Here is an 819576-nt window from a genome sequence, read left to right as displayed (position 1 = left end):
GACGCTGCTCGATCACCCGGCGGTGTTGCGTACGCAGCTGACGGCGCTTGCGAAGGCTTCCGAGGGGCTGCCGGTCTATCTCGAGGTGATGGCGCCGATGGTCGCGGACCGTATCGACGCGAAGGCGTTCGCGGATGCGTGCCGTGAGGCCGGGCTGCAGGCGAAGTTCGGTGCCATGGTCGAGATTCCGTCGGCCGCTCTGCGGGCGCGGTCGATCCTGCAGGAGGTCGAGTTCCTGTCGCTGGGCACCAACGATCTCGCTCAGTACACCTTCGCCGCCGACCGTCAGGTGGGCGCGGTGTCCCGTCTTCAGGACCCATGGCAGCCCGCGCTGCTTGACCTGGTCGCCCTGTCCGCCGAGGCGGCGAAGGCCGAGGGCAAGAGCTGTGGTGTCTGCGGCGAGGCCGCATCGGACCCGCTGCTCGCGTGTGTGCTGACCGGCCTGGGGGTCACCTCACTTTCCATGGGTGCGGCGTCGATTCCGTACGTCCGAGCGACGCTGGCGAAGTACACGCTGGCGCAGTGCGAGCGTGCCGCGGCGGCGGCGCGCGCATCGGACACTGCCGAAGAGGCGCGCAACGCGGCTCAGGCGGTGCTGTCCGGCGAGTAGGACAGCACCGTTACCCCGAGCGGTGATCGAGGGGTGCCCCACCTACGGTGCGGCACCCCTCGCCGCGTTCAGTGCGTGTGCGCCGTCGTGGGGCCGTCGTCCCTCAGGTCAGGTGGCACGCAGTAGTCGACGCCTGATTCCGGGGAGACGAGGTCGCCGGAATCGATGTCGGTGCAGTAGGCGTCGAAGACCTCTCCTGCGGTCAGCGGTTCCAGGCCTTCGCCACGCAGGCGCCAGCCGAAGACGCGGTCGGTGGTGTCCGGGGCGCTGGTGCGCATGACGAGGCCTCCGGCGCTCTGAGTGGCGATGCCGACGGCCAGGACGGTGGTGAATTCGAGGGCCTCGGCCTCGTCGAGCTGGGGTGTGCCCTCCTCGTCGTCGTCGGCATGGAGTACGGCGGTAAGTGTTTCCGGCGCGGTCGAGACGCTGCACACGAGGTGGCGCCGGCCGGGGCCCGTGCTTTCGAGGATGCGCACGAGCAGGTCAGAGGCTCGGATGAAAGCCGCACGGCCGATGTCCTCGCCACAGGACGCGCAGTTCCCGATGCGGGACAGGAGCGTAGTCGCGTACTCCCAAGTGGCTTGTCGGACGGCCTCGTCGACGAGGTCCGGGACGAGCTCGGCGAGGGGTTGTCCCTCGTACGGGAGGGTGGCGCCCGTTGCGGCGAGCTCTGCTGTGAAGCGGGTGCGGCTGGTCGGGGCGTCGGGTTCCAGGCCGTGCTCGGCGCAGAACTCCGCGTACTCCTCGGGGTCGAAGAGTGCCACTGTGGTGTGGCCGCCTTGGGAAGCCAGTGTCCTGAGCAGGGCTTCCACCTGCTGGAGGTAGCTCTCGTGGTCGGCAAAGGTGAACGTGCGATAGCGTCGCATCGCCGTGAAGTCCTGTTCGTCCGTCAGCAGGCCGAGGGTGCCGGCGATTTCGCGGCGCAGTACGCGTCGCATGCTGTGGTGCTGGATGTGCGCCATTCTTTCCCCCTGAGTGCAGTCGATCAATGCTCACTCACCGTAACCGGCGGCACTGACAACGGCCGTCGGGCGAGGGGGTCACACACCCGGTTGTGCGACAAATGCGCTGGTCAGCAACCTGATCAGGCGCGCTTGCGGGCCAGGTCCTGGTAGAAGCGGAGTAGATCCACACTGTCCACCGAGCCCACGTTGACGGCCTTTTCGAGGGGGGCGCCTTGGAGCAGACGCTTGACCGGGACCTCGATGCGCTTGCCGGTGAGGGTGTGCGGAATGCCGGGCACCTCGATGACCTCGTCGGGGACGTGGCGGGGCGAGAGCTGTTCGCGGATGGTCTGCTTGATACGTCCGAGGAGGGCTTCGTCGAGTACGGCGCCCGGCGCAAGGTGGACGAACAGCGGCATCCAGTATCCGCCGTCGGGCTGTTCGATGCCGATGACCAGGGATTCGCGGATCTCGGGGAGGCGTTCGACGGCTTCGTAGATATCGGCCGAACCCATGCGCACGCCCTGACGGTTGAGCGTGGAGTCGGAGCGGCCGTGGATGATGACCGAGCCGCGTGAGGTGACGGTGATCCAGTCCCCGTGGCGCCAGGCTCCGGGGTACACGTCGAAGTAACTGTCGTGGTAGCGGCTGCCGTCGGGGTCGTTCCAGAAGTGGATGGGCATGGACGGCATCGGGTTGCTGACGACCAGCTCGCCGACTTCGTCGGTCAGGGGTTTGCCGCTGGGGTCCCAGGACTGGAGGTCGGTGCCGAGGCACGGTGCCTGGAGTTCGCCGATGTACACCGGGAGCGTGGGTACGCAGCCTGCGAAGCAGGAGCAGACGTCGGTGCCGCCGCTGACGGAGGCGATCCACAGGTCGGCGCCGCTCTCCGCGAACTCGTCGTGCAGCCAGCGGAATCCGTCGGGCGGGAGGGGCGAGCCGGTGGTGGCGACGCACTGCACACGGGAGAGATCGAAGTCGCGGGCGGGGTGCACGTCCGCCTTGCGGCAGGCCATGACGTACGCGGCCGAGGTGCCGAAGAGCGTGGATCCCGTGAGTTCGGCAATGCGCCACTGGGCGGCCGTGCCCGGGTAGCCGGGGCTGCCGTCGTACAGAACGATGGTGGTGCCCGTCAGGAGGCCGGAGACGAGGAAGTTCCACATCATCCAGCCGGTGGAGGTGTACCAGAAGAAGCGGTCTTCGGGGCCCAAGTCGCAGTGCAAGCCGAGCTGTTTGAGGTGCTCGACGAGGATGCCGCCCTGGGACTGGACGATGGCCTTCGGGAGGCCGGTCGTGCCAGAGGAGTAGAGCACCCACAGGGGATGGTCGAACGGGACTGCTTCGAAGACGGGTTCCACGTCCGCGGAGGTGAGCGTGGACCACTCCAGGGCGCCTTCGGGAGCCTCGGTGCCGAGCAGTGGGACGTGGATCACGGCGCGCAGCGTGGGCAGTTCGCGGCGCAGCTCGGCGACGGTGTCGCGGCGGTCGTGCTCCTTGCCGCCGTAGCGGTAGCCGTCGACGGTGAACAGGACGACCGGTTCGACCTGCTGGAAGCGGTCGAGGACGCTGCGGGCTCCGAAGTCGGGCGCGCAGGACGTCCAGACGCCGCCCACGGCGGCCGTGGCGAGCAGGGCGACGACGGCCTGCGGAATGTTCGGGAGGTAGCCGCTGACGCGGTCTCCGGGGCGTACGCCGAGGGTGCGCAGCTCGGCGGCCAGGGAGCCGACCTGGCGGCGCAGTTCGGACCAGCTGACGGGGCGCGGTTCGTGGGTTTCGTCGACGTGGAGGAGGGCCGGGGCGTCGGCGCGGGTATCGGCTGCGCGCAGGGCGTGCTCGGCGTAGTTGAGCGTGGCCCCGGGGAACCACTGGGCTCCCGGCATGGAGCGGTCGCCGAGCACGCGCGCGCAGGGGGTCGAAAACCGTACGTCGAACCAGTCGGTGACGGCCTTCCAGAAGGTGTCCAGCTCATCCACCGACCAGCGGTGCAGGGCCGCGTAGCCGCCCTCGGAGGGGGCACCGTGGTGGTTGGCCGCCCAGGCATGGAACTTGGTGATCTGTGCCCGGGCGATGCGTTCCCGGTCGGGCTGCCAGAGCGGTGAGGGGTTCGCTGAGGACATGAGGCGGCTCCCGGGGACTGTGCGCGTCTTATGCGTGTATCACACACGGGCTGGGGTGTGCGCGTCACGCGGCTGACACGGACGATGCCATGTGATCGACTTCCGCACCAGAGCGCGCCGCGGATGGTCCGGGTCGTGAAGATGTGGTCCCGTCGCAGGTGAACGGCAGTTGAACGACTCACACATGCGGGCAGGTCAATGGCAGGCTGAGCAGCATGGACGGTCGTGACCTGGTGCGCTCGGTGAAGGCGGTCGGCTCTACGGGGGCGTCCCAGGGTTGGCGTACCGTGCGGGCCGCGTGGCGCAGAAGGCGTACCGACGCCTCCGGGCTTGCGCCCCGTGGTGCCGAGCGCGCGCGGGTGCCCGGGCCTGTGCTGGGCGTGGAGCCGGGGCCCGGCGGTGGACTGGTCCGGTTCACCCGCTCGGAGCTGCGCATCACCGTCGCCGTGAACGGAGCCGTCTTCTGGGGCTGGGACGGGGCCGGACCCGAGCCGTCGTACGCGCTCGTCGGCCGCTCCCCCAAGCCGGACCCGCGGGCCGTTCTGGAGCCGGACAAGAACGGCGGCTGGCGGGTGGTGGCCGAGCGCGTGACGGTCGTCGTCTCGCGGAACGGCGCCGTGGAGGTGCGTACGCCGGGCGGGGTGACCCTGCGCCGCGATCTGCCGCCCCGGTGGTGGGAGCCGGTCGGCGGGGGCGCTGCGCGGTGGATGCAGCGGTCCGAAGTGGCCGCGGACGCACGGTTCTTCGGGCTGGGCGGTCGCGCGTCGGGACCACGGCTGCGGGACGGCACGTACCGACTGTGGAACACCGACCCGGGCCTCTCGTTCGGTCCGGGCGACGATCCGCTGTACATCACCATGCCGGTGCAGATGGTGGTGGCAGATGCCGGCACGCATCTGGTGTTCCACGACAGCACCTGGGACGGCACCGTGACCTTGCGCGAAGGTGAGGAGGGTGCGGGATCCGGGCACGACCGGGCCGGGACGAGCGAACTGCGGATGGACGGCGGGCCGCTGCGCTGCTGGGTGATGGTGGGCACCCCCGCGCGCGTGCTGCGTACCTGGGCGTCGCTCACCGGGGCCGCCGCGCTGCCGCCCGCGTGGGCGCTGGGGCACCATCACGCGCGATGGGGCTTCGGCAGCGAGCAGGAAGTGCGTCGGATCGTCGCCGGATATCAGGAGCGCGGGCTGCCGCTGGACGCGGTCCACCTGGACATCGACCACTTCGACGCGCACCAGGTGTTCACCGTCGACCGAGAGCGCTTCCCCAGGCTACCGATGCTCGCCAAGGAGCTGCGCCGGGACGGGATCCGGCTGGTGTCGATCGTGGATCCGGCGGTCAAGGCCGAACGGGGCAACGCGGTGTACGACAGCGGGTCCGCGGTGGACGCCTTCGTACGGGACTCCGCGGGAAGGCCGGTACGCGGTGTCGTCTGGCCCGGCGAGTCGGTGTATCCGGACTTCACGCGCGCGCGGGTGCGTCAGTGGTGGGGCGAGCTCTACGAGGAGCGACTGGCACAGGGTTTCGCGGGCTTCTGGCACGACATGAACGAGCCGGTGTCGTTCACGGCCTTCGGGGAGAACACCCTGCCTCGCTCGGCACAGCACGACTTGGAGGGACGCGGCGGCGACCATCGTGAGGCGCACAACGTGTACGCGCTCTGCATGGCACAGGCCGGCCATGAAGGGCTGCGTGAACTGACGCCCGGAGAGCGGCCGTTCACGTTCTCTCGCTCTGGGTGGGCCGGAATGCAGCGCTACGGAGGGACCTGGTCCGGGGACGTGGCCACCGGCTGGCCGGGGCTGCGGGCGTCGTTGTCGCTGGTGGTGGGGCTCGGGCTGTGCGGGGTGCCGTACTCGGGCCCCGATGTGGGCGGGTTCGACGGCAGTCCGTCGCCCGAGCTGTATCTGCGCTGGTTCCAACAGGGGGCGTATCTGCCGCTGTTCCGTACTCACGCGAGTCTGCAGGCCGGGCGCCGGGAGCCCTGGGAGTTCGGCGACGAGATCCTCGAGCACGCGCGCGTGGCGCTCATCGAGCGGCGGCGGCTGCTGCCGTACTTCGTGACGCTGGCGCATCTGGCGCACCGTACGGGGGCGCCGTATGTGCGGCCGGTGTGGTGGGGCGCGCCCGAGGACAGGGCGCTGCGCGACTGCGACGACGCCTTCCTGCTGGGCGACTGCCTCCTGGTGGCGCCGGTGCTGAACCCGGGCACGGACCGGCGCGCGGTGCAGTTGCCGCGCGGGTGCTGGTACGACACGGAGACCGAGGAGCGCTACGAGGGGCCCGCTCAGGTGCTGCTCGATGCCCCCTTGTCGCGCATTCCGGTCCTCGCGCGCGCGGGTGCCGTAGTTCCCGTACGCGGCGCCGACGGCGGCCTGGAGCTGGAGGTGTGGGCGCCCGCCCCTGGAGGTACCGGAGGCGGGCTCGTGGTTCCGGACGCGGGCGACGGCTGGGACGAGCCGGAGATCGAGCGGTATGTGACGCGCTGGGAAGGAAAGCGCGTGGTCGTCGAGCAGGATGGGGAGGACGGCCCGAGCGAGCCGTCACGCCCCGTACGGGTTCGCGGGCTGGGGGCCCTGTGAAGCGCTCCCGAACAGCCCTTCAAGCGCCCTGGACGACGCGTCAGATGTACCGGCCTTCGAAGAACGCCCGAGCCGCCAAGGTGTGCAGAGGGAAGGCGAGTTCGGTCGCCGTACGGAGCAGGTGCCGGCCCTCGGTCTCGTCCGTCGCGGAAGGCGGTGGCAGTGTGGCGGCCGGGCGCTCCGGAAGCAGGCCGAAGAGCAGGAGGTGCCCGTCGGGCGAGCTCATCGCGTCGGCGAGCCGTACGTCGTGGGCTGCCGCGTCGATGCCCGTCTCCTCCTTGAGCTCGCGGACGACGGCGTGCCGCCAGTCCTCCCGGTGGTCGATGAACCCTCCGGGCAGGGCGATTCCCCCGCGCGCGGGGGCGATGGCTCGGGTGATGACGACCAGGGCGGTGCCCCTGACGTCGTACGCGGGCTGAAGGGCCACCGCGACGGGCAGCGGATTGCGGTAGGCGACGGCGCCACAGGAGGCGCAGGTGCGGGGCCAGCCGGAGACGCCCTCTCCGTAGGGCGCTCCGCAGCTCGAACAGTGGGAGTCCGGCGCGGAATCGGCGGGCGGGTTCTGGGACGGGGACACGACGCGGACTGTAGCCGATCATCACATGGGAGCCTCCGGAGGGCCCGCTCCATAGGAGGAGATGGGAGACGGCCGGAACCACCCCCGTGAGCCCCGGCCGCCCCTACCGATACTCCGACGCCCAGGAGGCCCCAGCGGTTCTCCTGATACACGGACCTGTCCGCCGACTGATACACGGCCCTGTCCGCCGACGCCCTGCCCAATCGACGCGCTCCATGCCACACTTCTGACGAGCCGTCAGATATGCAGCACTGGAGGGATCTTGTCCCACACCCGTACACCCGTGGTCCCGGGCTGGTTCGCCGGCGAGGGAGACGACTTCCGGCTTCTGGGTACGCGCTGTTCCGCCTGTGCATCGGTGTTCTTCCCCCGTGAGGACGCCTTCTGCCGCAACCCGGGTTGCCCGGGCGGCGAACTGGCCGAGATCCCGCTGTCCCGGAGGGGTCGTATCTGGTCGTACACGGACAGCCGGTACCGCCCGCCGTCACCGTATGTGTCCGACCCGGAACTCGAATGGCAGCCCTACGCGTTGATCGCTGTGGAGCTGGAATCCGAGCGGATCGTGGTACTCGGACAGACCGTTCCCGGAGTCACCGTCGCCGATCTGACGGTGGGCATGGAGGTGGAGGTCGTCCCGGGCGTGCTGAATGAGGACGCGGAGACGACCTGGACGACCTGGCACTGGCGGCCGACGGGGGTGGGGGCATGACGGGTGAGGTGGCGGTGCTCGGCGCGGGCATGCATCCCTGGGGCAAATGGGGACGCAGTTTCGTCGAGTACGGGGTGACGGCGGCGCGTGCGGCACTGGCCGACGCGGGGGTCGACTGGCGGGACGTCGGTTCGATCGTCGGCGCGGACACGGTCCGTGGCGGCTATCCGGGGTACGTGGCGGGGGCGACGTTTGCGAAGGCGCTGGGCTGGCAGGGTGCCCGGGTGGCGAGTGTGTACGCGGCGTGTGCGTCGGGGGCGCAGGCCGTCAACACCGCGCGGGCGCAGATCGTTTCGGGTCTCGCGGACGTGGTCCTGGTGGTGGGTGCGGACGCGGCTCCGAAGGGGTTCTTCCGGCCCGCGGGCGGGAATCGGCCGGACGATCCGGACTGGCTGCGGTTCCGTGTCCTGGGGGCGACGAATCCGACGTACTTCGGGCTGTACGCGCGGCGGCGGATGGCCGTGCACGGGGACACTCTGGAGGACTTCGCGCAGGTCAAGATGAAGAACGCCGCCCTGGGGGCGCTGAATCCGAATGCGCGGTACCGCAAGCGGGTGACGGCCGAGGCGGTCGCCGCCTCGGCCGTCGTCGCCGACCCACTGCGGCTGCTCGACATCTGCGCCACCTCGGACGGGGCCGCGGCGCTGGTGCTGTCCAGCATGGAGTTCGCGCGGCGTCATGGAGCCCCGGATCCGGTGCGGATCCGTGCCGTGTCCACGGTGACACCGCGCTTCCCCAACACGGTGCTCGATCTGCCGGACATCGCGACGGACTCGGCGGTCGCGGTGGAGCCGGCGCCCGAGACGTTCCGCGCGTCGATCGCGCGAGCGGCGTACGAGGAGGCGGGCATCGGACCGGAGGACCTGTCGCTCGCCGAGGTCTACGACCTGTCCACGGCACTCGAGTTGCAGTGGTACGAGGACCTGGGTCTGTGTGGGGAGGGCGAAGCCGCCAAGCTGCTCAGAGAGGGTGCGACGGCCCCCGGCGGGCGCATACCCGTGAACGTCAGCGGCGGACTGGCCTCCTTCGGGGAGGCCGTTCCGGCCCAGGCCATCGCCCAAGTCTGTGAGCTCACCTGGCAGTTGCGTGGTGCAGCGGGCGAACGGCAGGTCACCGGCGCTCGGGTGGGGATCACCGCGAACCAGGGGCTGTTCGGGCACGGATCGTCCGTGATAGCCGTCCGGTGAGGGCAGGGCGCCGGTACGGGCGGACTGAGGTGGACTTCCGTACGCTGAGTGACCAGCCCGGAATCCTGCGTGAACAGCTCGTGAACTGGGCTTGGTCGCGTGCCGGAAGCGTCATTATCCTTCCGTGCGCTCCTGGACGGATACTCTCCGCTTCGCCTTCCAGCCGATCGTCAACCTGACGACCGGAGGGGTCGCGGCGCTGGAGATACTCGCCCGCCCGGAGGCCGGTGACGTCCTCGCGCAGGCCCGCCGCGATCCCGAACTCGACGGCCGGCTGGCCGCGTTGGCGATCCGGGCGGCCGCCCGTCAGGAGACGCTGCTGCCGCTCCACGTCAACGTGTTCGCGGGCACCCTCGCGGATCTGGGAGGGCTCGCCGCGCTGCGGGAGGCCGTGCGCGAGGCAGGGCGCATGCCGTGGGAGGTGACGGTCGATGTCGGCCCGCCCTTCACGCACGTGCCGCACCGGGCGCTCATCGAGGCGGTCACGGCGCTGCGCGGCGAGGGCTTCCGGATCTGCGCGGACGGCATCGGCGACGGCGACGTACCTCTTCGGGTGCTCGCGGATCTCGCGCCCGACCTGGTCAAGCTCGATGCTTCCCTGCTGACGCGTCCTGCGGTCGTACGGGCGATGCGGACCCTGTGCGAGCAGCTCGGCACGCTGCTGTCGATCGAGGGCGTCGAGACGGAAAGGCAGTGCTCGGCGGCGCTGTCGGCGGGTGCGCAACTGGCTCAGGGCGAGCTGTTCGGTCCCCCGGCACGCCGTCCGGCAGCGGACGTATACGTTCCGGCACTCTCCCAGGCCACCGCGGCAACGCCTCCGTACGGGCCTTCGGTGCGGCAGTTCGTACGCCCCGCGGCGCTGTTGCCCGCAAGCGCGTCCGCGGGGCAGGTGCGGGGGCTGCTGACCGGGTCGCCGGAGGTGTCCGGGGTGCTGCTCGTGGACGCGGCCGGGGTTCCCGTGCGGTCGGTACACCGTTCCCGGTTCCTGCTGTCGCTGTCGGGCCGCTACGGGCATGCGCTGTACGCCGACCGGCCGGCCGCCAAACTCGGCGATCCGCCGCGTACGGTCGGCGTGGACGCCACGGCGTGGGAGGTCCTCGATGTGGTGGCGGACGGGGACCGCGACCGTACGTCCGACGACGTGGCGGTCGTCGACCGACTGGGGCGGTGCGTGGGAGTCGTACGACTGGCCGATCTGGTACGGGCGTTGGCCGAGAGCCGCGTCGAGGAGGCGGCCGGGCTGAACCCGCTGACGCGGCTGCCGGGTTCCGACGCGATCACCGCGGAGGTGGACCGGCGGATCGCGCAGGGGCGGATCTTCGCGCTGAGCTGGCTGGATGTCGACGGCTTCAAGCAGGTCAATGACGGTGCGGGGTTCGCGGCGGGCGACGAGCTGATCCGCGGAGTGGGGCGGGCCCTGCAGGCGGCGGCGTCCGAAGCCACGCGCGTAGGGCACATCGGCGGCGACGACTTTCTCGTACTGACGGATCCGGAGGGGCTCGATCCGCTGGCCATGTCGGTGCTCGACACTCCGTGGTCGGCCGGTGGCCTCGCCGTCACGCTATCGCTGGCCACAGTGCTGTGTGCTCCAGGGACCTTGACCGACCACCGCCAGGCGGCCGCGTGTCTGGCGCCGCTGAAGCAGGCAGCGAAGTCGCTGCGGGGCGCGAGCTGGGTGCTGGGCCACGCGGGCCTGCCCGGCCATGAGATCCGGCGCGGCTCGGGGGCGGCGCCCGCACAGGCGGGATGCGGGGCCGGCGGGCCGGGCCTGGGCTGAGCGGCTTTTTGCGCCACCGTGTCCGCCGGGCCCGGCAGTTGACGCGTGCGGCACCGCCGTACAGCGGTTGCGGAACCCGACCGTCCCGGTTCAGGCAGTCTTGCGGGCAAGAACCATTGCCGCCCGCGACCTTGACGGTGGTTGACCACCGGTGAACACTTCCGGATGTCAGTCGGCGTCGCCGCATTCCGGCGCATCACGCACTGCGCCGCGCGGGCCCTCGCCTGCGCCAACGGGTCATCCCCCATGGGCGATTCGGCTGCCACGGCACGCTCGTCACGGACGCCGGGCGGGGCGCGGGACCCTCCCTGCCTTCGGCTGAAGTAGCCATGGGAAACGCACCCTGCACGGTGGACCGGGGCCGATCGCCCCGGGCGAGGGCCTAGGAGCCGCCATGAGCAATGGAGACATCTTCGTCGGTGAGATCATCGGCACAGCGATCCTGATTCTGTTCGGCGCCGGAGTCGTCGCCGCGGTCGTACTGAACGACTCCAAAGCGAAGGACGCGGGCTGGGTCGTCATCGCGTTCGGCTGGGGCTTCGGTGTGATGGCCGGGGCGTACACCGCGGCACCGCTGTCCGGCGGGCACCTCAACCCGGCGGTGACACTCGGCATCGCGATCGACACCGGGAACTGGGACAAAGTCCACCTCTACGTCGCCGGGCAGATGGTCGGCGCGATGCTCGGCGCGGTCCTGTGCTGGCTGGTCTACCTCGCGCAGTTCCAGGCCAACGCCGAGGAGAAGAAGGCGCAACCGACGCTCGGGATCTTCTCCACGGCACCCGCGATCCGCAATCCCGTGGCGAACCTCATCACGGAGATCATCGCCACCATCGCTCTGGTCCTGCCGATCCTGGCCTTCGGCCTGACCAAGGGTCTCGGCGAGTCCGGCACCGCGATTCTGATCGTCTCCTTCCTGGTGGTCGGCATCGGCCTGTCGCTCGGCGGTCCCACCGGATACGCCATCAATCCGGCCCGTGACCTGGGGCCGCGCATCACCCACGCCCTACTCCCGATACCCAACAAGGGCACCTCTGACTGGGGTTACGCGTGGATCCCGGTGGTGGGGCCGCTGATCGGCGGGGCACTTTCGGGGCTCATTTTCAACGTGGCCTTCTGAAGAATCCGACGAAGGGGACGTCATGACAGACAAGTTCGTCGCCGCAATCGACCAGGGCACCACCTCGAGCCGCTGCATCATCTTCAACCAGGACGGCGCGATCGTCGCCGTCGACCAGCGCGAGCACCGTCAGATCTTCCCGAAGCCGGGCTGGGTGGAGCACGACGCCACCGAGATCTGGTCGAAGGTGCAGGCCGTGGTGGCCGGGGCGATCGCGAAGGCCGGGCTCCGCGCCGACCAGCTCAGCGCGCTGGGGATCACCAACCAGCGGGAGACGACGGTCCTTTGGGACCGCGCCACGGGCAAGCCCGTGCACAACGCGATCGTCTGGCAGGACACCCGTACCTCGGCGCTCTGCAACGAGCTGGGCGGCTCGGACGGGCAGGACCGTTTCCGCGAGCAGACCGGCCTGCCGCTGGCCAGTTACTTCTCCGGGCCGAAGGCGGCCTGGCTGCTGGACAACGTGCCGGGGCTGCGAACGCGCGCCGAGCGGGGCGAGATCGCCTTCGGCACGATCGACTCCTGGCTGATCTGGAACCTCACCGGCGGCACGGACGGCGGCCGTCACGTCACCGACGTGACCAACGCCGGGCGCACCATGCTGATGAACCTCGAGACCCTCCAGTGGGACGCATCCATCCTCTCCGCGATGAACGTCCCCGAAGCGATGCTCCCGGAGATCAAGTCCTCCTCCGAGGTGTACGGGACTGCCGTGGGCCAACTCGGCGGGGTGCCGGTCGCCTCGGCGCTCGGGGATCAGCAGGCGGCGGTCTTCGGGCAGGCCTGCTACGACGTGGGCACGGCCAAGAACACCTACGGCACCGGCAGCTTCCTGCTGCTCAACACCGGGAACCGGCCGGTTCCTTCGAAGAGCGGGCTGCTCACCACCATGGGCTACAAAATCGGCTCCGAGGCGCCCGTGTACTGCCTGGAGGGGTCGATCGCGATCACCGGCGCCCTGGTGCAGTGGTTCCGCGACCAGCTCGGCATCATCCGTACGGCGGACGAGATCGAGACGCTGGCGGCGAGCGTCGACGACAACGGCGGGGCGTACATCGTGCCCGCTTTCTCCGGCCTGTTCGCGCCCTACTGGCGCTCCGACGCGCGCGGAGTCGTCACCGGTCTCACGCGGTACGTCACGAAGGGGCACCTCGCGCGCGCGGTGCTCGAAGCGACGAGCTGGCAGACCCGGGAGGTCGTCGACGCCATGTTCCAGGACTCCGGGGTGCACATCACGACCCTGAAGGTGGACGGCGGCATGACCAAGAACAACCTGCTGATGCAGCACCAGGCGGATGTGCTCGGGGTACCGGTGATCCGTCCGAAGGTCTCCGAGACGACCTGCCTGGGCGCCGCTTACGCGGCGGGCCTCGCCACCGGTGTGTGGAACGACCTCGACGAGCTGAAGTCGCACTGGGCGAAGGACGTCGAGTGGACCCCGTCGATGGAGGACGCGGTGCGCGACCGCGAGTACCACAACTGGCGCAAGGCGGTGGAGAAGAGCTTCGGCTGGCACGAGGACGGTCCCAGCTAGCGCTTGTTGTCGCGGTGCACGCGCGCGTGCCTCGTTTTCGCGGTGCACGCGCGCGTGCGTCACGCGTGTCGCGCCTGAAGGCCACGGCCCGTACCCCGGTCGGCGGGGGTACGGGCCGTACGCGTGGCAGGCTGGGCTCGGGGCTTCAGGTGGTGACGGTCTGGCGGCGCTCGGCCGCGTACGCCATCGCGTGCTGGACGACGCCGATGAGGACCTCCTTGACGGACTCCCGGTCGCGCGCGTCGCACAGCACGACGGGCACCTCGGGGTCGAGGTCGAGGGCCTGGCGGACATCTTCTGTGGGATAACGGGCGGCGCCCTCGAAGCAGTTGACGCCCACCACGAAGGGGATGGAGCGCCGCTCGAAGTAGTCGACCGCGGCGAAGCAGTCCTCCAGGCGGCGGGTGTCGGCGAGTACGACGGCCCCCAGGGCGCCGGTGGAGAGCTCGTCCCACAGGAACCAGAAGCGGTCCTGTCCGGGTGTCCCGAAGAGGTACAGGACCAGGTCCTCGCGGAGTGTGATGCGGCCGAAGTCCATGGCGACCGTGGTGGTGTTCTTGCCCTCCACGCCGCTGGTGTCGTCGACGGGGCGGCCGGCTTCGGTGAGTACTTCCTCGGTCCGCAACGGCTTGATCTCGCTGACCGCGCCGACCATCGTCGTCTTGCCCACGCCGAAGCCGCCCGCCACCAGGATCTTGAGCGTGACGGGCTCGACTGGGGCCTTGCCGCGCTCAGAACGCCCGAAGATCATCGATCTTTTCTCCTGCTTCAGTGGTGTCGTACGGGGATGGGGCGGGGGGTGGACCGTATCCGCCGCCTCCAGGTGTTTCGATGACCAGTACGTCGCCGGGGCCGACGTCCGCCGCGTCGCTTCCGCCGAGTTCGGTGACCGTGCCGTCCGCGCGTTCCACGCGGTTGGCGCCCAGTGCTCCGGGCTCGCCGCCCGCCATGCCGTAGGGCGGGACCCTACGGTGCTGGGAGAGCGTGGAGACGGTCATGGGCTCGTGGAACCGGATGCGGCGTACGGCGCCGTCCCCGCCGCGCCATCGTCCGGCTCCACCGCTGCCGCGTCGTACGGCGAACTCGTCGAGCTGGACGGGCAGTCGCCACTCCAGCACCTCGGGGTCCGTGAGCCGCGAGTTGGTCATGTGGGTCTGGACGACGGATGCGCCGTGGAAACCGTCACCGGCGCCGGAGCCGGAGGCCACGGTCTCGTAGTACTGGTGGCGTTCATTGCCGAAGGTGACGTTGTTCATGGTGCCGGAGCCCTCCGCCTGCACTCCGAGGGCTCCGTAGAGGGCTCCTGTGATGGCCTGCGAGGTCTCGACGTTGCCGGCGACCACGGCGGCAGGGGGTTCGGGGGCGAGCATCGAGCCGGAGGGCACGATGATGTCCAGGGGGCGCAGACAGCCGTCGTTGAGCGGGATGTCGTCGGCGACCAGGGTGCGGAAGACGTACAGGACGGCGGCGTTGACCACGGAGAAGGGTGCGTTGAAGTTGGTGTCGAGCTGCGGCGACGTACCGGTGAAGTCGACGGTGGCGGAGCGTTTTTCGCGGTCTACGGAGATGCGCACCCGGATGACGGCGCCGGAGTCGGCCTCGTAGGTGAACTCGCCGTCTTCAAGGGCGTCGATAACCCGGCGTACGGATTCCTCGGCATTGTCCTGGACGTGCTTCATGTACGCCTGGACGACGTCGAGGCCGAAGTTCTCGATCATGCGGGCGACTTCGTCGACGCCCTTCTGGTTGGCGGCGATCTGGGCTCGCAGGTCGGCGAGGTTGGTCTTCGGGTTCCGTGAGGGGTAGGGCGCTTCAGTGAGCAGCCGCAGTGTCTCCGCCTCGCGGAGTCGGCCGCCTTCCACGAGGAGCCAGTTGTCGAAAAGGATGCCCTCCTCCTCGATGGCGCGGCTGTTCGCGGGCATCGAGCCGGGGGCGATACCGCCGATCTCGGCGTGGTGGCCGCGGGACGCGACGTAGAAGAGAATCCGGTCACCGTCCGTGTCGAAGACCGGAGTGACCACCGTGACGTCGGGGAGGTGGGTGCCGCCGTGGTACGGATCGTTGACGGCGTACGCGTCCCCGGGGCGCATCCCTGAGTCCCGGCGGCGGATGACCTCCTTGACGCTGGTGCCCATTGACCCCAAGTGCACAGGAATATGGGGGGCGTTGGCGACCAGATTGCCTTCGGGGTCGAAGAGCGCGCAGGAGAAGTCGAGGCGCTCCTTGATGTTGACCGACTGGGCGGTGGACTCCAGGCGGGCACCCATCTGCTCGGCGATCGACATGAAGAGGTTGTTGAAAACCTCGAGGAGAACAGGGTCGGCTTCCGTGCCGAGATCGGAACTCTCCGTGACCGCCACGCGTTCCATGATCAGATGCCCGTCGTCGGTCATGGCCGCCTGCCAGCCGTCGTCGACGACGGTCGTCGCGCTGGTCTCGGTGATGATCGCGGGGCCGGTGACGGCTTCGCCGGGGGGCAGTTCCTCGCGACGGTGCAGGGGTACGTCGCGCCAGGCGCCGCCCGTGTGGAGGCTGACGGTCTCCGGGGTGCCGGGGTCCGAGTAAGGGGTGGCGAAGGCGGAGAGATCGGGGGGTTCGGTGAGACCGGTGGCTTCCACGGAGAGGGCTTCGACGACGACCGGACGGTCGAGGGTGAAGGAGTAGGTGGCGCGATGGCGGTCTTCGAAGGTGCGGATCATGGTGTCGGGCTCGGTCAGCTCGACGACGAGTGCCGTGTCCGTGCCGTCATAGCGCAGCTGGGCCCGGCGGATGACCCGGATGCGGTCCTCGGGGACGTCCTCGGCGAGGAGTTCGGCGCGGGCAGCGCCCGCCAGGTCGTCCGCGGTCTTCAGAACACCGGGCATCGAGGACGCCTCCAGGGGCGCCTCGACGGACTGTTCGCGCATGGCCGTCGTGTCGGCGAGCCCGATGCCGAGCGCGGAGAGCACGCCGGCCATGGGTGGCACGAGGACGGTGCGGATGCCGAGCGAGTCGGCGACCATGCAGGCGTGCTGCCCACCCGCGCCGCCGAAGGTGGTGAGCGCGTACCGGGTGACGTCATGGCCCTTCTGCACCGAGATCCGCTTGACGGCGTTGGCGATATTGGCGACCGCGATCTGCAGGTACCCCTCGGCGACCTGCTCGGGAGTGCGGTCGTCGTCGGCTGTTTCCCGGATCTCGCGTGCGAGGGCGGCGAACCGGTCGCGGACCAGGGCGTCGTCAAGCGGCTGGTCGCCGTCCGGGCCGAAGACCCTTGGGAAGTGGGCCGGTTGGATGCGGCCGAGGGCCACGTTGGCGTCGGTGACGGTGAGCGGTCCGCCGTTCCGGTAGCAAGCGGGCCCCGGGTCCGCGCCCGCAGAGTCCGGCCCTACGCGGTAGCGGGAGCCGTCGAAGTGGAGCACCGAACCGCCGCCCGCCGCGACGGTGTGGATGTCCAGCATCGGCGCGCGCAGCCGTACGCCGGCGATCTGGGTGGTGAAGACGCGTTCGTACTCGCCGGCGAAGTGCGAGACGTCTGTGGAGGTGCCGCCCATGTCGAAGCCGATGACTCGGTCGAAGCCGGCGAGCTGCGACATCCGCGCCATGCCGACGATGCCGCCCGCGGGCCCGGAGAGGATGGCGTCCTTGCCCCGGAACTGTCCGGCCTCGGCGAGCCCTCCGTTGGACTGCATGAACATCAGCCGCACACCCCGCAGTTCATCGGCGACATGCTGGACGTAGCGGCGCAGCACGGGCGAGAGGTAGGCGTCGACGACGGCCGTGTCGCCGCGCGGGACGAGCTTCATCAGCGGGCTGACCTCGCTGGACAGCGAGATCTGCGGGAAGCCGATACGTGCGGCCAGCTCGCCGATGGCCTGCTCATGGGCGGGATGGAGGTGGCTGTGCATGCAGACGACGGCCAGGGCGTGGATTCCGTCGTCGTACGCCTCCTGGAGCGGCCCGGCGAGGGCGTCCAGATCGGGGGCACGCAGGACGGTTCCGTCGGCCGCGATGCGCTCGTCGACCTCGATGACCCGTTCGTAGAGCAGCTCGGGCAGCTCGATCGCGCGGGCGAAGATCCGCGGACGGTTCTGGTAGGCGATGCGCAGCGCGTCCCGGAAGCCGCGGGTGACGACGAGGAGGGTGCGCTCGCCCTTGCGCTCCAGAAGGGCGTTCGTGGCGACGGTGGTGCCCATGCGGACGGCATCGATGGGGCCGTCGTCCCGGAGGAGTTCCCGTACGCCCGCGACGGCGGCGTCGGCGTACCGCGCCGGGTTGTCGGAGAGGAGCTTGTGCGTGAGCAGGCGACCGTCGGGGCGACGCGCGACGATGTCGGTGAACGTGCCACCTCGGTCGACCCAGAACTGCCAGCCTGTCACTTCTGCTCCCCGCTTCCGCGCTGCTCAGAGCGCCCGGAGCCCGCTGATCACGTCGCGCAGAATACTCTCGTCCGGCAGCTCGGCGGGGGGTACCGGACGCGTCACATGGACCATTTCGTCAGCCACGAGATCTCCTATGAGGACACGTACCACTCCGATGGGGAGGTCGAGTTCGGCAGCGAGTTCGGCGACCGACTGCGGGGTGTCGCGACAGAGCCCGACGATGTCCTCGTGCTCCGGGGACAGCGTCTGGGCCCCCGCCTCGTCGGCATGCGGTTCCGTCACGACGACCGCGATCAGGTCGAGGCGGTGCTGGGCCGCGCTGGTGGTGCGGCCACGTGTCATGGCATACGGACGGACCACCGGTCCGGCCTCGTCGTCGAACCAGTGGGACATCCCCTGACCGTCTCCGCTCATGCCATCCCTCTACCCGCCTGCGGGCAGATCGGTGCGCGGAGCCTGTGCCAGATGTGCGCCGACCCTCTTGACCAGCAACGTCATCTCGTACGCGACCTGCCCGACATCCGAGTCGGCGTCCGAGAGGACGGCGAGACAACTGCCGTCGCCGGCGGCGGTGACGAACAGGAACGCGTCGTCGAGCTCGACAATCGTCTGCCGGACGCTGCCCGCCTCGAAGTGGCGGCCGACGCCCTTGGCGAGGCTGTGGAATCCGGAGGCCACGGCGGCGAGGTGCTCGCTGTCCTCCCTGGTCAGGTCCTTGGAGACGCCGGTGGGCAGACCATCGCTGGAGAGCACGAGTGCCTTGCGGATGCTGGCGACGCGGTCCACGAGGTCGTCGAGGAGCCAGTTGAGTTCGCCGGACACCTTGTTGGTCCTGATGTGGCCGGCGTCCTTCGGTGCGGTCATCGACCGTCCCCCTTAGTCGTTCCTTGTGCTGTGCCGCCCTGGGCCCCGTCGCCCGCGGCGTTCTCCTCACGGCCGCGCTGCCAGCCGCGCTGGAGCGAGGCCATGCGGTTGCGTACCTGGTCGGCGTCGCGCTCGGTGCCTTCCGTGCCGCTCCCGGTGCGGGACGCGTCGCGCTCGGCACGCCGGTCGGGTCCGTCCTTCAACTGCGGGGCCAGATTGGCCTGCCGTACGCGTCGGGGCAGTGGGCCGGTGCCGCCGCCTGAGGGCGGGGCGCCGGTGCGGCTGCCGCCCGTCGCGGTGCCGCGACGCGACTCCCGCTTGGGGAGGGTCGGGGCTTCACCGGGCTCACCGCCTCGGGCCGAGGCTTCGGTGCGTTCGGCTCCGCGGGTGGACGCATCACCAGGCTCAAGGCGGCGGCCTCCGGATTCCAGCCCGCGGCCAGCTGGCCGGGTGCTGCCCGAGGGACCGGTGTCACGGTCCGAGGTTCTGCCGAGTGCGGCGTCGCGGTCCGGTGTCCCGCTGGGCCCGGCCCCACCGCCCGCCGGCGCTGTATCGACGTCTGGCGCTGCCTCGGGCTCGCGTCGGCGGCGGGGAAGCGGATCCGCCGCTTCCCGACGTGACGGCAGCCGATCAGCATTGGTGGTTCGCGTGCGCTTGGGCAGCTCCGCCGGCGCGCCCGGCCGTGCGGACGTCCCCTCGGCCGATTCCGCCCCTTGTGTCTGCTCCTCGGCGTCAGCGCGTTCCAACGGCTCCACGCGCCGCGGCTTCGTCTGGGTGACCGGGCGGCCGTGGGAGCTGACGAGCTTGGGGGCCCGGCGGCGCGGGAGCGGCACGGGTTCGCCGGGATGGTCGCCATCGCCCGGGCGAGCCGACTCCCCAGCGGTCTCGCGTGCCTGCTGGTGCTGCTCCACGGGCACCCCGGCGATGGAGCGACGCGGGCGGAAGATGCCCCCGCGCTCGCTGTCCTCGTCATCGAGACCAGCCGGGAAGTCGCCGATGGCGTCCAGATCGACGGGAGACTCCAGCTCGATGGGCCCGTCCAGAATGGAGGCCGGCAGGCCCGGAAGCTGGACCGGTACCTGGGAGAGCGCGGCCCTGCGGTTGTCGTCGCTCTCCTTCGGCTGGAGCGCCCGGTCGAGCCGGAAGCCCACGCCGTTGGTGTCGGGCACGTCCTCCGTGAGCAACGCGTCGGGGATGAACACCACGGCGGTGGTCCCGCCGTACGGGGACGGCTGCAAGGAGACGCGTACGTTCTGCCGCTGGGCGAGGCGGCTGACTACGAAGAGCCCGAGTCGGTCGGTGTCCGACAGCTCGAACTCCGGAGTCTCCGCGAGCCGCAGGTTGGCGTCGAGGAGCGCTTCCGGGGCCATACCCAGACCGCGGTCGTGGATCTCCAGCGTGAAGCCGTTGGCGACGCGTTCGCCGAGCACCTGGACCGCGGTGTGCGGTGGTGAGAACACCGTGGCGTTCTCCAGGAGTTCGGCCACGAGGTGGGTGAGGTCGGCGACCGCGGGACCGGTGACGGCCATGCGTGGCAGTCGGCGTACCTCGATACGTTCGTAGTCCTCGACCTCGGCGACGGCGGCGCGGACGACGTCCATCAGCTGGATGGGCTTGCGCCACTGCCGGGAGGGGGCCGCGCCGGACAGGATCACCAGGCCCTCGGCGTGGCGGCGCATGCGGGTGGTCAGGTGGTCGAGTCGGAAGAGGTCGGCGAGTTCGTCGGTGTCCTCGGTCCTGCGCTCCATGCTGTCGAGCAGGGTGAGCTGCTTGTGCAGCAGGACCTGGCTGCGGCGGGCGAGGTTCACAAAGACCTCGGAGACGCCGTCGCGCAGTTCGGCCTGCTTGACGGCGGCCTCGACCGCGGCGCGCTGGAGGGTGTTGAGTGCCTGGCCGACCTCGCCGATCTCGTTCTTGTCGTACTCCAGGCGCGGCACCTCGGTCTCCACGTCGACCTGTTCGCCCGCGGACAGCCGGCGCATCACGCTGGGCAGTCGCACCCCGGACGCCTCGTGGGCCTCCAGGCGCAGCCCGCGCAGGTCGCGGATGAGGCCGCGGCCGATGCGTACGGACAGGAAGAGCGAGACCAGGAGAGCGATCAGGCCGAGGACGCCGGCGACGGCCGCCCTGACGATGACGTCGACGGCGATCGGCTGGACACGGTCCTGGTAGCGGTCGCTCGCCTCGTCGTTGAGGGTGCCCAGCTCGTCGAGGACGTTGCCGGCTTCGGTGTCCCAGCTCTTCGCGGTGACGCCACGGGGCTTGCCGGCCTCGGAGGAGATGACGGCTTGTTCGGCCGCCCGCAGTGGGGCGGGCGCGGCGTTCTTCCAGAACAGCTCGTAGCGTTCGCGGTCCTCGGAGGGGAGCTGCGGCAGGTTGGTGTCGTACAACAGCTCGCGCTGTGCCACGAGGTCGGAGATGTTGCGGACCTCCTCGGCGGAGAGCCTGCCGACGACCAGCGCCGAGCCGAGCAGGGCGTCCTCTCGGGAGAGCAGTTCGCGCGCGAGGGCGACGTTGACGAGGGCGCGGGCCTGCTTGTCCATCTCCACGTCGTCGACCACATGAAGGTTGGAGAGCACGTCGAAGCAGGGCTCGACGAGGCTGTTGTAGCGCTCCAGGGCCTGGGAGCGGGTGACTGTGCCCTGTTCGACGCTGCGGCGCAGTGACTCGACGCCCTCCAGGGAATCCAGCATCGCCGTCAGCCGCCCGCCGGTGTCCTCTCCCATCGCGTCCTGCACGTCGGAGTTCTTGGCGTTTCTGCGGATCTCGGCGATGGCGTCGTCGGTGGCCGCCCGGCTGCGGCGGAGTGCAGCGAGCCCGTCGGAGGCGCGGGGGTCGGCGAGATAGACGAGGGTCTGACGGCGTTCCTGCTGTAGGACGCTGACGGTGTCCTCGGTGGGATAGGTGACCTTCTCCACGACGGACGAAGCGTCGAACAGCTCACCTGCCTCGCGCCCGGTGAGGAACGTGGCGAAGCCCCAGATCGCGGTCAGGGACACCAGCGGCACGATGAGCAGCGCCACGATCTTCCGGCGGATGGACTTCCCGCGAAAGCGCATGGCCTCCCCCAGCTCGACCCCCTCCGGACGGGGGTACACATGTGCGTCAACAAACGGCGCGAGCCTACTACCGACACACGGGGAACTCGAAGACCCGTCCGGACGGAGTCCTTCCGTTTCATCGATGCGACAGGAACAAGACATCCGCAGTTGTCCGTTCATTGGGGGAGATTGCCTCCCCGAATCCGGCACAGAACGCCGGACGCCAACCTCTCAAGAGGCTTGGTCAGTTGGCTGGAATTATTCGCCGGTTGGGAATCTTCGGGGTACGTCGATCGTCTTTCTGTATGGGAGTTGGGGACGGAATCGGCTCAGGCGCCGCATGCCGCACCCAGGTGGCATAAAACGGCGCAAGCCGGGCAGCCGTGTGACGTTGATGGCTCGTGACACGAAGCGAGGGGCTGCTGGGCGGTGGGGAGTGACAAGTTGATGGGCACGGCAGAGCGGCGCGAGGCACCCGAGCTGAGCGGCGGAGCGACGGCGGTGGCGGAGCGGGACCCCCAGGCAGAGGCGCCGGATCGGGACATTCCGGCGCAGCGGGAGCAGGAGACGGAAGAGCGGACGTACTACCGGCAGTTGTGGGTCGAGGAGCCTGCACGCAAACCACGGCTTCCCGATCCGGTGCGTACGTCCGCGGTACGAGCCGTCATCATCATCGCCGTCACATTGGTGCAGGCGATGGTGGCCTTCCTGTGCACGCTGGCCGGTTCCTGGCTCGCGTTCCCCATGGTCCTCAGCAGCGTGGCGAGCACGGTGGTCGCCACGTGGGGCGCGCTGGACGTGTGGGTGACCCGGCAGGTGTGGCTCCAGCGGAACGGCGTGGTGTCGACGCCGAGCAGCACGGCGCGTGCCCTGCGACGCGAGCGACGCAAGGCACGGCGCCAGGAGCGGGCGTCCGAGCGCGCCAAGGAGCGGATACGCCGGCGGGGCGGCGCGGGGCAGTTGTCCCACTCCTGATGTGCTCCCGATGAGCTGGTCCGGAACTCCGGGCCACGCCCATCGGTGAGGCGACGGCCGCCTCCACCACGCTTACGCCGCGCGCCAGTTCGCGCCTGGCCCCGTATGAAGGGCCGCGGGCGGTCACGGCCGCGCAACGGCGGTGCACTTCGGTCGGACCAGAAGTCGCGCTGCGCCAGGGCACGGTCTGGGTCAGCGACCACCACCCGTACGTCCCGCAGGCGGAGTTGGGCGGCATCGAGCAGTCCGGGGTGGGGCGGGAACTCGGCCCAGCCGGTCTCGCCGAGTGGCGCGAGACGAAGCGCATCTGGCGGACGACGAATCCCAGCGCACAGGGTTGGTTCGGGTAGCCACGCGTAAGATCCGGAGCTCGTACGTCCGTATGATTCTAGCCACGTACATCACCAACAAGTCCCAGAGCCAGAGGACAACGATCAGGTACGACACCGACCGCGTACGGCCACATCCCCCCACGAGCCGCGCTCCCCTCCCCTCCGGGACAGCTCCCCCACTCCCCAGGAGTCCGCGCATGACAGCCACCGCTCAGCCACCCGAGCAGCGCAACCACGACGATTCCGAGCTTGCCGAGTTCGGGTACAAACCCGAACTCAAGCGCACGCTCGGGAACTTCCACACCTTCGCCGCGGGTATCAGTTACATATCGATCCTCACCGGCACCTTCCAGCTCTTCTACTTCGGTTTCGCGAGCGGCGGTCCCGCCTACTGGTGGTCCTGGCCGATGGTGTTCGTGGGCCAGTTCATGGTCGCCTTGTGCTTCGCCGAGCTGGCCGCCCGTTATCCCGTGGCCGGTTCCGTCTACAACTGGTCGAAGAAGGTGGGTAATCCGCACATCGGCTGGCTCGCCGGCTGGATGATGCTGCTCGCCTCGATCGTGTCGATCGCGGCCGTGGCGCTCGCCTATCAGTTGACGCTTCCTCAGATCTCCTCGTTCTTCCAGTTCGTGGGCGACGGCACGGGCACGTACGACGTGGCGACGAACGCGGTGATCCTTGCCTCTGTGCTCATCTTGTTCACGACGCTGGTCAACGCCTTCGGCGTGAAGCTGATGGCCACCATCAACACGGCGGGCGTGTTCATCGAGCTCCTCGCCACCGTCGTCCTGATCGTGCTGCTGGCCGTCAACATCACGCGCGGTCCGCAGGTGGTGACCGAGACACAGGGCACCGGATCGGGCCAGTCGTTCGGCTACCTCGGCGCGTTCCTCGTGGCCTCGCTGGCGTCCGCGTACGTGATGTACGGCTTCGACACGGCCGCGTCGCTCGGCGAGGAGTCCCTCGACCCCTCGCGTAACGCGCCGCGTGCGATCATCCGCGCCATCGTCGCCTCGTTCGTCCTCGGCGGACTCATCCTGCTGTTCGCGCTGATGAGCGTTTCCAGCCTGCGGGGCGAGAAGTTGTCCACGGACGGCCTGCAGTACGTCGTCCTCGATGTGCTCGGCTCGACGGCCGGCAAGGCGATGCTGTGGTGCGTGCTGATCGCGGTCACCGTCTGCGCCCTGGCCGTGCACACGGCGGCGATCCGGCTGGCCTTCGCGATGGCCCGCGACAACAACCTGCCCGCCGCGTCTTTGCTGGCCAAGGTCCATCCGCGGTTCCAGACACCGGTGCTCCCGGCCGTCATCATCGGGATCCTCGCGCTGGCGATCCTGGTGGTCAACATCCGGCAGCCGCAGATCTTCACGGTGGTCACCAGCATCGGCATCATCATGATCTACCTCGCGTATCTGATGGTCACCGGGCCGATGCTGGTGGCCAGGCTGCGCGGCAAGTGGCAGCCCGCGGGCGACGGCAAGTTCTCGCTCGGCCGCTGGGGGCTGCTCGTCAACATCCTCGCCGTGGTGTGGGGCGCGGCCATGACGGTCAACCTGATCTGGCCCCGCCCGGAGGTCTACAACGCGACCGCCCCGTACCACTGGTATCTGCGCTGGGGCGCCGTCCTGTTCGTCGGCATCGTCGCCGCGGGCGGCTTCGCCTACTACTGGTTCGTGCAGCGGCACCGCACCGGGGTGCTCGCCGAGCACCAGTTGCAGCAGACAGCGCCCGGGCAGCCCGCCGCATCGTCGGCGTCCGAGTAGGCGGGGCCGACCGCGCCCCTACGGGGTGCTTGTCGGTGCCGGGCGCTTGAACATCCGCGTTGCCGTGATCTCGCTGTGTACCGATTCCCCCTCTCCGGCCGGTGGCTGCTGCGGCAGCCCCGGCCGGAGGTGTTCCTCGACGCTGATGTACTTGAGGCCGGCGCGGAGGTCTGCGTCATTCCGCAGCCGGATCACCAGGGGGAACTCCGCCAGCGCGGTCGTGTCGAACAGACCGGTGGTGTAGAGGAGTTGGACGCCCAGCGCGTCCGAGACGGCCCGCTGCAGTTCCAGCAGGTACGTCGCGTTGGCGCGGCCGATGGGGTTGTCGAGGAACAGCGTGCCGGCGTGGCGGTGCTTGTCGCGGCCCCGGTCGTTCGAGCGGAGGGCAGCCATCGTGCAGTACAGGGCGATGGCGGCGGTGAGCAGCTGGCCGCCGGAGAACACGTCGCCCATCTGCCCGACGGGGACGCGCTCGGCACGCAGTACGGCGTCCGGCTTGAGGATCTCGACGGCGACGCCCTTCGGCTGGAGTGCCGCGCCGACGCCGCGCAGGAGCAGTGACATGCCGTCGCGGCGGAGGTCGGAGTTCTTCTTGACGGCCGCGCGGGTCGCCTCGTCGATGACTTCGCCGAGCCGTTCGGTGAGCGTGGCCTGGTCGGGTTCCTCGAAGCGGATGCGCAGGAACTCCTGCCCGGACCACTCGCCGAGCCCTTCGGGGAGACGGGACAGCCGCTGGGCGGACCGGAGGGTGGCCAGCGCCGACTCCACGAGCCCTCGCAGCCGGTCCACGATCGAGTCCCGGTTGCGCTCCAGCTGCGCCAACTCATCGGTGAGGACCCGGAGTCGGGGCGCGAAAGCGTCCGCCCACTTCTGGGCGTGCTCGGGCAGCGCGACGGCGGGCAGTTCACGGATCTGCTGCCGGGCCGGGGTGCGGACCTGCTCGTAGCGTGTCGAGTTGGCGTGCCGTACGAGGACATCGCTCGCTTCGCGTACGGCTGCCTCGGCGGCGGATAGGTCTGCGGCGCAGCCCCGCAGGGAACGGCGGGTCTCGGCGGCGGACTGCCGGGCCTCGTCGAGAGTGCCCGGGTACGGTTCGGGCTCCTCCTGCTCCTCTTCCGTCGGGTGCTCGCGCAGGAGGTCCCGTAGGAGGGCGGCTGTCTCGTCGAAGCCGCCGGCGGCGTCCTCCGCGGCTCGGTGGGCGCCGAGGAGTTCGGAGTGGGCTTCGCGTGCCTGGCTCAACGCCTCGGTTCGCGAGGCGAGTTCGGTCGTGGCGGTACGCAGCAGGCTCTGTGCGTGCTCGGCGTCGCGTGGGACCAGTTCCTCGGGCAGCTCGGTGTGAGCCTCGCCGTCCTCGGGAGCGTGCCGCTCGGCCTCACCGCGGAGCCGGCCGAGCTGCTCGCTCGCGGTCGACATACGGGTCTCCAGCAGCTGGACGAGCTCCTCAGCGCGGGAGACGGCGGCCTGCCGGGACGGCCCGTCGGAACCGTCCGGAGACTCCAGGAGCTGGGCCGCGCGTGTACGCACCTTGTTGCTGAGCCGGTCCAGCTCGGCGAGCGCGGCGCTCTCGTCGCTCTCGGCCCGGGCCTGCTCGGCACGCAGATCGGCACCGACGCCGACCTTCTCGTAGAGCTGCGACGCGGCGCGATAGGCCTCGCGGAGGGCGGGGAGCGAGGGCTTGGGCTGGGCGAGGCCGGGGGCCTTGTCGCCCGACCTGTCTCCCGTTGTGCCTGCCTTGGGAGAGCCCTCGGCCTCCGCCGCGCTGTCTTCCGCCGCGCCGTCTTGCATCACGTCGTCGGGGACGCCCGCGATCTCCGCGCGCTCGGCGCGCAGGGTGCGGGCCGTGCGGCGGGCGTCGTCGGCGGCGCGCTGGGCGGCGCGCCGGTCCTCGTCGGCGGCGCGGGCCCGCTCCAGGCAGGACTGGGCGCGGGCCTCCGACTCGGCTGCCTCGTCGGCGAGTTCGCGCAGTCTGGCCTGCCAGCCTGCCCGTTCACGCAACCGGAAGGCGAGTCCGGCGAGGGCGTCGGCGGCACGCCGGGCCCGCTGCGCGGCGTCCTGGCGCTCGTCCCGCACCCGGGCCGCGTCCGATGCGGCCTCGTCGGCCTCGGCCCGCACAGTGCGCGCCTCGGCGAGTTCGGCCTCGGCCTCTTCGGCGAACGCGCGCGCATCGCCGGCCGCTGCGGCGAGTTCGGCGAGCCGGCCCGCCGGGCACCCGGTGCGCCAGGAGGCGAGGCGCGCCGCCAGCTCGCGGTCTTTGGCGAGCCGGGCCGCCAACTCCCGGATCTCCTCGTCCCGTTCGGTCGCGCGCGTGCGCAGCGCCTGCCGCTCCTCGTCGGCGGCGTGCTCGTCGTGCATGGCCGGGTTCGGCGGTACGAGGAATACGTCGCTGCGGCCACCGTCGCCCGTGTCGTGGGCCGGCGTCGGGGCGAGCAGCGCGGCGGCCGTGCCGACGGCCACGGCGGACCGGGGCAGCAGCGCGGCATCGGCGAGGGCTTCGCGGGCGCGGGCGTGGGTTTCCGGATCCGTGATGATGACGCCGTCGACCAGCTCGGGCCGGGCGATCAGCACGCGCGCGTGGTCGACGGGATCGACGGCCTGGGCGAGATAGCGCCAGCCGGGGAGCGCGGGGATGCCACGCTCCCCCAGGTACTCCACGGTGGCCAGGACGTCCGGTCCCGGTGGCAACAGCCCGCCGTCACCGAGGGCGCCGAGAATCCGCGCATCGTCTGCCGCCGCGGTGCGCAGTTCGAAGAGCTGCCGCTCGGCGGAGGCGACCCCGTTGTCGAGCAGCTCCCGCAGTTCGTCGGCGTAACGGTCCAACTCCTCGGCGGTGAGGGGCCCTTCGGCCATCGGTCGGGCGGCGGTACTCCGGCCCTGGGCGGCCGCCGCATCCCGGCCGGCGCCGGGCACACCCGCGCCATCGGCCGAGCCCCGCGCGGAAGCCACACCCGGCGCGGGCTCTCCGGAGCCGTCCGCCCCCGCTCGGGGCATCGGCACCGTGGCGCGGCCCGGACCGGAGGCACTCGCTCCTGGCAGGCTCAGCAGCTCCGCCAGCCGTTCCTCGCTCGCCAGGGATTCGGCGGTTCGCAGCTCCGCGTCGTACGCGTGCTCGGCGGCCGTCGCGGCATCCGCCGCGCGGGCCGCAGTGAGTTCGGCGCGGGACTCAGTCGCCGCGGCCTCGCGGGCATGCTCGGAGGCGCGGCGGGATGCCTCGCGTGCGGTGTCCCAGGTGGCGGCGGCGGACTTCTCGGCGTCGCTGGCCTCCAGGGCCGCGCGCGCGGGGTCGGCGTCGGGGGCGGTGTCGTCGAGCCATCCAGCCCGTACCGCCTCGGCGGTCTCCTGCTCGACCTCGCCGAGCCGCTCCCGCAGGTGACCGGCCTCGCTGCGGGCGCGCTGCGCCTCGGTGGCGGCGGCCGTCGCGTCGCGGTGGGCGGCCTCGCCGGTCTCCTGGAGCGCGGCGGAGCGCTCCTCCTGCTCGACCGCGACCGCCTCGGCCCCTTCGGCCGCGGTGTGCAGCGCGCGGACCAGGTCGACGGCGGCCTTGGCGCGCGCGGCGAGTGCCGGCGCGGCATCCCGCTCGGCCTCGCGGATCGCGGCCGCCACGCGCGCTGAGCGGTCCGCGGCGGCCCGGTGGCGCAGCACCGCCTCGGCGGCCTGCCAGGCGGAGTGCAGCGTGCGCGCGTCGGCGAGCTCGCGTTTCTGAGCCGCCGCGGCCTTCTCGGCGCCCGCGAGCGCCAAGGAGGCGTGCCGGTAGGCGAGTTCGGCCGCGATCAGCGCGCTCTTGGAGCGGGCGCCCTCGGCCTCGGTCACCGTATGAGCGGCGGCAGTAACCCGCTGGGCGAGATCGGCGGCCCGGACCCGCTCCTGCACGGCGCGCGCGGTCAGCCGCCGGGCCAGCGTGCGCGTACGCCGCTCGGCGGCCGCGTGGATGTCCCGCGCGCGCGAACGTGTCCCGGACGCCTCCACGATGCGCCCGAGCAAGTCCACGGACCCCGCCGTGAACTCCCGCTCGGCGATCAACTCGGCCCGCCGGCCCAGCTTGTTGCCGAGCCCGCTGACCAGGTCCGCGAGCCCGTCGGTGTCCCGGGTGTCGGTGACCGCGCGCAGCAGCAGGTCGGTGAAGTCGGAGTCCTTCTTGACCGCGAAAAGCCCGGCCGCCTCACCTTCGTCGGAGTTCATCTCCCGCTGGTAGCGGAAGAGTTCGGGATCCAGGCCTAGATCTCCGAGGTGCTCGTTCCAGCGGTCGTGGATCTCCTCCCAGTGCACCTCCAGATGCGGGTACGCCTTCCCCGCCTCCGTGATCGCGTCCCGGAAACCCTTCATGGTGCGGCGCCGCCCCTGCGCCCCGGACACACCTTCCACGTGCGGCCGCACGGCGGTGGCCTCGGCGACCGGCAGATTGTCCAGGCTCAGTCCGGGCCCGGGCCGGAACGAGTACCACGCCTCCGCGAACTTCCGCGGATCGTTGGACACCTGACGCCCGCGCCACTCGCTCACCTTGCCGACCACAACGCACTCACCGGTCAGCGTGTGCTGCCACTCCAGCGCCACATGCCCGCAGTCGTCGGCGAGCAGGAACTTCCGCAGCACGCCCGAACTGGCCCCGCCCAGAGTGTTCCGGTGCCCCGGCAGCATCACCGAGAAGATCAGCTTGAGCAGTACGGACTTGCCGCCGCCGTTCTCCAGGAAGAGCACGCCCGCGGGCGCGGGACGGCGCGGCGGCCCGGTCGGCTCCTCCTCGAAGAACTCCGCCTGGGTGGGGGCGGGGTCGGGCACGGGCTCGCCGACACCCCGCAGGTCCAGCACGGTGTCGGCGTAGCGCGCACCGGCCGGCCCGATGGAGTAGAGGCGGACCCGGGACAGCTCGTACATGGCGGACTCTCGTAATCGGACGTCGTCGGAAGGGGGTTGGGCTCGGTCGGGGTCGGGCGTGGTCGAAGTCGGAGATGGTCGAGTTCAGGAGACGTCAGGGTCAGGGGTCGTCGAGGTCAGGGGTCGTCGAGGTCAGGAGGCGGCGTCAAGGATTGGAGTGGAACGGCAGCCCCGCGTCGGCCGCCAGCTCCAGGTCGTCGGTGTCCTCGGCGGGCAGCAGGGTCGCGGTGCCGTCGGTGACCGGCACGATGCCCAGCTCGAGCAGCGCCGCCATGGCGGCGCTGCCCGCCATGTCGCGCACCTGGAGCTGGTAGCGGGCGGTCGTACGGTATGTCCCTCCGCCGTCGTCCCCGGTGCGCTGCAGAAACCCGGAGTCGGTGAGGAACGCCACGGCCTTGCCCACTATGCCGGTGGTCGAACCGGCGAGGCGTCGCGCGTCCTTGGTCGCCCCGGTCGCGCTGCGTCTGGCCCAGATCCGCCAGGCCGCCTCGAGGCCGGGCGCGTCGGTGGCCGGGTCTGTGTTCTCCCCCTGTTCCTCGGCCCGCTCCTCCAGGCGCCGGCAGGCCTGCCGTACGAACGCGTCCACTCCGTTGACCGAAACCCGCCCGATGTAGCCGTCGTCGGCGAGGTCCTCGGGCCGTGGAAACGCCATCGCGGCGACAGCGAGATGGGCGAGCCCGTGCAGGAACCTGTCCCCGGCGTCCGCGGACGCCCGCCGCGCGTAGTCCCCCATGCGCACGGCGAACACCGAGTCCTCGGCCGCGGTCACCGCCATCCCCGCGCGTGGGGACACCTCCAGCACGACCAGCCCGAGCCCCGCGGCAACGGCGTCGGCGAGCCGGGCGAACGCCGGGTCCTCGCGATAGCGCCGCAGCAGTTCGGCGTACTCCTGGTCGCGGGCGGGCTGCAGCTTGGGCTGCAGCCCGAAGGCGACGAGCCGGGCCGCGTCGGCGGCGTCGGCAGGAGTGACGGCGGCGGACGCCGGGGCGGCGACGGCCTCCGGCTCACTCCACTCGACGTGCTCGGTCACGGCTTCGGCTCCTCGGGGATCTGATGAGCGGGGGTGGGGACGAGCGCCCCTCTAGGGGCGCGGGGCTGTGACATATGCGGCTCCTCCCCCACTCTCGACTTCGCTCGAGCGGGGGGACCCCCATGAGCGGGGAGACCTCCATCGTGGGCGCGACAAGCCACCGACGGCCCGCAGTCAAGCAACAATCCGCGCTTCACCGGCCCTCCAAATGGAGCGTCGCCGTCCCCACGATCAAATCGGCCCCACCAAACTCCGAGTCGTCCAGCTCCGTCCCGTCATCGACCGAGAACAACAACTTCTCCTCCCCTTGCCGATAGGCGGTCCCCACCGGCGGACTGGCCGCGTGCACGGCCAACAGCGCTACGAGGTAGGGCAGTTCGGGATCCTGGCGCCGGGCTTCATCCAGCAGCCCGGACAACCGCCGCGGCGCATCGGTCGGCAAGTCCAGCAACTCCATGGCGGCAGCCAGCTGCTCCTCGCTGAACCGGCTGTCGTCCGGCGTGGCGATCAGATCCGGCTCCGGCATCTCCGCCCCGAGATGCTCCCGCTCCATGGGGGGCGTCAGCAGTATGTCGACCAAGTCCCCGACCCGTACGGACACCGGAGTGCGCAGTCCCGTCCCGCGTGCGAAGAACGCGTCCGTCACGCGCAGGGCCTGCTCCACGGGCAGGGGCAGCACCGGCGCCACAAGGTGCCCGTACAGGTCGATCCCCGACGTCGCCATGGGCGCGGCGAAGGCCTGTCGGTCCTGCTCGGCGCGGAACAGCGGGCCGGCCTCCAGGAGGCGGGACTGCAGCTGCGTATGGCGGCGGATGCAGTCCTTGACGATGTCGACGAGCTCGGCGGCGCGGCGCTTGTGGTCGGGGTCCTCGGACTCGTCGCGGGCCTTGCGGATATTGGTGAGGATCGCGTTCTCGTGGCGGTAGCGGTCGGCCACGTGGTCGAGGGCCTCGGCGATCATGTCGGGCACGGCCTGCAGCCAGTCCACCGCGCGGACGTTGCGCCGCGTCGCGTCCAGGGCCTTGCGGAGCGTCTCGGAGTACTGCACGGTCCGGTAGCGGGCCTGTTCGGCGGCCAGTTGTGCGTCGGCGAGCCTGCCGCGGCTGATCAGCACCTCCAGCTTGACCTCGGCGGCGATCTGGGCGCTGGTGACGTCCGTGTCGAGGGCGCCCACGAGGACGTTGACCGCCTCGTCCGTCGTACGGAGATACACGCTCCCTCCGTGGCCCGGCACCTCCTCGATCAGCTTGAAGTCGTAGTCGCGGCGCACATAGGAGCCGTCGGGCGTGAACGTGCCGTATACGGCCCGGAATCCGCGGTCGACGCTGCCGACGTTGATCAGGTTCTCCAGGACCCAGTGGGCTACCCGCTCGTGCTCGGCGACGGGGCGGCGCGGGGCCTGCGCGGCGATGCGCGGGATGAGCCTGGCCACGATCTGGTCGTGGTCGGCGCCCGTGTCGAAGTCCATGTTCAGCGTGACGAGGTCGATGGCGGCGAGGGCGACCTCCGCCATGCCGTACACGGAGTACTCCCCCGCGAGGTTCGCCTTGCGCACATCGAGGTCGTGCAGGGGGGCGGTGCAGGCGAGCGCGCGCAGGCGCCGCGCCAGCCCCTCGTCGGCGGCCGGGCCCGGTGCGGGGCGCGGCCCCGCGCTGAGCTGGGGCGGAACACGGTCCGTCGAGGCAGGCGAAGTCACGATGCAAAGACTAGATCCTGGGTCTGACAACGCCCCAAACGCCCAAGAAGGCCGCCTGCGTCACCCGAGTTTCCCGCCCGAGAAGGGCGCCCGCGTCACCCGAGTTCCTTCTCCGCCACCCGTTGCCCGTAGACCTCCACGACCCGCCTGCGCGAATCGGCCAGGTAAGCCGCGAGCAGTTGCTCGGCCTCATCCCTGTCGCCGTCCTGAAGGGCCCTGAGGATCTGGCCGTTGCGGGCGAGGTACGGCTCGTGCAGCCGTCGTGGGTCGTCCACCAGGTGGAAGGCGAGCCGGAGTTCGGCCAAGACCCCGCTCATCAGCTCGTCGGTGCGGGCGCTTCCGGCCAGCGCCACCAACTCCCGATGGAAGCGGATGTTGGCCGTACCCAGGGCCTTCCAGTCCTTCTCACTCATCGCCTCCTGCCCGTCCGCGACAGCCCGCGCGAGACCGTCCACGGCGAACGGCGGCTTGCCGAGACCTCGGACCACGGCGCATTCGACGAGGCCCCGGGTGCGGTAGATGTCCTCGACGTCCTCGACGGTCGGGACCCGTACGAAGACACCGCGGTTGAGCTCGTGCATCAGCAGGCGTTCGTGCTTGAGCAGGCGGAACGCCTCGCGCAGGGTGTTGCGCGAAACGCCGAGGGCGCCGCCGATGCTTTCCTCCGACAGCCGGGTGCCGGGCGGGAAGAAGCCCTCGGCGATCCGGTTCCTGAGGATGTCCGATACCCGCTCCGCGGTGCTGGTGCGTCCCAACAGTGCGCGATCGTCCGCCAGTCCGTTCAGTTCGGCCATCCCCGGATTCAACCGCAGACACAAGAACGAAACAACACAGGTATTGAGGGATTGTTCAACGATCCTTTACCTTGCTGGAATAGGCGCCGCCCGCTCGCCCCGGCACCGACGGCTTTCGCACGCCGGTTCAGCACCCCAGCGCTTCCGCACGGCACGGCTCATCAGCACTGAAGCACGAAGGAGATCCTGTGAACCGCACTCAACTCCGGCACCAGGATGCGCTCGACGAGCACGCGCACGCGTGGAGCCCCCGCAAGGCGCGCGCCCTCTTCCGTACGGGCCTGTCGGGCCCCACCGCGGGCTGCGCGGCGGGCCACACCCAGGCCAACCTGATCTCAGTGCCCGCCGACTGGGCGTACGAGATGCTGCTGTTCTGCCAGCGCAACCCGAAACCCTGCCCTGTCCTCGACGTCACCGACACCGGCTCCTGGACCACCGTCCTCGCTCCGGGCGCCGATCTGCGCACCGATCTGCCGCGCTATCGGGTGTGGGAGCACGGCGAGTTGGTGGAGGAGCCCACGGACGTGCTGGACCACTGGCGCGACGACCTCGTGTCGTTCCTCATCGGGTGCAGCTTCACCTTCGAGTGGGCGCTGACCGAGGCCGGCGTGCCGCTGCGCCACATCGAGCAGGGGCGCAACGTCTCCATGTACGTGACGAGCCGTCCGTGCCGTGCCGCGGGGCGGCTGCACGGCCCCATGGTGGTGTCGATGCGCCCGGTGCCGCCCGCGCACCTGGCCGCTGCGATCCGGGAGAGCAGTCTGCTGCCCGCGGTGCACGGCAGCCCGGTCCACTGCGGCGAGCCGGGCGGGCTCGGCATCGAGGACCTGGCGCGCCCCGACTTCGGCGATCCCGTGGACGCCGGCCCCGACGACATCCCGGTGTTCTGGGCCTGCGGGGTGACGCCACAGGCCGCGGTGATGGCCTCACGCCCGCCGTTCGCGATCACCCACGCACCGGGCCAGATGTTCATCACCGACGCCCGCGACGAGCAGTACCGCGTGGCCTGACGCGAGGAATCGAAGTCCGGCGCCGCACCGCGCACTCACAGGGGCACGGGACTGTGAAATTCAGGAGCGTGGGACCGTGAGATCGCGCGACTCCGTCGCCTGAGCCCACCAGCCCCGACGGACCCGCGCCTACGAACCGCCCAGCCCGCCGAGCGTTACGCCACGTCGGGCTGTTCCGTCGTCACCGAAAGCGCCGCCAGCGCCGACGCCACCGCATGAGACGCGCTCAGGTCCAAGCGGGCGCTGGTGCCGCGGGCGCGATGGCGGATCTCGTCGGCTGCGAGGGTGAGGAGCTGGGGCAGGAGGTCGGTGCAGCGGCGGGCCACCCAGCCCGTACCCGCGGTGGCCATCCACCACAGGCTCGCCGAGCGGGTGGGCACGGGGAACTCGGGCTGCTCAGAAGGCGCGTACCCCGTCGCGATGCCCGCCTCCGCGAGCAACGCGTGGAAGCGTACGGCGAGTTGCCGGTGCCCCCGCTCGCCCGGATGCAACCGGTCCGCGCTCCACATGGCGCGCTCCTCGAGCCACGCCCCTTCCGCGGCGTGGAGGTGGACGGCGCCGTACCGCTCGGAGAGCGCGTGCACCACCGTGTTCACGGCCCGTTGGCGGCGTGCGAGCGGCCGGGCCAGCGCCCCGGGCAGCCCCAGCATCCCGCCGGGGTCGGGCAGGCAGGCGGTGAGCAGCATCGCCCCCTGCCGGGTGAACGCCGCGTACACCTCGTCCAGCCGCGCGGCCACCGCGTGGATGTCGAAGGTGCACCTCAGGGTGTCGTTGACGCCGATGACGACCGAGGCGACGTCCGGCCGTACGGCCAGCGCGGCAGGGGTCTGGCGCTCCAGGACGTCACGCGTCTGGGCGCCGCTGACCGCGAAGTTGACGAACTGTGCGGGTGCGTCGGCAGGGGCGAGCCCGTCGGCGAGCAGTGCGGCCCAGCCGCGCCACCCTTCGCCGACGGGATCGCCCACTCCTTCGGTGAGGGAGTCCCCCAACGCCACGAACCGCAGGGGTCTCATGCCACGCCCTCCCGGGCCGTTCGCGCGGAGGAGGTGCCCGCCTGTGACGAGGCCCGATCGACGCGTACGGCCGCGTCGTGCGCCATGAGGAACGCCTCTACAGCGGCCGACCAGCTGAAACAGGAGGCACGCGCGCGTGCCTCCTCCCGGCGCTCGCTCTCGGGGCGGTCCAGCAGCAGCCGCACCTTGTCCGCGAACGACTCTCCGTTGTCCGCGGCGGTGGCTCCGGCGGAGCCGATGACCTCTGGGAGCGCGGAGGACGCGCTGGCGACGACGGGCGTGCCGCAGGCCATCGCCTCCAGGGCCGCGAGCCCGAACGTTTCGGCGGGCCCGGGGGCCAGGCATACGTCGGCGGAGGCCTGCAATCCGCCCAGGAGCGCGCGGTCGCCCACATGCCCCAGGAAGGTGACCGGCAACCGCCGCTCCCGCGCCCGCTGTTCGAGCCGGGCCCGCAGCGGCCCGTCTCCGGCGACGACGAGCACCGCGCGCTCCCCCCGGCGCAGCAGTGCCTCCAGGGCGTCCAGCGCGGTGCCGGGCCGCTTCTCGACGGACAGCCGGGAGCACATCACCAGCAAGGTCTCGTCCACGCGCGCGTGCCGGGCACGCAGCCCCTGGTCGCGCATCGAGGGGTGCCGGCCCTCCAGGTCGACGCCCAGCGGGGCGCGTACGACATTGCGGGCGCCGATCCGGACGAACTCGCGCTCCGCGAACTCCGTGGTGCACACCACGCGTGAATAGTGGTGCGCGGTACGGAGGTTGAGGGCGTCGGAGGCCCGCCGGGCCATGCCTTCGGACATGCCCCAGGTGCGCAGCACGCCGTCGGCGGTCTCGTGAGAGACCATCACGGCGGGCACCCTGGCGCGCCGCGCCCAGACGCCGGTCCAGCGCAGCGTCGTACGGTCGGACACCTCGAGCCGGTCGGGCGCGAGCTCCTCCAGGAGGGCAGCCACGCGCTTCTTGTCGGTGAGCACGCGGTAGCCACCGGTCCCGGGAAGCAGCGGTCCAGACAGGGTGATCACGCGGCCCTGCTCGGTCTCGCGGTCCGTGGCGCGCTCTCCGGGCACGATCAGCACCGGCTCGTGCCCAGCATCCCGGTAACCGGCGCCCAACTCCCGCAGCGCGGTCCGCAGACCGCCCGAGGCGGGGGCGACGAAGTTGGCGAGCCGGACGATCCGCAGCGAGTCGCTCATGCCGCCACCGCCGTCCGGCCGGTGAGCACATCGGCGTAGTGCCCGATGAGCTGGTCGCCGACGGCCGCCCAGGTGCGGCCCTCGACGGTACGGCGCGCCTCGGCGCCGTACGCGGCCCGCAGCGCGGGATCGGCGGCGAGCGCCGCCACGGCGTCGCGTACGGCGTCCTCGTCGCGCGGCGGGACGAGCAGTCCGGTGCGCCCGTGGGCCACCAGGTCGAGCGGCCCGCCCGCGGCGGGGGCAACCACGGGGACACCGCTCGCCATCGCCTCCTGCACGGTCTGGCAGAAGGTCTCGAAGGGGCCTGTGTGCGCGAAGACGTCCAAGGAGGCGAAGATCCGGGCGAGTTCGTCGCCGGTGCGCCGTCCCAGGAAGACTGCTCCGGGAAGGGCCCCGGTCAGGCTGGTCTGGCTGGGGCCGTCGCCCACGACCACGACGCGTACGCCGTCCAGCCCGCAGACCCCGGCGAGGAGTTCGACCTGCTTCTCGGGGGCGAGCCGACCGACGTAGCCGACGATCAGCTCGCCGTTCGGTGCGAGTTCACGGCGGAGTGCGTCGTCCCGGTGTTCCGGGCGAAACCGGACGGTGTCCACGCCGCGCGGCCACAGTCGCACCCGGGGCACACCGTGCGCCTCCAGGTCGCGCTGGGCCGCGCTGGAGGGGGCGAGCGTCCGGTCGGCGGCGGCGTGGACGGAGCGGATGCGCCGCCAGGCGGTGGCCTCACCCGCGTGCACATAGGTGCGGGCGTATCCGGCGAGGTCGGTCTGGTAGACGGCCACAGCGGGGATGCCGAGCCGGGTGGCGGCCGCCATTCCGCGGACGCCGAGGACGAAGGGACTGGCCAGGTGGACGAGGTCGGCGCGGTGTTCGGTGATGGCGGCGGCGACGCGGCGGCTGGGGAGGGCGACGCGGACCTGGGGATAGCCGGGGAGCGGTAGGGAGGGGATTCGGACGACGGGGCACGGCGCAAGGGCGTCGGGCCCGTTGCCGGCGGCGGTGGCCGGGGCGACGACGAGGGGAGCGTGACCGCGGTCGACGAGGTGTCGGGCGGTCTGGAGCGCGCAGTGGGCCACGCCGTTCACGTCGGGGGGAAAGGACTCGGTCACGATGACGACACGCATACCCGTGTTGTCGTCGTGCTGGACGTGGCCGCGTCAACGTGGATCTTTCCGGAATGGGAACGTCCCATGAGCGTTGCGCTGCGTGCGCCCCCGGATCACAACCCGGTCACGCCCCGGCATCCAGCCTCGTACCAACGGGCTACGGGCGGGCGACAACACGCTCACACGACGGTCGCATCCCGCACCGCGCCGCGGAGGCGCCCGATCTCACACATGGACGCTCCAGCCTTCATCACGTGGACGCTCCAGCCCTCACACAGCGGTCGTGTCCGGGCCGATTCTGCTGCGGACCGCCGTCTGCACCTCGGCCTCCTCGGCCGGATCGGCGGCGAGCCGACGGAGCTGGTCGACCACCCGGGCGTCACCGGTCTCGGCGTGCCGGGCGGCCACTTCCCGGGTCGTCTCCTCGCAGTCCCAGAGGCATTCGACGGCGAACCCGGCGGGAAAGGACGGATCGGTGGCCGCCAGCGCGCGAGCCGTGCGCCCGCGCAGATGCGATGAGGCCGTCTCCCGGTAGACGTGGCGCAGCACAGGGGCGGCGCAAGCGATACCGAGTCGTCCGGTGCCATCGACGAGGGTGCACAAGGTCGGCGCGTCCGGCCCGTCCCCTCGTACGGCCTCGCGCAGGGCGCCCAGCACCAGTTCGCTGTCCTGTGCGCCTCCCCGGCAGGCGAGCACGCGGCCCGCTGCCTGACCGAGCGCGTCGGGCCGGTGCGCCCACCGTCGCGCCCGCTCCACGGCCGCGACGCTGCGCATTCGCTCGAAGGCATCCACGGCGGCGTCCACGACGAGCCGCGAACCGGCGACCTGAGCGGCCTCGATCAGGTCGAGTACGTCGGGATCGTGACTGTCGGCGAGATAGCGCAGGGCCGTGCAGCGCGCGCCGTCGTCGCCGTGCCGGGCCGCGTCGATGATCTCCGCGCGGTCCTCGGGCCCTGCGACGGCGGTCAGGCAGCGGGCGGCCGGAACATGGAGCGCGGCTCCGCGTTCGACGCCCTGCTGGGCCCATTCGAAGACGGCCCGCACGCTCCAGTCGGGTCGCGGCCCGGAGGGTCGCATCTGCCGCTGCCAGCGGTCGAAGGAGCCCGCTTCTTGGGCGGCACGCACGCGCGAGGCGATGGATGCGCGGGGGTCCTCGGCCCACAATCGCCAGGGCCGGGGTTCGAAGGCGTCGCGCACGGCGGCGGCGAGTTCGGCCTCGCCTTCGGGGTCTGCCGGGAATCTGGCGAGGACCGGCGCCGCGAGGGCGCGCAGTCCGGCGTCGTCGTCGCGCAGCGCCAGTTCGTCCAGGGCCCAGGCCCAGTTGCTGCCGCGGGCGGCATACCTCCGCAGCAGTTCGAGCGCGTCCCGCCTGCCGTACGAGGCGAGATGCCCGAGCACGGCGAGCGCGAGGCCCGTGCGTGACTCGTCCGTGTCGAGGATGTCCTCGGTGTCGAAGAGGTGGGCCTCGATCTCGTCCAGCTCGCCGTTCAGATCGAGATAGAGACGGGCGTAGTACAGGGAGCGGTTCTCCACCTGCCAGTCGTGGCGGGGGTCGTGCAGCACACACGCGTTCAGCGCGGCGAGCGCCTCGGGGCGCGGTGCGGTGAGCGCGTGCAGCGTGCCGTCGCCGCGGCCCCTCTGGAGCAGGCCGAGCAGCGTACCGCTGGGCGCTATGACCGGATCGAACATGGGAAACAGCCTCACATCAAGCGTCGGCGCAACCGGGGATCGTGCTTTACCTGGTCGCGTGACAACACGTCGGGACGCCCGTCGTTTCTTGCTTGCTGTAGACCATCTTCCTCTGCCTCTCGTCGGTGCCCGTAAGGGCCGCATCACGGCCCGCGCGGTGCGGCAACACCTGCCCAGCCATCGCGTCCGTGAATCACGACGTCATGATGACCCAGCGGTTCTCGCTACCGCGACCGCATTTCCGGCGGCTGGGTACCGCCTCCCCCAAAATCGTTGTTGCGCCTGGTCAGGGTGGTGCTTCAGTTCACTCCGAACAGGCCGAGCAGCTCGGCCTTGCCGAACATCCGTGCCGTGTCCACGGCGGACGGCGTGCCCGCGGAAGGGTCGGCGCCGGCGTCCAGAAGGACCCGGACCACCGCATCCTCGCCCTTGAAGACCGCTCCGGCGAGCGGCGTCTGACCCCGGTCGTTGACGCGGTCGGCCTCGGCGCCGCGCTCCAGGAGGGCACGTACCGCTTCCGCGTGGCCGTGGTAGGCGGCGAGCATCACGAGGGAGTCGCCGCGGTCGTTGGTGAGGTTGGCCGGGACGCCCGCGTCGACATACGCGACAAGCGCATCGGTCTCCCCCCGGCGCGCAAGATCGAAGATCCTGGTCGCCAGCTCCACGACCTCGGGGTCGGGGGCTTCACTCATCGCCGGACCACCTCTCGCTGCGCAAACTCGGGGACTTCGGGTCGTACGGCCATGAGCGGTGCGTCCGTACGAGTGATTCGCCAGCGTACTGGCTTGACCGGCCACATGACCGGTCCCGGCCGAGGCGGAGATCACCGCGAAGCCGCCGGCCGACTTCTGATGCCCAGGTGTCCGCTGGTCCAGGACCATCAGGGCGAAACGAAGGGGAAATTCACCTAGTTGCGCCTTTTGTCCTACGGATACATGCTGTGACCCTGAAAGTACTCATGGTGACTGTCCCTATCGACGTCCCAATCGACCAGGAGAACCATCATGATCCTGTCCATCTCAGGTGTCGTCCTGCTCGGCGTCATCGTGTTCCTCTTCTTCCGCAAGGACGGCCTCAAGGTCTCGCACATGCTGGTGTGCGCGCTCTTCGGGTTCTATCTGGCGAGCACGGCCGTTGCCCCCAGCATCAAGGCGGGCGGCGAGAGCCTGGCCAGCATCCTCGGCGGCATCAAGTTCTAACGCCCCCTCCGCGCGCATCGTCAGGAGACAGCAGTGGCCCGGCGCCCTCTCCCCCGCATTCTCAGCAACGGCAGCGACCGGATCGTCCGCGGCCGGGAGCTGGCCCGATCGGCCGCCGAGAGTGCCACCGACGTTCTCCACCCGCTGATCACGATCACCCGAGGACTGCGTCGGCTGGCGACGGCGGGGCGGCACAGATGGTCCGGCACCCCCAAGGACCGGCGCGGGCCGCTGCTGTTCCTGCTGGCCGCGATCGTGCTGGTCGTCGCCTTCCTGCCGTTCGGGCCGCTGCTCGCCACGATCACCATCATGGCGGCTGCCGCCTGGCACGGCCGGGACCGCACCGGGTCCCGGCCGGCGGGCCCCGACGAGGCGCAGACCAAGCGCCTGGAGTCGCTCTACGAGGCGCTCGTCCCGTACTTCTCGGTCCCCGAGGACCCCGCTCCCCTGTTCACCCATGGCGGGGACTGGTCGAAGGCCTTCGTCTCGTACGCGTTCGACGGCACCGGCCGCGTTTCGCAGCTGACGATCCGCTACCCGGCGTACTTCACGGACGGCGAGGCGGCCTCCCGCGCGCGTATCGAGCAGTTGCTGCACACGAAGTCGGGGCGTGGCCGGGAGTACCGCTTCGAGTGGGACGAGGAGGGCAACCAGCTCGCCGTCACGGCCCTGCCGCCGCTTCCCGTCGACATCGGCGCTCAGCACTTCGTCACGGCTCCGGGCGAGACGGTGCTCGGTTTCACCGACCCGGCGGGCGTCCAGCGGACGCTCCCTGTCATCTCCGGTACGGGCAGGCGCGACGTTCCGCCGGTCGTCTGGCGCACCGGTGTGCGCTCGACGGAGCCGCATCTTCTCGCGGTCGGCGGTCCCGGGAGCGGTACGACCACCCTCCTGAGGTCGATCGCTCTGCAGGCCCTCCGGCATGGCGATGCGCTGATCGTCGAGGGCGGCGGCGCGGGCGAGTACGCGTGCCTCGTGGGCCGCGCCGGCGTACTGGCCGTCGAGTGCGAACTGACCGGTGCCCTGGCCGCTCTGGAGTGGGCGGCGCACGAGACGGAGCGGCGCCTCATCGCGATGAACCGGGCCCGTCAGGCGGGCCAGCCCCCGCCGGAGGACACCCGGCGTCCACTCTGGCTCCTCCTGGATCGCCCGACTGTGCTCGGGCAGCTGGCGGCGACAGAAGGGCGCCGGGATCCACAGTCCCTTCTCCAGGTGCCGTTGCGGCACGGGCGTGCGGCCAGTGTGACGGTGGTGGTGGCCGAGCAGTTCGACGGCATGGAGTGCCTCATCGAGCCAGTACGTCAGCACACGCGCGCGCGTGTGGTGCTCGGCCCGGCTTCTGCCGCGCAGCTCGAAGCGGTGCTCGGGACGCGTCCGTCCACCACACCCACCCCGACCGTGCCCGCCGGACGCGGCTACGCCCGGCTCGGCACGGGCCCGGTGCACCGCCTCCAGGTTCCGGCGACCCCGGACCCGTACGACGAGGCGACGAGCGAGGCGCACCGCCAGGCGGTCCTTAGCCTCCTACCGGAGCGCACGGCCGCGGGGGACGGGGAGCCCGCGGAGCCCCCGGAGCCCGCCGACGTCACGGATGTCACGGACGTCACGGCGGGAGACCGTACGGGTCCCGAGGCGGGCGCAAAGGTCACGAAGGTCACGGCGGAAGGCTGACGGGTCGCGGCGGAGGTCCGGGTCCGCGGGTTCACGCCGCGCGGGGTCCGACCGCGCGGGGCGACGCCACGAGAGGCCTGTACGCGCTGGATCACTCGACGAACGGTGTACGCGCGGGTCCGCGCCACGAGAGAACTCGACGCGCGGGGCCACGACGCGAGAGGCATGGCCGCGCCGGGCCGCACCACGAGAGAACTGGACGCGAGGCCAAACCACGAACCGTTTGAACGCGCAGGGCCACCCCATGAACGGCCTGAACGCGCGGGTCCGCGCCAGGAGAGAGCCGAACGCGCGGAGCCCGCCACGAGACGCCCGGGGCCACACCACGAGAGGCCTGAACGCGCGGAGCCCGCCACGAGCCCCTACACCCGGCGTCACAAGACAAGACACCCGACCCGAAGCGTCACGCCACGAACGTACGCGGCGTCTCCGTCGCCCCGCTCGCTCCCGTCTCCACCAGGCGGGCAGCCGCGGCCAGGCGGGACGCGGCCTCGTCGGCCACCGCGCCGCCGACGGTGAACGGCAGTCGCACATAGCCCTCGAAGGCGCCGTCCACGCCGAAGCGCGGCCCGGACGGCACCCGTACGCCCACCCGCTCGCCGGCCTCGGCCAGACGCGAGCCCGACAGCCCTCCGGTACGCACCCACAGGGTGAGCCCGCCGTGCGGCACCTCGAAGTCCCAGCTGGGCAGCTCACGGCGTACGGCGGCCACGAGCGCGTCGCGGTTCTCGCGGGCCTGGCCGCGGCGCACCTCCACGGCCTGCTCCCAGCCCCCGGTGCTGAGCAGCCAGTTCACGGCCAGCTGTTCCAGGACGGGAGTGCCCAGATCGGCGTACGCGCGTGCCACCACCAGGCTACGGATCACATCAGGCGCCGCCCGCACCCAGCCGATCCGCATACCCGCCCAGAAAGCTTTGCTGGCCGAGCCCACCGTGATGACCGTCGACCCGGCTGGGTCGAAACCGCAGACGGGGCGCGGCAGTTCGAGCCCGTCGTCCAGATGCAGTTCGCTCATGGTCTCGTCCACGACCAGTACGGTGCCCGCCGACCGTGCCGCGTCCACGAGCCGCCGCCGCTGGTCCTCGTCCGCGAGCGCGCCGGTCGGGTTGTGGAAGTCGGCGACGACGTACGCGAGCCGGGGCGCCGCGTCGCGCAGTACCTGCCGCCAGCGGTCCACGTCCCAGCCCGTGAGCCCCTCGGCCATGGCGACCGGCACCAGGCGGGCTCCCGCCTCCCGCATCAGCTGGAGGATGTTGGCGTAACTGGGCGACTCGACGGCGATCCGTTCACCGCGTCCGGCGAAGAGGTGGCAGATGGCGTCGATGGCTCCCATGGCGCCGGTGGTCACCATGATCTGCTCGGGCATGGTGGGAATGCCGCGTGCGGTGTAGCGCTCGGCGAGCGTCGTGCGGAGCGCCGGCAGCCCGGCCGGATAGTCGCCGTGCGTGTGGGCGTACGGCGGCAGCTCCTCCAGGGCGCCCTGTACGGCACGGGTGAGCCAGGGCTCGGGCGCGGGCAGGGACGCGGTACCGAGGTCGATCATGGAGCCGAGCGCATCGGGCGGCAGCGGTTCGAGGCCGCGGGCGGGCAGCGGATTGCCGGCCGGTACGGCGGTCCAACTCCCGGCTCCCCTACGGGACTCCAGGAACCCCTCGCTGCGCAGCGCCTCATAGGCGGCGGCCACGGTTGTGCGGCTGACGGACAAGGAGAGGGCCAATTCGCGCTCGGCCGGCAATCGCGCGGCTACAGGGACGCGTCCTTCGAGCACGAGCAGCCGGATGCCGTCGGCGAGGGCGCGATAGGCGGGCGGGCGCCGCGTACCGGGACCGGCAGGGCGCTCCTGCTGCGAGTTGAGCAGCCGTGCCAGCTGTGCGGCACCGACCGCCGAAGTCCACTGCGCCATGATTCTCAGTCCACCTTCCCCGAATTGGCCACGGTTAGCATTCCACTACCAAGCCACAGAGTGCCATGCATCAGGCCACTAGCACTATCCAGCAGCTACGCCTGCTGGTGTTCGCCGGTCCCTCGGCGGGTGGCAGCACCGTCGTTGCCGCGGGTCAACCGAAGCGGGCGATACTGCGCGGGTGACCACGCGGATACGCCATCCCTATCTCGACCATCCCGGTCCGATCGCCTTCGCCCACCGGGGCGGGGCGGCGGACGGCCTGGAGAACACCGTGGCCCAGTTCCGGCGCGCGGTCGAGGCTGGTTATCGGTACATCGAGACCGATGTGCACGCCACCGCCGACGGCCGGCTCGTCGCCTTCCACGACGCGACGCTGGACCGGGTGACCGACGGGGCGGGCCGCATAGCGGACCTCCTGTGGGACGACGTACGGCACGCGCGCGTGGCCGGTGCCGAACCGGTGCCCCTCTTCGAGGAGCTGCTGGAGACGTTCCCCGACGTCCGCTGGAACGTCGACATGAAGGCGGAACCCGCCCTGCACCCGCTGCTCGACCTGATCGCCCGCACCAACTCCTGGGACCGCGTCTGCGTCGGCTCCTTCTCCGAGGCGCGCGTGTCCCGCGTCCAGCGCCTGGCCGGGCCGCGGCTGGCGACCTCGTACGGCACCCGGGGCGTCCTGGGGCTGCGTCTGCGCTCGTGGGGCGCCCCCGCCGCGCTGCGCCGCTCGGCGGTCTGCGCGCAGGTGCCCGAGTCCCAGTCGGGGGTCCCCGTGGTCGACCACCGCTTCGTGCGCGCCGCCCACGCGCGCGGGCTGCACGTCCACGTGTGGACCGTCAACGAGCCCGAGCGGATGCACCGTCTCCTCGACCTCGGAGTCGATGGCATCATGACCGATCACATCGAGACACTGCGCGGTGTCCTCAAGGACCGCGGCACCTGGGTCTGACCGCCCGGCGCACCGCGCGGCGTCCGCGTACGGGGACTGCGACGGGGAAGCGAGGGCACGGGTGGGCACCGACACCGTGCGGACGGAGGCGGCCGACGACGCGGCCGGGCGGCGCCGCGAACAACACGGCTGGTACTTCTACGACTGGGCCTGCTCCGTCTATTCGACGAGCGTCCTGACGGTGTTCCTGGGTCCCTACCTGACGTCGGTCGCCGAGTCGGCAGCGGACGCCGACGGCTTTGTGCACCCCCTGGGAATCCCGGTTCGCGCGGGTTCCTTCTTCGCCTACTCCGTGTCCGCGTCCGTGATCCTGTCGATCTTCGTGATGCCGCTGGCGGGCGCGGCGGCCGACCGTACCGGGCGCAAGAAGCCGCTGCTCGCGGCCGCCGCCTATGTGGGCGCCGCGGCCACCACCGGCATGTTCTTCCTGGACGGCGACCGCTATCTGCTGGGCGGCTTCCTGCTGATCGTGGCCAATGCCTCGGTGGCCGTCTCGATGGTGCTCTACAACTCCTATCTGCCACAGATCGCCCCGCCCGAGGAACGCGACGCCGTCTCGTCCAGGGGGTGGGCCTTCGGTTACGCCGCAGGCGCGCTGGTTCTGGTGGCGAACCTGGTGCTGTTCACGGCCCACGACAGCTTCGGCATATCGGAGGCGATGGCCGTACGCATCTGCCTGGCTTCGGCAGGCATCTGGTGGGGCGCCTTCACCCTCGTACCCCTCAAGCGGCTGCGCGACCGCCGCGTTACGTCTCCGAAGGGGGCGTCCGCGAACGGCTGGCGTCAACTGGCCGCCACCGTGCGGGACATGCGGAGCAAGCCCCGGACACTCGCCTTCCTCCTGGCCTATCTCGTCTACAACGACGGCATCCAGACGGTCATCTCACAGGCCTCCGTGTACGGCTCCAAAGAGCTGGACCTCGGCCAGTCGACCCTCATCGTCGCGGTGCTGCTCGTCCAGCTGCTGGCGGTGGGCGGGGCACTCGGCATGGGCCGACTCGCGCGTACGTACGGCGCGAAGCGCACGATTCTCGGCTCGCTCGTGGCGTGGACGGTGACGATCGGGGCGGGTTACTTCCTGCCCGCGGGCTCGTCCCTGTGGTTCTTCGTGCTCGCCGCCGGGATCGGACTCGTACTCGGCGGAAGCCAGGCCCTGTCCCGCTCGCTGTTCTCGCATCTGGTGCCGCCCGGCAAAGAGGCCGAGTACTTCTCGGCATACGAGATGAGCGACCGCGGCATGAGCTGGCTGGGCCCGCTTGTGTTCGGTCTCACATACCAGCTGACCGGAAGCTATCGGGACGCGATCATCTCGCTCGTGGCCTTCTTCGTCATCGGATTCGTGCTGCTCGCGCGGGTAGCGGTGCGGGAGGCCGTGCGGGATGCCGGCAACCCGGTTCCGGACCGGATCTGAGCAGGTTTGCCGAGGTCCAGAGTGGTATCGCGCCCCGTCAGGGGCGCGGGGAACTGCGCGACCAGCCACGGACGGCCCGCAGCCTCCGAACCGCATTTCCAGCGGAGCGCCGGTCACCGATTTAGCACCTGGGGCCAAAGGCCGGTAGTGTACGCGTTTGGCCTGCCAGGCGTACCGTTACTGCGCGTCAAAGATGCCAAAACGGTGGGTGACATCTGCTCTCAGATGTGACAAACCGGGCGCTGGTGGGTACAACAAGGGGCGGCTACGACGGCGACGCATGACCCGCAACGGGAATCTTTACCGCCGACCGGACGTTGACCGGATGACGACGACAGCGACACCTGTCCTGTGGGCGACAAGCCCGGGAGGCACGATTCATGAGTGAGCGAGCTCTTCGCGGCACGCGCCTCGTGGTGACCAGCTACGAGACGGACCGCGGCATCGACCTGGCTCCGCGCCAGGCCGTGGAGTACGCATGCGAGAAGGGTCATCGCTTTGAGATGCCCTTCTCGGTGGAGGCGGAGATCCCGCCGGAGTGGGAGTGCAAGGTCTGTGGGGCCCAGGCACTCCTCGTGGACGGTGACGGCCCCGAAGAGAAGAAGGCCAAGCCCGCGCGCACGCATTGGGACATGCTGATGGAGCGGCGCACACGCGAGGAACTCGAAGAGGTCCTCGAGGAGCGGCTGGCCGTTCTCCGCTCCGGTGCCATGAACATTGCGGTACATCCGCGGGACAGCCGCAAGTCCGCGTAGCCCCTCCGGGGGTTGGGCGGCATAGAGAGCGCACCCGGGACCGCGGGTGCCGTGCATTTTCGTGCACGGCACCCGCGGTTCTGTTGTGTTCTGGGTGCGGCTGAGTGGTGGGTTGCTGTCCCTGGGCTGCGCCCCAGACCCCCTTCGCCCTAACGGGCTCGTCCTCAAGCGCCGGACGTGCTGATTTTCAGCCCGTCCGGCGCTTGAGGACCGGGGGTCCAGCGTGCGGAGCCTTGAGCGCAGCCCCAGCGGGGTCAAGGGGCGGAGCCCCTGGAGGGGTTCGGGGCGGAGTCCCGAGTGGCGGGGGTTCGGGGCGCAGCCCCGAGGACGGGGGTTCGGGGCTGCGCCCCGAGGACGGGACGGGTAGGGGCGGCGGGGCGAAGAACCCGGGCCTCAGCCCATCAGCGGCGGGCGCGCCCCCGGCTCGCCCTCAGGGCCGGGGCCCCGGCGCTCGTCATCGTGGATGACCTCGCCCGGCACGACCTTGCCGTCGGGACGGTGCATGCGGGCCTGCTGGAAGGCGTCGCCCAACGTGCCGGGGGTAGCCTCGCGAAGCTTGCGTTCGAAAGTGCGCTCTGCGTAGCGGCTCAGGGACTTCTGGACCGGTGGGATCAGGAGGACCAGGCCGAACGCGTCGGATATCAGGCCGGGCAGCATCAGGAGCAGGCCGCCCAGCATCATCAGACCGTTGCCTTCGCTGGCCCGCTCGCCCTGCGGCAGCACCCCGCTCTGCTGCTGTTGCAGCGTCTCGCTCAGGACCCGGAAGGCCCGGCGTCCGGCTCGCTTGATGACCACGGAACCCAGCACGAAACCGGCCACGAGCAGCAGGAAGACGGCCCAGCCGCCCGCCGCGGACGCCACCACGGTCAGCAGCCAGATCTCCAGGACCAGCCATGCGGCGATGGCCAGCGGCAGATACGTACGCAACCGGGACCGCCGCGGTCGCGCGGGGTACGTCGGAGTCGGAGCGCCAGTCGTCATGCGTCCAGTGTGCCTGGCCGGGGCTCAGAGCGGGATAAGGGGGAGATCAGCTCCGCCCAAGGCCCAGCGGATCAGGGGGACTTGCGGCCCAGGATCCGCCCCGCCCGCTCCCCCACACCCCACGTCGTGACCCGCCACAGCGCCTCGACGAGGATGTCTCGGCTCATCTTCGAGTCGCCGAGTTCGCGTTCTACGAAGGTGATGGGGACCTCGACGACGTGGTAGCCGGACTTGACGGCGCGGCGTGCCAGGTCGACCTGGAAGCAGTAGCCCTGGGAGGCGACGTCGCCGAGGCCGAGGCCTTCGAGGGTCTCCCGGCGGAAGGCGCGGTAGCCGCCCGTGACATCGCGGAGCGGTACGTCGAGCAGGACGCGCGAGTACAGGCTGCCGCCGCGCGAGATGAACTCACGGGACTTGGGCCAGTTCACGACCCGCCCGCCCGGCACCCATCGGGAGCCGAGGACCAGATCGGCGCCCTTGAGCGCGGTGAGCAGCCGGGGCAGCTCCTCGGGCTGGTGCGAACCGTCCGCGTCCATCTCGACCAGTACGCCGTAACCGTGCTCGAGGCCCCAGCGGAAGCCTGCGAGATAGGCGGCGCCGAGGCCCTCCTTGCCCTTGCGGTGCAGCACATGGACGTGGTCGTCCTCGACGGACAGCTCGTCGGCGTGCTTGCCGGTGCCGTCGGGGCTGTTGTCGTCGGCGACCAGGACGTGCGCCTCGGGCACAGCCGCCCGCACTCGACTCACGATCGCCCTGATGTTCTCCACCTCGTTGTAAGTGGGGATGATCACCAAGGTGGTGCCGAGCGGACCGAACTGTCGCCCACCGCCGTCGTTCACAGCTTCCCCTTAAGACATCCGTGCGAGGGGCTCCACCCTAGCGAGCGCCCTCTTCGGCGGAGTAGGGGTGGCGGCCCGGGAGACCTGAGAGGGGAAAGGTACTGCGGATCGGGACCCGGCGCCCTTCGGGCCGACCTGGGACCCGCTGGCTGCGGGTCTACCTAGAGCCGTTGTCTACTGAGCGCCGGGCCCCACCCGGGTCACACCTGCCGACCGGCGGAACCTTCCCCCGCCCCCGTGGCGCGAGCGCTGGGCCTGGCTCCCAGTTGTGGTGCGCCGGTGCGGCACACCACCCCTGACACAGCGGCGCTTCGAGGGCTGCTCGGAATCTCCGCGGTCGGACGTCCGGTGGTGGACCCGGCCGAACCTACCCGCCACCCGCCGCTTTCTGTCAACAGCCGTTCGAGCTGCGGACTTTCGCTCAACTGCCTGGTCAGCGCCGAGGACACGCAGGTCGCACCACGCAGCACCCGGTGATGGCCGGAGCCGAGCCGCCCCGCCACATCACCCCTCCGGCCGTACGAACACGGTGCGGCCCCCGACGACGGTCCGCAGACAGACGGGAAGGGGTGTCCCGGGCGTCAGGTCGGGCAGTCCGGGGGTGCCGGAGCGGGGGTCCGTCGACCAGCGGGCGACCCGGTCGTCCGGGGCCTGGACGACCAGCTCCTCGGCGCGCCACACGGCGTAGTCGGCGGGTGCGCCCGGCACCAGAACGCCCGCCTCGTCCCGGCCGATCGCCCGCCAGCCGCCCCGCGTATGAGCCGTGAATGCGGCGCGTACGGAGATCCGGTGTTCCGGTGTGCGGTGGAAGGCCGCGGCGCGGACGGTGCCCCATGGGTCCAGCGGGGTGACGGGGCTGTCGGAGCCGAAGGCGAGCGGTACGCCGGTGCGCAGGAGGGCCGCGAACGGGTTGAGCGTACGGGCCCGTTCGGCGCTCAGACGCTCGGCGTACATGCCGTCCTCGCCGCCCCACAGCGCGTCGAAGGCGGGCTGGACGGAGGCGGTGAGGCCGAGTTCCGCGAAGCCCGCGATGGTCTCCGGAGTGAGCATCTCGGCGTGCTCGACGCGATGCCGGGCCGCCCGGATACGCGCCAGACCGACCTTCTCGGCGGCGGCACGCGTTCCCTCGACCACGGCGGTCACGGCGGCGTCCCCGATGGCGTGGAAGCCGGCCTGGAGCCCCGCCTCCGTACAGGCCACCACATGGGCGGCGACATCGGCGGCGTCCAGGTAGGAGGTACCGGTGTGGTCGGCGTCCGCGTACGGCTGGTGCAGGCAGGCCGTGTGGGAGCCGAGCGCGCCGTCGACGAAGAGGTCGCCCGCGGCGCCGATCGCGCCCAGTGAGCGGGCCTTGGTGACGTCCTGCTCGGCCCAGTAACCGACGACTCTCGGCCCGGCCTTCTCCGCGGCGAGCCGCAGCAGCCCGGTGAAGTCGTCCTCGGAGGAGATCTCCGGGCCCGCGCACTCGTGGACGGAGCCGATGCCGAGCGAGGCCGCGTGCGCGAGCGCGGCACGCTGGGCCTCGGTGCGCTGGGCCGGGGTGACGGCTCCCAGCGCCGCGGCGCGTACGGCGTGGTGGGCGTCCCCCGTGAGCGGTTCCCCGGCCTCGAAGCCCGCCTTCTCCCGCACCCCTGGCGTCAGATCCAGCAGGGCCGTGGTCACGACGGCGGAGTGCACGTCGATACGGCTGAGGTAGAGGGGGCGACCGCCGGTGGCCTCGTCGAGTTCGTCCCGTCGGGGTGGACGCCGCTCGGGCCAGCGGGCGGCGTCCCAGCCGTGGCCGAGCAGGACCCGGTCGCCGGGGCGGGCCGCCGCGAATTCCCGTACGCGATCGAGGGCCGCCGCCAGGGAGGGTGCGTCGGACAGATCGAGGCCGGTGAGGGCGAGTCCGGTGGCCGTGCTGTGCACATGGGCATCGGTGAACGCCGGGGTGACCAGGGCGCCTTCGAGGTCCACCACCTCGTCGGCCCCGTCCGCGAACGCGTCGGCCGCGCCCTCGGAGCCGACCCAGGCGACCTGCCCGCGTTCCACGACCATCGCGGTGGCGAACGGGTCGGCGGGGCTGTGGACTTCGCCGCCGCGCAGCAGCACGGTGCGTGGGGTGGCGGTGCTCTCACTCATGGAGAACAGTCTCGCGCCTCGGCGCCCGCACCTGTCTCCCGGGGTTCGGCCGGGGTCGTACGGGGTTCTGCCGGGACTCAGATCCTGGGGGGCCGTGCCTCGTACGGCGTCGACAGGACGACGGTCGTACGGGTCGACACGCCGGCCAGCGAGCGGAGGCGGGCGAGCAGTTCCTCGAGCTCGTGGGGGGTCGAGACGCGGACCTTGAGGATGTAGTTCTCGTCGCCCGCGACGCTGTGGCAGGCCTCGATCTCGGGGACGCCGGCCAGGCGTTCCGCGATGTCGTCCGGGGCGCTGGGGTCGAACGGTTTCACCGAGATGAAGGCCGTCAGCGGCAGCCCGACGGCCTCCGGGTCGACGACCGCCGCATAGCCGCGGATCACGCCGCGCTGCTCAAGCCGGCGCACCCGCTGGTGCACGGCCGACGTGGACAGACCGGTGGCCTTGCCCAGGTCGGTGTAGCTCATCCGCCCGTCCTCGACGAGCAGCTGCACGATCTGTCGGTCGAGCTCCTCCATGGCAGGAACCTACAGGGCCCTTGATCCCCACGGGTACCTCAGCGGCGCAGGTCATGCCCGGTTTGTGATCTGAGGGGGCAGAGCCGGCGATCCGTGCGGGGACAAATCCACCGCGTCCGGCACCTGCGGGCGGCATGTGACGAACGCCACAGCATGGCCACGGGTTCCGTGATGGTCTCGTGATTACCGCCGAGACGGGACGGGAAGTGCTTGCTGTGGTCGAGGCCGCAGCGCCTTGTCGGCCCACCCGAGGGGGAGAAAATCTATGCAGAGTCTGAAGCGCCCCGGTCGTTCCGCACACAAGCGGCAGCAGCCGGTCGTCGAGCCCGCGCCGGAGGGTGTTGAACCGGCTGAGGACGAGCTCGACGCGTACGACACCTTCGAGATGTACCGGGTGATCTGCCCGGACTGCGCGCAGCCCATCGCGCTCCTCGCGGACGAGGAGGTGCTGCCGGAGCACGCACTGTGCGCCACGCCGTGGAACCCGTTCGGGCTCACGGTCTGTGCCGGTACGGGGCGCGCGGCGGCCGAGGCCCGGCCCGCAGACGAGTCGATGGAGGCTCAGGAGCAGGACACCGCGCTGCTGTTGACGCTGCCTCAGGGGCTCGACTGGCGTACGCAGCCCTTCTCGCACGTCGGCGGCCCGGGCTCGCGGCCCATCCGGGTGCCGGTGATGCGCCGCCGCCAGGCCGCGTAGGCGCTCCGCTGGGTTCGGCAGTTTCTGAGGTGCGGGTTCGTTGTGGTTGCTCGCGCAGTTCCCCGCGCCCCTAAAGGGGCGCTGGTGGCGCCCCCACGGCAAGGCCGCACGTCGATACAGCCCCGCGCCCCTGACGGGGCGCGGTAGACCCCCGTACGGGCGCCGCCGTGAACTGACGGGCGAATCCGTTGCTGGTGACTTGTCCGGGCTCGGTGCGTTGGCCCGGGTATGACCTCCACTTACGCAGAGACGAGTCGGCGCCGCAGGATTATCGTTCCGGCAGCCGCGGAGTCGGCTTCCAAGAGTGCGTCGCAGCCGAGCACGCAGAAGCAGCCTGAGAAGCCGCAGGCGAAGACACCGCAGGCGCAGCCGCCGCAAGCTTCGCGGCAGCAGCCCCAGGATCCGCCCATCTACCGTGCCCTGATGCGTACTTGGGCCAAGCGGGGGCGGACCCTGCCGGGGCGGCACGACCCCGAGTGGGCGCGGCTTGTCGCGCCCTCGGCCATGTACGGCTATGGGTACGGGCGGTTGTTCACCGTGACTCGGGACCAGCGAGGTGACGGGCGATGACCATCCGCTGGATCTGATTCGTGCCCTCGACGATCTGCAGCACCTTGGCCTCGCGCATGTAGCGCTCGACGGGGAAGTCCGCGGTGTAGCCGTACCCCCCGAGTACCTGGACGGCGTCCGTGGTGACCTTCATCGCGGCGTCCGTGCACAGCAGCTTCGCCATGGCCGCCTGCTTGGAGAACGGCCGCCCCGCGTCGCGCAGCCGGGCGGCCGCGAGATAGAGCGCCCGGCCCGCCTCGATCTGGGTCGCCATGTCCGCGAGCATGAAGCGCAGACCTTGGAAGTCCGCGATCCGCCGCCCGAACTGCTCGCGCCCGGTGGCGTACGCGACCGCCTCGTCCAGCGCCGCCTGGGCCACGCCGATCGCACAGGCCGCGATGCCGAGCCGCCCGGAGTCGAGTGCGGACAGGGCGATCGCGAAGCCCTGGCCCTCGTCGCCGATGCGCCGGTCGTCGGAGATCCGCACCCCATCGAGGTGGATCTGAGCCGTGGGCGAGCCCTTGAGGCCCATCTTCTTCTCCGGCACCGCCGCGCTCAGCCCTTCGGCGTCACCGGGCACCAGGAACGCCGTGATGCCACGCGTCCCCTCGCCGCCGCTGCGCGCGAACACGGTGTAGAAGTCGGCGATCCCGCCATGAGTGATCCACGCCTTGGTGCCCGTGAGCACCCAGTCGTCCCCGTCCCGCTCCGCCTTCGTGCGCATTCCGGCGGCATCGGATCCGGAGGACGGCTCGGAGAGACAGTACGCCCCGAGGAGGCCACCGCCGAGCATGGCCGGCAGATGCTCGACCTGCTGTTCCTTGGTGCCGTAGTGGGCGAGGGCGTGACAGGACAGCGAGTGCACGCTGACGCCGAGGCCTACGGTCAGCCGGGCCGCGGCGAGCTCTTCGAGGACCTGGAGGTAGACCTCGTACGGCTGGTCACCGCCGCCGTATTCGGAGTCGTACGGCAGGCCGAGCAGCCCTGACTCGGAGAGCAGTGTGAAGACGTCGCGCGGGAAGCGTCCGGCGTCTTCCTCCTCGGCCGCCTTGGGGGCGATCTCGCGCTGCGCGATGTCGCGGACGAGGGAGATCAGATCCCTGGCCTCGTCCGTGGGCAGTTGCCGGTCCACCGGCTGCGGGGCGCGGTCGGGCATGGCGACGCTCTCCTCCCTGTTGGGCACTTCGGCGGACGCCGACCTTGGATGCGGTGGGTCCACCGGGTCTCACAGTGCCCAGCCGATGCTGTCCCTCCGGGTCACAGAAGGAGCTGACCAGCGGCTGCGCGCTGTGAGTATGCCCGATCCGCGTCAGCGCGTCACCGGTTAACGGTCGTTAATTAGAACACATCTGGATTGGTCCGAACCATTGACGCACTGGTCTAGTCCTCCTACTGTTCCCCCAGCGACGAACGCGTTCATGCCAAGCGGTACCGTCCTGCCCGAACACCCCTCGGCAGGGCCGGCACCACTCCCCCCACGCTCCCCTCCCCCACGAGGAGACCAGATGCTCAGACCGCAACGTCCCCACGCCCGCTTCCGGACACTCCTCTCCGCCCTGTGCTGCGCCGTCCTCGGTGCGGGACTGCTCGCCGGCGCGGGCCCCGCAACGGCCTCGCAAGATGCCAAGGCGTCAGACTCGGCAGGGAAATCGCCGAGCAAAGCCGCCGACGGCTCCAAGGTCATCGGCTACTTCGCCGAATGGGGCACCTACCAGCGCCAGTACTTCGTCAAGAACATCGACACGTCCGGCTCGGCGGACAGGCTCACCCACATCAACTACGCCTTCGGCAACGTCACCGGCGGCAAGTGCGCCATGGGCGACTCCTACGCGGCGACGGAACGGACGTACACCGCGGCCGAGTCCGTCGACGGCGTCGCCGACACCTGGGACCAGCCCTTGCGCGGCACCTTCAACCAGCTGCGTAAGCTGAAGAAGAAGCACCCGGACCTCAAGATCCTCTGGTCCTTCGGGGGCTGGACCTGGTCCGGCGGCTTCACCGAGGCCGCCAAGAATCCGGCCGCCTTCGCCCAGTCCTGCTACGACCTGGTCGAGAACTCCAAGTGGGCGGACGTCTTCGACGGGATCGACATCGACTGGGAGTACCCGAACGCCTGCGGTCTGACCTGCGACACCAGCGGCCGCGAGGCGTACGGGAACCTGATGTCGGCGGTGCGCGCGAAGTTCGGCGGCTCCTCGCTGGTCACGGCGGCGATCCCGGCCGACGCCACCAGCGGCGGCAAGATCGAGGCGACGGACTACGCGGGTGCCGCGCAGTACGTCGACTGGTATCTCCCGATGACGTACGACTTCTTCGGCGCCTTTGACGCGACCGGTCCGACGGCTCCGCACTCGCCGCTGACCTCGTATCCGGGGATTCCGAAGGCGGAGTTCCACTCCTCCGCGACGATCGCCAAGCTCAAGGGACTCGGCATCCCGGCCTCCAAGCTGCTGCTCGGCATCGGCTTCTACGGGCGCGGCTGGACCGGTGTCACCCAGGAGGCGCCCGGCGGCTCCGCCACCGGTCCGGCGGCGGGGACGTACGAGCAGGGCATCGACGACTACAAGGTGCTCAAGTCGAAGTGCCCGGCGACGGGCACGGTCGGTGGCACGGCGTACGCCAAGTGCGGCAGCGACTGGTGGAGTTACGACACCCCGTCGACCATCGCAGGGAAGATGGCCTACAAGAACGAGCAGGGCCTGGGAGGCACGTTCTTCTGGGAACTGAGCGGTGACACCTCGGACGGCCAGCTGATCAAGGCGATCAACTAGCTTGTTCCGTACGTCACTTGGGGCGGGGGTCGGCGGACCCCCGCTCTTCGCTCAGACCTGGCGGGCGGCCTCGGGCGCCGGATACGAGGGGTCGAGGTCCTCGATCACCCGAAGGGCGCCGCCGAGCATCTTCACCAGCAGTTCACGCATCACGTCGCGCGAGAGCGCCTGGTGGTCGATCCAGTCGAGGGTGGCGCCCTCGACACTGCACAGCCAGCCGAGCAGCGCCGTGCGGGGCAGCGCGGCGACCTTGCGCCTGCCGTACGCTCCCTCGGCGATGGTCTCGATGATGGCTTCGCGCACGCCGTCGCGGATGGCGAGGACCTCGGCATCGAAGCCGACGCCGCCGGTGATGATCGCGCGGTACGCGGCCTGGTGCTGCTCGGCGTGACGCAGATAGCTGTCGATGGTGCGGTGGACCCGTTCCTCGGGCGGCAGTTCGAGGCCGCCGGCCGCGCGGGAGATCAGGTCGGCCACCGAGTCCTCGATGATCGCCAGGTAGTAGCCGCGCTTGGACTTGAAGTAGTAGTAGATCAAGCCCTTGGCGACATGTGCCTGCTTGGCGATGTCATCCATCGACAGGGTGTCGTAGGACGTGTCGGCGAATAACTTCCGACCGATCGCGATGAGTTCGGCACGTCGGGCCAAGGAGCGGTCGGTGCCGCGTGCGTGTGGGCGGTCGCCGTGCCGTTGACTTTGGTTCAATTCCAGCCCTGGTCTTCAACTGCCTCCGAAACTTTCGCAGGCAGTATGGCAGACCTCCACCACCTGCCCGTTCGACTCTCTTCGACGGCTTTCGCAGACCCGCAGGCCAGCCGTCAGATCATTCCGAGCTGTGTGACGAGCATCGCGAGCACCACCACGAGGGTCCAGCCGGCAAGGTGCTCGACGATCTTCGAGCCGTCGTCGTCGGGGCCGCCGGTACGGGTCTGAGGGCGTCCGGCGGTGGCGGAGTTCGCGGTCATGGCAGCTCGCTCGTATCGGCTTCGGGTCGGTGGACTCCCCGCGTCCCGGAGGTCACGGGGCTGTCCACCTTGCCACCCGAATCGGCCTGTGCGGGAGAGAGCTTGGTCACGTCCCGAATGCCCAGACCCCCAGGTCAGCGCCCGGTCAGCGGACGCCGACCGCCGCCAGCGCCTTCCGCTGGCGTGCCGTGGGATGCGCCGGGAAGTAGAGGTAACAGACGCCGCCGGTCCCGGAGGCCACGTTCCCGGAAGCGTTGTACCTCTTGGTACGGAGCCAGATGTTCTCCCAGGCGCGCCGCTGGTAGACCCGCCGCACCGCCTCGTTGCTCGGTGAGTTCGGGTCGTTGGCGATCACGTCACCGTCGGCCGTGAACCCGATGACGGTCATCAGATGGCCCGCGGTGCCGTATCCCGCTCCGGGCAGCTCCGACTCGAGGAACGACTGGGACGTGATGACCGGGATGCCCGCCGCGATCAGCGTTTCCAGATCACCGAGTGAACCGAGCCGCGTCACCACGCCCTGCAGGTCCTTGTACGTGGCGGCGTACGCGGCGTTGAAGGGCCAGTTGCCGCAGCCCTCGTACTGGTAGTCGTAGGTGAACCGGGCGGCATGGCACACCTGCGGATCCGCGAAGTCGGGATTGACCCAGGCCAGGTCCTCGGCCGTGGGCTTCCGCCCCCAGTACTCGATGATCATCTGCGAGGAGGTGGGGCTGCACCAGGCCTCGCCGCCGTTGTCGTACTCCGGGTACTGGCCGATGTGGGTCTCCTGCGAGTACCGCGGCACCGTCAGCTCCTTGGCGAGTGCGGGCTTCGAGGCCGGGACGGTGAAGCGGTCCGGGATGTCGGAGCCCATCGCGCCAAGCCGCCACACGGTCGGCGTGATCTTCGTGCCGGGCTTGCGGTACAAGGTCAGCCGCAGCCGGTACGAGTCGAGGCGCAGGCCGGAGGCCGGGTCGTCGATGGCGAAGGTGTCCGTCCAGACGCTGCTCTTGTCGTCGCTCTGGTCGTCCACCGAGGTCCGCCTGATGTCCTGGTCGTCGGCCGCCCAGCGGCCCATCACGTACCAGGGGGTCTTGGTGCCGTCGGAGTAGGTGCCCGCCAGCTCGATCTGGAGCCAGGTGCCGGCCGGAGTGTGCGCGTTCCAGGAGGCGATGACCTCGGTCGAGGGTACGGCGAGGCGGTGGACGGGCGAGGTCCAGCGCGCGTACTCCCAGGTGGCCGTCTTGCCGGTGTGCGGGTCCGCGTAGTCGGTGCGGCCCGCGGGGGTCGCGATCACCAGGCCGGGGCGTTTCCCGGAGACGGCTCGGGTGCCCTTCGCGGTGCCGCCGCGCCAGTCGGCGTACGAGGTCCAGGCGCGGTTGTCGACCTGGCGGGACGGCGCTTTCGAGGGGGCGGGCGCGGTGCGGGCGGAGGAGCCGGCGGCGGCCGCCGGGCTCGCGGCGCCCGCCGCTGCCGCGGCCATCGCCACGGCCAAGAGGCTTCTGCGGGAGGGCTGTTGGGCTCTGGTCATGTGTGGGCGACCCCCAGGTTTCCGGAACGGGCGAGTCCTTGAGTGCGGGTGTGCGGCCCACTATGGAGGGCCGTGCTGCGCGCTGCCAGCACTTCAGGGGTCGTGGCACCGATCAATATTGGTCACAACCATTGGCACAACGATCGGGAAATACCCTGGCAATGTGCACACCTCGCCCGATGCCCTCGCCTCCCGCCTCCGCCGACTGCCGCCTTCCTGCGGCCCCGTCCGCCTGATCGGCGTCGACGGGCACGCGGGCTCCGGAAAGACGACGTTCGCGGGGCGGCTGGCCGAGGCGCTGGGCGGTGCACCCCTACTGCACCTCGATGACATCGCCACCCACGAGGAACTGTTCGCGTGGACGGAACGGCTGCTCCGGGACGTCGTAGAGCCGCTGAGCCGCGGTGAACGGGCGCACTACCGGGCGTACGACTGGCTGGCGCGCCGCTTCGGGCCGGTCCGCGCCCTGCCGCCCGCGCCCGTGGTGCTCGTCGAAGGCGTGGGCGCGGGACGCCGAGCGTTGCGGCCGTTTCTGGCGTGCCTGCTGTGGATGGAGTCCGCGCCCGAGGACGCCTGGGCGCGAGGCCGGCAGCGGGATGGTGCGGAGCAGAGCGACTTCTGGGAAGGGTGGGTCGTCGCCGAGCGCCGCCACTTCGCCGATGACCCTTCTCGGCCCTTTGCCGATCTCTTGGTGCGGGGGTTTTCAGAGGGGTTTGAGGTGCTTAAGGGACCTGCTGGGACTGCTGGACCAGACCAGATTGTCACGCACCGTGACGGGTCATCGCCTGTGTGCTGAACCTGTGAAGAGGCGTGTCCGAGAACTGCCCCAAGTGCTTCAACTCGGCTTGACCGGGGGGCCGTACAGGTCTTACGTTTCCAATGTGCGGCTCTTCGGAGTCGCCGACAGACGCGAAGCCCCCGGTTGTTCCCCCGTGATCGGGGGCTTCGTTCTGTCCTCATTCCGGATTCCGGACGCACTTCGACATGTTTCGCTCACCCTCGGTCACCGAGCTGAGTGCGCCCCATGTGCTCCCACCTCGAAGAACCCGTCGTGCGGGCACTCTTCGGCCGGGCCCCACCCCGCGGGTACGATGCCTCTCGGTGCGACCTTCGGACGGCTGCTCTCCGCACCGAACGCACAACTCCCGTCCACAGCACAGCGGTTCGACGAAGGCTGCCGACGGGCACCGGCCCGACCGGCACTCAAACGGGGGCACGGTATGTGGGGGACGTGATGGACTTCGGCACGCAGGGCCCCGAGGCCCCGGCCGACCTCGCCTGGCTGCGAGGTGTGGACGCCTACACGATGGGGGCCTATCCGCAGGCGGAGGAGGAGTTCCGCGCGGCGGTCCGGATCGACCCGGGGATGGCCGACGGCTGGCTCGGGCTGCACGCACTGCGCATCGACACCACCACCGCGCTGCTGCGGATGTTCCGGCACCGCGAGCGCTTCGGGGAACAGCGCGCCCGCCACCGGCGCACGCTCAACTCCTGGTACTGGCTGGGCTGGTGGGTGCAGCCCGTCCTGGAGAGCCCGCGCGATCTGCTGCTCGCGCACGCCTCGCACTGGCTCGACGGACGTCATGTCCCGGAGCTGGACCGGGCGCTCGCGGGACTGCCGCCGGTGGACGCCGACCGGCAGGTGCGGTTTCTGCACGCCTGCCGGGCCTACCTCGTCAAGGACTGGGAGCAGCTGGCCCGGCACACCGATCCGCTGATCGACGATCCGATGCTCGGCATCGAGGCCGGGCTCTTCGGCGGCATGGCGCGCGTACGCCTGGAGATGTACGGGCAGGCCGAGCCTCTGCTGTCGGCGGCGCTGATGCGTTGTCGCAGCGAGCAGCCGCAGCGCAAGGAACTGCGGTACTGGCTGGCGCGGGCGCATGAGGGCACCGGACGGTCGGCGGCGGCGCTGCCCCTGTACCGGGCGGTGCACCGGGTCGACCCCGCCTTCATGGACACCTCGGCGCGGCTCGCGGCGATCTCCGAGGGCGACGGGTACGACGACGCGGCGGATCTCGCGGCGATCACGCTCACCGGCGTCCAGGACATGATCGACGGACCGGATGGTGTGGACGCATTGTTCGGTGCGGAGGGCCGGGATCTCAAGCTTTCCGAGGCCGATCTGCCGCCGCCGGGCGGGCTGTCGCCGGATGCCGACACGGTCCGCGAGAAGGCCATAGTGCCGGTCCGGCCTTCGCATCCGCCGACCGGCCCCACCGATCCTGGGTTGCTGGAGGAGGCGCTCGCCGAGCTGGAGCGGATGGTCGGCCTGGAGCCGGTGAAGCGCCAGGTGAAAGCGCTGTCCGCGCAGTTGAACATGGCTCGGCTGCGTGCCGGCCAGGGCCTGCCTGTGCAGCCGCCGAAGCGGCACTTCGTGTTCTCGGGCCCTTCCGGCACCGGCAAGACCACTGTGGCCCGCATCCTGGGCCGGGTCTTCTACGCACTCGGGCTGCTCGGCGGCGACCACCTCGTGGAGGCCCAGCGCGCCGACCTGGTGGGCGAGTACCTCGGCCAGACCGCTGTGAAGGCGAACGAACTGATCGACTCCGCGATCGGCGGCGTCCTCTTCGTCGACGAGGCGTACTCGCTGTCCAACTCCGGCTACGGCAAGGGCGACGCCTACGGCGACGAGGCGCTGCAGGTGCTGCTCAAGCGCGCCGAGGACAACCGCGACCACCTGGTGGTGATCCTCGCCGGGTACCCGGAGGGCATGGACCGCCTGCTCGCCGCCAACCCCGGGCTTTCGTCCCGCTTCACGACCCGCGTCGACTTCCCCTCGTACCGTCCCCTCGAACTCACCTCGATCGGCGAGGTGCTGGCCGCCGAGAACGGCGACGTATGGGACGAGGAGGCGCTCGACGAGCTGCGCTCCATCAGCGGGCATGTCGTCGACCAGGGCTGGATCGACGAACTCGGCAACGGCCGCTTCCTGCGCACCCTGTACGAGAAGAGCTGCGCCTACCGCGATCTGCGGCTGTCCGGCTACACCGGCGAGCTGACCCGCGACGACCTGTCCACCCTCCGCCTGCCGGACCTGATGCAGGCGTACGGCGAGGTGTTGTCGGGCCGCGGGCCCCAGGATCCGTCGGCGCTGTGACCGAGCGGCCCTCGGGGGACCAAGGCTGTTGCGGGAACTTGTGACACTTGCACGTGCAAGTGTCACAAGTTCCCGCAACAGCCCCCTACCCCTCAGCTCGCCAGAGCCTCCTCAGGGGCACCGCTCGGGACGGGCTCCGCCAGCGTCGTCACCTGCTGAGTCTGCTGGGTCTCCGGGGCGGTCCGGTGCGCCGGGTCGCGTACCTCGCCGACCAGGAGTTCCAGTACGTCCTCCAGGGCGACCAAGCCGAGTACGCGGCCTGAGGCGTCGGCGACCTGGGCGAGGTGCGTCGCGGCGCGGCGCATCACGGTCAGGGCGTCGTCCAGCGGGAGCTCCGAGCGCAGGGTCGTCATCGGGCGCCAGATCTGCTGCGGCACGGCCCGGTCGGAGTCCTCCAGGTCGAGTACGTCCTTCACGTGCAGATAGCCCATGAAGGCGCCGTTCTCCGCGCACACCGGGAAACGGGAGTAGCCGGTGCGGGCGGTGAGTGCGACGACCTGGCCCGGGGTGACCGAGAGGCCGACCGTCACCAGTGACTCACGGTCCAGAAGCACATCCGTGACGGGGCGGGAGCCCAGCTCGAGGGCGTCCTCCAGGCGTTCCTGCTCCTCGGGGTCGAGGAACCCGGCCTGGCCCGCGTCCTCCACCAGCCGGTTGAGCTGCTCGCTGGTGAAGACGGCCTCGACCTCGTCCTTCGGCTCGACCCGGAAGAGCCTGAGGATCAGGCGGGAGCAGGCGCCGAGGCCCGAGGTGACCGGCTTGCACAGCCGGGCGAAGGCGACCAGGCCGGGGCTGAGCCACAGAGCGGTCTTCTCCGGCGCGGCCATCGCCAGGTTCTTCGGCAGCATCTCGCCGACGACGAGGTGGAGGAAAACGACCACGGCGAGGGCGAGGACGTAGCCGAGGGGGTGGATCGCACCCTCCGGCAGGTGCACCGCGTGGAAGACGGGCTCCAGGAGGTGGGCCACGGTGGGCTCGGCGACGGCGCCCAGCGTCAAGGAGCAGACGGTGATGCCGAACTGGGCGGCCGCCATCATCTGCGGCAGGTTCTCCAGGCCGTACATGACCTGCCGGGCGCGTGCGGTGCCAAGCGGTTCGATCTGGCTGCGGCGTACGGAGACGAGGGCGAACTCGGCGCCGACGAAGAATCCGTTGGCGAGTACGAGCAGGGCGGCGAACAGGAGTTGGAGCATGCTCATCGGACGGCCTCCACCACGGCGTCCGCGGTCTTGACCAGACGTACCCGCTCGGCCCGGTAGTGCCCGACCTGCCGCACCGACAGGCGCCAGCCCGGGAGTTCGGCCTTGTCGCCGGGGGCCGGGATGCGGCCGAGCAGATCGGCGACGAGGCCGGCGACCGTCTCGTACGGACCCTCGGGCACATCGAGGCCGATGCGCTGGAGGACGTCGACGCGGCAGCTGCCGTCGGCGTCCCAGGCCGGGCGGCCGTCCTCGGACGGGGCCACGGCGAGCTCGGGCAGATCGTGACCGTCGTGCTCGTCGCGGACCTCGCCGACGAGTTCCTCGACGATGTCCTCAAGGGTCACGACTCCGGCCGTGCCGCCGTACTCGTCGACGACGACCGCGATGGGCTGCTCGCTGCGCAGCCGCTCCAGGAGGGGCTTGACCGGCAATGTCTCCGGGACGAGCAGCGGGGCCTGCGCAATCCGGGCGACGGGCGTGCGCAGCCGGTCGTGCGTGGGCACCGCGAGGGCGTCCTTGAGGTGCACCATGCCGACGATTTCGTCGATGCGCTCCCGGTAGACGGGGAAGCGGGACAGGCCGGTGGCGCGGGTGAGGTTGACGACGTCCTCGGCGGTCGCGGAGGACTGCAGGGCGCTGACCTTCACGCGCGGCGTCATGACGTGCTGCGCGGTGAGATCGGCCAGCGAGATGGTGCGGACGAAGAGGTCGGCGGTGTCCTGTTCCAGAGCGCCGGCCCGGGCGGAGTGCCGGGCCAGGGAGATGAGTTCGCCGGGGGTGCGGGCGGAGGCCAGCTCCACGGTCGGCTCAACGCCGAAGACACGGACGAGCCGGTTGGCGACGGCGTTCAGGCCGGCGATCACCGGCCTGAACAGACGGGCGAACAGGTGCTGAGGTCCCGCGACGAAGCGCGCGACCTGCATCGGCCTGGACACCGCCCAGTTCTTGGGCACGAGCTCGCCGATCACCATCTGCACGGCCGAGGCCAGCAGCATGCCGACGATCACGGAGACGCCGGGTACGGCGCCTTCGGGGATGCCGACCGAGGTGAACGGGCCGCCCAGCAGCTCGGCGAGCGCCGGTTCGGCGAGCATGCCGACGACGAGGGAGGTGATGGTGATGCCGAGCTGGGTGCCGGAGAGCTGGAAGGACAGCTCCTTGAGGGACTCGACGACCCGGTGGGCCCGTCGGTCACCCTCTGCCGCGGCCTTCTCGGCGTCGGGGCGCTCCACCGTGACGAGGCCGAACTCGGCCGCCACGAAGAAGCCGTTGGCGAGGATCAGCAGGAACGCCGCCGCAAGGAGCAGCAGGGGGATGGTCATGCCGCCGCCTCGATGGGCCGGGAGGGGGCGGCGCAGGTACTACAGGACGATCCGTCCATCGCTGGAGGGAGTCACTCCTCGAGTAGCAGGAGCCCCTGACTTCCGGGGCGGAACATCAGGGGCGGAGGCGCAACGAAAACGCGTCCGGCACCAGATTAATCAAGACACCGGCGAAAACGGCAGGGTGAATTCCTGCGATCAGCCGTGATGTTCGCCGGAGCGGCCGTCGCCCGGTTCGTCGTGCGGTTCGTCGATCTCGCCGATCGCCTGGGCCTCGGCCAGCGCCCGCAGCGTACGGGCGTCCCTGATCGCCCGCTGCTTCGCGATGCCCGGCTGGATACCGAGCGCGGGCAGGCTGGTGCCGTCGCTGAGGTTCAGGAACACCCACGGGTCGCCGGGACGCAGGTTGACCTGCAGAATCTCCGCCCAGGCAAGGTGCCGTCGGCTGGCGATGTTGACGACGGTGACCCCGGACTCGTCGGCGACGACTTTCGGCCGTGAGAGCAGGACGAGGACCCCGCAGAGCAGTGCCCCGGTGAAGACGAAGCTGAGGCGCTCGCCCGGGCTGAGCTTCTCCAGCAGCATCGCGACCGTCGTGATGACCACGAAGATCGTGGCACCGGCGGTCAGCAGGACGGCACGGGTGCGTCCCGGCCTGAAGGTGACGGGCAGGGTGGGCAGATCCGACATGGGCGTGCTCCGGATCCCGGTCAGAGACGGCAGGCGTGGATGGCCGTGGTCAGGATGGCCCGGGCGCCGATGTCGTACAGGTCGTCCATGATCCGCTGGGCTTCCTTGGCCGGAACCATCGCCCGGACGGCGACCCAGCCCTCGTTGTGCAGCGGCGACACCGTCGGCGACTCCAGCCCGGGCGTGAGGGCCACGGCCTTCTCCAGCTCCTCGACGCGGCAGTCGTAGTCCATCATCACGTACGTCCGCGCGACCAGGACGCCCTGGAGACGGCGCAGGAACTGCTGCACCTTCGGCTCCTCGCCGTCCGTCCCCGTACGGCGGATGACGACGGCCTCGGACTTCATGATGGGCTCGCCGATGACCGCGAGGCCCGCGTTGCGCAGCGAGGTACCGGTCTCGACGACGTCCGCGATGACCTCGGCGACGCCCAGCTCGATCGCGGTCTCGACGGCGCCGTCGAGGTGGACGACGGAGGCGTCGATGCCGTTGTCGGCGAGGTGCTTGGCGACGATGCCCTCGTACGAGGTGGCGACCGTCATGCCGTTCAGGTCGGTGACGCCGTTCGCCGTGCCGGGCTTTGTGGCGTAGCGGAATGTGGAGCGGGCGAAGCCGAGCGGCAGGATCTCCTCGGCGTCGGCGCCGGAGTCGATGAGCAGGTCGCGGCCGGTGATGCCGATGTCGAGCTGCCCGGAGGAGACGTAGATCGCGATGTCGCGGGGGCGGAGGTAGAAGAACTCGACGTCGTTCTCAGGGTCGACGATCCGCAGTTCTTTGGACTCCCGGCGCTGCTGGTAGCCGGCCTCATGCAGCATCTCCGCCGCAGGGCCTGACAGGGAACCCTTGTTGGGGACGGCGATGCGCAGCATGAGGTCGGCTTCCTTTGTTCGTTCGTACGGTGCGGGAGTCGGGGTTGCGTCTGTACGGCGTGACGGCTCAGAGGTGGGCGTACACGTCGTCCAGGGAGATGCCGCGGGCGACCATCATCACCTGGACGTGGTAGAGCAGCTGCGAGATCTCCTCGGCGGCCGCTTCCTTGCCCTCGTACTCGGCGGCCATCCAGACCTCGGCGGCCTCTTCGACGACCTTCTTGCCGATGGCATGGACGCCCTTGCCGACCAGCTCGGCGGTGCGGGAGGTGGCGGGGTCGCCGTTGGCGGCCTTGTGCTGGAGCTCGGTGAAGAGCTCCTCGAACGTCTTCTTGGACATGGTGGCGCCCACTTTACGCGCAGCCGCCCGTTCCTCAGCGCCAGGGTTCGGATACTGAGCGCAGTGTGGCCGCGGTCGCGACGGCGGCCGTCACCGCCTCGTGTCCCTTGTCCTCGCTGGAGCCCGCGATGCCCGCGCGGTCGAGGGCCTGTTCCTCGGTGTCGCAGGTCAGCACGCCGAAGCCGATGGGGACGCCGGTGTCCACGGAGACCTGGGTGAGGCCCTGGGTGACGCCCTGGCACACGTACTCGAAGTGGGGGGTGCCGCCGCGGATGACGACGCCCAGGGCGACGATCGCGTCGTAGCCCCGGCCCGCGAGAACCTTGGCGACGACCGGCAGCTCGAAGCTGCCGGGGACGCGCAGGACGGTCGGCTCGTCGATGCCCAACTCGCGCAGGGCGCGCAGGGCGCCGTCGACGAGGCCTTCCATCACCTTTTCGTGCCACTGTGCCGCGATCACCGCGACGCGCAGGTCGCCGCAGTTGCGTACGGACAGTTCAGGTGCACCCTTGCCGCTCACGTGTCTCCTTGAGTGATCTCTTACTGGTTGCCGCAGGGGGACACGGTGGTCGTGTCCAGCCAGGGCAGGTCGTGCCCCATCCGGTCCCGCTTGGTGCGCAGGTAGCGGAGGTTGTGCTCGCCCGCCTTCACGGGCATCGGCTCGCGGTCGGTGACCTTGAGGCCATGGCGGACGAGGGCGTCGGTCTTGTCGGGGTTGTTGGTCATCAGCCGCACGCTGTGCACGCCGAGATCCTCGAGGATCTGCGCGCCCGCGCCGTAGTCCCGGGCGTCCGCGGGCAGGCCCAGCTCCAGGTTGGCGTCGAGTGTGTCGCGACCGCGCTCCTGAAGCTCGTACGCCCGCAGCTTGGACAGCAGCCCGATGCCGCGCCCTTCATGCCCGCGCAGATACACCACCACTCCCCTGCCCTCGGCGTGGATGCGCTCCAGGGAGGCCTCCAGCTGGGGGCCGCAGTCGCAGCGCAGCGAGTGGAAGATGTCGCCGGTGAGGCACTCGGAGTGGACGCGGACGAGTACGTCCTCGCCCTCGCCGATTTCGCCGTGGACGAGGGCGACGTGCTCGACGCCGTCGACGGTGGAGCGGTAGCCGTATGCCGTGAACTCGCCGTAGGCGGTGGGGAGCTGGGTCTGTGCTTCGCGGCGGACGGTGGGCTCGGAGCTCTGGCGGTAGGCGATGAGGTCCTCGATGGAGATGATGGTCAGGCCGTGCTTGCGGGCGAAGGGGATCAGCTCGGGCAGGCGCAGCATCTGGCCGTCCTCGCCGGCGATCTCGACGATGGCGCCGGCCGGGCGCAGGCCCGCGAGCCGGGCCAGGTCGACGGCGGCCTCGGTGTGGCCGTTGCGGGCGAGGACGCCGCCGGGCTTGGCGCGCAGCGGGAAGATGTGGCCGGGGCGGACGAAGTCACCGGCCTGCGCCGTACCGCTCGCCAGCAGCTGGAGTGTGGTGGCGCGGTCGGAGGCGGAGATGCCCGTGGTGACGCCGTGCGCGGGGGTGGCATCGACGGTGACCGTGAAGGCGGTGCGCATCGACTCGGTGTTGTGCTGCACCATCTGCGGCAGTTCGAGCCGGTCGAGTTCGTCGCCCTCCATCGGCGCGCAGATCATGCCCCGGCACTCGCTCATCATGAAGGCGATGATCTCGGGGGTCACCTTCTCGGCGGCGATGACGAGGTCGCCCTCGTTCTCCCGGTCCTCGTCGTCGACGACCACGACCGGTCGGCCCGCCGCTATGTCGGCGATGGCCTGCTCGATGGGGTCGAGGCTGAGGTCCTCGAAGCCTTCGGTGCTGTACAGGATGGGTGCCGCAGTCATGCGGGGGCTCCTTCCAGGACGGGCTGCGCGCTCTGCCGCGAGCGCAGCCACCAGTCGCGCATGCCCCACAGGACGAGTGCGCCGTAGATGATGTAGACGAAGCCGGAGAAGGCGAAGCCGTTGGCGAAGTTGAGGGGCACGCCCACCAGGTCGACGAGCAGCCAGGCGAACCAGAACTCGACCATGCCGCGCGCCTGGGCGTACATGGCGACGATCGTGCCGACGAAGATGTACGCGTCCGGCCAGGGGTCCCAGGAGAGGGTCGGGTACGCGGTGAAGAGCCCGCCGACCGCGAGGGTGCCGAGCGCGGCGGCGCCGGCCAGGTAGCCCCGCTCGCGCCAGGTGGCGAACCGTACGGCGACCGAGCCGTCCTGCGCCTTCCGCTCGCCGCGGTTCCACTGCCAGAAGCCCCAGGCGGCGACGGCCATGACGATCACCTGCTTGCCCGCGCTGCCGGAGAGGTGGGCGGTGGCGAAGGCCGTGAGGAGGATGGCGCCGGCCAGGAACTGGGCGGGCCAGGTCCACAGGGAGCGTCGCCAGCCGAGGGCGAGGGCGATCAGACCGATGGTGTTGCCCATCATGTCCGCCCACTTGATGTGCTGTCCGAAGACCGTGAAGGCCTCGGAGTTCAGCCAGTTCACCGCCCGGCCCCCTGGCTGCCGAGCAGCCGCTCGACGTACTTGGCGATGACGTCGACCTCGAGGTTGACCGGGTCGCCGGGCTGCTTGAGGCCGAGCGTGGTCAGGGCGAGGGTCGTGGGGATGAGGCTGATGGTGAAGTAGTCGGGGCCGGCGTCGACGACGGTCAGGCTGATGCCGTCGACGGTGATGGAGCCCTTCTCGACGACGTAACGCTGGAGGTCCTCGGGGAGCGAGATCTTCACGATCTCCCAGTTGTCGGACGGCTTGCGCTCGATGATCTCGCCCGTGCCGTCCACATGGCCCTGCACGATGTGCCCGCCGAGTCGTTCGCCGACGGCCATGGGGCGTTCGAGGTTGACGCGGGAGCCGACGGTGAGGGCGCCGAGGCTGGAGCGGTTCAGGGTCTCCGCCATCACGTCGGCGGTGAACTCGTCGCCTTCGTGGTCGACGACCGTGAGGCATACGCCGTTGACGGCGATGGAGTCACCGTGGCGCGCGCCTTCGGTGACGACAGGTCCACGCAGTCGGAAGCGGGAGGCGTCGTCAAGATTCTCGACGGACGTGACCTCGCCCAGCTCTTCGACGATTCCGGTGAACACTTCCCGGGTCCTCCTGCCTCTTCGGGCACGGACTCCGGGGCCTGTCGATGACGACAGATATGAACGGACGACGACACCGGGAACGACGCCGAATGAGACGTGTCCTGGGACACGTCGAAACAGACGGCGACGCGCACGAATGCCCGCCCGCCGCGCACTGCCTCCCATCCGGACTTTAACCGTCGGTCCAGGAATTTCACCTGGTCAACCGGCCGCTGGAAGCGACCGGGTCGCGGACTTTAACCGCCGGTTCGGAGTTTCACCGACCCCGGAGTGCGCTGCTTCTGGTACAGAGCCAGTGTGCCACGCCTGATCGATGCCTACGGACCCGATTCCTGTGGGGTGACTCACAGACCATCTCGATGGACTTCACGCCACACTCATGACGGCCCAACTTCCGCACGGGCACGGCGCCTTACTATTGGTCCATACCTATTGACGCACTGTTTGAGTCCTCTTAGGGTCTGCGTTCACCGATCCGCCCCCAAGAGCGACCCGGCGGCGGTGACGGAGGCCCTTGCCCCGCCGCCGGGTCTCTGCCCGGAAGCCTCACGGCGTGAACAGCTCGTCCTGCGCGCCCTCCCGCGCCATCAGCAACGCCCCGCGGAGCACCGCCCCGCCGCCCAGCGAGCTGGCCCGCACCTCGGTGGGCAGCGGTGACATCCGCGTGAGCCGCTCCTGGACCCGGCCCGCGAGCGTCTCGCCACCCGCCTGCCCGATCTCCCCCGCGAGCACCACACAACCCGGGTCCAGCACGGCGATCACGGAGGCGGTGCCTATGGCCACACGATCGGCGAGCACGTCGAGGAACTGGCCCGCCGCGGCACTCGCCGGCACAGCACCGGCCGCCGCCCGCACCAGGGCCGCCGCTTGCGGCTCGTGAGGCGATGGGGGCGCCACCACCCCGTACCGCTCGGCGAGTTCGACGATGGCCGCCGCCCCCGCGAGGGAGTGGAAGCCGCCGCCGCAGTCCGTCGCCGACGGCAGCCCCGCGGTTCCCGGGACCGGGAGGAAGCCGATCTCGCCGGTGCCGCCGGAGGCGCCCCTGCGCAGGGTGCCGTCGAGGACCACGGCGGCGCCGATGTCGTGCCCGAGCCAGAGGAGGACGAAGGTGTCCCGGTCGCGGGCGGAGCCGGCGCGCTGTTCTGCCAGGGCCGCGAGGTTCGTCTCGTTCTCGATGAGGACGCGGGCCGCGAGCCGGTCGTCGAGGGCGGCGACGAGGCGCCGGTGCCACTCGGGCAGTCCGGAGGAATCGCGGAGTTCACCGGTGGCGGGGTCGATGAGGCCGGGCGCACCGATCCCCACCGTGTGCAGCTTGTCGGCCCCTGCCTCCTTGGCCGTACGTTCGACCAGGGTGACCGCCTGCTCGACGGCGGACCCGGTGCCCGCCTCGTCCCCGATCGGCACCGAGGCCTCGGCCAGCACCGAGCCCAGCAGATCCGTGACGACCACGGACACACCTTCGGTACGTACGTCCACCGCGGCCAGTTGCGCGAGATCGGCGACGATCCCGTACAGCCGGGCGTTCGGGCCACGTCGCTGCTCCCCCGCCTCTCCTACGACCGCGATCAGCCCGGCGGCCGCGAGGCGTTCCACCAGGTCGGCGACCGTGGGCCGGGACAGTCCGGTGAGCTGCTTCAACTGCCCTGCCGTCAAAGGACCTTCCTGCAGCAGCCGCAGGGCGAGCCGGTCATTGATGGCCCGGGCGGTACTCGGAGATGCGGGCATGCCGGGATCCTTCCAGATTGGAGGGGCGAGGCGACCAGGGCCCGATATCCGCTATCTATCAGGCAGGGACCCTGATAGTTTACGTCGGCGGATCGGCAGAGCGGCCAGGCGCGAGGGAGGGCCCGGAGACGTGAGTGAAGTGGTCTACGACAAAAGCGAGTTGAGGCGCGCCCGGTACGCCGTGGCGACGGTCTTCGCCGTACACGGCGCCGTGACGGGCTCGTTCGCGACCCGCGTTCCGTGGATCCAGGACCACGCCTCGGTGAGCGCGGGCCAGCTGGGCCTGGCGCTCGCGTTCCCCGCGATCGGCGCCTCCGTGGCGATGCCGCTGGCCAGCGGGATCAGCCATCGCTTCGGTGCCCGTGCGGCCCTGCGCGGACTGCTCGCGCTATGGACGCTGGCCTTGGTGCTCCCCTCGCTCGCGCCGAACCTGCTCACGCTCTGCGTGGCGCTCTTCGTGTACGGCGCCACCGCGGGCATGGCCGATGTGGCGATGAACGCGCTGGGCGTCGAGGTCGAGACCCGGCTCGACAAGTCGATCATGTCCGGCCTGCACGGCTGGTGGAGCGCGGGCGCCCTGATCGGCTCGGCGGCGGGCACCCTCGCCGCCCACCTGGGCTCGGACGCCCGCCTCCATCACGCGCTGGCGGCCGTGGCGCTCACCCTGATCGGTGTGGCCGCCTGTCAGGGCGTACTGGATCTGCGGCCCACGGAGGACGAGGAGGCGCCGCCGCGGTTCGCGCTGCCGCCCAGGTCCGCGCTGCTCATCGGCGCGGTGGGGTTCTGCGCGGTGTTCGCGGAAGGGGCGAGCCTGGACTGGTCGGCGGTTTACCTGCGGGATGTGCTGGGCAGTTCGGCGGGGGTCGCGGCGGCGTCCACTACCGGCTTCACGCTCACCATGGCGCTCGCGCGCATCGCGGGTGACAGGGTGATCGACCGCTTCGGCCCGGTCCGCACCGTACGCGTCGGCGGCGTCCTCGCGACCCTCGGCGGACTGCTCGTCGTGGTGGCCGAGAACGCGGTGGTGGCGATGAGCGGCTTCGCGCTGCTCGGCCTCGGTATCGCCGTCGTCGTCCCGCTCTGCTTCGCGGCGGCCGGACGCAGCGGGCCCAACCCGGCCCAGGCCATCGCGGGCGTCGCCACCATCACGTACACCTCGGGCCTGATCGCCCCGTCCGCGATCGGCACGATCGCGGACGCGACCAGCCTGGTGGTGTCCTTCGGCCTGGTGACGGCCCTGACCTTCGGGCTCGCCGCGTTCGCCGGCGTGCTGCGCGGCGGCGCCCGGCAGAGTGCCGAGGTCGCTTCACACGAGCCGGTTCAGCGCGCCAAGTCGTAGGCGTAGTCCGGTGCGAAGGTCCCCGGCGCGGCCTGGCAGCCATCGGACTCGCCCGGCAGCTTGATCCACAGGTAGCCGTCGATCCGGGCCTCTCCGGTGTTCAGGGTCGGCGCCCGGCCCAGCTTGAGGCCCGCCGGATCGCACCACTCGCCGGGGGGCGGGGTGCGGCCACCATTGCGGCTGGTGTCGATGACGGCGCCGAGGCTCGCGGGGCCGCCGAGCGCGTCCAGGGTCTGCCGGACGTACGCGATCTCGCCGTTCGTACCGTTGAAGTTGGCTACGTTGCTGAAGATGCCGTCCGAACTCGCGGCCGAGGCGGCGCCTGCCTGGCGCAGCCGCCCGGCCATGGTCCCGGCGCCGCGCCAGGTGGAGTGGCCCGCGTCGTAGTACACCCGGGCGTTCGGGTTCGCGGTCTTGAGGACGCGGCCCGCGCGGGCCAACGAGGCGAAGCGGGCGCCCCGGTCCCCTTCGGACATGCAGTCGGCCAGGGCGATGGCGTCGGGCTCCAGGATCACGACGACCTCTCCGGAACCGAGGCCCGCCGCGAACTTGTCGATCCAGGCGTCGTACTCGCCGAGGCTGCCCGCCCCGCCCTGGGAGGGCCCGCCGCAGTCGCGCTGCGGGATCGCGTACGGCACCACGATCGGGACGCGCCCCTGGGCAGCGGCAGCGGATGTGACTGTACGGACCCGCGAGGTGATGGTGTCCGGAGCGAACTCCGCGAACCACACTGCCTGCGGCTGATTCGCCAGACGGGACTCTATGACTGCGCGGCGCGGGTCGTTGGGGTTCGCGGCGACCCACTGGAGCGCATGGGAATCGGGGTAGCGGTACAGATTCGTGGACACCGCGACAGGCTTCGGCTTCTTCGCCTCGGGCTTCGGGGCCTTCGACGGCTTGGGGCTCGGCTTGGCCGACTTGGACGGCGAGGGGGACGGCGAGGCGGATTTCGAGGGCGAGGAGGTCGGCACGGCCGGACCGGGCTCCAGGTACGGGGAGTTGGTCACCTCCGGGCGGGCCTCGTCGCTGCCGCCTCGGTCGTCGAGCGCGGACATCATCCCCGTCGCGGTGCCGACCGCCACCACGGCGGAGGCCACCGACACCATGGCGCCGCGCCGGGCGGCGCGTCTGCGCTCGGACCTGCGATCGGCAAGGCGCCGGGCACGTTTGCCTGACACTCGGTGTTCCCCCTTCTTCCCGGTCGAGCGCGTTCCCCCGTTCTGGGGAAGCGTTCGGCCCGTCGGACCTTTAGACACCCTAAGGGTGGGACGCTGCATCCATGGTCCAGTTGGAACATTTCGCGACACCCGTGGACAAGGTCGTATCTCGTTTGCGCACACTCAGCGCAACATGGCCGGAGCGGGACGGCGTCGCGGTCTTCAACCGCGTCTACCTCGCCGTCACCCAGGAGATCGACCGGCACGTGGACACCGGTCAATTCCCCGACGCACAGGCCGCGATCACGCTGGACGTACGGTTCGCGGAGCACTATCTCGCCGCCGTCGAGGCGGTGGCCGAAGAGCGCCGTCCACCCGCCTGCTGGCGCCCGCTGTTCCAGCTCCGGCGCCATCCCGGCGTACGCCCGTTGCAGTTCGCGCTCGCGGGCATCAATGCGCACATCGGGCACGATCTGGCGCTCGCGGTCGTAGACACTTGTCGTACGCTCGACTGCGAACCCGTCGACTTGGAGGACGAGTTCGAGCACGTGGGAGACATCCTCGTCACGCTGGAGGAGCGCATCCGCGAGGATCTGATGCCCGGCCCGGACGTCCTCCAGATCGCCGATCCGCTCACCCATCTGATCGGCTCGTGGAGCCTGGAGCGGGCACGGGACGGAGCGTGGTCGGCGGCTCGCGCGCTGTGGGCCCTGCGCGCACTGCCCGACCTCGCCGACGAATGCGCCCGCCGCCTGGATGCGGCCGTCGGCCTGGCGAGCCGGATGCTGCTCACTCCCCTGCCGGATTGATCCGGCCACACCGGCTCGGCACCGCCGAATTGGGGTACGCGGGCGTTAGGTTGACCGTTGAACTGCCTCATGTGAAGCAACGCGAAGGAGCGTAGCCATGGCCACCAAGTTGGGTCTCTGTCTTCCTCAGGCGCCGCAGTACGACATCGGACGGGACGTACCCGATGTGGCGCGTACGGCCGAGCAGATCGGCTACGAGAGCTTGTGGGTGTACGAGCGCGCCCTGTTCCCGGAGCCCGCGACGCAGGGCCTGTACGGGGTGCCGGGCCTGCCCTGGCCCGAGCACTACCGCAGTGTCCCCGACGCCCTGGTCACCCTGACGCTGGCGGTCACGGCCACCGAGCGGGTCCGGCTGGGCACGGGTGTCCTGGTCGTCCCGCTGCACGGCCCGTTCCGGCTGGCCAAGACGCTCGGCACGCTGGACGCGGCGAGTGGCGGCCGGGTGGTGGCGGGCCTCGGCACCGGCTGGTCGCTGGACGAGTACGCGGCGGCGGGCGTCGCTCCGTTCGAGGAGCGCGGCCAGGTCATGGACGAGTTCCTCGACGTGTGCCAGGCCGTGTGGGGCCCGGACCCGGTGTCGTACGAGGGCCGCCTCACCAAGATCGCGCCGTCCGTGGTCGGACCCAAGCCCGCCCGGCCGATCCCGGTCCTGCTGCCCGCCAACAGCAAGAAGGCGCTGACCCGGCTCATCGACCGCGCCGACGGCTGGATGCCGATCGCGATGGGAGCCGACCAACTCGCCACACAGTGGCAGCAGGTGCAGGACATGGCGGCCGAGCGCGGCCGCACGAAGCCGATCGCGACCTCGGTACGGGTGAACGGCGTCCAGTACATGGCGAAGGCGTACGACGGCGCCGACCGCGCCCCCTTCCAGGGCAACGTCGAGCAGATCGTGACGGACCTCAAGGCCCACGCGGAGGTCGGCCTCGACGAGTTCTTCCTCGACCTCCAGGCCTCGACGCGGGACGCGCAGGAACTCAAGGACGTGGCCGCCGAGGTGTTCACGGCGGCGCGGGCGGCCGGGATCTGACGTCCGCGTTTCTGTGAGGCGGCCGGCCCGGTCTCAGTCCTCGGGCAGTTCCACCGGCGCGATCTCGTCGTAGACGTCGCCGGGCCCGGGGTTGGCAGGGTCGGTCGCCCCGCCCAGGTGGTGCATGACGCCCCAGACCGCGTTCAGCGCGGTCTGGACGGCGCCCTCGGCCCAGCCCGCCGTCCAGGAGATGTCGTCGCCCGCGAGGAAGATGCCGCGCTTGTCCTCGGGCAGCCGGCCCTGCATGAAGTGCGTGAACAGGCGCCGCTGGTAGCGGTAGTGGCCGGGCAGGTTGGCCTTGAACGCTCCCATGAAGTGGGGCTCGTTCTCCCAGGACACGGTCACCGGGCTGCCGATGATGTGCTTCCGGATGTCGACCTTCGGATAGATCTCGCCGAGTGACTTCAGCATGACCTCCATCCGCTCGTTCGCGGACAGCGGCAGCCACTTCAGGCTGTCGTCGCACCAGGTGTAGGAGAGGCAGATGACGGCGGGACGGTCCGGACCGTCGTCGAGGAGGTAAGTACCGCGCGTCATACGGTCGGTGAGAGTCATCGACATGACGTCACGCCCGGTTGCGTTTCCCCTGTCGTCGGCGGCCTTGTCGAGCCAGAAGGGCCGGTCGACGGGCACGAAGAGCTTGCTCGACTCCATGTAGTGAGTGCGCTCGATGGCCGTCCAGTGGTCGATCGGGAAGAGCGAGTCGTCGCAGTCGACCTTGGAGAGCAGCATCCAGGACTGGGCGGTGAAGATCGCCGCCTGGTACGTACGGATGTCGCCGTTCGCGTCCGTCACGGTGATCCGGTTTCCGGCCGTGCGGTTCAGGCGGGTCACTGCGGGCTTCGGGGTCCCCTCGTGCAGCTTCGCGAGCGAGGTCCCGTACGGCCAGTGCACGATCTTCTGCGGCTCGCGTTCCCAGAGCCGCAGCGGGAGTTGGCGGCTGCCGCCGACGATGCCGCGGTGGTGGTCGTCGGCCTCGGTGTAGACGACGCGCAGGATCTCGAGGATCGAGTTGGGGAAGTCGGTGTCCCAGCCGCCTGTACCGAAGCCGACCTGACCGAAGATCTCGCGCTGCCGGAAGGACTTGAAGGCCTCGGAGTCGCAGAGGAAGCCGTAGAAGGTCTGGTTGTCGAGCTTCTCGACGAGCCCGGCCCAGATCTCGCGGATGCGCGGGACGTCGCGCTCGCGCATTGCCTGGTTCATGTCGGAAAAATCGGCGCCCTCTTCGAGGCAGGCGTTCCAGGCCGCCGCGACCTGGCGGTAGACCTCGGGCAGGTCGTCGATGGTCCGGGCGTAGTGGGACTCGCCCTTGAGGTCGACGACCGTCGAAGGCGTCACCTCGGCAAGGGGGTTGGGGAACGGCCGGGTCTCGAGGCCCACCAGGTCGATGTAGTGCTGGAGCGCCGTGGAGGACGGCGGGAAGCGCATCGCGCCCAGCTCAGCGGTCAGCGAGGGATCGCACCCGTCGAAGCCCACCGTCCGCAGCCGACCGCCGATCTCACCGGCCTCGTACACGACGGGCTTCAGACCCATCTTCATCAGCTCGTACGCCGCCACGATGCCGGACAGGCCGCCGCCGATGACCGCGATCTCGGTGCCGTGTGCGGTCGCCGGGATCTGGCCGAGGCCCGCGGGGTGCGCAAGGAAGTCGTCGTACGCGTACGGGAAGTCCGGGCCGAACATGGTGATCGGCGGCTGGTGGTTGTCTGCGTGCTCGATGGCGTTGGGCACGGTGGACGTCATGGGGTACGGACTCCTTGCGCGAAAGCTTCGGGGTGAGGCGGGGTGGGGAGGTCGTTCAGATCGTTCGGCTCAGGGACCCGTAGAGGCCGGGGCGGCGGTCCTTCAGGTACGGGTTCGCCTCGCGGGAGGCGGCCAGCAGGACGGGGTCCGCGTCACCGAGGACGAGCTCGTCGCCACGGCCCGCGCGGGCCCGGGCCACCCCGTCAGGACCCGCCAGCGTGGAGAGCCCGACGAACTCGAACTCCCCTTCCACGCCGACCCGGTTGACGTACGCGACGTACATCTGGTTCTCGAAGGCACGCACCGGTACGACCGACTCGGCGACGAACTGGAACGGGTGCATCTGGGCCGTGGGTACCACGAGGAGGTCGGTGCCGGCGAGTGCGTGGGCGCGGACGTTCTCCGGGAACTCCACGTCGTAGCAGATCATCAGCCCGACGCGGAGGCCGCCGAGCTCGGCCTGGACCACCGGCTCGTCGCCCGGCGTGAAGTGCTCGCGCTCGAAGCAGCCGAAGAGGTGCGTCTTGCGGTAGTTGGCGAGACGCGTGCCGTCGGCGGCGATCAACTGGGCGGAGTTGAAGACGGTCTCGCCGTCGCGCTCCGGGTACCCGTACGCGACCGCGAGCCCGTGCCACCCGGCGATCTCCGCGACCGCGTCGGCGCCGTCCCCATCGGCGGGCTCGGCGAACCGGCGCACGTCCGCCCCGATCGCGTACCCGGTCAGGAACATCTCCGGCGCCACGAGCAGCCTGGCCCCAGCGGCAGCGGCACGCCCCGCGGCCTCGTCGAGAACCTTGAGGTTCGCGGCGACGGAGCCGGGGCGTCCGGAGCTCTGGAGCAGGGCGGTGCGCATGGGTGTTCCTCACCGGGGGTGGAGGGGGTTCGGGGGCCAGATCGACGGTACGGGTGGGGGCTTCGGGCGGACAAGGCGATGTTGTTGCGCGTTTGAGGGCCGATCGTTGCGTATGTCGGGGCTGATACGGCGATTCGTTGCATGAGGCGGCGTCACGGTCTTGCCTTCGCCGCTGAAGCTCTGGCCACCAGGATCAGCGCCGTGATCAGGTACGGCATCGCGAACCATGCGAAGGCGGTGCCGTGCGCGGTCACCGAACCGGTCGCGCCATACGCACCGTAGACAGCGATCGTGGCCAGACTGGTGCCGAGACCGGCGACCGAGGTGAGGGTGGCCCGGCCGGTCTCGTCGATGCGGTGCTGGAGGCGGGCGTCGGCCAGTACGGTCGCCAGCTGGAAGCCGCCGAAGGCGAGGGCGACAAGGCCGATGCCCAGCGGAGAACCCTCCGCGGCGCCGACGGCCAGGGCGAGCGCGGCGCCCGCGAGCAGCCCGGCGAATCCGGCTGTGCCCAGGCGTTCGCCCGCCCCGGCCAGCAGGCCGCCGACGGTGGCTGCAGCCCAGATCAGCAGGAGCAGATACGGGACCATCTCCTCCGGCACGCCGGTGTCACGCACCAGGAGCGGCGAGTACTCGTCGAGCGCGCCCCACACGGCGGTCACGACGGGGACGAGCAGCAGGGCTCCGCGAACGGAACGGTTGGTGCGCGCCTCCGTGAGCCCGGCCCGCAGAGTGGCGGCCCAGCCGTCGCCTCCGGCCGTCGGCTTGTGGTGCTCCGGTAAGCGGGTGGCCATGGCCGCCGCCAGGAGGCAGGCCAGCACGCTCACCGCGCCCACGGCCGGGTAGCCGCCGAACGCGAACACCGGCCCGGCGAGCCCCATCGCCGCCATCACGGCCAGCAAGCCCGCCGCCCGGGCCCGGCCCATGACGCGGGCGTACCGGTCAGCGGCACCGAGCCGGTCCAGTTCGTCGTAAACCAGGGCCTCCATTGCGCCGGAGCCGAGCGCCTCCCCGGCGCCCCACAGGACAAAGCCGAGCGCGAAGGCACCGTACGAGGGGACGAGCACCCACAGGGCGAAGCCGGCGGCGGTGAGCAGCGGACCGAGCCACAGCAGCCGTCGACGGGAGAAGGCGTCGGCCCAGGCACCAGAGGGGACCTCGAGCACCAGGCTCGTGAACGACCACAGGGCGAACAGGGAGGAGATCTGCCAGACCGACAGACCGGTGTCGCTGAACAGCAGCGCGTACACCGGGTAGAGCAGGATCAAGTCATGGAGGAACGCATAGCCGTACAGCGTCGACGCAAGCCGCCGGACGCCGACGGCGGGCACACGCGCAGGTGAGAGAGTCATGAGGCCTTCCCGCAGGGCTCGTTCGGACACCGTGGATACGGCGCCCGAGGCGGCCCTCGGGAGGCACAACTGGTGGATCAATGTCGCCAGGTCATGACACCGATAGTAGACGGACAAGCCGAAGCGGCCCACCGAGTAACGGCGCCTCGATAAGGAACGACGCGCTGCCGAGCCCCGTTAGGGGCGCGGGGCTGTGACATATGCGGCTCCGCCGCGATGGGGGTCCCCCCGCTCGAGCGGAGCCGAGAGTGGGGGAGCGACAAGCCACAACGCACGCGCAGCAAGCTGACAACCCCGCGACCCGAGCTCTCGGCTCTCAGCCAGGCGCCCCCGAAGAAAACCGTCGCAACAACGGCGACAAAACCAACACGGACTTCGTCCGCTCCACAAACGGCTCCCCAGCAATCCGCTCCAGCACCCGCTCAAAGTGCCGCATGTCAGACGCAAAGACCTGAACAACCGCATCCGCCTCACCGGTCACGGTAGACGCAGCCACAATCTCCTGATATCGCTCGAGACCACGCCGAATGGTCTCGGGCGAAGTGTTGCTACGGCAGTAGATCTCCACGAACCCCTCGGTCTCCCAGCCAAGCGCGGCAGGATCCACCCGAACCGTAAAACCAGTGATCGCCCCGCTGGCCCGCAACCGATCCACCCGCCGCTTCACCGCGGGCGCGGACAGCCCGACCTCCTGCCCGATGTCGGCGTAAGAACGGCGCGCGTCCCCGGCGAGGGCATGCACGATGCGTTCGTCGAGCTCGTCCAGCACAAAGCGTCAGCTCCAGCTGGCGTGCAACGGCATGCCCTCCGCGTAACCGGCGGCGCTCTGAATGCCGACCACCGCCTTCTCGGCGAACTCCTCCAGAGAGCTCGCGCCGGCATAGGTGCAGGAGGAGCGGACGCCCGCGATGATCGCGTCGATGAGGTCCTCGACACCCGGCCGGTCCGGGTCGAGGTACATCCGAGACGTGGAGATGCCCTCCTCGAACAGACCCTTGCGCGCCCGGTCGTAGGCCGACTCCTCGCTGGTGCGGTTGCGGACGGCGCGAGCCGAGGCCATGCCGTACGACTCCTTGTACAGGCGACCGTCGGCGTCCTGGTGCAGGTCGCCCGGCGACTCGTACGTACCGGCGAACCAGGAGCCGATCATCACGTTCGACGCACCGGCCGCGAGCGCCATCGCCACATCGCGCGGGTGCCGGACGCCGCCGTCGGCCCACACATGCTTGCCGTACTTCTTGGCCTCGGCGGCGCACTCGAGGACGGCCGAGAACTGCGGCCGGCCGACGCCGGTCATCATGCGCGTGGTGCACATGGCGCCGGGACCCACGCCCACCTTGACGATGTCCGCGCCGGCCTCGATCAGGTCCCGCACACCGGCCGCGGCGACGACGTTGCCCGCGACGATCGGGACCTGCGGGTCGAGGGCTCGTACGACCTTGATCGCGGCGACCATCGACTCCTGGTGACCGTGCGCCGTGTCGATGACGAGGGTGTCCACGCCGGCGTCGAGCAGTTGCTTGGCCTTGCCCGCCACGTCGCCGTTGATGCCGAGGGCGGCGGCGATGCGCAGGCTGCCGTTCGCGTCGGTGGCCGGTGTGTAGAGGGTCGCGCGCAGGGCGCCCTTGCGGGTGAGGATTCCGGCGAGGCGGCCGTCCCGGTGGACGGCGGGCGCGTAACGGCGGTTGGCGGTGTCGAGCGTGTTGAAGGCCTCGCGCGGTTCGATGTCCGCGTCGAGCAGCAGCAGGTCCCGGGACATGACCTCGGCCAGCTGTGTGAAGCGGTCGACGCCGCGGAGGTCGGCGTCGGTGACCACGCCGACGGGCTTGCCGTCCTCATCCACGACGACGCCCGCGTTGTGCGCCCGCTTGGGCAGCAGGGCCAGCGCGTCGGCGACGGTCTGGTGGGGCGCGAGAACGATCGGGGTGTCGAGCACCAGATGACGGCCCTTGACCCAGGAGACGACCTCGGTGACGACGTCGATCGGGATGTCCTGCGGAATGACGACGAGCCCACCGCGGCGGGCCACGGTCTCGGTCATCCGGCGGCCCGCGATCGCCGTCATATTGGCGACCACCAGCGGAATCGTGGTGCCGGTGCCGTCCGGCGACGACAGATCGACGTCCTGCCGCGAGGCGACCGCGGATCGGTTCGGCACCATGAAGACGTCGTCGTACGTCAGGTCGTATGCGGGCTGGACGTCATTGAGGAAACGCACGTGCTGCACATCCCGGTCGTTCAGAGGTGGCCCCCGAGCAGGTCAGCGCGAGGGAAGAGCACGTACCTCATTGTCCCATGACGGTGGCCACGACCTGCCCGGGCGGATCATCCAGGCTGGTCGGAGGGCCTCTGGTGGGATCCTCCCAGCACGAGCAGCACGGAGAGCCCGGGCAGCCGGTCCACCGCCTCGGCGAACACGTCCTGCGCGATCTCCCACTCGTCCGGCCGGGCCTTGGCGTACGTACGCCAGTCCGTGACGACGATCAGCAGGCCGCGCTCGGCGCCCGCGGGCCACACGGTGCGGTCGGTGAGGCTGTCGGCCAGGGCGTCCCAGTTGCGGCCGAACCAGTCGGGCAGTTCCAGGGCGCGTACGCAGCGCTCCATGAAGCCCGCCTTGTCGGCGACTCCTGCGAGGTCCAGCGTGACCACGAGGCGGTCCGCCACGTCGTCCGTCATGTCACTACCGCCCTGCCTCGAAGGACTCGTACGACCCGTAAGGGAGAAGCGCGGTCCGTCGGCGGTCGAACCGCCGACGGACCGCTGAAAGATCAGGGCCCGTCGGGGTCGGCCCGGTCCAGGGCCGGACGCGGTGCGGGACCCGTCGTCATCAGATGGTCCGCGGCCGATGTGTCGGTCACCAGGCTGGTGACCAGGCCGGAGCGGAGCACCGCGTCGATGGCGGCCGCCTTGCGCTGCCCGCCCGCGATCGCGACGACCTCGGGGATACGCCGCAGCCGGTCGGCCTCGACCGTGATGCACCGCTCCCCCAGGTCCCGGCCCACGCGACGGCCCTGGGCGTCGAAGAGGTGCGCGGACATCTCGGCGGCGACACCGAGCGAGGCGTAGTGCGAGCGCTCTTCGTCGGTGAGCATGTCGTGCACCGTGGAGATGCCCGCCTCCCAGGAACCGATCGACACACAGGCGACCGTCACCTTGTCGAAGTACTCGAAGGCGCGGGCGATCCCCGTCTGGTTGCGCAGCGCGGCGGCGGTGGCCACGTCCGGCAGCAGCATCGGCGCGTAAATGGGGTGGGCGTCGCCACCCGAGACCTGGGCGGCCCGGCGCACGGCCTCGACCGAACCGCGCTCGGCCGTCCCGGCGTCGTACACACCCGTCAGTTGCACCACCGTGCACGGCGGCAGCCGGTCGAGGGCCGCCGCCATGTGGATGGTGGACCGGCCCCAGGCGAGGCCGAGCACATCGCCCTCGGTGACCAGTTCGCCGAGCAGGTCGGCGGCCACTTCGCCGAGGTTCTCCGGGTCGGGCGACTCCTCGGCATCGGCCGGGGACTCCACCACGACGGCGTGCCTGAGGCCGTAACGGGCGCGCAGCGCGTCCGAGCGCTCCGCGTCCAGTTCGGCTGGGACACGGATCTCGATCCTGACCAGATCCCGTTCGAGAGCGGTCTCCAGGACCCGGGCCACCTTGAAGCGGCTGACGCCGAACTCCTCGGCGATCTGGATCTTGGATTTGCCCTCGAGGTAGAAGCGGCGGGCCATGGCCGCCGCCTGCACGAGCTCAGCGGGCCCCATCCGCATGGCTGACCGGCCCGCCGACATACCCGACACGGCGATCTCCTCACTGCTGTTCACACTCTGGACTCGCCGTTCATCCTTGCAGATCCGGCGTCCTTGATCAGCCCTGATGGGCGGCGTTCACATTCCCTTGGCCTGCCGGTGGCTCAGTGGCCGCACGCCCAGGCCGCCTGGGCCATCACCGCCTCCGCCTGGCTGCGCAATGCACGTACCGCTCCTGCCGGGTCCGACGCCCCGTACACCGCCGAACCCGCCACGAAGACATCGGCCCCGGCCTCGGCGCAGCGCTCGATGGTCTCGGCCGAGACGCCGCCGTCGACCTGGAGCCAGAGCTCGAGACCGTGCTTGGAGATCAACTCGCGGGTCCGGCGGATCTTGGGGAGCATGATGTCGAGGAACGCCTGGCCTCCGAAGCCCGGTTCGACGGTCATGATCAGCAACATGTCGAGTTCGGCGAGGAGATCCTCGTACGGCTCGATCGGCGTCGCAGGCTTCAGGGCCATGGAGGCGCGGGCGCCCTTGGCCCGGATCTCGCGGGCGAGCCGTACCGGAGCGGCGGCCGCCTCCACATGGAAGGTGACGGAACCGGCACCCGCTTCTACGTACTGAGGCGCCCAGCGATCGGCGTCCTCGATCATCAGATGGCAGTCCAGCGGCGTGTCCGTAGCACGCGCCAGGGACTCTACGACCGGCACACCGAGCGTGAGGTTCGGGACGAAATGGTTGTCCATCACATCCACATGGAGCCAGTCGGCCCCCTCGACCGCCTGCGCCTCCTCGGCGAGGCGGGCGAAATCGGCGGACAAGATGCTGGGGTTGATCTGCACGGCCATGCTCTAAGCGTGCCATGCCCTCCGGAGCTTGGCGGCATGGGTCCTGGATGGGGACGGTGGCACCGAAGCCGCGGGTGGTGGGTGGCTGGTCGCGCCTGCCCGGCGCAGCCGCAAATGTCGCATCCCCGCGCCCCTAAAGAGGCGTATGGCCACCTAGTCCGTTCTGCGGGTGTTGCTCCCCGTTCGGTCGTGCCATGCTTGGCGGCCCACCGGCTCGAGAAGCGGCTGCGGGGGTGGCCATGACGGACGTACGAGACCGGCAGAAGGACGTACGGGACCGGCCGAAGCGAGGCATCGCGCACCTGGTCTGCGGGCGGCGGGCCAAGTGGCTGGTGGTGGCGCTGTGGGTGGTGGTGCTGCTGCTGACGGCGCCGTTCGCGCAGAAGCTCACGGACGCTCAGGACAATGACGCGGCGTCCTGGCTGCCAGGATCGGCGGAGTCGACCCAAGTCCTGGAGGCCTCCGAGGACTTCAGGCCGGAGCAGATCCCCGCGATCGTCGTGTACGCCCGCGAGAGCGGCCTCACGGCACAGGACCGGGCGCAGATCTCCGAGGACGTACGCCAGCTCAAGGAGCTGCGCGAGCACGGGATCCGCGGGGCGGAGACCCGGGGCCCGACGTTCGACCGGGACGCCGATCCTCGGGCGGCCCAGGTCTTCGTGCCGATCACGATGGACGAGAAGGGCTGGGAGCGGATCTCGCCCGCGGTCGACTCGATCCGTGCGGATGTAGGTGAGGGCGGCGCCGGACTTGCCGTGCACATCACGGGCCCGGGCGGTACGTCCGCGGACTTCTCCGAGGCCTTCGAGGGCATCGACTCGACGCTGCTGTTCTCGGCGATGGCCGTCGTCATCGTGATGCTGCTGCTCACCTATCGCAGCCCGACGCTGCTCTTCGTCCCGCTGCTCGGGGTGGTCGTCGCGCTGTTCACCTCGCAGGCGCTGATCTATCTCCTCGCCGAGCACGCAGGTCTGACCGTCAACGGCCAGAGCGCAGGCATCCTCACGGTCCTGGTGTTCGGCGCCGGTACGGACTACGCCCTGCTCCTGGTCGCCCGCTACCGCGAGGAGCTGCGCCGCCACGAGGACCGCCACGAGGCCATGGCGCTGGCGCTGCACCGGGCGGGTCCCGCGGTGATCGCGTCCGGCGCCACGGTCGTCCTGAGCATGCTGGTGCTGCTCGCCGCCGAGATGAACTCGACGCGCGGCCTCGGCCCGGTCGCCGCCATCGGCGTCGCGGTGGCACTGCTCGCGATGCTCACCCTGTTCCCCGCCCTCCTCGTGATCTTCGGCCGGTGGATCTTCTGGCCGGTGATCCCGCACTTCGGCGCGCCCGACCCGACCGAACGCGGCGTCTGGGCCCGTATGGGCCGCCGTATCGCCCGGCGTCCACGCATGATCTGGGGCGTCACGGCGGCGGCGCTCGCGCTGCTGTCGCTCGGCCTGATCCAGATGCGCGCGGAGGGGCTCAGCAACGCCGACGCCTTCACCGACAAACCCGACTCGATCGTCGGCCAGGAGGTGTCCGCACGCTACTTCCCGGCGGGCAGCGGCGATCCGCTGGTCGTCATCAGCAACCAGGCGCAGGCCCAGGAAGTCGGCCGGGCAGTCGCTGGCACGTCCGGCGTCGTGCCAGATTCTCTCGGCCTGCCACCGGGCGCGAAACCGCAGTTCGAGGGCAGGGTCATCTTCGAGGCGACGATGACGGCGCCCTCGGACAGCGACGCCGCGAAGGAGACGGTGGAGCGGGTACGGGACGCCGTGCACGCGGTGCCCGACGCGGACGCCCAGGTGGGCGGCGGCACGGCGGCTCTGCTGGACATGGACAAGGCGACGACCCACGACAACATCCTGATCATCCCGCTGGTGCTGGTGGTCGTGCTGCTGATCCTCGGTGCGTTGCTGCGCGCCCTGATCGCACCGCTTCTGCTGATCGGCACGGTGGTGCTGTCCTTCGCCGCCGCGCTGGGGATCAGTGTGCTCGCGTTCCGGTACCTCTTCGACTACGCGGGCGAGACGACGGACTTCCCGCTCTTCGTCTTCGTATTCCTGGTGGCGCTGGGCATCGACTACAACATCTTCCTGACCACCCGCATCCGCGAGGAGGCGGCCCGGCAGGGCACCCGCCCCGGCGTGGTGACGGGCCTGGCCGCGACCGGCGCTGTCATCACCTCGGCGGGCCTGGTCCTGGCCGGCACCTTCGCCGCCCTCGGCACCCTCCCCATGGTGGCCTTCGCGGAGATCGGCTTCGCCGTGGCCCTCGGCGTCCTCCTCGACACGTTCATCGTCCGCTCGATCCTGGTCACGTCCCTGTTCCTGGACGTCGGCCCGAAGGTGTGGTGGCCGCACCGACTGGCGCGGGAGGACAGCGGGGCGCCCGCGCCGACGACGGTCAGGGGCACTCCGGAACCGGCGTCGCGGCCAGGCGGACCATCGGAGTAGCAGCCCCTCCGGTCGGCGCCCTATGGCTTGACCGCGATCCGGCCTTCGTCCATACGGAGCAGGAGAAGCCGGGCGCCGGTCTTCTCCAGGAATTCGTCCACGGCGGCTTTCGACCCCTGCCACCAGCCATAGTCGTCAATGAGGAGAACTCCGCCACTGACCAACCGCGGGTAGAGATACTCCAGTTCATGCCGCGTCGAGGCATACCAGTCCGTGTCGAGCCGCAGGATCGAAATCCGCTCGGGCGCCTCGGCGGGAATGGTGTCCTCCACAAGCCCCTGAACGAAATGCACGCGATCACCGGGATACGGAATCCCGTCGAATCCCTCTTTGACGTCCTCCAAGGTGGCGACGGCCCAGATCGGCCGGCTCCTGTCCTGTCGGGCGAGCAGATCCGCGGCGGTTTCCCCGTCCCGGCGCAGGTCCTTGTCGGTCGGCGCCGGCATGCCCTCGAACGTATCGAAGAGGTACAGATGCCGCTCGGTGTCGTGCAGTCCGAGCAGGGTGCGGGCGGCCGCCTGCATACTGCCGCCCCGCCACACTCCACACTCGACGATGTCACCGGCGATGTTGTGCCGGCTCACGTAACGGGTGGCCAAAATCAGGGCGTTGAGCCGTTCGGGCGAGGTCATCGTGTAAGGGGAAACGGCCCGGATGATGCCCTTCGCCGTGTCGTCGTAATCGGCGGGGAATTTGATGCCGGGAGCCGACTCGGGCCTTTGCGGAGGCCTCTGCGTGGAGCTTTGCGGGGAGCTGTTCCGGGACAATGCAGGCCTCGAGCGACGGAGTTCGTAGCCGCTGAACCGTCTCAAGGTGTCATTCACATTCTTACGCCATGTCATAAAGGCAACGTACGTCCCGAACCAGAAACCGGCAGCTTCACCGCCGCCACGTACGTGCAAACAGCAACGCGTCAGCCGTTCCGCCGGATCAGCGCCAGATACATCGCGTCCGTCCCATGCAGATGCGGCCACAGTTGTACGTCGGGGCCGTCGCCCAACTCCGGTACGCCGGCCAACTGCGGCCGGGCGTCGAGCAGTTCGGCGGAGCCGTCGTACTGCTTGAGGGCGTCGCCGACGACCGCGCGGGTCTCGGCGAGGTGCGGCGAGCAGGTGACGTAGGCGACGACCCCGCCGACGCGTACCGACTCGAGCGCCGTGCGCAGCAGCCCGCGCTGGAGCGGAGCGAAGTCATCCAGGTCGTCGGGGCGGCGGCGCCAGCGGGCCTCGGGGCGGCGGCGCAGGGCGCCCAGTCCCGTGCACGGTACGTCCATCAGGACCCGGTCGAAGGAGCCGGGCCGCCACGGCGGACGCGTACCGTCGGCGGCGATGACCTGGTACGGCCCCGGGTTCCCGGCGAGCGCCCTGGCCACGAGCCCGGCCCGGTGCGGCTGCTTCTCGGCGGCGAGCAGTACGGCCCCGCGCTCGGCCGCGAGCCCGGCGAGCAGCGCCGCCTTGCCGCCCGGCCCCGCGCAGCCGTCGAGCCACATCTGGTCGCGCCCCTCGAGGGGTGCATTGGCGAGGGCGAGCGCCACCAGCTGGCTGCCCTCGTCCTGGACGCCGGCCCGGCCCTCGCGTACGGCGTCGATGGCGCCCGGTTCACCGCCCTCGGAAAGCCGTACGGCGTACGGCGACCAGCGCCCGGGCAACGCGGCCTCGTCATCGAGTGCGTCACGAATCTCCTCGGCCGTGGCGCGTCCGGGCCGGGCGACGAGGGTCACCTCGGGCCGCTCGTTGTCGGCCGCGAGGAGTTCCTCGATCCCGTCCCGCCCGCCCCCGAGCGAGTCCCACAGCGCCGAGACGACCCACCGGGGATGCGAGTGCACAACGGCGAGATGCTCCTCGGGGTCCTCGTCGTACGGCGGCGCCACCCGCTCCAGCCACCCGTCGAGGTCGTGCTGCGCGACCTTCCGGAGAACGGCGTTGACGAACTTGGCCCGCCCGTCACCGAGCACGACCCGGGCGAGCTCGACCGAGGCGGACACGGCGGCATGGCTGGGAATCCGCGTACCGAGCAGCTGATGCACGCCAAGGCTCAGCACATCGAGCACAGGAGGGTCGACCTCACGCAACGGCCGGTCCACACAGGCCGCGATGACGGCGTCGTACGTCCCCTGCCGTCGCAGCGTCCCGTACACCAACTCGGTGGCCAGCGCCGCGTCCCGACCGTCGAAGTCACCCTTCTCCCGCGCCTTCCGCAGCAGCGGGGGCAGGACGAGATTGGCGTACGCGTCCCGCTCGTCCACGGCCCGCAAGGCCTCGAAGGCAAGCATCCGCACGGGGTCCTTCTTCGGGCGACGGTGCGGCTTCCCCTGCGGGCGACGACGACGGTCCTGCTCGTTCACGTAAAAGGTGCTCCGGATCTTGGAAGGGCTACTCGTCCAGCGTACGTCGCCCTCTCCACGCCTCCTACTGGCCCCCGACGCGCTCTCCGGAGACGATCCGCACCCCGCGCGCCCAGTCCGCCGCGCGCATCGGCTTCTTGCCCTGGGCCTGAACCCACAGGAGTTCAACGGCATGCGAGCCGGTGCCGACGTACACGTTGTTCTTGGCGACGGACAGCTCGCCCGGGGCGAGGTCCGTGCGCTCGGGCACGAGCGCGACCTGGATGAGCTTGAGCCGCTCGCCGCGGAAGACGGTCCAGGCGCCGGGTGCCGGGGTGCACCCGCGCACCACCCGGTCGACGCGCAACGCGGGAGCGGACCAGTCGATCTCCGCATCCTCGACAGTGATCTTCGGGGCGATCGTGACGCCCTCCGACGGCTGCGGTACGGCCTTGAGCGTGCCGTCCTCGATCCCGTCCATCGTCGCGACGAGCAGCCCGGCGCCCGCGAAGGCGAGCCGCGTCAGCAGATCCCCGCTGGTGTCGGTGGGCCGTACTTCTTCAGTGACGGTCCCATACACGGGCCCGGAGTCGAGCCCCTCCTCGATCAGGAACGTGGACGCACCCGTGATCTCGTCCCCCGCCATCACCGCATGCTGCACGGGCGCCGCCCCCCGCCAGGCGGGCAGCAACGAGAAGTGCAGATTGACCCAGCCATGGGCCGGGATGTCGAGCGCGACCCGCGGCAGCAGCGCCCCGTACGCGACGACCGGACAGCAGTCGGGCCCGATCTCCCGCAACCGCTCAAGAAACTCCGGCTCCCGCGGCTTCCCCGGCTTCAATACCTCGATCCCCGCCTCCTCGGCCCGCTCGGCGACGGGGCTCGCGACCAGCCTCCGCCCGCGCCCGGCCGGCGCGTCGGGCCGGGTAACGACGGCGACGACGTCATGCCGCCCAGAAGCGATCAGAGCATCCAGAGCAGGAACGGCAACCTCGGGCGTACCGGCGAAGACGAGCTTCATGAGCTGGTTAGGGCCTCTCGGGCGAGGGTGGAAGGGGGCAACGCACAAGTCTATGGCGGCGGACGGCGAGCGAGGACGCAGCTCCCACGACTACGGAGGGAAAGCCGCTGGTCCCGTGCCCACGGCGGGAAAGCCGCCAACGGCGAAGCACCCCCACAGGAGACGCCCACCCCTCTCCCCACTGGAAACGGGCGGTGCGCGGGTGAGAGACGAAACCCGGCGAAGCCGAAGGCAAGCCGAACAGCGCACCCCCACAGCCCAGGGAGCGCACGAACACACGCACACGCCCCCACCCGTGACCAGCGGAGCGTAAAGGCGTTGGGTCAAGAAAGAGTTGACCACAACGGGCCGCACCAGCGGCCCGATCCTTTTCAACTTCAACGCCGGTTCGAGAGGCTTGTTCATGGCCGACCACGCAACCCACGACGCCCAGGCTCGCGCCAGCCTGCACTTGCTGGTGCGGGACATCGAGCGGGTCCGCCGGCAGGTGGACGCATTGCGCACGCTCACCGCCCAGTTGGGCAACGTCTACCGCCCGCGCCGCTCGGGCCCGTCCACAGGCTTCGTCGTCTACGGACGCGCCCCCGCCCCGACCGTCCGGCTCGCCCAGGAGCTGCGGGACAGTGTCGAGACTCTGGTCACCGCCGCCGTGGACTTCGATCGCTCACTGGGTTTCTCGTGGGACGCGGTGGGCTCCGCACTCGGAGTCACCAAACAGGCGGTACACCGCCGTTACGGCGCACGCCGCGCCACCACCCAGGCCGCCGCCGAGGCCGAGCGCGCCACGGAACCATCGAGCTCCCGCCCAGTCACCGCCAACGCGGGGATGCCCCCTGTCCCCGCGCCCCGCTCCCTGCCCCTACCCACCCAGCCGACGGCCGGCAGCTCCACCCTCCGCGACGAGGCAAGGCCAAACGCCTTCCCAGGCCCCCGCAATGGCTGACCCCCGCCAGCTGATAGCCGACTGAACACCCCCTCCGTCTGCCTCCCGACGACCACCGGGAGGCAGACGCACGTCGGCAGCCGAAGGCGCGTCAACGGACGGGGCCCACCGGCGGGCGGAGGCACGTCGACAGGCGGAGTCCCACCGACGTGCAGAGGCGTGTCGGCGAGCAAAGATCCCCCGACAGGAGGGGAATCCACCGGCGGACGAAGCCCCGACGGCCGGGGCCCGGGGGCCGCGAACCTTTTTCGGTGGCCCGCGCTGCCTCTTGTGGCTAGCGCCGGCGCCAGCGTTACGGACTCCTCCCGGCCACCGGGATCCGCACCCGGCCTCACGCCGTGCTCGAGCTCGCCCCGGCCCCCGCACCCGCGCGCCGCAACCGGACTCAGCACGTCGGCCGCCCCCGGCACACGGAGGCGCATCGCCTCGCCCCCCTCACCGCACACTCACCCCCACCCACTCACCCAATATCCGGCGGATCAATCCGAACCCGCACAACCTCACTCCCCCCGTGAGCCATCCGTGCCGCCTGCGCAACCTTCAACGCAGAAGCCAGCGCCGCCCCACTCCCCGGCGGCACCCGGATCAACGCCCGCTCCCAGCGCTCCCCGACCGGCGGCGCCCCCGTACGCCGAGGCCGCCCCGCTTCCGTGACCGGCAACGGCACCGGCCCCAACACCTCTGCATCGCCGGGCAGTTCGACCGCGGCCAGGAACCCGGCGAGTGCCTCCGGGGTTCCGGACACGGCGGCCATCCGCGACACGGGCGGGAACCCCAGCTCGGCCCGCTCGCCCAGCTCGCGGACCGCATGGCCGACGGGATCCCAGCGCACCAGCGCCTGCACGGGCCGCAGCGTCGGCTCGGCGACGACCACCACTTTCCCGCCGGCTCCCTGGGCTCGTACCAGCGAAGCCGCCCCGATCCACCGCCGCAGCGCGTCCTCGCCCGCCCGCAGATCGGGCCGCCCCAGCATCGCCCAGCCGTCGAGCAGCAACGCCGCCGCATACCCTCCCTCGGCGACGGGCTCCGCTCCCGGCGTGCTCACCACGAGCGCGGGCGCCCCCGGCACGGTGTCCAGCACCTGCTCGCGCCCCGAGGTCCGCACGGGCACGGCGGGAAACGCCCGCCCCAGCTCCTCGGCGGTCCGCCGCGCCCCCACGACCTGCGCCCGCAGCCGGAACCCACCACATTCGGGACAGTGCCAGGCCTCCTCGCCGCGTCCGCACCAGCCACATCTCAGGCCCCCGGCATCCTGGCCCTCCAAGGGCCCGGCACAGTGCCGGCACCGCGCGGGCTCCCGGCACTGCGCACACGCCATCCGGGGTACGTAGCCACGCCGGGGCACCTGCACCAGTACGGGACCGATCCGCAGTCCTTCCCGTACGACCTGCCAGGCGAGCGTGGGCAGCCGCGCCGCCCGGGCCGCCTCGTCCCGCGCGAGGTCCCCGTCACTCACGGTCCGTACGAGCGGAGCCGCTGTCCGCACCCGCTCGCGGTCGGCGACGAGCGGCGCCGCCCAGCCGCTCTCGACGAGCTGCGCGGCCTCGACGGTGCAGCTCCAACTCCCCAGCAAGAACGCGCACTTGTCATGGGCGGCCCGCAGCAGCAGCACTTCCCGCGCATGCGGCTGCGGCGCGTGCAGCTCGCTGTGGCTGTCGTCCCCGTCGTCCCAGATGGCGACGAGCCCCAGATCCCGTACGGGCGCGAACATGGCGGCCCGGGTCCCCACCACGGCCCGTACGGACCCACGCCGCACCGCAAGCCACTGCCGGTACCGCTTCTCGGGCCCGGCCTCGGCCGTCAGCACCGCATGCCGCCCCTCCCCCAGCAGCGAGGTCAGCGCGGCGTCGACCCGGTGGACGGCCCGCCCGTCCGGTACGACGACCAGAGCGCCGCGCCCCGAAGCGAGCGTCGCCCCGACGGCCCGTGCGAGCTCGTCGGCCCACTCGGGCCCGGGCAGCGCGTTCCACACGGCTCGCGGTGTCCCGCCCGCCGCGAGCGAGCGTACGAAGGCGTCCCCTCGCCCGTACCGCCCCCATGACCCGACGTCAGGTATCTCGGGCGCCGGCAACGGAGCCGGGGACACCTGACTCTCCGCGCGCGCGTTCCGGGGTGGCACGGCCAGTTGCAGCACATCGGCCAGACTTCCCGCGTACCGATCGGCCACGGCCCGTGCGAGTCCCAGCAGTTCCTCACTGAGCACGGGCTCGGGCGAGACGACCTGGGCCAGCGCGGCAAGCGGTCCGGAGTAGTCGGACTCGGCGAGCCGCTCCACCAGAAACCCGTCGATCAGCCCGCCACCCTCACGCCGCCCGTCCCGCACACGGTGCCGCCCGGCCCCGAACCGCACCCGCACCCGCACCCCGGGCTGCGCATCGGCGTCCAGCTCCTCCGGAACGGCATAGTCGAAGTACCGGTCAAGATGCAGCACCCCCTTGTCGACCAAGACGCGAGCAACCGGCCGCTCCTTGGCCAACGCGGCCCCCCGCCACGTACGCGGCTTCGCCCGCGGTCCCTTCGCCTCCCGCACGCTCTCCCGAATGAGCGCAAGCTGCTCAGGGGGCACACCCCTCGCCTCCTCGCCCTGCCCATTCGCGCTGCTCACACCAGCATTGGTACCAGACCCCACTGACAGCGCCCACCGCGAGCCGGCCTGACGCAGCGAGGCCCGGCGTCCCTTGGGGACACCGGGCCTCGGAAAGAGCCGGAGGTTACAGCGGGAACCAGGAACTACAGCCCGGCAGCCCTGCGCAGTGCGTCCACCCGGTCCGTCTTCTCCCACGTGAAGTCGTCCAGCGGACGCCCGAAGTGGCCGTACGCCGCGGTCTGGGCGTAGATCGGGCGCAGCAGGTCGAGGTCGCGGATGATCGCGGCGGGGCGGAGGTCGAAGACCTCGGTGATGGCCTTCTCGATCTTGTCGGTGTCGATCTTGGCGGTGCCGAAGGTCTCGACGAAGAGGCCGACGGGCTCGGCCTTGCCGATGGCGTAGGCGACCTGGACCTCGCAGCGGGTGGCGAGGCCCGCGGCGACGACGTTCTTGGCGACCCAGCGCATCGCGTAGGCCGCCGAGCGGTCCACCTTGGACGGGTCCTTGCCGGAGAAGGCGCCGCCGCCGTGGCGGGCCATGCCGCCGTACGTGTCGATGATGATCTTGCGACCGGTCAGGCCGGCGTCGCCCATCGGGCCGCCGATCTCGAAGCGGCCGGTGGGGTTCACCAGCAGGCGGTACCCCTCGGTGTCCAGCTTGATGCCGTCGTCCAGGAGGGCCTTGAGCTCCGGCTCCACCACGAACTCGCGAATGTCGGGGGCCAGAAGCGAGTCCAGGTCGATGTCCTGGGCGTGCTGCGAGGAGACGACCACCGTGTCGAGGCGGACGGCCTTGTCGCCGTCGTACTCGATGGTGACCTGGGTCTTGCCGTCGGGGCGCAGGTACGGGATCGTCCCGTTCTTGCGGACATCGGAGAGTCGCTTCGACAGTCGGTGCGCCAGGTGGATCGGCAGCGGCATCAACTCGGGCGTCTCGTCGGTCGCGTAACCGAACATCAGACCCTGGTCGCCCGCGCCCTGCTTGTCCAGCTCGTCCTCGTCGCCCTCGACACGCTTCTCGTACGCGGTGTCGACGCCCTGAGCGATGTCCGGGGACTGGGCGCCGATGGACACCGACACGCCGCAGGAGGCGCCGTCGAAGCCCTTCTTCGAGGAGTCGTAGCCGATCTCGAGGATCTTGTCGCGCACCAGCTGCGCGATCGGCGCGTACGCCTTGGTCGTGACCTCGCCCGCCACGTGTACGAGGCCGGTCGTGATCAGCGTCTCGACGGCGACCCGGGACTTCGGGTCCTCGCGCAGAAGCGCGTCGAGAATGGTGTCGCTGATCTGGTCAGCGATCTTGTCGGGGTGACCCTCGGTCACAGACTCCGAGGTGAACAGACGACGGGACACAACGCTCCCTGGGGTTGCAGCGGCTGCTGGCTGATCATTTGTGGACGGATCGGGGGCTGCGCCCGCTGTCGTCCGGGGGTCAGTTTATCGGTCATGCTCGACCACGGGTCCACCCCGTCTCGCGACTCGGAAGACCTGTGACCTGCGGCACGGGCATTCTGCCCAACGAGGAGCGGTGTCCGCCAGGTTCCCAGGCGCGATTTCGCCGGTTTTGGAATACGGCGAAGACCGCCCCGACCGGAACGAATCAGGCGTTCACTCCAGGCGGCCCGCCACGAGATCCCACACCGTCTCGGCCAGAGCTTCCTTGGGCCCGTACGGCACGGGTGTCTCACTGCCGTCGGCGCCGAGCACGACGGCTTCGTTCTCCTCGGAACCGAAGGTCTTGCGCTCCCCCACCTCGTTCACGACGAGAAGATCGCAACCCTTGCGCTCCAGCTTGGTCCGCCCGTTGGCGAGGACGTCGTCCGTCTCGGCGGCGAAGCCGACGATCACCTGGCCGGAGCGGGCGCGCTCGGCGGATATCTCGGCGAGGATGTCGGGATTACGGACCAGGGTGATCGGATCGGGTTCCTGGCCGTCCTTCTTCTTGATCTTTCCGGCCGCGTACGTCGCCGGCCGGAAGTCCGCGACCGCCGCCGCCATCACCACCGCGTCGGCGTCCGCGGCGGCCTTCAGCACCGCCTCGCGCAGCTGGACGGCGGTCTCGATGGGCACCACGTCCACGCCCGCCGGATCCGGCATCCCGGTGTTCGCGGCGATCAGCGTGACCCGGGCACCCCGGGCCGCGGCGGTGCGCGCGAGGGCGTACCCCTGCTTGCCGGAGGAGCGGTTGCCGAGGAAACGGACCGGGTCGAGCGGCTCGCGCGTACCGCCGGCGCTGACCACGACATGGCGGCCCGCCAGATCGGGAACGCCGACGCCACGCGCCAGTACCCGGCGGCAGATCTCGAAAATCTCCCCCGGATCCGGCAGTCGGCCCTTGCCGGTGTCGACGCCCGTCAGACGGCCGACGGCGGGCTCGATGACGACGGCACCGCGGCGGCGCAGCGTGGCGACGTTCTCCTGCGTGGCCGGGTGTTCCCACATCTCGGTGTGCATGGCGGGGGCGAAGACCACCGGGCAGCGGGCGGTGAGCAGGGTGTTGGTCAGCAGGTCGTCGGCCAGGCCGTGTGCCGCCTTCGCCAGCATGTCCGCGGTGGCGGGGGCCACGACCACCAGGTCCGCCTCCTGGCCGATGCGGACGTGCGGGACCTCGTGCACATCGGACCAGACCTCGGTCGAGACGGGGTGCCCGGAGAGCGCGGACCAGGTCGCGGCGCCGACGAAGTGGAGCGCCGACTCGGTCGGTACGACCCGTACGTCGTGCCCCGACTCGGTGAGCCGGCGCAGCAGCTCGCACGCCTTGTACGCGGCGATGCCACCGCTGACTCCCAGCACGACCTTCGGCTTGTCCACGGTCTCTCCCCGGGCTCGGCTCACCTGCGTCTGCAACGTGTACGTACTCATGACACACCACAGGCCCGACAGCCGGGCTGTCGGGCCTGTGGAAAAGCCTGCTGCAATCTGCAGAATTACTTACTGCGCCGGGCCCTCCACGGCCTCGGACGTCAGCAGACCCGCGTTGATCTCGCGCAGGGCGATCGAGAGCGGCTTCTCGTGGACGTGCGTGTCCACGAGCGGACCGACGTACTCGAGGAGGCCCTCGCCGAGCTGCGAGTAGTACGCGTTGATCTGACGGGCCCGCTTGGCCGCGTAGATCACGAGGCTGTACTTCGAGTCGGTGGCCTCGAGGAGCTCGTCGATCGGCGGGTTGATGATGCCCTCGGGCGCGGCAATGGAAGAGGACACGCTCTACCTTCCGAAAGATGGGATGAGATCGAAAACGATCACACTACGTCCATCAAGGCTAGCAGCTCACGCGCTACGTCCTCGACGGAGGTGTTGACCAGGGTGACGTCGAACTCCGACTCGGCCGCCAGCTCGACCTTCGCGGCGGCCAGTCGGCGCTCGATCACCTCGGGCGGCTCGGTGCCCCGCCCGGTGAGTCTGCGCACCAGCTCCTCCCAGGAGGGCGGAGCCAGGAACACCAGCTGGGCATCGGGCATCGACTCGCGAACCAGACGCGCGCCCTGGAGGTCGATCTCGAGGAGGACGGGTTCGCCGGCCTCCAGGCGCTCCATCACGGCGCCCCTGGGGGTGCCGTAACGGTTGCCGGCGAACTCCGCCCACTCGAGAAGCTCGCCGTTGGCGATCAGCTTGTCCATTTCCTCGTCGCTGACGAAGAAGTACTGGACACCATGCCGCTCACCGGGGCGCGGCCTCCGGGTCGTCGCCGACACCGAGAGCCAGACCTCGGGGTGTTCCTTGCGCATATGGGCGACGACCGTGCTCTTGCCGACCCCGGAGGGGCCGGAGAGCACGGTCAGCCGCGGACGTGATTCCGGGGGTACGGGGGTCGTCCCCCGGGATGTTGCAGCCATGCAGCGATTATCCAGGTTCTCAGGAGTGCCCGAGAACGTCAGGCGGCACCGCCGCCGAACTCGCGCTCAAGAGACGCGATCTGGTTGGAGCCGAGGCCACGCACACGGCGGCTCTCGGAGATCCCGAGTCGCTCCATGATCTGCTTGGCGCGGACCTTGCCCACGCCCGGCAGGGACTCCAGGAGGGCGGAGACCTTCATCTTGCCGATGACGTCGTTCTCCTGGCCCTGCTTGATGACCTCGTGAAGGGAGGCGCCGGAGTGCTTGAGTCGATTCTTGACCTCGGCCCGCTCCCGGCGAGCCGCGGCGGCCTTTTCGAGCGCGGCTGCGCGCTGTTCAGGGGTAAGGGGCGGAAGAGCCACGCCTACGTCACCTCGGATGTCGAACTTGTCGGATACGGACCGGTGAGGAACCTAGTCGCCCCACACCTGGGGAGCAACGAGCAACGCTTCTTGCCCGTCTCCACTCGTCGGAGACTAGCGGCCAAGTCCGCCGGAGTCAGCGAGAACAGCGGAAAAGTCCTGGTCAGCCTCCATTGAAACCGACATTTGGTACATAGTTCTCCGGATTTGAGGGTGTATTCAGCCGTGGGAGGTCCACGAGGACCTCACAGAAGAGTCGCTGAAGACGCTAGTCCGACGCCACGGCCGCCCTGATGTCCTCCGCGAACCGGTCCGCGGACGCGCGTAGCGCGCCGACGTCGGGTCCGTGACGTAGAACACCCCTGCTGACGTTCGGGACCACATGGCGCACCGCCGCTCCGAAGGCGCCCGGAAGATCGGCCGGGGTCGCGCCCTGGGCGCCGATGCCGGGCGCGAGGAGCGGCCCGTTGATCTCGAGGTCGTACGAGGACAGATCGCCCAGCGTGGCGCCCACGACGGCGCCGAAGGAGCCCATGGGGGTCTCCCCCGCGTTCTCCGCGGCGAGGTGCGCGAGCATGATCGCGCCCACGCTCCGGCCGACCGAGCCGGCCGCGTCCGCCGCGTCGTCGGGCCGTACCGCGTGCTGCACCTCGCCGCCCTCCGGGTTGGAGGTGAGCGCGAGCACGAACAGCCCGGCACCGCTCTCGCGGGCGAGCTCGACGGCCGGCTTCAGCGATCCGTAGCCGAGGTACGGGGAAACGGTGAGCGCGTCCGAGAAGAGCGGCGAGCCCTTCTCCAAGAAGGCGGAGGCGTACGCGGCCATGGTCGAGCCGATGTCGCCGCGCTTGGCGTCCATGACGACGAGCGCCCCGGCGGCCCGGGCCTCCTCGACCGACTTCTCCAGTACGGCGATACCGCGCGAGCCGAAGCGCTCGAAGAACGCGCTCTGCGGCTTCAGTACGGCGACCCGGTCGGCCAGTGCCTCGACGACGGTGCGGCTGAAGCGCTCCAGGCCCCCGATGTCGTCGTTCAGGCCCCAGTCGGTGAGCAGCGAGGCATGCGGGTCGATGCCGACGCAGAGCGGGCCGCGCTCGTCCATGGCGCGGCGAAGACGCCTACCGAAGGGTTCCAGGCTCACACGGGCTCCTTGACGTCGGCGCCGACCGCGTCGGCGAGGGTGGCGTACGGGCTCGTACGAAGGCGGGCGGCGAGTCCCTTGTGGATCGCGCGGCTCCAGAAGGGGCCCTCGTAGATGAAGGCGCTGTAGCCCTGGACCAGGGTGGCACCGGCCAGGATGCGCTGCCAGGCGTCCTCGGCGTTCTCGATGCCGCCGACGCCCACGAGCGTGATGTCGTCGCCCACGCGCGCGTAGAGGCGACGCAGCACCTCCAGGGAGCGCGATTTCAGTGGCGCACCCGAGAGGCCACCGGTTTCCTTCACGAGGGAGGGTTCGGATGTCAAACCGAGCCCCTCGCGCGCGATGGTCGTGTTCGTGGCGATGATCCCGTCCAGGCCGAGCTCCACGGCGAGGTCGGCGACGGCGTCGATGTCCTCGTCGGCGAGGTCGGGCGCGATCTTCACCAGGAGCGGGACGCGGCGCTCGGTCACGGCCTGGTCGGCGGCTTCACGGACGGCGCTCAGCAGGGGGCGCAGATGGTCCACCGCCTGCAGATTCCTGAGGCCCGGCGTGTTCGGCGAGGAAACGTTGACGACCAGGTAGTCGGCGTGGCGGGCAAGCCGCCGCGTCGACTTCACGTAGTCGTCGACCGCCTCGGCCTCGGGTACGACCTTGGTCTTGCCGATGTTGACGCCCACGGTGGTCCTGAAGACCGCCTCACGGCCTGCCAGACGCTCCGCAACGGCCGCCGAGCCCTCGTTGTTGAACCCCATGCGGTTGATCAGCGCCCGGTCCGGCACAAGCCGGAACAGCCGCTTACGGGGGTTGCCGGGCTGCGGCTCCCCCGTGACCGTGCCGATCTCGACATGGTCGAAGCCGAGCATCGACATCCCGTCGACCGCGATCGCATTCTTGTCGAAGCCGGCCGCGAGCCCGAACGGCCCGTGCATCCGCAGCCCGAAGGCCTCGGTGCGCAGCTCCTCGTAGCGGGGGGCAAGGGCGGCCGCGAGGAACGTACGCAGCACAGGGACGCGGGCGGCGAGGCGGATCCAGGCGACGGCCAGGTGGTGGGCCCGCTCCGGATCCATCCGTTTGAAGAACAAACTGAAGAACAGTGAGTACATGGCGTCAGTCCCGCGCCGCCGTCAGGTGCTCCGCGTGTTCCTGGAGCGAACGGACCCCGACGCCACCGTGGTTGAGCGCGTCGATGCCCTGGACGGCGGCGGCGAGCGCCTGCACCGTCGTCAGGCAGGGCACGGAGCGGGCCACGGCGGCCGTACGGATGTCATAGCCGTCGAGGCGGCCACCGGTGCCGTACGGCGTGTTGACGATCAGGTCGACCTCGCCCTCGTGGATGAGCTGGACGATCGTCCGCTCGCCGTTCGGGCCGGTGCCCTCGCTCTGCTTGCGGACGACGGTGGCGTTGATGCCGTTGCGCTTGAGCACCTCGGCCGTGCCGGACGTGGCGAGCAACTCGAAGCCGTGGGCGACCAGTTCACGCGCCGGGAAGATCATCGAACGCTTGTCGCGGTTGGCGACGGAGATGAAGGCGCGGCCCTTGGTCGGCAGTGGACCGTACGCGGCCGCCTGCGACTTGGCGTACGCCGTGCCGAACACCGAGTCGATGCCCATGACTTCACCGGTGGAACGCATCTCCGGGCCCAGGATGGTGTCGACACCGCGCCCGTGGATGTCGCGGAAGCGCGACCACGGCATGACGGCCTCCTTGACGGAGATCGGCGCGTCCAGCGGCAACGTGCCGCCGTCGCCGCTTGCCGGGAGCAGTCCCTCGGCCCGCAGTTCGGCGATCATCGCGCCGAGCGAGATCCGGGCGGCGGCCTTGGCGAGCGGCACCGCGGTCGCCTTGGAGGTGAAGGGGACGGTGCGCGAGGCACGCGGGTTGGCTTCGAGGACGTACAGGATGTCCCCCGCCATCGCGAACTGGATGTTGATCAGCCCCCGGACGCCAACCCCCTTGGCGATGGCTTCCGTTGAAGCCCGCAGCCGCTTGATGTCGAAGCCGCCCAGCGTGATCGGCGGCAGCGCGCACGCCGAGTCACCGGAGTGGATACCGGCTTCCTCGATGTGCTCCATGACGCCGCCGAGGTACAGCTCGTTGCCGTCGTAGAGCGCGTCCACGTCAATCTCGATCGCGTCGTCGAGGAAGCGGTCGACCAGGACCGGGCGCGACGGGGAGATCTCGGTCGACTCGGCGATGTACGCCTCCAGTCGCGTCTCGTCGTACACGATCTCCATGCCGCGTCCGCCGAGCACGTACGAGGGCCGTACGAGGACGGGGTAGCCGATCTCGTCCGCGATGGCCTTGGCGCCTGCGAAGGTCGTCGCGGTGCCGTGCTTGGGAGCCGGCAGTCCCGCCTCGGCGAGCACCTGGCCGAAGGCGCCGCGGTCCTCGGCGGCGTGGATCGCCTCGGGCGGCGTCCCCACCACCGGGACGCCGTTGTCCTTCAGCCCCTGCGCAAGGCCCAGCGGCGTCTGGCCGCCGAGCTGCACGACGACGCCCGCGATCGGCCCGGCCAGGGACTCCGCGTGGACGATCTCCAGTACGTCCTCGAGCGTGAGCGGCTCGAAGTACAGCCGGTCGGAGGTGTCGTAGTCCGTGGAGACGGTCTCCGGGTTGCAGTTGACCATCACGGTCTCGTAGCCCGCGTCGCTGAGCGCGAAGGAGGCGTGGACACAGGAGTAGTCGAACTCGATGCCCTGGCCGATGCGGTTGGGCCCGGAGCCCAGGATGATCACCGCGGGCTTCTCGCGCGAGGCGACCTCGTTCTCCTCGTCGTACGAGGAGTAGAAGTACGGCGTCTTCGCGGCGAACTCGGCGGCGCAGGTGTCGACCGTCTTGTAGACCGGGCGCACGCCCAGCGCGTGCCGGACCTCGCGGACGACGTCCTCGCGCAGACCGCGGATCTCGGCGATCTGGGCATCGGAGAAGCCGTGCCGCTTGGCTTCGGCCAGCAGCAACGGGTCAAGCCTGTCGGCTGCGGCCAGTTCGTCCGCGAGCTCCTTGATGAGGAACAGCTGGTCCACGAACCACGGGTCGATCTTCGTCGACTCGAAGACCTCCTCCTGGGTCGCGCCCGCGCGGATGGCCTGCATGACGGAGTTGATCCGCCCGTCGGTCGGCCGGATCGCCTCCTCCAGGAGGGCCTTTTTGTCCCCGGGCTCACCGACGAACGTGAACTGCGAGCCCTTCTTCTCCAGCGACCGCAGCGCCTTCTGCAGCGCCTCGGTGAAGTTGCGGCCGATGGCCATGGCCTCGCCGACCGACTTCATGGTCGTGGTCAGCGTCGAGTCGGCCTGCGGGAACTTCTCGAAGGCGAAGCGCGGCGCCTTCACGACGACGTAGTCGAGCGTCGGCTCGAAGGACGCCGGTGTCTTCTCGGTGATGTCGTTCGGGATCTCGTCGAGCGTGTAGCCGACGGCGAGCTTCGCGGCGATCTTGGCGATCGGGAAGCCGGTCGCCTTGGAGGCGAGGGCGGACGACCGGGACACGCGAGGGTTCATCTCGATGACGATGACCCGGCCGTCCTCGGGGTTCACCGCGAACTGGATGTTGCAGCCGCCGGTGTCGACGCCGACCTCGCGGATGACGGCGATGCCGATGTCGCGCAGGATCTGGTACTCGCGGTCGGTCAGCGTCATCGCCGGGGCGACGGTGATCGAGTCGCCGGTGTGCACGCCCATCGGGTCGAAGTTCTCGATGGAGCAGACGACCACGACGTTGTCGTGCTTGTCGCGCATCAGCTCCAGCTCGTACTCCTTCCAGCCGAGGATGGACTCCTCCAGGAGCACCTCGGTGGTCGGAGAGAGCGTGAGCCCCTGGCCGGCGATGCGGCGCAGCTCGTCCTCGTTGTGCGCGAAGCCGGAACCGGCGCCGCCCATGGTGAAGGAGGGCCGGACGACGACCGGGTAACCGCCGAGTGTGTCGACGCCCTTGAGGACGTCGTCCATGGAGTGGCAGATCACCGAACGAGCGGACTCGCCGTGCCCGATCTTCCCCTTCACCGCGTCCACGACCTCCTTGAACAGATCGCGGTCCTCACCCTTGTTGATCGCCTCGACGTTGGCGCCGATCAGCTCGACGCCGTACTCGTCGAGCGTCCCGGCCTCGTGCAGCGAGATGGCCGTGTTGAGGGCCGTCTGGCCGCCCAGGGTGGGCAGCAGCGCGTCCGGCCTCTCCTTGGCGATGATTTTCTCGACGAACTCCGGGGTGATCGGTTCGACGTACGTCGCGTCGGCGATCTCCGGGTCCGTCATGATCGTCGCCGGGTTGGAGTTGACCAGGATGACCCTGAGGCCCTCGGCCTTGAGGACGCGGCAGGCCTGGGTGCCGGAGTAGTCGAACTCGGCGGCCTGGCCGATGACGATCGGGCCGGAGCCGATGACCAGGACGGACTGGATATCGGTGCGCTTAGGCACGCTGGGCTCCCTTTTCTGCCATGAGCTCTACGAAGCGGTCGAACAGGTAGGCCGCGTCGTGCGGGCCCGCCGCCGCCTCGGGGTGGTACTGGACGCTGAACGCCGGCTGGTCGAGCAGCTGGAGCCCTTCGACGACCTGGTCGTTCAGGCAGACGTGCGAGACCTCGGCACGCCCGTAGGGGGTGGCGCTGACGCGGTCGAGCGGCGCGTCGACGGCGAAACCGTGGTTGTGCGCGGTGACCTCGACCTTGCCGGTCGTACGGTCCTGGACCGGCTGGTTGATGCCCCGGTGGCCGTACTTCAGCTTGTACGTGCCGAAGCCGAGCGCGCGCCCCAGGATCTGGTTGCCGAAACAGATGCCGAAGAGCGGGATCTTGCGCTCGAGCACGGCGCGCATCAGGGCGACCGGGTGCTCGGCCTTCTCCGGGTCGCCGGGACCGTTGGAGAAGAACACGCCGTCGGGATCGACCGCGTAGATGTCCTCGGCGGTCGCGGTGGCGGGCAGCACATGCACCTCGATGCCGCGCTCGGCCATACGGTGCGGGGTCATGCCCTTGATGCCGAGGTCCACGGCGGCGACGGTGAACTTCTTCTCGCCGATGGCGGGGACGACGTACGCCTCCTCCGTGGCGACCTCCTCGTACAGGCTGGCGCCCTTCATCTCGGGGGCCTGACGCACCTCGGCGAGCATCGTGCCCTCGTCGGGCAGCGCGTTCCCGGAGAAGATGCCGACGCGCATGGCGCCGCGCTCGCGCAGATGGCGGGTGAGCGCCCGGGTGTCGATGCCGGAGATCCCGACGACGTCCTGCCGTGCGAGCTCCTCGTCGAGCGAGCGGCGGGAGCGCCAGTTGGAGGGCACGCGCGCGGGGTCGCGTACGACATAGCCGGCGACCCAGATCCGCTTCGACTCGGGGTCCTCGTCGTTGACGCCGGTGTTGCCGACGTGCGGGGCGGTCATCACGACGACCTGGCGGTGGTACGAGGGGTCGGTGAGGGTCTCCTGGTAGCCGGTCATCCCGGTGGAGAAGACGGCCTCTCCGAAGGTCACCCCCACGGCCCCGTAGGCGCGACCGCGGAAGGTCCGGCCGTCCTCCAGGACAAGTACGGCGGGAGTTCTGGAGGCTCCCCTGGTGGAGGTGGTCATCGTGCGCCTTCCGTCTTGTTGCTGTCCTTGTTGATCATCTGGTTCAGGGTCTCGACCCACTCGTTGTGCTCGGCCGCGTGGTCGGAGCGGAACCCGGAGTCGAGCAGCCTGTCGCCGTGCTCCCAGGTGACCACCAACAGGCCGCCCTCGGTGAGGACCTTGCCCGCGATGCCCTTGTCGAGCCGGGCCTCGCGCAGCGCCTCGAGAGGCACGAAGAAGTCGGCCGCTCCGGGGCGTACGACATCCAGGCCCGCGTCCGTCAGCGTGAGTTCGACCCGGCTGCGGGTGCCCAAGCCGTGCGCCACGATGCGGTCGAGCCACTGACCGGCGGTGGTCGAGCCGTGGTAGCGGCCACTCATCGTCAGCTTCACCGGACCGGGCTCATCCGGGGCCTGGGGCAGCTCGGGCAGGTCGCCCTGGAGCGTGCCGCGCCACTTCCAGCCCTCGCGCATCAGCCAGTAGACGAGGGCGACGAAGAGCGCGAGGCCCACGAGCCAGCCGATGCGGGCGGCCCAGTCGGTCACTTCCGCCGACTTCTGTTCCGCGGCGTACGTCAGTTGCGTCAGTGGTGTCACGCGAGCTTCCCGTCGACGAGCGTGGCGCGGCCCCGCAGCCATGTGTGCGTGACACGGCCCGGCAGTTCACGACCCTCGTACGGAGTGTTGCGGCTGCGCGACGCGAAGCCCGTGGGGTCCACGGTCCCACGGTATGCCGGATCGACCAGCGTGAGGTTGGCGGGCTCACCTGCCGAGACGGGACGGCCGTGGCCTGTCGCCCGGCCGATCCGGGCGGGTTTGAAGGACATCCGGTCCGCGACGCCGGCCCAGTCGAGCAGTCCGCTGTCGACCATCGTCTGCTGGACCACGGACAGCGCGGTCTCCAGGCCGACCATGCCCATGGCCGCCGCGGCCCACTCGCAGTCCTTGTCCTCGTGCGGGTGCGGGGCGTGGTCGGTGGCGACGATGTCGATCGTGCCGTCGGCGAGCGCCTCGCGCAGGGCCATCACGTCGCGCTCGGTGCGCAGCGGCGGGTTGACCTTGTAGACCGGGTTGTACGAGCGGACCAGCTCATCGGTGAGGAGCAGGTGGTGCGGGGTGACCTCGGCGGTGACGTCGATGCCGCGGGACTTGGCCCAGCGCACGATCTCCACCGAACCGGCGGTCGACAGATGGCAGATGTGCACCCGGGAGTGCACGTGCTCGGCGAGCAGCACATCGCGCGCGATGATCGACTCCTCGGCGACGGCGGGCCAGCCGCCGAGCCCCAACTCGGCCGAGACGATGCCCTCGTTCATCTGGGCGCCCTCGGTCAGCCGCGGCTCTTGCGCGTGCTGGGCCACGACGCCGCCGAAGGCCTTCACGTACTCCAGCGCCCGACGCATGATCACGGCGTCGTCCACGCACTTGCCGTCGTCGGAGAAGACGGTGACGCCGGCCGCCGACTCGTGCATGGCGCCCAGTTCGGCGAGCTTCTTGCCCTCCAGGCCGACCGTGACGGCGCCGATGGGCTGCACATCGCAGTAGCCGTGCTGCTGGCCGAGCCGGTAGACCTGCTCGACCACACCGGCGGTGTCGGCGACCGGGAAGGTGTTGGCCATGGCGAACACGGCCGTGTAACCACCGCTCGCGGCAGCCCGCGTACCCGTCAGGACCGTCTCGGAGTCCTCACGCCCGGGCTCCCGCAGATGGGTGTGCAGGTCGACGAGACCCGGCAGAAGCACCTTGCCTTCGGCCTCGACGACCTCGGCCCCCTCGGCGGGAAGTCCGGCACCGACCTCCACGATGGTGTCACCGTCGATCAGGACGTCCTGCGGCTCGCCGCCGAGCACCTTCGCACCACGAATAAGGATCTTGCTCATCTGTCTTACTTCTCCTCGGTACGGGTGTGGGTGACGGCGGGCTCGTTGCCGCCCAGGAGCAGATACAGGACCGCCATACGGATCGAGACACCATTCGTCACCTGCTCGATGGCGGTACAACGGTCGGAGTCGGCGACCTCGGCGGTGATCTCCATGCCGCGGACCATCGGCCCGGGGTGCATCACGATGGCGTGCTCGGGCATCCGCGCCATACGGTCGCCGTCGAGGCCGTAGCGCCGTGAGTACTCGCGCTCGGTCGGGAAGAAGGCCGCGTTCATCCGCTCGCGCTGGACGCGCAGCATCATCACCGCGTCGGACTTGGGCAGCGTGCTGTCCAGGTCGTACGACACCTCACAGGGCCAGGTCTCCACGCCGACGGGCAGCAGGGTGGGCGGGGCGACGAGTGTGACCTGGGCGCCGAGGGTGTGCAGCAGGTCGACGTTCGAGCGGGCGACCCTGCCGTGCAGGATGTCGCCGACGATCGTGATGCGCTTGCCGTCGAGGTCCTGCCCGAGCCCGGCGTCCCGCCCGACGAGGCGGCGCCGCATGGTGAAGGCATCGAGCAGGGCCTGGGTGGGGTGCTGGTGGGTGCCGTCGCCGGCGTTGATGACGGCGGCGTCGATCCAGCCGGAGGTCGCGAGACGGTACGGGGCTCCAGAGGCGCCGTGCCGGATGACGACGGCGTCGACACCCATCGCCTCCAGCGTCTGAGCGGTGTCCTTCAGGGACTCGCCCTTGGAGACGCTGGACCCCTTCGCGGTGAAATTGATCACATCGGCGGAGAGTCGCTTCTCGGCGGCCTCGAAGGAGATCCGGGTACGGGTCGAGTCCTCGAAGAAGAGGTTGACGACGGTGCGGCCGCGCAGGGTCGGCAGTTTCTTGATCGGCCGGTCGGCGACCCGGGCCATCTCCTCGGCGGTGTCGAGGATCAGGACGGCGTCGTCGCGGGTGAGGTCGGCGGCCGAGATGAGATGACGCTGCATCTGTCAGGCTCCGTAAGGCAGTTCAGTTCGGGAGGCGAGGGCCCGGCGGGAGGTCGCAGCCGGGCAGGCAGGCACGCACAGGCGCGCTCGGGGGCTTACGGCAGGGACGTACGCCGGAGTGCTACTGCTGCGCGCCCGGTGAGGCCTGCTTGGCGCCGAGCAGCACGGTGTCGCGACCGTCCTCCTCGGCGAGCTGGACCTTGACCGTCTCCCGCAACGACGTGGGGAGGTTCTTGCCGACATAGTCGGCGCGGATCGGGAGTTCTCGATGGCCTCGGTCGACGAGGACCGCGAGCTGCACGGCGCGCGGACGGCCGATGTCGTTCAGCGCGTCGAGCGCGGCGCGGATGGTGCGCCCTGAGAAGAGCACGTCGTCGACGAGGACGACCAGCCGGCCGTCGATGCCGTCGGCCGGGATGTCGGTGCGGGCCAGCGCACGTGGCGGCTTCATGCGCAGGTCGTCGCGGTACATGGTGATGTCGAGCGAGCCGACCGGGATCTTGCGGTCGGTGATCTCCTCGAGCTTGGCGGCGAGCCGCTGGGCGAGGAAGACGCCTCTGGTCGGAATGCCGAGAAGCACCACGTCGTCGGCGCCCTTGGCGCGCTCGACGATCTCGTGGGCGATGCGGGTCAACACCCGCGCGATGTCGGGGCCTTCGAGCACGGCCCGGGATTCGGACTGCTGTGTGTCCATACGAGACGGACCTCCTTCTCCGCCTCACGGGACGGACCTTAAAGGACGTCGGAATTGCGCCAACAACGGTACCAGCCCGGCAACGGCCCTGATCACCCCCCTGCAGTCACTCCCTCACCATCTGACGTCACTTCTCCCGGCTCCCACGGATGGGGCGGGCGGGACCATTCGGCTTGACGGGGAAGAGTAACGCTGCGTAACCTCACAGTGAGTCACCAGCCGCGAAGCAAAACCGCACGTCGACACAGTGTCCGGGGAGCTATATGTCCAGCGAATACGCCAAACAGCTCGGGGCCAAGCTCCGCGCGATCCGTACCCAGCAGGGCCTTTCCCTCCACGGCGTCGAGGAGAAGTCCCAGGGACGCTGGAAGGCGGTCGTGGTCGGTTCGTACGAGCGCGGCGACCGCGCCGTCACCGTGCAGCGCCTCGCCGAGCTGGCGGACTTCTACGGCGTTCCGGTGCAGGAGCTGCTGCCGGGCACCACGCCGGGCGGCGCCGCCGAGCCCCCGCCGAAGCTGGTCCTGGACCTGGAGCGGCTGGCCCACGTCCCTGCCGAGAAGGCGGGCCCCCTGCAGCGTTACGCGGCGACGATCCAGTCCCAGCGCGGCGACTACAACGGCAAGGTGCTCTCCATCCGCCAGGACGACCTGCGCACCCTCGCCGTGATCTACGACCAGTCCCCCTCGGTCCTCACCGAGCAGCTGATCAACTGGGGCGTCCTCGACGCGGACGCGCGCCGCGCGGTCTCCCACGAGGAGGCCTGACCGGCCTCGGCCCCTGAAGAAACGTGCCGTCGGGGTGGCCGGAACCTGAGCGTTCCGGCCACCCCGGCGGCTTTGTTTCCGGCTTTCCGGCTCGCCGCAAAACACATTTCCGGCTCGCCGCAGAACACGCCGGAGGGCCCGCAGCAGCCGGTGCTGCGGGCCCTCCGTGACGACCTGTGGCGCTACTCGTCCCGGCGCAGCGACGGCTTCAGCTCCTTGAAGCGGCCGAGGAGACCGTTCACGAAGGCCGGGGACTCGTCCGTGGAGAACTCCTTCGCGAGCTGGACCATCTCGTCGAGGACGACGGCGTCCGGCGTCTCGTCGACCCAGATCAGCTCGTACGCGCCGAGGCGCAGGATGTTGCGGTCCACGACCGGCATCCTGTCCAGCGTCCAGTCGACCGCGTACTGCGCGATGAGCTCGTCGATGCGCCGCTCGTACTTCGCGTAGCCCTCGACAAGCTGCATCGTGTACTCACTCACCGGCGGCTGCCGGGTGTCGGTCCGAGAGTGCCGGATCCAGTCCGCGAGGACCGTCAGGACGTCCACGCCGCGCTGATCACCCTCGAAGAGGATCTGGAAGGCGCGCTTGCGGGCCGTATTGCGGGCAGCCACGGTTAGCTGTTCACCCGGCCGAGGTAGTCGCTCGTACGGGTGTCGACCTTGATCTTCTCGCCGGTGGTGATGAAGAGCGGCACGTTGATCTGGTGGCCGGTCTCCAGGATGGCGGGCTTGGTGCCACCGGTGGAGCGGTCGCCCTGGACGCCCGGCTCGGTCTCCTGGACGCTCAGCTCGACGGCGGCCGGGAGCTCGACGAAGAGCACCTCGCCCTCGTGCTGCGCGACGGTGGCCGTGAAGCCCTCGACGAGGAAGTTGGCGGCGTCGCCGACGGCCTTCCGGTCGACCATGAGCTGGTCGTAGGTCTCCATGTCCATGAAGACGAAGTATTCGCCGTCCATGTACGAGAACTGCATGTCGCGCTTGTCGACGGTGGCCGTTTCGACCTTGACGCCGGCATTGAACGTCTTGTCGACGACCTTGCCGGAGAGCACGTTCTTGAGCTTGGTGCGCACGAAGGCCGGGCCCTTGCCGGGCTTGACGTGCTGGAACTCGACGACGGACCAGAGCTGGCCGCCTTCGAGCTTGAGCACCAGGCCGTTCTTGAGGTCGTTCGTGGAAGCCACGGTTGCGGAATCTCCTGGACTGACGTGGACGACCCCGGGGCAGGCGCACAGCTCGGAGGCTAGAGCGCGAGCAGCTCCTTGGTCGTGATGGTGAGTAGCTCGGGTCCGCCGTCCGCCTCGGGGCGTACGACGAGCGTGTCATCGATCCGGACACCGCCCCGGCCCGGGAGGTGGACCCCCGGTTCGACGGTGACCGGCACGCAAGCGTCCAGTTTACCCATGGCCGCGGGGGCCAGCTGAGGGTCCTCATCGATTTCGAGCCCGACCCCGTGCCCGGTCAGCGAAGGAAGGCCGTGCCCGAACCCCGCGGAGTCCAGCACCTGCCGGGCGGCACGGTCCACATCGCGGTACTCGGCACCGGGCACGAGCGCCTCCCGACCGGCCCTCTGGGCGGCGAAGACAAGGTCGTACAGCTCGATCTGCCAGTCGGCGGGCGAGGTCCCGATCACGAACGTACGCCCGATCTCGCTGCGATAGCCGCGGTAATTCGCCCCCAGGCATACGGAGAGGAAGTCGCCCTCCTCGACCCGCCGGTCGGTGGGGCGGTGGCCGCGACGCCCCGAGTTCGGCCCTGTGCCGACGGAGGTCGCGAAGGCCGGCCCGTCGGCGCCGTGGTCGACGAGGCGGCGCTCCAGCTCCAGGGCGAGGTGGCGCTCGGTGCGGCCGACGAGGATCGATTCGAGGAGTTCGCTCAGCGCCTGGTCGGCGATCTCGGCGCCGATGCGGAGGCAGGAGAGCTCCTCCTCGTCCTTGACGAGGCGCAACTGCTCGACGGCGCCACCCAGTTCTGCGAGGCGCAGGCGTGGCACCACCGAGCGGATGGATCTGTGCCGGGCCACGGTGAGGTGGTGCTCCTCCACGGCGAGGGAGTCGGCGCCCTGGCCGGCGGCTAGGTCGGCGGCGGCCACGGCGGGGTCGCCGCCGGTGCCTGTGCCGGGGAGGTAGTGGAGGCGTAGCGCCTCGTCGGGCCGCTCGTCGTCCGGGTGCGCGCCGAGGTCCCCTGGGCGCGGGCCCGGGCAGACCATCAGGTCAGTTCCGCTGCCCAGTAGCAGTACGGCGCCGCGGGGGGCTGCGCCCGCGAGGTAGCGGACGTTGGCGGGCCGGGACACCAGTGCGGCAGCGCTGCCGCCGGCCGCACATCGCTCCCGGAGCCGTTCGCGGCGGGCCGCGTACACCTCTGACATGATCCGAGCCTACGAGGGGTGGGCGGAGTGTGCCGGTTCAGGTTGGGCCGGGTGGGTTCGTGTTTGTCTGCGGGTGCGTTGTGGTTGCTCGCGCAGTTCCCCGCGCCCCTAGGTGGTTGGTGGGTGCGGGGCCGCGGTCCGGTGCGTCAGCCCGTCGCCAACAGGGCATACGACCCCGTGCTGACACAGGGTTCTGGTGTGCCCAGACCGAAGCTAAGCGACGGGCATAGGACACACCGGCCCACGTCCCCTCCCCCCGGCGGAAAACTGCGGGTTTCGTTGTGGCTGGCGAGCATGGCGGCTGGTGAGCTTTGTGGCGGGCGGTTCGGGGCGCCCCGTTAGGGGCGCGGGGAACTGCGCGACCAGCCACAACGCACCCGCAGCCGCGACACAACATGTCACCCCACCCCGGTAGGCACCCAACCCACCCACCCGCCGGAGGCGCCCACCCGGCCGGAGGCAGCGGGGCCTGGGGCGCAGCCCCAGTTTCGGGAAGGGGCGGGGCTGGGGAAAAGAAACCCCCCGCTCACCACTGCGGCGGGCTCGCAATCGACCGAGCCAGCACATCGTCCAGCACACGCGCCGTCGCCGGAACGTCAAGCTGGGAATTGTCGATGATGGGCAGCCCAGACCCGTACCACCCGGCCATCCGCCCATGGATACGAGCAACTTCCTCATCCGTGAGCCGACGATTCCCCGAGCGCTCGGCATTGCGCTCCAGGACGATCTCGAGCCCGGGAAGAAGCACGACGGGCAGCAGACCGGGACCAACGTGCCGCTTCCACCCCCCGAGCCCGACAACCGGCCGGTCAGGGAAGACGGCGTCATCGAGGATGCAAGAGATCCCGTTGGCAAGAAAGTTGCGCGCGGCGAACCCGCAGGTGCGGCGAGCGAGCCGGTACTGCGCCTCAGAGTGATCGTTCCACCCCGACTGCGGATCCGCGAAGCCTGAGCGCACCCATTCCCGTACATCATCAAGGCTGATGTGCGCGGTGGGCACCCGCCGATGGTCGGCCCAGTACTTGGCGACGCTCGTCTTACCGGCCCCGGCGGGCCCGATGAGCAGCACGGCCAGCGTGGTGGACGTCGGATCGGGCGCCCCCGCGGCAGGCGGCGGGCTCGGCATCGCGACGGGCCCGCCCGGCGGCAGCTGCACATGCCCCGTCGTGTCCGGCATCGGCGCGGGCGCGTGCGGCGGCGCCACGTGATGCTGCGGCGCGGGCGCATGCCCCGGAGGGTGCGGCGCGGCGGGTCCGGGGCGTCCGGCGAAACCCGGCGGCGGGTTCACGGGCGCCGGCCCCGCGGGGGAACCCATGGGCCCACCCGAGTGCCCGCCCGGGTGTTGCGCGCCCGGAGAAAAGCCGGCGGCCGGCTCCTGCCCCGGCTGGTGGGGCGGCGGCAGCGGAGACCCCACTGCGTGCTGCATCCGGTGCCACTCCGTCTCGTGTCTCTTGGCGCTGGCAGCGGAACACTGCCCGCTCCCTACCGAACGGTACCGTCCCCGGCCGTCGTTTGGTGAACGGCCGGGGTGGGTCCGAAGTGCCCATGCACACAAGGCAAATCGGGCGAAGTGGCCTCCTGTGGAGCTATTCGCCCACTTCTCCGTAGGCGGCGAGAAGGATGGCCGGGTCAGGGCCCTCAAGGACGGTGGGCTTGGCCAGGCCGTCCAGGACGATGAAGCGCAGCAGGTCGCCGCGGGACTTCTTGTCGACCTTCATCGTCTCGAGCAACTTGGGCCACTGGTCGTAGCGGTAGTGCAGCGGCAGGCCCACGGACTGCAGGATGGTGCGGTGCCGGTCGGCGGTCTCGTCGTCCAACCGGCCTGCCAGGCGGCCGAGTTCAGCGGCGAAGTGCATACCGACGGCGACGGCGGCGCCATGCCGCCACTGGTAGCGCTCGTTCTTCTCGATGGCGTGGCCGAGTGTGTGGCCGTAGTTGAGGATCTCGCGCAGCCCCGACTCCTTCAGGTCGGAGGAGACCACCTCGGCCTTGACCTTGATGGAGCGTTCGATGAGTTCGGCGGTGTGCGGACCGGCAGGGCTGCGCGCTCCTTCCGGATCGGCCTCAATGAGCTCCAGGATGCGCGGGTCGGCGATGAACCCGGCCTTGATGATCTCCGCGAGCCCGGACACGAAGTCGTTGACCGGCAGTGAGTCGAGGGCGGCCAAGTCACAGAGCACCCCCGCGGGCGGATGGAAGGCGCCCACCAGGTTCTTGCCCTCGGCGGTGTTGATGCCGGTCTTGCCGCCGACCGCCGCGTCCACCATGGCCAGTACGGTCGTCGGGATCGCGATCCAGCGCACCCCGCGCAGCCAGCTCGCGGCCACGAACCCAGCCAGGTCGGTGGTCGAGCCGCCGCCCACCCCGACGATCACGTCGGTGCGGGTGAAGCCGGACTGCCCGAGCGCCTTCCAGCAGTACGCGGCGACTTCGGCCGTCTTGGCCTCCTCGGCGTTGGGCACCTGGATGGCCACCGCGTCGAAGCCCTGCCCGGCCAGATCGGCCCGGACCGCCTCGCCGGTCTCGGCCAGCGCCTCCGGGTGGACGACCGCGACACGCTTCGCCCGCGGGCCGATCAACCCGCCGAGTTCGCCGAGGAGTTGACGGCCCACCAGCACCTCGTACGGCTCGGTGCCCGCCGTGCCGCCGACCTGGATCCGGGTCACCGTCTGGTCCTGCTCGCTCATGCCTGCTTCAACTCCAAGGCGTCGAGGACCGCTTGGGCGACCTCCTCGGGAGTGCGGTCGTCGGTGGCGACGACCGCACGGGCGACTTCGGTGTAGAGGTGGCGGCGGGCCTCCATCAGCTCGCGCCACTGGCGCCGCGGGTTGACCGCCAGCAGCGGCCGGGCGGTGTTGAGACCGGTGCGCTTGACCGCCTCCTCGACGTCCATCGAGAGGTACACGACCGGGAGTCCGGCCAGCAGCGCCCGGGTGTCGGCGTCGAGGATGGCGCCGCCACCCAGGGCGAGTACGCCCTCGTGCTCGGCCAGCGCCTGGTGCACCGCCCGCTTCTCGATCGCGCGGAAGGCCGGCTCACCCTCCTCGACGAAGATGTCCGCGATGGTGCGTCCCTCGGCGGCCACGATGTCCTCGTCGGTGTCCCGGTGGCCGACCCCGAGCCGCTCCGCGACCAGCTCGCCCACCGTCGACTTGCCCACACCCATCGGGCCGACGAGCACGACCACAGGTCCAGCACTCATCGGATCGCCAGGTTCTCGAGGTACGAGGTGACGTTGCGCCGGGTCTCGGTCACGCTGTCGCCGGCGAACTTCTCCGCCACCGCGTCCGCAAGGACCAGCGCCACCATCGCCTCCGCGACGATCCCGGCCGCCGGGACCGCGCAGACGTCGGAACGCTGGTGGTGGGCCTTCGTCGCTTCTCCGGTCACCACGTCGATGGTGGCCAGCGCGCGCGGCACGGTCGCGATGGGCTTCATCGCAGCGCGTACACGCAGCAGTTCACCGGTGGTCAGCCCACCCTCGGTGCCGCCCGAGCGGCCCGTGGCCCGCTTGATGCCCTCGTCGGTCTGCACGATCTCGTCGTGCGCCTTCGAACCCGGCACCCGCGCCAGTTCGAAGCCGTCGCCGACCTCGACGCCCTTGATGGCCTGGATGCCCATCAGCGCGGCCGCGAGTCGCGCGTCCAGCCGCCGGTCCCAGTGCACATGCGAGCCCAGGCCCACCGGCACTCCGTACGCCAGCACCTCGACCACGCCGCCCAGGGTGTCGCCGTCCTTGTGGGCCCGGTCGATCTCCTCGACCATCGCCTTCGACGCGTCCTCGTCCAGGCACCGCACCGGGTCCGCGTCGAGCTTCTCGACGTCGGAGGGCTTGGGGTAGACGCCGTACGGAGCCTTCGCCGCGGCCAGTTCGATGACGTGCGAGACGATCTCGATGCCGGCCGTCTCCTTGAGGTACGAGCGCGCCACCGCGCCGAGCGCGACACGGGCGGCGGTCTCCCGCGCACTCGCCCGCTCCAGAACCGGCCGGGCCTCGTCGAAGCCGTACTTCTGCATGCCCGCCAGGTCGGCGTGGCCGGGCCGCGGGCGGGTCAGCGGCGCGTTGCGCGCCAGCTCGGCGAGCACGGCCGGGTCCACGGGGTCGGCCGCCATGACCTGTTCCCACTTGGGCCACTCGGTGTTGCCCACCATGATCGCGACCGGCGAGCCGAGCGTCAGTCCGTGCCGGACGCCGCCCAGGAAGGTGACCTCGTCGCGCTCGAACTTCATCCGTGCGCCGCGCCCATAGCCGAGGCGCCGCCGTGCCAGGTGGTCCGCCACCATCTCCGTGGTGATCGGCACGCCGGCGGGAAGTCCCTCCAGCGTCGCGACAAGTGCGGGACCGTGGGACTCCCCCGCGGTCAGCCAGCGCAACCTGCTCAACGGTGCTCCTCGATACTCGCGCCCTGGTACTGCGTACTGCCTGTGCGCACGCGCGTCCTCGCGTACGTCAACGGCGCGACCGGGTGCGCGGCCCTGGCCCGCCACTGCCGATCCTCCCACGTCCGCCCCCGAGGACCTGGCGCAGGTCCATCAGGCGGACGCGACTCGATCAGGTCGTGGCATCGTTGCGCGGCTGCTGGGGAGCGTACACACCGAGGTAGTCGGCGCCGCGCGCCCCGTCCTGCACATCGGGAATGGGCGTGATCGGGCCGAGCGCCCGTCGAAGGGCGCGTCCGCGACGCCATTTGACGACCTTGAAAACGAGAAAGCCGCCGACTGCCAGCCCGATCGCGGTGTACTGCAGCCAGTCCGGCAGGAAATTCAGTGTTGCCTGGAAGATTTCCGACTTCCAGGAAGCCTGCGTGGTCATGAAGACTCCCCCTCGATCCCGCCCCCTGCGGAACCGGAAAGAATCTTAACGTCCGGCGAGTGCGTGCTCTCCCGCTTTTCGCATGGCGTCCAGCGGGGCCGGCGTATGCCCCGTCATCTGCTCGACCTGGAGTGCCGCCTGGTGCACCAGAAGGTCGAGGCCGCTGACGACGGCCCCACCGTACGCGGACCAGCGGGCGGCGAGTGCGGTCGGCCACGGGTCGTACAGGACGTCGAAGAGCGTGGCGGGGCGCCCGGGGACGGCGGAGGCGAGGGCGTCGGTGGCGCCCGCCGGGGTCGTGGCGACCACCAGCGGCGCGTGCAGAGCCCGCTCGGCGTCCGCCCAGTCCGCGATCCGTACCTCGGTCTCCAGGCGCTCGCCCCACTGCCGCATCTCGGCGGCGCGCGCCTCGCTGCGGACGTACGCGACGATCTCGCCCGGGCAGATCCGCGAGACGGCGGCCAGCGCGGACGAGGCGGTGGCGCCCGCGCCGAGGATGGCGGCGGAGTCGACCTGCTCGATCCCGTGCTCCCGCAGGGCGGAGACCATGCCGGGGACGTCGGTGTTGTCCCCGATACGTCGGCCGTCCTCGCTGAACACGACGGTGTTGACGGCCTCGACGGAGGCCGCCGTCGCGCTGATCTCGTCGAGCAGCGGAATCACCGCACGCTTCAACGGCATGGTCAGCGACAGCCCGGCCCACTCCGATCCGAGCCCTTCGAGAAAGCCGGGCAGTGCGGCCTCGTCGATCTCGAAACGGTCGTACGACCAGTCCCCCAGCCCCAGATCCGCATAGGCGGCTCGGTGCAGGACCGGGGAGAGGGAGTGGGCGATGGGCTTGCCGAGCACGGCTGCTCGGCGCACCTCAGCCACCCGAGCGCGCATTGAACTTGTCCTTGAGCTTCTGGAATTCGGCATGCGTCTTGGCGAATTCGGTCTTTTCCACACCGTCGGTCGCCACGAAATAGTACCAGCCGTCGTCGGTCGGATCGAGCGTCGCCTTCATGGCGACGTCGCCCGGGTTTCCGATCGGGCCGGGCGGCAGTCCCTTGTTCGAGTACGTGTTGTACGGGTCCTTGTTGTTGTTGATCTCCGACTCGCTGATATCGATGTTGCTCTTGTTCTTCAGGTAATTGTAGGTCGAGTCGAACTGCAGGGCCCCGTAGGTTTGCGGGTTGGCGAGGTCGAGGCGGTTGTAGACCACCTCCGCCATCTTGCGGTAGTCATCCCTGGTCTTGCCCTCGGCCTGGACGAGGCTCGCCACGGTGACGACGTCCAGCGGGTTGTCCAGCTTGAGTTCCTCGGCCTTCGCCTCAAGGTCGTACGCGGTGTACTTCTCCTTGGCCTGGGCGACCATCTTCTTCAGGATGTCCTCGGGCTTCATGCCCTTTGCCGCGGCATAGGTGTGCGGGTAAAGGAAACCTTCCAGCGGGTCCTTGATGTCGTCGTTGTTGTTCGCCCAGTCGGGAAGTCCGAGGCTCTTGTATTCCTTCTTGGCGACGCTCGCCGTGGTGCCCTTTTTGAGTCCGAGCCTCGTGTCGATGTTCGCGTAGACCTGGCTGTTGCGCTGACCCGGCGCCACGATCATGTTGTTCTGGCTCTTGGGGTCGAGCATCATGGTCACGGCGCTCTCGGCGGACATCTGTTTCTTGAGGAGATAGACGCCGGCCTGAATCCGTTGGCCTTCGGGATTCGCCGAGTGCGCGGACACGAACGCGTCGACGCTCTTCACGACGCCCGCCGCTTTCAGCTCCTGGCCGATCGCGGCGCCGCTCGAGCCCTCGGCGATCTCGACCATCACCGTCTGGCTGGTGCCCCCACCCGCAAAGTCCGGCGCCTCACCGAAACGGCTTTGGTAGAACTCGTAGCCGTAATAGCCGGCGCCGCCGACACCACCGACGAGGACAAGCGAAACGACCAGGCAGGCGCAGCCATTGCGGCTTTTCTTGCCGGTCTTCCCCTTGCCCTTGCCTTTTCCTTTGCCGCGCTTCCCGTCCGACGGGTCGTCGTCGAAGTCCTCGTCATCATCACCGCCGCCCGAGAAGAAGGCGTGCTCGCCCTGATCAGGCCCCGGGTCCCAGTCGGTCGGCGGCTCGGGCTCGGCTTCGCGTTCGGGCTGGCGACGGCTCGGCGGCTGGGGCGGCGGGTACGCGTCGGGGGTGCCGTAGTAGTCGGACTGGTAACCCTGACCGCCGTACCCGGCCTGCTGATCCTGACCGCCGTACCCAGCCTGCTGGCCTCCGTACGAGTCGCCGGGCCCGGCGCCGTACGGGCTGTGACCGTGCTGCCCGGTGTCCCAACCCCCGTTGCCCTGCTGGCCGTTGTGCCCCTGATACGGCTGACCGTTCTGGTCGTAGTACTGGTGCTGATCCGGGGCGCCGTACGGCTGCTGCTGTCCCTGGGCATAGTGCTGCTGCCCTTGGTCGTAGCCGGACTGCTGCCCGTTGCCCCAGTCGCCGTACTGGTTCTGCTGCTGCGGCTGCTGCGAATAGTGCTGCTGCTGGCCGCCGTACGAGGACTGGGCCGCGTGCCCTTCTTGTCCTCTCCATCCGTCGTCCCCGAACAACGGGTCCTCGGGATGCCACGGTTCGGAGCCCTGGCCCCGGCCATAATCAGTCATCGATCCCCTAGAAGCCGCGAGGCGGCGGTCGCGCGGCGCGTGTGGCCCGGCTCCCCATCCGCCTCTCTGCTGTGCGGAGGCTGTTCGAACACCACCGCATCGCGCGGAACGTTACCGTACCGCGATCAGATGACCACTTCGACGCCATCCCCGGGAGCTTTACCTGACACCCGTTCGGATTCCAGCGCCTGCTGCAGGATGATGACGGCGGCGGCCTGGTCGATAACCGACCTGCCCTTCTTGGCTTTCACGCCGGAGGCACGCAGTCCCTGACTGGCCGTGACTGTGGTCATCCTCTCGTCCACGAGTCTGACCGGAACCGGGGCGACCATGCGGGCCAATTCCTGAGCGAAGGCACGGACCTTGACCGCGGCCGGGCCCTCGCCCCCCTTGAGGGAGCGAGGGAGGCCGACGACGATCTCGATCGGCTCGTACTCCTCGACGAGTTGCTTCAACCGCCGCTGAGCTGCCGGGACATCGCGGCCGGGGACGGTTTCCACCGGGGTGGCGAGGATCCCGTCGGGGTCGCAGGAGGCGACCCCGATCCGGGCGTCCCCGACGTCGATGGCGAGCCGGCGGCCGCGGCGCATGACGCGTTCGTCTCCGCTCACTTGGCCGTCTCGGCCACAAGACGCTCGACGGCGTCGACGGCCTCGCCGATGGCGGCCGCGTTCTGGCCACCGCCCTGGGCGAGGTCGGGCTTGCCGCCACCGCCGCCGCCGAGGGTCTTGGCGGCCGTACGGACCAGGTCGCCGGCCTTGAGGCCGCGCTCGCGGGCGGCCTCGTTGGTGGCGATGACCGTCAGCGGCTTGCCGCCCACGGCGGTGAACAGGGCGACCACGGCGGCCCGGTCGCCCGGGATACGGCCGCGCACGTCGAGGACCAGCTTACGCAGGTCGTCGGCGCCGGTGCCGTCCGGGACCTGGCCGGTGACGAGAGCGACACCGCGTACGTCCTTGGCGCCCTGGGCGAGACCGGCGGCGGCCTGGAGGACCTTCTCCGCCCGGAACTTCTCGATCTCCTTCTCGGCGTCCTTCAGCTTGCCGAGCATGGCGGAGACCTTCTCGGGCAGCTCCTCGGGACGCCCCTTGATCAGCTCCTGGAGCTGGGCGACGACCGTGTGCTCGCGGGCCAGGAAGTTGTAGGCGTCGACGCCGACCAGGGCCTCGATACGGCGTACGCCGGAACCGATGGACGACTCGCCGAGCAGCTTGACCAGGCCGAGCTGGGCGGTGTTGTGGACGTGCGTGCCGCCGCACAGCTCCTTGGAGAAGTCGCCGATGGTGACGACGCGTACGCGGTCGCCGTACTTCTCGCCGAACTCGGCGATGGCGCCCTGCTTCCTGGCCTCGTCGATGCCCATGACATCGGCGTGGACGTCCAGGTCGCGGGCGAGCACTTCGTTGATCTTCTGCTCGACGTCGGTCATCACGGCCGTGGGTACAGCAGACGGGGAGCCGAAGTCGAAGCGGAAGCGGCCGGGCTGGTTCTCGGAACCGGCCTGGGCGGCCGTCGGGCCGAGGGCGTCGCGCAGGGCCTGGTGCGTGAGGTGCGTGGCCGAGTGGGCGCGGGCGATGGCCTTGCGGCGGCGTACGTCGATGACGGCCTGGGCGGAGGCGCCGACGGTGACCTCGCCGACCTGGACGACGCCCTTGTGGACGTACACACCCGGGACCGGCTTCTGGCAGTCGCGGACCTCGATGACGGCACCGGAGTCGACCTTGATGCGGCCGGTGTCGCCGATCTGGCCGCCGCCCTCGGCGTAGAAGGGGGTGCGGTCGAGGACGATCTCGACCTCGTCGCCCTCGGTGGCGGCGGGCGACGAGACGCCGTCGACGAGGATGCCGACGATCTTCGACTCGCCCTCGATGTCCGAGTAGCCGATGAATTCGGTCTCGCCCGAGTTGTCGGCGATCTCGCGGTAGGCACCCAGGTCGGCGTGGCCGGTCTTCTTGGCCTTGGCGTCGGCCTTGGCGCGCTCCCGCTGCTCCTTCATCAGGCGCCTGAAGCCGTCCTCGTCCACCGAAAGGCCCTGCTCGGCGGCCATTTCGAGGGTGAGGTCGATCGGGAAGCCCCAGGTGTCGTGGAGCAGGAAGGCCTTGTCGCCGGCGAGGACGGTGCCACCGGTGGCCTTGGTCTCCGTGACTGCGGTGTCGAGGATGTTCGTGCCGGCCTTCAGGGTCTTGAGGAAGGCGGCCTCCTCGGCGAGGGCGACCTTCTCGATGCGCTCGCGGTCGGTGATGAGCTCGGGGTACTGCTGGCCCATCATCCCGATGACGACGTCGATCAGGTCTTGGACGACCGGGCCGGTGGCGCCGAGCAGGCGCATGTTGCGGATGGCGCGGCGCATGATGCGGCGCAGGACGTAGCCGCGGCCCTCGTTGCCGGGTGTGACGCCGTCGCCGATGAGCATCACGGACGTACGGATGTGGTCGGTGACCACGCGCAGGGACACGTCGCTGTCGTGAGCGTCGCCGTAGCGGACGCCGGTCAGCTCGGTGGCCTTGTTGATGACGGCCATGGAGGTGTCGATCTCGTACATGTTCTGCACGCCCTGCAGAATCATGGCGAGGCGCTCGAAACCGAGGCCGGTGTCGATGTTCTTGGCGGGCAGGTCACCGAGGATCGGGAAGTCCTCCTTGCCGGAGCCCTCCCCGCGCTCGTACTGCATGAAGACCAGGTTCCAGATCTCCACGTACCGCTCGTCGTTGACGGCGGGGCCTCCCTCTACGCCGAACTCGGGGCCGCGGTCGTAGTTGATCTCGGAGCAGGGGCCGCAGGGGCCAGGAACGCCCATGGACCAGTAGTTGTCCTTCATGCCGAGACGCTGGATGCGCTCGATGGGGACTCCCACGACGTCGCGCCAGATGCGCTCGGCCTCGTCGTCCTCCTTGTAGACGGTGATCCAGAGCTTCTCCGGCTCCAGGCCGTACCCACCCTTGTCCTGGGGCAGCGTGAGCAGCTCCCAGGCGTACTTGATGGCGCCTTCCTTGAAGTAGTCCCCGAAGGAGAAGTTGCCGCACATCTGGAAGAACGTGCCGTGCCGGGTGGTCTTGCCGACCTCTTCGATGTCCGGAGTACGGACGCACTTCTGGACGCTGGTGGCGCGGGCGTACGGCGGCTTGACCTCACCGAGGAAGTACGGCTTGAAGGGCACCATGCCCGCGTTGACCAGGAGCAGAGTCGGGTCGTCCGCGATGAGCGACGCCGAAGGGACGACGGTGTGCCCGCGCTCCTCGAAGAAGCTCAGCCAGCGGCGGCGAATCTCAGCCGACTCCATCAGTGGTCCTCATTCCGGTTGTACGAGTACGTCGACCGCTCGGCGTACGTCGGGTTCTTGCTGTACTTCGGGTGGTTGCTGTTCTCCAGGGCGGCGAAGCGCCGCGGGGAGGGCAGCTCGGGGTTCGCGTTCAGCCCTAGGGCCTCGTCGAGTTCGGCCTCGCGCTGGGCCATGCCGTCGCGGACGTCGAGCGCGAAGTCCTTGAGACGGTGGCCCGCTTCGATCGCCTTGACCGCGGCCTGGTTCGCGAGGCTTTCGGGCGTCAGCTGCTTGAGCTTGCGGTTGACCTTGGTGGTGGCCCAGACCCCGGCGGCTGCGCCGGCGGTGAACCAGAACGTACGGCGGAACATCGCTGCGTCAGTCCTTCTTACCCCGGTTGTTCCGGCTGTTCCGCTTCTCCCGTCGCGCGGACGAGACGGTGCGGCCCACGATCACGGTGCGGCGCTCCGGCTTGGCGGGCGCGTCCTCACGTCGGCCGCCGATGGCCCGGCGTACGCCGTACCCGAAGGCCGCGACCTTCACCAGCGGGCCGCCGAAGGTGGAGGCGACGGTCGTGGAGAGCGCCGACGCGTTCGACGTGACCTCCTGGACGTCGGAGGCGATGGCGTCGACCCGGTCGATCTGGGTCTGCGCGGAGCGCACCGCGGATGAGGCGTCTGCCAGGAGCGGGACGGCCTGGTCGGTCACGTCCGCGACGAGCTTGGTGGTCGCCCTGAGCGTCTGGGCCAGCCTCGCGAGTGCCACCGCGAGGAAGGAGACCAGGATCGCCCAGAAGACGGCCACCAGGATCCCGGCCACCTCTCCACCGGACACTGCGCACCCGCTCCCTGCATTTCGTGCCTGCACATCTGAAAAGTCGTCTCCCGAGCCTATCGCGCCCAGGATGGCCCTCCGTACCGGATTAACGCCCGACCGTTGGCAGGTGCGCGAAAGCCCGCCGCCTCGCCCGCCGGGAAGGGCGGGGAGACGACGGGCCGACGCGCTGGTGGTGCTACATCCGCTGAAGGGTGATCAGCGGGCGTAGTACTCGACGACGAGCTGCTCGTCGCAGATCACCGGGATCTCCTTGCGGTTCGGCTCCCGGTCCAGGCGGAAGGCCAGGGCGCGGAGGTTCACCTGGAGGTAGCGGGGGGTCTCGCCGTCGGGGGCGAAGCCACCCTCGCGCGCGACCTGGAACAGCGGCTTCTCGCGGCTGCGCTCGCGGACCATCACGACGTCGTCGGGCTTGACGCGGAAGGACGGCTTGTCGACCTTGTGGCCGTTGACCTCGATGTGGCCGTGGGTGACCATCTGGCGGGCCTGGTAGATCGTGCGGGCGATGCCCGAACGCAGGACCAGCGCATCGAGACGGCGCTCGAGCTCGATGACCAGGGCCTCACCGGTCTTGCCCTGCGTCTTGGCGGCACGCTCGTAGGCGCGGACGAGCTGGCGCTCGGACACGTCGTACTGCGCGCGCAGGCGCTGCTTCTCGAGCAGACGGACCTTGTAGTCCGAGTTCTGCTTGCGGCCGCGGCCGTGCTCGCCCGGCGGGTAGGGGCGGGCCTCGAAGTACTTGACGGCCTTCGGGGTCAGCGCGATGCCGAGGGCACGCGACTTCTTGACCTTGGGGCGGGACTGATTCGCCACTTCTTTTCCTTTTCCTTATCGGCTGCCTCAGGGTTACGGGAGGTCGCATCCGCAGCCGGGGGATTCCCGTCAGGTCCGCGAGGGACTTGCCGGGCAGCCGCTCCCCTGGTCTGGGCACATACGTGCAGCACACGAACGGCCCACCGACCGGTCCCGGAACTCCGGGTGGTGGTGGGCGGCCCGCGACACCTACAACGGTGCGCGACGCTCCTGGATCAAAAGATCCGGCTGGATGTCCCGCCTGAGGCGCCGACCGGAGCCGGACACGGGACGCAGCACTGTTCAGGAGTCTACAGGGGGTTCAGGACTGCTTCCGACCGAGGTGCTTCCTGGTCCACTCCACCGCGTCGGCGTACCGGGCCTCGGCCCCGTGCCTGGTCGGCGTGTAGTACTCCCGCTCCTTGATCGCGTCCGGTGCGTACTGCTGAGCGGCGATCCCCTCGGGCAGATCGTGCGGATATACGTACCCCTGGGCGTGCCCGAGCTTCGCCGCGCCCTTGTAGTGCCCGTCGCGCAGGTGCGGGGGCACGGGACCAGCCAGCCCTTTGCGTACGTCCTCCATGGCGGCGCCGATCGCCGTCGTCGCGGCGTTCGACTTGGGGGCCAGCGCGAGGGCGATCGTCGCGTGGCTGAGGGTGAGCGCGGCTTCGGGGAAGCCGATCATGGCGACCGCCTGGGCGGCGGCGACGGCTATGGGCAGCGCGTTCGGATCGGCCAGGCCGATGTCCTCGCTGGCGGAGATCATCAGGCGGCGGGCGATGAAGCGGGGGTCCTCGCCGGCCTCGATCATCCGGGCCAGGTAGTGCAGTGCGGCGTCCACGTCCGAGCCGCGGATGGACTTGATCAGGGCGCTCGCCACGTCGTAGTGCTGGTCGCCGTCGCGGTCGTACTTCACGGCGGCGCGGTCGACGGTCTCCTCCAAGGTCTGGAGGGTCACTTCCGTCTCGCCCTTGTCGAGCGCGGAGCCGGCCGCGGCCTCCAGGGCGGTCAGGGCGCGGCGGGCGTCACCGCCGGCAATCCGCAGCAGGTGCTCCTCGGTGTCCTCGGGCAGCGTGACGGCGTCCTTCAGGCCGCGCTCGTCGGTCAGCGCGCGCTTGATGAGACCGCGCAGGTCGTCGTCCGTGAGCGGTTCGAGGGTGAGGAGCAGGGAGCGGGAGAGGAGGGGGGAGATCACCGAGAAGTACGGGTTCTCGGTGGTCGCGGCGATCAGGGTCACCCAGCGGTTCTCGACGGCCGGGAGCAGGGAGTCCTGCTGGGCCTTGCTGAAGCGGTGGATCTCGTCCAGGAAGAGCACGGTCTCCTTGCCGTAGCCGCCGGTGGCGCGGCGGGCTCCGTCGATGACCGTGCGGACCTCCTTGACGCCCGCGGTGATCGCGGAGAGCTCCACGAAGCGCTTGTTGGTGGCCTTGGAGACGACGTACGCGAGGGTCGTCTTGCCGGTGCCGGGCGGGCCCCAGAGGATCACGGAGGAGGGTCCGGCAGGCCCGGAGCCACCCTCGCCGACCAGTCTGCGCAGCGGCGAGCCGGGCTTCAACAGGTGCTGCTGGCCCACGACTTCGTCCAGGATGCGCGGGCGCATCCGTACGGCCAGGGGACTGCTGGACGGGTCCTTCTCCTGGCGTTCTTCTGCTGCGGCGGTGAACAGGTCGGGCTCCACGAGGAAAACCCTATGTCACGCCACTGACAACGCCCCGGGCCGCGGTTCGGCCGGTCCGTCCCAAGCTGGTCCGGGCAGCCCGCCCGGTCAGCCGGTCCGTCCCGACTGCGCCTGTCAGCTGGTCCAGAAGTCCCACCAGCGCGTCAGGATCAGCATGCCGATGATCCCGATGTGCAGTACGGGCAGCACCCAGGCGAACTCGCCGAGGAAGCCCTTCAGCCAGCCGGGCGCGGGCAGGAACCCGTGCCGCACGTTGAACGCGGTCACGGTCCAGAACATGACGATCGTGGCGACCCAGGCGAGGCAGCACCACAGGCACAGGGAGTTGATGTTGTAGAGCGACTGGTACATGAGCCAGGTGCAGAAGCCGACCCCGAAGAGCGTGCCCGCGTTGAAGGTCAGCCAGTACCAGCGCGGGAACGTGGCACGGGCCAGCAGGCTCATGCCGACGCCGATCACGATGGCGTAGGTGACCAGGCCCAGCATCGGGTTGGGGAACCCGAAGACCGAGGCCTGGTCGCTCTTCATGATGTTGCCGCAGGAGACGACCGGGTTGAGGCTGCAGCCCGGGGTGAAGTTCGGGTCCTCCAGGAGCTTGAACTTGTCGATCGTGATGATCCAGGAGGCCAGCAGCCCGGCCGCGCCGGTGATCACCAGCAGAAGAGCGAGGGCGCGACTTCCGCCGACCGAGCGCGGCGGGCCCTCGGAACGTGCCTGATCGACGGAGACGCCTTCCCTGACTGTCGTCTTGCTCATCACGCCGTTTCCGTAGCTTGAGGGGGGTCGACGGGCACGGTCATTGTGCCGCACGCGCGCGCGTATCCACCGTTCGCTGGGCATAAGGAGGTACGCACAGCGGCCCGGGAACGTTCGCTCGAAACGTCACCCCAGCCGGGCCTCCAGCTCCGCCACGATCTCGTTCACCCCGACGGCCTCCTGCTCCCCGGACCCCATGTCCTTGAGCTGAACGACGCCCTCGGAGAGGTCACGTTCGCCCGCGACGATCGCGTACCGCGCCCCACTACGGTTCGCGCTCTTCATCGCCCCCTTGAGCCCCTTCCCGCCGTACGAGAAGTCCGCCGCGACGCCGACCTTCCGCAGCTCGGTGACGACCCCGAAGAGCACCCGCCGGGCCTCCTCGCCGAGCGGCACCGCGAACACACTGGTGGACGCAGGCAGTTGGAGCTCGACACCCTCCGCCTCCAGAGCAAGGACCGTACGGTCGACGCCCAGCGCCCAGCCGACCGACGGCAGCGCGGGCCCGCCGATCATCTCCGAGAGGCCGTCGTAGCGGCCGCCGCCGCCCACCGCGGACTGCGAGCCCAGACCGTCGTGCACGAACTCAAAAGTGGTCCGCGTGTAGTAGTCCAGGCCGCGCACCAGCTTCGGGTCGTCCTCGAAGGAGACGCCGGCGGCCGTGATCAGCTCACGCACTTCCTCGTGGTAGGCCTTGCACGCGTCGCACAGGAAGTCGCGCAGCAGCGGCGCCCCTACGAGCTGCTTCTGCACATCGTCGCGCTTGTCGTCCAGGACCCGCAGCGGGTTGATCTGCGCGCGGCGCAACGTGTCCTCGTCGAGTTCGAGCCCGCGCAGGAAGTCCTGCAGCGCTGCCCGGTACACCGGACGGCACTCCTTGTCGCCCAGCGAGTTGAGCAGAATCCGGAAGTCGCGCAGGCCCAGCGAGCGGTACGCCTGGTCCGCCAGGATGATCAACTCGGCGTCCAGCGCTGGGTCTTCGGCCCCGATGGCCTCAGCGCCAACCTGCGAGAAGTGGCGGTAACGGCCCTTCTGTGGGCGCTCGTAGCGGTAGTAGGAGCCCGAATACCAGAGCTTGACCGGCAGGTTGCCCAGCTTGTGGAGGTTGGCCTCGAGCGCGGCGCGCAGCACGGAAGCGGTGCCCTCGGGCCGCAGTGCGAGCTTGTCGCCGCCCTTGGTCTCGAAGGCGTACATCTCCTTGGTCACGATGTCGGTGGACTCACCGACCCCGCGCGCGAAGAGCTCGACGCTCTCGAAGCCGGGTGTCTCGATGTACCCGTAACCGGAGTTCCGCAGCGGCGCGGCGATCGCCTCGCGCACGGCGAGGTACTTCGCGCTGTCCGGGGGAATCAGGTCGTACGTGCCCTTGGGGGCCTTGAAGGTGCTCACGGAAGGTCTCGTCACATTCCTCGTCGAGGAGCGGATGCGGGATCCGCTTCCAGGCCGGCCGCCACCTGCCGCAGATACGGATTGGTGGCGCGCTCCTGGCCGATGGTCGTCTGGGGGCCGTGTCCGGACAGCACCACGGTCGAGTCGTCGAGCGGCAGGCACACGCGGGCCAGCGAGTCGAGCATCTCGGCCATGTCACCGCCGGGCAGGTCGGTGCGTCCGATGGAGCCGGCGAACAGCAGGTCGCCCGAGAAGAAGATCGGCGGAATGTCCGCCGCCTCGGGCATCCGGAAGGTCACCGACCCCTTCGTATGGCCCGGCGCATGCGCGACGGACAGCTCCAGACCGGCCAGCTCCAGCTTCGCGCCGTCGGTCAGCTCCTTGACGTCGTCCGGCTCCCCCACGGTCAGCTCGCCCAGGAGCGGCATCCCGACGGAACGGCCGAGACCCATCGACGGGTCGTTCATCATGTACCGGTCTTCGGGGTGGATCCAGGCCGGTACGCCGTGCGCGCCGCACACCGGGACGACCGAGGCCACGTGGTCGAGGTGGCCGTGCGTGAGGACGACGGCGACCGGCTTGAGCCGATGCTTCTTGAGCGTTTCCTCGACTCCCTCGGCGGCCTCGTGGCCCGGGTCGATGATCACGCACTCCTCACCTGCGGCGGGGGCGACCAGATAACAGTTGGTGCCCCAGGCCCCGGCGGGGAACCCGGCAATGAGCACGATCGTCCTTCGTTCGTACGGGGGCGGTTGGCTGTGGACCAGAGCCTACCGGCGCTGCCGGAACCACAGCGAACCCATATACGGTACGGGGCACACGCAGGCGGTCGGCTCACCAGACGCAGGCGTACCACCTGACGTACGAGACGCATGAGGAGAGAACCCGGTGGTCAGCCAGGAACAGCGGCGGCGTCAGCTCGCCCGGGAGAAGTTCTTGCGGCAGCAGCAGCGGCGTACGGCCGCGCGGCGCAAGGCACGTGTCCGCAACGCCTCCATCGCGTCGGCGGTCAGTGTGATCCTCGTGCTGGTCGTGGTGGCGACCACGACCGACGCCCTGAAGGGCGACGACACGAAGGACAACGCGAACGCGGAGGTGACTCCGAGCGCCTCGCCAAGCAAGGCGCCGGACCCCTGCGAGAAGCCCGCCGCGGGCAAGGTCAAGCCGCTCAGCTACAAGAAGGAGCCGGCGATGACGATCGACAAGTCGGCGGACTACACGATGAAGCTGCAGACGACCTGCGGCACGATAGACATCGAGATGCCGGCCTCGAAGGCTCCGCGTACGGTGAACTCGTTCAACTTCCTGGTGGGCAAGGGCTATCTGGACCACACCAAGTGCCATCGGCTCGTCCCACAGGGCATCTTCGTGCTCCAGTGCGGCGACCCCAAGGGTGACGGCACGGGCGGTCCCGGTTACACCATTCCGGACGAGAACCTGAAGGACGAGCGCCTGAAGGGGAACGTGTATCCGGCGGGCACGGTGGCCATGGCCAACCAGTACAACGCGCAGACGAAGGAGGGCCGCGACACCGGTGGCAGCCAGTTCTTCCTCGTGTACCAGGACAGCGAGCTGCCGCCCGACTACACGCCGTTCGGAACGATCTCCAAGGAAGGCATGAAGGTCCTGAAGAAGATCTCGGACGCCGGCGCTCAGCCCGCCGACCCGACGACCGGCACCACCGCACCGAATGCGACGGTCGTGATCAACAAGGCGACCGTGACGAAATCCTGATCGTCGGGTGCCTAATTTCGGTCGCGCGGTATGCGGACAGCCGCCCCGCCGGTCGCCTATGTTGGCCGTGACGAAACTGTGGACGATGCCGGGGGTACAGCCACCCTACGCAGGCATCATGTGGAGGAGGCGCTGTGAGCAGCGACCCGTGGGGCCGCGTCGACGAGACGGGCACCGTGTACGTGCGTACGGCCGATGGCGAGAAGATCGTCGGTTCCTGGCAGGCCGGTTCTCCTGATGAGGCACTGGCCTACTTCGAGCGCAAGTACGAGGGCCTGGTTGTGGAGATCGGCCTCCTCGAGCGACGAGTGAAGACCACCGACCTGTCGGCGAAGGACGCCTTTGCCGCCATCGACCATATCCGGGAGCAGGTCGACGCCCATCACGCGGTCGGTGACCTGGACGCGCTGCGGGCTCGCCTCGACAAGCTGGTCGAGGCGGTCCAGGCGCGCCGTGAAGAACGCAAGGCCCAGCGGGCGAAGCAGTCCGACCAGGCGCGGCATGCCAAGGAGGCGCTGGTCGCCGAGGCCGAGGAGCTGGCGCAGTCCGACCAGTGGCGGGCCGCCGGTGAGCGGTTGCGGGCCCTGGTGGACACCTGGAAGGGGTTGCCGCGGCTGGACCGCAAGTCGGACGACGAGCTGTGGCACCGCTTCTCGCACGCGCGCTCGGCGTTCTCCAAGCGCCGCAAGGCGCACTTCGCGCAGCTGGACGCGCAGCGCGAGGAGGCCCGTAAGACCAAGGAGAAGTTGGTCGCGGAGGCCGAGGCGCTGTCCGGTTCCACGGACTGGGGTCCGACGGCGGCGCGTTACCGCGAGCTGATGTCGGAGTGGAAGGCCGCGGGCCGCGCCCAGCGTGAGCACGAGGACGACCTGTGGAACCGCTTCCGCGGTGCCCAGGACATCTTCTTCGCGGCCCGCAGCTCCGTCTTCGCCGAGCGGGACGCGGAGCAGGCCGAGAACCTCAAGCTTAAGGAGGAGCTGGCCCAGGAGGCCGAGAAGATCCTCCCGGTGACGGATCTGAAGGCGGCCCGCGCCGCCTTCCGCGCCATCAACGAGCGCTGGGAGGCCATCGGCCATGTGCCGCGCGACGCCCGCCCGAAGGTCGAGGGCCGGATGCACGCGGTCGAGCGGGCCATCCAGGAGTCCGAGGAGACGGAGTGGCGCCGGACGAACCCGGAGGCACGCGCGCGTGCCGAGGGTCTGACCGGTCAGCTCCAGGCCGCGGTGGACAAGCTCCAGGGCCAGATCGAAGCGGCGCGCGCGCAGGGCAACAACGCCAAGGCCGACAAGCTCCAGAAGGAGCTCGAGGGCCGTCAGGCGCTGCTGGACCAGGCGCTGAAGGGTCTGCAGGAGTTCGGCGGCTGAGTCCGTCCGGCAGATTTTCCGCCACTACGTAGAGGGGGCTTCCGTACGTTTCGTACGGAAGCCCCCTCTACGTAGTGCTCGTCACGGCCTGCGGGCCGATGTCACCCGGTACACGTCGTACACGCCCTCGACTCCCCTGACCGCCTTCAGGACGTGCCCCAGGTGCTTGGGGTCGCCCATCTCGAAGGTGAAGCGGGAGGTGGCGACGCGGTCACGGGAGGTCTGGACGGCCGCGGAGAGGATGTTGACGTGCTGGTCCGACAGGACGCGCGTGACGTCCGAGAGGAGGCGTGAGCGGTCCAGGGCCTCCACCTGGATGGCGACCAGGAACACCGAGGACTGGGTGGGCGCCCACTCGACCTCGAGGATGCGCTCGGGCTCCCGGGACAGGGAGTCGACGTTCACGCAGTCGGTGCGGTGAACCGATACGCCACTGCCGCGCGTGACGAAGCCCATGATGGGGTCGCCGGGGACGGGCGTACAACATCGGGCCAGCTTGACCCACACATCGTCGACGCCCTTGACCACGACGCCCGGGTCGGCGCTGGAGCGGCGTTTGCGGCTGCGCCCGCGCGCGGGCGGCACGCTCTCGTCGATCTCCTCGCTGGCGGCCTCCTCGCCGCCGAGCGCCTGGACGAGCTTCTGCACGACGTTCTGCGCGGACACATGACCCTCGCCGATCGCCGCGTACAGCGCGGAGATGTCGGGGTAGCGCATCTCGTGCGCCAGCGTGACCAGGGAGTCGCCGGTGAGGATGCGCTGGATCGGCAGGTTCTGCTTGCGCATCGCGCGAACGATGGCGTCCTTGCCGTGCTCGATGGCCTCGTCCCGGCGCTCCTTGGAGAACCAGGCGCGGATCTTGTTGCGGGCGCGCGGCGACTTCACGAAGCCGAGCCAGTCGCGGGAGGGGCCCGCGCCGGCCGCCTTGGAGGTGAAGACCTCCACCAGGTCGCCGTTGTCCAGTGTCGATTCGAGCGGTACGAGGCGGCCGTTGACCCGCGCGCCGATGGTCCGGTGGCCGACCTCCGTATGGACCGCGTACGCGAAGTCCACCGGGGTCGCGCCGGCGGGGAGCGCTATGACGTCGCCCTTGGGCGTGAAGACGAAGACCTCGTTACGGGACAGGTCGAAGCGCAGGGACTCCAGGAACTCCGAGGGGTCCTCGGTCTCCTTCTGCCAGTCGAGCAACTGGCGCAGCCACGCCATGTCGTTGATGTGGTCGTCCTTGCCGGCTTTCTTCGGTACGTCGGTGCGCACCTTGGAGGCGCCGGCGGAGGGATCCTGCTTGTACTTCCAGTGCGCGGCGATGCCGTACTCGGCGCGGCGGTGCATGTCGAACGTACGGATCTGGAGTTCGACGGGCTTGCCGTTGGGCCCGATGACCGTCGTGTGCAGCGACTGGTACATGTTGAACTTGGGCATCGCGATGTAGTCCTTGAACCGGCCGGGGACCGGGTTCCATCGCGCGTGCACGGTGCCGAGGGCGGCGTAACAGTCCCTGACGGTGTCGACCAGTACGCGGATGCCCACCAGGTCGTAGATCTCCGCGAAGTCACGGCCGCGGACGATCATCTTCTGGTAGACGCTGTAGTAGTGCTTCGGGCGGCCGGTGACGGTCGCCTTGATGCGGGCGGCGCGCAGGTCGGACTGGACCTCGTCGGTCACTATGGCGAGGTATTCGTCGCGCTTGGGGGCGCGCTCGGCGACGAGGCGGACGATCTCGTCGTACATCTTGGGGTAGAGGATCGCGAAGGCGAGGTCCTCCAGCTCCCACTTGATGGTGTTCATGCCCAGGCGGTGGGCGAGCGGCGCGTAGATCTCGAGGGTCTCGCGCGCCTTCTTCTCCTGCTTCTCGCGCTTGAGGTAGCGCATGGTGCGCATGTTGTGCAGCCGGTCGGCGAGCTTGATGACCAGGACGCGGGGGTCCTTGGCCATGGCGACGACCATCTTGCGTACGGTCTCGGCCTGGGCCGCCTCGCCGAACTTGACCTTGTCCAGCTTGGTGACGCCGTCAACGAGGAGGGCGACCTGGTCGCCGAAGTCGCGGCGGAGCTGCTCGAGGCCGTACTCGGTGTCCTCGACGGTGTCGTGCAGCAGGCCCGCCATGAGCGTCGCCGGGTCCATGCCGAGCTCGGCCAGGATGGTGGTGACGGCGAGCGGGTGCGTGATGTACGGGTCGCCGCTCTTGCGCTTCTGGCCGCGGTGCCAGCGCTCGGCGACCTGGTAGGCCTTCTCGACCTGGCGGAGCGTGGAGGTCTCGATCTTCGGATCGTTGCTGCGCACTATCCGCAGCAGGGGCTCCAGGACCGGGTTGTACGGGTTGGAGCGCTGGACGCCGAGGCGGGCGAGACGGGCGCGTACGCGGTTGGAGGAGCCGCCGGAGCGGGCGGGCTGGCCGGGCGTGGGGCGCACCACGGGGGCGCTCGAGGGCGCCGGTGAGGGCGTCGGCCGCTCGCGCTCGGGAGGACTCGGCTTGGGGCGCGTCTGCTCGGCCGCTGTGCCGCCGGCTGTGGGCTGGGCATGCCGGGGCTGCCCGCCGGTGTCGCTTCTCGCGTTCTTCGTGGGCGCGGCCGCGGTGCCCGTCGTCGAGTCGGGCTTGGCGGCTGGGGGTGCCCCCAGGTGTTCAGCCCTGGGAGTCAGTGGCTGGGCCTCGTCTGCCAAGAGGGCTCCTCGTGCGCGATCCGGGTCCCCCGGTCAGGCTCCGGAGATCCCATGGTAGCGATCCCGGGCTCGGGACTTGCCTTCGCCTGGAGAGACGGCCTTGTACAGGAGAAACGCGGGAGGCGGGCACCGGATTCCTCCGGGCCCGCCTCCGCGGTGTCCTACGGGTGTCCCAGGCCTGGCGTAGGCCTTGCCTCAGGGTGCCCGGGCGTCGCTCGTACCGCCGCTCGGGCCGTCGCTCAGACCGTGAGGAGCGCCTCCAACGGGGCGCCCGCGAGGGCCGGTTCGAGTCGGCTCCGGCCGCCGAGGAAGCCCAGTTCCATGAGGACGGCCACGCCGGCCACCTCGGCGCCGGCTCGGCGGATCAGCTGGAGGGAGGCTTCGGCGGTGCCGCCGGTGGCGAGTACGTCGTCGACGACCATGACGCGGTCGCCCGCGGTCAGATCCTCGGCGTGCACCTCGATCTCGGCCGAGCCGTACTCCAGCTCGTACGCCTGGCTGAGCGTCGCCCCGGGGAGCTTGCCGGCCTTGCGGACGGGGATGAAGCCGAGCCCGGCGCGGACCGCTACGGGGGCGCCGAGGATGAAGCCGCGGGCCTCCAGGCCGACGATCTTCGTGGCGCCGCTGCGGACGCTGATCTCGGCGAGCGCGTCGGTGAGTGCCGTGAACGCCGCCGGGTCGGCCAGGAGCGGAGTGATGTCCTTGAACATCACGCCCGGCTCCGGATAGTCGGCCACGTCCCGGATACGGCTGAGGAGCAGCTCCGAGATGTCTGTGAGCTCGCTCATCGGCGCTTCCCGGAAGGCCGGCCGCGGCCCCTGTTGCGGGACGACGGCTGGGAACGCTGGCTGCGCGGCGACCCGACGACCGCGGGCGCCGAGTCCTCCGGCTCCTCGTCATACGGCTCGTCGGCGGCCTGCGCTGCCACAGGCTCGCTCTGCGAGGCTGCCGAGGCGCGCTTGGCGAGTACGCGCTTCTTCAGGGCCTTCATCTGCGGCTCGCGCTCCTTGAAGTCGGCGACGAGCGGCGTGGCGATGAAGATCGAGGAGTACGCACCGGCCGCGAGGCCCACGAACAGCGACAGCGAGATGTCGTTGAGCATGCCCCCGCCGAGTACGCCACCGCCGATGAACAGCAGTCCGGCGACCGGGAGCAGTGCGACCACCGTGGTGTTGATGGAGCGCACCAGGGTGCTGTTGATCGAGCGGTTGGCGACCTCGCTGTAGGTCCAGCGGGTCTGTTTGGTGAGGTCCTTCGTCTGTTCCTTGAGGCTGTCGAAGACGACGACTGTGTCGTACAGCGAATAACCGAGGATCGTCAGCAGACCGATCACGGTGCCTGGTGTGACTTCGAAGCCGACGAGGGCGTAGATGCCCACCGTGATGGTGATGTCATGGATGAGAGCGACGAACGCTGCCAGGGCCATGCGCCACTCGAAGGCGATCGCCAGATAGATCACGACCAGGACCAGAAAGATCCCCAAGCCCTGCCAGGCCTTGTTGGCGATCTGGTCACCCCAGCTGGGCCCGACGAGATCGGCGCTGATCCTCTCCGCGTCGAGGTTCATGTCCTGGGCGATTTCCGACTTGATCTGGTCGGACCTGTCCGTGTCCACGCCGGCGACCTGGATGCGCAGCCCGCCCGTACCGAGGCCCTGCACGATCGCGTCGTGGCCGGCTGCCTCCTCGGCGTACTCCTCGGCCTGAGATGCGGAGACGCTGGTCTTCGGGGTGGTGAAGACGGCGCCGCCCTCGAACTCGATGCCCATGTTCAGGCCGCGTACCGCCAGGCCGACGATGGCCAGGATGGTGATCAGGATCGAGACGCCGTACCAGAGCATGCGCTTGCCGACGAAGTCGTAACCGACCTCACCGCGGTAGAGACGGGCGCCGAGGTTGCCGAGCTTCGACATCTCACGCCTCCTTCGGGTCGACGGGAGCGGATACGCGGCGGGAGCGGCGCAGTGGTGGCTTGGCGCCGAGGCGCTTCGGGTCCAGGCCGGACCAGCTGTGGCCGTTCGCGAAGAACTGCTTGCGGGCGAGGATCGTCATCAGCGGCTTGGTGAAGAAGAAGACCACGACCACGTCCAGGACGGTGGTCAGACCCAGCGTGAACGCGAAGCCCTGGACCTTGCCGACGGTGACGACGAAGAGCACCGCGGCGGCAAGGAACGACACGAAGTCGGAGACCAGGATGGTGCGCCGGGCGCGCGGCCAGCCCCGTTCGACGGCGGGCCGCAGCGTTCTGCCCTCGCGGACCTCGTCTCGGATGCGTTCGAAGAACACGATGAACGAGTCCGCCGTGATGCCGATCGCGACGATGGCGCCGCAGACCGCGGGCAGGTTCAGCGCGAAGCCGATGGCCGGACCGAGCAGCGACATGATCACGTACGTCATGACCGCCGAGACCAGCAGTGAGGCGATGGCGATCAGCGACAGGCCGCGGTAGTAGGCCAGCAGGTAGATGATGACCAGGGCGAGGCCGATGGCGCCGGCGATCAGACCCGCCTCCAGCTGGTCGCCGCCGAGCGCGGCGTCGACCGTGGTGACGCTCGCCTCCTCGAAGGTGATCGGGAGGGCGCCGTAGGACAGGATGTTCGCCAGGTCCTCGGCGGACTGCTGGGTGAAGCCGCCGGAGATCTGGGCCGAACCGCCGGTGATCGCCGAGTTGACCGACGGAGCCGAGACGATCTCGCCGTCGAGCACGATGGCGAACTGGTTCTGCGGCGGCGCCTTGCCGACCAGCGTGCCGGTGACGTCGGCGAACTGGCCCGCGCCCTTGTCGTCGAACTTCATCTGGACGATCCAGCCCTCGCCGGTCGTCGTCGCGAACTCGGCGCTGGCGTCCTCGACCCGCTCGCCGTTCACGGCGACCGGACCGAGCGCGTACTTGTACTGCGAATCCGGATCGCAGGCGACGATGGGTTCGGAGTCCTTGGCCTGGGCGGCCTTCTCGCTCGCCGCCGCGCGGCCCTTCTTTGTGGAGCAGTTCAGCGCGTCCAGCTGCTTCTGCACGTCGGCGGCAGCGGCCTGGCCGGGGTCGGGCGACGGGGAGGCGTTGCCGCTGGGCGTCGGGTCCGCCTTCTTCGCGTCATCCTTCGCGGCGAGGCCCTCCGTCACCGCGCGACCCTGAGTGGTGGCGGTGGGAGTCGGCGAGGGGGACTTCCCGGACGCCGAGGGCGACGGGGACGTCCCGGAAGGGCTGGGCGAAGGGGAAGCACCGGGGTCCGCCGCACCCTGCGCCGGCGCTCCGGTCAGAACCGGGCGGAAGTAAAGCTTGGCGGTGGTACCGACCTGCTCCCGGGCCTGCTCCGAATTCGTGCCCTTGGGGATGTTGACGATGATGTTCTTGTTGCCCTGGGTCTGGACCTCCGCCTCGGAGACGCCCAGGCCGTTGACGCGACGTTCCATGATGCCGACCGCGGTCTTCATGTTGGTCGGGTTGATCGCGTTCTTCTGACCGGGCTCGTTCTGCGCCTCGAGCGTGATGCTCGTACCGCCGGCGAGGTCGATGCCGAGGCGCGGCGTCGTGTGCCCGGAGGCGAACATGCCACCGGTGAGCGCCACGATCGCGATCAGCATCAGGGCCAATGTGCGGCCCGGCCTCCCCTGGCCGCTCTGCTTTCGGCCCTTCTTAGGTGCTGCCACCTTCTCGTTCTCCCTCGTTGTCCGCCCGGCGACGGGGCACCTGCGCGGACGGCCATGAAATGGTGTCGAGATTCCCCGCGAAACAACATGGTCCGGGGACCGCGGTGCGCGAGCGGCGCACTCCGCGGTCCCCGGCCATGACTACTTCGCGTCGGACTCGCCGTCGGACTTCTTCAGCTCTGCGTCATCGGCCTTCTTCGGCTCCTCGTCGGCGGTCTCTTCGGCCGCTTCCTTCTTGCCGAGGTCGATGGGCTGGTCGTCGGAAGAGTCGGCGGGCTCGTCGGTCTCGGTGAGGGAGGAGGCGTCGTCCGGGACGACGGCGTCGTCGGTCTTCAGGTCGTGCTCGATGCCGTGGACGATGCGGTTGTACTCGTCGTCGCTGAGGACGGCACCGATGGCGTTCTTGGCGAAGAGCAGGTCGACACCCGGGCCTGCGTCAAGGAGGACGGTGTCCTCATTGACCTCCTTCACCGTCGCGTACATGCCACCGATCGTGCGGACGCCGGAGCCTGGCTGCATGTCGTTGCGCATCTGCGCAGCGGCTTGCTGCTTCTTCTTGGCCGACCGGGTCATCAGGAACATGGCCCCGATGAGCACGATGAACGGGAGGAGGGTCACGAGACTCACGGGTCGGAACTTCCTTCATTCGACCGCGATGCTGAGCGGCCTGATGGATGGGGGTTTGTGTGCGCCGCCGACAAAGGCGGCATCGGCGGAGTCTAAGCGAGTCCGCGCTCAAGGAACAACGCCCAGCATTGCACCGTGGTTCCAGGTCCGGCGAGTAGGTGCCCCCTCACGCCCCGAACAGGTCCTGTTGTCCGTTTCCCCCAGCGGAAGGCCCGGGCCGGGTGAGGCCGAAATGCGCCCATGCGGCCGGTGTGGCGACGCGCCCGCGGGGCGTACGGGCCAGCAGCCCCTCGCGTACGAGGAACGGCTCGGCGACCTCTTCGACCGTCTCGCGCTCCTCCCCCACGGCGACGGCGAGCGTGGACAGGCCGACCGGTCCGCCGCCGAACAGCTTGAGCAGAGCTTCGAGTACGGCGCGGTCGAGGCGGTCGAGGCCTCGGTCGTCCACCTCGTACACGGCGAGGGCCGCCTTGGCGATGTCCCGGGTGATGACGCCGTCGGCCTTGACCTGGGCATAGTCCCGTACGCGGCGCAGCAGGCGGTTGGCGATACGAGGCGTGCCCCGGCAACGGCCGGCGATCTCCGCGGCTCCCTCGGTGCCGATCTCGACGTCGAGCAGGTGCGCGGAGCGGTGGATGACGCGCTCCAGTTCGGCGGGCTCGTAGAACTCCATGTGCGCGGTGAAGCCGAAGCGGTCGCGCAGCGGGGGCGGCAGCAGTCCCGCGCGCGTGGTGGCGCCGACCAGCGTGAAGGGCGGCAGTTCGAGCGGGATGGCGGTGGCGCCGGGGCCCTTGCCGACGATCACGTCGACGCGGAAGTCCTCCATCGCCATGTAGAGCATCTCCTCGGCGGGCCGGGACATGCGGTGGATCTCGTCGAGGAAGAGGACCTCGCCCTCCTGTAGGGAGGACAGGATCGCGGCCAGGTCTCCGGCGTGCTGGATGGCAGGGCCGCTGGTGATGCGGATCGGGGCCTCCATCTCGGCCGCGATGATCATCGAGAGGGTGGTCTTGCCGAGGCCGGGGGCTCCCGAGAGCAGTACGTGGTCGGCCGTGGCGCCACGCGCGCGTGCCGCACGCAGGACGAGGTCGAGCTGCTCCCGAACCTTCTCCTGGCCGATGAACTCGTCCAGGTCCTTGGGACGCAGGGCGGCCTCGACGGCCTGGTCCTCACGGTCGGCGGACGCACCGACGAGCCGCTCGGCGGCAGTCTCGTCGGTCGGGTCGTCCCAGTTCATTACGTGTGCCTCGGTCTCGTTGTTCGTACGTGCGTGCCTCTTCGCGGAACTCGCTTGCTACCGCGCTCTGTTGAGGGTCTGTAGAGCGGCCTTCAGCAAGTGGCCCACCTGGGGAGCCCCTTCGGACGCCTCCGCCTGGGGCGCGACGGCCGAGACCGCTTCGTCGGCCTCCCTTGTCGCGTACCCGAGTCCGATGAGCGCGGCGTGCAACTGCTCGCGCCAGCCGGTGGAGACGGGCGTACCGATGGCCGGACCGCCCGTGCCGAGAGGCTCGCCGAGGCGGTCCTTGAGCTCCAGGAGGAGTTTCTGGGCGCCCTTCTTTCCGATGCCCGGGACGGCCATGAGCGCCTTCTCGTCACCGGTGGAGATCGCACGGCGCAGGTCGTCCGGGCTGTGCACGGCGAGCATCGCCTGGGCCAGCCGCGGGCCGACTCCGCTCGCGGTCTGCAGCAGTTCGAAGGTCTGCCGCTCGTCGTCGTCCACGAAGCCGTACAGGGTCAGCGAGTCCTCCCGTACGACGAGGGACGTGGCGAGTTTCGCCTGCTTGCCCACGCGGAGTCCGGAGAGCGTGCCCGGTGTGCACTGGACGGAGATGCCGATGCCGCCCACTTCGACCACCGCGGAGTCGGGGGCGAGGGCGGCGACCGGGCCGCTGACGAAGGCGATCATCGGGGGGCCTTTCGGGCGAGTGACTGGGCCTGCTGCCGGGCCTGTTGGGCCCGGGCCTGGGCCTCGCGGGCCTGGGCGTGGGCCTGTTGGAGACGGTTGGTGGCCGGGGCACGCCAGATGTGGCAGATGGCGAGCGCGAGGGCGTCGGCGGCGTCGGCGGGCTTCGGGGGTGCGTCGAGCCGGAGCAGCCGGGTGACCATGGCGCCGACTTGGGCCTTGTCGGCCCGTCCGCTGCCGGTCACGGCCGCCTTGACCTCGCTCGGGGTGTGCAGGGCGACGGGCAGTCCGCGACGGGACGCACAGAGCATGGCGACGGCACTGGCCTGGGCGGTGCCCATGACCGTCCGTACGTTGTGCTGGCTGAACACCCGCTCCACGGCGACGTATTCGGGCCGGTGCTCGTCGATCCACTGCTCGATGCCCTGCTCGATGGCGACGAGGCGGTGGCCGACATCGGCGTCCGAGGGCGTCCGTACGACTCCGACGCCGAGCATCGTCAGAGGCCGCCCGGCGACGCCTTCGACGACACCGACGCCGCATCGGGTCAGCCCAGGGTCCACACCCAGTACCCGCATGCAGCCCCCTCCCCCCTCACACGTGGACGGTGATCTTTGACTGTCGCCAGGCTAGCCGCTGCCACTGACAGCAGCGGCGGGCCGGTGGGGACGTATCCCCACCGGCCCGCCGAAACCCGCGGCGCTCGCGGCAGCGTTACGCGCTGGCCTTCTCCATGACCTCGTCGCTGACGTCGAAGTTGGCGAAGACGTTCTGCACGTCGTCGCTGTCCTCCAGGGCGTCGATCAGCTTGAAGATCTTCTTGGCGCCCTCCTCGTCCAGTTCGACCTGCATGGTCGGGACGAAGTTGGCCTCGGCTGAGTCGTAGTCGATGCCGGCGTCCTGGAGGGCGGTGCGGACCGCGACCAGGTCGGTGGCCTCGCTGAGCACCTCGAAGGACTCGCCCAGGTCGTTGACTTCCTCGGCGCCCGCCTCGAGTACGGCACCCAGGACGTCGTCCTCGGACAGCTCGCCCTTGGGGACGATGACGACGCCCTTGCGGTTGAAGAGGTACGAGACGGAGCCCGGGTCGGCCATCGAGCCGCCGTTACGGGTCATGGCGACGCGTACGTCGGAGGCAGCGCGGTTGCGGTTGTCGGTGAGGCACTCGATGAGCACCGCGACACCGTTCGGCCCGTAGCCCTCGTACATGATGGTCTCGTAGTCGGCGCCGCCGGCCTCGAGACCGGCGCCGCGCTTGACCGCGGAGTCGATGTTCTTGTTCGGGACCGACGACTTCTTCGCCTTCTGGATGGCGTCGTACAGCGTCGGGTTGCCGTCCGGGTCGGCGCCGCCCATGCGGGCCGCGACCTCGATGTTCTTGATCAGCTTCGCGAAGAGCTTGCCGCGCTTGGCGTCGATCACGGCCTTCTTGTGCTTCGTCGTGGCCCATTTAGAGTGGCCGGACATCTGCCTGTCTCCTTCGCGTAACCCATCTCTGTCCGAACGCCAGAGATCCTACAAGGACTCCGCTGTACGCTCCGCGCGCACCATGTCGACAAACAGACCGTGCACGCGGTGGTCGCCGGTCAGTTCCGGGTGGAACGACGTGGCGAGCGCATTGCCCTGGCGTACGGCGACGATGTGGCCGTCGTGCTCGGCGAGCACCTCGGTCTCGGCGCCGACGGACTCGACCCAGGGGGCGCGGATGAAAACGCCCTCTACAGGATCGCCTTCAACGCCCTTCACGTCGACGGCCGCTTCAAAGGACTCGTTCTGCCGTCCGAAGGCGTTGCGGCGCACGATCATGTCGATGCCGCCGATGGTCTCCTGGCCCGAGCGGGGATCGAGGATCTTGTCGGCGAGCATGATCATGCCGGCGCAGGTGCCGTAGACGGGCATTCCGGCCCGCACGCGCGCGCGGAGGGGTTCCATCAGGCCGAAGAGGACGGCCAGTTTGGAGATGGTGGTGGACTCGCCGCCGGGGATGACGAGGCCGTCGACCTCGGCGAGTTCCTCGGGGCGCCGCACCGCCCTGGCCTCGGCATCGGCCGCGGACAGGGCGATGAGGTGCTCCCGTACGTCGCCCTGGAGGGCCAGGACGCCTATGACAGGTGCTTCAGTCATGTCTCTGTGGTGCCTTACCAGCCGCGGTTCGCGTAGCGCTCGGCCTCGGGGAGGGTGTCGCAGTTGATGCCGACCATGGCCTCGCCCAGGTTGCGGGAGGCGTCCGCGATGATCTTGGGGTCGTCGTAGAAGGTGGTGGCCTTCACGATGGCGGCGGCGCGCTTGGCCGGGTCGCCCGACTTGAAGATGCCGGAGCCGACGAAGACGCCTTCGGCGCCGAGCTGGCGCATCAGGGCGGCGTCTGCGGGGGTGGCGACACCGCCGGCCGAGAACAGCACCACCGGGAGCTTGCCGAGCTCGGCGACCTCCTTGACAAGCTCGTACGGGGCGCGGAGGTCCTTGGCGGCGGCGTACAGCTCGTTGTTGTCGTAGCCCTTGAGGCGGGCGATCTCGTTCTTGATCTGCCGCAAGTGGCGGACGGCCTCGACGACGTTGCCCGTGCCGGCCTCGCCCTTGGAGCGGATCATGGCCGCCCCCTCGGCGATGCGGCGCAGGGCCTCGCCCAGGTTGGTGGCGCCGCAGACGAACGGCGTGGTGAAGGCCCACTTGTCGGAGTGGTTGACCTCGTCGGCCGGGGTGAGGACCTCGGACTCGTCGATGTAGTCGACGCCGAGGGACTGCAGGACCTGCGCCTCTACGAAGTGGCCGATCCGCGACTTCGCCATCACCGGGATGGACACGGCGTCGATGATGCCCTCGATCATGTCCGGGTCGGACATGCGGGCCACTCCGCCGTCCTTGCGGATGTCCGCCGGGACCCGCTCCAGGGCCATGACGGCGACGGCGCCCGCGTCTTCGGCGATCTTCGCCTGCTCCGGCGTGACGACGTCCATGATCACGCCGCCCTTGAGCTGCTCGGCCATTCCGCGCTTCACGCGCGCGGTGCCGGTTTCGGGGGCCTGGGCGGGGTTGGAGAGCGTGCTCGACACGGGTTGACCTCACTCGCTGAAAGAGGGTTTCTGCAAACACCGAGGAAACGTGAGGGGACCAGTCCACTGCAAGGGCCAATGGTGAGCGGGTGGCATGTTTTCGCCTACGCCGCCCTTACCCGCCCCATCCCGGGGCCAGCCCCGGACCCCGCTGGGGGCTGGCCCTCAGACCCCTCGGGGCTGCGCCCCCGGCCCCGCTCGGGGCTCCGCCCCGACCCCATTCGGGGGCCAGCCCCCGGCCCCCCGCTCCTCAAACTCCCCCAGCTACCTCCCCCAGCTACCGCTGGGGGTGCCCCCAGAGGTGCCCCCAACGGGCTGAATTGTTCGCGGCCCGGCTGACATTCCGCCGGACGGCTCGACTTTCCCCGGACGGCGCTGATTTCCGCCGGACGGGCTGTTTTTCAGCCCGTCCGGCGTTTGAGGACGAGGCCGTTCAGGCCGATGGGGTCCAGGGGCGGAGCCCCTGGTGGGGTCCGGGGCGAAGCCCCAGCGGGGTCCAGGGGCGGAGCCCCTTGGTATGGGACGGGTAGGGGCGGAGCCCCTTGGTATGGGACGGGTAGGGGCGGCGGGGGCGAACCCAACGTGCCCAGCCCGGGCCTAGCCCGAGCGATCCACCAACGCCGCCGGCGGCTCGTCGTCCATCTCGAAGGCCAGCGGGAACGGCGCGTGCCCGGCCAGCCGGAACCAGCGGACCTTGCGATGGCGGCGCAGGGCGCGGGCAGCGCGTACGGCGTCGTTGTGGAAGCGTCGGGCCATCGGCACCCGACGTACCGCCTGGGCGAGTTCGAGAGCGGCCGCCTCACCGCCGGGGGCCTCGCGTACCGCCTCGACCTGCTGCGCCTCCCCGAAAACGGCCCGCAGAGCCTGGCTGAGGTCGCTCTCGGCGACCTCCCGCTGCTCCTCCTCGGCCTGCCGAGCCGCATGCGCCGCTTCGTAGAGCACGATCGAGGCGGCCGGATCGAGCACTCCGGAGGTGGCCAGTTCCTGGGCGACCGACGCACGCCGCAGGAGCTGCGCGTCGAGGGCGGCGCGCGCGGCGTCGATCCGGGCGTGCAGCCGGTCGAGTCGGCCCGCGGTCCAGCTCAAGTAGAGGCCGATCGCCACAAGGGCGACCACGATCCAGATCAGGGTGGAGGTCACGGGCGCACAGGCTACCCGTGCGTGACGAGGCCTCCGGCGCGGCCCGGGGGCGCACGCGGATCACCCTGGATCAGCCGAGTGCGGCACCCGTCCCGACCGCCGTGAAGCGCATGGTGATCGTGTCCTCCGGCACGGCCTCCACGCGGCACCCCAGCCGCTCCCCGATCATCCGCGCCACCGCGTACAGCCGGATGCGCTCCTCCGGGGTGTGAGCCGGAAACGTCGCCCATCCCTGACGGGCCACCTGCGCGCCGATCTCGGTGACGAACACCGACCGGGCCCGCAGCTCCTCCTCGGCCGTCAGAGGCGTCCTGACGCCCTCCTGCGGCACCTCCCGCACGTTGCGCAGTTCCCGCACCAGACGCCCCTCTCAGCCCTGTCCTCAGGCCCGTTCTCAGTCCCGTGCCAGCCCGAACCGCGCCCGCAGCCCGCTGCGTTCGTCGGCGGCGACCGCGGCGGCCCCGTCCGTGACCGTCTCGTACACGGAGAGGATGTCCGCCCCGACCGTCGACCAGTCGAAGCGCCGCACATGCGCGCTGCCCCGCTTACGCAGCTCCGCACGGCGCCCGGAGTCGGCGAGCAGCCGTACCGCGGAGGCCGCCAGCGCGTCCGCGTCCTCGTTGGCGAACAACTCGCCCGCCGCGCCCTGGTCGAGGACCTGCGCGAAGGCGTCGAGGTCGGAGGCGAGGACGGGCGCGCCCGCCGACATGGCCTCGACGAGGATGATCCCGAAGCTCTCCCCGCCGGTGTTGGGGGCGACGTACAGGTCGACGCTGCGCAGGAACCGCGCCTTGTCCTCGTCGCTGATCATGCCGAGGAACTCGACGCGCGCACGCAGCTCCTTGGGCAGCGACTCGACGGCCTCCTTCTCGTCACCGCGACCGGCCACCAGGAGACGCGTCCCCGGCCGTTCGGCGAGGATCTTCGGGAGAGCCTTCATGAGGACCGGCAGGCCCTTGCGGGGCTCGTCGATGCGGCCGATGAAGCCGATCGTCTCCCCCTGCCACTCGGCCTTGGGCTCGGCCTTCGTAAAGAAGTCGACGTCGACACCGTTCGGGATGACGACCGCGTCGCCGCCCAGGTGCTCGACGAGCGTGCGCCGTGCGTACTCGCTCACGGCGATCCGCGCGCTGATCTTCTCGAGGGCCGCCTGGAGGATCGAGTACGCGGCGACCATCGCCCTGGAGCGCGGGTTGGACGTGTGGAAGGTCGCGACGATGGGGCCCTGTGCGGCCCAGCAGGCCAGGAGGCCGAGCGACGGCGAGGCCGGCTCATGGATGTGGATCACGTCGAATGTGCCGTCGTGCAGCCAGCGCCTGACCCTCGCGGCCGACAGGAACCCGAAGTTGAGCCGGGCCACCGAGCCGTTGTACGGCACCGGAACCGCGCGGCCCGCCGACACGACGTACGGCGGCAGGGGGGTTTCGTCGTCCGCAGGAGCGAGTACGGACACCTCATGCCCGAGGCGGATGAGGTGCTCGGCCAGATCGCGGATGTGGAACTGGACGCCGCCGGGGACGTCCCAGGAGTACGGGCAGACGATGCCGATCCTCACGGGCGCTCCCCGTCGGACGGTTCGGGGCGGGGTTCCAGGTCAGCGAGCCACAAGCGCTGAAGCATGTGCCAGTCCTCCGGATGGTCGGCGATACCCGTGGCGAAGGCGTCGGCCAGCGCCTGCGTCATGACAGACGTCTTCTCGGCCCGGGTACCTGTCTCGGGGACATCAACCGGAGGATGCACACGGCCCCGCATCACGGGCGAGTCGTCGAACCAGAGCGTCACCGGCAGCAGCAGGGCGCCCGTCTGCTGGGCGAGCAGGGCCGGGCCCGCGGGCATCCGTGTCGGCTCGCCGAAGAACTTCACCTCGACTCCGGAGGCGGACAGATCACGGTCCGCGACCAGGCAGACCAGGCCGCCGTCGCGCAGCCGGCGGGCCAGCGTGCCGAACACGGACGCGTCGTGGGCGAGCACCTCCATGCCGAGGCCCTCGCGATAGGCGACGAAACGGTCGTACAGGGTCTCCGGTTTGAGCCGCTCGGCGACCGTGGTGAAGGGAATGTTCAGATGCGTGGTGACCCAGGCGCCGGCGAGATCCCAGTTGCCCAGGTGCGGCAACGCGAGGATGACGCCCTTGCCGGCTGCCAGCCCATCTGTCAGGTAGTGCAGGTCCTGGGCGGTGAAGCCGCTCGCGATGCGTTCCCGGCTCCAGGCGGGCAGCCGGAAGGACTCCATCCAGTAGCGCAGATACGAGCGCATGCCCGCCCTGGAGAGCTCGGCGAGCCGCTCGGGGGTCGCGTCAGGCACCACGCGCGCGTAGTTGGATTCCAGACGGCGGATCCCCTTGCCGCGCCGCTTCCAGGCGATGTCGGCGATGGTCCTGCCGAGCCGTACGGCGACGGGCTCGGGGAGCTTCTTGACGGTGCTCCAGCCCAGGGCGTACGCGCCGTCCGTCAGCCGTTCGCGTACGCCGCTCACGACGTTGCCTCGCTGCTCTGTGAGCCGGTCTTCGAGCTGCTGCGCGAGCTGCCCTGTGAGGCGCCGTCCGAAGCCTGGTCCCGGCCCTGCTCCGAGCCGTTGCCCTGGCCGTCCTGCTGGCCGGCTTCCTGGCCGTTGACGGCATCCGCCTCCGCGGACTCCCGGCGCACCGTGACGACCCGCTGGATCAGCGTGACGACGCTGCCGGCGGCGACGATCCACAGGGCGATGGGCAGCAGCACGTGAATACCGGGTACCCCGAATGTCTCGAAGCCCGCAAGACCGGCCGCGACCAGCGAGATCACCAGGCGCTCGGCCCGCTCGACGAGGCCGTTGACCGCGACGGGCAGGCCGATCGATTCGCCACGGGCCTTCGTGTACGAGACCACCTGGCCGCTCGCCAGGCAGAAGATCGAGACCGCGCACAGGACGTTGTCGTTGCCGCTGCCCGCGTACCAGAGCGCGAAGCCGCCGAAGATCGCGCTGTCGGCGACCCGGTCGAGGGTCGAGTCCAGGAAGGCGCCCCAGCGGCTGGAGCGGCCCATCTGGCGGGCCATGTTGCCGTCGACGAGGTCCGAGAACACGAACAGCGTGATGACGATCGTGCCCCAGAAGAACTCACCCCTGGGGAAGAAGACCAGCGCGCCCGCGACCACACCCGCCGTGCCCAGGAGCGTGACCGTGTCGGGGCTGACGCCGCGGCGGATCAGAAACGCGGCGAACGGTGTGAGAACACGCGTGAAGAAAGCACGCGCGTACTTGTTCAGCATGGCCTTCCCGAGGGTCGGTGTGGCCGCGCGGCCCCTGCTGGCCACCGGCTGGCCCATCGTAGCCACGCGCGCGCGTGGCCGACGGGGCCAGGTCACCCGGACCCGCCACCGCGCCGCCCGTCAGCCACGCGCGCGTAGCTGACGGGCGGGACCCTGAGCGCACGATCCCGTCCTTTGTATGGACGCGCCGTGACGTGAGTGGAAAGCTCGAAAGGACCGCGGGCGTCACCGGAGCCGCCAACCGCACGCGGCACGCGGGTCCGCATGTCCGCGCCCACACATGACCTCACCGTGCACGGGAGGCAAGGCCATGGGCGACAAGGCGAACGCACACCCCGGAGCCGCCGGCAGGGCTACGGCGGCCGACCACCCCGCGTCCGTACGGAATGTGGTGCTGGTCGGCCACTCCGGATCGGGCAAGACGACTCTGGTGGAAGCTCTCGCGCTGACAGCGGGAGCGGTGAACAGGGCGGGCCGCGTGGAGGACGGCGGCACCGTCTCCGACTACGACGAGATCGAGCACCGGCAGCAACGGTCGGTACAGCTCTCCCTGGTGCCCGTCGAATGGGGCGGGTACAAGATCAATGTTCTGGACACTCCCGGATACGCCGACTTCGTCGGGGAGTTGAGGGCCGGTCTGCGAGCGGCGGACGCGGCCCTTTTCGTCGTCTCGGCCTCGGACGGGGTGGACGGCTCGACCCGCATGGTGTGGGAGGAGTGCGCGGCGGTCGGTATGCCGCGGGCGATCGTGATCACCCACCTCGAAGCGGCCAGAGCCGATTTCGACGAGATGACGCGGACCTGCGCGGAGGCCTTCGGCGCCGACGACCCGGACGCCGTACTGCCCCTGTATCTGCCGCTCCACGGAGCGCCGGGCCCCGACGGGCACGCACCCGTGACGGGCCTGATCGGGCTGCTCTCGCAGAAGCTGTACGACTACTCCTCCGGAGAGCGCAAGGAGTCCGAACCGGGCCCCGACCAGCTGCCGCTCATCGAGGAGGCCCGCAACCGGCTGATCGAGGGCATCATCTCCGAGAGCGAGGACGAGACCCTCATGGACCGCTATCTCGGCGGCGAGGAGATCGACTTCAAGACGCTCGTGCAGGACCTGGAGCGGGCCGTGGCACGCGGGGTCTTCTTCCCGGTGCTGGCCGCCGCGCCCGCCGCCGACGGCGCCCGTCAGGGCTTGGGCACGGTCGAGCTGCTGGAACTCGTCACCGGCGGTTTCCCGACCCCACTGGAGCCGGAGACACCCCAGGTCACCACTCCGGACGGCAAACCGCGCGAGATCAAGGCCTGCGACCCGGACGGGCCACTGGTCGCCGAGGTCGTGAAGACGGCGAGCGACCCCTACGTGGGCCGTATTTCCCTCGTACGCGTCTTCTCGGGCACCCTGCGGCCGGACCAGACGGTGCACGTCTCCGGGCACGGGCTGGCCGATCGCGGGCACGAGGACCACGACGTCGACGAACGCATCGGCGCCCTCTCCGCGCCGTTCGGCAAGCAGCAACGCGTCCTCTCGCACGCCATCGCGGGCGATATGGCATGTGTGGCCAAGCTGAACCGCGCCGAGACCGGCGACACGCTCTCGGCCAAGGACGACCCGCTGCTCATGGAGCCGTGGGAGATGCCCGACCCGCTGCTGCCGCTGGCCATCCACGCGCACAGCAAGGCGGACGAGGACAAGCTCTCGCAGGGCCTGAGCCGGCTGGTCGCCGAGGACCCCACGATGCGCCTGGAACAAAACCAGGACACCCACCAGGTGGTCCTGTGGTGCCTCGGCGAGGCCCACGCGGACGTCGCTCTGGAACGGCTGCGCAGCCGGTACGGCGTCCAGGTCGATGTCGTACCGCACAAGGTCTCCCTACGGGAGACGTTCGCCGCCAAGTCGGCCGGGCGCGGCCGGCATGTGAAGCAGTCCGGCGGACACGGGCAGTACGCGATCTGCGAGATCGAGGTCGAACCGCTGCCCGGCGGCTCCGGCATCGAGTTCGTCGACAAGGTCGTGGGAGGCGCCGTGCCCAGGCAGTTCATCCCGTCCGTCGAGAAGGGCGTACGCGCCCAGGCCGCCAAGGGTGTGGCCGCGGGCTATCCGCTCATCGACGTACGGGTCACGTTGCTCGACGGCAAGGCGCACTCGGTGGACTCCTCCGACGCCGCGTTCCAGACCGCCGGCGCTCTCGCCCTGCGCGAGGCCGCCGCCGACGCGAAGATCCATCTCCTGGAGCCGGTCGCCGAGGTGTCGGTCCTGGTCGGCGACGACTACGTGGGCGCAGTGATGAGCGATCTGTCGGGGCGGCGCGGCAGGGTCGTCGGCACGGAGCAGGCGGGCGGCGGACGGACGCTCGTACGTGCCGAGGTTCCGGAGATCGAGATCGACCGTTACGCGGTCGACCTGCGCTCCCTCTCGCACGGCACCGCACGGTTCAGCCGGCGTTACACGCGCCATGAGCCGATGCCCGCGCACATTGCGGAGAAGATCCGCGAACAGGCCCAGGACTCCCCCTAGTTGATCTCCCGTAGGGTCGGCGGACAGCTTGGGCTGTCCGCCGACGATTGTCAGTGCCGGGGGCTACTCTGAGAACCTGATCAAGACTATTGACCTGTTCAACAGGTGTGCGGAGTACGGAAGTCGGGAAAAGCCGCAGCAGCGGAGCATGGCGGCGATGGGGGCGGTCAGTGGCGGACGAGGGATTCGATTTCAGGCCCGGGGCACAGATCCCGCTCCAGGGTGCCGCGGGACAGACGGCGGCGACGTTCGCCCTGGCCTCGGCGGCGTACCGCGACGAACCCGTCGACAAGATCCTCGAAGCCAACAGCGAATGGCACAAGTCAACCGTCAAGCCGGGCCGCAAGTGGGCAACGATCTGCAAGCCGAACCTGGGCGAGGCATTCGCGCGCGCCGTGCAGTTGAGGATGCTGGGCGGTGCGCGCAAGCCGCTCATCCAGTCGTTCGGCACGGAGCCGCAGGTCGTCGTCGAGCACTGCCTGGCGGCGAACCGCATCCGCAAGGAGCGGGACAGCTGGCTCACCGCCGTGATGGTGCTGACCGGCCTGATCTTCCTGCCCGGCCTGGTCGTCTGGCTGCTGGTCTTCCAGATCCGCCGCACGATCGACAAGACCACCGACAAACGTGCCTCCGCCCTCGCCACCGCCCTCCTGATCGGCGTGGCCGCCCTCGCCGTGATCTTCCTGATCCGGATGCCGTTCACCGGCTTCTGGGCCTGGTACGCGCGCGCGGCGGTCGTCGCCCCCGTCCTCGGCTGGTTCTGGGCACGGCAGATCTGCGAGCGTACGGCGAAGGACATGCGCGAGCGCTGGGCCAGTCTGCTGTCCGGCGGCGGTGTCGGCGCCAAGATCCCCGAGGCCGTGCCCGGCAGCCCCGGTGAGACCGCCGCCGAGCGGCTGCGCCAAGGGCTGGCCCGGCTCACCGCCGAGCAGCAGTCCAACTCCGTGTTCTACGCGGGCCCCAAAGGCATACTCGGCATGGGTACGCGCTGGGGCAGCTGGCATCTCGCCGAGGATCTGGTACCGAAGGACGCCGACAAGGAGATCCACCCCTTCCGCAGCTGGGACGTCATACGCTCGATCCACGACCAGCTGCGCATGCTGGAGCGCGGGCCGCTCAACACCGGGGGTTTTCCCAAGCCTTCGATACGGCACTGGGTGGTCACGCCGATCGGTGAGGGCGCCCAGGAGGTGTCCCGGCCGGGGGGTACGGACGTGGACGCGTATCAGATCAAGAACCACGCCATCCAGGACATCTGCAACAAGCAGCAGTTCGGCAGCGGTGACCGGCACTACCTCGGAGTCCAATGGACGCTCTGGGACGGCCAGTTGATCATCACAATGCTGATCACCGTGACCGTGCTGCACGAGACCTTGCGGATCGAGGTCACCGGTCATGCCCTGGGGCCCGTGCACTCCCTGTTCACCTCGAAGCCCGAGGCCAAGACGAAGGAAGTCGCCAAGACGGTCAAGTTCTGGGAGACGACAGAGCGGAAGCTGCCGCTGGTCGCGACCGACGAGGTGGTACGGCTCGCGGTGCGCGCCCCCTTCACCTGGTATCCGCCGATCCTCGACTGGCTGGGCGGCAAGCTGATCCTCCCCGAGCCCTTCGGCCTGCGCCACGCCTGGGCCGCCAAGCCCTGGCGCCACCGCTTCATGGCCGACGACGCCCTGCGCGCCGCAACCCCGATCCTCCGCGTGGTCCACGCCGCGGCTATACGCGTCCTGGACGAGAACGGCGTAAACACCGAAAAGTTCGGCACCCGCTCGGCATTCCTGAGCACCCAGGTCCAGGACGCGGCACCGAGCAAGGCGGATGTCTACGACGCGTAGGCCTCCGGCGGTTCGGGGGGTGGGGTGCCCGGTGGCGAGGGTGCCCTGGGGCGCTGGGCACGGCTCGACACTGCGGGTCCGTTCTGGCTGATCGCGCCCCGGCGGCGGAGCCGCCTATGTCACCGCCCCGCGCCCCTACGGGGCGCGGTCAGTCCACCGCGGGCCAGGCCTCCGCGAGCATCTTCCGCGTATCCGCGAGGAGTTGAGGCAGAATCCGGGTGTGCCCGACAACGGGCATGAAGTTCGTGTCACCGCCCCACCGAGGCACAACATGCTGGTGAAGGTGCGCGGCAATTCCCGCACCCGCAACCCCACCCTGGTTCATCCCGATATTGAACCCATGCGCCCCCGAAGCGGAGCGCAACGCAGTCATCGCCTGCTTCGTCAGCTCCGCAAGCTCCGCGGTCTCCTCAGCGGTCAGCTCGGTGTAGTCCGCGACGTGCCGATAGGGCACGACCATCAGGTGGCCACCGTTGTACGGGTACAGGTTGAGCACCGCGTAGACCTGCTCACCCCGCTTGATGACGAGCCCGTCCTCGTCGGACTGGGCCGGGATCGAGCAGAACGGGCAGCCGTCGTCGGCACCAGGGCCGCTGGGCTTGTTCTCACCCTGGATGTACGCCATCCGATGGGGCGTCCACAAGCGCTGGAACGCGTCCTGCGTCCCCACCCCGATCTGCTGCTCCGGCTCACTCGTCATGTGGTGCAGCATATGGCTTCACACACCATGCACGGCAAAGGCCCCCGGGAATCCCGGGGGCCCGAAACCCCGCGTCAGCGGGGCCCCATCACACCTGCACTCGGCGCTCCACAACATCAACAAGCTTCGCCAGCGCCTCGTCCCGCGGAATGCCGTTCTCCTGCGACCCGTCGCGGTACCGGAACGACACCGTGTCGGCGTTCATGTCATCGTCACCGACGATGATCATGAACGGAACTTTCTGCTTCTGTGCCGTCCTGATCTTCTTCTGCATGCGATCCGACGAAGAGTCGACCTCGACCCGCAGCCCCTTCTGCTTAGCCTCGGCAGCGAACTTCTCCAGGTACTCGACATGCGCGTCGCCCACCGGGATACCGACCGCCTGCACCGGAGCCAGCCACGCCGGGAACGCGCCGGCGTAATGCTCCAGCAGCACAGCGAAGAACCGCTCGATCGAGCCGAACAGCGCGCGGTGGATCATGACCGGACGCTGCTTGGAACCGTCGGGCGAGGTGTACTCCAGCTCGAAGCGCTCCGGCAGGTTGAAGTCGAGCTGGATCGTCGACATCTGCCACGTACGGCCGATGGCATCGCGCGCCTGGACGGAGATCTTCGGCCCGTAGAAGGCGGCACCACCCGGGTCCGGAACCAACGGCAGCCCCTGCTTCTCAGCCACCTCCCGCAGCGTCTCGGTCGCCTCTTCCCAGGCCTCGTCCGAGCCGACGAACTTGGTCTCGTCCTTGGTGGACAGTTCCAGGTAGAAGTCGGTCAGACCGTAGTCCCGCAGCAGTTCGAGGACGAATGTGAGCAGCTTGTCAAGCTCCTCCGACATCTGTTCACGCGTGCAGTAGATGTGCGCGTCGTCCTGGGTGAAGCCGCGGGCCCGGGTCAGCCCGTGCACGACGCCCGACTTCTCGTACCGGTACACGGTCCCGAACTCGAAGAGCCTGAGCGGCAGTTCACGGTACGACCGCCCACGCGCGTCGAAGATCAGGTTGTGCATCGGGCAGTTCATGGGCTTGAGGTAGTAGTCCACGCCCTCGTCGAGCTGCATGGGCGGGTACATACCGTCCGCGTACCAGTCCAGGTGCCCCGAGGTCTCGAAGAGCTTCCCCTTCGTCGCATGCGGGGTGTAGACGAACTCGTAGCCCGCCTCCTCGTGGCGACGCCGCGAGTAGTCCTCCATCACCCGGCGGATGATGCCGCCCTTGGGATGGAAGACGGCCAGTCCCGACCCGATCTGCTCAGGAATCGAGAACAGGTCAAGTTCGCTGCCCAGCTTCCGGTGATCGCGCTTCTCGGCCTCCGCGAGGAACTCGAGGTGCGCCTTGAGCTCATCCTTGGACGGCCAGGCGGTGCCGTAGATGCGCTGCAGCATCGGGTTTTTCTCGCTGCCACGCCAGTACGCGGCGGCGTTGCGCATCAGCTTGAACGCCGGAATGTTCCGCGTGGTCGGCAGGTGCGGCCCCCGGCACAGGTCCTTCCAGCACAGGTCACCGGTCTTGGCGTCGATGTTGTCGTAGATGGTCAGCTCGCCGGCGCCCACCTCGACATCCGCACCGTCGTCCGAAGACGCCGAGCCCTTCAGCCCGATCAGCTCCAGCTTGTACGGCTCCGAAGCCAGCTCCGTACGCGCGGCCTCGTCCGTCACCACACGCCGCGAGAAACGCTGACCGCGCTTCTGAATCTCCTGCATCTTCTTCTCGATGGCCTTGAGATCCTCGGGCGTGAACGGCTTCTCGACGTCGAAGTCGTAGTAGAAGCCGTCCTTGACCGGCGGGCCGATGCCCAGCTTGGCCTCGGGGAAGAGCTCCTGCACGGCCTGCGCCATGACGTGCGCGGTGGAGTGGCGCAGGATGTTCAGACCGTCCTCGGAGGAGATCTCGACGCCCTCGACGGTCTCGCCGTCCTTCACCTCGTACGCGAGGTCCTTCAGCTCGCCCGCCACCCGCGCGGCGATGATCGTGCGCTCCCCGGTGAAGAGTTCGGCGGCCGTAGTGCCCGTCGTCACCACGCGCTCTTCCCGCTCGGAATCGCGTTGGATGATCACACGGACGTCTGACACCGGTCTCTCCTGACTGAAGGGGGCGTGCGCGTCTTCTCCTGCGTACGCAATAGAAGGGATCGTACCGAGCCCACGGCCCCCCTCGCGAAAAGGTTGCCTCTCCCCCGGTCTCCGTCCCCGCTCAGTCCCCGCCGCACGTCTCCTCGAAGAAGGCCGTGATCTCCGCGGTCTCCTGCAGCGACTTCATCAGCCGGTCCCGTTCCGCCTCGTCCACCTGCACGGGCGCGACCCCGGAAGCGCCGGTCAGCCGCCGGAAGCCGCCCCGGCTCTCCAGCCGCCCGTGCACCCGTACCGGCAGCCCCAGCAGATGGGCATGGCCCGCGATCCGGTACGCCTCCTCGTCGAGCGTCATCCGTACGTGCGGTATCTCGGCGCCCGCGATGACCCGCAGCCGCACCGCGCCGTCACCGCGCGGCGCCGACCTGCGCATTCGTACGACCGTGCCCGTGATCCGCACCGCAACGGACGGTTCCTCGCGCAGATAGCGGGCGCCTGCCTCGCGCAGGACGGGCAGGTCGCCGGGTGAGAACTCGACGGGTTCGGCGGGTGTCGCGCAGCCCTCGGGGACTCCGGCGGCGGGCGCCCAGTCGACGGCGATCCGGGCGCCCTCGGTGCCCTTCACGAGGGTGATGAGAGCTTCTGTGAGCTCATGGCTGACGCCCGCTTCGACGGCGCTGTCGAAGGCGTCCATGCCGCCGGTGGCGCGTTGGTAGTCGATGGCCTCGCGGGCCGCGTACACCGCCTGGTGGAGCCGGACGGCGAGCGGCCGGCCGGTGGCCACGGGCACTAAAGCGGTCAGTTGCCGACCGTCGGGCCCGGCCGAGACGAGCACGTTCTCCAGGGACGCGGCGGCGGGCCTGCGGTGGCGGGCGCCGTAGTAGCCCGCACGCGCGCGTACGGCGAGGGCGCCCGCGAGGAGCATCTGGCGGGCTGCCAGGCGCAGTTGCTCCTCGACGGTCCAGGGCGTGGCGCCCGCGGGCCCGGTGGGCACATCGCGCTGCCAGCGGATCTCGTCGCTGGGCACGGCGAGGCCGATCAGGACGTCACGAGCGGAGGGCGAGCCGCTGCGCGACAGCGCGAGGAGGGCCTCGCCGAGGAGGTCGTCGCTGTCGGGGAAGGCCCGGCTCTCCGGCACGAGCAGGCTGGTGCCGGCGCCGCCGGGCCCGGGCGGGGTCCAGCGGCCGTACCGTCCGGCGGCTCCACCGCGGCGCTGCCAGCCGTGCCGGTGCAGCAGCGCGCTGAGGACGGCGGGGTCGACCTGGTCGGGCCTGGGCGGCCGGTCCCACTGGCCGGGCGGCTCCACCGGGTGGGGCCTGGCTGGTCGTGCCGGTTCGTCGGTCGGGCGGTGCGTCACGGTCTGCCTCCCGTTCCGACCCGCGTCATGATTTCGCAGAGCGCCCGGTCGTCGAAGATGCGCGAGGTCGGTATCCGCACGGTGGTCCTGCGCCGGCCGGTGATGCGGTGTCCGGCGAGATTGGTCCAGTAGCAGCAGTGCCGCAGATCGAGCCGGTCGTGGCTGGCGCGCAGCCAGTCGTCCTGGGATCTGGGCACCAGCATCACGACCAGTATTTTGTGCACCGAGACCGGGCTGCGGGCGAGCTTCTCCAGGTGGGCGTTGTCGAGCGTGAAGGAGAAGGCCGGGCCCGGGGGGTTCGGACGGATCTGGTACGTGCACTTGAGCTGCACCTTGATCGTGACTTCGTCGTCGACCGTGTGCCCGGGGGCGCTGTGGCTGACGTGCCAGTCGATGCCGTTGTCGGGAAAGGGCTGGGACAGGGAGCAGCCGGCGGCCGCCGCGACCGCGTGCAGATAGCCGACCTGCAGTGTCTCCATACAGGCGGTGGTGGCGAGTGTGCCGCGATGCGGTGGTGTCCGCTGAGGCAGCAGCCCGCCCTGTTCGGGCTGCGCGATGGCCATCTCCAACAGCCTTCCGAAACCGGTGAATCCCCGCGACGGGCCGCTGAACTGCAAAGACCCGTATCTCTGTTGTCTCCTCCCGGCGTACGGCGCAAACAGCCCGGGTATCACCGAATCGGACAGGGGAGGGCGTGGACGGTCCGTCAACTGCCGAGGGTGAACGAGGAGTTGCACGCGTATGACGTGCTGGTACGAGGGACCACTGGCCGCGTTCGACACCGAGACGACGGGTGTGGACGTGGAGACCGACAGGATCGTGTCGGCCGCCGTCGTCGTCCAGGACGCTCCCGGAGGCCGGCCGCGGGTGAGCCGCTGGCTGGTCAATCCGGGCGTTCCGGTGCCCGAAGGGGCAACGGCGGTCCACGGTCTGACGGAGGATCACCTGCAGCGCAACGGCCGCTGGCCGTCGCCGGTGATGGACGAGATAGTCAGGGAGCTGGCCGAGCAGAGCGCTGCGGGACGCCCGCTCGTGGTGATGAACGCGCCGTTCGATCTGACGCTGCTGGACCGGGAGTTGCGTCGCCATCGGGCGTCGTCGCTGGACCACTGGTTCGAGACCGTGCCGCTGCGCGTGCTCGATCCCCGGGTCCTCGACAAACACCTGGACCGCTACCGCAAGGGCCGCCGCACGCTGACGGACCTGTGCGCGCACTATGGCGTGGAGCTGACGGGCGCCCATGACGCGGCGGCCGACGCGCTGGCCGCGATGGATGTCGTACGCGCGGTGGGGCGCCGTTTCGCGGCCCGCCTGGAGCGGCTCTCGCCGGCCGAACTGCACACGCTGCAGGCGGTGTGGCATGCGGCGCAGGCCCGCGGCCTGGAGGCGTGGTTCGCGCGCAGCGGCACGGAGGAGCCGGTCGACCCGGCGTGGCCTCTGCGACCGGAGCTCCCGGCGGCGGCGTAAGTCCTGGAGAATGCCACGGCACAGGCCCTGACATGCGAAAAACCGGTCCGTCTGTGACGGACCGGCTGTCTCCGGGTGGGCGATACTGGGTTCGAACCAGTGACCTCTTCGGTGTGAACGAAGCGCTCTCCCACTGAGCTAATCGCCCGGGAACGCACTGAACCATACAGGTCGAGCGGGGTTCCCATCAAACGGGTTGTTGGTTCGCACCCAGGTACGCGGCCAGCCCGCGCCGTCCCGCCCGCATCATCAGCGCGTGGTTGGCGCGGAAGGCGGGTCGCCCCGGCACGGCGAGGCGCCGCAGCAGGGGCTTGGTCACATGGACCTCCTGGTCGTAGCGGGCGCGGGTGCCCGAGCCCTCGGACGTGAGCGTCCAGCGTGCCCAGCCGTCCACATCGCCGGTCATCGCGATCTCCAGAACCCCGGCCGCCCGGTCGCGGCGCACCTCACGCGCGGTGAACACCAGGTCGTACGGGAGCAGCGAGCGGATCCGGATGATTCCGCTGCGGTCGTCGATCCGCGTCACCTCACGCACCTGTGGCCACCACCGGTCGTAGTTCTCGGCGTCGGCCAGCACGTCGTAGACGTCGTCGGCCGGGGCCGCGAGAATCCAGAGGCTACGGAAGCGGTAGTACGTCCAGTCCATGGCCTGAGTCTGCCCACGGAGCCGGTGGTTGCCTCCCGCACTCGCCGGTCGTTGCGCGCGGCGAGTGCGGGAGGGGCTGGGGTGGTGGTGCTAGGCGACGGTCATGAGGGGATCTTGTCGCCGACGAGGGCCAGGTTCTGGATCGCCGCCAGTCCGTACAGCGCCGTCGCATTGGTGGACACCCACGCCGCCTCGCTGCCGGGGACGAGGGCGGTCGGGCCCTCGATCTTCTTCGTGGACCAGTCGGTGGACTCCTTGTAGTCCCAGGTGTCCCGGCTGTTGTAGAACTGCTGCCACGCGCGCGCGGCGAGCTTGTCGTCCTTCAACTGCACGGCGGCGTACGCGTCTTGCCGTGAGTGCCCCTGGAAGAGCAGCAGGGAACCGAAGTCGGAGCCGTAACGGGCCTTCTGCTCGGCCTTCGTGGCATTGAAGTAGCGGCAGTAGTCGAGCCACGCCTCCTTGAACTTCGGCATGTCGACCTGGTCGATGAGCTCGGCGTTCAGCTCGACCAGGCCGAACATCGCCGACAAGTGCGAGACGCCGACCTTGGCCTCCTTGTCGATGGCGAACTTCCCGGTGTCCAGGTCGTACAGCGCGTTGCCCTGGACGAAGCCGTTGGGCTGGGCCGCGATGGTCTCCATGGTGGACAGGACGCGCGCCTTGGCCTTCTCCCACTTGGGGCCGCGCCGTTCCCACTCGGTGAGCCAGGCGGAGACCAGCCCTGACCAGTCCGTACCGAAGCCGATGGACAGGGCGTTCCTGTCCGGCTCGTACGGCTCGGTGCGGATCTTGCGGATGGGGTCGAGAACGAGGAACGTCTCGTCGGAGTCGACGTTGGCGTGCATGAGGTCGCCGACGCGCTCGTCCGCGGTGAGGAAGTAGTAGTAGCGGCGGTAGGTGGTGTTGGCGATGCGCTGCTGCTTGGCGCTGTCCGCGTAGTGCTGGACGCCATGGCGGGTGCCGAGGCCCGCCCATTTGCCGAGGTGGTAGACGTCGACCTCGCCGGTGTGGCGGGTCATGGCCTCGGCGAAGCGGAAGATGTCGGCGCGTCCGGAGCGCATGTACGCGAACCAGAGCCACAGGTCGGGCGAGAGCTCGGAGTTGTCCCAGGCGTAGCCGCCTACGTCGTAGCACCACTGGTGGCGGCTGGGGTCGTAGCTGTGCATGATGTCGCCGTAGTCCCAGAAGCCGTACCAACGGCGCATCTCCACCTGGTCCTTGTAGTAGGTGAAGAGGAAGTCGAGGTGGTCCTCGATCTTCGCCTTGGCGGCCGTGGAGCGGTCGGGCTCGGCGAACAGCTTGCCGAAGACGCCCGCCTTGATGAGCTGCTTGGGCGGGGCGGCGAGCTGCGGCGGAGTGCGTACGGCCTCCACCTGCTTGGCCATCGCCTCGGCGCTCGGTGTGGACTCGTGGGCCCAGAAGAGGAGTTCGCTGGTGCGGGCGATGCCGTAGGGCGTGCCGAAGCCGGGCTCGTAGTCCTCGTAGGTGATGTTGAGGCCTTCGAGCTGTTCGGGGTAGGTGTCCTGGCCCATGCCGTCGTGGTAGAAGCGCAGGTCCATGGGCTGCGCCTCGGGCGACCAGAGCCAGAGGGTGACCTCGGCCTCGTCGGTCTGGGCATTGCGGATGTCGAGCTGGGCGGGGAACTTCTCCCAGAAGTCCCGCAGTCCGAAGGCGAATCCGCCAGACGCGCCGCCGACGTACCCGAAGCCGCTGGCCCGTCGGCCGCCGCCTGCGGGAATCCAGCCGTGGCCCTTCTTGGTGCGCTTGCGGACGCCGAAGCCGTCGGCCGAGAGCTGCGAGAGGGTGTAGTCGCCCCACTCGGGGATGTATTGCAGCCGGGTGGTCACCCGCTGGTCCCAGGTGGACGGGTCGGGCAGCTTCTTGCCCTCGAACTGGGCCGTCCGCACGGCCGCCCCCGGGTCGCGCCGTAGCCCTGTGATGCCCTTGACCGCCTCGCGCAGCAGACCGGTGCCCTCGCCGCCGATGCGGATGTGCCGGTCGTACGCGGCGTCCCGCATCGGCACCTTGAAGCGCACACCAATGCCTCGGATGAAGTCGCCGCTCGCCTTGCCGGGCTCCTGCTTCCCGTCGAACGTGATGGTGTGCACCATGCGGAACGACTCGGCGCCCGCGTAGAAGTAGAGCCGGACCGAGAACGGCAACCAACTCCGGCCGCCCTTACGGTGCTTGCCGTCGATGCGGACGACGGCACGTACCGGCCCGTCCTGCTCGACCTCCACCTCGCCGATGACGCTCTCGAACCGCTCGTACTTCTCCGCGCCCTGGTCGCCGTCCTCGATCTCGGGCTGGCGCAGCAGTACGAGCCGGCCGTCCTTGGCGATCTCGGTGGAGCCGCGGGTGACGGACTTGACGAGCGTGGAGCCGCTCTTGCCGATCTTCGCGGTGATGACCCCGGTCGATATGTCGATGGTGCCGCCGCTCTTGTCGACGGTGACCTTCTTCTCGGGGGCCGCGGGCGCACCGGCGGCGAGCGTCAGCTTCCCGGCGCCGACTCCGGTTCCGACCGCGTGCGCGGTCCACTTCAGCGAGCCGTCCGGCCAGTAGCCGATCGGCCAGGACTGGACCGGCACCTCCTTGCCGTCGGCGTCCTTCAGCGCGAACGTCTGGTCCTTCTCGTACGCGCCCTTCGGCCAGGGCACGCCCACGGTGGAGCCGGGGGCCGCGCCGAGGCCGCCCTTCTCCAGCCAGTCCAGGGTCACCGGGTCGGCGTCGCCCGGCTCGGCTCTGGGCGCGGCCGACGCGTTCTGGGTACCCAAAGCCCAGCTGAACTGGGCGGCGGCGCCGGCGACTGCGGCGGCCTTGAGGAGGGACCTGCGGGGGATGGGAGCCATGAGATGCAGCCTTTCCTTTCCGTGCGGGGAAGTCAGGGGCATGACAGAGAGAGGTACGACGCCAAGGGCGCCGACCTTGCTTGAGGTGCGGCCGGTCAGCGGCGCCGGTCGCGCGCCTCCACGGCGAGGGCTGCCGCCGCGACGGCCCCCAGGACGGGGACCGCCAGCGGCGCGACGAACCAGGCGGAGCAGGCCACCATGACCAGTCCGCCGACGAGCAGGAACGACCCGGCGGGATCGAGGACGGTACGACGCCCGGCCGCCGCGAGCAGCGCCCGCCACGACGCTCCGGGCTCCCAGACCGCAGCCGCCCGCATCCCGGCGACGACCAGTCCGAACAGGGCGAACAGCCCGACGGCGCCGACGAGCGGCCCGCCGGGGATTCCGGCCCGTACGGCCTGCACATCCACCCAGACCGCGAAGGCCGCGACCCAGCCGGCGACGCCGACGCGCCAACCGCGGCGCACGGCCGCCCGGAAATCGGCGACGAACTCCCGCCAGCCGCCGCCCTGATGCTCCGTACGCCGCCGCAGATGCCGCGCTCCGGCGGCGAACGCGGCGGGGTACGTGACCAGGGGCAGCGAGGCCAGTGCGATCCACACTCCGGTGAGCAAACACTCGGCGAAGAGGCCGAACCGCTCGGCGAACCCGGACTCCCGTGGCGTACCGCCTGCCTTGACCGGTGTCTGACTCATCCGCGCCTCAGCCCTTCAGACCCGAGGTCGCCATGCCGTCGATCAAGTAGCGCTGGAAGGCCATGAAGAAGGCCAGCACCGGCAGCAGGGCGACCAGCGACATGGCGATCATGCCGCCGTAGTCGGCAAGGCCCTCCTGGTCGACGAACATCTTCAGGCCGAGCGAGACCGTGTACTTGTCGGGCTCGTTGAGGTAGATCAGCGGGCCCATGAAGTCGTTCCACGAGTTGATGAAGGTGAAGATCGCACTGGTGATCAGGGCCGGACGGCACAGCGGCAGCACGATCGACCAGTAGATGCGGAAGTGCCCGCAGCCGTCGATACGGGCCGCCTCGTCGAGCTCCTTGGGCAGGTTGCGCATGAACTGCACCATCAGGAAGACGAAGAAGGCCTCGATGGCGAGGTATTTGCCGAGCAGCAGCGGGGTGTACGTGTTGATCATGTTCATGTTGCGGAACAGCACGTACTGCGGGATGAGCAGCACGTGATACGGCAGCAGGAGCGTGCCGATCATCAGCGTGAACATGAGATTGCGGCCCGCGAACTTGATCTTCGCGAAGGCGTACGCGGTCAGCGAGCACGAGATCACAATCCCGATCACCGAACCGACTGCGAGAAACAGCGAGTTGTAGAAGAACGTGGAGATCGAGATGTCCGCGATGCCCTCGGTCAGTCGCGTGTAGTTGGACGTGATCGGGTCGGTCGGGAAGAGGTCCAGGCTGCCGACGATGTCCTCGCTCTTCTTGAGCGAGCCGCCGATGACCCAGACCACCGGGTAGAGAATGACCGCGAGGATCGCCAGGGACCCGATGTGCCAGGCGAGCGCACCGGGCAGTCTGCGCTTGAAGTTGCCCGCCTTCGTCGACCGGCCCTGGGTCGGCGGACCTGGCGTCGGCGTGATCTCTGTGGCCTGCGCGCTCATGAGGCGCCCTCCTCGTAGTGCACCCAGCGCTTCTGGGACCAGAACAGCACCGCCGTCACCAGGGCGACCGCGACCAGCAGCATCCAGGCCATGGCGGAGGCCAGACCCATCCGGCTGTTCTCGAAGCCCTGGACGTAGAGGTAGCAGGTATAAACCATCGAACCGTCCGCAGGACCGCAGGAGTTGCCTCCGGCGCCGCCGCCGACGATGTAGGCGGAGCTGAAGATCTGGAAGGAGTGGATCGTCTCCAGAAGGACGTTGAAGAAGAGGACCGGGGAGATCATCGGCAGCGTGATGTTCCAGAACCGCCGCAGTTTGCCCGCTCCGTCGACCTCGGCCGCTTCGTGCAACTCGCGCGGGACCTGCTTGAGACCGGCGAGAAAGATGACCATGGGGGCGCCGAACTGCCAGACGGTGAGCGCCACCAGGCTGTAGATGATCATGTCCGGGTCGCCGGTCCAGCCACCGACGTTCACCCCGAAGATCTTCTGCGTACGATCGACGATCGCGTCGTCCGAGAAGATCGCCTTCCAGACGATGGCGATGGAAACGCTCGCCCCGATCAGCGACGGAGCGTAGAAGGCGGCCCGGTAGAAGGCCTGCCCGCGCCGCTTCTGGGCCAGGAGCAGGGCCACACCGAGTGCGGCGAGCAGTTTGAGCGGCGTACCGACGATGACGTACCAGATCGTCACCTGCACCGAATGACGCCAGCGCGGGTCGCCGAACATTTCGGAGAAGTTGTCGAGGCCGATCCACTTGGGCGAGTCGAACAGGTTGTAGTCGGTGAACGCGAAATAGAGCGAGGCGACCATCGGGCCCGCTGTGAGCAGCAGGAATCCGGCGATCCAGGGGGACATGAAGAGATAGCCGGCCAGGTTCTCCCGGCGGCCCCGCCGCTTGAGTTCGGCGGGGCGCGGGGATTTCACCGGACCGTGCCGCGGCTCGGAGTCCTTGGACAGGCCCTCCATCGCAGGGGCGTGTGTCACGGTGGTTCCCATCAGCCGCTGAGAGCCGTCTTCGACTCGGTGAAGAACTGCTTGACGGCGTCGTCCACCGACCGCTTGCCCAGGCCGAGTTCCTCGGCGATACGCAGGAACGCTGCCTCACAGATGTCGGCGCCGTTCGGGTGCGGGGTGATGGGCTCCAAGACGCCCGCCGCGACGAGGGACTCCTCGTAGGCGGCTATCTCCTTGTTGACCGGGTCGGTCGGCTTGTACGCGTCGAACTGCGCCTGCGTCGCGGGCACACCGCGGTCATAGCCCATGATCTTTGCGACCTCGGGATCATGCACCATGAAGTCGATGAACTGGGCGACTTCCTTGGGATGCTGAGTGCGCTTGGAACCGCTGAGCATCAGGGAGCCGAGGTACTGGCCGGTCTTCTTGCCGTCCGTGGTCGGGATCGGGGCGAGGCCGTACTCGCTCTTGCCCTCGGAGGTGTAGCGGACCGTGAAGTTGTCCCAGGTGAACTCACCGCCCGCGAGCTCCGCGGCGACCGCGGACTTGGGCTTGATCTGGGCGACCTTCTTCGGGTCGGCGTAAAGGCCGGACTTCACACCCTTCTCGGCCTTGGTCCACCAGTCCTTGAGATCCGACTCGGTGAACCCGAGGCCGTCCTCGGTGAAGAACGCCTTACCGTTCTGACGCAGATACAGGTCGTAGAGATACATGACGCCGTACATGCCGCTGTCGCCGGCGCGACCCGTCTTGTCACGGATGCTCTTCATCCCCGCGTCGAAGTCCTCCCAGGTCCAGCCCTGCTCCGGCTTCACGCCCGCCTTCGTGTAGACGGGCTTGTCGATCACCAGGGCCATCGAGTTGGAGCCGACCGGAACACCGAGAAGCTTGCCGTCGACCTCGCCGAACTTCTCCAAGCCGGCCCGGAAACCGTCCATGGAGAGGTTGCCGGCCTTGACCTGCTCGCTGAGATCTAGCAGCACATTCTTCGCGTCGTATTTGCGCAGGAATCCGATGGCGTTCTGGAAGACATCGGGCGGATTGCCGCCGGAGGCCTGGGTATTGAACTTCTTCCAGAAGTCGAGGTAAGGCTGAAAGTCCGTTTTCACCTTGATCTTCGGGTACTTCTTTTCGAAGAGCTTGATGGTTTCATTGATCCGCTTGGCGCGGTCTTCAGCACCCCACCACGCGTAACGGATCGTCACCGTCCCGTCCCCGGCGCCGCTACCGCCCCCACACGCCGTCGCCGTGGTCCCCAGCCCCAGCGCGGCCAGCGAGGCTCCCCCCGCCTTAAGGATCGTACGCCTCTCAACGTTTCTGTTCTGCTGCATGGTTGAGCCTCCCCGCGACGATGCGTCCGCCCCATGAATCGTTTCAAGTAAGCGCTTGCCGCCACAAGTTACGGAGGCCCTCCGGGCGCGTCAATGACCCGGACAGGAATTGATGTGGCCGGGGTCGCGGGCGTGACGGCTTGAACGGTGCTGGGTGGGCGGGGGTGTTGGAAGACGTTGCAGGTGGGGTGGGTGGGGTCGGCCGGTCGAACGGGGGGTTACTTGCGGAAGTTGGGGTGCTTGGGGAGGGAGATTCTGGGCGCGGGCGTGGAGTTGACGGGTGGTCGGGAAGGGGCGAGGGAGATGACGGGGCGGCGGGGCGCGCTTCCTCGCAGCGGGCTCTGGAGGCGATGCGGACCGACGCGAGCCACGCGGTGGGGCCCCGCGCGACGGAGCCTGCGGCGCACGTCCAGGTGCCTGCCCGGCAGCATCGAGGGCAGGAGCCGTAGGACCTGGTCAGCGGCTTACGGGACGGCGCGGCCGGGGAGCGTCCGCCGCGTTCGCCGCCGCGTTCAGCGCCTCGGGCGAGGTCAGGGACGTACGAGCTGGGTTGTGACTGCTGAGCGCTCCGCTGGAAGTCCGGAAGTGCCGCTTAGCGGCACCTGCACCTCCCGGGCGCCAGGGGAGGACGTACGCGGCTGCTGAACCCCCGACGCGTCCGGTGGGGGCCTCGACCTGCTCGACCTTGTGGAGCGCTTGGCGCTCTGCGAACGAAGGCGCTCACCTCGGCGAACCCATGGGGGGCGCGCGAGCGCGGGTGGCGAAGCCCCCGCCCCCTGCGGCAAAGCCCGGCAAAAACGACGAGGGCGACCCAGCCCGCACCTTCCGCGAACATGGGTCGCCCTCGTACTCGTGGGCGATACTGGGATCGAACCAGTGACCTCTTCGGTGTGAACGAAGCGCTCTCCCGCTGAGCTAATCGCCCGGGCGTAGGAAAACATTACCCCATGTCAGGGGGTGCTTCCGACCGCCCGCCGAGCATGCGGAACCCGGCTATTCCTTGATCTTCCACGGCATCACGAAGCCGAACCGGTAGAGGTAGATCCCGGCCAGCACTCCGACGATGACCAGACCGATCGTCGTCAGGATGATGTTGCGTCTGCGCACCTTGGGGTCGAGCGCACGCTGTGTCGCTTCGGTGACCTTGCGCTTCGTCCAGCGGAGCACCAGCTGCGCCCAGACGAACTCGGTGGCCCAGATCGCCATACCGGCGAAGATCACCAGCCAGCCCGGCCCGGGCAGCGGCAGCATGATCACGCCGGCCACCACGACCGCGAGGCCAACCACGAACACGCCCACCTGCCAGCTCAGGTGCAGCATGCGTCGGGCCTTGATGAATTCCGGCGCACGGGAACCAAGCGCCGGATCGCTCTTCGAATCCTCGGCCGCCACGACGGCCTCCCCCGTTTCGTCACTCCCCGTATTCATACGGCCAAACCCTACCGGACACAAACCAGTCACTGAAATGGTCGTAGTCGACGAACGCACACTCGGCCGGATGAGCTACCTAAAGACACGCAAAACACTCAGAGGGGTTTACAACGGCACCGTAGGTGGCATGTCGATTTCGCCGACGTGCGAATCCCCGAGCGCACACTGAGCGAAAGGCCCTGGCGCTTATGAACACCACGGTCAGCTGCGAGCTGCACCTGCGCCTCGTTGTGTCGAGCGAGTCCTCACTGCCTGTTCCCGCAGGACTGCGGTATGACACGGCCGATCCCTACGCCGTGCACGCCACCTTCCACACCGGAGCCGAGGAAACCGTCGAGTGGGTGTTCGCCCGCGATCTCCTCGCCGAGGGACTGCACCGGCCCACCGGCACGGGCGACGTCCGTGTCTGGCCGTCCCGCAGTCATGGTCAGGGCGTCGTCTGCATCGCCCTGAGCTCCCCGGAGGGCGAGGCTCTGCTCGAGGCCCCGGCGCGGGCCCTGGAGTCGTTCCTGAAGCGGACGGACGCCGCTGTCCCCCCGGGCACGGAGCACCGCCATTTCGATCTCGACACGGAGCTCTCGCACATCCTGGCGGAGAGCTAGGACGAGGCTCCGCGCAAGCCGCCCGGCGCCGTCCACTCGGGGAGACGGCACGGGCCCGGACAGCCCCATACGGTATACATCGGCGCCGTCGCCGCGGATTCCGCGGAGGCGGCGTCTACGTGTGTGCGGAGAGTCATGGAACCAGCCCTGCGTACATCGCGCACCGCAAGTGCGCCCCAACGCTCGCGTGCCCCGGACCCCTGATCCCGTGCCGCGTGCCGCGTGCCGCGTGCCGCGACCAAACGTACGCTCGACCCAGGACACGGCACCGACGTCGCGGGTCCCGGTCGGCTCCGCCCATCCGACCACTCGGTGTGGATAGCACCGATTCCCCCGTTTCGCGGAGCCGCTAGCATCGGCCAGCATCGGCGGGCGCACGCCCGACCCCAGGCCAGGGAGCGAAACGTGCTGATCACCCACGACACCCGGTGCGCCCTCGACATCGTGGTCGATCTGGTGAACACCGCACCGGAGGACGACACGGCGGACGGGCTCGCGAGTGTCGCGGATCTGGACGCGTTCGTACGCAAGCACGACATCAGCGAAGTCGGGTCACTGTCCGAGCTCGATCTCACGGCCATGCGGAAGATCCGCGGCCGGTTCTGCGGGATCTTCGCGGCACCCGATGCCCGCGCCGCCGCCGTGCTGATCAACGAGCTGGTCGCCGCGGCCGGCACCACGCCCCGGCTCACCGACCACGACGGCTACGACTGGCATGTGCACTACTTCGCACCCGGTGCGTCCGTCGCGGACCACCTCGCCGCCGACTGCGGGATGGCGCTGGCGTTCTTCGTGGTGGCCGGGGAACAGGACAGATTGCGACGCTGCGAGGCGCCCGACTGCCGGCACGCCTTCGTGGACCTCTCCCGCAACCGCTCCCGCCGCTACTGCGACAGCCGGACCTGCGGAAACCGTCTGCATGTGGCCGCCTACCGCGCTCGGCGCAAGGAGGCGGCCGGCTGACGGAGTCCTCGGCGGGTGACGCCAGGGACTCCGCGTACGGCTCAGAGCAGCAGCAGATCGTGCAGCGAAGCCATGAGCAGCAGACAGCCGATCACCGCAAGGAAGATCATCAGCGGTGGCTGGGAAAGCGCGAAGAGACAACCCCGCCGCTCCTCTGGAGGCGCAGCGGTGTCGCTCTGTGTTGTGTCCAGCATCTCGCGGGCGATGATGACGCAGCCGAGACCCTCAACGCGATCAACACGCCCGAAAAATGGGGGAGTTAGGCGAAATCCGTAATGTGACGGTCCAGTATCTGGGATAGACCGCTCCGGCACGTCCGGGATGGACGGCTCCGGCGCGAATTCCGGAGCGGATCGCTCCCTTGACCGCCTGGCTCAGCGCAGCCCGCTGCGTCGGCTCACTGTGTCGTTTCAGCGAGCGGTCGATTCAGAGCGGCACATGCCGAACTCAAGGCGTCATATGCCGTGCTTCTTCAAGATGGCTTCGATGTCGCTGAAGTCGTCCCCCGACTCGGCGGCGCGCGGCTTGGCCTTGCTCTTGGACTCGGGACGGGTCGCCGGGCTCTTCGCCGGGCCCAGCGAGGGCGCCGAGGCCGAGGGCGCCACCGCCTCGCGCTGCGCGGCCCGGGCCGCCTTGCGCTCCTTGCGGGTCCCGCCGCCGCGCCGCTCGACGGCCCGCGTGGTCGTGAACAGCAGCCATGAGGCGCCGAGCACACCGAAGCCCGCCCAGGCCACCGGGCTGAAGGCGGTGTCGGCCGCCCATTCGACGGCCCCGGTCATCACCAGACCGAGGGGCACCAGCGAGTACGCAACAAGGCGAGCCGCCGCCAGGAAACGCTTGCGATACGCGGTGACCGCGGCGATACCCAGGCCTGCCGCGGCGACGGCGGAACAGACGGTCTCGGCAATCATCCGGTCCTCCAGGGCAGGACTCACTCGGGCATGGTCACTTCGTCCCTTCCATCCTGCACCGCACCGTGCCCGGTATGCCATGGTCCGGGCAGACCTCAGGGACATCTCCGGGTCGGGTCCTCCTCAGGGCCCGGTCCCTCGATACCCGCGAGGGCCCCGTAAGGGCTCCCCGGCCGCGAGTTTGGGCCTCCTCGGCCGCGAGTTTGGGCCTCCTCGGCCGCGGCTGGGAAACTGGTGCGCATGACCGACTCCTCCCCCGCGCTCCCTGCCGTCCCCGTCCTGGACGTCTGGTGCGAACTCCAGTGCCCCGACTGCCGCAGCGCCCTCGACGACCTGCGCGCGCTGCGCGCCCGCTACGGCGACCGGCTGGAGCTGCGGCTGCGGCACTTCCCGCTGGAGAAGCACAAGCACGCGTTCGCGGCCGCGCAGGCCGCCGAGGAGGCCGCGGAACAGGGCCAGACCTGGCCGTACGTCGAGGCTGTGCTGGGCCGGGTCGAGGAGCTGAGCCGTAAGGGAGAACCCTTCCTGGTCGAGGTGGCCCGTGAACTCGGTCTGGACGCCGAGGAGTTCGACACCGCGCTGATCGACGGCCGGCACATGCTGATCGTCGACGCCGACCAGGCCGAGGGCAAGGCCATCGGCGTGACCGGCACACCGACGTACGTCATCGACGGCGAGCGCCTCGACGGCGGCAAGAGCCAGGAGGGGCTGCGCGAGCGCATCGAGGAGATCGTGGACCGGTTGCTGGCCGGACAGCAGGCCTGAGCCCAACGACGCATTCCAGCGCGAGCCTCTACAGCAGGTCCTTGTAGAGGATGTACGTGATCGTCTCGTAGCCGAGTGACTCGCAGAGCCGCTCGGCCGGGGTGCTCTCGGCGGGGACGTTGATCCGGATTCCGGTCCGTCCGGCGGCGATCGCCTGTGCCTCGGCCAGCAGCAGCAACGTACGGCCGTGTCCTCGGCGCCGGTATCGTTCGTCGGTCTCCGCGTCGAGGACGTACGCCGTTCCGTCGCGAGCCCCCAGCCTCAGCGTGCCCACCGCTGTCCCCTCGTCTTCCAGGACGCTGCACACCACGTCCTCGGGGGCAAACCCGGCCGATCGCCAAGTGGCGTGGTTCGGCCCGGACTTGGCGCGTGCCTCGGCCTCCGTCATCGGGCGGCCCCGGCTGCCGGCGGGCAGTTCGGGAGGAGTGCCGCCGAGCCGTTGCTCCATGGTGCGCTCGCGCGGCACGTAACCGAGCGCCGTGGCCAGCCGCAGCGCGGCCTCGGCGGCAGCAGGGACCGATACCTCGATCCGTCGGCAGCCCCAGCCGCGCGCCACCTCCTCGGCGGCGAGCGCGGCCACGGTGCCGCGCCCCCGCCGACGGTCCGGCTCGTCGATCCCCAGCTCCCGGATCTGCGCGACGGACGGCCCGGAGAGGGGGTGGGTGGCGAGGTGTATCGCACCGACGGGACGGCTGTTCACGCAGACCTTGTAGTGGCGTGACAGTGCCCCGTCGGCTTCGCGCTGAAGCGGCTCGGCCGGCCGCAGGGTGGTGGTCATCAGGGATGTTGTACCCACCGTGGATTACTGGTGTCACCGAATATGTGCGGCTGTGTGTGGCTTTACGGATCGAGGTCGTCGCCCGCCCGCTCGTCGAAGATCCGCATGGCCTTGGCGGTCACCGGCCCGGGTGCGCCCGGGAGTTCGCGCGCGTCGACCCGGTGCACGGCCTGTACGTCGCGCAGGGTCGACGTGAGGAAGATCTCCTCCGCCCGTTCCAGAACGTCCAGCGGCAGTTCGGTCTCCTTGGCGCCGGTCCACTCGACGGTGAGCGCCCGCGTGATGCCCGCGAGGCAGCCGGAGGCGATCGGCGGGGTGTGGATCTCGCCGTCGAGGACCACGAAGACATTGGACCCGGTGCCCTCGCACAGCTGCCCCACGGTGTTCGCGAACAGCGACTCCGTCGCGCCCTGTTCGCGAGCGCGGGCGAGGGCGACGACGTTCTCCGCGTACGACGTGGTCTTGAGCCCGGCGAGCGCGCCGCGCTCGTTGCGGGTCCACGGCACGGTGATCACGGCGGTGGTGTCGGCGCGCCGACTGGTCTCGCCGAGGGCGACGACGAGGGTCGGCCCGTGTTCGCCGCGGTCGGAGCCGAGCGGGGACAGGCCCCCGGTGTACGTGATCCGCAGGCGGCCCAGCGGCATCGGGTTGGCGTCGAGGACGGCGGTGCAGGCCCGGCGCACCTCGTCGAGGTCGGGCTCGGGCAGCCCGAGGCCGTGCGCCGAGCGGGTCAGCCGGTCGAGGTGGCGGGTGAGCGCGAACGGCCGGCCGTCGACCGCCTTGACGGTCTCGAAGACGCCGTCGCCCACGGTCAGTCCGTGGTCGAGGACGGAGACACGGGCCGACTCGATGTCCCGCAGCCCACCGTCGAGCCAGAGCTTCACGTGAGAGTCCCTTCGCTTGCGTCGTACGCCCCCGACGCTACAGCCAGCAGTCGGGCGGCTTTCAGTTCCGTCTCACGCCACTCGAGCTCGGGGTCGGACCCCCAGGTGATACCCGCGCCGGAGCCGAAGCGCAGCACTGCCGCGTCCCTTCCCCGCTCGGCGGACCGGTCCATCCAGAACGTACGGATGCCGACGGCCAGTTCCCCGGTCCCGCGGTCGGCGTCCACCCACCCGATGCCACCGCAGTACGGGCCGCGGGGCGCCGTCTCCAGGGCCTCGATGATCCGCAGGGCACTGGACTTGGGGGCGCCGGTGACGGAACCAGGCGGAAACGTCGCCGCCAGCAGCTCTGGCCAGCCGGCGTCATCGCGAAGTTCGCCGCGCACGGTCGAGACGAGGTGGACGAGGCCCGGGTGCTTCTCGACGACGCACAGGTCGGGCACGGTCACCGAGCCGGTGGCGCAGACGCGTCCGATGTCGTTGCGGACCAGGTCCACGATCATGACGTTCTCGGCGTAGTCCTTCTCCAGGAGGTCGGCCTCGGTGCGTCCGGTGCCCTTGATCGGGCCCGACTCGACGATCCGCCCGTCGCGGCGCAGAAACAGTTCGGGAGACGCGGTGGCGATCTCCACACCGTGGTCGCGGAGTCGGATCGTTCCGGCGTACGGGGCCGGGTTGCCGCGCGCGAGCAGCGCGGTGAGCGCGTCCACGTCGGCGTCCGGAGCGATGGGCGCGGACAGAACCCGGCAGAGGTTCGCCTGGTAGACCTCACCGGCCGCTATGTGCTCGCGGATGCGGCGTACGCCCGCCGTGTACGCGGCGCGGTCGAGCGACGACGTCCAGTCGTCCAGCGCGGGCCCCCGCCACTCCCCCGGCACCGGCGCGGGCACCGGCTCATGGCGTACGTCCCGGAAGCGGGCGCACACCAGGCGCCCCTCGAAGTCCGCTGTGACGGCCCAGAAGCCACTCGAGTCCAGGGCCGCGGGGTCACTCGTGACGTCATGGAGGCCGGTCGCGACGAGGCCGCCGAAACGGGCGAGAGCTGGGAGGTCGTGCACAGGTGCGAGTCTATGGCGGGCGCCGGGCGGGTGACCCGGCCGTGTCTCCCGGCGGGCGCACCGCAGCACGCTGCATAAACGCGTTTTTGTACTGGCCCGGGAATCCGCTAGAGTTCAACACGTCACCGACTCGCGCGAGCGGGGCGGGAAAGACAAGCGGACGTAGCTCAGTTGGTAGAGCGCAACCTTGCCAAGGTTGAGGTCGCCAGTTCGAACCTGGTCGTCCGCTCGCAGGAAGTGGGGGATCTTCCCGAACCCCCGCCCCTGGTGGAGTGGCCGAGAGGCGAGGCAACGGCCTGCAAAGCCGTCTACACGGGTTCAAATCCCGTCTCCACCTCCAAGGACGATTAGCTCAGCGGGAGAGCGCTTCCCTGACACGGAAGAGGTCACTGGTTCAATCCCAGTATCGTCCACTGGTCCGGTTCACCGGGTCCCGCGCGATTAGCTCAGCGGGAGAGCGCTTCCCTGACACGGAAGAGGTCACTGGTTCAATCCCAGTATCGCGCACGCACCACGCACCACCAGCAAGGTCCGACCCGCGCGATTAGCTCAGCGGGAGAGCGCTTCCCTGACACGGAAGAGGTCACTGGTTCAATCCCAGTATCGCGCACCAGCCGAAGCCCCCGGCCGTCTCGTACGGCCGGGGGCTTCGTCATGCGTGAAGCTCCTCGGATGTGGTCAGGAGGAGAAGAGCATGTGGCCGAAGCTCTTGTGGCGCTTGTTGTGGCCGTAGTGACCGCCGTGTCCGCCGTGGCCGCCATGCGGGGCGCCCCACGCGGGTGCGGGAGCGGACGGGTAGGCCTGTGGGGCCGCCGGAGGCGGCGGCGCGGGCTGCTGCCACTGGGATTCCAGGCGGGTCAGCGACTCCAGCTCGCCGTAGTCGAGAAAGATCCCGCGGCAGCCGCTGCACTGCTCGATCTGGACGCCATTGCGGTTGTACGTGTGCATCGGCGCACGGCACTTCGGACACTGCATGGTCGGCTCAACTCCTCGCCGGTCGGTGCTGCTTCGCCAGGACAGACACTGCCCGGCTTCGGTTCGGTTGCACCTTACGTCGGGAACCCGGGCGCCAACTCCGGCGGGTGCGCTGCCATTCGGTCACAGGCGTCGATCACTGCCCCCTCCACCTCGTCGAGCGCACGGCCGGCCGCCATCGCCTTCGCGATCGCCAGGGCACCCGTCTGGACGGTGAGCGCGCGGGCCGGAATGTCCAGGGCGTGCCAGGGGTCTGTGTCCGCGGGGAGGGCGGGGCCCTCGGCCTTCTGGTACGCCGTCAGGAAACGGGTCCACTCCTCGGGCGGGAGGAGCCCGCAGGCGAACCAGGCGGCGGGGCGCGCCAGATCCCACGCGGGCTCGCCCACTCCAAGGTCGTCGATGTCGATCAGCAGCCAGGCGCCGCCCGAATCGCGGACGAGTTGCCCCAGGTGCAGATCACCGTGGCACAACGTGCGGGTATCCGGCATCGAGGCCTCGTCCCGCGCCCAAGCGGGGAGGACGGACCAGGCCCGCAGGACCGGAGCGGCTGCCGGGTGAGGACCGGCCGTATGGAGGCGGGCGACGGCACGAGCCGCCTTCGCCGGGCCGCGCATCGCCGGGAGTCCGGACGGGAGTACGGCCTCGGGCGTCCGGTGGAGGCGAGCGAGGAGGGTGGCGGCTTCCCCCCAAGGGGCGGCTTCGGGAGTTTCGGGGTCTACGGGAGTGCCGTACGGCCAGAACGTGACCAGCCGGCCGTACAGTTCGGCAGCGCTCGCGGCAAGCGGCGCCAGGAGGACGCCGTCCAGGGCCGTGTGCGCGGCGACGGCCATACGAGCCGCAAGGTCGCCGGCGTCGGTTCCGGGAGCGTGCGCCTTAGCCACGGTGTCCGCATGCCGCACGACGGTGCCATCGACCCGATCGGCCAGCACAGAGGAGACCTCGGTGCCGCAGGCACAGACACTCGCACCCGCGTGCACCGCAGCACGCACCTTCGCGGCAAGGCCGGGCAGCACGTCCACGGTCACTCGAATCCCCCTGAGGTCGTACGCCCCCGACTCGCCCCCGTAAGCCCGGGCCAACCTCGTGAGCGTACGCAGCCCGCAAACAATCCTCGAACCGCGACCATCAATTGAGCAACCACAACGGCGAGCAACCAGGTCCGCGAAAGCGGCGCCGGTTTAGGCGCACAAGACAGCCCGCGCAGCTCCCCAGCTGCGCGGGCGTCTCTGTGCCGTCCGCCGCACCCCCGTCCCCACGGGGTTTCATGGCCGGATGTCCCCGCCCGGACCGCTCTTCCGGGCCTGGGGCGCCGCTCAGCGCCCCAGCATCACGCCCACGGACGACGCTTGTGTGACCACTGCTTCCCAGCCGCCGAAGACGACCACGAGCAGGGTCGCCAGGGGGAGGACCATGGCCGTCGCCACCAAGGGGTGGCGCTGGCCGGACCGGCGGGTACCGAACGCGGCGCTGTGCGCCTTGCGTCCCCGCGTGCGGATCATCGTCCGCGATGCCGTGTCCGCCATGGCCCCTCTCCTGACCTTCTGTTGATGAAGCTCTTGCAGTTGATGAGGCTCTTGTTGCCGGTTGATCTCCTGCTGTCTGGCAGCGGCGGGTGACTGACCTCGGGGGACGAGTGCTGCACCCGCCGCTTGACTTCAAATCTAGGCGGGCGGGGCCCGTGGGGCGTCATGCCGTCGTATCGATTGCCGGGCCTCCCGGAGGATGACCGATGACCTGCGGAGTACTCCCCTGGGTGGAGACGAGGTCCTAGGTCTCGGGGTCTTCCCGGAGGGGACGTCCGGTCTGCCCTTTCTGCTCCGAGCTGTCCTCCCTGGGCACGGGCTGCTCGACCAGGGCCAGCACCCGGTTCGCCATGAAGCGGGCCGTGCGGACCACCCCTCCGCTGCGGGTGACTTCGCTCACTTCCACCACTCCTCGGCGGACCGCCGTCTCCACCCGGCGCCCCGCGCGGCTCGCCACCACCTCGTATGTACGTGTCGTGTCGCCGGCGTCCACGACTATCTCCACGCGATCACCCTTCACTGGCCCAATCCCCCTTCTGCGACCGATGGTTGGGGATCCCGGCAGCCCAAAGCCGCTGAATTCGCCCGTCCCCTGACCATCTTTCAAGTCTCCCACCCGGCACTGACAATCGGCCGGGCCGCGAGGGCGCGGCCTCTGCGCACGCCCGGCCACGGAAACGTAAGCTGTGCCACGTCAAACGGACCGGGCAGCGGGGATGGACATGGCGATGATGCGCCTGAGGCGCGAGGACCCGCGTGTCGTCGGCTCGTTCAAGATCCACCGACGGCTCGGTGCGGGTGGGATGGGCGTTGTCTATCTGGGCTCCGACCGGCGTGGCCAGCGAGTCGCACTGAAGGTGATCCGGCCGGATCTGGCGGAGGACCAGGAGTTCCGGTCGCGGTTCGCACGCGAGGTGTCGGCGGCGCGACGCATTCGGGGCGGGTGTACGGCCCGGCTCGTCGCCGCGGATCTGGAAGCGGACCGCCCGTGGTTCGCGACGCAGTACGTCCCCGGGCCCTCGCTGCACGACAAGGTCACCGGGGAGGGGCCGCTCACCGCGGCCGAGATCGCGGCCGTCGGCGCCGCCCTCTCCGAGGGGCTCGTCGCCGTGCACGAGGCCGGTGTCGTGCATCGGGATCTCAAGCCGTCGAACATCCTGCTCTCCCCGAAGGGGCCACGCATCATCGACTTCGGCATCGCCTGGGCGACGGGGGCGAGCACGCTCACGCACGTCGGTACGGCGGTGGGGTCACCCGGTTTCCTCGCGCCCGAGCAGGTGCGAGGTGCCGCTGTCACTCCGGCCACGGATGTGTTCGCGCTCGGTGCCACGCTGGCGTACGCGGCGACCACCGACTCGCCTTTCGGGCACGGCAGTTCCGAAGTGATGCTCTACAGGGTGGTGCACGAGGAGCCGCAGCTGAAGGGTGTGCCGGACGCGCTGGCCCCTCTCGTACGGGCGTGTCTGGCGAAGGATCCGGAGCAGCGGCCCAGCACGCTTCAACTGTCGTTGCGGCTCAAGGAGATCGCGGCCCGCGAGGCGCAGGGCCTGAGCGCCGCCCGGCCGCCCGCGCCGCGCGTGAACGAGGCCGAGCGGCCGACGGGGCGGCTCACCGAGCATCACCCGGACCAGCGCACCCAGCGGCGTACGCAGGGCGCTCCCCCGCCGCCGCGGAACAGCACCCCTTCGCGGAACGGGGCGCGCCCGGTGTCGTCGCGGGGCAACTCGACGCGCTCCAGCTCAGGCGGTCGGCCCGCGGCGTCGCGCAGTGGGGCGGGGCGTTCAGGGCCGCGGTCCACCGGGTCCGGGCGACGGCCCGCCAATCCGCGGTTGCTACGGCAGCGGCTGTTCGTGTTCGTCGTGGTGACGCTGCTGGTGGCGCTCGGGATCGCGGCGGCGCAGGGCTGCCAGGGGCCGGAGCGCGGGCTCGGCGGTGAGCGGCGGCAACTGGAGCCCGTACAGCCGGAGTTCAGCACACCGGACGGGCTGATGGCCGAGCGGTACGAGTCGACGCTCGAGATGCGGCCTCAGGGCTGAGGGCGGCCCGTCGCGACCGCGTAGAAGGCCACCGCTGCCGCTGCCCCCACGCCGGTCTTCGGGTACTCAGGTGCGCCCGCTCACTTCCCTTCCGGGGGGCGCCCGTTCCGCAGCATGCGCAGCACGGCCCGTTCGGCAGGTCCCTGGGTGGCCGGGATGCCGTAGGCGCCCTCGTCGCCGAGGTGAGGCAGCGCGGCGGCGACCGTGACGCCCTCCTCGAAGAGTTCGACCACCCGGGGGTTGATGTAGGAAGCCCGGCAGACCGCAGGTGTGTTGCCGAGGTACCCGGCCACCTCTCGCGCCGCCCGGGAAATGGCCTTGCGCCGGGCGGTCTCGCTGCGCGCGACAGGCTGCGAGACGGCCAGCGCCACGGCCGCCATGACGGTGGCGTGCCAGGTGCGGAAGTCCTTGGCGGTGATCTCCAGGCCGGCCAGTTCCTTGAGGTACGCGTTGACGTCCTGACCAGTCACGTCATGTCAGGCGCGCCCCTCCCAGTAGGCAAGGAGCCGGTCGCCGCCGCCCCGGCGCCGCAGCAGCGCGGTGAGGGCTCGGCAGGCGGCGGGGTCCGCGACCGTCTGGGCGATCTCCTTGCCGTGCTTGCCGGTGTAGGTGAACAGGACCGCACCGGCCTGGCAGCGGGAGTGTTCCCGCAGCAGCGTGGTGAGGCCGTAGCTGTTGTTCAGCTCGGTGTAGCGGTCGCTGCCGATGCGGAAGAAGCCGAGGTCGAGCAGGCGTACGGCCGTGGCCAGGACCCGCTGCCGGGTCAGCCCGCGGTCGCGCAGATGGCCCTCGACAGCCTCCCGTACCGCGGGCAGAGTCTCGGCGACGTCGAGCACGTGCTCGTGCTTGGCCTGCTCCTGCTCGGCACGGAACTGCGGGTGGTACAGGTACTGACGGCGTCCGGCGGCGTCGGTACCCACAGCTTGCAGATGACCATTGGCCCGGGTGCAGATCCACACGTCCTGCCAGGCCGGCGGGATGACCAGCTGCCGGATCCGGGCCAGCTCCGCGGGGTCGCGCAGCGGCTCCCCTCGGGCGTCGACGTAACGGAAGCCGCGCCCATGGCGCAGGCGGCGGTACCCGGGGTCAGTCGGACGGCTGTGGCAGAGACGCACCGCAACCTCCTTGGACACACCTGCGGCGCTCAAAGTACCGACTCGCCCAGTGCACGGCCCGCCGGACCTGCGAGCGCGCCCCCGCATGAAGACGGGGGCGCGCTCGCGTACTTCACTTCATCTCGCTGTGCACCTGGCCACGTCGGCTACTCGGGCCCGTCACGCATGGACGTGTCCGCGCCGATGTCCGCGCCCGTGGCCGCGGGTGGTGAACAGCCGGTACAGCGCGAGGAGGATGACGGACCCGATGATGGCCGCGATCCAGGTGGACAGATCGAAGAAGCCGTCGATCGAGTCGACTCCGAACATCACCTTGCCGAGGAAGCCTCCGAGCAGGCCTCCGGCGATACCGATGAGCATGGTGACGATGATTCCGCCCGGGTCCTTGCCCGGCATGAGCGCCTTGGCGATGGCCCCCGCGAGCAGACCGATGACTATCCACGCGATGATGCCCATGGCAGAGTTTCTCCCTTGTGTCCGGTTCGCCGGACGGGTAACCCATGCGCACGTCACCAAACAGCAGTTGGCGCCGAAACCCGCGAACGCGCAGCCTGACATGGGCCGAAGAACATCCCGTTTGCTGTGTCCGCTCCCTTTGCCCCGGCTGCCCGCAGGGCCTGCTCCAGGGCCGGCCGCACCCACCGCACCGCGCATGAGTGGCGGCCCGGACCGGATTGACCGTCGCGTGGAGGGGTACTCCGACGATCTTGGGAGACCTGCCAGCCGGTCGTAGGTCGGAGGGAGAGCCGTGCTTGATGAGAAGGTCAAGAACGTCTTCGTGATCGGGCTCGACGAGGCCAACCTGCCGACGCTCCGGCAGGTCCCGGGAGCCCGATCACTGCGCTTCCACCAGCTGCTGACGATCGAAGAACTGCAGATCGGCGAGGTGCATCTGCCCACGCTGATCGAGAAGGCCCGGGGCGCGCTGGACGCATTCGACGGCAGCGTCGACGCGATCGTCGGCTACTGGGACTTCCCGGTCAGCACCCTCGTCCCGATCCTGAGCGAGCACTACGGCACCCGCAGCACGAGCCTTGAGTCGGTGGTCAAGTGCGAGCACAAGTACTGGAGCCGGCTGGAACAGCAGAAGGTCACCGACCGGCACCCGCGCTTCGGCAGGGTCGACCTGAAGGCCGAGCCGCCGCGCCCGCCCGAGAACGTCAGGTTCCCGATGTGGATCAAGCCTGCGCTCTCGTACTCCTCCGAACTCGCCTTCGGCGTCCGGGACGAACAGGAGTTCCGCACCGCCGTCGCCGAGATCCGCGAGGGAATCACCCGGATCGGCCGCCCCTTCGAGCACATCCTTGAACGTATCGACCTGCCGCCGGAGATGGACGGTCTCGGCGGTCGGGTCTGCCTCTCGGAGGAGGAGATGTCCGGCGTCCAGGTCGCCGTGGAGGGCTACGTCCACCAGGGCGAGGTGACGGTCTACGGGGTCCTGGACTCCATCGACTACCCGGACTCGCCCTGCTTCCTGCGCCACCAGTACCCCTCGACGCTGCCGCCACCGGTCATCTCGGAGCTCCACGACGTCACCGACCGCGTGATGCGGCGCATCGGCATGGACTCGGCCACCTTCAGCATCGAGTACTTCTACGATCCGCGGACCCGGCAGATCAGCCTGCTGGAGATCAACCCCCGGCACTCCCAGTCGCACGCGGAACTCTTCCAGTACGTCGACGGCGTGCCCAACCACCACTGCATGGTCAGCCTCGCCCTCGGCGACGACCCGCGCATGCCGCACCGCGAGGGCCCGTACGCGATGGCGGCGAAGTGGTACTACCGCTGGTTCACCGACGGTGTGGTACGCCGTGTGCCGGGGCCGGAGGACATCGCCCGTATCGAGCGGGAGATCCCGGGCGTACGCGTCGACGTGGTCCCCGAGGAGGGCACCCGGCTTTCTGAGCTTCCCCAACAGGACAGCTACAGCTACGAGTTGGCCCACATCTTCACCGGCGGGGCGAACGAGGAGGAACTGCGGGAGAAGTACGACCACTGTGTGGCCGCCTTGGGACTCGTCTTCGACGAGGTCCCGCCCGAGTGACGCGACAGTGACGAGATGCCGCGAGAGTTAAGGAGCACGTCGGTCCCATGCGTTACGTGACCAACCTGCCGTACGCGACGAAGGAAGATGAACACGTCACGATCCCCATGTCCGACGGGGTCCGTCTCTCCGCGCACATCTGGCGCCCCACCTCCTCGGACGACGAGCCGGTGCCCGCGGTGCTGGAGTACATCCCGTACCGCAAGCGCGACCTGACGTCCGTACGGGACTCGATCCACCACCCGTACATCGCCGGGCACGGCTACGCCTGCGTCCGCGTCGATCTGCGCGGCACCGGCGACTCGGAGGGTGTGCTGCGCGACGAGTACCTGGAGCGGGAGCAGGCCGACGCCGAGGAGGTCCTGGCCTGGCTGGCGGAGCAGCCCTGGTGCGATGGCGACACGGGGATGATGGGGATCTCCTGGGGCGCGTTCGCGGCGCTCCAGGTGGCGGCCCGCCGGCCGCCCAGTCTGAAGGCCGTCGTCATCGCCTCCTTCACCGACGACCGGCACGCCGACGACATGCACTACATGGGCGGCGCCCTGCTGTCGGACAACCTGGCCGAGGCGGGCACCATGTTCGCCTACGGCACCTGTCCGCCCGACCCCGCCGTGGTCGGCGACCGCTGGCGCGAGATGTGGTGGGAACGGCTGGAGAACACGGAGCCCTGGGTTCTCCAGTGGCTGCGCCACCAGCGCCGAGACGACTACTGGCGGCACGCCTCGGTGTGCGAGGACTACCAGAGCGTGCGCTGCCCGGTCCTGGCCTCAAGTGGATGGGCGGACGGCTACTCCAACGCCGTGACGCGGCTCCTCGGCAACCTGGACGTGCCACGCAAGGGGCTGATCGGCCCCTGGTCGCACAAGTTCCCCCACCTCGGGGAGCCGGGCCCTGCCATCGGTTACCTCCAGGAGGTCGTGCGGTGGTGGGACCACTGGCTCAAGGGCGTCGACAACGGCGTCATGGACGGTCCCATGCTGCAGGCATGGATGCAGGACAGCGTGCCGCCCTCCACCGCGTACGAAGAACGGCCGGGACGCTGGGTCGGAGAGCCGGAGTGGCCCTCTCCGCACATCCGGCCGGTCACGCGTCCGCTCACCCGGCACAGGATCGAACCTCCGCAGGACCCGGCGGCAGACCCGGCACAGCAGCGCGACGGCGACGCGATGACCGTGCAATCGCCGCTGTCCGTCGGCCAGTTCGCGGGCAAGTGGGCCTCTTACAACGCGCCACCGGACCTGCCGTACGACCAGCGTGAGGAGGACGGCGGTTCACTCGTCTTCGAAACCGAGCCGCTGACCGAACGGCTGGAGATCCTCGGCTCACCGAGCGTGGAACTCGATCTGTCGGTGAATGAACCGGTCGCCATGGTGGCCGCGCGCCTGTCCGACGTGAGCCCCGACGGCGCCGCGACCCGCGTCTCGTACGGCCTGCTGAATCTCACCCGCCGCGACGGTACGGAGTCCCCCGAGCCACTGGAACCGGGCCGTCGCTACCGCGCCACCATCCCGCTGAACGGAGTGGCGCAGGCGTTCCCGCAGGGCCACCGCATCAGGCTCTCCTTCTCCACGTCCTACTGGCCCCTGGCATGGCCACCGCCGAAGCCCGCGCTGCTCAGCGTCCACGAGAACTGCAGCACACTCACCCTGCCGGTCCGACCGGTGGACGAACCCGACGACGTACCGCCGAACCCCTTTGCCGAACCCGAGGGCACACCGCCGATCACCACCCGTCAGGTGACACCGACCGAGGAACGCTGGGAGGTGAAGCGGGACCTGGTCGGCTACCACGCGGAACTGGAGATCGTGAAGGACCGGGGCACGGTCCGCTTCGAGGACATCGGCCTCGAAGCCGGCCGCCGCGCCTATGAGCGCTATACGGCGGTCGCCGACGACTTCACCTCGGTCGGCGGCGAATCCACTTGGACCATGCGATTCCGGCGAGACAACTGGGACGTACGGGTGGTGACGCACACCGAGCTCACATGCGACGAGCAGGACTTCTTCGTAGACGCGACCTTGGACGCGTACGAGACCGACCGCCGCGTCTTCTCCCGCACTTGGAACGAGAAGGTGCCGCGTGATCTGCTCTAGCCGGTGCTGGGTCGGCGCGTCTTCCCCGAGCTCGATGCGGCGATGCGGCTTCAGGGCTGAGGACGGCCCGTCGCGACCGCGTAGAAGGCCACCGCTGCCGCTGCACCCACATTCAGCGAGTCCACCCCGTGGGCCATCGGGATGCGGACCCATTCGTCTGCGGCCACCAGGGCTTGGGTGGACAGGCCGTCGCCCTCCGCGCCCAGCATCAGGGCGACCCGGTCCATCCGGTGCGGGGCGACCTCGTCGAGGCTTTTGGCCTTCTCGTCCGGAGTGAGCGCGAGGAGGGCGAAACCTGCCTCGCGGACCGTCTCCAGGCCCTTGGGCCAGGTGTCGAGACGCGCGTACGGGACGGAGAAGACCGCGCCCATGGAGACCTTCACGCTGCGGCGGTAGAGCGGGTCCGCGCAGTCCGGTGAGAGGAGGACCGCGTCCATGCCGAGGGCGGCGGCGGAGCGGAAGATCGCGCCGATGTTGGTGTGGTCGTTGACCGACTCCATGACGACCACTCTGCGGGCCGTCTGGAGCAGGTCGTCGGGGGTCGGCAGCGGTTTGCGCTGCATGGAGGCGAGGGCGCCACGGTGTACGTGGTAGCCGGTGACCTGCTCGGCGAGTTCCGGGCTCACCGCGTACACCGGGGCCGGGAGTTCGTCGATGACGTCGCGCATGACGTCGACCCACTTGGCGGAGAGCAGCATCGAGCGCATCTCGTAACCGGCGTCCTTGGCCCGTCTGATGACCTTCTCGCCCTCGGCGATGAACAGGCCCTCGGCGGGCTCGCGCTTGCGGCGCAGCTCGACGTCGGTCAGGCCCGTGTAGTCGCGCAGGCGCGGGTCGTCGGGTTCCTCAACGGTGATGAGATCGGCCACAGAGCGATACTGCCTTGTCCCGGGTGCGGTGCCAACGGCTCGGACAGAGTTGGGTTACCACGGGTTACGCGGAGGGCTTCGGGCCTACGTTCACCACGTCGCCGATGACGATGACCGCCGGGGGCTTCACGTCCTGGGCGCGTACGGTCTCCGCCACCGTTTCGAGGGTCGCGTCGACCCGGCGCTGGGCGGCCGTCGTGCCCTCCTGGACCAGGGCGACGGGCGTGTCCGGGGACTTGCCGTGTGCGATGAGCGTCTCGGCGACCTTCGGAATCGTACTGACCCCCATGAGGATCACCAGCGTGCCGGTCAGCCGGGCCACGGACGGCCAGTCGACCAGGGAACGCTCGTCGTCGGGCGCGATGTGACCGCTGACCACGGTGAACTCGTGGGCGACGCCCCGGTGGGTGACCGGGATGCCCGCGGCGCCCGGGACCGAGATCGAGCTGGAGATGCCGGGCACGACCGTGCAGGGGATGCCGGCCTCGGCCAGCGCCTGAACCTCCTCCATGCCGCGCCCGTAGACGAAGGGGTCGCCGCCCTTGAGCCGTACGACCGACTTGCCCTGCTTGGCGTGCTCGATCAGCGCGTTGTTGATGGCCTCCTGGGCCATGAACCGGCCGTACGGCAGCTTCGCCGCGTCGATCACCTCGACGCTGGAGGGCAGCTCCGCGAGCAGGTCGCGTGGGCCCAGGTGATCGGTGATGACCACGTCGGCCTCGGCGAGGAGGCGGCGGCCGCGGACCGTGATCAGGTCCGGGTCGCCGGGGCCGCCGCCGACCAGGGCGACTCCGGGGGTGCGGGTGCGGTGGTGCGGGGCCACGAGGGTGCCGTCGTGGAGGCCCTCGACCACCGCGTCGCGGATTGCGGCGGTGTGGCGGGGGTCGCGGCCGCGGGCGTTCGTGGTGAGGACGGCTACCGTGACGCCTTCGCTGTGGCCGGTCGCGGGGGTCCACGCAGTGGCCGCGTCGGCATCGTCGGAGCGGACGCACCAGACGCGGTTCGCTTCTGCCTCGGCCGAGGCTCTGGTGTTGGCTTCGTGGTCGCTGGTGGCGATCAGGGCGTACCAGGCGTGGGCCAGGTCGCCCTCCTCGTAGGGGCGCCTGTGCCAGGTGAGTTCGCCTGCTTCTGCCATTGCCTCTACGGAGGGGGTGGCTTCGGGGGATACGAGGTGGATGTCCGCGCCTGCTGCGATCAGGGCCGGTAGGCGGCGTTGGGCTACCTGGCCGGCGCCCAGGACTACTACTCGGCGGCCGGTCAGGCGGAGGCCTACGGGGTAGGCGGGGTGTTCGGCCATGGAGGTGCGGCCCTTCTTGCGGGACATTGCGGGTGGGGTCCTGCGGCTTTGAAGGACCCCTGACGTGCGGATTTTACGGTGCGGGTGGGTGGGGGCTGGGGTGGGTGGGGTTTCTTTCCCCAGGCCCGCCCCCTTCCCGGAACCGGGGGCTTTGCCCCCGGGCCCCCGGTGGGTGGGTGCAGGTGCGTGGGTGGGTGCGGGTGCGTTGTGGGCTGTGCCCACCCTCCCCCACTCTCGGCTTCGCTCGAGCGGGGGGACCCCCATCGCCCTGCGGAACGACTGCCCACAGCCCGCGCGCGGGCCCACAGACCTGCGCTACTTCTCGGTTACCCCTGCTGAGTCGAACGTTGCTACCTCGTGCATTGCTCTTGCTGCGCTTTGGACCATGGGGAGGGCCAGTAGGGCTCCTGTGCCTTCGCCCAGGCGGAGGTCGAGGTCTACCAGGGGGCGTAGGCCCAGTTTGTTGAGGGCCGCTACGTGGCCTGGTTCGGCGCTTCGGTGGCCTGCGATGCAGGCTGCCAGGACTTCAGGGGCGATGGCTCGGGCTACCAGGGCGGCGGCGCCGGCGCTTACGCCGTCCAGGATCACCGGCGTACGCAGGGATGCGCCGCCCAGCAACAGGCCGACCATCGCGGCGTGTTCGAGGCCGCCGAACGCGGCGAGGACGCCGATGGGGTCGGCGGGGTCCGGCTGGTGGAGTTGGATGGCACGGCGTACGACCTCGGTCTTGCGGGCCAGCGTCTCGTCGTTGATGCCGGTGCCGCGGCCCGTGACCTCGGAGGGGTCGGCGTCCGTGAAGACCGCGATCAGGGCGGCGGACGCGGTGGTGTTCGCGATGCCCATCTCGCCGGTGACCAGGGCCTTGTTGCCCGCGGCCACCAGATCGCGGGCCGTGTCGATGCCCACCTCGATCGCCCGCTTGACCTCTTCGCGGGTCAGCGCCGGTCCGGTCGTCATGTCGGCCGTACCGGCCCGGACCTTGCGGGGCAGCAGGCCCGGCGTCGCGGGCAGATCGGAGGCGACGCCCACGTCGACGACGCAGACCTCGGTGCCGACCTGGCCGGCGAAGGCGTTGACGACCGCTCCCCCGCCCAGGATGTTGGCCACCATCTGGCCGGTGACCTCCTGCGGCCACGGGGTGACGCCCTGGGCGTGCACGCCGTGGTCGCCCGCGAAGATCGCGACGGCGGCCGGTTCCGGGATCGGGGGCGGGCACATCCGGGACAGGCCGCTCAGCTGGGCGGAGATGATCTCCAGCATGCCGAGGGCGCCCGCGGGCTTCGTCATGCGCTTCTGGCGCTCCCAGGCCTCGCCGAGTGCCTTGGCGTCCAGCGGGCGGATGTTGGAGACGGTCTCGGCGAGCAGGTCGTGCGGCTCCGCTCCGGGCAGCGCACGGCGGCCGTACGTCTCCTCGTGGACGACCCAGGACAGCGGGCGGCGCTTGGACCAGCCGGCCTGCAGCAGCTCGGGCTCCGCCGGGAACTCGTCAACGTATCCGACACAGAGGTACGCCACGACCTCCAGGTGCTCGGGCAGGCCGAGAGTGCGGACCATCTCACGCTCGTCGAAGAAGCTGACCCAGCCGACGCCGAGGCCCTCGGCGCGGGCGGCCAGCCACAGGTTCTCGACCGCGAGCGCGGAGGAATACGGGGCCATCTGCGGCTGGGTGTGGCGGCCCAGCGTGTGCCGGCCGCCGCGAGTCGGGTCGGCGGTGACGACGATGTTCACCGGGGTGTCGAGGATCGCCTCGATCTTCAGTTCCTTGAACTGCTTCGCCCGGCCCTTGGGCAGCGATTTCGCGTACGCGTCGCGCTGACGCTGGGCCAGTTCGTGCATCGTGCGGCGCGTCTCGGCCGAGCGGATGACGACGAAGTCCCAGGGCTGCGAGTGGCCGACGGAGGGCGCCGTGTGGGCCGCCTCCAGGACGCGGAGCAGGACGTCGTGCGGGATGGGGTCGCTGCGGAAACCGTTGCGGATGTCGCGGCGCTCGCGCATGACGCGGAGGACGGCCTCGCGCTCGGCGTCGTTGTAGCCGGGGGCGGCGGGGGTGGTGGGCTCGCGTACGTCCGCTGCGTTCGCTACGTCGGCTACTGGGGCCGGGCCCTCCTCCGGCTCGCTCTGCTCAGCCTCATCGGATTGCTCTGCCTCGTTGGCCTGGTCGGCGGAGGCCAGGGTGTCCAGGTCCTCCGGCTGTTGGGCTGCTACGGGCTGCTGCTGTTCCGGGGCCTCGGCGCCCTCAGCGACCTCGGTGGCCTCAACTGTGAGCTCGCGTACGGGAGTTGCCTCGGGAGCCGTAGGTTCGGCGGTTTCCGAAGCGACGGGTGTGGGCTCCTCCCCCGCGGCCGGTGCTGCCTCCGCGGGCTGTTCCGCCTCCGGGAGCGGCGGAACGCTCATGCCGTGCGGGGGTGTCGGGGCAAGGTGGGGCGTCGTCGGGATGGTGCCGTCAACGGGGACGAACTGGCCGACGGGCTGCTCGGGTTGGGCTTGCTCCATGCCGTGCGCGGGTACGGCTGCGTCGGCGGGCGTGACGTGCTGCGGATCGGCGGGGTCCGGTGCCGGGGCGTCGGACTCGGCCGGGGCCTCCGCGGGGTCCGCGAGCTGCGCGGCTTCCTCGGTGGCCACGGGCTGTGCCGCCTCTTCCGCGCCGCCGACCGGGGCCTGCGGCTCGGTTTCCGCGAACTGCTCGGCGTGATCCGGGAGTTGCGTTTCATTGGCGTGCGCGGGCAGTTGGGTCTCGGGCGCCTGCGGGAAGTGCGAGACCGCCGGTGCGGGCTGGAAGTGCGTGGCGTCGGGGTGTTCGGGCGTGTGCGGTGCCTGCGCGGGAGCCTCAAGGTGCGCAGGGTCCTCGTGCTGAGCGGCGCCCTCGTACTGTGCGGGTTCCGTCGCCTGGGCCGCCTCATCCGAGGCGTGGGTCGCCTCCGGAGCGGGCGCCTGCGGGAACTGCCCGGCCTCCGCGCTCTGTTCAGCCAAAGCCTCGAACTCCCCTGCGGCGTCCGCCACTTCAACCGGACCGTCGATCTCGGACTCAGCCGACACGGACTCCGTCACCGGCACGTCGGCGGAAACCTGCATGTCCTCGGGACCCTGCATGCCCTCGGGACCGTAGGCGGCTTCGGAACCATGGGCAGTCTCGAAACCGTCGGCGCCATCGAGACCAACAGCCCCGTCACCACGCACCTCCTCAACCACCTGCGGAGCCGCATCCTCCCCGGACCCGGACTCCTGCCCGACCTGAGGAACCTCACCGCCCCCCACGCCCTCGGAGCCCTGCCCCGCCGCGTCGCCCTCCGCACCACCCCGGACGACCGTTTCTGCAGCGCCCACCTCAGGGCCGGCGTGTGCCTGGGCTCCCCAAGGCACCGCCCCCTGCAAGGCGAACTCGTCGCGCGGCACGTCACGGTGCTCGGGGGCTTCCGCGGCCGGCCCTGGCTGCCGTACGGACATGGGGCCGGCCGGAGCACCGGCCGGACCGCGGTCGGCCAGCGAACGCACCGGGCTCCCGGCACTGTCCGGCGTCGGCGGACCGAGGTGCAGCGGTCGCCGTGCCACGGGCGGCTGCGGCGCAGGCGTGGGCGCAGGCGCGGCAACAGGCTCGGGCGCGGACTCGCGCTCGGCAGCAGGCTCAGTGGCAGGCTCGGGCGCGGGCTCGGAAGCCGACTCACTGGCGGGCTCGGGCTCCGGCAGCCGGACCCCTCCCAGGTCGACCGATCCGCTGTCCCGGCCCGACATCTCGTGCGGCCCGGGCTCGTGCACCACCTCGGGGACGGGAGCCGGGGGCGGCGGAGGGACCTCGTTGCCCCAGGCGCCCTGGGCGCCCGGCAGCAGCAACAGGTCCTCGTGGTCCTCGGAGGGGGTCTCGGAGAGGTAGGAGTACGCACCCGGCGCCTGGGCGCCCGGCTGCTCCACCATGCCTGCGCTCTCCGGCAATCCCTCGCCCGGAACCTGGCCGGTGTCGGTCATGCGTACCCCTCGCTCGGTTTGTGCTCTACGACCTGCTCGTCCGGAGCGGCGCGGCGACCGCCCGCAGTGAAGAACGAGCGTCTGTGCCGGGCGGCACGAACGGCCAGTCGACAAAGCCATTAACAGGCATTGTCGCTGTCGGTCGGTCACCCTGGCAGCGTGATCCACCACGGTCCGCTGTGGACTGCGCCACGTTGCGCGCCCGCCAGCCCGCCGTACCACGCGGACCCCAATTGGGGCCCGTTTTCCGGACATTGACCGACGATATTTCGGACAAGCCGACGCAGTACAACGGTCGGCCAGCCTACCGCGAGCGGTACGACAACAGGATCACGGGTTGCGAACGGGCAGGCCCGCCCGTCGCCCGACCACCACCCCTCAACGAGGCTCCCCCAGTGCTTAACGCCTGGGGGTGCCCCCATCGCGCCGCACCTGCTTGCCTGTAAGCAGAAAAGCGACGCTCCGCTCCTTCTCCGTCCAGGCCCGCGTGTCCAGTTCGACGGACTGCAGCAGCGCACACTCGACCTGGTAGCCGTGCTCCGTCAGGTCCCTGCCGATGAGTTCGGCCGCGTCGCGGGTCGCGGCGTGCGTGACGATCCGCTGGGGGCGCCGGTCGGCGACGGCGGAGACCACCGCGGCACCCCCGCCCCCGATGCGTACGACATCGGGTTCGGGCAGGTTCTCCAGGATGTGCGGCGCGGTGCCGTGCACGATCTGGAGCGGTACGCCGAAGCGGCGGGCGGCGTCCATGGTGCGGGCGCAGGCGTCCCGGTCACGGTCCACGGCGATGACCCCGGCGCCGCAGCGCGCGGCCTCGGTGGCGAAGGCGCCGCTGCCGGAACCGATGTCCCAGACGAGGTCGCCCACCCGCGGTCCCAGATGGGCGAGTTGAGCGGCACGCAACGGCTCGTTCTCGCCCTCGCCGACCGCGCCGCCGTACGCCTCGGCCGGCAGCGCCCAGCCGCGCGGGCCCGCGCCCGGGTCGCGTCCGGCGATCCAGCCGCCGCGCTCGGTCGAAGCGACGGGCCCGCCCAGGACGATGACGACGTTCGGGTCGCGCCAGGTGTGGTCGGCGGCCTTGTCGGAGGTGAGCATCGTGACCTGTTCGCGGTCGGTGCCGAGTTCCTCGCAGATGACGAAGGTGCGGTGAACTCCCTCGAGGAGCAGTCCGAGTTCGGCCGGTCCGGCGCCTGGCGAGGTGAGGACGGCGACCTTGGTGTGGGCGCGGCACACGTTCACCGCGCGGCGCAGGGTGCGGCGGTGGGCGACGACCACCTGGGCGTCGTCCCAGGGCATTCCGGCGCGGGCGAAGGCGGCGGCGACCGAGGAGACGGCGGGCACCACTTCGACTTCGAGGCCGAACTCGGGGGCACGTAGGGTGCGTACGACTCCGAAGAAGCCCGGGTCGCCGTCGGCGAGGACCACGGCGGTGCCGCGGTGACCGGCGATGCGGCGGGCGGCGAGGGCGACGCTGCCGAGCCGGATGCGTTCGGCGGCCGGTGGCACCTCGGGCAGCAACAGATGATGGGCCGCGCCGGCCACGAGGGTGGCGGCACCGAGTGCGGAGCGCGCCGCGTCGGTCAGGGGCGAGCCGTCCCAGCCGATCACCGTGACCCGGTCGGCCATCGTCGTCAGTCTCCTGAAGTCTTCGCAGGTCGTCGAAAGTGGGGGTGTGTGCGGAGCCCCGTGAGCGTACCTGGTGACTTGTGGTGATGTGGGCGGGGGTCGCGGCGGCTGCCCCCTTGGTTCAGTTCCAGTCGGAGTACGTGAAACCGCCGGAGTCGTCGGACTGCTCGCCGACCCCGTCGAGGTCTTCGGGGAGGAGGCTCCACACGATGTAGTCCGTACGAAGGTCGGCCCAGCCGCCGTCCTCCGTGCGGGTCCTGGCTATACAGGCGCCGCGCAGGACGCCCTCGCTGATACAGCCGATCTTCTGGGCGACCTGCTGGGAGGCGGTGTTGTCGGCCGCCGTACGCAGCTCCAGGCGCTCGAACTTCTGGTCGCGCAGCAGCCACTGGGCGGTGGCGAGCGCGGCTTCGGAGGCGTAGCCCTCGCCGCGGGCCCAGGGCGCGATGATGTACGACATCTCCGTGGCGCGTACGTGCCAGTTGGCCTTGCTCAGCTGGATGACGCCGACCAGACGCTGGGTGAGGAACTCGGTGACGGCGAGATCGAGGCCTCGGCCGGCGGTGCGCTCGACGGGCGCCTCTTCGGCGACCCAGGTACGGGCCGAGTCCTCGGTGAAGGGCTGGGGTACCGGAGTCCAGGCGACGACCAGCTCGTCGTTCATCATCTCCGTGAGGGCGGGAACATCGTCGTCCTCAAGAGGGCGCAGCACCAACCGCTCCGTGCTGAGGGAGACGTCGGGGAAGGTGTTCGTCATGCGCCACTCCGTAACCTTCAGGGACCATCGGCCTGCTGAACTGCCCAGCATGCAGCATCAGAGCACCCAACCGCACCACGGGGCGGTCAGGAGCACAGGCCGGGGCGCGGGCGCCGTGTGTTTTGCGCCGTAATAGGGTCTGAGCATGCTTGATGCCCTGACGTGGGCGACCGCCGTCGCCGCGCTCGTGCTCGCCGCGTGGTGCGGCTGGGCCGCCTATCGGGACCAGCCGACGAAGGACTGGCACTTCATCGGTATGGCGGTGGTGTCACTGCTCGCCCTGGTGCAGATGGTGGTCGGGATCGTCCAGCTGGCGCGCGGTGAGAAGCCGGAGCAGGGCACGACGATCTTCGTGGCGTATCTGATCGGGGCCTTCGCCTGTATCCCGGCGGCGGGCTTCATGTCGCTTGCGGAGCGCACACGTTGGGGCTCGGTGACGGTCGCGGCCGGCGGTGTGGTGCTGGCCGTGTTGCAGGTGCGGCTCTATGACATCTGGGGAGGCTGAGGTGCCTGTGGCCGAGGAGAAGCCGGCGCGGACGCGGCTCATCGGCGGTCCGGGCATGCTCCTGGTCTGGTTGTACGGAGTGATGGTCGTCGGCGCCGTCTCGCGCTCCGTAGTGCAGATCGCGACGGAATTCGACAAGGCGCCGCTCGCCTACTCGCTGTCCGCGGTCGCCGGACTCGTGTACGGCTTCATCACGTACTCACTTGTCCGCGGCGGCGAAACGGCCCGCAAGGCGGCGCTGGTGTGCTGCGCCGCCGAGCTCGTGGGCGTACTGACCGTGGGCACCTGGACCCTCGCGGACCCCTCCGCCTTCCCCGACGCCACGGTGTGGTCGGACTACGGCATGGGGTACTTGTTCATCCCGGTGCTGCTCCCGGTGACGGCGATGTTCTGGCTGCGCAAGGCGCGTACCGAAGTGCCCGCCGGGGAGCAGGGTTAGGCGCTCGCTACGAACGCGCCTGCCGCCACCGGCTTGGCCAGCGTCACCAGCGTGAGGCGCTCGTGGACGCGGCGCCTGGCCACGGCCTCGTAGCCGTGCCGCCGGTACAGCTGGAGGTTGTGCTCGCTGCGGTGCCCGGTGAACAGGTGGAAGCTCTTGACCACGCCACCCTCGGAGAGCCTCGCCTCGATGGCGTCGAGCAGCCGTCCGCCCAGGCCGTGCCGCTGCATACGCGGGTGAACGATCAGCTTGTCGATGCGCGCCGTCCCGTCCGCGTCGACGGAGCCGCGCACCGAGGCCACCACCTCGTCGCCGAGCCGGGCCACCAGGACCGTGCCGCTCGCCAGCTCCGCCTTGAGGGAGGCGAGGGTCTGGGTGAGCGGCTCGATGCTGTAGTCGCCGTACAGCTCGGCCTCGCGCTGGTAGCAGAGGAACTGCAGTTTGAGGATCTGTTCGGCGTCCTGCTCGGTCGCCCCCGAGATGGTCACGCTCATGCCCATGTGTGCATGCCTCCCGCTCACCTGTTCCGCCGGTTGTCCCTCACTCCTATCCCCGCGCTCACCAGGGCGCAACCTCCCCCGTGAGCATTCGACGAAGACATCCCAGACATCTGGAACGTTCCGGACCAAGACTGCCCTGTGAGATACCCAACTCCCCCGCGATCTCCCGGTATGTCAGGTCATGCGGGGACAACAGCGCGGCCATCAGGCGCGGGCAGCGACCGGGGAGCCGGCGTACGGCGGAGTGCAGGGCGCGACGCCGGGCCGCGGTGAGTGCGAGTTGCTCCGGGCCCGGCCCACTGTCGTCGGCAGGCTCAGTGGCGTACGGCTGCTCGATGCTCGCGGTGTGCCGGGTGCGGCGGGCCTCGGTGCGGACAGCGACGCGCAGCCAGTCTGCGGCGTCGGCGGGCGGGCCGTCCGCGTCGAGACGCTCCAGGAGCCGCAGCCAGACGGCCTGTTCGAGGTCACCAGGCTCAGCTCCGGAGGCATGGGCCTCCGCGGACACCTCGGCGGCGAGCAGTGGGCTCAGCTCGGCGACCATGCCCGTGGCGGACCTATGCGTGGCCGCCATATCTGGGGCAGACATGTCATGCGTCATATGCGGAACGACGAGGTCGCCCCGGGAGAGGTTGCCCGGAGCGACCGTTTATCACCCCAACTGGTGCCTTGTGGCTGAGCAGTTGACCTCAGCCGTTGACGAAGTCCTCGCGGGCGAGGAGTCCGGTGTCCGGGTTGTCGGTGAAGACGCCGTCGATGCCGGTCTCGAAGTAGACCTGGAAGGCGCCGAAGACATCGCCGTAGGCGTTCGGGTCGGTGCCCTTCCTGAAGTCGGCGGGCAGGAAGGTGTTCTCGTTGCGCATCGTGTACGGGTGCAGGATCAGGCCCGCGGCATGCGCGTCCTTGACGAGGGTGGTCGGCTTGGTGAGCTTGCCGCTCGCGTCCTTCGGGATGATCAGGTCGAGCAGCGGGCCGATGCCCTGCGCGTACGAGGCGATCCACGCCAGACCCTCGGGCGTGATCAGGTCGGCGACGGTGCGCGGGTCGCCCGCCTCGATGAAGTCGTACGGCCGGTCGTCGGGGGTCCACAGCAGCACCACCCTGGGCGTGCCGACCAGCCGGCTCATCCGCTCCATGCTGGTCGGCTCGAAGGACTGCAGGAAGACCGGCGAGTTCTTCTTGTGGCGGCCGTACTTGCGCAGCAGCTTCGCGAGCCGCTCCTCCAGGCCGAGGCCCAGCTTGCGGAAGTACGTGGGGTGCTTCGTCTCGACGTGCAGCCAGACCTGCTTGCCCCGGCGCTTCGTCTCACGGTCGGCCCAGCGCAGTACCTCTTCGAAGGAGGGGATCGCCCAGCGGCCGTCGTAGAGCGTGTTGTGCGGGCGCGTGCCCGGGATGCGCTCCTTGGCGCGTAGCGTCTTCAGCTCGGCCAGCGTGAAGTCCTCGGTGAACCAGCCGGTGAGAGAGGTACCGTCGACGACCTTCGTGGTCTTGCGGTCGGCGAACTCGGGGTGCGCCGCGACGTCGGTCGTGCCCGTGATGTCGTTCTCGTGGCGGCACACGAGGTGGCCGTCCTTGGTGGGGACGAGGTCCTGCTCGATGACGTGCGCGCCCATGTCCAGGGCCAGTTGGTACGCGCCCAGGGTGTGCTCCGGCCGATAGCCGCTGGCCCCGCGATGCCCGATGATCGTCGGCACCGGCAGGCTCTTGTAGCCGCCGCCGTGCCGTTCGGCGGCCGCGGCCGTGCCGGGCAGCCCCACGGCAGCCCCGCCCGCACCCAGCACCGCGGCGCCGAGCAGCGCCCGCCGTCTTGTGCCCCGCCCCTGCTCTTCCGACCCCTGCGTCCCCATGAGCGCTCCTCCCATAGCTGCCCTGCACCTGCCAAATCCGGACGATCGTAGGTGCCCTTGGGTGACGGATGGGAGACCTGGGACGGAACACACGGATGATGCTCAGTGTCGTATGAGGTGCGGGAGTTGAGGGAACCCGGGCCTCATGGGTGCGGCATTTGTCACACATCTCGTACAGGTGTCGGGCGTGCAACAGCGCGCCACCCCAGGTAAACAAGTAGCGACACTGCGTATCCACTCCGTGAACCCGGTGTGCAACACCCCGGGTGCCGCGAGTATCGTCCTCACCTGCAGAGACTCTTCACTTTCCCTTGACACCGGAGGGCCCGTTGTCCCGCTTCGCGTTCATCAAGGCAGTGCTCGGACCGATCATGCGCCTGATGTTCCGGGCACGAGTGGAAGGCGCGGAGCACATCCCCGGCTCCGGGCCGGTCATCCTGGCCGGCAACCATCTGACGTTCATCGATTCGATCGTGCTGCCGCTGGTCTGTGACCGGCAGGTCTTCTTCATCGGCAAGGACGAGTACGTCACCGGGAAGGGGCTGAAGGGCCGCCTCATGGCCTGGTTCTTCACCGGCGTCGGCATGATCCCGGTGGACCGGGACGGTGCGAACGGCGGGGTCGCGGCGCTGATGACCGGCCGGCGGGTCCTGGAGGAGGGCCGAATCTTCGGCATCTACCCGGAGGGCACGCGCTCCCCCGACGGGCGTCTGTACCGGGGTCGTACGGGGATCGCGCGGCTGACGCTGATGACCGGGGCGCCGGTCGTTCCGTTCGCGATGATCGGCACGGACAAATTGCAGCCGGGCGGGGCGGGGATTCCGCGGCCTGGCCGCGTCACTGTTCGCTTCGGGGAAGCGATGGAATTCTCGCGGTACGAGGGGATGGATCGGGATCGGTACGTGTTGCGTGCCGTCACCGATTCGGTGATGGCTGAGGTCATGCGGTTGTCGGGGCAGGAGTACGTCGATATGTACGCCACCAAAGCCAAGGCGGCGTAGCGCTTCGGGGCGACTAAGCGTCGGGCGTTGCAAGTTGTTTGTCGACTGCGGGTCCGTCGTGGCTTGTCGCGCAGTTCCCCGCGCCCCCAAGAGGCCTGCGGCCTCCTATAGCGGCCCTGCCCTGAACGTCGCGCAGTCACGTGGGCCGTTCTTCCGGTGGTCCGCCATCCACCTGCTCGGCGCCCGGGGCTGGGAACCAGAGGACAAAGGTTGAGCCCTCTCCCATTCGGGAGAAGAGGCGGACTTGGCCGCCGTGGGATTCCACGATCTGGCGGACGATGGCCAGGCCCAGGCCCGCGTGGCGGTCTCGGGTGCCGCCGTTGCTTTTTGCTCGCCAGAAGCGGTCGAAGACTCGGGCCTGGTCGTCGTCCAGGATGCCGGGGCCCTCGTCCTGTACGGATGCCCAGAGCCAGCCTTCCGAGCGGCCCGCCGAGACCGTGATGCGGGTGCCGGGCGGAGCCAGTCGTACGGCGTTGGAGAGCAGGTTGCCCATGGCTCGGCGTAGCGCGTCGTGGTCGCCGATGGCTGTCAAGCCCGTGGCGAGGCTGCGGTGCAGGACGAGGCCGCGCTCGGCGGCGAGCGGTGCGAACTCCTCGCAGGCCTCGCCGGCCGCCGCGGCCAGGTCCACGTCGGCGTCGGCGAGTGCAGGTGCGGTGCGGCGGGCCGTGGCCAGCAGGTCCTCGACCAGGCGGGTCATACGGGTCGTCGCACGGTCGACGCTGCGGGCGGCGGCCCTGCGTTCGGCCTCGTCGGACTCCTCGGTGGTCAGCACCGCGTCCAGGTTGGCGCGGATGATGGCGAGCGGGCTGCGCAGTTCGTGCGAGGCGTCGTCGATGAGCTGGCGTTGGGCCTGGAAGGCCTCGTCGAGCCGGTCGAGCATGGAGTCGATGGTGTCGGCGAGGTCGCGCAGTTCGTCCTTCGGCCCGTCGAGCCGGATGCGCTGCGAGAGATCGGTGGCCTGGATGTCGGCTGCCGTACGGGAGATGGCCCGTACGGGACGCAGCACGCGGCCGGAGAGGATCCAGCCGATGGCGAGGCTGGTGACGCCGAGGCCGCCGAGGACGAAGAAGGAGGAGCGGCGGAGGTTGTCCAGGGTGGAGTAGTTGACGGCGGCCTCGACCTCCTTGAGCTTCACGGCGTCGAACTCGCCCATGTAGACGCCGTTGATGTACTTCTTCGCCGGGAACGAATTGCTGACGGGGTGCGCCTCGCCGCTCCGCTCGACCGCGATGTAGGTCGCGCCGAGGACGAGTGCGGTGAGGACGAACAGCAGGCCGGAGTAGAGGACGGTGAGCCGGAAGCGGATGGTGTGGGTGAAGGCGGGCAGGCGCAGCCTCGCGCGCATGAGCCGGAGTGGGGCGGTCAGCCGGCCCCGGCGGTGGTGGCCGGTCATCCCGCGTCCTCCCTGAGCCCGTCGTCCTCCCTGAGCCCGGTGTCCTCCTTGAGGCGGTAGCCCTGCCGGATGACCGTTTCGATGAGGGGCTCCTCGTCTCCGGTGATCTTCCGGCGCAGGGAGCCGACCGTGACCCGCACGGTGTTGGTGAACGGGTCGGCGTTCTCGTCCCAGACGTGTTCGAGCAGTTCCTCGGCCGGTACGACGCGGCCGGGGCGGGTCATCAGATAGTGCAGGACACCGAATTCCTTGGGGGTGAGGTGGAGTGGGCGGTCCCCGCGGAAGGCCTCGAAGCGGGCGGTGTCCAGGCGGAGTTCGCCGACCTCGACGACCGAGGTGCCGCCGTCCTCGCGGCGCAGCAGGGCGCGGATACGGGCGAGCAGTTCGGGCAGCGCGAAGGGTTTGACCAGGTAGTCGTCGGCGCCCTCGTCGAGGCCGCGGACGCGGTCGGCGAGCCGGTCGCGGGCGGTGAGCATCAGGATGCGCGGGCCGCCCTGGGTCGCCCGTACCGCCCGGCACACCGCGAACCCGTCGCCGTCCGGCAGATTGAGGTCCAGCAGGACGAGGTCGTAGTCGTTCACGGCCAGCTTCTCTGTGGCCGTGTCGACGTCCGGGGCGACGTCGACGGCGTATCCGGCCCTGACGAGGCCGACCTTGAGCGCGACGACCAGGTCTTCTTCGTCCTCGACCACCAGGAGCCTCATGGTGTTCCACCCCTTGCCGCTAGCTTCCGTCGATGATCGCCTGCGCGGCTTCCCTGGCGTCGGCCACGGGGATCGCGAACCCGATGCCTATGGAACCACCGCGTTGCTGGTCCAACGTCGCGATGGCCGTATTGATGCCGATGACGCGGCCGCGGGCGTCTACGAGGGGTCCGCCGGAGTTTCCCGGGTTGATCGACGCGTCGGTCTGCAGCGCCGGGCGTCGCTCGCCGCCCTCGCCGAGCTGTACGGAGCGGTCGAGGGCGCTGACGATGCCGGAGGTGACGGTTCCGCTCAGGCCGAGCGGGGAGCCGATGGCGAGGACGGTGTCGCCGACGCCGGGCCGGGCGCCGGTGGCGAGATCGGCGGCGCGCAGACCGCGTGCCGTCTCGGGTTCGAGGACGGCCACGTCGTTGGCACGATCATCACCGAGCACGTCCGCACGAAGCCGCCGGCCGTCCTGCAGCTCGATCGACACCTCCGAACTGCCCGCCACCACATGCGCGTTGGTGAGAATCCGCCCACGCGCGTCGAACACGAACCCGGACCCTTGCCCATCATCGGTCTGGATCGACACCACGCTGGGCAGCACCCGTGCGGCGACGGCTTCGAGCCCTCCGACGTTCTGCGCGGCGGCGGGCGCGTCGGAGTCCGCCTCGCCGAAGCCCCCGGCGGCGTACCCCGCGGCGCCGCCCGCAAGCACGGCGGCGAGGACGGCCGCGACGACCGGCCGGGGCTTACGGGGCGCCCGCGGGGCCGGCGCCTGTGGGCTGACGTACGGCGACGCATACGCCTCCGGCGTCCGGCCCGCCTGCGCCGCCGCCCCGAAGGCCGCCGGCGGCCGCCCCGGCACGAACGCGGGCCCGCGGGGCTCACCGAGGCCGACGTGGGGTGGCTCGGCGGGCCCACGCGAGGACGGGCCGCCGCCCTGGGCGCCCGGCTTCACACCGCCGTCCGGCTCGGGCGACGACGCGACCGTGTCCGCGTCGCCGGCGCGCGGAGCGTCGACCGGGCCGCTGCGCGCAGCAGCCAGACCGGGGTACCGACCATCGGCCTCCGCCCTCGACCAGCCGTCGTCAGCTCCGGCGTCACCGTACGGATGATCGCGGCCGTCGGCCCCGGCCCCCGGAGGGGCCGCGGGTCCCGGGTGGCCGGTGTATCGGTTCTCGGACACGAAAGCTCCTCCTAGCTCACCGCGGACCCTGTGGGGGCACACGGGCACGGGTCTATTTCAAGTTGTGGCTCGACCAGCGCCCCTCCGGGCACGGGGCGGCGGCACATACGGCTCCTCCCCACCGCAGCGCGCGACCAGCGCCCTCCAGGGGCGCGGGGCTGTGACATACGCGGCTCTGCCGCTGGGCTCGACCAGCGGCCCGAAAGGGGCGCGGGGCCGCGACACACGCGGCTCTGCCGCAGGGCGCGACCAGCGGCCCGAAAGGGGCGCGGGGAACTGCGCGACCAGCCACAACGCACCCGCAGCGCCGAACCGCCTTCCGGGGCAGCGCCCCGAAGCGGCGCGGGGCCGCGACAACACGCGGCTCTGCCGCAGGACGCGACCAGCGGCCCGAAAGGGGCGCGGGGAACTGCGCGACCAGCCACAACGCACCCGCAGCCGACAAAACACCTTGTAGCACCCGGCGCTTAGTCGCTCCTGCCCCACCGAGCGGAGCGTCATGGCAACCTCGAGAACCAAAGCAACGAAGTAGCTGCGGCGGCCAAGGCCGCAAGCAGCCCGGCCGCGACGAACCACTGCCAGATCTCGCGTTCCTCCGTGCGATGCCCCACGGAGCTGCCGATGTCCTCGTACACCGCCTGGAGTTCTTCTCCGGTCGCGGCCTCATGGAAGTCACCCCCGGTGCCGGAGGCAAGGTCCTCCAGTGCGGGTCCGTCCACAGGGACGGGAATGCTGTCGCCCGAGGGCAGCTCGATGGTGCCCCCTTCCGTGCCGTACGCGATCGTCGAGACGGGAATCCGGTCGCCGGCCGCTTCCTGGGCCGCGTCCTCGATGGAGCGCCCCGTGGTGTTGGAGCCGTCCGACAGCAGCACGATGTGGGCAGGCGGCGGACGCCGCTCGGCCTCCCGGTCGAGCGTGCGGACGGCGTCCCGCGAGGCGACGACGGCCTCGCCGATCGCCGTGCCCTCACCGGTGGTGAGCCGCTCGATGGCGGTGCGCAGCGCGGCCCGGTCGGTGGTCGGCGGCACCGCCACGTTCGCGGTGCCGCTGAACGGCACGAGCCCGGCGTTGAACCGCTCGGGCAGCCGGTCGACGAACGCGAGAGCCGCCCGCTGGGCCGCCTCGAAGCGGGTCGGCTCGACATCAGTGGCCTCCATGGAGGCCGAGACGTCGAAGGCGACAACGATCGTGGCCCGTTCGCGCGGCACCCGCACCTCGGTGGAGGGCCGAGCGAAGCCGACGATCAGCAGGCAGAGCATGGCGCAGAAGGCGGCCGCGGGGACATGCCGCCGCCAACCGGGCTGCTTGGGCGCGACCTTGTCCAGCAGATCGAGGTTGGTGAACCGGACGGCGTACCGGCCGCGCCGTCGCTGCACCACCAGATACACGGCGATCAGCGCGAGCAGCGGCACCAGAAGCAACAGCCAGCCGGGCGAACGCAGACTCATAGCAGCTCCCGGAAGACGGATGCGGACGGCGGCGGTGACGGTGACGTGACGCTCACCTGCGCGGACCGGACGTTCACGCGGCACCGCCTCCCGCCCTGCGCCGCTGGGCCGCGACATGCCGTACGACATCCCGCACCCAGTCACGATCCGTACGCAGCCGCAGATGAGCCGCGCCAGACCGGCGTATGGAGGCCTTGATCAGCGCCCGCTGTTCCTGCGCCGCCGCGGCGTACCGCTCACGCAACCGCCGTGCGTTGGTGGAGATTTCCCGCTTGCGCCCCGTCTCGGTGTCGACGACGGTGAGCAACCCGACAGCGGGCAGCTCCATTTCGCGAGGGTCGACCGTCTCGACCGCGAGCAGCTGATGCCGGTGGGCGATCGTACGCAGCGGCTGCTCCCAACCCGTCTCCAGGAAGTCGGAGACGACGGCGACGAGGCCTCGCCCCGGCAGGGTCCGCAAGGCGTACAGGGCGTCGGCGAGGCTCTGCCCGGCGACGGGCGGGCCGGGTGCCACGCGGGGCCGGTCCAGTGCGGCTCGCAGGACTCTGAGGAGGTGGGCGCGACCGGTGCGCGGCGGTATCCGCCGGATGCCGTCGGGCCCGGTGATCTGGGCGCCGATCCGGTTCCCGGCCCGCTCGGTGAGGAAGGCGACGGCCGCGGCGGCGCCGACGGCCAGGTCCCGCTTCTCCATCTGAGCGGTGCCGAAGTCCATGCTCGCGGAGGCGTCGAGGACGATCCAGGTGGTCAGTTCGCGGTCGGCGAGGGTGAGCCGGACGTGCGGGACGGTGGTGCGCGCGGTGGCGCTCCAGTCCATCCGGCGTACGTCGTCCCCGATGACGTACGGACGGGTCTCGGACACCTCGCTGCCGGGACCGGGCACGAGCCCCGTGTGATCCCCCTGGAGGAGGCCGTCGGGGCGGCGGGTGAAGAGCAACTCCAGGTGTTTCAGGGCCTGTTCGGGGGTGAGTTCGCGCAGGCTCGGGGTGCTGCCGCTCATGCCACATACTCCTGGGGGTCGGGCCCGAGGTCGTGGCGCGGACTGACCCGCGGCTGCTCCACCGCGGCCAGCACCTCGTCGACGATCTCGGCTCCGGTGACTCCGTCGGCGAGCGCGTCGAAGGACAGCACCAGCCGGTGCGCGATGACCTCGTGAGCCAGATCGTGTACGTCCTCGGGAAGCACGTAGCCCCGGCCGCGCAGCAGAGCGAGCGCGCGGGCGGCGGCGACCAGGCCGAGGGTGGCGCGAGGCCCCGCGCCGTGCGCCAGCCGGCCGTCGCGGCCCGCGAGTTCACGGGTCGAGACGATCAGTCGTACGGCGTACTCGGCGATCGCGTGGTGCACGAACACCTCGTCGGCGGCGCGCTGGAGCGCGATGAGCCGCTCCGGGGTGAGGACGGGGCGCGCCCGGGGCGGGTCGACGCTCATCCGGTAGAGGATCGCGAGCTCTTCGGACTCGCTCGGGGCGGCGATCTCCACCTTGAGCAGGAAGCGGTCGCGCTGGGCTTCGGGGAGTTGGTAGACGCCCTCGGACTCGATGGGGTTCTGGGTGGCGAGTACGAGGAACGGCTGGGGGACGGGGATGGTGGTGCCGCCGATGGAGACCTGGTGCTCGCCCATCACTTCGAGGAGCGCGGACTGCACCTTGGCGGGGGCGCGGTTGATCTCGTCGGCGAGGACGAAGTTCGCGACGACGGGGCCGGGTTCGACGGTGAAGGTCTCACTGGACTGCCGGTAGATCCGGGTGCCGGTGATGTCGGACGGTACGAGGTCCGGGGTGAACTGGAGCCGAGCGAACTTTCCGCCCGCGACCTGGGCGAGGGTCTTCGCGGCAAGCGTCTTGGCGACACCCGGCACACCCTGCAGCAGGCAGTGCCCGCGGGCCAGAACCGCGGTGAACATCCGCTCCACCATGCGGTCCTGGCCCACGATCACCCGCTTGACCTCGAAGAGCGCCTCTTCGAGCAGCTTGCCTTCACGGCCCTCGAAGCCTTCACGGTCAAAGCTCTCGCGTCCGTCAAGGCTCTCGCGGCCGTGACGGCTCACGCGGTCCTCATGGCCTCCGGGGGACGGTGATGCGGCGGTCATGGGGCGGTCACAGCGCTTCGGCGGGATCGCCCGTGGACTCGGACGGGCTGCTGCCGCCGGTCCCGTCCTTCTCGGGGCAGTCCTCGCGGTCGTAGAGGCTGGTTCCGCTGTTCGACGTGCCTTCCTCGACGACGAACTCGACCTTGTCGCGCTTCGGTTCGTCGCCGTCGGCGGCGATGGCGACACCGCCTCCGGCCAGGCCCGCGGCGGCCAGCACGGTGACGGCGACGACAACTGTCTTACGGGTACGACGTGTCATGGTCGGTGGCTCCTTCAGCCGTATGGGACGACATCGGGTACGCGACCAAGACCATCAGGTGAAGGCGAAAGCGAGCTTAAAGGAACCCCTGAGCTGGGGATTTGAGCCGTACGCCGACACGACGCCCGGCGGTTACGGGTGCTCCGTCCCGCTCTCCAGCTTCTGCCCGCGCAGCAGGAACCACGCCGCCACCGCCGCACCGAGCAGCACCACCGCGCCGGCGCCCGCCGCGAGCGTGAGCCCGTCGACGAAGGCGGTGCGGGCGGCGTTCAGCAGCGCCTCCGCGTTCGGGAGACCGGCCGTCGCCTCCACCGCGCCGCCCAGGGACTCGTGTGCCGCGGCGGCCACCTCCGGGGACGTACCCGCCGGAGCAGTGAAGCCGCCGTAGACGCTCGTGACGATGGAGCCGAGAAGCGCGATGCCGAGGGCCGCGCCGAGTTCGTACGCCGTCTCGGAGACCGCGGACGCCGCGCCCGCCTGCTCCTTGGGCACGCTGGAGAGGATCACGTCGGCGGTCACGGTGAACGAGAAGCCCGCGCCGACGCCGACGACCAGCAGCGCACCGCCGAGCAGCGGGTAGCCGGTGGACTGGTGGAGCAGCGTGAGCGTGGCCAGCGCGAGGCCGACCGCGGCGAGCCCGCCCGCGACGACGGCACGGACCGAGTACCGGCGCGCCACCGTGCCCGCGATCAGGCCGGCCGCCACCGCGCCCACCGCGGCGGGCAGTTCGGCAAGACCCGCCATCAACGGCCGCATGCCCTGGACGAGTTGCAGATACTGCGAGAGGAAGAAGACCAGTCCGGACAGACCGAGAATGGTCAGCAGATCGGCGAGCACGGCCGCCGAGAAGCCACGGTTGCGGAACAGTCGCATGTCCAACAGCGGTGATTTCAAAGCGAATTGACGTCGCACGAAGCCGAAGAGCGCGAGGCCTCCGAGCAGACCCGCCGCAGCCGCTTGCCCGCTCACCCCGTGCGCGGCGGTCTCCTTGATCCCGTACACGATGCCGACCATGCCGACGAGGGACAGGAAGACGCTGGTCAGGTCCCATGGGCCGGGCTCGGGGTTGCGGGACTCGGGCAGCAGCTTCATCCCGACGAGGACGAGGACCGCCATCACGGGGAGGTTGATGAGGAAGACAGAACCCCACCAGAAGTGCTCCAGCAGGAAACCGCCGGCGATCGGTCCGATCGCCATGCCCGCGGATGCGGTCGCGCCCCAGATGCCGACGGCGAGACTGCGTTCGCGCGGGTCGTGGAAGAGGTTACGGATGAGGGCGAGCGTGGCGGGCATCAGGGTCGCACCCGCGACACCGAGCAGCGCCCGCGCCACGATCAGCAACTCAGGAGTGCTCGCATAGGCGTTGAGCACAGAGACAAGACCGAACGCGACCGAACCGATGAGCAGCAGCTTCTTACGGCCGATACGGTCACCGAGGCTGCCCATCGAGACGAGCAGACCGGCGATCACGAACGAGTAGACGTCACCGATCCACAGCAACTGTGTGCCGGACGGCTTCAGATCCTCGCTGATGTACGGGGTGGCGAGCCCCAGCACGGTCGCGTCGACGGCGACGAGCAGCACCGCGAGGACGAGCACGGACAGCGCGAGCCAGCGCCCGGGGCGCTTCTCCACTTCCGTCGCCGCCGTCCACTGCTGCGTGCTGGTCATGGTTCCCTCCGAAGTGCGCCGCCGAGCAACAGCTCGACGATCATGTAGTGGACGTCCTTGGCGGCGACCTTGCCGCTCAGGACGACCCAGACACCGGACGCGATCAGCCCGAACAGCGCCTCGGTGAGCCAGGCCGGAGTGAGGTCGATACGGAACTCCCCGCTCTCCTGGCCACGCCGGAACAACGCGGAGATCCGGGCGTCGAGCCGCCCCCAGCCCTCGTTCTGCTGCTCGCCCTCGAAGAGCTGATTCTCCGTGTAGAGGAACGAGAGCAGTCCGGCGGCGGGCTCGATCTCGCGCACGAGGCGGCGTACGGCCTCGCTCGCGGGCCCCTCGTCGAGCCGCGCCGCGTCCAGCGCGGCCTCGCACTCCTCGATGCCGAGGGCTTCGAGGGCCCGTACGAGCGCGTCCCGCCCCGCGAACTCGCGGTGCAGGGTGGCCCGGCTGATCCCGGCCGCCTTGGCCACCTCGTCCATGGTGGCGGTGGCCTTGCGGGTGAGCAGCGCGGCGGCGCTGCGGAGTACGTGTGCGCGGTCGACAGCCATGAGACGACCATAGCGCATGTGAGACGTTAATGTCTCATTCAAGGCGTACGTGGCTCATCCATGCCGGTGCTTCGGTGGGATCGGGTGGTGCTCAGTGCCAGGGCAGTTGCCCGCGCCGTTCCCAGTACGCGTGCGGCTCCTCGGCGAGTGCGGCCAGCCGGGCCACCTGTTCGTCGTCGAGGTCGACCACCGCGGCGTGCAGGTTCGAGACGAGCTGATTGACGGTGGCCGCTCCGGAGAGGACGACGCCGGCCCAGGGCTGGTGCAGGACGAGGGCCAGGGCTACCGCGTCGGGGCCGAGTTCCGCCGACTCGGCGATGGCGCGTACCGGTTCGGGGGCGTACGGGCCGGCGAGGCGGCCGTTGGCCATGGCCTCCTTGACGAGCACGGTGAGTCCGGCGTCGTGGGCCTCGGCGAGGGCGGGTGCGGCGGAGGTTTCCAGGGCGTTGTAGGTGGCCTGGACGGTACGGAACAGGGGCTCGCCGTCGACCGTCACGGCGAGCGCGGTGCGGATGGCTTCGGCCTGGGCCGGTCCGCTGGTGGAGAAGCCGATCGTGATCCCCTGGGCGGCGGCTTCCGCCAGCTTGGCGTGGAGTTCCTTGTCGGTGAGGGCCGGGCTGTCCGGGGTCACGGAGTGGATCTGGTAGAGGTCGAGGCGGTCGCCGAGCAGGGCGGCGGTCTCGGCGCGCTGGCGTTCGTACGTGGCCGCGCTGTGGTTCTTGACCTCGTGTTGCTCGGCGTCCGTGCGCCAGTCTGCGGTGTAGGTGTAGCCCCATTTGCTGCCGATGACTACGTCGTCGATGTGGGGGTGGGTGCGGAGCCAGTCGGCGAGGAACTCCTCGGAGCGGCCGTAGGAGCGGGCTGCGTCGAAGTAGCGGACGCCTTGGGCGTAGGCGGCGTCGAGGAGTTCGTGGGTTCGCTCGCGTAGGGCTTCGACGGTGCGGTCAGCCGGGAGGTCGACCTCCCGGCCGAGGTTGATGTAGCCGGGGCGGGCTACTGCGGCGAGGCCCAGGCCGATGTGGCAGGTGGGGGTGGTGGCGGTCGCGAGGCGGGCGAAGGGCATCGCGGGCTCCGTTTCGGTCGGCTCCGGTGCGGCTGCTTGACCAACGTAACCCGCGGGGATTCGCCTTCGGCGGTTCTCGCCCCCGCCGCCCCTACCCGTCCCATCCTGCAGGGGCTGCGCCCCTGGAACCCCCGCATAAGAGCTCGGGAGTTCATGGTCGTTGGCGAGTGCGGGTTGTGTGTGGCTGGTCGCGCCCACGCGGCGGAGCCGCAAATCAATACAGCTCCGCGCCCCTGAAAAAGCGGCTGCGCCGCTTAACCAGTAGTTACCGCTTCTCTTTTGCCGTTGCCCACTCGTGTTGTTTTGCCACGTCTGCCTTTACCTCTGCCAGTTGGGTGGCTACCGCGCTCGGGGCCGTGCCGCCCCTGCCGTTGCGGGAGGACAGGGCTCCAGGGACGTTCAGTACTGTGCGGACCTCGGGGGTCAGGTGCGCCGAGATCTTTGCGAACTGGTCATCCGTAAGTTGGTCGAGTTCCTTGTTTTCGGACTCGGCTACCTTTACGCACTCGCCCGCTACCTCGTGTGCTACTCGGAACGGGACACCCTGCTTTACCAGCCACTCGGCGATGTCCGTAGCGAGGGAGAAACCGGCCGGGGCCAGTTCCTCCATGCGTTCGCGGTTGATGGTCAGAGTCGCCATCATGCCGGTGAACGCGGGGAGGAGGACCTCGAGTTGGTCGCAGGAGTCGAAGACCGGCTCCTTGTCCTCCTGGAGGTCTCGGTTGTAGGCGAGGGGCAGGGCCTTGAGCGTGGCCAGCAGGCCGGAGAGGTTGCCGATCAGGCGGCCCGACTTGCCGCGGGCCAGCTCCGCGATGTCGGGGTTCTTCTTCTGGGGCATGATCGACGAGCCGGTGGAGAAGGCGTCGTGGAGGGTGACGAAGGAGAACTCCTTCGTGTTCCAGAGGATGATTTCCTCGGCGATCCGGGAGAGGTTCACGCCGATCATCGCGGTGATGAAGGCGAACTCGGCTACGAAGTCACGGGAGGCCGTGCCGTCGATGGAGTTGCCCGAGCTGCCGTGCTCGAAGCCCAGGTCCTTGGCGACCGCCTCCGGGTCGAGGCCGAGGGAGGAGCCGGCCAGGGCTCCCGAGCCGTAGGGCGAGACGGCCGTGCGCTCGTCCCACTGGCGCAGGCGCTCGGCGTCCCGGGAAAGGGCCTGGGCGTGGGCCAGTACGTGATGGGCGAACAGCACCGGCTGGGCGTGCTGAAGGTGCGTACGACCCGGCATGGCGACGTCCGGGTGGGCCTCGGCCAGGCCGATCAGGGCGTCCTGGAGGTCGGCGATCAGGCCGCCGATGATGCGGGCGTGGTCGCGCAGGTACATGCGGAAGAGCGTGGCAACCTGGTCGTTGCGCGAGCGGCCCGCGCGCAGCTTGCCGCCGAGGTCCGGGCCGAGCCGCTCCAACAGGCCCCGCTCCAGGGCGGTGTGGACGTCCTCGTCGGCGATGGTGCCGACGAAGGAGCCGTCCGCGACATCGGCTTCGAGCTGGTCGAGCCCGGCGAGCATCCGGGTCAGCTCGTCGTCGGTGAGCAGGCCTGCCTTGTGCAGCACGCGCGCGTGGGCCCGCGAACCGGCGATGTCGTAGGGCGCGAGCCGCCAGTCGAAGTGGACGGACGCGGACAGCTTCGCCAGGGCCTCGGCGGGACCGTCGGCGAAACGGCCGCCCCAGAGCCGTACGTCACCGCTGTTGCTGCTCACTTGCTCTGCTCCTCGGAGTGATGATGTGCGACCGCCTCCTCACGGACTCGGTGAGGAGGCGGTCGTCAGGCTAGTGCGTGCGTAGGCACGCTGTGCTGAGTCGAGCGCAGGGTGGCGCCCCTTCAGGGGCGCGGGGCTGCGTCAATTTGCGGCTCCGCCGCGATGGGGGTCCCCCCGCTCGAGCGAAGCCGAGAGTGGGGGAGCGACCAGCCACAGACGGCCCGCAGTCTTCCAACCGCCCTCCAGCGGAGCGCCTACGCCAGGTCCCGCTTCGCCGCGATCTTCGACGACAGGCTGTAGATGTCGATGAAGCCCTTCGCCGCCGACTGGTCGAAGGAGTCGCCCGTGTCGTACGTCGCGAGGTTGAAGTCGTACAGCGACGACTCGGAGCGGCGGCCGGTGACGACGGCGCGACCGCCGTGCAGGGTCATCCGGATGTCGCCGGAGACGTGCTGGTTGGCCTCGTTGATGAAGCCGTCCAGGGCGCGCTTGAGCGGGGAGAACCACAGGCCGTCGTAGACCAGCTCGCCCCAGCGCTGCTCGACCTGCCGCTTGTAGCGGGCGAGTTCGCGCTCGACGGTGACGTTCTCCAGCTCCTGGTGGGCCGTGATCAGTGCGATGGCGCCGGGAGCCTCGTACACCTCACGGGACTTGATGCCGACGAGGCGGTCCTCGACCATGTCGATCCGGCCGATGCCCTGGGCGCCGGCGCGCTCGTTGAGCTGCTGGATGGCCTGCAGGACGGTGACGGGCTTGCCGTCGATGGCGACCGGGACGCCCGCCTTGAAGGTGACGATCACCTCGTCGGCCTCACGCGGGAGCGCGGGGTTCTGCGTGTACTCGTAGACGTCCTCGATCGGGGCGTTCCAGATGTCCTCCAGGAAGCCGGTCTCGACGGCGCGTCCGAAGACGTTCTGGTCGATGGAGTACGGCGACTTCTTGGTGGTGGCGATCGGCAGGCCCTTGTCCTCGCAGAAGGCGATCGCCTTGTCCCGGGTCATCGCGTAGTCGCGGACCGGGGCGATGCACTTGAGGTCGGGGGCGAGGGCGACGATGCCGGCCTCGAAGCGGACCTGGTCGTTGCCCTTGCCGGTGCAGCCGTGGGCGACCGTGGTGGCGCCGTGCTTCTGGGCGGCGGCTACGAGGTGCTTGACGATGGTCGGCCTGGAGAGGGCGGAGACCAGCGGATAGCGGTCCATGTAGAGGGCGTTGGCCTTGATCGCCGGGAGGCAGTACTCCTCGGCGAACTCGTCCTTGGCGTCCGCGACCTCGGCCTCCACGGCACCGCAGGAGAGCGCGCGCTTGCGGATGACGTCCAGGTCCTCGCCGCCCTGGCCGACGTCCACGGCAACGGCGATGACCTCGGCGCCCGTCTCCTCGGCGATCCAGCCGATGGCGACGGAGGTGTCCAGGCCGCCCGAGTAGGCGAGTACGACGCGCTCGGTCACGGGTTTCTCCTCACAGTGCATTCGCTGACATGCATGAGTATGCAGGACTCTGCATGGTTCGTCAATCGCGGGGGTCTGACGGGTGCCGCGCGAGAAGACCGCGAACAAATCTCAGGTTTCGTTTGAACGGCTGAAACCGCTTTCCCGTACCTCCCGCTGAACGCAGGCGCCGCGTTTGTAAACGACCGCTGGAGTGCGCCGCCCGGAACGACCACGGGCGGCCCAACCCCCGACCAGAGCGAGGCTTCCGCATGTCCAGGGCTCTCCCGAAGTACAACAGACGCCGGGTGGCGATGATCGGCGGCGCCGCCGCAGTGGTGTTGTCCGGCGCCGTGATCGCCGGATCGGCCTTGGCCGGCGAAACGTCGAAGAACAACTCCGACCAGGCCGCCACAAACGCGTCACCCGGCACCGTGAACTGCCCGGCCGTGGAGGGCAGCCTCCCCGCCGAGATCCCCGCCTCCGCGCAGGCCGAGGTGGACAGCAACCTCGCCCAGCTCGACAACCAGATCGCCGATGCCAACAAGCGCATCGTCGACACCGTCGGCCAGGGCGGCCCCAACTTCATCCAGAACGCCATCCTCGGCCCGCTCGAGGACAAGCGCGTCGCGGCCCTGAACCGCATCGAGACGGCCATCGGCCGCGCCGCCGAGAAGCCCGAGGGCCTCGAAGCCCTCGCGACCTGCGAGCTCAACGCGGGTGACGCGGGCGGCGAGGCCGAGGAGGAGCCGACCGAGGCGCCGACCGACGCGGCGGGCGGGAACGAAGACGGCGCCGGGGACGCGGCCGGTGACGCCGGCAACGACGAGGATGCGGGCGGAGCCGAGGACGACGCGGGCAACGCCGGTGCCGCGGGCACCATCAGCTGCCCCGAGGTCGAGTCGAGCCTCCCCGCCGAGATCCCCGCCTCCGCGCAGGCCGAGGTGGACAGCAACCTCGCCCAGCTCGACAACCAGATCGCCGATGCCAACAAGCGCATCGTCGACACCGTCGGCCAGGGCGGCCCCAACTTCATCCAGAACGCCATCCTCGGCCCGCTCGAGGACAAGCGCGTCGCGGCCCTGAACCGCATCGAGACCGCGATCGGCCGCGCCGCCGAGAAGCCCGAGGGCCTCGAAGCCCTCGCGACCTGCGAGCTCAACCAGTAAGTCCAGTGAGTAACGCCACCGAGTAAGCCCTCCGTGGCTGCCCCGAGCGCTGGGCCGGGGCGGCCACGGAGTCCGTCTGCCCCCTTTGGGAGCCCATCCCTTGGGGGCCTTCGCGTTGAGGGACCGCCGCCCTCCCCCGAGTCCGAGCGTCTGAAGTCGCCGTGGGTTACCGCGGGTCGCAGCAGTTCGCCCCTTGCTCCCTGGTCGATTGAACAAGCTGGCGTCCCGCGACGTACCACTGGGCCAAGGGCCACTCCCCCTCTCGCCAGTCCCACGGAGGAACCGTGAGTACGATCGCCGGCGGTCGCGCTGCGCGGCGCCAGACGTTGCGCCGTATCCGCCCTCGCCGCAATCCCGCAGTCCCGCTCCTGCTCGCTGTCTGGGCGGGTGCGGTGGGGGTGGTCTGGCTGTGGTGGAGCAACACTCCGGCCATCGCCAACAACACGGACCGGATTCTCGGCGCCGGCCGGATCACCGGTCTGCTGGCCGGCTATCTGATGGCCCTCGTGGTGTTGCAGATGGCCCGGGTGCCCGCGCTGGAGCGCCGCGTCGGCTCGGACCGCGTGGCGCGCTGGCACGCGATGAGCGGCCGCTACACGCTCTGCCTGGTCCTCGCGCACCTCATCCTGACCATGTACGGCTACGCGCTGCAGGCCGGCCTCGGGTTCTCCGGGATCGTCGAGCAGACCATCGACTCGGTGAACACGCTGCCGGACATGGGCAAGGCGGCGATCGGCACGAGTCTGCTGCTGTTCATCGGCCTGATCTCCATCGGCGGCATCCGGCGCAGGATCCCGTACGACACCTGGTACCACATCCACCTGCTCACCTACGCGGCCGTGTACCTGTCCTTCTGGCACCAGCTGTCCACGGGCAACGACTTCGCCGTCCAGCCCGCCGCGACCACGGCCTGGTACGCGCTGTACGGGGCCGTGACCGCATTGGCGCTCTGGTACCGGGTGCTCGTGCCGATCCGGCTGAACCTGCGGCACCGTATGCGGGTCGCGGACGTCGTCGAGGAGGCACCCGGAGTCGTCTCGGTGCTGATCTCGGGGCGGCGGCTGCACCGCATCGGCGCCGAGGCCGGGCAGTTCTTCCGGTGGCGGTTCATGGCGCCCGGCATGCGCTTCAGCTCGCACCCGTACTCCCTGTCGGCGGCGCCCCGCCCCAACATGCTGCGCATCACGGTGAAGGCGATTGGGGACCACACCTCCAGGCTGCGCGAACTGGAGCCCGGTACCCGCGTCTGGGCCGAGGGCCCGTACGGCGCGATGACCGCCTCCCGGCGCAGGAGCGGCAAGGTGCTGCTGATCGCGGGCGGTGTCGGCATCACCCCGATGCGGGCGCTGTTCGAGACGCTGCCCGGCTCGCCCGGCGATCTGACGCTGCTCTACCGGGCCAACAGCACCCAGGACCTGGCCCTGTGGGACGAGCTGGCCGCCATCGCCGACGAGCGCGGCGCCCGGCTCATGTACGCGGTCAACAGCCCGGACGGCGAGCGACCCGACATCTCGGCGGAGACCCTCCGCAGAAAGCTGCCGGACGTCGACAGCCATGACGTTTTCCTGTGCGGGCCGCCCGGCTTCGCACAGCAGGTCTACGAAGCACTCCGCGGCGCGGGCGTACCGGCCCGCCGCATCCATCACGAGTCGTTCGAGATGTGAGCGACGGGAGTCAGGAGCGATGAAGAAGAGTCACCCCATTCGGCGTGCCATGCTCGCCACCGCCGCCACCGTGTCCGGGATCGTCCTTGTCCTCTCGCTGAAGCCGGCGTCAGACCCCTCGTCGGACGCAGCCGCGCCGGGCGGCGGAGCGTCGCCACAGGGCGGGGCTCAGCAGTCGGCCGTCCAGGACGGCACGGTCACCGGAGCCGCCTCCAAGACGGAGTACGGCCCGGTCCAGGTCCGCGTCACCATGAGCGGCGGAAAGATCACCAAGGCCGAGGCCGTCCAGAAGCCGCAGGGCGGACGCAGCGACCAGATCAGCGCCGACGCGATCCCCAAGCTGAACCAGGCCGCGGTCACCGCCGGCAGCGCCGACATCGATGCCGTCTCCGGCGCCACCTACACCAGCGCCGGCTACAAGAAGTCCCTCCAGTCCGCTCTCGACAAGGCCGCCCAGTCCGGTGGTGGCGGCGGCTCGTCGTCCGGCTCGGCTCAGGCGAAGACGGTCACCGGGGACGCGGTCGACACGCAGTACGGCCCGGTCCAGGTCCGCGTCACCATGGCCGGCGACAAGATCACCAAGGCTGAAGCCGTCCAGATGCCCAAGGGCGGACGCAGCGACCAGATCAGCGCCAACTCCGCCCCCAAGCTCAACCAGGCCGCCGTCGCCGCGGGCAGCGCCGACATCGACGCCGTCTCCGGTGCCAGCTACACCAGCGCCGGCTACAAGAAGTCCCTCCAGTCGGCCCTCGACAAGGCTCCGCAGTCCGGTGGTGGCGGGTCGGCTGCCGGATCTGGCCAGGCCGGTTCGGGCAGTGGCAGCAGTGGCAGTGGCAGTGACGGGTCCGCAGATTCCGGCAATGACAGTGGTGGCGGCGGTGGGTCCGCCGATGTGGCGCCCGACGCCCGCGTACTGACCGGCGCCGTCGCCGAGACCCAGTACGGCCCCGTCCAGGTCCGTATCACCTACAACGGCGGCAAGATCACCAAGGCCGAGGCGGTACAGAAGCCCAAGGGCGGACGCAGCGACCAGGTCAGCGCCAACTCGATCCCGAAGCTCAACCAGGCCGCCGTCGCCGCGGGCAGCGCCGACATCGACGCCGTCTCGGGTGCCAGTTACACCAGCGCCGGCTACAAGAAGTCCCTCCAGAACGCCCTGGACCAGGTCGGTGGCTGAGGTGGCGGATCCCGCGCAGGCGCCCCCCGCGGTGCGTCACGCGGAGGAGGTGATGGGCACGGTCGTCTCGTTCGACGTGCGCGGGGGCGAAGCGGCGGCCGTGCAGACCGCGTTGGAGGAGGCGATCGCCCAACTCCACGTGGTGGACGCCGTGTTCAGCACGTACAAGGAGAACAGTCAGGTCTCCCGGCTCGGCCGGGAGGAGCTGACCGTGGAGCAGTGCGACCCCGAGGTCGCCGAAGTCCTCGAACTGTGCGCCGAGGCCGAGCGGTTGAGCGACGGCTGGTTCAGCACGAAGTACGGGGGTGTCGTCGACCCGACCGGTCTGGTGAAGGGCTGGTCGGTCGAGCGCGCGGCCCGGCATCTGATGGCCGCCGGGGTGAGCGGCGTCAGCGTGAACGGCGGCGGCGACGTGCAGTTGCTCGGCACGCCGGGGCCCGAGCGGCCCTGGCGGGTCGGCGTCTCGGACCCGCTGCGTCCCGGCTCCCTCGCGGCGGTCGTCTCCGCGGCCGGCGCCGACGAACTGGCGGTCGCCACCTCGGGTACCGCCGAGCGCGGCGTCCACATCGTGGACCCGGGCACCGGGCGCTCCGCGGTCACGGACCTGGTCGCTGTGACTGTGGTGTGCCCCCGCCTCACCTGGGCGGACGCCTGGGCTACGGCGGCTTTCGCGATGGGTTCCCGCCAGGCCCTCGACTGGCTGGAGTCGCTGCCGGACGTCGAGGCCTTGCTGATCACGGCGGGCGACGAGGTGAGGTGCACGGGGGGTCTGGCTCATCGCCTCGGGTAACTGAAGCGCCCCTTCAGCAGGGGCGCGGGGCTGTTTCAATTTGCGGCTCCGCCGCGATGGGGGTCCCCCCGCTCATGGGGGTCCCCCCGCTCATGGGGGTCCCCCCGCTCGAGCGAAGCCGAGAGTGGGGGAGCAGCCGAGAGTGGGGGAGCGACCAGCCACAGCCGGGCCCGCGGCCGAAATACAAACAGGCGGGAGCGGGCGCAGCCCGACAAAGGGTGCGCCCCCACTCCCCTACGCCTCAGTGATTGTTCTGAGCCAGCCGCAGCAGATGATCCGCCAACGCCTGCCCACCCGTCGGGTCCCGGCTGATCAGCAGCAACGTATCGTCACCCGCGATCGTGCCGAGAATGTCATGCAGCTCGGCCTGATCAATCGCCGAGGCAAGAAACTGCGCAGCCCCCGGAGGGGTCCGCAGGACCACGAGATTCGCAGAAGCCTCCGCGGAGATCAGCAGCTCCGCGGAAAGCCGCCGCATCCGCTCCTCCTTCGCCGACTCCCCCAGCGGCGCGCGCGGAGTGCGGAAGCCGCCCTCGCTCGGTACCGCGTAGATCAGGTCGCCGTCGTTGTTGCGGATCTTCACCGCGTTCAGCTCGTCCAGGTCCCGGGACAGCGTCGCCTGTGTGACGGTCAGCCCGTCGTCGGCGAGGAGTTTCGCCAACTGGCTCTGGGAGCGCACCGGTTGCCGGTTGAGGATGTCCACGATCCGGCGGTGGCGTGCGGTGCGGGTCTGCGGCACGGCAGGCCCGGCGTGCTCGTGATCCTGCGCCTGAGTCATCGTCGTCGTCTCATTCTTTGGCTCGTCCGTCCCCGTTGGCTGCACCGGCCGCGTCGGCCGCTGCGTCGAGGACGCCGGGCAGTGCCCGGAGAAAGACCTCCACCTCGTCGTCGCCGATGTTCAGCGGCGGCATCAGCCGTACGACATCGGGGGCGGGCGCGTTCACCAGTAGGCCGGCGTCCTGAGCCGCCTGCTGCACCTGGGGCGCGAGCGGCTCGGTGAGCACGATACCCAGGAGCAGGCCCGAGCCACGGACATAGTCGATCATTGGGTGGCCCAGTGCCTCCACCCCGCCCCGCAGCTTCTCGCTCGTCCGCTTCACGTTCTCCAGCAGACCCTCGGCCGCGATGGTGTCGAGGACGGCGAGCCCGGCGGCGCAGGCGACCGGGTTCCCGCCGAAGGTCGTGCCGTGGTGACCGGGCTTCAGCAGCTGGGCGGCGCGGCCGAAGGCGACGGTCGCGCCGAGGGGCAGCCCCCCGCCGAGTCCCTTCGCGAGGGTGACGATGTCCGGCAGGACGCCCTCGTGGGCCTGGTACTCGAACCAGTGCCCGGTGCGCCCGACGCCCGTCTGCACCTCGTCGAGGACGAGGAGGGTGCCGGTGGCGGCGGTGATGGCGCGGACCGCCTTGAGGTAGCCGGGGGGCGGGACGACCACGCCGTTCTCGCCCTGGATCGGCTCGACGATCACCAGCGCCGTGTCCTCGGTGACCGCGGCTGCCAGCGCCTTCGCGTCGCCGTACGGGACGTGGGTGACCTCGCCCGGCAGCGGCAGGAACGGCTCCTGCTTGCCCGGCTGCCCGGTGAGCGCGAGCGCGCCCATGGTCCGGCCGTGGAAGCCGCCCTGCGTGGCCACCATGTGCGAACGCCCGGTCAGCCGCCCGATCTTGAAGGCGCCCTCGTTGGCCTCGGCACCGGAGTTGCAGAAGTACACGCGGCCGTCGCGCCCGAAGAGCTGGAGCAGCCGTTCGGCGAGCGCGACGGGCGGCTCGGCGACGAAGAGGTTGGAGACATGGCCGAGGGAGGCGATCTGCTTGCTGACGGCCTCGACGATCGCGGGATGGGCGTGGCCGAGCGCGTTCACCGCGATCCCGCCGACGAAGTCGAAGTACTCCTTGCCGTCGGCGTCCCAGAGCTTCGTGCCCTCGCCGCGGACGAGGGGCAGCCGTGGAGTGCCGTAGTTGTCCATGAGCGCGCCCTGCCAGCGCGTGGTCAGCTGCTCATTGCCGGTCACGCCGCGTCCCCCTTTTTCTTGTCGTCCTCGTCCGGCACGACCATCGTGCCGATGCCCTCGTCGGTGAAGATCTCCAGCAGGATCGAGTGCTGGACGCGGCCGTCGATGACGCGGGCGGTGTGCACTCCGTTGCGTACGGCGTGCAGACAGCCCTCCATCTTCGGGACCATGCCGCTGGCCAGCTCGGGCAGCAGCTTCTCCAGTTGCTTCGCGGTGAGGCGGCTGATCACCTCGTCGGAGTTCGGCCAGTCCTCGTAGAGGCCCTCGACGTCCGTGAGGACCATGAGGGTTTCGGCGCCAAGTGCCGCAGCGAGTGCCGCAGCCGCCGTATCAGCATTGACGTTGTAGACATGTCCGTCGTCCTGGGAACGGGCGATCGAGGAGATGACCGGGATCCTGCCGTCCTGGAGCAGTGCCTCGATCGCGCCTGTGTCGATTGCGGTGATCTCGCCGACCCGCCCGATGTCGACCAACTCCCCGTCGATCTCGGGCTGGTGCTTGGTGGCGGTGATGGTGTGCGCGTCCTCGCCGGTGAGCCCGACGGCGAGCGGCCCGTGCTGGTTGAGCAGCCCGACCAGCTCGCGTTGTACGTGTCCGGCCAGGACCATCCGTACGACGTCCATGGCATCCTCGGTGGTGACCCTGAGGCCCGCCTTGAACTCGCTGACGATGCCGTGCTGGTCGAGCGCGGCGCTGATCTGCGGTCCGCCGCCGTGCACGACGACGGGCTTGAGGCCGGCGTGGTGGAGGAACACGACGTCCTGCGCGAACGCGGCCTTCAGCTCTTCGTCGATCATGGCGTTGCCGCCGAACTTGATGACGACGGTCTTGCCGTTGTGCCGCACCAGCCAGGGCAGCGCCTCGATGAGGATCTGCGCCTTGGGCAGGGCCGTGTGCTTACGAGTAGTGCTCATGACGAATACGCGCTGTTCTCGTGGACGTAGTCCGCGGTGAGGTCGTTGGTCCAGATCGTGGCCGTCTCGCTGCCCGCGGCGAGGTCGGCGACGATATGCACCTCGCGGTAGCGCATGTCGACCTTGTCGCGGTCCTCGCCGACGCCGCCCTTCTTGCAGACCCATACACCGTTGATGGCGACGTTCAACTGGTCGGGCTCGAAGGCGGCTTGGGTCGTACCGATGGCGGAGAGGACGCGGCCCCAGTTGGGGTCTTCGCCGTGGATCGCGCACTTGAGGAGGTTGTTGCGGGCGATGGAGCGGCCCACCTCGACGGCGTCGTCCTCGCTCGCCGCGTTGATCACCTCGACCTTGATGTCCTTGCTGGCACCCTCGGCGTCCCGGATCAGCTGCTGCCCGAGGTCGTCACAGACTGCGCGTACGGCCTCGGCGAACTCGGCGTATTCCGGGGTGACTTGGGAGGCGCCGGAGGCGAGCAGCAGGACGGTGTCGTTGGTGGACATGCAGCCGTCGGAGTCGACGCGGTCGAAGGTCGTACGCGTGGCCGCCCGCAGCGCCTTGTCCAGTACGTCGCTCTCCACGTCGGCGTCCGTCGTCAGGACGACGAGCATGGTGGCGAGGCCGGGAGCGAGCATCCCGGCGCCCTTGGCCATCCCGCCGACGGTCCAGCCGTTCCCTTGGACGACCGAGGTCTTGTGCACGGTGTCGGTGGTCTTGATGGCGATGGCGGCCTTCTCACCACCGTGCTCGGTCAGTTGTTGTGCCGCTGCCTCAACTCCCGGCAGCAGCTTGTCCATCGGGAGCAACAGCCCGATGAGCCCGGTGGAGGCGACGGCGATTTCCCCGGCGTTGTGACCGAGCACCTCGGCGACCTTCTCGGCGGTGGCGTGCGTGTCCTGGAAGCCCTTGGGTCCCGTACAGGCGTTGGCACCACCGGAGTTGAGGACGACGGCGGAGACGAGGCCGCCCTTGAGGACCTGCTCGGACCACAGCACCGGCGCGGCCTTCACACGGTTGGAGGTGAAGACGCCCGCGGCGGCCAGACGGGGCCCGTTGTTGACCACGAGGGCCAGGTCCGGGTTGCCGTTCTCTTTGATGCCTGCTGCGATGCCCGAGGCGGTGAAGCCCTTGGCAGCGGTGACGCTCACTGTGACTCCTTGTTCGCTTCTCCGCCCGTGCAGCGCAGAGGTGCGGATTTCGTCGTTGTCTGCGGCCCGGCGGCTGCACGTGCTCCCCCAGCTACCTCCCCCAGACTTCGTCCGGGAGGTGCCCCCAGGCGGTACCCCCAGCTCACGGTGCGACTCCGATCGTGGAAAGACCCGTGTCCTCGGGCAGCCCGAGGGCGATGTTCATGCTCTGCACCGCGCCGCCCGCGGTGCCTTTGGTGAGGTTGTCGATGGCGCTGATCGCGATGATGCGGTGCGCGGCGGCGTCGTACGCGACCTGGATCTGAACGGCGTTGGAACCGTAGACGGACGCGGTCGCCGGCCACTGCCCTTCCGGCAGCAGATGTACGAAGGGCTCGTCGCCGTACGCCTTCTCGTACGCGGCGCGCACGGACTCGGCGGTGACGCCGCGGCGGGCCTTGGCGGTGCACGTGGCGAGAATGCCGCGCGGCATCGGGGCGAGGGTCGGTGTGAAGGAGACGGTGACGGGCTCGCCGGCTGCCGCGCCGAGGTTCTGGATCATCTCGGGGGTGTGCCGGTGGACGCCGCCGACGCCGTACGGCGACATGGAGCCCATGACTTCGCTGCCCAGCAGGTGCGGCTTGGGCGTCTTGCCCGCGCCGGAGGTCCCGGAGGCGGCGACGATCACGGCTTCGGGTTCGGCGAGCCCGGCCACGTACGCGGGAACGAGGGCGAGCGAGGCGGCGGTCGGGTAGCAGCCGGGTACCGCGATGCGCTTGGACCCCTCCAGCGCGGCGCGGCCACCCGGCAGTTCGGGAAGCCCGTAGGGCCAGGTCCCGGCATGCGCGGAACCGTAGAACTTCTCCCAGTCCCCCGCGTCCTTGAGCCGGAAGTCGGCGCCCATGTCGACGACGAGGACATCCGGCCCGAGCTGCTCGGCAACGGCGGCGGACTGGCCATGAGGCAGAGCGAGGAAGACGACATCGTGCCCGCCGAGGACGTCGGGGCTGGTCTCCTGGAGCACACGGTCGGCGAGCGGCAGCAGATGCGGCTGCAGCGCACCGAGCCGCTGCCCCGCGTTGGAGTTGCCGGTCAGAGCGCCGATCTCGATCTCGGGGTGCGCCAGGAGCAGCCGCAGCAGTTCCCCACCCGCGTACCCACTCGCTCCGGCCACCGCCGCACGTACCGCCATGGAACCCTCCTCCTAGACGGCATGACTATACGCTTCTATGCACGTTTATGCAATCAAGGTATATGGACCATGGAACCGGTACTGCTTTGGCCCTGTCTGTCGAGCCATGGCCGCAGCAGGGTGAGGGGACGCCGAACTTCGCGGAGGTCCCCTTTGAGTATCGCGTTCTTGCTGACCACCCTGGTTGTGGTGGTCACCCCGGGCACGGGAGTGGTGTACACCCTCGCGGCCGGGCTGTCCCATGGCCGCCGGGCGAGCGTGGTCGCCGCACTCGGCTGCACCCTCGGGATCGTGCCGCACCTCGCGGCGACGATCACCGGCCTCGCCGCACTGCTGCACACCAGCGCGGTCGCCTACGAGACGGTGAAGTACCTCGGGGTCGGCTATCTGCTGTTCATGGCGTGGACGATGCTGCGGGACAAGGAGGCGTTGGCGGTCGCGCAGGAAGCCGAGCCGCGGCCGGTGGTCCGGGTGATCGTCTCCGGTGTGCTGGTCAATCTGCTCAACCCGAAGCTCACGATGTTCTTCGTCGCGTTCCTGCCGCAGTTCGTGCCCGCCGGCGCATCCGGCTCTCTTGGCGCGATGCTCCGGCTCAGTGCTGTCTTCATGGGGCTCACCTTCGTCGTCTTCGTCGCGTACGGGATGTGCGCCGCCACCGTACGCAGCCGCGTACTGGCCCGGCCGCGGGTGATGACCGGCATCCGTCAGGTGTTCGCAGCCTGCTTCGTGGCCCTGAGCGCGCGGCTGGCGGTGGCGTGATCATGCACTTTCGGCATGCGGATGCCATCTGGTCCGACTACCCCGAGCTCACCGCTGGAGCTCTGTACGCCACCGGAGTCGGCTTCGGTGCCGCCATCGATGTCGGCCCGCGCGTCGCTGAATACACCGAACGTGCTGCGGCCCGGCTGACTGGCGCCACCGAGGGCGCGTTCCCCGAAGTGCTGGCCTGGAGGCGAGCCTTCTCCCGCATGGGGCTCAAGCCCACGCAGTACCGGTGCGCCGCGGAGTCGCTGCTGCGGCGGTTGCGGAAGGAGGGGACACTGCCGCGCATCCATCCGGTGGTCGACCTGTGCAACGCGATCTCGGTCGCCCACGCGGTCCCGGTCGCGGTCCTCGACGCCGACCGCATCGTCGGCCCCTTGCTCGAGGTGCGCCACGCCCGCGGTGACGAGCACTACACGACCTTCGGCGGCGCCACCGAGCACCCGGCACCCGGTGAGGTGATCTTCGCCGACTCCGCCGGACGGGCCCATGCCCGTCGCTGGACCAACCGGCAAAGCGGCCATTCCGCGGTTGGTGAGCACACCAGCACGTTCCTCGTAGTGGCGGAGGCCATGCATGACGACGGCGCGCAGGCCGTCCCGGAGCTGCTGAAGACAGTCGCCGAAGAGTTGGCCACGCACTGGCCTTCGGCCGACCCCACGGCCGCCGTCCTCACCTCATCCTCACGGGAATTCGTCTTTGGCTGCTGATCTGGCTGTTGATCTGGCTGCTGAGAATCTCCCCGGCGGCGAGCAGGAGCCGAAGTGGCGCCTGACACCATGGGCCTGGTGAACCAGGGGAGACAGGAAACGGGCGGACCGGCCGCCGTACGTGCGACGCAGACCACGTCGGCGAACAGCGGCTCTCCCTCGGCCTATGGCTCGGATTTCCTGCAGCTCGACGCTGGGGAAGCGCCCGTGGGTGGCAAGTCGGACTGGCTGGCCGGGCGCCTGCGCGAGGCGATGGCCGATGGCCGGCTGACGGTGGGCAGCAGCCTGCCGCCCACCCGGGTACTCGCCGCCGAGTTGCGGGTGTCTCGTGGGGTGGTCGCTGAGGCATACCGGCGGCTGACCGAGGACGGTCACGTCGAAGGACGTCGACGCGGCGGGACCGTAGTGGTCGCGGTTCCCATCGCTGTGTCGCCCATGGCATCTCCCGGGACCGGGGCCGGAGCCAGGGCCGGGACCTCACAGCCTTCGGCCCCGGCCACCGCCAGGGGAGCCGTGCCCAGCACGCTGTTCGTCGGCGAACCGGGCAACGACATCTTCGACGCGCTGCGTGCCGTCCGTGCCCGCATCGACTTCACCCCCGGCCAGCCCGATCTGACCGCGTTCCCCCGAGCGGCCTGGCTGAGAGCGGAACGAACCGTGCTCACCGAGTTGTCCGCCGAGAACCTCGGCTACGGCGACCCTCGCGGCACCCCGCAGCTGCGCACTGCCATCGCCGGCTGGCTGGCACGCAGCCGCGGCATCCGGGCGGACCCGGACGAGGTGTTGGTCGTCGCCGGTACCGCGCAGGCGCTCACCCTGCTGCACCCGGTGCTGCGGGCGGACGGCATCGACGGCGTCGCAGTTGAGGACCCGGGCTCACTCGGCACCCGCCAGCATCTGCAGAACGGAGCCCTGGCCACCCCACCGGTGCCCCTCGATGACAGCGGTGTGCGCGTGGAGGCCCTGCTCGCCACCGGTGCTCGTGCGGTACTGCTCACGCCCGCCCACCAATTTCCCACCGGCGTGGTGTCCAGCGGCGAGCGCCGCCGCGAACTGCAGCGCTGGGCCCAGGACGGCGGGCTGATTCTGGAGGACGACTACGATGCGGAACACCGCTACGACCGGCCGCCGGTCCCCGCGCTCCGCGCGCTGCTCGCCGACCACGTGTGCTACATGGGCAGCGTGTCCAAACTGCTCGCACCGGCGCTGCGCATCGGCTGGGTGATACCGCCGCGCCGCCACCGTGACGCCCTGATCGACGCAAAACGCTTCACCGACCTGGGCAACGCCGTGCTGCCCCAGTTGGTGCTCGCCCGCCTGATGGACTCCGGAGACCTGGAACGGCATCTGCGGCTGCTGCGCGGCCGTCACCGGCGGCGCCGCGACGCGATGATCAATGCCATCGCCGAACACCTGCCGGGCGCGGTCGTGCACGGCGCAGCGGCCGGTCTTCACCTGACCATCACCTACCGGGCAGAAGTCCCCGACCCCGAGCTCGCCACCGCCGCACTGGCCCGCGGCGTGAAGTGCCAGCCACTGTCGTGGCACCGTCAGTTGCCCGGACGCCCCGGCCTCGTCCTCGGCTATGCGGCCACCCCGGCCGGCGCCATCGCCGAAGGAATCGCGATACTCGGCGAGGCACTACGCGAACTGGCCTGAAGAACTCTGGAGGGTTCCGTGATGCGCGAGACGCCTCCGGTGTTGTGGCTGGGCGGGCCGCCCGGGGCCGGCAAATCGACCGTGGCCCGAGTGCTCGCACGGCGGCACGGGCTGCGGTGGTACAACGCGGACGCCCACACGTGGGGGCACCGGGACCGGGCGATCGCGGCCGGGCACACGGCCGCGATCACGTGGGAGCGGATGCCGCGCGCCGAGCGATGGACTGCGCCCGTCGAGGACATGGTCGCGATGTCGCTTCATCATGAGCGTGGCCGGATGATCGTCGACGACGTACGCGCGCTCCCGCCCTCGCCCCTCGTCATCGTGGAGGGCACGCCCGTCACACCGCCCGTCACGGGTCCGTCCGGCCGGGCGGTATGGCTGCTGCCGACGGCCGAGGTCCAGCACGACCGGCTCGTCGATCGGGGTATGGCGGCGGGCGTGGGCGCCTTCCGGCTGTATCAGGCGCTGCGGCGGGAAATCGAGACGCAGGTCGAGGAGTACGGCGGGCGCAAGCTGATCGTCGACGGGCGTCAGAGCGTGGCGAACACCGTCGCCGCGGTCGAGGCGCTGTTCGCCGACGCCCTGGCCGAAGGGCCCGTGGCGGCGACGGCGGCCGAGCGCCGACGACTTCTGCGGTACGCCAACAGAGCCGTCGTCTTCCAGCACCAGCAGTTCGCCGCCCGGCCCTGGGCTCCGCCGGGTGCGCTGAGCACGGTGTACGGGTTCGCGTGTGAATGCGGCAACGAGGCGTGCACGGCGGACGTGGAGCTGGCCGTCGCCGACTTTCCGCCGCCTCCCGACGACAGTGCCCCGCCGGTACTGGCACCTGGGCACAACGCGATCATGGAATGTGACCGGTCCGGAGGCTGAGTACGCCGGGCTCACAAGGACACGGCAACTCAGGGTCGCTCTCCGTCCGTAGAAGGAGGCGTCCCCGGAGCAGCCCCAGGGATAGGCCCCTCCCTCCGCACGACGCCCGTGGTACCGGCCCCATGGTCCGCTGGATTGCATGGCGATGAACAGGCGAACGGCGGTGCAGGCGTTGGGGCTCGGTTCCTTGGGGATCGGTTCGTTGGGGTTCAGAAGCGGCCCGGAGAATCGCAAGGCGGCGATCACTGTGCAGGGCGAGTCGGCCGCCCGTACCGACATCCCGACGGGCCGGGACCGCCGGGCCTCGGGCGGCGCGTTACTGGCCCTGGCGACCCCTCAACCTCCCCCGGAAAAGGGCTGGTACGCGACGTACGAGGTCGATGTCCCCGCCGAAGGGCCCTACCGGCTGATGGCGGTGGCCACGGTGCCCGTCGAGCAGCCGCATATCGAGGAGATCGGCTGCTACTTCAAGCTCGCGGTGGGCGACGGGCCCCTCGTGCCGGTCGCCCGCTCGCAGCCGTACTGGTACGAATCCGTGCCCGCATGGGGCGATCTCTCCGAACTCGCCCTAGCGGTCGTCGAGTTGGAACGCGGTCGAAATACGATCACCTTCGTCGTCGACGAACCGACCGTGCTGGCCGACTCCACCGGTTACCGCTTCCTCCTCGACCGCTTCACGCTCACGCCCGTCGCCCGCGTCGCGCCGCTCGGCGTCCACCTCGGGGCTCCGTCCCGCAACCTGGGTACGTACCGGGGCGACGAGCCCCAACTCCCGCAACTGACCTTCGTCCTGGAAGCGCGCACGCAACAGCGCCGCACGCTGCCTTTCACCGTCACCGACTACTTCGGCAACGAGGTCGCGCGAGGCCAGGCGACCATCCCGACCGGCCAGGCGCAGACATCGATCGCACTCCCAGCACTGCGCCAACTGCCCCCGGGCCACTACCGGGTGACAGCCCCCGGCGTCACCGGCTGCTTCGCCCGGCTCCCCGAGCGACGGCCCGTCACCGGCCCCGGCAACCGCTTCGGCGTCAACACCTACATCTTCTCCCTCGTCCCGCCCTCCCGCCTCGATGCCTTCGCCGCCGCGATGAAGGACATGGGCGCCGGATACGTACGCGACGGGATGTCCTGGCCCGCGGCCGAGCCGCGCCCCGGCACGTACGACACGCAGGTGTACGACGACGTCCGGCGGGCCTTCCACCGCCACGGGCTCCCAACGCTCGACGTACTGACCACCGCCCCGGAGTGGGCGATGACGGAGGCCTCGTTGCCGCTGGCCGCCGATCTGCGGGACGCGTACCGTTACGCCGCCCATCTGGCCGCCGCCTCGCCCGACGCGATCCAGCTGTCGAACGAGCCCGACGTCGACACGACAAGCTCCACCGGCGACCAGCACGCGGCCTTCGTGAAGGCGGCGGCGCTCGGGATCGCGGACGCGGGTCCGGCCACCACGGTCACCGTGCTGCCCGGCATCGCCGACGCGGGCAGCTACTTCCAGATCTTGATGCTGCAGAACGACGTGGCCCGTTACGCCGACGCCTGGGGCTTCCACGGCTACCCGGACCCGAGGGACCAGGACGAACCCGAGGTCCCCGAATCGGCCGATGCGCAAAGGGAGTTGCGCCGTCTCTACGGGGCCACGCGGCAGCCGATGTGGATGACCGAGTCCGGAGTCATGCTCAACGCGCGGCCCGGCAAGGATCTCACTCCTGCCCAACAGGCCGTCCAGGCCCGCTATCTCGTCCGCGCGACCGTGCTGAGCCTGGCGGCCGGTACGGGGAAACAGTTCTGGTTCGGCGCGCCGCCCATCCACGACGAGGGCGTGTACTTCGGGCTGCTCAGCCGCGACTTCCAGCCCTGGCCCGCCTACAGCGCCCACGCCGCGCTCACCTCGCTGCTCGGCGAGGCACGTTTCCTGGAGCGGCTGTCCGACACGTGCTACATGTTCGCAGCGGGGGCGGGACGGCGCGTCACGGTGGCCTGGGGACCGACAGCGGAGGCGGTGTCGGAGGTGGAGATTCCGGTGGTGTCCGGGGTGACAGCCGAGGTGTACGACATCATGGGCCGCCGCGTGGGGGCCGTCGGGCCCGAAGGGCGGGTGAAGGTCGCGCAGGACCCCGTCTATGTCGTACAAGAAGGCATACGGGAAGTGCTGCCGGTGGAGGACTCTGACTCCCACCCCGCCACCCGGAACCTGTCGGTCGCCGAGCACATCGTGCTCAGCCAGCGATTCGACCTCGCGAACGCCGCGCCCAACAAGGCCGACGGCGACGCCGAACCGCCCCTCGGCTACCGGCTGTCCACCACGACCCGGATGGCCGTCGACGCCTACAACTTCAACGCCAGGCCCCAGACCGTCGAGCTGACCGGCCGCGCCTTCGGCGGCTGGACGGTACGGCCTACCCGGCCGCGGGACCGGATCACCGTGCCACCCAAGGGCCGTACGAGCGTGGAGTTCACCGTCGTCGCCGGGGAGGGAGTGCGCCGGGGCGTGGACTACCCGCTGGTCTTCGAGGCGACGATTCCCACCGCGGACGGCGACCGCACCGTCCCGCCCTCCGTCTCCCGTATCCAGCGCAGATCCCGCAGGCGCGGCAGGCCGATCCCGCTCGCCCCCTCCATCACCCGGCTCACACCGGCCGGCGGGGCCACGGTCGACGGTCCCGAGGTCTGTGTACAGGCCCGGATCACCGACACGCTGTCGGGCGTGGACGCGGCGCGCGTCGATGTCGAGGTCGACGGCCGACGCGCGCCCTGCCACTACGACCCGGCCACCGGACGGCTGACGGCCACCCTGCGCCTTCGGCCGGGTCGCCACGAGATCTGGGTCCGGGCGTACAACAGGGCGCACGCCCCGGCGCAGGCATCCGTGTCGGTGACGGTACGCGAGTAGCCGGGCAGGCCCATCAGCCCGCTGAGGCAGCTCAGTCCGCGATCATCCGGTTGCCGAACCATCCCCTGCGCGCGGTGTTGCGCTCCCGCTGACGACGTACGACATAACGGCCGGGCGCGATGCCGGTGCCGCCGTGCTCCAGGTACGCGCCCTCTCCCCTCCCCGCCCCTTGCGAGCCGCGTAGGCCCCGCGCCGCTCCCGCAGCCGGTTACCGCACTTCGTCGTGCACCACGCAGCTGCGGGGATGACACGCCCTTTCGGCTTCATCATGGGTCCAGGGAGTTCTCAGCGAGGCAGTGTGACGAGCCCCGTCTCATAGGCGGTGATCACGAGTTGGACCCGGTCTCGGGCGCCCAGTTTGGTGAGGAGTCGGGACACGTGCGACTTGGCGGTGGCCACCGTGATGAAGAGATCCTCCGCGATCTCGGTGTTCGACCGGCCGCGTCCGACCAGGGTCAGGACTTCCCGTTCCCGCTCGGTGATGCCCTCGACCGGCCGTGGGGAGGGCTCCGGGACGGCCGCGGGGCGCCCGACGAAGTCCGCGATCAGACGGCGCGTCACACTCGGTGCGATCAGTGCGTCGCCGGCGGCGACCACGCGGATGGCCGCGAGGATGTCGTCCAGCGCCATGTCCTTGACCATGAAGCCGCTTGCGCCTGCCCGGAGCGCGCCGTAGACGTGGTCGTCCTCGTCGAAGGTGGTCAGGACGAGGACGCGGGTCGTCGCCGGACCGGCCGTGATCAGGCGAGTGGCCTCGATGCCGTCCATGCCGGGCATCCGGATGTCCATCACCGCAACGTCGGGGCTGACATCCCTGACCAGTTGGACCGCCTCGGCCCCGGTGGCGGCCTCACCGACGACCTCCAGGTCGGGGTGGTCGGCCAGGAGCACGCGCAGACCGGACCGCACCAGCGGCTGGTCGTCGGCGAGCACGACCCGGACGGTCATCGGGCCTCCACTGGGACTCCGACAAGTTCGGGCAGCGGCAGCCGCGCCGCCACCCGGAAGCCGCCCTCGGGACGTGGCCCGGCGCTGAGGTGGCCGTTCAGCAGGCCGACCCGCTCCCGCATACCCACGAGGCCGAAGCCGTGGGCCGGGCCGTTCGCGGTGGCGCCGCGCCCGTCGTCGACGACCTCCACGGACAGCTCCTCGTCTCCGTAGCGGATGGCCACCCGGCAACGCCCGGTATCCGCGTGGCGGACCACGTTGGTCAGTGCCTCCTGCACGATCCGGTAGGCGGACAGGTCGATGTCGGCAGGCAGGGGACGCTGCTCTCCGCTGCGGCGCACGTCGACGCGTACCCCCGCGTCCGCCGTCGCCGCCGCCAGCCGTTCGAGGTCCGCCAGCCCCGGCGAGGGTGCGAGCGCTGCCTTCCCCGAAGTCGCCGCGTCCAGGTCGGCCTGACGGAGCGCCACCAGTGTGCGCCGAAGGCCCGAGAGGGTCTCTCTGCTGGTCGTCTCGATGGCGCGCAGGGCCTCGCGGGCCTCTGCAGGCTGCGTCTGGATGACCCGGCTCCCCACCCCGGCCTGGATGGCGATGATGCCGATACTGTGCGCGATCATGTCGTGCAGTTCCCGTGCGATCCGCAGCCGTTCGGCGGTCACGGCCTCGGCCACCTCCTGCGAACGCAGCGCCACCGCGTGCTGGTGGCGCTCGCGGCTCAGCAGACCGGCCATGCAGGACGCGGCCATCGCCAAGAGGGCGATCACTGCGTTGACGGTCAGGCTGTCCCCGTGCGCGAAGCTGCCGATCACCAGAAGCTGCACGGCGAAAGACACGGCCACGGCGGCGATCGAAGCCCGGCGCGTGCAGGTGGCGACAATGAAGCCCAGGACGAGGTCCACCGCCAGATACGACAGGAACTGGCCCTGGTACGACACCGACAGGCTCGGATGGACGGAGCCGGGAGTGAACACCACCACGGCGGTGGCTCCGAAGAGCGTCAGGGCCAGAGCCAGCAGCGGCATCCGTCGCAGCACCCCGACGAGCAGGCTCACCGCCAGCAGAGACCCGACGCCATGGACCGTGCCCGAAGCCCGCGTCGCACCCCCCACCAGCAGAACCAGCACGAAAAGGTAGAGGACGCCCCCCACCCAGGCCGTGGCCTTCGTCCTCGTCATCTGCGGTGTGCCCTGTCGAGTGAGCGGCCGCGATGCGCAACGCGTGCAGGTAGCGGGGCAGTTGATGTGGCGTCCATGCCGCGAGACTAACCAGCCGCCGCCCGCGCGTCATCGGCCCGGGGACGTACGCCCGCGGGCCAACCCGGCCGCGCGATTGCCGCCCACGGCCCCATGACCGGGCGGGGGCCTCCCGGCAGGGTTGCCTTGTGATCGAAGTCAACGAACTCACCAAGCGCTACGGCAGCAAGACGGCCGTCGACCAGCTGTCCTTCACCGTGCGGCCGGGCCAGGTCACCGGATTCCTCGGCCCCAACGGAGCAGGCAAGACCACCACCCTGCGGATGATCCTCGGCCTGGAGGTGCCCACCGGCGGCACCGCCACCGTCAGCGGCGTCCCCTTCCGCAGCCACCGGCGCGGGCTGCGGCACGTCGGCGCCCTCCTCGACGCCAACCAGGTCCACGGCGGACGCAGCGCCGCGGCGCACCTGTCCGCCCTGGCCCGCAGCAACGGCATCCCGCTGCGCCGGGTGGACGAGGTGCTACAGGAGGTGGGGCTGGCCGAGGCGGCGACCCGCCGCATCGGCGGGTTCTCGCTCGGCATGAAGCAGCGGCTCGGGATCGCCACCGCGCTGCTCGGCGACCCGCCAGTGCTGATGTTCGACGAGCCGGTCAACGGGATGGACCCGGAGGGCGTGCTCTGGATGCGCCGCCTCTTCAGGCGCCTGGCGGCCGAGGATCGCACGGTCTTCCTCTCCAGTCACCTGATGTCGGAGATGGAGAACACCGCCGACCACCTCATCGTCATCGGCCGGGGCCGGCTCATCGCCGCCGAGTCACTACGGGACTTCGCCGCCCGCAGCACCCGCCGCAGCGTCGTGGTGGGCACGCAGCAGGCCGCCGAGCTGACAGCGGTGCTGACCGCCGCGGGCGCGTCGGTCGAGCCGGAGGGCTCGGCGGGCGCCGAGAAGCTTGCCGTGACCGGGCTGCCGGCGGACCGAATCGCAGCGCTCGCCTTCGAGAACCAGATCCTGCTGAACGAGCTGACCACCCGGACCGCCTCACTGGAGGAGGCCTTCATGGAACTCACCGCCGACAGCGTCGAATACCTGGCAGGACAGCCCTGATGAGCACACTCCCCTCCGGTCCCCCGCCCAGCTCGGCCGCGCCCGTCGCCGAACCGTCCGCCCGCTTCCGCGACCTGGCCGCCGCCGAGTGGATCAAGGTGCGGTCCCTGCGCTCCACCCCGTGGGTCATCGCACTCACCACTCTGTTCGTCATCGGGTCCTCCGCCGCGGCGGCGCTGGCGGGCTACAACAGCCTCGCGGACTCCGGCGCGAGTACGCGGGAGCCCCGCGGCTTCCTGCCCTTTGACGCCTATCCGCCGGCCGGCTACATGACGCTGATGCTCGTCGCCGGCAGCATCGGCGCCCTCACCGTCGTCAGCGAGTACAGCAGCGGCCTGATCCGCACGACCACCGTGGCCGTCCCCGCCCGCGGCTCGGTGGTGCTGGCCAAGGCGGTCGTCACCGCCACGCTGTGGACCGTGGTCGGCATGGCCATCTCCACCGGTTCCTTCCTGATCTCCCAGGCCATCCTGAACGGGCAGCAGGCCGGCGTCCCGATCACCCACCCCGGGGTGTTCCGGGCGCTGGCGGCATCCGCGCTACTGGCCCCGGTCTGCGCACTGACCGGCCTGGGCCTCGGCGTCCTGATCCGGCACAGCGCAGCGACCGTGCTCACCGGCGCCTTCACGCTGCTGATGCTGCCCACGCTCTTCTCGCAGAGCGCGCGCTGGTCCGCCGACATCAACCACACGATGGTGGTGAGTGCCTGGAGGCGTCTGGTCCAGAACTGGGAGCCGTCGCCCGACACTCACATCTTCATCCCCACGGTCCCCGGCTCCTGGATCGTGTACGCGCTCTGGCCACTGATCGCAGTCGCACTCGCCGTGGCCGTCGTGCGCCGCCGCGACGTGTGAACGTCACGGCGGAGGGTCGACACGCCGGCCGAGGGAGTGCGGGCGGCTCAGGCGTACTTCGGCACCTGAGCCGCCCGCCGGACCACCTTTCCGGGGGTCCTGTCGGATCACTTCTTCCTGATCCTTCGGGTCACACTTCCGTGATCCGTCGGATCACCTCTCCTTGATCCTCAGGAACGTGACCGAGTTCCCCGGGAAGGTGTACGTGAACTTGCTGCTCACGCCCTCGAAGGTGGACCTCACCGGGGCAACAGGCGTCTCCGTCTCGGAGTTGACCGCGTCTGGTGCCGCCTTCAGCGTGGTCACGGCGGCCTTCTTCGACGTCTTGAGGCCGCCGAGGTCGATCGCCGTACGGGCGTCCGCCGCCTGGGCGTTGACCACCTTGACGATCACATCGCCGGTCTTCGCGTCCCGCGTGACGACCTGGCGGAACGGCTCGGCCGGCTTGTCGTCCTTGAAGCTGCCCCACTCCTTGCCGTCGAGGTAGAGGGTCACCTGGCGGCCGCGGACCTTGACGTCGACGTCGTACGCGCGGCCCGTCTCGATCGATCCGGCCTTGGAGATGAGCGTCGACTTGCCGCCGTCCGAGGCCTGTTCCACGGCGGACTGGGTGTTGTTCCAGCCGCCGAGGTTCCACCAGTAGTAGTTGCCGGTGTCCTTGACGCCGAAGGCTACGAGGAAGCCCTCCTTGCCGGACTTCTTGGTGGCCTTCACATGCAGGTCGTAGTCGTGCCAGGCCGGGTCGCCCGCCGACACCATGGTGTTCTCGGCGGCCTCGTCGGTCTGCACGTACTGCCCGTCCTGGACGCTCCAGCTGCCGCCGCCCGTGTGTGTCCACTTCGAGGCGTCACCGGAGAAGTCGTCGCTGAGCAGCGTCGAACCGTCCGCGCCGGTCACCTTCACATCGTCGTACGCGGCACTCGTCGCCCAGGTCGACAGACCGACCGCACCCGAGATCGGGCCGCTCACCGAGGGCGTACCGGTCGCCTTGGAGGGCACGACCCGGTCGCCGACGTTGCGCATGAACAGCTTCTGGACCTCGTAGCTGGCCGAGTTCCAGGAGGCGTGGTTGTTGAACCAGATCATGTCGGGACGCCACTGCACGTAGTCCTCGTTGGCGAGCAGCGGGGCGTACGAGGCGAGCTTCACGATGTCCGCGTTGCGCTCCAGGCCGGTCATGAACGCGGCTTCGGAGAGGGCGTTCTTGAAGGCGTTGCCCTGGGAGGCGTACTCGCCGAGGAAGACCTTGGGGCCGTTCCTGTCGTACGAGTCGTAGCGGTCGTTGTTCTGCAGGAACCACTGCGGGCTGTTGTAGTAGTGCTCGTCGACCATGTCGACGTTGCCCTCACGGTTGAGCTTCCAGGCCGTGTCGAAGGTCGAACCGCTGTCGTCCGGGCCGGAGTTGGAGATGACGGTGATGTCCGGGTACTTCGCCTCGATGGCCGCGCGGAACTGCTTGAACCGTTCGAAGAACTCGTTCGGCAGGTTCTCCTCGTTGCCGACGCCGAGGTGGGTGAGGTTGAAGGGCTTCGGGTGGCCCATCTGCGCCCGCTTCTTGCCCCACTCGCTGGTCACGGGGCCGTTGGCGAACTCGATGAGATCGAGAGTGTCCTGGATGTGCCGCTTCAGCAGAGCGTCGTCATCCGTGGCCTTGTTCTGGCCGCAGCCGGTGACGAGGGCGGGCACGACGGGCAGCGGCATCGCGCCGATGTCCTCGGAGAACTGGAAGTACTCGTAGTAGCCGAGGCCGTAACTCTGGTTGTAGCCCCAGAAGTTGGCGTTGGTGGCGCGCTGCTCGACGGGCCCGATGGTGTCCTTCCACTGGTACGAGCGCTTGCGCTGCCAGCCGGAGGCCTCGTCGTATCCCTCCATGCTGCCGGTGTTGACCAGGCAGCCGCCCGGGAAGCGCACGAAGGACGGGTCGAGAGCGGCGATCTTCTCGGCGAGGTCCTTGCGCAGGCCGTGGCCCTTGTACGTCTCGCGCGGCAGCAGCGAGATCATGTCCAGGGCTACGGGGCTGGCGGCGGTGACCGTGAGACGGCCGGTCGTGCTGGTGCGGCTCGCGGTGAACTTCGCCGTGTACTTCGCCCAGCCGCCGCGCGCGGTGACCCGCCGGGCCTCGGCGAGCGCGCCGTCGGCGTCCGCCAGGGTCACGGTGAGGGCGGCGGCCTGGTCGGCGCGGGCCCAGACCGAGAAGTTGTAGACCTTGCCCTTCTCGACCGAAATCCCGGTGTTGTAACCGGAGTTGGTGACGGATGAACCGCCGTCCAGGGAGAGGTAGGTGCGGTTGCGTTCGTGGAGGCGGCCCTCGTCGTTCACGGTCTTCGCGGTGCCCGTGGTGGCCCAGGAGGTGAGGGGCGTGTACGAGGCGTGGTCGGCTGTCGAGTACTCGAAGGACCGGTTCTGTACGAGCTCCGGATATATGCCGCCGTCCGCGGCCCGGTTGATGTCCTCGAAGAAGACGCCGTACATCGTGTCGTCGATCTTCGCGCCCTTGGTCTTCGGGTCGACGGTGATCGCATAGTCGGTGGTGTCCTCGGCTGCGGCGTTCCCCGGGGCGGCGGGGACAAGGAGCGAGGCGGCCATGATGCCTGTGGCCGTCAGGGCGAGTCTCCAGCGGGTGCGGGTGCGTGACATGGATACTCCGCGGCTCTGGTGTCGGTTGTCTCGGCTGTTCTCAGCGGTTCTCGATGGTTCGAAATGTCGAACAATGATCAATACTTCGAACGGCAAGATAGGGAGGGGGCTGGAGTGAGTCAATGGTTTGCGCAGTACACGTCAGAGACGGGGGCAGGGAGGCGGACCAGCGTGGACGATTTCTGGCCGGTGGCCGACGTTTTGGCGTATCTGGCGGGGAGTTGGCGCGTGGAGCGTTCCGTACGGGACCACGCGAGCGGGGCCGAGGGGACCTTCCGCGGCACGACGGACTTCGCACCGCTCGAAGCGGGCGGCCTGCTCCATCACGAGTCCGGCACCTTCGTCTGGCAGGGCGTCGCCCGCCCCGCCGAGCGGACACTGCGGTTCCTGCCGGGCACTGCGCCGAGCCGCGCCGACGTACGGTTCGCCGACGGCCGCCCCTTCCACGACCTGGATCTGGCCTCCGGCCGGCACACCGCCGACCACCCGTGTGCCACGGACCTCTACCGGGGCGAGTTCACCGTGCACGACGCGAACCACTGGCGAACCGTGTGGCAAGTCGGCGGTCCGGACAAGGACTTGACGCTGACGACGGACTACACGCGCGAGGGCTGACCTTCTAGGCGCAGGTTCCAGCGCCCCGCCCGGCCCATCAGCGTGACCGTCGACAGGGGGCGGACGTCGATGTTCCAGTACGTCGACGGGGGCGCCTTCAGCGCGTACACGAGCGCGGCGCGTATGACCGCCGGCTCGGCCACCGCGACGATCTTGACGCCCCCGTCGGCGGGCCGGGTGTCGAGCCAGCCGCCCACCCGCTGGATGAAGGCCAGCAGTGACTCGCCGCCGTGCGGGGCGGAGCCGGGATCGGCGAGCCAGGCGTCCACTGCGTCGGGCTCGCGGGCCATCGCCTCGCCGAGCGTGAAGCCCTGCCAGCGGCCCATGTCGCAGTCCCGCAGGGCGGGCTGGACGAGCGGGGTGTAGCCGAGGGCGTCCCCGGTGGCTCGGCTGCGCGGCGTCGGCGAGCAGTAGCGCAGCTCGGCCGCCGCCAACGGCAGCAGCAGCGGCGCCGCGCGCTGCACCTCGTCCCAGCCCTCCCGGTCGAGGGGCCGGTCGTCCCCGAACCGCTCGGCGAGCAACGGCGAGCTGCGCGCGGCGGCGACGAACGTGACCCGAAGCTGCATGCGGTGATGGTGAGCCGCACAAGTGCCAATGGCAAGAGACGTAACTCAGGAGTTACCCGGGGTGAGCAGCCCCCTGCTCGAAGGCCGTGCGCAGCCTGCGTACGCCCTCCTCGATCTCGGCGGTACTCGCCACCGCCGCGAAGCTCAGCCTCAGGTGCGCGGCGGCTGGTTCGGCGCTGAAGTAGGGGCGGCCCGGGGTGATGGCCACGCCCGCGCGCAGGGCGGTGGCGGCCAGGGCCGTCTCGTCCGTGCCGTCGGGGAGGCGGAGCCAAAGGTGGTAGCCGCCGGCGGGGATGTGCGGGAGGGCAAACTCGGGCAGGTGCAGCCGCAGTGCGGCGGTCATCGTGTCGCGGCGGTTCTTCAGCTCCGCGGCCACGGCACGCAGATGGCGGGGCCAGGCGGGCGAACCGACGAGTTCCAGGGCCGCCTCCTGGAGCGGGCGCGGCACGAAGAAGGTGTCGACGACCTGGATGGCCCGCAGCCGCTCCAGCACGGGCCCGCGGGCGGCGAGCGCGCTCACCCGGAAGCTCGGCGAGGTCGCCTTGGTCAGGGAGCACACGTGCACGACGACTCCGTCGGGATCGTCCGAGGCCAGCGGGCGCGGCAACGGCCCCGCGTCCTCGTGCACGAGACGCCGTACGAAGTCGTCCTCCACGACGAACGCACCGGCCTCGCGCACGATCCGCAGCACCTCACCGCGACGCTCGGGCGCGAGCATGGCACCCGTCGGGTTCTGGAACAGCGGCTGACAGACGAACACACGCGCTCCGGTCGCCCTGAACGCGTCGGCGAGCAGGTGGGGCCGTACACCGTCGGCATCGACCGGTACGGGTACGGGGCGGAGCCCGGCCGCTCTGGCGATCGCCAGCATGCCGGGATACGTGGGCGATTCGACGAGCACCGGCGCGCCTGGCGGAGCGAGGGCGCGCAGGGCGGTGGTCAGCGCGGACTGGCCGCCCGCCGTGATCAGCACCTCGGCGGCGGTGATCGCGCCGCCGATGCCCCGCGCGAACCACTCGCGCAGTTCCGGCAGCCCGTCCACCGGTGGTCGCCCCCAGGCGCCTGGACGGCGGCCCGCCCGGGCCAGCGCGGCGGCCATCGCCCGCTCCGGCTGCAACGAGGGGTGCAGATAGCCGCCGTTGAACTCGATGACTCCGGGCGGCGGGGCGGCCAGCGTGACGAGCACTCCGGAGGCGTCGACGGTACGCGGCACGAGTTCGGCGCTGGCATCCGCGGTGAGCGCGAGCTCCTGCCAGGAGGTGTCACCCACGACCGGCCCGTCGCCCCGCGGCCGAGCCCGGAACGCGCCGGCCCCTGGCCGGGTCACCACCAGCCCTTCGGCCGCCAGCTGCGCCAGCGCCCTCGACACGGTCACCGGGCTCACCCGGAACCGCTCGACGAGCGCTCGGCTCGACGGCAGCTTTCCACCAGGAGAGTAGCGGTCCAGCTCGCTTCTCAACTGGTTCGCCAGTTCGCCCACACTGCTACGCTCTTGCATGAGAGCACAGAGTAGCGCTACTACACCGACGCCAGTAGCGGTCTCCGCCGCCCGGGCCCGAACGGCCACCGCAAGTCCACAGCTGTCACCCCGTGGCGTCCTCCTGGCCGCCCTCGGAGTCACCGCCTTCTCCCTCACCTTCCCCGCCACCGCCTGGGGCCTCGAGGGCTTCGGCCCCTGGTCACTCGTAGCCACGCGGAGCGTCCTCGCCGCGATCATCGCCGGTATCTGTCTGCTCGCCCTCCGCGTACCGCTGCCCGCCCGCCGCCACTGGCCGGGCCTGTCCGTCGTGGCCGCCGGAGTCGTACTCGGCTTCCCCATGCTCACGACTCTCGCCCTGGAGACCTCGACCACCGCCCACGCCGCCGTCGTGGTCGGCCTGCTCCCCGTGACCACCGCGCTGTTCTCGGCCCTGCGCGTCGGCTCCCGCCCCTCCCGTGCCTTCTGGGCCGCGGCACTCGCGGGCTCCGCCGTGGTCATCGCGTTCACCGTGACACAGAGCGGCGGCGCCCTCAGCAGCGCGGACGCGTACCTCTTCGGGGCGCTGCTGGTCTGCGCGGCCGGTTACACGGAGGGCGGCAGGCTGGCCCGTGTGATGCCCGGCTGGCATGTCATCGGCTGGGCTCTGGTGCTGTGCCTGCCGCTCACGGTTCCAGCGGCCGCGGTGGCGCTCGCGTACGAGCCCGTACAGCTGACGGCGCACAGCGTGACCGGGCTGCTGTGGGTCGCGGTCGGCTCACAGTTCCTGGGGCTGGTGGTGTGGTACCGGGGCATGGCGGCGATCGGCATTCCGAAGGCCAGCCAGTTGCAGCTGGCTCAGCCCCTGCTCACACTGGTCTGGTCGGTGCTGCTCCTCGGTGAGCAGCTCACACCCGCCGCACCCCTGGCCGCCGCGGCCGTACTGGTCTGCATAGCGGTCGCCCAGCGAGCACGCGCCTGACCGGCAATACCGGGCTGACCGGCACACACCGGTGGCAACCGGCTCCACCCGCCCTAGACTGAACCCACGGAACGCTACTCCCGTGCGAGACGAGGAGGCCCTCCACATGCGTGCAAGCAAAGGCGACCACCTGCTGGTGCACGGCAGGATCGTCGGACAGCACGACCGGGTCGGGGAAGTCGTCGAAGTACTGGGGCCGGACGGCAACCCGCCGTTCCGCGTCCGCTTCGAGGACGGCCACGAGACCGTGATGTCCCCCGGTCCTGACACCACAGTCCAGCATCACGTCAGCGAGACCAAGACCCAGTAAGAGTCAGACCTCGTAAGTCAGTTCAACAGTCAGTTCAACGCGGCGGCTTCGCCGACCGCTGATAGTGGTCGGCGACCACGCGTGCCATGGCGCCGATCGGGTCGGCGCCGACCTCCCTGGCCGCGAAGAAGACATGCCCCCGCACCTGCGGGTGATCGCGGGCGAAGGTGAGGTGCCGGGACAGCTCGGCCGGGTCCTGCCAGGGCTCGGGCTGCGCGGGGTCTCCGGCCTTGTACAGCGCCTCCCCCGCATACAGCCGCGTACTGCCGTCGGGCACGACCGGTGGCGGGTGAGCCGCCACCGGTCGCTTTGCGCGTCCTACGCGGCGCCTGGGCCGACGTCCGTCGCGCTGAGCGGGGCCCGTGTGGCCGGGGACGACGACCGCTCGTCGGCGCCGGCGTCGACGCCACCGCTGCGAGCCTGGCCGTCCATGTCGTCGGTCACGAAGGCGTGGCCGCCGGTGCCGGCGTCGATCGCCGGGCTTCCCGCGCCGATCCGGTACAGCGATCCGTCGGAGGCGAGCAGCGGGTCGACCGCCCTGACGGAGCCGGAGGGCACGGACACGCCGACGGTCGCCGATCCGGTCGGCCACGCGATGTTCCCGGCGTAGGTCATGCGCACGGGTTTCTTGACCTCGTTGAGCAGCTTGCCCCGGCTGCCCGTGATGACGTTGTCGGCGATGACCGAATCGACCGGGGCAAGGTTGTAGTTGGCGCCGATCTCGATGTTCGACACGTTGTTCACGAAGGTGTTGTTCACGACGGTCGCCCGGTAGACGCGCCAGTGTGCGTTCAACGCGCCCGAGGTGTCCACGTCGCCGCCGTCGATCTGCAGCGCGGCGTCGTGGCCGGTGCCGGTCAGGCCCTCGAAGTAGTTGTTGTAGACCTTGTGGTCCTGACCGTAGATGCGGATCCCGCCGGTTCCCGCCTTGCCCTCCCCGAAGAAGAAGTTGCCGTAGAACTCACCGCGGTTCCCGTGCCGTTGGGACAGAACACCCTGCGAGGCGCGGAAGGTGTTGTGGCGGACGATGTTGTCGTTGCTCTTCACGGAGACGATCTCCGGGTCGCCGTCGCACCTCTCGAAGAGGTTCGACTCGACGACGGTGAATCCGCTCGACTGGGAGAGGCTGCTCTCTCCGACCCGGATGGCCTCCATCTCGTTGGTCGCGCGGGGGCCGATGTCACGGAAGTGGTTGTGGTCGATGCGGTCGTGCTGTGACTGCTGCTTCTCGGATCCGTCGATGGTGATGAAGTTCCCGCGCTGGCGCTTCTCCTCGAACAGGTTGTGATCGATCCGATTGTGGTGGCTGTTCTCACCCTGGATGATCACCCACTTCAGCGTGGACTCCTCGGTCAGCCGGAAGTGATTGCGGGTCAGCCGTACGTTGTTCGAGCCGGTGATCTTCAGGGTGTTGCTGTTCGTGAACTTCAGCCCCTGGAAGACGACGTAGGAGGAGTTCGCCACCTCCAGCTGCCCGGCGCCGATCACCGCCTTGCCGCGGTTCTCCGCGACGACGGTGATGGGCTGGGCGGCCGTTCCGTTCTTGCCGGTCATCTTGCCGATCGAGTACGTGCCGTCCGCGAGGACGATGCGATCGCCGGGCCGCGCGTCGCCGAACGCGCTCTTCAACGCGGTGGAGTCCGCGACACGGACCGTACGGACGGGGGCCGGATCCGTTGGGTCTGTTGGGTCGGTCGGATCTGTCGGGTCCGTTGGGTCGGTCGGATCTGTCGGGTCCGTTGGGTCGGTCGGATCCCCGCCGCCGTCACCGCCCCCGTCGGCTCCGTAGATGTCGGTCTCGGTGATGCTGGTCCAGTCGTTGACCGTGTTGCCATGGCCGACGATCCGCACATAGCGGGCCGAGGTGTCGGCGAAGTCGTACTTCTGCTGCTCAAGTGTGCTGCCGCTGCTGGTCTTCCGGGCCAGGACCGTCTTCCAGGACGATCCGTCGTCGGAGAGCTGGATGTCGAACGTGTTCTTCCTGCTGTTCCCCTGGTGCCAGGCGACCGACGCCGACCCGACGGTCTTCGCCGAGCCGAGGTCGTAGCGGATCCACGCCCCGTCGCCCTGCGACGACCAGCGGGTGCTCAGGTTGTTGTCCAGGGTGTTGGCGGGAACGTTGCCGTCATCGGGACTCGCCGTGACGTCCGCGACCGGGACCGGAGAGTCCCCGCCGGGGTCAGTCGGATCGGTCGGATCGGTGGGGTCAGTCGGGTCCGTGGGGTCCTCGCCCGCATCGACGTCGTACGTCCGAACCCAGTCGACCTCGAACACGGCCGGGCGCGGACCGCCGTTTTCAGCGAAGTTGTCCAGTTGGATGACGAGGTTCCCCAGGGGCATGTCCTGGATGTTCCCCCGGTCGGCGTTCGCGCCGTCCGCGAACCGGAACCATTGGACACCGTCGACGTAGCCGACCAGCGCCTTGGACGTCCACTCGAACGCGAAGTTGTGCCACTTCGTCATGTCCACGGGGCAGATCTCTTCGTGTTCCTTCTTGTCCGACGGGCTCTTCGGGTAGTGCAGGAACGCCCCGAGGCACTGCGCGTCGGGGTCCGAGTACTCGACCCAGTCGTACTCGCCGCGTTCGAACCGGTTGCCCTCAGTGGGCCAGATCAGGTGCAGCGGATGGTAGGGCTCGCCCTCGGAGCCGGTGTTCCGTGAGCGGGACCGGATTTCCCATCGGCCGTACTGGGTGGGCTCGTGCTGCCTGATCCACCCGGTGTCGCCGTTCGCCTCACCGCGCATGGTCATCATGCCGTCCGCGACGGTGCTGTTCTTCCCGCACCGGCGGCCGTTTCCGCTATGGCCTTCCCAGCATTGGGGCGTGCCGCCGACGCTGCCGGACGGTACGTCCCACTTCGTGGGATCCACCGGGCCGGTGTAGTTGAACTCATCGGATATCGGCAGCGGCGTGCCCCAGCCGTGCCGCTTGGCGGCCTCGGTCGAGTCCCCGTCGCCGCCGCTGCCGCCGTCGCCCCCGTCACCACCGTCGCCGTGCGTGACCTTCAGGTCGTAGATCTTCACTTGGCCGTAGTTGTCACTGCTGCACGGCTTCGAGTTGGTGCAGTTGGCCTGGGTGTACGCGCCCGCCTTGAAGTAGGCGCCGGAGAACTTCTTCGACAGCGTGGTCTGCAACTGGCCGTTGTAGTAGGCCTTGATCTTGCCGTCGCTGACCACGAACTTCGCCTGGAACCGCTTCCCCAGCTCGTAGTTCTCGTCCACCAGCTTGTGATGCTTTTCGTTGCCGTCGGTGACGTAGAGCTTCTTGCCTTCCAGGCGGAAGACGCTGACGTCGTCGGACGCGTCGTGGATCTGCCCGGCCACGACTTCCGGCTTCTCCTTGGGAGCCGTGGTGATGGCCTGGTCGATCACCATCGTGTGGGTGCCGGACGTGGACGACCAACTCGCTTTGGTCTCCCCGGAGTCCGTCATCTCCCGCAGCTCCGAGCGGGGGTTCTTGGAGCCGCTGGTCGTGACCCCGTTGACCGGGGCGCGGAACCGGACGGCCGTGCAGTCGTCACTCGTGACGAACCACGGGTCGTTGGCGTATGTCGCGAGTTCCGGCTGGTAGACGTTGGTGGGGGACTCCTCCTCGCCCACCGGCAGCCCGATGTACCAGTTCTTCAGGTCCAGCACCTCGGCCGGGTACGCGCAGGAGCCGCCGCCACCGCCGCCGGTGCCGTCGGCTCCGTAGATGTCGGTCTCGGTGATGCTGGTCCAGTCGTTGACCGTGTTGCCATGGCCGACGATCCGCACATAGCGGGCCGAGGCGTCGGCGAAGTCGTACTTCTGCTGCTCAAGTGTGCTGCCGCTGCTGGTCTTCCGGGCCAGGACCGTCTTCCAGGACGATCCGTCGTCGGAGAGCTGGATGTCGAAGGTGTTCTTCCTGCTGTTCCCCTGGTGCCAGGCGACCGACGCCGACCCGACGGTCTGCGCCGAGCCGAGGTCGTAACGGATCCACGCCCCGTCGCCCTGCGACGACCAGCGGGTACTCAGGTTGTTGTCCAGGGTGTTGGCGGGAACGTTGCCGTCATCGGGACTCGCCGTGACGTTCTGGACCTCCAGCGGAGGGGGGTCAGCCGGCGCGGCCGACGCCACCGGGTAGTACACGCCTGACATTCCGACGGCCAACGCGCCCACTAAGAGTGCGCGATGCATTCGTCTCATACGTCTCATAGATCCTCACTTTGGTGGGAGGAATCCGATCAACCGAGGCGGCTGATCGGTGGCTGAACGGTGTGGTTGAACACCGCGAGGCGGCGCACGGCGATACCGCGTTCGCAAAGCCACGGCCGCGTCGGAGAGCTCGTCCCAGCTCATCCGCCACGCTCTGGCAAACGGATGGCCGGTCAGGACGCCGGCGTCGCCGCCGCGGCGGGCCGTAGAGCGTCACCGGAACCGTGAGGCGTCGTCAGGCGTGACCGTAGACGGCAAGCTTCGGGAGGGGTCCCGAGGAAAAGGGGTAGGGCGGCAGGCAGGCCATCACCCAGGGGACGTGTGAGCACCCCGTAGGGGGCGCTCCTCAATCATCAGGGCGTCCGCGCCGGCCGCTGGTAGTGGTCGGCGACCACCCGGGCCATGGCCCCGATCTTGTCCTCCCTGACCTCCCTGGCCGCGAAGAACACGTGGCCCTGCGCCTCCGGGTGCTCCTTGACCAGGGTGAGGTGCCGGGACAGCTCGGCCGGGTCCTGCCAGGGCTCGGGCTGCGCGGGATCCCCGGCCTTGTACAACGCCTCGCCCACATACAGCCGCGTACTGCTGCCCTCGGCGACCTCCGCCCACCAGGGCAGCAGCTTCGCGTAGTCGGCGGCGGCGAAGCCGATGTTCCAGTAGATCTGCGGGCAGATGTAGTCGATCCAGCCCTCGCGCACCCATTTCCTGGTGTCCGCGTGCAGGTCGTCGTACGTCTGCACGCCGGCCTGGGTGTCCGAGCCCTGCGAGTCCGTCGAGGCGTTGCGCCACACTCCGAACGGGCTGATCCCGAACTGCGTGCCCGGCCGGATCTTCTTGACGCGGGCCGCCGTCTCGCGCACGAGTTTGTCTATGTTGTCCCGCCGCCAGGCCGCACGGTCCTCGAAGCCGCCGCCGTACCGCTGGTACGCCGCGTCGTCGTCGAAGACCTCGCCCTCGACCGGGTACGGGTAGAAGTAGTCGTCCCAGTGCACGGCGTCGATGGCGTACTTCTTCAACGCGTCGAGCATCGCGTCCTGGACGAAGGCGCGGACCTCGGGCAGCCCGGGGTTGTAGTAGAGCTTCCCGCCGTACGGCACGACCCAGTCGGGGTGCTCGCGGGCGGGGTGCGAGGCGACCAGCTTGGTGAGGTCGGCGTGGTTGGCGATCCGGTACGGGTTGAACCAGGCGTGCAGTTCCAGGCCGCGCGCGTGCGCTTCCTTGACCGCGGTGCCGAGCGGGTCCCAGCCGGGGTCCTTGCCCTGGGTGCCGGTGAGGTACTGCGACCAGGGCTCGTACGGAGAGGGCCACAGGGCGTCGGCGGTGGGGCGCACCTGGAAGATCACCGTGTTGAGCCGGCAGCGTACGGCCGTGTCGAGGTGGGCGAGCAGTTCGGAGCGCTGCTCGGCGGCGGTCAGCCCGGTCTTGGACGGCCAGTCGCGGTTGGTGACGGTCGACAGCCACACGCCGCGCATCTCGCCGGAGCCGGCGCGGCGCCGGGCCTCGGCCTTCTCGTCCTCATCCGTCTCGCCGCCGGTCGTCGCGGCCCAGGCCGCCGCGCCTCCGGCAGCCGTGAGCCCGGCCAGCATCGCTCCCGCGAACGCCCTTCGTGTCACTCGCCCCATGGGTCCCCCCATACGCACCGGATCGGCCTGCTCACGTATCGCTTCCGGGCAGACAGCATGCCGCACCCGCACGATCGATCATCGGGACCCCGAGAGTAACGTTCACGAATGGAGCAGGCGCCCCCGGGCCCCTGCGCCCCTCATGGAACAGCGAAAGGGACGATGTGACGGACACCTTCGGAGACATCTCACGTGTCGGAGTGGTGGGCTGCGGCCAGATGGGAGCGGGCATCGCCGAGGTGTCCGCCCGTGCCGGGCTCGATGTGATGGTCGCCGAGACCACCGGCGAGGCCCTCGAGATCGGCCGGACCCGGCTCTACAACTCGCTCTCCAAGGCCGCCGAGCGCGGCAAGATCTCCGAGGAGGAGCTGGCCGCCACACAGGCGCGGCTCACCTTCACCACCGATCTGGGCGAGTTCGCCGACCGCGACCTGGTGATCGAGGCCGTCGTCGAGAACGAGATGGTGAAGACGGAGATCTTCCAGGTGCTCGACCAGGTGGTGACCCGTCAGGACGCGATCCTCGCCTCCAACACCTCCTCCATCCCGCTGGTGAAGCTCGCCGTCGCCACCTCGCGTCCCGACCAGGTCATCGGCATCCACTTCTTCAACCCGGCGCCCGTGCAGAAGCTGGTCGAGCTGATCCCGGCGCTCACCACCTCCGAGGGCACGATCAGCCGGGCGCAGGCGCTGGTCGAGAAGATCCTGGGCAAGCACTCGATCCGGGCCCAGGACCGCTCGGGTTTCGTGGTCAACGCCCTGCTGATCCCGTATCTCCTGTCCGCCATAAGGATGTTCGAGTCGGGCATCGCGAGCCGCGAGGACATCGACAACGGCATGGAGATGGGCTGCGCCCACCCGATGGGCCCGCTGAAGCTGACCGACCTGATCGGCCTGGACACGGTCGCGTCGGTCGCGTACTCGATGTACGAGGAGTACAAGGAGCCCCTGTACGCCGCTCCCCCGCTGCTCCAGCGCATGGTCGACGCGGGCCGCCTGGGCCGGAAGTCGAGCTCGGGCTTCTACACCTACCCCTAGCGTCATCCTCGTACCGACTACGGTCCGTACATCTCTGGCCTACGGGCCCGGCTCTCTTCCGAGCGCCGGGCCCGCGCCGTTCACACACCGTGTGCGCACCGGGCCCGCATATGCCCCTCGCACACGCTCCCCAGTGCCCACCAGGGCCGGTTGACTTTCCGTGCGCACGTAAGGGATGTGACGACTACTGAAAGGAGCGGACTCGTGACCGCCGACCCGGAGCATCCCGTGGTCCAAGGAGAACTCGCAGAGTTACGCCGTCGCCTCGATGTGGCGCATGCGCGCGTCGAGGGAGGACAGGCGCTGCTCAGTCACCGCGCCGAACAGACCGCCAAGGATCTCGACGACCTCAGCGCACGCGTCGTCGCACTGGAACACACCCGCTGGCCACTGCGCGCAGTCGCGGTCGTCACGGCTGTGGGCGCACTCGCCGTGGCGGTCTGGCAGGCTCTGGGCCACTAGGGACCAGGACGCGGTGGGGGGGGTATCAGGGCAAAGCGTCCTGCCCGAGCCTGAGATGGTGCAGGAGGAGCAGCGCGGCTGCCATGTTGGCGGCCGGGACCTCTCCGCGGGCGACCATGTCGGGGATGAGCTTGAGTGGAACCCATTCCCGACGGTCCGACTCGAAGTCGTCCACGGGGTGTCCGATGTACGCGCCTTCGTCGGCCCAGTAGATGTGGTGCCGGGCGTCGGTGAGCCCGTTGGAGGGCTCGACGCTCATCAGATGGCGCAGGGGTCCCGGCCGCCATCCGGTCTCCTCCTCCAGTTCACGGGCCGCCGCGACGGCGATGTCCTCGCCGTCCTCGACGACGCCCGCGGCGAGCTCCCACCCCCAACTGTCGGTGATGAAGCGGTGCCGCCACAGCAGCAGCACCTCGTTGGCCTCGTTCACCACGGTGGCCACGGCGACGGGCCGCAGCCGTATCAAGAAGTGATCGAGGTGCTGACCGTCCGGCAGCTCCACATCCGCGAGATTGACGCTGAACCAGCGGTTTGCGTACACAGTTTGTTCGTTCTGCTTCGTCCACTGCACGGTTCTGCCACCTTCCGCCGAGTAGATGGCAATATCGCAGCAGGAGCGTCTTCACAGCAGACTCATGGTGGTCCGTCGGCGGTCCGCTCGCGGCGGTAGGCGCAGTGCCCGGGGCTTCTCCCTACAGCGGTACGCGCAGTGCCCCGGCGATGAGTTCGGCAGCCTCGGAGGTTCCCGCGCAGTCACTGGCCACCAGATGTTCGCGTACCGCCCGGAGTCTGTCGCGCAGCCGCTGGGACTCCATTCCCCGCGCCTGCTCGGCCATTTCGACCGCGGTGACCACGGCCTTGTCCGCATTGCCCTGGCGCAGCTCGATCTGACTGAGCATCGCGAGCCGGTGCACCCGCCCCCGGTCGTGCGCCGGAGTGTCCACGGCGGCCGCTGCGTGCTCCTGAGCGCCGGTCAGGTCACCGAGACTCAACAGCGCCTCCGCTACTTGCACGTTGACCAGGCCCGGCTGGACATAGCCGGTCTCGTCCGGCTCGTAACCGCGCCGGATGCGTTCGGCGGCCGACTCGGCACGCCGGATGCAGGACAGGGCGCTGCTGCCGTCGCCGAGGTGTGCGTACGCCTTGGCCTGCATCGCATAGAGGTCGGCGGCCAGCGCCGGTGTGATGTGCCGCCCCGCGGCGCGCAGCGCGGCCTCGGCGAAGGCGACGGCCTGCCGGTACTCGCGCATGAACAGCGACTGGTTGACGAGCAGGGCGATGACATACGCACCAAGTCCCCGGTCGCCGCTGGCCTTTGCGAGCCTGAGCGCCTGGTGGAAGTAGCGCTGAGCGAGGCCGTGCGCATCCGAGTCGTACGCGCAGATGCCCGCGATGGCCACCAACCCCCCTGTCGCGCGGTGGAGTTGGCGGCCGGTGGCGTCGGTGTAGCTGCCTCTGAGCAGGGGCGCGGTCTCGGAGTTGAGGAAGCCGACGATACGGCTGCGGGTCGCGACGCCGCCGGCCTTGCGGTACATCTGCTCGTAGTGGGCGCGGGCGGCGCGCAGCATCTCGATGTCGGCCATGCTCACGCGCTGCCGTCCGCCGCGCGAGACGTCGGTGTCCTCGGGCGGGTTCTCCCATTCCCATACGGGCATCACGGCGGGCGTTCCGGTGACGGCGGGGGCGCCGAGGATGTGCGGGCGCTGCTGCTCGTCGGAGCGCCACAGGGCGGTGGCCCGCTCGACGAATCCGGAGAGGGTCGTGCCCTGCGGAGAGGCCGACTCGCCGGGTACGCCGAGGCCTATGTCGTCGAGTGTGACGGGTCGCTGCAAGCGGGTGGCGAGCACCTCGCAGATCAGGTCGGGCACCTGTCCGCGCGGGCGCTGGCCCTTCAACCACCGGGCCACGGCGGTGTGTTCGTAACGCAGTGCCAGGCCACGGCTGCGCCCCGCCTGGTTCACATGGGCGGCGAGTCCCGCGTGGGAGATCCCGGCCTCGTCGAGAATCGCGTCGAGCAGGGTGTTGGGCTGCATGGAATGCCCTCCGGGTGGCTCGGTGCGGAAAAGCGTAGTGCGTGCGGGTTCACACGGGGTGTGAACGGAGTGCTCGAATCCGCACCGTACGCGCGCTGTTGCGGAGAGTTTCCGGCCGCTTGACTGAAATGCCTCGCAAAGAGGCCCGCCGGGCCGCCGGCTCCCCCTCGTACAGTGCGGTGGCCCGCCTTCGCGCCGTCCGCCCAGCTGCCTGCCCGACACTCCGTGGCTGGGGCGGACGGCGTCGCTCCGCTTGGGTTGAGCAGGTCCGACTAAGCAGAGGGGGCTGCGAGTTGGTTGTCGGCTGCGGGTGCGTTGTGGTTTCTCGCGCAGTTCCCCGCGTCCCTAAAGGGGGGCTAGTGCTGGGCGGTCATTGCGTAGTACCAGTATCGCGATGTCGTCCGTCGTGTTTCCCGCTGTGTGGCGCTGGAGTGCGGTGAAGACGTCGCGCAGGACGTCCTTCGGGGAGACAGGGTGCTCCTTGGCGGCCTCGGTCAGCGCGGCCAATAGCGGAAAGAAGTGGCCCTTCCCGTCTCTCGCGTCCTCTGCTCCGTCCGTGTGGAGGAACAGGGCCTCGCCGGGGTGGAGTTGGCCGCAGTCGATGGGCGGGAGTTTGTCGGGGAGGGGGAACAGGCCCAGTGGGGGCAGGGGTTCGGCTTGTGCGAAGGGTTTCGCTTGGCCTGGGGTGAGGAGGTAGGGCCAGGGGTGGCCGCAGTTGAGGGCTTGGACCGTGCCGTCGGGGCGGATTTCCAGGAGCAGTACGGTGACGAAGTCCTCGGCTACCGGGCTCGGCGGGTCCGTGGCGGAGGCCGCCGGGTGTTCGTGGCGGGAGCGTTCGCGGTGGTGGCGGTCCAGGGCGCGTTCCAGGCGGCGCAGTACGTCGGCGAACTCGGTCTCCTCGTGGGCCGCGTCGCGGAAGCTGCCGAGGAGTGCCGCGACCGTTCCTATCGCGGCCAGGCCGTGGCCTCGTACATCTCCCATGACCACGCGCACCCCGTGGGCGGTGGCCACCACCTCGTACAGATCGCCGCCGACCGCCGCTCCTCTGCTCGCGGACAACTGCCCGGCGGCCAGGGCGAGTCCGTCGAGTCGTGGCGGCAGCGGGCGGAGCACCACGGCCTGGGCGGCGTCGGCTACGGCGCGGGCGCTTTCGAGTTCGCGCTGCAGGCGGGCGCGGCGGCCGGCCGTGAGATAGCTGGCCAGGACGACGGCGAGGATGGCCGCGAAGGTGCCGCACCGGGTGCCGAGGCTCTCGTCCCGACCGGCCGTGCCGATCGGGACGAGCGCGAAGGCCGCGCACAGGCCGCCGAGCAGTACGCATGAGCGGCGGCCGGTGCCGGCGCAGGCGATGGCGGGCGCGGCGGCCAGGAGCTGGATCAGCTGGGCCTGGGGCGGAGAGAGGATCTCCCACAGGAGGACGGTGGCGACCCAGAGGCCCGGCAGTACGAGAACGAGTGTCCGCCACGCACGGGAGGCACCGACGCGCGTGCCGCCCCGGGCGATGGTACGGATCATGCCGACGGACCCCCAAGCTGCGGTGCGGCGGTCGCGGGGCCTTCCCTGGTCGGCAACTCATGGACGGCCGATCGACCGGATCGATTCTGTCGGCGTCTATACCCGAATAGCCCGTTGGCACCGAATTCTCACCCGAATGAGTGAGGGACACCTCCGTGGCTCCGGAAGTGTCCCTCATCGCAGGTCAGCGGGCATGTGCCGGGGTCACGCCCCGCGCAGCACCGCCCCCGTGCGCTCGCCGGCGAGAGCGATCGCCGCGTCGCGGGCGGCCGAGGCCTCCTCGACGGTCAGCGTGCGGTCGTCGGCGCGGAAACGCAGCGCGTACGCCAGGGACTTGCGCCCCTTGCCGAGCTGCTCGCTCTCGTAGACGTCGAACAGCCGGATGGACTCGAGGAGTTCACCCGCGCCCTCGCGCAGCGCGGTCTCCACATCGGCCGCCGGAACGTCCCGCGAGACGACCAGCGCGACGTCCTGCGTGGCGACCGGGAAGGCGGAGATGCGCGGTGCCTGAAGGGCGCCGGTGCCCGCCTGCTCCAGGAGGTCGAGCTCGACCTCCATGGCGCAGCTGCGCTCCGGAAGGTGCAGCGCCTTGATGACGCGCGGGTGCAGCTCACCGGCGTGACCGACGAGCGTCTCCTCGCCGTTCACCGTGACGTACAGCGCGGCGCAGCGGCCCGGGTGCCAGGGAGCGTGCTGGTCGGCGCGCACGGTCAGCTCGACACCGGCCTCACGGGCGACCGTACGAGCGGCCTCGACGGCGTCCGCCCAGTCCGCCGGACGGCCCTTGCCCCACCAGCCGGCCTGCTCGCGGGCGCCCGCGAGGACGACGGCGACGCGGCGCGGCTGGCGCGGCAGCGCGGAGTTGATCCCGGCGACCTCCTCGTCGGTGGGCCGACGGTCGACGGGCAGGCGCTCGGCCGTGTGCTCCTCGCCGGTCGGCCGGAAGACCAGGCCGGTCTCGAAGAGCGCCAGGTCGTGCGAGCCACGGCCGTCGTTGCGCCGCAGCGCGCCGAGCAGCCCCGGCAGCAGGGTGGTGCGCATCGCCGGCTCTTCGTCGGAGAGCGGGTTGACCAGCTTGACCAGGGAGCGGCGCGGGTCGTCGGCCTCCAGGCCGAGCTGGTCGAGGACCTCGGTCCCGATGAAGGGGTAGTTCAGCGCCTCGACGTATCCGGCTCCGGCCAGCGCGCGGCCGACCCGGCGGTGCAGCCGCTGCCGGTCGGTCAGGCCCAGGCCCGCGGGGGGCTTGGGCAGGGTCGAGGGCAGGTTCTCGTAGCCCTCGAGCCGGATGACCTCTTCGGCCAGGTCGTTCGGGTCGGTCAGGTCGGGCCGCCAGGACGGCACGGTGACGGTCAGCCGGTCCTGGCCGTAGACGTCACAGCCGATCTGCTGGAGACGGCGTACGACGGTCTCGCGGCCGTACGCGACGCCCGCGACCTTGTCCGGGTGGTCGGCCGGGATGGTGATGGTGCGCGGCGCGGAAGGCGCGATGACCTCGGTGACGCCGGCCTCGGCGGTGCCGCCCGCGAGGAGCATGAGCAGGTCGACCGTCCGCTGGGCCGCGGCGGACGCGGCCAGCGGGTCGATGCCGCGCTCGAAGCGCTTGGACGCCTCGGAGGCCAGCTTGTGACGGCGGGCCGTACGCGCGATGGAGACCGGGTCGAAGTGCGCGGCCTCGATGACGACTTCGGTGGTGACACCCGCTTCGTCGTCGTGGTCCGCGATCTCGGTGTTGGCGCCGCCCATGACGCCCGCGAGGCCGATCGGCCCGCGGTCGTCGGTGATCAGCAGGTCCTCGGCGTCCAGCGTGCGCACGACGCCGTCGAGGGTGGTGAGCTTCTCGCCCGGCTCGGCCCGGCGCACACCGATCGCGCCCTGGACGCGGGTGCGGTCGTACGCGTGCAGGGGCTGGCCCAGCTCCAGCATCACGTAGTTGGTGATGTCGACGGCGAGGGAGACCGGGCGCATCCCGGCCTTCTGCAGCCGGCGCCGCAGCCAGATCGGGGAGCGCGCCTCCGGGTCGAGACCGGTGACCGTACGGGCGGTGAAGTGGTCGCAGCCGAGCGGGTCGGACACCTCGACGGGGTAGCCGAACTCGTTCGGCCCCGGTACGTCGAGCAGGGCCGGGTCGCGCAACGGCACCCCGTAGGCGATGGCGGCCTCGCGGGCGACGCCGCGCAGCGAGAGGCAGTAGCCGCGGTCGGGGGTGACCGCGATGTCGAGGACCTCGTCGACGAGTTCGAGCAGCTCGATCGCGTCGGTGCCGACCTCGTGCTGCGGCGGCAGCACGATGATGCCCTTGCTGCCGTCGTCGCCCATGCCCAGCTCGTCGCTGGAGCAGATCATGCCGTGCGAGGTCCTGCCGTACGTCTTGCGCGCGGAGATCTCGAAGCCGCCGGGCAGCACGGCGCCCGGCAGGACCACGACGACCTTGTCGCCGACGGCGAAGTTGCGGGCACCGCAGACGATCTCCTGGGGCTCACCCGTACCGTTCGCCTGACCCACGTCGACGGTGCAGAAGCGGATCGGCTTCTTGAACTCCGTCAGCTCCTCGATGGTCAGCACCTTGCCGACGACGAGCGGCCCCTTGAGGCCGTCGCCGAGCTGCTCGACGGTCTCGACCTCGAGACCGGCAGCGATGAGCTTGGCCTGGACGTCGCGCCCGGTCTCCGTCGCCGGCAGGTCGACGTACTCCCGCAGCCAAGAAAGCGGGACCCGCATCAGATCTCCATCCCGAACGGCCGGGTGAACCGGACGTCACCCTCGACCATGTCTCGCATGTCTTCGACGTTGTGGCGGAACATCAGCATCCGCTCGATCCCGAACCCGAAGGCGAATCCGCTGTACTTCTCCGGGTCCACACCGCAGGCGGTCAGCACCCGCGGGTTGACCATTCCGCAGCCGCCGAGCTCGATCCAGCCCTCGCTGGAGCAGGTGCGGCAGGGGCGGTCGGGGTTGCCGACGGACTCGCCCTTGCAGACGTAGCAGAGCATGTCCATCTCGGCGGACGGCTCGGTGAACGGGAAGTAGTTCGGGCGCAGCCGGGTCTTCATGTCGGCGCCGAAGAGCGACTGGACCATGTGGTCGAGGGTGCCCTTGAGGTCGGCCATGGTCAGGCCCTCGTCGACGGCCAGCAGCTCGATCTGGTGGAAGACGGGGGTGTGCGTGGCGTCCAGCTCGTCCGTGCGGAACACCCGGCCGGGGCAGACGACGTAGACCGGCGGCTCGCGGTCCAGCATGGCGCGGGCCTGTACGGGCGAGGTGTGGGTGCGGAGTACGACTCCGGACTCGCCGTCGCTGTCAGCACCCTTGGGGCCCTGGACGAAGAAGGTGTCCTGCATCTGCCGGGCCGGGTGGTCCGGGCCGAAGTTCAGGGCGTCGAAGTTGAACCACTCGGCCTCGACCTCGGGGCCCTCCGCGATCTCGTATCCCATGGACACGAAGACGTCCGCGACCCGCTCCATCATCGTGGTCAGCGGGTGCCGGGCTCCGGCCGGGACGCGGTCGTACGGCAGCGTGACGTCCACGGCCTCCTCGACCAGCACTCGTGCGTCGCGCTCGGCCTCCAGCTCGACCTGGCGGGCGGCGAGCCCCTTGTTCACGGCGCCGCGGGCCTGGCCGACCCGCTTGCCGGCCTCCGCCTTGGCCTGCGGGGGCAGGGCGCCGATCTCGCGGTTGGCGAGGGCCAGCGGCGAGGTGGGGCCGGTGTGGGCGACCTTGGCCTCATGGAGCGCGTCGAGGGAGTCCGCGGCGGCGAAGGCGGCGAGCGCCTCGTCCCGCATGCGCTCGATCTGTTCCGGTTTCAGTGCCTCGACCTCTACAGGGTCGTACGACTTGTTCGGTGCCGACATCTCTTCCCGTGCTTCCGGTTGGCTGGCGGTGGGTCCCCGTCTGCGACTCGGGGGACGCGTCGTCCTGAAAAGAGGACGCAAGGTGCCAAAGGCCGAGTCTAACGGGGGTGAGGGCCTCTCTCGGACGCCCGGTCCGAGGGGTCCCGCAGGTGTGCGAATGCGCCCGTGGGCCTCGTCGGCGTTACAGCAGATACGCCGGGGTGCCCACGGGCAACGTAAATCGGAACTGTGCGCCGCCGCCGGGGGCGCGGCCGACCGTGATGGTGCCGCCGTGGGCTTCGACGATGCCCTTGACGATGTACAGCCCGAGGCCGGTGCCGCCGCGCTTGCTGCCCCGCCAGAAGCGGGTGAAGACGCGGTTCATGGACTCCTCCGGGATGCCGGGGCCCTCGTCGCTCACCGTGACCGACGTACCGGCGCATTCCCGTTCGCGGGGCGACGGCGCGGGCTCTACGTCAATGGTGACGGTTCCCTCGCCGTGCCGCACCGCATTTTCCAGCAGGTTGCTGAGCACCTGGTCGACCTTGTCGGGGTCGGCCCACAGGTCGGGCAACGGCTGGCTGATACGGAGCAGGAAGCGGTCGGCAGACTGGCCGGAGGCGACGTACGACTGGATGTGCCGGCCGACGGCGACGCCCAGGTCGACGGGCTGGCGGCGTAGCTCGAGGCGTCCGGAGTCGATGCGGGATATGTCGAGAAGCTCGGCGATGAGCCGGGTGACCCGGTTCGCATCGGCGTCGACGGTCTCCAGCATCAGCTTCTTCTGGTCGTCGGTGAACCGTTCCCACTTGGCGAGCAGCGTCGCCGTGAAGCCCTTCACGGAGGTGAGCGGGGAGCGGAGTTCATGGGCGACCGTGGCGATCAGCTCGGCGTGGCTGCGCTCGGTGCGGCGGCGGGCCTCGGTGTCGCGCAGCGAGACGACGACGCGGCGGACGGGGCCGGTGGGCGCGGTGCGTACATAGCGCGCGGAGACCAGCACTTCACGTCCGCCCGGGAGCAGCAGATTGCGCTCGGGCTGCGCGACGCGGATCGCCAGACCGCCGTACGGGTCGGTCAGCTGCCACCAGCGGCGGCCTTCCAGGTCCTCTAATGGGAGCGCCCATTCCAGCTGCCGGCCGAGCGCGTCGGCGGCGGGGACTGCGGTGATGCGGGCGGCGGCGGCGTTGAAGCAGATGACGCGGCCGCGCTCGTCGGCGATCACGAGTCCGTCGGGCAGGTCGTCGGGGTCGATGCCGAGGTCGGTGAGGTCGGTGAGATCACCGCGCGGGGACGCGGGCGCGCTGTGCACGTCGCGTGCTCGCAGCGCCCTTTTCGCACCGCTCGTTCCGACACTCATCCCCGTACCCCACCTCTCGGACCTGGCGAGTGGGCCCCCGAGTTCGTCACCCTACTAGCTGTCAGTGACGGAACAGACCCCCTCAGGGACGTGCACCGCAGGTGCGTTGCGCACGGGCGGACGCGTAGAGACATACGGCGGCCGCGGTCGCGAGGTTCAGGCTCTCGGCCTTTCCGTGAATGGGTACGCGTACGACGGCGTCGGTGAGCGCCCGCGTCTCCTCCGGCAGGCCCCATGCCTCGTTCCCGAACACCCAGGCCGTGGGCCCGCCCATGGTGCCGCGGTCGAGTTCGTCGTCCAGGTCGTGCTCGCCGGCCCCGTCTGCGGCCAGTACGCGTACACCGGCGCCCTTGAGCCCGGCGACGGCGTCCGCCACGGGTACGCCCACGGCGACGGGCAGGTGGAACAGCGAACCGACCGACGCTCGCACCGCCTTGGGGTTGTAGACGTCGACGGACGCGTCGGTGAGGACGACGGCGTCTGCTCCAGCGGCGTCCGCGCATCGCAGGACGGTTCCGGCGTTTCCGGGGTCCCGCACATGGGCCAGTACGGCGACCAGTCGCGGCACCGTCTCGAGGATGTCCTCGAACGACGTGTCCAGGAACCGACAGACCCCGACGAGCCCCTGCGGGGTCACGGTCGTCGAAATATCGGCGATCACGTCCTCGGCGGCGAGGTGCACGCGCGCGCCCGCCGCTCGGGCCTCGCCCACGATGTCGGCATACCGCTCCGCGGCGTCGACCGTCGCGAACAGCTCGACCAGCGTGGCCCCCGCGCCGCCCCGATGCCCGGCCGCCTCCCGCACGGCCTGCGGGCCCTCGGCAAGGAACAGCCGTTCCTTGACCCGAAAGTTCCGCTTGACGAGCCGGCGGGCGGCCGTGACGCGGGGCGAACGGGGGGAGATCAACTCCGGGGCGGGTGTCATGGGTTCACCTTCGGTGGGATGGCGGGCGGGTCGTGTGGTTTTCTCGCCCCCGCCGCCCCTACCCTCCCCCACTCTCGGCTTCGCTCGAGCGGGGGGACCCCCATCATCCTCGGGGCTGCGCCCCGAACCCCACCAGGGGCGGAGCCCCTGGACCCCGCTCGGGGCTGCGCCCTGGACCCCGCTCGGGGCTGCGCCCCCGGACCACCACCGGGGCTCCGCCCCTGGACCCCGCTGGGGCTGCGCCCCAGACCCCCTTCGGCCTGAACGGCCTCGTCCTCAAACGCCGGACGGGCTGATTGGTGCAGGCCTCGGCTGCAAAGTTCAGCCGAGGCTGCGCCAAGATCAGCCCCTCCGGGCGGACATCAGCCGCCGGGCGGAACTCAGCCCGCCCGGCGGAAATCGGCCCGGGGGGGGGCGGAAATCAGCGCCGTCCGGCGGAATGCAAGCCCGAGCCGCGAACAATCAGCCCCTCCTGCGTTTGAGGAGCGGGGTGCGGGGGCTGGCCCCCGAAACGGGGTCTGGGGCGGAGTCCGAGGGGTCTGGGGCGGAGTCCCGAGGGGTCTGGGGCGGAGTCCCGAGGGGTCTGGGGCGGAGTCCCGAGGGGTCTGGGGCAGAGCCCGAGGGGTCTAGGGCGGAGTCCTGAGGATGGTCAGTGGCGCAGCCCCACACGGGGTCCGGGGCAGAGCCCCGAGGGGTCTGGGGCGGAGCCCCGAGAGGCCTGGGGCAGAGCCCGAGGGGCCTGGGGCAGAGCCCCGAGAGGCCTGGGGCGGAGCCCCGAGGGGTCCGGGGCAGAGCCCCGAGGATGGTCAGTGGCACAGCCCCACACGGGGTCCGGGGCAGAGCGCCCCGAGGGGGCAGTGGCGCAGCCCCGAGGGGGTCTGGGGGCGTAGCCCCCAGCGGGGTCCAGGGGCGGAGCCCCTTGGTGTGGGACGGGTAGGGGCGGCGGGGGCGAAAGAACCGGCCCCGCACGCAGCCGGACCCGCAGGCGGTGGACAGCCTGCGGGTCCGGTTGACGTTGCGTACGCGGCTGAAGCCGAGCGCAGCGTCACGCCGCCTTCGGCGCGTTCACGTCCGACGGCAGCGCCTTCTGCGCGACCTCGACGAGCGCGGCGAACGCGTTGGCGTCGTTGACGGCGAGGTCCGCGAGGATCTTGCGGTCGACCTCGACGTTCGCGGCCTTCAGGCCCTGGATGAACCGGTTGTACGTGATGCCGTTGGCGCGAGCAGCCGCATTGATGCGCTGAATCCACAGCTGCCGGAAGTCACCCTTGCGCTTCTTGCGGTCGTTGTAGTTGTAGACCAGCGAGTGGGTGACCTGCTCCTTGGCCTTGCGGTACAGGCGCGAACGCTGACCGCGGTAGCCGGAGGCCTGCTCGAGGATCGCCCGGCGCTTCTTGTGGGCGTTGACTGCCCGCTTGACGCGTGCCACTTGATTAACTCCTTGTAGCGGGGCCGTGGTTGGACTCACACGACCCGAAATCGATTGGGTCCCGGTCAGAGATCAGGTACGCGGCGCGTTCCCGACGTCACTTGCCGAGAAGCTTCTTGATCTTCTTGGCGTCGCCCGGGGCCATCTCGGCGTTGCCGGTGAGGCGACGCGTCAGACGGGACGACTTGTGCTCGAGATAGTGGCGCTTGCCGGCGCGCTCACGGAGCACCTTGCCGGAGCCGGTGACCTTGAAGCGCTTCCTGGAACCGCTGTGCGACTTGTTCTTCGGCATAGCGCCGTTCTCTCCTCGTCAGTGGCGTTCCGATGCCCGGTCGTGAAACCGGGCACGGCGGAACGTCAGATGTATCGGTTGGCCTCCCCGGACTCTCATCCGGAGAGCTGGACCCCAGGACCTGCGTCCTGGAATCAGGCGTCGGCGGAAGCCTCGGCCGGAGCCTCTTCGGCGACGTTCTGCGACTTGCCAGGGTTGGCCTTCGCTTCCGCCTTCCGGGCTTCCTGCGCCTGGCGGGCCTCGGCCATCGCCTCGGTCTTCTTCTTGTGCGGACCGAGAACCATGATCATGTTCCGGCCGTCCTGCTTCGGGTTCGACTCCACGAACCCGAGGTCGGCCACGTCCTCCGCGAGACGCTGCAGCAGTCGGTAGCCGAGCTCCGGCCGGGACTGCTCGCGACCACGGAACATGATCGTGATCTTGACCTTGTCGCCCTGCTTGAGGAACCGGACGACGTGACCCTTCTTGGTGTCATAGTCGTGCGGGTCGATCTTCGGCCGGAGCTTCATCTCCTTGATGACCGTGTGCGCCTGGTTCTTGCGCGCCTCACGGGCCTTCATGGCCGACTCGTACTTGAACTTCCCGTAGTCCATGAGCTTGCAGACCGGCGGACGTGCGTTCGCGGCCACCTCGACCAGGTCGAGGTCGTACTCCTGCGCAAGCTCCAGGGCCTTGGCAAGCGGAACAATCCCGACCTGCTCGCCGCTGGGACCGACAAGTCGCACCTCGGGAACGCGAATCCGGTCGTTGATGCGGGGCTCGGCGCTGATGGATCCTCCTCGGTTAGCACCACACGGCTGTCTGGCAGACAGCTCGCGTACGTCTCTTCAACTGGGACCAACCACCGGGAGCCATGAAAAATGCCCCGGACGGGACGCAGGCGGGGCTCCAATGACAACCGGAGCACCGCCGCGGAAGCCCGCGGGGCGCATATCCTGCGGCTCCATCGTCCGTACGGAACGATGGTCGCCGCCTGACCGGGTGACCCGCCGTCCCGGGGGACGGTCAGGTGGGAGATCGGAGCCTCCACTTGCGGGTCGAAAACGCTGACATGCGGACATGTCTGGGCGCATCCGACCGGTCGTTACACAAGGTTAGCAGCTCCCGAAGGACCGCGCTAACCAGGTGCCCGGCACCTCCTGCTGTCAAGGAGGCGCGCACCTGGCCCTATCGTGTGGGGCATGAGTGACACCCCTCCTGAGACCCCCGACTTCGACGCCATGACCCGCGACATCGCCGAGGTCCCGGCGGTCGAGGTGATCGTGACGGTCGCCGTCAACCTGATGAGCGCCGCCGCCGTGAAGCTCGGTCTGACGGAGGAGGGCGAGAAGCACAAGGACCTGGACGAGGCGCGCAAGCTGGTGCACGCCCTTGCCGGGCTGCTGGACGCGAGCGCGACCGAGATCAGCTCCTTCCACGCGGCACCGCTGCGCGACGGCCTGAAGTCGCTGCAGCTGGCGTTCCGCGAAGCGTCGTCCGTCCCGGACGAGCCGGGCCAGGGGCCGGGCGAGAAGTACACGGGTCCGGTCTTCGGCTGAGGCCGACTCCAGGGACGTACGAGAGAAGCACGAACGACAAGGGCGTACGGGGCTTCAGGGCCGTACGTAAAGGGGCTCGCCCGGTGGTGTCGCCTCGGTCGGCAGGAGTGCCAGGTCGAGGCCGTGTACCAGGCGGGCCCTCAGTGTGTCGTCGGCCGCCAGGCGGCGGGCGACGGAGCGGGCGGTCTCGGCGGGGGGCGCGGAGGGGTCCAGTACGAGGGCGAGGGTGCCGTCGGCCTGGCCGGGGCCGAGGTGGGCGCGGAGTACGGCGGGCTCGGCGGCGACGGCGGCACGTACGGCATCGGTCACGGCGGGATCGGTGAGCGGGTCCGTGCTGGTGCGGCCCTCGGCGAGGGCGAGCAGGGCGGGGCCGGTGACTTCGTACGGCACGGGTCCGGCGAGGTCGAGCACGAGTGTGTCGGCCTTCTCGTGGGCGGCGGCCTGCAGGGCCCGGTGCAGGGGTACGGCGACGGGGCGGGCCGTCGGGTCCCAGCGGGCGAGCGACTCGGTGGACGTGAAGGCGGGCAGGGCGGTCCGGGTGCCGGCCTTGAGCGTGGGGACGGCCATGTCGCTGGTCTTCTCGCGGCGCAATCCCTCCCGTCTCCCACCACCGCCCTTCTTGGGAGCTTCGCGCCCCTCCTGATTGTCCTCCTCGGTCTCCCCCAGGACGGCCACGACGGGTACGAGGAGCCGGGCGCCCTTGAGCGCCTCCAGGACCGGTGCGTGGGCGGACCGGTCCTCGGCCCAGGCCGCGAGCGCGGCGGTCAGCCGGGGGTCGGCGGAGCCGTCGTCGTCGGAGAAGCCGGAGTCGGGGATGTTCTTGTTCGCCACGGGCACCGACTCTATGCCGGTGTTGCTCGCATGCTTTCCGCGGCCCCGGAAACATGGTGTTCACGTGGTTCAGGGTTTTCTCAGGGATCCCTTACATGCTTCTGACGTGCGGCTAACCGGAGACACAGCGGAAGGCCACAGCATCGCGGGATGGACCCGCAGACAGCTCGTCGGCCCGGCGCCCGCCCGTCCTGGTGCGGGCCTCTCCTCTACACGGCGGTGGCCTCCGCCGTGCTCGTCGGCGTCACGGCCTCCGGGACCACGCATGTGAAGGCGCAGGCGCGCGGCGGCACCGGTCTCGTATCGTCCTCGGCGTCGCCCACCGCGGGCGCGCAGGCGGCGGACGCATCCCGGACCCCGGAGGCGACAGTGGAATCGGTGGCGACGACGGCGAGCCCGGCGCCTACGGTTCCTGCCGTGGACCGGGACGCGCTGCTCGCCGAGGCGATGGAGTCCGTGGCCGTGGAGGACGGCGCGCGGGTGTCGGTGGCGGTGCTGGATCCGGAGTCCGGGCGGAGCGCGGTGTACGGGGACGGGTCCTTCGACACCGCGAGCATCGTCAAGGTCGACATCCTGGCGGCGCTGTTGCTTCAGGCGCAGGACGCGGGGCGAGGGCTGACGGCGACGGAGAAGTCGTACGCGACCGCGATGATCAAGAGCAGCGACAATGTGTCGGCGAGCGAGCTGTGGGACACGATCGGGCGGGCGAAGGGCCTGGCGGCGGCGAACGAGCGGTTCGGGCTGAGCGGCACCGAGGGCGGGGACGGGACGTTGTGGGGGCTGACGCAGACCACGGCGGCCGATCAACTCGCCCTGCTTGAGCAGGTGTTCGGGGAGGAGTCGGTGCTGAACGAGGCCTCGCGGGCGTATCTGCGGGGGCTCATGGGAGACGTCGCGGTGGGTCAGGACTGGGGGGTGTCGGCCGTCGGAGCCGAACCTCAATTCGCCCTGAAGAACGGGTGGTTGCCGCGCAGTCAGACCGGGCTGTGGGTGATCAACAGCATTGGGCGGGTGACGGTGGACGGGCACGCGTACCTGGTCGCCGCGCTGTCGCAGGGCAACTCCACGAAGGCGAAGGGGATTTCGCTGGTGGAGGCTGCGGCCAGGGCCGCGGTGTCGTCGCTGCGGGATGCGGACGTCTGAACGAGCTTGGTGAAGTTCGGTGCGGTAAAGCGCCCCGTAAGGGGCGCGGGGCTGTGTTTGATATGCGGCTCCGCCGCGATGGGGGGTCCCCCGTTATGTTTTCCGCGGTCCTGCAAGAGGGCCGCTGGCCTCCGGGCCCGGCATGACTGTTCCCCCCTGTCGAAGGGATGACCTGGGGGGTGGTGTCACCGGGCCCGGAAGGTGCCGTCGGAGACGCTGATCAGAGGCCCGACCACCACCCGGTCCGGCGCAATGCCGGACAGCTCGCGGGCGGCAGGTCTGCATAACGTGGATGCGCGCGTACGACACCGCTGCCGAGGCCAGACCATGCAACTTCCCTGGAAGGGCGCGATGTTCGACACCGAAGACGTGGGCGTGTTCCTCGGCCTGGACGTCGGCAAAAGTGCCCATCACGGGCACGGGCTGACCCCGGCCGGCAAGAAGGTCTTCGACAAGCAGCTGCCGAACAGCGAGCCGAAACTGCGGGCCGTCTTCGACAAGCTGACTGCGAAGTTCGGCACCGTGCTGGTGATCGTGGACCAGCCCGCCTCCATCGGCGCCCTGCCCCTGACCGTCGCCCGCGACGCGGGCTGCAAGGTCGCCTACCTGCCCGGCCTGGCCATGCGCCGGATCGCCGACCTGTATCCGGGCGAGGCCAAGACCGACGCCAAGGACGCCGCGGTCATCGCGGACGCCGCCCGCACCCTGCCCCACGCGCTGCGCTCGCTGGAACTCACCGACGAGATCACCGCCGAGCTGACCGTGCTCGTCGGCTTCGACCAGGACCTCGCGGCCGAGGCCACCCGCACCTCCAACCGGATACGCGGCCTGCTCACCCAGTTCCACCCCAGCCTGGAACGCGTCCTGGGCCCACGCCTCGACCACCCCGCCGTCACCTGGCTGCTGGAACGCTACGGATCCCCGGCGAGCTTGCGGAAAGCCGGCCGCCGCAGGCTCGTGGAGGTGATCCGGCCCAAGGCCCCGCGCATGGCCCAGCGGCTGATCGACGAGGTCTTTACCGCGCTGGACGAGCAGACCGTCGTGGTGCCCGGGAGCGGCACCCTCGATGTCGTGATCCCGTCGCTGGCCCGCTCGCTCGGAGCCGTCCACGAACAGCGCCGGGCCCTGGAAGCCCAGATCAACGCGCTGCTGGAGGCCCACCCTCTTTCCCCGGTCCTGACCTCGATGCCAGGCGTCGGCGTCAGGACCGCCGCCGTCCTGCTGGTCACCGTCGGCGACGGCACCAGCTTCCCCACCGCCGCCCACCTCGCCTCCTACGCCGGCCTTGCCCCCACCACGAAGTCGTCCGGCACGTCGATCCACGGCGAACACGCCCCCAGAGGCGGCAACCGGCAGCTCAAACGCGCGATGTTCCTGTCCGCCTTCGCCGCCCTGCACGATCCGGCCTCCCGCACCTACTACGACAAACAACGCGACCGCAAGAAGACCCACACCCAAGCCCTCCTCCGCCTCGCCCGCCACCGCATCAGCGTCCTGTTCGCGATGCTCCGCGACGGCACCGTCTACGAACCCCGCACCCCCGAAACAGCCCCCGCATAACCGGCACATTCAGGAACAAGGCAGACACGGCAGGGTTGACGAAGGACATAGAGGCACCCCCCCGCTCGAGCGGAGCCGAGAGTGGGGGAGCGACCAGCCCCCACCGGCCCGCGGGTTCAGCACCGTTCTTCCCGCGGAGCGCTTAGTAGTCGGGGTCGCCGGTAGGCGTTGGGCGTGGTTCGCGGCGGCCGCGCCAGAGGATGACCGCGCCGATCAGGAGTACGCCGCCGAGGGTGCCCGCGACGGGGCCCGTCCAGCCGGTCGAGGAGTCGTCGTCCGCGGCGTCCGGGCCCGGGCCGAAGTACTTTTCGCCGTAGGCCGAGCGCAGCCCTTCCGGCTTGAGCTTGCCGCCCTGCTTGATGGCGGCCGCGGGGTCGACGAAGCCGAAGCCGCGAGAGTCGTCGCGGCCGCCGCTGGGGGCGTTGCGGGCCGTGTCCTCCAGGAGCTCCTTGATCTGGGCCGGAGCCAGGTTCGGGTGGGCGGCGCGGACGAGGGCTACGGCGCCGGAGACGAAGGCTGAGGCGGCGCTGGTGCCCCAGCCTTCGTAGTACTTGCGGTCCGGGTCGGCGATGACGACGTCGACGCCGGGTGCGCTGACGGTGGCGTACCAGCGGCGGGTGGAGAACGAGGCGCGGGTGCCGTACTTGTCGACGGCGGTGGCGGCGATGACGCCCGGGTAGGCGGCCGGGTACGAGATGTGGTCGCCTTTCTCGCCGCCGTTGCCGGCCGAGGCGACGACGACGGCGCCCTTCTTCAGGGCGTACTGGACGGCGGCGTCCTCGGTGGCTTCTGGGTGGGCGGACTTGGAGTCGTCGCCCAGGGAGAGGTTGATGACGTCGGCGCCGTTGTCGGCGGCCCAGCGGATGCCTTCGGCGAGGGCGTTGCCGCGGGTGTTGCGGGCCTTGCCGCGGGCCGAGTCGCCGTCTTCGAGGATGACGCGAACCGGGAGGATCTTGGCCTCGGGGGCGATGCCCATGACTCCGTCGGCGTTGCCGGGGCCGTGTCCGTGGCCGGCGATGATGCCGGCCATCGCGGTGCCGTGGCGGGCCCAGGCGCGGTCGCCGCGGCCGGCGCCGAAGCCGACCATGTCCTTGCCGGCGAGGACGTTGCCGGCGAGGTCCGGGTGCTGGGCGTCGACGCCCGTGTCGAGGACGGCGACGGTAATGCCCTCGCCCTTCGTCGTCTGCCAGGCCTCCTTGGCCCGCATCGCTTCCAGGGGCCACTGCTGGGCGCGTATGCCGTCGGCGGCGTGGGCGGTGCTGGGCGGGACGAGGGCGAGCGAGGCGGCGAGGAGGGTGGCGAGGACTCCGGTCCTGCGGGCGCCGACCGTTGCCAGGACGTGTTGCGAAGGTCCCGTCGTTCGCCCGGAGGGCGGGCCGGGCGGCGGCGATGGGGTCCCCCCGCGCGAACTCGGGTTCGAGCGTGGGGGAGTGTGCTCTGGGGGTCCCCCCGGCCGGAGGCTGGGGGAGTGCCGGCCGGAAGGCCCCGTCGATGGACCGGACGTACTTGGGCTTTCGGCCGGTGCGGCGAAGGGGGTCCCCCCGTCCGAGCCGTGCGAAGCCGGTTCGAGGATGGGGGCGCGTGCCAGGCGTCGCCAGGCTGGGGGCACCTCCCGGCCGGAGGCTGGGGGAGGGACCTTCGCAACACGCCCTGGGGCCTTGCGGGTCATGACGGCTTCTCCGTGGCCGAGTTGACGGTTTTACGGAGGCCGCGCTCGATGCGGTCGGCGAGGCCTTGTGCGTCGTGGCCGAGGCCCGCCTGGGCGGGCGCTGTGGTGGCGTCTGCCTTCATGGCATCCTCGGCGGGCTCCGGCTCGGTGACGGCGCGGCCGTCGGCGAAGCCGGAGACTGCGTAGACGACCACGGGGGCGTCGGTCAGGACCGACACCGTCCAGGAGGAGCGCTGGGCGTCGCCGAAACCGGCGGCGACGGTGCCCTTCGCGGCGTACGGGCGGGGCATCAGGTCGCGCCGCTCCGCGAGCCCCTCGTCCTCGAACTGGCTGCTCAGCGCGCCCATGGCCGCGGAGTCCGCCTTCGTGAACAGCAGGCCGACGGTGGTGACATGACTGCGCGTCGCGTCGGTGTACGTAGCGCGCAGGAGCCGCAGGCAGCCCGCCGGCGCGAGGGCCTTGCGCAGCAGCGGGTCGAAGGCGTCCGCGCAGCCGCTGTCCGGCGCGACGGCGATACGGGTCCAAGTCCGGTCGGCTCCGCCCGGCCCCGCGCCCTCCCCCTCCACGGTCGGCGGAAAGAGCTCGTCCACGGGAACGCTGTGCCAGAGATCCCCGGCCGCCGCGAACGAATCCCGCGACCCGGCGTTCCCTCCACCGTCCCCGGTCAGCCAACTCCCGGCCACCGCACCCCCGATGAGCCCAAGCCCGAGCACGACACAGGCCGCGGCAGCCGCGACCCGAGGCCGAACCCGGGGCCCCACGGGCAGCAGCCGCGCAGTGTCATGGTCGTACGTGTCCGGGGGCGCGAACGACACGAAAGGGCGCCCCGCGGGAACCCCGACGGACGCCGGCTCCGGCGCCGGCTCCGGCTCCGGCTTCGCGGGAGGCTCGGCGGGCGGTTCGGCGGGAATGGGCCGAAGCCGCCGCGTGGTCTCGCTGAAGCCCTCCTCAGGCACCTGCCCCCGCCCCGGCGGAACGCCCGGCGGAGCCGGGACACTCGGCCGCGGCGGCGCAAAGGGCCGCTGTGGAAAGCCGGGGGCTGCCCGCTGGGGCCCGACTGCCGCCTTCGCCTCGGCGGCGGACGTCGACGGCACGGCTGAGCCTCCGGCGTCCCGGGCTGTCGAGCGCGGCTCGGCGGCGGGACGCGGCGGGATGACTGAGCCGTCGACGTAGCTGGTGGCCGAGCGTGGCTCGGCGGCGGGACGCGGCGGTACGACTGAACCGTCGGCGTTCTTCGTGGTCGTGCGTGGCTCGACCACCGAGCCGTCAACGCTCCGCGACGCCGGACGCCGCTCAGCCGCCACACCCGACGCAGCGCCCGAGCGCTCCCTGCCCCTCACAGCCGCCTCCGGCTCAACTACCGGACGCGGCGGCACAATTGAGCCCTCGGCATAGCCCGTGGCGGAGCGCGGCTCGGCCACCAAGCCGTCGACGTTCCGCGCACCCGGACGCCACTCAGCCGCTCCGCGCGGCTCCGTGGCCGGACGCGGCACGCCCGGACCCTCGTCGCCCCTCGCAGTCGTCCTCGGCTCAGCCGTCGGACGTGGCGAGACGACTGAACCGTCGGCGTTCCTCGAAGCCGGGCGCGCCTCGGGTGAGGGGCCGTCGGCGTTCCGCACGGTCGGATCCCACTGGGCCTCCGCGCCCGGCGGGACGTCCGTCCCCCCGACGCGCGGCACGGAACCGGTCGCCGGAGGCGGCGTGTCCGGGAAACGGGCCGACGCCGGCGGAGGCGGTGGGGTCACGGGCGGGCGCTGCTGACGCTCAGTGGGCCGGAGGTCCGGGAAGCGGAGGGGCCCGACCGGTGGGGGCTCGCGGTCGTCGGCACCCTCGAATGTTCCGCGTTCGTCACCCTCGGGGGTTCCGCGTTCGTCACCCTCGGAGGTTCCGCGGTCATCAGCCTCGAAGGTGCGGCGGTAGTCAGCCTCGAGGGTTCCGCGGTCGTCAGCCTCGAAGGTGCCGCGGTCGTCGGCAGCCTCGGACGTTGCGCGATCGTCCCCGGCGAGGCCTCGTGGGCGAACCGTCCCACTCCCCGGCAGTGCCCCCGCGATGCCCGGCCTTCGCGGCGCGGTGTCGGGGTCGCGTCTCGGCAGTGGGCCCGTCGTTTCGGCGGCCTGAGGGGCGGTCTCGGCGGGCTCGTCCCCCGGTGCGCCCGGCGTCCCGCTCGGCGGGGTCGACGGGCGTGGAGGGACGGGGATGCGACGCGCTTCCGTGCTCAATGCACCCCCCGTTTCCTCGTGCTCGGGCAACTGGCCCGCCAAAGGAACTCCTCCGGACCGTTCCCTTCCTGCGTGCGCGTCACTCTACGGGCTGACACTGTGCGAGTGGGAACCAGTACGCGGGCCCGCGGCATCTGCCCGGAACGTCCCCCTACCCTGGGGTAATCACGTCTGGCAGGCTTCAGGGCATGACTGGCCGCGCCGCAGACAGGGCCCGCTACGACCGGGCCACCGCCCATCTCGACGCCCCCGTCGCCATCGTGGACCTGGAGGCGTTCGACGCCAATGCGGAGGATCTGACACGAAGAGCGGCCGGCAAGCCCATACGCGTCGCGAGCAAATCCGTACGCTGCCGGGCCCTTCTCGAACGCGTCCTGGCCCGGGACGGCTTCGCCGGGATCATGTCGTTCACGCTGGACGAGTCGCTGTGGCTGGCCCGCTCCGGATTCGAGGACGTACTGCTCGCCTACCCGTCCGCGGACCGCAAGGCGTACGCGGAACTGGCGAGCGACCCCAAGCTCGCGGCCTCCGTCACCGTCATGATCGACGACCCGGCACAGCTGAAGCTGATCGACGACGCCCGGGACGGTGGACGCGAAGTGGTGCGCGTCTGCCTGGAGTTGGACACCTCGCTGAAGCTGCTCGGCGGGCGGGTACGCGTCGGCGCCCGCCGTTCGCCACTGCACTCCCCCGCCCAGGTCGCCGAGATGGCCCGTACGGTCGCCCGGCGGCCCGGCTTCCGGCTGGTGGGGATCATGGCGTACGAGGGGCATATCGCCGGTGTCGGCGACGCCTTGCGCGGACGGCCGCTGCGGTCGCGTGCCATCCGGCTGATGCAGGCCACCGCCCGCAGGGAACTGGCCCAGCGGCGCGCCGAGGTGGTGCACGCGGTACGGGCCGTGGCGCCGGACCTCGAGTTCGTCAACGGCGGCGGCACGGGCAGCGTCCAGCACACCGCCGCGGAGGACTCCGTCACCGAGATCGCGGCCGGATCGGGGCTCTACGTCCCGCGTCTGTTCGACAACTACACCTCGTTCAGCGGGCGTCCGGCCGCCCTCTTCGCCCAGCCGGTCGTCCGCAGGCCAGGCCTGGGCGTCGTGACCGTCCTCGGCGGCGGCTACCCGGCCTCGGGTGCGCCGGGAGCCGACCGGCTGCCCGAGCCGTACCTCCCCGAGGGTCTGCGATACGACCCTCAGGAGGGAGCCGGCGAGGTGCAGACACCGCTGCTCGGCTCCCCCGCCGACGATCTGCTGATCGGCGACAAGGTGTGGTTCCGGCACGCCAAGGCCGGTGAACTGTGCGAACGGTTCGAGGTACTGCACCTCGTGGAGGGCGACGCGGTGACGGCGACAGTCCCGACGTATCGAGGCGAAGGCCACACCTACCTGTAGCCGCACCAGCAATCGGCCGTACGCGGCTACCGCGTGGGCCCCACGCTGCTGCCCACCCCTCCGCTCGTGTCCCCGTCCCCCAGCGGCCGGATCCCCTTGGTGATCTTGTCCATGTCGGTGAGCGGCGGCGCGTCCTCCCCGGCGTCGATCACGTATCGCACCATGACCGGCGCCCCGGAGCCGACGCTGGACGGGAACGCCAGCGACTGGACGTAACCCCCGGAGCCCTTCTCGGTCTTGACCCGCCAGCGCACGAAGTACCCGGTACGGCCCGCGACCGCGACCGGCCCCTGCTTGACCAGCTTCTTGGATGTGATGCCGCCGTAGGGACGGCGGTCGAGCTGGTCGCGGTCGTACGCCTGGTCCGCCGCCTCCGAGATGTCGCCCTTGGCGAGCGCCTCGGGGGACTCCTCGTCGTTCGCGGTCACCGTGCGTGAGATGACCTTGCCGTGGCGGCACTGTCCGTCGTCGCCCGGGCAGGTGTAGGTGTCGGGCGTGACCATCACGACGTTCTTCTCGGAGACGTACTCGGGTCTGACCCAGCCGTCGAGGAGCGGAAAGGTGATGCCGTTGAGCTCGTCCACGACCGTGAGGGGGTCGTCGGCGGACGGTTCGGAGGTGGACTCCGAGGGTGTGGGCGACGGCGGGTCGCTCGTGGGCGCGGAGGACTGGGGCGCCGGGGTGGTGTTCGCCTCGGGGGAGCCGTCGTCCCGGTTCAGGACGACGGCTCCGGTGACGATCGCGGCGACCAGCACGGCTGCCGCGGCGACGATGGCGATGACCTTCGCCCGGCCGGAGCCGCCGCCGGCGCCACCGGGCGTGGGGGCGAACCCGGGCTGCGCCAAGGGCTGTTGGGGCACCGTCTCGGGAGCGCGCATGTGCTCGGTCCACCTGGTCCCGTCCCACCAGCGCTCGACATGCGGCGCCGAGGGGTCGGGGTACCAGCCGGGCGGTGGCGTCATGCTCATTCGGGCACTGTAAGCGCCGCTCCACCCTCAGTGCACGGCCCCCTACAGGGGCGTGACGTACGCGCCCGAAATCCCGCCGTCCACGAGGAAGTCGGTCGCGTTCACGAACGAGGAGTCGTCGCTGGCGAGGAAGGCGACCGCCGCGGCCATCTCCTCGGCTTCCGCGAACCGCCCGACCGGGATGTGCACGAGACGGCGCGCGGCCCGCTCCGGGTCCTTGGCGAACAGCTCCTGGAGGAGCGGGGTGTTGACCGGCCCGGGGCACAGGGCGTTGACGCGGATGCCCTCGCGGGCGAACTGCACGCCCAGTTCGCGGGACATGGCGAGGACGCCGCCCTTGGACGCGGTGTAGGAGATCTGGGAGGTCGCCGCGCCCATCCGGGCCACGAACGACGCCGTGTTGATGATGGAACCCTTGCCCTGGCGCCGCATGTAGGGGATCGCGGCCTTGCAACACAGGTACACGGAGGTGAGGTTGACCTCCTGGACCCGCTTCCACGCCTCGAGTCCCGTCTCCAGGATGGAGTCGTCGTCCGGCGGCGAGATCCCCGCGTTGTTGAAGGCGATGTCGACCGAGCCATACGTCTCGTACGCCGTCCGGAACAGCGCCTCGACCTGCTCGGCGTCGGTGACGTCGACCTTCACGAAGGTCCCGCCCACCTCCTCGGCGGCCCCCTTGCCACGCTGCTCGTCCACGTCGCCGCAGACGACATGGGCGCCCTCGGAGGCGAGGCGGCGCGCGGTGGCGAGGCCGATGCCGCTGCCGGCACCGGTGATGACGGCGGTGCGGCCGACAAGGCGGCGGCAGATGCTCTCTTCGGTCACTGTGCGGGACCTTCCGTGCTGATGAAGACGTTCTTGGTCTCGGTGAAGGCGGTGAGTGCGTCCGGGCCGAGTTCACGGCCGAGCCCGGACTGCTTGTAGCCGCCGAACGGGGTCCAATAGCGGACGCTGGCATGGGAGTTGACGGACAGGTTCCCGGCCCGTACGGCCTGGGACACGCGCAGCGCCCTGCCGACGTCGCGGGTCCAGATGGAGCCGGACAGCCCGTACTCGGTGGCGTTGGCGAGCCGGATCGCGTCCGCCTCGTCCTCGAAGGGCAGCACGACGGCGACCGGTCCGAAGACCTCCTCGACGGCCACGCGCGCGTGCGGCTCGATTCCGGTCAGGACCGTGGGCGGGAACCAGAAGCCGGGGCTTTCGGGGGCGGTGCCACGGATGCCTTCCAGGTCATCGGTGACGTACGAACGTACGCGCTCCAGCTGGACCTTGGAGATCAGCGGCCCCATCGCGGTCTTCTCGTCGGCCGGGTCGCCGACGAGGACGGACTCGACGGCGGGGGCGAGGAGTTCGAGGAAGCGGTCGTACGCCGTGCGCTGCACGAGGATGCGGGTGCGGGCGCAGCAGTCCTGGCCGGAGTTGTCGAGGAAGGACATGGGGGTGGCCGCGGCGGCGGCTTCGATGTCGGAGTCGGCGAAGACGATGTTCGGGCTCTTGCCGCCGAGTTCGAGGGTGACGGGCTTCAGGAGCGCCGAGCCCTTTGCCAACACCTGTTTGCCCACGGGCGTTGACCCGGTGAATACGATCTTCGCGACGCCAGCGTGCTCGACGAGGGCGTTGCCCGCAACGGGCCCTTCGCCCGGCAGCACCTGGAACAGCCCTTCCGGCAGCCCCGCCTCCAGGCCGAGTTCGGCCAGCCGCAGTGCCGTCAGCGGGGTCGTCTCGGCGGGCTTGAGGATGACGGCGTTGCCCGCCGCGAGGGCCGGAGCGGTGCCCCAGGCGGCGATGGGCATCGGGAAGTTCCAGGGCGCGATCACACCGACCACCCCGAGGGGTTCGAGGATCGTGACGTCGAACCCGCCGGCAACGGGGATCTGCCGCCCGGTCAGCCGCTCCACTCCCCCGGCCGCGTAGTCGAGCAGATCGCGTACGTTGCCGGCTTCCCAGCGGGCGTTGCCGATGGTGTGTCCGGCCTCCCGCACCTCCAACTGGGCGAGTTCCTCGAGGTGTTCGTCGACGACGACGGCAAAGCGGCGCAGCAGCCGGGCCCGCTCGCCCGGCGCGAGGGCGGCCCACCGGGACTGCGCCTTCGCCGCCCGTACGACGGCGGAGTCGACGTCCTCAGCGCCGGCTGCCGCAACGGTGGCGATGACCTCCTCCGTCGCCGGATTGAGGACCTGGAGCTGATGCTCGTACGACACGGACGGACCTTTCTACATGCGTTCGAAGGAGCGGCGAAGCTCCCAGTCGGTCACCGCGGCGTCGAAGGCCTGGAGTTCGACGCGGGCCATATTGCGGTAGTGGGCGACGACCTCGTCCCCGAAGGCGGCCTTGGCGATGGGACTGGTTTCCCAGAGCTCGGCGGCCTCGTGCAGGGTGGTGGGGACGTGCTCGTACTCGCCGGTGTAGGCGTTCCCCGCGCACACCTCCGGCAGCTCGAGCTGCTGCTCTATGCCGTACAGACCGGCCGCGACGAGTCCCGCGACGGCCAGGTACGGATTGACGTCGCCGCCGGGCAGCCGGTTCTCGAAGCGCATCGAGCGCCCGTGGCCGACCACCCGCAGCGAGCAGGTGCGGTTGTCGTAGCCCCAGGCGACGGCGGTCGGGGCGAACGATCCCGGCTGGAATCTCTTGTACGAGTTGATGTTGGGCGCGTACAGCAGCGAGAAGTCCCTCAGCGCTGCCAGCTGCCCGGCGAGGAAGTGCCGCATGACGTCGGACATGCCGCCGGGCCCGTCACCGGCCATGGCGTTACGGCCGTCCTTGTCGGCGAGCGAGAGGTGGATGTGACAGGAGTTGCCCTCGCGCTCGTTGTACTTCGCCATGAACGTGAGTGAGACGCCCTCCTGAGCGGCGATCTCCTTGGCCCCGGTCTTGTAGATGGCGTGCTGATCACAGGTGACCAGGGCCTCGTCGTACTTGAACGCGATCTCGTGCTGCCCGGGATTGCACTCGCCCTTGGCGGACTCGACGATCAGCCCCGCGGCCTGCATCTCATTGCGGATACGACGCAGTAGAGGCTCGATACGGCCCGTACCAAGCACCGAATAGTCGATGTTGTACTGGTTCGCCGGGGTCAGCCCCCGATAATTGGCGTCCCAGGCCTGCTCGTACGTGTCCTTGAAGACGATGAACTCCAACTCGGTGCCGACCTGCGCGGTGTAGCCGTATTCGGCGAGGCGTTCCAGTTGGCGGCGGAGTATCTGGCGGGGCGCGGCGACGACGGGCGAGTCGTTGTTCCAGGCGAGGTCGGCGATGAGCATGGCGGTGCCAGCGTTCCACGGCACCTTGCGCAACGTACTGAGATCCGGACGCATGGCGAAGTCGCCGTAGCCGCGGTCCCAGGAGGACATCTCGTAGCCGTCGACCGTGTTCATCTCGGTGTCGACCGCGAGGAGGTAGTTGCAGCCCTCCGTACCGTGGTGGAGGACGTCGTCCAGGAAGAAGCGCGCGGCGAACCGCTTGCCCTGAAGCCGCCCCTGCATGTCCGGGAAGGCCAGGACGACAGTGTCGATCTCGCCGCTCGCGACGAGAGCGTGCAGCTCCTCCACGCTGAGTGGTGGTGTGCGGTGGGCCACGGGAAAGGCCTCCTTCGGTCAGCCGAGAGCCATAAGGTATTGCCGTGAACCATTGCTTGGGAAGGGGGCACGGCGAGATGACGCAGCCGGATGCGCACGGTGTGAACGACCGGCCGGGCGATCAGCTGGCACCCGTCCTGCGGCCGGTCCGCGCGGGCAACGGCTTCGAGGAGGCACTGGAGCAGATCCTCCAGGTGGTACGGCTCGGTCTGGTGCCCGGTGGTGAACGGCTGCCCGCCGAACGGGAGTTGGCGGACCGGCTCGGGATCAGCCGGGTGACGCTGCGCGAGGTGCTGAAGGTGCTCCAGGACCAGGGTCTGGTGGAGTCGCGGCGCGGACGGTACGGCGGAACGTTCGTCCGGCCCAGGACCGAGGCGCCCGGTGAGGCGGAGTTGCGCCGCCGGGTCGAGGGTGTGGACATCGAGGACGTATTGCGCTTCCGCGAGGTCCTGGAGGTGGGCGCGGCCGGCCTCTGCGCGGCCCACGGCCTGTCCGCCGACCAGTCGGCGCGCCTGCGCGAGGCCCTCGCCCGCACGCACGACGCGCCGCTCGCCGACTACCGGCGCCTGGACACGATGCTGCACCTCACGCTCGCCGAACTGTGCGGTTCGCCGACCCTCACCGCCCAGTACGCCGCCGTACGCGCGCCAGTGAACGACCTCCTCGACTGCATCCCCCTCCTGGTACGGAACCTGGAGCATTCCCAGCAGCAGCACACCGCCCTGGTGGAGGCCGTGCTCGACGGGGACGCCGACGGGGCGCGGGAGATGATGCGCGAGCACTGTGAGGGAACCGCCGCCCTGCTGCGCGGCTTCCTCGCGTGACGTGCCGCGGCTGCCACGCGAGACGCGATTAACGGGCGCGTAACGCACGCCTCTTGCTTTCTGCCCCCGTGGCCCGCAAAGGTATGGATCCGTTCCATTGCGCTTTGCTGTGCCGCCGGGGGCCCCTCGTGTGCCTCGGGCCCCTTTCACCCGAGCGTCCACCGCCCTTTGGGGAGTCCACCCATGTCCATCGATTCCACCAAGCCACCCGCCGCCCCGGAGGGGGACGACTATCTGGAGCGCAGGAGCCTGCGCCGGGGCAGCGCCGGCTGGCTACTGCTCACCGGCCTGGGCGTCGCGTACGTCGTCTCCGGCGACTTCTCCGGCTGGAACTTCGGACTCGCCGAGGGCGGCTTCGGCGGCCTAGCGATCGCCATGGTCCTCATGGGCCTGATGTACACATGCATGGTCTTCGCGCTCGCCGAGCTGTCCTCCATCCTGCCGACGGCGGGCGGCGGCTACGGCTTCGCGCGCCGGGCGCTCGGCCCCTGGGGCGGCTTCCTGACCGGCACGGCGATCCTCATCGAGTACGTCCTCGCGCCCGCCGCCATCTCCATCTTCATCGGCGACTACGTCGAGTCGCTGGGCCTGTTCGGGCTCACCTCCGGCTGGCCGGTGTACCTGGCCTGCTTCGTGATCTTCATCGGCATTCACCTGTGGGGCGTCGGCGAGGCGCTGCGCTTCAGCTTCGTCGTCACCGGGATCGCGGTGTTGGCGCTCCTGGTGTTCGCGGTCGGCGCATTCCCCGACTTCGACGCCTCGAACCTCGACGACATCCCGGTGGACGAGAGTGCCTTCGGGGCCAGTTCCTGGCTTCCCCTGGGCCTGCTGGGCATCTGGGCCGCCTTCCCGTTCGGCATGTGGTTCTTCCTCGGGGTCGAGGGCGTACCGCTCGCGGCCGAGGAGACCAAGGACCCTGCCCGTACGCTGCCGAAGGCGATCCGGTGGTCGATGGGCATCCTGGTGTTCCTGGCCCTGCTCACCTTCTTCGCCGCCGCCGGGGCGCGCGGGTCGAACGCTATCCAGGGGGCGGGCAACCCGCTCGTCGAGGCCCTCCAGCCGGACGGCGAGGCGACGGCGCTGAGCCGGATCGTCAACTACGCGGGTCTCGCGGGCCTGGTCGCGTCGTTCTTCTCCCTGATCTACGCCGGCTCGCGTCAGCTCTTCGCCCTCTCGCGGGCCGGCTACCTGCCCCGCTTCCTGTCCCTGACGAGCAGCCGTAAAGCCCCCTACCTGGGCCTGCTGGTGCCGGGCGCGATCGGCTTCGCACTGGCCGCGGCCACGGGCAACGGCGCGCGCATGCTGAACGTGGCGGTCTTCGGCGCCACCATCTCGTACGCGTTGATGTCGCTCTCGCACATCGTGCTGCGCCGCCGCGAGCCGGGCCTTGAGCGGCCGTACCGTACGCCGGGTGGTGTGCTGACGTCCTCGGTGGCGCTGGTGCTGGCGTGTTCCGCGCTGGTGGCAACGTTCCTGGTGGACGTGACGGCGGCGGTCATCGCGCTCGCGGTCTATGTGGTGGCGGTCGCCTACTTCGGCCTCTACAGCCGCAAGCACCTGGTGGCGAAGGCACCGGAGGAGGAATTCGCGGCGCTGGCGGCCGCCGAGGCAGAGTTGGAACGGAACTGATCCAGGAGACCACGAGAAGGGGTTCATGGTGGGCGGCAGGCCGCTGATCGGAGTCAGTACGTATCTGGAGTCCGCGCGCTGGGGTGTGTGGGAGCTGGAGGCGGCGCTGCTGCCCGTCGGGTATCCGCGGCTGGTGCGGGACGCGGGCGGGCTGGCCGCGATGCTGCCGCCCGACGATCCCGCGCATGCCGCGGCGGTCGTCGCCCGGCTCGACGGGCTCGTGATCGCGGGGGGTCCGGATGTGGATCCGGCGCGGTACGGGGCCGCTCGTGAGCCTCGTACCGGGCCCGCGGCCGGTGAGCGGGACAGTTGGGAACTCGCCCTGATCGACGCCGCGCTCGCCTCCGGCACTCCGCTGCTGGGGATCTGCCGGGGGATGCAGCTGCTGAACGTCGCCCTCGGGGGGACGCTCGTGCAGCACATCGAGGGGCATGCCGAGGTGGTGGGCGTCTTCGGTCGCCACACCGTGAAGCCGGTTCCCGGCTCTCTGTACGCCGGGCTGGTGCCTGAGGAGACCTCCGTCCCCACCTACCACCATCAGTCCGTGGACCACCTCGGCTCCGGTCTCACGGCTGCTGCGCATGCGTCGGACGGGACGGTGGAGGCGCTGGAACTTGCCGGTCCGGCGTGGGTGCTGGGGGTTCAGTGGCATCCGGAGATGGGGGACGACGTGCGTGTGATGCGAGGGCTTGTGCGCGCGGCCACCTGAACGAGAGTGTTCCTTTCCCCAGCCCCGCCCCTTCCCGGCTGTATCAATTTGCGGCTCCGCCGCGTGGGGGGCTGCGCCCCCCAGGCCCCCCGCCTCCGGCTGGGTGGGGCGCCTCCGGCGGGTGGGTGGGGCGCCTACCGGGGTGGGGGGTTGGGATCGTGTCGCGACTGCGGGTGCGTCGTGGCAGACAACGAACCCAACCGCCCAACCGCCGGAGGCACCCGCTCAACCGCCGGAGGCAACTGTCAACGACAAAAGATCCCGCGCCGGCCCCGTCGGCCGATGCCCCACCGGCCACACCGCCCGCAGCGCCCGACTGAGGCGCACATCCGCCACAGGAATCGAGACAAGCCGGCGAGCCGACAACTCCTCGCCGAGCGCCAGCTCGCTCAGTACCGCCGGCCCCGCGCCACTGACCGCAGAGGCCTTCACCGCCGTCGTCGACGACAGCTCGATCAACGGCCGGGCCAGCCCACCGAGGGCCGACTCCAGGACCTGGCGCGTACCAGACCCCTTCTCCCGAAGGATCAGCGGCGTCTCCGCCAACTCCGCAGCCGCCAGCGGCCGACGCCGCCGCGCCCACGGATGCCCCGGCGCCGTCACCACGATCAGCCGGTCATGGGCGATGATCGCCGAGTCGAGCCCGGTCGGCACGGACAACCCCTCCACGAAGCCGAGGTCGGCCTCGTCGGCGAGAAGCCGCTCGGCCACGACGGCGGAGTTCCCGGCGAGCAACGACACAGCCGTATCCGGACGCTGAGCGCGCAGCGCGATCAGCCATCCCGGCAGCAGATACTCGGCGATCGTCATGCTCGCGGCGACCCGCAACCTCGAGTCACGCCGGTCCCGCAGCGCCTGCGCCCCGGCATCGAAGGCCTCCGCCGCCTCCACGATCCGCTGCGCCCAGTCCGTCACCAGCGCACCGGCGTCCGTGAGCCGCGACCCGGTGGGCGAACGGTCCACCAGAGCCACCCCCAACTGCCGCTCCATCGACCGAATCCGGCTGCTGGCCGCCGGCTGCGTGATCCCCAGTTCCCGCGCCGCCCGCCCCAGACTCCCCAGCCGCGCCACGGCAAGCAGCAACTCCAACGCCCCGAGCTCGGGCACCCGCCGTGCCAGCCCTCCGGAGAAGCCGGGAAACTCCTGTTCAGCCACACTCATAAGCCCACCCTATGTGGGAGCGCCAAGCCCTTGGGGCTCGCGCCTGGCCTCCGGCGGTTGGGTTCGTTGTTTGGTGCGGGTTATGGGTGGCTGGTCGCTCCCCCACTCTCGGCTGCTCCCCCACTCTCGGCTTCGCTCGAGCGGGGGGACCCCCATGAGCGGGGGGACCCCCATCGCGGCGGAGCCGCAAATTGACACAGCCCCGCGCCCCTTAGGTCCGTGGTGGGTCGGGGCCGTGGGCAAGCGGGTCGGTAGGGGTGCGGGCTCTTTGGGAAGCTGCTCAACCGGTGGAGGCAATTGCTCTGCCGAGTACTCCCGGTGCCTCGACCAACGAAGGGCCGTACCAAGTGAGATGCCGCCCGCTGACCAGTGCGCAAGGCCGACCCTCGAACGCCTCGGGGCCGTCCTCGGCCGTGAAACGGTACGGCTCGTCCGGCAGCACGACGTACTCCGCGGACCTCAACTCCTCGATCGGCACCCGCGGATAGCGCTCCGCATGACCGGCGTACACGTTGTCCACGCCCAGCCGCGCCAGTACGTCACCCGCGAAGGTGTCCCGCCCGAGCACCATCCACGGCCGCCGCCAGATCGGCACAACGGCACGGCGGCGACGCGCCGGCACCGGCAGGTCCGCCCACACCGCCTCCGCCTCGTCCAGCCACCGCGGGCGCGCCCGAACCCCACAGGCCTCAAGCACCCGCTCCAGCTCACGAAACGCCTGCGGCACATCCCGCACTTCGGTCACCAGGACCTCGAGCCCCGTCTCCCGCAGGGCGGTCAGATCCGGCTCCCGGTTCTCCTCCTCGTTGGCGATCACGAGGTCGGGCGCGAGCCGTACGATCCGCTCGACATCCGGGTTCTTCGTGCCCCCGATCCGTACGACATCGAGATCGGCGGGATGGCTGCACCAGTCCGTCGCCCCGACCAACAGGCCCGGCGAGTCCGGCGCCGAGGCGGCCACCGCCTCCGTGAGGGACGGGACCAGAGACACCACCCTCACCGGCACACCACCCTCACCGCAGTGCGTCCCTCACCGCTGCGCGTCCTCCGCCGCCTCGATATGGTCCGCGACCGCCACGACCAGCACACGTGTGTCCGGCACGGTCGCCCGCCACCGGTGCCGTACGCCACCGGTCATGTACAGCGTGTCGCCGCGCCCCAGCCGGTACGCGCGGCCCTCCGCCTCGACCTCGACGGCGCCGTCCGCGACGTACATCAACTCGTCGTTGCGGTGCTGGAATTCGCGCCCGGCGTCGTGGTCGCCGCTGAACTCCATGGCGTGCAACTGGTGGTGACCGCGCACCAGGGGGCGCACGAGGGGCTCGTGGGGGGTGAACTCCGAGTCGTCGGAGCGCACGACGTCCACGCTGCGCGCCGGGTCGGCGGCGGCGAGGAGTTCGACGCAGGTCGTCCCGAGGGCGTCGGCGACGCGCTGCAGGGAGCGCATGCTCGGCCGGGCCCGCTCGTTCTCGACCTGGCTCAGGAACGGCACCGACAGTCCGCTGCGCTCGGCGACGACGGCGAGGGTGAGCTCCAGTGCCCGGCGCCGCCGCCGGACGGCCGCGCCCACCCGAAGGGCGTCTTTGTTGTCGTCCATCGCTTCGGCTCCCTCCTGTGCGTCGTCGGTGCGTGGATCGGTGCGGGCGGCTCGGTGACAGCCCGGTGCTCGTACGTCTCGTACCTCTCGTACGTCCGGAGTACTACATACGAGGAACGTACGAGCCAATGTCTCCCGATGTTTTGTTTGCACCCTACGCACGTTCGGCAAACCGTTTCATGCGGCCGTCACAAGGCCGTAAACAAAGGGGCGGGCTTTCGCCGCACCGGAACCGCACGGTCCCCGCGGGCGAAGCCCACCCCTCAGTGGACTGCTGCCGTACTACCGCATCGCTACGGAGTCATCCGGCTCACCATGTCCGGGTGCTCCTTGAGCCACGCTTCGACGGCCTCCTCCTCGTTGCCCTGGCCGCGGTCCTTGATCTCGGCCTCCAGGGTGCCGAGTTCGTCCTCGCTCATCTTGAAGTTCTTGATCCACTTCGTGAGCTGCGGGTACTGGCCGGGGAACGCCTTGTTGGTGATCGTGCGGATCGTGTTCCCCTCGCCGAAGAGCTTCTTCTCGTCCGACAGCTTGGTGAGGTCGTACTCGCTGTAGGCCCAGTGCGGGGACCAAAGGACGGCGATGATCGGCTCCTTCTTGGCGTACGCGCGCTTCAGCTCGGCCAGCATCGCGGGCGTGGAGCCGTCGACGACCTCGTACTCCTTGTCCAGGCCGTAGCCCGGCAGGACGTCCTTCTTGAGCAGGTTCATCTCGCCGGTGCCCGGCTCGATGCCGATGATCTTGCCGCCGAAGGTGTCGGCCTTGCCCTTGAGATCCGCCAGGGACTTCACGTCCTTCACGTACGAGGGCACGGCGAGCTCCAGCGAGGTCGGCTGGTACCAGGTGCCCAGGTCTCTCAGGTTGTTCTTGTACTTGTCCCAGTAGTTCGCCTGGGCGTACGGCAGCCACGCGTCGAAGTTGACGTCGATGTCGCCGGTGGACAGGCCCGTGTAGACCGGACCGACGTCCATCTGCTTGAGGTTCAGCGTGTAGCCGCGGCGGGCCAGGACGTTCTTCCACAGGTAGGTGACGGCGACGTTCTCGTCCCAGGGGAAGAAGGCGACGTCCACCGGACGCTTCGCCTCCGCCAGGTCACCGCCCGTGGAGTTCTCGACCGGGGCCAGCTTGTCGACGACGCCGGGGTTCGACTTCAGCCAGGCCTTCACGGCCTGCGGCTGGTTGCCCTCGCCCGCCTTGTTGATCTCCGCCTCGAGGCTGGTGAGCTGCTTCTCGGTCATCTTGAAGTTCTTGAGCCACTGGCCGACGACCGGGTTGTCCGCGGCGAAGCCCTTGCGGGAGACCGTGTGCACGTCGTCGCCCTTGCCCCAGGCGCCCTTCGGGTCCTTGAGCTTCGTCAGCTTGTAGTCGTTGTACGCCCAGTGCGGCGACCACAGCGTGACGACGATGGGCTCCTGCTTGGCGTACGCGCGCTTCAGCTCGGCCAGCATGGCGGGCGTGGAGCTGTCGACGACCTTGTACTCCTTGTCGAGGCCGTACTCCCCCAGGACCTTGTCCTTCAGCAGGCCCATCATTCCGGCGCTGGACTCGATGCCGGTGATCTTGCCGCCGAACTCCGAGGCCTTGCCCTTGAGGTCCTCCAGGGAGTCGATGCCCTTCATGTAGGAGGGCACGCTCAGCTCCAAGGACGTCGGTCCGTACCAGGAGCCCAGGTCTTCGAGTTTCTTGCCGTACTTCTTCCAGTACTGCTCGTGGGTGGTCGGCAGCCAGGCGTCCGTCTGGAAGTCGATGTCGCCGGCGGCGAGGGAGGTGTACATCGGGCCGGCTTCGAGCTGCTTGGTCTCGACCTGGTAGCCGCGTTCCTCGAGGATCTCCTTCCAGAGGAAGGTGGAGGCGACGCCCTCGTCCCACGGGATGTAGCCGATGGTGATCTTCTTGCCCTGGCCGACGTTCGAGGAGTCGGCGGCGGTGGTCTCGGAGTTCGTACCGCCGAAGACGCCCATGCCGCCTGCGACCAGTGCGAGTACGACGACACCGATCATGGCCACGGCGGGCCGGGGACGGTAGGACCAGATCTTCAGGCCCTGCGCGGCGCGCAGCCTGGCGAGGGCGCGGCGGCCGAGCGGCGAGACCTGGGTGCCGAGCGAGCTGGTCATACGATCCAGGTAGATCGCCAGGATGACGATGGCGACGCCGGCCTCGGAGCCCAGGCCCACGTTCAGCTGGCCGAGGGCTTCGTTCACGTCGCCGCCGAGTCCGCCCGCGCCGACCATGCCCGCGATGGCGGCCATGGACAGGCCCAGCATGATGACCTGGTTGACGCCGGCCATGACTGTGGGCAACGCCAGCGGGAGCTGGATGCGCAGCAGGGTGTTGCCGGGGGTGGTGCCGAACGCGTCGGCGGCTTCGACCAGTTCCTTGTCGACCTGGCGGATGCCCAGTTCCGTCATCCGGACGCCGGGCGCCAGGGCGAAGATCATGGTGGCCACGATGCCCGCGGGGGCGCCGGTGCCGAAGAACAGGATCGCCGGGATGAGGTAGATCATCGCCGGCAGCGTCTGCATGAAGTCGAGCACCGGCCGGACCGTGTTGCTCACCCGGTCGGAGCGCGCCGCCCAGATGCCCACGGGTACCGCGACGGCGAGCGCGATGATCGTCGCCACGAGGACCAGCGACAGGGTCACCATCGCGTCTTCCCACAGTTCGACGGAGTCGATGAAGGCGAACCCGAGGAAGGTGAGGACACCGGCTGAGGTGCCGCGCAGCCAGAACGCGATCACGGCGAAGATGCCCGCGAGGAGGAGCGGTTCCGGGGCCTGGAGGACGGCGTTGATTCCGTCGTACGTGCCTTCGAAGATCGCCTTGAAGAAGTCGAAGAGCCACGCCATGTGCTCGAGCAGCCAGTCGACCGTGTCGTTGACCCAGTCGCCGAAGGGGATCCTAGGCATCGGCCTTCACCGCCTTGACAACCTTGTCACGCGGCGTGTCGCAGGGCCTGGGCTCGCCCTGTTCGTCACCGAGGAAGCCGATCAGGCGCTGCCGCGGTACGACCCCGACGAGTGTCTGCGCCTTGTCGAGCACCGCGACCGAGTGCGGCACGCGGGCGCTGATCGCGCAGAGGTCCACGAAGGAGCTGTCGGGCCGCGCGGTCTCGCAGCCGCAGTCCGCCTCGTCGCCCCGCAGGTTCGTGTCCATGACGGCGTCGGCCGTGAGGACGCGGGAGCGGTCGACGTCCTTGGTGAAGGAGGCGACGTAATCGTTTGCGGGACGGATCAGGATGTCCTCGGCGGTGCCGATCTGGACGATGCGGCCGTCGCGCATCACGGCGATACGGTCGCCCAGGCGCATGGCCTCGTTGAGGTCGTGCGTGATGAAGACGATGGTCTTCTTGAGCTTCTTCTGGAGCTCGATCAGCTGGTCCTGCATATCGCGGCGGATCAGCGGGTCGAGTGCGCTGAAGGACTCGTCCATCAGGAGCAGGTCGGCGTCGGTGGCCAGCGCCCGGGCCAGACCCACGCGCTGCTGCATACCGCCGGACAGCTCGTCGGGCCAGGACTTCTCCCAGCCGGCAAGACCGCACATGGCGAGGGCGTCGGTGGCGCGCGACTCGCGCTCGGCGCGCGGTACGCCCTGCACCTCCAGGCCGTATGCGGCGTTCTCGAGGACGCTGCGGTGCGGGAAGAGCGCGAAGTGCTGGAAGACCATGCTGATCTTCTTCGAGCGGACCTCGCGCAGCTCGCGGTCGCTCAGGGCGGTCAGGTCCTGGCCGTCGAAGAGAACCTGTCCCGCGGTGGGCTCCAGCAGCCCGTTGAGCATGCGCAGCAGCGTGGACTTGCCCGATCCGGACAGGCCCATGACCACGAAGGTCTGGCCCGGTTCGACTGTGAAGGACGCGTCGACCACCGCGGCGGTGGCGCCGTCGGCGCGCAGCGCCTCACGGTCCTTTCCTTCGCGGAGTTGCTCCACCGCTTTCTCGGGTCGTCTGCCGAACACCTTGTAAAGGTGCTCAGCCTGCAGCCTGGATGACACTTGTACCTCTCAGGTCGAACGAATACGGCCCGCCTCCCCCGCCGACGGGCCGTGGAGCGACGCGGGGTCCGCCCGCATGGCCAGTCCCCTTCAACTCCCCATTTGTCAGGTGTAGTTGAAAAGGGGACCGGCTTCGCTCCGGCTCGCACCTGCCCTGGGTTGTCTGGACCAAACGCGAACGTGAACCAGTTCACAGGCTGCTTACGTTTAGCGGGTAGCGGCGTTCCCTTTCACCGACCGCCCTGCTCCGAACAGTGACTGTCAGTGGCGTACGGCATGATGCGTGGCGTGACGCAGCAGACGCAGACTTCTCGCCGGATCATGCTTCTCGACACCGCCTCGCTGTACTTCCGCGCCTATTTCGGGGTCCCGGAGTCCGTGAAGGCCCCGGACGGCACACCGGTGAACGCGGTGCGGGGGCTGCTCGAATTCATCGACCGCCTCGTACGGGACCGCCACCCGGACGATCTCGTGGCTTGCATGGACGCGGACTGGCGGCCCCAGTGGCGCGTCGACCTGATCCCCTCCTACAAGGCGCACCGCGTCGCGGAGGAGCACGAAGCCGGCCCGGACGAGGAGCAGGTGCCCGACACCCTCTCGCCCCAGGTGCCGATCATCGAGGCGGTCCTGGACGCGCTGGGCATCGCCCGCGTGGGCGTCGAGGGGTACGAGGCGGACGATGTGATCGGCACGTTCACGGCCCGCGCCACCGGCCCGGTCGACATCGTCACGGGCGACCGCGACCTGTTCCAACTGGTCGACGACAAGCGGCAGGTGCGGGTGCTGTATCCACTCAAGGGCGTCGGCAACATGCAGCTCACGGACGAGGCTCTGCTCCGCGAGAAGTATGGGGTGGACGGTCCGGGGTACGCGGACCTGGCGCTGCTGCGCGGCGACCCGAGCGACGGACTGCCCGGGGTGCCGGGCATCGGCGAGAAGACGGCCGCCAAGCTGCTGGCCGAGTTCGGCGACCTGGCCGGGATCATGGCGGCGGTCGACGACCCGAAGGCGAAGCTCACGCCCTCGCAGCGCAGACGCCTCGACGAGGCACGGCCGTACGTGGCTGTCGCGCCCAAGGTCATCAAGGTGGCCGACGACGTACCGCTGCCGGTGGTGGACACGGCGCTGCCGAGCGCGCCACGCGATCCGGCGGCCCTGGAGGAGCTGGCAATGCGCTGGGGTCTGGGCGGCTCGTTGCAGCGGCTGCTGGTGACGCTCGGATCGTGATCCGTGACGCCCCGCACTCCGCCAGTCTCGGGCCGACCTTTCGCCTTTCCCAAGATGTGGTCATCAACACCCCAAGCTTGGTCATCGACTTATGGAGCAAGAGGTGTTAACTAGGGGAAGGTGCTAACTTAGGCAAGCCTTAGTAATGTTCGGGAGGCCGTCATGGCAGAGCGTCCGGCACGCAGGGTTCCGAAGCCCCACACCGCGCGGGTTGTCCGCACGGAGCGGCTCACCCCGCATATGCAGCGCGTGGTTCTCGGCGGTGAGGGCCTCGCCGAATTCTCCGCGGGCAGCCGCACCGATCATTACGTCAAGCTGCTGTTCGGGGCGGAGGGCGTGACCTATCCGGAGCCCTTCGACATCGCCCGGATCCGCGAGGAGTTCCCGCGCGAGCAGTGGCCGGTGACGCGTACGTACACCGTCCGCGCCTGGGACCCCGAACTGCGCGAGCTGACGCTCGACTTCGTCATCCACGGCGACGAGGGCCTGGCCGGGCCGTGGGCCACACGGGTCCAGCAGGGCGAGATCGTACGATTCCTGGGTCCCGGCGGGGCGTACGCACCCGATCCCGAGGCCGACTGGCATCTGCTGGCCGGGGACGAGAGCGCGCTGCCCGCGATCGCCGCCTCCCTGGAGGCGATGCCCGACGGCGCCAAGGTGTACGCCTTCGTCGAGGTCGAGGGCCCTGACGAGGAGCAGAAGATCGCCTCCGACGTGGAGGTCGTCTGGCTGCACCGCGGCGACCGCCCGATCGGCGAGGCCCTGGTCGAGGCCGTACGGGCGCTGGAGTTCCCGGAGGGCCGGGTGTGCGCCTTCGTGCACGGCGAGGCGGCCTTCGTGAAGGAGCTGCGCCGCCTGCTGCGCGTAGAGCACCAGATCCCGCGCGAGCACCTGTCGATCTCCGGCTACTGGCGCCTCGGCCACAACGAGGACGGCTGGCAGGCGGCGAAGAAGGACTGGAACGCGCAGGTGGAGGCCGAGCAGGAGACTGCGCCTGCCTCCGGCGGTTGAGCGGTTCGCCTACCGGGTGGGTGGGTTGGGCTCGTAGGAAGTCAGATGGGCCTCTGCGCCCCTGCGTACGCTTGACCAGGTGAGACGTAGGAACCGCATTCCGGCCGCTCCCCTGCCGCAGCGTGAGGGGGTGGATCCGGTGCGGGTGCGATTGCCCGTCGACGGGGCTTGGGGCACCGTTCGGGAGCATCTGGTGGAGCGGCTCGCGGCGGGGGCCGGGGTGATCGACGGGATGCTCGACGCGGGGCTGATCGTCGGGGCGGACGGGCAGCCGGTGGCGGCGGACGCGGCGTATGTGCCGGGAATGTTCGTGTGGTTCCACCGGGAACTGCCCGACGAGGTGCCGGTGCCGTTCGATGTCGATGTGGTGTATCGCGACGAGCACATCGTCGTGGCCGACAAGCCGCACTTCCTGGCCACGACACCGCGCGGCAGTCATGTCGCCGAGACGGCTCTCGCGCGGCTGCGGCGGGAACTCGGCATCGAGTCGCTCACGGCGGCGCACCGGCTGGACCGGCTCACGGCCGGGTTGGTGCTGTTCACGGTGCGGCCCGAGGAACGGGGCGCGTATCAGTCGCTGTTCCGCGACCGGCTCGTACACAAGGAGTACGAGGCGGTGGCCCCGTACCGGGAATCCTTGGCGCTGTCCCGGACCGTGCGCAGCCGGATCGAGAAGGAGCGCGGGGTGCTGGCCGCCCGCGAGATCCCCGGCGAACCGAACGCGGTGACCCTGGTCGAGCTGCTCGAGCACCGGGGCGGACGCGCGCGCTACCGACTGCTGCCCCGCACCGGGCAGACCCACCAGCTGCGGGTGCACATGAACGCGCTGGGTGTGCCGATCCTCGGTGACCCGCTCTACCCGGTGGTGACCGGCCCGATGCCGGCCGGTGACTTCCGGCGCCCGCTCCAACTGCTGGCGCGGGTGCTGGAGTTCACCGATCCGGTCACGGGGCACAGCCACTCGTTCGTGAGCGGCCGGACGCTGGGGGCGTGGTCCGCGTACGAGAACTGGGCGGATCAGTGACGATTCTGGTCCGTCAGTAGCCCCTCCACCAGCGGACGAAGCGCTGCCAGGCGCCGAGGCGGCGCTCGGGTCCGGCCTCCGGAGCCACCGGTTCGGGCCGGGGAGCCTCGGGCTGCGGTGCCGGCGTGGGTTCGGGTGCCGGGGCGGGCGTGGTGACCTGCCAGTCCACCCGCGGCTGCCGCTCGGCGGTGCGGGCGCCGGGCAGTTGCGAGTCGTCCTGCGGCGGCTGCGCCATGAACGTCACCGGGAGCTCCACCAGGTGCCGTGAGGAGATGGACGCCGTCCAGCGCAACTCATGCTCTTCGCAGGCGAGTTGGATGTCCGGAAGTCGCATCAGAAGCGCGTCGACGCCGACGTCGGCGATGGCGCGGCCGATGTCCTGGCCGGGGCATTCGTGGGGGCCGCCGCCGAAGGCGAGGTGCGAGCGGTTGCCCTGCATGTTCGCCGTGAGGTCCGGGCGGACGCGTGGGTCGACGTTGCCGGGCGCCATTCCGAGCAGCAGCCCGTCGCCCTTGCGGATGTGCTGACCGCCCAACTCGGTGTCCTGCTTGGCGAAGTAGCCCAGGACGGCGCTGAACGGCGGCTCGTCCCACAGGGACTGCTCGACCGCCTCGGGCACCGTCATCTGGCCGCCGTTGAGCTGGGCGCGGAAACGCGGGTCGGTGAGCACCATGCGCAGCACGTTGGCGATGAGGTTGGCGGTGGCCTCGTAGGCGGCGCACAGCACGAGGCGCAGGTGCTGGGCCACCTCGTCGTCGGTGAGCCCTGCCGGGTGCCTGATGAGGTGGCTGGTGAAGTCCTCCTGGGGCTGGGCACGACGGCGCAGCGTGAGCCGGTTCAGGACGCTCATGAGGTACTCGTTGCTGGCGATCGCCGTCTCGGTGCCCTTGATCATGTCGCGGGCGGCGTGCACGATGCGGTCGTTGTACTCCTCGGGCATACCGAGGATCTCGCACAGCACGGCCATCGGAAGGTGCTCGGCGAACTGGCTCACCAGGTCGGCGCTCCCCTCCTCGCAGAAGCGGTTGACCAGGAGCTGCGTCGCGCGGTTGATGTAGCGGCGGATGCCGCGGTGGTCGATGGTCGACATGGCGCCCACCACCGCCCCGCGCAGCCGCAGATGCTCGTCGCCCTCGGCCATGGCGCAGATGGGCTGCCAGGCGAAGAGGGGCATGAGCGGGTGGTCCGGGCCCGCCGAGCCGTCCCGGACGGCGTTCCAGATGCGGCTGTCGCGGGTGTACTGCGAGGGGGTGCGGACCATATGCAGGTTCTCGGTGTGGCCGAGCACCACCCAGATCGGCACGTCCTGGTGGAGCAGCGCGGGGGCGACGTTGCCGTGTTCGGCGCGGAGTTTCTCGTACAGGGCTCCCATGTCCTCCGCCTCGGGGCCGTACAGGCGGCGCAGTCCGCCGGGGCCCGTGCCGTGGGCGGGGCAGCCCGGCGGCGGGCCGGGCGTGGGGTCGTACTGACCGGGGTCGTCCATACCGGTCCGGTAGGGGGATTCAGACGTCACGGTGGTGCTCCGAAACTGGGGTGTGTGAGGTGGTCAGGCGGGCGCGGAGGCCATGGCGATCGAGTGGAGGAAGCGCATCAGGGTCATCAGCACGTCACGGCTGGACGCCCTGCGGCGCGCATCGCACTTCACGATGGGGATCTCCTCGGGAAGGTCGAGCGCGGCGCGCAGGTCCTCCATGGGGTAACGGGGCGCGTCCGGGAAGTCGTTGACGGCGACGACGAACGGCACACCGCGTTCCTCCAGGCGGCCGATGACGTCGAAGCTGACTTCCAGGCGCCGGGTGTCGATCAGAACGACCGCCCCGAGGGCGCCCTCGAACAGCCCGTTCCACAGAAACCAGAAGCGTTCCTGACCGGGGGTGCCGAACAGATACAGCACCAGCTGTTCGGTGATGCTGATGCGGCCGAAGTCCATGGCCACGGTGGTGGCCGTCTTGGTGTCCGAGCCGTAGTTGTCGTCGACTCCGACGCCGGCCTGCGTCATGGTCTCCTCCGTGGTCAGCGGCCTGATCTCGCTGACGGAGCCCACCATGGTCGTCTTGCCGACGCCGAAGCCACCCACGATCACGATCTTCACGGCGGCCTGCGCCGTATGCGGAAGATGGTCCTCGGCGCGAGGGCCCGCGACCGTGTCAGAGCTTTTGAAGTCCATGCATCACCGCTTCGAGGAGGGAACGGTCGGGCAGCTCCGAGCGGACGATCGGGGCGCGCGCGTGTACCAGTTCGGCCGTCAGCAGCTCGGTCAGCAGTACGGTCACCACGCTGAACGGCAGATTGAGATAGGCCGAGAGCTCGGCCACGGACAGGGGGGTCCGGCAGAGCCGGAGCAGGGCCGCCTGTTCCGGCTGGGCGGTGGGCGGCGGCACATCGTCGTTCGCCACGATCAGGGTCACCAGGTCCAGCGCGGCCCGGTCGCCGTCCTCGACCTGGCCGGTGAGGATGTACAGCCGCCCTGGCTGGTTCCCCTCGCCCTGCGCCTCGACCGGCGCCGGTGCCGCCGCCGCATCAGGGATCTTCGGGGGACTGTGCTCCGGCGGTTCCTTGGGGAAGCGCCGCCGTCGTTGCGGAGGAGTCATACGGCCGTCCCGTTCCGCCGGGGCGGACTCGTCAGGTGGGCACCGATCCGTACGACGAGGTCGCGCATGCGGTTGCTCATGAGCCCGGCGTCGACGGTCTCGTCGGCGAGGACGGCGAGATAGGCGCCGGGGCCCGCGGCCATCATGTAGAAGTAGCCGCCGTGGATCTCGATGATCACCATCCGCATCCGGCCGTCGGTGTCGGGGATCTCGGTGGCGACGGCCGCGGCCAGACTCTGCAGTCCGGCGCAGGCCGCGGCGACGCGGTCGGCGGCGTCGGGATCACCGCCGTACCGGGCGATGCGCAGGCCGTCGGCGGAGAGCACCACGACCTGCCGGGTCCCGGGCACCCCGTCGGACAGCTCCTTGAGCATCCAGTCGAAGTTGGCTCGCTGCTGGATCACTTGAGGTCCCCCTCGTCTTCGGCCTCGGCAGGGGCCGGAGTGTTCGTCTCGCCTGGTGTCTTGTCCTGGCCGTCCTTGGCGTCCTGGTCAGTGGGATCGCCCTTGAGTCCGGCCATGAACGCCTCGACCCACAGGCCGGGTTCGGGTTCGTCCTTCTTCGGCTCGGGCTGCGTCTGGGTGGAGGAGCGAGTCCAGTCGATGACCGGGCGGCCTTCCTTGCGCGCGGCCTCCGCCTCCGCCTCGGCCGCCCGCGCCTCGGCGACCCGCTGGCTGAACGGGATCTTGACCCGGCTGCGACGCTGCGGCAGACCGTTCGCCGTCCACTCGGTCACCTCGGGGACGTCGTCCTCCATCGCGGCCACCGAGTCGGGGATACGGGGGCCGGTGGTGGGACGGCGCTTCTTGGGCTTGCGCTCGGGTCCCTCGACGCCGCCGAAGTCCACCTTGGGTACGGAGGAGGCGCCGATGCCGTGGGCGAGGCCGGGGGCGAACTCCTCGGTGAGCATGTCGCGGGGCACGACGATCACGGCGCGGACACCGCCGTACGCGGACTGCCGCAGCGAGACCTGCATCTTGTACATCTGCGTCAGCCGGCCCACGACGGCCATGCCGAGCCGCGGGCTGTCACCGAGGTCGTTGAGGTCGATGCCGATCTGGGCCTTCTCGAGCATGCCCTCGGCCCGGCGGCGCGCTTCCTCGCTGAGGCTGACGCCGGCGTCCTCGATCTCGATGGCGACGCCGGTCTGCACCTCGACGGCGGTGACGTGCACCTTGGTCTGCGGCGGCGAGTAGCGCGTGGCGTTGTCGAGGAGTTCGGCGGCGGCGTGGATGACCGGCTCGACCGACGGGCCGGTGACGTTGACCTTGGCGATGGAGTGCAGCTCGATGCGGCGGTACTCCAGGATCCGGGACATGGCACCGCGCAGCACGCTGTACAGCGGTACGGGCTTGGGCCATACGCGGCCCGGGCGGGAGCCGCCGAGCACGGCGATGGAGTCGGCGAGGCGGCCGATCAGCGCGGTGCCGTGGTCGATGCGCAGCAGGTCGTCGAAGACCTCGGGGTTGCGCCCGTGGTCCTCCTCCATCTCGCGCAGTTCCTTGTTCTGCTGGTGGACGATCGCCTGGACGCGCCGGGCGATATTGACGAAGGCGCGCTGCGAGGAGTCCCGCATCGCTTCCTCGTGGTCCACGATGCGCAGCAAGGCGCGCAGCAACTCGCGCTGGGATTCGGGGAGTTCCCGGACGCGCGGATCCTCCTCGGCGGTTTTACGAATCGCCACTTCGGGGGAATCTCCACAGCGCAGCCGGTACAGCGCGGCGGGAAGCAGCTCCTTGCCGAGGTGGAAGATCTCGTCGTCCTGGGCGGCGATGCGCTGTTCCAAGTAGGCCGTTCGGCGCGCGAGTTCGGCGCGGACCGCTCGTACGACCCGGCCGCGGCGGACCGCTTCGGCGACCGTCGCGATCACCAGGAGTGTCGCGATGCCTCCGCACCAGCCGACGGCGACCCGGGCCGGTTCCGTGACGACGGCGACGGCGGCTCCGGATGCCGCGGCCATCAGTATGGCCGGGAGCAACAGCACTCGGGCGTAAGGAAGTTCACGGCCAACGGGAGGCGATTGAACACTCACCATGTATGCCCTCTAAGACAAATCGGCTGGGGATCGGGGGGAGTTCTCTGGATCTTCAGAACATTGGGGAACAAGCGCACGAATACACCGCAACTCGGTGCGCCGCGGGCGAGCTTAGTCCGACCGGATCATCGCCAAGTCATATTCGGCAAGCACCTGAAATCGCCCGCGCGAGAGGAGTACGCTCGGCCCCATTTATACGCTCCGCCGCTATTCGAACACGATGCGTAACGGTGTACGGGCACACGAAAACCCCTCATCAGAAGGGGTGAAGCCCAGCTCGCGGAGGCAGATTCCGCCCGTCAACTACTCACGCCGGGCGCCCAGTTGGAAACGTACGATCCGGGCGCCCCGAAGCCCGCCGTCCTCGGCGGGATGATCGCCGTCGCTCACCCCACCGACGAGTAGGCGACGACCCCCCGCAGCAGCCCGTCCACAGCCTTCCGCGCGTTCTTCGCCACGGTGGATCCCTTGGTGCCGGACACGGGCGCCGCCGCCGATATCTGGCCGAGTACGTCGATGACCTGCTTGCACCAGCGCACAAAGTCACCGGCGGGCATCTCGGCCTCGCGGAGCACCTCGTCGAGCCCCTTGCCCGAGGCCCATTCGTACGCCGCCCAGGCGAAGCCCAGGTCCGGCTCGCGCTGACCGACGCCCTCGGTCTGGCTGATCCGGAACTCCTCCTCCAGGGCGTCCAGGCGACCCCAGATGCGGACCATCTCACCGAGCGCGGCCTTGGCCTTGCCGGACGGCAGCTTCGGTGCCAACGCGTCGTCGCCGACCCTGGCCTCGTACACCAACGCCGATACGCATGCGGCCAGTTCGGCCGGGGCGAGGCCCTCCCAGACACCGGCGCGCAGGCATTCGCTGGCGAGCAGGTCCAGCTCTCCGTAGAGCCTGGCGAGCCGCTTTCCGTGCTCGGTGACCTCGTCGCCGCGCAGATAGTCGAGCTCGGTCAGGAGGGCGACGATGCGGTCGAAGGTACGGGCGATGGTGTTCGTCCGACCCTCGATGCGCCGCTCCAGCTGCGAGGTGTCGCGCAGCAGCCGGTGGTAGCGCTCAGCCCAACGGGCATGGTCCTCACGGTCGTTGCACCCATGGCAGGGGTGTGCTTTCAGCGCGGTGCGCAGCCGGGCGATCTCCCGGTCGTCCACGGCCTCGGAGCGCCGCTTGCGATGCCGGTCGGGAACGATGTGCCCGGCCTTCGTGCGCAGGGCGGAGGCGAGATCGCGGCGCGACTGCGGCGAGCGCGGGTTGAACGACTTCGGGATGCGCATCCGCTCCAGCGCCTCGACGGGCACCGGGAAGTCGATCGAGGCGAGGCGCTTGACCTGCCGCTCGGCGGTCAGGACGAGGGGCCGCGGGCCGTCGTGGTGCTCGAAGCCGCGGTGGCCGTTGGACCGCCCGGCGGGCAGGCCGGGGTCCAGCACCAGAGCGAGCCCCGCGAACTTGCCGGTCGGCACGTGGATCACATCGCCGGGCTTGAGCTTCTCCAGCGCCACGGCCGCTTCCGCTCGCCGCTGCGCCGCGCCCTGCTTGGCCAGCTCCGTCTCGCGGTCCTTGAGTTCGCGACGCAGTCGCGCGTACTCCTCGAAGTCGCCCAAGTGGCAGGTCATAGAGGCCTTGTAGCCCTCAAGCCCCTCTTCGTTGCGCTGCACCTGGCGGGAAATCCCGACGACCGACTTGTCTGCCTGGAACTGTGCGAACGACGTCTCAAGGAGTTCGCGCGAGCGGTGCCGGCCGAACTGCTCTACGAGGTTCACCGCCATGTTGTACGACGGCTTGAAGCTGGAGCGCAGCGGATACGTGCGGGTGCCCGCGAGGCCAGCGAGGTGCTCCGGGCTCATGCCGCGCTGCCACAGCACGACGGCGTGGCCCTCGACATCGATGCCACGGCGGCCCGCGCGGCCGGTCAGCTGGGTGTACTCGCCGGGGGTGATGTCGGCGTGCTGCTCGCCGTTCCACTTGACGAGCTTCTCCAACACCACGGAACGGGCGGGCATGTTGATGCCGAGGGCGAGAGTCTCGGTGGCGAACACGGCCTTGACCAGGCCGCGTACGAACAGCTCCTCGACGACCTCCTTGAACGTCGGCAGCATGCCCGCGTGGTGGGCCGCGATGCCGCGCTCCAGGCCTTCCAGCCACTCGTAGTAGCCCAGGACGTGCAGGTCCTCGGCCGGTATCGAGGACGTACGTCCCTCGACGAGGGCGCGGACCTTGTGGCGCGCCTCGTCGTCGTTCAGCCTCAGGCCCGCGTACAGGCACTGCTGGACGGCGGCTTCGCAGGCGGCTCGGCTGAAGATGAACGTGATGGCGGGCAGCAGCCCCTCGGAGTCGAGCCGTTCGATGACTTCGGGGCGGCCCGGTGTCCATACGCGCGATCTCTGCCGCCGCTCGCGCTCGCGGTCGGCCTCGCGCATATTGCGGCCCCGTCTGCGGTCCTGGTACGAGGGCCGGGTCGCCTCCATGCGGGCCAGGCGTGTGAGGTCGGGGTTGACGGCCTTCTTGTAGCCCTCGCCCTCCTCGAAGAGGTCGTAGATGCGGCGTCCGGCGAGCACGTGCTGGAACAGCGGGACGGGCCGGTGCTCGGAGACGATCACTTCGGTGTGGCCGCGGACGGTGTCGAGCCAGTCGCCGAACTCCTCGGCGTTCGACACCGTCGCCGAGAGCGACACCAGCGTCACCGACTCGGGGAGGTGGATGATCACTTCCTCCCAGACGGCGCCGCGGAAGCGGTCGGAGAGGTAGTGCACCTCGTCCATGACGACATAGCCGAGGCCGAGGAGGGTCTGTGAGCCCGCGTAGAGCATGTTGCGCAGCACCTCGGTGGTCATCACGACCACCGGGGCGTCGGCGTTGACGCTGTTGTCGCCGGTGAGCAGGCCGACCTTCTCGGCGCCGTAACGCCGCGCCAGATCGGTGTACTTCTGGTTCGACAGCGCCTTGATGGGCGTCGTGTAGAAGCACTTCTTGCCCTGCTGAAGGGCGAGATGGACGGCGAACTCGCCCACGATCGTCTTGCCCGAACCGGTGGGCGCGGCAACCAGCACACCCTTGCCCGCCTCGAGTGCCTGGCAGGCCTCGATCTGGAAGGGGTCGAGGCCGAAGTCGTACATCTCGCGGAAGGACGCGAGCGCGGTGGCCTGCTCAACAGCGCGCCGCCGCGCTGCCTCGTACCGCTCGGCCGGTGAGAGATCCTCTGTCATCGTGCTTTCGAGCGTACCGTCAGCCACTGACAACAGGACGATCAATATCCGGATCCGGCCCCGCGCACGGGGAATCCACCCAGTTCAGGGGCGCGAGGCCGGTCCTGGTGTGTGTCTGTCAGGTCACGTCGTCGTAGCCGTTGACCCGGTCGGGCTCGCGCTGGCGGTCGGTGTCCGTCTGGGCCTGCGCCGGCAGTGCGCGGGTGGTCGAGACGGATTCGATCTCGCCGACGTCCTCAGGGGTGAGATCGAGTTCGGAGGCCTCGTCGTCGTCGGGACCGAGCGCCTCCTTGCGGGCGCGTCGCTTGTCGTTGAGCAGCGAGAAGCCCACCGCCACGAAGTACAGCACGACGATCGGTCCGGAGAGGGCGATCATGCCCACCGGGTCGGTCGTAGGCGTGGCGACGGCGCCGAAGACGAAGACCCCCATGACCACACCACGCCACCATCCCGCCATGCGCCGCCCGGAGACGACGCCCACCAGGTTGAGCATGATGAGCAGCAGAGGCAGCTCGAACGCGAGCCCGAAGATCAGCACCATACGGATGGTGAAGTCGAGCACGTCGTCGAGGGTAAGGATGTTGGCCGCGCCCCCCGGGGTGAGGAGCAACAGCACCCTCACGCTGATCGGCAGGATGACGTACGCGAGGTAGGCGCCGCCGACGAACAACGGGACCGCCGCCGCGACGAAGGCGTACGTATACCTTTTCTCGTGCTTGTGCAGGCCGGGGGCGACGAACGCCCACAGCTGGTACAGCCAGATCGGACTCGACACGATCAGGCCGACCATCAGGCTCACCTTGATCGTCGTGGTGAACGGCGACGTGAGGCTGTTGAACGAGACGACCGCGCAGTTTCCCCCGTCGCTGTCGGCGAAGTCGTCGCACGCAGGTACGGGGTCAGCGAGGAACTGCATCAACTGTTCGCTGTAAAAAGCAGCACCGATCATCACCAAGACGATCGCGATAACTGCCTTCGTGAGCCGGTTGCGGAGCTCGCGAAGGTGTTCCACGAGGGGCATCCGCCCCTCGGGATCCTTCTCTTCCTTCTTGCGGGCAGACTTCAGCAACCCACGTTCCCATCTCGAGCAGTGGGCCGGAGGTCACCGGCCCTGCATCAGCGCTTGGTCGTGTCCGTCGGCTCGGTGACCGGGCGGGAGCTGGTCACATCACCGGGAGCGGCCTGGATGGTGCGCTGAGCCGGGGCTTCCTCGTTCGGCGGGGCGGAAGCGGCGGTGGTGTTGTCCTGGCCCTCCGTCTTCATCGCCTTGGCCTCGCTCTTGAGGATGCGGGCGGACTTGCCCAGCGAGCGAGCCATGTCCGGAAGCTTCTTCGCGCCGAACAACAGGATGATGACGACGAGGATGAGAATGATCTCGGTGGGGCCGAGCCTACCCATAGCTTTTACCTTCTTCACCGAGGCGACAGGAAGTCCTTATGTCCGGCTGGTCGGACATCATCCGACCATCGGCTGTGGACGATCGTAACCCGCAGGAGTAAACGTCAGGCAATGCCTGTGCATACTCCACGTTCGGCCAGCGCCTCGTCTCTGGGCCGCGCTCTCGAGCGTACCTGCCTTGGGCGAGAAGTCGACAAGACGAAGAGGTCCGAAGTCTCAAAGGGCCCGCAACTCACAGGGTCTGCGGTCCGAACTCACAGCCCGTCAACAGAGCGGGCCACGCCCGCCGACGCCCGCTCCAGATCCTCCGCCGCGCGACCGATCCGCTGCGCCGAGTCGCTGACCTGCCTGCCCAGGCGCTCGGCCTCCAGGAACACCCGCACGGCGAGCACGCTCAGTACGGCGATTCCCAGGAAACCCACAGCGATCGCGAGCATCGGCCAGAACATGCGCCGAGCCTAGACGGTGGAGTGCAGCCGCAGGGTCCGCACTCCCCCGCCGGTGAGGAGTTCCACGATCCGCTCACCGGCCGGCTTGCGGACCGCCGCCTCGCACTCCGGGCAGGTGAAGGAGTAGAAGGTCGTCTTCGGTGTGGCGCCGATCGCCAAGCGCAGCGCGTTGGCGGAGAGTTCGAAGTGGGCGCGGCAGTCGGGGCAGGCGGCCTTGAACACCACGGGATCCACTCTCGTCATGCCCGAGAACGCGGACGTCACAGACATTCCTTGCGTACCAGACATCGCCGACCTGCTCACAGCCCTTGCTCCTGCCTGCCGTACAGCCCGTCCTGAACTCCGTGCGGCGTCTCGGGGACGCCCTCCCCCGCACTCGCCTCGTCGTACGCCGCGAGCGCCTCGCGTGCCGCCTGCCGGGCGCTGTCCGCGAGCTCCCGCGGCGAGACGATCCGGCCGTCCCGCCCGAGCCGCAGCGCGAGGCGGCGCAGCGTGGCGGGATCGGCGGCACGCAGGGTGATACGGAGCCCGCCGTCGGGGAGTTCATCGGCGCTGTCGTGCGGGTAGTACTCGGCGACCCAGCGCCCGCCCGGGCCGACCTCGACGACCACCTCGGGGTCCTCGGCGGCGGGCTGCACCAGCCCCTCGGAGAGGTCCCGCAGTTCGATCTCGGGCGGTGCGGACGGCTCGTCCAGGATGCGGATCTCAGCGACCCGGTCGAGCCGGAAGGTGCGCCGCGCCTCGGAGCGGCGGCACCACGCCTCCACGTACGTGTGGCCGACGCTGACCAGGCGGATCGGGTCGATCTCGCGCTCGGTGAGCTCATCACGGCCGGGCGAGTAGTAGCGGATCCACAGCCGGCGCCGCTCGGAGATCGCCCGGTCGACGTCCGCGAAGACCCCGCCCTCCGACTCGAACGTCACCGAAAGCCGGGCACTGGCGCCCGCCGTCTCGCCGGCCGCGGCCTCCACTTTGGCGGTGGCCCGCAGCAGTGCCTGCCGGTCGCTCTCCCGCAGTCCGGGCAGCGTCGCCACGGCCCGGGCGGCCACCAGCAGCGCGGTCGCCTCGTCGGCGGCGATCCGCAGCGGCTCGGCCGCCTCCGCGCCAAGAGCGCCGGGGTTGCGCCACCAGATCCGGTCGCCGTCGGTGTCGATGTCCAGCAGATCGCCGCCGCGGAAGCTGGTCCCGCACAGCGGCAGCACATCGAGGTCGGAGATCAGCTCGTCCTCGGTGATCCCGAAGGCCCGCGCGACATCACTGACGCGCGCACCGGGACGCTCCCGCAGATACGTCACCAGGGACAGCATCCGCCGCGTCTGGTCGATGGCACTCACGGGCCTGACCGGTTTTCCCGCCACTTCTCCTACGCCCCCTCAGCCCTTGGCCACGGCGCGCAGCCGGTCCACGACATCGGCCCGCAGCTCGGCCGGCTCCAGGACGACCACATCGGGCCCGAACTCGACGAGCCAGGCGTCCAGGCCATGCCCGTACGGAATCTCCAACTCGTCCCAGCCGTCGCCCAGTTCCCGTACGGAGACGGCCTTCGCGCGCAGCGGATAGCCCGCCCCGCTGCGCAGCCGTATCAGCGCGGAGCGGTCGGCGGTCTCTCCGGCCCAGCTCGCGACGGTCTCCCGCACGGTGACGACATCGGGCACCTCGGCCGTGAACTTCCCGCTGCGGGTACGGACCTTGCCGGTGATCCGCGACAGCCGGAAGACGCGCTCGGCGCCCCGGTCGCGGTCCCAGCCGGCCAGGTACCAGTGGCCGCGCCAGCACTCCAGCGCCCAGGGCTCGACGATGCGGGGCTCGGGGTGGGCGGCGGTGGCCTTGCGGTAGTCGAAGGCGACGGGGCGGCGGTCGCGGCAGGCGAGCATCAGCGGTTCGAAGGCCGCCTCGTGCACGGGGATGTGCGGCTCCAGGGCGCCATGGGCCTCGTACGGGTCGACGTCCTCGGGCAGTCCCGCCGCGCGCAGCTTCTGCAGGGCGCCGCTGGCCGCGCCCGCGAGGCGGGCCTGCTGCCAGACCTTGGCGACCAGGCCAAGGGCGGCGGCCTCCTCGGCGTCGAGGGTGATGGGCGGCAGGCGGTTGCTGTCCCGGCGGGCGAGATAGCCGACCTCGCCGTCCAGGCTCTCCACCGTCTCGATGACCAGGCCGAGCTCGCGCAGATCGTCCTTGTCGCGCTCGAACATCCGGTTGAAGGAGTCCTCCGAGCCGACCGCGCCGTTGCCCGGCCTGAAGGCCTCCACATAAGCCTCGATGGAATCGCGCAACTCGCGCTTGCTGAGCGGCCGCCGCGTCCCGAGCAGACACAGCGCCAGGTTCATCAGCCGCTCGGCCTTGGCAATGGCCATCGACGCCCTTCCCTATGGTGCTTCCGATCGATGACCGTACCGCTCCGGAGTGTCGTGGCAAAAGCCGAGGGCCCATGCCTGACAGGCATGGGCCCCAGGTGATCGGGTCCGGTCGGTCCACGATCACACGGCGTACGAAGACCGGGCCGCGAGACCCTCGCGGACGGACTCCGCGAAGATCCACCGCGAAGACCGGACCGCAAGGACCGTACCGCGAGGACGAGACCGCGAAGATCAGGTTGCGAGGCTCAGACCGCGACCAGGTCGCAGACGAAGATCAGCGTCTCGCCCGGGGCGATACGGCCGCCACCGGCACCGCGATCGCCGTACGCGAGGTGGGAGGGGATCGTCAGCTGACGGCGCCCGCCGACCTTCATGCCCTGCACGCCCTGGTCCCAGCCGGAGATGACCTGGCCGACGCCGAGCTGGAACTCCAGCGGCGTACCGCGGTTCCAGGAGGCGTCGAACTCCTCACCGCTGGAGTACGCCACGCCCACGTAGTGGACCTTGACGAAGTCGCCGGCCTTCGCGACCGGTCCCTCGCCCTCCCAGATGTCCTTGATCTCGAGGTCCGCGGGGGGCGGGCCTTCGGGGAAGTCGATCTCCGGCTTCTCGATGCTCACGTTTCGGCTCCTGCTGTGTGCGAAAGGCAACTGGGGACAACCCCGACAGTCTTACATCCCCGCACGCCTCACATCTTCGCGAGGATGTCGACCGAGAAGACCAGCACCGAGTCCTTCTTGATGGTGCTCCCCTGCGGCGGCTTGTCGCCGTACCCGAGCTTCGGCGGGACGACGACCAGTACGCGGCTGCCGACCTTCTTGCCCGTCAGGCCCTGCGCCCAGCCCTTGACGACCTGCTGCAGGGAGAACGAGGTGAGCTCCTGCCTGCTGTACGAGGAGTCGAACTCCTTGCCGTCGGCCCAGAGCACCCCCTTGTACTGCACGAGGACGCTGTCGCTTGCCGCGAGCTCCTCGCCGTCGCCCTCCAGGATGTAGTTCGCGACGAGCTTCGTCGGCGCGTCCTTCTTCGGCACCTCGATGGAGGGGGCCTTGCCGTCGGTGTTGGTGCCGACCTTCGGCAGATCGATGTTGGACTGCGCGACCTCGGAGCCCTTGGCAGAGCTCTTCGCGTTGAAGGTGTCCTTGACGTCGAGGACACAGACCAGCGTGTCGGTGCCCTTGACGCCCGCCTGGGCGTTGCCCTGCGCACCGAAGCCCCAGGCCGGCGGCACGGCCATCAGAACGCGGCTACCGGTCTTCTTGCCCATCAGGGCGTAGCGCCAGCCGTCCATGACCTGGCCCTGGGCCAGCCGGACGACGATGGGCGCCTTGCGGTCGAAGGAGTTGTCGAAGACCTTCGCCGTGGTCCAGACCTGGGCCAGGTAGTTCAACTGCACGAAGTCGCCCTCGGCCAGCGTCTTGCCGTTGCCCGCCACGACCGTCTTGACCGCGAGGTCCTTCGACGGATCACCGCTGCCCTTGGCGACGGTCGGCTTCTCGTCGAGCTTCGCACCGGCGGTGATGGCCGGCAGCGGCCCGTCGACGAGCTTCGGCGGTGGTGGCGCACTGGCCGAAGGGGACGCCGAGGGGGACGCACTTTTACTGGCCTTGTCCTTGTCGGCCGTGTCGTCGCCACCGCAGCCGGCAAGCGTGAGCAGTCCGGCGGGAGCGGCAATGAGGAGTGAGCGTCGGCGCACGGTGGGGGCCTCGTATCGGTCGATCTTGCGGTGGGCGTGCGCGCAACTCTACGACTTGAGCAGGGCGCCGTACGAAGAACGTACGGCGCCCTGTGTTGCGTTCCGCAAAAGCGACTGGAAGTGACCGGCCTGGACGGCTCACATTCCGGCGATGAGCTTCTCCACCCGATCGTCGACGGAACGGAACGGGTCCTTGCACAACACCGTGCGCTGCGCCTGGTCGTTCAGCTTGAGGTGGACCCAGTCGACGGTGAAGTCCCGCCGCTGCTCCTGCGCCCGCCGGATGAAGTCGCCGCGCAGCCGCGCCCGGGTGGTCTGCGGCGGCACCGACTTGCCCTCGAAGATCCTCAGGTCATTGCAGATCCTGGCGGCCTGCCCCTTCTTCTCCAGCAGGTAGTACAGCCCCCGCCGACGGTGGATGTCGTGATAGGCGAGGTCTATCTGCGCGACCCGCGGATGCGACATCGTCATGTTGTGCTTGGCGCGGTACCGCTCGATGAGCTTGTACTTCATCACCCAGTCGATCTCGGTACCGATCCGGTCGAGGTCCTCGGACTCGATCGAGTCCAGCGTGCGGCCCCACAGCTCCAGGACCTGCTCGACGGTGCCGGTGCGGATGCCGCGCCGCTCGCAGAAGTCCACGGCCTTCTCGTAGTACTCGCGCTGCACTTCCAGAGCGGAGGCCTCGCGGCCGCTGGCCAGGCGCACCTTGCGGCGGCCCGTGATGTCATGGCTGACCTCGCGGATCGCCCGGATCGGGTTCTCCAGGGTCAGATCGCGCATCACCGTGCCCGCCTCGATCATGCGCAGTACGAGATCGGTGGCGCCGACCTTCAGCAGCATGGTCGTCTCGGACATGTTCGAGTCGCCCACGATGACATGCAGGCGACGGTAGCGCTCGGCGTCCGCGTGGGGTTCGTCACGCGTGTTGATGATCGGCCGGGAACGCGTCGTCGCCGAGGAGACGCCCTCCCAGATGTGCTCGGCCCGCTGGCTGACGCAGTACACCGCGCCACGCGGGGTCTGCAGCACCTTGCCGGCACCGCAGAGAAGCTGCCTGGTGACGAGGAACGGGATGAGGATGTCCGCGAGCCGGGAGAACTCCCCGTGGCGGGCCACCAGATAGTTCTCGTGGCAGCCGTAGGAGTTGCCCGCCGAGTCGGTGTTGTTCTTGAAGAGGTAGACGTCGCCCGCGATTCCTTCCTCGTGCAGGCGTCGTTCGGCGTCTACCAGGAGTCCTTCCAGAATGCGCTCGCCGGCCTTGTCGTGGGTGACCAGTTCTGTCACGTTGTCACATTCCGGTGTGGCGTATTCCGGATGTGACCCCACGTCGAGATACAGGCGGGCGCCGTTTCGCAGAAAGACATTGCTGCTGCGGCCCCATGACACGACACGGCGGAAGAGGTACCGCGCCACCTCGTCGGGAGACAGGCGGCGCTGTCCCCTGAACGTACACGTGACGCCGTACTCGTTCTCCAGCCCGAAAATGCGGCGGTCCATGACTGAACATTACGCCTGATGCCCTGTGCTGAAACGAGGTTCGGCTGCACCGTTTCGATCATTTTCCGATGCGACTTCAACCACCGTGACGCTGCCCGCAGCTGCGAGGACCCGCCCCGTGGCCAGCAGAACAGCCAGCGCCACGGCCCCCGCGGCACCCGGCAGTGCGAAACCCCACACCGCCCCGCCCCACTCGACGACCGGCCCCGCGACACCCGTCCCGACCGACATCCCCACCGTGAACGTCGTCACAAGCCAGGAGAACGCCTCGGTGACGGTGCCCCTCGGCGCATGCCGGTCCACCAGGACGAACGAGCAGGCGATGCTCGGCGCGAGAAACAACCCGGAGAGCCCGATCAGCGCCGCCATGGCGACCGGACCCGGTGTCAGCAGCAGAGGCAGGTAGAACACCGCCAGAAGCGCCACAAGCACCTGCAGCCGCCGCCCCGGCGCACCGCTCCACTGCCGCGCCCCGTACACAGTGCCCCCGACAAGCGCGCCGAGCCCGATGGCCGCCATCAGCCAGCCGTACGTCACATCCCCGCCGTTGTCATCCGCGTACGACATCGCCGCGACGTTGATCGACCCCAGCGCGATCCCCACGAAGAGCAACGCGCCGAGCAGAGCCAGCAGCCCGGCCGACCGCAAGGCGCCGAGCCAGTGCGCCTCACGCGGCGCCGAACGCCACGCGCGCGCAGGCCGCGACACCACCACGGAGAGCGCCCCCAGCACCCCTATGACATTCAGCACAAGCAGCGCGGCCTGCGCCGACCACAGCGACACACACAGCGTGACCAGCAACGGCCCCACGGTGAACATCACTTCCTGCGCCACGGCATCCATCGCGTACGCCGTGTGCACCTGGTCCTCCCGACGCAGGACCGAGGGCCACAGCGCCCGCAGGCCGCCCTCCAGAGGCGGCGTGAAGAAGCCTGCGACGACCATCAGGACGTACGCGAGCGCCAGCGCCTCGATGCCCGTGAAGGCGAACACCGCCATACCCAGGGCGGAGACGAGCGCGGCGGGCAGCTGCACACGGGGCTGCCCGTAGAGGTCCACAAGACGCCCGAGCACCGGCTGCCCCACGGCATTCGACACCCCGTACGCCGCGGCCAGCGCACCGGCGAGGCTGTAGCTGCCGCCCTCGTCGCGGACGAACAGCAGGACGGCGATCGGGGCCACCGCGTTCGGCAGCCGCCCCACAAGGGTACCGGCCAGCAGCCGGGCGGCATGCCTCGTTCTGAGGATCTCCAGGTAGCGCGCGGCCATGTCACGCCCTTCTCGTAGCCGGTAGCAGCTGACGTTGTACGTATAACCTCGTCCGTCATACGTATCATGTGGCCAGTTCACGAGTCCAGCAGAAAGAGCAGGTCGACGGTGGCACGAGGAAGCACGCGCCCCACGAGCCGCGACGTCGCCCGGACCGCCGGAGTCTCCCAGGCCGCCGTCTCCCTCGTACTCGGCGACAAATGGCGCGGCCGAGTCTCCGAGGCAACAGCCGCCCGCGTACGCCAGGCAGCACAGGACCTCGGCTACCGGCCCAACCTCGCCGCCCGCAACCTACGACTCGGCCAGGCACGCACAGCCCTCCTGGTCGTACCCGCACTCACCAACGAGTTCTTCGCCGCCGTCTACGAAGGAGCCGCCCGCATCGCCGCGAAACACGGCTTCGGCGTCGTCCTCTACCCCTCACCCGAAGGCATCGGCCCAGCACCCGACCCCTTCGCCTCCGCACGAGCCGCCCTGGACGGCGTCATCGCCTCCTCCATGGCCTCCGAAGCCCTCACCGAAATCCTCGGCGACGACCTCCCCCTCGTCATGCTCGACAGCGACCCCGCCGGCAGCCTCGGCGCCGCCACCGTCAACCTCGACATCACCGACGGCATGCGCCAAATCGCCGACCACCTGCTGACACTCGGCCACCGCCGCTTCCTGCACCTGGCCGCCGACATCGACTCCTGGACCTTCCACGTACGCGCCCGCGAACTCGCCGCCCGCGTGACACAGGCAGCCGACACCGAAGTACGCACGGCAAAGGCCCCCATCACCATCGAAGGCGCACTCACCGCCGCCGAAAACGCCCTGAACGGCCCCGGCCCCCGACCCACCGCCATCGTCTGCGACGACGACAAACTCGCCGTCGGCGCCTACAAAGCCGCCCGCCGCCTCGGCCTGCGCATCCCCGACGACCTCTCCGTGACCGGCTTCGACGACCTGGCCCTCGCCACGGCGATCGAACCCGAACTCACCACCGTCCAGCTCGACGCCGAACTCTTCGGCGAACGCGGCATGACGGCGCTCCTCGCAGTCCTGGAAGGCGAAACACCACCGGAAGGCAACATCCCCGTCGAACTCGTCGTACGAGGCTCCACAGCGCCCCCACGCCCATCCTGAACGCCGAAGCGCCCCGGCCCCGCTACAAGGCGGGGCCGGGGCGCTTCACGTGATGACTGGCGGGCTTACTTCTCCTCAGACGCGTCCGACCCATCGGCATCGTCAGAACCAGCGGACTCGGCGGCCGCAGCCCCGCCCGAACTGCCCTCCTCCAGCAGACGGACCAGCTGACGGCCCACAATGCGCTTGAACTTGCGCTTCTGCGGACGCGTCCGGTCCAGAACCGCCACCTCCAGCCGCTCCGCCGGAATCTCCCGCTCGCTGCCATTGGTGTCACGCGACAGCGCCTGAACAGCCAGCTTCAACGCCTCGGCCAACGTCATACCGTCCCGGTGACGCTGATCGAGATAACTACTGATCTGCTCGGCATTGCCACCCACCGCGACCGAGCCGTGCTCGTCCACGATCGACCCATCGTGCGGCAGCCGATAGAGCTGGTCGCCCTCGGGCGTCACCCCGACCTCCGCGACCACCAACTCCACCTCATACGGCTTCTCCGCCGCACTGGAGAAGATCGTGCCGAGCGTCTGCGCATACACATTGGCAAGACCGCGCGCCGTCACATCGTCACGGTCGTAGGTATAACCCCGCAGGTCGGCGTAACGGACACCACCGATGCGGAGATTCTCGTACTCGTTGTACTTGCCGGCGGCCGCGAAGCCGATCCGGTCATAGATCTCGCTGAACTTGTGCAGCGCACGGGACGGGTTCTCGCCGACGAAGACAATGCCGTCGGCAAACTGCAGCACAACCAGACTGCGACCACGAGCGATACCCTTACGGGCATACTCCGCCCGGTCGGCCATCTGCTGCTGGGGTGAGACATAGAACGGCGTCGACACCGGCTATCCGTCCCTTTCTGTGGAAGTCACTGGATCACCTGAAAAGAGGGGCCAAGGCCTTTCACAGGCCGCAGCAGTCAGAGCAACGCGGCACGCGGGCCGTCAGGCTGCTCCAGGCGCCGCTCCAGGATCAAGCGGGCGATCTCGGAGGACTCCTCGTCGGTCAGACGGCGGAACCCGTCCTCAGTGATCACGGTGACCAGCGGATAAATCCGGCGAGCGACATCAGGGCCACCGGTCGCCGAGTCGTCGTCGGCCGCGTCATACAAGGCCTGCACAACGAGCGTCGTCGCCTGCTCCTCGCTCAGATCCTCGCTGTACAGCTTCTTCATGGCACCGCGCGCGAAGATCGAACCCGAACCCGTAGCCGCGAACCCGTGCTCCTCGGAACGGCCACCCGTCACGTCGTACGAGAAGATCCGCCCCTTCCCGCGGTCCACGTCAAACCCCGCGAAGATCGGCACCACAGCCAGACCCTGCATGGCCATGCCGAGATTCGACCGGATCATCGTCGACAGCCGGTTCGCCTTGCCCTCGAGCGACAGCTGCGCGCCCTCGACCTTCTCGAAGTGCTCCAGCTCCAACTGGAAGAGCTTCACCATCTCGACGGCAAGACCGGCCGTACCGGCGATACCCACCGCCGAGTACTCATCAGCCGGGAACACCTTCTCGATGTCCCGCTGCGCGATGACGTTACCCATGGTGGCCCGCCGGTCACCGGCGAGCACGACGCCGCCGGGGAAGGTCGTGGCCACGATGGTGGTGCCGTGCGGCGCCTCGATCACGCCCTGAGTGGGGGGCAGCTGCCGGTTGCCAGGCAGGATGTCCGGCTGGTGATCGGACAAGAAGTCCATGAAGGACGACGACCCAGGCGTCAGGAAGGCAGCCGGTAGACGCCCGGTGCTACGAGTGTTGGCTTCCACGCGTTTCCTTCCACGTATGTCGCAGCCCGCCTTATCACGTCGGGCCGATCCTTGAACTGCCCCAGTGCGGCATTGCAGCTGAAGCACAGTACGCCTCGGACCCTACCCGTCTCGTGGCAGTGATCAACATGCTCGGCAGGAGCAGCGAGACATATACAGCAGATCCCGTGCTGTTCCGCGATCATGGCGTCCAACTCCGCTGGCGTTAGGCCGTACTTACGCTGGAAATAGCTGATGCGATTCCGTTCCGCACGACACGGACGGCAGTAGCTCGCCCAGCCATCCGAAGAAGCCTTGTTCCGCTCCCACTGTGTGTGGGGCTTGGCTTCGCCACAGTCCGGACAACGCTTGTGCCCTCGCGGGAACGGCACCCTAACGCGCACCGTCTTCCCCTTGGCTTCCTGGCGCTGCCGGTAGTACTCAGCAGAGCACTCCCGGCAGTACGCCTGGAGGCCATCGGGCATGGACTTGTTCTTCGCGAAGGCGGCCCGCGGCTTCGACTCCATACACCGCGAGCAGCGCCTCGCCCCCGTTTCCTCGATCACTACGCTCGACCCACACTCACCTTCGATTCGAAGGAAAATCTGCCCCGCGGACCCCTCACTGGCCGCCTTTTTGCACGAATGACCTCACGAAATCCTCTGCGTTCTCCTCGAGTACGTCATCGATTTCGTCCAGGACGGAGTCCACGTCGTCGCTCAGCTTCTCCTGGCGTTCCTTGAGGTCCTCTGAAGCCTGCGCGTCCTGCGTAGTCTCTTCGACCTCTTCGGTGGACCGCGTTGCCTTCTGCTGTCCGCCGCCGGTGTCCTTGGTCGCCATAACCCTCACCCCGCTCGGTTCGACGTTCTTGATCAGACCCTACAAGCAGGGTCCGACATCGGCCCCGCAGTTGCTACAACGTCCGGGCACCACCTTCATGATTCCCTGGCGCCGCTGTTTTCCACCCTGCCTGTGACCTGCTGCTGGTAGGGCCGGCCCGGTTGTTTCAGCCGCCGGAGAGGACCTTGACCAGGTCTTCTGCTGTTCGGCAGCGGTCGAGGAGTTCCTTGACGTGATTACGCGTTCCGCGAAGTGGTTCGAGGGTTGGTACGCGTTGGAGGGAGTCGCGGCCGGGGAGGTCGAAGATCACGGAGTCCCAGGAGGCGGCTGCGACGTCGTCGGCGTACTGCTCGAGGCAGCGTCCGCGGAAGTAGGCGCGGGTGTCCTCGGGCGGCTTGGTGCGGGCGCGTTCGACGTCTGTGTCGTCGAGGAGGCGCTTCATCTTGCCGCGGGCCGCCAGTCGGTTGTAGAGGCCCTTTTCGGGGCGTACGTCGGCGTACTGGAGGTCGACGAGGTGGAGTCGTGCGGCGTCCCATTCGAGGTTGTCGCGGCGTCGGTAGCCCTCCATGAGTTCGCGTTTGGCGACCCAGTCGAGTTCGCCGGCGAGGCTCATGGGGTCGCTTTCGAGGCGGCCTAGGACGTCTTCCCATCGGGTGAGTACGTCCTTGGTCTGTTCGTCGGCGTCGGCGCCGTACCGTTCCTCGACGTATTTGCGTGCGAGTTCGTAGTACTCCATCTGGAGTTGGACTGCGGTGAGTGTGCGGCCACTGCGGAGGGTGACGAGGCGTTGCAGTGAGGGGTCGTGTGAGACCTGGTGGAGGGTGCGTACGGGCTGGTCGACGGCGAGGTCGACGGCGATGAAGCCGTCCTCGATCATGGAGAGGACCAGGGCCGTGGTGCCCAGTTTCAGGTACGTGGAGATCTCGGAGAGGTTCGCGTCTCCGATGATCACGTGCAGGCGCCGGTACTTCTCGGCGTCGGCGTGCGGTTCGTCACGCGTGTTGATGATGGGGCGCTTGAGAGTCGTCTCGAGGCCTACTTCGACTTCGAAGTAGTCGGCGCGTTGGCTGAGCTGGAAGCCGTGTTCGTGGCCGTCCTGGCCGATGCCTACGCGGCCTGCGCCGGTGATGACCTGGCGTGAGACGAAGAAGGGTGTGAGGTGGCGCACGATGTCTGAGAAGGGGGTTTCCCGCTTCATCAGGTAGTTCTCGTGGGTGCCGTAGGAGGCGCCTTTGTTGTCGGTGTTGTTTTTGTAGAGGTGGATGGGTTGGGCGCCGGGGAGCTGGGCGGCGCGTTCGGCGGCTTCGGCCATGATGCGTTCGCCGGCTTTGTCCCAGAGGACGGCGTCCCGGGGGTTGGTGACTTCTGGTGCGCTGTACTCGGGGTGTGCGTGGTCTACGTACAGCCGTGCTCCGTTGGTGAGGATGACATTGGCGAGGCCGATGTCTTCGTCGGTGAGCTGGCTGGCGTCGGCGGCCTCGCGGGCGAGGTCGAAGCCTCGGGCGTCCCGCAGCGGATTCTCCTCCTCGAAGTCCCACCGGGCGCGGCGGGCCCGGTGCATCGCCGCCGCGTAGGCGTTGACGATCTGGGACGAGGTGAGCATGGCATTGGCGTTGGGGTGGCCGGGGACGGAGATTCCGTACTCCGTCTCGATGCCCATTACTCGCCGTACGGTCATGCGGCCCTCCTTGCCCGGCGGCGCCCTCGGTCGGGGGCGCAGCTCAAGTACCGCTGGTTCTCCGGTGCGTGTGCGGTGCCCGTCCCCGCACTGCGCGACTCGGCGGTATGGAAGAGCCTAGAACGCCTTTGCGCTGGTGGGGAGATCATTTGCGTCATTGCTCCGCTCCGGTGATGCCCTGGAAAACAGTCGACTGCGGGTACCCGTTGAGGGCACCCGCAGCCGCCCTGTCTTTTACAGGTACTGACCGGTGTTCGCCACCGTGTCGATGGAGCGTCCGGTGTCTGCGCCCTGCTTTCCGGTGATGAGGGTGCGGATGTAGACGATCCGTTCGCCCTTCTTGCCGGAGATGCGGGCCCAGTCGTCGGGGTTGGTGGTGTTGGGCAGGTCTTCGTTCTCCTTGAACTCGTCTACGCAGGCCTGGAGCAGGTGGGAGACCCTGAGGCCCTTCTGGTTGTGTTCGAGGAAGTCCTTGATGGCCATCTTCTTGGCGCGGCCGACGATGTTTTCGATCATGGCGCCGGAGTTGAAGTCCTTGAAGTAGAGGACTTCCTTGTCGCCGTTGGCGTAGGTGACCTCGAGGAAGCGGTTTTCCTCGGATTCGGCGTACATCTGCTCGACCGCGGTCTGGATCATGCCTTGGACCGTGGCGCCCTTGTCGCCGCCGTGCTCGCCGATGTCCTCGGGGTGGAGGGGGAGGCGTTCGGTGAGGTACTTCTGGAAGATGTCCTTGGCCGCTTCGGCGTCCGGACGTTCGATTTTGATCTTCACGTCGAGGCGGCCGGGGCGCAGGATGGCGGGGTCGATCATGTCCTCGCGGTTGGAGGCGCCGATCACGACCACGTTCTGCAAGCCTTCCACGCCGTCGATCTCGGCGAGCAGCTGCGGGACGATGGTGTTCTCCACGTCCGAGCTGACGCCTGATCCACGGGTACGGAAGAGGGATTCCATCTCGTCGAAGAAGACGATGACGGGTGTGCCCTCGCTGGCCTTCTCACGGGCGCGCTGGAAGACGAGGCGGATCTGCCGCTCGGTCTCTCCGACGTACTTGTTGAGGAGCTCGGGGCCCTTGATGTTGAGGAAGAAGCTCTTGCCCGTGGCCTGTCCGGTCACCTCGGCGACCTTTTTGGCCAGTGAGTTGGCGACGGCCTTGGCGATGAGTGTCTTGCCGCATCCGGGAGGCCCGTACAGCAGGACGCCCTTGGGCGGCCGCAGTTCGTGCTCCTTGAAGAGGTCGGGGTAGAGGTACGGGAGCTCGACTGCGTCGCGGATCATTTCGATCTGGCCGCCCAGACCGCCGATCTGTTCGTAGCCGATGTCGGGGACCTCTTCGAGGACGAGTTCTTCGACCTCGCTCTTGGGTACGACTTCGTAGACGTATCCGGATCGGGGTTCGAGCAGGAGGGCGTCGCCGGGGCGGATGGTGACGTCCAGCAGCGGCTCGGCGAGCCGTACCACCCGTTCCTCGTCGGTGTGCCCGAGTACGAGGGCGCGTTCGCCGTCCTCGAGGATTTCCTTGAGGGTGACGATGTCCCCGACTCGCTCGTACTCCATGGCTTCGACCACGTTGAGCGCTTCGTTGAGCATCACTTCCTGGCCGCGCCTGAGCTCTTCGAGTTCGACGCTGGGGCTGACGTTCACCCGCAGTTTGCGGCCGCCGGTGAAGATGTCGGCCGTGCCGTCCTCGTTCGCCGTGAGGAAGACGCCGAAGCCGGCCGGCGGCTGTGCGAGCCGGTCGACTTCTTCCTTGAGGGCCACGATCTGGTCGCGGGCCTCTCGGAGTGTGTTGGCGAGCCGCTCGTTCTGCGCGGACACGCCGGCCAGGTTGGTCTGCAGCTCGACGATCCGCTCTTCGAGAATTCTCGTGTGTCGCGGAGAGTCGGCGAGCTTGCGTCGCAGGACGGCGATCTCCTGCTCAAGATAGGCAATCTGCCCGGCGGGGTCCTCGGACCCTCGTCCCGGGCGGATGCCGCGGTTCATGTCGTCGTCGTGGGCTGCCACGGTCCTCACCTCCTCCAAGGGGAGCTGGACGCTTCCAGACCCTACCTGGGTGGGTGTCGATTGAAACCCCTAGATCACAAAGACGGTCGGGGTGTGTCCGATCTTCACCCTTGCGCTCTCCCTCACGCCAGGGAAATACCCACTGAACGGGAAGGGAAAGCGGGCGCAGGTAGGGTCTAAGTGTTCAACACCCGTCAGAGCTGGGCCGACTTGCGTTTTATTCCGGTTCGCTCGGCACAGGATCGGCAGGAGTCATGAGCGTTCAGCAAGAGGCCGGCGTCGGCGGCGAGGACCTGGAGGTGTGGATCGATCAGGACCTCTGCACCGGCGACGGCATCTGCGCCCAGTATGCACCCGAGGTTTTTGAGCTGGACATCGACGGTCTGGCCTATGTGAAGGGCTCCGGCGATGAGTTGTTGCAGGCCCCGGGGGCCACAACGCCCGTACCTCTGACGCTTCTGCGTGATGTCGCCGACTCCGCGAAGGAGTGTCCGGGCGAGTGCATCCATGTGCGTCGGGTTTCGGACAAGGCCGAGGTGTACGGCCCGGACGCGGAGTAGTTCGACGGTCACGTCAAGTCACTTTGCGGGCCGGGCCGTTCCGTATGTCTTCTTGGTCACACGCTCTGGGCGCCGGCGGGGACGGAACGGACGAATGTGCCGTTTTTCCACTGCCACTTGGCGCGTTCGTCCACGTCGGGGCAGCAACGGGGGACGTCGGGCGAGGAGTAGCCGAGCAGAGTGGCGGTGACGGCGGCGTCGCGCACGGCGAAGTCCGTGACGGTGAGGCGCTCTTTCGGGTCGACGAGGGTGGCGACGATGCGGGGTTCGGTGGCGTCGGCGGCCTGGGTGAGTACGTACACGCCGCTTGGCGGGGCGCCCGCGATGGCGTCGCAGTGGACCACTGCGACCGTTTCGGGGCGGCCGTCGCCGTCGAGGTCTCCGGAGGCCTTCTTCTGCACGACGACTTTGGTGGGGCCGCACTCCACGGGGTAGTCGACGCGGTTGGGATCGGGGGGCGCGGTGGCGGCGGGGGCGGTCTGTGCGCCGCGTCCGGTCTGGGCGGCGGTGGCCGCGTCGGGCTGCAGGAAGGCGGAGGCCGCGACGACTCCGGCGAGGGCGGTTGCTGTCGCCAGCCAGTGGATCGGGCCGGCGTGGGTGTGTGCCAGTTCCGGGACGGCGGATTGCTGCACGAGAGATGTGTCTCCTGTGAGGGCTGTGCCGGTGGGGTGGCCAGCATGGTGCCATACGTCACAGTCAGCGGGAACGGCGGGGTCGGTAGTTCTGTCGTGGTGTCAACAGAGAAGCGCCGTGGTGGAGTTCCCGAGAGGTCTCGGGAACTCCACCACGGCGGTTGCGCGTTGTATGCGGCACGGGGCCGCCTCAGCGGCCGGTGCCTCCGTCGGCGTTCGGGCCGGCGTAGTCCTCGCCGTATGCGCCCTTGGCGGGGCGGCGGCGGCGCATGGGGGGTTCGACGCCGTCGGCGAGACGGCGGGCGGTGAGCAGGAAGCCGGTGTGCCCGATCATGCGGTGGTCGGGGCGGACGGCCAGGCCCTCGATGTGCCAGTTGCGGATCATCGACTCCCAGGCGGTCGGCTCGTTGAAGCAGCCGATTTCGCGGATGGACTCGACGGTCCGGGCGAGCTGGGTGGTGGTCGCGACGTAACTGCACAGGATGCCGCCGGGGACGAGCGCCTTGGAGACGGCCTCCAGGCACTCCCAGGGGGCGAGCATGTCGAGGATCACACGGTCGACGTCGGTGTCCGAGAGGTTGTCCTGGAGGTCGCCGACGGTGAGCTGCCAGGCGGGGTGGGGGCCGCCGAAGTAGCGCTCCACGTTGGCTTGGGCTATCTCGGCGAAGTCGGCGCGGCGCTCGTAGCTGTGCAGCATGCCGTGGTCGCCGATGGCGCGCAGCAGGAAGCTGCTGAGCGAGCCGGAGCCGACGCCGGCTTCCACGACGCGGGCGCCGGGGAAGATGTCGGCGAAGGACAGGATCTGCCCCGCGTCCTTGGGGTAGACCACGGCTGCGCCGCGGGGCATGGACAGGACGTAGTCGGGGAGCAGGGGGCGCAGCGCTAGGTAGGCGACGTTCCCCGTGGTGCGGACAACGCTGCCCTCGGGGGCGCCGATCAGCTCGTCGTGCGGGAAGGACCCTTTGTGGGTGTGGAAGTTCTTCCCGGCTTCGAGCGTGAACGTGTAGTGGCGTCCCTTGGGGTCAGTGAGCTGGACCTGGTCCCCGACCTTGAAGGGCCCGCGTCGGCGGGCGGCACCGGTCGGTTCGGACATGTGACCAGCCTACCGGCCTGGGCACGGGCCGCAGACCACGCGCGCGCGTGCTGAGTTCAGCTGGGCCGGGCCATGGCCTTGACGAAAGCGCGCTCGACGTCGGCCGCGGACAGGACGCCGTAGATCTCGCCGGACTCCTCCACCACCAGGTACTCGGTGGCGGGGGTGGCCCGCAGCACGTCGAGGAGTTCCTCGCCCGCGAGTTCGGCGGAGACCCGCATTCCGTCGGTGAGTTCCTGGGCGAGGCCGCTCACCGCGACCCAGGGGCGGCGGTGTTCCGGTACGCCGACGATGGCGGCCTCGCGGACGATGGAGAGGGGTTCGCCGTGGGCGTCGACCACGACCAGGGCGCGGGCGCCGGCGTCGTTGGCGCGGCGCAGGGCTTCGGAGAGCGGGGTGTCGGTCTGTACGGGGACGGCGCGGCGGGTGAGGGCGCGGGCGCGCAGCTCCGGGAGGTGTTCCCTGAGGCGGGCCATGCGGAGGCTGTTTCCGGCGCCGGTCCAGATGATCGCGGCGAGGATCGCGGCGAGCAGGGCGTCCATGACGGTGTCCATGCCGCCGATGTCCTGGGCTTCGCCGCCGAGTGCGCCGGACTGGGTGAGCAGGGGCAGTCCGATGAGTACGGAGAGGGCGAGGGCGCGGCCGACCCAGGCGGCGGCGATGGTGCCGGTCATCGGCTTGCCGGTGATCTTCCAGACGACGGCGCGGAGCATACGGCCGCCGTCGAGGGGCAGGCCGGGGAGCAGGTTGAAGGCGGCGACGATCAGGTTGGAGATCATCAGGCCGGCCAGCAGTACGCCGGGGACGGTGCCCGGTTCGACGGTCCACAGGGCGAGGTAGAAGAGGCCGGCGAGGACGAGGGAGAGCAGGGGGCCGACGAAGGCGAGGATGAACTCGCGGCCGGGCGTCTCGGATTCCTTCTCGATTTCGGAGACGCCGCCGAAGAACTGCAGCTGGATGCGGCGCACCGGCAGTTTGAAGCGCAGGGCGGCAACCGTGTGGGCCAGTTCGTGGACGAGTACGGAGGCGTAGAAGGCGACCGCGAAGAAGAGGGACACGAGGTAGCGGGCGCCGCCGAGTTCGGGCAGTACGCGCTCGAGTTGGCCGCCGAAGACCCAGGTGATGAGTGCCGCGACGAGGAACCAGCTGGGTGCGACGTAGACGGGCACGCCGAACGGGCGGCCCATGAGCAGCCCGCCGCCGGGTCCCTTGGCGCGCTGTGGGGGACGGGGTCCGGGGCCGCCGTCTCCGGCAGGGGGTTGCGCGCCGGAGCCGCTGCCGTCGGGGCCGGGACCGTCCGTGCCCTCGCCTCGGCGGGCCACAGACGGCGCCGTCGGGCCGTCCGGCTGTCCGGCCGGGGCGTCCGCGGCCGCGGGACTCTCGGCGTCCCCTGTCCTGTCGGAGTGGCCGGTGGACGGGGGCTGCTTCTCCCAAGCCACGGTGTCCGTCGGGCCATTGGGGGCTGTGGTGTCGGTGGGATCGGTGGGGGCCGGGCGGCTGTCGTCGCCGGTCGGCTCTCTGTCGGAGCGCGGGTGTGCGGAGGTGGCGTCCGGCACCGGGGCGTGCTCGGTCGCTTCGTCCGTACCGGATCGCGGCTGCCCGCTCCCGCCGCTCTCGTCCACGCTGTCCCCTCGTTCGACGCGTCTCCCGCTCACGATCATGCAGGCGAGAGGTTCTGCCGTCGATGGTATGCGGCCGTTGCGGTGCGTTTCGCCCCGGCACCCCCACTGTTTCCCGGCCGTTGTGCACACCTGGCAGGTCACTGTGTGTGGCGTTGTCAGTGGCGGGCCGTAAGGTCTGTCGTCATGGAAACCAGTACCGACGACGGCGTCGCGCAACCGGGCACCGGCACGGGCTCCGGCACCTCGTCCAAGGCCGCCGTGGCGGTGCCCCCGGCCTCGTTGTCACCCTCGCGTGCCGGTGACTTCATGCAGTGTCCGCTGCTGTACCGGTTCCGGGTGATCGACAAGTTGCCCGAGAAGCCGAGCGAGGCGGCCACGCGCGGCACGCTGGTGCACTCGGTCCTGGAGCGGCTCTTCGACGCCCCGGCCACCGAGCGTACGGTGCCGCGTGCGAAGTCGCTGATCCCCGGTCAGTGGGACCGGTTGCGTACGGCGAAGCCGGAGCTGGCCGAGTTGTTCGCCGACGCCGACGAGCAGGCGGCGGGCGAGAGGCTGGCGCGCTGGCTCGCCGAGGCCGAGCAGCTCGTGGAGCGCTGGTTCACGCTGGAGGATCCGACGCGTCTCGAGCCCGCCGAGCGCGAGCTGTTCGTGGAGGCGCGGCTCGAGTCGGGTCTCAAGCTGCGGGGCATCATCGACCGGGTCGACGTCGCGCCGACGGGCGAGGTGCGGATCGTCGACTACAAGACGGGCAAGGCGCCGAGACCGGAATACGCCGAGGGCGCGCTGTTCCAGATGAAGTTCTACGCCCTGGTGGTCTGGCGCCTGAAGAAGGTCGTCCCGCGCCGCCTCCAGCTCGTCTATCTCGGCAGCGGTGACGTGCTGACGTACGACCCGGTGGTCGCCGACCTGGAGCGGGTCGAGAGCAAGCTGCACGCACTGTGGGACGCGATCCGCCACGCCACCGAGACCGGCGACTGGCGCCCGCGCCCCACGAAGCTCTGCGGCTGGTGCGACCACCAGGCGGTATGCCCGGAATTCGGCGGCACTCCCCCGCCGTATCCCTTGCCGGTGAGGGCAGCAGATCGGGCCTCGGCCGGAGGGGCGGGGGCCGCAGCGCAGCGGACACAGCCGCTACCGGCGAGGGCGGCCGAGCCGGACCCTGTCGGCGATCCAGGCGTCGCCGCCCAGCAGGCCCAGTCGCTGCCGAAGAAGGCGGCCGAGCCGGACCCGGCCGGGGAGCCAGGCGTCGCCACCCAGGAGACACAGCCGCTACCGGCGACAGCGGCCAGCCCGGACGCAGCCCGAGATCCAGGGAGCGTCCCCCACGAGACACAGTCGCCGCCGACGAGGGCGGCCGACCCGCACTCGGCCCGAGACCCAGGCGTCGCCACCCAGCAGACACCGTCGCCGCCGAAGAAGGCAGCAGAGCCAGACCCGGCCGGGGAGCCAGGCGTCGCCACCCAGGAGACACAGCCGCTACCGGCGACAGCGGCCAGCCCGGACGCAGCCCGAGATCCAGGGAGCGTCCCCCACGAGACACAGTCGCCGCCGACGAGGGCGGCCGACCCGCACTCTCCCGGGGGCCCGGGGGCCGTCCCCCGGGAGGCGCAGACCTTGCCGGTCAGGGCGCCGGAGTCCGGCAGAGGGCAACAGGGCAGAATGGGGCCGGACTAGCGAAGGAGACTTACGTGGCCATCCGTGTCCTACTGGTCGACGACCAGCCGCTGCTGCGAACCGGCTTCCGGATGATCCTGGAGGCGGAGCAGGACATCGCGGTCGTCGGCGAGGCCGGGGACGGCCTCCAGGCACTCGACCAGGTACGTGCCCTGCAGCCCGATGTGGTTCTGATGGACATCCGTATGCCGCGGATGGACGGTGTCGAGGCGACCCGGCAGATCACCGGCCCCGGCCGGGACGGACCCGCGAAGGTCCTGGTGCTGACCACCTTCGACCTCGACGAGTACGTGGTGGAGGCGCTGCGCGCGGGGGCCAGCGGCTTCCTGCTCAAGGACGCCCCGGCCAACGAGCTGGTGCAGGCGATCCGCGTGGTCGCCGCGGGCGAGGCGATGCTCGCGCCGAGCATCACGCGCCGGCTGCTCGACAAGTACGCGGGGCATCTGCCCTCGGGCGACGAGCCGGTGCCGGACACCCTGCACACGCTGACCGATCGCGAGGTCGAGGTGCTGAAGCTGGTGGCCCGCGGTTTGTCGAACGCGGAGATCGCCGCGGACCTCTTCGTCAGCGAGACCACGGTCAAGACGCACGTGGGCCACGTCCTGACCAAGCTGGGGCTGCGGGACCGCGTGCAGGCGGCGGTGTACGCGTACGAGAGCGGACTGGTGCGCCCTGGCGCGCAGTGACCGACCGCGCGCCGATCGCGCACCCCTACAGAGCGATACGGCGATGGCCGCACCCTTTCGAGAAGAGGGTGCGGCCATCGCCGTATACGCAGAGCCGTCGGTCCGGACCGTCAGTCCTTGCTGATCTCCCAGAACCGGAACACGGTCGAAGCGTCGAGGCAGTACTCCAGGCCGTACACGTTGTCGCGGACGACCGCGTACTGCTTGGCCTGCCAGATCGGGAGGACCGGGACCTCCTCGGCGACGATGTCCTGGAGCTGCCCGTACTGCTGCTCGGTCGAGGCGCGCTCGCTCAGGGCGGCGGTCTCGGGGATGAGCTGCCCGGTGATCTTGGAGTTCGTGTAGCCGTTGCCGAGGACGTTGCCGTCGCCGAAGAAGGGGGCCGTGAAGTTGTCCGGGTCGGGGTAGTCCGGCACCCAGCCCTTCACATACACGCCGTACTTGCCGGCCTCGATGTCCTTCTCGTACTGGTCGTAGGCGACGGACTTCACGCTCGCGTCGAACAGTCCGCTGTCGTTGAGTTGCTTGGCGATCGCCTTGAACTCCTGGTCCGTGGCCGGGCCGTAGCGGGTGGGCGTGGACCAGAGGGTGAGCTTCACCTTCTCGGTGATGCCGTCGGCGCGCAGTACGTCCTCGGCCTTGGTGCGCGAGGGGCGGGCGCCGTAGGTGTCGAAGAAGGCCGTGTTGTGGCCGGTGATACCGGCCGGGATGATCGAGTACAGCGGTGTCGCCGTGGACTCGTAGACCTCCTCGACGAGAGCCTCGCGGTCGAGGAGGTGGGCGATCGCCTTGCGGACGCTCAGCTTGCCCGCGACCGGGTCCTGGGTGTTGAAGACCAGGTGCTGCACCTCGGCGCTGGAGCCCTCAATGACGTCGATGCCCTGGCCGGTGGACGTGTCGTTCTCGATGTCCGCGACGTCCTGGGCGGCGAGTCCGCGGTAGGCGACGTCGACCTTGGTGTCGGTGAGGGCCTTGCGCAGGCCCTTGCGGTCGCCGTGGAAGAACTTGAGGGTCACGCCGGAGTTCCGTACGTCGGCGTTGCCTTCGTAGTTCTCGTTGACCGAGAAGACGGCCTCGTCCTCGCTGAAGGAGTCGAGCTTGTACGGGCCCGAGCCGACGGCCTTGCCGTCCTCGCGCAGGCCGTCCGCGTCGTACTCCCGGTGGTTCACGATCGAGCCGGCGCCGGAGGCGATCTTGCTGGGGAAGGTGGCGTCGGGGACCTTCAACTGGAAGACGACCGTCTTTTCGTCCGGGGTTTCGACCTTGTCGAGCATGGGGAACATGATCGCCGGGCCTTCGGCGTCATTGATCTTCATCATGCGGTCGAAGGAGAACTTGACGTCCGCGGAGGTGAGTTCGTCACCGTTGCTGAACTTCAAACCGTCGCGCAGGGTGCACTCGTAGACCCTGGTGTCCCCGTCCGTGAAGGAGCAAGACTTCGCGGCCTCCGGCTCCGGTTCCGTGCTGCCCTTGGGGAAGCTCAGCAGGGACTGGAAGACGTTGTTGAACAACAGCCAGGAACCCGGGTCGTAGCCGGAGGCGGGGTCGGTGGCCAGGACGTCGTCGGTCATCCCGATGGCGATGGACGAGCCGGTGCCTCCGGATTCGCCCCCCTGGGAGCCGCAGCCGGCCAGCAGAGTGCCGGCCAGCGCCGTCGCTATGGACAGAACGGGCCATTTGGTGCGCATGTTCACGAACGTGTGCCTTGTCGTTGGTCGAACGCGTTGGTCAAACGCGTTGGTCGAAGAAATTCGCTGACGCCGTGGTGGGGTCAGCCGCTGACGCCGTGGCCCAGCTCCCAAAGCTGAAGCGTGGCGGTGGAGTTGAGGGCCCGTTCGGCGCCGGTGATGTCGTCCCGTGCGGCGATGTACTGCTTGCCCTGCCACAGCGGCAGCACGGGGACGTCCTCGGCGACGATGTTCTGGATCTCCTCGATGCTCCGCGACGCGGTGAGCCGGTCGGCCTGCCGGCGGGACTCCGGGATCAGGGTGTTACGGATCTCGGGGTTCGCGTAGGGCGAGTTGATGGTGTTGTTCTTGTCGAGGAACGGCGCGAGGTAGTTGTCGGCGTCGGGGAAGTCGGGGAACCAGCCCATGCCGTAGACCTCGTACTTGCCCTTCTGCTCGTTGGCGCGGAACGTCGCCCACTTCTCGCCCTTGATGTCGACCTCGAACAGTCCGCTGTCGTTCAGTTGCTTCTTCAGCATCTCGAACTCGTCTTTGGTGGCGGGCCCGTAGTGGTCGACGGTGTAGTGCAGGGTCAGCTTCACCGGCGTGGTGACGTTCGCCTCGGACAGGAGGGCCTTGGCCTTGGCGGGGTCGGGCTGGCCGTACTTGTTGAAGAACGAGTTGGCGTGGCCCGTGACGGTGGCCGGCACCAGGGAGTACAGCGGGTCGGCGCCGGAGCCGTACACATCGGAGACGAGTTCACCGCGGTCGATGACCTGGGCCATCGCCTGACGGACGACCTTGGACTTCACCGTCGGGTCGTTGGTGTTGAAGCCCAGGTAGCGGATCTCCAGGCCGGGCTGCTCGATCAGGTCGATGTCCGTGGACTTGGCGTTCTGGAGCTTCCTGATCAGCGAGGGCGACATGGTGCGGGTCATCACGCTGATATTGCCCTTCTTCAGCGCGGTGCCCATGGCGTCGGGAGTGTCGAAGGAGCGCAGTTCGACCTTGTCGTTCTTCACCTTCACTTGGCCCTGGTAGTTGGGGTTCTTGGTGAAGACGGCGTTGACGAGCTCGTCGTTCTTGACCTCGGCCTCGAGGGTGTACGGGCCGGAGCCGTCCACCGCGAAGCCGTCGCGCAGCTTGTTCTTGTCGTAGTCGTCGGGGTCGACAATGCCCGCGATCGGCGTGGACAGCTTGAACGGGAAGGTGGCGTCGGCGGTCTTGAGGTGGAAGATCACCTCGCGGTCGCCCTTGGTCTCGACGGTGTCGATGCTCGAGAGCAGTGCGAAGACTCCGCTGTCGGCCTGGATGCGCAGCGCGCGCTCGATGGAGAACTTCACATCGTCCGCGGTCACGGGGTCGCCGTCGGCGAACTTGAGGCCCTCGCGCAGGGTGCACGCGTATCGCTCGTTGCCGGTGTCGGTGAAGCCGCAGCGCTGGGCGGCCTCGGGCTGGGGGTCGCCGCCGCCGTCGGGCAGGGTCATCAGCGTCTGGATGGTCTGCCGCAGCACGTTCCAGGTGCCGACGTCGTACGCGTATGCCGGGTCCAGTGGCGCGGGCGCCTGCTTCGAGGCGGCGAACCGGTCGGTGGTGCCCACGACGATCGCGTCGCCGCCGCCGGCCCCGATGTCGGACCCGCCGCAGGCGGCGAGGACCGGGGCGAGCAGGCCGATCACGGCCGGCAGCACCAAGGTCTTTCGGTTCATGCTCGAAGTTCTCCAGAGCTTTCGATCCGTGAACCGGCAGGCCGGGGTGTTGCAAGCAGGGTCACGGGTGTTACGGCGAGGTTCTCGACTCGAGATTAGTCCGCACCAGCAGGACCTCTCGCCATGGCCGGAGTTGACTCCCCATCACGCTGCGAAACCGGGCGCGGACGCACCGAAAACCCGACACCGGAAGGATTCGCGCACGGCTCCATCAAACGGGACACAAAGACACGTCTCGTACCGCCAGTAAGGGGCTTACGGCATATCGCGGGCCTTATGTCGACCCGGCTAGTGGGTGGTGAAGATCACAAGGTGGACAGGGTTGCATGGCGTAGCAATTCGGCCATTCGGCGAAGAATGAATTACTCGGGTGGCCCGCACACCTAGTTGTTTCTGACTTTATCTCGGATTCAACTTTTCACGGATGGTGAGCGCTCGTCACATTCCCAACCGCAAGCAGACGCCCAGCAGTCCGCGAACCGTCCTCAGACCGTCAGCAGGCCGCGCAGGAAGGTCAGGTCGACCTCTTCCAGCGAGGGCACGACGGTGCGCCGGGCGGCCGGGGTGATCGGTGCCACGGAGGGTACCGCCACCACATGGCAGCCCGCGGCTTCCGCGGACGCGATGCCCGTCGCGGTGTCCTCGATGACCACGCACCTTGCCGGGTCCGCGCCGAGGCCCACGGCCGCGAGCAGATACGGGTCGGGGTGCGGCTTGGTGCGCTCGACCTCGTCCCCCGCGACGGTCAGCCCGAAGTTTCCCGGGCCGAGCGAGGTCAGTACGCGGTCGATGATGCGGCGGTGCGAGGCGGAGACCAGAGCCGTGGGGATCTCGTGCGCGGCCAGCTCGGCGAGCAGCCTCGCTGCGCCCGGCATCAGTGGCAGGGCGCGGGCGATACGGTCCTCGAACCCGTCGTTGAGCAGCACCGTGAGCTCGGCGAGGGTGATGTCGGCTCCGGTGGCCTCGATGAGGAAACCCGCGCTGCGGGTCATGGGACCGCCGACCACGACATGACGCCAGGAGTCGTCGAGCTTGTGGCCCAGGCGTGCGAACACCTCGACCTCGGCGTCCCACCAGAAGCCCTCGGTGTCCACCAGGGTTCCGTCCATGTCGAGGAGCACGGCCTGCAAGGCGGAGCCTTCGGCCGTACGGGTACCGAGTGCGGGGACCGTACTGGTCATACGGGCACACCTCCGAGAGGGACGAGAAGGCCGGCTCCTGGTAAGGAACCGGCCTGCGTTGGACCGACCAGTGTACGACTCTGACGGCGGAAACGCTGCGTTTAACCGATGCGTGCGAGGGCACACTGTAGGCCCGCCGTGGGGCCATCTCAGCGTGCCCTCGCACTCCCTGCGCCCTCGCGAGCCCGCGTCAGCGCGCGTTGAAGTACTTCGCCTCGGGGTGGTGGATGACGATCGCGTCCGTGGACTGTTCCGGGTGGAGCTGGAACTCCTCGGACAGCTGGACGCCGATCCGCTCCGGCTCCAGCAGTTCGGCGATCTTGGCGCGGTCCTCCAGGTCCGGGCAGGCGCCGTAGCCGAGGGAGAAGCGGGCGCCACGGTACTTCAGGGCGAACATGTCCTCGATCTCGGCCGGGTCCTCCCCGGCGAAGCCGAGTTCGGACCGCACGCGCGCGTGCCAGTACTCCGCCAGCGCCTCCGCCAACTGCACGGACAGGCCGTGCAGTTCGAGGTAGTCGCGGTAGGCGTTCGCCTCGAACAGCTTCGCCGTCTCCCCGCCGATCCGGGAACCGACGGTGACGACCTGGAGGCCGACCACGTCCGTCTCGCCGGACTCCTCAGGGCGGAAGAAGTCGGCCAGGCACAGCCGGCGGCCACGGCGCTGCCGCGGGAAGGTGAAGCGGGTGCGCTCGTTGCCCGCCTCGTCCAGCAGGATCAGGTCGTCGTCCTTGGACACACACGGGAAGTAGCCGTAGACCACGGCCGCTTCGAGCAGGTTGTCCCGCTGCAACTGATCCAGCCAGCCGCGCAGCCGGGGCCGGCCCTCGGTCTCCACCAGCTCCTCGTACGTGGGCCCGTCGCCCGTACGCGCCTGCTTCAGGCCCCACTGGCCCTTGAACAGCGCGCCCTCGTCCAGCCAGGACGCGTACTCCTTGAGCTGGATGCCCTTGATGACGCGGGTGCCCCAGAACGGCGGCTCGGGGATGGGGTTGTCGATGGCCACGTCGGAGCGGACGGCGCCCTCCTCGGGGCGCTCCTCGACCTCCACCGTGGCTGCCCGCACCCGGCGCTGCCTGAGCTCCGGGAGCGTCGCGCCGGGCACCCCGCGCTTGACCGCGATCAGCGCGTCCATCAGCCGCAGGCCCTCGAACGCGTCGCGGGCGTAGCGGACTTCGCCCTCGTAGATCTCGTGCAGGTCCTGCTCGACGTACGCCCGGGTCAGTGCGGCCCCGCCGAGGATGACCGGGTAGTCGGCGGCCATCTTGCGCTGGTTGAGCTCCTCCAGGTTCTCCTTCATGATCACCGTGGACTTGACCAGCAGGCCGGACATGCCGATGACGTCGGCCTTGTGCTCTTCGGCGGCCTCCAGGATCGCGGAGACGGGCTGCTTGATGCCGAGGTTGACGACGTTGTAGCCGTTGTTGGACAGGATGATGTCCACGAGGTTCTTGCCGATGTCGTGCACGTCGCCGCGCACGGTGGCGAGCACGATGGTGCCCTTGCCGGCCTCGTCGCCCTCGACCTTCTCCATGTGCGGCTCGAGGTAGGCGACCGCGGTCTTCATGACCTCGGCGGACTGGAGCACGAACGGCAGCTGCATCTGGCCGGAGCCGAACAGCTCGCCGACCACCTTCATGCCGTCAAGGAGCGTCTCGTTGACGATATCCAGGGCAGGGCGCTCCTGGAGTGCGTCGGCCAGGTCCTGTTCGAGGCCGTTCTTCTCGCCGTCGATGATGCGGCGCTTGAGGCGCTCGTCCAGCGGCAGCGCGGCCAGCTCTTCGGCGCGGCCCGCCTTCAACGACTTGGAGGTGGCGCCCTCGAACAGCGCCATCAGCTTCTGCAGCGGGTCGTAACCCTCGGCGCGCCGGTCGTAGATGAGGTCGAGGGCCGTCTGGACCTCCTCCTCGCTGAACCGGGCGATCGGCAGGATCTTCGACGCGTGCACGATCGCCGAGTCCAGTCCCGCCTTGACGCACTCGTCCAGGAAGACGGAGTTGAGCAGCATGCGGGCGGCCGGGTTGAGGCCGAAGGAGATGTTCGACAGGCCCAGCGTGGTCTGCACATCCGGGTGGCGGCGCTTGAGTTCGCGGATCGCCTCGATGGTGGCGATGCCGTCCTTACGGGACTCCTCCTGGCCGGTGCAGATGGTGAAGGTCAGGGTGTCGATGAGGATGTCCGACTCGTGGATGCCCCAGTTGCCGGTCAGGTCGTCGATCAGCCGCTCGGCGATCGCGACCTTGTGCTCCGGAGTACGGGCCTGGCCCTCCTCGTCGATGGTCAGCGCGATCAGCGCGGCGCCGTGCTCCTGGGCAAGCTTGGTGACCTTCGCGAACCGGGACTCCGGGCCGTCGCCGTCCTCGTAGTTGACGGAGTTGATGACCGCCCGGCCGCCCAGCTTCTCCAGGCCGGCCTTGATGACATCGACCTCGGTGGAGTCCAGCACGATCGGCAGCGTGGAGGCGGTGGCGAAGCGGCCGGCCAGCTCCTCCATGTCGGCGACGCCGTCCCGGCCCACGTAGTCCACGCAGAGGTCCAGCATGTGGGCGCCCTCGCGGATCTGCTCGCGGGCCATCTCCACACAGTCGTCCCAGCGGCCCTCCAGCATGGCCTCGCGGAACTTCTTGCTGCCGTTGGCGTTGGTGCGCTCGCCGATCGCCATGTAGGCGGTGTCCTGGCGGAACGGGACCGTTTGGTAGAGGGAGGCGGCGCCGGGCTCGGGGCGCGGCTGACGCTCGGCGGGCGTCAAGTCCCGTACGCGCTCAACGACTTGGCGCAGATGCTCGGGGGTCGTACCGCAGCAGCCGCCGACCAGGGAGAGGCCGTATTCGCGTACGAAGGTCTCCTGGGCGTCGGCCAGTTCCGGCGCCGTGAGCGGGTAGTGGGCGCCGTTCTTGCCGAGGACCGGCAGGCCTGCGTTCGGCATGCAGGACAGCGGGACGCGGGAGTGGCGGGCGAGATAGCGCAGGTGCTCGCTCATCTCGGCGGGGCCGGTGGCGCAGTTCAGGCCGATCATGTCGATGCCGAGCGGCTCCAGCGCGGTCAGCGCCGCGCCGATTTCGGAGCCGAGCAGCATGGTGCCGGTGGTCTCGACGGTCACCGAGACGATCAGCGGGAGATCGACGCCGAGGGACTCAAGGGCCCGGCGGGCGCCCAGTACCGATGCCTTGGTCTGCAGCAGGTCCTGGGTGGTTTCGACGAGCAGTGCGTCGGCGCCGCCGGCGATCATGCCCTCGGCGTTCTGCTGGTAGGCATCGCGCAGCAGCGTGTACGGGGCGTGACCCAGCGTCGGAAGCTTCGTACCCGGGCCCATGGAGCCCAGTACCCAGCGCTGCTGTCCGGTCTTCTGGGTGAACTCGTCGGCGACCTCGCGGGCGATGCGCGCGCCGGCCTCGGACAGCTCGTGGACGCGCTCGGCGATGTCGTACTCGCCGAGCGCCGCGTGGTTGGCGCCGAAGGTGTTGGTCTCGACGCAGTCGACGCCCACGGCGTAGTACGCCTCGTGGACGGTGCGGACGATGTCGGGGCGGGTGAGGTTGAGGATCTCGTTACAGCCCTCGAGGTTCTCGAAATCCTCGAGCGTCGGGTCCTGAGCCTGCAGCATCGTGCCCATGGCGCCGTCGGCCACCACCACACGGGTGGCGAGCGCCTCGCGAAGGGCGTCGATGCGGGTCCGGCTGTCGGCGGAGGGGGTTGGCGACGAGGCCATGAAAGGGCTCCCTGTTGTGCGACGGCTGTCGGCTATGCGGCTCCCGGCGGAGGACGCACCCAGCCAGGGTAGCCGGGAGCGGTTCGGACGGTCAGGGGAGTCCACGGGACGGACGTGCGTTGCGGATGCGGCCCAGGTGAGGTTCCGTCCGGGACGCGGTGACGACAACTGACGGCCACCCAATGGCGGGAGGTCGACAACGACCGATAGTGTTCAGCATTGTCGAACAGCGGCAGCAGAGCCGTATGTCGACGGTCGAAGGGGACGGAGGCAGGACTGCGATGGCACGGAACATCCAGTCGCTCGAACGGGCGGCCGCGATGCTGCGGCTCCTCGCGGGCGGTGAGCGACGGCTCGGCCTGTCGGACATCGCCTCCTCGCTCGGTCTCGCCAAGGGCACCGCCCACGGCATACTGCGCACGCTCCAGCAGGAGGGCTTCGTCGAGCAGGACGCCGCCTCCGGGCGCTATCAGCTGGGCGCGGAGCTGCTGCGGCTCGGCACCACGTATCTGGACGTCCACGAGCTGCGCGCGCGTGCCCTCGTCTGGACCGACGATCTGGCCCGCTCCAGCGGCGAGAGCGTCTATCTCGGGGTCCTGCACCAGCACGGCGTGCTGATCGTGCACCACGTCTTCCGGCCCGACGACAGCCGTCAGGTCCTGGAGGTCGGTGCCATGCAGCCACTGCACTCCACGGCGCTGGGCAAGGTGCTGTCGGCGTACGACCCGGTGGCGCACACCGAGGTCGTGGAGGCCGAGCGCAAGGAGTTCACGGCGCGCACCGTATGCGAGTTGGACGCCCTGGAGGAGGTACTGGACCTCACGCGCGCGCGTGGGTTCGCCGCCGACGTGGAGGAGACCTGGGAGGGCATCGCGTCCGTCGCCGCGCCCATCCACGACCGGCGGCGGATGCCGGTCGGCGCGGTGGGCGTCACCGGGGCCGTGGAGCGGGTCTGCCCGAACGGGGACGTGCGTCCCGAACTGATCGCGGCGGTACGGGACTGCGCCCGCGCCGTGTCGCGGGACCTGGGGGCCGGGCGGTTCTGAGCACCCGGAGAAGTGCCGGACGGTTCTGAGCGTCCGCAGAGGACCAGCAGGACCGTAGAAGAGCAAGCAGGACCCAGGAGACCGGCAGGACAGAGGGCCGGGGCATCGACGGTGCATTCGTCGATGCCCCGGCCCTTTGTCGATCAGTAACGATCATGAGGTCGGCGAGAGATTCGGCAACACAGCTCTTGACGTGCCGCGGAGCCTGGGGCAAGACTCGCGTCCATCGGTCGGCATTGTCGAACACCTACCGGCAATACGCGCTAGAGTGTGGCAACGCCAAGGGCCGGCATCGCTCTCATCCTTGAGAGCACGGACCACCGGAGGGACCCGGGGTTCGGCATTCCCCTGGACGAAGGACAAAGGAGTCGCGGGTGTCCAGCTCCGACATCTTCATCGGCGAGACCATCGGTACCGCCATACTCATCCTCCTCGGCGGCGGAGTCTGCGCCGCCGTCACACTGAAGGCCTCCAAGGCGCGTAACGCCGGATGGCTCGCCATCGCCTTCGGGTGGGGCTTCGCGGTACTCACCGCCGTCTACACCTCGATACCCCTCTCCGGTGCCCACCTGAACCCCGCCGTCACGCTCGGCATCGCCATCAAGGACGGCGAGTGGGGCGACGTGCCCACCTACTGGGCGGGACAGCTCCTCGGTGCCATGATCGGCGCGGCGCTGGTCTGGGTCGCGTACTACGGACAGTTCCACGCCCACCTCACCGACCGCGAGATCGTCGGCGGACCGGGCGCGCAGGACGTCAAGTCCGTCGAGGCGCGGGAGGCGGCGGCCGGCCCGGTGCTCGGCATCTTCTCCACCGGCCCCGAGATCCGGATGGCCGCGCAGAACCTCGCCACGGAGATCATCGGCACGGTCGTGCTGGTGCTCGCGGTCCTCACCCAGGGCCTGAACGACAGCGGCAAGGGCCTCGGCACCCTGGGCGCGCTGATCACCGCGCTCGTGGTCGTCAGCATCGGCCTCTCGCTGGGCGGTCCGACCGGGTACGCCATCAACCCGGCGCGTGACCTCGGCCCGCGTATCGTCCACGCCCTGCTGCCGCTGCCCAACAAGGGCGGTTCCGACTGGGGCTACGCCTGGGTCCCGGTCGTCGGTCCGCTGATCGGCGGAGCTGTCGCCGCAGGTATCTACAACGTCGCTTTTGCTTAAGCGGCACGGCCCGTCAGCGCCGTACGTTCACTTGTAGCCGCAAGCGACCCGTAAACCAGCCCAGTGAGCCAGCTTCTTAGACCGCCTCTTTGACCACGGAATTTCAGGAGCACACCGTGACCGACGCCCACACCGCAGGTCCCTTCATCGCCGCCATCGACCAGGGCACCACCTCCAGCCGCTGCATCGTCTTCGACCGCGACGGCCGGATCGTCTCCGTCGACCAGAAGGAGCACGAGCAGATCTTCCCCAAGCCGGGCTGGGTCGAGCACAACGCCGCCGAGATCTGGACCAACGTCCAGGAGGTCGTGGCCGGTGCCATCGAGAAGGCCGGCATCACCCGCGACGACATCAAGGCCATCGGCATCACCAACCAGCGCGAAACCACGCTGCTCTGGGACAAGAACACCGGTGAGCCCGTCCACAACGCCATCGTCTGGCAGGACACCCGTACCGACGCCCTCTGCCGGGAACTCGGCCGCAACGTCGGCCAGGACCGCTTCCGCCGCGAGACCGGTCTGCCGCTCGCGTCGTACTTCGCCGGTCCGAAGGCCCGCTGGCTGCTCGACAACGTCGAGGGCCTGCGGGAGCGCGCCGAGGCCGGCGACATCCTCTTCGGCACCATGGACTCCTGGGTCATCTGGAACCTGACCGGCGGTGTCGACGGCGGCCACCACGTCACCGACGTCACCAACGCCTCCCGCACCCTCCTCATGAACCTGCACACGATGCAGTGGGACGACAAGATCTGCGAATCCATCGGCGTGCCGATGCAGATGCTGCCCGAGATCCGCTCCTCCGCCGAGGTGTACGGCGAGATCACCGGCGGCAAGCTGGGCGACCTGCTCGGCGGCATCCCGGTCGCCTCGGCGCTCGGCGACCAGCAGGCGGCCCTGTTCGGCCAGACCTGCTTCGCCGAGGGCGAGGCCAAGTCGACGTACGGCACCGGCACCTTCATGCTGATGAACACCGGTGACAAGATCATCAACTCGTACTCGGGCCTGCTGACCACGGTCGGCTACCGGATCGGCGACCAGGCGCCGGTCTACGCACTTGAGGGCTCCATCGCCGTCACCGGCGCGCTGGTGCAGTGGATGCGCGACCAGATGGGCCTGATCAGCACGGCCGCCGAGATCGAGACGCTGGCCTCGTCCGTGGAGGACAACGGTGGCGCCTACTTCGTCCCGGCGTTCTCCGGCCTGTTCGCCCCGTACTGGCGCCCCGACGCCCGCGGTGTGATCGCCGGCCTGACCCGGTATGTCACCAAGGCGCACATCGCGCGTGCCGTTCTCGAGGCCACCGCCTGGCAGACCCGTGAGATCAGCGACGCCATGACCAAGGACTCCGGCGTCGAACTCGCCGCCCTCAAGGTCGACGGCGGCATGACCTCCAACAACCTGCTGATGCAGACCCTCTCGGACTTCCTGGACGCCCCCGTGGTGCGCCCGATGGTCGCCGAGACCACCTGCCTCGGCGCCGCCTACGCCGCCGGTCTCGCCGTCGGCTTCTGGACCAACACCGACGACCTGCGCGCCAACTGGCGCCGGGCCGCCGAGTGGACCCCCAACATGGCCGCGGAGAAGCGCGACCGTGAGTACAAGAGCTGGCTCAAGGCCGTGGAGCGGACCATGGGCTGGCTCGAGGACGAGAGCTGACCCGCGCTGCAGCGAGCTGACCAGCGCTCCGGGAAGCTCTGACAAGGAGTAAGAATCCGCATGACCAGTCAGTCCACCCTGCAGTCCGTACCTGCCCTCGGTACGCGCCCGGCCTCCGGCTTTCACCCGAGCCGCGCCGAGACCCGGGAGCGGCTCTCCAAGGCGACGTACGACCTTCTCGTCATCGGCGGCGGCATCCTGGGCATCTCCACCGCCTGGCATGCCGCGCAGTCCGGGCTGCGGGTGGCGCTGGTCGACGCCGGCGACTTCGCCGGTGCCACCTCCTCCGCCTCCTCCAAGCTGCTCCACGGCGGTCTGCGCTATCTGCAGACCGGCGCGGTGAAGCTGGTCGCGGAGAACCACTTCGAGCGCCGTGCGGTCTCCCGCCAGGTGGCCCCCCACCTGGCGAACCCGCTCACCTTCTACCTCCCCGTGTACAAGGGCGGGCCGCACGGCGCGGCGAAGCTGGGTGCCGGTGTGTTCGCGTACTCGGCGCTGTCCGCCTTCGGTGACGGCGTGGGGCACCTCCTGAGCCCGGCGAAGGCAGCGCAGGACGTGCCCGAACTGCGTACCGACAATCTCAAGGCCGTGGCCGTGTACGGCGACGACCAGATGAACGACTCCCGGATGGCGCTGATGACGGTCCGCGCTGCCGTCGAGTCGGGCGCCGTCGTCCTCAACCACGCCGAGGTCACCGGGCTGCGCTTCACCAGGGGCCGGGTGAGCGGCGCCGAGCTCCGCGACCGCCTCGACGGCAGCGAGTTCGGGGTGTCGGCGCGCCTGGTGCTCAACGCGACCGGGCCGTGGGTCGACCACCTGCGCCGGATGGAGAACGCCAACGCGGCGCCTTCCATACGTCTGTCGAAGGGCGCTCACCTCGTCCTCAAGCGGACCGCCCCGTGGAAGGCCGCGCTGGCCACCCCCATCGACAAGTACCGCATCACCTTCGCCCTCCCCTGGGAGGACATGCTGCTGCTCGGCACGACCGACGAGGCGTACGAGGGCGACCCCGCGGACGTCGCGGTCAATGAGAAGGACATCGCGCAGATCCTGGACGAGGCCGCGTTCTCTATACGTGACCAGCAGCTGTCCCGTGACCTGATCACGTACTCCTTCGCGGGTCTGCGCGTGCTGCCCGGCGGGCCGGGCGACACCTCGAAGGCCAGGCGGGAGACGGTCGTCACCGAGGGCGCGGGCGGCATGCTGTCCGTCGCCGGCGGCAAGTGGACGACCTTCCGGCACATCGGCCGTACGGTCATGAAGAAGCTGGAGTCGCTGCCGGGCCGTCCGCTCGGCGAGGACTTCGAGCCGGTCTCCGAGCTGCCGAAGAAGCTGCCGCTGCCGGGCGTCGCCAATCCGCGCGCGGTCGCGCACCGCCTGCTCGTCGACCACCCGGCGCCGGGGCCGAGCATGGCACCGGACACCGCCAGGCACCTGGCCACCCACTACGGTTCGCTGGCCTTCGACATCGCCCGCCTCGCGAACGACAACGCTGAGCTCGCCGAGCGGGTCCACCCGGACGCCCCGGAGATCTGGGCGCAGGTCGTCTACGCCCGCGACAACGAGTGGGCCGAGACGGCGGACGACGTACTGCGCCGCCGTACGACGCTGACGATCCGCGGGCTCGCGACGGACGAGGTCCGCGGCAAGGTGCAGGACCTTCTCGACAAGAAGTAGCTCGACAAGAAGTAAGGGGCACGCGCTCCCCTCCGAGGGGCGGCTTCCGTTCGACGGAGCCGCCCCTCCCCCGTGTCGTACATGTCGCGGATGATCGTCCCGCACGGGGCTCACCAGGGCCGTCGAAGCCCCATAATGAGACATCGGATGTCTGAGCGACATATCTGATCGACAGGGAGGCCCCGCCATGGCAGTCACCGATGAGGCGATCGAGAAGATCAAGGGAATGATCGTCTCCGGCGCGCTGCGCCCCGGCGACCGGCTCCCCAAGGAGAGCGAACTCGCCGCCGATCTGGGCCTGTCCCGCAACTCTCTGCGGGAGGCCGTACGGGCGCTCTCCCTGATCCGCATCCTGGACGTACGGCAAGGCGACGGCACGTACGTCACCAGCCTGGACCCGCAACTCCTCCTGGAGGCGCTGAGCTTCGTCGTCGACTTCCACCGCGACGACACGGTCCTGGAGTTCCTGGCCGTGCGCCGCATCCTGGAGCCGGCCGCTACGTCGATGGCCGCCCTGCGCATCAGCGAGCAGCAGATCGACGCGCTCACGGCCCAGCTCGACGCGCTGGGCGACCAGCCCTCGGTGGAGGAACTCGTCGCCTGCGACCTGGAGTTCCACCGCGGCATCGTGCAGAGCTCCGGCAACTCCGTGCTCTGCTCACTCCTCGACGGTCTCTCCGGGCCCACCACCCGGGCCCGCATCTGGCGCGGGCTGACCCAGGAGGACGCGGTCAGCCGCACCCTGCACGAACACCGCGCGATCCTGGCGGCCCTACGCGACCGCGACGCGGAGGCGGCCCGCTCCTGGGCGACGGTGCATATCGCGAGCGTGGAGCAGTGGCTGCGCAGCACCCTGTGAGGACGGGCGATCACAGCTCGGATGACTGTGGGGTGTTCCGGGGTGGCGAACGGGGCAGTGATGCGTCACTCCCCCATGCAAGGGGGCTGCGGGCGCCCTGCTCGCACGCCGTAAGGTTGGGGCGTACGTGAGGGCACGTCGGAAGGAGGCGCTGGGTGATCGAGCTCGAGGGGGTTCCCGAGCTGGTCGACCCGGTCATGGTGGCCGCGTTCGAAGGCTGGAACGACGCCGGCGACGCCGCCTCCACCGCGGTCGCGCATCTCGACAGGGAGTGGAAGGGCGAGGTCTTCGCGGCGCTCGACGCCGAGGACTACTACGACTTCCAGGTCAACCGGCCCACGGTGTGGCTGGACGGCGGCGTACGCAAGATCACCTGGCCGACGACCCGGCTCTCCGTGGTCCGGGTCGGCGGCGAGAAGCCGCGTGACCTGGTCCTGGTCCGCGGCATCGAACCGTCCATGCGCTGGCGCTCGTTCTGCAACGAGATCCTGGGCTTCGCCCATGAGCTGGGCGTGGAGCTGGTGGTGATCATGGGCGCCCTGCTCGGCGACACCCCGCACACGCGTCCCGTCCCGGTCAGCGGCGTCACGTCCGACGCGGACCTGGCCCGCACCATGGACCTGGAGGAGACCAAGTACGAGGGCCCGACGGGCATCGTCGGCATCCTCCAGGAGGCGTGCACGCACGCGGGCGTACCGGCGGTCTCCTTGTGGGCGGCCGTGCCGCACTACGTCTCGCAGCCGCCGAACCCGAAAGCGACGCTGGCCCTCCTCAACCGCCTGGAGGACCTCATCGACATGCGCATCCCGCTGGGCGAGCTGCCCGAGGACGCACGGGCCTGGCAGTTGGGCGTGGACCAGCTGGCCGCGGAGGACAGCGAGGTCGCCGAGTACGTTCAGTCGCTGGAGGAGGCCCGGGACACCGCCGAGCTTCCCGAGGCATCGGGCGACGCGATCGCCCGCGAGTTCGAGCGCTATCTGCGGCGCCGGGACGGCGGCGGCCCGGCGGCGGGCCAAGCCGGCGGTCACGCCACGGAGAGCGGCGACCCCGCCCCCTTCCTCCGGGACAACCCGAGCGGCCGTCCCCGGCCGCCGAAACCGCAGCGCCCGGGGGCCGATGACGAGGGCTCAGCTGAGGACTCGTCGGAGGACTGAACCGTAGGAACGGAACCACAAGGGCGGTGCGTACGCGACGCACCGCCCTTGGTTGCTTCCAAAAAGCCCTCTTTACAGGGCCACCCCTAGGAGCGCGTCCACAGCACGCGATACGACACCGGGGGCGCCCTCGTCGCTGCCGCCCTGTTCCTTCTGCAGGGCGGCCCAGCGGTCGACGGCGGTGAGCGCGGCCGGCGCGTCCAGGTCGTTCGCGAGGGCCTCGCGGATCTCCTCGACGAGTGCGTCGGCGGGCGGTCCGTCGGGCCGCGACACTGCCGCCCGCCAGCGGTCAAGACGCGCGAGGGCGTTCTGAAGGACCTGGTCGGTCCACTCCCAGTCGGCCCGGTAGTGGTGCGAGAGCAGGGCCAGCCGGATGGCCGCCGGGTCGACTCCGTCGCGCCGCAGCTTCGACACGAAGACCAGGTTGCCCTTGGACTTCGACATCTTCTCGCCGTCGAGCGCGACCATGCCCGCGTGCACATACGCCTGCGCGAACGGGAACTCCCCGGTCAGCGCCTGCGCGTGGGAGGCGCCCATCTCGTGGTGCGGGAAGGCGAGATCGGAGCCGCCGCCCTGGATTTCGAAGCCCATGCCCAGGTGGTCGAGGGCGATCGCGACGCATTCGATGTGCCAGCCGGGCCGGCCCCGGCCGAGCGATCCGCCGTCCCAGCTGGGCTCGCCCTCCCGGGCGGCCATCCACAGCATCGGGTCGAGCGGGTTCTTCTTGCCCACCCTCTCCGGGTCGCCGCCGCGCTCGGCGGACAGCAGCCGCATAGCGGCGGCGTCCAGCCCGGACACCTTCCCGAAGTGCGGGTCCGTCTCCACGGAGAAGTAGACGTCGCCCTCGAGTTCGTACGCGGCTCCGGCGTCGCGCAGCCGCTCGACGAGCGGGACGATCCCGGGTATCGCCTCGACGGCGCCGATGTACTGCTTCGGGGGCAGCATCCGCAGGGCTGTCATGTCCTCGCGGAAGAGGGCGGTCTCCTTCTCTGCGAGCGCCGCCCAGTCGACGTCGTCCCGAGCGGCACGCTCGAGAAGCGGATCGTCGATGTCCGTCACGTTCTGGACGTAGTGAACCTGCCGCTTGGTGTCGAGCCACACGCGCTGAACGAGGTCGAACGCGTTGTAGGTCGCCGCGTGACCGATGTGGGTCGCGTCGTACGGAGTGATGCCGCAGACGTAGATACGGGCGACGGGGCCAGGATCGAGGGTGATCAGACCCCCGGTCGCGGTGTCGTGGATCCGGAGGTCGCGGCCCTGTCCAGGCAGGGCGGGGACCTCAGAAGCGGGCCAGGCATACATGTCTCGAGCCTAACCGGACGCGTCTTCGGTATACGAACCGCATCGGGCCCGGTGGCCGGGAGGGCCTTCTTGCGTACGCGGCTGCAGTGTGCGTCGCCGTGCCCGGCCGTACTACACGGGCGGCCACGGGATCGCGGGCCACTCCCCCGAGGGCTCCGGGTGCCGGCCCGTGGTGAGCAGATCGGTGACACGCGCGCGCGTGGCGTCCAGTTCGACCGGTGTGATGAGCTCGGCAAGCCGCAGCCCCAGCGCCCCGTCGAGGGCCTCCTTGAGCCCTGTGAGGACATCGACGGCCTCAGGGGTGAGCTTCTCCCCCGCCCAGCCCCACAGCAGCGTGCGCAGCTTGTTCTCGGTGTTGAAGGTCACTCCGTGGTCGATGCCGTACAGCCGTCCCTCACCGGTGGGCAGCAGATGCCCGCCCTTGCGATCGGCGTTGTTGATCACTGCGTCGAGTACGGCGAGCCTGCGCAGCCGCTCGTCGTCGGCGTGCACGAGCAGCGCCGTACGCCCCTGGCCGACCTCGGCGAACCCGATGGCCTTCCAGCCCTCGCCGGGTTCCTCACCGTCGACCAGCGCGAGCAGTTCGGCACCGGGCACCGGCTCGATCCGCTGCTGGCACATGCCCTCGCCGTACGGGCCGTCGCGCAGCACGGTGGCGGGCACGAGCCCCCAGCCGGTCGCCTCGGACACCTCGTAGGCGGCGACCTCCCGCTGGGCGAGGGTGCCGTCGGGGAAATCCCACAGCGGGCGCTCGCCGGCGACCGGCTTGTAGACGCAGGGCTCGGTGCGGTCCTCGTACGTCACATCGCACAGGAGGACCGCGTTGGAGGCCTCACGCACCTGGCCGCGCACCGTCAGCTCGCCCTCGGCGAGCAGCTCGGCCGTGCTCACGCCTCGCGGCGGTATCCGTTCTGGCGCGGACATACGTGTCCTTCCGGATCGAGCGGGAGGCTGCACAGCGGGCAGGGCGGCCGTCCCGCGTTGACGACGTCGAGGGCGCGCTTGGCGAAGGCCCTGGCCTGTGCGCCGGTGAGGCGGACCCGGAGCATCGGCGGGCCGTTCTCCTCGTCCTGAAGGAGCCGCTCCTCGGCGGCGGCGAGGTCCTCCTCGGAGTCGGCGTCCAGCTCGACGAGCGCCTGCGCCTCGACGATCATGCGCTGCTCGTCACCGTCCCAGGCCAGCGCCATGGTGCCGACCCGGAACTCCTCCTCCACGGGAGTCTCAAGAGGTTCGGTGTCCGAGACCTCCGTCGGGGCCACCGCCGGGACGGCCGCACTGCCTCCCGTACGTCGTACGACCTCGTCGAGAAGCTCGTCCATCCGCTCGGCGAGCGCCGCCACCTGCGTCTTCTCCAGAGCCACGCTGGTCACCCGGGGCCCGGCGATGGCCTGCAGGAAGAAGGTACGGCGCCCGGGCAGCCCGACCGTACCGGCCACGAAACGGTCCGGTGGGTCGTAGAGGAACACCTGACGGGACACGTCCTGTCTCCATTGGATCGAGTGCTTCTGTCATCGACTGCGTGTGCTGCCGGCAACTGCTGCGCTGCTTCGACCGCTTCACCCTACTGCGGCTGACGATCACGGTGCGCCCGCACTGCCACCCACCGTGGCGTCACCGCCCGGAGGCTCCTCGCGCGGCGCGAGGGAGGCGAAATCACCGGTGTCCCCGAGGCGTACGAGAAACGGCCGCAGTCGTGTGTAGCTGATCGCGGTGATGGAACAGGGTTCTACGGAGATCCGCTGGAAGAGGTCCAGATGAAGCCCCAGTGCGTCCGCGACGAGGGACTTGATGATGTCGCCGTGGGAGCACATGAGGTACACGGCGTCGGCGCCGTGATCGCGCTCCACGCGCGCGTTCCACTCGCGTACGGCTTCGGCGGCCCGGGTCTGCATCGCCCGCATCGACTCGCCGCCGGGGAACGCCGCGGCGGACGGATGCGTCTGTACGACCTGCATCAGCGGCTCGTCCATCAGCTCGGCGAGCTTGCGGCCCGACCAGTCGCCGTAGTGGCACTCCCCGATGCGCTCGTCGGTGTGCACGGACAGTTCGGGCCGGGCCTCGAGGAGCGGTCGCAGGGTCTCCTGGCAGCGCTGCAGGGGACTGGTGACGACCTCGGATATCGGCAGCCCGGCGAGCCGTCCGGGCAGCGCGGCGGCCTGTTCGGCGCCGCGCTCGTCGAGGGCGACGCCGGGCGTCCAGCCGGCGAGCAGACCCGCGGTGTTGGCGGTGGAACGTCCGTGCCGGACAAGGATCAACGTGGGCATGCGCCCCAGCGTAAGCCGCCGCCGGGATGTGCCACGGGTTCGGGGATGTACGGGAGTTCCGCGGGGTCGCTTGTCGGGCTCCACGCACGCGTGCCCGTGCTCGTCTTGTTTACGAGCGGCACGCGCGCGTGGAGGACGCCGTTACGCGAACTCGGGTGCCGTCGAAGCGGGTCCGCCCAGGGCGTCGCGGCGTTCCGGCATCTTCAGGGACACCAGGCGACGCCAGCCGCCGAGCCGCTCGTACAAGTAGACGGCGCGGATGCCCAGGGCGAGGACACCGGACTTGGCCTTCGACCAGCCGAGGATGCGCCCCATGTTGGCCATCACGGCGAGGCTGACGTCCCGGTAGATGCGGATCTCGGCGAGCGCGCACTCGCGCAGGGTGCGCTGGATCATGCGGCCGTGGCCCGCCGCCGCGAAGCGCAGCAGTTCTTCGTGGCAGTACGCGAGGTGGTTGTCCTCGTCGTTGGAGATCATCTTGACGGCCCGGCCGAGGTCGGGATGGTCGGCGAAGTGCTTGCGGAGGAGCTCCATCTCCTCGGAGGCGCGCTGTTCGGTGACCCTGCTGTGCGCGAGGTAGGTGACGATGTCTTCGACGGTGAGCGCCTGGTCGCCCTTGAGCTTCTCGTGGGCGAGGCCGATGCCGTGGTTCTCCAGGAGCATGGTGTAGTCGGTGGCGGGCGGGACCTCGACGGGTTCGAGGCCGCGCTTCTTCATGAGGGCGTTGAAGATGCGCCCGTGCTTGTCCTCGTCGGCGCCATGGCGGGTGATCTTGGGTGCGAGCGCGCGCTCGCTCTCCGGTACGAGAGCCGCGATGCGCGCGTTCTCCCAGCCCCCCTGTGACTCCCCGCTCGCGGCGATGGAACAGAAGAGCTGGAACGACTCGTCGTTGTCGACGATCTCCTGGAACAGACTCTTGGCCGAAAGCATCAATGCCCCTTCTCTGCAGAACTCCCAGAACTCCGCAAAGAACGAGTCAAATGGGCTGTCAGGGGTGCGGCAACACCTGTGTCGGACAAATCCGCCGAACGATGGACGCCTGAGGCCTCTGCGACGCGTAACCACAGAGGCCGTCGGCGCGTTGTTCCCCGTGACGGCCGTGGCGGGGAAGACCCCCGAGCCCCCACCACGGCCGCGAAAACTCCCCTGACCGATCCGGAGTCACAGTCCGGCGATGTCACACTCCGGCCGGTGTCACAGCCCGGCGCGTTCGAGAGCTTCCGTGCCGGCGCGCAGCGAGGCGAGGCGCTCGTCGAGGGTGAAGCCCGCGGGAGCGAGGGTCAAGGTGGTGACCCCGGCTTCGGCGTAGGACTTCATCCGGTCCGCGATCCGGTCGACCGAGCCCAGCAGGGTCGTCTTGTCGATCAGGTCGTGCGGTACGGCGGACGCGGCGCCCTGCTTGTCGCCGGACAGGTACTTGTCCTGGATCTCGGCGGCTTCCTTCTCGTAACCCATGCGCTGGGCAAGCTGGTTGTAGAAGTTCTGTTTGCGGCTGCCCATGCCGCCGACGTACAGCGCGGTGTACGGGCGGAAGGTGTCGGCGAGCGTCGTGACGTCCTTGTCGTCGCCGAGGGCGATCGGCAGCGTCGGGCAGACGTCGAAGCCGTCCATCGTCAGGCCCGCCTTCTCGCGGCCCGCGCGCAGGTGCCGCAGCGCGGTCTCCTCCAGGTGTTCGGCGGAGGGGAAGATCAACAGGGCGCCGTCGGCGATCTCGCCGGTCTGCTCCAGGTTCTTGGGGCCGATCGCCGCGATGTAGAGCGGGATGTGCTCGCGCTGCGGGTGCACGGTCAGCTTGATGGGCTTGCCCGGGCCGTCCGGCAGCGGCAGCGTCCAGTGCTCGCCCGCGTACGACAGACGCTCGCGGGTCATCGCCTTGCGGATGATCTCGACGTACTCGCGGGTGCGGGCCAGCGGCTTGTCGAACTTGACTCCGTACCAGCCCTCGGAGACCTGCGGTCCGGAGACGCCGAGGCCGAGGCGGAAGCGGCCCCCGGAGAGCGAGTCGAGCGTCGCGGCGGTCATCGCGGTCATCGCGGGCTGACGGGCCGGGATCTGGAAGATGGCCGAGCCGACGTCGATGCGCTCGGTCTTGGCGGCGACCCAGGTGAGCACGGTGGCCGCGTCCGAGCCGTACGCCTCGGCGGCCCAGCAGACCGCGTAGCCGAGGCGGTCTGCCTCCTGGGCTACGGCGAGATTGTCCGCGTCCATTCCGGCGCCCCAGTAGCCGAGGTTGATCCCGAGCTGCATGGCCGATCCCCTTACTGATCAGTAACGTCCCTTGGTCGGCACCCTAGCGCGCCCTCGGGGTCGGCGGCAGGGAGCACCGGTGGAGGCGGGTCGGGGAACGGGTCCGCAGACGGGTCGGGGGACGGCTTCGCGCTCGGATGATCCTGGTTGTCCACAGGGTCCCCACGCACTGACTTCGGGCCAGTAATCTCAGCCGACATGGAGCAGAGGCATCTCGGCCGTACCGGCCTGCGTGTGTCCCGGATCGGGCTCGGCACCCTCACCTGGGGCCGGGACACCGACGAGCATGACGCCGCGGACCTGCTGAAGGCGTTCTGGGAGGCGGGCGGCACTCTCGTCGACACGGCGGATGTGTACGGCGACGGGGAGGCCGAGTATCTGCTCGGGCAGCTCATGGAGGGGCTGGTGCCGCGCCGGGATCTGGTGATCTCGACGAAGGCGGGGAGCGTGCCGGACCCGGACCGGCGCTTCGACGGTTCGCGCGGGCATCTGCTCTCCGCGCTCGACGCCTCTCTGGCGCGGCTCGGCACGGACTATGTGGACCTCTGGCAGGTCCACGCCTTCGACTCCGGGACGCCGCTGGAGGAGACCCTCCAGGCGCTCGACCTCGCGGTCAGCAGCGGGCGGGCCCGCTATGCCGGGGTGTCCAATTTCTGTGGCTGGCAGCTCGCCAAGGCGGCGACCTGGCAGCTCGCGGCGCCAGGGATACGGACCCGGCTGTCCAGTACGCAGATGGAGTACTCCCTGCTGCAACGCGGCGTCGAACGCGAGGTGCTGCCCGCCGCCCTGGACCTGGGCATCGGGCTGCTCCCGTCCTCACCGCTGGGCAGGGGCGTACTGACGGGCAAGTACCGGTCCGGGACGCCCGCGGAGTCCCGGGGCGCTTCGGAGCATCTGGCCCCGTTCGTCGCGCCGTATCTGGACGAGGCGGCGAGCAGCATCGTGGACGCGGTGACGACCGCCGCGGACGGGCTCGCGGTGACACCGCTCCAGGTGGCCCTCGCATGGGTCCGCGACCGGCCCGGCGTCGCCGCTCCCATCATCGGCGCGCGTAACGCACTGCAGCTCACGGCCGCGTTGTCAGTGGAGGCCCTTAGTCTTCCTGACGAGATCTGCCGAGCGCTCGACGACGTGTCAGCGCCGGTACACCGCTACCCCGACCACAACTGGAGCACGCTGTGACCACGGATCCCGCTGCCACGCAGCCCGCTGCCGCGCAGGCCGCTGCCGCGCAGGAAGCCGAGCCGGGGGCGCTGGGCGTCGGCCCGGGGGTCGAGTCGGGCGCTCGGGCCGGGCGGTCCGGGGTGGAGAAGGGTGCGTCGGGCGAGGGGGCGATGGTCGGTGCTGTCGCTCCGGCTGGGGCCGGGGGCGGCCACGGGGACGTCGAGGGTAGTGCTGCGCCGGAAAGCCCGGCCGGGGAAGGGGAAGCTGCGGCCGGGCGCGGGGGCCCCGAGGGCCGCGTTGCCGCCGAAAGCGCCGCCGGGGAGGGCGAAGCGGCGGCTGAGGGCGGGGACATCAAGGACCGCGCTGGCGCCGGAAGCGCGAGCGACGACGGGGACGCCGCGGGCGACCGAGGCGAGGCTGAGGGCAGCGCTGCCGCCGCCAAAGCGGGTCGTGAGGGTGGCGGCGCGGCCGATCGTGGAGATGCTGATGGCCGCGCCGCGGCCGAGCGCAGCGACGTCGACAGCCGTGCTGGCGCCGCAAGCGCGGGCGGTCAGGGCGACGCCGCGGGCGACCGAGGCGACGCTGAGGGCAGCGCTGCCGCCGCCAAAGCGGGTCGTGAGGGTGGCGGCGCGGCCGATCGTGGAGATGCTGATGGCCGCGCCGCGGCCGAGCGCAGCGACGTCGACAGCCGTGCTGGCGCCGCAAGCGCGGGCGGTCAGGGCGACGCCGCGGGCGACCGAGGCGACGCTGAGGGCAGCGCTGCCGCCGCCAAAGCGGGCGGCGAGGTCGACGTAGCCGCGGCCGACCGTGGCGACGTTGAAGACCGCGCCGCAGCCGAAAGCGCGGCCGCTGAAGGCGGCGCCGCAGCCGATCGGGGGGATGCTGAAGGTAGCGCTGCCGGCGGAAGCGCGGTCGGCGAGGATGGCGCGGCTGTCGGCAGCCAGGCCGCTGAAAGCGGCGCGGCGGCCGACAGTCAGGGCGTCGCGGCCCGCAGTGAGGGCTCCGAGGAGGGGGCCACGGGTGCTGAGGGGGAAGCCGCCGCGGCCAGTGAACTGTCCGAAGCCGAGGCCGAGTTGGCCGCGCAGCGGGAGTTGCGGGAGCGGATCGAGCGGCGGAAGGCCGAGAAGAAGGCCGTCGAGAGCGGCAAGAAGCTGAGCGGGACAGCGGCCGATCTGCTTGCGGCTGTGCGGGCGGTGGAGAGTGGGGAGAAGCCTGGAGGCAGTGTTTTCAGTGAGGCGGAGTCGGCGCCGCGTAGGGGCGCGCCCGAGCCGGTGCGGCGGTCGGCTCCCGTGACCTCGGCCGCCTCCGCACCGGTGCCGGTCGAGGTCGTCGATGCCGTGCGGGCCGTACTGCTCGAGGGTGGCGCGCCCGAAGCGCTCGCGCCACAGGTTGCCGCGGCCCTCGGGGAGGGAGCGGACGGTCAACTGCGCGAGGATCCCTGGCAGTTGTTGCGTGTGGCGGGGGTTCGGCCGGAGCAAGCGGACGGGTTCGCGCGGGCGCTGCTCGGGGCGGAGTGCGGGCCCGGTGACGAGCGACGGGGCCGGGCGGTGACCGTATGGCTCCTGGAACAGGCGGCCCTCGTCGGGCACACCGCCCTGGAAGCCCCAGCGCTCAGCAGGGCGCTGGCGCAGCGGGCCGTGCCGGATCCGGACGCCGCGGTGCAGAGCGCCATCGCGGAGGGGGACGCGCTGGTGTTCCAGGACGCAGTGGACGAGCCTGGCGCCCCTGTGGCGCCCAGCGCGCCCACGGAGTCCGGTGGCGAGGCCGAGGAGGGTGAGCAGGAGCGGCCGGTACGCGTCCTCGTCGGCCTGGAGCGGTACGCCCTCGCCGAGGAGAGCCTCGCAGACGGGCTCGCACGCGTGGTCAACTCGCTGCCCAAGGAGGACGGTTCGGCCGACGACTGGGAGGCGGCCGCGACCGGTTCCGCCGCCGAACTGATCCGCGCCGTCGCGGGCCACGGCCTCGTGCTCCACACCGGCGGCGAGGCGTCTCGCGCGGAACCCGCGGCCCTGGTCGCCGCGGCCCGGGCGATGGGGCTGCGGGTGTGCGCGGCCACGCACAGCGTGGACGGACGGCAGCGGTTCGCGACCCTGCTCGCGCGAGCCGAGCAGTGGGAGCCGTCAGCCAAACCCCAGGAAACCGTGGCCACCGTCGCGGGCCTGCTGTCCGGGACCGAGGGACCGGGCCGGGACGCGGACGGGCTGCTAATGACCGACCTGCTGGTCGTCCTCGACGCGCCCCAACTGGACGTGGAGAGCGCGGCGATGCTGGCCGAGTCGCTGCCCGATGGGGCGCGCCTTGTGCTGAGCGGTGACCCCGGTGTCCTGTGGTCGGTGGGGCCCGGGCGGGTCTTCGCCGATCTACTCGCGGCCCGGGTGTGCCCGCAGGTCGCCTCGCGAACACCGGACCCCGGTCCGATCGGTGAGCTGGTCTCGGGCATCGGCGTGGGCGAGTTGAACCAGGTGGAGGCCCCCGGCAAGGAGGTCGTGATCGTCCCGGTGCGCGATGCCGGCGAGGCGGTGCACCGCACCGTGCAGCTGGTCGCGGACTCCGTGCCGCGGGCGTTCGGGATCCCGGCGGAGCAGACGCAGGTGATCACGCCGGGTCATGGTGGCGCAGCGGGCACCCGGGTGCTGAACGCCGCGCTGAAGGAGCGGCTCAACCCGGGCCCGGGCCGCTTCGGCGGCTTCGACCCCGGCGACCGGATCGCCTACACGCCCGCACCGGGCCGTACGGCGCTCGGTCACGTGGTGAAGGCCGACGCCGAGGGGCTGCACCTGGAGTGCGCCGGCACCCCCGTGGTCGTACCGAAGGAGCGGGTCGAGCAGTCCGTACGCCACGGCTGGGCGCTCACCGCGCACCAGGCGGTCGGTCGCCGCTGGCCCGCCGCGGTCGTGGTCCTACCAGGCGACGCCGCCCAGACCCTGACCAGACCCTGGATCTACACGGCCTTCGGCCGCGCCGAACGCCACCTCTCCGTGGTCCACGGCGTCGAACAGGCCCTCCCCCGCGCGGTGGCGGAAACCCCGGCCAAGCCCCGCACAACCCGCCTGCCCACCCTGCTCAAAGCCCAGGTCCCGACGGCAGGCTGACCCCGCAGGGGTGGTGGCCGCGGCGCTCACAGTGGGCCTGACCCGCGCACGCGCGCATCACCGTTCGCGGTGAGCTGGGTGGCGTCGGCGGTCTCCGCATGAGCCGCGCACACGCGCATCACCGTCTGCTGTCCGCTCGGCGGCGTCGGCGGTCTCCGCATGAGCCGCGCACACGCGCGCGTCACCGAAGCGGTGATGTCCTGCGCCCGGGCGAGCGCGACCGCTTCACCGTCCGCAGTGCGCTCAGCGGCATCGGCAGTCTCCGCATGACCCGCGCACGCGTGCTCCACCGAAGCGGTGATGTCGTGCGCCTGGGCGAGCGCAAGCCGCTTCACCCGGGGTTGTTGCCCTTGCCGAGGTCGACCCCGACCGCCCATGCCGCCGACACCGCACGCGATACCGGCCGGGACCCACCGCCCCGGGCCGACCGGGCGGGGAGCTGGGCCCGGCCGGGCGCCCACGGTCCGCACGGCCGTCGGAACTCCTTCCCTAGCAGCCGAGCCGCGCCAGGGCTCCCCTCCCAACCCGCACCTCGCCCACCAAACACGGATGGCGGCCACAGGCCAAAGCCCGTGACCGCCACCCCTACAAACCCTCGGCGAACCCTCTCAGCGATCCGCGTCCAGCGGCTCCAGGTCGTCGTCGTCCAACCCTCCGCGGAGAGCCGGGCCGCGGCCGTTCGCGCTGCTGTCGTCGAGGTCGTCGGGGTCGTCAGGGCCGTCGTCGAGGTCCTCGTCGAAGACCGCGCTGACGTCGAAGCGGCAGACGATCCGCTGGGGATCGGCCCCCTCGAAGGGGGCGTCCAGCCATTCGCCGGGCTCGGCCGGTTCGTCCGCGGCGGTGACCCACAGCGTGGAGTCGCCCTCCTCCAGACCGAACTCCTTGTGCCGCGAAGCGATCTCGTCCGGCTCGAACTCTCCGAACAGCACACCCAGCGCACCGTGCACGGTGCCGGCCGCCGCGTCGAAGCCCGCGGCCGCCGCCCCCGACTCCTCCACGGCCTCCACCCGCTGGGCCTGCGCCAGCAGCCGCTGCGGCTCCACGACGGCGTAGTCACGGCGGATCAGCACGCTCAGCGCGTTCGGCTCCTCGGGCCCGGTGTACGGCGGCAGTGCGTCTTCCGTACCGGGGATCTCGAAGGGCGTGACCTCGTCATAGCGCTCGTAGAGGAGCTCGTCGTACTCCTCGGCGGCCGAAGCCAGCTCGTTGAACGCCTCGTAGACGGCCGGGTCGTCCTCCCCCGACCGGCGCTCGACCGCCGCAAGGTGACGGTCGAGCGCAGCCTTGACCGCCTCGGCGGCGGCGCGTACCTCGGCAGCGGTGGGCTGCGCAGCATCAGACATAGTGCAGACGCTATCCGTACCGGGCCTCTGCCCGCACAATAGATGCGATGCCGGAATACGAATTTGTCGACGTCTACGTGCCGCGCGGGGTCTCCCGCAAGGAAACGACGCGTCTGCTGACCGACCATGCGGAGTACGGACACTGGGAGTTGGACCGCCTCAGCCTGCACCCCGACGGCAGCCGCAGGGTGCGGTTGCGCCGGCGGATCATCCGCCAGGTGCGTGCCACGTGGTGACAAGAAGTGGCTGAAACGGAGCGGGCCCCGCGGTCGCGGGGCCCGCTCCGTTTCAGCAGGTGGCCGGTGCCTTCCGGGCTTTGTTACCCGGGTTTTCCAGGCCTGGTTACGCTGCGGCCCGTGCCTTGCGGTAGAGCACGGCGCCCATCAGCAGCGCGCCCGCGCCCACCGGCAGCGCGAGGCCGATCGGCAGCTCGCTGCCGGTCGCCGCGAGCTGCGCGGAGCCCTTGGGCTGCGCGACGGCCTGGGTGTCCGGGCTGTTCGGCTTCTCGGCGCCCACCTGCTCCGTGTCCGCGGACGGCGGCTGCTGCGGAGTGCCCGGCTGCTCCGGGTTGCCGGGAGGCGTCTGCTCTCCGTGGCCAGGAGGCGACGTCTCGTGACCGCCACCGGAGTTGGCGCAGTCGTTGCCCGCAGAATCGTTGCCGATACCGGCGACGTTGACACCGTTGCCGCAGACGTTGACGGGCACGTCCACCGGGGCCTGGACATGGTTGCCGGAGCCGATGCCGGAGGAGTCGCTGGTGTGTCCGCCGGCCTGCGAGCCGCCGCCGGAGGAGTTGTTGCCGGAGTTGCCGGAATTGCCGCCCTCGTTGGCGCAGCTGTTGCCGACCGCCGGGTTGAGCAGCCCGACGATGTTCACGGTGTTGCCGCAGACGTTCGCCTGCACATCGATCGGGGCCTCGACGGAGTTCCCCGAGAGCACACCCGAGGAGTCGGAGGCGGAGCCGTCCGAGTCGGCGTGTGCGTAGCCGCCGGTGACGGCCAGGACGCCGGTGGCTGCCGCCACGGTCATCAGGCCCTTGCGGGTGACCTGTCGCATAGCTTTTCCCTGCCTTGTTGCTTCAGGAATGCGCACGCGCCCAGTGCACGTACGCGGAATGCGGAAAGTCGGCGGCCCCGGAGCGCGTGACGCGCACTCCGGGGCCGCGGACTCAGACCCTTATGGGGTTGAGGCCCCTATGGGGTGAAGCGAAACGTCACGCGTTGATGCAGGTGTTGCCGAACGCCGGGTTCAGCAGTCCGACCACAGAGATCGTGTTGCCGCACACGTTCGACTGCACGTTGACCGGCGCCTGAACGACGTTCCCCGAAAGCACGCCGGGCGAGTGCACGGCGGCACCCTGGGCGCCCGAGTCGGCAGCCGCAACTCCCGCACCAGCGAGAACGAGGCCACCGGTGGCAGCCGCAGCGGCGACGACCTTCTTGATCATTATTCCTCCTAGTTGGCAATGCGACCCTGGTCACGGGTCGCACCACCTGTAACGAGGAGGGAGTAATAGGGCTACGAGCCTATGAGCGCATTCACCCTTCTCAGTCAACTCCGCACGCGCTGGCGATTATTGGAGTGTCGTTTCAGCGTTGTAATTACGGACGTACCGAAGAACACGCCTAGTTGGAGACGCCTCGTTCAGGGCCCCTTGGTGAATCGGTCAGGACGCCTCGATGAATCGGTCGAGTACCCGCACGCCGAACTTCAGGGCATCGACCGGCACCCGCTCGTCGACACCGTGGAACATGCCCGCGAAGTCCAGCTCCGGCGGCAGCTTCAGCGGGGCGAAGCCGAAGCAGCGGATGCCGAGGTCGTCGAAGGACTTGGCGTCGGTACCCGCCGAGAGCATGTACGGCACGGCGCGCGCGATCGGGTCCTCGGCGGACAGCGCGGTCTGCATGGCGTCGACGATGGCCCCGTCGAAAGTGGTCTCCAGCGCCTTGTCGGCGTGTACGTCCTCGCGCTTCACGTTCGGGCCGAGGATCCGGTCCAGGTCGGCGAGGAACTCCTCCTCGTAGCCCGGCAGATAGCGGGCGTCGACGTGTGCGGTGGCCTGGCCCGGAATCACGTTCACCTTGTAACCGGCGCCCAGCTGGGTCGGGTTGGCGGTGTTCTGCAGCGAGGCGCCGATGAGCTTGGCGATGCCGCCGAGCTTGGCGAGCGTCTCGTCCATGTTCTCCGGGTCGAGCTCGGTGCCGAGGGCGTCGCCCAGCTCGTCGAGGAAGTGCCGGAGCGTCTTCGTCACGCGCACCGGGAACTTGTGCCGGCCGAGCCGCCCGACGGCTTCGGAGAGTTCGGTGATGGCGTTGTCCCGGTGGATCATCGAACCGTGTCCGGCGGTGCCGTCCACGGTCAGCTTCATCCAGTGCATGCCCTTCTGGGCGGTCTCGACGAGATACAGCCGCAGCTTCTCGTTGACGGTGAAGGAGAACCCGCCGACCTCGCCGATCCCCTCGGTCACCCCCTCGAAGAGGTCCGGGTGCTTGGTGACGAGGTGCTTCGCGCCGAACTTGCCGCCGGCCTCCTCGTCGGCCAAGAAGGCCAGCACGAGGTCACGGGGCGGCTTGCGTCCGCTGCGCATCCGTTCGCGTACGACCGCGAGGGTCATCGCGTCCATGTCCTTCATGTCGACGGCGCCCCGGCCCCACACACAGCCGTCCGCGATCTCGCCGGAGAACGGATGGTGGGTCCAGTCCGAGGCGTTGGCGGGTACGACGTCGGTGTGGCCGTGGATGAGCAGTCCGGGCCGCGACCGGTCCTCGCCCTCGATCCGTACGACCGTGGAGGCGCGGCCCTTGTGCGACTCGAAGATCTGCGGTTCGAGCCCCACCTCGGCGAGCTTCTCGGCGACGTACTCGGCGGCCCTGCGCTCACCCGGGCCCGAGTGGTCGCCGTAATTGCTGGTGTCGATCTGGATCAGCTCGCGGCAGAGGTCGACGACCTCGTCCTCACCGGTGATGCTCCTGGCCGTATCCGACTCACTCACGCTGCTGCCTCCCGGGGTCACTGCTGCCTCTCCCCTTCATCCTCCCTCTCCGTCCCGCCCGCCCCAAGGCCGGATCCGGGCTGTCACACGGGGTTCACACACCGTGGGCCTGTGATCGGGAGCCTTCGGAAGCCTGGTAATGTTTCTTCTGTCGCCGCGGGGCCATCCCCGCACGACCTACACCTTGTCCGGGTGGCGGAATGGCAGACGCGCTAGCTTGAGGTGCTAGTGCCCTTTATCGGGCGTGGGGGTTCAAGTCCCCCCTCGGACACTCGCCAGAGCGATACGCAAACGAGGACCTCAACCTTATGGTCGCGGTCCTCGTTTGCGTGTGCTGGCCCTGCGTGGCGGCGAGACGTCAGCGGGCGGCTGCGGCCCCGTCGGTCACACGGAGTCGACGTCGGTGGTGGCGATCTTTGCGTAGACCTCCGGGCGCTTGCGGCGGATCCGCGTGGCGAGGATCGCGCCGATCGCGAAGACGACCGGAGTGAGCGCGACGAGCGTCCAGTTGACGGAGGCCGGGGCGCCGGTGAAGAGACTGAGGCGGGTGCAGACCAGTCCGGTGATCACGGCCAGGAGGAGTGCGGCGGTCGCGGGCGCGGCGACCGTGCGCAGGCGTCCTGCCCCACCGGCGCCGGGGTTGCGGCGGAAGAAGGCGACCACGGCGCAGGCGGCGAGCGTCTGCAGCGCGAGGATGCCGACCACTCCGGGGGTGTTCACCCACAGCAGGAACTCGTTGTACGGGTGCACACCGATCGCGGCGAAGACGCCGGTGACGACGACCGCCAGTACGGTCTGCGCGATGCCGGAGACCCAGGGCGAGCCGTGCTTGGGGTGGATGCGGCCCAGGGGGGCGGGCGCGGCGCCCTCGACGGAAAGTGCGTACCCGTAGCGGGTGATGGCGTTGTGGAAGGCGAGCAGGGCGGCCAGGAGGCTGCTGACGATCAGGACGCGCTGGAGGTCGGTGGCCCAGTCGCCCACGTAGCGGGTCATGGCGGTGAAGAACATCTCGGCCGGGTTCTGTGCCGCGGTCCCGACGGCTTTGTCGTCGCCGAAGGCCTGGACGATGACCCAGACGATGAGCGTGTAGAAGAGGCCGAGGAAGCCGACGGCCAGGTAGGTGGCGCGGGGCACGGTGCGGTCGGGGTCGCGGGCCTCCTCGCGGTAGAGGACGGTGGACTCGAAGCCGACGAAGGCGGCGATGGCGAGGCCGAGCGGTGCGCTCATCTCCGAGGTGAAGACGTTGGAGGGGGCGAAGGAGGCCAGGCTCAGCCCGTCCGCACCGCCCTGCACGAGGATCGCGCCGGCCAGCAGCACCAGGATGGCGGTCTCCGCGATCAGCAGGGTGGCGAGGACCTTGGCGCCCACGCGGATCGACCGGAAGCCGAGGAACCAGACCGCGGCGATCCCGGCGAAGGCGTAGACCGGCCAGGGCAGGTCGATGCCCAGGAGGTCGTTCGCGGTGCCGGCGGCGAAGAAGCCGAAGGCGCCGTAGGTGCCGATCTGCAGGGCGTTGTAGGAGAACACCGCCAGCAGCGCGGCGCCCAGTCCGGCGGGGCGGCCCAGGCCCCGGGCGATGTACGAGTAGAAGGCGCCCGCGTTGCGGATGTGGGGCGTCATGGCGGTGAAACCGATCGCGAACAGGCACAGAACGACGCCGACCGCCAGGTAGGCGACCGGGGCGCCGATGCCGCCGAAGAGGATGGCGAGCGGGGCGATGCCGGCCATCACGGTGAGCGGGGCGGCGGCCGCCATGACGAAGAAGACGATGTCGGTGACGCCGAGCGTGGCCCGCTGCAGGTGGCCGGTCGGCTCCGGCCCGGGGGTTGTCGGAGGCTGTTGGGGAGCGGTGGAGGTGTGGGGCTCGGTCATGGAGGTCTCCGCGTGATGCGTGAGGGTCGACGGGTGGGTTACTGACCTGGTGCGCGGCCCCAGCCGTGACGGCGCCTTTCGGCTACCGTCCTGCGGCTGGAACCGGCGTGGGGACGTGGGAGCCGTACGTGCGCCGGCCGGCGAGCCAGGTGCCCAGGACGGGCAGGTCCGCCAGCTCGCGTGGCGCGGTCTCGACCGGGTCGGCGGCGAGATGCACCAGGTCGGCCCACATACCGGGGCGCAGGACGCCCCACTTGTTCTCCTCGAACGCCTGGTAGGCGCATCCGGCGGAGTAGGCGGCCAGGGCGGTCGCGGTGTCGATCCGCTCCTGGGGAAGCCAGCCGCCGTCGGGGATTCCCTCGGGCGTCTGGCGGGTCACGGCGGTGGCGATGCCCCGCAGTGGTTCGTGATCGGTGACCGGCCAGTCGCTGCCGAAGGCGATGCGGGCGCCGGAGGCGAGCAGGGCGGCGATCTGGTATTGCCGCGAGCCGCGTTCCGGGCCGATCTTCGGCAGGATGAGCTCGGTCATCAGCCGGTCGGGCTGGGCCCACAGCGGCTGGAGATTGGCGATCACCCCGAGTTCGGCGAAGCGGGGCAGGTCGGCGGGGTCGATCATCTGGGCGTGGGCGATGACCGGGCGGCGGTCGCGGGGGCCGTTGGTGCGGGTCGCGGCCTCGATCGCGTCCAGAGCGACCCGGACGGCGCCGTCGCCGAGCGCGTGGATGTGCGGCTGGAAGCCGAGGGCGTCGACCGCGGTGACGGCTTTCGCCAGTTCCGCCGGGGTCCAGTTGGCGATGCCATGGGAGTGCGGGCAGTCGCTGTACGGCTCGAGGAGAGCCGCCGTGCCGGATTCGATGACCCCGTCCGCGAAGAACTTCACGGTGTGCGCGGTGAGCAGCCCGGGGGCTGCACCCTCCACACGTTCACGCTCGGCAGCGATCCGGAGGATGTTCTCGCGCCAGTGCTCGGGCCCCAGGAAGTAGCCGAGGTCGGCACGGACGGGAAGCCCCGGGCCACTGGTCGCCGCGGTGAGCCAGACGTCGGCGTGGTGGGGTTCGACCCAGGCGTCCTGCATCCAGGTCACTCCGGAGGCGGCGAACCGGGCGGCGGTCTCGCGCAGGGCCTCCACCTGCACTTCGTGGGACGGCTGGGGTACGAGGTCGAGTACGGGCAGCATGGCGGGGAACTCCCGCAGGGTGCCCAGGGGTTCGGTGGAGCCTTCCCGGCGCACGATCTCCCCGCCGTCCGGGTCGGGCGTGGCGGCGTTGAACCCGGCCCGGCGCAGCGCCTCGGTGTTCACCCACGCCGTGTGGTGGTCCATCGTGCGCAGCACCACGGGCCGGTCGGGGACTGCCGCGTCCAGCAGGCGGGCGTCGAACCTGCCGCCGGGGGCGAGCCAGGCGTCGAAGCCGTCGCCGGTGATCCACTCGGCCTCGGGATGCGCGCCTGCCCAGTGCCGTACGGCCTCGACGATCGCCTCCATGGAGGTGCACTCGCGGACGGGTACTCCGAGCAGGCCCAGACCACCCATCACCGGGTGCACGTGTCCGTCGCCGAACGCGGGCAGCAGCGCGCCTCCCCGTAGATCGACCACTTCGGTGTCCCTGCCCCGGGCGGCGAGCGCCTCCGGCCCGAGCGCGATGATCCTGCCGCCCGTGACGGCGAGTGCGTCGACCACCGGGCTTTCGGCGTCCCCGGTCCTGACGGTCCCTTCGGTGAACACGATGTCGGCCTGCATGGTGGCGACGCCCTCCCGTCGTACGGCGAAAACCGAAACTGATTCGGTTTCGGTAATGTAGGGCTCACTCGAACCGCCGGGAAGAGTTTTACTGAAAGTTGTTCGGTAAACTTCCGGTGACATCGGGCAGGCGACCGTGCCGCCTGCGCATCGGTGACACATACGAAGAGGAGCCTTCGTGCCCAGGCCGCGCACCCCTCTGCTGGACCGCCGACGCATCGGCGCCGCAGCGCTGAGAATCGCCGACGACCAGGGGTCCCTCACCATTCCCGCCCTGGCCAGGGAGCTCGGCGTCGCCCCGTCCGCGCTCTACCACCATGTGTCCGGCCGGGGCGAGATCATCTCGCTCATGCGGGAAGAGCTGGCCCTTGAGACCAGCCCCGACGACTGGGACGCGTCACAGCCCTGGGAGCAGGCCCTGGAGGAATGGGCCCGCTCCTACCGCAAGGCCTTCGCCGCGCACCCCGGGGCGGTACCCCTGCTCGCCACCGCCCCGCTCGCCGAACCCTTCATGCACGCGATGTACGAGAAGGTCGCCGAACTCCTGCTGACCGCCGGCTTCACCGCGAGCCAGGTCATGCCCCTGATCAACGCGCTGGAGAGCTTCGTCCTCGGCTCCGCCCTCGACCTCGTGGCCCCGCCGGTGATGGTCTCCGACGTGACCCGCGAAACCGCCCCGCACCTCACCGCCGTACTCGACGACACCCCCACCGACCACCGCCGCGCCGAACTCGCCTTCGACATCGGTCTCGGCGCCCTGATCACCGGCTTCCGGGTGCTCCTTCCCCGGTGACCCGGCTCGTACCGCCACACAAGCTCACGACCCGAGGAACCGTCATGACCGCCTCGTTCCACGTCCTGACCACCGGCTACGCCGACACGCGGGTGGCCGGCACCGTCTCCCTGCTCGTCGACGGCGAGACCGTCGTGATCGTCGACCCCGGCATGGTCGCGGACCGTCGGCTCATCCTGGACCCGCTGGCGCCCCACGGACTCGCCCCCGAGGGCGTCACCGACGTGATCTTCAGCCACCACCACCCGGACCACACGCTGAACGCCGCCCTGTTTCCCGAGGCCCGCTTCCACGACCACATGGCCATCTACCAGGACGACGTCTGGGAGGACCGGAACGCCGACGGATACCGCATCTCCCCGTCGATCACACTCATGACGACCCCCGGCCACACCGCCGAGGACGTCAGCACCCTCGCGACGACGGACGAGGGCCTGGTGGTCCTGACCCATCTGTGGTGGACCGCCGAGGGACCGGCCGACGACCCCTTCGCGCCGGACCGCGATCAACTGCGGGCGGCCAGGGAGAAGGTCCTGGCACTCGGCCCGGCCCTGATCGTGCCGGGACACGGTGCCCCCTTCGTGCCGTCGGCGTCGACGCCCCTCTAGTAGACTGTCGCGACTAAGTGTCGTTCTGGTTGGTGGAGTTGGGGTCGGGCAGGCTTCGCTTGATGCTTCCGTTCGGCCGGGCAGGGGTGCCGTGTCCTCGCAGAAGAAGTATCCGGTTGTCTTGAGTGCCGAAGACCGTCGGGCGTTGGAGCGTGTGACGACGACGGGGGTCCGCAGCGCGTCGATGATCAGGCGGGCGCGGGTGCTGCTCGCGTTGGACACCTCGGCCGGCGAGGTCGCTCCGCGGGCGGTGATCGCGGAGCGGGTCGGGGTCTCGTGCGATTCGGTCCGCCTGATCTCGAAGCGGTACGCGGAGACCGGCGGCGATGTGTGGGCCACGGTCGGCCGGAAGGAACGCGCACTGCCGCCGGTGCCCTCCCCGGTGACCGGCGAGGTCGAGGCAAGGCTGATTGCGCTGGCCTGCTCGAAGCCGCCCAAAGGACACGCCCGCTGGTCGCTGCGCCTGCTGGAGAAGCACGTCGCGCTGGCCGAGGACATCCCGGATCTGGACCACTCCACGATCGGGCGGGTCTTAAAAAAACGGAACTGCGCCCTCACGTGAAGAAGTGCTGGACCATCCCGCCCGCTGCGAATGCGGCCTTCGCCGCGGCGATGGAGGATGTCCTGGCGGTCTACCACCGGCCCTTCGACCCGACGCGCCCGGTGGTGTGCATGGACGAGAAGCCGTACCAGTTGCTCGGCCACGTCCGTGATCCGCTTCCCGCGCGGCCGGGCCGTGACCGCCGCGAGGACAACGAGTACGTCCGCTCGGGGACCTGCTCGATCTTCTGCTGGGTCGAGCCGCTGCGCGGATGGCGACGCGTGGACGCGCAGCCCCGCCGGACCAGGGTCGACTGGGCGCACCAGGTCGAGCACCTGCTGACCGTGGACTACCCCGACGCCGCCACGGTCGTGCTGGTGATGGACAACCTCAACACCCACACCACCGCCTCGCTCTACGAGGCGTTCGACCCGGCAAAGGCCTTCGCGCTGACCCAGCGCCTGGAGATCCACCACACCCCCAAACACGGGTCCTGGCTCAACATCGCCGAGATCGAGCTCTCCGCGCTCACCCGCCAGTGCCTGGACCGCCGCCTCGACGACCTCGCCGTACTCAACGCCGAACTTGCTGCCTGGCAGCAACAGACCAACAGCAACCAGCGCCAAGTCGACTGGCAGTTCACCACCGACGACGCACGCGTGAAACTACGCCACCTCTACCCAACCATACAGCGAAATTAAGCCGCGACAATCTACTAGGTCCTGTCTCCCCGATCTTCGCGGATCAGCGCGCGGCGTCTGGTGCTGGGGGCACCTCCCACGCCCTTCAGGCAGTAGGGGAGCATCGGCGTGCGGCCGCATCGCCCTCGTACTGGACGTACTTGGGTGATGCGGCCGTGCGGCGGTGGGGGCACCGCCCGCGCGAGCGAAGCCGAGCGTGGGGGAGCCGTGCCAGGCGTCGTGCGCCCGCGAAGATCGGGGAGACAGGGCCTAGCCCGGCCTGTCCCGTAATAGGCCGCGGCAGGAACGTAGTCGGGGTCAGTGCTGGGCGAACTGAACCCCGGTCCGTTGCACGACGTCCGGCCGTATCGCGATCCCGGTGATGGTCAACCGTTCTCCGTAGATGTCCGTGACTCTGATCGAGCCGCCGCAGCCGCTGCCGTTCTCGGAGAGGAAATAGTTGTATCCGGTACGGGGCAACTGCCGCCAGCCGTCGCCGGCCCGGACCTCCAGGCGCGCGACCGGGTTGCGGTGGCCGATCGCCTGGATGCCGCACCAGTAAGGGCTCGACCCGGTCTTGTACCTGATGGAGATCGTCTCGGACGTGCTGGGACTCAGCAGCTCCCAGGTGATCGGTATCCGGCCGACCTTGAGATCGTCGAGTTTGGCGAAGGCCTGCTGGCTGAGGTCGAGTTGCCCGGGTGCGCAGGGCAGGGGGCATACGTTGGTGATCCGTACCGTGATCGACTTGCCGTTGGCCGCACGGACCAGCACGTGCGCGCCGCAGGCCCTGGACGTCTCGTAGTCCGTGGCGTTCATGGCCGCGATCATGAGGTCGGGACTCGGGCCGAACAGGCAGGCGCCGTTTCCGTCGGCGGCCTCGTAGGCGGTGGCGACCCCGGTGTAGGGGGTGTTGGGCCGAATCCGCCCTGCCAACGATGGCGTGTTGGGCGCCGCTCGCGGGGGCCGTTTCGGGGTGGCTTTGGCCGAAGGGCGTGCTGGACGGGTCTTCGCAGCGGCCGTCGGCGTCGGGCTGCCGGTCGCGGTCGGCTTCGCCGACGCGCTCGGGGTGCCCGTCGTGGTGGTGGCTCTCTCCTGGGCGGTGGCTCTGGGTGTGGCCGCGGCATGCCCTGCCTCCGCCTCGCGGTCGGGGAGCGACCACCCCATGGCCAGGTAGGCGAGAACGGCCGCGGCGGTCACCGCCACCAAGGTGGTTCCCAGCGCAAGCCTGCGTCGTTGCCTGCGCTGACGCGCGGCCTGTCTCGCTGTGTTCATGCCTGTCCGTTCCATGGATCGAGCCGGTGGTGCACTCCTCAGTGGCCGCAGAGACCGAAAAGGTTGCCTTCGATTTCTCACTGGGCCTACGGAGTTCTCACCGGGCCTACGGAGTTCCGCGGCAGGCGTATCCGGACGGCCTGTCAGGGGCCGTTCCCGCTGAACCGTCCGGTGGCGCGACTGCACCTTTCGGATGACCGGAACCCGCCCTGTCGGCGGGGGTTGTCTCACCGGTCGGCGGAGTGAATGCCTCAACTCGCCGCGCTGGGATGGAGGTGCTGGTCAGGACTAACGAGGAGTAGGTGCATGAGCAAAGTGAGGCCCAGGGCCGTGACAGCGCTGGCGATCGCCGTGGCGACCGTCTCCGGCACCGTGACGGCGGCCGGGGCCGCCGACACCGGGGGGATACGGACGGACCTTCGTGCCGATGTGAACCGCGACGGTGCGGTCGATGTCTCCGGTAGTTCCGATGTCGCGGGCAAGACGACGTGGAGCAGCGGGCGGGGCGCGATCTTCCTGCCGAACATCGGTGACAAGCAGCGGCGTTGCAAGACGAGGACGCCGGACGGCCGCTGGCTGTCCAATGCCCGGCTCGAGGCCTGCAACGACGCCCAGGGCAATGTCGTACGGGCCCCCGAGTACCTGGCGCCGCTGCGCACGGTCCCGGTCGACAACGTCTCGGACACCGCCGCCGGTGGCCTCCAGCTGGTCGGCGCGGGCAAGTCCAAGGTCCGGCTGTTCCTCAAGCGCGGCGACACCTGGACCTACGTCACCGCCGGCACCCGCGTCACCGCCGCCGAACTGCGCGCCGGACTCCAACTCGGCCTGGACGGGCGGGACGTGATCCGGGAGGACTGGGACGGCCGGACCACCGTCCGGTTCACCGTCACCGACGGCGACCGCACCTCCACCGACGAGGTCATGCTGCGCGCCGCCCCCCTCCTGACCCAGCACCACCTGCAGCGCGCCGAGCAGGCGCTGGTCGTGGACGGAAACCGCAACGACCCCAACCAGCGGAAGTTCGCGCGAGAGTTCGCCAAGGAGGCGCGCAAGGCCGGTATCACCAAGCCGACGTACAAGTTCAAGGACGGCTCGGACATCTGGGCGCAGGACTTCATCGAGCCCGGCTACGTCAGCATGCCCGGCCCGGGCGGCAAGCCGCGCGTCCTGCGGGTGATGATGCGGTCGGCGCAGATGGACCGCCCGGCCGGCAAGCAGGTCTTCGAGCTGCGCGGCCCCGGTGTCGGCGTCGTGCAGGTCAACAAGGGGAAGTACGACCAGATCAACTCCACGGGCAACCTGGAGACCATCCCGCCGTACGCCCACGACGGCACGTCCTACCCGGCGGGCCGGATCATCACCGGCCGGCACGGCTCCCGGCTGCCCGCGCACACGGCGTTCCTCAAGGCCCAGCAGGCCCAGGATCCGCTGGTGCTCGACACCGGCTGGCTCGGCATCGGTCACGTGGACGAGTTCGTGCAGTTCCTGCCCGCAGACACCCCGCGCGGCTGGAAGATCGGCATCGCCGACCCGGAGGGCACGCTCGCCCTGCTGCGCAAGGCACAGCGCGACGGGCACGGCCACACCAAGGTGTTCTCCATTCCGCGCTCCTACGCCGATGGCCGCATCCCCACGATCGACCAAGCCCTGTCCGACAAGAAGCTGCTCAAGGACAACGCCTACGCCGCCCGGAAGATCAAGGAGAACCTGGCACTGCTGAAGCGCGAGACCGGCGTCACCGACGCCGAGATCGTGAAGATCCCGGCGATGTTCGAGCGCTTCGGCTTCCCCGGACAGGACGGGGCGCCCAGGCTCGGCGCCTACTACCCCGGAGCCGTCAACGGGGTCGTACTCGCCCCCCACAAGTACCTCGCCCCCAAGCAGTGGGGCCCGGTCGTGACCGGCAAGGACATCATCGCCGAGGCGGTGACCAAGGCGTACGCCAAGGTCGGCACCCGGGTGCGCTACCTGGACGACTGGCGCACCCACCACGTCGGCGGCGGCGAGATCCATTGCGGTACCAACACCGTCCGCGCTGCCGGCACCGCTTGGTGGAGCTCCCCCAAGTAGGCCCGGACCTCAATCCCCTTTACCCCCTTACGTAGGAGACTCGAGTGAGATACCGGAAGACTCTGCCCTTGCTTGCCGCCGTGGCCTGTTTCGCGACCGCCTGCGGTGGCGCGTCCAGCACCAACCAGGCCGCCCCGTCGGCCAGTTCCTCCGCGGCCGGCTCGTCGCCGGCCTCCGAGGCCTCCGAGGAGCGGAACAAGAAGCTTGTTCTGCGCCTGTACTCGGAGGCGTTCAACGAGAACAAGACCGACGTGGTGAAGGAGCTCGTCGGCACCGACTACGTGCAGCACGACAAGTCCGTGCCCGGCGGAGCCGACGGGCAGCTCAAGCAGTTCAAGGACCTCAAGGCGAAGATCCCCGGTGCGGTGGCAACCGTCAAGCGCGTGGCCACGGACCGTGACTTGGTGGCCGTGCACTGGCACGCGTCCGCCACCCCGGCGAACGAGGCGACCGGCGAGGCCAAGGTCGACCTGTACCGGGTCGGCAACGGCAAGCTGGTCGAGCACTGGGGCATCACGCAGACCGTCCCGGCGAAGACGGCCAACGGGAACTCCTTGTTCAGCGACGTGTACCGGTACCCGAAGGGTGCACCGAACCTGTCCGAGGAACAGGAGGAGAAGAACCGGAAGTTCGCGGTCGACGCGTACCGCAAGCTCTCCGACGGTGACGCGAACGTGATCGACAAGAGTTGGGATCCGCGGTACTACCAGCACAACCCGGCGATCGCGAACGGAACGGCTCCGCTGAAGCAGTTCCTGCAGCAGGGCACGCAGGGCGACGCCTCGCCCAGCAGCGCCTCCACCGAGGGCGGCGGGACCCGGTTCGGCAACACCCTCGCCGACGGGGACCTGGTGTGGGTGTTCAGCTCCGACTACGTCGTAGCGGACATCTTCCGAGTGGTCGACGGAAAGATCATTGAGCACTGGGACGTGGCTGCCGACGAGCAGTAGCCCGGCCGGAAGGACTGAACGGCGGCGGGATGAGCAAGCCTCGTGTGGACCGGCGAGGGACCAGGACCGGCTGTACGAGCCGATGCCGGTCCACACAGGTGCCGGCGTTGATGAGAGCGATCAGCAGGTCGACCGCTTCGTCGCTCACCTGGTCCGGACGCAGGCTGAGCGTGGTGACGGGCGGGGTCGTCGTCCCGTAATCCGGATCCTCGCTGATGCACGCCACCAGCAGATCCCTCGGTACTCGAAGCCCGTGGTGCCGGGCGGCGGCGAGGATGTTGTGACCGGAGTCGGAGTAGATGCCGATGACGGCGTCCGGTCGCGGATCGCGGTCGAGCAGCCGGCCGACCGCATCCCGTTCCGCCGTGAAGTAGTCGGGTACGGAGGCGTACTCCTCGACGAGGGCGGGCAGGGCGCGTTCGGCGCACCAGGACGCATAGGCACGCTCGATCAGGTGCGGGTACTCGTCGTCGTGCAGGGGCAGGGAGAGCCCGATCCGCCGGGCGCCGGCCTCGGTGAGGTGGTCGAGCAGGAGGCGCAGGCCCGCGTCGTAGTCGGTTTCGACCCATGCGTCGCCCCAGCGCGGCTGGGGCGGCCGGCCGTCGCAGACCATGGGGATGCCACGCTCCCGCAGGAGGGAACACACCGGGTCGTCGGCGCGCGGACCGACATGGATGACGCCGTCCAACGGCGTGTTGAGCCACATCCACGGTGACAACGAACTCGGCATCACCATGAGCAGGTAACCGCGCTCCTGCGCAGCGCCGATGGCGCTCAGCGCCAGCTGTGCGTAGTACGGGATCACGGTGTACGGGACGGGAAGGTCGCCGTACGTCGTCATGGTCAGACCGAGCACTCCGGTGCCGCCGCGGGCCAGGGCACGGGCGGTGCCCGCCGGGGCGTAACCGAGTTCGCGCGCCGCCGTGAGCACGCGCTGCCTGGTCGCTTCGGAGAGCCGGCCGGTGCCGTTGAGCGCGTTCGACACCGTGGCGGTGGAGACCCCGGCCCGTGCGGCCACGGCGCCGAGCGTGGGGCGTTGCCAGACACGCGAGCTTCTCATGTTTCCCCAACAGCGCCCGTTGTTCCCCAACAGCCCGTGACGGGTTGTGGTTAACGCTTTAATCACTCAGCGTACCGGCGACGGCCGGGACAGCCGCCGGGCGCGTCACATGAACATGAAAAGAGGAAGCGGTGGAGGCGACGAATACGCAGGTGCGGACGGGCACCATACCTCCGGTCGTAGCGGCGCGATATGCGCTGTGGACGTTTGTCATCGTCAACTTGGTGATCGTCGAGGCCTTGTTCTTCACGGCCGGGACCGGCAAGAACGGGGTGCTCACGGTCGCCAAGTTCTTCGGCATGCACGCCGCCCTGCTGCTGCTGTGCCAGCTGCTGTTGGTGGCCCGGCTGCCCTGGCTCGACCGTCGTATCGGCATGGACCGGTTGACGGTGTGGCACCGGTGGGTCGGCTTCACCCTGATGTGGACCCTCCTCACGCACGCCTTCCTGGTGGTGCTGGGCTACGCGACGCTCGATGACGCGTCGATGACGAAGACGTTCTTCGCGCTGGCCGGAGTGCCGGCCTCCCTGTTCGGGATGCTGGCCGCGGCGATCGTCGTCGTGGTCGCCGCGGTCTCCGCCCGACAGGTGAGACGGCGACTGCGGTACGAGACCTGGCACGGCGTGCACCTGCTGCTGTACGTGGCGTTGGGGCTGGCGTTCGTCCACCAGTTGCAGGAGCCCACCACCTTCAAGACCTCCGCGTTCGCGACGACCTACTGGTGGGCGCTGTGGCTGTTCGCGTTCGGTGCCCTGGTCACGGGCCGGATCGTGATGCCGCTGTGGCGCAACGCCTATCACCGCTTCGAGGTCGCGGAGGTGGTGCGGGAGTCCGACAACGTGGTGTCGGTGCGCGTCACCGGCCGTAACCTCGACAAGCTGCCGGCCCGGGCTGGCCAGTTCTGCATCTGGCGGTTCCCCGGGCACAACCACTGGTGGCTGGCCAATCCGTTCTCGCTGTCGGCGGCACCCGACGGCCGCAGCTTGCGCCTGACCGCCAAGGCGGTCGGCAACGCCAGCGCAGGCCTGCGGAACGTCCCGGTCGGGAGCCGCGCATTCGTCGAAGGGCCGTACGGAGCGTTCACCGCGCTGCACCGAACGCGGCCCGGCGCACTCCTGATCGCCGGAGGAGTGGGCATCACGCCGGTCCGAGCCCTGCTGGAGGAGGAACCGGCCGGTGACATCGTCGTGCTCTACCGGGTGCGCAGCGAGGACGACGCCGTACTGATCGACGAGGTACGAACTCTGGTCGCGGCCCGCGGCGGGCGACTGCACCTGCTCACCGGCCGCACGGGCGAGACGAGCCCGCCGTTCGAGCCCGACAACCTCCTCGCCCTGGTTCCCGACCTGGCCGAACGCGACGTCTACGTCTGTGGCCCGCCCGCGATGACCTCGACCGTGCTCAGCTCCCTGCGCAGGCTGAAGGTCCCCCAACAACAGGTGCACGCCGAGCGGTTCGGCCTCGCCTGACGCTCGGGAGACGACGGGCAGACTCGGAGCGCTGCGTGGACGTGCCGCGCAGCGCTCCGAGCGGACCGGTCAGAACTGGCAGGTGTCCATCCAGCGCGTGACCAGGGAGGTGTTGTTCTTGTCGGCTTCGCGGGCGGGACCGCACAGGAACTGGCCGAAGCGGGTGTCGGCACGCAGCCAGAGGCTGAAGAACGACACGATCCACTTACCCTGCTTGGCCTTGTTGCCGTAGCCCGTCATCGGACACAGATGGTCGCCCGGAACCTCGATGTACAGCTTCTCGGCCCGGGACATGGAGTTGTACCAGGGCACCGCGAAGCTGTTGCCGTGGGCGACAGGGTCGCTTTGACAGGTCAGGAAGAACGTGGGATCGGTGACCGCGGAGAAGTTCTGGTTCGGGTAGTACGGGGCCGTGGGCACGCCCGCCCGGAAGCGCGCGTCGTCCCGGAGGGCCGCCATCACGCCACCGCCGCCCATCGAGTGACCGGTCGCGCCGAGCGTGCCGTTGACCTTCCCCGATAGCGGGTTTCCGGGGGCGTTGCCGAGCGCGAGCAACTGGGTTCCGGCGGCGCTGATCTGCCGGCCGCGCGATGCGGGATCGTCGGTGAGTGTGCTGGTGCCGACGTTGATGACGACGAAGCCCCAGGAGGCGAGTCGGGGTGCGAGCCACCGCAGGTTCTGCTGTGTGCCCTGATAGCCCGGCATCAGTACGACGCTCGGGTACGAGCCCCTGGCCGTCGGGTACGTGACCGTGCCGGAGCCGTACCCGCGTGGGTTGGGAACGGTGTAATTGGCGGTGGCCAGCGGCCCGTTGGCGGCTTCGAGGGAAGCGGTCGTCGGGTCCGGGATCGCGTTGATCGCGGGCTTGCCCTGGGACAGCCGGTCGGCCGCGGCCGGCTGGGCGGCGGCTGTCAGCAGAGTCAGCGCCAAGCCGAGGGTGGTCGCCAGAGCGATCAGTGCCGTCACGGCGCGGGGTCGGGACCGTAATGGCGCGTTCGTGTCGGTTGAACAGCTGGATGGACGCATTGCTTGACCTCCGGATAGCGGTGAGAGCGCGGCAACCGGATAGCGAAGTGCGCTACCGGGACTGTTCGAAGAGCCAGTCGATGACCACGTCGTTCTCGTACGTCTGGGCCCATGAGAGGTGCGGGTTCACCGGTGTCGTTCCGGGCGGGTAGCTCGTGAACAGGACGTGACTGCGCGTGGCCCGGGCCTCCCGCAGGAGCGCCCGGGAATTGGCCTCGAACTGTGCCTTCGGCAGATCGTTGGCCCATTCCCCACGGGTGACCCGAGCACCGGCGCTCTCCAGCGCGTTCATCAGCGTCCAGGTGCCGGGCTTGCCGAACCGGCCCTCCCGGTAAGGGACTACCGGGTCGTCGATGGAGTGGTCGGCCCACATCGGGATGTGCGTGATGCTTTCCATGGCGGCCGTCTCGCCCCAGCCGGCCGTGGGCAGGGCTGCCGCGAACACCTCCGGTCGCTTCGCCAGCAGGCTGTAGATACCGCGCCCGCCCGAGGACAGGCCGACGAGATAGAGCCGGGCCGTGTCCACGTTGCGGGAGTGCTCGCTCACGAAGGTGTCGATGAGTTCGCTCAGCGCGGCCTGGACCTTGGCGTCGGTCCAGTCCGTGCCGTCGGGTCCGTCCATGGGACGGGGCAGGGGGATCTGCGGAGAGAGGACGAACGCGGGGTCACGTCGCTGGCGTTCCGGTTTCGCGAACGTGACCGCGATGCGGTTGGAGGTGAGCTGGGTCATGTTGTTGTCCGCGACTTCGCCACCGCCGTGCAGGGTGACGACGAGCGGGTACCGCTTGCGCGTCCGAGGGTTCCGTACGAATCCCTCGGGCTGGTACAGCCGGAAGTCCAGTTCAAAACCCGCGGAGTCGGTGAAGGATCCGGCGGTGAAGTCGTCGACCACGGGAGTGATGACGTCGTCGTTGCGGCTCGCGAACGGGCCGGCCTTGAGGACCGGTTCACCTCCCGGGGTGCGTACGTCCTCCACCTGCCTGACGGAGTACGCGCGGTCGAGCGGAAGGGGATCGGTGCCGGCGGCCCGCGCGTTGGAGTCGCTCGGGTCCAGTTCGATGATCAGGCGGTCCCCCGGCCGTCCGGGGCGAGAGCGGCCGTCCACTTCGGAGGTGGCGTTGGAGTAGACCCGGGTCACCGTGCGAGCCGCTGTCTGCCCGCCCACTGTGGCCTTCACCTGGAAGGCCGAGGGCGGGATCACCGCGCCGCGTAAGTCGATGCGATGTGCGTACTGGACGGCGACGGCTGTCACCAGCCAGTTGTTCCTGGGCGTCACGCTCGTGACGAGGTCCGTACGCAGGACTGGATTGAGCCCGGAGGCCGCTCCTCGCTCAGGTGTGGCTGTCGGGGTGTCGGCGGCCGCGGGGGTCGCTGTGCTCACGGCCGGAGCCGCGACGGCACCTGCGGTGACGGCGAGCACCGTACGTCTGGTGATCCGTCTCATGGGTTCTCTTCTCGGTCGGTGGGACCCAACTGAGGCCTGGGACACCAGAGTTGAAGCACCGGCGTTCGGTGTCCAGCATCAAACCGAGATCGGTCCATGCGTTCAGCGCATCAATGCGTGCGCGCGCACCCCTGAGCCGAGTCAGTCGGTGGCGTGCCGCCCGGCGCGGCGCTGGCGGGGCAGGGCCGGCTTGGCGGGGGTGGTGAGCGTGAGCTGGCGGACGAGCTGCTGGAAGGAGAGCAGGGCGGTGACCGGTGGAAGGGCCGCCACGGCCATCGAGACCGGCGTCTTGGGCGCGTGGGCGACGCACAGGCACATCGCGACGGCGGAGAACAGCAGCACCACGGCCCAGGAGTGCGCGGCGCGGCGGCGGTGCAGCGCGGCTCGCAGGATGGACAACGAGGCCACCAGCCAAGGTCCGTAGACCAGCAGCGGCCACCATGCGCCCAGCCCATGGGCCCCCGGGGACGCCACCCGGCGCAGGGGGTCGTAGGCGACCAGCGCGCCGAGCACGCTCACCATGGCCACGATCACCGCGGTCAGTGCCGCGATGGTGAGGCTCAGCACCTTCAGCCACGGCCTCTGGAACCAACGGGCGCACCGCACCAGCCTGCTGGGCCGCCGGCGGGCACCGCGCTTGCGCGGGACGTGGGGCGCCGCGGAGACCGGCGTGTCGGGAGTGCCGGTCTGGAGCAGACGGGTCAGGTCCTGGTCGAAGTCCCACTCGGTGTGCAGGCCTTCGGGGAGCGTGGGGTCGAGCACGTCCGCTCCGAAAGAGCCCGGGTGGTATCCAGTGCTGTCCAACCCGTCCTCGGGCTTGGGCCAGTAACCGCTCATGCCGTCACCGTGCCCTGCGGGCTCATCGTCGCCATGCACTCCCCAACGAGGGGAAAATTAGCTGGATACGCCCAATTTAAAAGCAATGTACCCATATTGATGCGCTTAATGATCTTCTGATGTGTGGCCTCGGCCGATGTGTGGGCGATCTCTCTCCCGAGGGGCAGATCACGAGGTCACGACGCATGGGAGCCTTCGATGGACAGCCCGAACGGACCTCCGGCGTGGCCTCTCGTGGGCGGTGAGTCCAGAGTCGTACTAAGATTTCCGGCTTGTTACGAAGCTGGAGCCGGACAACCCCAGGCAGACCTGCGGACCCGCCAGCGCCCCGGAGGTTTCCGGGAACGAGAGGCGAGGTCGCGATGGCAGCCATACACGAGAGCAGTGCTCTCGGTGTGCTCGACGCAGAGATCCGCGAACAGTTCGGCGATACGGCACGTTTCTCCGCGGGCCCCGCGGCCTCTCCCCGCAGCCTTGTCGACATCTTCGAGGCCTCCGTCCGCTCCTATCCGGACGAGCTCGCCCTGGACGACGGCACCCGCCCGCTCACGTACCGGGCGCTGGCCGTCGAGGTGGAGAACCTGCGGCGACGGCTGAGCACGGCCGGGGTCGGCCTCGGCGACCGGGTCGGCGTACGTGTCCCCTCAGGGACCAATGACTTGTACGTGGCCATCCTCGCCGTACTGGCCGCCGGCGCCGCCTACGTTCCCGTGGACGCCGAAGACCCCGACGAGCGGGCCGAGTTGGTGTTCGGCGAGGCCGGAGTGCGGGCGGTCGTCGGGGCGGGGCACGAGCTGACCGTCGGCGAGAAGAGCGAGACGCCCGCCGCGCGGCCCGGTATCGAGCACGACGCCTGGATCATCTTCACCTCCGGCTCGACCGGCAAGCCCAAGGGCGTCGCCGTCAGTCACCGCAGCGCCGCCGCCTTCGTGGACGCCGAGGCCCGGCTGTTCCTCACCGAGGAGCCGATCGGGCCCGGCGACCGGGTCATGGCAGGGCTGTCCGTCGCCTTCGACGCCTCCTGCGAGGAGATGTGGCTGGCCTGGCGGTACGGGGCCTGTCTGGTGCCGGTGCCGCGTTCCCAGGTGCGCAGCGGCGCCGATCTCGGGCCCTGGCTGGTGGAGCAGGAGATCACCGTGGTGTCCACGGTGCCGACGCTGGCCGCCCTGTGGGAGCCGGAGGCCCTCAACGACGTACGGCTGCTGATCTTCGGCGGCGAGGCCTGCCCGCCCGAGCTGGTCCAGCGGCTCGTGACCGAGGGACGCGAGGTCTGGAACACGTACGGGCCGACCGAGGCCACCGTCGTCGCCTGCGCCTCGCTGATGACCGGTGAGGAGCCGATCCGGATCGGGCTGCCGCTGAACGGCTGGGAGCTGGCCGTCGTCGACGAGGCCGGGGAGCCGGTGCCGATGGGCGGCAGCGGTGAGCTGGTGATCGGCGGGGTGGGCCTGGCCCGCTACCTCGACCCGGAGAAGGACGCCGAGAAGTACGCCCCGCTGGAGTCCTTGGGCTGGAAGCGGGCGTACCGCAGTGGTGACCTGGTCAAGGCCGAGCCGGAGGGGCTGGTCTTCCTCGGGCGGGCCGACGAGCAGATCAAGCTCGGCGGGCGGCGGATCGAGCTGGGCGAGGTGGACGCCGCGCTGCAGGCCCTCCCGGGTGTCCAGGGTGCTGCTGCCGCCGTGCGCAGCGCGCGCAGCGGCAACCAGCTGCTCGTCGGCTATGTGGTGACGCAGGAAGGCTGGGACCACGCGGCGGCCGTCGAGAAGCTGCGTGCCGAACTGCCCGCCGCCCTGGTCCCGTTGATCGCGCCCGTCGACGAGCTGCCGACGCGTACGTCCGGCAAGGTCGACCGGAACGCGCTGCCGTGGCCGCTCGAAGGCCTGGAGACCGGTGGCCCCACCGAGCAGCTGTACGGCACCGAGGCCTGGCTCGCAGAGCAGTGGAGCGAGGTGCTCGGCATCCCGGTGGGCAGCGCGCGGGACGACTTCTTCGCGATCGGCGGCAGCAGCCTGGCCGCCGCCCAGCTCACCACCAAGCTGCGCACCCGCTACCCCAGCGCCGCCGTGGTCGACCTCTATCAGCACCCCGTGCTGCGCAAGCTGGCCCGGCACTTGGAGAAGTCCGCGCAGGACGACGGGGCGTCCCGCTCCGTACAACCCGTACCGCTGCGGGCCAAGGTGGCTCAACTGCTTCTGCTGGTCCCGCTGTTCACGCTCCTCGGGCTGCGCTGGACCGTGGCGCTGACCGCGCTCGGCAACGTACTGCACTGGTTCGGCCCGTACCCCTGGGCTCCTCAGACTTCCTGGTGGGCCGTCGCTGCCGGGGCGGCGCTGCTCTTCAGTCCGCCGGGGCGGCTCGCGATCGCGGCGGGTGGTGCCCGGCTGCTCCTACGGGGCGTCAAGCCCGGCCGGTATCCCCGCGGCGGGAGCGTGCATCTGCGGCTGTGGACGGCGGAGCGGCTCGCCGAGTTCAGCGGTGCGACCTCGCTGACCGGGTCCTGGCTGGAGCGGTACGCGCGGGCGCTCGGCGCCAAGATCGGCCCCGACGTCGATCTGCACTCGCTTCCGCCGGTGACCGGCATGCTCAAGCTCGGCCGCGGTGCCGCCGTCGAGTCCGAGGTGGACCTGTCCGGGCACTGGCTGGACGGCGACCGCCTGGAGATCGGCACCGTCAAGGTGGGCGCCGGCGCGGTGGTCGGCACCCGCGGCATGCTCTTCCCTGGCGCCCGCGTCGGCAAGCGGGCCGAGGTGGCCCCCGGCTCCGCCGTCTCGGGGCACATCCCCACCGGTCAGCGCTGGGCGGGCGCGCCCGCCGTCAAGCTCGGCAAGGCGAAGCGGGACTGGCCCAAGGAGCGTCCGCAGAAGGGGACGTACTGGCGCGTGATGTACGGCGCGACCGGTCTCGCCCTGAACGCGCTGCCGCTGGTCGCGGGCCTCGCCGCCCTCCTCGTGGCGAGCCTCTTCGTCTCGCCGGACGCCGGGCTCGGCGGGGCACTGCGGGGCGCCGCGCTCGCGCTGGTTCCGGCGACGCTGACCTTCGGTTTCGCGTACGCGCTGCTCCTGCTGATCTCCGTACGACTGCTCAGCCTGGGCCTGCGTCCGGGCACGCATCCCACGCACAGCCGGATCGGCTGGAAGGCCTGGACGGTCACGCAGCTGATGGACCGCTCGCGCGAGACGCTGTTCCCGCTGTACGCCGGGCTGGTCACGCCGGTGTGGCTGCGGCTGCTCGGGATGAAGATCGGGCGCGGCGCCGAGGTGTCCACCGTCCTGGCGCTGCCCAGCCTCACGACGGTCGGCGAGGGCGCCTTCCTCGCGGACGACACATTGACCGCTCCGTACGAGCTCGGGGGCGGCTGGATGCGGATCGGGCGGGCGGAGATCGGCCGCCGGGCCTTCCTCGGCAACTCCGGGATGACCGCGCCGGGCCGCTCGGTGCCGGACGGCGGCTTGGTCGGCGTACTGTCCGCGACGCCGAAGAAGGCCAAGAAGGGCAGCTCGTATCTGGGCCTGCCGCCGGTGAAGCTGCCGCGTGCGACGAGCGACGGCGATCAGAGCCGTACGTACGACCCGCCCGCGCGGCTGCTGTGGGCTCGCGCGCTCGTGGAACTGTGCCGGATCGTCCCGGTGTTCTGTTCGGCCGCGCTGGCCGTGGTGACGGTGGCGGCGCTGAGCGTGCTGGGGGCGTGGGCGTGGCTGCTCGGCGGCGTGGTGCTGCTCGGCGTGGGTGCGGTCGCCGGCCTGGTGTCCATCGTGGCGAAGTGGCTGCTGGTGGGCCGGCACCGGACCGGTGAGCACCCGCTGTGGAGCGGCTTCGTGTGGCGCAATGAGCTGGCGGACACCTTCGTCGAGGTGGTGGCCGTGCCGTGGCTGGCCGGTTCCGTGGCCGGTACGCCGCTGATGTCGCTGTGGCTGCGCGGGCTCGGCGCCCGGATCGGCAAGGGCGTCTGGGTCGAGAGCTACTGGCTGCCCGAGACGGACCTGGTCACGCTCGGGGACGGCGCCACCGTGAACCGCGGCTGCGTCCTGCAGACCCACCTCTTCCACGACCGGATCTTGCGGACGGATACTGTGGTCCTCCGTGAGGGCGCCACCCTGGGCCCGGGCGGAATCGTTCTGCCCGGCAGCACCGTCGGGGCGCGCAGCACACTGGGACCCGCATCCCTCGTCATGGCGGCGGAATCCGTTCCCGACGACACCCGTTGGCTGGGCAACCCGATCGAAGCATGGCGTTCCTAGGCGCGGCCCGTACGGCGCCGGGGGCGGGGGCACCGGCACGTCGTACGAGCACAGGGCAGGGAGCGGACACAGCAGTGGTTCAGCGGACAGTGGGAGCGGACCCGTACTTCCCGGCGAACGGGGATGCCCGCTACCGGGTGCACCGGTACGAACTCGCCCTGGACTACCGTCCCGGCCCCAACCGGCTGTCCGGCACCGCCCGGCTCAACGCCATAGCGGGCCGGGGGCCGCTCGCCGAGTTCCTGCTGAACCTCGCCGACTTCAAGGTGGGCCGGGTACGGGTCGACGGTCGGGCGCCGCACTACACGCACCGGGGCGGCCGGCTCCGCATCCGCCCGGCGAAGCCGATCCGGGCCGGGGCCGCCTTCACGGTGGAGGTGCACTGGTCGGGCAATCCCAAGCCGGTACGCAGCCCCTGGGGCGGGCTCGGCTGGGAGGAACTGGAGGACGGGGCGCTGGTGGCCAGCCAGCCGGTCGGGGCGCCGTCCTGGTACCCGTGCAACGACCGGCCCGCCGACAAGGCCTCGTACCAGCTGTCGATCACCACGCCGTCCGCGTACTCGGTGGTGGCGGGCGGCCGGCTGCTGACCCGGACGACGAAGGCTTCGACGACCACCTGGGTCTACGAGCAGTCGGCGCCCACCTCCAGCTACCTGGTCGGGCTGTCCATCGGCAAGTACCAGACGGTGCTGCTCGGCGACCCCGGTCTCGGCGGTGTGCCACAGGCCGGGCACATCCCTGCGCACCTGCTCACCCCGTTCTCCCGGGACTTCGCGCGGCAGCCCGCGATGATGGAGCTGTTCGAGGAGGTCTTCGGCCCGTATCCGTTCGGTGAGTACGCGGTCGTCGTCACCGAGGAGGAGCTGGACGTCCCCGTGGAGGCACAGGGCTTGTCCCTGTTCGGCGCCAACCACGTGGACGGGGCGCGGGGTTCGGAACGCCTCGTCGCGCACGAGCTGGCGCACCAGTGGTTCGGCAACAGTGTGAGCATCGCCGACTGGCGGCACATCTGGCTGAACGAAGGGTTCGCGAAGTACGCGGAGTGGCTGTGGTCGGAGCGGTCGGGTGGGCGCAGTGCGCAGGCGCTGGCCGCTTTGGCGCACCGGAAACTCGCCGGGTTGCCGCAGGATCTCCAACTCGCGGACCCGGGGCGCAAGTTGATGTTCGACGATCGGCTCTACGAGCGGGGCGGGCTGGTTTTGCACGCTGTGCGCTGCGCGCTGCGCGACGAGTCCTTCTTCCGGATGCTGCGCGCATGGGCTGCGCTGCATCGGGGTGGCGCGGTGACGACGGAGTCGTTCACGCGGCACGTCGCGCGGTATGCGTCCGATTCGCTGGACGACCTGTTCACGGCGTGGCTGCACGAGACGGCACTGCCGCCGCTGCCATCCGCCTCCGGCGCGGTGATTCCGGCTCGCCCGCCGTATCCGCCCACTGCGTGAGCGTTTGCCTCCGGCGGTTGGGCGGTTGGGCGGTTGGGTTCGTTTTCGGCTGCGGCGCCGTCGTGGCTGGTCGCGCGGCCGCGCCGGGTGCCTCCGGCGGTTGGGCGGTTGGGTTCGTTTTCGGCTGCGGCGCCGTCGTGGCTGGTCGCGCGGCCGCGCGGGGTGCCTCCGGCGGTTGGGCGGGTGCGGGTGCGTGGTGGTTGCTCGCGCAGTTCCCCGCGCCCCTTGGGTGGTTGGTGGGTGCGGGGCCGCGGGCCGGTGCGTCAGCCCGTCGCCAACAGGGCATACGACCCCTTGCTTCCACAGGGCGCAGGTATGCCCAGACCGAAGCTAAGCGACGGGCATACGACGCACCGGCCCACGTCCCCTCCCGCCGGCGGAAAGCTGCCGGTAGTCGGGGGTCCCGGCTTTTCCGCGCGGCCGGGTACGGGGCGCGGGCCCCTTCCGAGGCGCGGGCTGGTACCGGGCGCGGGCCCATTCGGGCCGCGGGCTGGTTCGGGGCGCGGACCCTTCCGGGTCGCAGGCTGGTACCGGGCGCGGGCCCTTCCGGGCCGCGGGCTTGCTCGGGGCGCGGGCTTGCTCGGGGCGCGGGCTTGCTCGGGGCGCGGGGAACTGCGCGACCAGCCACAACGCACCCGCAGCCGCGACACAACATGTCACCCACCACCCCGGTAGGCACCCCACCCACCGGCGGGCGAGCACTCCACCCACCCGCCGTAGGCGCCCCACCCACCCCGCCGGAGGCAGGGGGCCTGGGGCGGAGCCCCCAGTTTCGGGAAGGGGCGGGGCTGGGGAAAGGAACCCCTCGTTCAGGTGGCGGCCGCGGCACAATGGGGCCATGTATCGACGTGGTTCTCGGCAGCGGGCACGTGGTCGTGCGGCGGATGCCGGTGCGTGTCCCTGCGGCCTCGGCGCGGCGTACGCGGAGTGTTGCGGGCGCCTGCACTCGGGCGCGCAGGCGGCCGCGACCGCCGAAGCGCTGATGCGCTCGCGTTACTGCGCGTTCGTGCGGCACGACGAGGCATACCTGCTACGGACGTGGCATCCGCGAACCCGACCGCCCCGCGTGGAGTTCGAGCCGGGGATCCGCTGGACCGGGCTGGAAATCCTCGGCACCGGCGAGGGGACGGCGTTCCACAGCAAAGGAACCGTCACCTTCCGCGCCTCGTACGCCGGAGGCGCACTGCACGAGCGAAGCCGGTTCGAGCGCGTCGACGGAGCGTGGGTGTACGTCGACGGGGAGTTCATCGAGTAACCGGCAGCGGACATCGAGCTGCGGGCGCACCTCGGCTCAGGGCGCCAGTATGTCCAGTTCCTGAAGAGCGCCCACCGCGATCTCCCGGGTCAGTTCCTCCGCACGGGCCGCGTCCCGCTCCCGTACCGCCTCCGCGACCTTGACGTGCAGGGTGACGGCGGCCGGGTCGGGATCCCAGAACATGACCTGGTGGCGGGTGCGGCCCGCCAGGACCTCCGCGACGACGTCGCCGAGGCGGGCGAACATCTCGTTGCGGGACGCGTTGAGGATGACCCGGTGGAAAGCGACGTCGTGGAAGAGGTACTTCTCGAGCTGATGGCCGCGTGAGCTGGCCACCATCCCCAGGGCGCACTCGGTGAGTTCAGCGCACTCTTCGGCCGTGGCGTGCTGGGCGGCCAGGCCCGCGGCAACCGGTTCGACGGCGGAACGCAGCACGGTGAGCGAGCGCAGCTGGCGCGGACGGTCGGCGCCCGCGAGACGCCACCGGATGACCTGCGGATCGTAGACGTTCCACTCGGAGGTGGGGAGCACGGTCACGCCCACCCGGCGTCGTGACTCGACCAGGTGCATCGACTCCAGGACCCGTACGGCCTCCCGCATCACCGACCGCGACACATCGAAGCGCTGTGCCAGTTCGTCGGTGCGCAGGACGCTGCCCGGCGGGTACTCACCCGCGGTGATGGCGGGACCGAGGCTCTCCAGTACATGGCCGTGCAGCCCCCGGCCCGGTGTGGTCATGGGGTTCAGCCTACGAGGCGGTCTACGCGAGAAAAAGTCAGACCTTTATGGCACGGACCCTTGAATTCGTATGACTAATGAGTTTCAGTGTCGTGCACGGATGCGGCACCCGTCGATGTCGACTGCTCGATGTCAGCCCATCCGGTGACGAAGAAGAAGACAGCGAGAACACGATGAATCAACCGCGGTTCCCCCATGTCGTCGTGGTCATGGGCGTCGCAGGCACCGGCAAGACCACCGTCGGGCCGCTTGTCGCCGACCGGCTCGGCGTGCCGTACGCCGAGGGCGACGAGTTCCACCCCGAGGCCAACATCGCCAAGATGTCGGCCGGTACGCCGCTCACCGACGAGGACCGCCGGCCCTGGCTGGACGCCATCGGCCGATGGGCGCACGAGCGGGCCGGGCTCGGCGGGGTGGTCAGCTGCTCGGCACTGAAGCGGAGTTACCGCGACCGTTTGCGGGCCTCCGCGCCCGGCGTCGTCTTCGTCCATCTCAAGGGTGACCGCAGGCTCATCGAGGACCGAATGGCGCACCGTCAGGGGCACTTCATGCCGACGGCGCTGCTGGACTCCCAGTTCGCCACCCTCCAGCCGCTCGAGGCTGACGAGGCGGGTGTCGCCGTGGACGTCTCCGGCAGCCCGGAGGAGATCGCCGAGCGGGCCGTGACCGCACTGCACGGCCTCGACCGGTAACTCCTCGCCCAGTAAGGCCCCGAGCCCCCCCTGAGCAGTAACTCCCCCTCCCCCCAAGCCACTCAAGGAAGAACACCGTGACCAGTCTCAGTGTCGAGATGCTGGCAGCGGAGCCCGTCGAGCCGATCACCTCGGCGGGTCACGCGCAGCTCGGCATAGCCGTCCTGGCGGGCATAGCCGTCATCGTCCTGCTCATCACCAAGTTCAAGCTGCACGCCTTTCTCGCGCTGACCATCGGGACGCTGGCACTGGGCGCCATCGCCGGGGCGCCGCTCGACAAGGCCATCGAGAGCTTCAGCGCCGGCCTCGGCTCGACGGTCGCCGGTGTGGGTGTCCTGATCGCCCTCGGTGCCATCTTGGGCAAGCTGCTCGCGGACTCCGGCGGCGCGGACCAGATCGTCGACACGATCCTGGCGAAGGCCGGTGGGCGTTCGATGCCTTGGGCGATGGTGCTGATCGCCTCGGTGATCGGGCTGCCGCTGTTCTTCGAGGTCGGCATCGTGCTGCTGATTCCGGTCGTTCTGATGGTCGCCAAGCGCGGCAACTACTCGCTGATGCGGATCGGTGTCCCGGCCCTCGCGGGTCTGTCCGTGATGCACGGTCTGATCCCGCCGCACCCCGGTCCGCTGGTCGCGATCGACACCGTCAAGGCGGACCTCGGTGTCACCCTCGCCCTCGGTCTGCTCGTCGCGATACCGACCGTGATCATCGCGGGTCCGATGTTCTCGAAGTACGCGGCCCGCTGGGTGGACGTGCCCGCCCCCGAGAAGATGATCCCCCAGCGCACCTCCGACGACCTGGAGAAGCGTCCCGGGTTCGGCGTCACCATCGCCACCGTGCTGTTGCCGGTTGTGCTGATGCTGGCCAAGGCGTTGGTGGACATCGTCATCGACGATCCCGAGAACACGGTGCAGCGCGTTTTCGACGTGGTCGGGTCGCCGCTGATCGCGTTGCTCGCGGCTGTGATCGTCGGCATCTTCACGCTTGGGCGGGCGGCCGGGTTCGCCAAGGACCGGATCTCTACGACGGTCGAGAAGTCTCTCGGGCCGATCGCGGGCATTCTGCTCATCGTCGGGGCGGGTGGCGGTTTCAAGCAGACGCTGATCGACTCCGGGGTGGGTCAGATGATCCTGGACATCTCCGAGGACTGGTCGATACCCGCGCTGCTTCTCGCGTGGTTGATCGCGGTGGCGATTCGGCTTGCGACGGGTTCCGCGACCGTTGCCACGATCTCGGCGGCCGGGCTTGTGGCGCCGCTTGCGGCCGATATGTCTACGGCGCATGCGTCTTTGCTGGTGCTGGCTATTGGGGCGGGGTCGTTGTTCTTCAGCCATGTGAACGATGCCGGGTTCTGGCTGGTGAAGGAGTACTTCGGCCTTGATGTCGGCCAGACGATCAAGACGTGGTCGGTGATGGAGACCATCATCTCGGTGGTCGCCGGGGGCGTGGTGCTGCTGCTGTCGCTGGTCCTTTAGCGGGGTCGACTCCTCGGGCGGGCACAGGTTCCTTTCCCCAGCCCCGCCCCTTCCCGAAACTGGGGGCTCCGCCCCCAGGCCCCCTGCCTCCGGCGGGGTGGGTGGGCGCTTACCGCGGGTGGGTGGATTCGGGGGCTGGGGCACCTCCGGCGGGTGGATGGGTGCGTGGAGTGGGTGGGGTGCCTACCGGGGTAGGGGTGACATGTTGTGTCGCGGCTGCGGGTGCGTTGTGGCTGGTCGCGCAGTTCCCCGCGCCCCTAAAAAAACCTGCGACTGCCCGCACCCCGACGAGCAAGCGAACCGAAAAGCCCCCGCCCCGGAAGAGGCCCGCACCCGGAGGACCCAGCGAACCGAAAAGCCCGCACTCCGGAAGGGGCCCGCGTCCCGGAAGGGGCCCGCGTCCCGGAAGGGGCTCGCGCCCTCGTACCAGCCCGCGCGGAAAAGCCCGGACCCCCGACTACCCGCAGCTTCCCTCCGGTGGGAGGGGACGTGGGCCGGTGCGTCCTATGCCCGTCGCTTAGCTCCGGTCTGGGCACACCAGCACCCTGTACCAGCAAGGGGCCGTACGCCCCGTTGGCGACGGGCTGACGCACCGGCCCGCGGCCCCGCACCCACCAACCACCCAAGGGGCGCGGGGAACTGCGCGACCAGCCACACTCAACCCGCAGCCGAAAACGCACCCAACCGCCGGAGGCACCCCGCGGGGAACTGCGCGAGCAACCACAACGCACCGTCAGCCGCCCAACCGCCGGAGGCACCCCGCACGGCTGCGCAACCAGCCACAACGGCGCCGGGCCGACAACGAACCCCCTACAGACGCCAATGCGAATGCTCCCGCTTAGCCCACTCCCTGCTCACCGACCCCGTCCGCATCCCCCTCCGCGCCTCCGGATCCGCCAGTGCCATGCCGATGTGCCCGGCCAGGACGATGCCGATCGTCAGGGCCAGCCAGTCGTGGACGAACGTCGCGCTGGTTCGCCACACCAGTGGCGTGAGATGCGTGAACCACATCATCAGCCCGGTGCCCAGCATCACCAGCGTCGCCCCGGCAATCCACGCCGCATACGTCTTCTGACCGGCGTTGAACTTCCCAGCCGGACGCGACTCGGGCCGGGCGTCACGCCGCAAAGCCGACCGCAGCCACAGCCGGTCGTGCGGCCCGAACCGGTTCAGCAGCCGCAGGTCCGCGCGGAACGCCCGCGAGACGAGCCCCACCAACACCGGAACCGGCAGCAACAGCCCCGACCACTCGTGCACCACAACCACCAGCGCACGCCGCCCGACCAGTTCCGCCAGCTGAGGCACGTACAGGCAGGCGGCGGTCACCACACACACACCCATCAACACAGCCGTCACCCGGTGCACCCACCGCTCACCACGGCTGAACCGCCGCACCCGCCCAGAGGCGGCAGAGCCCGAGGAGGCGGCGGAGGCGGCGGAACCGACGGCCTCGTCGGACCCCGCCGAACCACCCGCCCGCGCCGAACCAGCCGACGGCGCCAAATCACCCGCCCCCGCCGGACCAAGGGCCCGCCCCGAACCCCCCGCCACCGACGGAGTCTCACGTGGCCTCATCATCACGTCCGTTCGAGCGCCCCACCCACGCGTCCACGTCGTAGCCGCGCTTCTCCCAGTAGCCGGGACGGACGTCCGACGTGAGGGTGATGCCGGAGAGCCACTTCGCGGACTTGTAGAAGTACATGGGGGCTACGTAGAGGCGGACGGGGCCGCCGTGGGAGTGGGACAGGTCCTTGTCCTGCATACGGAGGGCGACGAGAACGTCGTCGCGGCGGGCCTGGGACAGCGTCAGGCTCTCCGAGTACGCACCGTCGAAGCACGTGAAGCGCACCGCTCCGGCCGAGGACCGCACCCCGGCCGCATCCAGCAACTGCGAGAGCCGTACGCCTTCGAAAGGCGTGTCCGGCACCCGCCAGCCCGTGACGCACTGGACGTCGCGGACCATCCGGGTCTGCGGCAGGGCGCGCAGCTCGGCGAGCGTGTACGTGGCGGGGCGGTCGACCAGGCCGTCGATGGTGAGGCGGTAGTCGTCCTCGCCCTTCTTCGGGACGGACGAGGTGACCGAGTAGTAGCGGAAGCCGCCTCCGTTGGGCAGGAGGCCGGTCAGTCCGGTGGGGTCCTTGTCGGCGGCGCCGCCGAGGAACGACTCGAGGCCCCGCTGGAGCGTGGGCGCGGCGGCCACACCGAGGGCGCCGAGCCCGAGCGTGCCGAGCAGAAGCCGCCGCCCTATGGGGGTGCCGCCGGGCTCCGGTTCCGATGCTGTCGGCTGTTCCGACGGTTGTTCCGGGTTCACGAAACGATTCGAGCACTCCCGGCCCCGGGAAAGCCAGGGACCAGGAGTGCCCGTCAGTAATCCGTAACCACTAGTTCGTAGCCACCAGCCCGTAGCCCGTAGCCCGTAGCCCCTAATTCGTGCTGGACTCCGCCGCCTTGTCCAGCTGGAACGCCTCGTTGCCAAGCCCGATGCGGGCGTGCGCCTCCGGGTTGCGGGAGCGCAGCAGCAGGCCCTGGAGGAGGCCGAGGACGGCGGCCAGCAGGATGATGCCCGGCAGCACCCAGGTCGCCAAGGAACCGGGGCCCGCGCCCACGAGTATGTCGAAGTCCGTGACGGTGTAGAAGGCGATGACCAGGAGCGAGACGCCCGCGATCGCGGAGGCGGCCAGCCGCCAGACCTGTGCGCCGGCGGCGCCGCGGCGGACGAAGAACACGATGACCGAGAGCGAGGCCGCCGCCATGAGCAGGATGACGCCGAGCGCTCCGATGTTGCCGAACCAGGTGAACAGCTGCAGTACGGGAGCGGTCGGGTCACCGGTCGGCTTGTCGTCGGCCACCGCGAAGCCGGCCACGACCAGCACGGCGACGACGGTCTGCAGGAGCGAGCCCGTGCCGGGGGCGCCGCTCGTGCCCGACGTGCGGCCGAACGCGGCGGGCAGCAGGCCCTCGCGGCCCATGGCGAAGGCGTACCGCGCGACGACGTTGTGGAAGCTGAGCATCGCCGCGAACATGCCGGTCACGAACAGGACATGGAGTACGTCCGTGAAGGTCCCGCCGAGCCGCGACTCGGTGAGGAAGAACAGCAGTCCGGCACTCTGTTCCTGTGCCGTGCCCACGATCGCCTTGGGTCCGGCGGCGACGGTCAGCGCCCAGGAGCTGATCGCGAAGAACACGGCGACGAAGCCGACCGCGAGGAACATCACGCGCGGGACCAGGATGTGCGGACGGCTGGTCTCCTCGGCGTACACGGGGGCCTGTTCGAAGCCGAGGAAGGCGGCGACGCAGAAGCACAGCGCGGTGCCGAGACCTGCCCCGGTGAGCGTGTCGGGGTTGAAGGCGTGCAGCGACAGACCCTCCCCGGCGGGGTCGGCGACGGCCGCGAAGTCGAAGATGACGACGAGCGCCACCTCGATGATCAGCAGGATGCCGAGCACGCGCGCGTTCACGTCGATCTTCAGCCAGCCGAGCAGACCGACGACGATCGCGGCCACCAACGACGGTATCCACCAGGCGATTTCGAGTTCGAGGTACGTGGCGAACAGTCCGGACACCTCGAAGCCGAAGATGCCGTAGATGCCCACCTGGAGGGCGTTGTACGCGACGAGCGCGACCGCCGCCGCACCCGAACCTGCGGTGCCGCCGAGGCCGCGGGCGACGTACGCGTAGAAGGCGCCGGCGTTGTGGACGTGGCGGCTCATCTCCGCGTAACCGACGCTGAAGAGGACGAGCACCACGCCGAGGATGACGAAGAGCAGCGGCTGGCCGACGATGCCCATCACCGCGAATGCCGTGGGCATGACACCCGCTACCACCATGAGCGGGGCGGTGGCCGCGAGCACGGACAGCAGCAGGCCCGCCGTGCCGAGCCGGTCGGCGCGCAGTGCGCGCTCCTGCCCCTTGAAGGTGCTGATGCCGCTGCCTTCGGCTGCCGGTCTGCTCTCACTCGTAGTGCTCGAGGGGTTCGAACTGCCCGTCGTCATCGCGGGATTGTCCTTTCCAATATCAAGTTCGGATTTGACTGTTCTTCACGCCGTGCCGAGCACGCTGTCGCGTGCTGCACGGAAGGCGGTGTACGGATCTCGGTCGGGGTACGACCACGGGGCCGGGGTCGCGTGCGGTCCGATCCGGTGGAACAGGGCGGCGGCCTCGGCGCCCCGGCCCTCGCAGAACTTGGCGTGGGCAAGGAAGTTGAGGTCGACATGGCTGCGCGGATGGTCGTCGCGCTCCCATTCCAGCCACCAGTCGAAGGCGGCCTTCATCACCTGGCGGGCCCGGCGGCCGACCCAGTGCCCGGAGGCCGCGGGATCGGTGGGTTCCCAGCCGGCGGCGGCCAGCACGCGATAGCGCTCGGCGTGCGCGACGACCGGCAGGATGGCCAACGGCGAGTCGGCGGGCGCCTGTTCGGCGGACCAGCCGGCGAAGTCGTACACCTCGTGCAGCGGATCCTGGCCCGCTCCCGGCCTGCGCTCGGCGAGCCGGGCGGTCATCAGGTGGTGGGCGTGGTGGTGGTCGGGGTGGCGATGGCGTACCTCGTCGAAGATCCGGACCACGTCCTCGTCGCTGCCCAGGGTGCGCTCCAGCATCAGCAGTCCGAGCCAGGGCGTGGGGTCGGCGGGCGCGAGCGCGACCGCGCTGTGGCAGGCCTTGCGCGCCTTGTCCGGCTTCTCCTTGCGGTTCAGGGCGCGTTGCACGGAGGCGACGGCGAGCAGCACGGCGGCGTCGGCGGACTCGGGTTCGGCGAGCAGCCAGTCGCGGGCCCAGGCCTGCGTACTGGATTCCTGCGCCAGCACGGTGACGCGATGCCCGCGGCGGTCCCAGTCGTCGCCGGTCGCCACCAGCAGCGCGCGTACGGCGGTCCAGCGGCCCTGCGCCAACGCGGCGCGGGCTGTGATGAGTTCGGTGTCTCCGAGAGCACTGTCGAAGGCATGGGCCGCGCGCTTGCGGCCGCGGCCGAGGGGTGGGGGTGGGGACACCGCTGGACTTCCTCACACGGCGGTCACATCAGCGACTGATCACGCACAGCCAACCTCCACCCAAGGCCCACGTCAAGCCTTACAAATGGCTTATTTGTGTCTGTACACCACTGGAAGTGGGCAACGAGGGCCGGGAGTTGAGCCCCAGCCCTCACCTTTTCCCCTCAACTCGCCCCTCAGCTCACCGCCTTCGCCGCCGCACGGCCCGCCGTCCGGCCCGAGAACAGACAGCCGCCGAGGAACGTCCCCTCCAGGGAGCGGTATCCGTGCACTCCCCCGCCGCCGAATCCGGCCGCCTCCCCCGCCGCGTACACGCCGGGCAGCGGATCCCCGCCCTCGGTCAGCACGCGCGAGGAGAGGTCCGTCTCCAGGCCGCCGAGCGTCTTGCGGGTGAGGATGTTGAGCCGTACGGCGATCAGCGGGCCGGCCTTGGGATCGAGGATGCGGTGCGGTGAAGCCGTACGAATCAGCTTGTCCCCGAGGAACTTGCGTGCCCCGCGCATCGCCGTGACCTGGAGGTCCTTGGTGAACGGGTTCGCGATCTCCCGGTCGCGCGCGGTGATCTCGCGGCGCAGCACGGCCTCGTCGAGGAGCGGCTCCTTCGTGAGCGCGTTCATGCCGCGGACGAGTGCGCTGAGGTCCTTCTCGACGACGAAGTCGACTCCGTTGTCCATGAACGCCTTCACCGGACCGGGCACGTCCGCCCGCGCCCGTACGAAGACGTCCCTGACGGACTTCCCGGTCAGATCAGGGTTCTGCTCCGAACCCGAGAGCGCGAACTCCTTGCCGATGATCCGCTGGTTGAGCACGAACCACGTGTAGTCGTACCCGGTCTTCATGATGTGCTCCAGCGTGCCGAGCGTGTCGAAGCCCGGGAAGAGTGGCACGGGCAGCCGCTTGCCGCGCGCATTCAGCCACAGCGACGACGGTCCGGGCAGGATGCGGATGCCGTGGTTGTCCCAGATGGGGTTCCAGTTCTGGATGCCCTCGGTGTAGTGCCACATGCGGTCGCGGTTGATGAGGCGCGCGCCCGCGTCCTCCGCGATGGCGAGCATCTTGCCGTCGACGTGCGCGGGCACGCCGGAGATCATCCGCTCCGGCGGACTGCCAAGCCGCTGGGGCCAGTTGGCCCGTACGAGGTCGTGGTTGCCGCCGATGCCGCCGGAGGTGACGATCACCGCCTGCGCGCGCAGTTCGAAGGCGCCGGTGACGGTGCGGCTGCTCTCCTGGCCCCGCTCGATGTTCGAGGGCTCCAGGATCTCGCCGGTGACCGTGTCGACCGTGCCCGCGCTGCGGGAGAGGCCGGTGACGCGGTGGCGGAACTTGAGCTGTACGAGCCCGCGCGCGACGCCGGCTCTCACTCTGCGCTCGAAGGGCTCGACGAGACCCGGCCCGGTTCCCCACGTGATGTGGAAGCGCGGTACGGAGTTGCCGTGGCCGTTCGCGTCGTAGCCGCCGCGTTCGGCCCAGCCGACTACCGGGAAGAACCGTACGCCCTGGGCGTGCAGCCAGGGCCGCTTCTCGCCGGCCGCGAAGTCGACGTACGCCTCGGCCCACTTTCGTGGCCAGTGGTCCTCTTCGCGGTCGAACGCCGCGGTGCCCATCCAGTCCTGGAGGGCCAGGGCATGGCTGTCCTTGATCCGCATACGGCGCTGCTCGGGCGAGTTCACGAAGAACAGTCCGCCGAACGACCAGTGCGCCTGGCCGCCGATGGACTGCTCCGGCTCCTGGTCGAGAAGGATCACCTTGCGACCGGCATCGACGAGCTCCGCGGTCGCCGCCAACCCTGCGAGGCCCGCCCCGATCACGATCACATCTGCGTCGTACGCCATGAGCAGGCCCTCCTCGGCTTGTTACTGGTCGGTCAGATCCTTGGCCACGCGACGTGACTGCGTCAACCTGTTGCCTCCGGCGGTTGGGCGGTTGGGTTCGTTTTTTGGTGCGGGTTGCCTCCAGCGGTTGGGTTCGTTGTCGACTGACGGTCCGTTGTGGCTGGTCGCGCCCACGCGGCGGAGCCGCAAATTGACACAGCCCCGCGCCCCTGAGGTGGGTGGTGGGTGCGGGGCCGCGGTCCGGTGCGTCAGCCCGTCGCCAACAGGGCATACGGCCCCTTGCTGACACAGGGTTCTGGTGTGCCCAGACCGAAGCTAGGCGACGGGCATAGGACGCACCGGCCCACGTCCCCTCCCACCGGCGGAAAGCTGCCGGTTTCGCTGTGGCTGGCGAGCATGGCGACTGGTGAGCTTTGTCGCGGACGGTTCCGGGAGCGCCCCTCCAGGGGCGCGGGGAACTGCGCGACCAGCCACAACGCACCCGCAGCCGCGACACGACTGTCACCCACCACCCCGGTAGGCACCCCACCCACCCCGCCGGAGGCAGCGGGGCCTGGGGGGCGCGCCCCCAGTTTCGGGAAGGGGCGGGGCTGGGGAAAGGAACCGCCACGACGGACCCGCAGTCGCCCATGCACCGAACCCACCCACCCAGCAGCCACCCCCCGCCCATATAGGGTCCTGATGTGATCGAATTTGCGCGGAACGTCCGCCTGTGGTTCGCCCCGGCGCGAATCCGGGAGGACGGCGGCACGCCGGACTACCGGTTCTCGCTCGCGAACGAGCGCACGTTCCTGGCCTGGCTGCGCACAGCCCTCGCCCTGATCGGCGGCGGCTTCGCGGTGGATCAGTTCCTGCCAGACCTCCGGTGGGGCTGGCGCGTAGGCCTGGCCCTCGGCCTCCTCGCCGCAGGCGTCCTGTGCTCGCTGCGCGCAGTGAACCACTGGGTACGCTGCGAGCGAGCGATGCGCAGGGGCGAGGACCTGCCCGTGTCCCGCTTCCCCGCCCTGTTGAGCATCGTGATCGCGATCGTCGCCATCGCGATGGTCGTGATCGTGCTCTTCGGCTGGGAAGGCTGACAGCGACATGACCACACCCGACCACGGCCCTCAGGCCACCCGCGACCCCGGCCTGCAACCGGAACGTACGCGGCTCGCATGGCGCCGTACGACCCTCGCCGGCACCGTCGTCGCCGTACTGGCCGCCAGAAGCGCCCTGCACAGCGGCCCGACGGCCGCAGGGGTCCTCACCTGCGCCCTGTGCGCAGCACTCTGGCTGGGCTTCCTCACCGTCGCCCATCACCGCATCAGCACCCTGACGACGACCGAGCGGAGCGGCCCCGCTGCGCTCAGCCCGAGGCACGCGAGTGCCGCCGCCCTGTGCACCGTGGCCCTGGCCGGGTGCGCGGCGGTGCTGGTGCTGTGAAGACCCGGGGCGCGGACCCGCTCGCGTACATTTGCGCAGGCCGGGTAGCGAACAGCAGACCCCGCGCGATCGAGACCCGCGAAAAGACCGATCACGTTTCGCCGCCGCACTGGACGACATACCGACCGGTCGGCATCATGAGAGAACCCCATACACCGGCGTACGGAGGAACACGATGAGCCAAGACCACCCGCCAGGTCTCGATCTCGACCGACTGCGCGGCCTGCTCGACGCCGAGCGGCCCGGTCTGGTGCACGGCCCGCTGACGGGCCGGCTGATCGAAGGCGGACGGTCGAACCTCACGTACGCCGTGACGGACGGCAGCGCGCAGTGGGTCGTACGGCGGCCTCCCCTGGGCCATGTGCTGGCCACCGCGCATGACATGAAGCGCGAGCACCGGGTGATCAGCGCGCTGCACCCGACGGCCGTGCCTGTGCCGCGTCCGGTGCTGCTGTGCGAGGACACGGAGGTACTGGGCGCGCCGTTCTACGTCATGGACTTCGTGGAGGGCACCCCGTACCGGACGGCCGAACAGCTCGCCTCGCTCGGCCCTGAGCGCACCCGCGACGCGGTGCTGAGCCTGGTCGACACGCTCGTCGAACTGCATGCCGTGGAGCCCGCCGAGGTGGGGCTGGAGGACTTCGGCCGTCCCGAGGGCTTCCTGGACCGGCAACTGCGGCGCTGGGGAAAGCAGTTGGACGCCTCCCGCAATCGGGAGCTGGCCGGTATAGACGAGCTGCATGCCGCGCTCGGGCGCGAGTTGCCGGACTCCCCCACGGCCACCGTCGTGCACGGCGACTATCGCCTGGACAACGTACTGATCGGGGAAGGCGACCGGATCAACGCCATCCTCGACTGGGAGATGTCCACGCTCGGTGATCCGCTCACGGACCTCGGGCTGCTGGTGATGTACAGCCAACCGCTCGGCGCGCCCGACTCTCCGGTGTCCACGACCGCCGAGGCCGCCGGGCATCCGGAGCCGGCCGAACTGATCGAACGGTACGCCGCGCGCTCGGGGCGCGACGTGACCGCCGTCTCCTGGTACACAGCGTTCGCCTGGTTCAAGCTCGCCGTGATCCTCGAAGGCATCCACTACCGCTACACGCTCGGCCAGACGGTCGGCGCGGGCTTCGACCGCATCGGCGAGCTGGTGCCCGTGTTCATCGAGCACGGTCTGACCACCCTTCAGGAAGGCTGATCAGCCATGGACTTCGCTTTCGACGCGCGCACCGAGGAGCTGCGGGCCAAGCTGCTCGCCTTCATGGACGAGTACGTCTATCCGGCCGAGACAGTCGCTCATGAACAGCGGGCCAAGCTCGCCTCGCCGTGGGACACCCCCGCTGTCGTAGAGGAGTTGAAGGCCGAGGCGCGGCGGCAGGGGCTGTGGAATCTGTTCCTGCCGGACACCGAGTACGGGGCCGGGCTGACGAATCTCCAGTACGCGCCGCTCGCCGAAATCACCGGCCGTTCCCCGCAGTTGGCGCCTACGGCGACGAACTGCGCGGCGCCCGACACGGGCAATATGGAGGTGCTCGCGCAGTTCGGCGACGAGCAGCAGAAGAAGCAGTGGCTACAGCCGCTGCTGGCCGGTGAGATCCGCTCGGCGTTCGCGATGACCGAACCGGAGGTGGCCTCCTCGGACGCCACGAACATCACCACGCACATCGAGCGCGACGAGGGGGGTACCTCCCGCTCGAGCGGAGCCGAGAGTGGGGGAGAGTACGTCATCAGCGGCCGCAAGTGGTACATCTCCGGGGCGATGAACCCGGAATGCAAGATCTTCATCGTGATGGGCAAGACGGACCCGGACGGGGACGACATCCGCCGTCAGCAGTCCATGGTGCTGGTGCCCCGCGACACCCCGGGCGTCGAAGTCCGCCGTGCGATGCAGGTGTACGGCTACGAGGACCACTCCCACGGCGGGCACGCGGAGGTCGTCTTCGACCGGGTGCGAGTTCCCGTGAGCAATCTGATCGGCGAGGAGGGCGGCGGCTTCGCCATCGCGCAGGCGCGGCTGGGTCCGGGTCGTATCCACCACTGCATGCGGCTGATCGGCATGGCGGAACGGGCCATCGAGCTGATGTGCCGCCGAGCCGTCTCGCGCACCGCCTTCGGCAAGCCGCTCGCTCAGCAGGGCGTCGTACAGAACTGGATCGCGGACGCGCGCGTGGCCGTCGAGCAGCTGCGGCTGCTGGTCCTGAAGACGGCCTGGATGATGGACACCGTCGGGAATCGCGGTGCGCACACCGAGATCCAGGCGATCAAGATCGCGACTCCGCGGACGGTCGTCGACATCCTCGACAAGGCCGTGCAGCTGCACGGCGCGGGCGGCGTCAGCCAGGACTTCCCGCTGGCCGAACTCTGGGCGAGCGCCCGCACACTGCAGCTCGCGGACGGTCCGGACGAGGTGCACCAGCGCTCGCTGGCACGCCGCGAGATCAAGCAGTACCTCTAGGGGCGCAGGGCCCGTAGCAGCAGGTCGGCGAGATGGTCGGCGACCTGCTGCGGGCTCAGCGGGCCGTCGGGGCGGTACCACGTCGGCAGGTGGTGGACGGAGCCGAAGTGGTAGTCCACGACCAGGTCGGCGGGCGTCGCCTTGGAGAAGACGCCCGATTCCTGGCCCTCTTCGATCAGGGCGCGGAAACGTTCGTGGTAGCTGCGGCGCTCGGCGCGTACCTGCTTGTTCTTCTCGGGGCTGAGGTGGTGCATGGAGCGCCAGAAGATCGCCGCGTCGTCGAGGTTCTCGATCGTGGTGACGACCACGTCGGCAGCGGCCCCCCGCAGCCGCTCCTCGACGGGTGCCTCGGCGCCCGCGAAGGCGTCCAGCCGCTCCTGCTGCAGGCGCAGCACGCGCGCGTACACCTCGTGCAGCAGATCGTCCTTGGAGCCGAAGTAGTGGTACAGCGCGCCTTTGGTGACGCCCGCCGCCTCGACGATCTCCTGCACCGAGGTGCGGTCGTACCCCTGCTCGGCGAAGAGTCTGGTGGCGGCCGCCAGCAGCCGCCTCGGAACGGGCGTACCGTCCCCTTCCATCGTCTTGGGCACCGCCGCCACCTGCCTTTCGAGGGTCACAACCGTTTTCCGCGCTGCCCGCACTGACGTTGTGCGTAAGCAGCTCCCGCCGGAGGATCTTCTCACTGCCCGGTTTCGGCAAGCAGGGCAGGTTCACGACCTGGCACGGGTCTTGTACGTGGACAGTCTCTCTCCTCGCAACGGAGCCGGTGCGCCGGGGTCCGACTTGACCGCGTACAGGTGAGTCGTCACCCTCCGTCGGCCTCCCATTTCTGCTGAATGTGGTTCATACTCGTCAGCCACCGGTCCGGGTCCGCGGCCCGTGCCTGGTAGTACCCGGCAACCTCGGGGTGCGGCAGGATCAGGAAACGGTCCTCCTCGATGCCCGCGACGAGCGCGTCCGCAACCGCTTCCGGCTCGATGGCGGTCGGCTGGAGCACAAGATCGCCCGCGCTGCCCGTGGCGGCCAGCATGTCGGTCCGTACGCCCTGGGGGCAGATCGCGTGCACCTTGATGCCGCGATGCCGGTACGTGAGCGACAGCCACTCGGCGAAGGCGTAGGCCCCGTGCTTGGTGACGCTGTAGGGCGCGGCGCCGACCATTGTGAGCAGCCCGGCAGCCGAGACAGTCGAGATGAACCGGCCGCTGCCCCGCTCCAGCCACCCGGGGATCAACTCATGCGCCGCACGCACGTGCGCCATCACGTTCACATCCCAGGCCGCCGCCCAGACCTTCTCATCGGCGGCTTCCGTACCCGCGGACGGGAGCCCGGCGTTGGCGCAGTAGACGTCCACCGTGCCACCGAGTACGTCACGAGCCTCGGCCACGATCGCGGAGGCATCTCCGGGCACCGCGATGCCACCGATCTCCTCGGCAACGGCCCGGGCCTTCACACCGTCCAGGTCATTGACGACAACCCGAGCCCCTTCAGCGGCGAACCGCCGAGCCAACGCGGCCCCGATCCCACCGCCCGCCCCGGTGACGACCACTCCGGCATCCTGAAAGGCTTCCACCCTCGGTCTCCCTCACCACGACGCGACGAGAATCGGCTCCACTGAAGGAAGCCAGACTAACCGGTCGGTATGTGCTGGGGAAGGGAACACACGCCCTGTACTGAGCCGTCAGCCACAACGCACCGGCCCGCGGCGCCCCAACGAACCCAGGGGCCCGAGGCTGTGACATCAGCGGCTCCGCCGCGATGGGGGTCCCCCCGCTCGAGCGAAGCCGAGAGTGGGGGAGCGACAAGCCCAGACAACCGGCAGCTTCCCCCACAGCCTGCGGGAGCAATACCGTCCCCCCATGCGCCTATCCAGACGAGCTCTCCTCGCAGCGACAACGGCAGCAGCGTCACTCACCCCGGCCTCCCAGGCCCAGGCCTCCTCCACCGAGCGGTCCTCCTCCGCCAAGCGCCCCAGGCACCTACGGACAGGTTTCGAGACCCTCGCCGCCAACTCCTACGCCCAGCTCAGCGGCCAGCGAACCGGCATCGTCACGAACCCCACAGGCATCACCCGAGACGCCCGCCACATCGTCGACGTCATGCACGCCGACGACCGGGTGAACCTGACCGCCGTCTTCGGCCCCGAGCACGGCTTTCGCGGCACGGCTCAGGCTGGCGGCTCGGAAGGCCGGTACGACGACCCGGCGACCGGACTGCCCGTCTACGACACGTACTTGAAGAGCGGCCAGCCGCTGGCCGACATCTTCACGGCCTCCGGTGTCGACACGATCCTCTTCGACATCCAGGACGTGGGCGCCCGCTTCTACACGTACATCTGGACGCTGTACGACTGCATGGAGGCGGCGGCCCTCGCGGGCAAGCGTTTCGTGGTGCTCGACCGCCCGAACCCGGTGACCGGCCGGACGGCCCAAGGACCCGTGCTGCACAAGGAGTTCGCGACCTTCATCGGTCGAGAGCCGATCTCGCAGGCGCACGGCATGACGGTCGCGGAGCTGGCCCGGCTGTTCAACGGCGAGTTCCTGACCGACCCGGTGCCGCTCGATACGGTCCTGATGAGCGGATGGAAGCGCTCGGAGTTCTACGACAGCTCCGGGCTGCCCTGGGTGCCGCCGAGCCCGAACATGCCGACACCCGACACCGCCCTGGTGTACTCCGGGACCTGTCTCTTCGAGGGCACGAACCTCTCGGAGGGACGCGGTACGACCCGCCCCTTCGAACTGCTCGGCGCGGAGGGCATCGACCGGCGATGGGCCCTGGAAGCCAATCAACTCGGGCTGCCCGGTGTGCACTTCAGAGAGGCCTACTTCGCTCCCACGTTCTCCAAGTTCCAGGGCAAGACGGTCGGCGGCGTACAGATCCATGTCCACGACCGGGACGCCTACGACCCCGTACGCACCGGAATCGCGCTCCTCGTCACCGCCAAGAAGGTCTGGGACGGCTTCAGTTGGCGGCCCGACAACTGGATCGACAAGCTCACCGGCTCCACGCGCGTACGCACGATGATCGACGCGGGTGCAGGCACCGACGAGATCGTGGCGGCCTGGCAGGACGAACTGACGGCGTTCCGGCGCCAGCGCCGGAAGTACTTGCTGTACCGCTGAGCACCACAGGGCACCAACGGGCGGCGGCGGGGGCGAGGAAACCCCGCCCCCGCCGCCGGCGAGAACCGCTACGCCCCCGCAGGGACCCGTTCCCGACGCCTACCGATGCGCCGGGAACTCCACGACCTGCTGATACGTGGGCCGGTTCTGCCACTGGATCGGCCGGTGCTTGATGCCACCGACCGCCCGCTGGACGATGGCGTCCGAGCACCACTGGTCGCCGGCCGAGCAGCTGTCGTCGCCCGGGTAGACCTCCTTGGCGGGCTTGGCCGCGGCCTGGCCAAGGCTCGTCAGCAGAGTGGTCCGGCACTTGTCGAGGTCGCCGTCGCCGCAGTACGTGCGGCCCAGCTTGCCCTCCACCGGGTCACCCAGGACCGTACGGAGGTCCTTGTCGACGTAGCCCCACCAGCCGTACTGGAAGGCCGAGCCCGCGTGCGAACCGGTCGGGCCGTGGCCCGCGGACGGTGACTCGTCGACCGTGAGCTCCGTGGTCAGCGCGTCATACAGCCCCTGCCCGAGCCCCGGCTTGAACTGGGCCTCGACGAGCTGCGACCACCAGGCGTCCATGACCCGGATCGCGTCCGAGTGCGCGTACTTCTTGGAGTTCGCGGACGTCTGGTTGCGCTGAGCACCCGCCTTCAGCCAGGCCTCCAGCTGGTCGACCGCCTTGGCCTGCGCCGGATCACTGATCGGCTTGCTGCGCAGAACCTTGAGGAGTTCCGGCAGCACCTGCTCGCCGCGCAGATCGACGACCGCGGCCTCAGCCATCGCCTTGGTCAGGGACGCCCTGGTGACACCCCCCTTGTCGACGAGCTTCTTCACCCGGTCGTCGAGGAGATCGCCACGATGGACCGCGCCCATGCTCATGTTGGCGGCGCTGAAGTCCTTGACCTGCTTGTTGTTCCAGGAGATGTAGTAGTCCTGGTTGAGCGACTGCGGATGCTCGGCGGGCGGCGCGAGTGCGGCGGTGTTGTGCTCCGGGTCGAAGTCCCGCCACTCGTACCCCTTCTCGGCCTTCACCGGGAAGGACCCGTCGACGTCCTTCGCGCGCACCGGGTGACTGCCGCTCATGTAGTAGGCGGTGTCACGGGAGTCCGCGTAGAACCAGTTGAAGGCGTACGAGACGTTCTGTGCCGCCTTCTGGAAGGACTTCGCGTCCTTCACGTACGAGGGGTCGTTCATCATCTGGAAGCCGATGATCGAGTCGGCCTCGTGACGGTACGTGGAGCGCAGAGTGGTGTACGCGTAGGGCTTGCCGTCGATCGTCGCGCGGTGCGTGACGATGCCGTAGTTCGTTCTGAAGACCTGCATCCGGTAGGAGCCGGCTGCCGTGGAGTCGGCGACCGACGGCTTCCAGGCGTTGGTCTTCTCCATCTTCTCCATGGGCGTGCACACGCCGCGGTAGAGGTACGACGTGGACTGCTTGGTGGGGGTGCCGCCTCCCGGCTCGCACAGTTCAAGCGCGTACGAGTCGGTGATGTCCTGGTGGGACGAGGTGGCCGACCAGGAGTAGTCCTGGCCGCGACCGAGCTGCACGTACATGCCGACGCCCGCGAACGAGACGCCGCGTGCGCTGATGCCGGGGCCCTGGAGTTCCTGCATCATCAGCAACTGGGGTGCGAAATAGCCGGTCTGCGGACCGAAGACGGCGATCGGGTTTCCGCTGGCGGTGTGTTTCCCGGAGACCATCAGGGCGTTGGACATGCCCTTCTTGGTCGCGCCGCCGCTGAAGAGGTCCTCAGGGAGCACTCCGTCGTTGAAGACTCCCTTCAGGGGCTTCAGCTTGTTCGGCGTCTTCACCGAAGAGGTGGTCGCCTTGGCGTCCGACCGGGCGGCGCCCGTGCGGTCGTAGATCAGCTGCTCCTTCTCGACAGAACCCCGATCGGGCAGGGCGACGCCCTTCGGGTCCTCGGGCTTCTTCCCGTACGGGAAGCTGCTGCCGTCGTGGAGGGTCAGTACGGTCTCGGGGTCGTTGCGTCCGCGGAACGACTCCCAGACCTTGGAGCCTTCCTCCATGCCGTACTTCTGCTGGGCCTCGAGGAGGGAGATCGCGGACTCGACCTCTCCGCCGCCGCCGGTGCCGAAGAGGGCGCCCACGACGGAGGCGAGCGCGATCATGTCGGTCACCTTGAAGGGCTCGATCTCGCCCACGTTGGTGATCGAGTCGATCTTGCCGGTGAGGACGTACTCGCCGGGGAAGTAGCGGCCGTTCTTCGCTGCCACCCGGTAGGCGTTGAGGCCGTCGACATAGGCCTTCGCGTCCTCCATGGCCTGCTTGCCGCGCTCACCGGAGTTGTTGAGCAGCCAGTCGACCTGCTTCTGGAAGTCGGCCTCCGTGTAGGGGGCCTCCGGCCAGAACTGCTGCTCCAGACCCTGGTTGGACTCCGCGCCGCCCGCGAACGGGGTCAACTCGCCCCGCCCGATGTGCCGGAAGAGGTCAATGAGCCACATACGGTCCTGGCCGGCCGCGTATCCCGCGCCGAACTCGGTGCCGTAACGCGTGCTGCCCTTGATGTGGGGGATGCCGTACTTCTTGTCGCGCGTGATCGTCACGTCGTCACGGGGCTTGGTGACGGAGGCGACCTGGTCGGAGGGAACTCCGAAGGAAGCGTCGGCGTAAAAATTCTTGAGGGTGTCGTTGGTCAGTGACGGGTACCCGGACGACAGCGCGTCGTACGGGCCGAGTTGATCGTCCGCGTGCGGCGGCACCGTACCGAACAACTGATTGCCGAGGACCTCGGCGAGCGTGGCACTGCCGTTGGCACCCGGCGGCAGGATGTCCGCGCACTGCCCCTTGCAGTAGTCGGTCGCCTCCACCTTCGGCTCCGGGTCGGCGGCTGCCGACTGTTGGAGCGGTGCAAGCAGGCCGGCAGTGAGAACGAACACTGATGCGGCCTTCAGGAACCCCGCGATTCTGCGGGGAGTTCTCAGGCCGTGGGGGGTGGTGCGTGGGGTGCGCCGTCGCATTAGTGCTCCTCCCGACGTTGATGAGCTGTTGGAGGTTACCGCCGGTAGCCCAGAAGTTGAAGATGAGCAGGAGTCACCTTTTTGCATCGCAGCGGGGACGACTGACGCGACATTGGCTGAAAGGAGCGCGGTATGCGGCTGAAATGCCGTTCCTCGCAGGGTTGATGGCGGTCATCGGAAATCGGATGGAGCCGAATCGGCTGCCGATACGTCTATTCGGCAACGTTCGTACGACGACGCCGAAGTGACCGAAGTTCAGGTGCAGGTGTGACGGAGGTGCAGGACGATGGCCGGTTTCCGGAGTCTGGCGAGACAGGTGCGCGATCCGAGGTGCGATCTGGCACTGCGGCGTTATTCACTGCGCAAGTGCCTTGAAAGGTTTGCCCCTTACGGACATCGGGCCACCTGGGACCATTTGTGCTCCCGGGCCGGGTTCGGTCCCGAGGACCGCTCACCCGATCCGGCCCGGCTGGTGGCCGCGCTCGACGAACTCGAGGAGGCGCGCTCGGTGTGGCTCGCCTACGAGGACGCGTTCGCCGAGCGCCGCAGGAAGGAGAAGCACGACGGGCTGCGCAGGCCGGGCAGTGTCGACGACTGGCACCGGCTGACATGGGGCGGTTGCGGCGTCGCATGGTGCGACGACCCCCGGGTCCACCCCCATGAACCTCTGGCGGAAGTACTCCGCCGACTCATCGCGGCCCTGGAGCGCGAGCCCGGCTCGGTCTGCCCGGTGTGCTCGGGCGACCGCCTCATCTGGAAGTACGACCTGGCCCATGAGCCGTCCTCGGGCCCGGTCTGCACGGACTGCGGAATAGTGGTTCCGCGTCCCGTTCTGACGCCTGAGGCCCTGGCGGAGTCCAGGCGGGGGCGGTTGTTGGTTTCGGTGTGAGCACGACGGGGGTGCGCCACCGTGGAACCGCACCCCCGTGCACGTGAGGCCCGTGCAACTGAAGCCGAGACAAGTGGTGCCTACGGCTGCACGACGTCCGTGTGAATGGCGAGCTTGAACTGGGCGTGGAATATCGGCACGGCGATCTTCGTGTCACCGGTTCCGCGCGCCGAGATCTTCAGGCCGAGCGGCGTTCCCGGGTGGACGAACATCTGCCAGACATAGGTGCGGTACTGGCCGCCGCGGGTCGCCTGGATGTCGGTGGTGGCCGTGGAGTTGTAACCCGTGGTGGCGTTCAGCGGGTCGCGGACGAAGCGCGCCCGGTACTCGTGCGCGCGGGCGTCCGGCTGCCAGAACACCATCGCGGACAGCACGCCCCAGCCGTCGTGGCTGGGCCAGATCAGCGCGGAGCGCGCGTCGGGGAACTTCGATGCGGAGTCTCCGCCGTGCGCCGGGTCGTGCATGTTCCAGGGGTCGTACTGCTCCTCGCCGGTCACGTACGGGAAGCGCACTAAGTGGTAGCCGTCCCGGTCGTATGTGATCCTCTGGGGCCCCGAGTGGGCGGCTTGCCACATCAGGGAACAGATGGCGACGCTCATGGGCGCTCTCCTCTTCGTTCAGTGGGCCTGGGGCCTCGGCCCTACCATGTCCGCCATGGCCCGCCCGCGTAAGCCCCTGCTCAGTACCGACCGCATCGTCGCGGCAGCGCGGGCGCTCGTGGACGCCGAGGGGCTGGCCGCCGTCTCCACGCGTCGACTCGCAGCCGAACTGGGAGTGAGCGGGCCCTCGCTCTACAACCACTTCCGTACGAAAGACCAGATTCTGGAGGCGGTCGCCGACTCGGTGAGCGCGCAAGTCGACCTGTCGATGTTCGAGGACGGCCGGGACTGGCGAACCGCGCTGCACGACTGGGCCGTCTCCTACCGGGAGGCCCTGCGCGACCACCCGAACATCGTCCCGGTGCTCGCGCGCGGCCCCGGCCGCCGCCCGGCCGGGCTCCGCCTGGCGGACGCGGTGTTCGGCGCGATGGTCGAAGCGGGCTGGCCGCCGGCGCAGGCCACGTCCATCGGCGCGCTGATGCGGTACTTCATCATGGGCTCCGCCCTCGGCTCCTTCGCCGGCGGCTTCGTGGACGACGAGAGCGCGTACGACCCCGCCGACTACCCCCACCTCGGACAGGCCCACCTCCTCGCCGAGCAGCAGGAGAAGATCGACGAGCGGGCCTTCGAAACGGGGCTCACGGCGCTCCTGGACGGGCTGACGCGACAGTACGAGCAGGTGCGGAGGACTGCTTAGCGATTGAGCGACACTTCGGTGGGCGCCGAAGTGTCCGTGCCCGATGCTGAGAGGCATGACCACGAGGGAACCGCAGGCACCGGGGCTGGCACGGCTCGCCGGACTGATCGCCGACGAGACGCGCGCCGCGTGTCTGCTGGCCCTGATCGACGGGCGCGCGTGGACCGCGGGTGAGCTCGCGCGGCACGCCGGGGTCGCCCCCTCCACGCTGAGCGAACACCTCGGCAAGCTGGTCGCGGGCGGACTGCTCGCCGAGGAACGGCAGGGGCGGCACCGTTACGTACGACTGGCCGACGCACGGGTCGCCCAGCTCGTGGAGGAACTCACCGCGCACCTCGCGCCGGGCACGGAGCGGCCGCGCAGTCTGCGGGAGTCCGGCGCCGGTTCCGCGATGGCCCGCGGGCGCACCTGTTACGACCACCTCGCCGGGCGTCTCGGCATCGCCGTCACCGACGCCCTGACCGGGCTCCAACTGCTGCGCCAGGACGCCGGGTTCGCGCTCACGGACGGCGGGCTCGCCTGGTTCGACGAGCAGGGCATTCCCCTCGTACGCACCAGTCGGCGGCCCCTCGCCCGGGCCTGCCTCGACTGGACCGAACGCCGACCGCACCTCGCCGGCCTCGTGGGCGCCGCCCTGTGCCGGCACGCACTGGACGCGGGCTGGTGCGTACGCATCGGCTCGGCTCGAGCCGTGAAGGTCACGGACAAGGGCGAGCGCGCCTTCGCGGAGCTGCTGGGAATCGAGCCGGAGACGCTCCGCTGACCTCCGCTGACTCGCACGGCGGCCCTGGCGCCCGTCGGAAATCCGCGAGCCATTCCCCCTCCACCCACCTAGCCTCAGGAGCGTGATGAAGCCTCCCCTGTCCGCCCGTCGTATGGACCTGCTGGCCGCCGGAGCGGCGGCGGTGACCGTTGTGTTGTGGGCGTCCGCGTTCGTGTCGATCCGTAGTGCGGGAGCCGCGTACTCGCCGGGTGCGTTGGCGCTCGGGCGGCTGGCGGCCGGGGCGCTGGTGCTCGGGATCATCTGTCTTGTACGCGGCGAGGGGTTGCCGCCGCGGGCCGCCTGGCCGGGGATCGTGGTGTCCGGGCTGCTCTGGTTCGGGCTGTACATGGTGGTGCTCAACTGGGGTGAGCAGAAGGTCGATGCGGGTACCGCCGCCCTGGTGGTGAACGTCGGTCCGCTGGTCATGGCCCTGCTCGCGGGGTGGTTGCTCAAGGAGGGGCTGCCGCCGCGGCTGCTGGCGGGGATGGCGGTGTCGTTCGTGGGCGCGGCGGTTGTCGGTCTGTCGATGTCCGGCGAGGGCGGCGCATCCGTACTCGGTGTGCTGCTCTGTCTGCTCGCGGCGGTGGCGTACGCGGGTGGGGTCGTCGCGCAGAAGCCGGCTCTGCGGCACGGTTCGGTGCTCCAGGTGACGACGTACGGCTGTGTGATCGGCGCGGTGGCCTGTCTGCCGTTCGCCGGTCAGCTGGTGTCCGAGGCCGGTGACGCCCCGCTGTCCGCGACGCTCAACATGCTGTATCTGGGCGTCTTCCCGACCGCGCTCGCGTTCACGACCTGGGCCTTCGCGCTGGCCCGTACGACGGCCGGGAAGATGGGCGCGACGACCTACGCTGTGCCCGCCCTGGTGGTGCTGATGTCCTGGTTGGCGCTCGACGAGGTGCCGGGCTGGATCACCCTCGTCGGCGGGCTGGTGTGTCTGGCGGGCGTCGCCGTGTCGCGGTCCCGGCCACGGGCCGCTCGGATCGCGGCTCCGGGAGCGGTTCCGGAGCCACGACCCGAGCGGGCCCCGGACTCAGCCCTCTGACCCGGCCGAATCCGAGGCAGCGGCCGAACGTGCCCTGTCCGCAAGGACCTTGATGGACACGAGCGCGATCACGGCGAGTCCGATGATGTACGCGGACACCGACATCGAGGTGTCCGTGGCCTCCAGCAGGAGCACCATCACGAAGGGCGCGAGTCCGCCGCCGAACACGGCCGCGATCTGGTAGCCGAGCGAGGCACCCGTGTAGCGCATCTCGGGGGTGAACAGCTCGGCGAACAGGGCGGCTTGGGGCCCGTACATGATGCTGAGGAAGCAACTGGCGACGAAGGTGCCGACGGCCAGCCACAGCAGTGAGCCCGTGTCGATCAGCAGGAACATCGGTACGGCCCACAGGGCGATCCCGGCCGCGCCGAACCCGTAGATCCGGATGCGGCCTACGCGGTCGGAGAGCGCGGCCGAGGCGGGGATCAGGACGAGCTGGCTGAGGCTGACGCAGAGCGAGACGGTGAGGACGGCGCCGCGTTCCATGTCGAGTTCGCGGGTGGTGTAGTCGAGGACGCCGGTGATGAGGATGTAGAACGTGGCGGTGTTCACGGTGAACGAGCCGCCCGCGAGGAACACCGTGCCGAGGTGGCCGCGCAGGATCGTGCGCAGCGGGGAGCTCTTCTCGCCCTTCTCCTTCTCGGCCAGGGCTTGTTCGGCCTGGCGGAACTCGGGGGTCTCCTCGACGCGGGTGTGGATGTACCAGGCGAGCCCGAGGACGAGCAGCCCGATCAGGAACGGCACCCGCCAGCCCCAGGACGCGAACGCGGACTCGCTGGTGAAGGCGCCGGCGAGCAGGAAGACGGAGTTGGCGGTCACCACGCCGATGGGGACGCCGAGTTGGACGACGCTGCCGTAGACGCCGCGCTTGCCCTCGGGGGCGTACTCCGTGGCCAGCAGCATCGCGCCGCCCCACTGCGCGCCGACCGCGATGCCCTGCATGATGCGCAGGACGACGAGGAGGATGGGGGCGGCGATGCCGATCGTCGCGTAGGTGGGGAGGAGGCCGATGCCGGTGGTGGCCACGCCCATCAGGGTCAGGGCCAGGACCAGCATGGGCTTGCGGCCTCGTTTGTCGCCGAGGTGGCCCGCGATGACTCCGCCGAGCGGACGGGCGAGGAAGCCCACGGCGAAGGTCGCGAACGAGGCGAGGACTCCTGCGGAGGGGCTGCCTGCGGGGAAGTACAGGTCTCCGAGGACGAGGGCCGCGGCGATACCGAAGACGAAGTAGTCGTACCACTCGACGGCGGAGGCGAGGGCGGCGGCGGTCGCCACCTTGCGGCGGTGTCTGGTGTCGGGGCTGGTGGTCGCGCCGGGGAGCGCGGAAGGTGCAGTGTCCATTTTGTGCACACTCCGGTGGGTGCGGGGACGTTCGGGGGAACGTACTGACCGGACGGTATGTAGGTCAACGGTCGTGCACGTATGGTTTTCACGCAGCTCACGCACGGGCCTCACGCACGGGCCTCACGCACGGGTCTCAGGCAGGGGCCTCAGGCACGGGTCCCAGGCAGGGCCGTCTGAGTATCCGGCTGGGATCGGCTGAGTATCCCGGCGGATGTGGCCGCGGCCACATCCGCCGATTCTTGTCCGCATGAGTGAGACACCTGTCAAGCAGCAGAACACCGCGGCCTTCTACGGCCAGGCGGTCGCTTCGTTCGCCGTCGCCATGGCCGCGACGGCCGTCGGCATTCTCCGCCTCGACGCCGACGCATGGGTGCGCGGCTTCCTGGCGATCGCCGTTCTCTACCTCGTCACCTCGGCCTTCACGCTGGCCAAGGTGATCCGGGACCGGCAGGAGGCCGGGCAGATCGTCAGCCGGGTCGACCAGGCCCGCCTGGAGAAGCTGCTCGCGGAGCACGACCCCTTCGAGAAGCTGTGACCTCCGGTCGCCCGGTCCGTGCGCTGCGCGGGCAGCACGCGGGCTAAGCGCTCGCTCAGGTGGCGAGGTATCGTGGTTCGTCCTGCCAGTGGACAGTCCGGTCAGTGGAGAACTGACAGCCGAGAAGGGGCGAACAGCGATGAGTACGGCGGAGGAAACGGCCGGCGGCGAGATGCCGCCCTGGGCCGAGGTCACCCCGGACGCGGCGCGGCGGCTGCTCGTCGCCGCGGTGGAGGCCTTCGCCGAGCGCGGGTACCACGCGACGACGACGCGGGACATCGCGGGCCGGGCCGGTATGAGTCCGGCCGCGCTCTACATCCACTTCAAGACCAAGGAAGAGCTGCTCCACCGGATCAGCAGGATCGGGCACGAGAGGGCTCTCGACGTTCTGCGGACGGCTGCCCGGGGTGAGGGCAGTGCGACGGAGCGGCTCGCGGACGCGGTGAGCTCGTTCGTGCGCTGGCACGCCGGGGGGCGCACCACCGCGCGGGTCGTGCAGTACGAACTGGACTCGCTCGGTCCGGCCGCCCGTGCCGAGATCATCGCATTGCGCCGCCAGGTCGACGCCGAGGTGCGCGGGATCATCGAGGACGGCGTCGCGAGCGGCGAGTTCGATGTGCCCGACGTGCGCGGCACCACGCTCGCCGTGCTCTCGCTGTGCGTCGATGTCGCCCGCTGGTTCAACGTGGACGGCTCTCGGACGCCGGACGAGGTCGGCGCGCTATACGCCGACCTCGTGCTGCGGATGGTGGGGGCGAGCAAGTAGCTCCCGCTGCCAGGAGTCTCCGGCCGTCGGCAGCTTCGTACGCCCTGAAGTGTCTGGGACGTACGCGCTGACGTGTCTAGAAGTAGTAGCGCGACACCGACTCCGCCACGCATACCGGCTTGTCGCCGCCCTCGCGTTCCACGGTCACCGCGGCCGTGACCTGGACTCCGCCGCCGGCCTCCGCGACCTCCTTGAGCACCGCCGTGGCGCGCAGGCGCGAGCCCACCGGTACGGGGGACGGGAAGCGCACCTTGTTGGTGCCGTAGTTGACGCCCATCTTCGCGCCCTCGACGCGCAGGATCTGCGGAACGAGCGAGGGCAGCAGCGACAGCGTCAGATAGCCGTGCGCGATGGTCGTACCGAACGGCCCGGCGGCGGCCTTCTCCGGGTCCACGTGGATCCACTGGTGGTCGCCGGTCGCGTCCGCGAACAGGTCGATCCGCTTCTGGTCGACCTCCAGCCAGTCGCTGTACCCCAACTGCTCGCCCACCGCCGCCTTCAGCTCGTCGGCGGACGTGAAGATCTTCGGCTCTGCCATGTGTCCTGGCCTCCCGCGTGCTCGGTCCTGCATGCCTAAGCGACTGCTTAGCATCGTCGGGTACGGAGCCTCTGTCAACGGACCCGGAGCGCGGGAAGCCGGGCCCTGACAACTGGGTAGGCTTCGAGTGATGCCCAAGATTCCAGAGAAGATCCACGAACTCACGGTGGGACAGCTGTCGGCCCGCAGCGGCGCCGCCGTGTCCGCCCTGCACTTCTACGAGTCCAAGGGCCTCATCAGCAGCCGCCGCACCGCGGGCAACCAGCGCCGCTACTCCCGTGACACGCTGCGCCGCGTCGCCTTCGTACGGGCCTCGCAGCGCGTCGGCATCCCGCTGGCCACGATCCGCGACGCCCTCGCCGAGCTCCCCGAGGGACGCACGCCGACGCGGGAGGACTGGGCTCATCTCTCGGAGGCCTGGCGCTCCGAACTCGACGAGCGCATCAAGCAGTTGAGCCGGCTGCGCGACCATCTCACGGACTGCATCGGCTGCGGCTGTCTGTCCCTGGAGAACTGCGTGCTCTCCAACCCGGACGATGTGTTCGGCGAGAAGCAGAGCGGTTCGCGGCTCATGGTGGAGCGTCGCCCCGCCGGGACCAAGCAGCGCAAGTCCGCCGGGCAGCGAGAGCGGGCGTGTGAGCCCGAGGGCAGCTGCTGACACAGCTGGCTTCCGGGCACCCGCCCGTTCGCCCGCCGAGCAGTCGGGCTCAGCGGCTCTCGCGTTGCGGTGGCGACGAGGACGTACGCTCCGCCCGCTCCCCCGGTTCGTCCTCGTCTTCGTCCGCGTCCTTGTCGGCGATACGTCCCTGTCGCAGCCCCAGTCCCGACGCGATCACCAGCAGCGCGCCGAGCATCACGAACGGGGCCGCAACCCCTGCGACGCCCGCCACCAGACCCGCCGCGGCCGGTGCCGCGACCTGGCCCAGGCGGTTGCCGGTCAGGCGCAGGGCGAGGGCGGTGGAGCGGGCGTCGGGTGGGGCGGCCTGGACGACCGTGGTCATGGAGAGGGGCTGGCCGACGCCCAGGCAGAAGCCGAGTGCCGCGAGGATCACGGCCAGCGCCCAGACCGGGACCGGCACGGCGATGCCCGCGCACAGGGCGGCTGCCAGCAGGCAGGTCGAGGAGAGCAGGGCGGCCCTGCCGAGCAGGCGCAGCATCGGCCCCATCACCAGTCGGCAGGCGATCGTCGCCGCCGCGCGCAGGCTGAGCAGCAGGCCGATGACGGACGGCGGGATGCCGCGGTGCTCGCCGACCACCGGCAGGTAGGCGGTGAGGATGTCCGTGGCCGACAGGACGGCGAGGCTGATGAAGATGCCCGCCGGTACGCCCCGGCGGCGCAGGATGCGGTGGACGGGGACCCGTTTCCCTTGGGCCGTACGGGACTTGGCGGGCGTACGGTGCTCGATGCGCCACAGCGAGGTGAACGCGACGGCGGCTCCCGCGCCGGCGACGATCAGGGCCAGCGCGCTGGTGCCCGCCATATCGGGGCCGCCGATCAGGGCGCCCGCGGCGATCGGTCCGACCAGTTGGCCGAGGGAGGCGCCGATGGTGAAGTGGCCGAAGTTGCGGTCCTGTTCGTGTGGGGCGGACTGGCGGGCCACGATCGACTGGGCGCCGATCACGAAGCAGAGGTGACCGAGGCCCATCACTCCGCTCCACGCCGCCATCGCGAGCAGGGAGTTGGCGACACCGCTGAGGGCGCAGCCGCCGGCGATCAGTACGACGCCGAGGGGCAGCAGGGGCGCGCACCGGCCCTGGTCGGTCCTGCGGCCCAGCGGTACGGCGACGAACAGCGGCAGCAGCGCGTACACGCCCGCGATCACACCGACGGCGGCCTCGTCCGCGCCCAGCGCGAGGGCCCGGTAGGAGACGGCGGGCCGGGCCATCGACACCGCCCCCTGCGCGAAGCTGAAGGCGATGACGAGGCGTAGCAGCCAGCCGCGGTTCCCACCGGGCCTCACGGGGTCCTCCAAGGGGTCGGAAGAAGGGGATCAGATGATTCCGAACAGGATCCCCGCACCGAGTACCACGAGGGAAGTCAGCGCAGCCCACTTGACCACGAACTTGGTGTGGTCGCCGAACTCCACCTTCGCCATCCCCACGAGGACGTATACGGCGGGCACCAGCGGGCTGGACATGTGCAGCGGCTGGCCGACGAGCGAGGCGCGGGCGATCTCCAGCGGCGAGACGCCGTGTGCGGCGCCGGCTTCGGCGAGCACCGGCAGGACGCCGAAGTAGAAGCCGTCGTTCGACATGAAGTACGTGAGCGGCAGGCTCAGGAAGCCGGTGACGATCGCCATGTGCGGGCCCATGCCCTCGGGGATGCCGTCGACGAGCCACTTCGCCATGGAGTCGACCATGCCGGTGCCCTGGAGGACGCCCGTGAAGACGGCGGCGGCGAAGACCATGCCGGAGACGTTGAGGACGTTCTCGGCGTGGGCGCCGAGGCGGGCCTTCTGGTCGGGCATGTGCGGGAAGTTGACGGTCAGGGCGAGCGCGGCACCCAGGATGAACAGGACCGGGATCGGCAGCCACTCCATGATCATCGCGGTGAGGAGGGCGACCGTGAGCAGCGCGTTGAACCAGTACAGCTTGGGGCGCAGCGTCGGCCGGTTGGGGTCCAGACCCTGGAGCCGTACGTCGTCCTCGTCATCGTCCGCGGCCACGGCATCCGTCCCGGAGCCCGCGCCGCCGGTGGTCTTGCCCGTGCGGCCCTTGCCGTCCCCGGAGCCACCGGCACCCGCGCCCACCAGCACCGTCTCGGTCTCCGGCTGCTTCTCGTCCTCCTTCTCCAGGACGACCTTGTCCGACTCCAGGACCTCTTCGAGGCTCAGCACCCCGAGCCGCTTGCGCTCGCGGAGGCCGAGTACGTACGAGAGGAAGATGACGAAGAGCAGGCCGACGGCGAGGGCCGGGATCATCGGGACGAAGATGTCGCCGGCGTCGAGCTTGAGCGCGGTGGCGGCGCGGGCGGTGGGGCCGCCCCAGGGGAGGGTGTTCATGACGCCGTTGGCGGTGGCGGCGACGCCGGTCATCACGACCAGGCTCATCTTGAGGCGCTTGTAGAGCGGGTACATCGCCGAGACCGTGATCATGAAGGTGGTCGAGCCGTCGCCGTCGAGCGAGACGATCGCGGCGAGCAGGGCCGTACCGACGACGATGCGGAGGGGGTCGGCCTTGCAGAACTTCAGGATGCCCCGAACGATCGGATCGAAGAGCCCGACGTCGATCATGACGCCGAAGTAGACGATGGCGAACATCAGCATCGCGGCGGTGGGCGCGAGTTGGCCCACTCCTTCGATGACGTAGTCGCCGAGATGGGCACCCTTTCCGACGAACACACAGAAGAGTGCCGGGATCAGTACGAGCGCCGCGATCGGCGACATCTTCTTCATCATGATCAGGACCAGGAAGGTCGCGATCATGGCGAAGCCAAGGAAGGTGAGCATGTGGATACCTAACGTTCGCCCTTGAACAGCCACCAGGGCCGGCGGTTGGGGCGACGTTAGGGCGGCGACACAAGCGTTAACAAGACGTTGACGTGCGAGCAATAAGCGCAAAAAGCCTGGTCAGGGCGTTGTCCCTGTTGGCGAGACCTCTACGGATATGCCATTGAGGACCGCATTGCCCGACAGCGGGTCGAGCAGCGAGCCGTCGAGAAGCTGGTTGACGTTGACTCCGGGGTCGGTGGCGGCGTGGCTCATACGAGTGCCCGGCCGGTCGTGACCCCAGCCGTGCGGGAGGCTCACGACCCCGCGCCGGATGCCGTCGGTGACCTCGGCCTCAGCCGTCAGCTCTCCCCCGGCGCCCTTGATCCGTACGGAGTCCCCGTCCGCGATCCCGAGGCGTGCGGCGTCGTCGGGGTGGAGGTGCAGGGTGCAGCGGTTGGTGCCGCCGGTCAGGGCGGGGATGTTGTGCATCCAGCTGTTGTTGGAGCGCAGATGACGGCGGCCGACGAGGACCAGGCCGTCCGGGCGTTGACGCAGGGCGTCCCTGAGGCGTGGCAGGTCGTCGGCGATGGGCTGCGGCAGCAGTTCGACGCGTCCGCTGCGGGTCTTGAGGGGCTGCGGAAGGCGCGGCTGGAGCGGTCCGAGGTCGATGCCGTGCGGCTGGTCCAGCAGCTTGTCCAGGGTCAGCCCTTCCCGTCGTACGCCGAATCCGTCGCCGTACGGGCCGAGGCGCAGCATCATGTCGAGCCGTCGCTCGGGGCCGCTGTCGCCGGTGAGCAGGGCGGCGAGTTCGCGGGGGTCACGGCCGTGCACCGGGGAGTGCGGGTCCTTGACGGCCTTGCCGAGGGTCTGGTCGATGACCATGGCGTCCACGGCGGAGGGGTCGGTGCCGTGCATGCCGGTCGCGGCGAGGACGAGCCGGGCGAGGATCTCGGTCTCGGCCATGCGGCCGGGTTCGAGGGGGACGGCGGCGCGGGTGTAGCGGACCTGATTGCGTACGGCGAAGTGGTTGAAGGCGAAGTCGTGGTGCGGGCTCTGCGAAGGCGGGGGCGGCGGCAGGACGACGTGGGCGTGGCGGGAGGTCTCGTTCAGGTACGGGTCGACGCTGACCATGAAGTCGAGCGAGTCGAGCGCCTTGTCGAGACGGTCGCCGTCGGGTGTGGACAGGACCGGGTTGGCGGCGATGGCGATGACGGCGCGTACGGGCTGGCCCTCGGCCGTCGCGGTGTCGATCTCCTCGGCGAGCGCAGCGATGGGCAGTTCGCCCTTGGCTTCCGGGTGGCGGCTGACCCTGCTGTGCCAGCGTCCGAGGGCGAAGCCGCGGCCGGGTCCGGCGGGGCGGGGCGTCTTGGCGGTGGCCTCGTGTGGGAAGAGGGCGCCGCCGGGCCGGTCGAGGTTGCCGGTGAGGATGTTCAGCACGTCGACGAGCCAGCTGGCCAGGGTGCCGTGCGGGACGGTGCAGCTGCCGATGCGGCCGTAGACGGCGGCGGTGGGCGCGGCGGCGAGTTCGCGGGCGAGCGCCCGGATCGTACCGGCATCCACATCGCACGCCTCGGCGACGGCTTCGGGCGTGAAGTCCCGTACGGCATCGCGGAGTTCGTCGAGTCCCTGCACCAGCTCGGTGAGCTCGCCGAGGTCGGTGAGCTTCTCCTCGAAGAGGACGAAGGTCATGGCCGCGAGCAGCAGGGCGTCGGTGCCGGGACGGATGGCGACGTGCCGGTCGGCGAGCTTGGCGGTACGGGTGCGGCGCGGGTCGATGACGGTGAGGGTGCCGCCGCGCGCCTTGAGGGCCTTGAGCTTGCCGGGGAAGTCGGGTGCCGTACACAGACTGCCGTTGGATTCCAGGGGGTTGGCGCCGATCAGCAGCAGGTGGTCGGTGCGGTCGAGGTCGGGTACGGGGATCGCGGTCGCGTCACCGAAGAGCAGCCCGCTGGACACGTGCTTGGGCATCTGGTCGATCGTGGAGGCCGTGAAGAGGCTGCGGGTGCCGAGGGCGCCGAGCAGTACGGGCGGATAGAGGGCGCCGGCCATGGTGTGGACGTTCGGGTTGCCGAGGACGACGCCGACGGCATGCGGTCCGTACGTCTCGACGACCGGACGCAGCCCGGCCGCCACCGCGTCGAACGCCTCCTCCCAGGTGGCCTCGCGCAGCTCACCGTCCTTGCGCACCAGTGGCGTACGCAACCTGTCGGGGTCTGAGTCCACGGCTCCGAAGGAGGCGCCCTTCGGGCAGATGAATCCCTGGCTGAACACATCGGCGCGGTCGCCACGGGCGCCGGTCACCCGGGTGCCCTCGATGGTGAGCGTCAGCCCGCAGGTGGCTTCGCACAGGGGGCAGATGCGCAGGGCGGTGCGGGAGTCGGTGGTGGTGGACACGGGCCCTCCGGGTGGGTGGCGACGTCGGCACGCGGACTGCCACCGAGCATACCGAGCGGTATGCCCGGCGGGGAGGCCTTCCGAGGGTCACGCTTGATGGTCACGCTTAGTCGAGCACTCGCGCCAGGTACGACCGCAGCAGCTCCCGCGTCTCCTCGATGATCCGCTCGTCGCCCGACGGGCTGATGCGGAAGGCGAGTTGGACGAGGGTGTCGGCGGCCTCGACGGCGACCAGGAAGGTACGGCGGAGGTCGCCGTCCGGGTCACGGCCGAGATAGGCGGAGAGCATGTCGGTCAGGCGGTCGGCGACGCGGGTGTTGGGTTCGGCGTCCCGGGTGCCTACGGGGATCTGGTTGCCGAAGTCGACGAGGGCGAAGCCGGGCGCGGTGCGCTTCATGACGAGGTACTCGTCGAGCACGGCATCCATGGCCGTCCGCCAGCCGCCCTCCCCCTCCGCCGCTTCGAGGCGCTGGGTAACACGTTCGGCGTAGCGGTCGAGGTTGCGCTGGGCCAGCGCGTCGGCCATGGCGCGCTTATTGCCGAAGAAGCGGTAGACAGAGCCGATGGGGACACCGGCGCGCACGGCGACGGCCCGGGTACTCAGGGCGTCGTAGCCGACCTCGTCGAGGAGATCGGCGCAGGCGTCGAGGATCCGGGTCAGTCGTTCCGCGCTCCGGCGCTGGACGGGCGCGCGGCGCAGCGAGGTCGCTTGAGGCACGGGCAACATCATGCCTTTCCGGCGTGGTTCGGGGAACCGCGCCCCCCTGTACGCCGGTCGCGCTCCCGCTCGCTCACCTGCGGAGTCGGCGCGGGAGACGTAGTGGGAGAAGTAGCGGTGGTCGGTGGCTCGGGGGTCGTCGTGGGAGACGGCTCGGGATCGGAGACGGTGATGTCCGCGGTTCTCTCGATGGGTTCACCGTCGACGGCCCACACGGTGTCGTCGTCGGCATGGAGGCGCACGGTGATCTTGTGCGTGCCGCGGGTGACGGAGCTGCCGGGCAGATGGTGGGTGGGGTCGCGGAGCTCGGCGACGGGGCGGCCGTCCACTCGCAGGAGGGCGTAGCCGCGCCCTTGAACGGCCGCCTCCTTCCCGCCGGCCGGTGTGAAGCGGAAGTCCTCGAGGGTCAGGCGGACATTCCAGCCGTCCCGGGCGTCGGGCAGCACTTCTATCCCGACCTCGGGTGCGCGCTTCTTGTCCACCTCACGGTAGTTCCGCCCCTCTTCGTCCGTGTCTTCCAGCACCTTGCCCACCGGCGACGGCCTTGCCCCGTTGCCCTCGCCCGCGCCGCCGCCCGAATCGCAGCCCGTGATTCCGGCGAGCAGGGCACCGAGGAGGGCACAGACGGCGAACGCGGCGAGGAATCCGCGCGTCCACGACATGTCGGTGACACTAAGGCACCGGTCTGACAGGCGAATCCCCCTCAAGTCGGGTTCTTGGGTACTACAGCGGTATTGGCGCGATCATGCCGATCGCTTCCCGGCCACGTCCTTGCATCCCTCGCCGCATGTCTTGCGGACGGAATTCCTGAATCCTACGGTGTTACATAGGAATCAGATCTGGGTTCAGGGTTCAGGGATCAGGCGCGAGGGAGCGACCATGAACGGGGATGCGCGGAAGACCGCCGAGGCATTGACGTACCTCTCGGGCTTCGGCAATGAGCACAGTTCGGAGGCGGTGCCGGGCGCGCTGCCGATCGGCCGCAACTCGCCGCAGCGCGCACCGCTCGGGCTGTACGCGGAGCAGCTGAGCGGTTCGGCGTTCACGGAGCCGAGGGCGCAGAACCGCCGCTCATGGCTCTACCGGATCCGCCCCTCCGCCGCCCACCCGGCCTTCGCCCGTACCGACAACGGCACCCTCCGCACGGCACCCTTCACCGAGACGGCGCCCGACCCGAACCGGCTGCGCTGGAACCCCCTCCCGGAGCCCGAGCCGGGCACGGATTTCGTACGGGGCCTATGGACCCTCGGCGGCAACGGCGACGCCACGCAGCGCACCGGTATGGCCGTGCACCTGTATCACGCCAACTCCTCGATGGAGCGGGTGTTCAGCGACGCCGACGGCGAGCTGCTGATCGTGCCGGAGCACGGCGGGCTGCTGCTGCGCACCGAGTTCGGGCTGCTGCACGCGGAGCCAGGGCATGTCGCGCTGATTCCTCGCGGCGTGCGGTTCCGTGTGGAGCTGCTCGATGAGTCTGTACGTGGCTACGTGTGCGAGAACTACGGGGCGCCCTTCCAGCTCCCCGAACTCGGGCCGATCGGCGCCAACGGGCTTGCCGCCGCGCGCGACTTCCAGGCGCCGGTCGCCGCGTGTGAGGACGTCGAGGGCCCGGTGGAGGTGGTGAACAAGTTCTGCGGGAACCTGTGGACCGCGACGTACGACCACTCTCCGCTGGACGTCGTCGCCTGGCACGGCAGCCATCTGCCGTACGTCTACGACCTGCGCCGATTCAATGTGCTCGGCACGATCTCGTACGACCACCCGGACCCGTCGATCTTCACGGTGCTGACCTCGCCGACGGACACTCCGGGGCTCGCGGGCGTCGACTTCGTCGTCTTCGCGCCGCGTTGGCTGGTGGGTGAGGACACGTTCCGGCCGCCGTACTTCCACCGGAATGTGATGAGCGAGTACATGGGGCTCATCGAGGGTGCGTACGACGCGAAGGCGGAAGGCTTTGTTCCAGGCGGGGGTTCGCTGCACAACATGATGTCGGCGCACGGGCCCGACCGGGAGACCTTCGACCGGGCGAGCGCCGCGGAGCTGCGTCCGCAGAAGGTCGACGACGGCCTGGCCTTCATGTTCGAAACGCGCTGGCCGGTGACGCTCACGGCGCAGGCGGCACGGGCGGAACACCTGCAACGGGCGTACGACGATGTATGGCAGGGCCTCGAGCGTCACTTCGGCCCGTTGCACTGAACGCCGGTTGACCGGTACGGATACCTTCGTGACCTCATTCGCCCCGGACTCGATCGTCCTGAACCGCAAGCTGCCGCTCTGGTATCAGGTGTCGCAGTCCCTGCGCGCCTCGATACTCGGCCGGTCACCGGAGGACCCGCTGCGCCTGCCCACCGAGGAACAGCTGGCGGGACACTACGGGGTGAGCGTCCTGACCATGCGCCAGGCGCTCAAGGAACTGGAGGACGAGGGCCTGATCACCCGCCATCGCCGACGCGGCACGTTCATCGAGCCGAGCGCGCAACGGGGGGCGCCGGTGCGGTTGCTGGGCTCGGTGGACGCGATCGTGGCGCAGCAGTCGGGTATGACGACGGAGCTGCTCGATCACGGCGTGGCGCCGATGTCGGCCGAACTCGCGGAATACTTCCCCGAGTTGGCCGAGGTGGCGACGTATCACCGGCTGCGGAGTGACGAGAAGACGGGCGAGCCCACGAATCACGCGCGGAACTATGTCCGGCCGGAGCTGGCTGAGCGTATCGATCTGGACGATCTCATCCGCTGGCCGATGACGAAGGTACTGCGGGACGTGGTCGGCATGCGGATCAGCCGCATCACCGACACGGTGGAGGCTCGGCTGGCCGATCCGGAGACGTCACGGCTGCTTGAGGTGCCGTTGCTCAGCCCGATTCTGCGGTACACGGGGGTTGCGTGTGGTGACGACGGTCGGGTGCTGGATGTGGCGGTGATCCATTACCGGGGGGATCGGTTTTCGTTCACGGTGACGCTTGAGGCGTAGGCGCTCCGCTGGTTGTGCGGTTGGGTTCGTTGTCGACTGACGGTTCGTTGTGGCTGGTCGCGCAGCCGTGCGGGGTGCCTCCGGCGGTTGGGCGGCTGCGGGTTGAGCGTGGCTGGTCGCGCAGCCGTGCGGGGTGCCTCCGGCGGTTGGGCGGCTGCGGGTTGAGTGTGGCTGGTCGCGCAGCCGTGCGGGGTGCCTCCGGCGGTTGGGCGGCTGCGGGTTGAGTGTGGCTGGTCGCGCAGCCGTGCGGGGTGCCTCCGGCGGTTGGGCGGCTGCGGGTTGAGCGTGGCTGGTCGCGCAGCCGTGCGGGGTGCCTCCGGCGGTTGGGCGGCTGCGGGTTGAGCGTGGCTGGTCGCGCAGTTCCCCGCGCCCCTTGGGTGGTTGGTGGGTGCGGGGCCGCGGGCCGGTGCGTCAGCCCGTCGCCAACAGGGCATACGACCCCTTGCTTCCACAGGGCGCAGCAGTGCCCAGACCGAAGCTAAGCGACGGGCATACGACGCACCGGCCCACGTCCCCTCCCGCCGGCGAGAAGCTGCGAGTAGTAGGGGGCGGGTGCGTGGTGGCTGGTGAGGGTGATGGCTGGTGAGCCTGATAGCGGACGGCTCCAGGGGCGCCCCTTCAGGGGCGCGGGGAACTGCGCGACCAGCCACAACGCACCCGCACCCGCGACACGACTGTCACCCCCACCCCGGTAGGCACCCACCCACCCGCCGGAGGCGCCCCACCCCGCCGGAGGCAGGGGGGCCTGGGGGCGCAGCCCCCAGTTTCGGGAAGGGGCGGGGCTGGGGAAAAGAACCGCCACGACGGACCCGCCGTCGCCCATGCACCGAACCCGCCCCCGGGGCAGGCGCCCCCGACAAGCAACGGAGTGTCGTCGTACCATGCCCAGCGTGACGCACGACGCCCCGCTGCTCGCGGACCTCATGCCGTGGTCCGTCGCACCGCCGCGGCTGGGCCGGGCGTGGCCGACGGCCCCCGACGCGGCGTCCCTGAAAGCCCGCTGGGACACGTTCGTGAAGGCCGAAGGCCCCCACAGGGAGGCCCTGTTCGGCGTCACGCGCGCACGAAACCTGCACTCGGCAGTGGCCCAACTGCCGGGCCAGTCCAGCGGAACGGGCCGACTGGTCCGCGCATCGGGCCCCAGCGCGGAGCCCGTACGCGTGCTGCTGGGCCCCTTCGACGAGCAGTGGCTGATCCCGGACCACAGGTTGATCGACGCGGCCCGCCCAGAACTGTGGCGAGTGGCGGACGACCAGCAGGTGTTCGCCGTCGAGCAGCCGCCCGCGCCGGACAGCCCCGCACTGCTCGTCGCGCCGGTGCTCCCCGTACTCCCGCCGCAGCCGCGCCAGACGAAGAACGCCCCCGCAGCCCGCCCCGGCCGCATCCACCCCCTCTACCGCCGCCCCGGCGGCCTCGAACCGAACCTCGCCCCCGGCCTCGTAGACCACCTGGCCAAACGCCTGGGCCACACCCCCGCCCCGCTCGACGTCCTCGCCTGGACGGTGGCGGTGGCGCGCCCGGGCCCGGACGGTTGCACCGTCCCGCTCACCGCCAACCCCGAACTCTGGGCGTACGGCACCGAGTTGGGCCACCGCATGCTCTGGCTGATGCGCCGCGACGGCGACCGTCCCAAACTCCCCGGCGGCCGCCGCCCGTACGTCCGCGCCCCGCTCCCCGCCCTCCCCCACTCTCGGCTTCGCTCGAGCGGGGGGACCCCCATCCTCGAACTCCACTACGACCGCGACGAGGAGACCCTCCACCTCGACGAGGGCCGCATCTCCCCCGTACCGCCCGCTGCCTGGGACTTCGAGGTGGGCGGAGTACGGGTCCTGGACCAGTGGTTCACGGCCCGGACCACTCCCCCGGAGCCCGGCACATTGGAAGCGATCCGCCCCACCACGTGGCCCCAGACGTGGACATCCGAACTGCTGGAGCTGATCACGGTGTTGGCCCTACTGGCGGAACTCCGTCCTCAGCAGGCCGAGTTGGCCATGGACGCACCCGTCACGGCGAGCGAGCTACGCAAGGCGGGCGTACTCCCGGTACCGGACGCGGCCCGAAAGCCCGCCTCCGTACTCGACCACCACGAGGAAGGCCCGGAGGGCCAGTTCGCGCTGATCTGACACTCGGTCGGCGATTGCTGATCGGTGCGAGGCCGTGACGTGGGTGCGGTCGGCACGGGGCCGTCGGCCTCGATGTCAGCCCGTCGGGAGCACGCTCTATCGTCGTCGCATGGTGTTAAAGATCGATGTACCGATGGCCCTTGTCCGCGGCGCCGTGGAGGAGGGTTACGGTGCCGTCGCGGACGCGTTCCGGCGCAACTTCGCCGATGGCAAAGAGGTTGGTGCCGCGTGTGCCGTCTACCGGGACGGGGTCAAGGTCGTTGACCTCTGGGGTGGTTACCGCAATGGCCTGACACGAGAGCCGTGGCACGAGGACACGCTGGTGCCGGTGTTCTCCACCACCAAGGGGATCGCGTCACTGGCGGTCGCAGTCGCCCACGCCCGCGGACTGCTGAGCTACGACGAACGGGTTGCCGCCTACTGGCCCGAGTTCGCCGAGGCCGGCAAGAGTGACGTCACCGTGCGCCAACTGCTGTCGCACCAAGGCGGGTTGCCAGTCATCGACCGGCCGCTGAAGCTGGCGGACCTGGCGGATCCGCACGTGTTGTCCGCGGCACTGGCCGAGCAGCGCCCGGCGTGGACACCGGGGACGCGACACGGCTACCACGGCCAGTCGCTGGGCTACTACGAGAGCGAACTGATCCGCCGGGTGGACCCCCGAGGCCGCAGCCTGGGCCGTTATTTCGCCGAGGAGATCGCCGCCCCGCTCGACGCCAAGTTCCACATCGGCTTGCCCTCGACGGTGGATCCGGAGCTGATCGCGCACATCCACGGCTTCGCCGGTGTCGAGATGCTCCTGCACATGGGCGAGATGCCGTTGCCGTTCGTGCTGGCGTTCAGCAACCCGCGCAGCCTCTCCGCCCGGGCGTTCAGCAATCCCCGGGAGCTGGGCAAGGTCGAGGCCTTCAACCGCCCGGACGTGCGCGCCCTGGAGATACCCGCCGTCAACGGCATCGGCGAGGTGCGTGCGATCGCCAAGCTGTACGGCGATGCCGCGACCGGAGGCAAGGCCCTCGGCCTGGACCCGGCCACCGTGGAGGCCCTCACCCGAGCCGCCCGGCCTCCTTCCGAAGGGCCGCGGGACCAGGTGCTGCGCGTCGACACCCAGTACTCCCTCGGTTACATGAAGCCCTTTCCCCGATTCCGCTTCGGCTCCTCCGCGGGCACGGCGTTCGGCACGATGGGGCTGGGCGGATCGTTCGCCTTCGCCGACCCGGACACCGGTGTCGGATTCGCCTACGCCATGAACCGGTGCGGCTTCCACTTGTGGGACGACCCGCGTGAGGTGGCGCTCCGCGACGCGCTGTTCTCCACCGTCCTGGGCGAGGCGCCGCAGCGTCCGGACACACGCCGACGGTAGTCGTGCTAGCGCGCAAATCCGTCCAGCACCCGCCCCAACGCCCGTTCGAACACCGCCTCCATGTCAATGGGCCCGGAGTCCTCCGCAAACGCCGCCGCCAGCCGCGGATACGCCCCGCTCGCCACCTGCCCCCCGAGGTAGCGGCCGCGCACCGCGTTCTCCTGGACCTCCGACCACGGCAGTGAGCGCGTCCGCTCGGCGGTGGCGAGCTCGGTCGTCACGTACGTCGTCACCACGCCGTTGATCATCGCGATCAACTCGAACTTCGTGCCGTACGTCCCCTCGAAGGGGTCCAGGCAGACCAGGCAGTGCTCGAGATAGCGCAGGGCGTTCGGGCTGAACCCGTACACCGGGGACATCAGCGCCGGCAGCCACGTGTGGCGGAGCATGAGCGCGCGGGCCTGCCGGGCGACCCGGAGCATGTCGGCGCGCCAGTCGCCCGACGGCTCCCACAGCTCGTGCTCGGCGGCGACGGCGTCGACCATCAGCTCGTACAGGTCCTCCTTGCGCGGCACGTAGTTGTAGAGCGACATCGTGCCGCAGCCCAGTTCGGCCGCCACATGGCGCATCGAGACGGCGTCGAGTCCTCGTTCGTCCGCGATCCGCACCGCGGCGGCCGCGATGTCGGCGCGGCTGTACGCGGGCCGCGGACCGCGTCCCGTGCGCTCGGGTCGGGCCCAGATCACCTCGGGTTCGGCCCCTCGTGCTGCCATCTGTCGATCACCTCGTGACCATCCTAGTTACGTACACCGTACGTAGTGCGCTATGGTCGAGCCATGACTTCTACGTACGCTGTACTTAGTGAAGGGCTCGAGAAGGGCTTCGGGGAGGTCCACGCCCTGCGTGGGCTGGACCTCGCCGTCGCCGGCGGCACGGTCTGCGGGATGCTCGGGCCGAACGGCGCAGGCAAGACCACGGCCGTACGGGTCCTGACGACGCTGCTACGGCCCGACGCGGGGTCCGCGCGGATCGCGGGCCACGACCTCGTACGGGAGCCGGACGCGGTCCGCCGCGCCATCGGCGTGACGGGCCAGTACGCCTCGGTCGACGGCGACCTCACGGGGCGGGAGAACCTGCGGCTCTTCGCGAAGCTGCGCCGCGTCCCGAAGGCGCAGGCCCGCGCCGACGAACTCCTCGACCGCTTCGAGCTCGCCGAAGCCGCGGACCGCCCCACGTCCACGTACTCCGGCGGCATGCGGCGCCGCCTCGACCTGGCCGCGAGCCTCATCACGCGGCCCGAGGTGCTGTTTCTGGACGAGCCGACGACCGGACTCGACCCGGCCAGCCGCAACCAGATCTGGCAGGCGGTACGCGACCTCGCCGCGGACGGTACGACGGTGCTGCTGACCACGCAGTATCTGGAGGAAGCCGATCAACTGGCCGACGACATCGCCCTGGTGGACGAGGGCAGGGTCGCCCACACCGGTTCACCCGCCGCGCTCAAGGCGCTCATCGGCTCGTACGCGGAAGTCGTCGTCGCGCACGCGGACGCGATGGCCGCGGCGGCGGTCGTACTCGATCAACTCACCGGCGCCGAACCGCACTTCGATCGTGAGCGGCACGCCGTCGGCGCCGTCACCACCGATCCGACGCTCACGCTTCCCCGTCTCGTACGCGAACTGGACGCCGCGGCCGTGCCGTTGCTCGACGCGAGTCTGCGTCCGCCGAGCCTCGACGACGTGTTCCTGCGTCTGACCGACCGCCCGACCGACCGTAAGGACTTCGTGGCATGAGTGCCCTCGCGTACGACACCACGGCCATGCTCGGCCGGCAGCTTCAGCGGGTCCGGCACAATCCCGGGCTGCTGATCCTCACTCAGACGATGCCGATCACGATGCTGTTGTTCTTCGGCTATGTCTTCGGCAGCGCGCTCGCCATGCCGGGCGCCGAGTACCGCTCGTTCCTGGTGCCGGGGCTGCTGGTGGCGACCGCGGCGAACGGGATCATGACGGGGATGTTCCAGGCGGCCCAGGACTCGCACCGGGGCGTGATGGACCGTTTCCGTACGCTGCCGATGAGCCGGGCCGCGGTGCCGCTGGGTCAGGCGGCGTCCGATCTGGTGCTGACCGCCGCGGGCATGGTGCCCCTGTTGCTGGTCGGGCTCGCGGTGGGCTGGCGCGTTGAGGGGTCGGCGCTGGAGGCCGTGGCGGCCGTCGCGTTGCTGCTGCTGTTCCGGTTCGCCATGGCGTGGATCGGGATTCTGCTCGGGCTCTTGTCCCAGAGCGAGGAGGCGGCGGGGCAGTTGGGTGGGGCGACCTTCATCCTGCCGCTGCTGTCGAATGCGTACATTCCGACGGACAATCTGCCGGGCTGGCTGCGCACGATGGCCGAGTGGAACCCGATCAGCGCGGTGACGACGGCGGTGCGGGATCTGTTCGGCAATGCGCCGGTGCCGGAGGGTGCCGCCTGGCCCGTGGCGCATCCGGTGGCGGGATCGCTGGCCTGGTGCGCGGCACTGATCGCGGTGTTCCTGCCGCTCGCCGTCCGCCGGTACGCGACCGGCGGACGCTGAGCGTCAACTCCTGTGAACGTGTGAAACCTTCGCACCGCGGGTGGGAAGCGGGTGCGAAGGTGTCCGGGTTCGGCTGCCGGTCAGTGACCGGGGGCGCTGGTCAGCGGCCGCCGAACAGGGAACGGCGCAGTCGGCGCAGGGGGGCGAAGAGCGAGACCCGCCGCACTCGTGCGCGCCTGCTGTTGCGCTCCTGCGTGTGGTCGCGTGCGGTCAGCTCACGCATCAGCGAGGTCGCCTCGGTCGTCTCTCCCTGCGGGATGGCGGGGCCACCCAGCACCGAGAGATGACGGTCGAGGCGCGAACTCGTCGCGCTGCTCCCGCAGGTGATCGCAGGGACTCGCGCCCTGCCACGCACTGTTATCTGTTCCATGTCACTCCCCACCCATACGAGGGCACCCGGCCCGGGCAGGTTAACCCTATCGCTCCCTCATGACACTCGTGTATCCCGGGCGCAGGATTCACCTTCCCCGTAAGGCCGTTGACGATTACTCTGACGATTACTCTCCGAATCCGACTGATTTCAGGGCGAGTTGGACAACTGGTGCAGATGTGGGCTGTGGAGAGCCGCCCTGTGGCTCGACGGTGACAGCGAGTGAGGTCGCGTCGGGATTCAAATCCGTGGCGAGCAAGGGCGTGTCGCCCTCGAACAGGCCCAGGGAGCGCGGTTGGACCTCTGGTCGCATGAGCCACAGTTGGTGAACCCTTCCGTTCGTCGGGTTGCCGAGGCCCGCTGGGGTGACCACGGCGGCGCGCGCCGAGGCGGACGCGACGACATTGATGCTCTGTCCGCCTGAGATGCGTCCGGCACTCGCGGCGGCATCAGGGGCCGCGAGAATGTTGGCGATCTCACGTGCCTGGGTCCGCTCCTGGTCGAGCTGGTCCTGGGTGCGGGACGCCTGGACGCCGAACAGCGCCGCGACGACGAGCGCCGCAGCGGCCGTGGTGGCGGCGAGCGGGGACAGCAGGCCGTGCAGCCGCGAGGGACGCGGCCGTACGGCACGCATCCCGGGCAGCGGCTGCTGTCTGGCCCGCTGATGCGGCTGCGGACCCTGGGCGGTCTGCCCCGGAGCGGCCTCCTGGGGTGTCGTCCGTACGGCCATGAGGACCCGGTCGCGCATCGCGGCCGGCGGCGGGGCGGCCGTGTTCCACGCGAGGCGGACCGCGTCCTCGCGCAGCAGGCGCACCTCGGCGGCGCAGCTGTCGCAGCGCTTCAAGTGCTTCTCGAAACGCTGCTGTTCGCGGGGATCCAGGGCGTCGAGGGCGTACGGGGCGGCCAGCGAATGTAGTTCGCCGCGCCTGAAGAGGACGGTCATACGGCACCTCCCAGGCATTCGCGCAACCGTGTGAGTCCGTCGCGCATGCGCGTCTTGACCGTGCCGAGCGGTAATGAGAGGCGCTCGGCCACTTCACGGTACGTGTAGCCGTCGTAGTAGGCGAGGGTGACGGACTGGCGTTGCAGTGTGGTGAGCGTGTCCAGGCAGCGGCGTACCCATTCGCGTTCGAGGCCTGCCTCGACCTCCTCGGCGACCTGGTCGAAGGCGGGCCCGTTGGCGCGCTGGGCCTCGCGCATCTCGCGTTCGCCGGCCGCGCGGGCGCTGCGCACCCGGTCGACGGCGCGGCGGTGCGCGAGGGTCAGGACCCAGGACAGCGCACTGCCTCGGCCGGGGTCGTAGCGGGCGGCGGAGCGCCAGAGTTCGAGCAGCACTTCTTGGGCGACCTCCTCCGACTGGGCCGGGTCCCTCACCACGCGGCGCACCAGACCGAAGACCGGTCCGGACACCAGTCCGTACAGATCCTCGAAAGCCTTCTGGTCGCCTTTGGCCACGAGCACCAGAAGTTCGTCCGCCTGCACCCGTAACCCCCTCTCCCGGCCGCGTGTCGGCCTGTGCCGACAGTCAAGCATTCGGCGCCGACGCCCGTTCGGATGGGTCCGCAGATCAACTCGTCGAAAAACTCGAGTGAAACTCAAACCAATCCGCCCGCCCGACGGCGCCGAATGGCGTGTGTCAGGCAAGAAAACACGCGGCAAGAGCGCAAGGCCGAACGGACAGGGCCCGTCCGTCGTCCCTCGCCATCACCGCCGGAACGCAGCTTGTAAGAGGACGGACGGCATGACACCTAACACCCGCAGGATCGTGGGACGCAGGGGCCTCGCGACCCTCGTCTGTGGTGCGCTGGCTACCGGATCGCTAGCAGCCGCAGGCGTGACCGCGCTCGCGCCTCAGGAGGCGAGCGCCTCCAGCCACCGGGAGGCCCCGCTGATCTCGGGGACGCCGCAGTTCGACAACACGGACCTGTACGCGTTCGTGAGCCCGGACGCCCCCGACACCACGACGATCGTCGCGAACGTGATCCCCTTCGAGGAGCCGGCGGGCGGACCGAACTTCTACACGTTCGCCGAGGACGCCCAGTACGACATCCACATCGACAAGGACGGCGACGCGCAGGGCGATCTGCTCTTCCGCTACACGTTCGACACGCACGTCAAGAACGACAAGAGCTTCCTGTACAACACGGGGCCGGTCGAGAGCCTGGACGACCCCGACCTGAACATCACGCAGACCTACGACCTTCAGCTGCTGCAGCTGAAGGACCAGAAGGCCGTGAAGCGGACGTACGTCGCGGACGATGTGCCGGTCGCGCCGTCGAACGTCGGCAAGGCGTCGATGCCGGACTACGCCAAGCTGCGTGACCAGGCGGTCAAGGAGCTGGGGTCGTACGACGCCAAGACCTTCGCAGGTCAGGCGGACGACCCGTTCTTCGCGGACCTGCGGGTCTTCGACCTGCTGTACGGCGGGAACCTGTCGGAGGTCGGCAACGACACTCTCAAGGAATACAACGTCAACTCCATCGCCCTGCAGCTGCCGAACGAGTTCATCCAGGAGTCGGCCAAGCAGCCGGTCGTCGGGATCTGGGCGACGACGAACCGCAAGGGCGCGGACGGGAAGTTCAGGCAGGTCTCGCGGCTCGGGAACCCGCTGGTGAACGAGGTCGTCAACCCGATCAAGGACAAGGACACGTTCAACGCGTCCGCGCCGTGGGACGACGCCCAGTTCCTGAAGAACGTGACGGAACCGGAGCTGCCGAAGCTCATCGAGGCGATCTACAAGATCCCCGCGCCGGACGAGCCCAGGAACGACCTCGTGGACGTCTTCCTGAAGGGCGTACCCGACCTCAACCAGCCGCCGCACGTACGGGCTTCGGAGATGCTGCGGCTCAACACGTCGATCAAGCCGGCGGCGAAGCCGAAGCGGCTCGGTGTGCTGGACGGCGACAACGCGGGCTTCCCGAACGGGCGCCGGCTCACGGACGACGTGATCGACGCCTCGCTTCAGGTCGTCGAGGGTGAACTGCTCGGCGCCAAGAACGACTTGGGTGACGCGGTCAACAAGAACGACAAGGAATTCGAGAAGTCCTTCCCGTTCGTCGCTCTGCCGACCGAGGGTTCGCGCGGTCCGCTGGCCAAGGGCACGGATGCCACCAAGGGCGATGTGCGCAACCAGCTCGGTGACGCGCTGACGCCCACGGGTACGAGTGGCAGCAACATCGGCGGCATGGACGACACCACGCTGATCGCCGTGTCGGCGGTGTCTGGTGCGGCTGGCTTCCTGCTGATCGGCACCGGCCTGATGTGGTGGCGCAGCCGACGCCGGATCCGCGGCTACTACTAAGCATCCGCTGGTTAGGCGGTTTGGAACTGCGGGTCCGTTGTGGCTGGTCGCGCAGTTCCCCGCGCCCCTAAAGGGGCGCTTACCGCACCGGACTTAACACGTCCCCCACAAACTGACGCGGCCCGTAACCACCGTTCCCCCACGGCGCGGGCCGCGCCTTCAACTCCGTACCACCGCACCTTCGGAAGATCGAGGAGAGGGCATGTCCCCGCGCGAGAACGAGGACGGCGCCGTCGAGGCCGAGCAGCAGACGGCTCGTACGGACGCCGCCGCGCCCACCGAGGGCGAGGACACGCCCCAATCCACGGAGCCCACGCCGGACTCCGCACCGGGCCGCCCCGAGGCGGCGCCGGAGTCGCGGCGGGCTCGGGTGGTGCGGCTGGCCGCTTGCACTGTGGCCCTCGCCGTTGCGATGACCGCGGGGGCCGTCGTGATCGGGTCCCGGGATGACGGTGGGGTGAAGGCCGTGGCCTCCGTGCCCGGGACCGCGCCCGAGTTGCTGGCCGGGGGGAATCTCAACGAAAGCATTTCCGCGCTCCAGGGGCACCTGAAGGCGCAGCCCAAGGACTTCAGCGGGTGGGCCACGCTCGGTGTCGCGTACGTCGAGCAGGCGCGCACCAACGGCGACCCGTCGCGTTATCCGCAGGCACAGCGTGCGCTGGACCGGTCGCTGAAGCTGAAGCCCGACAACGACCCGGCGCTCGCCGGCCGGTCGGCGCTGGCCGCCGCGCGGCACGACTTCCCCGGGGCGCTGCGGTACGCGGAGAACGCGCTGGAGGAGAACCCGTACAACGAGCGGGCGTTGTCCTCGCGGATCGACGCGCTGGTCGAACTCGGCCGCTACGACGAGGCGTTGAAGGCCTCTGACCAAGCCGACGCCCGGCGCCCCGGCATCCCCGTCTTCACCCGGTACGCCTACGTACGCGAGCTGCGCGGCGACGTACCCACCGCGCGGCGCGTCCTGGAGCAGGCGCTCAGCAGTGCCACGGCGCCCGGAGACGTGGCGTACGTGGCGACCTCGCTCGGTCAACTCGCCTGGCGCGAGGGCGAGTACGAGACCGCCCTGACGCACTACGCACGGGCACTGCGAGCAGACCGCACCTACCTCCCGGCCCTGGAGGGCCGCGCCCGCGCCCAGGCCGCGAACGGCGACCAGGCGGCGGCGATCCGCGGCATGGAGGAGGTCGTGGCCGGCTTTCCGCTGCCCGGCCCGCTGGTCGCGCTGGGCGAGTTGTACGAGGCCCGGGGCGCCGAGGGCGACAAGGCGAAGGCCCGCGACCAGTACGCCCTGGTCGACGCGTGGACCGCGCTGGCCCGCGCGAACGGCGTCAACGCCGACCTCGACACGGCCCTCGCGGCGGCCGACCACGGCGACCGCGAGTCCGCCCTGCGCGCCGCGCGGGCCGAGTGGGACCGCCGCGAGACCGTGCACACCGCGGACGCCCTCGCCTGGGCCCTGCACGTCAACGGCCGCGACGAGGAAGCCCTCCCCTACGCCCGCCGCGCCACGGCCACCGGCTACCGCGACGCCACCTTCCTCTACCACCGCGGCATGATCGAACACGCCAACGGCAACAAGAAGGAAGCCCGCGACAACCTGTCGGCGGCACTCGAACTCAACCCGGGCTTCTCCCCGGTGGGCGCCAAAGCGGCCCGTACGGCCCTGAACGAACTGGGCGGTGCCAAGTGAGCACAGCTTCCGCAGGCCTGAAGAGCCGGAAGAACTCCCCGACCCGTCGCCGGTTCGCCGCCTGCGTGGCCGTTCTCATGGGCACCCTCGCTCTGCTGCTTGTCCCCGCGGGGACCGCGGCCGCGCACCCGCTCGGCAACTTCACCGTCAATCGGTACGACGGGCTCGTCATCGGTCCCGAGAAGCTGCGGATCGACCATGTGGAGGACCTGGCGGAGATCCCGGCGACCCAGGCCAAGCCTCAGATCAAGGAGGCGGGCAAGGCGAGTTGGGCCCGGGAGCGGTGCGCGACGGCGGCCGGGAAGAGCCGGGTGACCGTGGACGGGCGCGAGGTCGCGCTGAAGGCCGGCGAGAGCCGCGTACAGGTGCGGCCAGGGCAGGCCGGGCTCGAGACGCTCCGAGTGGAGTGCCGTTGGACAGCGCCGCTGCCGAAGGGTGAGTTCTCCCTCGGCTTTCGCGCCTCCGTCGACAACGGGCCCGGCTGGCGCGAGGTCACCGCGCGAGGCGACCGGATGACCCTCGCCTCCTCGGACGTTCCCACGAAGTCCGTGTCGCGCGAACTGAGCAGCTACCCCGAGGAGTTGCTGCAGTCCCCGGAGGACACGGCGACCGCGTCGATGACGGTCCGCCCCGGCGGTCCCGCCCTCGCCGAGGAGAACGCCGACGCCCCCGCCTCCTCCATACTTCCGCGCGGCGCCGACCGGTTCACCCGCGCCCTGGACGATCTGGTGGCCCGGCACGACCTGAGTACGGGCTTCGCGGCGCTGGCCCTCGTCATCGCGGTGGTCCTGGGCGCCATGCACGCGCTCGCGCCCGGTCACGGCAAGACGCTGATGGCCGCGACGGCCGCGGCCCGCGGCGGCCGGGCCAGCATGCGCGACGTCCTCCCCCTGGCCGCGTCGGTGACGGTCACCCACACCCTGGGCGTGGTCGCGCTCGGCCTGCTGGTCACGGCCGGCTCGGCTGCGGCGCCTTCTGTGGTGACGTGGCTGGGCATCACGAGCGGCGCCCTGGTGATGGCGGCGGGCCTGACGCTCGTACGCAAGGCCTGGCGCGCCCGGGCCCACCGGCACGAGCACGCTCCGGGCCATGACCACAGCCATGGGCACGAAGACGGCCACACACACGATCACGATCACGGGCATGCGCACGGCCACACACACGATCACGAAAACCACGAACACCCGCATGGCGACACCCATCACCACGGGGACACCCACGAGCACGCCGAACAGCACGAGCGCCCTCTCGTCCTCGCCCACGCGGCGGACGGCGGAGCCCGCACCTCCGCGCCCGGCCAAGCCTCAGCGCTCCTGGAAGCCCCCGCCCGCACCGAACCCCACCCGCCCGGCCACCACCACGCACACACCGACCAGCACGATCACGCACAGGCGCACGGCCACGACCACAAGCGCAAGCACTCCCACTCCGGCCACACCCACACGCACACCCACGGCGGCTTCACCCACACGCACGAGATCGCGCCCACCGTGCGCGGCACGATCCTGCTCGGCTTCGCCGGCGGGCTGGTGCCGAGCCCCTCTGCCGTCGTCGTCCTGGTGGGCGCCGCCGCGCTCGGCAAGGCCTGGTTCGGGTTCCTGCTCGTTCTCGCGTACGGCGTCGGGCTCGCCCTGACGCTGACGGCGGCCGGGGTCGCCGTGGTCAAGCTGGGCAGCGGGGTCAGCCGTCTGCTGGAGAACGGACCCCGCTGGACCGGCGGCCCGGTCGCCGCGCTGGTGCGCAGGAACGTCGCCCTCGGCTCCGCGTTCGTCGTCGTGGCCCTTGGGGCTGGATTGGTACTCCAAGGGGCGGCAACCGCGCTCGGTTGAGCTACTTTTGTTCAGAATGGTGCGGTTGCGAATGGGGGACGTCCGTGTCGGAAGAGGCACGCAGTGAACGGGTGATCGCGGGGCGTTACCGCCTGTTGTCCCCGCTGGGCGAGGGCGGCATGGGGACCGTCTGGCGCGCCCGTGACGAAGTGCTGCACCGCGAGGTCGCCGTCAAGGAGGTACGCGCCCCGGCCGGGCTGCCCGCTCCCGAGGTGGAGCGGATGTACGCGCGCCTGGAGCGCGAGGCCTGGGCCGCGGCCCGGGTGGCGCACCGGAACGTGGTGACGGTGTACGACGTGGCCATGGAAGAGGGCCGCCCCTGGATCGTGATGGAGCTGGTCCGCGGCATCTCTCTCTACGACCTCCTGGACGCCGAGGGCCCGCTGTCGCCGCAGCGCACCGCGCACATCGGTGCCGAGGTGCTGGCCGCACTGCGCGCCGCGCACGAGGCCGGGGTACTGCACCGCGACGTGAAGCCCGGCAACGTACTGATGTCGAACGACGACCGCATCATCCTCACCGACTTCGGCATCGCCATGGTCGAGGGCAGCTCCGCACTCACCATGACGGGCGAGGTGATCGGCTCGCCGGAGTTCCTGGCGCCGGAGCGTGCGCTGGGGCGCACGCCGGGTCCCGAGTCCGACCTGTGGTCGCTGGGCGTGATGCTGTACGCGGCGGTCGAGGGAAACTCGCCGTTCCGCCAGGACACCCCGCTCAGCACCCTGCGCGCGGTCGTCGACGAGGAGCTGCCGCCGCCGCGCCGTGCGGGCCCGCTGACCCCGGTCATCGAGGGCCTGTTGCGCAAGGAACCGGCCGAACGACTCTCGGGCGAGGCCGCCGAGGAAGACCTGCGCCTGATCGCGGCAGGCGGCACGCCTCGTACGACAGCCGCCGCCTACGCGCCGACCGTCGCGGCCCTCCCCCAGCCGACCCGGCCCGCACCACACCCCCAGCCGGCCGCTCCCACCGCGCCCCCGACCCCCGCCGCCACGACCACCACCGCACAGCCCGCCGAGCCCGCCCATCCCCGGCGCGCCACGGTCGTCCTGATCGCGGGCCTGGTCGCCCTCGCGCTCGCCTTCGCGGGACTGACGTACGCCCTGCTCAATGACAACGGAGGGAGCGACGAGAGCAGCACCACCGGTGGCACCACGGGCGGCACCGGCAACGGCGGCTCCACGACCGGCGGCGAGGACAACGGCGGTACGAGCGGAGGCGGCGACGACGGCGGTACGACCACCGGCGAGACTTCGGGCACGGACGGTGGCACGAACGGCGGCTCGACGGACGGCGGCCAGACGAGCTCCCCGCCTCCCCAGTCCGTCGAGGTGTCGTTGTCGGGCTCCAACACGCAGTACAGCGGCGCCTGTCCGCCGCCGGGAGCGGAGGCGCCCACGTTCACGGCGACGATCACGGTGGGCCGCGCCCCGGCGGAGGTCGACTACCGCTGGGTGACACAGAGCGGGGAGCCCTCGGATCCGGGCTGGAAGTCGCTGTCGTTCTCCGGCGGTGACACGTCCCAGCAGGTCAACCATGTGGAGACGAAGCACAACGCCGACGGCACCTACGAGAACGAGATGAGCGTCGAGGTCCGTAGCCCCGTACATGCGACGTCCGACTCGGTGGCGTTCTCGGTGACGTGTGAGACGGAGACCCCGACAACGGGCGGGGCCTCCCCTACGCCGTAGGCGCGTCTCACAACTTGGCGGTCAGGCCACGCTCTTGAGCACGGGCAGATAACCGCCGGACTGTCCGGCCGCCTTCGGGTGGTACGACTCCCCGATGTTCAGCCAGTTGACGCTGTGCAGCCAGGAGCTGCCGGAGCAGATCTCGTGCCCGGTGAAGGTGGGCACGACGTCGCCGAAGGTGAAGCCGTGGTCGGCGGCACGCTTGGCGATGGCGCTGTTCAGATAGTCGGCGGCGTTGTTGATGGCGGACCGTTCGCCTTCGGTCATGCCGGCCACGCAGCTGCCGCTGAGTTTGTAGAAGCGGGGGTAGCCCAGGACGACCACATGGGCCGCCGGAGCCTTCGCGCTGATCGCCGAGTAGACGGAGTCGAGTCTGCCGGGCAGCGTCGAGTCGACGTACGCCTTCGCCGTGTTGATGCGGGCGACGCAGGCGCTCTCGGACTGCAGCACACAGGTCGTCATGACATCGGCGAACCCGGCGTCGTTGCCGCCGATGGTGATGGAGACGAGTCCGGTGCCGGAGCCGAGCGGGCCCAGCTGGTTGGCCACGACATCACCCGTACGAGCGCCCGAGCAGGCCGTGAAGTGGAACGACGAGGGTGAGTTGGCGGCGGCCCAGAGGTGCGGGTACGCCTTCGTGCTGCGCTTGCAGTTGCCGCTGGAGCCGATATAGCTGCCCGCGCCGACTCCGGAGGAGTAGGAGTCGCCGAGGGCCACATAGCCGGTCGCCGCGGACTGTTCCGATGCCTGCGCCGCCGTGGCCCCGGTGAGGGCGAAAGCGACGGCGAGGAGTAATGAGGTCGTGTATGCCATAAGTCGGGAACGTCGCATGGAACCTCCCTTTAGCAGGATCTCTGCCATAACTTGCGTACCACCGCACACAGTTGACGGGAAGTGTCCATGCCAATACTTTCCCGGACTTACTGGGAGTCACACCGCACATCACCCCGCGCCTCATTTCCTTCACGTGACGTACACATGACAAAGCCTCAACTCCCTTGAGCTGTACGGAAGTTCGGATCACGCTGGTGTCTCAGCCGGTAGCGGAACGCAACGCTCCTGGTTGTGCGCGCGATCACGCGCGCACCCCCCACAGACGTGCGCCCCCACCCCGGCGCGCGCCGCCTAGAGGAGGACTCCCTCGTAATGGCACGACTGCGCAGCAACAAGATCCGGGTCGCCGCGACCACGACCGTCGCCACCGCCGCCCTGCTGGCAGCGGTCACCGCGCTGCCCGCCCAGGCCGCCCCGGCCCAGGGCCGGGTGCTCGCGGCGGACTCCCCCACCGCGATCAAGGGCAGCTACATCGTCACGCTGAAGAAGAGCGCGGACTTCAAGGCCGCTTCCACCCAGGGCAAGGAACTGATCAACGAGTACGGCGGCACGGTGAAGAAGACCTTCGACACCGCGCTCAACGGCTACACGGCGTCGCTCACGGCGACCGAGGCCAAGAGACTCGCGGCCGATCCCTCCGTGGCCTCGGTCGAGCAGAACCAGCGGGTGCAGCTCGCCGACACCACGCAGTCCAACGCCCCTTGGGGCCTGGACCGCATCGACCAGTCCGCGCTGCCGCTGTCGACCACGTACACCTACCCGGACTCGGCGGGCAGCGGGGTGACCGTGTACGTCATCGACACCGGCGTACGGATCACGCACGGCGAGCTGAGCGGGCGGGCCGCGGACGGTTACGACGCCGTGGACGGCGACACCACCGCACAGGACGGCAACGGTCACGGCACACATGTGGCCACGACCATCGCGGGCTCCACCTACGGCGTCGCCAAGAAGGCGGACATCGTGGGGGTACGCGTGCTCAACAACGCCGGTTCCGGCACCACCGCGGGTGTCGTCGCCGGCATCGAGTGGGTCACCGAGAACGCCAGCGGCCCGTCGGTCGCCAACATGTCGCTCGGCGGCGGCGCCTCCACCGCGCTGGACACGGCCGTCGCGAACTCCATCGCGAGCGGTGTGACCTACGCGGTCGCGGCCGGCAACTCCAGTGCCAACGCCTCCTCGTACTCCCCCGCCCGCGTCGCCTCGGCGATCACCGTCGGCGCCACCAGCAACACGGACGCCAGGGCCAGCTTCTCCAACTTCGGCTCCGTGCTGGACATCTTCGCCCCAGGCGTCTCGATCACCGCGGGATGGCACACCAGCGACACCGCCACCAACACCATCTCCGGTACGTCCATGGCGACCCCTCATGTCGCGGGCGCCGCGGCGGTCTACCTGGCGAACCACACGTCGGCCTCGCCCGCGTCGGTGGCCTCGGCCCTGGTGGCCGGCGCGACCTCGAACGCGGTCACCAGCCCCGGCAGCGGCTCCCCCAACAAGCTGCTGAAGCTCGTCCCGTAGCCCCAACTCACCCCAGATGATCGCCAGTTCCCCGGAGGATTCCGTCCTCCGGGGAACTCGTACTTGGCGCTTCCGCATCTTGACGTCCGACTGCCCGCTGAGCGACATTGAAGCCCGGCATCCGGCGCTTCGGGGGGCAAAGACGCCAATGCAGACCATGCGCATCAAGTCATCTTCATCAGGTTCATCTTCATCAGAAGCAGCTGCCGCAGGCAGAGACGGGTCGTCGCGACAGGGTCCGGGGAGGGACCTGTTGCCACTGCTCGCGGGGGCCGCCGCGGCGATCGCCGGGGTCGGTGCGGCGCTGGCGCTCATTGACGCGGACTCACCGCTGCGTGCGCCGTTCACGCTGTTCTTCCTGCTCGCCGCGCCGGGAACCGCAGTTGCGGCCAGTTTGCGCGGACTGGAACCGTTCGGCCGCATCGTGGCGTCTTTGTCCGCAGCGGTAGCGGTCAACATCCTGGTCGCCCAGGCCATGCTGGCGGTGCACCGGTGGTCGGTCGAGGGTGGAATCGCGGTCGTTGCCGCGCTCAGCTCCCTCATGCTCCTGCTGGTCCTGGTACGGCGCCTGCGCGGCCGTACGGTGAAGAGACAGGCTTCCTGACGTGGACATCAGCGTGTACCGCCCCGGCGAACTGACGGCCGCCGATCGGGTGGCGTGGTCGGCTTTCCAGTCGAAGGCCCATCTCAACGGCTCGCCCGAGCTGGCGAACCCGTTCCTGTCACCGGAGTTCGCGCTCGCGGTGGGGCGTTGCCGGCGCGGCGTGCGAATAGCTGTCGTGCGGGAGGGCGGGGAGCCCGCGGCCTTCTTTCCGTTCCAGCGCGGCGCCAGCGGCGTCGGCCGGGCGATAGGTCTAGGTGTATCGGACTGTCAGGGCGTGGTGCACCGGCCCGGATTCAGCTGGGACGCGCGGGACCTGCTGCGGGCGTGCGGGCTCGTGGTGTGGGAGTTCGATCATCTGGCGGCGGGCCAGACGCCGTTCGCGCCGGCGGCCACCGGCGGCTTCCCGTCCCCGGTCATGGACGTCGACCAGGGCTACGAGGCGTATCTGAGCCAACTGCGCACCCGGTCACCGAAGTTCACCAAGTCGACGCTCGCCAAGGAGCGCAAGCTCGGCAGGGATCACGGCGAGGTGCGCTATGTGCACGACGAGCGCGATCCCAAGGCGCTGCGCACGCTGATGGCGTGGAAGTCGGCGCAGTACCGCAGGACCGGACGCAGCGACCGCTTCGCGCACGAGTGGATCACCCGGCTGGTGTGGCAGCTGTTCCACAGCCGCTCCGAGTCGTTCGCCGGGATCCTGTCGGTGCTCTACGTGGACGACAAGCCGATCGCCGCGCACTTCGGGCTGCGTTCCGAGCGCGTACTGGCGTGCTGGTTCCCGGCGTACGATCCGGCATTCTCCAAATACTCCCCCGGGCTTGTCCTGCATCTGCGGATGGCCGAGGCGGCAGCCGCCGACGGTATCGCCTATCTGGATCTGGGCCGGGGGCAGAAGGAATACAAGGACTCCCTGAAGACACGCGAAATCTTCGTGTCCGAAGGGTTGGTGACGCGCCGCCATCCGGTGGCGCTCGGGCACCGGGCGCGACGCGCTCCGGTCCGGGCGCTGCGGAATGCGGTGCTGGCGCGGCCGGAGTTGTTCGAGCCGGCCGACAAACTCCTCAAGCGGATGGGAGAGATCCGTTCGAGGAGTCGGGTAGCGACCAAACCTAAGAAAATGTGAGGTCTCGTTCCAGGTCTTGCCACAGCGTCACAATCGTCAACAACGTCATATTTCTTCATCCCGCATCGGTCCATCATCAAGCGGCTCTAGGGGAGGGCTCAAGGACCGCGATGGTTTCCGCTGCGGGGCGCGGTAGGGGGGTGCCGTGCCCGGTTTCCGCAAGTGGCTCTGTTCACCAGTGGCTCCGGGGCGCGTGCCGCGCGACCGGCTTATCCAGCCGGCCAGCTTTGCCAGCTCACCCGGCGTGTACGGAGATACATTCCGGCATGCCGTAAGTGAGAACCCCCCTTTCGAACCGGACACATAGCCGGACTGCCCCAGGGGCGGGCGGTCCACCGGACGAGAGGGATCAGACTCATGAGTTCTTTTCTGCACCCGGCAGTTTCGGGACAGGAACCGTCCACGGCCGGTCAGTACCGGCCCATATCTTCTCACCTGGCGATCACGCCTCCGGTGAGTGTGGTGATTCCCGCCATGAACGAGGCGGAAAATCTCCCCTACGTTTTCAAGACACTGCCGGCGTGGATCCACGAAGTGGTTCTCGTCGACGGCAATTCCACCGACAACACGGTAGAAGTGGCCCGCGAACTGTGGCCGGACGTCAGGGTGGTGAAGCAGACCGGAAAGGGGAAGGGAGATGCCCTGATCACCGGCTTCGCGGCCTGCACCGGCGACATCATCGTGATGGTCGACGCGGACGGCTCGGCCGACGGCAACGAGATCGTGTCGTATGTCTCCGCGCTGGTGTCCGGGGCGGACTTCGCGAAGGGTTCGCGGTTCGCCAACGGCGGCGGCACGGACGACATGACGCCCATCCGCAAGCTGGGCAACTGGGCGCTGTGCACGGCCGTCAACCGCAAGTTCGGCGCCCGCTACACCGACCTCTGCTACGGCTACAACGCGTTCTGGCGGCACTGCCTCGACAAGATCGACCTCGACTGCACCGGCTTCGAGGTGGAGACCCTGATGAACATCCGGGTGGTCAAGGCCGGACTGAAGGTGCAGGAGATACCGAGCCACGAGTATCTGCGCATTCACGGCGCGAGCAATCTGCGGGCCGTCCGGGACGGACTGCGCGTGCTCAAGGTGATCCTGAAGGAGCGCTCCAACCGCCGTTCGCTGCGCCGCCGTTCACATCACGCGGTCGCGCTGGACAGCACGCGAGGAGAGGTGTCTTGAGCACGGTCGACATCTCGGTGGTGATCTGCGTCTACACCGAGGACCGCTGGGAGGACATCCTCGCGGCGGTCTCCTCGGTGCGGGCGCAGTCCCGGCCCGCCCTGGAGACGCTGCTGGTCGTGGACCACAACCAGGCGCTCCTGGACCGGCTTTCGAAGGAGTACAAGGAGACGCGTCACGTGCGGGTGCTCGCCAACGCGGGCCCTCGCGGCCTGTCCGCGGGCCGCAACACCGGCATCGCGGCCTCCCGCGGTGAGGTCATCGCGTTCCTCGACGACGACGCGGTCGCCGAGCGCGACTGGCTGCATCACTTCGCCGAGGCGTACACGGATCCGCGGGTGATGGCCGTCGGCGGGCGGACCTTTCCGATCTGGGCGTCGGGCCGGCGCCCGGCCTGGTTCCCGGAGGAGTTCGACTGGGTCGTCGGCTGTACCTACAAGGGGCTGCCGCCGGGGCGCGTACAGGTGCGGAACGTGCTGGGCGGCAACGCCTCGTTCCGCCGCACCGCCTTCGACGTGGCGGGCGGCTTCGCGACCGGTATCGGGCGCGACGGCGACAAGCGGCCGCTGGGCTGTGAGGAGACGGAGCTGTGCATCCGCCTCACCCGCGCCCAGCCGGACGCGATCCTGCTGATCGACGACCGCGCGGTGATCCACCACCGGGTGCCCGAAGTCCGCGAGCACTTCGCCTACTTCCGCACCCGTACGTACGCGGAAGGCCTCTCGAAGGCCCTGGTCGCCCGAAGCGTCGGCGCCGACAAGGGCCTGGAGTCCGAGCGCCGCTACACCACGCGCGTGCTGCCCGCCGGAGTGGCCCGCGGCCTGCGCGACGCCCTCCTCGCCCGCCCCGGCGGTGCGGGCCGGGCGGCCGCCATCGTCACCGGAGTGGTGACGGCGGCGGGCGGGTACGTTCTCGGCAGCGTTCGGGCACGCAGGGGTGGCGCCACTTTCTCGGTGGTCGAGATAGAGGAAGGTCCCGGGCGCGAGGGGGCGGCAGCATGAGCAGGGCACGCTTGGTGATGACGGCGCGGGGCGCGGCGACGCCCTGCGCCGGGCGCGATCGCGCGGCCGGAGGTGGTTCCGTATGAACACCCCTGTGCCCATCCTCATGTACCACGCCGTCTCCACCTCGCCCAACGAGGCGACGCGTGCCCTGTCCGTCGCGCCGGAGGCCTTCGCCGAGCAGATGGCTCTGCTGGACGATCGCGGGTTCACTCCGGTCAACACCGCCCAGCTGGCGAACAGTTGGCGTTCCGGGAGCCCGCTGCCGAAGCGTCCCGTCCTCGTCACCTTCGACGACGGTTACGAGGGCGTGCACCGGCATGCGCTGCCCGTGCTCGCCAAGCACGGCTTCGCGGCCACGCTGTTCGTCTCCACGGGCTGGCTGCGCGGCTCGTACGACTCCGGGGGCGCCCTGGACACGATGCTCGACTGGGACCAGGTGCGCGAACTCGCGGACGCGGACGTCGAGATCGGCGGCCACAGCCATACGCATCCACAGCTCGACCAGCTCACGGACGAGGCACTGTGGTTCGAGCTGCTGCGCTGCAAGGAGATCATCGCCGACGAACTCGGCACCCGCCCCGCCTCGTTCGCGTACCCCTACGGCTACTCCAGCCGCCGGGTGCGCCGTACAGTGCGCGAGGCGGGCTTCGCCCAGTCCCTCGCCGTCGGCAACCGCCTGGCGAACCGTCGCCAGGGCCCGTACGCCCTGCAACGCGTCACCGTGCGCCGCTCCACCCGCATCGAGGAGTTCGAGCGGCTGGTCGAAGGCCAGGCCATCACCCGTACCTTCGCCAAGGACCATGCCCTCACCAAGGGGTACGCCATGGTCCGCAGAGCACGCCAGATCCGCCGGAAGGCCATCAGTTCCCGTGTCTGACACGACCACCGCCCAGCCCGGCACACCCACGACCGAGGCGCCCGAGAAGCAGTCCGGCCGCCGGCTGCGGCTGCCCGGACTGAGCAGGGGTTCCAAGGGATCCGGAGGCAGTCCGCTATTCCGGAACGCTTATGCCCTGATGCTCAACACCGGGATCTCCGCCGTCCTAGGCCTCGGCTACTGGCTGGTCGCCGCCCGCTATTACACCGAGGACGCGGTCGGCCAGGGCTCCGCCGCGATCGCCGCGATGAAGCTCCTCGCGGGGCTGACGGCGGTGACGCTGACGGGCGCCCTTGCCCGGTTCATACCGGTTGCGGGACGTGGCACCGGGCGCCTGATATTCCGTACGTACGCGGGCAGTTCACTGGTCGTGGCGGTGGCGGCCGGCATGTTCCTGCTGACGCTGGGCCTGTGGGGGCCGTCGTACCGCTTCCTGCACGATCCTCTGCACGCGCTGGTCTTCGTGCTGGCGGTAGTCGCCTGGTCGGTGCTCACGCTCCAGGACGGGGTGCTGACGGGGCTGCGCAGCGCGATATGGGTGCCGGTGGGCAACACGGTGTTCTCGGCGGTCAAGCTGGTGCTGCTGGTGCTGTTCGCCGCCGCGATCCCCACCATGGGCGTGTTCGTGTCCTGGGTCGCGGCCATCGCGGTGTCCGTGCTGCCGCTGGGCTGGCTGGTGTTCCGGCGGCTGGTGCCGCGGCATATGAAGGCGACCGAGGAGCACGCCGAGCCGCCGACGATGAAGGAGATCGGCCGCTTCCTCGCGGGCGACTACACCGGCTCGCTGTTCTCGCTGGCCGTGGTCTACCTCGTCCCGGTGATCGTCGCCGCGCAGGTCAGCTCCGCCGACAACGCCTACTTCTACATCGCGATCACCATCGGCGGCACCGTCAACCTGCTGGCCATCAACATGGGCGCCTCGCTCACCGTCGAGGGCTCGCACGACCCGGCCAGGCTCGCCGCGCACACCAGGGCCGCGCTGCTCCGGATGGCGCGGATCATGCTGCCGGTGGGCGCGATCCTGTTCTTCGGGGCGCCGTACGTCCTGGGCGTGTTCGGCCAGGGGTACGCGGACGCGGCGACCCCCTTGCTGCGCTGGTTCGCGGTCGGCGGGGTGCTGCGGGTCGTGATGGAGACGTACTTCGCGGTGCTGCGCGCCCAGAGCCGTACCGCCGGACTCGCGTGGCTGCAGGGCCTGTTGTGCGTGCTGGTACTCGGCCTCACGGTCATCCTGCTTCCCACCATGGGCCTCACCGGTGCGGGCGTCGCGGAGGTCGCGGCGCTTGCGGTGATCGTGGCGATCGCCTCGCCCAGGCTGTACCGGGTCATCAGGACCGCGCCGGCCGAGGTGCCCGAGGACGCGGCGCCCGACGGCGACCTGGCGGACCTGGGCGCCCGCGAGGTCCCCGCGCCAGCCGTGGGCGAGCCGAAGAAGGGCCGCGGCCCGGCCTGGGCGCAGCGGCTCGACCAGGACACCCTGGCGCTCGGCGTGCACCTCGACTTCGACCACCAGGAGCGGCGGCCGGACGTACGGCCGGGGCCGGGGACGCCGCCCACCGGGACGGCGGTGAAGTGGCCCGTCCCACCGGACCAGCGGCCGGAGCACGGGCCCGACGACGAACCGGAGGACCACCGGCCGACCTGGGCGCTCAGGGCGCCCCTGCAACTTCCCGCGCCGCGCTCGGAGTTGGGGCTGCCCGTGGAGATGGGGGTCCCCCCGCTCGAGCGAAGTCGAGAGTGGGGGAGGGAGCCGGGCAGCGAGACCTCCGTGGGACCGGCCGAGACGAAACCGGAAGCCGAGGCAGAGGCCAAGTCCGAAGCCACGTCTGAAGCAGGGCCCGACTCCGAGTCCGAAGCCACCTCCGAAGCAAAGCCTGAGACGGAGCCGGGGGCAGAGGCAGAGGCAGACGCAGAGCCCAAGGTCGAGCCGGGAGCGAAGCCTGAGGCCACGTCGGGGACAGGATCGGAGGCCGAGGCGCCGTCCTCCCCCTCCTCCGCGCTCGTACTACGGGAGCGCGGAACCGGTGCGCCGCCCGAACCGCCACCGGCCCCCTCCCCCAACCCCGACCCGTCCTCCCCGTCCCCGTTTGAGCGCCTGCGCCCCACCCGCGTAGGCGTCGTCCTCGGCTGTCTGCTGATCGCCGCGCTCATCCTGTACTGGGTGCCGGCGTTCGGCCTCGGCGAGCGCGACCTCGACCGGATGGGTGGGCTCGGCCTGATCTCCATCCTGCCCGTGCCCACGCTGGCCGGAGCCGCCCTGCTGGTCACGGTGTTCGCCTCGCTGCTCTGGCGGAATCGTGAGCACCGAGGGCTGCTCCTGGTCACCCTGCTGGCCACCGTGGTGTCGCTGCACGCGCTGCCAGCGGTGATCGAGACGGAGCCGCGGTTCGCGACGGCCTACCAGCACCTCGGGTTCCTGGAGTACATCGACCGGACCGGCTCGGCCGTGCCCGACCTGGACGCGCGCTGGAGCTGGCCGGGCTTCTTCGCGGCCGCCGCGTTCGTCGCGCAGGCCTGCGGAGTGAACGACCTCACCGAGGTCATCCGCTGGTGGCCGACGGCCATGCAACTCCTCTATCTGGCCCCGATGTTCCTGCTCGTACGCCATATGCGGGCGAGCTGGCGCGCCAAATGGACCGGCGTATGGATCTTCGTGCTCAGCGGCTGGGTCGGCCAGGACTACTTCTCCCCGCAGGGCTTCACCTACCTGCTCTACATCGTCTTCGTGGCAATCCTGCTCGTCTGGTTCCGGGCGCCGCGTGTGCTGTGGACCAAGCGGCGGCCCGGCGAGCTGGAGGTCGAGCCGACCGACCGGCGCCAACGGGCCGTACTGCTCATGGTGTTGATCGGCCTGTTCGCGGCGACGGTCCCCTCCCACCAGCTCACCCCGTTCGTGATGCTGGGCGTTCTCACGGTTCTCGTCGTGGTGGGCCGCTCCGAACTGCGCGGACTGCCCGTCCTGTTCGCCGTGATGGTCGCCGTCTGGGTGGGCTTCCTCGCCGAGCCGTACTGGCGGGGACACTTCGACGAGCTGTTCGGCGGGATCGGTGGCGTCGGCGGCAATGTGTCCTCGTCGGTCTCCGGCCGTATCGAGGGCGGCAGTTCGACCCACCAACTGGTGCTGTACGCGCGCGTGGCGCTCGCCGGCTCGGTGATGGCCCTGGCCTGCTGGGGCTGGTGGCGGCGCCGCGACCACAAGTACCGCGAACGCTCGCTGCTCGTCCTCACCTTCGTGCCGTTCCTGGGCTTCGGCATGCAGTCGTACGGCGGCGAAATGGCGCTGCGCGTCTTCATGTTCGCCCTGCCCGGCGCGGCCCTGCTCGCCGCACTCGCCCTCTTCCCGCGCACCGGCGTCACCGCGAAGGAACGCGAGCGCGACCAGTTCAGCCTCGCCCCCCTCGCCGCCCTGATGGCGGGACTCGTCCTGGTCGGCGGCTTCCTGGTGGCCCGCTGGGGCAACGAGCCCTTCGAGCGGGTCCGGCCGGGCGAGATCGCGGCCATGGAGTACGTGTACGAGCACGACAAGCCGACCGCGCGGCTGCTGTGGCTGAGCGACGACCCGGTCAACACGGTGACGCCCGCGATGCCCTGGGGCTCGAAGGACATGGAGCGGGTGGAGTACGTTCCGACGCTCGCACCGCCCGATCCCGTGCTGGTGTCCGGCCTGGTCAAGTCGCTCAAGGACGCGGGCCCGAACTCGTACCTCATGATCAACCGCAGCCAGGTGATCTCGCTCCAGATGGACGTGGGCTACTCGGCGAGCTGGGACACCCGCCTCATCCGCAACCTCGACGAACGCAAGGAACTGCGGAAGGTCTACGTCAACAAGGACGCGACCATCTACGCGATGCGCGAGAAGCCGGACGGCAGCGCCCCGAAGGCCGATCCCGGCCCGATCGGCCCCCAGGTGACCTGGACACCGTGGTCGGTCGTGGGCGGACTCGCGGCGATCGCGCTGCTCCTGCTGCTGACGACACGCGAGGTGGTCCGGGTGGCCGTCCGGCCGAGCGTGCGCCAACTGGAGTGGTTGCAGAGCACCTTCTGGTTCTCACTGCCACTGCTGGCGGTGCTGCTGGCTTCGCTGGTGCAGCGGTTCCTGACGATGGCGTAGGCGTAGGCGTAGACGTAGGAGACGGGGCGTGAAGTGGCTCAGCGGGTCAGCCACTTCACCTCGTACGCCCCCAGGTCGAACCGCTCGCCGTCGACCTCGGTACTGATCTTCCGGTCCAGGGTGTTAACCACGAGAACCGCCTTGTCATCGGCGAGAACCCGTACGTCCGGCGCGCTGCCGGCGGCGACGGACACCTGCTCGTACTTCGTGCCCGGCGGGAACTCCCTGTTGAAGCGGGAGACGAGGTCGAGCATCGGCAGGGGCTTGCCGCCGTCGGCGCTGTCGGTGGGCGTCCACAGGCAGCCGGCGCAGCCGGAGCCCTTCTCCTTCTCGGGGTTCCAGTAGAAGGCGGAGGTGGCGCCACCGCGGGCCATCGCGATCATTCCGGAGGCCTGGACGGCGCCTCGGCGGGCCTCGGACCAGTCGTCCCGCTCGTCGTCGGCGTCGGACGGCTCGACGTAGTACTCGGCCCACCACAGCGGCAGTTCGCCGGTCCGCTCGCGCACCCAGCGGCTGACGGCCGTGAACTTCTCGGTGGCGGCGAACTCGTCGGGCAGCAGCTCGTCGTCCTTGGTGTAGCTGGAGCCGTCCACGACGACGAAGTCCGCGCCCGCCTTGTTCTTGTTCCAGTAGTCGAAGGCGTCGAGCACCCGCTGGTCCATGGCGCCCCACGAGCCCTTCAGCGTCGGCGAGGCGTCTTCCTTCTGGCGCGGGTCGAGGCTGTCCATCACCAGATACGGCCCGCCGACCTGGATCTCTTCATTGACAGCCTTGAGCGCCTTGTAGACCTGGTTGTAGAGCTCGGTGTAGCCCTCGTAGTCCCAGCGGGCCTCTGCGTCGTTCCAGAAGCCCTTGAACTCGTTCCAGACGATGAAGTGGCGTACGTCCGGATAGCGCTTGGCGACGGTCGCGGCGAGCGCGGCGTAGTCGTCGAAGTGCTCGGGGCGCGGGGCGGTCTCCAGGGCCTCCTGGCTCCAATTGGTGTTGTCCGTACCGGACTTGCCACCCTTCATCCAGTCCGGGGCGCAGCACAGGGTGACCACCGGGGTGCCGCCCGACTCCCGGACGAAGTCGATCCGCCGGTCCATGTCCTCGAAGTCGTAACGCCCCTTGACCGGCTCGGGATTGTCCGCACCCCAGCCCATGATGTGCTGGATCTGCGGCAACGGCTGCTCACCGAGCCGCTCCGCCACCCGCCGCGTGGCGGAGCCACTGCCCTCGTCGGCGCTGAACTGGGTGTGGGTGAAGCCCCATCCGACGTCCGGCCGCGTCTCCCCGGGAGGAGTGGCGGGCGTGCCGTGCACCTTGTCGCCGTCACGGGTCGTACCGGCGGCGCTCCCGCCGTCCCCGGGCAACGTGTTGATCAAGGTCAGTACCAGGGCCAGAGCCGCCGCGCCCACACCGAGCAGCGCGGTGAGCCGCCACCGCCGTGCCCCCGAATTCCACCCATGACGTCCCATCAAGGACAACAGTAATGGCGGGGGTGGGTGGTTGGGATGGGTTCGAGTGCACAGCCTGGTAACAGGACGGAGGGGATACACGGAGGTCGGCGCACACCGGACACTCGGGGTCCTCCACGGAAACCGGGTGCATGGGACGCGCACGTGACGGATCATGGCGGCATGTCTGCGAACCCACACGACGCATTGCCGATCCGGCTCAACGTCGACGACAGCGACTCCCCGTCGGACGTCGTCGACGCGCTGTTCCTCGGCCGCTTCGCGACGGGCGAGCAGCCGCACGCGCACGCGGCGAACATCGACCGCGTACGGTCCGGGGCGACGCTGATGCCGCCGGGCGCCAAGGTGTTGCGGTCCGCCCGCGACGACGACCGCAGCGCGACGCTCGCCGAGGGCGACGGCTGGACGGTGCTCATCTCGCGCTGGAACCGCGGCGCGGATGTCACGGTCACCGCGACCAGCGAGGAGCTGGCCGCCAAGGTGCTCGGCCAGGCCACGGACGGCGCGGAGGACGAACCCGAGCCGCAGCCGGAGAACGTGACGATGGGCTTCTGGTACGTCTCGCCGAGGCGCGGCCCGCACCGTACGACCCGGCAGATCTCGGCGGGTACGTGGGAGGAGATCCGCCCGAACTACACGGCACCGGTCGCCGACGCGATGGACCACCTGATGAAGACGACCCCGGAGGACATCGCGGGCCGTCTGCTCCTGCTGCACGGCCCGCCCGGTACGGGCAAGACGTCGGCGCTACGCACCCTGGCCCGCTCCTGGCGCGACTGGTGCCAGGTCGACTGCGTGCTCGACCCGGAGCGCCTCTTCTCCGACGTCGGCTACCTGATGGACATCGCGATCGGCGAGGACGACGGCACCGCCAAGGGCCGCTGGCGGCTTCTGCTGCTGGAGGACTGCGACGAACTGATCCGCGGCGAGGCCAAGCACACCGCCGGTCAGGCGCTGTCGCGCCTGCTCAACCTCACGGACGGCCTGCTCGGCCAGGGCCGCAACGTCCTGGTCGGCGTGACGACGAACGAGGACCTGGAGCGCCTCCACCCCGCCGTCGTCCGCCCCGGCCGCTGCCTGGCCCGTATCGAGGTCGGCCCGCTGACGCACCGCGAGTCGGTGAACTGGCTGGGCACGGAGGAGGGCATCGGCCGCGAGGGGGCGACGCTGGCCGAGCTGTACGCCCTGCGCCGGGGCACGTCGCCGACGTCGGTGCCGGGGGCGCGGGAGGGTGCGGACGCGGGGCTGTACTTGTAGGCCACGCTGAGCCTTCCCGGCTGGTGCTTTGATGGGGTTATGACCCTGTTCGTGGGTACGTCCGGCTGGCAGTACAAGGACTGGCGGGGAGTCCTGTACCCGGCCGGGCTGCCTACGCGGCTCTGGCTGGAGGAATACGCGGCGCGGTTCGCCACGGTCGAGATCAACAACGCCTTCTACCGGCTGCCGTCGCGGGAGACCTTCGAGTCCTGGCGGGATCGCACGCCACCGGACTTCGTCATCGCCGTCAAAGCGAGCCGCTTTCTGACTCACATCAAGCGCCTGCGCGACCCCGAGGAACCGGTACACCGCCTGATGACCCACGCCGCCGGCCTGGGCGACCGCCTGGGCCCGGTCCTCCTCCAGCTCCCACCCACGCTGCGCGCCGACCCCGCGCTCCTCGACACCTGCCTGTCCTGCTTCCCGGCCGGCACCCGCGTCGCGGTGGAGCCCCGCCACGACTCCTGGTGGATGCCCGAGGTACGCGCCGTCCTGGAGTCCCGGCACGCCGCCCTCGTCTGGGCCGACGTCCTCTCCCGCCCCGTAACCCCGCTGTGGCGCACAGCGGACTGGGGCTACCTGCGCTTCCACGTGGGCCGCGCCCACCACTGGCCCCACTACGGCCGCCAGTCCCTGTCCACCTGGACCCACCGCATCGCGGCCACGTGGCCCGACGACCAGCACGTCTACGTCTACTTCAACAACGACCCCCATGCGGCAGCGGTCCAGGACGCGCTGCTCTTCGCCAGAGTGGCGAGGGCGGCCGGCCTGACGGTGACGCGCACACCGCGCCAGCTGAGCGCCCCATAGGGGCGCCTGCCAAGGGGTGGGGGTGACAAGTCGTGCCTCGGCTGCGGGTGCGTCGCGGTTGGGCGGTTCCTCCCCCAGCCCCGCCCCTTCCCGGCTGAATCAATTTGCGGCTCCGCCGCGTGGGGGGGGGCGCCTACTGCGGATGGACGGGTTTTGTTCCCCAGCCCCGCCCCTTCCCGAAACTGGGGGCTCCGCCCCCAGACCCCTCTGCCTCCGGCGGGGTGGGCGCCTTCGGCAGGTGGGTGGGTTTGTTGGGTGGGTGGGGTGCCTACCGGGGTGGGGGTGACAGTCGTGTCGCGGCTGCGGGTGCGTTGTGGCTGGTCGCGCAGTTCCCCGCGCCCCGAAAAACCTGCGACTGCCCGCCCCCCGAAGAACAAGCGAACCGAAATGGCCCCAGCCCCGGAAGGGGCCCGCGCCCCGAACCCGCCCGCGCGGCATAACCAGCGCCCGGAGGGAGCCCGCACCCCGACGAAACCGGCACTCTCCCTCCGGGGGGAGGGGACGTGGGCCGGTGCGTCCTATGCCCGTCGCTTAGCTTCGGTCTGGGCACAGCTACGCCCTGTGTCAGCACGGGGCCGTATGCCCTGTTGGCGACGGGCTGACGCACCGGACCGCGGCCCCGCACCCACCACGCACCCAAGGGGCGCGGGGAACTGCGCGACCAGCCACGACGGCGCCGCAGCCGCCCCACCGCCGGAGGCACCCCGCGGGGAACTGCGCGACCAGCCACAACGGCGCCGCAGCCGACAACGCACCCACCCGCCCAACCGCCGGAGGCACCCGCACGGCTGCGCGACCAGCCACAGTCAACCCGCAGCCGAAAACGCACCCAACCGCCGGAGGCACCCCGCGGGGAACTGCGCGAGCAACCACAACGCACCGTCAGCCGCCCAACCGCCGGAGGCACCCGGCGCGGCCGCGCGACCAGCCACAACGCACCCGCAGCCAGCAACTACCCCTGGTCCCCATAAACCGCCCGCACCGCATCCCGCACGGCATCAACCGCCGCCCCCTCATCAAGCCCCAGCCGGCGGACACGCTCGGCGTAAGCTCGAGCAGCGGACGCCGCCCCCCTCTCAGCCGCCGAACCCGCGGACGCGACAAACGTTCCGTTGCGACCCCGCGTCTCAATCACCCCGTCCGACTCAAGCGCCCGATAGGCCTTGGCCACCGTGTTCGCCGCGAGCCCCAGCGATTCGGCCAGCCCCCGCACGGTCGGCAGCCGATACCCCACCGGCAGCACCCCAGCCCGAGCCTGCTCGGAAATCTGAGAGCGCACCTGTTCAAACGGGGGAACCCCCGCACCGTCATCGATGTCGATCTTCAACGTCACAAACCGATTGTCCCCCAGCCCCCTCTCCCTCCACCCCACAAAAATCAGAGGCACCCGAACCCCACCCCCACGTAGCGTCAGCAACATGACAGTGATCGTCCGCGACTTCCGTCCGGCAGACGCCGAGAGCTTCGCCCGGATCCGGCACCTGGCGCTTCCCTTCATGCTCTCCACCGCCGAGTCCGTCACCTACGACGTCGCGAACATGCATCCTGACGCCCACTTCCAGCCGCTGGTCGCCGAGAGGGACGGTGAACCCATCGGCACGGCCCAGGTCGGCTTCGCGCACGACAGCCCGCAGCCGGGTCAGGGCTACCTGAACGTGTACGTGCACCCGGACCGCCAGGGCCGCGGCGCGGGCTCCCTGCTCGTGAAGACCGCCGAGGAACGCCTCGCCGGCCTGAACGCGACGAAGCTCTTCTCCTGGGTCCTGGACAAGCCCGCTAACCGCACCTTCGCCGAGAAGCGCGGTTACCACGCAAGCCGCTCCGCGCACTTCCTGCGCCTGGATCTGGCGAACGGCGCCCTGCCACCGCTCCAGGAGCCGCCCGCGGGTGTCGAACTGCGCCAGGCCGCGGACTTCGCGGACGACCCGCGCCCGCTGTTCGACCTGGACGCGGAGGCGTCCGGGGACGAACCGAGCGACATCGACTACGAGTTCACGAACTACGAGGCATGGTTGAAAGAGACCTGGCAACACCCTCTCTTCAGCCACGAGCTGACCTCGATCGCGCTCGTTGACGGCCGCCCGGCCGCGTTCAGCGCCGCGCGCACCGACGGTGGCACCCGCTACGGCACCGTGAACACGGGCACGGTCCGTGCTCACCGCGGCCGCGGCCTGGCCAAGCTCGCCAAGAACGACTCCCTGCACCGGGCCCGAGCCGCCGGCTACACGGAGGCATTCACGGGCAACGACACCGGCAACGGCCCGATGCTCGCGATCAACAAGTGGTTCGGCTACGAGATCTGCGCCACGGAGGTGCGCTATATCCGCGAACTCGGCTGATGCCGCACACCGGTTGGACATCGTCCTGGTCAAGGCGGGCCGCACGAAGATCCGCTACCCCGCCGAACTACTCGCCGACGACGGCACAAGGATCACCGTCCGCGCCCCCTGGGCCGGCGACGTAGCCCGCGACTTCGGCTTCGTACGGTTCGAGTCCGGCGACATCTTCACCGAGTACTACTGGCGCGACCGCTGGTATGCGGTGAAGGAGGTCCGCGATTCCACAGGCACCCTCAAAGGCTGGTACACCGACATCACCCGCCCGGCCGTCCTCTCCGGCACCGAACTAGTCGTAGAGGACCTCGACCTGGACCTCTGGCGCTCCGCGGACGGCAGAACGGTACTCCGCCTGGACGAGGACGAATTCGCAGCCAGCGGTCTACCCCAGACCGACCCCGACGCCGCATCCGCCGCCATGTCCGCACTGGACGAACTGGAACTCCTAGCCCGCGAGGGCGACTTCGAGGCACTCCTGGCTTGACCGGCGCCAGCGACAACGCAGATCAACGCAGATCTCAGACCACCCCCACCACCGCATACCGCTCGTCCTCCACCTCCCGCCCCCACAACAACGCCTCCTCCGACAGCCGCTCCACCCGGACGTCCCGCATCAGCGGCGTCAGTAGCGCGGTCAGCCGGTCGGCGGATATCCCCACCCGGCCCCCCGGTCCCACCGTCCCCCACAACCCCTCTATCAACACGAGCCGTCCGCCAGGGCGCAGCAACCCCCGCCAGTGCCGCAAGGCACGCTCGGGATCGGGCAACGCCCACAGCACGTGTCGTACGAGCACGACGTCGAAGCGCTGCTCGCCGACCGGCGGAGCCGCCGCGTCGCCCACGAGGAAGACCGCGTCGCGGCCGGCCAGCTTGGCACGGGCGAGGTCGACCATGCGGGGCGAGAGGTCGACGCCGGTGACCCGGTGGCGCTGTTCGGAGGCGAGGAGGGACAGGCTGCCGGTGCCGCAGCCGAGGTCCAGTACGTCGGACGGGCCGCGGGGCAGCCAGCCGCGGAGCCGGGCGGCCCAGGCCTCGCGCACGGCGGGGTCGCGCAGCCCGTGGTCGGGCTCGTCGTCGAAGGTGGTGGACTCGGCGTCCCAGTCGACGTCGGTCCATGTCTCGCGCTCACTGTTGGTCGCCATGTGCCCAGAGTGACACCCGGCACTGACAATGCCGGGGCCGAGCGTGACAACCGCCACTGAAACCGCAGGCCAGTGGGTGACCGCCGCCACAGACAGGCGGCCCTCGATGAGTCACGCTCCCCGGAACGGTCTACCCATACAACCGCGATACCCGGTAGACCCAAGGAGGCAGTCATGCGTCGTGTGACCCTGCAGAAGCCCCTCAGGAAGTCGGACTCCCGCCGTGTCCGGGACGAGGCCGACGAACGCACCGCCGAGCGCCCAGAAGTCCGTAAAGACATCCAACGCACCTGGTGGCCGGACGGCTGACCCACCCGGCCACCAGGTCTCCAAGGCTGAAGCCGCCCTGAACCGGCTGAGAACCCTCAGGGCGCCAGCCGCTTGCGGTAGTGGAGCCGGTCGTACGGCCCCTCCGCGCGGCGTTCCATGAGCTCGTAGCCGTATCTCGGGTACAGCTTCTGGTTCTCCCACATCATCGCGTTCGTACAGAGCCGAACCTCGGCCAGTCCCAGCGCACGCGCGCGTGCGTCCACGAATGCGAGCAGCCGTCGCCCGATGCCCTGCCCGTGGGCGTCGGGGTGGACGGCGATGGTGTCGAGGTACAGGTGGTCCTCGTGGGCCTCCAGAACGAGGAGGCCCACCATCGGTTCCCCGGTGACGTACACCCGCCCCGCCGCGATGTTCGCCGCATGGTCGGCCTCCATCGGCACGGGCACCAGCCCGATGCGCTCGATGTAGGGCTGGAACGCCGCGTCGATCACGGCCTTCACGGCGGGCTCGTCACCGGCTTCGGCGAGGCGGATGTCGTCAGTCGTGCCTGCGGTCATAGCCACGTCATACCTGCGGTCATGGCTACGTCATACCTGCGGTCGCCGGCCGGTCACACCTCGGACGGGGTCTCGGTCTTGCCGTCAGAGGTCAGGGCTTTCGCCTCGGACGCCTCGGATGCCTCGGATGCCTCGGATGCCTCGGATGCCTCGGATGCCTCGGATGCCTCGGATGCCTCGGATGCCTCGAGCGACCTGTTGCGGCGGACGGACGAGAGGAAGGATGCCGCGATCAGGAAGACACCGACCAGGCCGGTGATGATCTCGCTGATCTGGTGCTGGATGGTGATGAGCAGGATCGTGGCGAGGGCGCCGATGGCGTAGTGGGCGCCGTGCTCCAGGTAGACGTAGTCGTCCAGGGTGCCCTGGCGGACCAGGTAGACCGTCAGTGAGCGGACATACATGGCGCCGATGCCCAGGCCGAGCGCCATCCAGAAGATGTGGTTGGTGATGGCGAAGGCGCCGATCACGCCGTCGAAGGAGAAGGACGCGTCCAGGACCTCGAGGTACAGGAAGAGGAAGAACGCGGCCTTGCCGGCGAGACCGACCGCCGAGACCGGCTTGCCCTCGGCTCTCGCCTTCTCCTCTTCCTCGTGTTCGTGCTCCTCTTCTTCTTCGAGCTTGTCCTCGAAGTATCCGGACAGGCCGCCCACGACCAGATAGGTGATCAGACCGGCGACGCCGGAGAGCAGGACCGTGGCCGCCTTGTCCGCATGGCCCGTGCTGACATGCGCGTGGGTGGCGAAGGTCATCGCGGTCACCAGCAGAACGATGAGTGCGACGCACGCGGACAGCATGTCGATCTTGCCGAGCTTGGCGAGCGGGCGTTCCAGCCAGGCGAGCCACTTGATGTCCCGGTCCTCGAAGACGAAGTCGAGGAAGATCATCAGCAGGAACATGCCGCCGAAGGCCGCGATCGCAGGGTGGGCGTCGGTGACCAGGTCCTCGTATCGGCCCGGATCCTCGATGGCGAGCTGCACCGCCTCGATGGGGCCGACTTGGGCGCTGATGGCGACGATCACGACCGGGAAGACCAGCCGCATACCGAACACCGCGACCAGGATGCCGATGGTGAGGAAGATCCGCTGCCAGAAGGCATTCATCTTCTTCAGGATTCCGGCATTGACGACCGCGTTGTCGAAGGACAGCGAGATCTCGAGGATCGACAGGATCAGTACGATCCCGAAGGCCTCCCAGCCCCACTGCCACGCGGCGAAGGCAAGGCCGGCCGCCGTGACGGCGAACGACCAGCCGAACGTCCTCAGGATCATCTACTGCGCCGCCTTCACCGCGAGGACCGGGCACTCGGCGCCCAGCAGGATCTGCTGCGCCTGGGAGCCCATGATCAGCTTGCCGACCGCGCTGCGCCGCCGGAGACCGATCACCACGAGGGACACATCGGCCTGCTCCGCCAGTTCGATGATCTCGTCGGCGGCGTCGCCTGCGCCGAGCAGCTGGCGGATGTCGAACTCGATCCCCAGCGCGGCCAGGTCCTCGCGGACATGGGCCAGATCCGGCGCTTGCGCGAAGCGCGGGTCGACCAGGGCATCACCGCGCGAGGTGTTCACCACCAGCAGCTTCTCGCCGCGCAGGCGGGCCTCGTCGATCCCCGCGCGCAGCGCGGCCTCACCCTCGGGTGAGGGTACGTATCCGACCAGTACGGTCATGTCTGCTCTTCCTCCCAGGCACTCTCAGGACTCTCAGCCGCTCTCAGGCACTTCGCTCACGCAGGGGACGTACGACGAACCTCCGGATCAGCGGCCAGACGAGCACCAGCAGGATCGCCGTGTAGACCACGTAGGACACCGGTCCGCCCACCAGCCCGGACAGTTCGCCTCCCGACAGTTGCAGGGAGCGCCGTCCCTGCAGTTCGGCTCGCGGGCCGAGGATGACGCCGACGATCAGCGGCAGCACCGGCAGGCCGAACCGTCGCATCGCGAACCCGAGGAGCCCCAGCGCCAGCAGCACGAACAGGTCCAGGGGCTGGGCGTTGACGGCGTACGCACCCATCGACGCGAAGAACAGGATTCCCGCGTACAGATAGGGGCGCGGAATCTGCAGCAGCTTCGCCCAGGCGGGCGCGAGCGGCAGGTTCAACAGGAGCAGGAGCAGGTTGCCGATGAACAGGCTGGCGATCAGCACCCAGACGAGGCTCGCCTCACGGTCGAACAGCAGCGGCCCGGGCTGGATGCCGTACCCCTGGAACGCCGCCAGCATGACCGCGGCCGTCGCGTTCGTCGGCAGGCCGAGGGCCAGCATCGGGACCAGGGTGCCCGCCGCGGAGGCGTTGTTCGCCGCCTCCGGACCGGCCACACCCTCGATGGCGCCCTTGCCGAACTCCTCGGGGTGCTTGGTCAGCCGCTTCTCCGTCGCGTACGACAGGAAGGTCGGGATCTCCGCACCGCCTGCCGGGAGCGCACCGAACGGGAAACCGTACGCCGTGCCCCGCAGCCAGGGCTTCCACGACCGCTTCCAGTCCTTCTTGCCCATCCACGGCCTGCCGACCGGGATGATCTCGGCGGGCCTGCGCCGCAGATGCGCGGCCACCCACAGCGCCTCGCCGACGGCGAAGATTCCGACGGCCACGACGACCACGTCGATCCCGTCCGCGAGCTGGGGGACGCCCAGGGTGAGCCGTTGCTGTCCGGACACCGCGTCGATGCCGACCATGCCGATGGTCAGGCCCAGCAGCAGCGAGATCAGGCCCCGGACGCGGGACGAGCCCAGCACCGACGTGACCGCGATGAAGGAGAGCAGCATCAGGGCGAAGTAGTCCGGCGCGCCCAGACTGACCGCGAAGTCCACCACGATCGGGGTGACCAGCACCAGCAGCAGGGTGCCGATCGTGCCCGCCACGAAGGAACCGATCGCGGCGGTGGCGAGCGCCTGCGCGGCCCGGCCGGCCTTGGCCATCTTGTTGCCCTCGATGGCCGTCACCACCGAGGACGACTCGCCGGGGGTGTTCAGCAGGATGGAGGTGGTCGAGCCGCCGTACATGCCGCCGTAGAAGATGCCCGCGAACATGATGAACGCCTGCACCGGCTCCATGCCGTAGGTGATCGGCAGCAGCAGGGCCACCGTCATCGCCGGGCCGATGCCCGGCAGCACGCCCACAGCGGTGCCGACGAGGACGCCGATCAGCGCCAGCAGCAGGTTCATCGGGTCCATGACGTCCGCGAAGCCCTGCATGAGGTTGTTCAGGTTATCCATCACAGGATCCCTTGCAGCACACCGGCCGGGAGGTTGACGCCGAGCCCGATCGCGAAGGCGTAGAACGTGGTGAGCGACAGCGTCACCGCGATCAGCAGATTGCGGACGTAGTGCCGGTTCCCGAGGGCGAAGGCGGTGCCCCAGAAGAGCAGCGTGCCGCTGATCACCCAGCCGAGCGGTTCGATCAGCACCGCGTTCACCACGAAAGCGGCGATCAGCATCAGTACGGTGCGCCAGTCGCTGCCCGTGGTCAGGTCGACGTCCTCGCCGGCCTCCGGCTCACCGTGGCCGCCCCGGGCCACGTCGACCGCGTACACCACCGCGACCACCAGGAGCAGCACACCCAGGAGCACCGGCACCGTGCGCGGCCCGACCGGGTCGGTGCTGTTGGTGACGTGCGCTATCCCGAGCCCGTCCACGATGACGGCCGTGCCCAGCAGGGCGAGGAACGCGCACACTCCGTACTGTGCGCGGTCCCCACCCCGGGGCGGACGGGCGTCGTCCACGCTCCGTTCGTTCAGCTCGGAGCTCATGCCAGGCCGAGCTCTGCCAGCAGGTCGGCGACGGCCTTGTCCTGCTCCTTCAGGTAGGTGCCGAACTCGTCACCGGTGGTGAAGGCGTCCGTCCAGCCGCGCTTGGTCAGCTCGGCCTTCCACTGCTCCGAGTCGTGCATCTTGGTCAGGGAGTCGATCCAGGTCTTCTTCTGCTCGTCGGTGATCCCCGGAGGGGCGACGATGCCGCGCCAGTTGGTGAAGACCAGGTCGATCCCGGAGTCCTTGAGGGTGGGGGCGTCCTTCACCGCGTCGATCGGCTTCTCGCTGGTCACCGCCAGCACCCGCACCTGTCCCGCCTCGATCTGGTCGAGGAACTCGCCGAATCCACTGGCCCCGAAGGCGATCTTGTTGCCGAGGATGGCGGGCAGCAGCTCACCGCCGCCGTCGTACCCGACGTAGTTGACGTCCTTCGGTTCGATGCCGACGGTCTTCGCCAACTGCATCGGAAGCAGATGGTCCGGGCCGCCCGGCGAGGAGCCACCGCCCACGGCCACCTTCTTGGGGTCCTTCTTCCACGCGGCGACAAGGTCGTCGATCGTCTTGTACGGGGAGTCCTTCGACACGACGATCGCGCCGGCCTCCTCGATCAGCCTGGCGATCGGCGTGGTGTCGGTCAGCGTCGCCTTCGACTTCGAGGTGTACGAGGCGCCGACGACTCCCAGCCCCATCTGCATGGCCAGCTTGCCGTTGCCCTTCTCGTTCACCAGGCGCTGCAGGCCCACGGTGCCGCCGGCGCCGGGCAGGTTGTACACCTGGACACTGGAGGCCACCTTCGTGTCCTGCATCACCTGGGCGGCGGTCCTGGCGGTCGTGTCATACCCTCCACCAGGGGTGTTGGGCACCATGAGGCGCAGACCTGTGACGGGCTTGTCGGCCGCGCCCGCACTCCCCGATTCCTCCTTGTCCGCGGTGGCACCGCAGGCACTGGCAGCGAGCATCGACACGGTGGCAAGAGCGCCGAGAAGTGCGGCTCTGCGAGTTCTCATGGCTCATCTCTTTCGCTTGGGCGGGTCCGGCGCCATGATTGTGCGGTTCCTCGGACAGCCCGTCTCCCTTGTGTGAGCATTGAAGGTTGAGTTCATAGTGGTCGTGACGTCCCGCCGCCATACGCTCGCCGGTGAGCTGCTGGTATTGCAGCTCGTCGGCGTCGTGGTCGTGCTCGTCGCGGTCGCCGCCGTCTCGCTGTCGCAGTCGAAGGCGACGTTCGACCGGGTCGAGGGCCGCCGGGTGACCGCCCTCGCCGAGGAACTGGCCGGAAACCCACTCATGCGCAGCCAGCTCGTCCGTCCCGCACCCGCCGAGACCCTCGCACCGCTGCTCCAGACCAAGCTCACCCCGGCGAACGTCACTTCCGTCACGGTCGCCGACGCCCACGGCCGGATCGTCGCGGCCACCAATCCCACGCTGGTGGGGACGCGGCTGCCGGTCGACGGGCCGAGCGTGTCGCAGGCGCGCGGCTGGTCGGGGGAGCTGCCGGTGGACGGGGTCCGCGAGCTGGTGGCCCAAGTCCCGGTACTCGGCGAGAAAAAGCCCGACGTCGGCAAGCATCTCGGCACGGTCATGGTCGGACGGGCCTCGCCGACGGTCTGGCAGCGTCTGAGCGGCGCCTCGTCGTATCTGCTGACCTACCTCGGCATCGCGAGCGTGCTCGGGGTGGCCGGGTCCTGGCTGCTGGCCCGGCGGATCAAGCGCCAGACCCTCGGCCTCGAACCCCGCGAGATCGCCGGTCTCGCCGAGCACCGCGAGGCGATGCTGTTCGGTATCGCCGAGGGCGTGGTCGCGCTCGACCCGCAGCTACGGATCACCCTGGTCAACGAGGTCGGCCGCAGACTGCTCGAGCTTCCCGAGGACTGCGTCGGAATGAGCCTGGGCGATCTGGGGATCGCGGGCAGGCTGTACGACGTACTGGCCGGGACCGGCGGTGAGCACGGCACCGAGCACAGTCAAGCCGGTGAGCACGGCGCCGAACACGCCACCGAGCGGCGCGACGAGGTGGTCGTACGCCGGGGCCGGGTGCTGGTGATGAACCGGATGGACGTCACCAAGGACGGCCGTCGGCTGGGCTCGGTGACAACCCTTCGGGACCGTACGGAACTGGCCCAACTCGAACGCGAACTGGGCTCGTTCCGCAGCAGCACCGAACTGCTTCGAGCGCAGGCCCACGAGTTCTCCAACCAGCTGCACACCATCTCCGGACTCATCCAGATCGGCGAGCACGACGAGGTCGTACGTTACGTCCGTGCCCTGCGGAAGCACCGTGAGTCGCTCGATCTGACCCTCACCAGCCGGGTCCGCGACCGGGCCGTCGCCGCGCTGCTCATGGCCAAGTCCGCGCTCGCGGCGGAGCGCAAGGTCAGGCTGCGGATCTCGGAGCTCACGGCGCTGGACAGGCTGGAGCCGATGGACGCCGCGGACGTGGCGACGGTGCTCGGGAATCTCGTCGACAACGCCCTCGACGCGGCCGCGGCCTCGGGCCACGAGGACGACGCCTGGGTGGAGGTCGAGCTGCGCCAGGACGCCTCCAGCGTGGAGATCGTGGTACGCGACTCGGGCCCCGGCGTGGCTCCCGAGCTCGCGCAGGAGGTGTTCTCCCACGGCTTCACCACGAAGGCCGCACAGGGTGGCGACCGCGGTATCGGTCTGGCGCTCACCCGGCTGGTCTGCACGCGCAGAGGTGGCGAGGTGTCGGTGGCCAATACAGAGCCGGGCGCCATGTTCACGGCCCGGATGTCCGTGGGGCAGTTGACCGATCGCGAGACGGAGGGAGTCCGGTGATCGATGTACTGGTTGTCGAGGACGATTTCATGGTGGCGCGGATCCACCGCGGATTCGTCGACGGTGTCGAGGGCTTCCGTGTGGTCGGAACGGTGAACTGCGGGGAGCAGGCGCTCACCGCCGTCGCCGAGTTGCAGCCCGACTTGGTTCTCCTCGATCTCTATCTGCCCGACATGTTCGGTCTGGATGTCATTCCCCGGCTGCGGACGGCGGGCCATGACTGCGATGTGCTGGTGATCAGCGCCGCCCGCGAGGCAGAGGCCGTCCGGGGCGCCGTCCGGCAGGGCGTGGTCGACTACCTGCTGAAACCGTTCGACGCCGCCGACCTCAAGGAACGACTGGAACGTTACAGCGCCCGGCGCGGCAATCTGCACGCCGCCGTGGTAACCGGGCAGGCCGACGTGGACCGGGCACTGGGCAGGGTGGCGACGTCGGCCAAGACGCCCACACTGCCGAAGGGGATGAGCGTGGAGACCGCGGAACTGGTCGAACGCGTACTGCGCACAGCCGAAGGAACCCTGTCCGCGGCCGAGTGCGCGACCCGGGTCGGCATCTCCCGTGTCAGCGCACGCCGCTACCTCGAGTACCTCACCGTCACGGACCGGGCCGAGGTGTCGCTGCGCTACGGGCACACGGGCCGGCCCGAGCGCCGCTACCAGTGGCAGGCCTAGGGCTGGCCTGGGGCCCGTGTCGAAGGTGGCGTCTGCCCGGCGACGCCACCTTCGGCACGAGGCCTAGTTCCAGACGGAAGCGCAGGTGGTCGGCTTGGCGCGCGCCGGATCAAGGGCGTTGGCCACCTCGTGGTGGGCGACGCGACTGAAGAGGCCGAGGGCCACATGCTCGGAGAGGTCGACCGCGCACAGGTCCTGGAGCACGACATTGCGTACGTTCGGGCCGACGAGGAACTGCGAACGGTACGGCGTGACCACCTCGTCGTACTTGGTGGCGATGACCGTGTAGTCGACGCCCGGCACCGTGTCGCCACCCGCGTTGAGCTTGGCCAGGAAGGCGGAGCCGGCCGTCTGCTCGGCGAGGGACGGCGTGGACTTGGACAGCAGGTCGCCCGCGCCGGGGAAGTACGGCAGCAGGTTGGTGAGGCCGTTCAGGGTGGTGCCGTGGTTGCTGGGCCCGAGGCCGACGAGGGCCTTCACCTTGGCGGCTCCGCCGAGGAACTTCAGGTAGTAGCGGGGCATCAGTCCGCCCTGCGAGTGGCCCACGAGGTCGGTCTCGGCGGCGCCGGTCGCGGTGAGCACCTTGTCGACGTAGGCCTGGAGTTGTCCTGCCGACTTGTCGATCGGGCCTAGGCCGTGAAAGAGGGGGACGCCGGGGAGTTGGCCGTAGTCGAGCGAGAAGACGCAGTAGCCGCGCTTCTTCAGATACGGCGCGAGGGCCAGCCAGTTGTCGACGGAGTTCCCGAAGGTGCCGTGGACGAGGATGACCGGGCGGGGATGGGCGGCGGAGGGCTTGCAGGAGTAGTTGTTCCAGCCCGAACTGGGGGCGGCCTTTGCCTGTGCGGTGGCGGCGGGGGTGACGAGGACGGCGGCGGTCAGCAGCAGCGCGGCCAGATATCTGGCCACTCGCTTCCAGGGCAGCATCGAGTGATCTCCTTGCGGCTCAAGGGAGTTGCGACGACGTACGCCCTGTGACCCGGATCACGAGGATGCTGTTCACTTGTCAAGTTACGGACGAGTAGTGCAAGTGTGAAGTACGCGTCAGCAAAAACTTCCAGTGATAGCCAACGACGCGACCAGCCCTCGGTAACGACCCGTCACCAGATGGGCCTGATGGGCCCGGAGGGCGCGATACGCCCCAACCGCTCCCGCAACCCCCGCACTTCACACTCTCCGAGCAACTCCACCCACGGCCGCACGGCCTCAGCCGCCGCCTCCTCCGCGGCCCGAGTGCAGGCCCACCCCTGCTCGGTCAGCACGACCAGCCGGGCGCGCGCGTCATCGGGATGGGGCCGCCGCTCGGCGTATCCCTTGCGCACAACCTCATCGACAAGTTGACTCGCCGCCTGCTTGGTCACGCCCAGATGGGCGGCAAGTTCGGTGACCGTCGCCCCATCCGGCGCAAGCCGAGCGAAGGCGAACCCATGGGCCGGCCGAAGCCCTTCGAAGCCGCGGGCCTCGACCCCGTCATGAATGCGCTGCGTCAGCTCGCCCGCGACGGCGAGCAGGGCGGCGGACAGGGCCATGGCCTCGGAGTTCTGCACGCATGCATTGAAACACCCTTGACGGACTGGTCAAGCTGCTTGACCATAAGCCTCACGTAGTAGTCAAGCAGCTTGACCACCTATCGGCCGGAGGCCGCCATGCCCGTAGTCCGCTCGTCCGAAGCCGTGACCCACGAGATCCACGGCGCCCGCTTCATCTCGTACGCCACTCCCCGCACCGGCAGCAAAGAACTGTGCGCCTGGCGCGGCGAGATACCCGCCGGGACCAAAGCCCCCGCGCACACCGTCAACCGCGAGGAGATCTTTCACCTGCTCGAAGGCGAACTCCTCATCACCCTCGACGACCGCACCGAACGCATCGCCCCGGGCGACACCGTGATCATCAACCCGGGCGCCACCCTCCGCGTCGAGAACCCCACCGACCGGACTGCGGTCTCCTGGGTCACCACCTCGATCGGCCTGGAGGCAGAGCTGACCGACGGCAGCCGAATCACCCCGCCCTGGGCCAACTGACCGCCCCCCAAAGGCACTCACACTAAGGCCAGCGACCCCGGAATCACCGCCCGCGGCCCGAACTTCGCCCGCGCCCGGTCCGCGACCTCCTCTATGCGGCGCGCCTTCTCGTCCAGCGCGTCGAAGGTGAGCTGGTGGGAGGCCTGGTCGGCGGAAGTCAGGCCCTCGGCGCGGAGGGCGAGTGCGCGCACTCGGGCGCGTTGGAGACCGAGTGCCTCGTACATGCGGTACGCGGCGTCGGTGAGTGCCGGGGAGTGGGCGGTCGGCTCGGGGAGCGTACGGGTGCGGGTGGTCAGGGAGCGGTCGGCGTAGCGGACTGTGAGGGTGAGCGTGCGGCACACCTTTTCCAGGGCGCGCAGCCGGGCGCCTAGTTCCTCGGTGGCGGAGAGCAGGGCGCGCCGGTGCCGAGAGGGGTCCAACTCGTCGCGGGGGAAGGGCCGTTCGGCGGCAAGCGAGCGAGAGACGGCATTCGGTACCACCCGGCCGCGGTCGATGCCCTGTGCCTTCTCGCGCAGTTCGCGGCCGGTACGGGCGCTGGTGAGCCGTTGCAGGGTCGACAGCGGCGCGGCGGCGACCTTGCCGACGGTGTCGAGGCCGTACTCGCACAGGGTGCGGGCGGTGGCGGCACCGACTCCGGGAAGCGCCGCGACCGGCTGTTCACCCAGGAACTCCGCGCGGGCGCCGGCCTCTTCGGGCACCACGCGGGTCTCCCCCGGCCTGGTGCCGCGCAGCGCCATGCGGGCGAACATCGGCCCGGGCCCGGCCCCGATCGCGCACTCGACCCCGTACCAGGCGAGCGCCCGCACCCGTATCAGCGAGGCCAGTCCCACCACGTCCCGCCCGAAGTACCGCTCGGCACCCCGCAGGTCCAGCAGCGCTCCGTCCGGCGGCAGCGCCTCGATGACGGGGGTGAACTCCTCGAGCATTCCGAGGAGTTGGGGCAGGGCAGCCTCGTACTCCGGACTCAGCTGAAAACGTACGCAGAGGATGGTCATCCCGCACTCCCCGGACTCTGGTGCCACAACTTCCTTCCGCTCGCGGGCCCTTCGCCCGCCGGGCGCAGATCCGCCCACGGATGCATTTCGTATCCCGTGGGCATATGGATTCGCCGGTCGCCCGCCGAATCTCCCTCGCCCCGGGAGCCCTCGGAATCCCCCGCTTCCCCCGCTCCCCCGCCATCACCGGCAGCCCCGGGTCCCCCACTGGGCTCGGCCAGTCGCAGTGCCACCCCGTCCAGCCCCTCCTCGTACCGCAGTTCCACCAGATCGGCGAGGTTCCAGGCCGCCGAGCCGACCACGCTGAGGCTGCGCGGGCCGCGGCGCTGGACAACACCGCGTACGAGCAGGAGCCAGGAGTGGAAGACGGTGTGGGCGCAGGCGTCGTGGGAGTCGTCGAAGAAGGCGAGGTCGACAAGACCGGTGCCGTCGTCCAGCGTGCTGAAGATGACCCGCTTGCCGGAGCGGATCGGCGGGGTCTGGGTGGCCGCCTTGGCGCCCGCGACCAGGACCGTCTCGCCGTGCCGCGCCTCCCGCAGCCGGCGCGCCGTGACCACGCCCAGCTCCTCCAGGAACTCCCGGTGATCGTCCATCAGATTGCGCGAGGCGTCCATGGAGAGCACCCCCAGTTCGGCGCTGAGCTTCTCCGCGTCGTCGAGGTCGGGCAGCCCGGCGGAGGCGGTGTTCCGCCCGCCGGACAAGGGGAGTTGAGCCCCGCGCCCGCCGCGCGCGCCCCGGTGCAGTTCGGCCAGGTGCAGTTGCAGATCACGCCGGTTGGCGCCGAACGCGTCCAACGCGCCGACCTGCGCGAGCCGTTGGGAGATCGGCCTGCTCGGCCGGGCCCGCTCCCAGAAGTCGAGCAGGGAGGCGTACGGCTGCCCGTCCGCGATCCGCGCCGCCTCGGCCTCACTGATGCCGTGTACGTCGGAGAGAGCCAGCCTTACGCCCCAACGGTCCGGCAAACCCCCCTTACCGCACACCAGTTCGATACGGTGGGCGACCGCCGACCGGTTCACGTCCAACGGCAGGATCGGCACCCCACGCCGCCGCGCATCCGCGAGCAGCAGCCGCTTCGGATACATCCCGGGGTCGTGCGTGAGCAACCCGGCGTAGAAAGCGGCCGGATGATGGGCCTTCAGCCACGCCGACTGGTACGTCGGTACGGCGAAGGCGACCGCGTGCGCCTTGCAGAAGCCGTACGAGCCGAAGGCCTCGAGGATCTCCCAGGTACGGGCGATCGTCTCCGCGTCGTATCCCCGCGCGGCCGCATGCTGCGCGAACCAGGAACGGATCCGCCCCTGCGACTCGGGGTCGGAAAGGCCGCGCCGGATCTGGTCGGCCTCGTCGCGTCCGCAGCCGGTCATGAGGTGCACGATGTCGATGATCTGCTCGTGGAAGACCACGACTCCGTAGGTCTCCCGCAGCGGTTTCTCCAGGTCGGGGTGCGGATAGCGGGCCGGTGCCCGGCCGTGCCGCGCCGCGATGAACGGCCGCACCATGTCGGCGGCGACCGGCCCGGGACGGAACAGCGAGATGTCGACCACGAGATCGTGGAAGTTCGCGGGCTGCAGCCTGCCGACCAGATCCCGCTGACCCGGCGACTCGATCTGGAAGCAGCCCAACGTCTCGGTGGACCGGATGAGTTCATACGTCGCCGGGTCGCCCTCGGGCACCGCGTCCAGGTCCACGGGCACACCCGTCGCCCGCTTCACCTCCGCCACCGCGTGCGCCATCGCGGACTGCATCCGCACGCCCAGCACATCGAGCTTGAGCAGCCCGAGATCCTCGACGTCGTCCTTGTCGAACTGCGCCATCGGGAACCCCTCGCCGCTGGTCGGCATGACCGGCGTACGGGACAGGAGTGAGGCATCGGAGAGCAGCACTCCGCAGGGGTGCATGGCGACTCCGCGCGGGAGTGCGTCGAGCGCTTCGACCAGCTCCCACAGCCTGCCGTACTTGTCTTTCTCGCCCGCGAGTTCACGGAGTTCGGGCAGTTCGTCCAGGGCCGCGCGGGCGTCGCGGGCGCGGATGTGCGGGAAGGACTTGGCGATCCGGTCGATGTCGGCGGGGTCCATGGAGAGGGCGGCGCCGACGTCGCGGATGGCGTGCCGTACGCGATAGGTCTCGGGCATGGCGACGGTGGCGACACGCTCGGTGCCGAACCGGTCGATGATCGCGCGATAGACCTCAAGCCGACGCGCGGACTCCACGTCGATGTCGATGTCGGGCAGGACCGCCCGGCGCTTGGACAGGAACCGCTCCATCAGCAGCCCGTGTTCGACGGGATCCGCATGCGCGATACCGAGGAGGTGGTTGACGAGCGATCCGGCACCGGAGCCGCGCGCGGCCACCCGGATACCCATCTTCCGTACGTCGTCCACGACTTGAGCGACCGTCAGGAAGTAGGTGGCAAAGTGGTGGTGGGCGATGATGTCCAGTTCCCGGTGCATGCGCTCCCAGTACACGCGCCGTGAGTCATAGCCGCGCAGCACCATGCCCGCCGCCGCGCGCGAGGCCAGCACGCGCTGCGCGGTGCGGCGGTCGGCGCCGACGAGATGCGGCTCGGGGAAGTGGACGGCGCCGATGCCGAGGTCGTCCTCGGGGTCGACGAGGCATTCCTCGGCCGTGGCCCGGGTCTGTTCCAGCAGGTGGTGCGCGGCGTCGCGGCGGTATCCCGCGGCCTCCACGATCCGTTCGGCGAGGCCGTGCATGGCGCCCGCGTCCTTGAGCCAGGCCTCGCCGCTGTCCAGCTTGCGGGGGTCGACGGGTACGAGGCGGCGGGCGGCGTCCAGTACGTCGGCGACGGGGCCCATGCCCGGGTCGGCGTACCGGACGGCGTTGCTGAGCACCGGGCGCACCCGCTGCTCTGCGGCGAAGCCGACGGTGCGGGCGGCCAGGCGCAGCGAGCCGGGTCCGGTGCCCTCGCGTCCATGGCAGACGGCTTCGAGGCGCAGGGCGTCACCGTAGATCTCCCGCCAGGGCGCGAGGAGTTTCGCGGCCCGGTCGGGGCGGCCGGCGGCGAGCGCGCGGCCCACGTCGGAGGCGGGGCCGAGCAGTACGGTCAGGCCCTCGGCATGGTTGTCCGCCCAGGGCAGCAGGGGCAGCTCTTCGCCGCCCGCATGCGAGGCCGTGACGATTCTGCACAGCTCGGCCCAGCCGAGGGCGCCTTCCCGGGCGAGGAAGGTCACGCGAGGTGTCGATTCGTCGATGAAGGCACCGCCACGTACGGGAGTGCGCCGCCGCGCCCGCTCCGTACCCCGCCCCGTACCCCGCTCCGGCGGAGCCACCGCGAGCTCCGTCCCGAACAGCGGACGTACACCAGCGGCGGCGCAGGCCTTGGCGAACCGGACCGTGCCCGCGAGGGTGTCGCGGTCGGTGAGGGCGAGGGCGTCCATGCCGCGTTCGGAGGCGCGCTCGGCCAGCCGCTCCGGGTGGGAGGCCCCGTAGCGCAGGGAGAACCCGGAGACGGTGTGCAGATGCGTGAAGTCCGGCACGCGCACCTCCACTCTCCAGGGGCTCCCACGCCAGCCCTCGAACGTTCGTTCCTGCTCCCTCGCCCCCACCATAGACCAATTCTCGAACATGTGTGCGACATCGGTCCGGGATCCACTCAGGAGTCGCCTCCGAACGTTCCACCCACCCAGTCACCCGGCCCCACCTGCGTAAACGCCGAAAACAGCACAAGACACACGAAGACCCCGCCCCCGCGGAAACTGCGCGGGGACGGGGCCCTTCGAGCGATGGAGCGAGGTGGAGCGAGTTGGTGGAGCTGTCAGCCGATCTCGGTACCGGTGGCCTCAAGGGCCTCGGTGACCGGCTGGAAGAAGGTCTCGCCGCCGGAGGTGCAGTCACCGCTGCCGCCGGAGGTGAGGCCGATCGCGTTGGTGCCCGAGAAGAGCGCACCGCCGCTGTCACCGGGCTCGGCGCAGACGTCGGTCTGGATGAGCCCCTCGACGACGTCGCCGCCGCCGTAGTTCACGGTGGCGTCCAGACCGGTGACCGAGCCGTCGGACACCTGGGTCGTGGAACCGCTGCGAACGACCTCCATGCCGACGGTGGCCTCGGCCGCGGCCGTGATCTCCTGGGCGGTGCCGTCGTAGAGGTTCACCTCGCTCGGGTGCTCCACGTCCGCGGTGTACTTCACCAGACCGTAGTCGTCACCCGGGAAGCTGGAGTCGGCGTTCTCACCGATCACGTTGCCGTCCGCGTCCGACCAGCTGGTGATCGACTCGGTGCAGTGCCCGGCGGTCAGGAAGTGCGGCTCGCCGCCCTTGACCACGTTGAAGCCGAGCGAACAGCGGCTGCCGCCACCGGTGATGGCGTCACCGCCGGCGATGAACTTCTTGAACTCACCCTTGGTGGTCTTGAGTTCGGCCTTGGCGCCGAGCTTGTCGACGACCTTGGTCAGCTGGGCCATCTTCTCGCCCTTGACCGTACGGTCCGCGGTGACGACGATCTTGTTCGTCGTCGGGTCGGTCGCCCACGAGGTGCCGGCGATCGTCGCGTCCTGCTTCAGCGTCGTACGGGCGCTCTTCAGCTCGGCGAGTGAGTTCTCGACGATTCTGGCCTTGCCTCCCGCCGACTCGACGGCGTCGGCCGCGGCCTTGTCGAGCACGTTCACGACGAGGTTCTTGGCCTTCGCGTCGTAGTACGTTCCCGCCGCGTCGGCACCGAGGTCCTTGCCGAGCGTGGAGGCGAGCTTTCCGGCCGCCTTGATCGAGAGAGTGTCCGGCTTGGGTGCGGCCGTGGTCTCACTCGCGTTCGCGGACTGGAAGGTGACTCCCGCGGCCACGAGTGCGGCGATTCCCGCACCAGCCACGGCGGCACGCCGCTTGGGTATGCGTCGGTGCTTCAACTTACGTCCTCCTGTGGGGGGTCGGCCGCGACGACTGTGGGGGCCGTCACGGACCGGAAGGCTTGCGGGCATGGACACGACAAACAGCAAAAGCCACGTCCACGCCAAGGACGCCGCCCACTATTCCGATCCTTATGGGGGGCACACAAGGTCTAGTTCAGGACGCGCACTCGGTAACGAGCGCGCACACCCCGCAGGTTGACGCGCGTTGAGTGCCCGTAATAAACACCACGTCAATTCCCGTAGCAAACACTACGGGCGAGTAACTATGGGCTCTCTGTGAGGTCTACACCTGTCCGGATTTCGACCCTCCGGAGTCCAGATCGAACGGCTCGGGAACCGGCGGGAGTTGGTCCCGCAGCGATTGCTCCTCCACCGACGGCACCGACCGCTCCAGCTCCGACGACGACTTGGAGGACGACTCGGACGAAGACCCGGCCGACGACCCGGCCGACGGCTCCTTCGCCTCGGTCAACTGCTGCTGAGGCTGCGCCAACAGCTTCTGAAGCTGGGCGAACAACTCCGGAGAGGGCATCGAAGGCTGCTGCTGGGAGGGCTGCGCCGGCTGCTGCGCACGCTCCAGGAAGCGCAGCAGCTCCACCGGGAAGGGCAGCACGAGCGTGGAGTTCTTCTCGGCCGCGACCGCCACCACGGTCTGCAGCAGCCGCAGTTGGAGGGCGGAAGGGGTATCGGCCATCTCCTTGGCCGCCTCCGCCAGCTTCTTGGAGGCCTGCAGCTCGGCGTCGGCGTTGATGACCCGGGCCCGCCGCTCCCGGTCGGCCTCCGCCTGCCGCGCCATGGACCGCTTCATCGTCTCCGGCAGCGATACGTCCTTGATCTCGACCCGGTCGATGGAGACACCCCACTCCACGGCCGGACTGTCGATCATCAACTCCAGGCCCTGGTTGAGCTTCTCGCGGTTGGACAGCAGATCGTCCAGCTCGCTCTTGCCGATGATCGAGCGCAGCGACGTCTGCGCCATCTGCGCCACCGCGAACCGGTAGTCCTCGACTCGGATGACCGCGTCGGCGGCGTCCACCACCTTGAAGTAGACGACGGCGTCCACGCGCACCGTGACGTTGTCCCGGGTGATCCCCTCCTGCCCGGGCACCGGCATCGTCACGATCTGCATGTTGACCTTCTGGAGCTTGTCCACGATGGGCACGATCATGGTGAATCCGGGCCCGCGCACTTCGGATCGCAGCTTGCCGAGCCGGAGGACCACGCCCCGCTCGTACTGTTTGACGACTCGGGCCGCCGCCGCCACGTACACCGCTCCGACGGATCCGAGAGTCAGCCCGGCCGTCACCAGCTCCTCGATCATTGCGACCCCCAGGGTCCGTATCGGGCGCGTCAGGTGTGTACTTCATGTACTTCGACGGTAACTCCGGGCCGCACGCGAAGGGGAGATGGAGGACAAAGGTGCCGAACGGCGTGAGGATGCGGGACGGACGCTGGCTGGCGGTCGAGGAGTGGGGCGACCCGGACGGCACGCCGGTGGTGGTGCTGCACGGCACACCGGGCTGCCGGTCCGGGGCGGTGCCTCAGGATCTGGTGGACGCGCGCCCCGGGGTGCGGTTCATCGCGTACGACCGCCCGGGGTACGGGGATTCGGACCGTGGCCCGGGCCGCCGGGTGGCGCACGCGGCGCGGGACGTGGCCGCGGTGGCCGACGCCCTGAAGCTCGGCCGGTTCGCGGTGCTCGGCCGCTCCGGCGGTGCCCCGCACGCGCTGGCCTGCGCGGCGCTGCTGCCGAACCGGGTGCGGCGCACAGCGGCGATGATGAGCCTCGCGCCACCGGACGCCAAGGGACTGCGCTGGTTCGACGGGATGGCCCATTCCAACGTCGAGGAGTTCACCCAGGCGCTGACCGACCCGCTGGACTTCGCCGAGCGCATCTCCGCGCGGGCCGCCGCGATCCGCAAGGACCCGGCCCAGCTCCTGGTGTCGATCCGCGACGGCCTCACCGACTCCGACCGGCGGATCCTCGCCCAGCCCGCCGTCAGCGAGATGCTGCTGCGCACCTTCCGCGAGGCGCTGCGCGAATCGGCGTACGGCTGGATCGACGACGATCTCGCCCTGCTGAGCAACTGGGGCTTCGACCCCGCGTCGATCACCCGGCCCGTACTGCTGTGGCACGGCGCCCAGGACACCTTCTCCCCCGTGAGCCACTTCGAGTGGCTGGCCGAACGCATCCCGCGCGCCCGCCCTGTACTGGACCCGGAGGCCGGTCACTTCGCGGCCCTGGAGGCCCTTCCGGACGTACTCGACTGGCTGGTGCCGCGAGCGTCCGCCTGAGGAGTCCTTGTACGGGGAGGACGAGCCCCCGCAGCACACATACGTACGTGCATACGTGCGAAGGCTCGTCCACTGCTGGCTGCGTACCTGTGTTCTTCGTGCCTTGCTACGTGCCGTGCGCGCCGATCAGTAGACGCTGACCCCGTAGGCGCTCAGGGCTTCGGTGACCGGCTGGTAGAACGTGGTGCCGCCGACGGAGCAGTTGCCGCTGCCGCCCGAGGTCAGGCCGTACGCGGTGCCGTTGCTGCCGTAGAGCGAGCCGCCGGAGTCGCCGGGTTCGGCGCAGACGTTGGTCTGGATGAGACCGGAGACGACGTCGCCGCCGCCGTAGTTGACGGTCGCGTTCAGGGCGGTGACCCGGCCGCTGCGCGTACCGGTGGTGGAGCCGTCACGGATGACGGTGGTGCCCACGCTCGGCGTGGCCGCACGGGTGATGTCCACGCCGTTCGCGGTGCCGGGCCTGCTGACGGACCCGGAGTACCGCACGATGCCGTAGTCGTTGCCCGGGAAGCTGGAGCCGGCGGTCGAGCCGATGACATTGGTGCGGCCGGAGTTGGAGTACCAGGTGCCGGCGCCGTCGGTGCAGTGACCGGCGGTCAGGAAGAACTGGGCACCGCTGCTGTTCTGAACGTTGAAGCCGAGGGAACAGCGCCAGCTACTCGCATAGATGGCGTCGCCGCCCTGGATGAGCTTGTTGAACTTGCCCGGGGTGTGCTTGATCTGAAGGGCGTCGGCGTTGCCGCCCGCCGCTTCCTTGATCTTCGCGATCTCCGCGTCGGAGACGGTGCTGTCGACGGTGACCATGACCTTGTTGGTCTTGGCGTCGACCGCCCAGGCGGTGCCCGGCACATCGGCCTGGAGTACCGAGGCGCCGGCCTTCTTGAGCTGGGCCGTGCTGAAGGTCTGTGCGTCGCTCGCGTTCGCGTTGGGGACGGTGAATGCGGCCGCTGCCACAAGTCCGGCACCGATGGCGATCAGCCGGGTGCGTCTCGCTATGCCGCTGCGGGGGGTGGTGCGCTTGGTCCTCACTTTTTCGTTCCTCCACATGGGAAGTCGGGGGCCCGCGTGGGGTCGGGGCCCGTGAGGCGACAGTCAGAAGCCACATGTCCGGATTCCGGACACGTTGTGCTCCTGACAGGCGCTGGACGGAATATTCGACCGCCCGGCCGACCTGCGCAAGGGCGCCTTTCGGCCGTGCGGCGTTCAACTTGCGTATGCCCCGCGGAGGTTGCTGAGGTCAGAGGGTGCGGATTGCGCTCCCCCGCGGCAATCGACATACCCAAGGTATTCCCCGAATCCCACGTCAGGCAGTCCCGCGACGGGCGTTGAGTCACCGTCAGACGTCCGGTTACGGCGCCGGATCGACCACCTCGTTCACCCGTACGCTCCGACCGTCACCCATACGCCGTGAAGAATCATATTTCACTCTTAGTCAGCAGCCGTATACGGCAAGGGCCTTGGGAAACGCGGGCTCTCGACTAATTCGTTGTGCACCAGTACCGTCACGAAACCCCCGCGCGGCGTCTATCCCCTTGGCGCGACATCCGCATCATGGACGACCATGGGGAGGCGGAAAGAGACAAGACCGCTGTGAGAGGAGGCGTCCATGGGATCGGTGCGCAAGGCGAGTGCCTGGCTTGGCCTCGTCGACGACAACAACAACGATGACGAGCGTTACTACGACGACGACTACGCCGAAGGTTCCGAGCCCCGGGATGCCTGGGTCACGGATCCGCGGGTGAAGGTGGCGTCGGAGGCGGCCGAGGAGAAGGGCCGCCGGATCGGCACGGTCACCCCGGACAGCTTCCGGGACGCCCGCGGTATCGGCGAACTCTTCCGGGACGGCGTCCCCGTCATCATGAACCTCACGGCCATGGAGCCCGCCGACGCCAAGCGCGTCGTCGACTTCGCGGCCGGCCTGATCTTCGGCCTGCGCGGCTCGATCGAGCGCGTGTCGAACCGCGTCTTCCTGCTGACCCCCGCCGACACGGAGATCGTCAGCGGGGAGCCGGTGGGCCGCAGGACCGACGGTTTCTTCAATCAGAGCTAGGCAAGGTCGCTCACCGGCCCGCCTTCCGGAGCCCGAGGGCTACCGGAAGGCGTCGAGTCCGGTGAGCGCCTTGCCCAGCACCAGTTGGTGCATTTCGACGGTGCCTTCGTAGGTCAGCACCGACTCCAGATTTGTGGCGTGCCGCATCACGGGGTATTCGAGCGAGATCCCGTTGGCGCCCAGGATCGTGCGCGCGGTACGGCAGATGTCGATCGCTTCTCGTACGTTGTTGAGCTTGCCGAAACTGACCTGTTCGGGACGCAGTCGTCCCGCGTCCATCCGCCGCCCCAGATGGTGGGCGAGCAGAATCCCCTTGTGCAGTTCGACCGCCATGTCGGCGAGTTTGGCCTGGGTGAGCTGGAATCCGCCGATGGGCCGCCCGAACTGCTCACGCGTCTTCGCGTATTCGACCGCCGCCTCGAAACTCGACCGCGCGGCGCCCATCGCACCCCACACGATCCCGTAGCGGGCGTGCGAGAGACAGCTCAGCGGCCCCTTCAGCCCGGTGACCTCGGGCAGCACGGCATCCGCGGGCAGCCGCACATCGTCGAGTACGAGCTCACTGGTGACCGAGGCCCGCAGCGACCACTTGTGCTTGATCTCGGGCGCGGAGAAGCCCGGGCTGTCGGTGGGCACGACGAAGCCGCGGATCCCGTCGTCGGTCTGCGCCCAGACGACGGCGACGCCGGCGACCGAGCCATTGGTGATCCACATCTTGCGCCCGTTCAGGACCCAGTCGGTCCCGTCGCGCTTGGCGTACGTACGCATCGACCCGGGGTCGGACCCGTGATCGGGCTCGGTCAGCCCGAAGCACCCGATGACCTCACCGGCGGCCATCGGCGGCAGCCACCGTTGCTTCTGATCCTCGGACCCGAATCGGTGGATCGCGTACATGGCGAGCGACCCCTGCACGGAAACCAGCGACCGAATCCCGGTATCGGCGGCCTCCAACTCCAGGCATGCCAGCCCGTACTGCACAGCACTGGCCCCCGCACACCCGTACCCGCTGAGCGACATGCCCAGCGCCCCGATGGCCCCCAACTCCCGCGCCAGCTCCCGGATTTGGGGCAACTCCCCCGTCTCGTACCACTCGGCGATGTGCGGCATCACCCGATCCGCGGCCCAGGACCGAACGGTGTCCCGGACGGCCAGATCCTCCGGCTCGAGAAGCTCGTCGAGGCCGAGGGGATCGGCGGGGTCGAAGGGGGGCAGCTTCGAGGATGCGGACATGGGGGCCTCCGGCGACGAAAACTAGCACTGTTAACCACAACGCACGGCTGACGTTACGACGCAGTGTCACGCAAGTCGAGGGGGGACTGCTTCCTCCCACGAACCCGCAGCCTGTGGACCGCGGTCCACGAACCCGCAGCCGCCAACGGCGCCACACCCCCACGGGAAACCCGCACAGGTCACCGGCGTTGAAACGGGCGGTGCGTGGGTGGGAGAAGTCCTGACCGCAACCACAACGCACGAGTCAGACAGACGACTCCGCCCGCAAGTGGGCCGAGGCCTCCCGAGGCCCAGGCACCTCAGCGAAGCCCGCCGCAGGCGAACCGCACTCCATAGCCCGCGGCAACCGCAAAGCCATAGCGGCCCCCAGCAAAAGCAACACCGCACTGACGAGCAACGTCACATGCAGCCCATGCACAAACGAGTCCCGCGCAGCATCCCGCAACGCCTCCCCCGAACCCCCACCAAGCCGCGCAGCGACCTCGTACGCCTCCCCCAAGGAATGACTGGCCGCAGCCGAATCCGCGGCAGGCACCCCCCGCACGGAGTGCAACCCCGGCGCGTACGCCGCATTCATCACGCTCCCGAGAAGCGCGACCCCGATCCCCGCCCCCAGCTGATACGACGTCTCCCCGATCGCCGCGGCCCCACCCGCCTGCGACGGCGGAGCCTCACTGAGCATCGACTCGTACGCCCCGAACAAAGTCACCTCAAGCCCGAACCCGAGCAGCACGAACCCCGTCAGCAGCAGCGGAGCGTTGTCGTGGCGCCCCATCCCCGTGAGCATGATGACGGCGGCGGCGGTGAGACAGAAGCCGAGGCTGACCATGGTCCGCGGCCCGAAGCGGTGCAGCAGCTTCGCCCCGACGAGCCCCGCGGCCATCGCGGCGAAGGTGAGCGGCACCAGCCGCAGCCCGGTCTCCAGCGGCGAGAGCTTCAGTACGAGCTGGAGATACTGCGCGGCGATCAGCTCCAGACCGACCAGCGCCAGCAGGGCGAGCACGATGCACCCGACGGACACACTGAAGGCGGGCCTGGCGAACAGCCGCAGATCAACCAGCGGATGCTTACGCCGCCGCTGCCGCCGTACGAAGGCGACGAGCAGCCCGGCTCCCACGACCAGCGGCGCGATGGTGTAGACGCTGAGCGGCATCTCCCCGGCGCCCAGCCGCTTCACGCCGAGGACGACGCCGAAGAGCCCGGCCGCGGCCAGCAGCGCGCCGACAACGTCCCAGGGCCCCTTACCGTCCCCGGTCGACTCGGGCAGCAGCCACCGCCCGACGGGCAGGCTGACCAGCATCAGCGGGATGTTGATGAGGAAGACCGCACCCCACCAGAAGTGCTCAAGCAGGAACCCGCCGAGCAACGGGCCTACGGCCGCGCCGACTGCGGCGACCGCGCTCCAGACGCCGATCGCGAGGGCCCGCTCCCGCCGGTCGGGAAAGACCTGCCGCAGGATCGAGAGCGTCGCGGGCATGATCATCGCGCCGCCGACGCCGAGCAGGGCACGCGCCGCGATCAGGACGTGCGCTGTGTCGGCGCAGGCCGCGAGTGCGGAGGCGACGCCGAAGAGGGCGTACCCGAGCAGGAGAATCCGTCTGCGGCCGACCCGGTCGCCCAGCGTGCCGAAGAGGATCAGCAGCGAGGCGCAGACCAGCGGATAGATGTCGACGATCCAGAGCAGCTCGATAGCGCCGGGCTTGAGATCCTCGGTGACGGCGGGCACCGCGACATGCAGCACGGTGGCGTCGACGGCGACCAGCAGCAGGCTGACGCAGAGGACGACGAGGACAACCCATCGGTTTGCACCGGCCCCGGCCTCCCGACGGCAACGCGAAGCCGCCGTGGTCGTCCCGGACATGCACGTACCTCCCAGAAGTTCCCTCGCGTTCGGCGGATCCGCGGGGTGGGGAGTCCCTGCGGTTTGCGGCCGGGAGGAGCGGTATCCCGGTCTCACGCAACAAAGGCGAGTGAGTACGTCAGAGTACGCGAGATCCCGCCAGTGGCGAGTGGCGGGTCTCTCACGTCCCTCAGGGATCCTGTGTGGCGTATGCCACGCTCCCCCATGTCCGACCACGCCTCGCGGGGTCATACGGTTCCGGGCGCGGCCCATAATCGAGCTCGTGACCGATCTTGAAACGCCTGTCGCGCCGGCCCGTGAGGGCCCTTGGCCGCGCCGCGCAGCCCCCGCCCTGCTGGGGTACGCGGCGGTCCGCGCGCTGGGCCTGACGGCGCTCGCGCTGTGGAGCGCCGCTCGCGACAAGAGCGCGCACCAGCTGCTCACGGCGCGCTGGGATTCGCTCTGGTACACGCGGGTCGCGGAATTCGGTTACGGCTACGAGGTGCGCCTCCCGAACGGCGATGTGCACTCCAACCTGGCGTTCTTCCCGCTGCTGCCGTGGCTGGAGCGCGCCGTGTCAGCGGTGACCCCGCTGTCGTACGCGGACGCGGGCCTGCTGATCAGCACGCTCGCCTCACTCGCCGCGGCCTGGGGGATCTTCGCGGTCGCGGACCATGTGTACGGGCGCCGGGCCGGTGTATGCGCCGTAATGCTGTGGGCGGTGCTGCCCGTCGGGATCGTGCAGTCGATGGCGTACAGCGAGTCGCTGTTCACGGCGCTCGCGGCCTGGTCGCTGTACGCGGTCCTGACCGGCCGCTGGCTGACGGCGGGCCTGCTCGCCTCCTTCGCCGGCCTGACCCGTCCGGTGGGCGCCGCGGTGGTCGCGGCGGTGTGGGCGGCGGCGATCGCCTCGTACGTACGAGACTCGTCCGTCGTACGGGACTCGTCCGTCGTACGAGACTCGTCCGTCGTACGAGACTCGTCCGTCGTACGGGACGCCTCCACACGGGATTCCTCCGTACGGGAACGGGGCGTTCCGGCACCGGACGGCGCGCCCCTCTGGCGACGCGCCCTGGGCATGCTTCTCGCGCCGGTGGGCGCCGCCGGTTACGTCCTGTGGGTCGGGCAGCACACGGGCCAGGGGCCGCTGGGCTATCTCGACGTCCAGGCGGGGTGGGGCAACGGCTTCGACGGCGGCTACGCCTTCGCCCGGTTCGTCGCCGACAAGTTCACGTCGTTTCCCTCCGCCCTCGCCGGGCTCGGGCTGATCGTCGGGGTCGCCCTGGTGATCTGGCTGTATGTGATCTGCGTACGACAGGGTCAGCCGCTGCCGCTGCTGGTGTACGCGGGGATCGTCACCGCGCTGGCCCTGTGCGCGTCGAGCTACTTTGGCTCGAAACCGCGCCTGCTGCTGCCCGCCTTCCCTCTGCTGCTGCCGCCGGCACTGGCTCTGGCCCGGCTGCGAACGGCCAGGTCGGCGTGGGTGCTGGGGGGCGTGGCGGTGGTGTCGGCGGCGTACGGCGCGTTCTGGCTGAACGGCTCCGGTCCGCCCTGACCCCTCCCCGACCCTCGGTGAGCACCGGGGGAATTGCGCGCAAGCTTTCGGTGAACAAATTCAGACGCACCCAAAAACAACTCACTGGACGACGCAATGGAATTGAACCAGAGACTGACCGAGGGGCGCACAGTGGGGAATCCATAACCCCGGCGATAAACCCCCTCCTGAGAGGAATCCCACATCACATCGTCATCACAAAGAGGGAGCCCAGCGGTTGAACAGAGCTCACTCGCTGTAACGTCGAATACGTGCGTACCGAACGAAAGCTGACTCGTCTGGACCGGGTCTTCGCCCGCCTGGACCGTGAGCCGGAACGACCGGCCCATATCGACGTGCCCAGGATGAGCCGGCACAGGGTGGTTCTCTTCGCGGCCACCCTCGCCTTCTACGCGGCCATCGTGTGGGCCGTGGTCATCACTTCCTGGCTCGTGACGCTGGACTGGCAGGTCATGTTCTTCCGGCCCTACCAGCAGTGGCCGGAGATCCACGCGTTCCTCGACTACTACGTGGTGCTGGGCCAGCGCGGCCCCACCGCGGTGATGGTCACGGCCTGGCTGGGCTGGCGTTCCTGGCGGATGCACACGCTGCGCCCGCTGCTCGCGCTCGGCGTCTCGCTGCTGCTGCTGAACGTCACGGTCGGCGCCGCCAAGATCGGCATGGGCCGTCTCGGCCCGCACTACGCGACCACGATCGGCTCGAACGAGATGTGGCTCGGCGGCGATATATTCCCTTCGGGCCACACCGCCAACGCCGTCGTGACCTGGGGCATCCTCGCCTATCTGGCCTCGACGCCGCGCGCCCGCCGCTGGCTGTCGGCCGTCTCCGCCGTGATCTCCCTGGGCGTCGGCCTGACCACCGTCTACATCGGTACGCACTGGCTGAGCGATGTGGTTCTGGGCTGGGCCGCGGGTCTGCTGATCCTGCTGGCGCTGCCCTGGTTCGAGCCGCTGATCGCCCGCGCAGAGGCCCGTATCTTCGCGCTGCGGGACGACTGGCGCAGCCGCCGCGCCGGTACGGCACCGGTGCCGGCCACCGCCCAGGTGGGCGCCCCCGCGATGCTCTCGCCGGACGAAGCACCCGTCGAGAGCCCGGTGCCGGCCGCCCCTGCCGCCTCTCCCACCTCCCCCGACGAGGAGCCCGCGCACGCGCCCCGCGAGCCGGTCAGCGTGCCGCGTACGTCACGGACGTCCCCCGCGGCGCCGGTCTACCTGGCGCCCGGCCCGCACACGAGCCGCGCGGAGCGCACGCCGGTGACGCCCGCCGGCAGCCGCAGACCCCCGCACTCGGAGCGAGTGACACGTGGCAATCCGCACACCAGCCAGCCCCGCCCCGTGACGGGCGGCTGAGCAGCAGGCAGCACAGACAGAGCAACAGCGGGGACGGTACGCACACACCACTCCCCCGCACTGCGAAGGCCCTCGGCTCCCGGAGCCGAGGGCCTTCGCAGTGGGCGACAGGGAGGGTTCAGCCCTTCCAGCAGCGCTTCACGATGCCGTCGCTGACCTCGAAGTTAAGGCGGCCGCTCAGGTATTCCATGGTGATCATCGCGCCCGGCGGCAGCGACCTCACGGTGGACCAGCCGCGCTCACGCGCGCGCTGCTCCGCGCCACTCGCCTCCAGACCGACGTACGTGTCCGGATTGTCCTGGGGCTCTGCGGGAGGTGTGGGAATCGGTGCCATGCCGCCACGTTAGGCGCCGGAATGCGGACGGGGAAGCCCGATAGGCGCCACGATCCGTCACCGGTCCCTCTCCGGTCACACTTCTGTCACAGGACCACGACACTCGATTCGGCCCAACCAAGTCACACGAACGGGCGGTTCCTGACGCGTTTCGTGCACTGCCGAACGTAATTCCTGACTAGCTTGACGGCGATCCGAATAAGCCCGAGGGAACCGGCGAAATGCGGAGTGCCTACCCGGCGCGTACGCCTTTCCGTTCCGAATCCGCGGTGCGTCCCGAAAGGTGACACACCACAGGAAATACATGGTTCAAGCACAGAACCGACGTACGCCCCCTGTCGGAGCGCCGCGCGACGCGAGCATCATGGCGTGAGCTTCGGGAGGCCCAGGGCGCGATGAGCGAGGGGGCAGCGATGGGCACTGAGACCGTGCAGGCACCGGTCCGGGCCGTACCAGTGAAGCCCGGGCGGTTGATCGTCGACTGGCTCACCACCACCGATCACAAGAAGATCGGCCATCTCTACCTGATCACGTCGTTCGCGTTCTTCCTGGTCGGCGGGTTGATGGCCCTGCTGATGCGGGCCGAGCTGGCCCGTCCGGGCACGCAGCTGATCGACAACAACCAGTTCAACCAGATGTTCACCATGCACGGCACGATCATGCTGCTGCTCTTCGCGACGCCCACCTTCGCCGGTTTCGCGAACGAGATCATGCCGCTGCAGATCGGCGCCCCTGACGTGGCCTTCCCGCGCCTGAACATGCTGTCGTACTGGCTGTTCCTCTTCGGCGGTCTGATCGTGCTGGGCTCGCTGCTGGTGCCGGAGGGGCCCGCCAACTTCGGCTGGTTCGCCTATGCCCCGCTCAACAGCCTGGAGCGGTCGCCCGGCATCGGTGCCGATATGTGGATCATGGGGCTGGCGCTGGCCGGTTTCGGCACGATCCTCGGCGCGGTGAACTTCATTACGACCATCATCGGGATGCGCGCCCCCGGCATGACGATGTTCCGGATGCCGATCTTCGTCTGGAACACGCTCTTCACGTCGATCCTCATCCTGATGGCGTTCCCGGTGCTCGCCGCGGCGCTGCTGGTCCTGGAGGCGGACCGGCGGTTCGGCTCGCAGGTCTTCGCGTCGGCCAACGGCGGGGCGCTGCTGTGGCAGCACCTCTTCTGGTTCTTCGGGCATCCGGAGGTCTACATCATCGCGCTGCCGTTCTTCGGCATCGTCACCGAGATCCTGCCGGTGTTCAGTCGGAAGCCGATCTTCGGTTATCTGACGCTGATCGGCGCGACGATGGCCATCACGGGTCTGTCGGTGGTCGTGTGGGCGCACCACATGTTCGCGACGGGCGCGGTGCTGCTGCCGTTCTTCTCCTTCATGTCGTTCCTGATCGCGGTGCCGACGGGCGTGAAGTTCTTCAACTGGACCGGCACCATGCTCAAGGGGTCCCTGTCCTTCGAGACGCCCATGCTGTGGTCCACGGGCTTCCTGGTGACCTTCCTGTTCGGCGGGCTGAGCGGGGTGATCCTGGCGTCACCGCCGCTGGACTTCCATGTCACGGACACCTACTTCGTGGTGGCGCACTTCCACTACGTGGTCTTCGGCACCGTCGTCTTCGCGACCTTCGCCGGCTTCTACTTCTGGTGGCCGAAATTCACCGGGAAACTGCTCGACGAACGGCTCGGCAAGATCCACTTCTGGACGCTCTTCGTCGGCTTCCACGTCACGTTCCTGGTGCAGCACTGGCTCGGCGCGGAGGGCATGCCGCGCCGGTACGCGGACTATCTGGCCGCCGACGGGTTCACGGCGCTCAACACGGTCTCGACGATCGGCTCGTTCCTGCTCGGTCTGTCGACGCTGCCGTTCCTCTACAACGTCTGGAAGACGGCCAAGTACGGCAAGAAGGTGGAGGTCGACGACCCCTGGGGCTTCGGCCGCTCCCTGGAGTGGGCGACCTCCTGCCCGCCGCCCCGGCACAACTTCCTCACACTGCCCAAGGTCCGCTCCGAATCCCCGGCCTTCGACCTCCACCACCCGCAGTTCGCGGCGATCACCCCGCCCCAGACCCGGTCCGGTCAGGAGCGCTTCAACTCACCGCGGTGACGGTCACCGACAGATCGTTGTCCGCCGTGTAGTACGGCCCCGCCACCGCGTCGCCCTGCTCCGTCTTCAGCGTGACCTTCGGGTAGGTGAAGATCGGCTTCTTGTCGGCGACGTCGTCGAGCAGCCGGGCGATCCGTACCCGCGGCCCGCTGTCCCCCGCCGGGCACAGCCACAGGTCCCAGACGCCCTCCGTCAGGGCGCCGTAGCCGACCGTGAAGCGGAACTCGGTCCGGTCGGCCGTGATGTCGGCTCGCAGCGTGGTCTCCGGTGCGTGACGGGCGCGCACTTCGGCGTACGCGTCCGGCGTGAGCGTCTCGCCGTACAGTCGGCCTCGTACGCTCAACTCCCCCTCCTTAACGTACAGTTCGCCCGCCTCGGCGTGCGGGACGCGCAGCCAGCTGCGGACCGTGAGGTTGCCGTGCTTGGTGGCGTACGGGATACGGACGGCGATGCGGCCGCCTGTGTCGCCGTCGGGGACGCGGTCGACGAGCGCGCGCAGGTCGTTGATGCCGGGCACCAGGCGCTGGGGCTCGCCGTCGGCCAGCTGGGCGTAGGCGTCCCAGCGGCCCTCGGGCAGTTCGACGCTGCTGGGCAGGGTGGCGCGCAGCCGGCCGTCGGCGGCCGGTGTGAGCGGCAGACTGACCTCTTCGTCGCCGCCACGGCGACGCAGCAGCAGGTACGCGGCGCCAGACCGGGCGGACCCGGTGAGGTCGAAGGTCAGCCCACCCGCGGAGTCGGCGATGCAGTCGGCGCGCGGGGGCATGGCGGCGTCCTCGTCGGCGTGCTGGGGCGCGGGCTGCGGAGCCAGCGTCATCATGCGGTGTGCCCCTTCTTGAGTACCGTGCGTCCGGCATCCCGAACGGCATACGCACCCCCGAGCAGCGCCGCGCGGGTGCGGTGCAGTGAGCCGCGCATCCGGCCGCCCGCCGAGCCGCCGCCGCGGGCGACCAGGCCGGAGAACAGCGACTCGTAGCGTTCGGCGATCCGGCTCGGATCGAAGCGCTCGGAGTCCTTGAGGGCCGCGCTCGCCATCTGGTGGCGGAGCGCGTCGTCGTTGATCAGCTCGAGGAGGCCGTCGGCGATGGCCTTGACACTGCCGACCTTGACGAGTCGTCCGTCGACACCGTTGTCGATGATCTCCCCCGGGCCATGCGGGCAGTCCGTGGAGACGACGGGCAGACCACAGCGCATGGCCTCGACGATCGTCATGCCGAAGGACTCCAGGCTGGAGGTGACGGCTGCGATGGAGCCCTTGGTCCACTCGGGTTCGATGGGGTGGGCGGGGCCCATCAGATAGACGTGGTTGTAGAGCCCCAGGTCGTCGATGAGGGCGCGCAGCTTGTCCCTCTGCTTGCCGCCGCCGTATATGCGCAGGCGCCAGTCGGGCCGCTCTCCGCGTACCCGGTCGAAGGCCTTGATCAGCAGGTCGTACCGCTTGACCGGGGCGAGCCGCCCAGCCGCCACGACCCACTTGCCGGAGCCGTCCGCGGGCTGGATGCCGGGCGCGGGCACGGAGTTGGGCACGGCCTCGACGCGTACGCCGGGCAGCCGCATCTTCTTGCGGTACGCGCCGGCGTCCGCCTCGGTGGTCGTCGTGAGCGCGTCGAGCCGGGGGTAGACGCCGCGCAGTTCCTCGCGCAGGGCGGTCGAGTGGCTGTCGAGCGTGAGGTGCTCCTGACCGACCCGGATCGGGCCGCGCCGGGTCTCCCGGGCCAGATGCACGTTCAGGCCGGGCCTGGTGCCGACCATGACATCGGCGTCGACCTGCGCGAGATGCTCGGCGATACGGCGGTCGGTGAGGGCGCTGTACTGGTCGTAGCGGCCCTCCGCACGCGGGAAGACCCTGGCAGGACGCTTGTTGTCGGGGTCCTCGCCCTCGTATCCCGGGCTCTCCTTGCGGAGGTCGACGAGGTGGCGCAGACGGACACGCGGATCGGGTGCGAAGACCGGCTCGTCGCGGTGGCGGAACACCGAGACGATCTCGACGTCATGCTGCTCGGCGAGCGTGCCGGCGAGGTTGTACGTCGTCCGGATCGTCCCCCCGATCCCGTACGCGTTGTGTATCAGGAAAGAAATATGCATGCGTCCCCGAATCCCCTGTCTCGTCCGCTACCGCGTGGTTAGACCTGGGCCACTGGGAGATGGTTGAGCTCCATCATCATCTTGTTCCCTAACAGTTTCCCTTTTGGTAACAGATGCACGGAACCTTTCGTCATCTTCATACATCCGGGCAAGTAGAGGGCCTCGCCGGGAGCGTGAACCTCACGGCTCGTAGGCCAGCTGCGGTACGTCGAAACAGTTGCTGTTCATGTCGCCCTGGCTCACCCACCCCTCCGCGTCCCCCCAACGGGCCACGGACACACAGGTCCTGCGGGTCTCCGGTGGCTCGGGCAGACGCTCGTAGGAGACCGGCAGCAGCAGGCCGTCGGCCGTATACGGCTTCCCCTCGGCCACGAAGCGGTCGACGCACGCGCGCGTGATGCCCGTTTCGGCGCACGACTCGGCCGCGTCGGTGAACCACATCGCCGCCGCCCAGCCCTCCAGCTGCCACTGGGAATGGGTCTTGAGGTCCTTCGTGGCATCGCGGAACTCCCGTACGGCCTCATGGTCCGTGTCCTCGAAGTTGCGGCTGGAGCCCGTCGCCCACAGGGCGTTGCGGCAGCGTGGCGAGTCCTTGTAGTCCTCGCGGACGGTGGACGACCAGTTCTGCACATTGGTGACCTTGGCGAGGACCTCGGCGCCGACGTCGTCCATGGCCTTGCACAGCTGGGCATTGCCGTACGAGTCGATCGCGTCGAAGACCAGGTCGGCGCCCTGCTCCTTCAGATCGGCCGCCACGGCGCGGAAGTTGGGCAGCGAGAAGTCGACCTGCTCGGTGACCACCTTGTAGCCCTCGGCCTTCAGGCCCCGGGTGATGAGCCGCGCGTACGCGGCCGAGGCGGGCTGGTTGTAGGAGACGACCGCCGCCGTACGGGCGCCCTGCTCGCGCTTGAAGTAGCGGTAGACCTCGGTGCCGCCGTACAGCTTGCCGTCCCAGCCGGGCTTCCCGTTCCGAGGCGCGAGGCTGCCGTAGATGCTGTAGAGGTGCGGATACGTGTCGTACGCCGGGCCGATGGGCTGTCCGCCGATGTCGGGCACGCGCGCGCGTGAGACACGGGAAGCGCCCGCGTAGTCGAGAGACGAGCCCGCGACCAGGGCGACGACCTTCTCCTCGTCGAGGAGCTTGTGCACGCACTCGTTGTTGCCGACGCCGCTGCCGCCGTCGTCACACGTACGGATCTCGACGCGGCGGCCGTCGATGCCGCCCCGTGCGTTCAGCCGCTCGAAGTAGGCCTTCGCGCCGTCGCGCGGGCCGGTGAACGCGTCGCCGCCGACCGGGCTGGTGGCGCTGGTGACGATGCCGACGCGGACCGGCTCGCCGCCGGCCCGGGTGGGGGCGTTGTCGTCGGGCCGGTTCTCGAAGTCGCTCTCCGGGAGGCGGCTGCCGCAGGCCGTGCCCAGCAGGAGCAGCAGGCCCGCGACGGCGCACTCAGCAGCCCGGAAGCGGCGACGCATTGCCGCTCAGCCCGACCAGGCCGCACAGCGTCTTGACGGAGACCTTCCACACGTCGTCCTGCTCGACGGCCGTCCCCTTGGCGTTGGGCATGACCGTGGCGCCCTTCAGGGTGAGGGTGTACGTCACGTCCGCCTCGGTCGCCGAGGTGAACTCGACCTTGGTGACCTCCGCCTGCACCTGCCCGCCGCGTTCGTCACCGCTGAAGGCCTGGAGGACCGGGGCCATCTGGTCGCCGTTCTCCAGGTAGTCCTGCTTCTCCTTGAGGGGGGTGGCGGGGTCGAAGAACTTCACCCAGTTCTCCTTGATCTCCCGCTCCGCCGCCGCGGCGTCCTCCGGCGCCGTGGGGCTCTCTTCGGCGGGGGTGGGTTCCTGCTCCACCGTGGGAGTCGCCGGCGTCGTGTCGCCGCCGCCGCTGTCGTCCCCGCAGGCCGTGAGGACCGGTCCCGCCACCAGGACCGCGGCCGCCAGCCACGCCGCCGTACGCCGTCCGGGACCACGCATCCGCTTGCCGCTTCCCCGCCTGAGGTCGCTGCCGAGAACCATCTGGCTCACCACCGGGTGTCGGTCCGGGCCATGTGCGCCCGGTGCTTTCAGGGTCAGCTTCCAAAGGGCATAGTGCAAGCCATTGGCTGACATGGACAGACACGCGACGTAGGAGCTCCGATGCGGACTGCTCGACTGCGGACTGTGCACCCCGTCCTCTGGGCCGGGTGGGCGGCGCTCGCCGCCGGAGCGGTGCTGTGCGTCATCGGCTGGTACGGGATCTCGGGCGAGCGGTTCGCCGAGCGGCAGCTGCCCTATCTCGCGTCCTGCACGGTGCCCGGCGCCGCGCTGATCATCGCGGGCGCGGTGCTGCTCACGCACGGCAGGAACGCCCTCGCGGCGGCGCGCGTGGAGGAGCTGTACGGGCTCCTGGTGGCCGCCGAGCCCGCCGACGCCGACGAGTCCGGGCAGGCCGCGGCGGCGCCCGTCGCCGTCAGCGGGGAGCTGCTGATGGTGCCGGGCGGCACGTTGTGGCACCGGGCCGACTGCCCCCTGGTCGCCGGGAAGGCGGACGCGCTGCCGGTCGACTCGCGGGTCCTCGCGCGCGGGGAACTGGACCCCTGCCCGATCTGTGAGCCCGCCGCCTCGGACGACCGGTCGTCCGAAGCGGACGACTGATGGCGTCCCTGACGTACGACCTCACGCTGGCCGGGCTCTCCGTCGGCGCCGCCGCCGCGCTCACCGGGATCGGGCTGATCGTCACCCACCGGGCGACCGGCGTGCTCAACTTCGCGCACGGCGCGATCGCGATGGTGTGCGCCTATCTGCTGCGCCAGCTCACGGTCGAATGGGACTGGCCGCTTCCGCTCGCGGCCGCGCTCACCCTGCTCGTGGTGGCGCCGGGCATCGGCCTGGTCCTGGAACGCTTCGTCTTCCGTCCGCTGTCCGTCCTGGGCAGCGACCCGGCGCAGACGCTGGTCGCCTCGATCGGCGTGTTCGTGCTGCTGGTCGGCGGGGCCGCGCTGATCTGGGGGCCGGGCGCCCACTCGGACGCGCCGACGCTCGTATCGGCGGATCCCTGGGGGCAGTTGGCGGTGACGCTGGTGCTGGCCGTGGGCGTGGGGGCGATGACCCGCTGGACGCGCTTCGGGCGGGAGCTGCGGGCCGTGGTCGACGACCGTTCGCTCGCCGTCCTCGGCGGCATCGATGCGGACCGGGTGGCCGCGGCGGGCTGGGCCTTCGGCTCTTTCACGGCGGGACTGACGGGGGTGCTCCTGGCGCCGTACGTACGCCTTGATCCGTATGGTCTGCCGTTGCTGGTCATGGAGGTGGTGGCGGTCGCGGTGGCCGCCCGGATGCGCAATCTGCCCGTGGCCGTGGTGGTGGCGCTGGGCATCGGGGTCGCCCAGAGCCAGCTGACGCGGCTGCACCCGTCGGGCTGGCGCGAGCCGCTGGTGCAGGCGCTGGGGGCGAACCTCTTCGTCGTCGCCCTGCTGATCGCGGCGCTGGCACTGCCGGGGATCGGCGCCCGGGACGCGCTGCCGCGCACCGCGACCGCGCGGGTGGCGACACCGCCGGGCGCGTGGATAGTGGCCGTGGTCCTCTTCCTGATCCCCCTGGGCTTCGCGGGCCGGGATCTGCATACGTCCGTACAGGTCCCGGCGCTGGGCGTGGTGCTTCTCTCCCTGGTCGTGGTGACGGGCCGCGGCGGCCAGATCTCGCTCGGCCAGGCGGCGTACGCGGGTCTCGGCGCCCTCTTCACGGCACTGCTGGCGGCGGGCCGCTTCCCGGGTCTGCCAGAGCTTCCCGAACTGGCCGCGCTGGCCGTCGCCGTCCTGCTGGTGGCTCCCCTCGGCCTGCTGACCGGCTGGCCCGCCATCAGCCGGCACGGTCTGGCCCTCGCCCTGGCGACCTTCGCGGTGGGCGTCGGCGTCAGCCGCTTCGTCTTCGCCCAGCCGTACGCGACGGCGGGCCTGACGCTGGGCCGCCCCGCGGGCTTCGAGAACGACCGCACGTACTACGTGCTCGAACTCGCCCTCCTGGCATGCGCGTTGCTAGCCGCGCACGCACTGCGCCGGGGCCGCACGGGCCGCGCCCTGGCGGCCATGCGCGACCACGAGGCAGGCGCGTCGGCAGCGGGCGTCCGCGTCCCCGCCCTGAAACTGACGGCATTCGTAGCGGGCGCAGCCCTCGCCGCCCTGGGCGGCGGCATGCTCGGCATGGGCCTACGCGCCTTCGACCCCGCCGCATACGACCCCGTACGCGGCCTCCTCTGGTTCGCCGCAATCGTCGTCCTGGGTGCCGACAGCGTCTTGGGCGCACTGGCCGCGGCGGCGCTCCTGGTGGGCCTGGACGCGGGTACCCGAGGCGGCGTGGCCGCCGCCCTGATCGGCCTCTTGGCGGTACTGGTGGGCCGCTTCCCGGGCGGCCCCTACGAGGCGCTGCGTCTGGCCGCGGAACGCCTCCGGCTGCGCCGAGAGGCGACGCTCACGCCGCTGGGGGCGCGGGTACGGAGACGGCTCCGGCCGAAGCCGCCCGCGTCGCGGCGGGCACCGCGGGTCGCGGCGGGGGCTACGGGAGTTTCGGCGGGGGCGTCCGGGCCCGCTGGGGCGGGCGGTGCCACGGGGTCGGGCGCCCTGGGTGGTACGGCCCGACGGGGGACGGCCCTCGACCCGAGCGAGACACCCGAACCCGGCGGAAAAGCCACCGGCCCTGGCCGCCCGGCGCCTAGCCAAGCCGCAGAACCTGGCGCGCCAGGCCCAGCCGAGGCATGCGGTCCCACCGGGCCGGGCGGCCCCGCCGAAGCCCGCAGCCCAGAAGGCTCATCCCGCCCTCGCACAACCCACGGCCCCAGCGGGACACCCGAACCGGGCAGCACGCCCATCGGCCCAGGCCGCCCGGCGCCCGGCCCAACCGGGGAACCTGGCGCGCCAGGCCCGGCCAGGGCAAGCGGCCCCGCCGAAGCCGACAGCCCAGAAGACTCGGCCCACCGGGCCACCACCCACGACCCGAACGAGACACCCGAACCCGGCGGAAAAGCCACCGGCCCTGGCCGCCCGGCGCCTAGCCAAGCCGCAGAACCTGGCGCGCCAGGCCCAGCCAGGGCAAGCGGCCCCGCCAGGCCGGGCGGTCCGGGCGCCCCAACCGCCGGCGGCCCCACGTCGCCCCCGCAGCCGCGGCCCAGGCCCGCCGGGCGTCTCCTCCGCGCCCGCGGCCTGCGTGTCACCTACGGCGGGTTCACCGCCCTCGACGGGGTCGATCTCGAGCTTCAGCCGGGCATGGTCACCGCCGTCGTCGGGCCCAACGGGGCCGGGAAGAGCACCCTGTTCCACTGTCTTGCCGGGACCGTGCGGCCCGACTCGGGGCGGGTCACGTTCGGGGAGCGGGATGTGACGCGGCTGCCCGCCCACGCTCGTACGCGGCTCGGGGTGGCGCGGACGTTTCAACAGCTCGCCGTCTTCCCGACGTTGACGGTGGCCGAGAACGTGCGGGTCGGGGCCGAGCAGGGACGAGTCGTGGATCCGGGTGCCGTGGAGCGTGTGTCGCGGCTGCTCGGGCTCGACGGGGCGGTACGGGCCTTGCCGGCGGCGGGGCTGCCGACCGGCACCCTGCGGCGTGTCGAACTCGCCCGGGCCCTGGCGGGCAGCCCGCGTGTCCTGCTCCTCGACGAGCCCGCCGCGGGGCTCGACACGGGTGAAGTGGCCGCGCTGGCCCGCGTGTTGCGGGCCCTCGCCGCCGACGGCATGGCCCTGCTCGTCGTCGAGCACGACCTCGACCTGGTGGCCGACCTGGCCCACACCGTGCACGTCATGTCGGCGGGTCGCATCGTGGCCTCCGGCCCCGCCAGCCACGTACTCGACAATCTCCAAGGCGTCGACACGGCGGTCGAACCATGAGCACCGGCATTTCGCTGCGCCACGCGCGCGTGCGGTACGGCCCGCTGGAGGCCCTGCACGGAGTGACCCTCCTGGCGCCCGCCCCCGGCCTCACCGTCCTGCTCGGCCGCAACGGCTCGGGCCGTACGACCGCACTGCGCGCCCTCGCCGGAACCGTCCCCCTGTCCCGCGGCGCCGTGGTGTGGGACGGCACCGACGTGACGCGGATGCCCGCATACGAACGGGCCCGCCGCGGACTGTGCCTGGTCCCGGAGCGGCAGGCCGTCTTCGGCTCGCTCACCGTCCGCGAGAACCTCGAACTCGCGGCCACCGGCGGCCACTCCGAATCCGCCCTCGACGCCTACCCCGCCCTGCACCCCCTGCTCGACAGAAAGGCCGGCACCCTCTCCGGCGGAGAGCAACGCATGCTCGCCCTCTCCCGCGCCCTCCTGGCACGCGCGCGCGTGGTGCTCGTCGACGAGCCCGCGCAGGGCATGTCACCGCCGGTCGCGGCCCGCACGTACGAACTGCTCGGCGGCCTCGACGCCTGTGTGATCGTCGCCGAACAGCGAGTGCCGCCCGGCCTGGTCGGCAGGGCGGCAGTCGTGTACGAACTCCGGCGTGGCGAGATCGTGTTCAGCGGCGAGGCGGCGGAGCTGGCAGCGGAGGACCCATCAGCACCGGACCGGGAGTGACCGCCCGCCCGGAGGCAGCCCCCTTCGGGAGGCTCAGCATCATGCCGGGAGTCAGCCGGTCCGGATCCTTCCCGACGGTCTGCTTGTTGAGCTGGTAGAGCGCCTGCCAGCCACCCTTGATCTTGTAGCGGTCGGCTAGTCCCGAGAGCGTGTCGCCGGGCTTCACCACATGTGCCCGGCCCTTGAGTCCGTACCTCTTGGAGCAGACGGGCCATGCCTCCCACCCCTGGACGCTCAGCACCTCCTCGGCGATGGTGATCTGCTCCTGACGGGTGGCCAGATCCGCGCGCCTCGCATACTTCAGGCCGCCGAACAGCTCCCAGGTGGACTGCTGGAACTGCAGACCTCCGTAGAAGCCGTTTCCGGTGTTCACATCCCAGCGGCCACTGCTCTCGCACTGGGCGACACAGCCCCATGGCCACTGGTCCTTCTCACAGGCGTACGCCGCCCGGGCCACGCCCGGCGGACCGGGCGCCGGAGGCGGTGGCGCGGGAGCCGCCTCGGCTGGGGCGAGCAGGGTCAGGGCTACGGCGACGGCAGCCGCGTACCACATGCGCTTGATCAGCATTCGGCCACGCTAAGCAGGCGGCAGAGGCGGTCCGTTGAGCCGCGCCTGAGGCGGATGGGGCCCCACCCGGTCGGACGACCGGATGGGGCCCAGCGCCCCGAGGGCAGGAACGAGGGCAGGAGGGAGAGGCTCAGATGTTGAGCCGCTGCCCTGGGACGATCACGTTGGGATCGGTGCCGATGGCGGCCTTGTTGGCGGCGTAGACCCGCTCCCAGGTGGTCCCGTGCCGTGCGGCGATGGCGCTCAGCGTGTCGCCGGCGCGGACGGTGTAGTCGCCGCGGGACGCGTCGCGGCCGGTGTGGCTCGTCGAGCGGGCCGGCGCCTTCGACGGCTTCGCGGGCTTGGACGGGGCGGCCTTCGGCGTGCCGGGCGTGGGCGCGGCGGGCGCGCTGCCGGTCGCTCCGGCCCGCGCGGAGCAGGTGGGCCAGGCGCCCCAGCCCTGCGCGCGCTGCACCTTGGTGGCCACAGCTATCTGCTGCGCCTTGGAGGCCTTGTCGGCGGTCGACGCGTAGGCCGTGCCGCCGTACGCGCGCCAGGTGGCCGCGGAGAACTGGAGTCCTCCGTAGTAGCCGTTACCGGTGTTGATGTTCCACTTGCTGCCGCTCTCGCACTGTGCGATGCGATCCCACACTCCGCCGTCCGCCGCTGCGGCGTTGCCGCCGGCGGCGAGCAGTCCGAGGGGGGCGAGCAGTGCCGCCCCGGCGAAGACCGCGGTCGTACGAACCTTGCGAGTGTTGTCGGCACAACCGGACATGTATTTCCCTCTCGAAGGACTCGGGGTCCCCCAAGGCGGGACGGAACTCGCCGCCCTTTGGCCGCGGTCGTTCCGCTCCGCCCCGTCCGCCGACGGTGGTGCTTCGAGCTGGCTGTGGTGCGGCCGGCGGACGTACCCGAGCGGTGCTCGTTGCACACGGCCGAGGAATCTATGGAGCCGAGCGGCCCGATATCAACCAAATCCTTGTCATTCCAGGCCAGTTCGCCGTTACCGGCAGTATCGGCGAATTCCAGCCACCCACTTCATTCGCCGATATCCGGATTTGTCGACCTCGACTCCCGACGGTCTGTGACCCACCTCACCGGATCAACTTCCTTGGATATCCGAGAAGTTGGCATGGAGTAGCAGATTCCGCTGCCGGACTCACGGTGCGCGCAGGATGGTTCGATTCCGTTCGCTCCCGGGCGTGACTCCGGCCACAGATCGCCCGTTGTCTTCTTCATGAACCGGGAACCCTCCCGCTTCATGAGCCGGGAGCCGCCCGGCGACGCACGCACCGCATCCCGAGGAGCCACCCGTGCCGCGCATGCTCGACGTCAGCGACGACGTACGCGCCGAGATCGGCGACGAAGAAGCCGACCGGCTGCTCGCCGGAGAGAACGCCCCGGGCAGTTACGACTGCACGTCCTGCCGCACCCCGGGCGACTCGGAACAGGAGCGCACCAGCACCGTCCTGTTCATCGGCGAGGAGACCGCCGTCCTCGCCTTCGCCCACGCCACCTGCCTGCCCTCGCAGGTCGTCCAGGTCACCGAAGAGCAGCTGCAGGGCGCCGTCCGCTCGATCACCGGACAGGACGCGGGCACCGGGCACGAACGCCCCGCCGAGGCCATGCCGGAGCAGGCCGTCCTCGGTGTCACCAGCGGACTCGTCCTGCTCGGCGGCGAGTTGCACCCCGCGCTCGTGGTCGAGCCGACCGGGCCCATCGCGCGACCCGGCACGACGGGCGGCGGTGACGACTTCCTGCCGCTCCTCATCGAGCAGGGCTTCATGCCGCTGCCTCAGCTGACCGAAGTGCCGCGCGTGCTGCACGGCTGGTCCGTGCTCCTCGCCATGGGCCAGCTGCACGCGGTCCTGCAGCCCGGCACCGGTGGCGGCTCGCCGGTCGCCTGGTGGCAGGCCCACCAGCCGCTCCAGGTCACCGACAACTGGCGGCAGGCCGCCAACAAGCACCAGCAGGTGCTGCTGTTCGCGGCCCCCGCGGGCTCGATCGGCCGCCAGCCCCGCGAGGACCTGCTCCGCGAGGCCCTCGACAAGGCGGCGGCGAACGGGAAGCTGGTGGCTTGCGCGATGCCGCTTGCTGGAACGTGATCGCTCCGCTGGGTTCGGGGTGTTGAGACCGGTGGGTCAACTGCGGGTCCGTTGGGGCTGGTCGCTCCCCCACTCTCGGCTGCGCTCGAGCGGGGGGACCCCCATCGCGGCGGAGCCGCAAATTGATACAGCCCCGCGCCCCTGAGGGGCGCTCCCGTCCCCGGCGTCTCCAGGTGACGCACGTCAGCCCAGGTCGGGCGCATCCGATGAGGCGCAAGGTCGTTGGCACGTACGTGCACACCTACGAAGCCCCCCGTCGCCTGCCGTACACCGCCCCGATCCCGGCCATGCGGCCGGCGCAGGACTCCTCCGGAAACTCGGCCACGCCGATCTACGACGCGCTCTACGCGGAGTTCCGCCGGTCCTTCCGTGCCCTGCCGGGCGATCGCAGCGGCGAGGAGGAGCTGGGCTTTACCGCCTTCGGGACCGTGCCGCAGACGAGCGGACGTTCGGCCTCGCGCGGCCGCGGCACGACCACCGGCGGCTGGCAGCCGGTCGCGCGGCAGCACGCCTCGGGGCTGATCCCGGCGCTGCAGCCCTGGCCACGTAAGGAACGCTGACGCGGCTGCTCGTACGTCTCGTACATACGGAACATCTCGTACGTACGGAAGGGGCCCCCTGCACCAGCAGGAGGCCCCTTTCTGCACCTCAGCTCAACTCGCCTCAGGCGCCCGTTACTTCACTTCTTCTTGCCGCGCTTCTCGCGCACCCTCACGGAGATATGGATCGGCGTCCCCTCGAAGCCGAACTCCTCGCGCAGGCGGCGCTCGATGAAGCGCCGGTAGCCGTGCTCGATGAAGCCGGACGCGAAGAGCACGAATCGCGGGGGCTTTGTGCCCGCCTGCGTGCCGAACAGGATGCGCGGCTGCTTGCCGCCCCGGATCGGGTGCGGATGTGAGGCGACCAGTTCACCGAGGAAGGCGTTCAACCGGCCGGTCGGGACGCGGGTCTCCCAGCCGGCCAGCGCGGTCTCGATGGCCGGGACCAGCTTCTCCATATGGCGGCCCGTGTGTGCCGAGACGTTCACGCGCGGCGCCCAAGACACCTGGGCGAGCTCGGTCTCGATCTCCCGCTCCAGGTAGTAGCGGCGCTCCTCGTCGAGGGTGTCCCACTTGTTGAAGGCGACGACGATCGCGCGGCCCGCCTCCACGGCCATCGTCACGATGCGCTGGTCCTGGACGGAGATGGACTCGGAGGCATCGATGAGGATCACCGCGAGCTCCGCCTTCTCCACGGCGGCGGCCGTGCGCAGCGAGGCGTAGTAGTCGGCGCCCTGCTGGAGGTGGACGCGCTTGCGGATGCCCGCCGTGTCCACGAACTTCCAGGTGACTCCGCCGAGTTCGATGAGTTCGTCGACCGGGTCACGGGTGGTGCCCGCGACCTCGTTGACGACCACGCGCTCCTCGCCCGCCACCTTGTTCAGCAGAGACGACTTGCCGACATTCGGGCGGCCGATGAGGGCGATACGGCGGGGGCCGCCGACCGCGGTCCCGAAGGTCTGCGCCGGGGAGTCCGGCAGTGCCTCCAGTACGGCGTCCAGCATGTCGCCGGTGCCGCGGCCGTGCAGGGCGGAGACGGGGTGCGGCTCGCCGAGGCCGAGGGACCACAGGTACGCCGCGTCGGCCTCGCCGCTCGGGCCGTCGACCTTGTTGGCGCACAGCACGACGGGCTTGCCCGCCTTGCGCAGCAGCCGGACGACCGCCTCGTCGGTGTCGGTCGCGCCGACCTTGGCGTCCACGACGAAGACGACCGCGTCGGCCGCGTCGATCGCGTACTCGGCCTGCGCGGCCACGGACGCGTCGATGCCCAGGACATCCTGCTCCCAGCCGCCGGTGTCGACGACCTTGAAGCGCCGGCCCGCCCACTCGGCCTCGTACGTCACGCGGTCGCGGGTGACGCCGGGCTTGTCCTCGACGACCGCCTCGCGGCGGCCGATGATGCGGTTCACCAGGGTCGACTTGCCGACATTCGGGCGGCCGATGACGGCGAGGACCGGAAGCGGGCCGTGTCCGGCCGCCTCGATCGCGCCCTCGACGTCCTCGACGTCGAAGCCCTCTTCCGCGGCGAGCTCCATGAACTCCGCGAACTCGGCATCGCCAAGTGCCCCGTGCTCGTGCTCCGAGCCGTCGGGCTGGATGTGGTCGTTCATGAAGTCCGTACCTCGTCGTTCATCGTGGTGATCGGTGGAACCCCCTGATTCCGGGTGATCCACTACTCAAGTGTCGCCTAGTGCGTGCTGGGACGCCGGGCGTTTTCCAGGCGGCCGGTGAGGCGCCTGGCGTCTTCCAGGTGGGCGGCGAGCTGCTTCTGGATGCGCCCGGTCGCCTCGTCGAGCGCCTTGCGCGTACGCCGCCCGCTGCCGTCGCCCGCTTCAAAAGGGTCGCCGAAGACGACGTCGACCCGGCTGCGCAGCGGAGGCAGCGCCTTTATCAACCGTCCGCGCCGCTCCGTACTTCCCAGGACGGCGACCGGAACGACCGGCGCTCCGCTGCGTACGGCGAAGTAGGCGAGCCCAGCGCGCAGCGCGGCGAAGTCGCCCTCACCGCGGCTGCCCTCGGGGAAGATGCCGAGGACTCCGCCGTTCTCCAGGACGCCGAGGGCCTGGGTGATGGCCGTACGGTCGGCGATCGAGCGGTCCACCTTCAGCTGGCCGACGGCGTGCATGAAGGGGCCGAGCGGGCCGACGAACGCCTCCTTCTTGACCAGGAAGTGCGACGGTCGGGGCGCCACACCGATGACCATCGGACCGTCGATGTTGTGGGAGTGGTTGGCGGCGAGGATCACCGGGCCGGTCGCGGGGACCTTCCAGGCGCCCAGGACGCGCGGCTTCCACAGCCCGTACATCAGGCCGACGCCGATGCGCCGCCCGACCTCGGCACCGCGTGCCGAAGGTGGCTCGGTCACTTCGCTGCCCGCTTCTCCTCGACGAGGGTGACGACGCACTCGATGACCTGCTGGAGCGTGAGGTCGGAGGTGTCCACCTCGACCGCGTCGTCCGCCTTGGCGAGCGGCGAGGTCTTACGGCTGGAGTCGGCCGCGTCCCGCTTGAGCAGGGCCTCGCGGGTCGTGTGCAGGTCGGCGCCCTTCAGCTCACCGCTGCGGCGGGCGGCGCGGGCCTCCGGGGACGCGGTGAGGAAGATCTTCACGTCGGCGTCGGGCAGGACGGTGGTCCCGATGTCCCGGCCCTCGACGACGATGCCGCCCTCGGCTGACGCGGCGACCGAGCGCTGCAGTTCGGTGATCCGCGCGCGCACCTCGGGCACGGCGCTGACCGCGCTGACCTTGGAGGTGACCTCCTGAGTGCGGATCGGGCTCGAGACGTCCGTGCCGTCCACCGTGATGGTCGGCGCCGAGGGGTCCGTACCGGACACGATCTCGGGCTTCGCGGCCACGGCGGCGATCGCGGTGGGGTCGCTGACGTCTATGCCGTTGTTCACCATCCACCAGGTGATCGCCCGGTACTGGGCGCCGGTGTCGAGGTAGCTCAGACCGAGCTGGGCCGCGACGGCCTTCGAGGTGCTCGACTTGCCCGTGCCGGAGGGGCCGTCAATGGCGACGATCACTGCCGGAGCGGTCCGGGCGGCGCTGGTTTCCACGGGTGCGGGCACCTTCCTGGTACGGGGTGGTGGGCTGGCAGGGGCACGATCGCGCCCCGCACAAGGTTACTGTCTCCCCGAGCCCGGTATTACTGGCCTCCGGCCGACCCATGCCTACTGCCGGATCGCCCACCCTCGCTCCCGCAACGCAGCCGACCAATCCTCGACGCCGCCCTCGCACCGCCCGGCGCCAGGGCGCCTCCCGGGCTCCGGGACGGCTGCGGCAGCCTCCGACCGCCGACTCGGCGACACCCGGACACAGGGGCGCCCCCGGCCGCTACTGCCGGATCGCCCAGCCCCGCTCCCGCAACGCCGCCGTCAGCACCGGTGCCACCGTCGGCTTCACCATCAACTCCACCAGGCCCGCCTGCTGACCCGTGGCGTGCTCGATTCGTACGTCCTCGATGTTGACGCCCGCGGCGCCCGCGTCCGCGAAGATGCGGGCCAGTTGGCCCGGCTGGTCGTTGATGAGGACGACGACGCTCTCGTACACCGTGGGGGCGGCGCCGTGTTTGCCGGGGACGCGGACCTGGCCGGCGTTGCCGCGGCGCAGGACGTCCTCGATGCCGGAGGCGCCCTCGCGGCGCTTGGCCTCGTCGGAGGACTGGAGGGCGCGCAGGGCCTGCACCGTTTCGTCCAGGTCTGCGGAGACGTCCGCGAGGAGGTCGGCGACCGGGCCCGGGTTCGCGGACAGGATGTCGATCCACATCCGGGGCTCGGAGGCCGCGATCCGGGTCACGTCACGGATGCCCTGGCCGCAGAGACGTACGGCCGCCTCCTCGGCGTTCTCCAGACGCGCGGCGACCATGCTGGACACCAGGTGGGGCATGTGGGAGACCAGCGCCACCGCGCGGTCGTGGGCGTCGGCGTCCATCACGACCGGTACGGCACGGCAGTGCGACACCAACTCCAGGGCGAGGTTGAGCACTTCGGTGTCGGTGTCCCGGGTCGGCGTCAGCACCCAGGGCCGTCCCTCGAAGAGGTCCCCGGTCGCGGCCAGCGGGCCCGACTTCTCACGGCCCGACATGGGATGCGAACCGATGTACGCGGAGAGGTCGAGCCCCAGCGCCTCCAGCTCACGGCGCGGCCCACCCTTGACGCTGGCCACGTCCAGGTAGCCGCGCGCGAGCCCGCGCCGCATCGCGTCGGCGAGCGTCGTGGCCACGTGTGCGGGCGGCGCCGCGACGATCGCCAGGTCGACGGGGCCCGCGGGCTCCTCGTCCGTGCCGGCGCCGAGCGCGGCGGCCGTACGGGCCTGCTCCGGGTCGTGGTCGGCGAGGTGCACGACGACGCCACGCCCCACCAGGGCCAGCGCCGCCGACGTGCCGATGAGCCCCGTACCGATGACGAGTGCGGTCCTCACTGGGCGATGTCCTTGCGGAGTGCGGCCGCGGCGCCGAGGTAGACGTGCGCGATGTCGGAGCGCGGCAGATCGGACTCGATGTGCGCGAGGACGCGTACGACCCTGGGCATCGCGCCCTCGATGTCCAGCTCCTGAGCGCAGATCAGCGGTACGTCGACGATGCCGAGCTTGCGCGCGGCGGCTGCCGGAAAGTCGCTGTGCAGGTCGGGCGTCGCCGTGAACCAGATGCTGATGAGGTCCTCGGTGGTCAGCGAGTTCCGCTCCAGGATGGCGGTGAGCAGCTCACTGACCTGCTCGTCCATGTGCCCGGCTTCGTCCCGCTCCAGTTGGACGGCGCCGCGGACCGCTCGTACCGCCACGGTGTCGCTCCTCGCTGATGTACGTATCGGCTCTGTGCCCATCCAGCGTAGTCAGCCCGTGGTGCACGGGTGCGCGGCGCCCGCCTGCCGAGACGAGAGACGATCCCCTTGTCACGGGCCCGGCTCAAGCCCTTGCCATTGTTACGGAACCGTTCGTTCCCGCCACTCGGAGTGAAACCGTCTGGGTCCGCCTATGGACGCCACCCGTCGCGTCCGCTTGCATGGAAACCGCTGTCCGCGACGCCTCGGGGGAGGCAAAATGAAGCGCTCCGGACCACTGTTCACGCTACTCGGGGGACTCCTGCTGGCCCTGGTGATGCTGTCGCTCAACGCGACGACAGGGACGAGCCCCACCGCGTCGGGCGGAGGCGAGCCACCCGCCACGAAGGTCTCGCCCAGCCCGGAACCCGAGCCGACGAAGACGACCGCGCCACCGAGCCCGTCGCCGAGCGCTCCCGGCAACGCCGACTACGCGGGCCGTACGGACGACGACTCCTCCGCGGTCGCCGTCTCGCTGCGCGACGGCAAGGCGATCGCGTACTTCTGCGACGGCCGGGACCAGGAGTCCTGGCTGAAGGGCGACGTCAAGTCCGACGGCAGCATGCGCCTGACCAGCCAGCAGGGCGGCGTGCTGAACGGCGAGCTGAAGGGCGGCCGGATCAGCGGCACGGTGGACATGGGGCAGCAGGAGTACGGGTTCACCGCCGACAAGGCGCTCAAGCCCTCGGGGCTGTACCGGGCCACCGAGTCCGTACGCGGCGCCGAGATCGACGGCGGCTGGATCGTGCTGCCGGACGGTCAGCAGGTAGGCATCGTCAAGCGCGACGGCACGCCGTCGGCCGCGCCCCGTATCGACCCGGAGACCGGCGCCGTGACGATCGACGGACAGCAGCTCACCGCGCGTCCCGTGCAGCCGTAGTCCTCCGGGCAGCCGGTAGTCCTCCGTTCAGCCCTGACCGCAGGGAGCCGACCATGACCGTCGACCCGAACGCCGCCACTCAGGACTTCCCCTCACCCGAACCGGCCGGCCGTCCACAGGCCTCCCGTTACCTCGTCCCGGCCCTGGTCGCCGGGGCGGTCGCCCTCGCCCTCGGCGCGTACGGCAAGGTGCACGATCCGGCGGGCACGGCCTTCAACCTGGCCGGATTCAGCAGCACGGGGGCCGTCAAGTCCTGGCTGGCCACGGGGGCGATGGGGTTCGCGGTGGTGCAGTTCGTCTCGGCGCTCATGGTGTACGGAAAGGTGCCGGGGCCCAGCTGGGCAGGGGTGCTGCACCGCTGGTCGGGGCGGGTCGCGTTCCTGGCCGCGGTACCGGTAGCCGTGCACTGTTTGTACGCTTTGGGCTACCAAACATATGAACCACGCGTATTGTGGCATTCGCTCCTGGGCTGCTTCTTCTTCGGTGCCTTCAGCGCCAAGATGCTGCTCCTTCGCTCGGAGCGACTGCCCGGTTGGCTGCTGCCCATCGTGGGCGGGTTCGTCTTCGCCGCGCTCACGGTGGTCTGGCTGACCTCGGCTCTCTGGTTCTTCCGCACGTTCGGAGTGACGACATGACGATCAGCGCGACGCGTCGCACGGTGCTCGCGGCGGGCGCGGCCGGCGCGGCTGCCCTGCTCGCGGGGTGCAGCGAGTACGGCAACGAGAACGGCGGGGGCGGCGAGGCGGAGTCGCCTGCTCAGGAGGAGCCGACGTCGGGCGAGTCCCCCGGTGAGGCCCCGGCCGGCGAGGAACTGGCCAAGACTGCCGAGATCCCGGTCGGCGGCGGCAAGATCTTCAAGGACGAGCAGGTCGTCGTCACCCAGCCCGAACAGGGCGAGTTCAAGGCATTCTCGGCCATCTGCACCCACCAGCGCTGCACGGTCGCCAGCGTCTCGGACGGCACCATCAACTGCACCTGCCACGGCAGCAAGTTCCGCGTCGCCGACGCCTCGGTGGCCGACGGCCCCGCAACGAGACCGCTCCCCGAGGAGAAGATCACGGTCACCGGAAATTCGATTCGCCTGGCGTGATCCGGCCCATACGCTCGTCCGCATGAGCCCCGAGGACCTGGTACGCGATCACACGATCTACTCCTGCGTCATGGGCTCCCGTGCCTTCGGTCTGGCCACGGATACGAGTGACACCGACATGAGGGGCGTGTTCCTGGCCCCCACCCCGCTCTTCTGGCGCTTCGAGAAGCCGCCGACGCATGTCGACGGTCCCGCGGACGAGCAGTTCAGCTGGGAGCTGGAGCGCTTCTGCGCACTGGCTCTGCGTTCCAACCCGAACATCCTGGAGTGCCTGCACTCGCCGCTCGTCACGCACGCGGACGACACGGGCCGCGAACTCCTCGCCCTGCGCGAGGCGTTCCTCTCCCGCCAGGCGCACGAGACCTTTGCGCGATACGCGCTGGGCCAGCGCAAGAAGCTGGAAGCCGACGTCCGCACGCATGGCGCGCCGCGCTGGAAGCACGCCATGCACTTGCTGCGGCTCCTGACGAGTTGCCGCGATCTGCTGCGCACGGGTGCGCTGGTCGTCGACGTCGGCGACCAGCGGGAACCTCTGCTCGCGGTGAAACGCGGCGAGGTTCCGTGGCCGGTCGTCGAGGTTCGCATGACCCGCCTTGCGGCTGAAGCGGACGAGGCGGCGGCCCGCAGTCCGCTCCCGGCCGAGCCGGACCGGGCCCGGGTCGAGGACTTCCTGGTCCGGGTCCGCCGCGCCGGTTGCATCCGGCGGTGAGGCGGGTTGCCCCCGGCGGTTGGGCGGTTGGGTTCGTTGCCGGCTGACGTTCCGGGAGCGCCCCGTAAGGGGCGCGGGGCTGTGACATTTGCGGCTCCGCCGCGGGGCGCGACCAGCCACAACGCACCCGCAGCCGCAGCCGCGACACAGCATGTCACCCCCACCCCAGTAGGCCCCACCCACCCGCCGTAGGCGCCCACCCACCCCGCCGGAGGCAGGGGGGCCTGGGGGCGCAGCCCCCCACACGGCGGAGCCGCAAATTGATACAGCCGGGAAGGGGCGGGACTGGGGAAAACTGCGCGACCAGCCAAGACGGACCCGCAGTCGCCCATGCACCGAACCCACCTTCCCGGTAGGCGCCGCGCACAACCGCCGGAGGCAAGCGGCGGCGGCTCAGGAGTCCCAGAGGGCCCCCAGCGCCATGAGGTCCCCCCGGTACTCGATCCGGTCGGCCCACTCCGCAGGCCATGCGTCCGCGCCGACGTACGCCCCGGCAAACGCCCCCGCCAGGCAGGCGATCGAGTCGGAGTCGCCCGAGGTACAGGCCGCCCGGCGCAGGGCCGTGAGCGGTTCGTCGAGGAAGAGGAGGAAGCAGAGCAGGCCGGTAGCGAGGGCTTCCTCAGCGATCCAGCCCTCGCCGGTGGCCAGGCACGGGTCCGTCTCCGGCGAGGGCGAGCGCACGGCCTCCTGCAGCCGGTCCAGGATCTCCAGGCACTCGTCCCAGCCCCGCGCGATGAAGTGCGTCGGCGTCGGATCCTGGCTGCGAGTCCACAGGTCGCCGAGCCAGTGATCGTGATAGCGGGCGCGGTTCTCGTACGCGTACGAGCGCAGCAGTCCAACGAGGCCGGTCGGTTCGGTGCCCTGCGCGAGGAGGCGTACGGCATGCGCGGTGAGGTCGGACGCGGCCAGCGCCGTGGGATGGCCGTGGGTGAGCGCGGCCTGCAACTGGGCTGCCCCGGCGCGTTGTTCGTCGCTCAGACCGGGGATCAGCCCGATGGGCGCGACGCGCATGTTGGCGCCGCAGCCCTTGGAGTGGATCTGGCTGGCGTCCTGCCAGGGACGGTCCGGGCGCTCCAGCAGATCGCAAGCCGTGAGGCAGGTGTTGCCCGGGGCGCGGTTGTTCTCCGGAGAGCGGTTCCAGGCGATGAACTCCTGGCGTACGACCTCGGCCATCGTCTCGGGTTCGAGAACCCCGCGGTCCATCACCGCCCGCAGCCCTCGCCCCAAGGCCAGTGTCATCTGGGTGTCGTCGGTGACGAGCGCCGGCGTCGGCAGCTCCATCTCCCGCCACGGCCCGTACTTGGCGAGGATCGACGGCACGTCACGGAACTCGGTCGGGTAGCCGAGCGCGTCCCCGAGCGCGAGTCCGTTGAGCGCTCCGGTGGCGGCTTGCTTCCTCACGGTGGTGGTCATACGGGGCGTCCTTCCCGGGACGGTCGGAGCAGAGGTGGGTAGAGGGTGGTGGCCGTACCCGCCCGGTACACCGCCGCCGGCTTACCCCGCCCCCCGGTCAGCCGCGCCGCACCAGGCACCGGTTCGACAAAGCCGGCCGTGGCGAGGACCTTGCGCCGGAAGTTGGGCCGGTCCAGGGCCGTCCCCCACACCGTCTCGTAGACCTGCTGGAGTTCCCCGAGCGTGAACTCGGGCGGGCAGAAGGCCGTGGCGAGACAGGTGTACTCGAGCTTGGCGCCGACCCGTTCGTGGGCGTCGGCGAGGATCCGGTCGTGGTCGAAGGCGAGCGGCCCGAGCCCGTCGTACGGCAGCCACTGGGCGTGGGCCGCGTCCGAGCCGCCGTGTGGCTCCGGAGCGTCGGGCAGCAGCGCGGTGTACGCGACGGAGACGACCCGCATCCGGGGATCACGGTCCGGTTCGCTGTACGTCCGCAGCTGCTCCAGATGCAGTCCGGTGACGTCCGACAGGCCGGTCTCCTCGGCGAGTTCACGCCGGGCGGCCGTCTCCGCGGACTCGTCGGGCAGGACGAAACCGCCGGGCAGGGCCCAGCGGCCCGCGTACGGCTCCTGCCCGCGCTCGATCAGCAGCACCTGGAGTACGCCCGCCCGGATCGTGAACACCGCGAGGTCGACGGTGACAGCGAAGGGCTCGAAGGCGTACTTGTCGTAGCCCTCGGGTGCGGTCCCCGCTGTTGGCGCCACGCCGCCCACCCCCTTAATAGTCACACAGACTATAAAGCGGTGGGCGGGTCGCGGCAACCCCTCAACCCCCGTCTCGGTCCCTGTCCGTGGACGTCAACTCCCGTGCTTGGACGGCGAAAGCGACGCCACCACCGCCCCCGCGGCCGACACCCCCGCCGAAACCCACAGCGCAGGCGCGCACCCCTCGATGAAGCTCTCCGCCGAGTCGTAGCCCCCGAACTGGACGAACACGGCCGCGGCCACAGCCACTCCGAAGACCCCGCCCAGCTCCCGCAGCGCGTTGTTGACGCCCGACGCGACGCCCACCTCAGCGGGCGGCACCGACGAGCTCACGGCGTTCGCGACGGTGGGGAAGACCATGGAGATGCCGACTCCGGCGATGATCAGCGGCACGACCAGGCGGTCGTAGCCGACCCCGGGCTCCACCTGCCAGGCCATCAGCCCGAGCCCCACCGCTTGGAGGACGAGGCCCGTCAGCATGAAGGGCCGGTTCCCGAAGCGGTCCGCGAGCGCGCCCGCGACCGGCGCGACGAGCAGTGGCGTACCGGTCCACACCAGGATCCGCAGGCCTGCCTCCAAGGGGGAGTTGCCCAGGCCGACCTGGAACAGCTGCGAGATCATGAACAGCGCGCCGAGCAGCGACATGAACATCAGGAAGACCGCGCCGTTGGCGGTGGAGAACCCGCGCCGCCGGAAGTGCGCGAGCGGCAGCATCGGGTACCGCGCCCCCGACTTCTCCCACCCGAGGAAGGCCGCCACGAACACGGCCCCGACAGCCAGGGCGCCCAGCACCTCGGCACTCCCCCAGCCGGCCTCCGGCGCCCGCACCGGCGCCCAGGCAAGCCCGGTCAGGCCCACGGCCGCCAGCACCAGCCCCACGATGTCGAGTTGAGGCCGCGGACCGTAGCTCTCGCGCAGCTTCATCGCGGCGAGCGGAAGCATCACAAGGCCCAGGGGCACGTTCAGCCAGAAGATCCACTGCCAGGACAGACCATCCGTAACAGCCCCGCCAAGCACCGGCCCGGCGGCCACCCCGAGCCCGCTCACCCCACCCCACAGACCGATCGCCACGCCCCGCTTCTCGGCCGGGAACGCCTCGCTGATCAGGGTCAGCGTGAGAGGCAGCAGTACGGCCGCTCCGGCGCCCTGGACGGCGCGTGCGGCAATGAGTTCACCGGCGCCACCGGCGAGCGCGGCCCATGCGGAGGCCAGTGTGAAGAGGGCGAGCCCGGTGACGTACATCCGCCGCCGCCCGAACCGGTCGCCGAGCGCCGCGCCGGTGAGGGTCAGGCAGGCGAAGACGAGGTTGTACGCGTTGATCGTCCACTCAAGCTGGGACAGGCTCGCGCCGAAGTCGGCCTGCAGTGCGGGCAGTGCGGTGGCGACGACCACCACGTCCAGCGCGCACAGGAGCGCCCCCAGTCCCGCAAGGACCACCGTCCAGACGCGCCGTGGAGGTGCGGTGGACGGTGGCGCCTTGCGGGCGGGGGCAAGCAGAGTTTCCGTGATGTCGATGTCAGAGTCGATGTGAGACATGAGGGATGAAAGCCCTTCCGTGAGAGTCACTCACGGAAGGCAGACCAGCCCCGCCCCGAAAAGGAATCGCGCCCGAGGAACGCGACGAGCCGGTCGGAGGCACCGGCCCGGGGCAGCACGCCGACCGGCTCGGCGAAGCGCACTCCCCGGTCCTCGTCCACGACCACGCACCGCGCGACGGACAGCAGCTCGGCCGCGAGCGCGGACGGTATCGGCCGCGGACGACCGCAGGCCTGCGCCACGTCCCAGCCGTGCACGGCGATCTCTACGGCACCGGTGGCGGCCATCACGCGTACGTCGAGCGGCCGGTCCCCCACGCTCACCGAGCGCCCCTCCCCGGGCAGAGCCACCCAGGCGCCGAGCAGCGCGCAGGCACGCCGCCGGAAGTCGCACGCGGGATCCGTACGGCCCGCCGGCCCCGGGAAGAGACCGATCCGCCCGCCCGTCAGCCCCTCGTGCAGTGCGTCGAGCGCATCGTCGAGATGGCCGAGCAAGTCCCCAAGGTTCCACCGCGCGCACGGCGTGGCCCGCCCCAGACCCTCACGGGGTACGAGGGCGACGCTCCCCAACGTGTACGCGAGCGAACGCTCAAGCAGCTCCCCGGAGTTCACGACAGCACCTCGGGCGTCCCGAAGCGCCCGGCCAGCCCCGGTTCCAGGAAGACGGTGATCCGCGCGATCTCCCGGTCCTCGACGGTGAGCACCTGCACGGAGTGCGCCCGGTACACGGCGTCCGCACCACGCTTGTACGCCACCACGGCCGGCTGCCCGTTCGCCCGCGTCGGGAACATCCGCAGATCCCCCTTCTCGTGTTCGAGCGCCTCCAGGAACCGCATGACGTCCTTCCTCCCGCTGAACCACTCCAGGTAGGGCGGCATCTCCAGTTCGACGCCTTCCTGGAGCAGCCCGAGCAGCGCCTCCATGTCGGCGTCCTCGAAGGCCGCCACGTACCGGTCGAGCAGTTCGCGATCGCCCGTGCTGTCCGGCTCCGCCAGGAGGTCCTCGTCGGGCGCCACCTCGTCGAGTCGGGCACGCGCGCGTTGGAGGCTGCTTTTCACCGCCGCCGTCGTGGTCCCGAGCAGGGCGGCCACCTCGTGCGCCCGCCAGGCCAGCACGTCCCTGAGGATCAGTACGATCCGCTGCCGCGGCGGCAGGTTCTGCAGCGCCGCGACGAGTGCGAGCCGCAGACTGCCGCGCGCCGCGACGACGGCCGCCGGGTCGACGAGCGTGTCGGGCACCGGCTGGAGCCACGGGACGTCCATCGGAGGGGTCCTCGGCGGCTCCTCGGGCGCGTCTGACGGCCCGCCGAGCCCGGTTGGCAGGGGACGGCGCTCGCGTCCCTCCAGCGCCGTCAGACACGTATTCGTGGCGATCCGGTAGAGCCAGGTCCGCAAGGACGCACGGCCCTCGTATCCGTCGTACGACCGCCAGGCCCGCAGATACGTCTCCTGCACCAGGTCCTCGGCGTCGTCGACCGACCCGAGCATCCGGTAGCAGTGCGCCAGCAGCTCGCGCCGGTACATCCCCGTCAGCCGTACGAACTCGTCGCGATCCGTCGTCACATGCATGGCCGCTCCCTTCCCTCACGGGTACAGACCCCAGGAGCGGTGAAAACGCATCGGCCGGTCCCGGACGAATTCCGGAACCGGCCGTCGAGCGTGACGAGTACGGGAGCGGCCTAGAGGTTGACCTCCTGCATCAGCATCCCGACCTCCGTGTTGGACAGCCGGCGCAGCCAGCCCGACTTCTGGTCGCCGAGCGTGATCGGCCCGAAGGCGACGCGCACGAGCTTGTCGACCGGGAAGCCCGCCTCGGCGAGCATGCGCCGCACGATGTGCTTGCGGCCCTCGTGGAGCGTGACCTCTACGAGGTAGTTCTTGCCGGTCTGCTGGACGACGCGGAAGTGGTCCGCGCGCGCGTACCCGTCCTCCAACTGGATGCCGTCCTTGAGCTGCTTGCCCAGGTCGCGCGGAATCGGGCCCACGATGTGCGCGAGGTAGGTCTTCTTGACGCCGTACTTGGGGTGGGTCAGCCGGTTGGACAGTTCGCCGTGGTTGGTGAGCAGGATGATGCCCTCGGTCTCGGTGTCGAGCCGCCCCACGTGGAAGAGCCGCGTCTCACGGTTGGTGACGTAGTCCCCGAGGCACTGGCGCCCCTCCGGGTCCTCCATCGTCGAGACGACACCGGCGGGCTTGTTCAGCGCGAAGAACTGGTACGCCTGTGTGGCGACCGTCAGCCCGTCGACCTTGATCTCGTCCTTCTCCGGGTCGACGCGCAGCCCCTGCTCGAGCACGATCTCGCCGTTGACCTCGACGCGGGCCTGCTCGATCAGCTCCTCACAGGCGCGCCGCGAGCCGTATCCCGCGCGCGCGAGCACCTTCTGCAGCCGCTCGCCCTCCTGCTCGGCGCCCGGGAAGGTCTTCGGGAGCTTGACGTCCTTCTTGCCCGCGTACCGCTCCCGGTTGCGCTCCTCGATCTGCGTCTCGTACTCACGGGGCCGCGCCGGAGCCGTACGACCGCGCCCGCCCGGCTGCCCCTTCTTCGGAGCACCCTTGGCGCCGCCCCGCGCAGAGGCGCCGCGCCCCGACTTGGGGCCCTCCTTGCTGGCGTCGGGGCCCACGTCGTAGCGGCGCTCCTCGGGGCGGGGCTTGCGGGGGCGGCCCTGCCCCTGCTTCTGATCCCTGTTGTTGCCGGCGCCGCGGGAGTTACCGCGCCCGCCACCGCTCTTGCCGCTGCCGCTGCTTCGCATCAAATTTCCGTCGTCGTGTCGTCATCGGGGTCCGGTGCATCCGGATCGAACGACGGTACGCCTTCCTGCGTCTCGGCCTCGATCGCCTCCGCCTCCGGGAGGAAGGGCGCGAGCTCCGGAAGCTCGTCCAGGCCGCGCAGGCCCATCCGCTCCAGGAAGTAGTTCGTCGTCCTGTACAGGATCGCACCTGTTTCGGGTTCCGCGCCCGCCTCCTCTATCAGTCCGCGCTGCAGGAGGGTGCGCATCACACCGTCGCAGTTCACTCCTCGTACGGCCGAGACGCGGGAACGGCTCACCGGCTGCCGGTACGCCACGACCGCCAGCGTCTCCAGAGCGGCCTGCGTGAGCCGCGCCTGCTGCCCGTCGAGTACGAACCGTTCGACGGCCGCCGCGTACTCGGGCCGGGTGTAGAACCGCCAGCCCCCGGCGACGAGCCGCAGCTCAAAGCCCCGCCCCTGGACGGTGTACTCGTCGGCCAGCGCCCGCAGCGCGTCCGCGATCTGCCGCCGGGGCCGCTCGAGGATCTTCGCGAGGTGCTCCTCGGTCGCGGGTTCGTCCACGACCATGAGTACGGCCTCCAGGGCGGGCCCGAGGTCGAGATCCGCGACGGTACGCAGCCCCGCCGGGACCTCGGTGGTGTTCTCGCTCACGCCTTCTCCTCCTTGGCTTCGTCCTGGACCGGCTCCGGGGGCCTGTCGAACTCGTCCGTCACCCTGGGCTCCTCGTCGCTGTCCCCGCCCGTCCAGCGCACCAGCAGCTCCCCCAGCGCCTCCTCCTGGTCGAGCGTGACGGCCTTCTCGCGATACAGCTCCAGCAGGGCCAGGAACCGCGCCACCACGGTCAGCGTGTCGTCCGTGTCCTCCACGAGCGCCCGGAACGAGGCCTCCCCCAGCTCCCTCAGCCGCGCTACGACAATCCCGGCCTGCTCCTGCACACTCACCAGCGGGGCGTGGATGTGGTCGACGTACACCTGCGGCTTGGGCTTGGGCTGCATCGCCTTCACAGCGAGCTTCGCGAACCCCTCCGCCCCGATGCTGATGACGACCTCGGGCAACAACTCGGCGTGATGCGGCTCCAGTCCGACGGTACGGGGATACCGCCGGGCCTCCTCCTCGAGCCGCCCGCTGAAGATCTCGGCGATCTGTTTGTACGCGCGGTACTGCAACAGCCGCGCGAACAACAGATCCCGCGCCTCGAGCAACGCCAGATCCGCCTCGTCCTCCACCTCGGCCGACGGCAACAGCCGAGCGGCCTTCAGATCAAGCAGAGTGGCGGCAACGACCAGAAACTCAGTCGTCTCATCAAGATCCCAGTCAGGCCCCATCGCCCGGATATGAGCCATGAACTCATCAGTGACCTTGGAAAGCGCCACCTCGGTCACATCAAGCTTGTGCTTCGAGATCAACTGAAGCAACAGATCAAACGGCCCTTCAAAGTTCGCAAGCCGAACTTTGAAGGTCCCGTCGTCCGGCTCGGCGTCTACGCGGGGCGCGCCAGACGCCGCAGGCGCTGCGGTATCTGCAGCGGCCGGCTCGCCCGCGTTGTGGGCAGGAGTTCCGCGGGGCGATGGGGGTCCCCCCGCTCGAGCGGAGTCGAGAGTGGGGGAGGGTGGGCACAACGCCCCACGGTCCGCAGCCGAAGTACTGTCCTCAACCAGAGACGGACTCTCCGCCGAAGGCGAAACGGCTTCCGCCGCAGGCGGTTCGGGCTCCGCCGCAGGCGGCCCAACCTCAGCCGGAGGCGAGGGCAACTCCTCCGCCTCGGGAGGCGCAGAAGCCTCAGTCTCGCCCGGAGGCAAAGACGAACCCCCCGGCCCCCGCCCCAGCGCACGCCGACGCCCGGCGGAGCCAGCTGCGGGGACGGAACCGTCGTACGAGGTCATAGCCGTCGCAGGCTACCGCTTACCGCCCACGAAGCCGACGGACAAGAATGCTGGCGTCCCCCCGGGACTCAAGATCCGCGAGCACAACGGCCACAGCCTCCCGCACGATCCGCCCGCGATCCACCGCAAGCCCATGCTCCCCGCGCAGCACCAGCCGAGCATGCTCAAGATCCATGAGCTCCTCGGCGGACACATACACGGTGATCTTCTCGTCGTGCCGCTCCCGCCCACTGGGCCGCCGCGCAGCGGCCCGCCCGCGCTTACGAGGCTGAGCGGCGGCGCCAGAACCTTCCTGCGCCGCCCCCTGCCGTCGCCCGGAGCGCTCGCCCCCGGCGGCACGGGTGCGGGATTCCCCGGCATCGGCGGACTCGGAGTCCGCGGCCACATGCTCGGCCCCGTCACCGTCACCGCCTTGCGCGGGCACCGCCTGCGGCGCATCCTCCGCGGTCCCGGAACCGGATCCCGAGCCGGAGGCAGCCGAATCACCCTCGCCCGCAGGAGCCGGCACCCGGGCGGCCTCACCGTTGGACTGGCCGTTGGCCTGGCGCCTGGGGCTGGAGGACTGGAGCGCCATTCCCCCTGTCGTACGGAACAGTTCGTCGGCCCCCGGCAGACTCACTCGGCGTGACACCGGGCGAGCACCTCCCTGGCGAGCTGGCGATAGGCGGCGGCACCGACGGAGTTGGAGGCGTATGTGGTGATCGGTTCACCGGCGACCGTGGTCTCCGGGAAGCGGACCGTGCGCCCGATGACCGTGTGGTAGACGTGATCGTCGAACGCCTCGACCACGCGCGCGAGCACCTCACGGCTGTGCACCGTGCGCGAGTCGTACATCGTGGCGAGGATCCCGTCGAGCTCCAGCTCGGGGTTGAGCCGCTCCTGGACCTTCTCGATGGTCTCGGTGAGCAGCGCGACACCACGCAGCGCGAAGAACTCGCACTCCAGCGGCACGATCACCTTGTGGGCGGCCGTGAGGGCGTTCACGGTGAGCAGGCCGAGCGAGGGCTGGCAGTCGATCACGATGAAGTCGTAGTCGGCCATCAGCGGCTTGAGTGCCCGCTGCAGTGTGGACTCGCGCGCGACCTCGGAGACGAGCTGAACCTCGGCGGCCGACAGGTCGATGTTGCTGGGCAGCAGGTCCATGTTCGGGACCGCGGTCTTCAGGAGGACCTCGTCGGCCGCCATGCCCCGCTCCATGAGCAGGTTGTAGACGGTGAGGTCGAGCTCCATCGGGTTGACACCGAGGCCGACCGACAGCGCGCCCTGCGGGTCGAAGTCGACCAGCAGGACTCTCCGTCCGTACTCCGCGAGCGCGGCCCCCAGGTTGATGGTCGACGTCGTCTTGCCGACGCCGCCCTTCTGGTTGCACATCGCGATGATCTTCGCGGGGCCGTGATCGGTGAGCGGGCCCGGGATCGGGAAGTACGGCAGCGGGCGCCCGGTCGGGCCGATGCGCTCGCGACGCTGGCGTGCCGCGTCGGGCGCGAGCGTGGCCGCGTACTCCGGATCGGGCTCGTACTCGGCGTCGGGGTCGTAGAAGTGCCCTTCGGGCAGGTCGTCGTAGTCGGCGAAGTGGGTGCGGTTCTCGCCACTTCCGTTGCCGGCCATGGCGTTCACGTGATGGCCATCCATGCTCTGGTGGACTGTCTGAGTCCGGTGTGGACTCTGGTGGGCTGCGAAGGTGCGCACAGCTACGGAGCCGACAGCCTCGAGCCCCGTGGGCCTCGAGCCCTGCGCAGGCATTCCTGGTTGACCACCCCCGGGAGTAAATGTCGACTCATTCACAAGTCGTCTTACCTCCTTGGTGACCAGGAAACTTCTAGATAGGTCAGCGTGGCACCATGCCGACGGTTGGCGACTCTATGGCGTGTCACCGGTCCGCAGCAACACAATCCGCCGGACCCGGCCCGATGTGTCGGCAACGGAACACCCCTCTGTCAAGGGCGTAAGGCCGTCGCACGGCAGGTTTCGCGGGTGTGCGAAACGGTCGAAGGGTTACGTTCGAGGCGAGTTGAGCGAGTCTCGCAAAGGGTCTCGACACACAGCGGCCGGACCTGGTTCCCCAAGGTCCGGCCGGATGTATGCCGTTGACGACTCGTGTTGACGTATCGCCTTTTGCCGGCGGAGAGATGAGTGCCGGCGGGTCAGCCCAGCAGGGTCTCCAGCTCTCGGTGCTCCAGTCCGTGCGCCTCGGCGACCTCGCGGTAAATGACCTTGCCGTCATGGGTGTTGAGGCCCTTGGCCAGCGCGGGATCGCGGCGCAGCGCCTCGACCCAGCCGCGGTTCGCGAGCTCCACGATGTACGGGAGCGTGGCGTTGGTGAGTGCGTACGTGGAGGTGTTGGGGACCGCTCCGGGCATGTTGGCGACGCAGTAGAAGACCGAGTTGTGGACCGGGAAGGTCGGCTCGGCGTGGGTCGTCGGTCGCGAGTCCTCGAAGCAACCGCCTTGATCAATCGCGATGTCGACAAGAACACTTCCCGGCTTCATCCGGGAGACGAGTTCGTTGGTGACCAGCTTCGGTGCCTTGGCGCCCGGGATGAGCACGGCGCCGATGACGAGGTCGGCCTCCAGGCAGGCCTTCTCGAGTTCGAAGGCGTTGGAGACGACGGTCTGGATCTTCGTGCCGAAGATCTTGTCGGCTTCCTTGAGCTTGTTGATGTCCTTGTCGAGCAGGGTCACGTGGAAGCCCATGCCGATGGCGATCTGTGCGGCGTTCCAGCCGGAGACGCCGCCGCCGATGACGACGGCCCGGCCGGCCAGCACGCCCGGGACGCCGCCGGGCAGCACTCCGCGGCCGCCGTTCGGGGCCATCAGGTGGTAGGCGCCGACCTGCGGGGCGAGCCGACCCGCGACCTCGGACATCGGGGCGAGCAGCGGCAGCGCGCGGCTGGGCAGTTCGACGGTTTCGTACGCGATGGCCGTGGTGCCGGACTCCAGGAGCGCGTCCGTGCACTCCTTGGACGCGGCCAGGTGCAGGTAGGTGAAGAGGATCTGGTCCTTGCGGAGGCGGTGGTACTCCTCGGCGATCGGCTCCTTGACCTTCAGCAGCAGGTCGGCGGAGGCCCACACCTCGTCCGCGGTGTCGAGGATCCGCGCGCCGGCGGCGACGAACTCGTCGTCCGTGATCGAGGAGCCGACACCGGCGCCCCGCTCGATGACGATCTGGTGGCCGTGGCGCACCAGCTCATGCACTCCGGCGGGGGTGATGGCCACCCGGAACTCGTTGTTCTTGACCTCGCGGGGGATGCCGACCTTCACGTCGATCACGGTCCTTGGCTCAGGGGGTTGTGGTTAACGCCTGCCCGGACGATGCCTGACATACCCGGATGCACGGGAGCACACCGGGAGACACCACGCAGGTACGCGGTGGAGCCAGTCTAATGAAGGGATTCCCCGTGTCTAGCCTTTCAATGCTTCAATCTTCTGCGGATGTACTACGGATTTCGTAGGCGTTAGCGTCGTGTTCCCTGGTGGACAGGTCCTCCGGGAGCTCGTTTCCCAGCATGCGCTCGGCCGTGCCACGGTGCAGCCGGGCCGCCACGGGGTCGCCGAGCCGGTCCAGCGTGTCGGCGAGCCGGAGCTGCAGAGCGGCCCGCAGCCGTACGTCCTCGGCGCGGCGCGCCCACTCGATCGCCTCCTGGCAGGTGCGCAGCGATTCCTCGGTCCGGCCGGCGTATTCCTGCACCCGTGCCAATTCGCTCAACGCCCTGGCCACGCCCGCCACATCACCGTTCCTGCGATGGCCGGTGACGGCCGAGCGCCAGCTGCGCAGCGCCTCGTCGTAGCGGCCCGCGTAGGTGTGCGCGGTGGCGATACGGCCGTGCAGCCTGGCCGCGTCCACGCGCTCGTCGCGCGCGAGCCGTTGCGCGAGGGCCCGCCCGTACCAGTCGGCGGCCCGGTCGTAGTCCCCCAGCTCCTGATGCGCGCCGCCTACGGATTCCATCGCGCGGCCGGTCGCATACGGGTCGTTCGCCTCCCGTCCGGCGTCGAGAGCGGCGCGATAGCGGGCGAGCGCATGGGTGGTACGGCCGTTCCGGGCGTCCAGGTCGGCGAGGTTCAGCAGTGCGGCGGCCTTCTCGCGGGGCAGCTTGCGCCGCTCGGCGACATCCAGGACGAGCTGGTGGATGCCGTACAGCTCGGGCGCCGCCGCCCGCGTACCGAAGTGCGCGACCATCGCCCGCACCAGCGCGGCCATCAGTCGGCGAGCGAGGGTGTCCAGCTCCCCGTCGGCGACCGCGAGCCGGGCCGAGGCCAGCAGCGCGGGCTGCCGGATGCGCAGCCAGTCGGCAGCCGCGCGGGGGTTCTTGAAGCGCAGGGCGCTGGGCATCCCGGCGAGCTTCTCGCGGGCGGGCGAGCTGTCGGTCTCGGTGATCGCGCGGCAGGAGGCCAGCAGCCGTACGGTCCGCTCCAGCATTCGGGCGCGGGCCAGTTGCAGCTCGGCCGGCCGGTCCTCGCTCTCGGTGAGCGAGCGCAGCAGCGGCAGCAGACAGCCGGGCACCTCGTACTGCGGCAGCGGTGACTCGACGCGCCGCAGGAGACCGAGCCCGGTGAAGTCGTCGAGGGTGGACTCGGCGGCGTCCACCGAGCAGCCGGCGAGCGCGGAGGCGGTGTGCGGGTCGGCGAGGCCCGCGGGGGCGAGCGAGAGCAGGCGGAGCATCTGTGCGCGGGCCGGGGGCAGTTCGGCGTACACGAGGTGGAAGACGCGCTCGAGTGCCGGGCCTTCGTCACCCTCCGTGCGCAACTGCTTGGCGAGGTCGGCGACGGCCGCCTTGGGCCGGCGGGCCAGCCAGCCGCCAGCGAGTACGAGCGCGGCGGGCTGGGCCGCGCAGATCTCGACGAGTCCTTCGGCGGCGCGCGGATCGACGGTGATGCGTACGGAGCCGGTGTAGCGGCCGAGGAGTTCGACGGCGGACTTGGTGTCCAGGCCGCCGAGGGTGCAGGGGCGGACGTCGGAGATCCCGGTCAGGGGGCCATCGGAGACGGCGACGACCAGGCATTCCGGGGTGTCGGGAAGGAGCGCGTCGACCTGTTCCGCGTCCGCCGCGTCGTCGAGCAGGAGCAGGGCCCGGCGGCTGGCGAGGGCCTCGCGCAGCGCCTCGACGAGGTCGTCCTCGGGGGCTCCGGGCGGGGCGGTCAGCTCGAGGGCGGCGAGCAGTTCGCGGGCGGTGCGCTCGGTGGGTACGGGCGTGCCGTCGGGTTCGGTGAGGCGGGCTCGTAGCGTGCCGTCAGGATAACTGTCCGCGACCAGCCGTACGAGTTCTTCGGCGAGCGCGGTGCGGCCGAAGCCGGGCTTGCCCGCGATGAGCAGCACGCGCGCGCGTGGCGCTTTCCGGCCCGCGATGGTGTCCAGGCCCGCACGCTCGATGTCGGCCCTGAGTTCCTTCAACTCTCTTGTGCGGCCGAGGAACTGACCCTCCGTGGGAGCAGCGGTGTCAGCTGGGCGCTGCTTCTTGGCCGACAGCTTCGTACCCTCGGTGTCCACCGCCTGATCCGTCACGGGCCACACTCCCGTCCCACCGCACGCGCAAGCCCGCCGGGACTCCGGACGGGGCATTTGTAGAGCCTAGTTCACGCTCTGCGACGATCCCGTGGGAGCACGGCGGGCACGTCCCCCGATCGGATCAGGCGATCGTCACACCGGCGACGGCACGGTGTACGCGGGCGGCCTCGCGAGCAGTCGAGGCTCACACCTCGAAGGGCCGCGCGGGCCACGGCGCCTCGGCCGGGCGCAGCGCGTCGAGACCGTCGCCGTTCTGGGCCGCGATCAGCGAAAGGACGCCTACGACAAGGCAGTTGTTGTGCAGCTCACCGGCGAGCACACCGCGGACGAGTTCCTCGACGGGGACCCGAGAGAGTTCCATATCGGCCTCTTCGTCCTCGACTTCGAAGCGCTGGCCCTCGGCCTCGGACAGATCCCGGGCGAGGAAGATCCGTACGGCCTCGTCGCAGCCGCCCGGCGTCGTGTACACGTCCGTGAGCACCCGCCAGTCCTCGGCCTTGACGTGGGCCTCTTCGTAGAGCTCGCGCTGGGCGGCGTGCAGTGGGTTCTCGCCGGGGATGTCGAGCAGGCCGGCCGGGATCTCCCACAGCTTCTGGCGTACGGGGTGCCGGTACTGGCGGATGACCAGGACGCGGCCCTGGTCGTCGAGGGCGAGGACCGCCACCGAACCGGGGTGGACCTGGTAGTCGCGGCGGACGACCGTCCCGTCGGGCATGACCACGTCGTCCGTGCGCACGGAGGTCTTGTTCCCCGTGAACGGAGTCTCGGTCGCCCTGACCTCCCACTCCTCGGCGGTGTCCTTGATGGTCATGTCGACTTGTCCTCCCACGTACACAGAAAAACCGGGGCACGCGCCGCAAAGGACCCGCACCCCGGCAACCGTACAACCTCGTGCTACTTACCCGTCTTGCCCGTCTTGCGCTCCACAGCGGCCTTCACCAGGCCCGCGAACAGCGGATGCGGACGCGTGGGGCGCGAGCGCAACTCGGGGTGCGCCTGGGTCGCGACCAAGTAAGGGTGGACGTCGCGCGGGTACTCCAGGTACTCCACGAGCTTGCCGTCCGGGGACGTGCCGGAGAACAGCAGACCGGCCTTCTTCTCCAGCTCGGCGCGGTAGGAGTTGTTCACCTCGTAGCGGTGACGGTGACGCTCCTCGACGTACTCCTTGCCGCCGTACACCTCGCGTACGACCGAGCCCTCGGCGAGCTTGGCCGGGTACATGCCCAGCCGCATCGTGCCGCCCATGTCGCCCTCGCCGGCGACGATGTCGAGCTGCTCGGCCATGGTGGAGATGACGGGGTGGCCGGTGGCGGCGTCGAACTCCGTGGAATTGGCGTCCGCGATGTCGGCGAGATTGCGCGCGGCCTCGATCACGATGCACTGCAGACCGAGACACAGGCCGAGCAGCGGGATCTTGTTCTCGCGGGCGTACTGGATGGCGCCGACCTTGCCGGAGACGCCGCGGTCGCCGAAGCCACCGGGGATGCAGATCGCGTCGACGTCGGCGAGCTGCTGGGCCGCACCCGCCGGGGTCTTGCAGTCGTCCGAGGTGACCCACTTGATCTTCACGCGCGCCTTGTTGGCGAACCCGCCCGCGCGCAGCGCCTCGGTGACCGAAAGGTACGCGTCGGGCAGGTCGATGTACTTGCCGACGAGCGCGAGGTTGATCTCGTGCTGCGGATTGTGGACCCGGTCGAGCAGGTCGTCCCAGATCGTCCAGTCCACGTCACGGAAGGCGAGGTCCAGCTTGCGTACGACGTAGGCGTCCAGGCCCTCGGTGTGCAGGACCTTCGGGATGTCGTAGATCGACTTGGCGTCGATGGCCGCGACCACGGCCGCCTCGTCCACGTCGCACATCAACGAGATCTTGCGCTTGATCGCCGTGGGCACATCGCGGTCGGCGCGCAGCACGATCGCATCTGGCTGAATACCGATGTTGCGCAGAGCCGCAACCGAATGCTGCGTCGGCTTCGTCTTCAACTCTCCCGACGGTCCGATGTAGGGAAGGAGCGAGATGTGGACGACGAACACATTGTCGCGGCCGACCTCGTGACGGACCTGACGGACGGTCTCCAGGAACGGCAGCGACTCGATGTCGCCGACCGTGCCGCCGACCTCCGTGATCACCACGTCCACGTCGTCCGTGGCCATGCGCCGGATGCGGTGCTTGATCTCGTTGGTGATGTGCGGGATGACCTGCACGGTGTCGCCGAGGTACTCGCCGCGCCGCTCCTTGGCGATGACCGTGGAGTACACCTGGCCGGTGGTGATGTTGGCGGAGCCGTCCAGGTCCACGTCGAGGAAGCGCTCGTAGTGACCGATGTCCAGGTCCGTCTCGGCGCCGTCGTTGGTGACGAACACCTCACCGTGCTGGAAAGGGTTCATGGTGCCCGGGTCGACGTTCAGATACGGGTCGAGCTTCTGCATCGTGACCCGCAGACCCCGTGCCTTGAGCAGTGCGCCCAGGCTGGACGCGGTCAGGCCCTTGCCGAGGGAGGAGGCGACGCCCCCGGTGACGAAGATGTGCTTGGTCGTCGAGGATTTGGAGGGCATGGCCAAGACGGGGCTCCCGTGGTCGCGGTTCGGAGTGCGGGCCGGCTGCCTGACCCGGGCGTTTCGGGAGGTGCCGTCGCTGCGGTTCGGGGGACCCCTCGCGTCGGTTTCTGCTTCGGGGGCGCCCACCGGTCCACGGGCTACCAGGGTATCAGCGCCTGGAGGAGGCCGCTTCCGGCCACGCTCCGCACACGGACCGACACGAGGCACAGTCGTGTGCACTCTTCCCACTCATCCGGCGCAATCGCTTTCCAGGGAGGGGCGCGCGGATCACCATCGTGCGTCGTATCCTGCTCGGACGATCGCTGCCGAGCCGGGCCGAACAACGGCACCACCCCGCCCGTATTCTCCGGACACAGAGCTCGTCAGTTCGTTTCGCACCAACAATCACTGCGACCATTGACGTCATGGCAAGACGTTGTATTGACCCGTTCCCTTGACCGCAAAGAGCAACCGCCCCTCGGGGGGCGACGTGGCCGTTCGACTGGAGATGCACGTGGCCGGGCGCATCGAGGACTACGCACTTATCGGAGACATGCAGACCGCAGCATTGGTCTGCCGGGACGGCACGGTGGACTGGCTGTGCCTTCCCCGCTTCGACTCCCATGCCGTCTTCGCCGGACTGCTCGGCACCGAGGAGCACGGCTTCTGGCGTCTTGGCCCAGCCCATTCGGCGGACGCCGAGCCGCCCAGAGCGGCCCGCCGCACCTATCGCGGCGACTCTCTGGTCCTCGAATCGGAGTGGGATACGCCACGTGGCACGGTCCGTGTGACCGATTTCATGCCCCCGCGTGACGGCGCACCCCAGCTGGTGCGGATCGTCGAAGGCGTCTCGGGCCGGGTGCCGATGCGCTCGGCGCTGCGGATGCGTTTCTCGTACGGCCGTGTGGTGCCCTGGGTGCACAAGCACGAGGGGCGGACGGTGGCCGTCGCCGGGCCCGACTCCGTGTGGTTCGACACGACGGCCGAGACCTACGGCAAGTCGCTGACCACGTACGCGGACTTCACGGTGGCGCCGGGTGACCGGATCGCGTTCACCATCTCCTGGCAGCCCTCGCACAAGGAGCCGCCCGCGCTGCCCGAGCCGGAGCAGGCCCTGGAGGCCACCGAGGAGTTCTGGCGCGAGTGGGTCGAGCAGTGCACGTATCACGGGCCCTACCGCGAGGCCGTGGTCCGCTCGCTGATCACCCTGAAGGCGCTGACGTACGCGCCGACCGGCGGCATCGTCGCCGCGCCCACCACCTCGCTCCCGGAGGAGATCGGCGGTGTCCGCAACTGGGACTACCGCTACACCTGGCTGCGCGACGCGGCCATCACCCTCTCCTCGCTGCTGCGCACCGGCTACCGCGAGGAGGCGCGCGCCTGGCGCGAGTGGCTGCTGCGCGCGGTCGCGGGCGACCCGGAGAGCCTGCAGATCATGTACGGCATCGCCGGCGAGCGTGAGCTGGGCGAGGCGGAGCTCGACTGGCTGCCCGGCTACGAGAACTCCGCGCCCGTACGCGTCGGGAACGGCGCCGCACACCAGCTCCAGCTGGACGTCTACGGCGAGGTCACCGAGGCCCTGCACCTGGCGCACATGACGGGCCTGGCCCGTAACGACTACGCGTCCCTGCTGCAGCTCAAGCTGATCCGCTACCTGGAGAACCACTGGGACGAGCCGGACGAGGGCATCTGGGAGGTCCGCGGTCCGCGGCGGCACTTCGTGCACTCCAAGGTGATGGCCTGGGTCGCGGTCGACCGCACCATCAAGCTCATCGAGTCCGGCGACGCGGACGGTCCGCTGGAGAAGTGGCGCGAGCTGCGCGACGACATCCACCGCGATGTGTGTGAGAAGGGTTACGACAAGGAGCGCAACACCTTCACCCAGTCGTACGGCTCCAAGGAGCTGGACGCCTCGCTGCTGCTGATCCCGCAGATGGGCTTCCTGCCGCCGGACGACAAGCGGGTGATCGGCACGATCGAGGCCATCCAGCGGGAGCTGTCGACCACGGACGGCTTCATCCTGCGCTACCCCACCGCCGGTGAGGACGCGGGCGTGGACGGCCTGGAGGGTGACGAGGGCGCGTTCCTCGCCTGCTCGTTCTGGATGGCGGACGACCTGGCGATGATCGGCCGCGTGGACGAGGCCCGCAAGCTCTTCGAGAAGCTGCTCGCCCTGCGCAACGACCTCGGCCTGCTGGCCGAGGAGTGGGACCCGCGCCTGAAGCGCCAGGTCGGGAACTTCCCGCAGGCGTTCAGCCACGTGCCCTTGATCGACACGGCACTGCGGTTGACGGCTTCGGGGGCGTACGGCGGCTGACGAGCGACTGACGAGCGACTGCTGACAAGCCGCCGCCCGGCTACGGCACGGGCGGCGGCTTCGTCAATTCGTCGTAGATGCTGAGAACTTGAGCGACGGTCTCGTCCTCGGTCGGCCAGGATGCGGCCTGCCGCGTGCCCTTGTCCTTGAGGGCCGCACGCCATTCCGGATCCGCGAGCAGGCGTACGACGGCGTCGGCGAGGGCTTCCGCGTCTCCATGCGGTACGAGTTCGGCGGCGTCCCCGACCAGTTCGGGGACCCCTTCCATATCGGCGGCGACGAGCGGCACGCGCGCGTGGAGGGCTTCCTGGGCGAGCACGGAGCGCGCTTCCCCGCCGCCGGGCAGCAGAGCGAGATCGGCTGCGGCGAGCAGCTCGCCGACGTCGTCACGCCGCCCTACGAGTCGTACCGGCAGCCCTTCGTTCTCGATACGCCCCTGCAGTTCGGCGCGCAGCGGCCCCTCGCCGGCGATCACGAGCAGCGGTACGGGATCCAGCCGCCGCCAGGTGCGCGTGGCGTCCAGCAGCGTGTCGTACCCCCGGTGCCGCTCGAGCGAGCCGACAGCCATCAGCAACGGCCGGTCCGTCGCGCCCAGTTCGGCCCGCGCCTTGGGACGCAGCCGTTCAAGCTCCTCGTCCGCGAAGGCGGGCCGCCGCACCTGAGGCAGCGCGACCGCGGCGAGCCGGGCATCACGCGCCCCATTGCGCCGGGCCCGCTCGACCAGGTCGGACGAGGCCCCGAGGACCACCGAGGCGGCCTTGGCGACCCGACGCTCCAGCAGCCGCAGCAGATGCCCCCGCGCCCCGTCGGCGTGCGAGCGGCTGTGCCAGGTCACGACGAACGGAACCCGCAGCCCACTGAGCGCCATGGCCGCCCTCATCCCGGCATGCAGACCGTGTGCGTGGACGAGATCGGCGTCGGCGCAGGCCGCCCGCAGCACGGCCACGGAAGCCGGGTCGCTGCGCCGCGGCACGTGCACATGCCGGGCCCCGGCACCGCTGAAGTCGTACGTCTGCTCCGCGGCGGCCGGCGTACACACCGTGACCCGCACGCCCCGCGCCACGAGCCCGGACGCCAGCGACCGCACATGCGCACTGCTGCCGGCGCTGCCGCCGCCGAGCACCTGCACGGTACGCAGCGCCGATCGGCCATGCGACAACTGGCTGCTCACGGGGGTGCTCACGTGGCCGGGGCTCCTGGTTCAGCGACGGGCGGTCACGAAGAAAGTACAGAGGAAGTACTGAGATGACGCACAAGGGACGCGACGTTGGGGTGTACGGCGCGTTCGCCTACACCTAAGGATGCCAGGACATACGGGAGTTCCGGACCACGGTGGGGCGCTGGGGGACAGATCGGCCCGCGGAGCGGCAGCCGCCGTCCTCGTCCTAACCGTCCCCCCGAGCCGTGGCCAGCAGTTCCTCCGCGTGAGCGCGGGCCGTTTCCGAGTCCTCCTGGCCCGCCAGCATGCGAGACAGCTCACGGACGCGGTCCTCGCCCTCCAGGGCCTTCACTCCGGAGCGGGTGACCGAGCCGTCGTTGGTCTTCTCGACGAGGAGCTGCCGGTCGGCGAAGGCGGCGACCTGGGGCAGGTGGGTGACGACGACGACCTGTGCGGTCTTGGCGAGGCGGGCGAGCCGACGCCCGATCTCGACCGCGGCCTTGCCGCCGACGCCCGCGTCCACCTCGTCGAAGAGGTACGTCGGCACCGGATCCGTACCCGCGAACACGACCTCCACCGCGAGCATCACGCGCGACAGCTCACCACCGGACGCGCCCTTGGCGATCGGCCGCGGCGGCGCCCCGGGATGCGGCGCGAGCAGCAACTCGATCTCGTCGACACCGGCAGGCCCGTACGCGACCGGACGACCGCCCACCTCCACGCCGTCCGGGTCCTCCGTCTGCCGGATCGCGAACGACACTCGCGCGTGTGGCATGGCGAGCGAGGCGAGCTCGGCGGTCACGGCGGCGGCGAACCGCTCGGCGGCCTCCGTGCGAGCGTCCGTCAACGCCTGTGCCAAGCCGCCCAATTCGGCCCGCAAAGCGTCCCGCTCGGCCGTCAGCTCACCGATCCGGTCGTCGTCGCCGTCCAACTCCAGGAGCCGCGCGGCTCCTTGCTCGGCCCAGGACAGTACGGCAACCACGTCCTCGCCGTACTTGCGTGTCAGCGCGGTGAGCGCGGCCCGTCGCTCCTCGACCGCCGCGAGCCGCAGCGGATCGGCGTCCAGGTCGTCGGCGTACCCCGCCAACTCCCCCGCCACATCGCCCAGCAGAATCCCGATCTCCCCGATCCGGTCGGCGAGCGCGGCCAGCGCGGAGTCATGGGACCGTACGGCCTCCAGTGCCCGGTGCGCGCCCGCGACGAGTGTCGTGGCGTCGATGCCCTCGGGGTCCTCGGGATTGCCCGCCAGCGCCGCGTGCGCCGCCGTGGCCGCGGACGCGAGCGCCTCCGCGTGCCCCAGCCGCTCCGCCTCGGCCGCCAGCTCCACGTCCTCGCCCGCCCGCGGCTCGACCGCCGCGATCTCGTCGAGCCCGAAGCGCAGCATGTCGGCTTCCTGGGCACGTTCCCGCGCGCGCGTGGTGATCTCGTCCAGCTCGGCCGAGATGGCACGCAGCCGACGGTAGGCGCTGGCGTACTTGGCGAGCGGCACGGCGACCGCGTCCCCCGCGTACCGGTCGAGCGCCTGCCGCTGCCGGGACTGCTTGAGCAGCCCCTGCTGATCGCTCTGCCCATGCACGGCCACCAGCTCGTCGGCGAGCTCGGCCAGCACTCCCACAGGCACAGAACGCCCGCCCAGATGCGCCCGGGAGCGCCCTTCGGCAGACACGGTACGGCTGATCAACAGCGCCCCGTCGTCGAGCTCGGCCCCCGCCTCCTCGGCCCGTACGACAGCCGAGGCCCCGTCGGGAACGGCGATCCGCCCCTCCACGACAGCGTTCTTGGCCCCGATCCGCACAAGCCCCGCATCCGCACGCCCGCCGAGCAACAGCCCAAGGCTCGTGACCACCATGGTCTTGCCCGCCCCGGTCTCCCCGGTAACGGCAGTAAAGCCGGGCGACAACTCGACAACGGCGTCATCGATGACTCCGAGCGACCGTATCCGCATCTCCTCCAGCACGGACACGACCATACGAGGTTTCCCTGGTCCGGTGCGACGCCCCCTGGCTTCGTTACCCGAAGGAGCGTGTGTGTGGCCCCGTAAGGAGCGTGAGGTCTGGCCCGTAAGGGGCCGGGGGGACTGCGCCCCGTTAGGGGCGCGGGGCCGTGACATTTGCGGCTCCGCCGCGGGGCGCGACAAGCCACAACACACACCCCACGTACCCACCCACCCGCGGTAGCGCTTTAGGGGCGCGGGGAACTGCGCGACAAGCCACAACGCACCCGCACCCGCACCCGCAGCCGCGACACGACACGTCACCCCACCCCGGTAGGCACCCCACCCACCCGCGGAAGGCTCCCCACCCATCCCACGAACCCACTCACCCGCGGTAGGCGCCCACCCGCCGGAGGCAGAGGGCCTGGGGGCGCAGCCCCCAGTTTCGGGAAGGGGTGGGGCTGGGGAACAAAAACCCTAGTGCGGAGCCCCCCGCCAACCCGCCACAGGCAACGCGAACTTGGCCACAAGCCGATCAGTGAACGAAGCGTGATGCAGCCGAGCCAGCCGCACCGGCACAGCCCCCCGCCGAACCTCCACCCGAGCCCCCTCCGGCAACTCAATAGTCCGCCGCCCATCGCACCACAAAACGCCATGCGGAGTGTGAGGCTGAACCTCCACAGCAAGCACAGAATCCGGCGAAGTAACCAACGGCTTGGCAAACAGCGCATGCGCACTGATAGGCACCATCAACAGCGCCTCAACCTCCGGCCACACCACAGGCCCCCCGGCAGAAAACGCATAAGCCGTAGACCCGGTAGGAGTAGCGCAGACGATGCCGTCACACCCAAACCCGGTAACAGGCCGCCCATCAATCTCCAGCACAACCTCAAGCAACCGCTCAGCGGAAACCTTCTGAACGGCGGCCTCGTTCAACGCCCAGTCGGTATGCACGACATCCCCGTTGCTGTGCACGACGACATCGACGGTCATCCGCTCCTCGACCTCGTACGCCCGAGTCACCACCCGATCGACAACCTTGTCAAGATCGTCACGCTCGGCCTCGGCGAGGAACCCAACCCGACCCAGATTGACGCCAAGCATCGGCACCCCCGAGGCACGCGCGAACTCCGCACCACGCAGCAACGTCCCGTCACCGCCCAGCACAATCAGCAGCTCACACCCGTCGAGGCACTCGGGAGTCGCCTCCTTGACGAGTTCCACCGCCGACGGCAGCGGCAGATCGGCGGCCTCGGCCGCCAGCACCCGCACCCCGAGCCCGGAGCGCAACAGCCCCTGGACGACGAGTTCGGCACTGCGGATGGCCGCGGGCCTCCCGGTGTGGGCCAGCAGAAAAACGGTACGAACTCGGGTATCGGTCAACGCGGCCCCTCCGCCACTGCACGGTCTACGTCAGCCGGATCCAGTTCGGGTGCACCGGCTCGCAGCCACAGAAAGTACTCGACGTTCCCAGAGGGCCCGGGCAGCGGGCTGGCGGTGACGCCCTTCACCCCGAGCCCCAGCCCCCACGCGTGCCGGGCAACCCCGCGCACGGCCTCCGCCCGCAGTTCGGGGCTGCGTACGACACCGCCGCTCCCCAGCCGCTCCTTGCCCACCTCGAACTGCGGCTTGACCATCATCACCAGATCGGCATCGGGCGCCGCGCACCGCACGAGGGCGGGCAGCACCAGTCCGAGCGGGATGAAGGACAAGTCACCGACAAAAAGATCCACCGGCTCCCCATCGATCGCCTCCAACGTCAACTCGCGTACGTTCTTACGGTCCTTGACGGTGACCCGTTCATCGCTTTGGAGTGACCATGCCAGCTGGCCGTAGCCGACATCGACGGCGACGACGTGGGCGGCTCCGGCACGCAGCAGTACGTCGGTGAATCCGCCGGTCGAGGCACCGGCGTCCAGCGCCCGCCGCCCCTCGATCTTCAGGCCGAGCGGCACGAAGACCTTCAGCGCACCCGCCAGCTTGTGGCCGCCGCGCGAGACGTAGTCGGGGTCGCTGGCGTCCCGGGCGACCACGATCGCGGCGGCGGTCTCCACCTGGGTGGCGGGCTTCGTCGCGAGGGTCTTGCCGACGGTGACCCGCCCGGCGGCGATCAGCTGCCCGGCATGCTCCCGCGACCGCGCAAGCTTCCGCCGAACCAGCTCGGCATCAAGCCGGCGTCGCACCACTCCTGCCACGTTCGGTTCAGCTCCTGTTGTTCATGCCGTACGAAGAGGGCGGCCCCGGAGGCCCCTGGGGCCCCGGCCGGGCATCAAGCGCGGTAAGGGCGTCACGCAGCCCCCGATGCACATCCTCGTACACCTCGATATGCCCATCCGCAGCGAGGTGGTCGACATCACCCAGCCGCTCAAGCTGAGCGTCCACGTCGGCATTCCCGGTGGGAGCACGCGGCACGTTCAGCGGGGCGGGGGCGGCGGGCTCGTACGCGGCTACGGCCACCGCTCCGGCTTCGAACCGAGCCGCAGACCCGACCACCGGCCCAGCGTCCATCCCGGCCCCAGATCCGGCCTCCGCACCGACATCGCCCCCGGCCCCAGATCCGGCCTCCTGGCCCACCCCGAATCGGGCCACCGGTCCGGCGCCGAGCCGAGCCCCAAATCCGGCCTCCTGGCCCACCCCGAATCGGGCCACCGGTCCGGCGCCGAGCCGAGCCCCAGATCCGGCGACCGGCCCAGCGTCCATCCCGGCCCCAGATCCGGCCCGCGCACCGGCGTCGAGCCGGACTTCGGATCCCGCCCCGGATCCGGCCACCGGGCCGACGTCAGCTCCGGCCCCAGACCAGGTCTCCGCCCCGGAGCCGAGCCGGACATCGGACCCTCCCTCGGGTCCGGCCTCGGACCCGATCTCCCGGCCGGCCCAGGATCCGGCCACCGGTCCGGCGTCAAGCCGGGCATCGGTTCCGGCCACCGGCCCAGCGCCAAGCTGGGCCCCAGACCCGGCCTCCGCACCAGGGCCGAGCCGGACCTCGGCCCCGGCCTCGGGTCCGACCTCGGACGCGATCTCAGGGCCGGCCCCGGCCCCGGCTTCGCCTTCGGCCCCCGGTTCGGCAGGAAGCTCCCAGTCGTTCATGCCCCGACGCTACCGCGAAGCGCTGCGGTACCGTCGTCCGCGATGGCCACGATTGAGGAGTGCCGCAGCGCACTCGAGAAACTCTCGGACAACATGGCGGGCGCGGACGGCGACGTACGCGCTGCCGCTGCCCTGGACCGCTCGCTGAGCTGTCGTATCACCGACCTCGACGTCACCTTCGTCGGCCGCCTCACGGACGGCCGCATCGAGGTGCTCGACACGGTGCAGGGCCCTCCATCCGAAAAGGCCCAGATCCGGCTCACCATGACCGGCGACGACCTGGTCGCCATGGTGAACGGCCAGCTGAACTTCGCGAAGGCCTGGGGCGCGGGCCGGGTCAAGCTCGAAGCGGGCCTGCGCGACCTGCTCCGGCTCAGAAAGCTGCTCTGACCCGTCACCCGGTTCAGGATCTTCAGGAACCCTTCGCAACGCTGACAGCAGCGGACACACGCGCCTTACGGGCCGCCGGCACCACCAGCGGCGTACCCGTCTCCGGGTCGTCGATGACCTGGCAGCGCAGCCCGAAGACCTCCTCGACCAGCTCGGCGGTGACGATGTCGGACGGCGCGCCCTGCGCAATGATCGAGCCCTCTCGCAGGGCGATCAGATGCGTCGCGTACCGGGCCGCGTGGTTGAGATCGTGCAGCACGGCGACCAGGGTCCGGCCCTGCTCCTCGTGAAGTTCGGCACACAGGTCGAGTACGTCGATCTGGTGCTGGATGTCGAGAAAGGTGGTCGGCTCGTCGAGCAGCAGCAGCGGGGTCTGCTGGGCGAGTGCCATGGCGATCCAGACGCGCTGGCGCTGGCCGCCGGAGAGTTCGTCGACATAGCGGTCGGCGAGTTCTGCGACTCCGGTCGAGGCCATCGACTCCCGTACGACCCGCTCGTCCTCCGAGGACCACTGCCGCAGCAGCCCCTGGTGCGGGTAACGCCCGCGGCCCACCAGGTCGCCGACGGTGATCCCGTCGGGCGCGATCGACGACTGCGGCAGCAGCCCGAGCGTCCGGGCCACCTTCTTCGCGGGCATCGACTGAATGACCTGCCCGTCGAGCAGCACCCGTCCCTGGCTGGGCTTCAGCATCCGCGACAGGGCGCGCAGCAGCGTCGACTTGCCGCAGGCGTTCGGGCCGACGATCACCGTGAAGGAGTTGTCGGGTATCTCGACCGACAACTGCTCGGCGATGACCCGCTGGTCATAGGCGAGGGTGACGCTCTCGGCGGACAGGCGGTTCGTGGACGGGCCGTTCGCGGACGGGCGCTTCACAGTGCCAGTGCTCCTTCGGGTGTTCGCGTGCGGCCCGCCATCGGCGCCCGTACTCGTCTTGCTCGTCGTGCCGTCGGTGTTCTTATTGCCGTCGGCGTTCATATCCGGCCCGCCTTGCGCTCGGTGACGAGGAGCCACAGCAGATAGACACCGCCGAGCACTCCGGTCACCACCCCGACGGGCAACTGGTCGGCGCCGAAGGCCCGCTGCGAGGCCCAGTCCGCGACGACCAGCAGCGTGGCGCCCATGCACATCGCGGGCATCAGGTTCGGCCCCGGCGCGCGGGTGAGGCGCCGGGCGAGCTGCGGCGCGGTGAGCGCGACGAAGGCGACCGGGCCCGCGGCGGCGGTGGCGGCCGCGGTGAGCAGCACGGCCGCCAGCATCAGCAGCATCCGCGTCCGCTCGACCCGCACCCCGAGTGCGTACGCTACGTCGTCGCCCATCTCCAGCATGTACAGCCCACGCGCGTTGCCGAGGACGAGGGGTACGAGGACGGCCCACAGCCCGAGCAGCGGCCAGACCTGCTCCCAGTCACGGCCGTTGAGTGAGCCCGTCATCCACACGACCGCACGGGCCGCGTCCACGATGTCGGCCTTGGTGAGCAGATAGCCGTTGACTGCCACGGCCATCGCGGAGACGCCGATACCCACCAGGACCAGTCGATAGCCGTGCACACCCCGCTTCCAGGCGAGCACATAGATGGCGAGTCCGGTCACCAGACCGCCGAAGAGCGCCCCGAGGGTGACCTCGGCCGCACTCCCCGAGAACAGCACGATCATGGTGAGGGCGCCCGCCGTCGAGCCCTGCGCGAGACCGAGCACGTCCGGACTGCTCAGCGGATTGCGGGAGATGGCCTGGAAGAGGGCGCCGCCGAGCCCGAGCGAGGCCCCCACCAGGAGGCCGACGAGAACCCGCGGTAGCCGCAGCTCGTTGACGATGAACTCCTGCCCCGCATCGCCGTTGCCGAACAGCGTCTTGAGCACGTCGCCGGCCGGGATCGGGAAGTCGCCCGTGCCGATGAGGACGACGCTCGCGGTGAGCGCGGCCACCAGCAGCAGGACGACAACGGTGAGCGAGCGGACGTCGATACGGACGGACAGCCCGGTGCGGGTACGAACGGGACGGGCGCGGAACGGCCGGGCGGAACCGGCCTGCTTGGTCAGGACCTTCACAGCTGAGCCGTCCTCCGCCGTCGTACGAGAAAGATGAAGACCGGGCCGCCGAGGATCGCGGTGACGATGCCGACCTGGAGCTCGGCGGGCCGCGCGACCATCCGGCCGATCACATCGGCGCCGAGCAGCAGCACCGGCGAGAGCACGGTGGCGTACGGCAGGATCCAGCGCATGTCGGGCCCGGTGAAGGACCGTACGACGTGCGGGACCATCAGCCCGACGAACACGATCGGCCCACAGGCGGCCGTCGCGGCCCCGCAGAGCAGGGTCGCCGCCGCCATGGACAGCGCGCGGGTACGGTCGAGATGCGCGCCGAGCGCACGTGCGGTGTCGTCGCCCATGGCCATGGCGTTCAGCGGCCGCGCGAGGGCCAGCGCCAGAACCATGCCGATCGCGAGGAACGGCAGCACCTGCTCGATGGTCCGGTCGTTGGCCGAGGACAGCGAACCGACCGTCCAGAAGCGCATCTTGGCGAGCGCCGCCTGGTCCATGATCATCACGGCTTGCAGATAGCCATAGAGCGCGGCGCTGAGCGCGGTGCCCGCGAGCGCGAGCCGCACCGGCGTCGCACCCCGGCTGCCGCCGAGTGCGTACACCAGGACCCCGACCACGGCCGCACCCCCGAAGGCGAACCACACATAGCCGCTCAGCGAGGTGACGCCGAAGTAGGTGATGGCCGTGACGACCGCCGCGGACGCGCCCGCGTTGATGCCGAGCAGTCCGGGGTCGGCCAGCGGATTGCGGGTGAGCGCCTGGAGGACGGCCCCGGCGAGGCCGAGCCCGGCGCCGACGAGCAGCCCGAGGACGGTACGCGACAGCCGCTCGCTCACCACGACGTCGCCGTACGTGCCCGAGTCGTCGAACAGGCCGTGCCAGACCTGACTCAGCGACAGATCCTTCGCGCCGATCGCGATACTCGCCAGCGCGATGAGCACCAGCACGGCCACGGACACGAGGAGCCCGGCGGCCCGTATCGCCCGGCGTTTCGGGGGCGCGGGGGCGGTCTCCGCGTTCGGTTCTGGGGGACTGTCGACCAACACGCAGTTAGGTTAGCCTACCCTCCCCACGTGGCTCGATTCGTGCGCCTGCGGGACTCCGTCGGTCCTGCGGACCTGCGCGCCCGGCCGGTCCCGGAGCCCTGGAATTCCGGCGTCCGGGGCCGCCCGCGGCTCAAAGTGCCCAAGGTCCCAGCCGTTCCAAAGCCCGGCCGTTCCATAGCCCGGCCATTCAAAGTCCCAGCCGCGCCAGTGCTTTGCCCCCGTCCAGCTCGCAGGTCCCGTCCCCGGCCGCCGTCCAGGCGGCGGCGCACAGCGCCCGCAGCCCGTCGAGCGCCTCGCCTTCACCCTCCAGCTCCAGCCGGTCATCGCCGGCCGTGGCGGTCCAACCCCCGCAGCGGAACCGCTCCCCCACCTCGACAACCTCGGGCTGCCCTGTCAACAGCCCCCGCAAATCGGCGTCCACGTACGTCGGCCGGTGCTTCGGCGAGGCGGCAAGGAGCTGCGCGCCGTCCGTCACCCCGGTCAGCACCAGCAGGGAATCCACCTGGCCGTTGAACGCCCCCTCGATATCCGTGTCCAGCCGGTCCCCGACCACCAGCGGCCGCACCGCACCCGTCCGCAGAATCGTCTCCCGATGCATCGGCGGCAGCGGCTTCCCCGCCACCTGCGGCTCGCCGCCCGTCGCGATGCGTACGACCTCCACGGCCGCCCCATTGCCCGGAGCGATCCCCCGCGCACTGGGAATCGTCAGATCGGTGTTGGAGGCGAACCACGGCACCCCGCGCGCGATGGCGTAACAGGCCTCCGCGAAACGCCCCCAGGGCAGCTCCGGCCCGCCGTACCCCTGCACGACCGCCACCGGCTCGTCCTCGGCCGACTCGACCGGCACAAGCCCACGCTCCCGCAGCGCGACCCGCAGCCCGTCCCCGCCGATCACCAACACCCGAGCCCCTGCAGGCACTTGCTCGCTGATCAGCCGGGCCACGGCCTGCGCCGAGGTGATGACGTCCGACTCCTCGGCCGGTATCCCCAGCTCCGTAAGATGCGCGGCCACCGCGTCGGGCGTCCGCAGCGCGTTGTTCGTGACGTACGCGAGATGCATCCCGCCCGCACGAGCGGTGCCGAGCGACTCGACGGCGTACGTGATCGCCTCCCCGCCCGCGTACACCACCCCGTCCAGGTCGAGCAGCGCCGTGTCGTACGCCTCGCTCAGGGGCCGGTCACTCCCCTCGGGCCGCGTCCTCACGGTCTGGCTCATTTCGCATCGCTCCTCGTTCGATCCCATTGCCCCGATCATCGCGCATGCCACTGACACTCTTACGATGCACCAATGAACACTGCAGGTCCCGCGGACGTAACGGCACCCATGGGCCTTGATCTCACCCCGTTCCGGGGCCTGCGCTACGACCCCGACCGGGTCGGCAGCCTCTCCGCCGTAACCTCCCCGCCGTACGACGTGGTCGTACGCCCCGATGGACTGCACCACCTCGAATCGTCCGACCCGCACAACATCGTCCGCCTGATCCTCCCCCAGGCCGCCACGCCCGCCGCCCGCAACAAGAAGGCGGCGGACACCCTCCAACGCTGGCTCGCCGAGGGCGTCCTGACCGCCGACTCCGAACCGGGCCTGTACGTCTACGAACAGCGCGCCGGCGACGGCATGCTCCAGCGCGGCCTCATAGGCGCCCTGCGCCTGTCGGAGCCGTCGGAGGGCGTGGTCCTGCCGCACGAGGACGTCATGCCGCACATCGTCGAGGACCGCGCGGACCTGATGCGCGCCACATCCGCGAACCTCGAACCCCTCCTCCTGACCTACCGCGGCAACGACTCCGCCGACGCCACCGCCGTCATCGAACGCACCGCCCAGAATCCGCCGATCCTGGCCACGACCACGGAGGACGGTTTCAGCCACCGCCTCTGGTCGGTGACCGACCCCGAGGACCTGACCGCGATCCAGAAGGACCTGGCCCGCCACCAGGCCCTCATCGCGGACGGCCACCACCGCTGGGCCACGTATCTGCGGCTGCGCGCCGAACACCCCTCCGCCAGCCCCTGGGACTTCGGCTTGGTGCTCCTGGTCGACACCGCGCGCTACCCGCTCCGCGTCCGCGCGATCCACCGCCTCCTGCACCACCTCCCCGTCGCAGAGGCCCTGTCCGCCCTCGGCGACTCCTTCCGCGTACGCACCGTCCAAGGCCCCCTGCCCCAAGCCCTGGAGGCCCTCTCCGTAGCGGCCGCCGAGGGAAATGCCTTCCTCCTTGCGGGCGATGGCGCCTTCCACCTGGTCGATCGCCCCTCCCCGGACCTCCTCGCCCGTACGATCCCGGCCGACCGTCCGGAGGCCTGGCGCACCCTCGACGCGACGGTCCTGCACGCCACACTCCTCGACCACATCTGGCGCATCCCGGACGTCCCCGAGCACATCGCGTACATCCACGACACCGCCGCCACGGTCGCCAAGGCCGAGCGCGACGGCACCACGGCCGTCCTGATGCACCCGGTCCGCGAGGAGGTCGTACGCGAACTGGCGGGCCTGGGCGTCACGATGCCCCGCAAGTCGACGTCGTTCGGCCCGAAGCCGGCCTCGGGCCTGGTACTGCGCGCGCTGGAGCGCTGAAACACGTATGGGCGGGTCCCCGTAGGGATCCCGCCCATATGCGCGTACGCCTCTGGTGCCGGCGTCAGTCGTCCAGGTCATCCCTGTCGTCTGGTGTGTCCTTGTCGTCTTCAGCGTCCTTGTCCGCGGCGTCGTTCACGAGCGGCTCAGGCGCCGGCGCGTCGAAGGACCCTGCCGCTTGCTCCACGGCCTCGTCCTCGGGACCGTCGGCGCTCTCGTCGAGGGCGTCCTCGTCCAGGACATCGACGAACTCGACGCCGTCCATCTCGGCGAGCCGGTCCGAGGCGTCCGTGGTGCCGTCCTTGTCGGACTCGACGGCCTTCGCGAACCACTCGCGCGCCTCGTCCTCACGCCCCGCCTCGAGCAGCGCGTCGGCGTACGCATAGCGCAGCCGCGCCGTCCAGGGCTGAACCGAATTCGAGGCCAGCTCGGGGCTCTGCAGCGTCACGATGGCCGCATCGATCTGCCCCATGTCGCGCCGCGCCCCGGCCGCCACGAGCCGCATCTCGACCTGCCCCGCCTTGTCGAGCTTGTGCACCTCGGGCGCCCCGGCCATCTCCATGGCCTTCTCGGGCCGTCCCAGACCCCGCTCGCAGTCCGCCATGACGGGCCACAGGTCCACGTTCCCGGTCATCCGCCGCGCGGCCCGGAACTCGGCAAGCGCCTCGCTGTACTTCTGGTTCGCATACGCCGCGAAGCCGGCCGCCTCGCGCACGGCGGCCACACGCGACGCCAGCCGCAACGCGACCCTGGAGTAGCCGTACGCTCCCTCTGGGTCCTCGTCGATAAGCCTGGCCACCATCACCAGGTTCTTGGCGACATCCTCGGCAAGCCCCTTCGGCAGGCTCTGCAGCTCCTGCCGTACGTCCTTGTCGATCTCCTCGCCGGTGACGTCCTCGGGGATCGGCAGCCGCTTGATCGGCTCACGATCCCGCTCCCGCTCCTCACGGAAACGCCCGCCACCACGCCGGTCGTCGCTGCCCCGCCGGTCATCCCGCCCGCGGAAACCACCGGGCCGCCCACGCTCGTCCTCGCGCCGCGGCCCACGCCCACCACGCTCGTCCTCACGCCGCGGCCCACGCCCACCACGCTCGTCCCGCCCACGCTCGTCCCGCCCACGGAAGCCACCCCGGCTGTCGTCCCGCCGGAATCCACCGCGATCCCCGCGCTCACTGTCACGCCGGTCGTCACGTCGCCCATAGCTGCCGCGCTCCCCCTGCCGCTGCTCATCACGCCGGAAGCCACCGCGATCGTCGCTTCGCCGGTCATCCCGCCGGGGAGCACCACGCTCACCGCCCGGCCGGTCATCGCGCCGCTCGTCGCGACGGAAAGCCGGACGGTCCTCCGACCGCCGGAACCCACCACGGTCACGATCATCGCTCCGCCGCTCGTCGCGACGGAAACCTCCGCCACGGTTCTCATCCCGACGGAAACCACCGCGCTCGCCACGGTCCTCACCACGGCGATCATCCCGCCGGAAGGCCGGCCGGTCCCCGCCACCACGACTGTCGTCCCGACGGAACCCACCACGGTCGCCACCACCACGACTGTCATCGCGACGGAACCCACCACGGTCACCGCCGCTACGACTGTCGTCCCGACGGAAACCACCGCGATCTCCGCCACTACGACCTTCATCGCGGCGGTATCCACCGCGGTCGCCGTCCCTGCGGTCGTCACGACGGAGTCCTCCGCGCTCATCATCGCGACGGTCGTCCCGACGGTACGGTGGCCGATCGCCGTCACGCCGAGGCTCACCACGGTTGTCATCCCGCCGGAACCCACCGCGATCGCGGTCACCGCCACCACGACTGTCGTCACGACGGTCATCGCGCCGCGGCCCACCGGGACGTTCGTCACGACGGAACGCCGGACGGTCGCCACGATCACGATCGTCACGCCCCCGGAAGCCGCCACCGCCACGGTTGTCGTCACGGCGGAAGCCACCGCGATCGCCGCGGTCATCACCCCGGCGGTCGTCACGGCGGAAGGCCGGCCGGTCACCGCCACCGCTGCTGCTGTCACGCCGATACGTCGGCCGGTCGCCCTCACGCCGAGGACCACCACGACCGTCGTCCCCACGGGAACCACCACGGTCACCGCCACCACGGCGGTCGTCACGACGGTCATCGCGTCGGCCGTAGCCACCACGGTCGTTGTCGCGTCGCGGCCCCCCGCGGAAGCCGCCGCGGTCACCACTGTCCCGGCGGCGCTGATCGCGCTCCGGTCGCTCGTCGGGAGAGTTGGTGGACATGGTGACTCCTGTCTTAAGTACCGCAAGTCATTCTCGCGCAGCCGAGTACCCCGCGCGCTTCGGAAAAACAAAAAAGGACCTTTGGTCCCAGCAAGTCGCTGGGACCAAAGGTCCTCCAAAGATTGTTCGGCGGTGTCCTACTCTCCCACAGGGTCCCCCCTGCAGTACCATCGGCGCTGTAAGGCTTAGCTTCCGGGTTCGGAATGTAACCGGGCGTTTCCCTCACGCTATGACCACCGAAACCCTAATGGTTTCGAGCGAACAAGCACACTCTTCAGTTAAATGTTCTGCTCAAAGCCGACAACGGTTCGTTGTCTCAGAACCAACACAGTGGACGCGAGCATCTGAGGACAAGCCCTCGGCCTATTAGTACCAGTCACCTCCAGCGGTTACCCGCCTTCCAGATCTGGCCTATCAACCCAGTAGTCTCCTGGGAGCCTTAACCCCTCATGGGGGTGGGAGTCCTCATCTCGAAGCAGGCTTCCCGCTTAGATGCTTTCAGCGGTTATCCCTCCCGAACGTAGCCAACCAGCCATGCCCTTGGCAGAACAACTGGCACACCAGAGGTTCGTCCGTCCCGGTCCTCTCGTACTAGGGACAGCCCTTCTCAAGACTCCTACGCGCACAGCGGATAGGGACCGAACTGTCTCACGACGTTCTAAACCCAGCTCGCGTACCGCTTTAATGGGCGAACAGCCCAACCCTTGGGACCGACTCCAGCCCCAGGATGCGACGAGCCGACATCGAGGTGCCAAACCATCCCGTCGATATGGACTCTTGGGGAAGATCAGCCTGTTATCCCCGGGGTACCTTTTATCCGTTGAGCGACGGCGCTTCCACAAGCCACCGCCGGATCACTAGTCCCGACTTTCGTCCCTGCTCGACCCGTCGGTCTCACAGTCAAGCTCCCTTGTGCACTTACACTCACCACCTGATTGCCAACCAGGCTGAGGGAACCTTTGGGCGCCTCCGTTACTCTTTAGGAGGCAACCGCCCCAGTTAAACTACCCATCAGACACTGTCCCCGATCCGGATCACGGACCCGGGTTAGACATCCAGCACGACCAGACTGGTATTTCAACGACGACTCCCCCCGCACTGGCGTGCGAAGTTCACAGTCTCCCAGCTATCCTACACAAGCCGAACCGAACACCAATATCAAACTGTAGTAAAGGTCCCGGGGTCTTTCCGTCCTGCTGCGCGAAACGAGCATCTTTACTCGTAGTGCAATTTCACCGGGCCTATGGTTGAGACAGTCGAGAAGTCGTTACGCCATTCGTGCAGGTCGGAACTTACCCGACAAGGAATTTCGCTACCTTAGGATGGTTATAGTTACCACCGCCGTTTACTGGCGCTTAAGTTCTCAGCTTCGCCTAGTCGAAACTAGACTAACCGGTCCCCTTAACGTTCCAGCACCGGGCAGGCGTCAGTCCGTATACCTCGCCTTACGGCTTCGCACGGACCTGTGTTTTTAGTAAACAGTCGCTTCTCGCTGGTCTCTGCGGCCACCCCCAGCTCACCGTGTAAAACGGATCACCAAGAATGGCCCCCCTTCTCCCGAAGTTACGGGGGCATTTTGCCGAGTTCCTTAACCATAGTTCACCCGAACGCCTCGGTATTCTCTACCTGACCACCTGAGTCGGTTTAGGGTACGGGCCGCCATAAAACTCGCTAGAGGCTTTTCTCGACAGCATAGGATCATCCACTTCACCACAATCGGCTCGGCATCAGGTCTCACCCTTGGTGAACGACGGATTTGCCTATCGTTCGGGCTACACCCTTACCCCGGGACAACCACCGCCCGGGCTGGACTACCTTCCTGCGTCACCCCATCACTCACCTACTACCAGATCGGGTCACCGGCTCCACCACTCCCCTCAACTCCGAAGAGATCAGGGCGGCTTCACGGGCTTAGCATCACTGGATTCGATGTTTGACGCTTCACAGCGGGTACCGGAATATCAACCGGTTCTCCATCGACTACGCCTGTCGGCCTCGCCTTAGGTCCCGACTTACCCTGGGCAGATCAGCTTGACCCAGGAACCCTTAGTCAATCGGCGCACACGTTTCCCACGTGTGAATCGCTACTCATGCCTGCATTCTCACTCGTGAACCGTCCACAACTCGCTTCCGCGGCTGCTTCACCCGGCACACGACGCTCCCCTACCCATCACGATCCCCGTTAGAGGTATATATCGCAATGACACGACTTCGGCGGTACGCTTGAGCCCCGCTACATTGTCGGCGCGGAATCACTTGACCAGTGAGCTATTACGCACTCTTTCAAGGATGGCTGCTTCTAAGCCAACCTCCTGGTTGTCTCTGCGACTCCACATCCTTTCCCACTTAGCGTACGCTTAGGGGCCTTAGTCGATGCTCTGGGCTGTTTCCCTCTCGACCATGGAGCTTATCCCCCACAGTCTCACTGCCGCGCTCTCACTTACCGGCATTCGGAGTTTGGCTAAGGTCAGTAACCCGGTAGGGCCCATCGCCTATCCAGTGCTCTACCTCCGGCAAGAAACACACGACGCTGCACCTAAATGCATTTCGGGGAGAACCAGCTATCACGGAGTTTGATTGGCCTTTCACCCCTAACCACAGGTCATCCCCCAGGTTTTCAACCCTGGTGGGTTCGGCCCTCCACACGGTCTTACCCGCGCTTCAGCCTGCCCATGGCTAGATCACTCCGCTTCGGGTCTTGAGCGCGCTACTGAATCGCCCTGTTCGGACTCGCTTTCGCTACGGCTCCCCCACACGGGTTAACCTCGCAACACACCGCAAACTCGCAGGCTCATTCTTCAAAAGGCACGCAGTCACGACACACCAAGCAAGCTTGATGTGCGACGCTCCCACGGCTTGTAGGCACACGGTTTCAGGTACTATTTCACTCCCCTCCCGGGGTACTTTTCACCATTCCCTCACGGTACTATCCGCTATCGGTCACCAGGGAATATTTAGGCTTAGCGGGTGGTCCCGCCAGATTCACACGGGATTTCTCGGGCCCCGTGCTACTTGGGTGTCTCTCAAACGAGTCGCTGACGTTTCGACTACGGGGGTCTTACCCTCTACGCCGGACCTTTCGCATGTCCTTCGCCTACATCAACGATTTCTGACTCGTCTCACGGCCGGCAGACCGTGAAAGAGAGATCCCACAACCCCGTACACGCAACCCCTGCCGGGTCTCACACGTATACGGTTTAGCCTCATCCGGTTTCGCTCGCCACTACTCCCGGAATCACGGTTGTTTTCTCTTCCTGCGGGTACTGAGATGTTTCACTTCCCCGCGTTCCCTCCACACCGCCTATGTGTTCAGCAGTGGGTGACAGCCCATGACGACTGCCGGGTTTCCCCATTCGGAAACCCCCGGATCACAGCCTGGTTGACGGCTCCCCGGGGACTATCGCGGCCTCCCACGTCCTTCATCGGTTCCTGGTACCAAGGCATCCACCGTGCGCCCTTAAAAACTTGGCCACAGATACTCGCGTCCACTGTGCAGTTCTCAAACAACGACCAACCACCCACCACCCCGAACCATCCGGTTCGAGTTCACTGGGGCCGGCACCGAAGACACCAGGCTCATCACCCGTGCCCTCAGACACCCAACAGCGTGCCCGACCAGGTCCCGTCCGAAGATCATGCGTTCCACGCTCCGAAGAGCAGTACTGGCAGCCTCCGACCCGTGACCAGGCCGATTAATCAACGTTCCACCCATGAGCTGACCACCGCAGGACGTGTGCCTGCGTAGTGGCTCTGGACCACCAAGCAAGGCTTGGCGGCCAGGTGCTCCTTAGAAAGGAGGTGATCCAGCCGCACCTTCCGGTACGGCTACCTTGTTACGACTTCGTCCCAATCGCCAGTCCCACCTTCGACCGCTCCCTCCAGACAAGCTGGTTGGGCCACGGGCTTCGGGTGTTACCGACTTTCGTGACGTGACGGGCGGTGTGTACAAGGCCCGGGAACGTATTCACCGCAGCACTGCTGATCTGCGATTACTAGCAACTCCGACTTCATGGGGTCGAGTTGCAGACCCCAATCCGAACTGAGACCGGCTTTTTGAGATTCGCTCCACCTTGCGGTATCGCAGCTCATTGTACCGGCCATTGTAGCACGTGTGCAGCCCAAGACATAAGGGGCATGATGACTTGACGTCGTCCCCACCTTCCTCCGAGTTGACCCCGGCGGTCTCCCGTGAGTCCCCAACCCTCCGAAGAGGTTGCTGGCAACACGGGACAAGGGTTGCGCTCGTTGCGGGACTTAACCCAACATCTCACGACACGAGCTGACGACAGCCATGCACCACCTGTACACCGACCACAAGGGGGGCACCATCTCTGATGCTTTCCGGCGTATGTCAAGCCTTGGTAAGGTTCTTCGCGTTGCGTCGAATTAAGCCACATGCTCCGCTGCTTGTGCGGGCCCCCGTCAATTCCTTTGAGTTTTAGCCTTGCGGCCGTACTCCCCAGGCGGGGCACTTAATGCGTTAGCTGCGGCACGGACAACGTGGAATGTTGCCCACACCTAGTGCCCACCGTTTACGGCGTGGACTACCAGGGTATCTAATCCTGTTCGCTCCCCACGCTTTCGCTCCTCAGCGTCAGTATCGGCCCAGAGATCCGCCTTCGCCACCGGTGTTCCTCCTGATATCTGCGCATTTCACCGCTACACCAGGAATTCCGATCTCCCCTACCGAACTCTAGCCTGCCCGTATCGACTGCAGACCCGGGGTTAAGCCCCGGGCTTTCACAACCGACGCGACAAGCCGCCTACGAGCTCTTTACGCCCAATAATTCCGGACAACGCTTGCGCCCTACGTATTACCGCGGCTGCTGGCACGTAGTTAGCCGGCGCTTCTTCTGCAGGTACCGTCACTTGCGCTTCTTCCCTGCTGAAAGGGGTTTACAACCCGAAGGCCGTCATCCCCCACGCGGCGTCGCTGCATCAGGCTTGCGCCCATTGTGCAATATTCCCCACTGCTGCCTCCCGTAGGAGTCTGGGCCGTGTCTCAGTCCCAGTGTGGCCGGTCGCCCTCTCAGGCCGGCTACCCGTCGTCGCCTTGGTGAGCCATTACCTCACCAACAAGCTGATAGGCCGCGGGCTCATCCTTCACCGCCGGAGCTTTTAACCTCCACTCAGGAGAGTGGAAGTGTTATCCGGTATTAGACCCCGTTTCCAGGGCTTGTCCCAGAGTGAAGGGCAGATTGCCCACGTGTTACTCACCCGTTCGCCACTAATCCCCACCGAAGTGGTTCATCGTTCGACTTGCATGTGTTAAGCACGCCGCCAGCGTTCGTCCTGAGCCAGGATCAAACTCTCCGTGAATGCTTCACCCGGATATCCGGGGTGACACCACGAGAGCGGAACCCTCCGCGGAATGAACGGAAGGGTTCACAGCGTCCTCGCTGTGTTTTCTTCAAAGGAACCTCGTTCCCGACCGAATGGCCGGAGACGGGGTATCAACATATCTGGCGTTGATTTTTGGCACGCTGTTGAGTTCTCAAGGAACGGACGCTTCCTTTGTACTCACCCTCGCGGGCTTTCCTCCGGGCTTCCCTTCGGTGTTTCCAACGTTACCAGATCCTTTCGGATCCGATTCCCCGTCGGAGGGGATTTGCCATTAGGCTCCAAGGTCTCCCTCGCGGCCTTTCGACATTCACTACGTTAACCGATCCTCCCCGGCAACTCATAATCGAGTCCCGCGAGTTCGAATTACGGCACACAGGCGTGACGAAATCGCCCTCGCTGAGAGGAGATCGTAGGTAGTGGGTTGGCCGCTTCCGGCTGCTGGCTGAACGCCGTACCCGGTTCAAGCGGCTCGGGCTACATTACGGACCGCCCACGAACGCGTCAAGTTCGGCGACGACGGGGCGTATGGGCCCGGTAAGGGCTCACCGTCGGGTCGTCGGCGACCCAGAAGCGCCAGGGGTGGACGCCTCCGTCGCCGGCCACGCCGGTGCGGGGACCGTTACGCACCTGGTCGGGGCGTACGGGTATGCCGGTGAGCAGCGTCAACGGGGAGCCCTCGGGGGCGCAGGCGTCCGTACCGTCCAGGGCTCTGTCGACCCCCAGAGCCGTGGCCAGGCGGGCGGGGCCTTTGGCCAGTTCCTTGTCGTATCGGGCCGAAAGTCGACGTTTGCGAGCGAGTTCTACACCCTCGGTGATCTCTCCGGCGCGGAGCAGGACTGCGCTTGCCCTGCCCTCCGGACCGCACACCAGGTTCATGCAGTGCCACATGCCATAGGTGAAGTAGACGTACACATGGCCGGGCGGACCGAACATCACGTCGTTGCGGGCGGTGCGGCCCCGATACGCATGCGAGCCGGGGTCGTTGGGACCGTCGTAGGCCTCGACCTCCGTGAGGCGGAGCGCGATCGGTCCGTCTGGGGTGGTGCGCACGAGGATGCGTCCCAGGAGGTCGGGGGCGACGTCCAGGACGGGGCGGTCGAAGAACTCCCGGGGCAGGGGCGTACGGTCGGGGGCCGCGATCATGGCGTACGAGCGTAGTGGAAACGTGTGACGGTGAGCGGGGTGGTCAGGGAACTGCCGTCTTGCCAGGGTGGGGCTTGCCAGGGTGAGAGGGTGCGGAACCGGACACGGCCGGATCGCGTGTGTAGGGATCAAGAACCGGACAGAGACAGGCGTTGCCTGAGGAGGAAAAGACATGGGGTTCAAGCGGCTGCTTGCGAGCCTTGGGGCCGGTGGGGCTTCGGTCGAGACGGTACTGACCGAGGTGAATGTCGTTCCCGGTGGCGTCGTTCAGGGTGAGGTGCGGATCCAGGGCGGGTCCGTGAAGCAGGAGATCGAGGGGCTTTCCGTCGGGCTGCAGGCCCGGGTCGAAGTAGAGGGTCACGACGACCAGGAGCACCAGCAGAACATGGAGTTCGCGAAGCTGCGGCTCGGCGGTGCCTTCGAGTTGCAGGCGAACGCGGTGCACGCGGTGCCGTTCGGGCTGGAGATCCCGTGGGAGACGCCGATCACGATCATTGACGGTCAGCCGCTGCGCGGGATGAACATCGGTGTGTACACGGAGCTCGAGATCGCGCGTGCCGTGGACTCCGGTGACCTGGACCCGATCAGTGTGCATCCGCTGCCGGCTCAGCAGGCGATTCTGGACGCCTTCATTCAGCTGGGCTTCCGGTTCAAGAGCGCGGACATGGAGCGCGGTCACATCCGGGGTACGCGGCAGAAGCTGCCGTTCTACCAGGAGATCGAGTTCTTCCCGCCGCAGCAGTACCGCGGTCTCAACCAGGTCGAGTTGAGCTTCGTCGCGGATCAGCGCGAGATGGACGTCGTCCTGGAGATGGACAAGAAGCCGGGTCTGTTCAGTGAGAGCAGCGACACGTTCCGGTCGTTCAAGGTGGGGCTGAACGACTTCCAGGGGACCGACTGGGCGGCGTACCTCAACCAGTGGCTGTCCGAGGTCGGCTCGAAGCGCAACTGGTTCTAGGGCCTAGGCTCGGGATCAACTGAAGGAACCGATCAGGAGGTGCCGAGGTGACCGAGTCCAAGAGGCCGCCGCTTCCCCATGACTTCCATCCGACCGTGCCGTCGTTCGCGGTGACGAGCGAGGACGTCGAGCCGGGCGCGGTGCTGAAGGACGCTCAGGTCTACGCGGCCGGGAACACCTCGCCGCAGCTGCGCTGGGAGGGCTTCCCGCCGGAGACCAAGAGCTTCGCCGTGACGTGCTTCGACCCCGATGCCCCTACGGGGAGCGGGTTCTGGCACTGGGTCCTGTTCGACATCCCGGCCTCGGTCACCGAGTTGCCGGCGGGTGCGGGCAGCGGCAAGTTCGAGGGGTTGCCGGAGGGCGCGGTGCAGGCGCGTAACGACTACGGGACGAAGGACTTCGGTGGTGCCGCGCCGCCGCCCGGAGACCCGGCGCACCGTTACGTATTCACCGTGTACGCGGTGGATCAGGAGAAGCTCGGTCCTGACGCGGAAGCCACTCCGGCTTTCGTGGGCTTCAACTTGCGTTTCCATACGCTGGCGAGGGCGCAGCTCATCGCCGAGTACGCGGCGCCCGCGGAGAGCTGAGCGTTCACGGAACGTTTGCCCGCCTCTGGTCTTGGAATTGATCAGAGGCGGGCATTTTTTATTGCGTTGTCCATCTCGGCGTGCCCGGCCAGAGTTGATCCAAGCCCGCCAGGGGGTGGGCCGGTGCACATAGGAGGTGGGCTGGATGCGGGACACGCTGGTGCTGAACGCGAGCTTCGAGCCGCTGTCGACGGTGACGTTGAATCGAGCCGTCGTTCTGGTGCTGCAGGACAAGGCTGTCGTCGAGCAGGCCCACCCCGAACTGCGTATGCGCGGAGCCGTGGTCGATATACCGGCGCCCCGGGTGATCAGGCTGTGCCGCTATGTGAGGGTGCCCTTTCGAAGACAAGCTCCTTGGTCCAGGCGGGGTGTTCTGGTGCGTGACCGGCACAGGTGCGCGTACTGCGGCAGGCGGGCGACGACCGTGGACCATGTGGTGCCGCGGGCACAGGGTGGTAGGGACTCCTGGCTGAACACCGTGGCTTCCTGTGCGGAGGACAACCACCGCAAGGCGAACCGGACTCCGGAGCAGGCGGGTATGCCGCTGCTGCGGGAGCCGTTCGAGCCGACGCCGGCCGACGCGATGCTGCTGGCACTGGGCCGGGACGAGTTCGACGCGCTGCCGGAGTGGCTGGCTCAGCCCGCCGCATAGGTCGTACGTGACTGGGGCCCGCCTCCTGTGGGAGGTGGGCCCCTTCAGCTGCGTACGACTTGGTGCGACTTCAGTCGGTGACCGTTGGCTTCTCGAGGCGCTCTGTGCCTCCGCCGGACGAATTGCCGCCCATCGGGCCGAAGTTGCCCATGGCGCCGCTCAAGCCCTTGAGTGCGTCGCCGATTTCGCTGGGGACGATCCAGAGCTTGTTGGCGTCGCCCTCGGCGATCTTCGGGAGCATCTGGAGGTACTGGTAGGCGAGGAGCTTCTGGTCCGCGTCGCCGGCGTGGATGGACTCGAAGACCGTACGGATCGCCTGGGCCTCGCCCTCGGCGCGCAGTGCGGCGGCCCTGGCCTCACCTTCGGCGCGCAGGATCGCGGACTGCTTCTCACCTTCGGCGGTGAGGATGGCGGACTGGCGGATACCTTCGGCGGTGAGGATCGCGGCGCGCTTGTCGCGGTCGGCGCGCATCTGCTTCTCCATCGAGTCCTGGATGGAGGTGGGCGGTTCGATGGCCTTGAGCTCGACGCGGTTGACGCGGATGCCCCACTTGCCGGTTGCCTCGTCGAGGACGCCGCGCAGCGCCGCGTTGATCTCCTCGCGGGAGGTCAGGGTCCGCTCCAGGTCCATGCCGCCGATGATGTTGCGGAGGGTGGTGACGGTGAGCTGCTCGATCGCCTGGATATAGCTGGCGACTTCGTACGTGGCGGCTCGGGCGTCGGTGACCTGGTAGTAGATGACCGTGTCGATGTTGACGACCAGGTTGTCCTGGGTGATCACCGGTTGCGGCGGGAAGGGGACGACCTGTTCACGGAGGTCGATGCGGTTGCGGATCGAGTCGATGAACGGGACGACGATGTTCAGGCCCGCGTTGAGTGTGCGCGTGTAGCGGCCGAAGCGCTCGACGATGGCGGCGCTGGCCTGTGGGATGACTTGGATGGTTTTGATCAGCGCGATGAAGACCAACACCACCAGAATGATCAGGACGATGATGATCGGTTCCATCGTGGCTCCCCGTACCCTTCTCCGCCTCGGCGTTCCGGAAGATCTTGTGATTGTTGAAGATCTTGCTGGACGAGTGTGTCAGACCACAACTCTCCACGTGCAGCGTTCCGGCCATGCGACCCCGCGTGACGTCACATGACGATCGCCGTGGCACCTTCGATGTCCACGACATCGACCTCCTGGCCGACTTCGTAGGCCCGTCCGGTGTCGAGGGCACGCGCGGACCAGACTTCTCCGCCGAGCTTGACCCGCCCTCCTGAGCTGTCGACCCGCTCCAGGACGACGGCCTGTTTGCCCTTCAACGCGTCTATGCCCGTGGCGAGTTGGGGCATCTGGGCGCGATGTCGGGCCGCGATGGGGCGTACGACGGCGATGAGCGCGACCGAGACCGCGATGAAGACCAGGACCTGGAGGACCACACCGCCCCCGAGTCCCGCGGTCAGGGCGCCCGCCACGGCGCCGACGGCGAGCATTCCGAACTCCGGCATCGCGGTCACGACGAGCGGGATTCCTAGCCCGGCCGCGCCGATCAACCACCACACCCATGCGTCGATGTCGTCCACGTGGTCATGGTAGGACCGCAGGTCGGGTCGCCGACAGGGCGCCGATCAACTTGGCACAGGCGTTCGAGCCCGTTACGACAGGGGCAGGCCCTGTGCCGTCCAGCGGTCGCCGACCTGCTCGACGACGAGTGGGAGGCCGAAGCACAACGACAGGTTGCGGGAGGTGAGTTCGAGCTCCAGCGGGCCCGCGGCGAGCACCTTGCCCTGACGGATCATCAGGACGTGGGTGAAGCCCGGGGCGATCTCCTCGACATGGTGCGTAACCATGATCATGGAGGGGGCGATCGGGTCGCGGGCGAGACGACCGAGACGGCGTACGAGGTCCTCGCGGCCGCCGAGGTCGAGGCCCGCGGCGGGCTCGTCGAGGAGCAGCAGTTCGGGGTCGGTCATCAGGGCGCGGGCGATCAGGGTGCGCTTGCGCTCGCCCTCGGAGAGCGTGCCGAACTTGCGGTCCACGTATTCGGTCATGCCGAGGCGGTCGAGGAAGGCGCGGGCGCGCTGTTCGTCGATGTCCTCGTAGTCCTCGTGCCAGCCGGCGGTCATGCCGTACGCGGCGGTCAGTACGGTCTGCAGGACCGTCTGGCGCTTGGGAAGCTTCTCCGCCATGGCGATGCCGGCCATGCCGATGCGGGGGCGCAGTTCGAAGACGTCGACCTTGCCGAGGGTGTCGCCGAGGATGGTCGCGGTGCCACTGCTGGGGAAGAGATAGCTGGACGCGATGTTCAGAAGGGTCGTTTTTCCGGCACCATTCGGACCGAGGATGACCCAGCGCTCTCCTTCTTTGACCGACCAGGAGACCTGGTCCACCAGAGCCCGGCCCTCCCGGACCACGGATACGTCCTCCAGCTCCAGAACATCGCTCATGAGCGCGCTGTCTCCCATTGCAGTCTCGGCCGTCGCTTACGTCTGTGGACGCAGCCCCCAGGGAAAACCTACGCCACCGGTCCATGGCACCCTTCCATCGGCCGGTCCTTAGGGTGGGGGCATGCTCTCGGAACCACGTTCAGGACGGCTGGCCGCATGGGGAAATGCCCTGTTGGCCGGATTTGTTTCGCCGGACGACGCGGTCGTCGCCGTCGTCGGTGAGGATGCCGTGCACCGGGTCGAGGGGCTCCCCGGGGAGACGGGGCCCGTCGGGCTCACGCTTGCGTTGGGGCGGCTGCGTGGGCTCGGGGTGACCGGGCTTCGGGTCGCGCTGCCCGCGCCGGGGCATCCGCTCGGGCTGAGCGGGCCGCCGGAGTTCAACGCGCGGGCGTTGGACGCGGAGGAGGCGGTCGTCTGTCATGGCGCCGCGCTGGGGCTGGTGCCCGAGGTGTTCGAGGCGGGTCCTGAAGGCGACGTACATGTGGAGGTCATCTGGCACTGTCTGGCGGTGCGGGAGGCGCCGCCCGCCGATGTGCCGTCTCTCGGTGAGGCCGAGCGGGAGTTGGCGGAGGCGTTGCGCGACGCCACGGACGTGCTGGCGCGGCTTGATGTGGCCGCTTCGGGGCCGGTTGCGGAGGCGGCGATCGATGCGTATCGGGCTCGCGCCGAGCGGGGTGGTGAGGTGCTGGCTCCTGGGTATCCGCCGCGGGCGGTACGGGTGTTGGAGCTGGCGCAGCGGGTGGGGATGCTCATTTCGGTGGCGTATGAGAACGGCCACGGTGGGGCGGTGAGTGCCTCGGAGATGGCGGCTCGGGCTGATGCGTTGCGGCCGGTGGAGCGGACGGCTCGGCGGGCGCAGGTTGCGGCTTATAACGCGTTCGTTGAGGAACGTTTGCGGTAGCGCTCCGCTGGTGGTGCGGGTTGAAGCTGCGGGTTCGTTGGGACTTGTCGCGCCCACGCGGCGGAGCCGCACACCGATACAGGCTCGCGCCCCTGGGATGGCTGGGGTGCGTTCGACGCCGCGGGTCCGTCGTGGTTGATCGCGCAGTTCCCCGCGCCCCTGGGATGGCTGGGGTGCGTTCGACGCCGCGGGTTCGTCGTGGTTGATCGCGCAGTTCCCCGCGCCCCTGGGATGGCTGGTCGCGCCCCAAGCCCGACAGGCCGGAGGTCAACGCGGACCGGCCCCCCAGGAGCGCCTGGGAGGCCGGTGGTCGCTGGTGGCCCTGGTGGGTGTCAGCCGTTGAAGCCGTCGTTGGCGAAGGCCGGGTTCAGGACGCCTACGACGTTCGCGGTGTTGCCGACCACGTTCGAGTCGACGTCTACCGGGGCCTGGATGAGGTTGCCCGAGGCGATGCCCGGCGAGCCGACGGCCTGGCCGGAGGCGTGCGCGTCGGTGGCGGACGCGAAGCCGGCACCGGCGGCAACCAGGCCACCGGCCATCATCGTGACGGCTGCGGCCTTCTTCAGGTTCTTCACTTTTCTCAAGCCCTCCCTTGTGGTCACTGCGGCAGGCGCCGCAGCACGCACTGGAGAACGCGTCTGATCGCCGGAGGATGCGCCATCTGGGGGACATTCCCACGACGGTATGAATCTCTGCCCGGAACGGAACCCTCCATATTGTCGTCAGGGAATCGTCAAGTAAGCGTGCCGGAGCGGGAATCAGCCGGTCACCCCATGGCGTACGGCCCACAGGGCGGCCTGGGTGCGGTCGGCGAGGTCGAGCTTCATCAAGATGTTCGAGACGTGTGTCTTGACCGTCTTCTCGGAGAGGACGAGGGCGCGGGCTATCTCGCGGTTGGAGCGGCCGTCGGCGATCAGGCCGAGTACCTCCTGCTCCCGCTCGGTGAGTGAACCGCCTCTCCCCTGGCCGAAGTTGGAGTCCTCCTGGGACAGCAGCGCCTCGGCCACCTCGGGTTGCAGAAGGATGTGTCCCGCATGGACGGAGCGGATGGCTCCGGCCAGGGCGTCGGGGTCCACGTCCTTGTAGACATATCCGGCGGCGCCCGCGCGCAGGGCCGGAACGACCGTGCGCTGCTCGGTGAAGCTGGTGACGATGAGCACGCGCGCGGGGTTGTCGAGTTCGCGCAGCCTGCGCAGGGCGGCGACGCCGTCCATGCCGGGCATCTTGACGTCCATGAGGACGATGTCGGGCTTCAACTCCTCGGCCCGGGCCACTCCTTCTTCGCCGTCGGACGCCTCTCCCACGACCTCGATGTCGTCCTGTATCTCCAGGAAGGTGCGCAGTCCGCGGCGTACCACTTGGTGGTCGTCGACGAGCAGCACCTTGATTGCGTCAGCCACCGGGGACCTCCATCTCGATCGTGGTGCCTTTTCCGGGCGCCGATTCCACGGTCAGCCGGCCGCCGACTCCGCTCGCTCTGTCGCGCATGGACACCAGGCCGAGGTGGCGTCCCGCGCGTCGTATCGCCTGGGGGTCGAATCCGCTGCCGTCGTCGGTGACGCGGAGGGCCGCTCCCGGGCCGCGCTTGTCGAGGGTGACGTCGACATGTGCCGCTCCGGAGTGCCGCAGCGCGTTGTGCAGGGCCTCCTGGGCGACGCGCAGGATGGCCTCCTCCTGGGCGGAGGGCAGGGCGCGTACGCCTCGGCCGGTGAAGGTCACGCGTGCGGCGTGGGCACGGTCGAGGACCTGGATCTGGGTGCGCAGCGTGGCCGCCAGGCCGTCCTCGTCGAGGGCCGCGGGGCGCAACTCGATGACGGCGGCGCGCAGTTCGTCGGCGGCCTCCGCGGCGAGGGCGGCCACCTGCTGGAGTTCGCCCTTGGCCCTGCCGGGGTCGCGGTCGACGAGGGTGGCCGCGGCCTGGGCGGTGAGGCGCAGGGAGAACAGTTTCTGGCTGACGGCGTCGTGCAGTTCGTGCGCGAGGCGGGAGCGCTCCTCGGCGATGGTGAGTTCGCGGCTGCGCTCGTACAGGCGGGCGTTGGTCAGCGCGATCGCGGCGTGCTGGGCGAGGATCGACAGGAGTTCCTCGTCCTCCTCGGTGAAGCCGCAGCCCCCTTGTGGTTTCGGGCACTCCTTGTTGGCGAGGAAGAGGATGCCGATGACCTCGTCGCCGTCGCGGATGGGCAGCCCGAGGAAGTCGGCGAGCTCCGGGTGGGCGCTCGGCCAGCCCTCGAAGCGGGGGTCCTTGCGCACATCGGCGAGGCGCTCGGGCCTGGCCTCGTGGAGCATCGAGGCCAGGATGCCGTGCTGGCGCGGCAGCGGGCCGATGGCCTTCCACTGGGCGTCGCTGACGCCGTCCACCACGAACTGAGCGAAACCACCGTGGTCGTCGGGGACTCCGAGCGCCGCGTACTCGGCGTCGAGCAGTTCGCGGGCCGAGGCGACGATCGTCTTGAGGACGTCGCGCACCTCGAGATGCCTGCTCATGGCCAGCAGCGCGGAACTCACCGCGGCCAGGCCCGACCTGGGTCCTTGACTCATGACTTCAACGTACCCGCCGGGTGTGACAGTCCGTATCGGACCTGTGGCGGCCCCTGACTAGGGCGGTGGGACTAGGGCGAAGGGCCCCGGATCATTGCGGCTCGCGTCCGAGGCGGCGGGGGCGGTCCCGTTCCTACGTTGAAGGCAGCCGCCGGACGTGGCGGTCATGGGACGAGGGGACGGTTGGCATGCCGGTAGCGATCATCACGGGGGCTTCGAAGGGGCTGGGGCGGGCGCTCGCCGAAGCACTGGCGGAGCGTGGCTGGGATCTGGTGCTCGACGCCAGGACGGCTCAGGTGCTCCAGGAGACGGCCGCGGCGCTCGGCAAGCACGGGACACGGGTGGAGGCGCTGCCCGGGGACGTCACGGTCGCGGAGCACCGTACGACGCTGGTGGCGGCGGCATCGCGGCTCGGCGGTGTCGATCTGCTGGTGAACAATGCGAGCGCGCTCGGCGCCGAGCCGCTCGTACGCCTGGAGGATCTGGCGCTGGACGGGCTGAGGCGGGCGCTGGAGGTCAACGTGGTGGCGGCGCTCGGCCTCATCCAGGAGGCACTGCCGCTGCTGCGGGCCTCGGCGGCGGGCGCGGTCATCGACATCAGCTCGGACGCGGCGGCCGAGGCGTACGAGACCTGGGGCGGCTACGGGGCGTCGAAGTCGGCCCTCGACCATCTCTCGGTGGTGCTCGCCGAGGAGGAGCCCGGGCTGCGGGTCTGGGCGGTCGATCCGGGCGACATGGACACGGATCTGTACGCGGCGGCCGTACCACCGGGCGACGAGGAGGCGCGGCCGGCGCCGTCGAGCGTCGTCCCGGGGTTTCTGCGGCTGCTCGATGAGCGGCCGGCCAGTGGCCGCTATGCGGCGCCCTCCTTGGTGGGGGCGCGATGACGATCGCCGCTGTCCAGGTTCCGGAGGAGTTGCTGGCCCGGGTGCCGGTCGAGCAGCGGGGGCTCGGGCTCGATCGGGACGGGGTGCGGTTGCTTGTCTCGTGCGGGGCTCAGGAGGTGTCCCATCACGCGTTCGCGGAGTTGCCGGAGCTGTTGCGGGCCGGGGATCTGCTGATCGTGAACACGTCGTCGACGCTGGCGGCGGCAGTAGACGGCCGGCTCGGGCACGCGCGCGTGGTGGTGCATTTCTCCACGCTGGGCGAGGACGGGCGGTGGGCCGTTGAGCTGCGGGATCCCGACGGAAAGGGCACCACACGCGCGCGTAAATCAAGCTGGGCGCGAAGCGCTCCTTGCAAGGGTGGTGGCGGGAGACGGGCGGGAGGTCCCGCGGGTACGGAGGTGCGCCTCCCCGAGGACGTACGACTCGTTCTGGAGGAGCCGCTCACCGCGCGGAGCCCCCGGCTGTGGTGGGCGCGGGTGTCGGAACCGGACGTCCCTGGGTTACTGCGGCGGCACGGGAGGCCGATTCGGTACGCGTACACGGAGCGGGACCAGTCCCTGTCGGTGTACCAGACCGTGTTCGCGCTGCCGTCCGCGGACGGTGTGGGCAGTGCGGAGATGCCGAGTGCCGCGCGGCCCTTCACGCCGCGTCTGGTGGCGGAGCTGGTGAGCCGGGGTGTGCAGTTCGCGCCGATCACGCTGCACACCGGAGTGGCGTCGGCAGAGGCGCACGAGCCGCCGTATCCGGAGCGGTTCGCGGTGCCCGAGGCGTCGGCGCGGCTGATCAACGCGGCGAAGGCAAAACAAATAAGGCGCGAAGCGCTTCCTTGGAAGGGTGGTGGTGGGCGACGGGAGGGCGGCAGGGTCATCGCGGTCGGTACGACGGCTGTACGGGCCGTGGAATCCGCGGTCGGCGACGACGGGGTCGTACGAGCAGCGGAGGGCTGGACCGATCTCGTGGTGACCCCGGAGCGCGGGGTGCGGGTGGTCGACGGCCTCCTCACCGGGCTGCACGAACCGGAGGCCTCGCATCTGCTGATGCTGGAGGCGATCGCGGGCTCGGCGGCGATCCGGCGCAGCTACGACGAGGCACTGCGTGGCCGCTATCTGTGGCACGAGTTCGGCGACATGCATCTCGTCCTGCCGTCCGAGAACTCTGACGGGCGTGAGACGTCCGAGAACCCTCACACAGAGCATTGCGTCAGCAACTGCTGGTGAGACCACTGCACGCCCGATGTGAGCCCTCGCATAGGACGCACGTCACGTACGAAGGCCGCTAGGAGGTACAAACACCCCATACGAGCGGGGAAGACGCGCCAGTCTGCCCCGTTTTGCCCTTTAGGGGTCCACTATCCAGGTTCGTACGTCACACCTTTGCCAGAGGATTTTGCGGCCGCTAAGAATGGCTGCCGTCGCTCGACGCCGCGGGTTTCCCCCCGCGGCGTTCTGCCGGAATCAGCAATGTCCCCTCCGGCTCAGAGCGGCCTCCGCGCCATTCGAGAGGTCCTTCAGTCATGCCCAAGTACACCGACGGTTCCGGCCATCGCCCCGCCCTCTCCAAGCTGACCGAACTCACCCAGCAGACCAGGACGAAGCTGACCCACACCGGGCAGAAGCTGAACACCACGAGGCAGAAGCTGTCCAAGAAACATCAGCTCGGGGTCGCCGGTGTCGCCGGTCTCGGTGCCGCGGCCGTCGCCCTGTCGCTCATACCCGGCGGCGGCTCCGAGGCCAGCACCACCGAGTCCGTCTCCGCCTCCTCCGTCGCCTTCAGCTCCCGGCAGGTCGATGACGTGAAGGGCGGCGTCGAGAAGCAGCTGAACGACGCCCTCACGCAGGCCAAGGCCGCCGCCGAGAAGAAGCAGGCCGACGCCGCGGCCGCCGCGAAGAAGGCCGCCGACGCCAAGGCGAAGGCCGCCGCGGAAGCCGCCAAGCAGAAGGCCGAGCAGGCACGCAAGGCGAAGGAGGCCGCGAGCCGGGCCGCCCAGCGCGCCAAGGCCAAGCCGGTCGCGAAGACCTACCCGAACAACCTCGACGGCTGGATCCGCGAGTCGCTCGACGTCATGAAGAAGAACGGCATCCCGGGCTCGTACGACGGCATCAAGCGCAACATCCTGCGTGAGTCCTCGGGCAACCCGAACGCCATCAACAACTGGGACATCAACGCCATCAACGGCGTCCCGTCCAAGGGCCTGCTGCAGGTGATTCCGCCGACCTTCCAGGCGTACCACGTGCCCGGCACGTCCTGGAACATCTACGACCCGGTCGCCAACATCACCGCGGCCTGCAACTACGCGGCCGACCGCTACGGCACCATGGACAACGTCAACGGCGCGTACTGAGTCTTGTACTGAGTCCCGCGCGGACCTCTGGTCTCAGTACAAACGGCGAGGCGCGGCATCCCCTACGGGGTGCCGCGCCTCGTGCGTGCACTACTTACCGCACCAGGGCGCTTACTTGCGCATGACCTCGGGCTCGTGGCGGCGCAGGAAGCGGGCCACGAAGAAGCCGCAGATGACGCCGAGGGCGATCAGTGCGGCCATGTCCATGCCCCAGGCCGCGGCCGTATGCTCCCACAGCGGGTCCGTGCTGCCCGGGTCGTCCGTGTTCGGGCTGATCCGGTTGAAGTCCAGCGTGGCGCCGGCGGCGGCGACGGCCCAGCGCGAGGGCATCAGATACGAGAACTCGTTGACGCCGAGCGCGCCGTGCAGGATGAACAGGCAGCCGGTGAACACGACCTGGACGATCGCGAACATCACCAGCAGCGGCATGGTCTTCTCGGAGGTCTTCACCAGCGAGGAGATGACCAGGCCGAACATCATCGAGGTGAAGCCGAGCCCCATGATCGGGATGGAGAGTTCGAGCATGACGGCGGTTTTGCCGGTGCCGAAGATCAGGGCCTCGTCGGGGATCGTCCGGCTGGAGAAGCCGATCGCGCCGACCATGGCGCCCTGCAGCACCGTGATCACGCCGAGGACGATCACCTTGGACATCAGATACGCGGAACGGGAGAGGCCGGTCGCCCGCTCCCGCTCGTAAATGACCCGTTCCTTGATCAGCTCGCGAACCGAGTTGGCGGCGCCCGCGAAGCACGCGCCGACCGCGAGGATCAGCAGGACCGTGGTGGCCGTGCCGTTCGGGATGATTCTGCCGGTCTTCGGGTTCTCGTTGACCAGCAGCGTCTTGTCCGGGTCGATGAGCAGGCTCACCGCGCCGAGCACCGCCGGCAGGATCACCGTCAGCGCCAGGAAGCCCTTGTCGGACGCGATCACCGACACATAGCGGCGGATCAGAGTGAACAACTGCGAACCCCAGCCCTGCGGCTTCGGTGGACGCATCGACTGGGCGGGCGGCATCTGCGTCGACTGCGCGGCGACGGCGTCGATGTCCGCTGCGTACATCTGGTAGTGCTGCGAGCCCTTCCAGCGGCCCGCCCAGTCGTAGTCGCGGTAGTTCTCGAAGGCGGAGAAGACATCGGCCCAGGTGTCGTAGCCGAAGAAGTTCAGAGCCTCCTCGGGCGGGCCGAAATAGGCCACCGAACCGCCGGGGGCCATGACCAGAAGCTTGTCGCAGATCGCCAGTTCGGCCACGGAGTGGGTGACCACCAGGACCGTACGGCCGTCGTCGGCGAGGCCGCGCAGCAACTGCATGACATCGCGGTCCATGCCCGGGTCGAGGCCGGAGGTCGGCTCGTCCAGGAAGATCAGCGAGGGCTTGGTCAGCAGCTCCAACGCCACCGACACACGCTTGCGCTGGCCACCGGAGAGGGAGGTGACCTTCTTCTCCTTGTGGATGTCCAGCTTGAGCTCGCGCAGCACCTCGTCGATACGGGCGTCGCGCTCCGCGCCCGTGGTGTCCGCGGGGAAGCGCAGCTTGGCCGCGTACTTGAGGGCCTTCTTGACGGTCAGCTCCTTGTGCAGGATGTCGTCCTGCGGGACCAGACCGATGCGCTGGCGCAACTCGGCGAACTGCTTGTAGAGGTTCCGGTTGTCGTAGAGGACGTCGCCCTCGTTGGCGGGGCGGTAGCCCGTGAGCGCCTTCAGGAGCGTCGATTTGCCGGATCCGGACGGGCCGATGACCGCGATGAGCGACTTCTCCGGTACGCCGAAGGAGACGTCCTTGAGGATCTGCTTGCCGCCGTCGACCGTCACCGTCAGATGGCGGGCCGAGAAGGAGACCTCACCGGTGTCGACGAACTCCTCGAGGCGGTCGCCGACCAGGCGGAACGTCGAGTGGCCGACACCGACGATGTCGTTCGGGCCGAGCAGCGCGGAGCCGCCCTTGGCGATCGGCATACCGTTGACGTACGTGCCATTGTGCGAGCCGAGGTCGCGGATCTCGTAGCGGCCGTCGGGCGACGAGTGGAACTCGGCGTGGTGACGGGAGACTTGCAGGTCGGAAACGACCAGCTCGTTCTCCAGCGCACGGCCGATACGCATCACACGGCCGAGGGCCAGCTGGTGGAACGTAGTGGGGCTGCGGTCGCCGTAGACCGGCGGCGCCCCCGCGCCACCACCGGGAACCTTCTGCGCGTACGGCTCCGAAGGCCCCTGTTGCGGGACCTGCGGCGGCTTCTGCCAGCCCTGCTGCGGCGACTGCTGCCCCGGCGGCGCCTGCTGGGCCGCCCAGCCGGCCGCCCCCGCACCCTGCGCGGCGTACGGCTGCTGCTGGGGCTCCGCCTGTGGTGCGGCCGAGGCCGAGCCGGCGGCCGAGACCTTCACGAGCGGGCCGTCGTTCGCGTTGCCGAGGTTCACGGACGAGCCCGGGCCGATCTCCATGTGATGGATCCGGTGGCCCTGCACAAAGGTGCCGTTGGTGCTGCCGTGGTCCTCTACGACCCAACTGCGGCCGTTGAAGCTGATCGTGGCGTGACGCCAGGACACCCTGGCGTCGTCGAGCACGATGTCCCCCTGCGGATCGCGTCCGAGGGCGTAAGGCCTGGACGCATCGAGCGTCCAGGTCCGTCCATTCAATTCCAGTACGAGTTCCGGCACTCCATGCCCCACGTGAGTTGTCCCCCGAGTTACCCCCATCACAGGGAGTCTAGGGATGTCGAACATCGGGGGGAACTATTTCAGGACGACCCCTCTGACCGAAAGTCGGGCCTTGTGATGACCGCGTACGGGCGGCTTGTCCGTTTCCGTTGACTGTGTTCAAACCGACCCGGAGAGTGGTAATCCCACGCGAGGGGGACATCCACGGTGGAGACATCGCGGCGCGCAGTCGGGGGGCTGACGATGAGCTACGAGACCGCCAGGGACGGCAGGCGACTGCCGGTGGGCGATGTGCTGTTGTCCGCGATCGCCGCTGTGAGCTGGGCGTTGATCGGGATGGCGGGCGTGGCCGCGCTGGGGCTGCATCTGCTGGAGGCGGACGCGTCGGGCTCGCTCGGGACGATGACCGCGGCTGTGGTGGCGCTCGGGGCGGGTGGTTCGGTGACGCCGTCCGGCGATGTCTCGGCCTTCGGCCTCGAGGGCGCCGAGGCGGAGACCGCCCTACAGATCACGCCACTCGGAGTGAGCCTTGTGGGTGCGCTTCTGCTGGCCTGGTTCTTCCTACGCTCCTTGCGCGCGGCGGGAGTTGTCATCTCACCCGGTGAACTCGCGGCGCGCGCGGGCGCGGTCGTGGTGCTCTTCGTGGCGATGCTCGGCGGACTCGCCTGGGCGGGTCACGACGTGATCACGATTGACGGCGGTTCGCTCGGACTCGACCAACTGCCGGGCGGCGGACTACCGGACGACATCGAGGTGCCCGGACTCGGAGACATCGGCGGCCTGCTGCCCGACCGCCTCGGGGACCTCGCGAACGCCAACGCGGAGGTCGGCTTCACCGTCGACACCGTGCCGACCCTGCTCGGCGGTACGGGATGGGTGCTCGGCGTGCTGCTGATCGCACTGCTGGCCTCGCGCCGTACGCCATTGCCGCGCGGCTGGGAGGCCGTGCACCGGGTGGTACGGCCGGCCGCGTCCGCGCTGGTCACGGTGTTGCTGGTGGCGGTCCTCGCGGGGCTCGCGGCGGCGGCGTACGCGGCGATCGGCGACGACCATCCGAAACGGATCGCGGGCGCTGCCCTGCTCGGGGCGCCCAACGGGGTGTGGCTGGGCGTCCCGATCGGGCTCTTCGTGCCGTGGGACGGCTCGGCCTCGGGCGGGCTCGTACAGTTCCTGCCCGCCCCGCTGGACGAGTTGCTGAGCCTGTCCTCCGACCAGCCCGCCACTCTCGGGCGGCTGGCCGAACTGGACGGGCGGGTCTGGCTGTTGGGGGTCGCGACCGCGTTGATGATGCTGTACGCGGGCGTGCTGACCGCGGTGCGTACGCCGTTCGTACGCGCGCGGGGGGCCGCCCTCGGTTTCGCGGGGCGCTGTGCGCTGCGGCTGGCGATCGTGACGGCGCTCGCGCTGCCGCTGCTCGCCTGGCTGACGGAGGTGTCCGTGGACGCCTCGCTGTCCGTTCTCGGTGTCGACGCGTTCGACGCCGGCATCGAGTTGCACGGGCAGCTGGGCATGGCAATGCTGCTCGGCGCCTTGTGGGGCGCGGGTGCGGGGGCGGCGGGGGCGCTGCTCGCCTGTGCCAGCGGGGCCGCGGGGCGGCGCGCGGCCCCGCTGGCGCGGGGGGATGCGGAGGGGTCGACGGAGCCGGGCGGGCAGACCAGGCCGGTCGAGCCGGTGGCACCGTCGTACGCGGAGAGCCCCGAGCAGCGGTACGCAGAGAGCCCTGAACAGCCGGGGCCCTACAGCCCCGCCCCCTCGTACCGCTCGCCGAACCCCGATACCAACCCCTATCTGAACCTCCCGGACGATCTACGGGAGCCCGAGGACGGACGGCGGCATCCCGGACCCCGGCCTCCCGGGACCCGAGCACCCGGGGCCCGGCCTCCCGCTGCTCCGCCTCCCGGCTCACGGCCTCCCGCTGCTCCGCCGCCTGGCGCACGGCCGTCCGGAGCGCAGTCTCCTGGCCCACGGCCTCCGGGAGCGCAGCCTCCCGGCTCATGGCCTCCCGGAACACAGCCTCCCGGCCAGCGGCCTTCCGGAGCACAGCCTCCTGGCTCACAGCCTCCTGGCGCACAGGCCCCAGAGACCGGGCGCCCTCCCGATGTGTACGGCGCCCCTACGGTCGCGGGCCCCTACACCCCACCGCCCGCCCCGAAGCCGCGCTCCAAGCGCGGGCCGTCCCAGGACGGGCCGCCTCCGCCGCCGGAGGAACCGCCGCCTCCGCCCAGGCGGCCTCGCGGACGGCCGTGAGGGGAAGGGTTCGGCATGCCTTGGCCGGAGGCGTCTCGTGGGCGTCATGGCTCGGGAAAGGCGAGGTCACCGAGATGACGCCCAGTGTTTCCCGTCCGCTGGGCGGACCGTAGAAGCAGTGGGCAGGGGGTGCCGGTTACTGTGGGAAAACCATGAGCGCTTCGCAGACCACCGACGCCCCCACTCTCCTCGTCAAGATCTTCGGCAAGGACCGGCCCGGCATCACCGCCGGGCTCTTCGACACCCTCGCCGGATACTCGGTCGACGTGGTCGACATCGAGCAGGTCGTGACCCGAGGCCGGATCGTGCTGTGCGCGCTCGTGAGCCAGCCGCCGGCCGGCGTCGAAGGCGAGCTGCGGGCCACGGTGCACAGCTGGGCGGATGCCCTGAAGCTCCAGGCCGAGATCATCTCCGGCCACGGCGACAACCGGCCGCGCGGCCACGGACGGTCGCTCGTCACCGTGCTCGGGCACCCGCTCACCGCACAGTCGACGGCCGCGATCGCCGCCCGGATCACGGCGACGGGCGGCAACATCGACCGTATCTTCCGGCTCGCCAAGTACCCCGTGACGGCGGTCGAGTTCGCCGTGTCCGGTACGGAGCCCGAGAAGCTGCGGACCGCCCTGGTGACCGAGGCCGCGGCGCTCGGTGTCGATGTCGCGGTCGTCGCGGCCGGGCTGCACCGGCGCGCCCAGCGCCTCGTCGTCATGGACGTCGACTCGACGCTGATCCAGGACGAGGTGATCGAGCTCTTCGCCGCCCACGCCGGCTGCGAGGACAAGGTCGCCGAGGTGACGGCGGCGGCGATGCGGGGCGAGCTGGACTTCGAGCAGTCACTGCACGCGCGCGTGGCGCTTCTCGCGGGGCTCGACGCCTCCGTGGTGGACAAGGTGCGCAGCGAGGTGCGGCTGACGCCGGGGGCGCGCACGCTGATCCGTACGCTGAAACGGCTGGGCTACCAAGTGGGCGTCGTCTCGGGCGGGTTCACGCAGGTGACGGACGACCTCAAGGAGCGGCTCGGGCTCGACTTCGCCCAGGCCAACACGCTGGAGATCGTCGACGGGAAGCTGACGGGCAAGGTCACCGGCGAGATCGTGGACCGGGCGGGTAAGGCGCGACTGCTGCGACGGTTCGCCGCCGAGGCGGGGGTGCCGCTGGCCCAGACCGTGGCGATCGGTGACGGGGCGAACGATCTTGACATGCTGAACGCGGCGGGTCTTGGCGTTGCGTTCAACGCCAAGCCGGTTGTGCGCGAGGCCGCGCATACCGCCGTGAACTTTCCGTTCCTCGATACCGTGCTGTATCTGCTGGGCGTGACCCGTGAAGAGGTCGAGGCTGCGGACATGCACGTGGATTGAGGGCCGGGCGCTCCGCTAAGAGTGCGGTTCGGTGAGCTCGGTTGGTTCTGTGGTTTGGCGACTGCGGGTCCGTTGTGGCTGGTCGCTCCCCCACTCTCGGCTGCGCTCGAGCGGGGGGACCCCCATCGCGGCGGAGCCGCAAATTGACACAGCCCCGCGCCCCTATCGGGGTCTGCGGTCCCTCAAGCGGTCACGGTGCCGCACCGGACGTCGCCTGCACCTCACGGCGCCGCCACGAACACAGACGGGCCCGGCACCCTCGCGGTGCCGGGCCCCTCCACGTAGGTCCGGGCTACTCGGTCGGCGCCCAGTAGTCGAGCAGTGTGCCCAGGCCGGGCTCGAGCGCCTTCCAGGAGCCGGAGAAGCTGAGCACTGCGAACGCGGCGGTGGGGAAATCGCGGCTGCTCATTCGCTCGCGGGCGTCGCCCTCGGAGTGGCCGGCCAGGATGTCGGCCAGGGCCTGTACTCCGGGGTTGTGGCCGATCAGGAGTACGTTCCGCATGTCGTCCGGGGCTTCGTTGAGCACGGCGATCAGCTCGCCCGGCGAGGCCTCGTACAGCCGCTCCTCGTAGACCGTTTTCGGCCGCTGGGGGAACTCCTGAACGGCGAGTTTCCATGTCTCGCGGGTGCGGGTCGCGGTGGAGCAGAGGGCCAGATCGAAGGGGATGCCGGTGTCGGCCAGCCTGCGTCCGGCGACGGCGGCGTCCTTGCGGCCCCGCTCAGCGAGCGGCCGCTCATGGTCGGACACCTGTGGCCAGTCGGCTTTCGCATGCCGGAAGAGGACAATCTTGCGGGGTTCTGCGACGCTCATGGAACCCAGCTTCGCATGAAACACGCCATGGGGCGCAGGGAGTTGGCACGCTGCCCCGACATGGCGGATCCTCCAGCTCAGGAGCTCTGCTGCAGCACCGTCTGCTGGATGCGCTCGATGAGTTCGCCGACCGCGGGGTCGCCGCTCGCCGCGTGGGCGTCCGCGGGGTTGAGTATCAGCAACAGCAGCGCGACGAAGGCGAGCGCGGGCAGGGCGAGGGCCCACCAGGGCAGCCGAACCTCGACGCCGCCCCTGGTCGCCGAGCTGGACCGGGTGTCCGTACGGGCCGACATACCGCCTCCGTGGGTCTTCGACTGGTCCGTGGATCCGCGTCCTCGCGGCCACACTTCGAAGCTACGGAATGAAGAGCGCTCAACCCATCCGGTGATCCACCCACTTGACCCTGACACTCGCCCCCTAGGGGATGGTGGTGCTAGCCCCACCATCCGGCGGCAGATGCGCGCACCGGGGCACTCGCGCCCTCAGAGTCACCGATTCACGGCGAAGCGATCGACGCGATGACGCCGATGATCACGAAGATGGCGAAGAAGGCGCCGAAGACGAGCAGCATCTTCTTCTGGCCGTTCCTGGGGTTCGGGTCGAGCACGGGCATACGGCCAGTCTCGCACCCTTCGTCCACCCGCTCAGCAGAGGGTCGCTGTCCACCCGCTCAGCAGAGGGGTCGCTCGCCCCGAACCAGTGCAGTCGCTCGCCGGAGCGGGCCGGTCACCGCCGTGCCCGGCGCGCGGTCTCATCCTCGACGGTGCGGTCACGCCCGGCCAGGAAGCCCACCACGATCTGCGGGATCATCAGGGCCGTCATGAGCGCGAGCGGCAGTCCCCAGCCGCCGCTGTGCTGGTAGAGCACGCCCACCAGGAGCGGGCCCGGCATCGAGATCAGGTAACCGGTGCTCTGCGCGAAGGCCGAGAGCTTCGCGACCCCGGCGCTGGACCGGGTCCGCATGCCGATCAGGGTGAGGGCCAGCGGAAAGGCGCAGTTCGCGATGCCGAGCAGCAGCGCCCAGACCCAGGCGCCGCCCGCCGGGGCGAAGTACAGGCCCGCGTATCCGGTGAGGCCGCACAGGCCGAGGGCGATCGCGATCGGGCCCTGGTGGGGCAGGCGCGTGGCCACCTTGGGGATGACGAACGACAGCGGCACGCCCATCACCATCGTGACGGCGAGGAGCAGCCCGGCCGTGCCCGCCGGGACGCCCGCGTCACGGAAGATCTGCGGCATCCACCCCATCGTGATGTAGGCGGCGGTGGCCTGGAGCCCGAAGAAGACGGCGAGCGCCCAGGCGGTACGGCTCCGGGTGATCCGCACGGCATCCGGCTCCCGGCGCGCATCAGAAGCCGAAGCCGCACCGGAAGCCGAGGGCGCAGCTGCCGCAGCCGTGCCGGAAGCCGAGGGCGCAACTGCCGCAGCCGTGCCAGAAGCCGAGCCCGCACCGGAACCCGGAGCCGCCCCCCGGTCACGTACAAGAAGAACCCAAGGCACCACGGCCAGGGCCGCGACGCCCGCCCACACGGCGAGCCCCCACTGCCAACTGCCGCCCAGGGCCCCGGTCATGGGCACCGTCACGGCCGCCGGGGCGGCGGTGCCGAGGGCCATGGCCATGGAGTACAGGCCGGTCATGGAGCCGACGCGGTTCGGGAACCAGCGCTTGACGATCACCGGCATCAGGATGTTGCTGACCGCGATGCCCATGAGTGCGAGGGCGCTGGCCGCGAGGAACCCCGCCGTGTTCCCGGCGAAGGGCCGGATCGCCAGGCCCGCGGCGATGGCCACCATGCCGGCGCACACCACGGTGCCGGGTCCGAAGCGGCGGGCGAGGCGCGGGGCCATGACACCGAAGACGGCGAAGCAGAGCGTCGGTACGGACGTGAGCAGTCCGGCGACGCTGCCGCTCATGCCGAGTCCGGTGCGCACCTCTTCAAGGAGGGCACCGAGGCTGGTGATCGCGGGCCGCAGGTTGAAGGCCGTGAGGACGAGGCCGACGATCACCAGGCGCGTCCCCCACGCGCGCGGGGCGGGCTTCGGGGATCCGCCGGAGGTTCCGGAGGAACTGCGTAGAGCCATGGGCTGGGATGTGGACGTCGTCGTCCGGGTCTCCGTACGGGTTTCCTCGCCTGCCATGCGGCCCATCATAGAATCATGGGATGATTGGTTGTCCACCTGGAGTCAGCTGCGTTCTGCGCGAAGGAATGCCATGCCCCTGAGCCACCCCCGACGATCGGCGCTGTCCGAGCAGGTCATCGCCGCGCTGCGCGGCCAGATCACCTCGGGCGAATGGCCCGTGGGCTCCCGCATCCCCACCGAGCCGGAGCTGGTCGAGCAGCTGGGCGTGGCCCGCAACACGGTGCGCGAGGCCGTGCGTGCGCTCGCGCACAACGGCCTGCTCGACATCCGCCAGGGCTCGGGCACCTACGTCGTGGCGACCAGCGAACTGGCGGGCGTGATGCACCGCCGCTTCGCGGACGCCGATCCCCGGCACATCGCCGAGCTGCGCTCCGCGCTCGAGTCGAGCGCCGCGAAGCTGGCCGCCGAGCGCCGTACCGAACGCGACCTGAAGCAGCTGCACGCGCTCCTGGTGCGACGGGAGGAGGCCTGGGAGTCGGGCGACATAGAGGCCTTCGTCGTCGCCGACACGTCGTTCCACATGGCGGTGGTGGCCGCGTCCCACAACGACGTCATGACGGCGATGTACGCGGACCTCGGCGAGGTCGTACGCGACTGGCTGCGCGAGGACGTGGGCGAGGAGCTGACGCCCGAGACGTACATGGACCACACTCGCCTGCTGGACGCGATCCGCGCGGGCGACGCGCAAACCGCCTTCACAGAGGCCGCGAGCTATCCGTTCCTGTGCCGCCCGAGGGGCCCGGTCGCCTCCGAAGACTGACGCGTCACTTCAGGCGCCTCATCTGGCGCATCACCTCTGACGCCTCACTTCTGGTGCGTGACCCAGGCCGACCGGACCTCCTTCCAGCACCGGCCGGTCAGCCGCACGGTCTGCGTGGGCCCCACCGCGACCGGGGCCCCGTCGCTGTCGATGTCCCACCACCGGTCGCACTCGATGTGCAGGGCGAGCCGGTCGATCTCCGGGTACGGGTTGTGGCAGTACGCGGTCACATACGAGCCCTCGACCCTGATGCGGCACTCGGCCCCGAAGGGCCTGTCGAGGGGCACGCGCGCGTGGGGGCCCGTTTTCGGGAGGTGCGGGGTGTCGCCGTAGGCCGGAGCGAGCGGGAGGGCGAGTGCGGCCAGCAGCGGAGCGAAGCGCGGGAAAAGGCGCACAAGGGAGACCTCCTCCGGGCCGGGGAGGGACGTACATGATGAACGCCTAGTCCAGAGTGCGCAGTTGCCGCCCTCGACCGCCCGGCCGGGTAGGCCGAACGAGTGATGGTGAGGGCCCGCGCCCCACCGGTTGTCCGGCAGGTCGCGGGCCCTCACCCATCGCTCAGGCCACAGCGGCAGCGTCACGCACCGATCGCGTGCAGACCGCCGTCCACGTGGATGATCTCGCCGGTCGTCTTCGGGAACCAGTCGCTCAGCAGGGCGACCACACCGCGTCCGGCCGGCTCGGGGTCCTTGACGTCCCACTCCAGGGGCGAACGGCTGTCCCACACAGAGGCCAGCTCGCTGAAGCCCGGGATGGACTTGGCGGCCATGGAGCCGATGGGGCCCGCCGAGATGAGGTTGCAGCGGACGTTCTGCTTGCCGAGGTCGCGCGCCATGTAGCGGCTGGTGGCCTCCAGGGCGGCCTTTGCGGGGCCCATCCAGTCGTACTGCGGCCAGGCGTACTGCGCGTCGAAGGTGAGACCGACGACGGAGCCACCGTTCTGCATCAGCGGCAGACAGGACATGGTCAGCGACTTCAGGGAGTACGCCGAGACGTGCATGGCGGTGGCGACGGACTCGAAGGGCGTGTTGAGGAAGTTGCCGCCGAGGGCGTCCTGCGGGGCGAAGCCGATGGAGTGCACGACCCCGTCGAGACCGCCCAGCTCCTCGCCGACGATGTCGGCCAGGCGCCCCAGGTGCTCGTCATTGGTGACGTCGAGCTCGATGACCTTGGTGGGCTTGGGGAGCTTCTTGGCGATGCGCTCGGTCAGCGTGGGCCGCGGGAACGCGGTCAGGATGATCTCGGCGCCCTGCTCCTGGGCCAGCTTGGCGGTGTGGAAGGCGATGGAGGACTCCATCAGCACACCGGTGATCAGGACGCGCTTGCCCTCGAGGATTCCGCTCATGGTTCAGTGACCCATTCCCAGTCCGCCGTCTACGGGGATGACGGCTCCAGTGATGTACGAGGCGTCGTCCGAGGCGAGGAACCGCACCGCTGCGGCGACCTCCTCGGGCTGCGCGTACCGGCCGAGCGGCACCTGCTTCACGATGCCCTCGCGCTGCTCGTCGCTGAGCACCTTGGTCATGTCGGTGTCGACGAAGCCGGGGGCGACGACGTTGAAGGTGATGTTGCGCGAGCCCAGTTCGCGGGCGAGGGAGCGCGCGAATCCGACCAGGCCGGCCTTGGAGGCGGCGTAGTTGGCCTGGCCCGGGCCGCCGTACAGCCCGACGACCGACGAGATCAGTACGACGCGGCCCTTCCTGGCGCGCAGCATGCCGCGGTTGGCGCGTTTCACGACGCGGAAGGTGCCGGTGAGGTTGGTGTCCAGGACGGACGTGAAGTCCTCCTCGGACATCCGCATCAGCAGCTGGTCCTTGGTGACGCCGGCGTTGGCGATCAGCACCTCGACCGGACCGTGCTCGGCCTCGATCTCCTTGTAGGCCTGCTCCACCTGCTCGGTGTCGGTGATGTCGCACTTGACGGCGAGGAACCCCTCCGGTGGCTCCCCCGAGCGGTACGTGATCGCGACCTTGTCGCCCGCGTCGGCGAAAGCGCGGGCGATGGCGAGGCCGATGCCCCGGTTTCCTCCGGTGACGAGAACCGAGCGGCTCAACGGATCACCCTTTCGATAGCCGGTCTGGTACCTCGAAAACCTATCGCTGCCGCTCCCTCTACGGAGAATCGAGCACCGACAGTGGCGTACGGGACTCACTGTCGGGTCCCTACAGAAACGTGTGGCCGCGGGACTCTCGGCGCGACATGATCGGAGCTGACAGGGCGACGACAGCAGGGAGACCTCCGTGCCTCATTCCATCGACGAAGCCTTTACGGCACTACCGCTCAGGTCCTTGGCCGACGCCGCGCTCGCCCGCGCCCGGGCGCTCGGCGCCGAGCATGCCGACTTCCGGTTCGAGCGCGTGCGCAGCGCGGCCTGGCGGCTGCGGGACGGCAAGCCGTCCGGGTCGTCGGACACGACCGATCTGGGGTTCGCGGTGCGGGTGGTGCACGGCGGGACCTGGGGGTTCGCTTCCGGTGTCGACATGACGATGGACGCCGCCGCGAAGGTGGCCTCGCAGGCCGTCGCGATGGCGAAGCTGTCGGCCCAGGTGATCAAGGCGGCAGGTTCCGAATCGGGAGGTGCGGCGCGCAGCGCCTCCTTGGAAGGGCGGTGGCGGGAGACGGGCGGGCGGGTCGAGCTGGCCGATGAGCCCGTGCACGCCGAGAAGACCTGGGTCTCCTCGTACGAGATCGATCCCTTCTCCGTACCGGACGACGAGAAGGTGGGGCTGCTCACGGACTGGAGTGCGCGGCTGCTCGCGGCCGACGGGGTCAGCCATGTGGACGCCTCGCTGCTGACCGTGCACGAGAACAAGTTCTATGCCGATACGGCGGGAACCGTCACCACCCAGCAGCGCGTGCGGCTGCATCCGCAGCTCACCGCCGTCGCGGTCGACGAGTCGAGCGGTGAGTTCGACTCCATGCGGACGATCGCACCGCCGGTCGGCCGCGGCTGGGAGTACCTGACGGGCACCGGCTGGGACTGGGATTCCGAACTGGAGCGGATCCCGGAGCTGCTCGCCGAGAAGATGCGGGCGCCGAGCGTCGAGGCGGGGGTGTACGACCTGGTCGTCGACCCGTCCAACCTGTGGCTGACGATCCACGAGTCCATCGGGCACGCCACGGAGCTGGACCGTGCGCTCGGCTACGAAGCCGCGTACGCCGGGACGTCCTTCGCCACCTTCGACCAGCTGGGCAAGCTGCGGTACGGCTCCGAGCTGATGAACGTCACCGGCGACCGGACCGCCGAGCACGGGCTCGCGACGATCGGCTACGACGACGAGGGCGTCGCGGGGCAGTCCTGGGACCTGGTCAAGGACGGGACGCTGGTCGGCTATCAACTCGACCGCAGAATCGCGAAGTTGACCGGCTTTGAACGGTCCAACGGCTGCGCGTACGCCGACTCCCCCGGCCATGTGCCGGTGCAGCGCATGGCGAATGTGTCGCTTCAGCCGGATCCCGGCGGGCTCTCCACCGAGGACCTGATCGGCGGCGTGGACCGCGGGATCTATGTCGTCGGCGACCGTTCCTGGTCCATCGACATGCAGCGCTACAACTTCCAGTTCACGGGGCAGCGCTTCTTCAAGATCGAGAACGGGCGGCTCGCGGGCCAGTTGCGGGATGTCGCGTACCAGGCGACGACGACCGACTTCTGGGGCTCGATGGCCGCGGTCGGCGGCCCGCAGACGTATGTCCTGGGCGGTGCATTCAACTGCGGCAAGGCCCAGCCGGGCCAGGTCGCGGCGGTCTCGCACGGCTGCCCGTCGGCCCTCTTCAAGGGCGTCAACATCCTCAACACCACGCAGGAGGCCGGTCGATGAGCGTCAGCACGGGAATCGCCTGGGTGTCCGGGGGCCCGCGGCGGCAGCCGCTGATGTCACAGTCCCCGGGAAAGCACAGTCTGAACACCACCCAGGAGGCCGGTCGATGAGCGCGCGTACGAACAAGCCGCATGAGGTCGTCGAGCGTGCCCTCGAGCTGTCGCAGGCCGATGGCTGCGTCGTGATCGCCGACGAGTACTCGACGGCCAATCTGCGCTGGGCGGGCAACGCGCTCACCACGAACGGGGTCACGCGCGGGCGCACGCTGACCGTCATCGCGACCGTCGACGGCAAGGAGGGCACCGCCTCCGGGGTCGTATCGCGCTCGGCGGTGACGGCGGACGAGCTGGAGCCGCTGGTCCGGGCCGCCGAGGCGTCGGCCCGGGGCGCGGGCCCGGCCGAGGACGCGCAGCCGCTGGTGACGGGGGTCGCGGAGTCCCCCGAGTTCACGGAGGCGCCGGCCGAGACCTCGTCGGGCGTCTTCGCGGACTTCGCCCCGGCGCTCGGCGAATCGTTCGCACGCGCGCGTGAGGGCGGACGCGAGCTGTACGGCTTCGCCAACCACGAGCTCGTCTCCAGCTACCTCGGTACGTCCACGGGGCTGCGTCTGCGGCACGACCAGCCGAACGGGACGCTGGAGTTGAACGCCAAGTCTCCGGACCGTACGCGCTCCGCGTGGGCCGGTCGGTCGACGCGGGACTTCAAGGACGTGGACCCGGCGGCGCTGGATGCGGAGCTGGCCACGCGCCTGAGGTGGGCGGAGCGGCGCGTCGAGCTGCCTGCCGGGCGGTACGAGACGCTGCTGCCGCCGACCGCCGTCGCGGATCTGCTGATCTACCAGATGTGGTCGTCGTCGGCCCGGGACGCGGCCGAGGGCCGGACGGTGTTCAGCAAGCCCGGCGGCGGTACGCGCATCGGCGAGAAGCTCACCGAGCTGCCCCTGACGCTGTGCAGCGACCCTAACGAGCAGGGCCTGGAGTGCGCGCCCTTCGAGCTCGCGCACTCCTCCGGGGGCGACTCCTCGGTGTTCGACAACGGGCTGCCCCTCCAGGCCACCGAGTGGATCCGGGCCGGCGAGCTGGCCCATCTGATCAGCTCCCGGCACAGCGCGGGCCTGACCGGACTGCCGGTGGCTCCCGGCATCGGCAACCTGATCCTCGACGGCGGCGAGGAGAAGTCCCTCGAGGAGATGGTGGCCGCGACGGAGCGGGGCCTGCTGCTGACCTGCCTCTGGTACATCCGCGAGGTCGACCCGGCCACCCTGCTGCTGACCGGGCTGACCCGGGACGGCGTCTATCTGGTCGAGAACGGCGAGGTCACGGGCGAGGTGAACAACTTCCGGTTCAACGAGTCGCCGGTGGATCTGCTGGGGCGGGCGGCCGAGGCGGGGCGCACGGAGAAGACACTGCCGAGGGAGTGGAGCGACTGGTTCACCCGGGCCGCGATGCCGCCTCTGCGCATCCCGGACTTCAACATGAGCTCCGTCAGTCAGGGCGTATGACGGGGCCCATGGCTCAGGTGACAGGGCCCATGGCTCCGGGCGCATAACGGCGTGGGCTCTGTCAGTGCGGGCGTATAACCTCGTAGCTGGCTGTCATTCGACCGCCCGAAGATCATCCAAGGAGATACGAGAACCGTGACGGACATCGTCGACGAGCTGAAGTGGCGCGGGCTGATCGCCCTGTCCACTGACGAGGACGCTTTGCGCAAGGCGCTCGCGGACGGTCCCGTCACGTTCTATTGCGGCTTCGACCCGACGGCGGCCAGTCTGCACGTCGGCCACCTGGTGCAGGTCCTCACCATGCGCCGCCTCCAGCAGGCGGGCCTGCGCCCGCTGGCCCTGGTGGGCGGGGCGACCGGCCAGATCGGCGACCCGCGCCCGACGGCGGAGCGCACGCTGAACGATCCGGAGACGGTCGCGAACTGGGTCAACCGGCTGCGCGGGCAGATCGAGCCGTTCCTGTCCTTCGAGGGTGAGAACGCCGCGGTGATGGTGAACAACCTGGACTGGACGGCCGGGATGTCGGCCATCGAGTTCCTGCGGGACATCGGCAAGCACTTCCGCGTCAACAAGATGCTGACCAAGGATTCGGTCGCCCGGCGCCTGGAGTCCGAGGAGGGCATCAGCTACACGGAGTTCAGCTACCAGCTGCTCCAGGGCATGGACTTCCTGGAGCTCTACCGCAGGTACGGCTGCACGCTCCAGCAGGGCGGCAGCGACCAGTGGGGCAACCTCACGGCGGGACTGGACCTGATCCACCGCCTGGAGCCGCATGCCGAGGTCCACGCGATCGCGACGCCGCTGATGACCAAGGCGGACGGCACGAAGTTCGGCAAGACCGAGGGCGGTGCCATCTGGCTGGACCCCGAGATGACGACGCCGTACGCGTTCTACCAGTTCTGGCTGAACGCGGACGACCGGGACATCTCCGGGTACATGCGCATCCTGTCCTTCAAGTCCCGCGAGGAGCTGGAGGAGCTGGAGAAGGTCACCGAGGAGCGTCCGCAGGCCCGGACCGCCCAGCGGGCGCTGGCCGAGGAGCTGACTACGCTGGTGCACGGCGCCGAGCAGACGGCCGCCGTGATCGCCGCGTCGCGCGCCCTCTTCGGCCAGGGTGAACTGGGTGAGCTGGACGAGGCGACGCTGAGTGCGGCGCTCTCCGAGGTGCCGCACATCCAGGTCGCCGAGCTGGGCCCGGTGGTGGACCTCTTCGCCGAGGTCGGCCTGGTGGCCAGCAAGTCGGCCGCGCGGCGGACGGTCAAGGAGGGCGGGGCGTACGTGAACAACGCCAAGGTCGCCGGCGAGGACGCCGTCCCCGCCAAGGAGGACCTGCTGCACGGGCGGTGGCTGGTGCTGCGGCGCGGCAAGAAGAACCTCGCGGCGGTGGAGGTCACGGGCGGCTGAGCGGGCGCCTGAGCGGCCCGCCCGGCCGTACCAAGGGGGCGGCTTCCGTTGCCGGAGACCGCCCCCTTCGCCGTACCCTCCGTCATGCTCTTCGCCTGGTACTCCGGAACGCCGAGTACGCACGGTCGCCGAGGCCGACGAGGATGATCGCGGCCACGAGCTGGAACCCGTGGCGCCACCAGTCGATGCCCGCTGTGGCATCGACGCCTGCCGCCCGGGCGACCGCGTTGCCGCCGACGGCGCCGAGCATGCCCAGAATGGTGGTCAGCCACAGAGGGATATGCTGTTTGCCCGGAATGACCGCCTTGGCGATCAGGCCAAGCACCAACCCGACGATGATCGCCCACAACCAGCCCATCGCTGCCTCCTCGTCCGGCTCGACCTGAGCATCACCGCCAGTGTCCGCCCAGGCCTCGTACGGCGCATGCCGGGTAGGCCCGTACACACCGGGGCGCAGGCCGTTCGCCCAGGCAGCAAGTGCCCCGGTCTCGTGGCTGACGCAGGCGCGGCGTAACGTGGAACTGTCCGGGCCCTGGTTCCCCGACCGGCTGCGGACCGGGTACGGGACGGGGAGAGTCCGATGCGGGCGGGTGGTGGAACGTGATGCGGAAGCACAGCGAAACCGAGGTCTTCCGGATCACCGGGGCCAGGCAGGGGCTCGCCGACGACATACGCGGCAGGCAGCGCCGCTATGTCATCTCGATGTCCGTCCGTACGCTCGCCGTGATCCTCGCGGCCACCCTCTGGAACGTCGAACGGCACGTCGCCATCGTCGCGTTGGTGCTCGGCGCCGTCCTCCCCTACATCGCCGTGGTGATCGCCAACGCGGGCCGCGAGAACGCGCCGTCGCTGCCGTCGACGTTCGTCACCATGCCCACCCGGCCGATGCTCACGGAGCCCCGCCCGGACGACGCCGCGGAATCCGTCCCGGAAGATGTCGCGGCCGACTCCCCGGCGGGCGCCCAGGGTGAGCCGCACGAGCGGACTTGACGACCGCCGACTGTGGCGGCCGTACGTCATCACTGCACCAAGCTCAAGAAAAGCTCAGATCAATCATGCTGTTCCGGTGCCGGGCGACGGGTTACCCGTGACATACTTCGTACGCGCTCCGCATCCCCCGTCGGAGCGACAGACCGACGCCGGGCAGCTCCCCCCGTGGCTGCTCGGCGTCGCCTTTTCTGCCTTCTCTCCGCCTTGTCTTCGGATGCTGTCGAGGCGTGAGGATCCCTTAGGGTCGGGGGCGTGATCCTGAACGTTCCCGGCTCCGAACCGGCCTCGCCCATCTGCTCCGCCAAGGGTTGCCGGGCCGACGCGGTGTGGGTGGTCGCCTGGAACAACCCGAAGCTGCACACCCCGGACCGCCGCAAGACCTGGCTGGCGTGCGAGGAGCACCGCGAGCACCTGTCCAAGTTCCTTGGCGTACGCGGCTTCTTGAAGGACGTCGTGCTCCTGGAGGACTGGGAGTCCCAGGAACCCCTGGAACGTCAGGAGCCACCGCAGTCCCCGGAGGCTTAGCCCGGAAGTCCTCGCAGTCCCCAGAGCCTTAGCCCTGAAGTCCCCGGAGGCTCAGCGGAAGTCCTAGCCGCCGATCGCCGACATCGGTCGCTGCGGCTGCACGAACGACGGGTCGTCCAGGCCCGCGCCCGCCTTCTTGCCCCACATCGCCAGCTTCCATATGCGGGCGATTTCCTCGTCCGGCGCGTCCGAGCGCAGGGCGGCCCGCAGATCGGTCTCCTCCTGGGCGAAGAGGCAGGTGCGGACCTGGCCGTCCGCCGTGAGCCTCGTACGGTCGCAGGCCGAGCAGAACGGGCGGGTGACGGAGGCGATCACGCCGACGACATTCGGGCCGCCGTCGACGAGCCAGCGCTCGGCCGGGGCCGAGCCCCGCTTCTGGGAGCCCTCCTCGGTGAGCTCGAAGCGGGTGCGCAGCGAGGCGAGGATGTCGCCCGCGGTGACCATGCCCTCGCGCTTCCAGCCGTGCTGGGCGTCCAAGGGCATCTGCTCGATGAAGCGCAGTTCGTAGTCGTGCTCCACGGCCCAGGCCAGCAGGTCCGGGGCCTCGTCGTCGTTCAGCCCCGGCATCAGGACGGTGTTGACCTTGACCGGGTTCAGGCCTGCCTCGCGGGCGGCTTCGAGGCCCTCGATGACGTCCCTGTGGCGGTCACGGCGGGTGAGGGTCTTGAAGACGTCGGGGCGCAGCGTGTCCAGGGAGACATTCACCCGGTCCAGGCCTGCCGCCTTCAGGGCGGACGCGGTGCGCTTGAGGCCGATGCCGTTGGTAGTGAGGGACATCTGGGGGCGCGGCTCGAGCGCGGCGACGCGCTCCACGATGCCGACGAGGCCGGGACGCAGCAGGGGCTCGCCGCCGGTGAAGCGGACCTCGGCGATGCCCAACTGCCGTACGGCTATGTCGATGAGGCGGGCGATCTCGTCGTCCGTGAGCAGGTCGGGCTTGGCGAGCCACTGCAGGCCCTCTTCGGGCATGCAGTACGTGCACCGCAGATTGCAGCGGTCCGTCAGCGACACACGCAGATCAGTGGCCACACGGCCATAGGTGTCGATGAGCACGTGGGGCCCCCTCCACTCGTACGAACAAGCATTCAGAACAAGAACTCAGAACAACCATTCGTATGAATCAGTTACCAGCGAGCCTACGTGACAGGACCGACAACGAAGGCCAGGGATCGGCAAGCGGATCCCACAAGACGCGGATCCCACAAGAAACCGAGACATGGCGCGGCCGCGCCGTAGAACGTCCAGGGGACTACGGCGCGGCCGCGGATGGCAGGGAGCCTCAGTGGGCCCCGGTGCCGGTGAGGGAGCGCACCTCCAGCTCCGCGTACTTTCCGGTGTCCGGCTCCTCCTTGGACAGGATGGTGCCGAGCCAGCCCATCAGGAAGCCGAACGGGATGGAGATGATGCCCGGGTTCTTCAGCGGGAACCAGGCGAAGTCGACGTCGGGGAACATCGCCTTGGGGTCGCCGGAGACGACGGGCGAGAACAGCACCAGGCCGACGGCCACGATCAGACCGCCGTAGATCGACCACAGGGCGCCCTGGGTGGTGAACCGCTTCCAGAACAGGCTGTAGAGGATCGTCGGCAGGTTGGCGGAGGCGGCGACCGCGAAGGCGAGGGCGACGAGGCCGGCGACGTTCAGGTCACGGGCGAGGGAACCCAGGATGATGGAGACGGCGCCGATGCCGATGGTCGCCAGACGGGCCGCCCTGACCTCCTCCTTCTCGGTGGCCTTGCCCTTCTTGATGACGTTCGCGTAGATGTCGTGGGCGAACGAGGAGGACGAGGCGAGGGTGAGTCCTGCGACCACGGCGAGGATCGTCGCGAAGGCCACCGCCGAGATCACGGCGAGCAGAATCGCGCCCCAGGCCGAGTCGACGCCGCCCAGGTGCAGGGCGAGCAGGGGCGCCGCCGTGTTGCCGGACGGGTTGGACGCGATGATCTCTTCCTGCGAGATGATCGCGGCCGCGCCGAAGCCGAGCGCGATGGTCATCAGGTAGAAGCCGCCGATGATGCCGATCGCCCAGTTCACGGACTTCCGGGCGGCCTTGGCGTTGGGCACCGTGTAGAAGCGGATCAGGATGTGCGGCAGGCCGGCGGTGCCGAGCACCAGGGCGATGCCGAGGGAGATGAAGTCCAGCTTGGTGGTGCCGCTCGCGCCGTACTGCAGGCCGGGCTCCAGGAAGGCGGCGCCCTTTCCGCTGTTCTCGGCCGCCGTGCCGAGCAGGTCGGAGATGTTGAAGTTGAACTTCAGCAGCACCAGGAAGGTGATCAGGATGGTGCCGCTGATGAGCAGCACGGCCTTGACCATCTGGACCCAGGTGGTGCCCTTCATGCCGCCGATGGAGACGTACACGATCATCAGGACGCCGACGAGGGCGACGATGAGGATCTTGCCGGCGTCGGAGGTGATGCCGAGCAGCAGCGAGACGAGGACGCCCGCGCCGGCCATCTGCGCCAGCAGGTAGAAGATCGACACGACGATCGTGGAGGTGCCCGCCGCGGTACGCACCGGACGCTGGCGCATGCGGTACGCGAGGACGTCGCCCATCGTGTACCGGCCGGAGTTGCGCAGCGGCTCGGCGACCAGGAGCAGGGCCACCAGCCAGGCGACCAGGAAGCCGATGGAGTACAGGAAGCCGTCGTATCCGAAGAGGGCGATCGCGCCGGCGATGCCCAGGAAGGACGCGGCGGACATGTAGTCGCCGGAGACGGCGAGTCCGTTCTGGAAGGCGCTGAACTGCCGTCCGCCCGCGTAGAAGTCGGCGGCGTCCTTGGTCTGCCGGCCCGCCCACACGGTGATGAAGAGGGTGGCGATGACGAAGGCCGCGAACAGGGAGATGATCAGCGGCCGGTGCTCGCTGGCCTCGTTCGCCGCGAGCTGCACATCGCTCGCGGCGAGCTGGACCTGAGTGATCGCGGGGCTCATTCGCCGCCCTCCATCCGGGACTTGATCGCGTGGGCCTTGGGGTCGAGCTTGGCGGAGGAGTGCCGCTCGTACCACCAGGCGATGAGGAACGTGGTGAGGAACTGGGCGAGACCGAAGACGAAGGCGACGTTGATGTTGCCGAACAGCTTGGTGCCCATGAAGCCGCCCGCGTAGTTCGACATCAGGACGTACAGCAGGTACCAGGCGATGAAGCCGATGGTCAGCGGGAAGGCGAAGGAGCGGTGCGAGCGGCGTAGTTCACCGAACTCAGCGCTCTCCTGCACCTCGACGAACTCCTCGGTGGTGGGGAGGTGAGGCTGGGATTTCGAGGGGGGCGGTGCGTCGGTAGCCACGGAGTCTCCTCGCGTTTGCGGTTGCGGCGTCCGAATCGGAAGCGGGCGGATGGGGATAAGGGTTGAACTGGCTCTGGACATAGCTGAGTTGTGACCTCACGGAACGTGTGGATCACGTGGGCCGAGTGGCGATGCTAGGGCCTCCCGGGCGTGATCCAACAGGGGCTCGCTGTTCCTCTGACCCCTGCACAAGGTCACGGAGCGACACGAAGACCGGTTCAACACCCGGCCGTACTTTCGGAAGTCATTTCCTGTAAGTCGTTGCTGGCCAAGGATCACGGGAGATAGCTTCGCCCCTGCACCACTCAAGTCATGTACCTGCCCGGGCACCACCTGTGTTCGGGCCGGTTCCTTTTCCGGATGATGTGGAGACCCCATGGCTCATCTGCGCTCCAGACGCCGTCTTGCGCTAGCCGTGCCGCTCGTGCTGTCCCTCACCGCCTCGCTCGGCTTCCTGCCGGGTGTCGCCTCGGCCGCCCCGGCCGACGCCCCCGCCGCTGCCGCGGAGGAGGCCCCGAACCTCTCGTACGTGGTCAACACCAAGAAGACGGACCACGGCACGATCGAGTGGGTGAAGAAGGCGATAGCCAAGGCCGACGGCACGGTTGTCGCGACGTACAAGAAGATCGGCGTCATCGTCGTCCACTCGGCGAACCCGGAGTTCGGCAAGCAGATTCGTGCCGTACGCGGGGTGCAGTCCGCGGGTGCTACGCGCACCTCGCCGCTGACGCCGGCGGGGACGACGGACGAGGGCGCGGCGCAGCTTCTGTCGGCTGCCGAGGCCGCCGAGGTCGAGGCCAGGGGCGCGGCCGCCGACGAGCCCCTCGAGGCGGACCAGTGGGATCTGCGCGCGATTGGCGCCGACAAGGCCGCCAAGATCAACCCGGGCAGCAAGAAGGTCACGGTCGCCGTGATCGACACGGGAGTTGACGACACCCACCCGGACCTCGCACCGAACTTCTCCGCCTCCCAGTCGGCCAACTGCGACGGCGGTGTGGCGGACACCAGCGAGGGCGCCTGGCGTCCGTACACCGCGGACGACTACCACGGCACACACGTGGCCGGTGAGATCGCCGCGGCCCGCAACGACATCGGCGTGGCCGGTGTCGCGCCCGGCGTGAAGGTCTCCAGCATCAACGTCACCGACCGAAAGAACGGCCTCTTCTACCCGGAGAGCATCGTCTGCGCCTTCGTGTTCGCCGCCGACCACGGCGTGGAGATCACCAACAACAGCTACTACGTGGACCCGTGGCTCTACAACTGCATGGACGACCCCGACCAGCGGGCCATCGTCGACGCGGTGAACCGGGCGCAGCAGTACGCCACCAAGAAGGGCACCCTGCACCTCGCCTCCGCGGGCAACTCCAACCACGACCTCGACTCGGACGCGATCGTCGACGACTCCAGCCCCGACGACTCGACCCCGGTCACCCGCACCATCGACCCGCACGAATGCTTCGACGTGCCGACCCAGCTGCCGGGCATCGTCACGGTCAGCGCGACCGGCGTCAACAACACCAAGTCGTACTACTCCACGTACGGCAAGGGCGTCATCGACATCGCGGCGCCGGGCGGAGACCGGTTCCAGATCCCGGACACCCCGTCGAAGAACGGCCGGATCCTGTCCACCATGCCGAACAACGCGTACGGCTACCTGCAGGGCACGTCGATGGCGGCGCCGCACGCCTCCGGTGTCGCCGCGCTGCTCAAGTCCAAGTACCCGTGGGCGACTCCGGGCCAGCTCCAGGCGCTGATGAAGGCGCAGGCGGACAGCCAGGCCTGCCCGACGGACTACGACGGTAACGAGGACGGCGTCGTGGACGCCACCTGCGAGGGCGGCAAGCGCGTGAACGGCTTCTACGGCTGGGGCATCGTCAACGCGTTGCGGGCGGTCAAGTAACGCGGTAGGCAGGCCTACTTGTAGGCCTGCCTACACGTCACCGAACGAACTGGAGACTCCATGACAGCGCCTCATACGCGCTCTCGTCGCGCCATAGCGATCCCGCTCGGGATGGCCATGGCGACAGCTCTCGCCTTCCTGCCGAACGCCGGCGCCGCGGCGGCCCCAACGGCTTCCGAGGGCTCTGCGGCCGGGGCCGACGCGCCCCAGTCCCCGGCCCTCGCGGCGAAGGCGACCTCGCTCAGCTATGTCGTCAACGTCCGCCCCGGTCACGGCACTTCCTCCTACGTGAAGAAGGCCATCGCCAAGGCCGGCGGCACCGTCGTGACCTCGTACGACAAGATCGGCGTGATCGTCGCCCACTCGGCGAACGCCGACTTCGCGAAGACCATCCGCAAGGTGCGCGGTGTGGAGTCGGCGGGCTCGACGCGTACGGCACCGCTGCCCGCGCAGTCCACAACCGATCTCGGCACCCCGAAGGTGCTCACCGCGGAGCAGGTCGCGGACGCCGAAGCGGCCCCCGGGCAGGACCCGTTGGAGCCGATGCAGTGGGACCTGCCCGCCATCAAGGCGGACAAGGCGCACGAGAAGTCGCTGGGCAGCCGGGACGTCACGGTCGCCGTGATCGACACCGGCGTGGACGACACGCATCCCGACATCGCGCCCAACTTCGACCGCAAGGCGTCGGTCAACTGCGTGTCGGGCAAGCCGGACACGGCCGACGGGGCGTGGCGGCCGAGCGCTTCCGAGAGCCCGCACGGCACGCATGTCGCAGGAGAGATCGCGGCCGCGAAGAACGGCGTCGGCGTCACGGGCGTCGCCCCGGGCGTGAAGGTCTCCGGCATCAAGGTGTCCAACCCGGACGGCTTCTTCTACACGGAGGCCGTCGTCTGCGGCTTCATGTGGGCGGCTGAGCACGGCGTCGAAGTGACCAACAACAGCTATTACACCGACCCGTGGTACTTCAACTGCAAGAACGACCCGGACCAGAAGGCCCTGGTGGAAGCCGTCTCCCGGGCCTCGCGGTACGCGGAGCGGAAGGGCGCGGTCAACCTCGCCGCGGCGGGCAACGAGAACTACGACCTCGCCGCCGACGAGATCACCGACCCTGTCTCACCGAACGACTCCACCCCGTCGGACCGCGTGATCGACCCGTCCGAGTGCCTTGACATCCCGACCCAGTTGCCGGGCATCGTCACGGTCGCGTCGACGGGCGCGAAGGGCATCAAGTCGTCCTTCTCCAACCACGGCCTGGGCGTCATCGACATCGCCGCACCCGGCGGCGACTCGACGGCCTACCAGACCCCGGCCCCGCCCGCCACCAGCGGCCTCATCCTGGGCCCGGTGCCCGGCGGCAAGTGGGGCTACATGGCCGGTACGTCGATGGCCTCCCCACACGCCGCGGGCGTGGCCGCGCTCATCAAGTCGACGCACCCGTACGCCCCGCCGGCCCTGGTGAAGGCCCTCCTGTACGCGGAGGCCGACGCCGTACCGTGCACCGACCCGTACGACATCGACGGCGACGGCAAGATCGACGCGGTCTGCGAGGGCGGCAAGAACCGCAACGGCTTCTACGGCGCGGGGATGGTGGACGCGCTGGACGCGGTGACGAAGTAGCACGCTTGTAGAGGTGCGACGAAGTAGCACGCTTGTGGAGGTGCTCCGGGCCGGGCGGGCGATCCGTCCGGCCCGGCCGTCTTTGTACGGCAGGATCGCCTCATGACCGGTATCGAGTACCTCTGGTCCGCGCTGGGCGGCGATCCCGCCCTTCTCTCGCGGGTCTCCACCGTCGTACGGGACGAAGCGCTCGACGCGCGCTTGCCGGTACGGGAGTTGGCGCGGAGCTGTGTGGGAGCGTGCGCGCTCGCGGCCGCCGAGCTGAGCGCGCGCCGTACCGGGCGAGAAGTCCCGGCAGTGCGGGTCGATGACGGAGCCATCGCCACCGCGTTCGTGAGCGAGCGGCATCTGCTGGTGGACGGACGGGCGCCGGTCACCTTCACGCCGCTGTCGCGGTTCTGGCGCACGGCCGACGGGTGGATGCGTACGCACGCGAACTACCCGCATCATCGGGCACGGTTGCTCGATGCTCTGGGGCTGCCCGCGGACGCGTCCGCCGAGGCCGTGAGCGCCTGCCTCGCGGAGCGGTCGGCCCTGGAGGTGGAGCGCACGGTGTACGCGGCAGGAGGGCTCGCCGTGGCGCTGCGTACGGCCCAGGAGTGGGCCGCGCACGAGCAGGGCGCGGCCGTGGCGGGGCGCGGGCTGCTGGAGCGGGGCCGGACGGCTTCCTCGGGGGTACGCGCCCTCGCGCCCCTCGACGGTGATCCGCTGTTGCCCGCGGCAGGGCTGCGCGTGCTCGACCTCACACGCGTCATCGCCGGGCCGGTCGCCACCCGTACCCTCGCGCTCCTCGGCGCGGACGTCCTGCGGATCGACCCGCCTGGGCTGCCCGAACTCGCCGACCAGCACGCGGACACGGGCTTCGGCAAGCGGTCCGCCACGCTCGATCTCAGGGCCGACCGGCGCGCCTTCGACGAACTGCTCGCCTCGACGGACGTCGTCGTCACGGGCTACCGCCCCGGAGCCCTGGACCGCTTCGGGCTCACGCCGGAGGCGCTGGCCGAGCGCAGTCCCGGGATCGTGGTGGCGCAGCTGTCCGCGTGGGGCGCGTACGGGCCGTGGGGCGGGCGGCGAGGCTTCGACAGCCTGGTGCAGGTGGCAACGGGCATCGCGGCGCTGGAGGGCTCCGAGGAGAAGCCCGGCGCCCTGCCCGCGCAGGCCCTGGACCATGGCACGGGGTATCTGCTGGCCGCCGCGGTACTGCGCGCCGTCACGGAGCAGTTGGACGAGGGGGGCACGCGGTTCGTGCGTCTGGCGCTGGCGCAGACGGCGTCGTGGCTGGTGAACGGGGTCGTACGAGGCGAGGGGCCGGCGGACGCTTCGTACGACAGCCCGGCGCCCTGGCTCAGCGAGACGGACAGCGGACTGGGGCGGCTGCGGTACGCCCTGTCGCCGGTGTCCTTCGACGGTGGGCCCGGGGACTGGTCGCGGCCACCGGGGCCGTGGGGCTCGGATGCCGCGCGGTGGATGTGAGCGGCGGGGTTCCGCGGGGCCCGGGCTGAGTCGCGCGGGCTGTCGGTAGCGTATCCAGGGGCGGAAAGTCGTTCCGTCAGTTGTTCTCCAGGGCTTGCCCGGATCTGAACGACTGGTGAAGATCCTGAGGTGAGTTCGATAAGACCGAGTGCCGGCTCTGGCGGTGAGGTGGGCGCCGCCCGGGGGAGCATGGCCGGGGGGCGGCGGGCCGTCGCCGTTCTCGTCCTGGTGACCCTTGCCGCGTTGATCCCGCTACTCGGGCCGCCCCTCGCCCTGCGGGGCACGGGTGAGGCCGCCCTGCCCGCCGACGGGGGAATCTCCCTGCTGCGTACGGTCCTGTTCGCGGCGGTGTGTGTCTCGGCGGGCGAACTGTTCGCCGCCCGGCTGGCCCGCCGGGTGCCGGGAGCGCCCCTGGACGACAAGCCCCGCAGTTGGGCACCGATCGCGGCGGGCGCCGGTTTCGTGGCCGCGCTCTGCCTTGCCTCGGTGGTGGCCAACGGCAACCTGGTGCCGCGCCGGCTCTCCGACATGGACATCGGCGGCCTCTACGAGACGCGGGACGGCATGCTCGCGCTCCTGGAGGTCAACGCGTTCGTCGTAGCGGGCCTGTGCGCCCTCTCGCGCCGGCCGGCGAACCAGGTGTGGCCGCTGGCCGCGGTTGCCGTCGCGGAGGCGCTGCGGGCCCATCCCACCACGGAGTACAGCCCACTCCTCGGCTCGGGCCTGACGCTTGTTCATGTGACGTGCGCGGCCCTGTGGGTCGGCGGCCTGCTGCACGTCCTGCGCCTGCTGCGCCGCTGGCGCGACCCGGAGGCGGGCGCCGCGCTTCTCGGGCTCTATGCGCGCGTGGCGGCCGTTCTGTTCGCCGCGATCACCGTGACGGGCGTGGGCAGCACCCTGCGCCGGATGCCGGCCGGCACGGTCCTGGACCAGCTGACGACGACGGCGTACGGGCGCGTCCTGCTCGCCAAGCTGCTCGTCGTGGCCGCCGTCGCCGCCCTCGCCCTGTGCGCACGCCGACGCCTGCGCAGGGCCGCCGACCCGCTCACCGCCTACTCCCCCGCCCGTGCGGAAGTCGTCGCCCTGGGGGTGGTGGTCGCGGTGTCCGCGGTGCTTACGGCGCTGCCGGTGCCGATTCGCTGGTGACGGGCGTCCGCCGCCCACCGACTGCGCGCATCACCCCACGAACCAGCAGGAGTTGCGCGGCGATATACGTGCCCATGATCCAGAACTCGGGCCGCGGGAGCTGCGGCCATTCGGCGACTCCGGTCGCGATGAGCGTGTCCGAGAGCATGAAGAGGGCGCCTCCGAGGGCGGCGGTGAGGCCGAGCCGGGTGGCTCGGTACGCCATGGCCGTGAGCAGCACGCTGTAGGCGGCGACGGGGAGACGGAGTTCGGGTGGCAGGTCCGGCCACAGAAGGGCCACGGTCGTGACGAGAGCGACGCCGTATCCGACCGCCGGCCAGGCTGCACGCGCGCGTGGAGCCCCGTTTTCCGCGTCGTGCCCTATGAAGGCGTGTTTCTTGAAGAGCACCAGGTAGCAGACGTGCCCGGCCGCGAAGGACCCCATCCCGGCGAGGAACGCCGCGTCGACGTCGAACAGCAGGAGCACGTCGCCTCCCCAACCGAACAGGAGCGCGGCGACAAGGATTCGAGGTCCGCCGCGCAGTGCCACATGGGCGGCGAGCAGCGGCATCAGCAGCGGCTTGGCGAGCGCATGCCCGAGGCCGGAACCGGCCACCAGGCAGACAAGGTCGACCACGGTGACGACACCGAAGGCGGCGAGCGCCACGCGCGCGTGCCGCTCGGCGCGACGGCCTGGGCTCACGCGACGGTCCCGGTGACCGTCCCCGTGGCCGTCTCGGAGACCGCGTCACCGACCTCCTCGACATCGCCACGCGCCGGCGGCTGCCAGCCCGGCCCCCGGAACACCCGCCCCGCCCGCTCACGCCAACTGCCCGCCGCCCGCAGGTCCCTGACGATGGCGGCGTACTCGTGCGTGGCGACGCGCAGGGGATTGTATGTGTCGATGTTCTTCGTCAGCCCGTACACCGGCCGCTCGGTCTCCGGGACGAACGAGCCGAAGAGCCGGTCCCAGACGATGAGGATCCCGCCGAAGTTGCGGTCCAGATAGCCCCCTTGGGAGGCGTGGTGGACTCGGTGGTGCGAGGGAGTGTTGAAGACGAACTCGAAGGCGCGGTGCAGCTTTCCGATGCGCTCGGTGTGGATCCAGAACTGGTACACGAGGTTCGCGGAGGAGCAGAACGCGAGCGCCGCCGGGTGCACACCGAGGGCCACGAGAGGCACGTAGAACGGCCAGACGGTCCAGGTCGTCCACGGCTGCCTGAGTGCGGTGGTGAGGTTGAAGTTCTGGCTGGAGTGGTGCACCACGTGGCAGGCCCACAGGATGCGGATGACGTGATGTCCGCGATGCGACCAGTAGTAGAAGAAGTCCTGGGCGAGCAGCATCAGCGGGACGGTCCACCACAGGACGGGAACGCGCAGGGGCGTCAGCTCATAGATGGCCGTGTAAATGGCGACGATCGGAATCTTCCACAGCAGATCGAAGCCCAGACTGCCCAGCCCCATGGAGACGCTCGTCACGGCGTCCTTCGCCTCATACCCCGCGGCATCCTCGTCCGGATGGATCCGGACACTCACCATTTCGACAACGGTGAGCAGCACAAAGGCGGGTATCGACCACAGCACGACATCGGGCAGGTTCGGCATGTGTGCACCGTAGAGCGGCCGTTGACCTGCGGCCAGACGTTGTTACCCACAAGTATTACCTGGGGTACGCGCTTGCTTCTTGGCCGACTCCACCAAGAGGCGCAGCCGGCCGGGGCGCTGACGGAGGTTCGGGGGCGCGTGGCGCGGACTCCGGCGAACGGGCTGTCAGTCGTGACCTTTATCCTCGGTGACCATGCTCGAAGACCGTACGACCGCAGCCTCCGCAGCCTCGTGGCCGGCCGCGTATCCGCAGGGATACGCGGTGGTCGACGTGGAGACCACCGGACTGGCCCGCGACGACCGCATAGTGTCGGCCGCGGTCTACCGGCTGGACGCACGCGGCGAGGTCGAGGACCACTGGTACACGACGGTCAATCCGGAGCGGGATCCCGGGCCGGTGTGGATACACGGTCTGACGAGCGAGGCGCTCGAAGGGGCGCCTCTTTTCCCGGAGATCGCCGAGGAGTTCGCGGCCCGGCTCGACGGCCGTGTGCTCGTCGCGCACAACGCCGTCTTCGACTGGTCGATGATCGCCCGGGAGTACGCCCGCGCGGAGCGCGAGGCGCCGGTCCGTCAGCGGCTGTGCACCATCGCGCTCTCCAAGGAGCTGCGCCTGCCCCTGGCCAACCACAAGCTGGAGTCGCTCGCCGCGCACTTCGGCGTCGTACAGCAGCGGGCGCACCACGCGCTGGACGACGCGCGCGTGCTCGCCGAGGCGTTCCGGCCGAGCCTGCACGCCGCCGCGCGCGACGGCGTACGACTGCCGCTCCTTGAGTGCCGGCCGCTCACCGAGTGGGCGGACGGGCCCGCGCCGCGCATCGGCCAACAGTCGGGCGGCGGTGGCTACGGCGGTTACGGGCCCGGGAGCTGGCGCCCCTCCCGCAAGCGGCCCGCGTGCCCGTACCCCAACCCGGGCCGGTACGAACCGGGCAGACCGCTCAAGCAGGGCATGCGGATCGCGTTCTCCGGGGACACCTCGGTCGACCGCGAGCTCCTGGAGGACCGTGCCGTCGACGCCGGACTCCATGTCTCGACGAGCCTGTCCCGGCGCACCAGCCTCCTCGTCACGAACGACCCGGACTCCGGTACGTCGAAAGTGGTCAAGGCACGCCAGTACGGCACGCCGGTCGTCGACGAGGCGGCCTTCGGGCAGCTCCTTCTGGATGTGGAGTCGGCCGAGGGGGCGTGAGTGACGGGGCGCTCTCGGCCCCGGCACGAGATTCCCGCGCACGGCAAGAGGTCCCGGCGTACGACGAGAGATCCGGGCGTACGGGTGATTGGCGGGCGACTCGCCCTGTGGCCGCTCGCCCGTGCCGTCGCAGCGGCCCACTCTGTGGCGCATGGCACGTTGCGAGGTCTGCGGAAACGACTACGGGATGTCCTTCGAGGTGCACGCGCAGGGCGCGGTACACGTCTTCGACTGTTTCGCCTGCGCCATCCACCGGATGGCACCCATCTGCGAGCACTGTCGCGTCCAGATCATCGGCCAGGGAGTCGAGGTCGGAGGCCAGTGGTTCTGCGGGGCGCACTGCGCCCGCTCGGAGGGGAAGGTGGGGATCATCGACAAAGTGTGAGGCGGCCCCTTCGTACGTGTGCCCTCGGCGGACCCTCCGTCGAGGGCCGATTCATGCAGGGGTAACGTCAATGGGGTGTACCGCTTCCTGTTGTCCCGGCAGTGGGTGATCCTCACGCTGGTCGCCCTGCTCCTCATCCCCACGATGATCAGGCTGGGCTTCTGGCAGATGCACCGCTACGAGGAGCGCACCGCCCGGAACGAGCTGGTCGCCGAGGCGCTGGACGCCAAGCCGGTGCCCGTGGAGCAGCTCACCTCCCCCGGACACACGGTCACCACCGACGAGCGGTACCGCAGCGTGACAGCGAAGGGCCGCTTCGACACCGACGACGAGGTCGTCGTCCGCCGCCGCACCAACTCCGACGACGAGGTCGGCTACCACGTCCTGACGCCCTTCGTCCTCGGGGACGGCAAGGTCCTGCTGGTCAACAGGGGCTGGGTCCCCGGGGCCCCGACCCAGACGGCGTTCCCCAAGATCCCCGCACCGCCCCGCGGCGAGATCACCGTCACCGGGCGGCTCATGCCCGACGAGACGACCGAGGCGAGCGGCATCAAGGACCTCGAGGGCCTGCCGGACCGGCAGATCATGCTGATCAACAGCGAGCAGGAGGCCAGCCGCCTCGGCGAGCAGGTCGTCGGCGGCTACATCGTGCAGACGGCACTCGCACCGAAGGGCAACTCCCCGGAACTGATCGGCAAGCCCGGCGACGAGGACGCCGCACTGAACTACGCGTACGCGATCCAGTGGTGGCTCTTCGCGTTGGGCGTCCCCGTGGGCTGGGTGATCCTGGTCCGCCGTGAGCGCCGGGACCGGGCGGAAGCCGCGGCGAAGACGGACACTCCGGAGGCGGCGGAAACGGCCTCTGTGTAGGCGGACTGCCCGTCAGCGACACCAGCCGCCCCATAGGGCGGACCGCCCGGAAGCGACACCAGCCGCCCGACAGGCGGACCGCCGGAAGCGACATGGCCGCCGTATGGCCCGACCGCACGAGGTGACACCGGCCACCGTGCGGCCGCCGCAGCCGCCCGAGGCGAGACCGACCGACCGACCGTACGGCCCTGACCGCACGAGGTAACACCGGCACCGTGCGGCCGTGACCGCCAGAGACGAGACCCGCCACCGCGCGGCCGTGACCGCCAGAGAAGAGACCCGCCACCGCGCGGCCGTAGCCGCCGGAAGCGAGACCGGCCACCGCGCGGCCGCGGCTGCCAGAGACGAGACCGGTCGGCCGTACATCCCCGACTGCCGACACGCCTCCCACCCTGATTGGTCACCGGCCGTGACGGGAACCCGTCCCCCGTGCACTCATCGAACGAGCCCAAGCCACGCGTCCCCGCCATCGAGGACTACGCCCTGATCGGCGACCATCAGACCGCCGCCCTGATCGGGCGGGACGGTTCGATCGACTGGCTGTGCCTGCCCCGGTTCGACTCGGCGGCCTGCTTCGCGAAGTTGCTGGGGGACGAGGAGAACGGTCACTGGAGGCTCGCGCCGAAAGGAGCGGGGGCCTGCACTCGGCGCGCGTACCGGCAGGACTCCCTCGTGCTCGACAGCGAGTGGGAGACCCCGGAGGGGACGGTGCGCGTCACCGACCTGATGCCGCAGCGCGACCGCTCCCCCGACGTCGTACGCGTCGTCGAGGGGCTCGAGGGCCGCGTAACCATGCACAGCGCCCTGCGGCTGCGGTTCGACTACGGCTCGATCGTGCCGTGGATGCGCAAGTCGGACGGCCATCGGGTGGCCGTGGCGGGCCCGGACTCGGTGTGGCTGCGCAGCGAACCCAAGGTGCGCACCTGGGGCAGGGACTACAGCACGCACTCGGAGTTCACGGTCGCCGAGGGCGAGAAGGTCGCCTTCGTGATGACCTGGCACCCCTCGCACGAGCCGCGCCCCCCGCTCATCGACCCGCACGAGGCGCTGGCCTCCAGCGTCGACGACTGGCGGGCGTGGGCGGCCCGCTGCCGATACCGGGGCCCGCACCGGGACGCGGTCGTCCGCTCGCTGATCACGCTCAAAGCCCTCACGTACGCGCCGACCGGCGGCATCGTCGCGGCGCCCACCACCTCGCTCCCGGAGGAGGTCGGCGGTGTACGCAACTGGGACTACCGCTACTGCTGGCTGCGCGACTCCACGCTCACCCTGGGCGCGCTGCTGGCCTGCGGCTACCAGGAGGAGGCCGAGGCCTGGCGCGACTGGCTGCTGCGCGCGGCGGCGGGCGACCCGGCGGACCTGCAGATCATGTACGGGCTCGCGGGCGAGCGAAGGATTCCCGAGTACGAGGTGCCGTGGCTGCCCGGATTCCAGGGCTCGCGTCCGGTCCGGGTCGGCAACGACGCCGTACGCCAGTTGCAGCTCGACGTGTACGGCGAGGTCATCGACTCTCTGTCGCTGGCGCTGCGCGCGGGCCTGCCGACCAAGCCGCACATGTGGAGTCTGCGGCTGGCCCTGATGGAGTTCCTGCGGTCGAACTGGCGCAAGCCCGACGAGGGCCTGTGGGAGGTACGCGGTCCGCGCCGCCACTTCGTGCACTCGAAGATCATGGCGTGGGTGGCCGCCGACCGCACCGTCCGCGCCCTGGAGGAGAACCCAGGACTGAGCGGCGACCCGGACCACTGGCGCGCGATGCGCGACGAGGTGCACCGCGAGGTGTGCGAGCGCGGCTACGACCCGGAGCGGAACACCTTCACGCAGTTCTACGGCTCCCGCGAACTGGACGCCTCGCTGCTGCTCATCCCCCGTACCGGCTTTCTGCCGCCGGACGATCCGCGGGTGACCGGCACGATCGACGCGATACGCGACGAGCTCGCGCACGACGGCTTTTTGCGCCGGTACTCCTCGGACCAGACGGTGATCGACGGGCTGCCGGGCCATGAGGGCGCATTCCTGGTCTGCTCGTTCTGGCTCGCGGACGCGCTGCATCTGACGGGGCGTACGAAGGAGGCGCGCGAGCTGTTCGAGCGCCTGCTCGCGCTCTGCAACGACGTGGGGCTGCTGTCCGAGGAGTACGACCCCGTCGCGTGCCGTCAGCTCGGCAACTTCCCGCAGGCGTTCAGCCATATCGGCCTGGTGGGCACCGCCCTCACGCTGTTCGGCGAGGAGGGGGCAGGATAGGGGCATGGATCTTGGACTGAAGGACCGTGTCTACGTCGTCACCGGGGCCACTCGCGGCCTGGGCAATGCCTCCGCGCGGGAACTCCTCGCGGAAGGCGCGAAAGTGATCATCACGGGCCGGGACGAGAAGACGGTGGCCGAGGTCGCCGCGGCTCTCGGCCCGAACGCCCATGGAGTCGCCGTCGACAACGCCGACCCTGCGGCCGCGACGAGCCTGATAGCGGCCGCACGGGAGCGTTTCGGCGGCTTCGACGGCATCCTGATCAGCGTCGGCGGCCCGGCGCCCGGCTTCGCCGCCGACAACACGGACGAGCAGTGGCAGTCGGCGTTCGAGTCGGTCTTCCTGGGCGCGGTCCGGCTGGCCCGCGCGGCCGCCGCGGAGCTGGCCGAGGGCGGGGTCATCGGCTTCGTGCTCTCCACTTCGGTGTACGAGCCGATCGCGGGCCTGACCATCTCCAACGGCCTGCGTCCCGGTCTCGCGGGCTTCGCCAAGTCGCTCTCGGACGAGCTCGGCCCGCGCGGCATCCGCGTCGTTGGCGTGCTTCCGGGCCGCATCGCCACGGACCGCTTGCGCCAGCTCGACGGCCTGTCCCCCGACCCGGAGGCCACCCGCGCGGCCAACGAGTCCCGCATCCCGCTGCGCCGCTACGGCACCCCGGAGGAGTTCGGGCGGACGGCCGCGTTCCTGCTGTCACCGGCCGCGTCGTATCTGACGGGGGTCATGGTTCCTGTCGACGGCGGCGCTCGGCGCGGGTTCTAGCAGCGGAGGGCGCGCCCCTTTGGCTCCCTAACTCACCCGTTCCGCCCGGTGTTTGACCCCGCGGAGGCGCACCTCGGCGGGCAGCGCGGCCAGGCCGGCGGAGTCCCTGGCGTGGGCGAGGGCCTGGGTCGTCAGGCCGTGCAGCGCGTCGCCGGGGTCGACATGTGGTTCGACGAGCAGGTGGACCCGTGCTTGAGGGGTGGTCCGCTTGCCGGTCAGCGCCGTGTGTGCACGCTGCACGCCGTCGAGTGCGCCCGCCTCGCCGGTCAGTACGCCCTCCAGGGCGCGCCCGCGCAGCAGTGCCCCCTCGCCGTCGCCGGTGTCGACGAGCACCTCGGCCAGCCGACGCCGTCGTAGTACCGCTGTCAGCCACCACAGGGCGAGCAGCAGGGCGACGGCGAGTACGGCGATGACGGTGGGCCACCACCAGCCCTCGTCCCGCCAGCGGGTCCGGCCCGTGTCGCTCAGCAGCACGTCCCGCTGCCCGTCATGGACCCACCACGAGGGCGGTTCGAGGCCGAGACCGACGGCGAGCACGGAGCCGCCGCCCACGATCAGGAGCAGACCTGCGAGCCCGACGAGAACACGGTTCACGATCCTCAGCACCGGACGTCACCCCTTCCGGTTCTTGTTCGCCCGCGCGACATGCACCGAAAGGGCGGGCCGCCGGGCCAGCCCGAGCCCTTTGATGCCCTCGGCGAGCACGGCATCCAAGTCAGCCCGTACATCGTCCAGTTCACGGAAGTGCGACACCGCCCGCGCAGTGACCTTCCTCCGCCTCACCCGGACCCGTACCGAGCGCACCCCGGAGACCTCCATGGCCCGGTCACGCAGCACCATGGCGGCCGCGCCCCGGTGCAGACCGGCCCGTACGTCGGTGTGGGGGCGGCGCATCGTCAGTACGTCCCGCATGCCGGGCGTCACGGCGAGAACCAGCAGCCAGACGCCGAGAGCGGCCGCGACCCCGGCGCCGACGAGCACCCAGATGTCGTCGAGAGGCCGCTCGGCGAGCTCCCGGGCTAGGTTTCTGCGCCAGGCCATGGCGGGCCGGTCGAAGCGCACGGAGACGATGTCGTACAGCAGAAGGCCCGCGCCGGCCAGGACCAGCAGCGCGATGATGCCCGCGGGGACACGGCGTAGGGACCAGAAGCGGCCGTTGCCGTCGTCCGTGTCGTCGGCGGTGGGCAGCGGGTCGTAGTCCGCCGCGGACGCGGACTGGCCGAGTTCGCTCTCGGCGGCCTTCTCGATGACGGGCAGCTGACGGGTGCGCTCGGAGCCCTGGGACTCGCTCATTGGGTCCTCCCCTGTGCCGCGCCGCGTGCCTGCGCCGAGTGCAGGCGCTCCACCTGGACGGCGACCTCGGGCACCTCCATACCCGCCAGCATCCTTACCCGCTGGGTGACTTGACGACGCACGGCGGCGCACTGGGCGCCGATGTCGGAGGGGTAGTCGAGTTCGAGGCCGACTCGGACGCGTGCGGTGTCGTGGTGCACGACGACCGTGGCGTGCGGCGGTCCGGCCTCCGGGGGCAGCACGTCCAGGGCCTCGCGGGCCGCCTGCGCGGCGATCTTCGCGACGACCCGGTCGGCGATACGGAGCGCACCGCGCGCGGCGGGTGCGACGGTCCCGCCGGGGCTGCCCGGCCGGAGGGGTGCCCCCGCCGCGGCGAGCTCACCGCTCACGTGCGTCACCGCCGCCGGTCGCCGCGGGTACGGAAGAAGTCACCGACTTCCCAGTCGCCCTCAAGGAAGCGGCCGACTACGAAGCCGACGGCGCCGAGGGCCGCCACGAGGAGGAAGGCACCGAACCCGCCGAAGTATCCGGCGAAGCCCAGCGCCATTCCGGCGATCATGCCGATCGCGGCCATACTCATGCTGCGCTCCTCTGCGCATCAAGGGGGGCGGGTACTGCTAACGGGTACTACTGGCGAGTGCTACTGAAGCCGGGTCTCCGTTTCTCCTTCTTCTTCCTCTTCCGGCAGTTTGACATCGCTGACCGCGATATTGACCTCGACGACTTCAAGGCCCGTCATCCGCTCGACGGCCGAGATGACGTTCTCGCGCACGGCGCCGGCGACCTCGGTGATCGAAACGCCGTAGTCGACGACGATCTCCAGGTCGAGCGCCGTCTGCACCTCTCCGACCTCGGCCTTCACACCCCGGGTCACGGACTTCGCACCGCCCGGGACCCGGTCCCGCACCGCTCCGAAGGTGCGCGAGAGCCCGCTGCCCATCGCATGCACTCCGAGCACATCGCGGGCCGCGAGCCCGGCGATCTTCTCCACCACACCATCCGCGATGGTCGTACGTCCCCGGGAAGCCGGGTCGCCTCCACCGCGCTTGGTCACACTGGGCCTGCTGCGGGGCTGTACATCCGGCGCCCCTTTCTCGGCCTCGGGGTTCTCCGTCCGGTTCCGCTGCGTCACATCCGTCATCGCCCTGCGTCCCTTCCGGCTGGTACTCCTTCCTTCACACTAAGTGTGGTTGCACGGCAGCGCACCAGTCGCTGCGGCAGGCTGGAGCAATGATGGTGGACCAGTGGACCCGGGCAGTACGACGTCAGCTCGGCTTCGGCAGACTCCTCCCGCTGGGCGGCCCGCGCGACGGCGCCTGGATCACGGAGCGGGCAGCCGAGTCCGTACTGCGCCACGCCGCACGCCGCGTGCCAGGCGCACACCTCGGCACACTACGGCTCGCACTCGCCGACCCGAACGAAACGCACGAACCGGCGGTACCGCCTCCGCCGAGCGCCCTGCCGCCGGGTCCACTGCGCATCAGCGCCGACTTCACAGCCACCCTCGCGACCGGCGAACCCCTCCCCGCCGTCGCGTCCCGCCTCCGGGCGACCCTCGCCGAGGCAGCGACGGAGCGGCTCGGCCTGACGGTCACGGAAGTGGATCTACGGGTGACGGGGTTGCTGGAGGAGGGGGAGGCGGGCGCTACGGAGGACGACGAGTCGGATGTACGCCCTGATGAGCCCCAACGTCCCACGGAGCCGGAGGCGGACGACGAGTCCCGAGTGGCTTCGGCAGCGCTGGCTGTGCCGGGGGTAGCCCGCCTGACGGGCGCGCTCGCCGGCTTGGGCCGGGCTGTGCACATCGAGGAGCGGCCAGGTGAGACGACGCTTCCCCGCCGTCACGTCCGCATCGAGCTCGAGGCCCACGCCAGCCACCGCACACTGGACGTAGCCCGTGAGGTCCGAGAGGCGGCAAGTGCAGCCCTGCCGGACCACGCGTCGGTGGCAGTGCTGATCACAGGGGTGACGGACTGAGCGCTGGGCCCAGTCAGACGCGCCCCATCAGGGGCGCGGGGCTGTATCGATTTGCGGCTCCGCCGCGCGGACGCGATCAACCACAACGCACCCGCAGCTCAGAACCGGCCCTCCAGCGGAGCGCCTAGTCGCCAACCCCGGCAAGGTCCCGCAACCGCCGCCCCTGCGCCGCCCGCTCCGCGACCCGCTGGTCCTCGTACGTGCGGTCAACGGCACCCTGAAGCAACGCCTTCGTCTCGACCAGCGCATCGCGCGGCGCAGCCAACAACGCCGCCCCCAGGTCCCGTACCGCCTCATCCAACTGCCCCACCGGCACGGCCAGATTCGCCAGCCCGGTACTCACGGCCTCCTCGGCCGTCACAAACCGCCCCGTCGCGCAGATCTCCAGCGCACGGGCGTACCCGACCAGCCCCACCAGCGGATGCGTCCCCGTGAGGTCGGGCACGAGCCCGAGGCTGGTCTCGCGCATGGCGAACTGCACATCGTCCGCGACCACACGCAGATCGCAGGCCAGCGCGAGCTGGAAGCCCGCCCCGATGGCATGCCCCTGGACGGCGGCGATGGACACGATGTCGCTACGGCGCCACCAGGTGAAACCCTCCTGGTAGCCGGCGATCGTCGCGTCGAGCTCGGCATCGGAACCACGCGCGAGATCGATGAACGACGGCTCGCCCTCGAACCCCTCGGGCGTGAACGCCTGCCGGTCGAGCCCAGCGGAGAAGGACATGCCCTCCGCGCGCAGCACGACAACGCGAACGGTGCCCGGCAGCAGCCGCCCCGCTTCAGCCAGCGCCCGCCACAGAGCGGGGCTCTGCGCATTGCGCTTGGCCGGATTGGTCAGCGTCACCGTGGCGATCGCCTCGTCGACGGTGAGCCGTACGCCGTCCTTGTCGAGTACCGGGTCGAGCGAAGCCATGGGGCGCCTCCGATGCGTGCGGTCAGAGCGGGTGCCGTACGTACGCACCCTCAAGTGACTGCACAGTAACCACCCAGCCGATCACCCGACCGACCGGGTGGCCACCATCGGAGAACAAGGAGCCGCCCGGCTTCAGGCCGAGGCGGCCTTCTTACCGCGGGTCGCTCCGCCACGCCCTCGGAGCGTGACACCCGACTCGCTGAGCATCCGGTGGACGAAGCCATACGAGCGGCCGGTCTCCTCGGCCAGTGCCCGGATACTCGCACCGGAGTCATACTTCTTCTTCAGGTCTGCCGCGAGCTTGTCGCGCGCGGCGCCGGTTACCCGGCTGCCCTTCTTCAGAGTCTCGGCCACCCGTGCCTCCTCATGGGAAGTGCGCTCTGGACTTCTCATGATCACCCCTCGAGAGCTTCCTGGCCACCCATTCGGCAAGGTCCGTAGGACAAGCTTTGAGTCGCGGAAGCTCATCCTCACGAGCGGAATCCGATATTCCGGGCGGCGGTGTCCGTACGGCCGAACGGGTTCACACGCGAAGGTCCAGGTCAGCGGAGCGGGGCGACCGGGCCCTTGCGGGCCGAGGGCCCGGTCGCGAAATCCGTGTAGGACACACCTCGGTACGAGGAGATCTCACACAGATGATGGATCACGGATGAGCCGAATGATCCATACGCAGTTGATCAGTCATTCGATCAAGCCTCGCTGACCCGGGCACCGCCTCCGGCAGGAGGCCTCCCGGGCCGAACGGAGCTCAGGCGAGGGCGACGAGGTCCGCGTAGTCCGCGCCCCACAGGTCCTCGACGCCGTCGGGCAGCAGGATGATCCGCTCCGGCTGGAGTGCGTCGACGGCGCCCTCGTCGTGGGTGACGAGGACGACGGCTCCCTTGTAGGTGCGCAGGGCGCCGAGGATCTCCTCGCGGCTGGCCGGGTCGAGGTTGTTGGTCGGCTCGTCGAGGAGAAGCACGTTCGCGGACGACACCACGAGGGTGGCGAGCGCGAGGCGGGTCTTCTCGCCGCCGGAGAGGACCCGGGCCGGCTTGTCGACGTCATCGCCGGAGAACAGGAAGGAGCCCAGCGTCTTGCGTACCTCGACGAGGTCGAGGTCGGGGTTCGCGGAGCGCATGTTCTCCAGCACGGTGCGGTCCGGGTCGAGGGTCTCGTGCTCCTGCGCGTAGTAACCGAGCTTGAGACCGTGGCCCTCGACGACCTGGCCCGTGTCGGGCTTCTCCACGCCGGCGAGAAGCCTCAACAGGGTTGTCTTTCCGGCGCCGTTGAGGCCGAGGATGACGACGCGCGAGCCCTTGTCGATGGCGAGGTCGACGTCGGTGAAGATCTCCAGGGAGCCGTACGACTTCGACAGGCCCTCGGCGGTGAGCGGCGTCTTGCCGCAAGGCGCGGGCTCGGGGAAGCGGAGCTTTGCGACCTTGTCGGACTTGCGCTCGGCCTCCAGGCCGGCCAGCAGCTTGTCGGCGCGGCGGGCCATGTTCTGCGCGGCGACGGTCTTGGTGGCCTTGGCGCGCATCTTGTCGGCCTGCGAGTGGAGGGCGGAGGCCTTCTTCTCGGCGTTCTGCCGCTCGCGCTTTCGGCGCTTCTCGTCGGCCTCGCGCTGCTGCTGGTAGAGCTTCCAGCCCATGTTGTAGACGTCGATCTGGGAGCGGTTGGCGTCCAGGTAGAACACCTTGTTGACAACCGTGTCGACGAGATCGACGTCGTGGGAGATCACGATGAAGCCGCCGCGGTAGTTCTTCAGGTAGTCGCGCAGCCAGACGATCGAGTCGGCGTCGAGGTGGTTCGTCGGCTCGTCGAGGAGCAGGGTGTCGGCGTCCGAGAAGAGGATGCGGGCCAGCTCGATACGGCGGCGCTGACCGCCGGAGAGCGTATGGAGGGGCTGGCCGAGCACCCGGTCGGGCAGGTTGAGCGCGGCGGCGATGGTGGCGGCCTCGGCCTCGGCGGAGTATCCGCCCTTGGTGAGGAACTCCGTCTCCTGGCGCTCGTACTGCTTGAGCGCCTTCTCGCGGGTGGCGCCCTGGCCGTTCGCGATGCGCTGTTCGTTGTCGCGCATCTTGCGGATCAGGGTGTCCAGCCCGCGCGCGGACAGGACGCGGTCGCGGGCGAGCATGTCGAGGTCGCCGGTACGCGGGTCCTGCGGGAGGTAGCCGACCTCGCCGGAGCGGGTGACGGTGCCCGCGGCGGGCGTGCCCTCACCTGCGAGGACCTTGGTGAGCGTGGTCTTGCCCGCGCCGTTGCGGCCGACCAGGCCGATGCGGTCGCCCTTGGCGATGCGGAAGGTGGCGGACTCGATGAGGATGCGGGCACCGGCGCGCAGCTCGATACCGGAGGCGGAAATCACGGACAGACTCCAGGGCAGGTCGATGACGGGGTGGGCGGCTGAAGGCAATCACGCCGTCTAATGCGCGAGGAGAATGGCCATGGGGCCAGTCTAACGGGGGTCTGCAAGCAGTTTTTCTGTGTGCGCATGTTCTACGTCACCTTTGCGGCCCGGCAGTTGGTCGTCCCCGGGATTCCCGCTCGGAGGGGCGTTGTCAGTACCTGGTGCAAGACTGGGAAGCAGGCCACATTCAGCAGGTCACATCAGGTATCCGGTCACATTCCGGCGACGAGGCGAGAGGGAGTGATCGCCATGGCGAGCACGGCAGGCGGACGCCCGAGCATCTTTCCGACGCTGCTGTACGGGGACGCGAAGGCCGCGATCAGGCAGCTCACGGAGGCCTTCGGCTTCACGGAGGCGTCGGTGTACGAGGGCGAGGACGGCACGGTGCTGCACGCGGAGCTGGTGCAGGGCAACGGCGCGGTGATGCTCGGCTCCAGGGGCCGCGGCGGCCGCTTCGACGAGGCGATGAAGGGCGCGACGCACACCGGGGTGTATGTCGTCGTGGACGACATCGACGCACACCACCAGCGGGCCGTCGATCACGGGGCGGAGATCCTCATGCCCCCGACGGACCAGGACTACGGATCGCGGGACTACATGGCCCGTGACCTGGAGGGCAATATCTGGAGCTTCGGCACGTACTCCCCAGAGATACAGGCCTGACGCCCACATCGGGGCCCGACGCCCCGCCCCCTCGGCCGAGGCTCTCAGTTGCCTCCGGTGTGCACCTGGAAGGCGGCGCGGCGTACGGCCCTGGCCAGGGCCGGGTCGGGGTGGGCGGCCGCGAGGGCGACCAGGACCTGCACGGTGCGGGGGTGGCCGACGGCGCGCACCTCGTCGAGGAGCGCGGGCACGGTGGGCTGCACCGCGGACTCCAAGTGCCGTACGAGAAGCGGGGCTTCGCCGTGGTCGGCGACGGCCGCGGCGGTGTCCACCCACAGCCAGGTGGCCTCGTCGCGGGTGAGGATCTCGTGGGCGTCCTCGGGGTCGTGACCCTCGTGCTCGGCGATCCACAACAGGGCGTACGGGCGCAGATGGACCTCGTCGACCACTGCGCGTACGTCCGGCTCGGCGGGGGCGCCGACGACGCGCAGCGCTTCGAAGGCAAGGCCGCGCAGCAGGGCGTCCTCGCCACGGGCGGCGTCGAGGAGTTCGGTGACGGCGCTGCCGACGGGGCGGGCGGCGAGCCAGGCGCGGTATTCGTCACGGGCCGCGTTCGGACGGAGCTGGGCGCAGCCGCGGAGCATGTCCTCGGCCGACTGCTCGATGTTCCCGGCGGGGCTCTGCGCGGCGACGCAGATCTGCTCCAGCTTGACCCACACGGCCCAGCTGCCGAGCGGGGTGAGCGTGGCCTGGCCGTCGGCGCAGGTGAGGGCGCCGACGGAGGCGAGCGCGTGCATGGCCCAGTCGAGGAGGGGGGCGAGAGGGGTGTTCTGCGCCGGTTCCTCCACCGGCTCGGGCTGCGGCCCGTACGGGATCTCGCAGCGCTCGGTGCGCAGTTCCGTGACGCGCTGGTCGAGGAGGTCGAGGAGCTGGGTGACGGGGACGGGGCCGGCGGAGAGCTGGAGGAAGGAGAGCACCTGGGGCATCGCGGAGACGACCTCGGCGACGGCCGCGTGCTCCTGGTCCTCGGGTTCCGGGCAGGCGAGCGACCAGGCGTCGAAGAGAGCGACCCAGCCGCGCAGTACGGCGCTGTCGTCGCGGTTCCAGGCGCGCAGCCGCCAGCCGGGGCGGGCGCTGTCGCCGTGCACCTCGATGAGGCCCGCGAGCCGTGCGGTGTCCCAGTCCGCGCGGACCTGAGCCGGAGTCAGGGCCAGGTCGTCGGCGGCCCGCCGGGCACTTGCCTCGGAGAGCGTGCCGGCGCCGTCGGCGGGTGTGCCGTCGCGGTCCCGGCCGGGGCTCAGCGCGGCGTCGGCCCAGCGGGCGACACGGGCCGCGCCGGCGAGCTGGGCGCGCGCCATATGGGCCAGCTCCGCGGGCGCCGGGGTGCCCTCTGGCGGGCGTGGTGCGGGTCGGCGCGTACGCCGCTGGTTCATCGCTCGGGGAGCGGCGGCCAGGGGTCGTGAGCGGACGAGTCGGAGCCTGGAGTCGCGCGGGATACGGGACGTCACGGGGGCAGTCTTCCGGTTGACGGTCCGAAAACCCAAACGGAATGGCGGGGAGGGCCGTACGGGTGGCCGGCGCGCACGGCTCCACGGGCGTTCACAGGACCCGGGCAACCACGTGATCAGCGGTCAACCGGAAGCCCGAAAGGAGCACGCGAGAACAGGAACGAACAGGCAAGGAGGGGAGTGAGGCCGGGAAGCCAGGACTACATCAGCGGAGTAAGGAAGCGGCGCAGGGCCTCTTCGTAACCGGCCGGGTCGGCGTTCCACATGGCGCCGTGCGGGGCGTTCCGGACGGTGTGCAGGCTGACCAGGTCGGGACGGCGGTCGGCGAGGCGGCGGGAGTGCGCCCAGGGGGCGACCGCGTCGTCCGGGCCGTGCAGGACGAGGACCGGCACCTTGAGCAGGTCGGGGTCGGCGGCGCCCTGGGTCCGGTCGCCCTGCAGGCCCGTGCGGCCCTGGGCGGCGCGGACGGCCAGCGGCAGCAGGGCGCCGGGAGTGCGGCGGGCCGCGGCGAGGGCGCGCAGCGTGGACTCCCAGCTGAGGACGGGCGAGTCCAGCACGAGCCCGGTGATCCGGTCGCGCAGCGCGGAGTGCGCGGCAGCGCGTACGGCCATGGTGGCGCCGGTGGACCAGCCGTACAGGACGACTTGTTCGGCGCCGGAGCGCACGGCGTAGCGGATGGCCGCGTCGAGGTCGGGCCACTCGGTCTCGCCGAGGTGGCCCAGGCCGTCCGGTGGGCGGGGTGCGCCGGGGTCGCCGCGGTAGGCGAGGTCGAGGACGGGGAAGCGGAGGCGGTGCAGCAACTCCATGACGTTCATGGGGTGTTCACGGGTGGTGCCCAGTCCGTGCACGGTGATCACCCAGGGTTCGCGGGCGCCGGGCACGAACCAGGCGGGCAGGGCGCCGAGTTCGCCGGGGATCTCCACGTCGGTGTGGTCGAGGCCGAGCGCGGTGCTCGGGTCGCCGATGTGCACGTTCGGGGTGAACCACACCTTGTCGCCGGGTTCCAGCGTGCCGTGGGTGACGCGTTCCAGTCGGCGTACGACCGTGTCGGCGGGGTGCGGGGCGGCCTCGACGACCGAACCGACGACGGCGTGGCTCGCGTTGCCGCTCAGGCCGTACAGGCCCGGCCGCTGGGAGGCCAGGGCGCGGGTGAGCGTGATCCGCCCGGCCGCCGTGGCGTGCACGGTGAGCCGGGGCTCGGTGGGCAGCGGCCGGCCCGGCGACGCCTTCAGGGCGGCGTCGCTCGCGAAGCGGCCGGCCGCGACGGTGGCGGCTCCGGCGGCCAGGGCGGCGGTGACGGCCGCGGCCGTCACTTTCACAGTGCGCACGGGTCCAGTCTCCAGACGGAACCCGCAGTCGGCCAGCCGAAGGGACCCGTGAAAAGTGCGGGCCAGGGTCTGTCAGAAGCGGAAGCCGATGCCCCTACGGCTACGGCTGGCCGTACCCCTTCAACCGCTCCCCCACCTCCGCCACCTGCTCCTCGCTCAGCAGCGACGGCGAGTGACCCGGAAGCGACGACGCCGTCAGCCACAGGCGGCACATCCACTCCAACTGGGCCGTGCGGTCGTAGGCCTGGTGGAGGGTGGTGCCGTAGGTGAGGGTGCCGTGGTTCTGGAGTAGACAGGCTGTGCGGTTCCGCAGCGCCTCGAGCATGTTCTCGGCCAACTTTTCCGTGCCGTAGGTCGCGTAGGGGGCGACACGGACGGGTCCGCCGAGCGCGGCGGCCATGTAGTGGATGAGCGGCAGCTCCGAGACGAGCGTGGAAACGGCCGTGGCGTGCACGGCGTGCGTGTGGACGATGGCGCGGGCGTCGGTGGCGCGATAGACGGCCAGATGCATGGGCAGTTCGCTGGTCGGAACGAGTGAACCGAGCACCTGCCGCCCGTCGAGACCGACCCCGCAGACGTGCTCGGGCCCGAGTTCGTCGTACGGGACTCCGCTCGGCGTGACCAGGACGGTGTCCCCGACGCGGACGGACACATTGCCCGACGTACCGACGACCAGACCTTCGGACACCGTCCGGCGGGCCGTCGCCACCAGCTCGCGCCAGGGCCGTTCCGTGGCGTCCCGCGCGCCCTGCCGCTCCGTGTCCCGCCCGTCCCCTGCGTCCCACCGCTGTTCAGCCATGCCGCGATCCTGCCAGCCGGGGACAAGGGCCCGGCGCGGGCGAGGGCACTTTAGGGCGGAACACCCACCTCCGAAAGGGCGCAGAAACGAACAGAACGCCCACTCGGAGCAATTGGCCGATGAGCAACAGGAGTTCGCGGACCCTCCCATACCCTCAGGGAGATTTGTCGTGCACGCAGCCATTCCGGGGGAAAGATGGCCCGCGATCGCAAACCGTCCCGAAGTCGCCGACTGTCCCACAGCCGCCGCGCTCGCTTCGCCGTACTCTCCGTGGCGACGCTGACCATCGGCGCCACCGCTCTCGTAGAGATGCCGGTCTCTGCGGCAGCAAAGCCCGAAGGACATGACGTCTCCTCGCACCAGAAGAACGTCAACTGGGCGAAGGCGAAGAGCAAGGGCGCCAAGTTCGTCTACGTGAAGGCGACCGAGTCCCACACCTACCGCAACCCCTATTACAGCCAGCAGTACCACGGCGCGCGCAACGCGGGCCTGATCCGCGGGGCGTACCACTTCGCGCTGCCGCACAAGTCGTCCGGCAAGACCCAGGCCGCCTACTTCGTACGCAACGGAGGCGGCTGGCGGGCGGACGGCTGGACGCTGCCGCCCGCGCTCGACATCGAATACAACCCGTACGGCAAGAAGAAGTGCTACGGCCTGAGCAAGTCCAAGATGGTCGGCTGGATCAAGTCGTTCAGCAACGAGGTGAAGCGGCAGACCGGCCGCCGCCCGGTGATCTACACCACCACGCACTGGTGGAAGAACTGCACCGGCAACAGCGCCGCGTTCGCCTCCAACCACGCACTCTGGCTGGCCCGGTACAGCTCGTCGACGGGGACGCTGCCCGCGGGCTGGCGGACGTGGACGTTCTGGCAGTACGACAACGGCGGGACGCTGCCGGGTGACCAGAATCTCTTCAACGGGTCCATGAGCCGGCTCAAGCAGTTCGCGAGGGGCTAGAAGCAGAAGGGCAAGAAGCGGAAGGGCTTGAAGCAGGAGAAGGCTGGAAGCAAGGGCAGGCGGAGCCCGATACTCCGCCTCAGTTCGACTAACGCGCCGCCGATCTGGTCGACTACAACACTGCCCCTCCGGGTACCCGGAGGGGCAGCGACTCGTTTCGATACACCTCGTGGTCCTACTGAGTTCATCTTCCGTTCATTCAGGTTGCCTACGGTCCACGAACCGCTGACGTCCAATAGAAGACCGGGTAAATGGAGAACTTCTCGCTGATCCTCGCGATAGTGGTGGTCACCGCCCTCGCGTTCGATTTCACGAACGGTTTCCACGACACCGCCAACGCGATGGCCACCACCATCTCGACCGGCGCGATGAAGCCCAAAGCCGCGGTGGCCATGTCCGCCGTACTCAATCTGGTCGGCGCGTTCCTCTCGATCGAGGTCGCCAACACCATCTCCAAGGGCCTCGTCGACGAGACCGGCATCCAACCCGAAGTGATCTTCGCCGCACTCGTCGGCGCCATCCTCTGGAACCTGCTGACCTGGCTCGTAGGCCTGCCGTCCAGTTCCTCGCACGCCCTCATGGGCGGCCTGATCGGCGCCACCATCGCCTCGGCCGGCATGGGTGCGGTGCACGGCGACGTCCTCGTCACCAAGGTGCTGATCCCCGCGATCGCCGCCCCGCTGGTCGCGGGCCTCGCCGCGATGCTCGCCACCCGGCTGACGTACCGGCTCGGCCGGAACGCGAACGGCGAAGCCGCCAAGAAGGGCTACCGCACAGGCCAGATCGCCTCCGCCGGGCTCGTCTCGCTGGCGCACGGCACGAACGACGCGCAGAAGACCATGGGCATCATCACCCTCGCCCTGGTCACCGGCGGCGCCATCGCCCCCGACTCCGACCCGCCGGTCTGGGTCATCCTCTCCGCCGGTCTCGCGATCGCGCTCGGCACCTACCTCGGCGGCTGGCGCATCATCCGCACGATGGGCAAGGGCCTGACCGACCTCCAGCCGCAGCAGGGCTTCGCCGCCCAGACCAGCGCGGCCACGGTCATCCTGGCCTCCTCGCACCTCGGCTTCTCCCTGTCCACCACGCACTCGGTCTCCGGCTCGGTGATGGGCGCGGGCCTCGGCCGCAAGGGCGGAGTGGTCCGCTGGTCCACCGCCACCCGGATGTTCGTCGCCTGGGGCCTGACGCTGCCGGCCGCGGCCCTGGTCGCCGCGATCGCGGAGTACGTGACCTCCTTCGGCGCCTGGGGCACCGCGTTCGTCGCCGTCTTCCTGATCGCGTCCAGTGCCGCGATCTGGGTGGTCTCCCGCCGTGAGGTGATCGACCACACGAACGTCAATGACACCGACGGCACAACTGACATCAACGGCACGGAAGTAGCCGCCGACGTGATGGGCACGGCCATCGCCGCCGTCACCCCGCCCCCGCCGGGCCACGTCGAAGAGCCGGACACCGAGCCCGCCACCCGCACCGCCACGGTCTGAGGAATCCACCGCATGCACATCGACTGGGCAGCCCTCGGCTCCGTCTTCGGAGTCAGCCTCATCGTCACCGTCGCCCTCGTGGGCGCATTCACCCTGGGCATCGTCGGCCTCTCCCGCCGCGAATCGGCCTCCGCACAGGGCAACTCCGCGCTCCTGGCGACGACCGGCGCGTACGCCTGCTTCACGGCATGCGCGGCGGCAGTGGCGTACGGCATCTACCTGATCGTGGCCTGACGCCCAACACCCCACCCGCCCACGTCCGTCGGCCCACACGTCTGTGTGGGCCTTCGCACACTCTCCCGTCGCAGGTCAGCGGCAAGTTGACGGCTGTTCGTGGGCGTGGTGGACTGCCCGAGCCAAGTACGGCGGCAGAAGAGGAAGCCGGTGTGAGTCCGGCGCGGTCCCGCCACTGTCACCGGGGAAGCAGTTCTCCGGGAGCCAGGAACTCTCGCCGTCGGTCTCGTCGAACCAGGGCGCGGACACCCTGAGTGAGGACATATCGCCATGCGCGGCTGCCTGTTGCGGATCAGTTTGCCGAGTACGAGGGTTTCGCCGAGTACGAGGGTTTCGAGGACCCCAAGGGTTCTGCCTGACGTAGCGACAGGCTGACCCCATGCGTGCCGATCGCGTTTTCGCGTACGGCGCCGCCGCCGGCCTCCTCGGTGACCAACTCCTCGGCGATCCACGCCGTGGACATCCGGTCGCCGCGTTCGGCCGGACCGCGAGCGCCGTGGAACGGGTGCTGTGGCGGGACCACCGTGGGTGGGGCGCCCTGCACACCGCCGTATGCGCCGGCGGTGCCGTATCGCTCGCGGCCCTCGCCGCCACGTCCGTACGTACGTCCCGTACCGCCTCGATCGCACTGACCGCGGCCGCCACCTGGGCCGTGGTCGGCGGCACTTCGCTCGGCCGCGAGGCCCGGGCCATCGGCCAGGCACTGGCCGCCGGGGACATCGAGACGGCCCGGGAGCGACTGCCGCACCTGTGCGGACGGGACCCGCAGGCGCTGGACGCCGACGGGATCGCCCGCGCCGTCGTCGAGTCCGTCGCCGAGAACACCTCGGACGCGGTGGTCGGCGCGCTGGTGTGGGGCGCTGTGGCGGGTGTGCCGGGCCTCGTCGGCTTCCGGGCCGTCAACACGCTGGATGCCATGGTCGGGCACAAATCGCCCAAGTACCGGCGTTTCGGCTGGGCTTCGGCACGGCTCGACGACGTGACGGGCTGGCCCGGCGCCCGGCTGACCGCCGCCCTAGCGACCGTCGCGGGCGGCGATCCACGCGGAGCCATACACGCCTGGCGCACCGACGCCGCCCAGCACCCGAGCCCCAACGCCGGGCCCGTCGAGGCCTCGTTCGCGGGGGCGTTGGGCGTACAGCTGGGCGGAACGCTGTCGTACGGCGGGCGAGTTGAGCACCGACCCGTACTCAACGGCGAGGGACGGGCCGTCCAGGTCGACGACATCGAGCGGGCCGTACGGCTCTCGCGACGCGTGAGCCGGCTCGCGCTCGGCGCGACGGTCGCCGGACGGCTCGTCACGCGACGGCTCCTCACCGGTCGGCTCATCGCAAAGGGGCGTACGTCATGAGCGGCGGTGGGCTGCTGGTCGCCGGGACGACTTCCGACGCCGGAAAGAGCGTCGTCACGGCCGGGATCTGCCGGTGGCTGGTGCGCCAGGGCGTCAAGGTCGCGCCCTTCAAGGCGCAGAACATGTCCCTCAATTCGTTCGTCACGCGCGAGGGCGCCGAGATCGGTCGCGCGCAGGCCATGCAGGCACAGGCCGCACGCGTCGAGCCGACGGCGCTCATGAACCCCGTACTGCTGAAGCCCGGCAGCGACCGCAGCAGTCAGGTCGTGCTGATGGGCAAACCGGTGGGCGAGTTGAGCGCGCGCGGCTACCACGAATGGAGGGGCGGCGCGGAGCGCCTCGAACATGGGCGGCGGGGGGTGACGGGCGGGAGGCAGGAGCAGTTGCTCGGGACCGTGCTGGAGTGTCTGGCCGAGTTGCGGGGCACGTATGACGCGGTGATCTGTGAGGGGGCGGGCAGTCCCGCCGAGATCAATCTGCGGCGGACCGACATCGTGAACATGGGGATCGCCAGAAACGCCCGGCTTCCCGTGCTCGTGGTCGGGGACATCGACCGTGGCGGGGTCTTCGCGTCGTTCTTCGGGACGATCGCTCTGCTGTCGCCCGAGGACCAGGCGCTCGTCGCCGGGTTCCTGGTCAACAAGTTCCGCGGCGATGTGTCGCTGCTGGAGCCGGGGTTGGACATGTTGCATGGCCTCACCGGGCGTTCGACGTACGGCGTACTCCCCCTCCAGCACGGCCTCGGCATCGACGAGGAGGACGGGATGGCGGTGTCGCTGCGGGGCGCCGTCCGCGAGTCCGCGGTCGCGCCGCCCGTCGGGGAGGACGTCCTACGTGTCGCCGTCTGCGCGATCCCTCTCATGTCCAACTTCACCGACGTGGACGCGCTGGCCACCGAACCGGGCGTCGTGGTGCGGTTCGTGGACCGGGCGGAAGAGTTGGCCGATGCGGACCTGGTGGTGATTCCGGGGACCCGCGGGACAGTGCGCGCCCTGGAGTGGTTGCGCGAGCGGGGACTTGCCGACGCGCTGAAGCGGCGGGCCGTCGAAGGACGCCCCGTCCTCGGCATCTGCGGCGGTTTCCAGATCCTCGGCGAGCACATCGAGGACGAGGTCGAGTCGCGCGCGGGCCAGGTCGACGGGCTCGGACTCCTCCCCGTACGGGTGCGGTTCGCGCGCGAGAAGACGCTCACGCGGCCCGTCGGCGAGGCGCTCGGCGAGTACGTCGAGGGGTACGAGATCCATCACGGCGTCGCCGAAGTCACCGGCGGCGAAGCCTTCTTGGACGGTTGCCGGGTCGGCGAGATCTGGGGCACGCACTGGCACGGCTCGCTGGAGTCGGACGGATTCCGACGGGCGTTCCTGCGCGAGGTGGCGGCCGCCGCGGGCCGCCGTTTCGTACCGGCCGCCGACACCTCGTTCGCCGCGCTGCGCGAGCAGCAGCTGGACCGGCTCGGCGATCTGATCGAGAACCACGCGGACACGGACGCGCTATGGCGGCTCATCGAGTCGGGCGCGCCCTCAGGACTGCCCTTCATTCCACCGGGAGCGCCCGCATGAGCACAGTGCTGTTGTTGTCGACCGCCGATACGGATCTGCTGGCGGCCCGGGCCGCTTCCGGCGCCTCGTACCGGATCGGCAATCCGACCCGGGTGGATGTGGCGGAGGAGCTGCCCGCGCTCCTCGAGGGCGCGGACATCGCCGTCGTACGCCTGCTGGGTGGCAAACGCGCCTGGGAGGACGGGCTCGCGGCGTTGAAGGCGTCCGGGATCCCGACGGTCCTGCTCGGCGGAGAAGCCGTCCCCGACGCGGAGTTGATGGCCGAGTCATCGGTACCGGCCGGTGTCGTGGCGGAGGCACTGCGGTACCTCGTCGAGGGCGGCCCCGGGAACCTCGCCGAGCTGGCCCGCTTCCTCTCCGACACCGTGCTGCTCACGGGCGAAGGCTTCGAGGAGCCCCGGAAGATGCCCGAGTACGGGGTCCATGGGGAGCCTACGTATGTGGAGGGCCGACCGACGGTCGGCGTGCTCTTCTACCGGGCCCACGAACTCTCCGGCAACACCGCCTTCGTAGACACCCTGTGCGACGCGATCGAGGCGCGGGGTGCCAACGCCCTTCCCGTGTACTGCGGTTCGCTGCGCGGCGCGGATGCCGGGCTGTACGAGATCCTCGGGCGTGCCGATGCCCTGGTCGCGACCGTGCTCGCGGCCGGGGGCACGCACGCCTCGCAGGCGTCGGCGGGCGGTGATGAGGAGGCCTGGGATATCGGAGCGCTCGCCGACCTCAACATCCCTGTGCTGCAAGGGCTTTGCCTCACGTCGTCGAAGCAGGCGTGGGATGAGTCCGATGCCGCGCTCTCCCCCATGGACGCGGCGATGCAGGTCGCGATCCCGGAGTTCGACGGGCGGATCGTCACGGTCCCGTTCTCCTTCAAGGAGCAGGGGCCTGACGACGTACCGGTGTACGTCGCCGATCCGGAGCGGGCCGGGCGGGTGGCCGGAATCGCCGTACGGCACGCGCAGTTGAAGCACAAGCCGAACGACGAGAAGCGACTCGCGCTGGTCTTCACCGCCTACCCGACGAAGCACTCGCGCGTCGGGAACGCGGTGGGGCTGGACACGCCGGCATCGGCGGTACGGGTGCTGGATTCCTTGCGGGACGCCGGGTACGGGGTGAGCGGATACCCGTCCGGCGGCGACGAGTTGATCCACCGTCTCATCGAGGCCGGCGGTCACGACGTCGAGTGGTTGACGGAGGATCAGCTGGCCGCCGCGCCGGCGCGCGTACCGCTCGCCGACTACCAGGCGTGGTTCGACAAGCTCGACCCCGCGCTGCGGGAGGGGATGCTGGCGGCGTGGGGCGAGCCTCCGGGGTCGTTGTACGTCGACGGGGACGACATCGTGCTGGCCTCGCTCCAGTTCGGAAACGTCGTGGTGATGATCCAGCCGCCGCGCGGCTTCGGCGAGAACCCGATCGCGATCTACCACGACCCGGACATGCCGCCGTCGCACCACTACATGGCCGCGTACCGCTGGCTGGAACTCTCGTTCGGCGCGGACGCGATCGTGCATATGGGCAAGCACGGCACGATGGAGTGGCTGCCGGGCAAGGGGCTTGGGCTGAGCGGGGGTTGCGCACCGGACGCGGTGCTGGGCGACCTGCCGCTGATCTACCCCTTCATCGTCAACGACCCCGGCGAGGGCACCCAGGCCAAGCGCCGCGGCCACGCCACGGTCGTCGACCACCTCGTACCGCCGATGGCGCGCGCGGACACGTACGGGGATCTGGCGAAGCTGGAGCAACTCCTCGACGAGTACGCGCTGGTGTCCGACCTGGACCCGACGAAGGCGCCGGCGGTGCGCGCGCAGATCTGGACGCTGGTCAAGGCGGCCGAGCTGCACCACGACCTGCATGTGGACGATCAGCCGGACGACGACGCGTTCGACGAGTTCGTCATGCACATCGACGGATATCTGTGCGAGATCAAGGACGTGCAGATCCGCGACGGGCTGCACATCCTGGGCGGCGGCCCGGTGGGCGAGCCGCGCGTGAATCTCGTACTGGCCGTGCTGCGGGCCTCACAGGTGTGGGGCGGCGCGGCGAACGCACTGCCCGGCCTGCGCGCGTCGTTCGCGTCTCATTTCGGGCTGGTCGAGAAGGAGTTGCTCGCGGAGCCTGGAGCGCCGGTGAAGGTGCCGGTCGAGCTGACGGACCTGGTCGATGGACCGTCGCGTACGGCTTCGGACGCCATCGACCTCTTGGAGATCCTTTGCCGCCGGGTCGCGGAGGGCATGGAGGAGCGCGGGTGGGATGTCGCGGCGGTCCCCGGGCTTGTGCGCGAGGTTGCCGGTACCGAACTCCCGGATGCCGTAGCGGTATTGGAGTTCGCGTGTAGGGAGGTCGTGCCGCGTCTCGCCCGTACGACGGACGAGATCGACCACATCCTCCGGGCCCTGGACGGCGGTTACGTCCCGGCGGGACCGTCGGGTTCGCCGACGCGTGGGCTCGTGAACGTCCTGCCGACTGGCCGCAACTTCTACTCGGTCGATCCCAAAGCCATTCCTTCCAGGCTGAGTTGGGAGGTCGGACAGTCGCTCGCGGACTCGCTGGTGCAGAGGTATCTGGCCGACACCGGGGAGTATCCGAAGTCCGTCGGGCTGACGGTGTGGGGTACGTCGGCGATGCGTACGCAGGGCGATGACATCGCGGAGATCCTGGCGCTGCTGGGGTGCCGGCCTGTGTGGGACGACGCGTCGCGGCGGGTGACGGGGTTCGAGGTGGTTCCGGTGGAGGAACTGGGGCGGCCGCGGATTGACGTGACGGTCCGGATCTCCGGGTTCTTCCGGGACGCGTTTCCGCATGTGGTGGGGCTGATTGACGATGCGGTTCGGGCGGTGGCGGAGCTTGACGAGCCTGCCGACAGCAACTTCGTGCGGGCGCATGTGGAGGAGGACGCCGCTGCGCATGGGGATCGGCGGCGGGCTACGGCTCGGATTTTCGGGTCCAAGCCGGGGGCTTATGGGGCCGGGTTGCTGCCGTTGATCGATGCGCGGAACTGGCGGTCCGATGCTGACCTCGCCGAGGTGTACGCGGTGTGGGGTGGTTATGCGTATGGGCGCGGGCTTGAGGGGCGGGCGGCTCGGGGGGATATGGAGACGGCGTTCAAGCGGATCGCCGTCGCCGCGAAAAACGTCGATACGCGCGAGCACGACATCCACGACGCTGACGATTATTTCCAGTACCACGGCGGCATGGTCGCGATGGTGCGGCATCTTACGGGGGCCAACCCCGAGGCGTACGTCGGTGATTCGGCGACGCCGGACCAGGTGAAGACGCGGACCTTGGGTGAGGAAACGCACCGGGTTTTCCGGGCGCGGGTGGTCAACCCCCGCTGGATGGCAGCCATGCGCAGGCATGGCTATAAGGGCGCTTTCGAGATGGCGGCGACCGTCGACTACCTCTTCGGGTACGACGCCACGGCAGGAGTCGTGGACGACTGGATGTACGAGAAGCTCGCGTCCGAGTACGTGTTCGCCCAGGAAAACCAGGACTTCATGCGGAAGTCCAACCCGTGGGCATTGCGCGGCATCACCGAACGTCTGCTGGAGGCAGCCGAGCGCGGGCTGTGGGCGGAGCCGGACCAGGAGACCCTGGACCGGCTCCGGGCGACCTACCTCGAGCTTGAGGGAGATCTGGAGGGAGACGAGTGATCTCCCATGAAAACCCCGCGTCGGCGGGGACTACAGCAGCTGCGGCCGCAGCTCGCCCTCATCCGGTGGAGCACCCCCGCGTCGGCGGGGACCAGACCTCGACCATGGCATACCTGCGGCAGACCCTTGACACGCCTTGTGACGCGTCACCCGAAGGAGTGATCACCGCGTGACCATGCCGTACCCGTTCACTGCCGTCGTCGGACAGGACGACCTGCGCCTTGCGCTGCTGCTGAATGCAGTGGCTCCGAATGTCGGCGGCGTGCTCGTGCGCGGCGAGAAGGGCACCGCGAAGTCGACCGCGGTCAGAGCGCTGGCCGCGCTGATGCCGGAGATCGAGGCCGTGCCCGGCTGCCGCTTCTCCTGCGATCCGGCGAACCCTGACCCGGTGTGCCCCGACGGTCCGCATGATCCTGGTCTGGCGACGAGGCGGCACACCGCGCTGGTTGAGCTCCCTGTCGGGGCCTCGGAGGACCGACTTGTCGGAGCTCTCGACATCGAACGGGCCCTGGCAGAAGGCACGAAGTCCTTCGAGCCGGGTCTGCTCGCCGCGGCAAACCGGGGGATCCTGTACGTCGACGAGGTCAACTTGTTGCACGACCACCTCGTCGACCTCTTGTTGGACGCCGCAGCAATGGGTGCCTCGTACGTCGAACGCGAGGGGGTTTCCGTACGGCATGCCGCGCGTTTTCTGCTCGTCGGGACCATGAACCCCGAAGAAGGCGAATTGCGCCCCCAATTGTTGGATCGCTTCGGACTGACCGTCGAGGTCGCGGCCTCGCGCGAACCCGACCAGCGCGTGGAGGTCGTGCGGCGTCGGCTCGCGTACGACGACGACCCCGCCGGGTTCGCGGCGCGCTGGGCCGACGAGGAGGCCGCCGTACGGGCGCGGATCGTAGCCGCGCGTGAGCTGTTGCCGTCCGTACGGCTCGGCGACGGGGCGCTGCGGCAGATCGCGGCGACCTGTGCAGCCTTCGAGGTCGACGGGATGCGAGCCGACATCGTGATGGCGCGTACGGCGACCGCGCTGGCCGCGTGGGCAGGCCGTACCGACGTACTCGCCGAGGACGTCCGGCAGGCCGCGCTGCTCGCCTTGCCTCACCGTCGGCGGCGTAATCCCTTTGATGCGCCGGGACTTGATGAGGACAAGCTCGACGAAACCCTGGAGGAGTTCAGCGGCGAGAGCGACCCCGGCGACGAGGACCCGGATCCGGACGGGCCCGGCGGTGGCGGGCAGCCGCCGCAGGATGGGCCGGACGGGGATGACTCGCCTGCCGGTGATGTTCCGGCGCAGGGCGAGCCCTCCGAGGGCGACGGGCAGGCGTCGGCGGCACCCGGTGGCGGTGAGCAGTCCCCCGTACGGGCTGCTGAGCCCTTTCGTACAAAGATGCTGAGCGTGCCCGGACTCGGCGAGGGCGCTGCCGGACGGCGGTCCCGGGCGCGTACCGAGCACGGGCGGACCACCGGTGCCCGGCGGCCCCAAGGTGCGCTCACGAAGCTGCACTTGGCGGCGACGGTGCAGGCTGCCGCGCCGCATCAGCGGGTGCGTGGGCGGTCCGGGCCGGGGCTGGTGATCCGGCGGGACGATCTGCGGCAGGCCTCCAGGGAGGGGCGCGAATCCAATCTCGTGCTGTTCGTCGTCGACGCCTCCGGGTCCATGGCCGCCCGGCAGCGGATGAGTGCCGTGAAGGGGGCCGTGTTGTCGCTGCTGCTGGACGCGTATCAGCGGCGGGACAAGGTGGGGCTGGTGACCTTCCGGGGGAAGGACGCCGAGGTTGCGCTGCCGCCGACTTCGTCGGTGGACGCGGCGGCGGCTCGGCTGGAGTCGTTGCCGACGGGGGGCCGGACGCCGCTGGCCGCGGGGCTGTTGAGGGCTCATGAGGTGCTTCGGGTGGAACGGCTCAGGGATCCCGAGCGGCGTGCGCTCGTCGTCGTGGTGACGGACGGGCGGGCCACGGGTGGGCCTGATCCGGTGGCGCTGGCCGGTCGCGCGGCGCGGTTGTTCGCGGCGGATGGGGTCGCGTCCGTCGTCGTCGACTGCGAGTCGGGGCCGGTACGGCTCGGTCTTGCCGGGCAGCTCTCCGGTGAACTCGGCGCTACCGCAGTGAACTTGGACGAGCTGCGCGCCGACTCGATCGCCGGGCTCGTCAGGGATGTTCAGGGCAGCAGGGGCAACGGCAGGAGGGCCGCGTAATGCCGCAGGGACAGCCGAGTGTCGTACCGGATGACGGGTTGACGACTCGTCAGCGGAGGAATCGTCCGCTCGTCGTCGTGCATACGGGGATCGGCAAGGGCAAGTCCACCGCCGCTTTCGGGCTCGCGTTGCGGGCGTGGAATCAGGGGTGGCCGATCGGGGTGTTCCAGTTCGTGAAGTCGGCGAAGTGGAAGGTCGGCGAGGAGAACGCGCTCAGGGTCCTCGGCGCCTCCGGCGAGGGCGGGTCCGTCGACTGGCACAAGATGGGTGAGGGCTGGTCCTGGGTGCAGCGCGACTCCCAGATGGACAACGAGGAGAAGGCCCGCGAAGGGTGGGAGCAGGTCAAGCGGGACCTCGCTGCCGAGACGTACAAGCTGTATGTCCTCGATGAGTTCGCGTACCCCATGCACTGGGGGTGGGTCGATGTCGATGAAGTCATCGCCGTGCTTCGGGATCGGCCGGGGGCGCAGCATGTCGTGATCACCGGGCGGAACGCGCCCGAGAAGCTCGTCGACTTCGCCGATCTCGTCACCGACATGTCCAAGGTCAAGCATCCGATGGACGCCGGTCAGAAGGGCCAGAGGGGCATCGAGTGGTGATGTCCGTTCCTCGGCTGGTCATTGCCGCGCCGTCTTCGGGCAGCGGCAAGACCACTGTTGCTACGGGGCTGATGGCGGCGTTCGCCTCGCGGGGGCTTGCCGTGTCTCCGCACAAGGTGGGGCCCGACTACATCGATCCCGGGTATCACGCGCTTGCCGCCGGGCGGGTGGGGCGGAATCTCGATGCGTATCTGTGTGGGGCGGAGTTGGTGGCTCCGTTGTTCGCGCATGGTGCGCGGGGGTGTGATGTCGCGGTTGTCGAGGGTGTGATGGGGCTGTACGACGGGGCCGCCGGGGAGGGGGAGCTGGCGTCCACCGCTCATGTGGCGAAGTTGTTGCGGGCGCCGGTGGTGTTGGTTGTGGATGCGTCTTCGCAGGCTCGGTCGGTGGCTGCGTTGGTGCATGGGTTTGCTTCCTGGGATCCCGAGGTGTGGGTTGCGGGGGTGATTCTCAACAAGGTGGGGTCTGAGCGGCATGAGGTGATGTTGCGGGAAGCGTTGGACGGGGCCGGGGTGTCTGTGCTGGGCGTCTTGCAACGCGATCGGGAGGTGGGGACGCCGGCTCGGCATCTTGGGTTGGTGCCGGTTGCCGAGCGGCGGGGGGAGGCGGTTGGGGCGGTTGGGGTCATGGCGTCGCGGGTGCGGGAAGGGTGCGATCTGGATGCGCTGCTTGCGCTGGCGCGGAGTGCGCCTGCGTTGTCGGGTGCGGCGTGGGATCCGGCTGAGGTGGTGGCCTGCGGCGCCATTTCCCCAGCCCCGCCCCTTCCCGAAACTGGGGGCTCCGCCCCCAGGCCCCCTTATCGGCCTGAACGGCCTCGTCCTCAAACGCCGGACGGGCTGGAGGTAGCTGGGGTGGGTGGGTGTCAGTCGGCCTTGCGGCCTCGTCCTCAAACGCCGGACGGGCTGAGTGGTGTCGGCCTGGGCTCAAATGAACTGGCCGGGCCAACAGGCCCGAACCAGCCGAAGGCGGCCCCCATCGTCGCCATCGCCGGCGGGCCCGCCTTCACCTTCTCTTACGCCGAGCATGCCGAGCTGCTTGCCGCCGCCGGAGCAGAAGTCGTGACCTTCGACCCGCTCCATGACGAGCAACTGCCGGATGGAACGGCGGGGTTGGTCATCGGAGGCGGGTTCCCGGAGGTGTATGCCTCCGAGCTGTCCGCCAACGAGCCTCTGCGCAAAGCCATCGCCGAACTGGCCTTCAGTGGTGCTCCTGTCGCCGCCGAATGCGCCGGTCTCCTCTACCTCTCCCGTGAGCTCGACGGTCAGCCGATGTGCGGCGTGCTGGACGCGACTGCCCGTATGGACGAGCGGTTGACCCTCGGGTATCGGGAGGCCGTGGCTGTGAGCGACAGCGTGCTCGCGGCGGCCGGGACGCGGATGCGCGGGCACGAGTTTCACCGGACCGTCGTCGAGCCGGGCGCGGGGGCCGCTCCCGCCTGGGGGCTCCATGCTCCTCAACGGCGGGTCGAAGGTTTCGTACAACAAGGTGTGCACGCGAGTTACGTGCACACGCACTGGGCGTCCGCACCCGGCGTCGCCCGTCGGTTCGTGGAGAGGTGCCGGACGTCATGAGCAGCAGGCTGATCGGAGTCGGAGTGGGCCCCGGGGACCCGGAGCTCGTGACGGTCAAGGGGGTCAATGCTCTCCGCACGGCGGACGTGGTCGTCGTTCCCGTGATGGAGACGGGCGAGCGCGGGCGCGCCGAGGCCACCGTGCTGCACTACGTACCCGAGGACAAGGTCGTACGGGTCGTGTTCGCGCTCAACGAGCGGTCGGACCGCGGGCGGCGCGAGGCGGCTTGGGACGCGGCCGGTGCGCGGGTGGCCGAGTTGCTGCGCACCCACGCCACCGTCGCCTTCGCGACCATCGGCGACCCGAACGTGTATTCCACGTTCACCTATCTCGCGCAGACCATCGAGGAGTTGGCCCCGGGCACGGCCGTCGAAACGGTGCCCGGCATCACCGCGATGCAGGACCTCGCGGCCCGTTCCGGTGCCGTACTGACCGAGGGCACCGAGCCGCTCACGCTGGTCCCCGTCACGGCCGGCGCCGCAGTCCTGAAGGACGCGCTGAGCGGCCCGGGAACGGTGGTGGCGTACAAGTTCGGCCGCCTGGCGGAGGAAGTGGCTGCAGCGCTCCGGGAAACCGGGCGGCTCGATGACGCGGTATGGGGTTCGGCACTGGGCCTCCCCGAAGAGTCGATCAGCCCCGCATCCGACCTGGACGGCACTCCCCTGCCCTACCTCTCCACCCTCATCGCCCCAGCCCAACGCCACGGCAAACGCGGCGGAAAGCTGTGACCGCCCGAAATCGCTGATCACTCGTAGCCCTCGCACGCAGCCCTCGCAGTACTCGTACCACTCGTAGGAGAGGACCCACCCCATGCCCGACGCCCCCACCCCCAAGGTGACCTTCGTCGGCGCCGGGCCCGGCGCAGCCGACCTGCTCACCTTCCGCGCCGCCAACGCGATCGCAGAGGCCGACATCGTCATCTGGGCGGCCAGCCTCGTGCAGGAGGAGGTCCTGGAGCACGCACGCGAAGGCGCGGAGATCCTCGACTCGGCGACGATGTCCCTCGAGGACGTAGTCGCCGTGTACGAACGAGCCGCGGCGAACGGCCTCAAGGTGGCCCGCATCCACTCCGGCGACCCGGCGCTCTGGGGCGGCACCCAGGAACAGCTCGACCGGTGCCAAAGCATCGGCATCGAAACCGAGATCATCCCCGGCGTCTCCGCCTTCTCCGCCGTCGCCGCCCTGGCTGGGCGCGAGCTGACCATCCCCGAGATCGCCCAGTCCGTGATCCTCACCCGCCTCGGCGGCGGCAAGACGCCCATGCCGCCGGGCGAGGAAGTACGCGAGTTCGCCCGCCACGGCACCACCATGGCGCTGTTCCTGTCAGCGGCTCGCAGCGGCCAGCTCGTACGGGAACTGCTGGAGGGCGGCTACCCGACGACGACGCCGGTCGTGGTCGCGTACCAGGCGACCTGGCCCGAGGAACTGATCGTGAAGTGCACGATCGGCACGCTGGAGGAGACCGTCAAGGAGCACAAGCTGTGGAAGCACACGTTGTTCCTGGTCGGCCCGGCCCTCGACGCGCACGGCACCCGCTCGCACCTCTACCACCCCGGCCACTTCCACGGCTTCCGCAAGGCGGACCCCGAGGCACGTAAGGCGCTACGCACCCGAGGTGCCACACCATGATCAGACCCGTGATCAGAGTCATCGGTACGGGAACGGGGGCGCCCCTTCCTCCGGACGCCGAGGCCGAGTTGGCCACGGCGACGCTCGTCGTGGGCGCCCGTCGCCACCTGGCGGCGGCCCGCCTCCCGGACACGGCGGAAGGGATCGTCCTCGGCCCGCTGCCGCCCGCCCTCGACGCGATCGCCCAGGCGATGGCGAAGCCGGCGGATCACCAGCGCATCGTCGTACTGGCCTCCGGAGACCCCGGCTTCTTCGGCATCGTACGAGCCCTGGCCGACCGCTTCGGCGCCGAAGCCCTGGACGTACGCCCCGCCGTCTCCTCCATCGCCACAGCCTTCGCCCGACTGGGCCTGACCTGGGACGACGCAATCGTGGTGAGCGCCCACGGCCGGGACCTACGGACCGCGGTGAACGTCTGCCGTGCCCACCCGAAGGTGGCGGTGCTGACCGGTCCGGGCGCCGGGCCCGCGGAACTGGGCGCCGCACTGCAGTCGGAATCGCAGTCGCACCCGCACTCACCCTCAAGCGAACGCATCCTCATCGTGGCCTCGTCCCTGGGCGCCGGCCCCGACGAGCACCTCGAACGAGTCACCCCCGCCGAAGCCGCCACCCGCGACTGGGGCCCCGCGGTCAACGTCCTCCTCTGCCTCGACGAGTCCCGCGCAACCTCCCCCGCACCCACCACCATCGCCGGGCCGTCCCCCGGGCCCACCCAATGGGCCCTGGACGAGACCGAGTTCACGTACCGCGACTCAATGATCAGCAAGTTCGAAGTACGGGCCCTGGCGCTGGCCCGGCTCGGGCCGCGGCTCGGCGACCATGTCTGGGACATCGGCGCGGGCTCCGGCTCGGTCGCCGTGGAGTGCGCACGGCTCGGGGCCGCCGTGACCGCCGTCGAGAAGAGCGCGGACGGCGTGGACCGCGTACGCGCCAACGCCGCCGCGCACGGCGTAGACATGGCCGTCGTGCAGGGCGTCGCACCCGCCGTACTCGCCGAACTCCCCGCCCCCGACGCCGTGTTCATCGGTGGCGGCGGGCGTGAGCTGCCCGCGATCGTGACGGCCTGCGCACACCGCGCACCGCGGGCGATCGTGGTCGCCATGGCCGCGCTGGACCGGGTTCCGGCGGCGCGTGAGGCGCTGCTGGCCGCCGGTTTCACCTGTGACGGCCTGCTCCTGCAGTCGTCCCGGCTCGCGCCGCTGCCCGGGGACGTGACCCGGCTCGCGGCGACCAATCCCGTCTTTCTGCTGTGGGGCGTACGGCCCCCGGCGCGTACCGAGGGAGTTGCTCAGTGATCGGCCTGATTTCGGCGACGGCGGCGGGTGTCCGGGCCCGTGAACGGGTGGCCGCGGCCTGGCCGGATCGTACGCGGGTGTACAACGGTCCCGTGGGCGATGCCGTACGGCGGGCCTTCGCGGAGTGCGAGCAGTTGGTGTGCTTCCTCGCGACGGGAGCCGTGGTCCGGCTCGTCGCGCCCCTGTTGGAGAACAAGGCGTCCGATCCCGGGATCGTGTGTGTCGACGAGGGCGGACGGTTTGCGGTGTCCCTCGTCGGCGGGCACGAGGGCGGCGCCAATGAACTTGCCCAAGCGGTGGGCGAGTTGCTCGGCGCGCAGCCCGTGGTGACCACGGCGACGGACGCGGTCGGTCTGCCCGGCCTCGACACGCTCGGCTTCCCGGTCGAGGGCGACGTCGCCGCGGTGACGCGGGCTCTGCTGGACGGCGAGCCCGTCGCCCTGGAACCGGAGGTGCCGTGGCCCCTGCCACCGCTTCCGCTGTCCCCTACAGGTCAGTACACGATCCGCGTCAGCGACCGCCTGGCCGAGCCCTCCACGCACGAAGTCGTCCTCCGCCCGCCGTCCCTCGTCATCGGCGTCGGCGCTTCCAAGGGCGCGCCCGTGGACGAGGTGCTGGAGAACATCGAGGGCGCCCTGCGCGATGCCGGCCTTTCCGCGAAGTCCGTCGCCGAACTCACCACCGTCGACGCCAAGGCCGACGAGCCCGGCCTCGTGGAAGCAGCCGCCCGCCTCGGCGTCCCCCTGGTCACCTACTCCGCCGAGGAGTTGGCGGCAGTAGCAGTCCCGAACCCGTCGGACGCCCCCCTCGCAGCCGTCGGAACGCCCTCCGTGGCAGAGGCCGCCGCGCTCGCACGGGGCGGCGAACTCCTCGTACCCAAACGGAAGTCGACCGGACGGCCCGAAAAGCCGGGACAGCCGCCACTTCCCGCGATGGCGACCTGTGCCGTCGTACGCCGTCCGTCCCGCGGCCGACTCGCCGTCGTCGGCCTCGGCCCCGGCGCGCGCGACCTCCTCACCCCCCGCGCCAGGGAGGAACTGCGCCGCGCCTCCGTGCTCGTCGGCCTCGACCAGTACGTCGACCAGATCCGCGACCTGCTCCGCCCCGGCACCCGGATCCTGGAATCCGGACTCGGCGCGGAGGAGGAACGGGCCCGAACCGCCGTGGCGGAAGCCCGACTTGGTCACGCCGTCGCGCTCATCGGCAGCGGGGACGCGGGCGTGTACGCGATGGCCTCGCCCGCGCTCGCTGAGGCGTCCGACGACATCGACGTGGTCGGAGTGCCGGGAGTGACCGCGGCGCTCGCGGCCGGGGCGATCCTGGGGGCGCCACTTGGCCATGACCACGTGTCGATCAGCCTGTCCGACCTGCACACTCCGTGGGAGATCATCGAGCGTCGGGTACGGGCGGCCGCGGAGGCGGACATCGTGGTGACGTTCTACAACCCCCGTAGCCGGGGCCGCGATTGGCAGCTTCCCGAAGCGCTGGCGCTCCTCTCCGCGCACCGCAAGCCCACGACGCCCGTCGGTGTCGTACGCAACGCCTCGCGCCCGGACGAGTCCAGCCGCCTCACCACACTCGCCGAACTCGACCCGGCCACCGTCGACATGATGACGGTCGTGACGGTGGGCAACACGGCGACCCGTGAGATCGCGGGCCGTATGGTCACGCCGCGCGGCTACCGCTGGCAGGAGGAACCTCAGTGAACCGAGAGGACCGAGTGAGCCAGGTGTTCCCGGAGTCCCGCGTCGTGCACCCCATCGAAGAGGAGTCCTTCCGGCGGCTGCGCGCCCGGCTCGACACCTCGCACTTCCCGCCGCTCACGCGCGCCGTGGTGGAGCGAGTGATCCACTCGGCGGCCGACCTCGCGTACGCGGACGATCTCGTCATGGACGAGGCCGCGCTGGAGAAGGCCCATGCCGCGCTGCACGACGGGGCGCCCGTCGTGGTGGACGTGGAGATGGTCGCGGCGGGCATCACCCGGCGCGAGACCGTGTGCCGACTGAAGGACGCCGAGTCCGGTCCCGGTCTTACCCGTTCGGCGCATGCGATCCGGCTCGCGTACGAGCAGGTCGGCCCCGGTGCGCTCTGGGTGATCGGCTGCGCTCCGACCGCGCTGGAGGAGCTGCTGACGCTGGATGCCGCTCCGGCGCTCGTCATCGGTCTGCCCGTCGGTTTCGTCGGCGCGGCGGAGTCCAAGGCCGCGTTGCGCGAGAGCGGGCTGCCCGCCGTCAGCAACATCTCCGAGAAGGGCGGTTCGGCGGTCGCCGCGGCGGCGCTGAACGCCCTGCTGTATCACCCCGTACCCCCATCGCACCCCGTACACCCGACTCACCCTGCACCCCCCGTTTCCAAACACCCCGTATCCGAGGCCTCCGCGCCCCTGAAGGAGAACCCGTGACCACGTCCCAGCCGCCCGCCCTGCTCATCGCCGGACACGGCACCCGGGACGACGCGGGCGCCGAGGCCTTCCGTGATTTCGTGCGGGAGTTGGGCCGCCGTACCCCCGAACTCCCCGTCGCGGGCGGCTTCATCGAACTGTCCCCGCCGCCGCTCGGCGACGCCGTGACGGAGCTGGTCGAGCGAGGGGTACGCCGTTTCGCCGCCGTCCCGCTGATGCTGGTGTCCGCCGGGCACGCCAAGGGCGACATTCCGGCGGCGCTGGCCCGTGAGAAGGAACGGCACCCGGGGATCTCGTACACGTACGGCCGCCCGCTCGGCCCGCACCCCGCGCTGCTCACCGTGCTGGAGCGAAGGCTCGACGAGGCGCTCGGTGCTACGGCGCGCACGCCCTTCGACCGTGCCGATGTGACCGTCCTCCTCGTCGGTCGCGGCTCGACCGACCCGGATGCCAACGCGGAGGTCCACAAGGCGGCGCGGCTGCTGTGGGAGGGGCGGGGGTACGCGGGTGTGGAGACGGCGTTCGTGTCGCTGGCGGCGCCGGATGTGCCGTCAGGCCTCGACCGTTGCGTGCGGCTGGGCGCCCGCCGGATCGTCGTGCTCCCCTACTTCCTGTTCACCGGCATCCTGCCGGACCGGGTGCGGCTGCAGACCGAGGGCTGGGCGGCGGCACACCCGGAGATCGAGGTGCGGTCGGCCGAAGTCATCGGCCCGGAGCCGGAGTTGCTCGACCTGGTGATGGAGCGCTACCGGGAAGCCGTGGCCGGCGACCTCCGCATGAACTGCGACTCCTGCGTCTACCGCATCGCGCTGCCGGGCTTCGAGGACAAGGTGGGCATGCCCCAGCAGCCGCACTTCCACCCGGACGACGACGATCACCACCACGGTGATCACCACCACGGGCACGCACACTCCCATGCGCACTGAGAGAACCGAGGGACCGGAGAACCGGGCGCACGACCTCCGTCACCACGGTGACGCCGAGGTACGAGACGACGGCTCGGCCCTCGTCGACCTCGCGGTGAACGTCCGCGCCGACACCCCACCGACGTGGCTGCGCGACCGTATCGCCGAGTCGCTGACCGGCTTGGCGGCCTACCCGGACGGGCGGTCCGCGCGTGCGGCGGTGGCCGCCCGGCACGGGGTCCCTGCCGAGCAGGTACTCCTCACGGCAGGCGCGGCGGAGGCCTTCGTGCTGCTCGCCCGTGCCCTGAAGGTACGCAAGCCGGTGGTGGTGCACCCCCAGTTCACCGAGCCGGAGGCGGCGCTGCGGGACGCGGGCCACTCGGTGGACCGGGTCCTGCTGCGCCCGGAGGACGGCTTCCGTCTCGCCCCCTCGGCCGTCCCCGAGGACGCGGACCTGGTGGTGATCGGCAACCCGACCAATCCGACGTCCGTCCTCCACCCGGCGGCCTCGATCGCCGAACTCGCGCGCCCGGGAAGGACGTTGGTGGTCGACGAGGCATTCATGGACGCGGTACCGGGCGAGCGCGAGGCCCTAGCCGGCCGGACGGACGTCCCCGGCTTGGTGGTACTGCGCAGCCTCACGAAGACGTGGGGTCTGGCCGGGCTCCGCATCGGCTACGTACTCGCGTCTCCGGAGGTGATCTCGGGCCTGGAGCGGGCGCAACCCCTCTGGCCGGTCTCCACCCCGGCCCTCGCCGCAGCCGAGTCCTGCATGTCCCCGCGCGCGTTGACGGAGGCGGCCGAAGCGGCCCACCGCGTCACCGCCGACCGAGCCCATCTCGTCGCCGGACTCAAGGAGTTCGCCCCCGACGGCCTGTCCGTGACCGAGCCCGCCGAGGGCCCCTTCGTCCTCGTACGACTCCCCCGCGCGACGGCCGTACGCCACCACCTGCGCACCCTCGGCTACGCGGTGCGCCGCGGGGACACGTTCCCGGGACTCGGCGAGGAGTGGCTACGGCTGGCGGTCCGGGACCGGACGACGGTGAACGGCTTCCTGCAAGCGCTGGACCGGGCGATGACGCTGGCGGGCCACGGGGGCGAAAGCACCCGCTAACCAACCACCTTCCCGTTCAGCACGACCCTCCGCGGAGCGGCCAGCACCCGCACATCCGCCCGCGGATCCCCGTCGTACACCACGAGGTCCGCGGCCGCCCCCTCCTCCAGGCCGGGCCGCCCCAGCCACGCCCGCGCGCCCCACGTCGTGGCCGACAGCGCCTCGACCGGAGGGATCCCGGCGTTCACCAGTTCCGCCACCTCCCCGGCCACCAGCCCGTGCGCGAGTGAACCACCGGCGTCGGTGCCCACGTACACCGGGATGCCCGCGTCGTGTGCGGAGCGCACGGTGTCGTAGCGGCCCTCGTGGAGCCGTCGCATATGGGCGGACCAGCGCGGGTACTTGGACTCGGCGCCGGCCGCGAGGCTCGGGAACGTGGCGATGTTGACGAGGGTGGGGACGATGGCGACGCCTCGTGCGGCGAAGAGGGGGATGAGGTCCTCGGTCAGGCCCGTGGCGTGCTCGATGCAGTCGATGCCGGACTCGACCAGGTCCCGCAGGGAGTCCTCGGCGAAGCAGTGGGCGGTGACGCGCGCGCCGAGCCGGTGGGCCTCGGCGATGGCGGCCTCGACCGCGTCGCGCGGCCAGCAGGCGCTCAGGTCTCCCGTTCCGCGGTCGATCCAGTCGCCCACCAGCTTGACCCAGCCGTCACCGCGCCGGGCCTCCTGGGCCACGTATGCGACGAGGTCGTCGGGCTCGATCTCCCACGCGTAGTTGCGGATGTAGCGGCGGGTGCGGGCGATGTGGCGGCCGGCCCGGATGATCTTCGGGAGGTCGTCACGGTCGTCGATCCACCGGGTGTCGGAGGGCGAACCGGCATCCCGGATGAGGAGGGCGCCGGCGTCGCGGTCGGTCAGGGCCTGCTTCTCGGCGACGTCGGCCGGTACGGGGCCGTGGGTGTCGAGCCCGACGTGGCAGTGCGCGTCGACGAGTCCGGGCAGCGCCCAGCCCTGGACGGTACGGACATCACGGGCGCCGACGGGACGCTCGTACGAGATTCTGCCGTCGATCACCCAGAGTTCGTCCCGGACGTCGTCGGGGCCGACGAGCACCCGTCCCTTCACGTGCAGCACCGCGCGATCGCTCATGGTGTGCACTGTAATAAACCGGGCGCTAGTCCCCCTTACTCACCTGGTCGGAGGTCTCCTCTTCCACGTCCGCCATCGCGGGATCGAGCAGCCGGGACAAGAAGTGCCTCGTCCTCTCGTGGGCCGGGTTGCCGATGACCTGCTCAGGGGTGCCGTCCTCGACGATCACGCCGTCGTCCATGAAGACGACCCGGTCGGCGACCTCGCGCGCGAAGGTCATCTCGTGGGTGACGACCATCATCGTCATGCCCTCGTTCGCGAGCATGCGCATCACCGCGAGCACGTCGCCAACGAGCTCGGGGTCGAGCGCGGAGGTGGGCTCGTCGAAGAGCATCACCTCAGGGCCCATGGCGAGCGCGCGGGCGATCGCCACGCGCTGCTGCTGGCCGCCGGAGAGCGAGGACGGGTACGCGTCCGCCTTCTCGGAGAGGCCGACGCGCCGCAGGTTGTCGGCGGCCACCTGCGCCGCCTCCGCCTTGTCTCGCCGGAGTACGCGGCGTTGCGGCAGGGCGAGATTCTCGGTGACGGACAGATGCGGGAACAGGTTGAACTGCTGGAAGACCATGCCGATCCGGCGGCGTACGGCGTCGATGTCCACGTCGGGGTGGGTGACTTCGGTGCCGCCGACGAAGACCTGGCCCTTGGTGGGCTCCTCCAGGAGGTTCACGCAGCGCAGCAGCGTGGACTTGCCTGAGCCGGACGGGCCGATGACGCACACGACTTCGCCGCGGCCGATCTCCAGGTCGATGCCGCGCAGCACCTCGTTGTCGCCGAACGACTTGTGCAGGTCGCGGACTTGAATCTCCGGAGTACCGCTCGTAGTGCTCGTGCTGCTCACTTGGTGGCCTCCCCGGCCTTCGCCTCAAGACGGCGTACGACAAAACCGAGCGGGACCGTGACCAGCAGATAGCACAGGCCCGCGACCAGGATCGGCGTGGAGTTGGCGCTCTCGCTCGCCAAGTCCCGGCCGAACTTGGCGAGTTCGCGCTCTTCAAGGGTGACGCCGAGAAACAGCACCAGCGAGGAGTCCTTGAAGAGGAGGACGAGTTCGTTGGTGAGCGGCGGGATCACGATGCGGAACGCCTGCGGGATGATGATCGAAACCATGGCGCGCGCATGCGAGAAGCCCAGCGAACGGGCCGCCTCCATCTGCCCCTTGGGCACCGCCTGGATGCCCGCGCGGATCGTCTCCGCCATGTACGCGGCGGCCACCAGGCCGAGCGCCAGGGCGACCTTCCCGTACGTACCGCCGGGGATCTCCGTGCCCGGGAAGGCCAGCGGTACGGCGACTCCCACGAAGATGAAGATCAGCAGGGCGGGCAGTCCGCGGAAGATCTCGATGTAGAGGCCGGCGAGCCAGCGGTACGGTCCCACCGGCGAGAGCCGCATGAGTGCGATGACCATGGCGAGTGCGAGACCGAACGCGAAGCCGGACAACGTGTAGAGCACGGTGTTGCGCAGTGCCAGCGTGATGATGTCCGGGAACAGTTCCTTCGCCAGGTCGGCCTGGGCGAACTGGTTCTGCAGCCGGCCCCAGTCGGCCGTGGCACCGAGGGCGACCAGGGCGGCGACGAAGACCGCGTACTGGATGCCTCGCGAGACGGCGCGCTTCTGACGCCTCGTCAGGCCTTGTTTGCGCGGCTGGATCTGGGTGTCGACCTTGCTCATGAGGCGGCGGACGGGGAAGCCGAGGCGGCGCCCGCGGCGTTCGCGGCGCCCTCGTCGTATGGGCCTATCCACTGCTCGTACAGCTTCTTGTACGTGCCGTCGGCCTTCGCGTCCGCCAGCGCCTTGTTGATGGCCTTGACGAGTTCGGTGTTGCCCTTCTTCACCGAGAAGCCGTACTGCTCACCGGTGTTGAGGTTGTCGACGACCTGGAAGGCGTCGGCGTTGGCCTTGTCCTTGAGCCAGCCCTGGACGACCGGGTAGTCGATGACGACGGCCTGGACCTGGCCGGTGCGCAGGCCGTTGAGGACGGCGTCGGAGCTCTCGAAGGAGACCGGGTCGAAGCCCTTGCCCTTCGCGTACTCTTCGCCGGTCGTCTGCGCCTGGGCGCCCAGCTTCTTGCCCTTCAGGGCGTCGAAGGAGCCGATGCCGCTCTTCTTGTCGACGAGGACGGCTTGGGTGGCGTCGAAGTACGGGTCGGAGAAGTCGACGTTCTTCTTGCGCTCGTCGGTGATCGTCATGCCGGCCGCGGCGAGGTCGCACTCGCCGGAGTTGAGGAACGCACCGGTCTTGAAGTTCTCGAACGGCGTGTCCAGGATGTCCTGCTTCACGCCCAGGTCCTTGGCGACCAGGTCTATGAGCGCCACGTCGAAGCCCTGCACCTTGCCGTCGATCTCCGACTGGAAGGGCGGATACGGAAGGTGCGTGCAGGTCGTCAGCTGCCCCGCCTTCACGATCGAGACCCCCTTGACGGTCTCCCCACCCCCGTCGCCCGAGGAACAGCCGGCCACGAGCACCAGCCCGGCCGTCGCAGTGGTGGCGGCCAGAATGCGGGCCCGGCGTCCGAGGACCGTGTTCACGGGGGTGACCTCCTGAAGGGGGCTACGAGGGGACTTGACCTTCCGATTATAAGGAAGGCTTGGACCCCCTCAAATCATTCCCATGGCAGGGGGCAGCTCCGACCTGTGAAGTTTCGGTGTCAGCCGGACCTGCGGCGTCAGTCGCCCATGTCGAACCGGGGTTCCTCGGTCCGGGTGCGCTTGACCTCGTAGAAGCCAGGGACGGTGGCCATCAGCAGAAAGCCGTCCCACAGCTGTCCGGCCGTCTCCCCGGTAGGAGCGGGGGATACGACGGGACCGAAGAAGCCGACCCGTTCGCCGCGGGGCCCGGCGACCGACACCACCGGGGTGCCGACGTCAGCGCCGGCCAGGGCAACGGCCTGCGCGTGCGAGGACCGGATCGCCTCGTCGTACGCCGTGGACTCGGCGACCGCGCCGATCTCCTCCGGCAGCCCGGCATCCGCCAGGGCCGCCTCCAGGTTCCCCCAGTCACCCTGGAGGTGAAAGCGGGTACCCAGCGCCGTGAAGAGGTCACCGAGCGCCCGCTGACCGAACCGCTCCTCCACCGCTGCACACACCCGCACCGGCGCCCACATGTAATCCCCCCACTCGCCCTCGGGGTTGTCGTCCCGGTGCTCGTTGAGCACGGACAGACTCATCACCCGCCAGCGCACGGTCACGGGCCGCACCTTGGTGACCTCGACCATCCACCGCGAGGTGATCCACGTGTACGGGCAGACAGGGTCGAACCAGAAGTCGACGGTCCGTCGCTCGGTCATCTGATCGGCTCCCCATCCGGATACGCTCGAACTCAGGTACTGGATCGCCTGACGTGAGCACCTGTCAAGCGCCCGATGAACTGACGTGTCGCAGAAAAGGGGACGGCCGTGAGACACCGGCCCCGGCCAACGACGAAGGGAAGCACGCCCCCTCAATGTGGCGGCGTGAACAACCTGGCTGACCTACGCGGTCGCGGCACTAATAATCGGGCGCCAGGTCACGGCTGCTGGAATGCGACCTCAGGATGCGTGGCCTTGGGGCCATCGAGGAGCGGCTGCGGGATGCCCCGCAGGTGAAGGTCAAAGAAGGCTGACACGTGGTCGCGGGTTATGCGCCACCCGCGTTCTCCGGACAGCGGTATGGCAGGGTCCGACAGGCCCAACTGCGCGGCCAGATACGGCAGGTCCGTGAAGGAAAAGTGCTCAGCGCCGGTCACAGTCAGCCAGCGTTTCCAGCCGTTCAGATGCTTCCACGCCTCAGCCCAGTCGGATGTCCGGCTGCTGGTGCTGTGGGTGGACTCGGCGCCGAGCGTCATGAACGGGCGCGTACCAAGCCCCGCCGCAGCAGGGTGCAGGAAGAAGTCACCGTCCAGGTCGACCCCCGCCCGCACGCGGCGGTCGGCGGCCATGGTGGCCGCGGCGGCCGCACCCCCGATCGAATGCCCTCCGATTCCGATCCGGCTCGGGTCGATCACACGGGACAACACCCCAGCCCGTCGGCCGCCTGTCAACTCGCTGATCACGAAGGACATGTCCTTGGCCCGACCACGCACGACGGCGGCCCGCTCCTCCGCAGTGTCGACCCGTTCGCAGGCCACACAGGTCAGCAGCCGGCCCTTGGGGAAGGCAGTGCCGACGGATTCGTACGCGTGGTCCACCGAGGCAACGACGTAGCCACGACTCGCGAGATCGTCTGCGATCGAGGTGAGTGTGGTGCGCGGCATCGAGAAGCCCGGGGAGAGCAGCACCAGGGGGAAATGCCCCGGCACCGGACGAGCGCCCATATGAGCATGGGTGCGTGCCCGGGCAACCGTTTCGCGGGGCACGACGCCGCCGAGTCCTCTCGCCTCCAAAAGGAGCTGCGCCTCCTCGTCGGTCATGTACGCCGCCGGTAATCCACTCGCCGAGCGTGCTGGGTAGGACACCGTCACCATCAGCTCCCGGTTACCGGCCGTCGGCACCCATGGGTCGGTGCGGTTCCTGTCGACCAAGTGCAGGGTGCGGCGGCCCACGGGGTATTGACCGGTGGGGGGCGGTAGTTCCAACCCGCTGCTGTACGGGACTTGGGGCGCAACCTGCGCGGGGTTGACGGAGACGGCCGGTGTGGCGCCCAAAAGCGGCGCGGCCAGGGCCAGGGTGAGCAGACTGGCCACAGCGGCTTTGCGATGTCTGGGGATCATGCAGTCGAAGCTAGGCACTGGTTCTGCACAACACGTCCGGCTCCAGGGTTACTTGGTCGTACCCCTGTCGGCGGATCACGTCAGACCTCGGTATCACACAGGTGGGGGCGGGCCACGTGTGCCGAACCTGCGGCGTTAGCGTCAGCGTCCGCGCCCCCACCCCTCGCGAAGGGAATTGTGTCGTCCGCCGGTGTCAGCGGGGAGACTCTGCCCCATGCCCATCAGACGATCAGCCGCAGCAGTCGCCCTCGTCGCGATCACTATGACCGCGTGCGGAACTCAGCAGGGCGGGCAGACGCAGTCGGCCACCACCCGGCCTTCCTTCACTCCCCGGCCGAAGTGCGCCCAGTCGGCCGAGGTACCCAGGGCTCTGCCTTCCTCTCCCGCTCCGAGTGCGGACGGCAATCGTCAGGAGGGAAACGACGACCGTCCCCCCAACTACGCGGAAAATCACGCCTACCGCATGCAAGGGTCGATCTCCGCGGAGAAGCGCGCGCAGGGGGAAGCGTCCGCCAAACTCATTCGGCAGGAACTGGACAAGGTCCGGGAGGAAGGTGGCGCCGGCCAGTACGGCGCGTTCAGCGATGAGCGGATCATGGCGGCGCTGAAGCGCCTTGGCTGCGGCAAGGAACACGGCGTTTACGTCGGGTACGGGTCCTACAGCGTCCACACGGGAGTCACGTGTGTGTCCGGGCGGATAACGAAAGAAGAGTTGACCAGCGAGGTGCACGGCGCTTACGCCGAACCTCAACCCGGTACGGGGCCCTGTGTCGAGAACCAAGGAGGCCACTGACCAAGGCAGTGGCCATACGCCGTCGCCAACCGACTTCATAAAGCGGTCCGCAGACCATTGGCGCCTTGCTCGATGCGCCCCCAACTGCTGCCGCAGAATGCGCAGTCGGGAGCGCAGGTCCGTACCGGACAAGGGGAGGCCGGTACTGGGGTTGTGCGGTGCCGCCCTTGCCCCTCGCCGCGCCCCGGACGCGGTAGCCATCGGGTTACGTGTCGGCTACGCGCGATCTACCGTGCGAGCGCCGATGGGCGACGACTCCACGGACGTACGGCACCCGGGCGCGGGCGGGGGCCGAGTGACCGTCGAGCGCGCGGCACAGAGCCGCGTGCAGATGCTCGACTTCGACCAGGGTCAGGCTCAGCTCGGCGTCCGTCGCGTGCTCCTCGTTGCGGGACAGCCGCAGGGGGACGGTCACGTGGTCATCGTTGGTGCGGCGCACACGGCTGCCCGGAGGGCGTTCGATCTGCCAACTCATGACGTCCTCCCGATGCGCTCGAGGCGGTAGGCGCCCCACAGTTCCCGTCCGTCTGCGCAGCCGTCCTGCGCCTTGCTCACGCCCCTACAGCCAGCGGCGCACTTCACCGCGTGCTCAACCCACAGCCGGTAGGCGCGCAGCATGGTACGCCCGCCAGGGCTGGGTCTCCGATCCGGAGCAGCCGCCCCGCGAGGGCGACCACCACCTCTTGCTGACCTACGCGGTGAACGGGGAATGACCTGAGCCGGTTGAACGTTCATACACCCAGCGGAGGGAGCCTTCGCGTACCCGTGCGACCTGGAGAGCCGAAGTCATGCGCGTCGAGATCTGGAGCGATATCGCCTGCCCCTGGTGCTATGTGGGCAAGGCCCGCTTCGAGAAGGCGCTTGACGCCTTCCCGCACCGGGACGAGATCGAGGTGGTGCACCGTTCCTTCGAGCTCGACCCGAAGCGGGCCAAGGGTGACAACGAGTCCGTTCTGAAGATGCTCACCAAGAAGTACGGGATGAGCGAGGCGCAGGCCCGGGCGGGTGAGGAGAACCTGGGCTCGTTGGCCGCCGCCGTGGGGCTGGAGTACCGCACCGAGGGCCGCGATCACGGCAGCACCTTCGATATGCACCGGCTGCTGCACTTCGCCAAGGAGCAGGGTCGGCAGGACGAGCTGCTCCAGATCCTGTACCGGGCGAACTTCGTCGAGGAGCGGTCCCTCTACGTGGACGCCGACGCGTATCTGACCGAGCTGGCCGTCGAGGCCGGTCTCGACGCGGACGCCGCCCGCGAGGTGCTCGCCGACCCGGACGCGTACGCCGATGAGGTCCGGGCCGACGAACGCGAGGCCGCCGAGCTCGGCGCGAACGGCGTTCCCTTCTTCGTCCTCGACCGCAAGTACGGCGTCTCGGGCGCCCAGCCCGTCGAGACCTTCGGGCAGGCGCTGGAGCAGGCGTGGGGCAACCGCTCGCCGCTGAAGCTGATCCAGGACGGCGACGCGGACGCCTGCGGTCCCGACGGATGCGCGGTGCCGCAGCACTGAAGGACCGCCCACAGAAACCGCGCAGGTCAGGGGCGATGTATAAGCGTTCCTTAGCGGGATCACGCACAAATACGCAATGGACCAGAGAGCGCCGAAGGCTCACAGTTGTCCCATGGAGACCTTCGAGAGCCGCGTCCGTGCCGAGTTCGCCCCGAAGAACACCTTTCTGAACACCGCGAGCAACGGGCTGCTGCCCGCCCGTACCGTCACCGCCCTCCAGGAGGCGGTGGCGCTGCGGGCCGACGGCAGTCCGGTGGACTCGCTGTTCGCCGATGTGGAGGCCGCCCGGGCCTCCTTCGCCCGGCTGGCCGGCGTGCCGGTCGGGCGGGTGGCGGCCGGGTCCTCGGTCAGCGCCTACACCGGCCTGGTCGCCGCCTCGCTGCCCGCCGGCGCCGAAGTCCTCACCGCCGAGGACGACTTCGCCTCCGTCGTGAACCCCTTCCATGTCCGCACCGACCTCAAGGTGCGGACGGTGCCCCTGGAGCGGATCGCCGAGTCCGTCCGGCCCGGCACCGCACTCGTCGCCGTCAGCGCCGTGCAGTCCGCCGACGGCCGGATCGCCGATCTGCCCGCGCTGCGCGAGGCGGCCAGGGACCACGGATCCCGTACGTACATCGACTTCTCCCAGGCGGCCGGCTGGCTGCCGATGGACGCCGGGGCGTACGACTACGTCTCCTCCGTCTGCTACAAGTGGCTGCTCGGCCCACACGGAGCCGGTTTCCTCGTCGTGCCGGAGGACTTCGGCGAGCTCACACCGATCCTGGCCGGCTGGGTCGCCGGGGAGCACCCCTGGGACAGCTGCTACGGCCCCGTGGCCGAACTCGCCCACTCCGCCCGGCGGTTCGACCTGCCCCCCGCGCTCTTCAGCTACGCCGGACTACGCCCCTCCCTCGAGCTCATCGAGGAACTCGGCGTCGACGCCGTGCAGGCCCACGACCTCGCCCTCGCCGACCGCTACCGCGCGGGCCTCACCACTCTCGGCCACGAAGCCCTCCCCGCGCCCGGCTCGGCGATCGTGTCCGTGCCCGGCCTCGGCCACCGCCAGCCCGAGCTGGACAAGGCCGGGATCTCGGTCTCCAATCGCGCCGGCAACCTGCGTGCCTCCTTCCACCTCTACAACACGACCGCCGACGTCGACCGCCTGCTGGACGTCCTGTCTTCCTGAACCACTGGCGCGGGCCCGGCCGGGACGCTAGGAAGGGCACCAGGGGGTGGGGCCGTTGGAGACCACGGGGACGTCCGTCGAACCGGCCGCCGACGCGGAGTTGCAGCGGCGGCTGGTGTACGGCGACGAGTCCGCGCTGACCGAGGCGTACGCCGCGTACAGCGGGCTCGTCCGGGCGGTCGCCGTCCGGGTGACGCGCAGCCCGGCCGCCGCCGAGGATGTGGCGCAGGAGGTCTTCGCCCAGCTGTGGAGCAGGCCGTACGGGTTCGACGCGCGCCGTGGCTCGCTGCGTACCTGGCTGTCCGTGCTGGCGCACCGGCGAGCCGTGGACTGGGTGCGCACCGAGGCCCGGCACCGCAAGGCCGCCGGAGCCGACGACTCGGCGCTGCAGGCGATCCCCGACACGGGACCCGGGCCGGACGAGACGGTCGTCGACCGCGAGCGCTCCCTCCTGCTGCACTCCGCGCTCGCCGAACTCCCGCAGTCCCAGCGGGAGGTGGTGCACCTCGCCTTTTTCGCGGGCCGCACCTACCGCCAGGCCGCCGTCGAACTCGGCATCCCGGAAGGCACCGCCAAGACCCGGCTGCGCTCTGCGTTACGCAAGCTGGCCGAGTCCATGGCCGAGCCACCGGATCCGGCCTTGGAAAGGGGCGGCGCATGATGGATGGATGCGCCCGGGAAGCAGGGCGGAAAGCTGCGAAGGGAGGTGCGCGGTGACCACTGATCACGACGGTGTACGTGAGCTGCTGGGGGCCTGGGCCTTCGGCGCGTTGCGGCCGGAGGAGGAGCGGGCGGTGCCGGCGCATCTCGCCGAATGCGAGAGCTGCGCGGCCGAAGCGGAGCGGCTGCGGGAGGCCGTACGGCTGCTGGACGGGCCGCGGGGAACGGCCATGAGCAACGGCTCGGGAGGAGCAGGCGGCGTACTCGCTCTCGCTCTGCGCTCCCGGCCCGCCGCGCCGAGAGTCGCCGCGCACGCGGCCCCGTACGCCGCCGCCGTCGCCGGACTCCAGGCGCTGGTACGGGAGTTGGACGGCCGCTGGAGCACACCGGTCGTGCACGACTGGGACGCGCACGCGACGGTCGCGCACCTCCTCGCCGCCGACGAGCCGCTGGCCCTGCACCTGGGCCTCGACGCACGCGTGCCCGCGTCGACCGTCCCGGAGGGAACGGGATGGGAGCAGGCCTGGAACGCGCGTACCACCGAGGTGATCGCGTACGAGCGGCAGCGCAGCCCCGAGGAGACGGTGACCGCGTGGGCCGCTCAGGCAGCCGCGCTGCTGGCCACGCCCGAAGCCCGGGATCCCGAACGCGCCGCCCACGCCATGACGTTGATGGGGATCCGGCTGCCCGTCGCCGACCACTTCCTCGTGCGGGGCTTCGAGGCGTGGATCCACACGGACGACATCGGCCGCGCGCTCGGCCTCGCCGTACCGCCGCCGCCCGAGGAACACCTCTGGCAGCTGGTCCGGCTCGCCGTCCGCATCCTCGACCTGGCGCTGGGGACCACGGCGCCCCCGGTGCTGTTCGCGGTGGCCGGAGGCGAGGACGCCCAGTGGGTGCTCGGCTCCGAGGACGAGCCGGTGCGGGCCGAACTCGTCCTGGAACCCGTCGACTTCTGCCTGCTCGTCGGCGGACGGTACGGGCCCGAGGAGGTCCCGAGGGGCGCGACGGGCGACGAGGACGCCGTACGGAACGTACTGGAGCGGGCGGCGGCGCTGTCCTGGCTGTAAACGGAGGAGGGCGGCACCCGACGAGGGTGCCGCCCATCATCCGTACATCACTTCAGGCGTACGCCACTTACGTGTACGTCACTTAACCGGCGTGAAGTCCCGCGCCCCGATGAAGTCCGGCCGCGGCACCGGTGCCGCGAACGGCTCCACCGCCGCGTTCTCCACGCTGTTGAACACGATGAAGACGTTCGACCGCGGGAACGGGGTGATGTTGTCCCCGGAGCCGTGCATGCAGTTGCAGTCGAACCAGGTCGCCGAGCCGGCCCGCCCCGTGAAGAGCTTGATGCCGTGCGCCTCGGCGAACTTGGTGAGCGCCTCGTCGGAGGGCGTGCCCGCGTCCTGCATCTGCAGCGACTTCTTGTAGTTGTCCTTCGGCGTGGCCCCCGCACAGCCGAGGAAGGTCTTGTGGGACCCCGGCATGATCATGAGGCCGCCGTTGGTGTCGTAGTTCTCGGTCAGCGCGATCGAGACGGACACGGTGCGCATGTTCGGCAGGCCGTCCTCGGCGTGCCAGGTCTCGAAGTCCGAGTGCCAGTAGAAGCCGCTCGCTCCGAAGCCGGGCTTGACGTTGATCCGCGACTGGTGGACGTACACGTCCGAGCCGAGTATCTGACGGGCGCGGCCCACGACGCGCTCGTCGCGTACGAGGCGCGCGAAGATCTCGCTGATCTTGTGGACTTCGAAGACCGAGCGGATCTCCTGCGACTTGGGCTCGACGATCGAGCGCTCGTCGGCGCGGATCGCCGGGTCGCTCACCAGGCGCTCCAACTCGCCCCGGTAGACGGCCACTTCCTCGTCGCCGATGAGCTGCTCGATGGCGAGGAAGCCATCGCGCTCGTACGACTGGAGCTCGGCCGCCGCGATCGGTCCTGGCGTACCCGGCTCGCTCCACACCACGGGGTCCTGGCGGGGTACGGCCACCTCGGCGGCGCCGCGGGTCGGGTACAGGTCGGTGAGCGTGGTCATGGTTCTCAGACCTCCTCGGTCAGCAGGGGGTAGACACCGTTCTCGTCATGGTCCTCCCGTCCGGTCACCGGCGGATTGAAGACGCAGAGGCAGCGGAAGTCCTCCTTGATCTTCATCGTGTGCTTCTCATGGCCGTCGAGGAGGTACATGGTGCCGGGGGTGATGGTGAACTTCTCCCCGGTCTCGTCGTTGGTGAGCTCGGCCTCGCCCTCTACGCAGACGACGGCCTCGATGTGGTTGGCGTACCACATCGACGTCTCCGTACCGGCGTACAGGATCGTCTCGTGCAGGGAGAAGCCGACCTTCTCCTTGGCGAGGACGATGCGTTTGCTCTCCCAGGTGCCCGACGCGGACTTGACGTGCCGGTCGGTGCCTTCGAGGTCCTTGAACGAGCGGACAATCACGGTGGTGCAGTGCCTCCTTCAGGCTGCGCGCGGTTGCGGTTACGCCGTTTCTCGTACGGCGCGGGCGAGGGTGCGCAGGCCCTCGTCCAGCTCGTCGGGCGTGATGGTGAGCGCCGGGAGGAGCTTGACGACCTCGCTCTCCGGGCCCGACGTCTCGATGAGCAGGCCGAGTTCGAAGGCCCGCTGGGCGATACGGCCCGCGCGCTCCTTGTCGTGGAACTCGATGCCCCAGACCAGGCCGCGGCCGCGGTACTCCTTGCTGGCCTCGGGGTGTTCCTCGCGGATCGCCTTCAGCACCTCGTCGATCTGCTCGCCGCGGGCCCTGGTCTGCTTCTCCATGGCCGGCCCGTCGGTCCAGTACGTCTCAAGGGCGGCGGCGGCCGTCACGAACGCCGGGTTGTTGCCGCGGAAGGTGCCGTTGTGTTCGCCCGGCTCCCAGATGTCCAGCTCGGGCTTGAACAGGGTCAGCGCCATGGGCAGTCCGTAGCCGCTGATGGACTTGGAGACGGTCACGATGTCCGGCGTGATACCTGCCTCCTCGAAGGAGAAGAACGCGCCGGTGCGGCCGCAGCCCATCTGGATGTCGTCGACGATGAGCAGCATGTCCTGACGCTCGCACAGGTCCGCGAGGGCACGCAGCCACTCGGCACGCGCGACGTTGATGCCGCCCTCGCCCTGTACGGTCTCGACGATCACGGCGGCGGGCTGGTTGAGGCCGGAGCCCTGGTCCTCGAGGAGCCGCTCGAACCACAGGAAGTCCGGGACCTGGCCGTCGAAGTAGTTGTCGAACGGCATCGGCGTGCCGTGCACCAGCGGGATGCCCGCTCCGGCCCGCTTGAAGGCGTTGCCGGTCACGGCGAGCGAGCCGAGCGACATCCCGTGGAAGGCGTTCGTGAACGACACGATCGCCTCACGGCCCTTCACTTTTCGCGCCAGCTTCAGCGCCGACTCGACGGCGTTGGTGCCCGTCGGGCCCGGGAACATGACCTTGTACGGCAGGTCGCGCGGGCGCAGCACGATGTTCTGGAACGACTCGAGGAAGGCGCGCTTGGCGGTCGTCGACATGTCGAGACCGTGGGTGACGCCGTCGCGCTCCAGGTAGTCGATGAGGGCGCGTTTGAGTACGGGGTTGTTGTGGCCGTAGTTGAGGGACCCGGCACCGGCGAAGAAGTCCAGGTACTCGTGGCCGTCCTCGTCGTACATCCGGCTGCCCTGCGCGCGGTCGAACACGGTGGGCCAGCCGCGGCAGTAGCTGCGCACCTCCGACTCGAGGGTCTGGAAGATGCTCAGGTCGGGCTGGGTGATGCTCACAGCGAATCTCCTCCTGGGAGATGAAGTCTTGGTGGGGGTACGGCCGGGTGGTCGGGTCCGGTCGTCTGGATCTGCGGGTTTGCTGTTTCTGCTGGTTCTGCCGGCCGGATTCTGCTGGTTCTGCCGACCGGATCGGCCGTGGCCGCCGGTCGGTTCGCTCAGCCGGCCGGTCGCTCAGGTGGTCTGGCCGGATCTGTGCGCCCGGTCAGCCGGTGGGAAGCTCAGCGGTCCTATGCGGTACAGCACTTCGGGGTCGTGCGGGCCGTCCGGGAAGTGCGCCCCGTCGAAGAGCACTTCACGCGCGACGTCCGCTCCGTGGCGTGCGGCGTAGGAGGTGAACAGTCGCTCGGAGGCCGTGTTTCCGGGGGTGATCGTGGTCTCGACGGTTTCGAGGCCGCGGTCGTGGGCTACTCGTGCCGTGAGTCCGTCCAGCAGGGCGGCGGCGAGCCCGCGCCCGCGGTACGCGGTGTCGACGGCCACCTGCCAGACGAGCAGGGTTTCCGGCTGGTCGGGCCGGACGTACCCGGTGATGAAGCCGACCGGCATCCCCTCCTTGTCGCGCGCCACCACCGAGGTACCGGCGAAGTCACGGCACCACAGGAGGTAGCTGTACGAGGAGTTGAGGTCGAGGGTTCTGGAGTCCTTGGCGATGCGCCAGAGGGCGGCCCCGTCGGCCACCTCCGGACGGTCGATCCGCAGTCCCTCCGGCATTTCCAAGAATTCCGCTTGCAGGTCTGCTTGTGCGGCGGTCATGCGGATTGAATTTACCGAGAGAAAGCTGAAATTGCATCGCCGGATGGGGTTACGTCAACGCACTCGATATGTTATCGCGCGTGCACGGATGCCGCATGTCGAGGCGGCGAGAACAGCCCGTTTGTCCGGAAAATACGGGAGGAAACGGGCACCTTGTGTGTTGCGTCACATATACGTAACGGACACGAGACCTGCCCGAATTACGAGGTTGGTGTTCGCGAAATCTTAGTGTTTAAGACCGAAGAAAGCGGGCAGAAGAATACGGGAAGCTGCGCTCGAACAGGTATCGATTGGACCGCGAAATAGCAGCGGAATGAATTCTTCGATTACGCACCGGTGACCCCGTCGATGCCCTCCCGGACAATGTCCGCGTGGCCGTTGTGCCGTGCGTACTCCTCGATCATGTGGATGAGGATCCAGCGCAGGCTGACCTCGAGCCCGGCCATCGGGCCGTCCGCGATCCGTCCGGTGTCCTCCAGCGACCGCCCCGCGCACAGCTCCTGCCCCCGGGCGATCTCCCGCCGCCAGTTCGCCAGCGCCTCGTCGAGCCCGCGCTCCGGTACGAGGCCGTAGCCGCCGGACACGTCCCCGACCTTGTCCTCGTACACGGCCGGCACGTCGAGCCCGGCGAACACCCGCTGGAACCAGTTCCGTTCGACCTCGGCGAGATGCTGGACCAGCCCGAGCAGGGTCAGCTCGGACGGTTCGGCGGAGGCCAGCCGCACCTGACTGTCGTCCAGCCCACGGCACTTGAGCTCCAGCGTGGCCCGGTGGAAGGCGAGCCAGCTCTCCAGCATGGGCCGCTCCGGCCCGGTCATCAGCGGGATGGGACGGCCGTCGGGCAGGGTCTGGGTCTGGTGTGTGTCGGTGGCCATGCCGGGCAGCATGGCACGAGGGCCCGGCGATGCGGGAGAGGCGAAATCCCGCCGTCAGGAATCAGCTGCCGTCCCGCAGATCCGCCGGCCAGTCCGGGAGGAACTCGATGCCGTCGTACGTGACCACGCACCCCTCCCCCAGCGGCGACTGCGTCATAAAGCCCACGAGCGCCGCACCGGAGGCCTTCTCGTCGGCCAGCGTGAACAGGCGCACGAAGGTCCACCGCTTGCCGTCCTTGGAAGCATGGAAGGCGAAGGCACGGCCCGTACGGCTGATCCGCAGCCAGACCGAACTCCCCTCCACCGTCCAGGAGTTGGCGTCGTCGGAGTGGCCGCGGGTGACCACCGTGCACACGGTCGGCACATCCGGCGAGTTCTCCAGACAGAGTTTGGCCCACTCCCGCTCGGCCACGTGCACGTAGAGCACGCCCGCGTCAAATGCCCCCGAGAACCCCACGGTGACACGGGCGATCAGCTGAAAGTCCCCCTCCGGCGCCCCGAGCAGCCGAGGCGCGTCGGCCGCGGGGTCCAGCGCCTCATCAGTGGGCGGCACAAACCGGTCCTGCCGCGCCCCCGCCCATCCGGCGAGCACCCCGTCCTCGTACGACCAGTGCCCATCAGGACCGTAGGAGCGGAGCGGGAAAGGCAGTTCGGGTATTTCGAGATCCATGAGCAGAGTCTCCCAGGTCCACAACAGCGCCCGCTTGAGGGGCCGCAGGCCCCGAAAGGGGCGCGGAACTGTGGCAAGCTGCGGCCACAGCAGCGCCCCGTCAGGGGCGCGGGGCTGTGAAATTAGCGGCTCCGCCGCGGGGCGCGACCAGCCACGACGGACCCGCAGTCCGCAGCTAACCGCGCGCCCTACGGCGCAACCGCATTCCCCGCGCCTAGCGGAGCGCTACCGCTCGAGCTGGCCGTTAAAGCGCCGAGGCAGCCCCAGCGGGTTGTCATCCCGCAACTCGGCGGGCAGAAGCGCCTCCGGCGCATTCTGATACGCCACGGGCCGCAGCCACCGCTCAATAGCCGTACCCCCCACAGACGTGGATGTCGACGTCGTCGCAGGGTACGGCCCCCCGTGATGCTGAGCCGGAGCCACAGCAACACCCGTGGGCCACCCATTGACGAGCACACGCCCCGCAAGCGGCGTCAGCTCGGCAAGGATCTCCGCCCCGCGGCCCTGCCCCTCCGCCTCCTCGGAGGAGAGGTGCACGGTAGCGGTGAGGTTGCCCGGCAGCCGCGAGAGAACAGCACCGGCCTCCGAGTCATCCTCGTACCGAGCGACAACGGTGATCGGCCCGAAGCACTCCTCCAGGAGCAGATCATGCTCCCCCTCGGCGGCCAGCCGACGCGCAGGCACGGTCAGGAACCCGGGACTCACCGTGTGCTCGCTCCCCGCACCGGGCGTCACCGGAGCGTCCACGTCCGGCAGTTCGGCCCGCTCGGCAACCCCGGCGACGAAGTTGTCGCGCATCCGGTGGTCCAGCAGCACACCCGCGTCGGTGTTGCTGACCGCGTCGGTGAGGGACTTCACCAGCCGGTCACCGGCCGCACCCGTCGGCGCGAGCACGAGCCCCGGCTTCACACAGAACTGGCCGACGCCCATCGTCATGGAGCCCGCGAGCCCCGTACCGATCGTCTCGGCCCGCTCGGCGGCGGCGGCCTCGGTGATCACGACGGGGTTCAGCGACCCCAGCTCGCCGTGGAACGGGATCGGCACGGGCCGGGCGGCAGCCGCGTCGAAGAGGGCACGACCGCCCCGTACGGAACCGGTGAAGCCGGCCGCCGACACCAGCGGATGCTTGACCAGCTCGACGCCCGCCTCGAAGCCGTGCACGAGCCCGACGACGCCCTTGGGGATGTCGTGCTGCTCGGCGGCCCGCCGCAGCGTCGCCGCCACGAACTCGGACAGCGCCGGGTGGTCGGGGTGCGCCTTGACGACGACCGGGCAGCCCGCGGCGAGCGCACTCGCGGTGTCACCGCCGGCGACCGAGAAGGCGAAGGGGAAGTTCGAGGCCGAGTAGACGGCGACGACACCCAGCGGCACCTTGTAGCGGCGCAGGTCCGGGATCGGCGGCGTCGCGGTGGCGTCGGGGTGGTTGATCACGACGTCGAGGAACGCGCCCTCGTCGACGATGTCCGCGAAGGCCCGCAACTGGTAGCAGGTGCGGGCGAGTTCACCGGTGAGCCGGACCGGCCCGAGCGCGGTCTCCGCGTCGGCGGCCTCCACGAGGTGCTCCTTGGCGCCTTCGAGCAGTTCCGCGGCCGTACGCAGGAAAGCCGAGCGGACCGTGCGGTCCGCCAGGGCGCCCCGGGCGGCGTGGGCCGCGCGGACAGCCGTGTCCACCTCCTGGGCTGTGGCTTCCACCGCAACCTGTTCACGCTGCTTCCCGGTTCGGGGGTCGACACTCCAGACTGGTGCTGCTGCCACCGCGGGTCCCTCCAGATGTGATGCCGCAGTTCTTATGTGATGCCGCAGTTCTTGTGTCACTCACCAGGGCGTTCGATATGCTGAACACTGTCTCTGATGGTGAATATGTCCCGGAGACTATTTCCCGTCGAACGAAGGGGTCAAGGGCGATGTCGGCTGGCGAGACAGGCGGCGGGGCGCAGGTCAAGTCCGCGGTGCGGACCGTGGAACTGCTCGAGTATTTCGCCGGCCGACCCGGGATGCACTCCCTGGCCGCCGTACAGGAGGCCGTAGGTTACCCCAAGTCCAGTTTGTATATGTTGCTCCGTACGCTCGTCGAGCTCGGCTGGGTCGAGACGGACGCGACGGGCACGCGGTACGGCATCGGGGTGCGCGCCCTCCTCGTCGGTACGTCGTACATCGACGGCGACGAGGTGGTGGCCGTGGCCAGACCGACCCTCGACCGCCTCTCCGACGACACTACGGAGACGATCCACCTGGCGCGGCTGGACGGCACGAATGTGGTGTATCTCGCGACCCGCCAGTCCCAGCACTACCTCCGCCCCTTCACGCGTGTGGGCCGCCGGCTGCCCGCCCACTCGACCTCGCTCGGCAAGGCGCTGCTGGCCACGCACACGGACGAGCAGGTACGCAAGCTGCTGCCGGAGACGCTGCCCGCGCTGACCGAGCACACGATCACCGACCGGGAGAAGCTCATCGAGGAGCTGCACCAGGTGCGGGAGCAGGGCTTCGCGGTGGACCGCGAGGAGAACACGCTGGGACTGCGCTGCTTCGGCGTCGCGATTCCGTACCGTACGCCCGCGCGCGACGCCATCAGCTGCTCCGTACCCGTGGCGCGGCTGACACCCGCGCACGAGCAGATGGTGAAGGACGCCCTGTTCGACGCCCGTGACCGACTGACGCTCGCAACTCGGAGGCTCTGACATGGATGTGGTCCTGCGCGAGATCCACGACAGTGATCTGCCCGTCTTCTTCCGGCAGATGAACGACCCGGAAGCCGTCGAGATGGCCGCGTTCACGGCCAAGGACCCGGCCGACTGGGATGCCTTCGACGCCCACTGGAAGCGGATCCGTGCCACGCCGGGCGTGGTCAATCGCACGGTCCTCGCCGACGGCGACGTGGTGGGCAGCGCGGCGGTGTACGGCGAGCCGGGCGAGCGCGAGGTGACGTACTGGATCGACCGCGCGTACTGGGGCCGAGGCATCGCCACACGCGCCCTGCGGGCCCTGCTCGACGAGGTCCCCGAACGCCCGATGTACGCCCGCGCCGCCGCGGACAACGCGGGTTCGCGCCGCGTCCTGGAGAAGTGCGGCTTCCGCGTGACCGCGCAGGACAGGGGCTACGCGAACGCGCGCGGGGAGGAGATCGACGAGGTCGTCCTCACCCTGGACGGCTGACCCTTCTCCCCCGCGCGGCGGAGGCGGATCGGCGTCCGGCAGGAGGGCTCCGGCCGTCCGGGGCGGGAGTGTGGTCGGTATGACACAGACTTCCACCTCGGTACGGTCCGGGGTCGCAGCCCGGGTGCCCCTCAGCCGGACCCGTCGTGCGCTGCGGACCGTCGCCATCGCGTCCTGTCTGCCGTATGTGAGCCTCAAGGTGGCGTGGATCGCGGGAAGCCGGGCCGGGATTCCCGAGGGGAGTTCCCTGCTGGAGCACCGGGGCACGATGGCCGTCGCCAACAGCGTCACCGTCGTCATGGACGGGGCCGTCATCGTGCTCGCGCTGCTGCTCACCCGGCCGTGGGGGCAACGGGTTCCCGCCTGGCTGCTGGTGGGGCCGACATGGGTGGCCAGTGGGCTGCTGGCGCCGATCGTGGCGGGTTTTCCCTTGCAGCTCCTGGTCACGGCGTTGGGCGGGGGCGGGGACATACGAGCGGAGAGCGAGCCCTTTCTCGACGCGTGGGTCTTCGGGGTCGTCTACACGGGGTTCATCGTGCAGGGGCTCGCGCTCGGTGCGCTCTTCGTGCTGTACGCGCGGGATCGGTGGGGCCATGTCTGGCGGGCGTGGCCGGATGGTCCGGGGCGTACGGCGCCGCGCGTCCTCGCCGTGGCCTCGGCCGTGGTCGCCCTGTTCCCAGCCGGCATGCATCTGGCGTGGGCGTGCGGCGGCACCGCCGGGCTCAGTGAAGGCCGGATCGCCGATCGCACGGGCGACTTCCACCTGCTGGAGGCGCTGTACTTCGGCTTCCTCGCCGCGGCCGTCACGGGCGCCTGGCTGCTTGCCTTCCGGCGGGGCCGGGTGCTGTCCGTGAAGGTGGCGCTGGCGCTCGCCTGGATCGGCTCGGGTGCCACGGCCTGCTGGGGTGGGTGGCTGTCGCTGGTCTCACTCGCCGGCGTGGACGGCATCTCCGAGCAGCCGACGGTGCTGATGAACCTCACCTACGCTGGGCAGATGGTCGTGGGCATGCTCGTGGTCTCGGTAGCCGTGCACTTCCTGGCGGGGCGGTCCGGCGCCGCGCGACGGCCGGCGTGAGCGACTTCGCCCGGGCCCTGCTCCGGGCCCTGTTCGGACGGCGGACGCGTCGGCGGTGGATCCATCTGATCCTCGGTGGCGCGCTCGTCATGCCGTACGTCTTCGTCGGCGAGGTCGTCGTGAGTCTGGCCTTCGGATCGCAGAACGGGTCGGGCCTGCTGCTCCCCCAACTCACCGCCTTCGCCGTCGGGTTGCCCCTCGCCGCGATCACCGCTCTCTTCCCGCTGACCCGGCCGATGTCGGTGGCGGCGGTACGGGCCCTGTGCGGCGTCGACGGCGACCGGCTCGCCGACGGACCCGCGCGGACAGGGGCGGCGAAGGGGCGTACGGCGGCGTGGTTCACGCTGCACGTGGGGCTGGGCGGGGTCATCGCCGGGATGTCGCTCGCGGTGCCGCCCTTCGCGGTGGTGCTGATCGTGCTGCCCGTCTTCAAAGAGCTGCGCGACTCCGGACTGCCCGAAGTCTTCGACCACACCTGGGTGTTGGCGCTCTCGCCGGTCGCGGGCGTCGCCTGCCTGTTGGCCCTCGCCGGGTGCGCGGCGGGCGCCGGTACGCTGCTCGCCCGCTGGGCGCCCGAGCTGCTCGGGCCCACGCCCGAGGACCGGCTCGCCGCCGCCGAGGCCCGCGCCGCCGATCTCGCCGTACGCAACCGGCTCGCGCGGGAGCTCCACGACTCCGTCGGGCACGCGCTGAGCGCCGTCACGCTCCAGGCGAGCGCGGCCCGCCGGGTGCTGGACAGCGACCCGGAGTTCGTCCGCCAGGCGCTGGCCGCGATCGAGGACACCACGCGCCGGACGGTGGGCGAACTCGATGCCGTACTCGGCGTGTTGAGGGACGACGAGGGCGCTGGCAAGTCCCCGGCACCCACTCTCGCCGACCTCGACGGACTGCTGCTCCGCACCCGGGCGGGCGGTCTCCGCGTGACGGCCACCGTGGCGGCGGACCCCGAGACGCTGGCGCCGCTCGTCTCCCGGGAGGCGTACCGCATCGTGCAGGAAGGGCTGAGCAACGCCCTCAAGCACGCGGGCGACCACGTCACCGTGGCCCTGCGGATCGAGGTGACCGGTAAGGAGCTGGAGATCATGCTGGAGAACCCGGTGCCGAGGACCGCCACTCCCCGTCCCGGCGGCGGCCACGGCCTGCGCGGTATCGCCGATCGGGCCCGGCTGCTGGGCGGCACGACGGAGACGGGAGCGGTGGACGGCGTCTGGCGTCTGCACGTACGGCTGCCCGTCGAGAGAGCCACGACAAGCGAGGGACCCGTATGACCAGCCCCACGATCCGCGTCGTTCTCGCCGACGACGAGCGCATGGTCCGTACCGCGCTCCGCGCGATCCTCGCCGCCGAACCGGACTTGGAGGTCGTGGGCGAGGCGGCGACGGGCGCGGAGGCGGTGTCCGTCGTACGGGAGCTCAGGCCCGACGTGGTTCTCATGGACGTACGCATGCCGGAGATCGACGGCATCCGCGCCACCGAGCAGATCCTCGGCACGCTCGACGCGCCGCCGCGCGTCGTCGTCGTGACGACCTTCGAGAACGACGCGTACGTGTACGAGGCGCTGCGCGCGGGCGCCTCCGGGTTTCTGCTCAAGCGGGCGGAGGCGGATGCGCTGGTGCAGGCGGTACGGCTGGTCGCGCGCAGCGACACGTTGTTGTTTCCGGCGGCGGTGCGGGCGCTTGCCGTGGAGCATGCGCGGGCGAAGACGGCGCCGCCGCCTTGGGTTGCGAGGCTCACCGACCGTGAGGGGGAGGTGCTTCGGCTGATGGCCGGCGGGCTCACCAATGCCGAGATCGCCGGGCATATGGGGGTTGGGGCTGCGACGGTGAAGTCACATGTGGCGGCCGTTCTGGCGAAGACGGGGGCCAGGGATCGTACGCAGGCGGTGATCGCGGCGTACGAGGCCGGCTTCCTCAAGGGCGGGGCGTAGCGCCTCGCCGGGTTGATGAGGGTCCCATGAGAAACCGGGATGGAAGGGAACGTTCCGGTTGCCCTCCGTCGTCCTCTTTAGTGCGATGAACAAGACGATCAGGCGGGCCTCCGTCTTCACGCTGCTGCTCGTGCTCGCCCTGCTGGTCAGGGCGACCTGGGTGCAGTTCTACGACGGAAAGGCGCTCGCGGAGAACAAGGAAAACCGGCGGAACGTCATCGAGCAGTACGCGTACCCGCTCGGGAACATCATCGTGGCCGGCGAGGCGATCACCGGGTCCGCGGAGACGACCGGCAGCGACCTCAAGTACCAGCGGACGTACAAGAACGGCGCGCTGTACTCGGCGGTCACGGGCTACAGCTCGCAGGTGTACGGGGCGACGCAGCTCGAGGGCGTCTACAAGGACCTGCTCGACGGCACCGACAACCGGCTCAAGAACCCGGTGGACACGGTCACCGGCAAGCGGGCCGACCCGGGCGACGTGGTCACGACGATCGACCCGGATGTGCAGCGGGCCGCGTATGAGGCACTGGGTGACACGAAGGGTGCGGCCGTCGCCATCGACCCGACGAACGGCAAGATCCTCGGTGTCGTGTCGACCCCTTCGTACGACCCGTCCGAGATCAGCGGCTCCGACGACTCGGCCGCCTGGGAGAGGCTGACGAAGGATCCGGACAAGCCGATGACGAACCGGGCGCTGCGCCAGCCGCTGCCGCCGGGCTCGACGTTCAAGCTGGTCGTGGCGGCCGCCGCGCTGGAGGACGGGCTGTACTCGTCGGTGGACGAGAAGACGGAGAGCCCGGACCCGTACCCGCTGCCGGGCACGACTCGCGTGCTGGGCAACGAGAACCCGTCGGCGCCCTGTGAGGACGCCACGATCCGGGTGGCTCTGCAGTACTCGTGCAACAACGTCTTCGGGAAGATGGCCGTCGACCTGGGCCAGGACAAGGTCAAGGAGATGGCGGAGAAGTTCGGCTTCAACGACGGGGAGCAGGACGTTCCGGTGCGGGCGTACGAGAGCGTCTATCCGTCCGGCATGGACAAGGCGCAGACCGCGCTGTCGGGCATCGGCCAGTTCGACGTCCAGGCGACGCCGCTGCAGATGGCCATGGTGTCGGCGGCCATCGCCAACGGCGGTGAGCTGGTCTCACCGCACATGGTGTCGCAGATCAGCGACGCGGGCGGGAACGTGCTGGAGAACTACGACGACAACACGGACACCAGGGAGATCGTCAGCTCGTCCACGGCCGAGCAGTTGCAGTCCGCGATGCAGACGGTCGTCGACGACGGGACGGGTACGAACGCGCAGATCGACGGCGCGACCGTGGGCGGCAAGACGGGTACGGCCCAGCATGGCGAGAACAACAGCCAGACGCCGTATGCCTGGTTCACGTCGTACGCGAAGGACGACTCGACGGGCAAGGAGGTCGCTGTCGCTGTGATCATCGAGCAGTCGGATGCGGCTCGGTCCGAGGTGAGCGGTAACGGGCTGGCCGCGCCGGTGGCGAAGGCGATGATGGAGGCCGCGATTCAGAGCTAGGCGCTCCACTGGAAGGGCAGTTCGAAACTGCGGCTCCGTCGTGGCTGGTCGCGCCCACGCGGCGGAGCCGCATATCGATAACAGCCCCGCGCCCCTGGAAGGAAGGCCTGCGGCCTCCTTCCAGGGGCGCGCGCACCGACTGGCCTTACACGCCCAGCAACTGCTCGATCGGGTCGATCGCGAAGTACACCAGGAACAGTGCCGCCGCGCCCCACAGCAGCCAGTGGACCTCGCGGGCCTTGCCGAGCACCGACTTGATGAGGACGTACGCGACGAAGCCCGCCCCGATGCCGTTGGTGATCGAGTACGTGAAGGGCATCACGGCGATCGTCAGGAACGCGGGGATGGCTATCTCGTACTTGTCCCAGTCGATGTGCTTGACCTGAGTCATCATCAGGAAGCCGACCGCGACGAGGGCGGGGGCCGCGGCCTGGAGCGGGACGATGGTCAGCAGCGGGGTCATGAACAGGGCCAGGGCGAACAGTCCGCCGGTGACCAGGTTGGCGAAGCCCGTGCGGGCGCCCTCGCCGACGCCCGCCGCCGACTCGATGTACGAGGTCGAGGAGGAGGCGGAGGACGCGCCGCCCGCGACCGCGGCGGCGCCGTCGATCAGCAGCACGCGGCCCAGGTTGGGCACCTTGCCGTCCTCGTCCAGCAGCCCGGCCTCGGCGCTGACGCCGACGACCGTGCCCATGGTGTCGAAGAAGTCCGACAGGATCAGCGTGAAGACCAGCAGGACGACGGTGATCGCGCCGGCCTCGCCGAAGGCGCCGAACAGGCTGAAGTCGCCGATCAGCCCGAAGTCGGGGGTGTCGACCACCTTGTCCGGCCACGCGGGCGTGGTCAGGCCCCAACTCTTGATGTCGGCCGCCGAGTTGATGATGATCGCCAGGAGCGTCATCAGCACGATGCTGATCAGGATGGCGCCCTTGACCTTGCGGGCGAGCAGCCCGATGGTCAGCAGCACCCCGAGGCAGAAGACGAGCATCGGCCAGCCGGTCAGCGCGCCGGTGGCGCCCAGCTGCACGGGCACCGTGGTGTTCGCCGCGTCCGGGATGCGGGTGACGAACCCGGCGTCGACGAAGCCGATGAGCGCGATGAACAGGCCGATGCCGACGCTGATCGCCTGCTTCAGGGGCTGAGGGATCGCGTGCATGACGGCCTCGCGCAGGCCCGTCACCACCAGCACACAGATCAGCAGTCCCTCGAGGACGATCAGACCCATCGCGTCGGCCCAGCTCATCAGCGGGGCTATCTGGAAGGCGACGACGGCGTTGAGGCCGAGTCCGGCGGCGAGGGCGAGCGGCAGATTGCCGCCGACGCCCATGATGACGGTCATGACGGCGGCCACCAGGGCGGTGGCGGTGACGAGTTGGACGCTGTCGAGCCGCTGCCCGAACTTGTCCTCGGCGCTGCCCAGGATGATGGGGTTCAGGACAAGGATGTACGCCATCGTGAAGAACGTGGCGAAACCGCCGCGGATCTCCCGGGCGAAGGTGGATCCCCTGGCGGAGATCTTGAAGAACCGGTCGACGCTGTTCGCCGGGGGTGGTGCGGCACTTGGCCGGTCGGTCACCTTCTGTGCTCCGGACATGCGGATGCTCCTCGTTACTGCGTGCTGAGTGCGCGGATGCTGGCTGGATTGTTCCCGCCGTACTGCGCTTTCGGGTTTTCGCCGTGTTACGGAATCACGTACGCGATCGAGTTCGGCCTACCGCACGGCCTTCGAAGTCCTGTACGGGCGCCTGCTACTCTCTCGAATCTCACCCACAGGAGCACCATTCCTTCACGGGTGACACACGGGGTCCGTCCGTATACGCACTTCGCAGGCACGGCGCGCGCAGGTCAACCGTACTGTCCGGATTTCAGCAGGGAGAGGTCGCCCGTGGGCACTGTCGTCGACGACGCCGCCTCCGTGGAGTTCCATGACTTCTTCGAGCGGCACTATGCCGAACTGGCGCGGCTGGCCCATCTGTTGACCGGCGAGTCGGACGCCGCCGACGATCTGGCGGCGGACGCGCTGCTCGCCATGTGGCACCGCTGGGACCGGGTGCGGGAGGCCGACCATCCGGTGGCGTACGCGCGCGGAGTGGTCGCCAATCTGGCGCGCAGCCGGATCCGCAGCGCGGTGCGGGAGCGCAGACGCGTCACGCTGTTCTGGTCGCAGCGCGAGGAGAGCAGCGAGAACCCGGATGTGCCGGCCGTCGTCGATGTCCAGGGGGCGCTGCGCAGTCTGCCGTTCCGCAAGCGGGCATGTGTGGTGCTACGTCACGCTTTCGACCTCTCGGAGAAGGACACCGCGCTCGCTCTCGGCATCTCCGTCGGTACGGTGAAGAGCCAGACGTCGAAGGGGATGGCCGAGTTGCAGCGGTTGCTGGGCAGTGCGGACGGCCCGAGCCAGGTGCACGCGGCGGTGCTGCGCACCGGTGGGGCCGGAGGGAGGAACCCGTGACCGGGCAGCGCGATACACGTGCCACGGACAACGCCGTGCGCGCCCGGCTGCGTGAGGCGGCCGGCGCTCATGAGCCCGACCGTGCGCGCATCCTGGCCCGCATCGAGCGCGGCATGGCCGAGTCCGAGACCTCCCGGCGGCCTGCGCAGCGGCCCCAAGCGCTCGGCTGGGCGCGGGTCGTCGGCGCCACGGCCGCGGTCGCGGGCCTCCTGGCCGTGGGCGGCTACGCGGCGGCGTCCGCGCTGAAGGAGGACGACAAGGCCCAGCAGACCGTCGCGGTCACACCGACTCCCGAGCCGTCGCCCGAGGAGTCGAAGCGCGGCGAGATCCCGCCGGACCCGACGAGTTCCCCGCGTCCCGAGAAGCCGACCGCGCCCGCGTCGCCGCCGGTCAAGCAGCCCGAGCCGCCCCCTGCCGTCAATCCACCCGCGGACGCCGGCACCGAGGAGGGCCCGCTGTGGTCGGACGGCTCGGTCGATCCGCACAGCAACGACTTCTGGGCGCAGAGCAATGTGACGGTGAAGTCGGACAAGCAACTCACCTCGCTGACCGTCCAGTTGCGCGTCAAGCAGACCGGCGGGGTCAACTCGACGGGCGCCTGGCGCTCACTCCCCGAGGCCGACTTCGAGATGACGGTCGGCGAGCGGGACGGCTTCATCGTCTACACCTGGCAGCTCAAGGAGGGCCGTACGGTCCCGGCCGGTGAGTTCGTGTTCGCCGGGCAGTACGACCATGACTACGGCGGCCGTGACGCCAGTAACGACCGCTATGCGGCCACCGCGACGGCTGATGGCCAGCAGGTGGGCGTACAGGGCGACTTCGAGGGCCAGGACGACGATGACGACGACTCATGACCAGCTGCCGGTGACCGGCGACTCGTGACCGGCTGCTGGTGACCGACGGCTCATGACCGGCGGCGCGGAAAGCTCATAACGAGCGGCGGCCGTAAAAAAAGTTCCGAGGGGCGGCAACCCGCTCCTTCCGGGTGGCAACCAGGGAGACGCAAGGTCTCTCCCCCCACTCAAGGAACGGGACATGAGTTCAGAAACACAGCAGCGCGCACGCCATCGCCGCAAGCTCAGCCGGACACAGGCCATCGTCGGCAGCCTGTCCGCGTTAGGCCTGACCGGAGCGGCCGTCCTCACCACCACGATGATGTCGTCGGCCAATGCCGCGGCCCAGTGGCCGACCCCCGACGGCAGCGAGGCGGTCTCCAAGACGATCCCGGTGGAGGGCGTCAAGGACGGCGGCATGAAGCGCTTCTACGGCAGCGGCGACCTGGCCGGTGACGGTCAGGAGGAGGGCGGAGACCCGATCTTCGAGCTCGCGGACGGCGCGACGCTGAAGAACGTCGTCATCGGCAAGCCCGGCGCCGACGGCGTCCACTGCAAGGGCTCCTGCACGCTGCAGAACGTCTGGTGGGAGGACGTCGGCGAGGACGCCGCCACGTTCCGCGGCGGCGAGTCGGCCACCTTCACCATCAAGGGCGGCGGTGCGAAGCACGCCGAGGACAAGGTCCTCCAGCACAACGGCGGCGGCAAGCTCGTCGTCTCGGACTTCGTGGCGGAGGACTTCAAGAGCCTCTACCGCTCCTGCGGCAACTGCTCGACGCAGTACAAGCGCAGCGTGATCTTCAACAGCCTGGAGGTGACTGCTCCGGGCGGGCGTCTGGCCGGCATCAACAGCAACTACGGCGACTCCGCGGCCCTGCGCAAGGTGACCATCACCGGCGACGGCGGCAAGGAGATCGTGCCGTGCCAGAAGTTCAAGGGCAACAACAGCGGTGACGAGCCGGAGGAGGCGGGCTCGGACGCCGACGGCACGCACTGCAACTACAAGCCGTCCGACATCACCTACAAGTAGGTCCTCCGCGGACCACACAGATCTGCTGGCCCGAGCCCCCCCCCACGACGGCCAGTAGCAAGGAGAACGCCCCCGCCGGACTTGGGAGGTCTCGGCGGGGGCGTTCTCATGGGCCGTGGGGGGATGGGCCCGTGGGGGGAGCGGGAGGATCAGTTCATGGTGGAACCGATGGTGGTGGAGCCCGCCGTCAGGAATGTCGTCGCGGGCAGCGAGCCGTCCTCCTTGCGGGCGCCGTACGCGGTGGACGCGTTGGTGGACTTGAGGGCCGGGGCGGCGATGCCCTTGTCCCAGTTGTTGCCCGCGGAAACGGTGGACGGGCCGAGCTTGGACGTGCCGCCCTTGTTGCTCACCGCGAGGTTCTTGCCGAGCCGGGCCTTGCCGGTGGCGAAGTAGTAGCCCGAACCGGCGTTGGCGTAGGCGGTGTTGCGGTTCAGGCTCATGGCACCGGTGTTGGAGTTCTCGGTGAAGCCGTGCTTCGTGTTGTTCCAGGCCGCGTTGTGGGTGACGACGTGGGCGACCGAGGCGCCTCCGCCGCCGAGCTTGAAGCCGTTGCCGTTGCCCTCGAAGGCCGGGTCCTTCCAGCGGTTCTCGCCGTTTCCGAAGGCCCAGGAGTGCTCGACGGTGACGGGGCTGGAGAACTGCCAGAAGTCGAGACCGTCATCCGAGTTGTTGTAGAGGCGGGCGCCGGTGATCTTGTTGCCGGTGCCGGAGCCGAACTTCACGGCGATCCCGTCGGCGTTCTGGCCGTGTCCGGACGGGTCGTAGTTGCCGTAACTGTCCAGGTTCTGCACGAGGTTGTTCGTGGTGCCGTCGCCGCGCAGTGTGAAGCCGGAGTCGCCGTTGTTCGCGGTGACGAGGTTCCTGAACACTCCGCCGGCGGAGGAGGTGGCGACGAAGCCATGGGCCGGCGCGTTCTGCCAGGTGAGGTTCTCGACGGTCCAGTGGTCGCCGTAGATCCCGGCGAGCCAAGAGCCGTCGGGCAGCTTCGAGCCGTCGATCTTCACCTTCGCCCCAGGAGCGGCTTGCAAGGTGATACGGGCCGAACTGGTTCCGTTCGCCGAGGACTTGAGGGTCTTCGTCGGGTAGTACGTGCCGCCGCGCACCTGGATGGTGGTGCCGGGCGTGGCGGCCTTGACGGCGGCTTCGAGCTGAGCGGTGCTGGAGACGACGACCGTCCTGACGGGGGCGGCGTCGGCTCCGTCGTCCGAGAGGCCGAGGTAGACGCCACCCGCCCCCGAGGCGACGGACACCGCGGCGGCAATGGAGAGGGTGCGCGTCCGGCGGTGGCGTCCAGTGCTCTGGAGCACGGGGCGTTCCTTTCCTGGGAGTTGGGGACGAGGGGCGGGCCGGGAAGCCCGCCTCTGCCCAATAAGTCGCCGCCATGGCCGGAAAAGGTTGCCGCGCCGAACCGAAAATGAATCGAAAGTTTCGATCACTCCGGTCCATGTCGCACCGATTGACGCCCCGAGCCCCACTGGTGAAACTCCAGGTCAGTTCGGCCCAACAGAAACCACCAGACTCCCACAGGATGTGCCATGCGCCCCCGCACCGCCCGCACGCTCCTGACCTCCCTGTCAGCGCTGCTCGCCCTGTTCCTGAGCCTCCTGGCAGCCCCACCCAGTCCCGCACAAACCGCAGAACAGCCCGTCAACAAGAGCGCGGAGAGAGCCACGCAGAAGTCCAAGTCGAAGTACGCGGGCTATCTCTTCGCGTACTTCACCGGTGAAGGCACCGCCGACGGCGAGCAGATCCGCTACGCCCTCAGCCGCGGCAACGACCCGCTGCACTGGCGGGAGCTGAACGCCGGAAAGCCGGTGCTCACCTCCACCATCGGTGAGAAGGGTCTACGGGACCCATTCGTGATCCGCGCCCCCAAGGGCGACAAGTTCTACATGATCGCGACCGATCTGCGCATGTACGAGAACAGCAGCGGCAGTTGGGACGACGTCCAGCGCCACGGCAGCAAGTCCATCATGGTCTGGGAGTCCACAGACCTGGTGAACTGGACCGACCAGCGCCTGGTGAAGGTCTCCCCCGACAACGCGGGCAACACCTGGGCCCCTGAGGCCTATTGGGACGAGAAGCTCGGCGAGTTCGTCGTCTTCTGGGCCTCGAAGCTGTACGCCGCCGACGACCCGGACCACACGGGCTCGACGTACAACAAAATGATGTACGCGACCACGAAGGACTTCCGCACCTTCAGCAAGCCCAAGGTCTGGAACGACCCCGGCTACTCGGTCATCGACTCAACCGTCGTGCAGCACAAGGGCACGTACTACCGCTACACCAAGGACGAGCGCGACCCGAACTCCTCCAGCCCCTGCGCGAAGTTCATCACCGGGGAGAAGTCGCGGACGCTGACCTCCACGAAGTACGACTTCGTCGCGGACTGCATCGGCAACGGGGCGATGGACCGCGGCGAGGGCCCGACGGTCTTCAAGTCCAACACCGAGAACAAGTGGTACCTGTTCATCGACGAGTACGGCGGCCGCGGCTACATCCCCTTCGAGACCACCGACCTCGACTCGGGCAAGTGGACCCCGTCGCAGAACTACCAGCTGCCCACCAGCCCGCGCCACGGCACGGTCATGCCGGTAACGCAGAAGGAGTACGACCGCCTGCTTGCCGCGTATCCCGAAAGCCCCACCTCGATCGTCGACGTGACGGCGAGGGACCAGGAGGGGTACGCGATCGTCACGGAGTCCGCGAACAAGGTCGTCCTGCCGATGGAGCCGAACGCCGACGTCAGGCGCCTGGCGCCGAAGCTGGCGGTCGGCGCGGGGGCCAAGGTCAGCCCGGCCTCGGGCACGCGCCGCGACTTCCGCAAGCCGCAGACGTACACCGTGACGGCGGCGGACGGGACGAAGCGCACCTGGACGGTCGAGGCCGTCCCGACCCGCAGTCCCGTCCTGCCCGGCCTCTACGCGGACCCCGACGTCAAGTACATGAACGGCCGCTACTGGATCTACCCGACGACGGACGGCTTCCCCGGCTGGAGCGGCACCAAGTTCAAGGCCTTCTCATCAAAGGACTTGGTGCACTGGAAGGACCACGGCGAGATCCTCGACCTGGGCCCTGACGTGTCCTGGGCCGACAAGAACGCCTGGGCACCGGCGATAGCGGAGCGCAACGGCAAGTACTACTTCTACTTCTGCGCCGAGCAGCAGATCGGCGTCGCGGTCGCGGACTCCCCCGCCGGCCCGTTCAAGGACGCGCTGGGCAAGCCTCTGGTCGCCAAGGGCGGGCAGCTCCAGGGCCAGATGATCGACCCCTCGGTCTACACGGACGACGACGGCAAGTCGTACCTCTATTGGGGCAACGGGCGCGGCTATGTCGTCCCGCTGAACGACGACATGGTGTCCTTCGACGCGACCAAGGTGAAGGACATCACCCCGGACAACTTCCGCGAGGGCGCCTTCGTGATCAAGCGCAAGGGCACCTACTACTACATGTGGTCCGAGGACGACACCCGCAGCGAGAACTACCACGTCGCGTACGCCACCGGCCCGTCCCCGCTCGGCCCCTGGACCAAGAAGGGCACGATCCTCTCCAAGCGCCCCGAGTACGGCATCAAGGCCACCGGCCACCACTCGGTGGTGAGAACCCCCGGCACGGACAACTGGTACATGGTCTACCACCGCTTCGCCCTGAACGGCCCCGGCAAGGCAGGCGGCGACGGCACGCACCGCGAGACGACGATCGACCGCATGGAGTTCGCGGCGGACGGCACGATCAAGCCGGTGGTACCGACGCTTGAGTCGATCAAACCGGTACGGAAGTAGCCGACTGAGTCTGGCCGCTGACGTGGGCCACGCCCCGATAGCACGGGGCGTGGCCCACCGAAGTCACGGTTCGGGACGCGCCCTTCAGGGGCGCGGGGCTGCGACATATGCGGCTCCGCCGCGGGGCGCGACCAGCCACAACAGACCTGCAGCTTGCAAGCGACCCCTCCAGCGGAGCTTCGTCGGGTCGACCCCGGCGCGGGGGTCGGGAGGGGTCCCCGCAGGGACGGTCTACCGTGCTCGTCGAACGTCGACGACGAGGGCGGGACCGGATGGACATGCCTGTACGAGTGATGCGCTTCGCGGCGGTGGTGGTCGTGGGCGTACTGGCCGTCGGCGGTTGTGCGTCGGACGAGGACAAGGACACGGACACATCCGAGGCCAAGCCGTCACCCAGCACCTCTCAGTCCTCCAAGCCGTCCAGGTCGTCCAAGTCGGCTGAGCCCTCCAAGTCCGCTGAGCCCACGTCCCCGAGCCCGTCCCCGACCGGCCCGCTGCCCAAGGCCAAGGACGGCAAGAACGTCGGAGCGTGCACGGACGGGAACTGCGAAATCCTTGTCACCAAGCCGGTGGACGTCGTGATCGGCGACGGGTATCTGCACGTGAGCGTGGCGGTATCCACGGTCACCCTCATGCGCTTCGATTCCGGGGACTTCCTGGGCTATGTGACCTTCGGCGAGGGCGGGCAAGCCACGTTCCCCACAGCGGGCGACAAGCGGATCATCGTCGACGCCATCGCGGCCCGCAAGGACAGCGCCGTACTGAAGTTCAGTACGAAGTAGCTCCGCAGGTCTCACAGGACCTCGTCCAGCCAGGCGTAAACCTCATCCTGCATACGCGAGTTGAAGACGTGGCCCACCTCGGGCCACGTCTTCAGCCGCAACCGCGACTCGGCCCGGCAAGCGCGCCAAACGGAGCGCAGCTTGCCGTAAGCCACCCGCACGCCTTCCGGAGGAAACAGCGTGTCGAGGCCGCCGTTGAAGAACAGCAACGGCTTCGGTGCGGCGATGCTCGCCACATCCGGTATGTCGAGATGCCGGGCCAGCCCGGGGTGCAGCATGTGAAACGCGGACTGCCCACGCAACGTGTTGTTGCCCGGCACCATCATTTCCTTCAGCCCGGTCATCCAGCACACGCTCACCCCGGCCGCGACGTCGTCGCTGAGCGCGGCCGTCTGCCACGCCCGGTACGCCCCCATGGAGAACCCGAGGGCCGCGACGCGCCGCCGGTCCACCCGGTCGAGACCGGCCAGGAAACCGGCGGCGCGTACGTCCTCGCGGGCCATGAGCCCGGCGGGCGACGAGCCGAGGTTGTACAAGTTGCTTGCCAGCGCCTGCTGTTGCTCGTAGGCGAGAGGCCCGCGGTCGCCCCAACCGAGGGCGTCCAGGACGAGGACGACGTACCCCCGCCGGGCCAGCTCGTCCCCGACGAACCGCCCGCTGAAGCACCGGTCCGCCCACTCCAGCGCGGACGGCAACCGGGCCTCCCCGTCGTACCAGGGCCTGACCAGCTTCTCCTTCCCGATGTCGAACTTCGAGCCGTGGTCGTGGAGGAGCAGGACGGCGGGGAAGGGGCCGGTGCCGTGCGGGGTGAGCAGGGCGCCACGGACCCGGCCGTACCGGGTGAGGCCGAAGGTGACGAGTTCGCGCGTATACCCGTCGGCCTCGGCGCGATCGCCGAACTCGGGGGCGTACGGGGTGTCGTCGCGACCGGCGACGAGCAGTTCCTCCACCTTGGCGCGGGCGACGCGGCGCCAGGTGCGGAAGTCGCGGATCGGGGAGTTGCCCCAGGCGAGGGGGAAGCGGAGCTCGTCCTTGAGGGCCGGGTAGAAGTCGGGAAGGTTCCCTTCGACGATGCCTCCTGCCGCGCCCGTCCCCGCTGTGCCCGTCACCGCCGCCGCGCCGGCTGCTGGCTCGGCGGCGACGGCAGGCCCCGGCATACCGGACTGCGCGGCCCACAGCGCGGCGCCCGCTCCCGCGACGAAGGCCCGCCTCCCGACGGGAGCCTGTGCCCGGTCACCGCCGCCGCCCACACGGCCTCCAGTCCCCGAGGTACGTCTCGCGGGTGTGCAACTCAGCTTGGTCCGCAGCCAGTTGAGGCCGGTTTTCCGGAACCAGGACCTCCGCGCCGGGCCCCGTGTTGCGGTACTCGGCGAACCGCTGGTCCTGCCAGGGGAAGCCGGAGGACATATTGGTGTAGGGCGCGGCCGCGTCGATGCCCGGGCCCATCCACGTGTCGCGCACCACGAGGGAAGGCCGCGCCGTGGTGTCGGAACTCGGCACCCAGGGCCGGGCCAGCTTGTACGCCCCGTCCTCCGCGCCGCTGGTGATACGGCACTTCACGGCCAGGTACCCGTACGGGTTGGCACCGGCCGTGGACGGCGCGAACACCATGCCCTTGGGCGTGAAGTCGACGTCCCGGGCCAGCGTGTGGAAGCGGCAGTGTTCGTACACGGCGGTCGCCCGCCCGAAGACGAAGTCGACGTCACCCTCGGCGTAACAGTGCGCGAAGTACTGCCGGGCGAAGGTGCCGAGCGCCATCGAGTCGGCGTACAGCGTGTCCTGGTGCCCGAGGAACCGGCACCGCCAGAACGCCGAGCGGTCGCCCTGCACCTTGATGGCGACGGCCTGGGTGCCGGTGATCTCAGGATGCTCGGCGCGAAGCCAGTCGTTGGCGAAGGTGATGTCCCGCGCGGTGAACCCGTCGGCCTGCACGGTGGTGGTGGCGGACCCGCTGGTGCCGTAGGTGCCGCCGCCGGGCTTGGGCGTGCCGGCCGCGTTGTCGTACACGATCACGACATCGCGGGGGTCCTCCGAGGCGCCGATCCAGGTCGTCTCCGTCCGGGTGCGGTCGACGGCGACCGTCTCCCGGTAGGTGCCGGGTGCCAGGACCAGCGTCCAGCCGCTGCCGGTCGCGGCAGTCACGGCGGCCTGTACGGAGGTGAAGTCGCCCTGGCCGCGCGGGTCGACGTACAGGGTCTTCGGGGTGCGGCGGGCGGCCGGTGACCCGTACCGGCCGAACGGGCGCTCTCTGCCGTCGGCCCGAGCGGGAGCCGTCGCGAGGGCGAGGGCGGCGCCCGTTCCGGTGGCCGCAAGGAGGAAGCCCCTTCTGGACAAGGGAAGTTGGAGGTGAGGCGCGGGCATGCTGTGCTCCTTCTCTGTGCGGCTCGTGCGGGGCGGGCCGGGGCGGCGCACCGCGCGGTGAGGGCGCGGTGCGGGTGGCCCCGGCCGGCTTTTCGGGAATGTCAGCGGATGCGTCCCGCACCGGCGCCGTGGCCGACGATCCACGGAACGGCCCGCGGCGAGTCGACCTTCTTGCGCAGCGTCGGCGTCCAGCCGGCGCCCCGCTGCAGCGTCTCCTCGGGGATCTCCGCGTTGTGGACGGCGATCAGATCCGTCAGCTTCCCGTTGACGTAGTTGTGCTCGGCCGTCAGCGGGGCCTCGCTCCACTTCTTCAGCGCCTTGCCGACGCCGGCGCCGGGCGGCAGCGAGAGGGAGTTGTGGGTGGCGTAGAGCTGCGAGGAGATGCCGACGCCGAAGACGTAGTAGTCGTCCTGCTGCTCCTCGGTCACCACGTAGTGGTTGTTGTAGACGTCGACCTGTCCGAACCGCACCCGGGGAGAGCGCTGGAGGATCCCGTCGAAGCGGTTGTGGTGCATGGTGACCTTGAGCTTGCCGGAGTCGAGGGCGGCGGTGCTGTCGCTGTTCCCGATCAGCATGTTCTTGTCGTGGTCCTGGTAGCGGTTCCAGGACACGGTCACGTGGTTGGAGCCGCGCACGATGTCCGTCAGCCCGTCGTGCTGCTGGAAGACCTTGCCGAAGTAGACCGGCCGCTCGCTGTCGGGGTAGCGCCCGTCGGTGAACGTGTTGTGGTCCAGCCACACATGGTCGGTGCCGTAGACGACCACGGCGTCGTACTCGGAGTTCCAGTTGCCGGTGTTGTCGTCGTCGGTCGGGTCCCACTTCGGGAAGCAGTCGAGCGGGGCCTCGATGGTGAGGTTGCGCATGATGACGTTCGAGACGCCGAAGATCTGCAGGCTGCCGCCGAGGATCCCGGAGTTCTTGCCGACGCCGACGATGGTGGTGTTGCTGGGGATGAAGGCCTTGATCTGCGAGTTCTGGTTGGCGGCGGAAGCGACCCGTGCGTCCTCCTGCGGGCCGCTGGCGGGTCTGTCGTTGCCCCAGACGGCAGGGTCGTAGTCCTTCAGGTACTGCTGAAGGTCGTACCCCTGGGCGACGAAGGCCTCACAGCCCTCGGAGACGGCGTCGATCATCCCCTTGACCTTGATGATCTTCGGCGCGTTGCCTCCGTCGGCGAGCGCCTGCTTGAACTCCGCCCAGGTGGTGACGGTGTAGACGTGCTCGGCGTCGGCGGCGGCTCCACCGGTAGTGCCGGCACCCTCCGACCCCCACCCGTCCCCGGCGGCGAGGGTCTCGCGCGCGAAGTCGCGGGGCTTGGCTTGGGCGGTGGGGCCGGTGACGGAGAGGACGAGGGCGGTACAACCGATGACGGCTGTGATGGCATGGGCATGCCAGTTACGGGTGCGCATGGTGCGGGTCCCTTTCGAGCGGAGATTGGTGTTGAGGTGTCTTTATGAGGGGCCGTGGCCCCGTTAGGGGCGCGGGGCTGTGACATTTGCGGCTCCGCCGCGATGGGGGTCCCCCCGCTCGAGCGAAGTCGAGAGTGGGGGGGCGACCAGCCACAACGGGCCCGCGGCCAACAAACCGGCCACAGTGGACCTGCCTTACAGCGAAGGGCCTACGCCTGCGGCCAAGTGATCCAGGCCGAGGGAACCTCGTCGCCCAAGCGACGAACGTCCCGCGGCGCAAGCACCCGCCGGTGCAGCAACTCCCCCGCCACCAGCCGGGCAACGGCAACCGCCCCCGGAGGATTGAAGTGCGTGTTGTCCTGCTCGGTCTCGGTCCAGTTGAAGTACTTCTTCGTCTCCTCGACCCCGAGCTTCTGCCACAACGCCAGCGACAGGGCATGAAGGTCGAGCAGCGCCACGCGCTCCCGCTCGGCGAGCGCACGCATGGCCGCGGGATAGTCGCCGTGACTCGTCACGGCATTCCCGCTCGCGTCGAACCTCCGACGCTCGACGGGCGTGGCGAGGACGGGCCGAGCACCTCGGGCCCGCGCCCCATCGACGTACAGGCGCAGATAGTCCTGGTACGTAGTCCACGGCTCGGTGTACCGCACAGGATCGGCGGCCTTCGAGTCGTTGTGCCCGAACTGCACGAGGAGCAGGTCGCCGGGCCGAATAGCCCCGAGGATGACGTCGAGACGCCCCTCGTCGACAAAGCTCTTCGAACTCCGCCCGTTCACCGCATGGTTGGCGACCGGTAGGTCACGCCGCAGAAAGAACGGGAGGGCCATGCCCCACCCGGTCTCGGGAGCGGCGTCGGAGTACTTCTGAGCGGCGGTGGAGTCACCGGCGATGAAGAGGGTCCGCCTCGCACCACGGGATGACGTGGCGGCAACGGCGGGCCCGCTCGCGGCAACGGCGAGCGGAACGGCGACAACAGCCGCCGTACTGACCTGTCTACGACTGAGCGACACGACGGTGTGCCTTTCTCAACAGGCGTGCGGGATAACTGCGTTCAGCGGTGCCTTTCAAAGTGAGGGGGGCGACCCCCGCGCCCCGTCAGGGGCGCGGGGCTGTGACATGTGCGGCTCCGCCGCGGGGCGCGATCAGCCCCCACCGGCCCGCGGTCGAACAACCGCCCAGCCCCGGAGCCTTTTCGCGGAACGTCAGCCCTTCTGTTCGTTCCACTCCGCCTGAGCCGTGTTCAGCTGATCGGCCAACGTGTCCAGGAACTCCTTCGCCCCCATCGACCCGTTCATGACCTTCTGGAAGGCCGGCTCATTGTCGGTCTTGGAGATCGTGTTCCAGTCCGGCAGGTAGTACGGCAGCTGAACGATCGTCGTCGACCCGTCACTGAGCGCCTCGGCAGCCAGCTTGGTCGGCTCGGCCTCGGAGACCCACGGGTCCTTCGCGGCGTCGGTGTTGGCCGGGACCTGCCCCGCGGACTTGTTGAACTTGGAGTTCTCCGCGTGCGAGGTGGCGAACTCGATGAACTTCCAGGCGGCCTCCTTGTTCTTCGAGCTCTTGAACAGGCCGAGCCCGTCGACCGGGTTGGAGACCTGGACCCGCTTGCCGCCGGGCCCGATCGGCTGCGGGATGCCCCGGAACTTGTCGACGCCGAGCGCCTTCACGTGGTCCTGGTAGGAGCCCAGGTTGTGGTTCAGCATGCCGATCTCGCCGGAGTCCCACTGGGCGACCATCTTGGTGAAGTCGTTGTTGAGGTCGGCGGCCGGAGTGACCTTCTTGTAGAGGCCGACGTACTTCTCCAACGCCTCCACGTTCTTCGGGTCGTTGACGGTGGTCTTCTCACCGCTGGAGTCCCAGAAGGACGTGATGCCGGACTGCCCGTACATCGCGTCCAGAGCCTGCGCGATGGAGCCGGGGCCGCCGCGGATGGTGTAGCCGAACTTGTTGTTCTTGGTGTCGGTGAGTTCCTCGGCGGCCTTGTAGAAGGCGTCCCAGGTGGTCGGCGCTTCCAGGCCCGCCGCCTTGAACAGGTCGGTGCGGTAGTAGAGGACACCGTTGTTGGCGGAGGTCGGGATCGAGTACAGCTTGTCGTCGTCGCCCCCGGCCGCCTTCAGCGACTTGACCATGTCCTCGTTGAGCTTGCCGTTGAGGGAGGACTTGGAGAGGCGGTCGTCCAGCGGCTCCAGCGCGTTCTGGGCGGCGAAGCCGGCGAGCATCGCCGCGCCGGCGCCGCCGACGTCCGGCAGGCTGCCGCCCTGGATCGCCGTGTCGACCTTGGACTGGTACTCGGTGGCGGCGATCCCGACGTACTCGACGTCGATGTCCGGGTTGGCCTTCTCGAAGTCGGCGATGATCTCCTTCCAGATGTCGGTGCGGACACCGCCGTTGTTGTCCCAGAAGGTGATCTTTCCCTTGCCGCTGCCCTCGGCGCCCTTGTCACCTGCCGCTCCGCTGCCGTCGTCGCCACAGGCGGTGGCGGTCAGCGCGAGCACGACGCTCACGGCGGCGGCCGTGGCGATACGCCGTCCGCCCCTGCTGCTGTTGCGGTTACTGATTTTCATGGTCGGCTCTCTTCTGCTGCTGGATCCGTCGAGCTGTGAAGTTGTGGGGGTTTGTGGGCACACGGATGTGGTGACCGTGGGCATCGCGTTCGGTTGCCGGGCTCTCATCGGCCGATCCGGGGCTGTGGTCCGGCGAGTTTCTTCACCAGGGCGGGTACGGCGGCGGCCGGGTGGAGCTCGTACTCGTAGAAGTCCCGCGGTTCGAAGGCCGCGCCCCACGCGTCGTGCCGCCCGCTGGTGTTCTTCAGGATCGATCCGCGCTGCACCAACTCGGCGGTGGTATCGGCCTGGTAGGGGTGCTGGACGTCCCGGTAGTAGCTGTTCTCGATGACCATCTTGGTCTGTCCGCGCGACCAGTTGCCGTACGTCCACACCGGGTCACCGGGGTCGGCCTGTGCGGTGAGGTAATTGTTGTAGAGGTGCGCGTAGGCGCAGTTGTCGGCGGAGGGATTGCGCTGCTTCGTACCGCTGAACCAGTTGTGGTCGATGGTGATCTGCGTCTTGGCGTTCTCCGTCCAGCCGATGCCGAAGGTCTTGTTGTTGTTCTCGAAGCGGTTGTAGGAGACGGTGACGTACTCGCTGTCCTTGCGTACGTCGAGCTGGCCGTCGCAGATCCGCGAGAAGCGGTTGTGGTCGATCCAGACGTGGTGAACGGTGTCCATCTGGATGCCGTCGAAGTCGGTGTCCTTGCAGTCCCAGTTGCCCTCGACGTACGAGTCGCGGATCGTCAGGTTGCGGATGATCACGTTGTGGGTGCCGGGTTTGAGGTTCAGCTCGCCTTGGACGAGCTCCCCCGCCGTGCCCACGCCGACGATGGTCTTGTTCGAGGCGACGACGACGTTCGCGCCGAACGGCTCGGCCTTGATCGTCCCGGCGACCCGGATGACGTACGGCTCCTCGGCCGCCGCGTAACGCTCCAGGTCGGCCTGGGTTTTCACGGTGACGACCTTGCCGCCGGCGCCTCCCTTCGTACCGCCCGCGAGGGAGGCGAATCCGTGGGCCTTCTCGGTCCAGCGAGGGGCCCCCGAAGCACCCTCGGGGGCCGCTTCGGCCGGGGTGAAGGCTCCCAGCCCCAGTGAGGCCACCAGGGCGGCGACCGTGACCAGGGCCTTGCCGAGGCCCGGTCTCGACCCCGGCTCCGGTCCCGGCAAGCGCTTGCTACGGAGGTGCGTCATAGCGGCTCCCAACAGGCGTACGCGTGAGGTGAGTTCAGGAAGTCGGTCGTGAGGTGAGTTCAGGAAGTCAGTCGTGCGGTGATGCGGAACTGCGTGAACGTGGCCGCGCCGGCATGTCCCCCGCCGGCCGACGCGAGTGCGAACAGGCCGAGCAGCGCGCCGACCCAGCGCCACGGCGTGGCGGTGAAGACCGGCCCGGAGGGCTGCCACCCTTCCCCCACGTCGCAGAAGAAGCGGCAGCGTGCCCCTTCGCCGATCTCGATCCGCAGCCGCGCCCGCCCCTCGGGAGCGATCCGCGGATGCGCCGCGTCGCGCTCCCTCTCGGCGACCGTCTCGGCGAACCGGTGCACGAGATGCACCGTCCCGTCGGCGCCCCGCTGGAGCCCGATCCAGCTGAACGCGTCGCCGAGCACGGCGAGTCCGGCCCGCGCACCCACCGCCTCGCCGGACAGGGCGAGTTCGACCTCGACGGTGGCGGGGGTCCCCGGCAGCCGCTGGGTGAGGACGTTCGGCAGCTTGCGCAGATCGTCCGCGTCGGCCGGCCGTACGCAGTTCAGCCGCAGCCCGTCGCCCGCGTGCCAAGTCGCCCAGCCGTCCTGGGGGTTGGCGGTCCACTGCCACTGGCGTCCGAAGCGTCCGCCGGGGAAGTCGTCGTCGGTGGCGGGCGCGGACGGCGGCTGCGGCGGCAGGTCGGGTTTCTTGTGTACGTCGACGGGGGCGCCCTCGTCACCCAGTACGGGCCAGCCGTCCGTACCCCAGCGCATCGGCTGCAGGTGGACGACCCTCCCGTACGCGCCCTTCTCCTGGAAGTGGACGAACCAGTGCTCGCCGGACGGGGTGCGCACCCAGCCGCCCTGGTGGGGGCCGTTGACGTCGGTGTCGCCCTGCTCAAGGACGATCCGCTCCTCGTACGGCCCGAAGAAGCCGCGTGAGCGGAAGGCGCCCTGCCAGCCGGTGGTCACTCCCCCGGCGGGTGCGAAGATCCAGAACCAGCCGTCGTGCCGGTACAGCTTCGGCCCTTCGAGGGTGAACCAGCCGGGGATGCGGTCGCCGTCGACGATCACCTTGCCCTCGTCGAGCAGGCCGGTGGCGTCGGGCCGCATGCTGTGGCCGGTGAGCCGGTTCTTGATGCCGGAGCGGGACTTGGCCCAGGCGTGCACGAGGTACGCCTCGCCGGTCTCCTCGTCCCACAGGGGGCAGGGGTCGATGAGACCCTTGCCCTCCTTGAGGAGGTGGGGGCGGGTCCAGGGGCCGCGTATCTCGGGGGCGTTGATCTGGTAGATGCCGTGGTCGGGGTCACCCCAGAAGATCCAGAACCGGTCGTCGTGATGCCGCAGGGACGGCGCCCACACTCCGCAGTCGTGCCGGGGTGTCCTGAACTCCTTTGCTGGTTCGAGGAGTTGGAGTGCGTGTCCGACGAGCGTCCAGTTGACCAGGTCGCGGGAGTGCAGCAGCGGCAGGCCGGGGGCACGGCCGAAGCTGGAGGCGGTCATGTAGTAGTCGTCGCCGACCCGGATGAGGTCGGGGTCGGACCAGTCGGCGTTCAGGACGGGATTGCGGTACGTCCCGTCGCCGAGGTCGGCGGTGAAGGCGGGTGCGCTCTGGCTGCTCATGTGCTCACCGCCTTGCGGACGAGCGCCGCCGCCTCGCCCCGGTCCAGGCGGCCGTCGGCGACGACGGTGACGATGCGGCGTACGACGGTGTCGCCCGCCGCGATCGGGAGGCGCTCGTCGTGGGCGAGGGACGAGCCGACGCCCGGGTACTCGGCGGTGCGCACGAACCACGGGTCGCGGCGGGTCTGTTCGGTGGCGCCGGCGAACACCAGGGTCCAGTTGGCGCCCGCGAGGGCGAGCCAGTCGGCGCGCTCGCCGTGGACCGCGTCCTCGCCCTCGGTGTCGTGGGTGAACACGGCGGGCGCCTCGGCCTCCTTGCGGGCGCGCCAGAAGAAACCGCCGTACGCCGCGCCGGGGCGTCCGTTCGTGGCCGGGCTGCCGATCGACAGGGGGCCGTCGGTCGTGTTGGCGAGGGAGAAGGTGAAGTCCAACGCCCAGGCGGTATCCGTGAGTTCGGTGGCCGCGACGGTACGCCGCTCGCGCAGCAGCTCGCCGCCCGCGGCCATCCAGCGCAGTTCCTCCACGAAGCCGTCGGGGTCCTTCAGCTGGAAGCCCGCGTGCCGTTGGGCGCCGTGGTTGTCGAGCTCGGTGGGGCCCTGGTCGCGGACGTAGGTGCGCCCGCCCCAGAAGTTGTGCCCCTCGACGTCGGGAACGGCGACACCGACGCCGAGGTGGTGGACGTGGTCGACCGGGCTCAGCTCGGTGACGGCCGTGCCCGCCAGCGTGGTGACCGGGTGCAGATACGGACGCGGCGAGAGCCGGGCGGGCAGTTCCGGCCGGGTGATGTAACGGCCGACGGGACGGCCCGCGATCCGCAGGACCAGGGAGTCGTACATCATGTGCTCACCTCGTTCGGGAGCGCCCAGGAGGCGCCCAGCTCGGAGTAGAGGGAGAGGGTGTCGGCGGCGGCCCTGACGAGCGCGTCGATACCGCGGACGACCCGGCGGTTCTCTTCGGGCAGCAGGTACCAGTCGCCCTCGGGGAGGGCGACGGGATCGGGCGCCTGCCGAATCGATTCAACGACCCGCATGAAAGCGCCCGTCGAGTCGGGTGGCACCAGCAGCTCGGCCCGGCCTTCGAGATGCTCGACCAGGTTCTCCAGCAGGTCGGTCCTGCCGTACTCGAACTCCTCGGGGCCGTGCCCGGACCGCTGGAGGAGGACCCGGTCCTGCTTGTACCAGTAGGTGATCCGGCCGCTGGTGCCGTGCACGAGGACGTATGGCTCGTCGGGCCGCTCGGCGCAGAGGGTCGCGGCGATGGTGATCCGGCCGCCGGACGCTGTGGTGACGCGTACGCAGGAGGTGTCGTCGGACTCGATGGCGTTGGCGCGCAGCAGTTCGGTCTCGATGGCGGTGATGTCCTCGGCGTGGGTGGCGCCGTCGAGCGCGAGGGCGGTGGCGACGGCGTGCGCGAGGGGGTTGGTCAGCGCACCGTCGACGACGTCGGCGCCGTTGAGCGTGCGCCGACCGGCCCAGGGTGCGCGCCGGTAGTAGTCCTCGTCGCGTGCCCAGGCACCGGCCGCCCCGATCCCGGTCACCTCGCCGATCGCGCCCTCGGCGACCAGCTGCCGGATCGCCGGGACGGCGCCCGAGCCGAGCGACTGGAACCCGATCTGGCACACCACCCCGGCCGCCGCGACCTCGTCGGCCATGCGGCGGAATTCGGCGTACGACGGCGCGGGCGGCTTCTCAAGGAGCAGGTGTACGCCCTTGCCGACGGCGACCAGCGCCAGGTCGGTGTGGGTGTGGATCGGCGTGCAGATCACGGCGATCGCGGCACCGGTGGATTCCAGCAGCGCCCCGAAGTCGGCGGACTGCTCCGGCAGTTGACCGGGGTCGGCGAAGCTGTCCAGCTCCTCCTCGGTGAGCGGCGTCAGCTCGCAGATCCCGGCGAGGCGTACGAGGCCCTTGTCCTGGAGGCGGCGGATGTTCGCCAGATGCCAGCGGCCGTGGCCGCGCGCGCCCGCGAGGACGATCGGCACGGGTGAAGTCATCGGCACAGGTGTGGTCATGGGATCCTCCCCGCTCCCGCACCGCACGCCTGAGTGGCCAACAGCCCGTAGGTGAGCGTGACTTGGAGGAGGCGGTGCCCTCTTCTCGTATGGCGCGGCAAGGCGCGTACTCCTCTCATCCCTTCACCGCCCCGGCGCTGAAGCCCGTGATCAGCCACTTCTGGATGAAGGCGAAGACGATCACGACGGGTACGGCCGCGATGATGCCGCCCGCGGCGAGCGCGCCCAGGTCGACGCTGTCGGCGCTCATCAGGCTGTTGAGGCCGACGGGGATCGTCTGCTTGTCCTGGTTGCTGAGGAACATCAGGGCGAACAGGAAGTGGTTCCAGGAATGCACGAAGGCGAAGGAGCCGACGGCGATCAGTCCGGGCCGCAGCAGCGGCAGGACGATGACCCGGAAACCGGTGAGGCGGGAGCAGCCGTCGACCCAGGCGGCCTCTTCGAGGGAGTACGGGACGTTCCGGATGAAGCCGCTGATCAGGATCATCGACAGTGGGAGCTGGAAGACGGTCTCGGCGATGATGACGCTGCCGAGCGAGTTGATCATCTGGAGCTCGGCGAAGATCTGGAACAGCGGGACCAGCAGCAGCGCGCCGGGCACGAACTGGGAGCAGAGCAGCGCCAGCATGAAGGCACGCTTGATCTTGAAGTTGAAGCGGGCGAGGGCGTAGCCGCCGGCGAGCGCGACCAGCGTGGTCATCACGAGCGTGGCGATGCCGACGTACACGCTGTTCTCGAAGTAGGTCCCGAAGCTGCGCTCCGTCCACACCTTCTCGAAGTGCTGGAAGGTCATGGGCCAGGGAACGAGCGAGGTCGAGCCGGGCTCGCGCAGGGCGAACAGGAGGATCCAGTAGAAGGGGATGAGCGTGAAGAGCAGATAGGCGCCGAGGGGGAAGTAGATCTGCCAGCGCGGGACTTCGTCCCAGGCGCGGCGCCGCTTGGCCGGGCGCTGCGGTGCGGGAGCCTCGTCCTGGGGAGCGGGAGCCGTCATGGTGGCCTCTGTGGTGCTCACTTGTCGTCACCTCCGAACTTGCTCAGCCGCAGATAGACGATCGAGCAGAAGAGCAGAATCACGAACGCCACGGTGGTCAGAGCCGACGCGTAGCCGAAGTTGTGGGCGTCGACGCTGGTGTTGGCGATATAGAGCGGGAGTGTCGTCGTGGCTCCCGCGGGTCCGCCGCCGGTGAGGGTGTAGAGCAGGTCGACGTTGTTGAACTCCCACACCGCGCGCAGCAGCGTGGACAGGATGATGGCGTCCTTCAGGTGCGGCAGCGTGATGTGCCAGAACTGCTTGAAGCGGCTGGCCCCGTCGACCTCGGCGGCTTCGTACAAGTCCTTCGAGACGGACTGGAGGTCGGCGAGGATGAGGATCGCGAAGAAGGGCACGCCGCGCCACAGGTCGGCGACGATCGCGGCAGGGAACACCGTCGAGGTGTCGGACAGCCAGCTCGTACCGTACGAACCGATGCCCATGTCCGCGAGGTAACGGGTGATCCCCGTCTGGGAGTTGTAGAGCAGCACCCAGATCGCCGAGGTCAGCACACCGGACACGGCCCACGGCGAGAACACCAGGGCGCGGCCCAACGACCGTCCCACGAAGGTCTGGTTGACGATCAGCGCGAGCGCCAGACCGAACATCAGCTGAAGGCCCACCTCGACGAAGACCCACTTGGCGCTGAAGATCAGCGTGTCCCAGAAGATCGGGTCCTCGGTGAAGGCGTGCACGAAGTTCTCGAAGCCCGCGTAGCCGTTCCGCCACGGCTTGGTGGGGTTGTAGTCCTGCAGGCTGTAGTAGAAGACGCTCAGCACCGGGTAGGCGATGAAGCCGAGCATCAGCAGTCCCGCCGGGGCGATCAGCAGATACGGGAGACTGCGTGGCGTGGCTGAGCCGCGGCGCCGCCGGGGTGGCGCGGGCTTTTTCGCCACGGCTGCGGCTTGGGCCATGACTGTTCTCCGTTCTCGGGGGTGCGGGTGGTGCTGTGCGCGCTCGCTCGTGCTGTGCGCGTGGTGCCCTGTGCTGGTGCGTCGGGTGCGCTGTGCTTGTGCGTATGGGTGCGCTGTTGCTTCTGTGGTGCGCTCAGCCCGCGTACGGGTCCGGCACCTTGCCCGGCTTGGCCAGGAAGGCGAAGTCGCAGCCGGTGTCGGCCTGGGTGATCTGTTCGTTGTAGAGCGCTCCGTAGCCGCGCTCATAGCGCTCGGGCGGCGGCGTCCAGGCCGCCCTGCGCTGCTCCAACTCCTCGCCGGGTACGTTGAGTTGAAGCGTTCGCGCCTCGACGTCAAGGGTGATGCTGTCCCCGGTCCGCACGAGCGCGAGCGGTCCGCCGATGTACGACTCCGGCGCCACGTGCAGCACACACGCGCCGTAACTGGTGCCGCTCATCCGGGCGTCGGAGATCCGCACCATGTCCCGTACGCCCTGCTTCAGCAGGTGGTCGGGGATCGGCAGCATGCCGTACTCGGGCATGCCCGGGCCGCCCTTGGGACCGGAGTTGCGCAGCACCAGCACGCTGTCGGCGGTGATGCCCAACTCCGGGTCGTTGATGGTGCGTTGCATGGTCTTGTAGTCGTCGAAGACGACCGCCGGACCGGTGTGCTTGAGCAGATGCGGCTGGGCGGCGATGTGCTTGATGACGGCGCCGTCGGGGCACAGGTTGCCGCGCAGCACCGCGACCCCGCCCTCGTCCGCGACCGGGTTGTGGCGCGGGCGGATCACGTCGTCGTTGTGCACCTGAGCCGAGGCGAGCTGCTCGCGCATGCTGTCGTAGGACACCGTCGGCCGGTCCAGATGCAGCAGATCGGTGATCCGCGACAGGAAACCGGGCAGCCCGCCCGCGAAGTGGAAGTCCTCCATCAGGTACGTACGCCCGCCGGGCCGTACGTTCGCCAGCACCGGCACCGTACGAGCGATCCGGTCGAAGTCGTCCAGCGTGAGCCGTACGCCGGCCCGCCCGGCCATCGCGATCAGATGGATGACGGCGTTGGTGGAACCGCCGAGTCCCAGGACGGTGGTCACGGCGTCGTCGAAGGCCTCCTGGGTGAGGAGGTCGGACAACTTCCGGTCCTTGCGGACGAGTTCGACGATCCGGAGGCCGGAGGCCGCGGCCATCCGGTCGTGCCCGGAGTCGACGGCGGGGATGCTGGACGCGCCCGGCACGGTGACGCCGAGGGCCTCGGCGGCGGCCGTCAGCGTCGACGCCGTACCCATGGTCATGCAGTGGCCGGGCGAGCGGGCGAGTCCGCTCTCCAGCTCGGTCATCTCGCAGTCGCCGATGAGCCCGGCCCGCTTGTCGTCCCAGTACTTCCACATGTCGGTGCCGGAGCCCAGGACTTCATTGCGCCAGTGACCCGGCAGCATGGGCCCGGCGGGCACGAAGACGGCGGGCAGGTCGACGCTCGCGGCGCCCATGAGCAGCGCGGGCGTCGACTTGTCGCAGCCGCCCATCAGCACGGCACCGTCCACCGGATACGACCGCAGCAGTTCCTCGGTCTCCATCGCGAGCATGTTGCGGTAGAGCATCGGGGTCGGCTTCTGGAAGGTCTCGGAGAGGGTGGAGACCGGGAATTCGAGGGGGAAGCCGCCTGCCTGCCACACGCCGCGCTTGACCGCCTGGGCGCGATCCCGCAGGTGTACGTGGCAGGGGTTGATGTCGCTCCACGTGTTGAGGATCGCGATGACCGGCTTGCCCAGGTGCTCCTCGGGGAGGTAGCCGAGTTGGCGGGTGCGGGCGCGGTGGCTGAAGGACCGCAGGCCTTCGGTGCCGTACCACTGGTGGCTGCGCAACTTCCTTGCGCTGTCGGCTGTTTCGCCCGCTCCGGTCTGTGGTCCCGTGTCGGTCATATGGACCACCCCGCGGCGATGGCGGCGACTTCGGCGCGCTCGGCCTCGGGCAGCAGGTGGCTCGGCGGCCGGACCTCGCGACGACACAGGCCCAGCGAGGCCAGGGCCTCTTTGACCACGGTCACGTTGTTGGCGGAGCCGTTGGCCCCGCGCAGTTCCTCGAAGCGGCGGATCTGCTCCCACACCTTCATGGCGCCGGCGTAGTCGCCCGATCGAAGCGCTTCGATCATGTTCAGCGAAACGGACGGGGCGACGTTCACAAGACCCGAGGTGAAGCCGGTCGCGCCCGCCGAGAAGTACGAGGGCGCGTACGGCTCGGCGAGCCCCGCCACCCAGACGAAGCGCTCCAGCCCCGCGTCCCGTGCGAAGGCGGCGAAGCGGGCGGCGTCCGGGACGGCGTACTTCACGCCGATGACGTTCGGGCAGTGGTCGGCCAGTTCGGCGAGCCGGGCGCCGAGGAGTTGCGCGTTGCGGATGTACGGGACGACGCCCAGCTCGGGGACGGCTTCGGCGATGGCCCGGTGGTAGTCGACCCAGCCGCTCTGCGCGACGTACGGATGCACCGGCTGATGGACCATCACCATCTGTGCCCCGCAGTCGCGGGCGTGCCGCGCGGAGGCGACGGCGGTCGGCACATCGTGCCCGACGCCGACCACGATGACGGCCCGCTCGCCCGCCTCGTCGATGGTCAACTCCGTGACTAAGCGGCGTTCTTCGGGGCTCAGTGCGTAGAACTCGCCGGTGTTGCCGTTCGGCGTGAGCGTGCGGACGCCGCCCTCGAGCAGACGGCCGAGCAGGGCGCGATGGCTGTCCTGGTCGACGGAGCCGTCCTCGGCGAACGGGGTCACCGGGATCGCCACCACATCGGCCAGCGCCGCCCGCTCCGTCTCGAACGTCGCGCTGCTCACTGCTGCTCACCCTCTCCCGGGGCCTCGGGGAAGGCCCGTTGCACGAACGACGCAATGTGCGAGTGCAGGGCGCGGGCCGCGCCGTCCGAGTCGCCCTCGAGGGCGAGCCGCAGGATCTCCCGGTGCTCGCCCGCCTCCCGCTCCCAGGAGGGGTTGGCGGCCCAGGCGACCGCGGAGACCAGGGCGGCCTGGTCGCGCACCTCGTCGAGCATCCGGCCGAGCAGCGGGTTGCCGCAGGGGACGTACAGGGCGCGGTGGAACTCCCGGTTGGCCAGCGAGCGTTGGGCGGTGTCGGTGGCGGCGTCCGCGCGTTCCAGCGCGTCGCGCGCCGTGTCGAGGGAGGCGCCGCGCTGCACGGAGCGGCGCAGTGCCTCCGGCTCCAGGAGCAGCCGCACGTCGTACACCTCGCGCGCCATGTCCGCGTCCACCATGCGCACCGTGACGCCCTTGTACTGGTTCATCACGACGAGCCCCGTGCCGGCCAGGGTCTTCAGCGCCTCCCGCACCGGGGTCTTGGACACCCCGAACTGTGCGGCCAGCTCCGTCTCGACCAGGGCCTGACCGGGCGTCAACTGCCCGGTGAGGATGCGGTGTTTGATCCCCTCCAGCACGTACTGCGTGCGGGACGGAATCGGGGTGGGCACAGAGGTCATGCGCGCCTCTCGGATCTCATCGATCACTTCACGTGTCGTCGGATCACGGGATCGGACCGCGCGGGTATCTCGCGTATCTGATCTCGCGTATCGCGTCTCATATATGACGTACGAAGTACGACGCGTTGAAGGTAGGAGCGCGCTGATGATTCGTCAACGCTTCTGACAGAAGTTGTTCGCGTTGACGCTCAAGAGATATCGGGGGCGGGGTCGGGCCAGGGGTGCGGAACCTTTCGTTCGGCGGGTGCGGAACTTGCCGTTCAGGCCCTTACGGTGCAGGTCGGAGGCTTAGTAACTCGCGGTGCAGGTCGGCGACTTAGGCGTTGTGGTGCAGGTCGGACGGTCAGGCCTTTGCCGTCCAACTCGGGTCGCGGCCGCTCAGGCCGATCGTGCGGTCCAGCAGAGGGGCTTCGGCCGGTACGGGGACGGGCGGGCCGAAGATTTCGGAGCTGTCCGGTTCGCCGGCCGCGGGGGCGAGGAAGTCGTGCGACGTCTGGAGGGCCGCCGTGTCGGGGGCGTAGTCCTGGCCTGTGGCTTGGGCCAAGTCCCACCCGTGGATGACGAGTTCGTTGGTGGCGACGAGGCCCGCGATCTCGCCGGGGAGGTCGACGCCGCCCGCTCGGGTCTCGCCGGTCCAGGCGGCCGGGTGGCGCCAGGCTTCGGCGAGTTCGGTGAGGAGCTCGGGGAGTTCGGTACGCCAGCGGGGCGTGACGTCCGGCAGGGAGGAGCCGGGATCCGTGTCCGTCGTCGGCCCCAGATCCTTTCGGCCGGCGTCCCGGAAGGCCCGGGCGAGCCCGACCAAGTGACCGAGAAGATTGCGTACGGCGTACTCCGGGCAGGGCGTCGGAGCGTCCAGCTGCTCCTCGCGCACGGCCTCCGCGAGGCGCGCCACGATGAGGGCCTGCGGCCCCAGGTCAAGCGTTGTCGATGTCGTATCAGCCATGCTCGGCTCCTCTTCTGACTCACTGGCTCATGGATGCATGGGTTCACGTGGTCACGTGGTCACGTGGTCACGTGGTCACGTGGTCACGTGGTCACGTGGTCACGTGGTTGGTCGCCGGGTTGTGGTCCGACTAGCAGCCCTGTCATGTAGACCGTCGGCCGTACGAAAAGTCATCGCTCCCGCTGCCGAGGTCATGCTCAGGGGGCTGGTCAAGCCTCCGACCTGCCGGGATCCTCGAAATATCCGGGCGCTCGGTGTCCGGGACCGCGAAGGGGAGCCGCGCCATGAAGGCGATCGTTCAGGATGCGTACGGATCAGCGGACCTTCTGCGACTGCGCGACATCGACCGCCCCGTCCCCGGCGACGACGAGGTGCTCGTCTCGGTACGCGCGGCCGGCGTCGGGCCGGAGGTGTGGCACCTCATGACGGGCCGGCCCTATGTGGCGCGGGTCGCCCTGGGGGTCCGTAAGCCCAAGAATCCGGTACGGGGCTGGGACGGCGCCGGGACCGTCGAGGCGGTCGGCGCCAAGGTGACCGACTTCAAGCCGGGCGACGAGGTCTTCGGCAACTGCGAGGGCTCATACGCCGAGTACGCGCGCGCCAAGGCCGCAAAGCTCGCCCACAAGCCCGCGAACCTCACCTTCGAAGAGGCCGCCGCCCTCCCCGTCTCGGGCATGACCGCCCTCCAGGCCCTGACCGGCAAGTCCCGCCCGAAGCCCGGCCAGCGAGTCCTGGTCATCGGCGCCTCCGGCGGCGTGGGAACGTACGCCGTCCAGCTCGCCACGATGTACGGCGCCGAGGTCACCGGCGTCTGCGGCCCCGGGAGCGCGGACTACGTCCGCTCCCAGGGCGCCACCCACATCATCGACTACACCCACGAGGACATCACCGAAGCCCCCCACCCCTACGACATCATCATCGACAACGCGGGCCTCCGCCCCCTGCCCGTCCTCCGCCGCGCTCTCACCCCCCGCGGCACCCTGGTCATCGTCGGCGGCGAGGGCGGCACCACCTTCTTCGGCGGCATGAGCCGAGGCCTGCGCGCGGTCCTCCTCTCCCCCTTCATCAGCCAGAACCTCAGCAACCTCATCTCCATCGCCCGCCGCGAGGACCTGCTGACCCTCAAGGACCTAGCCGAGAAGGGCCAGATCACTCCGGTCGTCGACCGCACATACCCTCTTGCCGAGGCGGCGGCTGCCATCCGGCATCTGGAGTCGGGGCATCCTCGGGGGAAGCTGGTGGTCACCGTCTGACGGCCCGATCAGAGTCGACCCGGACGTCAGTCCTTGACGTCCTTCACCGAGCTGGGCCCCAACTGTTCGGCATCGGCGAACTCCGGCATCGTCATGGGCTTGTCGAACAGGAAGAACGACTGGTTGGTCCCGACCGTGAACTCCATGTACGCGCCGGTCGTGGCGTCGAAGCCGTAATAGGCGTGGCACATCGAGCCCTCCGAGTACACGCCGTCCATGCCCGGCTGCTGCACCACCACCTTGCCCTGCCCCGAGGAGTCCACCCGCTCGGTCGGCGTGAGCATCGCGCAGCGCGCGACCGGCAGGCCCTTCATGATGAAGTACCCGTATTCGCCCTTGGCGTTCTGGATGTAGACGTAACTCAGCTTGCCCGGCTTGCCCCAGGTCTTGACCCACTTGTTGATGGCGTCACGGGTCGGCGAGTACTTCATCCGCCCGGCGGGCTGGTTCGCCACGAGGTGGTCGTAGTTCTGCTGCTTGGCCTTGTTCTCTTTGTCCTGACTGGAGTCGTCGCATGCGGCCAGCCCGACCGTCAGAGTGAGCGCCGCCGCGGACACCGCAACGACTCGCGCGATCCTGTTCATCCTGTACTGCCCCTTCCCTGGTTGATGGAGATCAGTAGGCGCAGGTCGTGTTGTCGGCGTCGGCATCCAGGCGGTACGGCAGATCCTCGTCTCGGAAGGGGGCGCGGTGCTCCTGGGCGGCCTTCGCGTTGTAGTCGTTGATGGACTCGATCCGCGTCGCCCTCAAGGCCGTGATGGACTGGTCGATCTGGCTCATCCGGGCATCCGATGCGGTCTCCCGCTCCTGGCTCAGCGCCTGGATGGTTGCCTCTGCGTTCTGTGCCGCCTCACACAGATCGAAGAACTCCTCATACGTCCCCTGGCGGAACTCGCCCGACCCGACGGTGTTCTCGCGTTCCTGAGCCTCGCCACGGAACGGGGCGGTGATCCACCCGGCACCACCGAAGACGAACGTGCCGATCAGGTACAGGCCCACAAGAACGACGATGCAGCTGGTGATCCACGCGCCGGTCCGCGCGCCCTCTCGCACAACCCCCATCGCGTTCCCTCCGGTCTTCCGTAGAGTTCTGACCAACGCGAGCCATGATGTGCGCCCACCGCCGGGACCGGTCCCGGCCCCAATCAGCCCGTTTCGCCGGTGCACCGCACGGTGACGTCCCCCTCGCGGGGTGCACCGGCCGGAAATGTGACAGTGAGGGGGCGAGCTGTCACATTCACGGATCTACCTGCCGGAGGGCGGAGCCGCACAGGTCTCATCGGCGCCGTGAGGGGTGATCTGACGCGTGTGCTCCCAACAGACGGGCGTCCGGAGCCAGTCGCCTTGGCTCCGGACGCCCGCTCCCTCAGCAGCCGCGATGATTCAGCAGGTGACGACCTTGCCGTACGAGCCAATGCTCCAGCTCTGCCTCGAGTACTGAGAGGGCTGGTACGTGTAGCAGCCCTTGTCGGGACCATTGTTGATGACGACCTTCAGGTGCATCGTCCGACCGCAGTTGTTGGTCACCGTCACGTACTTCTGGTGCTTGACGACGTCCCGCTTGATGCAGGCCGGAGCCGTCCCCGCCTCGGCCGCCGTGGCCGTGGGGGCCATGGCAAGGCCGCTGCCCAGGACGGCGGTGGCGAGGATGCCGAGTGCGGCGCTCTTGTGGAACCTCATGATGCCGTTTCCCTTCCGGAGTACTCGGTGTGCTGGCGTGAGCGGCATGTGGTGGATCAGCCGCCCGGTGCAACGCTCCGACTGTGCCGGGGTCCGGATACCGAGCGCCACGAAGATCCCCCCGCTTGGGGCCATCTGGGATGCCCCAGGGCCTGACCTGCTGGGATACGGACGCGGGTGACGCGATCGTGGGACGGGGCGTCAGGCCATCGCGAACTTGGCAACGTACTCGTCGAAGGGCTCGATGCCGACTTCTGCACGGAGTTCGTCCATGCGCTCCGGCTCTTCACACGGCCACGGCACCGGCGCCCCGTCCTTCACTCCGGCGATCTGAGTGCCGTAGATCTGCTTGCGGCCCTCGTTGACCAGCGTGCGGTCGCGCAGAAAGGCCAGCTCGCGTGGGCTGGCCGAGCCTGCCGCCACCGCCTGCTGCATCAGCTGGAGGGCGCGTCGCTGAACGTCGAGCTGCCGGTCGGCGTGCTGGGCGACCAGCCACGCTGCGCGCGCGGCCTCCTCACCGACCAGTTCCTCCGTCGGCCAGCCATACTCATCCATGATCTCGCCGAGCCGATCACCGTGCTGCGCGGTCAGCCGCCGCCAGGCCAACTGCTCGGCAGGGTCATCGCTGTTCGCGCGAACTGCGGACTGGTGATCCACCGCGGCCATGTCCGTGAGTTCCACGGCCAGCGCGGCAAGGTCATGCGCCACTCTCAACTCCCCAGTCAGATCAGTGCGTTGTGCTCGTCGCCCGCAAGCCTAAAAGCACAAAACAGGCGTAAAGATCATTCCGAGGAACGGTGACAGGCACCTTCGTGCACCGCGATAATGGATCTACCACCGGGGGCAGCCCAAGCGGCTAGTCCCACGCGAGGCGTTGACCGCCGGGGCCGACGTGAAGCCGCAGGTGCTCGGTAGTGGGCCTGCCTGCCGTGCGCCATGCAGTGATCTGCTGGGTGATGTTGTCCCAGAGCCGTGTGTGTCCAGCCTGGCGGACCATCCAGCGGTCGTTCGAGTCCTGGAAGAGGCAGGCCCAGGTCTGGGTGTCCACGTCGATGAGGACGTGATCGGTCCCGCCGTCGCGGGGCAGAGTGAGTCGCTGAGCATGAGGCGCTGCGAACTGGGCGATGAACCGGGTTGACCAGTCCTCCAACACATCGGCGCCCAGGGCCGCGGGCTCCGCCTCCGCCTCACTGAAGTCGGGGAGGATACCGAAAGGCGGCGGGATGTGGGGCCGAGCCAGCATGAACGAAACGTGTCCGCCGAGAACGGGGCCGCTGGCTGTGCCGTCCTCCTGCACGGTGAGGCGGACGAGTTCGGAGGCGTGCATCCTGCCGCCGACCGTTACCAGGATCTGTCCACCGGGGCGAGTCTGATCGACCCAGGCCGCCGGGACGGTGTGCACACCGCAGGTGACGATCACGCGGTCGTACGGGGCTTCTGCGGGATGCCCGTCCAGGCCGTCCCCCACCGCCCGCAAGGGGTAGCAGCCGATGCCCGCGAGGGCGATTCCGGCGCGGGCAGAGACTTCGGCATCCACCTCCACCGTGGTCACGTTCTCGTCTCCGACGACGTGTGCCAGCAGGGCGGTCGAGTAGCCGGTTCCGGTGCCGATCTCCAGGACGCGGGCCCCGCCGGTGACGTCCAGCTCATCCAGCATCCGCACGACGAGGCTGGGCAAGGTCGAGGAGGAGGACGGGGCAGCGGAGATGCGGCCCTCCACCTGGTCGGGGAAGACGGCTCCAGCAACCTGGGTCACCAGGCTGTCGTCTTCGTAGGCCCTGGACGGGCTGTCGATGGGGCTAGCGGGCCGGTACCAGCCGCCCCCATCGTGCTCGAACCAGCCCCGCGACAGGAACGCCTCCCGAGGCACCGATGCCACGGCTTCCTCCCACGCGGGAGTGCACAGGGATCCGGCCTTGATGAGGCGCTGGACGAGGTCCGCGCGCATTTGCCCGGACGATGAGGAGTCAGCAGTCACGTGAGGGCTCTCCGTTCTGCAGGAGTTCAGCGATGGCCGCGGTGATGGGCAGCCCGGCCGCTGCTTCCAGCCACGCCCATTGGCCGTTGGGGTTGCATTCCAGAAACCACCAGGTTCCATCAGCGGTCACAGCGAAGTCGAAAGCGCCGAAGCGGAGCCCGAAGGCCGCGAGGAAGGCGAGCAGGCTGCCGCGGATCTGCTCCGGACACTCCACAGCCTCATAGCGCAGGTTCCGGTACTCCGCGCGCCAGTCCACCACGCCGAGCGGCGCGGTGATGCGGGCGCAGAACACTCGATCGTCGACGACCACGGCGCGCACGTCGCACGACTTGGGCACGAGCGCCTGGAAGAGGTGGGCGCAGTGGCCCACCGTTTCGTCGAGTTCCCCGGGCTGCACCGGGGCCGCCCAGATGCCTGCCGGTTCGCCGTCCACGTCGTACGCGGCGGCGTGCAACGGCTTGTACACCGTGGGCTGTTCGGCCGCGAAGGCCTTGGCTTCGAGCGGATCGCTGGTGATCAGAGTGGCGGGGACGGTGAAGCCGACGCGGTGCGCCGCGGCCAATTGCGCGGGCTTGTACTCAGCGCGTGCGATGGCCTGCGGGTGGCTCAGGTACAAGCAGGCGGGGAGAGCACCGAGTACGCCACCCAGTCCGCGTCGGTTCTCCTGCGCGGCGAATCGCGCCTCCTGGGTGTCGTCGTCTGCGGTATAGATGTTGGGGCGTCGGTGGTAGAGGGCGCGTACGGCACCCAGGTCTACGGAGCGTTCCCCGACCGTGAGCCTGCCGCTCCACCCGTCCGAGCCCAGGCGGGCCGCCAGGATCGCCGAGGCAGGGAAGTCCCGCCCTGGGTCGAGGCGTAGGACGGGCACCCGGCGCCGGTTCAGTTCCGTGATGACGAGGTCCGCGGTCGCGTCTTCGTGCTGGGTGGACACAAGCACCGGGCGTCCGTCCATAGGCGTGCCTCCTAGTCCTGGCTCGCGTCGTGGCCGGAGTCGCCGTCCACCTTGCCGTCCTTGCTGACCTGGGTGGGCGGGTAGGTGTTGACGGACGTACCGTGCTTGCCGAGTTCGGCCGGCGTCATGCGGCCGTCGCCGCCGATCCAGTGGCCGGTCTGGGTCTGTGGGTCAAGTCCCGCGTACCGCCAAGGAGATGGCTCACTGTTACGCAGCGGGGCCATGCGGCGCATGCCCCACGGGACCGGCGGAGTGGCCGTCGGTTGCAAGGTGCCTCCTTGGTGTGGGCGGATACTGCCTGATTGAGCTGCAAGGGGGGAGGTCAGTCCCTGCCGGGGTCTGTCGCGAATCATGGCCGCCTCCAGGAGCGCCACGGCCGAGTGATGATCTCGCGGTACGTGTGGTGCGACGGGTGCCGCCCGCAGTGGTCCAGCACCCACTTCTGTGGCTCGGCGAAGTCCTCACTGGGCGGGGACGTCTCGCCGTCCACGGCGCACTGCATGGCGTACGTTGTCGGCTCCGCGTCGGGCTCTCGATCAGGTTCGAGCGTCCAGGCCTCGTACCGCAGGACAGCGCGCGGGCTCACCGTCCCCACCGCCCGTTGGCCACGGCCACCTTGGCGCTCATCTCCTCGGCCTGTGTGGGTGGGCGCAGTTCATCAGGCGGGGCGTCCCACTCCTTGCCTCCCTGAGGAGGTCGAAGCTGGACGTACGGACCTTCGTGGCCCATCACGATGCCCACTCGGGCGTTGCGTCTGTCCACCATCAGCGTCTGCACGGCCGGTTGTTCCTCGCTGCCGATCACCACCGCCCTCTCCTCTCCCTGAGGATGGGGCGACTCCGAACTGCACGGCTGTGCTGCTCGCACGTCGGTCGGCTTCTGTTCGTTCGCCATACCGAGAGCATCGCGATCTCGGAAGCTCGACAGAAAGGCCCAGCTGATTACCCAACTTGGGTAACATCACGTGAAGTTACGTACGACAACGTTGAGTAGTCCTCAGCCGTGGGAGCCTTGCGATGCCCGAGCCGCCCCGTCCACAGGAGCTTCCGGCCAGACTGCTCACCAATCCCGAGATGATCGACGCGTGCCGTGTCCGCGACTTCGCGCGGGTTTTTCGGCTGGTCAAGATCCATGCGGGCATCTATCCGTCGATGATCGCCCGCCGCTGCGACCTGACGCCCAGCCGCGTCGGCGAAGTGACGGCGGGCCGACGCCAGTTGGTCCACATAGATGTGATCGAGCGGGTGGCGGACGGCCTGCGGATCCCCGGCCACATGCTCGGACTTGCCCGGCGTTCCTGGGAGACGCCCGCAGGTCTGGCCGTATCCGAGCGGGAACCGCCCCGCCCCGACGAACCGCAGCCCGAGCCGGACCCCACCGCCCTTCCGGGGGCGGAGGCAGAAAGTTTCCTCGCGCTCACTTCACGGACCAGCCCACGTCCCTGCACTCTCCAGGCCTTACGGGCATCCATCGAGGACTACTGGCGCCGAGACGACCAACACGGAGGCGAAGCCCTGCGGCCGGCGGTCGTCGGCCAACTCCGGTACGTCGTGGGCCTTCTCAAGAAGGGCCGCCCCGAGCCCATCCAGCAACAGCTGTACGGCGTCGCAGCCGAGTTGGCTCGCCTCACCGGCTGGACGCACTTTGACGCACGCCAGTACAGCCAGGCCCGTACGTATTTCTCCGAGGCTCTTCAACTGGCCAAGGAAATTGACGACCGACAGTTCATGGCCAACGTGCTGGCGTGCATGAGCCTTCAGGCCACGTACCAGGACAAGCCCGGGGATGCACTGGCGTATGTCAACGCCGCCCAGGACGAAGCCCATAGCGCTGCCGGGACCACCCCGCGCGTGCTGTCGATGCTAGCCATGCGGGAAGCGTTCGCCCACGCCACCCTTGGCAACCAGACCGCCACGCACACAGCGATCTCCGAGGCCCACCGTCAGTTCGAGCAGAGCACGCCAAATGACCCCGACCCCGCATGGGTGACCTATTTCGACGAGCCCAAACTGATCGTGGACACCGGCATTGCCCACGGCCGACTCGGCGAGGCGGCCACTGCTGAGCTACTGATCACCGATGCCCTGCGCAGAGAGAACAACAGCACCAACCAGCGCGGCCGCGCCTTCCACGCCTTCTGGCTTGCCCGGACCCAGCTCCAGCAAGGGAAGTTGGACCACGCGTGCCACACGGCGACGGAGGCCCTGGAACGAGCAGCCGCGGTTGCGTCCCCGCGGGTGACAGGTCACCTCAGAGAGTTCTACGACCAGTTGGGCCCGTACCGGAGCGAGCCCGTGGCCGCTGCCTTCGAGTCCCGCCTACGGGAACTGCTCACGGTATGAGGCGGGCGGCTCTTCAGCTGATCGCCTCGTCCATGAGCAGGTAGAGGAGGCCGACGAGCGAGCCGCTGCTGACGATCTCACGACGGTCGATCATGCCCCGCACCTCGGCGAGGGGGATCCACTCGATGCGGTCGGACTCGTTCTTCTCCGTGGGCGGCCCGGCGTAGGTCGCGCCATCCACGCGGAAAACATGGTGCTGCGAATCGGTGATCCCGTTGGCCGGCTCGGCGTAGATAAGCGGCTTGATGGGGCCGGGCCGCCAGCCCGTCTCCTCCAGGACCTCGCGGGCCGCCGCCTCCTCCGGGGACTCCCCGTCCTCGACCAGACCCATGGGCAACTCCCAGGCCCAGGCGTCCGTGATGAAGCGGTGCCGCCACATCATCAAGACCTCTCGGCGGTCATTGACCACGGCGGCCACGGCCAGGTGCCGGAGGCGAACGACGTGGTACTCCCAGCGACGCCCATCCGGTTGCTGGACGTCCACCAGACAGAGATTCACCCAGGGGTTGGTGTAGATCTGTCGCTCACCGTGGGTTTTCCACTGCATTCCTGCGGCCCCTCTCGATCGGCCTCCAGGATCTCAGACCGATACAGCGGTAGACGGACGTTCGGATGCTTTTCTCGTCATTCCGACGAGATGCCTGTCTTGGAGGCCAGTGATCGGAGGCCCTCCGCGATGACAGTCAGGCCCGGTTGACGGCCCCTCCTATGAGGCCGGCCGACGGAGTAGATACTGGCCCCGAATGCCAGGCAAAGATGAGGAGCACGTCGGTGACCAGCGACAACCGCATAGGACCGCCCAAATTTGGCAGCGAACGCGACATGTTGCGGGCTTTCCTCGACTATCACCGCGCGACCCTCGCCATGAAGTGCGAAGGGCTTTGCGACGAGGAGTTGCGGCGGCAGTCGATGCCGCCGTCCACGCTGTCGTTACTCGGGCTGGTGCGGCACATGGCGGAGGTGGAGCGGGCCTGGTTCCGGCGGGTGTTCGAGGACCACGATGCGCCCATGGTGTGGTCCGACAAGGTCGACTTTCAGGCGGCGTACGACGCGAGTGCGTCGACCAGGGACGAGGCGTTCGGGGCCTGGGAAGCCGAGGTGGAGAACTCGCGTCGTATCGAGCGGGAGGCTGAGTCCCTGGACTTGGCCGGGTATCAGCCGAGGTGGGGCGAGGATGTGTCGCTGCGGATGGTGATGGTGCACGTGCTCCTGGAGTACGGCCGTCACAACGGGCACGCGGACTTTCTGCGTGAGGGTGTCGACGGGGCCGTAGGCGCCTGAGTCCGCAGGAGCCACCGGTCTCGCTGATGCTTTGACCGGGAAGGTTCACCGGGGTGGGCGGCTCAGGCCGCGGTGGTGAGGGTGGGGCGGCCGCCCGAGCGGAGGGCTCTCTCGCTGCGGTTGCGGCCCCGCTCTACCCACCGTGCGGCCGACTCGCCAGGATTCTGTCCACGGAAGCGAGCGCGCAGGGTGGTCCGGCGGCGGTTCCGGGAGCGACTGACGCGGGTGCCGGGAGGCGGCGAGCATGGGCAAGTGGATCGTGATCGTTCAGTGGGGTGACTACCAGCACGAGCTCAACCGCGGGGCGGAGAGCACGAAGGACCAGGCGCTGGAGGAGCTCCGCGCCGCCGCCCAGACCTATCTGCCGAATCCTGGGATCCAGGAGAAGTGGCGCCGGGTGTACCGATTCGCCGACCGCGAGTCGTACTTTGTGGTGATCAAGGGGGCAACGACGAAGTGGCGCTGCACCTTTCGCCTCGCGGAGCTGGTCTCGGACTCGACCGATCCGGCTGTGGCCGGCAAGGCGCAGGCGGAGGACACGGCAGCGGACATGGCTGCCGAGCCGCAGGACCGGGTCCCGCCCGGCTTTGGCTAGCTGAGGATGTCGAATACGTCGGTTCCCGATCGACGTGAGAGTGAAGGCACCACATCCCAGGACTCCAGGAGCACCCCATCGTGACCGTGACCGTGACCGTAACCGCGGATATGGCCATCTCCCTCGACGGCTACATCGCCGGCCCCAACGTCGCCCTCGACAACCCCGGTGGCGACGGCGCCGAGCCGCTCTTCGAGTGGATCCACAACCTGGCGAGCTGGCGGGAGCGCCAGGGCATGACCGGCGGGGAGGAGAACCGCGACTCCGAGCTGATGCGCGAATGGTTCGACGCCACCGGAGCCGTGGTCATGGGGCGGATGATGTACGACACCGGCGAGGAGTTCTGGGGCGACGACCCACCCTTCCGGACCCCGGTCTTCGTGCTCACCCACAGCCCCCGGCCGACCCTGGTCAAGGAAGGCGGCACCACCTTCACCTTCGTCACCGACGGCATCCACAGCGCCCTCGACCAGGCGAAGGCCGCCGCCGGCGACAGGAACGTCGACATCGCGGGCGGCGCAAGCACGGTGCAGCAGTACCTCCGGGAAGGGCTCATCGACGAGCTGCAACTGCACGTGGTGCCCGCCCTCCTCGGCGCGGGCCTGCGGCTCTTCGAGGGGGTGGGCGGCGGGCGGCGAAACCTCGAGCCGGTCAGGGTGGTCGACACGCCTCTCGCCACCCACCTGAAGTACCGCTTCGTAGAGTGACCCGGCACGAAGTCGAGCGATGAGGGGGTGCTGGGGTGCTCACGCTGATGGAGATCGCCGAGGACCCGGTTGTCCTGAGGCGCCGCCTGGACCTGCGTGAGGGGACGGAAGTCGTCTTCCGTCCCCTCACGTACACCGACGCCGAGCGCCTGGCTGGTTTCCTTGAGGGGCCTGTCACCCGAATCGAGGCGGCTGAGTACGCACGCCGGGTATGACCTCGCGGCCGCCCGGGAGTTGTGTGACGCGATAGCGCGTTACGACAAGCTCAGGCTGGTGCTGGAGGCAGTGCCGTCCGGCAGGATCGTCGGCCTCCTGGAACTCAGTCTTGCTCTCACCTCTGCGGACATCTCGCGCTATCAGGAGGCGGGCATCCGCCTCACCGAGACGACCGACTGCCGTTTCGGTCCCACCCTGGCCGATGACTACCAGGGAAGGGGGGTGGGGACGCTGGCCTTCCCGCTCGTCGCGGACGTCGCGCGGCGGCTCGGCAGAACGAGGATCATCCTGTGGGGCGGCGTCCTCGCCGACAACGCCCGCGCCATTCGCTATTACGAGAAGAACGGCTTCCGGCCAGTCGGTTCCTTCGCCGCAGCAGACGGTATGCCCTCGCTCGACATGATGTTCACGTCCTGATTTAAGGCAGTCGCCCGATCCCTTGCCCAGGTCCTTAGCCCCAAGATGACGGTCCATGACGACTTCGGGATCGGCATCGGCAACGAGTACGCCATGGGCAGTAACCCGTGTCCTGAAGAACCGCAACGCCGGCCTCTACCTGGGCGCAGCCGTAGTCTCCGGGTTCGGCTCGTCGGCGATGTGGCTCCCGTGCGTGCTGATCGCAGCCCTCACCGCGGTTCGGCGCGAGACACCGGACGACCTTCTCGGCCGTACGACCGCGACCGCCAACACGCTGATGTTCGCCCCGAACGCCGTGGGACTCGCGCCGGGCGCCGGCCTGTCGAACTGGTCGACTACCAGGTGCTGTTGGTGGCGCTCGGGCTGATCCGGCTGGTGACGGTCGTACCGTTGCTCAGGCGTCAGCCGAGCCGTGCGAGCGCCTCCGCCACGAGTGACAGGTCCTCGTCGGACGCCAACCCCGCGTGATACAGCCGTACTTCGGTGGCTCCCAGCTCGACCGCCCGTGCCACGTCCTCCGCGAGCGTGCCCGGGCTGCCGCCCATGCCGCGCACGACGGGGAAATTGGCTGCCAGCACACTCCTCTCAACAGCCTGCTCGGCGAAGGGAGTCAGCAACTCGGGCCCTCCGGCACACGGCACGACCACGCCGTCGGCCACCGACAGGATGTGCGCGGGATCCACACCGGCGTTCGCGCCGACGTGGTACGAGGCCGGGTCCGCGTGCAGCAGGATCTGGAACCCATCGGGAGCGGCCGCGCGTACGGCGGCGACGGCTTCCGTCTGGAGGGAGCGGGCGACGGAGTCCCGCCACGCGCGCGAGGCCGTTGCGAGTTCGGCGCCGAGGAGCTTCTCCACCGCTTCCCAGGCTCCGGTGGGTGCCTCGCCCCGCCAGACGGGTTCCAGGGCGCGCCGGACCGAGGCCGCCAACTCGTCGGGGGCCAGGCCCAGTTGCGTATAGCCGTCGCGGCAGGAGGGGCAGAAGCACAGCGACATCAGGTACTGGCCGGCGTCCCCGAGTTCCACGCCGGCCGTCTTGTCGTGGGCGTGGAGGTGCGCGAGGCCGTACCAGCCGAGGGACTCCAGCTCTGTCCCCGAGGCACCGGGCCGCACCGCCGCCTCGACGGCCAAATCGACGAGGTACGCGCGCGTGTCGGGCTGTGCGATGCAGGGCGCCCAGGGATAGCGGTCTCCGTAGGCGTTCACCACGGAGGTGTCCGGGAACTCGTCCCCCATACGGGAGTTGTGCGCCAGCACCACCCAGGTGTGTACGTCGAGCCCGGCCTCCGCGAGGGACGCGGCGGCCTCCCCGTACGCGTCTCCGGGCGCCCAGTCCCCGGCCGCGTACGGCCTCAGCCGGCGCTCCTCCCAGCGCGGGCCGACCGGATAGAGCACGGCCGCGTGCCGGGCGGTGACGATGCGGTGCCGGGGGTGGCGGGGGGTCAGCGCGCGCGTGGAGTGGTAGGCGGAGGCGAGCGTCGCCTGGCGTACGCCCAGGGCGGCGATGCGCGCGGCGGACTCGGGGTCGCCGTTGACGTCCCACGGGTAGACGAAGGTGGACGCCTTCAGAGATCCCTTCGGAGACCCCTCCGCAGATCTTGCCGCCTGGCTCACTTGTCCTCCTGGAGAAGCGCCTCGCCTCGCTCGATCAGCTGGGCGAGCTGCTTGACGTGGTCGTCGCTCGGTTCGTGCAGCGGCGGTCGCACCTCACCGACGTCGAGCCCCCGCAGCCGTACGCCCGCTTTGACGAGGGAGACAGCGTATCCGCGGCCCTGGGCGCGCAGTTCGACAAGGGGACGGTAGAAGCCGTCGAGCAGGCGGTTCGCCGTGGCGTCGTCTCCTGTGTTCAGCGCCTTGTGGAAGGCGAGGGCGAGCTCCGGCGCGAAGCAGAAGACCGCCGACGAGTACAGCGTGATGCCGATGCCGCGGTAGGCGAGGCCGGTGAGTTCGGCGGTCGGCAGTCCGTTGAAGTAGAGGAATTCGCCGGGGACTTCGGCGCGTACGGCGCTCACGATGCGCTGCATCAGGTCGAGGTCGCCGACGCCGTCCTTGAAGCCGATGATGCCGTCGGTGCGGGCCATTGAGACGACCGTCTCGGGTGTGAATACGGCGTTGTCGCGCTGGTAGACGATGACTTCGAGCGAGGTGGCGCGGGCCAGTTCGGTGTAGTGCCGGAGCAGTCCCTCCTGTCCGGCGACGACGAGGTACGGCGGCATGGCGAGCAGCCCGTCGGCCCCGGCCTCTTCGGCGAGCTTCGCGTACCGGACGGCGAGGGCGGTCCCGTACCCGGCGCCCGCGATCACCGGTACGCGCCCCGCCGTCTCCTCGACGGCCGCGCGTACGCAGTCCTGGAACTCCTCGGGGGTGAGCGCGTGGAACTCCCCGGTCCCGCAGCAGGCGAAGACGGCGGCGGCCCCGGCCTCGACACCCCGCCGGACATGCGTGCGGTACACGTCGAGGTCGACGGCACCGTCAGGGCCGTACGCGGTGACGGGGAAGAACAGCGGCCCGCTCGGGACACTGAGGCGAGCGGCAAGGGTCGCTGACGTCACGGGCTCTCCCTAGGCATGCACGCACACGCCGACCGTGCACGTTTCCGATCCAACGCTTCTGATCCAACGCTTCTGATCTACGTGATCCACGTTTCTGATCCATGTCCATATTTCTGAACGCATCCACGCTAAGGCGCCTCCCAGGGGGCGGTCAAGCGGGCGAAGTCCCAAGACAGGGGCGACATAAGCCAATCGCCGCGCGGATTTCCCGGCCTCGCGCGACACTTGACGCGGCCGGCCGGCGATCCATAGTTTGTCCACGAATGTGAATGCCGTGCAGGATGACGGCTGTTGGTTCAAGGAGACCCCTTCAAGGAGACCCGAGGATGCCCGCTCCCCGCACCGTTCTGCTCACCGGCGCCGCCGGCGGCCTCGGCACCCTGATGCGGGGACTGCTGCCCGCGTACGGGTACGAGTTGCGGCTTCTCGACCTGCGCCCCATCGAGGGCGAGCCGGACGCGATCACCGCGGACCTCGGCGACAAGGAGGCCCTGCGCGAGGCCGTGCGGGGCGTCGACGCGATCATCCACCTCGCGGGCATCTCCCTGGAATCCACCTTCGACAAGATCCTCAAGGCGAACATCGAGGGCACGTACAACCTCTACGAGGCCGCCCGCGAGGAGGGCATCCGCCGCATCGTCTTCGCCTCCTCCAACCACGCGGTCGGCTTCACCCCGCGCCCCCAGGGAAACGATCCCCTGATCCCCATCGACACCCCGCGCCGCCCGGACACCTTCTACGGGCTTTCGAAGGCGTTCGGCGAGGACCTGGCGCAGTTCTACTGGGACAAGCACGGCATGGAGACCGTGTCCGTACGGATCGGCTCGTGCTTCCTGGAGCCGACCAGTGTGCGCATGCTGTCGGTGTGGATGAGCCCCGGCGACGGCGCCCGCCTCTTCCACGCGGCCCTGACCGCCGAGGACGTGAAGCACACGGTCGTCTACGGATCGTCGGCGAACACGCGCCTGTGGTGGGACCTCTCGACCGCCCGGGCACTGGGTTACGAGCCGCAGGACGACTCGGAGCAGTACGCGGCGAAGCTCATCGCCGAGCAGGGTGAGCTGGACCCGGAGAACCCGGACCATGACTACCTGGGCGGACACTTCGTGACCAAGCCGCCGATCTGGCCGTACTGACGTCGCAGGGCGCGACGAAAAAGCGCGTACACAGGGCGGGCGGGCACCGAACGGGCCCGCCCGTTCGGTATTTCGGGCACGGATACTGCCCGAACTCACGTCACGTTACGCTTCTTCCCAGGTCCGGAGCGGGCACCGGCAGAGGAAAACGGTCACACACGGGCAGTATCGGGCGCGGAACAGACCTGGTCAGCGCCGCACGCTCGCTGTAGAACTTCCTCCATGGGTCGACAGGGCCCGAACGGGCGCCAGTGAGGCACACCGACTGGAGCGCCCCTGAGGCGAACGAAAAGATACGCAAGCAAGGGAAGGCGGGTGTCGGCCATGACCGCGGAAGAACGCCAGCGGGAGATCGTCCTGGCCGCCCGCCGTACGGGTTCGGTCGATGTGAACGCGCTCGCCGCCGAGCTGGGCGTCGCCAAGGAGACCGTACGGCGCGATCTGCGCGCCCTGGAGGACCACGGCCTGGTACGCCGCACACACGGCGGCGCCTATCCCGTGGAGAGCGCCGGATTCGAGACGACCCTCGCCTTCCGCGCCACCAGCCACGTACCCGAGAAGCGGCGGATCGCGGCCGCCGCGGCCGAGCTGCTCGGGGACGCCGAGACGGTCTTCGTCGACGAGGGCTTCACCCCGCAGCTCATCGCCGAGTCACTCCCCCGGGACCGGCCGCTGACCGTGGTCACCGCGTCCCTGCCGGCCGCGGGATCCCTCGCCGAGTCCGAGAACATCTCGGTCCTGCTGCTCGGCGGCCGGGTCCGGCACGGCACGCTGGCGACCGTCGACCACTGGACCACGAAGATGCTCTCCGGTTTCGTCATCGACCTGGCGTTCATCGGCGCCAACGGCATCTCCCGCGAGCACGGCCTCACCACCCCCGACCCGGCCGTCAGCGAGGTCAAGTCACAGGCGATCCGGGCCGCCCGCCGGACGGTGTTCGCCGGCGTGCACACCAAGTTCGGCGCGGTCAGCTTCTGCCGCTTCGCGGAGATCAGCGCTCTGGAGGCGATCGTCACCAGCACCCTCCTCCCCGCGTCCGAGGCACACCGCTACTCACTGCAGGGCCCGCAAGTCATCCGAGTCTGATCCTGAGCCTGAGTCCGAAAACCCAACCGACTCCCCGCCCCCACCGAGTCAGCTCGAAAACCAAACCGACTCCGTCCGAAAGCCCAACCAACTCGGCCAACTCGGTACGAAAACCAAACCGACCCCTACGTAGCATCACACTCCCCAGAGCCATCCCATTTGCACCAAATATCCAGGAGCGATCCATGCGAACCCAGAGCCGACGGAGGCCGCGCGGGCTACTCGCCGCGGCCGCCGCAGGGACGCTGCTCGCCCCGCTGCTCTCCGGCTGCTGGACCGGAGCGGGCGGAGCCGGTTCCGGCGGCGACTCCATCAACGTCCTCATGGTCAACAACCCGCAGATGGTGGAGCTGCAGAAGCTCACCGCCGCGCACTTCACCAAGGAGACCGGCATCAAGGTGAACTTCACCGTGCTGCCGGAGAACGACGTCCGCGACAAGATCAGCCAGGACTTCGCCAACCAGGCCGGCCAGTACGACGTCGCCACCCTCAGCAACTACGAGATACCGATCTACGCCAAGAACGGCTGGCTGCACGAGATGAACTCGTACGTCGCCAAGGACAGCGCGTACGACGAGAAGGACGTCCTCAAGCCGATGCGGCAGTCCCTGACCGCCGAGGACGGCAAGCTCTACGGACAGCCCTTCTACGGCGAGTCGTCCTTCCTGATGTACCGCAAGGACGTCTTCGCCAAGGAGGGCCTCACGATGCCCGAGCGCCCGACCTGGACGCAGGTGGCGGACCTCGCCGCCAAGGCAGACGGCGCCGAGTCGGGCATGAAGGGCATCTGCCTGCGCGGACTGCCGGGCTGGGGCGAGATCATGGCGCCGCTCACCACGGTCGTGAACACCTTCGGCGGCACCTGGTTCGACAAGAACTGGAAGGCACAGCTCAACTCCCCCGAGTTCAAAGAGGCGACGAAGTTCTACGTGGACCTCGTCCGCGAACACGGTCAGTCCGGCGCCGCCCAGTCCGGCTTCGCCGAGTGCCTCAACAACATGACCCAGGGCAACGTCGCCATGTGGTACGACGCCACATCGGCCGCCGGCTCCCTGGAGTCCGCCAACTCCCCCGTCAAGGGGAAGATCGGCTACGTACCGGCGCCGGTCGAGAAGACGGACTCCTCCGGCTGGCTCTACACCTGGGCCTGGGGCATCCAGGACGCGTCGCGGAACCCGGACAAGGCATGGAAGTTCGTCTCCTGGGCGTCCAGCAAGGAGTACGAGGAGCTGGTCGGCGAAGAGATCGGCTGGTCCAACGTACCGGCCGGCAAGCGGGCATCGACGTACACCAATCCCGCTTACGCCAAGGAAGCCGCCGCCTTCCAGGAGATGACGAAGAACGCCATCGAGGGCGCCCGGCCGAACGACCCCGGAGTCCAGCCGCGGCCCGCCCCCGGCATCCAGTTCGTCGGCATCCCCGAGTTCACCGACCTCGGCACCAAGGTCTCGCAGGAGATCAGCGCGGCCATCGCCGGGCGCCAGTCCGTCGAGTCGGCCCTGAACAAGTCGCAGCAACTCGCTGAGGAGATCTCCGAGGAGTACGAGGGACGATGACCGCCACGACGACAGCTCCGGTAGCCGCCACACCCGTACGCACGGAGAAGCCCCCCTCGGGCCGACTGCGCGCCTGGGCGACGAGGGCCCCGCTCCTGCCCGCCCTGATCTTCATGATCGCCGTGACCCAACTCCCGTTCGTGGCCACGCTGGTGATCTCCTTCTTCGACTGGAACTCGCTCTACCCGGACGCCCGGGAGTTCGCGGGCTTCGCCAACTACTCCGAGGTCCTGACCGACGCGGATCTGCGGAAGTCGGTCTTCACCACGATCCTGCTGACCGCGGCCGTGGTCCTGGCCAGCCTCGTCGTCGGTCTGATCCTGGCGCTGCTCCTGGACCGCAAGTTCCGGGGCCGCGGCATCGTCCGTACGCTCATGATCGCGCCGTTCCTGGTGGTCCCGGTGGCCGCGGCCCTGCTGTGGAAGCACGTGCTCTACAACCCGGAGTACGGCCTGTTCAACGGCCTGCTGCACTACGTGGGCGGCCCACAGCCGGACTGGATCTCCGACAACCCGCTGCTCGCCATCGAGGCCTCACTGATCTGGCAGTGGACGCCCTTCATGATGCTGATCCTGCTGGCGGGCCTGCAGAGCCGCGACCACGCACAGATCGAGGCGGCGAAGGTGGACGGCGCCAGCGACTGGCAGGTCTTCCGCTACCTCACGCTCCCCCACCTGCGCCGCTACCTCGAACTCGGCGCCCTCCTGGGCTCGATCTACATCGTCCAGAACTTCGACGCGGTCTTCACGATCACGTCCGGCGGCCTGGGCACCGCCAACCTCCCCTACACCGTCTACCAGAGCTTCTACCAGGCCCACGAGAACGGCCTCGCCTCCGCGGCCGGCGTCCTCGTCGTCATCGGCTCGATCATCATCGCGACCTTCGCACTGCGCGTGGTCTCGTCCCTGTTCCGTGAGGAGGTGTCCCGCGCATGAGTGCCACCGCGATACGACTGCGTCCCCGCCGTACCAAGGGAGCCGGCCTGGGTGTGCTGGCCTGGCTGCTCGGCCTGCTGTTCTTCCTGCCCATCGCGTGGATGGCCCTGACGTCCTTCCACTCCGAGGAGGACGCCGCCACCAATCCCCCGTCCTTCGCCGCGGCCCTCACGCTCGACGGCTACCGCGAGTTCTTCGGCGCGGGAGGCGGAGCGAGCCCCTGGCCCTCGCTCATCAACTCGACGGTGGCGTCGCTGGCTTCGACCCTCTTCGTCCTCGTACTGGCCCTGCCGGCGGCGTACGCCCTCTCCATCCGCCCGGTGAAGAAGTGGACGGACGTCCTGTTCTTCTTCCTCTCCACGAAGATGCTGCCGGTGGTGGCGGGCCTGCTGCCGATCTACCTCTTCGCGCGGAACACCGGCCTGCTGGACAACATCTGGCTCCTGGTCATCCTCTACACGTCGATGAACCTGCCGATCGCGGTGTGGATGATGCAGTCCTTCCTCGCCGAGGTCCCGGTGGCGATCATCGAGGCGGCCCAGATCGACGGCGCGAAGCTGCCGACGATCCTGGCCCGTGTAGTGGCGCCGATCGCCCTCCCGGGCATCGCCGCCACGGCCCTGATCTGCTTCATCTTCAGCTGGAACGAGCTGCTGTTCGCGAGGGTGCTGACGGGCGTCGTAGCCGAAACGGCCCCCGTCTTCCTCACCGGCTTCATCACCAGCCAGGGCCTGTTCCTGGCGAAGGTGTGCGCCGCCTCGCTCGTCATCTCCCTGCCGGTGCTCGCCGCGGGGTTCGCTGCCCAGGACAAACTGGTCCAGGGCCTGTCTTTGGGAGCCGTGAAATGAAGGCCGCCGTCATCGAGTCCGTGGGCCGCGCCGTCGTCGCCGAGGTCCCGGACCCGACGCCGGGCCCACGCGAGGTCGTCGTGGAAGTCGCCGCATGCGGCCTCTGCGGCACCGATCTCCACATCCTCCAGGGCGAGTTCGCGCCCAAGCTGCCGATCGTGCCGGGGCATGAGTTCGCGGGCGAGGTGGTCGGGGTGGGCACCCAGGTCACGGAGCTGTCGGTGGGCGACCGGGTGGCGGTGGACCCGTCCCTGTACTGCTACGAGTGCCGGTACTGCCGTACGGGCCACAACAACCTCTGCGAGCGTTGGGCGGCGATCGGCGTGTCCACGGCGGGCGGCGCCGCCCAGTACGCCGTCGCGCCGGTGGCCAACTGCGTCAAGCTCCCCGAGCACGTACGCACCCAGGACGCGGCCCTGGTCGAACCCCTCTCCTGCGCGGTCCGCGGCTACGACGTCCTGCAGTCCCGCCTCGGCGCCCATGTCCTGATCTACGGCTCCGGAACGATGGGCCTGATGATGCTGGAGCTCGCCAAGCGGACGGGGGCGGCGAGTGTGGACATCGTCGACCTGAACCCGTCCCGCCTGGCGACGGCCGAGCAGCTCGGCGTCTCGGCGTCCGCCGCGACGCCCGACGAGCTGGACCGTCCCCAGGGCTGGGACCTGGTGATCGACGCCACGGGCAACGCGGCGGCGATCCAGGACGGCCTGGACCGGGTGGCGAAGGCCGGTACGTTCCTCCAGTTCGGCGTGGCGGACTACGCGACCCGGGTCACGATCGACCCGTACCGCATCTACAACCAGGAGATCACCATCACCGGCTCCATGGCGGTGCTGCACAGCTTCGAGCGCGCGGCGGAACTCTTCGCGGGCGGAGTCCTGGACCCGGACATCTTCATCAGCGACCGCATCGCCCTGGACAACTACCCGCAGGCGCTGGAGCAGTTCGCGTCGGGGGTGGGCAGGAAGATCGTGGTGGTCCCGTAGGGGGTTTGCTCGCCCCCGCCGCCCCTACCCGTCCCATACCAAGGGGCTCCGCCCTGGACCCCGCTGGGGCTTCGCCCCAGACCCCACCAGGGGCTCCGCCCCTGGACCCCATCGGCCTGAACGGCCTCGTCCTCAAACGCCGGACGGGCTGAAAAATCGGCCCCTTGGGGGCACCTCTGGGGGCACCCCCAGCGGTAGCTGGGGGAGTTTGAGGAGCGGGGGTTCGGGGGCTGGCCCCCGAACGGGGTCCGGGGCGAGCCCCGAGCGGGTCCCAGGGGCGCAGCCCATGGCCGGGGTCCGGGGCACGGGGGTCTGGGGGCGCAGCCCCCAGCGGGGTCCAGGGGCGGAGCCCCTTGGTATGGGACGGGTAAGGGCGGCAGGGGCGAAACCCAGTGGGCCAGCGTGGCGCCGAGCCGTAGCATCCGCCCCATGCCCCGCCCCCAAGGCTTCCACTACGAAGCCCACCCAGACGGCACCGTGCGGATCACGCACAACGCCCACCCCGCAACAACCCTCCGCGGCCCCCGAGCCACCCAGTTCCTCACCGAAGTGGAATCCGGTGACCCCCAACTCGTCATGGCCCGCTGGACCGGCAACTACAAGCACGGCAACGAACGCACCGCCCGCAACCACCCCCGCAACAGCCGCTGACCCAATTGGGCGGCAGGTAAGGGAACGGTAAAGCGGGCCCGGTCGTTACCCCACACATGACAGCTATGACCCCCGGCTCGAACATCCCTCTCCCCGTCGCCCGCGTGACGGTGGACGTCACCGCCCCGGTGCGGCTCGACGTATCGGGCCTGCTGCTCACCGCCGACGGCAAGGTGCGCTCCGACGACGATTTCATCTTCTACAACCAGCCCACGGGCCCCGGCGTGACGTACCGCTCGGGCGGCGGCGCGGCCCCGGACGCGATCGTGGTCGACACAGCCTCCGTGCCTCCGGGCATCGAGAAGATCGTCGTCACGGCGAGCCCGGACGCGGCAGGCCAGACCTTCCAGGGCATCGAACCCACGGCGACGATTCGCAACGCGGACGACAACTCCGTACTGGCCACGTTCACACCCCCACAACTGGGCGCGGAGACGGCGCTGGTGATCGTGGAGGTCTATCTCCGCAACGGCGCCTGGAAGGCCCGAGCGGTCGGCCAGGGGTACGCGAACGGCCTGGCGGGCATCGCCACGGACTTCGGCGTCACGGTGGAGGAACCGGCTCCGACTCCGACTCCGACTCCCGCCCAGACACCCGTCGCCCCGCCCGCCGCCCCCGCGATGCAGCCCCCGGTCACCCCTCCGGCCCCGATCCTGGACCCGCGCACCGCGACCCCGCCCCCGGCCGCACCCCCGGTACCGCCCGCCCCGGCCCCCGGCGCCGGAAAGATCAACCTCGACAAGGGCCGCGTAAGCCTGCAGAAGAACCAGACCGTCTCCCTGGTGAAGGGCGGCGCCCCGCTTCTCTCGCAGGTCAAGATGGGTCTCGGCTGGGAGCCGGCGTACCGCGGCAAGGACATCGACCTGGACGCGTCGGTCATCGCGTACGGCCCGCAGCGCAACCACATCGACAGCTGCTACTTCGGCAAGCTCCAGATCGTGAACGGCGCAATCCGGCACTCCGGCGACAACCTCACGGGAGAGGGCGGCGGAGACGACGAGGTCATCACGGTCGACCTCGGCCGCCTCCCCCAGGAGGTCACCGGCCTGGTCTTCACGGTGAACTCCTTCTCCGGCCAGAAGTTCACCGAGGTCGCCAAGGCCTACTGCCGCCTCCTGGACGCCGCCACCGGCGAGGAACTGGTCCGCTTCGACCTCACCAACGCCGAGGCCCAGACCGGCGTCATGATGGCCAAGCTGATCAAGCAGTTCTCCGGCGAGTGGGACATGACGGCGATGGGCGACTTCGTCAAGTCCCGTACGGTGCGCGGCATGGTCAAGCCCGCGGCGCAGGCGTTGTAGGGACCCGGGATACCGGAATACACGAACAGGGCGGCGTACTCCGACGTGGTGTCGGTGTACGCCGCCCTGTTGCGGGACGAGTTGCGGGATGCGGCCCGCGCTCTCATGGCGGTCACTGCCGGTCGTGGTTGAACCGCGCCGTTGCCACGGCGGCTACTTCGGGTCCCGGTTGAACAGCGCCATCGACCAGCGGTAGCCGAGCGCCGTCAGGCCCAGGCACCAGGCGATCGCGATCCACCCGTTGTTGCCGATCTCGGTCCCGAGCAACAGCCCGCGCAGGGTCTCGATGGCCGGAGTGAACGGCTGGTACTCGGCGATCGGCTGGAACCAGCCCGGCATCGTGTCAGCCGGAATGAAGGCGCTCGAGATCAGCGGCAGCAGGATCAGCGGCATCGCCATATTGCTGGCCGCCTCAGCATTCGGGCTGGCCATACCCATCCCGACCGCGATCCAGGTGAGCGCCAGCGCGAACAGCGCGAGCAGTCCGAACGCCGCCAGCCACTCCAGAGCCGTGGCATCCGTCGACCGAAAGCCGATCGCCACTCCGACGGCACCGACCAGGACCAGGCTGGCGAGCACCTGCAACACACTGCCGACGACGTGCCCGATGATCAGCGAACCGCGGTGGATCGCCATCGTACGGAAGCGGGCGATCAGGCCCTCGGCCATATCGGTGGAGACGGACACAGCCGCCCCGATCACGGTGCTGCCGATGGTCATCATCAGGATGCCCGGGACGATATAGGCGATGTAGTCGGAACGGTCCGCGCCGCCCCCACCGATGCCCGCGCTCATCACGTCTCCGAAGATGTAGACGAAGAGCAGCAGCAACATGACCGGGGTGAGCAGCAGGTTCAGAGTGAGGGATGGGTAGCGGCGGGCGTGCAGGAGGTTGCGGCGCAGCATCGTGTTGGAGTTGCGTGCGGCCAGGGCGAGGGAGCTCATCGGACGGACTCCTTGGGCTGGTTGGGGACGTTGGCGGGGCCGGTCAGGGCGAAGAAGACGTCGTCGAGGTCGGGGGTGTGCACGGTCAGTTCGTCGGCCTCGATGCCGGCCGAGTCCAGCCGGTCGAGGATGGAACGCAGTTCGCGCTGGCTGCCGTCGCTGGCGATCTGCAGGGCCAGGGCCTCGTCGTCCCTGGTCACCTCGCGCAGGGCGACGGCGGCGGACTGGTACGCGGCAGGGTCGGCGAACCGGAGCCGCACATGCCCGCCCGGGATGAGCCGCTTCAGCTCGTCGGCACTGCCCTCGGCGGCGATCTTCCCGTCGTTCAACACCGCGATGCGGTCGGCGAGTTCGTCGGCCTCCTCCAGGTACTGGGTGGTGAGGAAGACGGTGGTCCCGTCGGAGACCAGCTCGCGGATGATCTGCCACATGTTGTGCCGGGAGCGCGGGTCGAGGCCGGTGGTCGGCTCGTCGAGGAAGATGATCCGCGGGTCGCCGACCAGCGTCATGGCGATGTCCAGGCGGCGCTTCATGCCGCCGGAGTAGGTGGAGACGGGCTTGTGGGCGGCCTCCACCAGGTCGAAGCGTTCCAGGAGTTCGGCGGCGGTGCGCCGGCCTTCCTTGCGGGACAGCAGGTGCAGATCCGCCATCAGGAGCATGTTCTCCTCTCCGGTGATCAGCCCGTCCACGGCCGAGAACTGCCCGGTGACGCCGATCGCGGCCCGTACCGCCTGCGGCTCGACGGCCAGGTCATGGCCGCCGACCCGCAGCTCACCGGCGTCAGCGGTGATCAAGGTCGAGAGGATCTTGACGGCGGTGGTCTTGCCTGCGCCGTTCGGACCGAGCAGCGAGAAGATCGTTCCTTCCGGGACGGCCAGGTCGATACCGTCGAGGACCGTCTTGTCCCCGTACGCCTTGCGCAGCCCGTTCGCCGCGATGGCCAGGTTGGTCATGATGGGAAGCTCCTTTGGAGGCCGCAGGCGGATTCAGAGGCTGCGGGCGGTGATGTCGCCGTGGGTGGTGGTGGCACGGATGTCAAGTTCGGTGGTGCCGTCGCTCTTGAGGGCGTTGCTGATGCGGCCGTAGCCGGTGCCGGCGTCCAGGGCGGCGGAGACTCCGGCCGCGGCGCTGACCGATACGTCGCCCATCTGGGTGCGCAGCACGAGGGTGCCGGAGGTGGCCTCGGCGATCGTGATGTTGCCCTTCTGGGTGCTAATTTCCGCGGAGCCGCCCAGGCGGCCGACCGAGATGTCACCGTCGAGGGCCGTGAGGCGGGCGCTCGCGGCCTCGTCGATCTTGACCGAGCGGTAGCCGTCCGCGAAGACCACGTCGCCGAGCCGTCCGACGCCGCGGAACTCGGCGGCCGCCGACTTCGCCTCTACGCGGGAGCCGGCGGGCAGTTGGACGGTCACCTCGACCGAGCCGGACGGGCCCACGATCCGGTTCTTCGCCGGCGCCGTGGCCGTGATTCGCAGGGTGCCGTCGGCGTATTCGACCGTGGTCTGCTCGGCCAGCTTCACGTCCCGGCTCTTGGAGGGGTCCGCGGGCCGGACGTCGACTGTGGTGTCGGCCCGGTCGGCGGCGATGATCTGCACCCGCCCGGCCTGGATGTCGAGGACGGCGGCGATCGGGGCGGGGGTGTCGAACTTCTGCATGATGCTCTCCTGTGGCTCGTCGTTTCCGATGACAGAAACGCTACGTTGCATTCATGGATCGAGCAACAGACTCGTTGCAAAGTAACACCATTAATGCAGGTAGAAGCCAGGAAATCGTTGCAACGATTTTCGAGATTAACGCAACGGCAGTCGCAGGCGCGTTGCACTGGACTGAAACTGAACGCTATGCTGGAGCCACCACGCAAGACGAAGGAGACCGCGATGCCGGGAGGCAGACTCACCCAGCAGGAACGTCAGCAGATCGCGCTGGGGCTGGCCGACGGCCTCGCCTACGCGGAGATCGCCAGACGTCTCGAGCGCCCGACCTCGACGGTCACGCGCGAGGTGATGCGCAACGGCGGCCCCACCGGCTACCGCGCCGACCTGGCCCACCGCACCGCCGAACGCCGCGCCCACCGGCGCAAGCGGGCCGCACCACGGGTGGGCGAGGCGCCCGAGCAGGCTTACGGGCGCGACACCGAGGCGGTGCGCGAGTTCGAGGAGATGTTCACGACCGTCATGATGGCCTCGGGCATGACCGCGATGACGGCCCGCGTGATGGTCTGCCTCACCCTCACCGACTCCGGCAGCCTCACCGCGTCCGAACTCGTCCAGCGCCTCCAGGTCAGCCCGGCGTCCATCTCGAAAGCGATCTCGTTCCTCGAGAGCCAGGCCTTCGTCCGCAGGGAACAGGGCGAAGGCCGCCGCGAGCGCTATGTCGTCGACGACGACATCTGGTACGAGACGATGGTGGCCAGCGCCCGGTCCCTCGCCCAGATCGTCGAGACCGCACGACAGGGCGCCGGCATCCTGGGCCCCGACACCCCGGCCGGCACCCGCCTCGAGAACGTCGCCCGCTTCCTCGACTTCGTCGTCGAAAGCACGGTCCGCGCCGCGGAACAGGCCCGCGAAATCCTTCACACGAAACCCGAATCGACCTCGAAGCCCGAATCGACCTCGAAGCCTGAAGCGACCTCTTAGAACAGCGCGCTGTACGCGTTCAGCGCGGGCTGTCCGCCGAGGTGCGCGTACAGCACCGTGGCATCCCGCTCGATCTCGCCCCGCGACACGAGATCGACAAGCCCGGCCATCGACTTCCCCTCGTACACCGGGTCCGTCACCATCCCCTCGGTGCGCGCGGCGAGCCGCATCGCCTCCAGCGTGGCCTCGTCGGGGATGCCGTACGTGCCCGCGTGGTACCGCTCGTCGAGTTCGACGTCCGACTCGTCCAACTCCTTCTGTACGCCGATGAGTTGGCCGGTGCGGTGAGCGATCCGCGCGATCTGGTCACGGGTGCGGGCGGGCGCGGCCGACGCGTCGATACCGATGACGCGGCGCGGTCGCCCGCCCGCCTCCTCAAGGGCCGCGAACCCGGCGACCATGCCGGCTTGCGTCGACCCGGTCACGGAGCACACGACCACAGTGTCGAAGAAGACGCCCAACTCCCGCTCCTGCTCGGCGACTTCGTACGCCCACCCGGCGAACCCGAGGCCGCCGAGCGGATGGTCGGAGGCCCCGGCGGGAATGGCGTACGGCTTCCCGCCGCCCTCCTCGACCTCCCTGAGCGCCTGCTCCCAGCTCTCCTTGAACCCGATCCCGAACCCGGCCCGTACGAGCCGTACGTCGGCGCCCGCCAGCCTGCTGATCAAGATGTTGCCGACCTTGTCGTACACGGCGTCGGGCCACTCCACCCAACTCTCCTGCACCAGCACACACTTGAGCCCGGCGCGTGCGGCGACGGCCGCGACCTGCCGGGTGTGGTTGGACTGCACGCCCCCGATGGACACGAGCGTGTCGCACCCCGTCGCGAGCGCGTCCGCGACGAGGTACTCCAGCTTGCGCGTCTTGTTCCCGCCGTACGCGATACCGGAGTTGCAGTCCTCGCGCTTGGCCCAGAGGGCGGCGCCGCCGAGGTACTTGGTCAGCCGTTCCAAGGGGTGCACGGGCGAGGGCCCGAAGAGGAGGGGGTAACGGTCGTACGAGGAAAGGGACATGGATCCTCCCAGGATCAGTCGCCGTCGGCGAGGCCTTCGAGCCCCCGCCAGATCTCCGCGGTGACGCGGACCGCCTCGTCCACGTCACCGGCCGCGCAGGCCTCGATGAGCTGCTCGTGCAGCCCGGCCGAACGGCAGTTGCCGCCCTCACCGAAGCGCCGTCGCTCCAGCCTGCGGATGAGCGGGGTGTAGCGGGCGATGGTGGCGGCGGCCGCGCGGTTGCCACTGACGCGTACGAGCACGTCGTGCAGTTCGTCGTCGGCGCGCAGGGCGCTGTCCACGTCGCCGGTGCGTACGGCGGCCGAGAACCGCTCGTTGGCCGAGCGCATCGTCTCGACGTCCGCGGCGAACAGCCGGGGCACGGCAATCCGCGCGGCCAGCTCGTGCATGGCCCCGACGACGGCCGCCGCGTCCCGTACGTCGGAGGCCACGACCGGGGTCACCCGCGTGTAGCTCTGCGGCTTGCTCTCCAGCAGCCCCTCGTCGACGAGCCGCGAGAAGGCTGCACGCACGGGCGCCCTGGACAGCCCGAGCCGCTCGGCGAGATCGGCGTCGCGCACCGCCGCGCCCGGTTCGATGTCCCCGGCCACGATGGCGTCCCTGATCACTTCGTACGCCCGGTCCCTGAGCAAGGTGCGGGACACGGGCCCTATGGCGTCCACAACTGAAATGTTAGATGTCAATCTCCGCCGCACACAAGGCTGTGGCCCGCACCGAAGTGCGGGCCACTCCGTGGATCTCGAGGCCCGGGGCTCAGGCCTCGCGGGAGGCGTATGCGACGAAGGCGGTCCAGGCGGTGGGGGGGATGGTGAAGCGGGGGCTTTGGGGGCCGAGTTTTGAGTCGCGGAGGTGGATGGTGTGGGGGCAGGCGCTGACTTCGAGGCATTCGCCGCCCCCGCTGCTGCTGTAGCTGGACTTGCGCCAGTCCAGGGCGACTTCGAGGCATTCGCCACCTTGGTCGTCGCTGTAGCTGGACTTGAACCACGACAGCTCGGCGCTCATTGCTCCTCCGCCACCTTCCTGATGAACCGAGCAGACTCTTCGACGTTAAGCGCCTGCATGCGGATCATGCCATGGCGCTGTGTAAGGGCGTTGAGCTTGTCCGCTTCGACGTACAGCGCCCCCGTCTCCTGCCCTTCAACGTAGCCGTAGTGCTCGTGGTCAGTGGTCTCTGCGAGTACCAGCGGGCCGCCGAGCGCAACAGGAGGAGCTACTTCGAACGGTAGGACCTGGATCAACACGTTGCGTTGTTTCCCCACCTGGAGCAGGTGGTCGAGTTGCCTCCGCATCGCATCCCGGCTACCGACCACGGCACGCAGCGCAGCCTCGTGGATAACGTAACTGAAGTGCGCCGGGGGTTTGCTTGTCAGTTTCTCCTGCCGCTTCAGCCGGGCCGCCACGCGCTCCTCGATCGTCTCCTCATCCAGGGGCGGACAGCTATTGCTGATCAGCTCGTGGGCGTACTCCGCAGTCTGCAACAGGCCTGGAATCAGCATCGCCGCGTACGAGTACAGGGTGATCGCCTCGGCCTCCACCAATACGTACTGCTGCGTACGTTGCGGGAACTTCTCCGGCTTCAAGTACTCGTGCGCCGCAAGCAACTTGCCCCGCGCTCCACACATCTGATCCGCAACCTGCAACAACCTCAACGTCGGCCGACGCCTCCCGCACTCCATCGACTTGACGTACTCGTACTCGTAGCTGGCCTCCTTGGCCAACTCCTGCCTGCTGACCCCCGCTTCCTCCCGCCACAACTTGATCTGCCCACCGCAGTACCGCCAGTTCTGCTGCGCCTGCTGCGACTCCCCGGAAGCCACGCACCCACCCGCCTCCTGCCACCACACCGTGTACAGCCACGCTGTGTACCCACTCCGATACTCCCCGAGGCTACGCACCAACGACCAGCCTGTTCACAGCGAATGACGGAGAATCACACGCAAGGAACGGCACACATGCCCAAGGACCGCGACGACGCCGAGGCCCCCGAAGACGTCGAAGACATCAAGGACGTGGAATGGCACCTCCCCCGCCACGCCCGCAGCGTCGGCCGGGCCCGCACCCTCCTCCGCGACCAGGCCACAGCATGGAAGCTCCCGGACGAGCTGACGGAAACGGCCGTACTTCTGCTCAGCGAGCTGATGACAAACGCGTACCGCCACGCAAAGGTCTCCCCCGGCCGCCAGATCCGCACCCGCTGCGTCCTGAACGCCGGCCATCTCTGCGTATCCGTAACAGACGCGAACGACACGCTCCCGACGCTTCGGGAGGCGGCCCCGGACGACGAGTCCGGCCGAGGCCTACCGCTGGTGGCAACGCTGGCAGCCGACTGGGGCGCAGAACCCCGCCCCGGCGGCATCGGCAAGACGGTCTGGTTCACACTCCACAGCGGTCATCGGGAAGGGTCCCCATAGGGACGGCGTATCGGTGATGGGGGGTGCGTACGGGCGAATGCGGCGATCGATACGATGCCGCAGCTCACCGCAGTTCAACACCGTACGCACCACGGGGGATCGTCGTGTTCGGAATCGTCAGGCCCTGCCGTCACCGGCTCGGAGAGAATCTCAAAACCCAGTGGATGGCGCATTTGTGCGGGCTGTGCCTCGCGCTGCGCAAGGACCACGGGCAGTTCGCGAGGGTCGTCACGAACTACGACGGCTTGCTGATATCCGTTCTGACGGAGGCTCAGGCCGAGAAGGGCGGCGGTGGGCGGCGCACGGCGGGACCGTGTCCGCTGCGCGGAATGCGTAGCGCGTCCGTGGCACATGGTGAGGGGGCGCGGCTCGCGGCCGCCGTCTCGTTGGTGCTCGCCTCCGCCAAGGTGCGCGACCATGTCGCCGACAGGGACGGGCTGCTGGCCCGCAAACCGGTGGCGCTCGCCGCCCGCCGGGTCGCCGCGAGCTGGGGCCGGGCTGGCGAGCAGACCGGCTCGGACGTCGGCTTCGACACCGCCCTGCTCGTCGACGCCGTGGACCGGCAGGTCGGCATCGAGGCGCTCGCCGGGCCCGGAACGCCCCTTCTCACGGTCACCGAACCGACCGAGACCGCGACCGCCGCCGCCTTCGCCCACACCGCGGTCCTCGCCGGACGGCCGGGCAACGCGGAACCGCTCGCCGAGGCCGGGCGCCTCTTCGGGCGGCTCGCGCATCTCCTGGACGCCGTGGAGGACAAGGAGGCTGACGCCGCGTCGGGTGCCTGGAACCCCCTCACCGCGACCGGGACGCCGCTCACGGAAGCCCGGCGGCTCGCCGACGACGCCGTACACGGGATACGACTAGCGCTGCGGGAGGCCGACTTCACGGACCCGAAGCTCGCGCACCGGCTGCTCGTACACGAGCTGCGCACCTCCGTGGACCGGGCCTTCGGCACCGCCGCCTGCGCGCACGGACCCGCACCGACGGGAGCGATGCCGGGCGGACCGTACGCCCCGCCCGGCGGACCGGGGGCCCCGCTGCCCCCGGAGCCGCCCCGCCGCGACCGGCGCGGGCTGCTCGCCGGGTGCGCGGTGTGGATGGGGCTCGCCTGTACCTGCCAGATGTGCTGCGGAGAGTTCGACGACCCGTGGAGCCGGGAACGCCGGGAAGGGCTGTGCACCAACGCCGACTGCAGCGGCTGCGGTGACTGCTGCAGCTGCTGTGAGTGCTGCGGGAATTGCTGCGGCGACGACGGCTGCTGCTGCGACGGGTGCGACTGCGGCTGCAATTGCTGAGCCGCTCCCGGTCAGTGCAACCAGTCGGACAGCACGGCCAAGGCCACGCACCATCCGGAAAGTCGCGTCATTCGTAGAGGAAGAGCTCTTCGATCTTCAGGTCGAAGAGCTTGGCGAGACGGAAGGCGAGGGGAAGGCTTGGGTCGAACTTCCCCGTTTCGATGGAGTTGATCGTCTGCCTGGACACGCCCGCACGCTGAGCCAGGTCGGCCTGCGTCCAGCCCCGTTCGACGCGAAGGTCCGTGATGCGGTTCTTCATCGGTATCGGATCTTGCCGACGACGAAGGCGACCACAAAGACGACTCCCATGAGCGCGGGGAGGACGGCGATATCGACGTCGCGGGCGACGAGGCTGGCGTCGTCCGTGACGACATAGGCGAATCCGAGGATCCACCCCACGCCGAGGGTGACCGCCAGCGCATCCTGCATGATCTTCCGCTGCAGCTCATCGATCGTGCGGAGAAAGTGTGTGAAGGCGACGATCCAGCCGATGCCGGCGGCGAGATTGACGGCAACGGCGGCCCAGCTCGCCACCCGCTGCGGCGGATCCCATAGGTGTTGCGGGCCGAACTTGGCCAGGGCAAGGGTCGCCGCCCAGGCGAGTGTCCAGAGCGCGAACCGAGCGGTCGCCTTGATCTCGTTATGCGCTTGCACGGGCGCCACCCTCCGGTGCGACGTCAAGGACACTTGACACGCTACGAGGCGCCACACCTTGATGTCAAGTGTGCTTGACACTCGGACAAGCGTTTGGCCCGCACCGAAGTGCGGGCCACACCCCCTACCGCCGTTCAAGCCAGCCAAGGCCAGTCGGCATCCCTCGCCGACTCGAGCAGCGGGACCATCCGGAACGCCGCGTCCGACAGGCCGCCGAACACGTGGCGGTTGCCCTTTCCGGACGGGCCGTGGCCCGCCTGGTAGCCGGCCAGGTTCCAGGTGTAGACCGGGGTCTTCGCCGGGACCTGCTCGGTCGGGTCGCCGTAGTTGCTGTACGCGGCCTGCTCGTCCGTGACGATCAGTACGCGGTCGTGCTTCTTGTAGTGCGTGCGCACGGCCTCGGTGGTGTTGGTGCCGCCGAGGTCGCCGAAGCGGTCGAGCACCTTCAGTACGGACTCGCCCCTGCGGAAGCCGATCCGGTTGCTGCTCGTACCGAACTCGACGAGATCCGCGTCCGCCGCCCGCAGTGCGAGCGCCGTGCCGAAGATCGCCGCGGCGTCCGCCCGGTTCAGCTCCGAGCGGTCGGACAGCCGGGACCAGAACATCGAGCCCGAGCGGTCGACGAGCACCAGCGTGCGGCCCGGCAGCGCGGGCACGTTGGCCAGCGAGTGACCGAGTGCCTGCTCCAGCGGGTACGACCAGCGCAGCGACGGCGCGTGCTGGTACGCGGCGAGGTAGCGGAACGGGAACTGCCGCGAGCGCGCCACCTCCGCCGGGTCGCTGATCTTGGCGGCGACCTGGGCCGCCACCTCGTCCGAGACACCGGCCTCGTCGAAGTTCCGCAGGTTCCGGACCAGCGCCATGGCACCCATGGACGGGATCACGGCCTCCCAGGCCGCCTTGTCCATCGGGCCCTGCAGCCAGCCGGCCAGCGCCTCCCAGGTGATGCCCGCGTCCGCGAGACGCTGCGCGCCCCCCGCACCGGTCACGACCCTGCGCCGCTTGGCGGGCCGCAGTGCCATCAGGTCACGGTGGGCCGCCAGTACGGGCAGCGACGTGGGCACCACCGCCGTCTCCGGGTGGTGCCGGCGGTCGAGCGCGTACTGGAACAGGTCGCCCTGCCACGGCTTCTGAGGGTCCGGCGCGGCGTGCACCAGGTTCAGGATGTCGCCGAAGCGGTAGCCCTTGGACGCCGTGTCGTACTTCAGGAGCGACTTGGCGCTGTAGAGGCGGCGCACGGCGTCGGCGACGCCCCGCTTCACGGGCTTCGGGATGGCACGGCCGTACCGCGACGTCCAGTACGCGAGCAGCTCGCCGGGCTCGTCGGGACGGCGCAGCACGGAGTCGATGACCTGCCGGTTGGACGGGCCGTCCGTCGCGCCCGCGTCGAGCCGCGCCTTCACGTACTCCGCGGCGCCCACGATGGCGGCCGTACGGAGGTTGCCCTCGCCGCGCAGCCAGCCGAGCAGACCCGCGGTCCACTCCGCGTCCTCGACGGCAAGCCGGCGTACGAGCTCGGCGAACCGGTCGTCCCGGGCCTCACCGGTCTCGTAAAACGTCTGCTGAGCAACGAAGTTGGCGATCGAGAGCAGGAAGAGCTCGGAGCGAGCGTCACGCTCCTGGCCCCGGCCGCCCTGATGGGTACGCAGAACGCGCCCGGTCGACGTCACGCGAGAAGTGGGCTGCGCCTTGGCAGTCTTGGTGTTGAACCGCGCCATGGTGAATTCCCCCGAATTCGTTTGTGTTCATTGGTGTTTCGGAGGAAGGCGCAGCAAATGGAACATGCCCGAGATCAGGGGCGGCGACGGCATTATGTCGGATGCGTTTGCCAGTTCCGCCACATCGACCAGGGGTCGACGACGGGATTCGAACCCGTAAATGTCCGATCCAGAAGTAGCCGCTGCCTTCGCACCGGGCACTCCCCCGCCATATGCTGCGCCTCCCGAGATCAAGTCGGCGGCGGCATGGATTCTTTGGAAGAGAAGTAGCCGCAGCCTGCGCACCGGGAGGTGCGTGACATGCATGAAATTGTGGGTGCCCAGAGTTCAAGACCGGCGGAACCGACGTAGGCGCTCTAACCCCTGAGCTACACCGGCGCGTTGTACCGATGGCGGGACTCGAACCCGCGGCCGCCCCATTAGCAGTGGAAGTAGGTCCTGCCTTCGCACCTGGACATGCATCACTGTAGGAGGCATACCGCGGGCCGGGCCAACGAATTAATCAGCCGCGATCAGCCACGATCAACCACGCTTCTGGCGCTTCCAGGGACCCGTGATCGCGAGCAGAATGCCCGGGTCCTGGATGTTGGCGTACAGGGTCTTTCCGTCCGGCGAGAAGGTGACGCCTGCGAACTCGCTGTATTCCGGCTCCTCTTCGGTGCCGACGTTCAGGTCGTTGCGGGCGATCGGGTACGTACGGCCGCCGTCCGTCGCGCCGAAGAGGTGCGAGACGCCCTCGCCGTCCTCGGCGAGGATGATGCCGCCGTAGGGGGAAACGGTGATGTTGTCGGGGCCGTCGAAGGCGCCGTCCTTGGACGGGTCTGGGTTCACACCGAGGAGGACCTTGAGGGTCAGCGTGCGGCGCCTGGGGTCGTAGAACCAGACCTGGCCGTCGTGGTGGACGGGGCTCTCGTCACGGGCGTACGAGGAGACGATGTACGCGCCGCCGTCGCCCCACCACATGCCCTCGAGCTTGCGGGCGCGGGTGACCTCGCCTTCGTCGAACTGCTCGCGCACCGCGACCTTCTTGGCGTCGCGGTCGGGCACCTCCACCCAGTCGACCCCGTACACGGTGCCGATCTTCGTGGCGCGGGACAGGTCGTCGACGTAACGGCCGCCGGAGTCATAGCACTTGGGGGCCTGCAGGACACCGGCGTCGTCGGCGAGCGTGCGGAACCTGCCGCGGCCGTAAGTGAATCCCTTCGGCGGGACCCAGCGGAAGAAGAGGCCGTTGGGCTCGTCGGCGTCCTCGGTGAGGTAGGCGTGGCCGCGCTTGGGGTCGATGACGACGGCCTCGTGGTCGTAACGGCCGAAGAACTTCAGGGGCTTGGGGTCGCGGTTGGCGCGGCGGTCGGCGGGGTCGACCTCGAAGACGTAACCGTGGTCCTTGGTCATGCCGTTCTCGCCGGCCCGGTCGGAGTTCTCCTCGCAGGTGAGCCAGGTGCCCCAAGGGGTGCTGCCGCCCGCGCAGTTGTTGGCGGTGCCCGCGATGCCCACCCACTCGGCGACCTGCCCGTCGGGGCGCACCTCGACGACCGTGCAGCCGCCGGGTGCGGCCGGGTCGTAGACGAGACCCTTGGCGAGCGGTACCGGGTACTCCACCTCGGAGCGGGGGCCGTCCAGCTCGTGGTTGTTGACGAGGAGGGTCGTGCCGCGCGGGCCGGGGAAGGCCGCCGTGCCGTCGTGGTTGGAGGGGGTGGTCTCGCCGGACTCCAGCTTGGTCTTGCCGCTGTAGGTGAGGACGCGGTACGAGAATCCGGCGGGCAGCGCGAGGATGCCCTTGGGGTCGGGGAGGAGCGGGCCGTAGCCGACGCCGCCGCCTCGGCGTTCCGCGTCGTCCCCGGAATCCGCGTCGTCCCCCATGGTCTCGGTGTCCTGGGTCGCGAGTGCGCCCGGCGCGGTGGCGAAGGCGCCGACGCTGCCGACCAGGGCGACACCGGCACCGGTGATCGCGGATCGTCTGGCGAAGTCCCTACGGGTGAGCGACATGCTGTCTTTTCTCCTGTGACGGTGGAGTGGGACCGTGGAGGGTGGCCGATTGTCGACCTTCGGCCACACATTTCCGCTCGTGCCTGAACGCTGGTTGAACGCGGACCGACAACCGAAGGCCAAGGACCCACCCATATGGCCGACCAATCCCGCCGTGCGAACGAATGATCGGAAGAATCTTCGTAAAATAGACAGCAACCATCCGCACGACCCAACAGCAACCCATCCATCCGTACGACCCCTGGGAGGCGAGCCGGAGTGGACGCACGTCATGCGCGCCGCCTCCACGAGGACCGGCTGATGAGGCTGGCCCATGTGACCGGGGTCGGCATCGGACAGGACGAGGACTCGGGTGAGGACGTGATCGTCGTCTTCGTCACCCACGAGGTGCCCCGCGACAGCCTCCGGCCCGAGGACGTGATTCCGGACGAGCTGGAGGGCGTACCCGTACGCGTACTGCCGATGGGCGACGGCGAGACGCAGGATCCGGCGGAGAACGAGGCAAAGGGCGAGTCGGCGCAGGGCGAGGCGGAGCAGGAGCAGTCGCCCAAGGGCCCGTAAGCCCGCCTCCCCGAACTCAGCCGCCTACAGCGCTCGGCGCTCAACCCCCTTGCTGCGACCGCGCCTTGAACGCCGCCTTACGGGCCTCCTTGGCGACCTTCTTGTCCGGGTGGAGCCGTCCCATGGCCTCCAGGACATCAGGCGTGGCCGGGTGGTCGACGCGCCAGGCGGCGTCGAAGAAGTTGCTGTGCTGGGCGGCAAGACCTTGCACCAGGGCCTGGAGTTCCTCGGAGTTGCCCTCCGCCGCCAGCTGTGCGGCGATCGTGTCGACGGTCAGCCAGAAGACCATCTCCTCGGAGGGCGCGGGCACGTCGGGGGCGCCCCGTTCGCTGAGCCACACCCGGGCGAGGCCGCCCAGCTCGGGGTCGTCGAGCACTTCGCGCAGGGCCTGCGAGGCTTCCGTCCCGACGAGCGACAGGGCTTGCTGGCAGAGCAGCCTGCGCAGCGGTGCGCCCGGATCGGAGCCGCGGGCCGCGTTCAGCAACTCCCTTGCCGCGGCGAGGGGTTCACGCCGGGCGAGCCACTGTTCGGTCTCGGCCTGCGCTGCCGCGGGCGGGAATTGGGCGGTGCCGGCGAGCAGGGCGTCCGCGCCCTTGTCCGCGAGGTCACCGACCGCGGGGGCGGAGAGGCCGCCCTCCTGGAGCCGGGTGCGGATGCCGTAGAGGCCGAGCGGGGTGAGCCGGACCATTCCGTACCGCGAGATGTCCGTCTCGTCCGAGGGCGCCGCGGGCTCCTCCTCGGGGTCGGTCATCAGCGCCTCGTCGACTGGCTGGAAATCGACGAGACCGGCCGGTTCCAGGAGCCGGAACTGGTCGTCGAGCCGCATCATCACGTCCGACACCTGCTCCAGGACGTCGTTTGTGGGCTCTGCCATGTCGTCCGGCACGATCGCCGAGGCGGCGAGCGCGGGCAGCGGCACAGGGCTGTCGCCAGGGCCGTCCTCACTGACGGTCAGCAGGTAGAGGTTGCCGAGCACGCCGTCGAGGAAGTCGGCTTCCGCATCCGGGTCCCAGTCCAGGGCGGAGAAGTCGAGCTCGCCGTCCTCGTCCACGGCGGTCATGATGTCGTCGAGGTCGGGAACGCTCGCGTCGGCGAGCACGGTGTCCAGGGCTCCGAGCCACAGGGCCAGTACGTCGGCCGGTGCGCCGGAGGTGACCAGCGCCAGTTCGGCGCCTTTGTCGACCGTCCCCTCCTCCTCGTCCAGGACGGCGACGAGCCCGGTGTCCACGGCCACCCGCCAGGCCTCGCTCGCGAGAGCGGCGGCGTCCTCGCCCTCGAGGCCGAGTTCCGCGGCGGCGTCCGGCAGTTGCTCCTCGACGAGTTCGCCGCCGGCTCCGACCCGGGTGTCCGGGCCGGCCCAGCGGGCGAGGCGGACGGCACGGGAGAGCAGCGGGGTGGCGAGCGCGTCCCGCGCGAGCTCCGCTTCGGACGTCAACCGCACCGGCGGCAGGGTGGAGCTGTCTGACATCGGCTGGTTCTCTCCTCGGACGTACAGACGTGCACACATGCGTGGGGTCGGGTGACCGTCCGAACGTCGTACTGCGGCCGCCGCCCCTTGACCGCAGCCTAGACGGATTTCCACCCACTCGGCCTAGTTCATGAACCTGTCAGAACCCGTACATGGCTGAAACCTTGACAAGTCACCTTGCCACACACGAGATTGACGCGCGTAGAGCTCAACGGCTCCACAGACGCCACTGGCTCCGCCAGTCCCTTGCACCACTTCCTGCACCACCCTCTGCACCGCTTCCTGCACCACCCTCTGCACCACTTCCTGCACCACCCTCGTCCCGGCGCTCATGTACGTCCCCGGAGGGATTCCGTTGCCGAGCAAGTCTTCCGCGCGCATAGCCGCGCTCACCGTCGCCGCCGTCTGTTCCACCGTCTCCGCCGTGGTGTTCACCGGCTCCGCCCAGGCGGAGGCCGTGGCCGTCCACGACATCCAGGGCAGCACCCGGACCTCCCCGCTCGCGGGGCAGCAGGTCACGGATGTGACCGGCATCGTGACGGGCGTACGGACCTACGGTTCGTCCCGTGGCTTCTGGATCCAGGACCCGTCCGCGGACAAGAACCCTGCCACCAGCGAAGGCATCTTCGTCTTCACCAGCTCCACGCCGAACGTCGCCGTCGGGGACTCGGTGAGGGTCTCGGGCACCGTCACGGAGTTCGTGCCGGGCGGCGCCTCCTCGGGCAACCAGTCGCTCACGCAGATCACCAGGCCGACGGTGACCGTGGAGTCGAGCGGCAACGCGCTTCCGGCGGCCACGACCATCAGCGGTCATTCGGTACCGCGCGCGTACGCGCCGACCGGCGACAAGGGCGCGAACGGTTCGGTCAACGGGCTCTCCCTGCAGCCGCGAAAGTACGCCCTCGACTTCTACGAGTCGCTGGAGGGCATGAACGTCAAGATCGGCTCCTCGCGCGTGGTCACCGCCACCGACCCGTTCTCCGAGCTGTGGGTGACGGTGAAGCCGTGGGAGAACCCGACTCGCCGCGGCGGCACCGTCTACGGCTCGTACGACTCGCAGAACACCGGCCGGCTGCAGATCCAGTCGCTGACCCCGACCGCCACGCAGCCGTTCCCGACGGCGAACGTCGGCGACACCCTGAAGGGCACCACCGAGGGCCCGCTCGACTACACCCAGTTCGGCGGCTACACGCTGACCGCCCGCACCCTGGGCACGGTCGCCGACGGCGGGCTTGAGCGCGAGACGACCCGTAAGCAGTCGCGGAGCGAGCTGGCGGTGGCGACGTACAACGTCGAGAACCTCGACCCGACGGACGAGTCCTTCGCCGATCACGCCGCCGCGATCGTGAAGAACCTGCAGTCGCCCGACATCGTGTCCCTGGAGGAGATCCAGGACAACAACGGCGCGAAGAACGACGGCACGGTCGCCGCCGACGAGACGCTGCGCAAGCTCATCGACGCGATCAAGGCCGCGGGCGGCCCGGCATACGACTGGCGGTCCATCGACCCGGTCGATCTCGCGGACGGTGGCCAGCCGGGGGGCAACATACGCAACGTGTTCCTCTTCAACCCGGCGCGCGTCTCCTTCACCGACCGCGCGGGCGGCGACGCGACGACGGCCGTGGGCGTCACGAAGGCGTACGGCAAGGCGGCCCTCACGGCATCCCCGGGCCGTATCGACCCGGCGGCCGAGGCATGGAAGAACAGCCGCAAGCCGCTCGTCGGCGAGTTCGTCTTCCGCGGCAAGACGGTCTTCGTGATCGCGAACCACTTCGCGTCCAAGGGCGGCGACCAGGCGCTGCACTCCCAGTTCCAGCCGCCGGTCCGCTCCTCGGAGACCCAGCGCCACCTCCAGGCGAAGTCGGTGAACGCCTTCGTCAAGGACATCCTGGCGAAGCAGAGGAACGCGAACGTCGTCACGCTCGGCGACATCAACGACTTCGAGTTCTCCGAGACGACGAAGCTGCTGGAGGACGACGGCGTCCTCTACTCGGCCATCAAGTCCCTGCCGAAGAGCGAGCGTTACAGCTACGACTTCCAGGGCAACAGCCAGGTCCTCGACCAGATCCTGATCAGCCCGTCGATCCGCAAGTACTGCGACTTCCGCTACGACAGCGTGCACATCAACGCGGAGTTCGCCGACCAGATCAGCGACCACGACCCGCAGGTGCTCCGGTTCAGGCCGTAGTCCCTGTGCGCGAACGAGCCTGGCCCTGTCGTCCGGGGGGCCGGGCTCGTCCGCTTCTTGCGTCGCGTGTACGGGTTACTTCGGGACGAGTCCGAGGGCGTACGAGTACCTGCTGACCGTGGAGCCCTTCAGTCCGGGGTACGTCTGTACGCGCTCCCACTGCGGCGTGCGCGATCCGACGCCGTTGCCGGGGCCGGACAGGGCGTCGATGTGGGCCTGCGCGCTCTGCCACTCCGCGTAGTTGAGGACCCTTGTGCCGTCCGTGCTCAGGTGGAAGTGGGCGGAGATCCCGCCGGGGTGCTGGTTCGGCTCGCTCTCCAGGGCCTCGAACACGGCGTCCACCCAAGCGCGCTGCCGCTCGGGGTCCGGGCCCTCGAACTCGACGCCGACGATCACGATGCAGCCGGGCACCCGCGACTCGACCTCGGGGCGGGTGCCGCTGCGATACAGCCGGTACCGTCCGAGGGCCACCCGCTCGATCCCGGGCACTGCGGTGTCGATCTCGTCGACACGCTCTTGCCGATGCACCTTCGTGAACGCCTCGTACGCCTGCTCGTCGGCCCACTGCGAGTGGTGCAGCAGGGTCGTGCCGTCATGCCCGGTGTAGACGTAATAGCCGAGCAGGCCCTCGGTCGGCCAGGGCCTGCTCTCCCAGGTGGCGGCGATCGCTTCGACCGTCTCCTTCTGCCGCTCGGGTGTCCCCACCCGCCAGGTGCTGAAGAACCGGGCTTCCGCGTCAGGGCGGGTCAGGTCGGGGTGCGCGTCGGTACGGCGGGTCATCACAGCCTCCAGTGATCGGTGCTTTGGTGCGAGCACCACCCACCCTCTGACCTCAACCAAAGTTCAGGTCAAGGCCAGAGGGCGGCTACACGGTGACTGTGCTGTTGTGGCGGCTCCGTCCGGTGTCAGTGACGGCCTACAGCGCGGCGGAGGTCGTCCGTGGCTCGCTCGAGGCCGGACCCGCGGCGGAAGCGGAGACCGCTTGTGCGGTGCAGGCCGATGCGGCGCAGCCCCGTCGTGCGGCGGAAGCCGATGCGGTCGAGGCCCGTCGTGCCGCGGAGGCCGGTGCGGCGGAAGCCCCTGGTGCCGCGGAGACCGACACCGCCGAGCCCCCTCGTGCGGCGGGGACCGAGGCCGCCGAGGCCCCGCGTGCGACGGAGACCGCCGAGCCCCTTCGTGCGCTGGAAGCCCATGCGGCCCAGGCCCTTGGTGCGGACGAAGGCGACGCGGCCGAGGCCGGGCATCCGGCGGCTGCCCACGGCAAAGCGGGGGCCGGCGATGTAGCGGTGGCCCTGGGCCTGACGCCGCAGTATCCCTACCGCGATCGCGGCTGCCGCTCCGCTGATCAGCAGCGATTTGGGGTGTCGCTTCCCGGCTTGGCCGACCGCTGTGGCGGCGTTGCGTACGGGCTGTGGCACGTTCGCCTGTACGGCATGGCCGGCGTGAGCGGCCTTGTCCTGTACCGCGTGTCCGGCGTGCGCGGCCTTGTCCTGTACCGCGTGCCCGGCGTGGGCGGCCTTGTCCTGCACGGCATGCCCCGCGTCGGAGGCCTTGCTCCTGAGCTTGGCTCCGCCCGCACGTGCGCGGCCCCGCACATCGGCCTTGGCGGCCAACTCCTCTACGGTGTCGCCCAGTTGCGCACGGGTCTGCGCGATCTGCTGTCGCAGTTCGTCCGGGCCCTTGGCCCCACGGGCCGCCTTCGCGGCACCTTCGGGCGCGGCGGACTCCGCGGACTCTCCGGCCCCGGCCGCACCGGCAGCCCCGGTGGCGCCGACCGCGGCGGCCCCGGCCGCCCCAGCGGCCTCGGCGGCGTCGGAGCCGTTCTTGTTCTTCCTCTCCTTCATCGCTGCGCCCTTTCCTTGATTTCGTCGACGTCGGCCCGGACGCTTTCAAGGGTCTCCGCAGGCAGGGGTGGCGTGGCGCGGCGCAGTTGCGCGCGGCCGGTGAGGCCCAGGATGGCCGCGATCACGAAGAGCACAGCCGTGATGATGAGCGCCGACGCCCACACAGGCAACTCCAGCGCCAGTGCGGCGGTGCCCGTGCCGGCCAGCGCCATCAGGCCGACGTACGCGACGGCGCCCGCCGCGCCGAGGAGCCCGCCGCCGCGTCCCGCGCGCTTGCCCTTCTGCGCCAACTCCTCTTTCGCGAGCTGTACTTCCTGCCGTACGAGTGCGGAGAGCTGTTCGGTGGCCTGTCCGACAAGGTCACCCACCGAGTGGTGTTCCTCCGGCCGCCGCTGCAGGGTCTCGGTCACGGCGCCCCGCCTCCTCTCGTCTCGGGACGCCCGAGTACCCCGCCGAGCCGCGGCTACCCCTGTCCGGACCCGCGCTCGCCCGGTTCAAGCCGCACCAGCTGGGTCTGAAACCAGTCGAGCCGCGCCTGCAGCAGCGCGGCCTCGGCGACCAGCTCGGACACACCCAGCCCCTCGGGCAGGTCACCGCCGGACGGTGCGGCACCTCCACCGGCCCGTACGGCCCGTACCCGCAGCCCCTCGCCACCCAGCCGCGCGAAGGTCGCCAGGGATACGGACGGACGGCCGCGTACGCATCCGGCGCAGCTCGCCGCCAGCGCCCGCCAGCCGGGTCTGCCCCATCCGGCGTCGGCCAGCGCCACGGCCACGGAGCCGCAGCTACAGGGGCCGACCGTGGCGGTACGGACCCGCTGCCGGGCGTAACGGAAGCCGAGCTCGAAGCGGATGTAGGCGCCGAGGACGGAAACCTCAAGGAGCACGGCGGTCCGGTGCTCGGCGGTGCACAGCATGGCCTCGGCCGCCGTACGGTCGTGCACAGAGTGGAAGCCGCAGTCGCAGCGGCGATGCGGTGCCCGGTGCCGCAGCCCGTACACGCAGTGGGCCTCGTCGAGCACCCCGTACGGCAGCGCGCCGCCCAGCGACACACCGGTGAACCCGGCCCGGCTGCCGTCCTGCGACAGCATCGGGTGGGCGATCTTGAATCCGGTGGGCGGCTCCGCCGGACGTTCCTCGGGGAGCCGCCACCTCATCGCGCGACCGGAACCTCTTCGACGGCGGGCTCCAACTCCTTGATCTCCTCAGCGAGTTGAAGCTCCACTTCGTCCTCTTCCACGCGCGGCCGCTCCTCGGCGACTCCGGTGGCGAGCGCCTTACCCAGCCTCATAACGCCTCCCGTGACCGATCACCAACTACCGTCCTCGCCATGGTGACCCAAACGCCGCCGAGTTCCTAGACCACGCCCGCCCGCCCCCGTTCGCTCACCGCACAGCGTTCCTTACGGATATCTCGTAGAAGAATTAAGTGGAGCTTCAGCATCGGGATACCGAAACTACGGACATGACCACGCCCTCCGCCCCACCCTTCGGCCGCGCCCTCTGCGCGATGATCACGCCCTTCACCGAGGAAGGCCTCCTCGATCTGGACGGTGCGCAGGCGCTGGCCGAGCGGCTGGTCGCGGACGGGTGCGAGGGTCTTGTGCTGTCAGGGACGACCGGGGAGTCGCCGACCACGACGGACGCCGAGAAGTCCGCGCTCGTGCGGGCCGTGGCCGAGGCGGTCGGGGGCCGGGCCGCGGTGGTGGCGGGCGTCGGGACGTACGACACACGGCACACGATCGAGCTGGCTCAGGAGGCCGAAAAGGCGGGCGCGGACGGCCTGTTGGTGGTCTCGCCCTACTACAGCAAGCCGCCCCAGGAAGCCCTCGAGGCCCACTTCCGGGAGATCGCGGACGCCTCCGGACTGCCGCTAGCGCTGTACGACATCCCGGGCCGCACCGCCACCCGCATCGAGCCGGAGTCCATGCTGCGCCTCGCCGCACATCCGCGGATCGTGGCGGTCAAGGACTGCGCGTACGACCTCCTCGGCACCCAGAAGGTACTGGCCGCCACGGACCTCGCGTACTACACGGGCTGCGAGGAGTTCATCCTCCCTCTGTACGCGGTGGGCGGCGCCGGCTACATCAGCACCGTCGCCAACGCCGCGCCCCGCCAACTCCGGGGAATCCTGGACGCGTTCGACGCCGGGAACACCACGGAGGCCGCCCGCCTGCAGCGCCGGGCCATCCCTCTCATCGAGCTGATGATGGCCTCCGGCCAGCCCGGCACGGTCACGGCGAAGGCCCTGCTCGGTGCGCTCGGCCTGCCCGCCGGTCCGGTACGCGGACCGCTGCGGCCCGCCGGCCGCGAGACGGTCGACGGGCTGCTGGCTGCGTACGAGGAACTGATCAGCACTGGTCAGCGCGAGCTGAACAACGGCTCCCACCGGCCCGGGTAGTCGGCGCTCGCCTTGCGGAAGTCGCTCAGTGGGACGACCTTGTTCGTGCCGATGGTCACCAACAGAAGCTGGTTGCGGAACTCCCCCGTGCCGCCGCACTTCTCTGGATCGCAGCCCCAGGCGATGAGCCGCTTGTTGTCGGCCCAGGCGAGGAGTTGCTGGACCGGCACCGTGGTGACCCGCTTGCCGGTCTTCGCGTCGTTGATCGCGGAGGCGATCTCCTTCCCGTCGCCGGCGAACTCCCCCGCCGCGAGCTTGCCGTCCGGTGAGAGACCCGCCTCGGCGTAGCCGAGGGACTTTTCGTTCGCGGGCCAGTCCGCCTCGTCGCCGTTCAGGTCGTAGTACTCACGGTACGGCTCCATCGCCCTGTGCGCGTAGACGAGCTTGCCGTCATGGCTCCAGTCGAAGTCCTCGCGGGGGTTCCCGAACCAGCCGAACTCATCCGGCTTGTCCGGCGCCTTGTGCCACTCCGACGTGCCCGAGTCCACATCCACGACGGCGAATCCGGTCCGGCTCGACACGGGTCCCGGAACCTTCTTGCCGTCCACGTTCTGGGGGTGGTCGGCGAAGTTGCGGTCGGGGTTCTTGCCGTAGGTCGTCGCGACCAGCTTCTCGCCGTCCGGAGAGAAGGCGACACCACCGACACCGCGGTCCACCGGAATCCAGCGCTCCACCTTGCCGCTGATCAGATCGAGCAGTCCGATGCGCCGGGCGGGCAGCTCGCCTTCCAGCACGGCGGCCGTCCGTGAACCCGGTGCGATGTCCAGGAAGGCCCACTTCTTGGTCTTCTCGTACTTGCCGGTCTTCTGGTTCAGCAGGCCGTACGTACGGGTGTGGATGGTGTCGCCGTTGGGCTGCTTGACGTTCTTGTAGACCCAGAAGGCGGACAGCACCGTGTCCCCGGCTGCGATCAGATCGCGCGGCGGCGACTGGTTGGGGTGCCCGATGATGTCGCTCTTGTTCATCTGGCTCGCGGGCCGTACGTCCTCCTCGCCCTCGGTCGCCAGCGGCACGGCCACCGCGACGGCGACCACGGCGGTGGTGGCCGCGGCGAGGGACGCGAGCGTACGGGTGCGGCGGCGGCGCCGGGCGGTCAGGACGCGGTCGGCGAAGCCCGGGCCCAGAGGCGGCTGTTCGGTGGCCTGCTCCCGCAGGGATTCACGCACCAGTTCGTCGACGTTCACGGGCGTACCTCCACGGGGGAGTAGTCACGGGAGGGGGGCTGCTCGGCGTCGGCGAGGCCGAGTGCGGCCAGTTCGGGTGCGAGCGTGCGCAGCCGGGCGAGCGAGCGGTGTGTGGTGGAGCGCACGGTTCCGACCGAGCAGCCGAGGATGCGGGCCACGTCGGCCTCCGGCAGATCCTCGAAGTACCGCAGCACCAGCACGGTCCGCTGTCGCGGGGTCAGCCGTGCCAGCGCCTCGCGCATCAGGATGCGCAGCTCGGCGGCGGAGGCGGCGTCACCTTCGCCCGTCCCCTCGGGCGGCTCGGCGACCGTCAGCTCTCGTCTTCGCCACTTCAGCCGCCACCGGCTCACCTGCTGCCGGTACAGGATCCGTCGTACGTACGCCTCCGGCTCGTCGATCCGCTGCCACCGGCCCGCCGCCTTGATCAGCGCGCTCTGCAGCAGATCCTCGGCGGCGTGCCGGTCTCCGCCGCTGAGCAGGACGGCGGTCTTCAGCAAGGCCGACGAACGGTTCTCCACGAACTCCCGGAAGCGCTCCTGCCCTTGGGCATCCATCGTCACCTTCTCTTCCCCGGCGGGCCTCCCCCGCTTCACATTCCTTGTGACGCGCGCGGCCTGCTCCGGCTATGCCTGCGCGCAAAAGAAAGTTCCCCGCAGCCCCTTTAGGGGCGCGGGGCTGTGACATATGCGGCTCCGCCGCGCGGGCGCGACAAGCCACGACGAACCCGCACTTCAAACGACCGTCGTGGCGAGCTGGTGTGGAGCTAGTTGTGGCTGTGCAGGATGTCGTTCAGCCCGCCCCACGCCGCATTGTTCGGCCGCGCCTCAACGGTGCCGCTGACCGAGTTGCGGCGGAAGAGGATGTTCGAGGCGCCGGAGAGCTCGCGGGCCTTGACGATCTGGCCGTCGGGCATCGTGACGCGGGTGCCGGCGGTGACGTACAGGCCCGCCTCGACCACGCACTCGTCGCCGAGCGCGATCCCGACGCCCGCCTCCGCGCCGACGAGGCAGCGCTCGCCGATGGTGATGCGGACGTTGCCGCCGCCGGAGAGGGTGCCCATGGTGGAGGCGCCGCCGCCGATGTCCGAACCGTTGCCGACCACGACACCGGCGGAGATACGGCCCTCGACCATCGACGTGCCGAGCGTGCCGGCGTTGAAGTTCACGAAGCCCTCGTGCATGACCGTGGTGCCCTCGGCGAGGTGCGCGCCGAGGCGGACCCGGTCGGCGTCGGCGATGCGTACGCCCTTGGGAGCCACGTAGTCCGTCATGCGCGGGAACTTGTCGACCGACGTCACCGCCAGGTGGAGGCCCTCGGCGCGGGCGTTGAGCCGGACCTTCTCGAGGTCGTCGACGGCGACCGGGCCGAGCGAGGTCCAGGCGACGTTGGCGAGGTGCGCGAACATGCCGTCCAGGCTCTGGCCGTGCGGCTGAACCAGTCGGTGCGAGAGCAGGTGGAGGCGCAGGTACACGTCATGCGCGTCGATCGGCTTCTCGTCGAGCGAGGCGATGACCGTACGGACCGCGACCACCTCGACGCCCCGGCGGGCGTCCGGGCCGACCGCCGCGGTAGCGCCTCCGCCGAGCAGCTCGGCGGCCCTCTCGGCGGACAGCCGTTCCGTACCGGACGGGCCGGGGTCGGCGACGAGCTCCGGCGCGGGGAACCAGGTGTCGAGAACGGTGCCGTCGGCGGCGACCGTGGCGAGGCCGGCGGCGACAGCGCCGGTGGTGCGAGAAGCAGTCGTGTCGGTCATGAGGGAAACCTAACCGGCCGGGGGCGCGAGGGGCCAACCGGTGCGCCCGGCATCTCACGTGCCGGGCGCATCAACGTTGGTGTCAGGGACGCTCTGCTGTGTCGTGCCGAGCTTGTCACCGTTCCTGGAGACTGAGCGGGAGTGAGTCCTGTTGCCAGAACTCATGCTCGGCAGTCAGCCCTTTGAGCCGGTCACGGATCGCCACTCCCGAGGGGCCAGGGACCACGAACGGCGCCGCAACCTCCCGCAGCCCACCCATCCCTTCCCCCCCGTCCCAGCACCTCCCGAAGAACCCGTCACCTCCCCCAACGACCACCACCGGAAAAGGTCACGCATTCGACAAGGGAACCTTCGTTCCGGCCCATGCGGCCGCACAGGCCACGGCCCGGACACTCAAGCATGTGCGCCAGAACACGCCCGCGCGCCGTCAATCGCCAGCAGTCCGCACCCCCTGTTCCCCGGTGGACCGAGGAAGGTTCACGGCTCACACGCCCCGCGCAGCGAAAGCTCAGGGGATCACGCGGGCCAGCACGTCACGGGCGTACTCCTCGTCGTATTCCACTCCCGTGAGCAGCACCTGGAGGCAGATGCCGTCCAGCAGCGCGACCAGGGCGCGGGCGGTGACCTGGTCTGTGCGGCGGGCGATGCTGTCGGCGAGGTCCTGACACCATTCGGCGGCTACGGGGCGCAGGGCGGGGCGGCGGAGGGCGGCGAGGTAGAGCTCGTACTCGAGCTCCACTCCCGTACGGTCGCCTGCCAGCCACTCGCCCACCAGGCCGGCAAGTTCGGCGGCGACATCGCTCTCCGGGTCCTCCAGGGCGCCGCGCGCGACGACCAGCTTGGCGAAGCCCTCGTTCGCCTGTCGCAGGGCGGCGACCATCAGCTCGTCGAGCGTCTTGAAGTGGTACGTGGTAGAGCCCAGCGGAACATCGGCCTCGGCCGCGACGGAGCGATGGCTCAGCCCGGCTATGCCCTTGGCGCCCACGACCCGGATGGCCGCGTCGATGATCCGCCGGCGCCGGTCGGGGTCGTAACGCCGGGCCATCAGCGCACGCCCCTCATGCCATGGCGGCCCATCAGTGCCCCCCGCCCAGGTGCAGCACCACCACGCCGACGATGATCAGCACGATCCCGGCCGCCTTCGCCGCGTTCAGCCCCTCCCCCAGCCACACGATCCCGATCGCCGCGATGGCCGCCGTGCCGACTCCGGCCCAGATCGCGTACGCCGTGCCGACCGACACGGTCTTCAGCGTCTGCGCGAGCAGCACGAAGGAGATGACGTAGCCGACCCACGTCCCCACGGTGGGCCACAGCTTGGTGAACCCGTGGCTGTACTTCATGGCGGTCGTGGCGGCCACCTCGGCCGCGATGGCGGCCATGAGCGTTGCGTATCCCATGCGTACGAGCGTACACATCGATGCGTACGCCCGTACATAAGCGGGATGGGACGGGTTTCAGTCGAGGAGCGTCTTCTTCGGCCGCAGTACGCAGAATTCGTTGCCCTCGGGGTCGGCGAGAACGGTCCAGGTCACGTCCTCACCCTGGCCGACGTCGACCCGGCGCGCCCCGAGTGCGAGCAGCCGCTTGACTTCGGCCGCCTGGTCGTCCGGCGTGAGGTCGATGTGCAGCCGGTTCTGAGTCGTTTTGCGTTCGTCGATGGGCAGGAAGCAGATCCCCGGCAGCGCGTCGGGGGCGGACGCGATGACGACCTCCTCCTCGGACTCGAACACCACGCGCCAGTCCAGGACTTGACACCAGAAGCGGGCCAGCGACAGCAGATCGTGTGCCTGTACGGCGACTTGATACCAGCGGACAGCCATACGACGCAGTCTCCCCCGGCCGCCCCACCCTCGCCACCAGACCGGGCGGCGGTGTTGTACGGATCCGCGCAAGGCGCGCCACCGCTTGCGCGTATTCCGTTGTAGAGCCGGTGAGTTACCGCTGGTTAGGTGCGGTCATGAGCAAAGGAGCCGCACATCGCAACAGGCCCTGGACGCGTGCACTGGCCGCCGGAGCGCTGGCCGCGGCGGCGCTGACCGTGGCGCCGTCGGCGGACGGGACAACCGGCCGTACGGAGACCACCGTGAAGTCCACGTCGCCGGTCACCGACGTCATCGAGACCGAGGTGTCGGTACGGATCCCGCTGCCGGCCTCGGTCGGCAGCCACCCGGCGCGCTGCGACTGGCTGTCGTATCTGCGCTACCGGTCATCGGACGGGCCGTCGAAGTCCGCCGACGCCGACCGGATTCTGGTGGCCCAGCCGGGCATTCTGGAGGGCGCGGGCGCCTTCGACAGCGTGGCCCGGAACACGGTGAGGGCGGCGGCCGAGAAGGGCCGGCACATCGAGTTCTGGGCGCTGGACCGGCGCTCCAACTGCCTTGAGGACAACGCCGGGATCGCAACGGGTAACTCCGTCAAGGCAGTTGACTACTACTACGGCGGCAAGCAGGTCGACGGGCGTAAGTTCGACGGCTTCGTGACGAGCGATCAGGCGGGCTGGCTCGCCGACGTCGGCCTGGAGCAGACCGTACGCGACCAGTACGACCTGCTGTCCGCCGAACTGCCAGGCCAGAAGCTGCGCAAGGAGAAGGTGCTGTGCGGCGGGCATTCGCTGGGCGGCGTCCTCACCGGAGTCTTCGCCACCTGGGACTTCGACGGGAACCCGGCGACGAAGGCGGACGCGGGCTTCAACCAGTGCGCCGGCTACTTCGCCCTGGACACCACGATCTCCACCTCGCTGGACGACCTGAACGGTACGCCGTCCGGCGGAAACGGTCCCGGCGGGTCCCTGCTGCCGGGGCTGATCCCGGACACGAGCATCGGTTACGCCGCCGTACAGGCCGGGCTGCGCACCGGAGTTCTGCCCCGTTTCCTCGCGCTGCCCGCGGTGCTCAACCCCGAGACGATGAACCTGCTCGCACTGAGCGGCCTGGCGGCCCGCCAAGCGCCCGACGCCGAGTCCGCGCTGCTCGACTCGGTCCCGTCGAACACCAACATCGAGACGACGGGCCGCATGCTCTTCTCCAAGAACTCCGAGGTCTTCCTGAAGGGCAGCCCGACCATCCGCGACTTCCGGCTCACCAACGAGGCCGTGCTGGGCGCCTTCATGGACGACCACTCGGCACCGCTCGCCTTCATCCAGACGAGCGTGGGCTTCTTCGACAGCGCGGGCGGCGCCGACGGCGGTGGCGGCGGTGGCGGCCGGATCGTGGACAAGAACTTCCCCGTCTCGAACGATGCCCCGGCCCAACCAGCCCTCTTCGGTACGGAGTTGAAGGCCATCCCGGATGAACCGGGCGGCCCCCTCTACACCTGGCGCAACTACGACCGGGTGGGCGCGGCCGACGACCCGGTGTACCGCTCGGCCAATGGCGCCCCGTTCACCGCCGCCGCCAAGGAGGTCACGGACATCGGGGAGTTGGCCCGCAGCCTCTCCGAACAGCCGCTGGACTTCACGGAGGACTACTTCCCGACCCGGCTGGTCACGGACATCCAGCTGATCGACGATCCGCAGCTCGCGCGCAAGCTGGTGCACAAGGAGGGCCTCACCGCGAACCCCAAGGTCACGTTCATCGCGGGCGACGGCATCCTGGCGGACCACATTCCGCAGGACGAGAACCCGGTGGTCCTGCCGGGCTACCAGCACCTGGACGTGCTCACTGCGGCGCCGGTCCAGAACGACGGAAGCCGGGAGCGGATCGCCGCCGGACTGTCGTCATTCGCCCGCTGACGTCACGTCATGTCCCGTGCGCTGCCTGCGGGGAGCGCACGGGACGGTGCAGGTCGGAGGGCCAAGTCAGGGCAATTTGCTTCAGGTTATGAAATTGTTCTCTGCGTTTTGAAACCGCTCTCTGAAACGTCTGCTCAGAACGCGCCGGGTCCACTACTGTTTCCACGTCGCGCACCGGAGTCCCCCGGCTACAGCCGGATGTTCCGGACGCCGCGACCTCCGCTTCCTCTCGTGTTCCGCCCCTGGCGAGAACACATGACCAATCCTCGTTCGCCTCAAGGCGACGCTGGAGGAACAGCGCATGCCAGACAGCAAGCCCGGACCCGGTCCGGACCAGCCCGCGCCCGAGCCGAAGGGTGCGCAGGCTCGCCCCCCACGTGCCGCTGCCCGTACGGCCGATCCGAAACTCCCCGCCGCCGCGGAAGCGCCCCCGAAGGTATGGGAGACAGGCGAGGACCTCGACGGTGGCCGCATACCCGGGACGCGCCGCCTCTACCTGGCCGGCGTACTGGCCGTGGCGGTGCTGGCCTCCACGGTGACCGCGATCGCGATCCTCGACCAGACCGAGGACAAGGAGTCGCAAGGGCCGCAGACCACCTCCGCCTCGCAGCCGGTCGTCCCCGACTTCACGCCTCCCGAGGGCCCCACCACGGAGCCCAGCGGAAAGAGCGGCCTCGCCTCACCGCAGCCGAGCCCCGAGGAAGCCGCCTCGGACGGCAAGGGCGACTCCTCCGAGGAGCAGGGGCGGGCCTCCAAGCCCATCAAGCAACCCCCGAAGCCCTCCGCCCCCAACAAGCCCCCGGCCAAGCCGCCGGCCTCCACCTCGCTGAAGTCGGTCCAGGCGGTCAACTACCCCGACCGCTACTGGCACTTCAGCGACGGCACCGGCCGTCTCGACCAGGTGAGCTCCGGCAGCTCCGCCGAGACGCGGCAGGATTCCACCTTCACGCTCGTGCCCGGCCTCGCCGACTCGAACTGCGTGTCCTTCTCCACGGGCGACGGCGGCTATGTCCGCCACCTCAACTTCCAGCTCCGTACGGGCCGTCATGACGGCTCGGAGCTCTTCAAGAAGGACGCCACCTTCTGCCCGCGCCCGTCCTCGCACTCCGGCGCCGTGATGCTGGAGGCGGTCAACTTCCCCGGAAGCTTCGTGCGCCACCGCAACTTCCAGCTCCGTCTTGAGCGGTACGAGCACAGCGGTCTCTATCGGGCCGACTCGGCGTTCCGGCTGGTCGATGGCCTGAGCTGAGCCGACCGACAGAAGTGATCCCAAACGTGTGGGGGCCCCGGCAGCTGCCGGGGCCCCCACACACGTATATGCGAACTCAGACGTTGAACCCGAGCGCCCGCAGCTGCTCACGCCCATCGTCCGTGATCTTGTCGGGGCCCCACGGGGGCATCCAGACCCAGTTGATGCGGAGCTCGCTGACGAGGCCGTCCGTGGCGGACTTGGCCTGGTCCTCGATGACGTCCGTCAGCGGACAGGCCGCCGAGGTCAGCGTCATGTCGAGCGTCGCGATGTTCGCGTCGTCGATGTGGATGCCGTAGATCAGGCCGAGGTTGACGACGTCGATGCCCAACTCGGGGTCGACCACGTCGTACAGCGCCTCGCGGACCTCTTCCTCCGAGGCCGGTTTCATCTCAATGGTCTCGCTCATGCCGTCTTCCTTTCGGCGTCGGCCTCGCCCAGGGCCTGGGCCGTCGCATCCTTCCAGGCCATCCAGCTCAGCAGGGCGCACTTCACACGGGCGGGGTACTTGGAGACCCCGGCGAACGCGACCGCGTCCTCCAGAACCTCCTCCATCGCGTCGTCCGGCTCGAGGCGGCCCTTGGACTGCATCAGCTCCAGGAAGGTCTCCTGGATCTTCTGCGCCTCGGCGAGCTGCTTGCCGACGAGCAGTTCGTTCAGTACGGAGGCGGAGGCCTGGCTGATCGAGCAGCCCTGGCCTTCGTAGCTCACGTCAGCGATCTGCGTGCCCTCATACTTCACGCGCAGCGTGATCTCGTCACCGCACGTCGGGTTGACGTGGTGCACCTCGGCATCGCCATCCCGCAGACCACGCCCGTGCGGGTGCTTGTAGTGGTCCAGGATGACTTCCTGGTACATCGAATCCAGCTTCACGACCCAGCCAGCTCCTCAGCCGAAGAAGTTCCGTACGTAGTCCAGGCCTTCCACGAGTGCGTCGATCTCACCCGGCGTGGAGTACAGATAGAACGACGCTCGCGTGGTCGCAGGAATTCCGTATCGGAGGCAGACGGGGCGGGCGCAGTGGTGGCCGACCCGGACCGCGATGCCTTGTTCGTCGAGGACCTGGCCCACGTCGTGGGGGTGGATGTCGCCGAGCGTGAAGGAAATCGCGGCGCCGCGTTCCTCGGCCGTGGTGGGGCCGATGATCCGCAGGTCGGGGACCTCCGACAGGCGCTTGACCGCGTACTCGGTCAGCGCGTGCTCGTGGGCCCAGATCTTCTCCATGCCGATGGAGTTCAGGTAGTCGATCGCCGCGCCGAGGCCGACCGCCTGCGCGATCGGCGGCGTACCGGCCTCGAACTTGTGCGGCGCCGGCGCGTATGTCGACGAGTGCATCGACACCGTCTCGATCATCTCGCCGCCGCCGAGGAACGGGGGCAGGTCCTCGAGGAGTTCCTGGCGTCCCCACAGGATGCCGACGCCCGTCGGGGCGCACATCTTGTGGCCGGTGAACGCCACGAAGTCGGCCTGGAGTGCCTGCACGTCCAGCGGCATGTGCGGCGCGGCCTGCGAGGCGTCGATGCAGACGAGGGCGCCGACTTCCTGCGCCCGGCGGATTATCGCCTCGACCGGGTTGAAGGTGCCGAGGATGTTGGAGACCAGCACGAAGGAAACGATCTTCGTCTTCTCGGTGATGATCTCGTCGATGTTGGAGAGGTCGAGGCGGCCGTCGTCGGTCAGGCCGAACCACTTCAGCTTCGCGCCCGTACGCTGCGCCAGCAGCTGCCACGGGACGATGTTGGAGTGGTGCTCCATCTCCGTGATGACGATCTCGGTCTCGTGGTCCACGCGGTAGGGCTCATCGGCCCAACCGAGCATGTTGGCCACGAGATTGAGGGACTCGGAGGCGTTCTTGGTGAAGATCACCTCGTCGCGGCTGGGCGCGTTGATGAACTCCGCGACCTTGTCCCGCGCGCCCTCGTACAGCGCCGTGGCCTCCTCGGCGAGCACATGCACACCGCGGTGGACGTTGGCGTTGTGGCGCTCGTAGTACTCGTTCAGGGCGTCCAGTACCTGGCGCGGTTTCTGCGAGGTCGCCGCGTTGTCCAGGTACACCAGCTTCTTGCCGTCGTGGACCTGTCGGTCCAGGACGGGGAAGTCCTTGCGGATCGCCTCTGTGTCGAGGAGGCCCGGCAGCAATGTCACGCGGATACGCCACCCTTCGTGTATGCCTCGTACCCTTCGGCCTCGAGCTTGTCGGCGAGCTCGGGACCGCCGGACTCGGCGATGCGGCCGCCCGCGAAGACGTGGACCTGGTCGGGCTTGATGTAGCGCAGGATGCGCGTGTAGTGCGTGATGAGCAGCGTGCCCACCTCGCCGGTCTCCCGGACGCGGTTGACGCCCTCGGAGACGACCCGGAGCGCGTCGACGTCGAGGCCGGAGTCCGTCTCGTCGAGGATCGCGATCTTCGGCTTGAGCAGCTCCAGCTGAAGGATCTCGTGGCGCTTCTTCTCACCGCCGGAGAAGCCCTCGTTCACGTTGCGCTCGGCGAAGGAGGGGTCCATGTTCAGGTGCTGCATGGCCTCCTTCACCTCCTTGACCCACGTACGCAGCTTGGGGGCCTCGCCGCGGATGGCGGTGGCGGAGGTACGGAGGAAGTTGGAGACCGAGACGCCGGGGACCTCGACCGGGTACTGCATCGCGAGGAACAGGCCCGCGCGGGCGCGCTCGTCGACGGACATCTCCAGGACGTCCTCGCCGTCGAGGGTGACGGTGCCCTCGGTGATCGTGTACTTGGGGTGACCCGCGAGCGAGTAGGCGAGCGTCGACTTGCCGGAGCCGTTCGGGCCCATGATGGCGTGCGTCTCGCCCTGCTTCACGGTGAGGTCGACGCCCTTGAGGATCTCCTTCGTGGCGTTGTCGGCCTCGACGGTGACGTGCAGGTCTCGGATTTCAAGCGTTGCCATGGGTGCCTCAGGACTCCTGGGTGAGGGAGACGAGCACGTCGTCCCCTTCGATCTTGACGGGGTATACGGGAATGGGGCGGGTCGCGGGAAGGGCGTCGGGTTTCCCGGAGCGCAGATCGAAACGCGAGCCGTGCAGCCAGCACTCGATGTGGCAGTCGTCCACCTCGCCCTCCGACAGCGAGACGTTCGCGTGCGAGCAGATGTCGTGGATCGCGAACACCTCGCCCTCGGTCTGCACGACGGAGACCGGCGTGCCGTCGAGTTCCACCCGCTTCGGGGTGTCCTCCTCCAGCTCGCTCAGCCCACAGGCGCGTACGAACGCGATGGCCATCAGACCGACGCCTCCAGCTCCTCGTCGATCTTCACGAGCAGCCGCTCCTCGATGTCGTCGACACCGATCTGCTGGACCAGCTCGGCGAAGAAGCCGCGCACGACGAGACGGCGGGCCTCGTCGGCGGGGATGCCGCGGGCCATCAGGTAGAAGAGCTGCTCGTCGTCGAAGCGGCCGGTGGCGCTGGCGTGGCCCGCGCCGACGATCTCGCCGGTCTCGATCTCGAGGTTCGGTACGGAGTCGACCCGGGCGCCGTCGGTCAGGACCAGGTTCCGGTTCATCTCGTACGTGTCCGTGCCCTCGGCCTTGGCCTCGATCAGCACGTCGCCGATCCACACCGCGTGCGCGTCGTCGCCCTGGAGTGCGCCCTTGTAGGCGACGTTCGACTTGCAGTGCGGGGTGTTGTGGTCGACGAGGAGGCGGTGCTCCTGGTGCTGGCCCGCGTCGGTGAAGTACAGGCCGAAGAGCTCGGCCTCGCCGCCGGGACCGGCGTAGGCGACGCGCGGGTGGAGGCGTACGAGGTCGCCGCCGAAGGTGACCACGAACGACTTGAAAGTGGCGTCGCGGCCGATCAGCGCGTTGTGCTGGCCGACGTGCACGGCCTTGTCGTCCCAGTCCTGGACGGAGATGACGGTCAGCTTGGCGCCGTCGCCCAGGACGTAGTCGACGTTGGCCGCGAGTACCGCGTCACCGGTGTGGTCGATGACGACGACGGCCTCGGCGAAGGCGCCGAGCTCGACGACCTGGTGGCCGTAGGCGGTGCCGCCCTCGCCGTGCACGGCGACACGGATCGGCTCGGTGAGCACCGTCTCCTTGGGGACGGTGATCACGCCGGCCTGCTCGAACGCGGAGTACGCCTGGGCGGCGACGCGGTCCACCGGGGTGCCCGCCTTGCCGATGCGGGCGTCGTCACGGCCGACGGTCTCGACGGTGACGCCTTCGGGGGCCTGCACGTCGACCTTCACGCCGGTGCCGGTGGCGACGGCGGTGCCGTCGTGCAGCCCGCGCAGCCGCTCCAGCGGGGTGAACCGCCACTCCTCCTCGCGGCCGTGCGGGACCGGGAAGTTCGCCACGTCGAAGGACGGGGGCGCGCTCATGCGCGTGGCGACGGTCGACTCGGCGGCGACCGCGATCTGGCCGGCCGTGGTGGAACCCACGGGGATGTTCTGAGCCTCAGCCATGGCTGTCGGTCTGCTCTCTTCCTACGTAATGAGTCTTCGGGCTGCTGGTGGGGGGCGGATCTGCCGCCCCCCTAGACGTCCTGGACGTCGGACCGGAGGCCGGTCAGCCGACCGCGCCCTCCATCTGCAGCTCGATCAGCCGGTTGAGCTCAAGCGCGTACTCCATGGGCAGTTCCTTGGCGATCGGCTCGACGAAGCCGCGCACGATCATCGCCATCGCCTCGAACTCGCTCAGACCGCGGCTCATCAGGTAGAAGAGCTGGTCCTCGGAGACCTTGGAGACGGTCGCCTCGTGGCCCATGGACACGTCGTCCTCGCGGACGTCCACATACGGGTACGTGTCGGACCGCGAGATCGTGTCGACGAGCAGCGCGTCACAGAGCACGTTGGACTTCGAGCCCGCGGCGCCCTCGCCGATCTCCACCAGTCCGCGGTACGACGTACGGCCGCCGGCGCGCGCCACCGACTTGGAGACGATGTTGGAGGAGGTGTTCGGCGCCATGTGGACCATCTTGGAGCCGGCGTCCTGGTGCTGCCCCTCGCCGGCGAAGGCGATGGACAGGGTCTCGCCCTTGGCGTGCTCGCCCATCAGGTAGACGGCGGGGTACTTCATCGTCACCTTGGAGCCGATGTTGCCGTCGATCCACTCCATGGTCGCGCCCTCGTAGGCGACGGCGCGCTTGGTGACCAGGTTGTAGACGTTGTTCGACCAGTTCTGGATGGTCGTGTAGCGGCAGCGGGCGTTCTTCTTGACGATGATCTCGACCACGGCGGAGTGCAGCGAGTCCGACTTGTAGATCGGCGCCGTGCAGCCCTCGACGTAGTGCACATAGGCGCCCTCGTCGACGATGATCAGCGTCCGCTCGAACTGGCCCATGTTCTCCGTGTTGATCCGGAAGTAGGCCTGGAGCGGGATCTCCACGTGCACGCCCTTCGGCACGTAGATGAAGGAGCCGCCGGACCACACGGCGGAGTTCAGCGAGGCGAACTTGTTGTCACCGACCGGGATGACCGTCCCGAAGTATTCCTTGAAGAGCTCCGGGTGCTCCTTCAGGGCCGTGTCGGTGTCCAGGAAGATGACGCCCTGCTCCTCCAGGTCCTCGCGGATCTGGTGGTAGACGACCTCGGACTCGTACTGGGCCGCGACACCGGCGACGAGGCGCTGCTTCTCCGCCTCCGGGATGCCGAGCTTGTCGTACGTGTTCTTGATGTCCTCGGGCAGGTCCTCCCAGGACTCCGCCTGCTTCTCCGTGGAACGTACGAAGTACTTGATGTTGTCGAAGTCGATGCCCGACAGGTCCGAGCCCCAGTTCGGCATGGGCTTCTTCTCGAACAGGCGCAGGCCCTTGAGGCGGAGCTTGGTCATCCACTCCGGCTCGTTCTTCTTCGAGGAGATGTCGCGTACGACGTCCTCGTTCAGGCCGCGCTTGGCAGAGGCACCGGCTACGTCGGAGTCGGCCCAGCCGTATTCGTACGTGCCCAGGCCCTCGAGCTCAGGGTGGGCAGTCTCCGTGGGGAGAGTCATGCGGGGTTCCTCCCGGCCGTGCTTGCAGATGCGTTATCGGTGGTCTGGTGGGTTGCCTTGGGGATGAACGTCGTACAGACGCCGTCGCCGTGGGCGATGGTGGCCAGCCGCTGGACATGCGTCCCGAGCAACTGGGAAAAGATCTCGGTCTCCGCCTCGCACAACTGGGGGAACTGCTCGGCGACATGGGCGACCGGGCAGTGGTGCTGGCAGAGCTGCTCGCCCTTCTGCGGAAGGGGAGCGCTGCGCGCCGTAGCAGCGTACCCGTCCGCACTCAGGGCCTTGGCCAGGGCTTCGGTGCGCTTGTCAGGGGTGGCGGCCTCGATGGCCTTGCGGTACGCCCCGGCCAGTGCGGCGCTCCTGGCGCGGGCGAACGCGGCGACGGCCTCGTCACCGCCCTCACGCTCGGCGATCCAGCGCAGCGCGTCCGCCGCGAGCTTGTCGTACGACTGGTCGAAGGCGTCCCGGCCGCAGTCCGTCAGCGCGAAGACCTTGGCGGGGCGACCGCGCGTACGCGCTCCGTAGACGCGCTTCTCACGGGGCTCCACGACATCGTCGGCGACGAGGGCATCCAGATGCCTGCGTACGGCCGCCTGGGTGAGGCCGAGGCGGCCGGCCAGGTCGGCGACGGTCGACGGGCCGTGATCCAGGATGGACCGCGCGACCCGGTTGCGCGTAGAGCGCTCCCCGGTCGCCAGTTCCTCCTGCGGAGCCTGCCCGACGTTTTTCACAACACCATTGTTGCGTAATTCCCGAGAGCGTGACAACCCGCGTCCGAGCCACCCGGCGTGCGGTGCATCACTTAGGCATACCTAAGGTGACCTGCGAGAATGATCTTTGATCGATCAGCGCCTACCCGCGCACATCTGGGGGCCATGTGCTCCATGTGGCGAGAGATCCATGTTGAACCTAATTTGGAAGTAACTGCCCCACTTGACCGCCCTTTTGGATCGGACTGGCGATGGGCTCTGAGCAGGGACTCGTACATGTCCTGGTGATCGAGGACGAACGGGATGTCAGTGCCCTGCTGGAGCGGCATCTCGGTGGCCTCGGGTGCCGTGTGACCGTCGCGGACACCGGTGAGGAAGGGCTGGAGCTGGCGTTCGCCGAGCCTCCGGACATGGTGATCATCGACGTGCTGCTGCCAGGCATCGACGGACGGGAAGTCATCCGGAGACTACGGGCGGACGAGCGGACGAAACGGTGCCACCTCGTCGTCTCGTCCGTGCTCAACCCGGAGGACCTGGTCGAGCTGGCGACGGACGAGCTGCTGGCCAAGCCGTTCCGGCAGCCCGCGGTGGCGCGGCTCGTCGATTCCTACCGAAACCGAAGCTCCGTAGCGCAGGAGGAGTAATGGCTCGTGTCCTGATCGCCGACGACGACGCCGACATCCGGGATCTCGTGGCGTTCAAGCTGGTCCAGAGCGGCCACCAGGTCACAGCCGTGGAGGACGGCATGGCCGCGCTGCGCGTCGTGCGCGAGCAACCGCTGGATCTCGTACTCCTCGACATACGCATGCCGGGGATGTCGGGACTGGACGTCTGCCGGGAGGTCCGCTCCGCGCCCGAAACCGCCTCGCTGCCCGTCATCCTGATCACCGCCCGGTCCCAGGAGGGAGACGTCGAACTGGGCTTCGCGGCAGGCGCCGACGACTACATCATCAAGCCCTTCAGCCCCCGCGAACTGTCCAGCCGGGTCACCGCGATGCTCACCCGGGTCGATCGGTGATCAACACCGCCGTCGTCACCTGGGCACCGCTGTGCCTGCCGGCCTTCGTACTGATGCTGAGCCTGCTGACCATCGCCAAGGCGCTCGGCGTGACCGGCACCATTTCCCGGGCCGCCGAGGTGGCCCCTGCGCTGCGCGAGGACACCGACATCGAGGTACGGATCCGGGCGGCACGGCCCCCGCAGGGGTGGAGTGGGGCCCGATGATGCGCAGCGGATTCGGCACGCCCGAACAGTTCCGGGAGGGCGGTGATCGGCATTGAGGACCACCACCAAGCGGCGCGGTGTGGCACGCCGGCTCACCGCGACCTTCGGACTTCTGATCGTGCTGCTCCTTCTCGTCGGAGCGGGCGCACTGATCACCGCCAGAATGGCGGACAGGCTGCACGATGAGATCGTCGGTCAACTGGCGCCTGTAGTACGCGAAAACCACGACGTGCACGATCGTGCGGCCCATATGCACCGTTCTGTACGCACCTATCTGCTCACCGGCGACACGACGGAGCGCAGCAGCTATGTCCAGGCGCGTGACGAGGCCTTCGCCACCCTCGCCGAGGCCCGGCGGCATGCCCCCGCCGAGGCCCGGCGGAATCTCGCGGCGCAGGAACGTCGCCTACGTGCCTACGTACGCATCGCCGACCAGCAGGCGAAGGCCGCCCCCGGCAGCGAAGGGGCCGTCCGGCTGACCACGCAGGCGGCCCGGCCGTTCGCGGCCTTCGATGCCGCCAGCCACGAGCTGGAGGAACAGCTCAACGCCGACATCGAGCGCCGGGAGGACCGGGCCGAGACGATCCTCGACCTCAGCACTGTGGGCATCGGCGCCCTGATGGCGACAGGCGGAGCACTGGCCATCTACGCGGCGGTACGCACCACCCGCGCCCTCACCCGGCCACTGCAGAGCACCGTTTTGGCCCTGTACCGGCTGGCCTCGGGCGACCACTCGGCGCGGGCGGAGGAGAAGGGACCGGAGGAGATCAAGGCGGTGGCGCGGTCGGTGAATGTGCTCGCCGACGAGAGCGACCGGATGCGGGAGATCGAGCAGGAACGCGCCGAACTGGCCGGGGTCGCACGGGCGGTGGGCATCCACATCCGGGAGCACCTCGACGTGGACAAGGTGCTCGACGCTGCGTGCGCCGGACTCGGCGAGGGCCTGGACGCCGATCACGCCTTCGTCCTGCTCACCGAAAAGGACAGCCCCGTCGTCCGCGTGGCACGCGCCTGGAGTGCGGGCAGAGGTCTGCTCCCCGCGCACGAGCAGCCGATTCCGCCCGTCCCCCTCGAGGTCGTACGCGAGCACTACCGGCGGGGAACGGCCTGGTGCCACAACGATCTGCCCACCGCGCTGACCGAGGGATCACCGCTGCCCGGGGCGCCCGGCCCCTTCGGCGAGGGCGCCCTGCCGCCGGACGCCCGGGCGGCGGCCGAGGCACTGGGCCTGGTCGGCGTGCTCGTCGTCCCGGTCGGCGTCGGTGACCAGCCGCTCGGTGCCGTCTTCCTCGCGCGGACCCGGCAGGACCGCCCCTGGCGCCCGGTGGAGATCGAGACCGCCGAGTTCATGGCCGCCGGTGCCGGCCGCGCGCTGCACACCGCGCTGCTCTACAAGCAGGAGACGCACCTGGTGGAGAAGCTGCGCGCCCTGGACAAGGCCAAGAGCGACTTCCTGTCCACCGTCTCCCACGAGCTGCGCACCCCGCTGACCAGCATCGTCGGGTACCTCGAGCTGCTGAAGGACGAGGAGACCGGGCCGCTCACCGAGCCGCAGCAGCACATGCTGGACGTCGTCGACCGCAACGCCAACCGCCTGCGGACACTCATCGAGGACCTGCTGACCCTCTCGCGCATCGAGTCGGGCGCGTTCAGCTCCAAGAAGGGACCCGTCGACCTGTGCCGCCTGGTGGCGTCGGCGGCCGACGCCATCCGGCCGACCGCCGGGGCCGCCTCCATCACCGTGGAGACGCGACTCCCCTCCCGGCCCCTGGTGCTGCGGGCGGACAGCGACCAGCTCGACCGGGTCCTGATGAACCTGCTGTCCAACGCCGTGAAGTTCACCCCGGAGGGCGGGAAGGTCACCGTCCGCGCCGAAGCCCGGGACCGACAGGCGGTCCTGAGCGTCAGCGACACCGGCATGGGCGTCCCCGCCGACGAACAGGAGAAGCTCTTCCAGCGGTTCTTCCGCGCCTCGAACGCCACCGACGCGGCCATTCCTGGCACGGGCCTCGGCCTGACGATCGTCCACACGATCGTGACGAACCACGGCGGCGAGATCCACGTCAGCTCCGAGGAGGGACACGGCACCACCTTCACCGCCCTGCTGCCGATCGCCGACGCGAACGGGGCGGCCCCTCCGACCTGAGCCGCCCCGCCGTACGCGAACACCTCAGAAAACGGTGTCCTCGAAGGTCACCCCCCGCGTCCGGTAGTCGGTGACGGCGGCCGTCACCTCGGCCGGGGTGAGGATCTGTTCCTTGGCGAAGTACACGTAGTCGACCTTCTCCTCGTACATGCGTGTCTTCCGGCTGCTGATCCCCGTCAGGTTGATCAGCCATTGGTTGAAGCGGATGCTCATCGACGACTCGGGCAGATACGGCTCGGTGTGCCGGGCGAAGAGCCGGCCGTCGAGGTAGTAGGTGACCGCCTCGGTGTCGACCGTGATGACCAGGTTGTGCCACCCGGCGAAACTGGCCCGCTCCTCGGTGGTCGTGTGCACCTCCGCAGGCGGAGTCTCCGAGTACGTCTCCCAGGAGGAAGCGAGCAGCGCACTGCTCGGCCGGCCCCAGCCGCCGTTCGGCAGGTACTCGAAGTCGAGTTCGCTGTAGGCCGGATCCAACGGAAAGTTCAGCGGCGAGATGGTGAAGAACGTCTGCACCATGCGGTCGCCGTCCGGTCCGGTGACCGGTACGTCGCTGAAGCGGACCCGCGCGGCGTACGTGCCGTAGTGGAACTTGCGCTGGTGGTAGATCTCGGTGTGCTGGGTGGTGCTCGCGGTCCCGCTGGTGCCCGATCGCATCGTCATGATCGAGTTACCGGACTCGGTGCCGAACGTGAAGTTCTGCGGCCGCCACGTGGCGCCTGGCACGCCGGGGCCGCCCTGGCCGGACCTGAGGGTCCAGCCGTGCTGGGAGATCCGCGGGTCGGTGTAGCCGGTGTAGTTGAAGTCGTCGAACAGTGCCGGGCCGACGGGCTGAGCACTCGCGGGCGATGAGCCGGGGAGCACGACGAGGGCTGCGCACAGCATCCCGAAGGCGAGGAGGCCGGCGGCGGCTCTCAGCCGTGAGCACGAGGTGCTTCTGATCATGTGTCAACTGCCTTTCTGCGGAAGGGAGAAGACGTCCGCTCCCGCCCTGGGCGGACCATGACAACTGAAGCACCGTCAAAAGATCGCTATATGGCAGTTAGATACGATTCACCCGAACAGCCCAAAGTGCACGGTGTCAGGAGTGCCGTGTCACACCGAGCGGAAGAGCCCGGCGGAGGGGATCGCAGGGGTTCTCAGGGGGTTCACCAACCCGCCCGATCCGGACGCCGGCCGCGTACCTAGACTCGGGACCATGCGAAGCGACCCCGTCGTCCAGGTCCAGGCCCTGGTGAAGCGGTACCGCACGAAGACCGCGGTGGACGGCCTCGACCTGGTGGCCGGGACGGGGATCACCGCCGTACTGGGTCCCAACGGGGCGGGCAAGACGACCACGGTCGAGACCTGCGAGGGGTACCGCAAGCCGGACTCGGGGACGGTACGCGTACTGGGGCTCGACCCGGTACGCGAGGCCGCGGCCCTGCGTCCCCGGATCGGCGTGATGCTCCAGTCCGGCGGCGTCTACTCGGGCGCCCGCGCCGACGAGATGCTGCGCCACGTGGCCAAACTGCACGCGCATCCGCTGGACGTGGACGCGCTGATCGAGCGCCTGGGCCTCGGCAGTTGCGGCCGTACGACTTACCGGCGGCTGTCCGGCGGCCAGCAGCAGCGGCTCGCGCTCGCGATGGCCGTCGTCGGCCGGCCCGAACTGGTCTTCCTGGACGAGCCGACCGCCGGACTCGATCCGCAGGCGCGCCGGGCCACTTGGGACCTCGTACGCGATCTGCGTGCGGACGGCGTCTCGGTGATCCTCACCACGCACTACATGGACGAGGCCGAGCAACTCGCCGACGACGTGGCGATCATCGACGCCGGCCGGGTCATCGCCCAGGGCTCCCCCGAGCAGCTGTGCCGCGGCGGCGCCGAGAACACGCTCCGCTTCAGCGGCCGTCCAGGTCTCGACATAGGTTCCCTGCTCAAGGCCCTTCCGGCGGACTGCACGGCAGCCGAACTGACGCCGGGCGCCTACCGGGTGGGCGGCAAGGTCGACCCCCAACTGCTCGCGACCGTCACCTCCTGGTGCGCCCAGCACGGAGTGATGCCGGAGAAGATCTCGGTGGAACGGCACACCCTGGAGGATGTGTTCTTGGAATTGACCGGCAAGGAGCTGCGTTCGTGACTACGGCCGGTACGTACACCCCGAAGCCGGGGGCGGCCCCGCTGACCCGCATGATCGCGGCGCAGGCTGTCCTCGAGACGAAGATGCTGCTGCGCAACGGCGAGCAGCTGCTGCTGACGGTCGTCATCCCGACGCTGCTGCTCGTGCTGTTCAGCTCGGTCGACATCGTCGATACGGGCGAGGGCGAGGCGGTCGACTTCCTGGCGCCCGGCATCCTGGCGCTCGCGGTGATGTCGACGGCGTTCACGGGGCAGGCCATCGCGACGGGCTTCGAGCGGCGGTACGGCGTCCTCAAGCGGCTCGCCACCTCACCGCTCCCCCGCTGGGGGCTGATGGCGGCCAAGACGCTCTCCGTGCTGGTCACGGAGAGCCTCCAGGTGATCCTGGTGACGGTGATCGCCTTCGCCCTCGGCTGGTCGCCCCACGGCAATCCCCTCGCCGTCCTGCTCCTGCTCGTCCTCGGCACGGCCGCCTTCTCGGGCCTCGGCCTGCTGATGGCGGGCACGCTGAAGGCGGAGGCGACGCTGGCCGCCGCGAACCTGGTCTTCCTGCTGCTGCTCGTGGGCGGCGGGGTCGTCGTACCGCTCGACAAGTTCCCGGACACGGCCCAGTCCCTGCTCGGCCTGCTGCCCATCTCGGCCCTCTCCGACGGGCTGAGGGACGTGCTCCAGCACGGCGCCGGGATGCCCTGGGGGAACCTCGGAATCCTGGCCGCCTGGGGAGTCGTGGGCCTCGCTGCCGCCGCCCGTTTCTTCCGCTGGGAGTAGCGGGGAGTAGCGGGGAGTAGCCCTGAGCAGGGCGGAGCAGCCGCCTCCCCCCTCGTGAAGGCGTGCACAAGCGGCCGCCTACCATGGTGCCCGTGCCGAATCTGACCCGCGCGAACGCCGTCGAGGCCGTGCGCAACCCGCTCGCCTTCATCGCCGAACGCTGGACCCCGAAGCCCCGGACGGTTCAGCGAGCGGCCCTCGCCGCGCTCGTCATGGCGGTGGTCATCGTGGTCACCGGCGGCGCCGTACGGCTGACCGGCTCCGGCCTCGGCTGCCCGACCTGGCCCAAGTGCTCCGAGGACTCGCTGACCAACACGCACGAGATGGGCATCCACGGGTACATCGAGTTCGGCAACCGGCTGCTGACCTACGTCCTGAGCGCGGCGGTCGGCTGGGCGATCATCGCCGCCCGCTCCGCGAAGCCGTACCGGCGCGGCCTCACCCGCCTCGGCTGGGCCCAGTTCTGGATCGTCATGGGCAACGCGGTGCTCGGCGGCATCGTCGTCCTGGTCGGCCTCAACCCGTACACGGTCGCCGCCCACTTCCTGCTGACCTCCGCGTTGATCGCAGTGGCCCTGGTGATGTGGCAGCGCACCCGCGAGAGCGACGCGGCACCGCGCCCGCTGGTCGGCAAGTCGGTGCAGCAGCTCGTGTGGGCCCTGGTCGCCGTCACGGCCCTGCTGATCGCGGTGGGCACGGTGGTCACGGGCGCGGGCCCGCACGCCGGTGACTCGCGGGAGGTCGAGCGCATCCCGCTGGACTGGGAGAACGTCACCAGGCTGCACGCCGTCCTGGCCTGGATCGTGGTGACGCTGGCCTTCGCCCTGTGGTTCGTCCTACGGGCCGTCGACGCCCCCAAGGTCCCCCGCCACCGCACCCGTGACCTCTTCCTGGTGCTCCTCGCACAGGGCGTCATCGGCTACGTCCAGTACTTCACGGACCTCCCCGAGATCCTGGTCGGCGCCCACATGCTCGGCTCCTGCCTGGTGTGGATCGCGACCCTTAGGGTGCTGCTGTCGCTGCGGGAACGGCACGAGGTCGTGGAGGTTCCGGAACCAGGGCAGTCGACGGAACGGGTCGCCACGCGCGCGTAAGTACAAAACGGTCGCCACGCGCGCGTAAAGACGAAAACGTGCTCCACGCGCGCGTGCGTCACGCGTAGGCCCGTACGAGAGTGTCGATCGCCGGCCCGAGATAGGCCCGGGTCAGCTCGGCCCTGCGCACGGTCCACTCCTCACTCGGCGTCGCACCATCGCCCTCGTACCGCCGCCGTCTAATGTCCTCGACGACCTCGACGGGGGCACTGAGTCCCGGCAGCAGCTCCAGCGCCTCCCGTTTGGTGATCAGCCGCCCGTCCTTCAGAGTGACCGCGGCACGGGCGTACGTGACGAGTCCAAGGTCCACCCAGATGTCCTGCGTCCAGTTGCCGACCCGGTCGACCTCCCGCCGCCAGTAGTCCCGCTGGTCCCGTACGACGAAGGCGCTCAACTCACCGTCCGGCACGGGCGGAAGCAGGGCCGCTGGCGCCTCCCCGTGCAGGACCAGCCCGAAGGCGTGCAGCTCACGCCGGGTCACCGGTGTGACCGGCCGTTTGAACAGCTCCTCGTGCGCCCAGGTGAGGTGTCGCCGCCCGGCGCCGTCCGCCGTGCCGGGCGTCAGGTAGCTGCAGTGCAGCTTGGCGACGAGCGCCTCGTTGCGCAGGCGCGCATGCAGCCGCGCCACCCGCCACACCGTGCTCGGCGTGATCGGGTCGTCCAGGACCGCGACCAGGTCCAGGTCGCTGCGGCCCTCCTGGTAGTCGCCACCGCCGAGTGAGCCGTGCGCCCATACGGCGACGGGGGCCAGGTCGCGCAGTTCGGTGAGGAAGCGGTCCAGGAGCCGGTCGGTCGCGTCGCTGCGTGTCATGCCCACAGTCTGCGCACGGTGCGGGCGGCTCACTCCAGCCCGTAGACCCGTCGCGCGTTTCCGGCCGCGATCAGGCCCGCCACCCGCTGTGCGTCGGCCAGCGACCACGCCCCCTCGGCCACCCAGGTGCCGAGCACCCGGGCCAGCGCCTCGCGGAAGAGGCGGGCACCGACCACATGGAGTTCGGGCAGTCCGTGGGCGCCGGAGGAGAAGAGGAGCTTGCCGAAGGGGGCGAGTTCGAGGATCTCGGAGAGTACGGCGGAGGCGCGGGCGCCCGTACGGACGAGGGCGGCGCCCAAGTCGGCGTACACATGCGGGAAGACCTCGGAGAGATGCGCGGCGTGCCGGTGGTACGGGTAGCCGTGCAGCAGGACCAGGTCGGTGCCGAGGCCGGCCGTGGCGCGGGCGAAGTCGGTGAGCAGGACGGGGTCGGTGCGGTCGATGCGCAGGTCCCCTTCGCCGAGTCCCGCATGCAGTTGGAGCGGGCGGCCCGAGGCGACGGCGATCCACAGGAGGTGCCGCAGCAGTACCGGGTCGGACAGGGTGCCGCCGACGCGGCGTCCGGTGAGCCAGCGGCCCGCCGCGCCCCGCACCTCACCGGGGTCCGGCGGTTCGGGCGCCAGCGCCAGACCGTGCCGTACGCCCGCCACCGACGTGAACGCCACCGCGTTGGCCGCCGCTGCGTGCACCGACTCAGCGAGGTTGGCGAGAAACGACTCGACGGTTCCGGAGGTGTCGGCGACCTGCTCGGCGAGCAGTTCCAGGCGGACGATCTCGTGGGCGTCGGCGCCTCCGGCCGAGGCCATCTCGCCGGGCCCGGTCAGATCGCCCGGCAGCCCGGTGTCGACCAGATAGGTCGTGATCCCGCTGCCCCGCAACAGCCTGCGCCCCGACTCCAGCACGCCCAGCTCACGGCGCCGCGCGAGATAGTGGGCGGGCGAACAGTGCGGCTCCAGACCGAGCAGGGGCGGGCACCAGCGGCGTACGGCGAACCCGGTCTGCGTGTCGAAGAAGGTCGTGCCCGCCGCGGGTCTGCCCTCTCCCCCGGCGAGGTGCGCCTCGAAGGTGCCAAGGCCCAGCTCAGTGCGCAACACGCCATGGCAGTACTGGTCCACCAGCGACGGCGTTTCGATCATCGGGACTCCCCCGCGGTTGGGCCCTGCTCTTGCAGGTCCTAACGGGTGAGCCGGTGGTCGGGTGTTGCTCTGCGGAAGCACAGTTCACTGCGCCCCCGCCGGGAAGCGTCAGGTATTGCTCGGGCCGCCCAGCTGGATCCCCGCCATCCGCGTCCACTCGTACGGGCCCGTCTTCACCTTCGCGGCGAACTCGCCGTCGAAGGACTCGTGGACGGTGATGCCGGACTTCTGTGCCGCCTGCTCGGCCATCGCGTAGGTCGGGGCCACCAGGTCGCCCCATTCGCCGTCCTCGCCGACGAGGACGATGCGGGCGCCCCGCTGTCCCAGATACGCGATCTGGCCCTCGGCACCGCCATGGGCCTTGGCGAAGGACGAGATCTGCTTGGTGAGGCGCGCCACACGACGCTCCGCCCCGGTGGCCTTCTTGCCGTCCGCGGCCTCGTCGGCCTGCTGGGTGTCTGCCGTATCTGCCGTGTCTGCCATGGTCAGGATGCTACCGACGGGTAGATCAAACGGCGACGGGCGGGGTACGTGGCCTTGACCACGCCCCCACCCGTCGCCGTACGAGTCGTACGAAAACGAGCTACCGGAGGAAGGGATCCACCGCCACCGCCACGAACAGCAGCGACACGTACGTGATCGACCAGTGGAAGAGGCGCATCTCCTTGAGCTTCGCGCCCACGGCCCCGTCCTTGGCGCGGGCCTGCAGCCCGTGCGCCTCCCAGAGCCAGAAGCCGCCGGTCACCAGGGCGACGGACGTGTAGAACCAGCCGGTGTAGCCGAGCGGCGTCAGCAGGAGGGAGACGGCGACCATCGCCCAGCTGTAGAGGACGATCTGCCGGGCGACGACCTTGTTGGAGGCGATGACCGGAAGCATCGGCACGCCCACGCGCGCGTAGTCGTCCCGCACCCTCATGGACAGCGGCCAGTAGTGCGGCGGCGTCCAGAAGAACATCACGAGGAAGAGGATGACCGGGGCCCAGGACATGGAGTTGGTGACCGAGGACCAGCCGATGAGGACGGGCAGACAGCCGGCGATGCCGCCCCAGACGATGTTCTGCGACGTACGCCTCTTGAGGATCATCGTGTAGACGATGACGTAGAAGAGGAGGGCTCCCAGCGAGAGCCAGGCGGACAGCCAGTTGACGGTCAGGCCGAACAGGAGAGTCGAGATGACGGCGAGCGAGATGCCGAAGACCAGGCACTCGCGGGGGCTGACCATTCCGGTGACCAGGGGGCGCTGCGAAGTGCGCGCCATAAGGGCGTCGATGTCGCGGTCGATGTACATGTTGAGCGCGTTGGCGCCGCCCGCGGAGAGGTAGCCGCCGACGCAGGTGAGGAGGACGAGCTGAAGGTCGGGCACGCCCTGCTCGGCGAGGAACATCACCGGCACGGTGGTGATCAGCAGCAGCTCGATGATCCGCGGCTTGGTGAGCGCGATGAACGCCTTGATGCGGGCCCCGAACGGCCGGTGCCTCGTGCTCTGACTCGTCTCGAGCACACCCGCAGGACGGGATTCAACGGCCGTCACGTACACCCCTACAGAGACATCCCAGCGAGCCCCGAGTGTGAACTCCGGGTAAAGGCCCGCGCGTACCACGCCACTGTAGACGTTGCCCAGACCCCGCTCTTCGCGGGGGTCGGGTCGTGTTGAAAGGGACCCCGCGAAGGGCTCGGCAGTCCTTGATTCGGCTTGATTGAGCAGTCGGATCACCGGCTGCGTATTCACGTTCATTCCCTGCCCGACCGCGGAACGCGCCGGTCAGGGAGGCGGTGCCGGAACACACCCGGCACTGTGGAATGACTCGAAAAAATGCGTGTTCCTACGGGGGTAGGCTCGACAACGGCCGGTGGGCGCGCATGTGCACCGGCATTCGACATGTGGAACATGTGGAGAGGAGCCCTGACTCAGGGTGAGCACCAAGCCGACCACCACAGACCTCGAGTGGACCGAATTGGACCAGCGAGCCGTCGACACGGCCCGCATCCTGGCCGCCGATGCCGTACAGAAGGTCGGCAACGGCCATCCGGGTACGGCGATGAGCCTGGCACCCGCCGCGTACACCCTCTTCCAGAAGGTGATGCGGCATGACCCGGCGGACCCGGAGTGGACGGGACGGGACCGTTTCGTCCTTTCCGCCGGCCATTCCTCCCTGACCCTCTACACCCAGCTGTACCTCGCCGGATTCGGCCTGGAGCTGGACGACCTGAAGGCGTTCCGCACATGGGGGTCGAAGACCCCAGGTCACCCCGAGTACGGGCACACGGCGGGCGTGGAGACGACGACCGGGCCGCTCGGCCAGGGTGTCGCCAACGCGGTGGGCATGGCGATGGCCGCCCGCTACGAGCGCGGCCTGTTCGACCCGGAGGCCGCTCCCGGCGCCTCCCCCTTCGACCACTACATCTACGCGATCGCCGGTGACGGCTGCCTCCAGGAGGGCATCTCCGCCGAGGCGTCGTCGATGGCCGGCCACCAGAAGCTGGGCAACCTGGTCCTGCTGTGGGACGACAACCACATCTCGATCGAGGGCGACACCGAGGCGGCCGTCTCCGAGGACACCGCCAAGCGGTACGAGGCGTACGGCTGGCATGTGCAGCGCGTCGAGCCGAAGGAGAACGGCGACCTCGACCCGGCCGCACTGTACGAGGCGATCGAGAAGGCCAAGGCGGTCACCGACAAGCCGTCGTTCATCGCGATGCGCTCGATCATCGCCTGGCCTGCCCCGAACGCGCAGAACACCGAGGCCGCGCACGGCTCGGCGCTCGGCGACGACGAGGTCGCGGCCACCAAGCGCGTCCTCGGCTTCGACCCGGAGCAGTCCTTCGAGGTGGCCGACGAGGTCATCACGCACACGCGCGCGCTGGGCGACCGCGGCCGTGAGGCCCGCGCCGAGTGGGAGAAGTCACTCGCCGCCTGGCGTACCGCCAACCCGCAGCGGGCCGCCGAGTTCGACCGCGTCAACGCGGGCGAGCTGCCCGAGGGCTGGGAGTCGCACCTCCCCGTCTTCGAGCCGGGCAAGGGCGTCGCCACGCGTGCCGCCTCCGGCAAGGTGCTCCAGGCGCTCGGCGCGGTCATCCCCGAACTGTGGGGCGGCTCCGCCGACTTGGCGGGCTCCAACAACACCACGATCGACAAGACGAGTTCGTTCCTGCCGCAGGGCAACCCGCTGCCGGAGGCCGACCCGTACGGCCGCACGATCCACTTCGGCATCCGCGAGCACGCCATGGCCGCGGAGATGAACGGCATCGCGCTGCACGGCAACACCCGTATCTACGGCGGTACGTTCCTGGTGTTCTCCGACTACATGCGCAACGCGGTGCGCCTGTCGGCCCTGATGCACCTGCCGGTGACGTACGTATGGACGCACGACTCCATCGGTCTCGGCGAGGACGGCCCCACGCACCAGCCGATCGAGCACCTCGCCTCGCTGCGCGCGATCCCGGGCCTGAACATCGTCCGCCCGGCCGACGCCAACGAGACCGCCATCGCCTGGCGCGAGATCCTCAAGCGCTACACCAAGGAGTTCGGCAAGGGTGCCCCGCACGGTCTCGCGCTGACCCGTCAGGGCGTGCCGACGTACGAGCCCAACGAGGGTGCGGCGAAGGGCGGTTACGTGCTCTTCGACGCAGAGGGTGGCGAGCCGCAGGTCGTGCTCATCGCGACCGGTTCCGAGGTGCACGTCGCCGTCGAGGCGCGCGAGCAGCTGCAGGCCGCCGGGGTGCCGACGCGGGTGGTGTCCATGCCGTCCGTGGAGTGGTTCGAGGAGCAGGACCAGGGGTACCGGGACAGCGTTCTGCCGCCGTCCGTCAAGGCGCGTGTCGCGGTCGAGGCCGGGGTCGGTCTGACCTGGCACAAGTACGTGGGGGACGCCGGACGCATCGTTTCCCTGGAGCACTTCGGTGCTTCGGCCGACGGCAAGGTCCTCTTCCGCGAGTTCGGCTTCACTGCCGAGAACATCGCCTCCGCCGCCCGGGAATCGATCGCCGCAGCCCAGCGCTGACGCTGACATACGACACGTAGGAGATGCATTTTCCATGACAGACGCACTGAAGCGCCTCTCCGAAGAAGGCGTCGCGATCTGGCTGGACGACCTGTCGCGCAAGCGGATCACGTCCGGCAACCTCGCCGAACTGATCGACCAGCAGCACGTCGTGGGCGTCACGACCAATCCGTCGATCTTCCAGAAGGCGATCTCGGGCGGTGACGGCTACGAGCAGCAGGTCGCCGATCTCGCCGCCCGTGAGGTCACCGTCGAAGAGGCCGTCCGCATGATCACGACGGCGGACGTCCGCGACGCCGCCGACATCCTGCGCCCGGTCTTCGACGCCACCGGCGGCCAGGACGGCCGGGTCTCGATCGAGGTTGACCCGCGCCTCGCGCACAACACGCGGGCGACGGTCGCCGAGGCCAAGCAGCTCGCCTGGCTGGTGGACCGCCCGAACACGCTGATCAAGATCCCGGCCACCCGGGCGGGCCTCCCGGCGATCACCGAGACGATCGGCAACGGCATCAGCGTGAACGTCACGCTGATCTTCTCGCTGGACCGCTACCGCGAGGTCATGGACGCGTACGTGAGCGGACTGGAGAAGGCCAAGGCCAAGGGCCTGGACCTGTCCAAGATTCACTCGGTGGCGTCCTTCTTCGTGTCCCGCGTGGACACCGAGATCGACAAGCGGATCGACGCCATGGGCACCGACGAGGCCAAGGCCACCCGCGGCAAGGCGGGCGTCGCCAACGCGCGGCTCGCCTACCAGGCGTACGAGGAGGTCTTCTCCTCCGACCGCTGGGCCACCCTCGACAAGGCGCAGGCCAACAAGCAGCGTCCGCTGTGGGCCTCGACCGGCGTCAAGGACAAGGCGTACAAGGCCACCCTGTACGTCGACGAGCTGGTCGCGCCGAACACGGTGAACACCATGCCGGAGGCCACGCTCTTCGCCACCGAGGAGCAGGGCGAGATCACCGGCAACACCATCGCCGGTACGTACGAGCAGGCCCGCGCCGACCTCGACGCGCTCGAGAAGATCGGCATCTCGTACGACGAGGTCGTCCAGCTGCTGGAGGACGAGGGCGTCGAGAAGTTCGAGGCGTCCTGGAACGACCTGCTCAAGTCGACCGAGGCGGAGCTCAAGCGCCTCGCCCCCTCGGAGGGCTGAGACCTTGACTCCTTCTCCCGGCACCGGAGCGAATCCGCTTCGTGACGCCGCAGACCGACGGCTCCCGCGTATCGCGGGGCCGTCGGGCCTTGTCATCTTCGGCGTCACGGGCGATTTGTCCCGTAAGAAGCTGATGCCCGCTGTCTACGACCTCGCCAACCGCGGCCTGCTCCCGCCGGGTTTCTCGCTCGTCGGCTTCGCCCGCCGCGAGTGGGCGGACGAGGACTTCGCGCAGGAGGTCCACGACGCGGTCAAGGAGCACGCCCGTACCCCCTTCCGTGAGGAGGTCTGGCAGCAGCTCATCCAGGGCATGCGGTTCGTCCAGGGCACCTTCGACGACGACGATGCCTTCGAGAACCTGAAGGCGACCATTGAGGACCTCGACAAGGCGCAGGGCACGGGCGGCAACTTCGCCTTCTACCTGTCCGTACCGCCGAAGTTCTTCCCCAAGGTCGTGCAGCAACTGAAGAGGCACGGCTTGGCCGACCAGAAGGACGGCTCCTGGCGGCGCGCGGTCATCGAGAAGCCGTTCGGCCACGACCTCAAGTCGGCCGAGGAGCTCAACCGGATCGTGCACGAGGTCTTCTCCCCGGACCAGGTCTTCCGTATCGACCACTATCTGGGCAAGGAGACCGTCCAGAACATCCTGGCGCTGCGCTTCGCCAATCAGATGTTCGAGCCGCTCTGGAACCGGTCGTACGTCGACCACGTACAGATCACGATGGCCGAGGACATCGGCATCGGCGGCCGCGCCGGCTACTACGACGGAATCGGCGCCGCCCGCGACGTCATCCAGAACCACCTGCTCCAGCTGCTCGCGCTGACCGCGATGGAGGAGCCCGCCTCCTTCGACGCGGACGCGCTCGCAGCCGAGAAGACCAAGGTGCTCGGCGCGGTGAAACTGCCCAAGGACCTCGGCCGCAACACGGTGTTCGCGCAGTACGCGGCGGGCTGGCAGGGCGGCGAGAAGGTCATCGGCTACCTCGAAGAGGACGGCATCGACCCCAAGTCGAAGACCGACACGTACGCGGCCGTCAAGCTGGAGGTGGACAACCGCCGTTGGGCGGGCGTCCCCTTCTATCTGCGCACCGGCAAGCGCCTCGGCCGTCGCGTCACCGAGATCGCGGTCGTCTTCCAGCGCGCCCCGCACTCCCCCTTCGACCACACGGCGACGGAGGAACTGGGCCAGAACGCGCTGGTCATCCGCGTCCAGCCGGACGAGGGCGTCACGGTCCGCTTCGGCTCCAAGGTGCCCGGCACCTCCATGGAGGTCCGGGACGTGTCGATGGACTTCGCGTACGGCGAGTCCTTCACGGAGTCCAGCCCGGAGGCGTACGAGCGGCTGATCCTCGACGTCCTGCTCGGCGACGCGAACCTCTTCCCGCGCACCGAGGAGGTCGAGCTGTCCTGGGAGATCCTCGACCCGATCGAGGAGTACTGGGAGAAGCACGGCAAGCCCGCGCAGTACCCGTCGGGTACCTGGGGCCCGGCCGAGGCGGACGACATGCTCGAACGAGATGGACGGAGCTGGCGCCGGCCATGAAAATCGACCTTACGGACACCACGGCCAGCAAGATCAACAAGGCGCTGGTCCAGGGCCGCCGGGCCATCGGCACCCCCGCCGTCGGCATGGTGCTCACCCTCGTCATCGTCACCGACGAGGAGAACGCCTACGACGCGCTGAAGGCCGCCTCCGACGCGTCCCGCGAGCACCCCTCGCGCACCCTCGTCGTCATCAAGCGCGTCTCCCGCTCGCCCCGCGACCGCACCACCTCGCGGCTCGACGCCGAGGTACGGGTCGGCGCGGACGCGGGCACCGGCGAGACGGTGGTGCTGCGGCTGTACGGCGAGGTGGTCGACCACGCGCAGTCGGTGGTCCTCCCCCTGCTGCTGCCGGACGCGCCGGTCGTCGCCTGGTGGCCGGTGAACGCGCCGCTCGACCCGGCGAAGGACCCGCTGGGCGCCCTGGCGCAGCGCCGCGTCACCGACACCTACGCCGCCGAGCAGCCCGTACGGGAACTCGGTGCCCGCGCCGACGCCTACACCCCCGGCGACACGGACCTGTCGTGGACCCGCATCACGCCCTGGCGTTCGATGCTGGCCGCGGCCCTGGACCAGGTCACCTGCGAGGTCACCGCGGTCGAGGTGGAGGGCGAGGAGTTCAACCCGAGCTGCGAGCTGCTCGCGATGTGGCTCGCGGACCGGCTCGACGTCCCCGTCAAGCGCTCGCTGTCCTCCGGGCCCGGTCTCACCTCCGTCCGGATGGCCACCAGCTCCGGACCGATCGTCCTGGACCGCGCCGACGGTTCCCTGGCCACGCTGTCCATCCAGGGCCAGCCCGACCGGGCGGTGGCGCTGAACCGCCGCGACACGGCCGAGCTGATAGCGGAGGAACTGCGACGGCTGGACCCGGACGACACGTATGCGTCGGCGCTGCGGTTCGGCGTGGAGCGGCTGGGTAGCGGGGGCTTCAAGTCCGGTTCGCTCGTGGGGGGTTCCGCGGGCGGGTGGGCTGAGGGCTCCGAGGGCGGTGCCTCCGGGGGCTCGGCTGCTCCGGCAGTGGGGTCCCGGGCGGCGGCCTTCCGGGCCGGGGTCTCTGGAGCCGCTGAGTCTGCGAGTTCGGCGGATTCTGCGGCGGGGGCTTCCGAGGCTGGGACTTCCGTGACCTCGGGTTCTGCGGCCAGGGCCCTCGAAGCCGGGCCCTCCGGAACGGGAGCCTCCGAGACCGGGGCTTCCGGATCTGGAGACTCCGACGCCGGGGCTTCCGCTACGGAGGCACCGGCCGAGGCGTCCGCCCAGGAGCCGGCGAAGGAGGCGGACAAGGCGGCTCCGGCCACGCCTGCCGACCTGGCCAAGAGGGTGGCGTCCAAGTGAGCACCGCGCCACAGCTCGTCGTCCATCGCGACAAGGAACTGATGGCCCAGGCCGCCGCGGCCCGGCTCATCACGAAGATCGTGGACGCACAGGCCTCCCGGGGCTACGCCTCGGTGGTGCTCACGGGCGGGCGCAACGGCAACGGCCTCCTCGCGGCGCTGAGTTCGGCACCCGCGCGGGATGCCATCGACTGGGGCCGCCTGGACCTGTGGTGGGGTGACGAGCGGTTCCTGCCCGAGGGCGACCCGGAGCGCAATGTCACCCAGGCCCGCGAGGCGCTCCTCGACTCGGTACCCCTGGATCCGCACCGCGTGCACGCCATGCCCGCGTCGGACGGCCCGTACGGCAAGGACGCCGACGCGGCGGCGGAGGCGTACTCCGCCGAACTGGCCAAGGCCTCGGGCCCCGAGAACCATGGCACCGTCCCCACCTTCGACGTCCTGATGCTGGGCGTCGGCCCGGACACTCACGTGGCATCGCTCTTCCCGGAGCTCCCCGCCGTACGCGAAACCGACCGCATGGTGGTCGGCGTACACGGCGCGCCCAAGCCCCCGCCGACCCGTATCACGCTGACCCTGCCCGCGATCCGGGCGGCTCGCGAGGTATGGCTCCTGGCCGCGGGCGAGGACAAGGCAAGGGCAGCGGCCATCGCGCTCTCGGGAGCGGGCGAGATCCAGGCGCCGGCGGCGGGCGCGTACGGCCGCTCGCGCACGTTGTGGCTACTGGACGCGCCGGCAGCGTCCCAACTGCCGCGGTCGCTGTATCCACCGGCGTCGCCCTGAGCAGTCGGTGCGGTCCGCGACCCTAACCGGTTCGGTCCCCGCGCCCCTAGAAGGAGGCCGCAGGCCTACCTTCTAGGGGCGCGGGGCTGTGTCGATTTGCGGCTCCGCCGCGTGGGCGCGACCAGCCACAACGAACCCGCACGTTCAAACCGGCCCTCAAAGCGGAGCGCTAACGCGCCGATAGTTGCTGCCGTCCCGCTCACGCACAAGCAACCCGTTCTCCACGCAATACCGCCGCAACGCCGACGTATCGTCATGCACAGTACGAAACGCCGCGTTGACCTCGGCCTCGGAGTAGCCACGCTCACTCTCGAAGAGCGTGCCCGTCAGATGCGCAAGCAGCTCACGCCGTACAGCCGGCCGCACCGGAATCGCGGTCAGCCGGCCCTGCGCGAAGAACCCCACGAGCCGACGCGGAACCCCGGGATGCGCCTCCTCCACGGGCCGGGCGCGCCAGAACACGGCAGGATCGGCCCGCAAGGAGCCGTCAGCCATCCGCTCAACAAGCCCCGCGGCGATCAGCCGCCCCAGGTGCTTGCGCACCACGGCGGAGTCCTGATCGCCCGGCGGCAGCTGGTCCAGCACGATGCGGGCATACAGCCGCTGGCGTTCGGGATCCGCGAGTGCGGCAAGCAACTGGTCCATGAGGTCCTCCTGGCGGGTGACAGCGCCGAAGCAGTGTCACCCGCCGGGAGCGGGCGGCGCATCCGATTAACGGAGCCGCGCAAGCCCTCGGCCCGAGCCACCCCGGCTCAACGCCCGCGCATCTCCCGGTACTTGGCAACCAGCGCCTTCGTCGACTCATCAAGGCCCGGCACATCCGCCCCCTCGGTCAGCGCCGGTTCAACGCGCTTGGCAAGCACCTTGCCCAGCTCGACGCCCCACTGGTCGAAGGAATCGATATCCCAGACGGCGCCCTGCACGAACACCTTGTGCTCGTACAGCGCGATCAACTGGCCGAGCACCGAGGGCGTAAGCTCGCGCGCGAGGATCGTGGTCGTCGGATGGTTCCCCTGGAACGTCTTGTGCGGCACCAGTTCCTCGGGCACCCCCTCCGCACGCACCTCGTCCGGCGTCTTCCCGAAGGCCAGTGCCTGCGTCTGCGCGAAGAAGTTGGCCATCAGCAGATCATGCTGGCCGACAAGCCCCGGCAGCAGATCCGCGACCGGCTCGGCGAACCCGATGAAGTCGGCCGGGATCAACTTCGTGCCCTGGTGGATGAGTTGGTAGTACGCGTGCTGCCCGTTGGTCCCCGGCGTGCCCCATACGACGGGCCCGGTCTGCCACTCCACGGGCTCGCCGTCCCGCCCGACGGACTTGCCGTTGGACTCCATGTCCAGCTGCTGCAGGTACGCCGTGAACTTGGACAGGTAGTGGGAGTACGGCAGCACCGCGTGCGACTGCGCGTCATGGAAGTTGCCGTACCAGACCCCCAACAGACCAAGCAGCAACGGGACGTTGGACTCGGCGGGCGCCGTACGGAAGTGCTCGTCGACCAGCCGGAAACCGTCCAGCATCTCGCGGAACCGGTCAGGACCGATCGCGATCATCAGCGAAAGCCCGATCGCCGAGTCGTACGAGTACCGGCCGCCGACCCAGTCCCAGAACTCGAACATGTTGGCCGTGTCGATGCCGAAGTCCGCCACCTTCTCGGCATTCGTCGACAAAGCCACAAAGTGCTTGGCGACGGCGTCCTGGTCCGCCCTCAGTTCGGTCAGCAGCCAGTTGCGCGCCGAGGTCGCGTTGGTGATCGTCTCGATGGTGGTGAAGGTCTTCGAGGCGATGATGAAAAGCGTCTCGGCCGGGTCGAGGTCCCGTACCGCCTCGTGCAGATCGGCCCCGTCCACGTTCGACACAAAGCGGACGGTCAGCTCCCGGTCGGTGAAGGCCCGCAGCGCTTCGTACGCCATCGCCGGACCCAGATCCGAGCCGCCGATGCCGACGTTGACGATATTGCGGATGCGCTTGCCGGTGTGCCCCCTCCACTCGCCCGAGCGGACGCGGCCGGCGAAGTCGGCCATCTTGTCGAGCACCGCGTGCACACCCGGTACGACGTTCTCGCCGTCGACCTCGATGACCGCGTCGCGTGACGCGCGCAGCGCGGTGTGCAGCACGGCGCGGTTCTCGGTCGTGTTGATCTTCTCGCCGCGGAACATGGCGTCCCGAAGCCCGAATACATCGGCCGCTGCGGCCAGTTCACGCAGCAGTCGCAGTGTCTCGTCGGTGACCAGATGCTTGGAGCAGTCGACGTGCAGATCGCCGACCTGGAGTGTGTATCCGGCGCCGCGCCCCGGATCCGCGGCGAACAGCTCACGCAGCCGCACCTCGCCGAGTTCCTCACGGTGCTTGGCCAGAGCGGTCCACTCGGGCTTCTGGTTGAGCCGGGTACGTCCCACCCGTCTCCCACCACCACCCTTATACGGAGCGCTTCGCGCGTACCCCTCTTCTGCATTCATCTCGGACTTCAGCCTCTTCTTTCGTAGCTGTCCTGCTGCGTACGTTGCCCCGCTGCCGGTCCCAACCTAACGGAGCAGGGCTTTATGCCACGCAACAGCTCCGGCCGCGCACCCGTGGGTGCCCGGCCGGTTCTCTCAAGTCCTAGATTTCGCCCCGCAGTTTGGCGAGCGCCTCGGCGAGAATCGCCTCGCCGTCCGCGTCGCTGCGCCGCTCCCGTACATACGCCAGGTGCGTTTTGTACGGTTCGGTGCGCGGCGGGTCCGGCGGGTTGTCCCGGTCCTGTCCAGCCGGAAAGCCGCAGCGCGGGCAGTCCCAGGTTTCGGGAACCTGCGCGTCGCTGGCAAAGCTCGGCTGCGTCTCGTGCCCGTTGGAGCACCAGAAGGAGACACTCAGGCGCGGCGCGGACTCGCCGCGCTCGGCCTCGCCCATCGGCCCCGCCCCGACCCGGCTTCCTCGGATCGCGTTGCCACTTGCCACGGTCGTAACTCCCTGCGTAATGGTGCCGCGAAGCGAGTCGGCGTGCCGCTTCGCTGCGAGCGCCTCAGTCTACGTAAGGCCCAACGCGCGTCTAGTGACGGGAGTTACACCCCACCCCCAAGACGCAAGCCCCATGATAGGCCGCGCTCGCGAGCACGTACCGGACATGGGGCTTTATGCGAAAGATGCGCTGCCGTACCGACGTCAGCTGCTGATCAGTTGGTGACCTTCATCAGGATGCCGAGCACGACGATGCAGGCGGCCCACAGCAGACCGACCACGACGGTGATGCGGTCGAGGTTGCGCTCGGCGACCGAGGAGCCGCCGACAGACGACTGCATGCCGCCACCGAACATGTCGGAGAGGCCGCCGCCCTTCCCCTTGTGCATCAGCACCAGCAGCATCAGCAACAGGCTGAAGACGATCAGGGCGATCGAGAACCCCATAACCACGGCTGGACCAACTTCCTCGGACTTGTACGGACGACGGGGGCCGGAGCTCCGTGAGAGAAGCCACCCGGCCCCCGCAAGGGTACGACGTATCGCCGCCGACGCCTACTTACCGGTCACCGGACCGGTGCTTACTGGTCGCGGAACCGGACGATCTTGACGAACTCGTCGGCGTCCAGCGAGGCGCCGCCGACCAGGGCGCCGTCGATGTCGGGCTTCGCCATGATCTCGGCGACGTTCCCTGCCTTCACTGAGCCGCCGTACTGGATACGGACCTGGTCGGCCAGCTCCTGCGAGTACAGCTCGGCGAGCTTGCCGCGGATCGCCGCGCAGACCTCCTGGGCGTCGTCGGCGCCGCAGACCTTGCCGGTGCCGATGGCCCAGACAGGCTCGTACGCGATCACGATGGATTCGACCTGCTCGGCCGGTACGTCCTTGAGGCCACCCTCGACCTGCGCGAGCGTGTGCGTGACGTGGTTGCCCGCCTCGCGGACCTCCAGTTCCTCACCGACGCACAGGATCGGCGTGAGGCCGTGCTTGAAGGCGGCCTTGACCTTGGCGTTGCAGAGCTCGTCGCTCTCCTTGTGGTACTGCCGGCGCTCGGAGTGGCCCACGGCCACGTAGGTGCACTTGAGCTTGGCCAGCATCGGGGCGGAGATCTCGCCGGTGTAGGCGCCGGAGTCGTGCGCCGAGACGTCCTGGGCGCCGTATTTGATCTTGAGCTTGTCGCCGTCGACCAGGGTCTGTACGGAGCGCAGGTCGGTGAAGGGCGCGAGGACGGCGACCTCGACGGCCTCGTAGTCCTTGTCGGCCAGGGCGAAGGCGAGCTTCTGGACGTGGGCGATGGCCTCGAGGTGGTTGAGGTTCATCTTCCAGTTGCCGGCCATCAGCGGCGTACGAGTGGTCATGCGGGGTCGTCCTCCAGTGCGGCGAGGCCGGGGAGCGTCTTGCCCTCGAGGTATTCGAGGGAGGCGCCGCCACCGGTCGAAATGTGGCCGAAGGCCGTCTCGTCGAAGCCCAGGATGCGAACCGCCGCGGCGGAGTCGCCACCGCCGACGACCGTGAAGGCCGGGGAGTCGAGAAGGGCTTGGGCGACCGACTTGGTGCCCTCGGCGTAGTCGGGGTGCTCGAAGACGCCCATGGGACCGTTCCAGAAGACGGTGGCGGCGTCGGCGAGCTTCGAGGCGTACAGCTTGCGGGACTCCGGACCGATGTCCAGGCCCATCTGGTCGGCCGGGATGGCGTCCGCGGCGACGGTGGTGGGGTTGGCGGGGGCGTTGGTCTTCAGGTCCGGGAACTCCGTGGAGACCAGCACGTCGACGGGGAGGACCAGCTCGACGCCGGTCTTCTCCGCGCGCTCGATGTACTCCTTGACGGCCGGGATCTGGTCCTCCTGAAGGAGGGAGGCGCCGATCTCGTACCCCTTGGCCTTGAGGAAGGTGTACGCCATGCCGCCGCCGATCAGCAGCCGGTCGGCCTTGCCGAGGAGCTGGTCGATGACGGCGAGCTTGTCGGAGACCTTGGCACCGCCGAGCGCGACGACATAGGGGCGCTTGACGTCCTCGGTGAGCTTCTTCAGGACACCGACTTCGGTGGCGATGAGGTGGCCGGCGTAGTGCGGCAGGCGCGCCGGGAGGTCGTACACGGAGGCGTGCTTACGGTGCACCGCGCCGAAACCGTCGCCTACGTAGACATCGGCCAGGGCCGCGAGCTGGTCCGCGAACTCGCCGCGCTCGGTGTTGTCCTTCGACGTCTCACCGGCGTTGAAGCGCAGGTTCTCGATGACCGCGACCTGGCCGGGCTGCAGGCCGTTCACGGCGTCGTGGGCGGCGGGGCCGACGGTGTCCTGCGCGAACGCGACGGGCGCGCCGAGGAGTTCACCGAGCCGCTCGGCGGCGGGCTGCAGCGAGAAGGCCGGGTCCGGGGCTCCCTTGGGACGGCCCAGATGCGAGGCGACGACCACCTTGGCACCCGCCTCCGCGAGGGCCTTGACGGTGGGCAGGACGGCGCGGATGCGCCCGTCGTCGGTGATACGGCCTTCGGCCAGCGGCACGTTCAGGTCGGCGCGTACGAAGACACGCTTGCCGTCGACCCCTTCGACGAGAAGTTCGTCGATCGTCTTCATTGAGTGACTCCTGGGTGGGGCTCTGATGTATTGCCCGCGAATAGATCAGCCATCAATTGAGGCACCACGACGGCGAGCAACCAGGTCCGCGAGAGCGGCGGCGATTTAGCCGCAAAAGGGGGACCCGGGCAGCACTTTCTTGTGCTGCCCGGGCCCTGTGCTCACATCGAGGTGCCGTGCTCTGGGACTTAGAGCTGGCCGCCGACGAAGACCGTGAGGTCCACGAGGCGGTTGGAGTAGCCCCACTCGTTGTCGTACCAGCCGAGGATCTTCACCGACTTGCCCTCCTGAACCATGGTCAGGGAGGCGTCGAAGGTGCAGGAGGCCGGGTCGCCGACGATGTCCGAGGACACGATCTCGTCCTCCGTGTAGTACAGGTAGCCCTTGAGCTCACCGTCGGCGGCCTTCTTGAAGACCGCGTTGACCTCGTCCTTGGTGACCTCGCGGGAGAGCTCCACGACCAGGTCGGTGGCCGAGCCGGTCGGGACCGGGACGCGCATCGCGATGCCGTCGAGCTTGCCCTTGAGCTGCGGAAGGACCAGCGCGGTGGCCTTCGCGGCACCGGTGGTCGTCGGGATGATGTTCTCGGCGGCGGCACGGGCGCGGCGCAGGTCCTTGTGTGGGAAGTCCAGGATGCGCTGGTCGTTCGTGTACGCGTGCACCGTCGTCATCAGGCCCTTGACGATGCCGAAGTTCTCGTCGAGAACCTTGGCCATCGGCGCCACACAGTTGGTGGTGCAGGAAGCGTTGGAGATGACGTGGTGGTTGGCTGCGTCGTACTTGTCCTGGTTGACGCCCATCACGATGGTGATGTCCTCGTCCTTGGCCGGAGCCGAGATGAGGACCTTCTTGGCGCCGCCTGCGATGTGCTTCTCGGCGTCGGCCTTCTTCGTGAAGATGCCGGTCGACTCGATGACGATGTCGACGCCCAGCTCGCCCCACGGGATGTCGGAGGGGTTGCGCTCGGAGAGCACCTTGATCGTCTTGCCGTCGACCGTGATGGTGTCCTCGGTGTGGGACACCTCGGCCTTCAGACGGCCCAGAATGGTGTCGTACTTCAGCAGGTGAGCGGTGGTCGCGGTGTCACCCAGGTCGTTGACAGCCACGATCTCGATGTCTGCACCCTGCTCCAGCAGCGCGCGGAAGTAGTTACGACCGATGCGGCCAAAGCCGTTGATGCCTACGCGGATCGTCACGAACCGATCTCCTCGTTGGTACGCCGGTTCAGATGCCGGCGAGTTGTATGGGATGTCCCCGACCGCCTACGACCCTACCTCCCTGAGGCCCCCAGAGTGACATCCGAGTGCCCATACACGGCACCGCGGTCAGTACCCACCAGTAGGGGTACGGACCGCCCGGGCTTCGACGCCCATAGAGGCGTAGGGAGTTGCGTCTGGGCCGCGCTGTCAGCCCACGAGATTATCGGCCAGTTCCTCGGAGATGCTGGACTCCGTCCCCGGAATGCCCAGGTCCTGGGCCCGCTTGTCGGCCATGGCGAGCAGTCTGCGGATACGGCCCGCGACGGCGTCCTTGGTCAGTGGCGGGTCGGCGAGCGCGCCCAGCTCCTCCAGGGAAGCCTGCTTGTGCTCCATGCGCAGCCGTCCGGCGGCGGCGAGGTGCTCGGGGACCTCGTCGCCGAGGATCTCCAGGGCGCGCTGCACACGGGCTCCGGCGGCGACGGCGGCGCGGGCGGAGCGGCGCAGGTTGGCGTCGTCGAAGTTGGCGAGACGGTTCGCGGTGGCGCGCACCTCGCGGCGCATCCGGCGTTCCTCCCAGGCCAGTACGGCCTCGTGGGCGCCGAGTCGCGTCAGCAGGGCGCTGATCGCGTCACCGTCACGGACGACCACCTTGTCAACGCCGCGCGCCTCACGGGCCTTGCTGGCGATCTGGAGCCGGCGGGCCGCGCCGACCAGCGCGAGCGCCGCCTCGGGGCCCGGGCAGGTCACCTCCAGAGAGGACGAGCGGCCCGGCTCGGTCAGCGAGCCGTGCGCCAGGAACGCCCCTCGCCAGGCCGCCTCGGCGTCACAGGTGGCGCCCGAGACCACTTGCGGGGGCAGCCCGCGGATCGGTCGGCCCCGGCCGTCGACGAGCCCGGTCTGACGGGCCAGCTGGTCGCCGCCGGCCACCACACGGACGACATAGCGGGAGCCACGGCGCAGGCCCCCAGGAGCCATCACGATCAGCTCGGAGCTGTGGCCGAAGATCTCCAGGACATCGCGCTTCAGTCGGCGCGCCGCCATCGCGGTGTCCAGCTCCGCCTCGATCACGATGCGGCCGCTCACCAGGTGGAGGCCGCCGGCGAACCGCAGAAGGGAGGAGACCTCCGCCTTTCTGCAGCAGGTCCGGGTGACGGGGAGCCGGGAGATCTCATCCTTCACCGCTGCCGTCATCGCCATGGGCCGATCCTTCCATGCATCCGAAAAATACGGTCGTACGCGGCGGCCAACAGCTCCGGATCGTGCCTCGGAGTTCCGTCGGGCCGGGCCACCGGCGCCAGCTCGACCGCGGCCCCGAACCGCTGGGCGGCTTCGGTGAGTAAATCGCGGTCGGGCACGGCGGCCTCGTCGGCCAGTACCACGTCCAGGGCGAGTTTAGGGGCGTGTCGTCCCAAAACCTCCAAATGACGCTGCGGGGAGAAGCCCTCGGTTTCTCCCGGCTGCGGGGCGAGGTTCAGGGAGAGCACCCGGCGTGCCTTCGTCTCCGTAAGTGCGTCGAGCAGATCGGGCACAAGGAGATGCGGGATCACCGAGGAGAACCAGGAGCCGGGGCCGAGGACCACCCAGTCCGCGTCGAGGACCGCAGCAACGGCCTCCGGGACGGCGGGCGGGTCGTGCGGCACCAGGTGCACGGACTGCACTTCGCCGGTCGTCAGGGCGACGTTGGCCTGGCCGCGTACCGTCTCGATGCCCTCGGGCCGCTCCGGATCGTGGCCCTTGACGAGCGCCTGGAGCTCCAGGGGTACGGCGGACATGGGCAGCACGCGCCCCTGCGCCCCCAGGAGCTTGCCGACCAGGTCGAGGGCCTGGACATGGTCGCCGAGCTGCTCCCAGAGGGCGACGATCAGCAGATTGCCGACCGCGTGCTCGTGCAGTTCCCCCTGGGACTGGAAGCGGTGCTGGATGACGCGGGCCCAGGTCTGGCCCCAGTCGTCGTCGCCGCACAGCGCGGCGAGGGCCTTGCGCAGGTCGCCGGGCGGGAGTACGCCCAGCTCGTCCCGGAGGCGGCCGCTCGAGCCCCCGTCGTCGGCGACCGTGACGACCGCGGTGAGGTCGCCGGTGATGCGGCGCAGGGCGGCGAGCGAGGCGGACAGGCCCATGCCGCCGCCGAGCGCGACGACCTTGGGCTGCGTGCCGCGGCGGCGCGGCTTGCCGCCTCGCGCCTCGGCGGGCTTACCGCCCTGCCCTTCGGTGCCGACCCGGCGCAGCCTGCGCAGTCGCAGAGAACGACCCGTCATTCGCGGCCCATGTCCCGGTGGACGACGACCGTCTCCACTCCCTCGGACACCAGACGGGCGGCGAGCTTCTCCGACATCGCGACGGAGCGGTGCTTGCCTCCGGTGCAGCCGACGGCGATGGTCACATAGCGCTTGCCCTCGCGGCGGTAGCCGGCCTGGACGAGGCGCAGTAGCTCGGCGTACCGGTCGAGGAACTCCTTGGCGCCGGGCTGGTTGAAGACGTACGCCGCGACCTCTTCGTTGAGCCCGGTGTACTGGCGCAGCTCCGGGACCCAGTGCGGATTGGGCAGGAACCGCATGTCCACGACCAGGTCGGCGTCGACCGGCAGGCCGTACTTGAAGCCGAAGGACATGACCGTGGCCCGCAGCTCGGGTTCCTCCTCGCCGGCGAACTGGGCGTCCATCTTGGCGCGCAGCTCGTGCACGTTCAGGCTGGAGGTGTCGATCACCAGGTCGGCGTCGCCGCGCAGTTCGCGCAGCAGCTCGCGTTCGGCGGCGATGCCGTCGACGATGCGGCCGTCGCCCTGGAGGGGGTGCGGGCGGCGCACGGACTCGAAGCGGCGCACCAGGGCGTCGTCGGAGGACTCCAGGAAGACGATCCGCCGGGTGACGCTCTTGGACTCCAGGTCGGCGAGGGACTCGCGCAGGTTGTCGAAGAAGCGGCGGCCTCGTACGTCGACGACGACCGCGATCCTGGCGACGTTGCCCTGGGAGCGGGCGCCGAGCTCCACCATGGTGGGGATCAGCGCGGGCGGCAGGTTGTCGACGACGAACCAGCCGAGGTCCTCCAGACACTTGGCGGCGGTCGACCGGCCCGCGCCGGACATACCGGAGATGATCACCAGCTCGGGGATGGCCGCTTCGGGGACCCCGGCTGTTTCGATGCCCGTACTCACTTGTGCTCCGTCTTGCCGGCCCGCTTCGGGCGCTTGCTCGCCCGATTGCTTGCCCGCTTGCTCGCTCGCTTCGGACGGCGAGTGATCTTCGCTCGCCGTCTTCGGCGGTTTCTCGTGTTCCGCCGTGCGCCCGGCTTCCTGTGCGGCTGTGCGCTCGGTGTGCTGCTCGTCCTGATCGTTCATGGTTCCTGCCCCCGTCGCTCGTTCGAGGATCCCGCGGACACGGGCTCCTGAGCGGAACCCGCCGTCGTTTCGGGTGCCGCTTCTTCCTCGTCTTCCATGATCTCTCCAGTCGCCGTGTTCACGGCGGGTGCGGCCGGGGTCGCCTCGGCGAGGGCCACGGCGATCACCTCGGCCGTCTTGCGGCCTATGCCGGGGACCTCGCAGATCTGCTCGATGGTCGCGGATCGCAGCTTCTTCACCGAACCGAAGTGCTTGATCAGCGCCTGTTTACGCGTCTCGCCGAGGCCCGGCACGTCGTCCAGTGGGCTCGCCCTGAAGCGCTTGGCCCGCTTGGTGCGCTGGTAGTTGATCGCGAAGCGGTGCGCTTCGTCGCGTACACGCTGAAGAAGATAGAGCCCTTCGCTAGTGCGTGGCAGCACCACCGGGTCGTCGTCGCCGGGCAGCCAGACCTCTTCGAGGCGCTTGGCGAGGCCGCAGACGGCGATGTCGTCGATACCGAGCTCGTCCAAGGCCTTCTGGGCGGCAGCGACCTGAGGCTGTCCGCCGTCGACGACGACCAGCTGCGGCGGGTACGCGAACCTCTTGGGCCGCCCGTCCTCCTCGGTGAGCGTGTTCTCCCCGTCCGCCCATTCGCCGGTCTTCTCTTTCTCGGCGAGGTAGCGCTTGAAGCGGCGGGTGATCACCTCGTGCATGGAGCGGACGTCGTCCTGCCCCGCGAAGCCCTTGATCTGGAAACGGCGATACTCGCTCTTGCGCTGAAGGCCGTCCTCGAAGACCACCATGGAGGCCACCACGTCGTCCCCCTGGAGGTGCGAGATGTCGTAGCACTCGATCCGCAGGGGCGCGCTGTCCAGGTCGAGGGCTTCGGCGATCTCCTCCAGGGCGCGCGATCGGGTCGTGAGGTCGGAGGCGCGCTTGGTCTTGTGCAGCCCGAGCGCCTGGAGCGCGTTGCGCTGCACGGTCTCCATGAGGGCCTTCTTGTCGCCGCGCTGCGGGATGCGCAGCGAGACATTGGAACCCCGGCGCGTGGTGAGCCACTCCTGGACGGGCTCGACGGGATCGGGCAGTGCCGGGACGAGCACCTCCTTGGGCACGGAGTCACCGGTCTCCTCGCCGTACAACTGCTGGAGTGCGTGCTCGACGAGATCCCCGGTGGTGACGGCCTCTACCTTGTCCGTCACCCAGCCCCGCTGGCCACGCACCCGTCCGCCCCGCACGTGGAAGATCTGCACGGCGGCTTCCAGCTCGTCCTCGGCGACCGCCATCAGATCGGCGTCCGTCGCGTCGGCGAGCACGACCGCGTTCTTCTCCATGGCCTTCTTGAGGGCGTCGATGTCGTCGCGGAGGCGGGCCGCCCGCTCGTACTCCATCTCCTCGGCCGCGTCCGTCATCTGCCGCTCCAGACGACGGATGTACGTCCCGGTGCGGCCGGCCATGAAGTCGCAGAACTCCTCCGCGAGTTCACGATGGTCCTCGGCAGAGATCCGCTCCACACAAGGGGCCGAGCACTTGCCGATATAGCCGAGCAGACAGGGACGGCCGGTGCGCTCGGCGTTCTTGAAGACGCCGGCGGAGCAGGTACGGACGGGGAAGACCCGCAGCAGGAGATCCACGGTGTCGCGGATCGCCCACGCGTGCCCGTACGGGCCGAAGTAGCGCACGCCCTTGCGCTTCTGGCCCCTCATCACCTGCACGCGCGGGAACCGCTCGTTCATCGTCACCGCGAGGTACGGGTAGCTCTTGTCGTCGCGGTACTTGACGTTGAACCGGGGGTCGTACTCCTTGATCCAGGAGTACTCCAGCTGCAGCGCCTCGACCTCCGTGGACACCACCGTCCACTCCACCGACGCGGCCGTCGTCACCATGGTGCGCGTACGCGGATGGAGGCCCGCCAGGTCCTGGAAGTAGTTCGCCAGCCGCTGGCGCAGGCTCTTTGCCTTCCCGACGTAGATCACCCGGCGGTGCTCGTCGCGAAATCGGTAGACCCCCGGCGAGTCGGGGATCTGCCCCGGCTTGGGGCGGTAGCTGGAGGGGTCGGCCATGTCTCACACCCTACTGGCGAGGTGTGACACCGCGACGGGCCTGTGGATGAAGCCTCAGCGCCCCTGTGGACAGTGCCGCTGGGGGCTTGATCCGGGGGGTACCGAGAGTGGGGGAGCGACCAGTCGCAGGCGGCCCGCAGCTTCGAACCAGTTGTCGAGCCGTGATCAACCCGCTTCAATGCGGGTTGACTTGGGGCCACAACCCTCGGCATTCACAGAAGGGCTCCTGCATGCGGCACAGCACAGAGCACGCGGACGTCGCCACGGCCGAACTGGAGACAGCCCTGCAGGGCGGCCCCTTTCACGTCGCCCTGCGCGCCGCGATCACCGCCCGCGGACTGCCGCTGCAGCGCGTCCAGCACCATCTGTCGCGATACGGGGTCAAGGTCGGCGTGACGAGCCTGAGCTACTGGCAGCAGGGCGCCCGCCGCCCACAGCGCCCGGAGTCTCTGCGGGCCGTACGCGCCCTGGAGGAGATACTCCAGCTGCCCGACGAGTCGCTCGTACGACTGCTCGCCCAGGCCGAGGAGCGACCCGGTCAGGCACGCCCCGCGGCCCGTTCGTACCGCGCCTTGGTGGAGGCCTCCGGCGCCCTGGAGAAGCTGCTCGCCGAGCTGGGAGCGTCGCTCGACAGTGGACTGCACATGCTCGGCCAGCACGAGCGGGTACGGATCGGTTCGCGCCGGGAGCTGTCGGGGCGGGACTCGCAGCACATCGTGCGCGCCCACAAGGACGGCATCGACCGCTATGTGGCAGTCCACCTCGGCGACCCGGGGTGCGCACCGGAGCGCATGGTGGTGCAAGCCCTGGAGAACTGCCGTACAGGGCGCGTGCGTTGGCACCATGACACCGGGGTGCTCGTGGCGGAGCTGCTCTTCGACACCCGGCTGCGGATCGGCGACACCTGCCTGTTCCGCTACGGCGTCGAGGACGGCACGGCCGACGCGTCCAGCGAGTACGTGCGCGACTTCGGCTCCGCGGGCGGGCAGTACGCCCTGGAGGTGCGGTTCACCGAGGACGCACTGCCCGTGCGCTGCCACCGGTTCACCCAGCACTCGGCGGCGGCGCCGCGTAGCGGCCGTCAAGAACTGGCGCTCAGCGAGCGCCATCGGTCGGTTCACATAGTCGAACCGCGGGTGCGGTCGGGAATCGTGGGGATCGGGTGGGACTGGGAGTGAGCGGCTGAGGCGGGGCTGGGCCGCGGGCGGGACGTAAACGCTTACGTAATCGCTTGCGCAAGCGTTTACGTCTGCCCTTCCCATGGGGTACGGTCCCGTCCAGAGCGCGCCCGGCCGGTCGGCCGGGGTAGCGGGTGGGAGGAGGAACCCCATGGCGACCATGGTCGACGTGGCCCGCAGCGCGGGCGTATCCGTCGCGACGGTCTCGCACGTCCTCAACAACACCCGCACCGTGCGGCCGGCCACCCGCCAAGCAGTGCTCGACGCCATCGACGAGCTCGGCTACACGCCCAACTCGCTGGCGAGATCCCTGGTCACGGCGCGCACCCGGTCCATCGGGCTCGCGGTGTCGGCGATCAGCAATCCGTACTTCACGGAGATCCTTCAGGGCGTCGAGGCCGGGGCGCTGGAGCAGGGGTACAGCCTGCTGATCGCGGACCCGCACGACGATCCGGCGCACGAGCGCAAGGTGGTCCAACTGCTGCACGAGCGGCGGGTGGACGGCATGATCGTGGCGCCGTCGGTGCAGCCGGACGAGCTCATCGGCTACCTCGGGCGGCATGACGTACCGACGGTGTTCCTGGACCGGCTGGTCGACGAGGCTGCGACGCCCGGCTTCACGTTCGACCAGGTCTGCGCGGAGAACACCGAGCCCGTCAGGCAGCTGGTCACCCACCTCGCCGAGCTGGGCCACAAGAGGATCGGTCTGGTCGGCGGCCTGCCGGGGCTCAGCACCACGAGCGAGCGGATCTCGGGGTACCGGCACGGGCTCGCGTACGCGGGGCTCCCGTACGACGAGCGTCTCGTGGTCTGTGGCAGCTCGGAAGCAGAGGGCGCCGAACGCGCGACCGGGGACCTACTGTCCCTCCCGGCGCCGCCGACGGCACTCGTCACCGCGAACAACACCATGACCATCGGCGCACTGCGAGCCCTGCGTGAGGGGGGTCTGTCCGTGCCCGACGACGTGGCCCTGTGCTGTTTCGACGACTTCTCCTGGGCGGACCTCTTCTCGCCCCGGCTCACCGCGATCTCCCAGCCCAGCAAGGAGATCGGGGCCCAGGCCGTACGGCTGCTCCTGGAGCGGCTGGCCTCCCCCGACCGTCCGGGCCGTACGCTCCGGCTGCCCTCCTCCTTCGTTCACCGCACCTCGTGCGGCTGCCCCGAGAAAGGACCCGACTCGTGATCGTCGTCGCCGGTGAGGCCCTGATCGACCTGGTGCCGCAGGAGGCGGGCGCGCTCGCGGGACTGGATCCGCGCCGCGGTGGCGGCCCGTACAACACGGCGGTGGCGCTGGGCCGTCTCGGCTCGCCGGCCGCCTTCTGCTCCCGGGTGTCGTCCGACGCCTTCGGCGAGGCCCTGCTCGACGGGCTGCGCGAGGCGAACGTCGACGTGTCGTCCGTGCAGCGGGGCGCGGAGCCGACGACGCTCGCTGTAGCGTCGATCGGCTCGGACGGCTCGGCCCGTTACACGTTCTACGTCGAGGGCACGGCGGACCGTCTGTTCTCGGCGCCGGACCAACTCCCGCCCGGGACAAGGGCGGTGTCCTTCGGCACCTGTTCGCTGATCCTGGAGCCGGGCGCGAGCGCGTACGAGGAGCTGATGCGGGTCGCGTCCGCGCAGGGCGTGTTCACCGCGCTCGACCCGAACATCCGCTCCGTGTTGATCGCCGACGCGGACGCCTACCGAGCTCGGTTCAAGAGCTGGCTGCCCTCGGTGTCGCTGCTCAAGCTGTCCGAGGAGGACGCGGACTGGCTCGGCGGCACCCCGCGCGAATGGCTGGCGTCGGGTCCGGCGGCCGTCGTGGTCACGCACGGCGGCGACGGCCTGACCGTCTTCACCCGCGACGGCGCGGAGCACTCCGTGCCGGGCGAACGAGTCGACGTGGTGGACACGATCGGCGCCGGCGACACGGTGAACGCGGCGCTGCTGCACGGCCTCGCCCGCCGCGACGCCCTGTCCGCGGCAGCGCTGGCGGACCTGGGCGCCGACGGCTGGAGCGAGCTGCTGCGGTATGCGGCGCGTGCGGCGGCGATCACCTGCTCACGAGCGGGCGCGGAACCGCCGTACGCGCGTGAGGTCTCCGACGGTTGAGCGGTTGGGTTCGTTTTTGTCTGCGGGGGCGTTGTGGTTGCTCGCGCAGTTCCCCGCGCCCCTGGGTTTGTTGGGGTGCGACGCACCGGCCCACGTCCCCTCCCCCGGCGGGAAGCTGCGGGGTTCGTTGTGGCTGGTGAGCTTTGTGGCCGGCGGTTCGGGGAGCGCCCCGTTAGGGGCGCGGGGAACTGCGCGACCAGCCACAACGAACCCGCTGCTTTCGAACCGCCTACCCAGCGGAGCGCACTGTCGCCTTCCTGCGGCTCACAGCCTTCTTTGATGGTGCCTTCGTCGAACCCGCGGCGTCGCTGATCTTCTCCGGCTGCAGGATCTCGCGCAGGAACTTGCCGGTGTGGCTGGCCGGTACGCCCGCGACCTGCTCGGGTGTGCCCTCGGCGATGACGAGGCCGCCTCCGCTGCCGCCTTCGGGGCCCATGTCGACGACCCAGTCCGCGGTCTTGATGACGTCGAGGTTGTGCTCGATGACGATGACCGTGTTGCCCTTGTCGACCAGGTCCGAGAGAACCGAGATCAGCTTGCTGATGTCCTCGAAGTGCAGACCGGTGGTCGGCTCGTCGAGTACGTAGACCGTGCGTCCCGTCGACCGCTTCTGGAGTTCGGAGGCCAGCTTCACGCGCTGGGCCTCGCCTCCGGAGAGAGTCGGCGCGGGCTGGCCGAGGCGGACATAGCCGAGACCGACGTCGTTGAGGGTTCTCAGGTGTCGGGCGATCGCGGGCACGGCCTCGAAGAAGCTGTGTGCCTCCTCGATGGGCATGTCCAGGACCTCGGAGATGGACTTGCCCTTGTAGTGCACCTCCAGAGTCTCCCGGTTGTAGCGCGCCCCATGGCAGACCTCGCAGGGGACATACACGTCCGGCAGGAAGTTCATCTCGATCTTGATCGTGCCGTCACCGGAGCAGTTCTCGCAGCGGCCGCCCTTGACGTTGAAGGAGAAGCGCCCCGGCATGTAGCCGCGGACCTTCGCCTCGGTCGTCTCGGCGAACAGCTTGCGGACGTGGTCGAAGACTCCGGTGTACGTCGCCGGGTTCGACCGGGGCGTACGGCCGATGGGCGACTGGTCGACGTGTACGACCTTGTCGACGAGGTCGTCGCCGTCCACGCGCGTGTGCCGCCCGGGAACGTTCCGGGCGCCGTTCAGCTCGCGGGCCAGGTGGGTGTAGAGGATGTCGTTGACGAGCGTCGACTTTCCGGAGCCCGAGACGCCCGTGACGGCCGTGAGGACACCCAGGGGGAAGGACACGTCGATGTCCTGGAGGTTGTTCTCCCGGGCGCCGTGCACGGTGAGCTTGCGAACCGGGTCGGCGGGGCGGCGGATCTCCGGGAGCGCGATCTCCTTCTTGCGCGCCAGATATTGCCCGGTCACCGACTCGGGGTTGGCCAGGAGCTCCTTCAGGGGGCCGCTGTGTACGACCTTGCCGCCGTGCTCCCCCGCGCCGGGGCCGATGTCCACGATCCAGTCGGCGACCTTGATCGTGTCCTCGTCGTGCTCGACGACGATGAGCGTGTTGCCCATGTCGCGCAGCCGGACCAGGGTCTCGATGAGGCGGTGGTTGTCGCGCTGGTGCAGGCCGATGGAGGGTTCGTCCAGCACGTACAGAACGCCTACGAGCCCGGAGCCGATCTGGGTGGCCAGGCGGATGCGCTGGGCCTCGCCGCCGGAGAGGGTGCCTGCCGCGCGGTTCAGCGAGAGGTAGTCGAGGCCTACGTCGACGAGGAACCGCAGCCGTTCGTTGACCTCCTTCAGGACGCGCTCGGCGATCTTCTTGTCGCGCGCGTTGAGCTTCATCTCGCCCAGGAATTCCGCGCAGTCGCTGATGGACATCGCGGAGACCTCGGCGATCGACTTCCCCAGGATGGTGACGGCGAGGATGAGGGGCTTCAGGCGTGTGCCCTCACAGGTGGGGCAGGGCACCTCGCGCATGTAGCCCTCGAAGCGCTCGCGGCTCGCGTCGCTCTCGGCCTCGCTGTGCCGCCGCTTCACAAAGGGGACGGCCCCTTCGAAGGGTGTGGTGTAGACGCGCTCGCGGCCGTAGCGGTTTCTGTACCGCACTTCGATCTGCGTCTTGTGTCCGTACAAGAGGGCCTTCTTGGCGCGCTGCGGGAGGCCCGCGAAGGGGATGTCGGTCCGGAATCCCAACGCGTTGGCGAGGGCTCCGATGAGGCGCCCGAAGTAGTCCTTGGTGTGTCCGTGGGACCAGGGGTGGATGGCTCCCTCGTCGAGGGACTTCTCCTCGTCGGGGACGATCAGCTCGGGGTCGACCTCCATGCGCGTACCGATACCTGTGCACTCCGGGCAGGCGCCGAAGGGCGAGTTGAAGGAGAAGGAGCGGGGCTCCAGCTCCTCGAAGGACAGGTCGTCGTACGGGCAGTAGAGGTGCTCCGAGTACATGCGCTCGCGCTCGGGGTCGTCCTGAGGGAGGTCGACGAAGTCGAGTACGACCATGCCCCCGGACAGGCCGAGCGCGGTCTCCACGGAGTCAGTGAGGCGGCGCTTGGCGCCCTCCTTCACCGTGAGGCGGTCGACGACCACCTCGATGGTGTGCTTCTCCTGCTTCTTCAGCTTCGGCGGTTCGGAGAGCTGGATCGTCTCTCCGTCGACCCGGGCGCGGCTGTAGCCCTTGGTCTGGAGATCACCGAAGAGGTCGACGAACTCGCCCTTGCGCTCACGCACCAGTGGCGACAGGACCTGGAATCGGCTCCCTTCGGGCAGCTCCAGGACCTTGTCGACGATGGCCTGCGGTGACTGGCGCGAGATCGGGCGGCCGCACTCGGGGCAGTGCGGCTTGCCGATGCGCGCGAAGAGCAGGCGGAGGTAGTCGTAGACCTCGGTGATGGTGCCGACCGTGGAGCGCGGGTTGCGCGAGGTCGACTTCTGGTCGATGGAGACAGCCGGCGACAGGCCCTCGATGAAGTCGACATCCGGCTTGTCCATCTGCCCGAGGAACTGCCGGGCGTACGAGGACAGCGACTCGACGTACCTCCGCTGTCCTTCGGCGAAGATCGTGTCGAACGCGAGCGAGGACTTGCCCGACCCGGACAGACCCGTGAAGACGATGAGCGAGTCGCGCGGGAGGTCGAGCGAGACGTTCTTGAGGTTGTGCTCGCGCGCCCCACGGACGATGAGACGGTCGGCCACGCCGGTCCGCACCTTTCTTGAGAGAAGTGACAGGGGCGAGGCCCCCGTCTTTTTTCAGACTAGGGGGAGCCACTGACAGCGCCGGTTGGTTTCCCTGGTTGGTAACAATCCCGGGCCATCCAGCATGCCCGACGCCGCGCCTGAGCCTATAGCACGCGCATTCGATTTGCAGGGGCGGTCCGCCACCTTCACCCGAACGTGTTGCGAGGCTAGGGTCGGGCCCATGATTGATCACGCGCACGACCTGGCCTCTGTGTGTGACGCGACCGACCGGCTACTCGCCGCAGTCGCCAAACTGGACAGCGCCGCCGCGGCCGAGCCGTCACGGCTGCCCGGCTGGACCCGCGGGCACATTCTCGCCCACCTCGCCCGGAACGCGGACGCGCTCGTGAACGTCCTCGCTGGGCGGCCCATGTACGCGAGCCCCGCCACCCGTGACGCCGAGATCGAGCGGGACGCCCCGCGCGCGCTCGGCATCCAGCTCGCGGACCTGCGCGAGAGCGCGGACCGCTTCCAGGACGCGGCCTCCGTCTCGGCGGACTGGTCCCGCACGGTGGAACTACGGAACGGGGTCAAGGACTCCGCGTCCCGGGTGCCGTTCCGGCGGTGGGTCGAGGTGGAGCTGCATCACGTGGATCTGGGGATCGGGTACGAGCTGGAGGACCTTTCCGAGGAGTTCACTCAGCGGGAGATCAACTTCCTCGCCGAGCGCTTCCGGGGCCACCCCGACGTACCGGCCCTGTTGATCAAGCAGGACGACGGCCGCATGATTCCCACCGGAGCCGTCGAGTCCGTCTCCCAGGAGCAGATCGAGAGCGGCTACGAGCCGCCCCTTCCCGGGCTCACGGTCAGCGGCCGTCAGGCCGACCTCCTCGGCTGGCTCTGCGGCCGCCGCGACGGATCCGTACTGACCACCGAAGGCGGACCGCTCCCCGCACTCCCCCCGCTATAGGCTGAACAACATGACGTACAGCGGAGCGGTGAAGGTCGGCGGCCCTGCGGATGTGCACGAGTTGCAGGACCTGATGATCTCCAAGGTCGCGGTCGGCCCGATGGACAACAACGCCTATCTGCTGCGCTGCCGGGCCACCGACGAGCAGCTGCTGATCGACGCGGCCAACGACGCCGGGACACTGCTCACGCTGATCGGCGCCGACGGCATCGCGTCCGTGGTCACCACTCATCAGCACGGCGACCACTGGCAGGCGCTCGCGGAGGTCGTCGCGACCACGGGCGCGCGTACGTACGCGGGTCGGGACGACGCGGAGGGCATCCCCGTAGCGACCGACGTCCTGGTCGACGACGGTGACACGATCCGCGTGGGGCGCGTGGAGCTGACCGCGCGCCATCTGGTGGGGCACACGCCCGGCTCGATCGCGCTCGTCTACGACGATCCGCACGGGCATCCTCATGTGTTCACGGGTGACTGTCTTTTCCCGGGTGGCGTGGGCAACACCCGTAAGGATCCAAAGGCGTTCGCCAGCCTGATCCACGATGTCGAGACGAAGATCTTCGACGTGCTGCCGGACGAGACATGGGTCTACCCGGGGCACGGCAACGACACGACGTTGGGCGCGGAGCGCCCGCATCTGCCGGAATGGCGCGCTCGGGGTTGGTGAACTGCTAGGCCCCGGCAGTGAGTTGGTGAACCGGTTGTTCGTCGGGCGCGGCATGGCGTTGGTGACTCGTCCGACGGGGACGCGCGTGTCGCGGGCGCGCGCCGTCGCGCGCCCCGTGTGAACCGAGCGCACACGCCGGTGTCACGCACGCGCTCCCGGCGCACGTGGCGGCGCGGTCCACTGGAGGCAGCCCGCGCAGGAAGACGGCTCCTGAGCGGAGGGGCCGCCGGCCACCCGATCCCCGCCCTCGGGCCGGCGGCCCACCACGGTGGTGGCCGGCCGACGTCCGGCGGCCGGCCACCACCGTGGCGTCCCGGGAACACTTGCGCCTGGCTCACGAGACCCAGGCCCGTCTTGGGCGGCCCGCGCGTCAGGCTTCCGCCCGACCCGCTCCCACCAGCGCCGCGACCCGTTCGACCCCGAACACGTACCCCTGCACGCCGCAGCCCGCGATGACCCCGTCGGCACGAAGCGAGACGTACGAGTGGTGCCGGAACTCCTCGCGCTTGTGGATGTTGGAGATGTGGACCTCCAACACGGGCATGTCGTCACAGGTGTTGAGGGCGTCCAGGATCGCGACGGAGGTGTGCGAGTAGGCGCCGGGATTGATCACGATGCCGGCATGGTTCCGGCGGGCCACGTGGATCCAGTCGACCAACTCGCCCTCGTGGTTGGACTGGCGGAAGTCCACCGTGCCGCCGTACGCGGCCGCCGCCTTGGCGCACATCACCTCGATGTCGGCGAGCGTGTCCGAGCCGTAGATCTCCGGCTGGCGCTGCCCCAGGAGGTTGAGGTTGGGGCCGTTGAGGATCATGATCGGGGCGGTGGCGAGGGTGCGGGGCACTGCTCCTCCGGTTCTGTCGGCTGGTCGGTCGCCCGAGGGAGCCTTTCAGCTCTGCTGCTCGGGTCTGCTGCTCGGGTCTGCTGCTCGGGTCTGCTGCTCGGACTCGGTTTATCACGGTGCGCCGAAGCGGTGACGGCTCGTACGCTCCGGTCATGACGCCACCGACCTATCCGCCCAAGCCGTCGCCCGGCGACCGCATCGCCGTCATCTCGCCGTCCGCGGGGCTCCCCGGTCTCTTCCCACTCCCCTACGAACTGGGCCTGGAGAGGCTGCGCAAGGAGTACGGCCTCGAACCGGTCGAGTACCCGACGACCCGCACAATGGACGCGACACCTCAGGCGCGGGCAGACGACATCCACTCGGCGTTCGCCGATCCGACGGTCAAGGCGGTCATCGCGTCGATCGGCGGCGACGACCAGATCACCGTACTGCCGCTGCTGGACCGGGAGTTGATCCGCGCGAACCCGAAGCCGTTCTTCGGCATGAGCGACAACACGAACCTGCTGATGTTCCTGCGCAACACGGGCATCGTCGGCTATCACGGCGCGCCGGTGATGACCGCGCTGGGCCGCCCGGTCGCCATGGACCCCTTGACGGCGGAGTCGCTGCGGGCGGCGCTGTTCACCTCGGGCGAGTACGAGTTGAAACCCGCCGACCGCTGGAACGACGTCAACCGTGACTGGGCGGACCCTGCGACCTTCGACGCCGAACCGGAGACCCTGCCTGGCACCGGATGGACCTGGGTGAACCCCGACCGGGTGGTGGAGGGCCGCAGTTGGGGCGGCTGTCTGGAGATCGTCGGCTGGCTGCTGATGGCCGACCGGGAGATCCCGCGCGATCTCTCGGAATTCGACGGCGGGGTGCTGCTCCTGGAGACGTCAGAGGAGATGCCGAGCGGCGAAGAAGTCTTCCGCACCCTGCGGAACATGGGCGAACGCGGGCTGCTCCAGCGCTTCTCCGCGCTCCTGATGGGCCGGGCCAAGGCCTGGTCCTTTGAGCGTCCCAACAGCCCTGAGGAAGGCGCCCGTTACGCCACCGAACAGCGTGAGGCCGTCCTGCGCGCCCTGCGTGTGTACGCCCCCGACATGACGATCGTCTTCGACGTGGACTTCGGTCACACCGATCCGCAACTGGTCGTCCCCTACGGCGGCTTGATCCGCGTGGACGGCCCGGCCCGGCGCATCACGGTCACGTACTGATCGGAGGCCGAGCCTCCGCCCGCGCGGCGGCTCGCGGCGGACGCCTCAGCGCACGTCACCCTCTGGGACGGGCGGACGCCTCAGCGCACGTCACCCTCGGGGACGGGCGGACGCAGGACGGAAGCGAGCACCGGGAGCGGCCGTCGGCAAGGCGCCGAACATCGCTCCCGGTGCCAAGCGGCCTCGGGGCAGTGAAACACGCCCCGAGGCCGCTTAGTTGCTGCTGCTTTCGACGCCGTCAGGCTCAGGCCTCGATGCTGTCCTTCGGAGTGCCTTCGGTCTCCTTCTGCGCCGCCTCGGCCGCCGCCTGCTTCTTGGAGGCCATCAGGCTGGTGATCGTGGTGACGATCAGGACCGAGCAGATCACACCGAGCGAGACCGGTATGGAGATCTCGGGGACGTGGACGCCGGACTCGTGCAGCGCGTGCAGCACGAGCTTGACGCCGATGAAGCCGAGGATGACCGACAGGCCGTACGACAGGTGGACCAGCTTCTTCAGCAGGCCGCCGATCAGGAAGTACAGCTGCCTGAGGCCCATCAGCGCGAACGCGTTGGCCGTGAACACGATGTACGGGTCCTGGGTCAGGCCGAAGATCGCCGGGATCGAGTCGAGCGCGAAGAGCACGTCCGTCATACCGATGGCGAGCATCACGACCAGCATCGGCGTCATGACCCGCTTGCCGTTCTGTTGGATCATCCAGAGCTTGGTGCCGTGGTAGCGGTCGGCCACGCCGAAGCGCTTCTCGACGGCCTTGAGCAGCCTGTTCTCCTCGTACTCCTCCTCGGGCTCCTCGGCCCTGGCCTCCTGGATCAGCTTCCAGGCGGTGTAGATGAGAAACGCGCCGAATATGTAGAACACCCACGAGAAGCTCGCGATGATCGCGGCGCCCGCTGCGATGAAGATCGCCCGGAGTACGAGGGCTATCAGCACGCCGACGAGGAGAACGCGCTGCTGGTACTGCGAGGGCACCGAGAACTTCGCCATGATCAGGACGAAGACGAAGAGGTTGTCGACGCTCAGCGATTTCTCGGTGATGAAGCCGGCGAAGAACTCTCCGGCGGGCTGGCCGCCCGAGAAGACGAGCAGGCCGAGTCCGAAGAGCACGGCAAGAACGATCCAGACGGCCGTCCAGATCCCGGCTTCCTTGATCGATACGTCGTGGGGTTTGCGGCCGATGAAGAAGTCGACCGCGATGAGGGCGGCAAGGCCCACGATGGTCAGGACCCAAAGGGTCGTCGAAACATCCACTGCGCCTCCGGCAGTACGTAACGGCAAATGTCAGCGTCGTCGCTGCCGGAGGTCTCTTCCACCCGGGGCTCCTGGGGCGCAATGAGCGCCTGGTGCCTTCGGGCCGACGCCCCGGGATCTGGCCAGATCCGTATTGACGGGTACGCCGCAGTAGGTAGGGAGTACTCCCCCTCCGCACGGAAAACAGTACCCCAATCACCAAGGATTGGTAAAGAGATTGGTAAAGGAAAGGGCAAATATGCTGGTCAGACGGCTTGACCAAGGCTTGGGGCGGCACGCGGGGCTGAGCGTGTCCGGTCAGGCGACGGACTCCGGGAGCGTCAGCGGTTCCAGGCGCGGCGGGCCGCCGCGACCTGAGTGAGGACGTGATGGAGCACCTGACTGCCGGGCGGTACGAGCGAGGGCTCGTACGTCCACGCATGCCCGACCCAGGGGTCGGCGAGGTGATCGTCGGGCACGGGGGTGAGACGCAGAAGCGAGCGCCAGAGCGGGTCGAGCAGCGGTCCGTAGGCTGCCGCGTCCTCCCGGTCGGCCACCAGCATGAGGTGGACGCCGACGGCCGGACCCTCGTCCGCGAGGTAGCGCAGCTGGGTCACCGCGCGGTCGTCGAAACCGTGCGGGAAGTCATTGACGATCAGCAGTTGCTCGGCCGTGTCGAGGTCGGGCGGCAGCGAGTCGGCCGCGCCTGCGCGGATCGCCATCTGGACGAGGTCGACGCGCTGGGTGAGCCTGGCCAGGACGTCGGTGACGCCTGCGGCGCCGACGGCGGGCGGGCTGTGGAGCACACCGGTCTGGACGAGCGGTGCGAGCGCCGAGGCGCCGGAACCCGCCGGGTCGATGACGTGCACCGTGTACTCGCCCGCCGGGTAGACGGCGAGCAGCCGGGCGGCAAGCGCCACGGCTGTGTCCACGGCGAGGCGGCGCAGCTCATCGGAGTCGGCGAGGGAGCCGTCGAGGGATCCGGCGCGGCCGCTGTCGATCCACAGGCCACGCTCCAGCGGCAGCCGCACCAGCATCGGGATGCTCAGGCCGGAACTCTCGGGCAGCTGAAGGTCGCCGAGGCGCAGGGCCATGGGGATCTCCATCGGTACGCGGTAGCCCTGCCAGACGGGGTTGTCCCAGCGCGCGAACGCCGGGGGCAGCGCGGGCTCGACGACTTCGGCTTCGGCGCTGAGCTGGGCGAGGTCACGGTCGAGCGCGGCCCGGGCCTGGTCGACGAGCTGGGAGTGTTTGGCGCGGGCCGTCTCGCGTGCGGCGTCCGCCTGTCCGCCTATGCGGCTGCGCGGGTCGGACAGGACCTTGTCGAGCTCCTGTTCCATACGTGAGTCGGCGAAGTCGACGGCGCTGCGATAGGCGGCCGTGGTGCGGGCCAGGTCCTCGAACATGCCCCACACCTGGTTGTAGAGCCGCTCCTCCATGGACCAGCCGGTCGCGTCGCCCGCGACGGGCTGCGCAGGCTGGCCGGGCTGGGCCGGTGGCGCGGTCGGCGGGGGCGACGGAGGCGCGGCGGCCTGCCGGCCGGGGTGGCTGTAGTCGACCGGACCACCGCTTCCTGGCATGGAAGGCTGCGTGGCGGCGGCCGGATCCGGCTGAGCAGGTCCTCCGGAGTAGCCGGCCTGCTGCGATATGTGTCCGGCGGCGCCCTGCGGGGTGGGGCCGCCCTGGTCGGGGCCCAGCGCGGATGCCGCGGTGTGCCGGGAGCGGGCGCCGTCGGCCGTGCGCGGCGGAGGCTCGGCCACCGAACGTGCCAGGCCCCGAGCCACTGCTTCGTTGATGTCGTTCGCAAGCTGGGGTGCCTGGGGCAGCCCTTGGTCGGTGAGGAGTTCGGCGAGGCCTCCCGCGTACCCCTGGCCGACCGCGCGCACCTTCCAGGCACCCTGCCTGCGGTACAGCTCAAGAGCGACGACGGCCGTTTCGGCGTCGAGGCCCGTGATCGTGTAGCTGGCGATCTCGGTCCCGTCGAGTCCGGTGACCGCCACGAAGGGAGCGGCGACGGAGCCGAACCGGGCTGGGCCTCCGACTCCGGTCGGCAGTGCGAGGAGCACACTGACCCGGTGCACGGCCTCTGTCAGGGCGTCCAGGTCGAAGGCGAGACGGTGGTCGGCCGCCGCCTGCTTGGAGACCTCCAGGCCGGGCAGTGTGGGCGAGCCGGGGTGGGCCACCCACTCGACGCCCTGCACCTTGCCCTTCTCGTCGCTGAGCGTGGCCCCCGCCACGATCGGCTTCCCGGCGGACACCCGGACCTCGAGTCGGGCTTGGGGCAGCGGATGGTTCTGTCCCCGCACCAGCTCGGCCGTCATCGCCTTCTCCCCCTCGTTTCGTCTGCGCCGGGCTGTCTACAGGTGCGGCAGGATCGCGGGCATCAGGTCCTGGAACGTACGGCCGTTGGCCGGCGTACCCAGTGCGGTCATCTGCCATCCGGTGCCCGCGCGGTGCACCTTCGCCATGATCTGCGCCGTGTACTGGCCGCCGCCCGCGAGTGTGTAGCGGGCGAGCTCCTGGCCGTTGGTCTCGTCGACCAGCCGGCAGAACGCGTCCTGTACCTCCTGGAACGTCTGCCCCGTGAAGGAGTTCACGGTGAAGACGATCTGGTCGATGTGGACCGGGATGCGCGCGAGGTCGACGAGGATCGCCTCGTCGTCGCCGCCCTGGCCGACACCGCCGACGAGGTTGTCCCCGGTGTGGCGCACGGAGCCGTCGTCGCTGACGAGGTGACGGAAGAACACCACGTCGACCGGCTGCTTGTCCGCGAAGAGCACGGCCGAGGCGTCGAGGTCGATCTCCCGGGTGCGCGAGCCGAACAGGCCGCGACGCGGGGCCGCCTGCCAGCCGAGCCCCATGCGCACCGCGGTCAGGGTGCCTCCGTCGTTCTTCTGCAGACTGATGGCCTGACCCTTGGTCATGTTGACCGTCACGCGCTGTTCCCCTCTCGAACGTCCCCTGTTGCCGCAGAAACCTGCGGTTGACCAGCAACCCTACGCAGGGGCACTGACAGTGCCGAAGCCTGCCCCACACTTTGTGTCGGTCTTGCAACACAGCGCGCCATCCGCGGTGGTCAGGCGATGCCCGCCTCCTTCATCTGGCGTAGTTCCTTCTTCATCTCCGAGACCTCGTCGCGCAGCCGGGCGGCGATCTCGAACTGCAAGTCCGCGGCCGCCGCGCGCATCCGCTCCGTCATCTCCTCGATCTGTGCGGCGAGTTCGGCGGCGGGGCGGTCGGTGGGCACGGTCTCTTTGGCCTTGCCCTTGGCGGGCTTGGCTCCCTTGGCGGCCTGCGAACCGAGCGCGGGCACCGGGGCCTTGGCGGCCTTGCCGTCCTTCAGGTTGCGATAGCCCGTGCCGAGCAGCTGCTCCGTGTCGACGTCCTCGCGGGCGATCTGCGCAACGATGTCGTTGATCTTCTTTCGGAGGGGCTGCGGGTCGATGCCCTTCTCCTTGTTGTACGCGACCTGCTTCTCCCGGCGGCGGTTGGTCTCCTCGATGGCCTTCTCCATCGCCGGGGTGATCCTGTCGGCGTACATGTGGACCTGACCGGAGACGTTGCGCGCCGCGCGGCCGATGGTCTGGATCAGTGAGGTGCCGGAGCGCAGGAAGCCCTCCTTGTCGGCGTCGAGGATCGCCACCAGGGAGACCTCTGGCAGGTCGAGGCCCTCCCTCAGGAGGTTGATGCCGACCAGGACGTCGAACTCTCCGGCACGCAGTTCCCGCAGGAGTTCGACTCGGCGCAGCGTGTCGACGTCGCTGTGCAAGTAGCGCACCTGGATGCCCAGTTCGAGGAAGTAGTCGGTGAGGTCCTCGGCCATCTTCTTGGTGAGCGTGGTGACCAGGACGCGCTCGTCCTTCTCGGTGCGCTTGCGGATCTCGTGCACCAGATCGTCGATCTGGCCCTCGGTGGGCTTGACCACGACCTCCGGGTCGACGAGGCCGGTGGGGCGGATGATCTGCTCGACATGGCCGTCGGAGCGGGAGAGTTCGTACTGTCCCGGGGTTGCCGACAGATAGACGGTCTGTCCGATGCGCTCCTGGAACTCCTCCCACTTCAGGGGGCGGTTGTCCAGGGCGGAGGGCAGCCGGAAGCCGTGGTCGACGAGCGTGCGCTTACGGGAGGCGTCGCCTTCGTACATGGCACCGATCTGCGGCACGGTGACGTGCGACTCGTCGATGACCAGCATGAAGTCGTCCGGGAAGTAGTCGAGGAGGGTGTTGGGCGGGGAGCCGGGCTCGCGGTCGTCGAAGTGCATCGAGTAGTTCTCGACGCCGGAGCAGGAGCCGATCTGGCGAAGCATCTCGAGGTCGTACGTGGTGCGCATGCGCAGCCGCTGGGCCTCCAGGAGCTTGCCCTGCTTCTCCAGCTCGGCGAGGCGCTCCTCGAGTTCCTTCTCGATGCCGTTGACGGCCTTCTCCATGCGCTGCGGGCCTGCCACGTAGTGGGATGCCGGGAAGACGTACAGCTGCTCGTCGTCGCTGATGACCTCGCCGGTGAGCGGATGCAGCGTGGAGAGGGCCTCGATCTCGTCGCCGAACATCTCGATGCGGACGGCCAGTTCCTCGTAGACCGGGAAGATCTCGATGGTGTCGCCGCGGACCCGGAAGGTGCCCCGGGCGAACGCCATGTCGTTGCGCGTGTACTGGATGTCGACGAAGCGACGCAGCAGCTGATCGCGGTCGATCTCGTCGCCGATCTTGAGGGCGACCATGCGGTCGACGTACTCCTGCGGTGTGCCGAGGCCGTAGATGCAGGAGACCGAGGCGACCACGACGACGTCACGGCGGGTGAGCAGTGAGTTGGTCGCGGAGTGGCGCAGGCGCTCGACCTCCTCGTTGATCGAGGAGTCCTTCTCGATGTAGGTGTCCGACTGCGGGACGTATGCCTCGGGCTGGTAGTAGTCGTAGTACGAGACGAAGTATTCGACCGCGTTGTTCGGCAGGAGCTCTCGGAACTCGTTGGCCAGCTGGGCGGCCAGGGTTTTGTTCGGCGCCATCACGAGGGTGGGGCGCTGGAGCTTCTCGATCATCCACGCGGTGGTCGCGGACTTACCGGTGCCGGTCGCGCCGAGGAGGACGACATCCTTCTCACCTGCGCGAATGCGCCGTTCGAGCTCGGCGATGGCAGCGGGCTGGTCGCCGCTGGGCGAGTAGGGGCTGACGACCTCGAAGGGCGCCACCGTGCGTTCGATCTTGGATACGGGCCGCATGGAATCCACCGTACGACTCCGCACTGACAACGGGGTCGGCTTACCAGCGCTGCGGGGTCCTGGAGCCGGGGCGGTCGGGGCGGCGACGCGGGCGGGTTGTGGGCCGGCGGCCGGTGTGGCGGACCATGTGGGCCGGGATTCCGGGCTTCTTCTGGGCGGGGCTCCACTCGGGCTTGCCCATGACCATCAGCGGGTCGAACATCACGACGGCGCCGGCCAGCAACAGGAACGTGAGAGGGCCGATCAGCATGGGGGCCAGCAGGGCCGCGGGCGAGTCACCGGCGGGGACGTTGGTGGTGCCGTGCAGATGGACGCTGAGCGCGGCCATGCCCGTGTAGTGCATGCCGCTGACCGCGAGGCCCATGACGAGGCTCGCGCCCACACTCCACAGGAAACCGCGGATCTGACCCGCCGCCCAGAGCGCCGCCGTCGCGGCCGCGACGGCTATGACGACTGAGGCGGCGACGGTGAAGGTGTTGTACTCGAGCTTTCCGTTGAGTCGCATTCCGGCCATGCCCAGGTAGTGCATCGAGGCGATGCCCAGGCCGGTGATGGTGCCTCCGGTGAACAGGGCAGTTCCGGAAGCCCCCTTGTAGCCGACGATGAAGATCCCGATGCCGACCATGAGGATGGCGACGCCGAGGCTCGCGAACGTGATCGGCTTGTCGTAGTGGATGGGGGTCTCCTGGACGGAGAAACCCATCATCGCTATGAAGTGCATGGTCCAGATGCCGGAGCCGATCGCCGCGGAGCCCAGCGCGAGCCAGCCGGGCCGCCAGGAGTGGGAGACCAGCATCGATCTGGTGGTGCAGCGCAGGCCGAGCGCACCACCGAGGCAGGCCATGAGGTACGCCACCAGCGGTGTGACGAGTCCGTAGCTGAATCCGTCGACCGTGCCCTGCATGCGCGGCTGCCCTTCCGCCCTGTTGCGTCCCGGAATTTCGTGCAATGCCCCCGTCCCAGGACCGCCATGGCGACCAGGGTTGACGCAGAGAGTATGACCCCCACCGGAGCCCTCGAACGATTTTCCGGCAAAGAAACACGGCCTTGCCTCAGTTGTGCGGCACCGGTGATCGCCGTCGGGCAACTCCGTTCAATCTGTGGCCATCCTGTACCTCCCTCCTGTTGACACTCCGCTGTCACGCTGGAGCGGTCCGTGACCACAGACGCAAGGAGTACGCATGCATGCGCGCGCTGCCGCCGGCACCACCACAGCACTCCTGGGAGCCGCCGCCCTTGTTCTGCCCCTCTCCCCCGCTCACGCCGCGGTGGGCGACGATCAGCCGCTGGTCGTCGCCCACCGCGGTGCTTCCGCCTACGCCCCGGAGAACACCCTGGCCGCCGTCGACAAGGCGGCGGAGCTGGGCTTCCGCTGGGTCGAGAACGACGTCCAGCGCACCAAGGACGGCGAGCTCGTGGTGATCCACGACGACAACCTGGCGCGCACGACCAATGTCGAGGAGGTCTTCCCCGGCAGGGCTCCGTGGAAGGTCGCGGACTTCACCGCGGCGGAGATCGCGCGCCTGGACGCGGGCAGTTGGTTCAGCCCTGAGTACGCGGGCGCGCGCGTGCCGACGCTGAAGCAGTACATGAACCGGGTTTCCCGCAACCACCAGAAGCTCGTGCTGGAGATCAAGAAGCCCGAGCTCTACCCGGGCATCGAGAAGGAGACCCTCAAGGTCCTCAGCAACGAGGGCTGGCTGGGTCCGCACCACGTACGGAGCAAGCTGGTCATCCAGAGTTTCAGCGCGGAAACCGTACGGACCGTGCATGAGCTGCGGCCCGACATCAAGACGGGCTTCCTGGGCACGCCGGCGGTCGCGGATCTGCCCGCGTACGCGAAGTTCGCCGACCAGATCAACGCGGCGCACACATCCATCTCGGCCGACTACGTCTCCTCGATCCACGCGCTCCGGGGACCGCACGGCAGGCCGCTCGAGATCTTCACATGGACCGTCGACACCGCGGACGGTGCGCGACGCGTCGCGGACTTCGGTGTGGACGGCATCATCACGAACAAGCCGGACGTGGTCCGGGCGGCGCTGAACGAGCTCTGAGGCTCTCGACCGAAGCGCTCACCGGTGGCGCGGACGCGGCTCGCGTCCGCGCCACCGGCGTTGTCAGTGGTGCGCCGTACGGTGGAGCGCATGAACAGCCAAGGGCAGAACGAGCAGCGGGTGGTGTGGGCCGTCGTCAGCAGCGACATCGGTCCGCTGCTGCTGGCCGCGACCGGCGAGGGCCTGGTCAACGTCGTCTTCCACGCCACGGACGCGGTGCGCGACAAGGCGCTCGACCGACTGCAGTCCCGGCTCGGCACCGAGCCCGTCGAGGCGCCCGACTCCCCGCTGATGGCCGAGGCGATACGCCAGCTTCAGGCGTACTTCGCGGGTGACCGGCACGACTTCGAGCTGCCGCTGGACTGGTCGCTGATCTCCGGGTTCAACCGCCAAGTGCTGCACGAGCTGGCGTCCGGCGTTCCGTACGGGAAGGTCGTGGGGTACGGCGACCTGGCCGACCGTGTGGGTCAGCCGGGCGCTGCGCAGGCCGTGGGGATGGCCATGGGCGCCAATCCGCTGCCGGTCGTCGTGCCGTGCCACCGGGTCGTCGAGAGCGACGGCGGCATCGGCGGCTTCGGGGGCGGGCTGGAGACGAAGAGGAAGCTGCTGGCGCTGGAAGGGGTGCTGCCGGAGCCGCTGTTCTGAGGGCGTCCCGAATTCGGAAGACCGAGTTGGGAAAAGGGGGGAGACTGCGCCGGTGACCACATTCTTCACACGTGCGCACGCGTCCGGCACGGCGAGTTCACCATGAGCGCCGTCGAGCGGCAGACCACCGTGTCTGGCGACGCGGTAGCGCTGTCGGCACTGCAGCGCCGTACGTCCGCTGTGCTCATCGCCAGTCAGATCCTGGGCGGGCTCGGCGTCGCCACCGGCATCGCGCTCGCCGTCGTACTGGCCGAGGACATCAGCGGCACGGAGTCGCTGGCGGGACTCGCGCCCACCGCGACCGTCACGGGGACGGCGGTGCTCTCCATGCCGCTGGCCGCGCTGATGACCGCGCGCGGTCGTCGCCCGGGGCTCGTACTGGCCTATCTCATCGGTGCCTTGGGCGCGGGCCTCTGCGTGATCGCCGCGGCCGTCGGCAACTTCCCGCTGCTGCTGCTCGGTATGGCGGCGTTCGGCGCGGCCTCGTCGGCGAATCTGCAGGCACGCTTCGCGGCCGCCGATCTGGCCGAGCCCCAGCGACGGGCCCGGGCCATCTCGAACGTCGTATGGGCCACCACCATCGGTGCGGTCCTCGGCCCCAACATCGCCGCGCCCGCGGGGCGCAGCGTCTCCGGGCTCGGCATACCAGAGACAGCGGGCCCCTTCCTGTGGGCGTCCGGAGTCTTCCTCCTCTCGGCGCTCGTGGTCGCCGTGCTGCTGCGCCCCGACCCACTCCTCACCGCCCGCGCGCTCGCACCAGTGGCCGAGCAGTCCGCCGAGGCGCGCTCCATACGGGCCGGACTGGCCGCGGTACGGGCCTCTTCGCGCGCCCGTCTCGCCCTGGTGACGGTCGCTGTTTCGCATACGGCGATGGTGTCTGTCATGTCGATGACGCCGGTCGACCTGGATCACCATGGCGCGAGCATCGATCTGATCGGACTGGTCATCAGCGTCCATATCGCGGGCATGTACGCGTTCTCGCCGATCATGGGGCGGTTGTCGGACCGGTTCGGTCGCTACTCGGTGATAGGCCTCGCCGTGGGGCTGCTGGCCTGCGCGGCGCTACTCGCGGGCACCGCGGGCGGCAGTCACTGGCAGAGCGCCGCCGGGCTCTTCCTGCTGGGCCTCGGCTGGTCGGCCGGACTCGTCTCGGGTTCCGCACTCCTCACGGACTCCGTGCCCCAGCCAGCGCGCGCCGCCGCACAGGGGCTGTCCGACCTGACCATGAACACCTCGGCCGGCGTCGGCGGCGCGGCGGCGGGCCTCATCGTCGCGCAGGCGGGCTACGGCTGGCTCAACCTCATCGCCGCCTGTCTGCTGCTGCCGCTCGGCGCGCTGGCACTGTTCACCCGCGGCAAGCGCAAGGCAGGCACGGCGATATCCGACGAAGCGATATCCGGCTAGGCGATATCCGACTACTCGTAGTGCCGCGCCTCGAAGATGTTTCCGTCCGGGTCACGGAAGTAGAAGCTGCGCTTGGCCATTCCGCGGGCGCCGAACGCGTCGTACGAGAAGTCCGAGACGGGGACGGCCCGCTCCTCGAGACGAGCGCGGAGCGCGTCGAAGTCCTCACCGGGGAGGGACAGGCATACGTGGTTGACCGGGTGACCGGCGCTTTCCGCCGCCCCGGGGACGGCGTCCATGCGTGGGGCCAGCGGCAGGGGTGCAAGGTCGAAGATGGTTTCGTCATTGAGGCGTACAGAGGGGAACGACACCAACCCTGCGGCGAATTCGGTGACCCTGAGGGGCTCCATGCCGAGCGTCTTCTCGTAGAAGTCGGCCGAGGCGACGGGGTCGCGCACCCAGAGGACGACGTGGTCGAGACGTATCGAGTTGTCCGTCATGCTCCCAGGCTGGGGCCCCCTTCCGGCCGCCGCAAGGGTTTGGCCGGACAGGCCGCCCGCCAGGTGGGCGGGAGGCCTCGGACAGACACGTGACGGCCGCTCTTTCCAGCCGCCGCTCCGGAGTTACGGCTTGCGCCCCCACGCCGAGATCAGCGGTGCCGTGGCCAGATCCATGGCGCCTGCCGCTACGTTGGCCAGGTGCCGGTCGATGTCCTGGGCGGTGACGTGGCCCGCCGCGACGAGTTGGTCGCGGACTTGGCGGACCGTCGCGGTTTCCAGGGCGGCGCAGGCGGGCGAGGTGATCGGGAAGTACGCGTCGGCCTCCACGTGTCGTAGTCCGGCTTCGCGGAGCAGCCGCGGTAGCCGACGGCCGTACGCGAGATCGGCGCCGCGTTCGGCGAGCAGTTGGCGGAAGGCGTGGCGCAGCCGGTTGGCCAGTTGCTGCTCGGTGCCGCGCTCGTCGGGCCAGAGCAGCGGTTGCAGGGATGGGTCGGCGTCCTCCACCAGGAGCCGTCCGCCGGACCGCAGGGCTCGGAGCATCGACCGCAACGCCCTTTCCCTGTGCGGCACATGGGACAGTACGAGCCGGGCGTGCACGAGGTCGAAGCCGTCGCCCGGCGGCTCATCCACGCCCACGTCGTGCACACGCACCTCGACCGGTGCCCGGGTGGCCGAGGCCGCCCACGAGGTGTCGATGTCGGTCGCGACGACCCGTCCGGTGGGGCCGACCTTCTTGGCCAGCCAGGACACCACGGATGTGCCGCCCGCGCCGACCTCCCAGCAGCGCCAGCCGGATCCGATGCCGAGCTGCTCGATGTGGCGGAACGTCGTGGGGTCGAAGAGGGTGGCGAGGGCCTCGAAGCGCTGCCCCGCCTCGGTCTGCCGGTTGTCGAGGAGATACCCGTCGGTTCGCGTCATGCGGGAATCATCCCAGTTGTCCCGCTTATCCGTGATGGGTGACGCTCCCGGTGACGCACGTCAGGACTATCGGAGCGGAATGTTCCGTTCCCACAGGCTTTCTCCGCCGTCGAAGCAGCCTGGCAGACTGGCCGCGGCGGGCGCAGAGTGCGGCGCGAGGAGATCCACGAGGAGATTCCAGATGTCGATGGCAGGGAATCTGCGGAAGGTCACGGGCCTGGGCAGGGTCAGCGGCCTTCGCAAGGTGGCGCGGCTGACACGGCGGCGCCCCCGTGTGGACCTGAGTCATCCGGCCCGGTCCCCGCTGGGCTCCGCGGTGGTGAACTGCGTGGCGTACGAGCACGGGACGAGAGTGCCCGGCGGCCGCGATCTCGTAGAGACGGTCGAGCAGGTCAGCAAGGCCGGCGACGGTTTCGTCTGGCTCGGGCTGCACGAGCCGACGGAGCTGGAATTCGCGGGCATCGCCGAGCTCTTCGACCTGCACCCGCTGGCGGTCGAGGACGCGGTGGACGCCCATCAGCGCCCGAAGCTGGAGCGGTACGGCGAGACGCTGTTCGCGGTGTTCAAGACGGTCTGCTACGTCGATCACACCGAACTCACCGCGACCAGCGAGGTGGTGAACACCGGCGAGATCATGGTGTTCGTCGGCCACCACTTCGTGATCACGGTGCGGCATGGCCGACACGGTTCGCTGGGCCCGCTGCGCGAGGAGCTGGAGGCCGATCCCCAGCAGCTCGCCAAGGGACCGGCCGCGGTTCTGCACGCGATCGCGGATCATGTGGTCGACGACTATCTGAACGTCACCGACTCGGTACAGGCGGACATCGACCAGGTCGAGACGGATGTGTTCCAGGAGAGCGGCGCGCGGGCCGACCCCGGGCGTATCTACCAGCTCAAGCGTGAACTCCTTGAACTGAAGCGGGCGGTGGCGCCCCTGAGCCGCCCGCTCCTGGACCTCGCCACCCGGCCGATACGGGTGGTCGATCCGGAGATACAGGCGTACTTCCGGGACGTCTCCGACCATCTGCTGCGGGCGACCGAGCAGATAGCCGCGTTCGACGAACTGCTCAACTCGATTCTGCAGGCGCACCTCGCGCAGGTCAGCGTCGCGCAGAACGAGGACATGCGGAAGATCACGGCATGGGCGGCGCTGATCGCCGTGCCGACGATGGTCTGCGGTGTGTACGGCATGAACTTCGAGCACATGCCGGAGCTGCACTGGAAGTTGGGCTATCCCTTGACGCTCGGTGTGATCGCCACCGCCTGTTTCGTCCTGTACCGAGGCTTCAAGCGCAACGGCTGGCTGTGACACCGGCCGTGACGCTCCTCGTCCGGCACGGCCGGCCGGACGAGGGCGGCTTCCCAGTGGCGGCGGGATCCCGGCGTCAGCCGGTGGCGGTCCTCGCGTAGACGCTCTCGGCCCAGTGCGCGAGCTGTTCGTCCGTCAGATGCGCGGCCAGATCGGCCTCGCTGATCATTCCGACCAGACGCTTGTTCTCGATCACAGGAAGGCGGCGGATCTGGTGCCCCTGCATTTCGCCGAGCACTTCGCTGACATCGGCGTTCGCGTCGATCCAGCGCGGTGTGCCCTGGGCCATCTCGCCCGCGGTGACGCGTGCCGGGTCGTGGCCCATGGCCACGCAGCCGACCACGATGTCACGGTCCGTGAGGATGCCGCAGAGCCGTTCGTTCTCGTCACTGATGGGCAGCGCGCCCACGTTGAGCTCGCGCATCAGCTGGGCGGCGCGGTCCAGGGTCTCGTGGGCGGGGATCCACTGGGCACCACGGTGCATGATGTCTCCGGCGGTGGTCATGAAGTACCTCCCGATGCCGGCGGGCCGGCGCGGCGCGGGGACGCACCGCTAGTCCCGGCGCCCTACATTCTCGCCGGGCGGGAAGCGATACGCACCCGCAGGGTGCCCGGATTTCGGCGGCCCTGCCGGGAGAGAGCCGGTGAAGTGGTCCAGAGTCACGCGCCGTCGCGGTCAACCGTTCCATGCCGGGTGCCGTGGGTCGTCCGCGCGTACCAGGACGTCGGTGGTGTCGCCCGGGGTGACCTCGTTCTCGTAGCGCTCGAAGGCGGGAAGCATCCAGTGCTCGCTCTCGGGGGTGCGTCGGCGCAGGGCGCCCGGAGAGAGGCGTACGTGGACGGTGAAGTCGAACGGGAACCAATGGCGCAGTAGCAGCGGGCCGTGCAGCAACAGCAGGGCGCCGGGCGGGAGTTGGACGTAGGGGCTGCGAGTGGCGCGGTCGGCGACCGGGTCCCAGAGGTCGGGCAGGACACGACCGTCACCGCCGGGGTCCAGCGGGCCGAAGACCTCGCGCCACAGGGCTCCCGTGTCGAACCAGCCGTCGTAGTACGCCTCCACGTCCCGGTGCCCGTGCTCGAACCGGAGCGAGGCGGGGCGTAGGAAGCCCTGCGCGCCGACGACGAACGCGGACCGGCCGCGCAGGCGCAGGGCTTCGGCCACGCGTTCGGCGAGATCACCGGGGTGGGCGGCCGGTGCTCCGTCGAGGGCGATGCGTGGCCAGGGACTGCCGTCGTCCGGCTTCAGATCGAGCAACCGCTCGGCGAGGAGGTCACCGACGCGCTCCCAAGTGATCGCTTCGAGTCGCACAGGGCCATGATGCCGCGCGGGCGGGGCGGGCAGGTGGGGAGGGGCGGGGGGCGGGGGGCGGGGCCCCGAGCCCGAGCGCTTCGCTTATGCCCCCGAGCCCCTCGGCGATGGTGACCCTGGCCATGCCGGACTTCACTTGTGGTGACCGGGAGTGCCGGGCAGGATCCTTCAATATGCGGGAGTTTTCATGATCGATGGACCGTACTTCGTGCTGACGGTGCTGGGTGTGCTCGGTACGGGGCTGGTGGCCGGGGTCTTCTGCGCGTTCTCGACGTTCGTGATGAGAGGGCTTGCCGCGCTGCCGCCGGCGCAGGGCGTGGCGGCGATGAAGTCGATCAATGTGACGGCGTTGACGCCGGCCTTCATGGCGGTGTTCGCCGGGTCGGCGGTGCTGTGCGCGGTGCTCGCGGTGGTCACGTTCGTGCTGTGGCCCGACGAGGGCACGGTGGAGTTGCTGCTCGGCAGCGCGCTGTATCTGTTCGGCAGCTTCGGCGTCACGATGGTCGCGAACGTCCCGCGCAACGAGAAGCTGGCCACGATGGACCCCGGCACGCGGGAGGCCGCCGCGTACTGGCGCTCGTACGTGAGCGAGTGGACGACGTGGAACCACGTCCGCATGATCGCGTCTGCCGGCGCGGCGATCTCGTACGTACTGGCGCTCGCCTGAGCCCGAGTACGTCCCGGCGCTCGCCTGAGCCGAGTGCGTCCCGGCACCCGCCTGAGCCGGACCTGAGCCGGACTACGTCCTGACGCTCACCCGAGGCAGAGGCGCATGCCCCGGCGCACGCACTGGGGCTTACGCGCCGTGGGCGACGTATCGTGGCAGGAAGAGTCTGCCGCATGGCCCTGCGCACCCCGCCCTCCGGCCCCGGCCCCGCCGCGCCAGCCCGGAGGCGGGATGCCGTACGGGCCCCGTTCGCGTACGTGAGGGAAGACGGCCATGGCCGATCCCAAGGGTTTCCTCAACGCCTCCCGCGAGGACTGGCCGCGCCGCCCCGTCGAGGAGCGGGTCCGTGACTGGGACGAGGTGTACGTCCCGGGCGCGCTGCTGCCCATCATCCGCACGCAGGCGGACCGCTGTATGGACTGCGGCATCCCCTTCTGTCACGAGGCCTGTCCGCTGGGCAATCTGATCCCCGACTGGAACGACCTGGTGTCGCGCGACGACTGGCGAGCGGCGAGCGATCGCCTGCATGCCACGAACAACTTCCCCGAGTTCACCGGCCGGTTGTGCCCAGCGCCCTGTGAGGCGGGCTGCGTGCTGGCGATCAACCAGCCCGCGGTCACCATCAAGAACGTCGAGGTCGCGATCGCCGACCGGGCCTGGGAGGAGGGCTTCGCGCCGCCGCGACCGCCGGACCGGCTTTCGGGACGTACGGTCGCGGTGATCGGCTCGGGTCCTGCCGGCCTTGCCGCGGCACAGCAGTTGACGCGGGCCGGGCACACCGTCGCCGTGTATGAGCGGGACGACCGGCTCGGCGGGCTGATGCGGTACGGGATACCCGAGTTCAAGATGGAGAAGCGGCAACTGGAGCGGCGGCTCGAGCAGATGCGGGCGGAGGGAACGAAGTTCCGTACGTCGACGGCCGTCGGCCGGGACATCGATGCCGCCGGGCTACGGTCCCGTTACGACGCCGTCGTGCTCGCCGTGGGTGCCACGGCCTGGCGTGAACTGCCCGTGCCGGGGCGCGAGTTGGACGGCATACACCAGGCGATGGAGTATCTGCCGTTGGCCAACCGGGTGCGCGAGGGGGACATGGAGGTCTCCCCGCTGTCCGCGGCCGGCAAGCATGTCGTGATCGTCGGCGGCGGTGACACGGGGGCCGACTGCCTGGGCACGGCGATACGCGAGGGCGCCGCGTCCGTGACCCAGCTCGACATCTATACGCAGCCGGGCACGGAACGCGACGAGGACGTCGAGCCCTGGCCGACGTACCCGAAGATCTACCGGCTGTCGGCCGCGCATGAGGAGGCCCGCGAGCTGCGGACGGCGCCCTCGGCGGACGCCGACGCCCGGCTCTTCGCGGCGTCCACGCTCCGCTTCACCGGCGATGCGAACGGGCATGTACGCGCGCTGCACCTGGTCGAGGTCGACGCCGAGCGCCGGCCCGTTCCCGGCACTGGACGCCGGCTCCCCGCCGACCTCGTCCTGCTCGCCCTCGGCTTCTCGGGCCCCGACCGCTCCGACGGCCTCGTAGACCAGCTCGGCCTCGACCTCGACCCCCGCGGCACCATCACCCGCGACGCAGACTTCGCAACCAACGTCCCCGGCGTGTACGCCGCCGGCGACGCCGCACGCGGCCAGTCCCTGATCGTGTGGGCCATCGCGGAGGGCCGAGCGGTAGCGGCAGCGGTCGACCGCCAACTGACGGGAAGCTCACGACTTCCGGCGCCGATAGGCCCGTACGACCGCCCGATGACGGTGTGAGGCAGCAGGGCCGCCAGGAACACCAGGATCAGCGCTCGTCCGTGCCCGCCACTTTCCCCGTCGCCAGCGCGATCCGGTTCCAGGTGTTGATCGCGAAGATCAACGCCAGGACCTGCGCCAGTTCGTGCTCCTCGAACTGGTCGGCGGCCCGCGCGTAAACGTCGTCCGGGACGCCGCGGTCGGCCACCAGCGTCACCGCCTCGGTCAGCGCGAGCGCCGCCTGTTCCCGCTCCGTGAAGAAGTGGCGGGCCTCACGCCACACCGCGACCATGTGCAGCCGGTCCTCGCTCTCGCCCGCCTTGCGCGCGTCGTTGGTGTGCATGTGGAGGCAGTATGCGCAGTGGTTGAGGTGCGAGGCGCGGATCTGGATCAGCTCGACGAGGGCCGGGTCGAGCCCTTCACGGGCGGCGGCGTCGAAGCCGATGAGGGCTCGGAAAGCCTTTCGGGCGGACTTCGCGAAGTCGAGGCGAACGTTTTCGGCTACCGCGGCCTGGCTCACCGCCTTCGTTGCGCTCACCGTGTTCGCCGCGTTCACCAGGTCCGTCGCGGTCTTCGTGGCTGTCGTGTTCGTCGTCATGACCATGAATCTACGGATCGGAAAGACCGTCTGTAGGGTTCATTTCCATGGCAGATTCGTGGGTCAATTCGGCGGAGCGCATCGGCGCCGACCTGCATCTGGAACTGGAGCTGTCGGGTACGGGCGGCCGTCGCGCCATCCTCATCCGCGCCTTGCGGGAGGCTGTACGGAGCGGCCGTCTCGCTCCCGGCACCCGCCTCCCCCCGTACCGCTCGTTGGCCGCCGATCTCGGCGTCGCCCGCAACACGGTCGCCGACGCGTACGCCGAACTCGTCGCCGAGGGCTGGCTGACCGCGCGCCAGGGCTCGGGCACGCGGGTCGCCGACCGGGCCGAACCCTTGCGACACGCCACGCGCGTCCCCAAAAAGGCACTCCCACGCGCGCGCGGACCGCGACACGACCTGCGGCAGGGCACCCCGGACGTGTCGGCGTTCCCGCGTACGGCCTGGCTCACCTCGTACCGGCGCGCCCTGCAACAGGCGCCCAGCGAGGCGTTCGGGCCCGGAGACCCTGCCGGCCGTCGCGAGCTAAGGGAAGCGCTCACGGAGTACCTGGCACGCGCGCGGGGCGTACGCACCGAGCCGGGCCGGATCGTGATCTGCTCCGGCTTCGCCCACGCGCTACGGCTCCTCTTCAGTGGCTCCGGAGGCGGGGTGCTCCAGGGCCCGCTGGCCGTAGAGGCGTACGGGCTGCCCTTCCACCGCGAATTGCTGGCAGCGGCAGGTGTACGGACACTCCCGCTGCCCCTCGACGAAGACGGCGCCCAGGTCAAGGAGTTGGGCAAGGAGCGGGCCGTGCTGCTCACACCGGCGCACCAGTTCCCGACGGGCGGTCCGCTGCATCCCGCGCGCCGCGCAGCCGTGATCGACTGGGCACGCGCGCGTGGAGGGGTGATTCTGGAGGACGACTACGACGGAGAGTTCCGCTACGACCGCAAGCCTGTGGGCGCCGTTCAGGGTCTGGACCCGGAGCGGGTCATCCACATCGGCTCGGTCAGCAAGAGCCTGTCGCCCGCGCTGCGGCTGGGCTGGATGGTCCTTCCGGAGCGGTACGTCGATGCCGTACTGGAGGCGAAGGGCGAGCGTGAGGCATGGGCGAGCGTTCTCGACCAGCTGGCGCTCGCGGACTTCATCGTCTCCGGATCGTACGACCGTCATGTGCGGCGCATGCGGCAGCGGTACCGGACGCGACGGGACCGTCTCGTCGTCGCGCTGGCCGCGCACGCGCCACACATCACGGTCACCGGGATCGCGGCCGGGCTGCATGCGGTGCTACGGCTGCCGCCCGGAAGCGAGCAGGCCGCCGTCAGGGCCGCCCATTGGCAGGGGCTGGCCTTGGATGGGCTCGCTGAATTCCGGCACCCGGAGGCGCCGATCTCCGCGCCGGAGGGACCAGATGGGCTTGTCGTCGGCTATGCAACGCCTCCGGAGCACGCGTACGGGGCCGCACTCGACGCACTGTGCGCGGCGTTGCCGCCCGGGTAGTTGGCCACACGAACCACGTAGCCGAAGGATCGCGGCGGCCACCACCCGGCCCATCGCTCAGCGGCGGCCCGCCGCATCTCGCGGACGGGCCGCCGCCGATCGAGCAGAGCTCTTGAGAAAGGACAGAGGGCAGAAAGGGCAACTAATAAGAGACAACTGACAACGGGGTTCGTGAACAACAGTCTCAGGACAGCAGGAAGTCCGCCTCCCCCGCCTTCGCGCCCTGGATGAACGCCGTCATCTCGCCGGGGGTGTAGATGAGAGCGGGGCCGTCCGGGTCCGCGGACTGGCGGACCGCGATGCGGCCGTCGGCGAGCTTCATCGCTTCCAGGCAGTTGCCGCCGTTGCCGCCGCTCCAGGGCTTGTGCCAGCCTTCGCTGCCCAGCTCGCGTGCGGGCATGCCGTTGTAGATCCGCCCGTTGTGGACCCGGGCCTTGATGCGATTCATTCACAGCTCCTTGCGGAGATCCAGGAGGATCTCGTTCGTGCGATGTGCTGTGGCGGCCTGCGCCGCCATGCGGTCCATGACCTCGAGGTGGGTTGCCACTTCGGAACGCGCGTCCAGGTAGACGGCGCCGGTCAGGTACTCGCTGTAGACCATGTCCGGCAGTTCGGGCACGGCAAATCGGAAGAGCACGAAGGGCCCGTACGTGCCCGCGTGCGGCCCCGAGGAGAACGGGGCGATCTGCAGCGTCACGTTCGGCAGTTTCGTGACCTCGAGCAGCTTGTCGATCTGGGCGCGCATCACGGCGGGGCCGCCGACGGGCCGGCGCACGGCCGTCTCGTCCATGATGACCCAGAGCCGTGGCGCGTCCTCACGCCTGAGCAGCTCCTGGCGCTGCATGCGCAGCGCCACATGACGCTCTATGTCCTCCGGTTTCGTCTGGCCGATGGCGCCGGATTCCATGACGCCATAGGCGTACTCCTCGGTCTGCATCAGTCCGGGCACGAAGTGGGGTTCGTAGCTGCGGATGAGGCCGGCCGCGCCCTCCAGGCTGACGTACATGGAGAACCAGCCCGGCAGGATGTCGTGGAACCGCTGCCACCAGCCTGGCTTGTTGGCCTCCTCGGCGAGGGTGACGAACGCGTCGGCCTCTTCCTCGGAGACGCCGTACGCCTTCAACAGGAGCTGGAGATACGGGATCTTGAGGGCGACCTCGGCCATCTCCATGCGGCGGACGGTGGCGGCCGTGACGCGCAGTATGCGCGCCGCCTCCTCGCGCTTGAGCCCCGCGCGCTCCCGCAGGTCCAGCAGGCGCCGTCCGAGGACGACCTGACCGACCGTCGGCGCGGACCGTGGCTCACTCACGTCCACCTCCACATAGTCCTGAACAGCCCGGGCGGCGCCCGGTGGATACCCGGCGAGTACCCAACAGACGCCGCGTTACGTGCTGTTGCGATGCAGTGTGCCATGGCCCCCTCCGCACGGAACACTGCACTCTGCAATTTTCAGAGTGACTCTTGCCAAGTGTTCACGGCGGGGAGATAGTGGCAAGCGTGACTCCGCCTTCGCCGTTAAGAGCAGACGCCGCAGACGCCGGGAGCCGGTTTGGTCTCGGCGCCACCGATGCGGCTGCCGAGCGCCGGTTTCGTTTCGAACTGGCAGCGCATCCGGGTTCCGCCGCACAGGCCAGGCGCCTTACCCGCGCCCGGCTTTCGGGGTGGGCCGTCTGTGAAGACATCTGCGACATGGCGGAGCTGGTCGTCTCCGAGCTGGTCACCAACGCGGTCGTGCACACGGCGAGCCGCCAGGTGATGTGCGAACTGCACGACGGCGACGACCGGGTGCGAATAGCCGTACGCGACGAGGGGTGTGCGACGGGTGAGCCCCACCCTTCGCCACAGCGCCCCGAGGAGGAGCACGGGAGGGGATTGCTTCTCGTCGCTGCGGTGTGCACGGCCTGGGGCGCCCAGGATTCCGGACCCGGACTGCTGGTCTGGGCGGACCTGCCGCGCTCGGCGAACAACGGCGCCGAGCCGCGGTCGGACCTGGGCTGGAGTGCGAGGAGCCGGCCGGCCCCAGCCGGCTCCTCGCGAACCGGCACCGCCTTGACCGGGGCGGACGGGCCCGCGACAGGGCACTGATTCTGAATCGTTCGAAGACGTTCGAAAACTTGAGAACGGACGGGGCTGCATGGGTGTGAGGGCTACGTCGGCCGGGGTGCCCCGGGTGCTTCACCTGGACACACTGGTTTGTCTACGTCATTCGCTGCGGGCCCCCTCCGGGGCGGGAGCGTTGCGACGCCTCACCGTCCCGGAGGGTATGGACGCGCCATTGGGCTGCGACGCGGTGGCAATGCCCGCCCGCTTCGGCCCCCTGCTGATGCCCCGGCTCCCGCGCGTCGGCTGCGTATACGCCGACGCTTCCCAATGGTGGTGGCTGGTCCCCTCAGACTCCGACGTCTCCCTGGAATGGCCCGCCCCCACCCACTACGCAACGGGCGCAATAATCCCGGGCACACCAGCACTCCCACCCCCGGACCTGATCCACAAGCCGGACACCACACTCCCGTACACACCACCGATACCGCTGTACTTGGCACTGTGCCGGGTTACGGGGACGACGCCGGTGTGGTCGAGGGTAGTCCGAGCCTGAGCCCCGTAAGGGGCGCGGGGAACTGCGCGACAAGCCACAACGGGCCCGCACCCGAGGTACGACCATGGGGGGCCTGGGGGCGCAGCCCCCAGTTCCGGGAAGGGGCGGGGCTGGGGAAAAAGAACCCCCTCACTCGCCACGGTCACTAACGACCACCAGAAACGCATCGGACGTCAGGTCCATAACAACCTCAGCCTGCTGCCCCTCGAGGCGGCAAGCCTGCGCAAACTCCTCCGCAGGCCAAGACCCCCGCGGCCCCCCAGCTGGAAAGCGCCCAAGCACCGTTCGCCCGTTCACCTTGCACCTCCATGTAGCGCTGCTCCCGTAGAAGCGCTGTTCTCCTAGAGTTAATAAACGCCAACCATGGGGGAAACGGATCGCTGAGTGACCGTACTGAGACGTAGCTGACACTCGGTTACTGCCTCGGTGTGAGTGATCTCTCAGCTTTCGTGACGTTTCGTGTCACTCCTCGCACTCGTAGTGATATCGGGCCCTTCTTCACACCCGCCCCGTGCTCCCCACCTCAAGTCCACCCCCTCCGCCACACTCAGGCGTCGTACTCCTGAATCTTCCTGCCATGGCTCCGATCGAGCAGCGACGGCATCCGCTCCCCCAGCTCCCCCACGATCCCCGCCACATCGAGCGTCAGCAGCTCACGCTCACGCATGAGGACCCGCCCGTCGACGATCGTCGTGCGTACGTCACTGGAGCGAGCGCTGTGCACCAGGGCGGCGGCGACGTCGTGCACAGGCTGAGTGTGCGGCCCGGAGAGGTCGACGAGGATGATGTCGGCCTTTCGCCCCGGTGCAAGGCTGCCGATCGACTCCCCGAGCCCGACCGCCCGCGCACTCTGCAACGTCGCGTGATGCAGAGCCTGCCGCGAGGTCAGCCACCGCGCGTCACGCTCCGTGAACTTCTGCATCAGCGCGGTGAGGGCCATGGCATCCCACACGTCCAGCGAACCGTTCGACGCGGCCCCGTCCGTGCCGAGCCCGACAGGGATGCCGAGCTCCCGCAGGGCGCGTACCGGAGTGGTCGTCGGCCAGGCGAACTTGAGGTAGCCGCGCGGCGCACTGGCCACCGCGACGCGCCCCGTGGCGCCGGCGAGGACGGGCAGGTCACGCTCCACGATCCCCGTGCCGTGCGCGATGAGCAGATCGACATCGAGGAGCCCGGCGCCCTCAAGGATCTCGATCGGCGTGCGGCCGTGCCGGGTCAGGCTGGTGTCGGTCTGGTCGCGGTTCTCGGCGGCATGGATGTGCACCAACAGGCCGTGCTCACCGGCGAGTTGAGCGGTGGCCGCGAGATCGGCGTCGTCGACGGTGTACGGGGCGTGCGGGGCGAGCGAGGTGGTGATGCGGCCGTCGGCCGCCCCTCGCTGTCGTAGTGCGAAGTCCAGTGACCGCTCGCGCCCTTCGGCTCCCTGCGAGGAGAAGTAGGCCTCGCCTAGATTGGCGCGCATTCCGCAGTCGGCCACCACGGCGGCGACGGTGTCCATGGAGAAGTAGTGGTCCGCGAAGCAGGTGACACCGCCCCGGATCATCTCGGCGCAGGCGAGCCGCGCCCCCAACTCCACATCCTTGTCCTTGAGGTTGGACTCGATGGGCCAGATGACGTCGTTGAACCATTCCTCGAGGGGCAGGTCCTCGGCGACACCGCGCAGGGCGACCATCGGTGCGTGCGTATGGCAGTTGACCAGGCCGGGCATCGCGAGCTGGCCGCGCGCGTCGATGCGTTCGATCGCGGGGGTGTACTCCAGGTCGTCCGGGTCATCGGTCGTCACGGACTCGATGAGCCCGTCCCGTACGACGATGGTGGCGTCCTCGACGAGGTCGATCTGTTCATGATCGTCGTGCACGAGGGCGGTGCATCCGGTGATGATGAGATCGGCGGCGTTCTTCGCGTCGGGCGATGTCATCACGCCACGGTACGACGGGGTCGTACCGCCTGGTGATGTGAACCGTGCATCCGGTCCTCGCCCTGTCGCCGCAAGGGTTCGGCGCGCACTCTGGCTTCACCGAAGCCCCGTCAAGGAACCCGGCCGTCCCGACCGGCAGCGCTCCCCGGAAGGAGCCCGGCATGCTTCTCGGCACCTGGAATCTGGAGAACCTGTACCGGCCCGGCGGCCGGTTCGGACCGAGGAACGAGGACGCGTACAAGGCGAAGCTCACCGCCCTGGCCTCGATGATCACGGACCTCGACCCCACACTGCTCGGTGTCCAGGAGGTCGGCGACCCGGCGGCGCTGCGCGATCTGGCCGACATGCTGGACGGCGACTGGCACATCGCGCTCTCGGAGCACCCGGACCCCCGCGGCATCAGGGTCGGCTTCCTCAGCCGCCCCGCACTACGGGTACGGGCCGACACGAACGCCTTCCCCACACCACTGCGGCCCGTGCAGGGCGACGACGACGGTGAGCCGGTGGATCGCACGGGCCGCGGTTTCCTGGCGGTGGAGATCGCCATGGGGGCGATGACCCTGACGGTGGCGGTGTGCCACCTGAAGTCGAAGCTGCTGACCTATCCGGGCGGGCGGTTCCAGCCGCGGGACGAGGGCGAGCGGGCGCGGTACGGCGCGTATGCCCTCTATCGGCGGGCCGCCGAGGCCACGACGTTGCGCGCGCTCGCCGACGAGTTCCTCGACGGCAAGGGCCGGGAGCGGAACGTGGCCGTCCTCGGCGACCTCAACGACGAGATCGCCGCCGCCACGACCCAGATCCTCCAGGGTCCGCCGGGTTCCGAGATCAAGACCCCCGGCTTCGAGCGCCCCGACAAGGGCGACGCGTCCCGCCTGTGGAACATCGCCCCGCTCATCGACGAGAAGCAACGATTCTCCCGGGTGCACGCCGGCCGCCCCGAACTGATCGACCACATACTGGTCAGCCGCCTCCTCCTCGACCATGTGACCGGCGCGGGGACCGGCGCTCCGGCCCAGGAGGTCACCACGCTGCCGTCGGTGGGCGACGATCCGAGTGCGCGCCGGGACGAGGCGGGCTCGGATCATGCTCCGGTGTGGGCGCGAATACGGGTGTGAGGGCTTCCTTGCGTGTCCTTGCGTGTCCTCGCGCTCCCTTGCCCTTCCTTGAGTCACGTTCGTACAGGCTGAGCCAGGTCCGTACAGGCTGAGCCAAGTCCGTACAGGCTGAGACAGACCCGTACGAGCTGATCAGGCACTCAAGTTCAGGCTCGAGCCCGGACCCAACCGGTCGTACTCCGATGTGAGCCCCGCCCGCTCCCGCCGCTCGACGAGTTCGTCCAGCAGAGTTGCGATGCGTTCGGTGTGCTGCGGGGTGAGCCGTCCCGTGTCGTCGAGGTGGACGGCGCATGCGGTGGTCGTGTCCACGAGGCGTTCGAGGGTGTCCGCCACCTCGTCGGTGCCTTCCGTGTGCCGTGCCAGGGTGGGGAGTTCGGCGGAGGCGCGGTCGATCGCGGCGCGGGCCTCGGCCAGCGTCCGGTAGGCCTCGCGGCGCAGGGCCCAGCGTGCCGCGCGGTCGTCGGCGCCGCTGAGCACCTGCGCCAGGTACGCGTGCGCCGCCTCGGTCGCACGCCCCAGGCGGGCCCGTACGTTCCCGCCGCGCTGTCCCGGTGCCGGCAGATGTCCGACGAGCAGCACGATCGCGCAGGCCAGCAGCGTCTCGCCGATGCGGCTCCAGGAGGCCTGCGGTTCGCCGCCGACCATGACGAGCGAGAGCACCAGCACGGTGATGACGGCGGTCTGGGCGGCGAAGTGCCGTAGGGCGACCGGGATCAGGGCCCCGCTGACGGCCACGAGCGCCACGAGCCCTTCCGGCGCGGGCAGTACCGCGGCGAACCCGGCGAACACGACCGCGCCGAGGACGGTTCCCGCGGCCCGGCACAGTACGCGCGAGACGAGTGGCCCGAGGTCGGGCTTGACGAGGAAGACGGCGGTGGCCGGGAGCCAGTACCAGTGCACATGGTGCAGCGCCTGTGCGACGGCGGCGCTCGCGCCGAAGCTCAGCGCCACCCGGAGCCCGTACTCGCGGCCTCCGGCGCCGGTGACCGTACGCAGGAGGGCCTTGGCGCGGACGGGACGTAGATGCAGACCATGGCGGGCGGTCAGCTGAGCGCCGAGGTCGATGGGCCCGCTGGAACCCTTGGGGCTGGGCTTCTTGCCGCCCCGGTCGAAGGCTTCAGCCGCGTGCAGCAGCGCGTCGTCGAGGGCCCGCAAACCCGGTACGGAACGGGAGGGCGCGGGCAGCGGCCCACAGGCCTCCCCCGTCCGTACGGCCACGGCGAGCCGTCGCGGCCCGTCCGCAGCCCGCGCGGGCAGGGCGTCCCCGGACCAGGCGAGCGCGGTCGCGGCCTCGGCGAGGGGCAGTGCGGCGGCGTACTGCGCGCGCAGTCGCCGTTCGGCCGCGGAACTGGCGTACCGCCGCAGCCGCGGTCCCGCGAGCGCGTCCTGCGCGTGATCGAGCGCGGCGGTCAGCGCGGCACGCCGGGCCATGGCGTCGTCACCGCCCACGGCGGCGAGCAGCGCGGCGACGGCCTCGTACACGGAGGCCACGGCTGCCCGCTCCCCGTCGAAGCGGAAGTCGCGGAGGTCGTTGACCAGGGCCCCGGGTGTCGGCAGCACAAGCCGCAGCACGATCAGCCAGACCGCGCCGCCGAAGAAGAACAGGGCGCGCTGCCAGCCTGGTTCGGGCAACGGCATCCCGGCGCCCACGGCAGCCGCGACCAGCAACTGCGTTCCCGCTCCGGAAGCCACCGGCCCCACGGCACTGACAGCCCCGCCGACGAGACCGAGTCCGGTCAGCGCCAGGGTCAGCAGCACCGCTCCGGCCTGCTCCCCGAGGTACGCCCCCAGGAACAGGCCTCCGGCCCCGGCGAGCGCGGGCACCCCGAGCCGTTTGATGGAGGCCCGCCTGCTCCCCGGCCGGTCGTTCGTCCCGGCGAGCATGGCGCCGAGGGCGGCCACGACTCCGATGGAGGGCCGGTCGACGAGCACGGCCACGAGCAGCAACGGCCCGGCGGCCAGCGCCCCTCGTACGACCGCGCTCCACGGCACGGGTCCCCGCTGGGCGCGCAGCGCATGGGCGAGCCAGGGAGGCAGGGCAAGGGCGGGGCGGGGCACGGGGCTCCTGTCAGTACGAGGGCGGGGGTGTGCCTTCGGGCGACGTCGGCCGGGCGGTGTTGTGTGGTGCCCACGGTAGGTCGCGAACCTGGAGCAAATGCAACTCTCGCATTTCAGCGAGGTGACGGGCGGCCGGGGGACCGCGTTCTTTATGAACGCAATCCGGGGTTACGGCTGTTGGGGCGGGCCTCCGGAGCGCGGGCGATGCACGCGAACCGGAGGGCATGTGCTGAGCGCGAAACCGAGTGCAGGCGGTGCGCGCGACCGGAGGGCAGGCGCTGTGCGCGCGAACCGGACGCCAGGCGACGTGCGTAAGAAGGATCAAAAAAGGAGCGGACCCGGGGGCGTAGCCGGCCCCCGAGCCCTGATCTGCCGCCCATGTCGCACGCCGGCACGCTTGAGGACCCAGGTCAGTCTGAAGTCGCCGCGTCCTGCCTTTGGACCACCGCACATCGAGCTGTGCGGGCCGGACTTGAACCGGCATTTCGACGTCCGGGGCCCGGGCCCGGTCGATCCGGCGATCGGCGGCGAATGCTGAGTCTGGAGCAATAGTCTGAGATTGATCGCGGTTCCCGATCCGGGACCGCGCAGTCACGACAAGGCTCAGCTTCAGCTTTGCGCTCCTCGCGCACCCCGGCCGAGGTGGCTCTGATGGCCGGGGAGTTTCTGAGGCTACCCGAACAGGTAGCCGAACACGGCGTCACCGACCCGCTGGTCGACGACCTCGACACCGTTCGCCTCTTCCCGGGCGAACTTGACGGCCTGCTGCAACTTCTCGACCCGGTCGAGCAGTTCGTTCACACGCCGGGCGGGAAGGGCACCCGAGAACTTGACGGTCGTCCAGTAGCCGACCGGTATGTCCTCGTAGTACACCTCGACCTGCGCCGGATGCTTGTCGGTCGCCTCGGCCTTCACATGGTTGCGAGGCACCTTCTTCGTACGAAGCGTCCGGACCGGCTCGGTCTTCCAGGCGTCGGTGGACGGGTCCTGCATCCACGACTCGGAGGCGTCGAGCACCGGCAGCTTCCGTACAAAGGTGTTGAGATCGGTGAGCTGCTTCTCGAGGAACAGCAGATAGGACACTGGCACATCGGCGACGAGCACCCGCCCGTCGACGGTGATGTCCGCCCTGGCCGAGGTGTTGGCCCAGTCCTTGGTGGCAGTCACATCGAACAGCCGCGTCAGGGTGGCCGCGGTGTCCCGCAGCACATCCTCGGCCTTCACCTGCACCCGGGTCGACTCGGGCGGCAACTGCTCACCCTCCTCGTCCTTCGGCTGATATGTACGCGAGATACCGGCCAGCAGGGCAGGCTTCTGCAGCCCATGGTGAGCCGCCGTCAGGTCCTGATGAGACTTGGCCTTGACGCCCTTCTCGACTGCGATGATCTGATTGAGTTTCGCCACGTCGGTGACGGTAGCAGCGGCAAGTGGGCTTTCTCGAAGGGTTATTCGACCCGTGGGCCTGGTCATCCCGGTGGAGCTGCCCGGCACCCCGGCGCGAGGCCCGCCCGGCGCTCGCGAGAGGGTGGAGACCAGTGGCGTCTCCCTCCCCAACTTCCAAGGTGACGACCGAAAATGACGAACCCTCCGATGCGCGGAATCCCGTAATGTCTGGGAGTGGTACTGGCCCGCCCGGCTGTCCGTGGACCTCGACATCGCCGACGTCTACGCCGACACCGACCTCGCCCGTTCCCTGGACCTGCGCCTGCACCACGCCACCGACATCGATGTACCGCTCTACGCCTTCGGCACCAGCTACGCGAAGGGCACGGTCCTGGAGGCGGCCCGCAAGCTCGCAGCCAACTCCCGCGTGCCGTACGGAATCTACGAATCGGACAACGGCATGAACCACCTGGACCCACTGTTCGCCGCCACGGCACACAACACGGCGACGCACTCGCTCACAGAGTTCCTGCACAAAGTGCTCGCCACGCCCCGCTGAAGCGATGCGGGGGCTGGGCCAGGCAGCCGATGCGACCATGGGAGGAGGGGGGCTGTTGCGCAGAAATGTGACAGTGAGGGGGCCAAGTGTCACACTTCCGCGCAACTGCTTCTCTCCCCGCAGCTCATTTGAACAGTCACAGAACGCCCTCTCAGACAGGTACGGCTCGAGGAACTGCCACTCTTCGTCCGTCAGTTGCGCGCGCGTCACCCACGACGGTCTACCGGGCCTGGGCCTGGGCCTGGGACGGGCGAAACCCACGGATTGATCACGACCCGATCCGCGCTAAGCGGGCTGCGGGGCGGGCGTTTCCGGAGCGGCCGCGACGTTGCGGGTCTCGCGCATGATCAGCAGGCCGTTGACCACCATCAGTGTCGCGGTCAGGCCGTGGACGCCGAGCGCGGTGGCCACGGAGCCGTGGTGGGCCAGCACCGTAGTCATGTCGCCGTACGCGGCGAGGGCCTCCACCAGCAGCACCCAGCCCAGCGCCCGGCGGTGGCCCGTCACCAGCAGGATGCCCAGGACCAGGGCCAGGACGACGTCGCGGATTCCCTTGATGATCAGGAAGCCGTCGCCGTCGCCGGACGGCCGGCTCGGCAGGCCGAAGCCCGGCGCCGTCGTCTCCGGGCTCAGGATGAAGTCCGTCCCGAACCAGAGGATGAAGAGGATGAAGGCGGCGGCCAGTACGGTATTGATCTTCTTAAGCGACACTGCTCTTCTCCTTGCGAGACTTCGTCGGCTTGGTGAGCTTCGTGGAGCTTGCCGTGTCGTATGGGGCCTGGGCAGGCCGCGCGGACGCGGCTGATCGAGGGGCGTAGCTTGCCGGGATCGCAGTTATGGGATCTGAGCGGCAGCTGCATTCCCGGATGCCGGGATTTCGGTGGGCAGCCGCCGCCCGGGGAGTGGGGATTGTGCGGCCACCGGCGCGGCGTCGGCCCGCAGGGTCAGAAATCCGATGCCCTCTCGGGCTCACCCCGACGGGGCAAGAGCCGTCGATATGCAGGGCTAACCAGCGCATGTCGGGGCAGCGGTGGTTTCAGGCGAGGGCGGCGACCAGCAGGGTGAACGCGGCGATGATGACGGCGACGCGGACGTAGTGGTAGCGGCCCCAGCGGTGCAGCTGCTGCTTCCAGTCGGCGGGCCGGTTGTCGGGTGTCCAGGTCTTGTTTCGGTTGTTGATCGGGACGAGCAGCAGTATCGACATGATCACGCTGACGATCAGCAGCGCGCCTGCGGTGGCGACGAGTCCGGCGCCGTCGTGGTGCCATCCGGCGACGACCCAGATCACGACGAGGACGAGCGAGCCGACGTACCAGAACGGCATCAGGGCGCCGAGCATCCGGCCGCCGTGAGCGTGGCCGAGCTGGCCGCTGTCCTCGGGAAGCGCGTCCAGGATCCGGTTCATGATGAAGGCGACGGAGAACTCCACGCCCACCATCAGGCCGACGACGACGGTGGTGACGACTTCGAGTGCGTTGAGCATGACGATCCCTCCGTGAACTAGCGTTGCTAGCCGATGAGGCAACGCTAGTACTGCTGCCGCTCGATTGTCTAGCGATGCTAGGATCGATTCATGTCGGTACAGGAACGCAAGCAGCGCGAACGGGCGGAGCGCGAGCGCCTCATCGTGGCGACAGCCCGCGAACTCGCCGAGCAGCAGGGCTGGGACGCTGTCACCACCCGCCGGCTCGCCGAGCGCATCGAATACAGCCAGCCCGTCCTCTACAGCCACTTCCGCGGCAAGCGCGAGATCATCGGCGCCGTCGCCCTTCAGGGGGCCGCCGAACTGGCCACGGCGGTGCGGGCCGCGACCTCCGCCTCGGACGGCCCGCGCGCCCGGGTCGCCGCCCTGGCCCGCGCCTACCTCGACTTCGCCGCACGCAACCCGGCGGTCTACGACGCCTTGTTCCAGCTCGACGGCGGCCTGGCGTACGCACAGGAGGACACCCCCGAGCCGCTGAAGGACGCCTTCGCCGCCCTGCTGGAGACGCTCGCCGAGGTCGCCGGCGACGGCGTCCACCCGGGGCTGTTCACCGAGACGTTCTGGGCGGCCCTGCACGGCCTGGCCACCCTGACCCGAGCGGGCCGCCTGCCGCCCGAGGACGCCGAGCCGAGGGTGGAGCTGCTGGTGAACCGGCTCCCCATGGTCTGACGCACCGCCCCGGCCGGCACGCAGCCGGGGCCCTCGGGCCCCGCCGCTGCCCGCCTGCGGCAACGCTTCCGGTCACCCGCGTCCACACGGCGCAGCCACAGATCGCCGGGCCCCGCGCCCCAGACGAGGCACCCGCCCCGGAGGCTGCGATGCTCATTGATCACGACCCGATGCACGCCTTAGTAACCAGCCGCCCTGAGTCATTGGGCATGCTGCCTCCGCACGGCAGCGCCAGGACAGTTGGCGGTCCTCACCGCTTCAGGCTGACGATGACGACCTTGTACGCCGGATCGCTGCCCACCGAGGCCACGGAGCCGACTCCGAGGATCTTGTCGGTGCCCGGGACTGCTGTGATGGCGTCCAGGGTGAACCGTGCCTTTCCCTTGATGCCGTAGCTGCTCGGTGGTTCTGGAGTCGCGATTTGTTCGCAACTGCCGTCCGCGGTGAGGTATTTGCGGGCGCTGAGGACCGTTCCGCGCTCGCCGTCGCGGACCGCGTGGCCGCGGTCGGCGCAGGCTCCCTCGGGGGTCGGCTGCTTGGTCCAGCGGGTGCCGTTCCAGCGGAGGTGGATGTTCTCCGTCGGTGGGTCGGGTTCGTCGTCCTCGCTGACGGAGGTGAGTTCGCCGTAGGCGTGTACGTCGCCGTCCTGCACGACGACCTCGGTGAGGAGCGCCGTCTGCTCGGGGGCCTGGACCTTGTAGCGGTACTCCGGCGTCGGTACGAGCTTCCAGGCACGGCCGTCCCAGTGCACGGCGGCGGGCTGGCCGCCCGGCAGCCCCGGTCCTGCGTCCCCCTTCCCGTAGCGGCTGCCGACCGCCCACAGGTCGTCGGACGCGACGCCGTCGAGTGCGGTGACGGTGGTGGGCAGGTCCATGGCGGTCCAACGGGTGCCGTCCCAGTGGTACGCCCTGGTCTCGACGTCCTCGCCGTTCTCGCCGCCGAGGACCCAGCCGAGGACCCAGATGTCGTCCGGGGCGAGGGCCTTGATGTCGGACGCCCGGGGGTCTCCGGGGAGCTTGGGCAGCGGCGTCCAGCGAGTGCCGTCCCAGTGGGCCATCCGCAGCGAGTTCAGGCGCAGGCTCCCTGTCAGCAGCAGTCCGCCGGAGTCCACGGCGTCGAAGCGCGCGTCGTAGACGCTGGTGCCGAACGACGCCGGCATGGGGCGGCGCTGCCAGTCGGTGCCGTCGTAGTGCATGAGGAAGCCGTCGTCGGCCGACTCGTCTCCTGCTGTGCTGATGTTGGGGGTGGACTGGCCCGCCGCCCAGATGTCGTCGGCGGCGGTCGCCATCACGGCGGACAGCTTGGTCGTGCTGTCGGCCCTGGGGTCGAAGGCCTTGTCGTAGTTCCAGGTCATGCCGGAGCCGCCGCCGTAGTTCCTGGTCATGCCGGAGCCGCCGCCGGAGTTCCTGGTCATGCCGGAGTCGCTGGCGACTTCGAGGACCACCGCGGAGAGGAACAGAAACAGGGCCGCGGCGATCGCCACGTTGACCTTGACCGCGCGCGTGTTCACGTACGTGTGACCCATCCTGGTGCGACGAGACCTGACCTTGTGCATGTACGTCCAGATCACCTGGACAGCCACAAGGTTGCGTCCTTCACCTTCTCTGCACCACTGCCTCGGCGTATCTGCTCCTCAGCGGGCTCCATACGCCGGGCGTCGTCGCTCTCGTTCAGGTGCTGCTGGAACAGGGACAGCCAGCGGGGCAGGTCGATTTCGGCCCGTACGGTCTTGCCGGGCGGTTCACGGTCCAGGATCTCCCAGCGGTCGGCCAGCGCCTCTACGAGGACGAGACCGCGGCCGGAGTCGGCGAGAGGCTCCGCAGGCTTTACGTCGCCGGGGCCGGGCGGGCGCGCCTCGGTGCGGGTGTCGGTGACCTCGATGCGGAGGCTGCCGGGGATGAGGGAGAGGCACAGTTCGAAGTCGCGGCCCGGTACGCGTCCGTGGGTCACCGCGTTGGCCGCCAGCTCCGCGACGATCACGGCGGCGGTGTCGGAGGCGCGGGTGCCGTGCGGGATGCCCCAGTCGTGGAGCTGGTTCAGCGCGAGGTGCCGGGCGAGGCGGGCGCCGAGCGGGGTGGCACTGAAGCGCTGGGTGAACACACGTACGGTGACGGGGAGTTGGCGGGTGGCCGGTGGTGTCATGCGCCCAATGTGGCCGCCTGGAAGGACACTTCACCAGGCCTGACGCGCGTACGGTGCGCGAGCGTACACGGCTACAAGCTGGACAGTACTCATAACGTCCCGTAACCGGCCTGCCGTCTCTATCGGAAGGTGGAGGCGGCCGGGGGCGGGTCGTTCCGGCGCAGGACGTGTCGGCGAGCGGGCGCATCGTAGGCTCAGGCCCTCATGGAAACCCTACGGAACTGGCTGCTGCCGCCGGCCGTCGCGGCCCTTCTTCTGGTGTGGCCGGGACCGGAGGCGCTGGACGGCGGCTACGGCCTCTACCGCGACGACCTCGGGTTCACCCTGGTCGTGGCGGCCGGGACGACCGTCGCGCTGGGGCTGCGACGGCGGATGCCGCTGGTGGCGCTGGCAGGGGTGGCCGCCTGCTACGGACTGGCCCTGTTGACGGCGGCCTCGGACGCGGTCCAGATGTTCGTCATCGTGGGCGACTTGGTGGCCGTGTACTCGGTCGCCGCCCGCACCACCCTGCCGGTGACGCTGAGGGCGGTGGGCGTCCTCGTCTGCTACCAGGTCCTGGTCGGCCTCGCCGTCGATGGCGCGAGCCTTGAGGCCGGAGTCGGCCTGGCCGTCGCCGTCGCGTTCCACCTGGGAGTCGTCGGGCTCGGCCGGGGCCGCGCCCACCAGTCGGCCGCACGAGCCGGGGCCGCCGCCCGCCTGGCCCGGGCCCGGGCCGAGGGGCAGCAAGCGGGGGTGAGTGAACGGCGCAGGCTGGCACGGGAGTTGCACGACGTCAGCGCCCACCACCTCACCTCCGTCGTCGTCACCGCGGAGGCCGCCCTGCACCTCGCCGCCAGCCGTCCCGAACTGGCCGCCGAGGCCCTCGACTTCGCCGCCCGCACCGGCCGCGAGACCCAGACCACCGTGCAGCGCCTGGTCACCTCTCTGGGGGCCGCCGAGGAGGGCGACGACGTCCCGCTGGGTACCCGGCTCGAGGAACTCGCCAGCGGCTTCATCCGCCTCGGACAGCGAGTGGAGATCACCGGCGTCGCGGACGTCGCGGCAGCCGGCACGAAGGTGACGGAGGCGGTGTTCGGCATCGCCAGGGAAGCCCTCACGAACACGCTGCGCTACGCCCCGGGGGCGGTCGTACGCGTCGGTGTGCAGGACCTGGGCGACGGGTGGCTGGCGCTCACCGTCGACGACGACGGAGGGTCCCGTACGAATCTGGCGGCCGGTGCCAGTGGCCGGGGTCTTGGCTCGGGGCGGGGCATGACCGGTATGCGCGAGCGCGCCGAGGCGGTCGGCGGCTCGGTGACCGCCGGGCCGGGAGCGGGCCCGTCCGGCGGCTGGTCGGTACGGGCGGAACTGCCGGCCCACCCAGGGCAGACCGCACGTCCCTCGACCGGGCGGAGCAGGGCACTGGACTGGCGCCTCGCCTCGCACGCCCTGCTGCCGGCCGCCGGGATCCTCCCGGCCGTGTTCCTGTTCACCGAGGACCGGGACGCGCCCAGTCTGTTGCTGCTGGGCGCGCTGCTGATCGTGCAGCTGCTGCCGTTGCTGTGGCGGCGGTCGGCGCCCTGGCCGGTGCTGGCCGCATTGCTCGCGGGAGCCTGGCTGTGGCCGTGGGCACCCGGCTCCGACGCGGATCCCTGGCTGGCCCTGATCGCGGGCGCCTGCGCCCTGGTGGGCGGGGTGTACGCGGTGGGGGCGTACGGCCGTGATCCGTGGGCGACTTGGGCATCGGTGCCGGCGGCGGCGTCGGTACTGGCCGGCGCGGTGTCGGTGACAGCGGCGCGGGACGGCACGATCGACGGGGACCCGGCCGGAACCCTCGTCGTGGGGATCACGGTGTTCGCCCTGACGGTGATGCTGCTGCCGCTGTTCGGCTGCGCGTGGCTGGCGGGCTTCCTCGTACGGTCCCGGCGCGGGCGCATCGCCCGCCGCGAGGACGGCGAGCTGGGCGCGGTCGTCCACGAGGCGCTCGCCGCGGCCCACGCGGAACGGCAGAGGGTTGCCGCCGGGCTGCGCGCCGCGGTCCTCGACCGGACCGCCGAAGTCGTCACCGCCGCCGAGGAGGGCCGCCTCGACGACGTGGCCCCGGCGGCCCGCGAGTCTCTGGCGGCGATGCGCGAGCTCCTGGGCAGCCTGCGCGACGGCACCCCGGCCGACGCCCGGCCCGTGAGCCCCACCGAGGGCTCGCTACAGTGACGCCCCATGACCTCGCCCTCCACCCCGGCCCGGGTCCTGGTCGTCGACGACCAGGCCGTGGTCCGCGCGGGATTCGCGGCCATCGTCGACGCGGAGCCGGACTTCGTGGTGGTCGGCGAGGCGGGTGACGGCGCCGAAGCGGTCACCCTGGCCGGCCGACTGACCCCGGACGTGGTCCTGATGGACATCCGCATGCCCGGCATGGACGGCCTGACGGCGACGAGCCTCCTGACCGGCCCGACGTCGGGCCACGTACCCCGGGTGCTCGTCCTGACCACGTTCGACCTCGACTCGTACGTCTACGAGGCCCTGCGCGCAGGCGCCTCCGGCTTCCTCCTCAAGGACGCCCAGCCGGCCGAACTCCTCACGGCGCTCAGGGTGGTGGTCGCCGGCGAGGCCATGCTGGCCCCCGCGATCACCCGCCGTCTCATCCACACGTTCACAGCCACCGCCCCCGCCCCACCGTCCGCCCCCGCGGCCCTCGACGCCCTCACCCCCCGGGAACGCGAGGTCCTCTCCCTGATCGCGACCGGCCTCGCCAACGCCGAGATCGCCGCTCGCCTGGGCGTTGCCACGGGCACCGTGAAGACCCATGTCAACGCTCTCCTGAGCAAGCTGGATCTACGGGACCGGGTGCAGGCGACGATCTTCGCGTACGACACCGGCCTGGTACGGCCGCGACCGCCGATCTCCTGAAGGTCCCGTTCCAGGCATCCGGTGACCCGGCGACGCTCCAGGTATACCCCAGGGTGCAGGAGCAGATCGCCCTCCGGAGCGACGCGGTCTACCGCCCTGGTCAGGGAGGCTGAACCCCAGGACCAGCAGGAAGAGGAAGGCCGTATGGAAGCGACCAAGACGCCCGACTGGAACGTCGTGGGAATCCTGGGGGCCGCCCGGGGTGCGAAGGGTGACGCCGAGGGAGCCATCGGCACCGAGCATCTACTGGCCGGCATCACCACGGCCAAGGGCCCGGCGCGCGAAGCACTCGCGGATGAAGGGGCGACCAAGACCGCCCTGCTGACGGTGTTGCGGAACCGGATGCACAAGGAGGGCGCGTGGAGCGCCGACGACGACGCGGAGGGAAGCGTCGCCTCGCAGGACATCCTCGGGGAGGACGGTGATCGGCGCACCCACTTCACGGGCGCCGCGGCCAGAGCGCTGACCGCCGCAATGGAGCACGCGCAGCGGGAAGACGCGAAGAAGTTCGGCGCCGAGTACCTGCTGAGGGGACTGCTGGAGGAGGACAACCGCGCCGTGGAGCTGCTGGGCGCCTGCGGCATCTCACCGCACGCCGTACGCACCCGCCTCGACGGTGGCTCAGGGAGTCAGGAGGATGACCTCAACCCTCTGCTGCACCCCACCCGCGACGTTCTCCTCGGCCGTAGCCACTATCGCCGGATGCCCTCCCTCTGGATGCGGTGGCTGGTCAGACTCAGTGGGGTCAACTGGGCCTCGCTGCCTGCCGGTTGGGTCAGGCAGGAGACGTACGAGCAGGCACGTCGTCTCGGCCATCGCGTGGTGGGCACCGAGCATGTACTGCTCGCGATCCTGGCCACCCACGAGGTCGCGCTCCGGTACCCGCATCTGTCGGCGGGGAGCGCCCCCGACCAGGAAACCCAGTACGAGGGCGGCGAGCGACTGGCCCGCCTGGGCATCGACTACGCCTCGGTTCACCGTGCGCTGACCGCCGGTGATCGCATTCACCTGACAGCCGACGCCCGGCCCGTCGAGCAGTACGTCGACGAGGCCGCGGGCCTGAACCTGACGAGTACGGCCGATCCGGGCACCGGCCCCCTGGTCGAGGCCCTCCTGAGCGAGGAGACCCGCGCCCGCCAGCTGATCGACGCGCTGACCAGCACTTCTGGCAACTGAGAGCCCAATGTCGCGGCCGCGGAGGGGACTTCACCAGGTCTGAGCCGCGTACGCTGCGCGAGCGTACACGGTTACGGGCTGGACAGTAATGATAACGCCCCGTAATCATGGGCGGGTTGAGTGTGTGCGGCGGGGCAGGTGCGCGGGAGGTGGCCAAGGGTGGCCGATGACACGGTCGGTACGGATGTCGGCGGAGCGGAAGCGGACGGTACGCCGACGGAGGCGACGGCCGCAGTCCCGGCCACCTTCCGCGGCGAGCCGGAATCCTCCGACAGCCTGCGCACGTTCGGCGCAGTCCTCCAGGCCCTGCGCGAACATGCGGGGCTGAGCAGGCAGGAGTTCGCCGAACTGGTCCGGTTCTCCAAACACACGGTGGCGTCGGTGGAGTTGGGCCGCCGGATGCCGGACCCGACGCTGGTGGAACGCTCGGAGGAGGCCACGGGCAACACCGGGGCGCTACGGATGTCGGTACGGCATCTGGCACGGCAGCCGGGGTTGGCGGCGTGGTTCCGGCAGTGGGCTCGGCTGGAGGCGACGGCGATCAGCCTGTACACGTACGAATGCCGCGTGGTTCCCGGCTTGTTGCAGACCGAGGCCTACGCGCGGGCCGTGTCGTTGAGCGTGCCGCCGCTGCCGGACGAGGACGAACTGACCGAGCGGATCGATGCGCGGCTCGCACGGCAGGAACTGCTGTCTACGCGACGGAAGCCGCCGTGTGCGTTCAGCTTCATCATCGAAGAGGCGCTGCTGAAGCGGGGCACGGGCGGGGTCGAGGTCATGCGGGAGCAGCTGGATCACCTGCTGAACGTGATCGACCGGCACTGGAACGTCGAGGTGCAGCTCATGCCGTTGTGGGCGCCCATGCATGCAGGACTGGACGGGCCGGTGCAACTGCTCGAGACGCCGGAGAACCAGTGGTTCGGCTACTCCGAGGGCCAGGAAAATGGCCGTCTCATCTCCAGTCGGAAAGAGATCAGCCGACTCCAGCAACGGTATGCAAAACTGCGCTCGCAGGCTCTCATCCCTGAGGACTCCAGGAGCCTGCTGGAGCGAATGCGAGGAGAGCAATGAGCAGCACGTCCGAACTGGCCTGGTTCAAGAGCAGTTACAGCGGCTCTCAGGGCGACAGTTGCGTCGAGGTCGCTCTTGAGCCTGTCACCGTGCACGTACGCGACTCCAAGGACAAGCAGGGCCCGCAACTCGCCCTCTCCCCCACCGCGTGGACCGACTTCGTCTCGTACGCCGCCCAGGCCTGACCGTTCACAACACTGTGCCCCGCACTCGGTCAACTCCGGGATGCTGTTGGTCAATTGAGGGCACGCAGCCTTCTCCGCCCTGCCGGCTTCTGGCCGGCAGGGCGGAGTGCTTCCAGGTGTGTGGTGCGGGTGCGGGCCCGAGGTCTGTCCGAGTACCAGGCGTCGATGCGGGTCAGGTTGATCGCGGCCGCGGTGAGGTGGTGCTGGAGCCGGGTCTTGGGCAGTCCGCGGTAGCGGCTGTGTCGTAGGCCGTTGGTGTGGACGGCCTGGGAGATCGTGCCCTCGATGCCGGCGCGGGTCGCGTAGCGTTCCCGCCATTCGGGGGTGTCCTGGGCGGCGCGGGCTTGCTGGATGGCTTCGTGCGCGGGACGCGGGCGCACGGTGACCTGCCGCTGGTCGGCGGTGGCGGAGCTGATGCACTCGGAGCGGACCGGGCAGGGCCGACAGTCGCTCTTGCGGAAGGTGATGCGGATGATCGGGGTGCCGCGGTGCGAGAGCGCGTCACGCCAGCTGCGGGCGGTGGCACCATTCGGGCAGGTCACCGTCTTGTTCTCCCAGTCCACGGTGAACGCGTCCTGGGCATAGGTTCCTTTGGCCTGGCGGGTGGTGTTGCGGGCCATGGGACCGATGAGGGTGACGCCGTGCTCCTGGTGGGCGGTGACGATGCGGGGACCGTCGACATACCCCATGTCCACTACGTGCTCGTCCGGCAGCAGGCCGCGGGCCGCGAGCGCCTCGTGGACCGGGTCGGTCGCCTTGATGTCGGGGACGGTGGAGCAGGTGGTCAGCACGTTGGTGATCAGGTGCGGGGCGTCCGGGTCGCAGGATTCGGTCAGATGCACCTTGAAACCGTCCCAGTTGATGTCCCGTTTCGCGCTCGCCCGCGACTCGGTGTCATGAGGGCTGACCAGGCGCTTCGCGCCCGGCGGGCAGTCTTTTGGGTCCCGCCACACCACCTCGCCCCCGGCGCCGAGCGTGTACTGCTGCACCCAGGTGAGGCGCAGGATCTCCACGGCCGGTACCTGGCGCAGCCAGAGGGGCGTGCCGGGCGCGAACACGTCGGCCAGCAGGCGCATCCCGTCCCGGCCGGTCTGCTCGGCCAGCTCGATCCGTTTGCGGCGGTGCTCCGGCAGCCAGTAATCGTCCGGGCGGGCGGCATACCGGTCGAACCATTCGGGTTCCGCATGGGAGGTCAGCCACTCGGGGGCGACGGCCGCGAGCGCGTTGAGCGCTGCCCGCAGCGTTTCGATGACGCACTCCAGCCGGTTCAGTGACCGGACCGCGGCCAGCACGTGAGTGGAGTCGGTCCTCGCTCGCCCGCGCACCCGCACCAGCCCGGCCTCGCGAGCAGCCGTCAGGACCTGGTCGAAGACCTGCTGCCCGGCGTCGGCCTCGACCAGCCGGGCACGGAACTCGCTGAGGACGGAGTAGTCGAACCCCGGATCGGTCAGGTCCAGGCCCAGGGCGTACTTCCAGTCGATCCGGGCCCGCACGGCCTGCGCCGCCTGCCGGTCGGGCAGGTTCTCGGCGAACTGCAGCACCGACACCAGCGCCAGCCGGCCCGGCGACCAGGCGGGCCTGCCCCGGGATGGGAACAGCCCGGCGAACTGCTCGTCGGTGAATAGCGCGCCCAGCTCATCCCTCAGCCGGATCGCCAGACTGCCCTTGGGGAACGCCGCCTTCGCCACCCGCGCCGTCTCCGCCGGCACCTCACCCGGCTCCATCGGCTGCATCGACATCGACACCCTCCCCATACGACAACGGCGGTCCCCAAGACCACAACCGGGTCTTGGGGACCGCCGTCACGCACGCCCCGAATTCGCCAACAGCATCCTCGGTCAACTCCGGTGCGGGGCATAGCCGTTCACGCGGTCGGTGATCCTACTGAGAAACCGCCCGGCTGAAGAGCGTCTCGGCCTCCGCGACGGCCTGGACGAGGGCCATCGGCTCCGGGGTCAAGTCCCCCACCAGTGCGTCGACTTCACGCAACCCCGCCCGCTCCAGCAACCGCTTCTCGTTGGTCACCCACTCCCCCCGCGCCGCCAGCACCGCATGCGCCGTCTGCGTCGCCGCGACGGCGATCGCGCCCGCGACCTGGGTGAGGGCGCCCTTCGGGGCGTGGCCGGCCTTGGCGTAGGCGAGGGTGGCGGTGGCCATGCCGTACCAGCGCTCGGGGGCGGTTTTGCGCAGAGCCTGCGGGTAGGCGGACGGGCGGCGCAGTTCACCCCGTAGCACCTGATTGATCGCCAGCTCGGCAACTAGCAGGTACGTCGGGATCCCCGCGAGGTGGAACATCAGGGGCTCGATCCGGAAGCGCCCCTCCTCCGCTTCCGCCCACACGTGCTCCACCACGTCGAGGTCCCGATAGTGCACGTCCACACGTCGGCCCTCGATCGTCAGCCACGCCCCGCCGTTGAAGACTCCGCCGCCCCAGCCGCCGATTTCGAAGACCTCGCCGGGCCAGCCGAGGGCGCGTAGGTCCTCGGGGTCGAAGGCTCCGCGGTAGTAGACGGCGAGGTCCCAGTCGCTCTCGGAGGTGTGAGTGCCCTGGGCCCGAGAGCCGCCAAGGGCCACCGCCTGGACGGTGGGGAGGGCGGCCAGGCGGTCGGCGATGGGGTCGAGGAAAGCAGAGTCGGTTGCTTCATGCATGGGGCCCCTTCAGCGCCGTACGCAATGCGCGTGATGTGGAGGCTCCACCGTAATCCTCGGGACTGACATCACTCGCGGGGTGACAGCCGTCCCTCACTCAGCCGCAGGGGATGCCCGGCGCGTGTGGCCGGGCATCCCCGAGTCTGGCTGGTGGGCTGGGCTTCAGGGTCCCCCGTTCCCCGAAGACCCCGGAGTTCCCGGAGTCCCCGAAGGGGTCAGCCGGCGGCTACCGCGTCGCGGAGGGTGGCCAGTTCGTCGTACATGACCTGGCCGGGGCACTCGGTTTCCATCCAGTCGCGGTGACCGCTGATTTCCGGTACGTCCCTGGTGGTGCCGTTGATCGGGTTGGTGTACGTGACCTGGGCCTTGGGGTCGACGCCGTGGAGGCGGACGAGGACGCGGGTCAGGCGGGTGAGTGCCTCGCGGGCGGCTTCGGTCGGGCCCTGGGTGGTGAGGGTGCCGAGGAGGGCGATGCCGAGGTTGCCGGAGTTGAAGCCGGCCGCGTGGAAGGCGGTGACGAGCTTGCCGTCGCCGTCGTGGGCGGGGATGCCGTCGTCGCCCGAGAAGCGGCCCTCGTAGATGGTGCCCGCCTCGTCGATGAGGAAGTGGTAGCCGATGTCGCCCCAGTCGTTGGTGACCGCGTGGAGCTGGTATATCGCACGCACCGTGGCGGCCGGGTCCGGGTCGGCGTTGACGGACGCGGTGTGGTGGACCGTGAGGGTCTGGAAGGGGTAGAACGCGGTCGGCGAGTTCTCCGTACCGTCCGGTTTGAAGCGCAGCGACTCGTCCGCGCCCCAGGCCGCGCGCGTCAGGTAGGCGATGCCGCGCACCCGGGTCGTGTCGGACGGGACGGCCACCTTGCGCGCCGGGCCCTGCTTGGTGTCGATGGCACAGGAACGCAGCTCGGTGGCGCCGTTCGGGGCCTTCACCTCGTAAGCGGACGCCTGGCCCGCCGCGACGAGCAGGACACCGCCGTTGCTGTCCGAACAGCCGCTGGCGCTCAGGTCCTTCCAGGCGCCCTGGCTGCCGTCGGCGTCGGTCAGCCGGATGCCGCCGCCGGTCGCTTTGCGCGTGCCCGCCCAGGTCAGGCCCACGTAGGCAATGGGAAAGGCGGCCTCGACGGATGCTTCGCCGGTGGCCGCCTTGGTGCGGGTCTTGGGGAAGTTCTCCGGTGTCGTACCGGGTTCGGCCGCTGTGGTGTCGGCGTCTTTGGCGTCCGCGTCGGTGGACTCCGAGTTGGTGGTCGCCATCACGGCCGGGGTGATCACGGCACCTGCCGCGACCGCGCCTGCGGCGCCGATCAAACCACGCCGGGTGACGCGGGATTTGGGGCGATGGGAAGTGGGGGGAACTGTCATCGGGGGGATCCTTACGGGTTCCGTGCTCGTTCCTGACGGCTACTGGGGCATACGGGCCCCGTGCGCCAGCCGTGCTTGAAGACGCAAGGGATCATACGGTTCCGGGATAACGTTCCGGCCACCACCCCCTGTGAAAATGGCGGGAGTTGAGCTACTCGGCGGTAGGGCCGGGTCGTCTCGTAAGGGCGGGGCGAAGCCGCCGTCCGTCCTATCCCGCTCCCCCGCTCCCACCCGAAAACTCGGATGCGCGACCGGCCCTGCCACGCGCAGGATCGGAAGGTCATTTCTCGTCAAGTCGCCGAAGGCCAAGCCGCCGTAAGTAACCGCAAGTCACTCCTTGATGAGACCCGCCGATCCCTGACCCTTGGGAGGTCCCATGCTCCAGCGCGTCACCGTCCCCACCCTCTTCCCGCCCCCGACCTACTCCCACGCCTCCGTGGTCGAAGCGGGCACGCGGCTTGCGTTCCTCGCCGGCTCCGTCCCCCTCGACGCCGACGGAAATCTCGTAGGCGAAGGCGACCCGGTACGGCAGGCCGAGCAGGTCATCGCGAATCTGAGTGAGCAACTGCGGGCGATCGGCAGCGAGTTGGCGCATGTCGCGTACACCGACGTGTACGTCGTGACGAGCGACCCCGCGGTGCTCTCGGAGGTCTGGAACGTCGTCGAGGCCTCCGGGCTCAGCACCGGCCCGCACGCGTCGACTCTCCTCGGGGTCGCTTGTCTCGGTTATCCGGACCAGCTCGTGGAGATCACGGCGACGGCCGTCGTGCCCGAGCCTGAGCCCGAGCCCGACGCCACACCGTAGGCACTACGAAGCGTCTGTCGGGCCCCAACTCCGCCTCTTCGGCAGCGGTTTCGCGTAACTCCCGGCGCGGCTCGTCGTCAGCCCCAGGCTCACCAGCGACTCGGCGAGCTTCACGGCCGCGGCGACCCCGTCGACGACCGGCAGCCCCAGTTTCTCGCCGACCACCCGCTGGAGTCCCGTCATTCCGGCGCAGCCGAGTACCAGTACCTCCGCGCCGGCGTCGCGGGCCCGTTCGGCGGCGGTCACGAAGGCCTCCTCCGTGCGGACGGAGTCGCCGAGGTCGAGGACGCCGAGGCCCGTGCCGACGACGGCGGCGCAGTTCTGGGCGACCCCGGCCGCGTACAGGCTGTCCTCGATCTGTCCGCGCGAGCGCTCCAGCGTCGTGACGACGCCGTACCGTCGCCCGAGCAGGCAGGCGAGATGGGCCGCGGCCTCGGTGATGTCGACGACGGGTACGTCCACGAGTTCCCGTACGCCCTCGCGCCCGTGCTCCCCGAACCCCGCCATGACGACGGCGTCGTACGGCTCGTCGTACGTCCGCAGGGTGTCGAGGACGGCCGCCGCCGAGAGGTAACTGTCGAGCCAGCCCTCGACGGACTCGGGCCCCCAGGCGGGGGTCAGACCGGTCACGGTGGTGCCCGGGCCTGCGGCGGCCCGGGCACCTCGTACGATCTCCGCGGTCATCTCCTGCGTCGTATTGCAGTTGGTGACGACGATCCGCACGTTCAGCCCTCCACAGCTGCGGGCTGGGAGGCAACGGCTTCGGCGGCGGCGCGCTCCGGGCGGCAGAGCAGGGCGTACGTACCGGCGGCCATCGCCGTGCCGATGAACCAGGAGTACGGAGCCACGGCGCTGAAGTCCTTCACCAGCGCGAGCACCGCCGACACCGCCGCCGCGGGCAGGAACGCCCACAGAGCCTTGGGGTTGACGCCCTTGCGGTAGTAGTAGCGGGACCCGGGTGTGGCGTCGAAGAGCGCGCCGACGTCGATACGGCCGCGCTTGATCCAGAAGTAGTCGAGCATGATCACACCGAACAGCGGGCCCAGGAAGGCGCCGAGGCCGCCGAGGAAGTAGTTGACCACGGTGGGGTTGGAGAAGAGGTTCCACGGGGTCACCAGCAGCGCGGCCACCGTGCTGATCATGCCGCCGACCTTGAAGGTGATCTTCTGCGGCCAGACGTTCGCCAGGTCGTACGCCGGTGAGACGAAGTTGGCGACAATGTTGACGCCCATGGTGGCGATGGCGAAGGTCAGCGCGCCCAGCACCAGTACCCAGGTGTTGCCGATCTCGGCGACGAGGTAGGCCGGTTCGGTGTGGGCCTTGCCGAAGACCTCGATCGAGCCCGCCGTGACGATGACCGAGACGACCACGAACGCCGTCGAGTTGATGGGCAGGCCCCAGAAGTTGCCGCGCTTGACGGTCTTGTAGTTCGGCGAGAAGCGCGAGAAGTCGCAGAAGTTGAGCATCAGGGTGCCGTACGTGGCGAGGATGAGCCCGATCGCGCCGAACCACTGCCGCCACTGCTCGCCCACCGAGACCGGGTTCGGGGTGTCGGTGAGCGAGATGGTCCAGCCGGCCTTGGCGAGGATCCACACGGCGAGCGCGATCATCACGATCCAGATCGCCGGACCGCAGAAGTCCTGGAACTTACGCACCGACTCCATGCCCTGGCTGATGATCGCCGCCTGGATGAGCCACAGGGCGATGAAGGTGCACCAGCCGAGCTGGTGCAGCCCCAGGAAGGAGTTGTGCGTCCAGGACTCGAGGCCCGGCCAGGCGGCCAGCAGCATGATGTTGACGGCGACGGAGGCCAGGTAGGTCTGGATTCCGTACCACATGATCGCGATGACGGCCCTGATCAGGGCGGGGATGTTGGCGCCCCAGACGCCGAAGCTGATGCGGCTGACGACCGGGAAGGGCACGCCGTGACGCTGCCCGATCTTCCCCATCCAGTTCATGCCGATGTAGATGATCACGAAGCCGACGAGCAGGGATGTGAAGACCTGCCACACGTTCATGCCGAGGACCAGCAGGCCCGCGGCGAAGGTGTAGTTGCCGAGGTTGTGGACGTCGGACATCCACATGGCGAAGAGGTCGAAGACCTTCCAGTTGCGCTTCTTCGCGGGGGCGAGGTCTTCGTTGGTGAGCCGGGGATCGGGGACGAACTCGGTGGCGCTCTGGGCTGCGGCCGGATCGGCGAGGGACACGGGGCCTCCAGGGGGAGGGACGGAGGGCGGGGAGGGAGCCGGGGGTGTGGGGAGCGGGATGGGGACGGGGGGTTGGGGAGCGGATGGGACCGGGGCGGCGCGAGCGGAAGGTGGTCGCTCGCGGTCGCGGGCGGGGGATGATCGCTCGCGTTCGTGAGCGGGGGTGGCCGCTCGGTGCTCGCCTGCTATTTGGTATACCAAACTTGCGTTATGGTCCCGCCGTCAACGACACCCGGCAATGTCCATGCGGTTACAGCTCGGTAAAACAGCCCCCGGTTCGGCGAAGATGGAGCCATGACAACGGTGGAACCGCTGGGGGCGGTCCGTGAACGAGTCCTCGCCACACTGCGGCAGGAGATCATCACCGGGCGGCTGCGGCCCGGCGACCGGCTGGTCGAGCGCGAGCTGGCCGACCGCTTCGGGGTCTCCCGCGTCCCGGTCCGCGAGGCCATCCGCGCCCTGGTCGCCGAGGGCTTCGTCCACTTCGAGACCCCGCGCCGCACCGTCGTACGCCCGCTGACCCCGACAGACGTCAAGGAACTCTTCGAGCTCCGCGAGGCCCTGGAGGTGTACGCCACCGGGCTCGCGGCCCAGCGCGCGACCCGGGCCGACCTCGCCGAACTGGAGGAACTCCTCGACCGCGCGGCCGCTGCGACCCAGGCCGAGGACGCGGAGGCGATCCCCGAGATCAACACCCGCTTCCACGACCGCATCCTGGCGATGGCCGACAACGGCCTGCTCATCTCGGTCATGGAACCGGTCGCAGGCCGCGTACGCTGGCTCACCCACCAGAACGAGGAGTGGCCCCAACTCCTCGTAGAACACCGCGAGTTGTACGCCGCCATCGCCTCCGGCGACCCGGAACGCGCCCGCACCCACGCTCTCGCCCACGTCCAGGCCAACTACCGCTCTACGGTGCGGCAGCTCTTTGGCGACGCAGGGGGCGGCTCCTAGGCCGGCTCCGAGGCCGACTCTGGGAGACATGGTGGAGGGCATGGGTTGGACGGGACGGTGCGCGTTGGCGTCAGCGGGACGCCGCGTGCCGGCCTGTCGTGTACCCGTCCGTCGCGTACCGATCCGTCGTCGCGACCAGCGCGTCCACGGCGTCCGCCGCTCCCGCGTTGTGGCCCACGTCGTCGATCATGATCAATTCGCTTCCGGGCCAGGCGTGGTGGAGGCGCCAGACGGTGCCGAGGAGGTTGCCGGGGTCGAGGCTGCCCTGGACGAGGGTGCCGGGGATGTCCTTGAGGCGGAGGGCGTCGCGGAGGACCACTCCCTCTTCGTTGCCCTCGCCGAGGAAGTGGTCGTTGCCCCAGTAGTGGGTGACCGTGCGGACGAAGCCCATGCGGAACACCGGGTCCTCGTACCGGGGGATCGAACGCGGCGGGGCGGGAGCCATGGCCGTCTCCCAGTCGGTCCAGGCCCGTGCCGCCCGCGCCCGCACCTCGGGGTCGGGCGACTCGATCAGCCGGTTGTACGCCGCCGCCAGATTCCCCTCGCGCTTGTCCTCGTCCTCTGGCAGCTCCGCGAGGAACCGCTCGAAGGCCTCGGGGAAGAACTGCCCGAGCCCTCTGGTCATCAGGGCCACCTCACGGCTGGCACCGGTCGCGACCGCCGTCAGCACCAGCTCGGATACGGCACCAGGGTGCGTCTGCGCATACCGCAGCCCGAGCACCGACCCCCACGACACGCCCCACACCAGCCACCGCTCGATACCGAGGTGAGCTCGCAGCAGCTCCAGGTCGGCGATGATGTGCGCCGTCGTGTTGACGCTCATGTCGGTGTCGTACGCGCTCGCGTGCGGCATCGAGCGTCCGCAGCCGCGCTGGTCGAGGAGGACGATGCGGTACGCGGCCGGGTCGAAGTACCGCCGGAAGAAGGGGTTGCTCCCGGTACCGGGCCCGCCGTGCAGCACCACCGCGGGCTTGCCACGCGGATTGCCGCACACCTCCCAGTAGACGTGGTTGCCGTCGCCGACATCGAGCATGCCGTGGTCGTACGGTTCGATCTCCGGATAAAGAGGCATCGGGCGACCCTAGCCCGCATACGGCCTGGTCGAAAGCCCTGCCGCCTCCGCTGCAGTACGCAGCACACTCCGCAGCATCTCGGGGGTGAGGCGCCCGGTGAAGGTGTTGCGCTGGCTCACGTGGAAGCAGCCGAAGAGTTCCAGCGGGTTGTTGGCCGCGCCGCCGCCGCTGCGGCTCTGGCTCTGGCTCTGGCTCTGGCTCTGGCTCTGGCTCTGGCTCTGGCTCTGGCTCTGGCTCTGGCTCTCCAGGATGATCCGTGCGCCGTGGGAGAAGGCCGGCCGGGGTCGGGGCACCGTCCAGCCCGCCTCGGCGAACGCGGGCAACGCGGCCTGCCACCCGAAGGCTCCGAGCACCACGACCGCCCGGAGGGTGGGCCTGAGCAACTTCAGCTCGCTCACCAGCCAGGGGCGGCAGGTGTCGCGCTCCTCGGGGGTCGGTTTGTTGGCGGGCGGCGCGCAGTGCACGGGTGCGGTGACCCGTACGCCGTACAGGGTCAGCCCGTCGTCCGCACTCACGGACGTGGGCTGCGACGCCAGCCCCACCTCGTGCAACGCCTCATACAGCACGTCCCCGGAACGGTCCCCGGTGAACATCCGCCCGGTCCGGTTCCCACCGTGCGCCGCGGGCGCGAGCCCGATGACAAGCAGCGAGGCGTCCGCTGGTCCGAACCCCGGCACCGGCCGACCCCAGTACGTCCACTCCGCGAAGGCAGCACGTTTGGTACGGGCCACCTCCTCGCGCCAGTCGACCAGCCGCGGGCAGGCCCGGCAGCCGGAGACCCGCGCGTCCAGCTCGGCCAGGGTCTCCAACGGTGCGGCGATTGGCTTGGGGAAGCCGCGGAAAGCTGATTCCGGCTCGGGCGTAACCATATGGACTGCCTCTCGTTCTACCCGACATACACGCCGCGTGCTTGAAATGCGCGCGATCCCCGCCACCGGCATCGCGGTCACCTGCGGTGATCGGTTCAGCGTCCGGCGGGGCGGCGATCCCAGGGTGTGACCACTCGAAAGAGCCGGCCACAGTCCAGACGCCGGCACCGCGTCACCGCCAGTGACGCCGCACACGGGCTCTGCCCAAGGATCGGCCCGGACTCGTCCGAGCTCGTTACCGCTTCCACCCCCTCGGGGCCACGCGGTAACCCAGGATCCTCAAGAGTTCCAGAGACGCTGTTGTCCATGCCCACAACGGTATGCCCGGGATGCGGATGTAAGGCGGGGTACAAAAGGGCTCCGACTACCCGCTTCCCGAGGGCTAAGGTCGAAGCATGGCTTCAGGACCTCAGAGGAACGGCACGGGCGAGCGCACGGTCGGCTCGGCCGAAGCCGTGGCCGCCGCGAAGGCCGCCGCCCCCGCGAACGGTGAGACCGTCCGCGTCGACAGCTGGATCTGGTCCGTACGTCTCGTCAAGACCCGCTCGATGGGCGCCACCGCCTGTCGCGGTGGCCACGTCCGCGTGAACGGCGAACGTGTCAAGCCCGCACACTCCCTCCGCGTCGGCGACGAGGTCCGCCTGCGCCGCGACGGCCGCGAACGGATCGTCGTCGTCAAGCGCCTGATCCGCAAACGAGTCGGAGCCCCTGTAGCCGCCGAGTGCTACATCGACAACTCCCCACCACCCCCACCCCGCGAAGCGGTCGCCCCCGCAGGCATCCGCGACCGAGGCACCGGCCGCCCCACCAAACGCGACCGCCGCGAACTGGAACGCCTACGGGGCTTGGCGGGGCCTGGCCCTGGACCGGCCTCCGGCTCCGGCGCCGGCCCACGTTGATCACCCTGCCCCGCGCAGGCACCCCGATACTGTTGGCGCGGCGGCCCAGGGTGGGCGCGCTAGCCGGACTTGCCGAAGTCTGGCTAGCGCGCCCCTTAAGGGGCGCGGGGAACTGCGCGACCAGCCACAATGGACCCGCAGCTCCAAACCGCACCCCCAGCGGAGCGCCCCGCGCGGCCCCCTCCCCCGCACCGGACGCCGTCCGACTAAGGGGTCACGACCGTCGTCGTATGAGCCGCAGCAGCTCGGCGTTGTGACTCCGGCGTGCGTAGGCGATCAAGGCCAGCGGGACTATCAGGATCAGCGGAGTCGCGGCGTACTGACCGTCGAAGACGGCGAGTTGCGTGATGAAGGCGCCCACCATCAAGGCGCTCAGCGAAACCGCCGCCACCGACGACAGCAGCGGAATCAACAGGGCGATACCGCCGAGCAGTTCGAGCACTCCGATGCTGTACATGCCCGCGCTGCCCCAGCCGATCTTCTCGAAGGACTCGACGGCCGATTCGTGCCCGATCAGCTTGGGCAGCGCGCTCGCGAAGCCGAAGAAGAGAGCGAGTACAACCTGCAGGCCACGCAGGGCGATTCGGGCGCGGCGGCCACGAGCGGTCGCGGATTCGGCGACGACGATGCCGGAGTTCACGGAGGCGGCGGAAGCGGCGGTCTCGGACATGAGGTTCTCCTGGGTGAAGCGGTTCGCGTTGCTGTCAGAGAGGTAGACCGGCCCGCTTCCCGAAACTCATCGCTCGGCAAGCGGAGTTCTCCGCCGAACCGCGAAACTCATTACCCATCACCCCCCAAACTCACGCCACCTGCGGCCCGCTGCCCGGCTGCCTGCTGCCGAGTCGCGCCAGGCTCACACCACCCGCCGCCGACGCAAACTCACTCCCCCGCGGCCCGCGGCCGCTGCCCGTCAACCCGAGCTCACGCCACCCGCCGCCCCAAACTCACGCCCCCGCCGGAACCGCCCGCACCCATATCCCGTCCTCCGTCAGATACCGGTCGACCTTCAGCCCCGCCTCCGCCAGCGCTTCCTCGAACTGGCCCTTCGTGAGCGGTCGGGCAAGGAACGTCTGGGTCCATATCGCGTCCGGGAAGACATACTCCGCGCGCACCGAGTTCACCCCGTCCCCGACCGGCTCCGCGGACAGCATCCGCACCGTGAACCCGCTCGGATCACGCGTCTCGCGTGGCAGATTCGTGTGGTAGTCCTCTCCCTCGCGCTGGATCAACACGCACCCGTCGTCCGCGACATGGCTCCGGCAGACGTCCAGCATCCCGCGCCGCACCTCGACGTCACCGGTGTGCACGAGGAACGACGCGAGCATCACCACGTCGAACTTCTCCCCCAGCGACAGCGTCTCGATCGGACCGCATATCGTGCGAGCCCCTAGCACCCGCTCCAGCATCTCCGCCGACTCGTCCACCGCCGTGACCGTGAACCCCCGCTCCAGAAGCGGATGCGTCATCCGCCCCACCCCGCAGCCCAGTTCGAGGATGTGCGCCCCCGCGGGCACGGCCCCGCTGATGATGTCCGGCTCGTCACCGACGGGCAGTCGCGCATACAGCTCCACCGCGCAGCCGTCCGGCGTAACCGCTCCGGGCCCTGTTCCCTCGTATCCCGCACGCATCTCGGTCGTCATACCCGTCAAACGGCCCGTGCCCGCGGCCCCGTTCCCCCTCCACACCGGTTCACCCGTTCGAGTTACAGCGCGAACCAGCCATGCCCGCCGTACCAGTGACCGCCCGCCCGCAGATGATCCCCGACCGCCCGCTCCACACTCGTACGCCGAGGAAGACCCTCCACCGGCAGTTCCGGATCGCCGAAGACGAAGCCCACCGCGCTCTTGTCGTCCGCTTTCGCCTCCTCGTACGCGAGCTGAAACCGTTCCTGGAAGCGGACGATGTTGGAGTCCGCCGGCAGATACCGCTTTAGCTGCGGGTCGAGCAGCCAGGAGTGGCAGACCGCCACCCTGTATCGCTCGTCCGGGTAGTGGCGGGCGAAGAACTCCCGTGCCAGGCCCAGGGATTGGTCGCACGCGCGCGGTGACAGGGGCCCGCGAAAGTCGGCGATGTGCAGGCTCAGGCAGGGGTCGCCTGGGCCGGTGTCGAGGCCGGCGGCGGCAGCCGCCCGCCCCGTACGCCCGCCGAGCCGCGCACGCTGGAACTGCAGCCGCCCCAGCTGGTACAGCTCCCCGTGGAAGTGCAGGGTGAGCCACCACGGCTCCAGGAGACCGCAGGTACCGAACCGTCGCCGGTGCACGGCCATATGGCGCCCCAGATCGGCGAGGCTGCGCCGGGACACGGCCTCCGGGATTCCCCTGTCGCGGTGGTACGCGCGTACGTACGGCAGTGCGGCGACGAACACGAACACGTGGAAGCTGCGGCCGAGCGGCCCCGTGGACTCCGGGAAGGCCGGCGGCTCCCACCCTTTGCCGATCGCCCCCATGTCACGTACGAACCGGCCGACGCATCGTCGCAGCAGCATCATCGCGTCCGGATCCGCCGCCAACCGCTCCCGCTGCGCGACGAGTTCATTGACGCACTCGTGCGGCACGGACAGATCGAGGAGTACGTCCGGCAACGCGACCGCGTCCGGAAGAACGGCCTCCACGCGCGGGACGGCCTCGCTCTCCAGGTCTCTCAGCCATTCCGCGAGCCTCTCGTCGGCCCGCAGCGCCTCCAGCAGCACAGCCGCTCCCCCGTTCGTCCGCCCTTTGGTGAACGTGCACTACGAAGAGTACGTTTCCGAGTAGGAGCAGTGATCCGGATGCGTACGGGCAGTGAACCGACGACTGCGCGCAGTGCCCTGCGAGCGCGCATGTGGCTCAGCGTGTGGGGTCTGGTCTGGGCGATCGCCGGAACCGCGGCCTTCGCCCTCGCCGGGCGGCCCGGCTGGGCGATCGCCTGCGGGGTGCTGTGGCTGATCGTCACCGTCGACCTGGCAATGATCCTCCGGCACATCCGCCAGGGCCCCCACTACCAGCCAGGCCCTGACATCCCGCCTTACCGACCGCCGGACAGACGTCGCTAAGCGGACTTGCGCCCCTTCAGAGAAACCGCCTTAGCCAGCGGAGCTCTCCGTCAAGGTCAGGAGTCGAAGCGAGCCGCAGCCACATACTCCGGCTGCGGATCCAGCGCCGCCGCGAGCCGGAAGTGCCGTATCGCCTGCTCGGGCCGGCCCGAGCGCTCGTACGTACGGGCCAGCGCGAAGTGCGCGAACGCGTTGTCCGGCTCGCGCTCCAGCACGACCGTGAATTCCAGCTCGGCGGGCCGCAGTTGAGCTGCCGCGAAGAAGGCCCGCGCACGCAGCAGCCGCGCCGCCGTGTTCTCGGGATGCGCGGCGATGACCTTGTCGAGCAGCTTCACGGCGCCCCGCGGATCACGCGCGGCCAGCAGCTGCTCGGCGGCGCGGAAGTCGATGACATGCGTCTCTGGAGTAGGTCCGGTGGAACCTCTGGACTCAGGCACGCCTCACTCCTTCCCTCGCTGCCTCGCTTCAACGCCCCGGGCGGGGCCCGCTATTCCAAGGTCGTTTTCTGCTGTGCCCGCCGCACAAGATCCGCCCAAACCTCCCGTACGCGTCGCTCCAGCTCCTCCAGCGGTACGTCGTTGTCGATGACGATGTCCGCTATGTCCAAGCGTTTCTCACGGGTGGCCTGGGCGGCCATACGGGCGCGAGCGTCCTCCTCGCTCATGCCGCGCAGACGTACGAGCCGGTCGAGCTGGGTCTCGGGGGTCGCGTCGACGACCACCACGACGTCGTACAGCGGCGCGAGACCGTTCTCGGCGAGGAGCGGGACGTCGTGGACGATGACGGCGTCCGGGGAGGCAGCTGCCTCGAGTTCGCGGGAGCGTGCGCCCACGAGGGGGTGCACGATCGAGTTCAGCTGAGCGAGCTTTTCCGGGTCCGTGAAGACGATCGAGCCCAGTTTCGGCCGGTCGAGACCGCCGTCCGGGGTGAGTATGTCCTCCCCGAAGGCGTCGACGACCGCCGCGAGACCGGGAGTTCCGGGTTCGACGACCTCTCGCGCGATCTTGTCGGCGTCGATCAGCACGGCGCCGCACTCCACGAGCAGCCGCGACACCTCGCTCTTGCCGGCGCCGATACCGCCGGTCAGGCCCACTGTCAGCATGCCGGAAAGCTTAGGACCTGCCTCTGACAACGCCGTCGACGGGCCTCATCGGCCCTCTCCCGCCCCGCTACGCGTCGCCTTCCCGCTCCGCCAGGAACCGCTCGAACTCGAGCCCGATCTCGTCCGCCGACGGGATGTCCAGGGGCTCGGCGAGCATGTTGCCCCGCGTCTCGGCGCCCGCGGCAGCGTCGTACTGATGCTCAAGGCCCTGGACGAGCGTGACGAGTTCCTCGTCGCCCTCCTGGATCTGCCGGTCGATCTCGGTCTGGGTACGGTGCGCGTCGGTACGCAGAGCGTGTGCGATACCGGGCAGGACCAGGCCGGTCGCGCCGGTGATCGCCTCCAGGACGGTCAGCGCAGCGTCGGGGTACGGGGAACGGGCGATGTAGTGCGGCACGTGCGCGGCAACACCCAGGACGTCATGTCCGGCCTCCATGAGGCGGTACTCGACGAGCGATTCGGCGCTGCCGGGGACCTGGGCCTCGTCGAAGGGGCTCGTGTGGCCGGGCACCAGTTCGTTGCGGTTGCCGTGCGGGGTGAGGCCGACGGGGCGGGTGTGCGGGACGCCCATGGGGATGCCGTGGAAGTTCACGGCCAGGCGGACGCCGAGCCGCTCCACGATCTGCTGAACGGCTGCGGCGAAGCGCTCCCACTCGACGTCCGGCTCGGGTCCGGAGAGGAGCAGGAAGGGGGCACCTGTCGCGTCCTGGACGAGCCGGACGTCGAGCGTGGGCTCCTCGAAATCGGTCCAGCGGTCGCGCTTGAACGTCAGCAACGGGCGACGGGCGCGGTAGTCAACGAGCCGGTCGTGGTCGAACCGGGCGACGACCTGGTGGGGCAGCGAGCCGAGGAGCCGGTCGACGATCTGGTCGCCGGTCTCGCCCGCGTCGATATATCCGTCGAAGTGGTAGAGCATGACAAGGCCCGCCGACTCCTGGGCGAGCGCCATGTCGACGACGGCCAGGCCCTTCGGCTCCCATGCGTACAAACCCTGCGGATCAAGCACTGTGACCGCTCCTCCTCGTGTTCATACTGCACAACGAGCCCTGGAACGCGGGCATTCCCGCAGCACGCCTCTTCCTGATCCTCTTACTGGCTTCTCATGCGCTATGACATCGGCACGCGCGCGTGGAGGGCGATTAATGCCGCGCGGGCGCCTAAGGGACCCCCGGCAGGGCAAAGCACCGGGCCCGCACCCCCAACAGGGGTGCGGGCCCGGTTACTTGCTCAGTCCAGCGCGAGCGTTCAGCTCTGGCCGCCGGCCAGCTTCTCGCGAAGGGCAGCCAGGGCCTCGTCCGACGCCAGGGCGCCGGAGTTGTCGTCCGACTCCGAGGAGTACGAACCGCCGCCGCCACCGGAGGCGGCCGGAGCCGCACCCGGGGTGCCGCCGCCGCCGGCAGCACCCTCGGCCTCGGCCTGGGCGTCCGCCTCGCGGGACTTGATGACCTGCGCCTGGTGCTGCTCGAAGCGCTGCTGCGCCTCGGCGTACTGGCGCTCCCACTCCTCGCGCTGCTTCTCGTACCCCTCGAGCCAGTCGTTGGTCTCGGGGTCGAAGCCCTCGGGGTAGATGTAGTTGCCCTGGTCGTCGTACGACGCGGCCATGCCGTACAGCGTCGGGTCGAACTCGACCGAGGCCGGGTCGGCACCGAAGGACTCGTTGGCCTGCTTCAGGGACAGCGAGATCCGGCGACGCTCGAGGTCGATGTCGATGACCTTGACGAAGATCTCGTCGTTGACCTGGACGACCTGCTCCGGGATCTCCACGTGGCGCTCGGCCAGCTCGGAGATGTGGACCAGACCCTCGATGCCCTCGTCCACACGGACGAACGCGCCGAACGGAACCAGCTTCGTGACCTTGCCGGGCACGACCTGGCCGATCTGGTGGGTGCGGGCGAACTGCTGCCACGGGTCTTCCTGGGTCGCCTTCAGCGACAGGGAGACGCGCTCGCGGTCCATGTCGACGTCCAGGACCTCGACCGTGACCTCCTGGCCGACCTCGACGACCTCGGAGGGGTGGTCGATGTGCTTCCAGGACAGCTCGGAGACGTGGACCAGACCGTCGACGCCACCCAGGTCCACGAAGGCACCGAAGTTGACGATCGAGGAGACCACGCCGGAGCGGACCTGACCCTTCTGGAGGGTCGTGAGGAAGGTCTGGCGGACCTCGGACTGGGTCTGCTCCAGCCAGGCACGGCGGGACAGGACCACGTTGTTGCGGTTCTTGTCCAGCTCGATGATCTTGGCCTCGAGCTCCTTGCCCACGTAGGGCTGGAGGTCGCGGACGCGGCGCATCTCGACGAGAGAGGCCGGCAGGAAGCCACGGAGGCCGATGTCGAGGATGAGACCACCCTTGACGACCTCGATGACGGTACCGGTGACGATGCCGTCCTCTTCCTTGATCTTCTCGATGGTGCCCCAGGCACGCTCGTACTGGGCGCGCTTCTTCGAGAGGATCAGGCGGCCTTCTTTGTCCTCCTTCTGGAGGACCAGGGCCTCGATCTCGTCACCGACGGCGACGACCTCGTTCGGGTCGACGTCGTGCTTGATCGAGAGCTCGCGGCTCGGGATGACACCTTCGGTCTTGTAACCGATGTCGAGCAGGACCTCGTCCCGGTCGACCTTCACGATGACGCCGTCGACGATGTCGCCGTCGTTGAAGTACTTGATCGTCTCGTCGATCGCGGCGAGGAAGGCTTCCTCGTTACCGATGTCGTTGACCGCAACCTGCGGGGTGGTGGCGGTGGTCTCGGTGCTGCTCGTCATGTGGGAAAGGGCTCCGGTACGGACATTGAAGTCGTAGGTACTGCTCACGCCGGGAGCCCGTTTCGCTCTGCAGAAGCCGGACAGCCAAGGAAGCGCCGAAATCCGTTGAACGGTGGCGCCTCGACAACCGAGGGGACATACATACAGATGCGAGCGCAGCCTGCTACGTCTGAGGTGCGCAGGCCCGCAGCGCAACTTGTAGCATACGGGGGCAGCCAGGCAGGGTCAATGCGCGAAGGCGCACACCCGGGGCGGATCGCCGCATACCCGGCACAAGACCACTCGCGGCCGAGCCGCACACCAGACACTCTCTGGCGTCACGCAGGCTCAAGCAGCCCCTTCTGTGACACCACCGGGACGGGTCCGCCGGTCGAGGCCGCAGACTAATACGAGGGAGCCGATCATCCAAGAGCGCGAAGAGCCCCAACCGGTCGAGCCAGAGGCGACGCGACGCCCGGCGGGGGTCGCGGAGAGCTCCCGCGCCAGCCGTGGCTGGTGGGACCGGAACGCGGACGACTACCAGGTCGAGCACGGCACGTTCCTCGGCGACGACCGCTTCGTATGGGGGCCCGAAGGGCTCGACGAGGTAGAGGCCGAGCTGCTGGGGCCGGCCGAGGAGCTGAAGGGCAAGGACGTCCTGGAGATCGGCGCGGGTGCGGCGCAGTGTTCACGCTGGCTGGCCGCCCAGGGAGCCCGCCCGGTCGCTCTGGATCTGTCGCACCGGCAGCTTCAGCACGCGCTGCGAATCGGCACCAAGGGTGTGGCTCTGGTGGAGGCGGACGCCGGGGCATTGCCCTTCGGGGACGGCACGTTCGACCTGGCGTGCTCGGCGTACGGGGCGCTGCCGTTCGTCGCCGATCCGGTGCGGGTCCTTCGTGAGGTACGCCGCGCGCTGCGGCCCGGCGGCCGGTTCGTCTTCTCCGTCACCCACCCGATCCGCTGGGCTTTTCCCGATGAGCCGGGACCAGAGGGCCTGAGCGTGTCCGCCTCGTACTTCGACCGCACGCCGTACGTGGAGCAGGACGAGAAGGGGCGCGCGGAGTACGTCGAGCACCACAGGACGGTCGGCGACCGGGTCCGGGACGTGGTGGCGGCGGGTTTCCGGCTGGTCGATCTCGTCGAACCGGAGTGGCCCTCCTGGAACAGCCAGGAGTGGGGCGGCTGGTCGCCGCTGCGCGGAAATCTGATCCCTGGGACGGCGATTTTCGTGTGCGTGCGGGACGAGCGGGACGAATAACCGAACGGGCACGCGCGCGTGCGGGTGGTGCGGGGGCACGCGCGCGTGCGGGGCGTTTTGGCCGTCGTACGACACTGGGGGCGTGATCCGTACCGACGCTCTGGACCGGCTGCCCGTTCGTTCTGTCGTGCCCGCGTTGCGGGACGCTCTGGAGGGGCATGGCACGGCTGTGCTGTGTGCGCCGCCGGGAACGGGCAAGACGACGCTGGTTCCGCTGGAGCTGGCCGGGCTGCTGGACCCGGGCGCGGATGCGGATCGTCCGCCCGTACGTCGTGTCGTGGTCGCCGAGCCTCGGCGGATCGCCGCCCGGGCCGCCGCTCGGCGGATGGCGTGGCTGCTCGGTGAGAAGGTCGGCGAGCGCGTCGGCTACACGGTGCGCGGTGAGCGGGTGGTGGGTCCGCACGCGCGCGTGGAGGTCGTGACGACCGGTGTCCTGTTGCAGCGATTGCAGCGGGACCAGGAGCTGGCCGGTGTCGATGTGGTCGTGCTCGACGAGTGCCACGAGCGGCATCTGGACGCCGATACGGTGGCGGCCTTCTTGTGGGATGTTCGGGCCGCTCTCCGTCCCGAGCTGCGGCTGGTGGCCGCGTCCGCGACGACGGACGCGGAGGGCTGGGCCCGGTTGTTGGGCGATGCCCCCGTGATCACCTCGGGGGACGCTTCGTACCCCGTCGAGGTGGTGTGGGCGCCGCCCGCGCGGCCGGTGCGGCCGCCGCACGGGATGCGGGTGGATCCGGCGCTGCTGACGCATGTGGCGTCGGTGGTGCGGCGGGCGCTGTCCGAGCGCGAGGGGGACGTGCTGTGCTTTCTGCCCGGCGTCGGGGAAATCGCCCGAGTCGCCGGGCAGTTGGGAGATCTGGGCGGGGTCGAGGTGATCCAGGTGCACGGACGGGCGCCGGTGGCCGTCCAGGACGCGGTGCTCTCGCCCGGGTCACGGAGCCGGGTGGTGCTCGCGACGTCCGTGGCCGAGTCGTCCCTCACGGTTCCCGGCGTACGGACAGTCGTGGACGCCGGGCTGGCTCGGGAGCCGCGCGTCGACCATGCGCGAGGGCTGAGCGCGCTGACGACCGTACGGGCGTCGCAGGCGGCCGGACGGCAACGTGCGGGGCGGGCCGGGCGTGAGGGGCCCGGGGCGGTGTACCGGTGCTGGGCGGAGGCGGAGGACGCCCGTCTGCCGCGTTTCCCCGCGCCGGAGATCCAGGTGGCCGACCTGACGGCATTCGCCCTGCAGACGGCGTGCTGGGGCGATCCGGAGGCGTCCGGGCTCGCCCTGCTGGACCCGCCGCCGAGCGGCGCGCTCGCCGCGGCACGCACCGTCCTGACGGCCATCGGAGCAGTGGACTCCACGGGTCGGGCCACGGAGCGGGGCGTACGTATGTCCCGGCTGGGCCTGCATCCCCGGCTCGCCCGCGCCCTCCTGGACGCAGCCCCCGAGGTCGGCGCCGACCGGGCAGCCGAGGTGGTCGCCCTGCTGAGCGAGGAGCCACCACGGGAGTACGGCGACGACCTCGCCGCGGCTTGGCGTACCGCACGGCGCGGCGGCGACGCGTATGCGCTCCGGTGGAAGGCGGAGGCGCGACGGCTCCGTGCCGCGACGACGCCCGGGACCGCCAAGTCCGGCACACGCGTGCAGGAAGCACCCGGCGACGACCACGTGGCAGGCCTCGTCGCCGCTCTCGCCTTTCCCGAGCGGGTTGCTCGTGTGCAGAGCGGCTCGTATCTCATGGTGTCCGGTACGCGGGCCGAGCTCGGTGGAGGGACGGGGTTGCGGGGAGCGGCCTGGCTCGCTGTCGCCGTTGCGGATCGGCCTGTGGGGGCCGGGCACGCGCGTGTGCGGGTCGGGGCCGTGGTGGACGAGGAGACCGCGCGGCGGGCCGCCGGGGCGCTATACGGCGAGGGCGAGGAGGTGCGCTGGGCGGAGGGGGACGTGGTCGCTCGGCGTGTGGAGCGGCTGGGGGCCGTGGAGTTGACGGTGCGGCCGATCAAGGACGCCGACTCCGGGTTCGTACGACAGGCGCTGCTTGACGGGTTGCGGGAGGACGGGCTCGGGCTGTTGCGGTGGTCGCGGGATGCCGAGGTGCTGCGGCAGCGGCTCGGGTTTCTGCGTCACCATCTGGGGGCTCCCTGGCCCGAGGTGTCGGACGACGCCCTGCACGCGCGCGTGGACGACTGGTTGGAGCCCGAGCTGAGCCGGGCGCGGCGGCGGGCCGATCTGGAGCGCATCGACGCCGGGCAGGCCCTCGGGCGGCTGTTGCCGTGGGCCTCCGGGGAGGCGGCGCGGCTCGAGGATTTGGCGCCCGAGCGGATCGAGGTGCCGAGTGGGTCCAGAATCCGGATCGACTACGCGGATCCTGAACAGCCCGTACTCGCCGTGAAGTTGCAGGAGATGTTCGGTCTGCAGGAGTCCCCGGCCGTCGCCGGGGTGCCCGTACTCGTGCATCTGCTGTCGCCCGCTGGACGGCCCGCCGCCGTCACCGCCGATCTCGCTTCGTTCTGGCGGGACGGGTACCGGGGCGTACGAGCCGAGTTGCGCGGCAGGTATCCGAAGCATCCGTGGCCCGAGGATCCCGCGACGGCGGAGCCGACCCGGTACACGAACGCGCGCCTCAGGCGCTGACGGGTTCCGGTTCGTGCGTCTCCGTGGGCGCGGGGTCCGCGGGGCGTCGGCTGCGCGCCTCCAGGTACAGGGACAGCGACAGCAGCCCGGCGCCCAGGATCAGGAAGCCCCACGGCAGGTACGACGTCAGCAGCATGATGAGTACGCGCTGGGACTTGACCAGGTCGACCGTCGAGTCGATGTAGTCCTCGCGCATTTTGACGTGCCCGGAGAACGCGGTCACTTTGTCGCGGCCCCCCAGGAGCGTGCCGCCGCGCAGTTCCTCCTTGTGGATCTCCTCGCCGTAGACGGGCGCTCCGGTGGCGGGTTCGACCCAGAACTTGCGCACTGTGGTGTACCAGCGGGTGGTGCCCGTCTTGGCGACCGACTCCGGAGTGATGCCTTTGACCGGCATGGCCTTGGGGAAGGGCACTTTGGTCCAGGGGATGGTCTGCTCGAAGTAGTAAACGTTTACGCCCCGGAAGTCCTGCGTGCCCTTGTAGTGGATGGGGGCGGTGACGCGGGCCTGCGCGTCGAAGTACTCGTAGTCCCGTTTCTCCGTCAGGAAGGGCCACTTGAACTCGATGCCGTCGCGCCTGACGGCGTCGCCGTCGACCATCTCGCCGGTGGCGTGGACGGGTTCCTGGGTGTGGGCGTCGAAGATGTAGCGCTCGGGGATCTTGGAGACCATCTTGCCGTCGGGGCCCTGGACGTAGGACAGGCCGTCCCAGACGACGACATCGCGGCCTGCTGTCTTCTCGATCTTCTCGGAGGCCTCGACGTTGCCCTTGAGGGTCTGCACGATGCTGACCTTGTCGACTTTCCTGGCCGTCATGGTCCCGTAGTCGAGGAGGGTCGCGTCCTTCGCCTCCAGGACCATGTCCTGGTACTGGTTGGCCGGGATCTTGGCGAGGCGAGGGAAGGCGTACCAGCGCAGCAGCGGGGACAGCGCCGTGCAGAACACGGCGAAGGCGAGGAGGATCAGGCTGGCCTTGCGGCGCATCTGGGCGGCCCTCCCTAGGGGTTACGGGTGCTCGGGGATGGTGGTCAGCAGCGGTTTCGGTGAGGTCTTGCCGGCCGGCGAGCCGATGGCCGTGATCGTGAGGACCAGCGCGAGCGCGACGGCGAGACCGGTCGCGGCGGCGATCAGGGCGCGCATACGGGGCCTCCCCAGTCAGCTGATGGAGCGTCAGGGCTGGGGCACCGTAGCAACGGCAGGCCGAGATGAGAACACGTTGCACACACAGACAGCGGCGCCCCTTCCGTCGACCGGACGGAAGGGGCGCCGCTGATCCAGGGAGTCTACGAAGCGGAAGGACTCGGCGAGGCCGTCGCCGCCGCTACCTTCAGTTCGACCGTCAGTGTCGCGCCGCCGGTGGTGGTGATGCGGAGCAAGAACGTGCCGGTCGTGTCGTCCGCGAACAGCTTGGGCAGCTCGAGCAGGCCGTTCGCGTCCGTCTTGAGGCCCTTCAGGGTGCGTACGGCCTCGCCGTCGGCGTCCTTGAAGTAGGGGCCCTCGTCGTTCACGGTCGCGTCGTCCGCCGATGTGACGAGCGTGGCGGTGGCCGCGACACCGTCGGCGGCGGCGCCCTTGTACGTGGCCTTCACCTCGACCTGCTCGGCGAACTCGTCGCCCGGGGCGCAGGTCAGCTCGTCGTCGCTGGTGCGGGCGAGGGCGTCGGCCTGGCGGGCGGTGACCGTCGCCGCGAAGTTCAGGGCGGGCACGCTGCGGCCGACCACGGTGGCGCGGACCGTGAACTGGCCCGTCTCCTCACCGGCCATGAGCGCGGGCGCGGTGGCCACGCCCGCGCTGTTGGTGACGACGGTGGCAACGCTCTCGCCGCCGTTGAAGGTGGCGTCCGTGCTGCCGACGATCGTGAAGCGGACCCGGACCTTCGCCACGGCCTTGCCGGCCTTGGTCTCCGTACGCGCGGCGATCTTCCCCGTGAAGGCGTCACCGGCGGTCGCGGTGAGCTTTCCGGTGCCCGCGTTCTCGATGCGGGTCACCGTGTCCGTGGGCGTGGACGGGGAGGCCGGAGGCGAGCTCGGAGGCGGCGAACTGGGCGGGGTCGGGCTGCCGGACCCGGGAGGCTTGGGCGTGCTGGAGCCGTTGCCGCCGGGCGAGGGGCTGCCGGAATCGCCGCCCTCAGGCGTGGAGTTGGGGCCCGACGGCCTCGACGTGCCCGGAGGGGTCGGTGACGGGCTGCGGCCCGCCCCGCTGTTGTTGTCGTCGCTGCGGTCGGAGGGCAGTGCGCCGGTGCCGTCCGGCACCTCGTGGGTGCCCTTGCGGTAGTACTCGAGCCACGTCAGGACCAGGTTCAGGTACTCGGTCGACTGGTTGTAGCTGAGGATCGCGCGGTTCAGTTCCTTCTGGACGGACATGTCGCGGTCCAGCCGGCAGAGGTAGTGGCCGGCGGCGAGGGCCGCGTCGTAGATGTTGTTGGGGTCCTTCGTGCCGTCGCCGTTGCCGTCCCGGCCCGACCAGGCCCAGGTGGAGGGGATGAACTGCATGGGGCCGACGGCCCGGTCGTGCGAGGTGTCCCCGTCGAACTCCCCGCCGTCCGTGTCGGAGATGTTCGCGAAGCCGTTGCCGTTGAGGACGGGGCCGAGGATCGGCGCGGTCGTGGTGCCGTCGGCATCGACGCGGCCGCCGCGGGCCTGGCCGGACTCGACCTTGCCGATGGCGGCGAGGAGTTGCCAGGGCAGGTTGCAGCCGGGCTTGGATTCGCGGAGCGCCGCCTCGGCCTTCTTGTAGGCGTCGAGGACGGTCGCGGGTATGCCGGCCTCGGACTCGCCGATGGGGCCCTCGCCGCCGGGAGTCGTACTCGGGCTCGGGGTCGGGCTGTTGAGCGGGGGGAGGTCCGTGTAGTACGGCGAGTTACCGGTCGCGCTCTCTTCGGGGTTGACCTCGGTCGAGGGCTGCGAACCGGCGTTCTGGCGGTCTTGCGTGTTGTCGGTCACGCCCGGGGCCTGGGACGCGGAGAGGGCCGCCACCGCGGCCGCGGCCACAGCGGTCGTTACCGCCCCTTTGGCCAGCCTCCTGCCGAATTGCGCCGCCATCGCGTGAACCCCTCCCGTCGTCGACTGTCCGCGCTGCGCGCGTTGTCCTGCCGGCCGGCCACGCTCCCCAGCGCGGCAACTCAGGCGACCCTACGACAACTTGCGGCGCGCATACACCTGTTCGTGCCCGAAATTCACCGGTTGGCCGGATCCGTTTTCTGCTGTCGGCGCGCACCCGAAGCATGCGGTGCTCGTCCCGCATACTGGCGTCCTCGATCAAGGGAGCGTTCAGGACCGTCAGGTTCGGTCAACGTCGTTAACGGGGAGCCCAGTTGCCGTTCACTCTCAGCCATGCCGCGGCTGTCTTGCCCGTCGTCCGCATGGACGGAAGCGGTCGCGGTCCGCTGGTCCCCGCGGTGCTCATCGCCGGTTCGTTCGCGCCCGACTTGACCTATTACGTGGCGAGCGTGCTGCCTGAGGCGATGGAGTTCGGCGAGTTCACGCACTCCTTCACCGGTGTGTTCACGATCGACGTCCTCATCGCCTGGATGCTTGTGGGTGTTTGGCTGCTGCTGCGCGAACCGCTGGTGGCACTGCTGCCGCCGCGCTGGCAAGGGCGTACGGGGGCTTTGCTGCGATGTGGAGCGCCACGTGCGCCCTTCCGGCCGGCGCGTGCGCTGTGGTGGTACGTATCCGCGCTGCTGGGCGCGCTGACGCACGTCGTGCTGGACGCGTTCACTCACCTCGACCGGTGGGGGATGCGGGTCTTTCCCGTACTGGGGCGGGAGTTGGCGGGTTCGCCGCTGTACTGGTATCTGCAGTACGGCGGTTCGGCCGTGCTGGCGGTGGTGATCGCGGTCTTCGTGGCCCTCGCTCTGCGGCGACGGCCCGCCGTGGAACCCGTAGGGGTGCCGGTGCTGTCCGTACGGGACCGGTGGCTCGCCGGGCTGGTGATCGGTGGCTGTGCGGTGGTGGCAGCGGTGCAGCGGGCGTCTCGGTGGTGGGCTTACTGGGGGTCGCGCGCGGAGCCCTGGGAGCTGATTCCCACCGTGTGCTTCGGGGCGGGGGCCGGGCTGGCCGTCGGACTGCTCTTGTACGGCTTGGGAGTCAGGGTGTGGCGTCCGGCTCCGGTTCCTTCTGGCCCGGCAGCGGATCGTACGGAGCCGAGCCGTCCGTCTCCTCGCTGAGCCGTCTACTGCTGCGCGTTCGCGTCGAACGCGCAGGTCGGTGCGGTTTCTGCGGGCACTGTCACGGTGACCGGGGCGTGGGAGGAGTGGCAGTGGGCGCATCGGATGGGTGCGTCGAGGGTCTCTGCGCCGGTGGGGATGCGGGCGGTGCTGGCGTCGGCTGCGAGGGCGGGGACCGGGGTGCGCAGCGCGGACGCGAGTGCGGTGCGGCAGTGCCGTCGTATGTGAGGGCCCATGCCCGCATCCTCAGGGGGCGCGGAGGGCGGGGCTTGTGCTGGAGAGCCACGCGGGTGACGGTCGCTCCGCCGCGCGCTCCGCAGGAAATGGGGTGCGGCCGGTACGAACGCTGCGGGTCGTTGGTGGCTGGTCGTTCCCCCCCTCTCGGCTTCGCTCGAGCGGGGGGGGACCCCCATCGCGGCGGAGCCGCAAATTGACACAGCCCGCGCCCCTACGGGGCGCGACACGAACCGTTCGCGCCTCAGCGGCGCGCGGCCACCGACGACTCAGCCCTTGCGTCGCCCAATCCCAGCCCGCCGAAGGCTAATGCGCCGCCGACTCCCAGTCGTCGCCCGAGCCGACCGACACGTCCAGTGGGGCCCGGAGGTGGACCGCGTTGGCCATTTCGTGGCGGACCAGGGCCTCGGTCTGCTCGCGCTCGCCGGGGGCGATCTCCAGGACGATTTCGTCGTGGACCTGGAGAAGGATCCGGGACTTGAGGTTCGCTTCGGTGAGGGCTCGGTCGACGTTCAGCATGGCGATCTTGACGATGTCGGCGGCGGTGCCCTGGATGGGCGCGTTCAGGGCCATCCGCTCGGCTGCCTCGCGGCGCTGGCGGTTGTCGCTGTTGAGGTCGGGGAGGTAGCGGCGGCGCCCGAACAGCGTCGCCGTGTAGCCCGTGGCCCGCGCCTCGTCCACGGCCCGGCGCAGATAGTCCCGTACGCCGCCGAAGCGCTCGAAGTACGTGTCCATCAGCACCCGCGCCTCCCCCGCGTCGATGTTCAGCTGCTGGGACAGGCCGAAGGCCGACAGGCCGTACGCCAGGCCGTACGACATCGCCTTGATCTTGCGCCGCATCTCCGCGTCGACCGCGGAGCGCTCCACGGAGAACACCTGTGAGGCGACCGTGGTATGCAGGTCCTCGCCCGAGGTGAACGCCTCGATGAGGCCCTCGTCCTCGGAGAGGTGGGCCATCACGCGCAGCTCGATCTGGCTGTAGTCGGCGGTCATGAGCGACTCGAAGCCTTCGCCGACGACGAAGCCGCGGCGGATCGCACGACCCTCGTCGGTGCGGACCGGGATGTTCTGGAGGTTGGGGTCCGTGGAGGAGAGGCGGCCCGTGGCGGCGACCGTCTGGTTGAACGTGGTGTGGATACGGCCGTCCGCGGCGATCGACTTGATGAGGCCTTCGACGGTCACGCGCAGCTTGGCCTGCTCGCGGTGGCGGAGCATGATGACCGGCAGTTCGTTGTCGGTCTGGGTGGCCAGCCAGGCCAAAGCGTCCGCGTCCGTGGTGTAACCCGTCTTTGTGCGCTTGGTCTTGGGCAGGGCCAGTTCGCCGAAGAGGACTTCCTGGAGCTGCTTGGGCGAGCCCAGGTTGAACTCGTGCCCGGCTGCCGCGTGCGCTTCCTTTATGGCCTGCTGCACGGCGCCCGCGAACAACTGCTCCATGGCTTCGAGGTGGGTGCGGTCCGCGGCGATGCCGTGCCGCTCCATACGGGCGAGCAGCGCCGAAGTCGGCAGCTCCATGTCGCCCAGCAGATCGGCCGCGCCGACCTCCTTCAGCCGGTCCCCGAAGGCTTCGCCCAGGTCGAGTACGGCGCGGGCCTGCACCATCAGCGCCTCGGCCTCGGCGCCCTCGTCGGCGCCGAAGGCGAGCTGTCCGTCGGCCGCGGCGGCGGGCGCCAGCTCCCGGTGGAGGTACTCCATGGAGAGGGCGTCCAGATCGAAGGAGCGGCGTCCGGGCTTGACGAGGTAGGCGGCGAGCGCGGTGTCCATGGAGACGCCGGCGATGGTCCAGCCGTGGTCGGCGAAGACGCGCATGGCGCCCTTGGCGTTGTGGAACACCTTGGGCTTGGCCGGGTCGGCGAGCCACTGCGCGAACGCGTTCTCGTCGGCCTCGTCCAGTTGCGCCGGGTCGAACCAGGCGGCCGCTCCGGCCGCCGCGGCGAGCGCGACCTCGGCCACCGCGCCGGTGCCGAGCGACCAGGTGTCGACCGTGGCGACACCGAGGACCGCGTTGCCGTGCTGGTCGAGCCATGGCTTGAGCTCGCCCGCGCCGAGCACCGCGCCGTCCAGTGGCACACCCTCGGCGACCGCGGGCGCGGGTTCGGCCTCGTCGGCTCCGGGGTCGACGGCCAGGAGCCGCTCGCGCAGCGAGGGGTTACGGATCTCCAGGGTGTCCAGGACCATCGCGACGGCCTTGCGGTCATACGCGGCGCGCTCCAGGTCCGTCACCGTCCTGGTCAGCTCCATGTGCCGCTCCAGCTCGGTGAGCCGGCGGTTGAGCTTGACGGCCTCCAGATGGTCGCGGAGGTTCTGGCCCGCCTTGCCCTTGACCTCCTCGACACGCTCGACCAGCTCGGCGAACGAACCGAACTGGTTGATCCACTTCGCGGCGGTCTTCTCGCCGACACCGGGGATGCCCGGCAGGTTGTCGGACGGGTCGCCGCGCAGGGCCGCGAAGTCGGGGTACTGGGCCGGCGTCAACCCGTACTTTTCGAAGACCTTCTCCGGGGTGAACCGGGTCAGCTCCGAAACGCCCTTCGTCGGATACAGCACCGTCGTGTGCTCGGAAACCAGCTGGAAGGAGTCGCGGTCGCCGGTGACGATCAGCACCTCGAAACCCTCGGCCTCGGCCTGGGTGGCGAGAGTGGCGATGACGTCGTCCGCCTCGAAGCCCTCGACCGCGAACCGCTCGGCGTGCATGGCGTCGAGCAGCTCGCAGATGAGCTCGACCTGGCCCTTGAACTCGTCCGGGGTCTTGGAACGGTTCGCCTTGTAGTCCGTGAACTCCTCGGAGCGCCAGGTCTTGCGGGAGACGTCGAACGCCACCGCGAAGTGCGTGGGCTCCTCGTCGCGCAGGGTGTTGGCCAGCATCGACGCGAAGCCGTAGATCGCGTTCGTCGGCTGTCCCGTCGCCGTCGTGAAATTCTCCGCGGGCAGCGCGAAGAACGCTCGGTACGCCAACGAGTGCCCGTCCATGAGCATCAGTCGCGGGCGCCCGCCGGAGGAGGTCTTCTCGGTCTTCTTCGATGCTGTCTCTGCCACGACCCCGATCCTGCCACGAGCCACTGACAACGCGGCCCCCGCGGCCCGGCCACGGTTGTTGTCACCGGCGCGTGGCAGGATCAAAGACGTACCTCACACATGCGCTCGAATGAGGAGGCCGAGATGGCCGGCAAGCCGCCCCAGGGGGATCCGGTTCAGGACGCGCCGCAGGTCGCCGCGCCGAAGCATGCGGCGGCCGGTCTGCCCGCCATCGGCCATTCGCTGCGCGTCGCCCAGCAGCAGATGGGAGTGCGGCGTACGGCGCTGACTCTGCTGCGGGTCAATCAGAAGGAAGGCTTCGACTGCCCGGGCTGCGCCTGGCCGGAGCCGGAGCACCGGCACAAGGCCGAGTTCTGCGAGAACGGCGCGAAGGCGGTCGCCGAGGAGGCGACGCTGCGCCGGGTCACGCCGGACTTCTTCGCCGCGCACACGGTGGCGGACCTCGCCACCCGCAGCGGCTACTGGCTGGGGCAGCAGGGCCGCCTCACGCACCCCATGTATCTGGCGGAGGGCGCCGAGCACTACGCGCCGGTGTCCTGGGAGCGGGCCTTCGACATCATCGCGGAGGAGCTCACCGCCCTCGGCTCCCCGGACGAGGCCCTCTTCTACACCTCGGGCCGCACCAGCAACGAAGCGGCGTTCCTGTATCAGCTGTTCGCCCGCGAGTACGGCACGAACAATCTGCCGGACTGCTCCAACATGTGCCACGAGTCGTCGGGTTCCGCGCTCAGCGAGACGATCGGCATCGGCAAGGGCAGCGTCCTCCTGGAGGACCTCTACAAGGCGGATCTGATCATCGTCGCCGGGCAGAACCCGGGCACGAACCATCCGCGCATGCTCTCGGCCCTGGAGAAGGCGAAGGCGAACGGCGCGCGGATCATCACGGTGAACCCGCTCCCTGAAGCGGGCATGGAGCGCTTCAAGAACCCGCAGACCCCCCAGGGCATGCTCAAGGGCGCCGCCCTGACGGATCTGTTCCTGCAGATCCGCATCGGCGGCGACCAGGCCCTCTTCCGCCTCCTCAACAAGCTGATCCTGGAGACGGAGGGCGCGGTCGACGAGGCCTTCGTCAGCGAACACACTCACGGCTACGAGGAGTTCGCTCAGTCGGCCCGCGCCGCCGACTGGGACGAGACGCTCACCGCGACGGGCCTTACGCGCGCGCAGATCGACGAAGCGCTGCGCATGGTCCTCGCCTCGAAGCGCACCATCGTGTGCTGGGCGATGGGCCTGACCCAGCACAAGCACTCCGTGCCGACCATCCGTGAGGTCGTCAACTTCCTTCTGCTGCGCGGCAACATCGGCCGTCCGGGCGCGGGCGTGTGCCCGGTGCGCGGCCACTCGAACGTGCAGGGCGACCGCACGATGGGCATCTTCGAGCGCCCCGCGCCGGCCTTCCTGGACGCCCTGGAGAGGGAGTTCGGCTTCGCACCGCCGCGCGAGCACGGCTACGACGTCGTACGGGCCATCCGCGCGATGCGCGACGACAAGGCGAAGGTCTTCTTCGCGATGGGCGGCAACTTCGTGTCGGCCTCCCCCGACACCGAGGTCACCGAGGCGGCCATGCGCCGTGCCCGGCTCACGGTGCATGTCTCCACGAAGCTCAACCGCTCGCACGCCGTCACGGGCGCGCGTGCCCTGATCCTGCCGACCCTCGGCCGCACCGAGCGCGATCTCCAGGGCAGTGGCGAGCAGGTCGTCACAGTCGAGGACTCCATGGGCATGGTGCACGCCTCACGCGGCCGCCTCGAGCCCGCGAGCGAGCACCTGCTGTCCGAGACGGCCATCGTGTGCCGCCTCGCGCGCCGCGTACTGGGCGACGAATCCCGCACGCCCTGGGAGGAGTTCGAGAAGGACTACGCGACGATCCGCGACCGCATCGCGCGCGTGGTCCCCGGTTTCGAGGACTTCAACGCGCGCGTGGCCGAGCCGGGAGGCTTCGCCCTGCCGCACGCCCCGCGCGACGAACGCCGTTTCCCCACCGCCACCGGTAAGGCCAACTTCACGGCCGCGCCCGTCGAGTACCCGAAGCTCCCCGAGGGCCGTCTCCTGTTGCAGACGCTGCGCTCGCACGACCAGTACAACACCACGATCTACGGCCTGGACGACCGCTACCGCGGCATCAAGAACGGCCGCCGGGTCGTGCTGGTGAACCCCGAGGACGCCCGTGAGCTGGGCCTGGCCGACGGCTCGTACACCGATCTCGTCAGCGAGTGGCAGGACGGTGTGGAGCGCCGCGCCCCCGGCTTCCGGGTCGTGCACTATCCGACCGCGCGGGGCTGCGCGGCGGCGTACTACCCGGAGACCAACGTCCTGGTCCCCCTGGACGCCACCGCGGACACCAGCAACACCCCCGCCAGCAAGTCCGTCGTGGTCCGTCTGGAACAATCGGGCGCCAACTGAGCGTTCGCTTAGCGAGCGCGCCGACAGACGGCCGAAAGACGAAGGAGCCGGAGCCCATGGGCGAGCACCAGCACGTGAACTTCCCGCAAGAGGTCATCGACGAGTATTCGGCCCTGGGGGTCGACCTCGTCGCCATGTTCTCCGCGGGGCACCTGGGCACGCGCATGGGCGTCGAGATCAGCGAGGCCTCCGCGGACCGCGTCGTGGGCACCATGCCGGTCGAGGGCAACACCCAGCCGTACGGGCTGCTGCACGGCGGCGCCTCCGCCGTGCTCGCCGAGACGCTGGGCTCGATCGGCGCGATGCTGCACGCCGGAAGCTCCAAGATCGCCCTCGGTATCGACCTCAACTGCACGCACCACCGGGGAGCGAGCTCCGGTCTCGTCACCGGTGTCGCGACACCCCTGCACCGCGGCCGGTCCACCGCTTCGTACGAGATAGCGATCAGTGACGAGGCGGGCAAGCGCGTATGCACCGCGCGGCTCACCTGTTTGCTGCGTGATGTGACGGCGAGCGACGAGGAGCGCGTACGGGCCGCGGACTGATCCCCGTCGCTTCGGAACCCGGTTCTGCCGGACCCCAATCACCCTGGCGGGTACCGGCGTTGTCCACAGCACGGTGGTTGTCCACAGCGCCGTTGCTCCCCGGCACCCGGCGGCTTAGCGTCAAGGCATGACATCGGGAGGAGCCCCCTGGTCGGGGGCCGCGCTCGGATTCGGGCTCGGGCTCGCGCTGTTGACCGGCGGCCTGATCACCGGGTGCGGACAGGACGGCTCGAAGGCCAGCGCGGGTCCGCGGGATGCCGCGCGGACCGGCGCCGACTCGCCGTCGCCGTCGACCACTCCTCCCGAGGACCTGTGCACGCGGATCGTCACGTACTGGTCGCGGGAGGCCCTGACCGGGGACACGTACGGGGACTACCAGTCGATGGGCCTGTCCGGCAGGCAGTACGAGCTCTTGATGAAGGTCGTGGACGCCGCCCGGACCGAGAAGAAGAGCAAGGGCGCACAGGCCGCCGAGCGGCTGATCGACCGCGAAACGCGCGCGGGCTGCGAGGACCTGTACCGCGACGGCGCCCCGAGCAGGGAGCCGTGGGGATGAGCGGCGTCGGCCCCGTCGAGCCGGGCGAAGGCACACGCGCGTGGGATCTCCCGGCCCCGGACAGCCCGTCCCCGCCGGAACCACCGCGCGGACGCCTAGCGCAGGCGTATACGCGGCACCGCCGCATCATCCTGGCGATCGTGGCTGCGGTCGTACTCCTCGCGGGCGGCGGCTACCTCTACATCACCCGGCCCGAAGAAGCCCCACCGGACCCGCCGCCGTACCCCTCACAGGTGGCCGGCATCACCTACCTCGGGCGGGAGCCCACACCTGACAACGCTCCGCCCAAGAGCTTCAACATCGGCGTGGAGCTGACCGTTCAGTCCGGCCCTCAGGTCACCGTGCTGCGAATCACGCAGCCCTACGCCGGCCTTTCGCTGGCCTCGGTTCCCCAACTCCCTTTCCGGACAAGGACCGGCTTTCCCCACAAGATCAACATCACCATGCAGGTGACGGAATGCGCACAAGTGCCGAAGAACGCCGGACTACCTTTCCTGGACGTAACTCTGCGTAATACGCGCGCAATACAAGTGCACAGTTTCATCCTTGGTGAGCGCTATGCACAGGACCTGTCGGAAGCCGTTCAAGTAGTATGCGGCACCAACTCCGCGTCATCACCAAAACCGTAGAACACTACTGACCGTACCTGGTGAGGCCTGCAAGGTCTCACAATGCGGACCGGGCGAATCGGCCGTAATTCCACTCTTCCACCCACTGAGTACCGCTCTGCATTACCTCGTGTCATAACAAGAGCGTCACAGCATTGGCCAGACCCTCCTACACGTTCCCTACACACGCTTAGAGTCACGCCCAGTCACCGCGCCATCGGGATCCGAATCACCTTCGGACCAGCGCTCGACTCGGCCACTTCTACGGGGAAGTGCCGCGCATGGGAAAGGACTGATCGTGCGCCAACGTTCGCTCATCGCCATCACCGCCGCGCTGGCGGCGGGAGCACTCACACTCACCGCCTGCGGCTCGCGCGACGAGAACGGCGGCTCGGACTCCGGCGGCGGTGGCACCACCGTGGTCATCGGTGTCGACGCCCCGCTGACCGGCGACCTGTCCGCACTGGGCCTCGGCATCAAGAACTCCGCCGACCTCGCCACCAAGCAGGCCAACAAGGAGAAGGTCGTCGACGGCATCACCTTCAAGATCGAAGCCCTCGACGACCAGGCACAGCCCTCCTCGGGACAGCAGAACGCCACCAAGCTGGTCGCCAACAAGGACGTCCTCGGCGCCATCGGCCCCCTGAACTCCTCCGTCGCCGAATCCATGCAGAAGGTCTTCGACGACGCCAAGCTCGTCCAGGTCTCCCCCGCCAACACCGGACCCACCCTGACCCAGGGCCCCGACTGGCAGACCGGCAAGAAGGTCCGCCCGTACAAGTCGTACTTCCGCACCTCCACCACGGACGCCGTCCAGGGCCCGTACGCCGCGCAGTACGTCTTCAACGAAGCCAAGAAGAAGAACGTCTTCGTCATCG

Annotated in this window: 726 protein-coding genes, 9 tRNA genes, 3 rRNA genes, 8 pseudogenes and 2 riboswitches (2 of these 748 running past the window's edge); of the genes and pseudogenes, 280 read left to right on the top strand and 466 right to left on the bottom strand. The window is 69.6% G+C overall.

What is annotated here, in order from left to right:
- Positions 1–610, top strand: the end of a protein-coding gene (gene ptsP / locus OHT21_RS39230) for a phosphoenolpyruvate--protein phosphotransferase (protein WP_328773004.1). The gene continues 1061 nt to the left of window position 1, outside the view; only the last 610 of its 1671 coding nucleotides appear in the window; its start codon lies beyond the left edge, outside the window; it ends in the stop codon at positions 608–610.
- Between the two features lie 68 nt (positions 611–678).
- Here ptsP and OHT21_RS39225 read toward each other — a convergent pair whose 3' ends face one another.
- Together OHT21_RS39225 and OHT21_RS39220 are read right to left on the bottom strand one after the other, a co-directional pair.
- Positions 679–1572: a hypothetical protein gene (locus OHT21_RS39225; protein WP_328773003.1), complete on the bottom strand. Its 894-nt coding sequence runs from the start codon at positions 1570–1572 to the stop codon at positions 679–681.
- 122 nt (positions 1573–1694) lie between these two features.
- Complete coding sequence (locus OHT21_RS39220; RefSeq protein ID WP_328773002.1) at positions 1695–3671, bottom strand: acetoacetate--CoA ligase; 1977 nt, start codon at positions 3669–3671, stop codon at positions 1695–1697.
- 215 nt (positions 3672–3886) lie between these two features.
- On the opposite strand from OHT21_RS39220, the gene OHT21_RS39215 reads away from it, so the two are divergent.
- Positions 3887–6253, top strand: a complete 2367-nt coding sequence (locus OHT21_RS39215; RefSeq protein ID WP_328773001.1) for a glycoside hydrolase family 31 protein — start codon at positions 3887–3889, stop codon at positions 6251–6253.
- A gap of 40 nt (positions 6254–6293) precedes the next feature.
- Here OHT21_RS39215 and OHT21_RS39210 read toward each other — a convergent pair whose 3' ends face one another.
- Positions 6294–6830 carry an NUDIX domain-containing protein gene (locus OHT21_RS39210; RefSeq protein WP_328773000.1) on the bottom strand — a complete coding sequence of 179 codons (537 nt, stop codon included), beginning with the start codon at positions 6828–6830 and terminating at the stop codon, positions 6294–6296.
- Positions 6831–7113: 283 nt separating this feature from the next.
- Between OHT21_RS39210 and OHT21_RS39205 the strand changes: the two genes are divergently transcribed.
- From OHT21_RS39205 to glpK (OHT21_RS39185), 5 genes are all read left to right on the top strand, one after another.
- Positions 7114–7539: a Zn-ribbon domain-containing OB-fold protein gene (locus OHT21_RS39205; RefSeq protein ID WP_328774398.1), complete on the top strand. Its 426-nt coding sequence runs from the start codon at positions 7114–7116 to the stop codon at positions 7537–7539.
- Positions 7536–8726 carry a lipid-transfer protein gene (locus tag OHT21_RS39200; protein WP_328772999.1) on the top strand — a complete coding sequence of 397 codons (1191 nt, stop codon included), beginning with the start codon at positions 7536–7538 and terminating at the stop codon, positions 8724–8726. The genes OHT21_RS39205 and OHT21_RS39200 overlap by 4 nt, the downstream gene beginning before the upstream one ends.
- A gap of 124 nt (positions 8727–8850) precedes the next feature.
- A complete protein-coding gene (locus tag OHT21_RS39195) occupies positions 8851–10503 on the top strand; it encodes a GGDEF domain-containing protein (RefSeq protein WP_328772998.1) in 1653 nt (550 codons plus the stop codon).
- A gap of 394 nt (positions 10504–10897) precedes the next feature.
- Positions 10898–11623, top strand: coding sequence for an MIP/aquaporin family protein (locus OHT21_RS39190; protein ID WP_328772997.1), 726 nt, complete (start codon positions 10898–10900; stop codon positions 11621–11623).
- 22 nt (positions 11624–11645) lie between these two features.
- Positions 11646–13157, top strand: a complete 1512-nt coding sequence (gene glpK / locus OHT21_RS39185) for a glycerol kinase GlpK (RefSeq protein WP_328772996.1) — start codon at positions 11646–11648, stop codon at positions 13155–13157.
- 145 nt (positions 13158–13302) lie between these two features.
- On the opposite strand, the gene OHT21_RS39180 is transcribed toward glpK (OHT21_RS39185), so the two are convergent.
- From OHT21_RS39180 to OHT21_RS39160, 5 genes are read right to left on the bottom strand one after another with little or no spacing between them, the layout of a single operon-like run.
- The gene (locus OHT21_RS39180; protein WP_328772995.1) at positions 13303–13908 is read right to left on the bottom strand and encodes a GTP-binding protein; all 606 of its coding nucleotides are present in this window, start codon (positions 13906–13908) and stop codon (positions 13303–13305) included.
- Positions 13889–17515, bottom strand: coding sequence for a hydantoinase B/oxoprolinase family protein (locus tag OHT21_RS39175; protein WP_328772994.1), 3627 nt, complete (start codon positions 17513–17515; stop codon positions 13889–13891). Before OHT21_RS39175 ends, OHT21_RS39180 begins: the two co-directional genes overlap by 20 nt.
- Positions 17516–17539: 24 nt before the next feature.
- Positions 17540–17932 carry a DUF742 domain-containing protein gene (locus OHT21_RS39170; protein ID WP_328772993.1) on the bottom strand — a complete coding sequence of 131 codons (393 nt, stop codon included), beginning with the start codon at positions 17930–17932 and terminating at the stop codon, positions 17540–17542.
- Positions 17933–17941: 9 nt separating this feature from the next.
- The gene (locus OHT21_RS39165; protein WP_165341412.1) at positions 17942–18382 is read right to left on the bottom strand and encodes a roadblock/LC7 domain-containing protein; all 441 of its coding nucleotides are present in this window, start codon (positions 18380–18382) and stop codon (positions 17942–17944) included.
- Positions 18379–21441 carry a sensor histidine kinase gene (locus tag OHT21_RS39160; RefSeq protein WP_328772992.1) on the bottom strand — a complete coding sequence of 1021 codons (3063 nt, stop codon included), beginning with the start codon at positions 21439–21441 and terminating at the stop codon, positions 18379–18381. Before OHT21_RS39160 ends, OHT21_RS39165 begins: the two co-directional genes overlap by 4 nt.
- Positions 21442–21870: 429 nt before the next feature.
- Between OHT21_RS39160 and OHT21_RS39155 the strand changes: the two genes are divergently transcribed.
- From OHT21_RS39155 to OHT21_RS39145, 3 genes and pseudogenes are all read left to right on the top strand, one after another.
- Complete coding sequence (locus OHT21_RS39155) at positions 21871–22398, top strand: hypothetical protein (protein WP_328772991.1); 528 nt, start codon at positions 21871–21873, stop codon at positions 22396–22398.
- 107 nt (positions 22399–22505) lie between these two features.
- A pseudogene (locus OHT21_RS39150) lies at positions 22506–22748 on the top strand (aldehyde dehydrogenase family protein); the annotation flags it as partial.
- A gap of 179 nt (positions 22749–22927) precedes the next feature.
- On the top strand, positions 22928–24493 hold the full coding sequence (locus OHT21_RS39145; RefSeq protein WP_328772990.1) for an APC family permease: 1566 nt from the start codon (positions 22928–22930) through the stop codon (positions 24491–24493).
- Positions 24494–24511: 18 nt separating this feature from the next.
- Here OHT21_RS39145 and OHT21_RS39140 read toward each other — a convergent pair whose 3' ends face one another.
- From OHT21_RS39140 to OHT21_RS39125, 4 genes are all read right to left on the bottom strand, one after another.
- A complete protein-coding gene (locus tag OHT21_RS39140; RefSeq protein WP_328772989.1) occupies positions 24512–29362 on the bottom strand; it encodes a hypothetical protein in 4851 nt (1616 codons plus the stop codon).
- Between the two features lie 145 nt (positions 29363–29507).
- Complete coding sequence (locus tag OHT21_RS39135; RefSeq protein ID WP_328772988.1) at positions 29508–30392, bottom strand: hypothetical protein; 885 nt, start codon at positions 30390–30392, stop codon at positions 29508–29510.
- A 193-nt stretch (positions 30393–30585) separates the two neighbouring features.
- The gene (locus OHT21_RS39130; RefSeq protein ID WP_328772987.1) at positions 30586–32088 is read right to left on the bottom strand and encodes a hypothetical protein; all 1503 of its coding nucleotides are present in this window, start codon (positions 32086–32088) and stop codon (positions 30586–30588) included.
- Between the two features lie 95 nt (positions 32089–32183).
- A complete protein-coding gene (locus OHT21_RS39125) occupies positions 32184–32882 on the bottom strand; it encodes a GntR family transcriptional regulator (protein ID WP_328772986.1) in 699 nt (232 codons plus the stop codon).
- 188 nt (positions 32883–33070) lie between these two features.
- Between OHT21_RS39125 and OHT21_RS39120 the strand changes: the two genes are divergently transcribed.
- The gene (locus OHT21_RS39120) at positions 33071–33892 is read left to right on the top strand and encodes a putative hydro-lyase (protein WP_328772985.1); all 822 of its coding nucleotides are present in this window, start codon (positions 33071–33073) and stop codon (positions 33890–33892) included.
- Between the two features lie 155 nt (positions 33893–34047).
- Here the strand turns inward: OHT21_RS39120 and OHT21_RS39115 are convergent, their stop codons facing one another.
- The 5 genes from OHT21_RS39115 to OHT21_RS39095 form a co-directional block, all read right to left on the bottom strand.
- On the bottom strand, positions 34048–34905 hold the full coding sequence (locus OHT21_RS39115) for an SGNH/GDSL hydrolase family protein (RefSeq protein ID WP_328772984.1): 858 nt from the start codon (positions 34903–34905) through the stop codon (positions 34048–34050).
- A complete protein-coding gene (locus tag OHT21_RS39110) occupies positions 34902–36095 on the bottom strand; it encodes a glycosyltransferase (protein WP_328772983.1) in 1194 nt (397 codons plus the stop codon). Before OHT21_RS39110 ends, OHT21_RS39115 begins: the two co-directional genes overlap by 4 nt.
- Entirely contained in the window at positions 36092–37216 is a 1125-nt protein-coding gene (locus tag OHT21_RS39105; RefSeq protein ID WP_328772982.1) for a glycosyltransferase family 4 protein, read from the bottom strand. The genes OHT21_RS39110 and OHT21_RS39105 overlap by 4 nt, the downstream gene beginning before the upstream one ends.
- 252 nt (positions 37217–37468) lie before the next feature.
- Complete coding sequence (locus OHT21_RS39100; protein ID WP_328772981.1) at positions 37469–38887, bottom strand: HEAT repeat domain-containing protein; 1419 nt, start codon at positions 38885–38887, stop codon at positions 37469–37471.
- A gap of 299 nt (positions 38888–39186) precedes the next feature.
- Positions 39187–39579, bottom strand: a complete 393-nt coding sequence (locus tag OHT21_RS39095) for an ankyrin repeat domain-containing protein (RefSeq protein ID WP_328772980.1) — start codon at positions 39577–39579, stop codon at positions 39187–39189.
- 312 nt (positions 39580–39891) lie between these two features.
- Here OHT21_RS39095 and OHT21_RS39090 point away from each other — a divergent pair, with 312 nt between their 5' ends.
- Together OHT21_RS39090 and OHT21_RS39085 are read left to right on the top strand one after the other, a co-directional pair.
- A complete protein-coding gene (locus OHT21_RS39090) occupies positions 39892–40086 on the top strand; it encodes a hypothetical protein (RefSeq protein ID WP_328772979.1) in 195 nt (64 codons plus the stop codon).
- 33 nt (positions 40087–40119) lie between these two features.
- Positions 40120–41757: a hypothetical protein gene (locus OHT21_RS39085; RefSeq protein ID WP_328772978.1), complete on the top strand. Its 1638-nt coding sequence runs from the start codon at positions 40120–40122 to the stop codon at positions 41755–41757.
- Between the two features lie 403 nt (positions 41758–42160).
- Here the strand turns inward: OHT21_RS39085 and OHT21_RS39080 are convergent, their stop codons facing one another.
- Entirely contained in the window at positions 42161–43660 is a 1500-nt protein-coding gene (locus OHT21_RS39080) for an SCO1417 family MocR-like transcription factor (protein ID WP_328772977.1), read from the bottom strand.
- 181 nt (positions 43661–43841) lie between these two features.
- On the opposite strand from OHT21_RS39080, the gene OHT21_RS39075 reads away from it, so the two are divergent.
- The 3 genes from OHT21_RS39075 to OHT21_RS39065 all read left to right on the top strand — a co-directional run bounded on the left by OHT21_RS39075 (position 43842) and on the right by OHT21_RS39065 (position 46775).
- Complete coding sequence (locus OHT21_RS39075) at positions 43842–44609, top strand: glycerophosphodiester phosphodiesterase (RefSeq protein WP_328772976.1); 768 nt, start codon at positions 43842–43844, stop codon at positions 44607–44609.
- A 61-nt stretch (positions 44610–44670) separates the two neighbouring features.
- Positions 44671–46020, top strand: a complete 1350-nt coding sequence (locus tag OHT21_RS39070; RefSeq protein ID WP_328772975.1) for an MFS transporter — start codon at positions 44671–44673, stop codon at positions 46018–46020.
- 380 nt (positions 46021–46400) lie between these two features.
- Positions 46401–46775 (top strand): RNA polymerase-binding protein RbpA, encoded by a 375-nt coding sequence (locus OHT21_RS39065; protein ID WP_003977404.1) that lies wholly within the window; start codon positions 46401–46403, stop codon positions 46773–46775.
- A 393-nt stretch (positions 46776–47168) separates the two neighbouring features.
- Here OHT21_RS39065 and fxsA read toward each other — a convergent pair whose 3' ends face one another.
- The 4 genes from fxsA to OHT21_RS39045 form a co-directional block, all read right to left on the bottom strand.
- The gene (fxsA, locus tag OHT21_RS39060; RefSeq protein ID WP_328772974.1) at positions 47169–47756 is read right to left on the bottom strand and encodes an FxsA family membrane protein; all 588 of its coding nucleotides are present in this window, start codon (positions 47754–47756) and stop codon (positions 47169–47171) included.
- 71 nt (positions 47757–47827) lie between these two features.
- Positions 47828–48595: a polyprenol monophosphomannose synthase gene (locus tag OHT21_RS39055; protein WP_328772973.1), complete on the bottom strand. Its 768-nt coding sequence runs from the start codon at positions 48593–48595 to the stop codon at positions 47828–47830.
- A gap of 504 nt (positions 48596–49099) precedes the next feature.
- Positions 49100–50716, bottom strand: a complete 1617-nt coding sequence (locus tag OHT21_RS39050; protein ID WP_328772972.1) for an amidohydrolase — start codon at positions 50714–50716, stop codon at positions 49100–49102.
- Positions 50717–50793: 77 nt separating this feature from the next.
- Positions 50794–51234 (bottom strand): Lrp/AsnC family transcriptional regulator, encoded by a 441-nt coding sequence (locus OHT21_RS39045; protein WP_165343766.1) that lies wholly within the window; start codon positions 51232–51234, stop codon positions 50794–50796.
- A gap of 265 nt (positions 51235–51499) precedes the next feature.
- Between OHT21_RS39045 and OHT21_RS39040 the strand changes: the two genes are divergently transcribed.
- On the top strand, positions 51500–51931 hold the full coding sequence (locus OHT21_RS39040) for a hypothetical protein (protein ID WP_328772971.1): 432 nt from the start codon (positions 51500–51502) through the stop codon (positions 51929–51931).
- Positions 51932–52463: 532 nt separating this feature from the next.
- Here the strand turns inward: OHT21_RS39040 and OHT21_RS39035 are convergent.
- Entirely contained in the window at positions 52464–53636 is a 1173-nt protein-coding gene (locus OHT21_RS39035; protein ID WP_328772970.1) for an acyl-CoA dehydrogenase family protein, read from the bottom strand.
- Positions 53637–53985: 349 nt separating this feature from the next.
- Between OHT21_RS39035 and OHT21_RS39030 the strand changes: the two genes are divergently transcribed.
- Entirely contained in the window at positions 53986–55251 is a 1266-nt protein-coding gene (locus OHT21_RS39030) for a glycoside hydrolase family 18 protein (RefSeq protein ID WP_328772969.1), read from the top strand.
- A gap of 51 nt (positions 55252–55302) precedes the next feature.
- Here OHT21_RS39030 and OHT21_RS39025 read toward each other — a convergent pair whose 3' ends face one another.
- From OHT21_RS39025 to OHT21_RS39015, 3 genes are all read right to left on the bottom strand, one after another.
- The gene (locus OHT21_RS39025; protein WP_328772968.1) at positions 55303–55956 is read right to left on the bottom strand and encodes a TetR/AcrR family transcriptional regulator; all 654 of its coding nucleotides are present in this window, start codon (positions 55954–55956) and stop codon (positions 55303–55305) included.
- A gap of 113 nt (positions 55957–56069) precedes the next feature.
- A complete protein-coding gene (locus tag OHT21_RS39020; RefSeq protein ID WP_328772967.1) occupies positions 56070–56216 on the bottom strand; it encodes an SCO1431 family membrane protein in 147 nt (48 codons plus the stop codon).
- 145 nt (positions 56217–56361) lie between these two features.
- Positions 56362–57729 (bottom strand): peptidase C39 family protein, encoded by a 1368-nt coding sequence (locus OHT21_RS39015; protein WP_328772966.1) that lies wholly within the window; start codon positions 57727–57729, stop codon positions 56362–56364.
- Between the two features lie 163 nt (positions 57730–57892).
- On the opposite strand from OHT21_RS39015, the gene OHT21_RS39010 reads away from it, so the two are divergent.
- Both OHT21_RS39010 and OHT21_RS39005 read left to right on the top strand, forming a co-directional pair.
- Positions 57893–58525, top strand: a complete 633-nt coding sequence (locus OHT21_RS39010; RefSeq protein WP_328772965.1) for a uridine kinase family protein — start codon at positions 57893–57895, stop codon at positions 58523–58525.
- Between the two features lie 438 nt (positions 58526–58963).
- Positions 58964–60829: an AAA family ATPase gene (locus OHT21_RS39005; protein ID WP_328772964.1), complete on the top strand. Its 1866-nt coding sequence runs from the start codon at positions 58964–58966 to the stop codon at positions 60827–60829.
- A gap of 92 nt (positions 60830–60921) precedes the next feature.
- Here the strand turns inward: OHT21_RS39005 and OHT21_RS39000 are convergent, their stop codons facing one another.
- The 10 genes from OHT21_RS39000 to OHT21_RS38955 form a co-directional block, all read right to left on the bottom strand.
- Positions 60922–62028: a hemolysin family protein gene (locus OHT21_RS39000; protein ID WP_328772963.1), complete on the bottom strand. Its 1107-nt coding sequence runs from the start codon at positions 62026–62028 to the stop codon at positions 60922–60924.
- Entirely contained in the window at positions 62025–63353 is a 1329-nt protein-coding gene (locus tag OHT21_RS38995; RefSeq protein WP_328772962.1) for a hemolysin family protein, read from the bottom strand. Before OHT21_RS38995 ends, OHT21_RS39000 begins: the two co-directional genes overlap by 4 nt.
- A gap of 198 nt (positions 63354–63551) precedes the next feature.
- Entirely contained in the window at positions 63552–64043 is a 492-nt protein-coding gene (locus OHT21_RS38990) for a PH domain-containing protein (RefSeq protein WP_328772961.1), read from the bottom strand.
- 20 nt (positions 64044–64063) lie between these two features.
- Positions 64064–64912 carry an ATP phosphoribosyltransferase gene (gene hisG / locus OHT21_RS38985; RefSeq protein WP_328772960.1) on the bottom strand — a complete coding sequence of 283 codons (849 nt, stop codon included), beginning with the start codon at positions 64910–64912 and terminating at the stop codon, positions 64064–64066.
- A gap of 67 nt (positions 64913–64979) precedes the next feature.
- The gene (locus OHT21_RS38980) at positions 64980–65252 is read right to left on the bottom strand and encodes a phosphoribosyl-ATP diphosphatase (protein WP_031486114.1); all 273 of its coding nucleotides are present in this window, start codon (positions 65250–65252) and stop codon (positions 64980–64982) included.
- 34 nt (positions 65253–65286) lie between these two features.
- Entirely contained in the window at positions 65287–65772 is a 486-nt protein-coding gene (ribH, locus tag OHT21_RS38975; RefSeq protein ID WP_328772959.1) for a 6,7-dimethyl-8-ribityllumazine synthase, read from the bottom strand.
- A 20-nt stretch (positions 65773–65792) separates the two neighbouring features.
- Complete coding sequence (locus tag OHT21_RS38970; protein ID WP_328772958.1) at positions 65793–67082, bottom strand: bifunctional 3,4-dihydroxy-2-butanone-4-phosphate synthase/GTP cyclohydrolase II; 1290 nt, start codon at positions 67080–67082, stop codon at positions 65793–65795.
- Entirely contained in the window at positions 67079–67723 is a 645-nt protein-coding gene (locus OHT21_RS38965; protein ID WP_328772957.1) for a nicotinamide mononucleotide transporter family protein, read from the bottom strand. Before OHT21_RS38965 ends, OHT21_RS38970 begins: the two co-directional genes overlap by 4 nt.
- Entirely contained in the window at positions 67720–68322 is a 603-nt protein-coding gene (locus OHT21_RS38960) for a riboflavin synthase (RefSeq protein ID WP_328772956.1), read from the bottom strand. Before OHT21_RS38960 ends, OHT21_RS38965 begins: the two co-directional genes overlap by 4 nt.
- A gap of 150 nt (positions 68323–68472) precedes the next feature.
- Positions 68473–68603: riboswitch (FMN riboswitch) on the bottom strand.
- Between the two features lie 268 nt (positions 68604–68871).
- Positions 68872–70050, bottom strand: a complete 1179-nt coding sequence (locus OHT21_RS38955) for an ROK family transcriptional regulator (protein WP_328772955.1) — start codon at positions 70048–70050, stop codon at positions 68872–68874.
- Between the two features lie 130 nt (positions 70051–70180).
- Between OHT21_RS38955 and OHT21_RS38950 the strand changes: the two genes are divergently transcribed.
- On the top strand, positions 70181–71389 hold the full coding sequence (locus OHT21_RS38950; protein WP_328772954.1) for an MFS transporter: 1209 nt from the start codon (positions 70181–70183) through the stop codon (positions 71387–71389).
- Here the strand turns inward: OHT21_RS38950 and OHT21_RS38945 are convergent.
- A complete protein-coding gene (locus OHT21_RS38945; RefSeq protein WP_328774396.1) occupies positions 71371–72495 on the bottom strand; it encodes a glycoside hydrolase family 6 protein in 1125 nt (374 codons plus the stop codon). The two genes, OHT21_RS38950 and OHT21_RS38945, sit on opposite strands and share 19 nt — an antisense overlap.
- Positions 72496–72668: 173 nt before the next feature.
- Here OHT21_RS38945 and OHT21_RS38940 point away from each other — a divergent pair, with 173 nt between their 5' ends.
- Together OHT21_RS38940 and OHT21_RS38935 are read left to right on the top strand one after the other, a co-directional pair.
- Positions 72669–73355, top strand: a complete 687-nt coding sequence (locus OHT21_RS38940; protein ID WP_328772953.1) for a DUF5995 family protein — start codon at positions 72669–72671, stop codon at positions 73353–73355.
- Between the two features lie 97 nt (positions 73356–73452).
- Positions 73453–74385 carry an LLM class F420-dependent oxidoreductase gene (locus OHT21_RS38935; protein WP_328772952.1) on the top strand — a complete coding sequence of 311 codons (933 nt, stop codon included), beginning with the start codon at positions 73453–73455 and terminating at the stop codon, positions 74383–74385.
- Between the two features lie 33 nt (positions 74386–74418).
- On the opposite strand, the gene OHT21_RS38930 is transcribed toward OHT21_RS38935, so the two are convergent.
- From OHT21_RS38930 to rpe, 8 genes are all read right to left on the bottom strand, one after another.
- Positions 74419–76128 (bottom strand): flavin monoamine oxidase family protein, encoded by a 1710-nt coding sequence (locus OHT21_RS38930; protein WP_328772951.1) that lies wholly within the window; start codon positions 76126–76128, stop codon positions 74419–74421.
- Positions 76129–76183: 55 nt separating this feature from the next.
- Positions 76184–76981: a carbon-nitrogen hydrolase family protein gene (locus OHT21_RS38925; protein ID WP_328772950.1), complete on the bottom strand. Its 798-nt coding sequence runs from the start codon at positions 76979–76981 to the stop codon at positions 76184–76186.
- Between the two features lie 152 nt (positions 76982–77133).
- Positions 77134–78330, bottom strand: a complete 1197-nt coding sequence (locus tag OHT21_RS38920; protein ID WP_328772949.1) for an MFS transporter — start codon at positions 78328–78330, stop codon at positions 77134–77136.
- A gap of 316 nt (positions 78331–78646) precedes the next feature.
- The gene (locus tag OHT21_RS38915) at positions 78647–79099 is read right to left on the bottom strand and encodes an Lrp/AsnC family transcriptional regulator (protein WP_328772948.1); all 453 of its coding nucleotides are present in this window, start codon (positions 79097–79099) and stop codon (positions 78647–78649) included.
- 6 nt (positions 79100–79105) lie between these two features.
- On the bottom strand, positions 79106–80548 hold the full coding sequence (locus tag OHT21_RS38910; protein ID WP_328772947.1) for a GuaB1 family IMP dehydrogenase-related protein: 1443 nt from the start codon (positions 80546–80548) through the stop codon (positions 79106–79108).
- A gap of 107 nt (positions 80549–80655) precedes the next feature.
- The gene (locus OHT21_RS38905) at positions 80656–81006 is read right to left on the bottom strand and encodes a barstar family protein (protein WP_328772946.1); all 351 of its coding nucleotides are present in this window, start codon (positions 81004–81006) and stop codon (positions 80656–80658) included.
- A gap of 92 nt (positions 81007–81098) precedes the next feature.
- Positions 81099–82142, bottom strand: coding sequence for a sugar-binding transcriptional regulator (locus OHT21_RS38900; RefSeq protein ID WP_328772945.1), 1044 nt, complete (start codon positions 82140–82142; stop codon positions 81099–81101).
- Between the two features lie 89 nt (positions 82143–82231).
- Positions 82232–82918: a ribulose-phosphate 3-epimerase gene (gene rpe / locus OHT21_RS38895; protein ID WP_165340532.1), complete on the bottom strand. Its 687-nt coding sequence runs from the start codon at positions 82916–82918 to the stop codon at positions 82232–82234.
- A 239-nt stretch (positions 82919–83157) separates the two neighbouring features.
- Here rpe and OHT21_RS38890 point away from each other — a divergent pair, with 239 nt between their 5' ends.
- Positions 83158–85359, top strand: coding sequence for an MMPL family transporter (locus OHT21_RS38890; protein WP_328772944.1), 2202 nt, complete (start codon positions 83158–83160; stop codon positions 85357–85359).
- A 20-nt stretch (positions 85360–85379) separates the two neighbouring features.
- Here the strand turns inward: OHT21_RS38890 and OHT21_RS38885 are convergent, their stop codons facing one another.
- The 3 genes from OHT21_RS38885 to fmt all read right to left on the bottom strand — a co-directional run bounded on the left by OHT21_RS38885 (position 85380) and on the right by fmt (position 88703).
- The gene (locus OHT21_RS38885; RefSeq protein ID WP_328772943.1) at positions 85380–86201 is read right to left on the bottom strand and encodes a TylF/MycF/NovP-related O-methyltransferase; all 822 of its coding nucleotides are present in this window, start codon (positions 86199–86201) and stop codon (positions 85380–85382) included.
- A gap of 71 nt (positions 86202–86272) precedes the next feature.
- Positions 86273–87703, bottom strand: coding sequence for an RsmB/NOP family class I SAM-dependent RNA methyltransferase (locus OHT21_RS38880; protein WP_328772942.1), 1431 nt, complete (start codon positions 87701–87703; stop codon positions 86273–86275).
- Positions 87704–87767: 64 nt separating this feature from the next.
- Positions 87768–88703 (bottom strand): methionyl-tRNA formyltransferase, encoded by a 936-nt coding sequence (fmt, locus tag OHT21_RS38875; RefSeq protein ID WP_328772941.1) that lies wholly within the window; start codon positions 88701–88703, stop codon positions 87768–87770.
- 403 nt (positions 88704–89106) lie between these two features.
- Between fmt and OHT21_RS38870 the strand changes: the two genes are divergently transcribed.
- On the top strand, positions 89107–89646 hold the full coding sequence (locus OHT21_RS38870) for a hypothetical protein (RefSeq protein ID WP_328772940.1): 540 nt from the start codon (positions 89107–89109) through the stop codon (positions 89644–89646).
- 460 nt (positions 89647–90106) lie between these two features.
- Here the strand turns inward: OHT21_RS38870 and OHT21_RS38865 are convergent, their stop codons facing one another.
- From OHT21_RS38865 to pyrR, 14 genes are all read right to left on the bottom strand, one after another.
- Positions 90107–92251, bottom strand: coding sequence for a primosomal protein N' (locus OHT21_RS38865; RefSeq protein ID WP_328772939.1), 2145 nt, complete (start codon positions 92249–92251; stop codon positions 90107–90109).
- Between the two features lie 125 nt (positions 92252–92376).
- The gene (metK, locus tag OHT21_RS38860) at positions 92377–93585 is read right to left on the bottom strand and encodes a methionine adenosyltransferase (RefSeq protein ID WP_328772938.1); all 1209 of its coding nucleotides are present in this window, start codon (positions 93583–93585) and stop codon (positions 92377–92379) included.
- A 255-nt stretch (positions 93586–93840) separates the two neighbouring features.
- Complete coding sequence (gene coaBC / locus OHT21_RS38855; RefSeq protein ID WP_328774395.1) at positions 93841–95043, bottom strand: bifunctional phosphopantothenoylcysteine decarboxylase/phosphopantothenate--cysteine ligase CoaBC; 1203 nt, start codon at positions 95041–95043, stop codon at positions 93841–93843.
- Between the two features lie 120 nt (positions 95044–95163).
- Positions 95164–95436 carry a DNA-directed RNA polymerase subunit omega gene (rpoZ, locus tag OHT21_RS38850; protein WP_033321800.1) on the bottom strand — a complete coding sequence of 91 codons (273 nt, stop codon included), beginning with the start codon at positions 95434–95436 and terminating at the stop codon, positions 95164–95166.
- Between the two features lie 38 nt (positions 95437–95474).
- The gene (gene gmk, locus OHT21_RS38845; protein ID WP_328772937.1) at positions 95475–96068 is read right to left on the bottom strand and encodes a guanylate kinase; all 594 of its coding nucleotides are present in this window, start codon (positions 96066–96068) and stop codon (positions 95475–95477) included.
- A 38-nt stretch (positions 96069–96106) separates the two neighbouring features.
- The gene (locus OHT21_RS38840; protein WP_005319887.1) at positions 96107–96430 is read right to left on the bottom strand and encodes an integration host factor; all 324 of its coding nucleotides are present in this window, start codon (positions 96428–96430) and stop codon (positions 96107–96109) included.
- A gap of 268 nt (positions 96431–96698) precedes the next feature.
- Positions 96699–97568, bottom strand: a complete 870-nt coding sequence (gene pyrF, locus OHT21_RS38835; RefSeq protein WP_328772936.1) for an orotidine-5'-phosphate decarboxylase — start codon at positions 97566–97568, stop codon at positions 96699–96701.
- On the bottom strand, positions 97565–98671 hold the full coding sequence (locus OHT21_RS38830; RefSeq protein ID WP_328772935.1) for a quinone-dependent dihydroorotate dehydrogenase: 1107 nt from the start codon (positions 98669–98671) through the stop codon (positions 97565–97567). The genes pyrF and OHT21_RS38830 overlap by 4 nt, the downstream gene beginning before the upstream one ends.
- Before the next feature lie 4 nt (positions 98672–98675).
- Positions 98676–101984, bottom strand: coding sequence for a carbamoyl-phosphate synthase large subunit (gene carB / locus OHT21_RS38825; protein WP_328772934.1), 3309 nt, complete (start codon positions 101982–101984; stop codon positions 98676–98678).
- Positions 101977–103128 carry a glutamine-hydrolyzing carbamoyl-phosphate synthase small subunit gene (gene carA, locus OHT21_RS38820; RefSeq protein ID WP_328772933.1) on the bottom strand — a complete coding sequence of 384 codons (1152 nt, stop codon included), beginning with the start codon at positions 103126–103128 and terminating at the stop codon, positions 101977–101979. The genes carB and carA overlap by 8 nt, the downstream gene beginning before the upstream one ends.
- Positions 103125–103703 (bottom strand): PH-like domain-containing protein, encoded by a 579-nt coding sequence (locus OHT21_RS38815; RefSeq protein ID WP_328772932.1) that lies wholly within the window; start codon positions 103701–103703, stop codon positions 103125–103127. Before OHT21_RS38815 ends, carA begins: the two co-directional genes overlap by 4 nt.
- Positions 103700–104986, bottom strand: a complete 1287-nt coding sequence (locus OHT21_RS38810) for a dihydroorotase (protein ID WP_328772931.1) — start codon at positions 104984–104986, stop codon at positions 103700–103702. Before OHT21_RS38810 ends, OHT21_RS38815 begins: the two co-directional genes overlap by 4 nt.
- 5 nt (positions 104987–104991) lie before the next feature.
- Positions 104992–105969 (bottom strand): aspartate carbamoyltransferase catalytic subunit, encoded by a 978-nt coding sequence (locus OHT21_RS38805; protein ID WP_328772930.1) that lies wholly within the window; start codon positions 105967–105969, stop codon positions 104992–104994.
- Positions 105970–106090: 121 nt separating this feature from the next.
- Entirely contained in the window at positions 106091–106663 is a 573-nt protein-coding gene (gene pyrR / locus OHT21_RS38800) for a bifunctional pyr operon transcriptional regulator/uracil phosphoribosyltransferase PyrR (RefSeq protein ID WP_328772929.1), read from the bottom strand.
- Positions 106664–106926: 263 nt separating this feature from the next.
- On the opposite strand from pyrR, the gene bldD reads away from it, so the two are divergent.
- A complete protein-coding gene (gene bldD / locus OHT21_RS38795) occupies positions 106927–107427 on the top strand; it encodes a transcriptional regulator BldD (RefSeq protein ID WP_165340551.1) in 501 nt (166 codons plus the stop codon).
- A gap of 182 nt (positions 107428–107609) precedes the next feature.
- Here bldD and nusB read toward each other — a convergent pair whose 3' ends face one another.
- The 19 genes from nusB to OHT21_RS38700 all read right to left on the bottom strand — a co-directional run bounded on the left by nusB (position 107610) and on the right by OHT21_RS38700 (position 126660).
- Positions 107610–108041: a transcription antitermination factor NusB gene (gene nusB / locus OHT21_RS38790; RefSeq protein WP_328772928.1), complete on the bottom strand. Its 432-nt coding sequence runs from the start codon at positions 108039–108041 to the stop codon at positions 107610–107612.
- Positions 108042–108043: 2 nt separating this feature from the next.
- Entirely contained in the window at positions 108044–108610 is a 567-nt protein-coding gene (efp, locus tag OHT21_RS38785; protein ID WP_328772927.1) for an elongation factor P, read from the bottom strand.
- 59 nt (positions 108611–108669) lie between these two features.
- A complete protein-coding gene (locus tag OHT21_RS38780) occupies positions 108670–109794 on the bottom strand; it encodes a M24 family metallopeptidase (protein ID WP_328772926.1) in 1125 nt (374 codons plus the stop codon).
- Between the two features lie 526 nt (positions 109795–110320).
- Positions 110321–111220: a Pro-rich N-terminal domain-containing protein gene (locus OHT21_RS38775; protein ID WP_328772925.1), complete on the bottom strand. Its 900-nt coding sequence runs from the start codon at positions 111218–111220 to the stop codon at positions 110321–110323.
- A gap of 160 nt (positions 111221–111380) precedes the next feature.
- The gene (aroB, locus tag OHT21_RS38770; RefSeq protein WP_328772924.1) at positions 111381–112481 is read right to left on the bottom strand and encodes a 3-dehydroquinate synthase; all 1101 of its coding nucleotides are present in this window, start codon (positions 112479–112481) and stop codon (positions 111381–111383) included.
- Positions 112478–112996, bottom strand: coding sequence for a shikimate kinase (locus OHT21_RS38765; protein ID WP_328772923.1), 519 nt, complete (start codon positions 112994–112996; stop codon positions 112478–112480). Before OHT21_RS38765 ends, aroB begins: the two co-directional genes overlap by 4 nt.
- Positions 112993–114177: a chorismate synthase gene (gene aroC / locus OHT21_RS38760; protein ID WP_328772922.1), complete on the bottom strand. Its 1185-nt coding sequence runs from the start codon at positions 114175–114177 to the stop codon at positions 112993–112995. Before aroC ends, OHT21_RS38765 begins: the two co-directional genes overlap by 4 nt.
- A gap of 169 nt (positions 114178–114346) precedes the next feature.
- Complete coding sequence (locus OHT21_RS38755; RefSeq protein ID WP_328772921.1) at positions 114347–114607, bottom strand: hypothetical protein; 261 nt, start codon at positions 114605–114607, stop codon at positions 114347–114349.
- Positions 114608–114652: 45 nt separating this feature from the next.
- Positions 114653–115492, bottom strand: coding sequence for a shikimate dehydrogenase (locus OHT21_RS38750; protein WP_328772920.1), 840 nt, complete (start codon positions 115490–115492; stop codon positions 114653–114655).
- Entirely contained in the window at positions 115473–117227 is a 1755-nt protein-coding gene (gene mltG, locus OHT21_RS38745) for an endolytic transglycosylase MltG (protein ID WP_328772919.1), read from the bottom strand. The genes OHT21_RS38750 and mltG overlap by 20 nt, the downstream gene beginning before the upstream one ends.
- A 125-nt stretch (positions 117228–117352) precedes the next feature.
- A complete protein-coding gene (ruvX, locus tag OHT21_RS38740) occupies positions 117353–117817 on the bottom strand; it encodes a Holliday junction resolvase RuvX (RefSeq protein ID WP_328774394.1) in 465 nt (154 codons plus the stop codon).
- 17 nt (positions 117818–117834) lie between these two features.
- Positions 117835–120507, bottom strand: a complete 2673-nt coding sequence (gene alaS / locus OHT21_RS38735; RefSeq protein ID WP_328772918.1) for an alanine--tRNA ligase — start codon at positions 120505–120507, stop codon at positions 117835–117837.
- A complete protein-coding gene (locus OHT21_RS38730) occupies positions 120507–120857 on the bottom strand; it encodes a DUF6167 family protein (RefSeq protein WP_328772917.1) in 351 nt (116 codons plus the stop codon). Before OHT21_RS38730 ends, alaS begins: the two co-directional genes overlap by 1 nt.
- A gap of 7 nt (positions 120858–120864) precedes the next feature.
- Positions 120865–121320 (bottom strand): DUF948 domain-containing protein, encoded by a 456-nt coding sequence (locus OHT21_RS38725; protein WP_328772916.1) that lies wholly within the window; start codon positions 121318–121320, stop codon positions 120865–120867.
- 198 nt (positions 121321–121518) lie between these two features.
- Positions 121519–122133 (bottom strand): 30S ribosomal protein S4, encoded by a 615-nt coding sequence (gene rpsD / locus OHT21_RS38720; RefSeq protein WP_328772915.1) that lies wholly within the window; start codon positions 122131–122133, stop codon positions 121519–121521.
- 301 nt (positions 122134–122434) lie between these two features.
- Positions 122435–123790 (bottom strand): replication-associated recombination protein A, encoded by a 1356-nt coding sequence (locus OHT21_RS38715; protein WP_328772914.1) that lies wholly within the window; start codon positions 123788–123790, stop codon positions 122435–122437.
- Positions 123791–123904: 114 nt separating this feature from the next.
- Positions 123905–124546 (bottom strand): vitamin K epoxide reductase family protein, encoded by a 642-nt coding sequence (locus tag OHT21_RS38710; RefSeq protein WP_328772913.1) that lies wholly within the window; start codon positions 124544–124546, stop codon positions 123905–123907.
- 126 nt (positions 124547–124672) lie between these two features.
- The gene (hisS, locus tag OHT21_RS38705; protein ID WP_328772912.1) at positions 124673–125935 is read right to left on the bottom strand and encodes a histidine--tRNA ligase; all 1263 of its coding nucleotides are present in this window, start codon (positions 125933–125935) and stop codon (positions 124673–124675) included.
- Between the two features lie 11 nt (positions 125936–125946).
- Positions 125947–126660 (bottom strand): MBL fold metallo-hydrolase, encoded by a 714-nt coding sequence (locus OHT21_RS38700; RefSeq protein ID WP_328772911.1) that lies wholly within the window; start codon positions 126658–126660, stop codon positions 125947–125949.
- 163 nt (positions 126661–126823) lie between these two features.
- Here OHT21_RS38700 and OHT21_RS38695 point away from each other — a divergent pair, with 163 nt between their 5' ends.
- Both OHT21_RS38695 and OHT21_RS38690 read left to right on the top strand, forming a co-directional pair.
- Positions 126824–127669, top strand: coding sequence for a peptidylprolyl isomerase (locus tag OHT21_RS38695; RefSeq protein ID WP_328772910.1), 846 nt, complete (start codon positions 126824–126826; stop codon positions 127667–127669).
- Positions 127670–127803: 134 nt separating this feature from the next.
- Complete coding sequence (locus OHT21_RS38690) at positions 127804–129033, top strand: DUF349 domain-containing protein (protein ID WP_328772909.1); 1230 nt, start codon at positions 127804–127806, stop codon at positions 129031–129033.
- A gap of 81 nt (positions 129034–129114) precedes the next feature.
- Here the strand turns inward: OHT21_RS38690 and OHT21_RS38685 are convergent, their stop codons facing one another.
- The 16 genes from OHT21_RS38685 to pgsA form a co-directional block, all read right to left on the bottom strand.
- Positions 129115–131694 (bottom strand): RelA/SpoT family protein, encoded by a 2580-nt coding sequence (locus tag OHT21_RS38685; protein WP_443050532.1) that lies wholly within the window; start codon positions 131692–131694, stop codon positions 129115–129117.
- Positions 131695–131933: 239 nt separating this feature from the next.
- Positions 131934–132482: an adenine phosphoribosyltransferase gene (locus tag OHT21_RS38680; protein ID WP_328772908.1), complete on the bottom strand. Its 549-nt coding sequence runs from the start codon at positions 132480–132482 to the stop codon at positions 131934–131936.
- Positions 132479–133606 carry a protein translocase subunit SecF gene (gene secF / locus OHT21_RS38675; protein ID WP_328772907.1) on the bottom strand — a complete coding sequence of 376 codons (1128 nt, stop codon included), beginning with the start codon at positions 133604–133606 and terminating at the stop codon, positions 132479–132481. Before secF ends, OHT21_RS38680 begins: the two co-directional genes overlap by 4 nt.
- 1 nt (position 133607) lies before the next feature.
- Positions 133608–135341 (bottom strand): protein translocase subunit SecD, encoded by a 1734-nt coding sequence (gene secD, locus OHT21_RS38670; RefSeq protein WP_328772906.1) that lies wholly within the window; start codon positions 135339–135341, stop codon positions 133608–133610.
- Positions 135342–135482: 141 nt separating this feature from the next.
- Positions 135483–135968, bottom strand: a complete 486-nt coding sequence (gene yajC / locus OHT21_RS38665) for a preprotein translocase subunit YajC (protein ID WP_328772905.1) — start codon at positions 135966–135968, stop codon at positions 135483–135485.
- Between the two features lie 166 nt (positions 135969–136134).
- On the bottom strand, positions 136135–137205 hold the full coding sequence (gene ruvB, locus OHT21_RS38660) for a Holliday junction branch migration DNA helicase RuvB (protein WP_328772904.1): 1071 nt from the start codon (positions 137203–137205) through the stop codon (positions 136135–136137).
- 57 nt (positions 137206–137262) lie between these two features.
- Positions 137263–137874 (bottom strand): Holliday junction branch migration protein RuvA, encoded by a 612-nt coding sequence (gene ruvA, locus OHT21_RS38655; RefSeq protein WP_328772903.1) that lies wholly within the window; start codon positions 137872–137874, stop codon positions 137263–137265.
- On the bottom strand, positions 137871–138449 hold the full coding sequence (ruvC, locus tag OHT21_RS38650) for a crossover junction endodeoxyribonuclease RuvC (protein ID WP_328772902.1): 579 nt from the start codon (positions 138447–138449) through the stop codon (positions 137871–137873). Before ruvC ends, ruvA begins: the two co-directional genes overlap by 4 nt.
- 136 nt (positions 138450–138585) lie before the next feature.
- Positions 138586–139338, bottom strand: coding sequence for a YebC/PmpR family DNA-binding transcriptional regulator (locus OHT21_RS38645; RefSeq protein ID WP_328772901.1), 753 nt, complete (start codon positions 139336–139338; stop codon positions 138586–138588).
- 48 nt (positions 139339–139386) lie between these two features.
- Positions 139387–139995 carry a pyridoxal 5'-phosphate synthase glutaminase subunit PdxT gene (pdxT, locus tag OHT21_RS38640; RefSeq protein ID WP_328772900.1) on the bottom strand — a complete coding sequence of 203 codons (609 nt, stop codon included), beginning with the start codon at positions 139993–139995 and terminating at the stop codon, positions 139387–139389.
- Positions 139996–140009: 14 nt separating this feature from the next.
- Positions 140010–140924 carry a pyridoxal 5'-phosphate synthase lyase subunit PdxS gene (pdxS, locus tag OHT21_RS38635; protein ID WP_328772899.1) on the bottom strand — a complete coding sequence of 305 codons (915 nt, stop codon included), beginning with the start codon at positions 140922–140924 and terminating at the stop codon, positions 140010–140012.
- Between the two features lie 597 nt (positions 140925–141521).
- Positions 141522–142064: a hypothetical protein gene (locus OHT21_RS38630; protein WP_328772898.1), complete on the bottom strand. Its 543-nt coding sequence runs from the start codon at positions 142062–142064 to the stop codon at positions 141522–141524.
- A gap of 70 nt (positions 142065–142134) precedes the next feature.
- Positions 142135–142422, bottom strand: a complete 288-nt coding sequence (locus OHT21_RS38625) for a hypothetical protein (RefSeq protein ID WP_328772897.1) — start codon at positions 142420–142422, stop codon at positions 142135–142137.
- A gap of 36 nt (positions 142423–142458) precedes the next feature.
- Positions 142459–143619 (bottom strand): glycosyltransferase family 4 protein, encoded by a 1161-nt coding sequence (locus tag OHT21_RS38620; RefSeq protein WP_328772896.1) that lies wholly within the window; start codon positions 143617–143619, stop codon positions 142459–142461.
- Positions 143616–144539, bottom strand: a complete 924-nt coding sequence (locus OHT21_RS38615) for a phosphatidylinositol mannoside acyltransferase (protein WP_328772895.1) — start codon at positions 144537–144539, stop codon at positions 143616–143618. Before OHT21_RS38615 ends, OHT21_RS38620 begins: the two co-directional genes overlap by 4 nt.
- Positions 144536–145366, bottom strand: coding sequence for a phosphatidylinositol phosphate synthase (gene pgsA, locus OHT21_RS38610; protein WP_328772894.1), 831 nt, complete (start codon positions 145364–145366; stop codon positions 144536–144538). Before pgsA ends, OHT21_RS38615 begins: the two co-directional genes overlap by 4 nt.
- A 253-nt stretch (positions 145367–145619) precedes the next feature.
- Between pgsA and OHT21_RS38605 the strand changes: the two genes are divergently transcribed.
- Positions 145620–147818: an elongation factor G-like protein EF-G2 gene (locus tag OHT21_RS38605; protein WP_328772893.1), complete on the top strand. Its 2199-nt coding sequence runs from the start codon at positions 145620–145622 to the stop codon at positions 147816–147818.
- Between the two features lie 170 nt (positions 147819–147988).
- Positions 147989–149650: a hypothetical protein gene (locus OHT21_RS38600; protein WP_443050530.1), complete on the top strand. Its 1662-nt coding sequence runs from the start codon at positions 147989–147991 to the stop codon at positions 149648–149650.
- A gap of 148 nt (positions 149651–149798) precedes the next feature.
- Here OHT21_RS38600 and OHT21_RS38595 read toward each other — a convergent pair whose 3' ends face one another.
- From OHT21_RS38595 to OHT21_RS38580, 4 genes are all read right to left on the bottom strand, one after another.
- Positions 149799–150362 (bottom strand): HIT family protein, encoded by a 564-nt coding sequence (locus OHT21_RS38595; RefSeq protein ID WP_328772892.1) that lies wholly within the window; start codon positions 150360–150362, stop codon positions 149799–149801.
- 76 nt (positions 150363–150438) lie between these two features.
- Positions 150439–152415, bottom strand: a complete 1977-nt coding sequence (gene thrS, locus OHT21_RS38590) for a threonine--tRNA ligase (RefSeq protein ID WP_328772891.1) — start codon at positions 152413–152415, stop codon at positions 150439–150441.
- Between the two features lie 121 nt (positions 152416–152536).
- The gene (locus tag OHT21_RS38585) at positions 152537–153769 is read right to left on the bottom strand and encodes a hypothetical protein (RefSeq protein ID WP_328772890.1); all 1233 of its coding nucleotides are present in this window, start codon (positions 153767–153769) and stop codon (positions 152537–152539) included.
- Positions 153766–154332 carry a DUF4365 domain-containing protein gene (locus tag OHT21_RS38580; RefSeq protein WP_328772889.1) on the bottom strand — a complete coding sequence of 189 codons (567 nt, stop codon included), beginning with the start codon at positions 154330–154332 and terminating at the stop codon, positions 153766–153768. The genes OHT21_RS38585 and OHT21_RS38580 overlap by 4 nt, the downstream gene beginning before the upstream one ends.
- A gap of 178 nt (positions 154333–154510) precedes the next feature.
- On the opposite strand from OHT21_RS38580, the gene OHT21_RS38575 reads away from it, so the two are divergent.
- The gene (locus tag OHT21_RS38575) at positions 154511–155236 is read left to right on the top strand and encodes a 3'-5' exonuclease (RefSeq protein WP_328772888.1); all 726 of its coding nucleotides are present in this window, start codon (positions 154511–154513) and stop codon (positions 155234–155236) included.
- Between the two features lie 76 nt (positions 155237–155312).
- Here OHT21_RS38575 and OHT21_RS38570 read toward each other — a convergent pair.
- The 9 genes from OHT21_RS38570 to OHT21_RS38530 all read right to left on the bottom strand — a co-directional run bounded on the left by OHT21_RS38570 (position 155313) and on the right by OHT21_RS38530 (position 164066).
- Positions 155313–155384 (bottom strand) — tRNA-Val (locus OHT21_RS38570).
- A gap of 39 nt (positions 155385–155423) precedes the next feature.
- Positions 155424–155882 (bottom strand): SRPBCC family protein, encoded by a 459-nt coding sequence (locus OHT21_RS38565; protein WP_328772887.1) that lies wholly within the window; start codon positions 155880–155882, stop codon positions 155424–155426.
- 101 nt (positions 155883–155983) lie between these two features.
- Positions 155984–158734, bottom strand: a complete 2751-nt coding sequence (locus OHT21_RS38560; protein WP_328772886.1) for an exo-rhamnogalacturonan lyase family protein — start codon at positions 158732–158734, stop codon at positions 155984–155986.
- A gap of 95 nt (positions 158735–158829) precedes the next feature.
- Positions 158830–159429 (bottom strand): hypothetical protein, encoded by a 600-nt coding sequence (locus OHT21_RS38555; protein WP_328772885.1) that lies wholly within the window; start codon positions 159427–159429, stop codon positions 158830–158832.
- A gap of 7 nt (positions 159430–159436) precedes the next feature.
- Complete coding sequence (locus tag OHT21_RS38550; protein ID WP_328772884.1) at positions 159437–160351, bottom strand: carbohydrate ABC transporter permease; 915 nt, start codon at positions 160349–160351, stop codon at positions 159437–159439.
- A complete protein-coding gene (locus OHT21_RS38545) occupies positions 160348–161349 on the bottom strand; it encodes a carbohydrate ABC transporter permease (protein ID WP_328772883.1) in 1002 nt (333 codons plus the stop codon). The genes OHT21_RS38550 and OHT21_RS38545 overlap by 4 nt, the downstream gene beginning before the upstream one ends.
- Complete coding sequence (locus OHT21_RS38540) at positions 161349–162638, bottom strand: ABC transporter substrate-binding protein (protein ID WP_328772882.1); 1290 nt, start codon at positions 162636–162638, stop codon at positions 161349–161351. Before OHT21_RS38540 ends, OHT21_RS38545 begins: the two co-directional genes overlap by 1 nt.
- A gap of 853 nt (positions 162639–163491) precedes the next feature.
- A tRNA-Val gene (locus OHT21_RS38535) sits at positions 163492–163563 on the bottom strand.
- A gap of 68 nt (positions 163564–163631) precedes the next feature.
- Complete coding sequence (locus OHT21_RS38530; protein ID WP_328772881.1) at positions 163632–164066, bottom strand: TIGR02611 family protein; 435 nt, start codon at positions 164064–164066, stop codon at positions 163632–163634.
- A gap of 191 nt (positions 164067–164257) precedes the next feature.
- Between OHT21_RS38530 and OHT21_RS38525 the strand changes: the two genes are divergently transcribed.
- Together OHT21_RS38525 and OHT21_RS38520 are read left to right on the top strand one after the other, a co-directional pair.
- Positions 164258–164671: an SsgA family sporulation/cell division regulator gene (locus OHT21_RS38525; RefSeq protein WP_003959770.1), complete on the top strand. Its 414-nt coding sequence runs from the start codon at positions 164258–164260 to the stop codon at positions 164669–164671.
- Positions 164672–165076: 405 nt separating this feature from the next.
- Positions 165077–165634, top strand: a complete 558-nt coding sequence (locus tag OHT21_RS38520) for a CGNR zinc finger domain-containing protein (protein ID WP_328772880.1) — start codon at positions 165077–165079, stop codon at positions 165632–165634.
- Between the two features lie 41 nt (positions 165635–165675).
- On the opposite strand, the gene OHT21_RS38515 is transcribed toward OHT21_RS38520, so the two are convergent.
- Together OHT21_RS38515 and OHT21_RS38510 are read right to left on the bottom strand one after the other, a co-directional pair.
- A complete protein-coding gene (locus OHT21_RS38515) occupies positions 165676–165828 on the bottom strand; it encodes a hypothetical protein (RefSeq protein ID WP_010988207.1) in 153 nt (50 codons plus the stop codon).
- A 261-nt stretch (positions 165829–166089) separates the two neighbouring features.
- On the bottom strand, positions 166090–166545 hold the full coding sequence (locus OHT21_RS38510; protein WP_328774391.1) for a hypothetical protein: 456 nt from the start codon (positions 166543–166545) through the stop codon (positions 166090–166092).
- 240 nt (positions 166546–166785) lie between these two features.
- Between OHT21_RS38510 and OHT21_RS38505 the strand changes: the two genes are divergently transcribed.
- Entirely contained in the window at positions 166786–167310 is a 525-nt protein-coding gene (locus OHT21_RS38505) for a DsbA family protein (RefSeq protein WP_328772878.1), read from the top strand.
- 28 nt (positions 167311–167338) lie between these two features.
- On the opposite strand, the gene OHT21_RS38500 is transcribed toward OHT21_RS38505, so the two are convergent.
- The 3 genes from OHT21_RS38500 to OHT21_RS38490 all read right to left on the bottom strand — a co-directional run bounded on the left by OHT21_RS38500 (position 167339) and on the right by OHT21_RS38490 (position 170030).
- Positions 167339–168088, bottom strand: a complete 750-nt coding sequence (locus tag OHT21_RS38500) for a GNAT family N-acetyltransferase (protein WP_328772877.1) — start codon at positions 168086–168088, stop codon at positions 167339–167341.
- A gap of 62 nt (positions 168089–168150) precedes the next feature.
- Positions 168151–168972 (bottom strand): aminotransferase class IV, encoded by an 822-nt coding sequence (locus OHT21_RS38495; protein WP_328772876.1) that lies wholly within the window; start codon positions 168970–168972, stop codon positions 168151–168153.
- The gene (locus OHT21_RS38490) at positions 168969–170030 is read right to left on the bottom strand and encodes a chorismate-binding protein (RefSeq protein ID WP_328772875.1); all 1062 of its coding nucleotides are present in this window, start codon (positions 170028–170030) and stop codon (positions 168969–168971) included. Before OHT21_RS38490 ends, OHT21_RS38495 begins: the two co-directional genes overlap by 4 nt.
- A gap of 156 nt (positions 170031–170186) precedes the next feature.
- On the opposite strand from OHT21_RS38490, the gene OHT21_RS38485 reads away from it, so the two are divergent.
- The 5 genes from OHT21_RS38485 (at position 170187) to OHT21_RS38465 (ending at position 170643) form a co-directional block, all read left to right on the top strand.
- A tRNA-Gly gene (locus OHT21_RS38485) sits at positions 170187–170259 on the top strand.
- Between the two features lie 37 nt (positions 170260–170296).
- Positions 170297–170370 (top strand) — tRNA-Cys (locus tag OHT21_RS38480).
- A gap of 1 nt (position 170371) precedes the next feature.
- A tRNA-Val gene (locus tag OHT21_RS38475) sits at positions 170372–170443 on the top strand.
- Positions 170444–170465: 22 nt separating this feature from the next.
- Positions 170466–170537: transfer RNA gene (locus OHT21_RS38470), tRNA-Val, on the top strand.
- A gap of 31 nt (positions 170538–170568) precedes the next feature.
- Positions 170569–170643, top strand: a tRNA-Val gene (locus OHT21_RS38465).
- A 65-nt stretch (positions 170644–170708) separates the two neighbouring features.
- Here the strand turns inward: OHT21_RS38465 and OHT21_RS38460 are convergent.
- The 4 genes from OHT21_RS38460 to OHT21_RS38445 all read right to left on the bottom strand — a co-directional run bounded on the left by OHT21_RS38460 (position 170709) and on the right by OHT21_RS38445 (position 173048).
- Positions 170709–171005 (bottom strand): TFIIB-type zinc ribbon-containing protein, encoded by a 297-nt coding sequence (locus OHT21_RS38460; RefSeq protein WP_328772874.1) that lies wholly within the window; start codon positions 171003–171005, stop codon positions 170709–170711.
- A gap of 74 nt (positions 171006–171079) precedes the next feature.
- Positions 171080–172030, bottom strand: a complete 951-nt coding sequence (locus OHT21_RS38455) for an aminoglycoside phosphotransferase family protein (RefSeq protein WP_328772873.1) — start codon at positions 172028–172030, stop codon at positions 171080–171082.
- Between the two features lie 288 nt (positions 172031–172318).
- Positions 172319–172528 carry a hypothetical protein gene (locus OHT21_RS38450; RefSeq protein WP_328772872.1) on the bottom strand — a complete coding sequence of 70 codons (210 nt, stop codon included), beginning with the start codon at positions 172526–172528 and terminating at the stop codon, positions 172319–172321.
- 244 nt (positions 172529–172772) lie between these two features.
- Positions 172773–173048, bottom strand: coding sequence for a hypothetical protein (locus OHT21_RS38445; RefSeq protein WP_328772871.1), 276 nt, complete (start codon positions 173046–173048; stop codon positions 172773–172775).
- 196 nt (positions 173049–173244) lie between these two features.
- Between OHT21_RS38445 and OHT21_RS38440 the strand changes: the two genes are divergently transcribed.
- The gene (locus OHT21_RS38440) at positions 173245–174564 is read left to right on the top strand and encodes a serine/threonine-protein kinase (RefSeq protein ID WP_328774390.1); all 1320 of its coding nucleotides are present in this window, start codon (positions 173245–173247) and stop codon (positions 174562–174564) included.
- 80 nt (positions 174565–174644) lie between these two features.
- Here the strand turns inward: OHT21_RS38440 and OHT21_RS38435 are convergent.
- Together OHT21_RS38435 and OHT21_RS38430 are read right to left on the bottom strand one after the other, a co-directional pair.
- Positions 174645–175679, bottom strand: a pseudogene (locus OHT21_RS38435) (DNA topoisomerase IB).
- A 159-nt stretch (positions 175680–175838) separates the two neighbouring features.
- Positions 175839–176135, bottom strand: coding sequence for a GlsB/YeaQ/YmgE family stress response membrane protein (locus OHT21_RS38430; protein WP_328772870.1), 297 nt, complete (start codon positions 176133–176135; stop codon positions 175839–175841).
- A gap of 292 nt (positions 176136–176427) precedes the next feature.
- Between OHT21_RS38430 and OHT21_RS38425 the strand changes: the two genes are divergently transcribed.
- Both OHT21_RS38425 and OHT21_RS38420 read left to right on the top strand, forming a co-directional pair.
- Positions 176428–177723: an ATP-grasp domain-containing protein gene (locus OHT21_RS38425; RefSeq protein WP_328772869.1), complete on the top strand. Its 1296-nt coding sequence runs from the start codon at positions 176428–176430 to the stop codon at positions 177721–177723.
- A 47-nt stretch (positions 177724–177770) separates the two neighbouring features.
- The gene (locus OHT21_RS38420; RefSeq protein WP_328772868.1) at positions 177771–179816 is read left to right on the top strand and encodes a CocE/NonD family hydrolase; all 2046 of its coding nucleotides are present in this window, start codon (positions 177771–177773) and stop codon (positions 179814–179816) included.
- A 50-nt stretch (positions 179817–179866) separates the two neighbouring features.
- Here the strand turns inward: OHT21_RS38420 and OHT21_RS38415 are convergent, their stop codons facing one another.
- The 5 genes from OHT21_RS38415 to OHT21_RS38395 all read right to left on the bottom strand — a co-directional run bounded on the left by OHT21_RS38415 (position 179867) and on the right by OHT21_RS38395 (position 188325).
- Complete coding sequence (locus tag OHT21_RS38415; protein WP_165338321.1) at positions 179867–180685, bottom strand: TrmH family RNA methyltransferase; 819 nt, start codon at positions 180683–180685, stop codon at positions 179867–179869.
- Positions 180686–180749: 64 nt separating this feature from the next.
- Positions 180750–181982 carry a uroporphyrinogen-III C-methyltransferase gene (gene cobA / locus OHT21_RS38410; protein WP_328774389.1) on the bottom strand — a complete coding sequence of 411 codons (1233 nt, stop codon included), beginning with the start codon at positions 181980–181982 and terminating at the stop codon, positions 180750–180752.
- A gap of 315 nt (positions 181983–182297) precedes the next feature.
- Entirely contained in the window at positions 182298–185942 is a 3645-nt protein-coding gene (gene cobT, locus OHT21_RS38405; protein WP_328772867.1) for a nicotinate-nucleotide--dimethylbenzimidazole phosphoribosyltransferase, read from the bottom strand.
- A gap of 399 nt (positions 185943–186341) precedes the next feature.
- Complete coding sequence (gene cbiE, locus OHT21_RS38400; protein WP_328772866.1) at positions 186342–187568, bottom strand: precorrin-6y C5,15-methyltransferase (decarboxylating) subunit CbiE; 1227 nt, start codon at positions 187566–187568, stop codon at positions 186342–186344.
- Positions 187569–187689: 121 nt separating this feature from the next.
- Entirely contained in the window at positions 187690–188325 is a 636-nt protein-coding gene (locus OHT21_RS38395) for a GNAT family N-acetyltransferase (protein ID WP_328772865.1), read from the bottom strand.
- Between the two features lie 145 nt (positions 188326–188470).
- Here OHT21_RS38395 and OHT21_RS38390 point away from each other — a divergent pair, with 145 nt between their 5' ends.
- Together OHT21_RS38390 and OHT21_RS38385 are read left to right on the top strand one after the other, a co-directional pair.
- Positions 188471–188830, top strand: coding sequence for a hypothetical protein (locus OHT21_RS38390; RefSeq protein WP_328772864.1), 360 nt, complete (start codon positions 188471–188473; stop codon positions 188828–188830).
- Positions 188811–189269: a hypothetical protein gene (locus OHT21_RS38385; protein ID WP_443050529.1), complete on the top strand. Its 459-nt coding sequence runs from the start codon at positions 188811–188813 to the stop codon at positions 189267–189269. The genes OHT21_RS38390 and OHT21_RS38385 overlap by 20 nt, the downstream gene beginning before the upstream one ends.
- Here OHT21_RS38385 and OHT21_RS38380 read toward each other — a convergent pair.
- From OHT21_RS38380 to OHT21_RS38370, 3 genes are all read right to left on the bottom strand, one after another.
- Positions 189266–189769 carry a GNAT family N-acetyltransferase gene (locus OHT21_RS38380; protein WP_328772863.1) on the bottom strand — a complete coding sequence of 168 codons (504 nt, stop codon included), beginning with the start codon at positions 189767–189769 and terminating at the stop codon, positions 189266–189268. The two genes, OHT21_RS38385 and OHT21_RS38380, sit on opposite strands and share 4 nt — an antisense overlap.
- 58 nt (positions 189770–189827) lie before the next feature.
- Positions 189828–190355 (bottom strand): sigma-70 family RNA polymerase sigma factor, encoded by a 528-nt coding sequence (locus tag OHT21_RS38375; RefSeq protein ID WP_328772862.1) that lies wholly within the window; start codon positions 190353–190355, stop codon positions 189828–189830.
- Between the two features lie 100 nt (positions 190356–190455).
- A complete protein-coding gene (locus OHT21_RS38370; RefSeq protein WP_328772861.1) occupies positions 190456–191613 on the bottom strand; it encodes a glycerophosphodiester phosphodiesterase in 1158 nt (385 codons plus the stop codon).
- Between the two features lie 311 nt (positions 191614–191924).
- Here OHT21_RS38370 and OHT21_RS38365 point away from each other — a divergent pair, with 311 nt between their 5' ends.
- Positions 191925–192614: a lysophospholipid acyltransferase family protein gene (locus OHT21_RS38365; RefSeq protein ID WP_328772860.1), complete on the top strand. Its 690-nt coding sequence runs from the start codon at positions 191925–191927 to the stop codon at positions 192612–192614.
- Positions 192615–192750: 136 nt separating this feature from the next.
- Here OHT21_RS38365 and OHT21_RS38360 read toward each other — a convergent pair whose 3' ends face one another.
- The 12 genes from OHT21_RS38360 to OHT21_RS38305 all read right to left on the bottom strand — a co-directional run bounded on the left by OHT21_RS38360 (position 192751) and on the right by OHT21_RS38305 (position 206100).
- Positions 192751–194007, bottom strand: a complete 1257-nt coding sequence (locus OHT21_RS38360; RefSeq protein WP_328772859.1) for a sensor histidine kinase — start codon at positions 194005–194007, stop codon at positions 192751–192753.
- Positions 194004–194711, bottom strand: coding sequence for a response regulator transcription factor (locus OHT21_RS38355; RefSeq protein ID WP_328772858.1), 708 nt, complete (start codon positions 194709–194711; stop codon positions 194004–194006). Before OHT21_RS38355 ends, OHT21_RS38360 begins: the two co-directional genes overlap by 4 nt.
- 19 nt (positions 194712–194730) lie before the next feature.
- Positions 194731–195882, bottom strand: a complete 1152-nt coding sequence (locus tag OHT21_RS38350; RefSeq protein WP_328772857.1) for a trypsin-like peptidase domain-containing protein — start codon at positions 195880–195882, stop codon at positions 194731–194733.
- Between the two features lie 497 nt (positions 195883–196379).
- On the bottom strand, positions 196380–197330 hold the full coding sequence (locus OHT21_RS38345) for a VWA domain-containing protein (protein WP_328772856.1): 951 nt from the start codon (positions 197328–197330) through the stop codon (positions 196380–196382).
- Positions 197331–197403: 73 nt separating this feature from the next.
- Complete coding sequence (locus tag OHT21_RS38340; protein WP_328772855.1) at positions 197404–198327, bottom strand: DUF58 domain-containing protein; 924 nt, start codon at positions 198325–198327, stop codon at positions 197404–197406.
- Complete coding sequence (locus OHT21_RS38335) at positions 198324–199373, bottom strand: AAA family ATPase (RefSeq protein WP_328772853.1); 1050 nt, start codon at positions 199371–199373, stop codon at positions 198324–198326. Before OHT21_RS38335 ends, OHT21_RS38340 begins: the two co-directional genes overlap by 4 nt.
- 49 nt (positions 199374–199422) lie before the next feature.
- The gene (locus OHT21_RS38330; RefSeq protein WP_328772852.1) at positions 199423–199674 is read right to left on the bottom strand and encodes a hypothetical protein; all 252 of its coding nucleotides are present in this window, start codon (positions 199672–199674) and stop codon (positions 199423–199425) included.
- 132 nt (positions 199675–199806) lie between these two features.
- Positions 199807–201345, bottom strand: a complete 1539-nt coding sequence (locus OHT21_RS38325; RefSeq protein WP_328772851.1) for an MFS transporter — start codon at positions 201343–201345, stop codon at positions 199807–199809.
- On the bottom strand, positions 201342–201890 hold the full coding sequence (locus tag OHT21_RS38320; RefSeq protein WP_328772850.1) for a TetR/AcrR family transcriptional regulator: 549 nt from the start codon (positions 201888–201890) through the stop codon (positions 201342–201344). The genes OHT21_RS38325 and OHT21_RS38320 overlap by 4 nt, the downstream gene beginning before the upstream one ends.
- A 91-nt stretch (positions 201891–201981) precedes the next feature.
- A complete protein-coding gene (locus OHT21_RS38315) occupies positions 201982–202953 on the bottom strand; it encodes an aldo/keto reductase (RefSeq protein WP_328772849.1) in 972 nt (323 codons plus the stop codon).
- Positions 202954–203218: 265 nt separating this feature from the next.
- Positions 203219–204652 carry an argininosuccinate lyase gene (gene argH / locus OHT21_RS38310; protein WP_328772848.1) on the bottom strand — a complete coding sequence of 478 codons (1434 nt, stop codon included), beginning with the start codon at positions 204650–204652 and terminating at the stop codon, positions 203219–203221.
- A 254-nt stretch (positions 204653–204906) separates the two neighbouring features.
- Entirely contained in the window at positions 204907–206100 is a 1194-nt protein-coding gene (locus tag OHT21_RS38305) for an argininosuccinate synthase (protein WP_328772847.1), read from the bottom strand.
- A 251-nt stretch (positions 206101–206351) separates the two neighbouring features.
- Between OHT21_RS38305 and OHT21_RS38300 the strand changes: the two genes are divergently transcribed.
- The 4 genes from OHT21_RS38300 to OHT21_RS38285 all read left to right on the top strand — a co-directional run bounded on the left by OHT21_RS38300 (position 206352) and on the right by OHT21_RS38285 (position 210879).
- Positions 206352–207248: a hypothetical protein gene (locus tag OHT21_RS38300; protein ID WP_328772846.1), complete on the top strand. Its 897-nt coding sequence runs from the start codon at positions 206352–206354 to the stop codon at positions 207246–207248.
- Positions 207249–207532: 284 nt separating this feature from the next.
- Positions 207533–208912, top strand: a complete 1380-nt coding sequence (locus tag OHT21_RS38295; protein ID WP_328772845.1) for a ferredoxin reductase family protein — start codon at positions 207533–207535, stop codon at positions 208910–208912.
- Positions 208803–210089, top strand: a complete 1287-nt coding sequence (locus OHT21_RS38290; protein WP_443050528.1) for an FMN-binding protein — start codon at positions 208803–208805, stop codon at positions 210087–210089. The genes OHT21_RS38295 and OHT21_RS38290 overlap by 110 nt, the downstream gene beginning before the upstream one ends.
- Positions 210090–210141: 52 nt before the next feature.
- Positions 210142–210879, top strand: coding sequence for an FAD:protein FMN transferase (locus tag OHT21_RS38285; RefSeq protein ID WP_443050694.1), 738 nt, complete (start codon positions 210142–210144; stop codon positions 210877–210879).
- 241 nt (positions 210880–211120) lie between these two features.
- Here the strand turns inward: OHT21_RS38285 and OHT21_RS38280 are convergent, their stop codons facing one another.
- From OHT21_RS38280 to argC, 5 genes are all read right to left on the bottom strand, one after another.
- Entirely contained in the window at positions 211121–211657 is a 537-nt protein-coding gene (locus OHT21_RS38280) for an arginine repressor (RefSeq protein WP_328772843.1), read from the bottom strand.
- Between the two features lie 10 nt (positions 211658–211667).
- Positions 211668–212888, bottom strand: a complete 1221-nt coding sequence (locus OHT21_RS38275) for an acetylornithine transaminase (RefSeq protein WP_328772842.1) — start codon at positions 212886–212888, stop codon at positions 211668–211670.
- The gene (gene argB / locus OHT21_RS38270; RefSeq protein WP_328772841.1) at positions 212885–213802 is read right to left on the bottom strand and encodes an acetylglutamate kinase; all 918 of its coding nucleotides are present in this window, start codon (positions 213800–213802) and stop codon (positions 212885–212887) included. Before argB ends, OHT21_RS38275 begins: the two co-directional genes overlap by 4 nt.
- On the bottom strand, positions 213799–214950 hold the full coding sequence (gene argJ / locus OHT21_RS38265; RefSeq protein WP_328772840.1) for a bifunctional glutamate N-acetyltransferase/amino-acid acetyltransferase ArgJ: 1152 nt from the start codon (positions 214948–214950) through the stop codon (positions 213799–213801). Before argJ ends, argB begins: the two co-directional genes overlap by 4 nt.
- Positions 214951–215092: 142 nt before the next feature.
- A complete protein-coding gene (gene argC, locus OHT21_RS38260) occupies positions 215093–216121 on the bottom strand; it encodes an N-acetyl-gamma-glutamyl-phosphate reductase (RefSeq protein WP_328772839.1) in 1029 nt (342 codons plus the stop codon).
- Positions 216122–216274: 153 nt separating this feature from the next.
- Between argC and OHT21_RS38255 the strand changes: the two genes are divergently transcribed.
- The 5 genes from OHT21_RS38255 to OHT21_RS38235 all read left to right on the top strand — a co-directional run bounded on the left by OHT21_RS38255 (position 216275) and on the right by OHT21_RS38235 (position 223021).
- Entirely contained in the window at positions 216275–216880 is a 606-nt protein-coding gene (locus OHT21_RS38255; RefSeq protein ID WP_328772838.1) for a LysE family translocator, read from the top strand.
- A 2-nt stretch (positions 216881–216882) separates the two neighbouring features.
- Positions 216883–217593 carry a B3/B4 domain-containing protein gene (locus OHT21_RS38250; protein WP_328772837.1) on the top strand — a complete coding sequence of 237 codons (711 nt, stop codon included), beginning with the start codon at positions 216883–216885 and terminating at the stop codon, positions 217591–217593.
- Between the two features lie 69 nt (positions 217594–217662).
- The gene (pdxR, locus tag OHT21_RS38245; RefSeq protein ID WP_443050692.1) at positions 217663–219252 is read left to right on the top strand and encodes a MocR-like pyridoxine biosynthesis transcription factor PdxR; all 1590 of its coding nucleotides are present in this window, start codon (positions 217663–217665) and stop codon (positions 219250–219252) included.
- A 21-nt stretch (positions 219253–219273) separates the two neighbouring features.
- Complete coding sequence (locus tag OHT21_RS38240) at positions 219274–220125, top strand: hypothetical protein (protein ID WP_328772835.1); 852 nt, start codon at positions 219274–219276, stop codon at positions 220123–220125.
- Positions 220126–220270: 145 nt separating this feature from the next.
- A complete protein-coding gene (locus tag OHT21_RS38235; protein WP_328772834.1) occupies positions 220271–223021 on the top strand; it encodes a hypothetical protein in 2751 nt (916 codons plus the stop codon).
- A gap of 285 nt (positions 223022–223306) precedes the next feature.
- On the opposite strand, the gene OHT21_RS38230 is transcribed toward OHT21_RS38235, so the two are convergent.
- Complete coding sequence (locus tag OHT21_RS38230) at positions 223307–223969, bottom strand: response regulator transcription factor (RefSeq protein WP_328772833.1); 663 nt, start codon at positions 223967–223969, stop codon at positions 223307–223309.
- Positions 223966–225141 (bottom strand): sensor histidine kinase, encoded by a 1176-nt coding sequence (locus OHT21_RS38225; RefSeq protein ID WP_328772832.1) that lies wholly within the window; start codon positions 225139–225141, stop codon positions 223966–223968. The genes OHT21_RS38230 and OHT21_RS38225 overlap by 4 nt, the downstream gene beginning before the upstream one ends.
- A gap of 206 nt (positions 225142–225347) precedes the next feature.
- On the opposite strand from OHT21_RS38225, the gene OHT21_RS38220 reads away from it, so the two are divergent.
- On the top strand, positions 225348–226265 hold the full coding sequence (locus tag OHT21_RS38220) for an ATP-binding cassette domain-containing protein (RefSeq protein ID WP_328772831.1): 918 nt from the start codon (positions 225348–225350) through the stop codon (positions 226263–226265).
- Positions 226265–227119, top strand: a complete 855-nt coding sequence (locus tag OHT21_RS38215) for an ABC transporter permease (RefSeq protein ID WP_328772830.1) — start codon at positions 226265–226267, stop codon at positions 227117–227119. Before OHT21_RS38220 ends, OHT21_RS38215 begins: the two co-directional genes overlap by 1 nt.
- Positions 227120–227272: 153 nt before the next feature.
- Here OHT21_RS38215 and OHT21_RS38210 read toward each other — a convergent pair whose 3' ends face one another.
- Positions 227273–229756, bottom strand: a complete 2484-nt coding sequence (locus OHT21_RS38210; RefSeq protein WP_328772829.1) for an alpha-L-arabinofuranosidase C-terminal domain-containing protein — start codon at positions 229754–229756, stop codon at positions 227273–227275.
- 171 nt (positions 229757–229927) lie between these two features.
- On the opposite strand from OHT21_RS38210, the gene OHT21_RS38205 reads away from it, so the two are divergent.
- Positions 229928–230371 (top strand): DUF6314 family protein, encoded by a 444-nt coding sequence (locus tag OHT21_RS38205; protein ID WP_328772828.1) that lies wholly within the window; start codon positions 229928–229930, stop codon positions 230369–230371.
- On the opposite strand, the gene OHT21_RS38200 is transcribed toward OHT21_RS38205, so the two are convergent.
- Both OHT21_RS38200 and OHT21_RS38195 read right to left on the bottom strand, forming a co-directional pair.
- Entirely contained in the window at positions 230353–230937 is a 585-nt protein-coding gene (locus OHT21_RS38200; protein WP_328772827.1) for a histidine phosphatase family protein, read from the bottom strand. The two genes, OHT21_RS38205 and OHT21_RS38200, sit on opposite strands and share 19 nt — an antisense overlap.
- A gap of 52 nt (positions 230938–230989) precedes the next feature.
- Entirely contained in the window at positions 230990–232435 is a 1446-nt protein-coding gene (locus OHT21_RS38195; protein WP_328772826.1) for an aminotransferase-like domain-containing protein, read from the bottom strand.
- Here OHT21_RS38195 and OHT21_RS38190 point away from each other — a divergent pair.
- Both OHT21_RS38190 and OHT21_RS38185 read left to right on the top strand, forming a co-directional pair.
- Complete coding sequence (locus OHT21_RS38190) at positions 232434–233375, top strand: DMT family transporter (protein WP_328772825.1); 942 nt, start codon at positions 232434–232436, stop codon at positions 233373–233375. The two genes, OHT21_RS38195 and OHT21_RS38190, sit on opposite strands and share 2 nt — an antisense overlap.
- A 106-nt stretch (positions 233376–233481) precedes the next feature.
- The gene (locus tag OHT21_RS38185) at positions 233482–233685 is read left to right on the top strand and encodes a DUF1918 domain-containing protein (RefSeq protein ID WP_328772824.1); all 204 of its coding nucleotides are present in this window, start codon (positions 233482–233484) and stop codon (positions 233683–233685) included.
- A 34-nt stretch (positions 233686–233719) separates the two neighbouring features.
- Here the strand turns inward: OHT21_RS38185 and OHT21_RS38180 are convergent.
- From OHT21_RS38180 to OHT21_RS38170, 3 genes and pseudogenes are all read right to left on the bottom strand, one after another.
- Positions 233720–233947: pseudogene (locus tag OHT21_RS38180) on the bottom strand (hypothetical protein); the annotation flags it as partial.
- A 56-nt stretch (positions 233948–234003) separates the two neighbouring features.
- Positions 234004–237852 carry a chondroitinase-B domain-containing protein gene (locus tag OHT21_RS38175; RefSeq protein WP_328772823.1) on the bottom strand — a complete coding sequence of 1283 codons (3849 nt, stop codon included), beginning with the start codon at positions 237850–237852 and terminating at the stop codon, positions 234004–234006.
- Positions 237853–238214: 362 nt separating this feature from the next.
- Positions 238215–239480: a glycoside hydrolase family 10 protein gene (locus OHT21_RS38170; protein ID WP_328772822.1), complete on the bottom strand. Its 1266-nt coding sequence runs from the start codon at positions 239478–239480 to the stop codon at positions 238215–238217.
- Between the two features lie 164 nt (positions 239481–239644).
- Here OHT21_RS38170 and OHT21_RS38165 point away from each other — a divergent pair, with 164 nt between their 5' ends.
- Both OHT21_RS38165 and OHT21_RS38160 read left to right on the top strand, forming a co-directional pair.
- Complete coding sequence (locus OHT21_RS38165) at positions 239645–240517, top strand: 3-hydroxybutyryl-CoA dehydrogenase (RefSeq protein ID WP_328772821.1); 873 nt, start codon at positions 239645–239647, stop codon at positions 240515–240517.
- 204 nt (positions 240518–240721) lie between these two features.
- Positions 240722–240979 (top strand): hypothetical protein, encoded by a 258-nt coding sequence (locus OHT21_RS38160; protein ID WP_165338361.1) that lies wholly within the window; start codon positions 240722–240724, stop codon positions 240977–240979.
- Positions 240980–241004: 25 nt separating this feature from the next.
- On the opposite strand, the gene OHT21_RS38155 is transcribed toward OHT21_RS38160, so the two are convergent.
- From OHT21_RS38155 to infC, 10 genes are all read right to left on the bottom strand, one after another.
- Positions 241005–241550, bottom strand: coding sequence for an NUDIX hydrolase (locus tag OHT21_RS38155; protein ID WP_328772820.1), 546 nt, complete (start codon positions 241548–241550; stop codon positions 241005–241007).
- A 121-nt stretch (positions 241551–241671) separates the two neighbouring features.
- Entirely contained in the window at positions 241672–243012 is a 1341-nt protein-coding gene (locus OHT21_RS38150; protein ID WP_328772819.1) for a transcriptional regulator, read from the bottom strand.
- 345 nt (positions 243013–243357) lie between these two features.
- The gene (locus OHT21_RS38145; protein WP_328772818.1) at positions 243358–244527 is read right to left on the bottom strand and encodes a PP2C family protein-serine/threonine phosphatase; all 1170 of its coding nucleotides are present in this window, start codon (positions 244525–244527) and stop codon (positions 243358–243360) included.
- Positions 244528–244731: 204 nt separating this feature from the next.
- Positions 244732–247245, bottom strand: a complete 2514-nt coding sequence (pheT, locus tag OHT21_RS38140; protein ID WP_328772817.1) for a phenylalanine--tRNA ligase subunit beta — start codon at positions 247243–247245, stop codon at positions 244732–244734.
- Complete coding sequence (gene pheS, locus OHT21_RS38135) at positions 247245–248375, bottom strand: phenylalanine--tRNA ligase subunit alpha (protein WP_328772816.1); 1131 nt, start codon at positions 248373–248375, stop codon at positions 247245–247247. Before pheS ends, pheT begins: the two co-directional genes overlap by 1 nt.
- Before the next feature lie 181 nt (positions 248376–248556).
- Complete coding sequence (locus OHT21_RS38130) at positions 248557–249711, bottom strand: sensor histidine kinase (protein WP_328772815.1); 1155 nt, start codon at positions 249709–249711, stop codon at positions 248557–248559.
- Between the two features lie 82 nt (positions 249712–249793).
- Positions 249794–250636, bottom strand: coding sequence for a TrmH family RNA methyltransferase (locus OHT21_RS38125; RefSeq protein ID WP_328772814.1), 843 nt, complete (start codon positions 250634–250636; stop codon positions 249794–249796).
- Positions 250637–251681: 1045 nt separating this feature from the next.
- Positions 251682–252065, bottom strand: a complete 384-nt coding sequence (gene rplT / locus OHT21_RS38120) for a 50S ribosomal protein L20 (RefSeq protein ID WP_033323444.1) — start codon at positions 252063–252065, stop codon at positions 251682–251684.
- A gap of 97 nt (positions 252066–252162) precedes the next feature.
- Positions 252163–252357 carry a 50S ribosomal protein L35 gene (gene rpmI, locus OHT21_RS38115; protein ID WP_124443692.1) on the bottom strand — a complete coding sequence of 65 codons (195 nt, stop codon included), beginning with the start codon at positions 252355–252357 and terminating at the stop codon, positions 252163–252165.
- Between the two features lie 134 nt (positions 252358–252491).
- The gene (gene infC, locus OHT21_RS38110) at positions 252492–253127 is read right to left on the bottom strand and encodes a translation initiation factor IF-3 (RefSeq protein WP_078492013.1); all 636 of its coding nucleotides are present in this window, start codon (positions 253125–253127) and stop codon (positions 252492–252494) included.
- A 411-nt stretch (positions 253128–253538) separates the two neighbouring features.
- Between infC and OHT21_RS38105 the strand changes: the two genes are divergently transcribed.
- The gene (locus OHT21_RS38105; RefSeq protein ID WP_165345819.1) at positions 253539–253895 is read left to right on the top strand and encodes a DUF1844 domain-containing protein; all 357 of its coding nucleotides are present in this window, start codon (positions 253539–253541) and stop codon (positions 253893–253895) included.
- A gap of 54 nt (positions 253896–253949) precedes the next feature.
- Here OHT21_RS38105 and OHT21_RS38100 read toward each other — a convergent pair whose 3' ends face one another.
- Positions 253950–254726 (bottom strand): SseB family protein, encoded by a 777-nt coding sequence (locus tag OHT21_RS38100; RefSeq protein WP_328772813.1) that lies wholly within the window; start codon positions 254724–254726, stop codon positions 253950–253952.
- 150 nt (positions 254727–254876) lie between these two features.
- Here OHT21_RS38100 and OHT21_RS38095 point away from each other — a divergent pair, with 150 nt between their 5' ends.
- Positions 254877–255869: a serine hydrolase gene (locus OHT21_RS38095; protein WP_328772812.1), complete on the top strand. Its 993-nt coding sequence runs from the start codon at positions 254877–254879 to the stop codon at positions 255867–255869.
- A gap of 351 nt (positions 255870–256220) precedes the next feature.
- The gene (locus OHT21_RS38090) at positions 256221–257429 is read left to right on the top strand and encodes an IS110 family transposase (RefSeq protein WP_328774046.1); all 1209 of its coding nucleotides are present in this window, start codon (positions 256221–256223) and stop codon (positions 257427–257429) included.
- A 142-nt stretch (positions 257430–257571) separates the two neighbouring features.
- Here OHT21_RS38090 and mycP read toward each other — a convergent pair whose 3' ends face one another.
- Both mycP and OHT21_RS38080 read right to left on the bottom strand, forming a co-directional pair.
- On the bottom strand, positions 257572–258765 hold the full coding sequence (gene mycP, locus OHT21_RS38085; protein WP_328774386.1) for a type VII secretion-associated serine protease mycosin: 1194 nt from the start codon (positions 258763–258765) through the stop codon (positions 257572–257574).
- Between the two features lie 329 nt (positions 258766–259094).
- Entirely contained in the window at positions 259095–260357 is a 1263-nt protein-coding gene (locus OHT21_RS38080) for a hypothetical protein (protein WP_328772811.1), read from the bottom strand.
- A 1148-nt stretch (positions 260358–261505) separates the two neighbouring features.
- Here OHT21_RS38080 and OHT21_RS38075 point away from each other — a divergent pair.
- Positions 261506–262708 (top strand): amino acid deaminase/aldolase, encoded by a 1203-nt coding sequence (locus OHT21_RS38075; RefSeq protein ID WP_328772810.1) that lies wholly within the window; start codon positions 261506–261508, stop codon positions 262706–262708.
- Between the two features lie 26 nt (positions 262709–262734).
- On the opposite strand, the gene OHT21_RS38070 is transcribed toward OHT21_RS38075, so the two are convergent.
- Genes OHT21_RS38070 through OHT21_RS38055 form a run of 4 tightly spaced genes read right to left on the bottom strand, consistent with a single transcriptional unit; the run spans position 262735 to position 267254 of the window.
- A complete protein-coding gene (locus OHT21_RS38070) occupies positions 262735–263670 on the bottom strand; it encodes a DUF2510 domain-containing protein (RefSeq protein WP_328774384.1) in 936 nt (311 codons plus the stop codon).
- A gap of 48 nt (positions 263671–263718) precedes the next feature.
- Positions 263719–264501 (bottom strand): 3-oxoacyl-ACP reductase, encoded by a 783-nt coding sequence (locus OHT21_RS38065; protein ID WP_328772809.1) that lies wholly within the window; start codon positions 264499–264501, stop codon positions 263719–263721.
- The gene (locus OHT21_RS38060; RefSeq protein ID WP_328772808.1) at positions 264498–265877 is read right to left on the bottom strand and encodes an aldehyde dehydrogenase family protein; all 1380 of its coding nucleotides are present in this window, start codon (positions 265875–265877) and stop codon (positions 264498–264500) included. The genes OHT21_RS38065 and OHT21_RS38060 overlap by 4 nt, the downstream gene beginning before the upstream one ends.
- A 12-nt stretch (positions 265878–265889) precedes the next feature.
- A complete protein-coding gene (locus OHT21_RS38055) occupies positions 265890–267254 on the bottom strand; it encodes a glutamine synthetase family protein (protein ID WP_328772807.1) in 1365 nt (454 codons plus the stop codon).
- A gap of 77 nt (positions 267255–267331) precedes the next feature.
- Here OHT21_RS38055 and OHT21_RS38050 point away from each other — a divergent pair, with 77 nt between their 5' ends.
- The 3 genes from OHT21_RS38050 to OHT21_RS38040 all read left to right on the top strand — a co-directional run bounded on the left by OHT21_RS38050 (position 267332) and on the right by OHT21_RS38040 (position 270416).
- The gene (locus OHT21_RS38050; protein ID WP_328772806.1) at positions 267332–268078 is read left to right on the top strand and encodes a FadR/GntR family transcriptional regulator; all 747 of its coding nucleotides are present in this window, start codon (positions 267332–267334) and stop codon (positions 268076–268078) included.
- Between the two features lie 183 nt (positions 268079–268261).
- Positions 268262–269707, top strand: a complete 1446-nt coding sequence (eat, locus tag OHT21_RS38045) for an ethanolamine permease (RefSeq protein WP_328772805.1) — start codon at positions 268262–268264, stop codon at positions 269705–269707.
- A gap of 25 nt (positions 269708–269732) precedes the next feature.
- Complete coding sequence (locus OHT21_RS38040) at positions 269733–270416, top strand: gamma-glutamyl-gamma-aminobutyrate hydrolase family protein (RefSeq protein WP_328772804.1); 684 nt, start codon at positions 269733–269735, stop codon at positions 270414–270416.
- 225 nt (positions 270417–270641) lie between these two features.
- Here OHT21_RS38040 and OHT21_RS38035 read toward each other — a convergent pair whose 3' ends face one another.
- The 5 genes from OHT21_RS38035 to OHT21_RS38015 form a co-directional block, all read right to left on the bottom strand.
- Positions 270642–271577 (bottom strand): LysR family transcriptional regulator, encoded by a 936-nt coding sequence (locus OHT21_RS38035; RefSeq protein ID WP_328772803.1) that lies wholly within the window; start codon positions 271575–271577, stop codon positions 270642–270644.
- 280 nt (positions 271578–271857) lie between these two features.
- Complete coding sequence (locus OHT21_RS38030; RefSeq protein WP_328772802.1) at positions 271858–272577, bottom strand: helical backbone metal receptor; 720 nt, start codon at positions 272575–272577, stop codon at positions 271858–271860.
- Positions 272578–272607: 30 nt separating this feature from the next.
- Entirely contained in the window at positions 272608–273174 is a 567-nt protein-coding gene (locus OHT21_RS38025; RefSeq protein WP_328772801.1) for a helix-turn-helix domain-containing protein, read from the bottom strand.
- Between the two features lie 293 nt (positions 273175–273467).
- Positions 273468–276080: an ABC transporter permease/substrate binding protein gene (locus OHT21_RS38020; RefSeq protein WP_328772800.1), complete on the bottom strand. Its 2613-nt coding sequence runs from the start codon at positions 276078–276080 to the stop codon at positions 273468–273470.
- Complete coding sequence (locus tag OHT21_RS38015) at positions 276073–277161, bottom strand: quaternary amine ABC transporter ATP-binding protein (RefSeq protein ID WP_328772799.1); 1089 nt, start codon at positions 277159–277161, stop codon at positions 276073–276075. Before OHT21_RS38015 ends, OHT21_RS38020 begins: the two co-directional genes overlap by 8 nt.
- Positions 277162–277440: 279 nt before the next feature.
- On the opposite strand from OHT21_RS38015, the gene OHT21_RS38010 reads away from it, so the two are divergent.
- The 3 genes from OHT21_RS38010 to OHT21_RS38000 all read left to right on the top strand — a co-directional run bounded on the left by OHT21_RS38010 (position 277441) and on the right by OHT21_RS38000 (position 280423).
- Positions 277441–278388, top strand: coding sequence for a 5'-3' exonuclease (locus tag OHT21_RS38010; protein WP_328774383.1), 948 nt, complete (start codon positions 277441–277443; stop codon positions 278386–278388).
- A 162-nt stretch (positions 278389–278550) separates the two neighbouring features.
- A complete protein-coding gene (locus tag OHT21_RS38005; RefSeq protein WP_328772798.1) occupies positions 278551–279399 on the top strand; it encodes a siderophore-interacting protein in 849 nt (282 codons plus the stop codon).
- 79 nt (positions 279400–279478) lie between these two features.
- The gene (locus OHT21_RS38000) at positions 279479–280423 is read left to right on the top strand and encodes an RluA family pseudouridine synthase (protein WP_328772797.1); all 945 of its coding nucleotides are present in this window, start codon (positions 279479–279481) and stop codon (positions 280421–280423) included.
- A gap of 13 nt (positions 280424–280436) precedes the next feature.
- Here OHT21_RS38000 and OHT21_RS37995 read toward each other — a convergent pair whose 3' ends face one another.
- The 16 genes from OHT21_RS37995 to OHT21_RS37920 all read right to left on the bottom strand — a co-directional run bounded on the left by OHT21_RS37995 (position 280437) and on the right by OHT21_RS37920 (position 296918).
- A complete protein-coding gene (locus tag OHT21_RS37995) occupies positions 280437–281906 on the bottom strand; it encodes a cytochrome P450 (RefSeq protein WP_328774382.1) in 1470 nt (489 codons plus the stop codon).
- A 63-nt stretch (positions 281907–281969) separates the two neighbouring features.
- The gene (locus tag OHT21_RS37990) at positions 281970–282590 is read right to left on the bottom strand and encodes a GTP-binding protein (RefSeq protein ID WP_328772796.1); all 621 of its coding nucleotides are present in this window, start codon (positions 282588–282590) and stop codon (positions 281970–281972) included.
- Positions 282571–283014, bottom strand: coding sequence for a DUF742 domain-containing protein (locus tag OHT21_RS37985; RefSeq protein ID WP_328772795.1), 444 nt, complete (start codon positions 283012–283014; stop codon positions 282571–282573). The genes OHT21_RS37990 and OHT21_RS37985 overlap by 20 nt, the downstream gene beginning before the upstream one ends.
- Positions 283011–283418: a roadblock/LC7 domain-containing protein gene (locus OHT21_RS37980; protein ID WP_165344540.1), complete on the bottom strand. Its 408-nt coding sequence runs from the start codon at positions 283416–283418 to the stop codon at positions 283011–283013. The genes OHT21_RS37985 and OHT21_RS37980 overlap by 4 nt, the downstream gene beginning before the upstream one ends.
- A complete protein-coding gene (locus tag OHT21_RS37975; RefSeq protein WP_328772794.1) occupies positions 283415–285049 on the bottom strand; it encodes a sensor histidine kinase in 1635 nt (544 codons plus the stop codon). The genes OHT21_RS37980 and OHT21_RS37975 overlap by 4 nt, the downstream gene beginning before the upstream one ends.
- A gap of 386 nt (positions 285050–285435) precedes the next feature.
- The gene (locus OHT21_RS37970) at positions 285436–288297 is read right to left on the bottom strand and encodes a DEAD/DEAH box helicase (RefSeq protein WP_328772793.1); all 2862 of its coding nucleotides are present in this window, start codon (positions 288295–288297) and stop codon (positions 285436–285438) included.
- Between the two features lie 73 nt (positions 288298–288370).
- A complete protein-coding gene (gene tatC / locus OHT21_RS37965) occupies positions 288371–289273 on the bottom strand; it encodes a twin-arginine translocase subunit TatC (RefSeq protein WP_328774381.1) in 903 nt (300 codons plus the stop codon).
- Between the two features lie 95 nt (positions 289274–289368).
- Positions 289369–289650, bottom strand: coding sequence for a Sec-independent protein translocase subunit TatA (gene tatA, locus OHT21_RS37960; protein ID WP_328772792.1), 282 nt, complete (start codon positions 289648–289650; stop codon positions 289369–289371).
- 254 nt (positions 289651–289904) lie between these two features.
- Positions 289905–290099, bottom strand: a complete 195-nt coding sequence (locus tag OHT21_RS37955; protein WP_328772791.1) for a hypothetical protein — start codon at positions 290097–290099, stop codon at positions 289905–289907.
- 9 nt (positions 290100–290108) lie between these two features.
- Positions 290109–290387, bottom strand: a complete 279-nt coding sequence (locus tag OHT21_RS37950) for a hypothetical protein (protein ID WP_165344545.1) — start codon at positions 290385–290387, stop codon at positions 290109–290111.
- Between the two features lie 11 nt (positions 290388–290398).
- A complete protein-coding gene (locus OHT21_RS37945) occupies positions 290399–291457 on the bottom strand; it encodes a helix-turn-helix transcriptional regulator (protein ID WP_328772790.1) in 1059 nt (352 codons plus the stop codon).
- 15 nt (positions 291458–291472) lie between these two features.
- The gene (locus tag OHT21_RS37940; protein ID WP_328772789.1) at positions 291473–292450 is read right to left on the bottom strand and encodes a helix-turn-helix transcriptional regulator; all 978 of its coding nucleotides are present in this window, start codon (positions 292448–292450) and stop codon (positions 291473–291475) included.
- Positions 292451–292698: 248 nt separating this feature from the next.
- A complete protein-coding gene (locus OHT21_RS37935; RefSeq protein WP_328772788.1) occupies positions 292699–293073 on the bottom strand; it encodes an FKBP-type peptidyl-prolyl cis-trans isomerase in 375 nt (124 codons plus the stop codon).
- 68 nt (positions 293074–293141) lie between these two features.
- Entirely contained in the window at positions 293142–294149 is a 1008-nt protein-coding gene (locus OHT21_RS37930; protein ID WP_328772787.1) for an FKBP-type peptidyl-prolyl cis-trans isomerase, read from the bottom strand.
- A 138-nt stretch (positions 294150–294287) separates the two neighbouring features.
- Positions 294288–295649, bottom strand: a complete 1362-nt coding sequence (pafA, locus tag OHT21_RS37925; RefSeq protein ID WP_328772786.1) for a Pup--protein ligase — start codon at positions 295647–295649, stop codon at positions 294288–294290.
- A gap of 9 nt (positions 295650–295658) precedes the next feature.
- Positions 295659–296918: an MFS transporter gene (locus tag OHT21_RS37920; protein ID WP_328772785.1), complete on the bottom strand. Its 1260-nt coding sequence runs from the start codon at positions 296916–296918 to the stop codon at positions 295659–295661.
- A 108-nt stretch (positions 296919–297026) separates the two neighbouring features.
- Here OHT21_RS37920 and OHT21_RS37915 point away from each other — a divergent pair, with 108 nt between their 5' ends.
- Entirely contained in the window at positions 297027–298043 is a 1017-nt protein-coding gene (locus tag OHT21_RS37915; RefSeq protein ID WP_328772784.1) for a LacI family DNA-binding transcriptional regulator, read from the top strand.
- Between the two features lie 65 nt (positions 298044–298108).
- Here the strand turns inward: OHT21_RS37915 and prcA are convergent, their stop codons facing one another.
- The 6 genes from prcA to arc form a co-directional block, all read right to left on the bottom strand.
- Positions 298109–298885, bottom strand: a complete 777-nt coding sequence (gene prcA / locus OHT21_RS37910; RefSeq protein WP_328772783.1) for a proteasome subunit alpha — start codon at positions 298883–298885, stop codon at positions 298109–298111.
- A gap of 77 nt (positions 298886–298962) precedes the next feature.
- Positions 298963–299808, bottom strand: a complete 846-nt coding sequence (gene prcB, locus OHT21_RS37905) for a proteasome subunit beta (RefSeq protein ID WP_328772782.1) — start codon at positions 299806–299808, stop codon at positions 298963–298965.
- Entirely contained in the window at positions 299760–300272 is a 513-nt protein-coding gene (locus OHT21_RS37900; RefSeq protein ID WP_328774380.1) for an endonuclease VII domain-containing protein, read from the bottom strand. The genes prcB and OHT21_RS37900 overlap by 49 nt, the downstream gene beginning before the upstream one ends.
- A 136-nt stretch (positions 300273–300408) precedes the next feature.
- Positions 300409–300627, bottom strand: coding sequence for a ubiquitin-like protein Pup (locus OHT21_RS37895; RefSeq protein ID WP_328772781.1), 219 nt, complete (start codon positions 300625–300627; stop codon positions 300409–300411).
- A gap of 166 nt (positions 300628–300793) precedes the next feature.
- Entirely contained in the window at positions 300794–302305 is a 1512-nt protein-coding gene (gene dop, locus OHT21_RS37890; protein WP_443050525.1) for a depupylase/deamidase Dop, read from the bottom strand.
- A 234-nt stretch (positions 302306–302539) separates the two neighbouring features.
- Positions 302540–304306, bottom strand: a complete 1767-nt coding sequence (gene arc, locus OHT21_RS37885; RefSeq protein WP_328772780.1) for a proteasome ATPase — start codon at positions 304304–304306, stop codon at positions 302540–302542.
- Positions 304307–304560: 254 nt separating this feature from the next.
- On the opposite strand from arc, the gene OHT21_RS37880 reads away from it, so the two are divergent.
- Positions 304561–304866 carry a ferredoxin gene (locus OHT21_RS37880; protein WP_328772779.1) on the top strand — a complete coding sequence of 102 codons (306 nt, stop codon included), beginning with the start codon at positions 304561–304563 and terminating at the stop codon, positions 304864–304866.
- Positions 304867–304922: 56 nt separating this feature from the next.
- Here OHT21_RS37880 and OHT21_RS37875 read toward each other — a convergent pair whose 3' ends face one another.
- From OHT21_RS37875 to OHT21_RS37865, 3 genes are all read right to left on the bottom strand, one after another.
- The gene (locus OHT21_RS37875; RefSeq protein WP_328772778.1) at positions 304923–305498 is read right to left on the bottom strand and encodes a hypothetical protein; all 576 of its coding nucleotides are present in this window, start codon (positions 305496–305498) and stop codon (positions 304923–304925) included.
- A 190-nt stretch (positions 305499–305688) separates the two neighbouring features.
- Positions 305689–306591: a tRNA (adenine-N1)-methyltransferase gene (locus OHT21_RS37870; protein ID WP_328772777.1), complete on the bottom strand. Its 903-nt coding sequence runs from the start codon at positions 306589–306591 to the stop codon at positions 305689–305691.
- Positions 306592–306647: 56 nt separating this feature from the next.
- Positions 306648–308213, bottom strand: a complete 1566-nt coding sequence (locus OHT21_RS37865; protein WP_328772776.1) for a site-2 protease family protein — start codon at positions 308211–308213, stop codon at positions 306648–306650.
- Between the two features lie 183 nt (positions 308214–308396).
- On the opposite strand from OHT21_RS37865, the pseudogene OHT21_RS37860 reads away from it, so the two are divergent.
- Both OHT21_RS37860 and OHT21_RS37855 read left to right on the top strand, forming a co-directional pair.
- Positions 308397–309314, top strand: a pseudogene (locus tag OHT21_RS37860) (RecB family exonuclease); the annotation flags it as partial.
- 587 nt (positions 309315–309901) lie between these two features.
- Positions 309902–310573 (top strand): response regulator, encoded by a 672-nt coding sequence (locus OHT21_RS37855; protein ID WP_030356234.1) that lies wholly within the window; start codon positions 309902–309904, stop codon positions 310571–310573.
- Between the two features lie 110 nt (positions 310574–310683).
- Here OHT21_RS37855 and OHT21_RS37850 read toward each other — a convergent pair whose 3' ends face one another.
- From OHT21_RS37850 to metH, 4 genes are all read right to left on the bottom strand, one after another.
- A complete protein-coding gene (locus OHT21_RS37850; protein ID WP_328772775.1) occupies positions 310684–312267 on the bottom strand; it encodes an ABC transporter substrate-binding protein in 1584 nt (527 codons plus the stop codon).
- 77 nt (positions 312268–312344) lie between these two features.
- On the bottom strand, positions 312345–313949 hold the full coding sequence (locus OHT21_RS37845) for an ABC transporter substrate-binding protein (RefSeq protein ID WP_328772774.1): 1605 nt from the start codon (positions 313947–313949) through the stop codon (positions 312345–312347).
- 485 nt (positions 313950–314434) lie between these two features.
- Positions 314435–315130: an HAD family hydrolase gene (locus OHT21_RS37840; protein ID WP_328772773.1), complete on the bottom strand. Its 696-nt coding sequence runs from the start codon at positions 315128–315130 to the stop codon at positions 314435–314437.
- 190 nt (positions 315131–315320) lie between these two features.
- Complete coding sequence (gene metH, locus OHT21_RS37835; RefSeq protein WP_328772772.1) at positions 315321–318836, bottom strand: methionine synthase; 3516 nt, start codon at positions 318834–318836, stop codon at positions 315321–315323.
- Between the two features lie 281 nt (positions 318837–319117).
- On the opposite strand from metH, the gene OHT21_RS37830 reads away from it, so the two are divergent.
- From OHT21_RS37830 to OHT21_RS37805, 6 genes are all read left to right on the top strand, one after another.
- Positions 319118–319882: an IclR family transcriptional regulator gene (locus tag OHT21_RS37830; protein WP_328772771.1), complete on the top strand. Its 765-nt coding sequence runs from the start codon at positions 319118–319120 to the stop codon at positions 319880–319882.
- Between the two features lie 374 nt (positions 319883–320256).
- Positions 320257–321045: an MIP/aquaporin family protein gene (locus tag OHT21_RS37825; protein WP_328772770.1), complete on the top strand. Its 789-nt coding sequence runs from the start codon at positions 320257–320259 to the stop codon at positions 321043–321045.
- A 116-nt stretch (positions 321046–321161) separates the two neighbouring features.
- Complete coding sequence (glpK, locus tag OHT21_RS37820; protein WP_328772769.1) at positions 321162–322700, top strand: glycerol kinase GlpK; 1539 nt, start codon at positions 321162–321164, stop codon at positions 322698–322700.
- Positions 322701–322760: 60 nt separating this feature from the next.
- Positions 322761–324377 (top strand): glycerol-3-phosphate dehydrogenase/oxidase, encoded by a 1617-nt coding sequence (locus OHT21_RS37815; protein WP_328772768.1) that lies wholly within the window; start codon positions 322761–322763, stop codon positions 324375–324377.
- Between the two features lie 187 nt (positions 324378–324564).
- Positions 324565–325236: a FadR/GntR family transcriptional regulator gene (locus tag OHT21_RS37810; protein WP_328772767.1), complete on the top strand. Its 672-nt coding sequence runs from the start codon at positions 324565–324567 to the stop codon at positions 325234–325236.
- Positions 325237–325391: 155 nt separating this feature from the next.
- Positions 325392–326390: a PAC2 family protein gene (locus OHT21_RS37805; RefSeq protein WP_328772766.1), complete on the top strand. Its 999-nt coding sequence runs from the start codon at positions 325392–325394 to the stop codon at positions 326388–326390.
- Between the two features lie 72 nt (positions 326391–326462).
- Here the strand turns inward: OHT21_RS37805 and mshC are convergent, their stop codons facing one another.
- From mshC to OHT21_RS37775, 6 genes are all read right to left on the bottom strand, one after another.
- Positions 326463–327692, bottom strand: a complete 1230-nt coding sequence (gene mshC, locus OHT21_RS37800) for a cysteine--1-D-myo-inosityl 2-amino-2-deoxy-alpha-D-glucopyranoside ligase (RefSeq protein ID WP_328772765.1) — start codon at positions 327690–327692, stop codon at positions 326463–326465.
- Positions 327693–327803: 111 nt separating this feature from the next.
- On the bottom strand, positions 327804–328616 hold the full coding sequence (locus OHT21_RS37795) for an SCO1664 family protein (RefSeq protein ID WP_328772764.1): 813 nt from the start codon (positions 328614–328616) through the stop codon (positions 327804–327806).
- The gene (locus OHT21_RS37790) at positions 328580–329170 is read right to left on the bottom strand and encodes a DUF3090 domain-containing protein (protein WP_328772763.1); all 591 of its coding nucleotides are present in this window, start codon (positions 329168–329170) and stop codon (positions 328580–328582) included. The genes OHT21_RS37795 and OHT21_RS37790 overlap by 37 nt, the downstream gene beginning before the upstream one ends.
- 99 nt (positions 329171–329269) lie before the next feature.
- Positions 329270–329956, bottom strand: a complete 687-nt coding sequence (locus OHT21_RS37785; RefSeq protein WP_328772762.1) for a histidine phosphatase family protein — start codon at positions 329954–329956, stop codon at positions 329270–329272.
- A 141-nt stretch (positions 329957–330097) separates the two neighbouring features.
- Positions 330098–330886: a ferritin-like domain-containing protein gene (locus OHT21_RS37780; RefSeq protein WP_328772761.1), complete on the bottom strand. Its 789-nt coding sequence runs from the start codon at positions 330884–330886 to the stop codon at positions 330098–330100.
- Positions 330887–331150: 264 nt separating this feature from the next.
- On the bottom strand, positions 331151–332203 hold the full coding sequence (locus OHT21_RS37775; RefSeq protein ID WP_328772760.1) for an LLM class F420-dependent oxidoreductase: 1053 nt from the start codon (positions 332201–332203) through the stop codon (positions 331151–331153).
- A gap of 198 nt (positions 332204–332401) precedes the next feature.
- Between OHT21_RS37775 and OHT21_RS37770 the strand changes: the two genes are divergently transcribed.
- Entirely contained in the window at positions 332402–333385 is a 984-nt protein-coding gene (locus tag OHT21_RS37770; protein ID WP_328772759.1) for an aldo/keto reductase, read from the top strand.
- A gap of 152 nt (positions 333386–333537) precedes the next feature.
- A complete protein-coding gene (locus OHT21_RS37765; RefSeq protein ID WP_443050691.1) occupies positions 333538–336459 on the top strand; it encodes a helix-hairpin-helix domain-containing protein in 2922 nt (973 codons plus the stop codon).
- Positions 336460–336485: 26 nt separating this feature from the next.
- On the opposite strand, the gene OHT21_RS37760 is transcribed toward OHT21_RS37765, so the two are convergent.
- Together OHT21_RS37760 and OHT21_RS37755 are read right to left on the bottom strand one after the other, a co-directional pair.
- The gene (locus tag OHT21_RS37760; RefSeq protein ID WP_328772758.1) at positions 336486–336794 is read right to left on the bottom strand and encodes a hypothetical protein; all 309 of its coding nucleotides are present in this window, start codon (positions 336792–336794) and stop codon (positions 336486–336488) included.
- A 273-nt stretch (positions 336795–337067) separates the two neighbouring features.
- Complete coding sequence (locus tag OHT21_RS37755) at positions 337068–337802, bottom strand: hypothetical protein (protein ID WP_328772757.1); 735 nt, start codon at positions 337800–337802, stop codon at positions 337068–337070.
- 47 nt (positions 337803–337849) lie between these two features.
- Here OHT21_RS37755 and OHT21_RS37750 point away from each other — a divergent pair, with 47 nt between their 5' ends.
- Positions 337850–338038 (top strand): DUF5703 family protein, encoded by a 189-nt coding sequence (locus OHT21_RS37750; RefSeq protein WP_033323315.1) that lies wholly within the window; start codon positions 337850–337852, stop codon positions 338036–338038.
- Between the two features lie 106 nt (positions 338039–338144).
- On the opposite strand, the gene OHT21_RS37745 is transcribed toward OHT21_RS37750, so the two are convergent.
- The 3 genes from OHT21_RS37745 to OHT21_RS37735 form a co-directional block, all read right to left on the bottom strand.
- Entirely contained in the window at positions 338145–338858 is a 714-nt protein-coding gene (locus OHT21_RS37745; protein WP_328772756.1) for a chaplin, read from the bottom strand.
- Positions 338859–339015: 157 nt separating this feature from the next.
- Entirely contained in the window at positions 339016–339249 is a 234-nt protein-coding gene (chpH, locus tag OHT21_RS37740) for a chaplin ChpH (RefSeq protein WP_328772755.1), read from the bottom strand.
- A gap of 219 nt (positions 339250–339468) precedes the next feature.
- Entirely contained in the window at positions 339469–340794 is a 1326-nt protein-coding gene (locus OHT21_RS37735) for a M20/M25/M40 family metallo-hydrolase (RefSeq protein ID WP_328772754.1), read from the bottom strand.
- A gap of 186 nt (positions 340795–340980) precedes the next feature.
- Here OHT21_RS37735 and OHT21_RS37730 point away from each other — a divergent pair.
- Positions 340981–341065 (top strand) — tRNA-Leu (locus OHT21_RS37730).
- A gap of 113 nt (positions 341066–341178) precedes the next feature.
- Here OHT21_RS37730 and OHT21_RS37725 read toward each other — a convergent pair.
- Together OHT21_RS37725 and OHT21_RS37720 are read right to left on the bottom strand one after the other, a co-directional pair.
- Positions 341179–342666, bottom strand: a complete 1488-nt coding sequence (locus OHT21_RS37725) for an APC family permease (RefSeq protein ID WP_328772753.1) — start codon at positions 342664–342666, stop codon at positions 341179–341181.
- 82 nt (positions 342667–342748) lie between these two features.
- Positions 342749–344404 (bottom strand): amidohydrolase, encoded by a 1656-nt coding sequence (locus OHT21_RS37720; RefSeq protein ID WP_328772752.1) that lies wholly within the window; start codon positions 344402–344404, stop codon positions 342749–342751.
- A gap of 178 nt (positions 344405–344582) precedes the next feature.
- Here OHT21_RS37720 and OHT21_RS37715 point away from each other — a divergent pair, with 178 nt between their 5' ends.
- The 4 genes from OHT21_RS37715 (at position 344583) to OHT21_RS37700 (ending at position 347047) form a co-directional block, all read left to right on the top strand.
- Entirely contained in the window at positions 344583–345197 is a 615-nt protein-coding gene (locus OHT21_RS37715; RefSeq protein ID WP_328772751.1) for a TetR/AcrR family transcriptional regulator C-terminal domain-containing protein, read from the top strand.
- A gap of 44 nt (positions 345198–345241) precedes the next feature.
- Entirely contained in the window at positions 345242–345805 is a 564-nt protein-coding gene (locus tag OHT21_RS37710; protein WP_328772750.1) for an MBL fold metallo-hydrolase, read from the top strand.
- A gap of 121 nt (positions 345806–345926) precedes the next feature.
- Complete coding sequence (locus tag OHT21_RS37705) at positions 345927–346367, top strand: helix-turn-helix domain-containing protein (RefSeq protein WP_328768325.1); 441 nt, start codon at positions 345927–345929, stop codon at positions 346365–346367.
- Positions 346364–347047 carry an IS630 family transposase gene (locus OHT21_RS37700; protein WP_328772748.1) on the top strand — a complete coding sequence of 228 codons (684 nt, stop codon included), beginning with the start codon at positions 346364–346366 and terminating at the stop codon, positions 347045–347047. The genes OHT21_RS37705 and OHT21_RS37700 overlap by 4 nt, the downstream gene beginning before the upstream one ends.
- 297 nt (positions 347048–347344) lie before the next feature.
- Here the strand turns inward: OHT21_RS37700 and OHT21_RS37695 are convergent, their stop codons facing one another.
- Positions 347345–348301, bottom strand: a complete 957-nt coding sequence (locus tag OHT21_RS37695) for an expansin EXLX1 family cellulose-binding protein (RefSeq protein WP_328772747.1) — start codon at positions 348299–348301, stop codon at positions 347345–347347.
- 306 nt (positions 348302–348607) lie between these two features.
- Between OHT21_RS37695 and OHT21_RS37690 the strand changes: the two genes are divergently transcribed.
- Positions 348608–350371, top strand: a complete 1764-nt coding sequence (locus tag OHT21_RS37690) for a protein-arginine deiminase domain-containing protein (protein WP_328772746.1) — start codon at positions 348608–348610, stop codon at positions 350369–350371.
- A 44-nt stretch (positions 350372–350415) separates the two neighbouring features.
- Positions 350416–351321: a nuclear transport factor 2 family protein gene (locus OHT21_RS37685; protein WP_328772745.1), complete on the top strand. Its 906-nt coding sequence runs from the start codon at positions 350416–350418 to the stop codon at positions 351319–351321.
- On the opposite strand, the gene OHT21_RS37680 is transcribed toward OHT21_RS37685, so the two are convergent.
- Entirely contained in the window at positions 351284–352381 is a 1098-nt protein-coding gene (locus OHT21_RS37680; protein ID WP_328772744.1) for a LacI family DNA-binding transcriptional regulator, read from the bottom strand. The genes OHT21_RS37685 and OHT21_RS37680 overlap by 38 nt on opposite strands.
- Before the next feature lie 131 nt (positions 352382–352512).
- On the opposite strand from OHT21_RS37680, the gene OHT21_RS37675 reads away from it, so the two are divergent.
- A complete protein-coding gene (locus OHT21_RS37675; RefSeq protein ID WP_443050521.1) occupies positions 352513–353850 on the top strand; it encodes a ferredoxin reductase family protein in 1338 nt (445 codons plus the stop codon).
- A gap of 69 nt (positions 353851–353919) precedes the next feature.
- Here OHT21_RS37675 and OHT21_RS37670 read toward each other — a convergent pair whose 3' ends face one another.
- The 3 genes from OHT21_RS37670 to OHT21_RS37660 all read right to left on the bottom strand — a co-directional run bounded on the left by OHT21_RS37670 (position 353920) and on the right by OHT21_RS37660 (position 357157).
- Positions 353920–354816: a poly(ethylene terephthalate) hydrolase family protein gene (locus OHT21_RS37670; protein ID WP_328772743.1), complete on the bottom strand. Its 897-nt coding sequence runs from the start codon at positions 354814–354816 to the stop codon at positions 353920–353922.
- 112 nt (positions 354817–354928) lie between these two features.
- Complete coding sequence (locus OHT21_RS37665; protein ID WP_328772742.1) at positions 354929–356320, bottom strand: prolyl oligopeptidase family serine peptidase; 1392 nt, start codon at positions 356318–356320, stop codon at positions 354929–354931.
- A 141-nt stretch (positions 356321–356461) separates the two neighbouring features.
- Positions 356462–357157, bottom strand: coding sequence for a DUF2637 domain-containing protein (locus tag OHT21_RS37660; RefSeq protein ID WP_328772741.1), 696 nt, complete (start codon positions 357155–357157; stop codon positions 356462–356464).
- Positions 357158–357519: 362 nt separating this feature from the next.
- Here OHT21_RS37660 and OHT21_RS37655 point away from each other — a divergent pair, with 362 nt between their 5' ends.
- From OHT21_RS37655 to OHT21_RS37645, 3 genes are all read left to right on the top strand, one after another.
- Complete coding sequence (locus tag OHT21_RS37655) at positions 357520–361395, top strand: Pls/PosA family non-ribosomal peptide synthetase (RefSeq protein WP_328772740.1); 3876 nt, start codon at positions 357520–357522, stop codon at positions 361393–361395.
- 89 nt (positions 361396–361484) lie between these two features.
- The gene (locus OHT21_RS37650) at positions 361485–362837 is read left to right on the top strand and encodes a M1 family metallopeptidase (protein ID WP_328774376.1); all 1353 of its coding nucleotides are present in this window, start codon (positions 361485–361487) and stop codon (positions 362835–362837) included.
- 838 nt (positions 362838–363675) lie between these two features.
- Complete coding sequence (locus OHT21_RS37645; RefSeq protein WP_328772739.1) at positions 363676–364092, top strand: YchJ family protein; 417 nt, start codon at positions 363676–363678, stop codon at positions 364090–364092.
- A 36-nt stretch (positions 364093–364128) separates the two neighbouring features.
- Here OHT21_RS37645 and OHT21_RS37640 read toward each other — a convergent pair whose 3' ends face one another.
- Positions 364129–364830: a FadR/GntR family transcriptional regulator gene (locus OHT21_RS37640; RefSeq protein ID WP_328772738.1), complete on the bottom strand. Its 702-nt coding sequence runs from the start codon at positions 364828–364830 to the stop codon at positions 364129–364131.
- Positions 364831–365003: 173 nt separating this feature from the next.
- Here OHT21_RS37640 and OHT21_RS37635 point away from each other — a divergent pair, with 173 nt between their 5' ends.
- Together OHT21_RS37635 and OHT21_RS37630 are read left to right on the top strand one after the other, a co-directional pair.
- The gene (locus OHT21_RS37635) at positions 365004–365522 is read left to right on the top strand and encodes a gluconokinase (protein ID WP_328772737.1); all 519 of its coding nucleotides are present in this window, start codon (positions 365004–365006) and stop codon (positions 365520–365522) included.
- A 77-nt stretch (positions 365523–365599) separates the two neighbouring features.
- A complete protein-coding gene (locus OHT21_RS37630; protein ID WP_328772736.1) occupies positions 365600–366997 on the top strand; it encodes a GntP family permease in 1398 nt (465 codons plus the stop codon).
- Positions 366998–367807: 810 nt separating this feature from the next.
- On the opposite strand, the gene OHT21_RS37625 is transcribed toward OHT21_RS37630, so the two are convergent.
- The 5 genes from OHT21_RS37625 to OHT21_RS37605 form a co-directional block, all read right to left on the bottom strand.
- Positions 367808–368392 carry a cytochrome b/b6 domain-containing protein gene (locus OHT21_RS37625; RefSeq protein WP_328774375.1) on the bottom strand — a complete coding sequence of 195 codons (585 nt, stop codon included), beginning with the start codon at positions 368390–368392 and terminating at the stop codon, positions 367808–367810.
- A 166-nt stretch (positions 368393–368558) separates the two neighbouring features.
- Positions 368559–369308 carry a molybdopterin-dependent oxidoreductase gene (locus OHT21_RS37620; RefSeq protein WP_328772735.1) on the bottom strand — a complete coding sequence of 250 codons (750 nt, stop codon included), beginning with the start codon at positions 369306–369308 and terminating at the stop codon, positions 368559–368561.
- A 112-nt stretch (positions 369309–369420) separates the two neighbouring features.
- A complete protein-coding gene (locus tag OHT21_RS37615) occupies positions 369421–370989 on the bottom strand; it encodes an APC family permease (RefSeq protein ID WP_328772734.1) in 1569 nt (522 codons plus the stop codon).
- Between the two features lie 45 nt (positions 370990–371034).
- Positions 371035–371982 (bottom strand): hypothetical protein, encoded by a 948-nt coding sequence (locus OHT21_RS37610; RefSeq protein ID WP_328772733.1) that lies wholly within the window; start codon positions 371980–371982, stop codon positions 371035–371037.
- Between the two features lie 176 nt (positions 371983–372158).
- A complete protein-coding gene (locus OHT21_RS37605) occupies positions 372159–373814 on the bottom strand; it encodes an FAD-binding dehydrogenase (protein WP_328772732.1) in 1656 nt (551 codons plus the stop codon).
- 683 nt (positions 373815–374497) lie between these two features.
- Between OHT21_RS37605 and OHT21_RS37600 the strand changes: the two genes are divergently transcribed.
- From OHT21_RS37600 to OHT21_RS37585, 4 genes are all read left to right on the top strand, one after another.
- On the top strand, positions 374498–374890 hold the full coding sequence (locus OHT21_RS37600; protein WP_328772731.1) for a YidH family protein: 393 nt from the start codon (positions 374498–374500) through the stop codon (positions 374888–374890).
- Positions 374891–374897: 7 nt separating this feature from the next.
- A complete protein-coding gene (locus OHT21_RS37595) occupies positions 374898–375236 on the top strand; it encodes a DUF202 domain-containing protein (protein WP_328772730.1) in 339 nt (112 codons plus the stop codon).
- Between the two features lie 175 nt (positions 375237–375411).
- Positions 375412–376434 carry a phosphotransferase family protein gene (locus tag OHT21_RS37590; RefSeq protein WP_328772729.1) on the top strand — a complete coding sequence of 341 codons (1023 nt, stop codon included), beginning with the start codon at positions 375412–375414 and terminating at the stop codon, positions 376432–376434.
- Positions 376435–376440: 6 nt separating this feature from the next.
- Positions 376441–377691, top strand: a complete 1251-nt coding sequence (locus OHT21_RS37585) for an acyl-CoA dehydrogenase family protein (protein ID WP_328772728.1) — start codon at positions 376441–376443, stop codon at positions 377689–377691.
- Here the strand turns inward: OHT21_RS37585 and OHT21_RS37580 are convergent.
- Together OHT21_RS37580 and OHT21_RS37575 are read right to left on the bottom strand one after the other, a co-directional pair.
- Positions 377688–378281, bottom strand: coding sequence for a TetR/AcrR family transcriptional regulator (locus OHT21_RS37580; protein ID WP_328774374.1), 594 nt, complete (start codon positions 378279–378281; stop codon positions 377688–377690). The genes OHT21_RS37585 and OHT21_RS37580 overlap by 4 nt on opposite strands.
- 215 nt (positions 378282–378496) lie before the next feature.
- Positions 378497–379261, bottom strand: a complete 765-nt coding sequence (locus OHT21_RS37575) for an SDR family oxidoreductase (RefSeq protein ID WP_328772727.1) — start codon at positions 379259–379261, stop codon at positions 378497–378499.
- Between the two features lie 286 nt (positions 379262–379547).
- Here OHT21_RS37575 and OHT21_RS37570 point away from each other — a divergent pair, with 286 nt between their 5' ends.
- On the top strand, positions 379548–380810 hold the full coding sequence (locus OHT21_RS37570) for an exo-beta-N-acetylmuramidase NamZ family protein (RefSeq protein ID WP_328772726.1): 1263 nt from the start codon (positions 379548–379550) through the stop codon (positions 380808–380810).
- Between the two features lie 99 nt (positions 380811–380909).
- On the opposite strand, the gene OHT21_RS37565 is transcribed toward OHT21_RS37570, so the two are convergent.
- Positions 380910–383777 (bottom strand): penicillin acylase family protein, encoded by a 2868-nt coding sequence (locus tag OHT21_RS37565; protein ID WP_328772725.1) that lies wholly within the window; start codon positions 383775–383777, stop codon positions 380910–380912.
- Positions 383778–384063: 286 nt separating this feature from the next.
- Between OHT21_RS37565 and OHT21_RS37560 the strand changes: the two genes are divergently transcribed.
- Positions 384064–384666 (top strand): hypothetical protein, encoded by a 603-nt coding sequence (locus OHT21_RS37560; RefSeq protein ID WP_328772724.1) that lies wholly within the window; start codon positions 384064–384066, stop codon positions 384664–384666.
- Between the two features lie 80 nt (positions 384667–384746).
- Here the strand turns inward: OHT21_RS37560 and OHT21_RS37555 are convergent, their stop codons facing one another.
- Positions 384747–385265 (bottom strand): hypothetical protein, encoded by a 519-nt coding sequence (locus OHT21_RS37555; protein WP_328772723.1) that lies wholly within the window; start codon positions 385263–385265, stop codon positions 384747–384749.
- A gap of 55 nt (positions 385266–385320) precedes the next feature.
- Here OHT21_RS37555 and OHT21_RS37550 point away from each other — a divergent pair, with 55 nt between their 5' ends.
- From OHT21_RS37550 to OHT21_RS37540, 3 genes are all read left to right on the top strand, one after another.
- A complete protein-coding gene (locus tag OHT21_RS37550; RefSeq protein WP_328772722.1) occupies positions 385321–385962 on the top strand; it encodes a TetR/AcrR family transcriptional regulator in 642 nt (213 codons plus the stop codon).
- A 43-nt stretch (positions 385963–386005) separates the two neighbouring features.
- A complete protein-coding gene (locus tag OHT21_RS37545; protein ID WP_443050519.1) occupies positions 386006–386725 on the top strand; it encodes an ArsR/SmtB family transcription factor in 720 nt (239 codons plus the stop codon).
- An 85-nt stretch (positions 386726–386810) separates the two neighbouring features.
- Complete coding sequence (locus tag OHT21_RS37540; RefSeq protein ID WP_328774373.1) at positions 386811–387767, top strand: DMT family transporter; 957 nt, start codon at positions 386811–386813, stop codon at positions 387765–387767.
- Here the strand turns inward: OHT21_RS37540 and OHT21_RS37535 are convergent.
- Entirely contained in the window at positions 387756–389108 is a 1353-nt protein-coding gene (locus tag OHT21_RS37535; protein WP_328772720.1) for an MFS transporter, read from the bottom strand. The two genes, OHT21_RS37540 and OHT21_RS37535, sit on opposite strands and share 12 nt — an antisense overlap.
- A gap of 250 nt (positions 389109–389358) precedes the next feature.
- Here OHT21_RS37535 and OHT21_RS37530 point away from each other — a divergent pair, with 250 nt between their 5' ends.
- Complete coding sequence (locus tag OHT21_RS37530; RefSeq protein WP_328772719.1) at positions 389359–389646, top strand: YiaA/YiaB family inner membrane protein; 288 nt, start codon at positions 389359–389361, stop codon at positions 389644–389646.
- A 139-nt stretch (positions 389647–389785) separates the two neighbouring features.
- The gene (locus tag OHT21_RS37525; protein ID WP_328772718.1) at positions 389786–390412 is read left to right on the top strand and encodes a TetR/AcrR family transcriptional regulator; all 627 of its coding nucleotides are present in this window, start codon (positions 389786–389788) and stop codon (positions 390410–390412) included.
- A 76-nt stretch (positions 390413–390488) separates the two neighbouring features.
- Here OHT21_RS37525 and OHT21_RS37520 read toward each other — a convergent pair whose 3' ends face one another.
- Positions 390489–390950, bottom strand: a complete 462-nt coding sequence (locus OHT21_RS37520; protein ID WP_328772717.1) for a MaoC family dehydratase — start codon at positions 390948–390950, stop codon at positions 390489–390491.
- Between the two features lie 130 nt (positions 390951–391080).
- Between OHT21_RS37520 and soxR the strand changes: the two genes are divergently transcribed.
- On the top strand, positions 391081–391608 hold the full coding sequence (gene soxR / locus OHT21_RS37515; RefSeq protein ID WP_328772716.1) for a redox-sensitive transcriptional activator SoxR: 528 nt from the start codon (positions 391081–391083) through the stop codon (positions 391606–391608).
- A gap of 49 nt (positions 391609–391657) precedes the next feature.
- On the opposite strand, the gene OHT21_RS37510 is transcribed toward soxR, so the two are convergent.
- From OHT21_RS37510 to OHT21_RS37490, 5 genes are all read right to left on the bottom strand, one after another.
- Positions 391658–392911, bottom strand: coding sequence for an MFS transporter (locus tag OHT21_RS37510; RefSeq protein WP_328772715.1), 1254 nt, complete (start codon positions 392909–392911; stop codon positions 391658–391660).
- Between the two features lie 30 nt (positions 392912–392941).
- Positions 392942–394405 (bottom strand): CitMHS family transporter, encoded by a 1464-nt coding sequence (locus tag OHT21_RS37505; protein WP_328774372.1) that lies wholly within the window; start codon positions 394403–394405, stop codon positions 392942–392944.
- A 114-nt stretch (positions 394406–394519) separates the two neighbouring features.
- Positions 394520–396775 (bottom strand): molybdopterin oxidoreductase family protein, encoded by a 2256-nt coding sequence (locus tag OHT21_RS37500; RefSeq protein WP_328772714.1) that lies wholly within the window; start codon positions 396773–396775, stop codon positions 394520–394522.
- Positions 396776–396881: 106 nt separating this feature from the next.
- Entirely contained in the window at positions 396882–397502 is a 621-nt protein-coding gene (locus OHT21_RS37495; RefSeq protein WP_328774371.1) for a TetR/AcrR family transcriptional regulator, read from the bottom strand.
- A complete protein-coding gene (locus tag OHT21_RS37490) occupies positions 397502–398155 on the bottom strand; it encodes a nuclear transport factor 2 family protein (protein WP_328772713.1) in 654 nt (217 codons plus the stop codon). Before OHT21_RS37490 ends, OHT21_RS37495 begins: the two co-directional genes overlap by 1 nt.
- A 217-nt stretch (positions 398156–398372) precedes the next feature.
- On the opposite strand from OHT21_RS37490, the gene hmgA reads away from it, so the two are divergent.
- From hmgA to OHT21_RS37470, 4 genes are all read left to right on the top strand, one after another.
- On the top strand, positions 398373–399689 hold the full coding sequence (hmgA, locus tag OHT21_RS37485; protein WP_328772712.1) for a homogentisate 1,2-dioxygenase: 1317 nt from the start codon (positions 398373–398375) through the stop codon (positions 399687–399689).
- A 28-nt stretch (positions 399690–399717) separates the two neighbouring features.
- A complete protein-coding gene (locus tag OHT21_RS37480) occupies positions 399718–400464 on the top strand; it encodes a GntR family transcriptional regulator (protein WP_328772711.1) in 747 nt (248 codons plus the stop codon).
- A gap of 881 nt (positions 400465–401345) precedes the next feature.
- Positions 401346–402587: a type ISP restriction/modification enzyme gene (locus OHT21_RS37475; protein ID WP_328772710.1), complete on the top strand. Its 1242-nt coding sequence runs from the start codon at positions 401346–401348 to the stop codon at positions 402585–402587.
- 109 nt (positions 402588–402696) lie between these two features.
- Entirely contained in the window at positions 402697–403947 is a 1251-nt protein-coding gene (locus OHT21_RS37470) for a serine hydrolase domain-containing protein (RefSeq protein WP_328772709.1), read from the top strand.
- A 5-nt stretch (positions 403948–403952) separates the two neighbouring features.
- Here the strand turns inward: OHT21_RS37470 and OHT21_RS37465 are convergent, their stop codons facing one another.
- The gene (locus tag OHT21_RS37465; protein WP_328772708.1) at positions 403953–404660 is read right to left on the bottom strand and encodes a TetR/AcrR family transcriptional regulator; all 708 of its coding nucleotides are present in this window, start codon (positions 404658–404660) and stop codon (positions 403953–403955) included.
- A 63-nt stretch (positions 404661–404723) separates the two neighbouring features.
- Here OHT21_RS37465 and OHT21_RS37460 point away from each other — a divergent pair, with 63 nt between their 5' ends.
- Both OHT21_RS37460 and OHT21_RS37455 read left to right on the top strand, forming a co-directional pair.
- On the top strand, positions 404724–405680 hold the full coding sequence (locus OHT21_RS37460; RefSeq protein WP_328772707.1) for an ATP-binding cassette domain-containing protein: 957 nt from the start codon (positions 404724–404726) through the stop codon (positions 405678–405680).
- Positions 405677–406459 carry an ABC transporter permease gene (locus OHT21_RS37455; RefSeq protein WP_328772706.1) on the top strand — a complete coding sequence of 261 codons (783 nt, stop codon included), beginning with the start codon at positions 405677–405679 and terminating at the stop codon, positions 406457–406459. The genes OHT21_RS37460 and OHT21_RS37455 overlap by 4 nt, the downstream gene beginning before the upstream one ends.
- A gap of 100 nt (positions 406460–406559) precedes the next feature.
- On the opposite strand, the gene OHT21_RS37450 is transcribed toward OHT21_RS37455, so the two are convergent.
- The 3 genes from OHT21_RS37450 to OHT21_RS37440 form a co-directional block, all read right to left on the bottom strand.
- Positions 406560–406829, bottom strand: a complete 270-nt coding sequence (locus tag OHT21_RS37450) for a hypothetical protein (RefSeq protein WP_033324109.1) — start codon at positions 406827–406829, stop codon at positions 406560–406562.
- Between the two features lie 127 nt (positions 406830–406956).
- Positions 406957–407772, bottom strand: a complete 816-nt coding sequence (locus OHT21_RS37445; protein WP_328772705.1) for an anti-sigma factor — start codon at positions 407770–407772, stop codon at positions 406957–406959.
- Positions 407769–408311, bottom strand: a complete 543-nt coding sequence (locus OHT21_RS37440; RefSeq protein ID WP_328772704.1) for a sigma-70 family RNA polymerase sigma factor — start codon at positions 408309–408311, stop codon at positions 407769–407771. Before OHT21_RS37440 ends, OHT21_RS37445 begins: the two co-directional genes overlap by 4 nt.
- Positions 408312–408570: 259 nt before the next feature.
- On the opposite strand from OHT21_RS37440, the gene OHT21_RS37435 reads away from it, so the two are divergent.
- The 4 genes from OHT21_RS37435 (at position 408571) to OHT21_RS37420 (ending at position 415337) form a co-directional block, all read left to right on the top strand.
- Entirely contained in the window at positions 408571–410130 is a 1560-nt protein-coding gene (locus OHT21_RS37435; protein ID WP_328772703.1) for a DUF4331 domain-containing protein, read from the top strand.
- Positions 410131–410332: 202 nt separating this feature from the next.
- Positions 410333–411820, top strand: a complete 1488-nt coding sequence (locus OHT21_RS37430; RefSeq protein WP_328772702.1) for a tetratricopeptide repeat protein — start codon at positions 410333–410335, stop codon at positions 411818–411820.
- 77 nt (positions 411821–411897) lie between these two features.
- Positions 411898–413649 (top strand): HoxN/HupN/NixA family nickel/cobalt transporter, encoded by a 1752-nt coding sequence (locus tag OHT21_RS37425; RefSeq protein ID WP_328774370.1) that lies wholly within the window; start codon positions 411898–411900, stop codon positions 413647–413649.
- Between the two features lie 44 nt (positions 413650–413693).
- Positions 413694–415337 (top strand): serine/threonine-protein kinase, encoded by a 1644-nt coding sequence (locus tag OHT21_RS37420; RefSeq protein ID WP_328772701.1) that lies wholly within the window; start codon positions 413694–413696, stop codon positions 415335–415337.
- A 21-nt stretch (positions 415338–415358) separates the two neighbouring features.
- Here OHT21_RS37420 and OHT21_RS37415 read toward each other — a convergent pair whose 3' ends face one another.
- Positions 415359–416168, bottom strand: coding sequence for an SGNH/GDSL hydrolase family protein (locus tag OHT21_RS37415; RefSeq protein WP_328772700.1), 810 nt, complete (start codon positions 416166–416168; stop codon positions 415359–415361).
- A gap of 315 nt (positions 416169–416483) precedes the next feature.
- On the opposite strand from OHT21_RS37415, the gene OHT21_RS37410 reads away from it, so the two are divergent.
- The 7 genes from OHT21_RS37410 to OHT21_RS37380 all read left to right on the top strand — a co-directional run bounded on the left by OHT21_RS37410 (position 416484) and on the right by OHT21_RS37380 (position 426590).
- Positions 416484–417692, top strand: coding sequence for a S8 family peptidase (locus OHT21_RS37410; RefSeq protein ID WP_328772699.1), 1209 nt, complete (start codon positions 416484–416486; stop codon positions 417690–417692).
- Between the two features lie 253 nt (positions 417693–417945).
- Positions 417946–418296, top strand: coding sequence for a hypothetical protein (locus OHT21_RS37405; protein ID WP_328772698.1), 351 nt, complete (start codon positions 417946–417948; stop codon positions 418294–418296).
- A gap of 1 nt (position 418297) precedes the next feature.
- Positions 418298–419419, top strand: coding sequence for a GNAT family N-acetyltransferase (locus OHT21_RS37400; RefSeq protein WP_328772697.1), 1122 nt, complete (start codon positions 418298–418300; stop codon positions 419417–419419).
- Between the two features lie 357 nt (positions 419420–419776).
- Positions 419777–420598 carry a glycosyltransferase family 2 protein gene (locus OHT21_RS37395; RefSeq protein WP_328772696.1) on the top strand — a complete coding sequence of 274 codons (822 nt, stop codon included), beginning with the start codon at positions 419777–419779 and terminating at the stop codon, positions 420596–420598.
- Positions 420595–421599, top strand: coding sequence for a glycosyltransferase family 2 protein (locus OHT21_RS37390; RefSeq protein WP_328772695.1), 1005 nt, complete (start codon positions 420595–420597; stop codon positions 421597–421599). The genes OHT21_RS37395 and OHT21_RS37390 overlap by 4 nt, the downstream gene beginning before the upstream one ends.
- A gap of 82 nt (positions 421600–421681) precedes the next feature.
- Positions 421682–422479, top strand: a complete 798-nt coding sequence (locus tag OHT21_RS37385) for a polysaccharide deacetylase family protein (RefSeq protein ID WP_328772694.1) — start codon at positions 421682–421684, stop codon at positions 422477–422479.
- Positions 422472–426590: a lipopolysaccharide biosynthesis protein gene (locus OHT21_RS37380; RefSeq protein WP_328772693.1), complete on the top strand. Its 4119-nt coding sequence runs from the start codon at positions 422472–422474 to the stop codon at positions 426588–426590. Before OHT21_RS37385 ends, OHT21_RS37380 begins: the two co-directional genes overlap by 8 nt.
- A gap of 38 nt (positions 426591–426628) precedes the next feature.
- On the opposite strand, the gene OHT21_RS37375 is transcribed toward OHT21_RS37380, so the two are convergent.
- Complete coding sequence (locus OHT21_RS37375; RefSeq protein WP_328772692.1) at positions 426629–428050, bottom strand: GH39 family glycosyl hydrolase; 1422 nt, start codon at positions 428048–428050, stop codon at positions 426629–426631.
- Between the two features lie 162 nt (positions 428051–428212).
- Between OHT21_RS37375 and OHT21_RS37370 the strand changes: the two genes are divergently transcribed.
- Positions 428213–429307, top strand: coding sequence for a DUF5925 domain-containing protein (locus OHT21_RS37370; protein ID WP_328772690.1), 1095 nt, complete (start codon positions 428213–428215; stop codon positions 429305–429307).
- A gap of 39 nt (positions 429308–429346) precedes the next feature.
- Complete coding sequence (locus OHT21_RS37365; protein ID WP_328772689.1) at positions 429347–430117, top strand: DUF72 domain-containing protein; 771 nt, start codon at positions 429347–429349, stop codon at positions 430115–430117.
- 952 nt (positions 430118–431069) lie between these two features.
- Here OHT21_RS37365 and OHT21_RS37360 read toward each other — a convergent pair.
- On the bottom strand, positions 431070–431450 hold the full coding sequence (locus OHT21_RS37360; RefSeq protein WP_328772688.1) for a GntR family transcriptional regulator: 381 nt from the start codon (positions 431448–431450) through the stop codon (positions 431070–431072).
- Positions 431451–431535: 85 nt separating this feature from the next.
- Here OHT21_RS37360 and OHT21_RS37355 point away from each other — a divergent pair, with 85 nt between their 5' ends.
- Positions 431536–432456: a GNAT family N-acetyltransferase gene (locus OHT21_RS37355; protein WP_328772687.1), complete on the top strand. Its 921-nt coding sequence runs from the start codon at positions 431536–431538 to the stop codon at positions 432454–432456.
- A complete protein-coding gene (locus OHT21_RS37350; protein ID WP_328774369.1) occupies positions 432437–432937 on the top strand; it encodes a DUF402 domain-containing protein in 501 nt (166 codons plus the stop codon). The genes OHT21_RS37355 and OHT21_RS37350 overlap by 20 nt, the downstream gene beginning before the upstream one ends.
- 34 nt (positions 432938–432971) lie before the next feature.
- Here OHT21_RS37350 and OHT21_RS37345 read toward each other — a convergent pair whose 3' ends face one another.
- Entirely contained in the window at positions 432972–433595 is a 624-nt protein-coding gene (locus OHT21_RS37345) for a class I SAM-dependent methyltransferase (RefSeq protein WP_328772686.1), read from the bottom strand.
- A 174-nt stretch (positions 433596–433769) separates the two neighbouring features.
- Here OHT21_RS37345 and OHT21_RS37340 point away from each other — a divergent pair, with 174 nt between their 5' ends.
- The gene (locus OHT21_RS37340; RefSeq protein WP_328772685.1) at positions 433770–433904 is read left to right on the top strand and encodes a hypothetical protein; all 135 of its coding nucleotides are present in this window, start codon (positions 433770–433772) and stop codon (positions 433902–433904) included.
- Positions 433905–433960: 56 nt separating this feature from the next.
- On the opposite strand, the gene OHT21_RS37335 is transcribed toward OHT21_RS37340, so the two are convergent.
- From OHT21_RS37335 to OHT21_RS37310, 6 genes are read right to left on the bottom strand one after another with little or no spacing between them, the layout of a single operon-like run.
- Complete coding sequence (locus OHT21_RS37335) at positions 433961–434422, bottom strand: GNAT family N-acetyltransferase (RefSeq protein ID WP_328772684.1); 462 nt, start codon at positions 434420–434422, stop codon at positions 433961–433963.
- Positions 434423–434475: 53 nt separating this feature from the next.
- A complete protein-coding gene (locus OHT21_RS37330; RefSeq protein WP_328772683.1) occupies positions 434476–435693 on the bottom strand; it encodes a DUF475 domain-containing protein in 1218 nt (405 codons plus the stop codon).
- Complete coding sequence (locus OHT21_RS37325; protein ID WP_328772682.1) at positions 435694–436089, bottom strand: universal stress protein; 396 nt, start codon at positions 436087–436089, stop codon at positions 435694–435696.
- A 43-nt stretch (positions 436090–436132) separates the two neighbouring features.
- A complete protein-coding gene (locus tag OHT21_RS37320; protein ID WP_328772681.1) occupies positions 436133–437632 on the bottom strand; it encodes a tripartite tricarboxylate transporter permease in 1500 nt (499 codons plus the stop codon).
- Positions 437632–438165, bottom strand: a complete 534-nt coding sequence (locus OHT21_RS37315) for a tripartite tricarboxylate transporter TctB family protein (RefSeq protein WP_328772679.1) — start codon at positions 438163–438165, stop codon at positions 437632–437634. Before OHT21_RS37315 ends, OHT21_RS37320 begins: the two co-directional genes overlap by 1 nt.
- Positions 438162–439172 carry a Bug family tripartite tricarboxylate transporter substrate binding protein gene (locus tag OHT21_RS37310; protein WP_328772678.1) on the bottom strand — a complete coding sequence of 337 codons (1011 nt, stop codon included), beginning with the start codon at positions 439170–439172 and terminating at the stop codon, positions 438162–438164. The genes OHT21_RS37315 and OHT21_RS37310 overlap by 4 nt, the downstream gene beginning before the upstream one ends.
- Before the next feature lie 97 nt (positions 439173–439269).
- Here OHT21_RS37310 and OHT21_RS37305 point away from each other — a divergent pair, with 97 nt between their 5' ends.
- A complete protein-coding gene (locus tag OHT21_RS37305; protein WP_328772677.1) occupies positions 439270–440961 on the top strand; it encodes a sensor histidine kinase in 1692 nt (563 codons plus the stop codon).
- Positions 440958–441632, top strand: coding sequence for a response regulator (locus tag OHT21_RS37300; RefSeq protein ID WP_328772676.1), 675 nt, complete (start codon positions 440958–440960; stop codon positions 441630–441632). The genes OHT21_RS37305 and OHT21_RS37300 overlap by 4 nt, the downstream gene beginning before the upstream one ends.
- Before the next feature lie 63 nt (positions 441633–441695).
- Here the strand turns inward: OHT21_RS37300 and OHT21_RS37295 are convergent, their stop codons facing one another.
- A complete protein-coding gene (locus OHT21_RS37295) occupies positions 441696–442556 on the bottom strand; it encodes an esterase/lipase family protein (protein ID WP_328772675.1) in 861 nt (286 codons plus the stop codon).
- 173 nt (positions 442557–442729) lie between these two features.
- Positions 442730–443176, bottom strand: a complete 447-nt coding sequence (locus OHT21_RS37290) for a MarR family winged helix-turn-helix transcriptional regulator (RefSeq protein WP_328772674.1) — start codon at positions 443174–443176, stop codon at positions 442730–442732.
- 99 nt (positions 443177–443275) lie between these two features.
- Here OHT21_RS37290 and OHT21_RS37285 point away from each other — a divergent pair, with 99 nt between their 5' ends.
- Complete coding sequence (locus tag OHT21_RS37285) at positions 443276–443650, top strand: cupin domain-containing protein (RefSeq protein ID WP_328774368.1); 375 nt, start codon at positions 443276–443278, stop codon at positions 443648–443650.
- A gap of 17 nt (positions 443651–443667) precedes the next feature.
- Here the strand turns inward: OHT21_RS37285 and OHT21_RS37280 are convergent, their stop codons facing one another.
- From OHT21_RS37280 to OHT21_RS37265, 4 genes are all read right to left on the bottom strand, one after another.
- On the bottom strand, positions 443668–444645 hold the full coding sequence (locus tag OHT21_RS37280; protein ID WP_328772673.1) for a DNA polymerase Y family protein: 978 nt from the start codon (positions 444643–444645) through the stop codon (positions 443668–443670).
- Positions 444642–448139, bottom strand: coding sequence for a DNA polymerase III subunit alpha (locus OHT21_RS37275; RefSeq protein ID WP_328772672.1), 3498 nt, complete (start codon positions 448137–448139; stop codon positions 444642–444644). Before OHT21_RS37275 ends, OHT21_RS37280 begins: the two co-directional genes overlap by 4 nt.
- Before the next feature lie 278 nt (positions 448140–448417).
- Positions 448418–449500 (bottom strand): S1 family peptidase, encoded by a 1083-nt coding sequence (locus OHT21_RS37270; protein ID WP_328772671.1) that lies wholly within the window; start codon positions 449498–449500, stop codon positions 448418–448420.
- A gap of 286 nt (positions 449501–449786) precedes the next feature.
- On the bottom strand, positions 449787–450824 hold the full coding sequence (locus OHT21_RS37265) for a slipin family protein (protein WP_328772670.1): 1038 nt from the start codon (positions 450822–450824) through the stop codon (positions 449787–449789).
- A 98-nt stretch (positions 450825–450922) separates the two neighbouring features.
- On the opposite strand from OHT21_RS37265, the gene OHT21_RS37260 reads away from it, so the two are divergent.
- Complete coding sequence (locus tag OHT21_RS37260; protein ID WP_328772669.1) at positions 450923–451798, top strand: alpha/beta fold hydrolase; 876 nt, start codon at positions 450923–450925, stop codon at positions 451796–451798.
- Between the two features lie 126 nt (positions 451799–451924).
- On the opposite strand, the gene OHT21_RS37255 is transcribed toward OHT21_RS37260, so the two are convergent.
- On the bottom strand, positions 451925–452827 hold the full coding sequence (locus tag OHT21_RS37255) for a S1 family peptidase (protein WP_328772668.1): 903 nt from the start codon (positions 452825–452827) through the stop codon (positions 451925–451927).
- Between the two features lie 577 nt (positions 452828–453404).
- Between OHT21_RS37255 and OHT21_RS37250 the strand changes: the two genes are divergently transcribed.
- Positions 453405–453848: a cell division protein SepF gene (locus OHT21_RS37250; RefSeq protein ID WP_328772667.1), complete on the top strand. Its 444-nt coding sequence runs from the start codon at positions 453405–453407 to the stop codon at positions 453846–453848.
- A gap of 39 nt (positions 453849–453887) precedes the next feature.
- Here OHT21_RS37250 and OHT21_RS37245 read toward each other — a convergent pair whose 3' ends face one another.
- Both OHT21_RS37245 and OHT21_RS37240 read right to left on the bottom strand, forming a co-directional pair.
- Positions 453888–455078 carry an acyl-CoA dehydrogenase family protein gene (locus OHT21_RS37245; RefSeq protein ID WP_328772666.1) on the bottom strand — a complete coding sequence of 397 codons (1191 nt, stop codon included), beginning with the start codon at positions 455076–455078 and terminating at the stop codon, positions 453888–453890.
- Between the two features lie 244 nt (positions 455079–455322).
- Positions 455323–456939, bottom strand: coding sequence for an MFS transporter (locus OHT21_RS37240; RefSeq protein ID WP_328772665.1), 1617 nt, complete (start codon positions 456937–456939; stop codon positions 455323–455325).
- 262 nt (positions 456940–457201) lie between these two features.
- On the opposite strand from OHT21_RS37240, the gene OHT21_RS37235 reads away from it, so the two are divergent.
- A complete protein-coding gene (locus OHT21_RS37235) occupies positions 457202–458473 on the top strand; it encodes a glycosyltransferase family 39 protein (protein ID WP_328772664.1) in 1272 nt (423 codons plus the stop codon).
- A gap of 251 nt (positions 458474–458724) precedes the next feature.
- Positions 458725–459822, top strand: a complete 1098-nt coding sequence (locus tag OHT21_RS37230; protein WP_328772663.1) for a phosphatase PAP2 family protein — start codon at positions 458725–458727, stop codon at positions 459820–459822.
- Between the two features lie 118 nt (positions 459823–459940).
- Here the strand turns inward: OHT21_RS37230 and OHT21_RS37225 are convergent, their stop codons facing one another.
- On the bottom strand, positions 459941–460156 hold the full coding sequence (locus OHT21_RS37225) for an I78 family peptidase inhibitor (protein ID WP_328772662.1): 216 nt from the start codon (positions 460154–460156) through the stop codon (positions 459941–459943).
- Between the two features lie 413 nt (positions 460157–460569).
- Here OHT21_RS37225 and ctaD point away from each other — a divergent pair, with 413 nt between their 5' ends.
- Complete coding sequence (gene ctaD / locus OHT21_RS37220; RefSeq protein WP_328772661.1) at positions 460570–462258, top strand: aa3-type cytochrome oxidase subunit I; 1689 nt, start codon at positions 460570–460572, stop codon at positions 462256–462258.
- Here ctaD and OHT21_RS37215 read toward each other — a convergent pair.
- The 4 genes from OHT21_RS37215 to OHT21_RS37200 all read right to left on the bottom strand — a co-directional run bounded on the left by OHT21_RS37215 (position 462242) and on the right by OHT21_RS37200 (position 466357).
- Entirely contained in the window at positions 462242–463075 is an 834-nt protein-coding gene (locus OHT21_RS37215; protein WP_328772660.1) for a hypothetical protein, read from the bottom strand. The genes ctaD and OHT21_RS37215 overlap by 17 nt on opposite strands.
- Positions 463072–464340 (bottom strand): glycosyltransferase family 4 protein, encoded by a 1269-nt coding sequence (locus OHT21_RS37210; RefSeq protein WP_328772659.1) that lies wholly within the window; start codon positions 464338–464340, stop codon positions 463072–463074. Before OHT21_RS37210 ends, OHT21_RS37215 begins: the two co-directional genes overlap by 4 nt.
- Before the next feature lie 180 nt (positions 464341–464520).
- Positions 464521–465813, bottom strand: coding sequence for an ABC transporter substrate-binding protein (locus OHT21_RS37205; protein WP_328772658.1), 1293 nt, complete (start codon positions 465811–465813; stop codon positions 464521–464523).
- A complete protein-coding gene (locus tag OHT21_RS37200; RefSeq protein ID WP_328772657.1) occupies positions 465788–466357 on the bottom strand; it encodes a hypothetical protein in 570 nt (189 codons plus the stop codon). Before OHT21_RS37200 ends, OHT21_RS37205 begins: the two co-directional genes overlap by 26 nt.
- Before the next feature lie 120 nt (positions 466358–466477).
- On the opposite strand from OHT21_RS37200, the gene OHT21_RS37195 reads away from it, so the two are divergent.
- Genes OHT21_RS37195 through OHT21_RS37185 form a run of 3 tightly spaced genes read left to right on the top strand, consistent with a single transcriptional unit; the run spans position 466478 to position 470867 of the window.
- Positions 466478–466975, top strand: a complete 498-nt coding sequence (locus tag OHT21_RS37195; RefSeq protein WP_328772656.1) for a hypothetical protein — start codon at positions 466478–466480, stop codon at positions 466973–466975.
- The gene (locus OHT21_RS37190; RefSeq protein ID WP_328772655.1) at positions 466975–470193 is read left to right on the top strand and encodes an ABC transporter permease subunit; all 3219 of its coding nucleotides are present in this window, start codon (positions 466975–466977) and stop codon (positions 470191–470193) included. The genes OHT21_RS37195 and OHT21_RS37190 overlap by 1 nt, the downstream gene beginning before the upstream one ends.
- Positions 470190–470867, top strand: coding sequence for an ATP-binding cassette domain-containing protein (locus OHT21_RS37185; RefSeq protein WP_328772654.1), 678 nt, complete (start codon positions 470190–470192; stop codon positions 470865–470867). The genes OHT21_RS37190 and OHT21_RS37185 overlap by 4 nt, the downstream gene beginning before the upstream one ends.
- Here OHT21_RS37185 and OHT21_RS37180 read toward each other — a convergent pair.
- The gene (locus tag OHT21_RS37180; RefSeq protein ID WP_443050517.1) at positions 470809–471435 is read right to left on the bottom strand and encodes a transglycosylase family protein; all 627 of its coding nucleotides are present in this window, start codon (positions 471433–471435) and stop codon (positions 470809–470811) included. The two genes, OHT21_RS37185 and OHT21_RS37180, sit on opposite strands and share 59 nt — an antisense overlap.
- A gap of 130 nt (positions 471436–471565) precedes the next feature.
- Positions 471566–472189, bottom strand: a complete 624-nt coding sequence (locus tag OHT21_RS37175) for a transglycosylase family protein (RefSeq protein WP_328772653.1) — start codon at positions 472187–472189, stop codon at positions 471566–471568.
- A 538-nt stretch (positions 472190–472727) separates the two neighbouring features.
- Between OHT21_RS37175 and OHT21_RS37170 the strand changes: the two genes are divergently transcribed.
- Both OHT21_RS37170 and OHT21_RS37165 read left to right on the top strand, forming a co-directional pair.
- Positions 472728–473519 (top strand): hypothetical protein, encoded by a 792-nt coding sequence (locus OHT21_RS37170; protein WP_328772652.1) that lies wholly within the window; start codon positions 472728–472730, stop codon positions 473517–473519.
- A gap of 206 nt (positions 473520–473725) precedes the next feature.
- On the top strand, positions 473726–474079 hold the full coding sequence (locus OHT21_RS37165) for a hypothetical protein (RefSeq protein WP_443050516.1): 354 nt from the start codon (positions 473726–473728) through the stop codon (positions 474077–474079).
- Positions 474080–474198: 119 nt separating this feature from the next.
- Here the strand turns inward: OHT21_RS37165 and der are convergent, their stop codons facing one another.
- From der to aroH, 5 genes are all read right to left on the bottom strand, one after another.
- Entirely contained in the window at positions 474199–475668 is a 1470-nt protein-coding gene (der, locus tag OHT21_RS37160; protein WP_328772651.1) for a ribosome biogenesis GTPase Der, read from the bottom strand.
- Between the two features lie 77 nt (positions 475669–475745).
- Positions 475746–476423 (bottom strand): lysophospholipid acyltransferase family protein, encoded by a 678-nt coding sequence (locus OHT21_RS37155; RefSeq protein ID WP_443050515.1) that lies wholly within the window; start codon positions 476421–476423, stop codon positions 475746–475748.
- Positions 476420–477115 (bottom strand): (d)CMP kinase, encoded by a 696-nt coding sequence (cmk, locus tag OHT21_RS37150; RefSeq protein ID WP_328772650.1) that lies wholly within the window; start codon positions 477113–477115, stop codon positions 476420–476422. Before cmk ends, OHT21_RS37155 begins: the two co-directional genes overlap by 4 nt.
- A gap of 277 nt (positions 477116–477392) precedes the next feature.
- A complete protein-coding gene (locus tag OHT21_RS37145; protein ID WP_328772649.1) occupies positions 477393–478478 on the bottom strand; it encodes a prephenate dehydrogenase in 1086 nt (361 codons plus the stop codon).
- Positions 478475–478837: a chorismate mutase gene (gene aroH, locus OHT21_RS37140; protein ID WP_033324028.1), complete on the bottom strand. Its 363-nt coding sequence runs from the start codon at positions 478835–478837 to the stop codon at positions 478475–478477. Before aroH ends, OHT21_RS37145 begins: the two co-directional genes overlap by 4 nt.
- 259 nt (positions 478838–479096) lie before the next feature.
- Between aroH and OHT21_RS37135 the strand changes: the two genes are divergently transcribed.
- Genes OHT21_RS37135 through OHT21_RS37120 form a run of 4 tightly spaced genes read left to right on the top strand, consistent with a single transcriptional unit; the run spans position 479097 to position 481555 of the window.
- On the top strand, positions 479097–479756 hold the full coding sequence (locus OHT21_RS37135; protein WP_328772648.1) for a hypothetical protein: 660 nt from the start codon (positions 479097–479099) through the stop codon (positions 479754–479756).
- 53 nt (positions 479757–479809) lie between these two features.
- Entirely contained in the window at positions 479810–480391 is a 582-nt protein-coding gene (locus OHT21_RS37130; protein ID WP_328772647.1) for a DUF6529 family protein, read from the top strand.
- Positions 480388–480846 (top strand): Rieske (2Fe-2S) protein, encoded by a 459-nt coding sequence (locus OHT21_RS37125; protein ID WP_328772646.1) that lies wholly within the window; start codon positions 480388–480390, stop codon positions 480844–480846. The genes OHT21_RS37130 and OHT21_RS37125 overlap by 4 nt, the downstream gene beginning before the upstream one ends.
- 22 nt (positions 480847–480868) lie before the next feature.
- A complete protein-coding gene (locus tag OHT21_RS37120) occupies positions 480869–481555 on the top strand; it encodes a nucleotidyltransferase domain-containing protein (RefSeq protein WP_328772645.1) in 687 nt (228 codons plus the stop codon).
- A gap of 393 nt (positions 481556–481948) precedes the next feature.
- Here the strand turns inward: OHT21_RS37120 and OHT21_RS37115 are convergent, their stop codons facing one another.
- The 14 genes from OHT21_RS37115 to OHT21_RS37050 all read right to left on the bottom strand — a co-directional run bounded on the left by OHT21_RS37115 (position 481949) and on the right by OHT21_RS37050 (position 497929).
- Entirely contained in the window at positions 481949–482968 is a 1020-nt protein-coding gene (locus OHT21_RS37115; RefSeq protein WP_328772644.1) for an ADP-ribosylglycohydrolase family protein, read from the bottom strand.
- Entirely contained in the window at positions 482965–483708 is a 744-nt protein-coding gene (locus OHT21_RS37110; RefSeq protein ID WP_328772643.1) for an NUDIX hydrolase, read from the bottom strand. The genes OHT21_RS37115 and OHT21_RS37110 overlap by 4 nt, the downstream gene beginning before the upstream one ends.
- Before the next feature lie 93 nt (positions 483709–483801).
- Positions 483802–485244 (bottom strand): MFS transporter, encoded by a 1443-nt coding sequence (locus OHT21_RS37105; RefSeq protein ID WP_328772642.1) that lies wholly within the window; start codon positions 485242–485244, stop codon positions 483802–483804.
- A 26-nt stretch (positions 485245–485270) separates the two neighbouring features.
- Positions 485271–485855 (bottom strand): TIGR03086 family metal-binding protein, encoded by a 585-nt coding sequence (locus tag OHT21_RS37100; protein ID WP_328772641.1) that lies wholly within the window; start codon positions 485853–485855, stop codon positions 485271–485273.
- The gene (locus OHT21_RS37095; protein WP_328772640.1) at positions 485852–486811 is read right to left on the bottom strand and encodes a sigma-70 family RNA polymerase sigma factor; all 960 of its coding nucleotides are present in this window, start codon (positions 486809–486811) and stop codon (positions 485852–485854) included. The genes OHT21_RS37100 and OHT21_RS37095 overlap by 4 nt, the downstream gene beginning before the upstream one ends.
- Positions 486812–486921: 110 nt before the next feature.
- On the bottom strand, positions 486922–487992 hold the full coding sequence (locus OHT21_RS37090) for a pseudouridine synthase (RefSeq protein ID WP_328772639.1): 1071 nt from the start codon (positions 487990–487992) through the stop codon (positions 486922–486924).
- Positions 487992–488642, bottom strand: a complete 651-nt coding sequence (gene scpB / locus OHT21_RS37085; protein ID WP_165340188.1) for an SMC-Scp complex subunit ScpB — start codon at positions 488640–488642, stop codon at positions 487992–487994. Before scpB ends, OHT21_RS37090 begins: the two co-directional genes overlap by 1 nt.
- The gene (locus OHT21_RS37080; RefSeq protein ID WP_328772638.1) at positions 488639–489874 is read right to left on the bottom strand and encodes a segregation and condensation protein A; all 1236 of its coding nucleotides are present in this window, start codon (positions 489872–489874) and stop codon (positions 488639–488641) included. Before OHT21_RS37080 ends, scpB begins: the two co-directional genes overlap by 4 nt.
- Positions 489875–489893: 19 nt before the next feature.
- The gene (locus tag OHT21_RS37075) at positions 489894–490505 is read right to left on the bottom strand and encodes a hypothetical protein (RefSeq protein ID WP_328772637.1); all 612 of its coding nucleotides are present in this window, start codon (positions 490503–490505) and stop codon (positions 489894–489896) included.
- Positions 490490–491617 carry a ParA family protein gene (locus OHT21_RS37070; RefSeq protein ID WP_328772636.1) on the bottom strand — a complete coding sequence of 376 codons (1128 nt, stop codon included), beginning with the start codon at positions 491615–491617 and terminating at the stop codon, positions 490490–490492. Before OHT21_RS37070 ends, OHT21_RS37075 begins: the two co-directional genes overlap by 16 nt.
- 401 nt (positions 491618–492018) lie before the next feature.
- Positions 492019–493143, bottom strand: a complete 1125-nt coding sequence (gene ald / locus OHT21_RS37065) for an alanine dehydrogenase (protein WP_328772635.1) — start codon at positions 493141–493143, stop codon at positions 492019–492021.
- Positions 493144–493291: 148 nt separating this feature from the next.
- The gene (locus tag OHT21_RS37060) at positions 493292–495373 is read right to left on the bottom strand and encodes a tetratricopeptide repeat protein (protein ID WP_328772634.1); all 2082 of its coding nucleotides are present in this window, start codon (positions 495371–495373) and stop codon (positions 493292–493294) included.
- A gap of 187 nt (positions 495374–495560) precedes the next feature.
- A complete protein-coding gene (locus tag OHT21_RS37055) occupies positions 495561–496187 on the bottom strand; it encodes an NUDIX hydrolase (protein WP_328772633.1) in 627 nt (208 codons plus the stop codon).
- Positions 496188–496270: 83 nt separating this feature from the next.
- Positions 496271–497929 (bottom strand): CTP synthase, encoded by a 1659-nt coding sequence (locus OHT21_RS37050; protein ID WP_328772632.1) that lies wholly within the window; start codon positions 497927–497929, stop codon positions 496271–496273.
- 490 nt (positions 497930–498419) lie between these two features.
- Here OHT21_RS37050 and OHT21_RS37045 point away from each other — a divergent pair, with 490 nt between their 5' ends.
- The gene (locus OHT21_RS37045; protein WP_328774364.1) at positions 498420–500228 is read left to right on the top strand and encodes a glycoside hydrolase family 15 protein; all 1809 of its coding nucleotides are present in this window, start codon (positions 498420–498422) and stop codon (positions 500226–500228) included.
- Between the two features lie 40 nt (positions 500229–500268).
- On the opposite strand, the gene OHT21_RS37040 is transcribed toward OHT21_RS37045, so the two are convergent.
- The 5 genes from OHT21_RS37040 to OHT21_RS37020 all read right to left on the bottom strand — a co-directional run bounded on the left by OHT21_RS37040 (position 500269) and on the right by OHT21_RS37020 (position 505828).
- Positions 500269–501411 (bottom strand): glycosyltransferase family 4 protein, encoded by a 1143-nt coding sequence (locus OHT21_RS37040; RefSeq protein WP_328772631.1) that lies wholly within the window; start codon positions 501409–501411, stop codon positions 500269–500271.
- 202 nt (positions 501412–501613) lie between these two features.
- Positions 501614–503356, bottom strand: a complete 1743-nt coding sequence (gene recN / locus OHT21_RS37035; RefSeq protein WP_328772630.1) for a DNA repair protein RecN — start codon at positions 503354–503356, stop codon at positions 501614–501616.
- A 441-nt stretch (positions 503357–503797) separates the two neighbouring features.
- Entirely contained in the window at positions 503798–504703 is a 906-nt protein-coding gene (locus OHT21_RS37030) for an NAD kinase (RefSeq protein WP_328772629.1), read from the bottom strand.
- A complete protein-coding gene (locus OHT21_RS37025; RefSeq protein ID WP_328772628.1) occupies positions 504700–505515 on the bottom strand; it encodes a TlyA family RNA methyltransferase in 816 nt (271 codons plus the stop codon). The genes OHT21_RS37030 and OHT21_RS37025 overlap by 4 nt, the downstream gene beginning before the upstream one ends.
- A 7-nt stretch (positions 505516–505522) precedes the next feature.
- Positions 505523–505828, bottom strand: coding sequence for a hypothetical protein (locus tag OHT21_RS37020; RefSeq protein ID WP_443050690.1), 306 nt, complete (start codon positions 505826–505828; stop codon positions 505523–505525).
- 621 nt (positions 505829–506449) lie between these two features.
- Here OHT21_RS37020 and OHT21_RS37015 point away from each other — a divergent pair.
- Positions 506450–506797, top strand: coding sequence for an SCP2 sterol-binding domain-containing protein (locus OHT21_RS37015; RefSeq protein WP_328772627.1), 348 nt, complete (start codon positions 506450–506452; stop codon positions 506795–506797).
- Between the two features lie 22 nt (positions 506798–506819).
- On the opposite strand, the gene OHT21_RS37010 is transcribed toward OHT21_RS37015, so the two are convergent.
- The 4 genes from OHT21_RS37010 to OHT21_RS36995 form a co-directional block, all read right to left on the bottom strand.
- A complete protein-coding gene (locus OHT21_RS37010; protein WP_443050513.1) occupies positions 506820–507773 on the bottom strand; it encodes an ABC transporter ATP-binding protein in 954 nt (317 codons plus the stop codon).
- Positions 507770–508843 (bottom strand): FecCD family ABC transporter permease, encoded by a 1074-nt coding sequence (locus OHT21_RS37005; RefSeq protein ID WP_443050512.1) that lies wholly within the window; start codon positions 508841–508843, stop codon positions 507770–507772. Before OHT21_RS37005 ends, OHT21_RS37010 begins: the two co-directional genes overlap by 4 nt.
- Positions 508840–509883, bottom strand: coding sequence for a FecCD family ABC transporter permease (locus OHT21_RS37000; protein ID WP_328772625.1), 1044 nt, complete (start codon positions 509881–509883; stop codon positions 508840–508842). The genes OHT21_RS37005 and OHT21_RS37000 overlap by 4 nt, the downstream gene beginning before the upstream one ends.
- Before the next feature lie 187 nt (positions 509884–510070).
- A complete protein-coding gene (locus tag OHT21_RS36995) occupies positions 510071–511099 on the bottom strand; it encodes an HAD hydrolase-like protein (RefSeq protein ID WP_328772624.1) in 1029 nt (342 codons plus the stop codon).
- Positions 511100–511171: 72 nt separating this feature from the next.
- On the opposite strand from OHT21_RS36995, the gene OHT21_RS36990 reads away from it, so the two are divergent.
- Positions 511172–512458 carry a DUF1015 domain-containing protein gene (locus OHT21_RS36990; protein ID WP_328772623.1) on the top strand — a complete coding sequence of 429 codons (1287 nt, stop codon included), beginning with the start codon at positions 511172–511174 and terminating at the stop codon, positions 512456–512458.
- Positions 512459–512522: 64 nt separating this feature from the next.
- On the opposite strand, the gene OHT21_RS36985 is transcribed toward OHT21_RS36990, so the two are convergent.
- The 6 genes and pseudogenes from OHT21_RS36985 to OHT21_RS36960 all read right to left on the bottom strand — a co-directional run bounded on the left by OHT21_RS36985 (position 512523) and on the right by OHT21_RS36960 (position 521198).
- Entirely contained in the window at positions 512523–513368 is an 846-nt protein-coding gene (locus tag OHT21_RS36985; RefSeq protein ID WP_328774361.1) for a tetratricopeptide repeat protein, read from the bottom strand.
- 270 nt (positions 513369–513638) lie between these two features.
- Positions 513639–514199, bottom strand: a pseudogene (locus OHT21_RS44855) (hypothetical protein); the annotation flags it as partial.
- Between the two features lie 637 nt (positions 514200–514836).
- Positions 514837–514953, bottom strand: a 5S ribosomal RNA gene (gene rrf / locus OHT21_RS36975).
- Positions 514954–515058: 105 nt separating this feature from the next.
- A 23S ribosomal RNA gene (locus OHT21_RS36970) occupies positions 515059–518183 on the bottom strand.
- Between the two features lie 320 nt (positions 518184–518503).
- Positions 518504–520031: ribosomal RNA gene (locus tag OHT21_RS36965) — 16S ribosomal RNA — on the bottom strand.
- The 16S, 23S and 5S rRNA genes sit together here, the layout of an rRNA operon.
- 525 nt (positions 520032–520556) lie before the next feature.
- A complete protein-coding gene (locus OHT21_RS36960; RefSeq protein WP_328772622.1) occupies positions 520557–521198 on the bottom strand; it encodes a DNA-3-methyladenine glycosylase in 642 nt (213 codons plus the stop codon).
- A 172-nt stretch (positions 521199–521370) separates the two neighbouring features.
- Between OHT21_RS36960 and OHT21_RS36955 the strand changes: the two genes are divergently transcribed.
- The 3 genes from OHT21_RS36955 to OHT21_RS36945 all read left to right on the top strand — a co-directional run bounded on the left by OHT21_RS36955 (position 521371) and on the right by OHT21_RS36945 (position 523395).
- Positions 521371–522156 (top strand): sporulation protein, encoded by a 786-nt coding sequence (locus tag OHT21_RS36955; protein ID WP_328772621.1) that lies wholly within the window; start codon positions 521371–521373, stop codon positions 522154–522156.
- A gap of 47 nt (positions 522157–522203) precedes the next feature.
- Entirely contained in the window at positions 522204–522743 is a 540-nt protein-coding gene (locus tag OHT21_RS36950; RefSeq protein WP_328772620.1) for a YbhB/YbcL family Raf kinase inhibitor-like protein, read from the top strand.
- A 145-nt stretch (positions 522744–522888) separates the two neighbouring features.
- Positions 522889–523395 (top strand): HNH endonuclease, encoded by a 507-nt coding sequence (locus OHT21_RS36945; protein WP_189324540.1) that lies wholly within the window; start codon positions 522889–522891, stop codon positions 523393–523395.
- A gap of 70 nt (positions 523396–523465) precedes the next feature.
- Here OHT21_RS36945 and OHT21_RS36940 read toward each other — a convergent pair whose 3' ends face one another.
- From OHT21_RS36940 to OHT21_RS36930, 3 genes and pseudogenes are all read right to left on the bottom strand, one after another.
- Positions 523466–524401 carry an SPFH domain-containing protein gene (locus OHT21_RS36940; RefSeq protein ID WP_189324539.1) on the bottom strand — a complete coding sequence of 312 codons (936 nt, stop codon included), beginning with the start codon at positions 524399–524401 and terminating at the stop codon, positions 523466–523468.
- 131 nt (positions 524402–524532) lie between these two features.
- A complete protein-coding gene (locus tag OHT21_RS36935) occupies positions 524533–524964 on the bottom strand; it encodes an NfeD family protein (RefSeq protein WP_328772619.1) in 432 nt (143 codons plus the stop codon).
- Positions 524965–525303: 339 nt separating this feature from the next.
- A pseudogene (locus OHT21_RS36930) lies at positions 525304–525828 on the bottom strand (ABC transporter ATP-binding protein); the annotation flags it as partial.
- A 121-nt stretch (positions 525829–525949) separates the two neighbouring features.
- Here OHT21_RS36930 and OHT21_RS36925 point away from each other — a divergent pair.
- Complete coding sequence (locus OHT21_RS36925) at positions 525950–526729, top strand: hypothetical protein (protein WP_328772618.1); 780 nt, start codon at positions 525950–525952, stop codon at positions 526727–526729.
- A gap of 332 nt (positions 526730–527061) precedes the next feature.
- On the opposite strand, the gene OHT21_RS36920 is transcribed toward OHT21_RS36925, so the two are convergent.
- The 3 genes from OHT21_RS36920 to OHT21_RS36910 all read right to left on the bottom strand — a co-directional run bounded on the left by OHT21_RS36920 (position 527062) and on the right by OHT21_RS36910 (position 529267).
- Positions 527062–527304, bottom strand: a complete 243-nt coding sequence (locus OHT21_RS36920) for a chaplin (RefSeq protein WP_328772617.1) — start codon at positions 527302–527304, stop codon at positions 527062–527064.
- A gap of 183 nt (positions 527305–527487) precedes the next feature.
- Positions 527488–528129: a response regulator transcription factor gene (locus OHT21_RS36915; protein WP_328772616.1), complete on the bottom strand. Its 642-nt coding sequence runs from the start codon at positions 528127–528129 to the stop codon at positions 527488–527490.
- Positions 528122–529267: a GAF domain-containing sensor histidine kinase gene (locus OHT21_RS36910; protein WP_328772615.1), complete on the bottom strand. Its 1146-nt coding sequence runs from the start codon at positions 529265–529267 to the stop codon at positions 528122–528124. The genes OHT21_RS36915 and OHT21_RS36910 overlap by 8 nt, the downstream gene beginning before the upstream one ends.
- Before the next feature lie 188 nt (positions 529268–529455).
- Between OHT21_RS36910 and OHT21_RS36905 the strand changes: the two genes are divergently transcribed.
- From OHT21_RS36905 to OHT21_RS36895, 3 genes are all read left to right on the top strand, one after another.
- A complete protein-coding gene (locus OHT21_RS36905; RefSeq protein ID WP_328772614.1) occupies positions 529456–530154 on the top strand; it encodes an SDR family NAD(P)-dependent oxidoreductase in 699 nt (232 codons plus the stop codon).
- Positions 530151–531371: an S-adenosylmethionine:tRNA ribosyltransferase-isomerase gene (locus OHT21_RS36900; protein ID WP_328772613.1), complete on the top strand. Its 1221-nt coding sequence runs from the start codon at positions 530151–530153 to the stop codon at positions 531369–531371. Before OHT21_RS36905 ends, OHT21_RS36900 begins: the two co-directional genes overlap by 4 nt.
- Positions 531372–531667: 296 nt before the next feature.
- Positions 531668–532495 carry a transglycosylase SLT domain-containing protein gene (locus OHT21_RS36895; RefSeq protein ID WP_328772612.1) on the top strand — a complete coding sequence of 276 codons (828 nt, stop codon included), beginning with the start codon at positions 531668–531670 and terminating at the stop codon, positions 532493–532495.
- A gap of 111 nt (positions 532496–532606) precedes the next feature.
- Here OHT21_RS36895 and OHT21_RS36890 read toward each other — a convergent pair whose 3' ends face one another.
- Positions 532607–535147 (bottom strand): FHA domain-containing protein, encoded by a 2541-nt coding sequence (locus tag OHT21_RS36890; protein WP_443050689.1) that lies wholly within the window; start codon positions 535145–535147, stop codon positions 532607–532609.
- Positions 535148–535390: 243 nt separating this feature from the next.
- On the opposite strand from OHT21_RS36890, the gene OHT21_RS36885 reads away from it, so the two are divergent.
- Both OHT21_RS36885 and serB read left to right on the top strand, forming a co-directional pair.
- A complete protein-coding gene (locus tag OHT21_RS36885) occupies positions 535391–537394 on the top strand; it encodes a streptophobe family protein (RefSeq protein WP_328772610.1) in 2004 nt (667 codons plus the stop codon).
- A gap of 152 nt (positions 537395–537546) precedes the next feature.
- A complete protein-coding gene (serB, locus tag OHT21_RS36880) occupies positions 537547–538752 on the top strand; it encodes a phosphoserine phosphatase SerB (RefSeq protein WP_328772609.1) in 1206 nt (401 codons plus the stop codon).
- 292 nt (positions 538753–539044) lie between these two features.
- On the opposite strand, the gene OHT21_RS36875 is transcribed toward serB, so the two are convergent.
- The 4 genes from OHT21_RS36875 to OHT21_RS36860 all read right to left on the bottom strand — a co-directional run bounded on the left by OHT21_RS36875 (position 539045) and on the right by OHT21_RS36860 (position 541699).
- Complete coding sequence (locus tag OHT21_RS36875; protein WP_328772608.1) at positions 539045–539563, bottom strand: SixA phosphatase family protein; 519 nt, start codon at positions 539561–539563, stop codon at positions 539045–539047.
- Between the two features lie 77 nt (positions 539564–539640).
- Entirely contained in the window at positions 539641–539856 is a 216-nt protein-coding gene (locus OHT21_RS36870) for a hypothetical protein (protein WP_328772607.1), read from the bottom strand.
- Positions 539857–540059: 203 nt separating this feature from the next.
- A complete protein-coding gene (locus tag OHT21_RS36865; RefSeq protein WP_328772606.1) occupies positions 540060–540176 on the bottom strand; it encodes an SGM_5486 family transporter-associated protein in 117 nt (38 codons plus the stop codon).
- A 113-nt stretch (positions 540177–540289) separates the two neighbouring features.
- Positions 540290–541699, bottom strand: coding sequence for a CynX/NimT family MFS transporter (locus OHT21_RS36860; protein ID WP_443050510.1), 1410 nt, complete (start codon positions 541697–541699; stop codon positions 540290–540292).
- A gap of 73 nt (positions 541700–541772) precedes the next feature.
- Between OHT21_RS36860 and OHT21_RS36855 the strand changes: the two genes are divergently transcribed.
- Positions 541773–542462 (top strand): FadR/GntR family transcriptional regulator, encoded by a 690-nt coding sequence (locus OHT21_RS36855; protein WP_328772604.1) that lies wholly within the window; start codon positions 541773–541775, stop codon positions 542460–542462.
- A 44-nt stretch (positions 542463–542506) separates the two neighbouring features.
- Here the strand turns inward: OHT21_RS36855 and OHT21_RS36850 are convergent, their stop codons facing one another.
- From OHT21_RS36850 to fabG, 3 genes are all read right to left on the bottom strand, one after another.
- Entirely contained in the window at positions 542507–542857 is a 351-nt protein-coding gene (locus tag OHT21_RS36850; protein ID WP_328772603.1) for a hypothetical protein, read from the bottom strand.
- Between the two features lie 182 nt (positions 542858–543039).
- Complete coding sequence (gene fabI / locus OHT21_RS36845) at positions 543040–543807, bottom strand: enoyl-ACP reductase FabI (RefSeq protein ID WP_328772602.1); 768 nt, start codon at positions 543805–543807, stop codon at positions 543040–543042.
- A 3-nt stretch (positions 543808–543810) separates the two neighbouring features.
- The gene (gene fabG, locus OHT21_RS36840; RefSeq protein WP_328772601.1) at positions 543811–544515 is read right to left on the bottom strand and encodes a 3-oxoacyl-[acyl-carrier-protein] reductase; all 705 of its coding nucleotides are present in this window, start codon (positions 544513–544515) and stop codon (positions 543811–543813) included.
- A 187-nt stretch (positions 544516–544702) separates the two neighbouring features.
- Between fabG and OHT21_RS36835 the strand changes: the two genes are divergently transcribed.
- The 3 genes from OHT21_RS36835 (at position 544703) to tyrS (ending at position 549185) form a co-directional block, all read left to right on the top strand.
- Positions 544703–546280: a TldD/PmbA family protein gene (locus OHT21_RS36835; protein WP_328772600.1), complete on the top strand. Its 1578-nt coding sequence runs from the start codon at positions 544703–544705 to the stop codon at positions 546278–546280.
- A gap of 106 nt (positions 546281–546386) precedes the next feature.
- The gene (locus tag OHT21_RS36830) at positions 546387–547781 is read left to right on the top strand and encodes a metallopeptidase TldD-related protein (RefSeq protein ID WP_328772599.1); all 1395 of its coding nucleotides are present in this window, start codon (positions 546387–546389) and stop codon (positions 547779–547781) included.
- Positions 547782–547916: 135 nt separating this feature from the next.
- On the top strand, positions 547917–549185 hold the full coding sequence (tyrS, locus tag OHT21_RS36825; protein ID WP_328772598.1) for a tyrosine--tRNA ligase: 1269 nt from the start codon (positions 547917–547919) through the stop codon (positions 549183–549185).
- A gap of 82 nt (positions 549186–549267) precedes the next feature.
- Here the strand turns inward: tyrS and OHT21_RS36820 are convergent, their stop codons facing one another.
- Positions 549268–549543 carry a GlsB/YeaQ/YmgE family stress response membrane protein gene (locus OHT21_RS36820; RefSeq protein WP_328772597.1) on the bottom strand — a complete coding sequence of 92 codons (276 nt, stop codon included), beginning with the start codon at positions 549541–549543 and terminating at the stop codon, positions 549268–549270.
- 245 nt (positions 549544–549788) lie between these two features.
- Here OHT21_RS36820 and OHT21_RS36815 point away from each other — a divergent pair, with 245 nt between their 5' ends.
- Positions 549789–550175, top strand: coding sequence for a DUF3099 domain-containing protein (locus OHT21_RS36815; protein ID WP_328772596.1), 387 nt, complete (start codon positions 549789–549791; stop codon positions 550173–550175).
- 252 nt (positions 550176–550427) lie between these two features.
- The gene (locus tag OHT21_RS36810) at positions 550428–550700 is read left to right on the top strand and encodes a hypothetical protein (protein WP_328772595.1); all 273 of its coding nucleotides are present in this window, start codon (positions 550428–550430) and stop codon (positions 550698–550700) included.
- 63 nt (positions 550701–550763) lie between these two features.
- On the opposite strand, the gene moaA is transcribed toward OHT21_RS36810, so the two are convergent.
- From moaA to OHT21_RS36795, 3 genes are all read right to left on the bottom strand, one after another.
- Complete coding sequence (gene moaA / locus OHT21_RS36805; RefSeq protein ID WP_328772594.1) at positions 550764–551753, bottom strand: GTP 3',8-cyclase MoaA; 990 nt, start codon at positions 551751–551753, stop codon at positions 550764–550766.
- Between the two features lie 226 nt (positions 551754–551979).
- A complete protein-coding gene (locus OHT21_RS36800) occupies positions 551980–553629 on the bottom strand; it encodes a solute symporter family protein (protein WP_328772593.1) in 1650 nt (549 codons plus the stop codon).
- Positions 553626–553982 carry a DUF485 domain-containing protein gene (locus tag OHT21_RS36795; RefSeq protein WP_328772592.1) on the bottom strand — a complete coding sequence of 119 codons (357 nt, stop codon included), beginning with the start codon at positions 553980–553982 and terminating at the stop codon, positions 553626–553628. Before OHT21_RS36795 ends, OHT21_RS36800 begins: the two co-directional genes overlap by 4 nt.
- Positions 553983–554358: 376 nt before the next feature.
- Here OHT21_RS36795 and OHT21_RS36790 point away from each other — a divergent pair, with 376 nt between their 5' ends.
- From OHT21_RS36790 to OHT21_RS36775, 4 genes are all read left to right on the top strand, one after another.
- Complete coding sequence (locus OHT21_RS36790) at positions 554359–555882, top strand: S8 family peptidase (RefSeq protein WP_328772591.1); 1524 nt, start codon at positions 554359–554361, stop codon at positions 555880–555882.
- 60 nt (positions 555883–555942) lie between these two features.
- Positions 555943–557499 (top strand): S8 family peptidase, encoded by a 1557-nt coding sequence (locus OHT21_RS36785; protein ID WP_328772590.1) that lies wholly within the window; start codon positions 555943–555945, stop codon positions 557497–557499.
- Between the two features lie 102 nt (positions 557500–557601).
- Positions 557602–558972 (top strand): CoA transferase, encoded by a 1371-nt coding sequence (locus OHT21_RS36780; RefSeq protein WP_328772589.1) that lies wholly within the window; start codon positions 557602–557604, stop codon positions 558970–558972.
- 129 nt (positions 558973–559101) lie between these two features.
- Positions 559102–560118, top strand: coding sequence for a CopD family protein (locus tag OHT21_RS36775; RefSeq protein ID WP_443050506.1), 1017 nt, complete (start codon positions 559102–559104; stop codon positions 560116–560118).
- Here OHT21_RS36775 and OHT21_RS36770 read toward each other — a convergent pair.
- Positions 560087–560800 carry a lysoplasmalogenase gene (locus OHT21_RS36770; RefSeq protein ID WP_328772588.1) on the bottom strand — a complete coding sequence of 238 codons (714 nt, stop codon included), beginning with the start codon at positions 560798–560800 and terminating at the stop codon, positions 560087–560089. The genes OHT21_RS36775 and OHT21_RS36770 overlap by 32 nt on opposite strands.
- The gene (locus OHT21_RS36765; RefSeq protein WP_328772587.1) at positions 560797–561702 is read right to left on the bottom strand and encodes a sterol desaturase family protein; all 906 of its coding nucleotides are present in this window, start codon (positions 561700–561702) and stop codon (positions 560797–560799) included. Before OHT21_RS36765 ends, OHT21_RS36770 begins: the two co-directional genes overlap by 4 nt.
- 193 nt (positions 561703–561895) lie before the next feature.
- On the opposite strand from OHT21_RS36765, the gene OHT21_RS36760 reads away from it, so the two are divergent.
- The 5 genes from OHT21_RS36760 (at position 561896) to OHT21_RS36740 (ending at position 567147) form a co-directional block, all read left to right on the top strand.
- Positions 561896–562891 carry a DEDDh family exonuclease gene (locus OHT21_RS36760; RefSeq protein ID WP_328772586.1) on the top strand — a complete coding sequence of 332 codons (996 nt, stop codon included), beginning with the start codon at positions 561896–561898 and terminating at the stop codon, positions 562889–562891.
- Positions 562892–563042: 151 nt separating this feature from the next.
- Positions 563043–563276 (top strand): hypothetical protein, encoded by a 234-nt coding sequence (locus OHT21_RS36755; RefSeq protein WP_328772585.1) that lies wholly within the window; start codon positions 563043–563045, stop codon positions 563274–563276.
- Positions 563277–563351: 75 nt separating this feature from the next.
- Positions 563352–564146, top strand: a complete 795-nt coding sequence (locus OHT21_RS36750; RefSeq protein WP_328772584.1) for an SURF1 family cytochrome oxidase biogenesis protein — start codon at positions 563352–563354, stop codon at positions 564144–564146.
- A gap of 429 nt (positions 564147–564575) precedes the next feature.
- Positions 564576–566387, top strand: a complete 1812-nt coding sequence (locus OHT21_RS36745) for a glycoside hydrolase family 15 protein (protein ID WP_328772583.1) — start codon at positions 564576–564578, stop codon at positions 566385–566387.
- Positions 566388–566391: 4 nt separating this feature from the next.
- A complete protein-coding gene (locus tag OHT21_RS36740; protein ID WP_328772582.1) occupies positions 566392–567147 on the top strand; it encodes an SDR family oxidoreductase in 756 nt (251 codons plus the stop codon).
- A gap of 27 nt (positions 567148–567174) precedes the next feature.
- On the opposite strand, the gene amaP is transcribed toward OHT21_RS36740, so the two are convergent.
- From amaP to OHT21_RS36715, 5 genes are read right to left on the bottom strand one after another with little or no spacing between them, the layout of a single operon-like run.
- Positions 567175–567753, bottom strand: coding sequence for an alkaline shock response membrane anchor protein AmaP (gene amaP / locus OHT21_RS36735; RefSeq protein ID WP_328772581.1), 579 nt, complete (start codon positions 567751–567753; stop codon positions 567175–567177).
- A gap of 6 nt (positions 567754–567759) precedes the next feature.
- Positions 567760–568440, bottom strand: a complete 681-nt coding sequence (locus tag OHT21_RS36730; RefSeq protein ID WP_328772580.1) for a DUF6286 domain-containing protein — start codon at positions 568438–568440, stop codon at positions 567760–567762.
- A complete protein-coding gene (locus OHT21_RS36725; RefSeq protein ID WP_443050503.1) occupies positions 568437–568829 on the bottom strand; it encodes an Asp23/Gls24 family envelope stress response protein in 393 nt (130 codons plus the stop codon). The genes OHT21_RS36730 and OHT21_RS36725 overlap by 4 nt, the downstream gene beginning before the upstream one ends.
- Before the next feature lie 5 nt (positions 568830–568834).
- Positions 568835–569020 carry a hypothetical protein gene (locus OHT21_RS36720; RefSeq protein ID WP_328772579.1) on the bottom strand — a complete coding sequence of 62 codons (186 nt, stop codon included), beginning with the start codon at positions 569018–569020 and terminating at the stop codon, positions 568835–568837.
- Between the two features lie 60 nt (positions 569021–569080).
- A complete protein-coding gene (locus tag OHT21_RS36715; protein WP_165342879.1) occupies positions 569081–569581 on the bottom strand; it encodes an Asp23/Gls24 family envelope stress response protein in 501 nt (166 codons plus the stop codon).
- 89 nt (positions 569582–569670) lie between these two features.
- Here OHT21_RS36715 and OHT21_RS36710 point away from each other — a divergent pair, with 89 nt between their 5' ends.
- On the top strand, positions 569671–570417 hold the full coding sequence (locus OHT21_RS36710; RefSeq protein WP_328772578.1) for a nucleopolyhedrovirus P10 family protein: 747 nt from the start codon (positions 569671–569673) through the stop codon (positions 570415–570417).
- A gap of 124 nt (positions 570418–570541) precedes the next feature.
- On the opposite strand, the gene OHT21_RS36705 is transcribed toward OHT21_RS36710, so the two are convergent.
- The 3 genes from OHT21_RS36705 to OHT21_RS36695 all read right to left on the bottom strand — a co-directional run bounded on the left by OHT21_RS36705 (position 570542) and on the right by OHT21_RS36695 (position 573680).
- Positions 570542–571333 (bottom strand): enoyl-CoA hydratase/isomerase family protein, encoded by a 792-nt coding sequence (locus tag OHT21_RS36705; protein ID WP_328772577.1) that lies wholly within the window; start codon positions 571331–571333, stop codon positions 570542–570544.
- Between the two features lie 132 nt (positions 571334–571465).
- Positions 571466–571687, bottom strand: coding sequence for a helix-turn-helix domain-containing protein (locus OHT21_RS36700; protein ID WP_006123601.1), 222 nt, complete (start codon positions 571685–571687; stop codon positions 571466–571468).
- A 394-nt stretch (positions 571688–572081) separates the two neighbouring features.
- Positions 572082–573680: an ABC-F family ATP-binding cassette domain-containing protein gene (locus tag OHT21_RS36695; RefSeq protein ID WP_328774358.1), complete on the bottom strand. Its 1599-nt coding sequence runs from the start codon at positions 573678–573680 to the stop codon at positions 572082–572084.
- A 291-nt stretch (positions 573681–573971) separates the two neighbouring features.
- On the opposite strand from OHT21_RS36695, the gene OHT21_RS36690 reads away from it, so the two are divergent.
- Positions 573972–574385, top strand: coding sequence for a VOC family protein (locus OHT21_RS36690; protein WP_328772576.1), 414 nt, complete (start codon positions 573972–573974; stop codon positions 574383–574385).
- Positions 574386–574429: 44 nt separating this feature from the next.
- Here the strand turns inward: OHT21_RS36690 and OHT21_RS36685 are convergent, their stop codons facing one another.
- From OHT21_RS36685 to OHT21_RS36675, 3 genes are all read right to left on the bottom strand, one after another.
- Positions 574430–575833: a hypothetical protein gene (locus OHT21_RS36685; protein ID WP_328772575.1), complete on the bottom strand. Its 1404-nt coding sequence runs from the start codon at positions 575831–575833 to the stop codon at positions 574430–574432.
- A 200-nt stretch (positions 575834–576033) separates the two neighbouring features.
- Positions 576034–577161, bottom strand: a complete 1128-nt coding sequence (locus OHT21_RS36680; RefSeq protein WP_328772574.1) for an alpha/beta hydrolase family protein — start codon at positions 577159–577161, stop codon at positions 576034–576036.
- 100 nt (positions 577162–577261) lie between these two features.
- Positions 577262–577960: a class II aldolase/adducin family protein gene (locus tag OHT21_RS36675; RefSeq protein ID WP_328772573.1), complete on the bottom strand. Its 699-nt coding sequence runs from the start codon at positions 577958–577960 to the stop codon at positions 577262–577264.
- Between the two features lie 195 nt (positions 577961–578155).
- Between OHT21_RS36675 and OHT21_RS36670 the strand changes: the two genes are divergently transcribed.
- From OHT21_RS36670 to cobC, 16 genes are all read left to right on the top strand, one after another.
- Positions 578156–578917, top strand: a complete 762-nt coding sequence (locus OHT21_RS36670) for a lysozyme (RefSeq protein WP_328772571.1) — start codon at positions 578156–578158, stop codon at positions 578915–578917.
- A 251-nt stretch (positions 578918–579168) separates the two neighbouring features.
- Positions 579169–580404 carry an inorganic phosphate transporter gene (locus OHT21_RS36665; RefSeq protein WP_328772570.1) on the top strand — a complete coding sequence of 412 codons (1236 nt, stop codon included), beginning with the start codon at positions 579169–579171 and terminating at the stop codon, positions 580402–580404.
- Between the two features lie 12 nt (positions 580405–580416).
- Complete coding sequence (locus tag OHT21_RS36660) at positions 580417–580638, top strand: hypothetical protein (RefSeq protein WP_328772569.1); 222 nt, start codon at positions 580417–580419, stop codon at positions 580636–580638.
- Between the two features lie 92 nt (positions 580639–580730).
- Positions 580731–580874, top strand: a riboswitch (cobalamin riboswitch).
- Between the two features lie 143 nt (positions 580875–581017).
- Positions 581018–581989 (top strand): cobalamin biosynthesis protein, encoded by a 972-nt coding sequence (locus tag OHT21_RS36655; protein ID WP_328772568.1) that lies wholly within the window; start codon positions 581018–581020, stop codon positions 581987–581989.
- Positions 581986–583548, top strand: a complete 1563-nt coding sequence (locus OHT21_RS36650) for a cobyric acid synthase (RefSeq protein ID WP_328772567.1) — start codon at positions 581986–581988, stop codon at positions 583546–583548. The genes OHT21_RS36655 and OHT21_RS36650 overlap by 4 nt, the downstream gene beginning before the upstream one ends.
- Positions 583545–587198 (top strand): cobaltochelatase subunit CobN, encoded by a 3654-nt coding sequence (gene cobN, locus OHT21_RS36645; RefSeq protein ID WP_328772566.1) that lies wholly within the window; start codon positions 583545–583547, stop codon positions 587196–587198. The genes OHT21_RS36650 and cobN overlap by 4 nt, the downstream gene beginning before the upstream one ends.
- A 169-nt stretch (positions 587199–587367) precedes the next feature.
- On the top strand, positions 587368–589392 hold the full coding sequence (locus tag OHT21_RS36640) for a putative cobaltochelatase (RefSeq protein WP_328772564.1): 2025 nt from the start codon (positions 587368–587370) through the stop codon (positions 589390–589392).
- Entirely contained in the window at positions 589392–589991 is a 600-nt protein-coding gene (gene cobO, locus OHT21_RS36635) for a cob(I)yrinic acid a,c-diamide adenosyltransferase (protein ID WP_328772563.1), read from the top strand. Before OHT21_RS36640 ends, cobO begins: the two co-directional genes overlap by 1 nt.
- The gene (locus OHT21_RS36630) at positions 589991–591562 is read left to right on the top strand and encodes a cobyrinate a,c-diamide synthase (RefSeq protein WP_328774357.1); all 1572 of its coding nucleotides are present in this window, start codon (positions 589991–589993) and stop codon (positions 591560–591562) included. The genes cobO and OHT21_RS36630 overlap by 1 nt, the downstream gene beginning before the upstream one ends.
- The gene (gene cobI / locus OHT21_RS36625) at positions 591559–592290 is read left to right on the top strand and encodes a precorrin-2 C(20)-methyltransferase (RefSeq protein WP_328772562.1); all 732 of its coding nucleotides are present in this window, start codon (positions 591559–591561) and stop codon (positions 592288–592290) included. The genes OHT21_RS36630 and cobI overlap by 4 nt, the downstream gene beginning before the upstream one ends.
- An 82-nt stretch (positions 592291–592372) precedes the next feature.
- Positions 592373–593191: a precorrin-4 C(11)-methyltransferase gene (gene cobM, locus OHT21_RS36620; RefSeq protein ID WP_328772561.1), complete on the top strand. Its 819-nt coding sequence runs from the start codon at positions 592373–592375 to the stop codon at positions 593189–593191.
- 8 nt (positions 593192–593199) lie between these two features.
- A complete protein-coding gene (gene cbiE, locus OHT21_RS36615) occupies positions 593200–594486 on the top strand; it encodes a precorrin-6y C5,15-methyltransferase (decarboxylating) subunit CbiE (protein WP_328774356.1) in 1287 nt (428 codons plus the stop codon).
- Complete coding sequence (gene cobJ / locus OHT21_RS36610) at positions 594483–596192, top strand: precorrin-3B C(17)-methyltransferase (protein ID WP_328772560.1); 1710 nt, start codon at positions 594483–594485, stop codon at positions 596190–596192. The genes cbiE (OHT21_RS36615) and cobJ overlap by 4 nt, the downstream gene beginning before the upstream one ends.
- A complete protein-coding gene (locus OHT21_RS36605; protein WP_328772559.1) occupies positions 596189–596887 on the top strand; it encodes a precorrin-8X methylmutase in 699 nt (232 codons plus the stop codon). The genes cobJ and OHT21_RS36605 overlap by 4 nt, the downstream gene beginning before the upstream one ends.
- Positions 596884–597813: a sirohydrochlorin chelatase gene (locus OHT21_RS36600; protein ID WP_328772558.1), complete on the top strand. Its 930-nt coding sequence runs from the start codon at positions 596884–596886 to the stop codon at positions 597811–597813. Before OHT21_RS36605 ends, OHT21_RS36600 begins: the two co-directional genes overlap by 4 nt.
- Positions 597803–598906, top strand: a complete 1104-nt coding sequence (cobC, locus tag OHT21_RS36595; RefSeq protein WP_328772557.1) for an Rv2231c family pyridoxal phosphate-dependent protein CobC — start codon at positions 597803–597805, stop codon at positions 598904–598906. Before OHT21_RS36600 ends, cobC begins: the two co-directional genes overlap by 11 nt.
- On the opposite strand, the gene OHT21_RS36590 is transcribed toward cobC, so the two are convergent.
- The 6 genes from OHT21_RS36590 to OHT21_RS36565 all read right to left on the bottom strand — a co-directional run bounded on the left by OHT21_RS36590 (position 598903) and on the right by OHT21_RS36565 (position 604677).
- Positions 598903–599994 carry an amidohydrolase family protein gene (locus OHT21_RS36590; protein WP_328772556.1) on the bottom strand — a complete coding sequence of 364 codons (1092 nt, stop codon included), beginning with the start codon at positions 599992–599994 and terminating at the stop codon, positions 598903–598905. The two genes, cobC and OHT21_RS36590, sit on opposite strands and share 4 nt — an antisense overlap.
- Before the next feature lie 25 nt (positions 599995–600019).
- Complete coding sequence (locus OHT21_RS36585) at positions 600020–600832, bottom strand: amino acid ABC transporter ATP-binding protein (RefSeq protein WP_328772555.1); 813 nt, start codon at positions 600830–600832, stop codon at positions 600020–600022.
- The gene (locus OHT21_RS36580; RefSeq protein WP_328772554.1) at positions 600829–601662 is read right to left on the bottom strand and encodes an amino acid ABC transporter permease; all 834 of its coding nucleotides are present in this window, start codon (positions 601660–601662) and stop codon (positions 600829–600831) included. Before OHT21_RS36580 ends, OHT21_RS36585 begins: the two co-directional genes overlap by 4 nt.
- Positions 601659–602519 carry a transporter substrate-binding domain-containing protein gene (locus OHT21_RS36575; protein WP_328772553.1) on the bottom strand — a complete coding sequence of 287 codons (861 nt, stop codon included), beginning with the start codon at positions 602517–602519 and terminating at the stop codon, positions 601659–601661. The genes OHT21_RS36580 and OHT21_RS36575 overlap by 4 nt, the downstream gene beginning before the upstream one ends.
- A 137-nt stretch (positions 602520–602656) precedes the next feature.
- Positions 602657–603277: a mycothiol-dependent nitroreductase Rv2466c family protein gene (locus OHT21_RS36570; protein WP_328772552.1), complete on the bottom strand. Its 621-nt coding sequence runs from the start codon at positions 603275–603277 to the stop codon at positions 602657–602659.
- A gap of 218 nt (positions 603278–603495) precedes the next feature.
- Positions 603496–604677 carry an alpha/beta hydrolase family protein gene (locus OHT21_RS36565; protein ID WP_328772551.1) on the bottom strand — a complete coding sequence of 394 codons (1182 nt, stop codon included), beginning with the start codon at positions 604675–604677 and terminating at the stop codon, positions 603496–603498.
- A gap of 463 nt (positions 604678–605140) precedes the next feature.
- Here OHT21_RS36565 and OHT21_RS36560 point away from each other — a divergent pair, with 463 nt between their 5' ends.
- The gene (locus OHT21_RS36560) at positions 605141–605470 is read left to right on the top strand and encodes a hypothetical protein (RefSeq protein WP_328772550.1); all 330 of its coding nucleotides are present in this window, start codon (positions 605141–605143) and stop codon (positions 605468–605470) included.
- A 205-nt stretch (positions 605471–605675) separates the two neighbouring features.
- On the opposite strand, the gene OHT21_RS36555 is transcribed toward OHT21_RS36560, so the two are convergent.
- Positions 605676–605945: a hypothetical protein gene (locus OHT21_RS36555; RefSeq protein WP_328772549.1), complete on the bottom strand. Its 270-nt coding sequence runs from the start codon at positions 605943–605945 to the stop codon at positions 605676–605678.
- A 313-nt stretch (positions 605946–606258) separates the two neighbouring features.
- On the opposite strand from OHT21_RS36555, the gene OHT21_RS36550 reads away from it, so the two are divergent.
- The 4 genes from OHT21_RS36550 (at position 606259) to OHT21_RS36535 (ending at position 609870) form a co-directional block, all read left to right on the top strand.
- A complete protein-coding gene (locus tag OHT21_RS36550; RefSeq protein ID WP_328772548.1) occupies positions 606259–606975 on the top strand; it encodes a DsbA family oxidoreductase in 717 nt (238 codons plus the stop codon).
- A 112-nt stretch (positions 606976–607087) separates the two neighbouring features.
- Positions 607088–608140, top strand: coding sequence for an aminotransferase class V-fold PLP-dependent enzyme (locus tag OHT21_RS36545; protein ID WP_328772547.1), 1053 nt, complete (start codon positions 607088–607090; stop codon positions 608138–608140).
- A gap of 55 nt (positions 608141–608195) precedes the next feature.
- Positions 608196–608801: an RNA polymerase sigma factor gene (locus OHT21_RS36540; RefSeq protein WP_328772546.1), complete on the top strand. Its 606-nt coding sequence runs from the start codon at positions 608196–608198 to the stop codon at positions 608799–608801.
- A 52-nt stretch (positions 608802–608853) separates the two neighbouring features.
- Positions 608854–609870: a maleylpyruvate isomerase family mycothiol-dependent enzyme gene (locus OHT21_RS36535; protein WP_328772545.1), complete on the top strand. Its 1017-nt coding sequence runs from the start codon at positions 608854–608856 to the stop codon at positions 609868–609870.
- Positions 609871–609948: 78 nt separating this feature from the next.
- Here the strand turns inward: OHT21_RS36535 and thpD are convergent, their stop codons facing one another.
- The 7 genes from thpD to OHT21_RS36500 all read right to left on the bottom strand — a co-directional run bounded on the left by thpD (position 609949) and on the right by OHT21_RS36500 (position 616604).
- Complete coding sequence (gene thpD / locus OHT21_RS36530) at positions 609949–610836, bottom strand: ectoine hydroxylase (protein ID WP_328772544.1); 888 nt, start codon at positions 610834–610836, stop codon at positions 609949–609951.
- Between the two features lie 5 nt (positions 610837–610841).
- On the bottom strand, positions 610842–611240 hold the full coding sequence (locus tag OHT21_RS36525) for an ectoine synthase (protein WP_033317823.1): 399 nt from the start codon (positions 611238–611240) through the stop codon (positions 610842–610844).
- A gap of 39 nt (positions 611241–611279) precedes the next feature.
- The gene (gene ectB / locus OHT21_RS36520; protein ID WP_328772543.1) at positions 611280–612551 is read right to left on the bottom strand and encodes a diaminobutyrate--2-oxoglutarate transaminase; all 1272 of its coding nucleotides are present in this window, start codon (positions 612549–612551) and stop codon (positions 611280–611282) included.
- Positions 612552–612725: 174 nt separating this feature from the next.
- Positions 612726–613304, bottom strand: coding sequence for a diaminobutyrate acetyltransferase (gene ectA / locus OHT21_RS36515; protein WP_328772542.1), 579 nt, complete (start codon positions 613302–613304; stop codon positions 612726–612728).
- Between the two features lie 326 nt (positions 613305–613630).
- A complete protein-coding gene (locus tag OHT21_RS36510; protein ID WP_328772541.1) occupies positions 613631–614179 on the bottom strand; it encodes a DinB family protein in 549 nt (182 codons plus the stop codon).
- Positions 614180–614240: 61 nt separating this feature from the next.
- On the bottom strand, positions 614241–614849 hold the full coding sequence (locus OHT21_RS36505) for a DUF1349 domain-containing protein (protein WP_328772540.1): 609 nt from the start codon (positions 614847–614849) through the stop codon (positions 614241–614243).
- A gap of 225 nt (positions 614850–615074) precedes the next feature.
- Complete coding sequence (locus OHT21_RS36500; protein ID WP_328772539.1) at positions 615075–616604, bottom strand: aldehyde dehydrogenase (NADP(+)); 1530 nt, start codon at positions 616602–616604, stop codon at positions 615075–615077.
- Between the two features lie 149 nt (positions 616605–616753).
- Between OHT21_RS36500 and OHT21_RS36495 the strand changes: the two genes are divergently transcribed.
- The 6 genes from OHT21_RS36495 to OHT21_RS36470 all read left to right on the top strand — a co-directional run bounded on the left by OHT21_RS36495 (position 616754) and on the right by OHT21_RS36470 (position 622544).
- Positions 616754–617527 (top strand): IclR family transcriptional regulator, encoded by a 774-nt coding sequence (locus OHT21_RS36495; RefSeq protein ID WP_328772538.1) that lies wholly within the window; start codon positions 616754–616756, stop codon positions 617525–617527.
- Position 617528: 1 nt separating this feature from the next.
- The gene (locus tag OHT21_RS36490; protein WP_328772537.1) at positions 617529–618002 is read left to right on the top strand and encodes a GNAT family N-acetyltransferase; all 474 of its coding nucleotides are present in this window, start codon (positions 617529–617531) and stop codon (positions 618000–618002) included.
- Positions 618003–618081: 79 nt separating this feature from the next.
- Positions 618082–619077, top strand: coding sequence for a hypothetical protein (locus OHT21_RS36485; RefSeq protein ID WP_328772536.1), 996 nt, complete (start codon positions 618082–618084; stop codon positions 619075–619077).
- Positions 619074–620345: a sensor histidine kinase gene (locus OHT21_RS36480; RefSeq protein ID WP_328772535.1), complete on the top strand. Its 1272-nt coding sequence runs from the start codon at positions 619074–619076 to the stop codon at positions 620343–620345. Before OHT21_RS36485 ends, OHT21_RS36480 begins: the two co-directional genes overlap by 4 nt.
- Complete coding sequence (locus tag OHT21_RS36475; RefSeq protein WP_328772534.1) at positions 620342–621004, top strand: response regulator transcription factor; 663 nt, start codon at positions 620342–620344, stop codon at positions 621002–621004. The genes OHT21_RS36480 and OHT21_RS36475 overlap by 4 nt, the downstream gene beginning before the upstream one ends.
- Before the next feature lie 85 nt (positions 621005–621089).
- Positions 621090–622544: a peptidoglycan D,D-transpeptidase FtsI family protein gene (locus OHT21_RS36470; RefSeq protein WP_328772533.1), complete on the top strand. Its 1455-nt coding sequence runs from the start codon at positions 621090–621092 to the stop codon at positions 622542–622544.
- 145 nt (positions 622545–622689) lie between these two features.
- Here the strand turns inward: OHT21_RS36470 and OHT21_RS36465 are convergent, their stop codons facing one another.
- On the bottom strand, positions 622690–624138 hold the full coding sequence (locus OHT21_RS36465) for an NCS2 family permease (RefSeq protein ID WP_328772532.1): 1449 nt from the start codon (positions 624136–624138) through the stop codon (positions 622690–622692).
- A gap of 291 nt (positions 624139–624429) precedes the next feature.
- Here OHT21_RS36465 and OHT21_RS36460 point away from each other — a divergent pair, with 291 nt between their 5' ends.
- The 3 genes from OHT21_RS36460 (at position 624430) to OHT21_RS36450 (ending at position 626859) form a co-directional block, all read left to right on the top strand.
- Positions 624430–624996, top strand: a complete 567-nt coding sequence (locus OHT21_RS36460) for a SigE family RNA polymerase sigma factor (protein WP_328772531.1) — start codon at positions 624430–624432, stop codon at positions 624994–624996.
- A complete protein-coding gene (locus OHT21_RS36455) occupies positions 624993–625850 on the top strand; it encodes a hypothetical protein (protein ID WP_328772530.1) in 858 nt (285 codons plus the stop codon). Before OHT21_RS36460 ends, OHT21_RS36455 begins: the two co-directional genes overlap by 4 nt.
- Positions 625851–626031: 181 nt before the next feature.
- Positions 626032–626859: a pectate lyase gene (locus OHT21_RS36450; protein WP_328772529.1), complete on the top strand. Its 828-nt coding sequence runs from the start codon at positions 626032–626034 to the stop codon at positions 626857–626859.
- A 149-nt stretch (positions 626860–627008) separates the two neighbouring features.
- On the opposite strand, the gene OHT21_RS36445 is transcribed toward OHT21_RS36450, so the two are convergent.
- A complete protein-coding gene (locus OHT21_RS36445) occupies positions 627009–628166 on the bottom strand; it encodes a right-handed parallel beta-helix repeat-containing protein (RefSeq protein WP_328772528.1) in 1158 nt (385 codons plus the stop codon).
- 228 nt (positions 628167–628394) lie between these two features.
- Here OHT21_RS36445 and OHT21_RS36440 point away from each other — a divergent pair, with 228 nt between their 5' ends.
- Together OHT21_RS36440 and OHT21_RS36435 are read left to right on the top strand one after the other, a co-directional pair.
- Positions 628395–630641 (top strand): family 43 glycosylhydrolase, encoded by a 2247-nt coding sequence (locus tag OHT21_RS36440; protein WP_328772527.1) that lies wholly within the window; start codon positions 628395–628397, stop codon positions 630639–630641.
- Positions 630642–630919: 278 nt separating this feature from the next.
- A complete protein-coding gene (locus OHT21_RS36435; protein WP_328772526.1) occupies positions 630920–631423 on the top strand; it encodes a hypothetical protein in 504 nt (167 codons plus the stop codon).
- Between the two features lie 11 nt (positions 631424–631434).
- On the opposite strand, the gene OHT21_RS36430 is transcribed toward OHT21_RS36435, so the two are convergent.
- The 15 genes and pseudogenes from OHT21_RS36430 to OHT21_RS36360 all read right to left on the bottom strand — a co-directional run bounded on the left by OHT21_RS36430 (position 631435) and on the right by OHT21_RS36360 (position 648895).
- Positions 631435–632673: a dienelactone hydrolase family protein gene (locus OHT21_RS36430; protein ID WP_328772525.1), complete on the bottom strand. Its 1239-nt coding sequence runs from the start codon at positions 632671–632673 to the stop codon at positions 631435–631437.
- Positions 632657–633784 carry a pectinesterase family protein gene (locus tag OHT21_RS36425; protein WP_328772524.1) on the bottom strand — a complete coding sequence of 376 codons (1128 nt, stop codon included), beginning with the start codon at positions 633782–633784 and terminating at the stop codon, positions 632657–632659. Before OHT21_RS36425 ends, OHT21_RS36430 begins: the two co-directional genes overlap by 17 nt.
- Before the next feature lie 101 nt (positions 633785–633885).
- The gene (locus tag OHT21_RS36420; RefSeq protein WP_328772523.1) at positions 633886–635190 is read right to left on the bottom strand and encodes a pectate lyase family protein; all 1305 of its coding nucleotides are present in this window, start codon (positions 635188–635190) and stop codon (positions 633886–633888) included.
- A 209-nt stretch (positions 635191–635399) separates the two neighbouring features.
- The gene (locus OHT21_RS36415) at positions 635400–636200 is read right to left on the bottom strand and encodes a rhamnogalacturonan acetylesterase (RefSeq protein ID WP_328772522.1); all 801 of its coding nucleotides are present in this window, start codon (positions 636198–636200) and stop codon (positions 635400–635402) included.
- A 192-nt stretch (positions 636201–636392) separates the two neighbouring features.
- Positions 636393–637754: an ABC transporter substrate-binding protein gene (locus tag OHT21_RS36410; RefSeq protein ID WP_328772521.1), complete on the bottom strand. Its 1362-nt coding sequence runs from the start codon at positions 637752–637754 to the stop codon at positions 636393–636395.
- A gap of 110 nt (positions 637755–637864) precedes the next feature.
- Positions 637865–638929, bottom strand: a pseudogene (locus OHT21_RS36405) (pectate lyase family protein); the annotation flags it as partial.
- A gap of 59 nt (positions 638930–638988) precedes the next feature.
- Entirely contained in the window at positions 638989–640542 is a 1554-nt protein-coding gene (locus tag OHT21_RS36400) for a glycoside hydrolase family 43 protein (protein ID WP_328772519.1), read from the bottom strand.
- Positions 640539–641381, bottom strand: a complete 843-nt coding sequence (locus OHT21_RS36395) for a PmoA family protein (protein ID WP_328772518.1) — start codon at positions 641379–641381, stop codon at positions 640539–640541. Before OHT21_RS36395 ends, OHT21_RS36400 begins: the two co-directional genes overlap by 4 nt.
- Complete coding sequence (locus OHT21_RS36390) at positions 641378–642553, bottom strand: Gfo/Idh/MocA family protein (RefSeq protein ID WP_328772517.1); 1176 nt, start codon at positions 642551–642553, stop codon at positions 641378–641380. The genes OHT21_RS36395 and OHT21_RS36390 overlap by 4 nt, the downstream gene beginning before the upstream one ends.
- A 115-nt stretch (positions 642554–642668) precedes the next feature.
- Positions 642669–643565 (bottom strand): carbohydrate ABC transporter permease, encoded by an 897-nt coding sequence (locus OHT21_RS36385; protein ID WP_443050498.1) that lies wholly within the window; start codon positions 643563–643565, stop codon positions 642669–642671.
- Entirely contained in the window at positions 643562–644497 is a 936-nt protein-coding gene (locus tag OHT21_RS36380; protein ID WP_328772516.1) for a carbohydrate ABC transporter permease, read from the bottom strand. The genes OHT21_RS36385 and OHT21_RS36380 overlap by 4 nt, the downstream gene beginning before the upstream one ends.
- 133 nt (positions 644498–644630) lie before the next feature.
- On the bottom strand, positions 644631–646391 hold the full coding sequence (araD, locus tag OHT21_RS36375; protein WP_328772515.1) for an L-arabinonate dehydratase: 1761 nt from the start codon (positions 646389–646391) through the stop codon (positions 644631–644633).
- Complete coding sequence (locus OHT21_RS36370; RefSeq protein ID WP_328772514.1) at positions 646388–647299, bottom strand: dihydrodipicolinate synthase family protein; 912 nt, start codon at positions 647297–647299, stop codon at positions 646388–646390. The genes araD and OHT21_RS36370 overlap by 4 nt, the downstream gene beginning before the upstream one ends.
- A complete protein-coding gene (locus OHT21_RS36365; RefSeq protein WP_328772513.1) occupies positions 647296–647952 on the bottom strand; it encodes a GntR family transcriptional regulator in 657 nt (218 codons plus the stop codon). The genes OHT21_RS36370 and OHT21_RS36365 overlap by 4 nt, the downstream gene beginning before the upstream one ends.
- A gap of 343 nt (positions 647953–648295) precedes the next feature.
- A complete protein-coding gene (locus OHT21_RS36360) occupies positions 648296–648895 on the bottom strand; it encodes a TIGR03086 family metal-binding protein (protein WP_328772512.1) in 600 nt (199 codons plus the stop codon).
- Between the two features lie 284 nt (positions 648896–649179).
- On the opposite strand from OHT21_RS36360, the gene OHT21_RS36355 reads away from it, so the two are divergent.
- On the top strand, positions 649180–650148 hold the full coding sequence (locus OHT21_RS36355; RefSeq protein WP_328772511.1) for an NAD(P)-dependent alcohol dehydrogenase: 969 nt from the start codon (positions 649180–649182) through the stop codon (positions 650146–650148).
- A 26-nt stretch (positions 650149–650174) separates the two neighbouring features.
- On the opposite strand, the gene OHT21_RS36350 is transcribed toward OHT21_RS36355, so the two are convergent.
- From OHT21_RS36350 to OHT21_RS36310, 9 genes are all read right to left on the bottom strand, one after another.
- Positions 650175–650732: a hypothetical protein gene (locus tag OHT21_RS36350; RefSeq protein WP_328772510.1), complete on the bottom strand. Its 558-nt coding sequence runs from the start codon at positions 650730–650732 to the stop codon at positions 650175–650177.
- A 31-nt stretch (positions 650733–650763) separates the two neighbouring features.
- Entirely contained in the window at positions 650764–651210 is a 447-nt protein-coding gene (locus OHT21_RS36345) for a hypothetical protein (protein WP_328772509.1), read from the bottom strand.
- 321 nt (positions 651211–651531) lie between these two features.
- On the bottom strand, positions 651532–651828 hold the full coding sequence (locus OHT21_RS36340; RefSeq protein ID WP_328772508.1) for a hypothetical protein: 297 nt from the start codon (positions 651826–651828) through the stop codon (positions 651532–651534).
- A 201-nt stretch (positions 651829–652029) separates the two neighbouring features.
- Entirely contained in the window at positions 652030–652536 is a 507-nt protein-coding gene (locus tag OHT21_RS36335; protein ID WP_328772507.1) for a DUF6624 domain-containing protein, read from the bottom strand.
- Positions 652537–652684: 148 nt separating this feature from the next.
- Positions 652685–653806, bottom strand: a complete 1122-nt coding sequence (gene tgmC, locus OHT21_RS36330) for an ATP-grasp peptide maturase system methyltransferase (RefSeq protein ID WP_328772506.1) — start codon at positions 653804–653806, stop codon at positions 652685–652687.
- Entirely contained in the window at positions 653796–654758 is a 963-nt protein-coding gene (gene tgmB / locus OHT21_RS36325) for an ATP-grasp ribosomal peptide maturase (protein WP_328772505.1), read from the bottom strand. The genes tgmC and tgmB overlap by 11 nt, the downstream gene beginning before the upstream one ends.
- 11 nt (positions 654759–654769) lie before the next feature.
- Positions 654770–655027, bottom strand: coding sequence for a putative ATP-grasp-modified RiPP (gene tgmA, locus OHT21_RS36320; protein ID WP_328772504.1), 258 nt, complete (start codon positions 655025–655027; stop codon positions 654770–654772).
- A gap of 80 nt (positions 655028–655107) precedes the next feature.
- A complete protein-coding gene (locus OHT21_RS36315) occupies positions 655108–655353 on the bottom strand; it encodes a DUF7848 domain-containing protein (RefSeq protein WP_328772503.1) in 246 nt (81 codons plus the stop codon).
- On the bottom strand, positions 655341–655523 hold the full coding sequence (locus OHT21_RS36310; RefSeq protein ID WP_328774354.1) for a hypothetical protein: 183 nt from the start codon (positions 655521–655523) through the stop codon (positions 655341–655343). The genes OHT21_RS36315 and OHT21_RS36310 overlap by 13 nt, the downstream gene beginning before the upstream one ends.
- A gap of 251 nt (positions 655524–655774) precedes the next feature.
- Here OHT21_RS36310 and OHT21_RS36305 point away from each other — a divergent pair, with 251 nt between their 5' ends.
- Positions 655775–657100 (top strand): helix-turn-helix domain-containing protein, encoded by a 1326-nt coding sequence (locus tag OHT21_RS36305; RefSeq protein ID WP_328772502.1) that lies wholly within the window; start codon positions 655775–655777, stop codon positions 657098–657100.
- Positions 657101–657113: 13 nt separating this feature from the next.
- Here OHT21_RS36305 and OHT21_RS36300 read toward each other — a convergent pair whose 3' ends face one another.
- A complete protein-coding gene (locus OHT21_RS36300; protein WP_328772501.1) occupies positions 657114–657647 on the bottom strand; it encodes an NUDIX hydrolase in 534 nt (177 codons plus the stop codon).
- A gap of 224 nt (positions 657648–657871) precedes the next feature.
- On the opposite strand from OHT21_RS36300, the gene OHT21_RS36295 reads away from it, so the two are divergent.
- The 6 genes from OHT21_RS36295 to OHT21_RS44850 all read left to right on the top strand — a co-directional run bounded on the left by OHT21_RS36295 (position 657872) and on the right by OHT21_RS44850 (position 660683).
- Positions 657872–658381, top strand: coding sequence for a DinB family protein (locus OHT21_RS36295; protein WP_328772500.1), 510 nt, complete (start codon positions 657872–657874; stop codon positions 658379–658381).
- 244 nt (positions 658382–658625) lie between these two features.
- Positions 658626–658976, top strand: a complete 351-nt coding sequence (locus OHT21_RS36290) for a hypothetical protein (RefSeq protein WP_328772499.1) — start codon at positions 658626–658628, stop codon at positions 658974–658976.
- Between the two features lie 92 nt (positions 658977–659068).
- On the top strand, positions 659069–659683 hold the full coding sequence (locus tag OHT21_RS36285) for a dihydrofolate reductase family protein (RefSeq protein ID WP_328774353.1): 615 nt from the start codon (positions 659069–659071) through the stop codon (positions 659681–659683).
- A 35-nt stretch (positions 659684–659718) separates the two neighbouring features.
- Positions 659719–659898 (top strand): hypothetical protein, encoded by a 180-nt coding sequence (locus tag OHT21_RS36280; protein WP_328772498.1) that lies wholly within the window; start codon positions 659719–659721, stop codon positions 659896–659898.
- Between the two features lie 58 nt (positions 659899–659956).
- A complete protein-coding gene (locus tag OHT21_RS36275) occupies positions 659957–660316 on the top strand; it encodes a GNAT family N-acetyltransferase (protein WP_328772497.1) in 360 nt (119 codons plus the stop codon).
- 55 nt (positions 660317–660371) lie between these two features.
- Positions 660372–660683 carry a hypothetical protein gene (locus tag OHT21_RS44850; protein ID WP_443050497.1) on the top strand — a complete coding sequence of 104 codons (312 nt, stop codon included), beginning with the start codon at positions 660372–660374 and terminating at the stop codon, positions 660681–660683.
- A 34-nt stretch (positions 660684–660717) separates the two neighbouring features.
- On the opposite strand, the gene OHT21_RS36265 is transcribed toward OHT21_RS44850, so the two are convergent.
- Positions 660718–661884, bottom strand: coding sequence for a hypothetical protein (locus tag OHT21_RS36265; protein ID WP_328774352.1), 1167 nt, complete (start codon positions 661882–661884; stop codon positions 660718–660720).
- 41 nt (positions 661885–661925) lie between these two features.
- Positions 661926–662867 (bottom strand): 5-dehydro-4-deoxyglucarate dehydratase, encoded by a 942-nt coding sequence (locus tag OHT21_RS36260; RefSeq protein WP_328772496.1) that lies wholly within the window; start codon positions 662865–662867, stop codon positions 661926–661928.
- Positions 662868–663193: 326 nt separating this feature from the next.
- Here OHT21_RS36260 and OHT21_RS36255 point away from each other — a divergent pair, with 326 nt between their 5' ends.
- The 8 genes from OHT21_RS36255 to OHT21_RS36220 all read left to right on the top strand — a co-directional run bounded on the left by OHT21_RS36255 (position 663194) and on the right by OHT21_RS36220 (position 671366).
- Positions 663194–664003, top strand: coding sequence for an NAD-dependent epimerase/dehydratase family protein (locus OHT21_RS36255; protein WP_328772495.1), 810 nt, complete (start codon positions 663194–663196; stop codon positions 664001–664003).
- A 324-nt stretch (positions 664004–664327) separates the two neighbouring features.
- On the top strand, positions 664328–665089 hold the full coding sequence (locus OHT21_RS36250; RefSeq protein ID WP_328772494.1) for a DeoR/GlpR family DNA-binding transcription regulator: 762 nt from the start codon (positions 664328–664330) through the stop codon (positions 665087–665089).
- A gap of 185 nt (positions 665090–665274) precedes the next feature.
- Complete coding sequence (locus OHT21_RS36245; protein WP_328772493.1) at positions 665275–666645, top strand: ABC transporter substrate-binding protein; 1371 nt, start codon at positions 665275–665277, stop codon at positions 666643–666645.
- Positions 666642–667580, top strand: a complete 939-nt coding sequence (locus tag OHT21_RS36240) for a carbohydrate ABC transporter permease (protein WP_328772492.1) — start codon at positions 666642–666644, stop codon at positions 667578–667580. Before OHT21_RS36245 ends, OHT21_RS36240 begins: the two co-directional genes overlap by 4 nt.
- Entirely contained in the window at positions 667577–668428 is an 852-nt protein-coding gene (locus tag OHT21_RS36235; protein WP_165344107.1) for a carbohydrate ABC transporter permease, read from the top strand. Before OHT21_RS36240 ends, OHT21_RS36235 begins: the two co-directional genes overlap by 4 nt.
- On the top strand, positions 668425–669414 hold the full coding sequence (locus OHT21_RS36230) for a zinc-dependent alcohol dehydrogenase family protein (RefSeq protein ID WP_328772491.1): 990 nt from the start codon (positions 668425–668427) through the stop codon (positions 669412–669414). Before OHT21_RS36235 ends, OHT21_RS36230 begins: the two co-directional genes overlap by 4 nt.
- Positions 669415–669843: 429 nt before the next feature.
- Positions 669844–670065 carry a hypothetical protein gene (locus tag OHT21_RS36225; protein WP_328772490.1) on the top strand — a complete coding sequence of 74 codons (222 nt, stop codon included), beginning with the start codon at positions 669844–669846 and terminating at the stop codon, positions 670063–670065.
- Between the two features lie 65 nt (positions 670066–670130).
- Positions 670131–671366, top strand: a complete 1236-nt coding sequence (locus tag OHT21_RS36220) for a TerD family protein (RefSeq protein ID WP_328774351.1) — start codon at positions 670131–670133, stop codon at positions 671364–671366.
- A gap of 153 nt (positions 671367–671519) precedes the next feature.
- Here OHT21_RS36220 and OHT21_RS36215 read toward each other — a convergent pair whose 3' ends face one another.
- Genes OHT21_RS36215 through OHT21_RS36205 form a run of 3 tightly spaced genes read right to left on the bottom strand, consistent with a single transcriptional unit; the run spans position 671520 to position 673966 of the window.
- Positions 671520–672311 (bottom strand): ABC transporter permease, encoded by a 792-nt coding sequence (locus OHT21_RS36215; protein ID WP_328772489.1) that lies wholly within the window; start codon positions 672309–672311, stop codon positions 671520–671522.
- Entirely contained in the window at positions 672308–673264 is a 957-nt protein-coding gene (locus OHT21_RS36210) for an ATP-binding cassette domain-containing protein (RefSeq protein WP_328772488.1), read from the bottom strand. Before OHT21_RS36210 ends, OHT21_RS36215 begins: the two co-directional genes overlap by 4 nt.
- A gap of 33 nt (positions 673265–673297) precedes the next feature.
- Complete coding sequence (locus OHT21_RS36205) at positions 673298–673966, bottom strand: DUF4097 family beta strand repeat-containing protein (protein WP_328772487.1); 669 nt, start codon at positions 673964–673966, stop codon at positions 673298–673300.
- Positions 673967–674188: 222 nt separating this feature from the next.
- On the opposite strand from OHT21_RS36205, the gene OHT21_RS36200 reads away from it, so the two are divergent.
- Positions 674189–674947, top strand: coding sequence for a GbsR/MarR family transcriptional regulator (locus tag OHT21_RS36200; RefSeq protein WP_328774350.1), 759 nt, complete (start codon positions 674189–674191; stop codon positions 674945–674947).
- On the opposite strand, the gene OHT21_RS36195 is transcribed toward OHT21_RS36200, so the two are convergent.
- The 4 genes from OHT21_RS36195 to OHT21_RS36180 form a co-directional block, all read right to left on the bottom strand.
- Positions 674944–675960, bottom strand: coding sequence for a 1-aminocyclopropane-1-carboxylate deaminase (locus OHT21_RS36195; protein WP_328772486.1), 1017 nt, complete (start codon positions 675958–675960; stop codon positions 674944–674946). The genes OHT21_RS36200 and OHT21_RS36195 overlap by 4 nt on opposite strands.
- 14 nt (positions 675961–675974) lie before the next feature.
- Positions 675975–676622: a GntR family transcriptional regulator gene (locus OHT21_RS36190; protein WP_328772485.1), complete on the bottom strand. Its 648-nt coding sequence runs from the start codon at positions 676620–676622 to the stop codon at positions 675975–675977.
- A gap of 91 nt (positions 676623–676713) precedes the next feature.
- The gene (locus OHT21_RS36185; protein WP_328772484.1) at positions 676714–676962 is read right to left on the bottom strand and encodes a DUF397 domain-containing protein; all 249 of its coding nucleotides are present in this window, start codon (positions 676960–676962) and stop codon (positions 676714–676716) included.
- The gene (locus OHT21_RS36180) at positions 676959–677777 is read right to left on the bottom strand and encodes a helix-turn-helix domain-containing protein (protein ID WP_328772483.1); all 819 of its coding nucleotides are present in this window, start codon (positions 677775–677777) and stop codon (positions 676959–676961) included. The genes OHT21_RS36185 and OHT21_RS36180 overlap by 4 nt, the downstream gene beginning before the upstream one ends.
- Positions 677778–677912: 135 nt before the next feature.
- Between OHT21_RS36180 and OHT21_RS36175 the strand changes: the two genes are divergently transcribed.
- Together OHT21_RS36175 and OHT21_RS36170 are read left to right on the top strand one after the other, a co-directional pair.
- On the top strand, positions 677913–678371 hold the full coding sequence (locus tag OHT21_RS36175; RefSeq protein ID WP_328772482.1) for an ATP-binding protein: 459 nt from the start codon (positions 677913–677915) through the stop codon (positions 678369–678371).
- A gap of 104 nt (positions 678372–678475) precedes the next feature.
- Positions 678476–679666: a DUF5685 family protein gene (locus OHT21_RS36170; RefSeq protein ID WP_328772481.1), complete on the top strand. Its 1191-nt coding sequence runs from the start codon at positions 678476–678478 to the stop codon at positions 679664–679666.
- A gap of 67 nt (positions 679667–679733) precedes the next feature.
- Here the strand turns inward: OHT21_RS36170 and OHT21_RS36165 are convergent, their stop codons facing one another.
- From OHT21_RS36165 to OHT21_RS36145, 5 genes are all read right to left on the bottom strand, one after another.
- A complete protein-coding gene (locus OHT21_RS36165) occupies positions 679734–679925 on the bottom strand; it encodes a helix-turn-helix transcriptional regulator (protein WP_328772480.1) in 192 nt (63 codons plus the stop codon).
- Positions 679922–680320: a hypothetical protein gene (locus OHT21_RS36160; RefSeq protein WP_328772479.1), complete on the bottom strand. Its 399-nt coding sequence runs from the start codon at positions 680318–680320 to the stop codon at positions 679922–679924. The genes OHT21_RS36165 and OHT21_RS36160 overlap by 4 nt, the downstream gene beginning before the upstream one ends.
- Positions 680321–680454: 134 nt before the next feature.
- The gene (locus tag OHT21_RS36155; RefSeq protein WP_328772478.1) at positions 680455–682038 is read right to left on the bottom strand and encodes a TROVE domain-containing protein; all 1584 of its coding nucleotides are present in this window, start codon (positions 682036–682038) and stop codon (positions 680455–680457) included.
- 387 nt (positions 682039–682425) lie between these two features.
- Positions 682426–682495 (bottom strand) — tRNA-Ser (locus OHT21_RS36150).
- 65 nt (positions 682496–682560) lie between these two features.
- On the bottom strand, positions 682561–684027 hold the full coding sequence (locus tag OHT21_RS36145) for an alkaline phosphatase PhoX (protein ID WP_328772477.1): 1467 nt from the start codon (positions 684025–684027) through the stop codon (positions 682561–682563).
- Between the two features lie 258 nt (positions 684028–684285).
- Here OHT21_RS36145 and OHT21_RS36140 point away from each other — a divergent pair, with 258 nt between their 5' ends.
- Positions 684286–684588: a hypothetical protein gene (locus OHT21_RS36140; RefSeq protein ID WP_328772475.1), complete on the top strand. Its 303-nt coding sequence runs from the start codon at positions 684286–684288 to the stop codon at positions 684586–684588.
- Between the two features lie 40 nt (positions 684589–684628).
- On the opposite strand, the gene OHT21_RS36135 is transcribed toward OHT21_RS36140, so the two are convergent.
- Positions 684629–686056 (bottom strand): hypothetical protein, encoded by a 1428-nt coding sequence (locus OHT21_RS36135; protein ID WP_328772474.1) that lies wholly within the window; start codon positions 686054–686056, stop codon positions 684629–684631.
- Between the two features lie 355 nt (positions 686057–686411).
- On the opposite strand from OHT21_RS36135, the gene OHT21_RS36130 reads away from it, so the two are divergent.
- Positions 686412–688244 (top strand): endonuclease/exonuclease/phosphatase family protein, encoded by a 1833-nt coding sequence (locus tag OHT21_RS36130; RefSeq protein WP_328772473.1) that lies wholly within the window; start codon positions 686412–686414, stop codon positions 688242–688244.
- 75 nt (positions 688245–688319) lie between these two features.
- Here the strand turns inward: OHT21_RS36130 and OHT21_RS36125 are convergent, their stop codons facing one another.
- From OHT21_RS36125 to OHT21_RS36105, 5 genes are all read right to left on the bottom strand, one after another.
- Entirely contained in the window at positions 688320–689024 is a 705-nt protein-coding gene (locus tag OHT21_RS36125) for an antibiotic biosynthesis monooxygenase (RefSeq protein ID WP_328772472.1), read from the bottom strand.
- Between the two features lie 125 nt (positions 689025–689149).
- Complete coding sequence (locus OHT21_RS36120) at positions 689150–690088, bottom strand: DUF3618 domain-containing protein (RefSeq protein WP_328772471.1); 939 nt, start codon at positions 690086–690088, stop codon at positions 689150–689152.
- Positions 690085–690498, bottom strand: coding sequence for a phage holin family protein (locus OHT21_RS36115; RefSeq protein WP_328772470.1), 414 nt, complete (start codon positions 690496–690498; stop codon positions 690085–690087). Before OHT21_RS36115 ends, OHT21_RS36120 begins: the two co-directional genes overlap by 4 nt.
- Before the next feature lie 53 nt (positions 690499–690551).
- Complete coding sequence (locus tag OHT21_RS36110; RefSeq protein ID WP_328772469.1) at positions 690552–691244, bottom strand: hypothetical protein; 693 nt, start codon at positions 691242–691244, stop codon at positions 690552–690554.
- Complete coding sequence (locus OHT21_RS36105; protein WP_328772468.1) at positions 691241–691378, bottom strand: hypothetical protein; 138 nt, start codon at positions 691376–691378, stop codon at positions 691241–691243. Before OHT21_RS36105 ends, OHT21_RS36110 begins: the two co-directional genes overlap by 4 nt.
- 173 nt (positions 691379–691551) lie before the next feature.
- On the opposite strand from OHT21_RS36105, the gene dapA reads away from it, so the two are divergent.
- Positions 691552–692487 (top strand): 4-hydroxy-tetrahydrodipicolinate synthase, encoded by a 936-nt coding sequence (dapA, locus tag OHT21_RS36100; RefSeq protein WP_328772467.1) that lies wholly within the window; start codon positions 691552–691554, stop codon positions 692485–692487.
- On the opposite strand, the gene OHT21_RS36095 is transcribed toward dapA, so the two are convergent.
- The 6 genes from OHT21_RS36095 to OHT21_RS36070 all read right to left on the bottom strand — a co-directional run bounded on the left by OHT21_RS36095 (position 692448) and on the right by OHT21_RS36070 (position 697244).
- The gene (locus OHT21_RS36095; protein ID WP_328772466.1) at positions 692448–693671 is read right to left on the bottom strand and encodes a WD40 repeat domain-containing protein; all 1224 of its coding nucleotides are present in this window, start codon (positions 693669–693671) and stop codon (positions 692448–692450) included. The genes dapA and OHT21_RS36095 overlap by 40 nt on opposite strands.
- Entirely contained in the window at positions 693668–694225 is a 558-nt protein-coding gene (locus OHT21_RS36090; protein WP_328772465.1) for a SigE family RNA polymerase sigma factor, read from the bottom strand. The genes OHT21_RS36095 and OHT21_RS36090 overlap by 4 nt, the downstream gene beginning before the upstream one ends.
- A gap of 209 nt (positions 694226–694434) precedes the next feature.
- Complete coding sequence (dapD, locus tag OHT21_RS36085) at positions 694435–695424, bottom strand: 2,3,4,5-tetrahydropyridine-2,6-dicarboxylate N-succinyltransferase (RefSeq protein WP_328772464.1); 990 nt, start codon at positions 695422–695424, stop codon at positions 694435–694437.
- 508 nt (positions 695425–695932) lie between these two features.
- Positions 695933–696469, bottom strand: a complete 537-nt coding sequence (locus tag OHT21_RS36080; protein ID WP_328772463.1) for a TetR/AcrR family transcriptional regulator — start codon at positions 696467–696469, stop codon at positions 695933–695935.
- A 31-nt stretch (positions 696470–696500) separates the two neighbouring features.
- Positions 696501–696821 carry a DMT family transporter gene (locus tag OHT21_RS36075; protein ID WP_328772462.1) on the bottom strand — a complete coding sequence of 107 codons (321 nt, stop codon included), beginning with the start codon at positions 696819–696821 and terminating at the stop codon, positions 696501–696503.
- Positions 696822–696878: 57 nt separating this feature from the next.
- The gene (locus OHT21_RS36070; protein WP_328772461.1) at positions 696879–697244 is read right to left on the bottom strand and encodes a VOC family protein; all 366 of its coding nucleotides are present in this window, start codon (positions 697242–697244) and stop codon (positions 696879–696881) included.
- 137 nt (positions 697245–697381) lie between these two features.
- On the opposite strand from OHT21_RS36070, the gene OHT21_RS36065 reads away from it, so the two are divergent.
- Both OHT21_RS36065 and OHT21_RS36060 read left to right on the top strand, forming a co-directional pair.
- A complete protein-coding gene (locus tag OHT21_RS36065) occupies positions 697382–699154 on the top strand; it encodes a hypothetical protein (RefSeq protein WP_328772460.1) in 1773 nt (590 codons plus the stop codon).
- Between the two features lie 301 nt (positions 699155–699455).
- Complete coding sequence (locus OHT21_RS36060; protein ID WP_328772459.1) at positions 699456–700403, top strand: AbfB domain-containing protein; 948 nt, start codon at positions 699456–699458, stop codon at positions 700401–700403.
- Between the two features lie 76 nt (positions 700404–700479).
- Here OHT21_RS36060 and OHT21_RS36055 read toward each other — a convergent pair whose 3' ends face one another.
- The 8 genes from OHT21_RS36055 to OHT21_RS36020 form a co-directional block, all read right to left on the bottom strand.
- The gene (locus OHT21_RS36055) at positions 700480–700812 is read right to left on the bottom strand and encodes a metal-sulfur cluster assembly factor (RefSeq protein ID WP_033317897.1); all 333 of its coding nucleotides are present in this window, start codon (positions 700810–700812) and stop codon (positions 700480–700482) included.
- A complete protein-coding gene (sufU, locus tag OHT21_RS36050; RefSeq protein WP_328772458.1) occupies positions 700809–701276 on the bottom strand; it encodes a Fe-S cluster assembly sulfur transfer protein SufU in 468 nt (155 codons plus the stop codon). The genes OHT21_RS36055 and sufU overlap by 4 nt, the downstream gene beginning before the upstream one ends.
- A 15-nt stretch (positions 701277–701291) precedes the next feature.
- The gene (locus OHT21_RS36045; protein WP_328772457.1) at positions 701292–702548 is read right to left on the bottom strand and encodes a cysteine desulfurase; all 1257 of its coding nucleotides are present in this window, start codon (positions 702546–702548) and stop codon (positions 701292–701294) included.
- Positions 702545–703309 (bottom strand): Fe-S cluster assembly ATPase SufC, encoded by a 765-nt coding sequence (sufC, locus tag OHT21_RS36040; protein ID WP_328772456.1) that lies wholly within the window; start codon positions 703307–703309, stop codon positions 702545–702547. Before sufC ends, OHT21_RS36045 begins: the two co-directional genes overlap by 4 nt.
- A 7-nt stretch (positions 703310–703316) precedes the next feature.
- Positions 703317–703634 (bottom strand): non-heme iron oxygenase ferredoxin subunit, encoded by a 318-nt coding sequence (locus OHT21_RS36035; RefSeq protein WP_165340025.1) that lies wholly within the window; start codon positions 703632–703634, stop codon positions 703317–703319.
- Positions 703635–703639: 5 nt separating this feature from the next.
- Positions 703640–704821 (bottom strand): Fe-S cluster assembly protein SufD, encoded by a 1182-nt coding sequence (gene sufD, locus OHT21_RS36030; RefSeq protein WP_328772455.1) that lies wholly within the window; start codon positions 704819–704821, stop codon positions 703640–703642.
- 103 nt (positions 704822–704924) lie between these two features.
- Complete coding sequence (gene sufB, locus OHT21_RS36025; RefSeq protein ID WP_328772454.1) at positions 704925–706346, bottom strand: Fe-S cluster assembly protein SufB; 1422 nt, start codon at positions 706344–706346, stop codon at positions 704925–704927.
- Entirely contained in the window at positions 706343–707077 is a 735-nt protein-coding gene (locus tag OHT21_RS36020; protein WP_328772453.1) for a helix-turn-helix transcriptional regulator, read from the bottom strand. Before OHT21_RS36020 ends, sufB begins: the two co-directional genes overlap by 4 nt.
- A 230-nt stretch (positions 707078–707307) precedes the next feature.
- On the opposite strand from OHT21_RS36020, the gene OHT21_RS36015 reads away from it, so the two are divergent.
- Genes OHT21_RS36015 through OHT21_RS36000 form a run of 4 tightly spaced genes read left to right on the top strand, consistent with a single transcriptional unit; the run spans position 707308 to position 710426 of the window.
- Positions 707308–707700 carry a response regulator gene (locus OHT21_RS36015; protein WP_328772452.1) on the top strand — a complete coding sequence of 131 codons (393 nt, stop codon included), beginning with the start codon at positions 707308–707310 and terminating at the stop codon, positions 707698–707700.
- A complete protein-coding gene (locus OHT21_RS36010) occupies positions 707700–708074 on the top strand; it encodes a response regulator transcription factor (RefSeq protein ID WP_328772451.1) in 375 nt (124 codons plus the stop codon). The genes OHT21_RS36015 and OHT21_RS36010 overlap by 1 nt, the downstream gene beginning before the upstream one ends.
- Positions 708071–708280 carry a hypothetical protein gene (locus OHT21_RS36005; RefSeq protein ID WP_328772450.1) on the top strand — a complete coding sequence of 70 codons (210 nt, stop codon included), beginning with the start codon at positions 708071–708073 and terminating at the stop codon, positions 708278–708280. The genes OHT21_RS36010 and OHT21_RS36005 overlap by 4 nt, the downstream gene beginning before the upstream one ends.
- Positions 708281–708332: 52 nt before the next feature.
- A complete protein-coding gene (locus tag OHT21_RS36000; protein ID WP_328772449.1) occupies positions 708333–710426 on the top strand; it encodes a sensor histidine kinase in 2094 nt (697 codons plus the stop codon).
- A gap of 24 nt (positions 710427–710450) precedes the next feature.
- On the opposite strand, the gene OHT21_RS35995 is transcribed toward OHT21_RS36000, so the two are convergent.
- Complete coding sequence (locus OHT21_RS35995) at positions 710451–711368, bottom strand: glycoside hydrolase family 16 protein (protein ID WP_328772448.1); 918 nt, start codon at positions 711366–711368, stop codon at positions 710451–710453.
- 253 nt (positions 711369–711621) lie between these two features.
- Here OHT21_RS35995 and OHT21_RS35990 point away from each other — a divergent pair, with 253 nt between their 5' ends.
- From OHT21_RS35990 to OHT21_RS35980, 3 genes are all read left to right on the top strand, one after another.
- Positions 711622–712545, top strand: a complete 924-nt coding sequence (locus OHT21_RS35990; RefSeq protein ID WP_328772447.1) for an ABC transporter ATP-binding protein — start codon at positions 711622–711624, stop codon at positions 712543–712545.
- Positions 712546–712595: 50 nt separating this feature from the next.
- Complete coding sequence (locus tag OHT21_RS35985) at positions 712596–713312, top strand: ABC transporter permease (protein WP_328774349.1); 717 nt, start codon at positions 712596–712598, stop codon at positions 713310–713312.
- Positions 713313–713395: 83 nt separating this feature from the next.
- On the top strand, positions 713396–714406 hold the full coding sequence (locus OHT21_RS35980) for a COX15/CtaA family protein (RefSeq protein ID WP_328772446.1): 1011 nt from the start codon (positions 713396–713398) through the stop codon (positions 714404–714406).
- 58 nt (positions 714407–714464) lie between these two features.
- Here OHT21_RS35980 and OHT21_RS35975 read toward each other — a convergent pair whose 3' ends face one another.
- From OHT21_RS35975 to OHT21_RS35960, 4 genes are all read right to left on the bottom strand, one after another.
- Complete coding sequence (locus tag OHT21_RS35975; RefSeq protein ID WP_328772445.1) at positions 714465–715217, bottom strand: nucleotidyltransferase domain-containing protein; 753 nt, start codon at positions 715215–715217, stop codon at positions 714465–714467.
- Positions 715218–715246: 29 nt separating this feature from the next.
- On the bottom strand, positions 715247–716353 hold the full coding sequence (locus tag OHT21_RS35970) for an amidohydrolase family protein (RefSeq protein ID WP_328772444.1): 1107 nt from the start codon (positions 716351–716353) through the stop codon (positions 715247–715249).
- Between the two features lie 108 nt (positions 716354–716461).
- Positions 716462–716836 carry a hypothetical protein gene (locus tag OHT21_RS35965; RefSeq protein WP_328772443.1) on the bottom strand — a complete coding sequence of 125 codons (375 nt, stop codon included), beginning with the start codon at positions 716834–716836 and terminating at the stop codon, positions 716462–716464.
- Positions 716837–716936: 100 nt separating this feature from the next.
- Positions 716937–717890, bottom strand: a complete 954-nt coding sequence (locus OHT21_RS35960; RefSeq protein ID WP_328774348.1) for a heme o synthase — start codon at positions 717888–717890, stop codon at positions 716937–716939.
- 376 nt (positions 717891–718266) lie between these two features.
- Between OHT21_RS35960 and tkt the strand changes: the two genes are divergently transcribed.
- Genes tkt through pgl form a run of 5 tightly spaced genes read left to right on the top strand, consistent with a single transcriptional unit; the run spans position 718267 to position 725163 of the window.
- Complete coding sequence (tkt, locus tag OHT21_RS35955; protein WP_328772442.1) at positions 718267–720354, top strand: transketolase; 2088 nt, start codon at positions 718267–718269, stop codon at positions 720352–720354.
- A 34-nt stretch (positions 720355–720388) separates the two neighbouring features.
- Positions 720389–721507, top strand: coding sequence for a transaldolase (gene tal / locus OHT21_RS35950; protein WP_328772441.1), 1119 nt, complete (start codon positions 720389–720391; stop codon positions 721505–721507).
- A gap of 4 nt (positions 721508–721511) precedes the next feature.
- Positions 721512–723050, top strand: coding sequence for a glucose-6-phosphate dehydrogenase (gene zwf / locus OHT21_RS35945; RefSeq protein ID WP_328772440.1), 1539 nt, complete (start codon positions 721512–721514; stop codon positions 723048–723050).
- Positions 723047–724381, top strand: coding sequence for a glucose-6-phosphate dehydrogenase assembly protein OpcA (gene opcA / locus OHT21_RS35940; RefSeq protein WP_328772439.1), 1335 nt, complete (start codon positions 723047–723049; stop codon positions 724379–724381). The genes zwf and opcA overlap by 4 nt, the downstream gene beginning before the upstream one ends.
- Positions 724378–725163, top strand: a complete 786-nt coding sequence (pgl, locus tag OHT21_RS35935) for a 6-phosphogluconolactonase (RefSeq protein WP_328772438.1) — start codon at positions 724378–724380, stop codon at positions 725161–725163. Before opcA ends, pgl begins: the two co-directional genes overlap by 4 nt.
- A gap of 156 nt (positions 725164–725319) precedes the next feature.
- Here pgl and OHT21_RS35930 read toward each other — a convergent pair whose 3' ends face one another.
- The 11 genes from OHT21_RS35930 to uvrC all read right to left on the bottom strand — a co-directional run bounded on the left by OHT21_RS35930 (position 725320) and on the right by uvrC (position 737246).
- Entirely contained in the window at positions 725320–725604 is a 285-nt protein-coding gene (locus OHT21_RS35930) for a DUF2087 domain-containing protein (protein WP_328774347.1), read from the bottom strand.
- Positions 725605–725915: 311 nt separating this feature from the next.
- The gene (gene pgi / locus OHT21_RS35925) at positions 725916–727619 is read right to left on the bottom strand and encodes a glucose-6-phosphate isomerase (protein WP_443050493.1); all 1704 of its coding nucleotides are present in this window, start codon (positions 727617–727619) and stop codon (positions 725916–725918) included.
- Between the two features lie 142 nt (positions 727620–727761).
- Entirely contained in the window at positions 727762–728097 is a 336-nt protein-coding gene (locus tag OHT21_RS35920; RefSeq protein WP_165342602.1) for an RNA polymerase-binding protein RbpA, read from the bottom strand.
- A 215-nt stretch (positions 728098–728312) separates the two neighbouring features.
- Entirely contained in the window at positions 728313–728543 is a 231-nt protein-coding gene (secG, locus tag OHT21_RS35915) for a preprotein translocase subunit SecG (protein ID WP_165342601.1), read from the bottom strand.
- 134 nt (positions 728544–728677) lie between these two features.
- A complete protein-coding gene (gene tpiA / locus OHT21_RS35910) occupies positions 728678–729454 on the bottom strand; it encodes a triose-phosphate isomerase (RefSeq protein ID WP_328772436.1) in 777 nt (258 codons plus the stop codon).
- On the bottom strand, positions 729451–730671 hold the full coding sequence (locus tag OHT21_RS35905) for a phosphoglycerate kinase (protein WP_328772435.1): 1221 nt from the start codon (positions 730669–730671) through the stop codon (positions 729451–729453). The genes tpiA and OHT21_RS35905 overlap by 4 nt, the downstream gene beginning before the upstream one ends.
- A gap of 188 nt (positions 730672–730859) precedes the next feature.
- Positions 730860–731867 carry a type I glyceraldehyde-3-phosphate dehydrogenase gene (gene gap / locus OHT21_RS35900; RefSeq protein ID WP_328772434.1) on the bottom strand — a complete coding sequence of 336 codons (1008 nt, stop codon included), beginning with the start codon at positions 731865–731867 and terminating at the stop codon, positions 730860–730862.
- Between the two features lie 210 nt (positions 731868–732077).
- Positions 732078–733067 carry a DNA-binding protein WhiA gene (whiA, locus tag OHT21_RS35895; RefSeq protein ID WP_328772433.1) on the bottom strand — a complete coding sequence of 330 codons (990 nt, stop codon included), beginning with the start codon at positions 733065–733067 and terminating at the stop codon, positions 732078–732080.
- Positions 733058–734125 (bottom strand): gluconeogenesis factor YvcK family protein, encoded by a 1068-nt coding sequence (locus OHT21_RS35890; RefSeq protein WP_328772432.1) that lies wholly within the window; start codon positions 734123–734125, stop codon positions 733058–733060. The genes whiA and OHT21_RS35890 overlap by 10 nt, the downstream gene beginning before the upstream one ends.
- Positions 734122–735204, bottom strand: coding sequence for an RNase adapter RapZ (rapZ, locus tag OHT21_RS35885; protein WP_328772430.1), 1083 nt, complete (start codon positions 735202–735204; stop codon positions 734122–734124). The genes OHT21_RS35890 and rapZ overlap by 4 nt, the downstream gene beginning before the upstream one ends.
- Positions 735201–737246: an excinuclease ABC subunit UvrC gene (uvrC, locus tag OHT21_RS35880; protein ID WP_328772429.1), complete on the bottom strand. Its 2046-nt coding sequence runs from the start codon at positions 737244–737246 to the stop codon at positions 735201–735203. Before uvrC ends, rapZ begins: the two co-directional genes overlap by 4 nt.
- A gap of 230 nt (positions 737247–737476) precedes the next feature.
- Here uvrC and OHT21_RS35875 point away from each other — a divergent pair, with 230 nt between their 5' ends.
- From OHT21_RS35875 to OHT21_RS35865, 3 genes are all read left to right on the top strand, one after another.
- Positions 737477–738424 (top strand): hypothetical protein, encoded by a 948-nt coding sequence (locus OHT21_RS35875; RefSeq protein WP_328772428.1) that lies wholly within the window; start codon positions 737477–737479, stop codon positions 738422–738424.
- A gap of 151 nt (positions 738425–738575) precedes the next feature.
- Complete coding sequence (locus OHT21_RS35870) at positions 738576–739607, top strand: LacI family DNA-binding transcriptional regulator (RefSeq protein ID WP_328772427.1); 1032 nt, start codon at positions 738576–738578, stop codon at positions 739605–739607.
- On the top strand, positions 739604–740515 hold the full coding sequence (locus OHT21_RS35865; protein WP_328772425.1) for a carbohydrate kinase family protein: 912 nt from the start codon (positions 739604–739606) through the stop codon (positions 740513–740515). Before OHT21_RS35870 ends, OHT21_RS35865 begins: the two co-directional genes overlap by 4 nt.
- 229 nt (positions 740516–740744) lie before the next feature.
- Here OHT21_RS35865 and uvrA read toward each other — a convergent pair whose 3' ends face one another.
- On the bottom strand, positions 740745–743672 hold the full coding sequence (gene uvrA, locus OHT21_RS35860; protein WP_328772424.1) for an excinuclease ABC subunit UvrA: 2928 nt from the start codon (positions 743670–743672) through the stop codon (positions 740745–740747).
- 223 nt (positions 743673–743895) lie between these two features.
- Between uvrA and OHT21_RS35855 the strand changes: the two genes are divergently transcribed.
- The gene (locus tag OHT21_RS35855) at positions 743896–744624 is read left to right on the top strand and encodes a maleylpyruvate isomerase family mycothiol-dependent enzyme (protein WP_328772423.1); all 729 of its coding nucleotides are present in this window, start codon (positions 743896–743898) and stop codon (positions 744622–744624) included.
- 10 nt (positions 744625–744634) lie between these two features.
- Positions 744635–745291, top strand: a complete 657-nt coding sequence (locus OHT21_RS35850) for an MBL fold metallo-hydrolase (protein ID WP_328772422.1) — start codon at positions 744635–744637, stop codon at positions 745289–745291.
- A 370-nt stretch (positions 745292–745661) separates the two neighbouring features.
- On the opposite strand, the gene aroQ is transcribed toward OHT21_RS35850, so the two are convergent.
- The gene (gene aroQ / locus OHT21_RS35845; protein ID WP_328772421.1) at positions 745662–746135 is read right to left on the bottom strand and encodes a type II 3-dehydroquinate dehydratase; all 474 of its coding nucleotides are present in this window, start codon (positions 746133–746135) and stop codon (positions 745662–745664) included.
- A 152-nt stretch (positions 746136–746287) separates the two neighbouring features.
- Between aroQ and OHT21_RS35840 the strand changes: the two genes are divergently transcribed.
- On the top strand, positions 746288–747334 hold the full coding sequence (locus tag OHT21_RS35840; RefSeq protein WP_328772420.1) for a S66 family peptidase: 1047 nt from the start codon (positions 746288–746290) through the stop codon (positions 747332–747334).
- Between the two features lie 244 nt (positions 747335–747578).
- Here the strand turns inward: OHT21_RS35840 and OHT21_RS35835 are convergent, their stop codons facing one another.
- The 5 genes from OHT21_RS35835 to OHT21_RS35815 all read right to left on the bottom strand — a co-directional run bounded on the left by OHT21_RS35835 (position 747579) and on the right by OHT21_RS35815 (position 754681).
- Positions 747579–748583: a TerC/Alx family metal homeostasis membrane protein gene (locus tag OHT21_RS35835; protein WP_328772419.1), complete on the bottom strand. Its 1005-nt coding sequence runs from the start codon at positions 748581–748583 to the stop codon at positions 747579–747581.
- 320 nt (positions 748584–748903) lie between these two features.
- The gene (locus OHT21_RS35830) at positions 748904–750883 is read right to left on the bottom strand and encodes a TerD family protein (RefSeq protein ID WP_328772418.1); all 1980 of its coding nucleotides are present in this window, start codon (positions 750881–750883) and stop codon (positions 748904–748906) included.
- A 36-nt stretch (positions 750884–750919) separates the two neighbouring features.
- A complete protein-coding gene (locus OHT21_RS35825; protein WP_151478427.1) occupies positions 750920–751498 on the bottom strand; it encodes a TerD family protein in 579 nt (192 codons plus the stop codon).
- 140 nt (positions 751499–751638) lie between these two features.
- Positions 751639–753777, bottom strand: a complete 2139-nt coding sequence (gene uvrB / locus OHT21_RS35820; RefSeq protein WP_328772417.1) for an excinuclease ABC subunit UvrB — start codon at positions 753775–753777, stop codon at positions 751639–751641.
- A gap of 40 nt (positions 753778–753817) precedes the next feature.
- Positions 753818–754681, bottom strand: coding sequence for an MHYT domain-containing protein (locus OHT21_RS35815; protein WP_328772416.1), 864 nt, complete (start codon positions 754679–754681; stop codon positions 753818–753820).
- Positions 754682–754958: 277 nt separating this feature from the next.
- Here OHT21_RS35815 and OHT21_RS35810 point away from each other — a divergent pair, with 277 nt between their 5' ends.
- The 3 genes from OHT21_RS35810 (at position 754959) to OHT21_RS35800 (ending at position 757883) form a co-directional block, all read left to right on the top strand.
- The gene (locus OHT21_RS35810; RefSeq protein ID WP_328772415.1) at positions 754959–755834 is read left to right on the top strand and encodes a glycerophosphodiester phosphodiesterase; all 876 of its coding nucleotides are present in this window, start codon (positions 754959–754961) and stop codon (positions 755832–755834) included.
- A 90-nt stretch (positions 755835–755924) separates the two neighbouring features.
- Positions 755925–756479: a methylated-DNA--[protein]-cysteine S-methyltransferase gene (locus OHT21_RS35805; protein WP_328772414.1), complete on the top strand. Its 555-nt coding sequence runs from the start codon at positions 755925–755927 to the stop codon at positions 756477–756479.
- A 102-nt stretch (positions 756480–756581) separates the two neighbouring features.
- Entirely contained in the window at positions 756582–757883 is a 1302-nt protein-coding gene (locus tag OHT21_RS35800; RefSeq protein ID WP_328772413.1) for an MFS transporter, read from the top strand.
- Between the two features lie 11 nt (positions 757884–757894).
- On the opposite strand, the gene OHT21_RS35795 is transcribed toward OHT21_RS35800, so the two are convergent.
- Positions 757895–758323, bottom strand: a complete 429-nt coding sequence (locus OHT21_RS35795; protein WP_328772412.1) for a VOC family protein — start codon at positions 758321–758323, stop codon at positions 757895–757897.
- A gap of 123 nt (positions 758324–758446) precedes the next feature.
- Positions 758447–759241 (bottom strand): methyltransferase domain-containing protein, encoded by a 795-nt coding sequence (locus tag OHT21_RS35790; protein ID WP_328772411.1) that lies wholly within the window; start codon positions 759239–759241, stop codon positions 758447–758449.
- A gap of 181 nt (positions 759242–759422) precedes the next feature.
- Here OHT21_RS35790 and OHT21_RS35785 point away from each other — a divergent pair, with 181 nt between their 5' ends.
- Entirely contained in the window at positions 759423–760550 is a 1128-nt protein-coding gene (locus OHT21_RS35785) for a magnesium and cobalt transport protein CorA (protein WP_328772410.1), read from the top strand.
- A 76-nt stretch (positions 760551–760626) separates the two neighbouring features.
- Here the strand turns inward: OHT21_RS35785 and OHT21_RS35780 are convergent, their stop codons facing one another.
- A complete protein-coding gene (locus OHT21_RS35780; protein ID WP_328772409.1) occupies positions 760627–761055 on the bottom strand; it encodes a CBS domain-containing protein in 429 nt (142 codons plus the stop codon).
- Between the two features lie 171 nt (positions 761056–761226).
- Complete coding sequence (locus OHT21_RS35775) at positions 761227–761859, bottom strand: uridine kinase (RefSeq protein ID WP_328772408.1); 633 nt, start codon at positions 761857–761859, stop codon at positions 761227–761229.
- A 187-nt stretch (positions 761860–762046) separates the two neighbouring features.
- Between OHT21_RS35775 and OHT21_RS35770 the strand changes: the two genes are divergently transcribed.
- Positions 762047–762526: an anthrone oxygenase family protein gene (locus OHT21_RS35770; protein ID WP_328772407.1), complete on the top strand. Its 480-nt coding sequence runs from the start codon at positions 762047–762049 to the stop codon at positions 762524–762526.
- 273 nt (positions 762527–762799) lie between these two features.
- Positions 762800–764287, top strand: coding sequence for a glutamate synthase subunit beta (locus tag OHT21_RS35765; protein ID WP_328772406.1), 1488 nt, complete (start codon positions 762800–762802; stop codon positions 764285–764287).
- Positions 764288–764315: 28 nt separating this feature from the next.
- On the opposite strand, the gene OHT21_RS35760 is transcribed toward OHT21_RS35765, so the two are convergent.
- Positions 764316–764870: a carboxymuconolactone decarboxylase family protein gene (locus OHT21_RS35760; protein ID WP_443050488.1), complete on the bottom strand. Its 555-nt coding sequence runs from the start codon at positions 764868–764870 to the stop codon at positions 764316–764318.
- A 41-nt stretch (positions 764871–764911) separates the two neighbouring features.
- On the opposite strand from OHT21_RS35760, the gene pdxR (OHT21_RS35755) reads away from it, so the two are divergent.
- Positions 764912–766348, top strand: a complete 1437-nt coding sequence (gene pdxR, locus OHT21_RS35755; protein WP_328772404.1) for a MocR-like pyridoxine biosynthesis transcription factor PdxR — start codon at positions 764912–764914, stop codon at positions 766346–766348.
- A 184-nt stretch (positions 766349–766532) separates the two neighbouring features.
- On the opposite strand, the gene OHT21_RS35750 is transcribed toward pdxR (OHT21_RS35755), so the two are convergent.
- On the bottom strand, positions 766533–766796 hold the full coding sequence (locus tag OHT21_RS35750) for a DUF397 domain-containing protein (protein WP_189321341.1): 264 nt from the start codon (positions 766794–766796) through the stop codon (positions 766533–766535).
- Complete coding sequence (locus OHT21_RS35745) at positions 766797–767657, bottom strand: helix-turn-helix domain-containing protein (protein WP_328772403.1); 861 nt, start codon at positions 767655–767657, stop codon at positions 766797–766799.
- Positions 767658–767836: 179 nt separating this feature from the next.
- Here OHT21_RS35745 and OHT21_RS35740 point away from each other — a divergent pair, with 179 nt between their 5' ends.
- Both OHT21_RS35740 and OHT21_RS35735 read left to right on the top strand, forming a co-directional pair.
- Entirely contained in the window at positions 767837–768433 is a 597-nt protein-coding gene (locus OHT21_RS35740; RefSeq protein WP_328772402.1) for an ATP-binding protein, read from the top strand.
- Between the two features lie 49 nt (positions 768434–768482).
- The gene (locus tag OHT21_RS35735) at positions 768483–768944 is read left to right on the top strand and encodes a hypothetical protein (RefSeq protein WP_328772401.1); all 462 of its coding nucleotides are present in this window, start codon (positions 768483–768485) and stop codon (positions 768942–768944) included.
- 547 nt (positions 768945–769491) lie between these two features.
- Here OHT21_RS35735 and OHT21_RS35730 read toward each other — a convergent pair.
- A complete protein-coding gene (locus OHT21_RS35730; RefSeq protein WP_328772400.1) occupies positions 769492–770862 on the bottom strand; it encodes an amidohydrolase in 1371 nt (456 codons plus the stop codon).
- 161 nt (positions 770863–771023) lie between these two features.
- Between OHT21_RS35730 and OHT21_RS35725 the strand changes: the two genes are divergently transcribed.
- Positions 771024–771977: an endonuclease/exonuclease/phosphatase family protein gene (locus tag OHT21_RS35725; RefSeq protein WP_328772399.1), complete on the top strand. Its 954-nt coding sequence runs from the start codon at positions 771024–771026 to the stop codon at positions 771975–771977.
- Between the two features lie 132 nt (positions 771978–772109).
- Here the strand turns inward: OHT21_RS35725 and OHT21_RS35720 are convergent, their stop codons facing one another.
- The gene (locus OHT21_RS35720) at positions 772110–774035 is read right to left on the bottom strand and encodes an FUSC family protein (protein ID WP_328772398.1); all 1926 of its coding nucleotides are present in this window, start codon (positions 774033–774035) and stop codon (positions 772110–772112) included.
- A gap of 672 nt (positions 774036–774707) precedes the next feature.
- Positions 774708–775439 carry a DUF7873 family protein gene (locus OHT21_RS35715; RefSeq protein WP_328772397.1) on the bottom strand — a complete coding sequence of 244 codons (732 nt, stop codon included), beginning with the start codon at positions 775437–775439 and terminating at the stop codon, positions 774708–774710.
- Between the two features lie 238 nt (positions 775440–775677).
- Between OHT21_RS35715 and OHT21_RS35710 the strand changes: the two genes are divergently transcribed.
- Positions 775678–775977 (top strand): hypothetical protein, encoded by a 300-nt coding sequence (locus OHT21_RS35710; RefSeq protein WP_328772396.1) that lies wholly within the window; start codon positions 775678–775680, stop codon positions 775975–775977.
- Positions 775978–776262: 285 nt separating this feature from the next.
- Here OHT21_RS35710 and OHT21_RS35705 read toward each other — a convergent pair whose 3' ends face one another.
- Entirely contained in the window at positions 776263–776688 is a 426-nt protein-coding gene (locus OHT21_RS35705) for a DUF4267 domain-containing protein (RefSeq protein ID WP_328772395.1), read from the bottom strand.
- Between the two features lie 325 nt (positions 776689–777013).
- Positions 777014–777460 (bottom strand): DUF1772 domain-containing protein, encoded by a 447-nt coding sequence (locus OHT21_RS35700; protein WP_328772394.1) that lies wholly within the window; start codon positions 777458–777460, stop codon positions 777014–777016.
- Between the two features lie 90 nt (positions 777461–777550).
- On the opposite strand from OHT21_RS35700, the gene OHT21_RS35695 reads away from it, so the two are divergent.
- The gene (locus OHT21_RS35695) at positions 777551–778129 is read left to right on the top strand and encodes a TetR/AcrR family transcriptional regulator (RefSeq protein ID WP_328772393.1); all 579 of its coding nucleotides are present in this window, start codon (positions 777551–777553) and stop codon (positions 778127–778129) included.
- A 250-nt stretch (positions 778130–778379) separates the two neighbouring features.
- Here the strand turns inward: OHT21_RS35695 and OHT21_RS35690 are convergent, their stop codons facing one another.
- Together OHT21_RS35690 and OHT21_RS35685 are read right to left on the bottom strand one after the other, a co-directional pair.
- A complete protein-coding gene (locus OHT21_RS35690) occupies positions 778380–779711 on the bottom strand; it encodes a hypothetical protein (protein WP_328772392.1) in 1332 nt (443 codons plus the stop codon).
- Between the two features lie 104 nt (positions 779712–779815).
- A pseudogene (locus tag OHT21_RS35685) lies at positions 779816–780271 on the bottom strand (ATP-binding protein); the annotation flags it as partial.
- A 204-nt stretch (positions 780272–780475) separates the two neighbouring features.
- Between OHT21_RS35685 and OHT21_RS35680 the strand changes: the two are divergent.
- From OHT21_RS35680 to OHT21_RS35660, 5 genes are all read left to right on the top strand, one after another.
- Positions 780476–782461, top strand: a complete 1986-nt coding sequence (locus tag OHT21_RS35680) for a sensor histidine kinase (RefSeq protein ID WP_328772391.1) — start codon at positions 780476–780478, stop codon at positions 782459–782461.
- Between the two features lie 6 nt (positions 782462–782467).
- Positions 782468–783157: a response regulator transcription factor gene (locus OHT21_RS35675; RefSeq protein ID WP_328772390.1), complete on the top strand. Its 690-nt coding sequence runs from the start codon at positions 782468–782470 to the stop codon at positions 783155–783157.
- 144 nt (positions 783158–783301) lie between these two features.
- Positions 783302–784333, top strand: a complete 1032-nt coding sequence (locus OHT21_RS35670; protein ID WP_328772389.1) for a Clp protease N-terminal domain-containing protein — start codon at positions 783302–783304, stop codon at positions 784331–784333.
- Between the two features lie 276 nt (positions 784334–784609).
- Positions 784610–785404, top strand: a complete 795-nt coding sequence (locus tag OHT21_RS35665) for a helix-turn-helix domain-containing protein (protein WP_328774346.1) — start codon at positions 784610–784612, stop codon at positions 785402–785404.
- On the top strand, positions 785401–785589 hold the full coding sequence (locus tag OHT21_RS35660; RefSeq protein ID WP_328772388.1) for a DUF397 domain-containing protein: 189 nt from the start codon (positions 785401–785403) through the stop codon (positions 785587–785589). The genes OHT21_RS35665 and OHT21_RS35660 overlap by 4 nt, the downstream gene beginning before the upstream one ends.
- Before the next feature lie 50 nt (positions 785590–785639).
- Here the strand turns inward: OHT21_RS35660 and OHT21_RS35655 are convergent, their stop codons facing one another.
- The 3 genes from OHT21_RS35655 to OHT21_RS35645 form a co-directional block, all read right to left on the bottom strand.
- Positions 785640–787328, bottom strand: a complete 1689-nt coding sequence (locus tag OHT21_RS35655) for an IS1182 family transposase (RefSeq protein WP_328772387.1) — start codon at positions 787326–787328, stop codon at positions 785640–785642.
- A 142-nt stretch (positions 787329–787470) separates the two neighbouring features.
- The gene (locus tag OHT21_RS35650) at positions 787471–788238 is read right to left on the bottom strand and encodes a nucleotidyltransferase domain-containing protein (RefSeq protein WP_328772386.1); all 768 of its coding nucleotides are present in this window, start codon (positions 788236–788238) and stop codon (positions 787471–787473) included.
- Positions 788239–788453: 215 nt separating this feature from the next.
- Positions 788454–789596 (bottom strand): peptidoglycan recognition protein family protein, encoded by a 1143-nt coding sequence (locus OHT21_RS35645; RefSeq protein WP_328772385.1) that lies wholly within the window; start codon positions 789594–789596, stop codon positions 788454–788456.
- Positions 789597–789972: 376 nt separating this feature from the next.
- Between OHT21_RS35645 and OHT21_RS35640 the strand changes: the two genes are divergently transcribed.
- Positions 789973–790401 carry a RidA family protein gene (locus OHT21_RS35640; RefSeq protein ID WP_328772384.1) on the top strand — a complete coding sequence of 143 codons (429 nt, stop codon included), beginning with the start codon at positions 789973–789975 and terminating at the stop codon, positions 790399–790401.
- 3 nt (positions 790402–790404) lie between these two features.
- On the opposite strand, the gene OHT21_RS35635 is transcribed toward OHT21_RS35640, so the two are convergent.
- The gene (locus tag OHT21_RS35635; RefSeq protein WP_328772383.1) at positions 790405–791124 is read right to left on the bottom strand and encodes an aspartate/glutamate racemase family protein; all 720 of its coding nucleotides are present in this window, start codon (positions 791122–791124) and stop codon (positions 790405–790407) included.
- Positions 791125–791126: 2 nt separating this feature from the next.
- Positions 791127–792608, bottom strand: a complete 1482-nt coding sequence (locus OHT21_RS35630; protein WP_328772382.1) for an NCS1 family nucleobase:cation symporter-1 — start codon at positions 792606–792608, stop codon at positions 791127–791129.
- A 294-nt stretch (positions 792609–792902) separates the two neighbouring features.
- Between OHT21_RS35630 and OHT21_RS35625 the strand changes: the two genes are divergently transcribed.
- Complete coding sequence (locus OHT21_RS35625; protein ID WP_328772381.1) at positions 792903–793562, top strand: GntR family transcriptional regulator; 660 nt, start codon at positions 792903–792905, stop codon at positions 793560–793562.
- A gap of 70 nt (positions 793563–793632) precedes the next feature.
- On the opposite strand, the gene pip is transcribed toward OHT21_RS35625, so the two are convergent.
- Positions 793633–794634 (bottom strand): prolyl aminopeptidase, encoded by a 1002-nt coding sequence (gene pip / locus OHT21_RS35620; RefSeq protein ID WP_328772380.1) that lies wholly within the window; start codon positions 794632–794634, stop codon positions 793633–793635.
- Positions 794635–794643: 9 nt separating this feature from the next.
- Entirely contained in the window at positions 794644–795504 is an 861-nt protein-coding gene (locus tag OHT21_RS35615) for a uracil-DNA glycosylase (RefSeq protein ID WP_443050487.1), read from the bottom strand.
- Positions 795505–795899: 395 nt separating this feature from the next.
- On the opposite strand from OHT21_RS35615, the gene OHT21_RS35610 reads away from it, so the two are divergent.
- The gene (locus OHT21_RS35610) at positions 795900–796403 is read left to right on the top strand and encodes an RNA-binding S4 domain-containing protein (RefSeq protein WP_328772379.1); all 504 of its coding nucleotides are present in this window, start codon (positions 795900–795902) and stop codon (positions 796401–796403) included.
- 214 nt (positions 796404–796617) lie between these two features.
- Here the strand turns inward: OHT21_RS35610 and OHT21_RS35605 are convergent, their stop codons facing one another.
- The 3 genes from OHT21_RS35605 to OHT21_RS35595 form a co-directional block, all read right to left on the bottom strand.
- Complete coding sequence (locus OHT21_RS35605) at positions 796618–797073, bottom strand: DoxX family protein (protein WP_328772378.1); 456 nt, start codon at positions 797071–797073, stop codon at positions 796618–796620.
- A 274-nt stretch (positions 797074–797347) separates the two neighbouring features.
- Positions 797348–798043 (bottom strand): class I SAM-dependent methyltransferase, encoded by a 696-nt coding sequence (locus OHT21_RS35600; RefSeq protein ID WP_328772377.1) that lies wholly within the window; start codon positions 798041–798043, stop codon positions 797348–797350.
- 62 nt (positions 798044–798105) lie between these two features.
- Positions 798106–799092, bottom strand: a complete 987-nt coding sequence (locus OHT21_RS35595; RefSeq protein ID WP_328772376.1) for an acyltransferase domain-containing protein — start codon at positions 799090–799092, stop codon at positions 798106–798108.
- Between the two features lie 78 nt (positions 799093–799170).
- Between OHT21_RS35595 and OHT21_RS35590 the strand changes: the two genes are divergently transcribed.
- Positions 799171–799434, top strand: a complete 264-nt coding sequence (locus OHT21_RS35590) for a DUF6343 family protein (protein ID WP_328772375.1) — start codon at positions 799171–799173, stop codon at positions 799432–799434.
- A gap of 56 nt (positions 799435–799490) precedes the next feature.
- Here OHT21_RS35590 and OHT21_RS35585 read toward each other — a convergent pair whose 3' ends face one another.
- From OHT21_RS35585 to rpsA, 4 genes are all read right to left on the bottom strand, one after another.
- Complete coding sequence (locus OHT21_RS35585; protein ID WP_328772374.1) at positions 799491–799871, bottom strand: tetratricopeptide repeat protein; 381 nt, start codon at positions 799869–799871, stop codon at positions 799491–799493.
- Between the two features lie 50 nt (positions 799872–799921).
- Positions 799922–800536 (bottom strand): dephospho-CoA kinase, encoded by a 615-nt coding sequence (gene coaE, locus OHT21_RS35580; RefSeq protein ID WP_328772373.1) that lies wholly within the window; start codon positions 800534–800536, stop codon positions 799922–799924.
- A 67-nt stretch (positions 800537–800603) separates the two neighbouring features.
- On the bottom strand, positions 800604–801542 hold the full coding sequence (locus tag OHT21_RS35575) for a PAC2 family protein (RefSeq protein WP_328772372.1): 939 nt from the start codon (positions 801540–801542) through the stop codon (positions 800604–800606).
- A 239-nt stretch (positions 801543–801781) separates the two neighbouring features.
- On the bottom strand, positions 801782–803299 hold the full coding sequence (rpsA, locus tag OHT21_RS35570) for a 30S ribosomal protein S1 (RefSeq protein WP_328772371.1): 1518 nt from the start codon (positions 803297–803299) through the stop codon (positions 801782–801784).
- A 343-nt stretch (positions 803300–803642) separates the two neighbouring features.
- Between rpsA and OHT21_RS35565 the strand changes: the two genes are divergently transcribed.
- Together OHT21_RS35565 and hrpB are read left to right on the top strand one after the other, a co-directional pair.
- Positions 803643–804536 carry a class I SAM-dependent methyltransferase gene (locus OHT21_RS35565; protein ID WP_328772370.1) on the top strand — a complete coding sequence of 298 codons (894 nt, stop codon included), beginning with the start codon at positions 803643–803645 and terminating at the stop codon, positions 804534–804536.
- Between the two features lie 82 nt (positions 804537–804618).
- Positions 804619–807153 carry an ATP-dependent helicase HrpB gene (gene hrpB / locus OHT21_RS35560; RefSeq protein ID WP_328772369.1) on the top strand — a complete coding sequence of 845 codons (2535 nt, stop codon included), beginning with the start codon at positions 804619–804621 and terminating at the stop codon, positions 807151–807153.
- Here hrpB and OHT21_RS35555 read toward each other — a convergent pair.
- From OHT21_RS35555 to OHT21_RS35545, 3 genes are all read right to left on the bottom strand, one after another.
- Positions 807143–808135, bottom strand: a complete 993-nt coding sequence (locus OHT21_RS35555; RefSeq protein WP_328772368.1) for a DUF3068 domain-containing protein — start codon at positions 808133–808135, stop codon at positions 807143–807145. The two genes, hrpB and OHT21_RS35555, sit on opposite strands and share 11 nt — an antisense overlap.
- 21 nt (positions 808136–808156) lie before the next feature.
- Positions 808157–808291 carry an SPW_0924 family protein gene (locus OHT21_RS35550; RefSeq protein WP_106972263.1) on the bottom strand — a complete coding sequence of 45 codons (135 nt, stop codon included), beginning with the start codon at positions 808289–808291 and terminating at the stop codon, positions 808157–808159.
- 143 nt (positions 808292–808434) lie between these two features.
- Positions 808435–810192, bottom strand: coding sequence for a lytic transglycosylase domain-containing protein (locus tag OHT21_RS35545; RefSeq protein ID WP_328772367.1), 1758 nt, complete (start codon positions 810190–810192; stop codon positions 808435–808437).
- A gap of 272 nt (positions 810193–810464) precedes the next feature.
- Here OHT21_RS35545 and OHT21_RS35540 point away from each other — a divergent pair, with 272 nt between their 5' ends.
- Positions 810465–811319: a DUF4184 family protein gene (locus OHT21_RS35540; protein ID WP_328772366.1), complete on the top strand. Its 855-nt coding sequence runs from the start codon at positions 810465–810467 to the stop codon at positions 811317–811319.
- A gap of 5 nt (positions 811320–811324) precedes the next feature.
- Here OHT21_RS35540 and OHT21_RS35535 read toward each other — a convergent pair whose 3' ends face one another.
- Together OHT21_RS35535 and polA are read right to left on the bottom strand one after the other, a co-directional pair.
- Positions 811325–811555 carry a hypothetical protein gene (locus OHT21_RS35535; RefSeq protein WP_328772365.1) on the bottom strand — a complete coding sequence of 77 codons (231 nt, stop codon included), beginning with the start codon at positions 811553–811555 and terminating at the stop codon, positions 811325–811327.
- Between the two features lie 304 nt (positions 811556–811859).
- A complete protein-coding gene (gene polA / locus OHT21_RS35530; RefSeq protein ID WP_328772364.1) occupies positions 811860–814586 on the bottom strand; it encodes a DNA polymerase I in 2727 nt (908 codons plus the stop codon).
- 123 nt (positions 814587–814709) lie between these two features.
- Between polA and OHT21_RS35525 the strand changes: the two genes are divergently transcribed.
- From OHT21_RS35525 to OHT21_RS35505, 5 genes are all read left to right on the top strand, one after another.
- Positions 814710–816989 (top strand): FdhF/YdeP family oxidoreductase, encoded by a 2280-nt coding sequence (locus tag OHT21_RS35525; RefSeq protein WP_328772363.1) that lies wholly within the window; start codon positions 814710–814712, stop codon positions 816987–816989.
- 56 nt (positions 816990–817045) lie between these two features.
- On the top strand, positions 817046–817534 hold the full coding sequence (locus OHT21_RS35520) for a hotdog fold thioesterase (RefSeq protein ID WP_328772362.1): 489 nt from the start codon (positions 817046–817048) through the stop codon (positions 817532–817534).
- Between the two features lie 127 nt (positions 817535–817661).
- Positions 817662–818090, top strand: coding sequence for a hypothetical protein (locus OHT21_RS35515; RefSeq protein WP_328772361.1), 429 nt, complete (start codon positions 817662–817664; stop codon positions 818088–818090).
- Positions 818091–818230: 140 nt separating this feature from the next.
- Entirely contained in the window at positions 818231–818719 is a 489-nt protein-coding gene (locus tag OHT21_RS35510; protein WP_328772360.1) for a Tat pathway signal sequence domain protein, read from the top strand.
- A 277-nt stretch (positions 818720–818996) separates the two neighbouring features.
- Positions 818997–819576: the 5' portion of a branched-chain amino acid ABC transporter substrate-binding protein gene (locus OHT21_RS35505; RefSeq protein ID WP_328772359.1), read on the top strand. 653 nt of this gene lie beyond the right edge of the window; only the first 580 of its 1233 coding nucleotides appear in the window; the start codon lies at positions 818997–818999; the stop codon falls past the right edge of the window.

It is taken from the genome of Streptomyces sp. NBC_00286, from assembly GCF_036173125.1.
GTDB lineage: Bacteria > Actinomycetota > Actinomycetes > Streptomycetales > Streptomycetaceae > Streptomyces.
The sequence above is the reverse complement of the archived record's forward strand: the minus strand, read 5'-3'. Positions and strand labels throughout refer to the sequence as shown.

Excerpts from the sequence above, each read along its gene's own strand:
- tgmB (WP_328772505.1), bottom strand. The coding sequence starts at position 654,758 with ATGGACGGACGCCCGGTGCTTGTGTCCACCCAGCACGAAGACGCGACC.
- OHT21_RS37355 (WP_328772687.1), top strand. The coding sequence starts at position 431,536 with ATGACAGTGATCGTCCGCGACTTCCGTCCGGCAGACGCCGAGAGCTTC.
- OHT21_RS35640 (WP_328772384.1), top strand. The coding sequence starts at position 789,973 with ATGCTCCAGCGCGTCACCGTCCCCACCCTCTTCCCGCCCCCGACCTAC.
- OHT21_RS37615 (WP_328772734.1), bottom strand. The coding sequence starts at position 370,989 with ATGACGACGGGCAGTTCGAACCCCTCGAGCACTACGAGTGAGAGCAGA.
- OHT21_RS36215 (WP_328772489.1), bottom strand. The coding sequence starts at position 672,311 with ATGAGCTCCCTCGCCCTGGCCGCACGCAACTCCAACACGATGCTGCGC.
- OHT21_RS36815 (WP_328772596.1), top strand. The coding sequence starts at position 549,789 with ATGCGGAAGCACAGCGAAACCGAGGTCTTCCGGATCACCGGGGCCAGG.
- OHT21_RS37815 (WP_328772768.1), top strand. The coding sequence starts at position 322,761 with ATGACCAGTCAGTCCACCCTGCAGTCCGTACCTGCCCTCGGTACGCGC.
- OHT21_RS35735 (WP_328772401.1), top strand. The coding sequence starts at position 768,483 with ATGGGTGTGAGGGCTACGTCGGCCGGGGTGCCCCGGGTGCTTCACCTG.
- OHT21_RS39155 (WP_328772991.1), top strand. The coding sequence starts at position 21,871 with ATGGGCACGGCAGAGCGGCGCGAGGCACCCGAGCTGAGCGGCGGAGCG.
- pgi (WP_443050493.1), bottom strand. The coding sequence starts at position 727,619 with ATGAATGCAGAAGAGGGGTACGCGCGAAGCGCTCCGTATAAGGGTGGT.
- fxsA (WP_328772974.1), bottom strand. The coding sequence starts at position 47,756 with ATGACGACTGGCGCTCCGACTCCGACGTACCCCGCGCGACCGCGGCGG.
- OHT21_RS37055 (WP_328772633.1), bottom strand. The coding sequence starts at position 496,187 with ATGACCATCAAGGACACCGCCGAGGAGTGGGAGGTCAGGGCGACCGAG.
- OHT21_RS36655 (WP_328772568.1), top strand. The coding sequence starts at position 581,018 with ATGCGTGCCGATCGCGTTTTCGCGTACGGCGCCGCCGCCGGCCTCCTC.
- hisG (WP_328772960.1), bottom strand. The coding sequence starts at position 64,912 with ATGCTGCGCATCGCCGTCCCCAACAAGGGTTCCCTGTCAGGCCCTGCG.
- OHT21_RS36120 (WP_328772471.1), bottom strand. The coding sequence starts at position 690,088 with ATGAAGGAGAGGAAGAACAAGAACGGCTCCGACGCCGCCGAGGCCGCT.
- serB (WP_328772609.1), top strand. The coding sequence starts at position 537,547 with ATGAGCGCTTCGCAGACCACCGACGCCCCCACTCTCCTCGTCAAGATC.
- OHT21_RS38285 (WP_443050694.1), top strand. The coding sequence starts at position 210,142 with ATGGGCACGGTCGTCTCGTTCGACGTGCGCGGGGGCGAAGCGGCGGCC.
- tpiA (WP_328772436.1), bottom strand. The coding sequence starts at position 729,454 with ATGACCACTCGTACGCCGCTGATGGCCGGCAACTGGAAGATGAACCTC.
- OHT21_RS39005 (WP_328772964.1), top strand. The coding sequence starts at position 58,964 with ATGGACTTCGGCACGCAGGGCCCCGAGGCCCCGGCCGACCTCGCCTGG.
- OHT21_RS36550 (WP_328772548.1), top strand. The coding sequence starts at position 606,259 with ATGCGCGTCGAGATCTGGAGCGATATCGCCTGCCCCTGGTGCTATGTG.
- OHT21_RS36555 (WP_328772549.1), bottom strand. The coding sequence starts at position 605,945 with ATGAGTTGGCAGATCGAACGCCCTCCGGGCAGCCGTGTGCGCCGCACC.
- OHT21_RS35660 (WP_328772388.1), top strand. The coding sequence starts at position 785,401 with ATGAGCAGCACGTCCGAACTGGCCTGGTTCAAGAGCAGTTACAGCGGC.
- tal (WP_328772441.1), top strand. The coding sequence starts at position 720,389 with ATGACAGACGCACTGAAGCGCCTCTCCGAAGAAGGCGTCGCGATCTGG.
- OHT21_RS37335 (WP_328772684.1), bottom strand. The coding sequence starts at position 434,422 with ATGACCGCAGGCACGACTGACGACATCCGCCTCGCCGAAGCCGGTGAC.
- OHT21_RS36875 (WP_328772608.1), bottom strand. The coding sequence starts at position 539,563 with ATGAGCGTCGCAGAACCCCGCAAGATTGTCCTCTTCCGGCATGCGAAA.
- OHT21_RS39220 (WP_328773002.1), bottom strand. The coding sequence starts at position 3,671 with ATGTCCTCAGCGAACCCCTCACCGCTCTGGCAGCCCGACCGGGAACGC.
- OHT21_RS38420 (WP_328772868.1), top strand. The coding sequence starts at position 177,771 with ATGCGTTACGTGACCAACCTGCCGTACGCGACGAAGGAAGATGAACAC.
- OHT21_RS37490 (WP_328772713.1), bottom strand. The coding sequence starts at position 398,155 with ATGTCGTGGACGCGCGGATTCCTCGCCGCGTTCGCCGTCTGTGCCCTC.
- OHT21_RS36395 (WP_328772518.1), bottom strand. The coding sequence starts at position 641,381 with ATGATGTACGACTCCCTGGTCCTGCGGATCGCGGGCCGTCCCGTCGGC.
- OHT21_RS37455 (WP_328772706.1), top strand. The coding sequence starts at position 405,677 with ATGAGTGCCCTCGCGTACGACACCACGGCCATGCTCGGCCGGCAGCTT.
- OHT21_RS39040 (WP_328772971.1), top strand. The coding sequence starts at position 51,500 with ATGCAGAGTCTGAAGCGCCCCGGTCGTTCCGCACACAAGCGGCAGCAG.
- OHT21_RS37520 (WP_328772717.1), bottom strand. The coding sequence starts at position 390,950 with ATGGCAGAGCCGAAGATCTTCACGTCCGCCGACGAGCTGAAGGCGGCG.
- OHT21_RS36435 (WP_328772526.1), top strand. The coding sequence starts at position 630,920 with ATGCCTGTACGAGTGATGCGCTTCGCGGCGGTGGTGGTCGTGGGCGTA.
- OHT21_RS36865 (WP_328772606.1), bottom strand. The coding sequence starts at position 540,176 with ATGCCCGTGCTCGACCCGAACCCCAGGAACGGCCAGAAGAAGATGCTG.
- OHT21_RS37105 (WP_328772642.1), bottom strand. The coding sequence starts at position 485,244 with ATGTCTCACATCGACTCTGACATCGACATCACGGAAACTCTGCTTGCC.
- OHT21_RS35830 (WP_328772418.1), bottom strand. The coding sequence starts at position 750,883 with ATGACGGCCGAGCTGGTGCGGGGACAGAACCATCCGCTGCCCCAAGCC.
- OHT21_RS36155 (WP_328772478.1), bottom strand. The coding sequence starts at position 682,038 with ATGGCGCGGTTCAACACCAAGACTGCCAAGGCGCAGCCCACTTCTCGC.
- OHT21_RS36510 (WP_328772541.1), bottom strand. The coding sequence starts at position 614,179 with ATGGCCACCGACACACACCAGACCCAGACCCTGCCCGACGGCCGTCCC.
- OHT21_RS37445 (WP_328772705.1), bottom strand. The coding sequence starts at position 407,772 with ATGACCGTCCTCTTCAGGCGCGGCGAACTACATTCGCTGGCCGCCCCG.
- OHT21_RS38355 (WP_328772858.1), bottom strand. The coding sequence starts at position 194,711 with ATGAGGCTCCTGGTGGTCGAGGACGAAGAAGACCTGGTCGTCGCGCTC.
- OHT21_RS37315 (WP_328772679.1), bottom strand. The coding sequence starts at position 438,165 with ATGAGCTCCGAGCTGAACGAACGGAGCGTGGACGACGCCCGTCCGCCC.
- OHT21_RS35590 (WP_328772375.1), top strand. The coding sequence starts at position 799,171 with ATGCGTACGGGCAGTGAACCGACGACTGCGCGCAGTGCCCTGCGAGCG.
- OHT21_RS38385 (WP_443050529.1), top strand. The coding sequence starts at position 188,811 with ATGACATCTGGGGAGGCTGAGGTGCCTGTGGCCGAGGAGAAGCCGGCG.
- sufD (WP_328772455.1), bottom strand. The coding sequence starts at position 704,821 with ATGGCTGAGGCTCAGAACATCCCCGTGGGTTCCACCACGGCCGGCCAG.
- OHT21_RS37665 (WP_328772742.1), bottom strand. The coding sequence starts at position 356,320 with ATGAGACGGATCACCAGACGTACGGTGCTCGCCGTCACCGCAGGTGCC.
- OHT21_RS38515 (WP_010988207.1), bottom strand. The coding sequence starts at position 165,828 with ATGCTGGACACAACACAGAGCGACACCGCTGCGCCTCCAGAGGAGCGG.
- OHT21_RS36055 (WP_033317897.1), bottom strand. The coding sequence starts at position 700,812 with ATGAGCGAGACCATTGAGATGAAACCGGCCTCGGAGGAAGAGGTCCGC.
- OHT21_RS38680 (WP_328772908.1), bottom strand. The coding sequence starts at position 132,482 with ATGAGCGAGCTCACAGACATCTCGGAGCTGCTCCTCAGCCGTATCCGG.
- cobI (WP_328772562.1), top strand. The coding sequence starts at position 591,559 with ATGAGCAGCAGGCTGATCGGAGTCGGAGTGGGCCCCGGGGACCCGGAG.
- argB (WP_328772841.1), bottom strand. The coding sequence starts at position 213,802 with ATGAGCACTACTCGTAAGCACACGGCCCTGCCCAAGGCGCAGATCCTC.
- OHT21_RS38200 (WP_328772827.1), bottom strand. The coding sequence starts at position 230,937 with ATGCAGCTTCGGGTCACGTTCGTCGCCGCCGCGCGCAGCTCGCCGTTG.
- OHT21_RS39020 (WP_328772967.1), bottom strand. The coding sequence starts at position 56,216 with ATGACCGCGAACTCCGCCACCGCCGGACGCCCTCAGACCCGTACCGGC.
- OHT21_RS37245 (WP_328772666.1), bottom strand. The coding sequence starts at position 455,078 with ATGTCCGCATCCTCGAAGCTGCCCCCCTTCGACCCCGCCGATCCCCTC.
- OHT21_RS36630 (WP_328774357.1), top strand. The coding sequence starts at position 589,991 with ATGTCCGTTCCTCGGCTGGTCATTGCCGCGCCGTCTTCGGGCAGCGGC.
- OHT21_RS37090 (WP_328772639.1), bottom strand. The coding sequence starts at position 487,992 with ATGCGAAGCAGCGGCAGCGGCAAGAGCGGTGGCGGGCGCGGTAACTCC.
- OHT21_RS39030 (WP_328772969.1), top strand. The coding sequence starts at position 53,986 with ATGCTCAGACCGCAACGTCCCCACGCCCGCTTCCGGACACTCCTCTCC.
- OHT21_RS37225 (WP_328772662.1), bottom strand. The coding sequence starts at position 460,156 with ATGGCACCGATTCCCACACCTCCCGCAGAGCCCCAGGACAATCCGGAC.
- OHT21_RS36955 (WP_328772621.1), top strand. The coding sequence starts at position 521,371 with ATGGGGTTCAAGCGGCTGCTTGCGAGCCTTGGGGCCGGTGGGGCTTCG.
- OHT21_RS37635 (WP_328772737.1), top strand. The coding sequence starts at position 365,004 with ATGAATCAACCGCGGTTCCCCCATGTCGTCGTGGTCATGGGCGTCGCA.
- OHT21_RS37175 (WP_328772653.1), bottom strand. The coding sequence starts at position 472,189 with ATGTCCGGTTGTGCCGACAACACTCGCAAGGTTCGTACGACCGCGGTC.
- OHT21_RS38885 (WP_328772943.1), bottom strand. The coding sequence starts at position 86,201 with ATGACATGGCGTAAGAATGTGAATGACACCTTGAGACGGTTCAGCGGC.
- OHT21_RS37990 (WP_328772796.1), bottom strand. The coding sequence starts at position 282,590 with ATGGACTTCAAAAGCTCTGACACGGTCGCGGGCCCTCGCGCCGAGGAC.
- OHT21_RS37200 (WP_328772657.1), bottom strand. The coding sequence starts at position 466,357 with ATGGTTCTCGGCAGCGACCTCAGGCGGGGAAGCGGCAAGCGGATGCGT.
- OHT21_RS36995 (WP_328772624.1), bottom strand. The coding sequence starts at position 511,099 with ATGAGCCAGACCGTGAGGACGCGGCCCGAGGGGAGTGACCGGCCCCTG.
- OHT21_RS36145 (WP_328772477.1), bottom strand. The coding sequence starts at position 684,027 with ATGTCGCTCACCCGTAGGGACTTCGCCAGACGATCCGCGATCACCGGT.
- OHT21_RS37995 (WP_328774382.1), bottom strand. The coding sequence starts at position 281,906 with ATGGACGACCCCGGTCAGTACGACCCCACGCCCGGCCCGCCGCCGGGC.
- OHT21_RS37695 (WP_328772747.1), bottom strand. The coding sequence starts at position 348,301 with ATGAACACAGCGAGACAGGCCGCGCGTCAGCGCAGGCAACGACGCAGG.
- ruvC (WP_328772902.1), bottom strand. The coding sequence starts at position 138,449 with ATGCGGGTACTGGGTGTGGACCCTGGGCTGACCCGATGCGGCGTCGGT.
- OHT21_RS44850 (WP_443050497.1), top strand. The coding sequence starts at position 660,372 with ATGACGACTTCGGGATCGGCATCGGCAACGAGTACGCCATGGGCAGTA.
- OHT21_RS37370 (WP_328772690.1), top strand. The coding sequence starts at position 428,213 with ATGTCTGCGAACCCACACGACGCATTGCCGATCCGGCTCAACGTCGAC.
- OHT21_RS38870 (WP_328772940.1), top strand. The coding sequence starts at position 89,107 with ATGGCCGACCACGCAACCCACGACGCCCAGGCTCGCGCCAGCCTGCAC.
- OHT21_RS35750 (WP_189321341.1), bottom strand. The coding sequence starts at position 766,796 with ATGAATCGCATCAAGGCCCGGGTCCACAACGGGCGGATCTACAACGGC.
- OHT21_RS38300 (WP_328772846.1), top strand. The coding sequence starts at position 206,352 with ATGTCCAGGGCTCTCCCGAAGTACAACAGACGCCGGGTGGCGATGATC.
- secF (WP_328772907.1), bottom strand. The coding sequence starts at position 133,606 with ATGTCGAAGCTCGGCAACCTCGGCGCCCGTCTCTACCGCGGTGAGGTC.
- OHT21_RS36545 (WP_328772547.1), top strand. The coding sequence starts at position 607,088 with ATGGAGACCTTCGAGAGCCGCGTCCGTGCCGAGTTCGCCCCGAAGAAC.
- OHT21_RS37050 (WP_328772632.1), bottom strand. The coding sequence starts at position 497,929 with ATGCCCTCCAAATCCTCGACGACCAAGCACATCTTCGTCACCGGGGGC.
- OHT21_RS36760 (WP_328772586.1), top strand. The coding sequence starts at position 561,896 with ATGCTCGAAGACCGTACGACCGCAGCCTCCGCAGCCTCGTGGCCGGCC.
- der (WP_328772651.1), bottom strand. The coding sequence starts at position 475,668 with ATGAACGACCACATCCAGCCCGACGGCTCGGAGCACGAGCACGGGGCA.
- OHT21_RS37010 (WP_443050513.1), bottom strand. The coding sequence starts at position 507,773 with ATGAACGCCGACGGCAATAAGAACACCGACGGCACGACGAGCAAGACG.
- OHT21_RS37070 (WP_328772636.1), bottom strand. The coding sequence starts at position 491,617 with ATGCCTGCGCAGGGCTCGAGGCCCACGGGGCTCGAGGCTGTCGGCTCC.
- OHT21_RS38040 (WP_328772804.1), top strand. The coding sequence starts at position 269,733 with ATGGTGGGCGGCAGGCCGCTGATCGGAGTCAGTACGTATCTGGAGTCC.
- OHT21_RS38390 (WP_328772864.1), top strand. The coding sequence starts at position 188,471 with ATGCTTGATGCCCTGACGTGGGCGACCGCCGTCGCCGCGCTCGTGCTC.
- OHT21_RS37450 (WP_033324109.1), bottom strand. The coding sequence starts at position 406,829 with ATGGAACAGATAACAGTGCGTGGCAGGGCGCGAGTCCCTGCGATCACC.
- OHT21_RS36345 (WP_328772509.1), bottom strand. The coding sequence starts at position 651,210 with ATGGGGGTTGTGCGAGAGGGCGCGCGGACCGGCGCGTGGATCACCAGC.
- OHT21_RS37770 (WP_328772759.1), top strand. The coding sequence starts at position 332,402 with ATGGAGCAGAGGCATCTCGGCCGTACCGGCCTGCGTGTGTCCCGGATC.
- OHT21_RS36390 (WP_328772517.1), bottom strand. The coding sequence starts at position 642,553 with ATGACCACACCTGTGCCGATGACTTCACCCGTGCCGATCGTCCTCGCG.
- OHT21_RS36300 (WP_328772501.1), bottom strand. The coding sequence starts at position 657,647 with ATGCAGTGGAAAACCCACGGTGAGCGACAGATCTACACCAACCCCTGG.
- OHT21_RS37415 (WP_328772700.1), bottom strand. The coding sequence starts at position 416,168 with ATGCGACGTTCCCGACTTATGGCATACACGACCTCATTACTCCTCGCC.
- ruvA (WP_328772903.1), bottom strand. The coding sequence starts at position 137,874 with ATGATCGCCTTCGTCAGCGGCCCGGTCGCCGCCCTCGCCCCCGACTCC.
- OHT21_RS37975 (WP_328772794.1), bottom strand. The coding sequence starts at position 285,049 with ATGGTGAGTGTTCAATCGCCTCCCGTTGGCCGTGAACTTCCTTACGCC.
- OHT21_RS39080 (WP_328772977.1), bottom strand. The coding sequence starts at position 43,660 with ATGGCGCAGTGGACTTCGGCGGTCGGTGCCGCACAGCTGGCACGGCTG.
- OHT21_RS37660 (WP_328772741.1), bottom strand. The coding sequence starts at position 357,157 with ATGAGCGGTTACTGGCCCAAGCCCGAGGACGGGTTGGACAGCACTGGA.
- OHT21_RS37385 (WP_328772694.1), top strand. The coding sequence starts at position 421,682 with ATGAACACCCCTGTGCCCATCCTCATGTACCACGCCGTCTCCACCTCG.
- OHT21_RS37425 (WP_328774370.1), top strand. The coding sequence starts at position 411,898 with ATGGGCACCCTCGCTCTGCTGCTTGTCCCCGCGGGGACCGCGGCCGCG.
- OHT21_RS36670 (WP_328772571.1), top strand. The coding sequence starts at position 578,156 with ATGGCCCGCGATCGCAAACCGTCCCGAAGTCGCCGACTGTCCCACAGC.
- OHT21_RS37755 (WP_328772757.1), bottom strand. The coding sequence starts at position 337,802 with ATGTCTGATGCTGCGCAGCCCACCGCTGCCGAGGTACGCGCCGCCGCC.
- OHT21_RS36410 (WP_328772521.1), bottom strand. The coding sequence starts at position 637,754 with ATGAAAATCAGTAACCGCAACAGCAGCAGGGGCGGACGGCGTATCGCC.
- sufB (WP_328772454.1), bottom strand. The coding sequence starts at position 706,346 with ATGACTCTCCCCACGGAGACTGCCCACCCTGAGCTCGAGGGCCTGGGC.
- OHT21_RS37015 (WP_328772627.1), top strand. The coding sequence starts at position 506,450 with ATGGCCACGATTGAGGAGTGCCGCAGCGCACTCGAGAAACTCTCGGAC.
- OHT21_RS36940 (WP_189324539.1), bottom strand. The coding sequence starts at position 524,401 with ATGGAACCGATCATCATCGTCCTGATCATTCTGGTGGTGTTGGTCTTC.
- OHT21_RS36380 (WP_328772516.1), bottom strand. The coding sequence starts at position 644,497 with ATGGCCCAAGCCGCAGCCGTGGCGAAAAAGCCCGCGCCACCCCGGCGG.
- OHT21_RS39140 (WP_328772989.1), bottom strand. The coding sequence starts at position 29,362 with ATGTACGAGCTGTCCCGGGTCCGCCTCTACTCCATCGGGCCGGCCGGT.
- mshC (WP_328772765.1), bottom strand. The coding sequence starts at position 327,692 with ATGTATGCCTGGCCCGCTTCTGAGGTCCCCGCCCTGCCTGGACAGGGC.
- OHT21_RS36765 (WP_328772587.1), bottom strand. The coding sequence starts at position 561,702 with ATGCCGAACCTGCCCGATGTCGTGCTGTGGTCGATACCCGCCTTTGTG.
- OHT21_RS38440 (WP_328774390.1), top strand. The coding sequence starts at position 173,245 with ATGGACATGGCGATGATGCGCCTGAGGCGCGAGGACCCGCGTGTCGTC.
- bldD (WP_165340551.1), top strand. The coding sequence starts at position 106,927 with ATGTCCAGCGAATACGCCAAACAGCTCGGGGCCAAGCTCCGCGCGATC.
- OHT21_RS38525 (WP_003959770.1), top strand. The coding sequence starts at position 164,258 with ATGAACACCACGGTCAGCTGCGAGCTGCACCTGCGCCTCGTTGTGTCG.
- OHT21_RS39170 (WP_328772993.1), bottom strand. The coding sequence starts at position 17,932 with ATGAGCGGAGACGGTCAGGGGATGTCCCACTGGTTCGACGACGAGGCC.
- OHT21_RS37750 (WP_033323315.1), top strand. The coding sequence starts at position 337,850 with ATGCCGGAATACGAATTTGTCGACGTCTACGTGCCGCGCGGGGTCTCC.
- OHT21_RS36560 (WP_328772550.1), top strand. The coding sequence starts at position 605,141 with ATGCAAGGGTCGATCTCCGCGGAGAAGCGCGCGCAGGGGGAAGCGTCC.
- OHT21_RS36730 (WP_328772580.1), bottom strand. The coding sequence starts at position 568,440 with ATGAGCGAGTCCCAGGGCTCCGAGCGCACCCGTCAGCTGCCCGTCATC.
- OHT21_RS37205 (WP_328772658.1), bottom strand. The coding sequence starts at position 465,813 with ATGCGTCGCCGCTTCCGGGCTGCTGAGTGCGCCGTCGCGGGCCTGCTG.
- carA (WP_328772933.1), bottom strand. The coding sequence starts at position 103,128 with ATGACCACCTCCACCAGGGGAGCCTCCAGAACTCCCGCCGTACTTGTC.
- fmt (WP_328772941.1), bottom strand. The coding sequence starts at position 88,703 with ATGAAGCTCGTCTTCGCCGGTACGCCCGAGGTTGCCGTTCCTGCTCTG.
- OHT21_RS38460 (WP_328772874.1), bottom strand. The coding sequence starts at position 171,005 with ATGCAGTGTCCGAAGTGCCGTGCGCCGATGCACACGTACAACCGCAAT.
- OHT21_RS38170 (WP_328772822.1), bottom strand. The coding sequence starts at position 239,480 with ATGGGGCGAGTGACACGAAGGGCGTTCGCGGGAGCGATGCTGGCCGGG.
- OHT21_RS38230 (WP_328772833.1), bottom strand. The coding sequence starts at position 223,969 with ATGACCGTCCGGGTCGTGCTCGCCGACGACCAGCCGCTGGTGCGGTCC.
- OHT21_RS38545 (WP_328772883.1), bottom strand. The coding sequence starts at position 161,349 with ATGGGAACCACCGTGACACACGCCCCTGCGATGGAGGGCCTGTCCAAG.
- OHT21_RS35985 (WP_328774349.1), top strand. The coding sequence starts at position 712,596 with ATGATCGCGGCGCAGGCTGTCCTCGAGACGAAGATGCTGCTGCGCAAC.
- OHT21_RS36065 (WP_328772460.1), top strand. The coding sequence starts at position 697,382 with ATGAGCAAAGGAGCCGCACATCGCAACAGGCCCTGGACGCGTGCACTG.
- OHT21_RS36090 (WP_328772465.1), bottom strand. The coding sequence starts at position 694,225 with ATGGATGCCCAAGGGCAGGAGCGCTTCCGGGAGTTCGTGGAGAACCGT.
- OHT21_RS38340 (WP_328772855.1), bottom strand. The coding sequence starts at position 198,327 with ATGAGCGGCAGCACCCCGAGCCTGCGCGAACTCACCCCCGAACAGGCC.
- OHT21_RS37540 (WP_328774373.1), top strand. The coding sequence starts at position 386,811 with ATGAAGCCTCCCCTGTCCGCCCGTCGTATGGACCTGCTGGCCGCCGGA.
- whiA (WP_328772433.1), bottom strand. The coding sequence starts at position 733,067 with ATGGCGATGACGGCAGCGGTGAAGGATGAGATCTCCCGGCTCCCCGTC.
- OHT21_RS38185 (WP_328772824.1), top strand. The coding sequence starts at position 233,482 with ATGCGTGCAAGCAAAGGCGACCACCTGCTGGTGCACGGCAGGATCGTC.
- chpH (WP_328772755.1), bottom strand. The coding sequence starts at position 339,249 with ATGATCAAGAAGGTCGTCGCCGCTGCGGCTGCCACCGGTGGCCTCGTT.
- OHT21_RS37180 (WP_443050517.1), bottom strand. The coding sequence starts at position 471,435 with ATGCTGATCAAGCGCATGTGGTACGCGGCTGCCGTCGCCGTAGCCCTG.
- OHT21_RS36870 (WP_328772607.1), bottom strand. The coding sequence starts at position 539,856 with ATGTCGGCCCGTACGGACACCCGGTCCAGCTCGGCGACCAGGGGCGGC.
- fabI (WP_328772602.1), bottom strand. The coding sequence starts at position 543,807 with ATGAGCGGAATCCTCGAGGGCAAGCGCGTCCTGATCACCGGTGTGCTG.
- OHT21_RS36350 (WP_328772510.1), bottom strand. The coding sequence starts at position 650,732 with ATGAACAGGATCGCGCGAGTCGTTGCGGTGTCCGCGGCGGCGCTCACT.
- OHT21_RS36230 (WP_328772491.1), top strand. The coding sequence starts at position 668,425 with ATGAAGGCCGCCGTCATCGAGTCCGTGGGCCGCGCCGTCGTCGCCGAG.
- OHT21_RS37545 (WP_443050519.1), top strand. The coding sequence starts at position 386,006 with ATGCTGAGAGGCATGACCACGAGGGAACCGCAGGCACCGGGGCTGGCA.
- OHT21_RS37690 (WP_328772746.1), top strand. The coding sequence starts at position 348,608 with ATGAGCAAAGTGAGGCCCAGGGCCGTGACAGCGCTGGCGATCGCCGTG.
- OHT21_RS39035 (WP_328772970.1), bottom strand. The coding sequence starts at position 53,636 with ATGCCCGACCGCGCCCCGCAGCCGGTGGACCGGCAACTGCCCACGGAC.
- OHT21_RS38315 (WP_328772849.1), bottom strand. The coding sequence starts at position 202,953 with ATGCCCTTCGCCCGCCTCGCGACCGCCACCACCCCCACCTGCCACATC.
- OHT21_RS37080 (WP_328772638.1), bottom strand. The coding sequence starts at position 489,874 with ATGACCTCGTACGACGGTTCCGTCCCCGCAGCTGGCTCCGCCGGGCGT.
- OHT21_RS38775 (WP_328772925.1), bottom strand. The coding sequence starts at position 111,220 with ATGCAGCACGCAGTGGGGTCTCCGCTGCCGCCGCCCCACCAGCCGGGG.
- OHT21_RS38050 (WP_328772806.1), top strand. The coding sequence starts at position 267,332 with ATGACGCAGCCGGATGCGCACGGTGTGAACGACCGGCCGGGCGATCAG.
- OHT21_RS37135 (WP_328772648.1), top strand. The coding sequence starts at position 479,097 with ATGAAGCGCTCCGGACCACTGTTCACGCTACTCGGGGGACTCCTGCTG.
- OHT21_RS36165 (WP_328772480.1), bottom strand. The coding sequence starts at position 679,925 with ATGAAGAACCGCATCACGGACCTTCGCGTCGAACGGGGCTGGACGCAG.
- OHT21_RS36490 (WP_328772537.1), top strand. The coding sequence starts at position 617,529 with ATGGATGTGGTCCTGCGCGAGATCCACGACAGTGATCTGCCCGTCTTC.
- OHT21_RS38370 (WP_328772861.1), bottom strand. The coding sequence starts at position 191,613 with ATGGGGACGCAGGGGTCGGAAGAGCAGGGGCGGGGCACAAGACGGCGG.
- OHT21_RS36720 (WP_328772579.1), bottom strand. The coding sequence starts at position 569,020 with ATGAGTATGGCCGCGATCGGCATGATCGCCGGAATGGCGCTGGGCTTC.
- OHT21_RS37745 (WP_328772756.1), bottom strand. The coding sequence starts at position 338,858 with ATGCGACAGGTCACCCGCAAGGGCCTGATGACCGTGGCGGCAGCCACC.
- OHT21_RS37460 (WP_328772707.1), top strand. The coding sequence starts at position 404,724 with ATGACTTCTACGTACGCTGTACTTAGTGAAGGGCTCGAGAAGGGCTTC.
- OHT21_RS38930 (WP_328772951.1), bottom strand. The coding sequence starts at position 76,128 with ATGACGTCCACCGTGCCCAACGCCATCGAGCACGCAGACAACCACCAG.
- OHT21_RS37465 (WP_328772708.1), bottom strand. The coding sequence starts at position 404,660 with ATGGCAGCACGAGGGGCCGAACCCGAGGTGATCTGGGCCCGACCCGAG.
- glpK (WP_328772996.1), top strand. The coding sequence starts at position 11,646 with ATGACAGACAAGTTCGTCGCCGCAATCGACCAGGGCACCACCTCGAGC.
- cbiE (WP_328772866.1), bottom strand. The coding sequence starts at position 187,568 with ATGGCCGACCGGGTCACGGTGATCGGCTGGGACGGCTCGCCCCTGACC.
- OHT21_RS36060 (WP_328772459.1), top strand. The coding sequence starts at position 699,456 with ATGCCAGACAGCAAGCCCGGACCCGGTCCGGACCAGCCCGCGCCCGAG.
- OHT21_RS35535 (WP_328772365.1), bottom strand. The coding sequence starts at position 811,555 with ATGGGCCCTCACATACGACGGCACTGCCGCACCGCACTCGCGTCCGCG.
- dapA (WP_328772467.1), top strand. The coding sequence starts at position 691,552 with ATGACCACGCCCTCCGCCCCACCCTTCGGCCGCGCCCTCTGCGCGATG.
- OHT21_RS37120 (WP_328772645.1), top strand. The coding sequence starts at position 480,869 with ATGAGCCCCGAGGACCTGGTACGCGATCACACGATCTACTCCTGCGTC.
- OHT21_RS36485 (WP_328772536.1), top strand. The coding sequence starts at position 618,082 with ATGACACAGACTTCCACCTCGGTACGGTCCGGGGTCGCAGCCCGGGTG.
- OHT21_RS35905 (WP_328772435.1), bottom strand. The coding sequence starts at position 730,671 with ATGAAGACGATCGACGAACTTCTCGTCGAAGGGGTCGACGGCAAGCGT.
- OHT21_RS35815 (WP_328772416.1), bottom strand. The coding sequence starts at position 754,681 with ATGCAGGGCACGGTCGACGGATTCAGCTACGGACTCGTCACACCGCTG.
- OHT21_RS38395 (WP_328772865.1), bottom strand. The coding sequence starts at position 188,325 with ATGACGAACACCTTCCCCGACGTCTCCCTCAGCACGGAGCGGTTGGTG.
- OHT21_RS38290 (WP_443050528.1), top strand. The coding sequence starts at position 208,803 with ATGACGTTTTCCTGTGCGGGCCGCCCGGCTTCGCACAGCAGGTCTACG.
- OHT21_RS37645 (WP_328772739.1), top strand. The coding sequence starts at position 363,676 with ATGTATCGACGTGGTTCTCGGCAGCGGGCACGTGGTCGTGCGGCGGAT.
- OHT21_RS39125 (WP_328772986.1), bottom strand. The coding sequence starts at position 32,882 with ATGGCCGAACTGAACGGACTGGCGGACGATCGCGCACTGTTGGGACGC.
- OHT21_RS36125 (WP_328772472.1), bottom strand. The coding sequence starts at position 689,024 with ATGACCCGCCGTACCGACGCGCACCCCGACCTGACCCGCCCTGACGCG.
- OHT21_RS38830 (WP_328772935.1), bottom strand. The coding sequence starts at position 98,671 with ATGTACTCACTGTTCTTCAGTTTGTTCTTCAAACGGATGGATCCGGAG.
- OHT21_RS39065 (WP_003977404.1), top strand. The coding sequence starts at position 46,401 with ATGAGTGAGCGAGCTCTTCGCGGCACGCGCCTCGTGGTGACCAGCTAC.
- OHT21_RS37775 (WP_328772760.1), bottom strand. The coding sequence starts at position 332,203 with ATGCAGCTCGGGATCAACCTCGGCTACTGGGGCGCCGGAATGGACGCG.
- OHT21_RS37345 (WP_328772686.1), bottom strand. The coding sequence starts at position 433,595 with ATGGCGACCAACAGTGAGCGCGAGACATGGACCGACGTCGACTGGGAC.
- OHT21_RS36340 (WP_328772508.1), bottom strand. The coding sequence starts at position 651,828 with ATGAGGTTCCACAAGAGCGCCGCACTCGGCATCCTCGCCACCGCCGTC.
- OHT21_RS38095 (WP_328772812.1), top strand. The coding sequence starts at position 254,877 with ATGGACCCGCAGACAGCTCGTCGGCCCGGCGCCCGCCCGTCCTGGTGC.
- OHT21_RS38505 (WP_328772878.1), top strand. The coding sequence starts at position 166,786 with ATGACCGACTCCTCCCCCGCGCTCCCTGCCGTCCCCGTCCTGGACGTC.
- OHT21_RS37535 (WP_328772720.1), bottom strand. The coding sequence starts at position 389,108 with ATGGACACTGCACCTTCCGCGCTCCCCGGCGCGACCACCAGCCCCGAC.
- OHT21_RS38075 (WP_328772810.1), top strand. The coding sequence starts at position 261,506 with ATGACTGGCCGCGCCGCAGACAGGGCCCGCTACGACCGGGCCACCGCC.
- OHT21_RS37780 (WP_328772761.1), bottom strand. The coding sequence starts at position 330,886 with ATGCTTTCGGCCAAGAGTCTGTTCCAGGAGATCGTCGACAACGACGAG.
- rpsA (WP_328772371.1), bottom strand. The coding sequence starts at position 803,299 with ATGACGAGCAGCACCGAGACCACCGCCACCACCCCGCAGGTTGCGGTC.
- ctaD (WP_328772661.1), top strand. The coding sequence starts at position 460,570 with ATGGGCACTGAGACCGTGCAGGCACCGGTCCGGGCCGTACCAGTGAAG.
- OHT21_RS35870 (WP_328772427.1), top strand. The coding sequence starts at position 738,576 with ATGGCGACCATGGTCGACGTGGCCCGCAGCGCGGGCGTATCCGTCGCG.
- OHT21_RS35650 (WP_328772386.1), bottom strand. The coding sequence starts at position 788,238 with ATGCATGAAGCAACCGACTCTGCTTTCCTCGACCCCATCGCCGACCGC.
- OHT21_RS37470 (WP_328772709.1), top strand. The coding sequence starts at position 402,697 with ATGGTGTTAAAGATCGATGTACCGATGGCCCTTGTCCGCGGCGCCGTG.
- OHT21_RS38210 (WP_328772829.1), bottom strand. The coding sequence starts at position 229,756 with ATGTCACGCACCCGCACCCGCTGGAGACTCGCCCTGACGGCCACAGGC.
- OHT21_RS37125 (WP_328772646.1), top strand. The coding sequence starts at position 480,388 with ATGACGATCAGCGCGACGCGTCGCACGGTGCTCGCGGCGGGCGCGGCC.
- OHT21_RS36360 (WP_328772512.1), bottom strand. The coding sequence starts at position 648,895 with ATGGCTGATACGACATCGACAACGCTTGACCTGGGGCCGCAGGCCCTC.
- OHT21_RS37340 (WP_328772685.1), top strand. The coding sequence starts at position 433,770 with ATGCGTCGTGTGACCCTGCAGAAGCCCCTCAGGAAGTCGGACTCCCGC.
- OHT21_RS38225 (WP_328772832.1), bottom strand. The coding sequence starts at position 225,141 with ATGACGAGGACGAAGGCCACGGCCTGGGTGGGGGGCGTCCTCTACCTT.
- OHT21_RS37410 (WP_328772699.1), top strand. The coding sequence starts at position 416,484 with ATGGCACGACTGCGCAGCAACAAGATCCGGGTCGCCGCGACCACGACC.
- OHT21_RS35785 (WP_328772410.1), top strand. The coding sequence starts at position 759,423 with ATGTCGATGGCAGGGAATCTGCGGAAGGTCACGGGCCTGGGCAGGGTC.
- OHT21_RS37950 (WP_165344545.1), bottom strand. The coding sequence starts at position 290,387 with ATGTCTGGTACGCAAGGAATGTCTGTGACGTCCGCGTTCTCGGGCATG.
- OHT21_RS36790 (WP_328772591.1), top strand. The coding sequence starts at position 554,359 with ATGGCTCATCTGCGCTCCAGACGCCGTCTTGCGCTAGCCGTGCCGCTC.
- OHT21_RS35615 (WP_443050487.1), bottom strand. The coding sequence starts at position 795,504 with ATGGTTACGCCCGAGCCGGAATCAGCTTTCCGCGGCTTCCCCAAGCCA.
- OHT21_RS36945 (WP_189324540.1), top strand. The coding sequence starts at position 522,889 with ATGCGGGACACGCTGGTGCTGAACGCGAGCTTCGAGCCGCTGTCGACG.
- OHT21_RS36710 (WP_328772578.1), top strand. The coding sequence starts at position 569,671 with ATGATGGTGGACCAGTGGACCCGGGCAGTACGACGTCAGCTCGGCTTC.
- OHT21_RS38125 (WP_328772814.1), bottom strand. The coding sequence starts at position 250,636 with ATGACACCCGCCCCGGAGTTGATCTCCCCCCGTTCGCCCCGCGTCACG.
- OHT21_RS36105 (WP_328772468.1), bottom strand. The coding sequence starts at position 691,378 with ATGAGGCTGGGTAAGGCGCTCGCCACCGGAGTCGCCGAGGAGCGGCCG.
- OHT21_RS37725 (WP_328772753.1), bottom strand. The coding sequence starts at position 342,666 with ATGACCGAGCCCCACACCTCCACCGCTCCCCAACAGCCTCCGACAACC.
- OHT21_RS38990 (WP_328772961.1), bottom strand. The coding sequence starts at position 64,043 with ATGTCGGATCTGCCCACCCTGCCCGTCACCTTCAGGCCGGGACGCACC.
- OHT21_RS39105 (WP_328772982.1), bottom strand. The coding sequence starts at position 37,216 with ATGCGTGTCGTCATCGTGACCGAGTCCTTTCCCCCCGACGTGAACGGC.
- OHT21_RS36580 (WP_328772554.1), bottom strand. The coding sequence starts at position 601,662 with ATGAGCAAGGTCGACACCCAGATCCAGCCGCGCAAACAAGGCCTGACG.
- OHT21_RS38780 (WP_328772926.1), bottom strand. The coding sequence starts at position 109,794 with ATGTCAGAGGTGTACGCGGCCCGCCGCGAACGGCTCCGGGAGCGATGT.
- OHT21_RS39225 (WP_328773003.1), bottom strand. The coding sequence starts at position 1,572 with ATGGCGCACATCCAGCACCACAGCATGCGACGCGTACTGCGCCGCGAA.
- OHT21_RS35805 (WP_328772414.1), top strand. The coding sequence starts at position 755,925 with ATGAACAGCCAAGGGCAGAACGAGCAGCGGGTGGTGTGGGCCGTCGTC.
- mltG (WP_328772919.1), bottom strand. The coding sequence starts at position 117,227 with ATGACTGATTATGGCCGGGGCCAGGGCTCCGAACCGTGGCATCCCGAG.
- OHT21_RS37565 (WP_328772725.1), bottom strand. The coding sequence starts at position 383,777 with ATGCGACGGCGCACCCCACGCACCACCCCCCACGGCCTGAGAACTCCC.
- OHT21_RS38945 (WP_328774396.1), bottom strand. The coding sequence starts at position 72,495 with ATGGTGTCGGTGGCCTCCGCCGTGGTGGCGGTCGGCACCGCGACGGGG.
- OHT21_RS38190 (WP_328772825.1), top strand. The coding sequence starts at position 232,434 with ATGAGAGCACAGAGTAGCGCTACTACACCGACGCCAGTAGCGGTCTCC.
- ectA (WP_328772542.1), bottom strand. The coding sequence starts at position 613,304 with ATGACCGCCGCACAAGCAGACCTGCAAGCGGAATTCTTGGAAATGCCG.
- OHT21_RS36080 (WP_328772463.1), bottom strand. The coding sequence starts at position 696,469 with ATGGCCCGGCGTTACGACCCCGACCGGCGCCGGCGGATCATCGACGCG.
- OHT21_RS37920 (WP_328772785.1), bottom strand. The coding sequence starts at position 296,918 with ATGGCCGCGCGCTACCTGGAGATCCTCAGAACGAGGCATGCCGCCCGG.
- OHT21_RS36240 (WP_328772492.1), top strand. The coding sequence starts at position 666,642 with ATGACCGCCACGACGACAGCTCCGGTAGCCGCCACACCCGTACGCACG.
- coaE (WP_328772373.1), bottom strand. The coding sequence starts at position 800,536 with ATGCTGACAGTGGGCCTGACCGGCGGTATCGGCGCCGGCAAGAGCGAG.
- OHT21_RS38560 (WP_328772886.1), bottom strand. The coding sequence starts at position 158,734 with ATGGCTCCCATCCCCCGCAGGTCCCTCCTCAAGGCCGCCGCAGTCGCC.
- thpD (WP_328772544.1), bottom strand. The coding sequence starts at position 610,836 with ATGACCACGCTCACCGACCTGTACCCGACCCGCGGCGCCGCCGAGGTG.
- OHT21_RS35725 (WP_328772399.1), top strand. The coding sequence starts at position 771,024 with ATGCTTCTCGGCACCTGGAATCTGGAGAACCTGTACCGGCCCGGCGGC.
- OHT21_RS35525 (WP_328772363.1), top strand. The coding sequence starts at position 814,710 with ATGGCCGGCAAGCCGCCCCAGGGGGATCCGGTTCAGGACGCGCCGCAG.
- OHT21_RS37585 (WP_328772728.1), top strand. The coding sequence starts at position 376,441 with ATGGACTTCGCTTTCGACGCGCGCACCGAGGAGCTGCGGGCCAAGCTG.
- OHT21_RS36070 (WP_328772461.1), bottom strand. The coding sequence starts at position 697,244 with ATGGCTGTCCGCTGGTATCAAGTCGCCGTACAGGCACACGATCTGCTG.
- OHT21_RS37895 (WP_328772781.1), bottom strand. The coding sequence starts at position 300,627 with ATGGCGACCAAGGACACCGGCGGCGGACAGCAGAAGGCAACGCGGTCC.
- OHT21_RS38755 (WP_328772921.1), bottom strand. The coding sequence starts at position 114,607 with ATGACCACGCAGGCTTCCTGGAAGTCGGAAATCTTCCAGGCAACACTG.
- OHT21_RS36220 (WP_328774351.1), top strand. The coding sequence starts at position 670,131 with ATGACCCCCGGCTCGAACATCCCTCTCCCCGTCGCCCGCGTGACGGTG.
- pdxR (WP_443050692.1), top strand. The coding sequence starts at position 217,663 with ATGGGCCTGGTGAACCAGGGGAGACAGGAAACGGGCGGACCGGCCGCC.
- OHT21_RS39165 (WP_165341412.1), bottom strand. The coding sequence starts at position 18,382 with ATGACCGCACCGAAGGACGCCGGCCACATCAGGACCAACAAGGTGTCC.
- OHT21_RS35800 (WP_328772413.1), top strand. The coding sequence starts at position 756,582 with ATGAGCGCCGTCGAGCGGCAGACCACCGTGTCTGGCGACGCGGTAGCG.
- OHT21_RS37020 (WP_443050690.1), bottom strand. The coding sequence starts at position 505,828 with ATGGACGCTGGGCCGGTGGTCGGGTCTGCGGCTCGGTTCGAAGCCGGA.
- OHT21_RS36740 (WP_328772582.1), top strand. The coding sequence starts at position 566,392 with ATGGATCTTGGACTGAAGGACCGTGTCTACGTCGTCACCGGGGCCACT.
- ruvX (WP_328774394.1), bottom strand. The coding sequence starts at position 117,817 with ATGCGCCGCGGCCGCCGGCTCGCCATCGACGTCGGGGACGCCCGGATC.
- OHT21_RS39145 (WP_328772990.1), top strand. The coding sequence starts at position 22,928 with ATGACAGCCACCGCTCAGCCACCCGAGCAGCGCAACCACGACGATTCC.
- OHT21_RS36225 (WP_328772490.1), top strand. The coding sequence starts at position 669,844 with ATGCCCCGCCCCCAAGGCTTCCACTACGAAGCCCACCCAGACGGCACC.
- OHT21_RS36905 (WP_328772614.1), top strand. The coding sequence starts at position 529,456 with ATGCCGGTAGCGATCATCACGGGGGCTTCGAAGGGGCTGGGGCGGGCG.
- OHT21_RS38980 (WP_031486114.1), bottom strand. The coding sequence starts at position 65,252 with ATGTCCAAGAAGACGTTCGAGGAGCTCTTCACCGAGCTCCAGCACAAG.
- OHT21_RS38955 (WP_328772955.1), bottom strand. The coding sequence starts at position 70,050 with ATGCCCGCATCTCCGAGTACCGCCCGGGCCATCAATGACCGGCTCGCC.
- OHT21_RS35700 (WP_328772394.1), bottom strand. The coding sequence starts at position 777,460 with ATGCTCAACGCACTCGAAGTCGTCACCACCGTCGTCGTCGGCCTGATG.
- OHT21_RS37330 (WP_328772683.1), bottom strand. The coding sequence starts at position 435,693 with ATGATCCTGAGGACGTTCGGCTGGTCGTTCGCCGTCACGGCGGCCGGC.
- uvrB (WP_328772417.1), bottom strand. The coding sequence starts at position 753,777 with ATGCGGCCCGTATCCAAGATCGAACGCACGGTGGCGCCCTTCGAGGTC.
- OHT21_RS36365 (WP_328772513.1), bottom strand. The coding sequence starts at position 647,952 with ATGACCTCTGTGCCCACCCCGATTCCGTCCCGCACGCAGTACGTGCTG.
- OHT21_RS36705 (WP_328772577.1), bottom strand. The coding sequence starts at position 571,333 with ATGGCTTCGCTCGACCCGGTACTCGACAAGGACGGCGTACGGCTCACC.
- rpmI (WP_124443692.1), bottom strand. The coding sequence starts at position 252,357 with ATGCCGAAGAACAAGTCGCACAGCGGTTCCAGGAAGCGCTTCAAGGTC.
- OHT21_RS38345 (WP_328772856.1), bottom strand. The coding sequence starts at position 197,330 with ATGAGTCTGCGTTCGCCCGGCTGGCTGTTGCTTCTGGTGCCGCTGCTC.
- OHT21_RS35965 (WP_328772443.1), bottom strand. The coding sequence starts at position 716,836 with ATGGCAGACACGGCAGATACGGCAGACACCCAGCAGGCCGACGAGGCC.
- OHT21_RS36690 (WP_328772576.1), top strand. The coding sequence starts at position 573,972 with ATGGCGAGCACGGCAGGCGGACGCCCGAGCATCTTTCCGACGCTGCTG.
- OHT21_RS37210 (WP_328772659.1), bottom strand. The coding sequence starts at position 464,340 with ATGCATATTTCTTTCCTGATACACAACGCGTACGGGATCGGGGGGACG.
- OHT21_RS37185 (WP_328772654.1), top strand. The coding sequence starts at position 470,190 with ATGAGCACCGGCATTTCGCTGCGCCACGCGCGCGTGCGGTACGGCCCG.
- cobM (WP_328772561.1), top strand. The coding sequence starts at position 592,373 with ATGCCCGACGCCCCCACCCCCAAGGTGACCTTCGTCGGCGCCGGGCCC.
- pyrR (WP_328772929.1), bottom strand. The coding sequence starts at position 106,663 with ATGGACACACAGCAGTCCGAATCCCGGGCCGTGCTCGAAGGCCCCGAC.
- OHT21_RS37765 (WP_443050691.1), top strand. The coding sequence starts at position 333,538 with ATGGTCGGTGCTGTCGCTCCGGCTGGGGCCGGGGGCGGCCACGGGGAC.
- OHT21_RS36800 (WP_328772593.1), bottom strand. The coding sequence starts at position 553,629 with ATGAGCCCCGCGATCACTCAGGTCCAGCTCGCCGCGAGCGATGTGCAG.
- OHT21_RS35970 (WP_328772444.1), bottom strand. The coding sequence starts at position 716,353 with ATGATCGAAACGCCGTCGCTGGTGGACCAGTACTGCCATGGCGTGTTG.
- OHT21_RS37430 (WP_328772702.1), top strand. The coding sequence starts at position 410,333 with ATGTCCCCGCGCGAGAACGAGGACGGCGCCGTCGAGGCCGAGCAGCAG.
- alaS (WP_328772918.1), bottom strand. The coding sequence starts at position 120,507 with ATGGAGTCGGCTGAGATTCGCCGCCGCTGGCTGAGCTTCTTCGAGGAG.
- OHT21_RS38330 (WP_328772852.1), bottom strand. The coding sequence starts at position 199,674 with ATGACACGTCGTACCCGTAAGACAGTTGTCGTCGCCGTCACCGTGCTG.
- pdxT (WP_328772900.1), bottom strand. The coding sequence starts at position 139,995 with ATGACTGAAGCACCTGTCATAGGCGTCCTGGCCCTCCAGGGCGACGTA.
- OHT21_RS35555 (WP_328772368.1), bottom strand. The coding sequence starts at position 808,135 with ATGCGCCGCAAGGCCAGCCTGATCCTCCTCGCCTTCGCCGTGTTCTGC.
- OHT21_RS35780 (WP_328772409.1), bottom strand. The coding sequence starts at position 761,055 with ATGACCACCGCCGGAGACATCATGCACCGTGGTGCCCAGTGGATCCCC.
- OHT21_RS38130 (WP_328772815.1), bottom strand. The coding sequence starts at position 249,711 with ATGAGTGTCGGAACGAGCGGTGCGAAAAGGGCGCTGCGAGCACGCGAC.
- OHT21_RS38035 (WP_328772803.1), bottom strand. The coding sequence starts at position 271,577 with ATGAGTGTGGCTGAACAGGAGTTTCCCGGCTTCTCCGGAGGGCTGGCA.
- OHT21_RS35695 (WP_328772393.1), top strand. The coding sequence starts at position 777,551 with ATGTCGGTACAGGAACGCAAGCAGCGCGAACGGGCGGAGCGCGAGCGC.
- OHT21_RS39160 (WP_328772992.1), bottom strand. The coding sequence starts at position 21,441 with ATGCGCTTTCGCGGGAAGTCCATCCGCCGGAAGATCGTGGCGCTGCTC.
- rapZ (WP_328772430.1), bottom strand. The coding sequence starts at position 735,204 with ATGAACGATCAGGACGAGCAGCACACCGAGCGCACAGCCGCACAGGAA.
- OHT21_RS35655 (WP_328772387.1), bottom strand. The coding sequence starts at position 787,328 with ATGTCGATGCAGCCGATGGAGCCGGGTGAGGTGCCGGCGGAGACGGCG.
- OHT21_RS36200 (WP_328774350.1), top strand. The coding sequence starts at position 674,189 with ATGCCGGGAGGCAGACTCACCCAGCAGGAACGTCAGCAGATCGCGCTG.
- OHT21_RS37900 (WP_328774380.1), bottom strand. The coding sequence starts at position 300,272 with ATGCCCGATGGCCTCCAGGCGTACTGCCGGGAGTGCTCTGCTGAGTAC.
- OHT21_RS36570 (WP_328772552.1), bottom strand. The coding sequence starts at position 603,277 with ATGACCGAGCGACGGACCGTCGACTTCTGGTTCGACCCTGTCTGCCCG.
- eat (WP_328772805.1), top strand. The coding sequence starts at position 268,262 with ATGTCCATCGATTCCACCAAGCCACCCGCCGCCCCGGAGGGGGACGAC.
- OHT21_RS38320 (WP_328772850.1), bottom strand. The coding sequence starts at position 201,890 with ATGGCTGTCGACCGCGCACACGTACTCCGCAGCGCCGCCGCGCTGCTC.
- OHT21_RS35790 (WP_328772411.1), bottom strand. The coding sequence starts at position 759,241 with ATGACGCGAACCGACGGGTATCTCCTCGACAACCGGCAGACCGAGGCG.
- OHT21_RS38920 (WP_328772949.1), bottom strand. The coding sequence starts at position 78,330 with ATGACTCTCTCACCTGCGCGTGTGCCCGCCGTCGGCGTCCGGCGGCTT.
- OHT21_RS35545 (WP_328772367.1), bottom strand. The coding sequence starts at position 810,192 with ATGGCGGCGCAATTCGGCAGGAGGCTGGCCAAAGGGGCGGTAACGACC.
- OHT21_RS37475 (WP_328772710.1), top strand. The coding sequence starts at position 401,346 with ATGCCCAGCGTGACGCACGACGCCCCGCTGCTCGCGGACCTCATGCCG.
- OHT21_RS35730 (WP_328772400.1), bottom strand. The coding sequence starts at position 770,862 with ATGACATCGCCCGACGCGAAGAACGCCGCCGATCTCATCATCACCGGA.
- OHT21_RS37795 (WP_328772764.1), bottom strand. The coding sequence starts at position 328,616 with ATGTCCGCGCCAGAACGGATACCGCCGCGAGGCGTGAGCACGGCCGAG.
- OHT21_RS36780 (WP_328772589.1), top strand. The coding sequence starts at position 557,602 with ATGACCGGTATCGAGTACCTCTGGTCCGCGCTGGGCGGCGATCCCGCC.
- OHT21_RS38025 (WP_328772801.1), bottom strand. The coding sequence starts at position 273,174 with ATGGACGACAACAAAGACGCCCTTCGGGTGGGCGCGGCCGTCCGGCGG.
- OHT21_RS38555 (WP_328772885.1), bottom strand. The coding sequence starts at position 159,429 with ATGAGTCAGACACCGGTCAAGGCAGGCGGTACGCCACGGGAGTCCGGG.
- OHT21_RS39180 (WP_328772995.1), bottom strand. The coding sequence starts at position 13,908 with ATGATCTTCGGGCGTTCTGAGCGCGGCAAGGCCCCAGTCGAGCCCGTC.
- OHT21_RS37280 (WP_328772673.1), bottom strand. The coding sequence starts at position 444,645 with ATGACCATCCTCTGCGTACGTTTTCAGCTGAGTCCGGAGTACGAGGCT.
- OHT21_RS38280 (WP_328772843.1), bottom strand. The coding sequence starts at position 211,657 with ATGACTCAGGCGCAGGATCACGAGCACGCCGGGCCTGCCGTGCCGCAG.
- OHT21_RS37570 (WP_328772726.1), top strand. The coding sequence starts at position 379,548 with ATGCGCCTATCCAGACGAGCTCTCCTCGCAGCGACAACGGCAGCAGCG.
- OHT21_RS38765 (WP_328772923.1), bottom strand. The coding sequence starts at position 112,996 with ATGAGTGCTGGACCTGTGGTCGTGCTCGTCGGCCCGATGGGTGTGGGC.
- aroB (WP_328772924.1), bottom strand. The coding sequence starts at position 112,481 with ATGAGCGAGCAGGACCAGACGGTGACCCGGATCCAGGTCGGCGGCACG.
- OHT21_RS37375 (WP_328772692.1), bottom strand. The coding sequence starts at position 428,050 with ATGGGACGTCATGGGTGGAATTCGGGGGCACGGCGGTGGCGGCTCACC.
- OHT21_RS38020 (WP_328772800.1), bottom strand. The coding sequence starts at position 276,080 with ATGCCTAGGATCCCCTTCGGCGACTGGGTCAACGACACGGTCGACTGG.
- OHT21_RS38450 (WP_328772872.1), bottom strand. The coding sequence starts at position 172,528 with ATGGCGGACACGGCATCGCGGACGATGATCCGCACGCGGGGACGCAAG.
- OHT21_RS37310 (WP_328772678.1), bottom strand. The coding sequence starts at position 439,172 with ATGAGAACTCGCAGAGCCGCACTTCTCGGCGCTCTTGCCACCGTGTCG.
- OHT21_RS38890 (WP_328772944.1), top strand. The coding sequence starts at position 83,158 with ATGACGGACGTACGAGACCGGCAGAAGGACGTACGGGACCGGCCGAAG.
- pdxR (WP_328772404.1), top strand. The coding sequence starts at position 764,912 with ATGGCAGATTCGTGGGTCAATTCGGCGGAGCGCATCGGCGCCGACCTG.
- OHT21_RS38010 (WP_328774383.1), top strand. The coding sequence starts at position 277,441 with ATGCGTGGCGTGACGCAGCAGACGCAGACTTCTCGCCGGATCATGCTT.
- OHT21_RS36010 (WP_328772451.1), top strand. The coding sequence starts at position 707,700 with ATGGCTCGTGTCCTGATCGCCGACGACGACGCCGACATCCGGGATCTC.
- OHT21_RS36495 (WP_328772538.1), top strand. The coding sequence starts at position 616,754 with ATGTCGGCTGGCGAGACAGGCGGCGGGGCGCAGGTCAAGTCCGCGGTG.
- OHT21_RS35765 (WP_328772406.1), top strand. The coding sequence starts at position 762,800 with ATGGCCGATCCCAAGGGTTTCCTCAACGCCTCCCGCGAGGACTGGCCG.
- OHT21_RS38510 (WP_328774391.1), bottom strand. The coding sequence starts at position 166,545 with ATGATTGCCGAGACCGTCTGTTCCGCCGTCGCCGCGGCAGGCCTGGGT.
- OHT21_RS37095 (WP_328772640.1), bottom strand. The coding sequence starts at position 486,811 with ATGCATGTGACGACGGATCGCGACGAGTTCGTACGGCTGACGGGGATG.
- OHT21_RS36475 (WP_328772534.1), top strand. The coding sequence starts at position 620,342 with ATGACCAGCCCCACGATCCGCGTCGTTCTCGCCGACGACGAGCGCATG.
- OHT21_RS36440 (WP_328772527.1), top strand. The coding sequence starts at position 628,395 with ATGCGCCCCCGCACCGCCCGCACGCTCCTGACCTCCCTGTCAGCGCTG.
- cobN (WP_328772566.1), top strand. The coding sequence starts at position 583,545 with ATGAGCACAGTGCTGTTGTTGTCGACCGCCGATACGGATCTGCTGGCG.
- OHT21_RS37830 (WP_328772771.1), top strand. The coding sequence starts at position 319,118 with ATGGCACGGAACATCCAGTCGCTCGAACGGGCGGCCGCGATGCTGCGG.
- OHT21_RS39095 (WP_328772980.1), bottom strand. The coding sequence starts at position 39,579 with ATGAGTGAAGCCCCCGACCCCGAGGTCGTGGAGCTGGCGACCAGGATC.
- OHT21_RS36925 (WP_328772618.1), top strand. The coding sequence starts at position 525,950 with ATGCTCTCGGAACCACGTTCAGGACGGCTGGCCGCATGGGGAAATGCC.
- uvrC (WP_328772429.1), bottom strand. The coding sequence starts at position 737,246 with ATGGCCGACCCCTCCAGCTACCGCCCCAAGCCGGGGCAGATCCCCGAC.
- OHT21_RS36355 (WP_328772511.1), top strand. The coding sequence starts at position 649,180 with ATGAAGGCGATCGTTCAGGATGCGTACGGATCAGCGGACCTTCTGCGA.
- OHT21_RS36715 (WP_165342879.1), bottom strand. The coding sequence starts at position 569,581 with ATGACGGATGTGACGCAGCGGAACCGGACGGAGAACCCCGAGGCCGAG.
- OHT21_RS37870 (WP_328772777.1), bottom strand. The coding sequence starts at position 306,591 with ATGTCCGAACCGACCGGTGCCGCCCGCCGACGCGGGCCCTTCAAGGTC.
- OHT21_RS38575 (WP_328772888.1), top strand. The coding sequence starts at position 154,511 with ATGACGTGCTGGTACGAGGGACCACTGGCCGCGTTCGACACCGAGACG.
- OHT21_RS38595 (WP_328772892.1), bottom strand. The coding sequence starts at position 150,362 with ATGCTGCACCACATGACGAGTGAGCCGGAGCAGCAGATCGGGGTGGGG.
- OHT21_RS37165 (WP_443050516.1), top strand. The coding sequence starts at position 473,726 with ATGAGGCGCAAGGTCGTTGGCACGTACGTGCACACCTACGAAGCCCCC.
- OHT21_RS38150 (WP_328772819.1), bottom strand. The coding sequence starts at position 243,012 with ATGCAGCCCAACACCCTGCTCGACGCGATTCTCGACGAGGCCGGGATC.
- dop (WP_443050525.1), bottom strand. The coding sequence starts at position 302,305 with ATGACCGTACGGCGAGTAATGGGCATCGAGACGGAGTACGGAATCTCC.
- OHT21_RS36650 (WP_328772567.1), top strand. The coding sequence starts at position 581,986 with ATGAGCGGCGGTGGGCTGCTGGTCGCCGGGACGACTTCCGACGCCGGA.
- OHT21_RS35680 (WP_328772391.1), top strand. The coding sequence starts at position 780,476 with ATGGAAACCCTACGGAACTGGCTGCTGCCGCCGGCCGTCGCGGCCCTT.
- OHT21_RS36245 (WP_328772493.1), top strand. The coding sequence starts at position 665,275 with ATGCGAACCCAGAGCCGACGGAGGCCGCGCGGGCTACTCGCCGCGGCC.
- OHT21_RS37045 (WP_328774364.1), top strand. The coding sequence starts at position 498,420 with ATGCACGTGGCCGGGCGCATCGAGGACTACGCACTTATCGGAGACATG.
- OHT21_RS37215 (WP_328772660.1), bottom strand. The coding sequence starts at position 463,075 with ATGATGACGCTGGCTCCGCAGCCCGCGCCCCAGCACGCCGACGAGGAC.
- OHT21_RS38500 (WP_328772877.1), bottom strand. The coding sequence starts at position 168,088 with ATGACCACCACCCTGCGGCCGGCCGAGCCGCTTCAGCGCGAAGCCGAC.
- pip (WP_328772380.1), bottom strand. The coding sequence starts at position 794,634 with ATGCCTCTTTATCCGGAGATCGAACCGTACGACCACGGCATGCTCGAT.
- OHT21_RS36290 (WP_328772499.1), top strand. The coding sequence starts at position 658,626 with ATGGGCAAGTGGATCGTGATCGTTCAGTGGGGTGACTACCAGCACGAG.
- OHT21_RS36400 (WP_328772519.1), bottom strand. The coding sequence starts at position 640,542 with ATGAGCAGCCAGAGCGCACCCGCCTTCACCGCCGACCTCGGCGACGGG.
- araD (WP_328772515.1), bottom strand. The coding sequence starts at position 646,391 with ATGACCGACACGGGACCACAGACCGGAGCGGGCGAAACAGCCGACAGC.
- ruvB (WP_328772904.1), bottom strand. The coding sequence starts at position 137,205 with ATGAACTGGGACGACCCGACCGACGAGACTGCCGCCGAGCGGCTCGTC.
- OHT21_RS38360 (WP_328772859.1), bottom strand. The coding sequence starts at position 194,007 with ATGACCGGCCACCACCGCCGGGGCCGGCTGACCGCCCCACTCCGGCTC.
- OHT21_RS37525 (WP_328772718.1), top strand. The coding sequence starts at position 389,786 with ATGAGTACGGCGGAGGAAACGGCCGGCGGCGAGATGCCGCCCTGGGCC.
- OHT21_RS36470 (WP_328772533.1), top strand. The coding sequence starts at position 621,090 with ATGAACAAGACGATCAGGCGGGCCTCCGTCTTCACGCTGCTGCTCGTG.
- hmgA (WP_328772712.1), top strand. The coding sequence starts at position 398,373 with ATGAACGGGGATGCGCGGAAGACCGCCGAGGCATTGACGTACCTCTCG.
- OHT21_RS35890 (WP_328772432.1), bottom strand. The coding sequence starts at position 734,125 with ATGACGGGTCGTTCTCTGCGACTGCGCAGGCTGCGCCGGGTCGGCACC.
- OHT21_RS37655 (WP_328772740.1), top strand. The coding sequence starts at position 357,520 with ATGGCAGCCATACACGAGAGCAGTGCTCTCGGTGTGCTCGACGCAGAG.
- sufC (WP_328772456.1), bottom strand. The coding sequence starts at position 703,309 with ATGGCAACGCTTGAAATCCGAGACCTGCACGTCACCGTCGAGGCCGAC.
- OHT21_RS35995 (WP_328772448.1), bottom strand. The coding sequence starts at position 711,368 with ATGATCAGAAGCACCTCGTGCTCACGGCTGAGAGCCGCCGCCGGCCTC.
- OHT21_RS36420 (WP_328772523.1), bottom strand. The coding sequence starts at position 635,190 with ATGCGCACCCGTAACTGGCATGCCCATGCCATCACAGCCGTCATCGGT.
- OHT21_RS37190 (WP_328772655.1), top strand. The coding sequence starts at position 466,975 with ATGGCGTCCCTGACGTACGACCTCACGCTGGCCGGGCTCTCCGTCGGC.
- OHT21_RS39045 (WP_165343766.1), bottom strand. The coding sequence starts at position 51,234 with ATGGAGGAGCTCGACCGACAGATCGTGCAGCTGCTCGTCGAGGACGGG.
- OHT21_RS37250 (WP_328772667.1), top strand. The coding sequence starts at position 453,405 with ATGGGATCGGTGCGCAAGGCGAGTGCCTGGCTTGGCCTCGTCGACGAC.
- OHT21_RS38710 (WP_328772913.1), bottom strand. The coding sequence starts at position 124,546 with ATGAGCAAGACGACAGTCAGGGAAGGCGTCTCCGTCGATCAGGCACGT.
- OHT21_RS36110 (WP_328772469.1), bottom strand. The coding sequence starts at position 691,244 with ATGAGGTGGCGGCTCCCCGAGGAACGTCCGGCGGAGCCGCCCACCGGA.
- OHT21_RS37530 (WP_328772719.1), top strand. The coding sequence starts at position 389,359 with ATGAGTGAGACACCTGTCAAGCAGCAGAACACCGCGGCCTTCTACGGC.
- pheT (WP_328772817.1), bottom strand. The coding sequence starts at position 247,245 with ATGCGGGTCCCGCTTTCTTGGCTGCGGGAGTACGTCGACCTGCCGGCG.
- gmk (WP_328772937.1), bottom strand. The coding sequence starts at position 96,068 with ATGGCTGCAACATCCCGGGGGACGACCCCCGTACCCCCGGAATCACGT.
- OHT21_RS35550 (WP_106972263.1), bottom strand. The coding sequence starts at position 808,291 with ATGCGCGCCCTGATCGCCGCCGCGACCGGTCTCGCCGTCGCGCTCGCG.
- OHT21_RS36305 (WP_328772502.1), top strand. The coding sequence starts at position 655,775 with ATGCCCGAGCCGCCCCGTCCACAGGAGCTTCCGGCCAGACTGCTCACC.
- OHT21_RS38380 (WP_328772863.1), bottom strand. The coding sequence starts at position 189,769 with ATGGGCATGAGCGTGACCATCTCGGGGGCGACCGAGCAGGACGCCGAA.
- OHT21_RS38605 (WP_328772893.1), top strand. The coding sequence starts at position 145,620 with ATGGGCGACAAGGCGAACGCACACCCCGGAGCCGCCGGCAGGGCTACG.
- OHT21_RS36665 (WP_328772570.1), top strand. The coding sequence starts at position 579,169 with ATGGAGAACTTCTCGCTGATCCTCGCGATAGTGGTGGTCACCGCCCTC.
- OHT21_RS37320 (WP_328772681.1), bottom strand. The coding sequence starts at position 437,632 with ATGGATAACCTGAACAACCTCATGCAGGGCTTCGCGGACGTCATGGAC.
- OHT21_RS38810 (WP_328772931.1), bottom strand. The coding sequence starts at position 104,986 with ATGAGCAAGATCCTTATTCGTGGTGCGAAGGTGCTCGGCGGCGAGCCG.
- OHT21_RS36235 (WP_165344107.1), top strand. The coding sequence starts at position 667,577 with ATGAGTGCCACCGCGATACGACTGCGTCCCCGCCGTACCAAGGGAGCC.
- OHT21_RS36175 (WP_328772482.1), top strand. The coding sequence starts at position 677,913 with ATGCCCAAGGACCGCGACGACGCCGAGGCCCCCGAAGACGTCGAAGAC.
- dapD (WP_328772464.1), bottom strand. The coding sequence starts at position 695,424 with ATGACCGACACGACTGCTTCTCGCACCACCGGCGCTGTCGCCGCCGGC.
- OHT21_RS36660 (WP_328772569.1), top strand. The coding sequence starts at position 580,417 with ATGCACATCGACTGGGCAGCCCTCGGCTCCGTCTTCGGAGTCAGCCTC.
- OHT21_RS38070 (WP_328774384.1), bottom strand. The coding sequence starts at position 263,670 with ATGACGCCACCGCCCGGCTGGTACCCCGACCCCTCGGCGCCGCATGTC.
- cobA (WP_328774389.1), bottom strand. The coding sequence starts at position 181,982 with ATGGCCGAACACCCCGCCTACCCCGTAGGCCTCCGCCTGACCGGCCGC.
- OHT21_RS35600 (WP_328772377.1), bottom strand. The coding sequence starts at position 798,043 with ATGACGACCGAGATGCGTGCGGGATACGAGGGAACAGGGCCCGGAGCG.
- OHT21_RS36425 (WP_328772524.1), bottom strand. The coding sequence starts at position 633,784 with ATGCCCGCGCCTCACCTCCAACTTCCCTTGTCCAGAAGGGGCTTCCTC.
- OHT21_RS35520 (WP_328772362.1), top strand. The coding sequence starts at position 817,046 with ATGGGCGAGCACCAGCACGTGAACTTCCCGCAAGAGGTCATCGACGAG.
- OHT21_RS37710 (WP_328772750.1), top strand. The coding sequence starts at position 345,242 with ATGACCGCCTCGTTCCACGTCCTGACCACCGGCTACGCCGACACGCGG.
- OHT21_RS35770 (WP_328772407.1), top strand. The coding sequence starts at position 762,047 with ATGATCGATGGACCGTACTTCGTGCTGACGGTGCTGGGTGTGCTCGGT.
- OHT21_RS38090 (WP_328774046.1), top strand. The coding sequence starts at position 256,221 with ATGTTCGACACCGAAGACGTGGGCGTGTTCCTCGGCCTGGACGTCGGC.
- OHT21_RS37560 (WP_328772724.1), top strand. The coding sequence starts at position 384,064 with ATGGCCGGTTTCCGGAGTCTGGCGAGACAGGTGCGCGATCCGAGGTGC.
- OHT21_RS38145 (WP_328772818.1), bottom strand. The coding sequence starts at position 244,527 with ATGATCCGTACCATCGCCCGGGGCGGCACGCGCGTCGGTGCCTCCCGT.
- OHT21_RS36895 (WP_328772612.1), top strand. The coding sequence starts at position 531,668 with ATGCCCAAGTACACCGACGGTTCCGGCCATCGCCCCGCCCTCTCCAAG.
- OHT21_RS37265 (WP_328772670.1), bottom strand. The coding sequence starts at position 450,824 with ATGATCGAGGAGCTGGTGACGGCCGGGCTGACTCTCGGATCCGTCGGA.
- OHT21_RS36135 (WP_328772474.1), bottom strand. The coding sequence starts at position 686,056 with ATGTCAGACAGCTCCACCCTGCCGCCGGTGCGGTTGACGTCCGAAGCG.
- OHT21_RS35760 (WP_443050488.1), bottom strand. The coding sequence starts at position 764,870 with ATGGTCATGACGACGAACACGACAGCCACGAAGACCGCGACGGACCTG.
- OHT21_RS35975 (WP_328772445.1), bottom strand. The coding sequence starts at position 715,217 with ATGACACGCAGCGACGCGACCGACCGGCTCCTGGACCGCTTCCTCACC.
- OHT21_RS37115 (WP_328772644.1), bottom strand. The coding sequence starts at position 482,968 with ATGACCACCACCGTGAGGAAGCAAGCCGCCACCGGAGCGCTCAACGGA.
- OHT21_RS36960 (WP_328772622.1), bottom strand. The coding sequence starts at position 521,198 with ATGATCGCGGCCCCCGACCGTACGCCCCTGCCCCGGGAGTTCTTCGAC.
- cobC (WP_328772557.1), top strand. The coding sequence starts at position 597,803 with ATGCGCACTGAGAGAACCGAGGGACCGGAGAACCGGGCGCACGACCTC.
- OHT21_RS35515 (WP_328772361.1), top strand. The coding sequence starts at position 817,662 with ATGACATCGGGAGGAGCCCCCTGGTCGGGGGCCGCGCTCGGATTCGGG.
- OHT21_RS38970 (WP_328772958.1), bottom strand. The coding sequence starts at position 67,082 with ATGACTGCGGCACCCATCCTGTACAGCACCGAAGGCTTCGAGGACCTC.
- OHT21_RS38905 (WP_328772946.1), bottom strand. The coding sequence starts at position 81,006 with ATGACGGACGACGTGGCGGACCGCCTCGTGGTCACGCTGGACCTCGCA.
- OHT21_RS35810 (WP_328772415.1), top strand. The coding sequence starts at position 754,959 with ATGCATGCGCGCGCTGCCGCCGGCACCACCACAGCACTCCTGGGAGCC.
- OHT21_RS38925 (WP_328772950.1), bottom strand. The coding sequence starts at position 76,981 with ATGCGCACCGCCCTGCTCCAGAGCTCCGGACGCCCCGGCTCCGTCGCC.
- OHT21_RS36855 (WP_328772604.1), top strand. The coding sequence starts at position 541,773 with ATGCCCCTGAGCCACCCCCGACGATCGGCGCTGTCCGAGCAGGTCATC.
- OHT21_RS37395 (WP_328772696.1), top strand. The coding sequence starts at position 419,777 with ATGAGTTCTTTTCTGCACCCGGCAGTTTCGGGACAGGAACCGTCCACG.
- OHT21_RS38235 (WP_328772834.1), top strand. The coding sequence starts at position 220,271 with ATGAACAGGCGAACGGCGGTGCAGGCGTTGGGGCTCGGTTCCTTGGGG.
- OHT21_RS35855 (WP_328772423.1), top strand. The coding sequence starts at position 743,896 with ATGATTGATCACGCGCACGACCTGGCCTCTGTGTGTGACGCGACCGAC.
- OHT21_RS38750 (WP_328772920.1), bottom strand. The coding sequence starts at position 115,492 with ATGCGCGCTCGGGTGGCTGAGGTGCGCCGAGCAGCCGTGCTCGGCAAG.
- OHT21_RS35875 (WP_328772428.1), top strand. The coding sequence starts at position 737,477 with ATGCGGCACAGCACAGAGCACGCGGACGTCGCCACGGCCGAACTGGAG.
- OHT21_RS36255 (WP_328772495.1), top strand. The coding sequence starts at position 663,194 with ATGCCCGCTCCCCGCACCGTTCTGCTCACCGGCGCCGCCGGCGGCCTC.
- OHT21_RS36015 (WP_328772452.1), top strand. The coding sequence starts at position 707,308 with ATGGGCTCTGAGCAGGGACTCGTACATGTCCTGGTGATCGAGGACGAA.
- OHT21_RS37555 (WP_328772723.1), bottom strand. The coding sequence starts at position 385,265 with ATGAGCGTCGCCATCTGTTCCCTGATGTGGCAAGCCGCCCACTCGGGG.
- OHT21_RS37495 (WP_328774371.1), bottom strand. The coding sequence starts at position 397,502 with ATGTTGCCCGTGCCTCAAGCGACCTCGCTGCGCCGCGCGCCCGTCCAG.
- OHT21_RS36830 (WP_328772599.1), top strand. The coding sequence starts at position 546,387 with ATGAGCGCGCGTACGAACAAGCCGCATGAGGTCGTCGAGCGTGCCCTC.
- OHT21_RS37845 (WP_328772774.1), bottom strand. The coding sequence starts at position 313,949 with ATGAACCGAAAGACCTTGGTGCTGCCGGCCGTGATCGGCCTGCTCGCC.
- OHT21_RS38530 (WP_328772881.1), bottom strand. The coding sequence starts at position 164,066 with ATGAATACGGGGAGTGACGAAACGGGGGAGGCCGTCGTGGCGGCCGAG.
- OHT21_RS35675 (WP_328772390.1), top strand. The coding sequence starts at position 782,468 with ATGACCTCGCCCTCCACCCCGGCCCGGGTCCTGGTCGTCGACGACCAG.
- OHT21_RS36450 (WP_328772529.1), top strand. The coding sequence starts at position 626,032 with ATGAGTTCAGAAACACAGCAGCGCGCACGCCATCGCCGCAAGCTCAGC.
- OHT21_RS37605 (WP_328772732.1), bottom strand. The coding sequence starts at position 373,814 with ATGGCGTACGACGCAGATGTGATCGTGATCGGGGCGGGCCTCGCAGGG.
- OHT21_RS36590 (WP_328772556.1), bottom strand. The coding sequence starts at position 599,994 with ATGAGCGATCGCGCGGTGCTGCACGTGAAGGGACGGGTGCTCGTCGGC.
- OHT21_RS35605 (WP_328772378.1), bottom strand. The coding sequence starts at position 797,073 with ATGTCCGAGACCGCCGCTTCCGCCGCCTCCGTGAACTCCGGCATCGTC.
- OHT21_RS35840 (WP_328772420.1), top strand. The coding sequence starts at position 746,288 with ATGACGCCACCGACCTATCCGCCCAAGCCGTCGCCCGGCGACCGCATC.
- tatC (WP_328774381.1), bottom strand. The coding sequence starts at position 289,273 with ATGCCCCTCGTGGAACACCTTCGCGAGCTCCGCAACCGGCTCACGAAG.
- OHT21_RS38540 (WP_328772882.1), bottom strand. The coding sequence starts at position 162,638 with ATGCAGCAGAACAGAAACGTTGAGAGGCGTACGATCCTTAAGGCGGGG.
- OHT21_RS37880 (WP_328772779.1), top strand. The coding sequence starts at position 304,561 with ATGAGCGTTCAGCAAGAGGCCGGCGTCGGCGGCGAGGACCTGGAGGTG.
- OHT21_RS39200 (WP_328772999.1), top strand. The coding sequence starts at position 7,536 with ATGACGGGTGAGGTGGCGGTGCTCGGCGCGGGCATGCATCCCTGGGGC.
- OHT21_RS36185 (WP_328772484.1), bottom strand. The coding sequence starts at position 676,962 with ATGAGCGCCGAGCTGTCGTGGTTCAAGTCCAGCTACAGCGACGACCAA.
- OHT21_RS38105 (WP_165345819.1), top strand. The coding sequence starts at position 253,539 with ATGAGTGACACCCCTCCTGAGACCCCCGACTTCGACGCCATGACCCGC.
- rpe (WP_165340532.1), bottom strand. The coding sequence starts at position 82,918 with ATGGCCGTGCAGATCAACCCCAGCATCTTGTCCGCCGATTTCGCCCGC.
- recN (WP_328772630.1), bottom strand. The coding sequence starts at position 503,356 with ATGGTCGTGTCCGTGCTGGAGGAGATGCGGATACGGTCGCTCGGAGTC.
- OHT21_RS36860 (WP_443050510.1), bottom strand. The coding sequence starts at position 541,699 with ATGGCAGGCGAGGAAACCCGTACGGAGACCCGGACGACGACGTCCACA.
- OHT21_RS36990 (WP_328772623.1), top strand. The coding sequence starts at position 511,172 with ATGAACACTGCAGGTCCCGCGGACGTAACGGCACCCATGGGCCTTGAT.
- metH (WP_328772772.1), bottom strand. The coding sequence starts at position 318,836 with ATGGCCTCGTCGCCAACCCCCTCCGCCGACAGCCGGACCCGCATCGAC.
- OHT21_RS37985 (WP_328772795.1), bottom strand. The coding sequence starts at position 283,014 with ATGACTCCTCCGCAACGACGGCGGCGCTTCCCCAAGGAACCGCCGGAG.
- OHT21_RS37365 (WP_328772689.1), top strand. The coding sequence starts at position 429,347 with ATGACCCTGTTCGTGGGTACGTCCGGCTGGCAGTACAAGGACTGGCGG.
- OHT21_RS39100 (WP_328772981.1), bottom strand. The coding sequence starts at position 38,887 with ATGTTCGATCCGGTCATAGCGCCCAGCGGTACGCTGCTCGGCCTGCTC.
- OHT21_RS36210 (WP_328772488.1), bottom strand. The coding sequence starts at position 673,264 with ATGACCAACCTGGCCATCGCGGCGAACGGGCTGCGCAAGGCGTACGGG.
- OHT21_RS37240 (WP_328772665.1), bottom strand. The coding sequence starts at position 456,939 with ATGTCCGGGACGACCACGGCGGCTTCGCGTTGCCGTCGGGAGGCCGGG.
- OHT21_RS39190 (WP_328772997.1), top strand. The coding sequence starts at position 10,898 with ATGAGCAATGGAGACATCTTCGTCGGTGAGATCATCGGCACAGCGATC.
- pgsA (WP_328772894.1), bottom strand. The coding sequence starts at position 145,366 with ATGGGCCAGCCGGTGGCCAGCAGGGGCCGCGCGGCCACACCGACCCTC.
- cobT (WP_328772867.1), bottom strand. The coding sequence starts at position 185,942 with ATGACCGACACCGGCCAGGTTCCGGGCGAGGGATTGCCGGAGAGCGCA.
- OHT21_RS38215 (WP_328772830.1), top strand. The coding sequence starts at position 226,265 with ATGAGCACACTCCCCTCCGGTCCCCCGCCCAGCTCGGCCGCGCCCGTC.
- OHT21_RS37325 (WP_328772682.1), bottom strand. The coding sequence starts at position 436,089 with ATGACCGTACTGGTCGGATACGTACCCTCACCCGAGGGTGAGGCCGCG.
- OHT21_RS38375 (WP_328772862.1), bottom strand. The coding sequence starts at position 190,355 with ATGTCTGCCCCAGATATGGCGGCCACGCATAGGTCCGCCACGGGCATG.
- OHT21_RS39000 (WP_328772963.1), bottom strand. The coding sequence starts at position 62,028 with ATGAGCATGCTCCAACTCCTGTTCGCCGCCCTGCTCGTACTCGCCAAC.
- OHT21_RS36900 (WP_328772613.1), top strand. The coding sequence starts at position 530,151 with ATGACGATCGCCGCTGTCCAGGTTCCGGAGGAGTTGCTGGCCCGGGTG.
- OHT21_RS38250 (WP_328772837.1), top strand. The coding sequence starts at position 216,883 with ATGCACTTTCGGCATGCGGATGCCATCTGGTCCGACTACCCCGAGCTC.
- OHT21_RS37195 (WP_328772656.1), top strand. The coding sequence starts at position 466,478 with ATGCGGACTGCTCGACTGCGGACTGTGCACCCCGTCCTCTGGGCCGGG.
- OHT21_RS37810 (WP_328772767.1), top strand. The coding sequence starts at position 324,565 with ATGGCAGTCACCGATGAGGCGATCGAGAAGATCAAGGGAATGATCGTC.
- soxR (WP_328772716.1), top strand. The coding sequence starts at position 391,081 with ATGCCCAAGATTCCAGAGAAGATCCACGAACTCACGGTGGGACAGCTG.
- OHT21_RS38430 (WP_328772870.1), bottom strand. The coding sequence starts at position 176,135 with ATGGGCATCATCGCGTGGATAGTCATCGGTCTGCTCGCGGGGGCCATC.
- OHT21_RS38935 (WP_328772952.1), top strand. The coding sequence starts at position 73,453 with ATGGCCACCAAGTTGGGTCTCTGTCTTCCTCAGGCGCCGCAGTACGAC.
- OHT21_RS35625 (WP_328772381.1), top strand. The coding sequence starts at position 792,903 with ATGACAACGGTGGAACCGCTGGGGGCGGTCCGTGAACGAGTCCTCGCC.
- pafA (WP_328772786.1), bottom strand. The coding sequence starts at position 295,649 with ATGGACCGCCGCATTTTCGGGCTGGAGAACGAGTACGGCGTCACGTGT.
- OHT21_RS39015 (WP_328772966.1), bottom strand. The coding sequence starts at position 57,729 with ATGACCAGAGCCCAACAGCCCTCCCGCAGAAGCCTCTTGGCCGTGGCG.
- OHT21_RS37295 (WP_328772675.1), bottom strand. The coding sequence starts at position 442,556 with ATGCTGCCCTGGAAGCGAGTGGCCAGATATCTGGCCGCGCTGCTGCTG.
- OHT21_RS37595 (WP_328772730.1), top strand. The coding sequence starts at position 374,898 with ATGACCACACCCGACCACGGCCCTCAGGCCACCCGCGACCCCGGCCTG.
- OHT21_RS38995 (WP_328772962.1), bottom strand. The coding sequence starts at position 63,353 with ATGACCATCCCCCTGCTGCTCCTTGCGGCGGCGTTCCTGCTGATCCTC.
- OHT21_RS35850 (WP_328772422.1), top strand. The coding sequence starts at position 744,635 with ATGACGTACAGCGGAGCGGTGAAGGTCGGCGGCCCTGCGGATGTGCAC.
- OHT21_RS38325 (WP_328772851.1), bottom strand. The coding sequence starts at position 201,345 with ATGACCAGCACGCAGCAGTGGACGGCGGCGACGGAAGTGGAGAAGCGC.
- OHT21_RS36075 (WP_328772462.1), bottom strand. The coding sequence starts at position 696,821 with ATGGGATACGCAACGCTCATGGCCGCCATCGCGGCCGAGGTGGCCGCC.
- OHT21_RS39215 (WP_328773001.1), top strand. The coding sequence starts at position 3,887 with ATGGACGGTCGTGACCTGGTGCGCTCGGTGAAGGCGGTCGGCTCTACG.
- OHT21_RS37785 (WP_328772762.1), bottom strand. The coding sequence starts at position 329,956 with ATGCCCACGTTGATCCTTGTCCGGCACGGACGTTCCACCGCCAACACC.
- OHT21_RS36505 (WP_328772540.1), bottom strand. The coding sequence starts at position 614,849 with ATGGATCTCGAAATACCCGAACTGCCTTTCCCGCTCCGCTCCTACGGT.
- OHT21_RS36250 (WP_328772494.1), top strand. The coding sequence starts at position 664,328 with ATGACCGCGGAAGAACGCCAGCGGGAGATCGTCCTGGCCGCCCGCCGT.
- OHT21_RS39090 (WP_328772979.1), top strand. The coding sequence starts at position 39,892 with ATGATCCTGTCCATCTCAGGTGTCGTCCTGCTCGGCGTCATCGTGTTC.
- OHT21_RS38805 (WP_328772930.1), bottom strand. The coding sequence starts at position 105,969 with ATGCAGCGTCATCTCATCTCGGCCGCCGACCTCACCCGCGACGACGCC.
- OHT21_RS37640 (WP_328772738.1), bottom strand. The coding sequence starts at position 364,830 with ATGACCACACCGGGCCGGGGGCTGCACGGCCATGTACTGGAGAGCCTC.
- OHT21_RS37550 (WP_328772722.1), top strand. The coding sequence starts at position 385,321 with ATGGCCCGCCCGCGTAAGCCCCTGCTCAGTACCGACCGCATCGTCGCG.
- OHT21_RS37940 (WP_328772789.1), bottom strand. The coding sequence starts at position 292,450 with ATGGCCATTGCCAAGGCCGAGCGGCTGATGAACCTGGCGCTGTGTCTG.
- OHT21_RS38550 (WP_328772884.1), bottom strand. The coding sequence starts at position 160,351 with ATGAGCGCGCAGGCCACAGAGATCACGCCGACGCCAGGTCCGCCGACC.
- OHT21_RS35980 (WP_328772446.1), top strand. The coding sequence starts at position 713,396 with ATGGTGCCCGTGCCGAATCTGACCCGCGCGAACGCCGTCGAGGCCGTG.
- OHT21_RS35645 (WP_328772385.1), bottom strand. The coding sequence starts at position 789,596 with ATGACAGTTCCCCCCACTTCCCATCGCCCCAAATCCCGCGTCACCCGG.
- OHT21_RS39115 (WP_328772984.1), bottom strand. The coding sequence starts at position 34,905 with ATGAGACCCCTGCGGTTCGTGGCGTTGGGGGACTCCCTCACCGAAGGA.
- OHT21_RS36755 (WP_328772585.1), top strand. The coding sequence starts at position 563,043 with ATGGCACGTTGCGAGGTCTGCGGAAACGACTACGGGATGTCCTTCGAG.
- OHT21_RS37720 (WP_328772752.1), bottom strand. The coding sequence starts at position 344,404 with ATGCAGGCCGACATCGTGTTCACCGAAGGGACCGTCAGGACCGGGGAC.
- OHT21_RS36205 (WP_328772487.1), bottom strand. The coding sequence starts at position 673,966 with ATGCAGAAGTTCGACACCCCCGCCCCGATCGCCGCCGTCCTCGACATC.
- OHT21_RS35610 (WP_328772379.1), top strand. The coding sequence starts at position 795,900 with ATGGCTTCAGGACCTCAGAGGAACGGCACGGGCGAGCGCACGGTCGGC.
- tatA (WP_328772792.1), bottom strand. The coding sequence starts at position 289,650 with ATGGGTAGGCTCGGCCCCACCGAGATCATTCTCATCCTCGTCGTCATC.
- OHT21_RS36565 (WP_328772551.1), bottom strand. The coding sequence starts at position 604,677 with ATGATCCCCAGACATCGCAAAGCCGCTGTGGCCAGTCTGCTCACCCTG.
- OHT21_RS38005 (WP_328772798.1), top strand. The coding sequence starts at position 278,551 with ATGGCAGAGCGTCCGGCACGCAGGGTTCCGAAGCCCCACACCGCGCGG.
- OHT21_RS36195 (WP_328772486.1), bottom strand. The coding sequence starts at position 675,960 with ATGTCCCTTTCCTCGTACGACCGTTACCCCCTCCTCTTCGGGCCCTCG.
- OHT21_RS39050 (WP_328772972.1), bottom strand. The coding sequence starts at position 50,716 with ATGAGTGAGAGCACCGCCACCCCACGCACCGTGCTGCTGCGCGGCGGC.
- opcA (WP_328772439.1), top strand. The coding sequence starts at position 723,047 with ATGAAAATCGACCTTACGGACACCACGGCCAGCAAGATCAACAAGGCG.
- OHT21_RS38940 (WP_328772953.1), top strand. The coding sequence starts at position 72,669 with ATGGTCCAGTTGGAACATTTCGCGACACCCGTGGACAAGGTCGTATCT.
- OHT21_RS38175 (WP_328772823.1), bottom strand. The coding sequence starts at position 237,852 with ATGAGACGAATGCATCGCGCACTCTTAGTGGGCGCGTTGGCCGTCGGA.
- OHT21_RS38645 (WP_328772901.1), bottom strand. The coding sequence starts at position 139,338 with ATGTCCGGCCACTCTAAATGGGCCACGACGAAGCACAAGAAGGCCGTG.
- OHT21_RS36885 (WP_328772610.1), top strand. The coding sequence starts at position 535,391 with ATGAGCTACGAGACCGCCAGGGACGGCAGGCGACTGCCGGTGGGCGAT.
- pheS (WP_328772816.1), bottom strand. The coding sequence starts at position 248,375 with ATGTCGGCACCGAACAAGTCGTACGACCCTGTAGAGGTCGAGGCACTG.
- OHT21_RS36785 (WP_328772590.1), top strand. The coding sequence starts at position 555,943 with ATGACAGCGCCTCATACGCGCTCTCGTCGCGCCATAGCGATCCCGCTC.
- OHT21_RS38240 (WP_328772835.1), top strand. The coding sequence starts at position 219,274 with ATGCGCGAGACGCCTCCGGTGTTGTGGCTGGGCGGGCCGCCCGGGGCC.
- OHT21_RS35990 (WP_328772447.1), top strand. The coding sequence starts at position 711,622 with ATGCGAAGCGACCCCGTCGTCCAGGTCCAGGCCCTGGTGAAGCGGTAC.
- OHT21_RS38730 (WP_328772917.1), bottom strand. The coding sequence starts at position 120,857 with ATGTTCCGCCGTACGTTCTGGTTCACCGCCGGCGCAGCCGCCGGGGTC.
- OHT21_RS39110 (WP_328772983.1), bottom strand. The coding sequence starts at position 36,095 with ATGAGCGACTCGCTGCGGATCGTCCGGCTCGCCAACTTCGTCGCCCCC.
- secG (WP_165342601.1), bottom strand. The coding sequence starts at position 728,543 with ATGGGGTTCTCGATCGCCCTGATCGTCTTCAGCCTGTTGCTGATGCTG.
- OHT21_RS38195 (WP_328772826.1), bottom strand. The coding sequence starts at position 232,435 with ATGCAAGAGCGTAGCAGTGTGGGCGAACTGGCGAACCAGTTGAGAAGC.
- OHT21_RS37130 (WP_328772647.1), top strand. The coding sequence starts at position 479,810 with ATGACCGTCGACCCGAACGCCGCCACTCAGGACTTCCCCTCACCCGAA.
- OHT21_RS36310 (WP_328774354.1), bottom strand. The coding sequence starts at position 655,523 with ATGGTGGACAGACGCAACGCCCGAGTGGGCATCGTGATGGGCCACGAA.
- OHT21_RS37680 (WP_328772744.1), bottom strand. The coding sequence starts at position 352,381 with ATGAGAAGCTCGCGTGTCTGGCAACGCCCCACGCTCGGCGCCGTGGCC.
- OHT21_RS35670 (WP_328772389.1), top strand. The coding sequence starts at position 783,302 with ATGGAAGCGACCAAGACGCCCGACTGGAACGTCGTGGGAATCCTGGGG.
- OHT21_RS38580 (WP_328772889.1), bottom strand. The coding sequence starts at position 154,332 with ATGGCCATCGCGCAGCCCGAACAGGGCGGGCTGCTGCCTCAGCGGACA.
- OHT21_RS36465 (WP_328772532.1), bottom strand. The coding sequence starts at position 624,138 with ATGTCCGGAGCACAGAAGGTGACCGACCGGCCAAGTGCCGCACCACCC.
- OHT21_RS37435 (WP_328772703.1), top strand. The coding sequence starts at position 408,571 with ATGACACCTAACACCCGCAGGATCGTGGGACGCAGGGGCCTCGCGACC.
- OHT21_RS36675 (WP_328772573.1), bottom strand. The coding sequence starts at position 577,960 with ATGGCTGAACAGCGGTGGGACGCAGGGGACGGGCGGGACACGGAGCGG.
- OHT21_RS36910 (WP_328772615.1), bottom strand. The coding sequence starts at position 529,267 with ATGAGTCAAGGACCCAGGTCGGGCCTGGCCGCGGTGAGTTCCGCGCTG.
- OHT21_RS35795 (WP_328772412.1), bottom strand. The coding sequence starts at position 758,323 with ATGACGGACAACTCGATACGTCTCGACCACGTCGTCCTCTGGGTGCGC.
- OHT21_RS36820 (WP_328772597.1), bottom strand. The coding sequence starts at position 549,543 with ATGGGCTGGTTGTGGGCGATCATCGTCGGGTTGGTGCTTGGCCTGATC.
- OHT21_RS37285 (WP_328774368.1), top strand. The coding sequence starts at position 443,276 with ATGCCCGTAGTCCGCTCGTCCGAAGCCGTGACCCACGAGATCCACGGC.
- argC (WP_328772839.1), bottom strand. The coding sequence starts at position 216,121 with ATGGCGGTACGTGCGGCGGTGGCCGGAGCGAGTGGGTACGCGGGTGGG.
- cobO (WP_328772563.1), top strand. The coding sequence starts at position 589,392 with ATGCCGCAGGGACAGCCGAGTGTCGTACCGGATGACGGGTTGACGACT.
- OHT21_RS38565 (WP_328772887.1), bottom strand. The coding sequence starts at position 155,882 with ATGGACTGGACGTACTACCGCTTCCGTAGCCTCTGGATTCTCGCGGCC.
- OHT21_RS37955 (WP_328772791.1), bottom strand. The coding sequence starts at position 290,099 with ATGTTCTGGCCGATGCTCGCGATCGCTGTGGGTTTCCTGGGAATCGCC.
- OHT21_RS37840 (WP_328772773.1), bottom strand. The coding sequence starts at position 315,130 with ATGACCAGTACGGTCCCCGCACTCGGTACCCGTACGGCCGAAGGCTCC.
- OHT21_RS37590 (WP_328772729.1), top strand. The coding sequence starts at position 375,412 with ATGAGCCAAGACCACCCGCCAGGTCTCGATCTCGACCGACTGCGCGGC.